General features: G+C 66.2%; 839 protein-coding genes, 8 tRNA genes, 1 other RNA gene, 21 pseudogenes and 1 other annotated feature (2 of these 870 only partly in view). Of the genes and pseudogenes, 416 read left to right on the forward strand and 453 right to left on the reverse strand.

Going from position 1 to position 915621, the window contains the following annotated elements; genetic code table 11:
• On the forward strand, window positions 1-10261 hold the 3' portion of the coding sequence (locus tag JOF57_RS23640) for a type I polyketide synthase (RefSeq protein ID WP_209920762.1). 779 nt of this gene lie to the left of the window's left edge; 10261 of the gene's 11040 nt are visible here — the last part of the coding sequence; the start codon falls outside the window, past its left edge; it ends in the stop codon at window positions 10259-10261.
• A gap of 48 nt (window positions 10262-10309) precedes the next feature.
• Here the strand turns inward: JOF57_RS23640 and JOF57_RS23645 are convergent, their stop codons facing one another.
• A complete protein-coding gene (locus JOF57_RS23645) occupies window positions 10310-12058 on the reverse strand; it encodes a DUF3556 domain-containing protein (protein ID WP_209920764.1) in 1749 nt (582 codons plus the stop codon).
• A 107-nt stretch (window positions 12059-12165) separates the two neighbouring features.
• A complete protein-coding gene (locus tag JOF57_RS23650) occupies window positions 12166-13245 on the reverse strand; it encodes an NAD(P)H-dependent amine dehydrogenase family protein (RefSeq protein WP_209920766.1) in 1080 nt (359 codons plus the stop codon).
• Window positions 13246-13481: 236 nt separating this feature from the next.
• On the opposite strand from JOF57_RS23650, the gene JOF57_RS23655 reads away from it, so the two are divergent.
• Together JOF57_RS23655 and JOF57_RS23660 are read left to right on the forward strand one after the other, a co-directional pair.
• Window positions 13482-15317 (forward strand): acyl-CoA dehydrogenase, encoded by a 1836-nt coding sequence (locus JOF57_RS23655; RefSeq protein ID WP_209920768.1) that lies wholly within the window; start codon window positions 13482-13484, stop codon window positions 15315-15317.
• 70 nt (window positions 15318-15387) lie between these two features.
• A complete protein-coding gene (locus JOF57_RS23660) occupies window positions 15388-16020 on the forward strand; it encodes a DUF1361 domain-containing protein (protein ID WP_209920771.1) in 633 nt (210 codons plus the stop codon).
• Between the two features lie 18 nt (window positions 16021-16038).
• On the opposite strand, the gene JOF57_RS23665 is transcribed toward JOF57_RS23660, so the two are convergent.
• Complete coding sequence (locus JOF57_RS23665; RefSeq protein ID WP_209920776.1) at window positions 16039-16635, reverse strand: TetR/AcrR family transcriptional regulator; 597 nt, start codon at window positions 16633-16635, stop codon at window positions 16039-16041.
• Between the two features lie 154 nt (window positions 16636-16789).
• Between JOF57_RS23665 and JOF57_RS23670 the strand changes: the two genes are divergently transcribed.
• Together JOF57_RS23670 and JOF57_RS23675 are read left to right on the forward strand one after the other, a co-directional pair.
• Window positions 16790-17236: an MmpS family transport accessory protein gene (locus JOF57_RS23670; RefSeq protein ID WP_209920778.1), complete on the forward strand. Its 447-nt coding sequence runs from the start codon at window positions 16790-16792 to the stop codon at window positions 17234-17236.
• Window positions 17233-20136, forward strand: a complete 2904-nt coding sequence (locus tag JOF57_RS23675) for an MMPL/RND family transporter (RefSeq protein WP_209920782.1) — start codon at window positions 17233-17235, stop codon at window positions 20134-20136. The genes JOF57_RS23670 and JOF57_RS23675 overlap by 4 nt, the downstream gene beginning before the upstream one ends.
• Window positions 20137-20157: 21 nt before the next feature.
• On the opposite strand, the gene JOF57_RS23680 is transcribed toward JOF57_RS23675, so the two are convergent.
• The 5 genes from JOF57_RS23680 to JOF57_RS23700 form a co-directional block, all read right to left on the reverse strand.
• Window positions 20158-21096, reverse strand: coding sequence for an aromatic alcohol reductase (locus tag JOF57_RS23680; protein ID WP_209920784.1), 939 nt, complete (start codon window positions 21094-21096; stop codon window positions 20158-20160).
• Between the two features lie 69 nt (window positions 21097-21165).
• Window positions 21166-21813, reverse strand: coding sequence for a LuxR C-terminal-related transcriptional regulator (locus JOF57_RS23685; protein WP_209920786.1), 648 nt, complete (start codon window positions 21811-21813; stop codon window positions 21166-21168).
• Window positions 21810-23093 carry a sensor histidine kinase gene (locus tag JOF57_RS23690; RefSeq protein ID WP_234938864.1) on the reverse strand — a complete coding sequence of 428 codons (1284 nt, stop codon included), beginning with the start codon at window positions 23091-23093 and terminating at the stop codon, window positions 21810-21812. The genes JOF57_RS23685 and JOF57_RS23690 overlap by 4 nt, the downstream gene beginning before the upstream one ends.
• Window positions 23094-23165: 72 nt before the next feature.
• A complete protein-coding gene (locus tag JOF57_RS23695; RefSeq protein ID WP_209920792.1) occupies window positions 23166-24077 on the reverse strand; it encodes a TIGR03564 family F420-dependent LLM class oxidoreductase in 912 nt (303 codons plus the stop codon).
• 350 nt (window positions 24078-24427) lie between these two features.
• Window positions 24428-25765 (reverse strand): acetyl-CoA C-acetyltransferase, encoded by a 1338-nt coding sequence (locus tag JOF57_RS23700; RefSeq protein WP_407666598.1) that lies wholly within the window; start codon window positions 25763-25765, stop codon window positions 24428-24430.
• A gap of 73 nt (window positions 25766-25838) precedes the next feature.
• On the opposite strand from JOF57_RS23700, the gene JOF57_RS23705 reads away from it, so the two are divergent.
• Both JOF57_RS23705 and JOF57_RS23710 read left to right on the forward strand, forming a co-directional pair.
• Window positions 25839-27191 (forward strand): 3-oxoacyl-ACP reductase, encoded by a 1353-nt coding sequence (locus JOF57_RS23705; protein ID WP_209920795.1) that lies wholly within the window; start codon window positions 25839-25841, stop codon window positions 27189-27191.
• Window positions 27192-27204: 13 nt separating this feature from the next.
• Window positions 27205-28020 carry a MaoC/PaaZ C-terminal domain-containing protein gene (locus JOF57_RS23710; protein WP_407666599.1) on the forward strand — a complete coding sequence of 272 codons (816 nt, stop codon included), beginning with the start codon at window positions 27205-27207 and terminating at the stop codon, window positions 28018-28020.
• A 75-nt stretch (window positions 28021-28095) separates the two neighbouring features.
• Here JOF57_RS23710 and JOF57_RS23715 read toward each other — a convergent pair whose 3' ends face one another.
• Genes JOF57_RS23715 through JOF57_RS23725 form a run of 3 tightly spaced genes read right to left on the reverse strand, consistent with a single transcriptional unit; the run spans window position 28096 to window position 33666 of the window.
• Window positions 28096-31458, reverse strand: coding sequence for an ATP-binding protein (locus JOF57_RS23715; RefSeq protein WP_209920801.1), 3363 nt, complete (start codon window positions 31456-31458; stop codon window positions 28096-28098).
• A complete protein-coding gene (locus JOF57_RS23720; RefSeq protein ID WP_209920804.1) occupies window positions 31451-32203 on the reverse strand; it encodes a DUF4194 domain-containing protein in 753 nt (250 codons plus the stop codon). The genes JOF57_RS23715 and JOF57_RS23720 overlap by 8 nt, the downstream gene beginning before the upstream one ends.
• Window positions 32200-33666: a DUF3375 domain-containing protein gene (locus JOF57_RS23725; RefSeq protein ID WP_209920807.1), complete on the reverse strand. Its 1467-nt coding sequence runs from the start codon at window positions 33664-33666 to the stop codon at window positions 32200-32202. Before JOF57_RS23725 ends, JOF57_RS23720 begins: the two co-directional genes overlap by 4 nt.
• Window positions 33667-33784: 118 nt before the next feature.
• On the opposite strand from JOF57_RS23725, the gene JOF57_RS23730 reads away from it, so the two are divergent.
• Window positions 33785-34873, forward strand: a complete 1089-nt coding sequence (locus tag JOF57_RS23730) for a methyltransferase (RefSeq protein WP_209920810.1) — start codon at window positions 33785-33787, stop codon at window positions 34871-34873.
• On the opposite strand, the gene JOF57_RS23735 is transcribed toward JOF57_RS23730, so the two are convergent.
• From JOF57_RS23735 to JOF57_RS23745, 3 genes are read right to left on the reverse strand one after another with little or no spacing between them, the layout of a single operon-like run.
• Complete coding sequence (locus JOF57_RS23735) at window positions 34870-35379, reverse strand: hypothetical protein (RefSeq protein ID WP_209920813.1); 510 nt, start codon at window positions 35377-35379, stop codon at window positions 34870-34872. The two genes, JOF57_RS23730 and JOF57_RS23735, sit on opposite strands and share 4 nt — an antisense overlap.
• 34 nt (window positions 35380-35413) lie before the next feature.
• Window positions 35414-36037, reverse strand: coding sequence for a TetR/AcrR family transcriptional regulator (locus JOF57_RS23740; RefSeq protein ID WP_209920816.1), 624 nt, complete (start codon window positions 36035-36037; stop codon window positions 35414-35416).
• 51 nt (window positions 36038-36088) lie between these two features.
• Window positions 36089-37231, reverse strand: a complete 1143-nt coding sequence (locus tag JOF57_RS23745) for a glycoside hydrolase family 3 N-terminal domain-containing protein (protein ID WP_209920818.1) — start codon at window positions 37229-37231, stop codon at window positions 36089-36091.
• Window positions 37232-37334: 103 nt separating this feature from the next.
• Here JOF57_RS23745 and JOF57_RS23750 point away from each other — a divergent pair, with 103 nt between their 5' ends.
• Window positions 37335-37508, forward strand: a complete 174-nt coding sequence (locus JOF57_RS23750) for a DUF2613 domain-containing protein (protein WP_003881739.1) — start codon at window positions 37335-37337, stop codon at window positions 37506-37508.
• Between the two features lie 40 nt (window positions 37509-37548).
• Window positions 37549-41727, forward strand: coding sequence for an alpha-(1->3)-arabinofuranosyltransferase (locus tag JOF57_RS23755; RefSeq protein WP_209923672.1), 4179 nt, complete (start codon window positions 37549-37551; stop codon window positions 41725-41727).
• Window positions 41728-41752: 25 nt separating this feature from the next.
• Here JOF57_RS23755 and JOF57_RS23760 read toward each other — a convergent pair whose 3' ends face one another.
• The 3 genes from JOF57_RS23760 to JOF57_RS23770 are packed head-to-tail and all read right to left on the reverse strand — an operon-like array spanning window position 41753 to window position 45036.
• Window positions 41753-42694, reverse strand: coding sequence for a R2-like ligand-binding oxidase (locus JOF57_RS23760; protein ID WP_209920821.1), 942 nt, complete (start codon window positions 42692-42694; stop codon window positions 41753-41755).
• A complete protein-coding gene (locus JOF57_RS23765) occupies window positions 42691-43389 on the reverse strand; it encodes a TetR/AcrR family transcriptional regulator (protein WP_209920824.1) in 699 nt (232 codons plus the stop codon). Before JOF57_RS23765 ends, JOF57_RS23760 begins: the two co-directional genes overlap by 4 nt.
• 54 nt (window positions 43390-43443) lie before the next feature.
• Complete coding sequence (locus JOF57_RS23770) at window positions 43444-45036, reverse strand: MFS transporter (RefSeq protein ID WP_209920827.1); 1593 nt, start codon at window positions 45034-45036, stop codon at window positions 43444-43446.
• A gap of 34 nt (window positions 45037-45070) precedes the next feature.
• Here JOF57_RS23770 and JOF57_RS23775 point away from each other — a divergent pair, with 34 nt between their 5' ends.
• On the forward strand, window positions 45071-45391 hold the full coding sequence (locus JOF57_RS23775; RefSeq protein ID WP_209920830.1) for a GNAT family N-acetyltransferase: 321 nt from the start codon (window positions 45071-45073) through the stop codon (window positions 45389-45391).
• 16 nt (window positions 45392-45407) lie between these two features.
• Here the strand turns inward: JOF57_RS23775 and JOF57_RS23780 are convergent, their stop codons facing one another.
• Window positions 45408-46022, reverse strand: a complete 615-nt coding sequence (locus JOF57_RS23780) for a class I SAM-dependent methyltransferase (protein ID WP_209920833.1) — start codon at window positions 46020-46022, stop codon at window positions 45408-45410.
• A 121-nt stretch (window positions 46023-46143) separates the two neighbouring features.
• On the opposite strand from JOF57_RS23780, the gene JOF57_RS23785 reads away from it, so the two are divergent.
• From JOF57_RS23785 to JOF57_RS23800, 4 genes are read left to right on the forward strand one after another with little or no spacing between them, the layout of a single operon-like run.
• Window positions 46144-46629, forward strand: coding sequence for a MarR family winged helix-turn-helix transcriptional regulator (locus tag JOF57_RS23785; protein ID WP_209920837.1), 486 nt, complete (start codon window positions 46144-46146; stop codon window positions 46627-46629).
• Window positions 46626-47042 carry a PPOX class F420-dependent oxidoreductase gene (locus JOF57_RS23790; RefSeq protein WP_209920840.1) on the forward strand — a complete coding sequence of 139 codons (417 nt, stop codon included), beginning with the start codon at window positions 46626-46628 and terminating at the stop codon, window positions 47040-47042. The genes JOF57_RS23785 and JOF57_RS23790 overlap by 4 nt, the downstream gene beginning before the upstream one ends.
• A gap of 19 nt (window positions 47043-47061) precedes the next feature.
• Window positions 47062-48033 (forward strand): phosphotriesterase family protein, encoded by a 972-nt coding sequence (locus JOF57_RS23795; RefSeq protein ID WP_209920846.1) that lies wholly within the window; start codon window positions 47062-47064, stop codon window positions 48031-48033.
• 1 nt (window position 48034) lies between these two features.
• Complete coding sequence (locus JOF57_RS23800; protein WP_209920853.1) at window positions 48035-49519, forward strand: AMP-binding protein; 1485 nt, start codon at window positions 48035-48037, stop codon at window positions 49517-49519.
• Here JOF57_RS23800 and JOF57_RS23805 read toward each other — a convergent pair.
• Complete coding sequence (locus JOF57_RS23805) at window positions 49482-50600, reverse strand: acyltransferase family protein (RefSeq protein ID WP_209923674.1); 1119 nt, start codon at window positions 50598-50600, stop codon at window positions 49482-49484. The two genes, JOF57_RS23800 and JOF57_RS23805, sit on opposite strands and share 38 nt — an antisense overlap.
• A gap of 237 nt (window positions 50601-50837) precedes the next feature.
• On the opposite strand from JOF57_RS23805, the gene JOF57_RS23810 reads away from it, so the two are divergent.
• The 3 genes from JOF57_RS23810 (at window position 50838) to JOF57_RS23820 (ending at window position 55681) form a co-directional block, all read left to right on the forward strand.
• Window positions 50838-52028: a cell envelope lipid trafficking protein PgfA gene (locus JOF57_RS23810; RefSeq protein ID WP_209920862.1), complete on the forward strand. Its 1191-nt coding sequence runs from the start codon at window positions 50838-50840 to the stop codon at window positions 52026-52028.
• A 19-nt stretch (window positions 52029-52047) separates the two neighbouring features.
• On the forward strand, window positions 52048-53658 hold the full coding sequence (locus JOF57_RS23815) for an MmpA family trehalose lipid delivery protein (protein WP_209923675.1): 1611 nt from the start codon (window positions 52048-52050) through the stop codon (window positions 53656-53658).
• 163 nt (window positions 53659-53821) lie between these two features.
• A complete protein-coding gene (locus JOF57_RS23820) occupies window positions 53822-55681 on the forward strand; it encodes an alkaline phosphatase family protein (protein ID WP_209920866.1) in 1860 nt (619 codons plus the stop codon).
• A 35-nt stretch (window positions 55682-55716) separates the two neighbouring features.
• Here JOF57_RS23820 and JOF57_RS23825 read toward each other — a convergent pair whose 3' ends face one another.
• Window positions 55717-56886 carry a glycosyltransferase family 4 protein gene (locus tag JOF57_RS23825; protein WP_209920871.1) on the reverse strand — a complete coding sequence of 390 codons (1170 nt, stop codon included), beginning with the start codon at window positions 56884-56886 and terminating at the stop codon, window positions 55717-55719.
• A gap of 280 nt (window positions 56887-57166) precedes the next feature.
• Between JOF57_RS23825 and tnpB the strand changes: the two genes are divergently transcribed.
• The 4 genes from tnpB (at window position 57167) to JOF57_RS23845 (ending at window position 61547) form a co-directional block, all read left to right on the forward strand.
• Entirely contained in the window at window positions 57167-58822 is a 1656-nt protein-coding gene (tnpB, locus tag JOF57_RS23830; protein ID WP_209920874.1) for an IS607 family element RNA-guided endonuclease TnpB, read from the forward strand.
• Between the two features lie 68 nt (window positions 58823-58890).
• Window positions 58891-59649: a class I SAM-dependent methyltransferase gene (locus tag JOF57_RS23835; RefSeq protein WP_407666647.1), complete on the forward strand. Its 759-nt coding sequence runs from the start codon at window positions 58891-58893 to the stop codon at window positions 59647-59649.
• Between the two features lie 55 nt (window positions 59650-59704).
• Complete coding sequence (locus JOF57_RS23840) at window positions 59705-61174, forward strand: aldehyde dehydrogenase (RefSeq protein WP_209920879.1); 1470 nt, start codon at window positions 59705-59707, stop codon at window positions 61172-61174.
• A gap of 145 nt (window positions 61175-61319) precedes the next feature.
• Complete coding sequence (locus JOF57_RS23845) at window positions 61320-61547, forward strand: hypothetical protein (RefSeq protein WP_209920882.1); 228 nt, start codon at window positions 61320-61322, stop codon at window positions 61545-61547.
• Between the two features lie 27 nt (window positions 61548-61574).
• Here the strand turns inward: JOF57_RS23845 and JOF57_RS23850 are convergent, their stop codons facing one another.
• The 3 genes from JOF57_RS23850 to JOF57_RS23860 form a co-directional block, all read right to left on the reverse strand.
• Window positions 61575-62105: a dihydrofolate reductase family protein gene (locus JOF57_RS23850; protein ID WP_209920885.1), complete on the reverse strand. Its 531-nt coding sequence runs from the start codon at window positions 62103-62105 to the stop codon at window positions 61575-61577.
• Between the two features lie 3 nt (window positions 62106-62108).
• Window positions 62109-63032, reverse strand: a complete 924-nt coding sequence (locus JOF57_RS23855; protein WP_209920888.1) for a helix-turn-helix domain-containing protein — start codon at window positions 63030-63032, stop codon at window positions 62109-62111.
• 63 nt (window positions 63033-63095) lie between these two features.
• Complete coding sequence (locus JOF57_RS23860; RefSeq protein WP_209920890.1) at window positions 63096-63953, reverse strand: arylamine N-acetyltransferase family protein; 858 nt, start codon at window positions 63951-63953, stop codon at window positions 63096-63098.
• A gap of 219 nt (window positions 63954-64172) precedes the next feature.
• On the opposite strand from JOF57_RS23860, the gene JOF57_RS23865 reads away from it, so the two are divergent.
• The 4 genes from JOF57_RS23865 to JOF57_RS23880 are packed head-to-tail and all read left to right on the forward strand — an operon-like array spanning window position 64173 to window position 69268.
• Window positions 64173-64982, forward strand: a complete 810-nt coding sequence (locus JOF57_RS23865) for a 1-acyl-sn-glycerol-3-phosphate acyltransferase (protein WP_209920893.1) — start codon at window positions 64173-64175, stop codon at window positions 64980-64982.
• A 6-nt stretch (window positions 64983-64988) separates the two neighbouring features.
• Window positions 64989-66647: an acyl-CoA ligase FadD12 gene (gene fadD12 / locus JOF57_RS23870; RefSeq protein ID WP_209920894.1), complete on the forward strand. Its 1659-nt coding sequence runs from the start codon at window positions 64989-64991 to the stop codon at window positions 66645-66647.
• Window positions 66640-67884 carry an alpha/beta hydrolase gene (locus tag JOF57_RS23875; RefSeq protein WP_209920898.1) on the forward strand — a complete coding sequence of 415 codons (1245 nt, stop codon included), beginning with the start codon at window positions 66640-66642 and terminating at the stop codon, window positions 67882-67884. The genes fadD12 and JOF57_RS23875 overlap by 8 nt, the downstream gene beginning before the upstream one ends.
• Before the next feature lie 10 nt (window positions 67885-67894).
• Complete coding sequence (locus JOF57_RS23880) at window positions 67895-69268, forward strand: FAD-binding oxidoreductase (RefSeq protein ID WP_209920901.1); 1374 nt, start codon at window positions 67895-67897, stop codon at window positions 69266-69268.
• Window positions 69269-69281: 13 nt separating this feature from the next.
• Here the strand turns inward: JOF57_RS23880 and JOF57_RS23885 are convergent, their stop codons facing one another.
• From JOF57_RS23885 to JOF57_RS23895, 3 genes are read right to left on the reverse strand one after another with little or no spacing between them, the layout of a single operon-like run.
• A complete protein-coding gene (locus JOF57_RS23885) occupies window positions 69282-70973 on the reverse strand; it encodes a nitric oxide reductase activation protein NorD (protein WP_209920903.1) in 1692 nt (563 codons plus the stop codon).
• Window positions 70970-71791, reverse strand: coding sequence for a CbbQ/NirQ/NorQ/GpvN family protein (locus JOF57_RS23890; protein ID WP_209920906.1), 822 nt, complete (start codon window positions 71789-71791; stop codon window positions 70970-70972). Before JOF57_RS23890 ends, JOF57_RS23885 begins: the two co-directional genes overlap by 4 nt.
• On the reverse strand, window positions 71778-72956 hold the full coding sequence (locus tag JOF57_RS23895; RefSeq protein ID WP_209920909.1) for a spirocyclase AveC family protein: 1179 nt from the start codon (window positions 72954-72956) through the stop codon (window positions 71778-71780). Before JOF57_RS23895 ends, JOF57_RS23890 begins: the two co-directional genes overlap by 14 nt.
• Before the next feature lie 125 nt (window positions 72957-73081).
• Between JOF57_RS23895 and JOF57_RS23900 the strand changes: the two genes are divergently transcribed.
• Window positions 73082-73684, forward strand: a complete 603-nt coding sequence (locus JOF57_RS23900) for a TetR/AcrR family transcriptional regulator (RefSeq protein WP_209920911.1) — start codon at window positions 73082-73084, stop codon at window positions 73682-73684.
• Here JOF57_RS23900 and JOF57_RS23905 read toward each other — a convergent pair.
• Both JOF57_RS23905 and JOF57_RS23910 read right to left on the reverse strand, forming a co-directional pair.
• Window positions 73681-74826: an amidohydrolase family protein gene (locus tag JOF57_RS23905; RefSeq protein ID WP_209920914.1), complete on the reverse strand. Its 1146-nt coding sequence runs from the start codon at window positions 74824-74826 to the stop codon at window positions 73681-73683. The two genes, JOF57_RS23900 and JOF57_RS23905, sit on opposite strands and share 4 nt — an antisense overlap.
• Window positions 74827-74836: 10 nt before the next feature.
• Window positions 74837-76297 (reverse strand): aldehyde dehydrogenase, encoded by a 1461-nt coding sequence (locus tag JOF57_RS23910; RefSeq protein ID WP_209920917.1) that lies wholly within the window; start codon window positions 76295-76297, stop codon window positions 74837-74839.
• A 146-nt stretch (window positions 76298-76443) separates the two neighbouring features.
• Here JOF57_RS23910 and JOF57_RS23915 point away from each other — a divergent pair, with 146 nt between their 5' ends.
• Genes JOF57_RS23915 through JOF57_RS23930 form a run of 4 tightly spaced genes read left to right on the forward strand, consistent with a single transcriptional unit; the run spans window position 76444 to window position 79815 of the window.
• Window positions 76444-77718: an aromatic ring-hydroxylating oxygenase subunit alpha gene (locus tag JOF57_RS23915; RefSeq protein WP_209920920.1), complete on the forward strand. Its 1275-nt coding sequence runs from the start codon at window positions 76444-76446 to the stop codon at window positions 77716-77718.
• A 4-nt stretch (window positions 77719-77722) separates the two neighbouring features.
• Window positions 77723-78052, forward strand: a complete 330-nt coding sequence (locus JOF57_RS23920) for a hypothetical protein (RefSeq protein WP_163665697.1) — start codon at window positions 77723-77725, stop codon at window positions 78050-78052.
• Complete coding sequence (locus JOF57_RS23925; RefSeq protein WP_209920923.1) at window positions 78049-79326, forward strand: metal-dependent hydrolase family protein; 1278 nt, start codon at window positions 78049-78051, stop codon at window positions 79324-79326. Before JOF57_RS23920 ends, JOF57_RS23925 begins: the two co-directional genes overlap by 4 nt.
• Window positions 79327-79362: 36 nt before the next feature.
• Window positions 79363-79815, forward strand: coding sequence for a MarR family winged helix-turn-helix transcriptional regulator (locus JOF57_RS23930; RefSeq protein WP_209920926.1), 453 nt, complete (start codon window positions 79363-79365; stop codon window positions 79813-79815).
• Window positions 79816-79849: 34 nt separating this feature from the next.
• Here the strand turns inward: JOF57_RS23930 and JOF57_RS23935 are convergent, their stop codons facing one another.
• Window positions 79850-80947 carry a fatty acid desaturase family protein gene (locus JOF57_RS23935; RefSeq protein ID WP_209923677.1) on the reverse strand — a complete coding sequence of 366 codons (1098 nt, stop codon included), beginning with the start codon at window positions 80945-80947 and terminating at the stop codon, window positions 79850-79852.
• A gap of 231 nt (window positions 80948-81178) precedes the next feature.
• Between JOF57_RS23935 and JOF57_RS23940 the strand changes: the two genes are divergently transcribed.
• Genes JOF57_RS23940 through JOF57_RS23960 form a run of 5 tightly spaced genes read left to right on the forward strand, consistent with a single transcriptional unit; the run spans window position 81179 to window position 85547 of the window.
• On the forward strand, window positions 81179-82258 hold the full coding sequence (locus JOF57_RS23940) for a ferredoxin--NADP reductase (RefSeq protein ID WP_209920929.1): 1080 nt from the start codon (window positions 81179-81181) through the stop codon (window positions 82256-82258).
• A gap of 15 nt (window positions 82259-82273) precedes the next feature.
• Window positions 82274-83020: an SDR family NAD(P)-dependent oxidoreductase gene (locus tag JOF57_RS23945; protein WP_307870090.1), complete on the forward strand. Its 747-nt coding sequence runs from the start codon at window positions 82274-82276 to the stop codon at window positions 83018-83020.
• Window positions 83021-83075: 55 nt separating this feature from the next.
• A complete protein-coding gene (locus JOF57_RS23950; protein ID WP_209920932.1) occupies window positions 83076-84341 on the forward strand; it encodes an aromatic ring-hydroxylating oxygenase subunit alpha in 1266 nt (421 codons plus the stop codon).
• A 2-nt stretch (window positions 84342-84343) separates the two neighbouring features.
• On the forward strand, window positions 84344-84679 hold the full coding sequence (locus JOF57_RS23955; RefSeq protein WP_209920934.1) for a hypothetical protein: 336 nt from the start codon (window positions 84344-84346) through the stop codon (window positions 84677-84679).
• A 22-nt stretch (window positions 84680-84701) separates the two neighbouring features.
• Window positions 84702-85547, forward strand: a complete 846-nt coding sequence (locus JOF57_RS23960; RefSeq protein ID WP_209920939.1) for a TauD/TfdA dioxygenase family protein — start codon at window positions 84702-84704, stop codon at window positions 85545-85547.
• A gap of 92 nt (window positions 85548-85639) precedes the next feature.
• Here JOF57_RS23960 and JOF57_RS23965 read toward each other — a convergent pair whose 3' ends face one another.
• The 5 genes from JOF57_RS23965 to JOF57_RS23985 all read right to left on the reverse strand — a co-directional run bounded on the left by JOF57_RS23965 (window position 85640) and on the right by JOF57_RS23985 (window position 90902).
• Window positions 85640-86899, reverse strand: a complete 1260-nt coding sequence (locus JOF57_RS23965) for an RNA-guided endonuclease InsQ/TnpB family protein (protein ID WP_209920942.1) — start codon at window positions 86897-86899, stop codon at window positions 85640-85642.
• Between the two features lie 118 nt (window positions 86900-87017).
• Window positions 87018-87230 (reverse strand): ferredoxin, encoded by a 213-nt coding sequence (locus JOF57_RS23970; protein WP_209920945.1) that lies wholly within the window; start codon window positions 87228-87230, stop codon window positions 87018-87020.
• A 71-nt stretch (window positions 87231-87301) separates the two neighbouring features.
• Window positions 87302-88057, reverse strand: coding sequence for a DUF6891 domain-containing protein (locus JOF57_RS23975; RefSeq protein ID WP_209920948.1), 756 nt, complete (start codon window positions 88055-88057; stop codon window positions 87302-87304).
• Between the two features lie 172 nt (window positions 88058-88229).
• Entirely contained in the window at window positions 88230-89648 is a 1419-nt protein-coding gene (locus JOF57_RS23980) for a WS/DGAT/MGAT family O-acyltransferase (protein ID WP_209920951.1), read from the reverse strand.
• Between the two features lie 27 nt (window positions 89649-89675).
• Window positions 89676-90902, reverse strand: a complete 1227-nt coding sequence (locus JOF57_RS23985; protein ID WP_209920954.1) for an alpha/beta hydrolase — start codon at window positions 90900-90902, stop codon at window positions 89676-89678.
• A 124-nt stretch (window positions 90903-91026) separates the two neighbouring features.
• On the opposite strand from JOF57_RS23985, the gene JOF57_RS23990 reads away from it, so the two are divergent.
• The gene (locus JOF57_RS23990) at window positions 91027-93189 is read left to right on the forward strand and encodes an acyl-CoA dehydrogenase family protein (protein WP_209920957.1); all 2163 of its coding nucleotides are present in this window, start codon (window positions 91027-91029) and stop codon (window positions 93187-93189) included.
• 59 nt (window positions 93190-93248) lie between these two features.
• Window positions 93249-94139 carry an alpha/beta hydrolase gene (locus JOF57_RS23995; RefSeq protein ID WP_209920959.1) on the forward strand — a complete coding sequence of 297 codons (891 nt, stop codon included), beginning with the start codon at window positions 93249-93251 and terminating at the stop codon, window positions 94137-94139.
• On the opposite strand, the gene JOF57_RS24000 is transcribed toward JOF57_RS23995, so the two are convergent.
• Window positions 94119-94364 carry a hypothetical protein gene (locus JOF57_RS24000; RefSeq protein ID WP_209920962.1) on the reverse strand — a complete coding sequence of 82 codons (246 nt, stop codon included), beginning with the start codon at window positions 94362-94364 and terminating at the stop codon, window positions 94119-94121. The genes JOF57_RS23995 and JOF57_RS24000 overlap by 21 nt on opposite strands.
• A 66-nt stretch (window positions 94365-94430) precedes the next feature.
• Complete coding sequence (locus tag JOF57_RS24005) at window positions 94431-95966, reverse strand: APC family permease (protein WP_209920965.1); 1536 nt, start codon at window positions 95964-95966, stop codon at window positions 94431-94433.
• 184 nt (window positions 95967-96150) lie between these two features.
• Between JOF57_RS24005 and JOF57_RS24010 the strand changes: the two genes are divergently transcribed.
• The 10 genes from JOF57_RS24010 to JOF57_RS24055 are packed head-to-tail and all read left to right on the forward strand — an operon-like array spanning window position 96151 to window position 103968.
• Entirely contained in the window at window positions 96151-97431 is a 1281-nt protein-coding gene (locus JOF57_RS24010; RefSeq protein WP_209920968.1) for a class-III pyridoxal-phosphate-dependent aminotransferase, read from the forward strand.
• A complete protein-coding gene (locus JOF57_RS24015; protein WP_209920971.1) occupies window positions 97428-98975 on the forward strand; it encodes an aldehyde dehydrogenase family protein in 1548 nt (515 codons plus the stop codon). The genes JOF57_RS24010 and JOF57_RS24015 overlap by 4 nt, the downstream gene beginning before the upstream one ends.
• A gap of 4 nt (window positions 98976-98979) precedes the next feature.
• Window positions 98980-99585 (forward strand): BMC domain-containing protein, encoded by a 606-nt coding sequence (locus tag JOF57_RS24020; RefSeq protein ID WP_209920974.1) that lies wholly within the window; start codon window positions 98980-98982, stop codon window positions 99583-99585.
• Window positions 99582-100118: a hypothetical protein gene (locus tag JOF57_RS24025; RefSeq protein WP_209920976.1), complete on the forward strand. Its 537-nt coding sequence runs from the start codon at window positions 99582-99584 to the stop codon at window positions 100116-100118. The genes JOF57_RS24020 and JOF57_RS24025 overlap by 4 nt, the downstream gene beginning before the upstream one ends.
• The gene (locus JOF57_RS24030; protein WP_209920979.1) at window positions 100115-100390 is read left to right on the forward strand and encodes a EutN/CcmL family microcompartment protein; all 276 of its coding nucleotides are present in this window, start codon (window positions 100115-100117) and stop codon (window positions 100388-100390) included. Before JOF57_RS24025 ends, JOF57_RS24030 begins: the two co-directional genes overlap by 4 nt.
• 12 nt (window positions 100391-100402) lie before the next feature.
• On the forward strand, window positions 100403-100684 hold the full coding sequence (locus tag JOF57_RS24035; RefSeq protein ID WP_209920982.1) for a BMC domain-containing protein: 282 nt from the start codon (window positions 100403-100405) through the stop codon (window positions 100682-100684).
• 2 nt (window positions 100685-100686) lie between these two features.
• Window positions 100687-101349, forward strand: coding sequence for a microcompartment protein (locus JOF57_RS24040; protein ID WP_209920984.1), 663 nt, complete (start codon window positions 100687-100689; stop codon window positions 101347-101349).
• Complete coding sequence (locus tag JOF57_RS24045; protein ID WP_209920987.1) at window positions 101349-102353, forward strand: phosphotransferase enzyme family protein; 1005 nt, start codon at window positions 101349-101351, stop codon at window positions 102351-102353. Before JOF57_RS24040 ends, JOF57_RS24045 begins: the two co-directional genes overlap by 1 nt.
• A gap of 18 nt (window positions 102354-102371) precedes the next feature.
• The gene (gene fabG, locus JOF57_RS24050) at window positions 102372-103151 is read left to right on the forward strand and encodes a 3-oxoacyl-ACP reductase FabG (RefSeq protein WP_209920990.1); all 780 of its coding nucleotides are present in this window, start codon (window positions 102372-102374) and stop codon (window positions 103149-103151) included.
• A gap of 49 nt (window positions 103152-103200) precedes the next feature.
• A complete protein-coding gene (locus tag JOF57_RS24055; protein WP_209920992.1) occupies window positions 103201-103968 on the forward strand; it encodes a GntR family transcriptional regulator in 768 nt (255 codons plus the stop codon).
• On the opposite strand, the gene JOF57_RS24060 is transcribed toward JOF57_RS24055, so the two are convergent.
• The 5 genes from JOF57_RS24060 to JOF57_RS24080 all read right to left on the reverse strand — a co-directional run bounded on the left by JOF57_RS24060 (window position 103943) and on the right by JOF57_RS24080 (window position 109037).
• Window positions 103943-105070: an MFS transporter gene (locus JOF57_RS24060; protein WP_307870091.1), complete on the reverse strand. Its 1128-nt coding sequence runs from the start codon at window positions 105068-105070 to the stop codon at window positions 103943-103945. The two genes, JOF57_RS24055 and JOF57_RS24060, sit on opposite strands and share 26 nt — an antisense overlap.
• Entirely contained in the window at window positions 105067-106344 is a 1278-nt protein-coding gene (locus tag JOF57_RS24065; RefSeq protein ID WP_209920994.1) for an amidohydrolase family protein, read from the reverse strand. Before JOF57_RS24065 ends, JOF57_RS24060 begins: the two co-directional genes overlap by 4 nt.
• Complete coding sequence (locus JOF57_RS24070) at window positions 106338-107450, reverse strand: CoA transferase (RefSeq protein WP_209920997.1); 1113 nt, start codon at window positions 107448-107450, stop codon at window positions 106338-106340. The genes JOF57_RS24065 and JOF57_RS24070 overlap by 7 nt, the downstream gene beginning before the upstream one ends.
• Window positions 107450-108355 carry a hotdog family protein gene (locus tag JOF57_RS24075; protein ID WP_234938882.1) on the reverse strand — a complete coding sequence of 302 codons (906 nt, stop codon included), beginning with the start codon at window positions 108353-108355 and terminating at the stop codon, window positions 107450-107452. The genes JOF57_RS24070 and JOF57_RS24075 overlap by 1 nt, the downstream gene beginning before the upstream one ends.
• A gap of 115 nt (window positions 108356-108470) precedes the next feature.
• Entirely contained in the window at window positions 108471-109037 is a 567-nt protein-coding gene (locus tag JOF57_RS24080) for a TetR/AcrR family transcriptional regulator (RefSeq protein ID WP_209923682.1), read from the reverse strand.
• Between the two features lie 156 nt (window positions 109038-109193).
• Between JOF57_RS24080 and JOF57_RS24085 the strand changes: the two genes are divergently transcribed.
• Both JOF57_RS24085 and JOF57_RS24090 read left to right on the forward strand, forming a co-directional pair.
• On the forward strand, window positions 109194-110447 hold the full coding sequence (locus JOF57_RS24085) for an NADH:flavin oxidoreductase/NADH oxidase family protein (RefSeq protein ID WP_209921003.1): 1254 nt from the start codon (window positions 109194-109196) through the stop codon (window positions 110445-110447).
• The gene (locus JOF57_RS24090) at window positions 110444-110872 is read left to right on the forward strand and encodes a nitroreductase/quinone reductase family protein (RefSeq protein ID WP_209921005.1); all 429 of its coding nucleotides are present in this window, start codon (window positions 110444-110446) and stop codon (window positions 110870-110872) included. Before JOF57_RS24085 ends, JOF57_RS24090 begins: the two co-directional genes overlap by 4 nt.
• Here JOF57_RS24090 and JOF57_RS24095 read toward each other — a convergent pair.
• A complete protein-coding gene (locus JOF57_RS24095) occupies window positions 110862-111743 on the reverse strand; it encodes an enoyl-CoA hydratase/isomerase family protein (protein WP_209923684.1) in 882 nt (293 codons plus the stop codon). The genes JOF57_RS24090 and JOF57_RS24095 overlap by 11 nt on opposite strands.
• A 5-nt stretch (window positions 111744-111748) precedes the next feature.
• Window positions 111749-113269 carry a fatty-acid--CoA ligase FadD4 gene (gene fadD4, locus JOF57_RS24100; RefSeq protein WP_209921008.1) on the reverse strand — a complete coding sequence of 507 codons (1521 nt, stop codon included), beginning with the start codon at window positions 113267-113269 and terminating at the stop codon, window positions 111749-111751.
• A gap of 225 nt (window positions 113270-113494) precedes the next feature.
• On the opposite strand from fadD4, the gene JOF57_RS24105 reads away from it, so the two are divergent.
• On the forward strand, window positions 113495-116143 hold the full coding sequence (locus JOF57_RS24105; protein WP_209921019.1) for an ATP-binding protein: 2649 nt from the start codon (window positions 113495-113497) through the stop codon (window positions 116141-116143).
• A gap of 10 nt (window positions 116144-116153) precedes the next feature.
• Here JOF57_RS24105 and JOF57_RS24110 read toward each other — a convergent pair whose 3' ends face one another.
• A complete protein-coding gene (locus JOF57_RS24110; protein ID WP_209921021.1) occupies window positions 116154-116720 on the reverse strand; it encodes a TetR/AcrR family transcriptional regulator in 567 nt (188 codons plus the stop codon).
• Window positions 116721-116805: 85 nt separating this feature from the next.
• Here JOF57_RS24110 and JOF57_RS24115 point away from each other — a divergent pair, with 85 nt between their 5' ends.
• The gene (locus JOF57_RS24115) at window positions 116806-119844 is read left to right on the forward strand and encodes an MMPL family transporter (protein ID WP_209921025.1); all 3039 of its coding nucleotides are present in this window, start codon (window positions 116806-116808) and stop codon (window positions 119842-119844) included.
• Between the two features lie 130 nt (window positions 119845-119974).
• Here JOF57_RS24115 and JOF57_RS24120 read toward each other — a convergent pair whose 3' ends face one another.
• From JOF57_RS24120 to JOF57_RS24130, 3 genes are all read right to left on the reverse strand, one after another.
• Window positions 119975-121801 carry a phosphoenolpyruvate carboxykinase (GTP) gene (locus tag JOF57_RS24120; protein WP_209921028.1) on the reverse strand — a complete coding sequence of 609 codons (1827 nt, stop codon included), beginning with the start codon at window positions 121799-121801 and terminating at the stop codon, window positions 119975-119977.
• A gap of 157 nt (window positions 121802-121958) precedes the next feature.
• Window positions 121959-123434, reverse strand: coding sequence for a hypothetical protein (locus JOF57_RS24125; protein ID WP_209921033.1), 1476 nt, complete (start codon window positions 123432-123434; stop codon window positions 121959-121961).
• Complete coding sequence (locus JOF57_RS24130) at window positions 123431-124348, reverse strand: P-loop NTPase family protein (RefSeq protein WP_209923688.1); 918 nt, start codon at window positions 124346-124348, stop codon at window positions 123431-123433. The genes JOF57_RS24125 and JOF57_RS24130 overlap by 4 nt, the downstream gene beginning before the upstream one ends.
• Window positions 124349-124557: 209 nt before the next feature.
• On the opposite strand from JOF57_RS24130, the gene trmB reads away from it, so the two are divergent.
• The 3 genes from trmB to JOF57_RS24145 all read left to right on the forward strand — a co-directional run bounded on the left by trmB (window position 124558) and on the right by JOF57_RS24145 (window position 129130).
• On the forward strand, window positions 124558-125355 hold the full coding sequence (gene trmB / locus JOF57_RS24135; protein WP_209923686.1) for a tRNA (guanosine(46)-N7)-methyltransferase TrmB: 798 nt from the start codon (window positions 124558-124560) through the stop codon (window positions 125353-125355).
• Window positions 125352-126065 (forward strand): NYN domain-containing protein, encoded by a 714-nt coding sequence (locus tag JOF57_RS24140; RefSeq protein WP_209921036.1) that lies wholly within the window; start codon window positions 125352-125354, stop codon window positions 126063-126065. The genes trmB and JOF57_RS24140 overlap by 4 nt, the downstream gene beginning before the upstream one ends.
• 62 nt (window positions 126066-126127) lie before the next feature.
• Complete coding sequence (locus tag JOF57_RS24145; protein WP_307870093.1) at window positions 126128-129130, forward strand: trehalose monomycolate exporter MmpL3; 3003 nt, start codon at window positions 126128-126130, stop codon at window positions 129128-129130.
• Between the two features lie 7 nt (window positions 129131-129137).
• Here the strand turns inward: JOF57_RS24145 and JOF57_RS24150 are convergent, their stop codons facing one another.
• Window positions 129138-130283 carry an AI-2E family transporter gene (locus JOF57_RS24150; protein WP_209921039.1) on the reverse strand — a complete coding sequence of 382 codons (1146 nt, stop codon included), beginning with the start codon at window positions 130281-130283 and terminating at the stop codon, window positions 129138-129140.
• A gap of 71 nt (window positions 130284-130354) precedes the next feature.
• Between JOF57_RS24150 and JOF57_RS24155 the strand changes: the two genes are divergently transcribed.
• The 3 genes from JOF57_RS24155 to JOF57_RS24165 are packed head-to-tail and all read left to right on the forward strand — an operon-like array spanning window position 130355 to window position 133045.
• Window positions 130355-131482: a lysylphosphatidylglycerol synthase transmembrane domain-containing protein gene (locus JOF57_RS24155; protein WP_209921042.1), complete on the forward strand. Its 1128-nt coding sequence runs from the start codon at window positions 130355-130357 to the stop codon at window positions 131480-131482.
• 8 nt (window positions 131483-131490) lie between these two features.
• On the forward strand, window positions 131491-132693 hold the full coding sequence (locus JOF57_RS24160; RefSeq protein WP_209921046.1) for a M23 family metallopeptidase: 1203 nt from the start codon (window positions 131491-131493) through the stop codon (window positions 132691-132693).
• Window positions 132680-133045, forward strand: a complete 366-nt coding sequence (locus JOF57_RS24165; protein WP_209921050.1) for a DUF3054 domain-containing protein — start codon at window positions 132680-132682, stop codon at window positions 133043-133045. The genes JOF57_RS24160 and JOF57_RS24165 overlap by 14 nt, the downstream gene beginning before the upstream one ends.
• Here JOF57_RS24165 and JOF57_RS24170 read toward each other — a convergent pair.
• From JOF57_RS24170 to JOF57_RS24185, 4 genes are all read right to left on the reverse strand, one after another.
• A complete protein-coding gene (locus JOF57_RS24170) occupies window positions 133033-134379 on the reverse strand; it encodes a HAMP domain-containing sensor histidine kinase (RefSeq protein WP_209921053.1) in 1347 nt (448 codons plus the stop codon). The two genes, JOF57_RS24165 and JOF57_RS24170, sit on opposite strands and share 13 nt — an antisense overlap.
• Window positions 134380-134405: 26 nt before the next feature.
• Window positions 134406-135074 (reverse strand): response regulator transcription factor, encoded by a 669-nt coding sequence (locus JOF57_RS24175; protein ID WP_209923690.1) that lies wholly within the window; start codon window positions 135072-135074, stop codon window positions 134406-134408.
• A gap of 76 nt (window positions 135075-135150) precedes the next feature.
• Window positions 135151-135534, reverse strand: coding sequence for a heme-binding protein (locus JOF57_RS24180; RefSeq protein ID WP_209921055.1), 384 nt, complete (start codon window positions 135532-135534; stop codon window positions 135151-135153).
• Window positions 135535-135703: 169 nt separating this feature from the next.
• On the reverse strand, window positions 135704-136150 hold the full coding sequence (locus JOF57_RS24185) for a hemophore (RefSeq protein WP_209921058.1): 447 nt from the start codon (window positions 136148-136150) through the stop codon (window positions 135704-135706).
• Between the two features lie 279 nt (window positions 136151-136429).
• Here JOF57_RS24185 and JOF57_RS24190 point away from each other — a divergent pair, with 279 nt between their 5' ends.
• Entirely contained in the window at window positions 136430-139288 is a 2859-nt protein-coding gene (locus JOF57_RS24190; protein WP_209921061.1) for an MMPL family transporter, read from the forward strand.
• Window positions 139289-139728: 440 nt separating this feature from the next.
• Window positions 139729-140163, forward strand: a pseudogene (locus tag JOF57_RS24195) (hypothetical protein); the annotation flags it as partial.
• Window positions 140164-140182: 19 nt separating this feature from the next.
• Here JOF57_RS24195 and JOF57_RS24200 read toward each other — a convergent pair.
• Genes JOF57_RS24200 through JOF57_RS24210 form a run of 3 tightly spaced genes read right to left on the reverse strand, consistent with a single transcriptional unit; the run spans window position 140183 to window position 142056 of the window.
• On the reverse strand, window positions 140183-140872 hold the full coding sequence (locus tag JOF57_RS24200; protein WP_209921064.1) for a hypothetical protein: 690 nt from the start codon (window positions 140870-140872) through the stop codon (window positions 140183-140185).
• Complete coding sequence (locus tag JOF57_RS24205) at window positions 140869-141486, reverse strand: hypothetical protein (RefSeq protein ID WP_209921067.1); 618 nt, start codon at window positions 141484-141486, stop codon at window positions 140869-140871. The genes JOF57_RS24200 and JOF57_RS24205 overlap by 4 nt, the downstream gene beginning before the upstream one ends.
• 24 nt (window positions 141487-141510) lie before the next feature.
• A complete protein-coding gene (locus JOF57_RS24210) occupies window positions 141511-142056 on the reverse strand; it encodes a dihydrofolate reductase family protein (RefSeq protein ID WP_209921070.1) in 546 nt (181 codons plus the stop codon).
• 62 nt (window positions 142057-142118) lie between these two features.
• Here JOF57_RS24210 and JOF57_RS24215 point away from each other — a divergent pair, with 62 nt between their 5' ends.
• Entirely contained in the window at window positions 142119-144107 is a 1989-nt protein-coding gene (locus JOF57_RS24215) for a M13 family metallopeptidase (RefSeq protein ID WP_209921073.1), read from the forward strand.
• Between the two features lie 57 nt (window positions 144108-144164).
• Here the strand turns inward: JOF57_RS24215 and JOF57_RS24220 are convergent, their stop codons facing one another.
• Window positions 144165-145142, reverse strand: coding sequence for a L,D-transpeptidase (locus JOF57_RS24220; RefSeq protein WP_209921074.1), 978 nt, complete (start codon window positions 145140-145142; stop codon window positions 144165-144167).
• A gap of 142 nt (window positions 145143-145284) precedes the next feature.
• Window positions 145285-146523: an MFS transporter gene (locus JOF57_RS24225; RefSeq protein ID WP_209923691.1), complete on the reverse strand. Its 1239-nt coding sequence runs from the start codon at window positions 146521-146523 to the stop codon at window positions 145285-145287.
• Window positions 146524-146664: 141 nt separating this feature from the next.
• Here JOF57_RS24225 and JOF57_RS24230 point away from each other — a divergent pair, with 141 nt between their 5' ends.
• Window positions 146665-146964, forward strand: a complete 300-nt coding sequence (locus JOF57_RS24230) for an MTH1187 family thiamine-binding protein (protein WP_209921077.1) — start codon at window positions 146665-146667, stop codon at window positions 146962-146964.
• Here the strand turns inward: JOF57_RS24230 and JOF57_RS24235 are convergent.
• Both JOF57_RS24235 and ricR read right to left on the reverse strand, forming a co-directional pair.
• Window positions 146961-147188: a hypothetical protein gene (locus tag JOF57_RS24235; RefSeq protein WP_209921080.1), complete on the reverse strand. Its 228-nt coding sequence runs from the start codon at window positions 147186-147188 to the stop codon at window positions 146961-146963. The two genes, JOF57_RS24230 and JOF57_RS24235, sit on opposite strands and share 4 nt — an antisense overlap.
• 2 nt (window positions 147189-147190) lie before the next feature.
• A complete protein-coding gene (gene ricR / locus JOF57_RS24240) occupies window positions 147191-147496 on the reverse strand; it encodes a copper-sensing transcriptional repressor RicR (RefSeq protein ID WP_209921083.1) in 306 nt (101 codons plus the stop codon).
• An 89-nt stretch (window positions 147497-147585) separates the two neighbouring features.
• Between ricR and ilvD the strand changes: the two genes are divergently transcribed.
• Together ilvD and JOF57_RS24250 are read left to right on the forward strand one after the other, a co-directional pair.
• Window positions 147586-149319, forward strand: coding sequence for a dihydroxy-acid dehydratase (ilvD, locus tag JOF57_RS24245; RefSeq protein ID WP_209921086.1), 1734 nt, complete (start codon window positions 147586-147588; stop codon window positions 149317-149319).
• A gap of 153 nt (window positions 149320-149472) precedes the next feature.
• A complete protein-coding gene (locus JOF57_RS24250; protein ID WP_209921089.1) occupies window positions 149473-150609 on the forward strand; it encodes an ankyrin repeat domain-containing protein in 1137 nt (378 codons plus the stop codon).
• Window positions 150610-150661: 52 nt separating this feature from the next.
• Here the strand turns inward: JOF57_RS24250 and JOF57_RS24255 are convergent, their stop codons facing one another.
• Both JOF57_RS24255 and JOF57_RS24260 read right to left on the reverse strand, forming a co-directional pair.
• The gene (locus tag JOF57_RS24255; protein ID WP_209921092.1) at window positions 150662-151546 is read right to left on the reverse strand and encodes an aldo/keto reductase; all 885 of its coding nucleotides are present in this window, start codon (window positions 151544-151546) and stop codon (window positions 150662-150664) included.
• A gap of 44 nt (window positions 151547-151590) precedes the next feature.
• Window positions 151591-154194 (reverse strand): LuxR C-terminal-related transcriptional regulator, encoded by a 2604-nt coding sequence (locus JOF57_RS24260; RefSeq protein ID WP_209921096.1) that lies wholly within the window; start codon window positions 154192-154194, stop codon window positions 151591-151593.
• Window positions 154195-154370: 176 nt separating this feature from the next.
• On the opposite strand from JOF57_RS24260, the gene JOF57_RS24265 reads away from it, so the two are divergent.
• Together JOF57_RS24265 and JOF57_RS24270 are read left to right on the forward strand one after the other, a co-directional pair.
• A complete protein-coding gene (locus JOF57_RS24265; RefSeq protein ID WP_209921098.1) occupies window positions 154371-155825 on the forward strand; it encodes a hypothetical protein in 1455 nt (484 codons plus the stop codon).
• 156 nt (window positions 155826-155981) lie between these two features.
• The gene (locus tag JOF57_RS24270) at window positions 155982-157673 is read left to right on the forward strand and encodes an aldehyde dehydrogenase family protein (protein WP_209921101.1); all 1692 of its coding nucleotides are present in this window, start codon (window positions 155982-155984) and stop codon (window positions 157671-157673) included.
• An 8-nt stretch (window positions 157674-157681) separates the two neighbouring features.
• Here JOF57_RS24270 and JOF57_RS24275 read toward each other — a convergent pair whose 3' ends face one another.
• On the reverse strand, window positions 157682-158263 hold the full coding sequence (locus JOF57_RS24275) for a TetR/AcrR family transcriptional regulator (RefSeq protein ID WP_209921105.1): 582 nt from the start codon (window positions 158261-158263) through the stop codon (window positions 157682-157684).
• A 140-nt stretch (window positions 158264-158403) separates the two neighbouring features.
• On the opposite strand from JOF57_RS24275, the gene JOF57_RS31070 reads away from it, so the two are divergent.
• Genes JOF57_RS31070 through JOF57_RS24285 form a run of 3 tightly spaced genes read left to right on the forward strand, consistent with a single transcriptional unit; the run spans window position 158404 to window position 162294 of the window.
• Window positions 158404-159099 carry a class I SAM-dependent methyltransferase gene (locus JOF57_RS31070; RefSeq protein ID WP_234938236.1) on the forward strand — a complete coding sequence of 232 codons (696 nt, stop codon included), beginning with the start codon at window positions 158404-158406 and terminating at the stop codon, window positions 159097-159099.
• On the forward strand, window positions 159011-159391 hold the full coding sequence (locus JOF57_RS24280) for an MmpS family transport accessory protein (protein WP_307870094.1): 381 nt from the start codon (window positions 159011-159013) through the stop codon (window positions 159389-159391). The genes JOF57_RS31070 and JOF57_RS24280 overlap by 89 nt, the downstream gene beginning before the upstream one ends.
• Entirely contained in the window at window positions 159388-162294 is a 2907-nt protein-coding gene (locus tag JOF57_RS24285; RefSeq protein WP_209921111.1) for an MMPL/RND family transporter, read from the forward strand. The genes JOF57_RS24280 and JOF57_RS24285 overlap by 4 nt, the downstream gene beginning before the upstream one ends.
• A gap of 74 nt (window positions 162295-162368) precedes the next feature.
• On the opposite strand, the gene JOF57_RS24290 is transcribed toward JOF57_RS24285, so the two are convergent.
• From JOF57_RS24290 to JOF57_RS24310, 5 genes are read right to left on the reverse strand one after another with little or no spacing between them, the layout of a single operon-like run.
• On the reverse strand, window positions 162369-163025 hold the full coding sequence (locus tag JOF57_RS24290) for an O-methyltransferase (RefSeq protein WP_209921115.1): 657 nt from the start codon (window positions 163023-163025) through the stop codon (window positions 162369-162371).
• A gap of 10 nt (window positions 163026-163035) precedes the next feature.
• The gene (locus tag JOF57_RS24295) at window positions 163036-163506 is read right to left on the reverse strand and encodes a TIGR04338 family metallohydrolase (protein WP_209921118.1); all 471 of its coding nucleotides are present in this window, start codon (window positions 163504-163506) and stop codon (window positions 163036-163038) included.
• The gene (locus JOF57_RS24300; RefSeq protein WP_209921120.1) at window positions 163503-164246 is read right to left on the reverse strand and encodes a DUF2786 domain-containing protein; all 744 of its coding nucleotides are present in this window, start codon (window positions 164244-164246) and stop codon (window positions 163503-163505) included. The genes JOF57_RS24295 and JOF57_RS24300 overlap by 4 nt, the downstream gene beginning before the upstream one ends.
• 28 nt (window positions 164247-164274) lie before the next feature.
• On the reverse strand, window positions 164275-165258 hold the full coding sequence (locus tag JOF57_RS24305) for a hypothetical protein (RefSeq protein WP_209921123.1): 984 nt from the start codon (window positions 165256-165258) through the stop codon (window positions 164275-164277).
• Window positions 165255-166094: an alpha/beta hydrolase gene (locus JOF57_RS24310; protein ID WP_209921125.1), complete on the reverse strand. Its 840-nt coding sequence runs from the start codon at window positions 166092-166094 to the stop codon at window positions 165255-165257. The genes JOF57_RS24305 and JOF57_RS24310 overlap by 4 nt, the downstream gene beginning before the upstream one ends.
• 44 nt (window positions 166095-166138) lie before the next feature.
• Between JOF57_RS24310 and JOF57_RS24315 the strand changes: the two genes are divergently transcribed.
• Complete coding sequence (locus JOF57_RS24315) at window positions 166139-167164, forward strand: sigma-70 family RNA polymerase sigma factor (RefSeq protein ID WP_209921127.1); 1026 nt, start codon at window positions 166139-166141, stop codon at window positions 167162-167164.
• A 25-nt stretch (window positions 167165-167189) separates the two neighbouring features.
• On the opposite strand, the gene JOF57_RS24320 is transcribed toward JOF57_RS24315, so the two are convergent.
• Window positions 167190-167693, reverse strand: a complete 504-nt coding sequence (locus JOF57_RS24320; RefSeq protein ID WP_209921130.1) for a VOC family protein — start codon at window positions 167691-167693, stop codon at window positions 167190-167192.
• A gap of 214 nt (window positions 167694-167907) precedes the next feature.
• Between JOF57_RS24320 and JOF57_RS24325 the strand changes: the two genes are divergently transcribed.
• Complete coding sequence (locus JOF57_RS24325) at window positions 167908-169032, forward strand: NDMA-dependent alcohol dehydrogenase (RefSeq protein WP_209921143.1); 1125 nt, start codon at window positions 167908-167910, stop codon at window positions 169030-169032.
• A 75-nt stretch (window positions 169033-169107) separates the two neighbouring features.
• Here the strand turns inward: JOF57_RS24325 and JOF57_RS24330 are convergent, their stop codons facing one another.
• Window positions 169108-169884: an SDR family NAD(P)-dependent oxidoreductase gene (locus tag JOF57_RS24330; RefSeq protein WP_209921146.1), complete on the reverse strand. Its 777-nt coding sequence runs from the start codon at window positions 169882-169884 to the stop codon at window positions 169108-169110.
• A gap of 71 nt (window positions 169885-169955) precedes the next feature.
• Between JOF57_RS24330 and JOF57_RS24335 the strand changes: the two genes are divergently transcribed.
• The gene (locus tag JOF57_RS24335; protein WP_209921150.1) at window positions 169956-170678 is read left to right on the forward strand and encodes a pirin family protein; all 723 of its coding nucleotides are present in this window, start codon (window positions 169956-169958) and stop codon (window positions 170676-170678) included.
• Window positions 170656-171897, forward strand: coding sequence for a PQQ-dependent sugar dehydrogenase (locus JOF57_RS24340; protein ID WP_209921153.1), 1242 nt, complete (start codon window positions 170656-170658; stop codon window positions 171895-171897). The genes JOF57_RS24335 and JOF57_RS24340 overlap by 23 nt, the downstream gene beginning before the upstream one ends.
• Here JOF57_RS24340 and JOF57_RS24345 read toward each other — a convergent pair.
• Complete coding sequence (locus JOF57_RS24345; RefSeq protein ID WP_209921155.1) at window positions 171894-173147, reverse strand: MFS transporter; 1254 nt, start codon at window positions 173145-173147, stop codon at window positions 171894-171896. The two genes, JOF57_RS24340 and JOF57_RS24345, sit on opposite strands and share 4 nt — an antisense overlap.
• A 45-nt stretch (window positions 173148-173192) precedes the next feature.
• Between JOF57_RS24345 and JOF57_RS24350 the strand changes: the two genes are divergently transcribed.
• The 6 genes from JOF57_RS24350 to JOF57_RS24375 all read left to right on the forward strand — a co-directional run bounded on the left by JOF57_RS24350 (window position 173193) and on the right by JOF57_RS24375 (window position 179290).
• Entirely contained in the window at window positions 173193-173867 is a 675-nt protein-coding gene (locus tag JOF57_RS24350; protein WP_209921158.1) for an ArsR/SmtB family transcription factor, read from the forward strand.
• A gap of 16 nt (window positions 173868-173883) precedes the next feature.
• Window positions 173884-174318, forward strand: a complete 435-nt coding sequence (locus JOF57_RS24355; RefSeq protein WP_209921161.1) for a helix-turn-helix transcriptional regulator — start codon at window positions 173884-173886, stop codon at window positions 174316-174318.
• A 5-nt stretch (window positions 174319-174323) separates the two neighbouring features.
• Window positions 174324-174734 (forward strand): VOC family protein, encoded by a 411-nt coding sequence (locus tag JOF57_RS24360; protein WP_209921164.1) that lies wholly within the window; start codon window positions 174324-174326, stop codon window positions 174732-174734.
• A 3-nt stretch (window positions 174735-174737) separates the two neighbouring features.
• Window positions 174738-177113, forward strand: a complete 2376-nt coding sequence (locus JOF57_RS24365) for an ATP-binding cassette domain-containing protein (RefSeq protein WP_209921168.1) — start codon at window positions 174738-174740, stop codon at window positions 177111-177113.
• A gap of 302 nt (window positions 177114-177415) precedes the next feature.
• Window positions 177416-178147 (forward strand): TMEM165/GDT1 family protein, encoded by a 732-nt coding sequence (locus tag JOF57_RS24370; protein ID WP_209921171.1) that lies wholly within the window; start codon window positions 177416-177418, stop codon window positions 178145-178147.
• Between the two features lie 39 nt (window positions 178148-178186).
• Complete coding sequence (locus tag JOF57_RS24375; RefSeq protein ID WP_407666648.1) at window positions 178187-179290, forward strand: phosphodiester glycosidase family protein; 1104 nt, start codon at window positions 178187-178189, stop codon at window positions 179288-179290.
• 3 nt (window positions 179291-179293) lie between these two features.
• On the opposite strand, the gene JOF57_RS24380 is transcribed toward JOF57_RS24375, so the two are convergent.
• Together JOF57_RS24380 and JOF57_RS24385 are read right to left on the reverse strand one after the other, a co-directional pair.
• A complete protein-coding gene (locus tag JOF57_RS24380) occupies window positions 179294-179572 on the reverse strand; it encodes a barstar family protein (RefSeq protein ID WP_209921174.1) in 279 nt (92 codons plus the stop codon).
• Complete coding sequence (locus tag JOF57_RS24385) at window positions 179569-179964, reverse strand: guanyl-specific ribonuclease (RefSeq protein ID WP_209921176.1); 396 nt, start codon at window positions 179962-179964, stop codon at window positions 179569-179571. Before JOF57_RS24385 ends, JOF57_RS24380 begins: the two co-directional genes overlap by 4 nt.
• A gap of 60 nt (window positions 179965-180024) precedes the next feature.
• Between JOF57_RS24385 and JOF57_RS24390 the strand changes: the two genes are divergently transcribed.
• Entirely contained in the window at window positions 180025-182193 is a 2169-nt protein-coding gene (locus JOF57_RS24390) for an acyltransferase family protein (RefSeq protein ID WP_407666649.1), read from the forward strand.
• Between the two features lie 6 nt (window positions 182194-182199).
• Here JOF57_RS24390 and JOF57_RS24395 read toward each other — a convergent pair whose 3' ends face one another.
• From JOF57_RS24395 to JOF57_RS24405, 3 genes are read right to left on the reverse strand one after another with little or no spacing between them, the layout of a single operon-like run.
• Complete coding sequence (locus JOF57_RS24395; RefSeq protein WP_209921181.1) at window positions 182200-183747, reverse strand: carotenoid oxygenase family protein; 1548 nt, start codon at window positions 183745-183747, stop codon at window positions 182200-182202.
• A 17-nt stretch (window positions 183748-183764) separates the two neighbouring features.
• Window positions 183765-184412 (reverse strand): TetR/AcrR family transcriptional regulator, encoded by a 648-nt coding sequence (locus JOF57_RS24400; protein WP_209921184.1) that lies wholly within the window; start codon window positions 184410-184412, stop codon window positions 183765-183767.
• Window positions 184413-184425: 13 nt separating this feature from the next.
• Entirely contained in the window at window positions 184426-186582 is a 2157-nt protein-coding gene (locus tag JOF57_RS24405; RefSeq protein ID WP_209921187.1) for an AAA family ATPase, read from the reverse strand.
• Between the two features lie 342 nt (window positions 186583-186924).
• Here JOF57_RS24405 and JOF57_RS24410 point away from each other — a divergent pair, with 342 nt between their 5' ends.
• Window positions 186925-187680 carry a hypothetical protein gene (locus tag JOF57_RS24410; RefSeq protein ID WP_209921189.1) on the forward strand — a complete coding sequence of 252 codons (756 nt, stop codon included), beginning with the start codon at window positions 186925-186927 and terminating at the stop codon, window positions 187678-187680.
• On the opposite strand, the gene JOF57_RS24415 is transcribed toward JOF57_RS24410, so the two are convergent.
• From JOF57_RS24415 to fadD5, 14 genes are all read right to left on the reverse strand, one after another.
• On the reverse strand, window positions 187631-188329 hold the full coding sequence (locus JOF57_RS24415; RefSeq protein ID WP_209921193.1) for a YoaK family protein: 699 nt from the start codon (window positions 188327-188329) through the stop codon (window positions 187631-187633). The genes JOF57_RS24410 and JOF57_RS24415 overlap by 50 nt on opposite strands.
• 16 nt (window positions 188330-188345) lie before the next feature.
• A complete protein-coding gene (locus tag JOF57_RS24420; RefSeq protein ID WP_209921195.1) occupies window positions 188346-189281 on the reverse strand; it encodes a nuclear transport factor 2 family protein in 936 nt (311 codons plus the stop codon).
• Complete coding sequence (locus tag JOF57_RS24425; RefSeq protein ID WP_209921198.1) at window positions 189248-189799, reverse strand: Rv1363c family protein; 552 nt, start codon at window positions 189797-189799, stop codon at window positions 189248-189250. The genes JOF57_RS24420 and JOF57_RS24425 overlap by 34 nt, the downstream gene beginning before the upstream one ends.
• Complete coding sequence (locus JOF57_RS24430; protein ID WP_209921201.1) at window positions 189796-190770, reverse strand: RDD family protein; 975 nt, start codon at window positions 190768-190770, stop codon at window positions 189796-189798. Before JOF57_RS24430 ends, JOF57_RS24425 begins: the two co-directional genes overlap by 4 nt.
• Window positions 190767-191423: an Rv1363c family protein gene (locus JOF57_RS24435; protein WP_209921204.1), complete on the reverse strand. Its 657-nt coding sequence runs from the start codon at window positions 191421-191423 to the stop codon at window positions 190767-190769. Before JOF57_RS24435 ends, JOF57_RS24430 begins: the two co-directional genes overlap by 4 nt.
• Window positions 191393-192946, reverse strand: a complete 1554-nt coding sequence (locus tag JOF57_RS24440) for an MCE family protein (RefSeq protein WP_209921207.1) — start codon at window positions 192944-192946, stop codon at window positions 191393-191395. The genes JOF57_RS24435 and JOF57_RS24440 overlap by 31 nt, the downstream gene beginning before the upstream one ends.
• 3 nt (window positions 192947-192949) lie before the next feature.
• On the reverse strand, window positions 192950-194101 hold the full coding sequence (locus tag JOF57_RS24445; protein ID WP_209923694.1) for a virulence factor Mce family protein: 1152 nt from the start codon (window positions 194099-194101) through the stop codon (window positions 192950-192952).
• Between the two features lie 20 nt (window positions 194102-194121).
• Window positions 194122-195747 carry a virulence factor Mce family protein gene (locus JOF57_RS24450; protein WP_209921210.1) on the reverse strand — a complete coding sequence of 542 codons (1626 nt, stop codon included), beginning with the start codon at window positions 195745-195747 and terminating at the stop codon, window positions 194122-194124.
• Window positions 195748-195756: 9 nt separating this feature from the next.
• The gene (locus JOF57_RS24455; RefSeq protein WP_043371412.1) at window positions 195757-197334 is read right to left on the reverse strand and encodes an MCE family protein; all 1578 of its coding nucleotides are present in this window, start codon (window positions 197332-197334) and stop codon (window positions 195757-195759) included.
• Window positions 197331-198362 (reverse strand): virulence factor Mce family protein, encoded by a 1032-nt coding sequence (locus JOF57_RS24460; protein WP_019349089.1) that lies wholly within the window; start codon window positions 198360-198362, stop codon window positions 197331-197333. Before JOF57_RS24460 ends, JOF57_RS24455 begins: the two co-directional genes overlap by 4 nt.
• On the reverse strand, window positions 198359-199588 hold the full coding sequence (locus JOF57_RS24465) for an MCE family protein (protein ID WP_209921213.1): 1230 nt from the start codon (window positions 199586-199588) through the stop codon (window positions 198359-198361). The genes JOF57_RS24460 and JOF57_RS24465 overlap by 4 nt, the downstream gene beginning before the upstream one ends.
• A gap of 4 nt (window positions 199589-199592) precedes the next feature.
• Window positions 199593-200462, reverse strand: coding sequence for an MlaE family ABC transporter permease (locus tag JOF57_RS24470; protein WP_209921216.1), 870 nt, complete (start codon window positions 200460-200462; stop codon window positions 199593-199595).
• Window position 200463: 1 nt separating this feature from the next.
• A complete protein-coding gene (locus JOF57_RS24475; RefSeq protein ID WP_209921219.1) occupies window positions 200464-201264 on the reverse strand; it encodes an MlaE family ABC transporter permease in 801 nt (266 codons plus the stop codon).
• Between the two features lie 241 nt (window positions 201265-201505).
• On the reverse strand, window positions 201506-203098 hold the full coding sequence (fadD5, locus tag JOF57_RS24480) for a fatty-acid--CoA ligase FadD5 (protein WP_209921222.1): 1593 nt from the start codon (window positions 203096-203098) through the stop codon (window positions 201506-201508).
• Between the two features lie 127 nt (window positions 203099-203225).
• Here fadD5 and JOF57_RS24485 point away from each other — a divergent pair, with 127 nt between their 5' ends.
• Window positions 203226-203918, forward strand: a complete 693-nt coding sequence (locus tag JOF57_RS24485; RefSeq protein WP_307870095.1) for a GntR family transcriptional regulator — start codon at window positions 203226-203228, stop codon at window positions 203916-203918.
• Window positions 203919-204000: 82 nt separating this feature from the next.
• Here the strand turns inward: JOF57_RS24485 and JOF57_RS24490 are convergent, their stop codons facing one another.
• Both JOF57_RS24490 and JOF57_RS24495 read right to left on the reverse strand, forming a co-directional pair.
• Complete coding sequence (locus tag JOF57_RS24490; protein ID WP_209921226.1) at window positions 204001-204441, reverse strand: SRPBCC family protein; 441 nt, start codon at window positions 204439-204441, stop codon at window positions 204001-204003.
• Window positions 204410-204874, reverse strand: a complete 465-nt coding sequence (locus JOF57_RS24495) for an acyl-CoA thioesterase (protein ID WP_209921229.1) — start codon at window positions 204872-204874, stop codon at window positions 204410-204412. The genes JOF57_RS24490 and JOF57_RS24495 overlap by 32 nt, the downstream gene beginning before the upstream one ends.
• 35 nt (window positions 204875-204909) lie before the next feature.
• Here JOF57_RS24495 and JOF57_RS24500 point away from each other — a divergent pair, with 35 nt between their 5' ends.
• A complete protein-coding gene (locus JOF57_RS24500; RefSeq protein WP_209921232.1) occupies window positions 204910-206001 on the forward strand; it encodes an alcohol dehydrogenase catalytic domain-containing protein in 1092 nt (363 codons plus the stop codon).
• On the opposite strand, the gene JOF57_RS24505 is transcribed toward JOF57_RS24500, so the two are convergent.
• Window positions 205998-207716 carry an acyl-CoA dehydrogenase gene (locus JOF57_RS24505; protein WP_209921235.1) on the reverse strand — a complete coding sequence of 573 codons (1719 nt, stop codon included), beginning with the start codon at window positions 207714-207716 and terminating at the stop codon, window positions 205998-206000. The genes JOF57_RS24500 and JOF57_RS24505 overlap by 4 nt on opposite strands.
• Window positions 207717-207725: 9 nt before the next feature.
• Entirely contained in the window at window positions 207726-208622 is an 897-nt protein-coding gene (locus JOF57_RS24510; protein ID WP_209921238.1) for a sigma-70 family RNA polymerase sigma factor, read from the reverse strand.
• A gap of 80 nt (window positions 208623-208702) precedes the next feature.
• On the opposite strand from JOF57_RS24510, the gene JOF57_RS24515 reads away from it, so the two are divergent.
• Window positions 208703-209083: a DoxX family protein gene (locus tag JOF57_RS24515; protein WP_209921240.1), complete on the forward strand. Its 381-nt coding sequence runs from the start codon at window positions 208703-208705 to the stop codon at window positions 209081-209083.
• On the opposite strand, the gene JOF57_RS24520 is transcribed toward JOF57_RS24515, so the two are convergent.
• Window positions 209076-209849, reverse strand: coding sequence for an SDR family oxidoreductase (locus JOF57_RS24520; protein ID WP_209921243.1), 774 nt, complete (start codon window positions 209847-209849; stop codon window positions 209076-209078). The genes JOF57_RS24515 and JOF57_RS24520 overlap by 8 nt on opposite strands.
• Before the next feature lie 3 nt (window positions 209850-209852).
• On the reverse strand, window positions 209853-210530 hold the full coding sequence (locus JOF57_RS24525; RefSeq protein ID WP_209921246.1) for a TetR/AcrR family transcriptional regulator: 678 nt from the start codon (window positions 210528-210530) through the stop codon (window positions 209853-209855).
• 126 nt (window positions 210531-210656) lie between these two features.
• On the opposite strand from JOF57_RS24525, the gene JOF57_RS24530 reads away from it, so the two are divergent.
• Window positions 210657-210767 (forward strand): hypothetical protein, encoded by a 111-nt coding sequence (locus JOF57_RS24530; RefSeq protein WP_088305440.1) that lies wholly within the window; start codon window positions 210657-210659, stop codon window positions 210765-210767.
• Here JOF57_RS24530 and JOF57_RS24535 read toward each other — a convergent pair.
• From JOF57_RS24535 to JOF57_RS24560, 6 genes and pseudogenes are all read right to left on the reverse strand, one after another.
• Window positions 210768-210944: pseudogene (locus tag JOF57_RS24535) on the reverse strand (CGNR zinc finger domain-containing protein); the annotation flags it as partial.
• 28 nt (window positions 210945-210972) lie between these two features.
• A complete protein-coding gene (locus JOF57_RS24540) occupies window positions 210973-211761 on the reverse strand; it encodes an ABC transporter ATP-binding protein (RefSeq protein WP_209921249.1) in 789 nt (262 codons plus the stop codon).
• Window positions 211742-212773 (reverse strand): taurine ABC transporter substrate-binding protein, encoded by a 1032-nt coding sequence (locus JOF57_RS24545; protein ID WP_209921251.1) that lies wholly within the window; start codon window positions 212771-212773, stop codon window positions 211742-211744. The genes JOF57_RS24540 and JOF57_RS24545 overlap by 20 nt, the downstream gene beginning before the upstream one ends.
• Window positions 212770-213633 (reverse strand): ABC transporter permease, encoded by an 864-nt coding sequence (locus JOF57_RS24550; RefSeq protein ID WP_209921254.1) that lies wholly within the window; start codon window positions 213631-213633, stop codon window positions 212770-212772. Before JOF57_RS24550 ends, JOF57_RS24545 begins: the two co-directional genes overlap by 4 nt.
• Window positions 213634-213781: 148 nt before the next feature.
• The gene (locus JOF57_RS24555; RefSeq protein WP_234938239.1) at window positions 213782-214396 is read right to left on the reverse strand and encodes a DUF3159 domain-containing protein; all 615 of its coding nucleotides are present in this window, start codon (window positions 214394-214396) and stop codon (window positions 213782-213784) included.
• Between the two features lie 54 nt (window positions 214397-214450).
• Window positions 214451-215764, reverse strand: coding sequence for a cytochrome P450 (locus tag JOF57_RS24560; RefSeq protein ID WP_209921257.1), 1314 nt, complete (start codon window positions 215762-215764; stop codon window positions 214451-214453).
• A gap of 121 nt (window positions 215765-215885) precedes the next feature.
• Here JOF57_RS24560 and JOF57_RS24565 point away from each other — a divergent pair, with 121 nt between their 5' ends.
• The 7 genes from JOF57_RS24565 (at window position 215886) to JOF57_RS24595 (ending at window position 224201) form a co-directional block, all read left to right on the forward strand.
• On the forward strand, window positions 215886-216548 hold the full coding sequence (locus tag JOF57_RS24565) for a TetR/AcrR family transcriptional regulator (protein ID WP_209921259.1): 663 nt from the start codon (window positions 215886-215888) through the stop codon (window positions 216546-216548).
• Window positions 216545-217558 (forward strand): magnesium transporter CorA family protein, encoded by a 1014-nt coding sequence (locus JOF57_RS24570; RefSeq protein WP_209921262.1) that lies wholly within the window; start codon window positions 216545-216547, stop codon window positions 217556-217558. Before JOF57_RS24565 ends, JOF57_RS24570 begins: the two co-directional genes overlap by 4 nt.
• 117 nt (window positions 217559-217675) lie before the next feature.
• On the forward strand, window positions 217676-219199 hold the full coding sequence (locus JOF57_RS24575; RefSeq protein ID WP_209921265.1) for a Re/Si-specific NAD(P)(+) transhydrogenase subunit alpha: 1524 nt from the start codon (window positions 217676-217678) through the stop codon (window positions 219197-219199).
• Between the two features lie 36 nt (window positions 219200-219235).
• Entirely contained in the window at window positions 219236-220675 is a 1440-nt protein-coding gene (gene pntB, locus JOF57_RS24580) for a Re/Si-specific NAD(P)(+) transhydrogenase subunit beta (RefSeq protein WP_209921274.1), read from the forward strand.
• Between the two features lie 73 nt (window positions 220676-220748).
• Window positions 220749-221141: a RidA family protein gene (locus JOF57_RS24585; protein WP_209921277.1), complete on the forward strand. Its 393-nt coding sequence runs from the start codon at window positions 220749-220751 to the stop codon at window positions 221139-221141.
• A gap of 149 nt (window positions 221142-221290) precedes the next feature.
• Window positions 221291-222961, forward strand: coding sequence for a hypothetical protein (locus tag JOF57_RS24590; RefSeq protein ID WP_209921281.1), 1671 nt, complete (start codon window positions 221291-221293; stop codon window positions 222959-222961).
• Window positions 222962-223061: 100 nt separating this feature from the next.
• Window positions 223062-224201: an acyl-CoA dehydrogenase family protein gene (locus JOF57_RS24595; RefSeq protein ID WP_209921284.1), complete on the forward strand. Its 1140-nt coding sequence runs from the start codon at window positions 223062-223064 to the stop codon at window positions 224199-224201.
• On the opposite strand, the gene JOF57_RS24600 is transcribed toward JOF57_RS24595, so the two are convergent.
• Window positions 224176-225090: an alpha/beta fold hydrolase gene (locus tag JOF57_RS24600; protein WP_209921286.1), complete on the reverse strand. Its 915-nt coding sequence runs from the start codon at window positions 225088-225090 to the stop codon at window positions 224176-224178. The genes JOF57_RS24595 and JOF57_RS24600 overlap by 26 nt on opposite strands.
• A gap of 92 nt (window positions 225091-225182) precedes the next feature.
• Between JOF57_RS24600 and JOF57_RS24605 the strand changes: the two genes are divergently transcribed.
• Entirely contained in the window at window positions 225183-226820 is a 1638-nt protein-coding gene (locus JOF57_RS24605; protein ID WP_209921289.1) for an LCP family protein, read from the forward strand.
• 6 nt (window positions 226821-226826) lie between these two features.
• Here JOF57_RS24605 and JOF57_RS24610 read toward each other — a convergent pair whose 3' ends face one another.
• Both JOF57_RS24610 and JOF57_RS24615 read right to left on the reverse strand, forming a co-directional pair.
• Window positions 226827-227993, reverse strand: a complete 1167-nt coding sequence (locus tag JOF57_RS24610; RefSeq protein ID WP_209921291.1) for a sensor histidine kinase — start codon at window positions 227991-227993, stop codon at window positions 226827-226829.
• A gap of 1 nt (window position 227994) precedes the next feature.
• A complete protein-coding gene (locus JOF57_RS24615; RefSeq protein WP_234938240.1) occupies window positions 227995-228633 on the reverse strand; it encodes a response regulator in 639 nt (212 codons plus the stop codon).
• 55 nt (window positions 228634-228688) lie between these two features.
• Between JOF57_RS24615 and JOF57_RS24620 the strand changes: the two genes are divergently transcribed.
• Window positions 228689-229570 carry a LysR family transcriptional regulator gene (locus JOF57_RS24620; RefSeq protein ID WP_209921296.1) on the forward strand — a complete coding sequence of 294 codons (882 nt, stop codon included), beginning with the start codon at window positions 228689-228691 and terminating at the stop codon, window positions 229568-229570.
• Window positions 229571-229616: 46 nt separating this feature from the next.
• Entirely contained in the window at window positions 229617-230879 is a 1263-nt protein-coding gene (locus JOF57_RS24625; RefSeq protein WP_307870096.1) for an MFS transporter, read from the forward strand.
• Here JOF57_RS24625 and JOF57_RS24630 read toward each other — a convergent pair.
• Entirely contained in the window at window positions 230825-231310 is a 486-nt protein-coding gene (locus tag JOF57_RS24630; RefSeq protein WP_209921298.1) for a nuclear transport factor 2 family protein, read from the reverse strand. The two genes, JOF57_RS24625 and JOF57_RS24630, sit on opposite strands and share 55 nt — an antisense overlap.
• Before the next feature lie 43 nt (window positions 231311-231353).
• Between JOF57_RS24630 and JOF57_RS24635 the strand changes: the two genes are divergently transcribed.
• The gene (locus tag JOF57_RS24635) at window positions 231354-232583 is read left to right on the forward strand and encodes an acyl-CoA dehydrogenase family protein (RefSeq protein ID WP_209921301.1); all 1230 of its coding nucleotides are present in this window, start codon (window positions 231354-231356) and stop codon (window positions 232581-232583) included.
• Window positions 232580-233386 (forward strand): tyrosine-protein phosphatase, encoded by an 807-nt coding sequence (locus tag JOF57_RS24640; protein WP_209921303.1) that lies wholly within the window; start codon window positions 232580-232582, stop codon window positions 233384-233386. Before JOF57_RS24635 ends, JOF57_RS24640 begins: the two co-directional genes overlap by 4 nt.
• 27 nt (window positions 233387-233413) lie before the next feature.
• Here JOF57_RS24640 and JOF57_RS24645 read toward each other — a convergent pair whose 3' ends face one another.
• The 6 genes and pseudogenes from JOF57_RS24645 to JOF57_RS24670 all read right to left on the reverse strand — a co-directional run bounded on the left by JOF57_RS24645 (window position 233414) and on the right by JOF57_RS24670 (window position 237698).
• Complete coding sequence (locus JOF57_RS24645) at window positions 233414-233941, reverse strand: YceI family protein (protein WP_209921316.1); 528 nt, start codon at window positions 233939-233941, stop codon at window positions 233414-233416.
• Window positions 233938-234441 (reverse strand): DUF456 domain-containing protein, encoded by a 504-nt coding sequence (locus tag JOF57_RS24650; RefSeq protein WP_209921319.1) that lies wholly within the window; start codon window positions 234439-234441, stop codon window positions 233938-233940. The genes JOF57_RS24645 and JOF57_RS24650 overlap by 4 nt, the downstream gene beginning before the upstream one ends.
• Window positions 234438-235158, reverse strand: a pseudogene (locus tag JOF57_RS24655) (class I SAM-dependent methyltransferase). Before JOF57_RS24655 ends, JOF57_RS24650 begins: the two are co-directional and overlap by 4 nt.
• Before the next feature lie 9 nt (window positions 235159-235167).
• Entirely contained in the window at window positions 235168-235863 is a 696-nt protein-coding gene (locus JOF57_RS24660; protein WP_209921321.1) for a haloacid dehalogenase type II, read from the reverse strand.
• Complete coding sequence (locus tag JOF57_RS24665; RefSeq protein ID WP_209921324.1) at window positions 235864-236829, reverse strand: NADPH:quinone oxidoreductase family protein; 966 nt, start codon at window positions 236827-236829, stop codon at window positions 235864-235866.
• Window positions 236830-236834: 5 nt separating this feature from the next.
• Window positions 236835-237698 (reverse strand): SDR family oxidoreductase, encoded by an 864-nt coding sequence (locus JOF57_RS24670; protein WP_209921327.1) that lies wholly within the window; start codon window positions 237696-237698, stop codon window positions 236835-236837.
• A 230-nt stretch (window positions 237699-237928) separates the two neighbouring features.
• Between JOF57_RS24670 and JOF57_RS24675 the strand changes: the two genes are divergently transcribed.
• Complete coding sequence (locus tag JOF57_RS24675) at window positions 237929-238108, forward strand: hypothetical protein (RefSeq protein ID WP_209921330.1); 180 nt, start codon at window positions 237929-237931, stop codon at window positions 238106-238108.
• Between the two features lie 111 nt (window positions 238109-238219).
• Entirely contained in the window at window positions 238220-238417 is a 198-nt protein-coding gene (locus tag JOF57_RS24680; RefSeq protein ID WP_209921332.1) for a hypothetical protein, read from the forward strand.
• 67 nt (window positions 238418-238484) lie between these two features.
• On the opposite strand, the gene JOF57_RS24685 is transcribed toward JOF57_RS24680, so the two are convergent.
• The 4 genes and pseudogenes from JOF57_RS24685 to JOF57_RS24700 form a co-directional block, all read right to left on the reverse strand.
• Window positions 238485-239417 carry a class I SAM-dependent methyltransferase gene (locus JOF57_RS24685; RefSeq protein WP_209921334.1) on the reverse strand — a complete coding sequence of 311 codons (933 nt, stop codon included), beginning with the start codon at window positions 239415-239417 and terminating at the stop codon, window positions 238485-238487.
• Entirely contained in the window at window positions 239414-240376 is a 963-nt protein-coding gene (locus tag JOF57_RS24690) for an SAM-dependent methyltransferase (RefSeq protein ID WP_209921337.1), read from the reverse strand. Before JOF57_RS24690 ends, JOF57_RS24685 begins: the two co-directional genes overlap by 4 nt.
• A gap of 72 nt (window positions 240377-240448) precedes the next feature.
• Complete coding sequence (locus JOF57_RS24695; protein ID WP_209921340.1) at window positions 240449-241084, reverse strand: TetR/AcrR family transcriptional regulator; 636 nt, start codon at window positions 241082-241084, stop codon at window positions 240449-240451.
• A gap of 75 nt (window positions 241085-241159) precedes the next feature.
• Window positions 241160-242546: pseudogene (locus tag JOF57_RS24700) on the reverse strand (ISL3 family transposase).
• Window positions 242547-242672: 126 nt separating this feature from the next.
• Here JOF57_RS24700 and JOF57_RS24705 point away from each other — a divergent pair.
• Entirely contained in the window at window positions 242673-243248 is a 576-nt protein-coding gene (locus JOF57_RS24705) for a TetR/AcrR family transcriptional regulator (RefSeq protein WP_209921343.1), read from the forward strand.
• Window positions 243249-243259: 11 nt separating this feature from the next.
• Window positions 243260-245416, forward strand: coding sequence for an FUSC family protein (locus JOF57_RS24710; protein ID WP_209921346.1), 2157 nt, complete (start codon window positions 243260-243262; stop codon window positions 245414-245416).
• A 7-nt stretch (window positions 245417-245423) separates the two neighbouring features.
• Here the strand turns inward: JOF57_RS24710 and JOF57_RS24715 are convergent, their stop codons facing one another.
• Together JOF57_RS24715 and ptsP are read right to left on the reverse strand one after the other, a co-directional pair.
• A complete protein-coding gene (locus JOF57_RS24715) occupies window positions 245424-246410 on the reverse strand; it encodes a pirin family protein (RefSeq protein ID WP_209921349.1) in 987 nt (328 codons plus the stop codon).
• An 81-nt stretch (window positions 246411-246491) separates the two neighbouring features.
• Window positions 246492-248174: a phosphoenolpyruvate--protein phosphotransferase gene (gene ptsP, locus JOF57_RS24720; protein WP_209921352.1), complete on the reverse strand. Its 1683-nt coding sequence runs from the start codon at window positions 248172-248174 to the stop codon at window positions 246492-246494.
• A gap of 68 nt (window positions 248175-248242) precedes the next feature.
• On the opposite strand from ptsP, the gene JOF57_RS24725 reads away from it, so the two are divergent.
• Window positions 248243-248500 carry an HPr family phosphocarrier protein gene (locus JOF57_RS24725; protein WP_209921354.1) on the forward strand — a complete coding sequence of 86 codons (258 nt, stop codon included), beginning with the start codon at window positions 248243-248245 and terminating at the stop codon, window positions 248498-248500.
• Between the two features lie 3 nt (window positions 248501-248503).
• Here JOF57_RS24725 and JOF57_RS24730 read toward each other — a convergent pair whose 3' ends face one another.
• The 3 genes from JOF57_RS24730 to JOF57_RS24740 are packed head-to-tail and all read right to left on the reverse strand — an operon-like array spanning window position 248504 to window position 250332.
• Entirely contained in the window at window positions 248504-249082 is a 579-nt protein-coding gene (locus JOF57_RS24730) for a hypothetical protein (protein ID WP_209921356.1), read from the reverse strand.
• A 52-nt stretch (window positions 249083-249134) separates the two neighbouring features.
• Window positions 249135-249455, reverse strand: a complete 321-nt coding sequence (locus tag JOF57_RS24735; RefSeq protein ID WP_273544743.1) for an ESX-1 secretion-associated protein — start codon at window positions 249453-249455, stop codon at window positions 249135-249137.
• The gene (locus JOF57_RS24740) at window positions 249448-250332 is read right to left on the reverse strand and encodes an EspA/EspE family type VII secretion system effector (protein WP_209921370.1); all 885 of its coding nucleotides are present in this window, start codon (window positions 250330-250332) and stop codon (window positions 249448-249450) included. Before JOF57_RS24740 ends, JOF57_RS24735 begins: the two co-directional genes overlap by 8 nt.
• A 133-nt stretch (window positions 250333-250465) precedes the next feature.
• Between JOF57_RS24740 and JOF57_RS24745 the strand changes: the two genes are divergently transcribed.
• The 12 genes and pseudogenes from JOF57_RS24745 to JOF57_RS24800 form a co-directional block, all read left to right on the forward strand.
• Window positions 250466-250906 (forward strand): hypothetical protein, encoded by a 441-nt coding sequence (locus JOF57_RS24745; RefSeq protein ID WP_209921373.1) that lies wholly within the window; start codon window positions 250466-250468, stop codon window positions 250904-250906.
• Entirely contained in the window at window positions 250903-251379 is a 477-nt protein-coding gene (locus tag JOF57_RS24750; protein ID WP_209921375.1) for a hypothetical protein, read from the forward strand. The genes JOF57_RS24745 and JOF57_RS24750 overlap by 4 nt, the downstream gene beginning before the upstream one ends.
• A gap of 221 nt (window positions 251380-251600) precedes the next feature.
• Window positions 251601-252950, forward strand: coding sequence for a type VII secretion-associated serine protease mycosin (mycP, locus tag JOF57_RS24755; protein ID WP_209921378.1), 1350 nt, complete (start codon window positions 251601-251603; stop codon window positions 252948-252950).
• Window positions 252947-254344: a type VII secretion protein EccE gene (eccE, locus tag JOF57_RS24760; protein ID WP_273544744.1), complete on the forward strand. Its 1398-nt coding sequence runs from the start codon at window positions 252947-252949 to the stop codon at window positions 254342-254344. The genes mycP and eccE overlap by 4 nt, the downstream gene beginning before the upstream one ends.
• A gap of 49 nt (window positions 254345-254393) precedes the next feature.
• Window positions 254394-254732, forward strand: coding sequence for a YbaB/EbfC family nucleoid-associated protein (locus JOF57_RS24765; protein ID WP_209921381.1), 339 nt, complete (start codon window positions 254394-254396; stop codon window positions 254730-254732).
• Between the two features lie 22 nt (window positions 254733-254754).
• Window positions 254755-255336 (forward strand): hypothetical protein, encoded by a 582-nt coding sequence (locus JOF57_RS24770; RefSeq protein WP_209921384.1) that lies wholly within the window; start codon window positions 254755-254757, stop codon window positions 255334-255336.
• Window positions 255337-255497: 161 nt separating this feature from the next.
• A complete protein-coding gene (locus JOF57_RS24775; protein WP_307870097.1) occupies window positions 255498-256127 on the forward strand; it encodes a hypothetical protein in 630 nt (209 codons plus the stop codon).
• A 95-nt stretch (window positions 256128-256222) separates the two neighbouring features.
• Window positions 256223-256960 carry an EspA/EspE family type VII secretion system effector gene (locus JOF57_RS24780; protein WP_209921389.1) on the forward strand — a complete coding sequence of 246 codons (738 nt, stop codon included), beginning with the start codon at window positions 256223-256225 and terminating at the stop codon, window positions 256958-256960.
• Between the two features lie 34 nt (window positions 256961-256994).
• On the forward strand, window positions 256995-257312 hold the full coding sequence (locus tag JOF57_RS24785) for an ESX-1 secretion-associated protein (protein ID WP_209921392.1): 318 nt from the start codon (window positions 256995-256997) through the stop codon (window positions 257310-257312).
• Window positions 257313-257587: 275 nt separating this feature from the next.
• A pseudogene (locus JOF57_RS24790) lies at window positions 257588-258694 on the forward strand (IS1634 family transposase); the annotation flags it as partial.
• 54 nt (window positions 258695-258748) lie between these two features.
• Window positions 258749-260135: pseudogene (locus JOF57_RS24795) on the forward strand (ISL3 family transposase).
• Window positions 260136-260144: 9 nt separating this feature from the next.
• Window positions 260145-260684 (forward strand): annotated as a pseudogene (locus JOF57_RS24800) (IS1634 family transposase); the annotation flags it as partial.
• Window positions 260685-260842: 158 nt separating this feature from the next.
• Here JOF57_RS24800 and JOF57_RS24805 read toward each other — a convergent pair.
• The 5 genes from JOF57_RS24805 to JOF57_RS24825 all read right to left on the reverse strand — a co-directional run bounded on the left by JOF57_RS24805 (window position 260843) and on the right by JOF57_RS24825 (window position 267999).
• Entirely contained in the window at window positions 260843-262405 is a 1563-nt protein-coding gene (locus JOF57_RS24805) for a PPE domain-containing protein (protein ID WP_209921394.1), read from the reverse strand.
• A gap of 225 nt (window positions 262406-262630) precedes the next feature.
• Window positions 262631-264328, reverse strand: a complete 1698-nt coding sequence (locus JOF57_RS31075) for an EspK C-terminal domain-containing protein (RefSeq protein WP_234939122.1) — start codon at window positions 264326-264328, stop codon at window positions 262631-262633.
• A gap of 713 nt (window positions 264329-265041) precedes the next feature.
• Window positions 265042-266232 carry an ESX-1 system-associated protein gene (locus JOF57_RS24815; RefSeq protein WP_209921397.1) on the reverse strand — a complete coding sequence of 397 codons (1191 nt, stop codon included), beginning with the start codon at window positions 266230-266232 and terminating at the stop codon, window positions 265042-265044.
• 31 nt (window positions 266233-266263) lie between these two features.
• A complete protein-coding gene (locus tag JOF57_RS24820; protein ID WP_209921400.1) occupies window positions 266264-267055 on the reverse strand; it encodes a hypothetical protein in 792 nt (263 codons plus the stop codon).
• A gap of 782 nt (window positions 267056-267837) precedes the next feature.
• A complete protein-coding gene (locus JOF57_RS24825) occupies window positions 267838-267999 on the reverse strand; it encodes a hypothetical protein (protein WP_209921404.1) in 162 nt (53 codons plus the stop codon).
• Here JOF57_RS24825 and JOF57_RS24830 point away from each other — a divergent pair.
• Window positions 267956-268309: a DUF4333 domain-containing protein gene (locus JOF57_RS24830; RefSeq protein ID WP_234938241.1), complete on the forward strand. Its 354-nt coding sequence runs from the start codon at window positions 267956-267958 to the stop codon at window positions 268307-268309. The two genes, JOF57_RS24825 and JOF57_RS24830, sit on opposite strands and share 44 nt — an antisense overlap.
• 181 nt (window positions 268310-268490) lie before the next feature.
• Here the strand turns inward: JOF57_RS24830 and JOF57_RS24835 are convergent, their stop codons facing one another.
• The 15 genes from JOF57_RS24835 to JOF57_RS24905 form a co-directional block, all read right to left on the reverse strand.
• On the reverse strand, window positions 268491-269681 hold the full coding sequence (locus JOF57_RS24835; protein ID WP_209921410.1) for an ESX-1 system-associated protein: 1191 nt from the start codon (window positions 269679-269681) through the stop codon (window positions 268491-268493).
• A 220-nt stretch (window positions 269682-269901) separates the two neighbouring features.
• Window positions 269902-271434: a type VII secretion integral membrane protein EccD gene (gene eccD, locus JOF57_RS24840; RefSeq protein WP_209921413.1), complete on the reverse strand. Its 1533-nt coding sequence runs from the start codon at window positions 271432-271434 to the stop codon at window positions 269902-269904.
• Window positions 271431-272858 (reverse strand): MinD/ParA family ATP-binding protein, encoded by a 1428-nt coding sequence (locus JOF57_RS24845; RefSeq protein ID WP_209921415.1) that lies wholly within the window; start codon window positions 272856-272858, stop codon window positions 271431-271433. Before JOF57_RS24845 ends, eccD begins: the two co-directional genes overlap by 4 nt.
• Window positions 272859-272987: 129 nt before the next feature.
• Entirely contained in the window at window positions 272988-273275 is a 288-nt protein-coding gene (locus JOF57_RS24850) for a WXG100 family type VII secretion target (protein WP_209921418.1), read from the reverse strand.
• Between the two features lie 31 nt (window positions 273276-273306).
• The gene (locus JOF57_RS24855; RefSeq protein WP_163665945.1) at window positions 273307-273609 is read right to left on the reverse strand and encodes a WXG100 family type VII secretion target; all 303 of its coding nucleotides are present in this window, start codon (window positions 273607-273609) and stop codon (window positions 273307-273309) included.
• A gap of 96 nt (window positions 273610-273705) precedes the next feature.
• Complete coding sequence (locus JOF57_RS24860) at window positions 273706-275037, reverse strand: PPE family protein (RefSeq protein ID WP_209921421.1); 1332 nt, start codon at window positions 275035-275037, stop codon at window positions 273706-273708.
• Window positions 275038-275078: 41 nt separating this feature from the next.
• Complete coding sequence (locus tag JOF57_RS24865) at window positions 275079-275372, reverse strand: PE domain-containing protein (protein WP_209921424.1); 294 nt, start codon at window positions 275370-275372, stop codon at window positions 275079-275081.
• A gap of 180 nt (window positions 275373-275552) precedes the next feature.
• Window positions 275553-277304, reverse strand: a complete 1752-nt coding sequence (gene eccCb / locus JOF57_RS24870) for a type VII secretion protein EccCb (RefSeq protein WP_209921427.1) — start codon at window positions 277302-277304, stop codon at window positions 275553-275555.
• On the reverse strand, window positions 277301-279532 hold the full coding sequence (gene eccCa / locus JOF57_RS24875; protein ID WP_209921430.1) for a type VII secretion protein EccCa: 2232 nt from the start codon (window positions 279530-279532) through the stop codon (window positions 277301-277303). The genes eccCb and eccCa overlap by 4 nt, the downstream gene beginning before the upstream one ends.
• Window positions 279529-280971, reverse strand: a complete 1443-nt coding sequence (eccB, locus tag JOF57_RS24880) for a type VII secretion protein EccB (protein WP_209921432.1) — start codon at window positions 280969-280971, stop codon at window positions 279529-279531. Before eccB ends, eccCa begins: the two co-directional genes overlap by 4 nt.
• Window positions 280972-280973: 2 nt before the next feature.
• A complete protein-coding gene (gene eccA / locus JOF57_RS24885) occupies window positions 280974-282698 on the reverse strand; it encodes a type VII secretion AAA-ATPase EccA (RefSeq protein ID WP_209921437.1) in 1725 nt (574 codons plus the stop codon).
• Window positions 282691-283227: a YbaB/EbfC family DNA-binding protein gene (locus JOF57_RS24890; RefSeq protein WP_209921439.1), complete on the reverse strand. Its 537-nt coding sequence runs from the start codon at window positions 283225-283227 to the stop codon at window positions 282691-282693. The genes eccA and JOF57_RS24890 overlap by 8 nt, the downstream gene beginning before the upstream one ends.
• A gap of 14 nt (window positions 283228-283241) precedes the next feature.
• The gene (locus tag JOF57_RS24895; RefSeq protein ID WP_209921442.1) at window positions 283242-284090 is read right to left on the reverse strand and encodes an ESX secretion-associated protein EspG; all 849 of its coding nucleotides are present in this window, start codon (window positions 284088-284090) and stop codon (window positions 283242-283244) included.
• Between the two features lie 14 nt (window positions 284091-284104).
• Window positions 284105-284416: an ESX-1 secretion-associated protein gene (locus tag JOF57_RS24900; protein ID WP_209921443.1), complete on the reverse strand. Its 312-nt coding sequence runs from the start codon at window positions 284414-284416 to the stop codon at window positions 284105-284107.
• Between the two features lie 31 nt (window positions 284417-284447).
• Window positions 284448-286013 (reverse strand): EspA/EspE family type VII secretion system effector, encoded by a 1566-nt coding sequence (locus JOF57_RS24905; protein ID WP_234938242.1) that lies wholly within the window; start codon window positions 286011-286013, stop codon window positions 284448-284450.
• A 338-nt stretch (window positions 286014-286351) separates the two neighbouring features.
• Between JOF57_RS24905 and JOF57_RS24910 the strand changes: the two genes are divergently transcribed.
• On the forward strand, window positions 286352-287830 hold the full coding sequence (locus JOF57_RS24910; RefSeq protein ID WP_209921446.1) for a MinD/ParA family ATP-binding protein: 1479 nt from the start codon (window positions 286352-286354) through the stop codon (window positions 287828-287830).
• On the opposite strand, the gene JOF57_RS24915 is transcribed toward JOF57_RS24910, so the two are convergent.
• Complete coding sequence (locus JOF57_RS24915) at window positions 287831-288622, reverse strand: transcriptional regulator (protein WP_209921485.1); 792 nt, start codon at window positions 288620-288622, stop codon at window positions 287831-287833. It lies immediately after the preceding gene.
• Between the two features lie 384 nt (window positions 288623-289006).
• Here JOF57_RS24915 and JOF57_RS24920 point away from each other — a divergent pair, with 384 nt between their 5' ends.
• Window positions 289007-289300 (forward strand): WhiB family transcriptional regulator, encoded by a 294-nt coding sequence (locus tag JOF57_RS24920; RefSeq protein ID WP_209921488.1) that lies wholly within the window; start codon window positions 289007-289009, stop codon window positions 289298-289300.
• 231 nt (window positions 289301-289531) lie between these two features.
• Here JOF57_RS24920 and JOF57_RS24925 read toward each other — a convergent pair whose 3' ends face one another.
• Complete coding sequence (locus JOF57_RS24925) at window positions 289532-289798, reverse strand: DivIVA domain-containing protein (protein WP_209921492.1); 267 nt, start codon at window positions 289796-289798, stop codon at window positions 289532-289534.
• A gap of 45 nt (window positions 289799-289843) precedes the next feature.
• On the opposite strand from JOF57_RS24925, the gene JOF57_RS24930 reads away from it, so the two are divergent.
• Window positions 289844-290809, forward strand: coding sequence for a pirin family protein (locus JOF57_RS24930; RefSeq protein ID WP_209921495.1), 966 nt, complete (start codon window positions 289844-289846; stop codon window positions 290807-290809).
• Here JOF57_RS24930 and JOF57_RS24935 read toward each other — a convergent pair.
• The 4 genes from JOF57_RS24935 to JOF57_RS24950 all read right to left on the reverse strand — a co-directional run bounded on the left by JOF57_RS24935 (window position 290806) and on the right by JOF57_RS24950 (window position 296942).
• On the reverse strand, window positions 290806-291309 hold the full coding sequence (locus tag JOF57_RS24935; protein WP_209921498.1) for a pyridoxamine 5'-phosphate oxidase family protein: 504 nt from the start codon (window positions 291307-291309) through the stop codon (window positions 290806-290808). The genes JOF57_RS24930 and JOF57_RS24935 overlap by 4 nt on opposite strands.
• Before the next feature lie 83 nt (window positions 291310-291392).
• The gene (locus JOF57_RS24940; protein WP_209921501.1) at window positions 291393-292550 is read right to left on the reverse strand and encodes a hypothetical protein; all 1158 of its coding nucleotides are present in this window, start codon (window positions 292548-292550) and stop codon (window positions 291393-291395) included.
• 1 nt (window position 292551) lies between these two features.
• The gene (locus JOF57_RS24945) at window positions 292552-295017 is read right to left on the reverse strand and encodes a GAP1-N2 domain-containing protein (RefSeq protein ID WP_209921506.1); all 2466 of its coding nucleotides are present in this window, start codon (window positions 295015-295017) and stop codon (window positions 292552-292554) included.
• Entirely contained in the window at window positions 295014-296942 is a 1929-nt protein-coding gene (locus JOF57_RS24950; RefSeq protein ID WP_209921509.1) for a SaeA-related protein, read from the reverse strand. Before JOF57_RS24950 ends, JOF57_RS24945 begins: the two co-directional genes overlap by 4 nt.
• Before the next feature lie 195 nt (window positions 296943-297137).
• Here JOF57_RS24950 and JOF57_RS24955 point away from each other — a divergent pair, with 195 nt between their 5' ends.
• The 5 genes from JOF57_RS24955 to JOF57_RS24975 all read left to right on the forward strand — a co-directional run bounded on the left by JOF57_RS24955 (window position 297138) and on the right by JOF57_RS24975 (window position 301958).
• Window positions 297138-297779, forward strand: a complete 642-nt coding sequence (locus JOF57_RS24955) for a nitroreductase family protein (protein ID WP_209921511.1) — start codon at window positions 297138-297140, stop codon at window positions 297777-297779.
• Between the two features lie 8 nt (window positions 297780-297787).
• A complete protein-coding gene (gene ygiD / locus JOF57_RS24960; RefSeq protein WP_209923703.1) occupies window positions 297788-298561 on the forward strand; it encodes a 4,5-DOPA-extradiol-dioxygenase in 774 nt (257 codons plus the stop codon).
• 99 nt (window positions 298562-298660) lie between these two features.
• A complete protein-coding gene (gene rfbA, locus JOF57_RS24965) occupies window positions 298661-299527 on the forward strand; it encodes a glucose-1-phosphate thymidylyltransferase RfbA (protein ID WP_209921514.1) in 867 nt (288 codons plus the stop codon).
• 87 nt (window positions 299528-299614) lie between these two features.
• Window positions 299615-301438, forward strand: a complete 1824-nt coding sequence (locus JOF57_RS24970; protein WP_209921517.1) for an alpha/beta hydrolase — start codon at window positions 299615-299617, stop codon at window positions 301436-301438.
• 70 nt (window positions 301439-301508) lie between these two features.
• Window positions 301509-301958: a lipoprotein LppJ family protein gene (locus JOF57_RS24975; protein ID WP_209921520.1), complete on the forward strand. Its 450-nt coding sequence runs from the start codon at window positions 301509-301511 to the stop codon at window positions 301956-301958.
• Window positions 301959-301962: 4 nt separating this feature from the next.
• Here the strand turns inward: JOF57_RS24975 and JOF57_RS24980 are convergent, their stop codons facing one another.
• The 4 genes from JOF57_RS24980 to JOF57_RS24995 form a co-directional block, all read right to left on the reverse strand.
• Window positions 301963-302271, reverse strand: coding sequence for a type VII secretion target (locus tag JOF57_RS24980; protein WP_209921523.1), 309 nt, complete (start codon window positions 302269-302271; stop codon window positions 301963-301965).
• A gap of 478 nt (window positions 302272-302749) precedes the next feature.
• The gene (locus tag JOF57_RS24985; RefSeq protein ID WP_209921526.1) at window positions 302750-304528 is read right to left on the reverse strand and encodes a hypothetical protein; all 1779 of its coding nucleotides are present in this window, start codon (window positions 304526-304528) and stop codon (window positions 302750-302752) included.
• Window positions 304525-305391 carry a hypothetical protein gene (locus JOF57_RS24990; RefSeq protein ID WP_209921529.1) on the reverse strand — a complete coding sequence of 289 codons (867 nt, stop codon included), beginning with the start codon at window positions 305389-305391 and terminating at the stop codon, window positions 304525-304527. The genes JOF57_RS24985 and JOF57_RS24990 overlap by 4 nt, the downstream gene beginning before the upstream one ends.
• A 618-nt stretch (window positions 305392-306009) precedes the next feature.
• The gene (locus tag JOF57_RS24995; protein ID WP_209921532.1) at window positions 306010-306192 is read right to left on the reverse strand and encodes a hypothetical protein; all 183 of its coding nucleotides are present in this window, start codon (window positions 306190-306192) and stop codon (window positions 306010-306012) included.
• A gap of 822 nt (window positions 306193-307014) precedes the next feature.
• Here JOF57_RS24995 and JOF57_RS25000 point away from each other — a divergent pair.
• Genes JOF57_RS25000 through JOF57_RS25015 form a run of 4 tightly spaced genes read left to right on the forward strand, consistent with a single transcriptional unit; the run spans window position 307015 to window position 309662 of the window.
• Window positions 307015-307353 (forward strand): WXG100 family type VII secretion target, encoded by a 339-nt coding sequence (locus JOF57_RS25000; RefSeq protein ID WP_307870098.1) that lies wholly within the window; start codon window positions 307015-307017, stop codon window positions 307351-307353.
• A 1-nt stretch (window position 307354) separates the two neighbouring features.
• On the forward strand, window positions 307355-307645 hold the full coding sequence (locus JOF57_RS25005) for a WXG100 family type VII secretion target (RefSeq protein ID WP_209921538.1): 291 nt from the start codon (window positions 307355-307357) through the stop codon (window positions 307643-307645).
• Between the two features lie 15 nt (window positions 307646-307660).
• Window positions 307661-309100: a hypothetical protein gene (locus JOF57_RS25010; RefSeq protein WP_209921541.1), complete on the forward strand. Its 1440-nt coding sequence runs from the start codon at window positions 307661-307663 to the stop codon at window positions 309098-309100.
• Between the two features lie 13 nt (window positions 309101-309113).
• Complete coding sequence (locus JOF57_RS25015; RefSeq protein WP_209921543.1) at window positions 309114-309662, forward strand: hypothetical protein; 549 nt, start codon at window positions 309114-309116, stop codon at window positions 309660-309662.
• A 464-nt stretch (window positions 309663-310126) separates the two neighbouring features.
• Here the strand turns inward: JOF57_RS25015 and JOF57_RS25020 are convergent, their stop codons facing one another.
• Window positions 310127-310468, reverse strand: coding sequence for a hypothetical protein (locus JOF57_RS25020; RefSeq protein WP_209921546.1), 342 nt, complete (start codon window positions 310466-310468; stop codon window positions 310127-310129).
• Between the two features lie 1801 nt (window positions 310469-312269).
• Here JOF57_RS25020 and JOF57_RS25025 point away from each other — a divergent pair.
• Genes JOF57_RS25025 through JOF57_RS25035 form a run of 3 tightly spaced genes read left to right on the forward strand, consistent with a single transcriptional unit; the run spans window position 312270 to window position 314736 of the window.
• Window positions 312270-313292, forward strand: a complete 1023-nt coding sequence (locus tag JOF57_RS25025; RefSeq protein ID WP_209921549.1) for a hypothetical protein — start codon at window positions 312270-312272, stop codon at window positions 313290-313292.
• The gene (locus tag JOF57_RS25030; protein WP_209921551.1) at window positions 313289-313894 is read left to right on the forward strand and encodes an ApeA N-terminal domain 1-containing protein; all 606 of its coding nucleotides are present in this window, start codon (window positions 313289-313291) and stop codon (window positions 313892-313894) included. The genes JOF57_RS25025 and JOF57_RS25030 overlap by 4 nt, the downstream gene beginning before the upstream one ends.
• A 41-nt stretch (window positions 313895-313935) precedes the next feature.
• Window positions 313936-314736 (forward strand): HEPN domain-containing protein, encoded by an 801-nt coding sequence (locus JOF57_RS25035; RefSeq protein WP_209921554.1) that lies wholly within the window; start codon window positions 313936-313938, stop codon window positions 314734-314736.
• Window positions 314737-314919: 183 nt separating this feature from the next.
• Here JOF57_RS25035 and JOF57_RS25040 read toward each other — a convergent pair whose 3' ends face one another.
• The gene (locus JOF57_RS25040; protein ID WP_209921558.1) at window positions 314920-316071 is read right to left on the reverse strand and encodes a hypothetical protein; all 1152 of its coding nucleotides are present in this window, start codon (window positions 316069-316071) and stop codon (window positions 314920-314922) included.
• A gap of 2 nt (window positions 316072-316073) precedes the next feature.
• Complete coding sequence (locus JOF57_RS25045) at window positions 316074-316667, reverse strand: recombinase family protein (RefSeq protein ID WP_209921560.1); 594 nt, start codon at window positions 316665-316667, stop codon at window positions 316074-316076.
• A 252-nt stretch (window positions 316668-316919) separates the two neighbouring features.
• On the opposite strand from JOF57_RS25045, the gene JOF57_RS25050 reads away from it, so the two are divergent.
• The 3 genes from JOF57_RS25050 to JOF57_RS25060 all read left to right on the forward strand — a co-directional run bounded on the left by JOF57_RS25050 (window position 316920) and on the right by JOF57_RS25060 (window position 320135).
• Window positions 316920-318188 carry a sigma-70 family RNA polymerase sigma factor gene (locus JOF57_RS25050; RefSeq protein ID WP_209921563.1) on the forward strand — a complete coding sequence of 423 codons (1269 nt, stop codon included), beginning with the start codon at window positions 316920-316922 and terminating at the stop codon, window positions 318186-318188.
• 226 nt (window positions 318189-318414) lie between these two features.
• Entirely contained in the window at window positions 318415-319203 is a 789-nt protein-coding gene (locus JOF57_RS25055) for a hypothetical protein (protein WP_209921566.1), read from the forward strand.
• 191 nt (window positions 319204-319394) lie between these two features.
• Complete coding sequence (locus JOF57_RS25060) at window positions 319395-320135, forward strand: Abi family protein (protein ID WP_209921569.1); 741 nt, start codon at window positions 319395-319397, stop codon at window positions 320133-320135.
• Window positions 320136-320182: 47 nt separating this feature from the next.
• Here the strand turns inward: JOF57_RS25060 and JOF57_RS25065 are convergent, their stop codons facing one another.
• A complete protein-coding gene (locus JOF57_RS25065) occupies window positions 320183-320392 on the reverse strand; it encodes a hypothetical protein (protein WP_209921573.1) in 210 nt (69 codons plus the stop codon).
• 2 nt (window positions 320393-320394) lie between these two features.
• Window positions 320395-320607: a hypothetical protein gene (locus JOF57_RS25070; RefSeq protein ID WP_209921578.1), complete on the reverse strand. Its 213-nt coding sequence runs from the start codon at window positions 320605-320607 to the stop codon at window positions 320395-320397.
• A 470-nt stretch (window positions 320608-321077) separates the two neighbouring features.
• Here JOF57_RS25070 and JOF57_RS25075 point away from each other — a divergent pair, with 470 nt between their 5' ends.
• The 8 genes and pseudogenes from JOF57_RS25075 to JOF57_RS25120 all read left to right on the forward strand — a co-directional run bounded on the left by JOF57_RS25075 (window position 321078) and on the right by JOF57_RS25120 (window position 327307).
• Window positions 321078-321440 carry a hypothetical protein gene (locus JOF57_RS25075; RefSeq protein ID WP_209921581.1) on the forward strand — a complete coding sequence of 121 codons (363 nt, stop codon included), beginning with the start codon at window positions 321078-321080 and terminating at the stop codon, window positions 321438-321440.
• 91 nt (window positions 321441-321531) lie between these two features.
• Entirely contained in the window at window positions 321532-321795 is a 264-nt protein-coding gene (locus JOF57_RS25080; RefSeq protein ID WP_234938243.1) for a hypothetical protein, read from the forward strand.
• Window positions 321796-321900: 105 nt separating this feature from the next.
• The gene (locus JOF57_RS25085) at window positions 321901-322374 is read left to right on the forward strand and encodes a hypothetical protein (protein ID WP_209921588.1); all 474 of its coding nucleotides are present in this window, start codon (window positions 321901-321903) and stop codon (window positions 322372-322374) included.
• Between the two features lie 51 nt (window positions 322375-322425).
• Window positions 322426-323378 (forward strand): annotated as a pseudogene (locus JOF57_RS31080) (IS3 family transposase); the annotation flags it as partial.
• A 122-nt stretch (window positions 323379-323500) separates the two neighbouring features.
• Window positions 323501-324850: an IS30 family transposase gene (locus JOF57_RS25100; protein WP_234713714.1), complete on the forward strand. Its 1350-nt coding sequence runs from the start codon at window positions 323501-323503 to the stop codon at window positions 324848-324850.
• Between the two features lie 4 nt (window positions 324851-324854).
• A pseudogene (locus tag JOF57_RS25105) lies at window positions 324855-325178 on the forward strand (integrase core domain-containing protein); the annotation flags it as partial.
• A gap of 415 nt (window positions 325179-325593) precedes the next feature.
• A pseudogene (locus tag JOF57_RS31085) lies at window positions 325594-326513 on the forward strand (IS3 family transposase); the annotation flags it as partial.
• A 35-nt stretch (window positions 326514-326548) separates the two neighbouring features.
• The gene (locus JOF57_RS25120) at window positions 326549-327307 is read left to right on the forward strand and encodes a protein kinase domain-containing protein (RefSeq protein WP_209921593.1); all 759 of its coding nucleotides are present in this window, start codon (window positions 326549-326551) and stop codon (window positions 327305-327307) included.
• A gap of 43 nt (window positions 327308-327350) precedes the next feature.
• On the opposite strand, the gene istB (JOF57_RS25125) is transcribed toward JOF57_RS25120, so the two are convergent.
• The gene (gene istB / locus JOF57_RS25125) at window positions 327351-328151 is read right to left on the reverse strand and encodes an IS21-like element helper ATPase IstB (RefSeq protein WP_209915583.1); all 801 of its coding nucleotides are present in this window, start codon (window positions 328149-328151) and stop codon (window positions 327351-327353) included.
• Between the two features lies 1 nt (window position 328152).
• Window positions 328153-329775 (reverse strand): IS21 family transposase, encoded by a 1623-nt coding sequence (gene istA, locus JOF57_RS25130; RefSeq protein ID WP_209915585.1) that lies wholly within the window; start codon window positions 329773-329775, stop codon window positions 328153-328155.
• Between the two features lie 514 nt (window positions 329776-330289).
• Here istA (JOF57_RS25130) and JOF57_RS25135 point away from each other — a divergent pair.
• Window positions 330290-331489 carry an IS481 family transposase gene (locus tag JOF57_RS25135; protein WP_209912946.1) on the forward strand — a complete coding sequence of 400 codons (1200 nt, stop codon included), beginning with the start codon at window positions 330290-330292 and terminating at the stop codon, window positions 331487-331489.
• Between the two features lie 25 nt (window positions 331490-331514).
• Here JOF57_RS25135 and JOF57_RS25140 read toward each other — a convergent pair.
• Window positions 331515-331597 (reverse strand) — tRNA-Leu (locus tag JOF57_RS25140).
• Window positions 331598-331873: 276 nt separating this feature from the next.
• Here JOF57_RS25140 and JOF57_RS25145 point away from each other — a divergent pair.
• The 7 genes from JOF57_RS25145 to pknB all read left to right on the forward strand — a co-directional run bounded on the left by JOF57_RS25145 (window position 331874) and on the right by pknB (window position 341604).
• Entirely contained in the window at window positions 331874-333307 is a 1434-nt protein-coding gene (locus JOF57_RS25145) for an FHA domain-containing protein (protein WP_209921596.1), read from the forward strand.
• Between the two features lie 132 nt (window positions 333308-333439).
• Complete coding sequence (locus tag JOF57_RS25150) at window positions 333440-333907, forward strand: FHA domain-containing protein FhaB/FipA (protein ID WP_209921599.1); 468 nt, start codon at window positions 333440-333442, stop codon at window positions 333905-333907.
• 31 nt (window positions 333908-333938) lie between these two features.
• Window positions 333939-335480, forward strand: coding sequence for a PP2C family protein-serine/threonine phosphatase (locus JOF57_RS25155; RefSeq protein ID WP_209921601.1), 1542 nt, complete (start codon window positions 333939-333941; stop codon window positions 335478-335480).
• The gene (locus tag JOF57_RS25160; RefSeq protein WP_209921605.1) at window positions 335477-336892 is read left to right on the forward strand and encodes a peptidoglycan glycosyltransferase RodA; all 1416 of its coding nucleotides are present in this window, start codon (window positions 335477-335479) and stop codon (window positions 336890-336892) included. Before JOF57_RS25155 ends, JOF57_RS25160 begins: the two co-directional genes overlap by 4 nt.
• Window positions 336889-338364, forward strand: a complete 1476-nt coding sequence (gene pbpA, locus JOF57_RS25165; protein WP_209921609.1) for a D,D-transpeptidase PbpA — start codon at window positions 336889-336891, stop codon at window positions 338362-338364. The genes JOF57_RS25160 and pbpA overlap by 4 nt, the downstream gene beginning before the upstream one ends.
• 100 nt (window positions 338365-338464) lie before the next feature.
• Entirely contained in the window at window positions 338465-339736 is a 1272-nt protein-coding gene (locus JOF57_RS25170) for a protein kinase domain-containing protein (RefSeq protein ID WP_209921612.1), read from the forward strand.
• Window positions 339733-341604 (forward strand): Stk1 family PASTA domain-containing Ser/Thr kinase, encoded by a 1872-nt coding sequence (pknB, locus tag JOF57_RS25175; RefSeq protein ID WP_209921615.1) that lies wholly within the window; start codon window positions 339733-339735, stop codon window positions 341602-341604. The genes JOF57_RS25170 and pknB overlap by 4 nt, the downstream gene beginning before the upstream one ends.
• On the opposite strand, the gene JOF57_RS25180 is transcribed toward pknB, so the two are convergent.
• A complete protein-coding gene (locus JOF57_RS25180) occupies window positions 341582-342256 on the reverse strand; it encodes an aminodeoxychorismate/anthranilate synthase component II (RefSeq protein WP_209921617.1) in 675 nt (224 codons plus the stop codon). The two genes, pknB and JOF57_RS25180, sit on opposite strands and share 23 nt — an antisense overlap.
• A 32-nt stretch (window positions 342257-342288) precedes the next feature.
• The gene (locus JOF57_RS25185; RefSeq protein ID WP_209921618.1) at window positions 342289-343038 is read right to left on the reverse strand and encodes a DUF881 domain-containing protein; all 750 of its coding nucleotides are present in this window, start codon (window positions 343036-343038) and stop codon (window positions 342289-342291) included.
• A 94-nt stretch (window positions 343039-343132) separates the two neighbouring features.
• On the opposite strand from JOF57_RS25185, the gene crgA reads away from it, so the two are divergent.
• Both crgA and JOF57_RS25195 read left to right on the forward strand, forming a co-directional pair.
• Window positions 343133-343417 carry a cell division protein CrgA gene (gene crgA / locus JOF57_RS25190; protein WP_209921620.1) on the forward strand — a complete coding sequence of 95 codons (285 nt, stop codon included), beginning with the start codon at window positions 343133-343135 and terminating at the stop codon, window positions 343415-343417.
• A gap of 155 nt (window positions 343418-343572) precedes the next feature.
• Entirely contained in the window at window positions 343573-343989 is a 417-nt protein-coding gene (locus tag JOF57_RS25195) for a PH domain-containing protein (protein ID WP_209921623.1), read from the forward strand.
• Between the two features lie 85 nt (window positions 343990-344074).
• On the opposite strand, the gene JOF57_RS25200 is transcribed toward JOF57_RS25195, so the two are convergent.
• Complete coding sequence (locus JOF57_RS25200) at window positions 344075-344602, reverse strand: peptidylprolyl isomerase (RefSeq protein WP_209921625.1); 528 nt, start codon at window positions 344600-344602, stop codon at window positions 344075-344077.
• A 153-nt stretch (window positions 344603-344755) separates the two neighbouring features.
• Here JOF57_RS25200 and cwsA point away from each other — a divergent pair, with 153 nt between their 5' ends.
• Window positions 344756-345151 (forward strand): cell wall synthesis protein CwsA, encoded by a 396-nt coding sequence (gene cwsA, locus JOF57_RS25205; RefSeq protein WP_209921626.1) that lies wholly within the window; start codon window positions 344756-344758, stop codon window positions 345149-345151.
• Between the two features lie 9 nt (window positions 345152-345160).
• Here the strand turns inward: cwsA and JOF57_RS25210 are convergent, their stop codons facing one another.
• From JOF57_RS25210 to JOF57_RS25275, 14 genes are all read right to left on the reverse strand, one after another.
• Window positions 345161-345757, reverse strand: coding sequence for a hypothetical protein (locus JOF57_RS25210; RefSeq protein ID WP_209921628.1), 597 nt, complete (start codon window positions 345755-345757; stop codon window positions 345161-345163).
• Window positions 345758-346253: 496 nt separating this feature from the next.
• On the reverse strand, window positions 346254-346553 hold the full coding sequence (locus JOF57_RS25215; RefSeq protein ID WP_082931591.1) for a hypothetical protein: 300 nt from the start codon (window positions 346551-346553) through the stop codon (window positions 346254-346256).
• A gap of 2 nt (window positions 346554-346555) precedes the next feature.
• The gene (locus JOF57_RS25220) at window positions 346556-347419 is read right to left on the reverse strand and encodes a phage major capsid protein (protein ID WP_209921630.1); all 864 of its coding nucleotides are present in this window, start codon (window positions 347417-347419) and stop codon (window positions 346556-346558) included.
• Between the two features lie 102 nt (window positions 347420-347521).
• Window positions 347522-347986, reverse strand: a complete 465-nt coding sequence (locus JOF57_RS25225) for a hypothetical protein (RefSeq protein WP_209921632.1) — start codon at window positions 347984-347986, stop codon at window positions 347522-347524.
• Window positions 347983-348168 (reverse strand): hypothetical protein, encoded by a 186-nt coding sequence (locus JOF57_RS25230; protein WP_209921634.1) that lies wholly within the window; start codon window positions 348166-348168, stop codon window positions 347983-347985. Before JOF57_RS25230 ends, JOF57_RS25225 begins: the two co-directional genes overlap by 4 nt.
• Entirely contained in the window at window positions 348168-349478 is a 1311-nt protein-coding gene (locus tag JOF57_RS25235) for a phage portal protein (protein ID WP_209921636.1), read from the reverse strand. Before JOF57_RS25235 ends, JOF57_RS25230 begins: the two co-directional genes overlap by 1 nt.
• The gene (locus tag JOF57_RS25240) at window positions 349475-350935 is read right to left on the reverse strand and encodes a terminase large subunit domain-containing protein (RefSeq protein ID WP_209921637.1); all 1461 of its coding nucleotides are present in this window, start codon (window positions 350933-350935) and stop codon (window positions 349475-349477) included. Before JOF57_RS25240 ends, JOF57_RS25235 begins: the two co-directional genes overlap by 4 nt.
• Window positions 350936-351338: 403 nt before the next feature.
• The gene (locus JOF57_RS25245; RefSeq protein WP_209921639.1) at window positions 351339-351677 is read right to left on the reverse strand and encodes a hypothetical protein; all 339 of its coding nucleotides are present in this window, start codon (window positions 351675-351677) and stop codon (window positions 351339-351341) included.
• 4 nt (window positions 351678-351681) lie between these two features.
• A complete protein-coding gene (locus JOF57_RS25250) occupies window positions 351682-351900 on the reverse strand; it encodes a hypothetical protein (protein WP_209921641.1) in 219 nt (72 codons plus the stop codon).
• Window positions 351897-352295: a hypothetical protein gene (locus JOF57_RS25255; RefSeq protein ID WP_209921644.1), complete on the reverse strand. Its 399-nt coding sequence runs from the start codon at window positions 352293-352295 to the stop codon at window positions 351897-351899. Before JOF57_RS25255 ends, JOF57_RS25250 begins: the two co-directional genes overlap by 4 nt.
• A gap of 145 nt (window positions 352296-352440) precedes the next feature.
• Entirely contained in the window at window positions 352441-353616 is a 1176-nt protein-coding gene (locus tag JOF57_RS25260) for an AAA family ATPase (RefSeq protein WP_209921646.1), read from the reverse strand.
• Window positions 353613-353969, reverse strand: coding sequence for a DUF2742 domain-containing protein (locus tag JOF57_RS25265; RefSeq protein ID WP_209921647.1), 357 nt, complete (start codon window positions 353967-353969; stop codon window positions 353613-353615). The genes JOF57_RS25260 and JOF57_RS25265 overlap by 4 nt, the downstream gene beginning before the upstream one ends.
• Window positions 353966-354496 carry a hypothetical protein gene (locus tag JOF57_RS31090; protein WP_234938244.1) on the reverse strand — a complete coding sequence of 177 codons (531 nt, stop codon included), beginning with the start codon at window positions 354494-354496 and terminating at the stop codon, window positions 353966-353968. The genes JOF57_RS25265 and JOF57_RS31090 overlap by 4 nt, the downstream gene beginning before the upstream one ends.
• A gap of 145 nt (window positions 354497-354641) precedes the next feature.
• On the reverse strand, window positions 354642-354854 hold the full coding sequence (locus tag JOF57_RS25275) for a helix-turn-helix transcriptional regulator (RefSeq protein ID WP_209921649.1): 213 nt from the start codon (window positions 354852-354854) through the stop codon (window positions 354642-354644).
• Between the two features lie 248 nt (window positions 354855-355102).
• Here JOF57_RS25275 and JOF57_RS25280 point away from each other — a divergent pair, with 248 nt between their 5' ends.
• Both JOF57_RS25280 and JOF57_RS25285 read left to right on the forward strand, forming a co-directional pair.
• Window positions 355103-355603, forward strand: coding sequence for an XRE family transcriptional regulator (locus JOF57_RS25280; RefSeq protein WP_209921651.1), 501 nt, complete (start codon window positions 355103-355105; stop codon window positions 355601-355603).
• Window positions 355590-356750 (forward strand): site-specific integrase, encoded by a 1161-nt coding sequence (locus JOF57_RS25285; protein ID WP_209921653.1) that lies wholly within the window; start codon window positions 355590-355592, stop codon window positions 356748-356750. Before JOF57_RS25280 ends, JOF57_RS25285 begins: the two co-directional genes overlap by 14 nt.
• Window positions 356751-356783: 33 nt before the next feature.
• On the opposite strand, the gene JOF57_RS25290 is transcribed toward JOF57_RS25285, so the two are convergent.
• The 10 genes from JOF57_RS25290 to dnaA all read right to left on the reverse strand — a co-directional run bounded on the left by JOF57_RS25290 (window position 356784) and on the right by dnaA (window position 368912).
• A tRNA-Ala gene (locus tag JOF57_RS25290) sits at window positions 356784-356856 on the reverse strand.
• Window positions 356857-357009: 153 nt separating this feature from the next.
• Window positions 357010-357083: transfer RNA gene (locus JOF57_RS25295), tRNA-Ile, on the reverse strand.
• A gap of 56 nt (window positions 357084-357139) precedes the next feature.
• Window positions 357140-358051 (reverse strand): DUF3566 domain-containing protein, encoded by a 912-nt coding sequence (locus JOF57_RS25300; protein WP_209921654.1) that lies wholly within the window; start codon window positions 358049-358051, stop codon window positions 357140-357142.
• 52 nt (window positions 358052-358103) lie between these two features.
• Entirely contained in the window at window positions 358104-360608 is a 2505-nt protein-coding gene (gyrA, locus tag JOF57_RS25305) for a DNA gyrase subunit A (RefSeq protein WP_209921656.1), read from the reverse strand.
• A gap of 36 nt (window positions 360609-360644) precedes the next feature.
• Window positions 360645-362657: a DNA topoisomerase (ATP-hydrolyzing) subunit B gene (gyrB, locus tag JOF57_RS25310; protein WP_209921658.1), complete on the reverse strand. Its 2013-nt coding sequence runs from the start codon at window positions 362655-362657 to the stop codon at window positions 360645-360647.
• A 220-nt stretch (window positions 362658-362877) separates the two neighbouring features.
• The gene (locus JOF57_RS25315; protein WP_209921660.1) at window positions 362878-363474 is read right to left on the reverse strand and encodes a DUF721 family protein; all 597 of its coding nucleotides are present in this window, start codon (window positions 363472-363474) and stop codon (window positions 362878-362880) included.
• On the reverse strand, window positions 363471-364625 hold the full coding sequence (gene recF, locus JOF57_RS25320; RefSeq protein WP_209921662.1) for a DNA replication/repair protein RecF: 1155 nt from the start codon (window positions 364623-364625) through the stop codon (window positions 363471-363473). The genes JOF57_RS25315 and recF overlap by 4 nt, the downstream gene beginning before the upstream one ends.
• 11 nt (window positions 364626-364636) lie before the next feature.
• The gene (gnd, locus tag JOF57_RS25325; RefSeq protein ID WP_273544821.1) at window positions 364637-365563 is read right to left on the reverse strand and encodes a phosphogluconate dehydrogenase (NAD(+)-dependent, decarboxylating); all 927 of its coding nucleotides are present in this window, start codon (window positions 365561-365563) and stop codon (window positions 364637-364639) included.
• Window positions 365556-366749 carry a DNA polymerase III subunit beta gene (dnaN, locus tag JOF57_RS25330; protein WP_209921666.1) on the reverse strand — a complete coding sequence of 398 codons (1194 nt, stop codon included), beginning with the start codon at window positions 366747-366749 and terminating at the stop codon, window positions 365556-365558. The genes gnd and dnaN overlap by 8 nt, the downstream gene beginning before the upstream one ends.
• 636 nt (window positions 366750-367385) lie before the next feature.
• Window positions 367386-368912 carry a chromosomal replication initiator protein DnaA gene (gene dnaA, locus JOF57_RS25335; RefSeq protein ID WP_209921668.1) on the reverse strand — a complete coding sequence of 509 codons (1527 nt, stop codon included), beginning with the start codon at window positions 368910-368912 and terminating at the stop codon, window positions 367386-367388.
• Between the two features lie 512 nt (window positions 368913-369424).
• Here dnaA and rpmH point away from each other — a divergent pair.
• From rpmH to JOF57_RS25380, 9 genes are all read left to right on the forward strand, one after another.
• A complete protein-coding gene (gene rpmH / locus JOF57_RS25340) occupies window positions 369425-369568 on the forward strand; it encodes a 50S ribosomal protein L34 (protein WP_209921670.1) in 144 nt (47 codons plus the stop codon).
• A gap of 21 nt (window positions 369569-369589) precedes the next feature.
• Window positions 369590-369946, forward strand: a complete 357-nt coding sequence (rnpA, locus tag JOF57_RS25345; protein WP_209921672.1) for a ribonuclease P protein component — start codon at window positions 369590-369592, stop codon at window positions 369944-369946.
• The gene (gene yidD / locus JOF57_RS25350) at window positions 369943-370299 is read left to right on the forward strand and encodes a membrane protein insertion efficiency factor YidD (RefSeq protein WP_209921674.1); all 357 of its coding nucleotides are present in this window, start codon (window positions 369943-369945) and stop codon (window positions 370297-370299) included. The genes rnpA and yidD overlap by 4 nt, the downstream gene beginning before the upstream one ends.
• Window positions 370292-371365: a membrane protein insertase YidC gene (yidC, locus tag JOF57_RS25355; protein WP_209921676.1), complete on the forward strand. Its 1074-nt coding sequence runs from the start codon at window positions 370292-370294 to the stop codon at window positions 371363-371365. The genes yidD and yidC overlap by 8 nt, the downstream gene beginning before the upstream one ends.
• A gap of 38 nt (window positions 371366-371403) precedes the next feature.
• Window positions 371404-371946, forward strand: coding sequence for a Jag family protein (locus tag JOF57_RS25360; RefSeq protein ID WP_209921678.1), 543 nt, complete (start codon window positions 371404-371406; stop codon window positions 371944-371946).
• A 59-nt stretch (window positions 371947-372005) separates the two neighbouring features.
• Window positions 372006-372719 carry a 16S rRNA (guanine(527)-N(7))-methyltransferase RsmG gene (rsmG, locus tag JOF57_RS25365; RefSeq protein WP_209921686.1) on the forward strand — a complete coding sequence of 238 codons (714 nt, stop codon included), beginning with the start codon at window positions 372006-372008 and terminating at the stop codon, window positions 372717-372719.
• A 2-nt stretch (window positions 372720-372721) separates the two neighbouring features.
• A complete protein-coding gene (locus tag JOF57_RS25370) occupies window positions 372722-373705 on the forward strand; it encodes a ParA family protein (RefSeq protein WP_407666600.1) in 984 nt (327 codons plus the stop codon).
• Between the two features lie 60 nt (window positions 373706-373765).
• Window positions 373766-374791, forward strand: a complete 1026-nt coding sequence (locus tag JOF57_RS25375; RefSeq protein ID WP_209921688.1) for a ParB/RepB/Spo0J family partition protein — start codon at window positions 373766-373768, stop codon at window positions 374789-374791.
• Window positions 374792-375013: 222 nt separating this feature from the next.
• On the forward strand, window positions 375014-375901 hold the full coding sequence (locus tag JOF57_RS25380; protein ID WP_209921690.1) for an acetyltransferase: 888 nt from the start codon (window positions 375014-375016) through the stop codon (window positions 375899-375901).
• Between the two features lie 85 nt (window positions 375902-375986).
• Here the strand turns inward: JOF57_RS25380 and JOF57_RS25385 are convergent, their stop codons facing one another.
• The 9 genes from JOF57_RS25385 to JOF57_RS25425 form a co-directional block, all read right to left on the reverse strand.
• The gene (locus tag JOF57_RS25385; RefSeq protein WP_307870099.1) at window positions 375987-376577 is read right to left on the reverse strand and encodes a sugar O-acetyltransferase; all 591 of its coding nucleotides are present in this window, start codon (window positions 376575-376577) and stop codon (window positions 375987-375989) included.
• 223 nt (window positions 376578-376800) lie between these two features.
• Entirely contained in the window at window positions 376801-377994 is a 1194-nt protein-coding gene (locus JOF57_RS25390) for an N-acetylmuramoyl-L-alanine amidase (RefSeq protein WP_209921692.1), read from the reverse strand.
• A gap of 120 nt (window positions 377995-378114) precedes the next feature.
• Window positions 378115-378447 carry a thioredoxin gene (gene trxA, locus JOF57_RS25395; protein ID WP_209921694.1) on the reverse strand — a complete coding sequence of 111 codons (333 nt, stop codon included), beginning with the start codon at window positions 378445-378447 and terminating at the stop codon, window positions 378115-378117.
• Window positions 378448-378481: 34 nt separating this feature from the next.
• Window positions 378482-379417, reverse strand: a complete 936-nt coding sequence (trxB, locus tag JOF57_RS25400; RefSeq protein WP_209921696.1) for a thioredoxin-disulfide reductase — start codon at window positions 379415-379417, stop codon at window positions 378482-378484.
• Between the two features lie 80 nt (window positions 379418-379497).
• Window positions 379498-380250 carry an RsmA family anti-sigma factor gene (locus JOF57_RS25405; RefSeq protein ID WP_209921698.1) on the reverse strand — a complete coding sequence of 251 codons (753 nt, stop codon included), beginning with the start codon at window positions 380248-380250 and terminating at the stop codon, window positions 379498-379500.
• Complete coding sequence (gene sigM, locus JOF57_RS25410; RefSeq protein WP_407666601.1) at window positions 380201-380863, reverse strand: RNA polymerase sigma factor SigM; 663 nt, start codon at window positions 380861-380863, stop codon at window positions 380201-380203. The genes JOF57_RS25405 and sigM overlap by 50 nt, the downstream gene beginning before the upstream one ends.
• A gap of 99 nt (window positions 380864-380962) precedes the next feature.
• The gene (locus JOF57_RS25415) at window positions 380963-384661 is read right to left on the reverse strand and encodes a lipid II flippase MurJ (protein ID WP_209921700.1); all 3699 of its coding nucleotides are present in this window, start codon (window positions 384659-384661) and stop codon (window positions 380963-380965) included.
• Window positions 384661-387087: a DUF6049 family protein gene (locus tag JOF57_RS25420; RefSeq protein WP_234938926.1), complete on the reverse strand. Its 2427-nt coding sequence runs from the start codon at window positions 387085-387087 to the stop codon at window positions 384661-384663. Before JOF57_RS25420 ends, JOF57_RS25415 begins: the two co-directional genes overlap by 1 nt.
• 71 nt (window positions 387088-387158) lie before the next feature.
• Window positions 387159-387974, reverse strand: a complete 816-nt coding sequence (locus tag JOF57_RS25425) for an NUDIX hydrolase (RefSeq protein WP_209921708.1) — start codon at window positions 387972-387974, stop codon at window positions 387159-387161.
• 84 nt (window positions 387975-388058) lie between these two features.
• Here JOF57_RS25425 and JOF57_RS25430 point away from each other — a divergent pair, with 84 nt between their 5' ends.
• Together JOF57_RS25430 and JOF57_RS25435 are read left to right on the forward strand one after the other, a co-directional pair.
• The gene (locus JOF57_RS25430) at window positions 388059-389528 is read left to right on the forward strand and encodes a CCA tRNA nucleotidyltransferase (protein ID WP_209921710.1); all 1470 of its coding nucleotides are present in this window, start codon (window positions 388059-388061) and stop codon (window positions 389526-389528) included.
• 18 nt (window positions 389529-389546) lie between these two features.
• Complete coding sequence (locus JOF57_RS25435; protein ID WP_209921712.1) at window positions 389547-390038, forward strand: pullulanase; 492 nt, start codon at window positions 389547-389549, stop codon at window positions 390036-390038.
• 80 nt (window positions 390039-390118) lie between these two features.
• Here JOF57_RS25435 and JOF57_RS25440 read toward each other — a convergent pair whose 3' ends face one another.
• The gene (locus JOF57_RS25440; protein WP_209921714.1) at window positions 390119-390895 is read right to left on the reverse strand and encodes a TIGR03084 family metal-binding protein; all 777 of its coding nucleotides are present in this window, start codon (window positions 390893-390895) and stop codon (window positions 390119-390121) included.
• Between the two features lie 10 nt (window positions 390896-390905).
• The gene (locus JOF57_RS25445) at window positions 390906-392153 is read right to left on the reverse strand and encodes an MFS transporter (RefSeq protein WP_234938247.1); all 1248 of its coding nucleotides are present in this window, start codon (window positions 392151-392153) and stop codon (window positions 390906-390908) included.
• A gap of 136 nt (window positions 392154-392289) precedes the next feature.
• On the opposite strand from JOF57_RS25445, the gene JOF57_RS25450 reads away from it, so the two are divergent.
• Entirely contained in the window at window positions 392290-392895 is a 606-nt protein-coding gene (locus tag JOF57_RS25450) for a YqgE/AlgH family protein (RefSeq protein WP_209921718.1), read from the forward strand.
• Between the two features lie 18 nt (window positions 392896-392913).
• Here JOF57_RS25450 and JOF57_RS25455 read toward each other — a convergent pair whose 3' ends face one another.
• Both JOF57_RS25455 and JOF57_RS25460 read right to left on the reverse strand, forming a co-directional pair.
• The gene (locus JOF57_RS25455) at window positions 392914-393264 is read right to left on the reverse strand and encodes a hypothetical protein (protein WP_209923713.1); all 351 of its coding nucleotides are present in this window, start codon (window positions 393262-393264) and stop codon (window positions 392914-392916) included.
• Window positions 393265-393322: 58 nt separating this feature from the next.
• The gene (locus JOF57_RS25460) at window positions 393323-394195 is read right to left on the reverse strand and encodes an LpqN/LpqT family lipoprotein (protein ID WP_209921720.1); all 873 of its coding nucleotides are present in this window, start codon (window positions 394193-394195) and stop codon (window positions 393323-393325) included.
• Between the two features lie 212 nt (window positions 394196-394407).
• On the opposite strand from JOF57_RS25460, the gene leuS reads away from it, so the two are divergent.
• The gene (gene leuS, locus JOF57_RS25465) at window positions 394408-397272 is read left to right on the forward strand and encodes a leucine--tRNA ligase (RefSeq protein WP_209921722.1); all 2865 of its coding nucleotides are present in this window, start codon (window positions 394408-394410) and stop codon (window positions 397270-397272) included.
• Between the two features lie 48 nt (window positions 397273-397320).
• Here the strand turns inward: leuS and JOF57_RS25470 are convergent, their stop codons facing one another.
• Window positions 397321-397995, reverse strand: a complete 675-nt coding sequence (locus JOF57_RS25470) for an SDR family oxidoreductase (protein WP_209921724.1) — start codon at window positions 397993-397995, stop codon at window positions 397321-397323.
• 77 nt (window positions 397996-398072) lie between these two features.
• On the opposite strand from JOF57_RS25470, the gene ggh reads away from it, so the two are divergent.
• The gene (gene ggh, locus JOF57_RS25475) at window positions 398073-399413 is read left to right on the forward strand and encodes a glucosylglycerate hydrolase (RefSeq protein WP_209921726.1); all 1341 of its coding nucleotides are present in this window, start codon (window positions 398073-398075) and stop codon (window positions 399411-399413) included.
• A gap of 5 nt (window positions 399414-399418) precedes the next feature.
• On the opposite strand, the gene JOF57_RS25480 is transcribed toward ggh, so the two are convergent.
• The 9 genes from JOF57_RS25480 to JOF57_RS25520 form a co-directional block, all read right to left on the reverse strand.
• The gene (locus JOF57_RS25480) at window positions 399419-399898 is read right to left on the reverse strand and encodes a MarR family winged helix-turn-helix transcriptional regulator (protein WP_209921728.1); all 480 of its coding nucleotides are present in this window, start codon (window positions 399896-399898) and stop codon (window positions 399419-399421) included.
• 76 nt (window positions 399899-399974) lie between these two features.
• Window positions 399975-400712, reverse strand: a complete 738-nt coding sequence (locus JOF57_RS25485; RefSeq protein WP_209921729.1) for an amino acid ABC transporter ATP-binding protein — start codon at window positions 400710-400712, stop codon at window positions 399975-399977.
• Complete coding sequence (locus tag JOF57_RS25490) at window positions 400712-402484, reverse strand: ABC transporter substrate-binding protein/permease (RefSeq protein ID WP_209921731.1); 1773 nt, start codon at window positions 402482-402484, stop codon at window positions 400712-400714. Before JOF57_RS25490 ends, JOF57_RS25485 begins: the two co-directional genes overlap by 1 nt.
• Before the next feature lie 45 nt (window positions 402485-402529).
• Complete coding sequence (locus JOF57_RS25495; RefSeq protein WP_209921734.1) at window positions 402530-403195, reverse strand: GntR family transcriptional regulator; 666 nt, start codon at window positions 403193-403195, stop codon at window positions 402530-402532.
• 81 nt (window positions 403196-403276) lie between these two features.
• Window positions 403277-404083, reverse strand: a complete 807-nt coding sequence (locus JOF57_RS25500) for an LLM class F420-dependent oxidoreductase (RefSeq protein WP_209921736.1) — start codon at window positions 404081-404083, stop codon at window positions 403277-403279.
• 38 nt (window positions 404084-404121) lie between these two features.
• A complete protein-coding gene (locus JOF57_RS25505) occupies window positions 404122-405039 on the reverse strand; it encodes an Rv0045c family esterase (protein ID WP_209921737.1) in 918 nt (305 codons plus the stop codon).
• A gap of 83 nt (window positions 405040-405122) precedes the next feature.
• The gene (locus JOF57_RS25510) at window positions 405123-406214 is read right to left on the reverse strand and encodes an inositol-3-phosphate synthase (protein WP_209921739.1); all 1092 of its coding nucleotides are present in this window, start codon (window positions 406212-406214) and stop codon (window positions 405123-405125) included.
• 57 nt (window positions 406215-406271) lie between these two features.
• A complete protein-coding gene (locus JOF57_RS25515) occupies window positions 406272-406817 on the reverse strand; it encodes a PadR family transcriptional regulator (protein WP_163666074.1) in 546 nt (181 codons plus the stop codon).
• A gap of 168 nt (window positions 406818-406985) precedes the next feature.
• Window positions 406986-407855, reverse strand: a complete 870-nt coding sequence (locus tag JOF57_RS25520) for a DUF1707 SHOCT-like domain-containing protein (protein ID WP_307870101.1) — start codon at window positions 407853-407855, stop codon at window positions 406986-406988.
• A gap of 70 nt (window positions 407856-407925) precedes the next feature.
• Here JOF57_RS25520 and JOF57_RS25525 point away from each other — a divergent pair, with 70 nt between their 5' ends.
• The 3 genes from JOF57_RS25525 to JOF57_RS25535 all read left to right on the forward strand — a co-directional run bounded on the left by JOF57_RS25525 (window position 407926) and on the right by JOF57_RS25535 (window position 412551).
• Complete coding sequence (locus tag JOF57_RS25525; RefSeq protein WP_036443617.1) at window positions 407926-408348, forward strand: DUF5318 domain-containing protein; 423 nt, start codon at window positions 407926-407928, stop codon at window positions 408346-408348.
• Between the two features lie 205 nt (window positions 408349-408553).
• Window positions 408554-410902 (forward strand): transglycosylase domain-containing protein, encoded by a 2349-nt coding sequence (locus JOF57_RS25530; RefSeq protein WP_209921742.1) that lies wholly within the window; start codon window positions 408554-408556, stop codon window positions 410900-410902.
• Complete coding sequence (locus tag JOF57_RS25535) at window positions 410899-412551, forward strand: glycosyltransferase family 87 protein (protein ID WP_209921744.1); 1653 nt, start codon at window positions 410899-410901, stop codon at window positions 412549-412551. The genes JOF57_RS25530 and JOF57_RS25535 overlap by 4 nt, the downstream gene beginning before the upstream one ends.
• Before the next feature lie 93 nt (window positions 412552-412644).
• Here JOF57_RS25535 and JOF57_RS25540 read toward each other — a convergent pair whose 3' ends face one another.
• Entirely contained in the window at window positions 412645-413187 is a 543-nt protein-coding gene (locus tag JOF57_RS25540) for a hypothetical protein (protein WP_209921746.1), read from the reverse strand.
• A 58-nt stretch (window positions 413188-413245) separates the two neighbouring features.
• Window positions 413246-413944, reverse strand: a complete 699-nt coding sequence (locus JOF57_RS25545; RefSeq protein WP_209921747.1) for a hypothetical protein — start codon at window positions 413942-413944, stop codon at window positions 413246-413248.
• A gap of 155 nt (window positions 413945-414099) precedes the next feature.
• Here JOF57_RS25545 and rpsF point away from each other — a divergent pair, with 155 nt between their 5' ends.
• The 5 genes from rpsF to JOF57_RS25570 all read left to right on the forward strand — a co-directional run bounded on the left by rpsF (window position 414100) and on the right by JOF57_RS25570 (window position 418906).
• Window positions 414100-414390 carry a 30S ribosomal protein S6 gene (gene rpsF, locus JOF57_RS25550; RefSeq protein ID WP_003931678.1) on the forward strand — a complete coding sequence of 97 codons (291 nt, stop codon included), beginning with the start codon at window positions 414100-414102 and terminating at the stop codon, window positions 414388-414390.
• Window positions 414391-414459: 69 nt separating this feature from the next.
• Entirely contained in the window at window positions 414460-414972 is a 513-nt protein-coding gene (locus JOF57_RS25555; protein ID WP_209921749.1) for a single-stranded DNA-binding protein, read from the forward strand.
• Window positions 414973-415007: 35 nt separating this feature from the next.
• Window positions 415008-415268, forward strand: a complete 261-nt coding sequence (rpsR, locus tag JOF57_RS25560; RefSeq protein ID WP_029109238.1) for a 30S ribosomal protein S18 — start codon at window positions 415008-415010, stop codon at window positions 415266-415268.
• An 11-nt stretch (window positions 415269-415279) separates the two neighbouring features.
• The gene (gene rplI, locus JOF57_RS25565; RefSeq protein ID WP_209921751.1) at window positions 415280-415735 is read left to right on the forward strand and encodes a 50S ribosomal protein L9; all 456 of its coding nucleotides are present in this window, start codon (window positions 415280-415282) and stop codon (window positions 415733-415735) included.
• Window positions 415736-416245: 510 nt separating this feature from the next.
• Window positions 416246-418906 (forward strand): replicative DNA helicase, encoded by a 2661-nt coding sequence (locus tag JOF57_RS25570; protein ID WP_209921753.1) that lies wholly within the window; start codon window positions 416246-416248, stop codon window positions 418904-418906.
• 25 nt (window positions 418907-418931) lie between these two features.
• On the opposite strand, the pseudogene JOF57_RS25575 reads toward JOF57_RS25570, so the two are convergent.
• Together JOF57_RS25575 and JOF57_RS31450 are read right to left on the reverse strand one after the other, a co-directional pair.
• Window positions 418932-419403, reverse strand: a pseudogene (locus JOF57_RS25575) (IS110 family transposase); the annotation flags it as partial.
• A 15-nt stretch (window positions 419404-419418) separates the two neighbouring features.
• Window positions 419419-419469: pseudogene (locus JOF57_RS31450) on the reverse strand (hypothetical protein); the annotation flags it as partial.
• Window positions 419470-419961: 492 nt separating this feature from the next.
• Here JOF57_RS31450 and JOF57_RS25585 point away from each other — a divergent pair.
• Window positions 419962-420957 (forward strand): oxygenase MpaB family protein, encoded by a 996-nt coding sequence (locus JOF57_RS25585; protein ID WP_209923715.1) that lies wholly within the window; start codon window positions 419962-419964, stop codon window positions 420955-420957.
• 146 nt (window positions 420958-421103) lie between these two features.
• Here the strand turns inward: JOF57_RS25585 and JOF57_RS25590 are convergent, their stop codons facing one another.
• From JOF57_RS25590 to JOF57_RS25600, 3 genes are all read right to left on the reverse strand, one after another.
• Window positions 421104-421856 carry a peptidoglycan recognition protein family protein gene (locus JOF57_RS25590; RefSeq protein WP_234938249.1) on the reverse strand — a complete coding sequence of 251 codons (753 nt, stop codon included), beginning with the start codon at window positions 421854-421856 and terminating at the stop codon, window positions 421104-421106.
• A gap of 118 nt (window positions 421857-421974) precedes the next feature.
• Window positions 421975-423216: an NADH:flavin oxidoreductase gene (locus JOF57_RS25595; protein WP_209921755.1), complete on the reverse strand. Its 1242-nt coding sequence runs from the start codon at window positions 423214-423216 to the stop codon at window positions 421975-421977.
• A complete protein-coding gene (locus tag JOF57_RS25600) occupies window positions 423213-423800 on the reverse strand; it encodes a TetR/AcrR family transcriptional regulator (protein WP_209921757.1) in 588 nt (195 codons plus the stop codon). Before JOF57_RS25600 ends, JOF57_RS25595 begins: the two co-directional genes overlap by 4 nt.
• Window positions 423801-423982: 182 nt before the next feature.
• Here JOF57_RS25600 and JOF57_RS25605 point away from each other — a divergent pair, with 182 nt between their 5' ends.
• On the forward strand, window positions 423983-425383 hold the full coding sequence (locus tag JOF57_RS25605) for a DUF1254 domain-containing protein (RefSeq protein ID WP_209923719.1): 1401 nt from the start codon (window positions 423983-423985) through the stop codon (window positions 425381-425383).
• Between the two features lie 182 nt (window positions 425384-425565).
• Complete coding sequence (locus JOF57_RS25610) at window positions 425566-426543, forward strand: coiled-coil domain-containing protein (RefSeq protein ID WP_209921759.1); 978 nt, start codon at window positions 425566-425568, stop codon at window positions 426541-426543.
• An 8-nt stretch (window positions 426544-426551) separates the two neighbouring features.
• Here the strand turns inward: JOF57_RS25610 and JOF57_RS25615 are convergent, their stop codons facing one another.
• Window positions 426552-427448: a serine hydrolase gene (locus tag JOF57_RS25615; protein ID WP_209921761.1), complete on the reverse strand. Its 897-nt coding sequence runs from the start codon at window positions 427446-427448 to the stop codon at window positions 426552-426554.
• 117 nt (window positions 427449-427565) lie between these two features.
• Entirely contained in the window at window positions 427566-429626 is a 2061-nt protein-coding gene (locus JOF57_RS25620) for an AMP-binding protein (protein WP_209921763.1), read from the reverse strand.
• A 141-nt stretch (window positions 429627-429767) separates the two neighbouring features.
• On the opposite strand from JOF57_RS25620, the gene JOF57_RS25625 reads away from it, so the two are divergent.
• The 6 genes and pseudogenes from JOF57_RS25625 to JOF57_RS25650 all read left to right on the forward strand — a co-directional run bounded on the left by JOF57_RS25625 (window position 429768) and on the right by JOF57_RS25650 (window position 436253).
• Window positions 429768-430547 (forward strand): DUF1906 domain-containing protein, encoded by a 780-nt coding sequence (locus JOF57_RS25625; RefSeq protein ID WP_209921765.1) that lies wholly within the window; start codon window positions 429768-429770, stop codon window positions 430545-430547.
• Between the two features lie 22 nt (window positions 430548-430569).
• Window positions 430570-431328 (forward strand): SCO6745 family protein, encoded by a 759-nt coding sequence (locus tag JOF57_RS25630; protein ID WP_209921767.1) that lies wholly within the window; start codon window positions 430570-430572, stop codon window positions 431326-431328.
• Between the two features lie 18 nt (window positions 431329-431346).
• Window positions 431347-432036: pseudogene (lepB, locus tag JOF57_RS25635) on the forward strand (signal peptidase I); the annotation flags it as partial.
• Window positions 432037-432044: 8 nt separating this feature from the next.
• Window positions 432045-432692, forward strand: coding sequence for a maleylpyruvate isomerase family mycothiol-dependent enzyme (locus tag JOF57_RS25640; RefSeq protein ID WP_209921771.1), 648 nt, complete (start codon window positions 432045-432047; stop codon window positions 432690-432692).
• A gap of 241 nt (window positions 432693-432933) precedes the next feature.
• A complete protein-coding gene (locus JOF57_RS25645; RefSeq protein ID WP_273544824.1) occupies window positions 432934-433359 on the forward strand; it encodes an MmpS family transport accessory protein in 426 nt (141 codons plus the stop codon).
• On the forward strand, window positions 433356-436253 hold the full coding sequence (locus tag JOF57_RS25650) for an MMPL/RND family transporter (RefSeq protein WP_209921776.1): 2898 nt from the start codon (window positions 433356-433358) through the stop codon (window positions 436251-436253). Before JOF57_RS25645 ends, JOF57_RS25650 begins: the two co-directional genes overlap by 4 nt.
• A gap of 61 nt (window positions 436254-436314) precedes the next feature.
• Here JOF57_RS25650 and JOF57_RS25655 read toward each other — a convergent pair whose 3' ends face one another.
• Together JOF57_RS25655 and JOF57_RS25660 are read right to left on the reverse strand one after the other, a co-directional pair.
• Window positions 436315-437343 carry a fused (3R)-hydroxyacyl-ACP dehydratase subunits HadA/HadB gene (locus JOF57_RS25655; RefSeq protein ID WP_209921778.1) on the reverse strand — a complete coding sequence of 343 codons (1029 nt, stop codon included), beginning with the start codon at window positions 437341-437343 and terminating at the stop codon, window positions 436315-436317.
• Between the two features lie 129 nt (window positions 437344-437472).
• Window positions 437473-438051 carry a PadR family transcriptional regulator gene (locus JOF57_RS25660; protein ID WP_209921780.1) on the reverse strand — a complete coding sequence of 193 codons (579 nt, stop codon included), beginning with the start codon at window positions 438049-438051 and terminating at the stop codon, window positions 437473-437475.
• Window positions 438052-438153: 102 nt separating this feature from the next.
• On the opposite strand from JOF57_RS25660, the gene JOF57_RS25665 reads away from it, so the two are divergent.
• Window positions 438154-438576 (forward strand): nuclear transport factor 2 family protein, encoded by a 423-nt coding sequence (locus JOF57_RS25665; protein WP_209923720.1) that lies wholly within the window; start codon window positions 438154-438156, stop codon window positions 438574-438576.
• A 15-nt stretch (window positions 438577-438591) separates the two neighbouring features.
• Here the strand turns inward: JOF57_RS25665 and JOF57_RS25670 are convergent, their stop codons facing one another.
• Window positions 438592-440478, reverse strand: coding sequence for a hypothetical protein (locus tag JOF57_RS25670; RefSeq protein WP_209921782.1), 1887 nt, complete (start codon window positions 440476-440478; stop codon window positions 438592-438594).
• Window positions 440479-441417: 939 nt separating this feature from the next.
• Between JOF57_RS25670 and JOF57_RS25680 the strand changes: the two genes are divergently transcribed.
• Together JOF57_RS25680 and JOF57_RS25685 are read left to right on the forward strand one after the other, a co-directional pair.
• Window positions 441418-441684, forward strand: a complete 267-nt coding sequence (locus JOF57_RS25680; RefSeq protein WP_209921784.1) for a hypothetical protein — start codon at window positions 441418-441420, stop codon at window positions 441682-441684.
• Window positions 441685-441846: 162 nt separating this feature from the next.
• Complete coding sequence (locus JOF57_RS25685) at window positions 441847-442656, forward strand: L,D-transpeptidase (protein WP_209921786.1); 810 nt, start codon at window positions 441847-441849, stop codon at window positions 442654-442656.
• A 120-nt stretch (window positions 442657-442776) separates the two neighbouring features.
• Here JOF57_RS25685 and JOF57_RS25690 read toward each other — a convergent pair whose 3' ends face one another.
• On the reverse strand, window positions 442777-443259 hold the full coding sequence (locus JOF57_RS25690) for a hypothetical protein (RefSeq protein ID WP_234938251.1): 483 nt from the start codon (window positions 443257-443259) through the stop codon (window positions 442777-442779).
• A gap of 232 nt (window positions 443260-443491) precedes the next feature.
• On the reverse strand, window positions 443492-444160 hold the full coding sequence (locus tag JOF57_RS25695) for a DUF732 domain-containing protein (RefSeq protein WP_234938252.1): 669 nt from the start codon (window positions 444158-444160) through the stop codon (window positions 443492-443494).
• Window positions 444161-444579: 419 nt separating this feature from the next.
• Here JOF57_RS25695 and JOF57_RS25700 point away from each other — a divergent pair, with 419 nt between their 5' ends.
• On the forward strand, window positions 444580-445419 hold the full coding sequence (locus JOF57_RS25700; RefSeq protein WP_209921790.1) for an SDR family NAD(P)-dependent oxidoreductase: 840 nt from the start codon (window positions 444580-444582) through the stop codon (window positions 445417-445419).
• On the opposite strand, the pseudogene JOF57_RS25705 reads toward JOF57_RS25700, so the two are convergent.
• A pseudogene (locus JOF57_RS25705) lies at window positions 445420-446122 on the reverse strand (class I SAM-dependent methyltransferase).
• 156 nt (window positions 446123-446278) lie between these two features.
• Between JOF57_RS25705 and JOF57_RS25710 the strand changes: the two are divergent.
• The gene (locus JOF57_RS25710; RefSeq protein WP_209923724.1) at window positions 446279-447424 is read left to right on the forward strand and encodes a glycoside hydrolase 5 family protein; all 1146 of its coding nucleotides are present in this window, start codon (window positions 446279-446281) and stop codon (window positions 447422-447424) included.
• 14 nt (window positions 447425-447438) lie between these two features.
• A complete protein-coding gene (locus JOF57_RS25715; RefSeq protein WP_209921792.1) occupies window positions 447439-447906 on the forward strand; it encodes a hypothetical protein in 468 nt (155 codons plus the stop codon).
• 9 nt (window positions 447907-447915) lie between these two features.
• On the opposite strand, the gene JOF57_RS25720 is transcribed toward JOF57_RS25715, so the two are convergent.
• On the reverse strand, window positions 447916-448941 hold the full coding sequence (locus tag JOF57_RS25720; RefSeq protein WP_307870102.1) for an alpha/beta fold hydrolase: 1026 nt from the start codon (window positions 448939-448941) through the stop codon (window positions 447916-447918).
• Window positions 448942-449052: 111 nt separating this feature from the next.
• On the opposite strand from JOF57_RS25720, the gene JOF57_RS25725 reads away from it, so the two are divergent.
• A complete protein-coding gene (locus JOF57_RS25725; RefSeq protein WP_209921796.1) occupies window positions 449053-449946 on the forward strand; it encodes a LysR family transcriptional regulator in 894 nt (297 codons plus the stop codon).
• On the opposite strand, the gene JOF57_RS25730 is transcribed toward JOF57_RS25725, so the two are convergent.
• Both JOF57_RS25730 and JOF57_RS25735 read right to left on the reverse strand, forming a co-directional pair.
• Window positions 449943-450296: a VOC family protein gene (locus JOF57_RS25730; protein ID WP_029109183.1), complete on the reverse strand. Its 354-nt coding sequence runs from the start codon at window positions 450294-450296 to the stop codon at window positions 449943-449945. The two genes, JOF57_RS25725 and JOF57_RS25730, sit on opposite strands and share 4 nt — an antisense overlap.
• A gap of 97 nt (window positions 450297-450393) precedes the next feature.
• Window positions 450394-451314 carry a TIGR03619 family F420-dependent LLM class oxidoreductase gene (locus tag JOF57_RS25735; protein WP_209921797.1) on the reverse strand — a complete coding sequence of 307 codons (921 nt, stop codon included), beginning with the start codon at window positions 451312-451314 and terminating at the stop codon, window positions 450394-450396.
• Between the two features lie 112 nt (window positions 451315-451426).
• Here JOF57_RS25735 and JOF57_RS25740 point away from each other — a divergent pair, with 112 nt between their 5' ends.
• Window positions 451427-452206, forward strand: coding sequence for an SDR family NAD(P)-dependent oxidoreductase (locus JOF57_RS25740; RefSeq protein ID WP_209921799.1), 780 nt, complete (start codon window positions 451427-451429; stop codon window positions 452204-452206).
• Here JOF57_RS25740 and JOF57_RS25745 read toward each other — a convergent pair.
• The 5 genes from JOF57_RS25745 to JOF57_RS25765 form a co-directional block, all read right to left on the reverse strand.
• Window positions 452171-452794 (reverse strand): TetR/AcrR family transcriptional regulator, encoded by a 624-nt coding sequence (locus tag JOF57_RS25745; protein ID WP_209921801.1) that lies wholly within the window; start codon window positions 452792-452794, stop codon window positions 452171-452173. The two genes, JOF57_RS25740 and JOF57_RS25745, sit on opposite strands and share 36 nt — an antisense overlap.
• Before the next feature lie 7 nt (window positions 452795-452801).
• Window positions 452802-454007, reverse strand: coding sequence for an FAD-dependent oxidoreductase (locus JOF57_RS25750; protein ID WP_209921802.1), 1206 nt, complete (start codon window positions 454005-454007; stop codon window positions 452802-452804).
• Window positions 454000-456165 carry an RNA polymerase recycling motor ATPase HelR gene (helR, locus tag JOF57_RS25755; protein WP_209921804.1) on the reverse strand — a complete coding sequence of 722 codons (2166 nt, stop codon included), beginning with the start codon at window positions 456163-456165 and terminating at the stop codon, window positions 454000-454002. Before helR ends, JOF57_RS25750 begins: the two co-directional genes overlap by 8 nt.
• Window positions 456166-456280: 115 nt before the next feature.
• Window positions 456281-458821, reverse strand: coding sequence for a DEAD/DEAH box helicase (locus tag JOF57_RS25760; protein WP_209921806.1), 2541 nt, complete (start codon window positions 458819-458821; stop codon window positions 456281-456283).
• 87 nt (window positions 458822-458908) lie between these two features.
• Window positions 458909-459382 carry a carboxymuconolactone decarboxylase family protein gene (locus JOF57_RS25765; RefSeq protein WP_209921809.1) on the reverse strand — a complete coding sequence of 158 codons (474 nt, stop codon included), beginning with the start codon at window positions 459380-459382 and terminating at the stop codon, window positions 458909-458911.
• A gap of 80 nt (window positions 459383-459462) precedes the next feature.
• Here JOF57_RS25765 and JOF57_RS25770 point away from each other — a divergent pair, with 80 nt between their 5' ends.
• Window positions 459463-460326, forward strand: a complete 864-nt coding sequence (locus JOF57_RS25770; protein WP_307870103.1) for an adenylate/guanylate cyclase domain-containing protein — start codon at window positions 459463-459465, stop codon at window positions 460324-460326.
• On the opposite strand, the gene JOF57_RS25775 is transcribed toward JOF57_RS25770, so the two are convergent.
• Window positions 460277-460960 carry a cutinase family protein gene (locus JOF57_RS25775; protein ID WP_407666602.1) on the reverse strand — a complete coding sequence of 228 codons (684 nt, stop codon included), beginning with the start codon at window positions 460958-460960 and terminating at the stop codon, window positions 460277-460279. The genes JOF57_RS25770 and JOF57_RS25775 overlap by 50 nt on opposite strands.
• A gap of 72 nt (window positions 460961-461032) precedes the next feature.
• Here JOF57_RS25775 and JOF57_RS25780 point away from each other — a divergent pair, with 72 nt between their 5' ends.
• Both JOF57_RS25780 and JOF57_RS25785 read left to right on the forward strand, forming a co-directional pair.
• Entirely contained in the window at window positions 461033-461407 is a 375-nt protein-coding gene (locus tag JOF57_RS25780) for a nuclear transport factor 2 family protein (protein WP_209921810.1), read from the forward strand.
• A gap of 43 nt (window positions 461408-461450) precedes the next feature.
• Window positions 461451-462170, forward strand: a complete 720-nt coding sequence (locus JOF57_RS25785) for an NUDIX hydrolase (protein ID WP_209921812.1) — start codon at window positions 461451-461453, stop codon at window positions 462168-462170.
• A gap of 3 nt (window positions 462171-462173) precedes the next feature.
• On the opposite strand, the gene JOF57_RS25790 is transcribed toward JOF57_RS25785, so the two are convergent.
• Complete coding sequence (locus JOF57_RS25790; protein WP_209921814.1) at window positions 462174-462917, reverse strand: TetR/AcrR family transcriptional regulator; 744 nt, start codon at window positions 462915-462917, stop codon at window positions 462174-462176.
• Window positions 462918-462973: 56 nt separating this feature from the next.
• Between JOF57_RS25790 and JOF57_RS25795 the strand changes: the two genes are divergently transcribed.
• The 17 genes from JOF57_RS25795 to JOF57_RS25870 all read left to right on the forward strand — a co-directional run bounded on the left by JOF57_RS25795 (window position 462974) and on the right by JOF57_RS25870 (window position 478266).
• Window positions 462974-465787 carry an MMPL/RND family transporter gene (locus JOF57_RS25795; RefSeq protein ID WP_234938253.1) on the forward strand — a complete coding sequence of 938 codons (2814 nt, stop codon included), beginning with the start codon at window positions 462974-462976 and terminating at the stop codon, window positions 465785-465787.
• A gap of 66 nt (window positions 465788-465853) precedes the next feature.
• Window positions 465854-466855, forward strand: a complete 1002-nt coding sequence (locus tag JOF57_RS25800) for an AAA family ATPase (protein WP_209921816.1) — start codon at window positions 465854-465856, stop codon at window positions 466853-466855.
• Window positions 466856-466862: 7 nt separating this feature from the next.
• Window positions 466863-467729, forward strand: a complete 867-nt coding sequence (locus JOF57_RS25805; protein WP_209921824.1) for a DUF58 domain-containing protein — start codon at window positions 466863-466865, stop codon at window positions 467727-467729.
• Entirely contained in the window at window positions 467719-468192 is a 474-nt protein-coding gene (locus JOF57_RS25810; protein WP_209921826.1) for a hypothetical protein, read from the forward strand. The genes JOF57_RS25805 and JOF57_RS25810 overlap by 11 nt, the downstream gene beginning before the upstream one ends.
• Window positions 468183-469142, forward strand: coding sequence for a hypothetical protein (locus tag JOF57_RS25815; RefSeq protein WP_209921828.1), 960 nt, complete (start codon window positions 468183-468185; stop codon window positions 469140-469142). Before JOF57_RS25810 ends, JOF57_RS25815 begins: the two co-directional genes overlap by 10 nt.
• Window positions 469139-470056: a vWA domain-containing protein gene (locus JOF57_RS25820; protein ID WP_209921830.1), complete on the forward strand. Its 918-nt coding sequence runs from the start codon at window positions 469139-469141 to the stop codon at window positions 470054-470056. The genes JOF57_RS25815 and JOF57_RS25820 overlap by 4 nt, the downstream gene beginning before the upstream one ends.
• The gene (locus tag JOF57_RS25825) at window positions 470053-470703 is read left to right on the forward strand and encodes a hypothetical protein (protein WP_209921832.1); all 651 of its coding nucleotides are present in this window, start codon (window positions 470053-470055) and stop codon (window positions 470701-470703) included. The genes JOF57_RS25820 and JOF57_RS25825 overlap by 4 nt, the downstream gene beginning before the upstream one ends.
• 48 nt (window positions 470704-470751) lie before the next feature.
• Window positions 470752-471351 (forward strand): TetR family transcriptional regulator, encoded by a 600-nt coding sequence (locus JOF57_RS25830; protein WP_209921834.1) that lies wholly within the window; start codon window positions 470752-470754, stop codon window positions 471349-471351.
• Between the two features lie 145 nt (window positions 471352-471496).
• A complete protein-coding gene (locus tag JOF57_RS25835; protein WP_234938947.1) occupies window positions 471497-472156 on the forward strand; it encodes a hypothetical protein in 660 nt (219 codons plus the stop codon).
• Between the two features lie 153 nt (window positions 472157-472309).
• Window positions 472310-473833 (forward strand): nitric oxide reductase activation protein NorD, encoded by a 1524-nt coding sequence (locus JOF57_RS25840; RefSeq protein ID WP_209921837.1) that lies wholly within the window; start codon window positions 472310-472312, stop codon window positions 473831-473833.
• A 29-nt stretch (window positions 473834-473862) separates the two neighbouring features.
• Window positions 473863-474690: a CbbQ/NirQ/NorQ/GpvN family protein gene (locus JOF57_RS25845; protein ID WP_209923732.1), complete on the forward strand. Its 828-nt coding sequence runs from the start codon at window positions 473863-473865 to the stop codon at window positions 474688-474690.
• Window positions 474687-474815, forward strand: coding sequence for a hypothetical protein (locus tag JOF57_RS31270; protein ID WP_273544748.1), 129 nt, complete (start codon window positions 474687-474689; stop codon window positions 474813-474815). Before JOF57_RS25845 ends, JOF57_RS31270 begins: the two co-directional genes overlap by 4 nt.
• A complete protein-coding gene (locus JOF57_RS25850; RefSeq protein ID WP_407666603.1) occupies window positions 474800-475507 on the forward strand; it encodes a hypothetical protein in 708 nt (235 codons plus the stop codon). Before JOF57_RS31270 ends, JOF57_RS25850 begins: the two co-directional genes overlap by 16 nt.
• Window positions 475508-475528: 21 nt before the next feature.
• Window positions 475529-475957: a hypothetical protein gene (locus JOF57_RS25855; protein WP_209921842.1), complete on the forward strand. Its 429-nt coding sequence runs from the start codon at window positions 475529-475531 to the stop codon at window positions 475955-475957.
• Window positions 475958-475966: 9 nt separating this feature from the next.
• On the forward strand, window positions 475967-477214 hold the full coding sequence (locus JOF57_RS25860; RefSeq protein WP_209921844.1) for a cytochrome P450: 1248 nt from the start codon (window positions 475967-475969) through the stop codon (window positions 477212-477214).
• A 38-nt stretch (window positions 477215-477252) separates the two neighbouring features.
• A complete protein-coding gene (locus JOF57_RS25865; protein ID WP_209921846.1) occupies window positions 477253-477756 on the forward strand; it encodes a hypothetical protein in 504 nt (167 codons plus the stop codon).
• Window positions 477757-477822: 66 nt separating this feature from the next.
• Window positions 477823-478266: a hypothetical protein gene (locus JOF57_RS25870; RefSeq protein ID WP_209921849.1), complete on the forward strand. Its 444-nt coding sequence runs from the start codon at window positions 477823-477825 to the stop codon at window positions 478264-478266.
• Here JOF57_RS25870 and JOF57_RS25875 read toward each other — a convergent pair.
• Entirely contained in the window at window positions 478245-478865 is a 621-nt protein-coding gene (locus tag JOF57_RS25875; RefSeq protein WP_307870104.1) for a TetR/AcrR family transcriptional regulator, read from the reverse strand. The genes JOF57_RS25870 and JOF57_RS25875 overlap by 22 nt on opposite strands.
• A 301-nt stretch (window positions 478866-479166) precedes the next feature.
• Between JOF57_RS25875 and JOF57_RS25880 the strand changes: the two genes are divergently transcribed.
• Entirely contained in the window at window positions 479167-480072 is a 906-nt protein-coding gene (locus JOF57_RS25880) for an alpha/beta hydrolase fold domain-containing protein (protein ID WP_307870105.1), read from the forward strand.
• Here JOF57_RS25880 and JOF57_RS25885 read toward each other — a convergent pair.
• Genes JOF57_RS25885 through JOF57_RS25905 form a run of 5 tightly spaced genes read right to left on the reverse strand, consistent with a single transcriptional unit; the run spans window position 480069 to window position 484772 of the window.
• Window positions 480069-480521, reverse strand: coding sequence for a 6,7-dimethyl-8-ribityllumazine synthase (locus JOF57_RS25885; protein WP_209921853.1), 453 nt, complete (start codon window positions 480519-480521; stop codon window positions 480069-480071). The two genes, JOF57_RS25880 and JOF57_RS25885, sit on opposite strands and share 4 nt — an antisense overlap.
• A gap of 42 nt (window positions 480522-480563) precedes the next feature.
• On the reverse strand, window positions 480564-481574 hold the full coding sequence (locus JOF57_RS25890) for a zinc-dependent alcohol dehydrogenase (protein ID WP_209923736.1): 1011 nt from the start codon (window positions 481572-481574) through the stop codon (window positions 480564-480566).
• 8 nt (window positions 481575-481582) lie between these two features.
• Window positions 481583-482767, reverse strand: coding sequence for a sulfotransferase family protein (locus tag JOF57_RS25895; RefSeq protein WP_209921855.1), 1185 nt, complete (start codon window positions 482765-482767; stop codon window positions 481583-481585).
• Between the two features lie 14 nt (window positions 482768-482781).
• Entirely contained in the window at window positions 482782-483531 is a 750-nt protein-coding gene (locus JOF57_RS25900; protein ID WP_209921856.1) for an SDR family NAD(P)-dependent oxidoreductase, read from the reverse strand.
• On the reverse strand, window positions 483528-484772 hold the full coding sequence (locus JOF57_RS25905) for an alkyl sulfatase dimerization domain-containing protein (RefSeq protein ID WP_209921859.1): 1245 nt from the start codon (window positions 484770-484772) through the stop codon (window positions 483528-483530). The genes JOF57_RS25900 and JOF57_RS25905 overlap by 4 nt, the downstream gene beginning before the upstream one ends.
• Window positions 484773-484865: 93 nt before the next feature.
• Between JOF57_RS25905 and JOF57_RS25910 the strand changes: the two genes are divergently transcribed.
• Window positions 484866-485636: an SDR family NAD(P)-dependent oxidoreductase gene (locus JOF57_RS25910; RefSeq protein ID WP_209923738.1), complete on the forward strand. Its 771-nt coding sequence runs from the start codon at window positions 484866-484868 to the stop codon at window positions 485634-485636.
• A complete protein-coding gene (locus tag JOF57_RS25915) occupies window positions 485633-486274 on the forward strand; it encodes a TetR/AcrR family transcriptional regulator (RefSeq protein WP_209921861.1) in 642 nt (213 codons plus the stop codon). Before JOF57_RS25910 ends, JOF57_RS25915 begins: the two co-directional genes overlap by 4 nt.
• Here JOF57_RS25915 and JOF57_RS25920 read toward each other — a convergent pair.
• Window positions 486256-487017 carry an alpha/beta hydrolase family protein gene (locus JOF57_RS25920; RefSeq protein WP_209921862.1) on the reverse strand — a complete coding sequence of 254 codons (762 nt, stop codon included), beginning with the start codon at window positions 487015-487017 and terminating at the stop codon, window positions 486256-486258. The genes JOF57_RS25915 and JOF57_RS25920 overlap by 19 nt on opposite strands.
• Window positions 487018-487205: 188 nt before the next feature.
• Between JOF57_RS25920 and JOF57_RS25925 the strand changes: the two genes are divergently transcribed.
• Together JOF57_RS25925 and JOF57_RS25930 are read left to right on the forward strand one after the other, a co-directional pair.
• Window positions 487206-488102 carry a mycobacterial-type methylenetetrahydrofolate reductase gene (locus JOF57_RS25925; RefSeq protein ID WP_209923740.1) on the forward strand — a complete coding sequence of 299 codons (897 nt, stop codon included), beginning with the start codon at window positions 487206-487208 and terminating at the stop codon, window positions 488100-488102.
• Between the two features lie 30 nt (window positions 488103-488132).
• Window positions 488133-489752 (forward strand): HNH endonuclease signature motif containing protein, encoded by a 1620-nt coding sequence (locus tag JOF57_RS25930; RefSeq protein WP_209921864.1) that lies wholly within the window; start codon window positions 488133-488135, stop codon window positions 489750-489752.
• Here the strand turns inward: JOF57_RS25930 and JOF57_RS25935 are convergent.
• The 3 genes from JOF57_RS25935 to JOF57_RS25945 are packed head-to-tail and all read right to left on the reverse strand — an operon-like array spanning window position 489749 to window position 492016.
• Complete coding sequence (locus tag JOF57_RS25935; RefSeq protein WP_209921866.1) at window positions 489749-490570, reverse strand: SDR family NAD(P)-dependent oxidoreductase; 822 nt, start codon at window positions 490568-490570, stop codon at window positions 489749-489751. The two genes, JOF57_RS25930 and JOF57_RS25935, sit on opposite strands and share 4 nt — an antisense overlap.
• Window positions 490563-490967, reverse strand: a complete 405-nt coding sequence (locus tag JOF57_RS25940) for a nuclear transport factor 2 family protein (protein WP_209921868.1) — start codon at window positions 490965-490967, stop codon at window positions 490563-490565. Before JOF57_RS25940 ends, JOF57_RS25935 begins: the two co-directional genes overlap by 8 nt.
• Window positions 490964-492016 (reverse strand): zinc-binding dehydrogenase, encoded by a 1053-nt coding sequence (locus JOF57_RS25945; RefSeq protein WP_209921870.1) that lies wholly within the window; start codon window positions 492014-492016, stop codon window positions 490964-490966. Before JOF57_RS25945 ends, JOF57_RS25940 begins: the two co-directional genes overlap by 4 nt.
• A 116-nt stretch (window positions 492017-492132) precedes the next feature.
• Between JOF57_RS25945 and JOF57_RS25950 the strand changes: the two genes are divergently transcribed.
• The 3 genes from JOF57_RS25950 (at window position 492133) to hrpA (ending at window position 498218) form a co-directional block, all read left to right on the forward strand.
• Window positions 492133-492966, forward strand: coding sequence for a helix-turn-helix domain-containing protein (locus JOF57_RS25950; protein ID WP_209923742.1), 834 nt, complete (start codon window positions 492133-492135; stop codon window positions 492964-492966).
• A gap of 428 nt (window positions 492967-493394) precedes the next feature.
• Window positions 493395-494303: an NAD(P)H-binding protein gene (locus JOF57_RS25955; RefSeq protein ID WP_209921872.1), complete on the forward strand. Its 909-nt coding sequence runs from the start codon at window positions 493395-493397 to the stop codon at window positions 494301-494303.
• A gap of 27 nt (window positions 494304-494330) precedes the next feature.
• Window positions 494331-498218, forward strand: a complete 3888-nt coding sequence (hrpA, locus tag JOF57_RS25960; RefSeq protein WP_209921881.1) for an ATP-dependent RNA helicase HrpA — start codon at window positions 494331-494333, stop codon at window positions 498216-498218.
• Between the two features lie 3 nt (window positions 498219-498221).
• Here hrpA and JOF57_RS25965 read toward each other — a convergent pair whose 3' ends face one another.
• Window positions 498222-499754, reverse strand: a complete 1533-nt coding sequence (locus JOF57_RS25965; RefSeq protein ID WP_209921883.1) for a YncE family protein — start codon at window positions 499752-499754, stop codon at window positions 498222-498224.
• On the opposite strand from JOF57_RS25965, the gene JOF57_RS25970 reads away from it, so the two are divergent.
• Entirely contained in the window at window positions 499726-500583 is an 858-nt protein-coding gene (locus JOF57_RS25970) for a hypothetical protein (protein WP_209921885.1), read from the forward strand. The genes JOF57_RS25965 and JOF57_RS25970 overlap by 29 nt on opposite strands.
• Before the next feature lie 531 nt (window positions 500584-501114).
• Here JOF57_RS25970 and JOF57_RS25975 read toward each other — a convergent pair.
• The 3 genes from JOF57_RS25975 to JOF57_RS25985 are packed head-to-tail and all read right to left on the reverse strand — an operon-like array spanning window position 501115 to window position 504358.
• Window positions 501115-501963, reverse strand: a complete 849-nt coding sequence (locus JOF57_RS25975) for an alpha/beta fold hydrolase (RefSeq protein WP_209921887.1) — start codon at window positions 501961-501963, stop codon at window positions 501115-501117.
• A 48-nt stretch (window positions 501964-502011) separates the two neighbouring features.
• Window positions 502012-503172: an acyl-CoA dehydrogenase family protein gene (locus JOF57_RS25980; RefSeq protein WP_307870106.1), complete on the reverse strand. Its 1161-nt coding sequence runs from the start codon at window positions 503170-503172 to the stop codon at window positions 502012-502014.
• Complete coding sequence (locus JOF57_RS25985; RefSeq protein WP_209921891.1) at window positions 503165-504358, reverse strand: acyl-CoA dehydrogenase family protein; 1194 nt, start codon at window positions 504356-504358, stop codon at window positions 503165-503167. The genes JOF57_RS25980 and JOF57_RS25985 overlap by 8 nt, the downstream gene beginning before the upstream one ends.
• Before the next feature lie 59 nt (window positions 504359-504417).
• Here JOF57_RS25985 and JOF57_RS25990 point away from each other — a divergent pair, with 59 nt between their 5' ends.
• A complete protein-coding gene (locus tag JOF57_RS25990) occupies window positions 504418-505554 on the forward strand; it encodes an FAD-dependent oxidoreductase (protein ID WP_209921892.1) in 1137 nt (378 codons plus the stop codon).
• Here the strand turns inward: JOF57_RS25990 and JOF57_RS25995 are convergent.
• The 3 genes from JOF57_RS25995 to JOF57_RS26005 all read right to left on the reverse strand — a co-directional run bounded on the left by JOF57_RS25995 (window position 505530) and on the right by JOF57_RS26005 (window position 508299).
• A complete protein-coding gene (locus JOF57_RS25995) occupies window positions 505530-505940 on the reverse strand; it encodes a cupin domain-containing protein (protein ID WP_209921894.1) in 411 nt (136 codons plus the stop codon). The genes JOF57_RS25990 and JOF57_RS25995 overlap by 25 nt on opposite strands.
• Before the next feature lie 92 nt (window positions 505941-506032).
• Window positions 506033-507355, reverse strand: coding sequence for an esterase family protein (locus JOF57_RS26000; protein WP_407666604.1), 1323 nt, complete (start codon window positions 507353-507355; stop codon window positions 506033-506035).
• 65 nt (window positions 507356-507420) lie between these two features.
• Window positions 507421-508299, reverse strand: coding sequence for a helix-turn-helix transcriptional regulator (locus JOF57_RS26005; RefSeq protein WP_209921896.1), 879 nt, complete (start codon window positions 508297-508299; stop codon window positions 507421-507423).
• A 74-nt stretch (window positions 508300-508373) separates the two neighbouring features.
• Here JOF57_RS26005 and JOF57_RS26010 point away from each other — a divergent pair, with 74 nt between their 5' ends.
• A complete protein-coding gene (locus JOF57_RS26010) occupies window positions 508374-508967 on the forward strand; it encodes a class I SAM-dependent methyltransferase (protein WP_407666605.1) in 594 nt (197 codons plus the stop codon).
• Here the strand turns inward: JOF57_RS26010 and JOF57_RS26015 are convergent.
• The 3 genes from JOF57_RS26015 to JOF57_RS26025 all read right to left on the reverse strand — a co-directional run bounded on the left by JOF57_RS26015 (window position 508936) and on the right by JOF57_RS26025 (window position 513177).
• The gene (locus tag JOF57_RS26015) at window positions 508936-510876 is read right to left on the reverse strand and encodes a CocE/NonD family hydrolase (RefSeq protein ID WP_209921908.1); all 1941 of its coding nucleotides are present in this window, start codon (window positions 510874-510876) and stop codon (window positions 508936-508938) included. The two genes, JOF57_RS26010 and JOF57_RS26015, sit on opposite strands and share 32 nt — an antisense overlap.
• Before the next feature lie 45 nt (window positions 510877-510921).
• Complete coding sequence (locus JOF57_RS26020; RefSeq protein WP_209921910.1) at window positions 510922-511320, reverse strand: heme-binding protein; 399 nt, start codon at window positions 511318-511320, stop codon at window positions 510922-510924.
• A gap of 309 nt (window positions 511321-511629) precedes the next feature.
• A complete protein-coding gene (locus JOF57_RS26025) occupies window positions 511630-513177 on the reverse strand; it encodes an acyl-CoA carboxylase subunit beta (RefSeq protein WP_209921912.1) in 1548 nt (515 codons plus the stop codon).
• 49 nt (window positions 513178-513226) lie between these two features.
• On the opposite strand from JOF57_RS26025, the gene JOF57_RS26030 reads away from it, so the two are divergent.
• Complete coding sequence (locus JOF57_RS26030) at window positions 513227-513670, forward strand: PPOX class F420-dependent oxidoreductase (RefSeq protein WP_209921914.1); 444 nt, start codon at window positions 513227-513229, stop codon at window positions 513668-513670.
• A 14-nt stretch (window positions 513671-513684) separates the two neighbouring features.
• Here the strand turns inward: JOF57_RS26030 and lipE are convergent, their stop codons facing one another.
• Genes lipE through JOF57_RS26055 form a run of 5 tightly spaced genes read right to left on the reverse strand, consistent with a single transcriptional unit; the run spans window position 513685 to window position 517144 of the window.
• On the reverse strand, window positions 513685-514929 hold the full coding sequence (lipE, locus tag JOF57_RS26035; protein ID WP_209921916.1) for a lipase LipE: 1245 nt from the start codon (window positions 514927-514929) through the stop codon (window positions 513685-513687).
• A complete protein-coding gene (locus JOF57_RS26040) occupies window positions 514926-515411 on the reverse strand; it encodes a peroxynitrite isomerase (protein ID WP_209921918.1) in 486 nt (161 codons plus the stop codon). The genes lipE and JOF57_RS26040 overlap by 4 nt, the downstream gene beginning before the upstream one ends.
• A gap of 56 nt (window positions 515412-515467) precedes the next feature.
• Window positions 515468-516103 (reverse strand): SRPBCC family protein, encoded by a 636-nt coding sequence (locus JOF57_RS26045; RefSeq protein WP_209921921.1) that lies wholly within the window; start codon window positions 516101-516103, stop codon window positions 515468-515470.
• The gene (locus JOF57_RS26050; protein ID WP_209921922.1) at window positions 516100-516453 is read right to left on the reverse strand and encodes an ArsR/SmtB family transcription factor; all 354 of its coding nucleotides are present in this window, start codon (window positions 516451-516453) and stop codon (window positions 516100-516102) included. The genes JOF57_RS26045 and JOF57_RS26050 overlap by 4 nt, the downstream gene beginning before the upstream one ends.
• A gap of 55 nt (window positions 516454-516508) precedes the next feature.
• Entirely contained in the window at window positions 516509-517144 is a 636-nt protein-coding gene (locus tag JOF57_RS26055) for a class I SAM-dependent DNA methyltransferase (protein WP_209921924.1), read from the reverse strand.
• A 61-nt stretch (window positions 517145-517205) separates the two neighbouring features.
• On the opposite strand from JOF57_RS26055, the gene JOF57_RS26060 reads away from it, so the two are divergent.
• The 5 genes from JOF57_RS26060 (at window position 517206) to JOF57_RS26080 (ending at window position 521713) form a co-directional block, all read left to right on the forward strand.
• On the forward strand, window positions 517206-517748 hold the full coding sequence (locus tag JOF57_RS26060; protein ID WP_209921926.1) for a hypothetical protein: 543 nt from the start codon (window positions 517206-517208) through the stop codon (window positions 517746-517748).
• A 106-nt stretch (window positions 517749-517854) separates the two neighbouring features.
• Window positions 517855-519255, forward strand: coding sequence for a PepSY-associated TM helix domain-containing protein (locus tag JOF57_RS26065; protein WP_209921928.1), 1401 nt, complete (start codon window positions 517855-517857; stop codon window positions 519253-519255).
• Window positions 519248-519754: a copper chaperone PCu(A)C gene (locus tag JOF57_RS26070; RefSeq protein ID WP_209921930.1), complete on the forward strand. Its 507-nt coding sequence runs from the start codon at window positions 519248-519250 to the stop codon at window positions 519752-519754. The genes JOF57_RS26065 and JOF57_RS26070 overlap by 8 nt, the downstream gene beginning before the upstream one ends.
• Window positions 519747-520955, forward strand: coding sequence for a Dyp-type peroxidase (locus tag JOF57_RS26075; RefSeq protein WP_209921932.1), 1209 nt, complete (start codon window positions 519747-519749; stop codon window positions 520953-520955). Before JOF57_RS26070 ends, JOF57_RS26075 begins: the two co-directional genes overlap by 8 nt.
• Window positions 520956-521044: 89 nt before the next feature.
• Window positions 521045-521713: a GNAT family N-acetyltransferase gene (locus JOF57_RS26080; protein ID WP_209921933.1), complete on the forward strand. Its 669-nt coding sequence runs from the start codon at window positions 521045-521047 to the stop codon at window positions 521711-521713.
• Window positions 521714-521715: 2 nt separating this feature from the next.
• Here the strand turns inward: JOF57_RS26080 and JOF57_RS26085 are convergent, their stop codons facing one another.
• Window positions 521716-522309, reverse strand: a complete 594-nt coding sequence (locus JOF57_RS26085) for a TetR/AcrR family transcriptional regulator (RefSeq protein ID WP_163666347.1) — start codon at window positions 522307-522309, stop codon at window positions 521716-521718.
• Window positions 522310-522429: 120 nt separating this feature from the next.
• Here JOF57_RS26085 and JOF57_RS26090 point away from each other — a divergent pair, with 120 nt between their 5' ends.
• The 5 genes from JOF57_RS26090 to JOF57_RS26110 are packed head-to-tail and all read left to right on the forward strand — an operon-like array spanning window position 522430 to window position 527658.
• Window positions 522430-523437, forward strand: a complete 1008-nt coding sequence (locus JOF57_RS26090; protein ID WP_209921935.1) for an NAD-dependent epimerase/dehydratase family protein — start codon at window positions 522430-522432, stop codon at window positions 523435-523437.
• A gap of 5 nt (window positions 523438-523442) precedes the next feature.
• Window positions 523443-525677: an acyl-CoA dehydrogenase family protein gene (locus tag JOF57_RS26095; RefSeq protein WP_209923746.1), complete on the forward strand. Its 2235-nt coding sequence runs from the start codon at window positions 523443-523445 to the stop codon at window positions 525675-525677.
• Between the two features lie 9 nt (window positions 525678-525686).
• Window positions 525687-526907, forward strand: a complete 1221-nt coding sequence (locus JOF57_RS26100; protein WP_163666353.1) for a thiolase family protein — start codon at window positions 525687-525689, stop codon at window positions 526905-526907.
• A gap of 5 nt (window positions 526908-526912) precedes the next feature.
• Window positions 526913-527335, forward strand: a complete 423-nt coding sequence (locus JOF57_RS26105; RefSeq protein ID WP_163666355.1) for a Zn-ribbon domain-containing OB-fold protein — start codon at window positions 526913-526915, stop codon at window positions 527333-527335.
• Window positions 527336-527379: 44 nt separating this feature from the next.
• Window positions 527380-527658 (forward strand): hypothetical protein, encoded by a 279-nt coding sequence (locus tag JOF57_RS26110; RefSeq protein ID WP_163666357.1) that lies wholly within the window; start codon window positions 527380-527382, stop codon window positions 527656-527658.
• A 31-nt stretch (window positions 527659-527689) separates the two neighbouring features.
• On the opposite strand, the gene JOF57_RS26115 is transcribed toward JOF57_RS26110, so the two are convergent.
• From JOF57_RS26115 to JOF57_RS26130, 4 genes are read right to left on the reverse strand one after another with little or no spacing between them, the layout of a single operon-like run.
• Window positions 527690-528880 carry a cytochrome P450 gene (locus JOF57_RS26115; RefSeq protein ID WP_209921936.1) on the reverse strand — a complete coding sequence of 397 codons (1191 nt, stop codon included), beginning with the start codon at window positions 528878-528880 and terminating at the stop codon, window positions 527690-527692.
• Complete coding sequence (mhpA, locus tag JOF57_RS26120) at window positions 528877-530424, reverse strand: bifunctional 3-(3-hydroxy-phenyl)propionate/3-hydroxycinnamic acid hydroxylase MhpA (RefSeq protein WP_209921938.1); 1548 nt, start codon at window positions 530422-530424, stop codon at window positions 528877-528879. The genes JOF57_RS26115 and mhpA overlap by 4 nt, the downstream gene beginning before the upstream one ends.
• Entirely contained in the window at window positions 530421-531359 is a 939-nt protein-coding gene (locus tag JOF57_RS26125; RefSeq protein ID WP_209921940.1) for a fumarylacetoacetate hydrolase family protein, read from the reverse strand. The genes mhpA and JOF57_RS26125 overlap by 4 nt, the downstream gene beginning before the upstream one ends.
• Complete coding sequence (locus JOF57_RS26130) at window positions 531356-532492, reverse strand: VOC family protein (RefSeq protein ID WP_163666365.1); 1137 nt, start codon at window positions 532490-532492, stop codon at window positions 531356-531358. Before JOF57_RS26130 ends, JOF57_RS26125 begins: the two co-directional genes overlap by 4 nt.
• Window positions 532493-532634: 142 nt before the next feature.
• Between JOF57_RS26130 and JOF57_RS26135 the strand changes: the two genes are divergently transcribed.
• Complete coding sequence (locus tag JOF57_RS26135) at window positions 532635-533282, forward strand: TetR/AcrR family transcriptional regulator (RefSeq protein ID WP_209921942.1); 648 nt, start codon at window positions 532635-532637, stop codon at window positions 533280-533282.
• Here the strand turns inward: JOF57_RS26135 and JOF57_RS26140 are convergent.
• Window positions 533279-533935, reverse strand: coding sequence for an enoyl-CoA hydratase-related protein (locus JOF57_RS26140; RefSeq protein ID WP_163666369.1), 657 nt, complete (start codon window positions 533933-533935; stop codon window positions 533279-533281). The two genes, JOF57_RS26135 and JOF57_RS26140, sit on opposite strands and share 4 nt — an antisense overlap.
• Window positions 533932-534564: a TetR/AcrR family transcriptional regulator gene (locus JOF57_RS26145; protein ID WP_163666371.1), complete on the reverse strand. Its 633-nt coding sequence runs from the start codon at window positions 534562-534564 to the stop codon at window positions 533932-533934. Before JOF57_RS26145 ends, JOF57_RS26140 begins: the two co-directional genes overlap by 4 nt.
• A 100-nt stretch (window positions 534565-534664) precedes the next feature.
• On the opposite strand from JOF57_RS26145, the gene JOF57_RS26150 reads away from it, so the two are divergent.
• The 6 genes from JOF57_RS26150 to JOF57_RS26175 all read left to right on the forward strand — a co-directional run bounded on the left by JOF57_RS26150 (window position 534665) and on the right by JOF57_RS26175 (window position 542981).
• A complete protein-coding gene (locus tag JOF57_RS26150) occupies window positions 534665-535378 on the forward strand; it encodes a TetR/AcrR family transcriptional regulator (protein ID WP_209921944.1) in 714 nt (237 codons plus the stop codon).
• On the forward strand, window positions 535378-537951 hold the full coding sequence (locus JOF57_RS26155; protein WP_209921946.1) for an ABC transporter ATP-binding protein/permease: 2574 nt from the start codon (window positions 535378-535380) through the stop codon (window positions 537949-537951). Before JOF57_RS26150 ends, JOF57_RS26155 begins: the two co-directional genes overlap by 1 nt.
• Complete coding sequence (locus JOF57_RS26160; RefSeq protein WP_209921948.1) at window positions 537948-539684, forward strand: ABC transporter ATP-binding protein; 1737 nt, start codon at window positions 537948-537950, stop codon at window positions 539682-539684. Before JOF57_RS26155 ends, JOF57_RS26160 begins: the two co-directional genes overlap by 4 nt.
• Window positions 539685-539797: 113 nt before the next feature.
• Window positions 539798-541171: a 9-bladed beta-propeller domain-containing protein gene (locus JOF57_RS26165; protein ID WP_209921950.1), complete on the forward strand. Its 1374-nt coding sequence runs from the start codon at window positions 539798-539800 to the stop codon at window positions 541169-541171.
• 104 nt (window positions 541172-541275) lie between these two features.
• Window positions 541276-542484, forward strand: coding sequence for a cytochrome P450 (locus JOF57_RS26170; RefSeq protein WP_407666607.1), 1209 nt, complete (start codon window positions 541276-541278; stop codon window positions 542482-542484).
• On the forward strand, window positions 542481-542981 hold the full coding sequence (locus tag JOF57_RS26175; RefSeq protein ID WP_209921954.1) for a hypothetical protein: 501 nt from the start codon (window positions 542481-542483) through the stop codon (window positions 542979-542981). Before JOF57_RS26170 ends, JOF57_RS26175 begins: the two co-directional genes overlap by 4 nt.
• Window positions 542982-543018: 37 nt before the next feature.
• Here the strand turns inward: JOF57_RS26175 and JOF57_RS26180 are convergent, their stop codons facing one another.
• Window positions 543019-544281, reverse strand: a complete 1263-nt coding sequence (locus JOF57_RS26180; protein ID WP_209921956.1) for an amidohydrolase family protein — start codon at window positions 544279-544281, stop codon at window positions 543019-543021.
• A 25-nt stretch (window positions 544282-544306) separates the two neighbouring features.
• Here JOF57_RS26180 and JOF57_RS26185 point away from each other — a divergent pair, with 25 nt between their 5' ends.
• On the forward strand, window positions 544307-545143 hold the full coding sequence (locus JOF57_RS26185; protein ID WP_209921958.1) for an AraC family transcriptional regulator: 837 nt from the start codon (window positions 544307-544309) through the stop codon (window positions 545141-545143).
• A gap of 33 nt (window positions 545144-545176) precedes the next feature.
• On the opposite strand, the gene JOF57_RS26190 is transcribed toward JOF57_RS26185, so the two are convergent.
• Window positions 545177-545758, reverse strand: coding sequence for an O-methyltransferase (locus JOF57_RS26190; protein WP_407666651.1), 582 nt, complete (start codon window positions 545756-545758; stop codon window positions 545177-545179).
• Between the two features lie 107 nt (window positions 545759-545865).
• Here JOF57_RS26190 and JOF57_RS26195 point away from each other — a divergent pair, with 107 nt between their 5' ends.
• From JOF57_RS26195 to JOF57_RS26205, 3 genes are all read left to right on the forward strand, one after another.
• Window positions 545866-546573, forward strand: a complete 708-nt coding sequence (locus JOF57_RS26195; RefSeq protein ID WP_209921960.1) for a histidine phosphatase family protein — start codon at window positions 545866-545868, stop codon at window positions 546571-546573.
• A gap of 132 nt (window positions 546574-546705) precedes the next feature.
• Entirely contained in the window at window positions 546706-546993 is a 288-nt protein-coding gene (locus JOF57_RS26200) for a hypothetical protein (RefSeq protein WP_209921962.1), read from the forward strand.
• Window positions 546994-547093: 100 nt separating this feature from the next.
• Window positions 547094-547993: a DMT family transporter gene (locus tag JOF57_RS26205; RefSeq protein ID WP_209921964.1), complete on the forward strand. Its 900-nt coding sequence runs from the start codon at window positions 547094-547096 to the stop codon at window positions 547991-547993.
• On the opposite strand, the gene JOF57_RS26210 is transcribed toward JOF57_RS26205, so the two are convergent.
• The 3 genes from JOF57_RS26210 to JOF57_RS26220 all read right to left on the reverse strand — a co-directional run bounded on the left by JOF57_RS26210 (window position 547983) and on the right by JOF57_RS26220 (window position 550704).
• Complete coding sequence (locus JOF57_RS26210; RefSeq protein WP_209923749.1) at window positions 547983-549134, reverse strand: MCE family protein; 1152 nt, start codon at window positions 549132-549134, stop codon at window positions 547983-547985. The genes JOF57_RS26205 and JOF57_RS26210 overlap by 11 nt on opposite strands.
• Window positions 549135-549375: 241 nt before the next feature.
• Complete coding sequence (locus JOF57_RS26215) at window positions 549376-550083, reverse strand: SDR family NAD(P)-dependent oxidoreductase (protein ID WP_209921966.1); 708 nt, start codon at window positions 550081-550083, stop codon at window positions 549376-549378.
• 42 nt (window positions 550084-550125) lie between these two features.
• A complete protein-coding gene (locus tag JOF57_RS26220) occupies window positions 550126-550704 on the reverse strand; it encodes a TetR/AcrR family transcriptional regulator (RefSeq protein ID WP_209921968.1) in 579 nt (192 codons plus the stop codon).
• A gap of 87 nt (window positions 550705-550791) precedes the next feature.
• On the opposite strand from JOF57_RS26220, the gene JOF57_RS26225 reads away from it, so the two are divergent.
• Complete coding sequence (locus tag JOF57_RS26225; protein WP_209921970.1) at window positions 550792-551352, forward strand: carboxymuconolactone decarboxylase family protein; 561 nt, start codon at window positions 550792-550794, stop codon at window positions 551350-551352.
• A 7-nt stretch (window positions 551353-551359) separates the two neighbouring features.
• Here JOF57_RS26225 and JOF57_RS26230 read toward each other — a convergent pair whose 3' ends face one another.
• The 3 genes from JOF57_RS26230 to JOF57_RS26240 form a co-directional block, all read right to left on the reverse strand.
• Window positions 551360-553513 carry an elongation factor G-like protein EF-G2 gene (locus tag JOF57_RS26230; protein WP_209921971.1) on the reverse strand — a complete coding sequence of 718 codons (2154 nt, stop codon included), beginning with the start codon at window positions 553511-553513 and terminating at the stop codon, window positions 551360-551362.
• Window positions 553514-553626: 113 nt separating this feature from the next.
• Window positions 553627-554046: a TIGR03668 family PPOX class F420-dependent oxidoreductase gene (locus tag JOF57_RS26235; RefSeq protein ID WP_209921973.1), complete on the reverse strand. Its 420-nt coding sequence runs from the start codon at window positions 554044-554046 to the stop codon at window positions 553627-553629.
• Window positions 554047-554080: 34 nt separating this feature from the next.
• Window positions 554081-554491 (reverse strand): hypothetical protein, encoded by a 411-nt coding sequence (locus JOF57_RS26240; RefSeq protein WP_209921975.1) that lies wholly within the window; start codon window positions 554489-554491, stop codon window positions 554081-554083.
• Between the two features lie 128 nt (window positions 554492-554619).
• Between JOF57_RS26240 and JOF57_RS26245 the strand changes: the two genes are divergently transcribed.
• Genes JOF57_RS26245 through JOF57_RS26260 form a run of 4 tightly spaced genes read left to right on the forward strand, consistent with a single transcriptional unit; the run spans window position 554620 to window position 558446 of the window.
• Window positions 554620-555759 (forward strand): ABC transporter substrate-binding protein, encoded by a 1140-nt coding sequence (locus JOF57_RS26245; RefSeq protein WP_209921977.1) that lies wholly within the window; start codon window positions 554620-554622, stop codon window positions 555757-555759.
• A gap of 7 nt (window positions 555760-555766) precedes the next feature.
• Window positions 555767-556639 carry an ABC transporter permease gene (locus JOF57_RS26250; protein WP_209921979.1) on the forward strand — a complete coding sequence of 291 codons (873 nt, stop codon included), beginning with the start codon at window positions 555767-555769 and terminating at the stop codon, window positions 556637-556639.
• Window positions 556636-557409, forward strand: coding sequence for an ABC transporter permease (locus JOF57_RS26255; RefSeq protein ID WP_209921980.1), 774 nt, complete (start codon window positions 556636-556638; stop codon window positions 557407-557409). The genes JOF57_RS26250 and JOF57_RS26255 overlap by 4 nt, the downstream gene beginning before the upstream one ends.
• Window positions 557406-558446, forward strand: a complete 1041-nt coding sequence (locus JOF57_RS26260; RefSeq protein ID WP_209921982.1) for an ABC transporter ATP-binding protein — start codon at window positions 557406-557408, stop codon at window positions 558444-558446. Before JOF57_RS26255 ends, JOF57_RS26260 begins: the two co-directional genes overlap by 4 nt.
• A 14-nt stretch (window positions 558447-558460) precedes the next feature.
• Here the strand turns inward: JOF57_RS26260 and pyrE are convergent, their stop codons facing one another.
• The 3 genes from pyrE to JOF57_RS26275 are packed head-to-tail and all read right to left on the reverse strand — an operon-like array spanning window position 558461 to window position 560293.
• Window positions 558461-559030 (reverse strand): orotate phosphoribosyltransferase, encoded by a 570-nt coding sequence (gene pyrE, locus JOF57_RS26265; protein WP_209921984.1) that lies wholly within the window; start codon window positions 559028-559030, stop codon window positions 558461-558463.
• 59 nt (window positions 559031-559089) lie between these two features.
• Window positions 559090-559884, reverse strand: a complete 795-nt coding sequence (locus JOF57_RS26270) for a HugZ family pyridoxamine 5'-phosphate oxidase (protein ID WP_209921986.1) — start codon at window positions 559882-559884, stop codon at window positions 559090-559092.
• Window positions 559885-559903: 19 nt separating this feature from the next.
• Complete coding sequence (locus JOF57_RS26275; RefSeq protein ID WP_209923750.1) at window positions 559904-560293, reverse strand: hypothetical protein; 390 nt, start codon at window positions 560291-560293, stop codon at window positions 559904-559906.
• A 280-nt stretch (window positions 560294-560573) separates the two neighbouring features.
• On the opposite strand from JOF57_RS26275, the gene treS reads away from it, so the two are divergent.
• The 3 genes from treS to JOF57_RS26290 are packed head-to-tail and all read left to right on the forward strand — an operon-like array spanning window position 560574 to window position 565142.
• A complete protein-coding gene (gene treS, locus JOF57_RS26280; RefSeq protein ID WP_209921988.1) occupies window positions 560574-562322 on the forward strand; it encodes a maltose alpha-D-glucosyltransferase in 1749 nt (582 codons plus the stop codon).
• Complete coding sequence (locus JOF57_RS26285) at window positions 562319-563641, forward strand: maltokinase N-terminal cap-like domain-containing protein (RefSeq protein ID WP_209921990.1); 1323 nt, start codon at window positions 562319-562321, stop codon at window positions 563639-563641. The genes treS and JOF57_RS26285 overlap by 4 nt, the downstream gene beginning before the upstream one ends.
• A gap of 13 nt (window positions 563642-563654) precedes the next feature.
• Complete coding sequence (locus JOF57_RS26290; RefSeq protein ID WP_209921992.1) at window positions 563655-565142, forward strand: MFS transporter; 1488 nt, start codon at window positions 563655-563657, stop codon at window positions 565140-565142.
• Here JOF57_RS26290 and JOF57_RS26295 read toward each other — a convergent pair.
• From JOF57_RS26295 to glgX, 3 genes are all read right to left on the reverse strand, one after another.
• Window positions 565092-566192: an acyl-CoA dehydrogenase family protein gene (locus JOF57_RS26295; protein ID WP_209921994.1), complete on the reverse strand. Its 1101-nt coding sequence runs from the start codon at window positions 566190-566192 to the stop codon at window positions 565092-565094. The genes JOF57_RS26290 and JOF57_RS26295 overlap by 51 nt on opposite strands.
• Window positions 566193-566200: 8 nt before the next feature.
• On the reverse strand, window positions 566201-567358 hold the full coding sequence (locus JOF57_RS26300) for an acyl-CoA dehydrogenase family protein (RefSeq protein WP_209921996.1): 1158 nt from the start codon (window positions 567356-567358) through the stop codon (window positions 566201-566203).
• Between the two features lie 391 nt (window positions 567359-567749).
• A complete protein-coding gene (gene glgX, locus JOF57_RS26305) occupies window positions 567750-569867 on the reverse strand; it encodes a glycogen debranching protein GlgX (RefSeq protein WP_209923751.1) in 2118 nt (705 codons plus the stop codon).
• Window positions 569868-569936: 69 nt separating this feature from the next.
• Between glgX and JOF57_RS26310 the strand changes: the two genes are divergently transcribed.
• The gene (locus tag JOF57_RS26310) at window positions 569937-570752 is read left to right on the forward strand and encodes an enoyl-CoA hydratase/isomerase family protein (RefSeq protein ID WP_209921998.1); all 816 of its coding nucleotides are present in this window, start codon (window positions 569937-569939) and stop codon (window positions 570750-570752) included.
• On the opposite strand, the gene JOF57_RS26315 is transcribed toward JOF57_RS26310, so the two are convergent.
• The 7 genes from JOF57_RS26315 to JOF57_RS26345 all read right to left on the reverse strand — a co-directional run bounded on the left by JOF57_RS26315 (window position 570745) and on the right by JOF57_RS26345 (window position 576218).
• A complete protein-coding gene (locus JOF57_RS26315; RefSeq protein WP_209921999.1) occupies window positions 570745-571311 on the reverse strand; it encodes an isochorismatase family protein in 567 nt (188 codons plus the stop codon). The two genes, JOF57_RS26310 and JOF57_RS26315, sit on opposite strands and share 8 nt — an antisense overlap.
• Before the next feature lie 10 nt (window positions 571312-571321).
• Complete coding sequence (locus tag JOF57_RS26320) at window positions 571322-572608, reverse strand: hypothetical protein (RefSeq protein ID WP_209922001.1); 1287 nt, start codon at window positions 572606-572608, stop codon at window positions 571322-571324.
• Window positions 572605-573045, reverse strand: coding sequence for a hypothetical protein (locus JOF57_RS26325; RefSeq protein ID WP_209922004.1), 441 nt, complete (start codon window positions 573043-573045; stop codon window positions 572605-572607). The genes JOF57_RS26320 and JOF57_RS26325 overlap by 4 nt, the downstream gene beginning before the upstream one ends.
• Window positions 573042-573194, reverse strand: a complete 153-nt coding sequence (locus JOF57_RS26330; RefSeq protein ID WP_209922006.1) for a hypothetical protein — start codon at window positions 573192-573194, stop codon at window positions 573042-573044. Before JOF57_RS26330 ends, JOF57_RS26325 begins: the two co-directional genes overlap by 4 nt.
• A complete protein-coding gene (locus JOF57_RS26335; protein ID WP_209922008.1) occupies window positions 573191-575020 on the reverse strand; it encodes a hypothetical protein in 1830 nt (609 codons plus the stop codon). The genes JOF57_RS26330 and JOF57_RS26335 overlap by 4 nt, the downstream gene beginning before the upstream one ends.
• 76 nt (window positions 575021-575096) lie before the next feature.
• Entirely contained in the window at window positions 575097-575891 is a 795-nt protein-coding gene (locus tag JOF57_RS26340; RefSeq protein ID WP_209922009.1) for a DUF427 domain-containing protein, read from the reverse strand.
• A 36-nt stretch (window positions 575892-575927) separates the two neighbouring features.
• Window positions 575928-576218 (reverse strand): hypothetical protein, encoded by a 291-nt coding sequence (locus tag JOF57_RS26345; RefSeq protein ID WP_307870107.1) that lies wholly within the window; start codon window positions 576216-576218, stop codon window positions 575928-575930.
• A gap of 113 nt (window positions 576219-576331) precedes the next feature.
• Between JOF57_RS26345 and JOF57_RS26350 the strand changes: the two genes are divergently transcribed.
• The 5 genes from JOF57_RS26350 (at window position 576332) to JOF57_RS26370 (ending at window position 580490) form a co-directional block, all read left to right on the forward strand.
• On the forward strand, window positions 576332-576889 hold the full coding sequence (locus JOF57_RS26350) for a hypothetical protein (RefSeq protein WP_209922011.1): 558 nt from the start codon (window positions 576332-576334) through the stop codon (window positions 576887-576889).
• Complete coding sequence (locus tag JOF57_RS26355) at window positions 576864-577319, forward strand: PPOX class F420-dependent oxidoreductase (RefSeq protein WP_209922013.1); 456 nt, start codon at window positions 576864-576866, stop codon at window positions 577317-577319. Before JOF57_RS26350 ends, JOF57_RS26355 begins: the two co-directional genes overlap by 26 nt.
• Before the next feature lie 130 nt (window positions 577320-577449).
• Window positions 577450-578697 carry an MMP alpha-(1->4)-mannosyltransferase gene (locus JOF57_RS26360; protein WP_209922014.1) on the forward strand — a complete coding sequence of 416 codons (1248 nt, stop codon included), beginning with the start codon at window positions 577450-577452 and terminating at the stop codon, window positions 578695-578697.
• Entirely contained in the window at window positions 578691-579413 is a 723-nt protein-coding gene (locus JOF57_RS26365) for a class I SAM-dependent methyltransferase (protein WP_209922017.1), read from the forward strand. The genes JOF57_RS26360 and JOF57_RS26365 overlap by 7 nt, the downstream gene beginning before the upstream one ends.
• Window positions 579414-579422: 9 nt before the next feature.
• Window positions 579423-580490: an MMP endo-(1,4)-3-O-methyl-alpha-D-mannosidase gene (locus tag JOF57_RS26370; RefSeq protein ID WP_209922019.1), complete on the forward strand. Its 1068-nt coding sequence runs from the start codon at window positions 579423-579425 to the stop codon at window positions 580488-580490.
• Window positions 580491-580645: 155 nt separating this feature from the next.
• Here the strand turns inward: JOF57_RS26370 and JOF57_RS31455 are convergent.
• Window positions 580646-580960 (reverse strand): annotated as a pseudogene (locus JOF57_RS31455) (MarR family winged helix-turn-helix transcriptional regulator); the annotation flags it as partial.
• Between the two features lie 139 nt (window positions 580961-581099).
• Here JOF57_RS31455 and JOF57_RS26375 point away from each other — a divergent pair.
• The 4 genes from JOF57_RS26375 to JOF57_RS26390 all read left to right on the forward strand — a co-directional run bounded on the left by JOF57_RS26375 (window position 581100) and on the right by JOF57_RS26390 (window position 587640).
• On the forward strand, window positions 581100-582038 hold the full coding sequence (locus JOF57_RS26375) for an AraC family transcriptional regulator (RefSeq protein WP_209922021.1): 939 nt from the start codon (window positions 581100-581102) through the stop codon (window positions 582036-582038).
• A 258-nt stretch (window positions 582039-582296) separates the two neighbouring features.
• The gene (locus JOF57_RS26380) at window positions 582297-583754 is read left to right on the forward strand and encodes a hypothetical protein (protein WP_209922023.1); all 1458 of its coding nucleotides are present in this window, start codon (window positions 582297-582299) and stop codon (window positions 583752-583754) included.
• An 823-nt stretch (window positions 583755-584577) separates the two neighbouring features.
• The gene (locus tag JOF57_RS26385) at window positions 584578-586860 is read left to right on the forward strand and encodes a hypothetical protein (RefSeq protein ID WP_209922025.1); all 2283 of its coding nucleotides are present in this window, start codon (window positions 584578-584580) and stop codon (window positions 586858-586860) included.
• Window positions 586861-587100: 240 nt separating this feature from the next.
• On the forward strand, window positions 587101-587640 hold the full coding sequence (locus JOF57_RS26390) for a hypothetical protein (protein ID WP_209922027.1): 540 nt from the start codon (window positions 587101-587103) through the stop codon (window positions 587638-587640).
• Window positions 587641-587645: 5 nt separating this feature from the next.
• Here JOF57_RS26390 and JOF57_RS26395 read toward each other — a convergent pair whose 3' ends face one another.
• A complete protein-coding gene (locus tag JOF57_RS26395) occupies window positions 587646-588317 on the reverse strand; it encodes a class I SAM-dependent methyltransferase (protein WP_209922029.1) in 672 nt (223 codons plus the stop codon).
• A 54-nt stretch (window positions 588318-588371) separates the two neighbouring features.
• Between JOF57_RS26395 and JOF57_RS26400 the strand changes: the two genes are divergently transcribed.
• On the forward strand, window positions 588372-588941 hold the full coding sequence (locus tag JOF57_RS26400; RefSeq protein ID WP_209922031.1) for a TetR/AcrR family transcriptional regulator: 570 nt from the start codon (window positions 588372-588374) through the stop codon (window positions 588939-588941).
• Here JOF57_RS26400 and JOF57_RS26405 read toward each other — a convergent pair.
• Entirely contained in the window at window positions 588918-589502 is a 585-nt protein-coding gene (locus JOF57_RS26405) for a TetR/AcrR family transcriptional regulator (RefSeq protein ID WP_209922034.1), read from the reverse strand. The genes JOF57_RS26400 and JOF57_RS26405 overlap by 24 nt on opposite strands.
• A gap of 78 nt (window positions 589503-589580) precedes the next feature.
• On the opposite strand from JOF57_RS26405, the gene JOF57_RS26410 reads away from it, so the two are divergent.
• Complete coding sequence (locus tag JOF57_RS26410) at window positions 589581-590957, forward strand: cytochrome P450 (RefSeq protein WP_209923753.1); 1377 nt, start codon at window positions 589581-589583, stop codon at window positions 590955-590957.
• Window positions 590958-590961: 4 nt separating this feature from the next.
• Here the strand turns inward: JOF57_RS26410 and msrA are convergent, their stop codons facing one another.
• Window positions 590962-591474: a peptide-methionine (S)-S-oxide reductase MsrA gene (gene msrA, locus JOF57_RS26415; protein ID WP_209922036.1), complete on the reverse strand. Its 513-nt coding sequence runs from the start codon at window positions 591472-591474 to the stop codon at window positions 590962-590964.
• Between the two features lie 181 nt (window positions 591475-591655).
• Between msrA and JOF57_RS26420 the strand changes: the two genes are divergently transcribed.
• The 3 genes from JOF57_RS26420 to JOF57_RS26430 all read left to right on the forward strand — a co-directional run bounded on the left by JOF57_RS26420 (window position 591656) and on the right by JOF57_RS26430 (window position 594060).
• On the forward strand, window positions 591656-592156 hold the full coding sequence (locus tag JOF57_RS26420; RefSeq protein WP_209922037.1) for a nuclear transport factor 2-like protein: 501 nt from the start codon (window positions 591656-591658) through the stop codon (window positions 592154-592156).
• A 6-nt stretch (window positions 592157-592162) separates the two neighbouring features.
• Window positions 592163-593179: an NAD-dependent epimerase/dehydratase family protein gene (locus tag JOF57_RS26425; RefSeq protein WP_209922039.1), complete on the forward strand. Its 1017-nt coding sequence runs from the start codon at window positions 592163-592165 to the stop codon at window positions 593177-593179.
• A 62-nt stretch (window positions 593180-593241) separates the two neighbouring features.
• Complete coding sequence (locus tag JOF57_RS26430; protein ID WP_209922041.1) at window positions 593242-594060, forward strand: class I SAM-dependent methyltransferase; 819 nt, start codon at window positions 593242-593244, stop codon at window positions 594058-594060.
• 3 nt (window positions 594061-594063) lie between these two features.
• Here JOF57_RS26430 and JOF57_RS26435 read toward each other — a convergent pair whose 3' ends face one another.
• The gene (locus JOF57_RS26435) at window positions 594064-595038 is read right to left on the reverse strand and encodes a quinone oxidoreductase family protein (protein WP_209922043.1); all 975 of its coding nucleotides are present in this window, start codon (window positions 595036-595038) and stop codon (window positions 594064-594066) included.
• Window positions 595039-595146: 108 nt separating this feature from the next.
• Here JOF57_RS26435 and JOF57_RS26440 point away from each other — a divergent pair, with 108 nt between their 5' ends.
• Both JOF57_RS26440 and JOF57_RS26445 read left to right on the forward strand, forming a co-directional pair.
• Window positions 595147-596160: an AraC family transcriptional regulator gene (locus tag JOF57_RS26440; protein WP_209922045.1), complete on the forward strand. Its 1014-nt coding sequence runs from the start codon at window positions 595147-595149 to the stop codon at window positions 596158-596160.
• A 234-nt stretch (window positions 596161-596394) separates the two neighbouring features.
• Entirely contained in the window at window positions 596395-597765 is a 1371-nt protein-coding gene (locus JOF57_RS26445; RefSeq protein ID WP_209922047.1) for a hypothetical protein, read from the forward strand.
• 52 nt (window positions 597766-597817) lie between these two features.
• Here the strand turns inward: JOF57_RS26445 and JOF57_RS26450 are convergent, their stop codons facing one another.
• A complete protein-coding gene (locus tag JOF57_RS26450) occupies window positions 597818-598036 on the reverse strand; it encodes a hypothetical protein (protein ID WP_209922049.1) in 219 nt (72 codons plus the stop codon).
• A gap of 134 nt (window positions 598037-598170) precedes the next feature.
• Between JOF57_RS26450 and JOF57_RS26455 the strand changes: the two genes are divergently transcribed.
• Window positions 598171-599535: an NAD(P)/FAD-dependent oxidoreductase gene (locus JOF57_RS26455; protein ID WP_234938973.1), complete on the forward strand. Its 1365-nt coding sequence runs from the start codon at window positions 598171-598173 to the stop codon at window positions 599533-599535.
• Window positions 599536-599592: 57 nt separating this feature from the next.
• Window positions 599593-601041, forward strand: a complete 1449-nt coding sequence (locus JOF57_RS26460; RefSeq protein ID WP_209922051.1) for an HNH endonuclease signature motif containing protein — start codon at window positions 599593-599595, stop codon at window positions 601039-601041.
• 12 nt (window positions 601042-601053) lie between these two features.
• On the opposite strand, the gene JOF57_RS26465 is transcribed toward JOF57_RS26460, so the two are convergent.
• Together JOF57_RS26465 and JOF57_RS26470 are read right to left on the reverse strand one after the other, a co-directional pair.
• On the reverse strand, window positions 601054-601509 hold the full coding sequence (locus JOF57_RS26465; RefSeq protein ID WP_209922053.1) for an SRPBCC family protein: 456 nt from the start codon (window positions 601507-601509) through the stop codon (window positions 601054-601056).
• A 20-nt stretch (window positions 601510-601529) separates the two neighbouring features.
• A complete protein-coding gene (locus tag JOF57_RS26470; RefSeq protein WP_209922055.1) occupies window positions 601530-602510 on the reverse strand; it encodes an aldo/keto reductase in 981 nt (326 codons plus the stop codon).
• Between the two features lie 51 nt (window positions 602511-602561).
• Here JOF57_RS26470 and JOF57_RS26475 point away from each other — a divergent pair, with 51 nt between their 5' ends.
• The 4 genes from JOF57_RS26475 (at window position 602562) to JOF57_RS26490 (ending at window position 605325) form a co-directional block, all read left to right on the forward strand.
• Window positions 602562-602921: a DUF427 domain-containing protein gene (locus tag JOF57_RS26475; protein WP_209922057.1), complete on the forward strand. Its 360-nt coding sequence runs from the start codon at window positions 602562-602564 to the stop codon at window positions 602919-602921.
• 9 nt (window positions 602922-602930) lie between these two features.
• Window positions 602931-603830, forward strand: coding sequence for a DNA-3-methyladenine glycosylase family protein (locus JOF57_RS26480; protein WP_209922059.1), 900 nt, complete (start codon window positions 602931-602933; stop codon window positions 603828-603830).
• A 69-nt stretch (window positions 603831-603899) separates the two neighbouring features.
• Window positions 603900-604451, forward strand: a complete 552-nt coding sequence (locus tag JOF57_RS26485; protein ID WP_209922061.1) for a Dps family protein — start codon at window positions 603900-603902, stop codon at window positions 604449-604451.
• A 49-nt stretch (window positions 604452-604500) separates the two neighbouring features.
• The gene (locus tag JOF57_RS26490; RefSeq protein WP_234938258.1) at window positions 604501-605325 is read left to right on the forward strand and encodes an MBL fold metallo-hydrolase; all 825 of its coding nucleotides are present in this window, start codon (window positions 604501-604503) and stop codon (window positions 605323-605325) included.
• A gap of 1 nt (window position 605326) precedes the next feature.
• Here the strand turns inward: JOF57_RS26490 and aqpZ are convergent, their stop codons facing one another.
• A complete protein-coding gene (aqpZ, locus tag JOF57_RS26495; protein WP_209922063.1) occupies window positions 605327-606100 on the reverse strand; it encodes an aquaporin Z in 774 nt (257 codons plus the stop codon).
• Window positions 606101-606229: 129 nt separating this feature from the next.
• Window positions 606230-607030 (reverse strand): PaaI family thioesterase, encoded by an 801-nt coding sequence (locus JOF57_RS26500; protein WP_209922065.1) that lies wholly within the window; start codon window positions 607028-607030, stop codon window positions 606230-606232.
• A gap of 62 nt (window positions 607031-607092) precedes the next feature.
• Here JOF57_RS26500 and JOF57_RS26505 point away from each other — a divergent pair, with 62 nt between their 5' ends.
• From JOF57_RS26505 to JOF57_RS26520, 4 genes are all read left to right on the forward strand, one after another.
• Window positions 607093-609150, forward strand: a complete 2058-nt coding sequence (locus tag JOF57_RS26505) for a heavy metal translocating P-type ATPase (RefSeq protein WP_209922067.1) — start codon at window positions 607093-607095, stop codon at window positions 609148-609150.
• Window positions 609151-609544: 394 nt separating this feature from the next.
• Window positions 609545-614146 (forward strand): glutamate synthase large subunit, encoded by a 4602-nt coding sequence (gene gltB / locus JOF57_RS26510; protein ID WP_209922068.1) that lies wholly within the window; start codon window positions 609545-609547, stop codon window positions 614144-614146.
• On the forward strand, window positions 614139-615605 hold the full coding sequence (locus JOF57_RS26515) for a glutamate synthase subunit beta (RefSeq protein ID WP_209922070.1): 1467 nt from the start codon (window positions 614139-614141) through the stop codon (window positions 615603-615605). The genes gltB and JOF57_RS26515 overlap by 8 nt, the downstream gene beginning before the upstream one ends.
• Before the next feature lie 17 nt (window positions 615606-615622).
• Window positions 615623-616330 carry a hypothetical protein gene (locus JOF57_RS26520; protein ID WP_209922072.1) on the forward strand — a complete coding sequence of 236 codons (708 nt, stop codon included), beginning with the start codon at window positions 615623-615625 and terminating at the stop codon, window positions 616328-616330.
• 380 nt (window positions 616331-616710) lie between these two features.
• Here the strand turns inward: JOF57_RS26520 and JOF57_RS26525 are convergent, their stop codons facing one another.
• A complete protein-coding gene (locus JOF57_RS26525) occupies window positions 616711-617562 on the reverse strand; it encodes an LLM class F420-dependent oxidoreductase (RefSeq protein ID WP_209922074.1) in 852 nt (283 codons plus the stop codon).
• 145 nt (window positions 617563-617707) lie between these two features.
• Between JOF57_RS26525 and JOF57_RS26530 the strand changes: the two genes are divergently transcribed.
• Window positions 617708-619054 (forward strand): NAD-dependent succinate-semialdehyde dehydrogenase, encoded by a 1347-nt coding sequence (locus tag JOF57_RS26530; RefSeq protein WP_209922076.1) that lies wholly within the window; start codon window positions 617708-617710, stop codon window positions 619052-619054.
• A 10-nt stretch (window positions 619055-619064) separates the two neighbouring features.
• Window positions 619065-620069, forward strand: a complete 1005-nt coding sequence (locus tag JOF57_RS26535) for a PHP domain-containing protein (protein WP_209922078.1) — start codon at window positions 619065-619067, stop codon at window positions 620067-620069.
• Between the two features lie 3 nt (window positions 620070-620072).
• On the opposite strand, the gene JOF57_RS26540 is transcribed toward JOF57_RS26535, so the two are convergent.
• Both JOF57_RS26540 and JOF57_RS26545 read right to left on the reverse strand, forming a co-directional pair.
• Window positions 620073-620363 (reverse strand): YiaA/YiaB family inner membrane protein, encoded by a 291-nt coding sequence (locus JOF57_RS26540; protein WP_209922079.1) that lies wholly within the window; start codon window positions 620361-620363, stop codon window positions 620073-620075.
• A 61-nt stretch (window positions 620364-620424) separates the two neighbouring features.
• Window positions 620425-621042: a TetR/AcrR family transcriptional regulator gene (locus JOF57_RS26545; protein WP_209922081.1), complete on the reverse strand. Its 618-nt coding sequence runs from the start codon at window positions 621040-621042 to the stop codon at window positions 620425-620427.
• 59 nt (window positions 621043-621101) lie between these two features.
• On the opposite strand from JOF57_RS26545, the gene JOF57_RS26550 reads away from it, so the two are divergent.
• Both JOF57_RS26550 and JOF57_RS26555 read left to right on the forward strand, forming a co-directional pair.
• Window positions 621102-622229, forward strand: a complete 1128-nt coding sequence (locus JOF57_RS26550) for an FAD-dependent oxidoreductase (RefSeq protein WP_209922083.1) — start codon at window positions 621102-621104, stop codon at window positions 622227-622229.
• Complete coding sequence (locus JOF57_RS26555; RefSeq protein WP_209922085.1) at window positions 622208-622639, forward strand: hypothetical protein; 432 nt, start codon at window positions 622208-622210, stop codon at window positions 622637-622639. Before JOF57_RS26550 ends, JOF57_RS26555 begins: the two co-directional genes overlap by 22 nt.
• Here the strand turns inward: JOF57_RS26555 and dinB are convergent.
• Together dinB and JOF57_RS26565 are read right to left on the reverse strand one after the other, a co-directional pair.
• Complete coding sequence (gene dinB, locus JOF57_RS26560; protein WP_209922087.1) at window positions 622636-623844, reverse strand: DNA polymerase IV; 1209 nt, start codon at window positions 623842-623844, stop codon at window positions 622636-622638. The genes JOF57_RS26555 and dinB overlap by 4 nt on opposite strands.
• 24 nt (window positions 623845-623868) lie before the next feature.
• Entirely contained in the window at window positions 623869-624510 is a 642-nt protein-coding gene (locus JOF57_RS26565) for a TetR/AcrR family transcriptional regulator (protein ID WP_209922088.1), read from the reverse strand.
• A gap of 78 nt (window positions 624511-624588) precedes the next feature.
• Here JOF57_RS26565 and JOF57_RS26570 point away from each other — a divergent pair, with 78 nt between their 5' ends.
• Window positions 624589-626058 (forward strand): flavin-containing monooxygenase, encoded by a 1470-nt coding sequence (locus JOF57_RS26570; RefSeq protein ID WP_209922090.1) that lies wholly within the window; start codon window positions 624589-624591, stop codon window positions 626056-626058.
• A 212-nt stretch (window positions 626059-626270) separates the two neighbouring features.
• Here JOF57_RS26570 and JOF57_RS26575 read toward each other — a convergent pair whose 3' ends face one another.
• The 8 genes from JOF57_RS26575 to JOF57_RS26610 all read right to left on the reverse strand — a co-directional run bounded on the left by JOF57_RS26575 (window position 626271) and on the right by JOF57_RS26610 (window position 631894).
• Window positions 626271-627476, reverse strand: coding sequence for an IS4 family transposase (locus tag JOF57_RS26575; protein WP_209915397.1), 1206 nt, complete (start codon window positions 627474-627476; stop codon window positions 626271-626273).
• A gap of 120 nt (window positions 627477-627596) precedes the next feature.
• Window positions 627597-628079, reverse strand: coding sequence for a ribonuclease E activity regulator RraA (gene rraA / locus JOF57_RS26580; RefSeq protein ID WP_209922092.1), 483 nt, complete (start codon window positions 628077-628079; stop codon window positions 627597-627599).
• A gap of 18 nt (window positions 628080-628097) precedes the next feature.
• Window positions 628098-628592, reverse strand: coding sequence for a hypothetical protein (locus JOF57_RS26585; protein ID WP_273544752.1), 495 nt, complete (start codon window positions 628590-628592; stop codon window positions 628098-628100).
• 90 nt (window positions 628593-628682) lie between these two features.
• Window positions 628683-629585: a CopD family protein gene (locus tag JOF57_RS26590; RefSeq protein WP_407666609.1), complete on the reverse strand. Its 903-nt coding sequence runs from the start codon at window positions 629583-629585 to the stop codon at window positions 628683-628685.
• The gene (locus tag JOF57_RS26595) at window positions 629513-630019 is read right to left on the reverse strand and encodes a copper resistance CopC family protein (RefSeq protein ID WP_209922094.1); all 507 of its coding nucleotides are present in this window, start codon (window positions 630017-630019) and stop codon (window positions 629513-629515) included. The genes JOF57_RS26590 and JOF57_RS26595 overlap by 73 nt, the downstream gene beginning before the upstream one ends.
• The gene (locus JOF57_RS26600) at window positions 630016-630669 is read right to left on the reverse strand and encodes a YcnI family copper-binding membrane protein (protein WP_209922097.1); all 654 of its coding nucleotides are present in this window, start codon (window positions 630667-630669) and stop codon (window positions 630016-630018) included. The genes JOF57_RS26595 and JOF57_RS26600 overlap by 4 nt, the downstream gene beginning before the upstream one ends.
• Window positions 630670-630706: 37 nt before the next feature.
• Window positions 630707-631228: a hypothetical protein gene (locus tag JOF57_RS26605; protein ID WP_209922099.1), complete on the reverse strand. Its 522-nt coding sequence runs from the start codon at window positions 631226-631228 to the stop codon at window positions 630707-630709.
• Window positions 631229-631237: 9 nt separating this feature from the next.
• A complete protein-coding gene (locus tag JOF57_RS26610) occupies window positions 631238-631894 on the reverse strand; it encodes a DUF6474 family protein (RefSeq protein WP_209922101.1) in 657 nt (218 codons plus the stop codon).
• 212 nt (window positions 631895-632106) lie between these two features.
• On the opposite strand from JOF57_RS26610, the gene JOF57_RS26615 reads away from it, so the two are divergent.
• From JOF57_RS26615 to JOF57_RS26625, 3 genes are read left to right on the forward strand one after another with little or no spacing between them, the layout of a single operon-like run.
• A complete protein-coding gene (locus tag JOF57_RS26615; RefSeq protein ID WP_209922103.1) occupies window positions 632107-633252 on the forward strand; it encodes a hypothetical protein in 1146 nt (381 codons plus the stop codon).
• A gap of 58 nt (window positions 633253-633310) precedes the next feature.
• Complete coding sequence (locus tag JOF57_RS26620) at window positions 633311-633802, forward strand: ImmA/IrrE family metallo-endopeptidase (RefSeq protein WP_209922105.1); 492 nt, start codon at window positions 633311-633313, stop codon at window positions 633800-633802.
• Window positions 633799-634911: a hypothetical protein gene (locus JOF57_RS26625; protein WP_209922107.1), complete on the forward strand. Its 1113-nt coding sequence runs from the start codon at window positions 633799-633801 to the stop codon at window positions 634909-634911. The genes JOF57_RS26620 and JOF57_RS26625 overlap by 4 nt, the downstream gene beginning before the upstream one ends.
• A gap of 52 nt (window positions 634912-634963) precedes the next feature.
• On the opposite strand, the gene JOF57_RS26630 is transcribed toward JOF57_RS26625, so the two are convergent.
• The 4 genes from JOF57_RS26630 to JOF57_RS26645 form a co-directional block, all read right to left on the reverse strand.
• Window positions 634964-635362, reverse strand: coding sequence for a transcriptional regulator (locus JOF57_RS26630; protein ID WP_209922108.1), 399 nt, complete (start codon window positions 635360-635362; stop codon window positions 634964-634966).
• 885 nt (window positions 635363-636247) lie between these two features.
• Entirely contained in the window at window positions 636248-636784 is a 537-nt protein-coding gene (locus JOF57_RS26635; protein ID WP_209922110.1) for a peptidase, read from the reverse strand.
• A 232-nt stretch (window positions 636785-637016) separates the two neighbouring features.
• Complete coding sequence (locus tag JOF57_RS26640) at window positions 637017-637640, reverse strand: superoxide dismutase (protein WP_135459459.1); 624 nt, start codon at window positions 637638-637640, stop codon at window positions 637017-637019.
• A 148-nt stretch (window positions 637641-637788) separates the two neighbouring features.
• Window positions 637789-637947 carry a hypothetical protein gene (locus JOF57_RS26645; RefSeq protein ID WP_209922112.1) on the reverse strand — a complete coding sequence of 53 codons (159 nt, stop codon included), beginning with the start codon at window positions 637945-637947 and terminating at the stop codon, window positions 637789-637791.
• A 416-nt stretch (window positions 637948-638363) separates the two neighbouring features.
• Here JOF57_RS26645 and JOF57_RS26650 point away from each other — a divergent pair, with 416 nt between their 5' ends.
• From JOF57_RS26650 to JOF57_RS26660, 3 genes are read left to right on the forward strand one after another with little or no spacing between them, the layout of a single operon-like run.
• Complete coding sequence (locus tag JOF57_RS26650) at window positions 638364-638705, forward strand: rhodanese-like domain-containing protein (protein WP_209922114.1); 342 nt, start codon at window positions 638364-638366, stop codon at window positions 638703-638705.
• A 40-nt stretch (window positions 638706-638745) separates the two neighbouring features.
• Window positions 638746-639837, forward strand: coding sequence for a DUF4328 domain-containing protein (locus tag JOF57_RS26655; RefSeq protein WP_209922124.1), 1092 nt, complete (start codon window positions 638746-638748; stop codon window positions 639835-639837).
• Window positions 639838-639842: 5 nt separating this feature from the next.
• The gene (locus JOF57_RS26660) at window positions 639843-640694 is read left to right on the forward strand and encodes a glycerophosphodiester phosphodiesterase (protein ID WP_209922126.1); all 852 of its coding nucleotides are present in this window, start codon (window positions 639843-639845) and stop codon (window positions 640692-640694) included.
• On the opposite strand, the gene JOF57_RS26665 is transcribed toward JOF57_RS26660, so the two are convergent.
• From JOF57_RS26665 to JOF57_RS26680, 4 genes are all read right to left on the reverse strand, one after another.
• Window positions 640691-641239: a ferritin gene (locus JOF57_RS26665; protein WP_209922128.1), complete on the reverse strand. Its 549-nt coding sequence runs from the start codon at window positions 641237-641239 to the stop codon at window positions 640691-640693. The genes JOF57_RS26660 and JOF57_RS26665 overlap by 4 nt on opposite strands.
• Window positions 641240-641377: 138 nt before the next feature.
• Window positions 641378-642583, reverse strand: a complete 1206-nt coding sequence (locus JOF57_RS26670) for an LCP family protein (RefSeq protein WP_407666652.1) — start codon at window positions 642581-642583, stop codon at window positions 641378-641380.
• Window positions 642584-642698: 115 nt separating this feature from the next.
• Complete coding sequence (locus tag JOF57_RS26675) at window positions 642699-643463, reverse strand: CPBP family intramembrane glutamic endopeptidase (RefSeq protein WP_209922142.1); 765 nt, start codon at window positions 643461-643463, stop codon at window positions 642699-642701.
• Between the two features lie 46 nt (window positions 643464-643509).
• A complete protein-coding gene (locus JOF57_RS26680) occupies window positions 643510-644280 on the reverse strand; it encodes a DUF2470 domain-containing protein (RefSeq protein ID WP_209922144.1) in 771 nt (256 codons plus the stop codon).
• A 116-nt stretch (window positions 644281-644396) separates the two neighbouring features.
• Between JOF57_RS26680 and pheA the strand changes: the two genes are divergently transcribed.
• Both pheA and JOF57_RS26690 read left to right on the forward strand, forming a co-directional pair.
• Window positions 644397-645341, forward strand: coding sequence for a prephenate dehydratase (gene pheA, locus JOF57_RS26685; protein ID WP_209922146.1), 945 nt, complete (start codon window positions 644397-644399; stop codon window positions 645339-645341).
• Complete coding sequence (locus JOF57_RS26690) at window positions 645338-646027, forward strand: histidine phosphatase family protein (protein ID WP_209922148.1); 690 nt, start codon at window positions 645338-645340, stop codon at window positions 646025-646027. The genes pheA and JOF57_RS26690 overlap by 4 nt, the downstream gene beginning before the upstream one ends.
• Here JOF57_RS26690 and JOF57_RS26695 read toward each other — a convergent pair.
• Genes JOF57_RS26695 through JOF57_RS26705 form a run of 3 tightly spaced genes read right to left on the reverse strand, consistent with a single transcriptional unit; the run spans window position 646024 to window position 648053 of the window.
• Window positions 646024-646224, reverse strand: a complete 201-nt coding sequence (locus tag JOF57_RS26695) for a hypothetical protein (protein WP_209922150.1) — start codon at window positions 646222-646224, stop codon at window positions 646024-646026. The genes JOF57_RS26690 and JOF57_RS26695 overlap by 4 nt on opposite strands.
• Before the next feature lie 45 nt (window positions 646225-646269).
• Entirely contained in the window at window positions 646270-646620 is a 351-nt protein-coding gene (locus JOF57_RS26700) for a metallopeptidase family protein (RefSeq protein WP_209922152.1), read from the reverse strand.
• Between the two features lie 2 nt (window positions 646621-646622).
• Complete coding sequence (locus tag JOF57_RS26705) at window positions 646623-648053, reverse strand: septum formation family protein (RefSeq protein ID WP_209922154.1); 1431 nt, start codon at window positions 648051-648053, stop codon at window positions 646623-646625.
• 155 nt (window positions 648054-648208) lie between these two features.
• Here JOF57_RS26705 and serS point away from each other — a divergent pair, with 155 nt between their 5' ends.
• Together serS and JOF57_RS26715 are read left to right on the forward strand one after the other, a co-directional pair.
• On the forward strand, window positions 648209-649465 hold the full coding sequence (serS, locus tag JOF57_RS26710) for a serine--tRNA ligase (protein ID WP_209922156.1): 1257 nt from the start codon (window positions 648209-648211) through the stop codon (window positions 649463-649465).
• A 16-nt stretch (window positions 649466-649481) separates the two neighbouring features.
• Window positions 649482-652829, forward strand: a complete 3348-nt coding sequence (locus tag JOF57_RS26715; RefSeq protein WP_209922158.1) for an ATP-binding protein — start codon at window positions 649482-649484, stop codon at window positions 652827-652829.
• On the opposite strand, the gene JOF57_RS26720 is transcribed toward JOF57_RS26715, so the two are convergent.
• Complete coding sequence (locus tag JOF57_RS26720) at window positions 652819-653523, reverse strand: hemerythrin domain-containing protein (protein ID WP_209922160.1); 705 nt, start codon at window positions 653521-653523, stop codon at window positions 652819-652821. The genes JOF57_RS26715 and JOF57_RS26720 overlap by 11 nt on opposite strands.
• A gap of 120 nt (window positions 653524-653643) precedes the next feature.
• Between JOF57_RS26720 and JOF57_RS26725 the strand changes: the two genes are divergently transcribed.
• Window positions 653644-654459: a DUF5718 family protein gene (locus JOF57_RS26725; protein ID WP_209922161.1), complete on the forward strand. Its 816-nt coding sequence runs from the start codon at window positions 653644-653646 to the stop codon at window positions 654457-654459.
• Here JOF57_RS26725 and JOF57_RS26730 read toward each other — a convergent pair.
• Window positions 654456-654791 (reverse strand): hypothetical protein, encoded by a 336-nt coding sequence (locus JOF57_RS26730; protein ID WP_209922163.1) that lies wholly within the window; start codon window positions 654789-654791, stop codon window positions 654456-654458. The two genes, JOF57_RS26725 and JOF57_RS26730, sit on opposite strands and share 4 nt — an antisense overlap.
• Window positions 654788-656344: a Rieske 2Fe-2S domain-containing protein gene (locus JOF57_RS26735; protein WP_209922165.1), complete on the reverse strand. Its 1557-nt coding sequence runs from the start codon at window positions 656342-656344 to the stop codon at window positions 654788-654790. Before JOF57_RS26735 ends, JOF57_RS26730 begins: the two co-directional genes overlap by 4 nt.
• A gap of 90 nt (window positions 656345-656434) precedes the next feature.
• Here JOF57_RS26735 and JOF57_RS26740 point away from each other — a divergent pair, with 90 nt between their 5' ends.
• From JOF57_RS26740 to JOF57_RS26750, 3 genes are read left to right on the forward strand one after another with little or no spacing between them, the layout of a single operon-like run.
• A complete protein-coding gene (locus JOF57_RS26740; RefSeq protein ID WP_209922167.1) occupies window positions 656435-657217 on the forward strand; it encodes a lysophospholipid acyltransferase family protein in 783 nt (260 codons plus the stop codon).
• 8 nt (window positions 657218-657225) lie between these two features.
• The gene (locus JOF57_RS26745; protein WP_209922169.1) at window positions 657226-657987 is read left to right on the forward strand and encodes a lysophospholipid acyltransferase family protein; all 762 of its coding nucleotides are present in this window, start codon (window positions 657226-657228) and stop codon (window positions 657985-657987) included.
• Window positions 657984-658811: an HAD family hydrolase gene (locus JOF57_RS26750; protein WP_209922171.1), complete on the forward strand. Its 828-nt coding sequence runs from the start codon at window positions 657984-657986 to the stop codon at window positions 658809-658811. The genes JOF57_RS26745 and JOF57_RS26750 overlap by 4 nt, the downstream gene beginning before the upstream one ends.
• Window positions 658812-658815: 4 nt before the next feature.
• Here the strand turns inward: JOF57_RS26750 and JOF57_RS26755 are convergent, their stop codons facing one another.
• Both JOF57_RS26755 and JOF57_RS26760 read right to left on the reverse strand, forming a co-directional pair.
• Window positions 658816-660426 (reverse strand): N-acetylmuramoyl-L-alanine amidase, encoded by a 1611-nt coding sequence (locus JOF57_RS26755; protein WP_209922172.1) that lies wholly within the window; start codon window positions 660424-660426, stop codon window positions 658816-658818.
• 149 nt (window positions 660427-660575) lie between these two features.
• A complete protein-coding gene (locus tag JOF57_RS26760; RefSeq protein ID WP_209922174.1) occupies window positions 660576-661529 on the reverse strand; it encodes a hypothetical protein in 954 nt (317 codons plus the stop codon).
• A gap of 239 nt (window positions 661530-661768) precedes the next feature.
• On the opposite strand from JOF57_RS26760, the gene glf reads away from it, so the two are divergent.
• The 15 genes from glf to JOF57_RS26835 all read left to right on the forward strand — a co-directional run bounded on the left by glf (window position 661769) and on the right by JOF57_RS26835 (window position 684472).
• Window positions 661769-663016 (forward strand): UDP-galactopyranose mutase, encoded by a 1248-nt coding sequence (gene glf / locus JOF57_RS26765; protein ID WP_209922176.1) that lies wholly within the window; start codon window positions 661769-661771, stop codon window positions 663014-663016.
• The gene (locus JOF57_RS26770) at window positions 663013-664971 is read left to right on the forward strand and encodes a glycosyltransferase (protein WP_209922178.1); all 1959 of its coding nucleotides are present in this window, start codon (window positions 663013-663015) and stop codon (window positions 664969-664971) included. The genes glf and JOF57_RS26770 overlap by 4 nt, the downstream gene beginning before the upstream one ends.
• A gap of 1 nt (window position 664972) precedes the next feature.
• Complete coding sequence (locus JOF57_RS26775; protein WP_209922180.1) at window positions 664973-665506, forward strand: phosphatase PAP2 family protein; 534 nt, start codon at window positions 664973-664975, stop codon at window positions 665504-665506.
• The gene (locus JOF57_RS26780) at window positions 665503-666444 is read left to right on the forward strand and encodes a decaprenyl-phosphate phosphoribosyltransferase (RefSeq protein ID WP_209922182.1); all 942 of its coding nucleotides are present in this window, start codon (window positions 665503-665505) and stop codon (window positions 666442-666444) included. Before JOF57_RS26775 ends, JOF57_RS26780 begins: the two co-directional genes overlap by 4 nt.
• A complete protein-coding gene (gene zomB / locus JOF57_RS26785) occupies window positions 666422-668422 on the forward strand; it encodes a terminal beta-(1->2)-arabinofuranosyltransferase (protein WP_407666610.1) in 2001 nt (666 codons plus the stop codon). The genes JOF57_RS26780 and zomB overlap by 23 nt, the downstream gene beginning before the upstream one ends.
• A gap of 137 nt (window positions 668423-668559) precedes the next feature.
• Window positions 668560-668814: a hypothetical protein gene (locus JOF57_RS26790; RefSeq protein WP_209922184.1), complete on the forward strand. Its 255-nt coding sequence runs from the start codon at window positions 668560-668562 to the stop codon at window positions 668812-668814.
• Between the two features lie 137 nt (window positions 668815-668951).
• A complete protein-coding gene (locus tag JOF57_RS26795) occupies window positions 668952-669947 on the forward strand; it encodes an esterase family protein (RefSeq protein ID WP_209922186.1) in 996 nt (331 codons plus the stop codon).
• Between the two features lie 187 nt (window positions 669948-670134).
• Window positions 670135-671046, forward strand: a complete 912-nt coding sequence (locus JOF57_RS26800; RefSeq protein WP_209923761.1) for an alpha/beta hydrolase-fold protein — start codon at window positions 670135-670137, stop codon at window positions 671044-671046.
• Window positions 671047-671121: 75 nt separating this feature from the next.
• A complete protein-coding gene (locus JOF57_RS26805) occupies window positions 671122-671568 on the forward strand; it encodes a hypothetical protein (RefSeq protein ID WP_209922187.1) in 447 nt (148 codons plus the stop codon).
• 40 nt (window positions 671569-671608) lie between these two features.
• Window positions 671609-672622 (forward strand): carboxylesterase Culp6, encoded by a 1014-nt coding sequence (gene culp6 / locus JOF57_RS26810; RefSeq protein WP_209922189.1) that lies wholly within the window; start codon window positions 671609-671611, stop codon window positions 672620-672622.
• Window positions 672623-672877: 255 nt separating this feature from the next.
• Window positions 672878-674767 carry a long-chain-fatty-acid--AMP ligase FadD32 gene (gene fadD32 / locus JOF57_RS26815; RefSeq protein ID WP_209922191.1) on the forward strand — a complete coding sequence of 630 codons (1890 nt, stop codon included), beginning with the start codon at window positions 672878-672880 and terminating at the stop codon, window positions 674765-674767.
• 54 nt (window positions 674768-674821) lie between these two features.
• Window positions 674822-680275 carry a polyketide synthase Pks13 gene (gene pks13 / locus JOF57_RS26820; protein WP_273544754.1) on the forward strand — a complete coding sequence of 1818 codons (5454 nt, stop codon included), beginning with the start codon at window positions 674822-674824 and terminating at the stop codon, window positions 680273-680275.
• Complete coding sequence (locus JOF57_RS26825) at window positions 680272-681825, forward strand: acyl-CoA carboxylase subunit beta (protein ID WP_209922193.1); 1554 nt, start codon at window positions 680272-680274, stop codon at window positions 681823-681825. Before pks13 ends, JOF57_RS26825 begins: the two co-directional genes overlap by 4 nt.
• 10 nt (window positions 681826-681835) lie before the next feature.
• Complete coding sequence (locus JOF57_RS26830) at window positions 681836-683251, forward strand: phytoene desaturase family protein (protein WP_209922195.1); 1416 nt, start codon at window positions 681836-681838, stop codon at window positions 683249-683251.
• Window positions 683252-683470: 219 nt separating this feature from the next.
• A complete protein-coding gene (locus JOF57_RS26835; RefSeq protein WP_209922197.1) occupies window positions 683471-684472 on the forward strand; it encodes a DUF4331 family protein in 1002 nt (333 codons plus the stop codon).
• Between the two features lie 25 nt (window positions 684473-684497).
• Here JOF57_RS26835 and JOF57_RS26840 read toward each other — a convergent pair whose 3' ends face one another.
• On the reverse strand, window positions 684498-685106 hold the full coding sequence (locus JOF57_RS26840; RefSeq protein WP_209922199.1) for a TetR/AcrR family transcriptional regulator: 609 nt from the start codon (window positions 685104-685106) through the stop codon (window positions 684498-684500).
• A gap of 27 nt (window positions 685107-685133) precedes the next feature.
• On the opposite strand from JOF57_RS26840, the gene JOF57_RS26845 reads away from it, so the two are divergent.
• Entirely contained in the window at window positions 685134-685595 is a 462-nt protein-coding gene (locus JOF57_RS26845; protein WP_209922200.1) for an SRPBCC family protein, read from the forward strand.
• Window positions 685596-685675: 80 nt separating this feature from the next.
• Here JOF57_RS26845 and JOF57_RS26850 read toward each other — a convergent pair whose 3' ends face one another.
• The 5 genes from JOF57_RS26850 to JOF57_RS26870 all read right to left on the reverse strand — a co-directional run bounded on the left by JOF57_RS26850 (window position 685676) and on the right by JOF57_RS26870 (window position 698224).
• Entirely contained in the window at window positions 685676-688876 is a 3201-nt protein-coding gene (locus JOF57_RS26850) for an arabinosyltransferase domain-containing protein (RefSeq protein ID WP_209922203.1), read from the reverse strand.
• Window positions 688873-692139, reverse strand: coding sequence for an arabinosyltransferase domain-containing protein (locus tag JOF57_RS26855; protein ID WP_307870108.1), 3267 nt, complete (start codon window positions 692137-692139; stop codon window positions 688873-688875). Before JOF57_RS26855 ends, JOF57_RS26850 begins: the two co-directional genes overlap by 4 nt.
• Window positions 692140-692311: 172 nt before the next feature.
• Window positions 692312-695590: an arabinosyltransferase domain-containing protein gene (locus JOF57_RS26860; protein WP_407666611.1), complete on the reverse strand. Its 3279-nt coding sequence runs from the start codon at window positions 695588-695590 to the stop codon at window positions 692312-692314.
• The gene (locus JOF57_RS26865) at window positions 695580-697460 is read right to left on the reverse strand and encodes a galactan 5-O-arabinofuranosyltransferase (RefSeq protein ID WP_209922206.1); all 1881 of its coding nucleotides are present in this window, start codon (window positions 697458-697460) and stop codon (window positions 695580-695582) included. Before JOF57_RS26865 ends, JOF57_RS26860 begins: the two co-directional genes overlap by 11 nt.
• Window positions 697460-698224 (reverse strand): decaprenylphospho-beta-D-erythro-pentofuranosid-2-ulose 2-reductase, encoded by a 765-nt coding sequence (locus JOF57_RS26870; RefSeq protein WP_209922208.1) that lies wholly within the window; start codon window positions 698222-698224, stop codon window positions 697460-697462. Before JOF57_RS26870 ends, JOF57_RS26865 begins: the two co-directional genes overlap by 1 nt.
• A 137-nt stretch (window positions 698225-698361) precedes the next feature.
• Here JOF57_RS26870 and JOF57_RS26875 point away from each other — a divergent pair, with 137 nt between their 5' ends.
• Genes JOF57_RS26875 through JOF57_RS26885 form a run of 3 tightly spaced genes read left to right on the forward strand, consistent with a single transcriptional unit; the run spans window position 698362 to window position 700300 of the window.
• On the forward strand, window positions 698362-699432 hold the full coding sequence (locus tag JOF57_RS26875; protein ID WP_209922210.1) for an oxygenase MpaB family protein: 1071 nt from the start codon (window positions 698362-698364) through the stop codon (window positions 699430-699432).
• 3 nt (window positions 699433-699435) lie between these two features.
• Complete coding sequence (locus JOF57_RS26880) at window positions 699436-699651, forward strand: hypothetical protein (RefSeq protein WP_307870109.1); 216 nt, start codon at window positions 699436-699438, stop codon at window positions 699649-699651.
• A 10-nt stretch (window positions 699652-699661) separates the two neighbouring features.
• Window positions 699662-700300 carry a TetR/AcrR family transcriptional regulator gene (locus JOF57_RS26885; RefSeq protein ID WP_209922212.1) on the forward strand — a complete coding sequence of 213 codons (639 nt, stop codon included), beginning with the start codon at window positions 699662-699664 and terminating at the stop codon, window positions 700298-700300.
• A 58-nt stretch (window positions 700301-700358) separates the two neighbouring features.
• On the opposite strand, the gene katG is transcribed toward JOF57_RS26885, so the two are convergent.
• From katG to JOF57_RS26900, 3 genes are all read right to left on the reverse strand, one after another.
• The gene (gene katG, locus JOF57_RS26890; RefSeq protein WP_209922214.1) at window positions 700359-702560 is read right to left on the reverse strand and encodes a catalase/peroxidase HPI; all 2202 of its coding nucleotides are present in this window, start codon (window positions 702558-702560) and stop codon (window positions 700359-700361) included.
• A gap of 32 nt (window positions 702561-702592) precedes the next feature.
• Window positions 702593-702997, reverse strand: a complete 405-nt coding sequence (locus JOF57_RS26895; protein WP_234938996.1) for a Fur family transcriptional regulator — start codon at window positions 702995-702997, stop codon at window positions 702593-702595.
• 102 nt (window positions 702998-703099) lie between these two features.
• A complete protein-coding gene (locus JOF57_RS26900; RefSeq protein WP_209922218.1) occupies window positions 703100-704482 on the reverse strand; it encodes a decaprenylphosphoryl-beta-D-ribose oxidase in 1383 nt (460 codons plus the stop codon).
• A 322-nt stretch (window positions 704483-704804) separates the two neighbouring features.
• Between JOF57_RS26900 and JOF57_RS26905 the strand changes: the two genes are divergently transcribed.
• From JOF57_RS26905 to JOF57_RS26915, 3 genes are read left to right on the forward strand one after another with little or no spacing between them, the layout of a single operon-like run.
• Window positions 704805-706427: an alpha/beta hydrolase gene (locus JOF57_RS26905; protein ID WP_307870110.1), complete on the forward strand. Its 1623-nt coding sequence runs from the start codon at window positions 704805-704807 to the stop codon at window positions 706425-706427.
• Window positions 706424-707038 (forward strand): LppA family lipoprotein, encoded by a 615-nt coding sequence (locus JOF57_RS26910; RefSeq protein WP_273544755.1) that lies wholly within the window; start codon window positions 706424-706426, stop codon window positions 707036-707038. The genes JOF57_RS26905 and JOF57_RS26910 overlap by 4 nt, the downstream gene beginning before the upstream one ends.
• Window positions 707035-707349 (forward strand): ESX-1 secretion-associated protein, encoded by a 315-nt coding sequence (locus JOF57_RS26915; protein ID WP_209922223.1) that lies wholly within the window; start codon window positions 707035-707037, stop codon window positions 707347-707349. Before JOF57_RS26910 ends, JOF57_RS26915 begins: the two co-directional genes overlap by 4 nt.
• Before the next feature lie 77 nt (window positions 707350-707426).
• Here the strand turns inward: JOF57_RS26915 and JOF57_RS26920 are convergent, their stop codons facing one another.
• Both JOF57_RS26920 and pdxR (JOF57_RS26925) read right to left on the reverse strand, forming a co-directional pair.
• Window positions 707427-707849 carry a GtrA family protein gene (locus JOF57_RS26920; RefSeq protein ID WP_209923771.1) on the reverse strand — a complete coding sequence of 141 codons (423 nt, stop codon included), beginning with the start codon at window positions 707847-707849 and terminating at the stop codon, window positions 707427-707429.
• Between the two features lie 34 nt (window positions 707850-707883).
• Entirely contained in the window at window positions 707884-709293 is a 1410-nt protein-coding gene (gene pdxR, locus JOF57_RS26925; protein ID WP_209922225.1) for a MocR-like pyridoxine biosynthesis transcription factor PdxR, read from the reverse strand.
• A 49-nt stretch (window positions 709294-709342) separates the two neighbouring features.
• On the opposite strand from pdxR (JOF57_RS26925), the gene JOF57_RS26930 reads away from it, so the two are divergent.
• From JOF57_RS26930 to JOF57_RS26940, 3 genes are all read left to right on the forward strand, one after another.
• Window positions 709343-709816 (forward strand): carboxymuconolactone decarboxylase family protein, encoded by a 474-nt coding sequence (locus JOF57_RS26930; protein WP_209922227.1) that lies wholly within the window; start codon window positions 709343-709345, stop codon window positions 709814-709816.
• A 605-nt stretch (window positions 709817-710421) separates the two neighbouring features.
• Window positions 710422-711057, forward strand: a complete 636-nt coding sequence (locus JOF57_RS26935) for a porin MspA (protein WP_209922229.1) — start codon at window positions 710422-710424, stop codon at window positions 711055-711057.
• Window positions 711058-711184: 127 nt separating this feature from the next.
• The gene (locus JOF57_RS26940; RefSeq protein ID WP_209922231.1) at window positions 711185-711601 is read left to right on the forward strand and encodes a pyridoxamine 5'-phosphate oxidase family protein; all 417 of its coding nucleotides are present in this window, start codon (window positions 711185-711187) and stop codon (window positions 711599-711601) included.
• Here the strand turns inward: JOF57_RS26940 and wzm are convergent.
• Genes wzm through JOF57_RS26965 form a run of 5 tightly spaced genes read right to left on the reverse strand, consistent with a single transcriptional unit; the run spans window position 711598 to window position 716645 of the window.
• Window positions 711598-712428, reverse strand: a complete 831-nt coding sequence (gene wzm / locus JOF57_RS26945; protein WP_209922233.1) for a galactan export ABC transporter permease subunit Wzm/RfbD — start codon at window positions 712426-712428, stop codon at window positions 711598-711600. The two genes, JOF57_RS26940 and wzm, sit on opposite strands and share 4 nt — an antisense overlap.
• A complete protein-coding gene (glfT1, locus tag JOF57_RS26950) occupies window positions 712425-713354 on the reverse strand; it encodes a galactofuranosyltransferase GlfT1 (protein WP_307870111.1) in 930 nt (309 codons plus the stop codon). Before glfT1 ends, wzm begins: the two co-directional genes overlap by 4 nt.
• Entirely contained in the window at window positions 713344-714141 is a 798-nt protein-coding gene (gene wzt, locus JOF57_RS26955; protein WP_209922235.1) for a galactan export ABC transporter ATP-binding subunit Wzt/RfbE, read from the reverse strand. Before wzt ends, glfT1 begins: the two co-directional genes overlap by 11 nt.
• 6 nt (window positions 714142-714147) lie before the next feature.
• Window positions 714148-714669 (reverse strand): bacterial proteasome activator family protein, encoded by a 522-nt coding sequence (locus JOF57_RS26960; RefSeq protein ID WP_209922237.1) that lies wholly within the window; start codon window positions 714667-714669, stop codon window positions 714148-714150.
• On the reverse strand, window positions 714666-716645 hold the full coding sequence (locus JOF57_RS26965) for a DUF6541 family protein (protein ID WP_209922238.1): 1980 nt from the start codon (window positions 716643-716645) through the stop codon (window positions 714666-714668). The genes JOF57_RS26960 and JOF57_RS26965 overlap by 4 nt, the downstream gene beginning before the upstream one ends.
• 124 nt (window positions 716646-716769) lie before the next feature.
• Here JOF57_RS26965 and JOF57_RS26970 point away from each other — a divergent pair, with 124 nt between their 5' ends.
• Entirely contained in the window at window positions 716770-717966 is a 1197-nt protein-coding gene (locus tag JOF57_RS26970; RefSeq protein WP_209922241.1) for a cysteine desulfurase-like protein, read from the forward strand.
• Here the strand turns inward: JOF57_RS26970 and JOF57_RS26975 are convergent.
• Window positions 717963-718940: an NAD(P)H-quinone oxidoreductase gene (locus tag JOF57_RS26975; protein ID WP_209922243.1), complete on the reverse strand. Its 978-nt coding sequence runs from the start codon at window positions 718938-718940 to the stop codon at window positions 717963-717965. The genes JOF57_RS26970 and JOF57_RS26975 overlap by 4 nt on opposite strands.
• Before the next feature lie 67 nt (window positions 718941-719007).
• On the opposite strand from JOF57_RS26975, the gene JOF57_RS26980 reads away from it, so the two are divergent.
• Both JOF57_RS26980 and JOF57_RS26985 read left to right on the forward strand, forming a co-directional pair.
• A complete protein-coding gene (locus JOF57_RS26980; RefSeq protein ID WP_209922245.1) occupies window positions 719008-719520 on the forward strand; it encodes a MarR family winged helix-turn-helix transcriptional regulator in 513 nt (170 codons plus the stop codon).
• 19 nt (window positions 719521-719539) lie between these two features.
• Window positions 719540-719629, forward strand: a tRNA-Ser gene (locus JOF57_RS26985).
• 22 nt (window positions 719630-719651) lie between these two features.
• Here the strand turns inward: JOF57_RS26985 and JOF57_RS26990 are convergent.
• Window positions 719652-720851 (reverse strand): IS481 family transposase, encoded by a 1200-nt coding sequence (locus JOF57_RS26990; RefSeq protein ID WP_209912946.1) that lies wholly within the window; start codon window positions 720849-720851, stop codon window positions 719652-719654.
• A gap of 119 nt (window positions 720852-720970) precedes the next feature.
• Window positions 720971-721990 (reverse strand): bile salt hydrolase, encoded by a 1020-nt coding sequence (locus JOF57_RS26995; protein WP_209922247.1) that lies wholly within the window; start codon window positions 721988-721990, stop codon window positions 720971-720973.
• A 119-nt stretch (window positions 721991-722109) separates the two neighbouring features.
• Between JOF57_RS26995 and JOF57_RS27000 the strand changes: the two genes are divergently transcribed.
• Together JOF57_RS27000 and JOF57_RS27005 are read left to right on the forward strand one after the other, a co-directional pair.
• Window positions 722110-723027 (forward strand): acyl-ACP desaturase, encoded by a 918-nt coding sequence (locus JOF57_RS27000; protein ID WP_209922249.1) that lies wholly within the window; start codon window positions 722110-722112, stop codon window positions 723025-723027.
• Window positions 723028-723167: 140 nt separating this feature from the next.
• On the forward strand, window positions 723168-723896 hold the full coding sequence (locus tag JOF57_RS27005) for a cutinase family protein (RefSeq protein WP_209922251.1): 729 nt from the start codon (window positions 723168-723170) through the stop codon (window positions 723894-723896).
• A 1-nt stretch (window position 723897) separates the two neighbouring features.
• On the opposite strand, the gene pdxR (JOF57_RS27010) is transcribed toward JOF57_RS27005, so the two are convergent.
• A complete protein-coding gene (pdxR, locus tag JOF57_RS27010; RefSeq protein WP_209922253.1) occupies window positions 723898-725280 on the reverse strand; it encodes a MocR-like pyridoxine biosynthesis transcription factor PdxR in 1383 nt (460 codons plus the stop codon).
• A 46-nt stretch (window positions 725281-725326) separates the two neighbouring features.
• On the opposite strand from pdxR (JOF57_RS27010), the gene JOF57_RS27015 reads away from it, so the two are divergent.
• Entirely contained in the window at window positions 725327-725749 is a 423-nt protein-coding gene (locus JOF57_RS27015) for a hypothetical protein (RefSeq protein ID WP_209922255.1), read from the forward strand.
• Window positions 725750-726658 carry an NAD-dependent epimerase/dehydratase family protein gene (locus tag JOF57_RS27020; RefSeq protein WP_209922257.1) on the forward strand — a complete coding sequence of 303 codons (909 nt, stop codon included), beginning with the start codon at window positions 725750-725752 and terminating at the stop codon, window positions 726656-726658.
• Here JOF57_RS27020 and JOF57_RS27025 read toward each other — a convergent pair.
• Genes JOF57_RS27025 through hisC form a run of 3 tightly spaced genes read right to left on the reverse strand, consistent with a single transcriptional unit; the run spans window position 726645 to window position 729023 of the window.
• On the reverse strand, window positions 726645-727460 hold the full coding sequence (locus JOF57_RS27025; RefSeq protein ID WP_209922259.1) for a crotonase/enoyl-CoA hydratase family protein: 816 nt from the start codon (window positions 727458-727460) through the stop codon (window positions 726645-726647). The two genes, JOF57_RS27020 and JOF57_RS27025, sit on opposite strands and share 14 nt — an antisense overlap.
• Window positions 727453-727944 (reverse strand): DUF4334 domain-containing protein, encoded by a 492-nt coding sequence (locus tag JOF57_RS27030; protein ID WP_209922261.1) that lies wholly within the window; start codon window positions 727942-727944, stop codon window positions 727453-727455. Before JOF57_RS27030 ends, JOF57_RS27025 begins: the two co-directional genes overlap by 8 nt.
• The gene (gene hisC, locus JOF57_RS27035; protein WP_209922263.1) at window positions 727941-729023 is read right to left on the reverse strand and encodes a histidinol-phosphate transaminase; all 1083 of its coding nucleotides are present in this window, start codon (window positions 729021-729023) and stop codon (window positions 727941-727943) included. The genes JOF57_RS27030 and hisC overlap by 4 nt, the downstream gene beginning before the upstream one ends.
• 88 nt (window positions 729024-729111) lie before the next feature.
• On the opposite strand from hisC, the gene JOF57_RS27040 reads away from it, so the two are divergent.
• Both JOF57_RS27040 and JOF57_RS27045 read left to right on the forward strand, forming a co-directional pair.
• A tRNA-Ser gene (locus JOF57_RS27040) sits at window positions 729112-729203 on the forward strand.
• Window positions 729204-729240: 37 nt separating this feature from the next.
• Window positions 729241-729316 (forward strand) — tRNA-Arg (locus JOF57_RS27045).
• A 76-nt stretch (window positions 729317-729392) separates the two neighbouring features.
• Here JOF57_RS27045 and JOF57_RS27050 read toward each other — a convergent pair.
• Window positions 729393-729806, reverse strand: coding sequence for a hypothetical protein (locus tag JOF57_RS27050; RefSeq protein ID WP_234938261.1), 414 nt, complete (start codon window positions 729804-729806; stop codon window positions 729393-729395).
• 101 nt (window positions 729807-729907) lie between these two features.
• Complete coding sequence (locus JOF57_RS27055; RefSeq protein WP_209922266.1) at window positions 729908-730258, reverse strand: Fe-S protein; 351 nt, start codon at window positions 730256-730258, stop codon at window positions 729908-729910.
• A gap of 40 nt (window positions 730259-730298) precedes the next feature.
• On the opposite strand from JOF57_RS27055, the gene JOF57_RS27060 reads away from it, so the two are divergent.
• On the forward strand, window positions 730299-730799 hold the full coding sequence (locus tag JOF57_RS27060; protein WP_209922268.1) for a metallophosphoesterase family protein: 501 nt from the start codon (window positions 730299-730301) through the stop codon (window positions 730797-730799).
• A 13-nt stretch (window positions 730800-730812) separates the two neighbouring features.
• Here the strand turns inward: JOF57_RS27060 and JOF57_RS27065 are convergent, their stop codons facing one another.
• A complete protein-coding gene (locus JOF57_RS27065) occupies window positions 730813-731151 on the reverse strand; it encodes a winged helix-turn-helix transcriptional regulator (RefSeq protein ID WP_209922270.1) in 339 nt (112 codons plus the stop codon).
• Window positions 731152-731254: 103 nt separating this feature from the next.
• On the opposite strand from JOF57_RS27065, the gene JOF57_RS27070 reads away from it, so the two are divergent.
• From JOF57_RS27070 to JOF57_RS27085, 4 genes are all read left to right on the forward strand, one after another.
• Complete coding sequence (locus tag JOF57_RS27070) at window positions 731255-732130, forward strand: NAD(P)-dependent oxidoreductase (protein ID WP_209922272.1); 876 nt, start codon at window positions 731255-731257, stop codon at window positions 732128-732130.
• A 35-nt stretch (window positions 732131-732165) separates the two neighbouring features.
• Window positions 732166-734043 (forward strand): alkyl/aryl-sulfatase, encoded by a 1878-nt coding sequence (locus tag JOF57_RS27075; protein ID WP_209922274.1) that lies wholly within the window; start codon window positions 732166-732168, stop codon window positions 734041-734043.
• Between the two features lie 90 nt (window positions 734044-734133).
• Entirely contained in the window at window positions 734134-735273 is a 1140-nt protein-coding gene (locus tag JOF57_RS27080; RefSeq protein WP_209922276.1) for a TIGR03364 family FAD-dependent oxidoreductase, read from the forward strand.
• A gap of 71 nt (window positions 735274-735344) precedes the next feature.
• Window positions 735345-735998 (forward strand): phosphonatase-like hydrolase, encoded by a 654-nt coding sequence (locus tag JOF57_RS27085; RefSeq protein WP_234939000.1) that lies wholly within the window; start codon window positions 735345-735347, stop codon window positions 735996-735998.
• On the opposite strand, the gene JOF57_RS27090 is transcribed toward JOF57_RS27085, so the two are convergent.
• A complete protein-coding gene (locus tag JOF57_RS27090; RefSeq protein WP_209922279.1) occupies window positions 735995-736732 on the reverse strand; it encodes a GntR family transcriptional regulator in 738 nt (245 codons plus the stop codon). The genes JOF57_RS27085 and JOF57_RS27090 overlap by 4 nt on opposite strands.
• A gap of 66 nt (window positions 736733-736798) precedes the next feature.
• The gene (locus tag JOF57_RS27095) at window positions 736799-737554 is read right to left on the reverse strand and encodes an SDR family NAD(P)-dependent oxidoreductase (protein ID WP_209922281.1); all 756 of its coding nucleotides are present in this window, start codon (window positions 737552-737554) and stop codon (window positions 736799-736801) included.
• Window positions 737555-737602: 48 nt separating this feature from the next.
• Between JOF57_RS27095 and JOF57_RS27100 the strand changes: the two genes are divergently transcribed.
• Together JOF57_RS27100 and JOF57_RS27105 are read left to right on the forward strand one after the other, a co-directional pair.
• Window positions 737603-738211 carry a histidine phosphatase family protein gene (locus tag JOF57_RS27100; RefSeq protein WP_209922282.1) on the forward strand — a complete coding sequence of 203 codons (609 nt, stop codon included), beginning with the start codon at window positions 737603-737605 and terminating at the stop codon, window positions 738209-738211.
• A gap of 3 nt (window positions 738212-738214) precedes the next feature.
• Window positions 738215-739243: a phosphotransferase family protein gene (locus tag JOF57_RS27105; protein ID WP_209922284.1), complete on the forward strand. Its 1029-nt coding sequence runs from the start codon at window positions 738215-738217 to the stop codon at window positions 739241-739243.
• 4 nt (window positions 739244-739247) lie between these two features.
• On the opposite strand, the gene JOF57_RS27110 is transcribed toward JOF57_RS27105, so the two are convergent.
• On the reverse strand, window positions 739248-739634 hold the full coding sequence (locus JOF57_RS27110) for a LapA family protein (RefSeq protein WP_209922286.1): 387 nt from the start codon (window positions 739632-739634) through the stop codon (window positions 739248-739250).
• Window positions 739635-739750: 116 nt separating this feature from the next.
• On the opposite strand from JOF57_RS27110, the gene JOF57_RS27115 reads away from it, so the two are divergent.
• Genes JOF57_RS27115 through JOF57_RS27135 form a run of 5 tightly spaced genes read left to right on the forward strand, consistent with a single transcriptional unit; the run spans window position 739751 to window position 743824 of the window.
• On the forward strand, window positions 739751-740683 hold the full coding sequence (locus JOF57_RS27115) for an ABC transporter substrate-binding protein (RefSeq protein WP_209922288.1): 933 nt from the start codon (window positions 739751-739753) through the stop codon (window positions 740681-740683).
• A complete protein-coding gene (locus JOF57_RS27120; RefSeq protein WP_209922289.1) occupies window positions 740680-741786 on the forward strand; it encodes an ABC transporter ATP-binding protein in 1107 nt (368 codons plus the stop codon). Before JOF57_RS27115 ends, JOF57_RS27120 begins: the two co-directional genes overlap by 4 nt.
• Before the next feature lie 3 nt (window positions 741787-741789).
• Window positions 741790-742461, forward strand: a complete 672-nt coding sequence (locus JOF57_RS27125; protein WP_209922291.1) for an ABC transporter permease — start codon at window positions 741790-741792, stop codon at window positions 742459-742461.
• On the forward strand, window positions 742458-743240 hold the full coding sequence (locus JOF57_RS27130) for an ABC transporter permease (RefSeq protein WP_209922293.1): 783 nt from the start codon (window positions 742458-742460) through the stop codon (window positions 743238-743240). Before JOF57_RS27125 ends, JOF57_RS27130 begins: the two co-directional genes overlap by 4 nt.
• Window positions 743237-743824 carry a putative glycolipid-binding domain-containing protein gene (locus JOF57_RS27135; RefSeq protein WP_209922294.1) on the forward strand — a complete coding sequence of 196 codons (588 nt, stop codon included), beginning with the start codon at window positions 743237-743239 and terminating at the stop codon, window positions 743822-743824. Before JOF57_RS27130 ends, JOF57_RS27135 begins: the two co-directional genes overlap by 4 nt.
• On the opposite strand, the gene JOF57_RS27140 is transcribed toward JOF57_RS27135, so the two are convergent.
• Window positions 743787-744731 (reverse strand): prephenate dehydrogenase, encoded by a 945-nt coding sequence (locus tag JOF57_RS27140; RefSeq protein WP_209923774.1) that lies wholly within the window; start codon window positions 744729-744731, stop codon window positions 743787-743789. The genes JOF57_RS27135 and JOF57_RS27140 overlap by 38 nt on opposite strands.
• Window positions 744732-744829: 98 nt before the next feature.
• On the opposite strand from JOF57_RS27140, the gene JOF57_RS27145 reads away from it, so the two are divergent.
• Both JOF57_RS27145 and JOF57_RS27150 read left to right on the forward strand, forming a co-directional pair.
• Window positions 744830-745336, forward strand: a complete 507-nt coding sequence (locus JOF57_RS27145) for a tRNA adenosine deaminase-associated protein (protein WP_209922296.1) — start codon at window positions 744830-744832, stop codon at window positions 745334-745336.
• The gene (locus JOF57_RS27150; RefSeq protein WP_209922298.1) at window positions 745333-745788 is read left to right on the forward strand and encodes a nucleoside deaminase; all 456 of its coding nucleotides are present in this window, start codon (window positions 745333-745335) and stop codon (window positions 745786-745788) included. Before JOF57_RS27145 ends, JOF57_RS27150 begins: the two co-directional genes overlap by 4 nt.
• On the opposite strand, the gene JOF57_RS27155 is transcribed toward JOF57_RS27150, so the two are convergent.
• Entirely contained in the window at window positions 745733-746248 is a 516-nt protein-coding gene (locus JOF57_RS27155) for a hypothetical protein (protein ID WP_209922300.1), read from the reverse strand. The two genes, JOF57_RS27150 and JOF57_RS27155, sit on opposite strands and share 56 nt — an antisense overlap.
• Window positions 746249-746346: 98 nt before the next feature.
• On the opposite strand from JOF57_RS27155, the gene JOF57_RS27160 reads away from it, so the two are divergent.
• Window positions 746347-746437 (forward strand) — tRNA-Ser (locus tag JOF57_RS27160).
• A gap of 38 nt (window positions 746438-746475) precedes the next feature.
• On the opposite strand, the gene JOF57_RS27165 is transcribed toward JOF57_RS27160, so the two are convergent.
• Both JOF57_RS27165 and JOF57_RS27170 read right to left on the reverse strand, forming a co-directional pair.
• Window positions 746476-747018 (reverse strand): nitroreductase/quinone reductase family protein, encoded by a 543-nt coding sequence (locus JOF57_RS27165; RefSeq protein WP_209922302.1) that lies wholly within the window; start codon window positions 747016-747018, stop codon window positions 746476-746478.
• 12 nt (window positions 747019-747030) lie between these two features.
• Window positions 747031-748809: a peroxidase family protein gene (locus JOF57_RS27170; RefSeq protein WP_209922303.1), complete on the reverse strand. Its 1779-nt coding sequence runs from the start codon at window positions 748807-748809 to the stop codon at window positions 747031-747033.
• 100 nt (window positions 748810-748909) lie between these two features.
• On the opposite strand from JOF57_RS27170, the gene JOF57_RS27175 reads away from it, so the two are divergent.
• A complete protein-coding gene (locus JOF57_RS27175) occupies window positions 748910-750265 on the forward strand; it encodes a WS/DGAT/MGAT family O-acyltransferase (RefSeq protein ID WP_209922305.1) in 1356 nt (451 codons plus the stop codon).
• Window positions 750266-750335: 70 nt separating this feature from the next.
• Here JOF57_RS27175 and JOF57_RS27180 read toward each other — a convergent pair whose 3' ends face one another.
• From JOF57_RS27180 to JOF57_RS27190, 3 genes are all read right to left on the reverse strand, one after another.
• Window positions 750336-752108: a penicillin-binding transpeptidase domain-containing protein gene (locus JOF57_RS27180; protein WP_209922307.1), complete on the reverse strand. Its 1773-nt coding sequence runs from the start codon at window positions 752106-752108 to the stop codon at window positions 750336-750338.
• Window positions 752109-752131: 23 nt separating this feature from the next.
• Window positions 752132-753466, reverse strand: coding sequence for a PE-PPE domain-containing protein (locus JOF57_RS27185; protein WP_307870112.1), 1335 nt, complete (start codon window positions 753464-753466; stop codon window positions 752132-752134).
• A gap of 105 nt (window positions 753467-753571) precedes the next feature.
• Window positions 753572-754069 carry a lipoprotein LpqH gene (locus JOF57_RS27190; protein WP_209922309.1) on the reverse strand — a complete coding sequence of 166 codons (498 nt, stop codon included), beginning with the start codon at window positions 754067-754069 and terminating at the stop codon, window positions 753572-753574.
• A 138-nt stretch (window positions 754070-754207) separates the two neighbouring features.
• On the opposite strand from JOF57_RS27190, the gene JOF57_RS27195 reads away from it, so the two are divergent.
• Window positions 754208-755116, forward strand: a complete 909-nt coding sequence (locus tag JOF57_RS27195) for a haloalkane dehalogenase (RefSeq protein ID WP_209922311.1) — start codon at window positions 754208-754210, stop codon at window positions 755114-755116.
• Here the strand turns inward: JOF57_RS27195 and JOF57_RS27200 are convergent.
• Window positions 755103-755552 carry a lipoprotein LpqH gene (locus tag JOF57_RS27200; RefSeq protein WP_209922312.1) on the reverse strand — a complete coding sequence of 150 codons (450 nt, stop codon included), beginning with the start codon at window positions 755550-755552 and terminating at the stop codon, window positions 755103-755105. The two genes, JOF57_RS27195 and JOF57_RS27200, sit on opposite strands and share 14 nt — an antisense overlap.
• A 66-nt stretch (window positions 755553-755618) precedes the next feature.
• On the opposite strand from JOF57_RS27200, the gene tgt reads away from it, so the two are divergent.
• Window positions 755619-756863, forward strand: coding sequence for a tRNA guanosine(34) transglycosylase Tgt (gene tgt, locus JOF57_RS27205; RefSeq protein WP_209922314.1), 1245 nt, complete (start codon window positions 755619-755621; stop codon window positions 756861-756863).
• On the opposite strand, the gene JOF57_RS27210 is transcribed toward tgt, so the two are convergent.
• The gene (locus tag JOF57_RS27210) at window positions 756842-758053 is read right to left on the reverse strand and encodes an MFS transporter (RefSeq protein WP_234938263.1); all 1212 of its coding nucleotides are present in this window, start codon (window positions 758051-758053) and stop codon (window positions 756842-756844) included. The genes tgt and JOF57_RS27210 overlap by 22 nt on opposite strands.
• A gap of 73 nt (window positions 758054-758126) precedes the next feature.
• Between JOF57_RS27210 and JOF57_RS27215 the strand changes: the two genes are divergently transcribed.
• Window positions 758127-759440: an acetyl-CoA hydrolase/transferase family protein gene (locus tag JOF57_RS27215; RefSeq protein ID WP_209922316.1), complete on the forward strand. Its 1314-nt coding sequence runs from the start codon at window positions 758127-758129 to the stop codon at window positions 759438-759440.
• A 13-nt stretch (window positions 759441-759453) separates the two neighbouring features.
• Here the strand turns inward: JOF57_RS27215 and JOF57_RS27220 are convergent, their stop codons facing one another.
• From JOF57_RS27220 to JOF57_RS27245, 6 genes are read right to left on the reverse strand one after another with little or no spacing between them, the layout of a single operon-like run.
• A complete protein-coding gene (locus tag JOF57_RS27220; RefSeq protein WP_209922318.1) occupies window positions 759454-760218 on the reverse strand; it encodes an amino acid ABC transporter ATP-binding protein in 765 nt (254 codons plus the stop codon).
• Window positions 760215-761684, reverse strand: a complete 1470-nt coding sequence (locus tag JOF57_RS27225; protein WP_209922320.1) for an ABC transporter permease subunit — start codon at window positions 761682-761684, stop codon at window positions 760215-760217. The genes JOF57_RS27220 and JOF57_RS27225 overlap by 4 nt, the downstream gene beginning before the upstream one ends.
• Window positions 761685-761728: 44 nt before the next feature.
• Window positions 761729-762610: a tRNA glutamyl-Q(34) synthetase GluQRS gene (gene gluQRS, locus JOF57_RS27230; RefSeq protein WP_209922322.1), complete on the reverse strand. Its 882-nt coding sequence runs from the start codon at window positions 762608-762610 to the stop codon at window positions 761729-761731.
• A 13-nt stretch (window positions 762611-762623) separates the two neighbouring features.
• Window positions 762624-762992: a hypothetical protein gene (locus JOF57_RS27235; RefSeq protein ID WP_209922324.1), complete on the reverse strand. Its 369-nt coding sequence runs from the start codon at window positions 762990-762992 to the stop codon at window positions 762624-762626.
• Window positions 762993-763034: 42 nt separating this feature from the next.
• Window positions 763035-764027: an ATP-grasp domain-containing protein gene (locus tag JOF57_RS27240; RefSeq protein ID WP_209922326.1), complete on the reverse strand. Its 993-nt coding sequence runs from the start codon at window positions 764025-764027 to the stop codon at window positions 763035-763037.
• A complete protein-coding gene (locus JOF57_RS27245) occupies window positions 764024-765196 on the reverse strand; it encodes a peptidase MATCAP family protein (RefSeq protein WP_209922328.1) in 1173 nt (390 codons plus the stop codon). The genes JOF57_RS27240 and JOF57_RS27245 overlap by 4 nt, the downstream gene beginning before the upstream one ends.
• Before the next feature lie 70 nt (window positions 765197-765266).
• On the opposite strand from JOF57_RS27245, the gene JOF57_RS27250 reads away from it, so the two are divergent.
• The 3 genes from JOF57_RS27250 to JOF57_RS27260 all read left to right on the forward strand — a co-directional run bounded on the left by JOF57_RS27250 (window position 765267) and on the right by JOF57_RS27260 (window position 770348).
• Window positions 765267-766568 (forward strand): carboxylesterase family protein, encoded by a 1302-nt coding sequence (locus JOF57_RS27250; RefSeq protein ID WP_209922330.1) that lies wholly within the window; start codon window positions 765267-765269, stop codon window positions 766566-766568.
• A gap of 74 nt (window positions 766569-766642) precedes the next feature.
• On the forward strand, window positions 766643-769441 hold the full coding sequence (locus JOF57_RS27255; protein WP_209922332.1) for an ATP-binding protein: 2799 nt from the start codon (window positions 766643-766645) through the stop codon (window positions 769439-769441).
• 52 nt (window positions 769442-769493) lie between these two features.
• Window positions 769494-770348, forward strand: a complete 855-nt coding sequence (locus JOF57_RS27260; RefSeq protein WP_209922334.1) for a hypothetical protein — start codon at window positions 769494-769496, stop codon at window positions 770346-770348.
• Here the strand turns inward: JOF57_RS27260 and JOF57_RS27265 are convergent.
• A complete protein-coding gene (locus tag JOF57_RS27265) occupies window positions 770345-771418 on the reverse strand; it encodes an ATP-dependent DNA ligase (RefSeq protein WP_209922337.1) in 1074 nt (357 codons plus the stop codon). The two genes, JOF57_RS27260 and JOF57_RS27265, sit on opposite strands and share 4 nt — an antisense overlap.
• Window positions 771419-771469: 51 nt before the next feature.
• Here JOF57_RS27265 and JOF57_RS27270 point away from each other — a divergent pair, with 51 nt between their 5' ends.
• Window positions 771470-772528, forward strand: a complete 1059-nt coding sequence (locus tag JOF57_RS27270; protein ID WP_209922339.1) for an ATP-dependent DNA ligase — start codon at window positions 771470-771472, stop codon at window positions 772526-772528.
• A 1-nt stretch (window position 772529) separates the two neighbouring features.
• Window positions 772530-773573 (forward strand): non-homologous end-joining DNA ligase, encoded by a 1044-nt coding sequence (gene ligD, locus JOF57_RS27275; RefSeq protein WP_209922340.1) that lies wholly within the window; start codon window positions 772530-772532, stop codon window positions 773571-773573.
• A gap of 72 nt (window positions 773574-773645) precedes the next feature.
• Here ligD and JOF57_RS27280 read toward each other — a convergent pair whose 3' ends face one another.
• The 7 genes from JOF57_RS27280 to JOF57_RS27310 form a co-directional block, all read right to left on the reverse strand.
• Window positions 773646-774209 carry a TetR/AcrR family transcriptional regulator gene (locus JOF57_RS27280; protein ID WP_209922342.1) on the reverse strand — a complete coding sequence of 188 codons (564 nt, stop codon included), beginning with the start codon at window positions 774207-774209 and terminating at the stop codon, window positions 773646-773648.
• A gap of 16 nt (window positions 774210-774225) precedes the next feature.
• On the reverse strand, window positions 774226-774690 hold the full coding sequence (locus tag JOF57_RS27285; protein WP_209922344.1) for a GreA/GreB family elongation factor: 465 nt from the start codon (window positions 774688-774690) through the stop codon (window positions 774226-774228).
• 96 nt (window positions 774691-774786) lie between these two features.
• Window positions 774787-776037 carry an NAD(P)/FAD-dependent oxidoreductase gene (locus JOF57_RS27290; protein WP_209922346.1) on the reverse strand — a complete coding sequence of 417 codons (1251 nt, stop codon included), beginning with the start codon at window positions 776035-776037 and terminating at the stop codon, window positions 774787-774789.
• A 74-nt stretch (window positions 776038-776111) separates the two neighbouring features.
• On the reverse strand, window positions 776112-777677 hold the full coding sequence (locus JOF57_RS27295) for a PucR family transcriptional regulator (protein WP_209922348.1): 1566 nt from the start codon (window positions 777675-777677) through the stop codon (window positions 776112-776114).
• A gap of 3 nt (window positions 777678-777680) precedes the next feature.
• On the reverse strand, window positions 777681-778703 hold the full coding sequence (locus tag JOF57_RS27300; RefSeq protein ID WP_209922349.1) for a S1C family serine protease: 1023 nt from the start codon (window positions 778701-778703) through the stop codon (window positions 777681-777683).
• Window positions 778704-778786: 83 nt separating this feature from the next.
• Window positions 778787-779491, reverse strand: coding sequence for a lipid uptake coordinator LucA (locus JOF57_RS27305; protein WP_209922351.1), 705 nt, complete (start codon window positions 779489-779491; stop codon window positions 778787-778789).
• An 82-nt stretch (window positions 779492-779573) separates the two neighbouring features.
• A tRNA-Ser gene (locus tag JOF57_RS27310) sits at window positions 779574-779659 on the reverse strand.
• Window positions 779660-779729: 70 nt separating this feature from the next.
• On the opposite strand from JOF57_RS27310, the gene ffs reads away from it, so the two are divergent.
• From ffs to JOF57_RS27325, 3 genes are all read left to right on the forward strand, one after another.
• Window positions 779730-779824: signal recognition particle sRNA small type (gene ffs, locus JOF57_RS27315), an RNA gene on the forward strand.
• 34 nt (window positions 779825-779858) lie between these two features.
• Complete coding sequence (locus JOF57_RS27320; protein WP_209923780.1) at window positions 779859-781139, forward strand: aspartate aminotransferase type Ic; 1281 nt, start codon at window positions 779859-779861, stop codon at window positions 781137-781139.
• 98 nt (window positions 781140-781237) lie between these two features.
• Entirely contained in the window at window positions 781238-783292 is a 2055-nt protein-coding gene (locus JOF57_RS27325) for a DNA polymerase III subunits gamma/tau (protein ID WP_209922353.1), read from the forward strand.
• Window positions 783293-783298: 6 nt separating this feature from the next.
• Here the strand turns inward: JOF57_RS27325 and JOF57_RS27330 are convergent, their stop codons facing one another.
• From JOF57_RS27330 to JOF57_RS27345, 4 genes are all read right to left on the reverse strand, one after another.
• Window positions 783299-784228, reverse strand: coding sequence for an AraC family transcriptional regulator (locus JOF57_RS27330; protein ID WP_209922355.1), 930 nt, complete (start codon window positions 784226-784228; stop codon window positions 783299-783301).
• 34 nt (window positions 784229-784262) lie between these two features.
• The gene (locus JOF57_RS27335) at window positions 784263-785012 is read right to left on the reverse strand and encodes an SDR family oxidoreductase (protein WP_209922358.1); all 750 of its coding nucleotides are present in this window, start codon (window positions 785010-785012) and stop codon (window positions 784263-784265) included.
• Between the two features lie 86 nt (window positions 785013-785098).
• The gene (locus JOF57_RS27340; protein ID WP_209922360.1) at window positions 785099-786412 is read right to left on the reverse strand and encodes a class I SAM-dependent methyltransferase; all 1314 of its coding nucleotides are present in this window, start codon (window positions 786410-786412) and stop codon (window positions 785099-785101) included.
• A gap of 13 nt (window positions 786413-786425) precedes the next feature.
• Window positions 786426-787805: an FAD-binding oxidoreductase gene (locus tag JOF57_RS27345; protein WP_209922361.1), complete on the reverse strand. Its 1380-nt coding sequence runs from the start codon at window positions 787803-787805 to the stop codon at window positions 786426-786428.
• Between the two features lie 65 nt (window positions 787806-787870).
• Here JOF57_RS27345 and JOF57_RS27350 point away from each other — a divergent pair, with 65 nt between their 5' ends.
• Window positions 787871-788311 carry an SRPBCC family protein gene (locus JOF57_RS27350; RefSeq protein ID WP_209922363.1) on the forward strand — a complete coding sequence of 147 codons (441 nt, stop codon included), beginning with the start codon at window positions 787871-787873 and terminating at the stop codon, window positions 788309-788311.
• A 24-nt stretch (window positions 788312-788335) separates the two neighbouring features.
• Here the strand turns inward: JOF57_RS27350 and JOF57_RS27355 are convergent, their stop codons facing one another.
• Window positions 788336-789121, reverse strand: a complete 786-nt coding sequence (locus tag JOF57_RS27355; RefSeq protein ID WP_209923782.1) for an Rv3717 family N-acetylmuramoyl-L-alanine amidase — start codon at window positions 789119-789121, stop codon at window positions 788336-788338.
• A gap of 105 nt (window positions 789122-789226) precedes the next feature.
• Between JOF57_RS27355 and JOF57_RS27360 the strand changes: the two genes are divergently transcribed.
• The 3 genes from JOF57_RS27360 to JOF57_RS27370 all read left to right on the forward strand — a co-directional run bounded on the left by JOF57_RS27360 (window position 789227) and on the right by JOF57_RS27370 (window position 790969).
• On the forward strand, window positions 789227-789559 hold the full coding sequence (locus tag JOF57_RS27360) for a YbaB/EbfC family nucleoid-associated protein (RefSeq protein WP_209922365.1): 333 nt from the start codon (window positions 789227-789229) through the stop codon (window positions 789557-789559).
• Entirely contained in the window at window positions 789560-790171 is a 612-nt protein-coding gene (recR, locus tag JOF57_RS27365) for a recombination mediator RecR (RefSeq protein WP_209922367.1), read from the forward strand.
• Between the two features lie 90 nt (window positions 790172-790261).
• The gene (locus JOF57_RS27370; protein WP_209922369.1) at window positions 790262-790969 is read left to right on the forward strand and encodes an MBL fold metallo-hydrolase; all 708 of its coding nucleotides are present in this window, start codon (window positions 790262-790264) and stop codon (window positions 790967-790969) included.
• 2 nt (window positions 790970-790971) lie between these two features.
• Here the strand turns inward: JOF57_RS27370 and JOF57_RS27375 are convergent, their stop codons facing one another.
• Both JOF57_RS27375 and JOF57_RS27380 read right to left on the reverse strand, forming a co-directional pair.
• Window positions 790972-791682, reverse strand: coding sequence for a type 1 glutamine amidotransferase (locus tag JOF57_RS27375; protein ID WP_209922370.1), 711 nt, complete (start codon window positions 791680-791682; stop codon window positions 790972-790974).
• Entirely contained in the window at window positions 791679-792899 is a 1221-nt protein-coding gene (locus tag JOF57_RS27380) for a Mur ligase family protein (protein WP_209922372.1), read from the reverse strand. The genes JOF57_RS27375 and JOF57_RS27380 overlap by 4 nt, the downstream gene beginning before the upstream one ends.
• A gap of 74 nt (window positions 792900-792973) precedes the next feature.
• Here JOF57_RS27380 and JOF57_RS27385 point away from each other — a divergent pair, with 74 nt between their 5' ends.
• Window positions 792974-793963 carry a DEDDh family exonuclease gene (locus tag JOF57_RS27385; RefSeq protein ID WP_209922374.1) on the forward strand — a complete coding sequence of 330 codons (990 nt, stop codon included), beginning with the start codon at window positions 792974-792976 and terminating at the stop codon, window positions 793961-793963.
• Between the two features lie 14 nt (window positions 793964-793977).
• On the opposite strand, the gene JOF57_RS27390 is transcribed toward JOF57_RS27385, so the two are convergent.
• The 3 genes from JOF57_RS27390 to JOF57_RS27400 form a co-directional block, all read right to left on the reverse strand.
• Window positions 793978-794364, reverse strand: coding sequence for an SHOCT domain-containing protein (locus tag JOF57_RS27390; protein ID WP_209922376.1), 387 nt, complete (start codon window positions 794362-794364; stop codon window positions 793978-793980).
• A 51-nt stretch (window positions 794365-794415) separates the two neighbouring features.
• On the reverse strand, window positions 794416-796233 hold the full coding sequence (leuA, locus tag JOF57_RS27395) for a 2-isopropylmalate synthase (protein ID WP_209922378.1): 1818 nt from the start codon (window positions 796231-796233) through the stop codon (window positions 794416-794418).
• A 203-nt stretch (window positions 796234-796436) separates the two neighbouring features.
• Window positions 796437-797504 (reverse strand): lytic transglycosylase domain-containing protein, encoded by a 1068-nt coding sequence (locus JOF57_RS27400; RefSeq protein WP_209922380.1) that lies wholly within the window; start codon window positions 797502-797504, stop codon window positions 796437-796439.
• A gap of 221 nt (window positions 797505-797725) precedes the next feature.
• Between JOF57_RS27400 and JOF57_RS27405 the strand changes: the two genes are divergently transcribed.
• The gene (locus JOF57_RS27405; protein ID WP_209922382.1) at window positions 797726-797941 is read left to right on the forward strand and encodes a hypothetical protein; all 216 of its coding nucleotides are present in this window, start codon (window positions 797726-797728) and stop codon (window positions 797939-797941) included.
• A 21-nt stretch (window positions 797942-797962) separates the two neighbouring features.
• Here JOF57_RS27405 and mgtE read toward each other — a convergent pair whose 3' ends face one another.
• From mgtE to JOF57_RS27445, 8 genes are all read right to left on the reverse strand, one after another.
• A complete protein-coding gene (gene mgtE, locus JOF57_RS27410) occupies window positions 797963-799261 on the reverse strand; it encodes a magnesium transporter (RefSeq protein ID WP_209922384.1) in 1299 nt (432 codons plus the stop codon).
• Window positions 799262-799344: 83 nt separating this feature from the next.
• The gene (locus JOF57_RS27415) at window positions 799345-799989 is read right to left on the reverse strand and encodes a type II toxin-antitoxin system RelB family anti-toxin (RefSeq protein ID WP_209922386.1); all 645 of its coding nucleotides are present in this window, start codon (window positions 799987-799989) and stop codon (window positions 799345-799347) included.
• A gap of 12 nt (window positions 799990-800001) precedes the next feature.
• Entirely contained in the window at window positions 800002-801189 is a 1188-nt protein-coding gene (locus tag JOF57_RS27420) for an NAD(P)/FAD-dependent oxidoreductase (protein WP_209922388.1), read from the reverse strand.
• Complete coding sequence (locus tag JOF57_RS27425) at window positions 801186-802478, reverse strand: FMN-binding glutamate synthase family protein (RefSeq protein WP_209922390.1); 1293 nt, start codon at window positions 802476-802478, stop codon at window positions 801186-801188. The genes JOF57_RS27420 and JOF57_RS27425 overlap by 4 nt, the downstream gene beginning before the upstream one ends.
• A complete protein-coding gene (locus tag JOF57_RS27430) occupies window positions 802478-803164 on the reverse strand; it encodes a GltB/FmdC/FwdC-like GXGXG domain-containing protein (RefSeq protein ID WP_209922392.1) in 687 nt (228 codons plus the stop codon). Before JOF57_RS27430 ends, JOF57_RS27425 begins: the two co-directional genes overlap by 1 nt.
• Complete coding sequence (locus tag JOF57_RS27435) at window positions 803152-804021, reverse strand: class II glutamine amidotransferase domain-containing protein (protein ID WP_209922394.1); 870 nt, start codon at window positions 804019-804021, stop codon at window positions 803152-803154. The genes JOF57_RS27430 and JOF57_RS27435 overlap by 13 nt, the downstream gene beginning before the upstream one ends.
• Before the next feature lie 13 nt (window positions 804022-804034).
• A complete protein-coding gene (gene glnT / locus JOF57_RS27440) occupies window positions 804035-805339 on the reverse strand; it encodes a type III glutamate--ammonia ligase (RefSeq protein ID WP_209922396.1) in 1305 nt (434 codons plus the stop codon).
• A gap of 133 nt (window positions 805340-805472) precedes the next feature.
• On the reverse strand, window positions 805473-806726 hold the full coding sequence (locus tag JOF57_RS27445; RefSeq protein WP_209922397.1) for an ammonium transporter: 1254 nt from the start codon (window positions 806724-806726) through the stop codon (window positions 805473-805475).
• A gap of 188 nt (window positions 806727-806914) precedes the next feature.
• Here JOF57_RS27445 and JOF57_RS27450 point away from each other — a divergent pair, with 188 nt between their 5' ends.
• The 3 genes from JOF57_RS27450 to JOF57_RS27460 are packed head-to-tail and all read left to right on the forward strand — an operon-like array spanning window position 806915 to window position 809624.
• Window positions 806915-808222: a cytosine permease gene (locus tag JOF57_RS27450; RefSeq protein ID WP_209922399.1), complete on the forward strand. Its 1308-nt coding sequence runs from the start codon at window positions 806915-806917 to the stop codon at window positions 808220-808222.
• Window positions 808219-808905 carry a biuret amidohydrolase gene (biuH, locus tag JOF57_RS27455; protein WP_234938265.1) on the forward strand — a complete coding sequence of 229 codons (687 nt, stop codon included), beginning with the start codon at window positions 808219-808221 and terminating at the stop codon, window positions 808903-808905. The genes JOF57_RS27450 and biuH overlap by 4 nt, the downstream gene beginning before the upstream one ends.
• Window positions 808902-809624, forward strand: a complete 723-nt coding sequence (locus JOF57_RS27460; RefSeq protein ID WP_209922401.1) for a GntR family transcriptional regulator — start codon at window positions 808902-808904, stop codon at window positions 809622-809624. Before biuH ends, JOF57_RS27460 begins: the two co-directional genes overlap by 4 nt.
• Before the next feature lie 116 nt (window positions 809625-809740).
• On the opposite strand, the gene JOF57_RS27465 is transcribed toward JOF57_RS27460, so the two are convergent.
• From JOF57_RS27465 to JOF57_RS27480, 4 genes are read right to left on the reverse strand one after another with little or no spacing between them, the layout of a single operon-like run.
• Window positions 809741-810958, reverse strand: coding sequence for a glycosyltransferase (locus JOF57_RS27465; protein ID WP_209923786.1), 1218 nt, complete (start codon window positions 810956-810958; stop codon window positions 809741-809743).
• A gap of 30 nt (window positions 810959-810988) precedes the next feature.
• Window positions 810989-812182 carry a glycosyltransferase family 4 protein gene (locus JOF57_RS27470; RefSeq protein ID WP_209922402.1) on the reverse strand — a complete coding sequence of 398 codons (1194 nt, stop codon included), beginning with the start codon at window positions 812180-812182 and terminating at the stop codon, window positions 810989-810991.
• Window positions 812179-812382 (reverse strand): hypothetical protein, encoded by a 204-nt coding sequence (locus JOF57_RS27475; RefSeq protein ID WP_209922404.1) that lies wholly within the window; start codon window positions 812380-812382, stop codon window positions 812179-812181. Before JOF57_RS27475 ends, JOF57_RS27470 begins: the two co-directional genes overlap by 4 nt.
• 36 nt (window positions 812383-812418) lie before the next feature.
• The gene (locus JOF57_RS27480) at window positions 812419-813876 is read right to left on the reverse strand and encodes a lipopolysaccharide biosynthesis protein (protein ID WP_307870113.1); all 1458 of its coding nucleotides are present in this window, start codon (window positions 813874-813876) and stop codon (window positions 812419-812421) included.
• 211 nt (window positions 813877-814087) lie between these two features.
• On the opposite strand from JOF57_RS27480, the gene JOF57_RS27485 reads away from it, so the two are divergent.
• Window positions 814088-815347, forward strand: a complete 1260-nt coding sequence (locus tag JOF57_RS27485) for a glycosyltransferase family 4 protein (RefSeq protein WP_209922405.1) — start codon at window positions 814088-814090, stop codon at window positions 815345-815347.
• A gap of 50 nt (window positions 815348-815397) precedes the next feature.
• Here JOF57_RS27485 and JOF57_RS27490 read toward each other — a convergent pair whose 3' ends face one another.
• Both JOF57_RS27490 and JOF57_RS27495 read right to left on the reverse strand, forming a co-directional pair.
• On the reverse strand, window positions 815398-816327 hold the full coding sequence (locus tag JOF57_RS27490; RefSeq protein ID WP_209922406.1) for a UTP--glucose-1-phosphate uridylyltransferase: 930 nt from the start codon (window positions 816325-816327) through the stop codon (window positions 815398-815400).
• A 79-nt stretch (window positions 816328-816406) separates the two neighbouring features.
• Window positions 816407-817006, reverse strand: coding sequence for a nitroreductase family protein (locus JOF57_RS27495; protein WP_209922408.1), 600 nt, complete (start codon window positions 817004-817006; stop codon window positions 816407-816409).
• A gap of 87 nt (window positions 817007-817093) precedes the next feature.
• Here JOF57_RS27495 and JOF57_RS27500 point away from each other — a divergent pair, with 87 nt between their 5' ends.
• The 12 genes from JOF57_RS27500 (at window position 817094) to egtE (ending at window position 828207) form a co-directional block, all read left to right on the forward strand.
• Window positions 817094-818359, forward strand: a complete 1266-nt coding sequence (locus JOF57_RS27500; protein WP_209922411.1) for an aspartate kinase — start codon at window positions 817094-817096, stop codon at window positions 818357-818359.
• A 1-nt stretch (window position 818360) separates the two neighbouring features.
• Entirely contained in the window at window positions 818361-819395 is a 1035-nt protein-coding gene (locus JOF57_RS27505; protein WP_209922413.1) for an aspartate-semialdehyde dehydrogenase, read from the forward strand.
• Between the two features lie 7 nt (window positions 819396-819402).
• Window positions 819403-820527 carry a DUF4185 domain-containing protein gene (locus JOF57_RS27510; protein ID WP_209922415.1) on the forward strand — a complete coding sequence of 375 codons (1125 nt, stop codon included), beginning with the start codon at window positions 819403-819405 and terminating at the stop codon, window positions 820525-820527.
• Window positions 820528-820601: 74 nt separating this feature from the next.
• The gene (locus JOF57_RS27515; protein ID WP_234938267.1) at window positions 820602-821006 is read left to right on the forward strand and encodes a hypothetical protein; all 405 of its coding nucleotides are present in this window, start codon (window positions 820602-820604) and stop codon (window positions 821004-821006) included.
• A gap of 50 nt (window positions 821007-821056) precedes the next feature.
• Complete coding sequence (locus JOF57_RS27520) at window positions 821057-821497, forward strand: Fur family transcriptional regulator (RefSeq protein WP_209922418.1); 441 nt, start codon at window positions 821057-821059, stop codon at window positions 821495-821497.
• Window positions 821498-821611: 114 nt separating this feature from the next.
• On the forward strand, window positions 821612-822139 hold the full coding sequence (locus JOF57_RS27525) for a hypothetical protein (RefSeq protein ID WP_209922420.1): 528 nt from the start codon (window positions 821612-821614) through the stop codon (window positions 822137-822139).
• 17 nt (window positions 822140-822156) lie between these two features.
• Window positions 822157-822798 (forward strand): sensor domain-containing protein, encoded by a 642-nt coding sequence (locus tag JOF57_RS27530; RefSeq protein ID WP_209922421.1) that lies wholly within the window; start codon window positions 822157-822159, stop codon window positions 822796-822798.
• Window positions 822799-822874: 76 nt separating this feature from the next.
• Window positions 822875-824155: an ergothioneine biosynthesis glutamate--cysteine ligase EgtA gene (gene egtA / locus JOF57_RS27535; protein WP_209922423.1), complete on the forward strand. Its 1281-nt coding sequence runs from the start codon at window positions 822875-822877 to the stop codon at window positions 824153-824155.
• Entirely contained in the window at window positions 824152-825441 is a 1290-nt protein-coding gene (gene egtB / locus JOF57_RS27540; RefSeq protein WP_209922425.1) for an ergothioneine biosynthesis protein EgtB, read from the forward strand. Before egtA ends, egtB begins: the two co-directional genes overlap by 4 nt.
• Entirely contained in the window at window positions 825441-826133 is a 693-nt protein-coding gene (gene egtC, locus JOF57_RS27545) for an ergothioneine biosynthesis protein EgtC (protein ID WP_209922427.1), read from the forward strand. Before egtB ends, egtC begins: the two co-directional genes overlap by 1 nt.
• The gene (egtD, locus tag JOF57_RS27550) at window positions 826130-827095 is read left to right on the forward strand and encodes an L-histidine N(alpha)-methyltransferase (protein WP_209922429.1); all 966 of its coding nucleotides are present in this window, start codon (window positions 826130-826132) and stop codon (window positions 827093-827095) included. Before egtC ends, egtD begins: the two co-directional genes overlap by 4 nt.
• Window positions 827092-828207: an ergothioneine biosynthesis PLP-dependent enzyme EgtE gene (gene egtE / locus JOF57_RS27555; protein ID WP_209922431.1), complete on the forward strand. Its 1116-nt coding sequence runs from the start codon at window positions 827092-827094 to the stop codon at window positions 828205-828207. The genes egtD and egtE overlap by 4 nt, the downstream gene beginning before the upstream one ends.
• Here egtE and JOF57_RS27560 read toward each other — a convergent pair.
• The gene (locus tag JOF57_RS27560) at window positions 828204-828677 is read right to left on the reverse strand and encodes a DUF6985 domain-containing protein (RefSeq protein ID WP_209922433.1); all 474 of its coding nucleotides are present in this window, start codon (window positions 828675-828677) and stop codon (window positions 828204-828206) included. The two genes, egtE and JOF57_RS27560, sit on opposite strands and share 4 nt — an antisense overlap.
• Before the next feature lie 86 nt (window positions 828678-828763).
• Here JOF57_RS27560 and JOF57_RS27565 point away from each other — a divergent pair, with 86 nt between their 5' ends.
• Complete coding sequence (locus JOF57_RS27565) at window positions 828764-830344, forward strand: HNH endonuclease signature motif containing protein (protein ID WP_209922437.1); 1581 nt, start codon at window positions 828764-828766, stop codon at window positions 830342-830344.
• 9 nt (window positions 830345-830353) lie between these two features.
• Here JOF57_RS27565 and JOF57_RS27570 read toward each other — a convergent pair whose 3' ends face one another.
• Together JOF57_RS27570 and JOF57_RS27575 are read right to left on the reverse strand one after the other, a co-directional pair.
• Window positions 830354-831034 carry a class I SAM-dependent methyltransferase gene (locus tag JOF57_RS27570; RefSeq protein WP_209922439.1) on the reverse strand — a complete coding sequence of 227 codons (681 nt, stop codon included), beginning with the start codon at window positions 831032-831034 and terminating at the stop codon, window positions 830354-830356.
• A gap of 18 nt (window positions 831035-831052) precedes the next feature.
• On the reverse strand, window positions 831053-832522 hold the full coding sequence (locus JOF57_RS27575; RefSeq protein ID WP_209923788.1) for a glutamate-cysteine ligase family protein: 1470 nt from the start codon (window positions 832520-832522) through the stop codon (window positions 831053-831055).
• A 48-nt stretch (window positions 832523-832570) separates the two neighbouring features.
• Here JOF57_RS27575 and JOF57_RS27580 point away from each other — a divergent pair, with 48 nt between their 5' ends.
• On the forward strand, window positions 832571-833728 hold the full coding sequence (locus JOF57_RS27580) for an acyltransferase family protein (protein ID WP_209922441.1): 1158 nt from the start codon (window positions 832571-832573) through the stop codon (window positions 833726-833728).
• Here the strand turns inward: JOF57_RS27580 and JOF57_RS27585 are convergent.
• Window positions 833688-834446: a class I SAM-dependent methyltransferase gene (locus tag JOF57_RS27585; protein ID WP_209922443.1), complete on the reverse strand. Its 759-nt coding sequence runs from the start codon at window positions 834444-834446 to the stop codon at window positions 833688-833690. The two genes, JOF57_RS27580 and JOF57_RS27585, sit on opposite strands and share 41 nt — an antisense overlap.
• A 50-nt stretch (window positions 834447-834496) precedes the next feature.
• On the opposite strand from JOF57_RS27585, the gene glpK reads away from it, so the two are divergent.
• Window positions 834497-836014: a glycerol kinase GlpK gene (gene glpK, locus JOF57_RS27590; protein ID WP_209922445.1), complete on the forward strand. Its 1518-nt coding sequence runs from the start codon at window positions 834497-834499 to the stop codon at window positions 836012-836014.
• Window position 836015: 1 nt separating this feature from the next.
• Here the strand turns inward: glpK and JOF57_RS27595 are convergent, their stop codons facing one another.
• The 3 genes from JOF57_RS27595 to JOF57_RS27605 form a co-directional block, all read right to left on the reverse strand.
• Window positions 836016-836696 carry a hypothetical protein gene (locus JOF57_RS27595; RefSeq protein ID WP_209922446.1) on the reverse strand — a complete coding sequence of 227 codons (681 nt, stop codon included), beginning with the start codon at window positions 836694-836696 and terminating at the stop codon, window positions 836016-836018.
• A gap of 47 nt (window positions 836697-836743) precedes the next feature.
• Complete coding sequence (locus JOF57_RS27600) at window positions 836744-837469, reverse strand: PadR family transcriptional regulator (RefSeq protein ID WP_209922448.1); 726 nt, start codon at window positions 837467-837469, stop codon at window positions 836744-836746.
• Between the two features lie 66 nt (window positions 837470-837535).
• Entirely contained in the window at window positions 837536-838054 is a 519-nt protein-coding gene (locus JOF57_RS27605) for a PadR family transcriptional regulator (RefSeq protein WP_209922450.1), read from the reverse strand.
• A gap of 57 nt (window positions 838055-838111) precedes the next feature.
• Here JOF57_RS27605 and JOF57_RS27610 point away from each other — a divergent pair, with 57 nt between their 5' ends.
• The 3 genes from JOF57_RS27610 to JOF57_RS27620 are packed head-to-tail and all read left to right on the forward strand — an operon-like array spanning window position 838112 to window position 840979.
• Window positions 838112-839422: a carotenoid oxygenase family protein gene (locus tag JOF57_RS27610; protein ID WP_209922452.1), complete on the forward strand. Its 1311-nt coding sequence runs from the start codon at window positions 838112-838114 to the stop codon at window positions 839420-839422.
• Window positions 839423-839431: 9 nt separating this feature from the next.
• Window positions 839432-839809 (forward strand): hypothetical protein, encoded by a 378-nt coding sequence (locus JOF57_RS27615; RefSeq protein WP_209922454.1) that lies wholly within the window; start codon window positions 839432-839434, stop codon window positions 839807-839809.
• Between the two features lie 9 nt (window positions 839810-839818).
• Window positions 839819-840979 carry a cation:proton antiporter gene (locus JOF57_RS27620; protein WP_209922456.1) on the forward strand — a complete coding sequence of 387 codons (1161 nt, stop codon included), beginning with the start codon at window positions 839819-839821 and terminating at the stop codon, window positions 840977-840979.
• Here the strand turns inward: JOF57_RS27620 and JOF57_RS27625 are convergent.
• Entirely contained in the window at window positions 840945-841877 is a 933-nt protein-coding gene (locus JOF57_RS27625; RefSeq protein ID WP_209922458.1) for an AraC family transcriptional regulator, read from the reverse strand. The genes JOF57_RS27620 and JOF57_RS27625 overlap by 35 nt on opposite strands.
• Before the next feature lie 90 nt (window positions 841878-841967).
• On the opposite strand from JOF57_RS27625, the gene JOF57_RS27630 reads away from it, so the two are divergent.
• On the forward strand, window positions 841968-842447 hold the full coding sequence (locus JOF57_RS27630; protein WP_209922460.1) for an anthrone oxygenase family protein: 480 nt from the start codon (window positions 841968-841970) through the stop codon (window positions 842445-842447).
• 51 nt (window positions 842448-842498) lie between these two features.
• On the opposite strand, the gene JOF57_RS27635 is transcribed toward JOF57_RS27630, so the two are convergent.
• From JOF57_RS27635 to JOF57_RS27650, 4 genes are all read right to left on the reverse strand, one after another.
• Window positions 842499-843758: an IS30 family transposase gene (locus tag JOF57_RS27635; protein ID WP_234937700.1), complete on the reverse strand. Its 1260-nt coding sequence runs from the start codon at window positions 843756-843758 to the stop codon at window positions 842499-842501.
• Window positions 843759-843954: 196 nt separating this feature from the next.
• Entirely contained in the window at window positions 843955-845469 is a 1515-nt protein-coding gene (gene lfrA, locus JOF57_RS27640; RefSeq protein WP_209922463.1) for an efflux MFS transporter LfrA, read from the reverse strand.
• A gap of 23 nt (window positions 845470-845492) precedes the next feature.
• Complete coding sequence (locus JOF57_RS27645) at window positions 845493-846068, reverse strand: TetR/AcrR family transcriptional regulator (RefSeq protein ID WP_209922465.1); 576 nt, start codon at window positions 846066-846068, stop codon at window positions 845493-845495.
• A 52-nt stretch (window positions 846069-846120) separates the two neighbouring features.
• Window positions 846121-846954, reverse strand: coding sequence for an RDD family protein (locus tag JOF57_RS27650; protein ID WP_209922467.1), 834 nt, complete (start codon window positions 846952-846954; stop codon window positions 846121-846123).
• Window positions 846955-846986: 32 nt separating this feature from the next.
• On the opposite strand from JOF57_RS27650, the gene JOF57_RS27655 reads away from it, so the two are divergent.
• The gene (locus tag JOF57_RS27655; RefSeq protein WP_209922469.1) at window positions 846987-847979 is read left to right on the forward strand and encodes a stage II sporulation protein M; all 993 of its coding nucleotides are present in this window, start codon (window positions 846987-846989) and stop codon (window positions 847977-847979) included.
• On the opposite strand, the gene JOF57_RS27660 is transcribed toward JOF57_RS27655, so the two are convergent.
• Genes JOF57_RS27660 through JOF57_RS27680 form a run of 5 tightly spaced genes read right to left on the reverse strand, consistent with a single transcriptional unit; the run spans window position 847976 to window position 852944 of the window.
• Window positions 847976-849298, reverse strand: coding sequence for a DUF58 domain-containing protein (locus JOF57_RS27660; protein ID WP_209922471.1), 1323 nt, complete (start codon window positions 849296-849298; stop codon window positions 847976-847978). The two genes, JOF57_RS27655 and JOF57_RS27660, sit on opposite strands and share 4 nt — an antisense overlap.
• Window positions 849298-850263 carry an AAA family ATPase gene (locus tag JOF57_RS27665; RefSeq protein ID WP_209922473.1) on the reverse strand — a complete coding sequence of 322 codons (966 nt, stop codon included), beginning with the start codon at window positions 850261-850263 and terminating at the stop codon, window positions 849298-849300. The genes JOF57_RS27660 and JOF57_RS27665 overlap by 1 nt, the downstream gene beginning before the upstream one ends.
• Complete coding sequence (locus JOF57_RS27670; RefSeq protein WP_209922474.1) at window positions 850260-851372, reverse strand: DUF4350 domain-containing protein; 1113 nt, start codon at window positions 851370-851372, stop codon at window positions 850260-850262. The genes JOF57_RS27665 and JOF57_RS27670 overlap by 4 nt, the downstream gene beginning before the upstream one ends.
• Window positions 851369-851956 (reverse strand): DUF4129 domain-containing protein, encoded by a 588-nt coding sequence (locus JOF57_RS27675; RefSeq protein WP_209922477.1) that lies wholly within the window; start codon window positions 851954-851956, stop codon window positions 851369-851371. Before JOF57_RS27675 ends, JOF57_RS27670 begins: the two co-directional genes overlap by 4 nt.
• A 1-nt stretch (window position 851957) precedes the next feature.
• Window positions 851958-852944 (reverse strand): DUF7847 domain-containing protein, encoded by a 987-nt coding sequence (locus JOF57_RS27680; protein ID WP_209922480.1) that lies wholly within the window; start codon window positions 852942-852944, stop codon window positions 851958-851960.
• 40 nt (window positions 852945-852984) lie between these two features.
• On the opposite strand from JOF57_RS27680, the gene JOF57_RS27685 reads away from it, so the two are divergent.
• Window positions 852985-853656: an SIMPL domain-containing protein gene (locus tag JOF57_RS27685; protein WP_209922482.1), complete on the forward strand. Its 672-nt coding sequence runs from the start codon at window positions 852985-852987 to the stop codon at window positions 853654-853656.
• A 20-nt stretch (window positions 853657-853676) separates the two neighbouring features.
• Window positions 853677-854141 (forward strand): GatB/YqeY domain-containing protein, encoded by a 465-nt coding sequence (locus tag JOF57_RS27690; RefSeq protein ID WP_209922484.1) that lies wholly within the window; start codon window positions 853677-853679, stop codon window positions 854139-854141.
• Between the two features lies 1 nt (window position 854142).
• On the opposite strand, the gene JOF57_RS27695 is transcribed toward JOF57_RS27690, so the two are convergent.
• Both JOF57_RS27695 and JOF57_RS27700 read right to left on the reverse strand, forming a co-directional pair.
• Window positions 854143-854937: an acyl-CoA thioesterase gene (locus JOF57_RS27695; protein WP_209922486.1), complete on the reverse strand. Its 795-nt coding sequence runs from the start codon at window positions 854935-854937 to the stop codon at window positions 854143-854145.
• Window positions 854938-854973: 36 nt separating this feature from the next.
• Window positions 854974-855468: an SRPBCC family protein gene (locus JOF57_RS27700; protein WP_209922488.1), complete on the reverse strand. Its 495-nt coding sequence runs from the start codon at window positions 855466-855468 to the stop codon at window positions 854974-854976.
• A 67-nt stretch (window positions 855469-855535) separates the two neighbouring features.
• On the opposite strand from JOF57_RS27700, the gene JOF57_RS27705 reads away from it, so the two are divergent.
• Window positions 855536-856672: a serine/threonine-protein kinase gene (locus JOF57_RS27705; protein WP_209922490.1), complete on the forward strand. Its 1137-nt coding sequence runs from the start codon at window positions 855536-855538 to the stop codon at window positions 856670-856672.
• 890 nt (window positions 856673-857562) lie between these two features.
• Here the strand turns inward: JOF57_RS27705 and JOF57_RS27710 are convergent.
• The 10 genes from JOF57_RS27710 to JOF57_RS27750 all read right to left on the reverse strand — a co-directional run bounded on the left by JOF57_RS27710 (window position 857563) and on the right by JOF57_RS27750 (window position 863814).
• The gene (locus JOF57_RS27710) at window positions 857563-858975 is read right to left on the reverse strand and encodes a phage major capsid protein (RefSeq protein WP_209922492.1); all 1413 of its coding nucleotides are present in this window, start codon (window positions 858973-858975) and stop codon (window positions 857563-857565) included.
• 250 nt (window positions 858976-859225) lie between these two features.
• The gene (locus tag JOF57_RS27715) at window positions 859226-859528 is read right to left on the reverse strand and encodes a hypothetical protein (RefSeq protein WP_209922493.1); all 303 of its coding nucleotides are present in this window, start codon (window positions 859526-859528) and stop codon (window positions 859226-859228) included.
• Window positions 859529-859810: 282 nt separating this feature from the next.
• Window positions 859811-860101 (reverse strand): hypothetical protein, encoded by a 291-nt coding sequence (locus JOF57_RS27720; protein WP_209922495.1) that lies wholly within the window; start codon window positions 860099-860101, stop codon window positions 859811-859813.
• On the reverse strand, window positions 860098-861864 hold the full coding sequence (locus JOF57_RS27725) for a hypothetical protein (RefSeq protein WP_209922497.1): 1767 nt from the start codon (window positions 861862-861864) through the stop codon (window positions 860098-860100). The genes JOF57_RS27720 and JOF57_RS27725 overlap by 4 nt, the downstream gene beginning before the upstream one ends.
• Window positions 861861-862595, reverse strand: coding sequence for a bifunctional DNA primase/polymerase (locus JOF57_RS27730; RefSeq protein WP_209922499.1), 735 nt, complete (start codon window positions 862593-862595; stop codon window positions 861861-861863). The genes JOF57_RS27725 and JOF57_RS27730 overlap by 4 nt, the downstream gene beginning before the upstream one ends.
• The gene (locus JOF57_RS27735; RefSeq protein ID WP_209922500.1) at window positions 862592-862768 is read right to left on the reverse strand and encodes a hypothetical protein; all 177 of its coding nucleotides are present in this window, start codon (window positions 862766-862768) and stop codon (window positions 862592-862594) included. The genes JOF57_RS27730 and JOF57_RS27735 overlap by 4 nt, the downstream gene beginning before the upstream one ends.
• On the reverse strand, window positions 862755-862901 hold the full coding sequence (locus JOF57_RS31460; RefSeq protein ID WP_407666654.1) for a DUF6011 domain-containing protein: 147 nt from the start codon (window positions 862899-862901) through the stop codon (window positions 862755-862757). Before JOF57_RS31460 ends, JOF57_RS27735 begins: the two co-directional genes overlap by 14 nt.
• A gap of 14 nt (window positions 862902-862915) precedes the next feature.
• Window positions 862916-863425 (reverse strand): hypothetical protein, encoded by a 510-nt coding sequence (locus JOF57_RS27740; RefSeq protein WP_209923846.1) that lies wholly within the window; start codon window positions 863423-863425, stop codon window positions 862916-862918.
• A gap of 14 nt (window positions 863426-863439) precedes the next feature.
• Complete coding sequence (locus tag JOF57_RS27745) at window positions 863440-863595, reverse strand: hypothetical protein (protein WP_209922501.1); 156 nt, start codon at window positions 863593-863595, stop codon at window positions 863440-863442.
• A 9-nt stretch (window positions 863596-863604) separates the two neighbouring features.
• Window positions 863605-863814, reverse strand: coding sequence for a helix-turn-helix transcriptional regulator (locus JOF57_RS27750; RefSeq protein ID WP_209922504.1), 210 nt, complete (start codon window positions 863812-863814; stop codon window positions 863605-863607).
• 100 nt (window positions 863815-863914) lie between these two features.
• Between JOF57_RS27750 and JOF57_RS27755 the strand changes: the two genes are divergently transcribed.
• From JOF57_RS27755 to JOF57_RS27765, 3 genes are all read left to right on the forward strand, one after another.
• On the forward strand, window positions 863915-864502 hold the full coding sequence (locus tag JOF57_RS27755; protein WP_209922505.1) for a helix-turn-helix domain-containing protein: 588 nt from the start codon (window positions 863915-863917) through the stop codon (window positions 864500-864502).
• Window positions 864486-865721 (forward strand): tyrosine-type recombinase/integrase, encoded by a 1236-nt coding sequence (locus JOF57_RS27760; RefSeq protein WP_209922507.1) that lies wholly within the window; start codon window positions 864486-864488, stop codon window positions 865719-865721. Before JOF57_RS27755 ends, JOF57_RS27760 begins: the two co-directional genes overlap by 17 nt.
• 386 nt (window positions 865722-866107) lie before the next feature.
• Entirely contained in the window at window positions 866108-867277 is a 1170-nt protein-coding gene (locus JOF57_RS27765) for a Fic family protein (RefSeq protein WP_062660257.1), read from the forward strand.
• 239 nt (window positions 867278-867516) lie between these two features.
• Here JOF57_RS27765 and JOF57_RS27770 read toward each other — a convergent pair whose 3' ends face one another.
• Entirely contained in the window at window positions 867517-870603 is a 3087-nt protein-coding gene (locus JOF57_RS27770) for an MMPL/RND family transporter (protein ID WP_062660222.1), read from the reverse strand.
• A gap of 110 nt (window positions 870604-870713) precedes the next feature.
• Window positions 870714-870839, reverse strand: a complete 126-nt coding sequence (locus tag JOF57_RS31275) for a hypothetical protein (protein WP_255620133.1) — start codon at window positions 870837-870839, stop codon at window positions 870714-870716.
• A gap of 137 nt (window positions 870840-870976) precedes the next feature.
• Here JOF57_RS31275 and JOF57_RS27775 point away from each other — a divergent pair, with 137 nt between their 5' ends.
• The gene (locus JOF57_RS27775; protein ID WP_085981140.1) at window positions 870977-871618 is read left to right on the forward strand and encodes a TetR/AcrR family transcriptional regulator; all 642 of its coding nucleotides are present in this window, start codon (window positions 870977-870979) and stop codon (window positions 871616-871618) included.
• A 91-nt stretch (window positions 871619-871709) separates the two neighbouring features.
• Here the strand turns inward: JOF57_RS27775 and JOF57_RS27780 are convergent, their stop codons facing one another.
• Window positions 871710-872378, reverse strand: coding sequence for a TetR/AcrR family transcriptional regulator (locus tag JOF57_RS27780; protein WP_232783764.1), 669 nt, complete (start codon window positions 872376-872378; stop codon window positions 871710-871712).
• Between the two features lie 75 nt (window positions 872379-872453).
• Between JOF57_RS27780 and JOF57_RS27785 the strand changes: the two genes are divergently transcribed.
• Entirely contained in the window at window positions 872454-873323 is an 870-nt protein-coding gene (locus JOF57_RS27785) for a metal-dependent hydrolase (protein ID WP_209922509.1), read from the forward strand.
• A gap of 758 nt (window positions 873324-874081) precedes the next feature.
• Here JOF57_RS27785 and JOF57_RS27790 read toward each other — a convergent pair.
• From JOF57_RS27790 to JOF57_RS27800, 3 genes and pseudogenes are all read right to left on the reverse strand, one after another.
• Window positions 874082-874632: pseudogene (locus JOF57_RS27790) on the reverse strand (carboxymuconolactone decarboxylase family protein).
• Between the two features lie 59 nt (window positions 874633-874691).
• Window positions 874692-875788: pseudogene (locus JOF57_RS27795) on the reverse strand (zinc-dependent alcohol dehydrogenase).
• Window positions 875785-877278: an acetyl-CoA acetyltransferase gene (locus JOF57_RS27800; RefSeq protein WP_209922512.1), complete on the reverse strand. Its 1494-nt coding sequence runs from the start codon at window positions 877276-877278 to the stop codon at window positions 875785-875787. The pseudogene JOF57_RS27795 and the gene JOF57_RS27800 overlap by 4 nt, the downstream one beginning before the upstream one ends.
• Window positions 877279-877458: 180 nt before the next feature.
• On the opposite strand from JOF57_RS27800, the gene JOF57_RS27805 reads away from it, so the two are divergent.
• The 7 genes from JOF57_RS27805 to istB (JOF57_RS27835) all read left to right on the forward strand — a co-directional run bounded on the left by JOF57_RS27805 (window position 877459) and on the right by istB (JOF57_RS27835) (window position 884197).
• Entirely contained in the window at window positions 877459-878052 is a 594-nt protein-coding gene (locus JOF57_RS27805) for a TetR/AcrR family transcriptional regulator (RefSeq protein ID WP_209923790.1), read from the forward strand.
• Window positions 878053-878100: 48 nt separating this feature from the next.
• Window positions 878101-878535 (forward strand): PaaI family thioesterase, encoded by a 435-nt coding sequence (locus tag JOF57_RS27810; protein ID WP_011895463.1) that lies wholly within the window; start codon window positions 878101-878103, stop codon window positions 878533-878535.
• A gap of 52 nt (window positions 878536-878587) precedes the next feature.
• Window positions 878588-879487 (forward strand): alpha/beta fold hydrolase, encoded by a 900-nt coding sequence (locus JOF57_RS27815; RefSeq protein ID WP_011895462.1) that lies wholly within the window; start codon window positions 878588-878590, stop codon window positions 879485-879487.
• A gap of 466 nt (window positions 879488-879953) precedes the next feature.
• Window positions 879954-880253 carry a hypothetical protein gene (locus tag JOF57_RS27820; RefSeq protein ID WP_131805205.1) on the forward strand — a complete coding sequence of 100 codons (300 nt, stop codon included), beginning with the start codon at window positions 879954-879956 and terminating at the stop codon, window positions 880251-880253.
• A gap of 18 nt (window positions 880254-880271) precedes the next feature.
• Window positions 880272-881564 (forward strand): PucR family transcriptional regulator, encoded by a 1293-nt coding sequence (locus JOF57_RS31095; protein WP_078290120.1) that lies wholly within the window; start codon window positions 880272-880274, stop codon window positions 881562-881564.
• A gap of 600 nt (window positions 881565-882164) precedes the next feature.
• Entirely contained in the window at window positions 882165-883382 is a 1218-nt protein-coding gene (gene istA / locus JOF57_RS27830) for an IS21 family transposase (protein WP_209923792.1), read from the forward strand.
• Window positions 883382-884197 carry an IS21-like element ISMyma9 family helper ATPase IstB gene (gene istB / locus JOF57_RS27835; RefSeq protein WP_209922514.1) on the forward strand — a complete coding sequence of 272 codons (816 nt, stop codon included), beginning with the start codon at window positions 883382-883384 and terminating at the stop codon, window positions 884195-884197. Before istA (JOF57_RS27830) ends, istB (JOF57_RS27835) begins: the two co-directional genes overlap by 1 nt.
• A gap of 6 nt (window positions 884198-884203) precedes the next feature.
• Here istB (JOF57_RS27835) and JOF57_RS27840 read toward each other — a convergent pair.
• The 5 genes and pseudogenes from JOF57_RS27840 to JOF57_RS27860 all read right to left on the reverse strand — a co-directional run bounded on the left by JOF57_RS27840 (window position 884204) and on the right by JOF57_RS27860 (window position 892377).
• Window positions 884204-885591 (reverse strand): annotated as a pseudogene (locus tag JOF57_RS27840) (IS1380 family transposase).
• Between the two features lie 267 nt (window positions 885592-885858).
• Window positions 885859-887415 carry an acyl-CoA synthetase gene (locus tag JOF57_RS27845; protein WP_067992169.1) on the reverse strand — a complete coding sequence of 519 codons (1557 nt, stop codon included), beginning with the start codon at window positions 887413-887415 and terminating at the stop codon, window positions 885859-885861.
• 126 nt (window positions 887416-887541) lie between these two features.
• Window positions 887542-888696, reverse strand: a complete 1155-nt coding sequence (locus JOF57_RS27850) for an acyl-CoA dehydrogenase family protein (protein ID WP_067992172.1) — start codon at window positions 888694-888696, stop codon at window positions 887542-887544.
• Window positions 888697-888754: 58 nt separating this feature from the next.
• Window positions 888755-890770 (reverse strand): acetyl/propionyl/methylcrotonyl-CoA carboxylase subunit alpha, encoded by a 2016-nt coding sequence (locus tag JOF57_RS27855; RefSeq protein WP_172527842.1) that lies wholly within the window; start codon window positions 890768-890770, stop codon window positions 888755-888757.
• Between the two features lie 5 nt (window positions 890771-890775).
• Entirely contained in the window at window positions 890776-892377 is a 1602-nt protein-coding gene (locus JOF57_RS27860; protein ID WP_067992181.1) for an acyl-CoA carboxylase subunit beta, read from the reverse strand.
• Window positions 892378-892483: 106 nt separating this feature from the next.
• Between JOF57_RS27860 and JOF57_RS27865 the strand changes: the two genes are divergently transcribed.
• Window positions 892484-893683, forward strand: a complete 1200-nt coding sequence (locus tag JOF57_RS27865; RefSeq protein WP_370492758.1) for an acyl-CoA dehydrogenase family protein — start codon at window positions 892484-892486, stop codon at window positions 893681-893683.
• A gap of 147 nt (window positions 893684-893830) precedes the next feature.
• Here the strand turns inward: JOF57_RS27865 and JOF57_RS27870 are convergent, their stop codons facing one another.
• Complete coding sequence (locus JOF57_RS27870; protein WP_011895453.1) at window positions 893831-894505, reverse strand: TetR/AcrR family transcriptional regulator; 675 nt, start codon at window positions 894503-894505, stop codon at window positions 893831-893833.
• A gap of 108 nt (window positions 894506-894613) precedes the next feature.
• Between JOF57_RS27870 and JOF57_RS27875 the strand changes: the two genes are divergently transcribed.
• The 8 genes from JOF57_RS27875 to JOF57_RS27910 all read left to right on the forward strand — a co-directional run bounded on the left by JOF57_RS27875 (window position 894614) and on the right by JOF57_RS27910 (window position 904833).
• The gene (locus tag JOF57_RS27875) at window positions 894614-895450 is read left to right on the forward strand and encodes an SDR family NAD(P)-dependent oxidoreductase (RefSeq protein ID WP_011895452.1); all 837 of its coding nucleotides are present in this window, start codon (window positions 894614-894616) and stop codon (window positions 895448-895450) included.
• Window positions 895451-895481: 31 nt separating this feature from the next.
• Window positions 895482-896405, forward strand: a complete 924-nt coding sequence (locus tag JOF57_RS27880; RefSeq protein ID WP_011895451.1) for a hypothetical protein — start codon at window positions 895482-895484, stop codon at window positions 896403-896405.
• Window positions 896402-898060 (forward strand): flavin-containing monooxygenase, encoded by a 1659-nt coding sequence (locus JOF57_RS27885; protein WP_209922516.1) that lies wholly within the window; start codon window positions 896402-896404, stop codon window positions 898058-898060. The genes JOF57_RS27880 and JOF57_RS27885 overlap by 4 nt, the downstream gene beginning before the upstream one ends.
• A 71-nt stretch (window positions 898061-898131) precedes the next feature.
• Entirely contained in the window at window positions 898132-899646 is a 1515-nt protein-coding gene (locus tag JOF57_RS27890; protein WP_209923794.1) for a flavin-containing monooxygenase, read from the forward strand.
• The gene (locus JOF57_RS27895) at window positions 899643-900605 is read left to right on the forward strand and encodes an alpha/beta hydrolase (RefSeq protein ID WP_043985032.1); all 963 of its coding nucleotides are present in this window, start codon (window positions 899643-899645) and stop codon (window positions 900603-900605) included. Before JOF57_RS27890 ends, JOF57_RS27895 begins: the two co-directional genes overlap by 4 nt.
• A 62-nt stretch (window positions 900606-900667) precedes the next feature.
• On the forward strand, window positions 900668-902257 hold the full coding sequence (locus JOF57_RS27900) for a flavin-containing monooxygenase (RefSeq protein ID WP_209922518.1): 1590 nt from the start codon (window positions 900668-900670) through the stop codon (window positions 902255-902257).
• A 154-nt stretch (window positions 902258-902411) separates the two neighbouring features.
• Window positions 902412-903869 (forward strand): cytochrome P450, encoded by a 1458-nt coding sequence (locus tag JOF57_RS27905; RefSeq protein ID WP_209922519.1) that lies wholly within the window; start codon window positions 902412-902414, stop codon window positions 903867-903869.
• A 163-nt stretch (window positions 903870-904032) separates the two neighbouring features.
• Window positions 904033-904833, forward strand: a complete 801-nt coding sequence (locus tag JOF57_RS27910; RefSeq protein WP_232783765.1) for an SDR family NAD(P)-dependent oxidoreductase — start codon at window positions 904033-904035, stop codon at window positions 904831-904833.
• A 23-nt stretch (window positions 904834-904856) separates the two neighbouring features.
• Here JOF57_RS27910 and JOF57_RS27915 read toward each other — a convergent pair whose 3' ends face one another.
• Window positions 904857-905573 (reverse strand): TetR/AcrR family transcriptional regulator, encoded by a 717-nt coding sequence (locus JOF57_RS27915; protein ID WP_263988016.1) that lies wholly within the window; start codon window positions 905571-905573, stop codon window positions 904857-904859.
• A 138-nt stretch (window positions 905574-905711) separates the two neighbouring features.
• Between JOF57_RS27915 and JOF57_RS27920 the strand changes: the two genes are divergently transcribed.
• Window positions 905712-906857 carry an acyl-CoA dehydrogenase family protein gene (locus tag JOF57_RS27920; protein ID WP_043985036.1) on the forward strand — a complete coding sequence of 382 codons (1146 nt, stop codon included), beginning with the start codon at window positions 905712-905714 and terminating at the stop codon, window positions 906855-906857.
• Window positions 906858-907005: 148 nt separating this feature from the next.
• On the opposite strand, the pseudogene JOF57_RS27925 reads toward JOF57_RS27920, so the two are convergent.
• From JOF57_RS27925 to JOF57_RS27970, 10 genes and pseudogenes are all read right to left on the reverse strand, one after another.
• A pseudogene (locus tag JOF57_RS27925) lies at window positions 907006-907209 on the reverse strand (IS3 family transposase); the annotation flags it as partial.
• 203 nt (window positions 907210-907412) lie between these two features.
• A pseudogene (locus JOF57_RS27930) lies at window positions 907413-907535 on the reverse strand (IS3 family transposase); the annotation flags it as partial.
• Between the two features lie 34 nt (window positions 907536-907569).
• Window positions 907570-908732, reverse strand: a protein-coding gene (locus tag JOF57_RS27935; RefSeq protein ID WP_209922522.1) for an IS3 family transposase whose coding sequence is annotated in 2 segments (ribosomal slippage) — window positions 907570-908445 and window positions 908448-908732 — 1161 coding nt in all. Because the reading frame shifts where the segments join, the coding sequence is not laid out codon by codon here.
• Between the two features lie 71 nt (window positions 908733-908803).
• Window positions 908804-909744, reverse strand: a pseudogene (locus tag JOF57_RS27940) (IS3 family transposase); the annotation flags it as partial.
• Window positions 909314-909445: a sequence feature (AL1L pseudoknot), on the reverse strand. It overlaps the preceding pseudogene by 132 nt.
• Window positions 909745-909795: 51 nt before the next feature.
• Window positions 909796-909960, reverse strand: coding sequence for an adenylate cyclase regulatory domain-containing protein (locus JOF57_RS27945; RefSeq protein WP_209922524.1), 165 nt, complete (start codon window positions 909958-909960; stop codon window positions 909796-909798).
• A gap of 3 nt (window positions 909961-909963) precedes the next feature.
• Entirely contained in the window at window positions 909964-910626 is a 663-nt protein-coding gene (locus tag JOF57_RS27950) for a TetR/AcrR family transcriptional regulator (RefSeq protein WP_209922526.1), read from the reverse strand.
• Between the two features lie 414 nt (window positions 910627-911040).
• The gene (locus tag JOF57_RS27955; protein ID WP_209922528.1) at window positions 911041-912777 is read right to left on the reverse strand and encodes an acyclic terpene utilization AtuA family protein; all 1737 of its coding nucleotides are present in this window, start codon (window positions 912775-912777) and stop codon (window positions 911041-911043) included.
• Window positions 912774-913586 (reverse strand): TIGR03084 family metal-binding protein, encoded by an 813-nt coding sequence (locus JOF57_RS27960; RefSeq protein ID WP_209922530.1) that lies wholly within the window; start codon window positions 913584-913586, stop codon window positions 912774-912776. Before JOF57_RS27960 ends, JOF57_RS27955 begins: the two co-directional genes overlap by 4 nt.
• Window positions 913587-913588: 2 nt before the next feature.
• A complete protein-coding gene (locus JOF57_RS27965) occupies window positions 913589-914356 on the reverse strand; it encodes an enoyl-CoA hydratase/isomerase family protein (protein ID WP_011895438.1) in 768 nt (255 codons plus the stop codon).
• Between the two features lie 386 nt (window positions 914357-914742).
• Window positions 914743-915621 carry the 3' portion of a carboxylesterase/lipase family protein gene (locus JOF57_RS27970; RefSeq protein WP_067992190.1) on the reverse strand. The gene runs 630 nt beyond the window's last position, so the window shows 879 of its 1509 coding nt (coding positions 631-1509); its start codon lies beyond the right edge, outside the window — the gene reads right to left on this strand; it ends in the stop codon at window positions 914743-914745.

The raw sequence follows: 915621 nt of genomic DNA on the forward strand, positions 1-915621 counted from the left end.
GGACGCCATCCGCGACGGTGACCACATCCGGGCCGTGATCCGCGGCAGCGCGATCAACCAAGATGGCGCGTCGGGTGGATTGACGGTGCCCAACGGCGTCGCTCAGCAGCGCGTCATCGCTGATGCACTCGAACGGGCCGGTCTGGAACCCAAAGAGGTCGGCTACCTGGAAGCCCACGGCACCGGGACATCGCTGGGAGACCCGATCGAGGCCCAGGCCGCAGGTGCGGCATTCGGCGCCGGACGCGAACCCGGGCAGCCATTGTTGATGGGCTCGGCAAAGACGAACATCGGGCATCTGGAGGCCGCCGCCGGAATCGCGGGCGTCATCAAGGTCGTCCTGTCGCTCGAGAACGAGTTGCTACCCCAGCACCTGCACTTCCAGAACCCGTCGCCGCACATCCCGTGGGACCGGCTCGCGGTGGAGGTCGTCAAAGAGGCCACCCCCTGGGAGCGCAATGGCACGCCACGCATCGCGGGTGTCAGTTCGTTCGGGTTCGCCGGGACGAACGCCCACGTCATCCTGGAGGAAGCACCCGAACCGGCGGCAGCGAGTCCGGTGGACCAGCCCAGACCGGAGCGGTTCGGCATCCTCCCCCTCTCGGCACACACACCCGCCGCATTGGTGCAGGTCGCTGAGCAATATCGCGATTGGATGAGCGCTCACCCCGAGGCCACCCTGACCGACGTGTGCCACACCGCAGGGGTCAGCCGGGCACACCTTGAGCACCGGGCCGCGCTCGTGGTCGATTCGAGGGAATCCGCCATCGAACTGCTCGGCGCGCTCGCCGACGATCGCCCGGCGCCGGGCTTGATTCGCGGCGAATCCCACGACAAGCCCAAGACGGCCTGGCTGTTCACCGGCCAGGGCAGCCAGTACGCCGGTATGGCCCGGGAGCTGTTCGAATCCGAGCCGGTATTCGCCGAGACGCTGAAGCGCTGCGCGGCGGCGATCGCAGACAAGCTCGACAAGCCTCTGCTGGACGTGATCTTCGATCTGGACGGCCCGGATGGCGCCGATGAGACGCTGCGCAAGACCTCCTATGCCCAGCCCGCCCTGTTCGCACTGGAGATGGGTCTGGCCCGGCTCTGGCAATCGTGGGGATTCGAACCCGACGTGGTGGCGGGCCACAGCGTCGGTCAGTACTCGGCCGCATGCGTCGCGGGCGTATTCGGTCTGGAGGACGGCGCCCTGCTGATGGCCGAACGGGGTCGCCTCTTCGGCAGCTTGCCCGCAGGTGGCCGCATGGTCGCGGTGTTCACCGCCGCCGAGCGGGTGGAGAGCCTCACCGACGAGTTCCCCACGCTGTCGGTCGCCGCCTACAACGGTGCCAACACGGTGCTGTCGGGGCCTGCGGAGGAACTGGAGAGGGCGGTCGCCGGACTCACCGCTGACGGTGTGCGGTGCGACTGGCTCGAAACCAGCCACGCCTTCCACTCGGCGCTGCTGGATCCGATCCTCGACGAATTCGAATCGTATGCAAACCGCGTCACTTTCAACGCACCACAACGGATTCTGATCGACAACCGCACCGGCGCGGCGCTGGGCAGGAGCGTGAAGCTCGATGGCGCCTATTGGCGCAGGCATGCCCGCCAACCGGTGGAGTTCGCCAAGACCGTGCGCACCCTTGCCGACATGAACTGCAAGCTGCTGGTCGAGATCGGGCCACGGCCGGTGCTCACCGCCACGGCCCTGGGGGCCTGGCCCGACCAGGCCACCGCACCGCGGGTGATCGCGTCGCTGCGCCGCAACACCGCCGACCAGCGGCAGATCACCGAGGCCGTCGCCGACGCGTACGTCTTGGGCCACCTGCCCGAATTCGGCGCGTTCCGGCACGCGAACGCACGGAAGCTCGATCTGCCCACCTACCCGTTCGAGCATCGCCAGTACTGGTATCGGGACAATCGAGAAGAGCCCAACCAACGACAGCACGTTGCCGGTCCGCGCACCCAGGCCGTTCGCCTTCTCGAAGACGGCCGCCTCGAGGAGCTCGCGACCCTGCTCGACGGCGCGGGCGGCGACGGTCAGACCCTGGATGTGCTGACCAAGCTCGCTGCGCAACACAACCGTCAACGATCGACCAAGTCCATCGCCGACGACCGCTACGAGTTCCGCTGGGAGAAAGCGGTTACTCCGCTGTCGGGCGCGGATTCCGGAGAGTCGTCCGCCTGGCTGCTCATCGGTGAGCAGTCCCCGGCAGTCCAGCCACTGGTCGACGTGCTGACCTCGCGCGGACAGCGGTATCGGTTCCTCGCGCTGCCGACGTCCGACGCAGACACCGATCAACTTGCCGACGCATTGCGCACTGCGGCCGCGGACGGTTCGACACTTCACATCCTTCACGTGGCAGCCCTGGACGGGGAACCGGAAGCCAAGACCGAGCCCTCGATGCGGTCACTGCTGCGGATGCAACACCAGATCCTGGCCGGAACGCGACGTCTGTTGCGCGCCGCGGCCGAAGCTGACCTGAGGGCTCCGATCTGGCTGGTCACCCGCGGCGCACAGCACGTCACCGATGCCGACACCGTGGCGCCCGAACAGACAGCCCTCTGGGGATTCGGCCGCGCCGCCGCGCTGGAGCTCCCGCAGCTGTGGGGCGGACTGGCCGACCTGTCGGACGGCAGTGCCGGCGAGTGGACCGCGCTGCTCAACCGCATCACGACGTCGACCGACGCGGCCCGGCGTGAAGACCAGCTCGCATTGCGCGATCAGGCGGTCTATGTCCCCCGGCTGGTCCGCCGGGAGGACCTGCCGAGCGGCACGCCACTGGAACTGCGCAGCGACGCTGCGTATCTGGTGACCGGCGGATTAGGGTCGATCGGTCTGGAGATCGCCGGATATCTGGCCGCCCACGGCGCCAAGCACCTGGTGCTGACCAGCCGTCGCGCCCCCAGCGAGGCCGTCGCGCAACGCATCGCGAAACTCAGCGACCAGCACGGGTGCGACATCCGTGCCGTCACTGCCGACGTCGCCGATGCGCACGACGTCGCACGCCTGTTGAAGACCCTGACTGCCGAGCTGCCGCCACTGGCGGGCATCGTGCACGCCGCGGGCGAACTCGGCACCACCCCGCTGGCCAACCTGGACGACGACGAGGTAGATCGCGTCTTCGCCGGGAAGGTCTGGGGTGCCTGGCATTTGAGTGAAGCAGCGGCAGAGGCGAAGCTCGACTTCTTCATCAGCACCTCGTCGATCGCCTCGGTCTGGGGCGGGTACGGTCAGACCGCCTACGGTGCGGCGAATGCCTTCCTCGACGGCCTGGCCTGGCGGCAGCGCGAGAAGAACATCCCGGGGACCAGCGTCAACTTCGGTCCATGGGCCGCGGGTATGGCCGACGCGGAGTCTCGTGCCCGGCTGGATCAGCGTGGTGTCCGGACACTGCCACCCGCCGATGCACTGGCCGGACTGGCCGACGTCGTAGCGGCGTCCTCGGCGGCCCAAGGAGTCGTGGCCCGGATCGACTGGGCCCGCTTCCTGCCGCTGTACCAGCAGGCGGGCCGGCGTGGATTCCTGGCCGAGCTGGAACGTGAGGTACCGGCACAACTCTCGAGCGCCACGCCCTCTACTGCATCCGGCAAGACGCAGCTGGTCGAGCGCCTGGCCAATGCCCCTGTGCAGCAGCGCAAGAAGCTCCTGACCGACCACCTGCGCGACGCGGTGGCAGAGGTGACGCGGGTGGACTCATCGGAGATCCGCGAGGATGCCGGGTTCTTCGACCTCGGCATGGACTCGCTGATGGCCGTCGAGTTGCGCCGCCGTATCGAACAGGGAGTGGGCGCGGAGATCCCCATCACGCTGGTGATGGACTACCCCCGGATTTCCGACGTAGCCGAATACCTGCTCGGCGACGTGCTCGGCCTCAACGAGCAGGCCAAGCCGACGCAACAACCGGCAGCAGTGACAACCCGCACCGACGAGCCCATCGCGATCGTCGCTGTGTCGTGCCGCTTCCCCGGCGCACCCAACCCGGAAGCCTTCTGGGACTTGCTGTCCGGTGGTGTCGACGCCATCCGGGAAGTACCCGAAGACCGATTCGACATCGACGAGTTCTACGACCCGGATCCCGAGGCACCGGGCAAGACCTACACGCGCTTCGGCGGATTCCTCGACGGTATCGACGGATTCGACCCCGAGTTCTTCGGCATCTCCCCGCGTGAGGCCGTCTGGATCGAGCCGCAGCAACGGCTGATGCTCGAAACGGTCTGGGAGGGGCTCGAGCGGGCCGGGTATTCGCCTGCCGCGCTGCGCGGCAGTCGGACCGGCGTCTTCGCCGGGGTGGCCGCCAACGAGTACGCGCACCTGCTGTCGTCAGAGTCGATCGACAAGATCGAGCCGTACTTCATCACCGGCAATGCCCTCAATGCCATCTCCGGCCGGGTTGCCTTCGCACTCGGATTCGAAGGCCCGGCAATGGCCGTCGATACCGCGTGCAGTTCGGCCTTGGTGGCGATCCATCAGGCCTGCCAGGCATTGCACTCCGGCGACTGCGACCTGGCGTTGGCCGGCGGCGTGAACGTCCTGCTCTCTCCGGTGACCGTCGTCGCCGCATCGCGCGCACGCATGCTCTCCCCCGTCGGGCGGTGCAAGACCTTCGACGCCTCCGCGGACGGCTACGTACGCAGTGAGGGCTGCGGCGTTCTCGTGCTCAAGCGGCTGAGCGACGCGGAACGCGACGGCGACCGGATCTGCGCGGTCATTCCCAGCAGCGCGGTGAACCAGGACGGCGCATCGAGCGGCTTGACCGTGCCCAATGGTGGTGCGCAGCAGCGGCTCATCGGAACGGCACTGGCCCGCGCCGGGTGGACCGGCGGGGACGTCGACTACCTCGAAGCACACGGGACGGGCACCCCGCTCGGCGATCCGATCGAGGTCCAGGCGGCAGCCGCCGCCTACGGCACCTCGCGTGATGCCGATCGACCGTTGCTGATGGGTTCGGTCAAGAGCAACATCGGCCACACCGAATCAGCCTCGGGCGCAGCGGGTCTGATCAAGGTCGTGTTGTCGCTGCAGCATGAAATCCTGCCGCAGAGCCTGCACTTCGAAAACCCGTCACCCCACATCCCGTGGGACTCCCTGCCGGTGCAGGTCGTGGACAAGGCGACTCCCTGGCAGACCAATGGCCGGCCGCGCCGAGCCGGTGTGAGCTCGTTCGGATTCACCGGCACCAACGCGCACGTGCTGATCGAGGAGGCGCCCGCACGACCGGTCGCTGCCGAGGAACTCCCGGCCGACGAGGCCGTGGCGGAATCGGCTGCTTCCGGCGAACAGGTCACGATGCTGCCGCTGTCCGCGCGGTCGCCGGAAGCACTCGTCGCACTGGCACAGCGTTACGAAACGTGGCTGAGTGCCCACCCGGACGCCGACCTCACCGACGTCTGCCTGACCGCCGGAACAGGACGCTCGCACTTCGAGCATCGGGCCGCGCTGGTCGTGGATTCGATCGAGGAGGCCCGCCAGGGGTTGGCCGACATGGCCGAGAACCGGACCCGACCGGGCCTGGTGCGCGGTGAGCACACGAACCAGCCGACCACCGCATGGCTGTTCACCGGGCAGGGCAGCCAGTACCCGGGGATGGCGCGTGAGTTGTTCGACACCGAGCCGGTTTTCGCCGCGACCGTGACGCGGTGCGCCGACGCGATCCAGAGCATGCTGCCGCGTCCGTTGCTTGAGGTGATGTTCGCCACCGGTAGCGGTGCTGCAGAAAGCCTGCGGGACACGTCCTATGCGCAGCCGGCGCTCTTCGCTGTCGAGATGGGCCTGGCTCGGCTATGGCAGTCATGGGGAATCGAAGCCGATGTCGTGCTGGGCCACAGCGTGGGCCAGTACGCAGCGGCCTGCGTCGCTGGGGTTTTCAGCCTGGAGGACGGTGCCCGGCTGATGGCCGAGCGCGGCCGCCTGTTCGGCAGCCTGCCCGAAGGTGGACGGATGGTGGCGGTATTCGCCGACCCCAAGCACGTCGAGGAGATCGCAGGAAAATTCCCGCGGGTGTCGGTCGGCGCCTACAACGGGCCCAACACCGTGCTCTCGGGCCCCGGTGACGATCTCGAGGAGATCGTCACCCGGTTCGGTGAGGACGGGATCCGCTGCACCTGGCTGCAGACCAGCCACGCATTCCACTCGGAACTGCTGGATCCGGTACTCGACGAATTCGAGGCGTACGCAGCGCAGGTGCAGTTCGCCACGCCGACGCTCCCCCTGGTCTGTAACCGCACCGGAGCCATCCTGACGGCCCAGACTCCGCTCGATGCTCAGTACTGGCGCCGACATTCGCGTCAGCCCGTGCAGTTCTCCGAAAGCGTGCGTACGGTCGCGGCGCTGGGCTGCTCGGTACTGATGGAGATCGGTCCGCAACCGGTACTGACCAGCGCGGCGGTACAGGTATGGCCTGAGCACCTGGCCGCACCGCGGGCGATCGTCTCCCTACGCAAGGGCTTCGGTGATCGGCGCCAGGTCGCCGACGCACTGGCCGCAGCCTACGTCGGCGGCCTCCGGCCCGACTTCGCAGCGGTGCAACGCCGGCCCGGCCACAAGATCGAGTTGCCGACATATCCGTTCCAGCACCGCCGCTTCTGGCCCAAGTCGGCCGGGATCGCCGTGGACGGAGGCATGGGGTCGGCCGTTTCGTCCGGGATCCTGGGAAGTGCAAAGGATCTCGCGTCGGGCGACTCGGTCTACACCAGCAGGTTGTCCGTCAGATCCCAGCCCTGGCTGTCCGATCACGTCATCTACGGCACCGTCGTCGTCCCCGGTGCGACGTATGCCGCGATGGCGCTGGCCGCGGTCGGCACCCCAGCCCGGGCTCGAGACGTCTTCTTCTACGAGCCGATCATCCTGCCCGAGAAGAGTTCCCGCGAAGTGCAGCTGACCCTGCATCCGTTGGACGACGGCGGTGGGTGGAAGTTCCAGGTTCACAGCCGCCCCTACGGGGAACGCGACACCGACTGGTCGCTGAATGCCGAAGGCACCGTGGTCGCCGGCTTGGACGACAGCACCGAAGAACCCGCCACCGAGGACGATCCGATCGACGAGACGATCGAGCGGCTGAACCGGATGCGTCCGCAGGAGCTGTTCGAGACCTTCGCCGATCTGGAGTTGGCCTGGGGCCCAACCTGGTCGGGCTCCCTCAAATCACTGTGGCTCGGTGAGGGCGAGGCGATCGGCGACATCCTGGTCGGCGAGGAACTCGCCGAACAACTCGGAACCGAGCCGATGCACCCGGTCCTGATGGACCTGTGCACGGGTGTCGCCTTCCCGGCGTTCCCGGCGCTGCTCGCCGCCGAACAAGGTGTCAACGATCTGTTCCTGCCACTGCGGTACGGGCAGGTCACGTTGAAAGAGAAGATGCCCCGGCGGTTCTACTGCCGCGCGAAGTGGCACGAGAGCCCCCTCGACAGCGAGACCCAGGTGTTCGATCTCGACTACATCGATCGGGATGGCCGCCACCTTGGCGGTATTCGCGAGTTCACCGTCAAGCGCGCACCCCGCGAAGCATTGCTGCGTGGTCTCGGCGGCGACGCCACCCGGCTGCTGTACACCCTGGGCTGGCATGAGGTCCCGGTACCGGTATCCGACGATGGTGCGGCCGAAAGCGCCAGTGGCACCTGGCTGATCGCCGGGTTCGACGAGCTTGCCGCCAAGGTTCCGGGCTGCATTCCCTTCGATCGCAACACCGGTCAGCAGCTGGGCGAGGTGCTGGCTGAGGCCAAGGAGCGCGGCCTGCCGTTCTCCGGCGTCGTCTGGCGGGCGAGTGCGCCGGGTACAGCAGAGGCCGGCGCTGACAGCCAGGCGCGACTCGAAGCAGAGATCGCCAACCTGCTCGGCGCGGTGCACGCCGTGCAGGGCGGTTCACAAAACGGCGGCGTGAAACTTCCGAATGGGTTGTGGATCGTGACCGAGCGCGCCGTGGCCACCGAATCGGGTGAGCCGGTGGATCCGGTGCAGGCGGCACTCTGGGGATTCGGGCGCACCACGATCAACGAGGAACCGGCGCTGCGCGCCAAGCTCGTCGATTGCGACGGATCGCCGGAGGCCGTGCAGGCCCTGGCGAATCTGCTGGCCACCCCGGTTGATGAGCCGGAACTCGCAGTGCGGCAAGGGAAACTGCTGGCATCGCGGTTGCTACCGTGGGCACGCAGCGGACATCTCACGGTGCCACGCGGGAGCGATTACGTCCTCGCACCCACCGAACGCGGTGCCATCGACAACCTGCGGCTCACCGAGAAGGAGGTGCCGCCGCCGGACGAGGGTTACGTGCAGGTCCGGGTGGAGGCCGCGGGCCTCAACTTCCGTGACGTGCTCAACGTCCTGGGTCTCTACCCGGGTGATCCCGGACCGATCGGCGGTGACTTCGCCGGTGTTGTCACGCAATTGGGCGAGGATGTCACCGGGCTCGAGGTCGGGCAGCGCGTCTACGGCTCCATGCAGGGCGCCTTCGCCAGTCGGTTCAACGTGCCGGCCCAGTTCCTGGCGCCGATCCCGGACGGGGTGAGCGCGGTGGAAGCCGCGACCATTCCTGCTGCGGCGCTGACGGTTCGACTGTCGTTCGACTGGGCGCAACTGAAGCCGGGCGACAAGGTGCTGATCCACGCCGCCAGCGGCGGTGTCGGGTTGGCGGCCGTTCAGATGGCCCAGCAGTTCGGGGCCGAGGTGTTCGCCACGGCCAGCACGTTCAAACGCGCAACCCTGCGCAAGCTGGGCGTGAAGTACGTCTACGACTCGCGGACGACAGATTTCGCCGATCAGATCCTGGCGGACACCGACGGCGCCGGCGTGGACGTGGTGCTCAACAGCCTGACGAGTGAGGGCTTCATCGAGGCGACGCTGAAGGCCACCGCCCAGAACGGGCGCTTCGCCGAGATCGCCAAGCGCGACATCTGGTCACCGGAGAAGATGGCCGAGGCCCGAGCCGACATCGACTACGAGATCGTCGCGTTGGACACGGTGATGTTCACCGAGCCCGATCGCATTCGCGACTTGCTCGTTGAAATTTCGGAGGGACTGGCCAATGGCCAGTGGACGCCGCTGCCGGCGGAGATCTACCCACTGACCGAGGCGAGGGCCGCGTTCCGCCGCATGCAGCAGGCTCGGCACATCGGCAAGATCGTGGTGCAGATCCCGAATCCGCTGCAGCCCAAGGCTGATCGGAGCTATCTGATCACCGGTGGCCTCGGTGCCATCGGCCTACATACGGCGTCCTACCTGGCCCAGCTCGGTGCCGGCGACATCGTGTTGACCAGCCGGCGCGCACCCGATGCGGACGCGCAGAAGTTGATCGAGGAGATCACCGAGCGGTGCAAGACCCGTATCCACGTGTTCACCGCCGATGTCGGCGAGGAATCCGAGGTGGCGAAGCTGTTGGAGCGGATCCGTACAGAGGTCTCGCCGCTGGCCGGCGTGGTCCATCTGGCGGGTGTGCTCGACGACGCGTTGCTGGGTCAGCAGAGCATGGAACGGTTCCGGACGACACTGGCGCCCAAGGCCTTCGGCGCCGAGCATCTGGACCGGTTGACCAAGGACGACGAACTGGACTTCTTCATCGTGTCCTCCTCGGTGTCCAGCTTGTTCGGTTCACCCGGGCAGTCCAACTACGCGACGGCCAATGCATTGCTCGACGGCCTGATCGCGCAGCGCCGGGCGCAGGGCTTGCCGGCCACCGGCATCAATTTCGGCCCCTGGGGTCAGGGCGGCATGGCCTCTTCGGAGGCGGCCACCGCCAATATCAGTGCGCAGGGCCTGATTCCGCTGGATCCTTCGGGGGCGCTCTCCGCCCTCGCCGAAGTTGTCGCCAACGGCACCGGCCAGGCGGCCGTCATCAAAGCCAACTGGCAGCGGGCCGCGAAGGTGCTGGGAAGTTCGCGTCCACCGATCCTCGATCTGGTGTTGCCGAGTGCTGTCGGTGAGATCGTCGGCGACAGCGAGGTTCTCAAGCAGCTGCTCGAGATCCCGGTGCCGCAGCGGGCCGGGTTCGTGACCGAGTTCCTGCAGAAGGAGGTGCAGAACTTCCTGCGCCTCGCCTCTCCGCCTGCCGCGACCAGCCGCTTCCTGGATCTCGGCACGGACTCGCTGATGGCGATCGAACTCCGCAACCGGCTGCACACTCAGTTCGGCGGAAAGTTCACGCTCAACGCGACCGCGGTGTTCGACTACCCGAGCATCGGAGGGCTGGCCGAGTACCTCGTGGGTCAGCTGCCCGATGCGGAGCCGGCGGAGGCTCCAGCTGAACAGGAAGCGCCGCAGGAACCGGCCTCAGTAGGGACCTAGCCTCGCGAGCAGACGCTGCGGTACCCGACAACGCGAGTTGTCGGGTACCTATGCGCCTGCTCGGCGGACGGGGCGGCGAGGGTCGACGCGCACTGGAAGGTCATCCGCCCAGGGCTGATTGACCACCATGTCGTCGACGTCGACGCAGCCCCGCTCGAACTCGCCGGTGGCGGCATCGACGAGCCGGTACTGCTGTCGCCTGACGTGAATCGGTTGTGAATCGAGGATCACCACGCGGACCTCTCCAGGGTCGAACCCGCAGCGCCGCTGCATCGCCTCGATCAGTCCCTCGTTGTGCATGTGGCCGTCACCGAAGTTCCAGCCGAGGAGCATCGCGCAGACCTGCTCGCCCTCACACAGGTTGTAGTCGGCTTCGACATGGTCGGCCATGGCCCGATGCGCCAACGTGAACAATGCGCGCCCGTGGGTGTTCATGCCGCGGAAGGCGTAGCCGAGATAGGTGATGATCTGGGGTGATTCGCCGTCGTCGTACAACCGCTCCAGTTGCAGGTGGTACATCGGGCCGAGCGCTCGCGACCCCGTGCGCAACTTCTCGTCGGCCGACGGCTTCACGCACCACACCGTGGTGTCCCAGTTACCCGCGTAGTACCTCATGCCGGGCAAGAAGGAAATCTTGTGCGGGAACAGGTTTCCGAGCACCACAATGCCCACGAGCACGACGAACAGGGTCGCCACCGGCCAAGGTTCGCCAAGATCGGACAGCCCGATGCCCGCATGGCCGACGAACAGCCACAGCACCCCGAAGATCATGAAGACATTCCATTCGAGCGGAACACCCATCGGGAACGACAACAGGATGTTCAGGTGGAACATGACCATCACGAACGCCGCGATCGCGGTGGGCCAACCGCCGTGGGAGAAGAACAGCACCAGCGGCACCAACCCTTCCACTGCCGTCGAGAAATGCGCGATGATGCCCGCGGCACGGCTGGGTCTCAGGTCGTCCGGATATCGCTTGAACATCGAGCGCTTCAGAATCCCTGGCGGGACAAAGGGATTGTTCGCCAACATCGTCGAGATCACGAAGGGAAAATGAGCGTTGAGCTTGCTGGTGGCGGCGCCCAGCCAGAGGACCAGGAAGACCACCTTTGCGCCGACGACGATGTCCGTCCCGACGAACAGGAACACCAACGCCAGTGGCGCGTACACCTCGCCGCGGGCCGCGAGATAGATGACTTTGTCGCGCAACCCGAGCAGCGCCAGAACGGACAGCACCGCGACGGTGTGCCACCACGGCAGCACACCGATCTCGGTGTCCAGGGCGGGAATTGGGCCGGCCCCATCGGACAGCAGCGCCGTCACGAGCAACATGAGCAGGCCAGCGTACAGCGCCACATCGATCAGGGATCTGTTGTCGCCCCTGGTCAACGGCATCCGTGCCGGCCATGGCGGCAGCCGTACGGTGCCGGGCCGCAACCAGTACAGGATCGATCCCATCGGCGGGAAGTAGCGGCCCGCCAAAGGTCCGAAACAGCAACCGAGCCCGACGACTTCGAACAACATTGTGAACAGGACGGCCTTCTGGAAGACGATCGGCTCCGACCACCAGGACGCGACGTTGGCGAATCCGTCAATGCCCCGCGTCGACAACGCGAACAACCACGCGCCGAGGACGTACAGCACGATCTTCACGCCGTACATCAGCGGCATCACCAACGGTGTGCCGAAACCGTTCTCTGCGATGTGCCGCGCCATCGGCACGATCCGCTCGGCGCGGGTGCCCTTGCTCCACTCGGCGGCATCGACGACCGGCAGGTTCGGCTGGAGAAACCCCATGCCGGAATGTTCCGCCTCAGCGCATAATCGCGCGGCCCTTTCTCTGCGCGGGCCGAGGAGTTGCTTGCGTCAGCAAGCGCGCCGCCCCTGTTGGTCGAGCAGGAGCGTCAAATCCAGCGGGTGGCCTCGACCTCGGCGGGCAGCGGCGGGTGCAACGGCACGTCGAGGCCGTCGTAGATGCCGGGCTTCTGGGTGGCCAGCCAATCGATCGCGCCGAGCAGCCGGTTGGCCGCGGTGGTGTTGCCGCCGTCGGCGCGAGTCCCGCCCGGCACATCGGCGCGCACCACCATGGTCAGCTGCGGATCGCCGTCGATGATGACGCGATGGTCGCCGACGCCCTCGTCAGGCTCCGGCCAATCGGGTGCGCAGGCCGGGTCGATGCGGGTGATGTGCTCGATGATGACCCGCTCGACGCCGTTGGCCCAGCCGATGACCTGGAGCCGGAACGCCCCCTGGGTGCCGGCCTCGAACCGGCCCATGACGTTGTCGACGGCCTCGGTCAGCGGCAGCCGTTCGACCGTCTCGGTGATGTCGTCGATCTCCAGGCCCAGCCCGCGGCCGATGAGCCGGACATTGCCGCCCCAGACCATGGTGGGGATGGACGGCAGCAACATCATCGGCGTCTCGTCCATCGGCCCGCCGAAACCGCAGAGCACCCGCACCGAGTGCGGCTGGTTGTAGGTGGAGTAGTCGAAGATCTCCTGACACCGGACGGTGCGGATCCGGGTACACAGCCCGGCGGCGATGACCGCCAGTGCGTCGTTGCCCCAACCCGGGTCGACGCCGCTGACCAGAAGCGCGGAGTTGCCGGTGGCCGCGGCGTCGGTGAGCCGCTCGACCCACTCGGCGGGGGCCGACGCCGGGTCATAGAGCAAGTACAGCGACGGCGTCACCACGTGTTTGCCCGCGCGCAGGCATTGCTCGATTTCGGCGAGGGCTTCCTCCGGACGGATATCGCCGGAGGACATATAGGCAACCGCGTCGCACTGGGCGAGGGCCGCGTCGACATCGGTGGTGGCGGTGACTCCCGTCGGGGCGTCGAGGTTGGCGAACGTCGCAGCATCGCGACCAGCCTTGTCCTCAGATGAGGTGATGACTGCCGCCAGTTCGAGCCCCGGGAATGCCGTGGCCGATCGGATAGCCGTTGCACCCATGTTTCCTGTACCCCACACCGCGATTCGACGCATCCGCCCACCCTAATGGCGATATTCGTGAGGATCGTCACAATGTGATGAAACCGCAGGCCAAAGACATTTCGGCGAGGGGGTACAAGCCTCGATCAACCGCTGGGTTGGTTGGCCTCCAAAAATTGCTCGCAGTCTCTTTGCGTTGAAGTTACCGAACGGTATAGTTGGCCGCAGTTACTGGTGGGTAACTTATCCCGAGTACCCAACCTCAGGTGGCAGTCTCACAAGGAGGAAAAGTGGGCCACTACAAGAGCAACGTGCGTGACCAGGAATTCAACCTGTTCGATGTCTTCGGCATCGACAAGGTGTTCGGCACCGGCGCGTTTGCAGATCTCGACCAGGATTCGGCGCGCGAGATGCTCGCGGAGATCGCCCGACTGGCCGAGGGGCCCATCGCCGAGTCGTTCGCCGACGGTGACCGCAACCCCCCGGTGTTCGATCCCAAGACTCACACCGTCGCGCTGCCCGAGCCCTTCAAGAAGTCGATGCGCGCGCTCCTCGAGGGCGGCTGGGACAAGGTGGGCCTTTCCGAGGAACTCGGCGGCATGCCGGTGCCTCGCGCCCTTCAGTGGGCCGTGATTGAGCACGTCCTCGGCGCCAACCCGGCGGCCTACATGTACGCGATGGGCGCGGGCATGTGCGAGATCTTCTACAACAACGCCACCGAAGAGCAGAAGAAGTGGGCCGTGCTGGGCTCCGAGCGCGGCTGGGGCGCCACCATGGTGCTCACCGAGCCCGACGCGGGCTCTGACGTCGGCGCCGGTCGCACCAAGGCCGTCAAGCAGGAAGACGGCACCTGGCACATCGACGGCGTGAAGCGCTTCATCACGTCCGCCGACTCCGACGACCTGTTCGAAAACATCATGCACCTGGTGCTGGCCCGCCCCGAGGGCGCCGGCCCCGGCACCAAGGGCCTGTCGCTGTTCTTCGTACCGAAGTTCCACTTCGACCACGAGACCGGCGAACTGGGTGAGCGCAACGGCGCTTTCGTCACCAACGTCGAGCACAAGATGGGCCTGAAGGTCTCCACCACGTGTGAGCTGACCTTCGGCCAGCACGGCACCCCCGCGGTGGGCTGGCTGGTCGGCGAGGTCCACAACGGCATCGCGCAGATGTTCGACGTCATCGAGCAGGCTCGAATGATGGTGGGCACCAAGGCCATCGCGACCCTGTCGACCGGTTACCTCAATGCTCTGGAGTACGCCAAGGAGCGCATCCAGGGCGCTGACCTGACCCAGATGATGGACAAGACCGCCCCGCGCGTCAGCATCACCCATCACCCCGACGTGCGTCGCAGCCTGATGACCCAGAAGGCCTACGCCGAGGCACTGCGCGCGCTGTACATCTACACCGCGACGTTCCAAGATGTCGAGGTTGCCAAGGCCGTGCACGGCATCGAGGGCGAGCTGGCTGCCAAGGTCAACGACCTGCTGCTCCCGATCGTCAAGGGTGTGGGCTCCGAGCGCGCATACGAGAAGCTGACCGAGAGCCTGCAGACCTTCGGTGGTTCCGGCTTCCTGCAGGACTACCCGGTCGAGCAGTACATCCGCGACGCCAAGATCGACTCGCTCTACGAAGGCACCACCGCCATCCAGGCGCAGGACTTCTTCTTCCGCAAGATCATCCGCGACAAGGGTCAGGCGCTGGCGTTCGTGGCCGGTGAGATCGAGCAGTTCATCAAGAACGAGACCGGCAATGGCCGCCTCAAGACCGAGCGTGCCCTGCTGGCCACCGCGCTGGAGGACGTCCAGGGCATGGCCGCCACCCTCACCGGCTACCTGATGGCCGCGCAAGAGGACCAGGCCGCAATCTACAAGGTGGGTCTCGGTTCGGTCCGCTTCCTGATGTCGGTCGGCGACCTGCTGCTCGGCTGGCTGCTGGCCCGCCAGGCCGCCGTAGCCATCGAGAAGCTCGACGCCGGTGCCACCGGGGAGGATCGCACCTACCTCGAGGGCAAGATCGCCGCGGCATCGTTCTTCGCCAAGAACATGCTGCCGCTGCTGACCAGCACCCGTCAGGTCATCGAGACCATCGACAACGAGGTGATGGAGCTCGACGAGGCTGCATTCTAAAAGTTCGTGTGAAATCGCCCCCGGGTCCGCCCGGGGGCGATTTTGTTTCTGCGACAGGCAAACTGGTCCCATGATCGAAGCCCGCGGCATCCTGCTGGTCGTCTCCCTGATGGCGACGACCGCGCTCACCCTGGCCCTTGGGATCACCGACCCGGCCGCACCGATGTCCTATCCGACCAAGTTCCTGGTGTGGAACCTGGTGCTGGCATGGATCCCGATGGTCTTCGCGATCGCGTTCGATCTGGTCGAGCGCAGGCTGTGGCTACTGCCGCTGGGCCTCGCCTGGTTGGCGTTCCTGCCGAACGCGCCGTACCTGGTGACCGATCTGGTCCACCTCGGCGAGGGCTACGAGCTGTGGCGCCACGTGCTGCAATACGGGTTCGCCGCCTGGACCGGCATCCTGCTGGGGGTGGTGTCACTGCTGCTGGTGCATCAGCGCCTGGACGACGAATTCGGCCCATTCTGGGGCTGGCTGGCCGTCGTGCTGTCGGTTGCCGGCTGCGCCGTCGGCGTGGTCATCGGCCGCTTCCAACGATGGAACTCCTGGGACCTGGTCACCCGCCCCGATGCGGTGGTCGCGGCGACATTCGACTGGATGCGCTCACCGCTGTCCTACGTGCAGTCCACGGGCGTAGCGGTAGCGGTCGCGGCGTTCTTCGGCTTGGCCTATCTGACGATCTGGGCGCTGCGCGGATTGCGTTGAGCGGTTAGCGGTGTGAGCTCAGAAGCGGGTCAGGCTGGGCATCAAGACGTCGTCGACCAATGCCCGAACCGTCTCCTCCGTCGGCGGACGCCCGGGGATCAGGGAGCGAAACACCAGGTATCCCGGCATCACATCCCATAGTTCGTCATGGATCGCTGCGGCGTCGATCTCGCCACGCGCAACCGCCTCGGCCAGAACATCCGTCATGAGTTTCTTGCGTTCCAGTACGAACTGATTCTGCATGGCCGCACTCAGTTCCGGGCTGTGCGCAATCTCGCTCATGATCGCGCTCATCGTGCTGGCGTGCTCGCGTGCCTGTGCGCACACCGAAGCGCCGATACTCAGGAGATCGGTTCGTAGACAACCGGTGTGGGGCGGGACGAGCTGCACCCGGGTGCCCTCGATGAACGCCGCCAGCACCAGATCCGTCTTCGAGGGCCAGCGGCGGTAGATGGTGGCCTTGCTCGACTTCGCCTCGGTTGCCACGGCTTCCACGGTCAACCGGTCGTATCCCTGCTGCTGCAATAGTCGCAGGGTCACCGCCAGCAACTCGGCCTCGCGCTCGGTCCACGGCGAGCCATGACCCGAGACATCGTGCGTTGAAGCGGGAGACACCGCGGAAACCTTTCGGTAGGTGGAAGTCAGATCAACCGGCCTGAAACTCTTGCCCTCGATTGGACTGTACCGTACGGTACCGTTCAGGTGCTTGGAACGGCCGAAGTCTCTCGCTTCAAGGCGAGTTGTGCGCTTGTTCTCGAAAGGCTCTGAGATGCAGGGGATCTCGGTAAGCAGACTGGTCAGGCGGCGCTGGACGGTGATCGTGGCCGTACTGGTGGTCGCCGTCGTCGCCTTCACCGTCAGTCGACTGCACGGCATATTCGGTTCCGACAACGAGGTGTCGCGCCCCAGTGCCGACACCCTGGAGAACACGGGATACAACCCGAAGCGGGTGCTGTTCGAGGTGTTCGGCCCACCGGGTTCGGTCGCCACGGTCAACTACCTCGACATCGACGCCCAGCCCCAACGGGCCGAGGACGTGACGCTGCCATGGTCACAGACGCTGGTCACCGATGACCCGACCATGTTCGCCGACCTTCGCGCACAGGGCGACGGTGACTACATCGGCTGCCGCATCACGGTCAACGGTGTGGTCAAGGACGAAAGGTCCACCGACAACGTGAACGGCTACATCGCATGCTTGGACAAGTCGGCATGAGCGGGCAGCACGACGCCGAAGACGGCGCACATACCGGTTCGCGGACGGCGCGCACCATCCGCGTGCTCGCCGTACCGATCGTGCTGGTGTGGGTGGCCATCGCTGCCCTGACGAACATCCTTGTGCCACAACTGGAAGTCGTCGGCGCCGCCCGCTCCGTAGGTCTGAACGCGCCCGACGCGCCGTCGACCATGGCGATGCGACACATCGGCCAGGTCTTCGACGAGTTCAACTCCGACAGCGCAGCCATGATCGTGCTCGAAGGCGACCAACCCCTCGGCGACGAAGCCCACCGCTTCTACGACACCCTGGTGAAACGGCTGGCCGAGGACACCAAGCACGTCGAGCACATTCAGGACTTCTGGGGAGACCCCCTCACGGCGGGCGGCTCGCAGAGCAAGGACGGCAAGGCCGCCCTGGTGCAGGTGTACCTCGCAGGCAACCAGGGCGAGGCGTTGTCCAACCAATCCGTCGACGCCATCCGCAACATCGTGGCAAGTGTCCCGCCACCGCCCGGGGTCAAGGCCTACGTCACCGGCGCCGCACCACTGATCACCGACAACTTCGAAGTCGGCAGCGAGGGCACCCACAAGGTCACCGCCATCACCTTCCTGGTCATCGCGGTGATGCTGCTCGTGGTCTACCGCTCGCTGGTCACGATGCTCATCATGCTCGTCACGGTGGCCGTCGAGCTGGCCGCCGCTCGTGGCGTCGTGGCCGCACTGGCGCATTCCGGCATCATCGGACTGTCCACGTATTCGACGAATCTGCTGACGCTGCTGGCGATCGCCGCGGGCACGGACTACGGCATCTTCATCATCGGCCGATATCACGAAGCACGTAGCCGTGAGATGGACCGGGAGGCAGCCTATTACGACATGTTCCGTGGAACCGTACACGTCATCGTCGGCTCGGGACTGACCATCGCCGGCGCGGTGGCCTGCCTGTACTTCACCCGACTGCCCTACTTCCAGACCCTGGGCATCCCCGCCGCCATCGGCGTGCTCGTGACGTTGGCGGCGGCGCTGACCCTGGGCCCCGCGGTGCTGACCATCTTCAGCCGGTTCGGACTGCTGGAGCCGAAACGCAACCCACGGGCGCCGCGATGGCGCCGCATCGGTACCGCGATCGTGCGTTGGCCCGGTCCCATCCTGGTGGTGTCGTGTCTGATCGCGCTCATCGGCCTGCTCGCCCTGCCGGGGTACAAGACCAGCTACGACGGCCGCCCCTACCTACCGGAATCGGCGCCGGCCAACATCGGCTATGCCGCCGCCACCCGCCACTTCTCAGAGGCCCGGCTGAACCCCGAGCTGCTGATGATCGAAACCGATCACGACATGCGCAACCCCGCGGACATGCTCGTCCTCGAACGCGTTGCCAAAGCTGTTCTGCACACCCGCGGCATTGCCCTCGTCCAGTCGATCACCCGCCCACTGGGCACGCCGATCAAGCACAGCTCCATCCCATTTCAGATCAGCGCCCAAAGCGCCAGCCAGATCATGAATCTGGGCTATCAGCAGGACCGCGCGGCCGATCTACTCAAGCAGGCCAACGAGCTGTCGAACACGATCAATATCCTCAAGCAGCAGGTTACGTTGCAGCAGGCCAGTGCTGCGGCCACCCATGAGCAGACCCAGGCGTTCCACGACACCGTCGCGATCGTGAACGACCTGCGCGACAAGATCGCTAATTTCGACGATCAGTTCCGGCCCCTGCGCAATTATTTCTACTGGGAGCCACACTGTTTCGACATCCCCATGTGCGCGGCGTTGAGGTCAGTGTTCGACGCGCTCGACGGGATCGACAAGCTCAGCGACCAGTTCGGACAGATCACCGCAAGCTTGGACAAGCTCGATGCGCTTCAGCCGAAACTCGTGGCGCTGCTGCCACCGCAGATCGCCATCCAGGAGCGCAACCGTGACCTGACGCTGTCGAACTACGCGACCACGTCCGGTACCAATGCGCAGTCGGAGGAGGCTCTGCAGAATTCGACCGCGATGGGGCAGGCCTTCGACTCCGCCAAGAATGACGATTCGTTCTATCTTCCGCCGGAAGCCTTCGACAACCCCGACTTCAAGCGCGGCCTGAAACTGTTCATGTCGCCCGACGGCAAAGCCGCCCGCATGATCATCACCCATGAGGGCACTCCCGCTACGCCCGAAGGCATTTCACACATCGACGCGCTCAAGGACTCCGCGTTCGACGCGATCAAAGCGACTCCCCTGTCAGACGCCAAGATCTACGTGGCCGGAACCGCTTCGGCATACAAGGACATTCAGGATGGGGCCAAATACGACCTGATCATCGCCGCGTTGGCGGCGATATCGCTCATCCTGCTCATCATGATGTTCATCACCCGCAGCATTGTCGCGGCGCTGGTCATCGTCGGCACCGTCGTGCTGTCGCTGGGAGCATCGTTCGGCTTGTCAGTTCTGGTGTGGCAGTACATCTTCGGCATCCAGCTGTACTGGATCGTGCTGGCCCTGGCCATCATCCTGCTACTGGCGGTGGGCGCCGACTACAACCTGCTGCTGATATCCCGATTCCAGGAAGAGATCGGGGCCGGTCTCAAAACCGGCGTCATCCGCGCCATGGCCGGAACCGGCCGGGTGGTGACCGCGGCCGGTCTGGTGTTCGCGGCCACCATGTCCTCGTTCATCTTCAGCGATCTGATCGTCCTCGGTCAGATCGGCACCACGATCGGCCTCGGTCTGCTCTTCGACACCTTGATTGTGCGGTCGTTCATGACACCGTCGATCGCGGCACTCCTCGGCCGGTGGTTCTGGTGGCCGCAGATCGTGCGGCCCCGGCCGGCCAGCCGGATGCTGCGCCCCTACGGATCGCGCACCTCGGTTCGCGAACTGCTCGAACCGGAACCCGAGCCGACAACATCGAATTAGATCTCCGGTGGGCGCCGCGTGTCACACCAGGTTCGCTCGGGCCCATTCCTCGGCGGTCGTGGTCCTGATACCGCGAACGGCGTTGTATGACTGATCCTTCGGCCAGGCAACACCATTGGTGCGGGCGAACACCGCCCGGTACTTGCTCATCGTGCCCTCCGGATCCTGCCGTAGTCGGTCGATCAGGAGGTCGGTGGTCCACAGGGTGCGGGTAACCGATGTCGCACGGACCCGGTCGACGATATCGGCGAGTTCGCGGTAGCTGACGGTGTCCCCCGCGAGATAGACGACAGTGTCGCGAATACGCGGTTCGGCGAAGACGATGTCGGCGGTGAGCACGCCAATATCTTCGGGGGTGGTGAGGGTGACCTGGTTATCCCAGCTTCCCAACGCATGCACGGTATTGGCATCCAGATCCACGACGGCGAACTCGGGTTCGAACAGGAAACTGGTGAACATGCCGGTGGAGATGATCACCCACTCCGTGGCGTGCTGGCTGCGGAGCAGGTCGCGCACGTCGAGCTGCTCGTCGAACAGCGTCTGCGCGCTACCGCGCCCTATCTCGTCGTAGTCGACGCCGAACTGCCACGGGAAGAACCGCGATACCCCGGCGGTGAGGGCCGCTTGAGCGAGTTTGCGCTGCGTGCCCGGCCCGGCCGCGAAGCCGACACAGCTGATGACCGTGTGATAGCGCCCCATGATCGCGGCGAGCTCGGCCACCGACGCCGACGCGACGTCGGCCTGCTCGATGGTGATACCCGCCTTCGTCAGTTCCTTGCTGCGCGCATCGTGTTTCACATCGGCACCTGCTGCCGGTGGCCGCAGCAGCACCGCGATACTTGCTGCGCCGGGATGGATTCCGAGGTGACGGGTGAGAGCGGCCAACACACTGGCACCGAGTTCGCCGGTCCCGATGACGAGAATGCTCAGACTGTCCGCCGTTGGTGGCGTTGCGGGCACTGTGGCCTCCGTTTCTGCGGTGATACATGGGTTGCAACCGACAGATCGGCGACAATCATCCCGGGCCGCTCAGGAGTTCAGGTAGGTGACGACCGCCAACACGCGGCGGTGATGCGCGGTCGACGGCGGCAGGTCGAGCTTGGTGAAGATGCTTCCGATGTGTTTCTCCACGGCACGTTCGGAAACCGAAAGATGTTCGGCCAGGGCACTGTTCGAGTGCCCCTCCGCCATCAGGGCGAGAACTTCACGCTCGCGGGGAGTCAACCGGGCCAGCGCATCACCGCTGCGCCGAGTTCCCATCAGCTGGCGCACCACTTCCGGATCCAGCGCGGTGCCGCCGGCGGCGACCCGCCGCACCGCGGCGTCGAACTCGGCGATGTCGGCCACCCGGTCCTTGAGCAGATAGCCCACCCCTTCCGGGTTCCCGGCCAACAACTCAGCGGCATAACGGGTCTCGACCCACTGTGAGAAGACCAGGACACCGACATCGGGATGTGAACGCCGCAACGAGACCGCCGCGATCAGCCCCTCGTCAGTGAACGTCGGCGGCATGCGGATGTCGATGACGAACACTTCCGGCCGAAGCGTCTCGGCGATCTCCCGGATCCCCTCGGCCGTGCCCACCTTGGCCACGACATCATGCCCGCGCTCGACGAGCAACTGGGTCAGGCCGTCACGCAGGATCGCATTGTCCTCGGCGATCGCCAAGCGGGTCACCGCTGTGCTCCAGACGGTACGACGGCAGTCACCGTGGTGGGCCCGCCGGCCGGACTGTCGACGTCGAGCCGGCCGTCGACCATCCGCAGCCGATCGGCCAATCCCGTCAACCCCGAGCCATTGGCCGGTTCCACTCCACCGGACCCGTTGTCCGCCACGGTGATCCGCAATTCGTCGGCATCGCTGTGCAGCTGCACCGTGGCCTGAGTGGCACCGGAATGCTTCGATACGTTGGCGAGCAACTCGGCGACACAGAAGTACGCCAGCGTCTCCACACCCAACGACGGCCGCACGGCGAGATCGTCGACCAGCTCGACGGGGATCGGGTTGCGCGCCACCAATGTCTGCACGGCCGGCACCAGGCCGAGATCCAATGCAGGCGGCCGGATTCCGCGGACCAGATCACGCAATTCGGTCAGGGTGTCCTTGGTGTTCGCCAGCGCGTCGGACACCAGTTGCCGTGCCCGGTCAGCCTTGTCAGGGTCAGTCAACTGCTCCTCGGCACGCGCCAGTGTCATCGCCACAGCGATCAGCCTGGCCTGGGTGCCGTCGTGCAGGTCGCGCTCGACGCGACGCAGCCTCGCTGCCGAATCGTCGACCACATCGGCACGCGCCCGCTCCAGTTCGCCGACCCGGCGTTCACGGTCGGTCGGCGCGAGCAGGGCTTCGGCCAGCCAGACATGGGTACGCCCGATACCGATCATGGCCCACGCCAACAGGTACAGAGCGAGCAGTCCGCCCGCCGACAGCAGGAGGTAAATGCCGAGCGAGTCGACGGGTTCGCCGAAACTGATTACCGCTACTCCGCACAACCAGATCACCGGGGAGACCACCAGGACTGCCGATATCACGACCCCCAGCACGACCCCATATCCGACAGGTGTCATCACGACGCTCTGCAGAAGTAGGAACCCCAGGCTGCGCCAGCCGACAACATCGGTCAGGGCCGAGGCCAGTGTCTGCGGCCAGCCGGGCCGCCGGGCGAACGGCGCCGGCGGGTCGATCGTGACTCCGACCAGCCGGGCCAGCGCTCGGTACAGCGCGTTCCACCTCCGACCCGACAGCACCACGAGCGCCAGCAGCGGTATGCCGACCAGGGTGACAAGCAACAGCCCCGAGGTCAGGCCGGTCGCGAACAGGTAGACCACACCGACTACGGCAAGGACGCTCACCAGCAGGAAATAGAGATAGCCACGGCAGGCTGCCGCGGTGAACGGGGTCCGCAGTGTTCGGCGCCGGTCGTCGGAGGTGGAGGTGATTGCGGTGGTGGTCACGGTCATCATCGTTGCCGGTTACGTTGGCACCGGACGATGGTGCTGTCCAGCCAATATGGGGTGTGGCTGGCCACACCGTCAGCTGTCGAGCGAGCGCAGCAGTGCCCTGGTGCGGGCCCTGGTTTCGGGCGATGCGTCGAACACCACCCCGACATATTCGTCCACACCGACCGTGCCGAGTGCCCGAATCCGTTCTGCCACAGTGCTTTCGTCACCGATGATCGCGGCATCCTCCGGTCCGGCGTAACCCTCCCGGTCCAGCATCGCCCGGTAGGACGGCAGATACCCGTACATCGCGAACTGCTCGGCGGCCTGGGCGCGGGCGCCGTCGACGTCATCAGTGACGCTCACCGGAAGCGCAGCGACGACGCGGACCGGCCGACCGTCGGCGCCCTCCCGCAGGGTCGGCGCAACATGCTCGGCAAGCGTCTTCGGCCCTGTCATCCAGGTGACGGTGCCCGCCGTGCGACGGCCGGCCAGCTTGAGCAGCTGAGGCCCCAATGCGGCGATGTACACATCGGGCGCCGACGCCCCCGGAATCTGCAGGGCGCCGCGCGTGGTCACCGTCTCACCCGGCGCATCAGCGGGTTCGCCGGCCAACAGCGGCTGCAGCCCATCGAGGTACTCCCGCAGACGTCGCACCGGCTTGTCCCACGGAATGCCCCACATGCCCTCGGTCACCGCGGCATGCGTCATGCCGAGGCCCAGCAGGAACCGGCCGCCGCTGATCAAGCTGAGCGTGAGCGCCCGCTGGGCCAACAACATCGGGTGCTGATTCTGGATCGGGATCACGCCGGTGCCCACCTCGATCCCGTCAACCTCACGGAACGCGACCGCAAGGACGGTCAGGAGGTCGGGTTCGTAGGGCATCTGCGTCATCCAGACCCGCCGGAAACCCTCGTCGTGCAGTTGCGCGAGATTCTCTACCGTGGCGTCGACCGGTGAACGGCCGCCAGTGTCACTGAGTGAGGCGATGAGGCTGATCTGCATGACATCAGGCTAGGCGCCCCGAAAGGCAAAAAGGGGCGGGTTCGGGAGGACACTTGGGGGCGTTGCAATTCGTCTCACGCAGCCGGTCTTTCACCCCTGTACCGACTCTTTGGATCAGTCACTCCCGAACCCGTCGTAGGCTCGATCGTACGCCTCGGGTACCCCTCAAACCAGAGGAAAATACGGCCGATTTCTGCCCGAATTCGAAGCTAGGTTGCTCCGTGTTGCCGTCGGGTCGGGGGGTCAGACGGCAACACGGAGCTATCCCATGTATCGACCTCTATGCCGCGACCGTTACACATCCACCAAACAAACTTTTCGAATGTTTTCGCCGCGGCGGTCAAGCCCTACTACGCCTCCAAAATGGCCGTGACGCCCTGTCCCCCAGCCGCACAGACGGAGATGAGGCCGCGGACCGGCTGCCCGGTCTGCTTCTTCTTCTCCGCCAATTGCTTGGCCAATTGCGCCACGATCCGGCCACCGGTGGCCGCGAACGGGTGACCCGCCGCGAGCGAGGAACCGTTGACGTTGAGCTTGGCACGGTCGATGCCGCCCAGTGCCTTGTCCAACCCCAGCCGGTCCTTGCAGTACTCGTCGGATTCCCACGCCGCCAGCGTGGCCAGCACCACCGAGGCGAACGCTTCGTGGATCTCGTAGAAATCGAAATCCTGCAGTGTCAGCCCGTTGCGGGCGAGCAGGCGCGGAACCGCGTACGTCGGCGCCATCAGCAGGCCGTCGGGCCCGTTGACGTAGTCGACGGCGGCGGTCTCCGCATCGACGAAATACGCCAGCGGTTCGTGGCCGTGCGCCTGGGCCCAGTCCTCACTGGCCAGCAGCGCCACCGAAGCGCCGTCGGTCAGCGGGGTCGAGTTACCCGCGGTCATGGTCGCGTCACCGGCCTTGACGCCGAACACCGGCTTGAGCTTGGCGAGCTTCTCCGGCGAAGAGTCCGCCCGCAGGTTGTTGTCGCGGTACAGCCCGAGGAACGGCGTGACCAGATCGTCGAAGAAGCCGCTGTCGTAGGCGGCGGCCATGTTCCGGTGGCTGGCGGCGGCCAGTTCGTCCTGGTCGACGCGCTTGACGCCCATCTTCTTGGCGGTGACGGCGGCGTGCTCGCCCATCGACATGCCGGTGCGCGGCTCACTGTTGACCGGGATCTCCACACCGAGGGCGGCCGGCAGCTTGCCGACCAGCTTGAGCCGGTCGAGGTTGGACCTGGACCGGCGCAGGCCGAGCAGCACCTGGCGCAATTCGTTCCCGAACGCGATGGGGGCATCCGAGGCGGTGTCCACGCCCCCGGTTGCGGCGGACTCGTATTGCCCCAGCGCAATGGCGTTGGCGGCCACGGCGGCGGCCTGCAGGCCGGTGCCGCAGGCCTGCTGCAGGTCGAAGGCCGGCGTGTAGGGGGACAATGCGCTGCCCAGCACGCATTCGCGCATCAGATTGAAGTCACGGCTGTGCTTGAGCACCGCGCCGCCGATCACCGCCCCGAGCTGCTCACCGGCCAGATCGAAGCGCTCGATCAGCCCGTCCAGCGCGGCGGTGAACATGTCCTGATTGGAGGCGTTGGCATAGGCGCCGTCGGACCGTGCGAACGGAATCCTGTTGCCACCCAAAACGGCAACGCGTCGCCGGGTCGTGTTGTTGGCCATCTGTTTGCCCTCCACTGTCGGGTTGTCCGGGGCCATATTACCCACTGTTCTTACTCTGGAGTAAGTTCGGTATGGACAACGCAGTACTGCGAAGCGAAAGGCAGCTTAAGTGGCTTCCGACCTGTTCTCCCAAGTGGTCAACTCCGGGCCGGGATCGTTCCTGGCCAAGCAGCTGGGCGTGCCGCAGCCTGAGACCCTGCGCCGCTACCGCCCCGGACAGCCGCCGCTGGCCGGCTCCCTGCTGATCGGCGGGGATGGCCGCGTCATGGAGCCTCTGCGCGCCGCGCTGGCAGGTGACTACGACGTGGTGTCCAACAACATCGGCGGCCGCTGGGCCGATTCGTTCGGCGGCGTGGTGCTCGACGCCACCGGCATCCCCGACGCCGCCGGGCTCAAGGAGCTCTACCAGTTCTTCACCCCGGTGCTGCGCAACCTCGCCTCGTGCGCCCGCGTTGTCGTCATCGGCACCACGCCCGAGGAGGCCGGCAGCGTCGACGCCCAGATCGCGCAACGCGCGCTGGAAGGCTTCACCCGTTCGCTGGGCAAGGAGCTGCAGCGCGGCGCCACCGCGTCACTGGTGTACCTGGCGGCCGACGCCAAGCCCGCCGCGACCGGCCTGGAGTCCACCCTGCGCTTCATCCTCTCGGCCAAGTCGGCCTACGTCGACGGGCAGGTGTACCGGGTCGGTGCCGATGATTCGACGCCGCCGGCGGACTGGGACAAGCCACTGGCCGGCAAGGTGGCCGTGGTGACCGGCGCTGCCCGCGGCATCGGCGCGACCATCGCCGAGGTGTTCGCGCGGGACGGCGCCACGGTCGTGGCCGTCGACGTTCCCCAGGCCGCCGAGGATCTCGGCAAGGTCGCCGAGAAGGTCGGCGGCAGCGCCCTGACCCTGGACGTCACCTCGGAAGATGCAGTCGACGCCATCGTCGCCCATGTCACCGCACAGCACGGCGGCAAGGTCGACGTGCTGGTCAACAATGCCGGTATCACCCGCGACAAGCTGCTCGCCAACATGGACGAGAGCCGCTGGGACTCCGTGATCGCGGTGAACCTGCTTGCCCCGCAGCGACTCACCGAGGGTCTGGTGGCCAGCGGCACGCTCGGCGACGGCGGCCGGGTGATCGGGCTGTCCTCGATGGCCGGCATCGCCGGTAACCGCGGACAGACCAACTACGCCGCCACCAAGGCCGGGATGATCGGGCTGACCGAGGCATTGGCACCGGTGCTGGCATCGAAGAACATCACCATCAACGCGGTGGCCCCCGGCTTCATCGAGACCAAGATGACCGATGCCATCCCGCTGGCCACCCGCGAGGTCGGCCGCCGGCTCAACTCGCTGTTCCAGGGCGGCAAGCCGGTGGACGTGGCCGAGCTGATCGCCTACTTCGCCAGCCCGGCGTCGAATGCGGTCACCGGCAACACGATCCGGGTCTGCGGCCAGGCCATGTTGGGGGCCTGAGCACGTGAACAACATGCTGCGCGCCGTCGTCGGCGCCCTACCGATCATCCGGCGCGACGACACCCTGCCGGCGCGCACCGTCACGGTCGACAACCTGCCGATAGACCCGGCCAACGTGGCCGCCTACGCGCAGGTGACCGGGCTGCGGTTCAGCGACACCCTGCCGCTGACCTACCCGTTCGCGCTGACCTTCCCAACCGTGATGTCACTGGTCACCGGCTTCGACTTTCCCTTCGCCGCAATGGGTTCGGTGCACCTGGAAAATCACATCACCCAGTACCGGCCGATCAAGGTCACCGATGCCGTCAGCGCGGCCGTGCACGCGGAGAACCTGCGTGAGCACCGCAAGGGCCTGCTGGTGGACATCGTCACCGAACTCAAGGTCGGCAACGACACGGTGTGGCATCAGGTGACGACGTTCCTGCACCAGCAGAAGACCAGCCTGTCCGGTGAGCCCAAGGCGGAGCCGCAGAAACAGCCGAAGCTGCCGCCACCGAACGCCGTGCTGAACATCACGCCGGGACAGATCCGGAACTACGCATCGATCGGCGGGGACCACAACCCCATCCACACCAACGGTATCGCCGCCAAGCTGTTCGGCTTCCCCACCGTGATCGCACACGGGATATTCAGTGCGGCAGCGGTACTGGCGAACATCGAGGGGCAGCTCCCCGACGCCGTCAAGTACTCGGTGCGGTTCGCCAAGCCCGTGGTGCTGCCGGCCAAGGCCGGGCTCTACGTCGAGCGCGACGCCGACGGCTGGGATCTGACCCTGCGCAACCTGTCGAAGGGCTACCCCCACCTGACCGCGACGGTCAGGCCGCTCTGACTCTCACACACCGAGTCTGCGTACAGATCGCGTTCTCGCGCTAAATCGCGATCTGTACGCAGGCTCAACGCAATATCAGGCGCTGGGTACCGCGTCCCCCGAAGCGCGTCGCAGATCGGCGAATTCGGAGATCGATGCCGAGGTGACCGAGGCGACCGGCCGGGCATTGGGTGCCGACGCATCAGACTTGGACACCATCACCACGTTGTCGATGTAGGGCTGGATCGTCGTGCTGTTCTGCACGGTCGACACGATCACCAGCTGGAACCCGAACTTGCGGAACGCCGACAAAGCCTGCTGAGCGAACTGCGGATCCGACTTCGAGAACGCCTCGTCCAACATCAGCTGGGCGAACAGCGGCCGGGTGTCATTGCTGTCGGGGCTGGCCAGGTTGAAGCTCAACGCCCCGGCCAGGCAGAACGCCATGAGCTTCTCCTGCTCACCACCCGAGTTGTCACCGGAATTGCTGTAGGTCCGGATCACCTCGCCGGTCTCGGCGTCGCGCTCCTCGCAGTACAGCACGAACCGGTTACGCACATCCAACGCATCGCGGGTCCATTGACGATCCTCGGGTGTGTTGCCGGCCAACAACTTCCGCAGCTGCAGGATGTCGGTGTACTGCTCAAACATCGCGGTCTCGTCGCCGAAACTCACCAGCGACACCCGGGAGGAGATGCGCTGAGCCTTCTCGTTGAGTTCGTCGACCGCAGCCAGGTGCCGGGTACCGGCATGCAGGGTCAGCCGGGTGCCGCGGTTGAACTCCACCGCGCCCAGTCCGGTGTTGACTCGGGCGATCTGCTCGGTGATCCGCCGCGCCTCGTTGTCGGCGATCATGTGCAAGTTCAGGATCGCTCCCGGCGCCTGCTCGGTGATCAACCGCTGCATACGCTCGTAGGCGTCGGGCAACTCACGCTCGTCGATACGACGGCACAATCCGACATAGTCGTGCACTCGCTCGTCGAACACATCGCTGTCATTGGGGATGGCATCGGGGAACGAGCTGTCGTAGGCGGCCATGATGCCGGCGAGCTCGTCATGTGACCGGTTGCGGTCCGCCCGCAGCCGGTCCCGCTCGCGGCTGATGACGCGGTTCAGTTCGCTTCGGTACGGCTCGGATTCGAGCAACTCGAGGGTCAGTGCGATGTCTGCGGCGTAGCTGTCGATGGTGTCACGGGTGTGCTGCGGTAGCGCGCCGGACCCGAGCCGTTCGGTCAGGACCTCGGCGAGTTCCAGCAGCGCGGTCCGCCTGCGGTCCAGCGTGGACTCGCGTTCGTTGAGCGAACCGATCTGCTGGATCACCTTCTCGACCCGTTCCCAGCATTCATCGGCCCGCAGTTGCAGCCGTTCGGCGTCGGGGTTGTCCGAGACCAGCAACTCGTGTTCGTCCTGCAGCCGCTCCAGCATCTCGTCGACCGAATCTGAGTCGATATCGCTCCACTGCATGAACTGGTCACACAGCGCCCGGCAGGCACGCTCGCGGGACTGTAGCTGGCCACGGTGCTCGTCGAGGCGCTCGCGGGAGTTACGCGCCACCTGGTACAGATCCTGGGCAGCAGCCAGATCATCCTGCAGGGCTTCGACTTTGGCTGCGGTACCGCCGAGGAAGATGTAGTCCGACGGACGTAGCCGCGACCGGTCGTCCTTGATCGACAGTCCGCCGCTGTCTTTGCGCAGGCCCTGGTCGGTGACGGCGCGAGACTGTTCGGTGAACTCGCCCGGCCCGTCGACACATACGTAATCACCGATGCGTGCGATCACGTTGAGCGCCTCGACCGCACTGTCATGTGTCGGATCGGCGAGCTGGAGTTTGGTGGCCAGCGTGTGCGGTGGCGGGGTGTGCAACTGTGCGCCGTGCTGGACGTGCTGCAACTGGATCCGGCCACGCATGTCGTTCTCATTGACGAAGCGCAGCGCGCGTTCCATGTAGGTATCGGGGACCAGCAAGCGTAATCCAGCCCCGCGCAACACCTTTTCGACGGCCAGCCGCCATCGTGTCTCGTCGGGCTTGAGTTCCATCAGCTCCGCGACATAGACCAGGTCACGCTCGGAGATGTCGAGCGCCCGGGCGATCCGTGCCCGCATCTCGTATTCGGTCCGCGGCAGCGGGGAGCCCAACCGCTGCACCCGCTCCAGCTCGGACTCCACGCTCTCGCGCGCCTCCCGGGCCCGCACCTCCTTGGCCGAGGCCTCGACGTAGGGCTGGTTCCCGGTGAACAGCTCCCGATGCAGCCGGTCGGCCTCGTCCATCAATGTCTCACGCAGCGACCAGAATTCCTCGCCGTTGTCCGGCGGGGTCAACCCCAGTGCGGTGACCTTGTCCTCGTAGCCGCTGCGCCGGCGCGACACCTCTTCGCTGATCCGTTCGGCCTCGGTCAGACGCTGCTGCAGCGGCACCAGATCCACCGTGACCGTGTTGATCTGGGCCATCAGCGAGTTGTGCTCGTTCTTGAGCTGACGCTGCTGTGAACCGAACTCGTCACGCTGGGCACCGAGCTGAGTGATTTGGTCGTCGAGATTGTCGATCTCCGGGCCGGCCTGGGCCAACCGCAGGTGATCGACGTAGTCGCGGACCAACGCGTTGTCGACCGTGTCGATCACGCCGAACTTGGCTGCCTCTTCGGCATAACGCGCCTGCACCGCAGCGATGTTTCCCAGCGTATTGCGCTTGCGCCGGGCCACATCCAGCAGCCCGCGGGCTTCGACCAGCGGGTTGATCTGCTCCAGAGCCTCCTCCACGCCACTGAGGCTGACGGGCTCGTCGAGCATGAATTCACGCACGAATTGCTCAAGCCCACCAACGCTTTTCAGTGATTTCGCCTTGCCGAGAAGCTGCTGCGCGGCCTCCGAGGCGCGGATGCCGATGCTGGCGTACAACTGGGCCAGATACTGACTCTCGCTGCGACCACCGGTCCAGCCGTCGTCGCGGAACACCGCGGCGTCATAACCGTTGGACGCCCACCGATTGCACAGGCCGAAGATGTCGCGGTCGTCATCGATCAGGTAGTAGCGGCTGCCCGGATCCGACGTCTTCTCGGCGGCAAGCCATTTGAGTACCAACCCGGTGACCGAGCGCCCGGTGCGGTCGCTGTAGGTGACCGAAACTGCCGACCAGGCCGGGCCCGTCCCACGCAGGTACATGATCTGCCGGTTGGCGCCCTCCCGCCGCTCACCCCAGGCGCCACGGACGTACTTGTCGACGGTCCGTTTTCCGGTGCCTGCTCCCGCGGCGGTCGTGTCGCCGGAAGCGTTGAAGTTACGCCGGTGCGAAGGCAGGAACGCCAGCGAGATCGCGTCCAGCAGTGAGGATTTACCGCTACCCGAGGATCCGGTGATCAGCGTGCCGTGCTGACTGAACGGGATCGAGTGATACCCGTCGAACACCCCCCAATTGATGACCTGCAGGCGCGACAACGAGAACTGGTTGGTCGGTTCAGCCATGTGCGTCCACATCGTCGGAGAGCCGTTCGGATACGTCCATGTCGTCGGAATCGTCGGTGGCGGTGCCGTTCGCAGCCCGCTTGAGTTGCTCGAACTGCTGTTGCAACTCGGTGATCATCGAAGCCGTCATGATCGCGTTGACCACCGGGTTGATGGTGAAGCTGTCCTCGTCCTCCCGGTTGCGCGAGAGCATCTCGATATCGGTGAGCCGCTCGATCGCGTTGTCGATCCGCTTGTCGAACGAGGCGATGTCGCGGTCGGTGTCGTTGTTCACCCCGGCGAACAGCTCATGGATCTCGTCACGGCTGATCAGCACGTTCTCGTCACGGGATGCGGCACGCATGAGCTTGGCCAGGTGCAGTGCCAGGATCGAGTCGTAGGTGTTGAGGGTCTCGCGGCGTAGCAACCGGCGCCGCCACTGCGACTCATAATCGGCCGTCTCGACGTAGGCGATGTCGTGATCGTCCGAGATACACAGCCGCAGATCGAGTTCCGAGAGCCGCACGGTGATCTCGGTGCGGTACCGGGTGACCCACGCCCACAGCTCGGAGTGGTTGTCCTTGCTGATGTAGCGCCGCGCCAGCAGGTGCTGCAGTGCCCAGCAGGCCCGGTCGGGCAACTCGCTGACGTCGCCGTCGAAGCGGGGTGCGCGACGCTGTTCGGTGGTCCGCTCGACGGCGTCGATGCTCGGCAGGGCATCGAAGTCGACCCCGGTGTCAAACGTGGGGTCGGGGGTCTCGGTCATAGCATGCTCTCACTGGCAGTAGGGATCGGCTCGGTGAAAACCAGTCGGGGTATCTCGATTTCGCGATCGGCACCCTCCAGAGACCGGAAGCGCACCCGCACAGATTCAGCGTTTTCGGCGGGGTGCTGCTTGAGGGCCCAGGACCACAGCACGATCACATGCCCGAGATACGCCGAGTCCAGCATGCTGATCGCGTCGGGCAGCGACACCGGCCCGACCGCCACCGCGCCGTTGACCAACTCGGCCAACTCAGCGGCGTCGACCTGGGACGCCAATGCCGAGAATGCCGACAGATTGACCTCGCCCTCGGAGGACTCGGCCGGTGACGGCGGGATCGCGTCACGAATCTTGAAGGCCACGGCGCCAATCGAATTGAGATCGGTGCGGGCCAGCGGAACCTCGATACCGATGCGACTGTCGGCCAGGGAGACGCTGAGGAGGTCGTGCGCGCCGGCCAGTGCCTCGTTGAGCTGACGGGTGACACCGCGACTGTGTTCCAGCGTGCCGGAGGCGACAAAACGCTTGATCCGGCGGGCGCAGCGCTGACGAGTCCGCCCGACCTCGGCCGTCTGCGCCGACACCAGGCTGAAGAACCCGGTCATCACCTCACGCAGGTCCGGGTCCAGGTGCGGTAACTCACGGGTCACCGCCTCGATGTCTGTCACCAAGGCGGCCCGCTGCTCGGGGTCCTGGATCATGCGGGTGAAGGCGGTGTAGGAGGCACTCTCACGGGAAGCGAACAGTGACTCGTAGTCGTCGAACAACTGGCGCTGACGTTCCCGGTAGCCGAGGTCGGTATCGGCGGAGGCGTCCAGCAGTCGGGTAGTGATCCGGTTGAGCATGGCGCCGTACTGCCCGATGTCGGAGACGATCTGCTCCATCTGCAAGGCGATGGCCCGCGCGTCGTCCTCGACGTCGACCAGGTCGGGCTCAGGCCGCTGCCCCTGCTCGAGGGCATCGAGTTCGTCACGCAGCCTGGCGATCTCGGCTTCGATGTCGGCGCGGATACGGTCCGGGTCGTTGCTGACCTGGCCGGCCACCCGGCGCAGCCCGGCCGCGATACCGGTGATCGAGCCGCCGGTCGCGACCGTGTCCTCGCGGCGCATGCGGCGCGCGAAATCCAGCACGGCCCGGGCCTCGTAGGTCAGGTAGCAGACGTTGCGTTCAGCGTCACCGGACTGCTCGGTGATCCGGTGCAGCCAGCCCTGGCTGGCCCAGTATTTGATCAGGGCGAGGCCGGACTGCTCGGTCTCGGAGCCCAGATCGGTCAGGTCGCGTTCCAGCCGGACCACCAACTCGGTCTCGGTGAGCTTGGCGCCCCGGTCCAGGTGGCGTTCCATCAACGTGACATAGGTGGCCAGATTGTTCGTCACCAGCAGCCGGGCCGACCGTGACTCGGCGACCTCGCGGTTGAGCTGGTAGAGCTGGTCCAGCGACGAGCCACCGATGCCTGCGTCAGGCATTACCGGGGTCTTCCGTCGCGATCGACATTCGCACCACTCTAGGCGGCCCACGCGACAGGTTCCGACCCCAGTTCGGTTTGCTGTTCCTACCTTGAACAACCTGCCCTAGAGTTGTCCGGTGACTCCCGCCAAGGTGCCACCCGCTCGATTGGTTCGCGTGGTCGAACGGGTCCGCCACCACCTGCGTCGCGTGCATCAACGCGCCGTGCCACCGCCCGCGGCGATGCTGGAGATGATCCTGAGCGCCTGGGTCGCCCAGGGCATCGCGGCCGCCGCACAGCTCGGGGTGGCCGACGCGCTGGCCGACGGGCCGCTGCGCCCCGATGAGCTGGCGCGCCGCGTCGCCGCCAACCCCGACACGCTGGACAGGCTGATGCGAGCCCTGGTCAGCGAGGGCGTCTTCCGCCGTACCCGTGACGGACGCTATGCACTGAACCCGCTGGCCGACACCCTGCGCACCGATGCGCCGGTGTCCGTCGGGGCGATGGCGAAACTCGTGGGCTCACCGCAGCATCGCGAGCACTGGAGCCATCTCGACGACGCGGTCCGCACCGGTGAGGCCGTCATCCCCAAGCTCCGTGGCCAATCCGCGTTCGACTACATGGGCTCGGTGCCCGAACTCGCCGCAATCTTCAACGACGCCATGACGAGCATCTCCGAGCTCGCGATCGCGCCGGTGGCGGCCGCCTACGACTTCACCCGGTTCGGCACCATCGCCGATGTCGGCGGCGGACACGGCCGGCTGCTGGCCGCCGTGCTGACGGCCGCCCCCGCAGCCCGCGGCATGCTCTACGACCTGCCGCACGTGGTCGAGGGGGCGCCGGCAATGTTAACCAAATACGAAGTGGCCGAACGGGTCCGCGTGATCCCCGGGTCCTTCTTCGACAATGTCCCCGCGGGCGCCGACGCCTACGTGCTGAAAAACATCATTCATGACTGGCCCGACGAAGAGGCCCTGACGATCCTGCGCAACGTGCGCGCCGCCGCCGCCCCGGGAGCAACCCTGCTGCTGATCGAGGCCGTCATCCCAGACCATGACCGTGAGTTCCTCGGCAAGTGGGTCGACATGGAGATGTTGATCGGCATCGCCGCCCGGGAACGCAGCGAGGACGACTACCGTCGGCTCTACCAACAGGCGGGTTTCCAACTCACCCGCGTGGTGGAGACCGCCTCGCCGTTCAGCGTGGTGGAGGGTACGGCGGTCTAGTCGTCATCCGCACACGGCGAGGTCGCGGACACGTCGAGTCCGTAGGTACCGGCCGGACTGACTTCAGCCTGTACCGAGACGCTGTACCCGCGACTGTCCTCGTAGGCTTTGCTGTTCGGCGGTTCCGGCTCCGGGCGGGTCCAGGGGATCGGTTTGAACCCCTGATCGAGCAGGGTGTCGATACGGGTGAGGGCTGCCTGGACTAGCTCGGGTGCGGGATCGGGAATCGAGGCAGTGCGGTACACCCGCCAGGGCGGCCCGTCCGGCATCAAACCATCGTTGGTTCGGCAGCCGTGCAAGGCCGCGAAGGCGGGATCGGGATCGATCGGCCTGCCGGCGATCATCGACACGTAGCCGGCGACCTCCCGTGCCGCCTCGGTGACCGTCAATGAGTTCGGCTCCGTCGCCGCCTCATCTTCGGTAGCAGACCGATCTTTTCGGAAGAATCCGCATGAACTCGTGAAGACCAACAGCGTCGTCACGAAAACCGTTGCGATCAGCTTCATTTCACCGGTATCCGGGGCCGCTTGCCGGGACTGTCTAGCCGGCGGTGGCCGACTGCGTTCCCGCGTCCGACGGCGCGCCCTTCAGCCCGCGCCAGAACAGGTTGATCATCAGCTCGGCGGCCTCGTCGACGTCGGCATCCCCGGTGCTCACCCGGCCGGCGATCGCCTCACCGGCGCCCACGAGCGCCACCGCCATCATCTCGAAGTCGCTGTCGGGCTGAGGATTACGCGTACCGGTACTGAGCAACCGGGCCACCAGGTCGATGATCCGCTCGCGACCCTCGCGGACGGTGTGCGCGAACGCCTGCGAGCTGGTGGCCTGGGTGTAGAGCACCATCCAGGACGCCCGGTTGGCGTCGATGTAGGTCAGGAACGCCAGCACCGCGCTCCGCAGCAGCTCCTTGGGGCTCTGGGTGAAGTCGATCTCCCCACGAACCACGTCCACGAACCGGGTCAGCTCGCGGTTCAGGCAGGCGCCGAACAACTCCTCCTTGGAGCCGTAATAGAGGTACAGCATCGGCTTGGAGATCTCGGCCTCCGCGGCGATCGCGTCCATCGAAGTCTCGTGATAGCCGTTGACCGAGAAAATCTGCACCGCAGCATCGAGCATCTGCTGTTCGCGGACGGCCCGCGGCAGCCGCTTGGTTCCACCTGCCATCCGAACAGAATAAGCGTCCGGTGGACGGTCAGACAGCAGCTCGGTGCGCTCCTAGCAGTGCACGCCGCCCTTGGCATCCACATTGCGTTGCACCGAGGCGTCCACCGCAGCCTGGTTCAGCTGACCGTCGGCCAGTGCCCTCTCCAGGCCGTCCAGCACCGCGGGCACCTCGTCAGTGGTGATCCACAACGCGTTGTCGGCCCCGGCCTGGAACGACTTGAGCACTGCAGCCGCCACTCCGTAACGCTGGTTGATCGCGGCCATGCTGGACAGGTCGTCGGTGTAGACCAGACCGTTGAAGCCCGGGCCGCCGTATTCGCCCGAGCGCAGCAGCTGGTACGCGGCGGGGCTGAGGCTGGCCGGATCGGAACCGGTCAGGTCCGGTACCTCCAGGTGTCCGAGCATCACGGCCACCGGGCCCTGCGTGGTGAGGGTGGCGTAGGGCACCAGATCGTTGGCCTTCAGATCGGCCAGCGGCGGGGTGGTCACCGAGCCGGTGTGCGAATCACCCGAGCCGTGACCGTGACCCGGGAAGTGCTTGAGCACCGGGAGCACCCCGGCATCGCGCAGCCCGCGGGCGTAGGCGCCCGCGTAGTCGGTGACCGTGGCCGGATTGTCGCCGAAGGACCGGTCACCGATGACGGTGTCGTCGGCGTCCGAGGTGACATCGACGACCGGTGCGAAGTCGACGGTGATGCCGAGTCCGCGCATCTTCTGACCGCGGTCCAGCGCGATGCCGTACACCTCGTCGACGGATTTGGTCTGGGCGAGGACGCGGGCCGACGGCTGCTCGCCGATCAACGAGGACAACCGCGACACCCGACCGCCCTCTTCGTCCACGCTGACCGCCAGTGGCAGGGGACCGGCGGCCGAGATCTCGCGCAGCGATCCTTCGTTGACCATCGACAGGTCGGTCCAGCTGCCGATCATGATGCCGCCGACGTGCTGGCTGCTCACCACGGCACTTGCATCGGCCGCATCCTTGACCCCGACGGTCAGCAGTTGGGCGAGCTTGTCCCGGGGCGACAGGGCAGCCAGGTCACATACCGGCGTCGCCGGGAGCGGCGCAGTGGTCGACATCGGCTTCGTATCCGGGGATTGAGACTCGGGTGCCGACGACGGGGTGCTCGGGGAGCACGCCAGCAACAGTCCGGACAACGCTGCGAAACCTGCGACAAGACGCGGAGAAGCCATGGGGCCCGACCTTAGCCGCTGGGCAAGAGGTAATCGATTTTATGCGTGTCGGCCCACGTCCACCACGCACAGATCGGTGGGGTTGCCATGCTAGGTTGGCCGGGTGAACCGGTTCGTCATCCCCTCCGCGGCCAGCATTGTCGTCGGGCTGCTGTTGGGGGCGGCTGCCGTTTTCGGTGTGACGCTGATGGTGCAGCAGGACACGAAGCCTCCGCTGCAGGCGGGCGACCCGGCGTCATCGGTGCTCAACAGGGTCGAGTACGGCGACCGGTCCTAGCTTGGATGTGCCGCTCACGCGGCGGGCAGCTGACCCGCCACTGGCGCGGCGTTGGCTGTGGGTCGTCGCCGCCGCCACACTGCTCCTGACTTTCGCCCAGTCGCCCGGAGAGATCTCACCCGATACCAAGCTGGACCTCACCGCCAATCCGCTGAGGTTTCTGGCTCGCGCCTTCAATCTGTGGAACAGCGACCTGCCGTTCGGGCAGGCACAGAACCAGGCCTACGGCTACCTGTTTCCCCACGGTGCGTTCTTCCTGGCCGGCGATCTGCTGGGGATTCCCGGCTGGATCACCCAGCGGCTGTGGTGGGCCCTGCTGCTGACCGTGGGCTTCTGGGGAATGCTGCGCCTGGCCGAGACCCTTGGCATCGGCAGCACCAGTTCGCGGGTCCTCGGTGCCCTCGCGTTCACCCTGTCACCGCGCGTACTGACCACCGTCGGTGCGATCTCCTCCGAGACGCTGCCGATCATGCTGGCACCGTGGGTGCTGTTGCCGGTCATCCTGGCCTTTCGCGGGGACAGGAACCTACGTCTCATGGCCGCCCGGTCCGCGGGCGCTGTGGCGTTGATGGGTGCGGTCAACGCGGTCGCGACACTGACCGGCTGCCTGGCCGCGATCATCTGGTGGGCCTGTCACCGGCCGAACCGGCTGTGGTGGCGATTCACCGCGTGGTGGTTCGGCTGCACCGCACTGGCCATCGCCTGGTGGGTCGTGGCCCTGGTGATGTTGGGCCGGATCAGCCCGCCGTTTCTGGACTTCATCGAATCCTCGGGTGTCACCACACAGTGGATGTCGCTGACCGAGATGCTGCGCGGCACCCACACCTGGACCCCGTTCGTCGCCTCCTCCGCCACCGCGGCGGCATCAATGGTGACAAGCACCGTCGCGGTGCTGGCCACCACCTTGGTGGCGGCGGCCGGATTGGCCGGGCTGGCGCTGCGCTCGATGCCGGCGCGGGGCCGCCTGATCACCATGCTGTTGATCGGCGTGGTGCTGCTCGGCCTGGGCTATTCCGGGGGGCTGGGCTCCCCGGTGGCGACGGCCGTTCAGGATTTCCTGGACGGAACGGGCACGCCGCTGCGTAACCTGTCCAAGCTCGATCCGGTGCTGCGACTGCCGCTGGCGCTGGGTGTGGCTCATCTGTTGGGCCGGATCCCATTGCCGGGCAGCGTCCCCCGGCCGGTGTGGTTGCGGGCCTTCGCCCGGCCCGAACGCGACAAGCGCGTCGCGGTGGCGATCGTGGTGCTCGCCGCTCTGGCAGCCGGTACGTCGCTCGCCTGGACCGGCCGGATCGCCCCCACCGGAACGTTCACCGCAATCCCGCAGTACTGGCACGACACCGCGGACTGGCTCGACGAACACAACACCGACCGGGGCCGGGTCCTGGTCGCACCCGGCGCCCCGTTCGCCACCCAGACCTGGGGCAACAGCCACGACGAGCCGTTGCAGGTACTCGGGTCGAGCCCGTGGGGCGTGCGGGATTCGATCCCACTGACACCGCCGGAGACGATCCGCGCGCTGGATTCGGTACAGCGCTTGTTCGCTGCCGGCCGCCCTTCCGCTGGGCTGGCCGATACCCTTGCCCGGCAGGGTATCTCGTATGTCGTACTGCGCAACGATCTGGAGCCCGACGCGTCCCGGTCAGCCCGCCCGGTGCTGGTGCACCGTGCGTTGGAAGGATCCCGCGGGGTCACCAAAGTCGCCGAGTTCGGCGACGCATCGGGACCTGGGATGTTGGAAGGCTTCGTCGCCGACAGCGGCCTGCGCCCGCACTACCCCTCCGTCGAGATCTACCGGGTGGACACCGGCGGGATCAACCCGGCCGCACCGTATCTGGTCGACGCCGACGCGATGACCCGGGTGGCCGGCGCACCCGAGGCCCTGCTGCGGCTCGACGAACGCCGCCGCCTGGCCGGCCAGCCCCCGCTGGGGCCGATGCTGCTGACCACCGACGCCGAGCGCGCCGGCCTGCCGGTACAACCGGACGGATCCGCCGGGGTGATCGTCACCGACACCCCGACCGCCCGCGAAATCGACTACGGCCGCGTCGACGACCACGCCTCGGCGATCCGTGCCCCCGACGATGCCCGCCACACCCACAACCGTGTCCCGGACTACCCGGCAGGCGACGCCGCGCCGGTCTACGGAAAGTGGAGCGGCGGAAGGGTATCGGTGTCGAGTTCCGCGGCGGACTCCACCGCACTGCCCAATGTCGCACCGGCCACCGGGCCGCCCGCGGCAATCGACGGCGACGGTTCGACGTCGTGGGTGTCCAATGCTCTGCAGGCGGCCGTCGGCCAGTGGTTGCAGGTCGATTTCGATCACCCGGTCACCAACGCCACGCTGACGATCACTCCCAGTGCAACGGCGGTCGGCGCCCAGGTGCGGCGCATCGAGGTGGCCACCGCGACCGGTACGAGCAGCCTGCGCTTCGACACCGCCGGCCAGCAGTTGACCATCCCGCTGCCGGTCGGCGAGACCCCGTGGGTGCGGGTCACCGCAACCGCCACCAACGACGGTTCTTCCGGTGTGCAGTTCGGCATCACCGATCTGTCCGTGACCCAGTACGACGCCTCGGGATTCGCCCATCCGATCAACCTGCGCCACACCGTCGAAGTACCGGCACCTCCGGCAGATTCGGTTGTTGCGCAATGGGATCTGGGAACTGAACTACTGGGCAGACCCGGGTGCGCCGACAGTCCGGCCGGGGTGCGGTGCGCGGCAGCGCTGGCGCTGGCCTCCGAGGAGCAGGTCAACCTGAGCCGCACGCTCACGGTGCCGACGCCCACCGATGTCGAGCCGACGGTGTGGATCCGGTCCCGTCAGGGGCCCAACCTCGCCGATCTGGTCGCCCAACCCGGGACCACCCGCGCCTCCGGTGACGCGGACCCGATCGACGTGCTCGGGTCGTCCTATGCCGCGACCGACGGTGACCCGCGGACCTCATGGACCGCGCCGCAACGCGTTGTTCAGTTCAAGGCGCCGCCCACCCTGACGCTGAAACTGCCTGCGCCGATCGAAGTCGGCGCGCTGCGCATCGATCCGGGCGCCAGCCAACCGCCCGCGCACCCGACGCTGGTCTCGATCGACCTGGGCGACGGCCCGCAGGTGCACAAGCTCACCGACAACGGCAAGGCCCAGACCGCACAGCTCAAACCGCGGGTCACCGACACCATCACGGTGTCGTTGCTGGACTGGAACGACATCATCGACCGCACCTCGCTCGGCTTCGACCAGCTCAAGCCGCCCGGGCTCGCCGAACTGACCGTCCTCGACGTCCACGGCAAGCCCGTCGCCGCCGCCGACTCCGCCGCCAACCGCAAACGGACAGTGGCACTTCCGTGCGGGCAGGGTCCCATCATCGGCGTGGCCGGGCAGTTCATCCAGACCTCGGTGCGGACCACCGTGGGGGCACTCCTCGACGGCGACCCGATTCCGGCCCTGACCTGCCGGACCGGTCCGGTCACCCTGCCTGCTGGTCAACAGGAACTCCTGGTCAGCCCCGGTGCCGCGTTCGTCGTCGACGGTGTCGCGCTCAACACGCCGGCGGCCACCCAACTACGCACGGCCACAACAACTCCCGTCGACGCCCCGGTGTGGTCACCGGATCGCCGGCAGGTAGACGTGCCCCGATCAGACCACGCACGCGTCCTGGTGGTGCCCGAAAGCGTGAACCCGGGGTGGATCGCGCGCACCGCCGATGGCGTCGCCCTGACCGTGGTGAAGGCCAACGGTTGGCAGCAGGGCTGGGTGATCCCGGCCGGCAAGGACGGGCCGGTGACGCTGTCCTTCCCGTCGAACCGTCCCTACCGGATCGGTTTGATCGGCGGGCTCTCGTTGTTGCCGATACTGGCCCTGCTGGCACTGTGGCCGGCCCGGCGCCGCAGCCCGGAACTCGATCCGGTGCGGCCATGGCAACCATCGCCCCAGCTGATCGCGGCCGCGGTGCTCACCGCGGGGACCGCCATCGCCGGTCTGCCGGGACTGCTGGTCGCCGGTGCCACGCTCGGCGTGCGCTACCTACTGCGTGACCGCCACCTTTGGCAGGAACGGCTGACCGTGGCCGTGGCCGCAGGCGGGCTCACGCTGGCCGGCGCGACGCTCAGTCAGTACCCCTGGCGCTCGGTCGACGGGTATGTCGGGCACTCGCCATGGGTGCAGTTGCTCGCGTTGCTGTCGATCACCTTCGTCGCGGCATCCACGATCACCTTTGACTGAGCGCGGCCCCGGTACCGGGCGACGGTCAACCGGCCGTGGCCAACACCTTGGCATCCTCGTCAGCGAACGTGTCCTCCAACTGCAGCGGCGAGTAGTCGAGATCGATCTCGGCCAGCGGACGACCGCGGGCACTGCTGATCGTGCCGAACCGGCGCATCCCCTTGTCTGCGGAGTACTGCATGAACTCGTCCACTTGAAGACCGAACGGGACGTCGGGTGTGTACAGCGTGAACCCCTCCTCGGTGAGGCGTAGCGCCAACGGGATGAGCTCGTTCATCCGGGTTTCGAACACCGCCCAGTTGGCGTCGTCGGCGGCGACGTGCCTGCGGCAGGTGAAGGTGCCCCACGCCATGTGCCTGCGCTCGTCGTCACCGATACGACGGATCAGCTCCTGCATCCCGGGAAGAATGCCACGCCCGACACAGATGCGGTGCCAGGCGAAGTACCCGGTGAGCGCCAGCATTCCCTCGACCACGTGGTTGTACACCACCGACGCACGCACCTGCGCGGCCGGCGAGGGATCGACGAGCAGTTTCTCCAGCGACTCCGGCAGCTCCTCGTAGAAGATCTGCCGATAAGCCGGCAGCTCGTCGAAGTAGCTGTGCAGATCCTCGGTGACTCCGACGGCGTCCAGCCACATCCGGAACACCTGGGTGTGCTTGGCTTCCTCGAAAGCGAACTGCGTCAGATACATCTCGTCACCGAGGCGCCCCTCGGCGGCCATCGCGCTCATGAACGGCTGGATGTCGTTGGTGACGGCCTCCTCGCCGGCGATGAACTGCGCACACAGCCGGGTGGCGTACTCACGTTCCCGATCGGTCAACGACTCCCAGTCCTCCCGATCCCGGGAGAAGTCGATGTCGGCCGGATTCCAGAATTTCGCATTGCCCCCGGCAAAGAGCTTCAGCGGCAAGCTGTCCCAATTGAGACCGCCCGCCGCAAGCGAACCGAAATGTGTCCTGGTCATGAAAATTGGCCTCCTTGGATGTGATGGGCTGTTTCGGTGGCCGCCGGGACTTCGGGTACCGCGAATGCGGCCTTCAATACTCCGACGAGTCTGCGTACTGCGAGTGCCGGTTGTTCGGGGCTGGGCTCGTCCAGGCCCAGGATCGGATCCATTCCACGCACATACGGCGCGAGCGCCAGGTGCGGGAAGATCATCAACAACAGGGACAGCAACGCATCGACGTCGCTGTCGGGTCTCAGATCTCCGCGGGTCTGCGCATCGCGCACCAGGGGCCGCAGCACCTCGAGGTAGTGGCGGTGGATCACGGTGCGCACGCTGACCCGGGCGTCGACGTCGACCTCGAAACTGGCTGCGGCGTGCAGCGCCCGTTCACTGGGGTGATCGGCGAAGTAGGCCACCCAGTCGTCGAGCAGGGCCGGGAGGAACTCGAAGAACGGGCGGCCCGGATCGAGCTCGCGGATCCGGCCTTCCATATATGACCGCACCCGCTGGCTGGCCACATCGGCGATGAAGGCATACAGGTCGCGCTTGTCGGCGAAATATTGGAACAAACTGCCTTTCGCGACACCGGCCTTGCGGGCGATGACGTTGAGGCTGCCGCGGGAGTATCCGTGCGCCCCGAACTCCGCCTCGGCGGCCGCGATCACCGCAGCCCGACGAGCGGGATCCACACGTGCCCAGGTGACCGTTGGCATCTGCGCCTCCAGGTTGAATGACCACTGGTCACATTACTGTGATGGCGCTCACAGTCAAGGTGTTTTCACGGCGATCAGGTGGTGCGAAACCGGGTCGCCCTCGACCCACCGTTTCACCGACTGCTCGATGAGCAGGTCATTGCCGGTCAAGCGGGTGCGGTGCTGTCGCACATGCTCGTCCCAGGACCGCACCACGAACGCCTCGACGAAAACCGCGTCGCGCTCCACACTTCGGAACAACTGCCACTGCGTGGCCCCGGTGCGCTGCCGAGACCGGCCGAGCACACCCATGGCAGCGAAGAACTCGGCCTCATGCTCGGGTTGCACCCGGTAGGAGGTCAGCACCAGGACAGGACCATCGGGCGGTGCCGGCTCGAACACCAGCGCCGGTTCGGGCCAATGCGCGGACGGCGTCAGGTCGAGATCGCCGGTGCGCGCGTGCAACGGCCACCACCAGGCCGAGACCGCGCACAGCCCCAACAGACCGGCACTGATTAGCAGCGCCGTGACGGTGCTCGTCGCACCGGCGGCCAGGCCCCACACGAGCGAACCGATCGCCTGGCCGCCCATGAAGGTCAGCTGATACACCGACAACCCGCGGGCCCGCACCCAGGCAGGCAGGCTCAACTGCATCGAGGCATTGACCGTGGACAGCGCCAGCAGCCAGGCCGCGCCACCTACCACGAGCGCCACCAGCACCACGCCGAAGTTGTCGACCAGCGCCAGAACCACAGTGGCCCCGGCGAATCCGAATGCCGCGACGATCAGCAAGGCGTTCAGGCCGAACGCGAACTGGAGCCGGCCCAGGACGAGGGCACCGAGCACCGCCCCCACCCCCAACGCACCCAGCAGCAGCCCGTATCCGGATGCCGACAACCCCAGCTGACGCTGCGCGACAACCGGCAGCAGACCCCACAGCGCACTGGCCGGCGCGATGAACAACACCGTCCGCAGCAGGATCCGCCGGATGATCGGTGAACTGCGGATGAAACGGCCGCCGGCGCTGAGCGCGGCCAACGGTCGCTCGGCGGGCAGCAGCTGCTCGGCCACCGGGCGACGCCATAGCAGCAGAACCACGACGATGCCGGCAAACGAGACCGCGTTGAGCGCGAACACCAGCGTCGGGCCGGACAGGGACACCAGCGCTCCGGCGATCGCCGGGCCGATCGCCCTGGCACCGTTCATGCTCATGCTGCCCAGCGCAGCAGCAGCCGGAATCTGTTCGCGTGGAACAAGATCAGGTTGTATCGCCTGCCAGGCCGGGGCGGTCAGCGCCTGCCCACAGCCGATCAGGAACAGCAAGGTCAGCAATACCGTCGGCGTGGCCAGACCGGCACCGGTCAGCGTCGCCAGTGCAGCCACGCCGGCGGCCATCGCACCCTGGGTGGCCAGCAGCAGCCTGCGCCGGTCGACCAGATCAGCGAGTACGCCCGACGGCAGAGCCAGCAGCATGACCGGCAGAGTCGTGGCGGTCTGCACCAACGGAACCAGCACCGGGGCGCGCGGATCCCCGACCAACATCCACTGCGCCCCGACCGTCTGCATCCACGTACCGAGGTTGGAGACGAACTGCGCAACCCACAGCGCCCGATAGATCGGTGACGCCAACGGCGCCCACGTCGACGTTGCGGTGACGGCCATCCTCATGATCGTGCCAGTGCCACTGGGGCATAGTGAGGACATGGCTGAAGTCCGCAACATTCCCGAAGCACGCCATTACGAGATCACCGTCGACGGTGAGCACGCCGGCCTTGCGGCCTACATCGACTCCGGCGACCAGCGCATCTTCCATCACACCGAGATCGACGAGAAGTTCGGCGGCCGCGGCCTGGCGGGCGAGCTGGTCTCGGCGGCGCTGGCCGATGCCCGCGCCGCAGGCAAGCGCATCGTCGCGGTCTGCCCCTTTGTCGTGAAGTACGTCAAAACCCACCACGACTTCGACGACATCCTCGACCCGGCCACCCCCCAGGTGCTGGCCGTGGTCGAGGCCAACGCGGGATGACCGGCCGGACCTCTTGCTAGGCCTTGACTGCGGTCACCAGGAAACCAGGCATCTGCACCCGGCCGTCAGGCAGCACGGCGTGCAGCGGGGCCGGCCGGATCTCCTCGACCTCCCAGTGGCGGGAGACCACCTCGCGCAGTTGATCTTCGGTGAACTGCGTCGGCCCGGGACCCTCATGGTCGGAGAACGCCCCGGTACCGAAGGCCAGGATGTAGAGCCGCGCCCCGGGCGCGGCCGCACGATATACCGACTGCAGGTAGCCGTCGCGGAGTTCGGCCGGCAGCGCATGCAGCAGACCGCTGTCGAAGATCGTCGAGAACCGGCCGTCGTAGCCGGTGAACGAGGAGATGTCGGCCGCAGCGAACGTCGCGTTCTCCAGTCCCCGCTCGCGGGCGGCGTCGGCAGCGGCAGCCACGGCGGTGGGGCTCAGATCGAGTCCGACGACGTTGTGTCCACGGGCTGCGAGCGCCAGCGCCAGTTCGGCGTGACCACAACCTGCGTCGAGCACCTCGCCGCGCACCAACCCTTCGGTGTCGATGATCGCCGCGTATTCCGGTTGCGGCACACCGATGTTCCAGGCCGGGGTCCCCCGCTGGCGGTAGGCGTCGTCCCAATCAATGACGTGAGGCATGTCGTTCATCCCGTCTTTTAGTTAAAATTTGTACTATATTGACTGTAGGTCGGGTTCCCGCGAATGGCAAGGCGATCCTTCACACTGTTGAAATCTGAATGAGTTCGCCGATTGGAGGAATATGGCGCGCAGACTGTCCGCCGCCGAGGAGCGGGCCTGGCGGCCCTATATCGAGTCCAGTGTGCGACTGCAAACGCTGCTCGACGAGCGTCTCCGCGAGGCTGCAGATCTCACCCTGATCGACTACCACCTGCTGATGATGTTGGCCAACGCCACCGATCACCGCCTGCGGATGAGTGAACTCGCCGAGAAGATGGTGTTCTCCCGTAGCCGGATCACCTACCAGATCAACTCGATGACCAAGCGCGGCCTGGTACTGCGCGAACCGGTCCCCGAGGACCGCAGGGGCTATTGCGCGGTGCTGACCGCCACCGGTGCCGACGTACTGCGCATCGCCGTACCGCTGCACAGCGAGTCGGTGCGCGAACTGTTCTTCGACCACATCGAGTCCGACGAACTCGACTGCATCGAACGGGTATTCACCCGGCTACACGACTCCCTGCAGCACGACGAGCTGCAACCCGACGACGAAAGACAGACACCATGACCTTCACCGCTGCCGAACTGGCCTACCTGCGCGAGCAACCGATCGGTCGCCTGAGCACCGTCGGTCGCAATGGCGATCCGCAGATCCGCCCGGTCGGGGTACACCTCGGCCCCGACGACGCCACCGTCGACATCGTCGGCCACGCCCTGGCATCGACGCAGAAGTGGCGCAACGTACTTGGCAACCCGCAGGTGTCCTTTATCGTCGACACCGTGCTCTCGGTGCGCCCACCCGAGGCCCGCGGAATCGAAATCCGTGGCACCGCAACGACACTTCCCGGTGCAGGCACGACCGACGGCGGCCTGTCCGGCGACATCATCCGGATCGTGCCGCGCCGGATCATCAGCTGGGGACTCGACGGTGCGGGCACCACCGCCAGGGACTGGAGTGAATCCCCGCACACAGCCGGCTGATCCGCCTAGCATCGGTGCGGTGCCGACTGTGAATACCGCGCGTGGCGCCATCGATACCGCTGACCTCGGGACCACGCTCATGCACGAGCACGTCTTCATCATGAGCACCGAACTGAACCAGAACTACCCCGAGTCCTGGGGCGACGACGCCAGCCGCGAAGCCGATGCGATCACCCGGCTCACCGAACTCAAGGCCGGCGGCGTCGACACGATCGTCGACCTCACGGTGATCGGTCTGGGCCGCTACATACCGCGCATCGCCCGGATCGCCGAGGCCACCGACCTCAACATCGTCGTCGCCACCGGCTTCTACACCTACAACGACCTGCCGCTGACCTTCCACTTCAGCGGACCAGCGGTGGGCCTGCCCGAACCGATGACCGAGATGTTCGTCCGCGACATCGAAGACGGCATCGCCGACACCGGGATCAAGGCGGCGATCCTCAAGTGCGCCACCGACGAACCGGGCGTCACCCCCGGCGTCGAACGGGTCCTGCGAGCTGTCGCGCAGGCCCACCGGCAGACCGGGGTGCCCATCTCGACCCACACCCACGCCGAAAGCCGCCGCGGCCTCGAGCAGCAGCGCGTCTTCGCCGAGGAGGAGGTCGACCTGTCCCGCGTGGTGATCGGCCACTGCGGTGACACCACCGACATCGACTACCTCGAAGAGTTGATCGCCAACGGCTCCTATATCGGCATGGATCGGTTCGGAGTGGACGTCTTCCTGCCGTTCGAGGACCGGGTGGCAACCGTCGCGACCATGTGCGAGCGCGGCCACGCCGAGAAGATGGTGCTCTCGCACGACACCTGGTGCTACTTCGACGCGCTGCCCGACGAGCTGACCGCCACGGCCCTGCCCAACAGTCACTATCTACACATCCACAACGACGTACTGCCCGCCTTGCGGGGGCGCGGGGTCACCGAGGAGCAGATCACGACGATGCTCGTCGACAATCCGCGCCGGATCTTCGACCGTCAGGGTGGGTACTGAGATGACCGAGGCCATCCCGCCGATCCCCACCCAGCTCAGCCAGTTGGCAGCGGCCGGTCCTGACCGGCCCGCGGTGACCTGCCAAGGCCGTACCCTCACCCGGGACGAGCTCGATCGCTCCAGCAATCGGCTGGCCCGCGCCTACGCCGAACTCGGTGTACGACAAGGTGATTACGTAACTATCAGCCTGCCGAACTCGATCGAGTGGGCGCAGGCCACGCTCGCCACCTGGAAACTCGGCGCAGTACCGCAACCCTTGTCACCTCGACTGCCGGACGCCGAGTTCGCCGGGATCCTCGCGCTGCGTCCAAGGTCCCTGGTGGTCGGCCGCGATGCCGGCGAAACCCCCTGGGTACCTGCCGGTTTCACCCCGGATGCCGCCCTGTCCGATGCACCGCTTCCCGAGGCGGTCGCGCCGACGTGGAAGTCGATGGCTTCGGGCGGCAGTACCGGACGCCCGAAGCTGATCGAAGCCGGCGGAGACAGCCGGGTGCCCGCCCTGATCGGCGTCCCCCTGGGCGCCCAGCCCGGTGACGTCACGCTGATGTCGGTACCGATGAGCCACAACACCGGTTTCACCACCTTCGCCCTCGCGCTGCTCCAGGGCCACCACCTGGTGCTGATGCCGCGCTTCGACCCGAGCGAGTTCTTGGCACTGGTCACCGAACACCGCGTGACGTTCCTGACCACGGTGCCCACCATCATGCAGCGGCTGCTGCCGGTGTACCGCGCCGACCCGAAAGCCTATGACCTGTCCAGCATTCGGCGGTTCTGGCACGTCGGCGCACCCTGCCCGCCCGCGGTCAAGCAGGCCTGGATCGATCTGCTCGGCCCCGAGGTGCTGTGGGAGCTGTACGGGGGCACCGAACTGCAGGCGCTGACCTTCATCTCCGGCGAGCAGTGGCTGCGACATCCGGGATCGGTCGGGGTGGTGGTGGCCGGCGAGATGAAGGTGCTCGACGACGCCGGCCAAGAGTGCCCGCCCGGCGTGACCGGTGAGATCTACATGCGGCCCGGCCCGGGCAGTGCACCCACCTACCGCTACGTCGGCAGCACGGCCAAGAGCCGCGACGGCTGGGACTCCCTCGGAGATCTGGGGTATTACGTCGACGACGGCCCTGATCGCTTCTTCTACCTCAACGACCGGCGGGTGGACATGCTCACCGTCGGCGGCAAGAACGTCTACCCGGCCGAGATCGAGGCCGCGCTGGCGGCCCACCCCGACGTGTTGTCCTGTCTGGTCGTCGGCGTGCCGCACCAGGATCTCGGCCAGGTGCCGCACGCCCTGGTGCAGACGTGCGACGGGTCGGACCTGGACGCGGCGGCGATGCAGGCCTTCCTACGTGAGCACCTGTCGGGCTACAAGGTGCCAGACACCATCGAATTCGTCGACGCCCCGCTGCGCGATGACGCGGGCAAGGCACGTCGCGCCGCGGTGCGCGACGACGTCATCGCGCGGCTGGAGCAGGTTCGGGCTCGTCGGTGATCGAACTGTCCAGCGGCGGCACCGGACTCTCGTTCCGGTACTCCCAGCGGCGCAACGCCTCCCGGCACGGCGACTCGACCAGCGCGTAGCTCACCGCGGCCAGCGCGAAGCCGAAGACCAGCGTCAGCACCAACACCACCAGCATCTGCCCGTTGAACAGGAACTCCCCGATCATCGGGAACACCATGGCCAACGCCGCCAGGTGCCACACGAACAACCCGTAAGACCAGCGGCCCAGCGTGACCATCACCCGGTTCCCCAGAATCGGGTGTGCGGTGCCCGGACGATCGAGGACCAGCGGGGCCAGCAGCGCGCCCGCGACGATCGCCCCCATAGCGGTCTTCAGCGTCACCTGGCCGACCGAGCCCGGCCGCAGGCCTTCCAGGCCGGCCAGCGGCGAGGCCGCGATCCCGAACGCCACCGCGGCGATGACCGCCATCAACACCCGGCGCCGGGCCAGCCGGTGCACCCAGCCGAAAGGACTCACCGTGAGTTCAGCCAGCACCATCCCCGCGGCGAACCAGGAGAAGAACGCCGGCGGCCAGTTCCACGGGTTGAGCCCGGTGGTACCGGAGAACGGAATGCGCACCCACAACAGGCTCAGCGCCGCCAGCGCGATGATCACGCCGATGCGTGCCCGCACCGGTAGCCGCCGCGCCAGCAGGGCCAGGACCGGCAGCACCAGATAGAAACTGACCTCCACCGACAGGCTCCACATCTGGGTGAGCCCCGCGGTCAGCGTCAGCGGCACGTATATCTGGGCCAGGGTCAGGTTGGCCAGCCACACCGTCAGATCGGCCTTGGCCTCCGGGAGCAGCAGGATGATCACCACGACCGCCACCACATAGCCGGGCATGATGCGCACGACGCGGGAGCGCAGGTAGTGGCCGGTGCGCGGGCGGGGCCGCAAGCCTCGGGCAGCGGCCGCATGGCCGCGCCACAGCAGGAACCCCGACAGCGCGAAGAACACCGCGACCGCCAGGTCGAACCGGCCGAAGAACCGGCCGCCCACCCCGGTGGTGTGCCCGGTCTGGAACGCGACGTGGGTGAGGACCACGCCCATGGCGGCGCAGGCGCGCATACCTTCGACAGCCGGCAGGAAGCTACGTGTCCCGCCGACCTGAGTTTCCGTTCCGGTTTCCGGGTTCGGTGCTCCGGTGGCCACGGCGACCAGTGTGCCGCCCGGTGGCAACCCCGCCAAACTGCGGGTTAACGCCCCCGGGAGATGTCACCGGAGTAAGCAATGGCCTTAGATAGTGCTGTTAGGGTCGAACGGGTTTGCCTCACGGCGAGTTGCCCACACTGAAGGAGGCACGGCTTGAACCGCGCAGTGGCGCTACGTATCGCGGCATGCGGACTGATGGGGCTGGGTGCGGCCCTGCTGATTGCCGCACTGTTGCTGACCACGTACACCAAGGGCAAGATCGCGAAGATCCCGCTCAACCTGGATACCAGCCTGGTCAGCGATGGGACTGCGACCGCTTTCGATCCGAAATCGCTGGTGGCCGAGAAGTTCTCGGTGGACCGCAACGTACCGGTGGCATTGCAGCAACAGGTCAGTGTGGAATCACCGTCGAACGCCGAGGTGGTGACGCTGCAGGTGGGCAGCACGCTGCGGCGCACCGACCAGCAGAAGGACGCCGGCCTGCTGTTGGCGATGGTGGATACCGTCACCATGAACCGCAACACCGCGCTGGCAGTGTCCAGCGACAACAACCCGGGCGGTGCCCTGCAGAAGCCGCGGGCCATCGAGGACGAGAAGCCGCCGACCAACGTCGCGCTGCCGCACGAGGGCCTGACCTACCGGTTCCCGTTCGATACCGAGAAGAAGACCTACCCGTTCTTCGACCCGATCGCGCAGAAAGAGTACGACGCGAACTACGACGGTGAAGAAGACGTCAACGGGCTGACCGCCTACCGGTTCATCCAGAACGTGGGCTACGACTCCAACGGCAAGCTGGCCGATCCGGTCAAGTATTCGTCGCTCTACGAGGACGACGCCGACAGCACTGTCACCGCGGGCCCCGAGATGTGGGGTGTGCCCGGCGAACCCGACGAGCGGATCACGATGGACCGCTTCTACGCCGCGCAGCGCACCTTCTGGGTCGACCCGGTGTCGGGCACCATCGTCAAGGCCCAGAATCACGGCTACCAGTACTACGCACGTGACGCGCTCAAGCCTGAGGTCACCTACGTCGACTACAAGGTCACCTACAACGAAGAGACCGTGGAATCCCAGGTCGCGACCGCTCAGGATGAGCGGGACCGGGTGTCGCTGTGGACCCGCATCCTGCCGATCACGTTCACCGCACTGGGCCTGTTGGCCCTGGTCGGCGGCGCGGTGGTGGGTTCGTTCGCGATCCGCGCGGAATCCACGCTCATCGATCCCGGGCTCGACACCGCCGATCACGGCTTCTTCGACACCCAGGGTTTCCAGGTGCCCGGCGCTGAGGCCAAGACCGAGAAGTTGCCCGCCCAACGGCCATCCGATCTGCCACCGGACCGGTGATCTGAGCCTGCGCTCTGCCCTGCTGCCGGCCTACGCGCTGGCACTGTCGTTATTGGTAACCGGGCCCCTCTTGGGGCCCGGTTACCTGCTTTTGCGGGACGCTGTCTCCACCCCACGCTCGTATCTGACAGATGCCGCCCTGGGATTGACCGAGGCGGCACCCCGGGCGCTGCCGCAGGACTTCTTCGTCGCCGTGACCTCGACCGTGCTGGACGGCGGGATTGTGGTCAAGGTCCTGCTCGTGGCGGGCCTGTGGCTGGCCGGTTGGGGCGCCGCACGACTGGCCGCGACCGTGCTGGGATCCGGTATGCCCGGCCAGTTCCTCGCGGCGACGCTGGCCGTCTGGAATCCGTACGTGGGCGAACGGTTGCTGCAGGGGCACTGGAGCCTGCTGGTCGGTTACGGCTGCCTGCCCTGGGTGGCGCTGTGTGTGCTGCGGCTACGGAGCGGGGCAGGCCCCGCGGCGATATGGGGTCTGTTGTTCTGGATCGCGCTGGCCGGCCTGACACCGACGGGCCTGATGCTGGCCGCGACAGTCGCCCTCGTCTGCAGTGCGGTTCCTGGCGACGGTTGGCGACGTCTGCGCGTGGCCGCGATCGCGTCGGGGACTTCGGTGGCGGCCGCGATGCCGTGGCTGGTGGCCGCGGCTGTCGGTGGCGCGGTGTCAGCTCCGTCATCGGCAGCCGGGGTTCACGCGTTCGCCGCGCGCGCCGAGCCGGGGCTTTCCACCCTCGGCAGCCTGGCCGGCCTGGGTGGCATCTGGAACAGTGAAGCGGTACCCGGTTCACGCACAATGCTTTTCGCAGTGGTGGCCACCGCGGTACTGCTCGGAATCGTCGCACTCGGGCTTCCCGTGGCGGTGCGCAACCGGACCGCGCGACCGCTGCTGATCCTGGCCGCGGCGGCGGTGCTGATCCCGGCAGCGATGGCCACCGGCCCCGGTCTGGCGTTCGTCGAGGCGGCGATCCGGGCCGTGCCCGGCCTCGGCGTGGTGCGCGACGGGCAGAAATGGGTGGCCCTGGCCATGCCCGGCTACGTCCTGGCCGCTGCCGCTGCCCCGTTGACCCTGCAGCGACTGCGGGTGCCGTTGGCCGCGTCGGCCGCGGTGGGCTGTGCGGCGCTGATCGCGGTGTTGCCCGATCTCGCCTGGGGTGTGGGCAATCAGATGCGCGCCGTGCAGTATCCGTCGGGTTGGGCGGCGGCGGCAGCGCAGATCAACGCCGACCCGCGGCCCGTGGTGGCGCTCCCCCCGGACAGCATGCGCGAATTCTCCTGGGCGCCCGGCGCTCCGGTCCTCGACCCGCTACCCCGCTGGCTGCGTGCCGAGGTGCTGACCACCGGGGACCTGTCCATCGGTGGTCAGACCGTGCCGGGAGAAGGGGTACGTGCACGGGTCGTGCAGGATCTGGTGCTCTCGGGTGCCACCGGTCAACAGCTGGCCGAGGCCGGGGTGGGCTGGGTGGTGCGCGAATCCGACCGCGATGTCGCGGTGCAGTACGTCGGCGGCTCGGCGCCCGCGGCGACACAGCGGGCAGTGATGATCGCCGCGCACCTGGTGTGGCTTCTGGTTCTGGTCGGCGGGGCGGTCGGGATGGCCGTCAGCGCCTGGCGAGCACGACGCCGAGAGTGACGCAAACGTCGCTGAACCTCACTTGAAACCGCCTCACCCGCAGCGACCTTTACGTCACTTTCGCGGCTGGTTGACGGGATCGACAAAAATCGTTCCCCTGACAACTATCTGCATGTAGCCTCACCGCTCGTACCTGAACCCTGGCGGCATCGGAGGTCGCGTCGTGACGACGGTCAAGCAGATATGTCTCGGCGTGGCGGTGGCCGGAGCGGTGGTCGGTGCCGGATCGGCCGTGGGTACCGCGGTTGCCTACGCCGAGCCGACGGCGTCTGATTCGCGAGCGTCCGCCGCCGCGGACAAGCCGTCCGGCACCTCGCTGGGCCCCGCCAGAAAGGCCACCAGGAACGGCACCGCCGGCAAGCCCGGCATCAAGGCGCGCACTGAGGTACCGAAGCTGAGCCAGCGCTTGTCCGCGGCGGTCGAGACCGCCCGCTCGGCCAAGGACCGCGACATCGACGCCCCACTGAAGGACGTGGGCGGAAAGTTTGCCCACACAATCGATTCCATCACCGAAGCCACGACCAACCTCGGTCGGACCGTCCAAGTGCGCGTGGCCGACGCCAAGCCGCCACAGCCCCTGGTGTCGCGCAAGACCGCCAAAGCCATCACCGATTCCCTGGCGGCGGTACCGAAGCTGCCGACGCCCAAGGCGCCGTCGCTGCCCACGCCGCTGCTGCCCACGCCGCTGCTGCCCATGACCGTGGCCGGCGCCTCCACCCCAGTCGGCTCCACCACCAGGCAGACTGCCGGTACGCCGCCGTCGGCAGTTCAAACCACTGCTGCCCCAAGGCAACGCGTGTTGGTGATCGGTATCGATGGAACCAATCTGGGCTCGGTCCTGGAAGATCCCGACACCAACGACAATTTCATCAGGATCATGAACAGCGGCACCACCAGCGTGTCCAGCATCGCGGGGCACACCACGATGTCCAACCCGTCTTGGACCGCCATTCTCACCGGGGTGTGGGACAACAAGAGTGGCGTGATCAACAACGTCTTCACTCCGGGGACGTACGACAGGTGGCCGACCCTGTTCGATCAGCTGGAGGGCGCCAACCCGGCCCTGGTGACCAAGGTCATCGCTGACTGGGACGTCGTCGCCGGCATCGGTGGCGCGGGCCGGTTCGGGGCCGACGACGTCGAGTTCATCGGGCGGGTCGAAGGTGACACCGATTGGTCGCAGACCGACGCCGAGGTCACCGAAGAGACCATCAAGGCGATCCGAGGCGAGGGCGAGGAGATCCCGGACGTCCTGTTCACCTACCTCGTGCAGGTCGACGAGGCCGGGCACGCGAACGGCGGCGATTCCCGTGAATACGCCGCGGCCATCGCACGCACCGACGATAACCTCGGCGCCATCTTGGACGCCGTCGCCGCACGAGAGGCGGCCAGCTGCGCGGCGGGCGCATGCGAAGAGTGGACCGTCATCGTGGTCACCGACCACGGACACCAACCGCAGCAGAGCTTGTTGGGTCACGGCTTCCAATCACCGCGAGAGACATCGGCTTTCGTCATTGCCGACGGCCCGGGCTTCAAAGCCGGCGAGATGAACACCGGTTACGAGATCGTCGACGTCACGCCTACGGTCGTCAAGATTTTCGGGATCCAGCCAACTCGCGACGCCGACGGTGTGCCACTGCAGGATCAGGGTGCAACCCAGGTGAAACCCGAAAATCTGCAGCAGGCGCTCAAACAACAGATCGCCAGCTACGGCTGGCCCGATCCCGGCACCACCCTGGCGCTGACCGTGCGCACCGTCGTCGCGACCGTTCCGTATGCCGTGGTCCTTGTCACCAACGAAATCACCGCCCAGTTGCAGGACATCGCGGGCCAGGACATCTTCCTGGTCAGCACGTTGGCGGCGGCATCCCTGAGCCCGATCCAGCTCATCGGTGACGGCCTTTATGCGGTGACGGACGTGATTTCGCAGATCGTCGGCCAGTTGACCGGGGCGGGAGTTATCCCGCCGTCAGGGTCGACGGTGCAGCCGCGCATCGCACCGGAGCTGTCGATCGCGGTCTGACGGCTCGGGTTCGCGTACTCGAAGGACCCGGAGAACTACACCAGCCCGCTGACGTACTGGCCGTCGTGTACCGATTCCAGCACCACCCGCATCGCATCCGCGCTGAGCGTCCACGAGAACTCGTCACTGCGGGCCTGCGCCTTGCTGCCCAGCTGCACACGCAGCACCGGGTCACTCAACAGTTGATGCAGTCCGGCGGCCAGGGCGTCACGGTCCTCCACCAGCAGCCCGGTGACCCCGTCGACGACCGAGTCGGTCAGCCCACCGGATGCGCGGTAACCGATGGTCGGCACCCCGTGCTGGGCGGCCTCGGTGACCGCAAGCCCCCAGCCCTCTTTCCGCGACGGCAGCACATGTACCCAACTCCGCTGCAGCACACGGTGTTTGGTCTGTTCGTCGACGTGCCCGTGGAACGTCACCGAATCGGAGATGCCCAGCAGCTCGGCGTGCTCGACCAGTCGCTTTCGCCACCAGCCGCCACCCAGGATGTCCAGGTGCAGCCCGGGAATGTCGGCACGCAGTGCCGCGACGGCTTCCAGGGCGTCTTCGATCTGCTTGTGCGGCACCAGCCGCGACAGCACCACCAGGCGCGGACTGGTCGACCGCGGCAGCTCCAGCGTGGGGCCCGGGGCCTCGTCAAGCCCGTTGCGTACCACCGCAATCCGGCCGGAGTCGACCCCGAGCTCGTTCAGATCGCGTGCCGAGGGCAGGGATACCGTGACGTACTGATTGCGACGGTGCAGTCGCGGGGAGAGTTTCGACTCGACGAACCAGCCGATCCGGCCCTTCATCGGGCCCGCCACCGGCCACAGTTCCCGGTGACAGTGGTGCACGAGCACCGCGACCCGGCGGCCGAATGCGAGGCGGGCCAGGAACGGCAGCCCGTTCTGGGTGTCGACGACCACATCGGGCCGGACCTTGCGCAGCGGTCCGAGACCAACGCGGGAAGCCACCATGGCCAGCCCGGCCCAGATGTACACGCTGTAGGCCCCGCCGGCCCGATTGATCTGCACGCCGTCGACCACTTCGCGCCGGGCCGCCCCCGGGTAGCGCGCGGTGCGCAACGTGACGTCGACTCCGTCGTCGGCCAGGCATGCGCCGATCCGCTGCAGATAAGCCTCGCTGCCGCCGCCCTGGGGGTGTCCGGTGTCGCGCCAGCACAAGAGCAGAACGCTCCGTAGGCGAGGGTCGGGACGGGCAGACATCGAGTTGAGGGTAGCGAACTGTTGCCGGCGGGGTGCCCGTGAGTGTGTATGGGGTGTGTGGGCGTGGTGAGTCTGGCCGATCCGCACGGCAATGGCGGGTTGCGTCGAGGTTGGTGGGCGCGCCGGTTGCGGCGGTGGTGAACCGTGGCGTGGGTTTGTTGTCGGACCCTGGTGGCAGGGTGATCGACATGCGGGATCGTGGCTTGTTGATCGGAGTGCGCAGGTCGAGGCATGCGCTGATGGTCGGCACGGCGGCCGCATCTGGGCAGGGTCGGGCGCCATGATTGTCGGGATGCGCACACGCCAGCAGGCCGCGACGGTGGCCGGGCTCACCGGTGGCGTGCACCTTGTGGGCAAGCCGAACCGTGATGGCAGCCCGAGCTTGTCGCGGTATGTCGATGTGGGTGCAGATTTCGAAGTCCACCGGGCCGTGGTGGAGTCGGTCTCGGTGCTGTTCAAGCTTTTCAACGGCGACGCCGACGGCTACGGGGCCACGGGTTCACCGGGTGAGTCGTTGCCGACCGGGTGGATGGTCGCCGGGGCGAAATTCGAAGTGGAATGGCCGACGGATCCCGAGCGGGCGGGGTTGGTGCGCTCGCATTTCGGGGCCCGGCGGTTCGCGTTCAACTGGGGCCTGGCCCAGGTGAAAGCTGATCTGGACGCCACAACGGTTGACCCCGACCATGTATCGGTGGGCTGGGATCTGGCGTCGCTACGCAAGGCGTGGAACCGTGCCAAAGGCGAGGTAGCGCCGTGGTGGGCCGACAACTCGAAAGAGGCCTACTCATCGGGCCTGGCAGACCTGGCCCGGGCGTTGAGCAATTGGGAGACCAGTCGCAACGGCACCCGCAAAGGCCGGCGGGTGGGTTTCCCCCGGTTCAAATCCGCGCGGCGGGATAGGGATCGGGTGCGGTTCAACACCGGCACCATGCGGGTCGAGGCTGATCGGCGTACCCTCACGGTTCCCGTGATCGGCGCTCTTCGGGCCAAGGAAAACACCCGCCGCCTGCAGCGCCACCTCGCGTCAGGACGTGCCCATATTCTCAATGTGACGGTGTCGCAGCGGTGGGGGCGGTTGTTCGTGTCGATCAGCTACGCCCTGCGCACCCCCACCACCCCGCGCACGGTGGCCCACCCGACGGTTGTCGCCGGGGTGGATCTCGGCGTGCGCATCCTGGCCACCGTGGCCACGATCGACAGCGTCACCGGTGAGCAGACCATCACCGAGTTTGAGAATCCGGCCCCGCTCAAAGCCACACTTGCCGCTCGACGCAGGGCTGGTCGTGAACTTTCCCGTCGTATCCCCGGATCGCGCGGTCATCGGGCAGCGAAAGCCAAGCTGTCCCGACTGGACCGGCGATGCGTGCATCTGCGGCGGGAAGCTGCCCATCAGCTCACCTCTGAGTTGGCGAGCAGCTATGGCCACATCGTGATCGAGGATCTTGATGTGGCCGCGATGAAACGCGGCATGGGACGGCGCGCCTTTCGGCGCGCCGTGTCTGATGCGGCGATGGGGGTGGTCGCGCCGATGCTGGCCTACAAAACCACCAAATATGGCAGCACGCTGACCAAGGCGGATCGCTGGTTTCCCTCGAGCCAGCTTCACCACGGTCATATCGCACCCGACGGCGACCCGTGCCGCCTGGTCGGCAAGGGGCGTATCGACAAGTTGTTGGCGTGCCCATCCACCGGTGAGGTGGTTGATCGGGATCGCAATGCTGCCTTGAATCTCCGTGACTGGCCGGAATCTGCCAGTTGTGGTCCAGTCGGGACCACGGCCCCACCGGTACCCGGGCCGACCACCATGGTGGTCGGTACAGGCCATGGCGCGGACGCCGGATCATTCGGCGCCGGCGGAGCGTCCGTAAGACCCCACCTCGGTGAGGCCGGACGCGGCGAGGCCAGAACCCAAACCCCGCAAGGGGACGCCGCATGAACGTGTCACCAAACACACTCAACGGCAACGGTACCGGTCAGTAGGTTGGACAGGTGCAGCCCAGCGACATCTCGGCACGCTTCGCCCGCCGGGCAACCCTGAACCGGTCAGTACGCCTACTGGCGCAGTTCCGGTTCGAGCAGACCGACCCGGCCCGTTTCTACGGCGCGCTGGCCACCGATACCGTCGCCATGACCACCGACCTGTGGACGGCGGCCACGGGCGAATCCCCTACCGGGCGCACCGTGCTCGACGTGGGCGGCGGGCCCGGTTACTTCGCCTCAGCCTTCGATGCCGCGGGTATGCACTACATCGGGGTCGAGCCCGATCCTCGGGAAATGCACGCCGGACCCGCTGCGGACGCAACCGAGGGCACGTTCGTGCGGGCATCAGGGATGGCGTTGCCGTTCGCCGACGACAGCGTCGACATCTGCCTGTCGTCGAACGTCGCCGAGCATGTGCCGCACCCGTGGCGGCTCGGCAACGAGATGCTGCGGGTCACGAAACCGGGCGGGCTGGTGGTGTTGTCGTACACGGTGTGGCTCGGCCCGTTCGGCGGCCACGAGATGGGGTTGACGCACTATCTGGGCGGAGCCAGGGCCGCCGAGCGCTACACCCGCAAACACGGCCATCGACCCAAGAACGACTACGGCTCGTCGTTGTTCGCGGTGTCGGCAGCCGACGGCCTGGAATGGGCGGCCGGCACCGGCGCTCTGATCGCCGCTTTTCCGCGCTACCACCCGCGATGGGCCTGGTGGATGACCGCGATGCCAGGGTTGCGGGAGTTCCTGGTGAGCAATCTGGTGCTGGTCCTGAAGCCGTCCTGACCAACCACTGGAACAGGTTCTCGTTTTTCTGGGAAATCTAGGTAATGTGACGCTCATGACACAGAGCACGGCATTGAAAACCACGTGGGACAAGCTGTTCATCGGCGGTCAGTGGACCGATCCGTCGACCAGTGACGTCATCGAGGTCTTCTCCCCCGCCACCGGCGAGAAGGTCGGGCAGGTGCCGCTGGCCGCCAAGGCCGACGTCGACGCCGCCTGCGCCGCGGCCCGCAAGGCCTTCGACGAGGGCCCGTGGCCGCGGATGACGCCGAAGGAACGCGAGGCCGTCGTGGCCAAGGCGACCGCGCTCATCGAGGCACGCGCCGACGACTTCAAGGCACTCCTGGCACTGGAGACCGGCCAGCCGCCGACCATCGTCGACATGATGCAGTACGGCGCCGCGATGTCGACGCTGAACTTCTATGCATCGGCAGCCGACAAGTTCGCGTGGAAGGACATCCGCGACGGTCTCTACGGCCAGACTCTGGTCCTGCGGGAGCCGGTCGGTGTCGTCGGCGCCGTCGTCGCCTGGAACGTGCCGTTCTTCCTGGCCGCCAACAAGCTGGGCCCGGCCCTGCTGGCCGGCTGCACCATCGTGCTCAAGCCCGCCGGCGAGACCCCACTGACCACCAACCTGATGGCCGACATGTTCGCCGAGGCCGGTCTGCCCGAAGGCGTGCTGTCGGTCGTCCCCGGCGGCCCGGACACCGGTCGCGCGCTCACCGACAACCCGGCGCTGGACAAGTTCACCTTCACCGGCTCCAGCGCGGTCGGCAAGGAGATCGGCAAGATCGCCGCCGAGAAGCTCAAGCCGTGCACGCTGGAGCTGGGCGGCAAGTCCGCGGCGATCATCCTCGAGGATGCCGACCTGGACTCCACCCTGCCGATGCTGATCTTCTCCGGCCTGATGAACGCCGGCCAGGCCTGCGTGGGCCAGACCCGCATCCTGGCGCCCCGGTCGCGGTATGACGAGGTCGTCGAGAAGGTCGCCGCCGCCGCCGGGGCCATGCAGTGCGGCCTGCCCGACGATCCGGCCTCCATGATGGGTCCGCTGATCAGCGAGAAGCAGCGCGAGCGGGTCGAGGGCTACATCAAGAAGGGCGTCGAGGAGGGTGCCCGCATCGTCACCGGCGGTGGCCGGCCCGAGGGCCTGGACGGCTGGTTCGTGCAGCCGACGGTGTTCGCCGATGTCGACAACTCGATGACCATCGCCCAGGAGGAGATCTTCGGGCCCGTGCTGGTCGTGATCCCGTTCGACGACGAGGCCGACGCAGTGCGGATCGCCAACGACTCGGTGTACGGCCTGGCCGGTTCGGTGTACACCACGGACTTCCCCAAGGCCATCGAGATCGCCTCGCAGATCCGGACCGGCACGTACGGCGTGAACATGTACGCCTTCGACCCGGGCGCCCCGTTCGGCGGGTACAAGAACTCCGGCATCGGCCGCGAATGTGGACCGGAGGGCATCTCCGGCTACTGCGAGTCCAAGAGTGTGCTGCTGCCGTTCGGCTACACCCCGGAGTAAATCTCTTCGAATGTCGCAAAGGCGCCCTGGGACTGCGGTCTCAGGGCGCCTTTCGTTCGGGTGAGTTCGCACCGACAGTCAATATTCAGGTTCGCCAACTAGCGTGGCGCGGGTTCATCCGGCACTGAGACGCAAGGAGAATCCCATGGCAGTTTCCGTTGATCTGACCAAGTCGCTCGACAAGGCGTACGAGGACAAGGCACTCAAGGAGATTCTGGATGCGTCGCCGGCGGCCCTCGCCGGGGTCACCGACGCCGACGCGGAGCATCTCGCCGCGGCGTTCAACACCAAGACCGTGCGCCAGTTGGGCTCGAACAAGTTCCCCGCGGCCTATCCTCGGCGAGCAGACACAAACCTGCGCCTTTTCGCGTGAAAAGGGACAGGTTTGCGTCTGCTCGCGCTAAACGGCTGCGGCCCTGACCCAGCGGGCGCAGACGAAGTCGCCGTTGCGCGCGCATTCGGCCAGCGTCCACTCGGATCGGACCGGCAGCACCGGTGACCCCGCCCCCAGGGAGCAGGGTGCGTAGCTGACGATCATCTCGTCGATCAGCCCGGCCGTGACGAACTGGGCGGCGACCTCCCCGCCGCCGACCACCCAGACGTCTTTGCCCGCCGCGGCAGCCGCCAGCTGGGGGTGCAGTTCGGCTACCTCGCCGGAGAACAGCTCCACCGGGTGCTCGGCCGACACGATCTCCGGACGGTGGGTCAACACCCACGTCGGTTGCTCGTACGCCCACTCGTTGGGCTGGTCCTTGACGATCCACTCGTAGGTCGACGACCCCATCACCAGTGCGCCAATGGTTTTGATGAATTCGTCGTAGCCAAACGGGCCGTCCTGGTCAATGTCCCGCGAGATCAGCCAATCCAGGCTGTCTGCGGTGTCGACGATGAAACCGTCCAGGCTCGATGCGGTGTAGTACACGGTCTTCACCGGTCAGTCCCTCCTCATCCATTCAAGTGGGTCACCCCGGTCGACTTCGATGCCATGGCGGGCCAACATGGTCCGCGCCAGGGCACGTCGGTGCGCCGAGTAGGTCAGTACATGCGCGACAATCCCGTACAGCTGAAAGGACTCGGGCGGATCGCACAGCGCGTCGATCACAGTGTCGCCCAGCCGTACCGCCGCCGAGTACTCCGATATCAGTGTGGTCCAACGCTTTCCGATGACGCGGTGGTGCGCCGCGAGTTGCCCGGCCGTCACCTGACTGGTGGTGGACCGCGACGGAAAGTCCCGGCCCTCGATGGTCGCCAGCCAGACCTCTTTGGTCCACACGATCGCCCCGAGCACGTCCGCGACGGTGGGTTCCGGGCCGTCCCAGTCCAGCACCACCTGGCCCGGTGAAACCTCTTGTACCCATTGCTGTTCGGAGAGCGCAGCGGCGGCACCGATCAGGTACTCGGTGTCGGCGACATCGTGTACGAGCATGAACTGGGCGATATCGGGACCGGATGACTCCCCCGGGTCGGCATCACACCACAACGACTGTGGTGGATGGAAGTGCACCCCGTTGAGAGCGGTCAACCGGAATCCGACGTCGCCGGCACGTGAGGGCGGCACGCCGAAGGCGCGGCGAAACGCCCGCGAGAACACCTCGGCCGACGACCAGCCCTCCGCCTCGGCCACCTCAGCGACCCCGGTACCGCGCTGCAACCGCCAGGCCGCGCGCTCGAGCATGACCCGTCGGCGCAGCGCCGCAGGTGGTTCCCCGGTGAGCCTGCGCACCTCCCGGGAGAAGTGAAACTCTGATGCGTAACTGCTGCGGGCCATGTCGCCGACGCCGGAGTTGTCGTCGTCGACGACGGCGTCGAGCAGTTCCCGCAGCCGGTCACGCCCGTTCGGTTGAACCTCCACGGTCACCGAGTATGGTCCGCCACCCGCCCCGGGACCATGACATTTCCTGCTGTGATCGCCCCGCCTGCCTCAGCTGTCCAACACCTGCGCCACCCGGGCCTCGACGTCGACACCGTCGAGATCGGACAGGTTCACCCCGAACCGTTCGGTGAGCGCATCGAGAACCTGTGCGGCGGTGTCGAATCGGATGCGTTCGGTCTCACCGCCGCGGTGGATGGCCAGGTTCCTGCCGCGCAGGTTGATCCGCGCGTCGTCGGTGACCAGCGCCGCCGACAGTCCGACGACAAAGACTCCACCGGGATGTGTTGACACATACCAGCTTCCGACTTCGAGGTCGATGCGCGGCTGCGGCACGGTGGTGAATCGGTACAGCGGCTGCCACTGGCCGCGGACCTGCGCGGCCAATTCGTACTCCGGCTCATGGCGGGTGGGCAGCTCGATCAGGCGGTAGGGCTCGTGGCGGGTCTGCTGCACCGCGCCGGCCTGCAGCCGGATGGGCGACGATAATGTCTGCCCGCCGAAGCCGACGTCGACCAGGTAGCGCCCGGCCTCACCGGGAACCGTCACGGCAAGCACGTTGTGGGTGAGCGCGGGCAACGGGGCGTCAGGTTCCTTCATCCAGACCACCCGCCCGGCCAGCCGTTCGACGCCGTACCCCAGCTCATCGAGGGCGTAGCCGAGGAGTCCGTTGTGCTCGTAGCAGTAGCCACCACGGCGCCGGGTGATCAGCTTGTCCGTCAATGCCGCTGCACCGAGATCGGCAACCGGCATGCCCAGCAAAGGGTCGAGGTTCTCGAACGGGATCGACCGGCCGTGCGCGGCGACGATGGCCCGCAACGTGTCGGAGTCCGGTTGCGTAGAACCGTGGTAGCCGATCCGGCCGAAGTAGCCGGGCAGATCGAATGCGTCAGATGGCGATGAGCCCATGGCGGCCAATGATGCTGCCTCAACCGGGGTACAGGTCAACTCGACTGTGACGAATCCGTCGGAGCCATAGCCACGCCGCGCGACCGGTGGTTTTGAGAGGATGGACGGCAGCTACCCGGCAGTAGGGAAATGAACCCGCGAAGCAAATGGGTTTTTCGCCCGCTACCTGGGTACACTGGCAAAACTAGAACACGTTCCAATCCACATCAGGGGGACCCTGTGGCCGCGACCGACATCGACCCGTCCGAAATCACCAAGTGGGATCCGGGCCTGACCGAAAAGGTCATGGGCTTCCTGCGGCCGCTGATCAAGGGCTACCACCGCGCCGAGGTGCGTGGGCTGGACAGCTTCCCCAACGGCGGCGCCCTGGTGGTGTCGAACCACTCAGGCGGCCTGTTCGCGCTGGACATCCCGGTGTTCGCGACGGGGTTCTACGAGAAGTTCGGCTACACCCGCCCGGTGTACACCCTCAGCCACGACATGCTGATGGTCGGCCCGACCGCCGCCTTCTTCAAGAAGACCGGCTTCATCCGGGCCAATCATGAGAACGCCGACGAGGCACTGCGCTCGGGGGGCGTGGTCGTGGTGTTCCCCGGCGGTGACTACGACGTGTATCGGCCGACCCTGTCGGCAAACAAGATCGACTTCGCCGGACGCACCGGATACATCAAGGCCGCGATCAACGCCGGTGTCCCGATCGTGCCGATGGTCGGTATCGGCGGCCAGGAGACCCAGCTCTACCTGTCCCGTGGCACCGGGATCGCCAAGGCACTCGGACCGATCGCACGGTTGGCGCACACCAAGGTCGTTCCGCTGTCGTTCGGTTTCCCGTTCGGGCTCTCGGCGGTGCTGCCGCTGAACGTCCCGTTACCGACCAAGATCGTGATGAAGACGCTGGACCCGATCGACATCGTCGCCGAATTCGGCGAGAACCCCGACATCGACGAGGTCGACGCGCATGTCCGCCAGGTCATGCAACGCGCGCTGGACGAGTTGGCCGAAGAGCGCCGCTTCCCGGTGATCGGCTGAGCACCGGTGAATCCGCTTGATCTGCTGACGGGGCCGCTGGACCGGGTCACCGACGCGGCCGGCCTCGTCACCACGATGCGCCGGGCCGGAATCATCACGGCGATGCGCCCGGACAAGTACCTGCGCATCGCTTCGGCGATGGCCCGCGAAAACATGGGCATCACTTCGGGTTTCGCGGCCTCAGCCCAGCGTTGCCCGAACCGGCCCGGCCTGGTCGACGAGCTCGGCATGCTGACCTGGCAGCAGGTCGACCAACAGGCCGACGCCCTGGCCGCCGGGCTGCAGGCGCTGCCCGGTGGTGAACCCAAGGTGCTCGGCATCATGGCCCGCAATCACCGTGGCTTCGTGCTGTCGCTGATCGCCGCCAACCGCATCGGCGCCGACGTGCTGCTGCTCAACACGTCCTTCGCCGCACCGGCCATGGCCGAGGTGGTCAACCGCGAGTCCGTGGACGCCGTCATCTACGACGAGGAATTCACCGGCACCGTCGATCAAGCACTTGCCGACCGGCCCGGCGCCGCACAGATCGTGGCCTGGACCGACACCCACACCCACGACGTGACCGTCGCCAAGCTCGTCGAGCAGCACCGCGGCCAGGAACCGCGGCGCGCGGGTGAGAAGGCGCGCAAGAAAAGTCAGGTGATCCTGCTGACCTCGGGCACCACCGGAACTCCTAAGGGCGCCAAGCATTCCGGTGGCGGGCCCGAGGTACTCAAGGCGATCCTGGATCGCACCCCGTGGCACACCGAAGATCGGGTCGTGATCGTGGCGCCGATGTTCCACGCCTGGGGATTCTCCCAGCTGGCGTTCGCGGCGTCGATGGCCTGCACCATCGTCACCCGGCGCAAGTTCGATCCCGAAGCCACGCTCGAGCTCGTCGACCGGCACCGGGCCAAGGGCCTGTGCGTGGTGCCGGTGATGTTCGACCGGATCATGGACCTGCCCGAGAACGTGCTGAATCGCTACGACGGCCGTTCGTTGCGGTTCGCCGCGGCGTCGGGATCGCGGATGCGTCCCGACGTCGTCACCGCCTTCATGGACCGGTTCGGCGACATCATCTACAACAACTACAACGCCACCGAGGCCGGCATGATCGCCACCGCGACCCCGGCCGACCTGCGCGCCGCACCCGATACCGCCGGTAAACCCGCCGAGGGCACCGAGATCCGGATTCTCGACGGTGAATTCCAGCAGGTTCCCACCGGAGACGTGGGCACCATCTACGTCCGCAACTCGACGCAGTTCGACGGTTACACCGGGGGCCCCACCGTCAAGGGCAAAGCCTTCCACGAGGGCTTCATGTCCTCGGGCGATGTCGGTTACCTCGATGAGGCGGGCCGACTCTTCGTGGTGGGCCGCGACGACGAGATGATCGTCTCCGGCGGTGAGAACGTGTACCCGATCGAGGTGGAAAAGGTCCTGGCCGGCAATCCCGATGTCGCCGAGGCTGCGGTCATCGGCGTCGACGATGAGAAGTACGGTCAGCGACTCGCGGCGTTCGTGAAGCTCTCCGGTGCCGCCACGGCCGACGACCTCAAGGCATACGTTCGGGAGAACCTCGCCAATTACAAAGTGCCGCGGGAGATCACCGTGCTCGACGAGCTACCGCGCAACAGCACCGGCAAGATCGACCGCCGCCAACTCCAGGAGATGGTGAATGGCTGACCGCCATCCTGGACTAAGAAGGCGGCTGTTGGCTGCCGCCGCCGAGTTGCTCAACGCTGCCAACGCAGTGAAACCGCTGGGGCGCAGGGGTTACAGCACCGTCCAGTCTTTCGCGTTCGGCTGGCCGACCTCGGAGAACGCCCCCCTGGTGATCACCGTCTCGGTGCTCGATGCGCTGCGCCGCGGTATCCGGGGCGACTACCGCTCCGCGGGCGGCCGAATCTCGTTGCTGCTCAAGGCGATTTCCTGGGGACTGCTGGTGCTGGTGCACCGGCGCGGTGTGCAATCACGGCCCTACTTCGAGAATCCGGTACACGAGGCCCTCGGCGACGAATACCCGTCGTCGCTGCGGCCCCTGCGTCGCGGCGAGGTGTACTCCACGTCGATGAGCCGGCGCCGCTACGCCCGTAAGACCATCCACTACGGCCCGCACCGGGCCAACCTCGCCGATATCTGGATGCGCCCCGACCTGCCGCGGGACGGCAAGGCACCGGTGCTGGTACAGATCCCGGGCGGCGCCTGGATGATCGGCATGCGCCGGCCGCAGTCGTATCCGCTGATGAGCCACCTGGCCGAGCAGGGCTGGATCTGCGTGTCGATCGGCTACCGGATCAGCCCGCGCCACCCGTGGCCCAATCACATCATCGATGTGAAACAGGCCCTGGCCTGGGTGAAGGCCAACATCGCCGAGTACGGCGGCGACCCGGACACGGTGTGCATCACCGGTGGATCGGCGGGCGGGCATCTGACCGCACTCGCCGCGCTCACACCCAACGACCCCAAGTGGCAGCCGGGATTCGAGGACGCCGACACCTCGGTGGCCGCCGCGGTACCGGTCTACGGCCGCTACGACTGGTTCAGCACCACCGGTCCCGGGCGCAAAGAATTCATGGAGATCCTGCAGCGGCTGATCGTCAAGGCGCCGCTGGCCACCAATGACCAGGTGTACCGGGACGCCTCGCCGATCACCCTGGTGCACCCCGATGCACCCCCGTTCTTCGTGCTGCACGGGACCAACGACTCACTCATCCCGGTGGTCGAGGGTCGTGATTTCGTCGCAGCGTTGCGGAAGGTCTCCAAGTCCCCGGTCATCTACGCCGAGATCCCGCACGCCCAGCACGCATTCGATTTCTTCGGCTCACCCCGCGGCCACTACACCGCCGATGCCGTCTCGGAGTTTCTGACCTGGGCAAGGGCCCGAGCCCAGCTCACCGCGGACTCCGCTGCCGGCCGGTAAACTCCTGACGATGTCCGCACCGGACACCGAGATCGCCACCCTCGCCGCTGACCTGCCCGACGGCGCGGTAGTCACCGACCCTGCCGTGATCGAGGGATATCGCCGCGACGCCGCTCTCGATCCCGAGGCGGGCGTGCCGCGAGCCGTGGTGCGGGCCACCGGCACCGAGGACGTGCAGACCGTACTGCGGTGGGCGAGCGCGCACCACGTCGCCGTAGTGCCCAGGGGCGCGGGATCGGGGCTCGCCGGTGGCGCCAACGGCGTCGACGGCGGCATCATCCTCAGCACCGAACGGATGCGGCAGATCCGCATCGACACCGCGAACCGCACCGCCGTGGTGCAACCCGGCCTGCTGAACTCCGAGGTGAAGCGGGCCGCCGCCGAGCACGGCCTGTGGTACCCGCCGGATCCCGGTTCAGTCGAGATCTCCTCGATAGGCGGGAACGCGGCGACCAATGCGGGCGGACTGTGCTGTGTGAAGTACGGGGTCACCAGTGACTACGTGCTCGGCATGGAGGTGGTGCTGGCCGACGGCACCGCAGTCCGGCTGGGCGGCCCGCGACTGAAAGATGTCGCCGGCCTGTCGCTCACCAAGTTGTTCGTCGGCTCTGAAGGCATCCTCGGGGTGATCACCGAACTCACACTGCGGCTGATCCCGGCCCAGCCTCCGGCGTCGACCGTGGTGGCGGTGTTCGCCTCGGTGGAGGACGCCGCGGACGCGGTCGTGGCGATCACGGCCAAAGTCCGGCCGGCCATGTTGGAGTTGATGGACCACGCCACCATCAACGCGGTCGAGGACTACCGCCGGATGGGCCTGGACCGCTCGGCACAGGCATTGCTGCTGATCCAGTCGGATGCACCGGGCGCGGCAGCCGAGGAGATCGCCCACATCGTCGAGGCCTGCGAAAAATCCGGGGCCACCGAGGTTTACGCGACCGACGACCCCGAGGAAGGGGCAGCCTTGACAGCGGCCCGGCGACTCGTGGGCCTGGCCCTGATGCAGCTGGGCACGTTCTATCTCGAGGACGTGACGGTGCCGATACCCGACCTGCCGGCATTGGTGGCCGGGATCAAACGCATCGCCGATGACTGCGACGTGCTGATCTGCGTCGTCGCCCATGCCGGCGACGGGAACACCCACCCGGTGGTGGTGTTCGATGCCGAGGATCCGGACATGAGCGAGCGGGCCCGCCAGGCATTCGCCCGGGTCATGGAGTTGGCGATCGCCATGGGCGGCACCATCACCGGCGAACACGGCGTCGGCCGCCTCAAGAGGGATTGGCTGCCACTACAACTCGGCGACGATGTGATGGCGTTGACCCGTCGCATCAAGGACGCCCTCGACCCGCTCGGCATCCTCAGTCCGGGCTCGGTGCTGCGCTGATTCGGGGAGGCTTTCACCGCCCCCTGGGTGCGGCCAGTTCTTGCAAGGCCGACAAGAACAACTCATCCATCCGCGGACTCAATTCGGCCAGCGTCGCCGCACTGGCATGGCTGGCCGCGCCGAAGACCTGATCGAGTGCGTCGGCGTCAGCATCCGCACCGATGGACAGACACAGGCAGGCCACCCCGTCGGCGCGGAGTTCCTCGAGGGCCTTGGCGGCGTCGGCCTGGGCGTAGCGACCCTCATAGCCGTCATCGTAGGGATAGCCGTCCGAGAGCACGACCAAGAGCCGGTTCGGCGTTCCCGCTTGGGTTTTGAGGATCTCACCGGCGCCGCGGATACCGGCGCCGAGCCGGGTGTAGCCGAACGGCTGCAGCTGACTCAGGCGGGCCCGACCGGCAACTCCGAAGCGTTCCCCGAATGTCTTGATCGCAAGCAGGTGCACCGCAAGCCGACCCTGTGAGCGAAACCCGTAGACGGCGACGCGGTCTCCGAGTTCCTCGAGCGTCACGCCGAGCGTTGCGGCCGCGCGGCGTTGGTGATCGTGGACGGCGAGGCCGTCGCCGTCGGCATCGGTCGCCGATCCGGAGGCGTCGACGAGGATGAGCACACCGAGGTTGCGGGCGAGCTTGCGCCGCTCCGTGTACACGTGCTCCGGTGGTGAATAGCCGGAGCGCAGATCGACGAACAGGTCGATCAAGGCCTCGTTGTCCACGTCGTCGCCGTCGGCGCGGGCACGCAACACTTTGGGGCCGAGGCCGACTCGGGCCAGTCTGCGTCGCAGCACCGGGTCACGTGTCACACCAACGGCTGAGACGTCCACCGCGGCGGTGATCGGAAAATCGATGACGCGGCACCAATTCTCGCGATACCGGTCACCGAAGACGTCCCATTCCGGATACATGGCGCCACCGACTGCGATTGCCGCACCAGGCTTCTCGGCGCCGGTGAAGTGGATCGGGGTGGGTACCGGCCGCGCATTCACGCCGGCGTGCGACGTCCGTCGGATCGAGCCGACTCCCAATTCCCCTCCGGCGCCCTCGCTTCCGGACGAGCGGGAGCCGCCGAACAGCGTGCGCAGGAATTTCGCGGGCGTCTGCGTGCCGATGGGAACCTCGAACAGTTTGAGGATCCAGCTCTTCTCTGCCGGTCCGTCGTCGTCATCGTCCTCGTCCATCTCGGACGTGTGCTCGGCGTCCATCCGGACGTCGGTGTCGGTGGCCCGCGACCCCGACTCGCCGCGGCCACGGCCGCGGCCGCGGCTCAGTTTGGACGGTTTGATCGTCCCGAACCAATCCGGTGGTGCGTCGAGTTTTGCTCTGCCCAAGGCGATCTGCAACGACTCCTCGGAACTCGCCGACTGCGCAGCGGAGGCCGTGCCGACCGCTGCCGCCAGAGAAATCCGCGGACCGAGTTCGGCCAGGACCCGGTGGCCTTCGAGCGCCAGGTAGCGGCGGGCAGGCAGGGGGCGCGCCCGCAGTCGCTTGACGTAGTGACCGTCGAGGCTTCCGGCTCCGAGAAGTGCGCTCTGGACCAGCACTTCGCGTCGCTGCCGGTCCGGATCGGCGTTTGCCGACACAAAGACGACCTGCCCATCGGTGTACGCCAACTCGTCCGCGCGGGCCACCGCGACGTCGACGGGCCGCCCGGCGAGGAAACCGGCCAGAAACCGGAAGTCGTGTGGTTCCGGGCGACCGGTGCTCACCGTGGTGGCAGGACGGCGTCGACGAGTTCTCCGAGGCCCCGGATCACATCGGGATCGTCGGACAGCACCTCCACCACGGCGGACTGGACAGCGTCGCGCAGGCTGAGTCCTTCGGCGACGAGGCCGCCGGCGAGAATCAGCATCCGGGTCGAGGCCACCTCGCTCAGTGCCGACCCGTCCAGACCCCGCACGGCATTTCCGAGGACGACCAGTGATGCAGCGGTGGATGAGTCGATCCCGGCCTCAAAGGCCACGATCTCGGTTTCGATCTCGGGAGCCGGGAAGTCGAGGCTGATCGCGACGAAACGCTGCCGGGTCGAGTCTTTGAGGCTCTTCAGGATGCTCTGGTAACCGGGGTTGTAGGAGATCACCAGTTGAAAGCCCGGCGCCGCCGACAAGGTGGTACCCAGCCGGTCGATCGGCAGTTCGCGCCGGTGGTCGGCAAGCGGATGGATGACCACAGTCGTGTCCTGACGCGCCTCCACGATCTCGTCGAGATAGCAGATGGCGCCCTCGCGCACCGCCCTGGTCAACGGGCCGTCCACCCAGACGGTTTCGCCGCCCTTCAGCAGGAACCGGCCCACCAGATCGGCCGATGTCATGTCCTCATGACCGGCGACGGTGATCAGCTCACGACCGAGTTCGTGCGCCATCGCCTCGACGAAACGGGTCTTTCCGCACCCGGTGGGCCCTTTGAGCAGCACCGGTGCACCGCGGCGGGCGGCGGCCCGGAAGATCTCGACCTCCCCGCCCGCGGCACGGAAGAACGGCGGCGTTGACACCGAATCTTCCAGCTGCGGAAAACTATTGAGCGTCATCGCGGTCGGGTACCTGGATCGGAACAACGGTCGGCATCTGCACCCCGTCGGGCAGCACAAGTTCACCGTCGTGGTTGATGAACCCGGAGTGCTTGGTCGGCAGTGGCAGATCAGGATTTGGGCACGGTCGATCGGTGCCCTCGCCGCAGATGCCAGGGTTGAAGTACGAACGCTTCTGCACGTCTTCGGGCCACGGATCGGCGTGCATGCCGAGCCACGTCGCGGGAACGTTGTAGAACAGGAAGAAGCATGCGCTGACACCGCCGAAGATCGCCAGGAAGCGGACGAACTGTTGCTTGATGAACCCGCCGCGGAGCCGATCGATTCCGCGCTCGACCACGGTGTGGCCTTTGTCATCGGTGAAGAAGCGCAGGCAGACAAGCGCCGTCTGGACGCCACCCCACATCAGCCCCTCGTAGATCGGCCACTGGTAGTAGGTGCCGGCGTTGAACGACAACGACTGAATGGCGCCGGGGTAGGAGTAGAACCCGATCGGCAGCATGATCAGGGCTTCCATCACGAAATCGAAGACGAAGGCGATCGCATAGGTGACCAAGATCAGCCGCAGGTTGCTGATCCCAGGCCAACGGTTCTTGATCTTTCGCATGATCAGGCATCCGACGATGGTGAGCAGCAGGACGCCGTACGCATAGCCGGGGATGTTGGTCAGCAGCGGTTCGGGCACGGTGTGGCCCGGCTCCTCGTGCGCCACCCAGCCCGGAATGTGCGGTGCCCATGACCCCTGGTTGAACAGCCAGGCGTTGTACGTACACCAGGTGCTGTAGTAGTTGAGCATCGGATCCTGGAACATCATCAGGCCCATCGACACCAGCAGCATGCCGTCGAGCGTGATGCGCCTCTCCCGCACCCAGGGCCGAATGATGAAGAACCACAAGGCAACCGGCAGGCCGATCCAGAGCACGACAGCGTTGGCCATCAGCGGGATCTTCATGTACATCGGCGGCTCGCTCGGGCCACCCGACACCGGCTCGAAATAGGGGCCGGTGACCCAGCGGATGAACAGATACAACGTCAACAGCAGGACCATGCCGCCGACGGTCGCCCAGATCTTGAACGCGTTCGACGACGACGGGCCTTGTTTTTCGAGCTCAGCGATTCCACCGATCGATTCGGTGACGGCGGGCTTTTTGGTCAAATCACTCATGATCGGTTTCCCCTTGACGATCGTGGAGGCAGTCGGCGGCGTGAGGCGGACCAACCGGTGTAAATATACTAGTCGGTATCTGAGATTCCAATAGGTCGCTCAGATTCTGTGGCAGACTTTCTGTCATGGCGGAGCGCTGGACCCGAGAACGCAGGCTCGAGCACACGCGCTCAGTGCTGCTCGATGCCGCGGAGGAGGTATTCGCCGAAAAAGGCTTCGCACCAGCCACGCTCGATGACATCGCGCGGACCGCCGGATATACCAAGGGCGCCATCTACAAGCACTTCGCGACCAAGGAAGACCTGTTCCTGGCCGTGAGCGATCGTTATTGGCGGCGCTACTTCGACAACTTCGCCGAGGTGATGTCGAGCGCGAAACATGTCGGTACGCATGAAATCGATGAGATCGCGCGGCGATGGCGCCTGCTGAGTCAAGACCGCGGCGCCGAGCACGCCGCGCTCGGACACGAGTTCATGCTGTATCTGCTGCGCAACCCCGACGCGCGAGAACGCGTCGCCGCCAAGCGATCCGAGGTGGTCGACGCGTTGGCGACGTTCATCGTCGAGGGCATCGCCCAGCTCGGCGGAACCCTGCTGATCCCGCCGAAGACGTTCGCCCAGGTGCTCATCGCCACGAGCGACGCCGTGGTGCTGGGCAGCGAACTCGACGACGTCGACCTCTACCGCCCGATCGTCGACATGTACGTGTCAGCGATCAAGCTGCCCTAGAAGACGCGCACCTGTCCCTCCAGGACCGGCACCGTATCGGGGAGTTTGTAGGTCGCAATCCCGTTACGGAACATGATGTTCTCCCGCGCGTGCTCGGGCAGGTGCTTGACCAGCCAGCGGGGATCGTCGAACGTCCAGTGCGGGTAATCCGAGGAGAACAGCAGGATCTTGTCGCACTCCATCCACTCGAAGGCCCGTGACAGCTCGGTCTTGTCCTCGGGGTAGTCCAGCGGCTGGGTGGTGAACTTGATGTGGTCCTTGACGTATTCACTCGGCTTGCGCTTGATGTCCATCCAGCCCTTGCGTGCCGCGTAGATGGCGTCCATGCGCCACATCAACGGCAGGATCCAGGTGAACGCGTGCTCGACGAACACCACCCGCAGCGTCGGGAAGCGGTCGAAGACCCCGTCGAAGATCAGGCTCATCACCTGGTTGGCCGCGAGCAGCGAGTACGTGACCATGAAGTCGTGGTTGTAGCTGGGCAACCCGACCGGCGGAAGCGGAAGTTCGTCGTATTCGCCGCGGGACAGATGGCAGCTGACCGTGATGTCATGCTTGGTCGCCGCAGCCCAGATCGGGTCGTACTTCGGGTCACCCCAGGAGGGCCGCGGCTCGGCCTTGATCAGGATCTGCGCCATGTAGGGATGGCCGGCCCACCGCTCGATCTCCTGTGCCCCCAACTCCGGGGCCTCGACCGCCAGGCAGATGGACCCGCGCCAGCGCTCGTGCCAGTTGTTATGGCTGTCGAGCCAATGGTTGGCCTGCCAGTCGTTGAGCGCGCAGTTCATCACATGGTTGGCCTCGGGAATGTGGGCCGAGTATGCCGCGGGTTCCAGTACCGCGATATCCGCCCCGGCCTCCATGATCAGCTGCCGGAACGCGAGATCGGGGTTGCTGCCGGCGAATTCGCCGTCGGACGGAAAAGCATCGGTGCGCATCGCGTAGGCATGTGCGTAATCGGGGGCGTCGTAATAGATCAGGTCGCCGACATCGTGGGTGTTGAAATATCTGGACCGCCACGGCTCGGGGATGTACTGCCCCAGCTCGCCCCGGCGGGGCACGGGATGCACGTCGGAGTCGACGCATCGCACCGCGATGCGTTCGGCGGCGGGAGCCCTGGGAGTGGTGGTGGTCATCGTCATTCCCTCTCGATCACCGGGTGGCCGCGACGGCGATGGACTTGGTCTCGAGATAGCCCTCGAGTCCTTCACGGCCGAGTTCCCGGCCGTAGCCGCTGTCCTTGACGCCGCCGAACGGTGCGAACGGATCCATCGTGTACCCCTGGTTTACCCCGAAAGTGCCGGTTTGTACACGCTCGGCGATCCCGATCCCCCGCTCGGGATCGGCCGTCCACACCGAGCCCGCCAGGCCGTAGTCGGAGTCGTTGGCAATCGCGACCGCCTCGTCCTCGTCCCGGTACCCGATCACCGTGAGGACCGGACCGAAGATCTCCTCGCGGGCGATACGCATCGAGTTGTCGGCGCCGGCGAACAGCGTGGGCCGGACATACCAGCCGGTGTCCACGCCGTCGGGCAAGCCGGTGCCGCCGCAGGCCAGCCGGGCGCCCTCACGCTGCCCGAGCTCGATGTAGTCGCGCACGCGCTGCTGCTGCCGCCGGGACACGAGTGGTCCCAGTTCGGTGGCCGGATCGGCGGGATCGCCCACGACCAGGGCCGTCATCCGATCGGCCAGGGCGTCGACGAACTCGTGCTCCCGGGAGGCCGGGACGACGATGCGGGTCAGTGCGTTGCAGATCTGGCCGCTGTTGGACAGGCTGGCCGACCGTACCCCGGCCGCGACCGTCGCCGGGTCGGCGTCGTCGAGGATGATGGCCGCCGACTTGCCCCCGAGCTCGAGGCTTACCTTGGTCAGGTTGGCCGCAGCCGCCGCTGCGACGGCCCGGCCGGCGGCACTCGATCCGGTGAACGAAACCTTGTCGACACCCGCGTGGCCCACCAGGTGGGCGCCGACGGCGGCGCCCCCCTGAATGACGGAGACGACGCCGTCGGGCAGACCGATCTCCTTGAGCATGTCGCTTAAAAGCATTGCGTCCAGCGGTGATTCGGGTGCGGGCTTGAGCACCACCGCGCAACCGGCCAGCAACGCGGGCACCAGCTTGGTGACGATCAGGAACTGCGGCATGTTCCACGGCACGACGGCGGCGACGACACCCACGGGTTGTTTCTGGATACGTACGTCCGATCCGAAGAAACCGGTGCGGGTCTCGCGCCAAGCGTAGGTCTCGGCGAGGTCGCAGAACGCCGACATCATCATCGTCGGGAGCCCGACCTGCGCGCGGTGGGCGAAAGTGATCGGCGCACCCATCTCCGCCGAGATGAGTTGGGCCATCTCATCGCGTCGTCCGGCGTAGACCTCGGCGAGGCGTCGCACCGCAGCGATGCGCTCCGCCGGGTCGAGCCGTGGCCACGGCCCCTGGTCGATGGCTGCACGAGCAGCCGCTACGGTCGCGTCCACCTCGGCCGGCCTGGCCGCCGCCACACGAGCGATGGGTTGCTCGGTGTGCGGGGAGATCACCTCCACGGCCTCGGTTCGATCGCCGCCGAGCGACCAGTCGGCCTCGATTCCGAGATACTCCCCAAGATGCTGATCCATCCAGACTCTCCCGCCTCAAGTGAACCCAGAGTATCAACTACTTGTCATTGATGAAACCGCCGTCTACCGTCAAGTCTGAAGCCCTGGCCGGCATGCGCAGCCCCATGTCGGCATCATCGGTCGAATCACATATCAGAGGAGCGGGCATGGCTCGGTTTCCCAAACCGGCAGAAGGCAGCTGGACTCAGCACTACCCGGACCTCGGCACCGGCCCGGTGTCGTATGAAGACTCGATCAGCCCGGAGATCTACGAACTGGAGCGCAAGGCGATCTTCAAACGCGCCTGGTTGAATGTCGGTCGGGTCGAACAGCTTTCACGAAAAGGCAGCTATTTCACCCGGGAGATGAAGGCCGCCAACACTTCGATCATCTTGGTGCGCACCAAGTCCGGCGAGGTCAAGGCCTTCCACAACGTCTGCCGTCACCGGGGAAACAAGCTGGTGTGGGACGACATGCCCATGGAGGAGACCAGCGGGGTGTGCCGGCAGTTCACCTGCAAGTACCACGCCTGGCGTTACGACCTCGACGGTGAGCTCAGCTTCGTCCAGCAGGAGGCTGAGTTCTTCGACCTGGACAAGAGCCGCTACGGCCTGGTTCCCGTCCACTGCGAAGTGTGGGAAGGGTTCATCTTCGTCAACTTTGCCAGCAATGCTGAAGCACCCGAGCAGTCTCTGCGCGAATTCCTGGGCCCCATGATCACCGATCTGGAGGGCTACCCATTCGACAAGATGACCTCGCGGTTCACCTATCGCTCTGAGGTGAAGGCGAATTGGAAGCTCTACATGGATGCCTTCCAGGAGTTCTACCACGCGCCCATCTTGCACGCGAACCAATCCCCCACCGCCTACTCGAAGGCTGCCGCCGAATCGGGCTTCGAAGCACCGCACTACCGGATCGAAGGTCCACACCGCCTGGTCAGCACCTCGGGGGTGCGCGCCTGGGAAATGGCCGACGAGATGCGTAAGCCCATCGAAGACATCTGTCAGAGCGGGCTTTTCGGCCCATGGGACAAACCGGACCTCGGCGAGATGCCGGCCGGCCTCAACCCCGCCAAATGCGATCCGTGGGGGTTGGACTCCTTCCAGTTGTTCCCCAACTTCGTCGTGTTGTTCTGGGGCCAGGGCTGGTATCTGACCTACCACTACTGGCCGACCTCCTTCAACACGCACACCTTCGAATGCACGCTGTACTTTCCGCAGCCGCGAACACCGCGGGAGCGGTTGGCCCAGGAGTTGGCTGCGGTCTCGTTCAAGGAGTACGGCCTGCAGGACGCCAACACCCTGGAGGCGACCCAGAGCTCGATCGAGACCCGCGTGGTCGACGAGTTCCTGCTCTGCGATCAGGAGATCCTGCTTCGGCACCTGCACAAGGAGACCGCGGCATGGATCGACGACTACCAGAGCAAGACCGCGGGGGTGTGAACCGATGAGTACGAAACTGCCGGCCGAATTCGCCGACCTCGAACAGTTTTCGGACTGGTGTCTGTCCAGTGAGCCACAGCGTTACGGCAAGCGGTTGGACAGCACGATGACCGAGATGCAGGCCTTCTACGACGCGATCGCGCCCCGCGCGGAGGAAGCGATCAGCTTCTGCGACAAGTTCAGTCTCGACGATATGCCCGAGGACGTGCTCAACCTGATGCACCTGCTGTATTCGATGGTGACGGTGTCCTTCCCGGTGGAGTGCTGGAAGCAGCCACGGGTGCCCGATTCCGGTGCGACATCGTTGGACTGCGTCGTCGAGCCGGTTCCGTGACCCAGGCTGACACCGCGGCCGAAGTCCCGAAGACAGTCCTTCGCGCCGCCCATTGGGTGGACGTGGCTGGCGGCCAGGTCCGCTCCCCGGCAGTGGTGGTCGTCGAGGGCAACCGGATCACCGCGGTCAACCCCGAAGGGCCGCTCCCCGATTCGGCCACCGTCATCGACCTGGGCGACGCCACCCTGTTGCCCGGGCTGATGGATATGGAGCTCAACCTGCTGATTGGCGGTCCGGGTAATCCCGGCGGCCTGCCGACCCCGATGCACGGCGTGCAGGACGACCCTGCGTACCGCACGCTGCGCGGCGCGGTGAACGCCCGCACCACGCTCGACGCCGGGTTCACCACCGTCCGCAACCTGGGACTGATGGTCAAGACCGGTGGCTACCTGCTCGACGTCGCACTGCAGCGCGCGATCGACCAGGGCTGGCATCAAGGGCCGCGCATCTATCCGGCAGGCCACGCCGTTACCCCCTACGGTGGGCACCTCGATCCCACGGTGTTCCAGCGGTTGGCCCCCGGCATCATGCCGCTGTCGGTCGCCGAGGGCATCGCAAACGGGGTTCCGGACGTCATCGCGTGCGTGCGTTACCAGATCCGCCACGGAGCCAAGCTGATCAAGGTGTCGGCTTCCGGCGGGGTGATGTCACACAGCACCGCACCGGGCGCCCAGCAGTACTCCGATGCCGAATTCGCCGCGATCGCCGACGAGGCGCACCGCGCCGGCGTCAAGGTCGCCGCGCATGCCGTCGGTGACACCGCGATCCAGGCCTGCATCCGCGCCGGCATCGACTGTATCGAGCACGGGTTCCTGGCCAGCGACGAGACGATCCAGATGATGGTCGACCACGGCACATTCCTGGTGTCCACCACATATCTGACCGATGCGATGGCGATCGACCGCATCGCACCCGAACTGCGCAAGAAGGCACTCGAAGTCTTCCCGCGAGCAAAAGCCATGCTGCCCAAGGCTATTGCCGCCGGAGTGCGCATCGCCTGCGGCACCGACGCCCCAGCCGTCCCGCACGGCGAGAACGCCAGGGAACTGTGCGCGCTCGTCGACCGAGGCATGACCCCGATGCAGGCGCTGCAGGCCGCGACGGTGGTGGCCGCGCAGCTGGTCGACGCCGCCGACGACCTCGGGCAGCTGGCCCCGGGGTACCTGGCCGACGTCATCGCCGTGGCGGGCGATCCCGGCGTGGACATCGCAACGACACTCGATGTCCGGTTCGTGATGAAGGACGGAGTCATCCACAAGAAAGCGGTGCGCTAGCGTCGAAACTGACGGGCACGGCAGGAGACGAGAAACATGGACCTCACCGAGAACACCTTGTGGTGGCTCAAGCAGGCGTTCTACTTCTCGCTCACCGAGGTCAACGAGTCGGTCAAAGAGCACGGGGTCACCACCGCCCAGATCGGTGTCCTGCGCCAGTTGACCAATCAGCCGGGCCTGTCCGGCGCCGAGTTGGCCCGCCGACTGCTGATCACCCCGCAGGGCGTGCAACTAGCACTCACCGCGTTGGAGAAGCGGAGCCTGGTCGAGCGTAAACAGGACCCCCAGCACGGGCGCATTCTGCAGGTCTTCCTCACCGATGAAGGCCGGGCGGTGGCCTCGGCCGTCGTCGCCGATGCCGTCACGGCCCATGACCGGGTGTTCGGCGTACTCAGTGAGGAGGAGCAGGAGCAATTGAAGGCACTCCTCCGCCGGGTGATCGAACAAGGTACGGGCCACACGCCGCACTCCGATCACATCGACCCATGAAATCTCCGTCTCCCGATGGGGCGAGCAGCCAAGCCTATTTGTGGCGTCGCCGGGCGATGCTCAACACCCAGTCGGGAAACCCCAACCCGTGGATGATCCGTTGCGTCCTGAAGAGCTGCCGCGGGAGCGATGCCGTGTTGTAGGGCAGGTCGTACTTGTCGCACAGTTCCCGTACCCGAACGCTGACCTGCGGGAGGCGATTGCTCGGCAGGTCGGGGAACAGGTGATGCTCGATCTGGTAGCACAGGTGTCCGCCCGAGATCGCCAGCAGCGGGCTCGCGTTGAAGTTTGCGGTCCCGACCATTTGCCGGAGGTACCACTCGCCCTTGGTCTCGTCCTTGACCACCACCGGGTCGAACGTCTCGGTGCCGCCGGGGATGTGCCCGCAGATGATGTTCACGTACACCCACAGGTTCCGGATCGTATTCGCGGTGAAATTCGCTGCGAACGTCCGTCGCCACCGCCGCAGACTCAGAGCCGGGAAGAAGAAATAATCCTTGGCGAGCTGCCGAACGATCTTGTCGCGGAAGTTCCGCTTCTCCACGGCGAGGCCGTCTGGCGTTTCGTGCCGCAGACGCTCGGAGTGCAGGCCATGCAGGGCGATACCCCACTCGAACATCGCCGCCAGCACCAGGTTTCGCACCGGAGTCGCCAGGTGGACCCAGCGCCAAGGCTGGTCTGTCGTGACCCGATGCAGGCGGTAGCCGATGTCCTCGTCCATGCCGAGCACGTTGCTGTAGACGTGGTGCCGGTAGTTGTGCGAGTACCGCCACTGCGCGGAATGCCCGACCATGTCCCACTCCCAGGTGTTGGAGTGGATTTCGGGGTCGTTCATCCAATCCCACTGGCCATGGGAGATGTTGTGGCCGAGTTCCATGTTCTCGATGGACTTCGCGTATGCCAGCGCGCACGTTCCCGCCAACCAACCGGCCTTCGACCGACTGCCGGCGATCATCAGTCGCGCCGCTACATCGAGGGCCCGCTGGAAGCGGATCACCCGCCGGATGTAGGCCGCGTCCTCCGCCCCTAGCGACTCCTCGACGTCACGGCGGATCACGTCGAGTTCATAGGCGATCTCTTCGACGTCCTCCCTACTGAGATGCAGGTAGGCGGGAACATCGGCGATCGCCATCAAGGTGTCCTCGGGGTGGTGCGGCAGGTAGAGCGGCGCAATCACCGCGAGCGTCAGTCCGCAGCCTAGAGCCTCAGACTTACCGACGGGTAATCGAGCTGCGGCGACCAGGCGAAATGGCGGCGCAGACGTATGGCCTGCGCACCTCTACCGGAGTGGGACATGCCCCAACACCGTGGCCAGTATCTACCACTTGAGATTAATGACAAGTACTTGATACTGTAGGCCGCGATGGAGACATCGACGACGCCCCGCATGGAATCCGCCGACGTGATCGACGCCGACGGGTTCACCCCGGTGCGGATCAAGCAGGTGATCCGGGAGACCTCCGACGCGGTCTCACTGGTTCTCGACATCCCCGAACCGAGCAGGGACCGGTTCCTTTATGCGGCAGGTCAATTCATCACCATTCGGGCGAAAATCGATGGGGCCGAACACTGTCGGTGCTATTCGATGTCGTCGTCGCCGGCCGTCGATCCCGATCTGCGGATCACCGTCAAGCGTGATCGCGACGGCCTGGTCTCCAACTGGATCAACGACACCGCGACCGTCGGCGACGCACTGCGCGTCGCACCGCCCGAGGGGCGCTTCGTCCTCACCGCTAACGAGCGCAACGTCGTCACGTTCGCCGGCGGCAGCGGTATCACCCCGGTGTTTTCGTTGGTGCATTCGACACTGGCCGCCACCACCCGCAAGGCCCGGCTGTTCTACGCCAACCGCAATCTCGACTCGGTGATCTTCCGGGAGGCGCTGGCCGACATGACCGACACCCACAGCGGGCGCCTTCAGGTGCACCATCATCTCGACGACCTCGACGGTGTCGTCTCGCCGCAACACATCGCCGACTTCATCGGCGATACCGAACTTGAAGGCGGGGGCCCACGCTCCCACACCGACTACTACGTCTGCGGTCCCGCCCCTTTCATGGACACCGTCGAACGGGCTCTACTCGATGCCGGGATCCCCAAACAGCAGGTGCATCTGGAGCGGTTCAGTTCCGCCGCGATCCCACCTCCCGACCCGGCCGAACCCGTGGTCACCGAAGAGGTGACGATCGAACTCGGCCACCGCACCGTCACCGCGCCCTACCGCGCCGGCAATACCCTGCTGCAGACCGCGCGGCTGGCCGGTCTGAAGGCTCCGTTTTCCTGCGAAACCGGTTCGTGCGGAACATGTATGGCTCATGTGGTCGAGGGCAGCGCACGCATGCTCAACAACGATGCCCTCGACGACGACGAAGTTTCCGAAGGCTGGGTGGTGACGTGCCAGGCACTGCCCACCAGCCGCACAGCGCGAGTGGTCTACGAGTGAGAACAGGTGACTGACGTGACGAACAGAGTGGCCGTGGTGACCGGCGGGGCATCGGGCATGGGTGAGGCGACATGCCACGAGTTGGGGCGGCGCGGCCACAAGGTCGCCGTGCTCGACATGAATGCCGATGCCGCTCAACGTGTCACCGATGACCTGCGGTCAGTCGGCATCACCGCCGTCGCGGCCGGTGCCGACATCACCGATCGCGCCGCGGTGGAAGAGGCCTTCGGCAAGGTCCGCAGCGAATTCGGGCCGGTCGAAATCTTGGTGACCAGCGCGGGGATGTTCGGGTACGCATCATTCGCCGAGATCACCGAGCAGTCCTGGGCACAGATGATCGACGTGAACCTGAGCGGGACTTTCCGCTGTTGCCAGGTGGCCCTGCCGGACATGGTCGACGCCGGATGGGGTCGCATCGTGATGATCTCCTCGTCGAGCGCCCAGCGCGGCACCCCGTTCGCGGCCCACTACGCCGCGTCGAAAGGTGCCCTGTTGACCCTGACGAAATCGCTGGCCCGCGAGTACGCCGTGCACGGCATCACGGTCAACAACATCCCGCCGTCGGGCATCGAAACCCCCATGCAGCACCAGTCACAGGCCGCGGGCTACCTGCCGCCGAACGAGACCATCGCCTCACACATCCCCCTCGGCCGGCTCGGCACCGGGGCGGATATCGCTGCCGCCGTGGGTTTCCTGTGCTCCGAGGAGGCCGGTTTCATCACCGGGCAAACCCTCGGGGTGAACGGCGGCGCAGTGATGTAGCGGCGCCCCACCGCCCCAAGCAGTCCCACAACGCACTAGTTACAGGGAGGTTCACATGGCAACCAAGTGGCCCAAACCGGCTGAGGGATCCTGGACCGAGCATTATTCCGATCTGGGTACCGGGCCGATCCCGTTCCGGGACTCCATCTCTGAAGAGTTCTATGCCCTGGAACAGGAAGCCATCTTCAAGCGGGCCTGGCTCAACATCAGCCGGGTCGAAGAGACGCCCGACATCGGCAGTTACATCACCCGCCAGATCGAGGCCGCCGACGCATCGCTGCTCCTGGTGCGAGACCACGACGGCGGTATCCGCGCCTTCCACAACCTGTGCCGCCGACGCGGACACGCACTGGTTCCGGCCGACTTCCGTGCGACCGAATTGCGCAGCACCGGAGACGAGTTCGAATGCCGGCACTGCGGGTGGCACTACGGTCTCGACGGAAAGCTGGTATCGCTGCCCGCTGCGGACGACTTCGCCGGTCTGGACACCGCAGACTACGGCCTGGTCCCGGTGCACTGCGACGTGTGGGCCGGTTTCGTGTTCGTCAACTTCGACCATGAACCGCGCCAAAGCCTGCGCGACTTCCTCGGGCCCATGATCACCGCGCTCGACGACTACCCGTTCGGCCAACTCACCGAACGCTACGACTGGGTCGCGCACAACAACAGCAACTGGAAGATCTTCGCCGACGCTTTCCAGGAGTACTACCACGTACCGTCGCTGCACACCCAGCAGGTGCCGCCCGAGGTACGGGATCCCAACGCCGGCTTCACCTGTGGACACTTTCAACTCGACGGTCCGCACCGGCTCGTCTCGACAGCCGGCACCCGTCGCTGGCTGTTGGCACCGGAGTACATGTACCCGATCGAGCGGGCCACCGAGAGCGGGCTGGTGGGTCCGTGGCGGACCCCGGACATCGGTGAGCTCCCGCCGGGACTCAACCCGGGCAACATCGAGCCCTGGGGGATCAGCAACTTCCAGATCTTTCCCAATCTGGAGATCCTGATCTATGGCGGCTGGTACCTGCTGTACCGCTACTGGCCGACCTCGCACAACACCCACCGGTTCGAGGCGTTCACCTATTTCCACCCGGCCCGCACGGTGCGGGAACGCATCGAACACGAGGTGGCCGCCGTCGTGCTCAAGGAATTCGCCCTGCAGGACGCCGGCATGCTCGGCGGCACCCAGGCCGCGCTCGGGTACGACGTCATCGACGAATACCCGCTCAACGATCAGGAGATCCTGGTGCGTCATCTGCACAAGATGGCGGTCGATTGGGTCGGGGCCTACCAGCGCGACGTCGCGCCGGCAGGCGCGTGACGATGACCTCCGCCCGGCTGCCCAGCGCCTTCGCCGAACTGGAGCCCTACGCCGAAATCTGGTGCCTACCAACGGAGACCGAACGTTGGGATCGACGCCTGGCCAGCACCATGCCGGAGATGCACCAGTTCTACGACGCCTTCTTCCCGCGGGTCGAGGAGGCGATCGAGTACTGCGACAAGTTCCCGCTCGACGACATCCCCGACGATGCGCTCAATCTGCTGCACCTGATCTATTCGTTGATCATGGTCGCGATGTCGGTGGAGATCATGCACCGCCCGGCACCGATCGACGCCGCCGATGCCGTCATGATCCGCACCGGGGAACCACGGCCGTAACCGCCACCGAAAGGACACACCGATGAGTGTGCTGACCATCAACAAGCTGACCGCGTCAGTCGGGGCCGAGGTTGTCGGCATAGACCCCGAACGCCTGGGCACCGACGACAGCCTTTCGGCCGCCATCCTGGATGCCCTCGAAGACAACGGCGTGCTGGTCTTCCACGACCTGCACCTGAATCCCGAAGCCCAAGTGGCCTTCTGCCAACGTCTCGGCGAGGTCGACCGCTCCGCCGACGGCCATCACCCCGTCTCCGGGATCTACCCGATCACCCTGGATCGGAAGAAGAACAAGGCGGCCGAGTATCTCAAGGCCACCTTCGACTGGCATATCGACGGCTGCACTCCGGTGCACGACGAATGCCCGCAGAAGGCGACCGTGCTTTCGGCGGTTGAGGTTGCCGCCCGCGGCGGGGAAACGGAGTTCGCCAACGCGTATGCGGCCTACGACACTCTCGATGCGGCCGAGAAGGAGCGTTACGGCAAGCTGCGGGTGGTTCATTCGCTGGAGGCCTCGCAGCGACGGGTTTATCCGGATCCGACGGCGGAACAACAGCAGCGATGGGCCGCGCGCCCGACCCATGAGAACCCGCTGGTGTGGACTCACCGCAATGGCCGAAAGTCATTGGTACTCGGCGCTTCGGCGGATTACATCGTCGGCATGAATCTCGACGAGGGACGCGCCCTGCTCGCCGAACTCCTCGCCCACGCCACCACGGCGGACAAGGTGTACAGCCACAAGTGGTCGGTCGGCGACACCGTCATCTGGGACAACCAGGGCGTCCTGCACCGTGCGGCGCCCTATGAGCCCAACTCCCCGCGCCACATGCTGCGCACCACGGTGCTCGGCGACGAACCGATCCAGTAGCCGCCTCTCAAGCGCTGTGCAGCGCAGATGCATGAGCACGGTATGAAGTCTCCGCCACCTGAAGGAGGCGGTTTCCCTACTGGCTACCGCTGTTAGGCGGCGGTTTTCGGGTTTTGACGTTTCACAGCCTGCCTGATGGCGTTGGGCTCCACGTCCAGCAAGGCCACTTCCTGGCCCCGGTGTTTGATTACGATCGCAGCGTTGGTGTCAGCGTTGCCGGTCCACCCGCATGCTGGATCTGCGCATCGGAACAACGCTTGGCTTTCGCGTTGCCCCTCTGCGGTGGACCCGCATCGGTGGCACGTCTGCGACGTGCCGTGTGGCCGGACCCGGATGACCCGTGCCCCTGCTTGAACGGCCTTGTATGCGAGCAGTGTCAGGATCTGGGTCCATCCTTGATCGAGGATGGACCGGTTCAACCCGGACTTCTGTTTGACGTTCACCCCCGGTGCCTCGACGGTGCCTTTAGCGCTGCGGGTCATGTCCTTCACCCGCAGGTCCTCCAGAACCAGCGTAGCCATCCCGGTTGCGACCAGTGCAGCGGTGGATTGGTGTGCGAAGTCGTACCGGCGTCGGGCCTGGCGGGCTTTCAAGCCCGCCATCTGGGCGTAGGTCCGCAGCAGTCTGCGGCTTGCTGTGCGGCCGCGGAGTGTCCCTGCCCGCTGCCGCGCGGCTCGACGTTCAAGACGGTACAGACGTTTCTTCTCACCTGCAGCGAGGGTGGCTGCTTGGTCGATGAACGACCCGTCCGACAGTGCCAGAGTATGGATCACGCCGCGGTCGATACCGACACTGCCCCGTTGCGCTCGGCGCTGGCGGGGTTTCACAACCTGGTTTTCACCGCGCACCACCAGCATCCAGCCAAATGCCTCCCGCACCACCCGCGCACCGGTGACCCGTTCAGGCATGCTGCGGTGCAACCGGACCTTGACCATCCCGACTTTCGGAATGACCACGGTGGCCCACTTGCGATTGAGGCGGGTGAGGTTGAGATCGCGAGCTTGGGGCACATCGACCGCGCGGCGTGCCCGACGCGTTTTCCAGGTAGGCCGGCCATGGGTGCCGTTCCAATAATTCCACCAGGCCTGCTGGTAGGCCTTGAGCACTTGCTGTGCAGCCTGTGCCGGCAGGATCGCCAGCCAGTCGATGTCCTTGCGGGCCTGCCGGATCGCCGCGTCCGAGTCCGACCACGACGGCCACCGTCTCGACGCCTCATAAAACGTGTGGTGCGCGTGGATGAGATTCCACAACGCCCGAGCAGCGCCAGCCTGACGGGCCAACACCTCCGACTGCGCCGCAGACGGTGCCAGCGGATACTTCACGCACCGCTTGACCACCATCAACTCGCTCACAGCGGCAGTATCGTCCACACCCCTGACATGACCGTTGGCGTATGTCACCACGAGGGCAACCAAACGAGGATGTACGCACAGGAAGACATGTCGATACGCAGGCGGATCGACCGTTTGGTCAACAAGCAGATTCGGCACCTGGCGAGCCGCGCCGAAGTGCGGCCCGCGGGCATTCCTCTATCGCACGAGCGGCGAGTTCTTCCAACTCGGGCGGCACCGGATCGAGTTGGACCACCGAGTAGTCGTCCTCGTCGAGTTGAAACAGCTGCGGCGCGAGTTTCTCGCAGATGGCGTTGCCCTCACAGCGATCCAGGTCGACTTCGACGCGCACGGTAACCTCCGGAAGAGTTTATCCAAGTTCCCTTTGTAGAAAGGGTACCCCTCATGGTCCACCCTTCGGCTCTAGAACTTGCCGCCGCGTGGTTTCAACAGTGTGCCCAGCCACCGCACCGGCGCCGCCCAGCTCCGGCCGTCCTCCTGTGGCACTCCGGCAGCGCGGGGTGACAGCGGCTTGCGCCACTGATTGATCTCTACTTCGATTCGTTCGTGGCGTGAACCTGACCAGAACGTAGTCAGACCAGAACTCTCGGCCACTGCGACGATTCGCTGACCCACCATGGTGTCGGTGCGTTCTTTCACTTCCTCCGCCGCCGCTTTGTCGCCGTCGTAGGATGCGCGGACCAATGCCTCCGGCAAGTCCGGATGCGCGCGAAAAGCGCTGTACCCCAATACCAACTGCGGTGGGAATTCACCCAGCCTCAGTGCATCCTGTTCGTGGAAGAACGTGTAGGCCCACTCACGGTAGCGATACCAATCCGGCGGGTCCGGGTTGAGGGTGCGCTCGTCATCGATCTCGCTGGTGCCACAGGTCATGCAGCAGGAGAAGCACATCCGACCGAGGATGCCCTCCGATTCCAACTGAGTGAACGTGTCCTTCAACCGACCGTAATCACCGGTGTCGAGCCAGGTGGCCTGCTCGGCCACACGCTCATCCCACATCGACCCCACCAGGGCCGCCGCGTCATCGGGCTGCACCACTTCGGAATCGGATACCCATTCGAGCAAGTCGTTGTAGTCCCAGATCCCGGCGACCAACCGAAGCCTGATCTCCTCTTGCAGCTCGGCGAGATCGCCGGCCTCTGAGTCCCCCATGTCCATGGGTGGAATCCTTCCCTTCGGCCGGTTTGTCCGGCAACCCCCGACCGCGGTTACAGGGATATCCAACGTAGCCGCCACGGCGGCGCACAGAGGGTGTCGTCGAGGATCCACTCCTGAATACCCGCGGTGATCCAGACCGTCGCGACGGCCACCGCCCCGCCCAACGCATCACCTACTGCGGCATCGCGGACTCAACCACGGTCAACTTGTCCGAAAGCCCTGCAATCCTGCGGATTTCGCGGAACTCCGCGAGCATGCCGTCAGTGACCTCGTGCGGATCATCAACCGTGGCATCGTCGGAGAGGACCGAGATGTTGAGCTGGTCGACATAGCTCCACACCGTGATGTTCAGCCCGCTGCCTGTGGTGATCGGTCCCACCGAATAGATCTCGGTGACCGTGGCGCCACCGACCTTGGCGCGGTCCCGCGGTCCGGGAACGTTCGAGATGTTGAGGTTGAGCACCTTGTTCTGGCCGTCCTGATTGGACAGCCACTTGAACGCCGCCTCGACCGGCGCCGGCGGCATGTACGCGGCCCAGCGTGCGATCAGTTCCGGGCCGATCAGTTGATGGCTCTCCTTGGCCAGGGAGGCCGCATCGTGCGCACGCTGCACCCGCTCGGCGGTATCGGCGACATCCACCGGCAGCGCCACCAACACACCGCTGAAGCGGTTACCCGAGATGCGGTCCGGCGAGAAGTCGAAACTCATCGGCACCGAGGCCAGCAACGGATGGTCGGCCTTGCCGTCGTACTTGAGTGACAGTGTGCGCAACGCTCCCGACGACATGGCCAGCACCAGATCGTTGATCGTCACCCCGAGTTTCTTACTCGTTTCCTTCACTTCGGCCAATGCCAGTGTGGCCGTGGCGAAAAGGCGTTTCTCGTCGAGGATGTGGTTCATGAAGCTGGGCGGCGGGGTGAACGGCCGGGTCAACTCCGGCGACAGCTTGCGGCTGCTGCGCCGAACCCGCCCGAGCCCCTTGGTGGTGTAACGCATGGTCCCGGGCAAGCGGCCGAGCTGACGCATGTGATCGGCGAACGCCGAGCGCACCAGTTCGGTCTTGGTGGGGGCCGGATCGGTGACATACGACTCGTCGTCGCGGTCCGGGCCGTCGCTCAGGTCCATCCCCCGCGCCAGCAGATTCGCCGAGGCGACCCCGTCGGCCAGGGCATGGTGAATCTTGCCGACCACCGCGATACGACCATCAGCCAGGCCTTCGACGAAATACATCTCCCACAGCGGACGGCTACGGTCCAGCGGAGTACTGCCGATCTCACCGATCGCCTCGTCGAGTTCGCGGCGCCCACCCGGGGCGCGCACCCGCCAGGGCCGGACGTGGTACTCCAGGTCGACGTCGCAGTTCTCCCGCCACATCGGGTGGTGGAACTTGAACGGGATGTCGACGAGTTGGTAGCGGAACGGGTCGAGCTTGTGCAGCCGTCCGCGGATGACCTCCCGGAACTCGTCAATCCCGAAAGTCCGGTCGCCCATGTCGTCGAGCGCGATGACCGCGATCTTCAACGTGTGCATGTGCACATTGGGTGTCTCTGTATACAGCAGGAACGCGTCCCACCCACTCAACCGCTTCACGGTGTCCCTCCCCAGGTGTGGAAACGCTTATATGACTGCTTTAGCCTCGTCCATCGCCCGGTTTCGGTGAATTTGGTTGAGGAACAAGCCGATTGCGGTGGCCATCGCCCCGGTCCTGGCCCCGTCCGTCATGTCGAAGGCGTGCCCGGCGCCGGGCAGCTCGATGTAGCCGACCACTGCCTGCGACACCGCCTTGAGCTTGTCGACGAAACTGCGGGCCTGCGCGACTGGAATGACGCTGTCACCGGTGCCGTGGATGACCAGGAACGGCGGTGCATCGGGATGGATCTGGGCGATCGGTGAGGCCTGCCTGAAGACCTCCGGATGACGATCGATCTTGCGGCCCACCACGATCCGTTCCAGAAACTCGACGAAGCGGACCCGCTCGTCGGTGGAGCGGTCCTCCCAGTCGTAGCGGCCGTAGATGCCGACCACGGCGTCGACCGAGGTGTCGGAGCCGTCGGGCAGATCACCCTGCATGTCCGGGTCGTTCGGGGTGAGGCCGGCCAGCGCGGCCAGGTGGCCGCCGGCCGAGCAGCCCGCGATGGCGACGAAATTGCGGTCGCCACCGAACTTGTCGACGTTGGCCCGCGCCCAGGCGATCGCCGCCTTGACGTCATCGAGGTGCCGCGGCCAGCGGTGGTGCGGGGCCACCCGGTAATCGATCGACAGACACACCCAGCCCTGCTGGGCCAGGTGTGACAACAGCGCGTAGCCCTGCAGGATCCGGCCGCCGTGCACCCAGGCACCGCCCGGCACGAACAGCAGGACGGGAGCGGGGGCAGCGCTGGGAAGTTCAGCGGGTCGCCACACGTCGAGCAGCTGAGCCGGGTCGTCGCCGTAGCGCACCGAGGTCCGGTACACGTCGCGCCGGTACTCCAGGGTGTGCCACAGGGGTGGCTTGCTGTCCGGGGCCGGCCAATCGACAGCCAGGTCAGCGGGTGAGACCACACCGCGCAACGCCTCCTGGGCGATCGCGTTGGTCTGCTCCCGCTCCTCCTGACGGAGCTCGCTGTTGTCCGGGGTGAACCAGGACTTCGCCGAGGACGTGACAAATTCGGGCAGGTGGCGGAACCCCCACACACTCATGGCGGTCAGCGCGCCGAGCGGTTCCAGGTGCTTGCCCACCAGTGGTAGCGAAGTCGATGCCACGCTGAGTGCCAGCATGTGGTCGGATGGCTTGGCATGTAGCAACCATCGTGCTCGATCGGCGAGCGTCGGTGCGGGGTACCGGTTATCCGGTCGTGCCGTCATTGCGCGAGCGTACCCCGCGGCATATTGGCGCAGGCAACAACTTCGCCGACTTGTTCCCCTGACGTCGAGTTGTGACCTGCATCACATCGACTTATCCGCGCAACCCCCGTTAGCTTCGCTAATCATGACTAAGTCTGCGCTGGCAATCACCGAAGAGCACCTGGACCTCGCCGAGGCTGCACTCGGGCAGCTGAATCGGCTCGACAGCCGCGCAGCCGCTCGCGCCACCCTGGAAAAGCCCGGCACCTACCCCGACGAAATCTGGTCGGCCGGTGCCGGACTCGGCTGGAACGGACTCGCCATCCCCGAGGAGTACGGCGGCTCGGGATTCGGTCTGTCCGAACTGGCGGTGGTGGCCGAGGTCGCCGGGCGCGAATTGAGCCCAGGACCGTTCCTGCCGACCGTTTCCGCCTCGGTGGTGATCGACCGCTACGCACCGGATTCCGTAAGGGCCGAACTCCTTCCGGGCCTCGCCGACGGCACGACGGTAGCGGCACTCGGTCTGGCGGGTTCGGTGAGCATCGGCGCCGACGGTCTCCTCGGCGGGCAGGCACGCGCGGTACTGGGCGCACCCGACGCGCAGGTACTCGTGCTGGCCGCCGGGGACGACATCGTCGTCCTCGACGCAGTGGCCGACGGAATCACCGTCACCGCACAGGATTCCCTGGACACCACCCGCAGCATCGGCGCGGTGGATCTGCGCGCGGTGGCGGTCGACGAGGGCCGCATCCTGCGCGGCGCCGCCCGCGCGGCCCGCACCGTGTTCCGCATCCTCGGCTCGGCGGAGGCGGTCGGCGTGTCCTGGGCCGCACTGGACATGGCCGTCGAGTACGCCAAGGTGCGCGAACAGTTCGGCCGCACCATCGGCACCTTCCAGGCCGTCAAACACCACGCCGCCAACATGCTCGTCGACGCCGAACAGACCACTGCCGCGGTGTGGGACGCGGCCCGCGCCGACAACCTCGACGGTGCGTGGTTCGCCGCTGCGGTGGCCGCAGCCCACGCCATCCGGGCCCAGATCTTCTGTACACAGACCAACGTTCAACTCCACGGCGGCATCGCCTTCACCTGGGAGCACGACGCACATCTGTACCTGCGCCGCGCCCGGACCCTGGCCGCGGTGCTCGGGGATGGCGCCGATCCGCTGGTCGACGTCGTCGGTGGACAGCGCAGCGGGCAGGCACACGGCGCCTCCTTCGCGCTGCCGGAGGAGGCCGAACAGTACCGGCAGGACGCGCGGGCCGCGGCGTCGGCGGCGAAGGCGCTGCCCGAGGACAAGCGCCGTGACTACCTGGTGGATTCCGGCTATCTGGTGCCGCACTGGCCCGCGCCGTGGGGCCGCGCCGCGAATGTGCTGGAGCAGTTGGTGATCGAGGAGGAATTCACCGACATCGAGCGGGCGGACATGGGGATCACCGGGTGGGTGACCCTGACCATCGCCCAGGCCGGCACCGACGATCAGCGTGAGCGCTGGGTGGAACCGGTGCTGCGCGGGCAGGTCATGTGGTGCCAGCTGTTCTCCGAGCCGGGCGCCGGCTCGGATGCGGCCGCCGTGCGCACTGCGGCCAAGAAGGTCGACGGCGGCTGGCGGATCACCGGCCAGAAGGTCTGGACCAGCCTGGCCCAGCACTGCCAGTGGGGCCTGGCCACGGTGCGCACCGATCCCGACGCGCCCAAACACGCCGGGGTCACCATGATGGCGATCGACATGAAATCCCCCGGGGTGACGGTGAATCCGTTGCGGGGGCTGACCGGCGACGCACACTTCAACGAGGTCTTCTTCGACGACGTGTTCGTCCCCGACTCCGATGTCGTCGGCGACGTGAACAAGGGCTGGCTGGTGGCGCGCGCCACCTTGGGCAATGAGCGCATCTCGATCGGCGGCGGTTCGGCGGCGCCGACCGGGTTCGACGCCGACGAACTGGTGGCGCTGATCGACGCGGATCCCGACGGCGCCCGCTACGTACGCCGCGGCGGCGAGGTGATCGCCGTGGGCCATACGCTGCGACTGCTGAACCTGCGCCGGGTCAGCCGGGCCATCGCCGGAACCGAGCCCGGACCCGAGGGCAACGTCACCAAGCTGCTGGTCGCCGAGCATTCCCAGCATCTGACCGAACTGGGCATGGACCTGGTCGGCTCGGCCGGGGTCACCGGCCAGACGCCGAAACTTACCCGCGCCTACCTGGGCAACCGGGCCATGACGATTGCCGGCGGGACCTCCGAGATCACCCGCAACACCATCGCCGAGCGCATCCTGGGTCTCCCCCGCGATCCGCTGCTGAAATAGCGCCCATTGAGCGGGTCCTGCCCTGGGCGCCCAGAAACCATTCCGGTAGAACTGACGGTGTGACCGCGAGCACGCCCTTTCATCCCGACCTCGAACGCATCGCCCGTTTCCTGCCTCGCAAGCTGGTGAACAGGCGTTCGCTGCCGTTGCTTCAGCGGTTGACCGGGTTGCAGAACCGGCAGACGCCCAAGGACGTCGAGGTGCTCACCTTGAGCTCGGGTGTGAGCGTCCGGTTGATCCGGCCGACCGGGGTCACCGAACCGACACCGGCGCTGCTGTGGATCCACGGCGGTGGCTATGTACTCGGCAGCCCGGCCCAGGACGACGCCCTGTGCCGGCGCTTCGCCAAGGAACTCGGCATCACGGTGGCAGCGGTCAAGTACCGCCTCGCGCCGCAGAACCCCTACCCGGCCGGGTTGGATGACTGCTACGAGGCACTGAAATGGCTCGCGGGACTTCCCGCGGTCGACGCCTCACGGGTCGCGATCGCCGGAGCCAGCGCAGGCGGCGGATTGGCGGCCTCCCTTGCGCTGCTGGCCCGTGACCGCGGCGAGATTGCCCTCGCTGCACAGATACTCGTGTACCCGATGCTCGACGACCGCTCGGTGGGCCCGGAGTTGGAGAATCCCGGCCACCGCCTGTGGACGCAGGGCAGCAATAGATTCGGCTGGTCGGCCTACCTCGGCGGAGCCGACCCGGCGACCGCAGTGCCCGGACGTCGCGAAGATCTCGCCGGGTTGCCGCCGGCCTGGATAGGTGTGGGAACGCTGGATCTGTTCCACGACGAGGACATGGCGTACGCCGAGCGGTTACGGGCCGCGGGGGTCGAATGTCAGGTCGAGCAGGTCCACGGGGCATTCCACGGGTTTGACCAGATCGCTGCGAAAACGCCGGTGGCCCAAGCGTTCATGGCCAGCCAATTCGCGAACCTACGGGCGGCTTTCGCCTGATTCGCGCTGGTGCCGCAGGTACCGGCAGGCACGTTCCAATAGGCAGCGGTCGGCGGCCGACAGCGCCCTGGCTCTCGGGACCTGACCGGAGACGATCCTCGCGAACCGAACACACAACTGCTCGGCGGTCATACCGAACTCCAGCCAGACGTCATCCTCGCGCGGACCCCCATAGGGAGCCCACGCGAGGACGAACTTCAGCAGGACACGTTCGAAGGAGTCCATCTACCGGCCTGGTCGATGTTCAAGTCGCGGATGACTTCGGTCTCGAACGCCTCGGTCCCGAACACCTTAGTCCCGAACAACGTTGTCCTCGAACACGACCCGGCCGATCAACTCGTAACGGCGCGGATCGCGCAGCTTGAAGTAGATCGCCATACCCGCGCCAAGGACGAACACACCCACCACGATCGATGGCGTCAGCTTGAACAGCAGCGTGCCGGATGCGGTTCCAGCGGCAGCGTCCTTGTGTTCCCACAGCAGGTACACGACATAGAGCATGCCGAGCCCGCCGAGGCCGGGCGCGACGAACGTCTTGAACCAGTGCTTGGACACCGGGTGGTTCTTGCGGATGTGGAAGTAGCTGATCACCGAGAAGGCGCACAGCGACTGCACGATCAGGATCGCCATGGTGCCGAGGATCGCCAGCAGTGTGTACATGTGCACGTACGGGTCCATCCCGGCGAACAGGAACGACAGGATGATCACCAGGGCGATCCCGCTCTGCACGAATGAGGCGATGTGCGGCGACCCGTGGGTGGGATGCGTCGCGCCGATAGTCTTCTGCAGGGTCTTGGACAGGCCTTCCCTGCCCAGCGCGTACAGGTAACGCGAGGCGCAGTTGTGGAAGGCCATGCCGCAGGCGAAGGAGCCGGAGACCAACAGGATGTTGAACACCGTGATCGCCCAGTCACCGTAAGCGGCGCGCACCGGGCCGAAGAAGATCTCCGATGACGTCGCGGAATCCTGTGCGAGTTCCACTGCCTTCTCCGGACCGGTGCCCGCGATCGCCATCCACGACACGAACACGTAGAACGCACCCACGCCGACGACGCTCAGCATGGTGGCCCGGGGAATGATCTTCTTCGGGTTCCGCGACTCCTCGCCGTACATCGCGGTCGATTCGAACCCGACCCACGACCAGAAAGCGAAGAACAGACCCAATCCAGCGCTTGCACCGACGATTCCGGCAGCCGGGGAGAACGCACCGATCGGGTTGATGATCTCGCCGACCGCGAATCCCTTGGGTCCGCCGCCCTTGAACAGCACCGCCACCGCACCGAGACCAAGCATGACGATCTCGGTTACCAGGAAGACACCGAGCACCTTCGCGGTCAGATTGACGTCGAAGTAGGTCAGCACCGCGTTGGTCGCCAGCATCAGCAGCGCCGGGATGATCCAGTGAATATGAATGCCCAGCTCGGACTGCATGAAGTTCTGGAAGAAGAACGAGAAGATGCCGATCAGCGACGCCTCAAACACCACATAGGCCATGGTGATCAAGCCGCCGCTGGCCATCCCGACGATACGGCCGAGGCCGTGGGAGATGTAGCCGTAGAAGGCCCCGGTGGTGGTGATGTGCTTGGCCATGGTCGCGTAACCGATGGCGAACAGGCCCAGAACGATCGTCGCAACGATGTAGCCGGCCGGCGCGTGTGAACCATTTCCGAAGCCAATTGCGATCGGGACGTTGCCGACCATTGCGGTGATCGGGGCAGCGGTGGCCACTGCCATGAAGATGACGCCGACAGTGCCGACGGCGTTACGTTTCAGTCTCTGAACATCGTGAGCTGTGTCTTTATGCTCGCCGACAGCTTGATCGGTCATCTAGCTGGGTGCCTTTCAGGTAACAGTGGACGCTTCGATGTGGCCTGGACCACAATCGAGACGTACGTATATTGGCACTACCAAAACCGATCCACAAGCGTTCCAGGCGACCATTGACAGAAATGGTCACAACCGTTTATGGTGAGGCCCATCACAGCTACCGAGTAGCTCAAGAGGGAGCCGCATGTACGACTACGGCACGTTCACGTTCGAGTCCAAAGCCGAGGTGCTGGACAAGGCGAAAACGTTCTGGAATCCAGACAAGACACAGTTCTGGACCGATTCGGGTGTCGATCTGGTGATCGACCGCCGCGAGGGATACTTCCTGTGGGACATGGAGGGCCGTCGACTCATCGACATGCACCTCAATGGCGGTACCTACAACCTCGGCCACCGTAATCCCGAAGTGATGCAAGCGATTTCCGACGGCATGCAGCACTTCGACATGGGGAACCACCACTTCCCCTCGGTGGCCCGCACCGCACTCGCGCAGCGTCTCGTCGACACGGCGCCGGCGTCCATCAAGAAGATCGCGTTCGCATCCGGCGGCGGCGAGGCGATCGACATCGCGCTCAAGAGCGCCCGGCACGCCACCAAGCGCCGCAAGATCGTCTCGATCGTCAAGGCCTACCACGGCCACACCGGTCTGGCCGTGGCCACCGGCGACGACCGGTTCGCCAAGTTCTTCCTGGCCGACCAGCCCGACGAGTTCCTGCAGGTGCCGTTCAACGACATCGAGGCGATGGAACGGGTGCTGGCCGGCGGCGACGTCGCCGCGGTGATCATGGAGACCATCCCGGCCACCTACGGATTCCCGCTTCCCGCACCGGGATACCTGGAAGCCGTCAAGGCCGCCACCGAGAAGCACGGCACTCTCTACATCGCCGACGAGGTGCAGACCGGCCTGATGCGCACCGGTGAACTGTGGGGCATCACCAAGCACGGCATCGAACCCGACATCATCGTCACCGGCAAAGGCCTGTCCGGCGGCATGTACCCGATCGCCGCCGCACTGCTCGGCGACCGCGCCGCGTCCTGGCTCGACCAGGACGGGTTCGCGCACATGTCCACCTTCGGTGGCGCCGAACTCGGTTGCGTCGCCGCGATCAAGACGCTGGAGATCTGCACCCGCCCCGAGGTGCGCTCGATGGTGCACTACATCGCCGACACTTTCGATCACGGACTGCGCCGTATCCAGGCCGACCACCCCGACTGGTTCGTCGGCATCCGGCAGAACGGGGTGATCCTCGGGCTCGAGTTCGATCACCCAGAGGGCGCGAAGTTCGTGATGCGCGAGCTCTACGAGAACGGGGTGTGGGCGATCTTCTCGACGCTGGATCCCCGTGTGCTGCAGTTCAAACCAGGTCTTCTGCTCTCGCGCGAGTTGTGCGAGGACGTGCTGGACCGCCTCGCTGTTGCGGTGAGTCGAGCCAAGACCGCTGCGAATGGACGGAAAGCGTCATGACTAATACCGCACAGGCCGGGCACATGCTCGAACGGGCCCGGTGGGCCGCCGGTGCCTACGCCGACTACGACCAGGCCGCGGTGTCGAGGATCGTCACCGCGGTGGCCGAGGCCGGCTACGCCGAGGCCGAACGGTTCGCCGCCGAGGCGGTCGCCGAGACCGGCATGGGCGTGGTGGCCGACAAGGTCACCAAGAACCGGGCCTGCTCGCGTGGCATCGTCGACTACTACCGCGGTGAAGATTATGTGTCGCCGCGAGTCGACGAGGCCAACAAGATCGTCGAGCTTCCCCGGCCCGCCGGGGTGGTGTTGGCCCTGACGCCGACCACCAATCCCGTTGCCACGGTGTACTTCAAGGTGATCCTGGCGCTGATGACCCGCAACGCGGTCGTCGTCGCCCCCCATCCGCGCGCCAAGCAGTGCTCGGCCGACGCCGCCCGAGTGCTCGCCGAGGCCGCCGTCGCGGCGGGCGCACCCGACGGCATCGTCCAGGTCGTCGACGAGCCGTCGATTCCCCTGGTGCAGGCGCTGATGGCCGACGACCGCACCGACGTCATCGTCGCCACCGGCGGCACCGGGGTCGTGCGCGCCGCATACTCGTCGGGCAACCCGGCGCTCGGCGTCGGCCCGGGCAACGTCCCAGTGTTCGTCGATGCCAGTGCGGACATCAACGCCGCGGCCAAGCGGATCGTGGACAGCAAGGCATTCGACAACTCAGTGCTGTGCACCAACGAGTCGGTGCTGATCGTCGAAGACGCCGTCGCCGACAAACTGCGCTCGGCGCTGACCCGGGCCGGGGCGCACATCCTCGACGAGGACGGTGCTCGGCGGCTGCGGGCCTACATGTTCGCCGGCGGACACCTCAACACCGACGTGGTCGGACGCGACGCCGCGTGGATCGCCGGTCAGGCCGGCCTGCGGGTCACCCCTAAGACCCGCGTGCTGATCGCACCGTTCGACGACGTGATCACCGAAGAGATGCTCGCCCACGAGAAGCTGTCCCCGGTACTCGGGATGACCACCGCGGCCGACGCCGCGCGCGGTATCCGGGCGGCCCGGGCGGTGGTGCGGATCGGCGGGGCCGGCCACTCGGCCGCCATCCACAGCGAGAACCCCTCCGTGATCACTGATTTCGCTTCCCAGGTACCCGTGCTGCGAGTGTCGGTCAACGTCGGCAACTCCACCGGCAGCTCCGGTCTGGACACCAACCTGGCGCCGTCGATGACCATCGGCACCGGGTTTGTCGGGCGAAGCTCGATCGGGGAGAACCTGCAGCCGCAGAACCTGATCAACTGGGCCCGCATCGCCTACAACAGCGACTCCGGAGTGGCGATGGGCAACTTCGCGGGCATCAACCCCTGGCAAGCACCGGCCGGACCGGTGCCGGAATACCCGCGCGCCTCCAACGACCGCAACGGTGTGCCCGTCACGCCGCGTCGCTCGCACCCGACGACAAACCGGTCGGCGGATCCCGGACTGGACGTACTGCGAGCCGAACTTCGCGCACTTGTCGTCGAAGAACTCGCACAACTGATCAAGAGGTAGGGCTGTGGCTGAACTTCGTTCCTTCATCTTCATCGACCGGCTGCAACCGCAGACCATGTCGTACCTGGGCACCTGGATCAAGGGTGCGCTGCCGCGGGCCAACCAGGCCGCCCAGATCATCGAGGTGGCTCCGGGCCTCGACATCGAAGGCGTCACCGATGTCGCCCTCAAGCACGCCGAGGTCAAGGCCGGAATCCTGGTGGTAGAGCGGCAATTCGGCTACCTCGAGTTCCACGGGGAAACCGGCGCCGTGAAGGCAGCCGCCGAGGCCGCACTCGACGAGCTGGGCGGCGACACCGGAAGTGCGGTATCGCCGAATGTGCTGGCCTCGCGGATCATCTCCAGCATCGACCACCAGCACGCGTTTCTGATCAACCGCAACAAGATCGGGTCGATGGTGCTGCCCGGTGAGTCGCTGTTCGTGCTGGAAGTCCAGCCGGCGTCGTACGCCATCCTGGCCACCAACGAGGCCGAGAAAGCCGCCGACATCAAGGTGGTCGACTTCCGGATGATCGGCGCCACCGGCCGCGTTTACCTGTCCGGCACGGAAGCCGATGTCCGTACTGCCGCCGAGGCGGCGCAAGACGCACTCGCCAGGGCGACTGCATGAACCGCGACGAGCTGCGCACCCTGGTGCGTGAGGTCGTGCGGGAGGCGGTACGGGATGCCGGCGCTGCCGCCAGGACTCCGGGGCCGGTGGCTGTCCCCCCGCCACCGGCCCCGGCCCCGGCGCCCGCCCCGCCGACGGTAGCCGGATTGTCGGCTCCGCCGACGGCAGCCCACCAGTTCGGCGTGGAACCCACCGGTCCCCGCGCCGTCGACGGAAAGAACCGCACCGAGGCCGTGCAGCTGACCAACGACCGGGACCTGGACAACTTTGTCCGGAAACTGTTGCGGCTCTTCGAAAGCCCGAAGACCCGCGCCGACCTCAAGGCCGGCCGGCTCAGCTTCCGGTTGACCGGATCGGCCCGGTCCTCGGGTGGCGGAGCCAGCAGGCGCATCGAAACCGGTGCCGTCACCGAACGGCACATCGCCGACATGGCCGGCGGCACGCTCGTGCTCGGCCGCAAGGCGGTGCTGACCCCACTGGCCCGCGAAAAGGCCCGCACTCTGGGCATCACGATTGAGAAGGAGCGCAAATGATCTCAGCGGTTGTCACCGGCAACGTGTGGTCGACCCGGCGCATCGACGGCATCCCCGCAGGCGCGTTCCTCGAGGTCGAGATCGACGAGACCGGATCGAAGCTGATCGCCTTCGACGTTCTCGGCAGCGGTGTGGGCGAGCGGGTCCTCGTCGCCCAGGGCTCGGTCGCTTCGGGCTGGTTCACCGGAACCCCGCCGCCCGTCGACGCCCTCATCATCGGATCCATCGATACGAGCACAGACGCCAATTCATCCGGCATTTCCAACAAATAAGGAGAAACACCCATGTCCAGCAATGCAATCGGATTGATCGAGACCAAGGGCTTCGTGGCTGCGCTGGCTGCCGCCGACGCCATGGTGAAGGCCGCCAACGTCACCATCACCGACCGCCAGCAGGTCGGCGACGGACTAGTCGCCGTGATTGTCACCGGTGAGGTGGGCGCGGTCAAGGCCGCCACCGAGGCCGGTGCCGAAACCGCCTCGCAGGTGGGCGAACTGGTCAGCGTGCACGTCATCCCGCGTCCGCACAACGAGCTCGGCGCGCACTTCGCGGTCGCCAGCAAGTAGCCATGCCGACCACAGCGGACGAGAGCACACGGATCCGCACCCAGATCCGTGTCTACCTGTTGGTGGAGGATCTGCAACGCCAGTTCGCCGCCTACCTCGGAACGCCGACCCGAGCCCGGGGCTACCCACCGTACGAGGGCGAGCATGCGCTCATCGTCGAAGTGTCCCCCGCCCTGGCCATCGAGCGGGTAATCGACCTGGCCCTGCGTGAAGTCCCCGGCATCCAGCCTGGAATCCTTTACGTGGAACGCCAATTCGGTGTCCTGGAGATCCACTCGGCGAACCTGGAAGATGTGCAGCGGGCCGGCGAGGCGATCCTGGCCGGCACCGGCAACAAGGCCGCCGACCAGCTGCGGCCGCGGGTGCTCTACCACGACATCATCGAGAACATCACCGATCAGCATGCGGTGATCCTCAACCGCAACCGGCAGGCATCGATGATCCTGCCCGGGCAGTCCCTGCTGGTCTATGAGATGACCCCAGCGCTGTTCGCGGCGGTTGCGGCCAACGAGGCGGAGCGGGCAGCACCCGGACTTACGGTGGTGGACGTGCAGATGATCGGTGCCGCAGGAAGGCTCTACATCGGTGGCAGCACCGCCGACGTGACGGTGGCACGGGACCGGATCACGGCGGTGCTCGACGGTATCGAGGGACAGGAACACTAATGGTTATCACCGACGAGATCGAGGTCGCCCAACTGGCGTTACGCCAGTACGACATTGGCACGGACGCGACGCTGCGGTTGCTGAACCTGTCCGAGAATGCCACCTATCTCGTCGAGGACGCCGGCACCCAGTCCATCCTTCGGGTACACCGGCAGGATTACCACCGGCCCCATGAGATCGAATCCGAACTGGACTGGCTGGCAGCGCTTCGCGCCGACAGCGACGTCACGGTTCCGGCAGTGCTGCCCACCCGGGACGGACGGCGCCTGGTTACCGTCAGCGGTGAACAGACGGGCGGAACCGACCGCTACGCCGTGCATTTCGGCATGGTCGGCGGGGCCGAGCCCGATGAAGGCACGTTGACCCTCGACGACTTCCACACGCTGGGCCGGATCACCGCTGCGCTGCACGATCATTCGCAGCGGTGGGAACGCCCGGCCGGGTTCGGCCGGTTCTCGTGGGACTGGGAGCACAGCCTGGGCAGGGCCCCGCGGTGGGGCCGCTGGCACGATGCCGAGGGCGTCGGACCGGCCGAACGACAGGTACTGGAACGCGCGCAGCAGTTGCTGCACGACCGCCTACAGGCCTACGGCACCGGGGCCGACGTCTACGGCCTGATCCACGCCGACCTGCGGCTGGCCAATCTGCTGGTGGACCCCGCCCCCTCGGGGTCCACCAAGATCACCGTCATCGACTTCGACGACTGTGGATTTGGTTGGTATTTCTACGATTTCGGCACGGCGGTGTCGTTCATCGAAGATGATCCGGCGTTGCCGGAATGGCAGGACGCCTGGGTGGGCGGCTACCGCACCCGACGGGACCTGCCCGCCTCCGACGAGGACATGCTGGCCTCGTTCGTGCTGTTTCGCAGGCTGCTGTTGCTGGCCTGGATGGGCAGCCATGGCCACTCCAGGGAATCGGCTACCAAGGCCATCAGCTATGCCGCGGGAAGCTGTGAACTCGCCGAGCGCTACTTGCGCTCGGGCGGCCTCACCCTGACCTGACTCTGAAAGGATCCCAAAATGTTCGCATCGCTTCAGGGCCGCTCGGCCGTCGTCACCGGCGGCAGCAAGGGCATCGGCCGCGGTATCGCCCAGACCTTCGCCAACGCCGGCGTGAATGTCCTGGTCACCGGGCGCAACCAGGCCGATCTCGATGACGCCGTCGCCGCGCTCGCCGACGCGCCGGGCCGGGTCAGTGCCCTGCGCGCCGATGTGACCAGCCCCGAGGATGCCCGCACGGTGGTCGAGGCGGCCGTCGAGCGCCACGGCGCTCTGGACATCGTCTGCGCCAACGCCGGCATCTTCCCATCCGGCCGCATCGAAGACCTCACCCCCGAGGACATCGACCAGGTGCTGGCGGTGAACTTCAAGGGCACCGTCTACATCGTGCAGGCCGCACTCGCGGCACTGACCGCCAGCGGTCACGGGCGCGTCGTCATCACCTCGTCGATCACCGGACCGATCACCGGGTACCCGGGCTGGTCGCACTACGGGGCATCCAAGGCCGCCCAGCTGGGCTTCCTGCGCACCGCCGCAATGGAACTGGCGCCCAAGAAGATTACCGTCAACGCGGTGCTGCCCGGCAACATCATCACCGAGGGCCTGATCGACATGGGCCAGGACTACCACGACCACATGGCCTCGGCGGTGCCTGCGGGCCGGCTCGGTTCGGTCGCCGACATCGGAAACACGGCGCTGTTCTTCGCCACCGACGAGGCCGCCTACATCACCGGACAGTCGCTGGTCGTCGACGGTGGACAGATTCTGCCCGAATCACATATGGCAATCGCTGAACTCTAGTTCAGCCTGGATAGAATTGGCTGTACCAATACACGGTTAGGGGGCCGGGGTGGCAGTTCACAGCGAGGAGTTGCGCAGGCGCATCGTCGGCGATATCAACGCGGGCACCCCCGGCGCCAAACTGGGCAGTGAGCGTGACCTGGCCGAACGCTACGGAACCAGCCGCTCCAGCCTGCGCCAGGTGTTGGCCGCACTCGAGGAAGCCGGGCTGGTGCATCGGGTGATCGGCCGGGCCGGCGGCATCTTCATCAGCCACGGGCAGGTGGAGCGCCACCTCTCCGATGTCGTCGGCGTGCCTGCTTTCCTCGCCAATCAGGGGTACGTCGCGGGCACCCGGGTGCTCTCGACGCGCATCACCACCCCCGACGACGCCACCAAGACCGCGCTCCGCCTCGGGCCCGGCGACTACGTCATCGAGATCCAGCGCGTCCGGCTGGCCGACGGCTCCCCCATCTCGCTGGAACACGCACAGTTCCCCGCCGACGCCTTTCCGGGCCTGCTCGACCAGCAGCTGGGCGGGTCACTCTACGAAATCCTGGAATCCCAATACGGTTTGGTCACCGGCCGGGCCGACGAGCGCATCGAAGCGGTCAGCGCCACCAGCAGCGAAGCCACCCTCCTTGGCATCAAACCCAAGGCGGCACTGCTGTTGATCACCCGGGTCACCTATGACCAGAACGGTTCCCCCTGCGAGTTCTCCCGCGACCTGTTCCGCGGGGACCGGACGGCGCTGGCCGTCACGGCGCAGGGCAGCGGCATCGCCACCCACGCCGACGCCAATACTGCCTCGGTCACGCTGCAACGTCAGGTCGGCTGAGCGCCCACATCAGCCCGACCCCCACACACGCGGCCATCATCACGGCGAACGCTGTCGGGAACGAAAACGAGGTGGCCAGCGCACCGACGGCCAGCGACCCCACCCCGGTGCCCGCGTCGAATCCGACGTTCCAAACCACACTGACCGCGCCCCGAGCCTGCTCCCCCGAGGCGGCGAAAGCCTGCACCAGGGTGAGATTCTGCAACGCACCGTAGGCAGTGCCGAGCAGCCCACAGCCGAGAATCACCAGCGATCCGCCGACGCCGATACCCACGGCGGTCACCGCCAGACCGAGCGCGCCGACGCCCAGCATCGGGGCGATGAACCTCGCGGTGCCGTGTTGGTCGGCAACCCCTCCGATCAGCCACCGGGCCAACACCGCCGTGCCGGTCATGGCCAACAACGCCCCGAGCGCGGTTGTCGCACCACCCAGTTGAGGTGCGAAGGTGAGGATCCCACCGCCGGCTGCCGTGATCACCACGAGCGCAGCGATCGGACCGACCAGCCCGCCGATGCTGTCGAGTCGATCCGAATGCGGTTCGTCCACCAACGTCGGTGCCGGGCGGGTGAACGCCAACGGCACCGCCAGCACTGAGACGGCGGCCAGCCCGAACACGAGCGGGTACCCGACATTCTCGGCCAGCCACGGTGCCAGCGGGGTCAATACGAACTGCGGCGCCGCGATGGACAGTCCGTACGCGCCGATCGCCCGGCCGCGGCGCTCCTGCGGGATCAGCGCGGCGATACCTCTGACGCTGCACACCGTCAGGATGCCGAAGCCCAATCCCCGCAACGCTGCCAGAAGCAGCACCTGCCACAGAGAACCGGTCAGGGAGTGCAGCGCAGCCGGTACCCCCAGCAGCACGAGCCCGAGTGCCTGGGTGACGGCCCAACCGGCCCTGCGCAACAGCCGGCCGACCAACAGTTGCGCGACGACGGTGAACAGCATCAGCACGCTGTTGACCGCGCCGGCCCCCAGGTTGTCCGCCCCGATGTGCACCGCCCACATCGGGGCCACCGTCAGCAGCAACGAGAATCCGGCGAATCCCAACGCAGCACAGGCCAACAACGCGGGCATGCCCGGTACCCGCCACACACTCACCGCTCGAACACCACCACACCGCCGACGATCGTGGCCGCCACCAGATCGGCGTCCAGCGCGTCGACCACCCGCTGTGGGGAGCCCGCCAGCAGACAGAGGTCACCCGGCTCCCCGGGCGCGATACGCCGTGGCCGGACCGGATCTTCCGCACTGCCCAGAAACAGCGCCAGCGCCCGCCGCCCGGATATCCGTTCGACCGGGTTGAGCACCACACCATGTGGGGTGCGACGGTGCACCGCCGCACGCATCGCCGCCCACGGGTCGGGTGCGCCGAACGGGGCATCGGTGGACAACGCCACCGGCACGTCCGCGGCCAACAGTGTTGCCAGCCGCCAGAGCTGATCCTGTTCGGCGGCAGGCACATCCGCGCGATACTGGTCGCCTCGCTCGGCCACAAAGTTGGGCTGGGTCACCACCGTGATTCCGAGGGCGACGAGGTCGGCGATGCAGTCCTGCGGCACCATCGCGGCGTGCTCGATCCGGTCGGCGGGATGGCTGCCCGCGGCGCGCAGCGCGGCGATCGTGACGACGAGTTGGGCCGAGGTCACGCAATGCACGGCCACCGGTTCACCGGCTTGGTGCCGCTGCGCGATCCAGGCGGTCAACGCATCCAGATCGAGCCCGTCATCATGCAGGATCCGCTTGCCCGGAGCGAGGTAGTGCACACGTTGCCTCATTTCGGTAGGGCGATCTCCGGGCTGCAGGTCAGGCGTGGCATCGGTGACACCGGTGACGCCGTATCCCGCCAGGCGGGCGCTGAATTCGGCGATTGCGGCGGGTCTCCGTTCCAGCGCATCCGACCAGGTCCGGTCCGCGCTGCGCAGCCGCCCGTCGGGGTGATCACCCAAACCCAGCGCCGCGAGCCCTGGGGAATTGAGCGTCCACAACACGCCACTGCGATGTTGTACACGCACTGGGACATCGGGAACCAACCGATCCAGCGCGCGCCGGTCCAGCGGACCGGCCACCGCCTCGTGGTAACCGACGGCCCGGATCCAGCCGTCACCGCCCGCCACCGCGGAGGTCAATACCCCGGCCAGCGCAGCCTCATCGGCCACCTCCGCGGGACCGACGCGGACCGAATCATGCTCGGCCGCAGCCGAGTACACGTGCAGATGATGATCGTGCAACCCGGGAATCACCGTGCCGAAAGCAGCGTCGAACACGCGTTCACCGGGCTCGGGCTGCAATGATTCCGCCACCTGTTCGATGGTGTCGCCGACGCGGAGGTCGGCCACCGTCCCGTCGAGCAACGTCGCACGGCGAATCAGCATGAGGCATCGATCCGTTCCGCCACCAACCGGCGGACCGCCTCGTTGTCGGCTCCGAGTTCCCGGCCGGGCGCCCCCGCAGCGGGCCGCACCGGGATCACGTCGCTCTCTTCGCCGTTGGGCGAGCGGTATCCGGCGGCCACGGCCGCCATCGAGAATTCGATCAGCTCGCCGCCGCCACGTTCCCGCGATGCCACCACGGCGGCCGCGGCATGAAGCCCGGTGAGCGGGTCGGCTATGGCGTCACCGCTGAACACCGGTGTGCCCTCGCGGTATCCGACGAGACCACCCGATACCGCGGCGTCGTCACCGAAGGCCACCCAGCCGGCTTTCTCCCCGGCGGCGCCGTGCCCGGTGATGCGCAGCCAGATCCGTCCAGGCCGGGCTGCGACGGTGTCGGGCCCCAGCCCGCGCCGGCTCAACGCGGCCGGCCGGGAGGCCTCGATCACCACATCGGCCACATCCAGCAACAAAGCCAGATCCCGGGGATCGGCGAAATCGACCGCATACGAGAGTTTTCCACCGTTCATCCAGTCGAAGAACTCCGGCGCACCGGCGCGGGTCCCGTCCGGACGGCTCCAGCTCTCCACCTTCACCACAGTGGCCCCGACCCGGGCCAGCAGCTGTCCGCACAGGGGCCCGGCCCACATCGACGACAGGTCCGCCACCAGCATTCCGGCCGGCGAGCCGGCCCCGGTGGGTCCGAGAGCGCTCACCACCGGCGGCGCGGGGGCGGTTTCACCGAGCACGGCGACCGGCAGTCCGAGCAGACGGGCCCGTTCGGCCACCTCCGCGGCGGAGGTCACCGCCGCCCAGGCCCGGATCGCCGGCCAGGGGTCGGGTTCGGCCGTGTCCTCCTGCAGCAGTGCGGGAACAGCGGCGACGTCATCGGGGCGCGACAGCGTCAACGCACACCATCCATCGCGGGTGGCCAGCAGTCGCGTCGCCCCTCCCGCCGAGACAGTTTCCTGCGGTGCGATGTCCAACATTGCAGCGCGGCCGGTGAGCAGTTCGGTGGCATCGACCGCCACGCCGGTGCGCGCCGTGAAATCGTCGGCGACGCTCTGGGCCTGCTTCAGCAGGGCCAGAGGAATCGCCAACCGCGTCATCAGAACTGCAACGCGCTGAACCGCCAGTCCAGCACCTGGCGGTCGTCGCCATCGTCGGGTCCGCCGGCCGCGTACACCAGCGACCGCAGTTTGAGCACCCCGGCCTCGGCCGATTCCACATGTAGCTCGCTGAAGAGGGTGTCGCCCTCGTGCACCGGGCCGGTGTGATCGCAGGACTCCCAGCCCAGCACGGTCACCAGATTCGGCAACAATCGGCTGGCCTGGGCCAGAGCCAGCCCGATGGTGTGCCCGCCGTAGACCAGGCGCTTACCGCCGGCACGCCAATCATGATGGGTGGCAGCGATGTTCAGGGTCAGCCGGGCCAGCTCCGGGGCGCTGCTGACAACGTCGGCGGTGCTGTGCAGCACCGCCCCGACCAGTGCCGGGTCGAAATGCGGGCCGGGTACCCGGGTCCGGAACGCGTCGGCATCCCAACCGGCGGTGGGGTTCGGTGCAGTGGCGTCGGCCCCGATCATCGACAGATCGTCGGCATGCCCGGTGTCGATGTCGTCGCTGGACAACGGCAGCATCGCACAGCGGTAGAAGTCGAGAACTTTACGATCCCGCTGATCGACGGTGGTCATCCGCAGAGCTGCCAGTCCGGTGGCCGCCCGTCCAGGCTTCGTCGAATTCTGTTTGAGACCAACCACTTCGGTGCGGGTATACACGGTATCCCCGATCACCGGGCAGCGGTGGAACGCAAGCCCCCGGTAGAACAGGTTGGCCTTGACCCGCTGGGTGACCAGGGTGCTCTGGCCGATCGCGACATCACACACCAGCGCAGGGTGCGCCAGCGGACCCGACTCGCCGGTCACCGCGGTAGCAAGTTCGGCGTCCAGCGCCAGCCGCAGCCGGTCACCGAGGATCGCCTGATGGGTGGCCGCTGCGCCCGCCGTCAGCGTCATCGCCGGAGCGGAGTCAAAAACCTGACCGAGCTGCAGGTCGTCGAAATGCGGGCCACCAGTCACAACTGGCACTGTAGACCAGCCACCAGAAGCCGTTGCGAGCTAAAGCAGTAGATCAGCTGCCCGGCAGGTGCAGCCTGGTGAGCTCGCCGAGGTGCCGGCCGACATCGTCGAGGGCATCGGTCTTCTGAGCCGCGATCGCCATGATGATCGCCCCTTCGATCGCCGCGATCGACATGGTCGCCAGCGAACGGGCTGTGTCGGCGTCCGCACCGGAGCGGATCATCCGCTCGGTCAGGATCGAGTGCCAGTCCTGGAATGTCTCGGCGGCCACCTCGGCTGCCTTGGGCGCCTCCCAGCGACCGAACACGGCCGCCACGATCGGGCAGCCGGCCTGCAACTCCGTCTCTGCCAGTTGCAGTTTCCACTGGTCGATGAATGCCTGCACCGCTTCGGCGGGGTCGCGCCCGTCGTCAGTCGCGTTGATCAACGTCGTCAGCGTCTGCCCGGCGACCCGGGTCGCCTCCGCGACGAGTTCTTCCTTGCCGCCCGGGAAGTTGAGGTAGACGGTTCGCCGGGAGACACCACTGTCCTCGAGCAGGGCGCTGACGCCGGTTCCAGCGACACCTCGGCGACGCAACAGCCCGGTCACACTCGTGATCAAGGTGTCTCGTGCCGACATCGCGCTCATCGCCTCCGTAGTCTCCAGCACCCCACCATGCACTAGACCAATCAGTCTACCCGGATGAACTTACCAAGGGGACGATTCATTGCACTAGACCGATCGGTGTACTAGCGTCGCCGGAAGCATCCCCGGCGCCATTTCGAGGAGACCGACATGCCAGACATTCACGACCCTCTGCCGCTGGCCAGCGGCCAGGTCCTGCGCAACCGGCTGATGAAGTCGGCCCTCAGTGAAGCTCTCGGCGGTGCCGGCCGTGGTCCAGACCATCGGCTGATCGAGCTCTACCGGCGCTGGGGAACGGGCGGGTACGGGCTCGTGATCACCGGAAACGTGATGGTCGACCACGATCATCTGGGCGAGCCGGGCAACGTCGTCATCGAAGACGACCGGCACCTCGACGGACTGTCCCGATGGGCCAAGGCCACCAAGGACGGCGGAGGGCTCATCTGGATGCAAGTGAACCACCCGGGGCGACAAGCCAATCCGCTGGCCACCCGGTCCCAACCGGTGGCACCGTCACCGATCCGGATGAGCGTCCCCGGGTGGCAGGCGCCGCGGGCCCTCACCGACGACGAGATCGAAGCCACCGTCGACAGGTATGCGCGGACAGCGGCGATCGCCGACGCAGCCGGCTTCGACGGAGTCCAGATACACGGTGCGCACGGGTATCTCGTCGCCCAGTTCCTGTCACCACGCACCAATCAACGGTCCGACCGCTGGGGCGGCGATGCCGAGCGCCGGATGCGCTTCGCACTCGAGGTGGTGCGACGGACCCGTGCCGCCGTCAGCCCTGGCTTTGCCGTCGCGATCAAGCTGAACTCCGCCGACTTCCAACGCGGCGGTTTCACCGAGGAAGAGTCGCGAGAAGTCATCGCCGCACTGAGTGCCGAAGATATCGACCTGATCGAAATCAGCGGTGGCACATACGAATCCCCTGCGATGGAAGGCAGGCCCGCGCTGCAATCGGCCTCCACAAAGGCTCGTGAGGCCTACTTCATCGAGTACGCCCAGGCAGCCAGGGAGGTCGCCGGAGACGTGCCGCTGGCCGTGACCGGTGGTTTCCGCACGCAGGCGGCGATGAGTGAGGCCGTCAAATCGGGAGCCACCGACGTGGTCGGGCTGGGCCGACCCACCACCGTCAACCCGGCGGCCGCCGAGAACCTACTGGCGGCACGCCAGGAGCGCCTCCGAGTTCCCGACGTCTCGATACCGCTGCCCGCTCGGCTGGCGAACACCGCCCGGGCCAAGACCTTTCTCAGCGCGCTGGAACTGCAGTGGCACGCCACCCAGCTGCACCGGCTGGGCGCGGGCCGTGAGCCCGACCCGACGATCGGCCGGCTGACCACCGCACTGCGGCTGCTGAAGAACAACGGACTCGACGCCTTTCGCGCAAGGAGGAGCTCATGACCGGCACGCAACCCGACAAGACTCTGAGCAAGTTCCGCAGGGAGCGAGCCCTCGGGCGCTATCTGCTGAACCCCACCATCGCCGTGTTGTCGAAGCTGGGCTTGCGCACCGCCCTGGCCTCCGAACTGGAGACCACCGGCCGCAAGACCGGCCAGGTGCGGAGGGTCCCCGTTTCCGCCCAGTTCGACGCCACCGGCGCCTGGGTGATCTGCCAGCACGGAACCCGATCGGGCTGGGGCAGCAACATCGCCGCGGACCCGAACATCCGTCTGCGGCAAGGGGACCGATGGCGCACCGGCATCGCACAGTTCCGGCCCGACGACGACGTCGTCGCGCGCGGACGCAAGTTCGGGGCGATCGGCGCGCGCGTCGTCAAGGCCCTGGAGACCACACCGGTCTCGGTGCGCATCGATTTCACCGACTGACGACCTCGTCGACCAGGCCCCACGCCAGTGCGGTGGCCGCGTCGATGGTGTGCCCGGAGAGCACCAGGTACGCCGTGCGCCACCGGCCGATACGCCGGGTGATGCTCACCGTGCCGCCCGCCCCGGGTATCAACCCGAGGGCCAGTTCCGGCAGGCCGATCGTGGCATCTGGATGACAGCTGACCCACCCGCAGAACGACGCCATCTCCAGGCCACTGCCCAGCACCTGGCCGTGCACCTCGGCGCGGCAGCGTCGCCCCAGCCTCGCCGTCAGTTCATCGAGCACCAGCGCCGGACTGTGCCGGGTGCGGGCCAGGTGGGCGCTGGCCGGGTCGGCGAACGAACCGAATTCGGCCAGATCGCCGCCGCTGCAGAAGGACCGGCCGTTCCCGCCGAGCACCACCTCGTCGACCGACGGATCCAGCCGGGCCACTTCGAGGGCCTCGAGCAACGCGCCCCTGGCGTCGGTGGAAAACGCGTTGTGCCGCTGGGTCCGGTTGAATCTGACGTGCAGTGTGTTCCCGCCGCGGTGGGCCTGCACCGGTTCGGGCAGTTGCGGCACGGTGGCCGGCCCGCGCTCGGCCAGCCACCGGGCGAATTCGGATCCCGATTGCAGCGTCGAATACGCCAGGGACTCGGTGACCAACCCCGATCGAGTCGGCCCGGCCGGATCGAGCGAACGCAGCACGTCGTCACAGACCGCCGCGGCCTGCGGCCATGTCCTACACCGCTCGGTGAGTTCATCCAGGGCCTGCTCGACCGAGTTCACGGTGACCGCCCGCCGGTCCGCACCGGGCTGTTCGGTCAGCGTGAACGTCGCGGCATCGGTCGGGGTGTCGACCCCGACACGGATACCCGCGGGCAGTTCCAGGACGGTCACGAGTACTTGTTTATCAGCTCCTGCTTGTACAGCTTGCCGGTGTCGGTGCGGGGCAGCTCAACCTCGAACGAGATGGTCCGCGGGCACTTGTAATGCGTCAAACGTTCACGCAGCCAATCCAGGAGCTCACGCTCGAATTCCGGCGTGGCATCCGCCGGGTCCACGGTCTGCACCACACCCTTGACGCTCTGACCCATCTCGTCGTCGGGGATGCCGAACACCGCGGCGTCCATCACCTTCGGGTGAACGACGAGCGTGTTCTCGGCTTCCTGCGGATAGATGTTCACCCCGCCCGAGATGATCATGTGGTGGCGCCGGTCGGTCAGGTACAGGTAGCCGTCCTCATCGACATACCCAATGTCTCCCACCGTCTTCCAGCCGTGCGATTCACGCGAGGACGCGGTCTTCTCGGCGTCGTTGAGGTATTCGAAATCGGCGCCGCCCTCGAAGAAGATCTCACCGGCCTGTCCGGCAGGCACCTCCTTGCCGTCCTCGTCGAGGATGTGCACGAGGCCGTTCATCGGCTTGCCCACCGAACCCGGATGCGTCAGCCAGTCCTCGGCGAAGATCACGGTCGCGCCGATGGCCTCGGAGGAGGCGTAGTACTCGTCGACGATCGGCCCCCACCAGTCCATCATCTGCTTCTTGATCTCGACCGGACACGGAGCGGCCGCATGCATGACGCGTCGCAGGCTCGACAGGTCGTACGAATTGCGCACATCTTCAGGGAGTTTCAGCATCCGGGTGAACATCACCGGAACGAACTGTCCCTGGGTGATCTTGTGCTGCTGGATCGCATCCAGGCAGCCTTCGGCGTCGAACTTCTCGAGCACCACGGTGGTGATGCCGGCGGCCTGAATCTGCATGGACCACACCGACGGTGCCGTGTGATAGAGCGGGGCGGGGCTCAGATACACCGAATCCGGCTGCATCCAGAAGCCCACCAGCGGGGCCATCATGCCGGGGGTTTCCGATGGCGGCACATGCGGCAGTTCCCGCTTGATGCCCTTGGGCCGCCCCGTGGTTCCCGACGAATACTGCAGCAGATCGCCGTCCAGCTCGTCGTCGATCTGGGTGGCAGGCAGGTCCGCGACAGCTTCCGGATAACGCTTCCAACCGTCCAGTTCGCCGTCGGCGATGAGCAGAGTGCCCGGCAAGCCGTTGGGCAGCTCCTTTTCGAGGTCGCTCAGGATGTCCTTCAGCACGGCGGAGCCGACGATGGCCTTGGCCCCACTGTTGTCGATGATGTAGGCCGCCTCGGCGGCGGTCAGGTGCGTGTTGATCGGCACGTAGTACAGCCCGCTGCGGCGTGCCGCCCACATCACGGCATGGATGTGGGCGTTGTTCTCCATGAGGATCGCGACCACGTCGCCCTCTTCCAGCCCGTGCCGGCGGAAGTAATGGGCCAGGCGATTCGCGCGAGCTTCGAGCTCACCGAACGTAACGACGGTGCCCGACGGATGGAGGATGATCGCCGGCTTCTCGGGGTTGGCCTCGGCATGCTCGCGGATCTGCATGAGGGCACTGTAACCGGCGCCACTTGACAGGTGTCAAGACGGGCGCGGTTACACCCTCCGAAATCGCCGTGAACAGGTGATTGACTACAGAAACACCGAGGCCACCCGCACCACCAATCCCGAGTCCAGCCGCGCCCGCCGGACCTACGATGTCCAAACGCCCAGCGGATCGAGCGTGGGGAGCGCCGATGCGATTCACCGAAGCGCGCTGAGAACGGCGTCGACATGCCAGCAGGCATCGCCACCTTTCTGTTCACCGACATCGAAGGTTCCACCCGACGGTGGGAATCCGACGCCGCCTCCATGCGAGCCGCCCTGGCCGTGCATGACGAGGTGCTGCGCCGGGCCATCGAAGCTCACGGCGGGCAGGTGTTCAAGCACACCGGCGACGGTGTCTGCGCGGTATTCGCCTCGCCGCCGGCCGCCGCCGACGCGGCGGTGAGCGCACAACGCGAGCTGGGACTGCCGGTACGGATGGGCCTGGCCACCGGGGAAGCCGAACACCGCGACGACGACTATTTCGGCGCCGTCCTCAACCGGGCGTCCCGAATCATGGCGTCCGGGCACGGCGGACAGATCCTGCTCGACGGGGTGACGGCGGGCCTGTTAGGCGGCGTCGACCTGATTTCGTTGGGGTCGAGACGGTTACGCGACATCGCCAAACCCGTTGACCTCTACCAGGTCCACGCCTCGGGCCTGCGCACCGAGTTCCCGCCGCTGAACACCACCACTTCCGGACCGGGGAATCTGCGGGCTCCGACCACGAGCCTTATCGGACGCGAGGCTGATCTGACCGAGTTGGACACGGTGCTGAAATCACATCGCCTGGTGACGTTGACCGGTGTCGGCGGGGTCGGCAAGACCCGGCTGGCACTGGAGGTCGCCTCCCGCTCGCTCGACGCATTTCCGGACGGCGCGTTCGTGATCGAACTGGCCGCCGTCGGTGATCCGACCGCGGTCCCGGACTCGGTCGCGGCCGTTCTCGGAATCACCCAGCAAGCCGGGTTGACCGTCACCGAGAGCATTGCCGCGGCCCTCCAAGGACGCTCCCGCATCCTGGTTTTCGACAACTGCGAGCACGTCCTGAACGCGGCCGCCGACTTGATCGAGACGATACTCGCCCAGTCGTCAACCATCACGGTCCTTGCCACCAGCCGCGAAGGGCTGAGACTCAAAGACGAGCAGCTGTGGCCGGTTCCGTCCCTGGACATCGGGAACATGGGTTCCACGGCCGCCGCATTGTTCATCGAGCGGGCTCAGGCAGTCTCACCCCACGCCTCGTTCACCTCCCCGACAGAGTCGGACGCGGTAGTCGAGATCTGCCGCCGCCTCGACGGGATTCCACTGGCGATCGAACTAGCGGCTTCGCGAATGGTGTCGATGACAGCCGTCGAAGTGCGCGACCGTCTCGATGATCGCTTCCGGCTGCTTGTCGGGTCACGGCGAGGATTAGAACGTCATCAAACCCTGCACCATGCCGTGCAGTGGTCCTACGACTTGCTCAGCGACGACGAAAAGTGGCTGCTGGCAAGGTGTTCAGTATTCAGCGGTGGATTCGACCTGGCAGCCGCATGTGCGATATCGGGTTCGGACGATGAGCTGGGCACAATCGATCTGATCGATGCGCTCGTTCGAAAATCGCTCCTGATAGCCGACCGCACCTCCGAGCGAACACGTTTCACGATGCTGGAGACCATTCGCCAGTTTGCCGAAGAGCAACTTTTCAGCTCCGCCGATCCAGAAGCCGCACGCACGGTCCACGCCCACTACTTCTCCAGCGTGGAGACCGATCTGCTTGCAGTGTGGGACAGTCCGCGTCAGCGCGAGACATACCAATGGTTCAACCGCGAGTTGGCCAACCTACGCTCGGCATTTCGCTGGGCGGCGGATCAGCGCGACCTCGATACGGCTACCGCGCTCGCCGTGAACACCACGTTCTTCGGGTATTTCGTCGAGCAATGGGAACCCGTCGCGTGGGTCGAGGAACTGATACCCGCCGCGGAAGCCGTGCAGCATCCTCGGCTGGCGCAGCTGTACGTCGGGGCCGCCTACTGCGCGGCCCTGGGCCGAGTTCGAGAATTCGCCCAGCATGCCCAAGCGGCCCAGGTGGCGATTGAAAGTGGGCAATTCGCCTACGTCACCGATGAGTTCTCATGTGGAGTCGCCGCCGGGTACAGCACCACGGGACAGCCCGAGCGGGCCGTCGAGTGGTGTCGGGCAATGATCGCCCGCAATCCTGCCCGACACCTGGCCAGCCAAGCAGTGTTGGTAATCGCGTTGGCGGTGTCCGGATCCTCGGCCGAAGCGATGAAGGCATCAGAGGGCCTGATTGATGCCGCCGCAGATTCCGACAACCCCGCAATGGCTGGTGCCGCACTGCTCGCGTACGGCTGGGCCCGCCGACACTCGGACCCCACAGGTGCCTACGAATGGCTTCTTCGGGCCCGGGCTATCGCGGAAGAAAGCGGCGACCGACAACAGGAATCCATCATCTCGGGGCTTCTGACCGGACTCGCCGCCGATCATGGCGAACTCAGCGAGGCTTTCGGCTACATCAGTCAAATGGTCCGGCACTATTACGATTCCGGCGGCGTCGAGCTCATGCGCAACGCGCTCGGCCTCTTGAGCGCGTTGCTCGATCGGGTCGATATGCCCGAGCCGGCTGCGACCATCAGCGGGTTCGCCGCAACCGCCCTCGCCCGCGCGGGTTTTCCCGAGATCGACTCGGCCATCACACATTTGCGCAACCTGCTCGGCGACGCTGCCTACAGCGAGCTGGCCCGAGCCGGAGCGGGCATGTCCATCGCCCAGGTCGCGAACTACGCGTTCGAGCAGATCGACGTGGCGCGGTCCGGGCTGGTTGCCCAGGGGTGAGACCCGATTGTCAGTCGGCACCCAGACGGCGCAGCAGCAACATCAGACCGGTGCTCGCGTCATCGAGCGGTTGTAGCGACCTGGCGCTGCGGCACTGAATGATGGCGCCTTCCAGTGAGCTGACGATGAAGCTGCCGAGTGAGGCCGACGTTGCCGCATCAACACCCTTGGTTTCGATCGAGTCCGCGATCACGCGCGCCCAATCAGCAAATACCGCAGCCGAGGCTTCCCGCACCACGAGCGCATCCGGACCGGCCTGGGCAGCCGCCACGATGGGGCATCCGCCACTGAATTCGCTGTCGGTGAGGTTCTGCTTCCAGCCGCCGACGAAGGCACGGATCACGTCCTCGGCGGGCAACGCCTGCGTCAGCTCTTCGATCCTTGCGGTGATGATCCGCCCGGCCTCCAGCGTCGCCTGCTCCATCAATTCAGTTTTTCCCGCAGGAAAGTGCTGGTAGATCGACCCCCGAGCGGTGTTGCTGCGGTCCAGCAGATCGCTCAGACCCGTCGCGTGCACGCCGTACTCACGCATCAGTTCGATGGCACTCTGGATGAGACGCTCACGCGGGCCCGCCACTGTCACCACCCTCTCCAACACCTGAATAGACCGATTGGTCCATCCTAGTCGACCATACATAGACCGATTGGTCTACGATGCCGAAATGCACGATGTCGCGATCTTCGGCAAACTCACCCGCGCCTGCGCAAAGCAGGCCTGGTGGGTTCTCGGCGCCTGGCTGGCCCTGGCCGGTGTGCTCAACCTGACCGTCCCCCAACTGGAACACACTGTCGCCGAGCACTCGGCGCCGTTCACCCCGGAAAGCCAGACCACCGAAACCCTGCGGCAGATGTCCCGTGACTTCGGAGTCCCCGACACCACCGCGATCGGCAGCATCGTGGTGTCAAGTGACCGGGTCCTCGGGGCAGCCGACACCGCGTACTACCGCGACCTGGTGTCGCGATTGGTGGCCGACAAGGACGACGTCGCATATGTGCTCGACACCTACGGCACCGCCGGTCTGGAGGACCTCGGCCTGAGTCCCGACGGGAAAGCCATCCACCTGATCGTCGCAACCACCGGCGACGTCGGCTCCACCCGCGCACACCGGTCCACCGAGAACGTCCGCGCCGCGGTCGACGCATTGCCGCGCCCACCGGGCGTCGACGTGCATTTCACCGGTGCCGCACCCACGCTGTCGGACCTGTTCTCCGCCATCGACACCTCGCTGGCCATCATCACCGTGGTCTCGGTCGTGTTGATCACGCTCTTGCTGCTGGCGGTGTACCGCTCACTGCTGACCGCGATGATCCCGCTTCTCACCGTGGGCATCTCGCTGGGCGTGGCCCGCCCGGTGATCTCGTGGCTCGGCATCAACGAGCTGCTCTCGGTATCCAACTTCACCATCGCGCTCGTCACGGCCATGGTGCTCGGCGCCGGCACCGACTACGGCATCTTCCTGTTGGCGAACTACCACGAGGCCAGGCGGCGCGGGATGTCCGTCGACGACTCGGTAGCCCGCTCCGGGGCACACACCGCGGGCATCGTCATCGCCTCAGCGCTGACCATCGCCGGCGCCGGAATGGCCATGGTGTTCACCAAGATCGGCATGTTCCGCACTGCCGGGCCACCGATCGCGCTGGCGATCGCGATCACCATGGCGGTCAGCCTCACGCTCACCCCGGCGATCATGGCGCTGTGGGGCCGCCGCGGTTTCGCCGAACCCCGTCCACTCGACGAACGCCGATGGCGCCGACGCGGAGCTGCGATCGTGCGCCGGGCGCCCGCCCTGGTCGCCGCGTCACTCGTGTTCCTGCTCGCCACCAGCGCGGTGCTGTTCACCTTCCAGCCCAACATCGACGAGAACGCTATGCAACTGCGCGCCACCGACAGCAAGCGCGGCTACGAGGCGGTCTACCGGCACTGGGGCGTGAACGAAGCGGCACCGGAGTTCGTCACCATCCGGGCCGACCACGATATGCGCAACACCAACGATCTGGCCGCGCTGGACCTGATCGCGATGTCGATCGGCAATCTCCCGCAGGTCGCCTACGTCCGGTCTATCACGCGCCCCGAAGGAAAGCCGTTGCCCGAGACGGCGATCGGATCGCAGACCGCTCAGGTCGGTGATGGCTTGGCCGATGCGCACGACCGCGTCGAGCAGGCCATCCCCCAACTCAAACAGCTCGCGGCCGGGGTGACCCAGCTGCACGACGGTTCGGCCGGCGCCGCCGACAGGCTGCCCGAGCTCGCCACGGGGGCCCGCGATCTCGTCGCCCTCACCCGAAACCTGCTCGGCACCCTGGAATCCGCGAACCGGGTGGTCAACATCGTCTCGGACGGATCTCTCGACGTGGCGGCCGTGGTGCGCACCATGGCCGGCGCCACCGACGCGCTGGACCGTGCGGTCAACGAAATCGACGCCACCCGAAACAAATTGGCCGCCCCCACGGCTGCCGTGCATTCGGTGTTCGATCCCCTCACGGCAGCCGCGCCCAGGCCTGACTGCGCCGCGGACTGCCTGCGGGCGCGTCAGGCCTTCGCCGACCTCAACGCGGCCACCGGTGGGCAGGCGCTCCTCGCGATCAACGGCCTGACGCTCGCCGCGCCGCTGGTGCCCGAGCGTCCGGTGAGCACCGCGCTGGACACCCTGCCCGATCTCCGCGCCGGCATCAAGGGCCTGCGGACCATGCTCGACCAGCTCGGCACCCGTACGCCCGAGCAGACCCGCGGCGACCTCAACCGGCTGATGTCCGGAATCAACGAACTGTCAACGGGTCTGGGCCGGCTCACCACCGGGCTGGGCCAGGTCAAATCCGGCACCGACACCATGGTGGCGCTGACCACCGAACTCGGTGCCGGGCTCAACCGGGCATCGGACTTCCTGCACCGGCTGTCCGCCGACACCACGACCGGCGCGGGGCGCGGCTTCTACCTACCCGAGGAGGGCCGCAGCGATCGCCGGTTCACGGCAGGTGAGCGGCTGCTCATCTCGCCGGACGGCCACAGTGCCCGCATGATGGTGGTCTGGTCGGTCAATCCGTACGGCGCCGAGGCGATGGGTGCGATACCGGATGTCATCTCCGCAGCGAACAACGCGGCCACCGGCACGGTGCTCGAGCACGCGAACATCGAATCGACCGGACTGGCCTCGCTGTCGCAACGTCACATCGACCAAACCTGGCGTGACTTCGCCCTTTTCGGTGTCGTCGCGGTGGCGGCTGTCCTACTGGTCCTGATCGTCATGCTGCGCAGCCTGGTGGCACCCGTGCTGATGATCGCAGCGGTGGTGCTGTCTTTCGGCGCCGCGGCCGGAATGTCCACCCTCATCTGGCAGCACATCATCGGTATCAACCTGGACTGGTCGGTCTTCCCGGTGTCGTTCATGGCGTTGGTCGCCGTCGGCGCCGACTACAGCATGCTGTTCGCTGCCCGCATCCGGGAGGAATCCCGCAGTGGCGTGATCAGCGGCATCATCCGCGGGTTCGGCAGCACCGGAAGCGTGATCACCACCGCGGGAGTCGTTTTCGCGATCACCATGTTCGCGCTCACCAGTGGGACGGTGCTCAACCTGGTGCAAATCGGGTCCACCGTCGGCATCGGTCTGCTGCTGGACATCACCGTCGTGCGAACCTACCTCGTTCCCGCCGCGATGAGCCTGCTGCGAGAACGCATGTGGTGGCCGGCGCGTGCAATGAGCTGATCGCGCGCGTAACGCTACGGCGGAGATACGTGCCGAAAATCGCCACAGCGTTACATACGTGATGCGCAACGGCTTTCACACAAAAACGCGCACCCTCGTGAAATCACGAGGGTGCGCGTAATGCTGGAAATTAGGACTCGGACAGGCGGTGCTTGAGGGTGTCGAACTCGTCCTTGATCCCGGTGGGCAGCTTCTCGCCGACGAACTCGAACCATTCCTCGATCAGCGGGAGCTCGGCCTTCCACTCCTCGGTGCTGACGGCCAGAGCCTCGTCCACGTCGGCGGGATCCACGTCGAGCCCGGACAGATCCAGGTCGGCTGCCGTCGGCACGATGCCGATCGGGGTGCTCTTGCCGTCGGCCTTGTGCTCGATGCGCTCGATGGCCCACTTCAGCACGCGGCTGTTCTCTCCGAAGCCCGGCCACAGGAAGCGGCCGTCGTCGCCGCGGCGGAACCAGTTGACGAAGAACACCGCAGGCAGCTTCGACTCGTCGGCGTTCTTGCCGATGTCCATCCAGTGCTGGAAGTAGTCACCGACGTTGTAGCCGAGGAACGGCAGCATGGCCATCGGGTCGCGGCGCACGGTGCCGACCTTGCCCTCGGCGGCGGCGGTCTGCTCGGAGCCGAGGGTGGCGCCGATGAAGACGCCGTGCTGCCAGTCGCGAGCCTGGGTCACCAGCGGCACCGTGGTCTTGCGACGACCGCCGAACAGGATCGCCGAGATCGGCACTCCCTGCGGGTCATTCCACTCCGGAGCCAGCGTCGGGCACTGGGCGATCGGCGTGCAGTAGCGCGAGTTCGGGTGCGCCGCCTTGGTTTCCGCCTCGCGCAGGTTCCAGTCCTGACCCTTCCAGTCGATCAGATGGTCGGGCTCGCCCTCCAGGCCTTCCCACCACACGTCGTTGTCGTCGGTCTTGGCGACGTTGGTGAAGACGGTGTTGCCCGCGGCGATGGTCTTCATCGCGTTCGGGTTGGAATCCCAGTTGGTGCCGGGCGCGACGCCGAAGAAGCCGAACTCGGGGTTGACGGCGTAGAGGCGGCCGTCCTTGCCGAACCGCATCCAGGCGATGTCGTCACCGACGGTCTCGGCGCGCCAGCCCGGGATGGTGGGCTGCAGCATCGCGAGGTTGGTCTTGCCGCAGGCCGACGGGAACGCCGCGGCGACGAAGTAGGCCTTGTTCTCCGGGGAGATCAGCTTGACGATCAGCATGTGCTCGGCGAGCCAGCCCTCGTCGTGGGCCATCGCCGAGGCGATACGCAGCGAGTAGCACTTCTTGCCCAACAGCGCGTTGCCGCCGTAACCCGAGCCGTAGCTCATGATCTCGCGGGTCTCCGGGAAGTGGGTGATGTACTTCGTGTCGTTGCACGGCCACGGCACGTCTTCCTGACCGGGCTCAAGCGGTGCGCCGATCGAGTGCAGCGCCTTGACGAAGAAGCCGTCGTCACCCATCTTGTCCAGCGCGGCCTGGCCCATCCGGGTCATGGTGCGCATGGAGACCACGACGTACTCGGAGTCGGTGATCTCCACACCGAGCTTGGGATCCTCGGCGTCCAGCGGGCCCATGCAGAACGGCACCACGTACATGGTGCGGCCACGCATCGAGCCGCGGTACAGGTCGGTCATGATCCCGCGCATCTTGGCGGGCTCCATCCAATTGTTGGTGGGGCCGGCGTCGATCTCGCGCTCGGAGCAGATGAAAGTGCGTGATTCCACTCGGGCGACATCCGAGGGGTCCGAGAGCGCCAGGTAGGAGTTCGGCTGCTTCTCCTCGTTCAGCTTCTGGAAGGTGCCAGCCTCGACCAGGTGGGCGGCGAGCCGGTCGTACTCCTCGGCAGACCCGTCGGCGAAAACCACCCGGTCAGGCTGAGTCAGCTCGGCGACCTCCTGGACCCAGGTCAGCAGTCCCTGGTGTTTCGTCGGTGCGGTGTCCAGACCCGGAATGGTCGCTGAGGTCATCAAATTCTCCTGCGTAGGTTCGTGTAACCCAAAGCCGCGTCACGCCGCGGTAACGGCTACCCCTTGTGTAGAGGTTAACGCGGGTGACATGCCCACTGTGAACCAGTGGTATGTCCGATCACTCACAGGAACGATTCAGATCAACGTTATCAGCTGGTTACTCGCCAGTAGCTTCGCTGTTGCCGTACAAATCCGCCCGGACCGCGTCCAGCGCCCGCTGTAACGGCGGGATCCGACGGTCCCGTTGAGCGGCCGCCCGGGCGGTCGCGATGGCATGTTCACGCAGTTCGGCATCCATCGCGGCGGTCTTCTCGCCCGCCGCGGCGGTCTCGGTCTCCTCTCGGGCCGCCAGTTCGGTGGTGAGTGCGGTTTCGGCCGCGAGCACCCGCCTCGCGACGAGCTCCTCCACGGCCGAACGCAGGGTCGTGGTGATCTCGCCGACCCAGCGGTCCAGCACCGCCCGGTCGTGCAACAGCCCGCGGGTCCCGACCACCCAGACCGCCAGCAGCAGACCCACCACGGCACCGACCACAAGACCGGCCACAGCCAGGCGCGGCGCCGCACCGACCAGCAGGCGGCTGACCGCGACCGCGACACCCAGTCCGAAGCCCGCACCCAGGACCAGCATGAGCCGGGTTTCGGGCGTGCGGGATTTGAGCGGCGGAGCCGGCAGATCGGGTACCGCCCCAGCCACCGACGGCGCAGGCACGGGCAGCTCGAGTTCTGTCGCGACGCCGCGCAGGTGTGCGGTCACGCCCTCGTCGACCTCGCCGACGACCTCACCGGCGCGCTGACGGGCGTACTCCTCGAACGTCGCAATCCGGCGACGGCTGATGCCGGCGACATCCTCCTGCAGTTCGGTGCGCACCGAATTACACCGGTTGCGGGCGAAATAGCCGAGTTGAACCCGGGCCTGCTGCATTTGACTGCGCAACCCGATGCTGCGCTCGGTGCGGGTCAGCCTGCGGGCCCTGGCCACCTCGGCGCGACGCTCCCGCAACACATCCACCCGCGCCTGACGGTCAGCCCCGGACCCGTCGGCCTCATACCTGCCGATCACCGCTTCCAGGCGAGTTTCCCAGGCGCGCAGCCTGTTCCGGCGCGCAATATCGGGATCAGCCAACTGGCCGGCCAGCAGTTCGACGAGTTCATCGAGCTGCGGTTCACCCAGATCGGGCGCAGCCGACACCCCCACCCAGGGCATCCGCTCGTAACGCGCGTCGCGCGCACTGAGGATCTCTGCGTCGGCGTCGCGCACCTCGCGCCAGTCGCGGTACGCATCGATCTTGGACACCACACCCACCACCAGATCGGTGTACCGCGAAGCCAAATCGACCAGGGCGCAATCGGATTCAGTGATCGGAGCAGCCGCCGACGCCACGAACACCACGGCCGCCGGCGCCTCACCGGCCACCAGTTCGGTGGATTCGACGAACGTGGTCTGCGGCATCAGTTCCCGCAACGCCGCCATGACACTCGTCGATCCGGCCAACCACGGGCCGGCCACCAGGACCACGTTGCGAACCTCCACGCCCGGCGAGTTCAGGCCGGGATCGACCGCCGCCACCACGGCGTCAGCCGCCGCCACCGCATCCGCCACGGCCTCATCCCAGGCCGTATCCACCTCGGTCATCGCCCCTTACCCGCCGCACCCAACAGTCTCAGTGACCCTCGCATGATGTCGTCACCACAACTGCGGTGCAAGGCGCTCACCGGACCGTCACGGTAACGCCGCCAATGGCGGGCCCGGCACAGATGGGCATCACGGTCAGCTCCGGGATCCACCGTCAGCCCCGCGGCCTGCACCACCTCGACGGCCGCGGCCATCACCGCGATGACCGTCTCGTCGGCGGCCAGAAAGCGTCCCACCACCGGGCCGCCGACTGCGCGCAGCTCAGCCAGCGCCCACCGCACCCGTCGATACCGGACCGATGCGGCCGCGGTGTCGACGGCCGCCACCACTCGGTCGATTTCACTGAGCCGGCGCAACAGCCCGGGCAAGCTGCCGGCAGCCGCACCCCGGCTCAACGCCAACGTGGTGTGCGCGATCCCGAACCGGTCGAGACGTTGCAGCAGCTCGGCGCGCACGGCACGCGGCACCCGGTGCGGCCCCGCCAGAAACGCATCCGCCGAGGTCAGGTCGGCGGGCTCAGCAGCCAACACGCGGAGTGCGTCGACCAGACGCTCGGAAAGAACCGCCCGGCTCAACAGCGCGACCATCGGCACCACCGGTACCCCGGCCAACTGCTGCAGACGGTTGGCCCGCAGATGGGCGGTCGCGACCGGACCTCCTGGCCCAGACCCGGCCAGATCCGCCTTGTTGAGGACGACGATCGTCGGCCTACCCGCCTGGCTCAGCTCGGCCAGCACAGCCTGATCCTCGGGTTTGAGTACCTCGGCGATCACGACCACCGTCACGTCGCCGGCGTCGGCGATCCCCAGACCTGAGCCGGCAACCGCGCCTTCCACCGCGCTCACACCGACCCCGCGGCGCCCCCGCACACCGACAGTCAGCGGAGCCGAAACGCGCGCGCTGATCTCCGCCAACCGCGCATCGCCGTCACGGTCGGCAAGGCGTGTGAGCTCGTCTGCGAAAATCTGGCGGCCTTCCCTGCGTGGTGACGGGCGCAACCCCGGTGCCTCACGAAAAATCGTGACACGGCCCGGACGGACTCGCGAACAGATGTTTAAGCCCCGGCCATCGGAGGCATCTGTTGGGTATCAATCTCTACCACGATGCGGGCACAACGCCGGAGATAAGAGACCATGGACGGATGCACCCGTCCAGGTCCGATGTCGGTGGGCCGGCGTCGGCAGATGAGGCGGCTGACGTGCCGCCCGCTCAACCACACCGTTTTCCGCGCGTGACCAGCTTCCGCACCCGGCGGTCGACGCTGTCGCCCGCCCAGCAACAAACCTGGGACCGGCTGTGGCCCGAACTCGGCATGCAGGCCCGCGACGAGGATTCGCAACCGGTCACCGACCTCGACACCACGGCCTGGTTCGGCCGCTCGGCCCCGCTGATCCTGGAGATCGGCTCCGGCACCGGTACGTCCACGCTGGCGATGGCTCAGGTCGAGCCGGACTTCGACGTGATCGCGGTCGAGGTCTACCGCAAGGGCCTGGCCCAGCTGCTCAGCGCGATCGACCGCTCGGCTCAGACCTCATCCCCGGTCACCAATATCCGCATGGTCCGGGGGGACGGGGTCGATGTGCTGGAGCACATGTTCGCCCCGCAGACCCTGACCGGCGTCCGGGTGTACTTCCCGGATCCCTGGCCCAAGGCCCGCCACCACAAGCGCCGTCTGCTGCAGCCCGCCACGGTGGCGCTGATCGCCGACCGGTTGCGTCCCGGCGGAATCCTGCATGCGGCCACCGACCACGGCGGATACGCCGAGCACATCGCTGAGGTGGGTGACGCCGAGCCGCGACTGCGCCGGGTCGATCCGAGCGGGGTACTGCCCATCTCGGTCGAGCGTCCGGTCACCAAGTACGAGCGCAAGGCCCTGGCCGGCCCCGACGTCACCGAGTTGGTGTGGGAGAAATTGCCATGAGTGTGACCGAAGACATGCAGAACGGGACTGCGCAGGCAGAGGCCCCCACCGACACGACCACCGCCCCCGCACGCCGGGTGCTCCTCGTGTGGGATGCCCCGAATCTGGACATGGGGCTGGGCGCGATCCTGGGCGGCCGCCCGACCGCCGCGCACCGTCCCCGCTTCGATGCGCTGGGCCGCTGGTTGTTGGGATACACCGCGGAGCTGGCCACCGAATCCGGCGAGTCCGCCGGAGACGACACCGGCCGCTCGCTGGAGCCCGAGGCCACCGTGTTCACCAACATCGCCCCAGGTAGCGCCGATGTGGTGCGCCCGTGGGTGGAAGCTTTGCGTAACGTGGGTTTCGCCGTCTTCGCCAAGCCGAAGATCGACGACGACAGCGATGTCGACAGCGACATGCTCGATCACATCGCCCTGCGTCGCAGTGAAGGCCTGGCAGCTGTCCTGGTCGCCTCGGCCGACGGACAGGCGTTCCGGCAACCGCTGGAAGAAATAGCCCGTGAGGGCACTCCGGTGCAGGTACTCGGATTTCGCGAACATGCGAGCTGGGCGCTAGCGTCGGATACCTTGGAGTTTGTCGATCTGGAGGACATTCCCGGTGTGTTCCGGGAACCGCTGCCACGGATCGGCCTGGACTCGCTACCCGAGCAGGGAGCCTGGCTGCAGCCGTTCCGGCCGCTGTCGGCGCTACTGACCTCGCGTGTGTAACAACTGAAGACCCGCGTTCGCGCGGGTCACCACAGAGTTTTAAAAAAGCGTTAGGAGCCCAAGTGTTCGCCTGGTGGGGTCGAACGGTGTACCAGTTCAGGTACATCGTCATCGGTGTCCTGGTGGCGCTGTGCCTAGGTGGTGGCATCTTCGGCGCCAGCCTCGGAGAGCACGTCACTCAGAGTGGTTTCTTCGACGAGGGCAGCCAGTCGGTCAAGGCCTCGTTGATGGGCGACGAGGTCTACGGCCGCGACCGAACCAGCCATGTCGTGGCAATCCTCACCCCGCCGGATGACAAGAAGATCACCGACAAGGCGTGGCAGAAGAAGGTCTCCGGCGAACTCGACGAGCTGGTCAAAGACAATCCGGATCAGGTGGTCAGCTGGGTCGGCTGGTTGCGCGCCCCGGACAGCGACCTGGAAACCGTCCAGCAGATGAAGACCGACGATCTGCGGAACACCTTCGTCAGCATCCCGCTCAAGGGCGATGACGATGACACCATCCTGAAGAACTACCAGGCCGCGGAACCCGCCATGCGGGCGATCAACGACGGCAACATCCAACTCGCCGGCCTCAACCCGATCGCCAGCGAGCTCACCGGCACCATCGCCACCGATCAGAAGCGCGCCGAACTCGCGATCGTTCCGCTGGTCGCCGTGGTGTTGTTCTTCGTGTTCGGCGGTGCGGTCGCCGCGGCGCTGCCCGCCATCATCGGCGGTCTGACCATCGGCGGCGCGCTGGGCATTTTGCGGTTCACCGCAGAGTTCATGCCCGTCCACTTCTTCGCTCAACCCGTCGTGACGATGATGGGCTTCGGTATCGCGATCGACTACGGCCTGTTCATGGTGAGCCGGTTCCGCGAGGAACTCGCCGAGGGGTATGACGTCGAGGCCGCAGTGCGGCGGTCGGTGATGACCTCCGGCCGAACCGTGGCGTTCTCCGCGGTGATCATCGTCGCCTCCTCTCTGCCGCTGTTGCTGATCCCGCTCGGATTCCTGAAATCGATCACCTACGCGATCATCGCGTCGGTCCTGCTCGCGGCATTCCTGTCGATCACGGTGCTGCCGGCAGTGCTGGGCATCCTCGGACCGAACGTCGATGCGCTCGGTGTGCGCACCCTGCTGAAGATCCCGTTCCTGGCCAACTGGCCGTTCTCGCGCAAGATCATCGATTGGTTCGCCGAGAAGACCCAGAAGACCATGACCCGCGAAGAGGTCGAGAAGGGTTTCTGGGGCCGGCTGGTCAATGTGGTGATGAAGCGGCCCATCGCCTTCGCCGCACCCATCCTGATCGTCATGACGCTGCTGGTCATCCCATTGGGTCAGCTCGCACTCGGCGGGTACAGCGAGAAATACCTGCCGCCGGATAACTCCGTGCGCTTGGCCCAGCAGAATTTCGACGAGCTGTTCCCCAGCTTCCGTACCGAACCGCTGACCCTCGTGATCCGCAATGACAGCGGCGACCCGGTGACCGATCAGCAACTCGACGACCTGCGCGCCAAGGCGCAGACCGTGTCCGGCTTCATCGGCACCAATGATCCGTCGACGATGTGGCAGGAACGGTCGGTCCAGGAGGGCGGGACCAAGGATCCTTCGGTTCGGGTCATCCAGAACGGTCTGGTCAACAGCGCCGAGGCACCCGCGAAGATCCACGCACTGCGCGACCTGTCCCCGCCGCACGGCACCTCGCTGTTCGTGGGTGGCACCACCGCGCTGGCGCAGGACAGCATCCAGAGTCTGCTCGACAATCTGCCGCTCCTGGTGGTGATCCTGGTACTCACCACCACCGTGCTGATGTTCCTGGCGTTCGGCTCGATCGTGCTGCCGATCAAGGCTGCGCTGATGAGCGCGCTCACACTCGGCTCGACGATGGGCATCTTGACCTGGATGTTCGTCGAGGACGGCCACGGGGCCGGGCTGCTGAACTACACCCCACAACCCCTGATGGCGCCGATGATCGGCTTGATCATCGCGGTGATCTGGGGTCTGTCCACCGACTACGAGGTCTTCCTGGTGTCCCGCATGGTGGAGGCCCGCGCCCGCGGGATGTCTACCGCCGAGTCCATCCGGATCGGCACCGCGACCACCGGCCGACTGATCACCGGCGCCGCGCTGGTGCTGGCTGTGGTGGTGGGCGCGTTCGCGTTCTCCGACCTGGTGATGATGAAGTATCTGGCGTTCGGCCTGCTCATCGCCCTGCTGCTGGACGCCACGGTCATCCGGATGTTCCTGGTGCCCGCCATCATGAAGATGCTCGGCGACGATTGCTGGTGGGCGCCGCGCTGGATGAAGCGCGTTCAGGAGAAGCTCGGCCTCGGTGAGACCGAACTGCCCGACGAGCGCAAGCGTCCGATGACGCAGGAGTCCGGCGAGGATCCCCGCGCGCTGGCCGGCGTCGGCGCCCTGCCGGCACCTCGGCCACACGATCCGACGCATCCTGGCCCCGAGCCCATGCGCCCCCTGATGCCACGGGCCAACGCCCCCTCAGCAGCGGGCACAGCGCGGCTCACCCCGCCGCAGAAGCCACCGCAGCAGCGGCCCGAGCAGGAACCGGCCACCACGCGGTTCGCCATGGCCCGCAATGCCGTGCGCAACGCGGTGAACACGGCGGTCAACACGGTCAATACCGCCACCGGCAACACCAACGCCGGCACGGAGCGCAGCCCGCAGTCGAACGCGCGTCCCGGCGGGGCTCCCGCGGGACCCCCGCAGCGGGAAGAACGTGAGATCGAGTCGTGGCTCGGTGCGTTGCGCGGCGGCCCGGCCAACGGCACTCCGCCCCCGCCCCCGCCTCCGCCCCCAGCTCCGACACCGCGGCCGTCGGCCGACGCCACCCGGGCGATGCCGCAACAGCAGCAGCACCGTCCGCCCGCCAGTGGTGAGGGTGCGCCGACAACAGCGTTCAACGCGCAGCGACCGGGCCCGGGTCCCAACCCGAATCCGCCGTCACGCCAACGTGATCAGGATCCTTCGACCCAGAAGTTCGACCCCAATGACGACGATCCTCCGCGTCGCGGCGGCGGGATGAGCGCGCAGGATCTGCTGCGTCGCGAAGGCCGGCTCTGATCGCGGGTTAGCGTCCAACTTCCGGCGGCAGGTCGTCGGAGGCGGCTTCGATGAGCACGCCCTCCGCGTCCTGCTGTCGAACCTCCTCGGCGTCCGGGTCCTCCGCCAGTAGGACGCGGGTCGCGCTGTTGATGAATGCCACGGTGGGCACCGCGAGCAGGGCGCCGACGATGCCCGCCAACACGCCGCCGCCTGCGATGGCCAGCACGACCGCCAGCGGGTGGATCGACACCGCGCGTCCCATCACCAGCGGTTGCAGCACATGGCCTTCCAGCTGCTGCACGGCGATGATCAGGCCGAGCGTGATCAGCGCGTAGACGAACCCCTTGGCCAGCAGTGCCACCACCACCGCCAGGAATCCGGCGACCACCGCACCGACCAGGGGGATGAAGGCGCCCATGAACACCAGCGAGGCCAGTGGCAGCGCCAGCGGGATGCCCATGATCGCCAGGCCGGTACCGATGCCGAGCGCATCGACGAGGGCGACCAGGAACGTCGCTCGCATGTAGCCGCCCAGCGAGTGGAACCCGGCGCGCCCGGCGTCCTGGACCCGTTCGCGGACCTGCGTCGGGAACACCTTGGTGACGAACGCGAAGATGCTGCGCCCGCCCTGCAGCAGGAAGATCAGCGTGAACAGCACCAACAACGCGCCGGTGAGCAGCTCGGTGAGGGTCCCCGCGGTGGACAACGCCCCGGTGGTGAGCTTCTCCTGGTTGCGTTGCAGCGCCTCGATCGCGGTGTTGCCGGCCTGGTCGATCTGCTCCTTGCTCAGCTGCAGCGGGCCGTTGATCAACCAGTTGCGCAGCCCATCGATGCTTCGGGTCACCTGCTCGACGAGTTGCGGTGCACCCTCGATGAATTGGGAGATGACGAAGCTCAGGATTCCACCCACCACCGCGAAACTGGCGAGCAACACCAGGGCCACGGCGGCCCCGCGCGGCGCGCCGCGGCGATCCATGAGGTCGACGGCCGGCAGCAGCAATGCGGCGACCATCGTCGCCAGCGCGATCGGCACCACGATCACCTCGAGGTGTTTGATCAGCCAGAGCAGGGCCACAACGGCGGCCAGGATGATCAGCAGGCGCCAAGACCAGGCCGCGACCTTGCGGACGAACGGTGTGACGGCCTCATCAGCAACAGGATCCAGTGCCATTTCGGTAGCCTAATGCGGCGCGCCCAGCAAGCGGCGATCTCGACACGACCTGCACGGTTACCCTGTAGGGCGTGTCACAGGACGCGCCGGCCGACACAACCCGGTGCCGAGCCGGCTCCGCGCGCGGCAAGTACTGGTGGGTGCGTTGGGTCGTCATCGCACTCGCCGTCATCGTGCTCGCGGTCGAGCTGGCCCTGGTCTGGGATCAGCTCGCGAAGGCATGGCGCAGCCTGCTGACCGCGAACGGATGGTGGGTGCTGGCGGCGGTGGGCGCCGCCATGGCCTCGATGCACAGCTTCGCCCAGATTCAACGGACGCTGCTGCGCTCGGCGGGAGTGCCTGTCAAGCAGTGGCGTTCGGAGGCCGCGTTCTACGCAGGCAACGCGCTGTCGACGACCATGCCCGGCGGCCCGGTGCTCTCGGCGACGTTCGTGTACCGCCAACAACGCATCTGGGGTGCCTCACCGCTGGTGGCCTCATGGCAGCTGGTGATGTCCGGTGTGCTGCAGGTCGTGGGCCTGGCACTGCTCGGTCTCGGCGGAGCGCTCATGCTCGGCGCCAGCAAGAACCCACTGTCGCTGATCTTCTCGGTCGGTGCGTTCCTGGCGATCATCCTGCTGGCCCAGGCCGTGGCCACCAGACCGGAATTGATCGACGGCATCGGAGCCAGGGTGCTGTCCTGGGTGAACTCGTTGCGCGGCAAGCCCTCCGATGCTGGGCTGGCCAAATGGCGCGAGATCTTGCAGCAGCTGGAGTCGGTGAGTCTGGGCCGCCGGGACCTGGGGGCGGCGTTCAGCTGGTCGATGTTCAACTGGGTCGCCGACGTGGCCTGCCTGGCCTTCGCCTGCTATGCCGCAGGCGGTCATCCGTCGCTGGCCGGGGTCACCGTCGCCTACGCTGCGGCCAGGGCGGTGGGGGCGATCCCGCTGATGCCGGGCGGTCTGCTGGTGGTGGAGGCGGTGTTGGTGCCCGGGCTGGTCTCCTCGGGAATGACGCTGGCCTCGGCCATCTCGGCGATGCTCATCTACCGGCTGGTGAGCTGGATCTTCATCTCGGCGATCGGGTGGGTGGTGTTCTTCTTCATGTTCCGCACGGAGAAGGACATCGATCTCGACGCCGGCGGGCCGGCAATCCAACCAGGGGCCGGCGGGCCGGCAATCCAACCAGGGGTCGAAGCCCCTCCCGAATCCGAGCGCTAGGAGAATCCATGCGAATCCGATATCCCATGGCAGTACTCGCCCTGATCTTGGCGGGCTGTTCGTCGGCGCAGACTCCGCAGTCGGAGTCCACGACCACCACCACGGCTCCGCCGCCGGTCGTCACGCCGGTGGTGGGATCGGTTCTGGCCGAACCGGTTCCGGTGGCGGCCACCGATGGCCGCACCCACCTGGCGTACGAGTTGATGCTCACCAACACCTCACCGTCCGTCGTCACCCTCAACTCGCTGAGCACCGTGGCCGGTGACCGCAAGTTGCTCACCCTGTCCGGGGACAGCCTCAAGTACTGGACCAGGGTCGTGGGTAATTCCGCTGTCGGAACCAACGTGATCGGCCCGGGACAGAGCGCCTATGTGTGGCTGGACGTGATCGCCGACGAGCCTACGCAGGTGCCAGGAGAACTCACCCACGAGCTCGGGATCACCGTGGCCAAGCCGATGCCGCCGCTCGTCCCGCCGACCCTGACCGAGTCCGTGGCGCCGGTGTCTGTCCAGACCCGTAAGCCGGTGTCCATCTCCCCGCCCCTGACCGGCGACAACTGGGTCGACGCCAACAGTTGCTGCGATATGACACCGCACCGGATGGCACTCAACCCGATCAACGGAAAGCTTTGGGCAGCAGAACGATTCGCGATCGACTATGTACAGCTCGGCGCCGACGGCCGGATATTCGCGGGCGATCGGGCCAAGGTCGCGAGCTACCCGTATTTCGGCTCGGAGATCCACGCGGTGGCCGACGGGCCCGTCGTGGCGGTGCTCGACGGACTGAACGAGCAGGTTCCCGGTGTCACGCCGAACGGCCTGAACCTGCCGCAGTTCGGCGGCAACCACATCGTGCAGGACATCGGTGACGGCAACTACGCCTTCTACGCGCACCTGCGACCGAACAGCCTCAAGGTCAAGCCCGGGGACACACTCAGCACCGGACAGGTCATCGGCGCCCTGGGGAACTCCGGCAACTCCGATGCACCGCATCTGCACTTCCACGTGATGGACGGCCCGGATCCGTTGGCGTCCAATGGTTTACCATTTACCTTCAAATCGTTCCGGCTCGATTCGCGGCTGACCTCGCTGGCCGCCGCCGATTCGCTGTTCGACGGCAGGCCGGCCGCACGGCAACCGGGCTTCGCCGAGCGCGACCAGACCGACGTCAGCCCACTGGTATTGGATGTGATGACATATGCGACGGGCTAGCGGCGTAGCTTTCCTGGCCGACCTGATCTGCGTGGTGGCCTTCAGCACGATGGGGCGACGCAGCCACGCAGAGGCGCTGTCCCTGGCCGGGGTCGCCGAGACCGCGTGGCCTTTCCTGACCGGAACGGTGGTGGGCTGGCTGCTGTCCCGCGGCTGGCAGCGGCCGACGTCGTTGGCGCCCACCGGGATCGTGGTGTGGATCAGCACCGTGGTGGTCGGCATGGTGCTGCGGAAACTGACCTCGGCGGGAACGGCGGGCGCCTTCATCGTGGTCGCCACGGTGTCGACCGCGGTGCTGCTGTTGGGCTGGCGCGCTGTGCTGGCAGCGGTACAGCGCCGTCAATCTGCCTGAGCCGCATCCTCGGTCGACGAGGCCGACTCGGCCAGCGTCAGGGTGGCCCGCAGACCGCCGAGTGGCCCGTCGGACAACGTGATCTCGCCGCCGTGCAACTGGGCCTGCTGCGCCACCAAAGCCAGGCCGAGTCCGGAGCCGCCCGCCATCGCGGTGCTGCCGCGACGGAACCGGCCCAGCACGGTCTGGTGCTCCTCGACCGGCAGTCCACGCCCGTTGTCATCGACGGTGATGACGAGAAACTCGCCGCTGCGGTGGGCGGTCACCACGATCCGGGTGGCCCCGCCGTGGACGATGGCGTTGCGCACCAAATTGTCCACGGCGATGCGCAGCCCACCCGGCCAGCCCAGTACCGGACCGACGTCGTCGGCCACATGCGCTTCGATGCCGACGTGCTCGCGGACCCGGGTGTTCTCCCGGACCACCCGGTCGAGCAGATCGGCGACGTCGATCAGTTCGCGGTCCTCGGCCTGAGCCAGTTCTCCCGATGCGAGCTGCCCCAATGCGGTGATGATCGCCTCCACCCGGCGCTGCGCCCGGGACAGGTCGGCGACCACCTCGTCACGTTCGGATTCCGGCAGGTTGTGGATCCGCAGGGTGTCCAGATCGGCGCGCATCGCGGTGAGCGGGGTGCGCAGTTCGTGTGCGGCATTGGCGGCGAAATCCTGGGCAGCCTGAAGGGAATTGGTGGTGGCGCGCTGCGCGGCAGCCAGGCGGGTGAGCATCCCTTCCATCGCCTCCGACAGCTCCTCGGCCTCCCGCACACCGCGCACCTTCGGCATCGTGTCGGTACCGCTGTCCAGTTTCGAGGTGTGCTCGGTGAGCTTGCGCAGCGGCCGGATGGCCGGCCCCGCCAACAGCCAGCCCAGACCGCCTGCCACCAACACCGTCGCCACACCGACCACGATGTACTGCGGAATCCTGTTGGGAGTCAACAAGATACCGTCGGTGCGGATACCGATGGATATCAGCACGCCGCCGTGCTGGTCCATGTTGACGGTGCGCACCCGGTAGTCGACGCCGTTGACCTCGACGGTCTCGGTGCCCGGCGGCAGCACCGGCAACTGGAATCCCCTCTGGAACACCACCTGCCCCGTCGAACGTGACCGACCGGTGGTCAAGACGCCGCGTGTCGGATCCTGCAGATGCTCGGGGTTGATGCTGGCATCGACGATCGAATCGAGCCGGCGATCCAACTGCGCAGAGTCGTTGTTCGCCAACACCACCGAGGTCAGGATGGTGAACACCGCGACCACGGCCGCGGCGGCCAGCGCCGAAGCCACCGCGACCCTGGTGCGCAACGACGCGGAACGGATGAAGCCGAAAGCCCGCACCTAGCGTTTGTTCCTCACGGAATCCATCACACATCTTCCCGCAAGACGTACCCGATCCCCCGGACGGTATGGATCACCCGGGGTACATCGGGTGACTCGAGCTTGCGTCGCAGATACGAGATGAAGACGTCAGCCACGTTGGTATCGACGTCGAAGTCGTATCCCCAGACCAGCTCGAGGAGCCGTTGCCGGGACAACACCACACCGGCGTTCTCGGCCAACACCGCCAGCAGGTCGAATTCCCGCTTGGTCAGGTCGACCCGGTCGCCGCCGACGAACACCAACCGGCGGGCGGTGTCGATGGTCAACGCCCCGACCGTCATGACGTCCGACGGACGATCGCCGTGGCTGGCCCGGCGCAACAATGCGTTGAGGCGTGCCACAAGCTCGCCGAGGTCGAACGGTTTCGTCAGGTAGTCGTCCGCGCCGGCTTCCAGCCCAGCGATGCGGTCGTTGACGGTGTCACGCGCCGACAACACACAGATGGGGATCTCGTTGCCCAATGCCCGCAGAGCGGTGACCACCGCGACGCCGTCGAGTTCCGGCATCTGGACGTCGAGAACGAGCGCATCGTGCGACTCGTTCGACAACAGGCGCAGTGCCTCCTTGCCGGACGCCGCGACCCGGACGTCGAACCCCGAATGCCGCAGCCCACGGGCAACTGACGTACGCACATCCGGGTCGTCGTCGACCATCAGCACCGTGCGGTTCACACTCTCGGGTGTCACGTGTCCTTCGCCGCTGGCGGGGGTAGCTTCCACCCGCACTCGGTTACGGGATGGAAGGAGCCGGAGCTTCGCCGCAGCGGTTCTTCAGGTCTACCAGCGGCTGGCGGATACCGGAGAGCTCGGCCTTGGTCTGCGGGTTAGCTTCCAGGTAGTCGTGCACCTTGGTCTTGACCTCGTCACGCGGCAGGCCTTCCAGGCTGGTGAAGAAGTAGTTCACATCGGGATGGGTGAACAGGTACGCCGAGGTCGATGCCGAAACGCCCGAAGCCACGCCGGCCAGATCGGCTGCGCTGCAGTTGGGGGGGTTGGCCGCCGGGTCGTCGGCAAGCGCCGACGGGATGGCGCCGAGCAACATCGCACCGGCTACCGCGCCGGCGCCGGCCACGCCAGCTACCACGCGCCGCGCGTTTCGGGCCGAGAGCAACATGGTCAAGCTCCTTCATCGGATGTGGAAGGCCGTACCCCAAATCGGTTATCGGCTGAAGAAAGCTAAGCAGAATCCGTGACGACTTGCCTGTCTTGTGCGTAAAACCGCCGCGCCGCGTGGTGAACCCGCAGTTCAGCGGTCGCACCACCCCGACGCGACGGCGGCGGGCCTAACGCACCGCGGCCGTCGCGGGACCCGGAAGTGGGCCGGAGACCGGAGTCTGGGCACCCTGCACCAGCCCCATCAGTTGCGGCAGGGTGACTGGCAGCTTGCAGCGCGTCCCAAGGACGGTCAGGGGCTGCTGCAGCTGCTGGATGTCCTTGGCGGCCTGAGGGTTGGCGTCGAAGTAGGTCTTGAGGGCCGCGATCGACTGGGTTCCACCCTGCTGCTGGCTGATCGTGGTCAGGGCCAGGTTGGTCTTCGGATGGGTGTCCAGGTAGTTGCCGATGTTGGTCGCCACGCCGCCCGCTGTGCGGGCGACCTCACTGGCCGCACACGGATCGGTCGCAGCCGTGGCGGACGGGACAATGAGCACGGCCACTGTCACACCGCCGGTCGCGAGCGCCGCGAGCGCGGCGGCCAGCGGGCGGCGCAATCCACCGTTGGTCGGTTGCATGGAGAACTCCTTCAGCGTGGGCCCCGGCGCACACGTCAGCCGGGGTCGTCCTCAGCTATGTCGCGCGACAGCGCCCATCCGTTAGCCGATCTGTCGGCGGCGGTCACGTAACACTACGGATGTCAGCTGTGGATATCCCTGTGAAAGTCTCAGGGCGATCTCAGAACCGGAAGAGGACGGGCCACACTACACCGGTGGAGGTACGCTCTCGCTGACACAAGCCAGGACACGCCCAGCCACGTCGGGGGGAGAAAGCGGGGACCTCGCATCCAGCAGTTCATGATGCGCTTGAGCAGCTATCTGCGCAGATTCCGCTGGGCGGTTTTCGCGACTTGGTTGTTGCTTCTGGTGCCCTCGATCTACCTCGCGATCAACCAGTCGTCCAATCTGACCGGCGGCGGTTTCGATGTCGAAGGTTCGCAGTCGCTCCACGTCCAGCGACAGCTCGAGGAGAATTTTCCGAATCAGGGCGCGTCTCCACTCGCCCTGATCGCGGCTCCCCGCGCCGACGCCTCGTTCGAGGACATGAACTCGGCGGTGGCGTGGTTGGAGAAGGTCGCGGGTCAGGTGCCCAGCGTCAAAATCGTGCCGAATCCGCAACAGCGCGCCCCGCAGCCCGACCGGCCGTACGTCATCACCTTGCAGTTGGACTTCAACAACACCGGCGCGGTGGACGTGGCCAAGCAGCTGCGCCAGAAGGTCGGGATACACGGCGAAGACCCGGGTGAGAGCGAGAACGGCAAGGTCAAGTTCTATGTCATCGGGCAGGGCGCCCTCGGTGCGGCCGCTACCCAGGCCACCAAGCACGACGTAGCCGCGGCCGAGAAGTGGAACCTGCCGATTGTGTTGATCGTGCTGCTGGCGGTGTTCGGCTCGCTGGCCGCGGCGGCGCTGCCGCTGGTGCTCGGCGTCTGCACCGTCGTGGTGACCATGGGTCTGGTCTATCTGCTGTCCATGTACACGCAGATGAGCGTGTTCGCCACGTCGACGGTGTCGATGTTCGGTATCGCCCTGGCCATCGACTATTCCCTGTTCATCCTGATGCGGTACCGCGAGGAGTTGCGGGCCGGCCGCGATCCGACCGATGCGGTCGACGCCGCCATGGCCACCTCCGGCCTGGCCGTGACGTTGTCGGGACTCACGGTGATCGCCTCGGTCACCGGCATCTACCTCATCAACACCCCGGTTCTGGTGTCGATGGCCACCGGCGCGATCCTGGCGGTTGCCGTCGCGGTACTGACTTCCATCACGCTGACCCCGGCGGTGCTGGCGACGTTCGGCAACGCCGCCGCCAAGCGATCGTCCTACCTGCACTGGTCGCGCCGCGCCGAGGCGAGCCAGTCACGGTTCTGGACCCGGTGGACCGGCGCGGTCATGCGCCGTCCGTGGGCCTCTGCCGCAAGCGCGGCCATCCTGTTGTTGATCCTGGCGGCACCGGCGTTCGGCATGGTGCTGGGCAACAGCATGCAGCGCCAGTTCGAGCCCACCCACGAGATCCGCGGCGGCGTCAACGCCGCCGCCGACGCGTTGGGCCCCGGCGCGCTGGGTCCGGTGCGGGTGCTCGTGACGTTCCCGGGAGGCAACGCATCCGGCCCCAAGGGCACTGCCACCATCGACGCGGTTCGCCAGGAGATGGCCAGGACCCCCCACGTGGTGAACGTGCAACCGCCCGTGTTCGCCGACAACGACTCCAGCGCGCTGCTGTCTGCCGTGCTGTCGGTGGACCCGGAAGACCTGGCCGCCCGCGAGGCCATCGACTGGATGCGGGACCACCTGCCCGTGGCCGCCGGGTCGAACGCACGAGTCGACGTCGGCGGCCCGACCGCCTTGATCAAGGACTTCGACGATCGGGTCTCCAGCACCCAGCCGCTGGTGTTCCTGTTCGTCGCGCTGATCGCCTTCGTGATGCTGTTGGTGTCGATCCGGTCGGTACTGCTGGCGCTCAAGGGCGTGGTGATGACGGTGCTGTCGGTGGCCGCGGCCTACGGCAGCCTGGTGGTCGTCTTCCAATGGGGCTGGTTCGAGGAACTGGGCTTCGAGAAGATCAGCTCGCTCGACAGCACCGTGCCTCCCTTGGTCCTCGCGATGACCTTCGGTCTGTCGATGGACTACGAGATCTTTTTGCTCACCCGGATTCGGGAACGGTTCCTGCAGACCAACAACACCCGTGACGCGGTTGCCTACGGCGTCAGCACCAGCGCGCGCACCATCACCAGTGCCGCGCTGATCATGATCGCGGTGTTCATCGGGTTCGCTTTTGCCGGCATGCCCCTGGTGGCCCAGCTCGGTGTGGCCTGCGCGGTGGCCATCGCGGTCGACGCGACCGTCGTCCGGCTGATCCTCGTGCCCGCCCTGATGGCCGTGTTCGACGAATGGAACTGGTGGCTGCCGCAGTGGCTGGACCGGCTGTTGCCCCAGGTGGACTTCGAGAAGCCTTTGCCCAAGGTCGAGGTCACCGATCTGGTGATCATCCCCGACGACATCTCGGCGCTGGGTCCGAGCGGATCAGACCTGCGCATGATGGTGCGGACCGCCGCTCGAATGAAAAATCTTGCTCCACAAACGATCACCGTCACCGATCCGCTGGCGTTCAGCGGCTGCGGCAAACCGTCTGCGTGGCTGGCGGCGCGGCGCCCGGGCGGTCCGAAACGCTGCCCCGGCGTGCATCCGGTGACGATGTGGCGGGGCAGGCTCTCGGTAGCCGTGGACGCGCTGGAGGCCGAGGCCGAGGCGCAGCGGGCTCCGATGGAACGGCTCGGCCCGGTCGAGACCACCAATGTGCAACTGCCCACCGGTGATCGGTTGCAGATCCCGACCGGCGCCGAAACGCTGCGGCTGAAAAGTTATCTGGTCATGTGCCGCAACAGCACCAAAGACTTTGAAGAGTTTGCTGAACTTGTCGAGTCGATGGAAACTGAGACCGCAGCCCTGGTGTTGTCGGGCATGGACCGGTATTACTGTGGGCAGAACCCGACGAGCAGATGGGTGGCCACGCAGCTGGTGCGGCAGCTGGCCGACCCGCAGCCGTCCGATGAACGCGAGCTCGCGATGTCGGACCCGGATGCAGCTGCCGAATGGGAGAAGGTCAGGCAGCGCTGCCTGTCAGTTGCGGTAGCGATGCTGGAGGAGGCGAAGTGACGTTGGCCCCCGACGTCCGGGAACCGAGGGATGCGCGGACTGCGCGTCGTGACGAGATTCAGCCGGCTCAACCGTCCACTCGGCGTCCCCAGGCGCCTCAAGCCCAGCGCACCTCCGGGCAGCGCTCATCGACTCCACGAACTACTGCCCAACGGACCAACGCCCAACGACCCGCGGCGCCTCAGCGCACGACGACACCGCGCGACACGGCGTCACGCACGTCCGGGCAGCGCAGTTCGGCACAACGCTCCCAGAACGCGCCCAACCAGGTACAACGGACACAGGAGCAACGTGCTTCTGGGCAGGACACCAAGGGACAGCGCACACAGGGGCAGGGAACGCAAACACCACGCACACCGGTACAGCGCTCGAAGCAGCCGGCACAGCCACGACAACCGCGTCAGGGCCAGGCCGCGCCGCCGCAGCGTCAACCCCCCACCTTCGACGAGCGGCCGGTCGAGTACTGGCCGACCGCGGCGATCCGTGCTGCCCTGGAGACCGACGACATGGCGGTCTGGCAGCGCATCGTCGCCGCCATCAAGCGTGACCCTTACGGCCGGACCTCCCGACAGGTCGAAGAGGTGCTGCAGACCGCCCGGCCGTACGGGGTGTCCAAGGCGCTGTCAGAAGTCCTGGTGCGCACCCGTGAGCACCTCGAAGCCACCGAACGCGCCGAGGTGGCCCACCAGATCCAGGCGATGCTGCGCCGTTCCGAGCTGCAGGCGCCCGAGTTCGCCTCGCGCATCGGGGTGTCCAACGAGTCCTTCGCCGATTACCTGGAAGGCGCCATCAGCCCGCCGGCCTCGCTCCTGCTGCGTATGCAGCGTCTCTCGGACCGCTTCGCCAAGCTGTCCGCGCAGCGTTCGGCGAAATAGCCCCGATCGTCGGCGCCCGTCAGCGCGAATGCAACGGGGTCACATTGTCGACGAGCCAACGCCCGTCGGTCTTGCTCAGGGCAACCCGTAGCGCCATGACCGCATTGTCGGTGGGTTTGCCCGGCGCACTCTGAGTTCCGCGCAGGACCACGGCCACACTGGCCACCTGCGGACCCAGCGCCTCCACGCCGGCCGAGATGGTGGCCGCCGTGGCCGATACGTTCTTGCTTGCCAATTCTTTTGCCACATTGGCGAATTCGTTCTTGAATTGCTGAGCCTGAGCCGGCGACATCATGGCCGTCGCGCGGTCGATCGAGCTGGTCGGGCTCTGCGGGGTGAACGTGGCGGTGGCCTCCGAGACGCTGCTGGCGATGCGCACCACCTCGTCGCGGTCGTTGTTGAAGGTGTGGTCGGGCACGGTCCAGCGCAGGTAACCCACAGTCACCGCCGCCACCACGGCCGCGGCGGCCACGCCGGCGACAGCGAGCCGCAGTCCGGGGGCATCGTCGTCGGTGCCCAATGTCACGCCGTCGCGACGGGCCAGCGTGATGTTGACGATGACGCCCTGCACGATCAGCAGGCACAGCACCGAGCACAGCGAGACCCACCACAGCGGCCAGGACAGCGCCAGCCCGATGTACAGCAGCGCCGCGATGGCCGCCAGCGGGGCGGCGATGTCGAAAGCCAGGACACGCAACCGGTTTCTCATCGAATCGGCTCCAATCGCGAAACCATCAGGGTGCCGTCGACGTCGGAGACATCCAGACGCAGGGTCCAGCGCACGGTCTGGGGCTTGTCCGTGCCTGCGTTCTCGCTGACCGAGGTCGCCACCACGAGCACAGTGTCGGTCCGCGACACCATGCCGGCCAACTCCTTCTTGGGCGCGGGCACCGGGCGACCATCAGGGCCCGGCGGCGGGTGGTACAGCGATTCGATGGCCACCGAGTCGATCTGGCCGGTGGTGCGGGCCTGCAGCCGCTGCACCAGGTCGCGGTAGGGCTGCACGGCGGCGTCGAAGTCGGAATTGAGCTGTCCGACGGTGCCCTCGCGGAGCTTCTGCATACCGGCCTCGACGGAGTCCTTGTTGATGTTGATCAGGACACTGGTCCAGTCGGCCGCGGTCCGCAGGACCCGGGTCTGGTAGGTGCGCTCGTCGGACTCGCTGCGGTGGCCGGACCACACCATGACGGCCAGGACCACCGCGACGACCGCGATGAGTCCCGCCACCGCCGATGCGAAGCCGAAGCCGGTGATCGCACCGCCGGAATGATCGACTGTGCCGTCCTTGCTGTCCTTGTGGTCCTTGCTCGGCGCCTCGGGCATGGCGTGAGGGTACCGGGCGGTGTTTCACCGTACGTAACGCAGTTGCACCACGCCCGACGCGGGAAAGGTTCTCGTCCCGGACAGGGACAGCCGGCCCAACGGCGCACTGAACAACCGCAGGCCACCACCGAGGACCACCGGGTAGATCACCAGTCGGATCTCGTCGACAAACGGCAGGAACGCCTGGGCGGCCTGGGCACCGGCGAACACCGCGACATCACCCTCCCCTTTCTTGAGCCGGGCCACCTCGGCGGGCAGGTCGGCGCCGAGGCGCTGCGCCGGCCCCCAGAACAGGTCCGGTTCACCACGCGACAGCACCAGTTTCGGCAGGCTGTTCATCAGGCGGGTGTGCTCGCGATCGACGGCCCGCACGGTCGGCCCGTCCTGCCAGTACGGACCCACCAGGCGGTAGGCCGTGTGACCGAAAATCATCGCGTCGATGTCACGCAGTTGTTCGGCCATCAACTCGTCAACCTCGGCGTCGGCAACATCGGTCCAGCTCAGATCACCATCTGGACCTGCAACGTAGCCGTCAAGGCTGACCTGTACCGACAGAAATATATTGGGCATGGCGGGTAGACTTCCGGGCGCACAAAAACTGAGCACCCGCGGCCTTCTGGAAGAATGTCGGGGTGACGGTAGAAGCGATCAAGTCGGGTATCGATCTGAGCTATGTCGACCCGCAGGCCCGCCCGCAAGACGATCTGTTCGGCCACGTCAACGGCCGTTGGCTGACCGACTACGAGATTCCGGCCGACCGCGCCACCGATGGCGCCTTCCGGCTGCTGCACGACCGTGCCGAGGAACAGATCCGCGATCTGATCACCCAGGCTTCCTCGGCCGCCGCCGCGGCAGGCACCGACGAGCAGCGCATCGGTGATCTGTACGCCAGCTTCATGGACGAGCAGACCATCGCCGCGCGCGGCCTGGCGCCGCTGCTGGCCGAGCTCGCCCTGATCGACGGCGCCGCCGACAGCGACGCGCTCGCCGCGGTGCTGGGCGGGCTGGAGCGCAGCGGGGTATCCGGTGGGGCCGGTGTGTACGTGGACACCGATTCCAAGGATTCGACGCGTTATCTGCTGCACATGAGCCAGTCCGGCCTCGGACTGCCCGACGAGTCCTACTACCGCGATGAGCAGCACGCCGAGATCCTGGCTGCCTACCCCGGCCACATCGCCCGGATGTTCACGTTGGTCTACGGCGCAGACACCGCGGAGGCCCAGACCGAGACCGCGGCCCGGATCGTGGCACTGGAATCCAAGCTGGCCGCCGCGCACTGGGATGTGGTCAAGCGCCGCGACGCCGACCTGACCTACAACCTGCGCAAGTTCACCGACCTCTCCGGCGACGCCCCCGGCTTCGACTGGACCGGCTGGCTCGGTGCCCTGGGCACCACGCCCGAGAAGGTCTCCGAGCTGGTGCTTCGGCAGCCCGACTACGTGACGGCGTTCGCCGCGCTGTGGGCGAGTGCGGACCTGGAGGACTGGAAGGCCTGGACCCGCTGGCGCCTCATCCATTCGCGCGCCGGCCTGCTGACCGACGAGCTGGTGGCCGAGAACTTCGACTTCTACGGCCGCACCCTCAGCGGCACCGAACAGAACCGCGATCGCTGGAAGCGCGGCGTCTCCCTGGTCGAGGGTCTGATGGGCGATGCCCTGGGCAAGCTCTACGTAGCGCAGTATTTTCCGCCCGAGGCCAAGGCCCGGATGGACGAGCTGGTGGCCAACCTGCGCGAGGCGTACCGGGTCAGCATCAACGAGCTGGCCTGGATGACGCCGGAGACCAGGGCCAAGGCACTGGTCAAGCTGGACAAGTTCACCCCCAAGATCGGCTATCCGGCCCACTGGCGGGACTATTCGGCGCTGGCCGTCGAGCGTGACGACCTGTACGGCAACTACCGCCGTGGCCATGTGGTGAACTCCGACCGTGAGCTGGCCAAGCTGGGCGGGCCGGTGGACCGCGACGAATGGTTCATGACGCCGCAGACGGTGAACGCCTACTACAACCCGGGGATGAACGAAATCGTCTTTCCCGCAGCGATTCTGCAGCCACCGTTTTTCGATGCCCAGGCCGACGATGCGGCCAACTACGGCGGTATCGGCGCGGTGATCGGGCACGAGATCGGCCACGGTTTCGACGATCAGGGCGCCAAGTACGACGGCGACGGCAATCTGGTGGACTGGTGGACCGATGCCGACCGCGCTGAATTCGGGGTCCGTACAAAGGCTTTGATCGACCAGTACGAACAGTTCAGCCCACGCGGCCTCGATGCCTCACACCATGTGAACGGCGCGTTCACGGTCGGCGAGAACATCGGTGACCTCGGCGGGCTGTCCATCGCCCTGCTGGCCTATCAACTCTCGCTGAAGGGCCAGGAGGCGCCGGTGATCGACGGGCTGACCGGTGTGCAGCGCGTCTACTTCGGCTGGGCGCAGGTGTGGCGGACCAAATCGCGTGACGCCGAGGCGATCCGGCGTCTGGCGGTGGACCCCCACTCACCGCCGGAGTTCCGCTGCAACGGCGTCATCCGCAATATCGACTCGTTCTACGAGGCGTTCGAGGTGGTCGATTCCGACGAGCTGTACCTGGAACCGGCTCAGCGCGTGCGTATCTGGAACTAGCCGGATACAACAAAACCCCCGCGGTGACCCGCGGGGGTTTTGTTGTATGTCTCGTTGCTAGAACATCTGCCAGTCGGACGCACCGTCAGGCGTGTTGTACCAGCCACCACCGGTGTTCTTGATCACCACCGGGTCACCGCTGCCGAAGTTGTCGTAGAACCACTTGGCATTCTCGGGGCTCAGGTTGATGCAACCGTGGCTCACGTTGCTGTTGCCCTGTGAGGCCACCGACCACGGCGCACTGTGCACGAAGATGCCGCTGTTGTCGATCCGGACGGCGTCCTTCACCTTGAGCTTGTAGCCCTCTTTGGAGTCGACCGGCACACCGTAGGTCGACGAGTCCATGACGATGTCGGCGAACTTCTCCAGCACGTAATAGGTGCCGTTCTTGGTCTCATGCTTGCCGTCGGGCTTGCCCATCGACACCGGGAAGGTCTTCTCCAACTTCCCGTTGCGCATGACCTCCATCTTCTTGCTCTTGTCGTCGATGGTGGCCACCAGGTAGTCACCAACCCGGAAGCTGGACTTGGTGCCCGCCGCGTCGATGTCCACCACGGTGTTCGACGGCCAGAAGTCCTGAGGCCGCCAGCGCAGCTGGGTTTCGGTGACCCAGTAGAAACGGCCGGCCACCGGCGGGTTGGAGGTGATCCGGATGGCGTCCTGGGCCATCTGCCGGTCGGCGATCGGCCGCTGGAAGTTGATGTAGATCGGTTTGGCGACACCCACCATGGAGCCGTTGACCGGGTTGAACGACGGCGGCAGGAACGGCGCCTCACCGGTGAACGGCGTGGAGCTCTGCCCGGGCGCGGTGCCCTCGAACGGCACGGTCGGGGAGCCGTAGTTGATGATCGGCGCGGGTGCCGCGGCGACACCGGGCGGCGCGAACGGATCCGCCACGGGCGCCGGGACAGCAGGGTCGACGGGTGCCGGCGGCACCTCGGGATCTGCATAGGCGGATGGGCTGAACACCATTCCACCCGCGAGCCCCGCGGCCATGAAAGCAGTGATCAGTCGACGTTTTGCCGATATCGGCATAGGTAACCTCCAGACAGCACAACTTGCTCAAGTGTCTCACAGCGTGGCGACCAGCTACCGCCGCGAGAAGCCGTCATTCCGCGGCAGCAGCCGGTGCCACGGCGCTGAACTGCGATGTTTATCGACTGTGAGTTTGGTTGTGTTACTTCTCGCAGGCCGCGCAGGAAACTGTGAATACGCCGCGAGACAACATGACGCCACTCATCGCGACCAAGATCAGGGCTGCCGCGGCGCCAACGGTCGGGGCTGCGCCGCCGTGGTCGTAGAGGCCGCCACCGATCAGCGCACCGCCCATGATGCCCACCTGGAACGCCGCGACGTACCGACCCGAAGCCCCGTCGGGGTCGTCCGGGGAGGTGCGCATCGCCGACGCCTGCAGCATCGGCGGCAACGCCGTGGACGCCGCGCCCCAGACCACCACCGCCCCCGCGCCGAGCGCCACCACGGCCGGCCCGGACCACGATTCGAGGGCGAGGACCGACAGCGTCAGCAGTGCGGCGGCCAGCACGGCCAGACAGCTCAGCACCGACGCCTTGGGCCATAGGTCGAGGGGCCGGGCCATGGCCGCCATCCCGGCCAGGCCGGCGATCCCGAATCCGGCCAACAGCCAGGCCAGGTGCGGGCCGTGTATCCCGACCACGTCTCGGATGATCACCACGATGAAGGTGAAGGCGATGAAATGCCCGGTGACACCGATCAGCGTGAGTATCGACAGGGTGAGCAGCCGACGGTTGCGCCGGTGGCTGCGCGGCGCCCGTGTGGCGTTGGACGTGGATGCGAGCGGCGGAAGAATCGTCCAGGCGGCCAGGGCCACCACGGCCGCGGTCACGGCGATCACCGCCACCGCGGAACGCCAGCCCCACATTTCACTCATCGCCGCGGCAAGCGGGTTGCCCACCACCAGGGCCAGGCCGGTGCCGACATAGACGGCTGCGGTGGCGCGGCCGGCGTGGCTGGCCGGGACCAGCCGCGCGCCAATCGGGGCGATCACCGACCACATCAGCCCATGGGCCAGTGCGCACAGCACCCGCCCACCGGCCAGCACCGCGAAGTTGGGTGCCAGCGCCGAGATCACCTGCGAGATGGTCAGGCACACCAGGGTCGCGACCAGGGTCCGGCGTCGCGGCCAGCGTGCCGTCAGCCGGACCAACGAGACCGTGGTGAGCGCAGCGACCAGGGCGTAGCCGGCCATCAGCGTGGCGACCAGGCCCGCACTGACCTGAAGATCGGTGGCGATCGCCGGCAGTGCACCAACGGGGAGCATCTCGGCGGTGACATAGATGAACGCCGCCGCCGCGAGGACGGCGAGTTGCGCGGCCACGCGCGGTGTCCACGGGCTGACGTGGGCGGGCAGCGATTCGCCGGTGACGCTGAAGATCATGCTGGAATGCCACGGTAGCTCGCCCACGTGGCCGTGCGTGGTTGCCGAACCGGTGCGGTGCCGCCGCGTTCCTCACGCCATGGCGGGATTCCGACGCTTCGGCCGCCACCGCGCCACCGACGCGAGCGCACAATCGATGCTGTGATTGTCGCGTTCAGCATCAGCCCGGCCGGCGGGGATGAAACCGGAAGTGTCAGCGCCGCGGTGGCCGAGGCCGTGCGGGTGGTGAGGGCCTCTGGCCTACCCAACGAGACCAATGCCATGTTCACCAACGTCGAAGGTGACTGGGACGAGGTGATGGCCGTGGTGAAACAGGCCGTGGAGGTCGTCGCGGCGGTATCCCCGCGGGTCAGCCTGGTGTTGAAGGCCGATATCCGGCCCGGCTACACCGGGCAGCTCACCGCGAAAGTGGAGCGCATCGAGCAGGCGCTGGGCGGCTAGCGCAGTTCCGGGTCGTCGTCGAGCGTCTCCTCGGCGACTATCTGGACGTTGTCCTCGATCGGCAGGGTCCAGTTGCCTGCCATCGGCGCTCCGTAGCGCGCCGCGAGCGGCCCGCTGAGGTCCACGACGTCCGGGTCCTTACGCCACCGCCGGACGCCCGTGGCCACGATGAACAGGAGCGCCGTCACGATGAAGACGACGAGGGCGATCTTCAGGACCAGCATGCTCAGGAACGGACCAGGCGGGCGATGGCCGCCGAGGCCTCGGCCAGCTTGGCTTCAGCCTGGTCCCCACCTTCGGCGACGGCCCGTGTCACGCAATGTCCCAGGTGCTCGTCCAGCAGACCGAGCGCCACGGATTGCAGCGCACTGTTGACGGCGCTGATCTGAGTGAGCACGTCGATGCAGTACTTGTCCTCGTCGATCATCTTGGCGATGCCCCGGACCTGGCCTTCGACCCGGCGCAACCGCTTGGCGTAGTTCTCCTTCTGTGCCGAGTAGCCATGTGCACCCGAGTGGTCAGCCGCGTCCATGGCTCTAGTATACGGGTACCCCACCGGGGTATGCATCTTTATGGGAAAGAATTTGGGCGGCTAACTAACCGAGGGGCATACTTACCGGCATGTCTGCCGAGACCCCTGACACTTCTCTTCGCGCAAGCGGCTCATCGCCCGACATCAAACCCCGCAGCCGCGACGTCACCGACGGCCTGGAGAAGGCAGCGGCCCGCGGAATGCTCCGCGCGGTAGGAATGGGCGACGACGACTGGGTCAAGCCGCAGATCGGCGTCGGGTCGTCGTGGAACGAGATCACCCCGTGCAACATGTCGCTGCAGCGGTTGGCCCAGGACGTCAAGGCCGGTGTGCACGAGGCCGGCGGGTTCCCGCTGGAGTTCGGCACCATCTCGGTGTCCGACGGCATCTCCATGGGCCACGAGGGGATGCACTTCTCGCTGGTCTCCCGCGAGGTGATCGCCGACAGCGTCGAGACCGTGATGCAGGCCGAGCGCCTGGACGGCAGCGTGCTGCTGGCCGGTTGTGACAAGTCGATCCCCGGCATGCTGATGGCGGCCGCGCGGCTGGACCTGGCCAGCGTGTTCTTCTACAACGGCTCGATCATGCCGGGTATCGCCAAGCTCACCGACGGCACCGAGAAGGAAGTCACCATCATCGACGCCTTCGAGGCGGTCGGCGCGTGCGCGCGAGGGCTGATGTCACGTGCGGACGTCGACATCATCGAGCGCGCGATCTGCCCGGGCGAGGGTGCGTGTGGCGGCATGTACACCGCGAACACCATGGCGTCGGCGGCCGAGGCACTCGGAATGTCGTTGCCGGGCAGCGCATCTCCGTTGGCCGTGGACAAGCGTCGCGGCGAGTACGCCCGCAAGTCCGGCGAGGCCGTCGTGGAGATGCTGCGCCGCGGCATCACCGCGCGCGACATCCTGACCAAGGAAGCCTTCGAGAACGCGATCGCTGTCGTGATGGCGTTCGGCGGCTCGACCAACGCCGTCCTGCATCTGCTGGCGATCGCCCGCGAGGCCGAGGTGGAGCTGACCCTGGCCGACTTCACCCGCGTCGGCAACAAGGTGCCGCACCTGGCCGACGTGAAACCGTTCGGCCGCCACGTGATGAAGGACGTCGACGAGATCGGCGGCGTTCCGGTGGTCATGCGTGCGCTGCTGGACGCCGGCCTGCTGCACGGGGAGTGCCTGACCGTGACCGGTAAGACCATGGCCGAGAACCTGGCTCACATCGCGCCGCCGGACCCCGACGGCAAGGTGCTGCGGGCGATGAACAACCCGATCCACCCGACCGGCGGCATCACGATCCTGCACGGATCATTGGCTCCCGAGGGTGCCGTGGTGAAGTCCGCAGGGTTCGAGTCAGACGTGTTCGAGGGCACGGCAAGAGTTTTCGAGCGCGAGCGGGCTGCCCTGGATGCGTTGGAGGACGGCACCATCACCCACGGCGACGTCGTGGTGATCCGCTACGAGGGCCCCAAGGGCGGCCCGGGCATGCGCGAGATGCTGGCCATCACCGGCGCCATCAAGGGCGCCGGACTGGGCAAGGACGTCCTGCTGATGACCGACGGCCGGTTCTCCGGCGGGACGACGGGCCTGTGCGTCGGGCACATCGCTCCGGAGGCCGTCGACGGCGGGCCCATCGCGTTCGTCCGCGACGGTGACCGGATCCGCCTCAACGTGGCCGACGGAACGTTGGACATCCTCGTCGACGAGGCTGAGTTCGAGGCCCGCAAGGCCGGTTTCGAACCGCTGCCGCCGCGCTACAAGACCGGCGTGCTGGCCAAGTACACCAAGCTGGTCCAGTCTGCCGCCGTCGGCGCTGTCTGCAACTAGAGTCCCCCTGCATCGGTGGTACCGTGACGTCGGGCGTGCAGGAACGCCCGACGTCCGCTCGAAGAGGCCAAGCCTCCCTGCACACCGACTTGCCTTGTGACTGACCTCTTCTCAGCCCGATTCGCGGACGCGGGCGCTTGAGAGGAGGCCGTCATGGCCAGCCGTCTGCCGAGCAATCCCTCGATCGATCACCTCCGCGATGAGGCCCGCGCGTTGCAGCGCGCGAATCGCACCCCGCTGCACGACGCCCAATCGGCCGTCGCTCGCTCCTACGGATTCAGCAGCTGGCCCAGACTCGTGCACTACCTGCGAGATGCGGCCGAGCTCAGCATCGATCCCGGCGCGCTCGACGAGAACGCCCTCAAGACCGCCGACCGGTTCTGTTCATGGGCATCGTTGCGTTACAACGAAACCGATGCTCCGCCCCGGTGGCAAGCTGCCGCGGAGCTGCTCAGCACCGACCCGGATCTGGTCTACGAGCACATCTGGGCCGCTGCGTCGGCCGCGGATCCGGCGGCACTGGCGCGCCATCTGACCAACCGTCCGGCGCTCGCGAAGACCAGGGGCGGACCATTCGGCTGGGTGCCGCTGATGTACCTGTGTTATTCGCGGGTTCCGTTGGGCCGCACCGCCGACGACGTCCTCGCCACCGCAGCACTGCTGCTCGACGCCGGCGCCGATCCGAATGCCGGGTACCTCTGGTGCGGAATGTCGACGCCGTTCACGGTGCTGACCGGCGTGTTCGGCGAGGGTGAACAAGGGTCGCGCCGTCAGCCGCGGCATCCGTACGCACCCGAGCTGGCCACGCTGCTGTTGACGAGAGGCGCACACCCCGCCGACCAGCAGACGCTGTACAACCGGATGTTCCGGGCCGACGATTCACACCTGGACCTGCTGTTCGCCCACGGCGTGGCCGATGCCGGTCCGAATCCGTGGGAGCTGCGCCTCGGCGAAGCCATGGAATCCCGGGACGAGATGTGGAGGCGCCAGGTCACCTGGGCTGCCGAGCACGGGTTCACCGCGCGGCTCGATTTGTTGGCCCGACACGGAATCGACGTATCCGGAGTGGACGTGGTCACTCCGGTGTTCCCCGACGATCCGAATGCTTTCGATGACGAAGGCGCGACGGCCCTGCATCAGGCCGCCTGGTCGGGCGACCTCGAGCTGATTCGACGTCTCCTCGATGCCGGGGCCGACACGACCATCACCGACCGCAGATTCGGCTCGACCCCACTGGATTGGGCCGAGCATGCCTACCAGACCGAGGCCGCCGAACTCCTACGAGGATGAAATAGCCCGCACATTGCCGGGCCTGTGCTGCAGCGACGTACTGCGCGCGGCCTCAGGCTTCCGGAATTTCGATCCCGTACTTCTCACGGGTGATGTCCTCTGGCTCCGGTCCCCCACGCACACCGGTATCCAAGGCATCGATCGCGGCGAGTTGGTCGGCAGTGAGTGCGAAATCGAAAATATCGATGTTCTCTTGAATCCGTGACGGCGTCACCGATTTCGGGATCGCCTGGCGCCCCTGCTGCAGATGCCAGCGCAGCATCACCTGCGCGGGCGACTTGCCATGTGCGGCCGCGATCTCTCCGATCACCGGATCCTGCAGGGTGGAGCCGTGAGAGCCGCCGCGGTAGAACGTGATACCACCGATCGGTGACCAGGCCTGGTTGATGATGCCGAGCTGATCGTCGATGTCGAGCAGAACGGACTGCCGGAAGTAGGGGTGCACCTCGATCTGGTTGACCGCAGGCACCACCTCGGTCTCGGCCAGCAGCAGGTCGAGGTGGTTCGGCATGAAGTTGGAGACGCCGATCGCGCGCACGTTGCCGTCGGTGTACAGCTTCTCCAGCGCTCGGTACGCACCGACGGTCCGATCGAACTCGCCCGGCAGCGCCTGGTGCAGGATCAGCAGGTCGATCTTGTCGACGCCCAGCTTTCCGATCGCCTTGTCGAAGGCATGAAGCGTGGCGTCGTATCCGTAGTCAGTGATCCACACCTTGGTCTCGATGAAGACGTCGTCGCGGTCCAGGCCAACGCGACGGATCGCCTCACCGACCCCCCGCTCGTTGCCATACACCGCGGCGGTGTCGATGTGGCGGTAGCCGGTCTCCAATGCGACCTGGACCGCCTCCGCCGTCTCATCCGGCGGAGTTTGGTAGACGCCGAAGCCAAGAGCGGGCATGTTCACGCCGTTGTTCAGGGCAAAAGTGGGAACGCTCATGTTTGACCATCGCTTTCAAACTTGTCGGGCAGGCGGCGACCCACCTACCCCTTCGGACCACGCCGGATGATCGCGGCGAGTTGTTCACGTGAGCTGGCGCCCACCCGCTGACAGGCCCGGTACAGATGCCCTTCGACGCTGCGCACCGACATCACCAACCGCTCGGCGATCTGCTTGTTGCTCAGCCCCCCGACGACGAGTTCGACTATCTCGCGCTGCCTTCCGGTCAGCGGCTGTCCGGCCGGATTGCGCAACGCCGGGGTGCACAGCCCGCCGCATTCATCGGCGCTCTCCTGCGCCAACGCGGCCGCATACGCACTGCGCTTGCCCTGACCGTGGTGGCCGAACGCGACCGCGGCCTGCGCGAAGGCGTCAGTGGCGGTGGCCCGGTCTCCGAGGGCCCGGTATTCCTCGGCCGCAGTCAGTAATCCGGCGCCGTCATCGGCTGCCAGCGCCTCGATATGGCCGGCCACCGTCTCGGCCAGCGGAAGTTTCAGGCTCTCGGCGAGCTCCCGTGCGCGCACGGCGCCCGACGTGTCGCCCCACTGCGCGGCCGTCTGCAGACACAGCAGTTCATGCGTCGGCTGCTCACTCTGCGCGGCGTCGCGGCCCGCTGTGCGCACCAGATCGATGGCATCGGCCAGCGCACCACCGGCGGCAAGCGTCCACCCGGTGGCTACCGACATTGCGGTGTTCATGAATACGTAGTCGTCGGGCACCCGCTGCTCGGCCCGGGTCAGCGCCTCGGTTGCCGCTCCGGCCTGGCCCAGTTTGGCATACGCCTCGGCCAGGGAGAAGCAGCTGGCAACCCGCAAACCCGTTGTGATCTCGTGCGTTTCGGCACCGGCGTACGCCTCGTGCAGGTGTTTGACGGCGGCACCGAGATCGGCCCGAACCAGTTCGGCGTGGCCGAGGAGGTGAGCGAGGTTGGCGTACACCAGACCAGGCATGTCACGCGCCGATTCGTCCAGCCGCGCCGCCATGGCCGTGATGTCGTCGATACGGCCGGTCAGCCGGCAGGCACGGCCGTGAACTGCGCCGAGCCAGAACCGCATGGGCGAGGATTCGAACGACGAGGTCGCCCGCTCGATGGCCTGCTCTGCGATGTCGTTGATCTCGTCGACACGTCCGAGCGCACCAAGGGCCATCATCAGCGCGATCGAGGCCATCATCGCGTGCAGATCGGGGAGCCCACCCGAATCGAGGGCGGTCCTGGCTTTTTCCTCCGCACTCACACAATGTCCGACTACTGCCTCGACACAGGCCTGCATGGCCAGGCGTTCCATCCGCTGGTCTTCGGATTCGGTTGTGGTGGAAAGCTTCTCCAAGATCTCGGCGGCATCGCGCGGCCGGCTGAGCATCCAGGCCAGGTTGGCCGCCCGCACCGTCGCCCAGTGATGGTTGTCGGGACGTCCGTCGGCACTGATGTCGCGCAGGACGGCCTCGGCCTCCTCACCCCGGCTCAGCAGGATCAGTGTCATGGCCCGCATCGGCGCGGCCTCGGGTGCACCGCATTCGGCTGCGGCAGCGGCGAAGCGGTCGGCGGCATCAGGATCGAGCAGGACCGCGGCGCACCGAGCCGCGGTGAGAAACAGTTCCGGATCCGGTGGCAGGTCGGAGTGCAGCACCAGCAGTGCCCGGCGCACAGTCGCCCGCATATCCCCGTCGGCCTCCGACTCCAGCCGCCGCGCGAGCCGCCCCCGGATCCTCGACAGGTGCATCTCGCCCGCGGTGGCCCTACGCAATTCGCCGTACAGCGGATGCGCCAGCGTCGCCACCAGGCCACGCCCGGCGCGGTCGACCCTGACCAGATGCATCTGCTCGGCAGCCTCCAGGTCAGCAGATTCCACCAGGTCGGCCAGGACGTCGACACTCAGCGGCTCGCACTGCGAAAGCGTGTCGAGCACCAGTGCCATGCCGGGTTCGAGTCCACCGAGGCGGCGACCGACCATGTCGGTGATGCTCTGGGACACGGCGACATCGCCGTCCCACATCCACACCCCGGCGGACTTGCACATCCGCCCCGCGGCGATCTGGTCCTTGACCAGCTGCAGCAGGTACAGCGCGTTGCCTCCGGTCAGTTTCCAGAACCGGCGCGTGCTGCGACTGTCCACCGGGCCTGCGACCGCCGATTCGATCAGCGTGGCGGCCGCCGCGACGGACAGCGGCTCGAGGTCGATCCGGTCGAGCAGGCTGTCCTTCCACAGCGCGGTCACCGCGTCGGGTTCGGGTCCGCCGGAACGCGCGGTGACGACGAGGCGTACCCCCTGGGTCTGGGCCAGTTGGTGTACGACGTGCGCGGACAGCGCGTCGAGCAGGTGGGCGTCGTCGATGCCGATGACGACCTTGCCCATGCGTTGTTGGGCGACAAAGGAATCGATCACGCGCCGCACGTCCGGCAACGAGTCGCACATGCTCTGGCTGATCGACCCGGTGAAGGCCCCGAGCGGGATGGCCCGCGCGGATTCGGTTCCGACGAACCAGTTGGTCCGGTGTCCGGATGCCGCGGCGTGGCTGAGGGCCTCGCGGGCCAGCCGGGTCTTGCCGACGCCGGCAGTGCCGACGATCACCACACCGTGGTGGGTTCCCGACCCACCAAGGCAGCGACGGATCGTCGCCAGTTCGTCTTCCCGCCCCGCCAGCTTCATCTCAGCAGTTCGTACCCGCCATCGCCGTCATCGGAAGTCCTGCTATTTGCCCAGGATATGGCGTCAAACGCGCTGGCGGGGAGCAAATTGACGCATCGGCCGGTACCACCCATCCATCGCTTCCCCGAATACGCAGTGTGGGCGGGAGCAGATGCCCGCCAAGTAAGGTGTTCTCAATGCGGTGGCGCGGCAACGTCCGAACGGACGCCCCGACCGGCGCACCTCAGCAACTCGGCTGGTTCGCAACGCTCTTTGCGATGGCGTTGGTGTTCCACTACTCCGACAGCCAGCCCCTGGCGGTGTTGCCGGCATTGCTGGCCGCTCTGCCCGCCCTGATATTTCCCGGCTCGGTGGCGGCGGCCGGTCTGGCCGTGGCGGCCGGCGCCACGGTGGCGACGACGAACCTGCCTGCCGCCGCGAACCATCTGGTGCTGAACCTGCTGATCGCCGTCGCACTCGGTACCGCGGCATTGTGGGCACTGGCCACCCGGAACCGACCGGGCGAACCGGACAATTTCGTCGAACGCTGGCTGGATGCCGCACGGACCCCGATCGGCCTCGTGTTGCTCGTGGTCTACCTGTTCACGGTCTTCGACAAGTTGAACACGGCCTATTTCACGCCCGCGACCTCGTGCGGCGGTGAACTGTTCGGCCAGCTCATCTGGCTCAACGGCTTCGACGGTGTCACACCGGGCCCGGGCGTCGGCGAGTTCGTCGGCATCGCCGCGGTGGTGATCGAGGCCGCCATTCTCGGGTTGCTGGCGGTGCCGCGGCTACGTTTCTGGGGCGTGCTGCTCGGGGTGGGCTTTCACTCGATCCTGGCGATGGCCTCGTTCTACGACTTCGCCACGGTGGTGTTCGCGGTGTACGTACTGCTGGTCCCGACCGAGGTGTTCGTGGCCCTGGCGGCCCGCGCGTCGGCGCTGCGGGGAGTCGCGCTCACCGGTTTCGCGGCCCATGTACTGCTGAGCGTGGTGTCGAGTTCGGCCGACTCGCCGACGAGCCCGGTCGGCTTGCCCTGGCACACCCTGCTCGTGCTCACCTGGTTCGTCGCGGTGGTGCCGTTCATGGTCGCACTGCTGCGCGCGTACCACTCTGCGCAGGCAGCAGGGGTCCGTGCCCCGAACTGGAGTTTTCGCCCCTTCGTGCTGCTCCTCGCCCCGCTGCTGGCGTTCGCCAACGGGGCGACGCCGTATGTGGGGCTCAAGACCGTGTCGAACTACTCGATGTTCAGCAACCTGCATACCGAGGACGGCACTTCCAATCATCTGTTGCCCGGCGTCACCGCACTCCAACTGGCCGACTATCAGCGCGACACCGTCACGGTGGTCGGCATGGAGTTTCCACCCCAATCGGCCGACCTGACGCACCTTCGCCGACAGGTCCGCTGGATGTCGGAAGATCCCCCGGTCCGCATCCCCTGGCTCGAACTGCGGCGCAGCGTGATGTTGTGGCAGGACGCCGGCATCAGCGGTGTCCGGCTCGCCTATCTGCACGACGGACCGCCGCGCGTGGTGGACGATGCGACCAAAGATCCCGTGCTCGCGGCGCCACTGCCGTGGTGGCAACGGCATCTGCTCGCCTTCCGCGCGATCGACTCGGGTTGGGGCGCCGATATCTGCCGCTGGTGAGGTCCTACCCGCCGACGCTCGGACGAAGTGGGGCCCAACCGACCCCATTCGAGCAGTACGCTGCCACTGTGGCCAGGCGAGAGATCGGGCAAGGTCCGACTCGCTACGCCCATCAACACGACGCATTGGTCCGATTCGACAAGAGCGTGAGCTGAGATGACCGAAACGCAGATCGACGAGGCCCTCGAGGAGCTCGTCGAAGGTGAAAAGACCTGGGCTTCCCTGTCATTGGCGGCCCGTCGCGGACTGCTCGACGAGGTGCGCGCACTGACCGTGCGTCACGCCGCCGAATGGGTGGACGCCGCCGTCGGGATCAAACAACTCGACCCGTCCTCGCCGCTGGTCGGCGAGGAATGGATGTCGGGTCCGTACTCACTGGCGGCTGGCCTGGGCGCGCTGTCGGAGAGCCTGACCAAGCTCGAAGCGGGCCGCAGCCCGCTCGACGGCGCCGAGTTCGGTTACGCCCCCGGCGGCCGTACGACGGTAAAGGCCCTGCCGCTCAACACCTTCGATCAGCTGCTGCTGTCCGGGTTCAGTGCCGAGGTGTGGCTGCAACCCGGAATCGAGAAGGCCGAGGCTATCCGGTCGGCCGGTCTGGCCCAACGCGACCCGTCCCGCACCAACGGTGTCGGCGCGGTGCTGGGTGCGGGCAATATCTTCTCGATCGCCCCGCTGGACACCATCTACGAGCTGTACGCCAACAACCGGGTGGTGGCCCTCAAGCTCAACCCGATCACCGACCCACTGCTCCCCGTGCTGACCCAGGTGCTGGCTCCGTTCATCGCCGTCGGCGCGGTGCGCATCCTGACCGGTGGGGCCGAGGCCGGCGCATACCTGGTGCGGCACAAGCTCGTTGACCATGTGCACATGACCGGCAGCGCCCTGACCTACAACGCCATCGTATTCGGTACCGGGGAGGAGGGCGCCCGCCGTAAGGCCGCCGACGAGCCGGTGCTCGACAAGGAGATGACCGCCGAACTCGGCGGAGTGTCGCCGACGATCGTGCTGCCCGGCACCTGGAGCAAGGCCGACCTCGAGTTCCAGGCCAATCACGTTGCCACACAACGGTTGCACAACAATGGCTACAACTGCGTGGCCGCCCAGGTGGTCGTGCTGCCAAAGCGATGGGCGCAGCGCGACGAGTTCATCGCCGCCATCCGCAAGGCCGTCGACGACGCCCCGGCGCGGGGCGCCTACTACCCCGGTTCCGACGTCAGGGTCGCGAGCGCGGACACGTCGTATCCGGACGCACAGCACCTGGGCCCCGGCGGTGCCCGGGTCCTAGTGGTCGATCCGGCCGACCGCGAAGCGCTGTTGCGCACCGAATACTTCAGTCCGGTGCTCGGCGTGATCGAACTCGACGTCCCCGATGACCGATTCTTCGAGGAGGCCGTGCGCGTCGCCAACGACGAGTTCGTCGGCACCCTCGGGGTCAACATCATCGCCCACCCGAACACCCTCGCGAGCCTCGGCGACAAGTTCGACCACCTCATCGAGCAGCTGCGCTACGGCACCATCGCGATCAACGCCTGGACCGGAGTCGGCTACCTGACGGCGACCGCCACCTGGGGCGCCTTCCCCGGGCACAAACGCAACGACATCCAGAGCGGAACCGGCGTGGTACACAACGCTTTTCTGCTCGACCGTCCGGAACGCACCGTGGTCCGCGGCCCCTTCCGGCCCGCGCCCCGTTCAGTGTTCGGCGGCGAGTGGTCGCTGTCACCCAAGCCGCCGTGGTTCGTCAACAACCGCACCGCGGCGACGACGGGACGGCTGTTGGCGGACTTCGCCGGAGCACCCGGCTGGGGCAAGCTGCCCGCGATCTTCGCGTCGGCACTGCGGGGTTGAGTACGGGGTCAGCCGGCGACGACGGGCGTGACGGGCACGCGCAGTAACCGTTGCGCGCAGTCGAGCAGCACCCGGTGCAGTTCCTCGTCGGAGACGTCATTGAGGGCCGGGTCGGTGGCGCTGCCATAGATGCCTGCGGCGAGCACCGACATGCAGATCCGGTCGGCCGCGCCGGGCTCAGGGCCCAGGAGGATCCCGGTCAACCGCTCGATCGTGTCCTGGAGATCGGACCGACCCTGCACCAGTCCGTCGATGACGGGGTCGCCGTGGAACACCGCGGTGACCCGGCGGTGCCGCACGGCCATCTCGACCATGCCGCTGACGGCAGCCTCCCGCTGGGCCTCCGGCGTGGACATCGCTTCGGCAATCCGGACCAGGCGCACCATGTCGTCGAAGACCGGCTGGATGACCGCCAGCACGATCTCGTCCTTGGAATGGAACTGGTAGTAGACGGCCGCCTTGCTGACTCCGAGGCGGTCGGCGATCATCTGTAGCGACGTGCCGTTGACACCGTGCTCCGAGAACAGGCTCAGCGCCGCCTCCAACACCCGCTCGCGCGCAAAGCCACGCGGCGCAACAGCCTTCGCCACACCCGTCCCTTCGTCGCGCTGAGCGTACCGAACGCGGTCTAGATCACAGCGTCAATAGCCAAACTAACTTGATTGAAGTTAGCCGACTGTATAGGTTTCACTTTACATCCGGCAAGGAATCCTGCGGGGGAGGAGTGTTGATGCCACGTTCGTTCGTCTCCCATCCGATAGACCTCCTCGACCGTTTCAACACCTTTCTGATCACCGCTGCCGCATCCGGCATCGAACAGGTGGTGTTCCTGGCCTCCGACCTGGACCCGCGTCCCTATCAACTGCCCTGGCCGGCCGGAACCCGCGTATACGTCGTCGACCATCCCGCGATCCTCGACGTCAAGACCGACGCCATGGCCGACACCATACCCACGACTGCCGTGCGCGGCGTCCCCGCCGACATCAGCGGCAACTGGCCCGCCGCACTGTCCCGGGCGGGATTCGACGCCGACCGGAGCACCTTGTGGAGCGTGGAAGGCGTATTACCCTTCATTCCATCGGATGAGCAGCGTCGACTCATCCGCGACATCACCGTCCTGAGCGCACCGGGCAGCCGGCTGATCTCGGAAATTTCGGTCAGCCCGTTCCGGGACGACTCCGACGGGGACGTTGCCGCCGATGGCGACCTGCTCACCACATGGCAGTGGAGCTTCGCAGCTAGCCAGTACGTCACTGCGTACCTGACCTCCGAAAGGCCGACCAGCGAATATGAAGCTGTTGAGACGGTTCTGGATTCCGTTGATCATCATCGTGGTGGTGTTGGTCGGCGGATTCACAGTGATGCGGGTTCGCACGTTCTTCGGCGCCGGCGGCGGCGCCGGGATCTCCAGCGCCAAGGTCGATGACACCAAGCCCTTCGACCCCAAGGTCGTGGTCTACGAGATCTACGGCGTGCCCGGGGCGACGGCCGACGTGAACTACCTCGATCTCGACGCCCAGCCCCAGCGCATCGACGGGGTCACCCTGCCGTGGACGCTCCGTCTGGAGTCCACCGCGCCGTCGGTGTTCCCCAACATCGTCGCGCAGGGCAACGGCGACACCATCAGCTGCCGCATCACCGTCGATGACGAGCTCAAGGACGAGAGAACCTCCAACGGCGTGAACGCCCAGACCTTCTGCTTGGTGAAATCTGCATGAGCAATTACGACACCCCCACCGACTCGATCCCGGCCAGCGGTCCACAGCACGCCCAGCCCGCCACGCACGACGGGATCGCCAAGTGGATCCGGCGGCTGGCCATCCCGATCATCATCGGCTGGGTCGCTGTCATCGCTTTCCTCAACGTGATCGTTCCCCAGCTCGAAGAGGTGGGGAAGATGCGCTCGGTGTCCATGACACCGGACGACGCGCCGTCGATGATCGCGATGAAGCGTGTCGGCGAGGTGTTCCAGGAGTTCAAGTCCAACAGCTCGGTCATGGTCGTGCTCGAGGGCGACAAGCCGTTGGGCGACGAGGCGCACAAGTACTACGACGAGATCGTCGCCAAACTCGAGGCCGACAAGAAGCACATCGAGCACGTCCAGGATTTCTGGGGCGACCCGCTGACCGCCTCGGGCGCCCAGAGCTCCGACGGCTTGGCCGCCTACGTGCAGGTCTACACCGCCGGTAACCAGGGCGAGGCGCTGGCCAACGAATCGGTGGAAGCCACCGAACACATCGTCCAGAGCGTCACGGCGCCCCCCGGCATCAAGGCCTATGTGACCGGTCCCGCGGCGATGGCCGCCGATCAGGAGATCGCCGGTAACCGCAGCCTCGAGATGATCACCGCCCTGACGTTCGTGGTCATCATCATCATGTTGCTCACCGTCTACCGCTCCGTCGTGACGGTGCTCCTCACGCTGGTGACGGTGATGCTGTCGTTGTCGGCCGCCCGCGGTCTGGTCGCCTTCCTGGGCTACTACAACATCATCGGGCTCTCGACGTTCGCCACCAACCTGTTGGTGATGCTGGCCATCGCCGCCTCGACGGACTACGCGATCTTCCTGATAGGCCGATATCAAGAGGCCCGAAGCGTCGGCGAAGACCGAGAACAGGCCTACTACACCATGTTTCGCGGGACCGCCCACGTCATCCTGGGTTCGGGCCTGACCATCGCCGGCGCCACGTTCTGCCTGCACTTCACGCGCCTGCCCTACTTTCAGTCGCTCGGTATCCCCCTGGCCATCGGCATGGTCACGGTGGTGCTCGTCGCGCTCACCCTCGGTTCGGCCATCATCTCGGTGGCCACCAGGTTCGGCAAGACGCTGGAACCCAAGCGGGCCATGCGCACCCGCGGCTGGCGCAAGATCGGTGCCGCCGTGGTGCGGTGGCCCGGGCCCATCCTGATCGCGACCATCGCGCTGGCACTGATCGGTCTGCTCGCCTTGCCGGGCTACCGGACCAACTACAACGACCGCGAGTACCTCCCGGCGGACCTGCCGGCCAACACCGGTTACGCCGCATCCGACCGCCACTTCTCCCCGGCCCGGATGAACCCCGAGTTGCTGCTCATCGAAAGCGATCACGATCTGCGCAACTCGGCGGACTTCCTGGTGATCGAGCGGATCGCCAAACGCATCGTCGGCGTGCCGGGTGTCTCCCGGGTCCAGGCCATCACCCGCCCGCAGGGAACGCCGATCGAGCACACCTCGATCCCGTTCAACATCAGCATGCAGGGCACGACCCAGACGATGAATCAGAAGTACATGCAGGACCGGATGGCCGACATGCTCAAGCAGGCCGACGAAATGCAGATCACCGTCGACACGATGACCCAGATGATCGCGCTCATGGAACAGATGCGCGGCGTGATGAACAGCATGGTCGGCAAGATGCACGGAATGGTCGACGACATCAAGGAACTGCGCGACCACATCTCGGATTTCGACGACTTCTTCCGCCCGATCCGCAACTACCTGTACTGGGAACCGCACTGCTACGACATCCCGATGTGCTGGTCGATCCGGTCGGTGTTCGACACCCTTGACGGCGTCGACACCATGACAGCGGATTTCGAGCAGATCGTCCCTGACATGGACAAGATGAACGCGCTGCTCCCGCTGATGATCGCGAACATGCAGCCGATGATCACGACCATGCAGACGATGAAGACGATGATGCTGACCATGCAGGCCACCCAGGGCGGCATGCAGGATCAGATGGCGGCCATGCAGGAGAATTCCACCGCCATGGGTCAGGCCTTCGACACCGCCAAGAACGACGACTCGTTCTATCTGCCGCCGGAAACCTTCGAGAACCCGGACTTCAAGCGGGGCATGAAGATGTTCCTGTCCCCCGACGGACACGCGGTGCGTTTCATCATCAGCCATGAGGGCGATCCGATGAGTCCCGAAGGGGTCGCTCACGTCGACCCCATCAAGCTGGCCGCCAAGGAAGCCATCAAGGGCACCCCGCTGGAGGGCTCCAAGATCTATCTCGCCGGCACCGCGGCCATGTTCAAGGACATGCAGGAAGGCGCCAACTACGACCTGTTAATCGCCGGAATCGCCTCGCTGTGCCTGATTTTCATCATCATGTTGATCCTCACCCGAAGCGTGGTCGCCGCCGCGGTCATCGTCGGCACCGTACTGCTGTCCCTCGGCGCATCATTCGGCCTGTCGGTCCTCATCTGGCAGCACCTGATCGGGCTCGAGCTGCACTGGATGGTGCTGGCCATGTCGGTGATCATCCTGTTGGCCGTGGGTGCGGACTACAACCTGCTACTGGTCGCCAGGTTCAAAGAAGAGATACATGCCGGCCTGAACACCGGCATCATCCGCGCCATGGGCGGTACCGGCTCGGTGGTCACCTCGGCGGGCCTGGTGTTCGCCTTCACCATGATGTCGATGGCGATCAGCGAACTGGCCGTGATCGGCCAGGTCGGCACCACCATCGGCCTGGGTCTGCTCTTCGACACCCTGGTCATCCGGTCCTTCATGACCCCGTCGATCGCCGCGCTGATGGGCAAGTGGTTCTGGTGGCCGCAGATGGTGCGTCAGCGGCCCAAGCCCGAGCCGTGGCCGCAGCCGCTCCAGCGGGAACCGCAGGACTCGCTGGCTTAACTCCTCACCGCGAGCGTGCGTGTCTGCTGGTCGACACGCACGCTCGTGGCGTTTGAGGGGGCGGTGAGAGCGGGTTACCTGACGAGCGCGACGGCGAAACCGTCCCAGCCCTTGGTGCCCACGGTTTGAATGGCCGCGGTGTCCAACCGCGGATGGGCGCCCATCATCTCCAGCATGTCCCGCACGGCCTGCGCCTGTGCGTCGTCGGCCGCCGGTGCGAGTACCCGGCCGGACCGGGTCACGTTGTCCACCACAATGATCGAGCCCGGCCGGCCCAGTCGGATCGCCCACTCGACGTAGCGGACGTTGTTCTCCTTGTCGGCGTCGATGAAGGCCAGATCGAATACGTCACCGCGTTCGGCCAGCCGCGGCAGCGTGTCGAGTGCGGTGCCGACGATCACCTCGACCCGGTCGGCGACGCCGGCCCGCGCCAGATTGGCCTGCGCCACCTCGGCATGACGGGGCTCGCACTCGAGCGTGACGACGCTGCCGTCCGGCCCCACACCGCGGGCCAGGTTGATCGTGCTGTAGCCGGCCAACGTGCCGATCTCCAGCACCCGACGCGCCCCGGAGATCGTCGTGAGCAGCGACAGCAGTTTGCCGTGCTGAGCGGACACCTCGATGGCCGGCATGTCGGCGTCGTGTGCGGATAGACGCGCCGCGACCAGCGCCTCGTCCTCGGTGCGCAGCACCTCGTTGAACATGGCATCGACGTCGCGGGCTTCGGTCATGTGCGCCAGGCTAGAGGACGCCTTCCTTGGCGTACACCATCCGCAGCACCAGCCCCACTTCCGGCCCCATGATCGTCGCGCACAGTTCGCAGTAGGTGGCGACGAAATGCGGCCCATGGGGCGGGTCCGCATGGCTCACATGGTGGGCAAGTTCGTGAAGTACCACCAACTCCCGCAATGCCCAGGTGTGGCGCTCGGGGACGGCGATGACGGCCTTGCCGTCGACCAGCTCGTAGTGCGCAGCGGTCACCCCTCGACGTCGACGCACGGCTACCGGATCGGCACCGACCCGGGCGATGACGTCGTCGACGTAGCGCTGCACCGAATCCACCGACCCGAATTTCGCCTCCGGCGGCAGGGTGAGCGACGTACCGAAAAAGTCGATGGCACGCGAACTGTGTTGGGCCGCACGGTCGAACATGGTGCGTACGAACTGTTCGGCGGCGTAGACCCTGGCCCGCTGGGCATCCTTGGCGCTCACTGATCCAGGGCGCCGCGAGGGCCGGAGATTTCCTGGTTCGCCCCGAGCCGGGCATGGCGACCGGCGCGGTCCCCGGCGCGGCGAGCGGCCGACGAGTACCCGGCCGAGGCGTTCGTGGCCCGCCAGGTCCCGCGGGCCTGCGACGCCGTCCGGTAGAAGCTGCGCAGCTCGATATCTTTGTCCCGCAATGCGATAGCGGTGCCCGGCCGGCCCACCTCGTCGGCCTCACGTTGAGCCTCATCACGAGCCTGGGTCAGACGCTGGCCGATCCGGGCGCCGAAGGCCAACTGGAAGTTGAGCCGGGCGGTGATCGTCGGGGTCGGACGATGCGCGCCCGAGGCGATGTAGGCCTCCGACGCCTTGACCATCTGCACCAGCAGGCTGGTGTAGAGGGCATGGGTGGCGTCGATGTCCTCGGCGAACCCGTAGGCGTAGACGAAGGTCGAGTTGGACGCCACATCACATTTCACGTCGTTGGCCATCCCGATGACCACGAACAGCTGCACATAGGTGCGCAGCCCCTTGGTCCCGGCCGCGCCGATGGTGATGGTGCGTTGCAGAGGCATCTGCGCCTTGGTGCGCTCGGCCGAATGCGCGCGGGCCAACGCCAGGTCGATCGAGGTGGCCGTGGCCAGCCGTTGCGCGGCGGCCATGAATGCCTCGGCCTCGTGGAGGTTGTCGGTGCCCTCCGCCTGACGCAGCAGTGCGGCGATACGCGCCAGCATCTTGTCGTCGGTCATGGCGCAATCCTAGAAATCCACTCTGACATCATTTCGCGGCGAAGCTCCCGACCGCGTCCACCACCTGGGGTGACAGTGGTCCGGGCTTGCCGTAGTCGGCGATGTTGTCGGTGGGATCGTCACGCAACACGTGGTTGACGCCCTTGAGCTCGACCACCGTGAGTGCGGTGTGCTTGAGTGCGCCCATCAGGGGGCGTTCGGTGTCGCAGCTGGCCTGGGCGTCGGAGTCCGAGCACGTGAGCAGCACCGGCATACCGTCGGGCAGCGCAGCGGCCAGCTCCAGCGGGTCGATCTTGTCGGCCGCGACGATGGCGTTGAGGTTGTTCTTGTTGACGATCGCGCTCAGGCCCTCGGGGAGATCGGCGGGCACGGTCCCCTTGGTGCGGATCTCGTCCACCGCGGCCACCCAGGCGGTCAGCACCTCGGGGGTGGCCCCGGCACGTACCCGATTGGTGATGATGTCCAGGTAGCGGCCGGACAGCGGTTGAAACAGGGCCAGCGATCCGACCTTCGGATCAGCGGCACCACCCAGCGTCATAGCGTGGATGGCGCCCTCGCCCACCGCGTAGATCGACAGCTTGGCCGCGTCGGTGTCGGGCTGCGCGGCCAGGAAACGCAGTGCGGCGGCGGCGCCGGCGGTGTAGACGCCGCTGACCACCTCGGTGGGTTTCTTCTCGAAGGGACCGAGCTTGGTGGCGCCGGTGCCGATCTTGTCGTAGCGCAGGGTGGCGACACCCTTGTCCGACAACGTTTCTGCGAGCTGGCGCATGTTGCCTATCGGGCCGACGACCTTGTTGTCGCCGTTACGGTCGGTGGGTCCGCTCTCCGAGATCAGCAGTGCAGCCGGCCCCGACACGCCGTTGGTCCGGTAGGTGCCGTGGATGGTGAGACCATCGGCGTCGAACGTGACGTCGGTATCGGTCCACGTGGGTTGCCGAGCCTCCTCCGACTCCTCGACCCCGCAACCAGCCACCAGCAGCACCGAAAGCAGTGCTGCTACAAGCCTTCTCACAGGTGAGTCTCGATCCAGGCCGTCACGTCGTCGAGGACCAGCTCCTTTTCGGGCTCGTTGAACACCTCGTGGAACAGACCGGGGTAAACCTTGAGGTGTACATCTTCGGAGGCCACACATTCGACCAGGCGGTGGCTGCCCTCGACGGGCACCAGGCTGTCCTTCTCACCGTGCACCACCAGCAGCGGCGCGGTCAGGGCCGAAGCCCGCTGCGGCATGGTCTCCCCCACGATGATCAGCGCCCGGGCGATGCCTGCGGGGACCTTGCCGTGCCACACCAACGGATCGGCGTTGTAGGCCGCGACCACCTCGGGGTCACGGGACACCGCATTGGCGTCGAGGTTCTCCACCGGCAGCGCGGGCGCAATCTTGCCGAGCGCCTTGGCCACGACCGCCAGTACTGAGGACACCGATGCCTGGGCGGCGACCGCCGGACCGGACAGAACCATCGCGGAGTACTCGTCGGGATATTCGACGCCGTAGGTGAACACGATGCCGCCGCCCATGCTGTGCCCCAGCACGAGGCGTGGGAGCTGCGGGTACTCGGCGGAGGCGATGCCGACCAGCGTGTGGAAGTCGCCGACGTACTCGGACATGTCACGCAGGTACACCCGCTTGCCGCCGGAGCGGCCGTGACCGCGGTGGTCCAGGGCATACACGACCAGCCCCGCCTGCCCGAACCGCTGCGCGACGTGGTGGTACCGCCCGGCGTGTTCGCCCAGGCCGTGGGACAGGACGACGACGCCACGCGGCGCGATGTCGGGCGTCCATACGTCGTAGACGATGCGGACCCCGTCGACGCCGTCAAAGGTCTGCTCACTGCGCGTGCTGGTCACCCTGGCGAGCGTAGCCGCACTGGTCGGACATTATCCGGTCGTAGTTGTCGGTGCTGCTGCGTAAGCTCGCGAATGTGACGGTCCTTGCTCACCGCCTCGAAGATGACAATCCGGCCGATGCATTCCTGGCCGACGCCCAGCGCTACCGCCGCGAGCTGCTGGCCCACTGCTATCGGATGACCGGCTCGTTGCACGATGCCGAGGATCTGGTGCAGGAAACCTACCTGCGCGCCTGGAAGGCGTACGGAGGTTTCGAGGGCAAGTCCTCGGTGCGCACCTGGCTGTATCGCATCGCCACCAATACGTGCCTGACAGCGTTGGATGGCAGGCAACGCCGGCCGCTGCCGTCCGGCCTGGGCAATCCGAGTTCCTCGCCCACCGATGAGATCTCCGAACACCACGAGATCCCGTGGCTGCAGCCGCTCCCCGATTCCACCGACGACCCGGCGGATCCCAGCACGATCGTGGGGACGCGTGATTCGGTGCGGCTGGCATTCGTCGCCGCGCTGCAACACCTGTCGGCCCGCCAACGCGCGGTGCTGGTGATGCGCGAGGTACTGCAGTGGAAGGCCTCCGAAGTGGGTGAGGCGATCGGAACCTCGACGGCGGCAGTCAACAGCCTGCTGCAGCGCGCCCGAGCCCAGCTCAACGCGGTGGGCCCCAGTCAGGATGATGCGATCGACCCGCCCGACTCCCCGCACGCACAGAAGCTGCTGCGCAATTACATGGCCGCCTTCGAGGCCTACGACATCGACACGCTGGTCGAGTTGTTCACCGCCGAGGCGATCTGGGAGATGCCGCCGTTCGATACCTGGTATCAGGGGCCGCAGGCCATCGGCGACCTGTCCCGCTACAAGTGCCCCGCCGAGAAGCCCGGGGACATGCGGTTCGTCGCAACGAGCGCCAATGGTCAGCCCGCCGCAGCGATGTACCTGCTCAATCCCGGGACAGGCCGGCACGACGCCTTTCAGCTCCATGTCCTCGACATCGGCAAGGACGGCATCTCGCGTGTGGTGGCGTTCATGGAGCCCTCGTTGTTCGAGAAGTTCGGGCTGCCGGCATCACTCTGACGCGCCTTGGGCGATATCCCCGCGGCTACGAACCGTTGTAAGCCGCCTGCAGTGCGGCGATGTTGAACTTGCCGAAGGTCTTCAGCACCGCCGACATCAACCGGCCGTTGGCCGCGTCATCGCCTTTGGCCAGCAGGTCGAAATAGTCGGTCGGGGTGATCTGCCAGGACAGCCCGTACTTGTCCTTGAGCCAGCCGCAGGGCTGTTCCTCCCCGCCCTCGACGAGTGCCGCCCAGATCTGATCGAGCTGCTCCTGGCCGTCGACGCGTACTTCCAGGGAGACGGCCTCGGTGAAGTGGAAGTGCGGGCCCCCATTGATGCCGACGAAGCGCTGCCCGGAGAGCTCGAACTCGACCACCACCGGCACATCCTGCGGAGACGGCGAATCCGGGTGCGAGGCGACGGTGTTGAGGACGCGGCCGTTGCCGCCGAACGCGGCGATGTAGTGCTGCGCGGCCTGCTCAGCCTCGCGGTCGAACCAGAGGTTGGGGACGATGCTTGCGCTGATGTGCGGTTTGTTCTGGGTCATGTGAGGTAGACCCGCCGCGGTCGTAGTTCTCATCGCCGAGTGGCCACTTGACGCACACAAATCCGCCCGACCCGTGCAATAACTGGCCATTCGGCGCTACCGAGTGGCCACAACGGCCCCAACGCGCCACCCGACAACGAAACGAAGCAAGAAAACTACCAGGTCAGAGGGTGGTTACCTCTCAGTATTGCAACCTGTTCTACTATTGCCTTCCATGAAGACCAAAGGCGCCCTGCTGTGGGAACTCAACTCGCCATTCCAGGTCGACGAGATCGACCTCGACGATCCCGTCGCGGACGAAGTGCAGATCCAGATGCATGCCGCGGGCATGTGCCACTCGGACTACCACCTGACCACCGGTGCCACCCCGATGGCGCTGCCTGCGCTCGGCGGCCACGAGGGCGCCGGCGTCGTCACCAAGGTCGGCAAGAACGTCACCGGCATCGAAGAGGGCGATCACGTCATCCTCGCCTTCATCCCGGCCTGTGGCGGCTGCCCGCCGTGTCTGAAGGGCTTCCGCTCGCTGTGCGACCGCGGGGCGGTCCTGCTCGGCGGCAAGGCAATCGCCGACGGCAGAAGCTGGATCCACGCCGGTGGCCGTGAGGTGTCGCCGATGAACCTGCTCGGCACCTTCGCGCCATACATGACCGTGCACAAGGATTCGGTCGTCAAGATCGACAAGGACATCCCGTTCGAAACCGCGGCCATCATGGGCTGCGCGGTGCCGACGGGCTTCGGTTCGGCCACCAACGTCGCCGACGTCAAGCCCGGCGAGACCGTCATCATCGTCGGTGTCGGCGGCATCGGCATGAGCGCGCTGCAGGGTGCGGTGATCTCGGGCGCCAAGCAGGTCATCGCGATCGACCCGAACGAGTGGAAGCGCGAGCAGGCCATCAAGTTCGGCGCCACCCACGTCTACCCGTCGATGGCCGAGGCCATCATGCCGGTCATGGAGACCACGTACGGCCTGATGGGCGACAAGGTCATCATCGCTGTGGGCGACATGAAGGGCGAGTACATCGAAGAGGCGATGATCCTCACCGCCAAGACCGGCACCTGCGTGGTGACGGGCATGGGTTCGATGATGGACGCCGACGTCAAGCTCAACCTGTTCCTGTTCACCATGTTGCAGAAGACGTTGAAGGGCAACATCTTCGGTGGTGGTAACTCGCACGTCGAGACTCCTCGCCTGACGGCTCTGTACAAGTCGGGCCTGCTCAATATCGACGATATGATCACGCGGACCTACAAGCTCGAGGACATCAACCAGGGCTACCAGGACATGCTGGACGGCAACAACATTCGCGGCGTCATCACGTTCGACGAGTCGGACTGGTAGTTCCGCACTACTGAGCAGACAGAGAATCGCACTTTTCCCTTGGGAAAAGTGCGATTCTCTGTCTGGTCGCGAGAGTTACTTGGGTGGCATCCGGATGCCGCCGTCGACGCGGACCACCTCGGCGTTCATGTACGAGTTGGTCAGCAGTTCGACGACCATGGAGGCCAGCTCGTCGGGCTTGCCGAGGCGGTGCGGGAACAGCACCGACTGACCGAGCTTGGCTTTGAAAGCTTCGGACCCCTCGCCCTCGCCGTAGATCGGGGTGTCGATCAGGCCGGGGGCCACGGTGTTGACCCGGATGCCCACAGCGGACAGATCACGGGCCACCGGCAGGGTCAGGCCGACCACGCCGCCCTTGGACGACGAGTAGGCCGCCTGGCCGATCTGGCCGTCGAAAGCCGCGACGCTGGTCATGTTGACGATCGCGCCGCGCTCGCCGGTGTCGGTGAGCTCGTTCTTGCTCATCTGGGTGGCCGCGATGCGGATGCAGTCGAAGGTGCCGACCAGGTTGATGTCGAGCACCTTCTTGTACAGACCGAGGTCGTGAGCCGAGGAGAACTCGCCGTCCTTGCCGATGGTGCGCTGCGCCCAGCCGACGCCGGCCGAGTTCACCAGTGCGCGCAGCGGGCCGAGGTCCGCTGCGGTCTTGACCGCGTCGATGATCTGGTCGGTGTTGGTGACGTCGACGGTGACAAAGACGCCGCCGATCTCCTGCGCGAGGGCCTCGCCCTTGTCTGCCTGCAGGTCAGCCACGACAACGCGGGCTCCCTTGGCGGCCAACTGGCGGGCAGTCGCCGCGCCGATACCTGATGCGCCACCGGTGACGATGGCGCTTGCTCCGTTAAGTTCCACGCCCAACACACTAAGCCCCGGCCCAACCGAACCACCGGTTGGTCAGCTAAGACCGTCGGTAGGCTGACTCCATGGCTTCGGGGACGTCCATGGTCGACATCCGGCGCTCCGCGGACCGCGGCGCGAGCACGACCGACTGGCTGCAGTCGCGGCATTCGTTTTCCTTCGCCGACTACTACGATCCGGCCAACACCCACCACGGCCTGTTGCTGGTGAACAACGACGACATCGTGGCGCCGGCGGCCGGATTTGATACCCACCCGCACCGGGACATGGAGATCGTCACCTGGGTGATGTCTGGTCAGTTGGCGCACGCGGATTCGATGGGTAACTCCGGGGTGATCTACCCGGGTCTGGCCCAGCGGATGTCGGCGGGCACCGGCGTGCAGCATTCGGAGAAGAACGGATCTGACAGCGAGCCCGTGCATTTCGTGCAGATGTGGGTTCTGCCGGATACGGCCGGGGTGACGCCGAGCTATCAGCAGCAGGAGATCGAGTTGACCGACGGGCTGACGCCGATCGCCTCCGGCGCCATCGACGCGGCGGTCACCCTGCACAACCGCGATGCCACGCTGTACGGGGCGCGCCTGCGACCCGGTGGTTCGGTCACCCTTCCGCAGGCGCGTTACGTCCACCTGTACGTCGCGCGCGGCGCGGTCACGCTGGAGGGATCCGGGCCGCTAACCGAGGGCGACGCCGCCCGGCTCACCGATTCGGGCGGACAACGCGTCACCGCGGACACCGCAGCGGAGGTCCTGGTCTGGGAGATGAATGCGGGTCTGGGCGGCGCGTAGCGCGATCGCGCTGATCACCGCGGTCGCCCTGGCCGCGTGTGGGACAGGCCTGGACACCGCACCACCGTCGTCGAGCGCACCGCCTGCCGGGCCGGCAGCTGCGCCGCTGAAGGTGCCGGAGGATCTCGCCCAGGCCCCACTCGACGAACCTCGCCGGGCCCTGATCCCCCGAGGTTGGACCATCGAGGTGATCGCCCGGGTGCCCAAGGCCAGGATGGCTGCGTTCGCGCCGGACGGCGCGTTGCTGGTGTCGGTGCCGGACACCGGGCAGGTGCTGACGGTGCGCCCGGACCGGGGCGCCCTGCTCGACGGGCTGGAGCAGCCGCACGGCCTCGCATTCGCCGGGCCGACACTGTATGTGGCCGAGAGCAACCGGATCGACGCCTACGACTACGTCGACGGCCGGGCCGTCAACCGCCGCACCATCGCCGATGGTCTGCCCGACGCCAAGAGTCCCGACCTGCACGGCGCCTATGCCCACGCACTCAAGAGTGTCGCGGTGGGATCCGATGATGCGGTGTATTTTTCGATCGGCTCGACGGGCAACATCTCGGCCGAGGACCGGGGCGCAAGCCCGCCGCGGGCCAGCGTCATGCGGGTGCCGCCCGGCGGTGGGCCGGCAGCACCGTTCGCCACCGGGGTGCGCAACGGAACCGGCCTGGCCTTCGCCGGTGATGGATCACTGTGGACGGCGGTGAACAATCGCGACAACGTCGCGGATCCGCAGGGCCGGGTGCGGCAGGACTATGTGGACGACAATCCGCCCGAGTCGGTTGCCAAGTTGACACCGGGACGCGAATTGGGTTGGCCGTACTGCAATCCCGACGGGGCACCGCCGGCCGGTTTCATCCGGGACATGCAGACCAACGCCGACGGCAGCCGGCTGGACTGTGCCGCACTGGCACCGGTCGAGCAGACACTGCCCGCACATTCCGCCCCGCTGGGCATGAGTTTCACCGAACTCCCCGGTTACGGTCCCGGCGCGTTGATCGGGGTGCACGGCTCATGGAACCGGCAGTCGCCACAGGCACCCGAGGTGTCGTTCTTTGGTTGGGACAATGGCACATTGGGCCCGCAGCAGACCCTGGTCGGCGGCTTCCAGGCCGACGATGGCTCGCGGTGGGGACGCCCGGTGGCCGCGGTCACCGGCCCCGACGGCGCGGTGTACATCACCGACGACTACGCCGGCGCGGTGTATCGCCTGGCTCCACCGGCTTAGAGGTCAGCGACGGCGCGGGGCCGGTCGGTGATCCACCGGGCCGCCAGAAGGCCGGAGATCGCAGTCAGCACCCCGGCCGCGACCACCGCGGACTCCAGCCCGAGCCAGTTCCCCATCGCACCGGCCACCAGGGCGCCCACGGCGTAGCCCGTATCGCGCCAGAACCGGTAGGTACCAAGGGCATTGGGCCGCCAACTCGGGTGGGCGTGATCGGAGACCACCGCGATCAGCGCTGGATAGACCATCGCAGTGCCGATACCGAGGGCAATCGCCGAGGTGACACCGGCCAGCATCGGCCAGTTCAGCAGCGCCAGAGCCAACCCGAATCCGGCTGCCTGGACCAGCATTCCGGCGACGATGAGGGGTTTGCGGCCGATCCGGTCGGCGAGGTGCCCGGTCGGGATCTGGCCGAGCCCCCACAGCAGCGGGTAGAGCCCTTTGATCAGCCCGACCGCGGCCAGGCCCAGTCCGTGATCGGTGAACAACAGCGGGAACACACCCCAGGTGAGACCGTCGTTGAGATTGTTGATCAGGCCGGCCTGGCTGGCGCCCCGCAGGCTGCGGTCGCCCCAGCTGGTGCGCGCGAAGATCGTTCGTAATCCCCCGTCGCCGGTGGGAGCCGGGTGCGGGTGCCGCTCCAGTTCCAGCGCGACGTGTGCGGCGGTGTCGCGGATGACCAGGGACAGCGCGAGCCCGGCGACGACGAACACCACACCGATGAGCTCGGGGGCCGGGCGCAGTCCGTACGCGGTGGCGAGGTATCCGGTCAGCAGGGCGGTGGCACCGACTGCCACGTAGCCGGCGGCCTCATTGAGTCCGGTGGCCAGACCCCGCCGCTCCGGACCCACCAGATCGATCTTCATGTTGACCGTCATCGACCAGGCCAGACCCTGGTTGAGGCCGAGCAGCACGTTGGCCGCCACGATCCAGCTCCAGGACGGACCCCAGGCGAGCATGAACGGCACCGGGATCCCGGCAGCCCAGCCGGCGAGCAGCAGGTGCTTGCGGCGGAATCGCGCGGTGAGCGCCCCGGCGGCGAGATTGGTCAGCGCCTTGGTCACTCCGAAGGCGATGATGAATGAGAACACGGCCAGATCGTTGGTCAGCCCGAAGGTTTCGGATCCGATCAGCGGAACGGTGGTGCGTTCCAGACCCACCAGGGCGCCGACGCAGACGTTGACGATCACCAACAGGGTGAACTGCAGCCAGTTTTCCCGCAGGCCGAGTTCGACGCGGTCGGCGAATCGCATTCCACGACTGTACGGTATTCCATGAAATTATGGAATAATGGCGTCATGGATCGCTCACCAGCGAAGACGCGTCTGTACGAAGAGTTCGCCACGAGCGGCAAGGCGCTGTCCCACGCCAGCAGACTCGAGCTGCTCGACTTGCTGAGCCAGGCTGAACGCAGTGTCGAGGCCCTCGCCCGGGCGGCAGGCCTGAACCTGACCACCGCGTCGTCGCACCTGCAGGGTCTCAAACAGGCCGGCTTCGTCGAGACCCGTCGCGAGGGCGTCAAGATCTACTACCGCCTGGCCGGCGACGACGTCGCGCAGCTGCTGGTCCTGCTGCGCACGGTGGCCGACCGTCGCCGGGCCGAGGTCAGCGCGGCTCGTGACACCTACCTCGGCGGGCCGGCGGGGATCGGCATGGAGTGTGACGAGTTGCGGTCCCGCATCGATGACGAGGACGACGGCCCGCGTGTGGTGGTGCTCGACGTCCGGCCCGGCGAGGAGTTTCTTGCCGGACACATCCCGGGCGCGGTCTCGATACCGGTGGATGAACTGGCCGAGCGCATCACCGAACTGCCGGCCGACGCCGACATCGTCGTCTACTGCCGCGGTGAGTACTGCGGGTACGCGCACGACGCCGTACGGACCCTGACCGCCGACGGCCGCCGCGCCATCCGCCTCAACGACGGAATGGTGGAATGGCGGCTCGCCGGGCATCCGGTCAGCACCGCGCCCTAGACGTACGATCGCCGATGTGGCCGACCAACAGCTGGGCGATCTCAAGCTGCTGCGCCGGGTCCGGGACCGCATCGACCGCGAGTACGCGCAGCCACTGAACGTCGAAGCGCTTGCCCGCGGGGTCAATATGTCCGCCGGGCACCTTTCGCGGCAGTTCAAGATCGCCTACGGCGAGTCGCCGTATTCCTATCTGATGACCCGTCGGATCGAGCGGGCGATGGCGCTGCTGCGCCGCGGCGACCTGTCGGTCACCGAGGTCTGCTTTGCCGTCGGCTGTTCCTCTCTCGGCACGTTCAGCACCCGGTTCACCGAACTCGTCGGCATCCCGCCCAGCCGGTACCGCGAGCAGACCGCCGCGGTGACCGACGGCCTGCCGTCGTGCATGGAGAAACAGGTCACCAAACCGATCAGGAATCGAGAAGCGCCCGCCACCCGCCTGCACCTAGCGTGAAAAGCATGGAACTCACCATTCACTCAAGCATGTTGCCGCTCGACGATCCGGAAGAATCCCTCGCGTTCTATCGCGACGTCCTCGGCTTCGAGGTCCGCCTCGACGTTGGCAAGGACCGGATGCGTTGGATCACGGTCGGTCCGCCGAACCAGCCCGACACGTCCGTCGTCCTGTACCCGCCCTCGGCCACCCCCGGCCTCACCGACGACGAGCGCCGCATGCTCGCCGAGATGATGGCCAAGGGCACCCTCGGTACGCTCCTGCTCGCCACCAAAGATCTCGACGGTACTTTCGACAAGGTGCAGGCCGGAGACGTCGAGGTGGTTCAGGAACCCACCGCGCAGCCGTACGGTGTGCGCGACTGCGCCTTTCGCGATCCCGCCGGAAACATGGTCCGTATCCAGGAGTTGCCCTAGCCGATGAGCGCCAAGACCCATCCCGCCGACAGCCACGATCTGATCAAAGTCACCGGTGCCCGTGAGAACAACCTCAAGGACGTCGACATCGAGTTGCCCAAGCGCCGGCTGACGGTGTTCACCGGCGTCTCGGGGTCGGGCAAGAGCTCACTGGTGTTCGACACGATCGCCGCCGAATCCCAGCGGTTGATCAATGAGACCTACAGCGCGTTCGTGCAGGGCTTCATGCCGAACCTGGCGCGGCCCGAGGTCGACGTTCTCGGCGGGCTGACCACCGCGATCATCGTGGACCAGAAGCGGATGGGTGCCGACCCGCGCTCCACCGTCGGCACCGCCACCGATACCGGGGCGATGCTGCGCATCCTGTTCAGCCGGCTGGGCCGCCCGCATATTGGTTCACCGCAAGCGTTTTCGTTCAATGTGGCCTCGATCAGCGGGGCGGGGGCGGTGACGCTGGAAAAGGGTGGTCGGACCGTCAAGGAACGGCGTGACTTCAAGATCGTCGGCGGGATGTGTCCGCGGTGTGAGGGTCGCGGCGCGGTCAACGACATCGACCTGACCGCGCTGTACGACGACACCAAATCGCTGAACGAGGGTGCGCTGTGCATCCCGGGCTACAGCATGGACGGCTGGTACGGCCGGATCTTCCGAGGTTGCGGATTCTTCGATCCGGACAAGCCGATCAACAAGTTCACCAAGAAGGAGCTCGACGCACTACTGCACAAAGAGGCGACCAAACTCAAGGTCGACGGAGTCAACCTGACCTATCTGGGGCTGATCCCGCAGATCCAGAAGTCGTTCCTGGCCAAGGACGTCGAGGCCATGCAGCCACACATCCGGGCGTTCGTCGAGCGTGCGGTCACGTTCACCACCTGCCCGGAGTGTGACGGCACCCGACTGTCGGAGACCGCGCGCTCGGTGAAGATCGACGGCGTCAACATCGCCGAGGCCTGCGCGATGCAGATCACCGATCTGGCCGGGTGGCTCGGAACGGTCGAAGATCAATCGGTCACGCCGCTGCTGGCGGCATTGCAGCACACGCTGGACTCATTCGTCGAGATCGGGTTGGGCTATCTGTCCCTGGACCGCCCTGCGGGCACCCTGTCCGGTGGAGAAGCCCAGCGCGTCAAGATGATCCGTCACCTGGGCTCCTCGCTGACCGATGTCACCTACGTCTTCGACGAGCCCACCATCGGCCTGCACCCGCACGACATCGCCAGGATGAACAACCTGCTGCTGGCATTGCGGGACAAGGGCAACACCGTGCTGGTCGTCGAGCACAAGCCCGAGACCATCTCGATCGCCGACCATGTCGTCGACCTGGGACCGGGTGCCGGCTCGGCCGGCGGCGAGGTGGTCTTCGAGGGCAGCGTGGCGAATCTGCGGGCCAGCGACACCGTCACCGGACGCCACCTGGGGTACCGCGCGGCCCTGAAGGACGTGGCGCGGGAAGCCCACGGGGCCATGGAGATCCGCGGTGCCGACACCCACAATCTGTGCGACGTGGACGTCGACCTCCCCTTGGGCGCGCTGGTGGTGATCACCGGAGTCGCAGGCTCGGGCAAGAGTTCGTTGATCGCCGGCTCGGTGGCCGGTCGCGACGGTGTGGTGGTGGTCGATCAGAGCCCGATCCGGGGCTCGCGGCGCAGTAACCCGGCCACCTACACCGGGTTACTCGAACCGATCCGCAAGGCGTTCGCGAAGGCCAACGGCGTCAAACCGGCCCTGTTCAGCTCGAATTCCGAGGGTGCCTGCCCGACGTGCAACGGTGCCGGCGTCATCTACACCGACCTCGGGGTGATGGCCACCGTCGAGACCACCTGTGAGGAATGCGAGGGTAAGCGGTTCGGCGCCTCGGTGCTGCAGTACACCCTCGGCGGACGCGACATCGCCGAGGTGCTGGCCATGCCGGTCACCGAGGCGGAGCGGTATTTCAGTGAGGGTGAGGCAAAAGTCCCTGCCGCACAAAAGATCCTGTCCCGGATGGCCGATGTCGGCCTGGGCTATCTGACCCTGGGGCAGCCGTTGACCACGCTGTCGGGCGGTGAGCGGCAGCGGCTCAAGCTGGCTGCTCGGCTCGGCGATACCGGAGCCGAGAAGGGGGACACGTACATCCTCGATGAGCCCACCACCGGCTTGCATCTTGCCGACGTCGAGCAGCTGCTCGGACTGTTGGACCGGTTGGTGGATTCGGGGAAGTCGGTCATCGTGATCGAGCATCACCAGGCGGTCATGGCGCATGCCGACTGGATCATCGACCTGGGCCCGGGCGCCGGGCACGACGGCGGCCGCGTCGTCTTCGAGGGCACCCCGGCGGATCTGGTCGCCAACCGGGCCACGCTGACCGGTCAGCATCTCGCCGAATATGTGGGTACCTGAGCCAACATTGTCCGGGGACCCGAACTTTCTCGTGTCAATCCCCAAACTTATTGTCGAATAAGCACTTTCGGGCGGGACGGTTTGCGCCGCCCCTCCGGCGTGCGTATGGTGGACAACAGCGAAGGGGAGTAGCCCCCAATCGGATATTCGACATACTGGCCGCGCAGCGATGCACTATCGGCCCGGTTATCCGAACCGGTCACTGGCCGGTGGGCGAGACCTTCGGCCGTAGACCATTGGTCTGCCGGCCGGAGGCATCTATTTCAGCCCCGAACGGCAGCCAACGACCGAGGAGTTGTTGAGTGCTCGCTGCTCTGCTCTTGAGCTTCGCCGTCATCTTCGTCGCCGAACTCGGCGACAAGTCCCAGCTGATGGCCATGACCTTTGCGCTGCGCTACCGCTGGTGGGTGGTGCTCATCGGTATCACCGCGGCTACCACCGCAGTTCACCTGATCTCGGTGGGGGTCGGCCACTACCTCGGCGCGGCACTGCCGACACACCTGCTCGGCATCCTGGCCGGCGTGGCATTCGTGTTCTTCGGGTTGTGGACCCTGCGCGGCGACAAGCTGTCCGACGACGAGGCGACCAAAGCCCAGCGTTCGACCGCTCCGGCGTTCTTCACGGTCACCTCGGCCTTCATCCTTGCCGAACTCGGCGACAAGACCATGCTCGCGACGATCACGCTGGCTGCCGACAACGACTGGGTGGGCGTGTGGATCGGTTCCACCATCGGCATGGTGGCCGCCGACGCTCTGGCCATCGCGGTCGGCGCGATCGCCGGTAAGCACCTGCCCGAGCGGATGATCCAGCTGGGCGCGGCGGCGCTGTTCGTCATCTTCGGTCTGGCGATGCTGCTGGAAGGCGCATTGCCGTCGGCCCCCGTATGGGCGACCACCGCGGGGGCGATTGCGGCGACGGCACTGTGCGCGGCGGCCCTGCGCGCACTGCCGGCACATTTGCGGCCGGCCGCGCTTCGGAAGCCCGATGCCGCCGATCCAGCTAACACTGATCACCCCGGTGCGATCGTCCCTTGATCCAACCGTGACCAGGCTGTTACGCATGTTGACAGAGTTATCTGTGTGGCTATTGTGTACTTCGTGCCAGGCCTGGCAAAACTCTTCCAGCGTGCGGTCGCTACTGCGGCCGCCGTTGCCGTCTGCGCGGCGCTGGCCACCACCGGCTCCCCCGTCGCACGCGCCGAGGACTCCCGGGCACTACTGCTCGGGGCGATCGCCAACACCAAGGGCGCGTACCTCGTCTACAACTTCGGCGGCCAGTTCGCCGCGCCGTTCCTGTCCGCCGACGGCCGCGCCTACACCCTGAACAACGGCGGCCACCTGATGGCGATGAAGAACGCCTCCGGACGGCTCAACCCGCGCCTGCTGGTCGACAGCCATCAGGGCTATCAGTCCCGCTGTGAGCGCACCCCCGGTGCGCGCACCGGCGAAGGACTCTGGCAGGCATCGGAAACCTATGCACCGCTTGCCGCCTGGCAGGTTCTGGGCCAGCCGACCATCGCGGTCAACGCCAACTTCTTCGACGTACGCGGGCAGAAGGGCGGCTCCTGGCGTGACACCAAGTGCTCGTCTCCACTGGGCGCCTACGTCGACAACACCCGCGGGCAGGGCCGGGCCAACGCGGCGGTCACCGGCACCCTGGCCTACGCCGGCAAGCAGGGCCTGTCCGGTGGGAACGAACACTGGTCGGCGCTGGCCACCATGATCCTGCCGATGGGCGGTGCCCCGTACGTGGTGATGCCCAAGGGCAAGGACGACTACGACTCGGCCACCCCGGTGATCCAGCGCCTGCTCGATCAGAACACCCGGTTTGTGGCGGTCGCGGGTATCGGGCTGCTCGCGCCCGGCGACACCGGCCAGCTCAACGACAACGGCCCCAGCGCCGCACGCACCGCGGTCGGCTACAACCGGGCCACCGATCAGCTCTACGTCTTCCAGGGCGGCAGCTACACCCCGGACAACATCCAGGACCTGTTCCGCGGCCTGGGCGCCGACAACGCGATCCTGCTCGACGGTGGCGGCTCCTCGGCGATCGTGCTGCGCCGCGACACCGGCGGCATGTGGAGCGGCGCCGGATCGCCGCGGGGGAACTGCGATACCCGTCAGGTCCTGTGCGATTCGCGCGAACGGGCCCTGCCCAGCTGGCTCGCCTTCAACTGACTGTCAGTTCTCCAGCCACAGGTCGACGCCCTCGGTGGTGAAGATCGACAACACGGTGCTCCACGTGTCTTCACCGAGTGCCTCTTTGATGTTGCGGTAGTCGGTCATGACGAACCGGAAGCGGCGATCCTCGGGGGTACCGAAACCGCCTCGGAGGCAGTCGGCCAGCGCGTCCAGGTTCGAGCCGAAGTAGCCGCCGTCGCCGTTGACCGCGCGGCCGATCTCGGTGAAGAAGTCCGCCTTGGAACCCACCCGGGTCCCGTCGATCCGATACGTCTTCACGTGCCTCCGATCAGGCAGAACGATTCGTAATGGTCACCGGTGTAGTAGTACTCGGGCGGATCGGTCTGCGGCGTTCCCCCGGTGACGATGCGCCGCTTGCCGCGATGTTTGGTGCCCGGCGTGGGGACCGTGTACTCGTGGTAGTAACCGCGCTGGTGTTTGGGCAGCCGGCCTTCGTAGTTCCCGAAAGTGACGCCGTCGTTGCGCGGGTAGGGAAAAGGCCCACCGGATTGGATGAGCTCAACGGTCGTGTCGGCCTCCGGCGGGAGGCCGCTCAGATCGCAGGTGCCGTCCGCTGCCGGCGACGTCCCGGGGGATACCGGGGCCGGGGCGCAGCAGCCCGAAAGCAGACCGCACAGCACTGCCAGCGCCGCAATGCGTGATCGTCCCATCGCGATGAGGCTAGCAACAGGCCCGCCAAATCCGGGGTCAACGGCGCCAGCCGTGCGACCATCGTTACTCGAGTGAACAGAGTTACAACCCTTGCGGAGCCCAAAAGCCGCCGCGGCAGCGCCGCGAGCGGGCGAAACCCCTTGTCGAACAAACAATTTCGCCCCGACATCGAAGGGCTGCGGGCGGTCGCGGTGCTGGCCGTGGTGCTGTTTCACGCCGGGGTGCCCGGTTTCGGCGGCGGGTTCATCGGCGTCGACGTGTTCTTCGTCGTGTCGGGATTTCTGATCACCGGGCTGCTGTGGCGTGAGGCCTCGAGTACCGGGACGGTCCGGATGGCGCAGTTCTACGCCGGCCGGGCCCGACGATTGCTACCGGCCGCTGCCCTGGTCCTGGTCGCGACATCGCTGGCAGCCACCCTCCTCCTCCCGCCGCTGCGGGCCCGCTCGGTGCTGGCCGACGCGATTGCCAGTGCCCTGTACGCCGGCAATTACCGGTTCGCGGCCGAGGGGACGGACTACCTGGCGGCCGAGACGGCTGCGTCTCCGCTGCAGCACTACTGGTCACTCGGCGTGGAGGAACAGTTCTATCTGCTGTGGCCGGCGCTGATCCTGGGCACAGCCTGGCTGCTGACCCGCAGCGGCCGGGGCACCCGCTCCGCCGTCCCGTACACGTGCGTGCTGGCCGTGGTGGCGGGCGTGTCGCTCGCCCTGTCGCTGGCGTGGACCCAGACCATGCCGCCGTGGGCGTTCTTCTCCCTGCCGACCCGCGCCTGGGAGTTGGCCGCCGGCGGGCTGATCGCGTTGACCGCGGCGCACTGGCGCAGCCTGCCGCCGGTCTGCGCGGCGTTGGTCGGCTGGGGTGGCCTGCTGTTGATCCTGGCCACCTGTACCCAGCTCGGCACGGCCACCCCCTACCCGGGCACCGCGGCCCTGCTGCCGGTGATGGGTACCGCCCTGGTGATCGGGGCGGGTTGCGCCATACCCGATCTGGGTGTGGGACGGCTCCTGTCGAAGCCGGCAATACGCGGCCTCGGTCGGGTGTCCTACTCGTGGTACCTGTGGCACTGGCCGGTATTGCTGTTGGCGCCTGCGCTGTTCGGCCATGACGGGGGTCTGGCCGGCCGACTGGCCATGGTGGTGATGGCGCTCGGCCTGGCGGTCCTGACCTTGCACCTGGTCGAGAACCCGGCCCGGTTCGCCGCGGCGTTGCGGGGCTCGTCGTGGCGCAGCCTGGCCGTCGGCGCGACGGCGACGGGGGTCGCAGTCTGCGCGGGCCTGGCGTTGCTGGCGGTGCGCCCGGTTCCGACGGGATCCGGGCCGGAGGCCGTTCCGGTCGCCCTCCCGGTCAGCGGGGCGGTATTCCCTCGTTCTTCTGCGCCGACGCTGACGCCCGAGCAGCAGGTCCAGGCCGCCGTCGCCGCCTCGGCCGAGCTGGCCGCGGTGCCGTCGAATTTGTCACCGCCACTGGGCAATATCACCAAACCCGAGGCGTTCGTCAACGGTTGTGTCCTGTCCTGGCAAGACGTCGTGGTGCCCGACTGCGCGTCCGGCGACATCACGTCGGCCACGAAAGTCGCACTGATCGGCGATTCGCACGCCGGGATGTGGCAACCTGCCCTGGAAACCGCAGCACAGCAACAGGGTTGGCGGCTGGAGACCTTCGCGAAAGTCACCTGCCCACCGATGAAGCTTCCGATCCGCAGCCCCTACCTCGAACGCGAGTTCACCGAATGCCAGCAGTGGCGGGCTGACGTGCTGACCCGGATCGCCAAGGAACGCCCGGCGCTGATCGTGCTGGACATGGTGCGCCGCTACGGCGCCGATTTCGGGTTCGTCAGCTACGATCCGACCTGGCTGGACGGGCTGACGCGACTGGTGGCTCAGCTGCGCGGAACCGGCGCGCGGGTCCTGGTCCTGGGCCCCGTGCCCGACCCGCACACCACCGTGCCGACCTGCCTGTCCGCGCACATGGACGACGCCTCCGCCTGCGCGCCCGACCGTTCGACTGCGGTGAACGCCAAGGGTATTGCCGCCGAGACGGCGGCGGTGCAAGCCGGCGGCGGGCAGTACGCGCGACTGGACCAGTTCTTCTGCACCGACCAGCGCTGCCCGGTGATCGTCGGCAACACGTTGGTCTTCCGCGACGACAACCACATCACCGCCGAATACGCGCAGCTGCTGTCGCCGGTGATTGCGCGCCTGACCGAAAGCGCGTTGGCACCCAACTAGCTCGGATCACCACGCGGCCACCCGATCGGTGAACGCACCGTGGTAGCTCATCGGCAGGTGGAACGGCAGCCAGGCCTCAGCGACCGGTCCCGCATCGACCCGCGGAGCGTCGAACACCATGAGCCGGCTGCGATGCTGAGTTTCGTCGTAGCCCACGGTCAGCACCCATCCGTCACCCTCGTCGGTGCTGCCCGGGCGGGGCACGAAGATCGGCTCGACGAGTTTGTGGCCCGGCGGGCAGTAGGTCTGCACGCTGCCGTCGGTGTGGTTGAAGCGGCCGATGCCCTCCCCGCCGCCCTCCCCGTCGCCGGGCGCGGTCACGTACGTCACCGAGTGCGGTTGAGTTGATCGGCGCTGATCGATCTGCGGGAATTCGCAGCCCATCTGTGCCAGTGGTTCAACCAGGACACGGTCACCAGGGGTGATGCGGAACCGGGTCAGCCGCACCGTATCCGGTACGTCCTCGGTGGCAACGTCTTCGTACAACCGGGACATGTCGCTGCGGCTGTCGGCCCCCCAGGCGTGCATGCCGGCGAAGGTCTCCGGGGCGAACCGCGGCAACTCGACCACCACATCGGTGCCGTCCTCGTAAGCGTTGGCGTAGTGCCACATGTAGAACGGATCGGTCTCGATCACCCGGACCCGTCCGCCGTCGCGCGGGGCGACGACGAAGTAGGAGGGTTCGTTCTCCTTGAACTGCATGGCGTCCCAATAGGATTCCCGCCCCAGCACCGCCCAGGGATTGATCCGCAGCGGGGAGAGCATGAAGACGGCGTAGCGCGGGGTCAGCGCCATGTCGTGGATGAGCCCCACGCCCGGTAGCGGCACCGCCCGCAGGTACCGGGTGACGCCGCGGTTGTCGGTCTCATACAGGCGCAGCCGCATGCGCGGAATCGCCTCGCCCGCAAGTTCCCGCAGCCGCCTGATCTTTTCGGCCCGGTTCGGGGCGCTGCGGACATGCCGCATATCGAAGCGGGGGAAGTAGGGCTCGAACCCGAAGTTGACCCGGGAGTCCGTCGTCGCGTCGTAGGTGTAGTGCGCGGAGTACGCGCCGATCGGGCCCTTCAGCACCCCGTCGAGGCTGCACATCCCGATCGTGTTGAGGGTGTCGAGATCCATGCCGTGCGGGCGTCCACCCTCCCAGAGTGCGAGCAGTTGGTCCTGGCCGATCATCACGTTGGTGTTGGCGGTGTTGGCCGGCAGCCGAAGTGCGTTGGCCCGCATGCCCCCTGGACGCTGGTGGGCGAATCCGCGTTTGACCATCCGACCCGCCGCGGTGGTGGTCAGGTAGTGCTCGGTGCGGACGAAGCGGTTCTTGAACCGCACCCCGTTACCGTCGATCGCGAAGGCGACCACCATGCCGTCGGCGTCGAACAGGCTGTCCACCTGCGAGGCACCGATGTTCCAGCGGCCCGATCCGTTGCGGTAGAGCGTGCCGGCCAATCCTTGCGGGATCGTGCCGGTGATCTCGGTCAGTTTCAGGTCATATTCGCCGGGGACGTCCTCCCAGTACCGCGAGGGACCGTCGATCTGAGGCGAGGCGGGAGCAGCCATAAAAGACATGTTGTCTTTTATGGCTGGCCGCTGTCAATAGCCGAGACATCGAACGGGCTGAACGGCAGGGCCGAACCCCCGTCCCAGCACAGCTTCGTGAGGTGTTCGACGAGCTCAGCCCGTGGCATCGAGGAGTCTCGGAGCCACCATTGCGCGCTGACCATGACCGAGCCGACGATGGCCCGGGCCCATGGCGCCGCCGCCGCGGTATCTGCACCACCGGCCGCCATCGAGACGGCCAACATGGCCTCGACCGCGGTGGCGAGTTCGTCGAAGATTCCCGGCATTTCATGGCCACCGGCGGCATGCACGCTCAACGCCCGGTACAGGTTCGGATCGTCCTGCATCCAGGCGCAGATGACGTCGAAGAACAACGCCATGCGTTGGCGCAGGTCAGTGGAACCGGCGGCACGCCTGGTGATCTCGATCAGCAGGCGGTGGGCCTGACGCTCTCCGAGAGCCGACAGGATGGCCGCCCGATTCGGGAAGACCGCATAGACGGCCGACCGCACGAAGCCGGCCTCCTTGGCCAACTCGGCGATCCCCACATCGGGCCCGTGGGCGCGGATCGCACGCTCGGCCGCGTCGAGCAGATCCGAGCGCCGTTGCCCGACGTCGACACCAGGTCCGGCGGGCCTACCGCGCCCGCGCCTTGCCGAAGTCACATGCCGATCGTAGTTAGGCGGCGTCCTTCTTCTTGGCCTTCTCCTTGGCCTTCTTGGCGGGCTTCACCGAATCGCCGGCCTTCTTGACGTTGTCCTTCACGTCGTTGGCCGCCTTCTGCACGCCCTTCTCGACACCTTCGGCTGCGGCCTTGATCTGCTTGCGCCCATCCTCGGCAACGCTGTTCACCCGCTCCTGGGCATCCTTGAACGCCTTGGCCGTCCGGTTACGCGCCTTCTCGGCCGACACCCTCGTGCGTTCACCGGCCGCCTTGACCGACTTCTCGACCTCTTCGCGAGCATCGTCGGCTGCGGCGGTCAGCTTCTTGGTGTCGTCTCGGACGTTGACCTTCGACTTGTTGACAACCAACTCTTCCGTGCCGATGTCGGCCTGTGCGATACCTTCCGGCTCAGAGCTTGTCTTCGCAATGCTCTGTGTCCCACCGCCATTCCCAAGTTCGGCGAGGTCGGGAATCTCCAGCCCGGACAGGTTCGATGAGCCACCGACGCCCAGCAGGCCCAACAGGGTCTTGATCGGATTGGAGACCGGGGTCTGGCTCACCAGGCCATCGTCGATCGCCTTCTGGATGCCGGTGACGAGGTTGTCGACCAGATGCGCGGGCACCTTTCCCCAATCGACGTCGGCAGGGAGGGTACCGAAAGCGGTTGGGACATCGGCTTCGTCGAGCGTCCGCTCGTACACGCCCGTCGTCGGGTTGTACTCCACGTCGGCGTAGCCGAGGTTGACCAGGCTGGTGAGCGCCGGGCTCAGCGCCGCGCCGATCGGGTTGTTGAGGTTCGCCCCGGTCAGCAGGTTGACGACGTCGTACGCCAGATACGTCGGCTCCAGGAGGGGCAGGCTCCGCGCCGGGATCGTGACGTAGATGTTGAGCTTGGGGCCCAGCTGGGGGTTGTCCCCGGGATCGTCCAAATAGTCGGTGACGCCCGCGCCCAGCTGCGTCGTGATCTGGTCGATCAGCACCGCACTGAGCGTGTCGAGCGACTGGTTCCGCAGGATATAAGTCGGGAAAAGCCCTGCCGCAGCGTTATTCGTCATGGTGAACGGGTTGGGCCAAGCCGCGAAGTCTGACTGGGGCAGATACTCTGCCGTCGCATCGATCTTGATCGGGATCAGGTTGGCCCCGCCGAGGGTGAGCCCGAGCAACGGCACATCACCGATCACGGGCACGTCGCCGACGACGCTGGTCCCACTGCTCTGCACCTGGGTATCGGGTGTCACCGTGTCGATCCCGAGCAACCCGAACAGCGGGTAGGCCCGCGCCAGGATGCCGCCGTTGGCCCGACCCGGGTTGTCGATGAGGATCATCGGCAGGATGGTGAAACTGCCGAGCAGAGGGTTGGTGCCGGTGTAGTTGGCGCCACCGGGTTGATTCGGTAGGTCGTCGACCACCTGTTGGTAGGCCGCGCCCGCCGCGAACGCGCCGAGGCCCCAGCCCGCCACGACGGGAATCCGCACGTCCGCGACATTGGTGCTCATCGATGGCAGGTCCATACCGGTGAGCAGCTTGAATGCGGCCTTGATCGGGATGAGGCCAGGGCCGGACGTGGGAAGACCGAGCGCCGTGAAGAGAGAACCGAGCCCGATATCGAGATACTCGGCGTTGTTGATCTCGTCGGCCGCCGAGTTCGGGAACGACGGCACCCACCCGAGGTCGACACCGAGCAGACGGATGAGTGTGAAGAGCCCACCGGTCGTGATCAGGTTGATCCCCGCCGAGGACAACGGATCGTCGAGGTCGATGCCGAGAGCGTCGGCCAGATCGCCGATGGGCAACCCGCCCAGTGCACCTCCGAGGGCCCCGCCCAGTGCGTCATCGAGCGGCCCCCTGATGGCGGCCGTCGGATCGATGCCCGCCGCCTGCAGCAGCGCCAGCAGGTTGAAGTTGTCGACGAACGCCGTCTCAAGCTGTGCGCCCACGGTCTGAAACTGGTTGTAGACCTGAGTTCCGAACCCGCCGGTGAGGTCTGGGATCTGGTCGGGCGGCGGGAAGATCTGAACCCCGGATTGCAGGCGGAGGTCGCGCTGGACCGCTGCGGCCTGGGCCGGCGGCGGAGCAATGCCCACCGTCAGCGCGGTGACCGTTGCGGTAGCCGCTCCGAGGGTGGCAACCCTCTTGACGCGCCGCCACTGCCTCCGGTGTTTGACTGCCATCTGACCAGTCCTTTCGGCCGCCTTCTCAGGTTGATCTCAGGCAACGTAACACCGTCATGACCTCCTTCTCTCGATTGCTGGAAAGAATTTTGCTTTTCATGTTTCTCGCGGCCCGCAAACTGTTAATGTTCGACTCAGGCGGCGCTGGTCAGTGTTTACAGATATTGACGAGATTGACAGTTACCTGGCCGGCTCGATCGATTTCTCCCGCACGAGCATTGCTACCTGCCGAGGACGACATCCCCGCGAAAACCAGGCGGGACGCAACGGCGCTTCGCGGAGTTCGGCCAAAGCACCTGCGCGCCAGTGGAAAGCAGACGACCATCCGGCAAGATAGCTGGAATGGGGATCAGCCTGTTACCGTTCACTCGCCTTTCGGACGCCGCCGTTTCGGGCGCCCTCGGAAATGCGGTGGCCGTGATCAACCCGGCACTCGATATCGTCACCCGATTCGACCCGCTCGGCCTGAGGCGACGTACCCATCACGAGGAGCCCGCCGACGGGGCTGTCGGTAAGTCCCTCGACATCGCGGCCGCGTTGCTCAACTTCGCCGAAGTGCCGGGTACCAAGGCCTGGGCCGAGATGGATCAGGACGGCCACGTGAAGTGGTGGGTGCATCGCGTCGGGGCGGTGACCACGATCCTCGTCGCATTCCCCGGCGCATTGGGCGTCCTCGCGGACCGGCTTCCGATCCAGGACTTCCTGGGCTTCACCAACCAGGCCATCGTGTTGTGCGCGGTGGCCCGTGAGGACGGCGTCACCGACCATGACGACCAGGTGCAATTGCTGGGTGCGGTGTTGTGCGACCGTCAACTCCCCGACCCTGACCTCGACGCGCAGGCTGCCGAAGCCACAACGCAATCGCTGCCCGAGAAAGTCTGGGAGTTCGCCGGCACGGTACGTGCCGTAGGCGATGAGTTCGCGAAAAGGCCACACCCGCAAAAGCTTTACCGCTATCTGGGCATGCTGCCCGGCGTCGGCGCGGTGGCCGACTACTTCGGTGAGTTCACCGCCCTGCAGCACGCCGCCAACGAGGGCGCGGCGTGGATCAACGAGCACTCTCCGCAGGAACCGGCTCCGCAGCCGGCCCGAACTTGAAGATCAGCGCGCTGATCGCCACCACCACGGCCGCCGCTCCGATCACCGGCGCAACGGTGAACTGCGACACCGTCCCTCCGAGCACCGCACCGGCGCACATCGTCAGCACTACGCCGTAACGCAGCTTCTCGCGGTCCCCGGTACCGCCGGCCAACCGGCTGTCGAAGCCGATGCCGACGATCGTCTGCGTCAGCACCGTGGTGCTCAGTTCCTGGATGCCGAACTGACGTGCCGTCGCATTCTGGATACCGAATGTCATCGCGAGAACGATGAGGATGAGTTTCCGGTTGTCGTCATAAGCCAGCACTCCGATGCCGCACAGCACCGAAAGCACGGTCAGCAGAAAGACTTCCACCCCCAATGCGGTGGCCAACCAGTTCCGGACGCGACTGTCCAGATGGCGCCGCATCCGCCCACCCAACACGGTGCCCAGCACGAACCCGACGAACGCGACCAGGGCCCCCGCCACATCCACGCCTGAGTGCGGGACGAACCAGAAGCCCAGGAAGATCACGTTCCCGGTCATGTTGGCGACGAACACATGTCCCAGCACCAGCACACTGACCGCGTCGACGATTCCCGTCGCACACGTCAGCAACAGCAGGGCCACAACAGTCGACCGCTGCGTCACCGGCGAGGCGATTGCCATGCCTACATCCTCGCCGCTACAGCTGCGGAGACAGGTCCAATTGGGTCAAGGCGGGCATCTGGGTGATGCGCCAATCTCCATCGGTGCGCTGCAATGTCAGCCGGTAGGACGAATACCGCAGCGAAGGAATGTTCTTGGTGACCGGACTCGTCGACACCGTATTCGTGTAAACGATCGCGGTGGCCTCATCGCCGCCGATGGTCTCCACCGCGGTGCCCATCACCTCGGTGTTGTTGGTGACCTTGGCCTGCTTGTTTGTCGGCACGATCGAATCGATCAGCTGCCGGTACTCGTTGGCGAAGTCGCTCGACAGATACTTTGCGGCCCGGTCGGGCAGGGTGTCGATGTTGTCCGGGTTGTAGGTCCACAACGTGGTGATGGCGTCCGCCGACGTCTTCGCCACTTTGAGTTTGGTTGCCACCAGGGCCCGATCGGCCAGATACGGCTGCAGCATCGCACCGCCGAAAGCCCCGGCCGCCACGAACACCACCGCTGCACCCGCGGCGACGTAGGTCAGGCGCCGGCCGGCCTCGCGGTGCGGAACCAGGATCTCGTCCCCGGCCGGTTCGGTGTCCGTCACTTCCAGGTCGGCATCAGCCTCAGCGTCGACATCGGCATCGGCTTCCGGTTCAACATCAGGCTCGACGGCCACGTCGGGCTCTGCGGCCACCTCAGGTTCTACGTCCGACTCAGGTTCTACGTCCGACTCAGGAACTACGTCACCTTCAGGTTCGGTCCCGGCCTTACGGCCCGACTTGCCCGTCGGGGTCCGACGCTCCGGCGTGGCATCGGCATCGTCGGACACCGAGGCCGACTCCGGGTCGACCGGAGTCTCGACCGATTCCGCCACCACGTCCTCGGCACGGCGCCGCCGCCCGAAACGCAGTCTGCGGCGCGGCTTGTCGGGCTCGCCGGCGGTCAGAAAACCTGAATCAGCTGGCTGATCTTCCACTGCTGTCCTTCCCGAATCGTGGTTGCGATCCACCGATCTCCGGTTTCGATCGTGGACTTGCCGTCGGGTGCGCGGATGCTTGTCTTGGTAGCCACCAGAACGTCGGCACTGCCGTTGTCGTTCCAGCGTTGAATGCCCGCCTCCTGCACAGAGCCCTCCGACGGCTCGGCCTGCGCCACGCGAACAGTGATCTCGTCCTGCTTCTCTTTGAACATCTTGGCGAAGTCACCGGTCGCCTGACGCAAGACATCGTCCGCAAAGTCATTGGCGTGGAACGGATCCCGCGTCATGTACCCCTTCATGAACTCAGTCACGTACGCAAGCGCGTCGGCGTCCCTGGCGTTGGTCCGCTCATCGGACTCGTGCCGCACCAGCATGAACGTGCAGCCCGCGATCGCCGCAGCGATCAACAACGCCGACAGCATCCCCACGATCGGCAGCCCCCAGGAGATCGGCTCCTTGGGTTCGACCGCGAAGTAGTCCCGTTCATCGGCGGAGATCTTGCGTCTTGGGCTCATTGTCCCGCCCCACTCAACAACGGCTGCTTCAGCACGGTCAGGTTGTCGGCCTGCCACTGACCATCGACCTTGACGAAGTCGACCCGCACGGTCGCGGTGATGAACTTCAGATCCTTCGGGTCGATGCCCCGTTGCCCTTGCATCGCGAACAGCATGGCGGCCTTGTTCTTGGTCGCTCCCGGAAGCAGCGCACTGCTCACCGCAAAGAGATCATTGTTGGTCGGGGTGCGCTTCTTGGCCGCGTCCTGCTGCGCGACGACCTGCGGACGGTAGTTGTCCGAAGCCAGTGACTGTGCCCTGGCGAAATCCTCGTCCATCGAGTCGACGCTGTAGCTCAGCAACTGCTCGACGATTCGCGGGCCGTCCTTGATGATCTGCTCCCGGGACTGATCCAACGCTCGATCCTCCCGGTACACCGCGACGTAGCCGAGTCCGGCCGCGGCTCCGGCCAGCACCGCCAGTGTCAACAGCACCGCACCGGCACGGCGTCGGGCATCAGGCTCAGGTTGGTCGACGCGGCGCACCTCGGTGCGGGCCAGCAGATCGGCGAACGTCCGGTGGCGCGAATCCCACAGCGGCCACAGCCAGCCCACGAACACTGCCGCGGTGTCCAGCAGATGCGCGAGGTCACGCAGCAGCAACCGCAGCAGACCGGCGTCGCCGGCCGATGACACCACCCGGATACCGAACACCGACCGGCCCAGCGACCAACCGGTGAATGCCGGCAATGCGATCCGGTTGATCAGCATCGCGATGCCCACCACGCTGGCGGCCACCGTGCACACCCACCAGGACCACCCGTACGGCGGGACAGACCACGCCAGCAGCCCCAGCGCCACGATCAACCCGGCAGGCGCCAGCACGTCGATGGCGAACGCCCCGGCCCGAGCCGGCCACGACGCCAACCGCGCCCGGTCGGCCCCGGTGCCCTCGGTGGCCACCGGACCGGCGTTGTCCAGCACAGCGGTCACGACGACGTGACCTGGTCGAGCCGCGCGACCTTGTAGTTGCCGTCCTCGGCGCGGGCCATCTTCACCCGCAACCGATAACCCTGCTCTTCATCGGACTTCTCGCTGTTGGTGACCAGCACCCGCACCGCGACCAGCAGGTCCATCGACCCGTCGTCGTTGTGCTTCTCCACCGCAGCACGCAGGTCCGAAACCTTCACCTGCACATTGGCGGCCTGATACGCATCGAGCAGCATGCCGCTGTAGAGACCCGCCTGCGCACCGAAATCACCGGTGGCGCATTCGATGATCTTGGTCTGGGCTTCGATCATCGCCTGGGTATCGGGCGCCTGGGTGGCGGTCACGCAGGCCTTCGCCGCGGCCAAGGCCTCGGCCTCATCGCCGGCGATGCGTTCGCTGACCTGATGCGCGCGCAATGCCAGGTAGCCGCCGACACCGACGGCCGCCGCGAGGACCAACAGGCCGGCAAGAATCACAGCCATCCAGCCCCGCCCGAGCCGCGAAGGACGCGGCCCGGACTCCTGAGCGGCCTCCTCAGCGTCCGTGGCTGAGGTCGGATCAACGATCTCGGTGACCGCCTCGGCTTGCGGTTCCGTGGTGTGAGGGTCCTGCTGGTCGGCGAGGTTCAGCTGGCTGGTGCCAGCATCTCCTTCCATCCGTCATCTCCTGGTTTGTTCGAGTTGGTGACGGAGTACTTCACACCGCCGGGACCGACCACCTCGCCACTGGATGGGCTATAGGTAGCGGTCGAACCTGCTGCCGGAGTGTAGATGCAGGGGTTCGGCTGCTGTCCACTACAACTCACATTCCCACCACGCGGGGCGGTCAGCGGATCGCTGCGCACCGCCGATGATTCCGGTGGTGGAAGCTGACTTGCCGGCAACGGGTTCAACCCATTATTCACCGAAGGCGCGGGAATGACCCGGCCCGGATCAACCGGCTGATCGCAGCGCGCGCCCGGGGCCGGGCAGTTGCGGATCTGATTCGGATCGCCATACCACGGGTTGGTGCCCAGCGGCTGGTAGGGCTCATCGCTGTGGCACTCCGCCGGCGAGGCGGCCCGCTTACCGGGCACATCGGCACACGGGTAGTTACGCGCACCGCGCACCGCGTTGGGCGCATCCTTGGGGATCTTGCAGTACAGGCCCTCGGGCAGCGGTGCCGTGGACGTGTCCGCGGGCGAGCGCCACTGTGAGGCCGGGAGGAAGCCGGTCAGGCACGGCGGCGGCATGTTGATGCCGAGGCCGAAGTGCAGCAGGCCCTTGGGCGCGAAGATCGTCGCGGTCTGTGCCACCGCGCCGCCCTGGGGCAGCGCCACCAGCACCTGCTCGACGTTCTTGTTGTACCGCTTGAGCATGTCGATGACGATTTCCAGGTTCGCCAGCGTCTGCGGCAACGACTCCTGCACATCGCCGAACACCGAGTTCAGCTGATCTGCCGTCGGCGCCGCCTGCTGAATCCCACTGCGCAATGCACCGTCATTCTGAGCGCTCTGCGCGGCCAACGAGTTCAGGTTCTTGGCCCACCGCGAAATCGCATCGCCCGAGTTCACCTGGCTGTCGATGATCGGCCCGGAGTTCTCGACGATGTCGTTGATCGACCCGATGTTGTCCTTGAAGTCACTGGCGATCGCCTGGGTGGAATCGACCAGATGCTGCAGTGACGGCCCGAGCCCACCGACCGCCGTGGCCGTCTCGTCGAGCAGCGTCGCGATCTTCTCCTTCGGCAGCGCCGCCAGGCCCCGCTGTGCGGCGTCCAGCGACGGGCCCACCTCGGCGGGCACGGTGCCGACCTGGATCGTGTCGCCGCTGCGGAAGTACTCCTTGGCGCCGCCCTCGGAGACCAGGTCGATGAACTGCTCACCGACCGCCGACACCGAGTGCACGTTGGCACTGGCGTCGATCGGCACCCGGAACTGGTTGTAGATGTCCATCTTGACGTGGGCGCCCTGCTCGGTGGGTTCCACCGAGGTGACCTTGCCGACCGTGGTTCCGCGGTAGGTGACGTTGGCCGTGGCGTACAAACCGCCCGAATTCGGGAGGTTGGCGTTCAGCTGGTACATCCCGATACCGGCCCACGTCGGCAACCGCAGGTAGAACAGCGCCAGCACAACCAGGGCGATCACGGTCAGCGCCGTGAACAGAACGAGCTGCATCTTGATGAAGCGGGTCAGCAACATGTCTCACTCCCCCCTTTCCACAAGCGGGCCACCAGGTGCGTCATGCGGGTTCGGCGTGAACCGGACATCCGGGATCATCGTCGCCGGATCGCGGCCCCATGCCTGCTCCAGCGCACGGAGCATGCCCGAGACACCGGTACCGGACAGGAACGCGTTGTCCACCGAGCTCAACGTCAGGTCGATCGTCAGCGAGACGTTGATGTAGTCGCCGCGCACCGCCTTCGGGATGTTCTCGATGTTGAACGGCACCGTGAGGATCAGCTTGAGCGCCTCAACCAGATACGGAGCCGAGCGCGCCAGCTGCTTGAGCGGCCGCTGCAGGTTCTGCAGGTTCGTGTGCACGTTGGCGTTGCTGTTCGACAACGTGTCGTCAGCGGCCTTCGACAACCGGCCCAGCGAGGTCACCGCGTCGGCGAACAATTCGCGCGTCTCGGCGAAGTGCTCGATCAGCGGCGGGAACTCGGTCAGCACCCGATCCAACGTGTCGTTGCGGGCCGCAACGATGTTCAACAGCCGGTTGGTCGAATCGATCGCCCGGGTGATGTCGTTGCGCTGCTGGTTGAGTTCGTCGGTGAACGTGTCGAGCCGGCCCAGGAAGTCGCGGATCTGATCGGCGCGACCGTTGAGGATGTTGAACACCTCGGTCTGGATGGTCTCGAGGTTCGGGATGCCACCGCCGGTCAGGATGCCGGAGATACCGGCGAGCGTCCGCTCGATCGTCGGGTACGCCGACGACTGTGCCAGCGGGATGGTGTCGCCGCTGCGCAACTTCTCCTCGGACGGCTTGTCCGGCGGGTTGAGCTCGACGTGCTGCGAACCCAGCAAGCTGGTCTGGCCGATCTTGGCCAGCGTGTTCTTCGGCAGCACGATGCCCGGCTCCAGGTCGATGGTCAACGTCGGAGTCCAGTTGATCAGCTCGATATTGCGGACCCGGCCGACGAACACATCGCGCACCCGTACCCGGCTGTTGGCGTTGAGCGCCAACGTCTCCGGCATCTGCACGTACAGCGTGGTGTGACCGGACTCGGTGCCCGGCCCACCCGGCAGCGGGACGTTGGCGATACCGCGCCACTGCCCACACGAGGTGAGGATCAGCGCGGACGCCGACAACACCGCGACTCGGCGGCCGACGCGACCCCAGCTGCGTGCCTTCATCCGGCCTCTCTGTTCGCTCATCACGGCTGTCCTCCGGCCTCGGCAGGCAACGCCGGTCCGGCGGGAGCGGCGGCCGGCGCGGGAGCCGACATCGGATCACCCGGGATCACACCCGGCGCAGGCACCGGCGGCGGGCCGGGCTGCGGGTACCACGGCGGCGGCAACGGATTGCTCTCGTCGTAGGAGTTCGGCGGTCCGGGCAGGTTGCCTCCCGGAGGAGCGCCGAAGGCCGGCGGGGCCGGCGGGGCCACGATATCCGGGCCACCCATCAACTCGGACAACGACTCCGGGGTCAGCATCTGCTGAGTGGCCGGCTGTACCTGCACACCCTGCATGCCCGGCGCCACGGTCCAACCGGGCTCATGGTTGCCGTGCGAGAACAAGGTGTCGCGCGACCAGATACCTGGAACGGTGGTGTCCTTGTATCCGCCGGGCGGCTGCAGACGCGGTTCCGAGTAGGAGATCTGCTTGGGCAGCGTCATCGCGGTGTTGGCCAGGTTCTGGCCGAACGGCAGGAAGTTGAACTTGATCGCGTCCAGGATCGGCGCCAGGTACTGCGCACACAGCTCGGCCGAATCCTGGTACCCCAACCGGCTGCCCGCCTGAATCGAACTGCAGATGAACTGCAGCGGGTTGGAGAAGTTGGTCAGACCCGGCAGAACCGGCAGAGTCACGATGCCACCCTGGTTGGGCGAGACGATGTTGAGCACGTTGGCCGCCAGGTTCGGGTAGGTGTGCAGACCCGTCTCCAGACCATTGCGCGGTTCCGGCTGCAGGATCGCCGTCGTCGCCTCCGACAAGTTGTTGATGTCGTGCGTCAGCACGCCACCGTTCTTGTCCAGGAAGTCACGGGTGGTCTTGAGCACCTTGTTGAGGTCCTGCAGGGCCGTCGCCAACTCCTGGTCGGTGTTCGTGAACGAGTTGGTGAACTGAGCCAGATCGTTGTTCAGCGCCACGAACTGCTGATCGCTCTTGTGCAGGGCATTGACGAACAACGCCAGGCTCTTGACCACCTGGAAGAAGTCGCCGCGGCCCTGGTTGAGCGTGGTCAGCGCCTCCGACAACCCGTTGAGGGTGCGGTTGAGCTGGTCACCCTTGCCCTGGAAGCCATCGGCGAAGGAGTCGATGACGTCGCCGAACGGGCCCTTGGGCTGCGCCGCGGTCGGGCCGAGTTCGTCGAGCAGGCGGGTGATCTGGTTGCGCAACTCGTCGTACTCGACCGGGATCTGGGTGTTCTCGATCGGGATCACCGCGTTGTTCTGCAACCGCGGCCCACCCGTGTAGGGCGGGGACAACTGGATGACGCGCGAGGCCACCAGGCTCGGGTTCAGCACAGACGCCGTGACGTTCTCGGCCACCTTGTACTTGTTGTTGACGTGGAAGACGACCTTCATCTTGTCGCCGTCGGTCTCGATGCTGTCGATCGCACCGACCTTGACGCCCATGATGAGGACCTTGTCACCGGGGTACAGCGCGAGCACCTCGGGGAAGTACGCGGTGACCGTGGTGTTGGTCATCTTCTTGTACAGGTTCAGGCCGAAGTAACCCAGCACCAGGGCTGCTGCCACCGCCAACGCACCGACGATGACAGCTGCCCGGGAAGCCTTGGGCAACTTGATGTTTCGAACGTTAAATACTGTTGACATAGCTGCGGCCTATCCCTGCGACCCGGGCGGAAGGAACGGCGGATTACCCGGTAGCGGCGGTGTGCCCGCCGGTCCGGCGTCCGGCCCCGGTCCCGGCGGTGCCGGAGGAGCGTTCACCGGCGCCGGGTGCGGCGCGTAACCCGGGATGGGTCCGGGCGCCACGGGGATCGGGGCGATCGGAACGGTGCGGGCTCCCGGCGGACCGGGCGCCAGCTCGACCGGTGCACCCGGCTGATCCGGCGGCATGTCTCCGGGGATGGCCGCGCTGGGCACACCCGGCGAATGCGCGACGCCGTCAGGATTCGGCGCCGAGGTCGCCACGTCCGGCGGGCCGTAATTGGGTCCGAACGGGTTGTCCCCGAACGGTCCCACGGTGGCGCCCGCACACGGCAGCGGGTTACCCGGGCTCGGGATCCCGGCCGCGGTCGGCGTGTAGGAGCACGGCGATCCGGGCGGCACGGCGGGTCCCGGATGCTCCGGGGTGCCTTCCAGCGGCGTCGGGGCCGGCGGCGGGGCGCCGTTCTCGAAGCGCTTGCCATTCGGATCCGGGAAGCGGAACGCGGGCAGGCCGGCGTTACGCCAGAACTCCTCGGGATCGATGCCGCGCTTCTTGAACGCGGAATCGACGAACGGCTGCAGGATCTGCGGCGGGATCAGGTTGACGAGCATCACCTTGAAGTACGGGCCCGAGGCCAGTGCCTCCGCCAGTGAGGTGATGAACTTGCCTGCAATAGTGAGGGTGTCGGCCAGATCCTGCTTACGCTCGACCAGCAGGTCGCTGACGGTACGCAACTGCTCCAGCACGTGGTTGAGGTTCGGGTTGTCGTTGATCAGACCCTCGACCTCACGCGACACCGTCGACACCCGCTCCAGCAGCATGCTGACGGCCTGGCCACGTTCGTTGACCGCGGCCAGCAGGGTCTGTGCGTTCACCAACAGCTGGTTGACCTGCGTGCTGCGGTCACCGAGCACCGTGGCGATCTTGTTGGCATTCGCCAGCAGCTTCTTGACGTCCTCGTCGCGCTTACCGATGGTCTCGGAGAACTTGGCCACCCCGTCCAGCGCGGCGCTCAGGTGCGGCGAGGTCTGATCGACCGTCTCCGACAACACGTTCAGCGATTCCTTGACGGACGCCGTATCCCAGCCCGACGCATTGCGCGTGACATCGAGGAACGCGTCGTAGATCTGATACGGCGTCGTCGTCTGCCCCAGCGGCAGCATCCCGCGCGGGGGCAGCGTCTGGCTGCCGCGCGGCTGGATCTCGATGTTCTTACGACCCAGGATCGTGTCGGTACGGATCGCCGCACGGCTCTCGGTACCGATCGTCTTCCCACCCAGGGTGTAGCCGATCTCGACCTTGTCGCCGTTGATGTCCATGCTCTTGACGGTGCCGACATCCATACCCGCGATGCGCACCTTGTCGCCCAGGTTCAGGCCTCCGGTATCGGAGAACTGGCCGTAGTACGTGGGGACGGCGAACAGCATCGGCACGCTCGTCAGCGTCGAACCGACGCCGATCACCAGCGCCACCACCACAACGCCCATGAGGCCTTTGCGGAAGCGGTCGGAACCTTGCAGTGTCCTCATCTCGGCGTGCACCTACCCGACGGCTGTGAACTGAGTTTGACGGTTCGGACAGGGCCACCTGGCTGCAACCCGTTGAGCTTCAACGAGAGGTCGCAGGCGTAGAAGTTGAAGAAGTCACCGTAGATGCCACCGGCGCGGCCGATGATCTTCAACGCTTGCGGGAACTGCACCAGGATGTCGTTCAGCTGCTGCTTCTGGTCGATCAGCGGCTGCTGGATCACCTCGAGGTAGCCGACGGTGTCCTTGAGCAGCGGACGGTTGTCGGACAGCAGGTCCGCCAGCGAGCCGGCCGCGTTGCTGATGTTGGCCACCGAGGATCCGATCGGATCGGCCCGGTTCTTCAACCCGGTGATCAGCGTCTCGAAGTTCTTGAGGGTGTCATCGAACTGCTGCTGATGCGCGACGGTGGTGTCCAGCACGATGTTGAGGTTCTTGATCACCTCACCGATGGCCTGATCCCGATCGGCGATGCTCTGGGTGAGCTGCGCCGTCTGGTCCAGGATGTCGTTGATGGTGCCGCCCTGGCCCTGGAAGATCGTGATGATCGACTTGGAGATGGTGTTGACCTTCTCCGGGCTCAACGACTGGAACAGCGGCCGGAAACCGCCGACGAGCGCGTCGAGGTCGAGCGCGGGCTCGGTACGTTCCAGCGGAATGGTGCTGCCCGGCGGGATCTTCGTGTTGCTCTCACCGCGCTTGAGCTCCAGGTAGCGGTTACCGATGAGGTCCTGGTAGCGGATCGCGGCCGTGGTCTGGTCGAACAACGGCAGCGACTTCTCGACGTTGAACGTGACTTCGGCCTGCTGGCCACCGTTGACCAGCTTGACGCCCGAGACCTTGCCGACCTCGACACCGGAGGCACGGACGAACTGCCCGGTGCGCAGACCGCTGACGTTCTTGAAGATCGCCGAGTACTCGGAGGTCCGGTTGAACCGGATCTGACCGAAGACCACGAAGATGATCGCAGTAAAGGTGAGCAGCACCAGTGAGAAGATGCCGAGCTTGATAAGCGTGCCCTTGATGCTCATGGGTTGATCGTGTTCTCCCCCACTTGGCGGCCCCACACGTACTCGGCCACGAGCGGCTGCCCCAGCTCGAGGTGGTTGTACGGGGCGATCGATGCACCGGTATCCATCACCAGGTACGGCATTGGCCACAGGTCTTTCGTGACCGGCTGCCAGCAGCCGGGCCGGCCCTCGGGCCCGCCCTTGGCGTTGACCCGCGGCAGGTTGTCCGGATAGACGTACGGGTTGCCGACGCCGACCACCAGCGAATGCGTCTGCAGCGAGTAGCCGTTACCACCAAGCGCGCCGGCGAGTTTCGGCCCGGCGTCGTGGTAGTTGCGGATCGTGCAGAACAGCGCCGGGCTGTACTTGTCCAGCAGGGCCGAGGTGGGCAGCAGATCCTGAGCACCACGAACCAGATACGGGCCGCCGCGCTCGAAGATGTCACCACCGGTGTTACCGAAACCGACCGCCGCGACCAACGCCTGATCCAGATTGCCGCGCTGCTCATTGAGCGTGCGCGCCGTCGTCACCGCATTGGTCAGACCGTCGAACAGATCCGGCGCGGCATTCGCATACACCTCACCCAAATCGGCCAGACCCGCCGTATCCCGACGGATCTGAGGCATCCGCGGATTCAGGTCGGCCAGAATGTCATTGCCGTTGACAATCGACTGACCGAACTTGTCCCCCAACCCGTCCAGCGCCTGCGCCGTCGCAGTCAGCGTCTGATTCAGCTTGATCGGGTCGATCTGCTCAGAGATCGCGGTGATCGTCTCGAACAGCGTGTTGAACTCTGTCGTCACCCCCTGCGCCCGGATCGGCGTGGACGGCGACAACCGCTCCTTCGACGGATTCGACGGCGACAGGAACGAGATGTACTTGTTGCCGAACACCGTGGTGGCCCGCAGTTCGGCACTCACGTTCTCCGGGATCAGCTTCAGATACTGGGGCTTGACGTCCAGCGTCAGCTTGGCTTCCGGATTGTCGTCGACGGTGACGACGTCGACGGAGGCCAGGCGGCCGATGGGCACCCCGTTGAAGGTGACCTTCGAGCCCGGATCCATCGACAGACCCGCCCGACCCGACAACACGGTCAGCTGTGTCCTCTTCTCGAACGTTCCGCGGAACTGCATCCACGTCAACGCGAGAATCAGGGTGGTGACGAGGGCGAGGACCAAGCCCGCCAACTTGTACGGCGGGATCTTCGGCTTGTTCAGGGGCGCGTGCGGCGCTGTCGACTCGGCCATGCCGCTACACCGTGAGGTTGAAGTTGGGGTCGGTGCCGTACAGCGCCAACGATGCCAACAGGACCACCAACACGATTGCGATCAACGAGGTTCGCATCGACCTTCCCACTGCCTCACCCACACCGACGGCACCTCCACTGGCGTAATAGCCGAAGTAGCAGTGGTTCAACATGACCACGATCGACATGATGATGACCTGGAGGAACGACCACATCACGTCGTCGACGCGCAGGAACGTATGGAAGTAGTGCTCATAGGTTCCCACCGACTGCGAGTAGAAGACCGTCGTCACGAACTGCGCAGACAGGAAGGACAGCAGAACCGCCGCGGCGTACAGCGGGATGATGACGATCGACCCGGCGATGAGCCGGGTGGACACCAGGTACGAAATCGACCGGATGCCCATCACCTCCAGCGCGTCGACCTCTTCACTGATGCGCATGGCGCCGAGTTCGGCGGTGGCGCCGGCACCGACTGTGGAAGCCAGAGCCTGGCCGGTGACGACCGGGGCAACGACGCGGATGTTCGCCAGGGCGGCGAAGAAGCCGGTGAAGGCCTCGACGCCGATATTGCCCAGGGACGCGAAGCCCTGGATGGCGATCAGCGAGCCGGCCGACAGCGTGACGAAACCGATGATGGCCACGGTGCCGCCGATGACGGCCATGGCGCCGGTACCCATGCCGATCTCGGCGACCAGCCGCAGCGCTTCACGGCGGTAGTGCCGGAACGCATGCGGGATGGAGCCGATCGCCTGGACGACGAACCACGCGACGTGGCCCATGCTGTCGAGAAACCGGGCCGGAGTGCCCGCGATGTCTGAGGTGCGCGAGAACGCCCGGGGGAACCGGGACCTAAGGACTGTTGCGGTACTCATGTCACCCCCCTGTTCCGAACCGCACACCGATGGTGGTGAGCACAACGTTGACTGCGAACAATGCGACCACGCACAACACCAGGGTCTCGTTCACCGCGGTCCCGACACCCTTGGATCCACCGGCCACCGTCAGGCCCCGGTAGCAACCGACGAGCCCGGCGATCAGGCCGAACAGGGTGGCCTTGATGACCGAGATCATCACCTCGGGGAATCCGGTGAGCAGGGTCAGTGTGGACACGTAGGCACCGGCGGACACGTTCTGGACATAGACGCCGAAGAAGAAGCCACCGATCAGACCGATCGTGATCACGGCGCCGTTGAGCATGAAGGCCACGAATGTCGAGGCGACTACCCGGGGAACGACCAGCCGTTCGATCGGGTCGATGCCCAGCACCTCGAGCGCGTCGATCTCCTCGCGCACGGTACGCGCGCCGAGGTCTGCGCAAATCGCAGTCGATCCGGCACCAGCTACCACGAGCACCGTCACCAGAGGACCTAGCTGCGTGACCGCGCCGAGGGCCGCACCCGCGCCGGACACATCGGCCGCGCCGAATTCCGCCAACAGGATGTTCAGCGTGAAGATGATGAGAACGGTCAGTGGGATCGATACCGCGAGGGTGGGCAGGAACGCCACTCGAACCAGAAACCAGCTCTGCAGGACGAACTCTTTCCACTGGAAAGGCCGTGTGAGAAAGGCCTTTCCAGTGAGCACAGTCATCTTGAAGAAGCCACCGACCATAGCCAGCGGCTTCTCCAATTGACCACGTACGTAGCCGACGAGCCCGTCGGCGGGCGCCGTCACCGGTGCGCCCCCTGGACGTGTCGCACGCCCCCTCCTCGCTGCCTGTCAGCCTGTGTGATCCGTCTCTCCCTACTCACCAGTAGTAATTGAGACCACCGGACTGTACCCGATAAAAACCGGGGCGTGCACCGCATCGTGTGGATTGTGCCATCAACCGTTAACAAGGGCAGGCAAAGACAGCAAACTTTCGCCGCGACCTGCAGAAACCGTTGACGCTGAGTTACTTTCGCACCCGTCAGCACTACTGGGCGTTGATGGGGGATCCGAAGCGCTCCCGGAGTTCGGTCTTGAGCACCTTGCCCGAGAGGTTGCGGGGTAGCGCATCAACGATTTCGAGCACTTTCGGATGCTTGTAGCGCGCCAGACGTTCGCTGAGGAAGCGGTCGAGATCCCCGAGATTCAAGGAATCGGACACAGCAGCTAAGGCAACTATGGCAACCGGAACCTCGCCCCACTTCTCATCGTGTCGACCGATCACCGCGACCTCGGTGATGGCGGGGTGCCCCGCCAGGACGTTCTCCACTTCGGCGCAGTAGATGTTCTCGCCACCGGAGATGATCATGTCCTTCTTGCGGTCGACGACCCAGATGTAGCCTTCCGCATCCTGACGGACCAGATCACCGGAGTGGAACCAGCCGCCGGCGAACGCCTCGGCGGTGGCCTTCGGGTTGTTCCAGTAGCCCGCCATCAATGTCGGGGCGCGGTAGACGATCTCGCCGACATCGCCGACGGGGACGTCGTTCATGTTCTCGTCCACCACGCGGGCCGAGACGGTGGGGATGACCTGCCCGACCGAACCGAGCTTGCGAATTGCGTCGTCTGCCAACAACATGCAGGTGACCGGGGACATCTCGGTCTGACCGAACGCCGCGAGGATCTGGCTGCCCGGGAAAGTCTCGGCCATCGCCCGCAGCAACGTGTCCGAAGCCGGAGCGGCGCCCCACGACAGCGCCCGCAGGCACAGGTCGCGCGGATTGGCTTTCTGCTCAGCACAAATCGCCTGCCACTGGGCGGGGACCAGGAAGATCGCGGTGACCTTCTCGGCCGCCAGCACGTCGAGCAACGCACCCGGGTCGAACGCGCCGAGCGGATAGATGACCGTCGGCAGGCCGAGCGTCAGACCGGTGTTCACGTTTCCGGCGACACCGGCGATGTGGAACAGCGGGACGCCGATGAAGCCGACGTCGTTGTTGATGTCGACGCCGGTGGTGAACAGGTTGGTCATGCTCTGCCCAACCAAGTTGTTGTGGGTCAGCACCGCGCCTTTGGGCCGGCCCGTCGTGCCCGAGGTGTACATGATCAGCGCGGGGGCGTCGCTCGGGATGTCGACCGGGTCGACCGGGGGCCCGTCTTCGGCGATCAGATCCTCGTAGCCGAGGACGCCATCTTCGGTAGCCGCATCCGCCACGATGACCGTCGACAGCGTCGCATCCAGATCGCGTACCGCCGTGGCGACTCCGGCGAGCACGGGCTCGGTGACGATGACACTGGCCCCGCAGTCGCTGACCAGGAAGGCCACCTCAGGCGGCGTCATCCGGAAGTTCACCGGCACCGCGATGGCGCCGAGCTTGTTGGCTGCCAGCATCGCCTCGATGAACTCGGGCCGGTTCAGCATCAGGATCAGCACGCGGTCGCCGAAACCGACGCCGCGTCGGCTCAGGGCGCCGGCCAGCTTGGTCACCCGGTGGTCGAGCTCGCGCCACGTGGTGGTGTGCCCCAGGAACCGCAGGGCGGTCTTGTCGGGCTGCATGAGGGCATGCCGGGTCAGTTGGTTGGCCCAGTTCTGACGACGGGCCAGGTATGGCTGCTCGGTGGGGAACGGCTCGGCAGTCAACGGATCTGTACTCCATCGGTATCGAGTTGCATGAATTTTATATTTGATCAAACATTGGGGTTGCCCCGGTCACACTATGGCCTCGGCGCCTCCGCGACAAGCCCACCGGAAAGGCGACCGGATTCCCGTGAATGCACCTGCCAGAGCGGCCGTGCAACGCCGTCGCGGAGGTCGGCGCGAGCAACTCTCCGACGAGGTCGCCGCACAACTGCGGGCCGAGATCATGACCGGCATCCTGCGACCCGGGACATTCATCCGCCTCGACGAGACCGCCGCGGCACTCGGGGTCAGCATCACTCCGGTGCGCGAGGCCCTGCGCACGCTGCGCGGCGAGGGCATGGTGCAGTTGGAGCCGCACCGCGGACACGTCGTCGTGCCCCTCACCCGCGCCGACATCGAGGACATCTTCTGGCTGCAGGCCACCATCGCGCGCGAGCTGGCCGCCACCGTCACGACCCGCATCACCGGAGCCCAGATCGACGAGCTGCAGCAGCTCAACGCCGAACTCGCGGCCGCCGTCGACGATCGGAACCCCGGGGCGATCTCGTCGGCCGAATTCGCCTTTCACCGGGCCTTCAACCACGCCAGCGGCCGGATCAAGCTGGCCTGGTTCCTGCTGCACGTCGCGCGGTACCTACCGGCCCTGATCTATTCGACGGATCCGGAGTGGGGCACCGAGGCCGTCGAGAATCACCGGTCGCTGATCGACGCGCTGCGCCGGCGGGATGCGGCGGCTGCGGTCGAGCTCAATGCGAACCAGTTCACCGACGCCGCCCAGCGGCTCATCGCGCGGCTGGACGACATCGGGATGTGGGACTGACCCGTACTTCGTCGAGTGCGACGCAGGCGTCGTTGCGCAGCGTCAGCAGCGACGTTTCCGTCGCATTCGGTGAAACGAGACCTCAGGCGGACAGCTGCTGCACCCTGGTGACGAGGGCATTGGCCAGGTGGTCCAGGGTGTCGCCGATGAGCTTCTTGACCATCACGGCCGGGATCGGCAGCTTCACCTCGACCTCGAGATCGACCTGAAGCAGCGTGTTGTCCGGCCCGAGCGGCACGACCGAGAACCTCTGCTCCTGTTTGGTGAAGTGCTCACCCTGCTGCAGCACGGTGTAGATCTGGTGCTCCGCGGGGTAGTAGACCGCGTTGATGAAAACGCCGGACTGACCCTGGATCTCGACGTCCATACGCAGCTGGCTGGGCCGGCCGTCGTCGTAGCGGGCCAGGATCCAACAGCCCTTGATCTCGGGATTCCACTGTGGGTAGGCCTCGAAATCGGCGACGATCGCCATGATTTTCTCGGCAGGGGCTTCAACCTCGACGGTCTTGCTCACGAGCGGCATCCGGCGAGCATATCGACTGCAGCAGGTCGCGGATCACGTCGGGAATCGGTATCGGCCGGCGCGTGGTCCGGTCGACGTAGACGTGCACCCAATTGCCGACCGCCGCAACGGGCCCGTCCGGCTCGAAGAGTCCGAGCCGATAGGTGACACTGCTGTTCCCCAACCGGGCTACCGCCAGTCCTACCACCAGCGGGTCGGGAAACTTCAACTCCGCGAAGTAGCGGCACCCGGACTCGGCGACCACACCGAGCCAGGACGCGGTGACCGGATCGACGTCGCAGTTGGTGTTGATCCACCCGTTGATCGCGGTGTCGAACAGCTCGTAGTACACCGCGTTGTTGAGGTGACCGAACATGTCGTTGTCGGTCCATCGGGTCAGCACCGGCCAGTGCAACGGAAAGTCATCGCGGGTCAGGTCGGCAGCGTCGGTCATGGCTGAAGTCTGACAGCAGGTGACAGGCTGGTGACATGTTGATCCGCGGCGCAGTCCTCGAGCACATCGGCCTCCCCCGCCCATACGCCGAGTCCCAACCGATCCGGGTCAGCGACCTCGAACTCGCCGAACCCGGCCCATGCGAACTGCTGGTGCGCATCGAGGCCGCGGGGCTGTGCCATTCCGATCTGTCGGTCGTGGACGGCAACCGGGTACGCCCCGTCCCGATGCTGCTGGGCCATGAAGCCGCCGGGATCGTCGAGGCCGGCGACACCGATCTGCCGGTGGGTCAGCGGGTGGTGATGACGTTTCTGCCGCGCTGCGGCAATTGCCCGGCGTGCGCCAGCGACGGCCTGACACCGTGCGGCCCCGGGTCGGCCGCCAACGGCGCGGGCACCTTGATGAACGGCGACATCCGGCTGACCCGCGACGACCAACCGGTGTTCCATCACCTCGGGGTGTCCGGTTTCGCCACCTACGCCGTCGTGGACCGCCGCTCGGTGGTACCCGTCCCCCCAGATGTCCCTGCCGTCGTCGCCTCCTTGTTGGGGTGCGCGGTACTGACCGGCGGTGGCGCCGTACTCAATGTGGGTAAGCCACAGCCGGGCGACACCGTGATCGTGGTCGGGTTGGGCGGCGTCGGCATGGCTGCGGCGCTCACTGCGCTCGCACACGACGATGTCCGCGTCATCGGCGTCGACCAGCTGCCCGACAAACTCGCCCGGGCGCGGGCGCTCGGCGTACACGAGGCCTACACTCCCGAGCAGGCCGCCGACCTCAAGGCCGACGTGGTGATCGAAGCCGCCGGTCACCCCGCCGCGCTGGAAACCTCCATCGCGCTGACCGGGCCCGGCGGGCGCACCATCACCGTCGGCCTGCCCCGACCGGACGCCCGAATCTCGGTGTCGCCATTGGGTTTCGTCGCCGAAGGCCGTTCTTTGATCGGGAGCTACCTGGGCTCGGCGGTGCCGGCTCGCGACATCCCACACTTCGTCGAACTCTGGCGGGCCGGCCGGCTGCCGGTGGAATCCCTGGTATCCGACACGATCAGCCTCGACGAGATCAACACCGGAATGGACGAGTTGGCCGACGGACACGCCGTGCGGCAGATCATCGAATTCGGCTAGAACCAGCCGTCGCGCATCTCGAGCGTCGTGCGGTCCAGGCTTGCCAGCAGGTCCAATTGCGGTGCGGTCTTCGGCAGTTCGTAGCGGAAGAAGTATCGGGCGGCCTGCCGCTTGCCGTCATAGAAATCGCCGTCGCGCCCCGAGGCGGCCAGGACCTGCTCGAGCCAGATCCAGGCTACGACGATGTGCCCGAACGCCTCGAGATACACCGCACTGTTGGCCAACGCGGCCTCGACATCGCCCGAGGCGAACATCCCTGCCGTCACCGCGACCAGGCGCTGCCACGCGACGTCGAGTTGGTCGGCCAATTCCGGCGTTGAACCGGACGCCGCTGAGACGGTTTCCGCGATCCGCTCCCCCAATGCGGCGAGCCCGGCCCCGCCGTTCTGGGTTACCTTGCGACCCAACAGGTCCAGGCTCTGGATACCGTGAGTCCCCTCGTGGATCGGGTTCAGACGATTGTCCCGGTAATGCTGCTCGACGTCGTACTCCCGGGTGTAGCCGTAGCCGCCGTGCACCTGGATCGCCAGGCTGTTGGCCTCCACGCACCACTGCGACGGCCAGCTCTTGGCGATCGGGGTGAGGATGTCCAGCACGGCGGTGTCATCGGCCGATCCGCTGTCCACGAGCCTGGCGCAATAGAGCGCCAGCGCGAGCCCACCCTCGACATAGGCCTTCTGCGCCAACAGCATCCGCTTGACGTCGGCATGCTCGATGATCGGCACCTGCGGGGTCGACGGGTCCTTGACACCCAGGGGCCTGCCCTGCGGACGTTCGCGCGCATACTCCAGCGACTTGAGGTAACCGGTGTACCCGAGAGCGACCGCACCCATCCCGACACCCAGGCGGGCCTCGTTCATCATGTGGAACATGTAGACGATCCCGCGGTGCGGTTCGCCGACGAGATAGCCGACCGCGCCGTCGAAGTTGAGCACGGTGTTGGTGATACCGCGCTGCCCCATCTTGTGATTCAGCCCGGAGATGGCCACCCCGTTTCGGCTTCCGTCGTCCAGGTACTTGGGCACGATGAACAGCGAGATGCCCTTGGTGCCAGCGGGACCACCGGGAATCTTGGCCAGCACGAGGTTGATGATGTTCTCGGTCAGCTCATGCTCGGCGCCGGAAATCCACATCTTCGAGCCGAATACCCGATAGCTGCCGTCGGGTTGCGGTTCGGCACGGGTGGTGACGTCGGCCAGCGAGGACCCGGCCTGGGTCTCCGACAGCGCCATGGTGCCCGAGAACCGGCCCGCCAGCATGGGTTTGACGTACGTCTCGATCTGTTCGGGAGAGCCGAAGCGGGCCAGCAGGTTGGCGTTGGCGATGGTGAGCATCAGGTAGCCCGAGGTGGACACGTTGGCCGCGGCGATCCAAGCGAACGCGGCCTGCGCGACGGTGACCGGCAGTTGCGCACCCCCGAGTTCGTCGTCGAAACCCATCGCGATCAGATCGGCCGCTGCGAACGCGTCCCACGCCTCTTTCACATCGGGGACCAGCGTGACGCTCTGCCCGTCGAACGTCGGCTCGTTGGCATCGCTGAGTTTGTTGTGCGGCGCGAAGTAGCGGGTGGCCAGTTGCTCGCACAGATCCAGCACGCCGTCGAAGGTTTCGCGGGAGTGCTCGGTGAACCGGTCCAGCGCCGTGAGCTTTTCGACGTCCAACCACTCGTAGAGCAGGAAGTCCAGATCGCGCCGCGAGAGGATGGTCGACTTCATGCGGCCAGGTTAATCGTCAGGCGGCGGCTGGGGCAGTGACATCCGGGCCAGCCGTCGTGGATCGAGGATCGACACGATCCCGACGAGCCGGCCCCCGTCGACGACGCAGGCCATCACGCTGAGCGGGCGACCGGTCGGGCCCCACGCCAGGATCCCCGGCTCGCCGTTGACCGACACGCGCCGGGCCAGGACACGGGTCCCCTGGCCGCGCCGAACCGCGGCGACGATCGCGTCCGATCCGGTCCCGACGGTCACGCCGGTCGCTGTGTACCGCTGCCAGCTGACGTCCGGATCCAGCACGCGCAGCAGGGCATCGAAGTCGCCGTCGCGCGCGGCGGCCAGGAAGGCGTCGACGACCTCACGCTGCTCCTGCTTCCGCCGGCGGCCCCCGGTGGGCGGCGGGACGTCCTGCACCTTCCGGCGCGCGCGGCTGGCCAGCATCTTGACGGCGTCGCTCGACCTGTCGAGGATCTGCCCGATCTCGACGAACGGCACGGCGAACATGTCGTGCAGGACGAACGCCAACCGTTCGTCCGGACGCAGCGACCCCAGCACGACGAGCATCGCCAGCCCGACCGAGTCCGCGAGCACCGCGGCGTCCTCCGGGGTGTCTTCCCGGGTCTCCAAGTCCTCGGTGACGACGAGTTCAGGAATGCCGGCGGCCGGGGACACCTCGGCGCGGCTGGTACGCGACCGCAGCATGTCGATACAGATCCGGCCCACCACGGTCGTCAGCCATCCGGCGACGTTCTCGACCGAGCCCGCGTCCTGACGAGACAGGCGCAGCCACGCTTCCTGGACCGCGTCCTCGGCGTCTGCCCGCGAGCCGAGGACCCGGTGGGCGACCGCGAGCAGTCGCGGGCGCTGCCCTTCGAATGTCTCCGCCAGTGATGCGTCGGGCGTCATGCGTTACCTCTCCTCGCGCGGATCCGTCATAAGAGTGACGAGTCGGCAACAACCGACGTAACCACGAAACGGAGCGAGCGATGCACACCACCCTTTGGATCATCACCATCGTCGCGGCGGCGGCCTACGTGGCCGGCGGGGCCAGCCTGCTGTTGATGTCGCGGGAGAAGTACCGGTCGCTGGGCAGCAATCAGCATTGGGTCGATGATTTCGGTGACAACCACCTGAAGGCGATCGCGACGATCAAACTGGTCGGTGCGATCGGCCTGGTGCTACCTGCGGCGGTGGGTATCGCGCCCGTGCTGACCCCGCTGGCCGCCTGCGGCCTGGCCTTGTTCATGGCCGGTGCCGCCACCACGAGATTCCGTCGCAGCGAGTGGCTCTACATGGCCGGCGACATCGTCTTTATCGGTGTGTTCGCCTACCTGGCCTGGGGCTGGTTCACCGCGCCCGTCACCTGATGGTGCTCGCTCCACCGTCGACGGGGATCACCGCACCGGTGATGTAGGCGCTGGCCCGGCTGGCCAAAAACACCGAGATCCCGGCGATGTCGTCGGGCTGACCGATCCGGCCGAGCGGCAGCGCCGACCCGACCGCCTCGGACCCGCCACGCAGCATCTCCTTGGTCATCCGGGATTCGAACAGACCCGGGGCGATCGCGTTGACCAGGATCCGCGGGGCCAGTTCCCCGGCGAGGTGGCGCGTCAGCATGTGCACGGCGGCCTTGCTGGCGCTGTAGGAGAAGTTGTCGCGGCCCTTGCCGGGCGCGACGATGCCGTCGATGCTGCCGGTGTTGATCACGCGTGCCGGATCCTCTTCGGTGGCAGCGGCATTCAGCAGCGGCGTGAGCGCCCGGGTCAGCAGGAACACGCCTTTGACGTTGACGTCGTACACCTTGTCGAACCCGGACTCCGGGAACTCCTCGTACGGTGCGCCCCAGGCCGCCCCCGCATTGTTGAACAGTGCGTGGATCGCGTCCTCGCGTCCGGTGACGGCCGCCGTGAGTGCGGCGACACCCTCGGCAGTCCCGAGATCGGCCGGCACCGCGGTCACCCGACCGAGCGGGGACAGCGCGTCCACCGCCGCGTTGAGCTCGGCCTCCTTCCGGCTCGAGATGTACACGGACGCCCCCGCCTGCAGCAGGCCCCGGGCCATCATCAGGCCGATGCCACGGCCGCCACCGGTGACGACGGCGACCTTGCCGTCCAGACGGAACAGATCAGTCATGTTCTAGGCCTTCTCGTCGACTTCGACACCGAGCGGAGATTCGTTGCGGATTCCCTCGTCGCGGATCAGCCCGCGCAGCAGCGCCGTGCTGAACTCGACGGCGATCTCCTGGGCGGTGCGTCTGCCGTGCGGTCGCAGCCAGCGGTAGGACCCCAGCGTCATCCCGATGTAGCCGAGGGCCAGCACGTGGGAGTCGCAGTCGTAGAACTCGCCGCTCGCGATACCGCGGTCGATCACGTCGCGGACATGCTCGTAGACCTGGGTCTCGGCGCGCCGGATGTAGGCCACCTGCTCCTCGGTGAACCACTCCGCGATGTATGGGCCTTCCTGGAAGTACACCGCGGCGCGCTCCAGGTCGTTGGCGATGCCGACCATCAGTCGCCGGGTGAAGTTGTAGATGGTTTCCCGTGCCGAGGCGGTGGGGTCGTCATGCAGGGCCTCGACGGTGAAGTCTGCGGTGCCCTTGTAGATGTCGTAGAGGATCAGCGACTTACTCGAGTAGTAGTGATAGACCGTGGCCTTGTTCAGTCCGACGGCCTCGGCGACATCGTCCATCCGGGTGCCGTGATATCCGCGAGCGGCGAACAGCTTGGCCGCGACGGCCAGCAGCTCATCGCGGCGGGACGTTCCGTTGGTGGCCGCGCCTCCGCGGCCCCGACTGCCCTCTGCATCGGATGACATATCACACTCACTATCAGCATGACCCGGACCTTGCCCAGGTAATCAATCAACTAGATGGTTGAACAGTGTATGCAATTCCCCCCGCGATCCTGTTCCCGGCGTGTCTACTGCGTCTAGACTGCGGGGATGGATCCGAATCCTGACTACGACGTCAGCGACGAGAGCGACTTCTTCTTCCCGTGGCTGGCGTGGGGTCTGCGTGGCGTCTACCCGCCGCCGGCCTATCCCCCGGTGTAATCAGGACTGTTCGTCCGTATTCGCAGTCCTCGCGCGCTGGTGATGCCGGCGCGCCTTCATGCGGTTTCCGCAGGTAGCCATCGAACACCACCGTTTGGTATTCGGCTTCGTCTGATCGATCAGGAAGAGCCGGCAATCCGGGTTCACGCACGCGCGTAGCCGCCCCGGACTCGCGACGTGTTCAATCGATCGACTCCGCCGAAAATTAGGCCGCGGCCAGCTTCACGGCCTCACTCACATCCGTCCGCAGCTTGAGGTACTCCGGCGAGCTTCGCAGTTCATGCGCGTCGACACCGGCACGCGGCAATTCCACCGGCAGGTCCAGGGCGATCTTCCCGGGGCGGCGCGTCAGCACCACGATCCGCGACCCCAGGAACGCGGCCTCGTCCGCGCTGTGCGTCACGAAAACCGTTGTGCGACCGGACTCGGCGCTCACCTGACGGACGTCCTCCTGCAACCGTTCGCGAGTGAGCGCGTCCAGGGCCGCGAACGGCTCGTCCAGCAGGAACAGCGGGGTTTCGGCGGCCAGCGCCCGCGCGATCGCGACGCGCTGCTGTTGACCGCCACTGATCTCCCAGATCTTGCGGCCCTCAGTGCCTTCCAGCCCGACGCGCTCGAGCAGTTCTTCACGACGTTCGACGCGCCGTTCGCGCGGCACCTTGGCGTACTTCAGCGCCAGGTCCACGTTGCCGCCGACCGTGCGCCACGGGAACAACCGCGGCTGCTGGAACACCACCCCGGATGTCACCCCGGGCGTCGGCGGCGTACCCGCCACGTGAACCTCACCCTCGGACGGGGTTTCGAACCCGGCGATCAGGCGCAGCAGTGTGCTCTTGCCGCATCCCGACGCGCCCACCAGGACCAGGAACGATCCGGGTTCGACGTGCAGATCCAGCGGGCCGAGTGCCGTCACCTCGTCCGAACCACGCCCGTAGCGGTGCGCGACGTTCCTGATCTTCAGGCCGCCGGACGTTTCACTGCTTGACGATGACATCCGGTAGCCCCTTCGTGTAGATGGCGCCCTGGAAGCCCTGCAGCGGCGCGGCCTCGGGGATCTGCTTCTGATCGGCCAGGAACTGTGACGCGCTCTGCAGGTTGGCGGCGATGTTGCCCGGTGCACCGTCACTACCCAGCCACTCGGGCGAGGCCACCTCTGCGGGCGTCAGGTAGACGCCCTGCTTGAGTTGTCCGGCAACATCTTCGGGGCTGAGGCCGACCTCGGCCGCGATCGCCTTGGCCGCGGCCTGCGGGTCGTCCTTGATGACGTTCAGCGCGCGGGCCTGCTGCTGACGCCAGACATCGACCACCTCGGGATGAGCGGTGGAGAACTCGTCGGACACTGCGGCGAGATCCAGCGTCGGCTTGCCGTCCTTGGCCAGCTGCCGGCTGGTGATCAGATCCTTGCCGGTCTTGCGGAGCTGGTCCAGCGTGGGCAGCCAGCTGTAGGCCGCGGCGATGTCGCCGCGCTCCCAGGCCGCCAGGATGGCCTGCGGTTGCAGGTCTATCAGCTGAACATCACTGGGCGACAACCCGTTCTGTGCCAGTGCGGCGAGCAGGCTGTAGTGCGCGGTGGACGCGAACGGGGTGGCGATCCGCTTGCCCCGCAGATCGGCGATCGAGTTGACGCCGGCGCCGTCACGGGCCACCAGGGCCTCGTTGTCACCGGCGACGTCGAGCACGAAGGCCACCTTGTACGGAATGTTCAGCGGGGCCGACAAACCGCGGGCCACCGGGCTCGAGCCCAGGGCGCCGAAGTCCAGTTCCTTGGCGATGAACGCGGTGTTCACGTCCGCCCCGGAGTCGAACTTGGTCCACTTGATGTTGTAGTCGGGCAGCGCCTCTTCGAGCCACTTGTTGTTCTTGACGATCAGATCCCCACTCGGAAAGGACTGGTAGCCAAGGCGAATGGTGGGCTTCTGGGCGTCCTCGCCGGAGTGGTCCACCGCGCACCCGGCCAGTGCCACAGTTGCGGCAGCCAGCACGGTAAGCAGCTTCGTCAATCTCATACTTTTCCTCTCCAGGGGACGGCCCGTCGTTCGACAGCCCGTAAACCTCCGTCGATGACCAGGCCCGAGATCCCGATGGCGAAGATCCCGACCAGCACGACCGGCGTGTTGTTGTAATTGCTTGCGTCCTTGACCAATCCGCCGACACCCGGAATGCCGTTGAACAGTTCGGCGGCCACCACCGACGAGTACGCCATGCCTACCGCCAGCCGGATTCCGGTGAAGGTCTCCGGCAGCGCCGAGGGCACCACGACGTCACGGATGACCTGGGCCCGGGTGCCGCCCAGGGCCCGCGCCGCCTCCTGCAGTCCGACCGGGGCAGCCACCACCGCCGCAGTGGTGGCCACTGCCGCGGGCGGCAGCGCTGCCAGGGCGAGCAGCGTGATCTTGGGCGCCTCGTCGATGCCGAGCCAGATGACCAGCAGGAAGAAGTACGCCAGCGGCGGCAGCGCACGCAGGAAGGTCAGCCACGGTTCGAGCACACTGCGCAGCCATCCGACCGACCCCATCAGCAGGCCCAGAAGGACACCGACGACCACGCCGATGACGACACCGGCCAGTACCCGGCGCCCCGTCATATAGAGGTGCTCGTAGAGCAGGTATCCCGCGTAGCCGCGGGCCCCGTCATGGGTGGTGGAGACGTCGATGAACGCACGCCAGACCGTCGACGGGTAGGGCACGAACGTCTGGTTCCAGATTCCCGCCCAGGCAACGGCCTGCCACACCGCGAAGAACACCACGACCGATAGCAGCGGGAGCACGGAGCGGGTGAGCAGGGCGCGCCATCGGTTGGCCGAGGGAGCAGGACGTGGCGAGCCGGTTTCGGCTTCGCTGGGGACGATGTCGACGAACACAGACACTGTGGACGGCTTTCTGTTGCTGAAGCAGGGAGTGGTGACTTGGCTTCAGCGACAACAGCAACCGGGCAGCGTCTTGTTCACCCGGGTATTGGTACCGGCGGGAGCCGGTGGGGTGAAGGTCTGGAATCGGGGTGAGTTTTACTGCCGGTCAGGTTGCCGAGCGTGGCAGTGCCCGGATCGCGTACCGGGCACTGAGCAGGACCAGCGTGGTGGTGACGACGAACAGGGGCCAACCCATCGCCAGCCGTGCCACCGCGAGCATCCCGTCCTGACCCGTGTCGTAGAGGTAGTTCTGCACCAGGAACCGCGACCAGGACACCGCCGCCAGGACCGCGGTGACGATGTTGAAGACCAGCCGCACCCCGGGGACCTGGCGCCAGGTGCCGTCGCGGCCGGTGGCCCAGGCCCAGATGACCCCGACGAGCGGTCGCCGGACGAGGATCGAGCCGGTCATCACGATGGCCGAGGCCAAGGACATCCAGATGCCCGGGAGATAGAAGTCTTTGGCCTGGCCGGTCACCAGGGCCAGCAGCGCACAGCCCGCCACCCCGACGAATCCCCACAGCGCGGGCCGGATCGATTCGCGGCGCAGCAACTGCCAACCGAACACGGCGGCCGCTATCGCCAGCGCGGAAATGATCGCGGGCACCCGCCCCGAGAGCGCCGAGACCATCGCATACGCGGTCACCGGCAACGCCGAGTAGACCATGCCGCTGACACCGCCGACGCGCGCCATCAGTCCATCGAGTGGGGAATCCGTCATCCGGGTGTGGGCCTCGCGTTCAGATCTGGCAGGTCCCCACCGAGAGTACCGAGCTCAGCAGACCAGACCAGCCGGCTCGGTGCGCCTGGATCCCAGCAAGGCAGGCAGCTTCACATATCCGTGCAGATTGACCAGGCCCCGCGGGCGCGGGGCCTCGGTCAGGCGCAGGTCCGGATAGGTCTCGAACAGTGCGCGCAGCGCGGTCGCCCCCTCGATGCGGGCCAGGGCCGCGCCGAGGCAGGCGTGGATACCCGAAGCGAAGGCCAGATGCTCGCGGGCATTGGAACGGGTCACGTCGAAGCGGTCCGGTTCGGCGAACACCCGCGAATCGCGGTTGGCGCCGCCGAGCAGCACCACGACCATGGTTCCGGCCGGCAGCCGCTGCCCGGCCATCTCGAGGTCGCACTGCGCGGTGCGCGCGGTCATCTGTACCGGGCTTTCGATGCGCAGGATCTCTTCGACCGCTGCGGGCCACAGGTCCGGGTTTTCGCGCAGCAGGGCGAGCTGATCGGGGTGCTGTTGCAGCAGCACGATCCCGTTGCCGATGAGGTTGACGGTGGTTTCGAAGCCGGCGCCGATGAGAAGCGCTGCGTTGGCGGCGAGTTCGTGGTCGGTCAGGGTATGGTCGGCGGCCATCTTGGTGAACGGGCTGTCCTCCACAGCTCCGGCGCGGACCTTGTCGAAAAGGTCGGCGAGGAATCCGTCGAGACTGCGCATCCCGTCGATGCCACGCCGATAGGTCCGCCATGGGATCCCGACATCGAGCAGGGGTGCCCCGTCGTGACCCCAATCCAGCAGTTGTGCATGGGATTCGCCGGACAGACCGAGGATCTCGGCGATCATGGCGACCGGAAGGCGGGCGGCGAAGTCCGCGATCAGATCGGGTTGCGGCGCGCCGGCGAGCCGATCGATGAGTTCCGCGGTCACCTCGGCCACCCTGGCGTCGAGCTTGTCGATCGCCCGCGGGGTGAAGCTCTGCGCCACCAGCTGCCGGTACTGCGTGTGCTCCGGCGGGTCGACGATGACCATCGCGGGCGGCTCCACCGGATTGGCCACTTTCGGATCGGTCCGGTCCACCAGCTTCTGAACCGGTTTCGGCATCCCCATCCCAGTGGGTGGGGTGACGCCGAACCGCTTGTCCCGCAGGATTTCCCGGGAAACTTCGTGGTCGGCGGTGACCCAGACGAACGGGGTCTTCACCAGGGGGCCGCGTCGACGGATCTGCTCCGTCAGCGGATAGGGGTCGATGCCTTTGCCGTGGCTCGAGATCAGCACACCCATCGGATTGCCTACCCGGCCCTGAACCGACATGAATGCCTTCGGCACCGCATGCAGCGCCACCCATCGCGTCCACAACTTGATGTCCATATGCGCCCCCTCGCTTGGATCGATCACTACATTGAGATGTGAGACATTTAGACACTGATCGTCTCTCTCGTCTCGGTGGTTAGGCTACGACGATCGGCGTATGCGGGCAAGGAGGGAATTCGTGACTTCCACGCGAACAGCGGACTTCGTACGGCGCCTCGCCGAACCGGATCCCGCTGTGCTGGCCCGTGTGCGCGAGCCCGACCCGATCAGCACCAGGATCCTGTCCGCAACACTCGAACAGGCCGAACTCGTCGGCATCCGGCGCACCACGATGGAAGACGTGGCCCGCCGTAGCGGCGTCGGCCGTGCCACGCTCTACCGGCGCTTTCCCACCAAAAACGCCCTCATCGACGCGCTCGTGCTGTCGGAGGCGCGGCGCTACCTCGACGGCAGCGCCCGGGCCCGGGCCCACGCCGACAATCTGGAAGACCGACTGGTCTACGGGACCGTCTTCACAGTGACCTTCCTGCGCGACCACGCCCTGCTCAAAAAGCTGCTCCGCACCGAACCCGAGACGATCCTGCCCAGCCTCACCGTCGACGCCGGGGCCATCATCGATTTCGCGACGGATTATTCGGTCGCGCAGTTGCGCACCGATCTGTACGGGACCAGCGAAACAACCCCGGCCCAGGAACGTCACATCCGCACCGTTGCCGAGTTGCACACCCGACTCACGTTGTCGTTCATCGTCACCCCGCACACCAGCGTCAAACTGACCAGCCTGGAAGACACCCGCGAGTACGTACGCAGGTATCTGCTCCCGATGGTCACCGCCTCATGAGGCAGGTGCAGGGACGGATCTGGCGCTCCGGAAAGCCGGTCGACGGCTTCACGTTCTCGGACATCTCGGACTGTCTGGCCGACGAGGACACCCTGGTGTGGGCCGACATCTACGACCCCGACCATGAGGCGCTCCGAGAGCTGGCCGGCGAACTCAGGCTCAACCTGTGGGCCGTCGAAGACGCCGTCGCGCCCAAGGAACGCACCAAAACCTCTGTGTACCAGACACATACGTTCTTCACCGTGTATGCCGTCGACACCCGGGAGCCCGATGCGGACGCGCCACCGGACACCTCGCTGTTGATGAAACACCGCATTTCGGCCTTCGTCCTGCCGCGTGGCCTGATCACCGTCCGACTACCCGGCGTCAACGGTGCAGCCACCGAGTTCGACATCGGCGAGGTGTCACGGCGCTTCGATGACCTCGGCGGCCAGCGGTACGGCGTCGGCGCCCTGGTGCACGGTCTGCTCGACGTCGTGGTGGACGGGCACTTCGAGGCCGTCGAATCGCTCGACGACGCCATCGAATCGCTCGAGGACGAATTGTTCGCCGACGGCGGCCCGCGGCGCAGCCTGCAACGACGCACCTTCCAGCTGCGCAAGGATCTGGTCGAACTGCGCCGGGCGGTGCTGCCGATGCGCGAGGTGGTCAGCACCATCCAGCACCGCAGGCTGGACACGTCCACGTCGCCCGACCTCGATCCACTTTATGCCGACCTCTACGACCACGTGCTGCGCGCCTCGGAGTGGACTGAATCCCTGCGGGACATGGTCACCACGGTGTTCGAAACCAACCTGTCGTTGCAGGACGCGCGGCTCAACACGGTGATGAAGAAACTCAGCGGCTGGGCCGCCATCATCGCGGTGCCCACCGCCATCACGGGTTTCTACGGCCAGAACGTTCAGTACCCCGGGATCGACACCGTTTTCGGCTTCATCGCGAGCACTGCTTTGATTGTTGTGCTCGTCATCCTGTTGTATGTGATGTTCAAACGCCGAGACTGGCTGTAGCAAAACTGCGCCACGGGTGACATCCCCCAAAAGGGGCATGGGCGTTATCTCAACACTAATGCGACACTCTTCCAGGCTGAACGAAGAGGCCTGAACACATAGAACGGAGCGGATTCGATGCTCATCGGGATCCCGCGCGAGTCCCTACCTGGGGAAACGCGCGCCGCCGCCACACCGCAGACAGTCGGGCAGATCATCAAGCTCGGCTATACGGTAGTCGTAGAAACCGGCGCCGGTGTTGCCTCAAGTTTCTCCGACGCTGCCTATGTCGACGCTGGTGCCGAGATCGGCAACGCGTGGGACGCCGACGTCGTGCTGAAGGTCAACGCACCTAATGAAAGCGAAGTTGCCGTCCTTCGCGACGGAGCGACGCTGGTGAGCTTGATCTCACCCGGGCTCAATCCCGAGCTCGTCGAGAAGCTGTCCACCCGCCCCATCACGGTGCTGGCGATGGACGCGGTGCCGCGCATCTCGCGCGCCCAGTCCCTGGACGTGTTGTCGTCGATGGCCAATATCGCGGGCTACCGCGCCGTGGTCGAGGCAGCCCACGCATTCGGCCGGTTCTTCACCGGTCAGGTGACCGCTGCGGGCAAGGTGCCGCCGGCCAAGGTGCTCGTGGTCGGCGCCGGCGTGGCCGGTCTGGCCGCCATCGGCGCTGCCGGCAGCCTTGGTGCCATCGTGCGGGCCACCGACCCCCGGCCCGAGGTGGCCGATCAGGTCGCCTCACTCGGCGGTGAGTACCTGGCCGTCGCCAATGAGCAGGCCGAGGTTTCCGCCACCGGCTACGCCAAAGAGATGGGCGACGACTACAAGGCCCGCGAGGCGCAGCTGTACGCCGAGCAGTGCAAGGACGTCGACATCATCGTCACGACCGCGCTGATCCCCGGCAGGCCCGCGCCGCGCATCATCACCGCCGACATGGTGGCCTCGATGAAGTCGGGCAGCGTGATCGTCGACATGGCCGCGGCCAACGGCGGCAACGTCGAGGGCACCGTCAAGGACCAGGCGATCGTCACCGACAACGGCGTGACCATCATCGGCTACACCGACCTGGCCGGCCGTCTGCCCGCCCAGGCCTCGCAGCTGTACGGCACCAACCTGGTGAACCTGCTCAAGCTGCTGACCCCGGAGAAGGACGGCAAGGTCGTCCTCGACTGGGACGACGTGGTGCAGCGTTCGGTGACCGTGGTGCGCGACGGCGAGACCACCTGGCCCCCGCCACCGGTACAGGTCTCGGCTGCCCCGGCCGCACAGCCGGCTGCCGCGCCGGTGGTCAAGGAAGAGAAGCCACCGATGTCCACCGGGCGCCGGCTCGGGGTCACCTTCGCGGTTGCCGCCGCGATCTTCGCCCTCATCGCGATCTCACCGGCAGCGCTCCAGGTCCATCTGACGGTGTTCGCGCTGGCGATCGTGATCGGCTACTACGTGATCGGCAATGTGCACCATGCGCTGCACACCCCGCTGATGTCGGTGACCAACGCGATCTCGGGAATCATCGTGGTGGGCGCGCTACTGCAGATCGGCCACGGTAATGCGCTGGTGACCGGGATTGCGACCGCGGCGATCCTGCTGGCCAGCATCAACGTATTCGGCGGCTTCGCGGTGACACGCCGCATGCTCGCGATGTTCTCCCGCAGCTAGAACCTGCGTGCCCACAAAGACTTTGGAATGGATTCCATGTTCACCCTAGAAAACGTTGCCACGGCCGCCTACGTCGTCGCGGCTCTGCTCTTCATCCTGGCTCTGGCCGGACTGTCCAAACACGAAACGTCGCGGGCCGGAAACGCCTTCGGCATGGCCGGCATGGCGATCGCCCTGATCGCGACGATCGCCCTGGCATTCGAGCACAAGATCGAGCCGCTGGGCCTGGCCCTGCTGGTCGGCGCAATGATCGTCGGCGCCGCGATCGGCCTGTGGCGGGCCCGGGTGGTCGAGATGACCGGCATGCCCGAACTGATCGCGCTGCTGCACTCGTTCGTCGGTCTGGCCGCGGTGCTCGTCGGCTGGAACGGCTACCTGCACGTCGAGGGCGATCTGGCCGGAGCCGAGGCCGCCAAGCTCACCGGCGAGGGCATGCTCGGCATCCACTCGGCCGAGGTGTTCATCGGCGTCTTCATCGGTGCCGTGACCTTCACCGGCTCGATCGTGGCCAACCTCAAGCTGTCCGCCCGGATGAAGTCCGCCCCGCTGATGCTGCCCGGCAAGAACTTCCTCAACATCGGCACGCTGGTCGTGTTCGCCGCGCTGACCGTGTGGTTCGTGATCGAACCGCACCTGTGGCTGCTCATCGTCGTCACCGTGCTCGCGCTGCTGCTGGGCTGGCACCTGGTCGCCTCGATCGGCGGCGGTGACATGCCCGTCGTGGTGTCGATGCTCAACAGCTACTCGGGTTGGGCCGCAGCGGCATCGGGCTTCCTGCTCGGCAACGACCTGCTGATCATCACCGGCGCTCTGGTGGGCTCCTCCGGTGCGTACCTGTCCTACATCATGTGCAAGGCCATGAACCGGTCGTTCATCTCGGTGATCGCCGGTGGTTTCGGGATCGAGGCCGGACCGGCCGAGGACAAGGACTACGGCGAGCATCGCGAGATCAACGCCGAGGGTGCGGCCGAACTGCTCGCCCACGCCGACTCGGTGATCATCACGCCCGGCTACGGCATGGCCGTGGCGCAGGCCCAGTACGGTGTGGCCGACCTGACCCGCAAGCTGCGTGAGCGCGGCGTCAACGTCCGCTTCGGCATCCACCCGGTGGCGGGCCGTCTGCCCGGCCACATGAACGTGCTGCTGGCCGAGGCCAAGGTGCCCTACGACATCGTCCTCGAAATGGACGAGATCAACGACGACTTCGCCGGCACCTCCGTCGTGCTCGTGATCGGCGCCAACGACACCGTGAACCCGGCCGCCGCCGAGGATCCCACCAGCCCGATCGCCGGCATGCCGGTGCTCACGGTGTGGAACGCCGACCACGTCATCGTGTTCAAGCGCTCCATGGCCTCGGGTTACGCCGGCGTGCAGAACCCGCTGTTCTTCCGCGAGAACACGCAGATGCTCTTCGGCGACGCCCGCGACCGCGTCAACGACATCCTCGCCGCGCTGCCCGCTGCGGAGCGCGTCTAGTTTTTCAGCCGAACAGACGTGAAAGCCCCCTATTTCCGGTGAAATAGGGGGCTTTCGCGTAGGAGGGGCCAGCATGACTTCACCCGAGAACATCGTTGTGCCGGAATGGATGCAGCCGATGTACGACGCCCACCACTTCGCACCCGCAGTGATCGACGGCGATCACCTGCGCTGCTCCGGGATGATGGGCCTCCGGCCGGACCTGACCCTGCCGGCGGAGCCGCTGGCACAGTTCACGCTGGCGTTCGAGAACCTGCGCGGGCTGCTGGCGGAGGCGGGACTGACGTTCGCCGATGTCGTCGACATCACCAGCTATCACGTCGGCCTGCAGCAACACATACAGGCGTTCGGTGCGGTCAAGGACCAGTTCGTGGCTGCGCCGTTCCCGGCCTGGACCGCGGTCGGCGTCACCGAGCTGGCCATGGGCGCGCTGGTCGAGATCAAGATCGTCGCGCGGGTGCGCTGACACTCGACCCCGACATCGCCGGCATGTTGCACAGCCCAATTTCGTAGGGCACCAGCGTCCATTCGCCTCGCAAATTGGGTCACGGGCGCGCGATCACGCTCTTATAGGGTCATTGACATTGCTGGCCTGGTGATTGATGGAGGGGTTCAATGACCTACCCGCCCTCGGGGTTTCCGCCACCGTCCGGACCGTATTCGGCCCCGGACCCGTTCCAGGGGATGTCTCCACCGGCGTACCCCAACCCCTTCCAACAGGCGGGCCCGCCACCGTGGGCCCCCAACCCGTACGGGGCCGGCGCCTGGCAGGCGCCCGTGTTCCAGGCCGGGTACGGACAGGCTCCTCCGCCACCGGTACCCCCGAGGGGCAACAAGTGGTGGCTCGTGATCACGGTGGTGGTTGCCGTGGTCATTGCGGCCGCAGGCACCGGAACACTGCTGTGGTGGCTGAACGCCAGAGGCGGCGAAAGCGGCGGTGGGGATACCACGCTCTCAGCCGCATCGCCGCTTCCGACGTCGGTCCCGCCGTTGGGCGCCCTTCGACCGCCACGCGATCAACTGGTGCCCTCGCTCGAAAAGCCACTCGAGAAACCACGCTGGAGCTACAAGCCGGACAGCTTCAGAACCAGCATATTGGGCGGCGACGCCTACACAGTCGTGGTCAGTGTTGACAACTACCAACAGAACAAAGGTGTGCTCGCGGTGGACGCTGGGAACGGCCAGCCACGGTGGCCGAAGCCGGTGATGCCGGCCAGCCTGGCGGGCAGCAGCCTCAACAACATGTTCTCGGAATGCGTGATTGACCGGGCGGCCACGACCATCGGGTGTGCCTTCAGTGACGGTGTCCAATCCACCGACAGAGGCATCGTGCTCGTTTTTTTCGACACGGCAACCGGCGCCGAGAAGAACAGCACGAAGGTGCCCGGGACCTACTGGGGAGAAATCCGAGGTATGTACAGCGCCGGCGACGGGTTCGTCGTCGTGCTCGAAGATGAGGTGGTGGGCTACCGAGCAGACGCCTCGGTGGGTTGGCGCACCCCCAACAAGCAAGTGGATCCGAGGTCGACCGGTCACAAGAATGTGGCAGTTTACGGCGATCAGGGCATCGTCGTACTCCTGGACGGCCGGGTGCTCGACGCCAGTACCGGAAACCCCATCGTCCAAGGTGGCAGCGCTGTTGGAAGCGCTGCCTTCGCGTCGGGGTTTGGGTTGGCAGACGGACAGACGTTCGATTTCTATGATTTCGGCGGTACCAAGACAGCATCTTTCCCGAGTGAGGGCTTCACGTTTGTCGACGGGTTCGGAACCAACGGCCACCGCTGGTCGGTCGGCCTGAATCTGCAAACCTCCGGATCATCGGGCCTCTACTACCCATTGGCCTACAACGAGGCCAGCGGCGACCTGCGTGCCTTCGACCCGGCATCCGGCCGCGCCTTGTGGACCCGGCACGTTGGTCAGGACGGAACGCGCAGCATCGCGGCCTACGGCAACGGGACCACGTGTTTCATCCTCCTACGTGATGACAGTGCGGTGCGGGTGAAGGTGCAGACGTGTGAGACCGACAGTGACAACCCGTTTGTGGAGGCACCGACGGACGTCAGCGTCGGCACGTACCTCAGGTTCCTCGGGTCCGACGGTCAACGCATGCTGTTCGGTACTTACACCGAACACAACGACGAAGTACACAACGACGAAGTTGTGGCGATTGACGGGACAACGGGACAAGAGGTGTGGCGGAAGTCCGGCGTTTCCAACTTGGCGCTGTCACTGTGGGCAGGTGGTGGGCTGTACTCCACGTACGACGGGTTGTTCCGCTGGTTCTGACCCACACCGACTTCCCTGCCGAGCAGACGCTGCGGTACCCGAAACCGCGCGAATTGGGGTACCTCCGCGTCTGCTCGCGGAGAAACTAGGATGTGCAAGTATGCCGGTTGACCGCCTCCTGCCCACGGACGACGCTCGCGACCTCATCGCGCTGACCCGCGATGTCGCCGACAAGGTGCTCGACCCGATCGTCGACGAGTACGAGCGCGACGAGAAATATCCCGAGGGCGTCATGGCCCAACTCGGGGCGGCGGGGCTGCTGAGCCTGCCGCAGCCCGAACAGTGGGGTGGCGGTGGCCAGCCATACGAGGTCTACCTGCAGGTACTTGAGGAGATCGCCGCACGGTGGGCCGCGATCGGCGTCGCGGTCAGCGTGCACAGCCTCTCGTCGCACCCGCTGCTGGCCTACGGCACCGAGGAGCAGAAGAAACGCTGGCTGCCGGGCATGCTCTCGGGTGAGCAGATCGGCGCCTACAGCCTGTCCGAGCCGCAGGCCGGCTCCGATGCCGCGGCACTGAACTGCAAGGCCACCCGTGACGGCGACGCCTACCTCCTCAACGGGTCGAAGGCGTGGATCACCCACGGCGGAAAGGCCGATTTTTACACCTTGTTCGCCCGTACCGGTGAGGGCAGTAAGGGCATCTCGTGCTTCCTTGTCCCCGCCGATCTCGACGGCCTGAGTTTCGGTAAGCCCGAGGAGAAGATGGGCCTGCACGCGGTGCCCACCACCTCGGCGTTCTACGACAACGCCCGCCTGCCCGCCGACCGGCTGATCGGCACCGAAGGCCAGGGCCTTTCGATCGCCTTCTCAGCGCTGGACTCCGGCCGTCTCGGCATCGCCGCGGTCGCGGTCGGTATCGCGCAGGCCGCCCTGGACCAAGCCGTGCGGTACGCCAATGAGCGAACCACGTTCGGCCGCAAGATCATCGACCATCAGGGGCTCGGCTTCCTGCTGGCCGACATGGCCGCCGCGGTGGTCAGCGCACGGGCCACCTACGTCGACGCCGCGCGCAGACGGGATCAAGGCCTGCCCTACTCGACCCAGGCCAGCGTCGCGAAACTGATCGCCACCGACGCCGCGATGAAGGTCACCACCGATGCCGTGCAGGTGTTCGGCGGCGTCGGCTATACCCGCGACTTCCGCGTCGAGCGGTTCATGCGCGAAGCCAAGATCACCCAGATCTTCGAAGGCACCAATCAGATTCAGCGCCTGGTCATCTCGCGGGGGCTGGGGTCTTGAGGAACGGCGTCACCGCGGCCAGGAACTGATCGGGCTGCTCGACCATCGGCGTATGCCCGGAGCCCTTGATCACCACCGGCGGTAACCCGGCCGCGGTGTAGCGCTCCACATTGGACGCCGTCGGGGTCAGCACATCCTCATCGCCCCACAGCACCAGCACCGGCTTACCCAGTGCAGCAAGGGTTTCCACTGTCGGGTGCGGACCTTCGGTGGAGTCACACAACCCGGTGTAGGTGAGGCGCTCCAGCGAGCGGTGCGCGTAGTCGGGCACCGGGTAGTCCGCGGCAAACCCTGTCTGCAGCGAACCCTCGCTGATCACGTCGACGCCGCGGGCAAGGTCCATCGCCGGTCCGATCACCGGCCAGCACACCATCTTGCCCAACAGCGGCATGGTGACCAGATCATCGGCGGCCGGGGTATCCGAGACCACGACCCGCTCGACCAGATCGGGATACTGCCGGGCCAGTTCGGCCGAGACCGCTCCACCCATCGAATGCCCGACCAGCACCGCGCGCCGCACACCGAGCGCAACCAGCGCGTTGTGCACCGCCGTGGCCTGCTCGGCCGAGTGATAGGCGGCACCGTCGCTGGGCGCCTCCGAGCCACCGTGACCGACCAGATCGATCGCGATCACCCGCTGATCGCGGGCCAGCTGCGGGGCCACCGATTCCCACCACTCGATCGAGGCCGAGTACCCGTGCAGCAACACCACCGCACGCTCCCCCGGCGGCCCGTACTCCCGCACGTTGAGGTCCGGACCGTCCAGTTCCAGCACGTGCCCGCCCGCGAACGGCTCAGCCTGGCGATGCTCCTTGGTCACCACCAGTTCGTTCAGCAGCAACGCCGCCACGACCAGCAGCAGCACGCCCAGGGCGATGCGCAATTTCATGCTGCGCACGGTAACGCCGCGTCGTCGGTGTTGACCAGCCATTTTCCCCGGTGGTATCCGGTGCAGCGAACGGCCTCATAATGGCAGGTGCCATGACTGCACCCGCCCACTCCGCCACCGCCCCCCGGCACCGTATGCCGAACCGGGGCGTGCGCGCCGCCCGACGCGTCGCTGTCGGCCTGACAGCGGTGGCGGTGCTGGCCGGCACGGGCGCCGGCTGGGTGACCTATCACGGGGCGCTGGACGGCATCACCACGTCCAACGCACTGGAAGGCGGCCCGGTCTCCGCCGGGGATACCGAGAACATCCTGATCATGGGGCTGGACAGCAGGCTGGATCAGCACGGCAACCCGCTGCCCGAGGACATCTACGAGGCCTTGCACGCCGGTGACGAAACCGTCGGCGGCTACAACGCCAACGTGCTCATCGTGGTGCATCTGCCCGGCGACGGCGGCCCGGCCACCGCGTTCTCCATTCCCCGCGACGACTACGTCGAGCTGGCCGGCTGCGACGTCGACCCGTGCAAGGGCAAGGTCAAGCAGGCCTACGGCTGGGCCTATCAGCGCGAGATGGAAACTTTGGAGTCTTCGTCGTCCGAAGACCCGTCGGCGAACGAGCAGCAGGCCCGTGAGGCCGGACGCCGGGCCCAGATCGCCACCGTGCGCAACCTGCTCGGCATTCCCATCGACCATTTCGTCGAGGTCACGCTCGGCGCGTTCTTCCAGATCGCCAAGGCCGTGGCGCCGATCACGGTGTGTCTCAACGCCGATACCTCCGACCCCTACTCGGGGGCCGACTTCCGTCAGGGTGTGCAGCAGATCGACGCCGCGCAGGCGATGGCCTTCGTGCGTCAGCGCCGCGACGTCAACGACGAGAACTTCACCGACCTCGACCGCACCCGGCGCCAACAGGCATTCATCGCTGCGCTGGTGTCGGCCCTGGGTAAGAGCGGCGCCCTCTCCAGTCCCACCATGCTGCGCGATCTGCTCAATGTCACCAAGCAGAACGTCGCGCTCGATTCCGGCTTCGACCTGGCCAACTTCGCCAGCCGCGCCTCGGCACTGACCGGCGAGCCGCCGACGCTCTACACCCTGCCGATCAAGGAGTTCGGCCAGAACTCGCTGGGCGAGGACATCAACCTCGTGGATGTGCCGACGATCCGCAAGATCGTGCATGACCTCGTCTCCAAGGATGACGCCACGTCGTCATCGGCACCCACCGCGCCGGCGCATGTGCTCGAAGGCCATGGTGCGGTGCTCGACGTGATCAATGCCTCCACCTACACGGGGCTCGCGGCGCAACTCGAAATCACTTTTGCTGCAAATGGATTCACCGAGGGCCAGGTCGGCGATGCCGAATCTCTGGCCGCCGTCACCACCATCGGCTACGGGACCGGCGCCGAGGCGGCCGCCCAGTCGCTGGCCGACGAACTGGGCGTAATCGCCACCCCTTCATCCGAGGTGACTGCGGGGACGGTAAAGCTGACCCTCGGCACCGACTTTCCCGGCGAGGAGTACCTCACCGGATCGAGCGAGTCGTCCTCGAGCACGTCCTCAGACGAGTCGGATTCGACCTGGGATTCGACGTGGGAGTCCACCAGTGAGTCGACGGAGGAGACCACGCCCAGTACCCCGGTGACGACCGTGGCCGCGACCGCGACCGGCACCAAGTCCGCGGCGCCCACCGATCTGAGCCAGATGAAGGTCTCCGGTATTCCCTGCGTGAAATAGCCGCGGCTACAGCGTGACCCGGACCTGGGTGCCGAACCCGGCCTCCGAGCTGATCGCCATCGACCCGCCCATGGCATCGATACGAACCTGCAGCGAGGCCAGCCCGATGTGCCCCTCGGCGACGGCCGCGGCCAATGCCGACGGATCGAATCCGCTACCGTTGTCGGCCACGGTCAGCACGACGCGCTCCCCGGAACGGTAGAGACCGACCGAGATCGCGGTCGCCCCGGCATGTTTGTTGATGTTGGCCAGCAATTCACGGGCTGCGCGGTACAGCAGTGCCTGCCCAACGGGGCGCCCGACGTCCTCCAGATCCGCCCGCACGGTCAGATCGGGACGGGTCTCGTACTGGCGCAACAGTTCCCGCACGGCCGGGGTGAGCCCCAACTGAGCCAATACCTGGGGATGCAGCGCAGTGACCGTGGAACGCAGTCCGACCGCGGTCTCCTGCAACGCCGCGTGCACCCGGTCCAGGCCGGGATCTGCGATGCGTTCGCGGATCTCATCGAGGTCCAGGCGCGCGGCCAGCAGGGTCTGCAACGGCCCGTCGTGAAGATGTTCGGCCAGCTCGGCATTGCGCAGGTCGTCGGCCCGGGTGGATTCCGACACCAGCTGGCGGCGCACCTCCATCAACGTCCGCACCCGCGCCGAGCGGCGCGCCAGCACAAACGACAGCGCGGTCGACGCCACCGCCAGCCAGGCCAGAAAGCCCACGTGCATGTAGACGATGTCGGGCAGACCGACGTTGTCGTCGCGCTCGGAGTACAAGATCCACACCGCCAGGTATCCCAGTGCAGTGCTGACGCCGAGCAGCGCGGTCAGCCACGGACGGTCTTGGAACGCAACGGAGATGGGCAACAGGAAGAACACCGGCAGCAGCGCCGCGGTGGCCCCGCCCGACACCGCGCACAAGGCGACCAGCACCAGCACATCGACTGCGGTGGAGGCCCACTCCGCCCACCCCGGCATGGGCCCGCGGAACACCACCACCAGCCAGAGCACCGCGACGGCGGCGTACACGCTCAGGATCACCGCGTACAGGACGGGCAACCAGTGGTCGACATCCCACACCGAGACCAGCACCACGATCAGGCCGATCAGCGGAAGCCGCAGCAGCGCCGAGACGCGGACCGGTTGGTTGGTGAAGAACTCGACGACGCGCCCGCCTGCCATGTCAGTCCAGCAGCCGGCGGCGCATCGCCTCCGCGACTGCCGCGCCCCGGTCACTCACGCCCAGCTTCTCGTAGAGGCGTTGCACATGGGTCTTCACCGTCGACGGGGCCAGGAAAAGCTCCTTGGCCATCGCCGGGATGGACTGGCCCTTGGCGATCAGGTTGAGCACCTCGCGCTCGCGCGGGCTGAGCGCGGGGACGTCGGGTTCATTGCGACGACGGATCTCGCCGGCCAGCCCAGCCGCCAGGTTCGGGTCGAGTACGTCTCGGCCCTTGGCGCAGGACAGCACCGCGTTCACCAGCTCGCTGCGGGTGGACTCCTTGGACAGGAATCCGGCCGCGCCCTGCTGCAGCGCGGTGTACACGATTGCGGACTCGTCATGCGCGGAGACCAGCAACACCCGGGTGGGCAACTCGTCACGGCTGACCGCGGCGGCCACCTGGGCCCCGTCGAGTTGTGGCATCCGGTAATCCAGCAGGGCGACCTCCGGCTGGTGGGTCCTGATCAATTCCAGTGCGTCGGCGCCGTTGTCGGCCTCGGCCACCACGTCGATCTCGCCGCTGGAGGTCAAGGCACGCACCACACCCTCGCGAAACATCGGATGGTCATCACCCACGACCACCCGCACCTTTTCGGCCATGCGCCACAGCATGGCACAGCGCGGGTCGGTGATCAGCGCGTTTAGAGTCGGCGGTATGCATCTGGACGAGCTGCAGTGGTTCGTCGTGCTCGCCGAAACCGAGCACGTCACCGACGCCGCAGCCGAACTCGGCATCAGCCAGCCCACCCTGTCGCGTGCACTGGCCCGGCTCGAGGAGCAGGTGGGGGTTCCGCTGTTCGATCGGGTGAACCGGCGGCTTCGGCTCAACGCCTACGGGCACATACTGTTGGAGCACGCCCGCCGCAGTATCAGTGAAATCCGTTCGGCTACCGACAGAATTGCCGAGTTGCGTGATCCCGATACCGGGACGGTGCGGCTGGCCTTCCTGCATTCGCAGGCCGGCTGGTACGTGCCGGATCTGTTGCGCCGGTTCCGGACCGAGGCCCCGCTGGTGCGCTTCGAGCTGTTCCAGGGCGCGGCCCACGAGATCGTCGAACGCCTGGCCGGCGGCGAGGCCGACCTGGCGATCACCTCGCCGCGGCCGGACGGATACCGCTGGCGCGGGCTGTACATGGAACGGTTGTGCCTGGCAGTGCCGCGCGAGCACCGGTTCGCTCGCCGATCCAAGATCCGGCTGGCCGACGCCGGAGCCGAGCCCTTCGTCGCTCTGGCACCCGACTTCGGGTTGCGTCAGCTCACCGACGAACTGTGTGCCGAGGCCGGTATCTCGCCGCCGGTGGTGTTCGAGGCCATGGAGATCCCGACCATGGAGGGGCTGGTGGCCGCGGGTTTCGGCGTCGCGGTCGTCCCGGTGCCCCGGCCCGAACGCGCCGAACCGGGCGCCGCGTACGTGCCGCTGTCGGAAAGTTCGGCCAAACGCCAGATCGGGCTGACCTGGAACGCCGACCGCCCGCTGCCGCCCGCCGCGGCGCGTCTGGCCGAGTTCATCATGCAAAATGTTCATGAGCTTGACTAAAGTCATGCATTGGACACATCTTGGCCGGAGTCCTACCGTCGGCTGAGTGTCCTCCTCCCTGACCTCCGTTGACTGGCAGGGACATTCCCGTGGCTCGACCGAGTACCGGCGACTGCTGGCCGCATTGTTCTGCGCCGGGGTCGCCACCTTCGCGCAGTTGTACTCCCCGCAGGCCGTACTCCCGCTGATCGCCCAGGACATGGGCACCGGCGCCGCCCACGCCGCACTGATCATCTCGGCGGCCACCGTCGGCCTGGCGTTGGGCGTGATCCCGTGGTCGGCCCTGGCCGACCGCATCGGCCGCGTCCAGGCCATGACGATATCCATTACCGCGGCAACGATTCTCGGCTTGATCGTGCCCCTGGCGCCGGGGGCTGCGCTCCTGCTGTCCGGCCGGTTCCTCGAAGGGCTGATGCTGGGCGGGGTGCCCGCCGTGGCAATCGCGTATCTCACCGAGGAGATCGACGCCGGGCACGCCGCCCGCGCGGCAGGCACCTACGTCGCAGGCACCACCATCGGCGGGCTGGCCGGCCGCCTGGTCACCGGACCGATCGCCGAGTTCGCCGGATGGCGCGTCGGCGTGCTCGTGGTCGCGGCGCTGTGCGGCCTGTCGGCGTTCGCGTTCGTCAAACTCGCCCCACCTGCGCGGGGCTTCACCCCGGCCCGCACCCGCAACCTGGGCCGTCGACTGGCCGAGAACCTGCGCTCACCGCGTCAGCTCGTGCTCTACAGCCAGGGCTTCCTGCTGATGGGCGGGTTCGTGGCGATGTACAACTTTCTTGGTTTCCGGTTGATGGCCGCGCCGTTCAACCTGCCGCAGACCGTGGTCAGCTTGGTGTTCCTGGCGTATCTGGCCGGCACCTGGGCCTCGGCTCGGGCCGGCGCCGAAGCCACCCGGATCGGCCGCAAAACCGTGCTGCTCGGCTCGATCGCCACGATGATCGCCGGCGTCGCGATCACCCTGGCCGACAATGTCTTCCTGGTGCTGATCGGGCTCCTGATCGCCACCGCCGGGTTCTTCGGCGCGCACGCCATCGCCTCAGGCTGGGTCGGCGCCGCTGCCGGTGACGGCAGGGCCCAGGCGTCCTCGCTGTACAACCTCTTCTATTACGCGGGATCCAGTGTCATCGGCTGGGTCGGCGGCCTGGCCTTCGACTCCGCGGGTTGGCCGGCGGTGGCCGGCACCGTGATGGGCCTCGCCGTGGTCTCCGGGGTGTTGGCCTTGACGCTCACCGCGCGCGGCGAGCCGCGCACCTACCAGAGCTCGATATCGCGGCCGTACTCCGCCTCCGGGCGCGGGCCGAAGTAACGCCGCTGCGACTCGTCGATCGCGACGTCGTTGATGCTGGCCTCCCGCCGGGACATCAGACCCTCGGGGGTGAACTCCCACAACTCATTTCCGTAGCTGCGGTACCACTGGCCCGCTGCGTCGTGGCATTCGTACTGGAACCGCACCGCCATCCGGTTCCCCCGGAAGCCCCACAGGCTCTTGCGCAGTACATAGTCCAGTTCACGCTCCCACTTGGCGGTCAGGAACTCCACGATCTGCGCGCGCCCGACGACGTGCTGGTCTCGATTACGCCACTGCGAATCGGGTGTGTACGCCAGGCTGACCTTCTGCGGGTCACGCGTATTCCACGCATCCTCGGCGGCCTGAACCTTTTGCAGGGCTGTTTCCAGAGTGAAGGGCGGGAACGGCGGGCGGCTCGCGGGCGGGACGGGCGGGAGAGTTCCGGTCATACCACCTGTCTACCTGTCTAACCATGTGGCTATCGTGGCGGGCATGGACTTCGCACTGTCGGCCAAGGCCGCTGATTACCACTCCCGGCTCTCCGACTTCATGGTGCAAAACGTGTTCCCCGCCGAGGCGTCGTATCACGCATATCGCGAGGAGAAGGGCCCCAAGGACCACACGGTTCCGCCGGTCGTGGAGGAGCTCAAGGTCAAGGCGCGTGAGCAGGGCCTGTGGAACCTGTTCCTGCCGTCGGAGTCGGGGTTGACCAACCTGGAGTATGCGCCGCTGGCCGAGCTGTCGGGCTGGAGCATGGAGATCGCCCCCGAGGTGCTCAACTGTGCCGCACCCGATACCGGCAACATGGAGACCCTGCACCTGTTCGCAAATGAGGCGCAGAGCAAGCAGTGGCTGGAGCCACTCCTCAATGGTGAGATCCGCAGCGCGTTCGCGATGACCGAGCCGGCCGTCGCGTCCTCGGATGCCCGCAACATCGAGACCACGATGCTGCGCGACGGCGCCGATTATGTGATCAACGGCCGCAAGTGGTGGATCACCGGCGCGGCCGATCCGCGTTGCAAGCTGCTCATCGTGATGGGCCGGACCAACCCTGACGCCGCCTCCCACGCTCAGCAGTCGATGATCCTGGTGCCCGCCGATACTCCCGGGGTGCACATCCAGCGGTCACTGCCGGTGTTCGGCTGGCAGGACCAGCACGGCCACTGCGAGATCGTGTTCGACAACGTCCGGGTGCCCGCGGAGAACCTGCTGCACGAAGAGGGCAGCGGCTTCGCGATCGCCCAGGCCCGGCTGGGCCCGGGCCGCATCCACCACTGCATGCGCGCACTCGGTGCCGCCGAGCGGGCGTTGGCTTTGATGATCGATCGCGTGCAGACGCGGATCGCGTTCGGCAAGCCGTTGGCCGAGCAGGGTGTGGTACGCGAATCGATTGCCAAGTCCCGCAATGAGATCGACCAGGCCCGGCTGCTGTGCGAGAAGGCCGCCTGGAAGATCGACCAGGAAGGCAACAAGGCAGCCCACGTGCTGGTCTCCCAGATCAAGTCGGTGGCCCCGCAGGTCGCCTGCGATGTCATCGACCGCGCGATCCAGGTGCACGGCGCGGCCGGCGTCTGTGACGACGTCCCGCTGGCCCGGCTCTACGGCTGGCACCGCGCGATGCGGCTGTTCGACGGGCCCGACGAGGTACACATGCGCACCATCGCCCGAGCCGAACTCGGCCGCGAAAAGTCGCCTTTCGCAGCGGCGGTGACGGCGAAATGACCAGCAACGGCACCGAACTGGGAGAACTGTCGGGGGCGTGGAACTTTCGGGATGTCGCCGAGATCACCGGAATCCGGCCGGGTCTGCTGTACCGCTCGAGTGAGCTGAGCCGCCTCACCGACGACGGACGGGTGGCTTTTCGGGGGCTTGGCATCACCGACGTCGCCGATCTGCGCTCGCGTCAGGAGATCGAGCGGCGCGGACCGGGACAGGTGCCCGACGGTGTCACCGTCCACATGCTGCCGTTCCACCAGAGCGACGACTCCGAGCAGGACGCGCCACACGAGTCCACGTTTCAGCGGGTGATGGCCGAGTCGGGCGACGACGCGGATGTCGCTGCGTCGGCTCGCCGCTACATGACCGAGGTCTACGAGGAGTTCCCGAGCCTGCCCGGGGCGCATACCGCTGTACAGCAGGTGATTTCGCTGCTCGGCGCGAACCGCCCGGTGATCGCGCACTGCTTCGCGGGTAAGGACCGCACCGGGTTCACCGTGGCGACCGTGCTCACCGCGGTCGGGGTCAACCGCGACGCGGTGATCACCGATTTCCTGCGCAGCAACAATGCCGTCGCTGCCCTGCGAGAGCGCATCATGGAGTCGGTACGGGCCCGCGCAGATTCGGCCGAGGCCATCACCTACGCCGAGGCCCGACTGTCCGACGAAGTGCTCGGCGTGCGGGAGGAGTACCTCGACGCGGCGTGGAAGAAACTCGACGCGGCGTACGGGTCGGTGCAAGGTTTCCTCGAGGCGTCGGGGGTGTCTGCCGCGGAACTCTCCGCGCTGCGGGCCAACCTGGTCGGCTAGCCGCCAGGCGGCTGTGACTCGCCGTCCTCAAGCCGGACGGGTCACCGCCAGACTCACCCCGACCTCGTCGGCCACCTTCATCGCGCCCATCAGCATCGAGTACGGCTTGATGCCGAAATCGCTGTGCCGCACAACAGCCGTGCCGAGCAGGGACTCGTCGGAAACCTCGACCTCGACGGTCTGCTCAGCGGTGCGGCCGGCAAGGTCGAGAAGCCCCACGATCCGTACCGCGGAACCGGAGCGTTCGATCGATGTGGATCGGAATTGGGCCTGCGGAAACTTCTTCGCGCGCAATGTCTTCAAGGCATTGGATCGAATCAGAATCTTCTCGGCCCCTGACAACGGAGTCATACCGCCCTCACCCCGCAGCACGTCGAGGGAGTCGAGGTCAACCGTCATCTCGATCCCCGACGGCACCTCGCCGTCCCACTCCACGGTTGCGTGCCACGCGCGCATGGCGATGGTCAACCGATGCCCCATCCGGGACGCGCTGCCCGTGACACCCGTACGCAGCAGCAGTTCGCCGGAGTCGGGGCCCAGGGTCCACTGCGTCACGACGCGATCACCAGACCCACCACCCAGGTGATGGTGGCCAGCAGCGCACCCGTCAGCTCGACGCCCACTGACAACGCAACTCCCTTGAGCGCGTGGACAGTTGATGCCCAGGCCCGCCGGTAGTCGCGGCGTGACGCCAGTTCAGCCAGGTACACACCCGCGACGAAGCCGATCACCAGTCCGATCACCGGAATGACGAAGAAGCCGATCAGGCCGAGCACCCCACCAGCCGCCAGGCTCCAGAACCCCACCTCGGCCGCCCGCATTCGTCGTACCGGCCAGGCGTACTTGATCACCTCGGCCATCACGAAGAACACCGCCGCGACCCCGAGCGTCACCCAACCGACAGTGGCGTCCGTACCGGCCTTGACCTCCCAGATCGACCACACCGCGATCGCGGCGAAGACGAGCAATCCGCCGCCGGGCAGGACGGGCAGCACGATCCCGATAAGTCCGACGGCGATCACCAATGCGACAAGAACAACGCCGAGGGTGCTCACGGTTTCTGCCCGCGCACCCACTGCATGGTGCCCATGGTCTTGGACCGCACCCGTTCCAGACCCAGCCCCTCGAACCGGTCGGCGAGCTCATCTTCGGCGAAGAACCGCGCACCGCCCCTCGACAACAGCTGCGCGGGCCCCCGACTCGTCGCCGTGGGCACCATGATCGCCATCCGCCCGCCGGGACGCAGCACCCGCACCATCTCGGCCAGCGCCGCCTCCGCGTCGGGGATCAACTGCAACACGGCAATCGACGTCACCGCATCGAAGATACCGTCCCGGAACGGGAGTTTCTGGGCGTCGGCGCGCAGGAAGCCGACCTGGCGACCCGCTTCGGCCTCGACTGCGCGGGCCAACATCGGCTCGGAGATGTCCACACCGAACGCGAACCCGTCCAGCCCGGCCGACCGTGCCAGCGGCCGTCACATTGCCCGGACCGCTGCCCACATCGAGCGCGAGTCCGCCGGGCGGGATGTCCAGCCATTCGGTGGGCTCCTGCCACGCTGTCATCAGTTTGCGGCCGAGGGCCTGAGCGTTGTCGTAGAGCATCGACCCGACCGGGGACGCCCACACCTTCTGGATGAGACCCGCGTTCTTCGGGGCGTCACTGCCGTCGCCCAACAGGTCGAGATACCCCTTGCTGACGTCCGGCTCCGCCGGCGGATCGATCAGGAGATCCAGTGCCTTGCGCAGTGCCTGGCTCGATGCGGTGTCCACACCCCTACGCTACGCACCAAGTTGGTCGGCGAGGTCGACAAAATCCGTCGCGATGATGTCGAAACCCTCCGCTGTGACGTCGTGCTGAGTCCTATCCGGGCCGTACTCCAGTGGCCGGGCCACGTACGCGGTCCCGAGTCCAGCGGCGCGGGCGGCCCGCAGGTCGGACGGATGGGCCGCAACCAGAGTCAGTTCTTCGGGTGCGATGCCGAGCAGGTCGGCACAGCCCTGATAGGCCTCAGGGTCGGGCTTGTAGTGCCGGAACAGCTCTGCCGAGACGACGCAATCCCAGGGCAGCCCGGCATGTTTGGCCATGTTGGTGAGCAGTGAGACGTTGCCGTTCGACAACGTCGTGATGAGGTAGCGCTGCTTGAGCCGGCGCAGCCCGGCCACCGAGTCCGGCCACGGGGCCAGCCGGTGCCAGGCCCGGTTGAGGTGGTCGATCTCGGCAGAGCCAGCCTCGACCCCGGCCTGCTCGAGCAGCGAGACCAGGATCGCGCGATGCAGATCGTCGATCCTGGTCCAGGGCAGCTCACCGCGGCGCACCCGGTCCATCGCCGGGACATAGCCGGCCCGCCAACTGTCAGCAAAGGCCGGCCAATCCCGTTGCAGCCCGCGGCTTTTCCCGAAGGCTTCCAGCTCGCCGATGATGCTGGACCGCCAGTCGACGACGGTACCGAACACATCGAAAGCCAGGGCCCTCATTTATGGCTCCAGGACGAGCTTCCCGCGCACCTGCCCATTGGCCAGCGCATCAAGCGCGGCCGCACCCTCGGACAGCGGGAACCGTACCGGTGGCGGCGGACGCAGCCCGCCGGCCACCAGCTTGTTCAGCTCGGCCCCGACCTGGGCCTGAGCGGCCGGGCTGCGACGCACGAACTCGCCCCAACCGACACCGACCACGCTGACGTTGCGCAGCAACAGCCGATTCACCTTGACCGTCGGGATTCCGCCGCCCGCAGCGAATCCGATAACCAGAAGCCGACCCTCGGGCGCGAGAACCCGGATGGCGTCGTCGAAGGCCTCACCGCCGATCGGGTCCACGACCAGATCGACACCTTCACCTCCGGTGGCGTCCATTACCGCCTGGCGCCAGCCTTCGGTCAGCGGCAGCACCACATCGGCACCCAGTGACGAGACGAAATCCTCGGCCCCGGACCGGTGCACCATCGCAATGACCTTGGCGCCCATGGCCTTCGCCAGCTGGATCGACGCGGCGCCGATGCCGCCGGCCGCGCCGAGAACCAGGACGGTCTCCCCCGGCAGCAGCCCGCCGCGGCGGGCCAGTGCGAACTGCATCGTGTAGTAGTTGCCCAGCAGCGATGCCGCCTGGCCGTCGTCGAGACCGTCGGCGGTGGGAATCACATTGGCCGGCAGGGCCGCCACCTGCTCGGCATACCCGCCGAGCATTGTCATCGCCGACACCCGCTGGCCCGCAGTGAATCCCGAACCCTCGGGCGCCGAGCGCACCGTTCCGGCCACCTCCATACCGGGGGTGAACGGCGGTTCCAGCCGCAGCTGGTACTCGCCGCGCAACAACAGCAGATCGGGGAAGCAGACACCGGCGGCGCCGACGTCGATGATCACCATGTCCTTGGACACTGGATCATCCACATCGACGTACGCCAGCCCGGACGTACCGGTAAGAGCCCGCGCTACAAGCGCCTTCACGAATTTCAGCCGAGCTTGAAGCTGGCCTGCTGAGCGGCGGACAGATCGGTGATCTCGCCCCACTTGGCGGCGATGTCATCGACCGAAGGCACCTCGGTGAAGGTGACGCCGTCGTTCTGGAACAGCGCGGTGCGCTGCACCTTGCCGCCACCGACGATGAACACCGAATCGGTGTCGGGCAGTTCCTCGGTCATCAGGTAGGCCACCACCGGCGCAACGTACTCGGGCGTGAGCTTCTCGAACACCTCGGGCGGCAGGATGTCCTGCGTCATGCGGGTCGCGGCGATCGGGGCGACCGCGTTGGTCTTGATGTTGTACTTGGCGCCTTCCTGGGCCAGCGTGTTGATCAGACCGACCAGGCCGAGCTTGGCGGCACCGTAGTTGGCCTGACCGAAGTTGCCGAACAGGCCACTGGTGGAGGTGGCGACGACGACGCGGCCGAAGCTCTGCTCACGGAAGTGCGGCCAGGCGGCGCGGATGACGTTGTAGCCACCGTAGAGGTGCACCTTCAGCACGGCGTCCCACTGCTCGAACGTCATCTTGTGGAACGTGCCGTCACGCAGGATGCCCGCGTTGGAGACCACGCCGTCGACCTTGCCGAACTCGTCGATCGCGGTCTTGATGATGTTCTCGGCGCCCTCGGACTCGGCGACACTGTCGTAGTTGGCGACGGCACGGCCACCGGCGGCCTTGATCTCGGCCACGACCTCGTCGGCCATGTTGTGTCCGGCCCCGGACCCGTCACGGGCACCGCCCAGGTCATTGACGACGACGCTGGCGCCCTCGCGTGCGAGCGTCAGGGCGTATTCACGGCCCAGACCTCCACCGGCACCGGTGACGACGACAACGCGATCCTGCACTCCTGGCATGGGGATTCCTCCTCGATAACGGGCCGGGAAACGGCTCAGCTCCCCTCCTGTATACGGCGGGCGGATAACTCCCGGTTAACCGGGTCGGTTAGCGCTCATTCGGGGCGTGGCTGACGTGTTTCTGCCATCCGGCAGTCAATTGCCGCCAACGTCGCCGATCCGGAAATCAACGACCCTCCCCTTTAGTTGAACCAATCAGGAAAGCAACGAGTTGGGAAGAGGCAGAGGAAATGAAGAAGTTCGGAATTAGGGCTGGGATGAGCACAGTTGTCGCCGGCGGCCTGGCCGCCGCAGTTCTGGGCCTGGCCGGCCCGGCTTCCGCCGATGTGTCCCACCATGACTGGCTGAATCAGATCGGTCCGCACGTGACCGTGCCGCACGTCGACACCACGGTGCACCAGAGCCACTGAGTCGGAGTCGGTGACCACCGTCACCGCGGAAGCGAGCGGTCAACAGGAATAAACCCCCAGGTCCGGCGGTTGATCCAAAGCGGAATGTGTTACCAAACAGGATTGAAATAAATGAAAAAGTTCGGAATTCCCGCAGTGCTCGTGAGCGGAGTGGCCACCGCCCTTCTGGGGCTGTCCGCACCCGCCTCGGCCGGCGTCGACCATCACCTCTGGGTGCATCAGATGCACCAGAAGGCGACTGCTCCTCAGGTCGACACCACCGTCAAGCACTCCAACGTAAATCGCACCAAGGCGACGTCGAACCGCTGATCCGCAACGAAAACGAAAGGGGCGCCCCATAATCGGGGCGCCCCTTTCGTTATGTCGGAGGTCGGGTTCAGAGCTTTTCGGCAGTCACGAACATGGAGAAAGCCCGATTGTCGTCGTGCTCGATCTCGACGTAACGGCCCAGGCGGCGCATCTCGTCGAGCGAGTGCACACCGTCGGCGTTCCAACCGTGAGAACCCAGCCACTCCGCAACATCGGCGCGGTCGGGATCCTCGTAGATCAGGTCCTGGATGTTCAGCGCCTGCTCCATGTTGAACTGCGCGGCGAAGCGTTCGAAACGCTCGCGCATCTCTTCGCGACGCTCGCTCGCGGTCACCCCGGCGGTCTCGGCCGCGATCCGGCTTCCCGGGGCGGACAACTCGGTAACCAGGTCGAACAGTCGATCCTGGGCATCGGCAGGCAGGTACATAAGCAGGCCCTCGGCCAGCCACGCGGTCGGCTGCGCATCGTCAAAGCCCGCTTCCCGCAACGCCTTCGGCCAATCCTGACGCAGGTCGATCGCCACCTCACGCCGCTGCGCGGACGGCTGCGCACCGTGGGCGGCCAGGGTTTCGGCCTTGTACTGCAGCACCTTGGGCTGGTCGATCTCGAACACCGTGGTGCCGGCCGGCAACTCGATCCGGTACGCCCGGGAATCCAGGCCCGAGGCCAGGATCACGATCTGACGAATACCGGCGTCGGCCGCAGCGGTGAAGTACTCGTCGAAGAAGTGCGTGCGCACCGCCTGATAGCTGCCCATGTGCTCGAAGATCTTGGCGGCCTCGGCGTCGACCGCCTCGATCTTGGCGACCACGTCCTGGTCGAGCAGGGTTTCCCAGAAGCCGGTTCCGGCACCGGCCACCAGGATCGCCGCGTATGGGTCACGGATCAGTGGGTTCTCGCGTCCAGTCTCCCCGGCCCGGGCGGCGGCGACCATCACGGCCGTCGACCCCACGCTGGTGGCGATGTCCCAGGTGTCGTCGTGGCTACGCAGTGAGCTCATCGGGTTTCTCCGTCCAATCGGGCGCGCAACAGCACGCTGTCCAAACCGATTTCAGCAAGTTCGTCGGCATCGGCTGCGCGGCCCAACCGGGCCATCTCGTCGGCGCTGGCTACAGCGTCGACCTCCCAGCCGTGCGCGGCGAGCCACTCGGCGGCGCCGACCCGCTCGTCACCGGTGTACATCAGTGCGTCGACGTCGATGTCGAGCCCCAGCGAGGCACGCATGCGCTCGCCGCGGGCCCGGCGGGCAGCGCGCTTCTCCGGGGTGTACCGAGCCGGGTCCATCACGAAGTCCTCGACCGCAATGCGACTGCCGGGTGCGCTGTGTGCGCCGACGAGTTCGAACAGCCGGTCCTGGGCGTCGGCGGGCAGGTACGGCAGCAGCCCCTCGGCCAGCCACGCGGTGGGCTGCTCAGGATCGAAGCCTGCCTCGATCAGGGCTGCCGGCCAGTCCTCGCGCAGGTCGATCGGCACCGGGACGTGCTGTGCCCGGGCCAGCGCCCCGTGCGCCTGCAACGTCTCGGTCTTGTAGTGCAGCACCTTGGGCTGATCGATCTCGTAGACCGTGGTGCCGGCCGGCCAGTCCAGCCGGAACGCCCGCGAGTCCAGGCCGGCGGCCAGGATCACGATCTGACGGATGCCGTCGTGGGTGACCTCGGTGAAGTAGTCGTCGAAGTAGTGGGTGCGTACGGCCTGGTAGTTGCGGGCCATGTCGTGGATGCGGTGTGCCGCCGGATCGTCACCGATCCAGTGCGGTTCGCTGCTGGCCAACTGTGCCCACCCCGGACCGGCGGCCGTCACGAGAAGGAAGGCGAACTCGTCACGAACCAGGGGTTCGGGTTGCGCCGTCTCAGCAGCACGGGAGGCGGCCACCCCCAGCGCCGTCGCTCCGACGCTCTCGGTGATGTCCCAACTGTCGCCGTCGACTCGTCCGGGCCGTATGTCACTCAGATCAGTCATTTGCTGATCCATGCTACCGAAGAACTTAGCCAAGCTATACGGATATGTGGGGCACCTCACGGCACCGCCGCGTCAATCGCGCAACTGCCAGAGCTTGTTCGCCATCAGCAGTTCGAACTTGTCGACGATGACCGCGACCTCGTCACGCTGCCCCACGTAACCGGCGTAAAAGCCCATCCCCCACATCACCGCCACCAGCATCTCCACGATCGCCGGGATGTCGGTGTCGGTGCTCAACTCGCCGCCCGCGATCGCCTCGTCGACCGCCCACTTGACGAACTCGCGCGAGCTACGCAATGCGTCGTGCTCCTCGGAGACCAGCTCGGGATGGCGCTGCGCTTCCAGCACCGAGGTCACCAGAAACGCCGCCGCCGACCGGTCGGTGGACTCGGCATCCATCGCCGCGGCGAAAAACGTCGAAATCCGGTTCAGCAGGGTGGTGGCCTCCCGGGCCTTGGCAATGCCGGAGGCGATCACCTTGGCGTTGGTCTGCTCGACGACATCGCGGTACAGAACACGTTTGCTACTGAAGTAGTGGTTGATGGCCGGACGGGTCAGGTCGGCGCGAATCGCGATTGCCTGAAACGTAGCTGCGTCGTAGCCAAGTTCGCTGAAAACTTCACGGGCAGCACGCACAATGCGTTCACGAGTCTCCGCCGCCTTTGCTGCGGGCGGGCGTCCCGGTCCTCGGCTCGCTGTGTGGGCCACACCCAAATTGTGCCACACGTCACCCGGGAGTCCCGTTGGCGTCAGGTTTGCGTGCGTTAAATGGGCTCTTCCGACTTAGCAGGGGCGGAGCCTGGTTCTGGATGGCGCTCGCCGTGATTGGCGGGTGCAGGCCCACCGTACGCGGCGGCGTTGGTTGTCCGGTGTTCTGAATCCGAACGCGATTCGGCCGACGTGTTTGACGATTCTGTTGTAGCCCTCGCTGCGGGCGTTGGACAGCCCGGTGGTGATGGCCAGGATCATCGGTTCCTGCCACGCGGAGATGGTTTCGGCGAGCTTGACGATCTCGGGTACCGAGCACGCCGCGCAGAACGTGTAGAACCGGTACAGCGCGTCGCCGATCTCGTAGCGCAGACCGCCACGGTCGGTGCAGGCCAGCACATCTCGCAGCAGTTCCTTGGCGATCCAGGCCGCCGCGATGTCCCCGTTGGGGTCTGCGCAGGTCAGTTTCTCGAACAGCGTGTGGCGTTGATCGTCGGTCAGCCGTTCGGCGGCGCGCAGCAGCCGGCGGCGGTTGATCCACTCCGGATCGCTCTTGTGCCCGCGGCGTCCGCGGTAGGTCTGGGTGACGCGGCGGCGAACCCGATCGACCATCTCGTTGGCCTTCTTCACGAGATGAAAGCGATCCACGATCAGCTTCGCGTGCGGCAACGCCTCGCGGGCGGCCTTGGCGTAGGCCCCCGACATGTCGATCGCGACGAACTCGATCCCGTCCCTCCACGCCTGCTCGCGCTGGGTCAGCCAGTCGGTCACCGGCCGCGCGGCACGCCCGTTGACCTGGACCAGCAACCCGCCGGCGCCGGTGATGTCGACCAGGCCGCTGTCCCAGCGGTCCACCCACGCCCGGGCCCCGGTCTCCGGGCAGGTCTCCCACTTGGCCTTCCCGCGGCGGGTCTCATCGATGCCCAGCACCCGCACCGGGGGCGGTTCACCGGCCAGGACCGGATCCGCGGTGGCGATCACCGCGTCATGGCAGGTGTTCCAGCTACAGCCATACGCGGCGGCGACGGCCTTGACCGAGCGGTCGTCGTCGAGGACCGCCAGGGCCATCTCCGCCTTGGCTCGCACCGTCACCCGAGCCCGCGGCGGGATCGACGGCGTCGACTCAGTGAATGACCTGCGTTCGCAGGAGGTGTTGGTGCACAACCATTTCCGCTTTCGCCACATGATCAGCGGCCGGTCCGCACCGATCTTGATGTCCCGGGGCCGAGTCGTGACCCAACCCCTCGACCGCGACGATCTGGTTCGGCAGTCCGGGCAGATCCCGACCCACTCGAGCGCTGTGCCCACCTCAACGATGCGGACATCGCCGTCATCGACTTGCACGGACTCCACGGTGATGCCGTCGAGTCCAAGCAGCAGGGAACCACTATTGTCAGACATGCTCGCGCCTTTGCTCTGGATGCGTAGAGAACACCCAGTTGACAAGGGCGCGAGCCCTCAATCAGTCACCGACACGAACCCAATCGGTCACACCAGACCCCCATCAAGTCGGAAGAGCCGTTAAATGCGGCTGACCAGCAAAGCCCCACCGTGCCCGAAAAGTGACGACGAACTAGCGTTGTCCTCCATGGCGGGGGTTGTTTCACGGGAGTCGTACTTCGAAACGGGTCTGGATGTGTTGTCCGAGCTCGGGTACGGCGGGCTCAAACTGGCCGAGGTGTGCAACCGGCTGGGCGTGACAACCGGGTCGTTCTATCACTACTTCCCCAACTGGGCGGCCTACACCCGGGAACTGATCGCGCACTGGCGCGAGGCCCGCACCCTGCGGGTGGTCGAGGCGGTACGTGCCGATCACGATCCGCACCACCGGATCGAGACCCTGATCAGTGAGACGCTGGCCCTGCCGCACAGTGCCGAGGCCGCCATCCGGGTCTGGAGCTCGCTGGACCCCGATGTCCACCGGGTGCAAGCCGAGGTCGATCAATTGCGCTTCGACATCCTTTACGAATCGGCGCTGGAGATCATCGGCGATGAGCACAACGCCCGGTACTTCGCGGCCTGGGGCGTGTACTTGACCGTCGGATTCGAACAGAGCACCCTGCCTCGTGACACCGAGGCCCTTGAGTGGATCACCTCGCAAATGCGCGACGCGCTGGAATCGGGCCGGTTCTCTCCGGCCGCCGGATCGGACCAACCGGTCTAACATCGGCGAACATGCTGACCCCGGCCGAGATCTGGCACCGGGCAGCTGACCGCCTTGGTGACTCGCTACGCGCCAGGGACCCGGAATACGACGCGCTGCGCCGCGCGCTGCGGGCCGGCATCGTCCTGCCCGTCGCCGCCGCGGTCGGCTTCGCCGTTGGCGGTGATTCCCAGACGCCGCTGTTCGCCATCTTCGGCGCGGTCTCCCTGCTCATCACCGCAGATTTCCCCGGCAACCGGCCGGCCCGGGCCCTGGCGTACGGCGGCCTGGCCGTCAACGGCGTGGTGTTGATCGTGCTGGGCACGGTGCTGGCCCCATATCCCTGGCTGAGTGTGGCCGCGATGTTCGTCGTCGGCATGGTGGTGACGTTCTCCGGCGTGCTCAGCGAGATCGTCGCCGCGGGACAGCGCGCCACCCTGCTGCTGTTCGTGCTGCCGCTGTGCACACCCGTCGGCCCCATCCCCGACCGGCTGCTGGGCTGGCTGATCGCGCTGGTGATCTGCGTGCCTGCCGCACTGTTCCTGTTCCGGCCCCGCCACCACGACGAGCTGCGCCGCTACTCGGCCCGCGTCTGCCGGCTACTGGCCGACCGGCTCGAAGGCCGGGCCTCGGCCCGCGAGGTCACCCGCGCGATGAACGCGCTCTACGAAAGCTTTCTCGGGGTCGACTACCGGCCCGTCGGGCTCACCGCGGGCAGCCGCGCGCTGGTGCGCGTCGTCGACGACCTGGGCTGGATCTGCGACCAGGTCAGCGACGACACCGGGGAACTGCTCGGCGAAATGCGCGACCCCGCAGTGCGCGTCCTGCGCGACAGCGCCGCGCTGCTGCGGACCAGCGATCGGGGCGAGCGTGCCGCGCGCGGAGCCGACCTGCGCGCAGTACTGGCCGAACAGCGCACGGTGGCCCAGGGCGGCTACCGCGACGACATCATTGCGATCCTGGGCACGGCAGAGGACGCAGCCGCGGTCGACCTCGGCCGCGGACTGCTGATCCGGCGCACCATCTCGGCCACCATCGCCGTCACCGGTCGGGTGATCGGCAACGCCGCACTGGCCGATGCGCGGCCGGTGTGGGCCCGGGTGCTGGGCCGGCGGCTACCCGAAACCGGTGCCGCCGACTGGGTGATGCCCGAGACGCTGGCTGTCGCCGCAATCGCCAAGGGCCTGGTGGCCACCCGCGCGGTGGTGCTGCGCAACAGCCTGCGGACCGCCCTGGGACTGGCCGTCGCGGTGGCCGTCACGCATCTGTTCCCGGTGCAGCACGGATTCTGGGTGGTGCTGGGCGCGATGTCGGTGCTCCGCAGCAGCGCCCTGACCACCGGGACACGCGTGCTGCGGGCGGTGGCCGGCACCGCGATCGGGTTCGTGCTGGGCGCGGTGCTCATCGAGTTCGTCGGGGTGGACCCCGTGATCTTGTGGATCCTGTTGCCGCTCGTGGCATTCGGCTCGGCGTACGTGCCCGAGGTCGGCTCGTTCATCGCCGGGCAGGCCGCCTTCACCATGATGGTGCTGATCAACTTCAACCTGATCGTGCCGACCGGTTGGCGGGTGGGGCTGATCCGGGTCGAGGATGTCGTGCTCGGCGCACTGGTGGGGATTGTGATGTCACTGCTGTTGTGGCCGCGGGGTGCGACGGCGTCGGTGTCGAAGGCCATCGATCAGGCCCGCGGAGTGGGCGCACAGTTCCTCAACGCGGCTGTGCTGCGGGTGACCCGCGGCGCCTCCGAGGAGGCCACGGACCGCGTCATCGCCCTGAGTCACGACGGACTTTCGGCCTCGCGAACCCTCGATGATGCTGTCCGTCAATATCTTTCGGAAAACGGTGGGCCGACCGACCAACGTGCACCGGTGGTGCGCGCGGCCAACCGGGCCAACCGGGTGCGGGCCGCCGCCGAGCTGATCGCCGACGTCGTACCGCCGCCGCTGGGTGTCTACCCCAGCACCCGGGCGGTGATCGAGGAGCACGCCGGGGCCATCTGCGCCCGGCTCACCGGTGCCGACACCACTTCGGTGTTGGTGCCGATCGGGGAGAGTTTCGTGATGTCGTTGCGGGCCGAGGCAGGTGGAACCGACCTGGCCGTCTCCGCGGCCCTGCCGTTGGTGACGGCCGCCGCACACCTCGGCGAGCTGGAGTTGCTCTACCCCCAGCCCGCCGAATCGGTCGGTTAGCCCCCGATCAGTTCAGGGGACGGTGCGGCATCAGCGCATTCGGCGGGATCTGGCCGAACTTGCCCGCCTGGTAATCCTCCAGCGCCTGGATGAGCTCGGACTTCGAGTTCATCACGAACGGGCCGTAGTGGAAGACCGGCTCCCGAATCGGCTGGCCGCCCAGCAACAGAACCTCCATCGCGGGCCGGTGCGATTCCTGAGTTCCCTCGGCCGACACCGTGATCCGGTCACCGGGGCCGAGCACCGCGAGCTGTCCCTGATGGATCGGGTGGCCCAACGGTCCGACGCTGCCGCGTCCGCTCAGTACGTACACCAGTGCGTTGAAGTCGCGGTTCCACGGCAGGTTGAGCTGCGCGCCCGGTTCGATCGTGGCGTGCGCCAAGGTGATCGGGGTGTGCGTCGTTCCAGGACCGCGTCCTGGTCCGTCTTCGCTCTCGACCTCGCCGGCGATGATCCGGACCAAGGCTCCGCCGTCTTGCGAGGACAGCAGCTTGGCGTCGGGGCCCTCGATGGCCTGATAGCGCGGGGTGGCGAACTTGTCCTTCTTGGGCAGGTTCACCCACAGCTGGACACCGTGGAAGGTGCCACCGCTTTCGACCAGTTCGGCCGGCGGGGTCTCGATGTGCAGGATGCCCGATCCGGCGGTCATCCACTGAGTGGCGCCGTCGGTGATCAGGCCACCACCACCATGCGAATCCTGGTGGGCGAAGCGGCCGTCGATCATGTAGGTGACGGTCTCGAATCCGCGGTGCGGGTGCCAATCGGTACCCCGCGGTTCGCCGGGCTGGTATTCCACCTCACCCATCTGATCCATGTGGACGAACGGGTCGAGGTCGGCGTCGCTCACTCCGGCGAATGCGCGCACGACGGGGAATCCCTCACCCTCGAATCCACGGGGGCCGCTCGTGATGGAGCGGACCGGGCGCTCGGTGTCCGACGCCTGAGCTGCCGCGATGCGGGGCAAGGTCAAGGTGTCTGCGGTAATAGCTGGCATCTCCCACCTCCTGGGTATGTCGATCTGATACCCGCTATAACCGGACTGCGGTCCGATTATTCCCGTGGGGTGTGCTCACCGTCAGAGGCGGGCCAGCGCAGCCTCGCGGGCCTCCGCAGCTGTCGCCGTGCCGAGCACCGCCTCGGCGGCGGCGCGGCACTGCTCCAACGTCACCTGCGCGAGCTTCGCGCCCACTGCGGAGGCGGCCGCCGGCGCCATCGACAACGACGTCACCCCGAGTCCGACCAGCACCGCGGCCAGCAGCGGATCGGCGGCCGCCTCGCCACACACCCCGACCGGCTTGCCCACCGCCGCCCCGGCCCGGGCCGCCATCTCCACCAGCACCAGCACCGCCGGCTGCCACGGATCGGTGAGGGCGGCCAGGTCAGCCGACATCCGATCGGCGGCCATCGTGTACTGCGCGAGGTCGTTGGTGCCGATCGACAGGAAGTCGACGTGTTCCAGGATCTTGTCGGCCAAGAGCGCCGCGGCCGGCACCTCGATCATTACGCCAGGGGTGAGTCCGTGCGAACGTGCTTTGGCGGCAAAGCTTTTCGCCTCGGCAGCGGTGGCGATCATGGGGGCCATCACCCATGGCGGGTTGCCGGTTGTCTCGGCAGCCGCGCCGATCGATTCGAGTTGGCGGTCCAGCAGGCCGGGATTGCCCTCGGCGATGCGGATACCACGCACGCCGAGTGCCGGGTTGGCCTCGTCGGGGTGGCCCGCGAACTTCAGCGGCTTGTCCGAGCCCGCATCGAGGGTGCGCACCACCACCACCTTGGCGCCGGCGAACGCGTCGAGCACCTCGCCGTAGATCTTGGCCTGTTCCTCGACGGTCGGCTCGATGTCGCGGTCGAGAAAGCACAGCTCGGTGCGGAACAGCCCGACGCCCTCAGCTGGGGTGTCGCGGGCAGCTCTGGCGGCCGCACCGTCCTGCACGTTGGCCAGGATCGCGACGGCGTGACCGTCTGCCGTCGCACCCGGGCCGGTCCACCGCCGGGCAGCGAGAGCGTCTTTTTGGGCGGCAGCCATGGCGTCCGCGGCGGCCGAGGCGTCGGGGTCGGCGGTCAGGGTGCCCGCGGTGCCGTCGAGCAGAACCATGGCGCCGGCGGCGACGGCGCCGAGCCCACTGATCGCCACGACGCACGGGATGCCGAGCTGGCGCGCGATGATCGCGGTGTGGCTCGTCGGCCCGCCCAGCGTGGTGGCCAGACCGACGACTAACTGCGGGTCCAGGCCTGCGGTATCGGCCGGCGCCAAGTCCTCGGCACACAAGATCGACGGGACTTCCGGTAGCGGCACACCCGGTTCGGGCAGTCCGGACAGTTCGGCGATGACCCGGTCGCGGATATCGCGTAGGTCGGTGACACGCTCGGCCATCAGCCCGCCGAGCTGCGTGAACAGGTCCACGAACTGATCGACGGCCTCGGTCACGGCGCGAACCGCCGGGGTACCCGCGGCGATGCGTTTGTCGGCGGCCCCCAGCCAGGCCCGGTCCTGGGCCAGCGTCGCGGTGGCGGCCAGGACTTCCGAGGCGGCACCCGTGGCGTGGGCGGCCCGGTCCCTGAGCCGGGTGGCGACTGCCGTCACCGCCGCCGCGAACCGCCCCGCCTCGGCCGGCCGGTCTGCCTCGTCGGTATCGCCGGCAGGAACCTGAATCTCCGGAAGCGTGCTGACCCGGATCACGGGTGCGTACTGCACACCCGGAACCACCGGAACCCCGCGCAGAACAACCGGCGGCGTGGCCGGAGTTGTCGAGGTCATACGGCACAGGTTACAAATGCGATTGCCGTGCCCGCAGCAATCGGCGCCGCCGTTTCAAGGAGAGATATATGCCCAGCAGGACTGTCGCTGTCGGCTCGGCCATCGGACTACACGCGCGGCCGGCCGCATTGATCGCCGATGCGGTGGTGACCGCCGGGGTGCCGGTCACCCTGTCCATCGACGGCGGCGAGCCGGTCGACGCGGGCTCGGCGCTGATGATCATGACGCTGGGGGCGGGCAAGGGTGCTCAGGTGACCGTGGAATCTGACGACGCCGAGGCGTTGGCGACCGTGTCCGGGTTGGTGGAGCAGGATTTGGACTCGTAGGGCCTACCGGTCTGCGTGCCGCGCGATGAGCGCGAGTTCAGCCTCGCCGGCCTGCTCCGGAGTCGCGTACGGCATATTCGTCTCGACGAAGGCCCGAGCTTCGTGGAAGTCCATACCCTGCTCGACGAGCATGTCCACCACCCCGATGTGCATTACCGCTGTTGCGCGCTTGGCGGCCACCCCTGCCACGAAACGGATTTCGTCAGCCAACTCAGCCTCGGCCAGCATGGTCACCCTCGGATCCAGGTCCACCTGGGCGACGGAGCCGTCGAGGTAAGCCGTGACCGTTACGGTGCCCGGCGGGTTGATGGCTTGCACCACCGGGATCTCCTCTTGGTCTTCGGGCTCAGCTTCGCCATCGATAGGACCGAAGCCGTCCTCCTCGTCCTCTTCGACTTCGTAGTTGGCGTAGTCATTAACCGCGTCGAGACCTACGCCGCGATCATCGCCATGATCGGCGCAGTCCGCCGAGTAATCCGGGACAGCGTCGAGTCCTGATGCATCGTCGTCGAATTCGGGGATATGGATGTCGAGCGCGTCGAGGCCGTCGGCGTCCCAGTCGTCAGAACTGTTAGGCGTCACTTGTCAGTCCTACCCCATCGCGGCCTGCCGACCGACAATCCGTCGGTGACCCTCACCGAGGATGCATCTCCTTGTCAATGTCTGCGGCGGCCTGATAGTCCGTCTGATCGTATTGGGAGGCAGCGACAGTCATCTTCTCCGCCAGATCCTGCGAGACGGTCGCCATTGCCGCGCATGCGCCATCTCGCACCATGTTTGCAGCCTCCAGGGCGGCGATACTCGCCGCACAAATCGGACCGTGGTTTATGACCATGGAGGCGCTGACCCCGTCGGTGACTGAGGCCGTCAGCTCGATAGCCGCCTTTGCCCTGCTCTGACCGTCGGACAAGCCTCGAACATGTGCTGTGGTTACTCCCAGTGTGCCATCAGACATCGATTGACCCCGTCCCAGTACCTGTCGCCGAGCCTCCGGACGGAGACCACGGCTTCGAAGTTGTGTTTCCGCCCGGCGGCGACATGAATGCTGGCGGTGCTCCAGAGGGCTTGGCACCTGCCGCGACTTCTCGGTAATCACCAGCGGCTTGCACAAATTTCATCGCATTTTGCGCCGCTAGACCAAACATTGCCGTCGTCGCTGTTTGTGCGATCGGCAGCATTCCTGCGACTGCACCTATCTCGAACGCCATCTGGTTAGCCGGGCCTGTCGGCGGAATTTTCCCGATAACAATCGCTACGGGGATACAGATGGTCAGTGACATTGCGGTCATCTCGAGGACCATGCGTGTGCGCTTGATCTGTTGCGCCTCGTTGGCGATTATTTCTTGGACGCTAGTGTCGATCTTGCTCATCCTCGCCGCACGTTCCTGCTGTCGCTCATTCTGGTCGGTGTAAGAATCCGATCCACCGCCATACCACTGCTCGGTAGGCGTTAGCTGCTTCAGTCCGTCCGCGATCGCCGTGAAATTGCGAGCGCCGCTCGCGAACCGGTCGCCAGTTTCGGGTTCTTCGACCCCGCACGCCAATTGCATCCCATTGATGGCCAAGAGAGCTGCGCCGATGATGGGTGTACCAATACCCTTCATTTTGCCCGCCGCATTGTAGGAACCGAAACCGGTGGAAATGCCCTTGCCTTTTTCAAGAGCAAACTCACCGATCATCTGGGCGCCACCGACGGCGTCTGTTCCGAGACCCGCCCGGGCTAGAAACGCGTCCCCGTCATCCGTAGCGTTTCTCGCTCGCCAGTGTTCAGAAAGACCTTTTCCAGCGAAGCCGATCTCGATGACCTTCTTGGCCTGCTCCAGCTTGCTCATTGGCCCCCTATCTCCATTGCCGCACAACTTTATCAACGCGGTCACGGGTGTCAGCGCACCGATTTTTGGGCGTTGGTGCGCCGCCCACTGCCGGTGGGCGGTTTGGACGATGCGCCCTGACTACACTGCGATGATGCTGGTTCTGGGGGGAGGGTTTGTACCGCTCGCCATACGTACCTGGCCGGACACTCCTGAAGAAGCGTTGGTCCGTGCGATCGGCGTATCGACGTTGGTGGGACTGATGATCCTGGCCACATGGTGGAGCTTTCGGTGGTTCAACAAGAATCGGCCGCGGGCCTACCGGCGACGCCTTGAGAAGGAATCGGCCGAATTCCGCGCCCGCTGGCCTCAGGAACAGCTGGTTCTCGCACCGTACGTCGAGTTGGACAAGGAAGCGCAACGGTGTTGGCAGCTGACCCTCCTGCTGGAGGGCTACAACCTCGACAGTCCTGGCAGCGAGGAAACGTTCAATGATATTGCCGCCGTGCGTCACTGGACAGCCACTGTGGTGGAGGGAATGAACGTGGCAGCTGCCAGAGACCAACAGGCCGCCATTGGACGTGATTCCGTTTGACAACACTCGCCGATTTCGATCTCGGGTTGTTCATTTCCTTCCTTCACGGTTCCATCGCGTCCTTCGTTACCGGACTGGTGGCCGTGATCGGCAGTGCGGTCTTCTTCTTTGGCGTCGATTGGCTGAGCACAAAGGCGACGTATAGGAAGCTCGCCGAGTTGTATACCCATTCGTCAGCGTTCTGGGCGCGCTGGCCGGGGGACCGGCTTTGGGTGGCGCCTTACGGAGAGTTGGCTGCTGAGGCAGACAGATGCGAGCAACTGATTGGAAACGTGGGTTCCAAATCCCTGTACGTAGGTATGAAGAAGGGCCCCACGGGGAAGCAGCGAGCCAAAGACCTACGCGCTGAGTTCCAGCGGCAACTCGACCGCGAGGTCGCGACGTACCAGGGCCTGCGCTCCGCAGTCCACAACGCCATGAACTATGCCGTCAGCCAGGGTCGGGGTCCGCAGGCTCCGCCCTACAACGGGTGACCCCCTTGTACTCGCGCGATCCAGCCTCAAGATTGCGAGCACAAAGCGTCACGAGCACAAAGCGTTATCAGCCCCACCCGGACACCCTTATGATTGCCTGCGTGCAGATAGCCGGACGGCTTGACGTGAGACGATGCGTTTCTGAACAGACCGGATATTGTTTGCTGAAAGTGCATCAGCACACTGCAGACATGTCCGATGTCATTGGGGGAGTGTGAGGCGTGCAGCGCTTAGTCGTGATGCTGCTGGCAGTTTTGTTGGCCCTATTCAGTGCGCCTCCGGCGTTCGCGATCGATCCGCCGGCGATCGATGCCGCGGCCGTTCCGCCTGATGAAACCGGCCCCGACCAGCCGACCGAGCAGCGCAAGATCTGCGCGGCGCCGACGGTCATGCCGAATTCGAACTTCGCCGACAAGCCCTGGGCAGCGGACTACCTGAAGCTGGCCGAGGCGCAGAAGTTCGCAACCGGCGCCGGCGTAACTGTCGCGGTGATCGACACCGGGGTCAACGGTTCACCCCGGGTTCCGGCCGAGCCCGGCGGCGACTTCGTCGACGCCGGCGGCAACGGGATGTCGGACTGCGACGCCCACGGAACCCTGACCGCGTCGATCATCGCCGGACGCCCGTCCCCCACGGACGGATTCGTCGGTGTGGCCCCCGATGCGCGACTGATTTCGCTGCGTCAGACGTCGGTGGCGTTCCAGCCCAAGGGTTCGCGCCAGGATCCCAACGACCCGAATTCCACCCAGACCGCAGGCTCGATCCGCAGCTTGGCCCGCTCGGTGGTGCACGCGGCCAACCTGGGCGCGCAGGTGATCAACATCAGTGAGGCCGCCTGCTACAAGGTGACCCGCCGGATCGATGAGACCAGCCTGGGCGCAGCCATCAACTACGCCGTGAACGTCAAGGGCGCGGTGATCGTGGTGGCCGCCGGCAACACCGGCCAGGACTGCACCCAGAACCCACCGCCGGACCAGTCGCTTCCGGCCGATGCCCGCGGCTGGAAGGGCGTGCAGACGGTCGTCAGCCCGGCCTGGTACGACCCGCTGGTGCTCACGGTCGGCAGCGTCAGCCAGAACGGTCAGCCGAGCAACTTCTCGATGTCGGGCCCGTGGTTGGGGGCGGCGGCTCCTGGCGAGAACCTCACTGCGCTCGGCTATGAGGGCCAGCCCATCAACGCCACCCCTGGTGAGGACGGCCCGGTGCCGCTGAACGGCACGTCGTTCTCGGCCGCTTTCGTCTCCGGTCTGGCGGCGTTGGTCAAGCAGCGCTTCCCGGATCTGACCCCGGCCCAGGTGATCAACCGGATCACCGCCACCGCACGGCATCCCGGGGGCGGCGTCGACAACTACGTCGGTGCCGGCGTGGTCGATCCGGTCGCCGCACTGACCTGGGAGGTCCCCGAGGGTCCGGAGAAGGCGCCGTTCCGCGTCAAGGAAGTGCCGCCGCCGGTGTACATCCCGCCGCCAGACCGCGGCCCGATCACCGGTGTGGTGGTCGCCGGGGCCGCGCTGGCCCTGATTCTCGGGATCGCGGCGATGACCCGACGCGCATTGCGGCGGCGCCAATGAACTTCCTGCAAAGGCATTTCGGGTTCCGCTTCACCACCGGGCACGCCATCTGGGCGGCCACGCTGATCCCGGCGTGCATCGCGATATGTATGCACTTCAACCTGCTGTGGCTGGGGATCACGCTGTCGGTGCTGATCGCGATCTTCTCGGTGCTCACCATCCGCGGGTACCGGCTGACCGGTTGGGTCCGGGCAATCTTCTCCTGGCGCCGTCGCCACCGCAGTACCCCCGATGCGCCGTCGGAACCTGCGGTCGGCGCCACCGTGATGCCCGGCGATCACGTCGCGGTGCGCTGGCAGGGTGACTACCTGGTCGCGGTGATCGAGCTGGTGCCAAGGCCTTTCACCCCGACGGTGATCGTCAACGGCGGCGCCGTCTCCGACGACACCGTCAGCACCAAGCTGGTTGAGAAGCTGCTCGCGGCGCACTGCCCCGACCTGGAGGCCGACATCGTCTCGGCCGGCTATCGGGTCGGCAAGACCGCACCCGCGAGCCTGGTGGCCCTCTACGAGCAGGTGGTGGGCCCGTACCCGGCACCGGCCAACCGGCGCACCTGGATTGTGATCCGCGCCAACCCGGAGGAGACCCGACGCTCGGCTCAGCGACGCGACAGCGGGGTGTCCGGGCTGGCCCGGTACCTGGTGTCGTCGGCCACCCGTATCGCAGACCAGTTGGCCAGCAACGGGATTGACGCGCAGTGCTCGCGCAGCTTCGATGATTACGACAAGGCCACCGAGATCTCCTTCGAGAAGGAAACCTGGTCGTTGATCAAGGGCCGCAGCACCTTTACCGCGGCCTACAACGCTCCCGGCGGCCCAGACGTCTGGTGGTCGGCGCGGGCCGACCACACCGCCACCTGTGTGCGGGTCCGCCCCGGGGCGGCACCGACAACGACGGTGCTGTTGACCACGCTGTCCAATCCGACTACGCCGCGCGGGTTTTCCTGCCTATACGGCGGTCAGCGGGCGGCCCTTCAAGGCCTCACCCCTGTGACCGACAAACACCATGACCTGCCGATCGGTTCAGCCGGGGTGCTCGTCGGTGAGACTTCGGACCGCTACCCGGTGTACATGCCGTTCGACAACGTCGACGTCAGCATCAACCTCGGCGACGCGCGCCTGTTCACCCAGTTCGTCATCCGCTCCGCGGCATCCGGCGCCGTGGTGACCCTCGGGCCCCAGTACCGCGAATTCGCCACGATGATCAACGGCCGCGTCGGCCGCGTGCCGCGTGTGGCATGGCCGAACTCGACGACGTACCTCGGCCCGCATCAGGGCGTCGGCCGAGTGATCATGCGGCCCAACTTCATTGACACACCACGGCACCGGCAGCTACCCATCACGTTGATCAATCCGCGTGAGGAGAGCCGTTACCAGATGGCGCTGGAACAATGACATCAAGCTTGCTGGGAGAGGGGTCCCAGAAGGGTGGGAGGGAACAGGTATGACAGAGGAGATGCATCCGCAGGTCGCAGCGGTCCTGCGCCAGGCGCAGCAGCTGCAGTCCCTCATGGACGACCAGCTGCACAAGATGAACACCGAAACCTTCACGGCTGCAGATGAAGCCAAGAGCGTCGAAGTCACGCTCAACGGACACCATCACCTGATCGACGTGTACATCAAGGACGGATTGCTGCGGTTGGGTGCTTCAGCCGTCGAACAACGCCTCAACGAGGCGATCCAGAAGGCCACCGCCGCAGCGACCACATCCATCGAAGCCGATCGGGAACGGCTCGATGCGATGGTCGCGGAGTTGACGGCCGATGGGCAGCAGCCCCGCTGAGGGCTATAGACGAGGGCACACGATGATGGATCAAACGCCACCGGGCGACGACGACTGGGGTGAAAATCTGCCCGACCTGGAGTTTCCTTCAACGAACGAAGACGACCCGTCAGGCCTCGACGCTTTGGGCGACTACGTACCGCATATGGACGAGGGTATTTCGACTCTCGACGCGTTAGGCGAGTACGTCAGCGTCGAAGCCCCGGCCGAGGACATCGATGACTTCGCCGAAATACCGTCGCTGGCATCTCAGGACGACGAAGAGCCTGACAGGGTGCCGCTGTTTTCGGCGACGAATCCGCCTGGATCGATCACCGTGACGGCGTACATGAATGGTTCGGTTCAGCAAGTCGAGCTGTCGCCGCTTGTCACCAAGCTGACCGAATCGCAACTCGCGCACGAGATTCGCGACCTGGCGGCGATCGCGACCGAGAAGGCCCGCGCCGGCCAGTATGTCTATCTTCTGTATACAGCGGTCCAGCAAGTCGGTGACGGCCCCGCTGTACGCAACCTGCTGACCAACACCCTGGGCCTGCCGACGCCCGAGCAGGCCGCCGAAACCGAGGCGGCATTTCTCCGAAATTATGTCCGCAACCAGTCCTGATCTCAGCGATCCGACTCAGAATCGATGCCGCCGCGTGTGGGTGAGGTAGGGCTATGGGGAGAAAATTCGCGCTAGCCCTCGTCGGCGGTGTCGTAGCAGCGTGCCTGTGGTGGGCATTCGTCACGTTTCGGCACGGTAATTTCCTGACCGCGGTCCTGTCGGTGGGCCTCGCTGCCTGGTGGTCCATCGCCGCTGCCTTGCAGTTCGTCTTACCCACTGCAGCCGGTTACGCAGCCTGTGACGGCTCCGCTACCACGATTCGGCCCGACCGACGGCTGGACCGATTAATGCTGGTCGCCACCGTAGGAGGCGTTCCGATCTTGGGACTCTGCGCAGTTTTGAGCTGGCTGAACAGACTTGAACTCCCCGTCGTCTCACTGGGTTCTTACCGCGGCACCCCGGCCTGGGTTCCGCTCGCATTCGCTGCCGTGACGGGTGTGTGGATTGTTTTCCTGGGACTGATCGTGCGACTTCGCGGCATCGGCTACATCCGTTTGAGCCTCGATACGTTCGAGTTTGCCGAAGCCTTTCGTAGAACCCAAGTGGGCCGATGGTCGGATGTGATCGACATCAACGAGACCGCGCCGGCAGATCGCGTTCAGGCCACCTGTCCGCTGACGCTGGTGATGGAGGACGGGCACACGTACCTGCTCGACAACTACGCCATGTACAGCCGGGCACTCTACGAGGTGATCCGCTTCTACTGGTTACATCCGGAAAATCGGGTTGAGCTGGCCGATGAACGCGCGATTCAACGGTTCTATGACACGCAGTCCGCCGCCGGACCATGACCGGTGTCCGGATCTGCAGACATCGAAATTGGTGCGCCCCGTAGGCCGTTGACGTTGATAGGGTCGCTGATGACTGATGAATTGGGTGACAACATATGGGTGACTTTGGCGACATCTACGACGCAGCGAACAACTGGTACAGCGGTTACGGGCACGTCAAAGGCGTCGGTGGTGGCGATGCCGGGTATAGCTTCGCCGGTCTCGGCGCGAACGTCATCAGCGGCGCACAGGAGTTCGCTAAACAAGGCGCCAAGCAGTTGGACAATGCCAAGTTTCTCGCTGCAGCCACGACAAGGATCATCGCGGCCGGCTTGAGGGCCATGACGATCATGAGCAATATGACCGGGTTTGAGGGTCCCGAGGGAGGCGACCGCTACTCCAATGGCGCGGAAGCAGTCAGCAGGGTCGCTTCGGCGTTGGAGAAAACCCAGCCCCCGGGCAGTTGGCAAGGCGACAGCTCGGATGCCTACGCAGATCGAAACGATGAGCAGAGGCAGCGTGCAGAGTCGATGGCCGAGACCGACCGGGAGGTGCAAGCAGCCCTGGACGCCGAGGCCGGACAGATCGCCGACACCCGGCAACAGATCGACCATCAAATGACGGAGTTGACCCTGGCGATACCTTTCGCTCTCGCCGCACGAGCCTGGAATGTGCCGCCCGGCTCCGGAATGATTGCCTCACTGGCCATCGAGTCGGCCGCCTTTGCCAAGACTGTGCCCATTGCAACCCAGCGCATGTACCGCATGGCCTCCGACTCGGCCCACAATGCAACCCTGATCCGGCGGGCCGGCGCCACCTACGACCGCATCGCATCGGAAGCTCAAGCTCAGTGACATCCGACCGCAACGTCACAGAACGGACAGGCCGATGAGCGGCGAACTACAGGTAACAACGGCAGACCTGCGGAAACTCTCCGAGCAGCAACAGCAAGTCGCCTCCGGCATCACTGCGGCGGGGCAAGCCGTCAATGGAACGACACCGTTGGTCATTGCCACCCACGGTCCGGTTTGCGCACCGACCATCGCAGCGATAGGCGCAGCCGGCGCATCGCGTGATGCCGCGGTGGCGGCCATGCAGCAGGTGTCTACATCACTGGCCGAGAAGCTGGGTATCGCGTCGGCTCACTACGACCGCACCGATCAGACCAAGGCAGGCCAACTCGACGGCCAGATGCACGGACGTTGACCGCCGGTGTGGGGGCGGCCCCGGGGCTCAACGAGGCAAGCCAAAAACCACAGCCGCTTCCACGACGTCCGTTCGCACGCCGTACACCGCGTGAATTACTCAGCGAGCAACGGTAGTCCGCGAACCAGATTACTCAGGCGGAAAAGGACTCGTGTACAACGAAACTCGCCTGACTTAGGACACGGTGTGGGGATTTTCCGATTGGCAGCGCTGTGACCTGGTTGTTTGGGTAATAGAGTGTGCTGTTTGGGGTACTAGGCCGGTAGGTTCAGGCGGTGGCGTACGTGCGGAAAGTGCGCACGACCTCCGGCGCGGTCGCGGTGCAGGTCGCGCGCAAGGACAGCGGCCGAGTGGTGATTCTGGCCCATCTTGGTTCCGCACATACTGATGCTGAACTGGGCATTCTGCTGGAGCAGGCGCGGCAGATCGTCGCTGGTGGCCAGCACGCCCTCGATATCGAGGTGGCCGCACGAGCTCAGTTGCTGACCGATGTTGGCGACTATCGGGTGCCGGCGCTGGTGGACGTGCCGCAGCCCAAGTCCGCCCCGCTGGCACCGCCCGGCCGAACGACGGCCACCCATTCTCGACTGCTCTACGACGTGATCGGCGGGGTCTATGACTGGCTGGGCTTTGACGATGTCGCCGATCGGGTGTTCCGGGATCTGGTGATCGCCCGGATAGTGGAGCCGACCAGCAAGCTCGACGCCAACCGGGTGTTGACCGATCTGGGCGTAAATACGGTGTCCTACCGCACAATTCAACGTCACCTCGACCAGATGGGGGCGGGCAAGTATCGGGATCTGATCGCCGAGAAGTGCTTTGCCTATGCCACCGACTGCGGCGGCCTGAGCCTGCTCCTTTATGACGTGACGACCCTGTACTTCGAGGCCGAGTCCGAGGATGACCTGCGCAAGGTTGGCTACTCCAAAGAGCGCCGGGTCGATCCGCAGATCGTGGTGGGCCTGCTGGTGGACCGGACCGGGTTCCCACTGGAAATCGGCTGCTACGAAGGCAATACCGCTGAAACGACCACCATCGTCCCGATCGTCAAAGGCTTCCTCGAACGCCACAGGTTGGACGGCACTCCGATGGTCGTGGCTGCTGATGCCGGCATGCTCTCAGCAACCAACCTCAACGCCCTCGACGAGCTCGGATTGTCGTTCATCGTCGGCTCCCGCTCCACCAAGGCTCCTGGGGATCTGGAATCCCATTTCCATTGGAACGGTGATGTTTTCGCCGACGGGCAGATCATCGACACTGTTACACCGCGGCACGGCAACGCGAAAGTCAACAACACCGCGCTGCGGGCTGAACCGGTCTGGGATCCCCAGGCCCATCCGGGTGCGTGGCGGTCGATCTGGGCATACTCGGCCAAACGGGCTCTTCCGACTTGATGGGGGTCTGGTGTGACCGATTGGGTTCGTGTCGGTGACTGATTGAGGGCTCGCGCCCTTGTCAACTGGGTGTTCTCTACGCATCCAGAGCAAAGGCGCGAGCATGTCTGACAATAGTGGTTCCCTGCTGCTTGGACTCGACGGCATCACCGTGGAGTCCGTGCAAGTCGATGACGGCGATGTCCGCATCGTTGAGGTGGGCACAGCGCTCGAGTGGGTCGGGATCTGCCCGGACTGCCGAACCAGATCGTCGCGGTCGAGGGGTTGGGTCACGACTCGGCCCCGGGACATCAAGATCGGTGCGGACCGGCCGCTGATCATGTGGCGAAAGCGGAAATGGTTGTGCACCAACACCTCCTGCGAACGCAGGTCATTCACTGAGTCGACGCCGTCGATCCCGCCGCGGGCTCGGGTGACGGTGCGAGCCAAGGCGGAGATGGCCCTGGCGGTCCTCGACGACGACCGCTCGGTCAAGGCCGTCGCCGCCGCGTATGGCTGTAGCTGGAACACCTGCCATGACGCGGTGATCGCCACCGCGGATCCGGTCCTGGCCGGTGAACCGCCCCCGGTGCGGGTGCTGGGCATCGATGAGACCCGCCGCGGGAAGGCCAAGTGGGAGACCTGCCCGGAGACCGGGGCCCGGGCGTGGGTGGACCGCTGGGACAGCGGCCTGGTCGACATCACCGGCGCCGGCGGGTTGCTGGTCCAGGTCAACGGGCGTGCCGCGCGGCCGGTGACCGACTGGCTGACCCAGCGCGAGCAGGCGTGGAGGGACGGGATCGAGTTCGTCGCGATCGACATGTCGGGGGCCTACGCCAAGGCCGCCCGCGAGGCGTTGCCGCACGCGAAGCTGATCGTGGATCGCTTTCATCTCGTGAAGAAGGCCAACGAGATGGTCGATCGGGTTCGCCGCCGCGTCACCCAGACCTACCGCGGACGCCGCGGGCACAAGAGCGATCCGGAGTGGATCAACCGCCGCCGGCTGCTGCGCGCCGCCGAACGGCTGACCGACGATCAACGCCACACGCTGTTCGAGAAACTGACCTGCGCAGACCCCAACGGGGACATCGCGGCGGCCTGGATCGCCAAGGAACTGCTGCGAGATGTGCTGGCCTGCACCGACCGTGGCGGTCTGCGCTACGAGATCGGCGACGCGCTGTACCGGTTCTACACGTTCTGCGCGGCGTGCTCGGTACCCGAGATCGTCAAGCTCGCCGAAACCATCTCCGCGTGGCAGGAACCGATGATCCTGGCCATCACCACCGGGCTGTCCAACGCCCGCAGCGAGGGCTACAACAGAATCGTCAAACACGTCGGCCGAATCGCGTTCGGATTCAGAACACCGGACAACCAACGCCGCCGCGTACGGTGGGCCTGCACCCGCCAATCACGGCGAGCGCCATCCAGAACCAGGCTCCGCCCCTGCTAAGTCGGAAGAGCCGCCAAACGGGCACGGCGTGACCAGAAGACCCTGGCCGCCCAAGAGGCCCGCGCCCGCGCCATCATCGAGGGCGAAAAGAAGGTCAAATCAGCACGATTCGTCAAAATCCGCGGCGATGACCGCAGTTTTGATGAGGCCAGCCTGGCTCGCGCGCAATCCCTGGTCGGACTCAAGGGCTACGTCACCAACGTGCCGGGGGAATTGATGCCGGCCGGCGAGGTGATCGCCAAGTACCACGACCTGTGGCACGTCGAGAAATCGTTTCGAATGTCCAAAAGCGACCTCCGTGCCCGGCCGATGTTTCACTACACCCGCGACGCCATCGAGGCGCACCTGACCATCGTGTTTACCGCCCTGGCTGTCTCCCACGCCATCCAGGCACGTACCGGGCTGTCCATCGGCAAGGTCGTCAAGCAGCTCCGGCCGCTGCGCAGCGCCACCATCAGCATCAACGGTGCCATCCAGACCTTCCCACCGGAAGTCCCCACCGCCCAACGCGAAATCCTGGCCCACCTCGGTATCAAACCGGGGTACTAGGCCAAATGTCCTAAGTCAGGCCGTACACCGCGTGAATTACTCAGCGAGCAACGGTAGTCCGCGAACCAGATTACTCAGGCGGAAAAGGACTCGTGTACAACGAAACTCGCCGATGACACGTTATGTGTCGTCGGCGAGCCGTTGCCTTCTGACGTGGTTTACTTGCCGTCCTTGGTGTCCTTACGCGCACGGCGACCGATCACCGCCTCGGTGTACGCACGGTCCTCCTTGTAGAGGTCCTCGTCCTCCGCGAGATTCGCGTTGCGACGCTTCTCCTTGCCCTGACCCTGGCCGTGGCCTCCTCCCATACCACCCATGCCGCCACCCATGCCGCCCATGCCGGCGCCGCCCGAGGTGCCGGGGACTCCGCCGCCGCCGCCACGTGCGGCCGCGGGAGATGGCGCCACCGAGTCCGCTCCGACGGCGGGGCCCAGCGGCATCGACGGCATACCCCCGCCGCCACCGCCCATACCGCCGCCGCCTCCGGCGCTGGCGGGCTTCAAGCTGGGTTCCCCGACGCCGGGCATCTCCGGCATGCCCTCGGGCCCCTTCGGAAGGCCACTCGGCATGCCTCCGCTCGGCGCGCCGCCACCGGATGGGGAACCACCACTCGGTGAGCCACCACCGCTCGGTGAGCCACCACCGCTCGGAGAACCCCCCGACTCCTGGCCCGCACCGGGATCAGCGCTGGCGGGCGACATCGAAGGCATTTCGGGAATCTTCGGAATGCTGGGATCGGCTCCACCGGTGGTGGGTACGGGGGCACCACCTATCTGCGGGTTTCCAACAGGTGGCTGTTGACTGGGATTCGTTGACGACAATCCGCGAATTGACGGCGGCATGCCGGGCCTAACTTCTTGGAAAGCGACGCGACCTGCATATTTCGTCAACGCCGCCTCCGAACGCTGCTGAAAATACGCATTCAGCGCGCCTTTTCCCATGGCTTTTCCTATGCTTGCCACGGGTGAGGCGCCTATAACGAGGCTGACTAGACCGCCCGGTTCCAATTTCTCATAGGTGGCGACATCGTCCATTGTGGGGTGCTCAGTGACAAGATCCCGGTGCGCGTCGATGAAATTTTGCGCCTGCTCGATCATTCGCTCGGCTTCCGGGCCCATGTGCTCCCACCATTCACGCAGGCGCTCCATCGCCTCGGTGTAGGCGTCGGCGGCAGTGCCATTACCCTTCGGCGCTACGAACTTGTCCTTGTGCTTGTCGAGCCAACCTTTGGTTGTCCCCCATCGGTCCCTGAACTCCTCTAGCCCAGACGTATTGGTGTCATGGATCGTTTTCGCAGTCTCACGCCACTTAGCGAAGTTGCCCGTTTGTGCCGCGGCAGGATAATTGCTCGGCACGGTGGCCGGCGCAGGTTCCATCACCCCGCTTGGAACCACGGTCTCGAAACGTTGGGAAGGCCGGGCACCGTCGCTATTCATGCTCTTGTCGAATTCTTCCTTCGACGTACTGACAACCTCGTCGAAAGCGTCGGCCGCAGCTCGTAGGGCCGCTGCCATACGCCCCGCCTCGGTGTCAGCGGCACTGAAAGTCTTTTCCAATCTGTCGGAAGACGCATTGAGTTGGTTCGTCGCGGCGGTGGTGATTTGCAGCGCGTCCGGTGGCGCCGGGAGGGGTACTGGTGATTTGTCCGCCCGATCCGCCGTGATTTCCGCGGCCTTCTTCTTCATCTCGTCGGACGACCACCCGACCACCCCTTCGGTCACTGCTATTCATCCTCCCTATGTCGATGCCGCCGACGTACGGCCGCAGGCATCCGTGACGAAACCAAGATTTCGGCCGAACGGCCTTGCCGTCCGGGCGACGCGCAGCATCGATTTCCCGTAGTAATCATATGGGCAGACCGAGGTGACGGCGTTCACTTCTTTTGCTGCCCGGATGCCTCGCCGGTGCCGACGCTGCCGCGTCTTCTGGGACCTGAACCACCCGTCCTACGCATCGAGTCCGTCGGCGATCAACTGCCCCACATGCTGCCAGTAAATGAAATCGGCGGCGGCCCGGCGCTGATCGGGTCCGTCTGCTGCGGCGTGTGCCTCATACACGGCCCACTCTTGAGCGTGGATTGCATACGCCAAGAACGCCTGCAAGTGCACCTGCCCGCGGTCGTTGGCGCTACTGCACAACGGCTCCCACACCTCTTCCCACAACGTCGTCCGACGGTCTTCGGGTGGGCTGGTGTCGGCCGATGCCGACGGCAGGATGTTGATCAGGTCGGCGTCGCTGAACCCTGCCAACCGCATGGCGATCTGCGGAGCGATCACCTGCAGACGGTCCCGGCCCGCCATCTGGCCCTTCGCCGGGATGTCTTCCGGTGTCAGCACGACCTTGTGGGCACCGGCGTCCGACTTCGCGAGGTGCTCTTCACCGCCGATCACGGCCCGCAGCGTCGTGTCGTGATGCTGGGCCCAACGCTGAACAGCCACCATCGGATAGGTCGCAAACGAAGCACGCTCACTGGCCGGAATCGACTCGTCGGCGCTGACCAACTTCACCTGCTCAGGCAACCGCACCTGCGCGGGCAGGTAGGCCAACCCGTAGTTATTGGCCACCACAATCTGTCCTTCGGCGGTCAATGCAGTGATCCAGTAAAAGTCGTAGTCCTCGACATTGAGCATGTCCGGCGCGTTGAGCGCCGCAGCGATCCGGCGCGCCAGTACCAGCGGATCCGAACTCCGCTTCGCCGCGTTCTGCGCGGCATCGCGCTCGGCCCGCGCGGCTGACACCGGAATCGGCGCTACCTGCGCACCACCGGCGACGCTGGCCGGCGCGGCCGGAGCAGGAGGTGGAGCCGCGGCCGACGGTGGCACCGGGCCAGCCGGAGGAGCCGTCGGCGGCGGACCCAGCGGCGAGGATCCCATCGGCATTCCGCCACCCATCGAGCCACCCGAGGGAGAGGCTTGCACCGGCGCCGTCGGGGTGGGTCCGCTGCTCTGCGCGATCGGGGCCGCACCGGTGCTCGCCGGCGCCGTGTCGCCGGCCGGGACCGTCGGCGACGGTGCCAACGGCGGTGGTGCGCCAGAGGAAGCGGCATGAACGGGTGTCCCCGACGAATCCGCAAATCCCTTCGAGAAGTCTTGCAACGGATCCGCACGGCCCCCCAGGTCAGGACCCCCGGCCTTCAACGGATCCACGCCGGCACCTGGGCTCGCGGACGAGGGCGATCCACCACTCGCCGAGCCACTTCCGCCGCCGGAGGCTCCAGACCCACCACCCGCGCCCGAGGCGCTCGGCGCCGACGGTGCGGAAGGAGCGGAGGCGGTAGGCACCGAAGGTGTGGGCGCCTTTGTACCGGTGCCGGGTTGGGTCAAACCAGGTGCAATGCCCACCGACGGCGTGGCGTCGCTAGTCACACCATGGTCACGCAGGCTGTTCGCCCCCGCATCCGATGCCACCTCCGCGTCGGCAGATTCAGCAGGCGCCGCGCCGCCACTCACACCCTGGTCACGCAGGCTGTTCGCCCCCGCATCCGATGCCACCTCCGCGTCGGCAGATTCAGCAGGCGCCGCGCCGCCACTCACACCCTGGTCACGCAGGCTGTTCGCCCCCGCATCCGATGCCACCTCCGCGTCGGCAGATTCATCAGACGCCGCGTCGTCTTCGCCCGGCTCCCTGTCAGTTTCGTTACTCATCAGCGATGAAGATGGCTGCCCACCCGGACCAGAGGTTTCACCGTCGGGTTCCGTCGAGCCAGATGATTCCGCGCCAGATGATCCCGTGCCGTTGTCGAGTGGCGCGGCGGCGGGGCTATCAGACGATGAACACGCGTCTACTTCGGCTTTTCCGCTCAGTCCGGCAGCAAGGCCAGCGAGGAACTGCTTGTTGGCAAGATATGCCTGATCGGCAATCTTTTGAGCCTTGTCGGAAGCGTCCTCACCCTTTTCATTCGCCTTGTCCAAGAGATCAGTGATCTCCTTGAATTTGAGCTCAACGAAATCGAAAATCGCCTTTTTGGCCATCCTGGTTGTCGCAAACGCCGTACCACACCATTCCATGGCGTCAGCAAATTGCTGTTCGATCTGCTGCATCGACTCGCTGTGCTGCTGACTCTTCGACCCCGCCGCTGTAGCACCGTCTCCGACCCACACGAGTTCACCATTAAATATGTTCGCGTGTGTCGTATCCCAGCCCATGCGAGAAAGGGCCACTGCCACTCTCATTCCGGCCAGCATGTCTCGTCGCTGATCGAAAACCGATTCATCGAACTCCGGCCATGCGCCCGGACCAAGCATAGTTCCGGCGTACGGACCGCTCGGCTTACTAATTGCCTCGCCGGCCAGCGCGAAGAGATCCGAAATGTCGTCAAACAGAACCGGGCCGTTGTTCGCGGGATTGACAACCGCGTTCACGATACCGCCTTGCACGCCCAATAGATCGCGACTGATAAATGGGATGCCGCCGCCTCTAGATGTGAATATTTTGGAGTATAGGAGGGAACTGACTGAACATACGCGCGCCTGTATTGAGCTGCAAATACTCCGAAGTCTTCCCAGACCAAATTGTCGCTTTTCCGACCCATCCGTTCCATATCATCGGCACTAGCCGCCATGATTGGAGCCGATTTGTCAATGATCGACCTTTGTTCCGGAGTCCATTTATTTGCCGGAATCGTCGAGTCAATCGCCCGCCAGCCTTCTGTGTCCAGGTCGAACCGCTCAGCCATAGCGATCCAGTTGCTACAGACGTCGTTACCGTCGCTGAGGAATCGTTGCGGGCCCGACAACACCTCGTGGTTCAACGCCTGTGGGTCTGAAGGAGCGGATGGAATCGCAATCAACGGCACGGCTTCCTGCGCTGCTCGAAAATACATAGAATCACACACTTCATTCAGCGACGAAAAAAACTTATTCGCCGCCACAACATTGGGTTGGTCCGTAGCACTATAGGTTGGAATAGCGTCAATTACCGCTTGTGCATACGCGATGAACTGACCATAAAGTTCACGCATCACACGGTGCGGTGTCCTCTTGGCAAGATTTTCTGCCTTATTGATCGCGTTCGCAAACGTGACACCTTGCTGCTCAAATGCATTCCGCTGCTCCGACGTCCATTCGGTCGCGGGCACCGAATAGTCCTGGCTATTCCACTTGGCCGCTTTCGATGCCGCCACTAGGTCATCGGAAATTTTGCCCCATGCTGCACAGGTGGGGTCTTCGGTGATGATGTTGGCGGGTCCGGTGTCGTTGGCACTGGCGAATTCGGAAGCGCCGTTTGCAGTGTTGGACGAACCGTTACCGCCACCGGAATCGGGGCGCAGCACAAGAACAGTGCCGACAATGCTCACCGCAATGATCGCTACAAGGGCCAGGCCGATCAGGATCCACTTGCCCTTACCACCGTTGTTCGGTGGCGGCGGAGCACCCGTCCAACCCTGCTGAGGCCACGGCCCGCCACCGGGTTGCTGACCGTACTGCGGTTGCCCCAGCCCACCCAACGGCTGCTGAGCCCCCGGACTTTGTGGCGGCGGCCCACCCCACTGTGGCCCACCACCACCGGGAGGTTGCGAACCATAAGAGCCTTGGGGAGGAACCGTCATCACCACACCTTCACATCGAAAACACTGTCGGTCACAACAAGACTGAAGGATCAACCGGCGGTCGCTGCGGCGCGGCCGGCGGCGCCGCTACCGCCGGGCCAGATGGCGCTGCAGGAGCCGACGGCGAAGTGGCGGGCGCCCGCTGCGCACCGCTATCGGGTGCGGCCGCGCCCTCGCGCTTCTGCTCGTCCTGCTGCTGCTCGTCGCGCTCATCCCGTTCATCGCGCTCGTCTGGATCCTGACGACCCGCCTCGTCAGCCGAAGGCTGTTGCTCGCCCTTCTCCGCGGACTGCGCCTGCCCCGCATCAGCGCCCGCGCCGCCCTGACCGAGCCCACCACCCATCTGCGCCAACTGTTGCACGCTCTGCATGACGGTCTGCGGAAGCTGGCCCAACTGTTGAGCCATCTGCATCGGCACCTGGACCGCCTGCTGGGCCATTTGCATCGGCATCTGCATCAACTGACCGAACTGACCCATCGCATCCGTGGACCCGCCACTCGTGCTCGAGGAGCCATACTGCGAATCGAACTCCGCCAACCGGTCATTGACGTCAGACTGGGCCTTCTGATCGGTCTGCTCATACTTGTCAGCTGCAGTACCGATGTTGGTCGCCGTCGTCTTCGCGCTGTCTCTGGTCGTCGGCAGTGAGTCCGACAGCGGAGCCTCCACCTCATTGGTGCGCGTCGTCAACGCCTGCGCCAAGGGGTCAGTACCCAACGCGGGAAACGACGTCGGTGCCTCCGGAAGGGACTCAGCCGCGTCCATGAAGCCCAAACTGCCAACTCGCAGCTCGGGAATATTGACCCGCAACTCACCAGACACCGCACACCCCATCAACTAGACGCGAGAGCGCCCACCGCTCCCAACCCACCGGGCACCGGAAACGCCCGCCAGACCCGAAGCGCGACGGCGCGGCTACGGCCGCCGGACACGTAGCCTCCAGCGGCGACCGTCGAGGGCCCCCTCTACCAGTAGTTCAGCAAAATGCTACCCGAGCTCAAGGAGCGCCGAACGCACAAATTCTAGGTGCGCCACCGGCACGCAGCAGTGCCCAGGCCCGGGCGCTTGCCACCCCAATCGGCCCGAGCTCGGCGCGCGATGGCCATCCAACGCATAGGTGCTGCTATCCCATGGGCTCGTCATCGACCTCGGCATCAAAGTTGAAGCGTCCGTCCCCAGGTATGTCTCGTCACTGGTCGAAACCGACTCGTCGAAGTCTGGCCATCCACCCGGACCCAGCATGGTTCCCGCGTACGGACCGTTCGACTTACTAATTACCCCACCAGACAGCACGAATAAGGTCCGAAATATCGTCAAAGAAGACCCGACCGTTGTTCGCGGGATTGACAACCGCATTCACGACTTATCTCGCGTATCTCGATAGGACTACCAACACTCTTCTTGTGGCAAGCGAATCCCGGCTCACAAGCCCAGACATGTGTGACATGTTGCCCTCGCACCAAACATCTCAGCAAAAGACTGACTATCTGAGGTGCCGGACTCCGAATACTTAAGCCGCGCCTGCTGCCCACTTACGGGCGATCCCAGCCCCGAATCGTCAGCCTGCCATACTCTTCGGACGCCCGCGGCGATCGCTGCGGGCGTCAAAGATTCAAGGGGGCAGATGTGGTTGTGCAATCGATGACGCGATGGGTGGCCATTGCGTCATTTCCGGCGATCGGGGTTTTGGCCGGGTGTTCCGGCAGCTTCGAGGTCGGCACGATGTCGTCTGCACCCTCGTCGTCGGCATCTTCGTCGTCTGCCACCTCAACCGCACCAGCAGTGCCCGAGGTGAGCAAGAAGGCGTTGGAGGCCGCCGCAAAGAAGCAGCTTCAGCCCCAGTCCGACGACCCAATCGACTCCGTTGATTGCGACGGTGGTCTGCCTGTCAAGGTGGATGCGACCCAAACATGCACGGTGACTGTTGGGGAGGACACCTATCACGCGACGGTGACTGCCACCGAGGTCAACGGGACAAACGTCGACTTCCAAATTGTGATTCCACCCGGACAGGGGAAGTCGGGCGACTCATCGGGTTCTGACGACCCGTCACCATCACCCAGCCCGGCTAACTGACGCTCTCTGCTGGCAACTTGGATCGCCGGCCCCACGGCAAGAAACACTGCATGCTCCCGGACCGGTCATCACATCGGCATACTCGCCGCTCGGCTGGTAATTGTTCCATCAGCCAGCACGAAAAGGTCCGAAATATCGTCATACAAAACTGGACCGTTGTTCGCGGAGTTGACAACCGCGTTCACGATGCCGCCTTGCACGCCCAATTGATTGCAACAGATAGATTAGTGGAAGCTAGTGACAACAACCCATAACTTGAGGTGTAAGTAGGTGCAACCTGGACATAAGCACGCATATATTGCGCCGCCAGCACTGCAAAGTCTTCCCAGACTGGGTTATTACTTTGTCGACCAATATCTTCCATGTCATCGGCGTATCTCTTCAGTACCGGGATCACCGCGTCAACAACTGCTTTCTGCTCCGGAGCCCATTCCGTCGCGCGGATGTTGGGGTCCAGGTCACGCCAAGCCGTCGATTCGGTATTGAAGCGCTCAGCCATAGCAACCCAATCACCACAGCTGCCGTTGTTAGTCTTTAGAAAACGTTCTTCCGCTGGTCCTCTATCGCTATTCGGCGCTTGAGGCGCCGAGGGAGGCGCCGGCTCGGCAATCAGAGGGGAAGCTTGCTGCGCCGCACGGTAGTAGGTGGCATCGCACACATGGTTCAGTACACCAAAGAATTTGTTGGATGCCGCAACAATGTTCCCGTCCGTTGACGAGTAGGCTGGGATTGCGTTGATGACCGCTTGAGAATAGGCCGTGTACTGACCGTATAGTTCACGCATCACCCTATGCGGTGTTTGCTTGGCAATGTTAGCCACATTCTTGAGTGCATCTGCCAACGCGGCGCCCTTTTTGTCGAATGCCGCCCGTTGTTCCGACGTCCACTCTGTCGCTGGCACCGCATAGTCTTGCTGATTCCATTTGATTGCGTTGGAAACGCTATCCATGTCGTGCGAAATTTTTCTCCATGCTTCGCACGTCGGGTCTTCGGTGATGATGTTGGCCGGTCCGGTGTCGTTGGCACTGGCGAACTCGGAAGCACCGTCCGCAGTGTTGGACGAACCGTTACCGGCACCGGAATCGGGACGCAGCACAAGAACCGTGCCGACAATGCTCACCGCAATGATCGCGACAAGGGCCAGGCCGATCAGGATCCACTTACCCTTACCACCGTTGTTCGGTGGCGGCGGAGCACCCGTCCAACCCTGCTGAGGCCACGTCCCGCCACCGGGCTGCTGACCGTACTGCGGCTGCCCCGGCCCACCATGCGGCGGCTGAGCCCCCGGACCTTGCGGCGGCGGCCCACCCCACTGTGGCCCACCACCACCGGGAGGTTGCGAACCGTAAGAGCCCTGGGGAGGAACCGTCATCAGCACACCTTCACATCAGACAACACCTTCGGTCACAACAAGACTGAAGGATCAACCGGCGGTCACAGGTGACCGCGCAGGCACGACTGCCGGAGGACCGGCCGCCGCCAAAACCTCGCGAGTACGGCTGGTCAATGCCTGCGCCAACCAACCGGGCGGTACGGACTACCGGAACTGTCCAACGCATCCGGTCCCCACCGCCCGCCGAGCCCCGACTTCGCTAGTGCAACCGCAGGTTCCGCAGCAGGTCGTACACCCCGGCGATCCACAGCAGCAGCGGAATTACTGCGGCGATGGCGAGGCCGTCGGACAGCTCGAGGATCCGCTTGGTCACCGGCGACACCCGACGGACACCGTCAGTGGCACCCACGGCAATCACCGCGACCAGTCCGAGTGCGGTGTAGACCGCCAGAACCAGCCAGGCACTACCCGGATTCCACAGGCACAAGCGCACCATCACACCGGTGGGCACGGCGACCGCCGCCGCCAGCAGTGCCCAGGAGCACCACCGCTCGGCGTACAGCCGCGATCGGAAACCACAGATCACGGCCACCAGCACGGCCACGATCATGCTGTGCACGAAGAAATGTCCCTGCACCACAACGGCAATCGCGCCGACCGACAGCACCAGCGAACCGGCCGACAGGAAGCCGATCAACAGCTGGCTGGTCAGCTGGCTGCGTTCCTGCAGCCGCGCTGCCGATTCCGGCACCGAGGCGATGATCGCCTTCCAGGTGGGCGAGGCCTCGTCCACCTCGTCCGGGGTGATGACCGGGTCCAGCAGCTCGTCGTTGGACACACTCTCACCGGGCGCGGGGATCGGCGGCAGGGCGATACGGGCAACCGCGACAGTGAGTTTGGCCGCGTTGGTCACCACGATCAAACCGAATGCGATGGCACCGGCGGGCACCCACGGCGTTCCGTCGTACCCGACCGCGATCGCAGCAGCTGTGACAGCGACCGCCAGCACGGCCAGGAATGCGGCCACATCAGCCCGACCGCGCGGCCCACCACGGGTCGCCAACGTCAACAACAGGACCACCGCACCCGCACCGGCTAATTGGGGCGCGCCAAGGGAATCGGCGTCATAGGGCAACGGCACGGCCAGCGCCGCGGCACCGGCCAGCACAATCGTCGCGGCGAGCAGCAGGCTCTCGGCCAGATCCAGATTCTGGTAGCGACTCTGCGCGGCGAAGCTGCCGCCGAGCAGGCCCAGGCCGAACAACCCCAGCGCCAGCGCCCACCACCAGCCCTGACCGGCCCCGTCCCACGACACCAACGACATGGCGGTGATGACCGTGGCAACTGCCGGGATGGCCACGCCGACAAAGCGATTCAGGGCGGTGCGGTCGAATATCGGAGACTCGTCGAGCACGGCGATCGCGTCGATCACGTCCTCGACCAGCGGGCGGTACCGCTCGGTTCGGCTGACCGAAACCAACGTCAGCAGCGAACCGTCGACCACCCCGGCATCGTCCAGGGACTCGTCGGCCTTCAACGGCGGCGCACCCGGGCGGGCGAACGCCCACATGCCCTGCTCGGAGAAGTCGAACCCGTCGAGGGTGTCCTTCGGAGTGTCCTCGAGCAATTCGCCCAGCACACTCACGGTTTCGTCGATGTAGGTCTCGATTGCCGGGCCGGCGGGCAACACCAGATCCGTCATCCGCTTACCGGTGAGGATGGTGACCCTGGTGGTGGACGGCCTTCCAGGCTTCGCGCTCGACGTATCGGCGCTCGCAGTGGTCGCGGTCACCGACGTTCAAGCCTGTCGAAATCGTCGGACAGGGCAGCGGCCAGTTCGGTGATGCGCCGCTCGAAGGTATCGCTGAGCAGCTCGAGCTGGATCTCGGTGCCCGCGGCGATGTGCTTGTCCCACGGCAGCACGATGACCCGGCCCGGAGGTACGTGGCGCTCGAACTGCTGCACCAGATCCTCGACGTCGACGTTGGGCTTACCCGGCGTCACGTGGTTGATGACGACGCAGGACCGGCCGAGCAGATCCTGGTAGCCGTTCTGGCGCATCCAGTCCATGGTGATGGCGGCCTGCCGGGCGCCGTCGATCGAGGCGCTGGCCACGATGACCATGCCCGACACGCTGGAGAGCACGCCGCGAGACGCCTTCTGGAACAGGCCGGCACCGCAATCCGCGAGCACGAGGTTGTAGTAGCGCGACACCACCGAGGTGGCGCTCTTCCAGTCGTCGTCGTTGAACTCACGCTGCGCACCGCTGTAATCCTCGGAGGACAGCACCTCGAGGTTCGACCCGTTCATGCTCGTGTAGGCACGAATGTCGTTGTAGCGCGACAGTTCCTGGTCGGCGAGCAGATCGGAGATCGTCGCCGCGGACTGCCGGCCGGCGCGGTCGGCCAGGTTGCCGCCGTCCGGGTCGGCGTCGATCGCCAGGATGCGGTCGCCGCGGACCTTGGCCATCGCCGATCCCAGCGCGACCGTGACCGCGGTCTTGCCGACGCCACCTTTCAGACCGAACACGCCGATCTGGTAGGAGTCGCGGGCATTACGCCGGATCCGGCCCTGCAGTTCAAGTTCGTAGACCTCATCGGGCGACAGACCGAGGTTGATCCGCGTCGTGAGATACAGCCAGTGCCGCCATCCGCGCTGGGACGGCATCTTCACCCCGGTCTTCACCCCGACATGCGAGAGCGCGTCGATCGCGCGGTGGTTGCCCATCGAGGCGGCCGAGGTGGGCCCGGGCGCGGCCGGGCTGGGAATGGCCTGCCCGGCTCGCCACTGGCCACTGACCTCGGGATCTAGATCGGCGAACTGCGACGGCGCCGGGCCGGGCGCGACGCGCGCAACCGGACCGGGCTGGGCCATGGGCTGCTCGTGGCGTGCGCCATGGCCCATCTGCTGCTGCGGGGCCCGCAACATGGAATTATTCGGCCACTGCGGCGCACTCGCCGGCGGCGGAGCCATCGGCGCCGGCATCTGCGGCGCCGTCTCCGCGTGGCGGGGCTGCGGGGCAGCCTGAGTCTGGGTGGGGGCCGTAGGTGCCACGGGCACACTCGTGGAACTGGTCTCTGCGACCGGGACCGGCGGTGGCGGCGCTCCCGCGGCCGCGGCCTTCAAGATGGCATCTCTATCCACGATCGCGGTGGCGTCGTCGACCGGTTTACCCGGTTCCGACGAGTGGAAGAGCCGGTCATAGTCGGCCGACATGGGGACCCCTCAGATAGTCAAAACAGATAGTTAGATCTTTACACCCAAGCGCAAATGGTGGGCGGGTTCGGGCCATCACCAGATGGTCCGAGCACCCGCCCACCAAAGCATGCTTGTTGCCGCGTCGTACTAGGCAAACATCCCCGAGACGCCGGCCTCGGTCTGGGCCATCGTCTGGCCCGCTTCGCTGATGGTCTGAGCGAGGTTCTGCAGCGCCGTGTTCAGCTCGTTGGAGGTGCTGTCCCAACGGGTCTGAACGGCCTGGTAGGCCTCGGAACCCGAGCCGCCCCACGCCGAGGAGAGCGTGGCGAGCGAGCCCTTGCCCTCGTCCAGCAGGCCGGCGGTGGTGCCGACGGCACCCTGGATCTCGCTGGCTCCGCCTTCGATACCGGCGAAATTCCAAACCTGTTCAGTCATGTGTTTGTCTCCGTTCTTGAGGTGAGTTAGGTCAGATGTTCATCGCCGACGACAGCGTGCTGGCCTGGTCGTCGTCGGTGCTCGTGTACTGGGTACCCGAGGTGTGGATGTTGGTCGAGATGTCGTTAAGCTCCTGGATCTGCTTGTCAGCAGCCTCCTGGAACCGCAGCAGCGCGGACTGGGCGGCGGTGCCGGCCTGGCCCTGCATCTGGGCAGCCAGGGCGCCGCCGGTCGACTCGACCTGAGCGATGACGCTCTTCAGCTCACCCGAGATGCGCTCGAAATTAGCAGCCTCCTTGGCGAGGACGGCGGCATCTGTATTCATCTGTGCCATGTTGGATTCCCCTTATTTTTCCTTGTCCTCACCAGAAAGAAGTTTGGCGAGTCCTCCGACCGGGTGGCCGGAAAGTTCTTGGTTGTGGACGACGCACTACCAGTCGTCGTCCCCGTCATCTGAATCGTCATTGTCGTAGGTGAGCGCTGTCGGTGAGACCAGTCCGTCCTTGGTCCCGCCGCTGCTCGTCTTGTCCTTGTGCCCGGCACCGGTCATCGGTGCCCCGCCTCCACCGGCGCCGCTGGAGACCGGTGCCACCGGACCCCCAGCACCCAGAGCCCCACCGGACAAGGGCTTGGCCTCCCCGCTGATGCCCAACATGCTGGACAGCAGCGCGGTGCGCGGCGGAGATCCGAGCGCACCCGGCAGCGACGCCGCACGCACCAGGCCCGCGCCCGAACTCGGACCGGCGCCCCCAGCCAGCGGATGGTTCGAGAACGGCATCGCCCCCATCAGGCCCATCTGCATGCCCTTGTCGCTGCCGCCCATTCCGGCGAACTGACTCACCATCTGGGTGACCTGCTGCAACGGCTGGGTCATCATCTGCATCGGGCTCTGCATCATCTGCGGGAGCTGGCCGGCCAACTGCCCGGCCTGTTGACCCATCTGCATAGCCATCTGCATGCCCTGCTGCATGGGGTTCTTGTCGCTCGGGTTCTGCTCCTGCCGCGCGGCGTTCTCGCCCTTGTTGGCGGCCCCGACCCCTTGCTGCTCGGCATGGTTGACCCAGGCCGAAGTCCGCCCCGCGTTCAGTGCCACCGACTCGATGGTGGCCTTGGCGCTGACACCCTCGATGATCGCGTTGCGCATCAGGCCCTGAACCGTCCGCGGCGCCGTCGAGGCCACCGCGGCCGCCGCGGTCGTCTCACCGATCCCGGGCATCACGATCGGCTGCATCGGCATGATCGGCTCGAACAGCAGGTTGGCGGTGGTTTCGGCGTGATACGCCTCCATCGCACCGGCAGCCTGGTTCCACATCCGGACGAAGTAGTCCATCTCGTTCAACCCGATCGGCATGGTGTTGATGCCGAGGAAGTTGGTGGCGTTCAGGACTGCGTTCGTGACGTGGTTCTGCTCGATCTCCGGAATCGGCGGAGTAGTCGTCAGAGCGAGGGTGTACGAGCTCGCCTGGGCGCTTGCCTGCAACGCCCGCTTCTGCGCCTGCAGCACCATGGTCCGCAGCCACATGATCATCGGCATGGTTGACGAGACGGCGCGTTCACTTGCCGCGCCATTCCACACCGAGGTCAGGGCGCTCAGCGCCCCGGCCAGCTCGTCGGCCTGGGTCTCCAGCAGGATGGCCAGACCCTCCCAGCCCGCTGTCGCCTGCAGCATCGGGGCCGGGCCGGCACCCAACATCAAGCGCGCGGTGTTGACCTCTGGCGGCAATGCAAACCAGGTCGGCGGAACCGGTGGTGCCATGACCATTGCTGGACGAACCTATCTCTGACGAATTTGCCTGCGAGATGCTAAAGCGTGGTGGCCTGAGCTGCGTCGACCGCGTTGTAGATACCCGCGATCTCCTGGTACGCCGCGCCCGCCCGGGTGAGTTCCTCCTGGGCGAACGAATTCGCGGCAAGAGCCTCGACTCCCTCGCTGGCGAAGGCCATCGCAGCGATTACCGAGACCTCGTCAGCGCCGGCCGGAACCAGGGCGGTGACGGCCGCAGTAGCGGTGGTGCCGCCGGCCAGACCGCGGGCCGCGTTTGCGATCACCTGTGCCGCAACACCTTCGGCGCCCGGGTTGTGCATCATCGGTTGCATTTGCTTGCTCCCCTGTTTCGATTACAAATAACCAGGGACAAGCACCCAGAGGCGACGTGGCAGAAAGTTTGCCAAGTCGTCAAGGAATCTGTCCCCCGATTCCTTTGCTGACGGGCCGCCGCCAGCGTTGCTGAGTGCGTTGCCTAAATACTAACTGCCCTTTTGGGGTGCTGCGCACACTTATTCTTCCGGTGGATCGACATAGGCCGCCTGAATGACTTCCTTGCCCTCCGGCGCGACCATAAACGCCTGGCCAGGCGGCCTTTTCTTGACGATGATCTCGCGCGACGGGAAGTCGTTCTTCTCGCCCGAGAGGAACAAGGTCGGCGAACCGGCGCCATAGGCGGCGCCCACGAACTTATCCATCGTGGCCCGGTGCGCCAGGCTCATCTGGCACGTCACGATGACATGCAGGCCGATATCCGCGGCGGCAGGCAGTAGCGGCCCCAACGGTGCCATCGGCGACATCATGCCGGCCGCGGCCACGATCATGTGCCAGTCGTCGACCAGCAGGACGATGTCCGGACCGCTCCACCATGACCTGGCCCGCAACTGGGCGGTGGTCAGGTCGGGCGGCGGCAGCCGCTTCTTGAGGTTGGACGCCAGCGCCTTGATCGACTCCTCCAACGATGCGCTGTTGCGGTTGATCGCGCCGGCGGCCAGCAGATGCGAATCGGGCACCGCGTCGAGCAGGCCCGACCGGTAGTCGGCCAGCATGAACCGCACCTGATCGGGACTGTTGCGGGAGCAGATCGCCTTGGCCACCGCCTGCGCGATGGTGGTCTTACCCGACTTCGGAGCGCCGAAGATCAGCAGATGCGGCGTCATGTTCATCTGGTTGTACGCGACCGCGAGATCGGACTCACGCACCCCGAGCGGCACCTGCCAGCGGGTCCGGTAGTCGGCGTCGGGTCCCGGCGGGTTCGGGTCGAGCTGATGCAGGTAGACCTTCTCCGGCAGCACCCGGACCTGCGGTGCCTGGTCGGTGTACCGCGAGGCGACTTCCCGCACGCCCGCCGTGATCGCGTCGACGATGTTGGCGGAGCTGGGGACACCGTCCAGTCGAGGTACCCCGATCATCAGGTGATGCTTCTCGAGCGAAACGGCCCGCCCCGGCCGGTTGGCCGGGATGTCGCGGGTGATGCGGTCGATCTGGGTCTCATTCACATCGCCCAGCCGGAATTCGATCTTGGTGCCCAGGTAGTCACGCACACGTGACTTGAGCTCGGTCCAGCGCGGGGTGGAGATGATGACGTGCACGCCGTACGCCAGCCCCTGGCCGGCCAGGTCCTGCACGGCGGGCTCGAGGTCGGGGAAATCGGCCACGAACGCCGGCCAACCGTCGATCACCAGGAAGACGTCACCGAAGGGATCCTGCGCGGCCGGGTTGTTCGGATCCTGCCGCATCTCGCGGTAGGCCGAGACCGAGCCCACCCGGTACTGCTTGAACACCTGCTCACGGGCCCTGAGAACCGCTTTGACCTCAGCCACCACCCGGTTGACCCGGTCCGGCTCGGCACGGGTGGCCACGCCACCCACGTGCGGCAGGTCTTCCATGTACATCAGGCCACCGCCACCGAGGTCGATGCAGTAGAACTGCACCTCTCGCGGTGAATGGGTGGCCGCGGCCGACAACATCAGCGTCTGCAGGAAGGTCGACTTGCCGGTCTGCGGGGCACCGCCGATCGCGATGTTGCCGCCGGCCGCCGAGACATCGACGCCCCAGATGTCCTGCCGGTGCCGACGCGGCTCATCCATGATTCCCAGCGCGAAGCGCAGCGGATGACGCTGATGGTCGCGCTCGATCAACTCGTTGACCGGGGTCGGATCGGTCAGCGGCGGCAACCACATCTTGTAGGCGCGGATCTCACCGGTGCCCAACTGCCCGAGGACGACCTCGCGCAGGACCCTCGGTTCGGCATCTGTACTCATGAGCTCACCGCCGTATCAAAAATCGGTGTCGTCGTGAACTGATGAATCCGCACCCGGGCTTGACGCTGCGAGCGTGGCCTGGCCTCACCGTCGGCCGACTCCTCCACCTCGGGAACGTAGTTGGACCCGGTGTAGAGCGTGCTGAACTTCACCGGATCCTCCATACCCACCCGCAGGAAGCCCACACCACTCTCCTTGTTGGTGATGTACTGCGCCTCGGGCGTACCGATCACCGCCTTGGACTCCGAAGAGCTGGTGGTACGCAACGCAATTCGGTAAGTCAGGTTCGGCTCGAGCTTGTCGATCCGCACGCCGCCGGTGTTCAGCGACTGGGTGGCCAGCAGCAGGTGGACACGCAGTGATCGGCCCACGCGACAGATGCGGTCGAACAGCGCGATGAAGTCCGGGTGGTTCTGCAGCAACTCGGCGAACTCGTCGACCACCACGAACAACGTCGGCAACGGCGGAAGGTCCGCACCGCGCTCGCGGTGCTTCTCGTACTCGGCCACACCGGACAGCGCACCGGCGGCACCCACCTGCATACCGGCCTGACGCAGGATCTGCTGGCGCCGGTCGAGTTCACCGGTGAGCACCTCGCCCATCCGGCCGACCAGCTCGGCTTCCTCTTCCATGTTGGTGACGACGGCCGCGGTGTGCGGCAGTTTCTCCATGCCCAGGAAGGTCGAACCGCCCTTGAAGTCGGTGAGCAGCAAGTTGATCTGGTCGGGGTGGTGGGTGGCCACCAGCGACAGGATCATGGTGCGCAGGAACTCCGACTTACCCGAACCGGTGGTTCCGATCAGCATGCCGTGCGGGCCGGCACCGAACTCGGCGCCTTCCTTGATGTCCAGCGTCATCACCTCGCCGGACTTGAGCTCGTGCCCGAACGGGATCTTGAGCCGGTCCCGGTCGGTATCGGTGAACATCCGCCAGCGCGCCGGGGTCACCTCCTCGACCGACTTGGCACCCACCAGGTGGTGCCATTCCTTGGAGACTTTCTTCTGCACCCGGACGTTCTTGTCGATGATCGTCCCGGTGATCGACCAGCCGGCCAGCTTGCGGGCGATCCGGCCGGCCTGCGCCGGGGTCATCCGGTCGACGACCCGCGTCACCTCGCGGTAGTTCTGGTTCGGCAGCTTGTCGTCGGCGGTTCCGTCGGCATCGGCCCGAAGCCGGTACGCCGAACCCCGGTGATTACCCAGGGTGAGCACCGTGACGCCGGCCCGGCCGTCGACCGGGAAGCCGGCCTTGCCACCGGTCAGATCCACCACGATGACGTACGGACCGCCGGGTGCGGCGTCGGCGCTGTGCGGGCCGCGCGCGGTCAGATCACTCAGACCGTCGGGGCGCGTGTAGACCAGGCGGGTGGGGCCGGCCGCGTCGGTATCGGTCTGGTGCTGGACGTGCGGCAACCACTTGAGCCACGCCCACTTCGGATCTTCCGGGTTGTCGGTGAGCACCCGGATCTGCAGCAGGTCCGGCGGATGGAACACCGCCAGATGACAGACCATCGCGGTCAGCAGCCCCTCGGCCCCCGCCGCGTCGCCGCCCACGGCAATCGTCGGAAAGGTCCGCAGCTGAACAAGTTTCGGGCAATCGTGGATCAGGCCGTGGGTTCGCAGGAACTTCGTCACCCACATGTGGCTGACCGGCTCCAGGTGGGGCTGCGGCGCGCCCTGCGGACCGGCCAACTCGCCGCTGGTGTTCGGCTTGAGCAGCCGGTCCACCGCGATCTCGGCGCCGATGCCGATCCGGGTCGCGGCGTAGAAGTCGGAATTGGCCTGACGCGACCACTGCCGGTGAGTGCCGATGATCGACAACAAATCGTCGGGATGCGGTGCGTGGTAACCGAAGAAGGCCACCTGGGCCGACGCCGACGACGTCACACGGGTACGCAGCCCGGCCAGGTACCGCAGGTATTCCTTACGGTCGGCGTTGATCTCGGGAACCTTCTTGCCGCCGCCCCCGCCGCTGCCCATCATGCCGACGGTGCCCATGATCATCATCAACGGCATCATCAGCATGTACGGGGACAGCTGGCGCACGCCGGTGAAGATCATGATCGCGATCATGCCGAGCATGCAGCCACCCATGACCCAGGGCATGGCCTTCTGCATACCCGAGGGCGGGATATCGATCCCGAGGTCATCCGGTGGGGCAACATTGATCTCGCCCGGTGTCAGTCGCGGTCCCCGCTTGATCGTCGGGGTGAACTTCTTCGTCGTCATTGGCCTTGCTTGCTTTCCACTTTGCGCGGATTGGGGTCGGCAGGCAGCGTGTCGTGCTCAAGCAACGCCGCGTCCTTCGACAACACCGGGCCCTCCACCAGCAGCCCGACGACCTGCCACGGTGCATTCACCGCACCGGACAAGCCCAGATTCTTGGCGGCATCATCATTGGCGATGCCGTACCGCACTCCTTGCGGGTCGATGTAATAGAGGCTCTCGCCCACCCGCGGGTCCGGCGACTGCAGCCGCAGGAACTGGCCGCCTTCGATGTACACCGTTGCGTCACCGCCGATCTGGTCGATCCCGGTACCGACCGCCGACGACGGGATCGGCAGCCGACGACCGGCGATGACGGTGGTCTTGGGCGCCTGATCGCCGGGTTCACGCTGCCAGGCCCAGCACAACACCGGCGAGTCCTGACGCAGCAGCACCTCGAGCGGCTCGTCCGGCAACGGCGAGCCGTACACCCGCTCGGCGATCTTCGCGACCTGGCTGGCCTCCACCGACGGCGGCTTCATCAGACCGTAGGAGTTGGTGGCCCGCAGGGCCGCAGCCGTGGTGTTGTTGACGCGGGCCACCCCGTCCGGCAACACCACGTAATGCTGCGGATCGGATTCGGTGGCCGTCTGGAACACCGAACCGATCACCAGATTCTCCGGCAGCCCAACAGTATTGGGAGCGCCGGTGGCCGGAATGCCCGGCAGCTGCCAGGGCCCCCGGTTGGCCAGTGCGTTGAACAGCCCTTCCGAGACCGGCGTGGCCTTCGCGGTGACCGGGATGCCCACCGCGGAGCTCACCGCCCGGTCGGACAGGTCGATGCTGTGCCGGCCATCCGCGGTCACCAGCCAGTTGCCGCCCTCGAAGGACACCAGCATGCCCTGGTTGGGGCGCATCGGACCGACCGCGGAATCCATTGTCAGCGACCTGATCAGGATCGAGGATTCGACCTTGGGTGCCGAGCTGTCCGGCTTGGCCACGGTGTCGCACAGCGTCCACCGCGACGCGGGCACACCGGTCGGCGTGGCGTACGGCGCGCCGGGGATGCCGATCGGCTGCCCCTTGGGCAACCGATTGAGTTCCTCGGACTTCACCGCGGACGGGGTACCGGAGTTGCCGAGCGCCAACCGGGCCGAGGTCAGGTTGTACACCGGGCGCAACTGGCCGCTGCCCGGCAACATCACGTAGAGCTGATTGGTGGTGCGGTCCACCACCAGCTGGTCACTGCCCTGCTTGCCCAGCGGCTTGAAGTACGCCATCATCCCGGCGCCGAGGCAGATCAGCACCGAGACCACCACACCGGCGAATACCGCACGGCTGTAGAACTGCAACGGATCGTCGAACATTCGGGTGTCCCGACGCACGATCGCGTGCTCGACGCGGCGCAGCAGGAAGCGCCAGCCGCTGACCTGGACCTTGGTGGTGAGCCGGAAGCCTGCCACCTCTATTCGCCGACGTTCAGGCGGGAGTGCACCGCCGCGATCGCCGCCGACATGTCATCTCCGTTGACCTCACTGAGCTGCTCGACACCCAGACTTTCGAAGTCCAACGACCGGGACAGCCGCATGTCGCGGTTCTGCTCACCCGCCTCCACCAGCTGCCGGGCGTAGCGACCGTTGCCGGCGATGTCCAGCGCGGGCTTGTTGTTGAGCCTGCGCTGGCCCAATAGTGAGGCCGCCTCGTGAACACGCTTGCAGGCATCATCGTCGAGCCACGAATCATTCGACTTGGCAATGACTTTGGCGATCTCGACAATGTCGTCGGGCGAGTACGAGTCGAACTCGATGCGAGTGGCGAACCGGGAACGCAGGCCGTCGTTGGCCTCCAACAACCGGTCTATGTCATTGCTGTACCCGGCGATGATGACCACCAGACGGTCACGGTCGTTCTCCATCCGGGCCAGCAGGGTGTCCAGCGCCTCGGTGCCGAACGGGTCGGCACGGCCGTCGCGCTCCTGCACCAGGGTGTAGGCCTCGTCGATGAACAGCACGCCACCCAGGGCGCGGTCGATCGTCTTGGCCGTCTTCACCGCCGACTGGCCTTCGTACTCCGCGACGAAATCCTTACGCGAGGTTTCGATCAGCTTCGGTTCGGCGATCACCCCGAGGCCGGCCAGGATGTTGGCCACCACCCGCGCGATCGTCGTCTTACCCGTGCCGGGAGGGCCCGCGAAGATCATGTGCTTGGAGGTCTGTGCCACCTTCATGCCGCGGGCGGCGCGAATCCTGGCCATCTGGGTCGCGGCCCGGTAGGCCTCGATCTGCTCCTTGACCCGGCTCAGACCGATCTGCTTGTCCAGCTCGGCCTGTGCCTCGGCGAGCAGCTTGTCGCGCCCGGAGGTATCGGCCACCACGCTGGACGGATCCCACGGATCGGTGCGGGCCGCGATCTTCTCGGCCGTCGTGGTCTCCAGCCGATAGGCCGGATCTCGCAGTGCCGCAGTGACCTTGGGCTCGGGGAAGTTCGCCTGCAACCACTCCAGGAGAACCTGGGCGGACTCTTCGTTGCCCTGGGCGCGCCGAGCCATCGCCAGGAACCAGGCGATGGGCCGTGAGCAGGCGGCCGCGGCCGGCGTACCGTCCGCAGCGGTGAGGCGTCGGTCGGCTTCGGTGAACAACCCGAGGTTGGCCGCCGCCACCCCATGAGCCACACCGGCCGCGGCGGCCAGGAACTTGTCCGGCCACTGATCGGCGCCGCGTACCTGCTCGATCACGTCGGTCCAGCGCTGCCCCGCACCGTAGACCACCGCCTTGACCCAGGCCACCAGATGTTCGGACCCGCCCGCGGGGGCGTCTTCCAAGGCCTCCATCGCGTCGGCGTAGCTGCCCTCGTTCGCCTCCTGCACGGCGAAGCCCAGGGTGATCGCCAACGGCGAGTTGATCGGGTAGGAGATCTCCTTCCCGAAGATGCCGCCGATCGGGATCCGCGCCCCGACACTGTTCATCGAGATCTCGGCCGCGCCGGCCAACTGGCCGAAGTTCGAGCGCGAGTACCAGGCCCGGAACAACGTCACCCGGTCCGTGTCACCACACCGGATCCGACCCACCCACGCATCACAGGCGGTTTCGTCGTAATTGGTGATCTCGGTGAATATCTCGAGTGAGCGGGCCGGCGAGCCGGACAGCATGCCGACCGCGCTACCGAACATTCCAGCAAGGTGGTCAGCCATCGTCGCCTCCATAGCGGGTCGAAAAGACCTGGGCCCGAGCATCATCTGCTTGCTCCGGGGTAGGTAGATCCAGGTCGCGGGTGAGAAAGTCGCGGGTCGCCGCGTCGTCGTGTCCATGCTCCCGCATTCCCGCGAGCATGAACGAGTACTGGGCGGACTTGGCCTGTTGAGCAGCCAGGCCCGCGATCACCAGGATCTCCTCGGCCAGATCCCGTTCGGTCAGATTGGTGACATTCGGCGCCAACTCGATCTGATGCACCCGGCCATCCATGAACGCCGTCACCGTGACGGTTTCGGGCGGATTGGTGACGGTGAACAGCGGCAACGTGAGCTCTTCGTCTTCGCCGACGACCATGGCCTCGAACCCGTCGCCGGATACCGCATCGTCGGCGGGCACGAAGTCGTCGTACGTCCCGAGCGCATCGAGGCCCGCTGCGTTCGAATCGTCATCCGAGTCCGAGGAATCCAGCGCCGAGAGGCCGTCATAGTCGTCATCGTCGTCCGGAGAATGTGGCGGAAAGTCACCCACCGTGGCGGCCTCTTTCAGTACCCGTAGGAGCTGTCCGACTCAGATTTGTCGAACCACGAACCCGACGGTAGGAACTCGATCAAACCGTCCAAAGCCCGCTGCAGGTTGTCCTTGGTCCCGGTCAGGAAGCTGCCGTAGAGCTCCCCGTTCACCCGGCGCGGAATGGACACGATGCGTCCCTGCTTCGAGTCGAGCACACCCGCAGCCACGTCGACCTGAGCGGTGGTGCCGCCCGGATTCCGCTCGGACACCACGAGTTCCACCCAGCTCTCGGGCTCGGAGATGATGTTCGCGTAGACCCGGGCCGAGGTCGGCGGGATTCCGTAGCCGGTCAGCTCGTCAGCGGTCCTGCAATTGGCCAGGGTCGCCGCGACTCCGGTCAACGGCTCCACGCTGGCCGGTTGGCCTTCGCCGAGCACGGTCATCACCATGCCGGCCAGACCCACCTGCGCAGCCACCCGCTGCAACACCAGCATGTCGTTGTCGCGGGCGGCGACCACATGCCGACCACCCTTGCGGCACACCACGAATCGGATCATCTTGCCGCCGAGATCGCGGCGCCACCAGCGCCCCTCCAGGGTCCGCTCGGGCCGGCTCAGGGTGTCGAGCATCGCCGCCACCTCGGGGTGGGGGGTGCCGTACACATCCAGCACGCCCTGGGCCGTGAGGTCACGGGTCACCTGTTCCCACACGATGTTGCGCAGATCAGGCTGCGGAATGTTCAGCCGGATTCCCATCGAGGGCGGGAAATCGGTCAACCCCAGCCTGTCGGCGACCACCAGCATCCCGTCGATGGTCAGCTCGACCCCGACGACATCGTCGATCGCCTGAACATTCGCGTCGGCTCCATAAGGAGTAGTCATCGTCCGCGCCCCCGCTACCGAACGGTCCCACGGAGGGCGCCGGACATCGTCGAATCAGTCCGGTCATACCGGCTCGCGGCACGGGAGAGCTTCGCCCCGAGCTCGCGCGACACACTGGCCATACCGGCTCCCGCAACACGACGCGCGTTGAGCGCGGCCGCTACGGCCGAAGCCGTCGACGACGAAATCGGCCCATGCGTCAGGCGAACCGCGCTGTCGACACCTTCGACCACGCCGGTAGCCACGGTCAGACTGATCGCAGCCTGGCCCTGTTTGGCCGATAGCTCGTACAAATGCGCGGTGGCAACCCGCAACTCACCCGCCATGCAATTCCCCTCGATCCCTGTCCCCGAATTCTTACCTGTCGACCACGGCCGCAGACCCGGGTACACCGCGATCTAATGTAGCCGCCGCTGCCACATACAGCTGGCCCTGCTCGAAATCGGCCCCAACGTGCACCGGAGCGGGACCCGCCGCGGCGCCGCCGGCGGCCATGGCCTCCAGGTTCGGAGGCAATGTCTTGGCGGCCTCGTCGTCCGCGCCGGCGCCCAGCGGGTCGGCCGGCCCACCCGCTGAATCGGTGTCAGGCACGCCACCGACCTCGCCCTCTTCGGGCTCGTCCGCCTGCTCCTCGCCGTCGCCGTCCTTCTCGCGGTCCGCGGCGTCCTTGTCGTCTTTGTCGTGCTCGTCGCGGCCATCCCGATCCTCGTCGTCCCGGCCGTCTCGGTCGTCGGCATCGAGACCGGTGGTGCCTGACGCCTTGTCGAGCTCGGCGGCATCGGCGAGGCCACCCGCCTGCCCGGCCATCTGCGCCGCCTGGGTCCCGGCCTGCGTGGCCGCCTGCGCTGCCTGTCCGAACGCCTGGGTGATCCCGCCGAGGATTCCGCTGAGCGGGCTCACCAGCGAGCCCAGGATCCCGCCCAGGGCGCCGGCCGCATTCGCGGCCACATCGGACGACGGGGCGCCCGTACCGGACATGCTCGTGGGCATCGCGGGCGCTGACGAGGAGCCCGACGGAGTACCGCCCCCACCGCCGGCCGAGGGGACAGTGCCGCCTCCGCCCGACGGGGCATCGCCACCGCCGGTGGGGACACCCGGATCTGTGGCCTGCGGATCTCCCGGTGCAGTGGATACCTCGGGATCGCCGGCCGGTGGCTCGAACTCCGCACCGGTGGCACTGGCGTCGCCGGCCAGGCTCTCGTATTGCGCCGCCGCGGTCTGCAATACGGCCGCGTTCTCGTCGATGTGGCCGCACAGAGTCTTGAGGTCGCTGTTCGAGTCGCCGACGGCCTTGGCCACCATCGCGAACTCGGCGGCCATCTGCGCTGCCGTCCCGAAACCAGGAACGATTCCGGCGCTCGTGGTGAGCAGGCTCATCGCGCCCAACCAGTCGGAGTGTTCGTCGAGGCTGTCCCGGGTGGCCGCGATCTGGCCGGCCTCGGTGGACAGCACCCCGGCCACCATGTTGTCCAACCCGAGCATCGTCTGGACCCGGCCGACCTGTTCGGTGTTGCGGCCCGCGTAGGCGCTGGCCCCGCTGCTGTCCCAGCTGTCGTCGGGGAAAGCCGACACGAGCACCTGCCCGACCGCGCCCATCGTGTCCGCCCCCGCACCGAAACGCTGCCCGTCCTCCGGATCGCCGACTCCGGTGCTGTGCTTCATCGACTCGATGGTCTGCTGACCGGCCACCAGGATCGGCGACCGAGCACCTCTGATCAGACGCGGGCCGAGCTGCGATGAGAGGAAGCTGGCGGCCTGCTGGCTGAGATCGACCATCTGGCCGCCGACCTTCGCGGCACGCTCGGTCCACTTCAGGTTGCTCTCGATCACGCCTTTGCCGATATCGGCAATCTCCCCCAGCAGTCCCATGCCCCGTGTCCCCTTCGCCGGAACCGAGATTACCAGCGCATTCGACCCGGTCATCGCACCAATTTCGCGCCTCAGACGGCCCCCGGATGGCCGCCCCAAAAGTTCCTCCGACCACGGTCTATTGCCTGCGAGGGGCCGGTTTTCCAGCGGCATCGGTGGAGGTGGGCCGGACGTCCGCGCGGCATCTCCGGGACGCCGGCGCAAGGGCGATTCGGGGTACCGCCCGAGGCACCGTCGGGCCCCTTTGCGACCCACTAGGAGATTTGCCGCCTAAATTTGCTGCGGCGTCAGTTCCGCCGGATTACGGGCGGAACCTGCAAGCCGGACCGGTTGTAGTCGATACTTGAACACGGACAAAGTTCCCTTGTGTGAGTTCCGGAGGAGATTGAGGCGTGCCCGACCCCGACGACACCTTGCGTAGAGAGCTCGGCTGGACGGGTCCGGAGGAATCACACTTCGAACCCGACACCCGGCCGACCCGCCGCAAGCCACCAGAGCCGCCGCCGTCGATACCTGGACGGCCCCCGGTGGATTTCGTGCCGTCGAAGATTCCGGCGAGTTCCGACTCCAACGATCCCGGACCATCGCAAGTGGTACCCGTCGACCGCGACGCGGAGCGCGCCCGCAACACTTTCCGGGAGGCGCCGCCCGCACCGCCGGCCCCGCCGCAGCAGCAAGTGCCGCCTCCCCCACCTCCGGCTCCGCCTGCACCGCCCGCACCGCCACCGAACATGGGCCAGCCCGGACACCGGCCGGATGCGTGGGAGCACAACCCGCCCGGCTGGCAGCTTCCGTCGCAGCGTCCGCCCGGCCCCGGAGGTCCGCCGCAGCAGCCGTACGGACCGCCACCCGGTCAACCCTGGCCCGCCGAAGGCGGATTCGCACCGGATCCCGGTGCGGCCGCCGCGCCCGGAGGGCCCGCCGGGTCATACGCCGACCGCATCCGGGTGAACGACCTCGTTCCGCCGAAGCGTCAGCCGCCGGGCAGCGGGTGGCGATTGCTCGTGTACCGGGCCACATTCGGGATGATCAATCCCGGCCCGTCGTCGGAAGACCTTCGAGTCGCCGAATTGGAGGCCAAGATCAAGGGCCTCCTGCGCGGCCACTACAAAGTCGGGGTGATGGGCAAGGGCGGGGTCGGCAAGACCACCGTCTCGGCCAGCATCGGATCGATCTTCGCCCAGTTGCGCCAGGACGATCGCGTGGTGGCCATCGACGCCGACACGTCTTTCGGCAAGCTCGGCAGCCGCGTCGACCCCCAGGCCCAGAGCTCGTACTGGGAGCTGGCCAACGACAAACACCTGGACTCGTTCGCCGATGTGCGCAGTCGCGTCGGGACCAACGCCGCCGGCTTGTTCGTGCTGGCCGGCGAGGGCACCCCGGCCCGCCGCCGCGTCCTGGACGCGGCCATCTACCGCGAGGCCACCACCCGGCTCGACAGGCACTTCTCCATCTCGGTGGTGGACTGCAGCTCGACGATGGACTCACCGGTGACCCAGGAAGTGCTGCGCGACCTCGACGGCCTGATCGTGGTGTCGTCCCCGTGGGTCGACGGCGCCGCCACCGCCGGACAGACGCTGGACTGGCTGGCCGCCCACGAGATGACGGAACTGCTGCAGCGCACCGTCGTGGTACTCAACGACTCCGACGGCCACGCCGACAAACGCACACGCACGATCCTGGCCGGACAGTTCTCGGGTCAGGGCCAGCGGGTGATCGAGGTGCCGTTCGACGGGCATCTGCGCCCCGGTGGCGTCGTCGATCCCCGGGAGATGTCGACCCCGACCCGGCGCCGGTTCCTGGAGATCGCCGCGGCTCTTGCCGAGCATTTCCCGACGCACGACGAGCGGCGGGACCGCCAGCCGGGCTGATCAGCGCATTGCGCCGATGAGCCCCTCCAGGGCGTGGACCGCGGACGCGTCGACCGGATATTCCGCCTCGGCGCGCGCCACGATGTCCTCGGAAACGCCGGCGGCCGTTGCAGTTTCGCTGATCGTGAGATTCGACTGCCGACGGGCGGCATACAGGCGCTGCCCGAGCGTGGCGCCGGGTGCGGTGGCGGCGAGGGTGGTCAGCTCATCGATCTGGCGCCGCACCGCACTGAGCGCCTTGATCAGCGCCGGGGTCACCATGCTCAGCCGCGCCGCACGGGCTGCCACCGCCTCGAGCTGACGCAGGTCAGCCAGGACCGAGGTGACCCGCGGCGTGAACTCCGGATCCCCGACGGCGGGCAACGTCGCGATCGTCGACTCGAGGGTGTTCACTGCCGTCAGGACCGCCTGGGCGATCAGCGGTACCTCTTCGCTGGCCGGCGGTGTCGTCGCCAACCGCACGGCGGACGGTTGTGCGGTGACCACGGTGGGCGGCTCGATGTGGGCCGGTGCAGGCATCGTCGGATCGGGTACCGACCCACCCTGACGCAACCGGGCGATCGTGCCTGGCGGCCAGCGCAACACCTCTTCGAGCTTGAGCCGGGTGCGCTCGCGGGGCCAACTGCGACCCTTCTCGAACGCGATGAGCGCTCCGGCGTTGATGATTCCGTCGGCGGCAAGGCTGCGCTGGCTGATATCGAGTTCCCGGCGCCGGGCTGCGGCGGCAGCACCAGCGCGGATAAGTCCGACATCGAACTCACCGGTGGCGAGATCGTACTCAGCGTCGGTCATACGGGGCTGTTCCTCGCCGATGTGCTCAGCTTCAGCGCGGGTGCTGGAGCGGTTGCCGGGACCCCTCAATCCTAACCCCAGACCGCAGCACCGCTACGCCTTGGTTTTTTCGCATCCGCAGCAAACAACTTCGATGCTACGGCTTCTCGGCGGGACAAACCGCAGCTCTGCTACGGGTACATCGAAGTACCCTAAGCGCCCTGACGTGCGATTTTGGATACATCGACGCTTTCCGCTGGTGGTCCCGCATCATTACCAATGCAAACTTCCGTAGCGCTGCACTGCTGCAGTTTCAACCAAACTGTTGCATCGCTACGGTTCTTGCTATAGCGTTCCCCTCAACGCGGTACACACCGCAACAGGAGCCCTTACAGGAGCAGCAGCATGAACGCACTCATGGCCAACGGCATCCCGCTCGGCGTTTGCACCAGCAACCCGGAGCGGTGGACCTCCACCCCCGACGAGCAGGCCAAGGTCATCTGCCGGGAATGCCCCCGGCGCTGGCTGTGTGCTCGCGAGGCCTGCGAACTTCCCCGCGCGGAAGGGCTCTGGGCCGGCATCATGGTTCCCGAAGCGGGCCGTGGCCGCAGCTTCGCGCTCAAGCAGCTGCGATCGCTCGCCGAGCGCAACGGCTACCCGGTGCGCAAGCTGGGCCTGGTCTTCCCCGAAGCCGCCTGATCCCAGAATCGGCGCAATTCAAAATCTTGTTTCGCCCTTTCCCTGCCGATTCGAGGGGCCGGCAGGGCGAGGGCAAGTTTCCACTGGGGGAGGAATAGGGGCCCGGGGTGTGTCGTTACACCCGCGGACGGTGCCGGGCATTGCCCCGGGCCCCAACACCAGAACCGTCGCTTCGAGCGACCACTCGCCGTGAGGCGCAGTGACGGCACCGTCCCCCAACGTCTCCGGTGGTTACTGCTCGAGCGTGGCGACTACCGCGTCGAGCAGCCCGTCTACTTCGTCTTCGTTGTAGCCACGGCGAAAAATCGGCGGACTCCGAAACGCGATGTTTCGAACATCATCGGCACCGAGGTGCCCACGCCCGTCCAGCCGCCGGGCCACCAGCGCAAGAAAATCGTCCACCGACTTCTTGTCATAGCCCCGTTTGCCCAGCTTCGGCTTCGAAAATTCGGTGCTGCGAACATCTTCGGCAGTCAATCCCCCGGTCATGCCGGTCATGCTAACCGCGCTTCGGTTTGCCTGAACACGGTTACCGTGAGGTTCATGAGCAATACCGATACCGCGCCCGCCGAAGTCACGTGCGCCAACTCGGAGTTCACCGGGGTGCTGCACCCGCGCGAGGTGCCGCTGGGCGGACCGCGCGCAATCCTGGTCCGGCGCACCCTGCCGCAACGCGAGCGATCCATGATCGGGGCCTGGTGTTTCGCCGACCACTACGGTCCCCACGACGTAGGAACCGGCAGAGGCATGGATGTGCCGCCCCATCCCCACACCGGATTGCAAACGGTGAGTTGGCTTTTCGAAGGCCTGATCGAACACCGCGACAGCGCCGGGGTCCACGCCATGGTCCGCCCGGGCGAGCTCAACCTGATGACGGCCGGCGCCGGGATCTGCCATTCGGAGGTCTCAATGCCCCAGGCGCCGATCCTGCACGGCGTCCAGCTGTGGGTGGCCCTGCCCGATGCGGCCCGCGACACCGACCGCGACTTCGCGCACTACGCACCGCCGCCCCGGTCTGTCGGTGGCGCCACCATCCGGGTGTTCCTCGGCGAGCTCGCCCAGTCGCATTCGCCGGTGCGCACCTTCACGCCGCTGCTGGGCGCGCAGATCGACCTCGAGCCGGGTGCCGAGTTGACCCTCGACGTCGATCCGGAGTTCGAACACGGCGTACTGCTCGATCACGGCGCGATCGAGGTGTGCGGCACCACGCTGGCGGTCGCCGATCTCGGCTACCAGGCCCCGGGGCGTACTCAGCTGCAATTGGCCAACCACGGCGGCGGCCCTGCCCGGGCACTCCTGCTCGGCGGGCCACCGTTCACCGAGGAACTGGTGATGTGGTGGAACTTCGTCGGCCGCAGCCACGACGACATCGCGACCTACCGTGAACTCTGGCAGGGCAACGATGCACGTTTCGGTGATGTGCGCGGCTACACCGGCAAGATCGCGCGGCTACCCGCACCGCCCTTGCCGAACGGGCGACTCAAGCCCCGGCCGCGCCCGGCAGGCTAGGAATTCAGGTATTCGGCCGTGCTGCCGCCCACCGGCATCTCGGGCAGCCCGAGCTTGCGGTGGTCCCAGCTGCGCAGCCGGCTGGGCACCACCCGCACCGCGATGCGGTTGTTCATCATCTGGTCGACGAACGGGCGCATCTCCTCGGTGTAGGGGCCGGTGTAGCGCTCCCACACGCTGATGCCCACGCGCAGAATGGTTTCCGGATCGTCGACGATCTCGGCGGTGCCGTCGATCGACACCCCGCGCAGGGTGTTGTAGGTGTCGCCGTCCTCGATCATCACCGTGATCGTCGGATCGCGACGCAGGTTGACCGCCTTCTGCGACTTGGCTTTCGTCTCGAACCAGATCTCACCGTCGAGCACCGCGTACCACATGGCGACCAGGTGTGGGCGGCCGCTGGGCAGCACCGTGGCCATCGTCGCGGTCCGGCTGCGTTCGATGAATTCGGCGATCTCGTCATCGCCCATGACGATCTTCGTGCGCTCGTTCTTGCCCACCTGTCACCTTTCTGATCGGTCAGCCCACCATAGCCACGGCCGCACAGCCACCCGCGAACGCGGTCGGTAACCCCATCGGCCTGCTACAGCACGCCGAACTGTGAAGTCACCCAACGCACCGGATCCACGCACCGGAACGGCGCGATACCCCTGGCATGCAAGCGGTTTCCCGTGGGCGGATGTCCGAGAGCGGACACCGCGAAGTACCGGCTCGCCAGCCGCGCACCCGCGGACGGGTTCTCCACGGCCGCCACGATCGAGCCGCCGTGCAGGCGGGCCAGCAGGCTGCGCACCTCCTGGTCGAGCAGTTGACCGTCGGCGTCGTCGTAGTGCTTGCCGTCGGAGGTGTCCCGCAGGAACGCCGCACCTCCGTTGGACATGACCAGCGCCCATTCCGCGCCCTGCACGTCGCGCAATGCCCGCAGCACGTCGAACTTGGACAGGATCACCGCCAGCTTGGGCTGACCCTGGTTGACCGCCGACAGCACATTGCCCAGGACCGAACGCGGCTCCCCACCGCTGAACGGCTGGGGCGGCAGCAGATCCTGCAACTGATCGCGGATGGCCTTGACCCGCAGCGGGTCGAACATGAAGAACACCGCGTCGGCGTGACCGAAGAACTGAAAGGGAGGTGCGCGCAGGTCACCGTTCTCCAGGTCCTCACCCGCCACGTCGCGCAGTACCAGGAACCGGCGCACGCCGTGCCAGACACCGATCGAGAACACCAGGGGCTCACGCTGATTCGGTGCCTGGGTATGCACCGTCGGGGTGGGAGGCAACAGGCCCCGCTGCACATACAGCGGCCCCTCGTAGTTGGTGGCGTAGTTCTGGACGGTGGCCCGGGTGACCGGTTCCAACACCACACCGAACCGCTCGCAGAGCAATTCCAACTGCTTGATCAGCACGGCGATGTAAAGACTCTTGCCCGTCGCCCGCGCGCCGGCCAGCGCGATGCAGATGGCGTGGCCTTCCCGAAAGCCGTCGGGGAGGGTGAAGTGGCAGACCGGGCAGATCTCCACCGCGGCGCCCTGCAGTGCCCGGGCCGCCTCCGACGTCGGCGGCGGCGGACCGTTGTAGCCGGGGCTTCGGGTCCAGGTGTAGAGCGGACCGCAATCGGCAGGCGCACCCACGTAGGCGGTGGCGACGTCGTCGCGGTAGCGGGTACCGCCGGCCTGGGCAGGCAGCGTCCACAGATGGTTGTTGGGACTCAACAAGGTGAAGCAACGCGGGCATTTACTCATGTCAGCCCCGGCTCCCCCTCAGTCGCTCCGCCAACGACGGATGCTCGCCCCGCCGTGTCACCAGCCTGTTCACCATCTTCCGGTACCCGCGCATCGTCCCCTCAGAGGAATCACCCGATAACTGCGCCATCAACACCACCACGGATTCAGCCTCGGCGCTCCCCATCGTGGCAGCCAGCTTCCCGGCCAGCGTGCTCGCGAGCTGATCCACCGGAGCAAGCGCATAGCCGGTGGCCTCGGCTGCCGCGGTGCGCAACAGGCTGATCGCCACCACCGTCACCGGCGACAACTGGCCGCCGTCGACCAACGGTAGTACGCGGTCCACCGCCCGTGTGCCGCAACCGGTCTCGGCTGCCAACGCGTTGCAGACCTGCGGATAGGGCTGCCCGGCGAGCACGCCCAACAGCGCGAACGCCAGCAGCCGCACCGAGAAATCCGGGTGGACCGACTCCGGTTCCACCTCGGCCAGTGCCTGATCCCACAGCGGCGTATAGGGGCTCTGGTGGGTGTGCAGGTAACGCTGATGCAGCCAGTCGCGGGGCTCGATGTGGCGGACCGCCGCGCAGGCCACCACCACACCGTCGCCGTCATCGTTGTCGTTGATCACCTTGGCGGCCAACTCGTGCAGCGCGGCCGAATCCGCGGCACCCACGAGCGTGCGCACCGCAGCCCGGCCCGGCAACGGTTCGGCGCCGACGGCCAGCAGCAGATCCGACGGATCCCAGACCGAGGCCGCCGCGGCGGCGCCGAAATTCTCCGGATCGGTCACCCGCAGCCACCACAACTGCGCCCCGGCATCACCCGGGTGTCGGGCCCCGTGCCGACGCGACCGCACCCCGCGCAGCGCAGCGCGGATCCACACCGAATCCCAGGGCTGGGCGTGCACGAGTTCGGCCGGATCGGGCACCGGGCCGGCCTCGGCGAGCCAGTCCAGTACGTCGTCGCCGATGGTGCTGCCGTCGGCGTCACCGTTGCGCAGCAACCACACGCCCAACGACAGCCGATCGGCGGCGCCGATCAACCCCCGCACCCCCGGATCAGCCAGTCCGGGCACCACATCGTCAACCAGCGCCGCCTGCAACCGGTCATCGACGACCCCCGCCCGCAACAGCAGGTCAACAACCCTCAGCAACCGGTCGGCACTTTGCTGCCGTGCGCGGTCCAGAGCCGGACCGATGGCCGCCCGCAGCGACGAAGGTGTTGGTTTCCCGTGAAACATTCTCGGCCCCAACGGGATTGGTCCGTCTTGGGCCATCCAGCCGTCGTCAGCGATGGCGCGGGCGAAGTAGATGGCGTCGGCATACGTTGCTCCGGCCCCTTCAGGCAACTCATGCCGCGCCTGCCAGGCGTCGGACGTGGTCACACCTACCGCGGCCGAGAGCACATCGGCGATGACGTGGGCCGCCTCGGATCCGACCAGCGCACCCGCCGGGGAATACGCGGCGATCACCTCATGCGCCTCGGCCTGCGCGTCGGCGAATTCCGGGCGCCCGGCCACCGCCATCGCGACCGGCCAGGCCGGATGCAGCCCGTCATCGCGCACCTGGCTGGACAACGTGTCGATGTCATCGAGAACACCGCGCGCCGAGGCCATGTCGAGCAGCACCACCTGGGCCATCACCGACCACCGGGTCACCTCGATCCGGTGCCCGCCCGCAGTGCAGTGCGGATCGCCGCCGAGCTCACCCAGCGACACGGTCCCGGATTCGCTGATCACCACCGCGCCCGGTTCGATCGCCGGAAGATCCTCGATCGGCACCGCGCTCAGCACCTGACCGCCGTGCAACGCAACCTGCTCAGCACGATCGAACGTGGAGAAGCTCAGCCTCGCCGCGGTTCCCGGCGACATCAGGAAACTCACCAAACCGATCCACTGCGCCGCCGCGTCCGGGGACTCCACGCCCAGCACCACCGGCGGCCCACCGCCCAGCGCCGCAGCCACCGCATCCAAGAGCACGAACAGCGTGGCCAACCGCCAGGTGGTGGGATCCAGCGCGAACGCGACCACACTGTCCTTGGTCACCGCCTCGCCCAGTTGCGGCAGATCCCCGGGGAGTTCGGCGCGGGCCACCGCGGCTGCGCCGTAGGGCTGGAGCCAGTGCGGTGACCGCCACCGCTGGATGGCCCGGCAGCGTGGGTGGGTGTCGGGCGCGCGATCCAACAACACGTGGGCGAACACGTTGCCCGGGCGGCCCGTACTGTCCGACCCGGCCGGGAAGGTGTGCCAGTAGCCGGCGCCGTCAGGAACATCGCGGTACGCCAGCCGACGCGGTCCCTGCTCGAGCTGCTCGGGGGTGGGGAAATCAGGCGTCTGCCCGACCGGACGGAAGACCGTATGCACCCCGGCCATCAACGCCTGCGTCTCCGCGGGCGTGAGCCCACCGCTGGTTTCCTTGAGCTGCCAGCCACCGACGGTCCCGACGGCATCGAACGATGTGTAGGCGAGTTGGCCGTAACGCGACGTCATAACACCGTCGCGGTGAGCTGCAAGGTCTGCACCGGCGGGTCCAGCAGTGCGACCGTGCGCAGCTGAAGCGGATCAGCGATATCGAGGAACAGCCGGATCCAGCCGTGCAGGCCACTGACGTTGGCGGCCCACAGTTCACCGGCACCCGTCGCCGTCGCCGCCGTCCAGTCCAGATGCTTGGACGGGTGGTCCGCCAGCTGCCCCTGTGCGTCCAGTGGGGCGACGTCGACCGGCTGACCGTCGTGCACACTCAGGGGCATCCGCTGCGGATTGTTGACCAGAACGAACGCCGGCGAGCCCGGCACCTCGTACTCCGAACGCACCGCGATGGTGGCCGTGGTGGGAAAGCCGCCCGCGTCGCGCCCGATCCGCACCGCGTACTGCAGCCTCAACATGCCCGGGTACTCGACGCTGGCCACCGGTCCGGTGACCCGTCGCCCACCGGAGAACGCCACCGGCGCCAGGTGCAGTGAACATCCGCCCACCGGAAGCGCACCGGTCAGGTGCATGCCGCCGTACTTCTCGTAGTCCTCCAGCGAGATCTCGAAGGACCTTCCGGTCAGGCCGGTCCGAGGGTCATGCCCCGTGGGTGCCAGGGTCACCACCACGCCGGCCGCGCCGGCCGGCCATTCGAATGTCAGCACCTGCTTGTTGCAGTACTCGACAAGTTCGACATCGCGGATGGCTCCGGTGTGTACCGCCGACACGGTGCGGCCCAGCACGGCCCGCCCGGCCAGGATCGTCACCGGCGTCACATAGGCCCGGCTCCACCCCTGCGGCCAGGGCACCCCGCTCATCAGCGTGCGATTGCCGCCGTCGAGTTGTGCCTGCTGGGCCACCGGCAGCCGCAACCGCAGGTCTGGGGCCAATCCCACCTGCTCGAGGGCGTTCTCGGGAAGTTCGGTGGCGACACCACCGGCGCTCGGACCGGTCTGGCTCAGATAGAGGGCCACCTCCGCTCCGGGAGACGCCCAGGACACGTCGAACGACTCGCCGTCGAACGCCGTGTCCACCGAGATGTCGGTGACCGCGGCGAGCACCGCTGACACGTCGACGTCGGCGTCGACCGGCTCGGACAGCTGCACTCCCCCGTCGACGTCGACCGCGCACCGCACCCGGTAGCGATAGCGCATACCCCGGGCCGCCCCCGAGTCGACGAAACCGGTCCTGTGCTCACCTTCGGCCAGGATCCGGTAGCGCGACTCGTCGATCGCGGACCCGTCGGCCTCCTCGAGCGGGATGCGGTACACGTGAACGGAATTCACCGCGTGCGGTGCCGTCCACTTCCCGATCACCAGCCCGCTGTCCTCTCCGATGGACACCTCCGCGGGCGGGGCGACCAGTACCCCACCGGCATATAGCACCGGCCGGGTGCTCAGGGCGTCGGCGCGGGACGTCCCGGTGATGACCCAGACCTGGTAATAGCGCACGGGCCCGGTCAACGGCCGGTCGTCGCTGGCTGCCGACAACGGCGTCGCGGCGACGAGATCGGCGTTCTCCGACGATCGGGGCGCCCGTTCCTCGGCGCTGACCACCCGGTACAGCACCACTCCCCCATTGGCCTGATAGTCCGGCCAACTCAATTCGACGACCCCTGGGCGGGACTCACCGTGGCGGAACGCGATCGGGTGCACGTCACCGGCTGCTGACGGTGACTTCTGCGGCGAACTGCCGGGCGCTCGGGCTTCCAGCTCGGCGAGTAACCGGGCCATCTCGTCGGCGTGCTCGGCGACCGACCCCGGCAGCATCTCGCGGATCTGCTCAACATCGGTGCGCCCGGACCGAAGCACGAGCCGCAGATGGGCCTCTTTGAAACTGCGGGCTGCGACCGCGCCGGAATCGACCAGTTGCTGACGCCAGGCCAGCAACGGCGCCAGCCGGGGATCCTCGTCGTCGGGATCGTCGACGGGATACAGATCGGGCATCAGAACACCAAATCCCCACCGGACATGAGCGCTATGTCACCTGCTCCGGCAGCTCGAACAGCGCGAACTCCTGAGGTGTGAGGCCCACACTGGCCTGCACACCCAGAAACGCTACCGCAGCGGGGTCCGCGCCACCGCCACATGGCGAGCCGGGCCGATGCGACGGGGTGACGCGCCACGACATAAGTTCGGCACATGCCTTCTGCCAGCTCGGCGGCCAGCGATGACGTGTGGGAAGTGATGTCCACCGCGCGGACCATCCGACGATTCACCGCCGATCCGGTCGACGACGCGACGCTGACCCGCTGCCTGCAGGCCGCGGTGTGGGCGCCGTCGGGAGCCAACGCCCAGGCCTGGCGGTTCGTCGTACTGCGCTCGGCCGAACAGCGCGCAGTCGTCGCGAAGGCGGCGGCGCAGGCCCTGGCCGTCATCGAACCCGTCTACCGCATGACCCGACCCGCCGCGGACGACACCAGCCGGCGCGCCAGGACCAACCGGGCCACCTACGAATTGCACGACCGGGCAGGCGAGTTCACCTCTGTGCTGTTCACCCAGCAGCACTTCCCCACCGCCTCCGAGCTGCTGCTCGGCGGATCGATCTTTCCGGCAATGCAGAACTTCCTGCTCGCGGCGCGCGCCCAGGGGTTGGGCGCATGCCTGACCAGCTGGGCGTCCTACGGCGGTGAACAACTGCTGCGCGAGGCCGTCGGGGTGCCCGAGGACTGGATGTTGGCCGGCCACGTGGTGGTGGGCTGGCCTCGAGGTTCCCACGGGCCGGTGCGACGACGCCCGGTCGAAGAGCTGGTCTGCATGGATCATTGGGAGAACCCGGCATGACCGGACCCATGCCCGCAGCGTTCATCGGCCACGGCAGCCCGATGAACGCTGTGGAGTCCAACCGGTTCACCGCGGCCTGGAGCGGCTTCGGACAGACCGTGCCGCGGCCGCGGGCGATCCTGGTGATCAGTGCGCACTGGTACATCAACGCCACCGCGGTCACCGCGATGGCGCGCCCACGCACCATCCACGACTTCTACGGATTCCCGCGCGAGCTGTTCGAGGTCCAGTACCCGGCGCCGGGGCTACCCGAGCTGGCCGAGGAGATCAGCGACGTGGTGAGGCCGACCTGGGTGGGTGCCGACGTGGACAGCTGGGGCATCGACCACGGCACCTGGTCGGTGCTGGTACACGCCTTCCCCGACGCGTCCATACCTGTTGTGCAACTGGCGATCAACGCGAACGAACCGGCCGAGTACCACCTGCATCTCGGCGCCAAGCTGACACCGCTGCGTGAACGCGGCGTGCTGATCGTGGGCAGCGGCAACATCGTGCACAACCTCGCCGGCATGGACCCCGGCCAACCCGAGGACGGCTTCGCCTGGGCCAAGCGGTTCGACGACGCCGCCCACGGCCAACTCACCCACTCCCCCGCCGATGTCCTCACCCTCGAGGCACATCGGGACTACGCGGCCGCCGTTCCCACCCCCGACCACTTCATCCCGATGCTGTACTTCGCCGGGCTCGCCGGTGCCGCAGCCGATTCCGGTGGGTCGGTGGACACCCTGATCACCGGCTACACCTACGGGTCGTTGTCGATGACGTCGTATGTACTGCACTGAGGCGGTCCGATTCGTCGGACCCGCGCTGACACACACGCTATGGTGACGGGCGTGTTGGGCCATGGCAACCGGTTGAATCCCGTCGGAGTGTAGGCAGGCGTGCGCGGAATCATCTTGGCCGGCGGTTCCGGCACACGACTTCATCCGATCACGACGGGTGTCAGCAAGCAGCTGCTGCCGGTGTACGACAAGCCGCTCATCTACTACCCGCTGTCCACTCTGATCATGGCCGGCATTCGCGACATCCTGATGATCACCACACCGGTCGACGCCCCAGCCTTCCACCGGCTTCTGGGTGACGGTTCGGCCTTCGGCGTCAACCTGACCTACGCAGTCCAACAAAAGCCCGAGGGCCTGGCCCAGGCTTTCATCATCGGCGCCGAGCACATCGGCACCGATACCGTCGCACTTGTCCTGGGCGACAACGTCTTCTACGGCCCGGGTCTGGGGACAAGCCTGCGGCGGTTCCGAAATGTCAGCGGCGGAGCGATATTCGCGTACTGGGTGGCGAACCCGACGGCCTACGGCGTCGTCGAATTCGATTCGGACGGGTCAGCGCTGTCGCTGGAGGAGAAGCCGGCCGTCCCCAAATCCCAGTACGCCGTGCCCGGGCTGTACTTCTACGACAACGACGTCATCGAGATCGCCCGGTCGCTGCGTAAGTCGGCCCGCGGCGAATACGAGATCACCGGGGTCAATCAGACCTACCTGAGCCAGGGCCGGCTCTCCGTCGAGGTACTGGCCCGCGGTACCGCGTGGCTGGACACCGGCACCTTCGACTCGTTGTTGGACGCCAGTGATTACGTTCGCACCATCGAACGCCGCCAGGGGCTCAAAATCGGTGTCCCCGAGGAGATCGCGTGGCGGGAGGGCTATATCGACGACGCCCAACTGGCCGCGCGCGCGAGAGAACTGCCCAAGTCCGGGTACGGCGACTATCTGCTGGAGCTGTTGGAACGCAAGTAGGTCATCCGCTGGCCTCCGAGCTTCAAATTGGTGCGCGCGTGGCTCCTCTTCCCGTGCGACGATCACATGCAGAGATAGGGGGCGGAGTTGTCGGTGACGGTGTCGACGGTGCAGGCGTCGCAACCTGAGCAGTTGGTCGCTGCCGCCGCCGACCTCGGTACCAAGATCGCCACGTTGGACACGACGATGGCCGCGCAACGTCAAGCACTGGCGCAGATGCGGGCGTCGTGGCAGGGCCAGGCGGCGTCGGCCGCGATCATCAAGGCCGAGCAGAACCTCAACCGGCAGGAGGAGCTGCGGGCCCGGTTGTCCGCGTTGCAGCAGGCGCTCAATGCCGGTGGCACACAGATGGCTTTCACCCGCAACGGGCTGCTCGCCACCGTCGGGATGTTGCGAGCGGTCGGCTGGCAGATCTCCGACGACGGCACCGCCACCCCACCGCTGTTTCCGCTGATCCTGCGGCTGATGGCCCCGGCGTGGACGGCCATCATCAAGAAGCTGCTCGCGGCGTTCGCTCAGATCGACGCCCAGACGGCGGCCGCCATCCAGACGGCGATCGCCGGACCGGTACCCGAGACACCGCCGGGCACCCTCGGTGATCCACGCCGGCTTCCCGCGCCCGGGACCAGCCCCGAGGATGTCGAGAAGTGGTGGGATTCGCTGAGCCAGTTCGAAAAGAGCCAGCTGGTAGCCGAGCACCCGGCGGACTTGGGCAATCTCAACGGGATCCCAGCCGAAGTGCGCGATTCGGTGAACCAGGCTGTCCTGCACGATGATCTGGCCCGGGTGACCGATGTCGCCAACCAGTACGGGGTGTCCACCGACGAGGTGCTGGCCAACCCGGGCAACTATGGGCTGACGCCCGCGGATGCCACCCGCTACAGCAATGCCGTGCAGACCCAGAAGGGTCTGGACAAGATGGCCGCCGAAGGCAAGCAGGACCGCCCGGTGATGTTGTGGGCCTACGATCCGCTGGCGTTCGGTGGCCAGGGCAAGGCCGCGGTGGCGATCGGCAATCCGGACAAGGCGCAGAACACCGCCGTCGTGGTCCCCGGTACCGGCAGCAGCGTCAAAGACGGCTGGCTGGAAGGCGACAACGCGACCAACCTGTATGACCAGATGCGCCTGGGCAACCCTGACGAGTCGACATCGGTGATCGCCTGGATGGGCTACGACGCCCCCGACAGTCCGACCGACCTCCGCATCGCCACCCCCGACCTGGCCAGAACAGGCGGTGATCTGCTGGCCGCAGATGTCAACGGGCTGGCCGCCACGCATGAAGGTGCCGGGTCCAACGTCACCGTCATCGGGCACTCCTACGGTGCCACGACGGTGGCCGACGCGTTCGCCGGCAGTGGCATGAAGGCCGACAACGCCGTGCTGATCGGCAGCCCCGGAACCGATCTGGCCCACAGTGCCGCGGACTTCAACCTGCCCGAGGACGGCAAGGTGTACGTCGGCGCCTCCTCCAGCGACCCGGTGTCCTGGCTGGGCCAGGCCGGCCCGCTCCCCGACATCATCAACCGCGAACTCCACTACCCGCTGGGTGCGGAGGCCGGGCTCGGCCGTGACCCCGCCGGCGACGGCTTCGGCTCGGTGCGCTTCGACGCCGAAGTGCCCGGGCGCAGCGGCCTTCCGGACTTCGGTGATCATTCCCGCTATTACGACGTGGGCAGCGAATCGTTGCGCGCCATGACCGACATCGCCAACGGCGAGGCCTCGACGCTGGCCGACAACGGGCTGACCGCCGAGGGGCGCCGCCAGCCGCATATCGGCCTGCCCGACAAACTGGATCTGCCGGGACTCCCACCGATCGACCTGCCCGATTGGGACACGCGCATCCCGGGCACCCCAGCCATCAACGACCCGGAAGGCGACCGTGGCACCGTCACCAAAGACCACCAGTACTGACCGTGCGCGCCGCATCATGGCGCTGGGAACGGCCGCGGTGGCCGCCGTACTACTGCTAGGAGGATGCGCAATGGGAACCGAGCGTTCAGCCGACCTCGACGGACCGCAGATGAGCGACGAGCAGACCCGCGCACAGGTAGTGGACCCGGCCAAACGGCTGGTCCACGCGGTCGGCCTGCAACTGCGCGGCGCGACCTTTGAATTCGACTCCTGCACCGATCAGGAAGTCGCCCCGTTCCGCGGGCAGGTCGGGATGGGATTCACCTTCCCGGCCGGCATCGCCAAAGAGGCCTACCTTGACGACATCATCGCGGCCATGGTCGCCGACGGATGGAGCAACGGCGCACCAGCCGGGAAGAAGCCGCACGGCCGGTCCATGAAGCTGGGCGAGGTGATGGCCATCGTCGCGGCCAATCCCGACCATCCCGACCGCGGCTACATAGAGATCTATGGCGAGTGCCGCAACGCCGGCGACCACAACGCCGACGAACAGGACATCCGCGCCGAACTCACCAGCTGAAGGACTAACCGCCCGGAACCTCGACCTTGTTGATCGAGGCTGCCGACGCCTGATCCTGCGCCTCATACTGGCTCGCCGCGCTATCCAGGTTGCTGCCAAAGGAATTGACCGCTTCGGCCACCGCCGTGGTGTCGGCCGCGACCGCGGCCTGCGCCTGTCGGCAGGCACCGGCGGTCGCCAGCTGCGGCACCGCCGCGGCGGCCTCCCCCAGCGGGCCATCGGCGTCCAGACCGGCCAGCCCCGCACCTGCCTGATTGAACGCGGTAGCGGTACTCGTCAACGCCGCAGGGTCAACGATCAACGGGCTGCTCACTACCTGATTCTAGGCCGGACCGGATCATCACCGGCGCACCAGAATTCGTCCTCGGAAGACCACCGCCGAGAAGTTGACTCCCGACGGGAGAACCGCCAAAGCACAAAGGTCACGAACTCAAATGAGTTCGTGACCTTTGTGGTCGCAGTTCGTAGAACCGCTCTCTGTGAGCGGTTCGTCCGTGCTGGTCTGCCACATTTTCTGAAGGGTCATTCCACTGGATTTCCGCAGAATTTCCACTGCCTTTTCGGATCACCGATCGCCAGCGTCATGACAGCGGCTGGACACCTGTAGGTGGACGTGTGGAGCTAGCGAAAGCGCTGGTTGCCGAATTTCTTTCTGGCAGTTCGGCCCCTCCTGCAGGCTCTCTGCCGTGCCAAGTTGAATCCGCTCGCAGAATTCCACAGACTTTGGCCTGTATGCGCAGGTAGACGGGCTGAACGATGGAGTTCAGCCCGTCTACCTGGGTGCCGAGATGTCAGCTGCGAGACGGCATCGGTGTGGGCGGATAGCCAAGATCCTCGGCGAGTTGGCGCAGCCGGATGTCGATGGCTTCGGACCGCGTGGCTTTGGGGTCGTGGTTCTGCTGGGCGCCGATGTTGACGGTCACCGCGGCCAGGGCGATCAAGATTTTGATCATCGGTGTTCGACGCGGTCCTGTCTTCATCGAAGCGAGGCCTCCGACGTGCCTTGTTTTGAGGAGGTTGAATCGCTGCTCGGTGAGTGCCCTGGCAGCCTCGTAGTAGAGGGTGTGCTCCCAGGATCCAGGGATGAGGTCGCCTTGGGCCATCCTGAGCTGGTCTGGAGTGAAGTAGACGGTCACGCTGGAGTTGCAGCAGCATGCCATGGCCTCGGCCGGCCATTCCGGTTCAGCCAGGGGCAGCCCCGGGGTTTCGGTCTGCATCGACTCCGGCTTCAGCGGACACATGACCGTTCCGAGTGCTGCTGGGCAGACCTGTCGCTGTTTAACGCGCTGCGGAGGCGTGCCGTTCAGGCGTGGTCGGCCGAATCGGCAATCTGCCATTGCTGGCCGCGAGTGCAGCCCCATCAAGAACGGGTAGATGCTCTGTAGCCGGCGGTCGTGTGCACCGAAGTTGTCCGCACTCAGCAATTCCCGGGTGCTGGGCGTGCGATGCCCGTGGATGCGTTTCAGCACCGCTGGGCAGTAGAACGCACCGGCGTACTGCAGCGGGCCAGGTACGGGGCCCTCGGGAGCGCCAGGGGGTAGCGCGCTGGGGTACTCGATATTCCAGTGTTTGGGGTAGCGCACCACTGGCGAGTAGCCGGTTTCCAGCATGAGCTCGGCGAACCCACTCTTGGGGTTGTAGCCCATGTCAGCGGTCAGCGAAGGCCTGCGGCTGCGTCGACCGCCACGCCGGCAATCGACCCCTGTACGGCGCGCGTGATGCAGGGCGATTGCCAGACCCTGCACACTGCCACTGGTCGGAGCATGCACTGCCATGCCCACAAACAGCGCCGGCTCGGAGTGCAGCGCGTCGCGGCGCCCGATTCTGGAGACGAAGGTAGCGCCTACGCCGAATCCACTGGATTTAGTCTCGCCGGGACCGCCGGGTATCTTGACTCGGCCGCGTTTGTCACGAGCCCAGTACCGTGCAACCGACGAGGCTCCCCTGTACCGGTCGGGTCGGCTGCCTAGCATTCCGTCGGGTGCGGCGGTGTCGATGATGGTCTCATCAACCACGAGGTCACCCTCGCAATTGGCTGGCGCCGCTACCCGTATCGAACCAGCGAGCAGATCGTTGATCACTGTGGTCAACAGTTGGTCTGCTATCTCGCTGCGTCGTCGCTCGTCATTGGTGCGGGCGTTCAACCGCGCTTCATGTTCGGCGTTCGTCATGCGTCTGGCTGGCAGATCGAAATCAGGGTCAAGCGGCAGCAGGCGCTGATTCCAGAAGCGATGAAAGCGTTTGTATTCGGTGCCAGTCTGGATACGGATTGCTGTGACGTCTTGTCGCGCCATGCCAACTGCAGCGAGTTGGTCAACGTTGAGTTCGCCGACTGTCTCCATCGCGCCGACCAGACTTATGTCGCGTCCCATGAGGAACCGGACCAGCAGGGCCACCAGCACCGCCGTCACGGTGTACTCGATTCCGCGGTTCTTCCGTCCACCGCCTCGCGACGATTCGTGGCAAGCAGCCTCGATGGTGTGTGCCGCACCGGACTTCGCGATCGCCTCGGAGGCGGTGGTGAAGATATCGTCGGCGATCAGGCACAATTGCGGGCGAGTGTGGATCATCGCTGTGCCTCCGTCAGGATGGTGATTTTGTGGTGCAGCTTGTACTGGGTCACGAGCGAACGTTCCTCGCCAAGAATTCGCAGCTCGTAGAGATCAGCCAGCTGCTGTAGGAGGAGGGCCGGGACCCGTTCGGCCAGGTCAAGGACCCACCGGTTCCGCAATGCGACCGGATCCAGGCCGGAATGTCCTAGGGCGCGCAGCTGCTCGCTGATCCGGTTGACGATGTTGCGCTCCGCGATCTCGGCATGAGGGGCGAGTACCAGCCGGTCACCGACACGGGCCGCCAGCCCCAGCAGGCGCCCGCCGATTTCGCGGTCGACGACCGGTACTTCCCGCACACCCCCACCCAGGTTCGGCAGCGTCACAACACTGACCGCCCGACCGTCAACGGGCAGGCTGGTGATCGCTGTGCCCCTCAACGTGCGAAGGTCCGCCGGCCGGGCGCCGGCCCCGTAGCAGAGGTCGATCAGGGCCTGAGCGCGCTGCCCAAGTCGGATTGGCAGCCTCGGGACGATCATTTGGGCGCGTTCGATCTCTGAGCGGCTGGCAACTGGGTGGTGTTGCCGTAGGGGCGCATTCTTCGGTTGTGCGACCGGAAACTGCCGAGGATGCAGACGGCGGCCAGTCCCGTAAAGCACGTAGCGCCGTTGATCGAGCGTACGTCGGCTCTCCGTTGCGGTGACCCTCAAATACTCATCGACGTTGGCCCTGGTGAATGCGCGGATCGGATCCACGACATCCCCAAACGCCGCCCACACCAGGAAGCGCGCGATGTGACCCACCGTCTTGCGATCTTGCTCTGCCGTGGTGAACGGCAGCTGGCATCTCAAGGTCGCGGCCGCCTGAATTGCCGCCGTCGCCATCTCAGGGTTGTCTGCTGCGACCGTCTGACGGAGTAGCCGCGTCCGGCGGTCCCCATCGGTGGGCGGCAGCGCTGGTAGTTCCCTGACCGACGAGCGCGCCACCGTGACGCTGGTATTCACCGGTGCGTTCGCGCAGGCTTCTTCGGTCGGCTTCGACTCGGCACATCGCGGCGTGCTGCGCGCGATGGTCATCTTCTTCCACCGCGCCATCAGCAACCACCAAATACAGCTGCGGCGCTGCGGCGCGGGGACTGCCTACACAGGCGACCTGCATTCTCAGAGTTCTTGCGGTGAACCATGCCGGACCAGGTATCGCGGCTACCAAACGTCGACCGGAACGAGCGTCCTGAGACTGGCTTGGATCGCGGTGGCGACATCGGCGGCGCGGGTTGTTGACACAGGCTTGCAGACACGCTGGAATACACCTATCCCTCCTACGGGGGGTTCTAAGAGCCTGATAACTCTTTGTGTACGTCGAAGCCGGGTGCCAGCCCGGCTTTTGGCGTTTTTGGGTCGGATACGCCAACCGATTCGGTCCGCTTTGGGTGCGATGCCCTATCTCAGCGGTTACATGATGAACCTCCTGCAGGTTCGACGCCCGAAGTGTCTGGGGCGCAGCTAGGCGGGGTCGGCAGACGAGTCGGCGGCATTGGAAAGGGCTTGGGCGAGAAGACGTTCACCAGTCTCTGCCAACGTCAGGCCCTGGGCATAGGCGTAGTCGTACACACGTTCAGCGAGCTGCGGCGACAGACCGAACTCGACGCGCACTCGCTCGCGCCGCCTCATGATTGGTCGTGCCATCGACATCACCTCTGCTCGTAGAAACCCGGTTGTGCCCGGAAGAATCCGAAAGATGTCGAGCTTGAATATAAGCGAATTCTCTGGCACCCTCCGCGACCTTCCAATCGTTAGCCGCCAGACACTTTGTGCCGCAGCAGTTTTGATGCCGCAATATCGGCAGTTGATTTCTAGGTCCAGATATTGCGCAAACTGCCTGCAGAGCAGTTGTTTTCATTGGACCAGTTCGGCGGAAATTGGGTTCCGGCGCGGAATCCATTCGCATCGCTTCGGGGCGGGATTGGAGGTATGCCGCAATACGGCGTGTCGTGGCCAGGCGCCAATCCCCTGATGGGTCTTCATTTTCCAGCAAGGCCGTGGCCGCCACACTCTTCCGACAGCCCAACCTCCCGACCCGTTGCCAAGTCTGTACGTGCTGGACTGACTTGGACTAAACTATCGGCTGTGGGACCCCTTGGGTGGCTTGAACCGAAGCGCCGTTAGCGAGGTGAAAACCGGCCGCGCAGGACGCGGGACAACTGCAAATAGTCGCCCTCGAGTGCCCTCTTGGGGTCCCACCCAAAAATGGCGCTGTTCGGCCTGAGCGCGGGGCTTGGCGTGGCAACCCCTTCCTCTTGGCGCGAACCGTTCGCCACAGGCAGTGAGCGTCCTTTGACGAGTCAGTGCGATCTGTGTGCCGCCAGTGTCGAGAAGCTCTCGGTTGGCTTGGGTCCCCGGTATGCAGGGTTCCGCAGATGCGAGGCTGTCGGTGTCACGGCTGAAATTTTCGCGCAAGCAGCGTCTTCGTCCTGCTTGTAGGCTGCTTTCGGCGAAGGGGGATGTGCTGTGCCAAATACTGTTGGTGGGGGCAGTGATCATGGGTTGCGGGTTCAGACCGACACGTTGAGTAGCGCCTCAGATCAACTGCAGTCGATCGCTGACGAGTTGCGCGATGGGTTACGTCGGCTTGCTTCGCACGCTGACCGGGTAGTTGAAGGCTCCTGGCGCGGCGAAGCCGCATCGGTATTCGCCAACGAGTGGCATGAGTTCCGGGAGACGGCTCAATCGATCGTCGAGGACGCTGATGTGATAGCCAGCCTGGTGGCACTGAGCGTCAACCACTACGTCGACGAAGACGAATCCAGCGCAGAAATGTTGCGCGCTACGTGGTCGAGACAGGTGTGACTTGGCTGGCTACACCGTGGATGTCGATGCACTGCACGATCTTCAAGAACAAATGCAGCATTTCCTGACCAGAGCCACCGAGAGTTTGGCCCACGTAGAGGGTCTTATCGCCCAGGTCTGTGCAGATTGGGACGGAACCGCCGCCGCCGCTTACCAACGCCGCCACCGCGAATGGGTCGACGCGTTACGTGACATGAACGACTCGATCGCCGACTTCAGGGCGTGGACGGGCGCGGCCGAAGAGGGCTACCGCGAAGTCATGGAAATCAACCTGCGCATGGCGCAGGGATAGAGCGGGTCAACGTACGTGGGCGTTTGGGTCGTCGATCCCGACTGGTATTTCACCACCGCCGAGGTTCTGGGGCGCGCGGCTTCCGAACTGGCAGGCGCCGCTGGAACAGTCGCAGCTACCGCGGACTTCGCAACTCTGCACATGGCGGGCAATGACCCGATCGGAACAGGGTGGGGATCGAAGTACGACGCCGGTGCGTCCGGCACGGTGCAGGGTGCGGTGGCGCTCACCAAGGCGTGGTCGGCGCTGGCTGGCCGGATCTATCAGGCCGGGGTGAACCACGCCTGGGTCGAGTTCCGCAACGGCCGGGGCCGCCTACCCGTGCCGGCGAACCTGCCGCCGGAGCCGGCCATCACCCAGTTGACCCTGACGATGCAAACCTCCGTGGGCGGCAACGGTATTGGTCTAGATGAACTGCTTCCGGGTCTGTTGGAGATGCTGGGCCGCGAAACCCCCAACGCGAACACCGACAAGCTCCAGACCGCCACCGATGCGTGGAACCGTTTCGCCGGAGACATCACCGACGCGGTTGACGGGGTCGTGCGGCTGACGAAACGCCCCGATCCGTCGTTACCCGACGCGACAGCTTTCTATGACTCCGTCATCAAAGTCAGTGCGCCCGGTGACGCGTTGGCCGCCGATGCGCGCCTATTGGGCTCATTGACCAGTGGCTTTTCCGGCGGGGTGGCAACGATGCGCCAGTCCATCGACAGGCAGGTCAGATTCACCGCACTCATGCTCGGCGGCACCGGAACCGTGTCCGTCGTTGCTGCCGGGGTCACCGGTGGAATCTCAATCCGAGCCGAGGCCGCCGTGGCGCGGCGACTCATACAACGCGCCTCCGACAATATCCGCGGCTACATCAACACCCTGCAAACCACCGCGTCACTCATCAACACCTTCTCGCCGATCTTCGACCCGGTGATGAAATCACTTCTCGACAAAGAAGCCCTCATCCCTGCCGTGGGGTACGAACAGCGACCCGACGGCACGCTCAAACCGACTGTCCGCTACTTCGACCGCGCGAAATGGGCGGCCTGGCAGCGCTACCTCGAACGCGGCGGCGACTGGGACATCGACCGATGGAGCAAGGCCTACGATCAGCTCCTGGAGAATGCGTCCAATGGGTGGTGGTATGACCAGCTCGTCGCCGACATCATGGGGTACGACTCCGAAGAGGGTTGGCGCCATCAGTACGGCAATGCCGAGATTGTGCCCGGCCGGCGATGGGACTGGGCTCACCTGGTCGATGGGATACCGGACGAAGTGGTCGAGAATAAGAGCGGCAGACTTGATTTCGATCAACTGCGCGCAGATGAGGAAGCTCTGCAAGTGGGCCTGAACGTCACCTACAACATCAACAGCAAGTACCCGTACAGCGAGGCAGAACTGGCCGAGCTGCAGCGGCTGCAAGACGAGTACCCAGACCAGTTCCGGGTGAACCGGCTACCCTGACGGGGAGGCAAGTATGGGCAGCACATTCAACTACGTGCCGATTCAGTTGACGAAGGCGTTTCGCGACGCGCAGTCCGATGAGAAGTTTCAAGGCTGGCTCAACATGCAGGACGCCGCGATGGGCATCGAATTCCCCATCAACGACCTGCCAGAGGTGCGCGACAGCATGTTCACCAAAGACAGTCTCGCCCTGGCCGAAGCCAAGCTGACCGACCTCTACGACAGCAACCGCTCCGCTTACACCGGTGACGAGAATGTCCACCGCACAATGCGTTTCGTGTACTACATCGGTGAAACCTTCCGCCGGGCCTTCGAAGGAACCTGGGTCGCCATCCCCCCTCAGGAAAACGCCCCTGAACAGGGCGCTCCGCTGCCCGGCATTGACGTTCCGTTCCGCGAAGGTTTCATTCAGCCGACCCAACTCATCGGTTTCGCGCTCACCCGACGCAGCGGCATCGAGATCCCGCGCGTGTACGGCCACATGGAACGCGCCTACAACAAATGGCAAGAAGCAGGGCGCCCGGAGCGCACCTTCCGCGGCACACTGCGCGAGAACGACTAACCGACCGGACTGTCGGCCCATTCGACTGTGAGAATGCGCCTCGACGGCATTGCCAGGCTGGTTCCTGCAACCCGTTAGTCGCACCGGGCAGCAACCAACCCCAGGCGCGTCGATACTGGGCCATGATGATCGAGTGAGCAATCAATCGCCCGAGGCAGCTGCCATCGCAGAGGCCGCGATAGGTCTCGCCGGCCAGCGACTGCATCCATTCACAAGGGAGCTCATCGAAGCGCTGTGCCGCGGCGAGGTAACCGGGGATCAAGCCGCGCTAGCGATTGTTGCGCGGTTCGTTACCGACAGCAAGGATCTGAGACGCGAGTTATGAGACAAGAAACGAGAATTCACAAACTGGGTCAACGCAGCCAGGAAGCATTGGTTCCAACGCTGTCTCTGTTGTTTCGTTCTGGATTTCTAGAAATCTCAGCCAAACTGCCTCAGGACGGGGCGCGAGCCTCAAGTTTGCGTTATTTCAACTCTGTTAAATCGCTCAAAGATTTACTTAGCCTCGCCAGGCTTTCGGCCGCAATTTCCGACTCTTTAGAAAACGCTTCGGCGTTCTTCTTGATATCGCGAAGAGCGATCCTTCGTTCAACGAGCTCGTCGATAAGTCGCTCGGGAACCTCTGCTGATAGCCAGCAGTGGTAGCAGGTTTGGCACTGCTGACCTCGGCGGAAGTACCGAATATTCTCGTGCCTTAGCTCTATACGCTGGTGATACTCCTCGCCGAGTTCCGTCAGCTTTACGGCCTCAATGACACGCCAGGTTTCACATTTGGGGCACCATTTCTGTGGTCCGTGTTTTGCCATTTCTCCTCCAGAATGCGTCCCTACCGAACGTGTTGTTTAAGGTAGCTGGGGTTAGCGGTTGATGAGAATCATGGATGATGCGCTAATCGAGCGCAAGTGTTCAAATTGAACACCCCACGCAGCTCAGCGAGACCGTCGATGACGTTCTTCGATCGGATCGCCCTCGACGCCCCGATACGGGTGCGGCACGACCTCAACGCAGCCAAAAATCAGGGCTGAACTTAGCGAGGAGAAGCATCTCGATTGTTTAGATCGAGACGTGGATATATGAGGCCGGCGTGGTCAGCCCATGGGTGTGAATGTCAGAGTCCACGGACCCTCCGCACCACCGATCTGGAAGGTGGTCGGCCCGGTGGCGTGAAACGCAACGTTTCCGGTCCCGGCAATCGACATGATCACGCGATTTGGTGCTGAGTAGTCCAGACTGCCGTCGGCGTTAACCGGTACGGCGGTAAATCCGCCTGGTGACTCGGTGGCTGACCATGTCGCGGTGTAGCCGCCTGCGGACAGGTCGGCGGTATGGACCCCTGTGCCCGAGCCGCGGAGGGTGACGGGTCGGCGCGGCTAGCCGCGGGTGTTGCAGGCGCATCCGATGCAACCGCATCGGCGACTGTCTGAGTGACGGTCTCGGTGACCGGCGCTGCCGTGACTGTCTCGGTGACGGTGGCCATGGTGCCTGCCGTAGAGCCGCAGCCGCCTACCGCCAACGCGACGAACGCGAGGCTGAGAAGGGCGGGCAAGTGGTGCCGTTGGGATTTCACGGTCGCTAACCGTATCCGTCGTCTGCGACCGCACTGATCATCGGCGCTCTCACTTCTAATTCTGGAAGATGCCAGCCCCGTGGGTCGATCAGGGGGTGGTCAGAGGCGCTGTTGGTGTGTTCGCGATCGTGGGAGCCTTCACTTGCGTTTGACCCCAAACTGTCTCTACCGCCTGATTCCACCACGCCCTCCCTTGATCCCAGTGATGATGGAAGTCAGTCATATCCGTTGGTTTCTCATTGTCGATGTAGGCGCGTAAGGGCGTCATTGCGTCTGCCAATTCGCCCGTTGCCGACCACATCTCGACCTCTCCCGAGTCCACGCCCTTTGGCTTCGGGGCATGGAGGAGGACAGAGTGGGCCTTCGCGAAGGGCGACTGAGCATCACTGAGAATTCCCGTCGAACCGCACCATCGCAGATTGGCCGGGGAGGACGGCCAGGGGTAAAACAGCGATCATGGCCTACCGCAGAGGTCGACTGCATCAGCTGTCATTGCCAATACGTACCTCCGCCCCCTTGACGACGTACTCGAGCACTTCGCGCAAGACATCCCAAGTCTTGACCTCCTGACACTGAAGCGAAAGGCTCCGCGTCGTAGCTGAACTCCCGCTAGACGGACCCGCAACCCTGATCCCCACCCAAACCGACAGGGAGCTTCGCTCACTGGTCCTCGGCCGCGAGAACAATCTCGCATTGGCCCCCGCGTTGTGCGGCTCGTTCGACTCCGACGACTCCCACCCGACAGCACTTGCGCCGACCTCCTACGCCACCGTCTCCAGCGCGACGAACATGCCATCGGGGTCCACAGCGCGGGAAGCGCGCAGGCCGAATCCGCAGCCCACAAACACCGACCCCGCTTCAGCACATCGATAAACCACCGACGCTATCCACCGCGAAACCATCGCAGTCATTTCGCGCCAGTAATCCAGCTGCCAGCAGCGCTTCCGCTGTCCGGTCTAAATCTCGTTGGCCGGTGCGAGCTGCGAGCCACCGCTAGTCGTGAGACCGTGAGTGCTAACCAGGGAATAGCCTGACTGGCTGTGACGACCGACCCGAGGGAACGCCTGCTGCGGATGGCGGGCTTGATGTGGAGCAACGCCGACCGCGCCGCTCGGGCCTGGCGGATGGGCGAGTGGGCGCTGCTGCACCAAGTCCGCGCCGACGGCAGCAGCAAGTCCCGTGATCCGTCCCGGTTCGTTCCGGACAGGGGAAGCAGCCTCGACCTCGACGACAGACACTTCTTGCCCGAGCTTGGCGTGAACTTCGTCAGCTCGACGGCGCGGTTTCCCGTGATGAACGCGGCCGAGTGTCTCGTGGGGGCGTCCCAGGCGTTCGGAGCATCACTGGAACAGAAGCGCACCAGCACACTGTCGACGGGGATCCTGTGCCGCAGCGCCATCGAAAGCGCCGCCAAGACCATCTGGCTTCTCGCTGATCCCAACCGCGCCGTCCGGCGCGCCCGATCGCTGGGCTACACCGAACGTGAGATCGGCTACCAGAGGAAGTACATCGCCGTCGAGACGCGCTTTCTCGAGGTTCGCACTGACGAGCGCCGCGACGCCGCGCGCCAGAGTTTCGCCGAGACCGAGCAGCAGTTTCGAGAGCGGTTGAACTTCCTGACGTCGTTGCCGAAGGCGGCCCGACAGCGGCCGCCCCCAGACTATGAGTTCTTTGTCCGCTGGGCCGGGGAGTGGATTGACCAGAATCCTCCCCCGCACGTCACTGATGCTGACGGATTGCCGTACGGGATGTCGATCGGGGCGGAGCGCTTCTACACCGTCGGATCGAGCTTCGTACACGGATACAAATGGATGACCGCCTATCTCGGCACCGAAGAGGACGTCCTCACCCAACTCGCTGACAGTCTTGCTGCGGCGGTCATCATGACCGAGTGCGCGGTGGCGCTCTACGAGGCCCAGGCGACCCACCCCGCCCGAGCCCGAGTGCGCCGCAAAAACTACCCCGACCATCTGGACTCGACGGTGTCGCTGTGGGCAGACCGATACGGCCTACACACACCAGCAATGGGGGAACCCATTCCGACATACGGAGCCCGGTCATGAGACAGTCTGAGCTGCAACGGATCACCGGTTGGTTTTACCTTCCCGAGGATCCGAGTAATCGTGTGCCGGGAGTGTTGACCTGGGAACCCGATGACGGTGCGACCCTGGAGCTGATCGGTGGCTTCTCTCCGGGACCCGAGTTCCGCCAGAATCCTACCGGCGGATGGGTCGCTACTGACTTCGTGGGCGACGTTCGACCTGGGACCATCTGCGGTGAAACGGTTGCTGGACAACAGATTTCCATCTGGGATGCTCAGCGGGGCAGCCACACGGTGGGTTTCGGCGGCGCGGTGCGTGAGGAGTTCTGGCATTCCTCGTGGATGTGCGTCGGTGCGCACATCATCAGCCCGCAAGAGCCAGCATTGGTGAAAGCCACCATCACCATCGACGAGCTGTACTACCTCACCGACGACGGCCGATTCTGCGCGCCGCAATGGTCGCCGATCGAAGGCGTTGAACATCCGGGCAAAAAGCAGCCCGACGGCACACTGTTGATGCCGTACATCTCCCGGTCGTCGGCGGTTACCGTGCTGAGTACGCGCGGGCTGAAATCCCAGAGGCGTCGTATTCGATCGCCACCACGGCGACGCGACCGTGGATGAGTCCAGCGACAGAGACCATGCCGGAACTGAAACTCGAAATGATGACGACCAAATTCCGGGGCGGACCGCAGGTGCGGCTACAAGTCGGCGCTCACGCCTGTATTGAGCTGCCCGGCAGGGCCTCCGGGTCAATGACCGACTTCGTGGAGCGGATGTCGGCCGTGGATGACCTCGTTCAACTAGCTACATTCGAGTCCTGCGGCACCTCGCAGATCACCCTTCACACCATCAGCGATGAGAGCGTCTCGCTGCTAATACATACCGGCCAAAACGCTCGGCCCGATGATCTGCACAAGCCGGCATCCATCGTGTTCACCCTCGCCGATGTCACCCTCGAGTCGTACCTCCTGACGCGGCGGCGGTTCACCGAAGGAAACCAGGCAAGTTACGCGTGGAGTGTCGTCGTGGGTCTGTGCGGACATTCATCCCGCATGGTTGAGGAGTACGTGAGCCAGGCGCTGGCAGCGGCCGAGGGCTTCCACCGCTGGTGCCTTGGCGGCGGAAGCGACGTGACGTTGAACGCACGCCTGCAGGCACTACACGAGAGGCTCGCCCCCGATGTGCAAGCGGCGCTCGGCCTCGACACCGCTCGTTGGGCAAGCTGGGCGGTGTGGGCTCGCAACCATGTCGCACACGGCGGCACCAAAACTTGGCGCCCGCTTCGCGACAGCTTCGAACTCCATTCGGTCGCTGAGTCGGTTCACCTCGTCACCTACCTCGTCGCACTGGAGGAACTCGGCGTGCCCGTGACCAAGGTGCTCGACGCTCTGCTCAACCACCCCCGACTGAGCACACTCGTGGCGCGATGCTCACAGGTCAACGATCTCGGTGAGGCAACCTGACCAGCGGTAGTACGGGCGTCGTTAATTGTTGACGTATGTCCCCGTTATCGGCGCTGCAGTTCCGGAGGCATCGGACCAAGATGCCGCAACCGCCACCCCATCTCCGTCTGCCCAGCTAAAACCTCGCACTTGTGCACACCGAGGCTGTTTGAACGGTTTCGCGATGCCTTTTCGCGCTCGGGCTCAGCCTTGGTTTTGGTCGGGCTCGCGTGGTCCCCAGTGCTGTCGGGTACGCCAACGTACGCCGAGTTCTTCGGCGATGAGCTGTTCCACGGAGAGGGACTCGCCGCGATCGGGACTGTCGGGGGACTCAGTCTCGGCAGCTTTCTTCCTTTTGGACTGCTTCTTTTTCTTTTTGGCGTCGTCAGTGTCGAGTGTTTGGCCGTCGAGATTGAACCGGAGGTCATCCGCGCGGTATTGGCTGGCGGCGGTGCGCAAGCCGGTAACGGCGGGGATGAGCAGGTAACGCACCGAGGCAGGCTGGTGCCACAAGTCAGCGGAGACAGCCGAGCCGACGATCTGGGCGAGTAGTAGAAATCCGCCTTGGGTGAGGCCCTGGTCGGCAGCCAAGTTGGCGGCCTGGCCGATCAGGTCTGCCCCGATGCGCACCGCGTCTGGGTGCGCGGTTTCGAGGATGGATTTGGGTTTGCTATCGCGGGGCATGCAACACATCCCGAACACGTTGAACTCGGGGACTTCGCTATTTGCATGGCTTTCGCGATCGGTGATGACGCGGCAGATCGCATCTGCGACATCTTCGGAAACGAGGTCGGGGTGAAACTCGGTCAGCTTGATGCGCGGCGCGGTCGCCGAAAGAGCGGCCAGCAGCGCGGACCAGAAGTATCCGCTCTGGGGGGTGGTTTTCAGGCCGAGGTCATCGAGCTGCACGGCAAACTTCTCCCACCCGCTTTTGAGGGTGAGCGCGTCCAGGACCGTCAGCCACGATTGTTTGGCCTCATCGGGTAGCTCAAAGGTGAACGCAAGGACGTCGCGCAGAGTGACATCGACGATGCGTTGTTCGCGCTGGCTACGCTGGCCACCGGTTTTAGCGTCAGGATTCCATTTACGGCGCGTTGCCTGGTCTATCGGAGCGTCCAGTGAAGTGAACTTTTCTCCGAACACCGTGGTCAGGAGGGCATCGAATTCGCCCCTGGTCAGCGGCTCTGTCCGGTCCCGCTCTTCGGGCAAGTCGTTGCCGGTGCGGACCGCTTCGCGCAGCACCGTGGACTGATGCGATGCTCCGTGGCAGCCACAGATGCAGCCGGGCTTTTTGGCCTGCTCACACCCGCCGAGGCTGTGATCGCGAGGATTCGGGGCAGGCTTGGGCGATGTCATATTCATGGTCCTTTCGTTGGGGTTAGTCGATTTGCGAGGCTGAGGTAGCGGTACGCGGTGGCGCGTCCAACACCGAAGGCCGCAGCGAGTTCTCGCACGGGCTCACCCGTAGCGGCCAAGCGACGAAGTTGTTCCTGCCGATCGGGGCTGAGTTTGGGCGGCTTGGTGGCCGGCAGTTGGCGGGAGCGCCGGGATTCTCGTGATGCTGCGCGGCGCTCACGGCCGAGCTCCAGTTCAAGCTCGGCCAGTGTGGCCATGATCGCGGCGACAGCGCGGCCGGTAGGTGTGTCGGTGTCGATACCTTCACGCAAGGCGCGCAACACGATTCGCCGTTCGCCGAGTTCGGCGATGGTGCGGGTGACCTCAGCGACCGAGCGGCCAAGGCGATCGACCGCGGCGACGATCACAGTGTCGCCGGCGCGGGCATAGTCGAGCATGGCGGCCAGGCCGGGCCGCTCGGTGTTCACCGCGCCTGAGAGCTTGTCGGTGAACACCCGATCCACGTCGTCGACGCCGGCAGCAGCAAGCGCCGCCAGTTGTGCATCGAGTTCCTGACCGGTGGTACTGACGCGGGCGTAGCCCAAAATTGCTGCCATTGCGACACTGTCCCACTGCGCACCGACAACCAGGATCTGAGACAGATGGTGTGAGACAAGAAACGAGACACCGCAACCTGGCGGGATGCGCCGGGGGAGCGGCGGTTTGGAGCCCGTCTCGGTTCTCTAGAAAAGAGACACTCCTGGATATCGGCATCTCCCGATACAGCGTCTACCGCAGCCTCGTCACGCCCAGCGAAATCATCTGCCTGACAATGGAACGGATTAGCGCGGCAGTGTCGTGAGATAGGTATGACCACCATGTCTAACGACACCACCCCCGACTACAGCGACGACTACGACACTCGCCGGAACGTTCTTCTCACCCCCGACGAAGAACTCGCTCGCCCAGACCGCTATCCGCGCATGTGGAACATGTCTGCTGGGATGGCGTTCTTCCAGGCGGTCATTCGCCCGGACACGCCGGATCACCCGGAATACGTCAGCGTCCCCATGCCAAGCAGCACCACCGACCTCGAAACCCGTGGGACCAGGATCTTCGCCGTGGCTCGGTGGAATGGATTGTGGGAGGCCGCCCAATACCGGCGCCGCTTCTTTCACGACGACGTCGACGCGGGCACCGACGACTACGCGAGATTGCCTCCCGACCTGGCGCGCATCGCCGATCTCGGTGATAACAACATCGTGTTCATTCCCCGCACCCAGACCCGCTACTACGACTATGCGCCCCTGTTTCACCTGCTCCCGCGCGCCACGTTGGACCGGTTCGGCCTGCCGATGCTCACTGCCGGTCAATGGCCGTTCTGGGCGGAGTTGACCAACCCGGACCCCTACCTGCCCGTTGATTTCAGCCAGCGGCTATCGCGGGCGTGGGGGGCCACGATCTGGCGTCACCTCATGCCTGGTTCACCGCAGATCGCCTTCACCAAGGACGACCCGATCCGCATCCTGGCGCACAACCTCGACTTCTGGGTGCCCGCGGTTACCGAGGCCATGGAAGACGAGATGCGGACCTGGCCGATCGTCGATACCGATGGCCCTAGTGGTCCGGTACGGCTGAGCAACGGCGAGATCCTCGAAGGCGTCACCGCCGGCGGCCCCCGCGTGGGTTCTGACTTGTGGGCCGGTGAAGAGGAAGCCGCCGAATTCGTCGAGCGCACCATCGACGCCGCCGACAAAACTGGCCGGCTGCGCGACATTCTCGACGCCGTGCGCTCCTACCGGGTCCACGACGACTTCTCCGACCGGTGGTCACACGCCAAGGAGGACTTCGATCGCACGCTCAACCACAAGCGCTCAAAGGTCACCGTCACCTTCGTCGAGCTCGATGACACCACTCCGGTTCACGGGCCTGAGACCGAAGTCATCGGCCAGCTCGCATGCAGCGACTTCCTGACTCTGCTCAACCGCAGCGACCGCGAAGTGGTGGTCGTCCTGCGCAGCGGAGTCACCTCTCTCACCGACGTCGGCAAGATCCTCGGCTACAGCAGCCACAGCGCCGTATCAAAGCGGCTCGCACGCATTCGCGACCAGGCGGCACGCTTCTTCGACGAGACCTGACCCCGAAACGAGGAAGTGGGCAATCACCCCACCGCGCCACCATCAAGGACCCCAGGTCGTGATGATGAAAAACAAGGGCAACCGGCAAGTGGCTCCGGTGATTCGACATGTACTTCGACATGTATTCAGATGGGTATTAGATGATCTTTTATAGCTCCTTCTGTCGCGGCAAGGATCAGTGTCCCCTCCAGGAGGTTGACGCGCGGTGCACTGGCATCATGAGTCCGTGAACCACGCACCTATCCCCGGCCAGCAATCCGCCATTGAGGCGCTGCTCAAGGCCTCTGCCCGCACCTCGCAGCGGGTCAACATCCGGAACAGCTTCGTTCAAGGGGGCGATCAAAAGCATCCCGTCCCCGGCCCGCTCCACAAGATGGTTCGCGCACAGGACGACCGCGCACTGGATCTGTTTTTGCTGCACCGCGCCCTGGTCTCGGCGGAACCCTGGACCAGCCGGCCCCTTCTCTCCCGGGTCTGGGCCCGAATGCTGGGTGTCGAAACTGACCAGGACCACGGTGCCGCCGTCATCTCGCGCGCCTGGCGGCGACTCGACCAGAAGTACGGCCTTATTACCCGCGGCAAGACCGGTCGCAGGGCGGTCTTCACGTCGCTGCGGGAGGACGGCAGCCGCGAGGACTACACCGCACCGTCTGGTCGCGACGTCGCCAATCGCTACTTCCAGCTCCCGTTCGAGTACTGGACCGACGACCAGGCCTGGTACCGCACGTTGACGCTGGCCGGGAAGGCGATGTTGCTGGTCAGCTCCACCCTCCCGCCGGGCTTCATCCTGCCCGGCGAGCGGGTGCCTGAGTGGTACGGGATCAGCGAATCCAGCGCACAGCGTGGCCTGGCGGAACTGCGCGACGCCAGTCTGCTGAACCTCTCCATCAGCTACAAGCCCACTCCGCTGGAGAAGATCCAGACGACCGAGGTCTACAACTACACGTTGGTGCCGCCATTCGGTCGCATCGAAAAGCGCCGGCTCCGAGTCGTTCCGAAGATCGCCAGTGCATGACAGCCGCAGCGCCTACTTTCCACTGGTCGAGTGGCACTTCCCGTCGTCTGGGGACGCAACGAATGGCAGCCGTCACATCACCAAACCCCCGTGTCGGGTGTACAGTGAACGACGTAAGCCCTGAGGCATTCCCGGCACCAGCAATGGTGTGTCTGGCCCCTCAGGGCAAAACGCTTTCTAGGGCCTGAACGATGGACGCCCACGAACTCCCCCTTGAAGAGCTGATCTCCCCTGCCCGCTACCAGCGGTATCGAGCGGCCGCCCGCGGCGATACAGCTCGCGCGGCGCGGCTCTACATGTGGAACTGCGACCTCTCCGCGGCTTACTGGCCATCAATCGCACTCGTCGAAGTCGCCATCCGAAACGCCATCGACTCGCAGCTCTGCTCCCACCTCGGCGTCACACGCGAAGACGGCTGGCACGCCGAAGTCCTCGCCGACCGCCCACGCATCCACCTGACCGACAAAGAACTCGACAGGGTCAAGAAGTCGATCGACGCGTTCGAGCGCAGGAACAACCCCGCCGGTCAGCCCCGCGTGGAACCCACCGGCGGCGACATCGTCGCCGATCTCAGCCTCGGGTTCTGGGTGTCCCTCGTCGGTGAAGGCATCCCTCGTCGTCACGCGAACGTCTACGACTACTTCACAAAGCTTTGGCGGCCATTCCTCCACAAGGCCTTCCCGCACTACGGACCAGGTATGACGTCGGCTGGTCCACTGCGTAACCGCCTGCGCACCTTCGAGCTACTTCGCAACCGGATAGCCCACCACGAACACATCTTCACCCTCAGCCCAAACCACAACCTGGACAACATCATTGCCCTCGCTGGATTCATCGACCCTGCCCTCGCGGACTACCTCCGGGGCAACCAGCAAGTGACAGCAGTAACCAGCCGGTACAGCAGCCAAGTCCTCTTGCAGCCGTCGGAATGAGACGAATTCTGATCCGGCCTCATGACCTACTCGGCGACCAGCGGTCGCTAACGCCCGCGGGGAATCACGATTCGGGATCGCTGCACCGTGGACCCATCGGGCAGGTCGGCGCGGAGCCCGAGGATCTCGAACTGATCGGGACTCGCGTTGACTGTTGCGATCTGCACGTTCATCGCGTCGGGGAGAAGCTCAGCGAGTGCCTGTTGCAGCGCTTCTGCAGTCTCGATACCCAGCTGAACTGGGTCGGCGTTGCCCACCGTCAGCTGCCTCGGTGCTTCTGAACGAGCTTGCGGACCTCGGCGTCGTTGGGCGTGATTCCCATGCCCTTCATCTGCTTCTTGACCTCGGCGATGGCGTCCGACTCGGTGCCACCCAAGGGGATCTGGATCCCCGCCGAGAATTGCTTCTCGAGGTCACGTTGCAGCTTGGCCATGCCGGCCTTGTTGGGGACGAACTTCCCTGAACTACTCACCTGACGTCTCCTTGTATCAGCCCGGCGCGGCCAGTCCGCAGTCGGTCTCCGAAGTAAGTCCAGCATGCTCCACCGACAAGCTCCTCGGCCCGTGCTGACCTGTTCCCAGCGTCCGGCAAACCGGGAACAGGTCACCGTCATGACCGAACACCTGCACCCCCGCGCCGCGATGCTGCACATGGTTCGCATCCAGGCTGCACTAGTGCAGCAATTTGATGTAAGATGGGTTTGTGGCCGGAAGTCCGACCACGTAAGGGTTCTGGTAGATCCGAGAGTTCGGGTCCCAGTAGGAGAAGGAGAACACCATGGCCAGCATTCGCTGCACCCGAAGACGAAGAAGAAGTCAGCTGCTGGGTCCAATTCCTGACAGCTGGCTGTAGCCGCAGCGCGGTGATCAAACCAGATCACCGGGGCGACTACACGAGCGACTACTCGTTCTTCTTCTAGCGGACCATGAAAGGCACAGGCCCGTGACGAAGAAAAAGCCGGTCAAGCACGCCAAGCGCAAGGCGACCACCAACATCCCCCCAGTACCCGCCTACTACCTCAACGAACAGCCGCCCCAACAGGGCCGAGCAAACATCAACATAGAGATCGACAAGAGCAAGGTGAAGGCCCACGCGAGCGCCCCAGCCAGCCACCTCAACGGCCTGACCGGACTGACTATCGGCGCGATCGCCGCAGTCGCCCCGGTCGCAGCGATCGCGATCTCCTGCTACGCAGGGTTGCCTACGGCAGCGATCGTCGCACTTACTGCGATGGTGACCGTCGTGTCACTGATCGCCCTGGGCCTGCTCATCTACATGCTTCGCAAAGGAGATTCCTCACCGTAGGACGTGGGGAACCCACCACACCGCAAGGTGGGGTTCGTCCCTAAGAAGGAACCAACGAGCCCCACCTGGTAACCAGAAAAGGAATATCCCCGTGTCAGTGAAAGAGGAGAACCGTATCGAGCGGGTGTCGGTGACACAGCGACCCAGCACCAACGGACTCCTAGACGAGATCATCGGCGCCACCCACATGTCCAAGAGCGACATCTACAACGTCGGTGTCGACGTGCTGCACTTCGTGTGGACAGTCCTGAGCAAGGGCGGAGTCATCGGCGTGAAATTCCCGGGAGATACCGACTACAAGCCGGTCAACATCTTCATCCCGGGCATGACCAAGCCATCGTTCACCCCGAAGTAAGAGCGCACCGATCCGCCCGGTACGCATTTTGTGAACCGGGCTTGTCGGACCGGGGTGGGAGAATCGGTGGCGCGGTTTGGCCCGGTTGAGGCAGGAGCGTCCGAGGTGCACAAGTACGCAACGTTCAAACAGATGACGGTTGAGTGCGAGTGCTGCAAGCTCCCGCGCGACTTCTTTTTCAAGACCAAGCACGACCGGGTGATCTGTAGGGGCTGTGAGCCCCACAATGGCAGTCCCGAAAAGCAACAGCGAAAGCTACGTGACCATGCGGGACTCTACCTCTCGGAGTTGCGTCTTGCGCAGGACGAACGTGAGAGCGAGGCCCAGCGGTATCGCGCCGGCGTGCGCGATATGCAGGGCCGACATAACGAAGAAATCGGCATTCTCAACGAGAAGATTGCGCAGCTTCGGACGGCGCTCCATGGCGGGGCGGATCCTGCTGTCGATCGGTGGCTTGCGGACGAAGCTATCTCGTTGGCTCGGGAGAACCGTGACCGTGCATATCGGGCTCGTGACTTTGCCTTGGCCGCTATCTGGCAGATCGACAACCTGCATCACGCGAGTGACAAGTCACCCTGAATCACCCCGGGTTTGATGCACACCTTCTTTCGAGGGAAGGTAGTTCGCATCATGCCGAAGAGATACGACGAGGAGTTCAAGGCCCGAGCGGTCCGGTTGGTCACTGACCATCTCGAGGAGTACGACACCCGCACCGCCTGCATCACCGCGGTCGCCAAGCGGTTGGGAGTGTCCTACGAAACGCTGCGGCGGTGGATCAACCAAACTGAGGTCGATACCGGGGTCCGCGACGGGGTATCCACCGACATCTCGCGCGAGAACCGGGAACTCAAGCGTAAGAATCGTGAGCTTGAGGAAACGATCGAAATCCTCAAGGCGGCAACAAGTTTCTTCGCGCGGGAGAGCGACCCGCGACGCCGTTGATCTGTGCGTTCATCGCCGAGCATCGTGCTCGGTTCGGGGTCGCTCCGATCTGCCGCGTGCTCACTGAGCACGGCTGCAAGATCGCTCCGAGAACCTTCTACGCCTGGCTGTCGCGGCCCCCGTCAGCGCGGGCCTTGTGGGACACCGTCATCACCGAGGTGATGGCCGGCTACTACGAGCCCGACGAGGCGGGCCGCCGCAAGCCGGAGTCGTTGTACGGCGCGGTCAAGATGTGGGCTCACCTGCAACGCCAGGGCATCACGGTGGCCCGCTGCACCGTGGAACGCCTCATGCGGGCCAACGGATGGCAGGGGGTGACCCGGCGCAAAAAGGTCCGCACCACGATCGCTGACCCGGCCGCAGCCCGCGCTGCGGATCTGGTCAAACGCCGGTTCCGGGTGCCCGCCCCCAACATGCTGCTCGTCGCCGATTTCACCTACGTGCGACTCGCCTCTGGGGTGTTCGTCTACACCGCGTTCGCCATCGATGCCTACGCGGGGCGGATCGTGGGCTGGACGTGCTCGGCCAGCAAGGAGGATCGGTTCGTACGCCAAGCCATCCGGCACGCCGCGCTACTCAGAATGAGTCAGGGCAATCCGTTGCTGGGCAACACTATTCATCATAGTGATGCGGGGTCGCAGGGCGGATTCAACTGGTCGTCGCAACACCTTGATCACGGAGGTGTGGTGTGGCCAAGCGTAAGGACGCGGAATCGGTTGGTAGGCGACGGCAGTGGGCGGCTGACCGTGCGTTGCGGCCTGCGATGCGCTCACCAGGGCGCCCGGACCCGTCGCGGTCGGTGCAGCGTCAGTTTTGGCGGCTGATCGCCCAGGGTGTCTCCACCGACGACGCAGCCGCAGAGGTCGGCGTGTCGACACCGGTGGCGACCAGGTGGTTCCACCACGCTGGCGGCATGACGCCGATCAGTCTGGATGAGCCCACGGGCCGGTATCTGTCGTTCGCCGAGCGGGAGGAGATCGCACTGCTACGCGCCCAGGGCGCCGGGGTGCGTGAGATCGCCCGCGAGATCAAGCGTGACCCCTCGACAGTTTCGCGGGAACTGCGGCGCAACGCAGCCACCCGCAGCGGCACGCAGGTGTACCGCGCAGGGGTGGCGCAGTGGAAGGCCCAGCAAGCAGCAAAGCGCCCGAAACCCGCGAAACTGGCAGTCAACCCGCAGCTGCGTGAGTACGTGCAGCAGCGGCTCGATGGCAGTGTCCGCGGACCCGACGGCACCGCCGTCGCAGGTCCGCAGACCAAGGCCTGGAACGGCCGCAACAAGCCGCACCGACAAGACCGACGGTGGTCGACAGCATGGAGCCCGGAACAGATTGCCCACCGCTTACCGCTGGATTTCCCCGATGATGAGTCCATGCGCATCAGCCATGAGGCGATCTATCAGTCCTTGTTCATCGAGGGGCGTGGGGCGCTCAAACGGGAATTGGTCGCGTGCCTGCGGACCGGTCGTGCGCTGCGGGTCCCGCGGGCCAGGACACAGAACAAACCGCAGGGACATGTCACCGCGGACGTCGTGATCAGCAAACGCCCTGCCGAAGCCGCCGATCGCGCAGTTCCTGGGCATTGGGAGGGTGATTTGATCATCGGTGCGGGCCGGTCGGCGATTGCCACCGTGGTGGAACGCAAGAGCCGCTCGGTGATGCTGGTTCACCTTCCCCGCCTCGAGGGGTGGGGTCTGGCGCCGCCGGTGAAGAACGGGCCGGCGCTCAGCGGCTACGGCGCCGAGGCGATGAACGCTGCCCTGATCGCCTCACTGGCACAGCTACCCAAGCAGCTGCGTCAGACGTTGACATGGGACCGCGGCAAAGAGTTGGCCGCGCACGCCCAGTTCACCTTCGACACCGGAACGAAGGTGTTTTTCGCCGACCCGCACTCGCCATGGCAGCGGCCTACCAACGAGAACACCAATGGCGTTCTGCGTCAGTACTTTCCGAAAGGCACCGACTTATCTCGATGGTCGGCTCAAGACCTCGAAGCGGTCGCACTGACGCTCAACAACCGACCCCGAAAGGTCCTCGGCTGGAAGACTCCCGCCGAAGTCTTTGCCCAACAGCTACACTCACTCCAACAACCCGGTGTTGCAACGACCGATTGAACCCGCCCAGTACACCTCGGTGCGGTTCGGAGAAACCCTGTCCCTGTCGGGGCTGATCCCGTCAATCGGAACGGTCGGGGACGCCTTCGACAACGCCCTGGCCGAAACGACCATAGGGCTGTACAAAACCGAAGCCATCCGCGACGACTCGCCATTCCGACGGGGCCCGCTGCAACGGCTGGCCGACGTCGAGATGCTCACCGCCGACTGGGTGCACTGGTACAACACCGATCGGCTCATGCACCGCCTGGGCCGCATCCCACCGACCGAATACGAGGCCATCTACTACGCTACAAACACAGCCCAACCAGAGGCTGCACACCCATAACCACGTGTGCATCAAACCCGGGGCGATTCACCCGATCACTGTTCATGCGGCAAGGTACAGGCGAAGTGCCGGGAACTGGAAGCGATCAAGACCGAGGTAGATGCGCTTCGACGCTGGGAAGACGTTCAAATCGAACGATTGCATGACGGGCTCGATCATGGCTTGCCCGACAACCACCCCGAGGTGCTCAGGTTGCGCGGAACTTTCTTGGGAGGACTCAAGCGAAGTCGTGTTGTCTAGCGCAAAAAGCGATCTGCTCGGTCAGGACGCTGGATGCGCTCCTTCGCCATCGCCAGTGACCGGCCAAGTTGGCTGGGGAACCACGGGACTCGGACCCAACCGGGCCGCTTGCGGGCCGGGCGGGTGAATCACCCCGGTGAGTCCGGAGACTTCATCTCTTGTGAAGGATGCAGTCATGTCAGGTTCGAGGCAGTATCCGACTGAACTGCGTGAGCGTGCGGTGCGGATGGTCGCTGAGGTCCGCAGCGAGTACTCATCGGAGTGGGCGGCGATTGAGTCTGTGGCAGCCAAGCTGGGTATCGGCACGGCTCAGACCTTGCTGAGCTGGGTGCGTCGCGATCAGATCGATTCCGGCGGCCGCCCCCGGGGTAACGAGCGACATGGCCGAAGAGCTCCGCAAACCTCGTGCTGAGAACCGAGAACTCAAGCGAGCCAACGACATCCTGAAATCTGCATCGACTTTCTTCGCGGCGGAGCTCGACCGCCGCAATCGGTGATCCTCGACCACATCGACACCCACAAACAGGTTCACGGCGTTGAGCCGATCTGCCGCGTGCTGTCTGCGCATGGCTGCAACATCGCGCCGTCCACCTACTATGACGCCTGCGCCCGCCGGCAGAATCCACCAAACGTCAAGCCCGTGATGAGGACCTCAAGGTCGAGATCGCCCGGGTGCATCGCGAGAACTATGCGGTCTACGGGGCGCGCAAAGTCTGGCTGCAGTGCCGGCATGAGGGTATCGAGGTGGCCCGCTGCACAGTGGAGCGGCTGATGGCCGAACTCGGTCTGCACGGGGCGCGGCGCGGGAAGGTCAAGCGCACCACGATCGCCGATCCGCAAGCGGCCCGGCCCGATGATCTGGTCGGTCGTCGGTTCAGGCCGAATGCGCCAAACATGTTGTGGGTAGCGGACTTTACATATGTTTCAACATGGTCGGGATGGGTGTATGTGGCGTTTGTGATCGACGCCTATGCTCGGCGGATCGTCGGCTGGCGCACCGCCACAACCATGACAACCCAGCTGGTGCTCGACGCGATCGAGCACGCGATCTGGACCCGCAGTCGCGACGGTGTTGAGGATCTGACCGGCCTGATCCAAACGCAGACCTCGCCGAAGGCGCTCCGTACGTCGTGGCAAACCTAGCGACAAACGGCACCATTGCCGACAAGATCCAGCCCGGCGTCGGGATCCCGATCGCCACAGCTGTCCGCTGGGCTCGGCAGGCATATCAGGGCGTCGCCCGTATCCACGATCAGAAGTTGCTGCACCGCGACATCAAACCCGAGAACCTCTTCATCGACAGTCGTCAGGACCTTCTAGTCGGAGACCTCGGGCTCGCGCAACTCCAGGATGAAAACGGCCTGGCCGACGCCGCGGGGAGCATCCCAACGATGGCTCCCGAAGTCGCACGCATCGGCGCACCGGGGCACAACCCTAGGACGGCGCGTGTCTATGGCATCGCCGCAGATGTCTACAGCCTCGGTGCAACTCTGTTCTGGATGCTCGCTGGCGCTCAGCCCGTTCCGGCAGCTTCGTCATACGGCGACATTTGGAAAGCGTCCCAACCTGACCTCTGGAACGTGGCTCCACACGTACCACAAGGCCTGCGCGACATCATCAACAAATCCATCGCGCGGGATCCCGTCAAGCGCTACGCCTCGGCAGCTGGTTTCGATTCCGCACTCGGCGGATGGTCACCGCCGCCACGCCACTGGACTCGCATAAAGTCCCATCCCGGGCATGAACAGTGCTTCAGTGGCACCAAAGGCACGTCGATCCTGGAAGTTTGCGCAATCCCAACGGGTGTACGAACACAGTTGATCATCGTCGCGTGCCACTCGGCATCACGGCGAGCCGTGACGAAGGCCTCCTGTCGCTTGCCAGGGTGATGGGACCACCTGATTGCCAGGGGGATGGGACCACCGTGGCGCGTTATCGAGGATGCTCGTCGGGTTCTTCTGGGTCAAGCTGGCCGGGTCGAGTGCGTTGGCGGTAGGACGGTCCTTCGATGACCAGGGTGTGGGCCGCAGCGGTGAGTCGGTCGATGGCTGATTGGGCGAGCAGGGTGTCGGCGGTCATGGTCAACCATTCGGCGGGTTCCCGGTTTGATGTCACGATGGTGGTCTTGTTCTGGTGGCGTTCGACGACGATTTCGTAGAAGTCGCTGGTTTCGGTGGCGTCGAGGGAGCGCAGCGCGAAGTCGTCGATGATCAGGACGTCGACGGCCGCCAGCCGGCGGATCTCGGCGTCGACGGTGTGGTCGAGTCGGGCGGCGCGTAGCCGGGTGAACAGTTTGTCGGATCGGGCGAACAGGACGCTGTGGCGGCGCCGAATGGCTATGTGTCCCAGGGCTGTTGCCAGATGTGTTTTGCCTACGCCGACGGGCCCGAGGATGATTGCGGACTGTCCGGCGTCGAGAAATCGTAGCGAGGTCAGGTCGCCGAGCAGGGTGCGGTCGTAGCGCAGGTCCTGTTGTGCGGTCCAAGAGTCGAAGCGCATGCTCGGGTCGAGTCCGGCTTTGGCCGCCCGCAGGGCGGCTGAACGGGATTCGCGTCGGGATACCTCGTCGGCGAGCAGTGTTTCCAGGAATCCGATGTGGCTGAGTTTGTGCTGGCGGGCAAGTGCGGCCCGTTCGGGCAGGGTGTCGGCCAGGGCACCGAGTTTGAGTGCTTTGAGCAGTCGGAGCAGGTCAGCGCCCACCGGGTCTGCGGCCACGCGGTTGGTGGTAGTCATATCAGCAGATCCCCTCGGAGTCGGCATTGGCGATCACGGTCAATGATGTTGAGGTGGTGCTGAATTCAGAGGGATCACGCGAGAACCGGGTAGCGGTGTGGCCGACGGCCAGCGGCAGTACCGGGATCGTGTTCTCCGTGGCACGCTCGAGCATCGAGGCGATCTTGTTGACCGAGACGACATCGAGATCCAGTGCCACCGAACAGGCCTGCTCGACGCGTTGCGCGCCGTAACGACGCACCAGACCCTGGAGTCGGTAGACGGTGCGCATCCGCGTCCACGGCAGCGGATCGTCGAGGATGCGTTCGGCGTAGATCCCGATATTGGGGCCGTGCGCGGCGCAGGTGGCGATCAGCGTCGTCAAGTCCCGCAGCGCGTAAACGGCTTTGTGCTCGGGTAAATCGGCACGGTCGGTACTGCGGCCACCCGGAGGCTGACGGGGGTGGACTTTGACCAGCACACCGCGGTGATAGAACTTCACCAGCTCACCGTCAGCACGCACGTCGACGGTGGTGCCGATCCACTGCTCGGGAAGCGAGTAGAGGGCTTTGGCGACTTCGGCGTGGAAGTCGCGGTGCACCTTGACCGCTTTGAACACCGGCACGTCGTAGGCGCCCGGCACCGCCAGCAGCAGCGGTTGCTCCTCGGTGGTGAACACCTCCACCGGCCGTGCACAGGTGCTGCCGTGGATACGGGTCCCGGCAGTACGCAGACACCACACGGTGACAGCCTGCTGCGCCTGCTCAATACTGATGAATGTTTCACCGTCCCAAAAGTTTCGGCGGACGTACTGCACTGCGCGTTCCACTCGCGGCTTGTCCTTGGGGGAGCGCACCCGAGCCGGATCGGTGAGGAATCCGACATGGCCCGCGTAGTCGAGCCACCCCTGGGTGAACCGGGGATTGACCGCATCAGCGGCAGCGATCACCGGCTTGAGGTTGTCCGGGATCAGCACCGCGAACACGCCGCCGAAAAACTCCCACGCCGCCTGGCAGCCAGCGACCACCGCCACCAGGGTCTGCGAGTAGGTCAGCCACACGAACATGTGCCGGGAGTAGACGGCGGTGAAGATCAGCGCGTGCACCTTGCGGCGCCGCCCATCATCGGCGTCGGTGAGCATCCCGAGGTAGCCGAAATCGATCTGGCATTCCACCCCGGGATCCCCGTCGGCGACCCGCACCGTGGTGTCCTTGCGGCCGAAACCGCAACGCTCACCAGCGAATCGGTTCAACGTCCGATACGGCACCACGCACCCCTGACGGGCCAGCAGGGTCTCGATCTTGGTGATCGTCAACGGACGCTGCTCACCATCGCCGGCCACCCACGCGGTGATCTGGTCCTCGAACCCCAGCAGCTGTTCCCACGCTGCGCCGTGGCCATCCGGGCGTACCGGGCGCACCGCGTCGGCGACAACCCCGATCAACCCGTCATCGACGGCCTCAACGCCGTCGCTGCGGTGCAGACCAGCCGCTTGCGCGGCCTCGACGTAGCGGCGCACCGTTTTGCGGTCCACGCCGCAATGCGCGGCGATCGTGCGGTAGCCCGGTGCCGGTAGCCCGGCGACCCCCAGCCACACCCGCAGCACTTCCCTGATCTCGTTCACACTGACCTCCCGAAAAGCCATGCCCGCCGCCTCCGTGACTTGGACCGTCACGGCGATCAAACGAACAGATGAAGAGACCACCGACGCGACGCGCCGGTGGTCCCATAACTGGCAATCCAGGTGGTCCCATCACCCTGTCAAAATCAGCTCACACTGGTCCCATCCTCCTGGCAGACGACACCTCCCGGACAGTACCGAAATCCGGGCTGTCGGCTGGTTTGCGCGGTGCCTGCCACGCGTGCAACTGACGACGCGCTTCCAGCCGGCGAATGCGGCTTCAAGCGGCTGACATAGGTCGTGGCGTAGCCAGATCCCTACATATGTGCTGCGGCCCCTCGACACTGCCAAGTCCACCCAAACACAAAGGTCACGAACTCTTTTGAGTTCGTGACCTTTGTGGCCGCAGTTCGTAGAACCGCTCTCTGTGGGCGAAGGGGTGTGTGAGTTCACGACATAGGTGACACCTGAGTCGGGACATGGGTGACACCTGCGATGGCACCTCGATGAGTCGCGTCATAGGTGACAGTCATGATTCATGTCGAAAGCCCGCGTGGTGGTGTTGGAAATCGTCTCCGGTCATCTGTCGGTCAGCGCCGCGGCCCGTACCTACGGGATGTCCCGTCAACACATCCACCGACTGCTCAAACGTTTCCGGGAAGGCGGTCTGGAAGCCGTCGATCCCCGCTCTCGGCGCCCCGCCAGCAACCCCCGTGCAGTCAGCGATGAGGTCATCACCGCGATCGTGCTGCTGCGCGAAAAACTCACCGCACAAGGCCTCGACGCCGGCCCGATCACCCTGCAAGAACACCTGGCCCAACAACAGCTACCGGTGCCCTCGACCTCCACCATCCGACGCATCCTGCACCATCACGGACTGATCGCCCCGCAACCCCACAAACGGCCCCGCAGCTCCTATCACCGCTTCGCCGCCGAACAACCCAACGAATGCTGGCAGTCCGACTTCACCCACTGGACCCTGGCAGACGGCACCGACATCGAGATCCTCAACTGGCTCGATGACCACTCCCGATACCTGCTGTACTGCACCGCATTTACCCGCGTCAGCGGACCCGACATCGTGGCCAGTTTCACCACCCTCATCGACATCTACGGCCCGCCGGCATCCACCCTGACCGACAACGGATCGGTCTACACCTCACGATTCACCCACGGCCACAACGATTTCGAACGACTTATCGCCAGCCTGGGCATCACGCAAAAGAACGGACGCCCCGGCCACCCACAAACACAAGGCAAAATCGAACGCTTCCACCAAACCCTCAAACGCTGGCTGGCCGCCCGCCCCCGACCATCGACCCTGGCCGACCTGCAACACCTGCTCGACGAATTCCGCATCATCTACAACACCGAACGCACCCACCGAGCCCTGCCAGCCGCCACCACACCGGCGCAGGCCTACACCGGCCGACCCAAAGCCACCCCGGACGCAATGATCGAACACTTCCGCATCCGCCACGACACCGTCGATCAATTCGGCAAACTCACTCTGCGCCACGGCAGCCGACTACACCACCTGGGCATCGGACGCCGCCATGCCCATACCCCGGTACTCATTGTGGTCACCACCACCAACGTCACCATCATCAGCAAAACCGGATACCACCTCATCGCTGGCCACCGGATCAACCCCGACCGCAACTACTGGCCCAACCAACAAAAAACCCCGGCCAAAAGACCGGGGAATTCTGTAACCGATGACTCGACTCATGTGTAACCCATGACCCGACTCACCACATCTGTGGGCGAAGGGGGACTTGAACCCCCACGTCCCGAAGGACACTGGCACCTGAAGCCAGCGCGTCTGCCATTCCGCCACTCGCCCGAATGACCGAGGGAGCGTAACACTGGGAGCGCGTCGTTCCCAAACCGCGCGATCAGCGGGCCGATCGGGCGGCCTTCAGACCGCCAGAGAGTCCTCAACCTCATCTAGATCAGATCACTGACCTGCAACGATCGAATTCTCAGAGTTCTGTTGGTCCCGCATTACGGCACCTGGCCGATACCATGCTTGTGAGCAGTGTGGCCAGAGCGACACGCGGGAGCACGGGTCCGCCCGTGCCGAGACGACGTACGACAACGAGTAGAGGCGGGCGGTGACATGGGTCTGGTCGACCGCATCGAACGCAAACTCGAGTCGACCGTCGGCGATGCGTTCGCCCGGGTCTTCGGCGGCTCGATAGTGCCTCAGGAAGTAGAGACGGCGTTGTGCCGGGAAGCCGAGTCCCGAGCCCGTACCGTGGCCGGTGGACGAGTTTTGGCACCGAACGACTACGTAATTACGCTCAGTGGCACTGACTATCAGAAGGTAAGCGCCGATACTGACCTGACCTCGACGGCGTTCGCCAGACATCTGGGGGGATTCATTCGTGATCAGGGGTGGCAAACGTATGGTGATGTGGTCGTTAGATTCGAGCAATCACCGAACTTGCACACCGGACAGTTCCGCGCACACGGCGCGGTCAACCCCGATTCGACCGCTGGCGAATCCGCGCGAGCCCACGGCGACCATGCGTTCATTGCAGAATCAGGAGAACCACCTATGACCGATAACCCGAATTACCGCGGCGGCCAGGGACAAGGGCGGCCCGGCGACGATTACTACGACGACCGCTACGGGCAGCCTCAGGATGACCCCCGTGCCGGTCAGTACCCGCCGGAGCAGGGCGGTTACCCCCCTCAAGATCAGGGCGGCCACGCTTCGCAGCGCGGCGGATACGACCGGGGCGGGTACCCCGACCAGGGCGGCTACCCGGATCAGGGCGGCTATCCCGACCAAGCTGGCTACCCCGATCAAGGCGGCTATCCGGACCAGGGCGGCTACCCGCCGCAGTCCTACGATCAGCAGCGCCCGCCCGCCGGCTACGGCGGCCAGCAGGGCGGCGGCTATGACCGTGGCTACGGCGGCCAGCAGGGCGGTGCCTACCAGCCTCCCCAGGCCCCGCAGGGTGGTCAGCCCGGTTACGGCGACGACTACGGACGTCAGGACCCCCGCCAGGGCGGCGGCTACCCCGAGCAGGGTGGCTATGGCGCCGGCGGCCAGGCGTACGGGCGCCAGGACTACGGCCAGCAGCAGGATTACGGCCGCGGTTATGCCGAGCCCCAGCAGGGCGGCGGCTACCCGGAGCCCGGCTACGGCGAGCAGGGTGGTTACGGCGGTGGCGACTACGGCGCACCGCAGGGCGGCCAGCCCGGTTACGGCGCCCAGCAGGGCGGCTACGGCGGCGGTGGTGACTATGCCGCAGGCGGCGCCATGGTCACCCTCCAGCTGGACGACGGCAGTGGCCGCACCTACCAGCTCCGCGAAGGTGCCAACGTGATCGGCCGCGGTCAGGACGCACAGTTCCGTCTGCCCGACACCGGGGTGTCGCGTCGGCATCTCGAGATCCGGTGGGACGGTCAGGTCGCATTGCTGTCAGATCTCAACTCCACCAACGGCACCACGGTGAACAATGCACCGGTGCAGGAGTGGCAGTTGGCCGACGGCGACGTGATCCGGCTGGGCCATTCCGAGATCATCGTGCGCGTGCACTGAACCTGGCCAGACCGGACACACCTGAGTGGCAAGCACCCCGCTTCGCCCTCACGGGGAAGGCTGTCCAAGTATCGTGACGTTGCCGACGGTAGCTGAGCGATACCAGTGGGGCGGATACGGAGAGGACGTCAGATGCAGGGGTTAGTGCTGCAACTGACGCGCGTCGGATTCCTTCTGCTGTTGTGGTTGTTCATCTGGTCGGTGCTGCGCATCCTGCGGACCGATATCTATGCGCCCACGGGCGCGGTGATGGTGCGCCGGGGGTTGGCTCTCCGTGGCTCGCTTCTACCGAATCGGGACCGCCGCCATATCGCGCGGCAGTTGGTGGTCACCGAGGGCGCGCTGGCCGGTACCCGCATCACATTGGGTGCCCAGCCGGTACTGATCGGCCGCGCCGACGATTCCACTCTGGTGCTCACCGATGATTACGCTTCGACGCGCCACGCCCGGCTCTCACAACGAGGTTCGGAGTGGTACGTCGAGGACCTAGGATCGACCAACGGCACATACCTTGACAGGGCAAAGGTGACAACAGCGGTAAGGGTTTCGATCGGGACGCCGGTCCGAATCGGTAAGACGGTAATCGAGTTGCGCCCGTGACCGCGCGCATGCGAGGAGCACGAGACACACCATGACCCTCGTACTCCGATACGCCGCGCGCAGTGATCGCGGACTGGTTCGCGCCAACAATGAGGACTCGGTATACGCCGGTGCTCGGTTGCTGGCGCTGGCCGACGGCATGGGCGGCCACGCCGCAGGTGAAGTGGCCTCACAGTTGGTCATCGCGGCGCTCGCGCATCTCGACGACGACGAGCCCGGCGGTGAGCTGCTGGGCAAGCTCAACGCGGCTGTCGCCCAGGGCAATGCCGCAATCGCGGCACACGTGGAGGCCGATCCGGAACTCGATGGCATGGGCACTACGCTCACCGCGATCCTGTTCGCGGGCGACCGGCTCGGTCTGCTCCACATCGGTGATTCCCGGGGCTATCTGCTCCGCGATGGCGAGCTCACCCAGATCACCAAGGACGACACCTTTGTCCAGACCCTGGTCGACGAAGGCCGGATCACTGCTGAGGAGGCGCACAGCCATCCCCAGCGCTCGCTGATCATGCGGGCGCTGACCGGCCACGAGGTCGAGCCGACCCTGATCATGCGGGAGGCCAAGGCCGGCGATCGCTACATGCTCTGCTCGGACGGGCTGTCCGATCCGGTGAGTCAGGAGACCATCCACGAGGCCCTCCAGATCGAGGACGTCGCCGAGAGCGCCGACCGGTTGATCGAGTTGGCGCTGCGCGGCGGTGGACCGGACAACGTGACCGTGGTGGTCGCCGACGTCGTCGACTACGACTACGGGCAGACCCAGCCGATCCTGGCCGGCGCGGTGTCCGGGGACGACGACCAGAGCACACCGCCGGACACGGCTGCCGGACGGGCTTCAGCGTTCAACCCGCGCCGCAACGAGCCCAAGCGAGTGGTGCCCCAGCCGGCCGAGCCCCCGCGCAAGCCCAAGTCGCGGCGTCGGATCCTCATCGCCGCCGTGCTCCTCGTGCTCGTGCTCCTCGCCGGGCTGGCGATCGGGCGGGAGATCATCCGCAACAACTACTACGTCGCCGAACGCGACGGCACGGTGTCGATCATGCGGGGGGTCCAGGGCTCGTTTCTGGGCATCTCCTTACAGGAGCCGTACCGCCTCGGCTGTCTCAACGCCCGCAACGAACTGTCGTTGATCAGCGCCGATCAGGACCAGAGCGGCCTCGACTGCCGGTTGATGGCGGTCAACGACCTGCGTCCGTCCGAGCGCACCTCGGTGACCGCGGGCCTGCCCGGCGGTACGCAGGACGAGGCCATCAAGCAGATCAATGATCTGGCCCACGGCTCCGTCCTGCCGGTGTGTGTACCGCGCACGGCGCCGACGACGTCGAAGACCACCCCACCGCCATCTCCGTCTCCGTCTCCGTCACCGACGTCCGGCACGGCTACGGCGCCGGTACCGACGCCGACAGCCGGCGGTGAGCCGCCGGCACCGGAGACACCTGCTGCTGAATCGCCGGCGCCCGGGGCCCCGGGGACCACCGTTGTCCCGGCCCCGGTTCTACCGACACCGTCGCCGACGGTCACCCCGTTGCCTCCGCTACCACAAGAACCAGGAACGAACTGCAGAGCTGTGTCATGACGACCCAGCCCCAGTCGCCGGTTACCGTCATGCCGCCGCTACCCAATCGGCGCAACGCGGAACTTCTGCTTCTGGGGTTCGCAGCCTTCATCACCACCATTGCGCTGCTCATTGTCGAGGCCAACCAGGAGCAGGGTCTGAGCTGGGACCTGGTCGGCTACGTCGTCACTTTCATGGCCCTGATGGGGATCGCCCACCTGGCGATCCGCCGGTTCGCGCCCTACGCCGATCCCCTGCTGCTGCCGGTCGTGGCGCTGCTCAACGGGCTGGGCCTGGTGATGATCCACCGGCTGGACCTGGCCAAGGGTGAAACCGCAACCGCTGGGCTCGGCGGCACCGCCGGCCAGCAGATGATGTGGACGCTGGTGGGCGTGATCGGGTTCTCCGTCGTGGTCGCATTGTTGACCGATCACCGCATGCTGGCCCGGTACGGATACATCTGTGCGCTGACCGGCCTTGTGCTGCTCGTCATTCCGGCGTTGCTACCGGCGAGGTACTCCGAGCAGTACGGTGCCAAGATCTGGATCCAGTTTCCCGGTTTCTCGATTCAGCCCGCCGAGTTCTCCAAGATCCTGCTGCTGATCTTCTTCGCCGCGGTGCTGGTGGACAAGCGTGACCTGTTCACCAGTGCGGGGAAACATGTCTTCGGACTCGACCTGCCGCGGCCCCGTGACCTGGCTCCCCTGCTGCTGGCCTGGGCCGCGTCGGTGGGCGTGATGGTTTTCGAAAAGGATTTGGGCACTTCACTTCTGCTGTACGCATCGTTTCTCGTGCTGGTCTACGTGGCTACCGAGCGGCTGAGCTGGGTGGTGATCGGTCTAACCCTTTTCGCCGCGGGAAGCGTTGTGGCATACCAGGTTTTCGGCCACGTCCGGGTGCGGGTGGAAACCTGGCTCGACCCGTTCGCCGATCCTGACGGGGCCGGCTACCAGATGGTGCAGTCCCTGTTCAGCTTCGCCACCGGTGGCATCTTCGGCACCGGTCTGGGCAACGGGCAACCCGGCACGGTGCCCGCCGCCGCCACCGACTTCATCATCGCCGCGATCGGCGAAGAGCTCGGATTGGTCGGGCTCGCAGGCGTTCTCATGCTCTACACGATCTTCGTCATCCGCGGGATGCGCACCGCGATCGCGGTGCGCGACAGCTTCGGCAAGCTGCTGGCCGCCGGGCTGGCCGCAACCCTGGCCATCCAGCTGTTCATCGTCGTCGGCGGCGTCACCAAACTGATCCCTTTGACCGGACTGACCACCCCGTGGATGTCCTACGGCGGATCCTCACTGCTGGCCAACTACATCCTGCTGGCCATCCTCGTACGCATCTCGCACGCCGCGCGCCGACCCATCACCACCACCCCGACACCGAACCCCACCCCGATCGCCGCGGCCAGCACCGAGGTGATCGAGAAGGTATGAACACCTCCCTGCGCCGGGTGGCAGTCACGATCATGGTGCTGATCGTGCTGCTGTTGGCCAACGCCACGATCACCCAGGTATTCACGGCCGACGGGTTACGCGCGGACCCGCGCAATCAACGCGTGCTGCTCGACGAGTATTCGCGTCAGCGGGGCCAGATCACCGCGGGCGGCCAGCTGCTGGCCTATTCGGAGCCCACCGACGGCCGGTTCCGCTTCCTGCGGGTCTACCCGGATCCCGAGGTCTACGCCCCGATCACCGGCTTCTACTCGCTCGGCTATTCGAGCACCGGCCTGGAGCGGGCCGAGGACGCCGTCCTCAACGGTTCCGACGAGCGGCTGTTCGGCCGTCGGCTAGCCGATTTCTTCACCGGTCGAGACCCGCGCGGCGGCAATGTCGACACCACGATCAACCCGCAGGTCCAGCAGGCGGCCTGGAATGCGCTGCAGCACGGCTGCGACGGCCCCTGCAAGGGCTCTGTGGTGGCCATGGACCCCTCGACAGGCAAGATCCTCGCCATGGCGTCGGCTCCGTCGTATGACCCCAACCAGCTGGCCACCCACGATCTGGACGCCCAGAGCCAGGCCTGGGAGCAGTTGCGCGACAACGAGCAGTCCCCACTGCTCAACCGCGCCATCTCGGAGACGTACCCGCCGGGCTCGACGTTCAAGGTGATCACCACGGCGGCTGCCCTTCAGGCCGGTGCCACCCCGGATACCCAGCTCACGGCGGCACCGCGGATTCCGCTGCCCGACAGCACCGCGACGCTCGAGAACTTCGCCGGGTCCAGCTGCGGTCCCGGTCCCACCGCGTCGCTGCGCGAGGCGTTCGCCAAGTCGTGCAACACCGCTTTCGTCCAGCTGGGCCTCGACACCGGCGCCGACAAACTCAAGTCCACCGCCCGTGCCTTCGGCCTCGACGAACCTCCGGCGGCCATTCCGCTGCAGGTGGCCGAATCGACCACCGGACCGATTTCGGATGGGGCGGCATTGGGTATGTCCAGCATCGGGCAGCGTGATGTCGCGTTGACGCCCCTGCAGAACGCGCAGGTGGCCGCGACCATTGCGAATGACGGCATCGCGATGCGCCCGTATCTTGTGGATAGCCTAAAAGGACCTGACCTGACCACCATCGCCACCACCGCGCCCGCCCAAGAACGCCGGGCGGTGTCACCCCAGGTCGCCGCTACACTTACGGACTTGATGGTCGCCGCCGAGCAGGTGACTCAGCAGAAGGGAGCCATCGCCGGCGTGCAGATCGCTTCGAAGACCGGTACGGCAGAGCACGGGACGGATCCCCGTAACACTCCGCCGCATGCCTGGTATATCGCATTCGCACCGGCCCGCGACCCCAAGATCGCGGTCTCGGTGTTGATCGAGGACGGCGGGGACCGGTTGTCGGCCACCGGCGGCGCACTCGCCGCCCCGATCGGACGCGCCACCATTGCGGCGGCGTTGCGGGAGGGTTCATGAGCGCCCAGCGAGGAGCCGAGGGCGGATCGCGCATCGGTTCCGTTTGCGAGCGAATCATCGGCTCGGGATGTGTCAACCGAGCCTGCAAGGGAGTCGAGCCATGAGTCCGCGGGTTGGAGTAACGCTGTCCGGGCGGTACCGGCTGCAGCGACTGATCGCCACCGGCGGTATGGGTCAGGTCTGGGAGGCCGTCGACTCACGGCTGGGCCGACGTGTCGCGGTCAAGGTGCTCAAGGCGGAGTTCTCCACCGACGCCGAGTTCGTCGAACGGTTCCGGGCCGAGGCCCGCACCGTGGCCATGCTCAACCACCCGGGCATCGCCAGCGTGTACGACTACGGCGAGACCGATATGGACGGCGAGGGCCGCACCGCATACCTCGTCATGGAACTGGTCAACGGTGAGCCGCTCAACTCGGTGATCAAGCGCACCGGGCGGCTGTCGCTGCGGCATGCGCTGGACATGCTCGAGCAGACCGGACGCGCCCTGCAGGTGGCCCACACCGCCGGGTTGGTGCACCGCGACGTCAAGCCGGGCAACATCCTGATCACCCCGACCGGCCAGGTGAAGCTGACCGACTTCGGTATCGCCAAGGCCGTCGACGCCGCCCCGGTCACCCAGACCGGCATGGTGATGGGCACCGCCCAGTACATCGCCCCGGAGCAGGCCCTGGGCCACGATGCCACCGCGGCCAGCGACGTCTATGCATTGGGAGTCGTTGGCTACGAATCGGTTTCGGGTAAGCGTCCATTCACCGGCGACGGTGCGCTGACCGTCGCGATGAAGCACATCAAAGAGACGCCGCCGCCGCTGCCTGCCGATCTGCCGCCGAATGTCCGCGAGCTGATCGAGATCACCCTGGTGAAGAACCCGGGGATGCGCTACAAGTCGGGCGGGCCGTTCGCCGACGCGGTTGCCGCGGTGCGCTCCGGCCGCCGTCCCCCGCGTCCCAACCAGGCCCCGACCCTCGGCCGCGCCGCGCCGGCCGCGGTTCCGTCGGCCGCACAGGCCCGCGCCGCCGCCGAGCTCACCGGCCGCACCCCGGTCACGGCCACCCGCGCCAGGCCGACCACTGCCGCCCATCGGCCCGCGCCGCCTGCGCGGCGCACGTTCTCGTCGGGTCAACGGGCCCTGCTGTGGGCCGCCGGGGTACTCGGAGCGCTGGCCATTGTCATTGCCATCCTCATCGTTCTCAACGCTCAGGACCGCAAGGATCAGCAGCAGTCACCACCGCCGACGGTCACCGACACGGTGACCCAGACGACGCCCTATCAGACGCCGGCAGCGTTGCCGGACCTGGCATTCCACCTGATCGTGCCTGAGGGAGCCGACGTTCAGATCGGCCCTAAAGCACCGGAACAGATACTGCGATGACCACGCCACAGCACCTCTCCGACCGATATGAGCTCGGTGAAATCCTCGGCTTCGGCGGCATGTCCGAAGTTCACATCGCCCGCGATACGCGGTTGCACCGCGACGTCGCGGTCAAGGTCCTGCGCGCCGATCTGGCCCGCGACCCCAGTTTCTATCTACGGTTTCGCCGCGAAGCGCAGAACGCGGCCGCGCTGAACCATCCCGCCATCGTCGCGGTGTATGACACCGGCGAGGCCGAGACACCCAACGGGCCGCTGCCCTACATCGTCATGGAGTACGTCGACGGTGTGACGCTGCGCGACATCGTGCATACCGACGGCCCCATGCCACCGCGGCGCGCGATCGAGGTCATCGCCGACGCCTGCCAGGCGCTGAACTTCAGCCACCAGCACGGCATCGTGCATCGTGACGTCAAGCCGGCCAACATCATGATCAGCAAGGCCAACGCTGTGAAGGTGATGGACTTCGGTATCGCGCGGGCCCTGGCCGATACCGGTAACAGCGTCACCCAGACCGCCGCGGTGATCGGCACCGCGCAGTACCTGTCGCCCGAGCAGGCTCGCGGGGAAACCGTCGACGCCCGGTCCGACGTCTATTCGCTGGGCTGCGTGCTTTACGAAATGCTCACTGGGGAACCGCCTTTCATCGGCGATTCGCCAGTCGCGGTGGCGTACCAGCATGTCCGCGAGGATCCGGTCCCGCCGTCGCAACGACACACCGGCATCTCCCCGGAACTCGATGCTGTGGTGCTCAAGGCACTGGCCAAGAACCCCGACAACCGCTATCAGACCGCGGCCGACATGCGCACGGATCTGATCCGGGTGCACAGCGGTGAGGCCCCCGAAGCCCCCAAGGTGTTCACCGAGTCCGAGCGGACGTCGATGATGAACTCCGGGCCGATGTTGACCCAGGGTGGCGGTGCACCCACCCAGAACCTGGTGGTGCCCCGTCCCGCCGGCGGCGGTGGCTCGGTGGCCCGTTGGTTGATCGCGGTAGCGGTACTGGCAGTGCTGACCGTGGTCGTGACGGTGGCGATCAACATGCTCAACGGCGGGTCACGCGACGTGCAGGTGCCCGATGTGAGCGGTCAGCGTTCGGCCGATGCCGTCGCGACGCTGCAGAATCGGGGCTTCAAAACCCGGACCGAGCCCCAGACCGACAACAAGGTGGCCCCGGGTTTCGTGATCGGCACCGACCCGGGAGCCAACGGCATGGCGGCCGCCGGTGACGAGATCACCGTGAACGTCTCCGCCGGGCCGCAGCAGGCCCAGGTGCCCGATGTGGCCGGGCTGACCCCGAGCCAGGCCCGGCAGAAGCTCAAGGACGCCGGGTTCGAGAAGATCAAGGAGTCGGCGAGCCCGTCGACGCCGGATCAGAAGGGCCGCGTGCTCGCCACCAACCCGCCAGCCAACCAGACGGCGGGGATCATCTACGAGATCACGCTCGTCGTGGGTTCGGGCCCGGAGGACACGTCGGTTCCCGACTGCAAGAGCCAGAGCGCCGATGTGTGTAAGCAGATCCTGACCGCCTCGGGCTTCGTCAACACGGTGGTCATCGACGTCGACAACACCGCGGCCCCCGGACAGGTGGTGGGTACCGAGCCGGCCGCCGGCACGTCGGTGCCCAAGGACACTCCGATCCAGATCCATGTGTCGAAGGGCAACCAGTTCGTGATGCCCAACCTGGTCGGCCAGGTCTGGGACGACGTCTATCCGCGACTGACGTCTCTCGGCTGGACCGGGGTGCTGGACAAGGGGCCTGATATCCGCGACAGCGGTCAGCGCACCAACGCCGTCGTCACCCAGAGTCCGCCTGCGGGCACCGCGGTGAACTTCGGCGCGAAGGTCACGCTGAGCTTCGCGTCGTAGCGGCTGCCACGGCGCGGGCCACCTCGACCTCGAGCGCAGCCACCAGGCCCTCTTCCGGGGCGGCGCCGCACACGCCGAGCCAGTTGGCCAGCATGCGGTGCCCACCCTGGGTCAGGATCGACTCCGGATGGAACTGCACGCCGTGAATCGGCAACTCACGGTGGCGTACGGCCATGATGACGCCGCTGTCGGTCTGCCCGGTCACCTCGAGGGCATCCGGCACGGTCTCGGGCAGGATCGTCAGCGAGTGGTAACGGGTTGCGGTGAACGGGTCGGGGAGACCCTTGAGCACCCCGGCGCCGCCGTGGTGCACGACGCTGGTCTTGCCGTGCAGCAGTTCGGGCGCGCGGTCGACGGTGCCGCCGAACGCCACCCCGATGGCCTGGTGGCCCAGGCAGACACCCAGTAGGGGAGTGCCGGCCGCAGCGCATGCGTGGACCAGTGGGATCGTCGCGCCGGCTCGCTCGGGGGTGCCGGGACCGGGGCTCAGCAGCACGCCGTCGAAATCGGCTGCCACCGTGGCGAGGTCGGCGGCGGTGGCCAGGCGCGGATCGTCGTTGCGCCACACCTGTGCGTCCACCCCGAGCTGGCCCAGGTATTGGACCAGGTTGAACACGAAGCTGTCATAGTTGTCGACGACCAGAACCTGCATTGACTTAGGCTACCGGCCCCAAAAAAATGGGATTAATAGCCGACAGGGCCCGCGGGTTTCGCGTAGCGCATCCGCAGCGGCTCGGTGTGCCCGGTGAGGTCGACCTCGGCGCGTGGTTCTTCCGCATAGCCCAGCCCGAACCGCACGACGTACTGCTTGTAGAGGGTTACGTACGGGGCGGCTGCCAACGCGGCCTGCATGGTCGGGGCGTCGCCGATCGCGGTGATGACGTAGGGCGGGCTGTAGGTGCGGCCGTTGAGCAACAACGTATTGCCGACGCAGCGGGGTGCCGAGGTCGCGATGATGCGCTGGTCCTGCATCTGGATGCCCTCGGCGCCCGCGCTCCACAGTGCATTCAGGACGGCCTGGATGTCCTGTTGGTGCACCACCAGGTCGTCGGGGGAGGCATCCCGCGGGAAGCGGCCTTCGGCATCGCGCTGGGCGTCGTTGAGCGTGACCACCAGGCCCGGCCCGCGCATCGGCACCAAGCCTGCCTCGACGGCCAACTGCGCCGAACGGCGGGTGATGGCTTCGAGCGCCGCGTGTGAGCTGGGTGATCCGCCGTGATGACTGTCGATCTCGGTGGCCAACGCGTCGCGCTGGGCCGTGAGCCGGTCGACGGACTGCTGGGCCTCGCGCACCAGGTCGACGAGGCGGGGTGCGTCGCTGCGGCGAATCTCGTCCCCGCCGGAGACCCCGTGCGTGGCGGCCAGGAGCAATCCGGCGGCCAGGCAGACCACCGGGACGCCGAAGCGCCAAGGGGATCGATCCGGTTGGTCCATCGCAGTCTCTCCTGGACGTGCAGCTACGTTAGGCTCGTGAGGCATCCTGCCTCATCGTCGCACCGTGTGACGCCGACTGTCCGTGAAGGTACCCATGCCCAAGTCCAAAGTCCGTAAGAAGAACGATTTCACCATCAAGCAGGTGAGCCGGACTCCGGTCAAGGTGAAAGCCGGACCGTCGAGTGTGTGGTTCGTCGCGCTGTTCATCGGTCTCATGCTGTTCGGTCTGTTGTGGCTGCTGGTTTTCCAGCTGGCCGCGACCAACCCGATCGACACCCCGTCCTTCCTTCAGTGGATGGCTGACCTGGGTCCGTGGAACTACGCGGTGGCATTTGCCTTCATGATCACCGGGCTGTTGCTCACGATGCGCTGGCGCTGACCGGAGACCAGACGATAATGAATTCATCTTACGTTCACAGCGTTACCGGCTCAGCAACCCCGACGATGCTCAATCACATCGTTGTGATTCATCCCCATTGGGGATAGCACCTGTGGATAACTCCATTAGCCGCGGTAAGAGGGTGTGAAGAACCCGTGCAGCAAACTCGATGGAGCCCACCGGCCGCTGGAGTCGCAGGTTGCGCCATAGCCGGATTGGCGTTGGCTATCGCAGCTGTGACCGTGATCACAGACCCGCCCGGACGTGTTCTTGCCGGCATAGCTGGCGTGGGATTGCTCACGTTCGCAACATTGTCGTGGCGGGCCCGGCCCAAACTGGCAATGAACCAAGACAGTCTCACGGTTGCCGGTTGGTGGCAGACCCGGACATACCGCCGTGACGAGATCCGACAGATTCGGATCACCGAGTTCCGTCGCATCGCCCGCACAGTCCGACTACTCGAGATCGACACGGTCGATGACCGGCTCGTGGTCTTCACGCGGTGGGATCTGGGAACAGACCCGCTCGATGTCCTCGACGCGCTCACCCAGGCCGGATTCGCGGCCCGGTAAACCCGGTAAAGGAAGCACCCCACACAACACACGACGCCCCCGGATCCCGGGGGCGTCGCGCATTGGTATGTGCGGGGGATACCCGTTACGACACGGTGATCGATTCGACGACGACCGGATCGGTCGGGCGGTCAGAACGATCGGTGGCGGTGGACGCGATCGCGTCGACCACCTTCTGCGACTCGGGATCGACAACCTCACCGAAGATGGTGTGGCGCCGGTTCAGGTGCGGCGTCTGGCCGACCGTGATGAAGAACTGTGAGCCGTTGGTGCCCGGCCCGGCGTTGGCCATGGCCAGCAGGTAGGGCTTGTCGAACTGGAGCTCAGGGTGAAACTCGTCGGCGAACTTGTACCCGGCGTCCCCACGGCCGGTGCCGGTCGGGTCGCCACCCTGGATCATGAAGCCGTCGATGACCCGGTGGAAGATGACGCCGTCGTAGAACGGACCGGACGTACCGCCCGAGGCATTCTCGGTGGTGTAGTCCTTGGTGCCCTGCGCCAAGCCGACGAAGTTGGCCACGGTCTTGGGAGCGTGGTTTCCGAACAGTGCGATCTTGATGTCGCCGCGGTTGGTGTGCAGTGTTGCCGTCGCGGTCTGAATGGGGCTCGTCACGGCTACTCAGTCTGCCATCCCGGCTCGCGGCAACGGTCAGATACCCCACCAAGGGCCCCAGACTCGCCCAGAGATGGCAGTCTGGATCTCAGCTAGCAAGCGGCCCATCCAGGTCCGTCGCCCATGCCCCGCCAGTACCGAGAAAGGTGCCAGATGACCGCGAACGTCGATACCCGGTTGGCCCCCCGTCAGCGCCTAGCCCGCGGCTTGAAATACAGCACTGTCGGTCCGGTCGACGTGACCCGCGGCGTGGTGGGCCTGAGCGCCGACACCGCAACCGCCGTTGCGGCCGGCCTGCGCAAGCGCTACGAGTCGGGCAAGCTACGCCGTCAACTCGCCGCAGCCGCAGAAGCGGTGGCCGCGCTGCCCGAGGTGCTGCAGGAAGCGACTACCCCAGAGCCCAAGAGATGCCACCGCCGACTGCTGATCGCCGGGGTCGCGGCAGCGGCTCTGGCCGGCGGCGCAGTGGCGTTCTCGATCGTGCGACGGTCCAGCCGGCCCGAACCCTCACCGCTGCCGCCCAGCGTCGAGGTCACCCCGAAGCCCTGACCGGGCGGGCTACTGCACGGACGGCGCCTGGCAATCCAGCCAGTGACCGTCTTCCTTGACGAAAGCGTTGGGCTGCGTGTCGGTCGCCGGTGGATTCTCGCCGAGCACCCATGTCGTGGTGAGGTCGGCGGTGGCCTTGTCGCCGGTGACCTTGATGTTCTCCACCTTGTCGATCGTCACCTTCGACGTCTGCCGCAGGATCTCAAGGTTGGCCGCCTGGTACGCCGGCTCGTCGTACTGGATCAATGCGTCGACCAGTTGATTGATGGTGGCGTCCGATGCCGTGGGGTGCTGCCGTTTGAACCCGCTCCTCAGCAGCTCGACGGGTGCGCCCGCCAGTTCCCCGGGGGCGCCGGCCGCGCTGAGCGGGGGAAACAGCGTGCTTGCCTGGTTCCGTACCGCCTCGCGGTATTGCAGACAGGTCAGCCCCGCCATCCTGTTGAAATCGAACCCGGCCAGCGCAGTTTCTTCCTGGGCGACCAGGTCTCGGATCTGTTGTTCGGCACTGACCGGTGCCACCGACGACGCAGCGGCGGCCGAACTCGACGTCGCCGCCGGCTCGCTCTCCGATCCGCAACCGGCAACCGTCAAAACGGCAAGGCCCACGACAACTGCACGTATCACCAAAATTCTCACTTCCCCACGGCGGTGCTGACAACTGGATTGGAGCGTCCCCGTGGCGGAAGGTTCTGCAGCCCCGCTCACGGACAGCGGCAGCTTACCGGTCGCACAGCTCTTCAGAGGGTCTTGTACAGCTCGCGCCCGCCGACGAAAAAAGCGGCCCCGGTGACCACACCGGAACCGCTTCAAACTGATGAATTGTCTTGTGGAGCCTAGGAGATTCGAACTCCTGACATCTGCCTTGCAAAGGCGAATCATGGTGCAGTTCAAGGGGTTAGAAGTAACTCGAACTGCGAAAACACATGACAGTAGTTCACAGTAGTTATCTGTAACTGAGGCCAAATTGTGGCCAGCAGGTGGCCATGTGGGCGGTCCGGCGCAGGTCGACACTCTTGCCTGATTCCTCTGGCCGTCGTGGTGCCGCCTTGCCCATTCGGAAAGGAGACCAGAAAGGTCTGGGTTTGACGCCGGACCGCCTGGTCTACATGGCCTTGACCCGGTAGCGGTCCAGGACGATCCGCTCGGCCAGGGTCCAGCCGAACGACGACGTCAGGCTGAACTGGTACTCGACATCGTCGACCCGTTTGGATGCCAGGCCGGTGCCGTTGGCCGCCAGCCGTGCTGAGGCGGTGGCGATGACGGCGGCGATCTCCGTGTTGGGTTCGGCGCCGGTGAATCCGCGGCCGCGGGTGTAGGCCTTGGCCATCGTGGTGACGATCGGGACGACCGTGGCCACCTCCCCGGCTTGCAGGGAGGTGACCGTGGTCGGATCGACGGGCACCCTTATGCCTCGGTGAGCAGGGTGACGGCCTTGGCTTGCAGCAGGGCGGTATCCCAGCGGGACACGACGCGGATACCGATGCTGTCGTAGTCGCCCCAGGTCTGATCGAGAATCTTCACCTCGGCGTTGACATCACGCGCCACGACCACCTTGGACATGTCCACCAGGCCGACGCGGGCCTTGCCGGGTGCGGTGCCGGTGTTCGGGATGTTGTCGGTGAGGATCACCGGCAGGCCCAGAATCCGAAGCTCGGTGCCGTTCTGGATGGTGTTGGGGTCGAACAGATACCGGGCGTCGGAGGTGCCGACCTTGAGCTTGCGCAGGGCCGCGAACGATGCGCTGGTCATCACCCAGTGGCTCGGAGTGACCTTGTTGCCTTGGGCCACGGCGAGGCCGTCGATCAGGGAATCGGGGTCGGTGAGGTCCAGGACGCCGGTCGCGATGCCGGTCTGACGCAGGATGCCCTTGATGGTGTTGGTCGTACCAGCGCCGTCCCACAGTCCCGCATCCAAGGCGTTGGCCACGTCGGTGACCAGGCGGGTCCGTAGTACCGCTTCGAGGCCGACCACCGAGGTACGGATCAGCTCGTTAGACAGCTTCACCAGGACCTTGAGGCCCTTCATGGTCGAGGGCAACAGAGTGACCTCGTCGAAAGCAACGTCGCCGTCGCTGATCTGGGCGCCCTCGGCGACGAATCCGGCGGTGACGCCGTTGACGATGCGCGGCACTCGGACGGGGCTGGAGCTGTCGAGGACGACGGGGCCGGCCGCAAGGAACGTGCTGGCTTGTTCGAGGGGCTGGACGAGCAGGTTGGCGACCTGCGACTGGATGAGGGTGGAATTACCCGAGGTGACTTCGATTGCCACGATTGACTCCTAGAGACGTGTTGATCCGATTGGGGTATCGACACGTCGCCAGGACGTCAGTCGTGTGGGCTCCAGGCCCGTACAGGGTTGAGTGTAGCGCGCTCAGGTTCGCTCTTTGAGCATCCCGAGTAGCGAGAACGACCCAGTGGCCGGACCGCGCTGGCCCTGACCGATGTCCCCAGATGGCCGGCGAGTAGCCAGATGCGGTTTAGCTTCGAGCAATTCGTTGATCGCACCAGCCAGTTTGTCGGGATCGGCAAGGTGGCCCTCGTCGAACGGCAGGTCGGTCGGATCGGCCAATCGGCCTGTGGCCCGGACCAGTTCGGAATGCAGCCGTTGGGCAAGGGTGTCGGCCTCCCCGGCACGCTGGCGGTACTTGCCGTTCTCGGTGCGCAGCTTCTCGACATACTCACGCGGGAACGTCTCGGCGTCGTCAGGGGTATGCGTCTGACTCACACCCTCAGGGGTGTCTGTCAGATCGACACCCTCGGGGGTCGCGTTTGAAACGCCATCCTCGTTTTCGGTGGCGTCACCGGAAACGGTTGCGTCCTCGTTCTGTTCGGTCATGGTGTTGCCTTCCTGTCATGGGTGCGGATCTCGTCGACGGCGTCAACGAGCTTGTCGGCCAGCTCGATTGCTTCGGCCTCGGTGAACATGTAGGTCAATGCGCCGGTGCGCATCCGGACCGGCCGCGCGGTGTCGGGCATGACCACGATCTTGGGTTCGACTTCCTTGGCGGCGATGCGCATCACGCCACCGTGCTCATGACGGCCGGTTGCGCCATGATCTTGGAGATCTCGTCGTCGGAGTAGCCGAGCTTGCCCAGCGCGTAGGACTGCGGGAGTAGGCCGGCCTGGAACAGTTTCACCACGGCGTCGGCCTCCTGCGCCACGCTACGGGTCGCGGCGTCAGCCCAGTGCACTCGAATGTCGTCGATCTGGTTGGGGTCGCTGCCATCCCGTACGGCGATCATCAGGCGGGCCACCTGTTCCCAGGCCCGCCCGAACGTGGCCTGTCGCGCCTCAGCTCGGGCCGTCAGGCTGGCCTCAGCAGCACGCAGCGCGTCAGCGGATGCCGGGTTATCGGTGAACACTCCGACGTAATGCGCCGGCAGTGTCGACACGGCCATGATCTGACCGAGGATCACCCGCACGCTGGCCTCGTAGCCACCGAGATCCGCTGATTGCAGTTGCCCGAACTTGGCGGCATCACTCTCCGAGATCATCGCCCGGTGCCCCTCCGGGATCGGGTTCACCTCGGTCATCACCGGCTGGCCGTCGCCGTCGAGGACCGGATCACCGTTGGCATCGAGGACGGGTTCCTCAGATAGCTCGATGCCTGTCGCCCACCTCCTCGGGCGACCAACGTATTCCGAGGTGACCATCATGTCCGCCAACGACTTGTTGAGGGCATCGACCAGGGGTTTGAGGTCGTCAATCTCCGAGCCTCCCCAGTCGCCGATGATGCGGTCGGTGTTGCGCAGGTTGACCACCGGCACCACACCGAGCGGGTTGGGGATCTCGTCGACCTGCTTGAACCCGTTGGCCACGGCACCCTGTTGATCGGCGCGTAGCCGGATGATCTTGTCCCGCAGATACATCACGGCCTCGGTGGTCTTGAGGTTGGTGTCCTCCCACCGTTTGATCGCCGCGTATGTCTCCCGGCTGCCCGGATCAGTCAGAACGGCAACCTGATTCGCCGACTCCACAGTGACCTGGGGGCGGCCGAGCTGGTCGGCCCACACGATCACATACGAGTCACCCAATAGCAGGGCCTCACGGTGCGCGACACCACTGGTCTGGTCCAGGTCGTTGCGGACCCAATCGGCCCACAGTCCCGCGTCCCCGGCGAACCCGGTGAGCCGCAGCCGCTCGGCCAACGCCGTCACGGCCAGCCGCGGAACATTGCTGGACATGATGCCGAACCTGTTGCCCAGCGCCACCTTGGCCTCCGGGGACAGGAACGCCAACGGTTGCCGGCCCTGGTAATAACGGTCTAGATCGGCGTACCGGGCCACCGGCTCATTGAGCCGCTGAAGAAGATCACCTAACAGGGTCATGATGCAAAACTCCTCACTCGCTTACGGTTTCGTTGTTGATGGAATGCCGCACGGTCGTAGGCCACGATGGCGGCCACGGCGGCGTCGATCTTGCGGGGCGACCCGCGCTTGTCTTTGCTGACCAGATCGCCCTGCGGGGTCGGTTTGGCCACGCAGTGCGCGAAGTGCGCGGCCATCCTCGGATCGCCGTCATGTGTCACCTGCTGGGTGACGACTGCCTGATACAGGCGGTCAGTGGCCGGCGCCATACGGGCCGCGTGGGCGGTGTTCCACTCGATCACCCGACGCTCACCGTGCCGCTTGGCCCAGTCCTCGATCTCGCTGCGCCACCCCCACGGATCGCACGCCAGCTCTACGACGTCGTACTTGGCGAACGCCACGTCGACAGCTCGGGCCACGTCCTCCCGCGGTACACGCCAGCGCGGATCGCCGGGGTTCTCCCACAAGCCTTCAACGAACAGATGCCCGTCGAGAGTGCAGGCGACCAGGGCGGTGGAGTCGCCCGACGCGGACCCGTCGAACGCCAGGACCACACGCTGACCCTTCTTGCCGGCGCCGGCAACATGGTCTACGCAGGCATCCCAGGCGCCCCACGGCAACCACGCCTCAACACCGGTCACCCACTGGCCCAGACGCAACTGCCGAAACACCGGCTCGCGCAACGTTCGGCGGGCAGCCTCGAGGCCATCCTCAGCCAGGAACGGGTCCTCACACGCCAGCGCAGGGTTCGCGGTGCGCCACGCCTCCCGGTCTCCGATGTCGCACCCGTCTGGGGCGGCGAACTCACGCAGATAGAACGCCGGATCGTCACCCGTGCGGCCATGCTCCACCAGACGCCACATGATGCAATCCGGCGACGACGACGGCGTACTGATCGCCAGCGTCAGCGACTCCGGCCGCTTACCCGACACCGACGTCACGGCCTCCCACACCGCTTCACTGACCACGTGCAACTCGTCGACAATCAGCAGCGACGGATCATGACCATGCAAGGCACCCGGTTCCGCCGGCAACGGCAACAGGATTGCATCGTTGTGCGGCACCACGATCCGGTCCGCGTAGATCTGCGCACGGTCGGCCAGCTCCGGTGTCAGCTCGATCATGCGCCGCGCCATCCGCAGCGTGATATTTGCTTGCCTTTGATCGCTGGCGACCACCAAAACCTCGGCACTGGCATCCCCGGCGAACAACTCAGTCACAGCGAGCATGGCGGCCAGGCCCGTCTTGCCGTTAGCACGAGCCACCGACACCAGGCCGGTGCGGATACCCGGAGCGAATGCACCCCGGATGATCTCGGTCTGAAAACCCCTCAGCGTCACCGGCATACCCGCACCCACACCCTTGGGCACCCGCAAGTAGTCGTGGATGAACGTCAGCCGGCGCTCGGCGCGCTCCGTAGGCAGCTTCGACAGGTCCAGTGGAGCGGCCTTGACCTGGCCCTTTGGCCCCGCCTTCATGTCTGGCCCCGGTGTGAGACACAAACTTTGCCTAGGAGACGGGGGGTCTGTGGCGGTACCCCCGGGGGCATCCCCCTGGTGGCTGTCTGGCCGCGTGCGGCGCCGGCGGCGCGGTTGCACGGTCCGCAGAGGACCTGGACGTCCTGCAGGCGGATGGTCAGGCCAGCGGCCTTGCGTGCCCAGGCTTCTGGGGTGTGGTCGGTCTGCAGGTCCTCGGTGGCGCCACAGTGCGAGCACCACGGTTGCATACGGCGTGCTTGCTTGGACAGTTTGGTCCAGTTCGCGTCATAGCCGCGTGCGGATGCTGAGGGTCTGGTCCTGGTGTCGGGTCGGGTGATGGTGTGGTCGGGGCAGCGTGGCCCGTTGCATGGTTCGCCACAGTCGAGGCAGGCGGTGAGGGTCATCAGCCGGCGGTCCATTCGGCGATGCACCACACGTGGTCCTCGCGGCCGGCGAGGTCGGTGGGGATGACGATGGGACCGCGGACGTGGTAGGTCAGGCCGGCGTGCTTGATCTGGTCAGTGGACTTGATGGTCCGGGTGACTGCGGTGACGGGCATGTAGACGCGGGCTGTGGCGCTGACGATGGTGGTCATGAGCGCGGTGTCCTCGGTGGGCTGTCCCGCTTGGAATGAGCAGCCGGTGATGGTGGTCTCCACGTTGTCGTAGATGGGCACCATGAACTCGTCGACGCCGATCTGTACGTGCTGGATCAGGGTGATGGTGTCGTTGCCGATGGTCATGAGGTCACCAGTTCCTACTCGTGTCGAACTGCTCGGCGTTGCGCAGGCGCTCGGCGTTGCGGATCTCGTTGCGTGCCTGGTCGAGCTTGCGGTGGAAGATCTCAATGGCGTCGACGTCCATGTTTGCGGTGCCGCTGGCGAGCTTCTGGAGGCGGCTGCGCAGGTTGATCCGGGCCAGCCTGAGAGCGTCGGTGTTGGCGGGCATGTCGTTGGGTGTGGTCACCAGGCACCGTCCTGGTCGTCGATGTCGGTGCGTCCCCATGCAACCCATTCGGTGCGGCCAGTGTCGTAGCGGTATTCGACGCGGTCGTGGATGAACCGGCCGTTGCGCTTCGGCGCGTTGAGGATGTCGAGGACCGCGGCGGGATTGGGGTCGGGTTCACCCTTGGTGGTGTTGAAGAAGTCGAGTGCCCGAGGCCGTAGTTCGCGCTTGAGATCTTCGTGTGCGGTCTCGATCGCCTGCAGGTCTTCGCGGTCGAACATGATGATGACCGGCTGGTCCTTGTGGGGGCCGGCGATGGTGACGTAGACCAGGCCTTCGTCGTGATAGACGTCGGTGATGTAGACGGTGCCGTCGATGGGCTCGATGACGGGGATCTGGATGGTGTTGTCGGACATGGTGTTTGATTCCCTTCGGTTTACATTGATGTTTTGCGCGGTTGCGTTGTTGTGCACGATTGGGACTGACCTGGGGTTTTGCGTTGCGCGGTTGGTGCGTTGTTGAGTCCAACCGCGCACCCAACCGCGCAGGCGTTTCCGCAGGTCAGTCCCAATCGCGCAACCGCGCACGCCAGTAGTGCGGTCCCGGTACTTTCGGGTGGTCGGTTTCGATGTGGTTTTCCTTGATGGCGCGGGTCCGGGCGCGGTCGATCTGCGACTGACTCCACCGTGTTGCTGAGGTTCCTTTGCCCTTTGCCAGGAGGTCGGTGATCTCCGTCGTTGGTGCCCACCGGTCGTTTCCTTGGCGGCCCTTGAGGAGGTCGATCAGATCGGCCAGGCATCCGTCCAGTCGTTCACGTTCGGCTTCGCCTTCGGTGACGTGTGGTTGTGCTGCCAGGACCTGAAAGAGTTCCTTGGCGGTAGCGTCACCGAGTCCGCACGGCCGACAGATGTTCACGCTGATGCCGGCCGATGTTGCCTCGGTGATCTCAAAGAGGTCGACGGGTTGATCGGTGCGGCAGATGTTGGACTTCTCGACACCGATGGCGAGACGGTCGTCCTCGGTCCGTAGCGCCATTAGGTTGAGTCGGACAACTTGACGGATCTGCCCGGACAGGCCGACCGCACCACGGGTGCCGTTGAGCGTGTCGCGGTTCGTGTGCCCGAGGGCCAAGACGGCGGCGTGGTGGCGTGCGGCGTACCGCTTCCAGCCGGTGATGACTGGGCGCCATTCTGTGGCCTTCGGGAGGCTGCCGTTGACGTAGGCAGTGGCGTCGGCAAGGCCGTCGATCACCACCAGTGACACCGGAGGCAACTCTTGTTCGGTGAGCCACGCCGGGCCGGGAATGCCCATCTCGAACTCGTCGGCATCTTCGGCGACGTTGAGCATGATGACCTTCGTGAGGTCTACGCCGGCGGCTTCCATGCGCGGCCGCGCGGTGTCCTCCCATCCGTCCTCGGTGATGATGACGACCACGTATTCGCCTGCGCGGGTGCGTTTAGCGACGACGTAGACCCACCAGGTGCTCTTGCCGATGCCCTCCTCACCGAACAGGTAGGTGACATGTCCGCGGGCGAGCTTGTTCTCTTCCAGCCAGTCAACGGGGCGTGATGGCGGTGCCTCGGATGCGAAGATCCATCCGTTCGGCAGTCCGTTCTTCGGCTCCCGCATGGGGATGACGCCTCCTCGGGTTCGTTTGCGTTCTCGGGGCGGCTTGAAGTTTCTAGTCGGCATGTCTTTGGGCGTCGCGCCGGACAGTGCCAGTGACCCTTCTGTCACGCTGATTTCCTCCGGGGGATGTAGGCGCTGCGGCTGTGGTTGCGGATCCGTTGGGCCATCGCGGTCCAGTCGGCGGCTGCGGAGATCTCGCGTGATGCGTCGGCCATCGCGGCCTGGGCGGTCTCTACGCGGAGTACGTGATGATCTCCGGCGACGGCGAGCGCCAGCAGCTTGCGCGGGTCTCCGTCTGCGAGTTCGCACCATGCCGGGGTGCCGGCGATGGGGAGCGGGCCGTAGTTCGCTTGTGCGACAGCGGCGGTGATGAACTCGTGGACGGGCCACCACGAGACTTGTTGGGATGCGGGAGAACCCGCGCCACGGTCGGCGCGGGTCCTCACTGTCTGGTCGGTCAACGGCCGGCCTCCGCGTCGGTAGCTTCGAGCTGGTCGGCGCACCGGTCGATCAGCACTGCCGCCTGCCGCAGATGACCAAGTGCGGCGACGAGGTCACTGACGGCGAACAGCGGCATGGTGGAGGCTTCGCGGAGCGTGGCGTTCAGGTCGTGCCGGACCAGGTCGACCACGTTGACCGCGGTGTCCAGCGCCAGCGCTGCTGTCCGAGCAGACTCTGGAGCAGTCCAGAGCTCGGTTTCCTGGACAGCGGCCAGGATCGACTGCGCGGCCTTGCGGGCCTGGGCGGCTGTCACGGAGTCGCCGCCGAGGTTGAGCCAGATGCGCGGTCCTTCGCCGCCGTCGCGGTCGGTGTCGATACTGCCGTCGGTGAACTGCACGGCGCTGGTGCCGATGATCCCAACGCCGGGGATGCGGCGGTCGACGCCCGAAAGGATCCGGTACGTCCGATCCTCGTCGTGCTGCCAGCCGTCGCAGCAGGTAGTACCAGCGGGCAGCGGTACATCGGTGACGGGTTGTTGTGTCATCATGGGGTTACCTACTTTCTGTTGAGGGTTGGTTTTGACGGCCTCGGGGTGGCAGCCCTGGGGTCGTCGTTCTTTTTGGGGCGCAGATCCTCGCTGTGATCGCTGTCGGGGATCAGGCCCAGGTCGGCGTGGTCGGCTTGCGCCCACATCAGGCAGCGCCTCGCGGGTCGTCGGTGCGCTGCACGGTGTTGGCAGTGATGAAATCGGCGACAGCTTGCTGGGTGTAAAAAACCTTGCGGGAGCCTGTCTTTACGAATTTCGGGCCGTTGCCGCGGTACCTCATCTGGGCCAATCCAGCTTCGGACGTGTGCAGGATTTCGGCGACCTGCTTGCAGGTCAGTGTTTCGAACGGCGTGGTCATGTCTTCCTCCTCTCGGTGGTTTTGGTCAGGCCCGGGTTCTGTTCCCTCGCATCCCCGTCGCTGACGGCTGTCGATGCGGTGTAGGGCCCGCGCTACTGGCCCCGTATCTGCGTCCGTGCCCTGTATGGAGTTGACTTAGATCGGTGTAGCGATGGTTTCAATCTCTACACCGGTGATCATGCGTCATCAACGGTCAAGCTGTCAAGGGCATCGTTGCGGAGATGATTTCCATCGCTTAGCCTGGCGACATGGCAGAGCCGCAGAAGAAGAACCCGTTAGGGCGTACGGGTCGCACCGTTGCAGACAACATCAAGCGACTACGTGGAGACATGCAGTACGTGAAACTGGCAGCAAAATTGGATGAGATCGGCCGGCCGATTCCGACGCTGGGACTGCGCAAGATCGAGAGCTATGAACGCCGCGTAGATGCCGATGATTTGGTGGCTTTGGCTGCGGCGCTTGGGGTTTCACCCGTCACCCTATTGATGCCAGCTGGAGTTGCGGTGGACGACGTGGTGGCAGTCTGCAATGCCGAGTTCAAGGCAGCAACACTATGGGAGTGGCTGATCGCTGAGTGGCCGTTTCCACGCCAGGGCGGTCTGGCCGAGTTCTTCGCCAGGGCGTTGCCATCGTGGAAGCTGGCAGAGGTTGAGCGCCGTATAGCCAATCGGCACGGCGGTGAGTCGGTCCAAGATCTCGACAGACCCGTTACGGTCCTCCTAGAAGGTCCTTCGTATGGCGACGATTGAGAAGTACGAAACTGATTCTGGTGCAACGCGTTACTGCGTTCGCTACCGCACGCCAGACCGACGCCAAACCCGTAAGCGTGGGTTCACCACCAAGCGGGACGCCGAGGCATGGGCGAACCAGCTCGAGGTGGACAAGCGGCGCGGTGCGTACGTGGCGCCGGCGGCCGGCCGCGTGACGCTGGGGGAGTATGCGCGGGAGTGGTTGGAGTCCAAGCACAAGCTGAAGCCGTCGACCCGGGCCCGGTACAAGATCGTGGTCGAGGGAGAGCTGGCGAAGCGCGGCCGGATCGCGCTCGGTGACATCACGCGCCGGTGGGTGCGGGAGTGGGTTGCCGATCTGAGTGTCGATCTGGCGCCGGCATCGGTGCACAAGACGGTCGGGGTGCTTCGCCAGGTGCTCGCGATGGCGGTTGCCGAGAATCGGCTGGCATTGAATCCTGTGGACGGCGTGGAGCTGCCGCCTGTGACGTCTACCGAGCAGCGGTTCCTGACATTGGAGCAGTTGCACGCGCTGGCTGACGCTGCCGGGGATCATCGGCCGCTGGTGTACGTGCTGGGGACGTGTGGGCTGCGGTTCGGGGAAGTGGCCGAACTCCGCTGGCGCGACGTCGACCTTGATCGGCTGACGATCCGCCTCACGCGCTCAGTGACGCTCGTCGACGGGTCGTTCGAGATCGGCACAACCAAGAGCGTCAAGGGCCGCACAGTGAGCCTCCCAGCGTTCGTCGCGGACCTTTTCATCCGATCCAGTAAAAAGGTCGATCCGGATGCGCTGGTGTTCCCCGACTCCGAGGGTGGCCACATGCGCGGCAGCAATGTGCGGCGCCGGTGGTGGTCTGATGCCGTGGCAGCGGCCGGCCTGTTCCCGCGCACCGAACGCAACGGGGCCGGGGAAGACGTCACTGTGTACAACTTCAAGATCCACGAGCTACGGCACACCGCGGCGTCTCTGGCGATCCAGGCCGGCGCGAATATCAAGGCGCTGCAGAACATGCTGGGACACGAGTCCGCGGGGCTGACGCTGGACCGCTATGGCCACCTGTACGGGTCCGATGTTGAGGCGGTAGGTATCGCGATCAATCAGCTTTTAACTCGAAAGTGTGTCCAAGGTGTGTCCACCAACGAGAAGAGCGGCCCCGGTAGCTAACACCGGAACCGCTCTGACCTGCTGATTTATTTGTGGAGCCTAGGAGATTCGAACTCCTGACATCTGCCTTGCAAAGGCAGCGCTCTACCAACTGAGCTAAGGCCCCTCATTTGGCCGAGGTGGCGCATCTGCCAAGTCATGCCAAACTTCTTCACCGTGTCGTGTTCGCCATACGATCACCGCGGCGGCTGCGATGCCGGCAACGAGCAAGAACCGCATGGCACAACCTCTCGATGATCACCGGTTACACCGGGTGTCGTGGGCCTAGGAGGACTCGAACCTCCGACCTCTTCGTTATCAGCGAAGCGCTCTAACCACCTGAGCTATAGGCCCGAATATTGGGATCGACCGAGCGCCGAGATTACCGCACGGGAGTGCAGAGTCCCAAATCAATCCCTGTCAGCCAGTGTGACCTCGACGCCGCCGACCAGATCGGTTGTCAGGTTGTAGATGAAAGCTCCGATGGTCGCCAACGCACACAGCACGACGATGTTCACCAGGCCGACGAGCGCGGACCCGCCGAAGATCGTTCCACTGGACACCAATTCGCCTCCTGAGGCGCCGCTGGCGCTGGTCAGGAGGTCGCCGACATTGCTGTTGAGCTTGCTCCACACACCCATGGCGCCGAGGACCAGGTAGAGGAATGCCACCGCGATCATCCACACGAAGAACAGCACCACCGACAGCACCAGTGAGACCTTGAGCACAGTCCACGGGTCGACCCGGCGGATCTGCATGCTGGCCCGGACGGGGCCCTGATGCGATCCGCGGTTGGCCACCTGGATCCGGGTGGTCGGGCTGTTGCTCGAGCTCCTGGCCGCCGCCGCGTCAGCGGCCGTCTTGCGTTGCGGGGCACGCGCGGCCGGCCCGGACAGATCCGGGATCTCGCTCGCATAGGCCTCGGGCCGCACCGGTTCGTTGCGTGGGGCCGACGGCGCAGACGGGGCCGGGCGTGCCGGCCGGGCGGACTGCTCGGTGTCCTTCGTCTCCGTGCCGGAGACGAAGCGCTGCAGCCGGGCTTCCACGCCGGGGGAGTGGGCGCCCGGCGGGCGGGCACCTTCCTCGCGCGTGTCGGCCGACTGCGGCGAGGTCCGGGGGGTGCCCCGCTGCCACGGCGGCACCTCACCGGTCTCGGTGATCTGACCGCCGGAAGCGCGGGCCTGCGTCCCCGCCGTCTTGCTCGCCGGCGGTTTCGCCTCGGCCCCTGCGGCCCCGGCACCTGCGGCCCCGGCACCTGAGCCGTTGGAACTGCCGGACCGGTCGCCCGCTCGCGGGTGCCCCGGCTCGTTCGGTGAACTCACCTAACAGCTCCTTAGCTCAGGCCGGGGTCCTGGTTGGGCCTCGGCGCCAGCGTCACTCTTCGTCGGACTCAGCCTCATCTTGTTCCGAGTCCTCCTCGGCGTTGCGCGCAATCGCAATCAGTGTGTCGCCCTCGCCCAGGTTCATCAAGCGAACGCCCTTGGTCTGGCGCCCGGCCTTGCGAACCTGACGTGCGGCGGTCCGGATGACTCCGCCACCGGAAGTGATGGCGTACAGCTCCGTGTCGTCGTCGACGATGAGCGCTCCGACCAGACTGCCACGTTTGCGGTCGTACTGGATCGTCAGGATGCCCTTGCCGCCGCGGCCCTGGACCGTGTACTCGTCGATCGCGGTCCGTTTGGCATAGCCACCCGCGGTTGCGACCAGTAGGTACGTGTCCGGTTGAACCACATTGAGGGACAGCAGCCGGTCATCCTCGTTGAACCGCATACCCTGCACGCCCGAGGTCGCACGACCCATCGGCCGCAGCGCCTCGTCAGTTGCCGAGAAGCGGATCGACTGGCCGTTGGCGCTCACCAACAGCAGATCGTCCTCGGCCGAGCACAGCACCGCACCGACCAGTTCGTCACCGTCACGCAGGTTGACCGCCACGATGCCGCCGGAGCGGTTCGAGTCGAAGTCGACCAGCCTCGACTTCTTCACCAGACCGTTGCGGGTGGCCAGCACCAGGTACGGCGCATCCTCGTAGCTCTTGATCTGGATGACCTGGGCGATGCGCTCCTCCGGCTGGAAGGCCAGCAGGTTCGCCACATGCTGACCGCGCGCGGTGCGCGAAGTTTCCGGCAACTCGTAGGCCTTGGCCCGGTACACCCGGCCCTGCGTGGTGAAGAACAGGATCCAGTCGTGGGTGGAGCAGACGAAGAAGTGGTTGACGATGTCGTCGGCCTTGAGCCCCGCGCCCTGCACACCCTTGCCGCCGCGTTTCTGGCTGCGGTACAGGTCGGTCTTGGTGCGCTTGGCATACCCGGTCTCGGTGATCGTGACGACCACGTCCTCACGAGCAATCAGATCCTCGTCGCTGACCTCTCCGTCGGCCGGCATGATGCGGGTCCGACGGTCATCGCCATGCTTTTCGACGATCTCGGCCAGCTCGTCGCGGACGATCGCCCGCTGTCGTTCCGGTTTGGCCAGAATGTCTTCGAGGTCGGCGATCTCGGCTTCGATCTTGGCCAGATCGTCGACGATCTTCTGCCGCTCGAGGGCAGCCAACCGGCGCAGCTGCATGTCCAGGATCGCCTGGGCCTGGATTTCGTCGATGTCGAGCAGCTCGATCAGTCCGGCTCGGGCGATCTCGACGGTCTGCGACGCCCGGATCAGGGCGATCACCTCGTCGAGCGCGTCGAGTGCCTTGACCAGACCGCGCAGGATGTGGGCCCGCTCGTTGGCCTTCCGCAACCGGTACCGGGTACGACGCACGATGACGTCGAGTTGATGTGCGACGTAATGCCGGATCATCTGGTCGAGCCGCAGCGTGCGCGGCACCCCATCGACGATCGACAGCATGTTGGCGCCGAAGCTGGTCTGCAGCTGGGTGTGCTTGTAGAGGTTGTTCAGCACCACCTTGGCGACGGCATCGCGCTTGAGCTCCACCACAATTCGCAGACCGACGCGGTCGCTGGACTGGTCCTCGATGTTGGAGATGCCGGCCAGCTTGCCGTCGCGCACCTGCTCGGCGATCGAGGTGATGAAGTTGTCGTGGTTGACCTGGTACGGCAGCTCGGTGATGACGATGCCGGTACGGCCCCGGCTGTCCTCTTCGATCTCGACCACACCGCGCATCCGGATGGAACCGCGGCCGGTGGTGTAGGCGTCGTGGATGCCCTGGGATCCGACGATCAAGCCGTGGGTGGGGAAGTCGGGACCCTTGACCCGCTCACACATCGCGGCCAGCGTGGCCTCTTCGTCGGCCTCGTGGTTCTCCAGGCACCAGTACACCGCCTCGGCCAACTCCCGCAGGTTGTGCGGCGGGATGTTGGTGGCCATACCGACGGCGATACCGCCCGAGCCATTGGCCAGCAGGTTGGGGAACCGGCTCGGCAGCACCGTGGGTTCCTGAACCCGGCCGTCGTAGTTGGGGATGAATTCGACTGTCTCCTCGTCGATTTCACGCAACATCTCCATGGCCAGCGGCGTCAGCCGGGCCTCGGTGTACCGCATGGCCGCCGCGGGATCGTTACCCGGCGAACCGAAGTTGCCCTGGCCGTCGACCAGTGGATAACGCAGCGACCAGGGCTGGGCCATCCGGACCAGGGTGTCGTAGATCGAGGAGTCACCGTGGGGGTGGTAGTTGCCCATCGTCTCGGCAACCGAACGCGCCGACTTGGCGTGGCTGCGGTCCGGCCGGAAGCCGGAGTCGTACATGGCATAGAGCACGCGGCGGTGCACGGGCTTGAGGCCGTCGCGCACCTCCGGCAGGGCGCGGCCGACGATCACGCTCATGGCGTAGTCGATGTAGCTGCGCTGCATCTCGTGCTGAATATCGACCGGTTCGATGCGGTCAGAGGTTTCGTCGCCGGGTGGCAACGTGGTGTCAGTCATGTGATCCTCGGTTGTTGATCTAGCCGGTGGATATCGTTAAACGTCCAGGAAGCGAACGTCTCTGGCGTTCCGGGTGATGAAGCTGCGCCGGGCTTCGACGTCTTCACCCATCAGGATCGAGAACAACTCGTCGGCCGCGGCGGCGTCATCGAGGGTCACCTGACGCAACACCCGCACCGAGGGATCCATGGTGGTCTCCCAGAGTTCCTTGGCGTCCATCTCGCCCAGACCCTTGTAACGCTGGATACCGTCGTCGATGTTGATCCGCTTGCCTGAGGCCTTGCCCGCCTCGAGCAGGCCGTCGCGCTCACGGTCGGAGTAGGCGAATTCCGGTTCCTGGCGCTGCCACTTGAGTTTGTACAGCGGCGGCTGGGCCAGGTAGATGTGGCCGTGCTCGACCAGCGGTTTCATGAACCGGAACAGCAGGGTCAACAGCAGGGTGGAGATGTGTTGACCGTCGACGTCGGCGTCGGCCATCAGCACGATCTTGTGGTACCGCAGCTTCTCGATGTCGAACTCGTCGTGAATCCCGGTGCCCAGGGCGGTGATGATGGCCTGGACTTCGGTGTTCTTCAGAACCCGGTCGATGCGGGCCTTTTCGACGTTGATGATCTTGCCGCGCAACGGAAGGATCGCCTGGAACATCGAGTCCCGGCCGCTCTTGGCCGAGCCGCCGGCCGAATCACCCTCCACCACATACAGTTCGGACTTCGTGGGGTCGGTGGAGCGGCAGTCGGCGAGCTTGCCGGGCAGGCCGCCGATGTCGGTGGCACTCTTGCGCCGGACCAGTTCGCGGGCCTTGCGGGCGGCGATACGCGCCTGCGCCGACGAAACTGCTTTGTTGATCACAGTTTTGGCTTCGGCGGGATTCGACTCGAACCAGTGGTTCAGCTGCTCATTGCAGATCTTCTGCACAAAAGACTTCACCTCGGTATTGCCGAGCTTGGTCTTGGTCTGACCCTCGAACTGCGGCTGAGCCACCTTCACCGAGATGACCGCGGCCAAACCCTCACGGATGTCGTCGCCGGTGAGGTTCGGATCCTTGTCCTTGAGGAGCTTCTTGTCCTTGGCGTACTTGTTCACCACGGTGGTCAGCGCAGCGCGGAAACCCTCTTCGTGGGTGCCGCCCTCATGGGTGTTGATGGTGTTGGCGAAGGTATGGACCGACTCGGAGTAGCCCGCGTTCCACTGCATCGCGATCTCGACCTCGTGACCGGTGCCCTTGCCTTCGAAATCGATCACGCTGGGCTGAATCGCGGTCTTCGTGCGGTTGATGTGCTTGACGAAGTCGACCAGACCGCCGGCGTAGTGGAACACCCGGTGCTTGACCTTCTGCGGTGCGGCCACCTCGGCCGCCTTCTCCTCGGCGGACTTCGGCGCTTCGGCGTGATCGCTGACGACCTCGTCGACGACCTCGTTCCGGGTAACCCGTTCATCGGTCAGCTCGATCGTCAGGCCCTTGTTGAGGAAGGCCATCTCCTGCAGACGCCGGGCAATGGTCTCGAAGTCGTAGACCGTGGTCTCGAATACATTCGGATCCGCCCAGAAGCGGATCGTCGTGCCGGTCTCGTTGGTCTTCTCACCCTTTTTCAGGGTCCCCGGGACGGAGTTGTCGTAGGTCTGGAACCACTCGTACCCGTCTCGGCGGATGTCCGCCTCGAGCCGCGAGGACAGCGCATTCACCACCGAGACGCCGACGCCGTGCAGGCCGCCGGACACCTGATAGGCGCCTTCTTCGAACTTGCCACCGGCGTGCAGGACCGTCATCACCACGTCGACCGTCGGGACTCCGGTGGCATGCATCGCGACCGGGATGCCACGGCCGTCGTCGGTGACCTGAACGCCGCCGTCCTCGAGGATTCGCACGTCAACCTTGCTGGCGAACCCGGCCATCGCCTCGTCTACCGCGTTGTCGACGACCTCCCACACCAGGTGGTGCAGGCCGCGTTCACCGGTGGAGCCGATATACATACCGGGCCGTTTGCGAACGGCTTCGAGGCCTTCCAGCACTTTGATCGAATCGGCACCGTACTGATTCTGGGCAGCCACGTCGGACGCGTCTCCTTGGGGTTCGCGGGAAGCGGTTGCATCGCCGCCCTGCAGATCTCGTCACAGTCTACCGGTCAGGGCGGACAGGGCCGACTCTGTAGCGGCGTTTTCACCTACCTAACTGCGCCGTGCGCGGAATTTCTCGGGCACCGGAGCCTCCGGACGCTCCAGGAGATGGCTTTCGGCCGTCTCGGAGCTCTCAGCGCAGTGTCGTCGGCGCCTAGCCGTAGGTGTCGCGGGGACCGCGCCCTCCCGGCACGTTGTACTTGCCTTTTCGCCACGAGGGGCCGACCGGGCCCACGATCTTCAACGAGGTCACCACCCCGTCGCCGACGGCCGCCGCGATCTTGGCCAGCAGCTGGGACTGCACCATTCGAAGCTGGGTGGCCCACGCCGTGGACTCCGCCGAGACGGTCAGCACGCCCTCGTTCAGGCCGGTGGGATTGGCGTGGTCGGCGATCTGATCGCCGACCACGGCCCGCCACCGACCGAATACCGAACCTTCGGCGACCCTCGAGGACCAACCTCTCACCCTGGACAGGTCCTGGGTCGCCGTGCCGAACAGTTGTGGGTCACGGACATCGGGACCCGGGCCTGACCAGCTGCGACGCCGGCCGGTGTTTCCTCCCGCACGCCGCACCGGCGTGCGGCGACCCCGACCGACGTCCTTACCCTGGCTGCGTGCCGCACCGCGAGCCTCTTCCAGAGTCCGCCGCACCAGATCCATACCGCGCATGCGCGTGAGGTCCTCGGGAGGAACCGCGGGGGCCGGGTCTGAAGATGCTGGGTCCGGCAATTCGGAGGGATCGTCCGTCATGACTGCACCATCGATATCCGCCCCTGATCCCCTTCGATCATCCTGATCTCGACGCGGTTGACCGCCCAGTCCTGCGGGATGTCCTCCCCGACCGCCGCGGTGACCAGAACCTGTTCGGCCTCGCCGGCCACCGCCGCCAAAGCTTGACGACGGGCGGTGTCCAACTCGGCGAAGACATCGTCGAGCAACAACACCGGATCTACCCCGTCCGACCGCAGCAGTTCGTAGGCGCCCAACCGCAGCGCCAGCGCCATCGACCACGATTCACCATGGCTGGCAAAGCCTTTCGCCGGTTGATCGCCCAGCCACAGCTCGAGATCGTCGCGGTGCGGGCCGACCAGACAGACCCCGCGATCCAACTCCGCGTCACGACGCCGGCTCAGTGCGTCCAGTAGCGCCGCCTCGTAGAACTCGACGGACTCGAGCCCGGGCGCGTTCGCGATGGCTTCCACACTGGAGCGGTACCGGATCATTGCGGGCCGGCTCGAGGGCGCCAACAATTGATAGGCCTTCTGCACCTCGGGATGCAGTTGCTCGACCAGCGCGATGCGTGCGGCGATCAGTGCTGCACCGTGGGCGGCCAGGTGCCCATCCCACACATCGAGAGTGTCCAGCGCGCTGCGATCACCCCGATAGCGCGCTCCCGCAGCAGTTTTCAGCAGGGCGGTGCGTTGACGGACCACCTTGTCGTAGTCGGCCCGGACACCGGCGATCGCCGGTCGGCGGGTGGTTGCCAACTCGTCGAGATAGCGACGCCGTTCACCTGGATCGCCACGGACCAGTGCCAGGTCCTCCGGGCTGAACAGCACCGCGCGCAGGACCCCGAGGATTTCGCGGGGGGAACGCACCGGTGATCGGTTCAGCCGGGCCTTGTTGGCCCGACCATTCGTGATCTCGAGGTCGACCGCCAACTCGCGGCCTTCGTTGACCACGATGCTCGAGACGATCGCCCGTTGTTCGCCGGCCCTGATCAAGGGTGCGTCGGAAGCCACCCGATGGGACCCAAGCGTGGCGCAATACCACAGTGCCTCAACGAGATTCGTCTTGCCGAAACCATTCGGGCCGACAAACACGGTCCGCCCGGGCTCGAGCTCGAGCTCGACGTGTGCCCAGGACCGGTAGTCGGTCAGCCCCAGGCGGCGCACATACATCGGAACCCGACCTATCCGGACTCACTGATCCGGTGCACAGCGTGGCCACCGAACTGATTGCGCAGCGCCGACACTGCTTTCATCGTGGGGGAGTCCTCTTGCCTCGAGGCGAACCGGGCGAACAACGACGCGGCGATCACCGGCATCGGAACCCGGTGGCTGATGGCCTCTTCCACGGTCCAGCGGCCTTCCCCGGAATCCTCGGTGTACCCGCTGATCGCGGCGAATCCGGGATCTTCCTTGAGCGCCTTGGCCAGCAGCTGCTGCAGCCACGACCGCACCACGGTGCCGTTCGTCCAGGCCTGGATCACTGCCTGGGGATCGGTGATCAGCTCCTCGGCCGACAACAGCTCGTAGCCCTCGGCATAGGCGTGCATCAGGCCGTATTCGATGCCGTTGTGCACCATCTTGGCGTAATGACCGGCACCTACCGGACCGGCGTGGACGAAACCGTCGGCCAGATCACCCTCGGGACGCAGCGTGTCGAAGATCGGCATGGCTCGAGCCACGTCGGTGTCACTGCCACCGACCATCAACCCGTACCCTTCGTCGAGACCCCAGACGCCGCCCGACACCCCGGCGTCGATGAAGTTGATTCCCTTGTCTCCCAATAACTTCGCGTGTGGACCGTCCTCGGTGTACCGCGAGTTGCCGCCGTCGATCACCAGATCGCCGGGGCCGAGTACATCAGCGAGGGCACCGATCGTTTCGCGCGTCACCGTGCCCGACGGCACCATCACCCAGATCACCCGCGGCACCTCGAGGGCACCGGCCAGGTCCGCCAGGCTGGCCACATCGCTGACTTCGGGACGGGGGTCGTAGCCCACGACCTCGTGGCCACCCCCGCGCAGGCGCTCGCGCATGTTGAAGCCCATCTTGCCCAGGCCGACCAACCCGAGTTGCATGTGCGCCCTTTCTCGACCCCGCCGGTCAGCCAGGAAGGCGAACCGGCATCAACAGATAGACGTAATCGGTTTTGGCGGCCGGGAACGGACCCGAACCACCACCGGTCCCACCATCCTCGCTCGTGGGACGCAACACGGCAGGGCGACTCGGCGTGGTGAAACCGAACGTCACACGGTCCGAGTGCAGGGAGCTCAACCCGTCGGTGAGGTAAGTCGGGTTGAACGCGATGGTCAGCGGATCGCCGGCGAACTCCACCGGCAGGTCCTCTTCGGCGCGCCCCACGTCGTCGGCACCGGCCGACAGACGCAGTAGGTCCTCGCCGAACTCCATCCGGATCTGCGCTCCGCGGTCGGCCACCAGCGCCACACGCTTGATCGCCTCGGTGAGCTCGGCCACGCCGATCGTCGCGATTGCGGTGTGCTCGCTCGGCAGCAACTGACGGAACTTCGGGAACTCCGCATCCAGCAGGCGGGTGGTGCTGCGCTTGCCGTTACTGCGGATACCGAGCAGCCCGTCCTTGCCGACCGACTCGCCGGAGCCCAGCGACAGGTGCACCTGGTTGCCGTCGGTGCCGGCCTTGGCCGCCTCGGCCAGTGTCTTCGCCGGAACCAGCACGGCGGCCTCGACGTCGGTCGAACCGGTTTCCCAGGTCAATTCACGCACGGCCAGCCGGAACCGGTCGGTGGCTGCCAAAACCACTGATTCACCGGAGATCTCGACGCGGATACCGGTCAGCATCGGCAGGGTGTCGTCCCGGCCGGCAGCGACGGCAACCTGCCCGATCGCCTCGGCGAACAGATCGGACGACACCACGCCGGTCTCGTCGGGCAGGGTCGGCAGCGCCGGATAGTCCTCGACCGCCAAGGTCGGCAGCGAGAACCGTGCGCTGCCACAGGTCAGGGCCACCCGGGTGCCTTCGACGCTGAGCTCCACCGGCTTGGCCGGCAACGCCTTGGTGATGTCAGACAGCAACCGTCCGGATACCAAAACGCTTCCAGGAGAAGCGATTTCAGCACTAACACGCACCTCGGCGGAAACCTCGTAGTCGAACCCGGAGATGGTCAGACCCTCATCGGTGCCGGTCAGCAGCACCCCGGCCAGGACCGGGATGGTGGGCCGGCTCGGCAGATTGCGGGCCACCCAGGCCACCGCGTCCGCGAAGTCCTCACGCACCACGCGGAACTTCAAGTCGGTCAGCCCAGCCGTCGTCGTCGCCACGTGCGTTGCGCCCCTTCGATGATCCCCATAATGAGCTCTACCAGCATCTTCCCAGAACACCGTCGCGCAGCATCACGCTGAATGACAAAGCTGGAAACCGCTGCCGATGAACCACCGTAGAGCTTTCCGCATCAACTTGAAAGCTAATCGACCGGGGTGACACCGGGATGTGCCCGTGCTGCTCGAGCCCGGACAACCGAGAGGTTTCGTCCCCTGTCCCCAGGACTGTCTTCTAGAAAGAATTCTTAGAAGATATATGAGTAACAGTATTAGGCACTGTGAAAACTGGGGATGAAGTGGTGTTTGCCCAGTACCTCAGGTGTGTCGCAATGTGAGTGGACTGTGGACACCGGTGCGTCGACCGGCTCTCGAGTGTGGACAAATGACATCGTGTGGATGATTTTGTCATTCATCCCGTGGTTGTTCGCAGGTTATGCACACCACCATCCACAGCCGTCGGCTGTGACAAAGGATGGGTTCCGGGGCCAAAGTGGTGACAAGAATTTTTGTCAGACGGGCGTGAAGAGCCCACGATGTGAGACACCGAGACGCCCGCAGCGCAGGATCGGCAGCGCAGGATCGACCGCCGGCACACGGCGCTCGAGCACCGGTCCGGATGGGAATTTCAGGGCGGGTTCAGCGCTTGGCGCGCTGACGAATCCGGGTGGTGAGTTCCTTGACGTGGTCGAAAACCTCACGTCGCTCGGCCATCTCGCCGCGGATTTTCTTCTCCGCGTACATGACCGTGGTGTGATCACGCCCGAACGCCTGGCCGATCTTGGGCAGGGACAGATCGGTGAGCTCACGGCACAGATACATGGCGATCTGGCGCGACTGCGCGAGTGCCCGGGTCTTGCCCGGCCCCCGCAGTTCCTCGACCGTGGTCTCGAAGTATTCGGCAGTGGCCGCCATGATCGCCGCAGTGCTGATCTGCATGGTCGTGGCGTCGGCGATCAGATCGCGCAACACCACTTCGGCCAGAGACTTGTCGATCCGGGTCTTGTTGAGCGAGGCGAAAGCGGTCACGCGGATGAGCGCACCTTCGAGCTCGCGGATATTGCGTTCGATACTGCTGGCGATGAGCTCGAGCACATCATCGGGCGCGTCGAGGCGGTCCATCTGCGCCTTCTTACGAAGGATGGCGATGCGGGTCTCGAGCTCGGGTGGCTGCACATCGGTGATGAGGCCCCACTCGAAGCGGGTGCGCAGACGGTCCTCGAGGGTGGCCAGCTGCTTGGGTGGCCGGTCCGAGGAGATGACGATCTGCTTGTTGGCGTTGTGCAGGGTGTTGAAGGTATGGAAGAACTCTTCCTGGATACCTTCCTTACCCTCGATGAACTGGATGTCATCGACCAGCAGGATGTCGATGTCGCGGTAACTGCGCTTGAACGAGGCCTTGCGGTCGTCGCGAAGCGAGTTGATGAAGTCGTTCGTGAACTCCTCGGTGGAGACGTACTTGACCCGCATGCCAGGGAAGAGCCGTTGCGCATAGTTTCCGGCGGCGTGCAGCAGATGCGTCTTGCCGAGGCCCGATTCGCCCCAGATGAACAACGGGTTGTAGGCCCGCGCCGGCGCTTCGGCGATGGCGAGGGTGGCGGCATGGGCGAAGCGGTTGGACGCACCGATGACGAAGGTGTCGAAGGTGTAGCGCCGGTTGAGATTGACGGCGCTGTCGTCGGCGACCGTGGAATCACGCTGCGGGCTGCTGAAGTAGGTCGGCCAGGTCTCTTCGGCGCTGGCCTTGGCGGCACTGTCGTCGTCGATCTCGTCGGTGTCGGCCGCCGGGGCTGACACCGATGCGTCTGGCTGCGCGGCAGCGGTGGAGCCGGAATCAGGCGCCGCGGCGGGGGATTCCTCGGATTCCTCGGACGGAGTGTCGATGCGGACGCCCAGCTCGACCCGCTGACCGAGCTTGCGGCTGAGTGCGTTGATGATCGGCTCGCGAAGGTGCCGTTCGATCTCGTTCTGGACGAACGGGGTTGGAACGGAGAGCAGAGCAAACCCCTCGGCGATGACGAGGGGTTTCACCAGCTTGAGCCAGGCCCTTTGCTGAGGTGTCAGTGGCGGGAGGGCCGGATCACCGTCTGCGGCGCGGCCGCCGTTGAGTTCAGCGACGACACTGTTCCAGACAGCGACGAACGGTGGATCGGGGTCAGCTGACAACGACTGTTCCCCCTTTTGAGGTGACTTCGAGGTCGACCCGGTGACGACCAAAAGGAACGATGACGAACTGTCCACATATTTATCCACAGCCTGTGGAGAAAGGACAGTCGCCGTCGCTCTGTTGTCTGTTGCGAGAGCGTCGTGGTCGGCTTCGTCACATGTTGCGCCGGTGCGCCGAGCCGCGATCTCTCATTTCATTTTCCCGGGCCGGTCCAGGCTCGGAACGGCATTGCCAGAAGCTAACAGTTTTCTCTCGATGTGCCAACAGTTCTGCAACATCGGATACTGGTCAGGTAAGCGGGTCGGCGCAGGTTTGACCGCGGGAAATCTCATCAGTACCCTCGAGCAGTCGCCCGCACGTGGCGATACGGCTGCGCCCGGGAGGTTCCGGAGAATGCGCCGGTTAGTAAAGCACGACGGACGAGCTTAAACAGAGCTTGCACGGTAACCGCTTTCGACGGCACTTCGGTGTCGGCGGGTGCGGGTACCAAACGGAACAAGGAGAGATTGCCGTGGCCAAGGGCAAGCGGACTTACCAGCCCAACAACCGGCGCCGTTCGCGCGTGCACGGGTTCCGGCTGCGCATGCGCACCCGCGCCGGCCGCGCCATCGTCGCCAACCGTCGTGGCAAGGGCCGTCGCGCGCTTACTGCGTGATTCGACCCAGGATCTAGCGCGGTGCTTCCGGCCCGATACCGGATGAGGCGGTCCGCGGAGTTCAGTGCCACCGTCAGTCGTGGCGTGCGTGCGGTTCAACCTGATGTTGTCGTACACGCGCTCCACGAGGCGACGGACGCAACCGGCCCGCGGGTCGGTCTGATCGTGTCCAAAGCCGTCGGGAACGCCGTGGAACGTCATCGGGTGTCCCGGCGGCTGCGTCATGCCGCCCGCACCGTGATACCGCATCTGGATGCCACGGATCTCGTGGTGATCCGGGCCCGCGCCGGCAGCAGTGACGCGCCGTCGCCGCAGTTGGAGAAGCAGTTGCACCGCGCCCTCGAGCGTCTCGAGGCGCGGCGCAGGACGTCACCATGATCCGCAGGGCGGGCGCCGGTGCGGCCCGCGGTGCGATCTTCCTGATTCAGCTTTATCGCCACACCATTTCTCCGCTCCGACTGCCGTCGTGCCGGTTCATGCCGACCTGCAGTCAATACGCGGTCGATGCCCTCACCGAGTACGGCTTGTTCCGCGGTGCGTGGCTGACGATGGTCCGACTGCTCAAATGCGGACCGTGGCACTCGGGGGGATGGGATCCCATCCCCGACCGGTGCCCTCACGATCACGAGTCCGTCAGTTCTGACGAGACCGTCTCTGGCGAGATCGCCGCCGCCGAAAACCTTGTCTGGGATACCCCAGCGAAGCGAGGGGAGAGCAAGTCGCGTGTTTAATTGGTTCAGCCTGGACATCATCTATTACCCGGTGTCGGCGATCATGTGGGTTTGGTACAAGGCATTCGCCTTCCTCCTCGGCCCCGAGAACTTCTTCGCCTGGGCGCTGTCGGTGATGTTCCTGGTCTTCACCTTGCGCGCGATCCTCTACAAGCCGTTCGTCAAGCAGATCCGCACCACGCGGCAGATGCAGGAACTGCAACCGCAGATCAAGGCGCTGCAGAAGAAGTACGGCAAGGACCGCCAGCGCATGGCGCTGGAGATGCAGAAGCTGCAACGCGAACACGGATTCAACCCGATCCTCGGCTGTCTGCCCATGCTGGCGCAGGTGCCGGTTTTCCTCGGCCTGTACCACGTGTTGATGTCCTTCAACCGGACTCAGACCGGCATCGGCCGGCTCGGGTTGTCGGTGGAGGAGAACCGCAGCCTGGCGAACTACGTCTTCAGCGCGACCGATGTCGGCCACTTCCTGGACGCGAACCTGTTCGGTGCACCGCTGGGCGCGACGATGATCCAGCAGCACGGACTCGAGGCGTTCACGTACTTCAACCGAGTGTCGGTCATCGTGGTCGGCGTCCCGATCATGATCCTGGCGGGCATCGCCACGCACTTCAACAGCCGGGCTTCGGTGGCTCGCCAGAGTGTGGAGGCGGCGTCGAACCCGCAGACCGCGATGATGAACAAGCTCGCGCTCTACGTCTTCCCGCTCGGCGTGGTGGTCGGTGGACCGTTCCTGCCGCTGGCCGTGATCATCTACTGGCTGGCCAACAACATCTGGACTTACGGCCAGCAGCATTACGTCTTCGGCAAGATCGAGCAAGAAGAAGAAGCCAAGAAGGTCGAGGCGCTCGAACGTCGATCGGCGAACGCGCCGGCGCCCGGTGCGAAACCGAATCGCGCACGTAAGGCGGAAGCCGCGAGTGCGGCGGCCGCCACGGAGGATGCCGACCCGGAGTCGGACGTAGCGCCGACCAAAGACCAGAAGGACGCGGCAGGTGAACCGGCAGCCCCGAGCGTGAACCGCACGCCCAAGCCCGGTGCACGCCCCAAGAAGCGGAAACGGTGACCAGTTCTCACGCTGGCTACAAGTAGGGAGAAGACGACATGACGGACGCACAGACGACCGAGCCCAGCGCAGAGCTGGAGGAGGACACCCAGTCCGCGCCGAAGAGCGAGGACGACCTCGAGGAGCGACTGGTCGCGGAAGGCGAGATCGCCGGCGACTATCTCGAGGAGCTGCTCGACCTGCTGGACTTCGACGGCGATATCGATCTGGATGTCGAGGGCGACCGGGCCGTGGTGAGCATCGACGGTGGCGGCGATCTGAGCAAGCTGGTCGGCCGCAAGGGTGAGGTGCTGGATGCCCTCCAGGAGCTGACCCGGCTGGCGGTACACCAGAAGACCGGTGAGCGCAGCCGCCTGATGCTGGATATCGCGCGGTGGCGACGCGGTCGCCGTGACGAGCTTGCGGCACTGGGTGACAAGGTGGCCCGCCGCGTGTTGGAGTCGGGTGAGCGCGAGGAGTTGGCACCGATGACTCCGTTCGAGCGCAAGATCGTTCACGATGCAGTGGCGGCGGTCGATGGGGTCCGCAGCGAGAGCGAGGGCGTGGAGCCATCGCGTCGCGTCGTCGTTCTGCTTGGCTGAGTTCTAGTTACAACGGTGTAGTTCGTTTTGCGGCGACGGTGCCGTAGGGAGTTCGGAGGATGTTTCACGTGAAACATGGACCGGTCCCCGCGGCACCGGACGCCGCGGCGGGGGTCTTCGGAGATCGTCTGGAGGCCGCCGAACGGTACGCGGCAATATTGGCCGGTGCCGGTGTCGAGTGGGGTCTGATTGGTCCGCGGGAAGTGGACCGGCTCTGGGATCGACACATTCTCAACAGCTCCGCTCTCGGGGAGCTTCTGGGCCCCGATGAGCGCGTCGGCGACATCGGCAGCGGCGCCGGCCTCCCGGGGATCCCGTTGGCCCTTGCCCGCCCCGATATCCACGTCACGTTGATCGAACCGCTGCTGCGACGCAGCGAGTTTCTCCGTGAGGTCGTGGATGAATTGGGACTCGATGTCGCAGTGGTTCGCGGTAGGGCCGAAGATTCAGAGGTTCGTGAATCCGTTGGTGAATTGGATGTGGTGACCTCGCGAGCGGTCGCCTCGCTGGACAAGTTGACGCGATGGAGCATGCCGCTGCTTCGCGTCGATGGAAGGATGCTCGCCCTCAAGGGCGAGCGAGCCGAGGCTGAGATCGAAGAGCACCGGCGTGTGATGGCTTCCCTGGGTGCAGTCGATGCCAGGGTGGTGAAATGTGGCGTGAACTATTTGAACCCGCCCGTAACCGTCGTCGCCGTGCGACGCGAGGCGGCGAGACCGGCCAGCCGGTCAACGGGCAGAGCCTCCGGGTCGCGGGGGAAAGGCAGGAGATGAGGATGGGTTCAGATCGGCGGGCGACCGCTGGCGTGGGTGGTACACCCGCCGTTTCACGTGAAACCGTTTCACGTGAAACATGGAAGAACAACAGCGGCACTCCGTGGTCTACGGACGCCAGTATGGACACCCCGATTGCGGCCGAGGCGGAGCAGGCGACTCGCGTGCTACACACCTCACACGGGCAGCTTCCCCGGCCGGCGCGTCAGCGTGTGTTCACGATCGCCAACCAGAAGGGCGGCGTCGGCAAGACGACCACGGCGGTGAACGTCGCTGCGGCACTCGCGCTGCAGGGGCTGCGGACGTTGGTGATCGATCTCGACCCGCAGGGCAACGCCAGCACGGCGTTGGGTATCGAGCATCGTCCCGGGACCCCGTCCTCCTACGAGGTGCTCATCGGAGAGATCCCGGTGGAGGAAGCGCTTCAGCAGAGCCCGCACAGCGAGCGGTTGTTCTGCATTCCCGCGACGATCGACCTGGCGGGTGCAGAGATCGAATTGGTCAGCATGGTGGCTCGTGAGGGTCGGCTGCGGTCGGCGCTCGCGGCATTGGCGAACCACAACTTCGACTACGTCTTCATCGACTGCCCGCCGTCCCTGGGGTTGCTGACCATCAACGCTCTGGTGGCCGCACCCGAGGTGCTCATCCCGATTCAGTGCGAGTACTACGCGCTGGAAGGTGTGGGACAGCTGCTGCGCAACATCGAGATGGTGAAGGCGCACCTCAACCCGGAGCTGTCGGTGTCCACCGTGATACTGACGATGTACGACGGGCGGACCAAGCTGGCGGATCAGGTCGCCGAGGATGTGCGGGAGCACTTCGGCGACAAGGTGTTGCGCACGGTCATCCCGCGGAGCGTGAAGGTGTCGGAAGCCCCCGGGTACGGGATGACGATTCTCGATTACGATCCGGGATCCCGCGGTGCGTTGAGCTACCTCGACGCGAGCCGTGAGATCGCAGAGCGCGGCGTACCGCCCCGCGCGTAGGCGTCAGTAACCAAGGCCAGTAGACAGACAGCGGACGGCAGCAATGAGCAGGAGACGACCATGAATCAGCCGGCACGGAAGCGGAGTGGCTTGGGCAGGGGACTGGCAGCGCTCATTCCGACCGGTCCCGCTGAGGACGGCACCGACGTCCTGAGCCCCAAGATCGGCGCATCCGCAGCCGACGTTCTGCTCGGGCCCTCGCCCGGACCGGGCGACTCGGCCACGACGTCCCCTGCCCGCGACGGTTTCGACCCGGTCCTCGCCAGCGATGCCGGCGCGACGTACCGCGAGATCGATCCCAGCCTGATCCAGCCGAATCCGCGTCAGCCGCGCCAGGTGTTCGACGAGGAGGCGCTGAGCGAGCTGGTGCATTCCATCCGCGAATTCGGATTGATGCAGCCGATTGTCGTCCGCGCCGTCGAGGAGAACGGCGAATCCCACTACCAGTTGGTGATGGGGGAGCGACGCTGGAGAGCTGCCCAGCAAGCCGGTCTGGAGGCCATCCCGGCGATCGTCCGCGAGACCGGTGACGACAACATGTTGCGCGATGCGCTGCTGGAGAACATCCACCGGGTACAGCTCAACCCGCTGGAAGAGGCCGCGGCCTACCAACAGCTACTCGAGGAATTCGACGTCACCCACGATGAACTTGCCGCCCGGATCGGTCGATCCCGGCCATTGATCTCGAACATGATCCGCCTGCTGCGCCTTCCGATCGCCGTGCAGCGGCGGGTCGCGGCCGGCGTGCTGTCCGCAGGCCACGCACGTGCACTGCTCGCCCTGGAGGGGGGAGCGGAGAAGCAGGAAGAGTTGGCCGCCCGCATCATCGCCGAGGGTATGTCGGTGCGCGCCACCGAGGAGGCCGTGACACTGGCCAACCGCGAAGGCAACACCGCGCCGCCGGCCCCGCGGCGTAAGCCGATCCAGATGCCGGGTCTTCAGGACGTTGCTGAAAAGCTCTCGTCAGCCTTCGATACCCGGGTCACCGTGAGTCTCGGCAAACGAAAAGGCAAGATTGTGGTCGAGTTCGGGTCGGTCGACGACCTACAACGCATTGTCGAAATTATGAGCGCCGAAGAGCACTGAAAACCCACGACCGACTACACCAGGTTGTTCCGTCACTGTGACAGATCAGTGATCAGGGCCAGCAGTCGTGAACGCTCCATTTCGCAAAGCACCTGTGCGGCATAGCATTTCACTTCGAAGGCGGAACTCGATGAGATTTTCAGGGTGCAGTGGGCCGACCCCGGCGGACTCTCCTATCCTTGAAGGGCAGCCACGCACACCGTGTGAAAGCCAGGGACCTCAGTGACAGCACGAATAACACCGCTTCGGCTCGAGGGCTTCGAGCAGTTGCCCAAACATGCGCGGCGCTGTGTGTTCTGGGAAGTCGATCCGTCCACGGTCGGTGACGACCATCTGACCGACCCCGAATTCGAAAAAGAAGCCTGGCTCTCGATGGTGATGCTCGAGTGGGGCTCGTGCGGTCAACTCGCGGTCACAGCTCGTACCGACGTACCGGAAGGGGAGCCCGGTACTCAACCCGCCGCCGGCTCCGACGCCGGGATCGATCTGGCCGGTCCCGTTGATGTGGCCGCGTTCGATGCGGCTGAGTCGGGGATGTCAGGGGCCGGGGAGGACTGGACGGCCCCAGCCGTCATCGACGATCCATGCCTGGGCTTTGCGTTCTATGCGCCCCCGGGTGCAGTACCGCGAGCCCGACTGTTTCCGACCGCCCCGGTGAGCGCCGACGCGATCCTGTTGACCGCGATCGGTGTCGAGGGCGGCGAGGACCGCCAGTTGGTGTCGCAGAGTCTGTTGGCTGCGGTGGTCAACGATCTGGTGCGACGAGGCGTTCGGGCATTGGAGGCGTTCGGCTACACCTCGGCTGTCACCGAGCTGGCCGACGGCGACAAGCTGCCCGACGAGTTGTCCGCGGCGGTCGCGGTGCTGGGGGACTGCGCGGTCGATGAGTGCATGCTGACGTCGGATTTTCTCGAAGACGTCGGCTTCACGGTCGTGGCACCGCACCCCTACTTCCCACGGTTGCGCCTAGAGCTCGACAAGGGCCTCGGCTGGAAGGCCGAAGTCGAAGCCGCACTCGAGCGACTCTTGGAGAATGCTCGCCTCGAGCTTCCGATCGGTGCTGGGATGTCCAGCGTCGGCGTCGGGGCGAAAACCGTTGTCCCTCAGTAGAGTCGACGTATACGGCGAGTGCTCGAGCTGAACCGGCGTCCAAGCTGGGGCCTGTTCTCGCTGGATAGGGCACACGGCTTCCAGATCACTGCTCGAGCGGTGGGCCGGCATCCACTTCGGGTGGGGTACTGCGGATCACCCTCGCTGGTGACCCCGCGGCAACGACGTGATCAGGAAGATCACGCAACACCACGCTGCTCGCACCGATGACTGTATTGCGGCCGATCGAGACCCCAGGACCTACGGTGACCGAGGCACCCAGCCATGTGTTTTCACCGATGACGATCGGTGCGGCTCGCTCCCACCCTTCACGGCGCCGACGATGATCATCGACAGGGTGCAAAGCCGTCATCAACTGCGCACCAGGCCCAATCCTGACGTCCGCCCCAATCACGATGGCCGCATCATCCATGAAGAATGAGTTGGCATTGACGAACGCATGCGCTCCGAGTCGGATGTTCGCCCCATAGCTACATTGAAACCGCGGCACGACGACCGCTCCGGTGCCGAGCTCGCCGAGAAGATCTGAGAGGACCTGCGCGCGAGTGGCATCGTCACCGGCGGCGGCTCCGTTGAAGGAATCGAGCCGAGACCAGCAGTCCCGACGTCGTTGTTGCAGAACCTCATCATCCAGATACCACTCGCCACGCGCAAGGCGATCGGCCTGTTCTCCCACCAGCCAATTGTGGCAAAACCCAGCACTTCTCATCAAAACAGGACGAGGGTCCGGCGACCTGAGGCCAGTGGCCAGCTCACGTCGACGACGTTGCCGACACGCAAGGAATGGAAGCCGTGGTCGTTCAACAGTGTGGGCGAACCGGTGTACGCGCACTCAGGCAGAGCCGGCGCTCACGCGCTCAGGCTGAATTGGCGCTCACGCGCTCAGGCTGAATTGGCGCTCACGCGCCGCGGCCGGCCTGCTGCTCTACCGAAAGTTCGTGAGCCAGCAGCTCGGCGAAGGTGAAAGTGCCAGTCGGACGGTCATTCTTGCCCAACAGATACATACGCTTGACCGCTGCGAGGATGCCTTCGGCGATCGCATCACGTGTCTGGGTCGACAGCAGCAGCCCGCGATCATGCGGATTGGTGATGTAGCCGATGTCGACCTCGACGGTGGGCATCCGGGTCAGCCGGAGCAGATCCCAGGTCCGACCGTGGGACCGGCAGTCACGTAATCCGGTGCGCGCCACCACTTCCCGCTGAATGAAGTCGGCGAGGTTGCGGCCGATGGTCGACACCGAACCATGGGAATTCCCGAAGTGGAACGAGGCCACGCCATTCGCGGAGGGGGAGCGCTGACTCTCACAGCGCAGGCTGATCATCAGATCTGCACCGACCCGATTAGCGGTGGCGGCACGGTCGGCGTCGAGTGGGCTCCGGTTTGCCGGCCGGGAGATGAACGTCTCCATGCCGATCGCCGTCATCCGGCCTTCCAGCCGACTTGCCAAGTCCCACAAGATGTCTGCTTCGCTGATCGGCCCGTCGGGCCCGTTCATGATCATCCCGTGATCAGATCCGCCGCGGCCCGGATCGATGATGACGTGCTTACCTGACAGCTGCGGACCCGAGATTCGCACCCGCTCCTCTTCCCGGATCGCGTGCGGTGACCCACCGGTCACCCGCGAACCCAGGAAATACAACGAGCGCAACGTTTCCGGTCCACAGATACCGTCGGGGTACAGCCCGTACTCACGCTGGTAGGAAGACAATGCGTTGTGGGTCTGCAGGCCGAAATGCCCGTCGACCATGCCGGTATAGAAACCGAGGTCCTGGAGGCGGGCCTGCAGGGTCGCCACGTCGTCGCCGTACATGGGTGCACCGAACTGGTGGGTCAGAGTGCGGGCACCGAGCCGGTATGAGGCCTCGCGCAGGGCGCGATAGGTGGCGTCTCCGACGATTCCGTCGACCAACAGGCCTCGGTGCTGCTGAAATGCCCGGACGGCGACGTCGAGCTCGTCATCGAATGCGTCGAGCGCAACATGTCTACCGGTGCTCAGGTCGTCGTCGGGGTTCTCGATCAAACCCAACGCGGCAAAGGCTGCCCGGATCTCGGTGACTGCTCCGCCACGGTCACCGCGACGCAGACTCGACATTCGGCCCCTCCATGCTGGTTTCCGGCCGTCTGCCGGGCAAGCTAGCCAGCATTATCTCAGATCTCGACCACAATCCGGAAAACGCCAGGCGTATCCGGGGTGAGTGCGGTGTGGGTGAACTCAGAGTGCGTCGGCAAGCTCTCGCAGCAGGGCGGCCTTGCCCTTGGCGCCGACGATGCGCTTCACCGGCGCGCCATCCTTGAACAGGATCAGCGTCGGGATGGACACCACCTGGAAGTCACGCGCGGTGGCCGGGTTGGCGTCCACGTCGAGCTTGGCGACCCGCAGCTCGCCGGCCTTCTCACCGGCGATTTCCTCGAGCACCGGGGCCACCATCTTGCACGGCCCGCACCAGGTGGCCCAGAAATCCACCAGTACCGGTGTGCTGCTGGTCAGAACGTCGGCGGAGAAAGAATCGTCGGTGACCGTTACTGTTGCGCTGTCCGCACTCATGTAGCTCTCCTGTCGGGTCGAAATGTGTTGTGGGTCAGTCGTTGTCGGCGAGCCAACGCTCGGTGTCGATGGCGGCCGAACAGCCGCTGCCCGCGGCGGTGATGGCCTGGCGGTAGGTGTGGTCGACAAGGTCGCCTGCGGCGAACACCCCGTCGAGCGTGGTCGCAGTGGTACGGCCGACGACCTGCACGTAGCCCTCGTCGTCGAGGTCGATCTGGCCGCGTACCAGCTCCGATCGGGGATCGTGACCGACCGCCACGAACACACCGGTCACATCCAGCTTGGACTCCTCGCCGGTGACGGTGTCGCGCAGCCGCACGCCGGTGACCTTCGGATCGCCCTCGATCTGGGTGATCTCGGTGTTGGTCAGGAAGGTGATCTTCTCGTTGGCCTGGGCCCGCTCCAGCATGATCTTGGAGGCGCGGAACTCGTTGCGACGGTGGATCAGGGTGACCGAGCGCGCGAACCGGGTGAGGAACGTCGCCTCTTCCATCGCGGAGTCCCCGCCACCGACGACGATGATGTCCTCGTCGCGGAAGAAGAAGCCGTCGCAGGTGGCGCACGTGCTCACACCCATGCCGGTCAGGGCTTCCTCGCCGGGTACACCGAGGTGCCGCGCGGCGGCACCCATGGCCAGGATCACCGACCGGGCCTGGTGGGTCTCGCCGTCGACGGTGACCGATTTCACCGGGCCGGTGAGGTCGACGGCGTCGACGTCCTCCATGCGCAGATCCGCACCGAAGCGCAGGGCCTGCTCACGCATCTCGTCCATCAGCTCGGGACCGGTGATGCCCTCGCGGAACCCCGGGTAGTTCTCCACCTCGGTGGTGGTCATCAGCGCACCGCCGAACTGGGTGCCCTCGAACACCAGCGGCTTGAGCTGGGCGCGGGCAGCGTAGATGGCTGCGGTGTAACCGGCGGGGCCGGAACCGATGATGATGACGTCGTGGACCGTCGCTGAGGAGGACATGTAGGCCTTTCTGCCGTACTCGGCACGGGTTGCAACGTCAGCCTAGGCCGGATGTGTTCCCACCTGGCGCGTAGGACAGCCTACGGACGTCTCACCGGACGTTTGACCACGGTGTCGGCCAGCGACCTGGCATGAGCGGCATCGCAGTCCGTGGCCAGGACCAACCCCGCGATGGAGTCCGGGTCGGCGGGGGCTCTCGGTGGTACCAGCACCAACACCCCCTTGCGGCCGCTCACCTCGAGCGGCCGGGCGCCGAGAATCGGGACGTCGGACGGATAGCCCAGTGCGGAAAGGCAGGCGCCGCGGCGTCGGGGGTCGGTCAGCGGCCCCAGATCGGGCGGGACGGAAAGCAGTCCCTGGATCTGGGGTTCGGACATACCGATCGGGGCGCGCGGCGGGGAGACGGTGATCCGGCCGAGGCTGGTCAGCGTCGAAGGGGTGGGGCCCGTCGGGCGCATCAGGACGATCCCGCCCACCACGGCGGCCACCACGGCCGCGCCGGCCCCGGCGACGGCGGCGATCGACTTCCAGCGGCGGGCGGACGGCGCCTGCGGGGCAGGCGCGGCCCGCAGCGCCTCGGATAGCCGTGCGCTCACCTCGGCGGGTACCGGGGGAGCTGAGGCGGTGTCCTGAGCCAATTCGGCCAGATCGCGACGTACCCGGTCGAGCGCGGCCAGGGCGTTCTTGGCGTCGGGTCCGGCCAGCGGGTCGGTGCGCACCCGTCGGCGGATACGCGCGGCGGTGTCATCGTCGAGCAACCCGGCCTGCAGGTCGGCGAGCAGCTCAGCAGGAATCGGACCGTCCGACGGCACTCGGGGTGTGCTGCCGTTCATCGGTTTCAAAGTACTGGAGCAGGCCGGCCAGCTTGTGCCTGGCGCGGGAGCACCGGCTCTTCACTGTGCCCTCCGCCACCCCGAGGAGCAGCGCCGTCTCGGCCACCGAATAGCCCTGCATGTCGACGGCCACCACGGCGGCGCGCTGCTCCAGCGGCAACTGCATGAGCGCCCGCTCCACCACGATCGTGGTCGCCACTCGTGGCGCTGGGTCGCCGGCCGGGTCGTGAAGGTGGTCGAGGTGGTCGAGCTCGTGTTCGGAGGCGGTGTGCTGGTGGCGTGACCGGCGTACCCGGTCCAGGCAGGCATTGACCACGATGCGGTACAGCCAGCTGCTGACCGCTGAGTCGTGGCGGAACGATGCGGCGGTGCGATGTGCCGACAACAATGCGTCCTGGACGGCATCGTCGGCGTCCTCGTGGTGGTGGCTGGTGAGAAATGCCAATCGACGTAACTGACCGTGGTGCCGGTTCACGAGTTCCTCGAACGCGTAACGGTCCCCGGCGACGTGGGCGGCCAGCAGTTCGGCATCGGAACGCGTGGCAGCCCCATCTTCCAGGCGCCCCCGGATCGTCGCTGTGACCGGCTTACCGGTTCCCCCGAACCTTCCCACCCGCTGAACTTAAACGCTGAAGGGGAGCCGCCAGGACACTTGTTTGCCCAGAGGGTCATCACGCCTGGTCAAGCACCTATCTGGGCTGGGGATGACGGCTCAGGAGGCGGCTTTGAGGGTGATCTCGGAGAAGTCGGCGCGGCTCTTGCCGTCCACGGTGCCCAGCGTCGAGATCCACACCAGCACGTAGGAGGTGGACGATGCCTTGTCCACCGAGATCGTGTTGGAGCCGGGCTTCAGTGGGGTCGTCGGAGTCAGTTCGGTGGTGTCGGACAGGGATGACGGGTTGGCCGACTGGGCCGAGCGGATCTGCACCGACGTGCCGGTGCTGGTCACGTTGAGGGTGACCGAGCCGAGCGTGGTCGGCTGCGGCAGTTGCAGCATCAGGCCGACGCCGTTTTTGAACCCGGGGAACGGGGCGGGATCCGAATACGTGTCGGTGGACCACGCCGTGCTGGTGTTGCCGTCGATTGCCTGCCCGGCCGTAGCCGGTGAATCGGCTTCACCTTCGGGTGAGAAGACCGTCGCTCGAACAGGTTTCACGGTGCTTCCGGTGGCAGCCGATGACGCGTCCTGGTTCTCTTCGCTGCTCGAGGACGGTGCATTCAGGCCGAGTTCGTCGCGGTTGAGACCACCGCCGACGTCCCCGAAGATGCTGTTGAGGACGGAGGCGAGCACCAGCAGCGCCACCAGGATGATGGCGGCGCCCACGCTGACCCCGATGATGATGCCCTTGCGGCGCCGGGTCTCGGCGGCTTCGTGTTCGTCGGGGGTCTCGTGTGCGCGGACCGGAGCTGCCGGGGCGGGCTTCTCCTCGACCGAACCCGTCATCAGCTCGGTCCGATCGGCGATCGCGGTGGCCTGTTGCAGCAGGTTCAAAAGAGTTGGAGCGCTTCGGATTCCACCACCGGGCTGGACGGCACGCGCGGCCGCTGCCGAGATTTGGAAAGGGATGTCGCGGTCGATGGCGCGCGGTTCGACCGGCTGTCCGGCCGGATCCAGGGCGGCGGGGTCCAGCCCGCTGCGCGACCCGGACTCCGGCAGCGGCCAGCGGTTGACCAGCAGCGCATACAGCACCGCGCCGATGCCGCGAATATCGTCGTCGGGGGTGGCGTCGGGCATGGTGGCCGGGAAGGCCAGTGCCACATCGCCTTCGATGCTCACCCGCACCCGGCCGGGGTGATCGATCGAGAGGGCCACCCCGGCGCGGTGGGCGGCTTCGGCGGCAGCGGCCAGCGACTGGATGGCGCGGGCCGCGCCGACCGGGGAGGGGGAGGTATCCGCGACCTCGGCCAGGGAGCCGCCGCGGATCCACTCCGAGACGATCAGGCCGCCCGATCCGCTGTGCGCCACGTCGAGGACCCGCGCGATGCCGGGGACGTCGATGCGGCTGAGCTTGAGGGTGCGCGAGAGGATTTCCTGCACCTGCGCGTCGGGCATGGTGGCATCGGGGTCGACGAAGGTCAGCGCCACCTGCCGGTCCAGCGCGGTGTCGAGCGCCTGCCAGAACTGCAGGTGCGGCGGACCGCCGTGGGAAACCAGGAGCCGGTAGCGACCCTCGGCGATGGTCGCCCCGGGGATGAGGTGCACATCGTCGTCGTCCGATTCCAGGGCGGCCTCGTGCGGCAGGGCGAACGAAATCGGCTCGCGAGTCGGGTCGCCGCCGTAGTCGGTGGCCGACCGGGTCGCCCCGTTGGACCGGCTCGCGGAGGGCTCGCCGGATCCGGTGTCCTCGCTGGTGCTCTCGTCCGTCGGGCCTGCCGGATCGGCGGGTGTCACGTCCGGATGGAACTCGTCGGCGGCTGGGCGCGGTAATTTCGTTGTGTCGGTTGTCATCCCGGAATTTGAGGTGGCGTCCAGTGCCGGGCCGTCCGCAGATTCGTCGGTCACCGGTGGTCCTTTCCACATCCCCGCTCCGGCAACGCCTGCCGGAGTCCCGCCGCCGGCGACTGCCGGGCTTGACGGCCACTCAGTAGGAGAAGAATTCCTCTGATCAGGGTACGTGACGGGTGTTGCAGGATGAGGCACGACGGGCGGCGTAATTATTTCCATGGCTACTTGTCCGGCCCCCGGCTCCGGTGCGGGACGGGCCCGCCCTAGCCGACGGCGGACCATTGCCACCGCCGACTGCGCCTCCGGAATCCGGGCGGCGACCATCACGCCGGCAATGATCGGGACCATGATCACGCCGAGGACGAGCAGGCGCAGTAGTGAACCGGCGGCACCGGCGTGCTCGGTCAGCGAATCCAGCCCCAGCAGCCGGTCGGCGGCGTGCGCTACCAGGCTCGCGATCAACGACGCCGCGATCGTGACCAGGATGGTGCGGATCACCGCGTCACGCAGCAGCCGGCCGCCGCGCGGCCGCAGATGGGCCTTCAACAGCAGATGCCCGACCACAACCCCGGCCAGGAAACCGAGACCGTTGGCCAGGCCCAGGTAACCGGCCACCATGTTGGGGTTGTCGGTCAGGTGCGGGGCGATGAGCGAGCCGATGATCTTGACGGTGGTGATCACCACGATGACGAGGATCGGAGTCCACGGCCGTTCCCGCGCGTAGAACACCCGCAGTTGCAGCAGCACCAGCGCGTAGGGGATCAACGTGAACGCCGACAGCGAGATCGCCATACCGAGGTAGCCGGCGTCGGTGGCGCTGAAGTTTCCGTAGGCGAACAGCGCACTGCCGATCGCGGGCCCGCCGACGGTCATCATCGCCACGATCGGGATGAGTGTCACCATGGTCAGCCGGGTCGCCAGGGAGTAGTCGTCGAGTACGGCCGGGATGTTGTCGGCGGCCGAGTTGCGGCTCAGGCGCGGCATCACCACGGTCAGCACGGTGACGCCGATCATCCCGAACGGCAGCATCAACACGAGCCACGTGTAGTTGTAGATGGCGGGCCCCGACGCTGACGCGGTGCTGGCGATCTGGTTTCCGACGATGAGGCCGATCTGGCTGATCAGAACGTAGAGCACCATCGCGGCGGCCATGGCGCCGAACTTCTTGAGCCGGTCGTCGATGCCCCACAGCGGCCGCAGGCTGACCCGTTCGGCGCGGATCGCCGCGAACAACACCGCAGCCTGCGCCACGACACCGAGCGTGGTGCCGATACCGAGCACCAGCAGTTTGGCCGTGCCCATCTCGACGGGGTCGCTCGAGAGCTCCCCGGGCACCAGGACGAAGACGCCCAGGGTCACGATCGCCACCACGTTGTTGACCACCGGAGCCCAGGCCGGCGGACCGAACACGTTGCGGGTGTTGAGGATCGCCATGAACACCGACGACAGGCCGTAGAACAACACCTGCGGCAACAGCAGGTAGGCGAAGGCGGTGGTCAGCGGGTTGTTCACCTGGGGATCGTTGCCGAGCATGAGCCGCACCAGCAGGGGCGCGCACAGCACCGACAACACGGTGGTGACCAGCAGCAGCGTCGTCGCCAGGGTCACCAGTCGTCGGATGAAGTTGGTGCCACCGTCTGGGTCGTCACGTTCGGCCCGAGCCAGGACCGGCACAAAGATCGCCGTGAACGTGGCTTCGAGCACCAGTGCGGCAACCATGTTCGGTAGCTGGTTGGCCACCGAGAACGAACTGGTCAACGGGCCGCCGAGCAAGGCCATGAGCAGCACGAACCGGAAGAACCCGGTGATGCGGGAGATCAGCGTGGCGAAGGCCATGCCCCACGACCGCGACACCACTGCGGCGTCGGACAACTCCGCGCGCCCGGCCCGGCGGATCGGGCCGGTCGCGTGCGGAATCCTCGGCGGGCCCGGTGGGCGGGCCGCAGGTTGGTCGGGCGAGGTCATCAGGGCCGGTCCGGACTCGTCGCCGGAGCCGGCGGGGAAAGTGGGGCGGCGGACGCATCGCCGGTGTTGTCGTTGAATGCCATCGCGACCTCGAGCGGGTCGGCGTGCTCGCCCGGCGGGAGGAGGTCGGCGCGGTCGGGCTGGCCGCGGAAGCGGTGCCACAACCGGCGGCCGGCGAGCGCCACCAACACAGCCGCAGCCGACAGCGTGATGAAGAAAAGCACCTTGCCGTAGGCATTGGAATGCACCGACAACCGGACGGGCTCACCGAGCATCACGCCGTCGGCGGTCTGTAGTTTGACGTCGACCGCCACCCGCTGGGTGAAATGCACCTCGATCGGTACCCGCAGCGGCAGGTAGCCGGGCGGCAGCACGATCTCGCCCATATCGGTGACGGTCATCCCGGGCGGTGCGTCGACGTGCAGCCGGACCCGGATCGGCACCGGCAGGTCGTTGCGCAGGGCCAGCGGCAGTGGGCTGCGCTCGGTGGCCAGTGTGTAGGCCCCACCCGGGTTGACGATCGTGACCGCCCCGAACATGTCGTTCACGCTGCGACCGACGGTCTGCAACCGCTGCTCAGCCAGCCCCTGTCGGGCCTCCGGCGGCACCGATTGGCTCAGCGCCCGCAGCATGTCCTCCCGCAGCGGCGCGGTGTACTGCATGCCGGTCAGCCCGGTGCGCTCGTCGGTGGTCAGCGCGGCCGTCAGTCCCCACAGCCGGCTGACCACCGCGCCGATCCCGGCGCTGAGGTTCGCGTCGATGTTGCTGCGCGGGTTGCCGAGGGAATCCGGCGGCGCGGGCTGCACGGGTTCGAGCGGCACTGTGTTGCTCTCGGCGATCACCGCAGGCAGCGGGCGCGGCACGGCGAGCCCGGCGTGGATCGTGGTGGCCACCGCGGTGAGGATGGCCTGCGCGTCGTCGCCGTCCAGCGACCACACCAGCGGTGGCATCAGGATCTGGGTCCGGGGTTCCTCGATGGGCGTGAGCCCCCGCCAGAGCAGCGCGCCCAGCGCATCCTGGCGGCGCGCGGTCTGCGAGTCGTGACGGACCGGGATCTCCAGGGACGGGTCCAGGTAGGACGGCGCAACCGGGTCGGTGCCCGCACCGGCCAGCGCGGCGCCGACGGCCGGGTCGAATCCGGCCGCCACGACCTCCGGCCGGTACCGCAGCGGCGTGACATCGGCAGTCTCAGGGGCGCCGGTCGCCGAATCCTGGGCGGTGCTGTGGGCAGCTGAGATGGCGACCGTCTGACCTTGGGCCGCGAGCAGGTCCAGGGCGGGGCGGGTGAGCGGGCCGTCGCCCAGGATGCTGGCACCCCGGATCGAGGTGACACCCAGGATCTGGTCGACGATGTCGCCGGCACCGTTCGTCGCGATCGCGTTCAAACCCGGATCACCGACCCGTTCCAGCGCGGCCAGGTCGGCCTGCGCGTAGTTGGTCGGTGCCACACAGAGCCGCCCGGCCAGGGCGCGTAGTCGGTTCAGCCAGCCGACGGCGGCGTCCTGACCGGCGCCGGGCCGCGTCGGGGTGCCGCGACCGGTGTCGGGTCCGTCGTTGACGACGTAACCGCCGGTCATCGCATTGACGGTGACCAGCAGGTCGGGGTCGACGGCCAGGCACAGGGTGGCGCGTAGTTGGCCGCCGGGGTCGATGGTCGGTCCGGTGGCGAAGTCCGCTGCCGCCAGCAGGGTGTCGAGACGTCCGCCGGGGCCCAGGGATGTGGCCAGGCTGTCGTCGACCAGCCGCACCGGCGTGGTGCCGCCGGGGGCGCCCGCGGCCAGCCGCGGCCGGTCGGCCAGCGGCCAGAGCATGGTCATCCGCACGGGCCGTGAAGTGTCCGGGGGCACCACCGAATTGAGGGTGTCGGCGGCCGACATCGAGTCGGGGGCGTCGTCTGTGGCGCGGCCGGTGTCTGTGGAGCGGTCGGTCGGTACCCCGAGGATCGGCAGCAGGAAGCGGGCGTCGTCGAGTTTGGCCGGCGCACCGTAATCCGGTGTCCCGTTGACGTTGATCAATATGGGGTAGACACCGGGTTCGGTGATGTGGAGTGAGCGCGGCCCTTCGGAGCGCAGCGGATAGGACAGCGTGAAACCCACGGATTGGCCGCGCAGCATCTCGGGTGCCACGGTGACGAAGTCGGCTACGGGCTCGAACCGGTCGACATCCCCGGTGAGGTCGGTGCGCAGCTGGCTCGAGGAGGACACCGCCTGGGCGTGTTCCATGCGGATGTCCACATCGCGCACCGGCCGGTCTCCGACGTTCAGGACAGCCCCGCTGACGGTCAGCACCGACTCGCTGGTGGTGGTGACGACGTTCGGGGTGACGCGGTCGATACGGATCTGGAGGAACGGCATCTCCCCGGGTTCACTTGCGCTCGCCCGGGGCAGGAGCACGGGTAGCGCGGCCGTACACCACACCGAGAACATCAACACCACCGCCGCAAGCACCACTGTGCGCGCAAGGAGGGAAACCCCTCGGCGCACCGCCGGAGCGGCGGTCACGGCCCCTGTCCGCATCCGTTCGTGCGCCGGCGGGGCTGGGGTGGTGCGGATTCGTCACGGCGGTGACTACGGGCATGCGAGTGGGTTTGCGGCCGTCGCCGGGGTGCACTGCGGGGCAGCGGCGGCAAGGCGCCCGGCCCGTCGGTGTGCAGCTTGTCGATGAGTTCTCCGGCGACTTCGGCGAGCTTGCGCTCGTCGGCGTAGGCCAACCGGGACGGTAGATCCCGCAGCGGGACCCAGGCGACCTCGGTCACCTCGACGTCGTCGTCGGACAGTTCGCCGCCCTGAAAGCGCAGGAGGTAGTGGTGCACGGTCTTGTGGACCCGGTGTCCCTCGGTGACGAACCAGTAGTCGATGCTGCCCAGCGCGGCCAGCACGTCACCACGGATGCCGGTTTCCTCGGCGACCTCGCGGATGGCGGTCTGCTCGGCCGTCTCACCGAGTTCGATATGCCCCTTGGGCAGGGACCACAGCATTCGGCCGCGTCGGTCGACCCGGCCGATCAACGCCGCCACCTGGGTGTCCTTGGGGCCGTCGATTCCATCGATGACCAGGCCACCTGCGGAGGTCTCGTGAACGGTGCGGAGCCTCTCCGGTGGGCGGCGGGGACGCGACTTGTGTTGTTTGGACTGGTCACGCGGCGTCGGGGTCGAATTCGCGGTGTTGACGGGAGCTTCGACGGGGCTGTCGTCGTGCCGTTCGGCATCGTTGGCCTGATCGCCGGGCGGTGGCCCAGCCGGTCTTTGTGCACGACGACGGCCACGGCGCCGGCTACGGCGCCGTCTTGGTTTGGCCTGTTCGCCGTCCGACACCCATGCGATAGTAGCTGCCATCGGATTGGCTTCCGGCCGCACTCGCCGGTTGTGACCACACCGCGAGCATTAGGCTCATCGAACGTGTCCGACGCTGTTGTTACTGATGCCGAATTGCTGGCCGGCGCGCTGGTCGCGCTGAACCGCCGCGCCGAGGTGCTGCGCGAGCTCGGCGCGGTGTTCGCTGAGGCTGGCCATGAGCTGTTCCTGGTTGGCGGCAGCGTGCGTGACGCACTGCTCGGCCGGTTGACCGAGGACAGTGATCTCGACTTCACCACCGACGCCCGCCCCGAGCAGATGCTGAAGATCCTGCGGCCGTGGGCCGACTCGCTGTGGGATACCGGGATCGAGTTCGGCACCGTGGGTGTGGGCAAACGTGTCGGCAAGGGTGAGCACCGGTTGGAGATCACCACGTTCCGCGCCGACAGCTATGACCAGGTGTCGCGGAATCCGACCGTGGAGTTCGGCGACAACCTCGACGACGACCTGGTGCGCCGCGACTTCACCGTGAACGCCATGGCGGTGCGCATCACGGCCGACGGTCCGGCCGAATTCCACGATCCCCTGCGCGGTTTGGCGGCGGTTCAGGCGAAGGTGCTCGACACGCCGTCGGCGCCGGAGGTGTCGTTCGGGGACGATCCGCTGCGGATGTTGCGCGCCGCCCGGTTCGTGTCGCAGCTGGGGTTCTCGGTGGCGCCGCGGGTGCTCGAGGCGATGCTGGAGATGGCCCCGCAGCTGGAGCGCATCACCGTCGAGCGGGTGGCGGCCGAACTGGACAAGCTGTTGCTCGGTGCCGATCCGGTGGCCGGGGTCGATCTGATGGTGCAGACCGGGCTGGGTGACGTGGTGCTGCCCGAGGTCGGCGAGATGCGGATGGCCATTGACGAACACCATCAGCACAAGGATGTGTACTGGCATTCGCTGACGGTGTTGCGGCAGGCGGTGGATCTGGAAGACAACGGTCCCGACCTCGTATTGCGTTGGGCCGCATTGCTGCACGACATCGGCAAGCCGGGCACCCGCAAGCACGAATCCGACGGCGGCGTGAGCTTTCATCATCACGAGGTGGTCGGCGCGAAGATGGCCCGCAAGCGGTTGCGGGCGCTCAAGTACTCCAAGCAGATGGTCGACGATGTGTCGCAGCTGGTGTACCTGCACCTGCGGTTCCACGGCTACGCCGATGACCTGGGCACGGGGAAGTGGACGGACTCGGCGGTGCGTCGCTACGTCACCGATGCCGGGCCGCTGCTGGACCGGCTGCACAAGCTGGTCCGGGCCGACTGCACGACCCGGAACAAGCGTCGGGCCGCACGGCTGCAGGCCAACTACGACGATCTGGAGAACCGGATCACCGAACTGGCGGCCAAGGAGGACCTGCAGCGGGTCCGGCCGGACCTCGACGGCAACGAGATCATGGAGATCCTCGGCATTCCGGCGGGCCCACAGGTCGGCGAGGCCTGGAAGCATCTCAAGGAGCTCCGGCTCGACCACGGACCGCTGTCCCGTGAGCAGGCCATCGAGGAATTGCTGAAATGGTGGAACGCCAGGAGCTGATCGTGCGTCTGATCAGTCATGGACTACTGCCTGGGTGACCCCGACGGGACCGCGACCATCTTCACCGGTGTGCCCGATGTGGATGTGGACGGCGACGGCAGCCTCGACGGCATCGGCCTGGATGTCGACGGGGACGGCCGCATCGACGATGTGATGGCCGATCTCGACGGGGATGGCATTGCCGAGCGCGCGGTGCTCGATACCGACGACGACGGCCACGCCGAAAGCTATTTCTCCGACGACGGTGCGGGTGTCTGGGCGGTGCGCGTGGACCGGTCCGGGCAGGTGCGCTGGTTCGGCTTGGACGGGGTCGAATCCGATGGGGGACCGATGGTCGATTTCGACGGGGACGGCGCATCCGACGACCGGTTGATCGACGCCGACGGGGACGGTCTGGCCGACCGGGTAGTGGCCGGGGATCTGGCGTACGTCGACACCGACGGCGACGGTCGTTGGGACCTGAAGCTGGCCGACACCGATGGAGATGGCGCCGCGGACGCTGTGTCGTGAGCGTTGACTCTGCGGTGAGGGCGTGGGCCTCTTGGACTTTCGCGACCTGAGCGCAGAGTCAAACTTTGTCAGTCAACCGCTCAGCCTCGGCCGGCGCCCGGTGGCCCGGCGAAGGCCTGGGCGATGGTCAACCACTTGGCGGCGTCGGCTCCGTGGGCGCTCAGGTCCAGCTCGGCGGGCGCCCGGCGCTGGGTGACCAGCATGCAGAAATCCTCGGCCGAACCTGTCACGCGCTGTTGCGCATCGTCGGGTCCCCACTCCCACAGCGAGCCGTCGGGTGCGCGGAGCTCCACCCGGAACGGCTCGGCCGGCGGTGTCAGCCCGTGCACGGTGAATGCGAAATCCCTTGTGCGCACGCCGATGTGGGCGATGGAACGCAGCCGCTCGGTAGCGGGTCGATGCACCTCCAACGCGTCGGCCACGTCGAGACCGTGCGCCCACGTCTCCATCATGCGGGCGGTGGCCATCGAAGTGGCGCTCATCGGCGGACCGAACCACGGCAGCTTGCGGCCTTCGGCCACGTTCCCGAGTTCGGTGTGCAACCTGGTTCGGGTTTCGCGCCAGTCCGCCAACAACTGCTCGGGCGGCGTCAGCGCGAGTTCCTCGGCTGCGGCGTCGACGAACCCCGTCGGGTCCTGCATCGCCTCGGCGAGGACGGCGTCGAAGCCGGACTGGTCGGTGATCGCGATGACCGACACCCGGTCGGTCCACAACAGGTGGGCGATCTGATGCGCGATGGTCCAACCCTCGGCGGGAGTGGGGGTGGCCCAGCGTTCGGGCGGCAGGTCGGCCACCAGGGCGTCGAGTTCATCGCTTTCGGCGGACAGGTCGGCCACGATCGGCCCGGCGCTCACCATGGCGGTCAGCCTAGACCCGGCGGTCAGCCCGGTTCGGGGATGCCACCGCGGCATGCAGTCCGAGCCCGATCAGATAGGCCACCGCACCGGCGCCCACCAGACCGGGTGAGTGTCCATCGGCGGGGATCACCGCGGCCGCCACCGCGATGGCCGCGACGAACGAGATCCAGAACAGTGCATCCTGCACCGTGAACACGTGACCGCGCAGGGCATCGTCGACGTCGATCTGAATGGCCGAGTCCGCGCAGAGCTTCACCAGCTGCCCGGCCGCGCCGAGCAGCAGGCCACACGCCAGCATCACCGGGACGTGCAGCCCGATGGCCGCCAGCTGGATCGCCACGGCGAGGCCGAGGGCGCCGTTGGCCGTCGCGTAGCGCCCGAACCGGGCGATCACCACCGGGGCCGCCACGGTGGCCAGGAACTGTCCGGCGCCGCCGGCCGCCACAAACACGAATGCGGCACCCAGGCCCAGGCCGGCCACATCCGGGTTGTCGCTGTGGCGCACGATCACCAGCACCAGCAGCGAGTTGATCCCGAACGCCATCCGGTGTGCGGCGAGCCCGGCCAGGGTGCCTGCGACGGGGCGCACGGCCCACACCGTGCGGGCACCGTGCACCCAGCCGGTGGCCACCGCGTAGACCACCGAGCCGTGGATGGCGCGTTTGCTCTCGTGCGGGCCGAGCACGTGCGCACCGAAGCGCACCGACAACCAGAACGCCAGCGCCAACGGGAGCGCCACGATGAACATGACCACCGCGGCTCCGGCGTCATCGGCGCCGAACAGCTTGCGAGCGAGCATCATGGACGCCAGGCCGAGGAAGGCCGCCAGCGAGCCGATCGCGGTAGCCACCGAGTTCATCGTGACCACCCGCTCCCGCGGCACCACATCGGGCAGCGAGGCCGATAGACCCGACGAGACGAACCGGGTCAGACCGTTGACGATCAGGGCGCAACACAGGATCGGTACATCGCCGGCGCCGAACTCCAGCAGCCCGCCGACCGCCACGACCACGAGCAGCCGCCCCACGTTCGCACCGATGAGCACCAGGCGCCGGTCCCAACGGTCCAGCAGTGCCCCGGCGAACGGCCCGAGCACCGAGTACGGCAGGAACATCACCGCGGACGCCAAGGCGATCTGCCACGGGTCGGCCTCGCGTTCCGGGTTGAACAGGATCGCGCCCGCGAGCCCGGCCTGGAAGAGGCCGTCGGCGAACTGACTTACCGCGCGCAGCTCCAGCAGTCGACGGAATTCGGTCATGCCACGCACCGAGTGCCAGAGGGCACGGAAAGCGCGAACATGAACCACCCGATCAACAGTACAAAGCCCGGCTGAAATCCGACCGCGCCCGGGCTTGTTCGCCACGTCTCGGCAATCGCGGTGCCATGATGTAGGCGTGGCGCAGTCAGAAGAGCCGGAGGATTTCATCGCGCCTGCGGCGCAGCGGGTACGGCCGGGCACGCTGCTGCTGGCCAATACCGATCTACTCGAACCGACCTTCCGGCGCAGCGTCATCTACATCGTCGAGCACAACGCCGGCGGCACGCTCGGCGTGGTGTTGAACCGGCCCAGCGAGACCGCGGTCTACAACGTGCTGCCGCAGTGGTCGAAGCTCACCACCAAACCCAAGACGATGTTCATCGGCGGGCCGGTCAAACGGGACTCGGCGCTGTGTCTGGCGACGTTGCGGGTCGGCATGCAGGCCGACGGTGTGCGCGGATTGCGGCACGTGCAGGGCCGCGTGGTGATGGTCGATCTCGACGCGGATCCGGACACGCTGGCCCCGATCATCGAGGGCGTTCGGATATTCGCCGGATATTCGGGCTGGACCATCGGCCAGCTCGACGGCGAGATCGAACGGGACGACTGGATTGTGCTGTCGGCGCTGCCGTCCGATGTGCTGTCCCAGCCGCGGGTCGATCTGTGGAGCCGGGTGCTGCGTCGTCAGCCGTTGCCGATGTCGATGCTGGCGACCCATCCGATCGACGTCAGCCGCAACTAGCGCGCTACTTGCAGTCGGTCACTGACAAGACAGGGTGCAGCTGGCGCACGAGCCGGCGCAGTCCGCTCCGGAGCCGGCGACGGCCTCCGCCGCGGCGACGGCCTTGGCGCTCTGCCAGCAGCCGGCGGCGACGGTGGCAATGGCCCCGATGATGCACACCACGACGACCGTCAGGCCGGTCTGGGGCGCGGCGGCCAGGGCGGCGGCTCCACCGGCGGCGAGCATCACCGCGGCGGCCAGTTGGGTCGGGGCCACAGCCCTCAGGACCGAGCGCACGGGATCACCGGTGCGGGGCCTCGTCAACAACCACAGCCCGAACACACCGACGATGACGGCGGCGCTCAAGCACAGCAGCGCGGCGATCAGCATGCGCCACACAATACGAGGCGCCGGTCGGTATTGCGAGGTCGGGGCGGGTTCGGGTACCTCAGCCGTGCAAGCCCAGGAGCTGGGGCAAACCTGGCTGCGGCGCGGGTGCGGCCGGGGCCGGAGTAGCTGGCGCCGGAGCAGCCGCCGGGCCCGGCGCGCTGACCTTGAACCCGGACACGATCGCATCGGCGGCGTCGGCAGCCGCGGAAACACCCTGGTTGGCGGCCGAGGAGTTCACCGACAACGACACCAGATAGTGGTCGGCGCCCGCGGTGGCCAGGATGTGCCTACGTGACGTATTGAGCACCTGGCTGCCGGACAGGTAGCTACCTTCGATGAATGTCGACGGGAAGCCGTTGAAGTTACCCATGGCCATGTCGGTGGGGCGCCAGTTCTGCAACTGCTGGGTGTCGACGTAGCCGTGGCTGGCGGCCTCGACCGGGTCGAAACTGCCGACGAGCTTGTAGACCACCACCTGTGCGTTGGGGGTGTAGAGGTCGGTGCTGGAGCGGTCGGCGATCACCGCGAACGCGTCGGGAACGTTGGGATCGGGCACTTTGGTCCAGCCCGACGGCAGCGGCAGGACGATGCTCAGCCCCTTGAAATCGTGGCTGACCTGAGGCTCCATCTTCACGTCCTTGCTCTTGAAGAACTCGGCAAGGGTGCCCGTGGAGGCCGGGGCGATGGTCTGGGCCACCGGGACGGGCGCGGCGACCGCTGGTGCTGCCGGGGCGACCGGTCCCGCTGGTGCTGCCGGCGCTGCGGCGGGGACGGCCGTGACGGTCTGGGTCACCGTCACCGGACCGGGGACGCCGGGAACCGGAAGGAGGGGTTCGGCAGAGGCGGTCTGACCGGCGAAGCCGACAACCCCGGCCACGCCGACGGCTGTGCCTGCTGCCAGTACCCGCCACCGGCGGGTCAACTCGATCATCTCTTGTTCCTCCCGGAAACCATCGCCCCCACCTGGGGACCTCGTCACTGAAGGCCGACACTATCCAGGGAGTACCGCCCGCCACCAGCAACTCAACCGACCTGGAATCAACCCCTGACTGGGCCGCGACGCAACCGATACCAACCTGTGGCCTTCGCCGTCGAAAGACGGGCGGTGAGCTGCTCAAACCGTGGCCTTATACCCTGAACGGCGTGATCGAACGCGCCACCACCCCGCAGTCAGGGCCGTCAGAGGACACCCCGCAGCACCGTTACACCGCGGAGCTGGCGGGTCAGATCGAGCAGTCCTGGCAGCAGACCTGGGCCGAGCTGGGCACGTTCAACGTGGACAATCCGGTGGGCTCGCTGGCACCGGCGGACGGCTCGCCGCTGCCCGCCGACAAGATGTTCGTCCAGGACATGTTCCCGTACCCGTCCGGTGACGGCCTGCACGTCGGGCACCCGTTGGGTTACATCGCCACCGACGTCTACGCCAGGTACTACCGGATGACCGGTCGCAACGTGCTGCACGCGCTGGGCTTCGACGCGTTCGGACTGCCGGCCGAGCAGTACGCCGTGCAGACCGGTACGCACCCGCGCACCCGCACCGAGGCCAACATCGTCAACTTCCGCCGCCAGCTGGGCCGGCTCGGGCTGGGCCACGACACGCGGCGCAGCTTCGCCACCACCGATGTCGACTTCTACAAGTGGACGCAGTGGATCTTCCTGCAGATCTACAACGCCTGGTTCGACACCGCCGCAGGCAAGGCACGGCCTATCGCCGATTTGGTGGCCGAATTCGATTCCGGGGCAAGCACTCTGGACGATGGTCGGACGTGGGGTGAGCTGTCGGCCGCCGAGCGCGCCGACGTGGTGGACGACCATCGGCTGGTCTACCACGCCGACTCGATGGTGAACTGGTGCCCGGGCCTGGGCACGGTGCTGGCCAACGAGGAAGTCACCGCCGACGGCCGCAGTGATCGCGGCAATTTCCCGGTGTTCCGGAAGCGGTTGCGGCAGTGGAAGATGCGCATCACCGCCTATTCGGACCGGTTGCTCGACGACCTGGAGCTGCTGGAATGGCCGGACAAGGTCAAGGCCATGCAGCGCAACTGGATCGGCCGCTCCACCGGAGCATCGGTGGAGTTCGGTACTGCCGCAGGCGATGTCGAGGTGTTCACCACCCGACCGGACACCCTGTTCGGCGCCACCTACCTGGTACTGGCCCCTGAGCATGATCTGGTGGACGCACTGGCCGCCGATTCCTGGCCTGCGGGCACCGATTCACGGTGGACCTTCGGTGGCGAGACTCCGGCCGAGGCCGTCGCCGCCTACCGCGCCGGGATCGCGGCCAAATCGGATCTGGAGCGCCAGGAGAACAAGACCAAGACCGGCGTGTTCCTCGGTGCGTACGCCACGAACCCGGTCAACGGCAGCCAGGTTCCGGTCTTCATCGCCGACTATGTGCTGGCCGGCTACGGGACCGGCGCCATCATGGCGGTGCCCGGTGGCGACCAGCGGGACTGGGATTTCGCTACGGAATTCGGGTTGCCGATCGTCGAGGTGGTCAGCGGTGGCGACATCACCGAAGCGGCCTACAACGGTGACGGCGTCATGGTGAACTCCGGCTACCTCGACGGGTTGTCGGTGGCGGCGGCCAAGGAAGCCGTCATCGAACACCTGGAGGCCGACGGCCGCGGCCGGGCCCGCATCGAGTACAAGCTGCGGGATTGGCTGTTCGCCCGGCAGCGGTACTGGGGTGAGCCGTTCCCGATCGTCTACGACGCCGACGGCCGCGCCCATCCGCTGCCGGAATCGGCTTTGCCCGTGGAACTTCCGGACATCCCGGATTATGCGCCGGTGTCCTTCGACCCCGACGACGCCGACAGCGAGCCGTCACCGCCGCTGGGCAAGGCCACCGAATGGGTGCATGTCGAGCTGGATCTGGGCGACGGGCTGCAGACCTACACGCGCGACACCAATGTGATGCCGCAGTGGGCCGGCAGCTCGTGGTACGAGCTGCGTTACACCGACCCGCAGAACTCGAAAGAGCTGTGTGCCAAGGAGAACGAGGCCTATTGGATGGGCCCGCGGCCGGCCGAGCACGGGCCGAATGATCCGGGCGGCGTGGACTTGTACGTCGGTGGCGTCGAGCATGCGGTGCTGCACCTGCTGTACTCGCGGTTCTGGCACAAGGTGCTGCACGACCTCGGCCATGTCAGCTCGAACGAGCCGTACCGACGCCTGGTCAACCAGGGCTACATCCAGGCCTTCGCCTACACCGATGCCCGCGGTAGCTATGTGCCTGCGGCGGAGGTCGTCGAGCGTGACGGGAAGTTCTTCTGGCCGGGACCCGATGGCGAAATCGAGGTCAACCAGGAGTTCGGCAAGATCGGCAAGAGCCTGAAGAACTCCGTCTCACCCGACGAGATCTGCGATGAGTACGGTGCCGACACCCTCCGGGTCTACGAGATGTCGATGGGCCCGCTGGAGGCGTCGCGTCCGTGGGCGCCCAAGGATGTCGTCGGCGCGCACCGCTTCCTGCAGCGGGTGTGGCGGGTGGTGGTCTCCGAAGAAACCGGAGCGACCGACGTCAACGAGCACGAGGCACTCGACACCGACACGCTCAAGATCCTGCACCGCACCATCGCCGGCGTGACCGAAGACTATGTGGCACTTCGCAACAACACCGCCGCGGCCAAGCTGATCGAGTACACCAACCACCTCACCAAGGAGGGCGTCTCGGCTCGCGCCGCGATCGAGCCGCTGGTGCTGATGGTGGCCCCGCTGGCGCCGCACCTGGCCGAGGAGCTGTGGAAGCGGTTGGGCCACGACACCTCACTGGCGCACGGCCCGTTCCCGGTGGCCGATCCGCAGTACATGGTGGACGACACCATCGAGTTCCCGGTTCAGGTCAACGGCAAGGTGCGCGGCAAGATCACCGTCGCTGCTGATGCTGAAGCCGCGGACATCCAGGCTGCGGCGCTGGCCGACGAGAAGGTGCAGGCGTTCCTGGACGGCGCCACGCCCAAGAAGGTCATCGTGGTGCCGGGCCGGCTGGTCAACCTCGTCGTCTAGTGATTTCGGTGCATTCACCGGCGGTCAGCGCCGCTGAATGCACCCAAATCACCCGGGGCGGACCACGATCTCGTGCACGTGGCCGTCGGGCGGGGTGGTGACGGCTGTCGCCACCAACCCGGCGACGGTCTCGGGCTTCAGGTACTTCGTCGGGTCGTAGTGGCCGGCGCCGTCCGTCTCATAGACCACCAGATCGCGCTGCATCTCGGAGTCGGTGCGCCCGGGGAAGATCGAGGTGACCCGGAGGGACGGTTCGTCGGCGCGCAGTGAGTCGGCGAATGCCCGCAGCGCGAACTTGCTTGCCGAATACGACGCCATGCCGGAAGAAACCTTCTGTCCGGCACCGGAATTGATGAACACCACATGCCCACGGACGGCGCGCAGAGCGGGCAGCAGGGCCAGCGTGAGTGCGACCGCGCCGGTGACGTTCACCTCGAAGGACGCCCGCCACTGTTCGACGATGGATTCGGAGACCCGGCCGGGGTAGAGCACGCCGGCGTTGTGCACGAGCACGTCGAGTTCGGCGAGCACCTCGGTGGCCGATTCGATGGAATCGGCGTCGGTCAGGTCCAGCGGCCAGGTCGGTGCGCCGAGACGTTCGGCCAGCGCATCGAGGCGGGCTGACGGTCGCCCGGCCAGCAGCAGGGTGTGCGTGGGAGCAAGGGCGGCGGCGATGGCTGAGCCGATGCCGCCAGCGGCTCCGGTGATCAATGCGGTCGGCACGACTGCAACGTTACTGTGACGTGCAGTGCGCGGGGGCCGACCTGCGGACCGGGGCGCAAGGTCGCATCATGGTAGGGATGCCACCGGATCCCAGCTTCGCTCCCACCCAGCTCGCCGCGCGCGCCGCCTACCTGCTGCGCGGCAATGACCTGGGTGTGATGACCACTGCCGCGCCGTCGCTGTATCCCCACATGTGGAGCTGGGATGCGGCATTCGTGTCGATCGGGCTGGCCCCCCTGAGTGTGGAGCGCGCCGTGGTGGAGCTCGACACCCTGCTTTCAGCGCAGTGGCGTAACGGGATGATCCCGCACATCGTGTTCGCCAACGGTGTCGACGGCTATTTTCCCGGCCCGGCCCGGTGGGCCACCTCGGCGCTGGCCGCCAACGCGCCGCGGGTTCGGCACACGTCGGGCATCACCCAGCCGCCCGTGCATGCGATCGCGGTGCAACGCATCCTGGACCACGCCCGCAGTCGGGGCCGGTCCACGCGGGCGGTGGCGGAGAGCTTCCTCGATCGCCGGTGGGCCGATCTGGTGCGATGGCACCGTTGGCTGGCCGAGACGCGGGATCAGGACGGTCGCGGCCGCATCACGCTCTATCACGGGTGGGAGTCCGGCATGGACAACTCGCCGCGCTGGGACAGCGCCTACGCCAACGTGATTCCCGGCAATGTGCCGGAGTATCAGCGTGAGGACAACGCGATCATCACCGATGCCACCCAGCGGCCGAGCGACCTCGAGTACGACCGGTACCTGTGGCTGCTCGAGGAGATGAAATCCGTTCGCTACGACGATGATCTGCTTCCGAAGGTGATGAGCTTCGCGGTCGAGGACGTGTTCGTCTCGGCGATCTTCTCGGTGGCCTGTCAGGTCCTCGCCGAGATCGGGGAGGATTACAAGCGCCCGCACGCCGATGTCCGCGATCTCTACGCCTGGGCCGAGCGGTTCCGGACCGGCGTCGTCGAGACTGCCGACGAACGCAGTGGTGCGGCAAGGGATTACGACGTCAGGGCGCAGAAGTGGGTGGCTACCGAGACCGTCGCGCAGTTCGCCCCGCTGCTGTGCGGCGGGCTGCCGCACGACCGTGAGCGTGCCCTGCTGAGGCTGCTGGAAGGCCCGCGGTTCTGCGGGCATCCGGATCTGAAGTACGCGCTGATCCCGTCGACGTCACCGGTGTCGCGCGAATTCCGGTCGCGCGAGTACTGGCGCGGCCCGGTATGGCCGGTGATGACGTGGTTGTTTTCATGGTGCTTCGCCCGGCGAGGCTGGGCCGAGCGGGCGTCGACGCTGCGCCGGGAAGGGTTGCGGCAGGCCAGCGATGGGACTTTCGCCGAGTACTACGAGCCGTTCACCGGGGAGCCGCTGGGCAGTATGCAGCAGTCGTGGACCGCGGCCGCGGTGTTGGACTGGTTGGGCTAGCCCGGCTATTCGGACTTGGCGTGGGTGGCGGCCTGATCGCCCTGGCCGGCGAGGCGCTCAAGCGGGGCCAGGGCGGTGGCCAGCGTCGCGAGATCGTCCGGACTCAGGTTGGCCAACCGGGCGGCCAGATCAGCCCGTCGGGCGGCCAGCGATTCGCGATGCTGCACCAGGCCGCGCGGGGTGACCTCGACGAGCACGGCGCGCAGGTCCGAGGCGTCGCGGGAGCGCTTGACCAACCCGAGCTTCTCCAGCCGGCGGATGGCCACGGTGGTGGTGGGGGTGCGCACGCGCTCACGGGCGGCCAGTTCGGTCATCCGGATCGGTCCCTGGTCGAGCAGGGTGAGGAGGATGGAGAGCTGAGCCAGGGTGAGCTCTCCGGCCGTGCCCTTGTTGGTGTCGCCACGGCGCAGTACCGAGAAAACCTTGGAGAGTACGCGCTGCAACTCTCCGGCCAGCTCGGTGACCTGCGAATCGGGCTCTATCATAATTCGCTAGTCTAACCTGTCTGAGGCTGCCAGGTTGTCAGCTTGTTCCGTTTGATGCAGGGGATTCACGGCGTCCTTACAGCACTTGGGACAGGAAGCGGCGCAGCCGATCTGTCTCGGCCGCTTCGAAGATCTGGTCGGGGGTACCGGACTCGACCACCGTGCCGTGATCCATGAACACCACCGAGTCGGCGGTGGAACGGGCGAAGCCCATCTCGTGGGTGACCGCCAGGATGGTCATCCCCTCGGCGGCCAGGTCGGCGATCAGCTCCAGAATTCCCTTGACCAGTTCGGGGTCCAGCGCCGAGGTGGCCTCGTCGAAGAACATCGCCTGCGGGGCCATGGCGAGTGCACGTGCAATCGCGACCCGCTGCTGCTGGCCGCCGGAGAGCATGGCGGGGCGGACATCGGCCTTGTGCCGCAGGCCAACCCGATCCAGCTGCTCCAGGCCTACGGCGCGGGCATGCTCGGGGCTGAGGCGCTTGAGTTTGCGCGGGCCCAGGGTGACATTGTCGAGAACGGTCTTGTGCGGGAACAGGTTGAACTGCTGGAACACCATCCCGATGCGCTGGCGGAGCCGGTCGGGATTGTCGGCGAGCACCGAGCGTCCGTCGAGCAGGATGTCGCCGCGGTCCGGTTCGTACAGGCGGTTGAGGGTGCGCAACAGCGTCGATTTTCCGGATCCCGACGGGCCGATGATGGCCGTCGTCGTACCGGCAGGCACATCCAGGTCCACTCCGCGCAGCACCGGGTTCGGTCCGAATGACAGATGGATGTCCGTGGCGGCCAGCGCAACTGGCGCCAGGCCCGCCATCAGATCATCTCCTGGTTGGTTGCCGCGGGCAGGGGATCCTCTTCGGCCGGGGGGCGGCCTCGGCGCAGCCGGTTGTCGACGAAGTTCACCAGATGGGTCAGCGGGATCGTGAGCAGCAGGTAGAACAGTCCGGCCGCCACCAGCGGTGACAGATTTCCGGTCTGCGCGTTGAGATCTCGGCCCACCTGGAACAGTTCGCGTTGGCTGGCCACCAGCCCGAGGAAGTACACCAGTGACGAGGCCTTGAGCAGCGAGATGAACTGGTTCATCAGCGCGGGCAATACCCGCCGGATGCCCTGGGGGATGACCACCAGACGCATCGATGAGGGGTAGCTGAAACCCAGGGCGCGTGAGGCTTCCAGCTGCCCGGGTTCGACGCTCTGGATGCCGGAGCGGAAGATCTCCCCGACGTAGGCCGCCGCCATGAGTCCGAGCGCGGCGATGCCCAGCGGGTAGGGGCTGTTCCCGGTGAGCGATCCGACTACCGGGCCGACGCCCAGCCCGATCAGCAGGATGATCACCACTTCGGGCAGGCCCCGGAAGATGTCGGTGTAGACGCGGGCGGGCCAGCGCAGCCATCGCGAACGCGAGATGCCGGCCACCGCCAGGACCATCCCGAGTACCAGGCCGATGACGCTGGCGCACACGGTCAGGATCAGCGTGTTGGGCAGGCCGGTGCGCAGCAGATCGGGGATGGCCTGCTTGTAGAGGTCCCAGTCCAGGAACGAGTCGGCCAGTTGTGCGAGTGTCGATTTGGGCGCGACCGGGGCTCCGGCGGCGGGTTTCTCCTTGGCGGCGGCGATCGCGGCGAAATCGGGCAGCTGGGGGACGGGTGCGGCCTTGGAGCCGGGCTTCCAGCCGGGCGGCAGGGCCCGCGGCACCCAGTCGGAATACAGCTTGGCCCAGGTGCCGTCGGCGATGACAGCGTCCAGTCCGGAGTTGAGCGCGTCGATCAGCGGCCGGTTCTCCTCGGCCACCGCCCACGCCACGAAATTGTCCAGGCTGAAGGTGTTCTCGATGATCTGCGCCGGGTCACCGGGCTGCACTGTGCCCGAGGCCTGCTGGGACGGTGCCACCCAGGCGTCGATCTGGCGGGTCTTGAGGCTGGCGTAGACGGTGTTGTAGTCGGGGAACTTCACCGGCTGCAGGTGCAGTGTGTCGATGACGTAGGCCTCCTGCACGGTGCCCTGCACCACGCCGATGCGCTGTCCGGCGGCGAGCTGACCGAACCCCCTGATCGGCGAACCGGCGGGCACCACGAGGGAGAAGTAGCCGAAGTCGTAGCCGTTGGTGAAGCCGACCGTGCGTCGTCGGGCGTCGGTGGTGGTGATCGAGCTGGACGCCACGTCGAATCGTCGGGAGGCGGTCTGGGCCAACAGACCGGAGAAGTCGGTGCCGACGAAGTTGATGCGCAGGCCGAGCTTGTCGGCGATGGCGCGCAGCAACTCGTTGTCGAAGCCGGTGAACTGGCCGGCTGTGTTGATGCAGATGCTGGGCGGCGCGTCCGACAGTGTCCCGACGGTGAGGACGCCGGGGGTGCTCAGGCCGAGGTTCTCGGGGCGCACCGTGTCCAGGGGTACGACGGTGGCGGTGGTGTATTTGTCGGCGCCGGGTCCGGTGGCCGCGGCGGCCAGGTTGGTGGGCAGTGCGCTGGCGCTGTCCACCCCGGGCGGTGCGCATTGGTCGACGTCCGCCCCGGCCGGTGCCGCGCAGACCAGTCCGAACAGCATCAGGACGGTGGTCAGCAGCGCGGCCGGTCGTCTGGCGTCCATCTGATGCAACCTAGTGGGAGGGCGCCAGGTGATGAGCCGTTCCGCTCAATGGGACCGCAAGTCGCCGAGCACTCCGCGCCGAGTCAGCTCACCGATCATGACCTGAGCCATCCGTTCGGAGCGCTCGATGCAGGCCAGGCGGGCGCCCTCGGGGTCCCGGGCGTGGATGGCCGCGGTCTCGGCTTCGTAGCTGGGCAGGAACTCGGCCTTGGCTTTCGGATAGTTCGTCCAGAATTCCGAGGGGGCGAAGCTTTTGCCGGCCCGGATGGTGGCGTGCAGGCGTGGTCCGGCGTACTCGTCGTTGATCGCGTCGCGGTACACCCAGCACTCCTCCTGGAACGTCTTGACATCCTTTGCTGTGCGCATTACTCGCAACGAGTCGTCTAAGCGTGCCAAAATTCGCGGAGTGGGGCTGGCTGCGCAGCGAGCAGCGGCGATGCCATTAAGCGTCCCGTACAACTCGTGGTGTTCGGCGACGGTCGCCTCATCGAACCGCGCGACGAAGGCGCCACGGTGATATCGCGTCGAGAGAATGCCGTCGTGTTCGAGCTGAACCACGGCTTCCTGGATCGGAACGCGGCTAATCCCGAGGTCGCGGACGATCTCGTTGCGGTCGATGCGGTCACCGGATCGGAGCTTGCCCGTCATCACCAGGTTGATGATGTGCGTGACGACCTGATCCTTTTCCTTCACCCCGTAGTTCTTCGGCACCGTTGCGTATCTCCCCCCGAGCGGTTGTCTGCGTCAGTTTTCTCACGGCCCCCCCGGATCGGTGACGCAGGTCCTCTCAGCTTACCCTCTCGACTTTGCGTTGCGCCCGTCGCGCCACCGACACAGGGCCTCGGCAGCGGTCAGGTCGTAGTCGGGCCCGTTGACTCCGATGGTGACGATGCTGACCCCCAGATCCGCCAGCGCATCGGCCTCGGCGAGCATGGCGTCCAGACCGCCCGCCTCCTGCACGCCGGCCGAGCGCTGCACGGTCAACGGATCGCGGTCTGTGGCGTCGCAGTGATCGGCGAGCACCTCTGCCTTGCCCGGGTAGGTGTTGCGGTCGACGAATGCGTGCCAGATATCGGCATGTTCGGCCACCAGGCGCAGGGTCTTGCGTTCACCCTGTCCGCCGATGAGGATCGGGATCTTGCGAGTGGGTGCCGGGTTGAGCTTGGCGAGCCGCGCCTCGATCCGCGGCAGCGCCTGGGCCAGATCGTCCAGCCGGCTGCCCGCGGTGCCGAAATCGTACCCGTACTCGTCGTAATCCTTTTGCTTCCAACCACTTCCGATTCCGAGGATGAGCCGGCCGTCAGAGATGTGGTCGACGGTGCGGGCCATGTCGGCCAGCAGCTCGGGATTGCGGTAGGAGTTGCAGCTGACCAGTGCGCCGATTTCGATGCGGGAGGTCTGCTCGGCCCAGGCGCCGAGCATCGTCCAGCATTCGTAGTGCGCGCCGTCGGGATCGCCGTAGAGCGGGAAGAAGTGGTCCCAGTTGAAGGCGATGTCGACGCCGATGTCCTCGCAGCGGCGCACTGCGTCGCGGATGTGGCCGTAGGTGGGGGAGTGCTGTGGCTGTAGTTGTACGCCGATGCGGAGGGGATGGCTCATTTTCTGAGGGTACTCACGGGTGGTTCACCACCCCGGTCTTACTGCGGGGGCGGGGCGTCGAGGATCGCGCGCAGCAGTTGTACGAGTGCGGCCGGCTGATCGCCCTGCACCGAGTGGCCGGAGTCGGCGACGACGTGGGTGCGCTGAAAGCCCGGTGCGCTAGTTGCGAACGTCTCGGCGTCCTCGTCGTTGACGAAATAGGAGTTGGCGCCGCGGATCAGGGTGGTGGGCATGGTGATCGCGGGAACGTCGTCCCACAGCCCGTCAAACCCGTCGCCCTTGCGGAACGTGTCGTACCGCCACGTCCAGGTGCCGTCGTCGAGCTGCTTGGAGTTATGGAACACGCCGCGCCGCAATGAGTTCCGGTCCCGGTGGGGCGATGCGGCCACGGCAGTGTCCAACATCGCCTCGAAACTGGGGAAGCTGCGGTCACCCTTGACCAACGCGACGGCACCCAGCTGGGCCTTGGTCATCTGCTCATGTCGCTCGGGTGCCGACGGCGTGACGTCGACCAGAACCAGCTCGGGCACCAAGGCCGGTTCGGTCGCCGCGATCCGCAGTGCGGTCAATCCGCCCAGGGACATGCCGACCACCAGTCGCGGATCGGGAGCGTGGGTCTGGAGAACCGGGATCAGGCTTGCCGCATTGAGTTTCGGGCCGTAGTCGCCGTCCTCGCGCCAGGCTGAACGGCCGTGACCGGGGAGATCGACGGCCAGCGCTGGTTCACCGAGCCCGAGGATGACGGTGTCCCAGGTGTGGGCGTTCTGGCCACCGCCGTGCAGGAACACGATGCGCGGGGCGGCGGTGCCGAACTTCAGCGCGCTGATCGGCCCCTGCTCGATGCGCTCGACCCGCGGCAGTGGGGCACTCGCCCCGATCTGTTCGGCGTTCTCGTCGAGGAGCCCGAACTCGTTGAGCGTGAGCAGTTCGTCATCGGAGATCTGGGGCTTGGCCACCCCCGGACCCTAACCCGGAAACGACTCTGCGCCCAGGGCGTAGGTGTGCGGGAAGCACACGCCCTGGGCGCAGAGTGAAAACGCTAGCCCTCGATGAAGGTTTCCAGCTCGATGCGGGCGATGTCATCCGCGATCTGCTTCGGCGGGCTCTTCATCAGGTAGGCAGACGCGGCCTCGACGGGGCCACCGACGCCGCGGTCCTTGGCGATCTTGGCGGCGCGCACCGCGTCGATGATCACACCGGCCGAGTTCGGCGAGTCCCACACCTCGAGCTTGTACTCCAGGTTCAGCGGCACGTCACCGAAGGCACGGCCTTCCAGGCGCACGTAGGCCCACTTGCGGTCGTCGAGCCACGCGACGTGATCGGACGGGCCGATGTGGACGTTCTTGTCCTCGACCTTGCCGGCCAGCGAGCCGGTCAGGTTGGAGGTCACTGCCTGGGTCTTGGAGACCTTCTTGGACTCCAGGCGTGAGCGCTCCAGCATGTTCAGGAAGTCCATGTTGCCGCCGACGTTGAGCTGGTAGGTGCGGTCCAGCGTGACGCCGCGATCCTCGAACAGCTTGGCCATGACGCGGTGGGTGATGGTCGCGCCGACCTGGCTCTTGATGTCGTCACCGATGATCGGGACGCCGGCGTCCTCGAACTTCTTGGCCCACACCGGGTCGGAGGCGATGAACACCGGCAGCGCGTTGACGAAGGCCACGCCGGCGTCGATGCAGCACTGGGCGTAGAACTTGTCGGCCTCTTCGGAGCCCACCGGAAGGTAGGAGACCAGGACGTCGACCTTGGCGTCCTTGAGCGCCTTGACCACGTCGACGGGCTCGAAGTCGGAGATCTCGATGGTGTCGGCGTAGTACTTGCCGATGCCGTCGAGCGTCGGACCGCGCTGCACCGTCACGTTGGTCGGCGGCACGTCGGCGATCTTGATGGTGTTGTTTTCGGAGGCGAAGATGGCCTCCGACAGGTCGAAGCCGACCTTCTTGGCGTCCACGTCGAACGCGGCCACGAACTTCACGTCACGCACGTGGTAAGGGCCGAACTTCACGTGCATCAGGCCCGGCACGGTCGTGTTCTCATCGGCGTTGTGGTAATACTGCACGCCCTGGACCAGGGACGATGCGCAGTTACCGACGCCGACAATGGCGACCCGGATTTCTCCTGCGTGCTCAGACATGGACGATCTCCTTACTCGTTCTGTGTGCTCGGCCTGGGGCCTTGTGCGGGTCTGTGCTCATATGTTTTCCGAGCGCCCCTGGGCCGTACGTTCGGCCGCGATCAACTCGTTGAGCCATTTCACTTCTCGTTCGCTGGACTCCAGGCCCAGCTGGTGCAGCTGACGGGTGTAGCGGTCGAATGAACTGCTGGCCCGCGCAACGGCGTCACGCAGACCTTCCCGACGTTCCTCCACCTGGCGACGCCGCCCCTCCAGGATTCGCATCCGGGCCTCGGCCGGGGTGCGGTTGAAGAAGGCCAGGTGGACACCGAACCCGTCGTCGGAGAAGTTCTGTGGCCCCGTGTCGGCGACCAACTCGGTGAACCGCTGCTTGCCGGCATCCGTCATCTGATACACCCGCCGAGCGCGACGCACCTTGGTCGGTCCCAAGGGTGCGGCGTCCTCGACGATCAGGCCGTCGGCCTGCATGCGACGTAATGCCGGGTAGAGCGACCCATACGAGAACGCCCTGAACGCCCCCAACAGACCCGTCAATCGCTTGCGCAGCTCATAGCCGTGCATGGGTGACTCGAGCAAAAGGCCCAGGACTGCGAGCTCCAGCATCGAAAACACCCCTTTCGACAGATCAGATGGAATTGATCGCTACGACGGATCAACACCTCGCCAAACTGTATCGCGCCGATATATTAGGCGCCAAGTGAATGCCGCGATTGTCACGCTGGAGTGGCTGCCGGCGCCGAGGGTCACGCCCGCGTGACGGGCGCCGCCGGCTCACCTGCTGTGGCGGTACATCCCCTTGACGGTGCCGTCGGGGTACAGGTCGATGTTCCCGCCGCCGAAGTCGCTGGTGACGATGACAGCGATGTTGACGGCCTCAGGAGTCGAGGGATCCTCGGACGGCGTGATGCGCAGCCAGGCGCTCTTCACGTCGCCGCGTTTGGTGTTGAGCGTGTCGGGCGCGCCGCGGAGAACGGCGAGTGCCTTCTCGTGGTCGAACGCCGCGAGGTCGACGAGGCGGTCTTCGTCGCGGAGGGTGTCCGGTGAGCCTGGATCACCCCAGCCACCGGTGTACCGGTAGTAGACCTTCTGACGGCTGTCCTGCGGGTTCGGTCGGTAGAGCATGGCCGAGTCGGGGTCGATGTGCAGCTCATAGCCCGTGGTGTTGCCGAACTTCTGGCGCATCTGCTCGAACAGGCCCTTGACCCCGTTCAGTGATTGCAGCTGGGTCGGCGGGGTCAGCACCACCGGGTCGATGCCGTCCGGCACCGCCCCTGGGTCGGGGTTGAAACTCAACGGTGAGGCGGTGTTTCCGTACAGGCCCCAGCCGATGCCGATGCCGAGCACGACCAGTACGGCGGCCGACGCCAGTCGCAGCCCCCATCCGGGACCGCCGGGCTTGCGAATGCCCGGCAGGCGGGGCTTGGTCAGCGTCGGCATCTTCACCGACGCATTGGCGTTCTGCAGATCCTCGACCAGGCGGGCCAGGTCCCCCAGGGTGGTGGCGTTGGTGGCCGCCGACACCCGTTGGCGGTGTTCTTCCATGGACAACTGGCCTTCGCCGAGCGCATTGTCGAGCACCTTGCAGGTGTCGTTGCGATCGCTGTCCCTGGCCCGGGTGTTCGAGGTCTGTCGAGTTGCCACGGGACATGATCGTAGGAGGTGTGACGCGGTCACGCCTCGGTCCCGAGGGGGTCGACGTACTCTGGTCATCGTGCGATTGCAGAGACAGGTGGTGGATTACGCGCTTCGGCGGCGGTCCCTGCTGGCTGAGGTCTATTCGGGGCGCACCGGCGTCTCGGAGGTCTGTGATGCCAACCCGTACCTGCTGCGCGCGGCAAAGTTTCACGGCAAGCAAAGTTCGGTGATGTGTCCGATCTGCCGTAAAGAGCAGCTCACGCTGGTGTCGTGGGTTTTCGGTGATCATCTGGGCCCGGTATCGGGCTCGGCGCGCACCGCGGAGGAGCTGGTGATGTTGGCAACTCGTTACGACGAGTTCGCAGTCCATGTGGTTGAGGTATGCCGCACCTGCAGTTGGAACCATCTGGTCAAGTCATATGTCCTGGGCGCGCCTCGGCCGCCGAAGGCACGTGGCACTCGAGGCACGCGCAAATCGGCGCGCACCGCCAGTGAATAGCGAAGGGCGCCACAGCCGGTCAGCCAACGACATCCGTAATGCGGCTGACCGCCTCGGCGCGCGCGAAAATCCGCCGCCCCCGCGCGAAAACCCGCCGCCCCCGCGCGAGAAGCGGCCGCCGGCTCCGGATGCCCGGCCGCCGATTCGGGAGAACGCGCCCACGGGACGGCCGAATGGTCCTATCGGGCGACCCAATCGCCCGGCGGTGCCGCCCGACGATCGGCTCACCACGGTGCTGCCACCGGTGCGTGACGACGGGCCGGTCCCGCTGGACGTCGTCAGAGCGGCGATGGGCGGCAGCCCGCCGCCGAAACCACCGCCACCGAAATCTCCGCCTCCGCCGCCCGGCGGCGGCCGTGGGTCGGGTCCCTCGGGTCCCTCGGGCTCGGGTCCGAAAGCGTCGGGGCCGACCCGGCAGTTCCACATCAATTGGAAGCTGATCCGACGCCTGTCGATCGCGGGTGTCGTGGCGATGATCCTGCTTCCGTTGGTGACCTTCGGTATGGCGTACATGATCGTCGACGTCCCGCAGCCCGGTGACATCCGCACCAACCAGGTGTCGACGATCCTGGCCAGCGACGGCAGCGAGATCGCCAAGATCGTGCCGCCGGAAGGCAACCGCATCGACGTCGGCATCGACAAGATTCCGGAACACGTCCGCAACGCGGTGATGGCCGCCGAGGACCGCGACTTCTACACCAATCCGGGCTTCTCTTTCACCGCGCTGCTGCGCGCGATCAAGAACAACCTGGTCGGTGGTGATCTGCAGGGCGGATCGACCATCACCCAGCAGTACGTCAAGAACGCGCTCGTCGGCGACGAGCGCTCGGGCATCGGCGGTCTGATCCGTAAGGCCAAGGAGCTGGTCATCTCGACCAAGATGGCCAGCGAATGGTCCAAAGACGCTGTGATGCAGGCGTATCTGAACATGATCTATTTCGGTCGCGGCTCGTACGGCATCGCGGCGGCGGCCAAGGCATACTTCGACAAGCCGGTCGAACAACTCAACGTCGCCGAGGGCGCCCTGATGGCCGCGCTGATCCAGCGCCCGTCGACGCTGGACCCCGCCGTCGATCCGGAGGGCGCCGCCGAGCGGTGGAACTGGGTGCTCGACGGCATGGTCGACATGGGTGCGTTGTCGGCCCAGGATCGGGCCGAACAGGTGTTCCCGCCGACAGTGCCGCCGGACCAGGCTCGTCAGGCCAACCAGACGACCGGTCCGAACGGACTGATCGAGCGGCAGGTCACCAAGGAACTGCTGGATCTGTTCAACATCAGCGAGCAGGCGCTGAACACCGAAGGCCTGCAGGTCACGACCACGATCGACCCGCAGGCCCAGGAGGCCGCCGAGGATGCGGTGTCCAAGTACATGGATGGCCAGGAACCCAACATGCGGACCGCGGTGGTCTCCATCGATCCGCGCGACGGCGCGGTCAAGGCGTACTACGGCGGCTCCGATGCCAATGGCTTCGACTTCGCCCAGGCGGGTCTGCCGACAGGTTCGTCGTTCAAGGTGTTCGCGCTCGTCGCTGCCCTGCAGCAGGGCATCGGCCTGGGTTATCAGGTGGACAGCGGTCCGGTCACGGTCAACGGCATCAAGATCACCAATGTCGAAGGCGAAGGGTGCGGCACCTGCTCGATCGCCGAGGCGCTCAAGCGCTCGCTGAACACCAGTTACTACCGGCTGATGCTCAAGCTCGAAAACGGTCCGGAGGATGTCGCGAAGGCCGCCCACGACGCCGGTGTCGCCGAGAGTTTCCCCGGTGTCGAGCACACCCTGTCCGAAGACGGCAAGGGCGGCCCGCCCAACAACGGCGTGGTGCTGGGTCAGTACCAGTCCAGGGTGATCGACATGGCCTCGGCGTATGCGACGCTGGCCGCCTCCGGCGTCTATCACAAGCCGCACTTCGTGCAGAAGGTCGTGAACTCCTCGGGGCAGGTGCTGTTCGACGCCTCGAGCCAGGACAACGGTGAGCAGCGCATCGACAAGGCGGTGGCGGACAACGCCACGTCGGCGATGCAGCCGATCGCCGGTTGGTCGCGCGGGCACAACCTGGCAGGTGGGCGGGCGTCGGCCTCAAAGACGGGCACCAACCAGCTCGGCGACACCGGTGACAATCGTGACGCCTGGATGGTCGGCTACACACCTTCGCTCTCGACCGCGGTCTGGGTGGGCACCACCGACGGCGTGACGCCGTTGAAGACTCCGGCGGGCGGGCCGGTCTACGGATCGGGTCTGCCGTCGGACATCTGGAAAGCCACGATGGACGGAGCGCTGAAAGGCACCGACAACGAGTCGTTCCCGAAGCCGACGGAGATCGGCGGCTATGCGGGTGTGCCCCAGGCTCCGGCCGCCCCGCCACCCGGAACGCCACCGGCCGGTCCGCCGATCGCGGTGATGCCCTCGGTGACCGTGATTCAGCCGACCATCGAAGTGGCCCCGGGGATCACGATCCCGATCGGCCCCCCGACGACCGTGCCGATCGGACCGCCGCCGGGAGCACCTGGTGTGCCCGGTGAGCCGGGCGTCCCGGTGCCACCGCCGCCTCCGTGACGGAACGGGTATCTCCGGCTCCGCCGGCAGGGCTGGATTCGCCGGCTCCGCCGGCAGAAGACCGGCGGAGTGCCGACGACCGCGACCTTCCCAGCCGCAACGATCGGCTGGCCGAAGCGCTGTCGCAGACTGTCGGCGGACCTGTCGGCCGGCACGCGTTGATCGGGCGCTCACGGTTCATGACCCCATTGCGGGTGATGTTCGTGATCGCTGTGGTGTTCCTGGCTTTGGGTTATACGTCCAAGGCCGCGTGCCTGCAGACGACCGGCAACGGGACCGCCGACCAGCGGGTGGCCAACTGGGAGAACAATCGCGCCTATTACGAGCTGTGCTACTCCGACACGGTTCCGCTCTACACCGCAGAGTTGTTGAACCAGGGCAAGTTCCCCTACAAGTCCAGTTGGGTCGAGAACGACGCCACCGGCAAGCCGCGCATGCAGTACGACGGCAGCCCGGCGATCCGCTACATGGAGTATCCGGTGCTGACCGGGCTCTACCAGTACGCGTCGATGTCGCTGGCCAAGACGTATACCGCGCTGGCGAAGCTGGTGTCGGTCCCGCTCGTGGCCGAGGTGGTGATGTTCTTCAACATCTCCGCGTTCGGTTTGGCGCTGGCCTGGTTGGCGACGATCTGGGCCACCTCGCGGATGGCAGGCCGACGAGTGTGGGATGCCGCGCTGGTGGCCGGTTCACCGATCGTGATCTTCCAGGTATTCACCAACTTCGACGCGCTGGCCACCGCCACTGCTGCGGGCGCGATGCTGGCCTGGGCCCGGCGAAAACCGGTATGGGCCGGGGCGCTGATCGGTATCGGCGTGGCCGTCAAGCTGTATCCGCTCCTACTGTTCATTCCGTTGGTACTGCTGGGGTTGCGCAGCGGACGTCTGCGTGAGGTCGGCAAGGCGGCGCTGACCGCGGTCGTGACGTGGCTGGTCATCAACCTGCCGATCATGGTGCTGTTCCCGCGCGGGTGGTCAGAGTTCTTCCGGCTCAACACTCGTCGAGGTGACGACATGGACTCGCTGTACAACGTGGTGAAGTCGTTCAGCGACTGGCAGGGCTTCGATCCGGACCTGGGTTTCTGGCAGCCGCCGACGGTGCTGAACACCGTCACCGCAGTGTTGTTCGCGGCGTGTTGTATTGCGATCGGCTACATCGCGTTGACGGCGGCGCAGCGGCCCCGCTTGGCGCAACTGGCGTTCCTGGTGGTCGCCGCCTTCCTGCTGACCAACAAGGTGTGGAGCCCGCAGTTTTCGCTGTGGCTGGTGCCGCTGGCGGTGCTGGCGCTGCCGCACCGCCGAATCCTGTTGGCGTGGATGACGATCGACGCCCTGGTGTGGGTGCCGCGCATGCTCTATCTGTACGGCGAAGCCAATAAAGGCCTACCCGAGCAGTGGTTCACCACCACAGTGTTGCTGCGCGATGTCGCAGTGATCATGCTGTGTGCGTTGGTGATTCGCCAGATTTACCGGCCGGAACTGGACCTGGTCCGGCACGGCGGCCGCATCGACGACCCCACCGGCGGGGTGTTCGATCGCGCTCCCGACAATCCGCCACGCTGGCTGCCGGACTGGCTGCGCCCGTCGGCCGACCGGGTTCGGGTCGAGCCCAAACCGGATCAGGAGCCGGAGCTGGCCGGCTCTAGGTAGACGCAGCGGCTGAGCCTGCGGGCGCCGTGCACCGATTTCTACCTCAGGGCTGCGAATTTCGTGATGCGCGACCCTGAGGTGGAAATCGACGGGTCACAAGGCCGGACGCGCCTGGATCCACGCCTTCGTCGACGGGAGCAACGCCACCACAAGCGTGGCGATCGGCAGCACGAGACTCAAAGCCGCCAACCCGCTGATGCCGAAGGTTCCGTAGCGCGCTGTGGCAGCGAGATTGAGCCCGAGGCTGATCAGGCTGCCGAGAACGATCAACGCGCAGCCGATGACGATGAGCCGCCGGCCGATCATCTTGCGTCGTACCAGCGCCACCGTGCCGGCCAGGAGTAAGAGTCCGCAGGTGACGCTCAGCAGGGTCGCGAGGACCGTCAGCGCGAGCGGCCCAGGGGTTCTGAGCGCCAGAGTTCGCAAGCCCGAGTCACCGGCCAGCGCGGCGAGTGCCGACAGACCGGCGATGCCGTTGCCGAGGGTCAGTAGGGCGCCGATCCCGGCCAGGACAGCGGTGATGATCGCCGTGACCCCGCTCGGTGAAACTCCAGGTGAGGCCGAAGTTCCCTCCGGTTCGGATTCGTCGAGCGGATGCTCGGTGTGTTGACTCTCGGATCCTTGGGGAGAGGTCACTGCTGCTGCTCCGATCGTGGTTGTTGCTGGACGGACACCGGGGATTCGCAGATCCCGCTCAGCCCTGGTACGGCGGGTAGAACTGGGGTGCAACCGGATTCGGCTTCGCCCGAATCCATGCGGTCGTCGGCGGCAGCATGGCCAGCACGATCGTCGCGATGGGGAAGACGAGACCGAACAGGTTGAAAACAGCCCCACCTGAGTAGGAGCCGTAAACGTCGGCTTCTGCGGTAATACCCACACCGAAGGTGATCAAGGTGCTCAGTATCGCCAAGGCGCACGCGCCGACCACGAGCCAGCGGCCGAGCATCTTTCGCTGGAACAGCAGCACGGCTCCGATGGCGATCATCAGGCCGAAGACGACGCTGAACAGGACCGAGACAATTAGCAACGCGTGCACCCCACCGGTGAGGTCGGCGTCGGAGCCCGTGACGGCGAGGGCGAAGGCCCCGACCGCGCCGCCGCCGAGACCGGACAGTGCGCCCAGCGCCGCGAGTACCGCGGCAATGGTTCCCGTGGCGCCACTGGGTTCAGGGCTGGGCATCCCGTACGGCTGGGGCTGGAAGCCACCCTGTGGCGGGTACCCAGGCGGCGGAAAGCCTTGTTGCTGGGGAAAGCCTGGCTGCGGTGGGTAACCGGGCTGCTGCGGGTAACCGGCCTGCTGGGGAAATCCGGGGTGAGGCGGATATCCGGGCTGTTGTGGTGGACCAGGTTGCTGCGGGAACCCTTGCCCGTAAGGGCCGTTCGGATAGTTCATGCATCTCCCTCGAATCCACAACCAAGCAGCTCACCCTATACGGATTTCGCAGATCAGGGCGGTTTCGGGTAGCCTAGGCCGGTTGCCGACGCAGGCGACCCTCCTGCCACGGACACGCCGTGGCCGCAACGACCATAGGAGGTGATGGGTTCCTTATGCGTCCATACGAAATCATGGTCATTCTCGACCCGACACTCGACGAGCGCACTGTAGCTCCCTCGCTGGAGACGTTCCTGAACGTCATCCGCAAGGACGGCGGCAGTGTCGACAAGGTCGATATCTGGGGCCGCCGCCGGCTGGCTTACGAGATCGCCAAGCACGCCGAGGGCATCTACGCCATCGTCGATGTCAAGGCTGAACCGGCCACCGTGTCCGAGCTCGACCGTCAGCTGAATCTGAACGAGTCTGTGCTGCGGACCAAGGTGATGCGGACCGACAAGCACTAAAGGCTCTCAGTCGTCGGCGGGGCTACGTAGGCTTCGCGCAAACGGACATGCCTATCCCAGGAGGATCTCGTGGCTGGTGACACCACCATCACAGTTGTCGGAAACCTGACCGCTGACCCGGAACTGCGTTTCACCCCGTCCGGCGCAGCTGTCGCCAACTTCACCGTTGCCTCGACGCCGAGGATGTTCGATCGGCAGAGCAACGAGTGGAAGGACGGCGAGGCGCTGTTCCTGCGGTGCAACATCTGGCGTGAGGCGGCCGAGAACGTGGCCGAGAGCCTCACCCGGGGTTCGCGCGTCATCGTCACCGGCCGGCTCAAGCAGCGTTCCTTCGAAACCCGCGAGGGTGAGAAGCGCACTGTTATGGAGGTCGAGGTCGACGAGATCGGTCCGTCCCTGCGCTACGCCACAGCCAAGGTCAACAAGGCCAGCCGGAGTGGCGGCGGGGGCGGTGGCTTCGGCGGTGGCGGCGGCAGTAATGGCGGCGGGGCTTCGCGCCCGGCTGAGCCCAAAGACGATCCGTGGGGCAGCGCGCCCGCGTCGGGCTCCTTCAACGGGGCCGACGACGAGCCGCCGTTCTGATCAACATCGAAAATTTTGCAAGGAAGAGATAACCAATGGCCAAGTCCACAAAGCGGCGGCCGGCACCGGAAAAGCCGGTCAAGACACGCAAGTGCGTGTTCTGCTCCAAGAAGGGTAAGGGGCAGATCATCGACTACAAGGACACCGCGCTGCTGCGCACCTACATCAGCGAGCGCGGCAAGATCCGTGCTCGCCGGGTGACCGGCAACTGCGTCCAGCATCAGCGCGATGTCGCCATCGCGGTGAAGAATGCCCGCGAGGTGGCTTTGCTGCCGTTCGGCTCGTCGACGCGGTAGGGAGTAGACCAATGAAGCTGATTCTCACCGCTGAGGTGGAACACCTGGGTGTCGCAGGCGACGCCGTCGAGGTTAAGGACGGCTACGGCCGTAACTACCTGCTGCCCCGTGGGTTGGCCATCGTGGCCTCCCGCGGTGCCGAGCGCCAGGCCGACGAGATCCGCCGGGCCCGCGAGGCCAAGTCCATCCGCGGCGTCGAGCACGCCAACGAGCTCAAGACCGCTCTGGAGAACCTGGGCGAGGTGTCGCTGCCGGTTCAGGCCGCGGCCGACTCCGGCAAGCTGTTTGGCTCGGTCACCGCTGCCGATGTCGTGGCCGTGATCAAGAAGGCCGGCGGTCCGAACCTGGACAAGCGCACGGTGCAGTTGCCCAAGGCGCACATCAAGTCGGTCGGCACGCATCCGGTTACCGTCCGGCTGCACACCGGGGTGGAAGCCAAGGTGTCGCTGAACGTCGTCGCGGAGTAAGCCTGCCGCGGAGCAATCCGTAGCGGAGTCATTCCGCAAGCACTCAATCGCCCGGGTGGAACCTGTACAGGTTCCCACCCGGGCGTTGCTGCTCTCTGGCGAACTCGTTGCGGGCAACGCTTGACAGCGAACCTCACCCGGCGTTAACCGGCACGGTCCCTGGGCGCAACACAACACGCCCGGGACGGCAACCCGGCACGACACGCCGAGGAACTTTCCATACACAACTAGTCACAGGCTCTATGGCACCCTGACCAGGGAAGACAACGGATCGCTCCGGAATGATCCACAGGTTCTCCCCAGAGGTTCAACACCGTGACCGACACCTATCCCCACGCCATCCACAGGTTCATCAACAGGGGTGGTTCCGGGAGCCGCCAGCAACGTCTAGCGTTGTGCGTCGCGACTCCGTCGAGGTCTTGTCGGAGACCTGTTCTACAGTTGCAGTACCGATTCGAATAGACGTTCGAGCATGCCTCCGGGCAGGGCCCGGAAGGGGGTGGGAAGTCCGTGGCGGTGGTGGACGACCTGGGGCATTCGGATTCGGAGATGGACGGCCCTCCGACCGGGGAGGATTTCGGCCGGCAGCCGCCGCAGGACATGGCGGCCGAGCAGGCCGTCCTCGGCGGCATGCTGTTGAGCAAGGACGCGATCGCCGACGTGCTCGAGCGGTTGCGCCCCGGTGACTTCTACCGCCCGTCACACCAGAACGTCTATGACGCGATCCTCGACCTCTACGGCCGGGGTGAGCCTGCCGACGCGGTCACCGTGGCGGCGGAGTTGGACCGGCGTAGTCTGCTGCGGCGCATCGGCGGGGCGCCGTACCTGCACACGCTGATCTCCACCGTGCCCACTGCGGCCAATGCCGGTTTCTACGCCGGCATCGTGGCCGAGAAGGCGCTGCTGCGCCGGTTGGTGGAGGCCGGCACCCGGGTGGTCCAGTACGGCTACGCCGGGGCCGATGGCGCCGACGTAGCCGATGTGGTCGACCGGGCACAGGCCGAGATCTACGACGTGACCGAACGCCGCGCCTCGGAGGATTTCGTCGCGCTGGAAGACCTGCTGCAACCCACCATGGACGAGATCGACGCGATCGCCTCGTCAGGCGGCATCTCGCGTGGCGTGCCGACCGGGTTCACCGAATTCGACGAGATCACCAACGGCCTGCACCCCGGGCAGATGGTCATCATCGCGGCCCGACCCGGTGTCGGGAAGTCCACGCTGGGCCTGGATTTCATGCGGTCGTGCTCCATCAAGCACCGGATGGCCAGCGTCATCTTCTCGCTGGAAATGAGCAAGTCCGAGATCGTCATGCGACTGCTGTCGGCCGAGGCGAAAATCAAACTGGCCGATATGCGTTCGGGCCGGATGAGCGATGACGACTGGACCAAGCTGGCCCGCCGGATGAGCGAGATCAGCGAGGCGCCGCTCTACATCGACGACTCGCCGAACCTGACGATGATGGAGATCCGGGCCAAGGGCCGGCGGTTGGCCCAGAAGGCGGATCTCAAGCTCGTGGTCGTCGACTACATGCAGCTGATGAGCTCGGGCAAGAAGTACGAGTCGCGCCAGCAGGAAGTCTCGGACTTCTCCCGAAGCCTCAAACTGATGGCCAAGGAACTTGAAGTGCCGGTGATCGCGATCAGCCAGCTCAACCGTGGCCCCGAGCAGCGCACCGACAAGCGTCCGCAGGTCTCTGACCTTCGTGAATCCGGCTGCTTGACGGCGAACACGCGAATTCTGCGCGCCGACAATGGTGCTGAGGTCACCTTCGGTGAGCTGATGGCGACCGGGGAGCGGCCGTTGGTGTGGTCGCTCGACGAGCACAAGAACATGGTGGCGCGTCCGATGACCAACGTGTTCTACAGCGGGCACAAAGAAGTGTTCAAGGTTCGACTCGCCTCCGGCCGCGAGGTCGAGGCCACGGCCAACCACCCGTTCCACACGCTGGACGGTTGGATTCCGTTGGAGGAGTTGGCAGTAGGAAGTCGGGTTGCGGTGCCACGGCGTATTCCGGATCCCGTTGGCACCGTTCCGATGGATGAGTCCGAGATCATTCTGTTGGCTCACATGATCGGTGACGGTTCGTGCGTGAAGCGCCAGCCGATCCGCTACGCATCGATTGATGAACAGAACCTGCTTGCTGTCACCAAGGCCGCCAAGCACTTCGGTGTCACTGCGGTCCGCGACGACTACCCGGCGGCCCGCGTCACCACGTTGCGGCTGCCAGCGCCCTACCATTTGACCCACGGCAAGCGCAATCCGATCGCCGCGTGGCTGGACAAGCTCGGGCTGTTTGGCAAGCGCAGCTACGAGAAGTTCATCCCGCAAGAGATTTTCGCGCTGCCGAACGATCAGATCGCGCTGTTCTTGCGCCATCTTTGGGCGACGGACGGATCTGTGCGGTGGGACGCAAAGTTCAGCCAGGGCCGTGTCTATTACGCGTCCACCAGTCGGGCACTTGTCGACGGTGTGGCGCTGTTGTTGCTTCGTCTGGGTATCTTCAGTCGGATCTATAAGGCTCGTAAGGCCGGATATCGGGACATCTGGCATCTGCATATTCCGGGCGCCGAGAACCAGATTTTTTTCTTGCAGGGTGTGGATGCGCATGGAGACAAGTTCTTCGCGGCGCGAGAGGTGCTGACGAATCTGAAGAAGATCCAGGGAAGGGTGTCGTCGGACACCGTTCCCAAGGAGGTCTGGGAGAGAGTTCAGCGAGCACTTGTGCGTAACGGGATGAGCCACCGTGAGTTCGCGGCGGCTATGGAGACAAAGTTCTGTGGGTCGACACTCTGGAAGCGCGGAGTCGGCCGTCAGCGTCTGCATCGAGCCGCAGCACTGTTGGATGACCACGAGTTGCACGACCTTGCGACAAGCGATGTCTATTGGGATTCCATCGTGGAGATCACCAGCATCGGTGACCAAGACGTCTACGACGGAACCGTAAGCGGTACACACAATTTCGTCGCAAATTTAGTTAGCCTACATAACAGCCTTGAGCAGGATGCCGACATGGTCCTGCTGCTGCACCGTCCTGATGCGATCGACCGGGAAGACCCGCGCGGTGGCGAAGCAGACATCATCCTGGGCAAGCACCGCAACGGCCCGACGGCGAATATCACTGTCGCGCACCAGCTGCACTTCTCGCGGTTCACCAATATGGCGCGGTAGGAATTCGGACTTGTAGGTTCTCGGAACTGTTAGTCAGGGCGCAGAAGGCCCATTGGTCGATCGCGTCGTAGAGGCGGCGGTTGCGGACGTGGCGGGCCAGCACGGCGTGTTTCTTGCCCGATGAGATGGGCAACGGGCGATTTTCCGGCGGAGACTTGGCAGTGGTGTAGCGAGTGGGGTCGTCCCCGAACTCACCGAGCACCCGGGCGCCGAGGATGACACCAAGTCCTGGCAGGGAGCGGTAGATGTCGGCGTCCGGGTGTGTCTCAAAATGTGTCGCCAACTCGGCCTCGAGCGCGGCGATCTGGTGGTTCAACTCGGCGATGATGGCGACTGCGGCGCGGGTGGTCGACCCGAACGCCGCGGTGACAGCCGCCGGTGCGGCAAGCTGGTCGGGTGCGCAACGCCGCCTGAATCTCTAGTGCTCTGGTATCGATATTGCGTTGTCGTCCAGCACTTTTGAGTGCAGATCGGGCCACGGACAGCGTGTGATCGGCGTAGTAACCGTGGTCGACGTCGGAGACGCCAAGTTCGACTTTGAACACTGTTGCAGAAAGGGCCACGTCATAGTGGCCACCCAAGTGGTGTTTCTCGAGTAGCCAGGCCGCTTCGAGTGGTCAGGACCCCGCGCTGGCCGGCGGCCGGCGATTAATTGACGACCGTCGAACCCGCGTCTATGGCGCCCATTCGGAGTGGCTGCGGAGTTCTGCCCAGCATCCAGGCGTAGGTGTGCGGTCGGCCCCAGGTTTCACCTTGAGTCACGCCAGTGAGGTGTGTCGTTGTCGAATGAATGGGCGATGCCGTTGTCCCGGGTGTCGACCCACCGGTTGCCTTGAAGCCGCATCTCGAATCCAGGGTTGGGTTATCGAGCGTCTTCGAGAAGGTGCTGCACTCACAGCGATGGGGTTCTGGCGCCGAAATGCAGCGACGGCGGCCGGGCCGGCCCAGCGTCTCGTCGTTGACCGGAGGGCCGGGTGCTTCTAAAGTCGGCGGTGACAACGTATGTTGTCCAAAATGGACGACCTGGACTGGAGTGCGTGCCCGTGACACAAGAAATGTCGGATACCTGCCCGGCGTCCGGTGAAGCAGTGCTGGGTGCGGGGTGTCCGGTGAGCACCGGCGGCTACGACGCGCCGCCGATCCCGCTCGGCCCGGACTCGCTGACCTGGAGGTACTTCGGTCAGTGGACCGGTCTGTTCCAGGGCACCTGGGCGGGGTCGATGCAGAACATGCACCCGCAGTTGGGTGCTGCGGTGAAAGACCACTCCATCTTCTTCATGGAACGCATTCCGCGGCTGATGCGCTCGATCTACCCGATCGGCGGGGTGGTGTTCGACGGGTACCGGGCTCCGCAGACCGGCGCCGAGGTCCGCGATTACCACATCGGCATGAAAGGCGTCGACGACCAGGGGCGCCGATACAGCGCGCTGAACCCGGACGTCTTCTACTGGGCGCATGCGACGTTCTTCAAATCCACGCTGCTGGCCGCCGAGAAGTTCGCGGGCGGACTGACCGAGGCCGACAAGCGACAGCTCTTCGATGAGCACATCACCTGGTACCGCATGTACGGGATGAGCATGCGGCCGGTGCCCAAGACCTGGGAAGAATTCGAGCAGTACTGGGATCGCATGTGCCGCGACATCCTGGAGAACACCTGGGCCGCCCGTGAGGTCATGGACCTGTCGACCATGCCCAAGCATCCCTCGCTGCAATGGATTCCGGATCGGTTGTGGGCGCTGAACCTCAAGGTGATGCAGCGCTTTTTGACCTTCATGACGGTGGCGTTGTACGACCCGCCGGTGCGGGAGCTCATGGGGTACAGCTGGACCCCGCGCCAACAGTGGTGGCATGACCGGCTGTGCAACGTGATCACCCTGGTCGCGAAGTACGGTCCCAAGCGCGCCCTGATGCATCCGCGCAAGCGCTCGGCAATGGACCGCGCGTCCGGCCGCCTTTCGGTGGACGCGCCGCTGGTGCAGACCCCGGCCCGCAACCTGCCGCCGGTGGAGTACCGCGGCCAGTCCCGCTTCTACTGCCCGAAAGTCGACTGAGCGGCCTCCTCGGTATGCGTCACCGGGGCTGAATAGGCCAGGTCACCGCGGGACAGGTTCCGCCGCGGGTGCTTGCAGGCCCGGTCTTTGGGATCACCGGCGCCGCCCAACGGGCCTAGCAGGCAACGCTATCCGGTCGCGCTCTGTTACTGACCTGCCTCGATTGCCGCCACCTTGGTGGCGGCTTCCTCTCCGCAGAGGCGTTGCAGGTCAACAGGGCCGGCGGCGAGCAGCCCATCGATGCGGGTGTGCAGGTCCCCTGAGGTGAGGTGGGCGTAGAGGTTGGCGCCGGGGCAGGCGGTGTCGGCGAAGTCGCGGTGCCCGCCGAGGGTGCCGCTGGCGAGCTGAAATTGCTGGGCGGCCCAGGCGAATGCCGTTGCGGCGCCGTTGAGTTGAGCTTGGGAGACGGGTTCCTGGTCGAAGTCGCCTTCGCAGAGGACCAGGAAGTGCCCGGCCGGGTCGTAGTTGGTGGCGGTGTCGCCGGCGATCTCCGGGCTGCGTAACTCGTAGATGTTGCCGTTCCGGTCAACACCGACGTGGTAGGCGATGTCGATCCATCCCTTGTCGTTTTGGTGGAAGCGCTGGTGCTGGCGTAGCCGGCTGGGGGCAAGCCGATTGTCGCCGAGAACAACGGCGGTGTGGTGCAGTGTCATTCGGGTAATCGTGTGCGGACGACCGCCAGGCCGCGCCGGCGCCGCACCCCACGCCTGCCTGCAGATCTCGACCGTCGGCCGGCCGGTGCTCATCAGCTGCGCGGTGGACGTCGAGAGCGGTTGGGTGTTGTCGGCACAGGCGCCAAGTGTCGCGGCCAATCCGAGGCCGCCGCTGAGCTGCAGCATCCGCCGACGGCTCAGCGTGTCAAGCCGTGTTCCGGATCCACGGCACGGCTGCGTGTCCATCGTGGTCACGATACGCAGCCACCCGACACGCCAGGACCCCGTTGGCAAAACTGTCCATCAGTGCACGCCTGCCCGCCGGCACGGATCCGGAACCGCGATAGGGCGGCAAAATTCCTGATCAACTCGGGTGCTGGTGAGCGAACGTGCTGCTCCTACCGACGAACTCCGCGCCCGGAAGGACCACCGGCTCGGTGGCGAGCACGCAGTGGGTCCGCTCGAAGATCGTCACCATGCACTTGTTGCAATGAGTGCACAACGACGGGGTATCGGAATCTTGCCGAATCCGGTTGAGCAGCTGTGGGTCTCGGAGCAGAGCGCGCGCCATGGCGACGAATTCGAAACCTTCGCGCATGGCCAAATCCATGGTTTCTTTGGTGGTGATGCCGCCGAGCAGGATCAACGGCATTGACAGCTCCCGGCGGAATTGTCGGGCGTGGTCGAGTAGGTACGCTTCCTGGTACGGGTATCGCCGCAGGAAGGGCCGTCCAGCGGTGTTCAGCGCCCAGTTCAGGGGCGGCCGGAATGCGCGGGCGAACTCGCTGCGCGGTGCATCGCCTCGGAAGTAGAACATCGGGTTGAGCAGTGAGCTGCCCACGGTCAGCTCAAGGGCGTCGAGCGCACCGTCGTCCTGGAGCCAGCGGCCGACCTGCAGGCTGTCCTCGATACGTAAACCGCCGGCGACACCGTCATCCATGCTGAGCTTGGCGATCACGGCGACTCGGTCTCCCACCGCCTCTCGTACCGCGATCGCGATGTGTCGGGCCAGCCGGGCGCGGTTGATGAGACTTCCGCCGTAACTGTCCCTGCGTCGGTTGAGCAGTGGACTGAGAAATGCGCTCACCAGGTAGTTGTGCGCGAAATGTAGCTCGACCGCGTCGAAGCCGGCATCAACGGCCACCGCCGCGGCGCGGGCATGGTCGGCGATCACCCGCGATAGCTCTGGGGCGTCGGGACGTCGGCTGGCCCGCATTCCCAGCGGGCTGAACATCCGGCTCGGCGACATCGCGGCAACACCGTTGGAGGCCGCGTTGGCGACGGGTCCTGCGTGGCCCAATTGCGCACTGACCTTGGCGCCCTCGGCGTGCACGGCGTCGGTCAGCCGGGTCAACGCCGGGATGATGTCCGGTCGCATCAGGATCTGGTCGCGCTCGGTCCGCCCCTCGGGAGAGACCGCGCAGTAGGCCAAGGTGGTCATGCCCACGCCCCCAGCCGCTGGTGCCCGATGGTAGTCGATCAGGTCGTCGGTGACTTTGCCGTGAGGGCTGCGCGCCTCGAACGTCGCCGCCTTGAGCACGCGGTTCCGCAGCGTGACAGGCCCGAGCGACGCGGGCGCCAGCACATCGGCTACCTGGCCGGTCATCGGGCCACCGCCGGCGCCGACAACCCCGCCGAAATCACGGTGCACAGCGTGTCCACCTGTCGGCTCGACAATCTGCGATCGCCGGCGAGGGGGTCACCGAACTGCAGAAAGATGAGCTCGAAGGCGAGCATCCACCGGTGCTTCGCCTCGGCAGTCGTCAGGCCGGGCACGTTGCGTTGCAGTAGTTCTGCCCACGGCGTGAGGGAGAACCAATGTTGGGTCCAGCTCACCTCTTGGCGCGCCAGCAGTAGCCGTGACAGCAGATTCAAGTACAGGCGTCCTGCTGGGTCGGCGGCCAGTACCACCAGAGGATCGACCACGATCCGAACCGCTTCGGCGGTGTCCAAGTGTTCGGCGTCGGCGCGATCGGCCAAGCTCACCTGCCACAGGGGGCCCAGCCGGGCTTGCAGTAACGCCGAGACCAACCCCACCTTCGAGCCGAAGTGGTAGTGCACCGCAGCCGGATTGACGTTCGCGGCTGTGCAGACCGCGCGGACTGAAACCTCGTCGTACCCCGACTCCAGCAGTAGCCGCTCCGCCACGGTCAACAACCGTTCCCTGGTACCCGAGTCAACGCGTGTCATCGGCCCATCGAAACACCGATCGGTAGAAAAATCAATCACTGTTTGAAACGGTGATTGAGACTTCGCCCGCGGCGATTTGCAGTGCATAGTGCACCAGTTCGCTACGTTGATTCCATGCCACGGCAGGATGGCGCCGCCGCCATCTCCAGGAGAGGTGGAAGCGGTTGAGATTGCTCGGGATCATGCTGATCGGATTGCTAGTCGCCGCCTGTACACCCGAGGATGCCGGCGATGCGTCGACCTCCGCCTCGACCTCCGCGGCGACGGCCGCCGATCTCCGGTCGACCATCAAGGAGGCCTATGTCTACGGCTTTCCGATGGTGGACAACTACCGCGTCATGCACGCGTACTTCGTTGACAAGGACAACCCGGAGTACAAGGGCGACTGGAACCAGATCCACAACATTGCGCGGGTCTACACCCCGTCGGACACCGCGGTGCAGACACCCAACTCCGACACCCCGTACTCCTGGCTGGGCGTGGATCTGCGCAGCGAACCGCTGGTGTTGACGGTCCCGCCGATCGAGGACAGCCGCTACCTCTCACTGCAGTTCGTGGATCTCTACACCACGAACTTCGCCTACGTCGGCACCCGCACCACCGGCAACGCCGGCGGGAAGTACCTGCTGGCCGGTCCGAACTGGCAGGGCAAGAAGCCCGCCGGGGTCGACGAGGTGCTGCGCTCGGACACCGAGTTGGGGCTGGTGCTCTACCGCACCCAGTTGTTCGACCCGGCGGACATCGACAACGTCAAGAAGATCCAGGCCGGCTTCGGGGTCGAACCGTTGTCGGGGTTCCAGGACCAGGCGGCACCGCCGCCCGCACCGGTCATCGACTTCCTGGCCCCGCTATCGGCCGCAGAGCAGCGCACCTCGCCGGAGTTCTTCGACGTGCTGAACTTTGCCCTGCAGTTCGCGCCGGTGCTGCCGGACGAACAGGAGATGCGGGACCGATTCGCCTCGGTCGGCATCGAGGCCGGCAAGAAGTTCGACTTCGCCGGACGGAGTCCGGCGGATCAGCAGGCAATCCGGGACGGCATGGTCGACGCCCTCGCAGAGTTTGATGCCTTCAAGAAGAACGAGGTTGACACCGGCAAGGTGGGCTCCGCCCAGTTCTTCGGCACCCGGGCCGATCTGGAGGGCAACTACCTGTACCGGATGGCCGGTGCGGTCCTTGGCATCTACGGCAACACCGCGGCCGAGGCGCTCTACCCCGCGGCCTTCTTCGATTCCGCCGGGGCACCTCTTGACGGCAGTAGTCGATACACCTACCGGTTCGCTCCGGGACAGCTGCCGCCGGTCGACGCGTTCTGGTCGTTGACGATGTACAGGTTGCCGCAGAACCTGCTGGTGGCCAATCCGATCGACCGGTACCTGATCAACTCCCCGATGCTTCCCAACCTGGTCAAAGATCCCGACGGCGGTGTGACGCTGTACCTACAGCACGAGTCTCCCGGCGCGGAAGAGGAAGCCAATTGGCTGCCCGCACCGGAGGGCCCGTTTGTGGCCGTCTTGCGGATGTATCTGCCCAAACCGCAGGCCTTGGACGGCCAGTGGCAGCCGCCGAAGCCGCAGAAGGTGTAGAAGGTGTAGAGGTGTAGCGACGGCACTCGATCTGTTAGGGTGTCGGCTTCCGTGCCAGACCACTCTCAGTCCCACGGGTTGAACAAGGCCGATGCCGTTTCCGCAACCTTTTCGCGATCTAGGGCACGTAGACAGGCAGTTCGACTGGGACGATGTCGACAGCAGTCAAAGGATGCGCAGTCGTGAAGTTTCAGTCCCCGTTTGTGCCGAAATGTGTTGCCTACAAGCCGGTAGTCGGTGCGATCGTCGGACTGACGGCGCTCAGTGCGGTGTGGGGCGGCGCGGCGTACGCCGAAACCGACCAGGACCGTGTGGCAAATGTCAACGAGTTGGCCCGCCAGGCTGAACAGCTGTCGGAGACCATCCTCAACGCGCAGCCGGATCTCGACAAGAAGCGGAAGCTGCTCAGCGAGGCGGACGCGAAGTACACCGACGATCTGGCCGCCCTCGACGCGACCAGTGCGCAGCTGGCCACCTATCAGTTCACCGCCGACAAGATGGTCGCCGCGGTGTACATGGGCGGGCGAACTGACGGCTTCAGTGCGATGCTGACCGCCGGGTCGCCGACCAGCATGATCGACAAGCTGGTCGTTCAGCGGTCGATGGGCACCCAGATTTCCGGGCAGATGCAGAGTTTGCGCCGGGTCAACCAGGAGGCGCAGGACATCGAGGCGGCCTCGGCAAGGTCCGCGGCCGACGCCAAGTCGGCCGTCGCCGCGGCGGTTGCCCTGCGAGCGGACCTGCAGAACCAGCAGACCCAGCTGCGGGCGAAATTGGCCGCGGTCAACGCGAGCTTGGCCATGCTTCCCCCCGCCCAGCAGGCGATGGTGACTCCTCCGTCAGCGAAGGCTGTGGCAGCGGTGGGCTCGCTCGGGCCGATCCCCACGGTCGGGATGGGTGGGCTGGTCCCCAAGTCGAGGGTGATCCTGGACTACATCCAGGCCACCTACCCCGGTGTGAAGTCGATCGGCGGCGTGCGCCCGGATTCGCTTCCTGATCACCCGAGCGGGCGGGCCTTGGACATCATGATCGGGTCAGACATGGCGCTGGGGGATGCCATCAATGCCGACCTCAAGAGTCAGGCGGGACGCTTCGGTATCGATTACACGATGTGGCGGGTGGCAGCTCACTTCGACCATGTCCACGTCACGGTCTCCTGAGACCCGAACTAGATGTGTCCGCCGGGGAACATCGTCTTGACGGCCTGAGTGAGGGTGTCGCGCGCGGCGGCGGCGTCGCCGGGTTCCAGGGAGCTGATCACCATCACATAGCGGCGTTCGGGTCCGATCGCTCCGGTGGACACGTGTAACTGGTTGGCGCCGTTCCAGCAGCAGAACCATCCCTGCTTAACCGCGACCGGCTCGGCGTAGAGCCCGTCCGGGATGCCGAACCGCTGGGGGTATCCGTCGGTTCCCGTCGGTGTGGATTGTGCGAGCGAGGTCATGATCACGTCGGCCTGTTCGGGCGGCAGGCCGCCACTGCCGTCCAACAGCTTGTCGTAGTAGCGGACCAGGTCGCTTGCGGTGCTCTGCGTGACGTCCCAGTGCCCGTTGTAGGGCGCGGTGGTGCCGGACAACCCGTACCGGGCCACGATGCGCGAAATGATGGCGTTGCCTCCGCTGCGATCCCAGAACGTCTGGGCCGCGCCGTCGTCGGAGGAGCGAAGCATGATGTCGAGCGACTTGCGGTCGGCAGCAGTCAGTTTCGTCTCGCCATTCGACTCCTGCAGCAGCAGGTCGTCGGCGATGAACAGCTTGACCACCGAGGCGATCGGGAAGGGTTGTTTGGCGCCGTTGGAGACGATATGGCCGGTGGTGCGGTCCATCACCACGATCTCGAGGTCGGCTCCGGACTCGGCCGCGTCGGCGGTGGCTTGACGGGTGCGGGCGTCGAGTCCGTCGAATGACGCCAACGGGGCCTGCGGGGCTTGTGGGGCGATAACTGGTGCCTGGGCGAGGCTCTCGGCGGGGGGAATGCCCGAGGCCTGTGCCCCACAACCATTGACGAGCATCGCCGCGACGATCGTCATGCTCGTCAGCGCCGGTTTCGCCAGCCGCCTGCGCATATACAAGTCCTCCAAATAATCCATAGCCAGGCCAGCTGGGATGGACTCTGGGCCCGCCGGTTGTCCCAAGCCTAACCGGCCACCCGGACGATCGCAGAGGCGACTACGCCCGAAGGCTCAGGGCAGTTGCTCGTCCAGCAAACTGCGCTTGATGATCTTGCCGGTAGTCGTGCGCGGCAACTTGTCGAGAAATATGACGTCACGCGGAATCGAGAAGCGGCTCAGGCGGTTTCGGATGTAGTTCTTGACCATGTCCTGGTCCAGCGAGGCCCCTTCGGCAACGACGACGAACGCCGCGAGGCGTTGGCCGAATACCGGATCGGGAACGCCGATCACCGCCGCTTCGGAGACCTGCGGTAGCAGCGAGAGTGCTTCTTCGACGGGCCGCGGAAACACGTTCTCGCCGCCGGAGATGATCATCTCGTCATCGCGTCCGGCGACGAAGAGGCGCCCGACGGCGTCGAGGTATCCGACGTCGCCGGTGTCCATCAGTCGGTCTTTCACCGCAGGCGACGCCGCGTTGGTGTAGCCGTCGAACAGCATGTCGTTGCCGACGAAGATGCGACCGATAGCGCCGATGGGTACGGGATCACCGGCCTGATCGAGGATGGCGACGCGGGTACCCAGCGGTGGTCGACCTGCGGTTGTCGGGGCAGCACGGAGGTCGGCCGGATCGGCGATCGTTGCCCATGAGACTTCGGTCGAGCCGTAGAAGTTGTACAGGATGTCGCCGAAGGTGTCCATGAACTTGATGGCGGAGGCTCCGGGGATCGCTGAACCACTGCTGGCGACCACCCTCAGTGACGACGTGTCGTATCGATTGGTCACGGTGGCCGGCAGCTCAAGTATTCGCTGCAGCATGACTGGAACGGCGATCAAGACGGTACAGCGGTGCTGTGCAATGGTTTTCAGACATTCTTCGGCGTCGAACCGCTCCATCAGCACTACCGTCGCCCGCAGTGGGGCACTGACCTGGAGTGCGGCCAGGCCCCAGGAGTGAAACAGGGGCGCGGCCACCAGCATCACCTCGTCGTGACGCAGCGGCATCCGCGACAACATCGCGGCGATCGTGCCGAAGCCTTGTGGTGTCGGCCGGCGCGCACCCTTCGGTGTGCCGGTCGTGCCGGAGGTGAGCACCACCAGCTTGCCCGGCTGCTTCGGAGGAGTCAGCGGCCCGTTGTCGGTACCGGACGCAATCAGATCTTCGATCGAACGCCGCTGCGGTACAGCGGGAGTGGGGCGCGTCGCGATGCGTGGAATTTCGGCCGGCAGGTAGCGCACCTGCTGCTCGAACTCGTCATCGACGAATATGGCGTCGACCGCATGGCGGCGGATGATCTCTTCGATGGGGTGCGCGGCCAGGCCGGTGTTGAGCAACACCAGGTCGGCACCCAGCTTGCTGGCCGCCACCATGCACTCCACCATCGCCGAATGATTGCGTGCCAGGAGCGCGAGCTTGCTGTTTGCGGTGAAGCCAACCGTGGTGAGCCCGGAGGCAATCCGGGTGGTGCGCTCAGCAACATCGGCATAGGTCGACTGGCCGAGGCTGTCGATCACCGCGAAGTTGCGGGGTGATCGCGCGGCGGCGGCGGTCAGGCCGCCGGCCAGGGTGAATCCCCACTTGGCGAGGGAGTTGAGTTGTCGCAGCGCGCGATCCGGTCGGGATGCCCGCACCACACCGCTGACCACCATGGTCTTGGCGACGCTGAGTTGCAGTGAACGCATATCGCCCATGTTCACCAGTAGCGACGATTGCTTGCCGGCGAGCGAGTCGGCGATTCGCTGCAGACCGTCTCGGACCCAGTTCTCGACGGCGCTGTCGTCGATCTTGGCCAGGTCAGGGTGGAGCTGGCCGACAGAGAAGGCGGTCACGGCGATCCGGGTGCCGTTCGCCCCCGGGTTCAGCCGAATAGACACGGAACTGTCAGGCATGTGGGTGGCGCTGAGCAACATTTCCCTACCGGCTCGGCGAACGGTCAGGTGCATCTGGTGAACGACGACAGTGCCCCGGGGAGTGGAGAAACGGAGTTCGAACTGCTGCGCGTGGTCGGAGATCTGCTCGCACGATCCGAGTCCGCGAAAAAACCGCGGATACCGGTCGGGTGACTGCAGGATCTCCCAGATATCCGGACATGAGTGATCCAGCATCGTGTCGAAATCGATCACGTCACGTACCACGGTGGTCCTGCCAGTCGATCGTCTGTTCGCTCGGCTGCCAACTGAGTGACCACATTGTGGTTCATCGGGCCCCGGTCCGGAGCAGTTCTGGCCCCAACCGTTTGATGCTCACCCAATGCAACACGGGATACTCTTCTGTTCGTGACGCCCACCGCTTCACGGCGTGAAGTCCTCAGGTATGCCGCTGTGCTCGCCCCTGCGCTGGTCGTCCCGGGTGTGTTGGCGGCATCAGCCGGGACCCCGACGGCTTCCGCCGACGGTCTGCAACTCGTCGATTTCACCCACCTGCTGGTCCAGCCCGAACAGATCAAGTCAGCGGGGTTCGGTGGCGCGCTGGTGTACGTGTCCGAATTGCGGCCCGGCGCCACGTTCGATTTCAAACCCGTCACCCGTGACTACGCGGACCGGCTCCGAGCAGCCGGCCTGCAGGTCGTCAGCTGCTACCAGTTCGGTAAGCCCGGGTGGCCGACGCCGTCGGACTTCACCCGCGGCTACGACGGCGGAGTGGCTGACGCCCAGACGGCGTTGGGGCTTCATACCGCGGCCGGCGGTCCGGCATCCGCGCCCATCTTCTTCAGTGTCGATGAGGATATTGACGCCGCGACGTGGAAAAGCCCGGCAGTCCAATGGTTTCGGGGGATCAACTCGGTCCTGGGGGTGGCTCGCACCGGAATCTACGGCGGCCGCCGTCAATGCGGCTGGGCGATCGCCGACGGTGTGGTCGGTACCTCCAGCACGCCCGGCCACCGATGGGCCTGGCAGACGAAGGCCTGGTCACGGGGTGAGCGTGAGCCGGCGGCCGTGCTGTTCCAGCGGGAAGTCGTGACGGCGTCCGACCCGGGTTTCGTGATCGACGGTATTCATGTTGATGTGAACGACGTTCTCGCAGCCGATTACGGCCAATGGGATCTCGCCCGATAATGCACCAGGAGGAATCACTTTTATGACCGACACCGACATGTTGAACGCTGCCGCAGCCACCGGTACTGCGATGGAGCAGGCGGTCGCGATCTTCATGCTGCACCCGGAGAACTTCGCCGCCAGCATCGCTGCCGGCTACCAGAACCCGTTGGCGGGGTATGTCGCCGGCCGCGGTGGTGTTCTCGGCGAGGCCAGCGGGGCCACTGTCAGCGCTGTCTTCGCGGTGTTCGAACCCACCGGCCTCGCCGCGATGTGGGACGAAGGTGTCGCGGTGCGCGGCGCTGTCGGTGCGGCGCAACAGTATTGGGAGCAGGCCGCGGAGTTCGGGCGCAAGTACCTGGCCGGCGCCCAGGGGCTGGACCGCATCTCGGAGTTGGGCGAGAAGGTGATCGCTGCGACGCCGATCGCGGGGCTGCCCCTGTTCGCCGGGTGGCGCGCGATGCCGTTGGCCGACGATGCCCCAGCGCGGGCACTGCAGGTGATGTTCGTGCTCCGTGAACTGCGGGCGGGCGTGCATTTCAATGCCCTCACGATCTCGGGCATCGCCCCGGTGGAGGCGCACATGCTCAACAAGGGGCCGCAGTACACCGCGATGTTCGGTTGGCCAGAACCCTTCGCCGACGGTGAAGGCAAGAAGGACCAGTACGCCGAGATCGAGCAGGTGACCAACCGGCGAATGGCCGAGATCCTCGATGCCGCACTCGATCCGGCCGAGGTAGCGGAACTTACCCGGCTGAGCGCCGACGCGCTGGCCGTGTTCAAGGCCGGCGTCCCGGGCTGATCTGCCGTGGAGCATGAGCCTGAGCAACCGAAAAAGCGTGGTGTGTGGATCAAACTAGCGGTTGTGGCCGCGGTTTTGGTGGTCGTGCTGGGCGCCATCGGTGTCGCCGCTGCGATGACCTTTGCCCCGATGTACGAGATTCCGTCGGAGGCGATGGAACCAACACTGCAAGGCTGCATCGGGTGTGACAACGACCATGTCGTCGTCGATAAACTCAGCTATCGGTTCGGGTCACCACAGCCTGGCGACGTCATCGTGTTCAGGGGCCCGCCGGCGTGGAGCCTGCCCGGCGCCACGGGTGAGATCGACATGGTCAAGCGGGTCATCGCCGTCGGTGGGCAGACCGTCGAATGTCGTGCGGATGTGGGGTTGACGGTGAACGGCGAGCTGCTCACCGAGCCATATCTGGATCCGGCCACGATGGAGGCAGACTCGAAGGCATTTCCCTGCCTGGGCAGCGCGTTCGGTCCGGTCAATGTCCCGGACGGACGGCTGTGGGTGATGGGGGACAACCGCACCCACTCGGCGGACTCTCGCCACCACTGCCGCAGTGCCCTGCCCGATATCGCCAGTGGCGTGCTGTGCACCGGAGATCCCTCTGCGGGGACCGTTCCGGTCGCCGATGTCATCGGCAAGGTGCGGGCCATCGCGTTTCCGTCGGCGCGGCGTGGCCTACTTGCCGAGGTGAATCCGCAGTCCGGACCGTAACTGCGGCCATGCGGTTGAGTCCGGAGGGGCGCGAGCGGGTGTTCGCGGCGGTGGCCGACGAGCGCCGGTCGATCGCCACCCTGGTCGCCGGGCTCGGCGTTACGCAGCTGGCCACGCCGAGCCTGTGCACCGGATGGGACGTCAAAACCGTTGCGGCGCATCTGGTCAGCGATTTCACCGACGGGTTCTGGGGATTTCTGGCCAGCGGTGTCCGCCACGGCAGCATCGACCGCGGGATCGATGCGCTGGCCCGTCGCCGCGCGCAGGCCTCGGCCGCAGAGATCGCCGCGACGCTGCGCAGCGGGGCCGACAACAGACTCAGCCCGCCCATCACCGGCCCGTTGTCGGGCCTGACCGATGTGTTGGTGCACGGTGCCGACATGCGGATACCACTGGGACTTCCGCATCATCCGGATCCGCAGCATGTCGCGTGGGTACTCGATTTCCTCACCAGTCGAACGCAGCTCGGATTCTTCCCGCACCGGCGTCTGCGTGGTATCTCGCTGCACGACGAGAACACCGGGCGGGTATGGGGTGACGGCCAGGTCATTGCCGGCCCCGGCGTCGCGCTGATGCTGGCGGTGTGCGGACGTACCGTCGCGATCGACGGACTGTCCGGCCCTGGATTACCCGTCCTGGCTTCGCGTCTGCAGTAGCGGACTGAGCTCTCAACCAGGCATTTCGTTGCATTTTCGTCCGGCCGACGAGCTTTGCTCCTTAAGCTGACCACGACCACCAAATTCTGTGGCCATTCGAAAACTTCGAAAGGCCGACGATGACAGCTTCCAATAGGTTTCCGACACGTGTACCGCGGTCACGTGTTCGATGGCCTTGGGAAATGGGTCGGGTCAGCAGGTGGCCGAAGGTTGCATTGGTCAACTTCGGGAGGCAGCGATGCTGACAAAAATATTCCGGAAGGTCTGGCTTCCGATCGCCATCGTGGTTGCCCTGTCCGTTGGCTTTCTCGCTGTGTCGCACCTGAGGACCATCTTCGGCGCGCATCCAGTGCTGGTGACACCGATCGGCGCTGACACCGCGGAGAAGTTCAATCCCAAGGTCGTCACCTACGAGGTGTACGGCTCGGGGGGTACGGCGGTGATCAACTACAAGGATCTTGACGGAAATCCACAGCGCACCGGAACCGTTGGGCTGCCCTGGAGCTTGACGTTGACGACCACGGCCCCCTCGTCGTCGCCGAACATCCTGGCCCAGACCGACGGCGACAGCATCGGTTGCCGGATCACCGTCGATGACGTCGTCAAAGACGAGAGGACGGCTACCGGAGTGAACGCACAAACCTTCTGCCTGGTGAAGGCAGCATGAGCGCGCCCGTGGACGACGCCCCGACTGCTCCCGTTCCGGCCCCTCCGCGCAGGTCGCGCCCGACCATCCCCCGACTCATCCGGATTTTCGCTGTCCCGATCATCGTGATCTGGATCGCCTTGATCGCGATACTCAACACCGTCGTGCCCCAACTTGAGGAAGTGGGCAAGATGCGGTCGGTGTCGATGAGTCCCAACGATGCGCCGTCGATGATCGCCATCAAACGTATCGGCACGAAATTCGAGGAATACCGCAGCAGTAGCTCGGTGATGATCGTGATCGAGGGACAGGACAAGTTGGGTGCCGACGCGCACGCCTACTACGACAAGATGATCCGCGACCTGCGCGCCGACACCAAACACGTTGAGCACGTGCAGGACCTGTGGGGTGACTCGTTCACGGCAGCGGGAGCCCAGAGCGTCGACGGCAAGGCCGCGTATGCCCAGGTCTACCTCGCCGGCGATCAAGGCGAGGCATTGGCCAATGAATCGGTGGATGCCGTTCGTCAGATCGCCGAGGAGAGCCCGGCACCGCCGGGGATCAAGGCGTACGTGACGGGTGCGGCGGCGACCAGCTCGGATCAGAACAGAATCGGCGACGAGAGCATGCGGATGATCGAGATGGTCACCTTCGGGGTCATCGTCGTCATGCTGTTGGTGATCTACCGCTCCGTGACCACCACGCTCCTCCTGTGCGTACTGCTCATCGCCGGACTGACGGGTGCCAGTGGGCTCGTCGCATTCCTGGGCTACTACAACGTCTTTGGCCTGACAACCTTCGCGACCAACATGGTGGTAACCCTGGCCATCGCTGCGGTCACCGACTACGGGATCTTTCTGGTCGGTCGATATCACGAGGCGCGCCGGGCCGGCGAGGATCGAGAATCGGCGTACTACACCATGTTTGAAGGGACGGCCCACGTTGTGCTGGCCTCCGGCCTGACCATCGCGGGCGCCACCTTCTGCCTACACTTCACCCGGTTGCCCTACTTCCAGACGATGGGCTACCCCCTGGCCGTCGGTATGGCGTTCGTTGTCGCGACAGCTCTGACATTCGGAACCGCGCTCATCTCGATAGCCAGTCGCTGGGGCCGGTTCCTGGAGCCGCGGGGGAAGTCGAAGGCCAGGGGATGGCGCCGGGTCGGCACCGCGGCCGTTCGCTGGCCTGGCCCACTACTGGTGTTCGCGGTATCGGCGTGCCTGCTCGGTCTGCTCGCGTTGCCCGGCTATCACACCATCTACAACGATCGGCGATATCTACCTCCGGATGTCTCGGCAAATGTCGGTTACGCGGCCGCGACCAGACATTTCTCCGAGGCCAGGATGAATCCGGACGTGATGATGATCGAGACCGACCACGATCTGCGGAATCCGGCTGACTTCCTGGTGATCAACAAGATCGCAAAGGCGTTGGCGCAGGTGCCGGGTATCGCCCAGGTGCAGACCATCACCCGCCCCGATGGCATACCCATTGAGCACTCGACGATCCCGTACTCGCTCAGCCAGAGCGGCACCGGCCAGATCATGGGCAACGACTACCAGCAGGGCGTCATCGCGAACATCCTGGCCCAGGCCGGCGAGATGCAGACCTCCATCGACACCATGGAGAAGATGCAGTCCATCACCCAGCAGATGGCTGCGGTCACCCACAGCATGGTGCAGAAGACGAAGAAGACGTCGGCGGATACCAGTGAGGTTCGCGACCACATCGCCGACTTTGATGACTTCTTCCGGCCGATCCGAAACTACTTCTATTGGGAGCCACACTGTTTCGATATCCCGGTGTGTTGGTCGCTGCGGTCGATATTCGACACTCTGGACGGAATCAACACGTTGTCTGACGACATTGCGGATCTAGTACCCGACCTGGAGCGCCTGGACGCCCTGATGCCGCAGTTGGTCGCCTTGATGCCGTCGATGATCCAGTCGATGAAGAACCAGAAACAGATGATGCTCAACCAGTATCAGGTTCAGAAGACCCAGCAGGACCAGACCATGGCGCAGCAGAAGGACAGCACCGCGATGGGAGAGGCGTTCGACAAAGCCCAGAACGATGATTCGTTCTACATTCCCCCGGAAGCATTCGAAACCGACGATTTTCAACGTGGCATGAAGCTGATGATGTCGCCGGATGGAAAGGCCGTGCGGTTCACCATCATTCATGAAGGTGATCCGCTGACGCCCGAAGGCACGGCCCGTTCCGAGCTGCTCAAGAACGCTGCGGCCTCGGCCATCAGGGGAACACCGTGGGAGGGATCCTCGGTCTACCTTGGCGGTACCGCGGCGATGTTCAAGGACATGCAGCAGGGCGCCGACTACGACCTGCTGATCGCGGCAACGGCTGCGCTGATGTTGATCCTCGTCATCATGATGATCCTCACCCGGGCCCTGGTGGCCGCGGCTGTCATCGTCGGCACCGTCGTGGTCAGCTTGGCCACCGCCTTCGGGCTCTCTGTGGTGATCTGGCAGCACATCGTCGGGATACCGCTGCACTGGATGGTGCTACCGATGTCGGTCATCGTGCTGGTGGCCGTCGGCGCGGACTACAACCTGTTGCTGGTATCGAGAATGAAAGAAGAGATCCACGCCGGGTTGAAGACCGGCACCATTCGCGCCATGGGCGGCAGTGGCCCCGTGGTCACCGCAGCGGGGCTGGTGTTCGCGTTCACCATGGCGTCGATGGCAGTGAGCAAGCTGATCGTCATCGGCCAGGTCGGAACCACAATCGGCCTCGGGCTGCTGTTCGACACGTTCGTCATCCGGGCATTGATGACACCGTCCATCGCCACGCTGCTCGGACGGTGGTTCTGGTGGCCGCAGCGGGTGCGCCCGCGCCCGCACCGTTCGCCATGGCCCACGCCCATCCAGCGCGAACCACAAGAGGTGGTGTCCTAAAGCGTGCGGTCGATCACGTGCTCCGACAGGGCTTCGAACGGGACTTGAGGCAACAGCCGGCTCAGCTGAAGCAGATGTTCAACGTCGCCAGGCCGAAGATCTTCTTGCCCTCGGACTTCGCCGCGACCAGGACGACGCCGGTACGGGTCTCGGGGTCCAGCGACTTGATCTTTCCGCTGAACTCGATATCGCAGCCCTCCTTGGCCGACACAATCGCCGGCTGGGACAACCGCACCGCGTAGCGGGTCACGGCACCGGGGTCGCCCGACCATGCCGAGACGAACCCGGCACCCAGTCCCATGGTGAGCATGCCGTGGGCGATCACATCGGGAAGTCCGGCGAGTTTGGCGATGTCCTCGTCCCAGTGAATGGGGTTGGCATCGCCGGCCACGCCGGCGTAGTTCACCAGGTCGCCGCGGGACAGCCGGGTGTGGTGCACCCCGAGTTGATCGCCGACCTTCAGGTCATCGAAGGACGGTGTTCCCGGCGTGCGGGTGAGACCCTCCTCGGAGATCCGCACCTCACCTTCGGGGCGGACGGTCTTCTGGTAATCGGCATCGGATGCGCCGATTCCGGAGAAGTCCACGTCGTGCATCATCGCGTTCTGGACGGCGGTCATCGTCGCCGGATTGATGTCGTCGGCGGTGACGCCGACGACGGTGGTGTGCAGTGTGTGGACCCGTTCGCCGGCAGTGTCGGTGAAGGTGTTGGTGACGGTGATCAAGTCGCGGCCGGCGATCCTGCGGACCGCCGTCAACTCGATGTCGATCTTCAGCTCGTCGCCGGCCACGATCGGCCGGTGCTGCTCGAAGACTTCCTCGGTCTGCAGGTAGGTGTCGTACCCGACGACCACCGATTCGAACATGCGCCGATTACAGGCCATGGCCGGAGTCGACGTGAAGGTCAGCGGCGCGACCAGCCCGGAGTACCCCAGCTTCGCGGCGGCTTCGACGTCCCAGTGGGCAGGGTGGTAGTCCTGCACGGCACGGGCGTACTCGCGTACCTTCTCGCGGCCGACCAAATACGGGCCGTCGGCCTCGTAGTAGTGGCCGAGCCGGGCTTCGAGCGCCGATGCGTCTGGTGCGGTCATGAATGTGCTCAACTTTTCTATCGGCTTGTTCGCTGAAGCCGACGAAAGCACAGTAACGTCTGGCCGGCGCCAGCCGTACAACTGGCAGCGTTCGACGAGAATCTGGGTCGGCAGTTCGGGCTCGCTCAACTACCCGATTGAAGGTCGGTCCCCGGCTGCCAGTCGCTGTTCGATGACCGTCAGTGCCCGGCCCGCCCAGTCGATGTTCTCTTCTTCGAACCGGATTCCCCGCAGCAAGGTCAGGTAGGGGCCGATGCGCTCGGCCTCGGCCAGGTAGGCGTCTTCGGTACGCCCGGCGAGAAGGTGGTCCTGCGTCCGCCGGTAGCGCGCGAGTTTCGCCGAAGCCCAGCGCAGCCGGTCGGTGAGGGCGTCGCGGACGGCCCCGATGTTGCCGGAGTCCACCGCTTGGACCTGTACCAGGAGGTCTTCGCGAATCGCCCCGGGTTTTGTCGGCACCTCGGTGAACTCGAGCAGCGCCTGCCGTCCGGCGTCGGTAAGTGAGTAGAGGCGCTTATTCGGCCGCCGGTCCTGTTCAACGAGTCGGGCGTCGATGAGCCCATCGGCGGCCATGCGGTCCAGTTCGCGGTAGAGCTGCTGGGGGGTGGCCATCCAGAAGTTGGCGACCGACGCGTCGAACCCTTTCGCCAGGTCATAGCCGGATGCCTCGCCGTCGAGCAGGGCGGCCAGGACTGCGTCGCGTAACGCCATGAGCCGATGCTAGCAGCGAAGTGATTAATCAATATGTTGACTATTGAAAAGGGTCGGGCCTAGCATCGCGGCTAGTCAGACGAATTGGGTATGGAGGTTCAGATGCATCCGTTCCGTGAGGCAGTGGAGGCTCGCGACGAGGCCGCGATCGAGGCACTGTTGGCCGACAATGTCGTGTTCACCAGCCCGGTGGCCTTCGCGCCGTATCCGGGTAAGCCGATCACCGCGGCGATCCTGCGCGGGGTTATGCGGGTCTTCGAGGACTTCCGGTATATCCGGGAGATCGCCGATGCGTCAGGACACGACCATGCCCTGGTCTTCGAGGCCACCGTCAACGGCAAGAAGATCACCGGGTGCGACTTTCTGCATCACGATGACGACGGCAAGATCGACGACTTCATGGTGATGGTTCGGCCACTGTCCGGTGCGACCGCGCTGTCCGAGGCCATGGCTGCGCAGTTCGACCAGATCAAACAAGAAGCCGCAGAACAGATTCAGCGAGAGTCCGCGACGCCTACGTCCTGATCAGCGGCTTGCCGCTTACGGCCTGATCAGCGTCCCCGCATCCGAAGCCGCCTTCTGCAGCTCCGGAATCGTCATGTCGGCGTAGTCGGCGTTAACCGGCCCTGACACATTCCCCAGCCACGGCACCACGCCGGGGTCCGGGTTCACGCCCAGGTGGTAGGCCTGGACGCCGGGCAGGTGGTACTGCAGGAAGTTGACGAAGATGTCGACGACGAAGATGAGGCCCCCGATCGGTCCGGTCTTCAACAGCGCGGCCGAGTTCATCAGCGGGATGGCAGCGTCGGGATTGCCGATCATCACGATCGCGCCGTAGTGCGGCTTGCTTCCTCCGCCGGGCACGTATTCCGGCACGAACGGCTGGAGTCCGGGCAGATCGGTGGAGAAGTAGGCCGCGGTGTCGCCGTAGGTCAGGACGTTGACGAACCCGGAGTCAGCGCCGTTGCCCGGCACCGTGGAGTTGAGGCCGGGGCCCTCGAAACCGATGCCGCCCACGCCCGTCTGTTGCGCAACGTACTGGGCTTCCCAGGCGCCCAGTGAGTGGCCGGTGACGAAGATGTCTTCCTTGCGGTAGCCCTGCGCGATCGCCGCGGCCTCGACCTCCTGCTGGAAGGCCACCGCGTCGATGAATGCCTGTGGTGTGGTGTCGGTGAAGATCACCTGCATGTCGGTCACCACCTGGGACACCGCGATCAGCGGGTTGTGCAGCAGGTTCGTCCCGCCCGTCGTGCCCTGGTAGGCAATGATGATCTGGCCATCGGGTGTCACCCACGTCTTGGCGGACATCCCGGTCAGGATGTTGTGGGATTCCATCTGCTTGCCGTTGACCACGAACGGTTTCAGATCGCCGGGGGCGCCGCCCCACACGTAGGCGGTGGTCGCTGCGTTGAGGAACTGGGACACCGTGGGGGTCTGGCCCGTGGTGGGTCCGTCGTAGATCATCGGCGGTGGCACCGGTTGTGCGGCAGGAGTTTTGGTCAGCCCCAGATGAGCTTCGATCTCACGGAACGCCGCGAACAGCGCATTGTTGATCGGTGAGAAGTCGATCGGACTCTTCGGGCCGTTGGCGGAGACGGTGATGTCCAGCACCTGCAGCACGGTGTTGACGATGCGGCCCGGCAGCTGGGCGATCTTGGCGATCGGCGACAGCGGCTCCGGGGGCTTCGGTGTCGTCGTGGTTGTGGTGCTGACTGCGGCGACCTTGGCGGTCAGCGGGATGGTCTTCGCGGTGATGTCGGGGACAGTTCGAACGATCGCTGTGAGATCCGGCGGCGTGGCCGCGGCCGCCGGCGTCTGCGCGATCAGCGTCCGCGCTGGGGACGTCTCCGCGTCAGACAGTGCGGACGGAGTGATCGCCGCACGGCGCTTGGTGGTGAGGCGGGCCGAGAAATCCGACCTGGCCGGTCGGGTGCCGTCGGCCCGGAGCGAGGCGTCCGGCTTGATGGCCCGGAGTTTCTCGCGGACGATGTCGGTGATCGACTCCGGTTTCGACTCCGGCGCCGACTCGGGCGCCGACTCGGACTGCGGCGTGGTCGAATTCGGCGTGGGGGTGGAGGTCTGACCGGTCGTTGCATCGTCGTCTGAGCGTGTGACGTCAGGGGCTGCGGTGTCGACGGATTTCTGGGTGCCGGTCTTCGTGAGCGACGAGGGTCGCTTCGGACGGGTGCCCAGGCGCCGGTTGGCCGGTTTCTTGGGCCCGTGGCCGGTTCCGGCACTCGAATGGCTTGACGTTTGGCCTGAGGTTTGGCCTGAGGAAGCAGAGTTACCGGGGTCCGCCCATGCCACGGCATGACCGCTGGTGCCTGCGATCCCGACACCGATACCGATACCGACCGCCATGATCGACAGGCCGTAGCGGAGTGGCATGCGGTTGGCGTTCTCCGGGCAGCGCGAAGTGTGCACCATTAACGATGTCCCCCTTGACATTTTCCGACGATGTGCGCACTCACCGGTGACGGGAATGCCGGCCGCCGCGAACACATGCCGGGTAAATGTATGACATCGGTCGATGTCATTGAGGCGTTTTGCCCGGGTCGGTCAGCGCCGCCGAATTTCCGATCCGGACCGGGCCCCGGCCGTCGTAGTGTCAGGTATGCGTTCACTCAGGGGTGTCGTCGGACTAACTGTCGTTGTCGTGTTGGCCGCAGGATGCAGCACGACGACGGGAACACCTGTGGCGCAAATGACCAGCGCCACAACATCCCCACGCGATACGAGTGAACCGACTCGCACGACGACCGAGTCACCCAAGGCGGCGGAGCCGACGGGCGCACCGGTGGGTACGGCGGTCATGAAGGTTCTCGGCGGCACCGCTCCGGTGACGATCCGCTACCGGATCAACGGCGGTGCGGAACACACCGAGCCGAATGTGACGCTTCCGTGGGAAAAGTAGTACTCCGTCTACGAGGAACTGGAGTCGGAGGTGGCCGCTGACGGCGGAAGCACCGAACTGACCTGTTCGATCATCATGGACGGCGACAAACTGGTGTCGTTCAAGACTGAGGTGAAGCCGGTGTGCAACTTCTCCTACTGGGGCTAGCGACATCGGTTGCCCGTGCCGCCGCGGTGAGTGGTCGTGGTGCCTGCTCGACGACGAGAACTGCACGTTTCAGAGGATTAGCTGCGGTGCAACAGGCCGGCGCGCGACGAGGACAGCGGGGCCAGTTTTGTCAAATTCAGAAGTGTGAATTACGTCTCTGTTGAACCGCATTGGGTGCTTATTTGCAGCCTAAGAGGGATCCTTAACAAGTCCACGGCCAACTCGATGCATCGCCTCAGCTTGGCCAAGCACTCTTGATTCGTGAGTGTGAAAGTGTCGTGAAGCTCCGCTGGAGGTCATTGAACATGGCGACAAAAGCTGCCGGCTCGACGGTCATCGAGCTGGCGACGCACCCGCTGTGGTGTTCATCGCAGCGGTACGCCCGTGAGCTTGCCGCGGCCAAGCGCAGGCACCCGTCGTCCTATCGGCTCGACGACGAGGGTGACACGTTCGACGGGGAATCTCAACGGGCTTCGCAGTCGGGGTTGCGCACCAACGCCCTGGTGACCCCTCTGGCCTGCGCGCGGGTCCTCAGTTTGCATGGTCCCCGCGGCGAGGTTGTCGCGGACTGACGCGGAGGATCCGCGTCGCCGTTTGCGACGGCTGGGTGCCGTGGCCGAAACGTGACGAACACTTGACCGAATTGTCTACGTGTGACTACACATTCGGGCCGCTGCGGGCCAATACCATGACATCGTTCAAGATCATGGGGGCATCGCAGAGGGATCGGTTTGATGCGCGCGGTTTTTCAGGGTGTTCTCGTACTGGTCGTGGTCACCATGACCTACTTCTCCGGCGGTAACAACAGCGTCGACACTGCGGCGGTGAGTCTTCCGCTGACGTCGACCATCGAATCGATCGCGCCGTCCGAGGGCGCCGTCGTCGGTGTGGGACATCCGGTGGTGGTGACGTTCAAGAACCCGGTCACCAACCGCCCGGTGGTGGAACGTGCCCTCGGGCTCAAGTCGACACCGACTCGCGCGGGCACCTACGAGTGGCTCGACGCCAACGTCGTGTCGTGGAAACCGGCCGAGTTCTGGCCGGCGCACAGCACCGTGATGCTGTCTGTCGGCGGAATGCGGACCGAATTTCAAACGGGGCCAGCCGTTATCGGTGTCGCCGACATCTCCGACCACACCTTCACGGTGACCATCGACGGACTCGGTGAAGATCCGCCGATTGATTTACCGGCTCCGCATCACCTGCCGCACGCCGGCGAAGCGGGTGTGCTGCTGGCCTCCATGGGACGTCCCGAATATGCGACTCCGGTCGGCACCTACGCCGTTCTAGGGAAAGACCGCACCGTGAAGATGGATTCGAGCAGCGTCGGTATTCCCGTCGATGCTCCTGACGGGTATCTCCTCGACGTGGAGTACGCGGTCCGCTTCACCCAGCGGGGTCTGTTCGTGCATTCGGCGCCGTGGGCCGTGCCGTCGATGGGGCTGGACAACACCAGCCATGGCTGCATCAGCCTGATCCCGGCTGCCGCGGAGTGGTACTTCAACACCGTGCATATCGGCGACCCGGTGATCGTCCAGGAGTAGCGAATCCTGCTGTGAGGTAGGGACAACGCACGCCATCACATCTACGCCATCACATCTGAAGACACAGAAAAGGCGCCTGGCTCGCAAGCCAGGCGCCTTTTCTGTGCGCTAGGGGTGGGACTACCCGGCGGGGCCGGGGAGCGTCGGCGTGCCGGCGACCGGTCCACCCCCGGGCGAGACGGTCGGTACACCCTTGCCGGATGCAGTGCCGGCCGCTGTCGCCACCGGAGCGGCGACGATGGGTGCCGGTGCTGCGGGGATCGGTGCGGCGGCGGGTACCACCGGCACCGGCGGAACCAACGGCGGCGGCGCCAGTGGTGGCGGAACCAACGGCGGCGGCGCCATGGGCGGCGGAACTACCGGCGGCGGCGCCAGGGGTACCGGCGGAACGGCGGCGGGGGCAATCCCCGCGGCTTCCACCGCCGGCGCGGCGCATACCGGTGCCCCGGGCGCGGCAGCTGCCGCGTCGACGCATTTGTATCCGCCGGTCTTGAGTGGCTGCGCCGCCGAGTGTGGGCTCAGCGCTACCGCCGCCGCTACCGCGGTCAGGCAGAATCCGGCGCTGACAGCAGTTCTGACGGAGATGTGGGCAAAGGTGGTCATCCCTCAACCGCCTCCCTTGGTTCGTGCGGAAATTACATCGATGACAGTTGTGTCAGCTGAACCGTAGAGCTGCCCGAAATCGGTGTCCACACAAGTTTTCAGATGGTTGCAGGGTTGACACGTGAGCGAGCCGTACTCGTGATCGCACCGTTTCCAACCGCCGGCGTCCGTCGTGTTATTGGAAGCGGGCATTGACGGCCAACTCTGCGTCCGGGTGCGATCTTCGCAAATCTCACTGGCCGAGCCGCATCAGAATGCCTTTGGCCACAAGCTGTTCGAAGCTGTAGCTGAACTCGCCACGATGTCCGACCGACAGGACGTAGCGATCCTGACCTTCGGTCAGCGGCACGGTGAAGGTGAAGGTGCAGTTGGCGCTCCCACTCTTGCCGGGACCGAGTGCGGTGGTGGCCAGGACGTCGCCTTCGCCGTTCTTGACGGTGACAGGAGTGCCGGGATTGACGTCGAAATATCCGTTTGCGCCCTGGCATTCTGTTCCGTCGAAGACGATACCTTCCGCCCCGGAATTGTCGGTGAGTACGAAAGTGCCCGTGACATTGGCTTTTTCGAGGATGTGGAAGCCTTGGGAGAACTGCGGACAGAAGGCGTCGACTGCGATCTTGTCGGCGAGCAGGCCCTGCTGTGGCTCACCGTCTTCGAGTCGGCGGCAGACCTGTCGACCGTGGGCGACGGCGTTGGCGTCCGAGTTGAACTGATCGCTGAGCCCGGAGTCCTTCAAGGAGTTGAGGTATCCGGCTTCCGGCGCGGGTGGTGGCCTGCGGCCCGCTACCAACAACACCCAGACCACGCCCGCAGTCAGCACGATGATCGCGGCCGCGGCGGTGGTCCCCAGCCAGGTCGCCCTGATGCCTGACGTCTTCAGTTCGAGATAGTCGGGCAGCATCCGCCCACCATCCGGGTCGGCCGATGCCGATCTGCCGTCGCGTACGCGATTCGTCGGATGCCCGGTGACGAAGTAGCGGCCTTCGTGGCGCCCGGAGGGGTCGGGGCGCCACCCGGTCGACGCGGACTCATGGATCTTCCCGCAGCGGCTGCAGGTGTCGGCGGAAGCGAGGGGTGATCCGCAATACGGGCAGGTCACAGCGGACGATCCACCATCGGCAATCGATGACGGTTCGTCAGCGTCATCGTCGGGCCCTCTGTCATCAATACCTGTTATATGCCGGTCGGTCAGGTTACACAGCGGGCCGCTGATATTGGCGTCGGAAATGCCGGCGGCGGAGCCACCGGATCGTACCGCTGCTGAGCAGTCGTACGGCCCCCGGCGCGGGGCCACGGATCTGTCTGTATACCGTGCAAGCCATGACACGAGTGACGGTGATCACGGGCGGTGCAGGTGGCATGGGACTGGCCACGGCCAAGGTCGTCGGTCGCGACCAGACGGTGATGCTGTGCGATGTCCGGCAGGACCGCCTCGACGCTGCCGCCACCGCCCTGGGAGACCTGGGAATCGCCGCCAGGATCGTCGACGCCGACGTCACCGACCGAGCTGCCGTCGACCGGCTGTTTGAGGCCGCCGCCGGGCTCGGCACCGTCAGCGCGGTCATTCACACGGCCGGGGTCAGCCCCAGCATGGGTGATGCCGAGTACGTGATGAAGACCAATGCGCTGGGCACGCTGAACGTGAACGAGGCTTTTTTCGCCACCGCGACCGAGGGCGCGGCGATCGTCAACGTGGCATCGATGGCGGCGCACCTGCTGCCCGAGGAAATCATCCCTGTCCAGCAGTTCCCGCTGGCGCTGCAGGACCAGGACCAGTTCCTCGGCGAGCTGTTGGCGGCGTGCAGTGTGGCCCCGGAGGACATGAGATCGGGCTTCTCCTACGCCATCAGCAAGGCCTTCGTGAAGTGGTACAGCTCGTCGCAGGCTGAGCGGTTCAACGGTCGTGGTGTTCGGATCGTCTCGGTTTCCCCGGGGTCCATCGACACCGAGATGGGCCGGTTGGAGGAGCAGGCGGGCGCAGGTGCGATGGTGGCCGACGCCGCCGTACCGCGGTGGGGCAGGGCCGAGGAGATGGCTGATCTGCTTGCCTACTGCGCCAGTGAGCGGGCGGGTTACCTCACCGGGACGGACATCCTCAACGATGGTGGCGTCGTCGCCTCGATGCGCGAACGCGCCCGATTGGCGGCTGCCGGCGGTTAGTCAGCCGAACTCCAGCAGCGTGTAGGCGCCGCGAAACTGCCTGGTGGGCCGGAACTGCCAGAGTGCGGGGAATACGGTGCGGAAGAACCACCCGCGTCCGCTGGGCATCGGCAGATCATGCACGGCTTTGATACCGGGCACCGTGTGGGCCAGGTTCGCCAGTTCGGCCGGTGACAGGCTGAACGGCATCGGCGGTACGCGGTAGTGCCGTGAGGACCGCATGCCTTTGGGTGCGAACTTCTTCACCAGCACAGGGGGCAGGTCGAAAATCATCTGACCACCGGGAAAACGCCTGGCGCACTCGGTGATCAGGCCCAATGCCTCCTCGGGCTGCAGGTACATCAACAGGCCCTCCGCGGTGATGAAGACCCCGTCGGAGGTGTCCACCCCGTCCATCCAGCTGTAGTCCAATGCGGACTGTGCGCGGCTGACGATCCGGTCGGAGGTGGGCAGAAGCTGCTCGCGCAGTTCGATGGGCGGGAAATCGATGGTCAGCCAACGGAATCGTCCGGCGGCCGAACTTGTCGAAGTCATAGGCGATGGAATCGGCCAATTGGACGGCCATGGCATCATCGATGATGGGGTGGGGATGGCGGGCCTGAGTGGCCCGGCCGTTCAGGGTCAGCAATGCGGTTTCCGAAACGCCGGTCAGGGTGCTGACCCCGACCCTCTTGGGGACCTTCTCGTCGTCCGCGTGCTCCACCAGGGCAACGGTACCGGCGGATTCAGAGTCGACAACTCACCGTGGAGTTGGGATCGCTTGCGGTGGGTACCCGTCGAGCGCAATGGGTTTTACACAGGAGATTGCCTTTTGATTCGTAAGATCAAGCAGGTCAACGGAAAAGACGACGGCGCCGGTATGGGCCGTCGTGCCGCGTTCAAGCTGTCGCTGCTGATCACCGCGGGTGCGTCGGTGGCCAAGGCGCCTCGGGCCGAAGCGCAGATCGACGGACACGGGGCCCGCTGGTCACCTGAGCGGGCGCACCGCTGGTACGCCGAGCAGGGTTGGCTGGTCGGCGCCAACTTCATTCCGTCGAACGCGGGCAATCAGCTGGAGATGTTCCAGCCGGACACCTATGACCTGCAGCAGATCGACAGCGAGTTGCGCATCGCCCGGCTGGCCGGGTTCAACACGGTAAGGGTCTTCCTGCATGACCAGCTGTGGGCGCAGGGCCGTGTGGGCTTTCAGAGTCGGCTCGCCCAATTCGTTGCTCTGGCCGCCAGCCACGGCATCAAACCGCTGTTCGTGCTGTTCGATTCGTGCTGGGATCCGTTTCCCAGACTGGGGCCCCAGCGCCGGCCGCGTACCGGGGTACACAACTCGGTGTGGGTGCAGGGTCCGGGTGCGGAGAACCTGGACGATCGCCGGTACCGGCGAACGTTGCGTGAGTATGTCGTCGGCGTCATCAGCCAGTTCCGTCGTGACGAGCGGGTGCTGGGGTGGGACCTGTGGAATGAGCCGGACAATCCGTCGGCGACCTACCGCGACGTGGAACGGCAGGACAAGATCGCCCTGGTCGAGGAGTTGCTGCCGCAGGTCTTCGGCTGGGCCCGCTCGGTCAATCCCGTACAGCCGCTGACCAGCGGTGTGTGGGACGGACCCTGGGCTGACCCGTTGGTGCGCAGTCGGATGGCGACGCTCCAGCTCGACCTCTCCGATGTGGTGACCTTCCACAGCTACGACGAACCCGCCGGCTTCGAGGCCCGGATCGGTGAACTGGCCCCGATGGGACGCCCGATCCTGTGCACCGAATATTTGGCGCGAGGGGAGGGCAGCACCATCGAGGGCGTACTGCCCATCGCCAAACGACTCAACGTCGGCGCGTACAACTGGGGCCTGGTGGCGGGTAAGACGCAGACCTACCTACCTTGGGACTCCTGGGATCGGCCGTACCGAACGCCGCCGCCGGTATGGTTCCATGATTTGTTCCATGCGGATGGTCGGCCCTACCGGGACGGTGAGGTCCGAACGATCCGGAAGCTGACCGGACGGCCGTATCCCTGACGACGGGACTGCCCATGACGGGTGAGAAGCGCACGGCGCTGGCACTGTGGTTGTTTTCCCTGGCGTTGCTTTTCACCGCATGCTCGACGCCGGACGCCACGTCCCCAGGGGACAGGTCGTCGGGAGGTCAGGTCTCCGCGGCGACGGCCTCCGAGTTCGGCGACGTGACTCTGCCCGGGGGAGCCGAGGTATTGGGCGCAGATTCAGACTCGGGCATCGACACCCGCTACCGGCTGGCGTTGCGGATGAATGCCGCACAGTTGCGGGAGTTGTTGTCGCAGTTCAAAGAACAGCCCCAGGCCTCGGAGATTCACCGCGCCACACCGGTGATCGCCGGACCGCCGTTGTCCGATGCGCCGAATCCGCTGTATGCCCAGGATCGGATCACCACCAAGGCCGGGCGGACCGTGTATCGCGACATCATCGTCGACGAGCGGTCACCCGATGAGGTGTACGTGCATCTGGCGATGTTCACCACCTGAGCGGTGACCTCAGCGGCCCATCCGGCTGACATCAGTGATCGCGGCGACGAACTGTTCCGGTGCTTCCTGGGGCACGTTGTGCCCGATGCCGTCCAGAACGCGGTGTTCGTAGGGTCCGGTGTAGAGCGCGCGGTAGCCGGCCCCGTCCTTGGCCGCACCGTCGAAGTCGGAGCCGATCGTGATCGTCGGCACCGTGACGGGCGGCTTGCCGGCCAGCCGCGCCTCGTCGGCGTCGTAGCGGGCCTCACCGGGGGCCAGGCTGAGCCGCCACCGGTAGTTGTGCACGACGATCTCGACGTGGTCGGGGTTGTCGAACGCTGCGGCGGACAGGTCGTAGGTGGCGTCGTCGAAGTGCCACAGCGGTGAGGCCTTGGTCCAGATCAACCGGTTGAACTCCTTGGTGTTCTGGCGGTATCCGAGTTCACCCCGCGGGGTGGCGAAGTAGTACTGGTACCACCAACCCAATTCGGCCTCCGGCGCCAGCGGCTTGAGATTGGCGGCCAGGTTGACGGTGATGTAGCCGCTGACCGCGACCAGTCCCGCGCAGCGTTGCGGCCACAGGGCGGCCACGTTGTTGGCGGTGCGGCCGCCCCAGTCGTACCCGCCGAGCACGGCCTTGGGGATGTTCAGCGCGTCCATCAGTGCGATGACGTCGTGCGCGAGGGCGGCCTGCTGGCCGTTGCGCACGGTGCCGGCGGACCGGAACCGCGTGGAGCCGAACCCGCGCAGATGAGGCACGATGACGCGGAATCCCTGATCGGCCAGCAGCGCCGAGGCGTCGGCGTAGCTGTGGATGTCGTAGGGCCAGCCGTGCAGCAGGATCACCGACTGCCCATCGGCGGGCCCGGCCTCGGTGTAGCCGACATTGAGTTCGCCGGTGTCGATCTGCTTGACCGGGTTCATGGTGTGGGCCGGTTTTGCCGGCGGGCCGGCCGGGGGAGCTGGTGCGGGTGAGGTGCCGCAGGCCGCCAGCGTCGCCGCCCCCGCGGCGGCCGCCGTGAGGAAGCCGAAATTCCTTCTGCTCAAACCGTTCACCGTTGCTGCTCCTTCTCGCGGGCTCTTGATAGCCATCACACCCGTACCCGCACATCAAGTCCAACGATTGAATCCGATAGGTCCTATCGACAAGATAGATAGGCTGGCACGGTGGAGTTACGACAGATCGAACACTTCATCGCGGTGGCCGGCGAGATGAGCTTCACCCGTGCCGCCGAACGTGCGCATGTCGTGCAATCGGCATTGTCGACCTCGATTGCGAAGCTGGAGCGCGAACTCGGGGTGGAACTGTTCGACCGGTCGCGGCAACGGATCAGCCTCACCGCCGCGGGGGAGGCCTTCCGGCCCCACGCCTACGAGGTGCTGCACGCGGCCCGCGCGGCGGCCGAATCGGCCGGCCAGTTCCGTGGATCGCTCATGGGCACCGTCGAATTCGGCTCACTGATTTCCTATGGGCCGGTCAATGTGGCCGGTGCCCTGGGCGACTTCCACCGCGCCCACCCGTTCGTCCGGCTGCGGTTGAAGCTGAGCCAATCGGGCGCGTCGGCCTACCTGGCTGCGCTGCTGGAGGGCTCGTTGGACCTGGCGCTGGTGTCATTGCCCAACCGGTTCCCGGCGCAGCTCGACATGAAGCTGCTGTTCGAGGAGGCGATGGTGTTCGTCTGCCGCGAGGACCATCCGCTGGCCCGCCGCCGTCGTCTCGATCTGACGGATCTCGCCGGCGAGGATCTCGTCGGGTTCCCACCCGAATTCGGGCTGCGGCGCTTGATGGACGAGGCGTTTCACCGCGCGGGTGTGCAACCGCAGACGCAGTACGAGGTTCCGGCCGGTTTCGCCGCGATCGCCGAACTGGTCGGCAATGGTCTGGGCACGGCCTTCATGCCCGGGTCCGAGGCGCGGCGCTTCGGTGAGCTGCGGGCCGTGACGCTGCGTGATCCGGCGGTGTGGCAGGTCTACCTCGCCGCACCGCCGGTGGAGCGGATGACACCGGCCGCCGCGCGGCTGGCCGAAACCCTGCTCGACGCTGCGGCTTCGGCCGGCTAACGAGCCAGCGGGCTGTAGAACACCAGGCCGTTGCCCTTGTTGTCGTAGACCACGGCGCGGCGCTCATGGGCGTCGTCGTACGGATGCTTGATGATTCCGCCGCCACTGGCCTCGATGGCCTTGGCCGCACCGTCCACGTCGGCCGTCTTGATCCCGACCACGACCTGGCCGGGGATCGGATGGTCCACCGATGTGGCCAGGGCGAGCGTGAGCGATCCACCGTCGAGCGCGGCGAAGTGCGCACCGTCGCGGAACTTCAGCGGCATGCCCAGGGTCTCGCTGTAGAAGCGGATCGACTCATCCAAGTCGTCGGTCGACAGAATGATCATCCGCACGTCGTGGTCGCTCATCAGTGCCCTCCTATGGCTGAACGGTTTCAGGTTAGGGGCTGCACAGGTGCGGACATAGGGTCCTTGGTCCATCTGGGTCCCTCGACCACCACCAGTTCTAGGGCACCTTTGGTCTGATCTCCTCGATCACCCACTGCGCATAGTCGAGATATTCGGCGACACCGCTGACGGCGGGCAGCGGCACGGCGCTGACCGTGACGCCCTGTTCCCCGAGCCAACACAACCGGTCGACGATTTCCTGCGCGCTCATGCCGGACCGGGCGTCGGGGTCCTCGCGTACGGCATGCCCCTCGCCGACCCGCCTGGTCGCCATCCCGTGTACGACGTCGAAGTCCCGTCCGTCGTATTCCGGCTGAGACTTGATGAACGCGATCCGCTCGGCCAGTTGTTCCGGAGGGGTGAGAAACGACCACCATCCGGTGGCATACTTCGCGGCGCGCCGTAGCGCTCCGTCGGCGTCCCCGCCGATCCACACCGGAAGGTGTGGTTTCTGAATCGGTTTAGGCTCGAAAGCAATGTCGTCAAAGGCCACGTATCGGCCTTCGAACCGCGGGGTCTCGCTGGTCCAGAGTTCGATGATGGCCGCGAGGTACTCGTCGGCAATCCGTCCCCGCTCGTGAAAAGGGACGCCGAGTAGTTCGAATTCCCGCTGCAGCCAACCGACTCCGAATGTGACCATCATCCGCCCACTGCTCATCCAGTCGGCGGTTGCCAGTGACTTGGCGAGGATGAGCGGATGCTGGAGTGGCAGCACCGTGATGCAGGAGTTGAGCCGTATCCGTGAGGTGGCGCCCGCGAGGTAGGCCTGCGCGACGGTGGACTGCAGATAGTGCGGCCCGGACAACTCGACGTGTTCACACGGGATGGCGAAATGTTCGGGCACGGCGATCATGTCGTAGCCCAGCTCGTCGGCCCGCTTCGCCATCCGGGTCTGATCGGCGCCGGTGACTTCGCCCTCCCACGACTGCATCGTCGCCTTCAGCCGCAGCATGTGAGGCAGGTTGAAGATGAATTTCACCCGGGCTCCGTTCGGTCTTACGTGGGTCGGTGTGCAGGACTCTACATATATAGAGACTTCGTGGGGTAGGTTGACCAGGATCAAGCCGAACCACAGGAAGAGCTCGCCGACGATGACGCTGCAATTCGATCTGTCGGACCGACGGGTGCTGATCACCGGCGCCGGGCAGGGTGTCGGGCGGGGACTCGCCGACGCGTTCGGTGCCGCCGGGGCCACGGTGCTGGTCAACGACCTCCGGGCGGAGCGGGCCGAGACGGTGGCCGCCGAGCTGCGAGACGCGGGTGGCGACGCGGTAGCGGTGCCGTTCGACGTCACCGACTATCGAGCAGTCACCGAGGCGATCGAGCCGGCCGGGCCCGTCGATGTCCTGGTCAACAATGCGGGCAATGCCGGCGCCGAGGGCTTTGCCGCCCGGATGCCGTTCGCTGACTCCACCCCCGCCGACTGGGAGCCCTTCCTGCAGGTGAATCTGTATGGCGTACTGAACTGCACGCGTGCGGTGCTGCCGACGATGGTGGAACGGCACTGGGGTCGGGTCGTGACGATCGTCTCGGATGCGGGTCGGACTGGGGACGCCAGCGGTGCGGTCTATGCGGCGGCCAAGGCCGGTGCGGCGGGCCTGACGCGGTCGATCGCGCTGGAGAACGGCCGGTACGGGATCACCGCCAACAACATCGCGCTGGGCACCATGCGTACGCCGCTCACCGAACCGTTGTGGGCCGAGATGGCCGACTCCCCGCAGGCCAAGGCGATCCTGTCGCGCTATCCGATCCGCAGGCCCGGCCTGCCCGAGGATGTCGCCTATCTGACGGTGCTGCTGGCCAGTGACCACGGTTCCTGGATCACCGGCCAGACGCTACCGGTCAACGGCGGCTACTCCTTCGCGATGTGAGGTGGCCGGGGCTGCGGCGACGATTGCGGTGATGATGTCGAGGAGCTGCTCGTCGGAGGTGATCGTGCGGTCGCCGCGGGCCAGGGCCAGCATCAGCCCGCTGATGAAAGTCACCAGTACATAGGACTTTTCGTCGATCAGGGCGGCCTCGGTATCGGCCGGGCAGAGCCCCGCCACGACGTTGCGGTGCAGTTCGAAGAACCGCTGTTGATTGTGGCTGAACGCCTCGGCCAGCCCGGCGTCGCGGCTCGACGGCATGACCAGCTCGTAGCGGGCCTTGCTGCGGATCAGGCGCGCCCCGGAACCGGACCGGATGACCAGGCGGGCCAGGCCGCGGGCATCGCCGTGGCTGCCCGAACCGGTGGCCGCGGTGAGGTCGGATAGGTCGAGATCGGCGATGCGGTTGGCCGCCGCCCGGATCAACGCCGCGCTGGTGCGGAAGTAGAACGACGTGGTCCCCTCGGCAACCCCGGCCCTGCGGTCGACCTTGAGGTGGGTGACGCCCTTGATGCCCTCACGAGCCAGCAGAGCGATTGCCGCATCACATAATTCGCGCCGGCGTTGTTCGGGGTTCTGTTTGCCTCCCACGCTGGACCTAACGGCGGGCCGGCTCGGGCACGTGTTCCGGACGAATTCCGGTGCCCACCACGTATGCGGGGATCGCGGTGAGTTGGGGGAACCTGCGCAGGATGTTCACCAGGACTCCGGGCGGAGTGACCTCGGCGCCCGCCATCACCGGCGCCAGCACCTGACGATGCAGGATCCGTTGGACGCCTTGGGTAATGACGGTCGGCAGGGTGCGTTGGCGCTGCACCGCCGCCAGGTCGGATTCGGTGACCCGATGTTCGCGCAGCGGCTGGTACAGCAGGCGCGCGGTTGCCGCGGCGTCCTGGATCGCGACGTTGATCCCGATCCCGCCCGCCGGCGACATGGCGTGTGCGGCATCGCCGATGCACAGCAGGCCGTCGCGGTGCCACCGTGACAGGCGGTTGAGCTGGACATCGAGATGCTTGACGTCGTCCCACGAGGCGAGGGTGCTGACGTCGGCCTCGGGGATCAGCTCGGCGAGCTCGGCGTGAAAAGTGTCCAGGCCACGGCCCCGTAGTTCGGCGTCGCTGCCCTTCGGGATCAGGTAGGCGACCTGGAAGTAGCCGGTGCGCGGAATCATGATCAGCGCCCGGCCGGGTGCGGTGCGTGGGATCAGTGAGTACTGCCCATCCTCGTTGCGCGGCACCCGGAACCACCACACATCGAAGGGCACCGGGTAGTCCCGGGTCTCCAGCCCGGCCTCCTGCCTGACCAGCGACGTGCGCCCGTCGCAGGCGACGGTGAGCTCGGCGCGCAGTTCGCCGTCCCCGTCGGGGCTGGTGTAACGCACCCCGGTGACGCGTTCACCGTCGCGCAGCAGTCCGGTCACCTCGGTCCGCATGCGCAGGGTGAAGTTGGGTTCGTTGCGGCCCGCGTCAGCCAGCAGATCGAGAAAGTCCCACTGCGGCACCATCGCCACGTACGGATGACGCTGGCGCAGCCGTCGGAAGTCGATGAACGTCACCGGTTCACCGTCGACCGGGAACTCGGCCTTCTCCACCTTGCTGTAGCCGATCTTGCTGAACTCGGCGAAGAGCCCCAGCTCGTCGAGCATGCGCATGGTGCTGGGATGCACGGTGTCCCCGCGGAAGTCGCGCAGGAAGTCGGCGTGCTTCTCCATGACGGTGACTTCCACCCCGCACCGGGCCAGGATCAGCCCGAGCATCATCCCGGCGGGTCCGCCGCCCACGATCGCGCAGGTGGTGTCAGGCATGTGCGAGTCCCTTCAGCGCGTCGGGCAGGGGTTCGGTGTGCAGCACGCCGAGGCGCTGCGTCGCGCGGGTGAGCGCGACATACAACTCGGCGGCGCCGCGGTCGCCGTCGGCCAGGATCCGTGCGGGCTCCACCACGAGCACGGCGTCGAACTCCAGGCCCTTGGTTTCCGACGGTGGGACCGTACCGGGCACCTCGGGCGGACCGATCACCACGCAGGTGCCGTCCCGCGTTGCCTCTTCGCGCACGAATTCCTCGACAGCCGAGGCGATTTCGTCGGCGGCAAGCTGACGTGACCAGGGCTGCACACCGCAGGACCGGACGGACTCCGGCGGTTGGACCCCGGGCGCGAACTCCGCGAGCAGCGCCCCGGCCACCGCCATGATCTCGGCCGGCGTCCGGTAGTTGACCGACAGTGTCCGGTAGATCCACCGGCCGGGCACATACGGCTCGAGCATCGCGTCCCAGGATCGGGCACCGGCGGCCGAGCGGCGCTGGGCCAGATCGCCGACCACCGTGAAGGACCGGCGCGGGCAACGACGCATGAGCACCCGCCAGTCCATCTCGGACAGTTCCTGGGCTTCGTCGACCACCACATGACCGTAGGTCCAATCCCGGTCGGCTGCAGCGCGTTCGGCCAGTTCGCGGGTGTCGCGTTCGAGGAACCGGTCGGCGAGGTCCTCGGCGTCGATCAGGTCGCTGGCCAGCAGGTGGTCTTCGTCGTCCATCAGATCCTCGCGGGCGATCATCAGGTCGAGCACCCCGGCGGCGTACGCGGCTTCCTCGCGCCGTTCGCGTTCGGCGGCCTCCTCGCCCGCCTTGTCCCGGCCCAGCAGGTCGACCAGCTCGTCGAGCAGGGGGACGTCCGAGACGGTCCAGGCGCTGCCGTCGGCGCGGAACAGCCGAGGGTCGGCGCCGGCTGCCTTGAGCCGATCCGGTGACGAATACAGCGGGGCCAGCAGGGTCTCCGGGGTCAGAATCGGCCACAGTGCATCCAGTGCCGCAGCGAACGCGGCGTTGTCGTCGAGTTCGCCGACCACGCTGGCCCGCAGTTCCTCCCACGCCGCCTTGTCCTGGCGGCTCAACCAGCCCTTGCCGATGCGGGCGACGGCCCGCTCGGTGAGGACGTAGGTGACGATGTCGCGGAACGTCGGGCGGGCCTCGTTGTGCGGCAACCCGGTTTCGCGAGCCTCCTCGATCGCCCACTGCGCGGTTTCGGCGTCGATGCGCACGGTGACGTCGGGCAGCTCGATCAGGATGGGCTCGTCGGGAACCTCCTGGCGGTCGGCCACGGCGGCGGCCAGCACGTCGAGGATCTTCAACGAGCCCTTTATCGCGGCCACGTCGGGCGCGTCCTCGGTGGTGACCTGGAGACCGGGCACCAGGTCACCGGGCGTCATGAACACCGCATCAGACTCACCCAGCGAGGGCAGCACCCGGCCGATGTGGTGCAGGAACGCCTCGTTGGGCCCGACCACCAGCACACCGTGGCGTTCGATCCGCTCGCGGTGGGTGTAGAGCAGATAGGCCACCCGGTGCAGTGCCACCACGGTCTTGCCGGTGCCCGGGCCACCCTCGACCACGAGTACGCCGGTGTGCTCGCTGCGGATGACCTCGTCCTGTTCGGCCTGGATCGTCGCGACGATGTCGCGCATGCCCTCGCCGCGCGGGGCGTTCACCGCGGCCAGCAGTGCGGCATCACCTTCGTCACCGTCGGTGGGCCGGCCCAGCACTTCGTCGGTGAAATCGAGAACCCGGCGTCCCAGCGTGCGGAACTGGCGGCGTCGACGCATGTTCTCCGGGTGGGCCCCGGTCGCGGTATAGAACGGCCGGGCCAACGGCGCCCGCCAGTCCAGCAACAACGATTCGTAATCGTCCTCGCGGTCGAAGATGCCCAGGCGCCCGACGTAGAGATGTTCCCCGGCAAGGGTTTCCAGCCGGCCGAAGCACAGGCCGTTGTCGGCTACGTCGAGCCGGTTGCCTTCCTTCGCCAACGCCAGCACTTCGGCGTCACGTTCCACCGCGCTGCCGCCGTGCTCACGCAGCGCGGCGCGGTACCGGTCACGCACCCGGACTCGCTCGGCGTCCAGGCGGTTGTAGAGCCCGTCGACGTAGGTCTGTTCGGTCTGTACTTCGATGTCGTGGTCGTCAGTTGGCACGTTCCCCACAGTTCCCTCGCTTATCCGTGGTTTGGTTCGGCCAGCGATTGTGCGCCATCACCGGGGCCTTGCCGCAAGGCCCCGGGGTCGCGATAAAATCGGGGTAAGCAATCGCTCACCCCATCCGGCCCGCATCCACGATACGCAGCACCGCGGCACCTTCCTCGTCGCTGGCGGCGAGGTCCACTTCCACGTCAAAGCCCCAATCGTGATCTCCCGCCGGGTCTTCGAGGATTTGTCGCACACGCCACACCTGCGGCTGCCGGTCGAAGATCAGCAACGCCGGGCCGCGCGCGTCGGCTCCGGTGCCCACCTCGGCATGCTCGTCGAAGTACTCGTCGCCGACTTCGGCCCAGCGATCGGCTGTCCACCCGGATGAGGCGTCCAGCGTCCCGAGCTCGTCCCAACGTGCCCGGGCGAACAACTCCACCCGCCGGAACAACGCATTGCGCACCATCGCGGTGAACGCCCGCTCGTTGCCGGTCAGCGGGCGCGGTCGGGCGGGCATGGCGACCGGAACGTCATGGGGTTGATCGGGGCTGGTCAGCTGTTCCCACTCGTCGAGGAGGCTGGAATCGACCTGGCGCACCAACTCACCGAGCCACTCGACGATGTCGGTCAGCGTCTCGGTGCGGGCGGCCGTCGGGACGCCCGAGCGCAGCGCCTTGAACGCGTCGGACAGGTAGCGCAGCACCGCTCCCTCGGAACGGGTCAGCCCGTAGATGCTGATGTACTCGCGGAAGGTCAGGGCCCGCTCCCACATTTCGCGCACCACGGACTTGGGGGACAAATGCCCGTCGGCCGCCCACGGGTTGGTCTGCCGGTACACCTCGTAGGTGTGACTCAGCAGCTCGGCCAGCGGCTTGGGATAGGTGACCTCGTCGAGTAGTTCGATGCGTTCGTCGTACTCGATGCCGTCGGCCTTCATCTGGGCGACCGCCTCGCCCCTGGCCTTGTTCAGTTGGGCGGCCAGGATCTGGCGGGGATCTTCCAGCGTGGCTTCGATCACCGAAACCACGTCTAAGGCAAAGCTTTCCGACTCCGTATCGAGCACATCGACCGCGGCCAGCGCGAAGGTAGACAGTGGTTGGTTGAGTGCGAAATCCGGCGGGAGGTCGACCGTCAGCCGGTAGCGACGGCCGTCCGCCTCAGGTTCGGCAAGCCGCTCCACCACACCGGCCTGCAGCAGGGAGCGGGCGATGCCGACCGCCTCCCGGATGTGCCGAAGCTGACGTTTGCGTGGTTCATGGTTGTCGGTGAGGAGTCGACGCATCGCCGCGAACGGGTCACCGGGACGGTCGACCACATCGAGAATCATCGCCGTCGACACCCGCATGTTGCTGGTCAATGCTTCGGGGGCGGCGTCGATCAGCCGGTTCATGGTGTTCTCGCCCCACGGAACCATGCCCTCAGGGGCCTTGCGCCGCACCAACTTTCGACGCTTCTTCGGGTCGTCGGCCACCTTGGCGAACTGTTTGAGGTTCTCCACCTCGTGGTCGGGCGCCTGCACCACGACGGTGCCCGCGGTGTCGTATCCGGCGCGCCCGGCCCGCCCGGCGATCTGATGGAACTCACGGGCGTTGAGCAACCGCATCCGGGTGCCGTCGTATTTGGACAGGGCCGAGAAGACGACGGTGCGGATCGGGACGTTGATACCGACGCCGAGGGTGTCGGTCCCGCAGATCACCTTGAGCAGCCCGGCCTGGGCCAGCTGTTCCACCAGCCGGCGGTACTTGGGCAGCATGCCGGCGTGGTGGACACCGATGCCGTGGCGCACGAGCCGGGACAACGTGGTCCCGAAGGTCGTGGAGAACCGGAAACCGCCGATCATGTCGGCGATCGCGGCCTTCTCCTCCTTGGTGCTGACGTTGACGCTCATCAGCGCCTGGGCCCGTTCCAGCGCCGAGGCCTGGGTGAAGTGCACGACGTAGATCGGCGCCTGCAACGTGGCGAGCAACTCGGCGATGGTCTCGTGCATCGCCGTGGTGGCGTACGAGTAGAACAACGGCACCGGACGCTCAGCGCCGGCCACCAGTGCGGTCTCCCGCCCGGTGCGCCGGGTCAGGTCCTTGCGCAGGAAGTCGACGTCACCGAGCGTCGCCGACATCAACAGGAACTGGGCCTTGGGAAGTTCCAGCAGTGGCACCTGCCACGCCCAGCCGCGGTCCGGGTCGCCGTAGAAGTGGAACTCGTCCATCACCACGAGGCCGATGTCCGCGTCGGCTCCTTCACGCAGCGCAAGGTTGGCCAGGATCTCGGCGGTGCAGGCGATGATCGGCGCATCGGCGTTGACCGATGCGTCCCCGGTGAGCATGCCGACGTTGGCCGCGCCGAACACGTCGCACAGCGCGAAGAACTTCTCACTGACCAGCGCCTTGATCGGGGCGGTGTAGAAACTGACGCGGTCCGCGGCGAGCGCCGCATAGATCGCCCCGGTGGCCACCAGGGATTTACCGGAACCCGTCGGCGTCGCGAGGATCACGTTCGCCCCGCTGACCAGTTCGATCAGCGCCTCTTCCTGCGCTGGGTACAGCGTGGTGCCGTTGGCTTCGGCCCAGGCGGCGAAGTCGGTGAACAAAGAGTCGGCGTCGTCAGCCTTGGCGTGTAGCGCCGACAGGTCGTTCGGGTCGTCGAAAAGGGGCTGGGTGGCGGTCATGTTGTTGACCAGCGTGCCAGGTTGGCCCGCACAGCCGCTCGGCCGCCACTGCGTTACGCACGCGAACTCCCTGCGGCCTGAGCGCCGTTAACCGAACTGGCCCGGCTGGTAGTCGCCGGCCGGCTGCTGAATGATCACGTTCAGGCGGTTGACGGTGTTCATGAAGGCGATCAGGCACACGAGCGCGGCCAGTTGATCTTCGTCGTAATGCTTGACCGCGTTCGCCCATATCTCGTCGCTGACCCCGCCCGCCGCGTCAGCGATCCGGGTGCCCTGCTCGGTGAGTTCCAGGGCCGCGCGTTCGGCTTCGGTGAACACCGTTGCCTCTCGCCACGCGGCGACCAGGTGGAGCCGCTGCTGGGTCTCCCCGGCGAGCACGGCGTCCTTGGTGTGCATGTCGGTGCAGAAGGCGCAGCCATTGATCTGGCTGGCGCGCAGCGCGACCAATTGCTGCGTTGCGTCGGGGAGTGTCGAGCCCGTGATCACCTTGCCCGCCGAGGTGACGTACTTGAGCATCTTGACGGCGGTCGGGTTCTCGAACAGGTTCAAACGGGCATCCATGGTGCACTCCTGGTTGAAGGTGACTACACCCTCGAGACACCGCGACTCGACGAAATGTGACATGCGGCGATAATCAGCGGGTGCCGACACCGTCCACTGTTGAGGTTGTTCTGTTGGTGGTTGTCGTCGTGCTGTTCGCGGCGTTCGTCACGTTCCTGGTGCTGTTCATCGTGAGCCGCCGACAGCTGACGACGGCCCGACGCGAGATCGAGAGCATGAAGCTCGAAGACGAGGACCGCCGTCGCAGGCGCCGTCGCGGCGTGGCCCCCTTGGCGATCAAGACGGTCTTTCAGACCGCGGACATGCTGATCAACAAGGGGCTGGGCGCAACGGTGCGCAACTCGATCGAGGATCTGGCCGGATGGGCCCAGGTGGAACGCCCGGACCTGGCTCGGCTGACCGCCGACGGGCGCGTCGTCATCGTCTTCTCCGACATCGAGGGCTCGACTGAGTACAACGCCGCGATGGGTGACCGCGCCTGGGTGAAGCTGCTGGAGAAGCACAACAAACTCGTCCAGACCCGCGTCGACCAGCACGGTGGTCATGTGGTGAAAACCCAGGGCGACGGGTTCATGATTGCGTTCGCCGGCCCGGAGAATGCCGTGCGATTCGCCACCGATGTGCAGGGTGCGCTCGCGGAGAACGCCCAGCGGTGGCAGGCGATCCGGGTGCGGATCGGCGTGCACATGGGCACGTCGGTGCGTCGGGGTGACGACTTGTTCGGGCTCGACGTCGCGATGGCCGCGCGCGTCGCCAGTCAGGCCGACGGCGGTGAGATCCTGGTCAGCGAACCGGTCGGGGACGCGGTCAGGCATCTCGACGGCATCGTCCTGGGTGCGGCCCGCGAAGTGGAACTGAAGGGCCTGCCGGGGACTCACCGGCTATATCCGGTCCTCAGCGTCGAGCAGCGGGCGCTGGAGGCGGCGGCTGGACGTGACGCGTGACCCACTGCGCGGCGAGCTTGATCAGGCCCGATTTCGGATAGGTGATGTGCGCGTCCCAGTCGCGGCCGGGCGAGCAGATGGGGTCGTTGGTGTTGCACAGGTCCGCGGTCCTGGCGCCGAAGTCCGGGCTCATGCGGGTCAGCGGCTGACCGAGGCGTGCCGACGGGTTGCCGAAGACGACGACCGAGGCGATGCGCGGGACGACCGCGGCGGGCAGTGGGGCCGTGTAGCCCAGGCCGGCGACCGGTGAGGTGGCCACGACGTCGACCACGGCGGCGCCCTGCGAGTAGCCGCCCAGCACGATCTTGGTCTTGGGGCACCGCGCCGCGGTGGCCTGGACGCGCTTGCTCATGTCGGTGGCCCCGGCGGCGGCCTTCTGGAATTCCCACGATGCCGGGTACTGCACCGCGTAGGTGCCGACCGTGGAGCCTTTGACCATGGGGCGCAGTGTGTCGACGAACGCCTTGCCGACATTGCCGATACCGGCGGGCTCATCGGTGCCACGGGCGAAGACGACTTCGATGTCGGGGCAGTCCGGTGCGGCCGAGGAGACAGGCGTCGCGATTGTGCCCACGACGACGGTCGCAGTCAGTGCTGCGATGCCCGCGAGGGCCGATACCGTACGGACACCCACGAACCACTTCTACCACTGTTGTCACAGCAATGCCCAGGCTTACCAGGGCCGCGTAGCGGGTATCACGTAGTAATGACCGGTCCAGTGCTCGACGAACTCCTGCACATCGAACGCGCCGGCTGGGATTCACTGTGTGAGTCGACCGGCGCCGACTTCTACGGCGAGCTGATGCTTCCCGACGCCGTCATGGTCCTCGCCAACGGCATGGTGATGGACCGGAACACCGTCGTCAGCGCGCTGGCCCAATCCCCGCCGTGGCGGGCCTACGAGATCAGCGGCGTGCACCTGATCGCCGTCGACGACGACAACGCGGTGCTGGTCTACACGGGTACCGCCTACCGCGACGCCGACGAGCCCGCGTTCGTCGGCGCGATGTCCAGCGTCTACCACCGGACCGCAGGCGTGTGGAAGCTCACGCTGTACCAGCAGACCCGCAAGGCCGAGTAGACCTCGCCGGTCAGGCCTGCCGCGTCCCGCTTATGGTCGAGCGGTGACCATCGCGTACGACGAATCGCTGCGGGAACGGATCGGGGCGCATCTGGCGGGGCACCAGCGCCGCTCGGTGACCGACCCGACGAAGCGCCACGCGGCCGTGGCGGTGGTCCTGGTGGACTCCGAACTCGGCGAGGACCGGGTGGATCCGGCCCCGGTCGACGAGTGGATCGACGGCCGCCCGATGCCGGAACCAGGCCTCGACGGCCGCATGGTGGACGTTTCCGGAGGGGCAGCGTTCCTGTTGTGCCGCAGGACATCTCGACTTTCCTCCCACGCCGCGCAGTGGGCGCTTCCCGGTGGTCGGCTGGACCCGGGTGAAACGGCGATCGAGGCCGCGTTGCGGGAACTGGACGAGGAGGTCGGGGTCAGCCTGCCCGACTCGGCGGTGTTGGGCCTGCTCGACGACTACCCGACCCGCTCCGGTTACGTGATCACCCCGGTGGTGGTCTGGGGCGGCGGCCGGCTGGACCTGCGCCCGTCGCCCGACGAGGTGGTGGCGGCCTACCGGGTGGGGCTGCATCAACTACAGCGCGCGGATTCGCCGCGGTTCGTCACGATTCCGGAGAGCCCGCGCCCCGTGGTGCAGATCCCGCTGGGTCACGACCTGATCCACGCCCCGACCGGGGCCGTGTTGCTGCAGTTGCGGTGGCTGGCACTGGAGGGCCGCACCGATCCGGTCGACGAACTCGAACAGCCGGTGTTCGCCTGGAAGTAAGGCTCAGGTCTGGCCCGGACGGGCCCGTCGCCCGGGCCGGGCTGCTTTGGTAGTCGCTGCCGTATGCGGGTGCGGCAGCGTCGACGGTGGGTCAATGCGCTGAAACGACTGCTGGATACGTTCCCGATCGCCGCCGAGTCCGACCAGGAGGTTGCTGATGTGCGGTGCCAGCACCCGCGAGACGCCACCGCCGTCGGTGCCGAAGACTCCGATGATCTCGGCCAGCACGTAGCCGTGCATCATGGTCCAGATCTGCGCGGCGACGGCCACCGGATCGCCCTCGTCGATGGCGCCGATGTCCATGCAACGCCGGACGAACACGGGGATCTGGGCGAAGACCGAGTTGATCTCGGACAGGTCCGCCGGGTTGCCGTCCAGCGTGAGGTCGCGTCCGATCGGCAGGGCGATGGACGGTGAGGTGATTCCGAACATCAGCCGGTAACGCTGCGGATAGGTGAGCGCGTACTCGCGGTAGGCCAGTCCGGAGGCGAGCAGGTCGGCCACCGGGTCATCGGTGTCCGGGCGTCGGCTCAGATGCTCACCGAACCGCATGTACGACTCCCGCACGAGCGCCTCGTACAGGCCGGGCATGCCGTCGAAGTGGGTGTATACCGCCATCGTCGAGGCGCCGATCCGCTTGGCCAGCATGCGGGCACTGAGTGCCTCCGGCCCGCTCTCCTCGAGAACCTGGAGGCTCTCCTCGATCAGGCGCTCGCGAATTCCCATGGTGTCCATCGTTCTGGACATGCTGCCATAACAATGTTATACCTGCCAATAACATTGTTATGGATGGTGGGGGAGCCATGCTGGAGACCATTGCCCGAGCAGCAAGCAGGTACGCACTGCTGGTCATGGCGGCCTGGTTGGTGCTGGCCGGCCTCGGCACCATCGCGGTGCCCCAACTTGAACACGTTGTGAAAGACCAGTCCCGGGCGTTCTTTCCGACTGATTCCGGTGCCACCGAGGCGGCGCAACGGATGGGCACGTTGTTCGGGGATTCCGACAGCAACAACATCGCCTATGTCGTCCTCGACGCCGACCGGACTTTGGGGGACGCCGACCGCGCCTACTACCGCGCCCTCGCCGACCGACTGCGCACCGACACCCCCGGCGTCGAATCGATCATGGATCTGTGGGACGACCCTGCCGCGGCGGCAGTATTCGAAAGCCAGGACCACCGGGCGGCCTACCTGATGGCCCGGCTCTCCGGGCAACTGGGCAGCAGCACCGCGACCGACGCCGTGGCCGCCCTGCGCACCGCGGTCGACGCGGCTGACGCCCCTGCCGGTCTACGCGTCCACGTCACCGGGCCCGGGCCCAGCCTGGTCGACGAATTCGCCGCCCTGGATGCCCAATTGGCGAGGATCACGGTGCTGACCGTCGGAATGATCGCCGCGCTCCTGCTTTTGGTGTACCGCTCGCCGATCACCGCGGCCGTCCCACTTGCCTCGGTGGGGTTGGCGCTGGCGGTCGCGCGGCCCGTGGTCGCGCTGCTCGGCGAGCACGGCGTGATCGAGGTGTCGGTGTTCTCGGTCGCGTTGATGTCGGCGATGGTGCTCGGCGCCGGGACCGACTACGGAATCTTCCTGCTCGGCCGCTATCACGAGAACCGGCGCGCAGGGCTGGCGCCGCCGGATGCCCTGGCCGACGCCTACCGTCGGGTGGCCCCCGTGATCGTCGGATCGTCCGCCACGATCGCCACCGCGCTGTTCTGCCTGACCTTCGCCAAGGTGAACTTCCTGCGTAGCGCCGGGATACCCAGTGGGATAGGTGTTCTCGCGGCGATGCTGGGTGCGCTGACGTTGACACCGGCATTGATCGGTTGGTTCAGCCGGCGCGGATGGATCGAGCCGCGCGCGGCACGGGCCAGTCGCCGATGGCGCAAGATCGGCACCGCCGTCGCCCGCTGGCCGGTTCCGATCCTGGTGGTCGCCGTGGCCGCGCTGATCGTCTGCACGGTGCCGCTGCTGGGCGCCAAGCTCAGCTTCTCGGAGCTGTCCGCGCAGCCGGCCGGCACCGACTCCAGTCGCGGATACCAGGCGGTTCACGGCCGTTTCCCGGACAACCGGCTGTTGCCCGAGATCGTCTCCATCGAGGCCGACCGCGACCTGCGCAATCCCGCCGGGCTCATCACAATCGAGCGGGTCACCAGAAAGATCCTGGAGGTACGCGGGGTACGCACGGTGCAATCCGCGAGTCGGCCGGCAGGGACCCCCGTCCGCCAGGGCACGTTGACCTACCAGGCCGGTCAGATCGGCGAACAGCTCGACGGCACAGCGCAATCCGCGCTCAACGGGATGAACTCCGTGGACACCGTCAGCGCCACCATCGGCCGGCTCGACGGCGCTCTCGACGGCATGCAACGCGGGTTGAGCGGTGCCGTCGACGGACTGAACCGGGTCGGGGCCGGCTCGCAGGACATCGGCGCCGGCATGACCGGGCTGCAGGGCAACCTGCAGGAGGTGTCCGGGTATGCCGATCCGCTGCGCCAATTCGTCGACAACAACCCCGACTGTGCGGCCAACCCGATCTGTGCGGCGGTGCAGAAGATCGTCACGCCCCTCGACGACGCGGTCAGCGCGACGGGCACCCTCGCCGGCGGTGCAGGGGCACTCGAGGACGGTGCCGCCAGTGCCACCAAGTCACTCGACGGGGCGGCCAAGGGCGTCGCGACGATGCGCTCGGCGTTGGCCCAGCTCCGCAGCCTCACCACCACCCTGCGTTCCAGCCTGGGCTCCGTCGGCCCGCAGATGCAGCAGATGACCGGCTACCTGTCACAGCTGAGCTCCGATTTCGACGGTAGCTCAGACGGTGGATTTTATTTGCCGCCAAGGACTTTCGACGATCCGCAGTATCGGCGGGTGATGGGCATGATGTTCTCCCCGGATGGCCACGCCACCCGGTTGCTGATCTACGGCGACGGTGAGTCCTGGGGGCGGGACGGCGCTGATCGATCCGCCGAGATCCGCATCGCCGCGGCCGAAGCACTCAAGGACACCCCGCTGGCGGCCAGCGGCGTCGTCGGCCTCACCGGGGTCGGCACTGCCACCGCAGAACTCGTCACCTACGTGCAGCACGACTTCACCCTGCTCGTGATCGCCACGCTCGTCCTGATTTTCGTGATCGTGGCCGGCATGCTGCGCAGCCCGGTCGCCGGGATCGTGGTGTTGGCCACCGTCACCATCTCCTACGCATCGGCGCTGGGGGCCAGCGTGGCCATCTGGCAGTTTCTGGTCGGCCAACCGCTGCACTGGGCGGTGCCCGCTCTGGCGTTCATCGCCCTGGTCGCAGTCGGGGCGGATTACAACCTGCTGCTGGCGATGCGGTTGCGCGACGAGGCCCGGGCCGGTGTGCGCACCGCGACGATCCGGGCCTTCGCCGGCACCGGCAGCGTCGTCACGATCGCCGGGATCGTGTTCGGGCTGACGATGTTCGCGATGCTCGGTGCCAGTGTGGTGACGATCGCCCAGGTGGGTTCCACCATAGGCATCGGACTGCTGATCGACACCCTGGTGGTGCGGACCTTCGTGGTGCCGCCGATCGCGGTGCTGCTCGGCCGCTGGTTCTGGTGGCCGCGGCGGGTGCCGGCGATGCCGGGCGCAGACAGCGGGGCATGAGTTCGGCAAAGTCTGGGTACATCGTCTGGGTCAGGGAAAGGGGGACGACCGACCGGAGAGGATTCCATGACCGCACCGCGATTGCAGGCTGACCAGCGTGATGCCGCCGAGGCCCAGCGCATTGTGGGCGCGGTGACCTCGACGTTCGCCACCCGGGTGGTCGGCCAGGACCACCTGCGCGAATCGATGTTGGTCGCGCTGCTCGCCGGTGGCCACCTGCTCCTCGAGAGCGTTCCCGGGCTGGCCAAGACCACCGCAGCCCGGGTGGTGGCCGAGTCCATCGACGGCCGCTTCCGCCGTATCCAGTGCACCCCCGACCTGCTGCCCAGCGACATCATCGGAACCCAGATCTACGAGGCCGAGCACAATTCGTTCGCCACCCAACTCGGCCCGGTACACGCCAACATCGTGTTGCTCGACGAGATCAACCGCTCCAGCGCGAAGACCCAGAGCGCCATGCTGGAGGCGATGGAGGAACGCCAGACCACGATCGCCGGCGTCGAATATCCCGTCCCCGAACCATTTCTCGTCATCGCCACCCAGAACCCCGTCGACCAGGAAGGCACCTATCCGCTGTCGGAGGCGCAGACCGACCGGTTCATGCTCAAGGAGATCGTGGGCTATCCCTCGATCGAGGACGAGGTCGAGATCGCCGCCCGGATGGATGCCGGTCTCTACGACCGCGGCCACCGCGCCGCCCCGGTGGTCACCATGGACGACGTGCGCCGCGTCCAGGGCATCGTCCGGTCGGTATATCTGGACCGCGCCCTGGTCGAATACGCCAGCAGGCTGGTCGCCGTCACCCGCGAACCCGAGCAGCACCTACCGGCGAACCTGGCCAGGGTGATCGAGTACGGCGCCAGCCCTCGAGCCACTCTGGCGTTCTGCCGGACGTCGCGCGCTCTGGCGACGCTGCGGGGCCGCGACCACGTGGTACCCGACGACATCGCCCGGCTGGCGCACCGCGTGCTGAGACACCGGCTGATCCTCGGCTTCGAAGCGGCGACTGCCCGGATCACCTCCGACGTCGTCGTCGACGCGGTGCTCCGCGCGGTCCAGGTCCCGTGAGGCTGCGATGGGTAGGTATCTGGACTCCGCCAAGGCGTATGCCGGCCGTGACGTCGGTGGGCTCCTCGAGGGTGGCCGGTATGCCCTGGTGCACACCCGAAGCCTGGAGTTCGACGAGCTGCGGCCCTACGTCCCCGGTGACGATGTGCGCGACATCGACTGGAAGGCCACGGCGCGCTCCGGGCACACCCTGATCAAGCGGTTCGTCTCGGAGAAGCATCACAAGGTGCTGGTGGTCGCCGACGCCGGCCGCAACAGTTGTGCATTGGCGCCGTCGGGTGAGCTGAAACGAATTGTGGCCCAGCACATCATCGGTGCGATCGGATTGATGACGCTGCCCCGGTCTGACGAGATCGCCATGGTGCTCGGTGACCACCGCGGCAACGTGGACATCCGTCTGCGCCGCGGGGAGACCCATATCGAGAGCATGCTGCACCGGTTCCATCACCATGCCACGAACCATCCGGGTCCCAGCGACATCCTGGTTCAGCTCGAATGGGTGGCCCGGCACTACCGGCATCGGTTGTTGATCTTCGTGGTGTCCGACGAGCCGGAGGTCTCCGACCGGTTGGCCGAGGTGTTGCGCCCGCTGACCGCCCGCCACGACGTGCTGTGGGCACTGGTCGGCGACATGCCCGCGGTGAGTGGGCGCCGGGACATTGGCCGCTGCTACGAGATCACCGATGGGCGCCCGATCCTGACCGACCTGGACAGCGATGTCATCGAGGCCTATCAACGCGCCGAAGCCCAACGGCGCGAACAGCTTTCCGAGTTTCTGACGCTGCAGCGGATCCCGCACGCCCGGATCCCGGGGAGCCCGCGGATCAGGGCCGCCTTGACGACGATGACCGGGGTGTACGCCCGTGCCGGATGACCTGCTGCACGATGTGATCGGCCCGACGCCGTACTCGCCGGTGTGGCTGTGGACCGCGATCGGCCTGATCCTGCTCCTGTGCGCCTGGTACGCGGCGATCTTCGTGCTGACATCGCGGCGCCGTCCGGTGCGCGACCTGCCCTTCATCGGCACCGTCCGGGCCGAACTCTTGCGCCGCCGGTCGGCTCGCGCGGTCCGTCGCATCGGGAACCGTTACCGTGCCGGTGAGCTGAGCGCAACGCGTACCGGGACCGCGCTGAACCGGGAACTCCGAGCCTTCCTGCAGGCGGCCACCGGAGTGCGGGCCCCGTACCTACAGGTCGACGCCATCGCCGACAGTGCCGCCGCACCTGCCGCGCCGATCCTGGCCGAGCTCACCGACATTCAGTTCAACCATCGTTCGACGCTCGATGCCGGTACGGCCAGCGACACTGCCGAGGAGTTGATCCGCGGATGGACCTGATCTGGTGGATGGTGGCCATCACCGGTTGCCTCGCACTCGCGGGGTGTGTGGGTCTGGCCCTGCTCCCGAGCAGGTCGGACCCGGATGAACTCACGCCGTTGGCCAACACCGGGCGACTCACCCGATTGCCGGAGTACGTGCGGACCGCGCGGCTGCGGACCGTCACGGCCGTGGCCGCCATGGTGCTGCTGACGGCTGCCTTCGCGGGGTCCGTTCTGGCCGCCGCGCGCCCCACCGGACTACCGTCGTGGACCCGCGCCACCCAGGTCGCGACACCGGAGGACATCATGGTGTGCGTCGGCGCCCCGTCGTCGGACCCCGCGGTCAGCACCGCTCTGAGGTATTTCGCCGACCGGGCCGGCTCCTTCGGGACCGAGCGGATCGGTTTGACCTCGGCCAACCGCCGCGTCATCCCGCTGACCCGGGACTACCAGTACGCCGCAGCGCAATTCGCCGAGGCCGCCCAGCCCGACGGTCCCCGTCCGTTGGTCGCACCGGTGTCCTATGTCGATTACGCCGCCGACGTCCAGGACGTGCTGGCCATGTGCCTGACCGGTTTCCCGTCCTTTACCGAGCCGTCCCCGCAACGACGGTCAATGATCTACATCGGCCCCGAATCTCTACCCGGCTCAAACGAATCCGCCCCGCTGTTCAGTGCGGAACGCCTCCGGGACCTGGCGGTGACGGCAGGTGTTCAGGTCAACGCCATCACGCCCGGACCCGGCGACGGGCCCGCGGTGGACCTGGCTCACAACACCGGTGGGCGGTGGTTTTCTGATTCGGCCGATGTGGCCGCGCATCTGACCGAGATCCGGGAACATTCGCCGCAGCCCGGGACGACCGGCGACACCGCGGAGGTCAGCTCCGCCGAAACCCCGGCGGCACCCGTATTGCTGGCATTGCTGGCGTTGGCAGTGCTGTGGTGGTGGCCGGTGGTGATACGCCGATGAGCCTGGAGCCGGTCCTGCCGCCGCTGCTGCTCGCAGTGCTCGTAGTGGTGCTCGTCGCAGCGCGGGTCAGCACGTTCGGGCGGGTCAGGGCCCAGGCGGGCGGTTGGGCGGCGGTGTGGCGCTGGTCCGCACTGACGGCGGCCGGGGTGCTCCTGGTGGTGGCCGCTCTCGGCCCCACCGTGGGCGGACGCCACGACGCCGTGCCTCGCCCGGCCGGTGACCGGGAGCCCAATATCTTTGTGCTCCTGGACCGTTCTCCGGAGATGTCGCAGGAGAACGCCGATGGCCGCTCTCTGATGGCGGCGGCGCGCGATGATGTCGCGGCACTGATCGACCGGTATCCCGACGCCCGCTTCGCCCTGATCGGGTTCGCCGACCGTCCGTCCGTGGTGTGGCCGTTGTCCGCGGACACCTGGAGCTTGCGGCCGGTGGTGGCCGCAACGGAGGCGTACCCGGCGACACCGGATGCCAACGTGGGCGCGGCGGCGAGCGTGCTTCGCTACCAGTTGATCAGCGCCGTGCAGCAGTTTCCGAGGGCCCAGAACCTGGTGTTCTATCTTGGCGCGGGTGCTCCTGAATCGTCGGCACCCCAACGGGAATTCCAACTCCCCGAGGATGCGGTCGACGGCGGCGCGGTGTTGGGTTACGGAAATCCGGGGGCCCCGCTGCTGCGCGGCGTGGCCGAGCAGGTCGGGGTGCCGTTCATCCCGCGTAGCGACGCGACACCGCTGAATACGGTGTTGCCCGGCGGGGCCGCCGAGGGTCAGGCTCCTACGGCGACCCGGAACCGGGCTGCTCTCGAGCTGTACTGGATCTTCGCCGGGGCGGCGGCACTGCTCATCCTGGGCGAGCTCTATCTGGTGCTGCGGGGATTCCGGCGCATGCAGTCGATCGATCTGGGGTCCGGGCCATGAACCGGGTACGTCGCAGGCTGCTGCTGTATTCGGCTCCGGTGGCCTTGATCGCGGTGATCGTCGTCGTCAAACTGCTGTCGGTCGTGGTGTTCGGCCACTCGGCGGCAGTCAGTTTCGCCGACCGCGACACCGAGGCCCTCGCGGGCGAGGTCGCCGGGCTTCAGATGCTGAACATCGTCGAGCCGGGCAAGGCGGATTTCGCCGCAGGCGCTCTCGCTGTCCTCGAGGATCGGCTCGGTGATGCCGATCGCCATTTCAGCGCGGCCATAGCCGGCCTCGATACCGATGAATCATGTTCGGCCAGGGTGAATCTGGAGCTCGTGCGGGAGACTCTCGGTGATCGCGCGTTGGCGGCGGCCGATCCTGAACTGGCGCTGACGCACTACCTGGCCGCTCGCGATGTCGTGGAAAGGGCCCCGCGGGGATGCTTCGAGGGCAATGCCGCGCCGGAACGGTTGAACAGCAAGATCGATGCCGTCTCCGCCATCGCTCCGCCGCCGGCGTCCCCGCTTCCCCCGGCGGTGCAGGCACCACCACCGGCAGCGACGGGCGCACCCACCACGCAACCGCGGAATCGGCTCGACCCGACCGTGGGCGATCCGCTGGACCGGTTGCAACAGATCCTGCGTGATGCGGCCACGGGCTAGATTCGGGTGAGTCGGGCTCGTCGAGCCCGGTCAACACGAAGGAATGGAATGGCTGTGGCAGACAGGCTGTCCGCGCGTGAGGCGAAGCGCCTGCAGACGCGTGAGCGTTTGATGGGTGCGGCGATCGCGGAGTTCAAGCGTGCCGGGATGGCCGAAGCGGATGTCGGCGCGATCGTCACTGCGGCGGGTGTCGCGCACGGCACGTTCTTCTTCCACTTTCCGACCAAGGAACATGTACTGCTGGAACTCGAACAGCGCGAAGAGGAGCGCATCGCCAAGCAGTACACCCAATTCCTCAAGAAGCCGCACAGTCTCGAGGGAGGGCTGCGCGAGTCGATGCGGCTGGTTGTCGGGCTGGAACGCCGGCTCGGCGGCGTGTTATTCAAAGATTTTCTGGCCCTGCACTTCTCGCAGACCCGGCCGCCCGCACCGGATAGCCAGGACCACCCGGTGATCTCCGGGGTGGCGCGCGAGATCGAACTGGCCCAGGAGCAGGGTGAGGTCGCGGCCGACGTGAAGCCGTGGAACAGCGCGGTGTTCTTCCTGCTCGGCTTCTATGCCCTGCTGATCACCACCAACGACTGGCCCAACCGCGATGACCTTCTGGACGACTACGTGATCAGGACCATGCGAAGCCTGACGCCCTGATTCCGAACCCGTAGGGCCCCTGTGCAGCCCGCGATTCGTTGACTATAGTCAGTCAACAGTTCGCGACCCGCTGACTGGAGGACCCTTGAATCTGCCGATGATCAGGCCCCGCCGCACGGCTGCGGCAGGTGTGGGCGAGCAGTCGATGGCCGACCATGACGAGCAGTCCAGGATCGCGCAGCGGCAGGCCGACAAATGGCTGATCGTCGGATCGCTCCTGATCGGCAGCGCGGTTCTCGGCATTTTCGGGCTGCCGATCTTCCTGCGCGGGGTGTGGTTGCTCCGTCGTGCCCAGCGTGACGGGCTGTCGGTGCGACCGATGATGGTCACCCTGCTCGGTTACCTGGTCATCATCGACGCTGCGATCAATGCGATGGGTTGGTCGCTCGACCTGATCGGCAACCACTCCTTGCTGGCGAGAGTGCTTCTGACTGGCTGGGGCAACATGTTTGACGCCGGCTACTTCTGGCACTTCAACGAGCTGTGGGTGGGCGGCGCCGGAGGCCCGGGCGAGAAGGCCTGGGAGGTCGCCCTCATTCTCACCGTCTTCACCATGCGGATTGCCGCGGGCATCGGCTTTCTGCAGATGAAGCGCTGGGGGCAGCAGTGGATGATCGTCACCTGCTGGATGGGCGTGGTGATCTGGTGCGGCTACGTGTTCAACATGACGATGTTCGCCGACGTCCGCTACGCCGGGGTGATCTTCCCGGTGATCGGCTGGTGGCTCTACGACATCTTCTACATCACGCCATTCCTCGCGATCCCGTACCTGCACACGGTCAACCGTGAAATCTTCACCGACTGAATACTTGATATTGACTGAAGTCAGACAGTTCCACCGCACGAGGAGGGCACATGCTCTGGGAGATCTGCCGCTATATCGGCGCATGGGGCGGCACCGCCCTGATCATCTGGTTCTGGTACTGGATGTTCTCCAACATCGGCACGTTCTGAACCGATGACCGACAACGACGCGATCGCGGTCGAGCGCAGCTGCGCCCTGACCGCCGTGGCCCTGAGCGGCGGCCGCCGTGACGGGGTGCGGCTGGTCACCGGCGAGCATCGCGCGTTCGGGCTGAGCACGGCGCTCGACTACGTGCACGTGCCTTATCCGGGCCGGGTCCTTGCCTGGACTCGACGGTCGTTGACCTGCGGTGTGGCACTACAGTGCGCGCCGTCTAAAGATCGGCTGGTGCACTACCGGCTCAATGAACTGTCCGGCCGGGAGTTGCAAGCCCTCAGCCTGGTCGAGGCCGGGGTGGCGCTGGGCTGGATCGCCACTCGATGGCCCGGTCTGATCGGCGAAATCCGAAGACTGCTACCCGAACTGGAACAGGTCGACGGTGACATGCCGGCCGACGACATGCTGCGATGTGCGGTCGAATTGGCCCGCAGCGGCGAGTCCGTCGAGGTCGACCCGCTGCTCGGCCGGCTGCCCGCCACCTACACCGCTCCGGCCGGGCTGGCCGACGCGCTGCGCCGAAGGTTCGGCCGGATGCCGTGGACCAGTAACCAAAAGCGCCTGCCGAGGCCCTATTCCGTGCCGGTCGGCGGAGACGGCGGAGTGCGCAATCCCAACCTCCCGCCGCCCAGCCGGCCCCAGGACAACGACCTCGACGTCACCCCGCAGCATCGGCCGGGAATTCCCTACCCGGAGTGGAACGCATGGACCGACACCTTCCTGCGCGATCATGTCGCCGTCATCGAGCATGCCAAGCCGCCGCGCAGCAGGCAGTCCGCGCCGGTGCCGGCCGATCTCCGGGCCTGGTTCTCCGAACACACCCACCGGGCGATGACCGACCGGCTGGAGGACGGCTCGGACCTGGACGTCGATTCCTATGTCCGCCACCACATCGACCTGGCCACCGGTGAAGCTGGGCAGCCCCGGGTATTCCGGGAGTTGTTGCCCAGCGGTAGGGACGTGTCCACCGCGCTGCTGCTCGACGGCAGTTCGTCGCTGGGCGTACATGGCGGGCGGATCTTCCGGCTGGAACTGGCCTGCGCGGACGCGTTGTCCCAGGCGATGACCCAGGCCAGGGAGCGCCACGGCATCTTCGTGTTCACCGGCAACACCCGTCACCGGGTGGAAGTGCAGTGCCTCAAGGACTTCGAGGACCGGCGATTCGTCCCACCGAGTGCAGCCGGCCTGGTCACCGGCGGATACACCCGCCTGGGTGCGCCGCTGCGGCACCTGACAGGTCGCCTCCTGGCTCAGCCGTCCGAGCGGCGCCTACTCATCGTGATCGGAGACGGCCTGATCTCCGACGAGGGCTATGAGGGCCGCTATGCCTGGGCGGACACCGCGCATGCGGTCGAGGAGGCCAACGACGCCGGCGTCGCCGTGTACTACGTCGGCGTCGGGCCGACGCGCGTCGACCCCCTGCCCGAGGTGTTCGGACCGCGCCGGTCCCAACGGATCCGCCGGGTCGAGGAGCTTCCGCGCGTGCTGGCGCACGTACACCGAGAACTGGTCGCGGCGTGAGGAGGAGGACGGAATTGAGTACAGCGCATATGGTCGCCGCCGGAGGGGCTCCGACCCTCTACTTGGCCAACCGCAACGAGATTCAGCTGTTCGAGCAGGCGTATGCCCGGCGGATCCCGGTGATGCTGACCGGGCCCACCGGCTGCGGCAAGACCCGCCTCGTCGAGCACATGGGCTCGCTGCTGCAGCGCCCGGTCGTGACGATCAGCTGCCACGACGATCTCACCAGCTCAGATCTGGTGGGCCGGTTCATGGTCACCGGCGGGGACGTGGTGTGGACCGATGGACCCCTGACCCGCGCGGTCAAGGCCGGCGCCATCTGTTATCTCGACGAGGTGGTCGAGGCCCGCCACGACTCGCTGGCCATCCTGCATTCGCTCACCGACCATCGCCGCGCGCTCTACCTCGATCGGGCCGGCGAGGTCGTGCAGGCTCCGGACACCTTCATGCTGGTGTGCTCCTACAACCCGGCGTACCGCAGCTCGCTCAAGGAACTGAAACCATCCTTCCGGCAACGGTTTGCCACGCTACCGATGAACTACCTGCCACCGGATCGCGAAGCCGAGGTGATCGTCGCGGAAACCGGCGTCGGCCGCGACACCGCGGTGCGCCTGGTGGCCTGCGCCACCGCGATCCGCAGCGCAGACGCCGCGTTTCATTTCGAGCCGCCGTCGACGCGGGTTCTGGTCACCGCGGCGCAGCTGGTTGCCGAAGGCGCCTCCGAACTCGATGCCGCCGAGGCCTGCGTGCTAGCACCGCTGAGCACCGACGGGGCGATCAACGACGGGCTGCGTGAGGTCGCGGCGGCCAGCCTGCTCGACGGCCCGGCCCGAAACCCAGGAAAGGGAATGCGATGAACGAGCAGGAGCGAAAGCGCAAGCGTGCCTTGATTGTTCTGCAGGTGGTCATCTACGGCTATCTGTTCACGATGTTCTGCATCCAGCTGTACATGTCGTTCGCCCGAGGTTGGTGGGACCTGTGAATGTGCCTCTGGCCCAGCCGGAGTCGGTAACGCTTGAGGATCACCACGAGCAGTCGCGGCTGGCTCAGCGGCGGGCCGACAAGTGGATGATCGTCGGGGCGCTGTTGATGGGCATGTGGATCCCCGGCCTGATCGGGTTCCCGATCTTCATGCGCGGGGTGTGGCTGCAGCGCCAGGCTCAGCGCGCGGGATTGTCGGTGCGCCCGATGATCGTCACCTTGATCGGTTACCTGGTGCTCATCGATGGCGCCCTCAACAGCCTGGGCTGGGCACTGGACCTGGTCGCCAACCACACCCTGATCAACCGGGTGCTGATGGTCGGCTGGGGCAACATGTTCGACGCCGGCTATTTCTGGCACTACAACGAACTGTGGATCGGTGGGGCGGGTGCGCCGGGCGAGAAGTCGATGGTCTTCGGCATGATCGTCACCGTTTTCGCGATGCGTTGCGCGGCCGCCATCGGCTTTCTGCAGATGAAGCGCTGGGGGCAGCAGTGGATGATCGTCACCTGCTGGATGGGCGTGGTGATCTGGTGCGTCTATGTCTTCAACATGACGATGTTCGCCGACGTCCGCTATGCCGGGGTGATCTTCCCGGTGATCGGCTGGTGGCTCTACGACATCTTCTACATCACGCCATTCCTCGCGATCCCGTACCTGCACACGGTCAACCGCGAGATCTTCACCGACTGAACCCCTTTCAAGGAGCGCACTGTGTCGAGGCCCGCAGAAAGCACTGAAACAGAACAGGACCCGGCCGAGGATCTGCCGCCGGGGACCACGCCGTACTACGCGAACATGCACAAATGGATCAAACGGGCGGTGCTGGTCTGCCTGGTCGCCCTGGTCGTGGAGGGCGCGTTCACGTTGCCGTTCATGGCCGTCTACTACGGGTATCCGACGTTGAGCATGACCGAGATCTGCAGCGAGCTGCTGAAGGTGCGGTACTCCGACGACACCCTTGAGTGCAAGCACCCGTACCCGATGCTCGGACCGCCGGAGGGAGCCGAGGGTAAGGACACCGCCCGCGACGAGTGGGGTATCCAGCCGACGCCGAAATACGACCGGCTGGGTTTCCGCGAGCTGGTGCGCCGTCACGATGAGCGCCTGGCCCGCCAGGCCCATGAGCAGCAGACCAAGTAGGGACAAGCCGTGCCCAAATCTCCTGAAGAGCACGCCCGCAACTGGGATCGGCGCCACGAGGATTTCAATGACCACGACCTGCTGTACGAGGTGTATTCGGTGATGCGCCAACGGGCGCCGATCGCACATACCGAGGCGCCCTTCTTTCCCACGGACGGTGCGTGGGTCGCGCTGGGTTATGACGAGTGCTATCGGATTGCGCAGGACTGGGAGCATTTCTCCAGCAACCCGACGCCCGAGGGCGCTCGGCAGGCCGGCGGTGACCTGGTGATCACCCTCGATCCGCCGCGGCAACAGAAGTTCCGCAAGGTGCTCAATCCGTACTTCTCCCCGGCGCGGATGAAGGCGTTGACACCGCAGATTCGGGCCGAAACCGATGCGCTGATCGACGCGTTCATCGAAGCGGGGCAGGGGGACCTCGCCCAGGTCGCCTGGCAACAGCCCGGCATCGTGTTCTTCAAGTATCTGCTCGGCATGCCCGTCGACGACGTCCCGTTGTGTCTCGAGTTGGTCGACACCGCGCTCAACGGTGCGGTCGAGCAGGACCGGATGCTGGCGTGGGGAAGGTTGTATCAGCATCTGCACGATGCGGTGTCGGCCCGCACCGCCGAACCGCCGCGCGATGACATGATCGACGTGCTGCTGCGCGCCGAGATCGACGGTGAACCGTTGCCGTTCAACGACATCGTGGCCAACGCCATCCTGTTGGTCCAGGCCGGTCTGGAAACCACCGCCAGTGCAATGTCTTTCGCATTTCACTACCTGGCCACCCATCCCGGGGAACGGGACCGCCTGATCTCCGAACCCGAAATTGTGCCGAGGGCCGTCGAGGAGTTCATCCGGTTCGCCGGCTCGATCCACAGCCTGCCCCGCACGGTGGCCCAGGACGTCGAATTGAGTGGACAGCGGTTCTGCCCGGGCGAGGCTGTCGTGCTCAACTACGCCGCGGCCAACCGGGATGGCGCCCAGTTTCCCGATCCGGACCGCTGCGTGCTGGACCGCTCGGCCAACCGCCACCTCGGCTTCGGGGCCGGAGTACACCGGTGTCTCGGTTCCAACCTCGCTCGCCTGGAGTTCGCCATCGGACTCGAGCAGGTGCTGACCCGGATGCCCGATGTCTCCGTGGATCCTGGCGGCACCGCGGTGTTCCACGGCAATTCCGTGACGCGGGGCTACCGTCGGGTTCCGGTGGTGTTCTCCCCGTCGGAACCGGTTGTATTGCGGGGACCTAACGATTCGGTGCTGTCTCGGGGTTGACGCCCCGGTGGGTAGCAAAGGCGTGGTTCAGTGAATCGATGTCTGCTGCCTGGTCCCCGCGTCGCTGCCTCACCGCTGCGGTGACGGCGGGTATTACGTTGCTCGCGGTGGGGATGCCGTCGGCTTCGGCCGCGCCGCCCACCGATGCGCGCGGTTACGTCGACTCCACGGCGCGGTGCGCCAAGGCGGACGTGACCGTGTTGTTCGGCAGTACCGACGCCTCCCGGGTGGCGATCTGTTCGGTATCGGGCGGAAAGTACGAGTACCGCGGTGTCCGCCTGCGCGACGGCGCCACGCTGACCGCGCCCGCGACGCGCAACGACGATGGCGCGTTCCGGGTGGAGAACGCCGGGATCGAATACCTGGTGACGGCGAAGTCGCTGGTGCTCAGCGCGGGGGAGAAGGTGATCCGCGAGGAGCCGATGATCGACTTCCATCGTCCCGGTGCGACTCAAGCCCCGGCAGCCGCGTCGCCCACTCCCACGACACCGTTGCCGCCGCCGCTGGCCGCCGAAGTCGGAGGCAGCGCCGCCCGTCGCTGACCCGCTGAGCAGCGCACTTGCCCGAGCAGTTGAGGGCAGCCGATGAAAATGATAATCATTATCGGTATGAGTGCGTGTTCGTCGTCCCTACCCTCGGCTGGTCTGGACCAGCTGCTGGACCAACTCCGGCCGGGAACAATCCGGCTCACCGTTCCGGTCGTCGACGATGTCGTCCAGGTCGGCATCGGCGGCGACTTCGAAACCACCACGGTCGCGATGACGGCCACGTCGAGGTCGCTGCGGGCCCGACGGGTCGACGGCAGGCGTCTGCAGGTGCACATCGTCGAGGGTTGGACCGATGCGAGCGCGCCAGGGGTGGCAATCCCGGTGTTCGAACAGCCCGTGGACGAGTTGGTGCTCGAACGGTGCGACGGGCGCTGGGGGGCCGGCGCCGGTTTGCGTGCTGTCCGCCTGGCCGACCTCGATCGATTCGTCGGCACGCTCACCCGGTTCGCCCTGGCCAAGCAGTTCCGTACCGGTGGCTTCGCTCAGACGGCGGGTGCGGCGTAAGTCTGCAGGTACTGCGTCAGCGCCTGTTGGGCCTCGGTGAGGATCGCCCGGTCTTTCTCCGGACCGGCGTGAAAGGCCATCTCCAGCAGGCGATCACCCATCTCGACGGCGACCAGCGTCACCAGTGGATCGGTGCCCTCGCGGAGCAGGCCCCAGTGCAGCAGGCCGACATGTAGCGCGTTGGCGAACTCGGCTCGGCGTACGCGCGGGTCAGTGATCAGGCCGCTGGCCAGGCTGGTGTAGTGCAGGTTGACCAGGTGCGGGTGGTTGCGCAGGTGTTCGTAGTGGAATTCGAAGATGCTGTGGGCGACCTCGGCCAGGCTGGTCGGCGCCAGCGCGGAGAGGACCGCTGCGCCTTCGGCGTCGCGCCGGTCGAGATGGTCGGTGACGATCTCCTGCAGGATCGCGTCGCGATTGGGGAAGAACTGGTAGACCGTCGCGACCGGGACATCGGCGCAATGGGCGATGGCGCGGGTGGTGACTGCGTCGACGCCCTGGGTCTCGAGCAGCTCGAGCGCTGCAGCCCGGATGCGCTCGACGCGTCGTCTGCTGCGCTCCTGTACTGGTTGGCGGCGCCGTAGGGGCTTGTGGGGGACCACGTCTGAATCGTCCCACATTACTGACATGAGCCATGTTCACGTTTGTCGGCATCTGGCCGATATCCAGCAGTTTCCGGGCGCCTGACTATGTCCGGGTGGCTGGATTCACATAAGAAGGTGCACATGACCCGCGCCACGGGAGTCTATGTGGGGTTCGGTAAACGAACATGCGGGCGTCGAGGCTCGATGAGGATTCGCCCATACCGGGCGTTTCGCGGCTGCCTGTCGGCATACTTTCGGTGAGAATCCGCCAGACATTCTCAGTTGAACCAATTGACTGACCGCTCATTCGAAGGAAATCGTGTCGATACTCTCCACGCCGATGTTGGCCGATGCCATTGCCCGGGTCTTCGCCGTAGGGGTGAGGCCGGGGCCCATGCGTGGCGTTCGGTTCCCCGAAATACCGGGCCGCACAACGCTCATCGAGATCCCGACCCGTCACGGCAACGTTGCCGCCACGGTGTATCACCCGGCGGCCGGCGAGGAGAAACCCCCGGTGTACGTGAACGTGCACGGCGGCGGTTTCGTCGTCGGGCACCGAGAGCAGGACGACCCGTGGTGCCGTTTCCTCGCCGCACACGCGAATGTCGTTGTGGTCAACGTTGATTACCTGCTGGCCCCGCAGCACCGGTTCCCCGTCCCCGTCGAACAGATCTATGACGTCCTGAGCTGGGCCTCGGCGCCCGACCGTGACTGGGACGGCAGCAGGTTGTGTGTCGGCGGGCAGAGCGCGGGCGGCAGCCTGGCCGCGGCGGCCTCGCGGCTGGCGTGGGAAAGCGGCGGACCGCGGATCGCCCTGCAGGTTCTGCACTACCCGCCGCTGGACCTGGTCACTGCCACGAAGGCCAAGCACTCCCCACTGGGCGCCAAGGCGGTGTTGAAGCCGTGGATGGGCGAGGTGTTCAATGCTGCCTATCTTCCTGATCGTGCTCGGCGCACCGACCGCCTGGCGTCGCCGGTATGGGGCGCAAACGCCGACGGAATCGACGGAATCGCCCCGGCGCTGATCGTCACCGCCGAGTACGACAGGCTGCGCGGCGAGGGCCACCAGTACGCCCAGAAACTCGACGCGGTCGGCTCCCTGGCCGAGTATCACGACGTGCCCGGCGTCGATCACGGCTACAACATCATGAGCAACAACGCCGAGGTCACCCGCAAGGTCTACGACCTGATCGCCAGACACGTCCGCCGCGCCACCGGTAATTAGCCCAGCGTGGCGTGCAGGGCCAAGGTGGCTGCGACGGCGTTGGCCGCCTCAGCGCCCTTCTTGACGAAGTGCTTCGTGAAGTAGTCGATGTGCTCGTCGTGCTCGTGGAAATGGTGCGGGGTGAGCACGACAGAGAACACCGGCACCTCGGTGTCGAGTTGCACCCGCATCAGGCCGTCGATCACTGCGGTGGCCACGAAGTCGTGGCGGTAGATACCGCCGTCGACGACGAGTCCGGCCGCGACGATCGCCCGGTACCGCCCGGTCAGTGCCAGACGCTTTGCGGTGAGGGGAATTTCGAACGCACCGGGCACTTCGAAGAATTCCAGCGCATCGCCGGCGATCCCATGGCTACCGATCTGTTCGGTGAATCCCTCGCGGGCCTTGTCGACGATGTTGCGATGCCAGGTGGCTTGCACGAATGCGATCTGCGTGGCTGCGTCAGACATGTAGCGACGCTATCGCACCCGTGCCACCAGCGGATAAACACATCAGCCGAACGTGACAACCACCTTGTCCGCCGCCCCGGGCGTCGACGCCAGCTCAAGGGCTTCGCTCACGTCCTGGAACGGGACCGTGTGACTGACGATCAATGCATAGCGTTCCCAGTTGGCGACGAGATCTTTGGTCACCTCGAAGATCTCGTCCGGATAGCCCATCGATCCCACGATCGTGATCTCGCTGCTCATCACGTTGATGAACTCCACCGGGACAGCTTCCTTGTGGACGGCCACCACGCCCAGCGTCGCTCCGTGTTGTGCGGCGGTCAGCACGGTGGTGATCACCGACGGCGCACCCGCGGCATCGAGATAGATATCGGTGCCCGCCCTGCTGCCGAACCTCGACTCGCCCTCGCCGTGCAGTTCGACGAGCCGCGCGACGACGTCCTCGTCGGTGGCGTTGACCACCGCGTCGGCACCGATCTGCCTGGCTTTCTCCAGGCGTGCCGCGATCAGATCGACCACGACGATGTGGCTGACGCCGACCGACCGGAAGGCCAGTACCGCGCCCAGGCCGATCGGGCCGGCACCGAAGATGACGACCTTGTCGCCGGTTTTCGGCCGGCAGCGGTTGACCCCGTGCCGGGCCACGGCCATCGGCTCGTTGAGGGCGGCCACCTCCCATGGGATGTGGTCGGGGATGACCTCAAGGCTGACCCCGCGTTCGGCGTTCTCGATGAGCAGATAGTCGGCCAGGGCGCCGGTGGCACCGCCGTTGCCGATGATGCCGCTCGGCGCGGCCATCGGATTGATCACCACGTGATCGCCGACGTCGATGCCCGTCACCTCGGCTCCGACCTCGACGACCTCGCCGGCGGGTTCGTGGCCCAGCGGGGTGTGGCCCTGCCGGGGCGGGATGCCACCGATCGCGATGTACATCGCGTCGGATCCGCAGATCCCACACGCCCGCATCCGCACCAACACGTCCTTGGCGCTGATCTGCGGACGGGGCGCGACGAGCGTCTCGGCGGTCCCCGGTCCGGTCACCGTCGACACGTTCATGCTCGCGGTCATGGCGCTGCTTCGAGCTCGATGTCGAACGTGTCGAGGTATTCGGAGAAGATGGGCTGCAGGTCATCCACCGACAACCCGTACTGGTCGAGACTGTAGGCGTTGGGAGCGAACCGGTCCTGGGGGTGCTCGGCGAGCCAGGCATTCATCCTGCCCTCCACCTCGGGGGTGAGGTCGTCACCCGCCCAGTCGTAGATGCGTCGCATCATCGCGACCGGGTCCCGCATCATCTCCGAGTAGTGCATGTGGAAGAAGCGGTCGTCGCCGATGCGATCACGTGCGCGAAGCGGACGTTCCACGTGAAACTGCATCTGCGCCAAGGCATTACGGCCCATTTCCGGCAGGTTCAGCGCCTCGGGACGCAGCGTCATACCCTTGGGCAGCTTCCACAGATTGGCCAGGGAACCCGTCGCCTTGTACGGGTCGCGGTGAGCCCAGATCAGCCGCGCATCCGGGAACACCTTCAACAGCGCGTCGATGTGCACCGAGTGCGACGGCATCTTCAGGCTCCAGGTACCCGGCGCAGTCGACTGCAGAACCTGCAGGTAGCGCTTCTGATACTCGTAGGTGCTGGTCATGTCGGCTTCGTGGAACAGCCATTCGGCGTATCGCGGGGACGCCAGGTACGAGTCCCACGACAAACCCTTGAAATCCTGGTTGTGGATGAACATGTCCTCGGTGGGGCCGTCGGCATCCTCCCAGTGCGGTAGCGCCATATTCGCCGCCGTCACCATCTCCAGGATCCGCTTCTGCTCTTCGAGCAGGGCCAGGCAGCGGGGATCGGTGCGCAGCATGTCGCTGGTCGCCGGTGGGATCGGCTCCACGCACTGCCAGTGCACCAGCGAGCGCCGGGCGGGGTCCTGGTCGAGCAGGTAGCTGATCACGGTGGTGCCGGTACGCGGCATCCCCAGCACGAACAGCGGGCGCTGCACCGGTATGTCCAGGACCTCGGGATGGGACTGGATGTAGTCGTGAACCTGCAGGCGGCGTCCCAGCGCTTTGACACAGTCGGAGATGATCCGATCCCGGCCGGACTCGCTATACGCCTGCGAGTTGTTGATCTCGTCGAGGATGATGGCCAGGCCCTCGCGCCAGGAATCGGAATCCACTTCGGAGAGGCCGGTTTTCGCGGCCGCCAGTTTGAGGACGTCGTCGGGGGTCGAGATGTTGTCGTATTCGCTCATGGTCCGGGCTCCCGTCAGACCGTCAGGTATCCACCGTCGACTGCGACGGTCGTTCCGGTGATGTAGCGGGCGGCGTCGGTACACAGGAACAGGACCGTCGGCGAGATCTCGTCGGGCATCCCCATCCGGGCCATCGGGGTGTGGCGCATCTCCGGCTCGAGCATCTCGGGGATGTCGAGCACCGGGTGGGTCAACCGGGTGTCGATGAGGCCCGGGGCGACTGCGTTGACGCGGATTCCCTCATCGACCCAGCGACGCGACAGGTTTTTGGTCAAGGCCACCATGCCGGCCTTCGACGAGCTGTAGGCCGGGACGTTGACCGCCGATACGAAGGCCGACATCGAGATGATGTTGATGACGCTGCTGCCGCCCGCGATGGCACTGGCCTTGAGCCGGTCGTGGCAGGCCATAGAGAGACGCATGTGGGCGAACATGTTGACCGCCACCGATCCGGCGTAGCCGTCGGGATCCCATTCGTCCTTCTTCCCGGCGTACGGGCCGCCGGCGTTGTTGACCAGAACGTCGAGATCGCCGACCGAATCGGCCAGGGCGTCGATCGAATCGGGTTCGCCCAGCTGGCACTGCCGGAAGGTCATGGCGCTCAGGTCGGTCTCGGGATAGTCGGCGGCCGAGCCGCGCGTGCCGGTAACGGTCACGTCCGCACCGGCCTTCGCGAAGTCGCCGGCGATCGCGTAGCCGATGCCGCTGGTGCCGCCGGTCACCAGCACGTTTGTGCCGGTGAAGTCGAAGGTCAGGTTGTTCACTGTTCGGTCCTCAGGTTGTCGATGGAATTGGTGAGCCAGGCCTTCTCCCAGAAGTTCTGGGTATCGGCCAGTAGCGCTTGGTGGGCGTCGGCGGCGACCGTGCGGGCGGGACCATGGTCAGGAGTGGCCTCCAGTACGAGGTCGGTGAGGTGCAGCGCCTCGACTGCCCGTCCTGCCGTGAGGTGTGCCCGCGCGGCGTCGACGAGCGCATCAGGACCTGCTGCGGCAACGATGTCCGCAGCGACCGAATGTGGTGCCACGCCGTACAGTTCGGCGGTCGAGCGGTGCTGGAACCATCCGGAGTAGAGCTCCCAGATGGCGCGCACGTTCCACGAGGTCTTGCCGTACCCTTCGCCGACGTCGAGGTGCGCGGGTATCCGGACCGTGCGCATGGCGGTATACACATCCGATCCGGACTGCATGTGCTCGACCGTCTGGTCGTGTACGGACTGCATGGCGTCGCGCATCGCGGTGACTTCCTCGGCGATCAGATCGGCCCCCTCGATGGGGTCGAAATGGCCGGTGATCAACCGCTCCGGGCCGTAGGCGAGCACGGTGTCCAGCGCCTCGATGTAGGCGATCGGATCGCGGTAGCGGTCGCCGCGAATGGTCATCAGGTTCGGCGCGTGGCCGAACAGCGGGCCGAACAGGTTGCCGGTGAACAGGGTTCGGTCCTCTGGCAGCCACACCACCAGGGAGTCGGTGGTCTCACCGCCCGGGGTCCTCGTCAGTTCGAGTCGCCTGCCGCCGACCGTCAGGTCAAACGTCCGGTCGAAGGTGACGGTCGGCTCGGGGAAGGAGAAGTCGATGGTGGCCGGGTCGACGGTCTTGAGATGTTCCATGATCGCGTCGCTGAACTTCTTGAATGCGAACGAGGTCTTGGGCGCCCGGAATCCGGCCAACCGGATGTTGTCGTCGCGCCAGTACCGGTAGTTGGAGTGCATCACCACATCGGTGTCCAGTTCGCGCAGTGCGTTCACGCCGCCCCAGTGGTCGGCGTGGCCCTGGGTGACGATGATCGCCCGGGTCGGTCCGGGCACTTCTTGAAATGCCTTGTGGCGCAGCGTCCCTTCGAAGAACAGGCCGCCGTTGATGATGACGCGCCCGTCGTCGGTGGCCAGGGCGTAGGAGTTGGACACCCCCGGTGACATCCAGATGTCGTTGCCCAGTGCGCTCGCCGGTTCTCCGGTTGCCGTTGCCAGGGCGTCGGCCCCCGGTCGTGTGCGGTGGATTCCCGCCATGAATCGCTCCTTTCCTCTAGATCCCTAGAGTTAATGCTCTAGGACTATAGAGGTAATGTGAGCCGGACAACAGTGTTGGACGAGGAGAACCTGATGGCGTTGCGCGGACTGGCCGAAAAAGTGGTGGTCATCGCCGGCGGGGCGAGCGGACTCGGGGCGGCCACCGCCGCGAGGCTCGCCGACGAAGGCGCCCACGTGGTGGTCGGCGATGTGGCCGCCGACGATGCTCAATGGACTGCAGCGCAGATCACCGCCGCGGGTGGGACCGCGACGGCGGTGGCTTTCGACCTGGCCGACCCCGAGTCGGTGGCCTCGTTGATCGCGACTGCGGTCGATACCTACGGCGGGGTCGACGCGTTGTTCACCGTGGGCGCCGACATGTCCACGCTGCGGGCAGACACGGACGTCGTCGACATCGATCTGGACATCTGGGACCGGGTCATGACCGTCAGCCTTCGCGGGTACGTTGCGGCACTGAAACACGCCATCCCGCAGATCCTTTCGCGCGGCGGCGGGGCAATCGTCAACATGTCGTCGGCGGCGGCGTTCCAGGGTGAGCCGGCCCGTCCGGCCTATGCCACCGCCAAGGCCGGCATCGGAGCATTGACCCGACATGTGGCCGCGCGCTGGGGCAAGGAAGGAATCCGCTGCAACGCCGTCGCCCCCGGATTCACCGCGACCGAAGCCATCCGGTCCGCGCCGCAATGGCCGGACCTGGAGGCCGCGGCGCTCAAGCGCATCCGCGGCAACCGCGTGGGCGAACCCGACGACGTCGCGTCACTGGTCGCGTTCCTGATCTCCGATGAGGGGGCCTGGATCAACGGCCAGGTCATCAATATCGATGGCGGTACGGTTCTGAGGTGAGTGCGTCGTCCCCGCGCAAACGCGACGGTCAGGAGCGCCGCCGCGAACTCGGTGACGCCGCCATCGCCGTACTTGGCGAGCACGGCTCACGGGGGCTCACCCACCAGAACGTCGACCGCTGCGCAGGCGTGCCCGATGGCACCACGTCGTACTACTTCCGGACCCGGGCCGCCCTACTGCAGGCAGTCGGGAAACGGGTCGCCGAGATCGACAGGGCGAACCTGTTGTCGTTGAGCGATGCCGCTGCAGAACCGGCAGCACCATTCGCGCGGCTCGCGCAGCTCGTGTTGATCCAGGCCGACGGGGACGGGCTGCTGCTCAACAAGGCCCGGCACGAGTTGTTCTTGAATGCCGCGCGCGATCCCGAGCTCTCCGAGATGTCACAACCGTCGTTCCGACGGGTCACCGAGATGACCCGTGACGCGATCGCGCATCTACAGCCCGCAACCACTGATCCGGAACTCATCGACGCGCAGAGCACCGCGGTGATGACCTTCATTGCCGGTGTCTTCCTCCGGTTTGTCGGCGGCGACCGGTCCTATGCCGACGCCGAGCAACTGGAACGGCGGCTCCGGGCCATCGCCACGGCGGTGGCGATGGAGCACGCCGAGCGGTCGGGTCAGTCCGCTCCGAGATAAGCGTCGGCCCAGGCGCCGATGATTCGTCCGGCGCGTTTGGCCTGCCCGGGCCCGGTCAGCAGGTGTTCGGAACCTTCCAGCGAGACGAAGCTGCGCGGGTGGCGGGCGGCCCAGAAGATGTCGCTGGCGTTCTTGATGCCGACGGTGTTGTCGGTCGGGGAGTGCAGGATGAGCAGTGGCATCTTGAGGGCCCTGATCTTGTCGCGTAGGTCGGCGGCCCGGACATCCTCGACGAAGGCGCGCTTGAGGGTCAGGGTCTTCCCGCCGACCATCCACTGCCCGCTGCCCTCGGCGCAGACCTGCTCGATCACCGCGTCGTACTGACGCTCGACGTGGGTGGGATCGAACGGCGCGCCCACGGTGACCACCGCGCGGACTCCGGGGCACTGCCGGGCGGCGGCGATCACCGCGTCGCCGCCCCACGAATGCCCGATCACGAGGTCGGCCGGCGTTCCGCGCTCAGACATGAACTTGCAGGCCTCGACGACGTCGGCGGCCTTGTGCGTGAACGAACCGTCACCCCAGTCGCCCTCGGACTGGCCCAGGCCCAGCGCGTCGAATCGCAACATCCCGATGCCGTCACTGGCCAGCTGTTTGCAGATCCGCGAGGCGGCCGGCGAGTCCTTTCCGAGGGTGAAACCGTGCGAGAACACGCCCCACCCCCGTACCGGTCCGTCGGGTCTGTCGATCACCCCGGCCAGCGTCGGGCCCGTCGAACTAGGAAATGTGACGCGCTCAGCCATGTCGGTGGTCTACCACGAAGTGAGTAGCGCCGCGACAATGTCCACGCCGCAGGCGTTGAGCCCCGGCCGTTAGCCGGAGGTACCCGCGCGGTTGCCAGGCCCGCTCCGTAATGTGGAGGTCATGGCCGCTGCTGGTCAGTGTTGCCCGGCAAGCTGCGACTGAATGTACTGAGATGTGGAGCAAGTTCGTGCCCCTGAACACCATCGCGCTGGAACTCGTCCCGCCGATCCTGGAACGCGGCCTGCAGTATCCCGTTGACGAGGCGCGGAAAGTGCTCGCCTTGGCGGTCGAAACCGGCATCGAGGGCCGGATCCGCCACGTCATGATCCCCGGGATGATCGACGAGGACGATGACCGCCCGGTCGAGATGAAGCCACGGATGGATGTCCTGGACTACTGGAACATCCTGCGGCCCGAACTGCCCGAGATGCGCGGTCTGTGCACGCAGGTCACGTCGTTCCTGAACGAGGAGGCCCTGGGGCGGCGGCTGGCCGATCTCAGCGGGGCAGCCTTCGACGGCATCGCATTCGTCGGCGTGCCCCGGACCATGAAGGACGGCGAGGGTGACGGCGTCGCACCCACGGACGCCCTTTCGATCTATGAAGAACTGGTTCCCAATCGGGGTGCCATTCTCATCCCCACCCGCGACGGTGAGCAGGGCCGGTTCAACTTCAAATGCGAGCGCGGCGCAACGTACGGCATGACTCAGCTGCTGTACTCCGACGCCATCGTCGGCTTCCTCAAAGAGTTCGCCGAAACATCCGATCACCGGCCCGAGATCCTGCTGTCCTTCGGGTTCGTACCGAAGATGGAGTCCAAGGTCGGGCTGATCAACTGGCTCATCCAGGATCCGGGCAACGAGGCTGTGGCCGCCGAACAGGAATTCGTCAGCCAACTGGCCGAACGTGACCCTGATGAGAAGCGCAAGCTGATGCTGGACCTCTACAAGCGGGTGATCGACGGGGTGGCTGACCTCGGCTTCCCGCTGAGCATCCACTTCGAGGCGGCCTACGGGGTGTCGAAGCCGGCTTTCGAGACGTTCGCCGAGATGCTCGCGTACTGGGCGCCGGATCGGGCCGGCTAGTTTCGGTCGGCCGCGCTTGTCGGTGGTCGAATGTATGTTCGAGTCATGCAGGCGGGTGCGGCCCAAGCGGTTGAGGCGGTAGCGGCGTTACGCGCCGCGTACGACGCGTTCGCTGCCTGTGACCTCACCGCCTTGACCCGCACCGAATTGCTCGGCGTGCTCGACGAATACGAGGCCTTGACCTGTCAGATGCCGACAGTTCTGCATCGCTTGTTGGCCCAACTGCAAGCCGACACCACCCCCCAGGAGATGGGCGCCAAATCCTGGAACACGGTGCTGCGCATCCGATGGCGCCTGTCCACTGCCGAGGCCAGCCGCCGCCTGGGTGAAGCCGCCGAACTGGGGCCGCGACGTGCTCTGACCGGTGAACCGTTGCCCCCGGTGTTGCCGGTGGTCGCTGCGGCTGAGGCGGCCGGGCTGATTACCGCCGACCACGTCAAAGTGCTGCGCGACGCGGTCAGCCGACTCCCGAGTTTCGTCGACACCACCACCGCCGAACAGTTCGAAGCCGATCTGGTGCGCGTCGCGGTCGGGGTGGGCCCTAAAGAACTCAAAGACACCGCCGAACTGCGATTGTTTCTACTCGATCAGGACGGTCCCGAACCCGATGACACCGAACGCGCCCGCAAACGTGGCGCCACGATGGGCAGGCAGGGTCGCGATGGCATGACCGCGTTGACCGCGCATCTGGACCCCGAAACCGCTGCGGTGTGGGAAGTACTGTTCGCCAAATTCGCTGCGCCGGGTATGTGCAACCCCGCCGACGAACAACCCTGCACCAGCGGCACCCCCAGCCAAACCCAGATCGACAACGATCACCGCAGCCTGGCTCAACGCCAACACGACGCGCTGCTCGTCGTCGGACGTATCGCGTTGATGACCGATCTGGGTCAACTCAACGGGCTACCGGTATCACTGATCATCCGCACCACCCTGCAAGACCTCGAATCCCGCGCCGGGATCGGGATCAGCGGTGGCGGCACCAAAATCCCCATCACAGACGTCATCCGGATGGCCGGGCACGCCCACTGGCACCTCGCGGTGTTCGACCAGGCCACCGGATCAGCACTCAATCATTTCCGGGCCCGCCGGGTCGCCAGCCCCGCCCAACGCATCATGTTGATCGCCCGCGACGGAGGATGCACCAAACCAGGCTGCACCGTGGGCCCCTACGGCTGCCAAGCCCACCACGCCGTTAGCGATTGGGCTGATGGCGGCAACACCAATATTGATGAGATGGCCCTGGCCTGCGGCCCCGACAACCGCCTCGTCCATACCGACGGTGGCTACACCACCAGCATCAACCCCGACGGTGACGTGGAATGGCGGCCCCCACCCCACCTGGAACACAGCCAAAACCGCATCAACTACCACCACCGCCCCGAACTCCTACTCACCCCACCCAAACAACCCGAGCCGGCGCAACCAGAATCGGACCGTGACTGGCAGCCGGACTGGGAAACCGACTGGGACCTGGAGTGGGACCACCCCACACCCACCCCACCCAACATCGAACACCTCTGGGACACAGAACCACTCACCCCAGCCGACCTCCGACTCCCACCCGGCTGGACACTGCTCGACCCCCACCCACCACACCCCAACGCCGACAACCACGCCCTCAGCAGCAAGGCAGTACGCGGACCCTAGCCGTCACCCATTGCGGCGGTGACCGCTTGCGCAATGAACCGCACGGCATCGTTGCGACTCACCGAGGCCATCAACTGGGCTGCCGCCTGAATCTCGGGGCCCACCAGACATGTTGGCCCGTCGCTGAGGTTGGCGAATGCTGCCGCCACCACATCGTCGACGGCCGCCGCGCCAGGCGGAGTGTCCTCCGGCGAGGAGATCTGGCCGCGTTCGTGCTCCAGCTTGCGCAGTGCGGGAGTGTCGGTCTTGCCCAGGATCAGCCCCAGCACGTCAACACCCTTGCCGTGCAACTCAGTCCAGAGAGCCTCGGCGAACACCATGTCGAAGGCCTTGCTTGCGCCATAGGCGACCATGTTCGGCCCGCCGGCGAATCCGGCCCCCGACCCGAAGATGACGATGCCGCCGCGGCCGCGCTCCACCATGGGCGCCGCATAGTGGTGGCACAGCTGCATCGGCACCATGCAGTTGCGTTGTACCAGTGACTCGGCATCCGAGAGCGGGCCGGACAGAAACGGTGCGAAGTGGGGGTCGGCCCCCGCGCAGTACACCAGGAACCCGATATCGAGATCCGCGGTGGCTTTGACTATCTCGCCGGCAGCCCCGGGTTCAGCGAGGTCGATTACCAGCGTGCGGGTCTGCACGCCGGTACGGTCCCGGATGACAGCGGCGACGTCGTCGAGGACGGCCCGGCGCCGGGCCACCAGCACCACGTTGAGCCCGCGACGGGCCAACTCCTGGGCCATTGCCGAGCCGACCCCGTCGGAGGCCCCCGCCACGAGTGCCCACGGCCCGTACTTGTCTGCGAACCCCTCAGACATTGGCGATCCGCACCGCGGTGAACCGACGCTGCGCGATCTGCCAGCCGTCGGCGGTCCGGACCAGTTCGTCGTCGTAGAAACCGATCCCGCTGACGCCGGAGCTGTTGTCCTGAGCCATGATCAGCGAGTCCACATACGTTCGGGCCGTTGCGGTGTCGCCGTCGACCTTGATCGCGTGGTTGCTCAGCCGGTGCATGGTGTGCCCGGCCATCGCGTGCACCTGGTCCATGAATTCGGTGACGGCGTCCACCCCGTTCCACTTGCCGATCTCGCCGTAGTCCAGCACGCAGTCGTCGGTGAACACGGTGCGGAACAACGGCCAGTCCCGCCGGTCGATCCCCGTTGCGTAGCGGACCAGCACATCGGCGATGTCGGTGCGGTCTTCGTGGTAGGTCATGCGTGATCTCCGTTCGGATGCACAATGATTCGCGCCGGCCCGGCCGACCGGCGGGCCAGGTCGAGCGCGTCGGGAACTTCGTCGAGCGGCACCACCATGCCGATACTGGGCGTCGGATCCAGGTCGCCGGCGGCGATGGCGTCCAACGTCCCGTACCAGTCCTGCGGCCACGGCCCGCCGCCGAACTGCAAGGTCACCCCCTGCCGGGTGGCGGTGGTGATGTCGAGGGAGTCGCCGGTGTACCAGCCGCCGGCGCAGTAGATGCGGGTGCCCATATCGGCGTCCTCGACGATCTTCTGGATCAGGCCCGACGCGCCGACGCATTCGAACACCACGGCCGGGCCCCACAGGTTGCGTTCGGCGCGTACCTTGCGCCAGACGTCCATCGGTGCCTGCTCGGCCGGATCGACCGCGATGTGGGCGCCGAACTCCATGCAGGCCAGCGCACGTCGATCTGCTTGGTAGTCCGAGACGATGATCGGTTCGATGCCACGGCGGGCCAGCGCCGCCACCGCGGACAGCCCGATCGCGCCGGCACCGATCACGATGGGAATCTCGCCGGGCTCCAATCTGGCTGAGCGGACATAGAACTCGCCGACCGCGAAGGCGTCGGTGAGCGCGACGGCGTCGTCGGATGCGTCGGGCCCCACGGCTCGGGCGATGGCTTCGGTGACCACTACCAGCTCGGCGAAACTTCCCTGAGAATCGGGGTGCTGGCCGATGATGTGCCCGCCGTCGGCGCCACCGTTGATCAGGCGCAGCGGAATCGAGGTGACCCGGGTGCCCAGGGGGAACTGATCGGTACAGCCGGGGCCGTGGCCGATGACCTCGCCGACGAACTCGTGGCCGAGCACGGTGTCCTGCTCGACGTCATAGAGCGATCGGCCCGTCGGATCGTTCAGTCCGAGTTCGGGGTGGTCCATGAAATGGACATCGGATGCGCAGATCGCGGTACTGAGTACTCGCAACAGAAGCTCACCCGGACCCGGTGCGGGATCGGGGATCTCACGCACCGTGAGTGCGCCCTGCCGTAAGACGACTGCACGCATCGCACCTACCTATTCTCGAATAATCGAGATAGTCTCTCGAATTGACAAGATGACTGTAGGAACCGTCCAGAGGGGAGTCAAGGGTGCGTGGTGCGGTCTCGGCGCCGACGGGCCGGGTGCTCGATGTGATCGAGTTGCTGGCGAGTTCCGGCGATGCGCGTTTGCGGTTCTCCGATGTGGTCAGCGCATTGGACCTGACTCAGGCCACCGCACACGCGATCCTCAAGACACTGTGCGACCGGGGTTGGCTGATCCGCGACCCCGCCGACTTGACGTTCGCCCTCGGTCCGGGCCTGGCGGTAGTAGCGGCCCGGACCGAGGCTGCGCGCCCGCTGGCACATGCGGCCCGTATTGCCGCACAGGAACTTTCGCAGCAGCTCGGGTATGCGGCTTCCGTCGTCGAGCGGGTCGCGGACGAGCTCTTGATTACCGCCTTCGAAGGCGCCGGGCCCCGGCCGGCCGGCACGCCGGGAGACCGAATCCGGTACGCACCGCCGTTCGGGGTCGCCTTCGCGGCCTGGGACTCGTCTGCCGATCAGCGCGCCTGGATCGACCGGGCTCCGACGACTAGCGAGGCACTCACCGAACGGCTCGTCGACGTGCTCGTCCAAACCAGGGAGCGGGGTTTCGACGTCGACTGGACGACGCCGGACCTGACCCGGGCGGCGCAGATGGTCGGTTCGCTACCGAGTGATGGACTGCCTGAGCACGTCCGCGGCATCACCGATCAACTGCTCGCCGAATTCACCACGATCGGTCTGGCCCCGGCCGGCGACTCAACAGGCAAGGCCCAGCCGGTAGCCACGATCGCGGCTCCGGTGTTCGACCCTCATGGCCGGGTCGCGCTGATCCTGTCGATACACCCGTTGCGATCCATGACCGCCCGCCAGGTGGACACCGCCGGTCAGCGGGTGATGCGGGCCGCCCGGGCGCTCTGCAGTTCGCGCTAGATGTGCCGGACTACCCAGTCAGCCATCGACAAACCACCGGGTTCTGCATGCATGCGGCATTGATGTCGGGCAGGGAGCCCGAGCATGGCAAGCCGTTCTCCTGGACACAGCCCGCCGGCATGGGTGGGCATGGCGTCCCGTCTGGCCGCACGCACGCCTGTGCGGGATCGGCGTACGCGGGTACGGCGGGCACTGCGAATGTGAAAGCCATGCCCAGGGCAAAGGAGCCGGCAACAGTCAGTAGTCGGATGCAATTCATGGCCAATCGCCCTTCTGGCGAACTCGTTGTCGGAGGTCGTTGCTGGTGGTAATCGGTAGCGCGATCGTCAGCAACGTATCGCGATGACTTCGAGGTTAGCTCGCAACAGGTTCGTGTGGTCCCGAATTCAACGACTGGACGCCGCGGCGGCGGGATTAAACTTCGGCACATGCCGGCCCTGCATCTGGTCACCGGTGCCGGCGGCGGCACCGGCGGGGTCAGCCGCCTGGTGATCGAGCAACTACGCGGCCGCGGGGAACGCGTGCGTGCCCTGGTCCATCGCGATGACGAGCGCGCCGAACCGCTGCGGCAGTTGGGTGCGGAAGTGGTGGTGGGAGACCTGACCCAGCCACTGGACGTAGTCGCCGCGATGACCGGTGTCGACCGGATGTTCTTCAGCATGAGTGTGTCGCCGGACTATCTGCAGGCCACCGCGGTGGTGGCTGCAGTGGCGTCCGACCTCGGGCCGCTCGAGGTGATGGTCAACATGTCGCAGATGACGGTTTCCCAGATGACGCTGACCAGCACGCAGGAGTCGCGGCAGCACCGTCTGCACTGGTTGGCGGAGCGGGTCCTCAACTGGTCGACCGTGCCGGTGGTCCATGTCAGACCGACGGTGTTTCTGGACAATCCGTTGTTCACCTGGCTTGCGGTGCCGGCCCTTCGGGAACGGGACAGGCTCGTGCTGCCGTTCGGGACGGGCCGGACGTCACCGGTTGCAGTCAGCGATGTGGCCCGGGTGGTGACGACCGTGCTGGCCGACCCGGCCGGGCGAATCGGGCAGGTCTACGAGCTGACCGGACCGGCGAGCCTCGATATCGACGGCCTGGCCGCTGAGTACGCCAAGGGGCTGGGCCGTCCGATCAAGGGGCTCGACATTGGACATGACCAGTGGATGGAGCAGATTCTGCGGCCGCTGGGCTTACCCCCGCACACCGAGCAGCACATCGCCACCATGGCGCAGCTACACCGCGACGGACGCTACGAGCGGGCCACCGGCGACGTCGAAACCGTGACAGGTCAATCGCCTTTGACGGTCGGGCAGTACATCGCGGGCAACCCGGCGCGATTCTCCTGACCGTGCGCGTCGCATATCCTCGTTCCAGTGTCCGACCGTCAGGAATTGCGTGAGCTGCGCGCCCGCCTGGATGGACTGACCTTTCGCGACGCTGCGCGGTTCGAACGCCAGCTCAAGAATCTCCGCGGGGGAAACTCGGACAAGATCGCTCAGCAGATCTCAGCCGCTGAGGCGCTGATCCTCACCCGTCAGGCAGCCGTCCCGACTATCACGTACCCGGACCTGCCGGTCAGTGCGCACCGCGATGAGCTGGCCAAGGCCATCAGCGAGAACCAGGTGGTGGTGGTCGCCGGGGCGACGGGCTCGGGCAAGACGACGCAGCTGCCGAAGATCTGTCTGGAGTTGGGACGCGGGATCCGCGGCACCATCGGCCACACTCAGCCCCGCAGGTTGGCCGCCCGCACCGTGGCCCAGCGCATCGCCGATGAACTCGGCACCCCGCTGGGCGACGCCGTCGGCTACACCGTGCGGTTCACCGACCAGGCCAGCGATTCGACCCTGATCAAACTGATGACCGACGGCATTCTGCTCGCCGAGATTCAGAGGGACCGGCGGCTGCTGCGCTACGACACCCTGATCCTCGACGAGGCGCACGAGCGCAGCCTCAACATCGACTTCCTGCTCGGGTACCTGCGTCAACTACTGCCGCAGCGGCCCGATCTCAAGGTCATCGTCACCTCGGCCACGATCGAGCCGGAACGGTTCGCCGCGCACTTCAATAACGCGCCGATCGTCGAGGTGTCGGGGCGGACCTATCCGGTCGAGATCCGGTACCGGCCGCTGGAGGTCACTGTCGGCGGAGACGACGAGACCGAGGATCCCGACGATCCTGACCACGAGATTGTCCGAACCGAGCTTCGGGACCCGACCGAGGCCATCGTCGACGCGGTCCGCGAACTGGAATCCGAACCTCCGGGCGATGTGCTGGTGTTCCTGTCGGGCGAACGCGAGATCCGGGACACCGCCGAAGCACTGAAGGACCTGCGGAACACGGAGGTGCTACCGCTCTACGCTCGACTGCCTACCGCGGATCAGCAGAAGGTGTTCCAGCCCAGCCACACCGGACGGCGAATCGTGTTGGCCACCAACGTGGCCGAGACGTCATTGACCGTGCCGGGCATCCGTTACGTCGTCGACCCCGGCACCGCCCGAATCTCCCGCTACAGCCGTCGCACCAAGGTGCAGCGCCTGCCGATCGAGCCCATCTCGCAGGCCTCGGCCGCTCAGCGGGCCGGCCGTTCCGGGCGTACCGCTCCCGGTGTCTGCATCCGGTTGTACTCCGAGCAGGATTTCGAATCCCGGCCCCGCTACACCGATCCCGAGATCCTGCGGACCAACCTGGCCGCGGTCATCCTGCAGATGGCCGCTCTGCAACTCGGTGATATCGCGGAGTTCCCCTTCTTGGACCCGCCCGACGCTCGCAGCATCCGCGACGGTGTGCAGTTGCTGCAGGAACTTGGCGCGTTCGACAACGCGGGCGCGCTGACCGACGTCGGACGACGCCTGGCCCGGTTGCCGCTCGACCCGCGGGTCGGACGGATGATCCTGCAGGCCGACACCGAAGGCTGCGTGCGTGAGGTGCTGGTGCTGGCGGCTGCGTTGTCGATCCCCGATCCGCGTGAACGCCCGACGGACAAGGAGGAGGCAGCGCGTCAGAAGCACGCCCGATTTGCGGACGATTCCTCCGATTTCGTGTCCTACCTCAACCTGTGGAACTACCTGCGTGAACAACGAAACCAGCGTTCCGGCAATGCCTTCCGGCGGATGTGCCGCGAGGAGTTCCTGCACTACCTGCGGATCCGGGAGTGGCAGGATCTGACCGGTCAGCTGCGCAGCATCGCCCGCGACATCGGGATCCGCGAGAGTGACGAGACGGCCGAGCCGGCTGCCATTCACGCCGCGCTGACGGCGGGACTGCTGTCCCACGTCGGGCTGCGCGAGGGCGAGGGCCGCGACTATCAGGGTGCCCGCAACTCCAAGTTCGTCCTCGCGCCGGGTTCGGTGCTGACGAAGAAGCCGCCGCGCTGGATCGTGGTGGCCGACCTGGTCGAGACCAGCCGGCTGTTCGGCCGCGTCGCCGCCAAGGTCGATCCCGAGGCGATCGAGCGGGTCGCCGGGCATCTGGTGCAACGCAACTACAGCGAGCCGCACTGGGAGGCCAAGCGCGGCGAGGTGGTTGCGTTCGAGCGGGTCACGCTCTACGGGCTGCCGCTGGTTCCACGTCGGAAGATCGGGTACGCCCAGATCGAACCGGAGCTGGCCCGCGAGTTGTTCATCCGGCATGCGCTGGTCGAAGGCGACTGGCAGACCCGCCACCACTTCTTCCGCGACAATGCCCGGCTGCGGGCCGAACTCGAGGAGATCGAGGAACGGGCCCGTCGGCGTGACCTCCTGGTCGGGGACGACGACATCTATGCGCTCTACGATGCGCGGATCCCGGCCGACGTGGTCTCGGCCCGCCATTTCGATGCGTGGTGGAAGAAGCAGCGGCACAAGACACCTGACCTGCTTACCTTCACCCGTGCCGACCTGGTGGTGTCTGAGGACGGTGCGGACAATCCCGACACCTGGCAGGCCGGTGACCTCGAACTGCCGCTGACCTACCGGTTCGAGCCCGGGGCCGCCGACGACGGCGTCACGGTGCACGTGCCGGTCGGGGTGCTGGCCCGGCTCGGCGGTGACGGCTTCGCCTGGCAGGTACCGGCTTTGCGGGAGGAACTGGTCACCGCACTGATCAAATCGCTACCCAAGGACCTGCGGCGCAACTTCGTCCCGGCGCCCGACACCGCGCGGGCCATCCTGGGTGACATCGACCCGTCCGCGCCGTCACTGTTGGACGAGGTGCAGCGCGAACTATGCAGGCGCAGTGGCATTCTGGTCCCGATTGATGCGTTCGATCTGAGCAAGATCCCGGACCACCTACGGATGACGTTCGCGGTGGAATCGGCCGACGGCAAAGAGGTGGCACGCGGCAAGGACATCGACGCGCTGCGCGAGCAGTTGGCCGTACCCGTCGCCCAGGCCGTGGCCGACGCCCTGGGTGGCAACCTGGAACGTACCGGATTGCGGGCCTGGCCCGAGGATCTCGATGAGCTGCCGCGCACGGTGGAAAACGTGAGCGGTGGGCACACCGTCCGCGGCTACCCGGCCTTCGTGGACACCGGAAAGTCCGTCGATATCAAGGTGTTCGCGAACCCGGCCGAACAGGCCGCGGCCATGCGGTTGGGCCTTCGCCGCCTGCTGCGGCTGACCGCACCGTCTCCGGTCAAGGCAATCGAGCGGGGCCTGAGCACCCGGACCCGCCTGGCGCTCAACGCCAACCCCGATGGCACCCTGGCCGCGCTGCTCGATGATTGCGCCGATGCGGCCGCTGACATGCTGGTACCCAAGCCGGTGTGGACGAAGGCCGAGTTCGCCGGTGTTCTGGCGCGGGCCGGCAAGGAACTCGGCCCCACCACACAAGCTGGGGTGAGCCGGGTGGAGAAGGTGCTGGCAGCCGCGCACGAGGTGCAGGTCGCGCTGCCCCACAAACCGTCTGCTGTCCAGGCCGATGCCATCGCCGATATCCGGTCTCAACTGGATCGACTGTTGCCCAACGGGTTTGTCGCTGCCACGGGGATCGCGCGGCTGAACGATCTGGCCCGGTACATCACGGCGATTGCCCGCCGGTTGGAGCGATTGCCGCAGGGCCTTGACGCCGACCGGGAGCGGATGGCCCGTGTGCACGCCGTCGAAGACGCCTACGACGATCTGGTGTCGGCCCTGTCCGAGGCTCGTGCCGAGGATCCGAAAGTGCGCGACATCGCTTGGCAGATAGAGGAACTACGGGTCAGCCTGTGGGCCCAGCAGCTCGGCACGCCACGGCCGGTCAGTGAGCAGCGCATCTACAAGGCGATCGACGCCGTCACGCGGTAACCGTCAGTCCTGTGGCACCGCGTGGCCGATGGTCATCACCGTGCCGGGATTCGTCACCACCGCGCCGCCACCGGGCAGCGCGGCCACACCGCCGGTTGATCCGGTGTGGATCGTCGCAAGAACCTCCTGGCTGTACACGTCGACGACCGTCACTGTCCCGGTGGTGGCGTTGGTGATGTAGGCGATGTCGTTGTTCAATACCACCCCGGTTGCCCCGGAGCCCACGGCGAACCGGTCCATCTCCTCCATGCCGTAGTAGGTATCGATCAGCACCAGCTGGTCCTCGCCGTTCGTGGTGACCAGGGCGACCATGCGTCCGTCCTGGTAGGACACCGCGGTCACGGTGAACTCCTCGCCGAAGTCGATGCGCCCCATCTCGTCGAATGCCAGGGTGCCGCCGGCGCTGGAGTTGGCGCCCATCATCCGGGCCTCGCCCAGATCCATGCTCACTGCCAGGCGCGACACCGCATGTGTTGACGTCGCGATCACGGTGTCTTCCTCGGAGTCCACTACGAATTTGATCTCGTGGTCCGTGGGAAGGCCCGTGACGACCAGCTTCTCCGAACCGTTGTAGCCGTGCAGAGTGCCGCCGGAGGCCACGACCAGCGTGCCACTGGTCGTCGTGAGGCCGGTGACCGGTTCGTCCAGCCGGATCCCGGTGTCGATCACCGTCTGGGTGCCGGCGTCGAGGGTGAAGATGACGTTCTCCGTGGACGTGACGTAGATCGTCTCGGTGGGCTTGTCGACCCAGATGGTGCCCGGATTGAAGTCGATAGGAATGGTGGTGACCGTCGTGTCCGGGTTGACCACTGTCAGTGTGGGCAGCGCCCCGATCAGGATGATGCTGCCGTCGGGGGTGACGCCCACGACCGTTGGTCCGCCGGGGACCTCGATGACATCGACGACGGCCACCTGGGCGGGATCGATGGGAGCGGTCACGGTCACCGAGGTACTTTCGCTGCCGTCACTGGCGGTGATGGTGAACTGAGTGGTCTGAGGCAGGCCCGACGCGGTCGCGTGCAGTCGGGACTGTCCGGTCGGGGTGAACGTCCAGTTACCGGTGGCACTGTCCACTTCAACGGTTCCGTGGTCCGGGTCCGGCTGAGTGACGGTGTAGGTGAGGGTGTTGCCGTCGGGATCGGTGATGTTGACGGTGCCGCGCACCGCGCCTGTGTTGTGGTCGATGGTGCTGTGATCGACGGTGTACGGCGGTGTGCCGGAGACCGGCGCTTCGTTGGCCGGGGGGACGACGAGATTCACGGTGGTCGTCGCGACGTGTCCGCCGCCAGGGGTGAATAGGCCTTGGAGTCCGTGCAGGTGCAGACCCTGGTCTCGGATTGCGACCCTGAAGCTGACCGCACCGCCGGTCGCGGCGAGTTCGGCGTCGGGGGTGTAGGTGAAAGCTCCCGTTGTGGGATCGACCGTGACGGTGCCGCGCTCGGGTGCGTCGATGACGCTGTAGGCGAGCGGATCGCCGTCGGCGTCGGCGCCGACGATGGAGCCGGTGATGATGCCGGACGAATGTGGTTGGCCCACTACGACAGTCGACGTCGGCGTGGTGTTCAAGAAGGTTCGACGCAGCGCCACCCAGGCCAACTCCACCAGTTTTGTCGGGGCGATCGGTGCATGGGGTGAGACCGCACTCGGCCTGAAACCCACCCAGGACAGCAGGCCACTGACAACACGGGCCGGGGCGGCAACGATCGTGGCGATCGGTGCCGGGGCCGGCGCGCTTGTCAGTGGGGCGGGATCCGGCGTTGTCACCTGTTCGACGGGAGTGTCGACCGCCGCGGAAAACATCTGCGCGGCAGCGAGTTTCTCCGCACGTGCCGTTGTCTCGGCCGACACGGTGATCAGCCGACGGGGGGTCGCGGTGGAGGTGAGGGACGGCAGTTTGTTCACCTTGGAGGGCGCCAGCGAGAGGGGTTTCGGGGTGGAGTCGGAGGCCGAATCACCGGAATCCACGACCACATCCGTGACGAGTGTGCGCTCCGGGGCGGTGACCGCAGCGGGTTCGATTGTCTCGGAAGGGTCCGTGGATGTGGCGGTGTCGGCTCCTGGCGAGGTGGAGACCTGGGACGACGGCCGAATCGAGGTGCGGGTGGCGCGTGGCTTGGCCGGGGTCTTCAGCCGCTCCAGCCGCTCCAACCGCTCCGACCGGTCGGTCGAGGTGGACGTGTTGGCGCCCCCGGAAGCGGATACCGAGGACAACGGACCTCGCGGTCCCTTGGTCGGGAGTCCGGTTTTCCGCCTCGTGTCCGAGGCATCCGACTTCGGAGTGCTCCCGGGACTCGCCGGTCCGGTCGACGACTCCGACGACGAGGTGTCATCGTCCGAATCGGGGGCGGCATTGGCCACACCCTGACCGCTTGTCACGGCAAGGCCCAGGCCGACCGCAAGGGTCAGTCCACCCAGTCGAGACTGTGCGCTGTTGGGAAATTCCATGAGTGACGTCTCCAAATCTGTCGCGAAATTGCGAATATCTCGAGGGTCGGCCAGGTGTGCAGAATGTACGACATAAATTCAAGATGGATATCGTTATCGCAAATATTCACGTTTCCGTCAACCAGGGCATAGTTCGAGTGTATTTTGTTACTTCGCCGAAGTAACGAAGTGCACAGCAACGCACACGCAATTACAACTCGGGTAATTGAAAGCGGCGAAGGTTGCGACTGATGTCGTGTGTGGCCGAGGAATTATTCGCGACGGGGCCGGATATTTATCCGCTGAATAGCGGCCCTCCGGACTAACGGATGGTGTGCTCGCTGCGACCGATCGAGCTTCGGAAGCGCCGGATCAGGCCGCGGGCCTCGTTGAACACCCGACCGCCAAGGGGAGTGAGACCGGAGTGGTCAGTCCAATTGCCCTCGGTATCAAGGGATTGCGCGGCGCAGTTTCACTCGCTCCTCCCGAGCTGCCTGCGCAGGAACGCGGTGACGTGGCCGGCCACCTCATCGGGCTTCTCCAACCACGGCCAGTGGCCCGTTCCCGGAACCGGTTGCACCTCACAGCTTCGGAAGATGCGGCGGTAGTCGTCGGTCTGTGCGAACGGTACGTACTGGTCATCCGCGCCCCACACCACGAGGACGTCGCCGCTGAACTCAGCGAGCCGATCAGCATACGGGGCAAGGGCATTCGGGCCGGTGGACCGGTAGAGCTTCACCACCGCGTTGGGTGTGCCACGGGCGAACATGTGCTCGGAGATCGATTCCAGCGCATCGGTGGGCAGGCCCGGATCGCGCATGGCCAGCACCCGACGCAGCACCGCGGGGTTTCCGATCCGCGACAATGCCTCGGCCAGGAACGGTGTTCGCCACAGCTTCGCGGCGAAGTGGTTGATCACCACCGGGGCATTGATCAGCGTGATGCTGGCTACCGAATCGAGATGGTCGACGGCCCAGGCGAGTGCCCAGGGTCCGCCGAAATCGTGGGCGACGAGATGCGCCCGTTCGACACCGAGTTGGTCCAGGATCGCGCCGAGGTGCGCCGCGTAGGCCGTCACCGTGTACGGCCATTGGGCCGGTTTGTCGGCCGCGCCGAAACCTGGCATCTCCGGTGCGATCACCCGGGCAAACCCGGCGACCGGCATCAGCAAACGGTCCCACTTGGCCCCGGCGTTGTTGCCGTGCACGAACACCACGGCTTCCGGTCCCTGTTGCCGGACCGACGCGGCCGGTCCGGCAACGAGCACCGGTGACCGCACCCCGTCGACAGCCAGCGTGCGGTGTTCGGCGACGCTGTCCATCAGCGGGATTTTACGGTCGCGCAAGGCGTGCCGCGCGCTTTCAATCGATCAATGTGTGCCTGTGGCCACCCGGGGGGCCCGCTCGGCCTCCGCGTTGTCCAGCACCAGTTCGGCCACCCGCGAACGGTGGGCCTCGGCACTGCCCAACAGGGCGGCATCGGTGGTGGCCCGCTTGAAGTACAGGTGCGCCTGGTGCTCCCAGGTGAAACCGATTCCGCCGTGCACCTGGATGGTGTCGGCGGCGATCTTGGCAAACGCCGCCGACGCTGTGGCCTGCGCGATGCTGGCCGCCAGTGCGGGGTCGTCGGTGCCGTCGGCCAGTGCCCACGCGGCGTGATAGGTCGCCGAGCGGGCGTGCTCGAGGTCGACCAGGCAGTCCGCCAGCCGGTGCTTGACTGCCTGGAAGGAGCCGATCTGCCTGCCGAACTGCAGCCTCGATTTCGCGTATTCGACGGACAGATCCAGCAGATGCTGTGCGGCCCCGACCTGTTCGGCGGCCAGCAGTGCCGAGGCCACCTGGAAGGCATGGGTGAGGACGCGATCGGCCTCGTCCGGACCGGCGACGAGCTGCCCGGGTGCATCGGTGAGGACGATGGTGGCCTGCGGCCGGGTGAGGTCGAGCGTGACCAGCGGGATGCGCTGCACGCCCGGCCCGGTCACGTCGACGGCATACAGGGCCACGCCGTCGGGGCCCTTCGCGGCGACCAGCAATACGTCGGCAGCATCCCCATCGACGACCCGCTCGACCGTGCCGGTGAGCGTCCCGTCCTCGGCGACAGTGACATTCACTGCGGCGGGGTCGAACGCGCCCGCGTGATCCGGGACCGCGAACGCCGCGGTGCGGGTGCCTTCGGTGAGCGCGCCGAGGAGTTCGTCGCGCGCCGGACCGGCCGGGGCAGCGACGAGCGCCGGGATCGACAGGAACACCGTGCCGAACACCGGCCCGCAGGCCAGGGCCGCACCCAGTTCCTCGACTGCGATGGCCTGATCGACCAGCGTGCCGCCGGCACCGCCGTCGGCCTCGGGAACCGCCAGGCCGAGCACGCCGAGCTCACCGCCCAACCGCGCCCACAGCTTCGGATCGAACCGGGGCTCGGACTCCATCAGGGTCCGCGCCGCCTGCTCGCCGAAGTTCTCGGCACAGAATTTGCGGACCGCGGTGCGCAGCTGCGCCTGCTCGTCGGTGAACGTGAACTCAGAGTCAGCCACGCGGAATCTCCTTCCACGGCATACCGGCATCGGCGCGAAGATCGCCGGGCAACCCGAGGATCCGTTCGGCGAGAATGTTTCGCATCACCTCTGAGGTACCGCCTTCGATGGTGTTGGCCTTGCTGCGCAGGAAGCGCTGTTGGATGGGACCGCGCCAATCGGCCCCGTCATCGTTGTCGTCCAACCCGTAGCCGTGATACAGGATCCCCTCGGGCCCAAGCAGATCCATGCACCACTGGTAGATGTGCTGGTTCAGTTCGGCGCCGACGAGCTTGCCGATCGAGCCTTCTGGTCCGGGCCCGCCGACGGTCGCGGCCGCTCGGGAGCGTTCCGACGTCAGCCGCTGGGCCTCCGAGCGCAGCCACAGCTGGGACAGCCGGTCGCGGAGAACCGGAGTCCGCAGATCCGGGCGCGCTGCCCACAGCGCCACCGCATCCGAGATGGTCCCGGCTCCGCGACGGTTGCCGCTGCCGCCGAGCGCGCTGCGCTCGTTCATCAGCGTCGTCATCGCGACGTTCCAACCGCTGCCGACCGCGCCGAGCCGATGCGCGTCGGGGATGCGGGCGTCGGTGATGTAAACCTCGTTGAACTCGGCCTGGCCCGTCATCTGCCGCAGCGGCCTGGTCTCGACGCCGGGACCGTGCATGTCCAGCACGAAGTACGTCAGGCCTTTATGTTTGGCCACATCGGGATTGGAACGGGCCAGCAGCAGACCCCAGCGGGCCCGGTGCGCCAGGCTGGTCCACACCTTCTGTCCGTTCAGCACCCACTCGTCGCCGTCGAGGACTGCCGATGTGGCCAGGCCGGCCAGGTCCGATCCGGCGCCCGGCTCCGAGAACAGCTGGCACCAGATGTGTTCGGTGCTCGCGAGCGGCCGCAGCCAGGATTTCTTGAGCTCGTCGGACTGCGCGTGCTCGCGCACCGTGGGCGCGGCCATGCCGTAGCCCATCGGATTGAGGCCCAACGGCACCGGACCGCCGGCGCCCTGCAGGATGCGGTCGGCGACGGCCTGCAGACCGCGCGAGACCCCGAGGCCACCGAGGCCCTCCGGGAAATGCACCCAGGACAACCCCGCGTCGTAGCAGGCGGCCAGGTACTCGGGAATCGGGACTTTCTTGGGATCGTGGTCGGCCACGACCCGGCGGGCGAGGTCGGCGACCCGGTCCGCATCAGCGACGCTGCTCATCCAGCCACGATAGGGAAAGGCATCCGACGGCCTGCGGGCGGGCGGTAGCGTCCACGAACGTGGACCGAAAGCGCGTGGTGATCGCCGGGCTCGGCGATACCGGCGTGCTGACCGCGATCCGGTTGGCGCGCCGCTTCGACGTCGTCGGCATCTCCGGGAACCCCGGCCTGGTCAGTGGTCAGGAACTGGGCACGCGGCTGGCCCGGCCCGATGACTGGGCGCGCAATTACTGGATCGGCTTCGAGCGGTTCCGCGAACTCGATCGGGTCCGCACCGTGCACGGCACGCTGACCGGGGCCGACCTGTCGGCCCGCACCGTCAGCCTGCGCGATGCCGACGGGAACCCTCGGGTGGAACACTACGACGCACTCGTCGTCTCGACCGGTGTGACGAACGGCTTTTGGCGACAAGCGGTTCTGCAATCGGCCGACGATGTCGACGCCGGCCTGCGGACCGCGCACGAGCGCCTGGGATCGGCACGGTCCGTCGCCGTCATCGGAGGTGGCGCTGCCGCGGCTAGCAGCGCGGCCAACATCGCCGTCCGGTGGCCCGCCATTCGAGTCGGGCTGTACTTCCCGGGGGAACACCCTCTGCCGCAGCATCATCGACGGGCCCGGAAGCGGGTCGAGGCCAGGCTGACCGCGGCAGGGGTGACGCTGCACCCCGGTCATCGAGCTGTGGTGCCCGACGGCTTCGACTGCGCGGCCATCACATCCGAACCCGTCCACTGGAGCACCGGTCAGCCTCCGGTGCGCGCGGATGCGGTGTTGTGGGCCGTCGGCCGGGTCCGGCCCAACACGGCCTGGCTGCCGGCGGACATGCTCGACGCGGAAGGGTTCGTACGGGTGACTTCCGACCTACGGGTGCCGGGACTCGACGGCGTGTTCGCGGTCGGCGACGTCGCGGCCACCGACCCGCTGCGATCATCGGCCCGCAATCGGGCCGACGGACTGCTGGCCCGCAACGTAGCGGCCTACTTCGCCGGCGGTCGGATGCGGACCTACCGGCCGCCGACCAGCCGTTGGGGATCAGTCCTGGGGGTACAGCCTGACGGGCTGGAGGTATTCGCGCCCAACGGATTTGCCTTCCGATTCCCGTCCTGGTCGATTGAACGGGTGCTGCAGCCGTGGATCGTCCGCCGAGGCATCTACCGCGGGGTACGGGCCTCAGATCAGAACATCGTCACCAACGGCTGATCGACGGGCACCACGTACGTGGACAACATCAGGGTCCGCACGGTGCCGACGTTGTGGGCGTTGTGGATGACCCCGGCCGGGATGAGGAACGGGTCGCCCGAATGCAGGTGCTGGGTGGGCCGATCGTCGAAGACCATGTCGACGTCGCCCTGGACGATATAGCCCACTTCAGGTCCGGGGTGGCTGTGGCGGCCCGACTCCTTGCCCACCGGGATCTCGAATCGGTTCTGGATGATCTCGAATCCCGGTGTGGGGGCCGCGGAACGCTGAAGTTCGGTGCGGGACACCCCTGCAGTCGGGTCATCGGCGAGCGCGGTAGGAGCGGTGAGGGTGGCTGCCGCGGCGATCGACGCGAATGCGGCCAGGGCGAGGCGGGTGCGTGTCATGCCTCCATGACAGTCGCCTCGGCCGATCAAGTCCAACGATGCTTTTAGATGGTTTTGATCTGTATCGGTGATGACGCTTTCGCGAACGTGGCTCAGGATCGCGGAAGCGCTACCGGAACCGTCTGCAGGCCGGGGCTCATCGGAGCGACCGGGGCGGCCGGAGCCACTCCGGGTACCCCGGCTACCCGAGGCACGGCGGCTACACCGGGCACCTGACCGGGCACTCCGGCCATGCCGGGCACCACCGGTGCGGCGGGTGCTGCCACGACGCCGGGCACCTGAGCGACCTGGCCGGGAACCTGAGCGACCTGGCCCGGCACCTGAGCAACTTGGCCGGGCACCGGGGCCGCTGCGACACCGGGAACCTGACCGGGAACCTGACCGGGAACGGCCGGTACAGGAGCGGCCGGAGCCGGCGGTGCAGCTGCGGCTGCCGCGTTCTGACTGAGCACCCGCAGCAGGTCAGGCTTCATCTGCTGCAGTTGCGATCCCCAGTAATTCCAGGTGTGAGTGCCATTCGACGGGAAGTCGAACTTCGCGTTGCGCCCACCTGCGGCCACGTACTTCTGCTGGAACTCCTTGTTGGTGTTGATCGTGATGTTCTCCAGGAACTGAGCGCTGTACAGCGTGCCGAAATTGCCGCCCGGGCTGTCGAGCTCGGAGGGAACACCGTTGCCGCAGTACACCCAGATCGCGGTGTTGTTGGCCACGAGCCGGTTGATGTTGACCATCGGGTCGTTGCGACGCCAGGCCGGATCGGTCGTGGTGCCCCACATATCCGTCGTGTTGTAGCCGCCGGCGTCCTTCATCGCGAAGCCGATCATGGTGGGCCACAGGCCTTGTGACGGATTGAGGAAGCCGGACAGGGCTCCCGCGAAGATGAACTGGGCCGGATGCCAGATGGCCAGGGTCAGGGCGGCCCCACCGGACATCGAGAGCCCGACAACGGCATTACCGGTCGGTGCCACTTCGCGTTTGGCGGCCAGGTAGGCCGGAAGTTCCTGGGTGAGGAAGGTTTCCCACTTGTAGGTGGTGGTTCCGGCACTGCCGGCCGCGGGGCGGTACCAGTCACTGTAGAAGCTGGATTGCCCGCCTACCGGCATCACCACCGAGATCCCGGACTTGTAGAACCACTCGAACGCCCCGGTGTTGATGTCCCAACCGTTGTCGTCCTCCTGCGCGCGCAACCCGTCGAGCAGGTACAACGCGTGCGGGCCGCCGCCCTGGAACTGAACTGTGATGTCACGGCCCATCGCGGCCGATGGCACCTGGAGGCGTTCCACCGGCAGGCCTTCGCGCGAATACGCTGCGGCGGTCGGTGTCGGCCCGGCCATGACCAGCCCCGGCAGCATCATTCCTGCGATCGCCGCAGCCGCCACACGGTGCGACACCCGACCGAATATTTTCAGTCTCACACCGGCAAGCTAACAACGCCTGAGCTGTGGGTACTGTGGCCGCGCCCGGAGTAACCCGTCTGTTATCAAGGTGATTCGGTTCTGATGCCGGAAGAGCCCGGCCGCCGCCACTCGCGTGGTGACACGCCGTGCGTCCGGCGGAACTGGCGGCTGAAGTATCCAGGGTCGGCCATTCCGACCCGCATGGCGACCTCTGCCACAGCCAGGTCCGTCTTGCTCAACAGGTCGCGCGCCCGACCCATCCTGCGCTCGTTGATCCATTCACCGACCGTGCGTCCGGTCCGCCGGCGCACCAGCGTGGTGAGATGACCCGCTGTCATCCCGACCTCGCCTGCGACGTCACTGAGTGACAGGGGCTCGGACAACCGACGGTCGATCACCGAGAACACCTCGGCCAGCAACGGCTCGCCGCTACGGCGCAGGTCGCTCACGACATCGTCGGCGAGACGGGCCAGATCGATGAGCAGCAGGGTCAGATGCGCCAGCACCGCTTGGCGGTAACCCTCACGCCGGGCGGCCAGCTCATCCTCGATCGATTGGATGGTGGTGTCCCACAGCCGTTGTCGATGGGCGGGCACGTGCAGTTGCAACAGCCCGCCCGACCGGCCGTGGAGGAAGGGGAACAGCAGTGGATGAGCCTGCCAGGTGGGCCAGGGTGAGCCGGCGTCGTGTCCCAGAGCGGTGGGGTCGAAGAATACGCCGACCCCGTCGGCGTCGGCGGCCAGCGGCCGTGGGTCGATCACCTCGCCGGCTGCCACCACATAGATGACTCCGTCGGTCGGTACGTACCAGAGCACCGGGAAGTCGTGTATGTGCGGCCGGTGTTCGGGGAGTTCCGCACGCCGGCCCCGGGTGACCGACACCGGCGGCGCGTCGCGGTCGGTCCAATAGCGGTAGACCGGGACACCATTGCGGTGACGAACCAAGCGGGACGCGTCGGGCATACCGCCAAAGATAATCCTGATATTGCCAATCTTCACCCAACTATCCATGTTCTGACCGTTGGAACATGGAGGTCATGACCGAACATCGTCCACATCTTCTGAAGAACCACCATGACTACCTGCCTGCTACGGGCCATGACGTGTTCCTGCCCGGCTACGACCTGATGACGCGGGTCCTGGGAATGAACCCCGCCTACCGCGAACTGGTCGCGCAGGCCGGGCTTTCAACCGGGCAGCGGATCGTCGAAATAGGTTGTGGAACCGGTAATCTCACCGTCCGCGCCAAGAATGCATGTCCGGGCGCCGACATCGTGGGTACCGATCCGGATCCGCGCGCGCTGCGACGGGCAGAGCGAAAAACCAAGGGCATGAACGGTATCGGATTCACCCGGGCCTACGCCCAGGATCTCCCGTTCAGCGACGGCGAGTTCGACCTGGCACTGTCCTCGATGATGTTGCACCACCTCGACGAGGCGACCAAGGTGGCCGCCACCGCCGAGGTGTTCCGGGTCCTGCGGCCGGGTGGCAGGTTACACATCGTCGACGTGCGCGGCGATGCCCTGTCCGGGTTGCTCGAGAACACCGGGTTCGATTGCACGACGGTGGGTTCCGGACGTATCCGGCTGGCCGGAAGTCTTACCTACCTCCGTGCGACGCGTCCGGCGTGAACGCCGCGGGCGCGGCCAACGGAATGAGCAGACTCGACGGCGAATCTCCACCCTGACGGATGCGGTAGGTCCCCGCGACCAGTGCCTCCCGCGCCGGCTGAGTGGGGACCAGGTGGGGGAAGTCGTAGGTGGTCAGGGTCAGCCGCAACCGGTGACCCGGTTCGATCAGGGCACCGGTGGGGAAGATCTCCAGGTCATACCGGGTCAGTTCGCCGCGCACGACGGGTTCGGCGGCGGCGCGGGTACTGATGTGATGCGGCCGTAGCACCGTCCCGTCCGGCGTAAACCACGTCTTCTCCGGATCCAGGGCCCGGTGTGAACCGAGCAGCGCGCCTTGGGTCAGCGGCCGGCTGGCTCCGTCCGGTGCGACGTCGTCGAGGTGGGCGACCCACAGGGTTTCGGTGGTGTCGGCGGTTGCCTGCAGGGTCAAGGTGACCGGGCCGGCGATGAGTTGGGTCTCGGCGAACTCGGCAGTGGTGTAGGTCAGGGCCTCCCGCTGCAGGCGGCGGTTGTCCAGGTCGTAGCGGATTCGGCGGCCCCGCTGGGCGGCCATGAAGCTGCCCATTCCCAGGGTCCACTGTTCCAGGCTGCGTCCAGACACGGGACCACGGAGCGCGTAACGCAGTGTCGCTTCGGTCTGGTCGGTGGCCGGTTCGGCCGCCAGCTGCCCGCCTTCGGCGAGATACAGCCGGGTCGGCGTGGCCTCCGGGAACGGATAGTCCTGCGCCTGGAACCATTCCGAGCTGCCGATGGCCTGGAAGCGGATCGGGGCGCCGGTCACCTCGGCGGAGGCATCGTCTTTGAGCCAGTGGTCAAACCAGCGCAACTGCAACGCATGAATGTGCAGGCCGTCGAGATCCGATACGTGATACCAGGGGCCCATGATCAGCTGCACCCGGTCCGACAGCGGCTGGCCGGGCTCCATCGGAGCGTACGGCGGCCGACCGGCGTAGGCGTTCTGCAGTGCGGCGTAGTTCAGTGGGGCACCGCGCTGGAAGGCGTCGTGCCAGCCGCCGACCAGGAAGACAGCCACCTGGTTGTGCGCGATATCGGGCAGCACGTCCGAGGCCCGCATGGTGTCCCAGAACGGCCCGTCGAACGCGGTGTCCCCGCCGCCGGCGGCGTCGGAGATCATCGACCGGAAGTACTGGCGCTGGTCCCGCCCGCGTTGGCGCACCGTGGCCAGGCCACCGGCCCGGGGGCGCTCATGCGCACCGCGCCGGGCGAACTCCAGGACCGGGTTGACCAGGTTCAGCAGTGAATAGACCGCGCCGTAGGCCTGCACCGTGCGCATGTGCGGCACGCCGCCCATGGTGACCACATCGCGGTAGAAGTCATTGGCGGCCATCACCGGGAAGATCGCCTTCAGCGGTGAGTCGGGGCCGACCGCGGCTGCGGTGAGCAGCTGATTGATGGCCAGGTAGGAGATGCCGAACATCCCGACCCGGCCGTTGGAATTGGGCAGTCGCGCAGCCCAATTCACCAGATCTACCCCGTCCTGGACCTGGACTTCACCCAGCATCTCGAAGGATCCGCCCGAGGCGCCGGTGCCCCGGACGTCGGCCATCACCTCGATGTAACCGCGGCGGATCAGGTATGGGGTGGCCCCACCGCCGATCTGGGCGGCCGGCGGCGGGGCCTTCTTGCCGTACGGGGTGATGGACAACAGCACGGGGAACGGCCCCGGTGCCGGTGCCCCGGTTTCGGGGACCGTCGGATAGTGGATGTCGGCCCGGAGCACGGTGCCGTCGGAGACGCGGACGGCCACATTGTGGTGGACGCCGACGCCGTAGCGCGCCGGCGGAGGGGTCCATTCGGGTTCCAGTGGCGACGGTGTGCGCTTACGGACTCGTGTCGTCTTCTGCCCGGCCACCGTGGTACCTCGGGCAACCTGCCACCGGTTCGCCATCCGTCCTCCTTGACGTATCGACCTGGTTCCACGGTAGCCAGTGGGCTACCCGGCCATGAACTCCGAGTAGGCCGAGGCCAGTTCCGGTGACAGCGCCGTCACGTTGCATGCTCGCTGCGTGTCCCCGATCGGTGCCAGGATGCCCCGCAGGTCGTTGTACTCCTGCGGATTCGCGGTGAAGTATCCGCGCAGCGTCTCCGCGGCCTCCGGACGCGACTGGGTGAACGCAGCGGTCACCGCCTGGTTGGCACCCGGGTGGCTGTTCAGATAGGTGCGCGCGGCGCCGGTGGTGCTACTGACCGTGCCGGCCACCCCGCTGGCGCTGCAATCGGGTGCCGCGGCCGCCGTCGGCGCGCCGATCAGTGCCGCGGCAACGCCGCCCAGCAGGCCTGCGGTGCAAGCGCCGGCAATTCCGCGGCGCGCGGTGATAGCAGTGAATTTCATGATCATTTCCTTCGGGATTGTGTTGGGTCGCGATGCGTGATCGCGGATGTCCCCGGCCCGAATTCGAAAGTAACCCCGATGCCGTCGAGCAAAGCATCTCCGCTGTGAAACAGCTGTGACGGGTGTGGTGGCGTTACGGCGGGCGACGTGAATTGCGCCTCAATATCGCCGAATTGCGGCCGATGATCTTGAATTGTCTCAGAGACCGGAGGCCATTCTTAATTGATCGTGATCTGCGGCGTTCGAGGTAGTGACCGAATTGTTATTCGGGTGCCGCCCAGCTAACTGATCTGTTCACTGCCCATACGGTCACCAGGTGTCGATGAACCGTGCACGGGCGGCGGGCCGTTCGTGCTGAGCGGCGGCGGCCAACGTGGCAGCGATCAACCCCCGGGTTTCGGCCGGGTCGATGACGTCGTCGATCTCGAACAGCGCGGCGGAGTTCAGCGCCCGCGCGTTCTCCTCGGCAGCTGCGGTGGCGGCGCGCACGGCCTGCTCGCGCTCGTCGTCATCGGCGATGGCCTCCAGTTCCTTCCGCAAACCCAGGCGAACGGCCCCCTCCAGGCCCATCGGACCCAGATGGGCACCCGGCCACGCCAGCGTGAGCAGTGGCTCGTGCAGGCTTCCGCCGCACATCGCCTGTGCACCAAGGCCGTAGCCCCGCCGCAGGATCACCGCGACCAACGGCACCGTCAGTGCCGCGCCGGCCACCAGCATCCGTGAACCGCGCCGGACCAGGGCCTCAGCTTCCGCGGCCGGGCCGACCATGTATCCGGGGCAGTCCACCAGCGACACCACCGGCAGGCCGAATGCATTGCACAGTTGCAGGAACCGGGCGGCCTTGTCGGACGCCGCGGCGGTGATGGCGCCGGCCATCACCATGGTGTTGTTGGCGATGATGCCGACGGGCTTACCGTCGATGCGCGCCAGGGCTGTCACCATTTCCGGCGCGAACTTCTGCCGCAAGAAGGTGACCGAGCCGGTGTCGGCGAGCGTCTCGATGATCGGTGCCACCAGATAGGCGCGCCGCGCCCGTTCGGGAATCATCGTGCGCAGGGCAGTTTGGTCGGCTACGGGGCCCGGTTCGGTCGGCCCGGTGAAGTAACCCAGCACTGTCCTGGTGGTCGCGACCGCCTGCTGTTCGTCCGCCACGACAATGTCGACGACACCGTTGGACGCCTGCACCGAGATCGGGCCGACGTCGTCGGGGGCGACCTCGCCGAGGCCACCGCCGGCGATCATCGCCGGTCCGCCCATCCCGATCGAGCTGTCCTCGGTCGCGACGATCAGGTCGGCCGCACCGGCGATCACCGCGTTGCCGGCGAAACACCGGCCCTTGACCACCGCGATGCGTGGCACCAGGCCGGACAGCCCGGCCCACAACGCGAATGCCCGGATGTCCAGGGACGAGACGGTCGGAATGTCGGTGTCACCCGGGCGGCCGCCACCGCCTTCGGCGAAGAACACCGTCGGCAACTTCAGCCGCTCGATGATCTCGAACAACCGGTCCTTCTTGCGGTGGCCGATGGCGCCCTGGGTGCCGGCCAGCACCGTGTAGTCGTACGCGAGCACCGCACACGCGGCGCCGCCGATCCGTGCGGTTCCGGCCAGCAGCCCGTCGCCGGGTGTGCGTTCGACGAGGTCGTCGAGGCTGCGACGTTGTCGCTGCGCCGCGATCGCGAACCGGCCGTACTCGACGAACGATCCGTCGTCGACCAGGTCGGAGATGTTCTCCCGCGCCGTGCGGCCCCCTGCCGCGTGGCGGCGGGTTACCACCTCCGGTCTGCCGGCGTCCTCCGTCAGCGCTTTTCGGCGCAGCAGTTCAGCGAGATCGGCGCGGAGAGGTTCGTCGGGCATCGGCAGTCTCCTGGAATAGCAGGCGTGCGGTCCGGGGTTGCGCACAGATGTGACCGCCACCTCATCTAACCCGGAGTTCAATCCACGCGATCTGCTGGCCGAGGCCCGCTTGGGGGTGCTGGCCACGATCAAGGTCTCCGGTATGCCGCAGTTGTCACCGGTGACGCCGTTCTTCGACCGGGCCACCGACGTCATCTATGTCTCGATGACCGAGGGGCGGGCCAAGACGATCAACCTGCGTCGCGATCCGCGGGCCGCGCTCGAAGTGACCAGTGCCGACGGCTGGGCCTGGGCGACCGCCGAAGGATCAGTGACTCTGACCGGGCCGGGTACCGATCCGCATGGCCCCGAGGTCGAGGCGCTGGTCGCCTACTACCGCAGAGCGGCAGGGGAGCACCCCGATTGGGACGAGTACCGATCGGTGATGGTCGCCGACCGCCGGGTACTGATGGCGCTGACCGTCGAGCGGGTGTACGGGGAGAAGCTGCGCTGACTGTCCGCCGCGTCTCAGCCCAGCGGGATCTCGGCCGCGATCCGGTCCAGCACCGCGGGGTAGCGGTTGGCCTCACGGTGCGCACCGGGCTTGCCGCTGCTGACGATTGCGGCGGACAGACTGCGCTTCGGGTCGGCCCACACCGCGATGTCGACGAGGCCGGTATGTCCGAACGCGCCTTCGGTGTTGCGGCCGAACGGCCCGAAGCGTTTGCCGCCGAGCATGTATCCCGTGCCCCAGCGCATCGGCTTGAGTCCGGTCGCCACATCGGGTCGCATCCGTCGGGCCGGCGTCGTCGCGGCCTGCAGCGTCTCGGGCTTCATGATCCGGACCCCGTCGAGTTCGCCTCCGCGCCGCAGGATCTCGGCGAACCGGGACAACTCATCGGCATTGGAGACGGTGGTCGACGAGGGGATGACGCTGGTGAGGAACAACGGGGTGTTGCTGAGCGGGATGATCCGGTCAAGCGTCCCGCCCACCGCGGCCCGGAACGCCGCGGCGATCGGTGCGGGTAGCGGTTTACCGGTGACGTGGCTGGGCGCGACCAGCGGAACCTCCTCTGGGGCAACGCCGTAATTGGTCCACCGGAAGCCCAGCGGGTCGAGGATCTCATCGGCGAGGATGTCGCGGATGTTGCGACCGGTGGCCGCCGAGACGATCTCGCGGATCAACGGGCCCCAGGTCAGCCCGTGGTAGATGTGCACCAGGCCCGGTCGGTACACCGGTTTCAGCAGGGCCAGTTGCTCACGGGTGTACTCGCTGTCGTCGACGCGGGTGACGTCGGGACGTGGTCCGGTGTGGATCGGGACTCCGGCACTGTGGGTCACCACATGCCGGATGGTGGTGCGGTCCTTGCCGTGGCTGGTGTAGCTCGGCAGGTAGTCGCAGACCCGGTCATCGAGGGAGAAATGTCCCTGCTCGACGAGCATGTGCACCACGGTCGTGCTGATCGCCTTGGCCGCCGAGTAGACGCAGAACGGGGTCGCGGTGGTGACGGGAATCTTCTCGGCATCTGGCGCGTCGGCGGGACCGTTGCCCCAGCCGTGGCCGATGGCCCGGTTCAGTACGGTTTTCCCGTTGCGCCGCAAGCACACCTGGATGGCCGGGTGCAGCCCGGATCCATACCAGTAGCGCACGGATTCCCAGATGCGTTCGACCGCCTTGGGGTCGATTTCCGAATGGTCTTCCGCGCCGATGTCGGTGACCGCGTCCAGGTCGGCGGGGAGGGCGATCTTGCCGATCGGTGCTGGTTGGCTCATTCGCTCTTCCTGATCAGGGTCGCGGAAAGATGGTGCTGCAGTGGTAGTCCGACCGCGCCCATCTGTAGGTCGTAGGTAAGTTGGTCGCCGTCGACCTGGATGGAACGCGACAGTGCCGCAACATTTTTGGCCGATGACGTCAGCCCGATGGTGGTTGCGACGAGCTCCAGGTCGATACGGCCGTCGACGACGTGCACCGTGCCTTCCTGGATCTCGGTGATGCCGGTCGGGTGCGCCAGCACCCATTCGACCCGGCCGGGTGCCGGGACCCGCAGGTATCCGGTCTCGGCATGCAGCGGGCGACCGTCATCGCGGGCCTTGGTGCGCTGACTGTAGGTCAGGAACGGCTTGCCGACGTGGCCGAAGGTGATCTCCTCGAGGTACTCGAATGTCTCGATCGTCGGATACTCGCCGGCGCCGGTACCGGACCAGGTGCCGAGCAGCGGGGCCAGCACGGTCAGGTTCGGGTGGAGGTCAGGCACACCGACAGGGTACGGCGGTGGTCCGGCGGCACCCCGTCGCGACGCGTCTGCCCAGGTCAGCCCGCTGTGTAGGCCTCGGTGGTGCGATCCGCCGCGGCGCGCGCCTGAGCGGGATCCTCGCCGGCGGCCAACGCGGCCTGGTACCAGAGTTCGCTCGCCCCGGCCATGAAGGCGCGCCCCTCGGCGCCGGCCGCCCAGGCCGCACCCTCCTCCGGCGTGATGCCGTCGCCGCCACTGAGGTATCCGGCAAGACCGAGAAGTCCAGAGTCCCAACCGACTCCGACCGCACCCGGCCCGAACTGCAGCCAGAACTCGTCATCGTCGTCGGCGTGCATGATGTGGTCCAGCGTGAAGGTGGCGCGATTCTCGCCCGCTGCGGCAATGGTGACCTCGACCCAACTGGTGGCCCCCATGGACTCCCAGGTGGTCGTGAAAGAGCGCGGCGGTTCGCAGGTCAGTACCTCACCGGAGGCGTTTCCTTCCAGCTGGAAACGGCCGCCCACCTGCAGATCTCCCGTGATCGGCAGAAACCAGCGGGGGATCCGGTCCAGGTTGGTGCAGGCGTCCCACAGATCGGCGGCATCGGTGTCGTAGGTCTGGCTGACGCTCACGACACGCGCCGCTCGGGCCTCGAATGTCGTGCGGCCCACGGTGCGGCGGACTGCGTTGAGTTGGTGTTGGACGTCGATCACGGGGAATCCTCCTTGTTCGTGGTCCTTCTTCGCCCGCGTTTGCCGCGGGCGATCTCGGTCGCCAGCGCATCCAGATGCGGTGTCCAGGTGCGTCGGAACCGCTCCAACCACTGGTCGACCTCACGCAACGGCGCGGTGTCGACGCGGTACAGCCGACGTGTGCCTTCTGCCCGTACGCTGGCGAAACCGTTGTCCCGCAACACCTTGAGATGCTGCGAGACCGCAGGCTGGCTGATCTCGAACTCGGCTCGGATCACCTCGGTGATGGCGCCGGAGGTCAACTCGCCCGCCTGGATTAGTTCCAGGATCCGCCTGCGCACCGGATCTCCGAGGATGTCGAAGGCGTGCACGTCACGACTTTAGAAGTTACTACTTATATAAGTCAAGGATGAATCTTGCGCCGAGTTACGACGTCTGCGCGATGACCATGCCCTGAGCGGTGGGCTCATCGAGATGAACCTGCCGCGCTCGCTTGGTCATGGAGTACACGGTGAACCCGGTGCCCTCCAGGGCGGTGCACACCGCGGCGATGTCGTGGCGCAGGAATGTCAGCGCCACATCGTGGCCGAAGGCGTGGTCGTAGACCGCGGGCTCACCGTCGGTCTGGAACGCCAACAGCACCCACCCGGGATCGGTCAGGACCCGGCGGTACTCGGTGAACAGTTCCGGCAACGCCTCGGCGGGGGTGTGGATGATCGAGTACCAGGCGCACACCGCATCAACGGTCCCCGGCGGGTACGGGAGATCGAACATGTCGGCGGTCTGGAACCGCAGATCTGGCCACTGCTGCGAGGCGAGAGCAACCATCGCCGCCGAACCGTCGATTCCTTCAGTCCGCAATCCGCAGCCGGCAAGCTCAGCTGTGGCCTCACCAGGCCCGCACCCCACATCGAGCGCGGTGCGTCCGCCGGCCCGCACCACCAGGTCGGCGAAGGACCGCAGAATCGCACGGTCGAAGGGCCGGGATTCGAATTCGCCGGCGAAGGTCCGGGCGTACTCGGGGGCGATCAACTCGTACTGGTCGTATGCCGGGTTGCCCACGTCGTCACCCTAGGGCGCCACGGCAGATGCGCTGCTCAGGCCGCACGGTAGGGTTCCGCAGGTGAGCACGTCCGCCAAGCATGCCGCGCGCCTGCGCGGTGGTCTGGTCGGCGCGTGCTCGGCACTGACCGCGACGGTCGCGCACACCGCGGCCGGCGGAACGGCCCCGACGAGTAGCCCACTGATCGTGCTGTTGTTGCTCTGCGCGGCGCTCGGCGCCGCAGTGGGCGGTCTGAACCCACAGGCACGTTCGGCCAAGACAGGCCTGCTGATCGCCGCTCTGGTCGCCGGGCAGCTGCTCGGACACGTGGCGCTGGCGATGTCCGGCGGGCACCATCACGCGGCATCGTTGTTCACCGCGCCGATGGTCGGCCTGCACGCCGCAGCCGCGGTGGGCCTCGGTCTGATGATCGGCGTGGCCGAGTACCTGTATGTGGTCTGCGCTTCGGTGCTGTGCTGGTTGCGGATCTTCGCCGCCGCCCGGATCCGCCCCACGGTCCGTGAACTCTGGTGGCCTTCGAATGTGGTGGTGGCGCGGCCGGTTCTGCTGCACGCCGGTCTGGGAATGCGGGCACCCCCAGCGGTGTCCGGCACGGGCTTCTGACGCCCGACCCGTCATCTGAGCCCGTCGATCACTGACCGGGCTGTTTCCCGTTGTGCCCCGTGCGCACCTCTGGTTCTTTCACGTTCTTTTCCGCGAAGGCATTTCCATGACCATCACCCCTGACGATGAACTACGCGAGGAATCCCCTCCACCCGTCAAACCCCATTCCATCCGCCCACTTCTGGTGCGGCTGCACTTCTATGCCGGCATTTTCGTCGGCCCGTTCATCCTGATCGCGGCCGTCACCGGTCTGCTCTACGCGTTGATCCCACAGATCGATACGTTCGTCTTCCGGCACGAGCTGACGGTCGAGCACGTCGGGACCGAGCGGTTGCCGCTGGCCGATCAGCTGGCCGCGGCGCGCCAGGCCCATCCGGAGGGCACGGTGGAGAGCATCCGCCCGCCCGCCGCGCCTGACGAGACCACTCAGATCAGCCTGCTCGTGGGCCCGGAATTCAAGGACGTTCCGCCGGACTACTCGCGCACCGTGTTCGTCGACCCCTACTCCGGGGAGGTCCGTGGGGCGCTGACCACCTACGGGCAGTGGATGCCGGTGCGGGCCTGGTTCGACGAACTGCACCGCAACCTGCATCTCGGGGCGTTCGGCCGCAACTACAGCGAGCTGGCAGCCAGCTGGATGTGGGTGATCGCACTGGCCGGGCTGGTCCTGTGGATCATGCGTCGCCGGGAGAACCGCACGGCGCGGGACCTGGTCCTGCCGGACCGTACGGCTTCGGGGCGTCGACGCACGCTGTCCTGGCACGGAGCGGTGGGGGTGTGGATAGTTGCGGTCCTGCTCGCGCTGTCGGTGTCGGGCATCACCTGGTCGCGTTACGGCGGTGAGACGGTCAACGGGATCCAGGCGAAGTTGAACACCACGGCGCCTGCCGTCGACACCTCGCTGTCGGGTGCGCCGGCCGCTACCGCCGCACATCACGGCCACCACGGCGGCCCGTCCGAGTTGCGCGGCGCCGACACCGTGCTGCGGACCGCCGAGCAGGCCGGGCTGCGCGGCCCGATGTGGATGTATCCGCCGACGGAGGCCGGTGAGGCCTGGAAAGTCGCTGAGCGCAAACGTGATTGGCCAACCCGTGCCGACACGATCGCCGTCGACGCAGATTCCGGAGCCGTGACCGATCGGGTCAACTTCTCGCAATGGCCGCTGCTGGCCAAGCTCACGGACTGGACGATCGACGCCCATATGGGCCTGTTGTTCGGCATCGTCAACCAGGTCGTGCTGGCGCTCACCATGGTCGGGTTGATCAGCGTCATCGTCAACGGCTACCGGATGTGGTGGCAGCGCAGGCCTACGCGGGGTTCGGCGTGGGCGGTGGGACGCCCGCCGCTCCGAGGGGTCCTTCGCGGGCTGCCGCTCTGGGGCAGCGTGGCCGTGGTGGTCGTCGCGGTTGCCGTCGGGTGGTCCCTGCCGTTGTTCGGGTTGAGCCTGCTGGCCTTCCTGCTGGTCGATATCGCTGTGGCGTGGTGGAAGGAAAGATCAAATGTCTAAGTTTGCAGCTGTTTTGACGGCGACCGCGTTGGCCTTGGCGGTCGGGTTGGCCGCCTGTACCGAGAGCCATCAAGAGGAGAAGATGGCCGATACGGTTCAGGTCAGCGAGCAATGGGCCAGCGCCGCAGACGGCGGCATGACCGCGGTCTTCGGCACGCTCACGAACACCGGACACCACGATGTGCGCATCGTCTCGGCGACCTCGCCGGCGGCCGGCATGGTGGAACTGCACGAGGTCGTCGGCGACGGCAGCGGGTCGAAAACCATGCAGCCCAAAGAGGGTGGGCTCGCCATTGCGGGTGGGGCCACGCACGAACTGGCCCCCGGCGGTGATCACCTGATGCTGATGGACCTCAAGGCTCCACTTCAACCCGGCGCCGACGTTCCGGTCTCGCTGGTGTTCGAGGACGGGTCCTCGCTCCCGGTCACTGCCCAGGTGCGTGATTTCGCCGGTGGAAACGAAAACTATCAGCCGTCGTCCCCACATGGACATGGCTGAGCAGTCCCGGCTGTCGGTCAACCGGCGACGCCTCCTCACCGGAGGCGCCGCCGCCCTGGCCGCCGGCGCTGTGCTGAACCAATCCGTTGCGGCCCATTCCGCCACCGTGCAAAAGGGTTTCGGTGTCGACGTGGAACCGTTCTACGGACCGCACCAGGGCGGGATCGCCACCGCGCCGCAGTCGCACGGGCTGTTCGTGGCTTTCGACGTGAAGCCCGACACGCGGCGTACCGAGCGGGAAACCGTCGCCGCGATCCTGCGGCTGTGGACGGCCGACGCGGCCCGCCTGACCCGTGGCGCGCCCGCGTTGGCCGACACCGAGCCCGAACTCGCCACCCGCCCAGCCAGGTTGACCATCACGGTCGGTCTGGGAACCGGCCTGTTCGACCGGATCGGCCCGCCGGGTTCCCGGCCGCCCTCGGCCCGTGAGCTGCCGGTGTTCGACGTGGACCGGCTCGAAGACAGGTGGTCCGGAGGTGATCTGTTGCTGCAGATCTGTGCCGACGATCCGGTGACGGTGGCTCATGCGAACCGGGTGCTGACCAAGAATGTCCGGTCGATGGCGACGCCACGCTGGCGGCAGTCCGGGTTCCGCAATGCCCGCGGCGCAGACGCGAGCGGCACCACCATGCGCAACCTGATGGGGCAGGTCGACGGCACCGCGAACCTCACCGCCGCCGACTTCGATGATCTGGTCTGGATGTCCGGTCCGGTGCATCCGGGACTGGTAGGCGGCACGTTGCTGGTCGTCCGGCGCATCGAGATGCAACTGGACACCTGGGATGAGCTGGATCGCCAGAGCAAGGAGCACACCGTCGGCCGCACCCTGGATTCCGGTGCTCCGCTGACCGGTGCACAAGAGACGGACGAACCGGATTTCACGTTGACACAGAACGGGATTCCGGTCATACCGCAGAATTCCCATGTTGCTCTGGCACACCATCACGGCACGCGGGAGCGGTTCCTGCGCCGGCCGTACAACTACGACGATCCGCCGGCACCCGGCCAGACGTCGAACAGCGGGTTGATCTTCGCGACGTTCCAGCGCGATGTCGACGAGCAGTTCCTCCCGGTGCAGCGCCGCCTCGCCCAGTTCGACGCGCTCAACCAGTGGACCACCGCGATCGGGTCGTCGGTGTTCATCGTGCCGCCCGGGGTGCGGACACCGGGCGATTGCCTGGGGCAGGAGTTGGTCGGCTGACCGCTGGTCACCAGGGTGCGGGAAATGGACCGATTCTGAGCTGACGGTTGCTGTGCACACCGCACACGATGCTGATCTACTCTCGCGGTATGACCGATCACGACAAAGCCGCAGCCCGGCGCGAAATTGCCGACGCTCTGCTCAACGCCCTGAACCGGCGCCACGAGGTCCTCGACGTGATCGTGGACGCCGACGATCGGGCGGCCGCCGTCGAGGCGGTTGCCCAGCTCCTCGGCACCTCCCACGTGGCGTCGGAAGCCGTGGTGGGGCTGTCGTTCGCGCAGATCACCAAGGATTCGCGAAAGGCGATCGCCGCCGAACTCGACGACCTGAACAGCCAGCTCAGCTTCACGGTGTCCGAGCGTCCCGCCGCCTCGGGTGAATCGCTGGAGTTGCGGGCGTTCGCCGCCGATACCGACCGCGACATCTTCGTCGCCCGGACCACCGATGTGGGGGCCTCAGGCGATGGGTCGGGCGCTCCGGCGGCCGACGTCGACGACGAGATCCGCGCGGCCCTGGGCAGGGTGGACGCCGAAGAGGCCGTCTGGTTCGTGGCGTTGGAGGGCGATCAGAAGGTCGGCATGGTGTTCGGTGAGCTGACCCACGGCGAGGTCAACGTCCGAATCTGGATCCACCCGGGCTTCCGCAAGCACGGCTATGGAACCGCCGCCCTGCGCAAGTGCCGCTCGGAGATGGCAACGTACTTCCCCGCCGTCCCGATGGTGGTGCGGGCACCCGGGGCCGAACCTCCGGCCTGATCTCAGCCAGAAGTCGGGTGGAGCAGGCTCGCGACGATGGTGCGCGCCAAGATTTCGGCGCGTTGTCGCGGGTAGCTCCGTCCTTCGGAGAGCATCGGATAGACCACACCGCCGAGCAGGGCGTCGGCGGCGGCCGACGCCAGGTCGGGCTCGATGTGCTCGGCCAGCAGTCGGGTGCGCACCGAGTCCAGTAGTGGCCGGCTGAAACCGGCCCGCAGCCGCGCTGCGGTGTCTTCGTGCTCCAGTGAGGCGGCGGTCAGGATGCGCAGCATCGCGTAGCCGCGCTCGGTGGTCAGCGCGGCGGCCAGAGTGCGGGCCCAGGAGACCAGGTCCGCGGTGACGTCGTCGGTGTGCGGCATGGTGGACAGGATCTTGTCGGCGTCTTCCAGGAGCACGTCGGCGACCAGCGCGGGCCGGCTCGGCCACCAGCGGTAGATGGTCTGTTTGCCGACCCCGGCTCGGGCGGCGACAGCCTCGATACTCAGCCCGTCAAAACCCCGGTCCAGCAGCAGTGCACGCGTGGCCTCGATGATGGCGACCCGTGACTTCTCACTGCGCCGCCGCGGGGGAGCAGCTTCATCGGTGCTGGGGGCCATCGGCACGTCCTCGTCGCTCCATCGCAGGGATCTTTACACAGAAAGCTACCGCCCGTAGTCTCCCACAAGACGAGACGTAGCGTCTCGTAATTTGGTGATGAACGACGGACGCAAGGGCGCATGGCAACAAAGAAATTGGTCATCGGGGCCAGCGGATTCCTCGGTTCGCATGTCACGAGGCGACTCGTCGAGCGTGGCGAGGATGTTCGGGTGCTCATCCGCCGCACCAGCTCCACCCGCGGGATCGACGACCTCGACGTGGAGCGGGTCTACGGCGACATCTTCGATCCCGAATCGGTACGCGCCGCAATGGACGACTGCGACGTGGTGTACTACTGCGTCGTCGACGCCAGGGCCTGGCTACACGATCCGGCCCCGCTGTGGCGAACCAATATCGAAGGGCTGCAAGAGGTCCTGGATGTCGCCGTCGAGGCGGGACTGGAAAAGTTCGTCTTCACCAGCTCGATCGCAACCATCGGCATCGCCGAATCCGGGCTTGCCACAGAAGATCTGGCACACAATTGGCTCGACGTGGGTGGCGAATACGTACACACCAGGATGCTCGCCGAGCAGATGGTGCTGCGCTACGCCCGTGAGCACGGCCTGCCCGCGGTAGCGATGTGTGTGGCGAATACGTACGGCCCGGGAGACTGGCTGCCGACGCCCCACGGTGGTCTGGTCTCCGCAGCGGTGCGGGGCAAGATGCCGTTCTACGTCAAAGGTGCAGCGGCCGAGACTGTCGGTATCACCGACGCCGCCGAGGCGCTGGTCCTGGCGGGTGAGCGGGGCCGGGTCGGTGAGCGTTACATCGTGTCCGAGCGTTTCATGACGGCTCAGGAGATCTACCAAACCGCCTGTACAGCTGTTGATATCGCACCTCCACGGCGTGGTATCCCGATTCGCCTGCTGGCGGCCGCGGGCGCGGTGATTGATCCGCTGGCCCGGCTGCGCAAGAAGGAGAACCAGCTCAGCCCGCTGACCGTACGGCTGATGCATGTGATGTCGCCGATGGATCACGGCAAGGCGGTCCGCGAACTCGGATGGCAGCCGAAGCCGACGACGGAGGCCATCGCCGAGGGCGCCCGCTTCTTCGCGGCCGGACGTTCCAAGTCAAGTAGGCGCTCATGACCCATGTGTCCATAGCTCTGACTCCGGAGCAGCAGCAGCTCAGTGCGGCCGTTGAGCAGTTCGCGGCCCGGCACGCACCGATCGATGCGACCCGGGCCGGATCGGACGATCTGGCCGACGGGCACCTGCCGTCCTGGTGGGACACATTGACAGACAACGGCTTCCACGCTGTGCACCTGCCCGAATCCGTCGGAGGACAGGGCGGCAGGCTGGAGGATATGGCCTGTGTGCTGGAGGCCGCGGGATCGGCACTGTTGCCGGGGCCGCTGCTCACCACGGCGATAGCCGGGGCCTCAGTAATGGCCTCAGCGGGCGCTTCAGACGAAGGCGCGGCCGCCGCGACGCTGCTCAAAGAGATCGCGGCCGGTGCCCCCGCGGCCAAACTGTCCGGTGACCAGGCCGCGTTCACAGCCCGGCGTGACGGGGACGGTTGGCGCCTCACCGGTTCGTCGGGCCTGACCCTGGGAATGTGCTCGGCGCAGCGCGCCGTGGTGCCGTTCACCGAAGAGACGGGCGCCCTGCTCTGGGCGGTGTTGAATCCGGCTGAGGGGCAGGTCGAATCGCGTCGCGGCACGGACCTGACCACCGATCTGGGCATCCTGCACCTGCGTGATCATGCAGTGCCGGCGAGCGCGATCCTGACCGGGTTGGACGCCGACCGGGTCAGTGATCTGACCGTCGCGCTCACCGCAGCTGCGGCCGCCGGGATCACCCAATGGTGCGTCGACACTGTCACCGAACACCTGCGTACCCGCGAACAGTTCGGCAAGCCGATCGGGACATTCCAGGCGTTGCAGCACAAGGCGGCCATGCTGCTGGTGAACAGTGCGCTGGCGACGGCAGCGGCCTGGGATGCGGTGCGGGCACTGAGCGGATCCGCCGATACCGACCAGCGCCGGCTGACCGCCTGCTCGGCCGCGGTGATGGCGGTCATGCCGGTTCCCGGCCTGGTACTCGAGGCGCTCACCATGCTCGGTGCGATCGGCTTCACCTGGGAACACGACCTGCACCTGTACTGGCGACGGGCCACCAGCCTGGCCGCCTCGATCGGCCCGGTGTCGCGGTGGACCCGCACCCTCGGCACGTTGTCGGGAACCGCCACCCGCGACCTGACCGTGAACCTCGGTGAGGTCGACGCCGACTTCCGGGCTCGGGTCGTCGCGATCCTCGACCGCGCACTCGGCCTGTCCGACAACGGTTTCAGTCGTCAAGGTGACTACCCGGAGTTCGCGGTAGGACCGCGACGTGAGCTGCTTGCCGACTCCGGCCTGATCGCCCCGCACTGGCCCGCACCGTGGGGGTGTGACGCGAGCGTGCGTCAACAGCTCATCGTGGAAGAGGAGTTCGGCAAGCGGGCCGGCCTGGTGCGCCCGTCGGTCGGTATCGCCGAATGGATTCTGCCGAGCGTGATGGCGGCCGGAACCCCGCAACTACAGGAACGTTTCGTACCCGCGACCCTGCGCGGGGATCTGTCCTGGTGTCAGCTGTTCAGTGAGCCGGGCGCGGGCTCCGACCTCGCCGCGCTGAGTACCAGGGCCATGCGGGTCGAGGGTGGCTGGCGCATCAACGGGCACAAGATCTGGACCTCGCTGGCGCACCGGGCCGATTACGGTGCGCTGCTGGCCCGGACCGATCCCGACGCTCCCAAGCATCGTGGCATCGGCTATTTCATCCTCGACATGCGTTCGCCCGGAGTGGAAGTCCGCCAGATTACTCAGTCCAGCGGGCGAGCCGAGTTCAACGAGGTGTTCCTGACCGATGTCTTCGTGCCCGACGGGATGCTGCTCGGCGACCCGGCATCGGGCTGGCAGCTGGCCATCAGCACCATGGCCCACGAGCGGGTGGCGATCAGCGGCTACGTCAACATCGACCGGATGGGCGCTCTGCGCGAACTCGTCGCGGTCACCCCCGATCCCGATCCGGTGCTGCATGCCATCGGCGAGATCGACGCCTACACCAACGCGCTCAAGGCATTGGGAGTGCGGGAGACGTTGCGCCTGCTCGACGGGCAGGCCCCCGGTCCGGCGTCGAGCATCGCCAAGGTGGCCACCAACGTGATGCTTCGCCGGGCAGCCGAACTCACCCTCGGCCTCACCGGACCGCTTGCGCTGGAACAGGACAGCCAACCGGCCGTGGTGGGGCCCTACCTGGACCTTCCCGCCGAGCTGATCGGCGGCGGAACGACCGAGATCCAGCTCAACATCATCGCCCAGCTGATTCTGGGACTACCCCGAAAGTGAGGAGCACGTATGAGACCGCGTAGGGGACTACAGGGCGACGCCGCGATCGTCGGGTACGTCGAATTGCCGCCGGAAAAGATGAGCAAAGCCTCACCGGCTCCATTCACGTTGGAACAGTGGGCGCTGCTGGCGGCGGCGGCCCTGGACGATGCCGGCCTGTCGGCCGAGCAGGTCGACGGCATCGTCACCTCACACCTGGGTGAGTCGGAGATCTTCGTACCCTCCACGGTGGCCGAATACCTGGGTGTACGAGCGAACTTCGCGGAGTTGCTCGACCTCGGCGGAGCAAGTGCCGCGGGCATGGTGTGGCGGGCGGCCGCCGCTATCGAACTCGGGCTGTGCGACGTCGTGCTGTGCGCCCTTCCGGCGCGCTACATCACCGCCGCCTCCGAACTGAAACCGCCGACGTTGACCGACGCGGTGTTCTTCGGCTCGTCCAGCAACCAATTCGGCTCGCCGCAGGCCGAATTCGAGATTCCCTACGGCAACCTCGGGCAGAACGGCCCGTACGGGCAGGTGGCGCAGCGCTACGCCTACCAGTACGGCTACGACGAGCGGGCGATGGCCAAGATCGTGGTGGATCAACGGGTCAACGCCAACCACACCGACGGCGCGATCTGGAAAGACACCCCGCTGAGCATCGAGGACGTGTTGGCCAGCCCGGTGATCGCCGATCCGTTGCACATGCTGGAGATCGTGATGCCGTGCGTCGGCGGGGCCGCTGTCGTCGTGGCCAGCGCCGAGGTTGCCGCCCGTGCCCGTAACCGGCCGGTGTGGGTCAAGGGTTTTGGTGAGCACGTGCCGTTCAAGACGCCCACCTACGCCGAGGAGCTGCTCGACACACCGATTCGCAAGGCGGCCGACACCGCGTTCGGGATGACCGGTCTGACCCGTGACCAGATGGACATGGTGTCGATCTACGACTGCTACACCATCACCGTTCTGCTGAGCCTGGAAGATGCCGGCTTCTGCGAGAAGGGCAAGGGCATGTCCTTCGTGTCCGATCACGACCTGACCTTCCGCGGTGATTTCCCGCTGAACACCGCCGGCGGCCAACTCGGTTTCGGACAAGCAGGATTGGCCGGCGGCATGCATCACGTTTGCGATGCCACCCGCCAGATCATGGGCCGCGGCGGTGCCGCCCAGGTTGCCGACTGTCATCGTGCATTCGTCTCCGGTAACGGCGGCATCCTCTCCGAGCAAACCACCCTGATCCTGGAAGGCGACTGATAGCCATGACCGGATTCGCCCGGCCCATGCCGGTGAAAACCCCTACCAGCGCGCCGTTCTGGGATGCGCTCGCACAGCACCGCATCGTCATCCAGTACTCGCCATCGACGCAGGCCTACGTGTTCTACCCGAGGGTGCTGGCACCCAGAACCCTCGCCGATGACCTGGAATGGCGGGAGATCTCGGGGATGGGCACGCTGTATTCGTACACGGTGGCCCGCCGCCCGGTCGGTCCGCACTTCGCCGACGCGGTTCCGCAAATGTTGGCGATAGTAGAATGGGATGAGGGTCCGCGGTTTTCCACCGAAATGGTTGACGTCGCACCCGAAGTGCTCAGCGTCGGAATGCGGGTCAAACCTGTTTTCTGCGACTACCCGGACGCCTTTGCCGGAGGCGGTGTGACGATGCTGCGTTACACGCGGGCTTGATCACATCCCTTGGCAGGAGGCTCACAGGAGAGGACTATGGAGTCATGCTAACCATACGAAAACTCATGGGGTCAGTGTTCGTAGCGGGAGCCGCGGTGGCGATTGCAGCAGGACCGACCGCCGTACTCATGACTGACGCGCCCGCGACGACGATCAGTGCTCAACCCAGCGGTGGCGGTGACGCCGGCGGTGGCGGTGGCTGCGACAGCGGTCCCGGCTGGAACGGCTGCGGCGGCTGGAACCCGACCCAGGGTGGCTTCGGCCATGGCTGCATCAACGGCATCTGCGGTGGCTGGGACGGCCAGCGCGGCTGGGGCAACTGACCTGTACCGCTGACCCCCGTCACCGACGGGGCTAGGCGGCGGTCAGCTTGACCGGCAGCGATGAATGCCGGCGAATGATGTTGTTGAGCGCCCAGACTGGTGTCGCCGTCAGCTCGATACGGTCCACCCGCTCGATGAGTGCGCGCAGCATGGCCTGCGTCTCGAGGCGCGCGAGCCCCTGCCCGGCGCACGCGTGGGCGCCATTGCCGAAGCCGAGCTGACGAGTCGCGTCGTTGCGGATGTCGAACACGTCCGGGTCAGCCCATTCACGTTCGTCCCGGTTCGCGGACGCGTAGATCACCAGCACCCGCGCACCACCGGGAACGATGGCGCCGCCAATCTCGACGTCGTGCCGAGCCTTGCGGGTGAACGCGCGGAGCGGCGACGAGTACCGGATGATCTCGTTGACCGCGTTCGGGAGCAGTTCGGGATCACTCTTGAGTAGTTCGAACTGTTCGGGGTGGGTGGCGAGCAGGTGGACGCCGTTGGCGATGGCGCTGATGGTGGTGTCCAGCGACGGGACGATGTAGTCGATCATCAGCGATGCGCAGTCCGCGTCGGAGAGTTCGCCGTTGTCGGCAGCGAGCAGGACGTCATGACCCAGGCTGCCGTCGAGCACCGAGCGGTTCTTGACGACCTGGTGAGCGAAGCGCAGCATCCGCGCAGAGTCGGGGATGGCCTTCGCGGCACGCCGATTGAAGGGCCCGAGCAGGTCGAAGGTGGCTCCGCCCCAAGCCATCAGGTCCGCTCGCTGGTTCCGCGGCCAGCCCACGAGGTCGGGGACGACCGCGAGGGGCAATGCCGACGCGATGTCGTCGACGCCGTCCACCGAACCCTTCGCGACGGCCTGGTCGACGATGTCGGCGGCGAACCGGTCGATGTCGTCGGCCATCGCGCGCAGGGCACGCGGTAGCAGGCGGTGGGCGACGAGCTTGCGGCGTTCGTCGTGGGTCGCCCCATCGCTGGTGAGGGTGGTGCCCTTCGAGAAGGTGTTCGGGATCGGGTTCAGTGCGACCCCGGCGCCCGAGATGAAGGTCTTGTCGTCGCGCAGGATCGACTTGCACTCGGCGAAGCGGGGGATTGCGTAGGCCCGGTGCCGGGTGAGTCGCACGACGGGGCCGAGCGCACGCAGCCGTGCGTAGTGCGGATAGGGGTCGACGATCGCCGAAGTCGAGTAGATGTCGGAACGATAGGTGGGAATTCGGTGGTGCATCCGCATCATTGGGACGGCGTCGCTTTCCAGATGGTCCCGCCGCAAGAGCTGGGCAGGGCGTCGAACAAGATGGTCAGATCGCGGCCTGCGCGCATGACGGTGCGGTCGGGTCGAACGATGGCTGCATCGGCGCGGCCGCGGCGCAGCCAGTTCGCCAGTGCGGAACCCGGTGCGGCGAAGTGGACAACGGCACCGCGCTGGTCGGCGAGGGCGCGCTCGGCAGCACTTGGTTCAGTGCGGGTGACGACAGCGAAGCCGTTTCCTATTTCGGAGTCGAGACGTGTCCCGCTCGCCACCAACGGGTTCGGGCAGAGCGTGCCGGCCAGCTGCCGGGGTGCCCTGGACTTCTGGACGAGCACCGATCGATGCAACGCCGGTGTTTCGCTCTCGACGAGATTGGCGCTCAGGCCCGGCAACCGGTGCAGTCGCGGCACGACCATCCGGCGGATCAGGTTCCCGAACTCGCCGCCTGCCGTCATGGCCCGACCGACCGCGAGGGCAAGCCGGATCATGTGCCGGGCATGCGGCTTCCGCTCCTGCTCATAGGTTTCCAGGACATCACCGGGCAAAGCCTCGGCCAGTACACCGGCGAGTTTCCAGGCGAGGTTCATCGCGTCGCGCAGCCCGGCGCCCATGCCTTGTCCGACGAACGGCGGCGTGAGGTGGGCTGCGTCGCCGAGCAGGAAGATCGGGCCCCGTCGCCAATGGTCGGCAAGCTGTGCGCGGAAGGTGTACTCGGTGACGCGCAGCAGTTCCAGTTCGGCGGTCGAAACGTGGTCGACCCAGGGGTGAATCAGCGGGCCGAGTGCGTCGAGAGTGTCGAAGTCATCGGCGGTCTCGCCGTCCAGCAGCTGGAATTCCCACCGGTAGCGCATCTCGCCGATCCGCATGTACGTGCCGGCCCGGTCCGGGTCGCAGACTTGATCGACGCCCTCCCAGTGAGCCAGATCGGCGGCGGTCGCGACGTCGACGACGAGCCAGCGTTGCTCGAAGCCGAGATCCTGCATACGGGAGCCGATCCGGGACCGCGTAATGCTGTTGGCGCCATCGCAGCCGAGCACGTAGTCCGCCACGACGACGTGCTCGCTGCCGTCGGTACGGTCGGTGTAGGTGACGCGGACCCGCCCGCCCGCCTCGTCGGCGATGTCGGTGACCTCCACGTCACCTCGTAGCTCCGCGTGCGACCGGCGTGCGAGGTTTGTCCGTAGCACGGCCTCGAATTCGGGCTGGTCGAACATGTTTGCCTGCGGAAAGCCGTTGCGGCTCAGCGCGGTATCACGCCTGAACTCGGCGAGGGTGTGCATCGATTTGTCGAGTAGCCGAAGACCCAGGGTGGGGCGTGAGATCGCCGCGAACTCATCGGCGATGCCGAGACGGGCCACGATGCGGAAGATCTCGTCGTCCAGATGCACGGCCCGTGGCTGCGGATAGACCTTCGCCCAACGGTCGAGAACAAGGCAGTCGACACCGTACTGCGCGAGCAGAGTTGCCGCCGTGACTCCCGTGGGCCCGGCGCCGATGACGACGACGGGGACGTGCGCCGCCGCCGTCATGCGTAGCGGACCACCGCGCGTTGGGTGCCCAGATCGATTGCCTTGTCATCGGTTGCCACGCTGGTCTCGACGACGTCGCCGTCGCGCAGGTACTTCGTGTTCTTGGCCTGGGCCTTGAAGAACGCCTTCCACTTCAGAGCGGGCGGTAGCAGCGCGCCGATGATCTCGATCGGCTTGGGGGGTGCGCTCAACGCGGTCCCGACCGGGGTGCCGGTCAGCAGCAGATCGCCGACGTCCATCCGCTGGAATCGCGTCAGTTCGGTAAGAGCGCGTAGCGGAAGGTAGATCATGTCGCCGGCCACCTTGGCGTCCTGACGAAGTTCGCCGTTGACCCGCAACTGGAGGCGCAACTCGCCGAAGCGCTTGAGCTCATCGGCGTCGAGCAGCACCAGCGCGGGCCCGACCGGCGTGAACGTCGGATACGACTTGGCCTCGTAGAACTGGGTTTTCGGTAGCTGGACGTCGCGGGCCGACACGTCATTGGTGACGACCAGCCCGGCGATGTAGGTGGGCAGGTCCGCCTCGTTTAGGACGGTGCCGACCGGGAGTTCGCGCCCGAAGACCAGGCCGATCTCCACCTCGTAGTCCAAGAGCTTGACGTGTTTGGGCTTGACGATATCGTCGCTTGGCCCGTTGATCGACCCGGATGCCTTTCGGAAGAACGCCAGTGGGAGCGTCTTGGGATTCAGGCCGGCATCCTTGGCGTGCGAGGCGAAGTTGGCCATCTGCGCGACGACCCGGCAGGGTGCGGTCACCGGCGAGACAAGGTCGAGGGTGTCGACCGGGACGGGATCGGGGCCCGTCGTGGCCGCGTCGATGGCGGTCCGGTCGCCGAGCAGTTCGGCGGTGGTCGTTGCCGACGTGTCGATCTTCACTGCGCCACGGTCGGTTTGGACGTACCAGGCGTCGGCGGTATGGAGAACTGTTGTGGTCACGAGCTGGCTACTTTCAAGAGGCCGCGCAGGCGGGTGAGGGTGAATTCGTTGTCGTGGTCCCGGACTGCGGTGAGCATCGAGCGCAGTTCGTCGATCGACTCCCGGTTGGGAGTGATCCCGAGGAAGTCCTTGGTGACGGGCGGTCCCCACTGGGCCAGGCCGGACGCGGTGAATGGCGCCCATCCGGGTTCGACGGTGTTGTCGAACATGTCGCCGTCGGTGAAGTGTTCGACGAGGAAGCCGTCAGGGTCGCGCCAGTAGTCGAAGAGTTGGCTGCCCTGGACATGGCGGCCGATGCCCCACGATCGCTGATATCCGCGCTCGCGCAGGTATTCGCCGCCGGCGGCCAACGCGTCGAGATCGGCCACCTGGTAGGCGGAGTGCACGTACCGGTTGCGCGGGCCGAGCGTCATCGCGAGCGTGTGGTGGTCGGTGGGTACGTCGCCGCGGTCGCAGCGGATGAAGCTCATCGTGGGCCCTCGGTCGCGCTGGCCGGGGAAGAACTGGAAGTCGCTGACGATCATCCCGAGGTTGTCGAGGTACCAGTTCAGTGTCTCGCCGTACTTGCTGCACTGCATCACGACGTGGCCCAGGCGCTGCACACCGGCTGCAACGCGCGGCGGTCGCTGGGTTCTGTTGGCGCGCAACAGATCATGTCCGAAGTTCGTGACCAGCGGGGTCTGTGACGGCAGCGGGGCCAGCTGGTGGGTGCCGGCGACGACGTGCACCGGGACGCCGCTCGGGTCGACCAGGTCGACCGCGAGTCCGCCGATGCTCTCGGGCAGCGTGCGCGTCGGTGCGCCTGCCGCCTCGGCCAGGCGCAACACGTCGGCCTCGTCAGCGGCGGCGAAGGCGATGCCGGCGAATCTCGACCGGGGGCGCCGGCGCACGATCAGACACGGTGCGCCGGCGTCGGTGCCCCGCAGTTGCAACTCGTCGGACATCCTTGCCGCGGTGGTGAAGCCGAAGGCCGCCGCGAACGCCTCGGTGCGGACGAGGTCAGGTTTCTCGAACTCCAGCCAGGCGATGTCGCGCACCTTGATCACCGGATTGCGGGACCGGCCTGAGTGCTCGCCCCGCCGTGCGCCCTGGTCGCTGTGCAGGTCTTGATGTGCGCCTACGGCATCGCCCATGTCCGCCTCCCTTGAATTCTGACGAAATCGTCACATGCGCCGTAATCATCAGTCAAGCTGTTCTGACGAAATCCTCACAATTGATGAGCCGGTTAGAATCAGTTGAATCCCGGAAGGATCCGCGGCGAAGGGGGCCAGCGCGATGACGACGCAACCGGCTGACCGGCATGACGAACCGCCGAACCGATTGGCTAGGCGCAAACAGCGGACCCGCGCGGCGCTGATCGCCGCGGCGCAATCGTTCATCGCGGCCGGCAAGCTCAACGCGCCGGTTCTGGAGATCACCCAGGCGGCCGACGTCGGGATGGGGTCGTTCTACAACCACTTCGACAGCAAGGAAGAACTGTTCGACGCGGCCCTCGCCGACGCGCTCGACATGCACGCCGATCTGTTGGACGCGTACACCAAGTCGCTCGACGACCCGGCCGAGGCCTTCGCGTGCAGTTTCCGCTTGACCGGGCGGATGTTCCGTCGACGTCCCCAGGAGTGCCGGGTACTGCTGTCCACCGGACTGTCCCTACTGTCCTCGGACAGGGGCCTGGCACCGCGGGCCCGGCGCGACATCATCGCCGCCGTCGAGGCCGGCCGATTCCACGTCACGGATGTCAACCTGGCACTTGCCATCGTCGGAGGGGCACTCCTCGGGCTGGGCCAACTGCTCAGCGACGAACTGGATCGCGACGACGCGGAGGCCGCGGACACGGTGACGCAGAACCTGCTCGTGCTGCTCGGCATGCCGGCCGACGAGGCCGGCCGGCTCTGCCGGCAACCGCTGCCCGATCTCGGCTAGTTGGATTGCAGCGCTTGGACCGCGGTGCCGAACATGCCCTGTTTGATCGCGCCCAGCGTGCCGGAGTCCTTACCGGCCAGGGGCCGCAGCAGGTTGGTGGCCGCGGAGGTGACCGCACCCTCGCCCGTGGTCGCGTCCACGATTCCGTATGCCTGCGCATCGACACCGCCGAATCGGCGTCCGGTGGTCATCGACGCGACGGCGGCCTGTGGGGTGAGCTTGGCCTGGATCAGCGCGGCCATGCCCGGCGTGAACGGGATCCTGATGTCCACCTCGGGGAAACAGAAGAAGCCACGGTCGTCGCGCATCACCCGGAAATCGTGGGCGATGGCCAGCATCGCACCGGCGCCGAACGCATGGCCAACGACGGCTGCGGCCGTCGGGAGGGGAAACGTCAGCACCCGCGCGAACAGGCCCTGTACTCGGCCGACGTACCAGTCACCCTGATCGCTGTGGGCGCCAAGCCAATCCAGGTCCAGCCCGTTGGAATAGAACTTGCTGTCGGCGGTCGTCACCAGACCCTGTGCGCCCTTGGCCAGTACCGTGTCGAGGTGCGCGTCGACCGTATCTAGGAACTCGGGGGAGAACCGATTCTCATCGTCGCCGAGGTTGAGAATGGCGATGTCACCGTCGTAATCCAGGGTGGCGGTCATGTGATTCCTTTCTTGGTGCCGTGTTTCGGCGCAGGTTTCGGGGCGGGCCCCACAGTCAGCACGGCCGCCACCGCCGCGTTGAGGTGGTGGCGGGCCGTCGGGTCGTCGAGTCGGTTGCGGCGCAGCAGGATTGCTGTCGGCAGGTCCACGATGCACGTCGTCACGGTGTCCACGGCGGCCCGGTCGCGCCGGTCCCAGGTGGCCACCGCGAGTTCGATCATCAAGTCCACCAACTGTTTTTCCAGTTCGTGCGCCTGCTCGGCCAACTCCGCGGGCAGGTCGTTGCCGAGTACCTGCTCGCGTCGGATCTGCAGCAGGAGTCGTGCCGAAGCGGGGTGTCGTTCGGCGAAGATCACCGGCGCGTAGGCGGCCGCAGCGATCGCGTCGCCGCCGTGGTGCTCGGCCTCGACCAGTTCACGCTGCAGTGTCAGGAACCGGCGTCCGGCGCGGAGCCAGACCTGGCCGAGCAGGCCGGACCGCGAACCGAAGGAGTGATACAGCGCGCCGTTGGACAGTCCGACGGCTTCGCTGATCGCCCGGACCGTCACGGATGCCGGTCCGGAGTGCACGGCCAGGGCTTCTGCGGCGTCGAGTACCGAATCCGGATCGTAGAGGCGAGGGCGTGGCACCTCGCCACCCTAACAGAGCAACTGCTCTGTTATCGGGGCCGGTTGACGTTCACTAAGGTGACCCTTAGTTTGTGGGGGTAACTTTCCTGTGGAGGTGGTCGTGGCCGGATCTGGTGTCCCCGCGCGAGTGGGCGGACGCCCGCCTCTCATCGCGGTGTCCGACATCGTCTCCGCGGGGCGTGAGCTCGGGATGCGCAACCTCAGCATCAACGCGGTGGCCGCCCGGCTCGGGGTGTCGGCAACCGCGCTGTACCGCCACATCAGCGGCCGGTGGGAGCTCGAACGCCTGGTCGGGGAGAGTCTGCTCGCCGAACTCGAGCTGGTCGACGACCCGGCGCGGTCGGCCGAAGACCACCTGCGGGCCTTCGGGGTGAGCCTGCACCGCTACGCCCTGGACAATCCCGGGCTGGCCACCTACATGCAGGTGCTGTTCCCGCGTGGGGAGGCCGGCGCTCGGCTGCTGGCCGACGAGATCGCCGCGCTGGGCCGACGCGGCTACACCGCCGAGGGTGCGGCGCTGTTGAGCAGCTCGGTGGCCGTCCTGGCCATCGGACTGGCTGCGCAGCACGAGCTCAAGGCAGAGGCCAGCGGTGGCGACGACGGATTCGTCGTGGAACGTGATGCCGCCGCCGAACGGCTGGCCGGGGACGCGGCACTGGGCCCGGTACACAGCGCGGGCATGCAGCTGAGCAGTCCGCAGTATCTGGAACTTCTGATGAACGCACTGATCCGGGGACTGCTGACGTCCGTGGTTCCCGGCAGGCCGATAAACGACATCATGGCGGATCTGACCGCCGGGGGAGAGAACCGCTGATGGCACGCGGATTTCAGGGAGTGATGATGCGCGGCTTCGGCGCGCGCGATCACCAGGCGACCGTGGTCGAGACCACCTACCTGACGCCGAACCTGCTGCGCCTGCGCCTGGTGTCGCCGACGGTGTTCGAGGACGCAGTGGCCGAGCCGACGTCGTACCTGAGATTCTGGGTTCCGGACCCCGACGGCTCGAAGACCGAGTTCCAGCGGGGCTACACCATGTCCGAAATGGACCCCGCCACCGGTCATTTCGCCGTTGACGTCGTGTTGCATGAACCGTCGGGGCCGGCGTCCAAGTGGGCCAGGGCCGCCGAGCCGGGCGACACCATCCCGGTGATGGCCCTGGGCTCGACGGGATTCACCGTGCCGGACGATCTGCCCGCCGGATACCTGCTGATCGGTGATGCGGCGGCCACGCCGGCCATCAATGGCATCATCAGCGTTCTGCCGCAAGATATTCCGGTCGAGGTCTACCTCGAGCAGCACGACGAGAACGATCTGCTCATCCCGATCGCCGAGCATCCGCGGCTGAGGGTGCACTGGGTCAAGCGCCACGACACCACGTCGCTGGCGGCCGCGATCGAGGCGCGGGACTGGTCGGACTGGTACTGCTGGGTGACGCCGGAGGCCGGCTCGCTCAAGCATCTGCGTACTCGGCTACGGGATGAGTTCGGCTTTCCCAAATCCGAACTGCACGCCCAGGCCTACTGGACCGAGGGCCGGGCGATGGGCACCGATCGCACTGAAGTCGCCGAGCCTGAGCCTGAGCCTGTTGCCGCTCCCGCTCCCACCCCCGCGGCGCCTGCCCGCGGCACCTGGCGGGCGCAGGGCGCGGGCCGCCTGCTGGTCCCGCTGAAAACCCCGCTGATCATCTCGGGCGTACTGCAGGCGCTCATCACCCTGATCCAGCTCGCTCCGTTCGTGCTGCTGGTCGAGTTGGCTCGACTGTTGTTGGCCGGGGCCGAGGAATCCCGGTTGTGGACACTGGGATTGACCGCGGTCTGGCTGCTGGGTGTCGGTGCGCTGTTGGGCGCGGGTCTCACCCTGTGGCTGCATCGCCTCGACGCGCAGTTCGCCCGTGAACTGCGGACCCGGCTGTTGACCAAGATGTCGCGGCTACCGCTGGGCTGGTTCACCGCACGGGGGTCGGGCTCGATCAAGCAACTCGTGCAAGACGACACCCTGTCGCTGCACTATCTGGTCACCCACGCCATCCCGGATGCCGTCGCCGCAGTGATCGCCCCGGTGGCGGTGCTGGTCTACCTGTTCACCGTCGACTGGCGGCTGGCCCTGGTCCTGTTCATCCCGGTGCTCACCTACCTGGTGCTGATGTCGCTGATGACCATCCAGTCCGGCGCCAAGATCGGTCAGGCGCAACGCTGGGCCGACCGGATGAGCGGCGAGGCAGGCGCCTACCTCGAAGGCCAGCCCGTCGTCCGGGTGTTCGGCGGTGCTGCATCGTCGAGTTTCCGTCGCCGCCTCGATGAGTACATCGGTTTCCTGGTCGACTGGCAGCGGCCCTTCACCGGCAAGAAGTCGCTGATGGACCTGGTGACCCGGCCCGGTACTTTCCTGTGGCTGATTGCGGCCGTCGGTACCCCGATGATCATCGGCGGCTCGATGGATCCGGTTGACCTGCTGCCGTTCCTGTTGCTGGGGACCACGTTCGGGGTCCGGCTGTTGGGAGTGGGCTACGGGCTCGGTGGAATCCGTGGCGGCATGCTGGCCGCGCGTCGCATCCAGAACGCGCTGGACGAGGCAGACCTGGCGCTCCTCGAGCACCAGGGCGAACCGGGTGCCCCGGACGCCGTCGTGTTCGACGGGGTGACCTTCGGCTACCGGCCGAGCGTCCCGGTGATCAAGGACGTGTCGTTGACCCTGCGCCCGGGAACCGTGACCGCCCTGGTCGGCCCGTCGGGATCGGGAAAGTCCACGCTCGCCGCGCTTCTGGCGCGCTTCCACGATGTCGACTCGGGCTCGATCCGGTTGGACGGCAAAGATATTCGATCGCTGTCGGCCGACGAGCTGTACCGCCGCGTCGGTTTCGTGCTGCAGGAGACCCAGTTGGTGGCAGGCACCGTCGCCGAGAACATCGCGCTGGCCGACCCGGAAGCCGACCCGGCACGGATCGAACAGGCCGCGCGCGACGCCCAGATCCACGATCGGATACTGCGGCTACCCGAGGGCTATCAGACCGTGCTCGGCGCGTCGTCGTCATTGTCCGGCGGTGAACGGCAGCGGCTCACCATCGCCAGGGCCATCCTGGCCGACACCCCGGTGCTGATCCTGGACGAGGCCACGGCCTTCGCCGATCCGGAATCGGAATACCTGGTGCAGCAGGCACTCAACCGGCTCACCAAGGACCGGACAGTGCTGGTGATCGCGCACCGGCTACACACCATCACCCACGCCGACCAGATCGTGGTCCTCGACGGCGGACACATCGCCGAAACCGGCACGCATGAAGAACTGCTGGCCGGTGTGAATGGAAAAGCCGGGCGCTACCACCAACTCTGGCAGACCGGACAGTCACTGCACCCCGGCGACACCGTCACCGCAGGAGAAGCTCGATGATCCGCACCCTGATCGCCCTCATCCCGGCTGACCGTCGCGGCCGGGTCGGCATCTACGCCGCGCTCACGCTGATCTCGGTGGTGATCCGCGCAGCGGGCGCCGTGTTGCTGATTCCACTGGTGGCAGCGTTGTTCAGCGATGCGCCGCGCGACGCCCTGCCCTGGCTCGGCTGGCTCACCGCCGCCACCGTCATCGGCTGGATCGTCGACACCGCGACCTCGCGGCTCGGATTCGACCTCGGTTTCGCCCTGCTGGACCACACCCAGCACGACGTGGCCGACCGGCTGCCCGGCATCCGGATGGACTGGCTGGGTGGCGACAGCGGTGCCAACACTGCCAATGCCCGCCAGGCGATCGCCGCCACCGGGCCGGAGCTGGTCGGGTTGGTGGTCAACCTGCTGACCCCCTTGATCGGGGCGATTCTGCTGCCGGCAGCCATTGCGGTTGCGCTGCTGTTCATCTCGATCCCGCTCGGGTTGGCCGCGCTGGCCGGCGTGGTGATCCTGCTCGGGGCGTTCTGGGCCTCGGGCCGGCTGAGCCGCAAGGCCGACACGGTGGCCGATGCGACGAACCGGGCGTTCACCGAACGCATCATCGAGTTCGCCCGCACCCAGCAGGCGCTGCGCGCGGCCCGGCGGGTCGAGCCGGCCCGCAGCATGGTCGGCGACGCACTGGCCGCACAGCACGGGGCGAGCATGCGCCTGCTGCTGATGCAGGTGCCGGGACAGCTGTTGTTCAGCCTGGCCAGTCAGCTGGCCCTGCTGATCCTGGCCGGGATGGCCACCTTCCTGACGGTGCGTGGAGGTCTCGGTGTGCCCGAGGCGATCGCGATGATCGTCGTCGCGGCGCGCTACCTCGAGCCGTTCACCTCACTGTCGGAGCTGGCCCCGGCGATCGAAACCACTAGGGCCTCCCTCGGCCGCATCCGCGCGGTTCTTGACGCCCCGGTGATGGCCACCGGCACAGCCACATTGGCTGCGGACACCGCGCCCCGGATCGAATTCGATCGGGTGAGTTTCGGTTACGGAACCACCCCGGTGTTGGAGGACGTCAGCTTCGTCCTGGAGCCCGGCGGCACCACCGCGATCGTCGGGCCGTCCGGCTCGGGAAAGAGCACCATCCTGTCGCTCATCGCGGGGCTGCACCATCCCAGCACGGGCCGGGTGTTGATCGATGGTGTCGACACCGCCCAGATGGATGCCGAAACACGCAGGGCGGCAACGAGTGTGGTGTTCCAGCATCCCTATCTGTTCGACGGGACGATCCGGGACAACATCCTGGTCGGCGACCCGGCCGCCGATGCCGGGCAACTCGCCACCGCATCGCGACTGGCTCGCGTGGACGAGTTGACCGCGCGGTTGCCCGACGGTGACGGCGCGAAGGTCGGTGAAGCCGGGACGGCACTGTCCGGTGGCGAGCGGCAGCGGGTCAGTATCGCCCGGGCCCTGGTCAAGCCGGCGCCCGTGCTGTTGGTGGACGAGGCGACCAGTGCGCTGGACACCGAGAACGAGGCCGCGGTGGTCGATGCCCTGACCGCCGAAGAGCGTTCGCGGACCCGGGTGATCGTTGCGCACCGGCTGGCCAGCATCCGGCACGCGGACCGGGTGCTGTTCCTCGACGGCGGAAAGGTCGTCGAGGACGGCAGCATCGACGAATTGCTGGCCGCACGCGGACGTTTTGACGAGTTCTGGAACCAGCAGCGCGAGGCCGCCGATTGGCAGATCACGCACTAGCCATTTTCGTGATCGGCGGGCCGGTTGGGCGTTGCTAGGGTCGGAGGGTGAATTATCCTCAGCCTGGTTTCCGTGCGGGGCCGTTCCAAATGCGTTGGTGGCACTGGCTTATCATGGTGGCCGCGGGCGGCCTGGTTTCCGGACTGGCGTGGCTGGGTGCGAGCTTTGTCGTCAAGGGGTCCGGGGGGCTGACGTCGCCGGTCAGCTATGCCGGCGACGTCGGAGTGCCCGGGCAGGTGTCGTTGCCGCCGTTGCGAGAGCGACCGGTACCGGGCTGGCGCATGGACCTCAAGGCCGTGCTGGCTGACATCAACCGACCGCACGTGGAGCATGTCGGTGATGTCGGTGACCATGCCTACTTCACCGTGACCGGCAGCGTCGGGACCACCGGTCAACGCAGTGCGTGGCTGCTGGGTGTTGATGTGGTGCAAGGTGTTCCGTTGTTCACCCCGGTGAGCATCGAGCACCCGGTGGAGGTCAGCTGTCTACTGAACGGTACCGCCAGGGTGCTGTGCCTCAACAGGGATTACGGCGACGCGCCGGGTGAAGCCTTAGTGCTGGACGCGCAAACCGGTGCGGTCCTCTCCCGCACGGTGAGCACTCTGCAGGTCAACGGTTTCGGTGACGAAGCCAAGGTGGTGCAGGTCGGTTCCTATGCGGTCGCCTATGAACCAGGGGTCGGCTGGCGCGGTATCGACGATCAAGCTCAGTTCACCTGGACGGTCCAGGGCGTCGAAGGCGACCTCAAGGTGTTGAAACACCAACCCGGTATGCCGGCGAGCGACATCGCGGTGGCCAAGGTCGGCAAGGACCGCAGCGTGGCGTTCTCGGCCGTCGACGGCACGGTACTGAAGACGAGCGGCGAGTTGGTGCCGGTGGTCGGCGGTTTCGTCGACCGGGAACGCAAGAGCGGCAGCCGCTACAGGTCGACGACGTTCACGTTCTTCGATGACAGCGGGAATCAAGTGGGCCGCTATGACAATCAGGCCGGCAGTCCTGATCTCTTCAGGCCCGGCCTGACGAGCACCGAGCTCCCGGTGTTGTCGCTGGTGTCGAGCGATCAGCTGCTGGTGTTGGACAACCGCGGCACGCCGATGACGGTCGTCGGCCTCGGCTCCGAAGGGTTTCCGTACACGATCGGGTTCTCCGGCGGCAGCATGTTCACCATGCGCAGTGACTGGAGCGCAGCCGACCTGTCGACGGTGATCGTCGAGAAGTTCGATCTCCGCGGCGGCAATCGGGTGTCGTCGTGTACGGGCCTTCCGATGGAGGAGGACAAGTTCATCGGTTCAGACGGAACGGTGGTGGTCGCGCCGCAGGCAGACGTCGGCGAAGATGAGGCACCCACGGTCGGGTTCGATCTCGATACCTGCTCAGTGCTCTGGAAGATCCCGGAACCAGGGCCGATGTGGACGGTCGGGTCGACGTTGGTGCAGGCGCGGCCCGGGTCCGGTGAGCTGATCTCACTGGTGCCGCCCGCGCGCTAGCCGACGTACTAGCCGATCGGATAGTTGAACCGAACCTACTGTAACCATTACAGTTAGACGTCCCGGAAAGATGTCGGGGCAGGTTGCCTATCCGGCCGGAGGTCATGTTGACGACGTCGCAGGTGGTTTTCGACCCGTTCTCGGCGGACTTCTTCAACGGTCCGTACGAGACGTATCGGCGGATGCGCGAAGAAGCCCCGGTCTACTACAGCGCCGAGTACGACTTCTACGCGCTGACCAGGCACGTCGACGTGGCGGCTGCGTTCAAGGACTTCGAGACGTACTCGTCGGCCTACGGGGTCGATCTGGCCATGGTCCGCACCGGGCAGAAGGTCCCCGCGAAGATGATCATCTCGATGGACCCGCCCGAGCACCGGCACATGCGCAGCCTGGTCAACAAGGTGTTCACGCCGAGGGCGATCGGTGCGTTGCAGGGCATGGTGTCCGAGCAGATCGACCGCTACTTCGAGGCCGTCGATCCGCTGGAATTCGATGTGGTCTCCGACTTCTCGGCGTACTTCCCGGTCGAGGTCATCACAACGATGCTCGGAGTTCCCGCGGAACTGCGCCAGCAGGTGCGGCTGTGGATCGACGAGCAACTCCACCGCGAGCCGGGGCAGATCGAGGTGTCCGAAGCCGGTGTCGAGGCGATGGCCCAGACCTGGCTGATGTACTACGACCTGATCAAACAGCGCCGTGCCGCACCGCAGGACGACATGATCAGCCGGTTGATCTCCGCCGAAATCGAGCGTGAGGACGGCGAGGTCACCCGGCTGCGCAACTCCGAGATCGCCGGATTCGCCACCCTTCTCGGCGGTGCCGGCGCCGAGACGGTGACCAAGCTGGTCGGCGCGGCCGTGGTGATGTTCGGCCGCCACCCCGAACAATGGCAGCGGCTGCGCGAGGACCGCAGCAAGATCCCGGCCGCGATCGAGGAACTGCTGCGCTACGAAGCCCCGGCCCAGTACAACGTTCGACGCTCACAGCGTGAGATCCACCTGCACGGTGTGACGATTCCCGAGGGCAAGCCGGTGTTCCTGGTCGGTGGCTCGGCGAACCGTGACCCCGATGCGTGGACGGACCCCGACACCTTCGACATCGACCGGGACCGTACCGAAGCCCAGAACCTCGGATTCGGATACGGGATCCACAGTTGCCTCGGCGCGGCGCTGGCCCGATTGGAGTGCACCATCGCCCTGGACAAGCTCCTGGACTTCATGCCCCACTACGAGGTGGCCTGGGATCGCTGCGAACGCGTCAGCATGCAGAACGTCGCGGGATGGGCCCACGTCCCGGTGCGGGTGCTGCGATGAAGGGTGAAAAGAGCAGCGGCGCAGCCGGATACCGCATGTACGTTATTGCCCGAGACGCTGCGGATCTGACCGCCAACGCCGGCGGACTGATCGTCGACCGGATGATGAGTGGTTGGCGGGTCAGTGTGCAGCTTTCGCTGGAAGGCGACGCCCGCCCGGTCCAGATCCTCGGCGCCGAGCTCGTCGATGCGGCGACCCCGCCGGGGCTTCCGGACGAGGAGCAGTGCATCCTGGTCATGAGTGCCGACGAATATGCCCGGGCGATTTCGGGGGACGGTCAACAGCTCCCCGCGGGGTGCGCCGAGGTGCTGGTCTGGGGGGAGTCGCCGGATCCCAGCCACCTGTTCGGGCACACCCTGAGCGCGGCCGCGCAGTCGTTCAAAACCCTGGCCGTCGCGGCCGCTCATCTCACCGTCAACGAGGTGGCCGTCTCTGAGGTCTTCACGTCACTGAAGCACCACATCGTTGACTCTGCGCTGAGGGCGGTTATTACTTGAACTTTCGCGCCCTCAGCGCAGACTCGACGACAAACCGTCAGGCCTGCGTGAGCTGCTTCTGCTCGTAGAGGCGGGCCCACTCCGCGCGCGGACGGATCGAGGTGTCGACGTCGGTGGCCTTGGCGCGCAAGGCGCCGACGTTGGCCTGGTCCCGCGGGGTCAACTTGAACGGATCCCAGCTGAAGAACCGCGCCGAGTTCTCCCAGGTGATCTTGTTGATGTCGGAATCGCTTGCGCCGGCGGCATTCAGCTCGGCCAACACCTGCTCGGGCGCATCGGGCCAGAAGCAGTCGCTGTGCGGGTAGTCGCACTCCCAGGCGATGATGTCGATGCCGATCTCATGGCGCAGTTTCAGCGAGGTCTTGTCGGTGACGTAGCAGGCCAGCGAGTGCTCGCGGAACACGTCGGAGGGCAGCTTGTCGCCGAAGTCGCGGCGTAGCCACTTCTGGTTGGTGTAGTGGCGGTCGCTGCGGTCCAGATAGAAGGGGATCCAACCGATTCCACCCTCGGAGAAGGCGAACTTCAGGTCCGGGTAGTTGCGCATCGCCGGTCCCCACAGCAGATCCTGCGCACACATCGCGGAGATCTGGGTGGCCAGGATGATCAGATTGTCGATCGGTGCGTTGGGCGCCATGCTGATCGCGCCGAAGCCGGTGCCGATGTGCAGGCACATCACGACGTTCTCCTCCGAGAGCGTGCGGAATACCGGGCCCCAGTAGTCCTCGTCGTGGTAACTCGGCAGACCCTCGAGGTGTGGCAGTTCGGGCATCGTCACCGCGCGGCAGCCCTTGGCGGCCACCCGACGGATCTCGGCGCACATGGCTTCGGGGCTCCAGGTCGGCAGGATGGCGATCGGGATGAACCGTCCGGGCGCCGAACCTGCCCACTCGTCGATGTGCCAATCGTTGTAGGCCGACACCATCACCAGCGTGACGTCTTCACGCGTCATGTTCAGGTGGCGCGCGGAGAACCCGGTGAAGGTCGGGAAGCACATCGAGGCCAGGATTCCGTTGCGGTTCATGTCGCGGACCCGCTCGTGTACGTCGTACACACCGGGACGCATTTCGGCGAACCCCGCCGGATCGCGACCCCACTCCTCGGCCGGCCAGGACACCACGGCATTCAGGCCGGACACGCCCTGCGGGCGGCCCTGATACATCCACTGATCGACACCCTTGTCGTCGGTCACCACGATGGGTGCCTCGGGCTTGTACTTCGCCGGGACATGGTTGAGGAACATGTCCGGCGGCTCGACGACGTGGTCGTCGATGCTGATGAGGATCAGGTCGTCGGTCTGCATGATTCAAGTAGTACCCTCGGACAGCGTGACCGTCTCTGCACTTTCGGACAGAGGTTTAACCCAATCGGCCAACATGCCCCGGCCGGTCATCGAATTGCGCCGCGGCGGGCACGCGCCGGCCGGCAGCTACCTGTACGAAGGCGACGGGCTGATCACCGGTTGGCACTCCCACGAGGTCCACCAGATCGAGTACGCCCTGCATGGCGTGGTCGAGGTGGAGACCGACGCCGCGCACTACCTGCTCCCGCCGCAGCAGGCCGCGTGGATTCCGGCAGGCCTGCAACACCAGGCGGTGATGAACCCCGACGTCAAGACCGTCGCGGTGATGTTCGATCCGCAGTGGATCGCCGACCCGGGGGACCGGGCCCGGATCATCGCGGTGTCCCCGCTCATCCGCGAGATGATGATCTACGGGTTGCGCTGGCCGGTCGACCGCGCGCACGGCGACGACACGTCCGACACGTTCTTCCGAACCCTGGCGCACCTGGTGGCCGATGCGCTCGACCACGAGGCGCCGCTGAGCCTGCCGACCAGCGACCACCCGATCGTCGTCGCCGCACTGGCCTACACCAAGGAGCACCTCGCCTCGGTGGCAGCCGAGGATGTCAGCCGGGCGGTGGCCGTGTCCGAGCGGACGCTGCGCCGCCTGTTTGCCGAGACGATCGGAATATCTTGGCGGACATACCTTCTGCATGCTCGGATGCTGCGGGCCATGGCGCTGCTGGCCGGGCCGGATCAGTCGGTGCAGGCGACCGCGACGGCCGTCGGATTCGAGAATCTCAGTTCGTTCACCCGATGCTTCAGTCAGTTCTGCGGAGAGACTCCGTCGGCGTACCGGAGTCGTGCGCGTGAGGACCACTAGGGACGGCCAGCGGCCGTAGCGGCGGCGTACCCGCTAAGCCCGGCAGCTGAGTTCCATGCTGTCGCTGTCGCGGGCCAGGAAGTTCACGCTGACATAGCCATTCGCGGAGTCCCGCACGTGGTCGAGGTACGGCTGGGTGTCGTCCATCGACGTGTTGTCGGCGATCAGCAGTGCGCCGGTGGCCAGCCGGGGCTCGATCAGCTTGAGCACCGGCAGGTAGAGCTCCTTCCACCCGTCGAGCAGCACGAATCCGACCTCGCCCGGCACGGACCCCAACGTCTCCAGCGCGTCGCCTTCGAGGACGGTGATGACATCGTCCAGACCGGTTTCGGCGAATGTCTGCTTGGCAGCGGCGATCTTGGTGGTGCTGAGTTCGGTGGTGAAGACCCGCCCGGTTCCGTTGTCGCGCACCGCCGATGCCAGGTGCAGTGCCGAGAGTCCGAACGACATTCCGAACTCGACGACGACGGCCGGCCTGGTGGCCCGAACCAGGGAGTACAGCAGTCGGCCGGCCTCGCGGGTCACCGGCATGTAGATGTCGCTCAGGGCATCCGCGCGTTCCTGCGCGTTGGCCTTGGACAGATCGGCGAACCTGCGGGATCCGTCCTCACGCATCTTCTTGAACTGATCGTCGGAGGCGGCGTACATCCGGTCCAGCGCGCCGGCGACCTGAGCGTCGTCGAGGGTAGTCACACCAACGAACCTACGCCGAAGGGTGAATGATGGCAGGCGTGCGAAAACTACGTGCAGTCCCGTTACTGGCCGCATTCGTTCTTGTTCTCGCCACGCTGCTGGCCCCGACCGCAGCGGCAGGCGGCTACCGCTCCATCACCCTGACCTTCGTCCGTCACGCCCAGTCCGCGGGTAACGCCTCCGGCCTCATCGACAGCTCAACTCCGGGCCCCTCGCTCACCGATCTGGGCCGGACACAGGCCGTCGCGAGCGCGCAGCGGCTGTCGCCCCACCATTACGACGGCATCTTCGCCTCGACGATGGTCCGGACCCAGCAGACCGCTCAGCCCATGGCCGAGACCCTCCACGAACCGGTCACCGTGCTGCCAGGGCTCCACGAGGTCGAGGCAGGCGTCTACGAGGGCCAGCCCGAGGCGAGCGCCGTCCAGACGTACTTCGCGGCGCCGGAGCAGTGGTTGCGTGGGGATCGCAGCGCCCGGATACCCGGTTCGATCGACGGCAACGAGTTCGACGCCCGGTTCGACCAAGCGGTGCAGCAGATCTACGACAGCGGCGACGACAATCCCGTCGCGTACTCACACGGCGCGGCGATCATGTTGTGGGTCCAGATGAACGTCGACAATCCCAATCCTCAACTGCTGATGCAGCACCCGCTCGACAACACGGGCTATGTCGTCGTCGAGGGCAATCCGACCGACGGCTGGACGCTGACCGACTGGGACGGCGCCGGGAGCTAGCCCTCGATGTGATCCGCCGGCCATAAACTGCCGGAATGCGGTGCCCGTCACGTCTGGCTCGAACCGTGGTCGGGCGCGGATACTGTGTGCCAAGGCAAGCGGCGATGGGAGCGTGGCCATGAGGTTTCTGTCATGAGGTTTCGGTTGTTGCCCTTCGTGACCGTCGAGGTCGACGACCGGGTCCGACTGCGGGCGCGTGGTGCCGGTGAACGGCTGCGGGTCAACCTCCGGGCCTACCTGCGCAGCGCCGCCGACGAGGTCGAGACCGCCAGCGGCCGGGTTCGCGACCTGTGCGACACCGCGGTGAACCGCGTCGACCATGCGGTGGCCAGCGTCAACGACAAGATCGCGCCCGCCCCGCCGACCGATCCGGCGGACTCAGCCGACCAGCCACCGAAGCGGCACCTGCAGGTCGTCTAGCCCCGATCGGCGCGACAACCGTCAGCGCTCTACGGTTGAAGGGCACTGGCCTTCTCCCCCGGAGGGGCCGACACACCGGCCCGGGAGGGGTTGACGACGCTTGCTCGGCAACGGTCTTGCGGTGCTGTTCGCCTTGTGCGCAGCGGTTTTCGCAGCTGTCGGCATTGTCGTTCGGCAGCGCGCCACCATGGACGTTCCGCCCGAGAAGGGCGTCAGTACCGTCATGCTGCGCACATTGCTGCGCCGCAAGCTGTGGTGGGCGGGAACCGCGTCCGCGGTGGCCGGGTACGTGTTCCAGGCGCTGGCACTCGGGTTCGGTTCACTGCTGCTCGTCCAACCGGTGCTGGTGTCGGCACTGTTGTTCGCGCTCCCGCTCAGCGCCCGCCTGGCCCACCGGAAGGTCAGCCGCGCCGAATGGGCCTGGGCCCTGCTGCTGACCGGGGCGTTGACCGTGTTCGTCGCGCTGGCCAGGGCCAGCACCGGGACTTACGGGGTATCTGTGGCCACCACGGTCACCGTCGTCGTGGTGTGCGCGGCGGCCGTCGGCCTGTGTGTCCTGGCCGCCACGCGGAGCACCGACTGGCGCCGCGCGGTGCTGTTGGCGCTGGCGGTCGGCGTGATGTTCGGTGTGGTCGCCGTGCTGACCAAGATCGTGATGCACACGATCGTCGTGGACGGTGTGCTCGCCGTGCTGACCACGCCGGCCCTGTATCTGGTGGTGACTCTCGGGGTGATCGCGACGCTGCTTCAGCAGTCGGCATTTCACGCCGGATCGCTGCAGACCTCGGTGCCGACCATGCTGGTCCTCGAGCCCGTCGTCGCGGTGGTGCTCGGCTCCATCGTGCTGGGCGAGCACCTGTCGGTCACCGGCTGGGAGCCGGTCGCACTTTCGGTCGCCATCGGGGCGATGGCCGCAGCCACCATCGCACTGGGCCGTGACGAGGGCGCCTACGAGGAGAAGCTCGAGGCCGAACTGGAAGTCACGACCGCTAGGGATTGATCGTGTTCTCGCCGACCTGGCGGCCCCACACGTACTCGGCCACGAGCGGTTGGCCCATCTCCAGGTGGTTGTAGGGCGTGACGGCTGCACCGACGTCGAGCACCAGATACGGGGCCGGCCAGAGATCCTTGGTGATCGGCTGCCAGCAACCGGGCCGGCCCTCGGGCCCGCCGGTGGCGTTCACCCTGGGCAGGTTGTCGGGGTAGACCCAGGGGTTGCCGACGCCGACAAGGAAGTTCTGCAGCTCGAACGCGTAGCCGTTGCGGGTCTGTTGGGCGAACTTCGGGGCGGCCTCGGCGTAGGTGTGGATCATGCAGTACAAGGCCGGGCTGTTTCGATCGAGCATCGCGCTCACCGGCAGCAGGTCCTGGGCTCCGCGGACCAGGTACGGGCCGCCGCGCTCGAAGATGTCGCCACCGGTGTTGCCGAAGCCGACCGCGGCGACCAGGGCCTGGTCCAGGTTGCCGCGCTGTTCGTTGAGGGTGCGGGCGGTGGTGACGGCGTTGGTCAGGCCGTCGAACAGATCCGGGCCGGCGTTGGCGTAGACCTCGCCGAGGTCGGCCAGGCCGGCGATGTCGCGGCGGATCTGAGGCATCCGCGGGTTGAGGTCGGCCAGGATGTCGTTGCCGTTGACGATCGACTGGCCGAACTTGTCACCCAATCCGTCGAGCGCCTGCGCGGTCGCGGTCAGGGTTTCGTTGAGCTTGATCGGGTCGATCTGTTCGGAGATCGCGGTGATCGTCTCGAATAGTGTGTTGAACTCTGTCGTCACACCGTTGGCGCGGATCGGCGTCTCCGGAGAGAGCCGCTGCGGCGACGGATTCTCCGGTGCGATGAACGAGATGTACTTGTTGCCGAACACCGTGGTGGCCTTCAGTTCGGCGGTCACGTTCTCCGGGATCAGCTTCATGTACTTGGGCTTGATGTCCAGGGTCAGTTTGGCCTGCTGGTCACCGTCGATTTCGGCCACGTCCACGGCGGTCAACCGGCCGATGGGCACGCCGTTGAAGGTGACCTTCGAGCCGGGGTCCATCGACAGACCCGACCGGTTGGACAGTACAGTGACCTGCGTCTTTTCCTCGAATGCCCCACGGAACTGCATCCACGTCAGCGTCAGCACCGCGACCAGCAGGATGACCATGCCTGCGCACGCGGACTTGTACGGCGGGTCGTACCGCCAGTGTTTGAACCGCTTTTCGAAGCGGTCCCGTACCGACACGGTGGATGAGGCCACGTGCAAACCTCCGACATATTGACGCAGCCAGCTAGTGAGTAAGCAAACTGTCGCAAACAAGCAGAGACAACTGCAACTGCGAACCCCCCAGTGCGGCGAACATCAAATTGCCAATACTGGGAGATCCATGTCACAGACTAAGCGCTGATCAGGTGTTGCGACCGCCATTCACACCAACGATCTGGCCCGTGATGTAGCCCGCCTCGTCCGAAATCAGGAACGAACATGTGGCAGCAATGTCCTCTGGCCGCCCGATTCGGCGTACCGGCGTGGCGTCGATCGTGTGTTGAATGTCGCCGAGTTCGCCCCGGGATTCGGCGGCGCGCAGCATCGGGGTGTCGATGAAACCCGGCGGTACGGCGTTGACGGTGATCCCGGCGGGACCCAGTTCCAGGGCCAGCGACTTGGTCAGCCCGTTCACCGCCGACTTGGCCGCCACATAGTCCGACATGTACGGCACGCCGGAGTGCGTGCTCGACGAGGAAATGTTGACGATGCGACCCCAGCCTGCGGTGATCATGTCGGGCAGGGCGGCCTGCACGACGTGGAACACGCCGTTGAGGTTGACGTCGACGACCTTCTGCCAACGCTCGAAGGTGAGCTCGGTGAACGGCGTGAAATCGCTGAGACCAGCCGAGTTCACCAGGATCGTGACGGGGCCCAACTGCTCGCGGACCGCTTTGAACACCGCATCGACCTGGGCCCGATCGGTGACGTCGGCGGCGTAGGAGTGCTCGTCGTCAGTCGAATTGAGGTCAAGGGTAGCGACCCGGTATCCGTCGGCGGCCAACCGTTCGGCGATCGCCCTGCCGATTCCGGATGCCCCGCCGGTCACCAGTGCTGTCTTGACTGTCATCTCATTCCCTTTCGGTAATAGGCTGAATTGCAAAGGATTTCGTCAGCGCCGTAGCGCGCGCAGGCCGAGCGTCCGCCGGGCCGATTCGGTGAGATGGCGGTACAACTGCTCATCGGTCAGCCCCGCCGAGGCGACGCCCGCGCCCCCGGCGATCCCGGAGAACACCATCGCGGCCTTGACCAGGCCTGCCGGCCCCGGGTCGACATCGGCAAGCAGTGCCATCTGGCGGTCGATCACGTTTTCCCACTCGGGCCGGGTGCGCAGTGCCTCGTCCACGCTCGGGTCGCCGGCCAGCACCGAGACCAGGGCCCGGTTGTGGACGGCGAGTTCGGCGTAGCCGCGCACCATGTGGTCGGCCCGGGTGTGTGCGCCGCGGTGCTTCTCGGCTTCGTCGACGATCCGTCTCATCTGCTGCAGTACCGGGTCCAGAGCGGCGGTCAGCAGCTGTTCACGGGTGCGGAAGTGGTAGTAGATGGCGGCCTTGGTGAAGCCCAGCTCATCGGCGATCATCTGCAGCGATGTGCCCGCGAAGCCGTGTCGGGTGAACAGCCGGACCGACGCCTCGACGAGGCGTGCTCGGGTGGTGTTCACGCCGGCCGGTTCGGCCGTGGCGGTGTCCATCGGTGCGTCCTCTCGTGTGCGCTGCGGCGGAATCTCCTTTACGATCGTAAAGGAGATTACTAGTCGATCGTAAAGTAGGGGTACCGCATGTTGACGCCGTTGCCGGCCGAGGACTGGGACGATCAGGCGCGCGAGGCGTTGGCCTCCACCGTGCCGCCGGAGCGTCGCCGCCCGGACAAGGCGGGCAACGCGTTGTCGACGCTGGTGCGCCACCCCGGGTTGGCCGGGGCGTTCCTGCCGTTCAACACCTACCTGCAGAAGGGATCCACGCTGCCCGAACGCATCCGCGAGTTGGTGATCCTGCGTACCGCCTTCCACCACGGATGTGTGTATGAGTGGGGCCACCACAGCGCGATGGCGCGCCAGGTGGGGTTGACCGAGGCCGATGTCGAAGCAGCGCAAAGTGGCTCGGCGGCAGACGAATTCGACCAGGCCGTGCTCGACGCAGTCGACGAACTGCACAGTGGGTCGAAGATGTCGGCTGCGGTCTGGGAACGCTTGGGGCAGCGGCTGGACGAGCGTCAGCGGATGGATCTGATGTTCACCTTCGGCGGCTACAGCACGCTGGCCTTCGCGCTGAACACCTTCGACGTCCAACTGGAAGACGGCGCAGGCAGCGACGAGTTCTACGCCTCACTCGCGAACTGAAAGCCGACTACGCGGTGCGGCGTACCCGTGCTGCGGCCGATTCGGGCATCGGCTCGTAGCGGGCGAACTGCCGGGTGAACGCGCCGGCGCCGTGTGAGAGTGACCGCAGGTCGATCGCGTACCGGACCAGTTCGACCGCGGGAATTTCCGCCTTCACCACGGTCTTGGCCTCGTCGGCCTTGTCGGTGCCGAGCACCCGTCCACGCCGACTCGCCAGATCGCTCATCACCGGGCCGACCAGATCGTCGGGCACCACCACGGTCACCTCGTCGATCGGCTCGAGCAGGTTCACCCCGGCAGCCGCAGCGGCCTCCCGCAATGCCAACCCGCCGGCCATCTGGAAGGCGAAGTCCGACGAGTCGACGCTGTGCGCCTTGCCGTCGACCAGCGTCACCCGGACGTCGACGACGGGATACCCGACCTCTGACCCGACACCCTTCTCCATCTGGGCCCGCACCCCTTTCTCGACGCTCGGGATGAACTGGCGCGGTACGGATCCGCCGACCACTTTGTCGACGAATTCGAATCCGGTGCCCTCCGGTAGCGGCTCGACCTCGATGTCGCAGACTGCGTACTGTCCGTGCCCGCCGGACTGTTTGACGTGCCTGCCGTGTCCTTTTGCCTTGCCGCCGAGCGTTTCCCGCAGGGGCACCCGCAGCTCTACGGTGTCCACCGACACCCCGTAGCGCCGCGACAAGGCGTCGAGCACCACTGCGGCGTGCGCCTCGCCCATGCACCACAGCACGACCTGATGGGTTTCGGGATTCTGCTCGATGCGCAGTGTGGGATCCTCGGCGGCCAGCCGCTGCAACCCGACCGAGAGTTTGTCCTCGTCGGTCTTGGCATGGGGCTGCACCGCGATCGGCAGCAGCGGGTCGGGCATCGTCCACGGGCGCAGCACCAGCGGATCGGCCTTGTCGCTCAGGGTGTCACCGGTTTCGGCGCGGCTGAGCCGCCCGATCGCGCAGATGTCGCCGGCCACCACCGACGGTGCCGGACGCTGCTGCTTGCCCAGCGGGAAGGACAGGGTGCCGATGCGCTCGTCCTCGTCATGATCGGCGTGGCCGTGGGATCCCTCGGGCGCCACGGATCCGTTGAAGGCAGAAAAATGGCCCGACACATGCACGGTGGCGTCGGGCCTGATGGTGCCGGAGAACACCCGGACCAGACTGACCCTGCCGACATAGGGATCCGACGTCGTCTTCACCACCTCGGCCAATAGCGGCCCGGACGGATCGCAGGCCATCGGCTTGCGGGCAGTGCCACTGGCCGCGAACACCTCCGGCAGGCGGTGCTCGGGAGGTGACGGGAAGCCGCGGGTCGCGATCTCGAGCATCTCCAGCGTGCCGACCCCGGACCCGCTGCACACCGGGATCACCGGGAAGAACGAGCCGCGGGCCACGGCCTTCTCCAGATCGGCGATCAACACGGCCTCGTCGATTTCCTCGCCGCCGAGGTAGCGCTCCATCAGCGTCTCGTCCTCGGACTCCTCGATGATGCCCTCGATCAGGGAGCCGCGGAGCTCGGCGATCTCGTCGTCGTAGGCGCCGTCGGGCGGACGGGTGGTGCGGGTGCCGTCGCTGTAGCAGTAGTACGTGCGGGTGAGCAGACCGATGACGCCCTCCCCGGCGGGGAAGTACAGGGGCGCCACCTTGTCCCCGAAGGCTTGTTGGGCACCGGCCAGTGCATGGGCGTAGTTGGCGCGGGCGTGATCGAGCTTGGTGATCACCACCGCCCGCGGCATCCCCACCGCCGCACATTCCTGCCACAACGCCTTCGTCGGCTCGTCGATGTCCTCGTTGGCCGCGATCACGAACAGCGCGCAATCGGCGGCCCGTAACCCGGCGCGCAGCTCGCCGACGAAATCGGCGTATCCGGGGGTGTCGATCAGATTGACCTTGATCCCGTTGTGCTGCAACGGGGCCAGCGCCAGTCCGACCGAGCGCTGCTGGCCGATCTCGGCCTCGTCGAAATCGCAAACCGTCGACCCGTCGACCACCGAACCCGCGCGGGTCAGCACACCGGCGGCAACCAGCAGGGCCTCCACGAGGGTGGTCTTGCCGCCACCCGACGGGCCGACGAGCGCGACGTTGCGAATGGCGGCGGGGCTGTCCGCGGTGGGAACAGCCCCGTTGCCGGCCGAATGCGTCTTGTCCGCCATGGCACTCCTCCTGGTGTCCCCGGGGGCGCCCCGCTGGACCTGCTCTCCACCATTCCCCGATGTGATCTGGAGCACAAGGTCTGCGCAGGTGCGCGGACGACGTCAGGGCGGTGTCACACCTGCCAGGACGACCAGCGCGTGACCTCGACGGTGACAACCGGACCGTTCAGCGCAATCCGCTCGTACTGCGGGTATTTGGCGCGCAAAAGCCCGTAGCCCGTGGCCATCTGGTCGCCGCCGTGATGAACCGTCGCCAGTCCGTCGGCACGGACCCACCAGAGGTGCTCCCACTCGTCGGTGTAATGGTCGACCAGCAGGCTGACCCGGCTGTCGCCTTCGATGTTGGCCAGCCGACGCAACCGGTGGGTGGACTTGGGTTTGGCGTCGACCGCGGAGTAGATGGTGTAGCCCTCGGCCGAGCGATGCACCGCGAAGACCACCGGGACCAGGTGGGGTGCGCCGTCCGGTCTCAGTGTCGCCAGGACGGCGGTGGGTGCAGTGGCGAATCGCGTTGCGGCATCGAGATCGGCCATCACTCCAGACTAAGTGGATGACACCGGCAACGTCTCAGGGCGGCGGTACATCGCCGGGCAGCGCACCGTCAACCGTGGGTGGCAGCTCCATGCGCTCGTCGTAGATCGGGTCTTCGCCCTCATCCGGTGGTATGGGCCGGGTCGGCATGACGATCGTGGGCCGGTAGTCCTCTGGCGGATTCTCGACGCGCGCGACGCAGCCCACGCCGTAGGAGGTGTTGGCAGGCACTCCGGCGTTGTCGACACAGCAGGTCGTGGCGACGGAGTCGATGTTCTGGTCGGGACCGGGTGCCGCCGCCGCGGTACACGTCTCATAGCCCTGCACGTCGAAGGAGGCCGAGGCGGGTGCGATCGCCCACTGAGCTGCGGCGCCGATGACGACGAAGGTGGCAGCTGTGGCGAGCGGACGCCGCCGACGTGCGAGGCTCGTGCGGATGGGCGTCATGGGCGCCAACCCTAGTCAGCCGGTATCGGCATCGTCCACAGTCGGGCGGCCCGCGATGCGTCTCGCGTGCGGTGAGGCCGCGATAGGGTGCCGGTGCGCGCGCATGGTGACCGACGGAGGGTTGGGTAATGATCACGTCCCGGATCGTGACGGCATCGGCGGCTCTGGCCGCCTCGGCCCTCGTCGCTGTGGGTCTGGCGGCGTGCGCGCCGCCACAGAAGGGCGCTGCCGGCGGGGACACGGATACCGGCGTCAAGGTCGCCGAGGCCAAGTCTGCGGCCGACTTCGGCGGGATGGACAAGCTCATCGCGGCGGCCAAGGCCGAAGGTGAACTCAATGTGATTGCGCTGCCCCCGGATTGGGCCAACTACGGCGCCATCATCAAGGCCTTCTCGGAGAAGTACGGCATCAAGGTGAACTCGGCGCTACCCGACGGTTCCAGTCAGGAAGAGATCAACGCGGCCAACCAGCAGAAGGGCAAGGGCACTGCGCCCGACGTGTTCGATCTGGGGCAGTCGGTCGCGCTCGCGAATGTGTCGATGTTTGCCCCATACAAGGTGGCCACGTTCGATGACATCCCGGAGATGCTCAAGGACCCGGCAGGCACCTGGGTCAACGACTACGGCGGCTTCATGTCGATCGGCTTCGATTCGACGAAGGTTCCACCGATGACGTCCGTCGAGGACCTGCTCAAACCCGAATACCACGGAAAGGTCGCGCTGAACGGGGACCCGACCCAGGCCGGTGCCGCGTTCGCCGGGGTGCTGATGGCGGCGGTGGCTCAGGGCGGGTCGGCCGATGACATCGCCCCCGGAGTCGCCTTCTTCGAAAAGCTCAACGAGGCAGGCAACTTCCTGCCACTCGACCCGACCCCGGCCACCATCGAATCGGGACAGACGCCGGTGGTGATCGACTGGAACTACCTCAACGGCACCGAGAGCCAGAAGGTCCCCGGCTGGCAGGTGATGGTGCCCCACGAGGCCCTGGTCGCCGGGTACTACTACCAGGCGATCAGCAAGGATGCACCGCATCCGGCGGCGGCCCGGCTGTGGCAGGAATTCCTGTTCAGCGACGAAGGCCAGAACCTGTACGCCCAGGGCGGGGTCCGCCCGGTGCGCGCCGACAAGATGATCCTGGCCGGGACCGCCGACCGCGCGGCGTTCGGTCAGTTGCCTCCCATCGACGGCCCGGTGACCGTCGCGAGCCAGGCCCAAACCGACGTAGCCAACAAGTATCTGGCCGACAACTGGGCCAAGGCGATCGGCTAGGTACCGAATGCCGGGTAGTACTTCTCGCCGGGATCTACGCGCGGACATCCGTGACGCGCTGCCATTGCTGCCGTTCGTGGCGGTGGTGACGGTGTTCCTGATCGTGCCGACGGTGACGGTGATCGTGATGGCGTTCTTCGCCGACGGGTCCTTCTCTTTCGGCCGCATCGCAGCGCTGTTCTCCGGCACCGCACTGACGGCTCTCGCCAAAAGTATTGTGCTGTCGGCCAGTACCGCACTCATCGGGGCGGTGCTGGGTGCGGTGCTGGCCTGGTTGATCGTCAGCAGTGCACCGACGTCGATGCTTCGGCGCACGGTGCTGGCTCTGTGCAGTGTGCTGGCTCAGTTCGGCGGTGTGGCACTGGCCTTCGCATTTCTGGCCACCATCGGGCTCAACGGCGTGCTGACGCTGTGGGTGAAGGAGAACCTCGGCTGGGACCTGGTCGGCTCCGGCTGGTTGTACGGACTCGGTGGGTTGATAGTGGTTTACAGCTACTTCCAGATCCCGCTGATGGTGATCGTCTTTCTGCCCGCCCTCGAGGGGTTGCGTGAGCAGTGGCGCGAGGCGGCCGTGAGCCTCGGCGCATCACGGTGGCAGTACCTGCGGGAGGTCGCGATGCCGCTGCTGACCCCGGCGTTCTGGGGGGCGGCGTTGTTGTTGTTCGCCAATGCGTTTGCCGCCTACGCCACCGCGGCCGCACTGGTCAGTCAGGGCAGTCCGATCGTGCCGCTGTTGATCCGGGCCGCACTCACCAGTGAGGTCGTGCTGGGTCAGTCCGGCTTCGCCTACGCGCTGGCGTGCGAGATGATCGTGGTGGTGGCCGTCGTGATGATCGCCTACAACGCCCTGGTGCGCCGCACGGCGAGGTGGCTCAAATGAACCGCGTTGCCCGCGTGGCGCTCTGGGTGGCGTTCGGCCTGTTCTTCCTGTTTCCCCTGTATGCGATGGCGGACTTCTCCACCCGGAACCTGTTCGCCGGCGGGCGCACCGGCGAGGCCTGGCGCAACCTGGTGGCCGACGAGGCCCTGTATCACTCCATTCTGATTTCACTGCTGCTCGCGGTGTTCACCGTCATCGCGATGCTGGTGCTGCTGGTGCCGACGATGATCTGGGTGCGCGTGCGGGTCCGCTGGGCGGCACCGTTGGTGGAGTTTCTGTGCCTGCTGCCGTTGACGATCCCGCCCCTGGTGATCGTGGTGGGCCTGCGCAACGTGTACCTCTGGGTCACGTACCTTCTCGGCGAGACGGCGCTCACCCTGACGTTCGCCTACGTGGTGCTGGTACTGCCGTTCGCCTACCGGGCAATAGATTCCGCGTTGTCGGCGATTGACCTGCAAACCTTGTCGGAGGCTGCCCGGTCGTTGGGGGCCGGTTGGTTGTCGACGATCACCCGGGTGATCGTGCCCAACATCTGGTCGGGGATCTTGTCCGCGGCCTTCATTTCCATCGCGGTGGTGCTCGGTGAATACACCATCGCCTCGCTGATCGGCTTCGAGACGCTCCCGGTCCAGATCGTGGCGATCGGTAAGAGCGACGGCGCGACGTCGGTGGCGGCCTCGTTGGCCACCCTGTTGCTCGGATTCGCGCTGTTGTTGGTCTTGGCCGCGCTCACGCGGGGTCGCCGCCGGACGTTGGGAGTTCAGACATGAGTCTCGGGGCCGGTGTGCGGGTTGAACTTCGTGACCTCACCCGCACGTACGGCAGCGTCCACGCCCTCGACGGGCTGAGCCTGTCCATCGAGCCGGGGGAGTTGGTGGCGCTGCTCGGGCCGTCTGGCTGCGGCAAAACCACTGCGCTGCGCATCCTGGCCGGTCTGGAGGAGGCCAGCTCGGGCACCGTGCTTGCCGGTGGCCGTGACATCAGCTCGGTGCCTGCCAACAAGCGGGACATGGGCATGGTGTTCCAGGCGTACAGCCTGTTCCCGCACCTGACCGTGCTGGACAATGTCGCGTTCGGTTTGAAGATGCGTGGAAATACCAAGCGGGAGAGGATTTTTCGAGCCGCAGACATGCTCGATCTGGTCGGCTTGTCGGCGCACAAGGGCAAATACGCCCACGAGTTGTCCGGCGGGGAACAGCAGCGGGTGGCGCTGGCCCGGGCACTGGCGATCGAGCCGAGGGTGCTGCTGCTCGATGAGCCGCTGTCGGCACTCGATGCCAAGGTCCGTTCCCAATTGCGTGACGAGATCCGGCGGGTGCAGCTCGAAGTCGGCATCACGACGTTGTTCGTGACGCACGACCAGGAGGAGGCGCTGGCGGTTGCGGACCGGGTCGGGGTGATGAGTCACGGCAAACTCGAGCAGCTCGCCACGCCTGCCGTGCTCTACGCCCGCCCGTCGACGCCGTTCGTTGCCGAGTTCGTCGGCTGGCACAACAAGGTGCGCGCGCGGGTGTCGGGTGGACGGGCCAGATTGCTGGGCGCCGAGTTGCCGACCCTGCCCGGTTCGATCACCGCGGGAGCGGGTACCGCGATGCTGCGTCCGGAAGCGATTCGGGTGCGTGCGGATCCGAACGGGCCGGCGGTGGTGGAATCCGTGGCGTTCCTGGGCCCGACATCCCATGTGTACATGTCACTGCCCGACGGCTCGCTGATCCACGCGCAGCTGCCCAGCTCCCGGGCGCGCACCTTCCAGCCCGGCGTGGTGGTCAGCCTCGCGTTGGAGCGGACCCCGGTGCTGGTGATCTAGCTCAGGCGTCGGCCCTAGACATCCTTGACCGGTTCGATGCCCAGGTCGCGATAGGTGACCAGTGCCGCGAACGGGACCCCACGCTTGGCGAATCGTCCGGTCGCGATGTCGCCGCGGTCGACCATCGGGATGACGCCGGTGACGACGGCGCCGACGGCAGTGACCCGCTCGTAGGCGATCTCGGTGGATCCGCCGGTGCTGATCACGTCGTCGACCAGCAGTACGCGGGTGCCGGGCTCGATCCGGGTGCCCTCGATCCACTGCTCGCGGCCGCGTGACTTCTGTTCCTTGCGTACCGAGAACCAGGCCTTGCCGGTCACCATCGCCACCCCGTGGGCCAGCGGGTCGGCGCCCATGGTGAGCCCGCCGACGGCGTCGAACTCGATACCGCTCGCGACGGCCAGATCGGCGACAGCGCGACTGACGATGGCCATCCGCTCGCCCGTGTCGATGGCGAACTTGCCGTCGATGTAGTCGTGGCTCAGCTGTCCGCTGGCCAGCCGGAACGGTTCCTCACGGCGTTCGTAGCCGCGGGTGCGGATCAGGTCGAAGGCGGCTTGCCAGGTCTCCGGGCGCTCAGGCATACCCGCGATCGTATTGCACGGCCCGGCGGGTTTCAGCCCTGGCCGGCGCGGTGCGCCGATCAAGCCTGAGCGCGCCGGGCCAACTCGACGGTGGCCGCGCGCAACTCGTCGTACGAGCCGATCGGTGCGGCATAGCCGACGCGGGTGTAGGCCATCCCGCGTTCGGTGGTGACCCGTAGATCCAGGCCGTAGCGGTCGGCGCCGGTGCACACCGCCGCGGTGGTGTCGGGGTAGCCGCCGAGGGCACGGGCCATCTCGGCCAGCGAATCGGCGTGGCCGGCGTTGAGGTGTTCGATCGCACCGGCGGCGTGCGGAGCGACGGGGTCGGGTTGGGCGGCGGCATAGGCCTCGCCGGTGGTGGAGTCCATCCGGCCGTATCCGCCGACCCAGCGCACGCGTCGTACCCGCAGCACCCAGAGCGAGAAGTCGCTGAAATCGATGTAGTAGCGGGCGGCGGCAACCCCGTCCAGGTGGGCCTGGCGGGCCGCGGCGAGCTCCTCGCCGGTGGGCCGCTCGGCGATCCCGGCCAGCGTGATGCGAGTGCCGGCCAACGGATCGGACCCGGCGTCGGGGGCGACGACGGAGATGCTGGCCCGGGGGTCGCCGGCGAGGTTGCGGCCGTGTTCGGCCATGTTCGACACGCACAGCACCGGTGCGCCGGCCAGGAGTCCGTAGGTGACGAAGGACGCCCACGGGTCGCCGTCGGCGGTGAGCGAGGCCAACGTCCCCGCGTTCGTCGACGCGGCGACGGTGCGGGCTTCCTCGGCCGCAGACGGACGTGCCCCCTCGACTACCTCCGTCAATGGGGGAGGAACCGAAGGGGCATCACCGGGGTCGCCATGATCGCGTGTCACGCAGCGACCCTACCGCCGGCTATCCGCCGAGCGCGGCGATGAGGTCCTTGATCTGAGCGGTCTCGGCCTCGGTTGCGGGCTCCTCGGCCTCGACGGCCTCGATGAGGTCCTTACGCAGGCCGACGCCGTTTGCGGCTTCCTCGGTGGACAGCTTCGCGTTGCCGCGCGCAACGTACAGACGCTGACCGAGCGTGGCGTCGGGGCCCGCGGACGCCGTCGTCATCAACTCGTCGTAGCGGTGCCGTACGCCGCTGAGCGCGATGATGACCGACGGGGTGACCCGGCTGCGGCCCGCTGCCTCCGACAGCGACGTCTGCAGCTTGCGAAGACCGCTGAGGACGACCGCGGCGCGGTCGGCGTACTCCGGGTCGCCGGTCGGCGGTAGTGCGTCGATTGCGGCCATGTACATGTGCATCGCCGCGTCGGACAGACCAACGATTACTGGTGCTTCACCGTCATTTGGTGCGGACTCACCCACAGGCCATCCCTCGTCGAGTGTGATCGCCGGCCCATAGCCGACGAGGAGATCAAATGCGGGAGAAACGTAACCCGTCGCCGTCTCTTATTCAACCGTTAGTTTTTCCGCAAACACCGGCCCGACGGCGAATCACGTTGCTGCAGGGTCAATTCGGTCCGCGCGGTCGCCAGGAGGTGTCGAGTACCGCCCGAGTGGGTACGTTGGGATGCTGATGGACAACGTTGCGGACGAACACGGCGTGGTCGAACATCCGGCCGCTGAGGACTTCGGCCATGCCAGAACGCTGCCCACCGATCGCGACTGGTTCAAGCGGGCGGTGTTCTATGAGGTGCTGGTGCGGGCGTTCTACGATTCGAATGCCGACGGTATCGGCGATCTGCGGGGGCTGACCCAACAACTCGACTACCTGAAGTGGCTGGGTGTGGACTGCCTCTGGTTGCCCCCGTTCTACGATTCGCCGCTGCGTGACGGCGGCTACGACATCCGCGACTTCTACAAGGTGCTACCCGAGTTCGGCACCGTGGAGGATTTCGTCACGCTGTTGGACGGGGCACATCGACGTGGCATTCGGGTCATCACCGACCTGGTGATGAACCACACCTCCGATTCCCACGCGTGGTTCCAGGAGTCGCGCCACCACCCCGACGGTCCCTACGGCGACTTCTACGTCTGGAGCGATACCAGCGATAAGTACGCCGACGCGCGCGTCATCTTCGTCGACACCGAGGAGTCGAACTGGACCTTCGACCCGGTGCGTCGTCAGTTCTACTGGCACCGGTTCTTCTCCCACCAGCCCGATCTGAACTACGACAACCCGGCCGTCCAGGAAGCGATGATCGACGTCCTGCGGTTCTGGCTGGATCTCGGTATCGACGGATTCCGGCTGGACGCGGTGCCCTACCTCTTCGAGCGCGAAGGCACCAACTGCGAGAACCTGCCCGAGACGCACGCCTTCCTCAAGCGCTGCCGCAAGGTGGTCGACGACGAGTTCCCCGGCCGGGTGCTGCTGGCCGAGGCCAATCAATGGCCCGCCGACGTGGTCGAGTACTTCGGCGATCCGGCCACCGGCGGCGACGAATGCCACATGGCTTTCCATTTCCCGTTGATGCCGCGGATCTTCATGGCGGTGCGGCGCGAGTCGAGGTTCCCGATCTCGGAGATCCTGGCCCAGACCCCGGCGATCCCGGACACCGCGCACTGGGCGATCTTCCTGCGCAATCACGACGAGCTGACCCTGGAGATGGTCACCGACGACGAGCGTGACTACATGTACGCCGAATACGCCAAGGATCCGCGGATGAAGGCCAACGTCGGTATCCGCCGGCGGCTGGCTCCGCTGCTGGAGAACGACCGCAACCAGATCGAGCTGTTCACCGCGCTGCTGCTGTCCCTGCCCGGATCGCCGATGCTCTACTACGGCGACGAGATCGGCATGGGCGACATCATCTGGCTCGGCGACCGCGACAGCGTGCGCACCCCGATGCAGTGGACGCCGGACCGCAACACCGGGTTCTCCACCGCCAACCCGGGCCGGCTCTACCTGCCGCCCAATCAGGACGCGGTCTACGGGTATCAGTCGGTGAATGTCGAAGCCCAACGGGACAGTTCGACATCGCTGCTGAACTGGACCCGCAGCATGCTGGCCGTGCGTGGCCGCCACGACGCGTTCGCGCTCGGCACGTTCCGCGAGCTCGGTGGCTCCAACCCGTCGGTGCTGGCTTATGTCCGCCAGATCGAGAGCGATGGCGATGCGGTGCTGTGCGTGAACAACCTGTCGCGGTTCCCGCAGCCCATCGAACTGAATCTGCAAGAGTGGAGCGGATATACGCCCATCGAGATGTCCGGCTACGTCGAGTTTCCCAGTATCGGTCAGCTGCCGTACCTGCTGACCCTTCCCGGACACGGGTTCTACTGGTTTGAACTGCGTGGGCCCGAGCGGGATCCGGAGGTGCCGCAATGAACCTCGACTTCGGTGACTGGCTGAGTCAGCAGCGCTGGTACGGCGGTCGCGGCCGCGAGTTATCCTCCGTTACACCAGGTCTGGTGTGTGAGTTGGGCGAGGATCTGGACCTGGTGCTGCTGCAGGTGTCCTATGTCGACGGGACCACCGAGCGCTATCAGGTGCTGGTGAAGTGGGATGCCGAACCGATCGAGGAGTACAGCTCGGTGGCCACCATCGGCAGCGATGCGGGGCGGACCGGCTATGACGCCCTCTACGACCAGGACGCCGCGCGATACCTGCTGGAGATGGTCGACCGTTCGGCGATGGTGGGGATGCTGAGGTGCACCAAAGAGCCGGGGGTCACCCTGCCGCTGGACGCGCTGGCCCGGGTTTCGGCAGCCGAGCAGAGCAACACCAGCGTGGTGTTCGGTCAGGACGCCGTGCTCAAGGTGTTCCGTCGGATCACTCCGGGGATCAATCCCGATATCGAGCTCAACCGCGTGCTGGCCCGGGCCGGCAACCCGCACGTGGCCAGGCTGCTCGGGGCGATCGATATCGACTGGGACGGTGAGCCTTTCGCGCTGGCGATGGTGACCGAATTCGCCGCCAACTCGGCCGAGGGCTGGGATATGGCCACCGCCAGCACCCGCGATCTGTTCGCCGAGGGCGATCTGTACGCCGACGAGGTGGGCGGTGACTTCGCCGCGGAGTCCTACCGGTTGGGGGAAGCGGTGGCCTCGGTGCATGCCTGCCTGGCCGAGCAGCTCGGCACCGAATCGGTACCGTTCCCGGCCGAGGCCATGTCGGCTCGGCTGGCTACCGCAGCAGAGGCGGTACCTCAACTGCGCGAGCATGTCTCGCTGATCGAGGACCGCTACCGCAAACTGGCCGACGAGCAGGTGAAGGTGCAGCGGGTACACGGCGACCTGCACCTGGGGCAGGTGCTGCGCACCCCGGAACACTGGCTGCTGATCGACTTCGAAGGCGAGCCCGGCCAGCCACTGGAGCTGCGGCGCACCGCCGACTCCCCGCTGCGCGACGTCGCGGGCATGCTGAGGTCCTTCGACTACGCGGCGTATGCCCGACTGGTGGACCTGGCCATCGATGATGACCAGGCGCGGCAGTTGTCTGCCCGGGCCCGGGAGTGGGCCGACCGCAACAGCACGGCGTTCTGCGACGGCTACGCCGCGGTGTCCGGTAGCGATCCACGCGAGCACGCCGCCCTGTTGGCGGCCTACGAGCTGGACAAGGCGGTGTACGAGGCCGCCTACGAGGTCCGGTTCCGGCCGAGCTGGTTGCCCGTACCGCTGGGATCGGTGACTCGCCTGATCGGCTGATATCTTCATTAGCATGCCTAATCAGCCCGCGCGTCGATCGGCGTCCGGTGGGCTGCTGATCGCGGTCCTTGCTGCAGCGGGCATCAGCGTCTCGCTCATGCAGACCCTGATCATCCCGTTGATCCCGCAACTGCCCGCACTGCTCGGCACCAGCGCGGCCAACGCGTCATGGGCGATCACCGCCACCCTGCTGACCGGTGCCGTCGCCACACCGATGCTGGGCCGCCTCGGGGATATGTACGGCCCCAAATGGATTCTCGTGTTGTGCGCGGCACTGCTGTTCGTCGGCTCGGTGATCGCGGCCCTGACGACCTCACTGATACCGCTGATCATCGGACGTGGTCTCCAGGGATTCGGCGCCCCGGTGATCCCGCTGGGCATCAGCGTGCTGCGTGCCGCCCTGCCGCCGGAGCGGGTGGCCTCGGCCATGGGGTTGATGAGTGCGTCATTGGGCGTCGGCGGCGCGCTGGGCCTGCCGCTGTCGGCGGTGATCGCCGAACAGTTCAACTGGCACGCCCTGTTCTGGTGTGCGGCCGCGCTCGGCCTGGCCTCGGGACTCCTGTTCGTCCTGCTGGTGCCGGACCTCGAACCGGTGTCCGTCGACCACCGTTTCGACCCGATCGGCGCCGTCACACTCGGCGCCGGCCTGCTGCTGCTGTTGCTGCCGATCTCCAAGGGCTCCATGTGGGGCTGGACCAGTGCCCCCACGTTGGGGATGCTGGCTGCCGCGGTGGCAACGTTCGGGGTGTTCACCTGGTGGCAGTACCGGGTGCCCTCGCCGATCGTGGACATGCGAACCACATTGAAACGGCCTGTGCTGCTGACGAACCTGGCCTCCATCGCGGTGGGATTCGGCATGTTTGCGCTGTCGCTGGTGGGCCCCCAGCTGCTGGAGATGCCCCGCGAAACCGGGTTCGGTCTGGGCCAGAGCATGATCGCCACCGGCTTGTGGATGGCGCCCGGCGGCCTGGCGATGATGGCGGCGGCTCCGGTCGCGGCCCGGGTGGTGTCCTCGCGCGGCCCGAAGATCGTGCTGGTGATCGGCTGCGCGATCATCGCCGTGGGTTACCTGGCCGGCACCCTGATGCTCGGCAGCCCCGTCGGCCTGTTGGTGCTCGGCCTGATCGTCAGCTTCGGCGTCGGATTCGCCTTCGCAGCGCTGCCCGCCCTGATCAACGCGGCGGTACCGGTGTCGGAAACCGCGTCGGCCAACAGCATCAACTCACTGGCCCGCTCGCTGGGCACCTCGACGTCGAGTGCGGTCATGACCGCGGTGCTGGCCCAGATGAGCATCACGTTCGCCGGGCAGGCGCTGCCGTCGCTGGATGGGTTCCGCACCGCGCTACTGATTGCGGCGGCCGCAGCCGCCGGTGCCGCACTCATCGCCATGGCGATTCCGAAAGGGCCCCGACCGGTTGCACCGGACGAGGCCCTCTCGAAGGAATACCGCTCAGAGCGTGACGATCTCGTAGCTGTCGAGCTGGCCGACCAGCGTCCGTAGCTGATCGGCGGACGTGCCCAGGGTGTGCTCGATCGCGGTCAGCCGCGCGGCGTAGTGCCCGATCGGATACTCCGCGGTGACACCGATACCGCCGTGCAACTGGATCGACTCCTGCGAGATGTGCCGGCCCGAGCGGCCGATCTGCAGTTTGGCCCGCGCCGCGATCACCGGGTCGAGCTCGCCGTCGGCGATGGACATCGCGGCGTACGTGCCCATGCTCTGCGCCAGCTCGAGCGACATGTACATGTCGGCGGCGCGCTGGGTCAGCGTCTGGAACTTGCTGAGCGTGACCCCGAACTGCTTGCGGGCCTTGAGATAATCGGCGGTCAGCCGCAGGGACTCATCCATTGCTCCGACCGCCTCGGCGCACAAGCCTGCCGAGATCCGGACCAGGGCATGGGCGATCGCCTCGGCCGCATCGGCGGCTTCGCCGAGCGGTTCGGCCGGAGTGGAATCCAGATCGATCTGGGCGCCGCGTTGTCCGTCGAACGTGCGGTAGCCCTGGCGCGTGACGTTCGCCGCGTCGACCAGGAACAGCCCGGTGCCGCCATCCGGCAGGACCGCGCTGACGATCAAGGTGTCGGCGACGTCACCGGCCAGCACCGGGTTCTTGGTGCCGCTCAGCGTCCACCCATCCCCGCTGCGCGTCGCGGCGGTCGTCACGCCTGCCGATCCCCGCACGCCCGGTTCAGAGTGGGCGAAGGCCAGAATCCGTTCGCCGGAGGCGACTTCGTCGAGAAGTGCACGCTGAGCGTCGGTACCGACCTCGGCGATGATTGCGCCGGGACCGATGGCGCCGTGCAGCACGGGCTCGGGAGCCAAACGGCGCCCGATCTCGTTCAGCACCACCATGATCTCGATCTGGCCACCAGAGTCCTCATCGAAACCCAGTCCCAGCACCCCGACCTCGGCGAGCTGGCCCCAAACTGTGCGGTCGAACCCGGGTTCGGTCGCTACCGTCTTGTTGCGTTTTTCGGTGTCATAGCCCGACAGCAGATCACGAGTGGTGTCGGCCAGCAGGTTCTGTTCGTCGGTCAGCTGAAAGTCCATGGCTCAACTCACAATCCGAGAATGGTGGAAGCGATGATGGTGCGCTGCACCTCGTTGCTACCGCCGTAGATCGACGTCTTGCGGTAGTTGAGGTAGTGCGGGGCGGCGTGCTGTGCCCAGTCCGGTGAGGCGATGTCGCCGGCCTCGTAGGGAAGGGCATCTGCGCCGGCCACCTCGACCAGCAGTTCGGTGGCGGTCTGCTGCAGCTGGCTGCCGCGTAGTTTGAGCACCGATGAGGCCGGACTGGGCTTGCCGTCGGCCGAATCGGAGGTCACCCGCATCTGCGTGAGTTCCAGTGCCAGCACGTCGTTCTCGGCCTCGGCCAGTCGCGCGGCGAACAGCGGATCGGCCAGCAGGCCGTTGGCCGCGGCACGTTCCTTGACCTCAGCGAGGCGCACCTTGGTGCGGGCCACCTGGGCGATTCCGGTGCGCTCGTTGCCGAGCAGGAACTTCGCATAGGTCCAGCCCTGGTTCTCCTCGCCGACGAGCTGGTCGGCGGGGACCCGGACGTCCTCGAAGAACACCTCATTGACCTCGACGCTGCCGTCGATCAGCTTGATCGGGCGCAGCGTGATGCCGGGGGTGTTCATGTCCATCAACAGGAAAGAGATACCCGCCTGCTTCTTGGGCGCCTGCGGGTCGGTGCGGACCAGGCAGAAGATCCAGTCGGCATACTGGCCGAGTGTGGTCCAGGTCTTCTGACCGTTGACCACGTAGCTGTCCCCGTCGCGGATCGCGGTGGTGCGCAGCGACGCGAGGTCCGAGCCGGCCTCCGGCTCGGAAAACCCTTGGCACCACCAGATGTCCAGCGCCGCGGTGGGCGGAAGGAAGCGTTCCTTGATCTCCTGGGAACCGAATTCGGCGATCACCGGGCCGACCATCCTGGCGTTGAAGGTCAGCGGCTCGGGGACGCTGGCCAACTGCATCTCGTCGAGCCAGATCTGCATCTGATTGGGCGTCCAGTCCTTGCCGCCCCATTCGACGGGCCAGTTGGGGACGGCCAGGCCGTGTTCGTGCAGGATTTTGTGCGCGGTGATGATGCCCTCGTTGCCGATCGGCAATCCCAGCCGGTTCTGTTCGCGAAGCTCGGCGGGAATTTTCGTCGTGTAGAAGGTGCGCAGCTCATCGCGGAAAGCTGCTTCCTCCGGTGTGAGCGCCAGTTGCATGACCGTCTCCCTGTAGGTGGATCTGACTGCACACTAAACCACCCGGTTGGTTGGGGGCGCCAGAGTCTGTCCAACGGGGTGGTTCAGCACCCGAAACCGTCGCCTGTGGCATGGGTCGACGACGGTGGAAACATGGCCGGCAGGTGAACGCCGAATGAAAGGATGATCGCTGGGCGCGGAAGGCCCGCGGCAGACCCGCTGAGACGCCGCAACCGTGGCCGCAGGGTAGTTGCCGCCGCTCTTCGGCTCGTACCCCCCAGCCCGCCCGGCCGGTGACATCGAACAGCGTTCAACGTCTACTAGGCGGCCACGGCTGCTACCCGTTCAAGTTACCAGATTTCCTGGTTGGGACAGGGAGATCTGGACGAAGAGCAACGCTTTGAATTGACGCTCAATCTGATTCGGCCTGCAGCACCAGGACGGCGCGCGCGTCCACCAGAACGGTGTTGCCGGCCGGGACGGTGTCGCGCACGGAGTTTGCCGAGGTGCTGATCGCCGGAACCCAGCGGGCACCGAATTCTGCCGGTGGTAACGCGAACTCGATCGGCTCATAGTGCGCGTTGAAACACAGCAGGAATGAGTCGTCGACGACGCGCTGACCCCGGACATCCGGGTCGGCGATGCCCTGCCCGTTCAGGTATACGGCCACCGACTTGGCGTACCCGGTCTCCCAGTCCTCGGCGGTCATGTCGGAGCCGTCGGGTGCGAACCAGGCGATGTCGGGCAATCCGGCTGTGCCCGCCTCGCGTACCGCCCGGCCGTCGAAGAACCGGCGACGGCGGAACACCGGATGCGCGGCGCGCAGGGCCGACACCGACCGGGTGAACTCGATCAGGTCGAGATCGGCTGTGGCCCAGTCGATCCAGGAGAAGTCGTTGTCCTGGCAGTAGACATTGTTGTTCCCGCGCTGGGTGCGGCCCAACTCATCGCCGTGCGAGAGCATCGGAACACCCTGGGAGAGCAGTAGCGTGGCCAGGAAGTTCCGCTGCTGACGGGCGCGCAGGGTGTTGACCGCAGGATCGTCGGACGGACCTTCGGCGCCGCAGTTCCACGACTTGTTGTTGCTCTCCCCGTCGCGGTTGTCCTCGCCGTTGGCCTGATTGTGTTTCTCGTTGTAGGACACCAGGTCACGCAGTGTGAAGCCGTCGTGCGCGGTGACGAAGTTGATCGAGGCGAAGGGTCGCCGGCCGGTCTGCTCGTACAGATCGGCCGAACCGGTAAGCCGGTAGGCGAACTCGTCCAGGGTGGCCGGCTCGCCGCGCCAATAGTCGCGCACGGTGTCGCGGAACTTCCCGTTCCACTCGGTCCATTGCGGCGGGAAGTTACCCACCTGGTAGCCGCCGGGCCCGACGTCCCACGGCTCGGCGATCAGCTTGACCTGGCTGACGATCGGATCCTGTTGCACCAGCTCGAAGAACGCACTCAGCCGGTCCACGTCGTAGAACTCGCGGGCCAGCGTGGCGGCCAGGTCGAAGCGGAACCCGTCGACGTGCATCTCGGTGACCCAGTAGCGCAACGAGTCCATGATCAGCTGCAACGAGTGGGGATGGCCGACGTTGAGACTGTTGCCGGTCCCGGTGTAGTCCATGTAATACCGCTTGTCGTCGTCGACCAGCCGGTAGTAGGCGGCATTGTCGATACCGCGCATCGACAGCGTCGGCCCCAGGTGGTTGCCCTCGGCCGTGTGGTTGTAGACGACGTCGAGGATCACTTCGATGTCGTTGGCATGCAGCTCGCGCACCATGGCCTTGAATTCCTGGACGTGGCCGCCGGGGGTGGCGGCCGAACTGTAGCGCGGGTCGGGTGCCAGGAACCCGATCGTGTTGTAGCCCCAGTAGTTCGACAAGCCCTCTTTGACGAGTGTGGAATCGTCCACGAAGTGGTGCACGGGCATCAGCTCGATGGCATTGACCCGCAGCGCTTTCAGATGCTCGACGATCACCGGGTGCGCGACCGCCGCATAGGTGCCGCGTAGCTGCTCAGGAATGTCCGGGTGGGTCTGGGTGAGGCCCTTGACGTGCGCTTCGTAGATGACGGTGTCGGCGTATTCGTGACTGGGCGGGTGGTCAACGCCCCAATCGAAATAGGGGTTGATCACCACGGCTTTCGGCATGCCGGCCGCCGAATCGTCGTCGTTGCGGCTGTGCGGATCGTCGAAGTTGTAGGAGAACAGCGGCTGACCCCAGTTGAAGTCACCTTCGATCGCCTTGGCGTAGGGGTCGAGCACAAGCTTGTTCGGGTTGCAGCGATGCCCCGACGCCGGATCGTAGGGGCCGTGCACCCGGTAGCCGTAGCGCTGGCCGGGCTCGATCCCTGGAATGAAACCGTGCCAGACGAATCCGTCGACCTCGGGAAGCGTCACCCGCGTCTCGTGCAGTGCCCCGGACTCGTCGGTATCGAACAGACACAGTTCGACCCGGTCGGCGACCTCGCTGAACAACGCGAAATTGGTACCCGAGCCGTCATAGGTCGCGCCGAGCGGGTAAGCCTTGCCCCGCCACGCTTCCACAGTCACAAGTCGACCTTACGGCGCCCGGGGGACTGCGGTCGGGCGAACGAGCGGCGGTACGTTACCTCTGTGGCCAGTCGCCCTGATCTACCCGAGTACCGGACGGTGCGGGTCGCCGTGGATGGCTCGGTCGCGGTCGTCACGCTGGACCGTCCGCAGCAGCGCAACGCTTTCGGCGGTGGGATGCGCGAGGAGCTGGCCGACGCCTATCTGCGTTGCGGCGCCGACGATGCGATCCGGGTGATCGTGCTGACCGGCACACCGCCGGCGTTCTGCGCAGGTGCGGATCTCGGCGCGGGGGAGCAGACCTTCACCGAACCGGGGCAGGAGTTCAGCGCCGCCGGCCTGGCGGTACCGGCCTGGACCCTGGATAAGCCGGTGATCGCGGCCGTCAACGGACACGCGATCGGCATCGGCCTGACCCTCGCATTGCAGTGCGACATCCGATTCTTCGCCGCCGATGCCCGGTACGGTGTGGTGCAGGCCCGGCGTGGCATGGTCGGCGACGCCTACTCGCACTGGGTGCTTCCGCGACTGGTGGGCCTGGCCAACGCCGCCGAGATCCTGTTGACCGGAGCCACATTCGACGGCCGCCGCGCAGTCGAACTCGGCCTGGGCAGCCGGGTACTCCCGGCCGGGCAGGTGCTGCCCGCGGCTCTGGAACTCGCACACGACATCGCGGTCAACACCGCGCCGATGTCGGTCGCGGCCAGCAAGCGGCTGCTGTGGGATTCCTATGACCTCGACCGCGCGGGAGTCGGAGCCCGGGAGACCCAGATACACCTGCAGTTGATGGCACACGACGACGCGCGCGAGGGCGTGCGCGCCTACGTCGAGCGTCGGGATCCGCGCTGGACAGGCCGACCCGTCGACCCCACTAGGTGATTTCGACTCCGGCGGAACGCAATTCGGCCAAGGCCGCAGCGCAGCTCTCCGGCGCGATCCCGGCCGTCAGGCCGGTGAGTACGCGGGTGTGCAGCCCTGCCTTCACCGCGTCGGCGGCGGTGGCCGCGACGCAGTAGTCGGTGGCGATGCCCACCACGTCGACCGCTTCGACGCCGCGCTCGGCCAGCCAGTCCGCCAGCGTCGTCCCGGAAGCGTCGACCCCTTCGAACCCGCTGTAGGCCGCCGAATGGTGGCCCTTCTCGAACACTGCCGCCAGCGTGGTCGCATCGAGATCGGGGTGGAACGCCGCGCCAGGGGTATCGGCCACGCAGTGCCGCGGCCACGACGTCCGGTAATCGGGGACATCGGAGAAATGCTCACCCGGATCGATGTGGAAATCCTTGGTGGCCACCACGTAGTCGTAGCCGTGGTCGGTGGCCAGCAGTGCGGTGATATCCCGCGCCACGGCAGCACCACCGGCGACCGCCAGCGAACCACCCTCGCAGAAATCGTTCTGCACGTCGGCGACGATGAGTGCCCGGGTCTGCCTCGGCGTCATGTTTCCGACGCTACCCGCCGAACAGCAGGTACAGCCCGGTGAAGGTATAGCCGACCATCACCAGCATCGTCGCCAGTTGGCCGGTCAGCTGATGTCGCTTCGGCAGAAGACGCAGGGCCCGGTCGTGGGCCGCGATCACCCCGGCTACGTGACCGGCGAGCACGAAACCGACCTTGAGGGTGGCCAATAGCGTCGGATGAGCGGACAGGAAGTAGCTGACCTGCACGTCGTGGAGCCCCAACAGCAGGATCACCGTCTGCTGGCCGCGCTCGACGAGATAGGACAGGTAGTGCGCGAACACGTAGCCGATGACGATCGGGATCAGTGAATGCGCCATCAGCCCCGGCAATTCGCGGCGCAGCCGGCGGTCGACCCCACCGGTGGTGCGGGTGGCCGCCCAGAACGTGACCGCCACCGTCGTGGCGAACACCAGCAGACCCGCGGTCCGGATCAGACTGGAGCCCAGCGACGATCCTGAATGCGCGTCGACGAAGTTCCGCCACTGCGGCATCGCCGAGAAGCTGTCGAACGCGGTGGATCCCAGCAGCACCGCCAGTAGAGCGACCAGTCCCGGCCGCACCGTCAGCGACGGCAGGTGATCGAACGGATTGCCCAGCACGAACCGGCCGTCGTGGCGGCGCACCGGGGAGACCTTCGATGTGACCGTGCTGTACACCTCGAACGGGTCGGCGCTCTCCAGCCAGCGCTGCCCGCAGCACAATGCCCCGGCGAGCGTCACCGCCAGGTAGACCAACAGCCAGTTGCGAATCGCCACGATCGATCCCGGGTCCGGGCTGGCCAACTCCAGCCATACGAAGGCGAACAACCCCGCGGCGGCAGGCCAGTAGCCGAGCCGCTCGGGGTAGTGCCACCGGGCCGCGACGGGCACGAAGCGGTACAGCGTCCGGACCGGAGAGATGAGCCGCCACACCGGGCCCAACAGCACCGAGGCCGCGACCAACCCCACCCACAGCAGGACGTAGAAGACCCCCGGCAGCGGATTGGTGCCCGCCGGCCGGGCAAACCCGGTGTACGCCACCCAGCCGGCGAGGGCGAGTGCGAACAGACCCACGGTCCACCGGGTCACCGGGGAGTCCACCGCGACCGTCACCCAGGACGGCAGCGGCAGGCCTGGTTTGTCCGGATCGAACCGGGGCCGACGCCAGGCCAGCGCCACCACCGCGAACGTGAACGTCAACGTCCATGCCGCACCGATCAGCGCATACGTATAGGGAATCGGGAGGTCGGTCGAACCGCCCAGACCGTGGGCCAGTACCGCGGTCGCCCGGGGCGTCACTGCTGCACTTGCACGCTGGCGATCGTGCGGTTCAGGTGGTGCAGCTCGATGTCGACGGTGCCGGGCACATCGACGGCGAACTGGAACTGCTGGCCGTTACGCGCCTCGATCTTGAAGCTGTGCTCGGGATTTGAGTGCACGTGCAACTCGTCGGCGGCGTCGCTGTTCACCCGGACCACGATCGGCTCGCCGACCTTGCCACGCACCCGTTCGTTGGTCGGGGTTACCTCACCGCCCTTGATGGTGACGTCGATCAGCAGCCGGGCGGGCGCCTGCTGCTCGTTGGTCATGTCCGACGGGTTCACGGTGGTAACCGAGGGAGTGGCCGAACCGGCTGAGCCGTCGGTCTTCTCGGACTCCCCGGAGCCGCTACAACCGGCGGTCACCAGGGCGAGGGCGGACGCCAGGACGATGACACTGCTTCTGAGGTTGATCACGGTGAACCATCTTCGCCTGAGGGCTCGTCGCTGTCCTCGCCGCGGCGCCTGTCCCGCATGGCCACGTACACCACGACGCCGACCACGACCAAGGCCGGAGCGAAGGCCGGCAACGCCAGCAGCAACGTGTGGTCGGCCTGATACGTCATGTGCGCCCGGCGGGTTCACGGCCCGCGGCCAGCTCCCTGGCGTTGATCCGGCCCGCACCCCAGGTCAGCCCGGCGATCAGGATCAGCGTGCACACCAGCACCACCAGCGAAGCCACGTTGTACAGCCAGGACGGGTGATCGAGGTTGCGTTCACGCTGCAGAATCTCGATCTCCTGTACGAACTCTCGGCTGCTTGAGCTCAGCGCCGGAGTCTCGGTGGCACCGATGCCCGGATCAGCGGGCAGGAAGATCGGTACACCGGCCATGGTGGTTCCGTCCTGTACGCGCAGCAGGGTCTTCCATTTCCCGGACACCGGGATGGGTTGCGTCGAGCGGTAATGGCCAGGACCGACCTTCTCCAACCGGTCGATCATCAGGCTACGATCGTTCGCCAGGCCACCCTGCCACGCCAGGATCGACACCCACTCGGGGTTGTCGCTGACCAGGTCGGCCGGGGTGATCTGGACATCGGCAGAAGCCATGCGTTGCCCGTTCTGGGCCGGCAGATCCGTCAAAGTGATGGTGGCACTGGCATTTTGCGGAGCCTCGGTGCGCAGCCCGTTGGCCACGGCGCCACCGATCACCAGGACGGTGGCCACCACGATGGAGATTCCCACCGCGGGCCGGGGCAGCGGCTGCCCCGTGAGTACCAGGGCCAGCAGTGCGCCGCACAGGCCCATCGCGACGGCGACCGGGATCGCCATGCCCAGCGCTTCACCCCACATGCTGGTCGGCCAGGGGTAGTGGTAGACCGCGCCGATCCACAACGATTCGAGCCAGAGCCCGACGGTGGCCACACCGAGCCCGCCCACAGCGCCGAACAGGATGGGGCGCTTCACAAGTGGGGTCAGGGCCAGCAGTTCCACCACCAGTGCCGGGCCCAGGTAGAGCGCGAACCAACTGATCGGGCCGCCGAGTACCGGGCCGACGACGAAGGCCACGGCTCCGCGCAGTGCGATCGCGAATGCGGCGGCGATCAGCGCGGCGCCCGGGCCGAGGACCAGGCGCGCCGCGACCGCGGCGAAGGCCGCCGCGGCGGCGATCATCATCGGCTGCAGCACCAGACGGAACTGCTCGACGCCAAAGTCGTATTCGATCTGGAATACCGACAGGCCGATGAACAAGCCGCCGAAGGACAGGAAGTAGAGGAACTTGTTGAACTTGCTGTCCTCGGCCACGCCGTCCGGGCCCATGGCCACCCGGCCCTCATGTTCGAGCAGCAGCACGGCGATCAGTGACAAACCCGCACCGCCGATGAGCATCAAATGGGTTGGGCCCCAAAGGGTGACGTCCTGACCGAAGATCCGGTGCCAGATGTCGTCGAGCGGGAAACCGATCAGCGCGTACAGGCCGCATAGCGCCATCAGCACACCACCCACCGGGGCGTACCAGGTGCGGGTGATCCGGATGGCGGCCGGGCCGGGCTTGTCGTAGGGCAGCACGATGGCCATCGACCCGGCGATGAACAGCAGGAACAGGCCGATCAGGATGAAGTAGTGCGCGGGGTTGGCCAGCGGACCCGCGTCGCGCCCCTTGCCGATGTGCAGGCTGACGTCCCAGATGAAGCCGAACAGCGCGCAGATGATGGTCGCGGTGAACAGGAACACCTGCAGCGCCACCCACGGCGGCCGGTGGAACTTGCGGCCCAGCCATTCGGCGAAGTTGTTCAGCCACGTGATGCGTCGGTTGCGATGTAGGTAGCCGATCCACAGCAGGGCGACGGTGACGATCAGGGCGACCACCGACATCCCGATCACCTGATCGAGTGCGGCACCGCCGCCTTCTGTGCCGGCGGCCGCGGTGAGCGTGACATCCGTTGAGCCCATCATGACCTCCGGTCAACCGACTGTGGTGTCGGTGACTGATGTTGCCAGAACTGGGCTGCTCCAAACAGATGTTCCGTCAGCTCCACGGTGTGACAGGACGATCCCTCGGCTCGCCGTCGACGAACACGTCGACCCGCTCGTCGAAGAAGCAGACGCGGTCGCCGACCGGCACCGCGTCGGTCAGCGGTTCGTGATAGGCCCAGGCCAGATCGGCTGGTCCACCGGGTATGGAGTAGTACGTGGCCCGCCCCTTGTATGCGCAGTATGTGACGGTGTTGCTGACGTCGAGCGGGGTGGTGACGTCTGCGCGGGGCAGGTAGTAGCGGGTGGGCAGCCCGGTCTCGAATAACAGCATGGGATCGCAGGATTCGGCCAGCACCCGTCCGTCGAGTTCGATGCGGATGCGGCGTCGGCTGCGCCGGATGTCGATCCGGTGGAACGGGTCGTGCGGGTGCGCGACGATCGGCTCGTCCTCCTCGCGCCATTCGAAGGTGGAGAAATCCAGGATCAGGTAGCCGGCCAGATCCGCGTCGTCGGGCTGAAAGGCTGCGGCCGCACCGGTTTCCTCACCGGCGATGACGTCGAACGCCGTGCCCGGACAGGTGTGCGCGGTGAACGGGACTGACGGATCGAGGAAGCCGGGGATCTCGTCATCCCCGACATCCCCGCCGGCCGGAACAAGTTGTGCGGTCAACGCCGAACGCGGCACCGCGTACGTCGGGACCACCCGCCGCGGCTCCCAGATCAGGACCGCCTCACCGGTGTCGGCGACCGGCTCGCCACCCAGGCAGATCCGGATTCGTTTGGCAGTGGGCTGGTATCGCAGGGCGTCCAGCTTGCTGCCCAGCAGTTCATCCATTTTCACTGCCATCCGGTCATTATCGACTCAGATGGCAGCGGCTGTCTGCTACTTGACGTCGACGTACACCGTGCGGGTGGTGACGGCGCTCAGCGTGTCGGTACGGCTGAAGTTCGGACCCGGCCGAACGGCGACGACGGACGCCTGATCCAGTGGTTGCGATCCGAGCCGGTTGACGATCACCGTGTAACCCTGCGATTGCAGCTCCTTGATGGTTTGCTGGGCATTGCTGGGGCCGTTGGGTGCGGCTGCTACCGGTCCTGCCAGGCCGATGGCCACCGCGGCGACGCCGCCGATCACGGCGACGATGATCCGAGACTTTCCAATTCTGGTCCGCACGGGACTGCCCTCGATTCCGATCTTCGCTACGCTTCCAGATACCCGGTGAAACCGGCAGCTCAGGCGCTTTAGTTCCGATGGCAGAAATTGATCGATCAAATGACCGGATCTGTGTGAAGGCAGCGAAATTGGCCGCCCTACGGCTGCGGCAGCGCGACGGGGTCACCTGTGGCCCGACAGTCGCGGTGGTGGCCGGTGCCATGCTCGATCACGTATACCGCGCGGAGTTGCTGCGCCCCGATGGCGATACCTGGTTCGCCGCGGAGCAGGGTCGAATTCACGCTGCCGTCAACAGGATTTGGCCCCGGCGGCTGGGGACCACGCCCGCGGGGATGGCCCGCGCACTGACCGACCACAGTGCGAAACGTGGAGTGACCTACCGATGGCGGCGCTTCCGCGGCTCCCGCGATGCGTTGTCGGATGTGCGTCGTGCTGTCACGGACGGCTGGCCGGTGCCGATGCTGATCGGCGAGCGCGGCATCCCACGGCACTGGGTGCTGATCGTCGGCGCGGGCCGGGATGCTCTGGAGTGCTACGAACCGTCGTCGGGCGACGTGCTGCCGATCGACATCGCGGCGGTGCGCGGTGCGCGGTTGACCGGGCTGGGATTCCCACGGCCCTTCGCGTTTGTCCTACCGTCGAAGCATGGCCCGGAAATACGCGACCGCTGACCGAGTGGGCATCGACGAACTCCTGGATTTCATGCGCCCCAGGCACCACATGGTGCTGACCACGTTCCGGGCCGACGGCTCGCTGCAGACGTCACCGGTGACCGGCGGGGTGGATGAGCAGGGGCGCATCGTGATCGCGAGCTACCCGCAGCGGGCCAAGGCCGCCAACCTCCGGCGCACGCCCCGGGCCAGCGTGATCGTGCTGTCCGAGGAGTTCAACGGACCGTACGTGCAGATCGACGGTGACGCCGAGGTAATCGGATTGCCGGATGCGGTGGAGCCGCTGGTCGACTACTTCCGCGCGGTCGCCGGTGAACACCCCGACTGGGATGAGTACCGGCAGGCGATGGTGGACCAGGGCAAGTGCCTGATCCGGATTACCCCCACGCGCTGGGGACCCGTTGCCACGGGTGGCTTCCCTCCGGCCTGAGCGCCGGCCGACGCGTTGCGTTGGATAGCAGGTCAAACTATAGTCTGGACACATGTCCAGAGGGTTCGGAGTCGACGCGTGAGCGTGTATTCCCAGCTCAGCACGATTCCGGCCGTCGGGTGATCTGATTATGCGTATCGCGTTGCTGTCTTATCGGAGCAAGACCCACTGCGGTGGCCAGGGTGTCTACGTGCGTTATCTGAGCCGCGGGCTGGCCGAACTCGGTCATCACGTCGAGGTGTTCTCCGGTCAGCCGTATCCCGAGGGACTGGATCCGCGGGTCACGCTGACCAAGGTGCCGAGCCTCGACCTCTACCGCGAACCGGACCCGTTCCGCGTGCCGAGGCCGAGCGAGATCCGCGACCATATCGACGCCCTGGAACTGGGCACGATGTGGAGCGCCGGGTTCCCCGAGCCCCGGACGTTCACGATGCGGGTGGCCCGGATCCTGGCGGCGCGCCGCGACGAGTTCGACGTGGTGCACGACAACCAGAGCCTGGGCTCGGCGCTGTTGAAGATCGCCCGCCTCGGCCTGCCGGTCGTCGCGACCGTGCACCACCCGATCACCCGCGACCGGGTGGTCGAGGTCGCCGCCGCCAAGTGGTGGCGCAAGCCGCTGGTGCGGCGCTGGTACGGGTTTGCCGAGATGCAGAAGAAGGTGGCCCGCAAGATCCCCGAATTGCTCACGGTGTCGTCGTCCTCGGCTGCCGACATCGCCGAGGACTTCGGGGTGACACCGAATCAGCTGCACATCGTGCCGCTGGGGGTGGACACCGAACTGTTCAAGCCTGCCGAGCACCGGGTGCGCGGGCGCATCATCGCGATCGCGAGCGCCGACGTCCCCCTCAAGGGGGTCAGCCATCTGTTGCATGCCGTGGCCCGGCTGCGGGTGGCCCGCGACCTCGACGTGCAGTTGGTGTCGAAGCTCGAACCGAACGGGCCGACCGAGAAACTCATTGCCGAGCTCGGCATTTCCGACATCGTGCACAGCTCCAGCGGATTGAGCGATGAGGAACTCGCCGCGCTGCTGGCCTCCGCCGAGGTGGCCTGCATCCCGTCGCTGTACGAGGGCTTCTCCCTGCCCGCCGTGGAAGCCATGGCCAGTGGGACCCCCATCGTGGCCAGTCGCGCGGGTGCACTGCCCGAGGTGGTCGGCGACGACGGGGCCTGCGCCCGGTTGGTGCGTCCGGCCGACGTCGACGAGCTGACCACCGTGCTCGGCGAACTGCTCGACTCGCCGTCGGAGCGTCACAGGCTCGGCGCCGCGGGGCGCCAGCGCGCACTCGAGGTCTTCAGTTGGGAATCGGTTGCCGCACAGACGGTATCGGTGTACGAGATGGCCCGTGAGCGGGTAGCGAAGAAGGTGACGTCATGCTGACCGTCGATTTCGACCGACTCGGTGTCGGACCGGGCACCACGGTGATCGACGTCGGCTGCGGCGCGGGCCGGCACACGTTCGAGGCGTACCGGCGCGGAGCGTCTGTCGTCGGCTTCGACCAGAGTGCGTCCGACCTCAACGACGTCGACACGATGCTGCAGGCCATGCGGGAAGAGGGCGAGGTCCCGCTGTCGGCCAAGGGCGAGGCCGTCAAAGGCGACGCGCTTGACCTCCCGTATCCCGACGCCAGCTTCGACTGCGTCATCGCTTCGGAGATCCTGGAGCACGTCCCGCAGGACGAGCGCGCCATCGCCGAACTGGTACGCATTCTCAAGCCGGGTGGCTCGCTGGCCATTACGGTGCCGCGCTGGCTTCCGGAAAAGGTCTGCTGGCTACTGTCCGACGAGTACCACGCCAACGAGGGCGGGCACATCCGCATCTACAAGGCCGACGAATTGCGCGACAAGGTCCTTGCGCACGGGCTCACGCTCACCCATACGCACCATGAGCACGCACTGCACGCGCCGTACTGGTGGCTCAAATGTCTTGTCGGCACCGAGAAGAACGACCACCCGGCGGTCAAGGCCTATCACCAGATTCTGGTGTGGGACATGATGGGCCGGCCCTGGCTGACCCGCACTGCCGAGTCGCTGCTGAACCCGGTGATCGGCAAGAGCGTCGCGCTCTATTTCCGCAAGCCGGAATTCGGCGGGTAGGCGCACCCGGTGCTGGTTCCTGAGATCCCCGGGGTGCCCGGAGTTTTGACGCCCGACGACTGCCTGCAGACGGCGCAGTCGATTGCCGCAACCCAGGAATCTTCAGGTGCGCTGCCGTGGTTCGACGGCGGCCACACCGACCCGTGGGACCACGTGGAGAACGCCATGGCGCTGACCGTGGCCGGTTTGATCGAACCGGCCCGGGCGGCCTTCGACTGGTGCCGCACCGTGCAGCGTCCGGACGGTTCCTGGCCGATCCAATTGCGTAACGGTGTCATCGAGGACGCCAACAGCGACAGCAACTTCTGCGCCTACGTGGCCACCGGCGTCTGGCATCACGTACTGATCACCGGGGACCGCGCGTTCGCCGAGTTGATGTGGCCGGTGGTGACCCGGGCGCTCGACTTCGTGCTGGGTCTACAGGCCTCGGGTGGTGAGATCTACTGGGCCGCCAGCCCGTCAGGTCCGGTCGAGGAGGCGCTGCTGACCGGCTGCGCCAGCGTGTACCACAGCATCCGGTGCGGGCTGGCGCTGGCCGACTATCTCGACGACCCCCAGCCGGAATGGGAAGTGGCCGTCGGGCGACTCGGCCACGCCATCGCCACTCACCCAGAGGCGTTCTCCGCCAAGGACACCCACGCGATGGAGTGGTACTACCCGGTGCTCGGCGGCGCGCTGCGCGGGGCAGCGGCCCAAGCGCGTATCGATGATCGTTGGGACGATTTCGTGGTGCCCGGACTGGGCATCCGTTGCGTCGATCACCGGCCCTGGGTCACCGGTGCGGAGACCTGCGAACTGGTGATGGCCCTGGACGCGATCGGGGACACCCGGCGGGCCACCGAGCAGTTCACTGCCATGCAGCACCTACGCGAGAACGACGGATCCTATTGGACCGGACTGGTTTTCGCCGACGGTAAGCGCTGGCCCGAGGAACGCACCACCTGGACCGGCGCTGCCATGATCCTGGCCGCCGACGCGCTGTCGCAGACCACCGCGGCCAGCGGCATCTTCCGGGGCGTCGGGCTGCCGCGCGGCCTGGAGGGCGAGTACGACTGTGAGTGCGTGGCGGGCAGGTAGGTGCACTCCTCCGCCTTCAAGCCATCGCCGACTCGCCTGGTGCTCTCACCCAACGCGGTCATCTGGTCTCGGGTCAGTGGCGCGAGATAATGCCGCTGGACGATCAGGGAATAGGTTTGCAGCGCCGGCCGCAGATGATCCTGTCCCTTTCGGGTGATCCCGACGACGACGATTCGCCTGTCCTCGCGGCTATGAACCCTGCGCACTAAACCCCGATCCTCCAAGCGGCCCACGAGCCACGTCACCCGGCTCGGCACGACAACCAGTAGCTCTGCCAGAGCGCCCATTCGGACATAGTCAGGCGGGTCGGTATTGAGCCGATGGAGCATTTGCACATCGGGAACCGTGAGGTCGTGTTGTGCGGTGAGAGCAGCATTGATCTCGCGGTAGAGCAGGGTGGCCGAGTCGCCGAAATGCTGCCAACTCCGCCACTCGTCGTGACTCACCTCCGCAAACACCCGAGTCACCATCGCGTCGCAGCATCTCCTTCGTCGAGCGGGACGCCGGCCCGGGCGGCCAACGAATCACCCCGGTCGACATCACAGCCCAGTCGGCGAATCCGGTCTATGCAGATTGGGACACCCGGCAGGCGTCCTACACTGCTGCCCCATGGATGTGCCGTTGGTTCGGACGCCGATCACGCGGCTCGAGGATCTCGGCGACGCCGTCAATCAGGCCGGGCTGAAGGCGTTCCAACTGTCGGGCGCAGCACCCAGCGGCAGCCTGCTGCACGCCGCCCATGCGGGTGTGGCACTGAGTTCGGGCCAGTTCGACAGCCGGGTGCAGATCGGCGGGGCCCTGTCCGATGAGGCAATTTCGATCTGTGTCGGGCTACAGATTCCGCCGAGGAACCGGCTCATGCTGCGCGACATCGACACCGGGATCGTCAGCCTGTTTCGGCCCGGCGATGAGCAAGAGGCATTTCACGACCACAACACCCGCTATGCCGTCATCACCCTGAGCGAGGAGACCTTGGAGAGCGAGGCCGAGCGTCTCGGACTACCTTTCTCCCCCAATGCGTTTCGACACACCGGCATTCACCCGCAGCCGATGGCGCGAACACATCTCACCGCGATCTCCACTGTCCTGGCCCGCCTGCATCAGGCTGACAGCCAAACCCGACTCGACTCCGCGGCGCTGGCAGATATCGTGGCGGCCCTGATCGGCCATTTCTCGCAGCGGCCTGCGCCGTTGATCCTCCGGCCGCTGCGGCAACGCGAAAAAATCGTCGAGTTGACCCGTACGCACATCGACCAGAACCTCGATCAACACCTCGACACCGAAGACCTTGCACGCCGCGCGGGGGTGTCCCGGCGAACCCTCACCAGGGCATTCGAGGAAACACTCGGCGAGTCACCGCGGTCATATGTCACGCGAATGCGCCTGCACCGCATCCGGTGTGACCTCCTCGCAGCCGACCCCCGGGCTACGACGATCGCCGATGTCTCCAACCAGTGGGGCATCAGCGAACTCGGCCGCATGTCGGCCAGATACCGCGCCCTGTTTGGCGAACTGCCGTCACAAACCCGACTGCGCGGTACGCGCTGATCGACGACGGTTTCAGACTGGAACCGGTTGCAGTTCGGGGCGGACGGAACGGGCTCGTCTGCACATTGTTTGAATCTTGAATCTTTCAGCGACGTGTTGATCAAGCCTCAGAAGCAGCAAATCCCCAGTTCACTGGCCATGCCGCTGGGCTGCCCACACTGTGCACTCCCGATCAATCTTCGCTGGATGCATATTCCTAGACCCTCTCACTGCACTACCTTCTGGTCGTCCCCAGCCTGTTCCAGGAAGGAACACATCTTGCAACTCGCCCTTCGGCCCTATGTGACGGCCGGCGTCGCCCTGGTGGGCGCCAGCGTCATCGCCGTCACACCGGTAACCGCGCCTTCCGTAACTGCGCCGGCCACACAGGTCTCGACCGCGTCCGTCGCCCTCACCGCAGCAGTCGACCCGATCACCAGGTGGGTAGAAGTCCTCGGGCAGACGGCCGCCAACGCGGCCGAGTTTGGCGGCGCCATTGCGGCTGACCCAGCGCCCATCCTGCGCCAGATCCTCGCCAATCAGCTCTCGTACGCGAACCAGATCGGTACCTCGCTGTCGACGGCTGGGGAGTATCTCAGCAACTGGGCAACGGGGCAGCTGCCGAACCTGCTCGAGCAACTGAGAACCAAGCTCGCCCAGGGTGACCTGACCGGAGCCGGAAATGTCGTCAGCACCGCCATCATCACCTTGGCGATGAACATGTTTCCGATGCTCGACATCGTGAAGATCCCCTACCAGATATCGCAAAACATGACGGCGGTACTGAAAGCGATGACGTTCCAGTCATTCTCCAATCTCGGCCTGGTGGCGAACCTCGGCATGGGTGCTATCGCGGAAGTGCAGATAATGACCCAGTTTGCCTTTGACACCGGGCAGGCGTTGGTCGACGCCGCCAAGGACGGGGACCCGTTGGCAGCACTCAGCACCATCGTCAACTTTCCCGCTGACTTCACAGGGGCCCTGCTCAATGGGCCCTGGATTCCCCCGTTTGTCATCGACGGCATCGAAATCGTCCCCGGTTATTTCGCGCAAGGACTATTGAGGACCCTAGATACCAACCCCGTTTACGCGCTGTTGGCGACCGTGCCTAGAGCGATTGCCGCCGCGATCACTCCACCCGCCGCGACGGCGAGCCTTGCCCTCCCGCTGGAGGCAACCGCGCCGGAAACCGCAGGTACCGAACTGTCCCTACCCGAGGGGGCGCCCACCTCGATCCCTGGCACAGCGCCCGTGACACTGACGGGCTTGGAGTCGCCAACGAATGGCTTCCCGACGTCGATCGCCGGCGTCTTTGCAGCGGCAGCCGACTCGTTGGCACCGAAAACCGTGACCCTGACACCGGATACGGAGATCGCCGCCGCTGAAGAGCCAGTTTCCGTGACCACCGTCGAGACACCGGCGGCCGACGCCGATTCGACGGTTGCACCGGCCGAGGATGCCGATTCCGGTGCGGCGCAGGGCTCCTCGGATGGCTCCACCGATCTCAGTGACGGCAACAAGGCGACGCCGGGCGCGAGCCCTGTGAAAGCCAAGCACCGGCAGGTGACTCGCCCCAACGCCGCGCTGAAGACCATCGGTGCCGACGTCGACAAGGCGGTTTCCAAGGTGGCAGACGGAGTCAAGAAGGCGCTCGGCGGCAAGAAGAAGGACGCCAAGGCCAACGCGGGAAGCGATTCGGGAAGCAGCAGCTCCACCAGCGGGGGATCCACAGACTAGGTGCCGCTTCGGTGGGTTAGTCGCTGGGAACCACACGTACGTATAGGCGATTGTTCGCGAACACCGTCGAACTTCTGGCGGGTAGCTGCAGTGCTCGCGGTAGCGGTTCGCGGAGCTGTGGCCAGATCAGGTGCATAACCGTCCGAACCCTCAGAACCTGTAGATGCACACAGCTGAGCACCGCCCGCACCGCCCGCGCCGCGACACTGAAATCTTTGGAGCGCACGAATGATGGCCTACGAGTACGACGACATCGAATGGCGGTGTGCCACTCAGGCCTCCACCGGGACCGAACGCGGCTACCGCGCAGACGAAGAATGCCGCGCGGCGAGGATGCGCGGTAGCAATTCCCCTGTTGAAGTATTCCGCCCGCTTCGAGCGCCGCCGACAACACCGAGCGACATGTCCTGGGCGCAGACCCGTTGCCGCGGTCAACGTTGCTGAACTGCTGCGGATCTGGCACCCGCGGCGCCGCAGGCATTTCCGACGGCAACAAGGTGGCAGGCGTCAAGAAGGCGATCCGCCTGCCATCCTCACATCCCGACATTCGGTGAAAATGCGTGTGTAAGTGCACAATTCGACACCAGAGCACGTTTCAGAAAGACGTTCATATCGGCGCGAAAGCCGGATTACATTGCGCCCGTCGGTCCGAGCATCGGCATCGAGTTCGGAAAAAGCCAACCCCACCAATGTTCAACGTCATCTAGGTCTAGAAGGAGAAGTCCAAGTGGAAATGTCCGTCCGTTCATATCTCACCGCTACCACCGCGCTTGTTGGTGCCGGTGCGATAGCTCTGAGCCCACTCAGTCCCGTTGATTCGAATATGAGTGATTTGCGCGCTCCTGTGGTGGAGTTGGACGTCGGGTTGGTCGCGGCACCGTTCCCGTTGCAGACGGTGCTGAACACCGCCATCAACTCGGCGAACAACGTGTATGCGGTGGGGCAGGGAATGTGGGCGTTGCCGGCGCCTCTGTTGCGGCAGGTGGCTGCCAATCTGATCCAGTACGCCTCGATTGAAGTAGGTGCGTTTCAGTCGGCGGCCAATGCTGCGGTGGGGTATTTCGGGACTAACTTCCCGGCGATCATGCAGAGCGCGATCGCCGCGTTGGACTCCGGTGATTTCGATGCGTTCATGAGCGGTGTGAACAACGCGACCTTCTCGTTGTTCTATCAGGTGTTGATGCCGATGCAGTCTGCGCTGGTGATCCCGCAGCACGTTGTGGCCAGCCTGTCGGCCACGGCCACCTACGTCACGGGCGCTTTTGTGACCGCTTTGGGGGCCGCGGCACTGATGGGGACGCTTCCCGCGGTCACCGCTGCGGTCGGTTCCGCCATGCAGGCCATCTACGACCAAGCCAGCGGTGGTAATTGGTTGGGGACGGTTGCTGCTGTGGTTGACCTGCCTGCCGCGGTGACCAACGCGGTCCTCAACGGGGTGAACCAAGTCGGGGGTCTGCTGGGGCCGGCCAACGACATCATCGCTGGTGGCGGCATATTAGGTGCGTTCGCGCAGACGCTGCCCAGCGGACTGGCTTCGGCGATCATGGCCCCGGGCGCACAGAACATTGCGACCGGGGGCACGGTGGAGGCGGCGATGCAGGATTTTGCCACCCAACTAAGCACCGAGTGGCCCACGCCCGAAGAGTTCGCGGCCATCCCGGCGGGTATCACGGCAGGGTTGCAGGGCCTGCCACAGGCAATGCTGAATGTGGCCGGTAATGCGTTGAGCGGGTTGATCGGTGGAGGCGCCTTTGCTGCGTTCGCCCCGGAGGAACAGGTCGAAGAGCTGAGCCTGTCGGGTGACGTGGCGTCTTCGGCCTCGGCGGCACGTAGTGGTGTGGCGCCCTTGGCCGCGGCTGTCGGTGGTGGGGTGGCCGACCGGCCGGCTGGTGTGAATCTTGGCGGGTTCGACATGGGGGGCGGTGGACTGATTGGGATGTTCATCGGTAACGGGACTGCTGAGAACCCCAACGCCGGGATCCTGATCGGGAAGGGCTACAGCTACGGCACGGTGGAAGGGGACTGCGCATCCAGCTGTAACGGTGGTAGCGGCGGGATGTTGTTCGGTCAGGGTGGCAACGGCTTTGGCGGTGGGACCGGCGGCAGCGTCGGTCTGATCGGCAATGGCGGCGTTGGCGGTGCGGGCACTCTTGAGCATCTCAATGGTGGTGTCGGCGGTAAGGGCGGCATCTTCGGCAATGGTGGTGCTGGAGGGGCCGGGTTCGGCACCGGCAACGGTGGTAGCGGTGGCAATGCCGGGGTGTTCGGCAACGGTGGCACCGGCGGGGCAGCCGGTGCGACAGGGACTGGCGGTACGGGCGGTCTGGGTGGTTTGTTCGCCGGCAACGGTGGCACCGGTGGGTTCGGTGCCGGCGCTGGTGGTGACGCTCGTGCCCTCGGCAACGGTGGCACCGGTGGTGTCGGCAACGCCAGCAACCTCACCGGTGGTGACGGTGGTAACGGTGGCGCGGTGTTCGGCAGCGGTGGCACCGGCGGTGCCGGCGCGAACGGCAGCGCCGCCACCGGCGGGGAGGGCGCTGCCGGTGGCCGCGGCGGTGACGCCATCGCCGTGGTCGGCAACGGCGGTGCCGGCGGCAAGGGTGGCAACGGTCAAGTGGCTCGGGGCAAGACTGGCGGTACTGGCGGTGACGGTGGCAGCGGTGGAAAGGTGTTCGGCCAGGGCGGTACCGGCGGGCAAGGCGGCACCGGCAGCGTAGCTGGATCTATCCAGGGCACCGGCGGTACCGGCGGGAAGGGCGGTAGCAGCACCGGAATCCTGGGCACCGGCGGCACCGGCGGCACCGGCGGCACTGGCGGTGCCGGCGGTGCCGTCGCCACCACGCACACCGGTAACGGCGGCACCGGCGGGAAGGGCGGTGCCGGCGGACTCAACGGCGGCGCGGGCGGCGCCGGGGGCACCGGGGGCACCGGGGGCACAAGCTCCAATTCCCAACCCGCCGGGACCGGCGGCACCGGCGGCGTCGGAGGCACGGGCTTCGGCGGCAAACGTCCCGGCAAGGCCGGAAAGGCCGGCAGCGGACCTAGCGCTCCCTCCGGCGGAATGGGTGGAACCGGTGGAAAGGGTGGCGCCGGAGGCGGCCTCTGACCGGCCCCAACACGGTCAAAACACCTGTGGGTCAGCGCAACCCACCACAACCAGTCGTGACTTCGGCATAGTGATCTCAAGCTAGCTCAGTCAGGACGACAACGATCCACCCCCTCCCGATCCCTACGGAGGGGGTGGATTGTGTTGTGGATCAGCGTGTTTGACCTATAGTGATACAAAGCGCCGAAATCCATTGCAAATAACCAAGATTCAGCCAGTTCCTCTGTTAGCATCGCGCCTATGTCGGAACTAAGTGGTCAGGAAACTCGCGCACGCTCGACCTCACGAGCGCCGGACCCAGAGTCCAGCCGCACCCCTATCGTCGTGGCGATCGTCGCGTTGGTGGCGGCGTTGGCCGCGGCCAGTGTCGCGATCTGGGCGCTACTGGACAAGCCCGAGGCATCCAATGAGGTCGCCGCGGCCCCTCCTACCTCGGAGCAGGTGAGCGCCGCGCGCACCCGTACGTGCGACAACTTCGAGAAGGTCGCGTCCGGGGTCGCCATTCAGACGCACACCCAACCGGAAGACAATCCCGCCTCGGGGCAGGCCGTCGCGGCCAATGCCCGGTTGTCGATGCTCGGCGGTGGCACCTATCTGCTGGACAATATCGATCCGGCCGCGCCCAGCGACCTCAACGATGCGGTCAAGGAATTCGCCGGGACCCTGCAGACGGTTGCGGTGAACGCGCTGGCCGGCATCGGCAACGACGCGCCCGACCAGTCCGGCTTGCTGCAGAAGGCGCAAACCGAGACCGAGCGGATCGAAGGGCTGTGCAAGTAAACGAGCTAGTCCAGCAGCCCCGGCTCGCCCGACGTCCGTTCCAGCACCCGCATCGACCCCATCGCCACGACCTCGTCGAAGGCTCCCGTCGCCAGTGCGCGCTGGTAGATTTGGAATGGCGCCTGGCCACCGTCGTTGGGATCGGGGAACACGTCGTGGATGATCAGCGCGCCGCCCACCTCGACCCAGCGGGCCCAACCGTCGAAGTCGCGCTGTGCCGCCTCTTCGGTGTGGCCACCGTCGATGAACAACAGCCGCAACGGCATTCGCCAGCCCCGGGCCACCACGGGTGAGCGGCCGACCATGGCGACCACATGCTCGTCCAGGCTGGCCGCGTCCAGGGTGTGCCGCATCGTCGGCAGGGTGTCGAACAGTCCGGTGACCGGATCCACCATCGTGGTGTCGTGGTACTCCCAGCCGGCCTGATGCTCTTCCGAGCCGTGGTGGTGGTCGACGGTGTAGAGCACCGAGTTGGTCTCCTGCGCGGCCGCGCCCAGCATGACCGTCGACTTACCGCAGTAGGTGCCGATCTCGACACCGACCCCACCGTCGAGGTAACGCACCCCGGCGTCGTAGAGGGCGCGGCCCTCGTCGGCGGGCATGAAGCCGGTGACCTGCTCGGCGAGGGTGAACAGGCGCTCGGCGCGGGGCGGCAGGGCGGTGTCGGCGGTGCTCATGGATGCCCAACCTACCGTTGCTGGCCACCGGCGGTTGTAGTAGCGTCCGGACACGTGTCCGAGACGGCCCTGGAGTCGACGCGCCGCCGTCTGAGCGCACGGCAGGCAGATACTGTCGAACGCCTGGGTAGGGCCGCATTGCAGCTGATCATCCGGGACGGATTCGCCGGACTGACCGTGCGCCGGGTCGCCGCCGAGGCCGGGGTCGGGGCAGCGACGGCCTACACCTACTTCTCCTCCAAAGAACACCTCGTCGCAGAGGTGTTCTGGCGCAGGCTTTCCGCCGCGCCGCCCGTCGCGCACGAATCGGCCGACCCGGCCACGCGGGTGGTCGATGTGCTGCAGCACGTCGCATCGCTGGTGGCCGACGAGCCAGAGTTCGCCGGAGCGGTCACCAACGCCCTGCTCGGCAAGGACCCCGACGTGGATGCGCTGCGGCAGCGCATCGGCGCCGACGTGCGGGGCCGGCTGGTCGCCGCACTCGGACCCGACGTGAACCTCGATGTGATCGAGGCGCTCGAGTTGCTCTACACCGGCACGCTGGTGTGGGCCGGGATGGGATACGAGTCCTACGCAGCGATCTCGCAGCGGTTGGAGAAGTCAGCGCGGTTGGTGCTGGGCTGAATTCGCCGTCATGATCGCCGTCGATGCGGCGGCTGCGGGTCCGTAGATCTCCTGGATGTCGCCGCCGTCCTCGACGATCAGCGCGGTCAGTTCGCGCAGCCCGCCCAGCAGGATGATGGCCATCGGCTCGGTGAGCCGCGGCAAGCCGGCGCGGCGGAAGCCCGCGCTGCCGCTGAGTTCGATCAGTAGATCGGTCAGTTCCCGCAACGCGGCCCGCTGCAGCGGCCGGGCCCTGCTGCCCAGTGCGGGCAGTTCGCGGATCCAGCTCAGCGTGATGGCCGGGGCGGACGCGATGTGGTCGACATAGGCGCCCACGGCCTGCCCGATCTGGTCGGGCCAGGCCGCCTCGGGGTCGACGGCGGTCTGGATGCGCTCGACGAGTGCGACGTTGTTGGCGCGCAGCAACTCGAGGAAGCCGTCCTCTTTGGTGCCGAACTCGTCGTAGAACGTGCGCTTGGACGTGCGGGCGTGGCGGACGATGTCGGCCACCGTGGTCTCGCGATAGCCCTTGTCGTTGATCGCGGCGGTGAGCCCGTCGAGCAACCGCAGCCGGTAGGTCATCGTGGCTGACCCCCTTGCTTCGCCTGGTACCTGGGAGTACCGTACCCCATAACCCGATGGTACCGATCGGTACCAAAACTGGCTGGAGATGGTATGACCGAGCTGGCAGCAGCTGAGAAGGCCACCGAGAAGTCCACCCCTAGCATTGCGCCGGGCCGCATACCGCCACCGGCGCGGTTACCGAAGCCGCTGCAGGCCCTCGGCTTCGCCCTGGCCAGGCGCAGCGTCATCAAACAGATCGCCCGCCGTCAAGGCGATGTCTTCAGCCTGAAACTCCCGATCTTCGGACCCACGGTGTTGGTCGCCGACGCCCAACTGGCCAAACAACTCTTTGCGACCAGCCCCGACGACGTCGGCAACATTCAGCCCAACTTGAGCCGCATCCTGGGATCCGGATCGGTGTTCGCCCTCGACGGCACCGATCACCGTCGCCGCCGGAGGCTGCTCACCCCGCCCTTCCACGGCAAGAGCATCAAGAACTACGAGGCGATCTTCGAGGAAGAGGCGCTGCGGGAATCGGCGAACTGGCCGCAGGGCCAGCAGTTCGAGACACTCGAACCGATGATGCGGATCACCCTCAACGCGATCCTGCGCGCGGTGTTCGGCGCCGACGGCGAACAACTCGACGAGTTACGCCGCATCATCCCGCCCTGGGTCACTCTGGGCTCGCGCCTGGTCGTGTTGCCCACCCCGTCCCGCAGCTACGGGCGGTTCAGTCCGTGGGGCCGGCTGTCCAGCTACCGCCGGAAGTATGACATCGTCATCGATCGGTTGATCGACAAAGTCCAAGCCGACCCGGACTTCGACCAGCGCGACGACATTCTGGCGTTGCTGTTGCGGAGCACGTATGAAGACGGATCGGCGATGTCCCGCAAGGACATCGGCGATGAGCTGCTGACCTTGCTGGCCGCCGGACACGAAACCACGGCGTCGACTCTCGGCTGGGCCTTCGAGCGGATCAGCCGTCATCCCCAGGTGCTGGCCGAACTGGTGGCCGAGGCGGCCACGGACGGCAACGAATACCGTCAGGCCACCATCCTGGAGGTGCAGCGCAACCGCACCGTCATCGACTTTTCCGGCCGCCACGTCTACGCACCGTCAATCCGGCTGGGGGAGTGGGAGATACCACGCGGGCACTCGATCATCGTGGCTCTCTCACAGATCCAGGAGTCCGAGAAGGAGTTCCGCGACCCGGACCGGTTCGATCCGCAGCGATTCGTCGGAAGCCGGCCCGACCTGGGGTGGCTACCGTACGGCGGCGGTACCCGCCGCTGCGTCGGAGCGGTGTTCGCCAATGTCGAGATGGATGTGGTGCTGCGAACCATCCTGCGGCACTTCGTCATCGAGACCACCACCGCACGGGGCGAGAAGGTTCACTCCCGCGGCGTGGCCTACACCCCGGCGGCAGGCGGGCGTATCGTCGTGCATCGCCGCGCCACGCCGCTGGGAGGCTGACCAGCTATCCGGCGGTCTGGCGTTTGGGCAGCTTCCAGCCCGCGCGCGGGAAGTGGCAGGTGTACCCGTTCGGGTAATGCACCAAGTAGTCCTGGTGCTCGGGTTCGGCATCCCAGAAATCGCTCGCCGCGGTCACCTCGGTGACCACCTTGCCCGGCCACAATCCCGACGCGTCCACGTCGGCGATGGTGTCCAGCGCGATGCGCTTCTGCTCGTCGTCGACGTAGAAGATCGCCGAGCGGTAGCTGGTGCCGACATCGTTGCCCTGCCGGTCCTTGGTGGACGGATCGTGGATCTGGAAGAAGAACTCCAGCAGCGCCCTGTAATTGGTGCGAGTCGGGTCGTACTCGATCTCGATGGCCTCCGCGTGGCCCGGATGATTGCGATACGTCGGGTGATCGTTGCGTCCACCGGTGTAGCCCACCCGGGTGGAGACGACTCCGGGCTGCTTGCGGATGAGGTCCTGCATCCCCCAGAAGCAGCCGCCGGCCAGGATCGCGGTCGAAGAGTTACCCATGTGCCCCATTGTGCTCCGTGTTTACCGTGGTGGTCATGCGTGTAGTTGTAACCGCAGTGCTCGTCGACCCCCACCTGACCCGGATCGAATCGTTCAGTCGCGACGAACGTGGCCCGTCAGGTGTTGACGGAGGAGTGACAGGGCCTCGACAAAGCCGGGTAGAACGTGTTCTAGTTTTGGGGTGACGAGCAGGTCTTTCAGCCGCGATGAACTCGCCGCTGCCTTTGAAACGTTCGAGCAGACGGTGGACCGGGCCGCCCAGACCAAAAACTGGGACATCTGGGCCGATCACTACACCGTCGACGTCGACTACATCGAGCACGCGGTGGGCACCATGAAGGGCCGCGAGCAGGTACGGCCTTGGATCTGGAAGACCATGACGACCTTCCCTGGCAGCTATATGACGTCGTTCCCGTCGCTGTGGTCGGTGATCGACGAACCCACCGGGCGCATCATCTGCGAGCTGGACAACCCCATGCGCGACCCCGGTGACGGCACCATCATCACCGCGACCAACATCTCGATCCTGACCTACGCCGGCGACGGCCTGTGGTCACGGCAGGAAGACGTGTACAACCCGCTGCGGTTCGCCTCCGCGGCCCGGAAGTGGTGCCGCAAGGCGGCCGAACTCGGCACGCTGACCGACGAGGCCGAGGCGTGGCTCAAGAAGTTCGGCGGCTGAGCGGGTATGAGCGCGAAGCTGGTCATCGGGGCCAACGGATTCCTCGGCTCGCATGTACTGCGGCAACTGGTCGCAGCTGACGACGGTTCCGAGATCCGGGCGATGGTCCGGGCAGGCGCGAACACCATTTCGATCGACGACCTGCCGGTGCGGCGGATTCACGGCGATGTCTTCGACACCGCGGCCCTGCGCGAGGCGATGACCGGCTGCGATGTCGTCTACCACTGCGTCGTCGACGCCCGCGGGTGGTTGCGTGACCCGGCACCGCTGTTCCGTACCAACGTCGAGGGCACCCGCAACGTGCTCGACGTCGCCGTGGAAGTCCCCGGGCTGCGCAAGTTCGTCTACACCAGCAGCTACGTCACCGTCGGACGCAAGCGCGGAAAGCGCTCCTCGGAGGACGACGTGGTCGACGTGTCGAAGGTGACGCCGTACGTGCGCTCGCGGGTGCAGGCCGAAGAGCTCGTGCTGCAGTACGCGCGCGAACGCGGGCTACCCGCCGTCGCGATGTGCGTGTCCACCACGTACGGCAGCGGTGACTGGGGCCGGACCCCGCACGGCGCGATCATCGCCGGTGCCGCGTTCGGCAAGCTGCCGTTCGTGATGAGCGGGATCGACCTGGAGGCCGTCGGTATCGACGACGCGGCCAAAGCGATGCTGCTCGCCGCCGACCGGGGCGTTCCTGGTGAGCGCTACCTGATCTCGGAGAAGATGATCAGCAACGCCGAGGTGGCCCGACTGGCCGCCGAGGCTGCCGGCATCGCACCCCCGCAACGGTCGCTCCCGCTGCCGGTGGCCTACTTATTGGCCGCGGCAGGCACCCTGAAGGGCAAGCTGCGCGGCACCGATGAGCGGTTGTCGCTGGAATCCCTGCGGCTCATGCGGGCCGAAGCCGAGGTCGACCACTCCAAGGCCGTGCGTGAACTCGGTTGGCAGCCAAGACCGGTCGAGGAATCGATCGCCGAGGCGGCAAAGTTCTGGGTGGGCCTGCGCGCGGCCAAACGGGCACGCAACGGCAGCTGAACACCACGCCGAGGGGTGTTAAGCCACTGGGCGGCAAGCGTATTGCGGCCTAACCTGGCGGTATGACCGACAAGTTGAAAGTCGACCTCACCGGGGCGCCGCAGACCATGCTCGCGACGTTCTACGCCAAGGCGCTCGACGCCGGGATGCCCAACCCGATCCTGGGTGACCAGTTGGCCAAAGAGATCGCCGACCGCATCGACTACGACTGGAGCCGCACGTCGATCACCGAGGCGACGTCGCCTTCGGTGACCACCCGCAGCGCCCACTTCGACCGCTGGACACGCCAATTCCTGGCCGTGCATCCCGAGGCCGTGGTGCTGCATCTGGGGTGCGGACTGGACGGTCGGTACTTCCGCCTGCAGCCCGGGCCGGGAGTCGAGTGGTACGACATCGACTACCCCGACGTCGCGCACCTGCGCGAGCAGCTGTACCCCTCGGCCGAGCACTATCACGTCATCGCGGCCTCGGTGACCGACCCGGCCTGGCTGCGCGACATTCCGGCCGACCGGCCGACCCTGATGCTCGGCGAGGGGCTCACGATGTACCTCACCGAACACGACGGGGTGGCACTGCTGCGACGAATCGTCGACGGATTTCCTTCCGGGGAACTGCAATTCGACGTGTTCAACACGCTCGGGATCAAATCGCAGTGGAGCAACACCGTGGTACGCCGCTCCGGGGCCAAACTCCACTGGGCCGTCAACAGCCCCGAAGACATCCTGCGCGCGGTGCCGGGCACCAGGCTGCTGTCCCGAATATCGCCGTTCGACGATCCGGTGTTCAATCGGCTGCCCTGGTACTACCGGATGATGCTGGCCGTCATGAAGCCGGTCCCGGTGTTGCGGTACATGGCGCAGTATCACCGTTACGCCTTCTGAGCGTCAGGGGAGCAGCACTGACGAGCCGATGCTGCTACCCGACTCGAGTTCGCGATGCGCGTGCGCGGCCTCGCTGAGCGGGTAGCGCTGGTTGATGGGGACTGCGATGCGGCCGCTGGCAACATGCCCGAAGAACTCGCCGGCGAGCTCGGCGCGGTCGGCCGGGTCGGCGATGTAGTCGGCCAGGGCTGGGCGGGTGACGAACAGTGATCCCTTGGCGGCCAACTGCATTGCGTCAATCGGAGGGATCGGGCCCGACGCCGTGCCAAAGCACACCAGGAGACCACGCCGAGCGAGGCAATCCAGTGACTGGTGGAACGTGGCGGCGCCGACACTGTCATAGACGACGGGCACGCCACGCCCATCGGTCAGCTCGCGGACCCGATCGACGAGGTTCTCCCGGGTATGCACGACAACCTCGTCGCAGCCGTGGGCAATGGCCGCGGCAGCCTTCTCGTCCGAAGACACGCTGCCAATCACCTTGATACCCAACAGATGTGCCCACTGGCAGAACAACAGCCCGACACCTCCGGCCGCGGCATGGAGGAGCACCGTGTCACCGGACCGAAGCGGATAGATGCGTTTCAGGAGGTACGCGGCGGTCAATCCGCGCATCGTCGATGCCGCGGCGGCGTCGAAATCAACGTCGTCGGGTAGGGCGATCAGATGCTCAGCGGGCATCACGCGTTCGGTGCTGTAGGCGCCCAACGGGCTGCCGGTGTAGGTGACTCGGTCGCCAGGGGCGAAATCCTGGACGTCTGCACCGACGGCTTCGACAACACCCGCGGCCTCGACACCGATGCCCGACGGAAGTGGCGCCGGGTACAAGCCGGTCCGGAAATAGATGTCCGCGAAGTTGAGGCCAACCGTCACGTGACGAATTTTGACCTGACCGGGGACAGGGTCGCCGACAGCGCACTTTTCCCAGCGCAGCACCTCTGGGCCGCCTGTCTCCGTGAACCGCACACCGTACGCCACCAGCTAGAGCCCTTCTGTCAGGTGCCGATCCAGCAATGACCATAGACCGGGCGTGGGTGGTAATACTTATCCTCAAGAGACAATTTTCTGATCATTTGGAGTCGTCGGATGGAAGAGCGTGAGCCCCTCGCGCGGTACGCCGCGCTCAATGGGCTCTTGGACCTGGCCAGCGAGATCGGGGTGGATGCCGAAGAACTCTTCGCGCGATCCGGGCTCGATCCGATGGGCATGACTCAACCGGACCGGTGGGTGCCCGCCAGGGCGGTCGCCGATGTGCTCGAGGGCGCCGCGGCATCTTCGGACAGCAGTGACGTGGGATTGCGCCTGGCCGAGAACCGTCATCTGGCCAATCTCGGACCGCTGAGCCTGGTGATCAGGGACGAACCGTTTGTGCGCGACGCGATGCAGACGCTCATCCGGTACAACCACATGTACAACGAAGCCCTCCAGATCCGAGTGGTCGAAGCCGACGAGGTCACCACCATCCGCCTGACGTTGAGCCTCGGGACCGCAAGGCCGCCAAGGCAATCCATCGAACTGGTCGCCGGTTCGTTGGTGCGGATACTGGCCGACCTGGCGGGAGAGCACTGGCGTCCGGTGGCCACCTGCTTCAGCCATCCCCAGCCATCCGACACCGGCCGGCATCGCCGGATATTCGGCGACAATGTGAGCTTCGACTGCGATTTCAACGGCATCGTGGTGCGCTCAGCTGACCTCGACACCAACAACGTCCTGGCAGATCCCAAGTTTCTGCCGTACGCCCAACAGCTACTCAACCCGCGGAACGACCCGACGGACGCCGTCATCGTCAGTCGCACAAGGGAAGTCATCGAACTACTACTACCCGCAGGGCGGTGCTCCATCGACCATGTCGCCCGAAGCCTGGGTACCAACCGTCGAACCCTCCACCGTCAACTCCAAAGCGCCGGCACGACATTCACGGAACTACTCGACACCACCCGCGTCGACCTCGTCAAACACCTGCTGACCAATCACAACAACTCGCTCACCGACATCTCGGTCATGCTCATGTTCTCCACGCCGGGGAACTTCACCCGGTGGTTCCGGCAGCGCTTCGGGGTCACGCCGCGTACGTGGCGGCTCGATCATGAAGTTTGCTGACGGGCGAAGTTGAAGCGGGCTTGCAGGTTCACGGGCGCGGATCTGCCGTCGGGTGGGAATCCGCTGGGAGCACGGCGCCGTCCGAAAGAAATTTTCTCCGGCATTTTTAGCTCTCTGACCTGCATCGATGGATGATGGTGCAGATCGCATTTCTGGCACCAAGTGTTACTGACCGGTAACTAGGGAGTATGTTGTCCCCGTCACATCACCCCTCGGTCGGCAAGGAGCCGCTCAATGTACGTAGCTGTACAACCCAACAGTTCAGATCAACGCAACTCCAAGCGCATCGCACTGGTCGGCGCAACTGCTATCGCCGCAGCATCCATCGGGTTGATGCCGCACGCGACTCAGCTCCCGGATCCGGTGAAGGTGAGCACCGCGGCCACACAGCTTGTGGCGCAGGTGAACCCGTTGGAGACCCTGATCGAGGCGCTGGAGACGACCGCCGCCAACGTGCAGACCGTCGCCAACAACTGGCAGGCACGGCCGGCCCCGCTCGCGCAGCAGGTCGTCGCCAACTGGCTCAGATACTCCACCATCGTCACCACGTCGTTGGCATCCGAGATCACCACCATCGACCGGATCGCGGGACAACTGACTGACCCCGCGTTCATTGACGCGTTCGTCAGCAACATTCAACAGGGCAATATCGAGGTGGCCTGGAGGTCCATTCATAGCAAACTGGTCTCCGCCGGATTCCTGTTGGTCGCGCCGCTGACCAACATCGCCAACATTCCGGCCTACATGCTGACGAATATGGCTGCAGCGGTAAAGGTGCTGGCCAGTAGTGGTTTGAGTGCGGTCGGCACGGCGGGACTCGCGGCATTCCTCGGCGCTGGCGCAGCTGTGGCTGAAGGACTGCAGGGCGCGGTTGACTCCGCCAAAGAGGGTGACGCGTTGGGCGCGCTGAGCAATGTAGCAAACATTCCTGGCTTGACTCTGGACCATGTGCTCAACAACCCGACCGGGGGCCTGCTGAGCCCGACCGGGCTCCTCGGCCAGCTGACCACCCGGATTCCTCAGCTGATTGCGGCAGGCATCGTTGCGCCCGGAGCGCAGAACATTTTCAAGGGAGGAACCTTGGATGCCGGGTTCGCGTCCCTGTCGGAAAGCGTCGACAAGCTCGTTGCCGCGATCGGTGCGGGATTGGGTCTTCCGGCCGGAGCCGCAGCCACGGTGAACACCTTGCCGGCTCCCACGGCCCTCACCGCGAAAGCGCCCGCTGCCAACGCGGCTTCGGATCCGGCGTCGGTGCCCGCACTGACAACATCGGTGACCAACGCGGTGACGCTCGACGTCAAGGCCGATACTGCCACCGATACCGCCACCGATGACGCACCGCGCGTTGCCACCAAGCTCGCAGCGGACCCGGCGGATAACGTCGTCGCTATCAAATCGCCTGTTGCAAAGGTTGATTCGCCGACGGAAGACAAGGTTGGGTCGGCACTCAAGCCGCACGTGAAGGCGACACCGGCCGGCAAGTTGGCGGCCAAGCTGAAGTCCCAGGTGACGGCCAAGGTCAAGGCCAAGACCGGTGACCGTAGCGACTCTTCGGCGTCGGATGCGCCGAGCAAGAAGTCGGGCGGCGAGGGTAAGAGTCACTGACAATCGAAGAGGGGCAGCCCTTTCCGGGCTGCCCCTCTTTGCTGTCGAGATGTCAGCGGCCGCTGTGCCGAACTGTGTTGTCCACCTTGGGTGCGGTGGCCTTGGGGTGGATCCGGTTCAGCCAGTCGAGGTGGTCGACACCCGCGGAGATGGTGACGCTGCTGGGGGCGGCGACGTGAGCGGGCTCAGTAGCCACGGCCGGTGCGGCCAGGCCCAGGACGGCTGCGCCCAGTCCGCTGGCGGCGATGACGGCGAATCCGAACTTCTTCATTTCCTGCTTCTTCCTGTCTCATGCCGGTTATGACTGTCTAAACCGCAAGCTCAGGGTGGTAATTTCCGGTGGCAGAAATTGATCGGCGCATGGCAGAAAGAAGTATGTTCAGGCAGAATCCAGCGGTGTCCACCATGGTCAACGGTCGGGTCTCCCACTGGTTCGACGAACTGCCTACGCCTCGGTCCGCATTACCCGGGGACCGCGACGCCGACGTCTGTATCGTCGGCGCCGGATACACCGGGCTGTGGACCGCCTACTACCTTGCCCAAGCCGACCCGTCGTTGCGGATCACGGTGCTGGAGGCGCGGTTCGCCGGCTTCGGCGCATCGGGGCGCAACGGCGGCTGGCTGTCCGGTCTGGTGCCCGGCGATCGCCACCGGATGGCCGCCCAGCACGGACGCGACCGGGTGCTGGCCTGGCAGGAAGCGCTCAACGAGGCCGTCGACGAGGTCATCGCGGTGGCCGACCGCGAAGGAATCGACGCCGGGGCGGTGAAGGGCGGGACGCTGGAGATCGCCCGCAACGCAGCCCAGGCTGCCCGGCTCGCCGAAGCCGTCGCCGAGGAACGCCGCTGGAACCAAGACGTCACCGAACTCACGAAAGGCCAAGCTGCCGAACGCATTCGCTTCCACGGCGTGGTGTCGGCATACCACAACCCGCATTGCGCCCGGATCCAGCCGGCCCGACTGGCTCGTGGGCTGGCCGAGGCGGTGGAACGCCACGGCGTAACCATCTACGAAGACACCCCGGTCACCGAAATCGTGCCGGGCCGCGCCATCACGACAAGCGGCGCGGTGCGGGCCCCGATCATCCTGCGCGCCACCGAGGGCTTCACCTCGGCTCTGCCGGGCCTGCGCCGCAGGTGGCTTCCGATGAACAGTTCGATGATCGCGACCGACCCGATTCCGGCCGCGTTGTGGAACGAAATCAGTTGGCACGGGCGCGAAACCGTGGGGGACAGTGCCCACGGTTTCTTCTATGCCCAGCGCACCGTCGATGACCGCATCGCGATCGGCGGACGCAGCGTCCCTTACCGTTTCGCGTCCCGCACCGATGTCGACGGGCAGGTGCCTGCCCGCACGGTCAGGCTGCTCACCGACGTACTTCACTCGATCCTGCCGCAGGTGCGGGACGTGCCGATAGCCCACGGTTGGTGCGGGGTGCTGGGCGTGCCGCGCGATTGGCAAGCGGAAGTGGTGCTGGACAAGGCCAGCGGACTGGGCTGGGCCGGCGGCTATGTCGGGCACGGGGTCACCGCGACCAACCTCGCCGGGCGCACCCTGGCCGACCTGGTCCTGGGTCGCGATACCGCGATCACCGAACTGCCGTGGGTCGGGCACCGATCACGCAACTGGGAACCCGAGCCGCTGCGCTGGCTCGGGGTGCGCGGCCTCTACGTCGCTTACAAACTGGCCGACCGGCACGAGGCCGGCGGACGCGCCCAGACCTCGCCGATGGCCCGTATCGCCGACGTCATCGCCCGCAAGCCGCACTAGCCCTGGCCGTCTGGATTTGCGCCCCGAGTGTCACCCACCTGTGGCATAATCGAACACATGTTCGACATCGAGTCGGGTTCCGGTGCGGCGCTGATCGACGCGGTCAGTGCTGGGGCGCGGGCGGAGTCGGTGGCGATCGCGGGTCGGCTTTCGGCGATCGGGGCGTTGGATTCTCTGCGGGAACGTGAGTTGGCCGAGTCGATCTTTTGGACCACCGATCCGTTCGAGGCGGTGGCCGCCGAGATTTCGGCGGCGATGCGGATCAGCCGGGGCCGGGCCGGCACCCAGATCCATCGCGCCCGGGTGTTGCGGGACAAACTGCCGCTGGTAGCGGCCCGGTTCGCGGTCGGGGATATCGACTATCGGGTGGTGTGTGTGATCATCGCCCGCACCGGCATCGTGGATGGCGCGGTGTGGGCCGGGCTGGATGCAGAGTTGGCCGCCCGGGCGTATCGGTGGATGCGGCTGTCTGAACGCCAGTTACGCGACCGGGTGGATCAGTGGATCGCCAAACTGGACCCCAACGGGGTGCGGGTTCCCCCGGATGTGAACGAGGAACGGTTCGTGCAGATCGAACCGAGCAGCCCGGGCATGACCTCGCTGTGGGCCAACGTCCACGCCGAAGACGGGGCCGCGCTCAATCAACGGTTGGATGCGTTGGCGGCCACGGTGTGTGAGCATGATCCCCGCACCCGTGAGCAGCGTCGTGCCGATGCGGTGGGACCGTTGGCCCGGCTGGAATCACAGCTGCCATGCCGGTGCGGTCGTGACGATTGCCCGGCCACCCAGAAGCGGGCCGCAGCCAACGCTGCAATGGTCCATGTGCTGGCCGATGCGGCCACCCTCGACGGCACCAGCGACGCGCCGGGGTATCTACCCGGGTACGGGATCCTGCCCGCCGAATCGGTGCGCGACCTGGCCGCCAACGCCACACTCAAGCCAGTGGTGGTGCCCGCCCAACCCACCGAATCCGGTGAGGCGGCCGAGCCGGGGTACCGCCCGTCGGTGGCGCTCTCGGAGTTCATCCGGTGGCGGGATCTGACGTGTCGGTTCCCCGGCTGTGACGCCCCCGTTGAACGCTGCGACATCGACCACACCGCACCCTGGCCGGCAGGTCCGACGCATCCGTCGAACACCAAACTGTTCTGCCGGGCACATCATTTGGTCAAAACGTTCTGCCCCGGCTGGACCGACCGTCAATTCCCCGACGGCACAGTCGAATTCAGATCACCGACCGGGCACACCTACACCACCGAACCCCACGGTTCTGCCCTGTTTCCCGTCCTGGGGCAACCGACCGGGGAGGTGGATCTCCCCGAACCCCAAGCCCCGCACCCCAACCGTGCCGCGATGATGCCCAAACGCACACGGACCCGCGAACAAGACCACCAAGAACGCATCGCCGAAGAACGACGCCTACGAGCCGAACTCAACAACGACCTCGAATACGAACGCCACTACCAAGCCTGGCTCGCCGAAGAATACGGACCACCCCCACCCTTCTGAGCGGGGTGGGCATCAACCTTCGGCGCGCTGCTTCAGCCGCTGCAGGGTGAGCTGGATGTGCTCGGCGTTGGCGCCGTCACGGTCGGCGACTCCGGTGGCCAATCCCGCGACCTTCTTGAACCAGCCTGCGCGACGATCCCAGGTGGACTCCGTCACCGTGCAGCCGCCGTCGGAGGCGACGATGTCGTAGCGCCAGTGCGCGACCGGGAAGACCAGAGACTTCACGTCAAAGGCGAACGTCTTGCCCGGCTCGGCGTCGGTGACGGTGCAGACGGTGCTCCAGGCTTTGGAACCACTGCGGTTGTGTCCCTTGAAAATCGATCCGGGGGTAGCCGAATTGCCCTTCTGCCATTCCATCGCGTGTGCCTCTTCGGCGAGGGAAGCCAGCGTGGGCAGGTCGGTGATCAGTGCATACACCGCAGCGGGATCGGCGGCGATCGACACGGTGGCTTTCACAGGCGCGGTCATGGGCCGATCGTAGCCCCGGGTTACCGGTCGAGCATGCGCATCTGATCCGCACTGTGATGGTCACCGGCGGCCGGTGCGAGGTTGTCCAGGCTGGACAGCTGGTCGGCGGTGAGAGTCACGGCATCGGCGGCAATGTTCTCTTCCAGTCGTTCGACCCGCCTGGTTCCGGGGATCGGCACGATGTCGGGGCCGCGGGACAGCAGCCAGGCGAGCGCGACCTGCCCCGGCGTCACACCCGAGATGTCAGCGATCGCCCGCACCTCGTCGGCGAGGCGCAGATTTGCCGCGAAGTTCTCTCCGGTGAATCGAGGATTGTCCCGACGGCTGTCGTCGTCCGCCAGATCGTCCACGGATCGGATCTGCCCGGTGAGGAACCCGCGGCCGAGCGGCGAGTAGGCGACGAAGCCGATGCCGTTCGCGCGCAACACCTCAAGGACCCCGTCCTCCGGATCTCGGGTGAACAACGAGTACTCCGACTGCAGTGCGGAAATCGGATGGACCGCATGGGCACGCCGGATTGTCTCGACGCCCACCTCGGACAAGCCGATGTGGCCCACCTTGCCTTCGGCGACGAGCTCGGCGAGCGCCCCGATCGTCTCCTCGATCGGCGTGGAGCGGTCCAGACGATGCTGGTAGTAGAGATCGATGTGGTCGGTGCCCAGACGTTGTAGCGAGCCCTCGACCGCGGTGCGGATATTGGCCGGGCTGCTGTCCGTGCCCTCGCGGCCGGTATGGGAGATCACCCCGAATTTGGTCGCGAGCACGACCTTGTCGCGTCGGCCCTGCAACGCCCGCCCGACCAACTCCTCGTTGACATACGGGCCGTATACCTCGGCGGTGTCGATGAGGTTGACACCGAGGTCGACTGCCCGATGAATGGTGCGGATCGACTCGGCGTCGTCGTGACCCGCGCTGCCGTACGCGGATGACATGCCCATCGTGCCCAGACCGATCCGCGCCACTTCGAGCTCGCCCAACCGTGCGGTCTGTAATTTTCCCATTGCTCCAGTGTGCCCGGGAATCGGTGGCCGCGCCGTGACGTTGTGACGCGTATGACCGAGCGCCAGGTGCTGCAGCCGAGCGAGGCCCACCCCATCACCATCGCCCCGACCGGGCGTCGGGTCACCGTCACTGTCGGCGGCGCGATCGTCGCGCAGACCGATGACGCCCTGACGCTCCAGGAATCGAAATACCCAGCGGTGCAATATATTCCGCGCGCCGACGTCGTGTGGGAGACCCTGACCCGCAGTGCCACCACCACGTACTGTCCGTACAAGGGTGAGGCGAACTACTACCACGTCGGCGGGGTCGAGGACGCGGTCTGGACCTATGAGCAACCGTATGCGGCCGTCGCAGAAATAGCCGATCACCTGGCCTTCTACCCGCAGAAGGCGGACATCGCCCTGGCCTAGTCTGGAACGGTGCCCTCAACCAGCGTCACGCTCGACGGTCCGGCCAGCCCGGGCCTGACGCTGGCTCCGTGGCGGCGCGGCGGGGGTGACCCCTGCAACCGGATCGGCGCCGACGGCGCGATCTGGCGGACATCGGCAATGCCGAGCGGTGCGGTCACGGCGCGGATCGCCAAGTCAGCCCTCGATACGGTGTCCTGCGAGGCCTGGGGCTCGGGCAGTGCCGAGTTCCTGGAGGGTTTCGCGGCGCTGGTGGGTGCTGACGATGACACCGGCGGTTTCGACCCCGTCGAACCGACCATCGCCGAGGCGCATCGGCGGGTGCCGCATCTTCGCCTGGGACGCAGCGGCCTGGTGTTGGAGGCACTGGTGCCCGCGATCCTCGAGCAGCGGGTTTCGGGCATGGACGCGTGGCGGGCCTGGCGGCGGTTGGTGCTGGCATACGGCGCCCCGGCCCCTGGCCCTGCGCCGGACGGGATGCGGGTACCCCCCACCGCCGACGCCTGGCGGCGCATCCCGTCGTGGGAATTCCACCGGGCCAACGTGGACCCGGGCCGGGCCCGCACCATCGTCGGCTGCGCGCAGCGCGCCGATGCCGTCGAGAGACTCACTGCCGAGCGGGCGGGGACCGCGCTGCGCTCACTGCCCGGAGTCGGTGAGTGGACTGTGGCAGAAACCGTGCAACGGGCCTTCGGCGACGCTGACGCGTTGTCGGTGGGGGACTACCACCTGGCCACCATGGTGGGTCGCAGTCTGTTGGGCAGACCGATCGACGACGCGGCGATGATCGAACTGCTCGAACCGCTGCGCCCGCATCGACAGCGCGCGGTGCGGCTGCTGGAAGCCAGTGGGCTGGCCCACAATCCGCGTTTCGGCGCACGTCAGGCCATTCCGAACCTGCGTGCGCTGTAGGCCGGTGATTGCCCGGCGCGAATGTCGGGTATCCGGGGTGCGACCGAACGTGAACCGAAAGGAGCCGTTATGACCGCGTTCACCATTCCCGGCCTGACCGACAAGCAGGGGGCCGAGGTGGCCAAGCTGCTGCAGATGCAGCTCAGCACCTACAACGACCTGCATCTGACGCTGAAGCACGTGCACTGGAACGTCGTCGGCCCGAACTTCATCGGGGTTCACGAGATGATCGACCCGCAGGTTGAGTTGGTCCGCGGCTACGCCGACGAGGCCGCCGAGCGGATTGCTGCGCTGGGTCAGTCGCCGAAGGGAACCCCGGGTGCCATTCTCTCCGACCGCACCTGGGACGACTACTCGGTCGGACGTGACAACGTGCAAGCCCACCTTGCGGCACTCGACCTCGTCTACAACGGGGTGGTCGAGGACACCCGCAAGGCGATCGACCGGCTGGAGAAACTCGACCTGGTGTCTCAGGACATGCTCATCGAGCATGCCGCCCAACTCGAGAAGTTCCAATGGTTCGTCCGGGCACATCTGGAAAGTGCCGGAGGCACCCTGGTCCACGACGGGTCACCCACCGAGCGCGGCGCGGCCGGAAAGGCGCGGCGCAAGAGCGCATAGGTCTGCCGGCCTTGACCTCAACCGTTGTTGAGGTGCCAGGCTCGGTGTCATGCCTACCTGGATTTGTACGGGATGCGGTGTGGAACACCCGGATTCCACTATCGAACCCGCCGATGCGTGTGTGTTGACGTCGGAGATCGTCTCGATCGAGGAACGCGGGGACCTACCACCACATGGCACCTGGACGACGCTGGAGGAACTGGCGGCGCAACCTCATCACACCGAACACGTCGACCACGGTCGCGGAGTGCACAGCCTGCGGCGCGCACCCAGGTTCGCCATCGGACACCGCTCGTTCGTGGTGCAGACGGCACATGGAAACCTGCTGTGGGATGCGCCGGGCTACCTCGACGACGAGATCGCCGGCCTCATTCACGGCCTCGGTGGCCTCGATGCCGTCGCCGCGAGCCATCCTCACATGTTCGGTGCTCAACTCAGTTGGAGCCGGGCATTCGGCGGTGTGCCGGTGTATGTGAATGCCCTTGACGAAGAATGGCTTCCGGGCCCCGATCCTCTCATCCAGCTCTGGACCGACGAGCTGGAACCGCTGGCCGGAGTGCGGCTGATTCACGTCGGAGGGCACATGCGGGGCAGTTCGGTGGCGCTGACAGCTGACGGCACGCTGCTGGTGGGGGACACCATTTCCGGCGGACTGGCTCGGAACTGGGTCTCGTTCCAACGGAACTTCCCCAAGCACGTCCCGCTGTCGGCTGCGGTGGTGCGCCGGATCGTGGACCGGCTCGATGAATACGACTACGACCGGCTCTACACCCTCGGCGGCGATGAGATCGACAGCGCCGCCAAGGATGTAGTGCACCGGTCAGGCGAGACTCATATCCGTTGGGTCAGTGGGGAATTCGATCATCTGACCTGATCTAGCGGCCGCGCTTCCGGTCCAAGGCGTCCTCGCGTACCGGGCGCTCGGCCAGCGCCTCCGGGGCGCCGAACAACAGCGGGTAGGCGAGGCCGGCGATGGCGGCACCGACCAGCGGGGCCAACCAGAACGCCCACAGTTGCGCCGGCGCGCCGTTTCCGTTGAAGAACGCGACTGCCGTGGAGCGGGCCGGGTTGACCGAGGTGTTCGAGATCGGGATCGAGATCAAATGGATCAGCGTCAGGGTCAGGCCGATCGACAGACCGGCAAAGCCCTTCGGCGCGCGGTCATCGGTCGAACCGAGGATGACCAGCAGGAACACCGCGGTCAGGATCACCTCGGCCAGCAGTACGGCCGCGAGCGAGTACCCGCCGGGGGAGTGCTCACCGAAGCCGTTGGCAGCCATGTTGCCGGTGGCGGACCAACCGTCCTTGCCGCTGGCGATCACATAGATGGCGAGGCCGGCCAGTAAGCCGCCGACGATCTGTGAAATCCAGTACGGCACAAGGGCTGCCCATTCGACGCGGCGGGCCAAGGCGGCGCCCAGGGTGACTGCCGGGTTGAAATGTCCGCCGGAAATGGTGCCGAAGGCGTAGACGCCGGTCAGAACCGTCAAGCCGAACGCGAGGGCCACCCCGAGGAACCCGATCCCCACAGAGGTACCGTCGGAAACAAACTTCGCGGCGAACACCGCGCTACCGCAACCGCCCAGGACCAGCCAGAACGTCCCGATGAATTCGGCTGCCAATCTATGTGACATGCTCGGCGTACTCATGGCGGTCTCCATCTCTAGATGTGACTAGATGCGATTCACCGCCGAGCGTGTCACGCCAGTAGCTGATGGCAGAGACGTTGTTGCGAAATTGATTGCACAATGAAATTAACGTTGCCGCACCGTTGTCGATCAGCGGTAAGCGGTCAGCCGGGCCACCAGCGCCACCGCGCCGTCGTCACCGACGGCCTGTGCATCAGAGACTCCGGAGCTGCGTCCGGCCCGTAACGTCCTTGCCTCATAACGGGATTCATTGCCGCCACGGAACTGGCGCAGGTAGTTGACCCGCAGCGACGCCGTCCGCCAGGGCTCGCCCCCGTCGTCGCCGAGCGCCGCGGAACCGACGAGTTCCAGGGCGGCCGCCGACACCCCGCCGTGCACGATGCCGATGCTGTTGTTGATCACGGGGTCGGGCAGCTGTCGCAGCGTCGCGGTGCGCCCGCCCGCCTCGGCGACCTCGACCGACATGCGGCCTTCCAAGGTGGCAGGTGGTGTGCCTTCGGCAGTGTCGGTGGGCCACGCGACGACGTGCCCCGGCACGCGGATGTGGAAGGACCGCACCGTTGCCGTCCCCAGCAGTTGGTCGCCGTGGGTCAGCTCGCACAGCCCCAACGACGCCGTCCCCTTCGGGCCGAACGGCCGGGCGGTCGCCACCACCGGAATTTCCGGTGCGGCGGTGACGAGGTCGATTGCATGCGGGGCGAGCTCGATGGCCAGCTCGCTGGACACCGTCCACTCGTCCTCGTCGCGGCGAAGGTGATTGATCAGGCCGCCGATGTGATCGACCAGCATCGCCAGCGGAGCGATGGTCGGCACCCGTGTCAGGGGATTGAGCAGGCCGCCCACGGGTACTGAGGCCACGCAGCGGTCCGGGCTCTCCTCAAGGGTCTCTATGCCCAGGCGGCCCAGCGGGGTATTCAGCGGATAGCGCATCACCGTCAACAGTTACGCCTACGACGGTGGCCATATACCCCATGGGGGTATATGGTGGCGATATGACCACGACCGAACACGCGATGCACGAGCACGAGCACACCGGTCACGCAGAGCACGCGGGCCACGGCGATCACGTCGCCCAGTTCCGGAGGTTGTTCTGGATCATGACGGCGTTGGCCGTGCCGACCGTGGCGCTCTCGCCGATGTTCGCGATGATCCTGGGCTACTCCCTTCCCGAATTCCCCGGCGCACGGTGGATCTCGCCGGTGCTCGGCACCGTGATGTACGTGTGGGGCGGCCGTCCGTTCCTGACCGGGGCGATCAGCGAAATACGTTCGCGTGCACCGGGAATGATGCTCCTGATCGGACTGGCGATCACGGTCGCTTTCCTCTCCTCGTGGGGTGCGAGCCTCGGCATCCTGCACCACCAGTTGGACTTCTGGTGGGAACTCGCACTGCTGATCGTGATCATGCTGCTGGGGCACTGGATCGAGATGAGGTCGCTGGCGCAGACCACGTCCGCCCTCGATTCGTTGGCCGCGCTACTGCCCGATGAGGCCGAACGCGTCGAGGGCGATGGCGACGCCGAACGGGTGGTGACGGTAGATCCATCAGAGCTTCACGTCGGTGACCTGGTGATCGTCCGGCCGGGCGGCAGCGTGCCCGTCGACGGCCGCATCGTCGACGGTGCGGCCGATATGGACGAGTCGATGGTCACCGGGGAGTCGCGCACGGTGCGGCGTAGTGCCGGTGACGACATTGTCGCGGGCACCGTCGCCACCGACTCCGGGCTGAGGATCCGGGTCACCGCGGTCGGCGACGACACCGCTCTCGCGGGCATCCAGCGGCTGGTGGGCGAGGCGATGAATTCCTCTTCGCGCGCACAACGGTTGGCCGACCGGGCCGCGGGCTGGTTGTTCTGGTTCGCCCTGGGATCCGCGGTGCTGACGGCGCTGGTGTGGACCCTGCTGGACAACCCCGATCAGGCGGTGATCCGCACGATCACGGTGCTGGTGATCGCGTGCCCGCACGCCCTCGGCCTGGCGATCCCGCTGGTGGTGTCGATCGCGACCGAGCGGGCCGCCCGAGGCGGCGTGCTGATCAAGGATCGTCTGGCACTGGAAACCATGCGCACCGTCGGGGCAGTGCTGTTCGACAAGACGGGAACCCTCACCAAGGGTGAGCCGACCGTCACCGAGGTGGCGACCACCGGAGGTTCGGAGAACGAACTGCTGGCGCTGGCGGCGGCCGCCGAGGCCGACTCCGAACACCCGTTGGCTCGCGCCATCGTCGCAGCGGCCCGGCGCCGCGGCCTCGACGTAGCGCCGGCGACTGACTTCAGCTCGTCACCTGCGGTGGGCGTCAGCGCCCTGGTCGGTGGGCAGCGGGTGCAGGTCGGCGGACCGGCACTGCTCGAACAGGCCGCGCAAGCCCCGTTGCCGGGTACCGCGCGGTGGGAGGGCGCCACGGTGCTGCACGTACTGGTCGACGGGGACGTGGCCGGTGCGCTGGCGCTGGCCGACGAGATCCGGCCGGAATCCCGGCAGGCCGTCGACGCCTTGCACGATCTGGGTGTCGAAGTGGTGATGATCACCGGCGACGCCGCACCGGTGGCTTCCTCGGTCGCCGCGGACCTGGGCATCGACCGGGTATTCGCCGGGGTGCGGCCCGAAGACAAGGCCGCCAAAGTCATCGAACTGCAGGGAGAGGGTCTGACCGTCGCCATGGTCGGCGACGGCGTCAACGACGCCCCCGCGCTGGCCGCCGCCGACGTCGGCATCGCCATCGGAGCGGGGACCGATGTCGCCATCGCCTCGGCGGGCGTCATCCTGGCCAGCTCCGATCCGCGATCCGTGCTCTCGGTGATCGAGCTGTCCCGCCAGTCCTACCGGAAGATGAAGCAAAACCTTTGGTGGGCAGCGGGTTACAACCTGATCTCGGTTCCGTTGGCCGCCGGGGTGGCCGCGCCGCTGGGCTTTGTCATGCCGATGTCGGTGGGTGCGTTGTTGATGTCGGCGTCGACGGTCGTCGTGGCACTCAACGCGCAGTCGCTGCGCCGACTCGACCTACGCCCCGAGGCCGGCGTGCGCAGCGTTGCGCGGGCTTCAGGACGTTGACAAGGCAATTCTAAGAATCTGACTAAGCTTTTCCGCAAATTGACCCGGTCCATATAACAGCACTATAACGTGGCACTGTGATTTGCGTAGCAAATCACAGTGCCGTTCCGGGTGGTGTCCGACTGCAACGGGCAGTGCGCGGTCGGTGTAGGCGCTAGGAAGAAATATCAAGGGCTGCAAAGGAATTCATCATATCGACGATTGCCTGCCGAGCGTGGCCGAAAGTGGCCCATCAAGCATAGTTAGGCTCGGCTAAGTTGGCATCTGGCATGGTATTTGCCTTATCGTTTTCTCCACTTATGGCGTGTGGGACATAGCCGTCGTCCAGTGCTGCACGGGGCCACCCACGCCGAGCCGGCTTCTTTGTAGAAGCGTGTTGAAGGGCAAGGTGGGAATGGCGCCCAGCAAGGTCGGGCTGTACAACCCCGCATACGAACATGATGCGTGTGGCGTGGCAATGGTGGCGGATATCCATGGTCGCCGCAGCCGGGACATCGTGGACAAGGCGATCACAGCACTGGTGAACCTGGAGCACCGCGGTGCCCAGGGCGCGGAGCCGAACACCGGCGACGGTGCAGGCATCCTGCTGCAGGTCCCCGATTCGTTCCTGCGTGAGGTGTGCAAGGTCCAGGAAGGGTTCGATCTTCCTGAACCCGGAAGCTATGCCACCGGCATCGCCTTCCTGCCGCAGTCGTCGCGTGACGCTTCCGCGGCAGCCGAAGCCGTGGAGAAGATCGTCGAGGCCGAGGGCCTGACGGTGCTGGGTTGGCGTCAGGTGCCGATCGACGACTCCTCGCTCGGTGCCCTGGCGCGCGACGCCATGCCGAGTTTCCGGCAGCTGTTCATCGGCGGCGCCTCCGGCATGGACCTGGAGCGCAAGGCCTACGTCGTGCGCAAGCGCGCCGAACATGAGCTGGGCACCAAGGGACCGGGCCAGGACGGCCCCGGTCGCGAGACGGTGTACTTCCCGAGCCTGTCCGGTCAGACCTTCGTCTACAAGGGCATGCTGACCACCCCGCAGCTCAAGGCGTTCTACCTGGACCTGCAGGACGAGCGGATGACCAGCGCGCTGGGCATCGTGCACTCCCGCTTCTCGACCAACACGTTCCCGTCGTGGCCGCTGGCTCACCCGTTCCGACGGATCGCCCACAACGGTGAGATCAACACCGTCACCGGCAACGAGAACTGGATGCGCGCACGTGAGGCGCTGATCCGCACCGACGTGTTCGGCACCGACGGCCTCGACAAGATCGTCCCGGTCTGCACCCCCGGCGCATCGGACACCGCGCGCTTCGACGAGGTGCTCGAGCTGCTGCACCTCGGTGGCCGCAGCCTGCCGCACGCCGTCCTGATGATGATCCCCGAGGCGTGGGAACGCGCCGAAAACATGGACCCCGCCCGGCGGGCCTTCTACGAGTTCCACGACTCGCTGATGGAGCCCTGGGACGGCCCGGCCTCGGTGTGCTTCACCGACGGCACCGTGATCGGCGCCGTGCTGGACCGCAACGGCCTGCGCCCGTCGCGCATCTGGGTGACCGACGACGGCCTCGTCGTGATGGCGTCGGAAGCCGGCGTGCTGCCGCTCGACCCGTCCACCGTCGTCAAGAAGCTGCGCCTGCAACCCGGCCGGATGTTCCTGGTGGACACCGCCCAGGGCCGCATCGTCTCCGACGAGGAGATCAAGACGGAACTGGCTGCCGAGTTGCCGTACCTGGAGTGGGTCGAAGCCGGCCTGTTCCCGCTCGACGAGCTGCCGACCGGCGACTACGTCCGGATGCCGCACCACCGCGTGGTGCTGCGCCAACAGATCTTCGGCTACACCTACGAGGAGCTGAACCTGCTGGTGGCGCCGATGGCGCGCACCGGCGCCGAGGCCCTCGGCTCGATGGGCACCGACACCCCGGTCGCCATCCTTTCGGCGCGGCCGCGGATGCTGTTCGACTACTTCCAGCAGCTGTTCGCCCAGGTCACCAACCCGCCGCTGGACGCCATCCGCGAAGAGGTGGTCACCAGCCTGCAGGGCGTGATCGGGCCCGAGGGCGACCTGCTCAACCCGGGTCCCGAATCGTGCCGCCAGATCGTGCTCTCGCAGCCGATCCTGCGCAACGCCGACCTGTCCAAGCTGGTCTGCGTCGACCCCGACCACGAGGTCCGGGGCCACAAGCACGGTATGCGCGCCGCGGTGATCCGCTGCCTCTACCCGGTCAACCGGGGTGGGCAGGGACTGAAAGAGGCGCTGGACAACGTCCGTGCCAAGGTCTCGGAGGCGATCCGCGAGGGCGCCCGCATCATCGTGCTGTCCGACCGCGAATCCAACGAGACGATGGCACCGATCCCGTCGCTGCTGTCCGTGGCCGCGGTGCACCACCACCTGGTCCGCGAGCGCACCCGCACCAAGGTCGGCCTGGTCGCCGAGGCCGGTGACGCCCGCGAGGTGCACCACATGGCCATGCTGTGCGGCTTCGGCGCCGCCGCGGTCAACCCGTACATGGCATTCGAGTCGATCGAGGACATGGTCGACCGCGGTGTGATCGCCGAAATCTCCAGCGATAAGGCCAAGGCCAACTACGTCAAGGCCGCCGGCAAGGGCGTGCTGAAGGTGATGTCCAAGATGGGCATCTCCACCCTGGCCTCCTACACCGGTGCCCAGCTGTTCCAGGCGATCGGCATCTCCCAGGCGGTGCTCGATCAGTACTTCACCGGGCTGAGCTGCCCGGTGGGCGGTATCGACCTCGACGACATCGCCGCCGACGTCGCCACCCGCCATTCACTGGCGTTCCTGGACCGCCCCGACGAGCGCGCCCACCGCGAGCTCGAGGTCGGCGGCGAATACCAGTGGCGCCGCGAGGGCGAGTACCACCTGTTCAACCCGGACACGGTGTTCAAGCTCCAGCACTCCACTCGCACCGGCCAGTACTCGATCTTCAAGGAGTACACCGCCCTGGTCGACGACCAGAGCGAGCGGATGGCCTCACTGCGCGGCCTGCTGAAGTTCCGTGCCGGGAATGAGGCCGTTCGGCCATCTGTTCCCATCGACGAGGTGGAACCCGCCTCCGAGATCGTCAAGCGGTTCTCCACCGGCGCGATGAGCTACGGCTCGATCTCGGCCGAGGCACACGAGACCCTGGCCATCGCCATGAATCGCCTTGGCGGCCGGTCGAACTCGGGTGAAGGCGGCGAAAGCGTCCACCGCTTCGAGCCCGACGCCAACGGCGACTTGCGCCGCAGCGCAATCAAACAGGTGGCCTCCGGCCGCTTCGGTGTCACCAGCCACTACCTGACCAACTGCTCCGACATCCAGATCAAGATGGCCCAGGGTGCGAAACCTGGTGAGGGCGGCCAGCTTCCGGGGCACAAGGTGTACCCGTGGGTGGCCGAGGTTCGGCACTCGACCCCGGGCGTCGGCCTGATCTCACCGCCGCCGCACCATGACATCTACTCGATCGAGGATCTGGCACAGCTGATCCATGATCTGAAGAACGCCAACCCGGCTGCGCGTGTGCACGTGAAGCTGGTTTCGGAAAACGGTGTGGGAACCGTCGCCGCCGGTGTCTCGAAGGCCCATGCCGACGTGGTGCTGATCTCCGGCCACGACGGCGGTACCGGTGCCACCCCGCTGACCTCGCAGAAGCATGCGGGCGCACCGTGGGAGCTGGGCCTGGCCGAAACCCAGCAGACGTTGCTGCTCAACGGTTTGCGCGATCGCATCGTCGTGCAGGTCGACGGTCAGCTGAAGACCGGCCGCGACGTGGTGGTCGCCGCGCTGCTGGGCGCCGAGGAATTCGGTTTCGCCACCGCGCCGCTGGTGGTCGCAGGTTGCATCATGATGCGTGTGTGCCACCTCGACACCTGCCCGGTGGGTGTGGCCACGCAGAACCCGGTGCTGCGGCAGCGGTTCAACGCCAAGCCCGAGTTCGTCGAGAACTTCTTCATGTTCATCGCCGAAGAAGTCCGTGAGCTCATGGCGGAGTTGGGCTTCCGGACCGTCAACGAGATGGTCGGCCAGGTCGGCGCGCTGGACACCGCGCAGGCTGCCAAGCACTGGAAGGCCCACAAGCTGGACCTGACGCCCGTGCTCTACGAGCCCGAGTCGGCGTTCATGAACCAGGACCTGTACTGCAGCTCGCGTCAGGACCACGGTCTGGACAAGGCTCTGGATCAGCAGCTGATCACCCAGAGCCGCGAGGCCCTGGACAGTGGCTCGGCCGTCCGTTTCTCCTCCAAGATCACCAACGTCAACCGTACGGTGGGCACCATGCTCGGCCACGAGGTCACCAAGGCCTATGGCGGGCAAGGGCTTCCGGACGGCACGATCGACATCACCTTCGACGGCTCGGCCGGCAACAGCTTCGGCGCATTCGTGCCCAAGGGCATCACGCTGCGGGTCTACGGCGACGCCAACGACTACGTCGGCAAGGGTCTGTCGGGTGGCCGGATCGTGGTCCGCCCGGCCGATGAAGCTCCGGCCGACTTTGCCGCCGAGGACAACATCATCGCCGGCAACGTGGTGCTGTTCGGTGCCACCAGCGGTGAGGCGTTCCTGCGCGGCCAGGTCGGCGAGCGGTTCGCGGTCCGTAACTCCGGCGCCCACGCGGTTGTCGAAGGTGTGGGCGACCACGGCTGCGAGTACATGACCGGCGGCAAGGTCGTCATCCTCGGACCCACCGGCCGCAACTTCGCGGCGGGAATGTCCGGTGGTGTCGCCTACGTCTACGACCCGGCCGGCGCGCTGGGCGGGAACCTGAACACCGAGATGGTGGACCTGGAAACCATGGAGCCCTCCGAGGTCGAATGGTTGAAGGGCATCCTCACTGCCCACATCGATGCGACTGATTCGGCTGTGGCACAACGAATCCTGTCTGATTGGGATAACAAGTTGAAGGACTTTGTAAAGGTCATGCCACGCGACTACAAGCGCGTGCTGGCTGCGATCGCCGAGGCCGAGCAGGCCGGCGCGAACGTGGACGAGGCGATCATGGCGGCCGCCAATGGCTGATCCGCGCGGCTTCCTCAAGCACACGTCCAAGGAGCTTCCGGCCCGCAGGCCGGTTCCGCTGCGGCTGAAGGACTGGAAAGAGGTCTACGAGGACTTCTCCCACGAAAAGCTGCAGGACCAGGCATCACGATGCATGGACTGCGGTATCCCGTTCTGCCACAACGGCTGCCCGCTGGGGAACCTGATCCCCGAGTGGAACGACCTGGTCTACAAGGACCGGTGGCGCGACGGGATCGAGCGGCTGCACGCCACCAACAACTTCCCGGAGTTCACCGGACGGCTCTGCCCCGCCCCGTGTGAGGCGTCCTGCGTCCTCGGCATCAACCAGGATCCGGTCACCATCAAGCAGGTGGAGGTCGAACTCATCGACAACGCCTACGACCAGGGCTGGGTTGTTCCGAAGATGCCCGACGTGCAGACCGGCAAGAAGGTCGCCGTCGTCGGGTCCGGACCGGCCGGACTGGCCGCGGCCCAGCAGCTCACCCGGGCCGGCCACACCGTCACGGTGTTCGAGCGTGCCGACCGCATCGGCGGCCTGCTGCGCTACGGCATCCCCGAGTTCAAGATGGAAAAGCGCCACATCGACCGGCGTCTGGAACAGATGGCGGCCGAAGGCACCCAGTTCCGCCCCGGCGTCAACGTGGGCGTCGACATCACCGTGGCCCAGCTGCGGCTGAACTACGACGCGGTCGTGCTGGCCGGCGGTGCCACCGCGGCCCGTGACCTGCCGATCCCGGGCCGAGAGCTCGACGGCATCCACCAGGCCATGGAATTCCTGCCCTGGGCCAACCGGGTCCAGCTCGGCGACGACGTCCTCGACGAGAACGGCCAGCCGCCGATCACGGCCAAGGACAAGCACGTCATCATCATCGGCGGCGGCGACACCGGCGCGGACTGCCTGGGCACCTCACACCGGCAGGGTGCGGCCAGCATCCACCAGTTCGAGATCATGCCGCGTCCGCCGGAGACCCGCGCGGATTCGACGCCGTGGCCGACCTACCCGCTGATGTTCCGGGTTTCCTCGGCGCACGAAGAGGGCGGCGACCGCGTGTTCTCGGTCAACACCGAGGAATTCACCGGCGTCGACGGTCGCGTGACCGCCCTGCGCGCGCACGAGGTCAAGATGAACGCCGGCAAGTTCGAGAAGGTCGAAGGGACCGACTTCGAGCTCAAGGCCGACCTGGTGCTGCTCGCCATGGGCTTCGTCGGACCGGAGAAGGAAGGTCTGCTGACCAAGCTCGGCGTGGAGCTGACCGACCGCGGAAACGTCTCCCGCGACAACAACTTCCAGAGCTCGGTGCCCGGCGTGTTCGTCGCCGGTGACATGGGCCGCGGACAGTCGCTGATCGTGTGGGCGATCGCCGAAGGCCGGGCCGCCGCCGCGGGCGTGGACCGCTACCTGATGGGCAAGACCGCCCTGCCGGTAGTGATCAAGCCCACCGCTGCGCCACAGCGCTGAATTTGGCGCGGCCCCGGGTGTCGCTGTCTTACATCGGCTCCTGGGGCGACCGCCCGGAGTCGATCCGTGAGTCGGCCGAACGGATGCAGCGTTCGTGGCAGGCGTTTCCGCAGGAACCGGGCGTGTACACGCCGTGGTCGCTGAAACTCTGGAATGCCGAAGATGTGCTGCAACTGCAGCCGGTGCCCGCCGATGACCTCGATGCGATCGTCGATGCGGCGCGGTCGGTCACCGAGCGGATCAACGAGGGACCTCGAACCGCGCCTGGGTTCGACCTCCAATTCGTGCGTGAGCGTCTCGACGAGCCCGTGTTGGCCGGTGGGCCACTCTTCGCGTACAAGGTTCGGTGCGGCTTCTCCGGGCCCCGTGCGCTGCGCAATCATGTGCTCTTTCATCTCGACCCGACCGTTGGGATTTCTTCCGACGAAAGCCAGGTAGTTCGGGGCTACCTCACTGCGCTGGTCGCCGCTTGGGAGCCGGAGTACGTGTCGGTGTGCACATACGAGTTCCATAAGGCGCAAGGGCACAAGAAACCCCAGCAAGTACGTGTCGGTTGGCTGACCTACATCCGCGACGACGTCCCACTGGACACCTCCCTCGTGCCGGAGGAGGTGCACATCGAGGCGGGTGACGGTGGTCGGTACTTGACGTTGTCGGGGACGCCGCAAGAGCCGTCGCTCGACCAGGCACTGGCGATCCGTCGAGCACTTGGGTACCCCGCCTGACCCTGGGGTAGGGCATTGACGGGGCCTACGCCATGCCTCATTCGTCACGTCAGTCTCACCAGAAACATCTGATCTTTGCGCGGCGTGCCTCGCACGGTTTGCCGGATGTCAGGTATCTAATGACGTGGTGAGAATGCTGCGGTAACGTAAAACCACGGGCACAGCAACTAGTAATTCGCAGGAGTGATCGCCGTGTACATCAATCCGATCAATCGGTCACGGATGAGTCGTATTGCCTGGTCATTGTTCCGTCATCCGATGAAATGCCGTGAATTCCCGGCCAAGAGCGAACGCCTGGTCACGGCCGACGAGCTACTTCGCTTCGGGATCTGACGGGTAGCCGACCGCTCGGGCCCGGTGGGTCCGCACTCCGTTGCTGGTCATTGGGTCAACTGACCCGAATCCCTAATCGCCTCCGCCAACGGTTCCAGCACGGCCGGATCGTAGGGCGAGGGCAGGTAGACGATCGCCAGATCCAGGCCCTCGGCGCCGAGGGCGGCAGCCTCGTCGACCACCTTCGCGTAATCGCGATCCTCACCGAGGCGCACGTGCGCCGACAGGGTGATCTCCTTGGGATCGCGGCCGAGGTCAGCGCAGTGCGCGGCCAGCACGTCGCGCTTACGGGCGAACTCTTCAGGCGGACCGCCGACGAAGTTCCAGTGATCGGCGTACTTCGCGGTGATACGCAGCGTCCGCTTCTCGCCGCTGCCGCCGATACAGAACGGCGGATGCGGCTGCTGCGGACCCTTGGGCTCGTTGCGGGCATCCTTGAGTTGGTAGAACTTGCCGTCGAACGTCGTCGTCTCCTGCGTCAACAGGCCCCTGAGAACCTCACAGGCCTCCTCGAACCGGTCGAAGCGTTCCTTGATCGAGCCCAGTTCGATTCCGTAAGCGCCCGACTCCTCCTCGTTCCAGCCGGCGCCGATGCCGAACTCGAGGCGACCGTTGGACACGATGTCGAGCGCCGAAGCCATATTCGCCAGAACGGCGGGATGGCGGTAGTGAATACCGGTGACGAGCACGCCGACGCGCAACCGCTCAGTGGCCTGGGCCAGCGCGGTCAGCGTCGTCCAGCCTTCCAGGCACGGGCCGGTGGGGTCGGAGAAGATCGGATAGAAGTGATCGAACGTCCAGCCGGATTCGAAGACGTCGATCGTGTCGGCCGCTTTCCAGATCGCAAGCATGTCGGCCCAGGTGGTGTTCTGCGGGGAGGTTTTGAAGGCGAAGCGCACGAACTAACAAACTAGTCCCTCGCGGCATTCATTCCGGGCACTCCGCGCTGCACTGATTGCATATCTTCGGGGCCATCTGGTCGCCGCTATCGGTAGTCTCGGGCAGGGAACGATGCGGAATCCGCGATCCATCTGGGGAGTGAACATGAGCGAATACGCAGTCACCGATCCGGCCACCGCAAAGGTGGTCGCCACCTACCCGACTTCGACCGACGCCGAGATCCAGGCCGCGATCGAGGCTGCCGCCAAGACCGGACGCACCTGGGCGCGCACGACGACGGTCGCCGAGCGGGCCGCGCTCATCGGGAAGGTCGCCGCCCTGCACGAGCAGCGCCGCGAACAGCTCGCCGACGTGATCGTCCGTGAGATGGGCAAGCCGCGCGACCAGGCCCTGGGCGAGGTCGACTTCAGCGCCGCCATCTACCAGTACTACGCCGACAACGCGGAGAAGTTCCTCGCCGACGAGGAGATCACCCTGCTCGACGGCGAAGGCACCGCAGTGGTCAAGCGAGGCCCGGTCGGTGTGCTGCTCGGCATCATGCCGTGGAACTACCCCTACTACCAGGTTGCCCGCTTCGCGGGTCCAAACCTGATCGTGGGCAACACAATTCTGCTCAAGCATGCCCCGCAGTGCCCCGAATCCGCCGAGCTGCTGCAGCTGATCTTCCTCGAGGCCGGATTGCCGCAGGGCGCCTATGTCGACATCCGCGCCACCAACGACCAGGTTGCCGACATCATCGCCGACCCACGGGTGGCGGCGGTGTCGCTGACCGGTTCCGAACGGGCGGGTGCTGCGGTGGCCGAGATCGCCGGGCGCAACCTCAAGAAGTGTGTGTTGGAACTCGGTGGCTCCGACCCGTTCATCGTGCTGTCCACCGACGATCTCGACGCGACCGTGCAGGCCGCCGTCGACGGACGGATGGAGAACACCGGGCAGGCCTGCAACGCGGCCAAACGGTTCATCGTCGCCGAGAACCTCTACGACGACTTCCTGTCCAAGTTCACCGAGAAAATGCTGGCCGCCGCCGACGGGATCGCCCCGCTGTCTTCGGAATTGGCCGCCGAGAGGCTCGAGCAACAGGTCAAGACTGCCGTCGATCAGGGCGCCAAGCTGACGTCTGCCGGCGAACGCCGCGGTGCCTTCTACCCGCCGGCCGTGCTCACCGGAGTAACCGAGGACAACGACGCCTACCGTCAGGAGCTGTTCGGCCCGGTGGCCGTTGTGTACAAGGCGGGTTCGGAAGACGAGGCCGTCGCCATCGCCAACGACACCCCGTTCGGATTGGGTTCCTACGTCTTCACCACCGACGCGGATCAGGCTGCCCGGGTCGCCGATCGGATCGATGCGGGCATGGTGTTCGTCAACGCGGTCGGCGCCGAAGGGGCCGAGTTGCCGTTCGGCGGTATCAAGCGGTCCGGCTTTGGACGCGAGCTGGGCAAATACGGCATGGACGAGTTCGTGAACAAGAAGCTGATCCGTACGGTCAGCTGAGCGGGCATCCATGGATCCGGTGACCGCGCTGCGTCAGATCGCGTACTACAAGGACCGGGCCAGGGAAGACCCGCGACGGGTGATGGCCTATCGCAACGCCGCCGACGTCGTCGAGGCGCTGACCGAGGCGCAACGTGAACGCCTGGGCGCATCGAACGGTTGGCAGTCGTTGCCGGGGGTGGGGCCCAAGACCGCGAAGGTGATCGCGCAGGCCTGGGCGGGGCGTGAACCCGACACGCTCGTCGAATTACGTTCGGCGGCGCAGGATCTCGGCGGCGGTGAGGTGCGCGCCGCGATGCGGGGCGACCTGCACGTGCACTCCAACTGGTCGGACGGATCCGCTCCGATCGAGGAGATGATGCTCGCCGCGCGCGACCTGGGCCATGAGTACTGCGCGCTGACCGACCATTCCCCGCGGCTACGAGTGGCCAACGGGCTGTCCCCGGACCGGTTGCGTGAGCAGCTCGACGTCATCGAGGAGGTGCGCGAGCTGGTGGCGCCGATGCGCATCCTGACCGGAATCGAGGTCGACATCCTCGAAGACGGATCGCTGGACCAGGAACCCGAACTCCTGGAACGCCTCGACGTGGTGGTGGCCAGCGTGCACTCCAAATTGGCCATGGATTCGGCGGCCATGACCCGACGTATGGTCAAGGCCGTCTCGAATCCGTACACCGATGTCCTCGGGCACTGCACCGGACGGCTGGTCACCGGCGGCCGCGGTGTGCGGCCGGAGTCGACGTTCGATGCCGAGAAAGTGTTCACGGCCTGCCTCGACCACGGCACCGCCGTCGAGATCAATTCCCGCCCCGAGCGGCGCGATCCGCCGACCCGGCTGCTGAAGCTCGCGCTGGACATCGGCTGCGTCTTCAGCATCGACACCGATTCCCACGCGCCCGGCCAACTCGAGTTCCTCGGCTACGGAGCCCAGCGGGCCCTGGACGCGGAGGTGCCGATCGATCGGATCGTGAACACGTGGCCGGCCGCGCGGTTGTTGGAGTGGGCTGCCGGCTGAGCCTCAGGTTCCCGAGGCGAACGGATCATGCTCGGCAAGCAGTCTTTCCATGCGTGCCTCGTCCAGTCGAACCCGGACGGTGGTCGCCTCTTGCTGATCGCGAATCACCTTCGCCAGGGTGAAGGCGCTGGTGACGAGGAACAGAACCGACATTCCCAGGAACATCCGTTGCCAGGTATCGATCGGTAGGAAGAAGATTCCGCCGAGCACACCGAGGAAACTCACCCCGAATGCGATGGTGGCCTGAAGGGAGAATGCCGCGGTGACTTTCGAACTGTCGTTGAGTGCGATCATGTTCGAAATCCTGGCGGACAACGGGATTCGCCGGATGCGTGAGACTACTCAGATTTCGTGCTCAACTTCGCTGCCATGGCCGCAGCGCGATCTCGGTGGCCCGCCGCAGGGCGAGGGCGCGGGCCTCGTGGCCCGCGGGCATGCCGGTGTCGACCATCGCCTGGACGGCGCCGGTCACCGCGCCGACGAAGGCCCCGACGATGGCACCCGCGGAGACGGTGTCGAGTTCGTCCGCGTACGCCGCCTGCAGGTGCTGCGCGATCTCCCGCTGGGCGTCGAGCTGGTACTGCAGTGCGCGTCCCCGAATCGCCGGAATGGTTTGAACCAGCCGGAACTGCAGCGCACCCTGCTCGTCGGCGAAGTCGTGGCCGCCGTCGATCACCGAGCCGAGGGCCCTCAGGAGCACATCGGCCGGACGATCCTCGGGGCCGCGCCCGGCGATGGCGTCGATGGCGGCCTGCACCCGGGCGTCGGCACCCGGCAACAACACGTCGTCCTTGCTGGCGAAATAGCTGAAGAACGTGCGTGGCGCGATGTCGGCGGCCGCGGCGATATCGGCCACCGTTGTGCCGTCGTATCCGTTGGCGGCGAACAGCGTGAGCGCGGCGTCGACGATGGCGGTACGGGTGCGCTCGCGTTTGCGCTCGCGTAGCGAGACGGCAGCGGTATCGGCGGGCATGCATCGAGTGTATAACTGCAATTAGTGCAATATTGCATTGACTGCAGAAAGGGCGCTCGATGAGGTCGGTGCTGATCGTGGGTGCGGGGGTGGCCGGCTCAACGGCGGCGTACTGGCTGGCGCGACTCGGAATGACGGTCACGGTCGTCGAGCGCGCCGGTCAGGACCGCTCCAGTGGTAGTCCGGTCGACGTGCGGGGTCCGGCGTATGGCGTCGCAGGCCGTATGGGAGTGCTGCCTGCGCTCAGGTCTGCGGCGACCCGGGCCACCGGGCTCAGCGCCGTAGACCGGCGCGGCCGGCGCATCGGGTGGGCGCCGATGCAACTGGGGAACGGAATCGAGATTCCCCGTAGCGATCTGGCCGCCATCATGGCCGACGCCGGGCGCGACGCCGCCGAATACCGGTACGGCGACACGGTCACCTCGCTGGACCAAGGCGGAGCCGGAGTCGAGGTCACCTTCGAGCAGGCCGCGCCACAGGAATTCGATCTGGTGGTGGGCGCCGACGGGTTACATTCGCGGGTAAGGGAATTGGCGTTCGGAACGGGCTTCATCGAGCACCTCGGCATGTACGTCGCCACGATCGATCTGGCCGAGGAGGCAGACGGCGACACCGTCCTGATGTACAACGAGCCCGGACGCCTGGCGGCGGTGCATCCGGCCACCGGGCGCGGCATCGCCGCGTTCATCTTCCGTCACCCTGGGCTGCCGGACCACGACCATCGCGACTCGTCGGCGCACAAGGACGTCGTCGTCGACACCTACGCCGGTATGGGGTGGCGGGTGCCTGACCTGCTGCGGCAGCTGCGGGCAGCCACCGACATCTACTTCGACTCGGTCAGTCGTGTCCGCATGGATACCTGGTCGTGTGGGCGCATCGTCCTGCTCGGTGACGCGGCCTCCTGCGTATCGCTGCTCGGGGAAGGATCGAGCTTGGCAATCGCCGGTGCGGCAACACTTTCCGAGTGTGTGGCGGCCAACCGGGATGACCCCGTGACGGCACTGCGCGAATACGAGCGTCGACACCGTCACCTCGTCATGCCGCGGCAGCGCTGGATGGGTCCGGGCTCCCGGGTGATCGTCCCGGCCACCGCTTCTGGTGTGCTGGCGCGCAATACCGCACTGCGGGTGACCGGCGGTATCCAACGAGCTCGTAAGCTCACGCAATGCACGCGGAACTCGGCATAGACACCGTCATCACCCTGCTCGCCGCCGGCCTGATCTTCCTGCTGGCCCTGGTGCTCGGGGTATGGAAGTACCGGCAGATGGCGACCAGCGAGAACCACCTGGCCCACCCCTACGTCGACATCGCTCACCGGGCCGCCCTGCTGTACTCCTTCGCAACACTGCTGATCGCGGTGTTCGTCGAACTCAGCGCCTGGCCCACCTGGGTGAACCTGACCGCCGCAATGGTGCTCGTGTTCTTCTTCGTCGTCGCCATCGGAAGCTATATCGAGCACGGCGCCAGACGCGACACCACGAACCAGTTCGAACATCCCACCGGGACCCTGAATGCCGGCATGGTGGCGCTGATCGTTGGTGAGATCGGCGGATTCGCGGTATTGCTGGCCGGATTCGTTGCCGGACAACTCTTTTAGTACGGCAGCATCGGCACCTCTACGCCGGGGTCACGGCCCACCAACACGCCACGGGTCAACATGGCGTTGCCGAACCGCTGACGCACCTCGTCGATCGCGCCGTCGACGGCCACCGGATCTGGTGCCGAGTCAAAGGGCAGCTCCATCTGCTGGCTGCCCTGGTGGTCGATGTTCGAGACTGCGAAACCGATCAGCGTCAGTCCGCGTTCGGCGATCAAAGGCGCCGCGACCGTCACCAGCGTGCGGGCCGCGGCCAGGACCGCGTCAGTCGAAGCGGTGGCCAGGGGCATGGTGTGCGACCGGGTGGCCCGGCCGAAATCATCGAAGCGCAGGCGCAATACGACAGTCCGCCCGGTCCGCCCGGCCCCACGCATGCGGCGGGTGATGCGGTCGACGAGATTGACCACGACGACGTCCACCTCCGCGGCCGACATGGTGTTGCCGCGCCGGCCGAGCGCACGTTGAGCTCCGATCGAACTGCGCCGCACGCCCGTCGTCACCCGCCGTCGATCGATGTTGCGCGACAACGCATACAACTGCCGGGCCATCGCGCCGCCGACCATGGGGCGCAGCGCCGACTCGGGGAGCTCGGCCACATCGGCGACGGTCTCGATCCCGTGGGCATGGAGTTTGTCGGCCGTCTTGGCGCCCACACCCCACAGCCGGCGCACCGGCAGCGGATGCAGGAACGCCAGCTCGCGATCGGGCGGCACCAGCAGCAGGCCGTCCGGTTTGGCCACCTGGCTGGCCACCTTGGCCAGGAACTTGGTACGCGCGATGCCGACGGTGATGGGCAGGCCCACCTGCTCGCTGACCTGCTCGCGTAGCCGGCGGGCGATCTCCACCGGAGTGCCCGACACCCGGCCCAGGCCGGACACGTCGAGAAACGCCTCGTCCACCGACAGCGGCTCGACCAGCGGCGTGGTGTCGTGGAAGACCTCGAACACGTGCCCGCTGGCCTCTGAATACGCCGACATCCGCGGCGGCACCACGATGGCCTGCGGGCACAGCGCCCGAGCCTGGCCACCGCTCATCGCCGTACGCACCCCGAACGCCTTGGCCTCGTAGCTGGCTGCCAGCACCACGCCGCCGCCGACGATCACCGGGCGGCCGCGCAGTTTCGGATCGTCGCGCTGCTCGACCGATGCGTAGAACGAATCGAGATCAGCGTGCAGGATGGCCGCCTGCGTATCGGACACGAACATATGTTCGCATACGTGGCGGACGGGTCAGCGGGCCTCGCCGTAGATGCTGGTCAGCCAGATGTGGGCAAGGGTGTCGACCACCTTGTCGTACGCGACCGCGGGTTGTTCGGCGCCCAGCGCTGCCATCATGGTCCGCTCGTTCATCAGGTTGAGCGACGTCGCGAGATCCATGGCGGGGAGGGTTTCCGGGGCGGCGCCGCGTTGACGTTCTGCGCTGATCAGCGCGGCGGTAAGCGCGATCCACTTCTGCATGAGCCCGGCCCAGAGCGTGCGGAACTCCGGGCTGCTGTTGAGCGCCTCGGTGCCCGCGCGTGCGGTGGCCGGATCTGACCCGAACGAACTGAAGAAGATCTCGATGCCCCGGCGGATCGCGCGCCTGGGATCGGTCGGCATCGCTTCCAGTGCACTGTCGAAACCGGTGTCCGCGCGCTTGATCAGCGGATCGAGCAGTGACAGCACGACCGCTTCCTTGGAGGGGAAGTAGAAGTAGAACGTCGGCCTGGAGATCCCGGCGCCTTTGGCCAGGTCATCGACCGATATGTCGGCGAATTTCCTGGTCTCCAGCAGCTGTCGGGCCGTTTCGAGGATGGCCGCCTCACGGTCGTCGCCCGATGGTCGGGCGGCGCGGCGACCTCGTGGGGCGCGCGCCGTACTGGAGGTGGTCACAATGAGCACCCTAACACCGCGTTGAATTTATCAACAGACTGTTGACCCACTCAACACCATGTTGATACCGTCGGTCCCATGACCGAACATTTCGATGTCGTGATCGTCGGCGCCGGCATCTCCGGCATCAGCACGGCCTGGCACCTGCAGGACCGCTGCCCGACCAAGAGCTACGTGCTACTGGAGCGCCGGGAGAACATCGGCGGCACCTGGGACCTGTTCAAGTACCCGGGCATCCGCTCCGACTCGGACATGTTCACCCTCGGGTTCCGGTTCAAGCCGTGGGAGTCGGCCAAGTCCATCGCCGACGGCCAGTCGATCTGGGACTACATCAACGAGGCCGCCGACGAGAACGGCATCAGGAACCACATCCGCACCGGCCACCGCGTCGTGTCGGTGGACTGGTCCGACGCCGACAACCGCTGGACCATCGATGTGGAGGCGGACGGCGAAGCCAAGCAGATCACCGCGTCGTTCCTGTCGGTGTGCAGCGGCTACTACAACTACGACGAGGGCTACTCGCCCGAGTTCCCCGGGGCCGAGAACTTCAAGGGCCAGATCATCCACCCGCAGCACTGGCCCGAGGACCTCGACTACACGGGCAAGAATGTCGTGGTGATCGGTTCCGGTGCCACCGCCATCACGCTGATCCCGTCGCTGGTCGACGGCGGCGTCGGGCACGTCACGATGCTGCAGCGGTCACCCACCTACGTCGGATCCCTGCCGCTGGTCGATCCGGTGGCCGTGAAGACCAACAAGTACCTGCCGAAGAACCTGGCGCACTTCGTCAATCGGTGGAAGCAGATCGGTTACAGCACCGGCCAGTACCAGGTCGCGCGCCACTTCCCGTCGATCTTCAAGGGCTTCCTGCGCAGGATGGGAACCCGCCGCCTGCCACAGGGCTTCGACTACGACACGCACTTCAGCCCCAGCTACGCCCCGTGGGACGAGCGAGTCTGCCTGGCCCCCAACGGGGACCTGTTCAAGGCCATCCGCTCGGGCAAGGCCGGCGTCGTCACCGACACCATCGACACCTTCACCGAAACCGGCATCAAGCTGACCTCCGGTGAGGAACTGCAGGCCGACATCATCGTCACTGCGACCGGTTTGAACATGCAGTTGTTCGGTGGCGCGGTCGCGTACCGCAACGGCAAGCCGATCGACCTGACCGAGTCCATGACCTACAAGGGCCTCATGCTCTCCGGCGTGCCGAACATGGCCATCACCTTCGGGTACACCAACGCGTCCTGGACCCTCAAGGCCGACCTGGTGTCCGAGTTCATCTGCCGCGTGCTGAACTACATGGACGCCAACGGTTTTGACCGCGTCGAGCCGCAGCACCCCGGTGGCAGTGTCGACGAACTGCCGTTCATGGACTTCACCCCGGGCTACTTCCGGCGGGCCATGGACACCCTGCCGAAATCGGGGTCGGAAGCGCCGTGGAAGCTCAAGCAGAATTACTTCTTCGACATGCGGACCATCCGATACGGCAAGGTCGACGAAGAGTCGCTGCTGTTCACCAAACACCGTGTGGCCGTAGAGGTTTAACCCCAATACCGTTCAGTTAACAGCGGTGGATAGAGATGTTTGGCGGGTGGCGGGGCTCAGGCCAGTCCGCGTGATGTGCTCTTTTCACGTGCCATTTGGGCATTTTGCGTTTGATGACTCGTGGTGCTGATCGCCGCCGTCGTGCTGGGATGAGGCGATCAAGGAGGCGACGGAGGAACGCCTGCCAGTGTCGATCTGCAGATCGAGAGTGGTTAGGGGGAAAAAGCACCCTGCTGGGCGACGGACTGGCGCACGATGCGTAGCGCAGCGGTGAAGCTGAGGCGGTCAGGATCGCGCCCGGCATGGTCGGCGGCTTGGGTCATGAGGGAGCGAATCGCGTAGTGGCAGCACAGGTATCCCCAGATTTCCTGGAGCACTAGGTCCGGGGATTTCGAGCGCAACACCACTTTCGATCCGCGCTGGTGGGTCTTGAGTTCGTCGAAGACGCTCTCAATTTCCCACCTCTGGGCATAGGCGGCGGCGAGATCCAGCGCAGGCGCTTCGACCGGGTCGAGCATCGTGGTCACCAGCCGGTAGACGGTGGGATTCTCACGGCCGTCCTCGAGGGTGTAGTCGATGATCCGGGCCAGCATCGGCTCGCTGTGCCGGTCCTTGTCAGCGCGCAGATGCGCCAGCCAGGAACCGTCAGGCAGGTTTTCGACATGCACCGGAGAGGGGCCGTTCCTGCCGGTGCTCACCCGCCACAACAGATCTGACCCGGTTCTAGAAACGTTACGCCACAACGCATATGAGAAGAATCCACGATCGGCCAACACCAACATGCCTGGAGTCAAGGCCGTGAGCAGGTTCTCGATCAAGGTGGTTTCTGAGTCTCGGTAGGCGCCAATCGTGGCGGCGAAGATCGCATGTGTGCCGCACTCGGCGGCCGCCAACAACCGCGCCTGCGGGAACGCCGACTTCTCACCCTTGTTCACTCCCGGCCGGCCGAAGAACTCCTCGTTGACCGGCGTGTCCGCCACATCCAGGCACGTCCCGTCGATCGCGACCAACCGCCGCCCCGCCAGCCATACCCCCGGCGTGTTCGGCCTGCCCACCGGAGCAGCCACCCGCGCGAACAACTGCGCCAACGGTGCAGATCCCAGCCGCTCCCGAGCCTGGAAAATCGCCGACTTGCTGGGCAACTGATACTGCTCACGCCACCCAGAAGCCCACGCCAAACCATCAGTCAACTGCGACAACACATCTTCATAGGAACCATCGGAGTACAGGCCCATCCCGATCGCGAAGTAGGCCATCACCCGCGCAGGTAACGCACGATGACGCACCTGAGTCCGACCCGAGGCAGCGATCACCTCATCAACCAACGCCGGCGGGAACACCCGTGTCAGCACGCCCACCGACACCAAGTCCGACAACCGACGATCCGACTCCGGCTTACGCCAACCCGCACGAGGCATGCCTCACAAACTACACCCTCGTAGTCTTAACTGAACGGTATTGGGTTTAACCCACACTGCCGACCAGACGCAAAACTGCCCCTTTTCAGTCGAAAAGGGGCAGTTTTATGTCTGCTCGCGCTAGGGAGCGGGGACGACCACGATGCCGTCCTCGTCGGCGTACGCGATCTCGCCGGGGACGAAGGTCACCCCGCCGAACTCCACGGGTACGTTGCGCTCACCCTCGCCGGTCTTGGTGCCCTTGCGCGGATTGGTGCCCAGCGCCTTGATCCCGACGTCGATGGTGCGCAGCGCGGCGGCATCGCGTACCGCACCGTGCACGATCACCCCGGACCAATCGTTGTCGGCGGCCAACCCGGCGATGATGTCGCCGACCAGCGCGGTGTGCAGCGAGCCGTTGCCGTCGACCACCAGCACCCCGCCGTTACCCGGGGTGGACAGGATCGACTTCAGCAGCGCGTTGTCCTGGAAGCAGCGCACCGTGGTGATCGGCCCGGCGAACATCGTCTTGCCGCCGTAGTTCTGCAACTGCAGATCACAGCTACGGACGTCCGGGTAGATCTCGTCGACCAGATCAGCGGTGGCGCGCGGTTCGATACTCACCCGGCGATTATCGCAGCCTCAGCTGTCCTCGGAATTTCGGCGGCTGAGCAAAACCAGAAGCAGGGCCAGAACACCGACGGCCACCGCCGCCACCAGCGGCAGTTTGGACGACGGGCTGTCGGCCAGCTGGGTCGGCACCGGGCCCGACACCGGGTTGGTGGCCGAGGTGACCGTCGACTTGGCTTGCGCAGCAGTCTCTTTGGCCGCCTTGGCGACGTCCGGCAATGGGATGACAGGAGCGGGTGGCGGCTCGGTAGCGGGCACAGCGGCAGGTGGGGCAGGTGGGGCTTTCTTGGCCGGAGCCTTCTTCGCCGGGGCCTTCTTGACAGCCTTGGCGGGAGCTTTCTTCGCCGCTGCCTTCTTGGCCGGAGCCTTTTTCGCGGGAGCTTTCTTGCCCGGCGGCGGGCCGGGCTTGGGCGGAGCAGGATCCGCACTGGCCGCCGACATGTCGGCCGCAGCGGACTGAGCTGCGGTTTCGGGCTTGTCGGCGGGTTGACCCTGCTGCTCTGCCATCAGGCTGCTCCTTTGCAGTATCTGGTGTTCCGCGCCAGCGCGCTGGTCGGGGGCCGGCAGTGTTTTCCATCATGCCAGGCGCCGCGGCGGTCAACCCGTGACGGCCAGGGCCGCGGCGAGCGTGACCGCCACAGCCATCATGCCCAACTCCGTCAACGACCGGTTCTGCGACAACGCGGCGCTGCTGCGGTGCGCCCGCGCCGCAGGCAGCCACTGTGACCGGTTTCGCCAGGCCAGCACCAACAGGACCACGGTCACGGCCACTTTCGCTGCCAAGATCCGGCCATAGCCGGTGGCCCACAACTCAGCGGGCGAGGTCAACTTGATCGCAGCCCCGGCCACGCCGGCGACCAGCAGCACCCCCACACACGACAGTGACAACTGCGAGAACCTGGGCAAAACCCTGGCCCACTGACCCCGGTGCGTCACCGTGAGCACCAGCGCGGCCAGCACCCCGCACCACACCGCGGCGGCCAGTGCGTGCACCGCCACGGCGATACCCCCGACCGGGCTCTCCGAGAGATGCCCGGCCAGCGTCCTGGCCGCCATACCGACCGCGGCGAGACCGACCGTCGCGACCGTCGTGGTCGCACCCCGCGGGGCCAGGATTGCCGCGCCGGCGACGATCAACGCGGCCGCGATACCAACCAGCCCCGAACGGCCCACAGTCGTATGGAGGCCGAAGTCAGTCAGGGTGCGCACGCCGACCTGCCAGAACCCGACGCCCGCGGTCTGCGCCGCCTCCACCGTGAGTCGCACGACCTCGGCCAGCAGCCAGATCGTTGCGACCAACCCGAGCGGGCCCGCGGCCCGGCGGCTCAACTCGGCGCGGTAGCGGTCGGACTCGAGCAGTGGCACCGCGGCCAGCCCAAGGGTGACGATGGCGGCGCAGTCGGCCAGCGCCCGGACCAGTGCTCCGGTCACCGTTGACGCCGGACCGCCCACCAGGCTCCGCCGCCGATCAGCACCACGGCGACCACCACGAACGGCCACACCACGATGCCGCCGTCGGATGGCGCAGGCGACGACGCGGCCGCTCCCGGCGTACCGGTACCCGCGACCGTCAGGTCGAACGACCAGGAACCCGACACCACGTGCCCGTCGGCCGAGGTCGCGCGGTAGTTGACCGTGTACGTGCCGGCCGGGCCGAGCGGACGAACCCCGACGCTGAGCACCGCGCCGGCCACCGAGGGATCGCCCTCGGACCACAGGTTCTTATCCGGCCCGACCACCGTCATGTTGGCGAAGGCGGGCTGCAGTGCCTCGTTGAACGTGGCACTCACCCGCGGCGGCGAGCTGCTCAACGCGGAATGTTCGGCCGGATCGGCGGCAACCCGGGCCGCATGCGCGGACGCCCAAGGGGCTCCGAGCAAGGCGGAGGCGGCCAGCATCAGCGCGGTCAGCGTGGCCGCCAACAGCCGGCTCATGACCGGCGCCGGTTCAGCAGGCCGGCGACCACAGCGACGGCTGCCAGGATCAGCGCCCCGCCGGCCAGCCAACGGGCCGAGTTGTCGGCACCGGCCGCGGGCTCCGCGGCGGCAGCGGCAGGCGCGGTGGGGCCCGCCGCGGAGGGCGCGCCGGTCAGGGCTAACTGCGGAGCCGGATGCTCGGGCTCGCTGCCATCGGGCAGAGGCGGCTGATCCCAGCGGACCACGGAGCCGTCGGAGTCGGTCTGGGTGACCGGAAAGCTCGCCGTCGCCGCGTCGGGAAGCTTGACCGACACCCGGAACAGGGCGAACTGCTCGGGTGAGATGCCGACCCCGGGTGCCGCGGTCCACGTCACCGACCGGACCGTGCCCGCCGAGGTGTCACGGTCCAGCTTGGCGGTCCAGCCCGGCATCACCTCGGTGCGGGCCGAGGTCACGTCGGGCAGGTCGACCTTCAATTGTGTTGTCCGCGCGCCGGTATCGGACTCACCGGGCACCCGGAAGGTGAGTACCGAGGTGGTCCCCGGAGTCGGATTGTCGGCGTCGACGTGGACATGGGCCCAGGCCGGTGCGGCGGTGAGCAGACCGGTAGCCGCTACCGCGGCGGTCGCGAAGAGGGCGCGCGAGGACGCCCCGGTGAAGGGTTGCATTCGAGAGTGTCTTTCTGGAGTTGATCGGGTCGGATGGTCAGGCTGAGACGCCGACCGGCGGACCCCGATGAGACATGGAAGCGGCAAGGAGCAGGGCCGAGTGCAACGGCTGATCAGCGCTGCGTGCGGTAACGCAGTTCGTCGATCGCGGGGCGACGCGGCCGGCCCTGACCACCACGCGCACCACCCGCGAAACCGCTGCTGACAGGCGGGCGCCGCAGGCGATCAGGCCCGCGCCGAGCGATACCGCCGCCACATGCGCGCCGAACATCGCCAGACCGGGCGCGCCGTGCCCGTGACCGGCCGTGGCCAACAATCCGTGCGCCAGCAGCTGGCCGGTGCCCAGCAGGCCCCACAACACTGCGGTGCGGTGTGCGCTTCCCAGGGTCGCGGCGACCGTTCCCAATGTCGCGGCAAGGACCACGAGTTGGGCGGCCACTGCCCCGCCCGGCAGGGCGCCGCCGGCGACACCATGCGCGGCGATGGCCAACGCGGCCGTGAGTGAGCCGACGGCCGTACCGCGCAGCGGGGCTGCGGAGTCGGTACGGGCGACGGTCATGGAACTGAGCTAGACCAACCCGAGCCGAGCCATCAGGTCGGCATCGATGCCGTCGAGTTGGGCGGCGATCGCGGCGTGAGCACCCCGACGGCGTGGAGTCGGCATGTTCTCGGCGGCAGTCACTGCCGCGGCCAGATCGGTGAGCCGCTCGTTGATCGCCGCGACGAACTGCTTGGTCTCGGCGTCCTTGGGATTTCTCTCGGCCAGCTGTCGCAGCGTCTGCTCGGCCCCGGAAATCCGCGCGGACAACTCGGCGCCGTGCCCGGAGAACTGCCCCAGCTGGGCCAGCGGGACGCCGAGACGATCGGCGCGACGCTCGTCCAGGGCGCCCCGGGCGGCCGTGGCGGCCCGGTAGATCAACGGCACGAGGACCGGTGCCAGCAAACGTGTGACGGTGAGTAGGCGGCGAATCCGGGTGGGGGAGAGCAGACGGCCCTCACGGGCTGCCTTCAACTCGGTTTCGGCCACTTTGAGGACATTTCGGTCGGTGTCCCGCTGCGCCCTGACCTGAGCTTTGAGGGCCCGTTGCGCAGACTTTTGATCAGACTTGATGCGACGGGCGTCATTCTTTGCGGTGAGCCGGGCTTCCAGCTTGGCCTTGGCCTTGATGGCGCGGGCTTCGGCGCGGCGGGTGGCGCGGCTTTTTCGTCGCGTGAACAGGCCCATTCCGGTTGCCTCCCGGTCAATTTGTCGTGTGTTCGTGGTCACCGCAGAACTGCTGCAGACCCACAGTATCGTCCGATCGATTTGCTCCGCCGCGGCTCCCCGCGATGAGCACGGGTAAACGTGCCAGCTAGCAAATTTGAGCTGCTCGGTTGTGTAAGAATCAAATTCATAATTCGAAGCTGTTGGGCGGTGCGCGAAAGGGTGGTGAAAACGTGCGTTCGCGGTTGCGCGTCGCCGCCTCGACCGGTCTGGTGCTAACGGGCCTGATCACCGCCGGTGTCGGAGGGGCATTGGCATTTGCCGATCCCGATCGGGGTCGGCCTGACGGCGGTCAGGGATCGTCGAGCAGCGCCGGGAACGGCCACGATGGGCATGGCGGCAAGGACCACGGTCACGGCCATTCCCACGATGGTGACGACCACGGCGAAAACGAAGGCGGCACCGGCTCGTCGGGCACGCGCACGTCCGGTAAGCCCACCCGCCATCCGACCACCAAGCCGACCAAGACCACGGGCCGGCCGACCAAGACCACCGGCAAACCTTCTGAAACCGGAGAACCCACCCACACCGGGCAACCGTCCGGCTCTCAGACACCGTCGCCAAGCGGGACCGAGACAACCAAGCCGACCGAGACGACCAAGCCGACCGAGACGACCAAGCCGACCGAGACGACCAGGTCGACGACCGAGACCACCGAGACGACCACCGAGACCACCGAGACGACGACCGAGACGACCCGGACGACCACAGAGACGACCCACACGACCACAGAGACCACCAAGACGACCGCGACGACCACAGAGACCACCAAGACGACCGCGACGACCTCCTCCGGAACGACCGAGACCACCCCGACCTTCGTCGACGATGTTCGCTTCGGTGGTGGCGGGGGCGGCGGGGTCCTGTCGATGTTCGACTCGCTGCACCCACCGGAGATGCAATTGCCCGACCAGGCCGTGGCACCTCCACCCGGCCTGGCCGCAGCGGCCGGAGTGCCCCCGATCGCAGTTCCGGTCGTCGTCCTGCCGGTGATCGTGCCGCCGCTCGCGGTGCCATTGGGCGCTCCAGGCGCTGACGGCGGGCCGCAGTACGGGCCACGGTCGGGACCTGACGTGCGACCCAACACCAAGATGCGCATCGAGCCGGTCGCTGTCGGCTTGGACGCGTCGACGCCGGTGGCCTTCCGGGCCGGGTACGCGGATTACCTGCGCGTGGCGAGCACAAAGGACCTCGTGGTCGTGGCGCTGCCCGGGCTTACCGGGATGATGGCCCTGACCGGTCTGGGCGGGCTGGTGGGTTTCCGGCAGGCGAAAGCCGGCCGTACGGTCCCAATCGACGCCACTCGGTTCATGCGTTAGAGGCGAACTGGGAGAATCCAGATGGAGTTGTCCGGCTAGGAAAGGGTGAGGGGGGGACATGTCCGCCAGTCGAAGCGTCACGCGTGCCGTCAACGAGGTGCTCGACCTCGCCCCGCGAAGGGGTGAAGTCACGTTGACCCGCCTGGTCGACGCGGTGGCCGAGGACCGCGGCAGGCCGATCGAGTTGAGCATGGCCGAGCTTCCGACCGGTGTCTGCGGGCAGTGGCGGCAATACGCCGACCGCGATGTGTTCCTGATCCAGCAGGGGTTACCGGCATGGGATCGCACGCTGGCACACGAGCTCGGTCATCTGGTCCTTGGCCACGAAGGCATTTCGATCGTTGATGCGGCCGCGGCAACAGTCGAGGTGGCGACCTCGGACCTGATCAGCTACATGCTCAATCAGCGCACCGGCTGCATGGGGCCCAACGGTGAGGACATCGAGCAGGAGGCCGAGGACTTCGCCGCGCTGCTGCTCTACCGCCTCGGCCGGCTGCCGTCCGACCGGTCTTCGATCGTGCAGGTTCGCCTCGGAGAGGCGTTTGGTTGATCGTCTGGGTAATTGCCGGCCTGCTCGGCCTGGCTACCGGCCTGCGCATCGGTTGGGCTCTGGTCAACAAGCAATCCCTGGTGAGCTCCGCGATGATCCTGTCGTTGGGCAGCCTCGGCGTGGTGGCCGCGCTCAACTGGCAGCCTCTCGCCCTGCTGATCGACACGGTGGTGCACTGGCCGAACATCGCGGCCGGCCTGAGCCAGGTGGCGCTGATCGCCTGTGCCGCAGGCAGTTGCGTCATGATCACGACCGCATCCTCGGGCTATTCGGCCACCCTCACCCGGCGTATCGCGCTGATCCAGTACAGCATCGCCGGTGTCGTCGTCCTGGTCAGCCTGGTGATCTTCTTCCGCGCCGGGCGGCAACCGGAGATGTCGCCCGCGGAGTATCTGAGGCGGGATCTCGGATCGCACGGTGCCTCGTGGCTGCTGCCACTGCTCTACGTGTTTCTGGCGCTCACCCTGGTGGTCTGGGCCGGCCTGCGCTACTCGAACCGCAGTCGGCGGGGGCGGGCGCTGTTCCTGTTCACCGTCGGCATGGTGCTGATCGTGGCTGCCAGCGGCTTCGTCCTGCTCAGGACCGCGGGGCGGTCCGAACCCGTCGGCGTCGGTGCCGCGGCCACCCTCCTCGGTTGCGCGATGGTGGTCGTTGCCGCCGGATCGCTGCTGCCGAGTGTCGAAGACTGGTTCGGTGCACGCCAGGAACTGCGGACCATCAAGCCGCTGCTGAATGAACTGGCCCAGCGTCAACCCGACGTGGGGATCGGCGTGCGTCCGCGCGGACCGTTGGTGTTCCGCGTCGCCGAACGAATGTCGCTGATCTCGGATGCGCTCTATCTGGAGGCCACCGCTGCCGACGGGCGGCACAGATCGGAAGCATCAAGTGACACAACGCAATCGGGGGATGCCGAGCGACCTCAGGTACCACCCCGGGATCAGGCGGAGGCCATCGCAGAGTGGATCTACGACACCCGCGAGGGCGACAAGAATTCGGTGTTCCCGGGGCTGGTCTGGTTGAGCCAGCCCGAATCGTATTCCGATCGGGAATGGATTCTGGCGATTGCCGAGCAGTACCGGGAATTGGACCGCGCGGCGGCGCGCAGCTAAAGCCCGCGCGAGTGGGCTTCAGCGCGCGAAGGTGCCGGCCGAAACCGACGAATCATCCGTCGAGGTGTTCCCGGCGGCGCAGTTCATCGACCTTCTGCGCCAGATCCTGCTGAGCTTCGTTGGACAGTCCGACGGTACGGGCGGCGATCCGGCGGATCCCCTCGTCACGCATGCTGGCCAGCCAGGTCAATTCCTTGTCGAGCTTCTCGTAGTACTCGTCGTCAGTGAAGTAAGCCGGCTTGATCCGGAAGAAGTTGGCAAGTGCGGTCATGGTTGCCGCTGACGGGTTGGTCCGGTTGCCCGAACGGAGCTGCGACAGGTAAGGGGCTGACATGGTGACGCCCTCGGACTTCAGTGCGGCGATCACCTCGGCAGACGTGTGCGGTCCCCGGCCGGGTGGATAAACCGTATCGAACAGGCGGTTTAGGCGGGCGGCGAACGTCTTGCTCATCGATTTGACCTCCACATGGATCTTGAGCGGTACGAATAGGCGGCGTATTTGCTGACTATCGTAGCGAGTGTTGTGACGACAACCAAGTGCAAACGCCACAAAAGTTAAACTGGCTTTGCGTTTGGGGCGTTCCCGCTGCGGATACCGCAGCCTTCGCCGCACGGGGGCAGCGGGATTGTGCCGTCCGACAATGCAAAAGGTGACGGCTGCGTTGTATTGGATGCGATGAGCTGCGGGCACAGGGGTGCCCGATCATGAGCAACTTCTTGGCCGGCAACCGAGACGGTGCCGTGACTAGCGGACTCGGATATTTGCTAGAGTGCGGGATCCGGGTCGCGCGGGATGGTGCACGACGCCGTCGTCGGACAACGTTGGAACACGTTACAGGTGGGGCGGTGGAATGCCTGTCAACCCCCTTGCGCGCGATAGCCAGACAGGCCTGGACGGATTGTGACTCCGATTCCGGAAGGCGGTTGCGGGGTGGAAACGGGCGGAGGTTTCCGGCGTCGCCGGACAATGGCCGGTACAAATGCGGCGGCGGCGACGGTTGCGGCGTGTCAGTACGGCTATCTCGAGTGGGGTCGCCGATCTCGCCGATCCTGCTGAGACGCTGATGCCTGCGTCTGCGGACATGGCGACCTTTCGACACACCGCGATACCTGCCGCTCGCGCGGCTTTACCTATACATACGGTCGAAGGTGTCGCCCACCGCATCGCAGGCTGTCGGCCGGGCTCAAGGGCAGCGTGTCGACGCGACGATTGCGGGCTTCCGCCCTCCGCTGATCAAGAGCACACTAACCGTTGTCCGTCCGGTGCGCTAGGTTTCTTCCCCATTTCCGGTAGCCGGATTCTCCTTGCCGGAGAGGGTTGCCGCTGCTGGCGCACTCACGCTGCCAACAGCATCGCCAGGATCGCGGTGTCGGGATGACTGATCGGGTCGACACCCACCCTGCTGACCATCGACGTGACCGTGCCGTCAGATTCGGCTTCCACCCAGGCCGCACGGTGTTCCAGTCCGAGATATGGAAGCCCGGGCAGTAACACGCAACCCGAAGCGGCGCCGGTGCACTCGGGAAGTGACGGCGTTGTCTCCGACGGCGGATGCAGCATCAGTAGTGCCGGGGGTTGATGGTCGGCGAAGTACCCGGGCGGAACCGCGGACTCGCCGACTACCGGCCCCTCTGCGATGACGATGCCGACCGTGCCGGGACGGGGTTCCTCAGGCAATTCCTCTCGAACGCCGAAAATTGTTGTGGTGGAGAGCAATCCAGGTAGCGAGGCGACCCGGACGGTGACCATCAGAAGCTGCGCCCATTCTTTGGTGGAGTCGGGCCATCGGCCGATCACCACAAACCCTTTGAGCGCACCGCCGGAATGAAAGGGGGCGATCTCTATCGCCCGGCCGGACCCCGTCGTATCCATATCGCCTCCGGGACATCGATGTTGGCTCGCCGGCTGGCCGGCACTCCGACACGTCTGTGGGTCGATCAGTTCAGAATGCGGCAGCAGCGGGAGTGGTGCAAGGCGACACGGGATCCGGCCCGATAACGAGTCGGCCAAGAAACGAGGGCGGGGCGTCACGCAGTGCGCGCGACGCCCCTTGATGAGAGATCAGAAAACCGATCCAGCCCTCGAAGTCGGATCGAGACCGGAACTAGCCGAAGATCAGGCCGTTGGTCTTGGAGGTGGCCGCCGCGTAGCGGTTCTGCACGTCCTCCCAATTCACGACATTCCAGAACGCCTTGACATAGTCGGCCTTGACGTTCTTGTACTGCAGGTAGAAGGCGTGCTCCCACATATCGACCTGCAGCAGCGGGATGATGCCGAGAGGCACGTTGGCCTGCTGGTCGTAGAGCTGGAAGGTCAGCAGCCGGTCGCCGAGGCTGTCGTAGCCGAGCACGGCCCAACCCGAACCCTGCAGCCCGTTGGCGGCGGCGGTGAACTGCGCCTGGAACTTGTCGAACGAGCCGAACTGATCATCGATCGCCGCTGCGAGGTCGCCGGTCGGCTTGTCGCCGCCGTTGGGGGACAGGTTCTTCCACCAGATCGAGTGGTTCACATGGCCGCCGAGGTGGAAGGCCAGGTTCTTCTCGTTGAGGAAGATCGCCGCGTGGTCACCGTTGGCGCGCGCCTCGTCGAGCTTGCCGACGGCGTCGTTGACGCCCTTGACGTACGCCGCGTGGTGCTTGCTGTGGTGGAGTTCGTTGATCTGCCCGGAGATGTGGGGCTCCAGTGCCCCGTAGTCGTAATCCAGGTCCGGCAAGGTGTATTCAGCCACGAGATTCCTTCCTCATTATCGATCGATGGAGCCAGGCGCTCTCAGATCGTGTAGTTCGACACTCAAGATCGCTGCCAACATTGCTCCATCGCAAGGCGCACCGCAAGGACGCGCGCGCCGACCACACGTATACCCGATCGGGCGTTGGTCAGAACAAGACGATTACGGCCAGGACGCCGAGCAGCAGCAGCGCGATCACGCCGGCCCGAAGGAAGGACATCAACTGGTTACGGGTGTGTAGATGTCCGGATGAATGCCATTCGGGCTGCGGAAAGGTTGATCCCGATCCGATCGGATGTGACGCCATCAAACACTCCTGACCTGCGCGATCAATGCTCCCCCCAGTGAGTTCTGTCACAACATCTGGTGTGACGCCGATCATAGCCCGTGTAATGGCCAGGGGAAAATCGGGGCCGGCGCGCGCAGCGGCCCGGAATCAGGCTGAGCCCAACCGCCCCGATCGGTGCCGACGACCGCGGTTTAGCCGAGTGCTTAATTTCGCTCCGCGTAGGTAGTGGCTGTTGATCGCCGCCGTGACAGCCCCAGGTTTATCCACAGTGCTGGACAGCTACCGCACAGTAATGCCCACTTCTAAGGCTTTTCTCCAGGTGCCGGGCCTGTGGATGAACCTGTGGAAACTGTGGATAGCTTTGCGTTGCTGACGGCGAGATGGTCGTCAGGGTCGGCTGCGCTCGGCGGTGTCGGCATGCGAGCATTGACGGCATGGACGATGTGGAAGTCGGGCAGGCAGGCATTGCCGCGGTACCCGCCACGTTCGATGGTGCTGTCGTGCTGCTCGACGTCCGTGAGGACGACGAGTGGCAACGCGGTCACGCCGAGGGCGCCCAGCACATCCCGATGGGTGATGTGCCGACGCGAATCGCCGAGATCGACCCGGATGCCGAGCTGTACGTGATCTGCCACGCGGGTGGACGTTCCCTGCGGGTGGCGAACTATCTGGCCCGTAACGGATACACCCCGATCAATGTCGAAGGCGGAATGTTGGCCTGGGCCGGGGCCGGACGTCCGGTCATCACCGACGCCGGCGGCCCGGGAACTGTCTGACCGCGGGTAGCTGTCCAGAGATCGTGACTAGGCTGGTCGGATGATCCAGGTGTGTTCGCAGTGCGAGACGCGCTGGAATGTGCGTGACCGGCAGCGGTCGTGGTGTCCCCGATGCGGCGGTTCGTTGTTGGCACCCGCGGTGCCCCAGTCCCAATCCCAGTGGGGACCCGCTGCCCGGACTCCGGCGCAGGGGTCGGCGACCGCACAGCGCACCGCACCCCATCGGGCCCCCGGCTATCGCTGGATCGCCCTGCGGCCCGGTCCTCCGCCACGGCAGCGCCGGCAGCGGCGTCCGCTCGGCCCAACACCGCACTACCGCGCGATTCCGAGTTGGGGGCTGCACCAACATTTCGATCTCGAGGAGCAGCCTCACAAAACCGACAGCGAGACCGATGTCGGCAACGTGCGCCTCATGCTCGTCGCAGCCATGGTGGTGCTGGGCGTCGCCGCCTTCGCCCACGTGATTCGTTATGTGCTGCTGCTGATCAACCGCAGCGTGCTGCTGCATCCGCTGATCGCGACCGGCGGTGTGGTGATCGGGCTGCTGGCCAGCGTGGTGGCGATGGGCGTCGTGGTCATCGCGGCGGTGGCGTTGGTGCGTTGGCTGATCACGCGGCGGGCGGCCGGGTACGCCGCGCACGGCGAGGTGGATCCGCGCAGCACCAGGACACTGTGGCTGTGCTGCCTGATCCCCGGGGTGAACCTCGTGATGGCGCCGGTGTTCGTGTGGGAACTGGCCGCTCTCGAAGGGCGCCTCTCGCACCTGCGCCGCCAGATCGTGGTGTGGTGGATCGTCTGGGTGTTCAGCGCAGTGGTCGCGTTCGCGTCGATGGTGAGCACCGTGTACGTGACGTTCTTCAACGACGCCCCGCAGAACATCGCGAACAACACCGTGACTGCGATCGTCGGGTACCTGCTGGCGCTGGCGGCATTCCTGTTGACCGCCAAGGTCTTCGTCGGGTTCGAGGGCAGCGGTGCGACGGCTGAGCGCAGCGCCCGGCGCTGGGTGGTGGTCGAGCCCGAGCGGTCCGGTCCGGCCGGAACCGAGGCGGCCGAAACGTCGCAGAATGGTGAGGATTCCGCTGAATCCGCCATTCCGGTTGAGCCCCAAGGGCAGAACCCGGCAGCATAGGCCGTATGGACACGGGCGACGGCGGAGCCGCTGCGCAGGCGACACCGGGGCCTGGGCATCCGTTCGTGGTGGCCCACCGGGGAGCATCCGCCGAGAAGCCCGAACACACGCTCGCCGCATACGACCTGGCGCTCCGTGAGGGTGCCGACGGCGTGGAATGCGATGTGCGGCTGACCCGCGACGGACACCTGGTGTGCGTGCACGATCGGCGGGTGGACCGGACCTCCACGGGCACCGGTCTGGTCAGTGAGATGACACTGGCCGAGTTGCGCCGGCTGGACTATGGGGCATGGCATGCCGACACAGATGCCGAGGGCACCCTCGGCGACACCGGGCTGCTGACGCTCGACGACCTCGTCTCGCTGGTGCTGGACTGGAACCGGCCGGTCAAGTTGTTCGTCGAGACCAAACATCCCGTGCGCTACGGCGCGCTGGTGGAGAACAAGGTGCTGGCACTGCTGCACCGGTACGGAATCGCCGCCCCGGCCTCGGCCGATCTGTCACGCGCTGTGGTGATGTCCTTCTCGGCGGCAGCCGTGTGGCGGATTCGTCGGGCCGCCCCGATGCTTCCGACGGTGCTGCTCGGGGAGACCTCGCGGTACCTGGGCGGCAGCGCCGCCACGACGGTCGGTGCCACCGCGGTCGGCCCGTCCATTGCGACCCTGCGTGAGCACCCGGAGTTGGTGGACCGGGCCGCCGCGCAGGGACGCGCCCTGTACTGCTGGACGGTGGACCACTACGAGGACGTCCAGTTCTGCCGCGACATAGGCGTGGGATGGGTGGCCACGAACCATCCCGGCCGCACCAAGAGTTGGCTGCAGAACGGCCTGACCGGTGGGACCGGGACTGAGGGCTAGAGGTTGCCGCCCGCGGCCTTCGGTGCAGCCGCGTCGACACCGGCGCTGCCGGGCAGTTCGCGGGCGACGAAGTCCTCGATGTGGAACAGGTTGGCGCCCGCGCGGTCGGCGATGCGCACCAGCGTCGCCATCGACGCGACCTCTTCGATCTGCTCCTTGAGGAACCACTGCATGAACTGCTCGCCGAGGTAGTCGCCCTCCTCGCGGGCGACGCTGGCGAGCCGGCTGATCTGTTCGGTCACGGTGCGCTCCTGGCTGAGTGCCAGCGCGAGCGCATCACGGGGCGCCTCGAACCGGTTGCACACCGCGTCGACTCCGGGGATCTCGGCGTCGATATCCCGGTCGAGCAGGTACTGGACCAGCATCATGGCGTGGTTGCGCTCTTCGACCGCCTGCGCATAGAAGTGCTTGGCGAGTTGCGGGAGATCGGCACCGTCGAAATAAACCGCAATGGCGACGTATTGCTGTGACGCGGTGAACTCGCTGCGAATCTGATCCTGAACGAGTGCATGGAATTTCGTGTCGTGCTCGCCGGTCATGGTCATGATCGCGAGGATATAGCAGGTCAGAGGGTGTTGTCATGGAAGGTTGACCTCATTGAGGCCAGCTTTACCTTAGTTGCGTGGCGCGCATTACGTTCACTGCCCGGAATTTGCTATCGCCTTGTTTAACTTTGCCTAAGCTCACGGTTGAGGCTGTTCGATGACATCGTCCGGAACGGCTGTGTCGTTGGCCAGCGCGGTGAACAACCGGCTTGCCGCATCGCTGTCCCACACCACCACCGCACCCGAATCGCTTCCGGTGAACTCGCCGATCGGCACCGTCGTGGTCACCATCTCGCCGTGCATCGCCCAGGCCAGCCGACCCAGGTCCCAGACGTGGGCGTCCTGGTCGACGGCCACCGAGTTGGTGGCCGCGCGGGCGATCGGCTGCCACCGCAAGGGGTTGAGTAGCACCGCCGGGCTGGTGGCCCGGTGCAGCAGTGCGGACATGAATGCCCGTTGGTTGATCATCCGGTCCAGATCGGCACGCGGCGTGGCGCGGCTGCGGACGTAGCCGAGCGCGTTGCGGCCGTCGAACTCCTGGCAACCGGCCGGCAGGTCGATCCCGGCCAGCGGGTCGTTGATCGGCTCCGCCGGGCACATCGTCACCCCGCCGACCGCGTCGACGAGCGCGGCGAATCCATCGAAACCGATCTCGGCGTAGTGGTCGAGGTGTAGGCCGGTGGCCTGCTCCACGGTCTGAGCCAACAACGGCGCCCCACCCAGTGAGAAGGCGGCGTTGACCTTGTCCTCGCCGTAGCCCGGAATCGGCAGGTAGGAATCCCGCGGGATCGAGACCATGGTGGCCCGAGTGGCCGAACCGATGGCCGGGATGTGGATCAACAGGATGGTGTCGGTGCGGCCGGTGCCGATGTCTCCGCCGGTGGCCAGCTCGGTCTGCTGCTCGGGGCTGAGGTGCTGACGGCTGTCGGATCCGACCAACAGCCAGGTGGTGCCCTTGGCCGCGGCGGGGCGCTCGGGATAGTCGGCCAACGCCGGGATGCGGTGCAGCGACGAGTCGATCCACGCGCCGCCGCCGATCAGCGCCAGGACACCGACGAGGAGCACCACGAACACCAGACGGCCCCAGTGGCGTCGTCGGCGCGGCTTGCGTACTGGCGCGGCGGGCGCGGGCGGACGGGCCGCGGGCGGCCGGCCCGGGGCGGGCCGGGGCGGGTGCGCTCCCCGGGGTGGACGCGGTGGAGGCGGAGGTGGAGGTGGCGCGGATCTGGGCGGAGGCTGCCTCGGTGGCGGGGGTTGTCGTGGTGGCGGTTGTCTCGGGGGTTGTCGTGGCGGCGTGGGCGGATTAGGCGGCCAGGCCGGGCGGTAGTTCGGGTCACGCCGGATCACCTGGGACGGCTCGTTGCCGTGGCGGCGCGGCCCCGGACGCCGCGAGCGCGGGTCGGGAGATCCGCCCGAAGCGGTGAAGTCGTCCACAGCAGAAATGTACGTGCCGGATGCGTTATCGCAGCCAACTGAGATGGTCGGCCACCAGCGCGTAGCCGACGAACGCCACGGCGTCGATCAGGGTGTGGGCGATGATCAGCGGCCACAGCCGCCCGGTGCGCTGCCATGCGTAGCCGAACACCAGGCCCATCACGACATTGCCCAGACCCGCGCTGTAGCCCTGGTACAGGTGATATGCGCCGCGCAGGAGACTGGAGATGACCAGGGCCCGCCCGGGACTGACGTCGAGTTGACGCAGCCGGGTCAGCAGGAACCCCACCACGATGATCTCCTCGGCCCAGCCGTTGGCGAACGCCACGCCGAGCAGCATCGGGATGCGCCACCAGGTGTCGTACAGCTCGGCCGGTTCCACATCGGCACTCAGGCCGAGTACGCGGGCCAGCACGTAGAACCCCAGCCCCGGCAGGCCGATCAGCAGGGCCAGGCCGAGCCCGCCCACACCGTCGGTGCGCCACCGCGGGCGGGACAGTCCGATCGTGGACGGGCCGAAACCGCTGCGCCACAACAGGTACAGGGCCAGTGCGCCCCAGGCCAGCAGTTGGAGGACGACGGCCAGGTGCAGGCCGAGATCGATCAGGTCGAACGGGGAGCGCTTCGGGTTGAGCGCGACGGTCTGCCCCGACAGGCCGAGCAGCACCGCTTCGATGAGTCGTAGGCCCGCGGTGTAGGCGCTGAGCCCGAAGGTCACCGCGAGCACGATGGCGATCTCGATCTTGAGCGCGCGGCGTTGCGGCTCGAGTTGCTCGTGGGGCCCGGTCACCGAAGCCACGGTAGCGGCGTCGGGCCGGTGTGGCCGATCGTGCGGGTCAGATCTTGCGTGCGCGCAGGCCGTTGAGGAATGGGCAGCCCATCAAGATGCGGATGGCCTGGCTCAGACCGGTGACGTCGTCGACCGGCTTGGGGAACGGTAACCGTACGTCGTGGTCGCCGTGTTCGTTCTCCACGCGCAGTTGCACGCCGTAGCGGTCCAGTCCCAACGGCCGCACCCGTCCCTGGCGCAGCGTCATCGGCAACCGGGTGGCCAGGCGTTCGACCACGTCGCGGTGCGCGGACTCCATGTGCTGCAGCCACCCGGATTCCATCGCGCAGAACGGATCGGGCCGGGCCTGCAGCAGTGCCCCGAGTCCGACCGACTCGGCGCCGGTGGAGTCGGCCACTACGACTGACTCGATCTCCAAGCGCATCAGGGTGTGGTTGTCGTCCCTGGAGTTCACCTGCAGGAGTGCCGGATCCGGGTTCTCGGTGGCGATCAGGTCGAGCAGCGCCGGAATCTCGTCGCTCGGTACGTGCTGCAGACGGCCACGGATCCACACCAGGGAGCGCACCGGTTCGCGCAGCGGGAGCGGGGCGTAGTCGGTCATCTCGAGCACGGCCTGCACGCCGGCCGAACCGGCGGTCATCGCGAAGGCCGCCAGGGGGCCCGCCTCGGGGACGGTGATCGCGAACGACCCGTCGTCGAGCAGGTGATGAACGGGGGAGGCGACGGGTTCGATGCCCTCGACCGCGACCATGGCGCCGCCGCCTCGTGCGCATGCGCTGCGGATCCGCTCGGCTGTCGTCGGTGTCGTTGTGGCCATCTCGCCGCCTCCGAAACTAGGTGAGGTGATTAAGTGAGGTAAGCCTAACTTAACTGGGAGGTGTTCGGTCGGCAAGACGTCCGATGGCGCAGACACCGACCCGATAGGGTTGGGATGTGCCGCGCATCGCCTACCTCGGGCCCGAGGGAACCTTTACCGAAGTGGCGTTACTGCAGATGGTGGCCCATGAATTGGTGCCCGGACTGTCGTCGGCCTCGGGCGACGGCCAACCTCGGTTCACCCCCGTTCTGACCGACAGCACCCCGGGCGCGCTGGCCGCGGTGCGTGACGGCCAGGCCGATTACGCATGCGTGCCGATCGAGAACTCGATAGAGGGGTCGGTGCTGCCGACGCTGGACAGCCTGGCGGTCGGGAAGCCGTTGCAGGTCTATGCCGAACTGATCCTCGATATCGCCTTCACCATCGTGACCCGGCCCGGGCACACCGGGCCCGTGCGGACCGTCGCCGCCTTCCCGGTCGCACTCGCGCAGGTACGTCAGTGGCTGGCCGCCAACCTGCCCGGCGCGGACATCGTCCCGGCCACGTCCAACGCCGCCGCCGCCCACGAGGTGGCCGAGGGTCGGGCCGACGCCGGGGTGAGCACGAGACTGGCCGCGCAGCGCTGCGGCCTGGACGTGCTCGCCGCCGACGTGGTCGACGAGGTCAATGCCCGCACCCGCTTCGTCCTGGCCGGTCCCCCCGGCGCGCCGCCGGCAGCCACCGGTGCCGATCGCACCTCGGTGGTGCTGCGGCTGGACAACACCCCGGGCGCCCTGGTCGCGGCGATGAACGAATTCGCGATCCGCGACATCGACCTCACGCGGATCGAATCCCGGCCCACCCGAACCGAGCTGGGCACCTACATGTTCTTCCTGGACTGCGTCGGCCACATCGACGACGATCCGGTGGCCGAGGCACTCAAAGCGCTCTATCGACGTTGTACCGATGTGCGATATCTAGGTTCCTGGCCGACCGGTTCGAGCGCGGGTGCACCACCGCCCCGCCTCGATGAGGCCTCACGGTGGTTGGCAGGCTTGCGCGCGGGAACGGACGACTCATGAGCGGCCGGCTGGTCCTCGTCCGTCACGGACAGTCCCACGGCAACGTCGCCCGGCGTCTGGACACCCTGCCTCCCGGTGCAGACCTGACCGACCTCGGACACGACCAGGCCCGGAGGTTCGCCGGAACACTTCGTCAGCGTCCGTCGATCCTCGCGCACTCGGTGGCCCGGCGCGCGGCACAGACCGCCGCCGGCATCGGTGTCGAAACCGGCCTTGTCCCATTCGAATTCGAAGGGGTCCACGAAGTCCAGGTCGGTGAACTCGAAGACCGTAGCGACGATGACGCCGTTGCCGAGTTCAACCGGATCTACGAGCGCTGGCATCGGGGCGAACTGGACGTACCGATGCCCGGTGGCGAAAGCGCCGAGGCGGTACTGGACCGGTACGTGCCGGTGCTCACCGACCTGCGACTCCGCTACCTCGACGATGCCGACTTCCACAGCGACATCGTGCTGGTGAGCCACGGCGCGGCGATCCGGCTGGTGGCCGCCGTGCTGGGTGGCGTCGACGGCAGCTTCGCCCTCGACCACCATCTGGACAACACCGAATCGGTGGTACTTGCACCGATCACCGACGGGCACTGGAGCTGCGTGCAGTGGGCGGCGGCGGTACCGCCCTTCTACCCGGAGCCCGGCGCCACACCCGTCATCGACGCGGTGCAGTCCGAAACCGACCCGATGGGCTAACCGGTCCGCCGGATCGAGAGCGCAGTGTCCTGCGCACACGGGCAGCCCACCGACTCACAGTCGAGGCTGAACGTATGCGCGGCTTCCGGAGTGGTGCAGGTGTCGTCGGTGCATTCCGCGCGGTACCGGACGTGATGGATCACGGTGCCATGGCAATGCTCCAGACCGGCTGCGCACTCCCGGCACTGGATGGTCATAGCCCGTTGATAGCACTGTGGGCCGACAAAACCCGGTTGCCGCGCCTAGCCCCAGCCCAATTCGTGCAGCCGCTCATCATCAATCCCGAAATGGTGCGCGATCTCGTGGATCACGGTGATCGCCACCTCGTCGACCACGTCGGCGTCGCTGTCACAGAATTCCAGCAGGGCCCCGCGGTAGATCGTGATGGTGTCCGGCAAGGAACCGGCATACCAGGAGTCCCGGTCGGTCAGCGCGACTCCCCGATACAGGCCCAGGATCTCGGGCTCGTCGGGATCACGGTCCTCCACCAGGACTACGACGTTGTCGAGCGCGGCTGCCAACCGCGGAGGGATCAGGTCGAGCGCATCGGATACCAACTCTTCGAACCGCTGCGAGCTCATCCGCACCGGCACGGCTACGGCGCCGGCGGAACGGGGGCAGGCTCACCCGGAGGCGGCCCGGCCGGGGGTGCTGCGCCATCGGGAGCAGGAGCCGGGGCCGGAGCCTGCTCGGGCGCCGGGGCCGGGGCCTGCTCAGGGGGCGGCGGGTTGAAGGTGTTGGCCTGCTCGGGAGCCGGTGCCGCGGTGGTCGAGGCCTGCGGCAGGTGCTGACCGCTCGACGAGGACCCCGAGGAACCGGACGAACCCGAGGACCCGGACCCCGACGAACTCGAGGAGCCCGATCCGGACGAACCGGATCCCGACGACGAGGACGAACCCGACGACGAGGACGAACCGGACGACGAGGACTCGTCGACGTCGGGCATCGGGATGGGCGGCATGTTCAGCCGCTCCTCCGGGATGTCGGGCGGTGCGACCGGGGGCTGACCGTTGATCATCAGGGGGCCCTTGGCGCTGTTGACCAGTGTCGACCAGCCACCGTTGCCCAGTGTGGCGCCGATGCTGCACGACACCTGGCGGCTGCCCGCCGACCAACTAGGCAGTGAGATCGTGCTGTAGCTCAGCGCCAGCGTGGTGGTGCGCAACTGGACCGGGGCCAGGTAGGCATCGGTCTGCGCAGTGCACGCGTCCTTGATGAAGTTGTCCTGGTCGCCCTCCGACGGCAGTCCGCCCGGGAACTTCTCGGCGAGGTTGACCGCTCCGGTGACCTCCATGGCGTGCGGCGCCGCGCAATCGACCGGGACGTCGGTGGGCTGGTTGCTCACGGCGTCGATACCGAGGCAGGTGCCCGCGGCCCAGACCTTCGATTGATCGACGTCGGCCACCTTGCCCGCCGACTCCAACTGGCTGTCGCCGGGGCCGAGGAGTTGCAGCCCGCACAACATGCGCCGCTCACCGGACTGCTTCCAGGCCTTTTCGCCCGACCACAGCAGGCCGATGGTGTATTTGCCGTTCGGGTCGTACTTGGGACCCAGGTAGCCACGGGCCGACGGCGTGCACTGCTCCTGGCTGATCTGCTTGATCCGGTCCACCGACGGCGGCGGCGCGCCCGGTCCGTACTCGCTGCCGGGGAAGGTGCGCATGTCGACGGCCTGGGCGACCTCGAAGCGGTGGTTGTCCTTGCAGTCCACGATGCGTGCGGCGTCGGGGTTACGCCCGGGCCAGTTCAGGCAGTCGCCACGTTTGACGTGGTTGAAGGTGTCGTTGCCGCGGGGCCCGAGGGCGATCGCGCCCGGCGCGGAGCTGGATCCCTCGCTCCGGGGCAACGCGGTGATCAGGCCGGCGATGAGCAGCGCGCCGAGGGCGGTCAACAGCAGCGCACGTCGCGTCGACGCGGCCGCCAGACTCTGCCACCAGCGTTCCTGCCCGGATTGTTCGTCCGGCAGAGGCTCGGCGAGCAGGCCCCCGGGTTCGGGGTGTTCGGGGTGCTCGGGTGCTTCCAACATTGCACTCCATTGTGACAGGCGTGTCAGCCCCTGTGGCAAGTGATGCAGTTGTAAAGTTGCGAGGTTGTGCCCTGCGGCTGTCGCTCTCGGTCGACACCGCCTCATCGACCACCTCAGATGTACGTCGCCGCACTTCAAAAAGTAGGGTTGCGCCCGTGATCGACCTCAAGCTGCTACGGGAGAATCCCGACTCCGTCCGTGCGTCGCAACGGGCCCGCGGGGAGGACCCGGCGCGCGTCGATGCCCTGTTGCAGGCCGATACGGCGCGGCGGGCGGCGATCTCGACGGCCGACAACCTGCGTGCCGAACAGAAGTCCGCCAGCAAACTCGTGGGTAAAGCGACCCCCGAGGAGCGTCCGGCCCTGCTGCAACAAGCCAAGGACCTGGCCGAACAGGTCAAGTCTGCCGAGGTGGCCCAGGCCGAGGCCGAGAGCGCCTTCGTCGCCGCCCACATGGCGATCGGCAACGTGATCATCGATGGTGTGCCGGCCGGCGGCGAGGACGACTTCGTGGTGCTCGACACCGTCGGCGAGCCGCGGGCGATCGAAGACCCCAAGGACCACCTCGAGCTGGGCGAGGCGCTCGGGCTGATCGACATGGAACGCGGCGCCAAGGTGTCGGGTTCGCGCTTCTACTTCCTCACCGGCGCCGGTGCGCTGCTGCAGCTGGGCCTGCTGCAGTTGGCCACCCAGGTGGCCGTCCAAAACGGGTTCACCCTGATGATCCCGCCGGTGCTGGTGCGTCCGGAAGTCATGGCGGGCACCGGATTCCTCGGTGCGCACGCCGACGAGATCTACCGACTGGAAGCCGACGACCTGTACCTGGTCGGCACCTCGGAAGTGCCGCTGGCGGGCTACCACTCCGACGAGATCCTGGACCTGTCCGCGGGGCCGAAGCGGTATGCCGCCTGGTCGTCATGTTTCCGGCGCGAGGCCGGCAGCTACGGCAAGGACACCCGCGGCATCATTCGGGTGCATCAGTTCGACAAGGTCGAGGGGTTCATCTACTGCAAACCCCAGGACGCCGAGGCCGAGCACCAGAAGCTGCTCGGTTGGCAGCGCCAGATGCTGGCGGCGATCGACGTGCCGTACCGGGTGATCGACGTCGCCGCAGGCGATCTCGGATCCTCGGCGGCACGCAAGTACGACTGTGAGGCGTGGGTGCCCACCCAGCAGACCTACCGGGAACTCACCTCCACCTCCAACTGCACGACGTTCCAGGCACGACGGTTGTCCACCCGCTATCGCGACGAGAACGGCAAGCCGCAGATCGCGGCCACGCTCAACGGCACGCTGGCCACGACCCGCTGGCTGGTCGCCATTCTGGAGAACCATCAGCAACCTGATGGCAGTGTGCAGGTTCCCGAAGCGCTGGTGCCGTTCGTCGGCACCCCGGTGCTGGAACCCCGGTAAGTAACGCACCGCGGCCATGACTGCGGATGACCCGGTGCGGGTGAGAGTGCTCGGCCCGGTACAGGCGTGGATCGGTGACGATCCGGTGGATCTGGGTGCGCGGCTGCAGCGCGCCCTGCTGGCGCGTTTGGTTGCCGCGCATGGCCATACGGTGTCGGTCGACCGGCTCATCGACGATCTGTGGGAGGGCGAGCCACCGCCCAAGGCGTTGTCGGCGCTGCAGGTCTACGTCTCGCATCTGCGGCGGGCGCTGGAGCCGGGGCGCCAGCGTCGGGCCCCGGCCCGCATCCTGGTCAGCGCGGCACCCGGATACTGCCTGCGGCTACCGGTGGACTCCGTCGATTCCTGGCGGTTCGACGCGAAAGTCACTGCAGCGTATGAGGAATCGGATCCGCAGCGGCGCGTGGGTCTGCTCGACGAGGCGCTGGCCGACTGGTCGGGAGATCCGTTCGCCGGGGCGGGCGATGTGTTGTGGGCGGCACCGGAGGTCGCCCGGCTGACCGAACTCCGGTTGGCTGCCGTGGAAGCACGGGCCGCCGCGCTGGTGGAGTTGGGCCGGTACAGCACCGCCATCGCCGCACTGGAACGACACGTCGGTGCGCGTCCGGACCGGGAGGGCGCCGCTGCGGTGCTGGCGACGGCGCTGTATCGGGCCGGACGCCAGACCGACGCGCTGGAGGTGTTGCGGCGCACCCGGGACCACCTGGTCGACGAGCTCGGCCTGGAGCCGGGCCGGGCGCTGCGCGACCTCGAGCGCGACATCCTGCGTCAGGCCGACCATTTGGAGCCGTCCCGACCGCTGCAGCCGGTGATACCGGAGGTCGTCGGGCCCGACGGTGCTGAACTGTCCGCCCGCGGCCGGGCCGCGACGGCGGCCCACGGCCGGGCCGACGAACTTGCCGAAATAGACGTTGCAGCAAGCACTGTCGCCGCGGGCGGCAGCGCGGTGCTGTGGATCGGGGGAGAAGCCGGATCCGGCAAGACCACCCTGGCTGCAGCCGCGACGGCCCGCTTGCGCACCGCGGGCTGGCGCACCGTGCTCGGCCGTTGCCCGGAGGTCCACGGTGCCCCGGCGGGATGGGCGTGGACAGAAGTGCTGCGTGAGCTGCTGGACGCCGGGACCCCGGTGGACGACGGGAGGCAGGCGCTGGCTCCGTTGCTGCACGACGTCGCAGCGGTCGAGCCGGGCACGTTCTGGTTGGGGCATGCGGTGGCCGACGTGTTGAGCGCGGTCGCCGGAAGCCAACCGCTGGCCGTCGTCCTCGACGACCTGCACCGCACCGACGGCCTGACATTGGAGCTCCTGCGACTGGTCGCCGACCGGATCAAGGACCTTCCGGTGTTGGTCATCGGCACCTATCGCCCATCGGAGGACCGCGGTGAACTCGAGGTGGCCCGGGCGGCGCTGGCGGTGCACACCGCGGCGCATCTGACTCTCGACGGTCTCGACGCGGCGGCCACCGCTGCGCTGGCTGCGGATTGCGGGCTGACTGCCGCCAGCGGCGAGGCGCTGCGACTGCTGCGTGAGCGGACCGGTGGTAACCCGTTGTTCGTCCGCGAACTGGCCCGGCTGATGGTTGCCGAAGGGTCCGATGCGGTGTGGGCATCGGTACCCGTTGGGGTTCGAGATGTATTGCGCCGCAGGGTGGCCCGGCTGCCTGGCCCGACGGTCACCGCGCTGCGTCAAGCCGCTGTGCTGGGCCGCGACATCGACGTCGACCTGCTCGCAGAACTGGGTCGCAACGACCCCGAGGATTTGCTCGACGCGCTGGAACCGGCCGTCCTGCTCGGCCTGCTCGACGAGCCTGCGCCGGGCCGATTGAGGTTCGCCCATTCACTGGTTCGCGACACCCTCTACGAGGACACCTCGAAGCTGCGGCGGTCCCGTTTGCACGGTGCCGCGCTGGAACTGCTGAACGCACCCGGCCGTTCGGTAGACCCGGCCGCCCTCGCGCACCATGCAGTCGCATCGGCGACAGCAGAAACTGCTTTGGCCGCCACCGATTTCGCGACCGCGGCAGCCCGCGAGGCGGACTCGGTGGGCGCGCACGCCGAAGCCGCCAGACAATGGCGTGCCGCTGTGCAGATGCTGGAGTTGGCGGCCAGTCGCCGGTTGCGGCCCAGTGCCGGGAGCCTGGAGCGCGAGATCGACGCCCGGTGCGGGCTGATCTCCGCACTGGCGCAGTCCGGAGACGCCGTGGCCGCGCGCATCGAGTTGAAGGCTGCGCTGCAGTTGCCGACCGGGACGTCGCGTGACGATCTGATGGTTCAGGTACTCACGGCGTGGGACACTCCGCTGGTGTGGCGGGACCGTGAGTACGACGAATCCGATGCGCAGATGATCGGCCTGCTGCGCGGGTTGCTGGACGGCAGTCAGGCGAAAGTCACTGTGGCCGAACGGATCAGGCTGCTCAAGGCGCTGTACGTGGAGTTGGAGGGCACGGATCCGGAGGGGGCACTGGCCGCCAGCACGGAACTGCTCGAGTTGGCCCGACACGCCTACGCCGAGGACCCGGCATCCTCGGGCCGGTTGCTGTGTACCGCGCTCAACGTGCGGGCCTACTGCGCACTGGGACCGGACCTCGACGGCGAACGCGACGCGACCGCCGCCGAACTGCTGCAGACCGCGGAGGTCACCGAGCAGGCCGACTATCAGGCGGTGGCGCACTGGATGCTGTCGCTGGCAGCCGGTCACCGGTCCGATCTGGCGACCGCGAAACGGCATGTCGATATCGCGGTGGCCCGGGCCGGGACCGGGCAGCTTGTCCACCTTCTAGGGGTGCTGGGACTGTTCCGGGCCCGGATGTATCTGTTGGCCGCGCGATTGGACGAGGCGGTGGGCGCCTACACCGATCTGGCGGCGCGCATGGTCGAAAACGGTGCCGCCAACGGGGCCAAGCTGGCGATGGTGGGCCGGGTGACGGGCGAGTTCTGCCTCGGAGACCTCGGTGTCCTGGCCGACGAGTTGGTGTTCTTCTACCGGGAGGTGTCGGTGGCCGCGCTGGACGCCGCAGTGCTCGCGTTGATCGCGCGGGGCCGCGAGGCCGAGGCTCGCGAACTGTGGCGGGACCGGCAGCCGATCGAACGGGCGTACTTCTGGCTGCCGTTCACCGTGCTGCGCGTCAACGCGGCGGTGGCGCTCGGCGATATCGCGGAGGCCGAGGCCCGAGCGTCCGACCTGCAGCCGTATTCCGGGCGTATCGCCGGGCTCGGTGTCGACGGGCTGATGGTGGGCCCGGTCGACGAAGCACTGGCCGCCGCTGCCGATGTGCTGGGCCGGCCGGACCAGGGGCGCGGATACCGGGAGGCCGCCTCGGTGCTGCGGGATCGGCTGGCGGTCGAAGCGCAGCGCTTCATCGACTGACACCGGCGGCACCGAACACGGCCCGCTCCCGGCGCCGGTACAGCGCCGTCAACCCGACCAGCAGGATCCGCAGTCCGATCCCGTTGTGCTGTGCCGATTCTGCCCGCTCGTCGTCGGTCATCACCGCCGCTGCGCGCGGAGCGTCGAACGACATCCGGCCGGCCCGAGCGGCTTTCTCCACCGTCGCCCAGTCGGCCACCGAGACGTGTTCGGTGATCAGCGGGAACACCTCCATCTCCTCGTCGTTGATGTGCTCGGTGAGCAGGGCCGCCAGTTCGGTCAGTTCGATGGCCATCAGGCCGGCGATATGGCGGTCACCCATCGACAGCCGGAACGCCGCGGCCCGGGCCCGCAGCTGGTCCAACCGGGGGGCCAGCGCAGTGTGGTCCTCGATCAGCTCGCTCAGATCCACATGGTCGCCGACACTGGCCTGGATCACGGGCCACAGCGCGGCGTCCTCGGTGGTGTGGTGATGGTGGATGGAATCACACAACGACTCGATGTATCGGGAGATGGACCGGGCCCGGCCGGGTGTGCAGATCACATCCCGGTCGCGCACCGCGGCGGCCAGATCGCTCAGGCGGAGCAGGTCGGCCAGCATCACGCGGTGAGCCGCCGTGATACCCAGCAGGTCCGGGGCGGGATCGCCCGCGCGACGAGGTGAGGCGCTGGTGGTTGTGGTGGTTGTCGGCACGGGATACTCCTCGGGTTCGGCTGATCCGGCGCGGATCGGCACGCGTGGAGCACAGCCTGGTACCGGCGACTTAAGTGCGACTTGTTACCGGCTTGTCGCGGCCACAGTAGGGTTGCAGCCATGATCGACATCGACCTTGCCGAATTGCGCAACTGGTTCGGCTTCGGCGTGGCCGGTAACTTCGCGGGGCACCTCGAACAGGCCGGTGAGGCCGGGGATTTCGTCAAGGTCGTGACCGAAGGGTATGCACCCAAAGGCATCTTCCCGTGGTACGCCCCCGGTCGGGACGATTTTTTGGGCGAGTTCCCGTTGTCCAGCGATGCCATCGTGCTGCCGGCGGCCGGGGAGGTTGACGGTCCGCTCAACCTCCAGATCGAGCCTGAGGTCGGAGTGGCCTGCCACGTGGTGTGGAACGGCGACACCGTGGTCAGGCTCGAGCCGTTTGCCCTGGGTGCCTTCAACGACTGCTCGATCCGCAGGCCGGGTGCACCCAAGATCAGCCACAAGAAGAACTGGGGCCCGGCCTCCAAAGGTGTTGCACCGCAATTCTTCGAGATCAGTGACCTCACCCCGGACGGTCCGACCGCCACCATGCGGCTGGTCTGTTATCTGAGGGAGGACGGCGGCCGGCAGCAGGCTTACGGGGTGGATTCACCTCTGGTGGGCTATTCGTACTACGGCGAGGTGCTGCTGGACTGGATCGCCGAGCGGTTGGCCAACCAGAAGGGCTCGGCCGATACGCCGCTGGAAGATGTCGGCGCGTTGATGGTGGCCAGCGGTCATCCCGAGAATGTGCTGATCGGCATCGGTGCCACCCGGTACACCCCGCTGGGCGAGTCCACCTACCTCAAGCCGGGAGACGAGGCCATCGTTCGCGTGTACGACAGCGCTTCCAGCGCGGCTTCCGAACTGCGGCAGGTGGTCTCGGCGCGCTAGTCGCCCAGCAACTCCTGCAGCCGGGCGACGAACTCGTCCGGTCGGGCCGGGGTGAACGCGGGCTTCGGATACGTGCCCGGCACGTCGAGGGTGATCAGCGTCGACCGCAGCGGACGGTGCACATCCAGCGGCAGCCAGCGACGCAGGTCGGTGCTGCCCCACAACCGGAAGCGCTGCATCCACAACCCCAGCGGGGTGGCCTCGTATCCGGTGATCGACCGCAGCGGGATCACCTTCGACGTTCCCGACGGGAAGTGGTAGCGGCGCAACGTGATCGCCTCGCGATCCAGTTGGATCATGCCATCGTCGTAGTACTGACGCGGGGAGGTCATGACTTGCTGCACCGCAATTCGTGGCCCTTGGTGGTCAGGCACTTGCCGTTCTCCAGGTTCCACTGCCAGCCGTGCAGGTTGCAGGTGAGGGTGTTGCCTTCCACCACACCGAATTTCGACAGGTCGGCCTTCAGGTGCGGGCAGCGCCGCTGGATCTCCCAGCCGTCGAGGGTGATCGACGAGGTGTCGTCGTGGGCTTCGGCGAACCAGCCGTCGGCGTAGGCGATGCGCTCATCGGTGAGGCATTTGAAGAACGTGTACAGGTACTCGTTGTAGCCGCCCACGCGCCACGCCTTGAACCGGGTGGACAGGAAGATGGTGTTGACCCAGTCGGGTTCGTTGTCGCGTAGCACGGTACGCACCAACTCGGGTGGGATCGCGAAGCCGTAGCGGAACTTCTCATCCGCGATCGGTTCGCGGACAAGTCTTTTCGGGAAGTCCAGGACCACGGTCTCGCTGTGATCGGGGCCGGACAGCCGCAACTCCACCGGGTAGCCGATGCCGTCGCAGATCTGGTCGGTCTGGCTCATGATCGGCTCGAACAGCGCCCGCAGTCCGGGCAGCAGGGGTTCGCCTGCCGCCGGCGCCCACGAAGCCTTCTCTGCGGCCAGCACCGGGGCCATGCGTTGCGCGAAGTCCTCGATGTAGGCGGCCTTGCCGGTGGTGAAGATCGTCTCGGGGTCCTCCACCGGGTGGGCCAGTGAATTGAGTTGGGAACCGGTGAAATCGGCGGTGCTGCCGGGGATCATCAGCAGGCCACCGTCGCGGCCGTGGCGGCGCATCTGGTCGAGGAACACCACCTGGTCGGGGAAGATGTTCGCCGGATCGTCGTGGTCGTCGTTGAGATCACGCAGTTCGGGATCCAGGAAGCACGGGGGGCCGGCCGACGGGATCACCCAGGTCGCCCCGACCTGGGCGATGTACTGGCGGCAGCGGTCCATCTGACGCTGTCGCTTCTGGATGCCGAAGGCCTCTTTGGCCCGGGCCGGCATGTCGTAGACCATCGGGTACCAGATGGCCCCCGAGAACTGCAGCATGTGCACGTCGATCTGGCCGAAGTCGGCGTGCAACATGTCAAGGTCGACGGGCCGCGCGTCGTTCATGTTGAAGACGACGGTCTCCCCGTCGTCGACCACCAGGCCTGAATCGCCGATCGGGCCGTCGGCCGGTGCGCGCAGCGCGACGATCATTACATCGAGGTCGCCTTTGGGGCCGCTGACGGTGTGTTTGACCGAATCGGTGGTCTCGAAGAACCGGTGGAAGCCCAGTGCCTCGAGTTCACGTTGCAGGTCGGGCACCGGGAAGTCGGGCAGCAGCACCACGGCGTCCTTGTTGACGTGGCGGCGCAGGTTCTCCGGGTCGAAGTGGTCCTTGTGCAGATGCGAGACGTAGAGGTAGTCGACGTCACCGAGAGTCGCCCAGTCCAACTTCGTGTTGTCGGGGAACGGGAACCACGAGGCGAAGTACGCGGGGTTGACCCAGGGGTCGCACAGAATGCTGCCGGCCTTGGTCTCGATCAGGAAGCCGGCATGCCCGACACTTGTGACCTGCACAAACAGCCTTTCGGTGGAGTACTTCGATGCGCGCCCAGCCTAGCCCGAGTTGAGTGATGCGCCGACTGGGGCTGGGATTAGGCTGGGCACGTGGAACCGGTGTACGGGACTGTCATACAAATCGCTCGGCTGGCCTGGCGTCTGCAGGGGCTGAAGTTCACCGTGACCGGGGTGGAGAACATCCCGGTCACCGGCGGAGCGGTAGTGGCCATCAACCACACCGGCTACTTCGACTTCACCTTCGCCGGCTTGCCCGCCTACCTGCAGAAGAAGGGCCGCAAGGTGCGGTTCATGGCAAAGAAGGAAGTCTTCGACAACAAGGTCGGCGGCCCGATCATGCGCAGCCTGCGCCACATCGAGGTGGATCGGGGCAGCGGAGCGGCCTCTTTCGAGTCCGCGGTGGACTACCTCAAGGCCGGTGAACTGGTCGGGGTGTACCCGGAGGCGACGATCAGCCGCAGCTTCGAGATCAAGGACTTCAAGTCCGGCGCAGCGCGGATGGCGATCGAGGCCGGGGTACCGATCATTCCGCACATCGTGTGGGGTGCGCAGCGGATCTGGACCAAGGGCCATCCGAAGAACCTGTACCGGCCCAAGGTGCCGATCACGATCGCCGTCGGCGAGCCGATCCAGCCGACGCTGCCCGCGCCCGAGCTCACGGCGCTGCTGCATTCGCGCATGCAGCATCTGCTGGCGCAGGTGCAGGACGCCTACGGGCCGTACCCGCCCGGTGAGTTCTGGGTGCCGCACCGGCTCGGTGGTTCGGCCCCGACGCTGGCCGAGGCCAACCGGATGGACGCCGACGAGGCCGCCGAGAAGGCGGCCAGGAGAGCTGAGGCCGGACCTTCCGAGCCCACCGGGGCGCCGGAGTAACCCACCGTATGGAACCGGTTTTCCGAAGTTTGGAGATTGCCGCCGGGCTCGCGGTCAGGGCCACCGGAACCCGGATCACCTTCTCTGGGTTGGACAACCTTCCGGTCACCGGCGGCGCCGTCATCGCCATCAATCACACCGGCTACGTCGACTTTTTGCCTGCCGCGCTGGCCGCCACCGAACGTGGCCGTCGGATGCGCTTCATGTTGAAGGCCGAGATGGGGCAGGTGAAGATCGTCAACTACCTGATCAGGCACACCGGTGCGATTCCGGTGGATCGCAGGGCGGGAGCCGACGCCTACTCCGCGGCGGTGGACTCGCTGCGTCACGGCGAGCTGGTCGGGGTGTATCCGGAGGCCACGATCAGTCGTAGCTTCGAACTCAAGGAGTTCAAGACCGGTGCGGCGCGCATGGCGCAGGAGGCCGGGGTGCCGATCGTCCCGCTGATCGTCTGGGGTGCCCAGCGCATCTGGACCAAGGACCATCCGAAGTCGCTGGGGCACAAGAAGATTCCAGTGACCGTGGTGGTGGGCGAACCGCTTGTGGCGACCGGTTCGGTGGACCAGGTCAATGCCTTGTTGCGAGCCCGGATGTCAACCCTGCTGGACCAGGCTCAACGGGGCTACCCCGCGCCGGCCGGGGCGTACTGGGTTCCCCACCGGCTGGGTGGAAGCGCGCCGACGCCTGCGCAGGCCAGGCGGCTCGACGAGGTGGAACTGGCCGAACGTGCGCGTAAGCGTGCCGAAGATGAAGCGACGGGGAGAACGTGACGGGTGCCGAGTGGACGCCGGGGTTGATCGCCACCGACGTGGACGGAACGCTGCTCGACGAGGACGAGAAGGTCACGCCGCGCACGCGGGCGGCGGTACGGGCCGCGGTGGAGGCCGGGGCGACGTTCGTCCTGGCCACCGGGCGGCCGCCCCGGTGGATCGCGCCGGTCGTCGATGGACTGGGCATGGCGCCGATGGCGGTGTGCGCCAACGGTGCGGTGATCTACGACCCGGCCACCGACCGCATCGTGTCGACGCGCACGCTGTCACCCGAGGCGCTTGGTGAGCTCGCCGAGATCGCCACGCGGGTGATCCCCGGCGCGGGGCTGGCGGTCGAACGGGTGGGCGCCTCGGCGCACGACGCGGTGACCCCGCAGTTCGTCAGTTCGCCGGGCTATGAGCATGCCTGGCTCAACCCGGACAACACCGAGGTGTCGGTCGAGGATCTCCTCAGCGCTCCCGCGGTCAAGCTGCTGATCCGAATGGCCGGTGCACGCAGCGCCGACATGGCGGCGGAGCTACTCAAACATGTTGGCTTGCAGGGCGATATCACGTATTCGACCAACAATGGTCTGATCGAGGTGCTGCCGCTGGGCATCAGCAAGGCCACCGGTGTGGAGGAGCTGGCCGCCCCGCTGGGGTTCACCGCGGCCGATGTCGTCACCTTCGGCGACATGCCCAATGACGTGCCGATGCTGAGCTGGGCCGGGCGCGGTGTGGCGATGGGAAATGCCCACTCCGACGCGTTGGCCGCCGCCGACGAGGTCACCGTGACCAACGCCGAGGACGGGGTGGCCCGGGTACTTGAACGCTGGTGGTCCTGACCGGTCAGGTGATCGGGGTGAAACGCTCCAGTTGCACCGGCTGCTGTTCGGGTGACGGCGGGGGCAGTTCCACCGGCACACCGTCGACGACGCGGGTGACGGTGCCTTTCTCGCGGTCGAAATTCAACGTTCCGTGCTGGAAGTTCTGCACGATCCACAGCGGCTCGGGGATTTCGGAACTGGTCGGCAGGCCCAGGACTCCACGCTCGAAGCCCAGCCCTCCCCAGGCCTCGTAGATGGCGCCGCTGACCGGTTGTGCACCGCTGACCGGTGACCAGTACACGGCGCCGCGCTCGAAGGTGGCGTAACGGGTGGCCCCTTCACCGGTGGTCTCGGGAGAGGTCGGGTTACCGAGCATGCCGGCCGGTCCGCCTGCAGCCTGCCAGCGGGCATAGATCGCGCCGCCGCGCATCCGCTCGGCCAGGTCCTCGGGGCCGGGGGGCCGGTTGAAGCTGGCAGCGATGTTGCGGATGGTGTCCATCTGGGCGTAGGCCGCGTTTCCGGGGCAGTCGGTGATACCGACATCGCGGTGGGTGAAGATCGTCGGCAGCGTCGGGGTGGCTCCGCGGGGGAAATGGGTGAACGACCCGCCGGCGGAGGTGAGCACGACGGTCCCGTGCGGGTCGATGTGATCGAGACCGAGGCGCCAGCCCAGCAGACGCGCGGTGTTGCGCACCTGGATCTCGGTGGGTGGCACGACATCGAAGTCGCCCAGCATCGCCACACCCCAGGTGTCGATGTTGAAGCCGCCGGTGTGCGATCCCTCGACGGGTTTGTCCATGCCTCCTGCACGGCCCTCGAACACCTGGCCGTACTTGTCGACCAGGGAGTTGTAGGCGATGTCGCACCAGCCCAGCTCGCGGGTGTGGTACTCGTAGATCGAACGGACGATGCCGGCCGAGTCCTCGGGGGCGTAGTCGTTGCTACCCGCCGTGTGGTGCACGATGCCGGCACGGATGCCCTTGTCGTAGACGGGGTTTCCGCATCGCATCGATTCGTCGGCGCCCCACTGTGCACGACCGATGATGGTCGGTGGTTGGCCGGGGTTGATGGCGGCGGTCGGCAGTGGTCCGACGTCGACGGGGGATTGGGGCGGGCTGATCAGCACCGCGGTGACGTTCTGGCCGATGGGTGCTTCGACGTTGGCCGGCACGTAGCCGAGCTTCGGTTTGGCCGGACCGGTCTTCCCGCGCGGTGGCGGGGCAGGTGCCTGGGGTGCGCGGGTGACGGCGATCTGCACGGTGTTGGTGCGGCCGACGAACACCGGTTCGGTGCCGCGCGGGCCGGGAGTGTCGGCACCGACCCCGTCGAGGTTCTCGGCCTGGTACCAGGGGCCCCAGCTGCCGTCGTCCTGGCGGGCGCGGACCCGGGCGGAGGTGCCGCGCAGGTCCGGTGAGGTGAGCGCAACCATCGAGAACGGGCTGTCCTGATGGATCTCGCGGATGCTCTCGCCGACCGCGAGATTATCGAGTGGTTGCTGTGTGAGCTTCGGCGCAGTGTCGGCTGGGTCATGTTGTTCGCCGGAATCGGTTCCGGAGATGGCCCACGGCACGATCATGACCGTCGCCGCGAGTGCGGTGAAGAGAATCGACGGCGCGGATCGGCGGGACTGCACGGACTGATGTTACGTATGGGTCTGGTGTTACGAATGATTCGACACGGCCCACGCGTCGCATTTTGCGCAACTTGGATTCAAGCGCCGGACGCAACGGCACCGCAGAGCCGATAGCTTCTGCGGTGCCGTTCTTCTATTCGTGTCTTGACTTACGCGGGCGGCGGCACCGGGAGCGGGGCCGGCGCGGGCACCGGCGGCTTCATCGCCGAGGTGATCGCCGGCATGACCATGCCCTTGAGCAGGTCGATGGCCTGGCCGGCGCCGAGCTGCTGAGCTGCGCTCGACAGGTCGCCGAACAGTCCGCCGCCGCCGCTGCTGGTCGCGGGCATCGCGGCCAGCGACGGGTCGGCGCCCAGGAGCGGGTAGGTGCCGGCGCTGGGATCCAGCCCGATCGGAGCCGAGATGGGCACCTCGCCCGGCAGGCCGCCGAGGCCGCCGGACAGCGACGGGTCGAGGCCCGTCGGCGAGGTCAGACCCCCACCGCCCAGTCCAGCCGGCATGGTGGTCAACCCGCCCGGCGCGGCACCGGCCGGCGTCAGCGCCGGGTTGGTGAGCGAGCCGGCCGTCGGCGGGGTGAGCGCCGGGTTGGTCAGCCCGCCGGGTGCGGCCGGAAGCCCGGCCGTCGGCGAGGTCAAGCTCGGCGACAGGCCGTTGGGGCTGGTCAGCCCGGCTTCAGGGGACGTCAGGCCCGGAGAGGTGAGTCCCGGAGAGGTGAGTCCCGGCGAGGTGAGGCCGGGCGAGGTGAGGCCGGGCGACGTGAGACCCGGGTCGGTCAGGCCTGGCGCGGTCAGCCCCGGCGACGTCAGCCCCGGCGACATCAGACCGGGCGAGGTCAGGGTCGGCGAGCCGAGCGTCGGCGTCGGCGAGGTGCCGCCGAGCATGGGCATCGGCGGCAGGTTGATGCCGAACTGGGACAGGCCCTGCGAGAGTGCGGACATCAGTTCGCCCGGGAGGTCGGTGACCAGCGCGGCCTGGGTGAACTCGCGCTCCTGGGGCGCGGGGGAAAGCTGCGACACGGCAACTAGGGCGACTGGACTTGCGACTGCCACTGCGGCGACTGCGCTCATGGCTGTCGAGAGCTTGCGTCGACGGCGGTTCGGCACGGAAGTCTCCTCAATATGTTTGCAGCCAAGGACTGCACTGCGGATTGCAGGTGGATGCTCTCCTCTTGCTTCGTCGGTACTCCGGACCCGTTGGCGTGAAGTCCATGAATGCCGACGAGATCGATGTTAAAGCTGTTACTGGTGTGTCTGAAGTGACGATATTGAATCGTGAGCGAATTGCGACCTGGGCCCTTGCCGAATTCGGGGCACAGGGGCGCGGTCGGATACCCTGGCTGCCGATGACGTCCTTATCTCCTCGGGTCGCTACAGACCAGTCCAGCGGCCATTTCGACTTATTCATCGTCGGTTCCGGGTTCTTCGGGCTGACGATCGCTGAGCGCGCAGCGACGCAACTGGGCAAGCGTGTCCTTGTTATCGAACGGCGCCCCCATTTGGGCGGCAACGCCTACTCGGAAGCTGAACCGCAGACCGGTATCGAGGTCCACAAGTACGGGGCGCACCTGTTCCACACGTCCAACCAGCGGGTGTGGGACTACGTGCGGCAGTTCACCGACTTCACCGGCTACCAGCACCGCGTCTTCGCAATGCATGACGGGCAGGCCTACCAGTTCCCGATGGGCCTGGGCCTGGTCTCGCAGTTCTTCGGCCGGTACTTCACCCCGGACGAGGCGCGCGCCCTGATCAAGGAGCAGGCCAGCGAGATCGCCGGGCATGAGGCGGCCAACTTCGAGGAGAAGGCAATCTCGCTGATCGGGCGTCCGCTGTACGAGGCGTTCGTCAAGGCCTACACCGCCAAGCAGTGGCAGACCGATCCGAAGGAACTGCCGGCAGCCAACATCACCCGGCTGCCGGTGCGCTACACGTTCGACAACCGGTATTTCAACGATGCCTACGAGGGCCTGCCGGTCGACGGCTACACCGCCTGGCTGGAGAAAATGGCCGCCGACGACCGCATCGAGGTGCGGCTGGACACCGACTGGTTCGACGTCCGCGACGAACTGCGGGCGGTCAACCCCGATGCCCCGGTCGTGTACACCGGTCCGCTGGACCGCTACTTCGACTACTCCGAGGGCCGGCTGGGTTGGCGCACACTGGATTTCGATCTTGAGGTGCTCGATACCGGTGACTTTCAGGGCACCCCGGTGATGAATTACAACGACGCCGACGTGGACTACACCCGCATCCACGAGTTCCGGCATTTCCATCCCGAGCGGGACTACCCGGCCGACAAGACGGTGATCATGCGCGAATACTCGCGATTCGCCGAAGAGAACGACGAGCCGTACTACCCGATCAACACCGAGGCGGACCGCACCCTGCTGGCCTCCTACCGGGCCCGCGCCAAGGCCGAAACCGCCTCGGCGAAGGTGCTTTTCGGCGGCAGGCTGGGCACCTACCAGTACCTCGACATGCATATGGCCATCGCCAGTGCGCTGAACATGTACGACAACACCCTGGCACCGCACCTGGCTGACGGTGCGCCGCTGGTGACCGAGCAGAACGACAAGGAAAGCAGCAACGCATGAGTGACATCCCTTCCGGCGCACTGGACGCCGGAGAGTCCAGGGCGGTCAGTCTGCTGGCCCGGGTAATCCTGCCGCGACCGGGTGAGCCACTGGACGTCCGCAAGCTCTATCTCGTCGAAGACACGACCAACGCCCGTCGGGCGCATGCGCCGACCCGCACGACCCTCGAGGTCGCCGCCGAATCCGGGATCTCGTTCGCGACCTACTTCAACGCGTTCCCGGCCAGCTACTGGCGGCGCTGGTCCACCCTGAAGACGGTGGTGCTGCGCGTCGAACTCACCGGCTCCGCCCGCGTCGACGTCTACCGGTCCAAGGCCACCGGCGCGCGGATCACCGTCGGCGGCGCCCCTGTCTCCAGCGAGACCGTGGAACCGGCCACTGAATCCATGGGCGGCCCCGCCGCCGTCGAGTTCGAGATCGACCTCACCCCCTTCGAGGACGGCGGCTGGATCTGGTTCGACATCACCAGCAACACCGCGGTGCGGGTCCACAGTGCCGGTTGGTACGCCCCGTCGCCCGCGCCGGGACGGGCCAACATCGCCGTCGGCATCCCGACCTTCAACCGTCCCTCGGACTGCGTCAACGCGCTCGCCGCGCTGACCTCGGATCCGTTGGTGGACGAGGTGGTCAGTGCGGTCATCGTGTCCGATCAGGGCACCAGCAAGGCCAAGGATCACCCAGGCTTCGAGGCCGCCGCCGCCGCACTGGGCAAGCGGCTCACCATCCACAACCAGCCCAACCTCGGTGGCTCCGGCGGCTACAGCCGGGTGATGTACGAGGCGCTGAAGAACACCGACTGTGAACAGATCCTGTTCATGGACGACGACATCCGCATCGAACCCGATTCGATCCTGCGCGCCCTGGCCATGAACCGGTTCGCCAAGGAACCCATCTTGGTCGGCGGGCAGATGCTCAACCTGCAGGAGCCGTCACACCTGCACATCATGGGCGAGATGGTCGACCGGGCGAACTTCATGTGGTCGGCGGCCCCCAATGCCGAATACGACCACGACTTCGCCACGTACGCGCTGGACGACACCGAATCCGACCGCAGCAAGCTGCTGCACCGCCGGATCGACGTGGACTTCAACGGCTGGTGGATGTGCATGATCCCGCGGCAGGTGGCCGAGGAGCTCGGGCAGCCGCTGCCGCTGTTCATCAAATGGGACGACGTCGAATACGGCCTGCGGGCGGCCGAGCACGGCTACCGCACGGTCACCCTGCCGGGCGCGGCAATCTGGCACATGGCCTGGAGCGACAAGGACGACGCCATCGACTGGCAGGCCTACTTCCACCTGCGCAACCGGCTGGTGATCTCCGCGATCCACTGGGACGGCGATGTCCGGGGGTTGATGGCCAGCCACCTCAAGGCCACGTTCAAGCACCTGCTGTGCCTTGAGTATTCGACGGTCGCGATCCAGAACCAGGCCATGGAGGACTTCCTGGCCGGCCCTGAGCACATCTTCTCCATCCTGGAATCGGCCCTGCCCGACGTCCACAAGATGCGTAAGCAGTTCCCCGACGCCGTCGTGTTGCCCGGCGCCACCGAACTGCCGCCGGCTTCCGATCTCAAGCGCAGGAAGATCGGCATCCCGGTCTCCAAGCCGGCCATCCTGGTGAACCTCGCCCGCGGCGCGGTCCACCAACTGCGCCGGCACGATCCGGAAACCCACATCCGGCCGCAGGTCAACGTGGCGACCCAGGACGCCCGCTGGTTCTCCCTGTGCCGGGCCGACGGGGTCACCGTCACCACCGCCGATGGGCGTGGTGTGGTGTACCGGCAGCGGGACCGGGCCAAGATGTTCGGGTTGCTGCGCACCTCGCTGCGCCAGCAGATGCGTGTGGTCCGGCAGTTCGACCGGATGCGCAAGGTCTATCGTGAGGCGCTGCCGGTGCTGACCAGCACCCAGAAGTGGGAGACGGTGTTGCTGACCGAGTCGCCGGAGAAAAACTGACATGACCGATGCCCCGCGCGGCGAGGACGCCGTGTTGGTTGCCGTGCAGTCTGCCCTGGCCACCCGGCCGGGCGTGCTGAGCGGCGCCCGTGCGCTGTCGCATTTCGGCGAGCACAGCCTGGGTTGGCTCGCGGTCTCGGCCGCGGGTGCGCTGGCCCAGCCGGCCAAGCGCAGGTCCTGGTTGGCGGTCGGCGCCGGAGCATTCCTGGCCCATGCCGCCGCGGTACTGATCAAGCGGGTGGTCCGCCGTGAGCGGCCGCATCACCCTGACATCGCTGTGAACGTCGGGACCCCGAGCCGGTTGAGTTTCCCCTCGGCACATGCCACCTCGACTGCTGCGGCCGCGGTGCTGCTGGCCCGGACGACGGGTCTGCCGGTGCGGGCGGCGTTGGTGGTGCCCATGGCACTGTCACGTCTGGTGTTGGGTGTTCACTACCCGAGCGACGTGGTCACCGGCGTGGCTGTCGGGACGCTCGTGGGTTCTGTGGTCGGAAAAACTGCCGGTGTCGGGCCGAAGGAGACGGTGGCCAAATGAGTGAGGAAGCGCCCCCGGAGCTCGGGCCGCCCAAGAATCTGGCTACCGGTCTGATCAAGGCGATCCGTCCGCGGCAGTGGATCAAGAACCTGCTCGTGCTGGCCGCGCCGCTGGCTGCGGTCGGCAGCGGCATCGAGTACAACTACGCCGACCTTGCCTACAAGGTGTCGATCGCGTTCGTGGTGTTCTGTCTGGCGGCATCGTCGATCTATCTGGTCAACGACGCCCGAGACGTCGAGGCCGACCGGGCCCATCCCACGAAACGGTTCCGTCCCATCGCTGCCGGCGTGGTGCCGGAGTCGCTGGCCTACGTGCTGGCCGCCGTGCTCGCGCTGGCCTCGCTGGGCATCTCGTGGCTGTTGACACCGAATCTGGCACTGGTGATGGCGGTGTACATCGCCATCCAGCTCGCCTACTGCTTCGGGCTCAAACACCAGGCTGTGCTCGACATCTGCATCGTGTCCTCGGGCTTCCTGCTCCGCGCCATCGCCGGTGGCGTGGCCGCCGATATCCCGTTGTCGCAGTGGTTCCTGTTGGTGATGGCCTTCGGCTCGCTGTTCATGGCGGCCGGAAAGCGGTTCGCCGAGCTGCAATTGGCTGAGCGCACGGGTGCCAAGATCCGCAAGTCGCTGGAGAGTTACACGAGCAGCTACCTGCGTTTCGTGTGGACGTTGTCGGCCACCGCGATGGTGCTCTGCTACGGCCTGTGGGCGTTCGGGCGCGACAGCGCCAATGACGCTCTGGGGCTCGACGGCCAGGACGCATCGTGGTACGCGATCACGATGGTTCCGTTCACCATCGCGATCCTGCGCTATGCGGTGGACATCGATGGTGGCATCGCCGGTGAGCCCGAGGAGATTGCGCTGAAAGACAGAGTTCTGCAGATCCTGTTCCTGGCCTGGATCGGAACCATCGGTGCAGCCATCTACTTCAACTGACCGGATCATTCTGCGCCGCCTGGCCGGCGGCGTGGGTGCCCGGTTGGCGCGGTGGCCGGTGTTTCCGTACGACGTCACGGTGCGGATCAGCCTGTGGGTGAGCGTGGTCGTGGTGGCCGGCCTGTTCGGCTGGGGCGCCTGGCAGCGCCGCTGGATCGCCGACGACGGCCTGATCGTGTTGCGGACCGTGCGAAACCTGTTGGCGGGCAACGGCCCGGTCTTCAATGCAGGTGAACGGATCGAGGCCAACACCTCCACTGCATGGACCTATCTGGTCACTCTGGGCGCGTGGCTCGGCGGTCCGGTCCGGATGGAGTACGTGGCGCTGGCCCTTGCACTGACGCTGAGCGTGCTCGGTGTCGTGCTGGCGATGCTCGGCACCGGGCGGTTGTACGCCCCGAGCCTGCAGGGTCGCCGGGCCCTGCTGCTGCCCGCCGGCGCGCTGGTCTACATCGCCGTCCCGCCGGCCCGCGACTTCGCCACCTCCGGGCTCGAAAACGGTTTGGTTCTGGCCTATCTGGGCCTGCTGTGGTGGATGCTGGTGTGCTGGTCACAGGCCCTGCGCGCGACCCCGAAGGGCCGACTCTTCGACGGGACGCTGGCCGCCGTCGCCGGGCTGAGCGTGCTGATCCGCCCCGAGTTGGCGTTGATCGGCGGCGGCGTACTGGTCATGATGCTGATCGCGGCCCGCGGCTGGCGGCGCCGGGTCCTCATCGTGGTGGCCGGCGGACTTCTCCCGGTCGCCTACCAAATTTTCCGGATGGGTTACTACGCGCTGATCGTGCCGGGCACCGCGGTGGCCAAGGACGCCTCGGGCGCCAAATGGTCCCAGGGCTTCACCTATCTGAGCAATTTCAACAACCCATATCTGCTGTGGGTGCCGGTGCTGCTGCTCGCTGCGCTCGGGGTGGTTCTGCTGACCACGAGGACCCGGCCGTGGTGGGTGCGCCATCAGGTGCCCCGCGGGTACGGCTGGCTGGCCCGCACCGTCCAAAGCCCGGCTGCGGTAGTGCTTTTCATGTTCGCCAGCGGGTTGCTGCAGGGCATCTACTGGGTACGGCAGGGTGGCGACTTCATGCACGGCCGGGTGTTGCTGACGCCGCTGTTCTGCATGCTGATGCCCATCTCGGTCATTCCGGTCGTGCTGCCGGACGGCACCAGGTTCACCCGCGAGACGGGTTATCTGCTGGCCGCGGCCACCAGCGTGCTGTGGGCCTCGGTGGTGGGCTGGTCGATCTGGGCCGCGAACTCTTCGGGTCTGGGGGCCGACGGCACCCGCGTCACCTACACCGGCATCGTCGACGAACGCCGGTTCTATTCGCAGGCCACCGGCCATGCGCACCCGCTGACCGCCGCCGACTACCTGGACTATCCGCGCATGCGTGCGGTGCTGACCGCGATCAACAACACCCCGGACGGGGCGTTGCTGTTGCCGTCCGGCAACTATGACCAGTGGGACGTCGTCCCCGCCTATCCGCCGCCGGCCGATCTCACCCCGGCGGCCCGTCAGGCGTTGGAAACCCCGCACACCGTGTTCTTCACCAACATGGGCATGCTGGGCATGAACGTCGGGCTCGACGTACGGGTGATCGATCAGATCGGTCTGACGAATCCGCTGGCGATGCACACCCAACGGCTGACCGACGGCCGCATCGGCCACGACAAGAACCTGTTCCCGGACTGGGCCGTCGCCGAAGGGCCGTTCCTCAAGACCCGGCCGTACATCCCGGCCTACCTGGACGAGGAATGGATCTCGCAGGCCGAGGTCGCACTCGGCTGCCCGGCCACCGAGTCGATGCTGAACTCGGTGCGCGGGGAGATGAGCCCGCGGCGGTTCCTGTCCAACCTGACGCACGCGTACGAGTTCACCAAGTACCGGATCGACCGCGTGCCGCTCTATGAATTGAAGCGGTGTGGCCTGCCGGTCCCCGAGCCGAAGAACCCGCCGTATACCGGGATGCCAGCGACCGGGCCCTAGCCAGCTGCCGGGTCCGGCACCAAGTATTTACCAAGTCGGTTTCAGCAAGATCTGTGCGTTCGGTAACGCTCGGTAGGCCCGGGTCGATACCCAGACGAGCCTGCGAGATCGATCTTGAACGGACGGTACGAGAAACCATGCTGACCTCCTCCCGTGCGGGGCTGCCGGTCGAGCAGGCCTGTACCTATATATCGGAGACGTTCCTCACACGGGAGCTTTCGGCGTGTGCCGTGTCACCGTCGGTGTGCTACGGGCCGAACGGTGCCATCGGCCTCGACGTGAGGTCCGGCCCCAACCCTGCGATGAGCACCGGCAGCCTGGAGATCTTTCCCTGTTGGGCGGCTCAATTGCAGGCATTGAAACCAGACCTGATCGCGACCATCAACGGCTGAGGGGTGATCAGGGACGACAACTGTGGAAGAGAAGCATCACGTAATCGTGTGGTTGACTACACGGGCACGTGAGCCGCTTACGTCGGTCCTGACATCGATGTGCGGAATACGAAGAAGAGATTCAGATAGGGAGCGGTATGAAGTTCGTTGGGAAGATGCGCGGCCTGACGCGCCGGCTGACTGTCGCAGTCGCGGCAGCGGCCGTGCTGCCGGGCTTGGTGAGCGTCGCAGGGGGCTCGGCGACGGCTGGGGCATGGTCTCGGCCCGGCTTGCCGGTCGAGTACCTCGAAGTTCCGTCGGCAGCGATGGGACGTGACATCAAGGTCGAGTTCCAGAGCGGCGGCCCGGGTTCGCCCGCGCTGTACATGCTCGACGGTATGCGCGCCCGTGAGGACAACAGCGGTTGGGACATCGAACTGCCCACGTTCGAGTGGTTCCTGAACTCGGGCATCTCGGTTGTGATGCCGGTGGGTGGCCAGTCCAGCTTCTACGCCGATTGGTACAAGCCGGCGTGCGGTACCAAGGACGGTGGCTGCAAGACCTACAAGTGGGAAACCTTCCTGACCAGTGAGCTGCCTGCCTGGCTGGCGGCCAACCGCGACGTGAAGTCGACCGGTAGCGCTGTGGTCGGTCTGTCGATGGCCGGTTCGGCGGCGCTGATGCTGGCGGCTCGCCACCCGGAGCAGTTCATCTACGCAGCCTCGCTGTCGGGCACGTTGAACCCGTCCGAGGGCTGGTGGCCCATGCTGATCGGTGTCTCGATGGGTGACGCCGGCGGCTACAAGGCCGACGACATGTGGGGCAAGACGGGTGACCCGGGCAACGCCTGGAAGGCCAACGACCCGACGGAGAACGTCGCGACGATCGCCAACAACGGCACTCGTATCTGGGTCTACTGCGGTAACGGCAAGCCCGGCGAGCTGGGTGGCGCCGATGTGCCCGCCAAGTTCCTCGAGGGCTTCGTGTGCCGCACGAACTCGACGTTCCAGGAGAAGTACATCGCTGCCGGTGGCAAGAACGCGGTGTTCAACTTCCCGCAGAGCGGTACGCACAACTGGGCGTACTGGGGCCAGCAGGTCCAGGCCATGAAGCCTGACCTGCAGCGGGTCCTGGGCGCCACCCCGACTGCCTGATCCGGCGGCGGGTAGCGACCTAACGCGTATGACGCCTGACGGCGGCGATCCCCAACGGGGTCGCCGCCGTCAGCCGTTTGGCGCCCGGTGATTGCCGCCCGGCTGTGAGGTCGATGTGGTTCACTACAACGCGGGTTGTGTGTGCGGGGGCACTTTTGAGTCCGGCTGGCAGCGGGAGAGGTTGATGATGAGGCGTGCGTTGAGTCTGATGCGGGCGATGCTGCTGGCGCTTCTGGCTCCGGTGCTCGGTGCCGGACTGTGGACCATGTCCGCGACGACGGCCGCGCCGGCCCGGGCCGATGGTGTCGAGTACCTGATGGTTCCGTCGGCGGCGATGGGTCGCGACATACCGGTGGCATTCCAGGGCGGTGGCCCGCACGCGGTCTTCCTGCTCGACGCGTTCAACGCGGCTCCGGACGTCAGCAACTGGGTCAACGCCGGTCATGCGATGTCGACGCTGGCCGGCCGAGGTATCTCGGTGGCGGCGCCGGCCGGCGGCGCGTTCAGCCTGTACACCAACTGGGAGCAGGACGGCAGTAAGCAGTGGGAGACCTTCCTGTCTGCCGAGTTGCCGGACTGGCTGGCCGCCAACAAGGGCCTGGCCCCGGGCGGGCACGGAGTTGTGGGCGCCTCGCAGGGCGGTACTGCCGCGCTGACGCTGGCCGCGTTCCACCCGGACCGCTTCCGCTTCGCCGGATCGTTGTCGGGCTTCCTGACCCCGTCGGCCACCACCCTCAACGGTGCGATCACCGCCGGCATGGCGCAGTTCGGCGGGGTGGACAGCTACGGGATGTGGGGTGCCCCACAGCTGGGCCGCTGGAAGTGGCATGACCCCGACGTGCACGTGCAGTTGCTGGCGGACTCGAACACCCGACTCTGGGTGTACAGCCCCGCCACCCTGACGTGCAGCGATCCGGCCGCCATGATCGGTGTCTGCGATCTGGCGCAGGGCAGCAACCGTTCCTTCTACCAGCATTACCGCTCCGTCGGCGGCGGCAACGGGCACTTTGACATTCCGGCCGGCGGCCAGCATGACTGGGGTAGCTGGGCCCCGCAGCTGGCATATATGTCGGGCGAACTGGTCGCGACCATCAAGTAGTCGTTCGGGCGGCCCGCCGTTGTGACCAGAATCAGCTGCGCCTGGACACTTTTCACCAGCCGGTACGGTGGAGGCGTGCAGCACACGGTACGGTCGGCCACCCTGGTGGTAGCGGTGTCCGCTGCGTCGTTGCTGACCGCGTGCGATGCGGGCGGTGACATCATGGCGCCGCTGGCACAGACCGCGTCGCAGGTGAACGGGGTTCAGCCGCAGGCGGCGTCCGCGCCGCCCGAGGAGGGTCTTCCCGGTGAGCTGGCCGTCACGTCGCAGCAGCGCACTTATCTCGATGAGCTCAAGGGGACCGGGATCAATCCGTCCAGTCAGCTGTTGGCGCTGTCGATCGGGTCGTACGTGTGCCAGGCTCACGCCGCCAGACTCAACGACCAGGCCGTGCGGGATTTCGTCCTGCCGTTGGTACGCGACGATGTCCGGGCCGCCCATTCCTCGGAGAGCCCGACACCCGATGAGATCGACGCCGCCGCCACTGACTACATCCGTATCGCCACCGAACATCTCTGCTGACGCAGATCACCGCACCGCACGCGAGGAGCCCGAGTAACCCATGGCAAAAAATGCCGGCCGCAGGAAGCGGCATCGCATCCTGGCCCTGATCGCGGCCGCGGCGATGGCACTCGTCGTGGTGTTGGTGGTGACGATCGTGGTGATCGTGATGCGTCGTCCCGAGACGCCGTCGGGACCGCCGTCGGCCCAGCCCCCGGCCGGGGTGCCGGGCCCGTCGGCGACGCGTAAGCCGCGTCCGGAGTTCCAGTCCGCCGACTGTCCCGACGTCATGTTGCTCTCGATCCCCGGTACCTGGGAGTCGTCACCGGTGGACGACCCGTTCAACCCGACGCAGTTCCCGCTGTCGCTGATGAGCAATATCAGTCGGCCGATGGCCGAGCAGTTCGGGACGGACCGCCTCGAGGTGTACACGGTGCCCTACACCGCGCAGTTCCATAATCCGTTCTCCGCCGACAATCAGATGTCCTACGACGACAGTCGCGCCGAGGGGAAGCGCGCCGCGGTGAAGGCGATGACGGACATGAACGACCGGTGCCCGCTGACCAGCTATGTGATCGCCGGGTTTTCGCAGGGCGCGGTGATCGGTGGGGACCTGGCCAGCGACATCGGCAACGGGCGCGGCCCGGTGGACGAGGATCTGGTGCTGGGCGTGACGTTGATCGCCGATGGCCGCCGCCAGCTCGGCGTCGGTCAGGACGTGGGCCCGAACCCACCCGGCCAGGGCGCCGAGATCACGTTGCACGACTTGTCGGTGCTGTCCGGGATGGGCCTGACGATGACGGGTCCGCGCCAGGGCGGCTTCGGGGCGCTCGACGACCGGACCAACCAGATCTGCGGCAAGGGCGATCTGATCTGCTCGGCGCCCGAGGAGGCGTTCTCGATCTTCAACCTGCCCAAGACTCTGGAGACACTGACCGGCAGCGCGGCCGGACCGGTGCACGCCCTGTACAACACCCCGCAGTTCTGGGTGGAGAACGGGGAGACAGCCACGCAGTGGACGCTGAGCTGGGTCAAGGGCCTGGTGGACAACGCGCCTCACCCGAAGCACGGGTGACACCGGACACGCCCGGGACACGAATCGCGCGGTGGATTTGGTCGGGACCGTCACGGTCCCCTAACATTAAGAGAAAAATAAGAGCTTCGTGCGCGGGTTGTGGGTTGAATAGACCCGGCAACTGATTCGTGGCATGGATCGGCAAGCCCGGTACGATCGTCGGGTTTGGGTATGTGCTGGCCGCCGAGTGGCTGCGACGCACCACACCAGTGACGTGCGACAACGCGACGAGTACGGCTCTGACAGGAGAGTTAAATGCCGTTCATCAATCCGTTCATCAAGGACGGCCAGATCAAGTTCCCTGACGGCGCCAGCATCGTCGAACACGTCGAGCGTTGGGCGAGGGTTCGCAGCGACAAGCTGGCATACCGCTTCCTGGACTTTTCGACCGAACGCGACGGCGTCGCCCGCGACCTGACGTGGGCCCAGTTCAGTGCGCGCAACAAGGCGGTGGCCGCGCGCCTTCAGCAGGTCACCCAGCCCGGTGACCGCGTGGCCATTCTCTGTCCGCAGAACCTCGACTACCTCGTGGCGTTCTTCGGCGCGCTCTACGCCGGCCGTGTCGCGGTGCCGCTGTTCGACCCGTCGGAGCCCGGACACGTCGGCCGCCTGCACGCGGTGCTGGACGACTGCCACCCGTCGGCCATCCTGACCACCACCGACGCCGCCGAGGGCGTCCGCAAGTTCTTCCGCGGCCGGCCGGCCAACCAGCGTCCCCGGGTCATCGCCGTGGACGCCGTGCCCGACGACGTCGCCGCCACCTGGGTCCACTTCGAGGACGTCGACGAGTCGACCATCGCCTACCTCCAGTACACCTCCGGATCCACCCGAATCCCGACCGGTGTGCAGATCACCCACCTGAACATGGCCACCAACGTGGTGCAGATCGTCGAGGCGCTCGAAGGTGAGGAGGGCGACCGCGGCCTGTCCTGGCTGCCGTTCTTCCACGACATGGGTCTGGTCACCGGGTTGATCGCCCCGATGATCGGCCACTACTTCACCTTCATGACCCCGGCCGCCTTCGTGCGCCGCCCCGAGCGCTGGATCCGGGAGATGGCCCGCAAGGAAGGCGACATCGGCGGTGTCATCTCGGTGGCCCCGAACTTCGCGTTCGACCACGCCGCGGCCCGGGGTGTGCCGAAAGACGGCGCGCCACTCGACCTGTCCAACGTCAAGGCCGTGCTCAACGGCAGCGAGCCGATCTCGGCGGCCACCGTGCGCCGGTTCAACGAGGCGTTCAGCCCGTTCGGCTTCCCGGCCAAGGCCATCAAACCGTCCTACGGCCTGGCCGAGGCAACGTTGATGGTGTCGACCACCCCGGCTGCCGAAGAGCCCAAGATCATCTACGTCGACCGCGACGCGCTCAACAGCGGTCGCATCGTCGAGGTGGACGGCGATTCGATCAAGGCGGTTGCCCAGGCCTCGGCCGGCAAGGTCGGCGTCTCCGAGTGGGCCGTCATCGTGGATGCCGAGACCGCGACGGAGCTGCCCGACGGACAGGTCGGCGAGATCTGGATGAGCGGCCAGAACATGGGCACCGGGTACTGGGGTAAGCCCGAAGAGACTGTCGAGGTGTTCCAGAACACCCTCAAGTCGCGGACCAGCCCGTCACACGCCGAGGGTGCCGAAGACGACGCCACCTGGGTCCGCACCGGCGATTTCGGTGCCTTCTACGACGGTGATCTCTACATCACCGGTCGCGTGAAGGACCTTGTCATCATCGACGGCCGCAACCACTACCCGCAGGACCTGGAGTACTCGGCGCAGGAAGCCAGCAAGGCGCTGCGCACCGGCTACGTGGCGGCCTTCTCGGTGCCGGCCAACCAGCTGCCCGACGAGGTGTTCGAGAACGCGCACGCGGGGCTGCACCGTGACGACGACGACAGCTCTGAGCAGCTGGTCATCGTCGCCGAGCGGGCACCCGGCTCGCACAAGCTCGAAGTCGGTCCGATCACCGATGACATCCGCGCGGCGATCGCCGTACGGCACGGTGTGACCGTGCGCGACGTGCTGCTGACCGCCGCCGGCGCCGTTCCGCGTACCTCCAGCGGCAAGATCGGCCGTCGGGCCTGCCGTTCCGCGTACCTGGACGGCTCCCTGCGCAGCGGCAAGATCGCCAACGCATTCCCGGACGAGACGGACTGACTGAGCTAGGCACCACGCCGCCCAGCGCCGATGCATGACGAAGGTGACTTGAACATGGATGACACCCAGAGCAATTCGAATCTTCCAGCGACCACCGAGTCTGCAGGCCAGTCGGCCTCGGGTCCCGACCTGACCGTCGCGGAGATGCGGGAGTGGCTGCGCAAGGCGGTCGCCACCGCGACGAGCCAGTCGCCCGACGTGATCGACGAGACCACCCCGCTGATCGAGCTGGGTCTGTCCTCGCGTGACGCGGTGGCCATGGCCAGCGACATCGAGGACCTCACCGGGGTCACGCTGACCGCCACGGTGCTCTTCCGGCACCCGACCATCGAGTCGCTGGCGACGGTGATCATCGAAGGCGAGCCCGAGCCCGAGGACACCGGTGACGAGGACTGGTCGCGCACCGCGGATGTCGAGGACATCGCCATCGTCGGCGTCGCAACCCGCTTCCCGGGGGACATGAACTCCCCCGATGAGATGTGGGACGCGCTGCTCGCCGGGAAGGACGCCATCACCGACCTGCCCGAGGGGCGCTGGGAGGAATTCCTCGCCGAGCCGCGGATCGCCGAACGTGTCGGCAAGGCCAGCATTCGCGGCGGCTATCTCTCGGATATCAAGGGTTTCGACTCCGAGTTCTTCGCGCTGTCGAAGATGGAGGCCGACAACATCGATCCGCAGCAGCGGATGGCGCTGGAACTGACCTGGCAGGCCCTCGAGCATGCCCGCATCCCGGCGTCGAGCCTGCGCGGCACCAATGTCGCTGTGTACGTGGGTAGTTCCAACAATGACTACCAGTTCCTGGCCCTGATGGACCCGACGGCGGCGCACCCGTACGCGATCACCGGCACCGCCACCTCGATCATCGCCAACCGGGTGTCCTACTTCTACGACTTCCGCGGACCGTCGGTGTCGGTGGACACCGCCTGCTCCAGCTCGCTGGTCGCCGCGCACCAGGGTGTGCAGGCGCTGCGCTCCGGCGAGGCCGACGTGGCCATCGTCGGCGGGGTGAACGCCATGATCACGCCGATCGTCACCATCGGTTTCGACGAGGTCGGCGGGGTACTGGCCCCGGACGGCCGGATCAAGTCGTTCTCGTCGGACGCCAACGGATATGCCCGCTCCGAGGGTGGCGGCATGCTGGTGTTCAAGCGGGTCTCCGATGCCCGCCGCGACGGGGACACCATCCTCGCCGTGATTGCCGGCAGCGCGGTCAACCACGACGGCCGGTCGAACGGCATGCTCGCGCCCAACCCGGACGCGCAGGAAGACGTGCTGCGCAAGGCTTACAAGGACGCCGGGATCAACCCGCGTGACGTCGACTACATCGAGGCGCACGGCACCGGCACCATCCTGGGTGACCCGATCGAGGCCGACGCACTGGGTCGGGTGGTGGGCCGCGGTCGCGATGCCGACAAGCCTGCCCTGCTTGGTGCGGTGAAATCCAATGTGGGACACCTGGAGTCGGCCGCCGGCGCGGCCAGCCTGGCGAAGATGACGTTGTCGCTGCAGCGCGACAAGCTGCCCCCGTCGATCAACTACGCGGGCCCCAACCCCTACATCGACTTCGACAAGGAACACCTCAAGGTCAACGACACACTCTCGGAGTGGCCGCGCTACAGCGGGCACGCCATCACCGGTGTCTCGGGCTTCGGCTTCGGTGGTGCCAACGCCCACCTGGTGCTGCGCGAGGTGCTGCCGTCGGATCTGGTGGAACCGCAGCCGGAACCCGAAGCCGTTGAGAGCAAGTCGGCCTCAGAGGACGCCGAGACTCCCGTCGGCGGCGTGCGGATGGACGAGTACGGCGAGTTTATTCATGACGACGATGAACCGAATGAACACTCGGCCTACGGCTCGGCCACGTATGACGAGCCGAACTACGAACTGCCCGGCCTGACCGATGAGGCGCTGCGACTGATCGAGGCAGCCCGCGAGGAGCTGGCGGCAGCAGAAGCTGCTGAACCGACCAAGAAGGTTGTCCCGCTTGCGATCTCGGCGTTCCTGAGCTCACGCAAGAAGGTCGCCGCGGCTGAGCTGGCGGACTGGATCGACAGCGAAGAGGGTCGCGCGTCGTCGCTCGAATCCATCGGACGCTCGCTGTCGCGCCGCAGCCACGGCCGTTCCCGTGCGGTGGTGCTGGCACATGACCATGACGAGGCGATCAAGGGCCTGCGGGCGATCGCCGACGGCAAGCAGCATCCGACGGTGATCTCGGCCGACGGCCCGGTGACCAACGGGCCGGTGTGGGTGCTCGCCGGATTCGGTGCGCAGCACCGCAAGATGGGCAAGAGCCTGTACCTGCGCGAGCCGGTCTTCGCCGAGTGGATCAACAAGGTCGATGCGCATATCCAGGATGAGCGCGGGTACTCCATCGTCGAGCTGATTCTCGACGACGCGATCGACTACACCAACGACACCTGCGAATACCCCATCGAAGTGGTCCAGACGGTGATCTTCGCCCTCCAGATCGCGCTGGGTGAGTTCCTCAAGGCTCACGGTGCGAAACCCGGTGCGGTGGTGGGACAGTCGCTCGGTGAGGCGGCCGCCGCCTACTTCGCCGGCGGCCTGTCGCTGGCCGACGCCACCCGGACCATCTGCTCGCGCGCACACCTGATGGGTGAGGGCGAGGCGATGCTGTTCGGCGAGTACATCCGGCTCATGGCGCTCGTGGAGTACTCGGCCGACGAGATCAAGACCGTCTTCGCCGATTACCCGGGCCTCGAGGTGTGTGTCTACGCCGCCCCGACCCAGACCGTCATCGGCGGCCCGCCCGAGCAGATCGACGCGATCATTGCCCGCGCCGAGGCCGAGGGCAAGTTCGCCCGCAAGCTCCAGACCAAGGGCGCCAGCCACACCCAGCAGATGGATCCGCTGCTCGGTGAGCTCTCCGCCGAAATCCAAGGTATCGAACCGCAGCCGCTGACCACGGGCTACTTCTCGACCGTGCACGAGGGCAAGTTCATCCGGGCCGGCGCCGAGCCGATCCACGATGTGGACTACTGGAAGAAGGGGCTGCGCCACAGCGTCTACTTCACCCACGGCATCCGCAACGCGGTGGACAACGGCCACACCACGTTCCTCGAGCTGGCGCCGAACCCGGTGGCACTCATGCAGGTTGGATTGACCACCGCGTCGGCCGGGCTGCACGATGCGCAGTTGGTGGCGACCCTGGCCCGTAAGCAGGACGAGGTCGAGTCGATGGTCACGGCCATGGCCCACCTGTTCGTGCACGGTCACAGCCTGGACTTCCGGACCCTGTTCCCGCGCAAATCCAGTGGTCTGGCCGGTGCGCTGGACTTCGCCAACATCCCGCCCACCCGGTTCAAGCGCAAGCAGCACTGGCTGGAAGCGAAGTTCACCGCGGACAGCTCGGCAGTGATGCCCGGCAACCACGTCGCGACACCCGACGGCAAGCACGTCTGGGAGTTCGTGCCGAAGGGCGCCGCCGACCTCGCCGCGCTGGTGAAAGCGGCTGCCGTGCAGGTGCTTCCGGATGCCAAGCTGACCGCCTCCGAGCAGCGCGCGGTGCCCGCCGAGGGCTCACGCCTGGTGACCACGCTGACCCGGCACCCGGGCGGTGCCTCGGTGCAGGTGCACGCCCGGATCGATGAGTCCTTCACCCTGATCTACGACGCGATCGTGACCCGCGGCGGAGCCGCAGCCGCATTGCCGACCGCGGTCGGTGCCGGTGTTGTCGCCGAGCAGGTTTCGGCTGCCCCGGAAGTGGTGGCTGAGCCCGAGGTCGAGGACGATGCGGCCATTCTGACCGACAACCTCACCAAGGGCGCCAATCTCGGTGCGGGCTTTGCCAAGTGGTCACCGGATTCGGGTGAGACCATCGCGGCGCGACTCGGCACCATCGTCGGCGGTGCCATGGGTTACGAGCCCGAGGACCTGCCGTGGGAGGTGCCGCTGATCGAGCTGGGCCTGGATTCCCTGATGGCAGTGCGGATCAAGAACCGGGTCGAGTACGACTTCGACCTGCCGCCGATCCAGCTGACCGCGGTCCGCGACGCCAACCTGTACAACGTCGAGGACTTGATCAAGTACGCGATCGAGCACCGCGACGAGGTCGACGAAATCGCCGAGTCGCAGAAGGGCAAGACGGCCGAGGAGATCGCCGCAGCGCAGTCTGAGCTGCTGGGTGGGGCTTCCACGGTCGCCGAGCTGGAGGCCAAGCTGGCCGAGGCCGGGCACCCGTTGGCGGAGAAGGCTGACGAAGTCGCCGGGGTGGACCCGGTTGCCGAGGCCACCGCCGTCGAGGGCCTGGAGATCCCGCCGCCACCGACCGATCCGACCGGACCGGCCGTTCCGGCACCGGCCGAATTGCCGGTTCCACCGGCACCGAGTGATCCGTCCGGACCCAGCAAGGCCACGGCGGCCGCGGCAGCCGCCAAGGTGCTGACCCAGGAGGCGGTCACCGAGGCGCTCGGCGCCGATGTGCCCCCGCGTGACGCCGCGGAGCGGGTCACCTTCGCCACCTGGGCGATCGTCACCGGCAAGTCGCCGGGCGGCATCTTCAGCGAGCTGCCCTTCGTCGATGTCGAGACGGCAACCAAGCTGTCCGAGCGGCTCTCCGAGCGCGCCGAGGGCACCGTCACCGTCGAGCAGGTGCGTTCGGCGAAGACCATCGAAGAGCTGTCCACGATCGTGCGCGATCAGCTCGAAGAGGGCGTGGTGGACGGGTTCGTCCGTACCCTGCGTCCCGCGAAAGATGGTGGCCCGCAGGTTCCGCTGTTCGTGTTCCATCCCGCGGGCGGCTCGACCGTGGTCTACGAGCCGCTGATGAAGCGACTGCCGGCCGACACCCCGGTGTACGGCATCGAGCGGGTCGAGGGCTCGATCGAGGAGCGCGCCGCCGAGTACGTGCCCAAGCTGCTGGAGATGCACAAGGGACCGTTCATCCTGGCCGGCTGGTCGTTGGGTGGAGCGCTGGCCTACGCGTGTGCGATCGGCCTCAAGCGCGCCGGTGCCGATGTCCGGTTCGTGGGGCTGATCGACCTCGCACTTCCCGGCGAGCCGATCGACCAGACCAAGGAAGGTATGCGCGCCCGCTGGGACCGCTACGCGCGGTTCGCCGAGCGCACCTTCAACGTCGAGGTCCCGGCCATTCCGTACGAGGAGTTGGAGAAGCTCGACGACGAGGGCCAGGTGAAGTTCGTGCTGGAGATCGTCGCGCAGAGCGGCGTGCAGATCCCGGGCGGGATCATCGAGCACCAGCGCACGTCGTACCTGGACAACCGCGCGCTGGACACCATCGCGATCCAGCCGTACGACGGGCACGTCACCCTGTACCTGGCCGACCGGTACCACGACGACGCCATCGTCTTCGAGCCCGCGTACGCGACCCGCAAGCCCGACGGCGGCTGGGGCGAGTTCGTCAAAGACCTCGAGGTGTTGCCCATCGGGGGCGAGCACATTCAGGCCATCGATGAGCCGTACATTGCCAAAGTGGGTGCTCACCTGAGCGAGGCGATCAACCGTATCGAAGCGGAGAGCGAGAGCAAGTGACGAACAAGACCACGGCCGAACTCCTGGCCGAGCTCCGCGAGAAGCTGGAACTGGCCAAGGAACCCGGCGATCCCAAGGCGATCGCCCGGCGGGACAAGAAGGGCATTCCGAGCGCCCGCGCCCGGATCCACGCGCTGGTCGATCCGGGCAGCTTCCTGGAGATCGGTGCCCTGGCCAAAACCCCGGGAGACCCCAACGCCCTCTTCGGCGACGGTGTGGTCACCGGGCACGGCACCATCAACGGGCGCCCGGTCGGTGTGTTCAGCCACGACCAGACGGTGTTCCAGGGTTCGGTCGGCGAGATGTTCGGCCGCAAGGTCGCCAAGCTGATGGAGTGGGTGGCCATGGTCGGTTGCCCGATCATCGGCATCAACGACTCGGCCGGCGCCCGCATCCAGGACGCGGCGACCTCGCTGGCCTGGTACGCCGAACTCGGCCGCCGGCACGAGATGCTGCGCGGTCTGGTCCCGGAGATCTCCATCATTCTGGGCAAATGCGCCGGCGGCGCGGTCTATTCGCCGATCCAGACCGACCTGCTGGTGGCGGTGCGCGACCAGGGCTACATGTTCATCACCGGCCCCGACGTGATCAAGGACGTCACCGGTGAGGATGTGACGTTCGACGAGCTCGGCGGCGCCGACGTGCAGGCCCAGCGGGGCAATATCCACAAGGTTGTCGAGGACGAGGCGGCCGCGTTCCAGTACGTGCGCGACTACCTTTCATTCCTGCCCGCCAACCACTTCGACGATGCCCCGATCGTCAACCCGGGTCTGGAACCCGAGATCACCCCGCACGATCTTGAGCTCGATTCGATCGTGCCGGACGCCGACAACACGGCCTACGACATGCACGAGATCCTGCTGCGGATCTTCGACGACGGTGACGTCTTCGAGATCGCCGAGCAGCGTGGCCCCGCGATGATCACCGCGTTCGCGCGGGTGGACGGCCAGCCGGTCGGTGTGATCGCCAACCAACCGATGTTCCTGTCGGGCGTGGTGGACACGGATGCCTCTGACAAGGCGGCCAGCTTCATCCGGTTCTGTGACTCCTTCAACCTGCCTTTGGTTTTCGTGGTCGACACCCCGGGCGCCATGCCGGGTGTGCAGCAGGAGAAGGACGGCATCATCAAGCGTGGTGGCCGGTTCTTCAACGCGATCGTCGAGGCCGATGTGCCGAAGGTGACCATCGTCGTCCGCAAGGCCTATGGCGGTGGGTATGCGGTGATGGGCTCCAAGCAGCTGTCGGCGGATCTGAACTTCGCCTGGCCGACCGCTCGTATCGCGGTGATCGGCGCCGAGGGCGCAGCGCAGCTTCTGGTGAAGCGGTTCCCAGATCCGACCGCACCCGAGGTGCAGAAGATCCGCGCCGACTTCATCGAGGGCTACAACCTCAACCTGGCCACGCCGTGGATCGCGGCCGAGCGGGGTTACATCGACGGTGTGATCCAACCGCACGAGACCCGGCTGTTGCTGCGCAAGTCGCTGAAGCTGCTGCGCGACAAGCAGAACGCGCCCAAGACGCTGCGCAAGCACGGCCTGACCCCGATCTGATTCGGCGCGCGTGAATACCGCGGTCGTGGTCGGTGCCGGGCCCAACGGGCTCGCGGCCGCCATCACGCTGGCCTCGGCGGGGGTGGACGTAACGGTCCTGGAGGCGGCCGACACGATCGGCGGCGGGGTGCGCTCCGGCGAAGGTATCGTGCCCGGCCTGGTCCACGACCACTGCTCAGCGATCCACCCGATGGCGGTCGGCTCGGCTTTCCTGGCCGGCCTCGGCCTGGAACGCCATGGTCTGCAGTGGAAATGGCCCGAGATCGACTGCGCGCATCCGCTCGATGGTGGTGCCGCGGGCCTGCTGTACCGCAGCGTCGACGACACCGCGACCGCGCTCGGCGTGGACGGTGCGCGCTGGCGGCGGGCCTTCGGCGGCCCGTCGGCGAAGTTCGACACGCTGTCGCAGGACATCATGGGGCCGCTGCTGCGGGTGCCGAAGCATCCGCTGGCGCTGGCCCGGTTCGGTGCACCGACGGTGCTTCCGGCGTCGGCGTTCTCCCGGTTGTTCCGTACCGAGGCGGCGCGGGCATTGTTCGGTGGCGTTGCCGCACACACCTTCCGGCCCTTGCACTATCCGCTGACCTCGGCGATCGGGCTGGGCATCATCACGGCCGGGCACCGGCACGGCTGGGCGGTGGCGCAGGGCGGTTCGCAGGCCATCACCGATGCGCTGGCGGCGGTGCTCACCGAGTTGGGTGTCAAGGTGCAGACCGGTGTCCGGGTTGCGTCCGCGGCTCAGTTGCCGCCGGCCGATGTGACGATGTTCGATCTGGCGCCGACGGCCGTCGTCGACATCCTGGGGGACCGGTTGCCCAGGCGGGTGGCCCGTGGACTGAGGGGATTCCGTTACGGACCGGGAGCATTCAAGGTCGACTTCGCGGTCGAGGGGCCGGTGCCGTGGGCGCACCGGGAGGTCGGTGGCGCCGGGACGGTGCACCTGGGTGGAGACTTCGCTGAGATCGCCGCGACCGAGCGGGAGATCCACGCCGGCCGGATGCCGCAACGACCGTTCGTGCTCGTCGGGCAGCAGTTCGTAGCCGATCCTGGGCGCTCGGTGGGCAACATCAACCCGGTGTATTCGTATGCCCATGTGCCGCACGGCTATACCGGTGACGCGACCGAAGCGATAATCGGCCAGTTCGAGCGGTTCGCCCCCGGATTCCGCGACCGGATCGTCGGGATGGCGGTGCGTTCGACGACGGAGATGTCGGTGTACAACGCCAACTATGTCGGCGGTGACATCTGTACGGGCGCCAAGGATATCCGGCAGTTGGTGTTCGGTCCGCGGACTACACTGCAGCCCTATCGGATTGGCGTTCCCGGCATGTACCTATGCTCGGCGGCCACCCCGCCGGGGCCCGGTGCGCACGGAATGTGCGGTGCCAACGCGGCTGTCGTCGCACTCGCTGGTCTCACGCGGTGAGTCCAGGAGGATTTGCGGTAGGCCGTCGACTCACAGTCTTACTCACATCCGTGTAATTCGAAAATGTAGCCGTTGACCAGTGGTGATGCGAGACGCATCGAAAACCATCCACAAGTTGTCCACAGGCCGTCCTGGTTGGCTGTGTGCAGTCGCGTGGTCTACGCGCGGGTGTAGCCCGTTTCCGGTGCGGCCCGACCGTGTGCGCGCTTTGATGAGTACATGTCGAACCATTTCACCGGGCTGAGTCTCGGGCCACCGCTGGGCGACCAGCGACTAGATCTATGCGATCTGTATGCCTTCCAGTCACCGGCCGATCCCACGCGGACCGTGCTGATCCTCAACGCCAATCCCAGCGCCGATGCCCTGCATCCGGATGCCATCTACCGGCTGGCCATCGACAACGACGGTGACCTGCGCGACGACATCGCGTTCAGCTACGTGTTCTCCGAGCCGGTCGACGGCCGCCAGACCGTGGACGTGTATCTCGCCGCCGACGAGGACGCGGAATCGCCGGAAGCGGTGGGGGAGCGGATCTTCACCGGCGTCGAGGTGTCGTTCGGGTCGGAGCCGGTGATCGCCCAGACCGACGCCTACACGTTCTTCGCCGGTGCCCGCAGTGACGCATTTTTCTTCGACTTCGACGGTGTCAAGAACCTGTTCGACACCTCCGGAGGCCGGAACTTCACCGCATTCCATCTCAGCGGTCAATATCCTTGGACCGGCGTGGATTCCAACACCCAGGCCAATGTGTGCTCGATGGTCTTGGAGCTGCCGACTGTGCAGCTGGGCGCCGATCCCGACATCCGGATCTGGGGCCGGTGCAGCCTGCACCGCGATGGCGAGCTGTTGCACGTGGACCGGGCGGGACATCCGTCGGTGAGCAGTTTCTTCAACACCGACGACACCAAGCTGGAGTACAACGCCGGCGTGCCGATCCATGACCGGGAGCGCTGGATGGGCCAGTTCATCCATCTGCTGGGGCACACCGGTGGCTACTCGCACGACGAGGCGATCGCTGCCATCGACGCCGAGGGGATCCTGCCGGACATGTTGACGTTCAACCCGTCGAAGCCCGCCAAGTACCCGAATGGCCGGGTGTTCGCCGACGACGTGATCGACTACCGGCTGGCGTCGCTGACCAAGGGTGACTGTCCGCCCTCGGGCCTGAGCCCGCACACCGACACCCTCGACGTGTTCCCGTACCTGGGCCCGCCACACTGAGGCCGCACTGCGGGACATTGCTGACTTAGGACCGCAGACCCGCGATGAATATGTCGAGCAGCCGGCCCACGGTGGATTCGAAGTCGGTGACCATCGCGTTGGGTCCGGCCGAATCCGGTGTGGTCCACGCCCAGGCCGTCCCGGTGAATGCGTGGACGGCCGCCGTCAGCGATCGCAGCTGATCATCGGATAGCCGAAGTGATTGCCGCAGAGCGGAGCCGAGCCGCTGCTGGGCATCTGCCGCCTGCGCGGCAAGCGTGCGTAGATCGTCCGGGCCGAGCCGGCCGATGAGCACGGGCGAGGCCGCGATGAGATCGCACAGCACCGGTCGCGCGGCGAGCGTGTGCGCCAGTGCCGCGGCCGGGGTGGCCGTACGGAGTTCGTCGGCCAACGCATCGATCCAGGCCAGGTGCTCGTCGTACATCACCCGCAGCAGCAGCGCTTCGCGTGACCCGACATACCGCAGGATGCCCGACTTCGCGAGTCCGGCAGCGGCCGCGACGTCGCCCAGTGTCAGGGTCGCGGCGCGGGTGTGTGCCAGGCATTCCCGTGCCGCGGCCGTCAACTGGGACAACCGGTCCTGGCGCTGTGCCTGGTTGCGTGCGCGGGTGAACGGCGGGGCGGATTCCGGCATTTCAACATAATAGAACACCGTTCTGTTATGTTGTCGACCGTGTACCGCCACCATGAATGTGTTGTCCGCCGCCACACCACGGCGTCGCCGCAGACCCTGTTCGCCATCGTGTCCGACGGATCCCGGTGGTCCGAGTGGGCCAAACCCCTGATCCCCTACTCGGCATGGGAGACGCGCGGCCCGGCCGACGACGGTGGGGTCGGCGCGATCCGGGCCGTGGGCACCCGCAACCGGCCGACCCGTGAGATGACCACGATCCACGAACCGGGCCGCAGACATGGCTACACCATGCTCACCGACGGTCCGATCCGCGACTACCAGGCCGAGGTGTCCTTCGCCGAGGCCGCCGACGGGACCCGGGTGACGTGGCGGGGCGGCTACGAGACCCGTTGGCGCGTGGTCGGGTTGGCCTACTGGCTCGTCCTGCGGGTGGTGCTCGGGACGCTGTCACGCAAGCTCGTCACCGCCGCGGAGCGGCGTATCGGCTGACGCGAGTGGCCAGTTATGACACGGTTTTTCGCTGTACGCGTGTCACAACTGGCCACTCGGCGTCCCGCCAACAAGCCGGGTTACGGCTTGATGCGGATCCGGCCCGGCTTGTAGAGCCCGGAATGCGTCGCCGTCCCGAGTTCGACCTCAGCCGGAACCGCGTCGACGATGGTGTCGAACTTGCGCAGCGAGCCCCAGTCCCGGCCCCAGTCCTTGTTCAGGTAAGTGGCCATCACGTGCTGGCGCAGCAGCAGATCGCTGATGCCCAGCAGGCCGCCGTTGATGCCGTCCTCCCAGGTGTCGGTGTCCTTCATCTTGGCGTTGTAATCCGGGGTGATCCGGAACTTCGGCACCTCGGTGACACCGTTGGCGTGCAGCATCGGCTGCTGGCACGGGAAGGCCAGGCCCACAGCCCAGTCCATCAGAACCGGCTGCTGTGAGCCGATGTGCTCCTGCACGGTCTTGACCTCGGGAACCCGGGGCGGGGTCACCGCGATCCAGTCCCCGAGGGACAACGACTCGTCCTCGGCGATGACCCGGACGAACGTCGCGTCGGCGGGGATCTCACTGCGGTCGAAGCGCAGGTTGCGCCAGGAAGGGTTAGGCCCCAGGTCGTAGGGCACGACCCGTCCGGCCGGTACTGCGGCGCCGTCGGGACCAGGGCGGCCGTATTCGAGCTCGACTGCCTGGCCCTCGGTGAGGCCGTTGAAAATGCTGTTGCCGGTGATGGTTCCGGCCGCGGTGACGACGACCAGCGGGTGGGCGGCGTCGGGGGCGGGCAGCTGATACCAGGCCGAGGCCAGCTTGCTGACCTGCTGGGCCGGGCCCTCGACGTAGCTGCCGGCCAGCGGCACCCGGGCCGGATCGAGCCCGTAGGGCAGCGGCACGGTTGACCCGTTGATGCCCGGGGTCTTCAGCTCGGCGTCGGCATTCCAGTCGGCGTCGATACCCGGCATCGGCACGGTGATCCGAATCGCTTCGGCGACAATGTGATCCGGCACGCCGTCCGGGGTGAACCCGGTGGTTGCGGTCCCGCCCAGCGGCCCCAGCGGACCGTATTCACCCGGCACGGGGGTCAGGAATCCGTCGTTGGTGTCGGGTTCGACCAGCACATCGTCGGCCAGGCCGCAGCCGCCGGCCAATGCCCGCAGGTTCGAGGACGCGTTGGAGTAGGTGCCGTCCTGGCGCACTACGCCGTAGAGCATCGAACCGATGAACACCACGACCATGAACCCGGCTGCCAGCGGCACCGGTGCGGTGGTCAGCGCCCGTGCCAGCCGGCCCTCGGCCGACGGTCTCAGGTGCAGCCAGTACGCCCACAGCGCAGCGATGGCGAACAGCGCAAAGAAGATGGCGCTCAACGTGACTCCGCCGATGTTGGGCTTGTCGTTGTTGAACGGCACCCCGTAGCTGGACACGTACCACCAGCCGTTGGTGGTGGCGAAGCACAGCGCCAGCACGAACAGCACGGCCGCGGTGAACGCCATGCGGTTACGTGCCGAACGCAGGATCGCCGGGCCGGCCAGCACCGTGACCACCGCCGCCATCGCCGCGCCCACGGCGGCGAACAGGCCGAAGTGGTGCACCCACTTGGTGGGGGTGAACATCAGGCAGAACATGGTGGCGAAGATGATGCCCATCAGTCGCCAGACCGGTCCGCGGGCCACACCGGGAGCCCGCTTGCGCCGCAACATGATGAACAGCGAGGTGAACAGGCTCAGCGCGGTGATGATGAAGCCGAACCGGCGCGACAGTGAGCCGTCCACGGTGGGCAGGATCAGGTAGTAGTAGCGCAGGTTCTCGGTGTACCACTCCTGGCTCGGACCGATCGCGGTGCGAATCCTGGTCGCCTCCAGCACTGTTGCCAGCGTCTGGTCGGCGAACACCACGGTCAGGATCACCGTGCCCGCGGCCAGCAGTGGCAGCACCAGCGGCCACACGCCCAGGACGCGACGGCGGCGCACCAGGATGCGCAGGAGTGGACGGCCGCCGGCGAGCAGTGCGGCAACGGCGATCAGACCGGTCGGCTGGATACCCAAGGTAAATGCCGCCGTGATGATCGCCATGGCGGCCGGGGTCAGGCGTCCGGAGATGATGGCCCGCTCGATCAGCACGTAGGTGATCAGTGCGCCGGTGGCGATCTGTCCTTCGGGGCGCAGGCCGTTGTTGAACGGCATCCAGGCCGCCATCAGCACCAGGCCCGCGGCCCACAAGGCCGGCTTGGAGGCGATCACGGCCGGTCCGAGACGCGGCAGCACCTCGCGGGACAGCAACAGCCAGCAGATCAGCGCGCAGATCAGGTCGGGCAGTCGCATCCAGATACTGGCGTCGCTGACATGGGTCATCAGGGCCAGCAGGTTGTAGAACCAACCGAAGGGGTCCTCGGGGCTGCCGAACCAGCGGAAGTAGTTCGACATGTAGCCGGCGTGGTCGGCCACCCGCGCCATCTGCAGGATGTAGCCGTCGTCGGACGAGTTTGCGCCGATCACGTGCCAGCTCAGGAACCCGCCGATCACCGCCACGTCGACGGCACTGAACGTGCGCCAGCGTGAGGGGATCAGGTGGTGCATGCGCCGACCGTCGAGCCGGTCGAGGCGCCACAGGGCCAGCAGCGCGACCACGGTGCCGGCGATCCCGAGCAGCATCGCCACCAGTTTGAGCGTGGTGGGCTTGGACGTGAAGCGGGTATCGATCGTGGCGGACAGGGAAAGTCCCTGCGGTGCAGCTCCGCTCAGCTCGGTGAAGACACCGACGATCTGGGGACGCAGGTTCGGGTCGGGGAAGCCGGTGCGCAGCTCCTTGCCGTCCTTGTCGGTGAGCCCGACGAAGGTCGCGAAGGTTCCGGCCTCCGACGAGGTGATCTCGATGCGTTCACAGGCAGGCGAGTTCACCTTTTCCCGGGCCACACTGGCGATCACCACGTTGCGGTCGGTGATGTCGACGCGCTTGGCGTTGACGTTGACGAACAACGCGTTGAGCGCGGCCTGCCTGCCCTCCTTGGGCGCGGTGCCCAGCACCATCGCGCCCTCGGGCGGGACCGAGCGGAGCACCTCACACGGCACCGTCACCGACATGGTGACCGGGGTCTGAGTGATCAAAGGCGCTGTGACGCTGCCCAACTGGCCGGCCTGAGGCCAGTTCAGGGTGGCGGTGGTCTGCACCACCGGCAGCAGCGGTGTGGCCACTGCACACAGGAAGCCGATGAGCCCGGCGATCATCGCGACCCAGCGGGTCACCTGAACGCCCTTGTCAGCGCTATGTTCGCGCACCGTGGTGCTCATGGCAGGGCCCGGATCGGCCCGGGCCGGCTGAAGCCGAACACTCGTTGGGTTCCTTGATCAATCGTGGCGACGGGTGCCTGGCCGGCCGGTACCACCGGGTCATATTTCTCGATCGAGCCCCAGTCCCGGTACCAGTCGTCACGCAGATACGTCGGAATGGTCGACGTGCGCAGCAGGGCCTGGATGAAGAGGAAGGGACCACCCTTTTGGGCGGACTGCCACATGTTCGACGACACCACCACTTGCTTGACGTTGGGAAGGATGCGGTACTCCGGCAACTCGGCGACACCGAGATGTTCGGAGAATGGGCGCTGGCAGGGGAAATTCGCGGCGGTCGCGATGTCCATCAGCACCGGGGTCTGCGCGCCGAGGAAATCCTGTGCGGTCTGCAGGGTCGGCACCCGCGGCGGGGTGAAGCCGAACCACTGGTCGTCGGACAGGTTCGGATCGTCGGCGACGATCCGGGCCACGTTGGCCTCCGGCGGTGCCCAGGCCAACGGGAAACGCAGGTTGCGCCAGGCGTATTGGGCGAACACGTCGATCGGCTGGACGGCGTCGAGGGCCTGGAAGCTGCCGTCGGGACGGTGCACGCCCCACTGCAGTTTCAGCGACTGGCCGTAGTGGAACTCGTGTTCCTCGTCGTAGTACCAGATGGCGCCGGCGGCTGCGACGGTCACCAGTGGCCGGTCCGCGGTGCGGGGCGGCAGTTGGTACCAGGCCGAGGTGGCCTTGGCGGCGAGCCCGTTCTCCTTGTAGCTGCCCATCACTGGGGTACGCGCCGGGTCCAGGCCGAACGGCAGGTAGACGCGGGATCCGTTGACGCCGACGGGTCCGTAGCCACCGCCGGTGCCCGCGGCGTAGGCGATGCCGACGTTGGGTTTGTTGGGTGAGCCGTCGGAGTTCACCGTGCCGGGGTTGGCGACGACGGGTTTCGGCGGCTCCAGGGTGTCGCTGATCCCGTTGGGGGTGAACCCGACTGGGTTCTCGCCGCCCAGCGGCCCGTACTGGCCGTAGGTCTGGCCTTCGACCGGTTGCAGCATGCCCGCGTTGGTGTCTGCCTCGACGAGGACGTCGTCGGCCATGGCGCAACTGTCCGACGACAGCCCCGAGGTCAGCGCTGAGACGTTGGCCTTGGCGGTGGTGTAGACGGGGTAGCGCTGGACGAAACCCTTGGCCATCGAGCCGACTTCGAGCACCACCATGATGGTCGCGACCACCAGCAGCGGGGTCGATGCCAGCGCCCGGTTGCGCCGGGTGTCGGCCACCTCGGTGTGCCCGGCGTAGTCGATCCGAAAGTGCAGCCAGCCGGCCAGCATCGCGGTGATGATCGCCAGCGCCAGGAAAATGGTGGTCACCGGGAATCCGGCGATGACCGGCTGGCGGTCGAACCAGGGCACGCCGTAGTTGCCGACGTAGAACCAGCCATTGGTGCCGGAGGTGGCCCAGGCGAGCACGAACAGCAGCGCGGTGACGTAGAGGGCGAGGTTGCGTCGGCTGTGCAGACCCACCCGGGCGAAGGCGAATGCCGTCACCGCCCCGAGCGCGGCTGCCAGCCCGGCGAACGCACCGAACTGCACGGCCCACTTGGTCGGGGTGAAGTGAAGGAGCAGCAGGCCGACGGCGGTGGTGCCGATCAGTCGCCAGACCGGGCCGCTGGCCAGGCCGGGCACCACGCCCTTGCGCAGCAGGACGGCGATCATGCCGAACAGGCACAGCATCATGGCCAGGACCGCGAACCGCCGGGTCAAGGAGCTGTCGACGGAATCTTCGACGGTCAGGAAGTAGTAGCGCAGGAATTCCTGGTACCACGAGATGGTCGGGCCGACGGTGTATTTGATGCGGGCCGATTCAGCAACGCTGGCCAGGGTCTGGTCGCGGAACACCACGACGAAGATCAGTGCCGCCGACCCAGCGAGTGCGGCCAGTGCGGGCAGGGCGATGCGTCGGGCCTTGATGATCCTGATGACGGTGCGTGCGCCGACCAGCAGCGGGGCCAGCGCGATGAGGCCCTGCGGGGCCAGGGTCACGCTGAACGCCGCGACGATGATCGCCAGGCAGGTCGACCACAGTCGGTGCGTGGCGATGGTGTACTCGATGAGCGCCCACACCGCGAGGACGCCGAAGGCGATCAGCGGTTCGGGGCGCAGGCCGTTGTTGAACGGCATCCAGGCGGCGAGGAACACCGCGCCCGCGGTCCACATGGTGACGCGGTTGAGCGCGACGCGCCGGCCGAGCCGGGGAAGCACCCAGCGGCTGAGCAGCAGCCAGGTGCCGATGCCGGCCAGGGTGGCGGGTACGCGCATCCACACGCCGGCCGTGCTGATCGTCGCGAAGTGGGCCAGCACCGACTGGTACCAGTCGAACGGGGCCTCGGTGGTGCCGAAGTAGCGGAAGTAGTTGGCGGTGTATCCGGCGTCGGCCGAGACTCGGGCGATGGTCAGGTTGTAGCCGTCATCCGACGAGATGGCGCCGATGACGTGCCACAGCAGCAGGCCGCCGATGACGCCGATGTCGGCGATCCAGGTACCGACCGGAACCTTGACGAACCGTCGCCAGGCGCTGCGAACGCGGTGCCCACTCCGGCGGTCCAGCACGGCCAGCGCCACGATCGACGCCACCACGCACAGCACCCCGAGCGCCATCACCAGCAGTTTCAGTGCGGTCGGGGAGGTGATGAACCGGGTGTCGATGTCGACGCGGGCGCTCAGCCCGGGCTGCGGTGCCATCTTCAGGTCGGTGAACAGGCCGGCCACCTGAGGCTTCTTCTCCACGGCCGCGGTGCCGGTGGCGCCGGGGATGCCGACGAAGTCCGCGCCCACACCGCCGAGGTTGGCCCACAGGTGCAGCGCGCTGCAGTTGCCGGCGTTGATCGCGGCGCGGGGCGCGACGGCGGCCACCGAGTCACGGAATGCCACCACCACGGTCTCGGCGTTGGCCCGGACGAACAGCCCGTTTCGGCTGGCGTCGATCCCGTCGGAGGGGATGGTGGAGAACACCAGGCCGCCCTCGGCGGGCAGCGTGGTGATCGCCGAGCACGGAATGGACACATCGAGGGACTGCGGGGCGCCCGACACCAGCGGGGCCGTCACCGAAGTGACGTTGCCCGCGGCATCGGTGCCCTGCGGCCACAGGATGGTCGCGGTGGTCTGTTTGACGGGTAGCAGCGGCACCAGCGCGCACAGCACCACACCCGCGATGCCCGCGACGATGGCGATCAGGCGTGCGATGCCCACAACTCGGTCGGTTGGTTCATCGGAAGGCACGAGGCTCGATGTTATGCGACCCGTATGTGAGGTCCGGTTATCCGTCGCCCTTTTGGTGATGTGTGTGCGAACTTCTAATCAAGCAGCCTCACTGAGACGGCGCAGGACCTCGTAGGCGCTTGTGCGGCGGATTACTGCTTGATGGTGACTGCGATTCGCCGCGTAGTGCTTCCTAGCTGTGCCGCAGCGGCGCCGGGCTCCACCATCCGCTGCGGATCGCGGTGCCCAGGTCCAGGCGGGCCGCGGTGGCGTCCGGGTACCACGGTGTGAGCCGTTGCAACGACCCCCAGTCCCGGAACCAGTCGTCCTTGAGGTACGTCGGCACGCTCGACGGCCGCACCAGCAGTTCGGAGATGCCCAGCGGGCCGCCGCCCAGGTAGTCCATCACCGGCGAGTTGGCCTCGGCGCCGAAGCGGTCGGGCAGGATCCGCCACTTGGGCACCTCGGTGACGCCGTACTGATGGCCGAACGGCCGCTGGCACGGGAATGCCAGGCCTACCAGCCAGTCCAGCAGTACCGGGTCCTGGGAGCCGACCACGTCCTGCAGGGTGCGTAGTTGCGGAATGCGCGGCGGGGTCACCGCGATCCAGTGCTGCGGGGCGAGGTCGTCGTCGGAGGCGACCAACCGGATCTGGGTGGCTTCGCGCGGGATCGCGGCCATCGGGGCCCGCAGGTTGCGCCAGGCCGGGGCGGCACCCACATCGGCGAATCCGATGCCGCCGCCGGGCTTGTTCTCGACGGCTTGTGCATCGGTGGCCCACTGCACCACGACCTCGCCCGGATCGAAGCGGCCTGCGGCCGAGACGACCAGCAGCGGGCCGGCCGTGTCGCGATCGGGCAGTCGGTACCAGGCCGAGCGCATGATCGCGGGCGCTTGGGTGCCGGCCCGCCAGCTGCCGAGCACCGGCGTGGTGGCCGGGTCGAGCCCGTAGGGGAGCCGGGCACGGGATCCGTTGACCCCGGCGGCCGCGGTGGTGCCACCCTCGGTGCCCACCTCGCTGCCGGTCACGGTGCCCGAGTCGGTGTCGGCGAAGTTGCCCGAGCCGGGCTGTTCCATCACCGGGTCCGCCGAGACGTCCGAGGGGATGCCGTTCGGACTGAACCCCTGTGAGGTGACCGCGCCGAGCGCCTGGCCGGGCGGCTCGCTGATCGGTGCCAGCAGGCCGGCGTTGGCGTTCTCCTCGACCATCACGTCGCTGGCCAGTCCGCAGGTCTTACCGGCGAGCGCCTCCAGGTTGGAGCGCCCGACGGACCAGGCTGGGTACTGATCGGTCATCGCCAGGGTCAGTGACACCACCTCGAACATCACCAGCACCCAGGCGGCGATGGCCAGCGGTGCCTGCACGATCCGCTGCCAACGGCGCTGAGGTCCGTCCGGGGACTGGTCGCGGCCGCTGAAGTGGAACCAGGCCGCCAACAGCAGGGTCAGCACCGACAAGCCCAAGAGAATGGTGGTGAATCCGAAGTGCCATTCGGGGAATGAGTTCGACCAGGGCACGCCGAAGTTGGCGACGTACCACCAGCCGTTGACCGTCGCGAACGACAGTGCCACCACGAACAGCACCAGCGCGGCGAACATCGATCGGTTACGCCGCGACTTCATGGCCGCGGCGGTGACCGCGACTGCGGCCAGGGCACCGAGGGATCCGGCCAGCCCGGCGAACACGCCGAAGTGATGGGTCCACTTGGTGGGGGTGAACATCATCGCCAGGAACGAGATGATCGTGATGCCGATGATGCGTCGACTCGGGCCGGCCGCAGTGCCGGGGATACGACCCTTACGCAGCGTCATCGCGACCGACACCGCCAATGCCACCAGCAGGGTCAGTACCGCGAATCGGCGCGCCACCGAGCCGTCCGGGCTCGAGGTGAACAGCCGTGAATAGCGGATGTGCTCGTCGAACCAGGCCAGGCTGGGCCCGACGGTGGATTTGAAGCTGCTGGCCTGGATCTCGGCGGCCAGTGTCTGGTCGCGGAAGATCAGGATGATCGTCACGGTGCACGCGGCCAGGATCGGGGCCAGCAGGGCCATGTACCCGAAGCGTGAGGTATGCCGGGCGACAATGGTTTTCAGCGGTCCTACGGCAACCAGCAGGGCGCCGACGGCGGCGATGCCGGTAGGCCCGGAGAACAGGGTCAACGCGCCGATGATGATCGCGACGGCGACCGGCAGCATGCGGTTGGTGGCCACCCCGCGTTCCACCGAACACCAGGTCAGCAGCATGCCGAGGGCGATGATCGGTTCGGGGCGCAGGCCGTTGTTGAGCGGCAGCCAGAATGCCAGGAACATGCCCGCCGCGGTCCAGGCCGCCGCACGGTTGGTCTTGACGGCTCGGCCGAGTCGCGGCAGCACTTCACGGCTGATCACCCACCAGCAGGCGAGCGCCATGACCAGGGTGGGCAGTCGCATCCAGACGCTGTTGGTGGAGACGTGCGCCCACAGCGCCAGGAGGTCGTAGTACCAGCCGAACGGCGCCTCGGGGGTGCCGAACCAGCGGTAGTAGTTGGACATGTAGCCGGCGTGCTCGGACACCCGGGCCATGGTCAGGATGTAACCGTCGTCAGAGGTGTTGGCCCCGACGAAGTGCCACCACACCAGGACCGCGGTGACCAGCCCGTCCAACGGGGTCATCGACCACCAGCGGGGTGGGAGGAAGCGCCGGTGCCGGACACCGTCGGCGGTGTCGAGACGGTGCAGGGCGCCCAGTGCGATGACGGTCATCGCGACCCCGATGATCATCGCGAGCAGCTTGAGCAGCGTCGGGGCAGTGCTGTAGCGGGAGTCGATGGTGGCCGAGAACTTCAGGCCCTCGGGTGCCGGGCCGGACAGGTCGGTGAAGACGCCGACGATCTGCGGGCGGAAGTCATAGCCGCCCCGCTCACCGCGTAGCGGCGCGTCGGGGTGGTCGGCGGTGGCGCTGGCATCGCCTTGGGTGAGCCCGACGAATTCACCGGTCACCTTGTCGGCCTGCGCGGTGAACGTCAGGGATTGGCAGGCCGGGCTGAGCACCGCAGTCAGTGGTGCGCTGACCACCGGGGTGTTGCGCACGATGACCAGCAGGTCGTTGTTGACCCGTTCGATCAGCAGGCCACGGTCGATGGCCTTGGGGGCCTGCTTGGGCACGGTGGATAAAAGGACCGTCCGACTCCGGTTGTCGGGCCCGGCCAGCCCGGCGGCGGCCTGGCAGGGCACGGTGATGGTCAGGTCGGTGGCGACATACCCGATCAGCGGTGCGTTGATGCTCTGCCACGTGCCGTCCTGCGGCCAGTTCAGCTGGGCGGTGGTCTGCTTGACCGGAAGCAGTGGTGTTGCCACTGCCATCAATACGCCGAGCAAACCGGCGACGATCGCGATGAGCCGCACCGTCCGATGGTTGCTGCCGGCGGTTCCCCGCGGTCCCGTCACGGGCTCTGATGCTATCGGCGTGTCAGCGCCGGGACTAATGGCCATCGGGAGTGGGCTTTCTGATCACCAGGACAAACGGGCCGATGTCGGTCACCTCGAAACGAGGATCCTCGAACAGTGCCGCGTCGAGCGCCACGTGGTAGCGGCGCACGTTCGGTTGGTTGGGGTAGACGTCGGAGGCCAGGCGCAGTGTGTAGGTGTCGTTTGCGCCGTGACGCATGAGGAACACGGTCGGCGCTTTCCAGGGCATCTCGTCCAGCGCCTTCACGAACTGGTCGGGCTTGGACAGCGTGGCCCAGCCCTCGATGGCCTTGGCGCGCTTGTCGAATTCGGCCAGCGGGTTGGCGTAGTGCGAAGTCAGCCCCTGGAACCCGTAGTACGGGTAGTACGAGAGGAAGCTGTAGTCGGCGGTCAGCACCACGGTCTGGTTCCGCGGCACCCCGGTGATCTCGGCGATCTTGGCGTCGATCTCGCGGTAGTAGCGCTCGGCCCCCGGGGGGCGGCGGTCTGCTCGCTGACCGGTGCCGTCGGTGTCGGTGTAGGCCACGTTGATGTCGGGGCGCAGTACGTCCGGGATGTCCTGGCTGAAGGTGATGGCGCCGATCGCGCCGACGGCAGCGGCAGCGGCGGTAACTCGCCGCGCGGTGTCCGGTTGGTAGCGCCGCGCGATCGCCTGGGTGGCCTCGATGAAGCCGAACGCGCCTGCGGTGGTGAGCAGCACGGTCAGCGCCGGCTGGAGCCGGAACGACAGCAGCGTGGTGCCGACCAGCGTGGTCAGCATCGACAGCAGTGACCAGGCGTAGACCGCGAGGACCGCGATGGCCAGGGCGCCGGCGCGCGTCGAGGTTCGGGCCCGGACCACCAGCCACAGCGTGCCGAGCATGCACAGCGCGCCGAGCAGCGTGAAGCTCAGCATCGGGAAGGTCAGCTGAGCACCGGCGTCGGGCAGGTAGTGCTGGGCGGTGCCCTTCTCGGCAGGTTCGCCACGTAGGGAGGCCAGGAGGTAGGGGGCCCAGGTGAGCAGGGCGATTGCGCCGGCGATCACCGCGATGACGATGCCCCGCAGCAGGGGATCGATGCTCCGGCGCGCTACGGCCAGCACCAGCCCCATGATGGCCAGCGTGAATGCGCAGTAGAGGAACAGCAGTGTGTAGAGCAGTGCGGCGAATCCGACGAAGATCCCGACGGCGATGACGGCGGCCCAGCCGCCGTTGCGTGTGCGGCCCCTCAAACCGGACCAGGCCAGCACGAACACCGGCGGCAGCAGCACGGTGATGATCGCGGCATACGGCTCGGTGGAGGAGTAGGCCAGCATGGTGGCGGTGCTCGCGGTGGTCACGATCAGCGCATGTTCGAAGCGAATCATGGTCGCCCACAACACGAATGCCAGTGCGACGGCGATGGTGATCGAGACGATCGACCACGGCTTGAACATCTCCCAGGCCGGGGTGCCGGTGGCCGCGGCGATGCGCCCGCCCATCCAGAACCAGCCGGCCGGGTAGTAGGGCGGCAGCCCGAAGTAGGTCATGTCGTGCAGGCCGGGGGCATCGGCCAGCCGGGTGAGGTATTCGGTGCGGAACTGCTGGTCGACCGATACCCCGAACAGGTACAACTTGGTCGCGCCCAGCGGCATCGCCAGGGTCACCACCGAGAACGCGGACAGGAAGATCAGCCCGGTCAGCCGGGCCAGGGTGCGCCGGCCGCGGCGCCAGATCAGGCCGGCGGCGAAGATTCCGGCCAGCGCGCCGACCTGGCCCACCGTGGTGAGCGCGTGTAGCTGGTTGGACGTGTTGTAGGCCGGCCACTGGACCTGGGCAATCGCCGCGATAGACACCCCGGCCACGGCCGAGGCGAGCATCAGGGCGATCACCATCTGTCCGGCCACCCTGGCCGGACTGACCAGTCCGGCCTGCATTAGATGGGAAGCTTGCGGAAGATGGACCGCGGGACGTGCCGCAGAACCATCATCACGTAGCGGAACGCGCCGGGCGCCCAGACCAGCTCTTTGCCCTTGGCCGACGCGGTGACGGCCAGATTGGCGACGTATTCCTTGTCGACGGTCAGCGGGGCTTCCTTGACGTGGGCGCTCATCCGGGTGCGGACCTGACCGGGCCGGATCACCAGCACCCGCGGGCCGTATTCGCGCAGTGCCTCACCGAGGCCGAGGTAGAACCCGTCGAGTCCGGCCTTGGTGGAGCCGTAGACGAAATTGGACCGGCGCACCCGTTCACCGGCGGCCGAGCTCATCGCGATGATCTGGCCGTAGCCCTGCGCCCGCATCTTCTCACCGACCAGGACACCGACCGAAACGGCTGCGGTGTAATTGATTTCGGCGATCTGCACGGCCTTGCGCTGGTTCTGCCACAGTTCTTCGGGGTCGCCGAGCAGACCGAACGCGACGATTGCGACATCCACGTCACCGGAGGCGAACGCCTTGTCGATCACGTCGGGGTGACTGGCGGTGTCGAGGGCGTCGAAGTCGATGACCTCGACTGCGCTGGCGCCGGCGTTGCGCAGCTGGGCTACCGCGTCGTCGCGGCCCGGATCGCCGGGCAGGGCGGCCAGCACTATGCGGGCCGACGCGTCGCGCAGATAGCGCTCACAGATCGCCAGCCCGATCTCTGAGGTGCCGCCGAGCAGCAGAATCGTCTGGGGGTTACCTACGGCGTCGAACACCATCTAGCGCAGCTCCAAGCCTCGGGGACATCGTGACGAGGGTACCGTGCGGTTTCTTTCGAAAATCCGAGCGCAGGGTCTTGACCCTTTTTCCTACACGACGTAGCTTTTTTCTACACCGTGTAGGAATTGGGGAGAATATGGCGATCCGTGACTGGCTGACGTTGCCCGCGACCGAACCCGGGGAGGACTACGGATTCTTCGGGCCCGATTCGGTGACCTGGAAGGTGTGGAGCTATCCCACCTCGCTGTCGATCGGGTTCCAGCGCGCCGTCGTCATCGAGGAACTCGACCCGGCCCTCGTCGCGGCGGTCGACAAGACCCATGAGATCTACTCGCGGCCGCGCACCCGGTATGACCGGACGCTGCGGTACTTCGCGATGGTGGCGTTCGACGACAGTCGTTCGACCACCAAGGCCGCCGATGTCCTGGTCAAGATCCACTCGAAGGCCATCGGCACCGACCCGGTCACCGGAAAGACCTACGACGCCAACGATCCCGGTTCGCAGTTGTGGATCCACCTGACCGCGTGGCATTCCATCCTGGTGGCCTATGAGAAGTACGGTCCGGGCCCGCTCCCGCCCGAGGAGGAGTTGCAGTACTGGCGGGAATGCGCGATCGCCGCCGAACTTCAGACCTGCGATCCCTCTGACGTCCCACTGACCCGCGAGGGCGTCCGGGAGTACTTCGAGCAGATGCGGCCCCAGCTGATCGGCTCGGACATCGCCCGCCAGGCCATGCACCACCTGCTCGGTGCGGAGGTGATGCTGCCCAAGATGCCGCTGTTGCTGCGCCCGGGCACCACCGTCGTCACCGCGTTCCTGCGCCGCGGCACCCTGGCGACGATGCCGCGCTGGATGCGAAAGATGGCCGGTCTCAGTACATCCCGGATTCTCGATGCGTTGGTGGTGCCGCCGCTGAGCGCCTCATTCACCGTGATCGCGATGAGTAAGCGGCTCGAGTTGATTCTGCTGCGGTTGCTCTCGCCGGCGACTCTGCCGATCGGCGCGCGGGTCCTGCTGTCGGTCCCGCCGAAGAACCCCGTCACGACGACGCCGCGTGAGGCTCAGCGTCGCTACGGCTACGACGCGCCGAGCCAGGCGCACTTCGAGTTGCGCGAGCGCCAGCAGGTCCGGGTGTTCGGTGAGGGTCTCGTACCGAGTGACGAGGGCATCCTGGAATCCCAGGCCATTCTCGGTGGGATCGGATAACTCGTGATCAAGAACCTTCTCGATCACCGGCTGAGCATCCGCCAACTCGTCTACCTCGCGATCGTGGTGGGGGCCCCGTACTTCGTGATCGGCATGGTCTGGGCGCTTACCCACAGCGATCACATCGTTGGACTCACGGGCCTCGACAAGCTGTTCTCGCTGTTGGGCGAGATCGTCGCCTGGCCCGTGTTGATCATCGCGGATGTCTCCCTGATATGAGTGAAGGGAGATGAACGAAGCTGCACTCGCCAACCGGGGTCGCGCCGAACACCTGGGCCCGGACCGGCGTCGGCCCCAGGTACTCGACGTAGCGTTGGACATCGCCGCGCACCAGGGCCTGGCCGACGTGACGATGGGAACCATCGCGCGCCGTCTGGGCGTGACCAGGCCGGTGGTCTACGCGTGCTACCCCGGTCGCGGGGAAGTGCTTGCCGCACTGTTGGATCGGGAAACCAACGTGGTGCTGTCGAGCCTGCTCGAACTGTTGCCGCCGAAGCGCACCGGCTCCATCGAGCAACTGTTCGTCGACGGGTTCCACGCGCTGCACAGCACGGTGCGCGAGCGGCCGGCCTCTTGGCGCATCATCTTCGCCGCCGATCCCGACCCGGTGCTGACCGCGGCCATCGCCGGCGGCCGTGAGCGCCTCCGGGGCCAACTCGCCACGGCGTTGCGCCCGCTGCTGCAACGGTGGCAGGTCGCCGATGTCGAGGTCGCGCTGCCCATTTTGGTCGAGGTGTTCCTGGCGATCTGTGAAGCGGCGGTCCGGAAGATGCTCGCCGAAGAGGGTGAAGCCGACGGCGACTCGGAGCTTGTGGCCGAAGTCTTCGGCAAGGCGGCCTATCGCGCCATGCGGGCAAAAGGACAGTGAGACAACAACACCCCGCGAGCCTCAGGCCCGCGGGGTGTTGCGTTACCTATCGACCAGATCAGGCCAGATCGAACCGGTCGTTGTCCATCACCTTGGTCCAGGCCGCGACGAAGTCCTTGACGAACTTCTCCTTGGAATCGTCCTCGGCGTAGACCTCGGCCAGTGCCCGCAGCTGCGAGTTCGAGCCGAACAGCAGGTCGACGCGGCTGGCGGTGTACTTCTGTGCACCGCTGGCCCGGTCGGACCCGACATAGGTGCCGTCATCGGCGGGCGACGGTGCCCACTTGATGCCCATGTCGGTCAGGTTGACGAAGTAGTCGTTGGTCAACTGACCCTTGCGGTTCGTCAGAACACCGAGGTCCGAACCACCGTGGTTGGCGCCGAGCACGCGCAGGCCGCCGATCAGCACGGCCAGCTCGGGGCCTGACACACCCAGCAGGTTGGCCCGGTCGATCAACCGGTACTCGGCCGGCAGGCTGTCGCCCTTGCCGGCGAAGTTGCGGAAACCGTCACCCTTGGGCTCCAGGTAGGCGAACGACTCGACGTCGGTCTGGTCCTGGGTTGCGTCGCCACGGCCTGAGGTGAATGGCACCGCGACGTCGAGACCGGCGTCCTTGATGGCCTTTTCGACACCGACCACACCGCCGAGAACCACCAGGTCGGCAAACGACACCCCGGTGTCGGATCCGGCCTGGATCTCCTCGAGCTTGCGGATCACCTGGGCCAGCTCGTCGGGCTCGTTGACCTCCCAGCCGAGCTGAGGCTGCAGGCGGATTCGGCCACCGTTGGCGCCGCCACGCATGTCGCTGGAGCGGTACGAGGCCGCCGCCTTCCACGCGGTGTCCACCAGCTGCTGGACGGTCAGGCCCGAGTCGGCGATGGCTGCCTTGAGCGTGGCGACGTCGGCCTCGCTCAGTGCCTTACCGGCCGGGATGATGTCCTGCCACAGCCAGGTCTGCTTGGGCACCAGTGGTCCGAGGTAGCGGGCCACCGGACCCATGTCGCGGTGGATCAGCTTGAACCAGGCCTTGGCGTACTCCTCGGCCAGCTCCTCCGGGTGATCCAGCCAACGGCGGGTGATCTCTCCGTAGATCGGGTCGAACCGCAGGGACAGGTCGGTGGTCAACATCGCCGGGTGGGTCTTGCCGCTGCCCTGCGCCATCGGCACCGAGTTGGCCCAGCCGTTGTCCTTGGGTCGCCACTGGTTGGCACCGGCGGGGCTCTTGAACAGCTCCCACTCGTTGCTGTACAGGATCTCCAGGAACGAGTTGTCCCACTTGGTGGGGGTGTGGGTCCAGGTGACCTCGATACCGCTGCTGACGGTCTCGTTGCCGCGGCCAGGGTTGTCCCAGCCCAGGCCCATGTCCTGCAGCGGGGCGGCCTCGGGCTCCGGTCCGTTCTCGATGTCGGTGGCGCCGTGGGTCTTGCCGAAGGTGTGGCCACCGACGATCAGAGCGGCGGTCTCGATGTCGTTCATCGCCATCCGGCCGAACGTCTCGCGGATGTCGATGGCTGCCGCCATATAGTCCGGGTTGCCTTCGGGGCCTTCGGGATTGACGTAGATCAGACCCATGTGGCTGGCGGCCAGCGGGTTCTCCAGCTTGGTGCGGTCACCGGAACCGGCGTACCGGTCCTGCGAACCGAGCCACTCGTGCTCGGAGCCCCAGTAGATGTCCTCTTCGGGCTCCCAGAAGTCGGCGCGACCGAAGGCGAAGCCCGCGGTCTTGAAGCCCATCTGCTCCATGGCCCGGTTACCTGCGTAGGCGATCAGGTCGGACCAGGACAGCTTCTTGCCGTACTTCTTCTTCAGCGGCCACAGCAGACGGCGGGCCTTGTCCAGGCTGACGTTGTCGGGCCAGCTGTTCAACGGGGCGAAGCGTTGCATACCGCGTCCGGCGCCACCTCGGCCGTCCTCGACCCGGTAGGTGCCGGCGGCGTGCCAGGTCATCCGGACGAACAGCGGGCCGTAGTGGCCGAAGTCGGCGGGCCACCAGTCCTGTGAATCGGTCAGCAGCGCGTCGAAGTCGCGGGCCAGCTCATCGGTGTCGATGGTCTGGACGGCCTTGCGGTAGTCGAAGCCCTCGTCATTGGGGTCGATGGCGGGGGGATTCTTCTGCAGGATCTTCAGGTTGACCGCGTTGGGCCACCAATCGCGGTTGCTGCCGCCCTCGACGGGAGGCTTGATCTGCATCGGGCAACCGCTTTCGGCGGGTTCGGTTTGTGCCTCACCAATCGGGGGGTGAGTTTTGGCGTCGGCCATGACAAATCCTTTCCGGGGCTGGCGGGTTAGGGTTATTTAGTTGGGGCGGTGGAACATTCGGGGCAGGTGCCCCAATAGATGACCTCGGCTTCGTCGATCTCGAAACCGTGGTCGTCAGATGCATTGAGGCATGGGGCGGACCCGGCCGCGCAGTCCACGTCTGCGATGGCGCCGCATGATCGGCACACGACGTGGTGGTGGTTGTCGCCGATGCGGGATTCGTATCGGGCGACCGAACCGGATGGTTGGATGCGCCGTACCAGTGCGGCTGCGGTCAGCGCATGCAGCGAGTCGTAAACCGCCTGGTGGGAGACATCGGGCAGGTCCTTGCGCACCGACCGGATGACGGTGTCGGTGTCGGCGTGCGGATGCGTGTGGACCGCGTGCAATACCGCCACGCGGGGGCGGGTCACACGCAAGTCGGCGCTTCGCAGCATCTGCTGGAAGTCCGCGGTTGTCGCCACGGGACCGAGTCTGTCCCCTTTTCTGGAATTAGTCAAGAATAAAATTCTCGTCAAATTCGGGGGAAACGGTGAGGGTTAGACGAGCTCCAGCCGGCGCGCCATGTCCGAGACGAACAAGCCGTCGGGATCGACCTTGCGGCGTACCGCCAGCCACTCTTCGATGCGGGGGTACATGGCGTGGAAGGCGCTCGCGGTGGTCCGCGAATCCTTGGCGGTATAGAGCCGACCGCCGAATTCCATTACGCGCCGGTCGAGTTCGGTGAGGAACTCGCTCAGGCCGGGCTTGATCTGGAAGTCGACGCAGACGTTCCAGCCGGGGATCGGGAAGCTCAGCGGCGCCTGGTTGCCCGGGCCGAACAGCTTGAACACGTTGAGGAACGAGTAGTGCCCGGAGCGCTGGATGTCGATCATGATGCGCTTGAACTCGTCGACGGCCTCGGTGGGCACCACGAACTGGTACTGGGTGAATCCCCCGGAGCCGTAGGCCCGGTTCCACTCCCCGACCATGTCCAGAGGGTGGTAGAACTGCGTCAGATTCTGGGCCTTGCCCCGGTAGGACTTGCCCATCCGGTACCACACCTCGGTCATCGCGCCGAAGATCAACTTGTTGCCCAGGCCGTTGGGGAAGACGTCCGGCGCGGTGAAGTACTGCGGTGCATCGAATTTCAGCGGGTCGCGCTGCAGGCTGGCGGGCAGTTGGTCGAGTTTGGCCAGCGAGCCGCGGGAGATCACCGCGCGACCCAGCTTGGGCGGGGCGCTCATCGCGTCGAACCAGGCCGACGAATAGGTGTAGTTGTCCTCGGTGCCGTCGCTGTGGAACTCGATGGTCTCGTCGAGGCCGTGGGTGACATCGCCGTCAGCGATGAAATAGGCCGTCTCCGTGGGGGTCATCTCGATGGTGGCCCGCAGGACGATGCCGGTCAGGCCGTTTCCGCCGACGGTGGCCCAGAACAATTCGGCGTCGGGACCGTCCGGCGTGAGCTTGCGGATCTCGCCGTTGGCGGTCAGCAGGTCCATCGAGCGCACGTGGTTGCCGAAACTGCCTGCGCTGTGGTGGTTCTTGCCGTGGATGTCACAGCCGATGGCGCCGCCGATGGTCACCTGCCGGGTGCCCGGTAGCACCGGAACCCACAGTCCGTGGGGCAGTGCGGCCCGCATCAGCTGGTCGAGGTTCACCCCGCCGTCCACATCGACCAGCCCGGCGCCCGGGTCGATCGAATGGATCTGGTTCAGCGACGACATGTCGATGACCAGCCCGCCGCCGTTCTGCGCGTTGTCACCGTAGGAGCGGCCCAGTCCGCGGGCAATCACGCCCCGGCCCTTCTCCTCGGCGGCCCTGGTCACGGCCTTGACGATGACCTCGGGATCGCTGGTAGAAAGCACCTGTGCCACGGTCGGTGCGGTCCGGCCCCAGCCCGTCAGGCGCTTGGGAGTGGTCGGCAAGTCAGTAGTCGACATCGCAGAGAAGCGTACCCGGCAGTAGTCACGGCTCGGCTTCGTTGGGCGCCCAGGTCCTGCACATTTCACAGCAAACTTCCAGTTAGAATGTCCAAAACAGGTGGTCGGGGGGCCTGATATGCGGCTCAGTGATATTGACTCATGGAGTGTCGGGGCATTGCAGTCCATCGCGTTTGAGCTCCGGGATGAGCTGACCACGATTGAGGGTGTCGCGACCGATCTGGATCTGATCTCACGCCTGCCAGGGTGGGCATCGCCGGCCGCTGATGCGGCGCGGGGCCGCATCGGGAGTGCCAAGGGGGACGTCCTCGACGATGCCGCAGTGATCGGTGCGGTCGCGCAGCTTGCGGAGGAAACCGAACTGGCCGTCGGGAAGCTGCACACCGAACTCGATGCCATTCGCGCCGGTGTTGCCGCCGAGGGCGGTCTGCTCCACCTGGCAGACAACGGGGAGGTGACCGTCCATGGCACGCCTGAACAGCAGGAGGAACTCAAGATAACCGCCGAGAACATCGAGGCTCGGGCGAAAGCGCTGATCCATCAGGCGGAGGACATCGATGCCGACTGCGCCGAGGTGTTCGGACACATCGAAAACGGTGACGTCACTGCACGCGGTGCCGGCGACTTCGCATCGGCCCAGGAGATGGGCCGGGAGCAATCAGGGCTGTCAGCGCCGTATCCACCCGAAGGTCACGAGGTCGTTCCGCGAGATGTCACTGCCTGGTGGAACGCGCTGTCGAAAGAAGAGCAGGACAAGGTTGTCGCGGAGCATCCCGACTGGATCGGCACGCGGGACGGTGTGCCGATTCCTGATCGCAGCAAGGCGAACATCCCCGCATTAGAACGGGAACTGGCCGAGGCGCAGCGAGATGTGGACGCCCTTCCGACTCTCGACGAATACATTCGCGAACACGGCGGGTATGGCCCGGGATCGCGATTGAAGGAGGCCGAATACAACCAAACGGTCAAAGAGCGCACCGATCGCCTCGACAACGCGAAGGCGATGAAAGAGGCATTGACTGTCGACGGGAAATACGACCCGAACAAGTACTTGATATCGCTGGAATTCCCGGAGGGACGGGAACCGCGTGCAGTGATCGCTGTGGGCAATCCGGACACGGCTGAGCACGTCGCAGTGACCACGCCAGGTGTGGGGACGACCCCAACCAGCATTCCGGGAATGGTGAGTGAAGCTGACGCGCTCCGCTCGGAGATCCAGAATCAATTGGTTCGCGCGGACAAGGTTGGTGAGGATGTAGCAACGATTGCTTGGTTGGGCTACGAGCCGCCAGCCAAGGACGACATTTCGGTACTGGAGGCGGGCTTTGACCGCCGCGCCAACGAGGCGGCCCCCGATCTCGCAGACTTCTATCGTGGCATCAACGCAACGAACGAACACGGCTCCGATGTGCATTTGTCAGCGTTCGGTCATTCATACGGGTCATTGACAACGGCCCAGGCCCTGAACGAGTTGGGTGAAGCCGGAGTCGTGGACGATGCCGCGTTCTACGGTTCGCCCGGACTCGGGTACGCAAACATGCCGGATGTCGATCTGAACCATCCGCCGCCGCTGAACCCGATCCCTATCCGCGACGAATTGGATATGTACCTCGCCGACGGCCACGCGTTCGTGATGTCGGCTCCCGAGGATCCAGTTTCCGGTGATCCCAAGTGGAATGGGATACCACTTCCGTCGCTCGGCGACTTCGGTGCGCTCGGTCCCAATCCGTTGACCTCGCCGCTCGAGCAGTTGTCGGCGGATACCACTGTTACCCCCGACGGGGTATCTCGGCAGGGGGCCGCTACCCACGCCGACTACCCGCGGCCGGTTGAGCTACCCGGCGGCGAAAAGGTCTTGCGGACACCGGCATACAACTTGGCGGTGATCGCCGCGGACCTGGCCGATGTCCCGACCAGAAATGGAGAGGACAGGTTGGTGCGATGACCATATTTGGTTCAGTACGGGTCAAGTGTGCTGCTGCTGTTGCAGCGGTTCTTCTCACGGTGTGCGGGTGCGCTGGCGGAAGTGATGGCCAGCCCGACTCGCCGATTCTCAATGAGGACGTTCCTGTGGCTGATATTGCAGATTTGCCCGATATCGAACAGACCCGCGCGCAGATGCTCACGCTGATTGAACGCGTCCGGTCTGAGGTGACTCGGCTGGTTCCGTCGAGTGAACCCTGGAATTGGGTTTTCGAGGAATCCAGATCAGGGTGCACCCAGCAGAAGACCGGACACAAGGGGGTATCGCTGCATTTTGCAAAGTTGCACTCCGGTATTTCTTTCACAGACGCAGAGTGGGATCTGGTCTTGCCCGCAGTCCAGGGGGTTGCAGCTGCGGCGGGGCTGACTGAGGTAACGACGATGGCGAATTCCACTAGTAACCATGATGTTCGGATAACTAGTGATGACGGACGGACCCTCGTGTTCGGGTCGGCTGAGGCGTCGTTGATCACGGCTGACATAGCGTGCCGCCGATCCGCTACTGCCACGTCCGTCCCAGCGGGCACCACGCCGCCAGATACCGGGATGACTGGAAGCACAGGTCAACCATGACCAGCCCAGAACTCCGCGTTACTCCGGCAGAGGTGCGGCGCTCAGCCGATCAGATGGACGTTGTTGCGCATGAGGCGTCATCGAGTCGCCAGGCGATGGCGGATGGGATTTCGGGACAGACGACGGCGTGGAAACAAGGGGGAACCCCGGGTTTCGGGAAGTTCGTCGAAACTGTCGAAGCCCAGGCCGAGCGGTTGCGTACGGATCTGACCGATCTGCGGGACAAATTGCGGAACGCGGCCGACGTCTATGAACGCCAGGACCACGAAGCCGGTGGCGCGCTGGACAGTTCGGTCGGTGGAGCCGACTGAACGCCGAGAGTGACGTGTGGGTTGTTAGTGGCGCGCAGAGCAACTCGGGCGTCACTGTCGCGGAGGCGATGCCAACCTCAGTGCAGTTTGAAGATCACCGCTCGCTGCACGATGAAGTTGATCACCGTCGCGGTGCCCTGGGCGATCACGAAAGCGACGGGCTTCTGCCAGGGCTGGCCCTCGAATTGGACGTAAAGCACGAAGTTGATGCCGACCTGGACCGCAAAGGTAATCGCGTAGAGGACACAGACGGCGATGAACCGGGTCCTGCTGGGCGGCGCCTGGAAGGTCCAGCGCCGGTTGATCAGGTAGGCGGTGGTGGTTCCGGCGATGAAGCTGATCGTCTTCGCGACGTTGACCCGGATGTCCTCGTCGACGTGCCAGACCGTCGCGAACAGCCTGAGGAGGGTGACGTACAGGCCATAGTCCACGATCGCGGCCAGTCCGCCGGTGACGAGGAACCGGAACGCCTGCGTTTTGAGGTCCAGGGTCGGGGACATGACGGGTTCGGCCACCCGGGCAGCTTAGCGACGCCTAACGCAACGCAGCTGACAGCACGCCCCGCAACGCCTCGACCGCAGGCCCGAACGCGTGCTCGGCGGGCGCCCCGAAACCGACGATGACCCCGTCGGGGTCGGGGGTGTCCGATCCGGCCAGGGGATGACGCATGATCGACAGCCCGGACAAAGCGATCCCGGCTTCGCCGGCCCGGCGCAGCACCTCCGGTTCGGTGCCGTCGGGCAGCGTGAGCAGTATGTTGACGCCCGCGGCCAGTCCGCCGATGTCGAGGTCGAACCCGTCCAGTGCGGTGACCAGGGCGTCGCGTCGTCGCCGGTAGCGGTTGCGCATCCTTCGGATGTGCCGGTCGTAGCCGCCGCTGCGGATGAAGTCGGCGAGGGTCAGCGCAGTGAGGGCGTCGACGTGATACTGCGCCCCGCCGGCCGCCGCAACGACCGGATCGACCAAGGCCTCGGGCAGCACCAGCCAACCGACCCGCATCACCTGCGCCATGCTCTTACTGGCCGAGCCCAGGTAGACGACCCGTTCGGGGTTCAGTGACTGCAGGGCACCGACGGGTTGGCGGTCGTAGCGGAACTCGCCGTCGTAGTCGTCGTCCAGCACATATCCGTTGGTGCGTTGTGCCCAGTCGATGACCGCGGTGCGGCGGGCCGGGTGCAGCGCCATGCCGAACGGGCTCTGATGCGCGGGAGTAAGTAGTACAGCCGAGGTTTCGTGGCGCTCCAGATCGCGGATCACCGCCCCGTGCTCGTCGACGCCGATCGGCACCGTCGGCACGCCCAGCGCTGCGAGCGCGTCGCGAAAGATGAACAGCCCGTGGGCCTCCACCGCGACGGGGCGCCCGGTGCCCAGAACCCGCCCGATCAGGTCGACGCCGTCGCGCACCCCGGAGCAGATCACGACCGACTCCGGTGTCGTCCGCACGCCGCGCACCCGGCCCAGGTATTCGGTGAGTGCCTCGCGCAGCACCAGCGGTCCGCGCGGATCGCCCATGCGCAGCGCCGAGACGGGCGCGTTGGTGATGGCCCGGCGGGCCGATGCCATCCAGGCCGACCGTGGGAACTCCGACACATCGGGGGAGCCGGGCATCAGGTTGTGTCGCGGGGTGGCGGGGATGCGGCGCGGTCGCGGTGTGGACGGCGGGGCGGTGGTCCGCGCGACCCAGGTACCCGCGCCTTGGCGGGATGCCAGCCAGCCCTCGGCGACCAAGTCGGCGTAGGCCTCGGCGACGGTGTTGCGGGCCAGACCGAGATCGGCAGCCAGCGTGCGTGACGGTGGAAGTCGCGTCTCGGCGCTCAAGCTGCCGGTTCGGATTCCGTCTCGAAGTGCGGTGATCAGCTGTTCGCGGGCGGTCCGGCTGCCGGGCTCGATCCTCGCGTGCAACTCGAGGTGTAGATCCCGACCGAAATTGGCCCATGAAGTCACCCAAATATTGAACCATCTAGGCAGTACTTTCGCGGATAGCGTTGGTGGCATGACACAGACACTCGAGCCCGCCGCCACCGTTGACCGCCTCAAGATCTACAAGGCCTCGCCAGAGCTCTACGACGCGATGATGACGCTGTCGAACGCCGCCGCCAAAGACCTCGACCCGACCATCGGCGAGCTGATCAAGATCCGCGCATCTCAGATGAACCGCTGCGCCTTCTGCCTCGACATGCACACCCACGACGCCCGCCAACACGGCGAGACCGAGCAGCGGCTGTCTCTGATCGCCGCCTGGGAAGAGGCCGGCAATCTGTTCACCGAGCAGGAGCAGGCGGCGTTGGCGCTGACCGAGGTGGTCACCGATCTGAGCCACGGACCGGTCTCCGATGCGGTCTATGCCCGTGCGGCGGCGGCCTTCACCGAACGCGAGCTGGGTCAGGTCATCTCCATGGCGGTGACGATCAATGCGTGGAACCGGATCAACGCGGTGGTGAAGGCGGCTCCGCCGAGGCGGCGTTGACCGCTGAGCGGGCCAAAATGTCCCCCACCGCCCACCTTGGATGTGATGTCGGTCACAATTCGGAATAACCGCTGCGGGAACGACTGGAGGATCTTCGGCGGTTCAGTTAATCGGGCAGGGGGAGACGCGTAACCGGCCGTTTACACAGCAAGCGCAAACTCGGAGTGGCCGGCGGGCGCGTCCGCGCCATTGGCGGCCGTGACGGCAATGGTTCGGCTCAGGATGATTGACTGCCAGGCCTTCCGCAGAAATGGTGAAATGGCAGTTCCGGCGCCATGGCGGGGTTCTGTCCCGGCGTCCGTGAATCCTCGGCCGGCGCCCGCGACGCCCCATGTTCACAGGCGATGGACAGCAATGGTGTGAAGGAGTTCGTTGCAGACTCAGCAAATATTGTACCAACATTTGTATGCGCGATGGCCGGAAACTGCCGCCGTTGCTGCCCCGGTGTTGCCCGGTTAGATTTCCTCCTGCCAATATTGAGCAAGGCATGAGAATCGGATGTGACCTCCCTAATCGGGTTGCGATCGCCGACCATGTATCTCTGTGGGGTGGGGATCCCTGGTTGGTGCAGGATGAGTCGTATCACCGGTATAGCTAGGGAGAACATGAAGGCATTCAGTCGGGTGCTGGTCGTGATGGTCGCAGCCATCGCGGCGCTGTTTACGAGCACGGGCATTTCCCATGCGGGTATGGACAATGAACTGAGCCTGGTCGACGGCCAGGATCGGACCTTGACCGTTCAGCAGTGGGACACCTTCCTCAACGGCGTGTTCCCCCTGGACCGCAACCGGCTGACTCGTGAGTGGTTCCATTCCGGCCGGGCGAAGTACCACGTCGAGGGCCCGGGGGCGGATGAGTTCGAGGGCACCTTGGAGCTGGGCTACCAGATCGGTTTCCCTTGGTCGCTGGGCGTCGGGATCAACTTCTCCTACACCACCCCCAACATCCTGATCGACGACGGTGACATCACCGGACCGCCCTTCGGCCTGAACTCGGTCATCACCCCGAACCTGTTCCCGGGTGTGTCGATCAGCGCCGACCTGGGCAACGGCCCCGGTATTCAGGAAGTGGCGACGTTCTCGGTGGACGTCAAGGGCCCGGCCGGTGGCGTGGCGGTGTCCAATGCGCACGGCACGGTGACCGGTGCGGCCGGTGGTGTGTTGCTCCGTCCGTTCGCCCGCCTGATCGCCTCGACCGGTGACAGCGTCACCACCTACGGCGAGCCTTGGAATATGAACTGAGCATATGAACGTCACGTTCTGAACGTCACGTTCATGACCGTCAGGTAGTCATCCCGTCAATCGGCGCGTCCCGCTTCTCTCGAGGAGCCGGGCGCGCCGATTGTCATATCGGCGCTACGGTGGCCCCATGACGCCGCAGGGCCCGATTTCGGTGCTGGGGGAGGACGAGTGCTGGCAGCTGCTGTCCGGGGTGTCCCTGGGCCGTCTGGTCACGACGGTGGGTACCCGGCTGGAGATCTTCCCGGTCAACTTCGTCGTCCAACACCGCACCGTGCTGTTCCGGACCGCCGAGGGCACCAAGCTGATCAGCGCCTTGTGGAACGACCGGGTGCTGTTCGAAGCCGACGATCACCATGTCGCCGGCGGGTGGAGTGTGATCGTGCGGGGCGAACCGCAGCTTCTTGAGACGCCGGACGAGATCGCCGAGGCCGAGAGTGCCCAACTGCTCTCGTGGATCGACACCACGAAACGTCGCTACGTCCGCATTCGGCCCAAAGAGATCTCCGGACGCAGATTCGTGTTCGGCGGCGCGCCGGCGCCCTAGACCCAGTAGGGGACGCGCGCCCGGTACTGACGCATCGCGATCGCTGCGAACGCCCAGCCGATCACCGTCAGCGCGAGCACCACCAGCCAGTGCCGCAGCTCCTGATCGGCGCCCAGCAGCGGAGCACGCACGATGTCCAGGTAGTGCAGCAGCGGGTTGATCTCGACGATCTTGGCCCACGATCCGGCGCCCTGCTGCTGCAGTGTCGACTCGTTCCAGATGATCGGGGTCATGAAGAACAACAGCTGTACCACCGAAGCCAGCAGCGGGCCGATATCGCGGTAGCGGGTAGCCAGGATGCCGAAGCACAGCGACACCCACAGGCAATTCAGCATGATCAGGCCCAGCGCCGGGATGACCGCCAGGTCGGTCCACGTCCACGGTTTGGGAAAGATGATGGCGATGATCACGAAGATGACGATGTTGTGGCCGAACAGGATCATCTGTCGCCAGACCAGCCGGTAGACGTGCACCGACAACGGCGTCGGAAGTTGTTTGATCAGGCCCTCGTTGGCGATGAACACTTCGGAACCCTCGAGGATCGACGCGTTGATCAGATTCCAGATGATCAGGCCGAGCGTGACGTAGGGCAGGTGCTCTTCGAGCGGGAGCTTGAACAGTGTCGAGTAGAGCAGACCCATCGCCACCGCGGTGGTGCCGGTGGCGATGGTGATCCAGAACGGGCCGAGCACACTGCGCCGGTAACGCTGCTTGATGTCCTGCCAGCCCAGGTGCAGCCACAGTTCACGCTTGTGGAAGCCCTCGGAGAGATCACGCATGGCTCGGGCCATGGTCTTGGAATCGGACGCTGCATCGGTGAACGTCATCTGCTACTTCCCCCGTCGCTTCGCTCGCCCCTGCCGAACCTTTCGCGTCTGCCCAACCGCCGCAGACGAATCCATTCGCGCAGTCCCGCCGGGTCGCGGCGGGACACCAGGAAGTACCAGCCGAACCGCAGCCACTCCTGCGGCAGGAGTTTGCGCAAACCCGGCTGGGACAGCAGATAGCCGCGGTTGCGGTAGGTGAAGAACCGTTTGGTCTCGTCGTCGGGGTACTGCGTGTGCATCCGTCCACCGAGGATCGGTTTGAACTCATCGGTCCCGCACGGGTGCAGATAGCTTGCGGTCAAACACGTTCCGAACGGCAGGCCGGAGCGCACCAGTCGCCGGTGAAGTTCGACCTCGTCGCCGCGGACGAACAGGCGCAGATCCGGAACGCCGACGGACTCCACCGTCGCAGCCCGGAACAGGGCGCCGTTGAACAGTGAGGCGATGCCGGGCAGCAGATCACCCTCACCCTCGGTGCGTAACTCGCTGACCAGTCGTCGCCACGCCAGCCCGCGGCGCAGCGGGAACGCCAGGCGTTCGGGATCATCGAGATTGCACACCATGGGCGAGACCTCGGCCAAGCTGTACTGCTCGGCACAGGCCAACAGGGTGGACAGGACGGTGTTGTCGGCGGGTCGGCCGTCGTCGTCGGCGAGCCAGATCCAGTCGGCCCCCTGAGCCAGGGCGTGCAGCATTCCCAGCGCGAAACCGCCTGCGCCGCCAAGGTTTCGGCGAGATCCAAGGTAGGTTGCCGGGACCGGCTGGCTGAGGACCAGCTCGCGTACGGCCTCGTCGTCGTCGTTGTCGACCACGATCAGGTGATCGGGTGTGCGGTCCTGGTTCACTACTGCGGCCAGGGATTTGGTCAACAGTTCATGACGCCGGTGCGTGACGATCACCGCACAGACCGTGTCCTCAGGCCTCACGAGCCGTTTCCTCCAACACCTCGCGCACATGTCGGGCCGCATCCGGACCCTCGTAGGCGCCGACGACCTCCTCGATGCCGCCGGTCATCCGGATGGTGCCGTGGTCGATCCACATCGCGGTTTTGCAGAGCCGGGCCAGGAACTCGTTGGAATGGCTTGCGAACACCAGGATTCCGGATCGCTCCACCAGGCTTTGCAGCCGTGACTGCGCCTTCTTCAGGAACTCCGCGTCGACGGCCCCGATGCCTTCGTCGAGCAGCAGGATCTCGGGGTCGATGCTGGTGACCACGCCCATCGCCAGGCGCACCCGCATGCCGGTCGAATAGGTGCGAAGGGGCATCGACAGGTACTCGCCCAGTTCGGTGAACTCGGCGATCTCGTCGACCTTGGCCATCATCTGCTTGCGGGTCTGGCCGAGGAACAGGCCGCGGATGATGATGTTCTCGAAACCCGAGATCTCGGGATCCATCCCAACACCGAGGTCGAACACCGGGGCCACCCGGCCATTTACCGTGGCCGAGCCTCGCGTCGGCTCGTAGATACCCGAAAGCAGCCGCAGCAGTGTGGATTTACCCGCACCGTTGTGGCCGACCAGCCCCACCCGGTCACCCATCTTCAGCGACATGGTGATGTCGCGTAGCGCTTCGATGACGACGACGTTGGACTCGTTTCGCCCGATGGCGCCGCCGGCCTTGCCGAGGAACGCCTTCTTCAGCGAGCGGGTCTTGGCATCGAAGATGGGGAACTCCACCCACGCTTCGCGCGTCGAGATGTACGGATCAGACAACGCGACCTACAGGTACTGGCCGGTGCCGGGATGAGCCGGACCGCCGCGTTGTCCGCCCGGGACCTGCAGGCCCGGTGGTAGGGCGCCCTGGCGCATCGACTCGAGCTGGGCGCGGGCGGCCATCTGCTGGGCGAACAATGCTGTCTGGATACCGTGGAACAGCCCTTCGAGCCAGCCCACCAGCTGTGCCTGCGCGATGCGGAGTTCGGCATCGGACGGCACGCTGTCCTCAGTGAAGGGCAGTGTCAGCCGCTCGAGTTCTTCACGTAGTTCGGGGGCCAGGCCGTCCTCGAGTTCGCGGATGCTGGTCCGGTGGATGTCGCGCAGCCGGTTGCGGCTGGCTTCGTCGAGCGGAGCTGCGCGCACCTCTTCGAGCAGCTGCTTGATCATGGTGCCGATGCGCATGACCTTCGCCGGCTGTTCGACGAGGTCGGTCAACGACTTGCCGTCGGCGTCGGCGTCGGGATCGCGATCATCGGCGGTGCTGGCCAGGATCTCGATGTTGTCATCGTCGGGGTTGATGGTCATGGCCTTCCCGTCGTTTCTTGGGTCGTCTTGGTCGCCGCGTTCTGTCCGAGCCAGCGGTAGATGCGGTCCTCACCGTTGTCGTAGATCTTCTCCCACGACCGTGAGCTGTCTAGCGACACTAGTCCGTCGGGCATGACGAACCCGCGAACCACCGGGGTGCTGGTGATCACGTAGCGAATGTTGAGCGCCTCCACGGCCTCGGCAACCCGGGGATCGGTGTCCGCGTCGTCGGCGTACGCCCAGAAGATGAACCGGTGGTACCCGGGGCCCTGTTGTACCGGGTAGTCGTAGTGGGTCCAGAGCGGATGCAGCCCCGAAACCGCATACATCCAGGCGGTGCCGTCGGTGTTGGCGTCGCCGATCAGCGTGGTGTGGGCATCGGGAAGCGTGGCCAGGTAGGCGAAGGCTTCCAGATCCTTGGCGTCGATCATCACCGAGTCGTACTTCTGCCCGAACAGGTACTTGTGCCGCGGGAAGTAGTGCCAGGCCAGTCCCACGGTGGTGGCGACCAGTGCGACGGCGGCCGTCGCACGGATCCACGCCGGCGGGGCGCCGGCCCGGCGCAGGGCAGCGGCGCCCAGCAGGACCAGCGTGCCCAGACCGATGGCGGCCATCGGTGTGTACAGCAACGTGATCACTGCCGACAGTCGGCGCGGATCGCTGTAGAACAGGTCGCTGAACGTGCCGGTGATGACGCCCAGCGGCCCGCCGAACGGGGCGCCGGAATGCACGATCGACGCGATCACGAGCAGCCACACCGCCAGCGGCCACCAGATCTTCTTCACCAGCATGACCAGGCCGCCGAGGGCGGCCAGGGCGATGAGTGCGTTCTGGATCGGGAAGTCGTTGAGGTGGCGGGTGTGTTGGAGGACGGCGGCGATCAGCGAGTGCTTCTTGCCGAGGTGGTTGACGAAGGCGTGGCCGACGATGATGTCGGCCTGTTGAAGGACCGCGAGGAACTGGGGGAGCAGGATCAGCAGGGTCGGCACCGCGACGGCGGCCAGCGCCAGGAAGTCGGACAGTCGGCCGCGCACCGGCCGCCACAGCGCATCCGCCAGCCACCAGACGCCCACCAGCAGCGCGATCACCACGCCACCGGTGAGGTGGACCGAGAAGACGCCGACCGTGGCGAGTACGGCCAGGCCGATGCGGTCGCGGTGTGCCGGTGTCGAGGCGATCAGGGCGAACACGGGTACCGCGAGGCCGTAGGCCGCCAGGTTGGGCATCGCGGCGACGTCGAATTCGACGTAGGGCACCGCGGTGAACGACGCGGCGAGTGCCGCGGCGGTGCCCGCAGCGACCGAAGTGCGCATCTCGCAGGTGTGCGGGCGCACTATCTTCCACGTCAGCACCGCGGCGCTGACCGGGAACAGCCACACCGCGGCGGTAACCGAACTCACGGTGTACGCGGTGGTCGCGGCGGCTCCGGTGAGCTGGCAGTAGATGGCGGCCAGGGCGTGGAAGGCCGACGGGTAGTAGAGCGCCTCGTGGGTCTCGACGTTGCGGAGTTCACCCATGTGGGTCGGAGAGGCCTGGCCGGTCTCGAGGACCCACCGAATGGTGTTGGCGTGCCACACCGAGTCCCAGGTGCTGGGGATGGATTGCCAGTGCGCGAGTCCGGCGAATGCGGCGGCAGCGATCAACACCGCACCCAGCACTACGCCGGCGGCAACCACTGTCGCGGGCCGCGTGGCAACGCCCGATGCGTCGGCGTCGGCGTCGCGAAAGCGGTCCAGCGCCCGCCGTAGTCCGGCCGCGACGGCGGCAACGACGGCTACAGCAAACAATGCCGTCCACGTGTTCCACGGCAAGCCGATGGCCCCGAGTGGAACGATCGCCAACGCGACGGTGCCGTAGGTCAAGGCTGGACCCATCGCGACCGCCGTCGGCACGGTCAGTCCACCCGCCCTGGCAATCAGCGCCCCGGGTATCACCAGCAACAACAGTGCGATTAGCACTCCGAACCCGAAGCCCACTGGACTAGTATGGCTGCCCAGGGTGACCCGGTCCGAGCACGGTCTCTTCAAGTGCGAATGTGCGATCGGCGCTCACCAAATCGTGTCGGTTTGTGATATCCGCGGAAGCTCTAAGGTGGGTGGCATGGCATACGACGTCGCCCGGGTGCGGGGTTTGCACCCGTCTCTGGGCGATGGGTGGGTCCACTTCGATGCCCAGAACGGCATGCTGGTGCCCGATTCCGTCGCGACGACGGTGTCCACCGCGTTCCGAGGCTCGATGCCCACGGCAGTGGGACCGCATCCATCGGCACGCCGCAGCGCGGCCGTCCTCATCGCTGCTCGCCAGGCCATCGCTGACCTGGTCAACGCCGATCCGCTCGGCGTGGTGCTCGGCGCAGACCGAGCTCAGTTGCTGACCGCGCTGGCCGAGGCGTCCTCGAGTCGGGTCGGGCTCGGCTACGAAGTGGTGGTCACCCGCCTGGATGACGAGGCGAATATCGCGCCCTGGTTGCGGGCCGCGAATCGCTATGGCGCCAAGGTGAAGTGGGCCGAGGTCGACATCGAGACGGGTGAGCTGCCGTCCTGGCAGTGGGAAGGCCTGATCGACAAGCCGACCCGGCTGGTGGCGATCTCGTCGGCGTCGTCGACGCTGGGGACCGTCACCGATCTGAGTGAAGTGACCAAGCTCACGCATGAGGTCGGCGGAATGGTCGTGGTCGACCACTCGGCCGCGGCGCCGTACCGGCTGATTGACATCAATGAGATCGAGGCCGACGTCGTCGCCCTCAACGCGGTGCCCTGGGGTGGCCCGCCGATCGGTGCCCTGGTGTTCCGTGACCCGTCGATGATCGACTCGTTGGCCTCGGTCTCGTTGAATCCCCAGGCGACCGGTCCGGCCCGCCTGGAGGTGGGCATGCACCAGTACGGCCTGCTGGGCGGCGTGGTGGCCAGTATCGAGTACCTGTCGAACCTCGATGATTCGGCCAGCGGCTCGCGGCGCGAACGCCTGGCTGTGTCGATGCAGTCGGCCGGCGCGTATCTGGACCGCCTGTTCGAGTACCTGGTGGTCTCGCTGCGCTCGTTGCCGTTGGTGATGGTGATCGGCAGGCCGGAGTCGCAGATCCCGGTGCTCAGCTTCGTGGTGCGGGACATCCCGGCCGAGCGGGTGGTGCAACGGTTGGCCGACAACGGCATCCTGGCGATGTCGAATGCCAGGTCGCGCGTGCTCGATGTGATCGGGGTGAACGACATCGGTGGGGCGGTGACCGTGGGGCTGTCGCACTACTCGACTGGGGCCGAGGTCGATCAGCTCGTGCGGGCCCTGGCCTCACTCGGCTAGACCGTCAGCACGATTTTTCCCGACACCTCACCGGACGCCAGCAGTTCGTGGGCCCGCTGGGCCTGCTGGATGGGCAGTTCGGCGCCGATGATCGGCCGAACCCGCCCGTCGGAGATCATCGGCCAGACATTGTCGTGCACCGCCCGCACGATCTCGCCCTTGCCGCCGGGTCCGTCGACGGGGCGCGGGCGCAGCGAGGTGGCGATGATCCCGGCCCGCTTACCGAGGAGCTTGGCGATGTTCAGTTCGGCCTTGATGCCGCCCTGCATGCCGATGATCACCAGGCGTCCTTCGGTGGCCAGAGCGTCGATATTGCGGTCCAGGTAGGCCGCGCCCATGATGTCGAGGATCACGTCGGCCCCCGCGCCGCCGGTCTCGGCCCGGATCCGTTCGGCGAAGTCCTCGTCGCGGTAGTTGATGGCGATGTCGGCGCCCAGGTCCCGGCACAGAGCGAGCTTGTCCGCCGACCCCGCAGTCACGGCGACCCGGGCTCCGAGCGCGCGTGCCACCTGGATGGCGTGGGTGCCGATGCCGCTGCCGCCGCCGTGCAACAGGACGAGCTGGCCGGCTGTCAGGCCCGCAGTCATCACGAGGTTCGACCACACCGTGCAGGCCACTTCGGGCAGGCCTGCGGCGTCGCCCAGGGCAACGCCATCGGGCAATGGCAGCACCTGGGGGGCGGGAACCGCGACAAACTCGGCGTATCCGCCGCCGGCGAGCAATGCGCACACGGGTTGCCCAACTGACCAGTCGGTAACATCCGCGCCGAGTGCGACGACGGTGCCCGACACCTCCAGTCCGATGATCTCACTGGCGCCTGGTGGGGGCGGATACTTGCCCGCCGCCTGCAGCAGATCGGCTCGATTGACGCCCGCGGCATGAACTCGGATCAGAATCTCGTCGTTTGCTGGCGTTACATCAGCGACGTTTTCCCAGGTCAGATGGCCGTCGATGGAAGCGGCAATTGCATGCATTTTTTCCACGCTACAAGCCTTCTATTTCCCAAGCGCAGCAATACTGACGTCGCTTACGATTGCGCCCATGGTGGGGATGATTGCGGGGCGCACGGCGGGTGACATGCCGGGCCTGGACATCGCCGAGCAGAGGTCATGGCAGAACTACCTCGACTCGGCGCTACGTATGTATGCGACCTTGAACCGGTCGTTGGTGGACGCTCATCATCTGACGCTGAATGATGTGCGCCTGCTCGATATCTTGGACAAGTCGTCGACCGGGTCGGCGCGGATGGGTGACTTGGCCGAGCGGCTGATGTCTCTCCCCAGCCGAGTGACCCGGCAGATCCGGCGGCTGGAAGTTCAGAACCTGGTGACCAGGTGTGCCAGTCCGGAGGACGGGCGCGGTGTGGTCGCCACGATCACCGAAGACGGCCGGGTCGCGGTCCGCGAGGCGATGGTGACGTACGGGCAGGGCGTTCGCGCGCACTTTCTCGGCAGGCTCTCACGTCCGCAGATCGCGGCGATGGGCGAGAACTGCCGTCGCATCAGCGTGGCGCTGAAGAGCGGATCGCCGCCCGCTCACATCGGCAGGGTGTGAAACCCGTACTCTTGTCGGCGGTGGCGTGGCAGAGCGGCCTAATGCACTCGCCTTGAAAGCGAGAGTGGGTTAATCCCCACCGGGGGTTCAAATCCCTCCGCCACCGCCATTGTGGTGAGTCGGGTCATGGGTTACACATGAGTCGAGTCATCGGTTACAGAATTCCCCGGTCTTTTGGCCGGGGTTTTTTGTTGGTTGGGCCAGTAGTTGCGGTCGGGGTTGATCCGGTGGCCAGCGATGAGGTGGTATCCGGTTTTGCTGATGATGGTGACGTTGGTGGTGGTGACCACAATGAGTACCGGGGTATGGGCATGGCGGCGTCCGATGCCCAGGTGGTGTAGTCGGCTGCCGTGGCGCAGAGTGAGTTTGCCGAATTGATCGACGGTGTCGTGGCGGATGCGGAAGTGTTCGATCATTGCGTCCGGGGTGGCTTTGGGTCGGCCGGTGTAGGCCTGCGCCGGTGTGGTGGCGGCTGGCAGGGCTCGGTGGGTGCGTTCGGTGTTGTAGATGATGCGGAATTCGTCGAGCAGGTGTTGCAGGTCGGCCAGGGTCGATGGTCGGGGGCGGGCGGCCAGCCAGCGTTTGAGGGTTTGGTGGAAGCGTTCGATTTTGCCTTGTGTTTGTGGGTGGCCGGGGCGTCCGTTCTTTTGCGTGATGCCCAGGCTGGCGATAAGTCGTTCGAAATCGTTGTGGCCGTGGGTGAATCGTGAGGTGTAGACCGATCCGTTGTCGGTCAGGGTGGATGCCGGCGGGCCGTAGATGTCGATGAGGGTGGTGAAACTGGCCACGATGTCGGGTCCGCTGACGCGGGTAAATGCGGTGCAGTACAGCAGGTATCGGGAGTGGTCATCGAGCCAGTTGAGGATCTCGATGTCGGTGCCGTCTGCCAGGGTCCAGTGGGTGAAGTCGGACTGCCAGCATTCGTTGGGTTGTTCGGCGGCGAAGCGGTGATAGGAGCTGCGGGGCCGTTTGTGGGGTTGCGGGGCGATCAGTCCGTGATGGTGCAGGATGCGTCGGATGGTGGAGGTCGAGGGCACCGGTAGCTGTTGTTGGGCCAGGTGTTCTTGCAGGGTGATCGGGCCGGCGTCGAGGCCTTGTGCGGTGAGTTTTTCGCGCAGCAGCACGATCGCGGTGATGACCTCATCGCTGACTGCACGGGGGTTGCTGGCGGGGCGCCGAGAGCGGGGATCGACGGCTTCCAGACCGCCTTCCCGGAAACGTTTGAGCAGTCGGTGGATGTGTTGACGGGACATCCCGTAGGTACGGGCCGCGGCGCTGACCGACAGATGACCGGAGACGATTTCCAACACCACCACGCGGGCTTTCGACATGAATCATGACTGTCACCTATGACGCGACTCATCGAGGTGCCATCGCAGGTGTCACCCATGTCCCGACTCAGGTGTCACCTATGTCGTGAACTCACACACCTCCGCCACCGCCATCAGGCTCAGTGCTTAGCGGCCGCTTCCAGCGTTTCCATGATCTTCGCGGACAGGAACGTCATCGGACCCTTGTCCGCGAACTTATCGGCCACGTTGCCGGCGATGCCGCCCTGTACCGCGAGCTCGCCGATCAGGTCCAGTTTGAGCTGCGGGCTGCCCTCGGAGAAGTCGAGGTCGGCGAGGTCGACCCACACGATGTTGGGCCGGGTGGTGGACTCGTAGACGTACCGCTTGTTGGTGAGGTCGAGCACCACCTGCCAGATGGTCTGTGAGGCATCGGGTTTGCCCGGATCGGGGATGCGGAAGGGCTGCGCGGCGTTGCGGATCACCGAGAACATGCTCGCGATGGCCTCGACCTGGCTGGACGGCTTGGGCAGCCGGCCGGCGTAGTAGCTGGCCCGGGCGAAGCGGTCGCTGGCCAGGGTGGAGCCTGGGATCGGCTGGTCGCCGCCGAGGCCGGTGAACGACTTCACCAGCTCCAGCTGCTGATCGAAGGTCGGTGAATTGGTCATCACCGTGTAGTCCCTCGAGTGATACACCCGGGCCTTGCCGTCGACGTACTCGATGATCGCCGAGTCCCCGGTCGCATCGTCGAGCGCCAGGTGCAGGCCGGGTCGGACGCCGCCGGTGGGATCGTCCATCTGGACCACCTGAACGTCGGTCTCGGCGATCCACGCGGTCGCCTCGGCGACGGTGGAGAAGTTGTCCAGGAAGTACTGCATCCAGATGGCCTGGCCGAGTTGGGTGCGCGTGTCGTCCGGCTCGCCGTAGGTGGATTCGGCCAGCCACAGGATGTGCCCCGCCAAGCCGGCCTCGTTGATTCCGTCCACTGAGGTGAGATCGAAGGCGGAGGCAATCACGCTGCCGTACTTCGAGGTCCAGGTGAGCTTGCCCGACACCGCGTCGTCACGCTCGACACCGCGGGGCTGCTTCCACAGGTTCGTCATCAGGTCCTTGTGGAAGTCCATGTTCCTGCCGACCAGAACCGCATCGCCCGCTTCGGGCCAGATGACTCGCGTGCACATGCGAGCGAGCATAGAGGCTTTCGCTCAAAATTAACCTACGGTTACGTAACCTACGCTACCGTAGGTTACGGATCGCGCGCTGATGTCGACGCGCTGCCGCACACATTGGGAGGAGTGGAATGGACGCCCAGAGCGGAGTGCTCCACGAACTGGAGCCGGTTGTCGCGAGCAACCTCGACCGGCATCTTTCGATGGCGCGGGAGTGGTTTCCGCACGACTACGTTCCGTGGAGCCACGGACGCGACTTCGCCTTCCTAGGTGGAGAGGACTGGCGGCCGGAGGACTCGCCGTTGGACCCCGTCGCCAAGGTGGCCATGACGGTCAACCTGCTCACCGAGGACAACCTGCCCTCCTATCACCGTGAGATCGCCACGCGGTTCTCCCGCGACGGCGCGTGGGGCACCTGGGTCGGGCAGTGGACGGCAGAAGAAGGCCGCCACAGCATCGCCTTACGCGACTACCTCGTCGTCACGCGTGGAGTGGATCCCGTTGAGCTGGAACGTCTTCGGATGAGACATACGGTCGCCGGATACGACTCGGGAGACAAGACGCCGCTGGCGGCAATGGCGTATGTGTCGTTCCAGGAGCTCGCCACGCGGGTATCGCACCGCAACACCGGGCGGGCATCAGGTTGTCCGATCGCCGATCAGATGCTCGCGCGGATCGCGGCCGACGAGAACCTGCACATGGTGTTCTACCGCAATCTCATGGCGGCAGCACTGGACATGGCGCCCGACGATTCGATGAAGGCCATCCGCGACGAGGTGGTGAACTTCGCGATGCCGGGTCTCGGGATGGCCGACTTCGCGCAGAACGCGATCACCATCGCCAAGGCCGGCATCTACGACCTGCGTGTCCATCACGACGACGTGGTGCAACCGGTGCTCCGCTTCTGGCGGATCTTCGATCGAACCGATTTCGGGCCCGAGGGGGAGAAGGCTCGCGAGGAGCTCGCCCAGTTCCTTGAGGCGGTCGATGAGCGGGCCCGGTTCTATGAGGAAAAGCGCGAGCGGCAGCGCGTCGGGGCCGCCTCGTAGCAAATCGCAGACCCCCACTGCACCCGCTAAACGTGTCGTACATCACACCCCCGGGGAGATTCGCCCGGCCTTGATCTTGGGTATCGAGGAGTAGTTGGTACGAAACGTTGGTGTGGGTCGGAACGAGTGTGGGGTCGAAAATGAACCGGATTGGTCGTTGGTTGGCGGCGGTGGCATCGTCGGTGTTCGTGGCAGGTGGATGCATCGCCGCTGCCGGTCAGGCTTCCGCGGAATCGTGTGCCGATGTGCAGGTTGTCTTCGCGCGGGGCACGTTCGAGCCACCGGGAGCCGGTGGCGTCGGGGATGCGTTCGTGAATGCGCTGCAGGCCAGGACCGGCGGTAAGTCCGTCGATGTCTACCCGGTGAATTACCCGGCGTCACTTGACTTTGCGACTGCGGCAGACGGCGTCGCCGACGCGAGCAACAAGGTCACGGCCACGGTGGCTGCGTGCCCCGACACCAAGATCGTGCTGGGCGGTTTCTCGCAGGGCGCTGCGGTGGCCGCCTACCTCACCGAGGATGCGGTGCCGCAGGGGTTCGCCTTGCCGCCGAGCATCAGCGGCCCGCTGCCTGCGGAGGTGGCCGACCATGTCGCCGCAGTGGCCCTGTTCGGCAAACCGTCGAGTGGCTTCCTGCAGATGATCTACACCGGTGCGCCGCCGATCACGGTCGGTTCCCGGTACGCCGGTAAGACCGATGACCTGTGCATCCCGGAGGACCCGGTGTGCTCGCCCACTGGCAGTGACAACAATGCGCACAACTTGTACGCAGCCAACGGGCTGACGGATCAGGCGGCCGATTACGTGGTCGGCAAACTGGGCATCAAGCAGTCGGACCAGAACGTGGATCAGTCGTCCGCACACCGGTGACTCAGCGCGCAACCTCGCCGAGTATCTGCACGCCCGTGGCGATCTGGGACTCGGTGAGGTTGGCATAACCCAGGATCAGCCCGGGTGGCGCGGTTGCGGGGTCGGAGTAGCACGGGGCCAGTGGCTCCAGTCGGATGCGTAACTCGCCGGCGCGACTGGTCAGGTCGTCGATGGGGAAGCCGGCCGGGAACCGCACGGTCAGGTGTACGCCTGCGGCCGCACCGAGAACCTCCGCCTGGGGCAGGTGCCGCGACAACGCTGCCAGCAGTGCATTGCGTCGGGCCGGATAGCGTCGGCGCATCTGACGCAGGTGACGGTCGTAGCCGCCGGAGCTCACGAATTGGGCGAACGCGATCTGATCCATCACCGAACTACCGGTGTCGGCAAGGCTTTTCGCGGTCCGGAGGCGATCGATCAGGTGGGCGGGCACCACCATCCAGCCGATCCGCAGTCCGGGTGCCAGCGTCTTGCTGGTCGAGCCGAGGTACACCACCCGGTCGGGCGCGACCCCTTGCAGTGCGCCCACCGGTGCCCGGTCGTAGCGGTACTCGGCGTCGTAGTCGTCCTCGATGATCAACCGTCCGGGCTGGGCCCATTCGAGTAGTTCGGTGCGCCGGGTAGCCGAGAGCACCACCCCGGTCGGTGACTGGTGGGCGGGCGTGGTCAGCACAGTGGTCGCGGCACTGGCTGCCAGTGCCGCAACGTCGATGCCGTTGTCATCCACCGGGATGGGCATCGGATCGATACCGTGGTGCCGCAACACCATTCGATGCAGCCAGAATCCCGGATCCTCCACCGCGATCGGTCCGTCCAGGCATCGAGCGAGCAGCGCTATGGCTTGCGTTGCGCCCGAACACAACACGATGAGGCGTGGGTCGGCGACGACGCCGCGGGTACGTCGCAGGTAGTCGGCCACCGCGGTCCGGGCGGCCGGTAACCCGTGCGGTGCGACATAGCCGAATGCGCTGGATTCGATCTCGGCCAGGCCCTGACGCATGGCCCGAAGCCAGGCTTGACGCGGGAAGCTGGCGAGATCCGGTGAACCCGGGGCGAAGTCGATGTCGAAGCGGGGGCGGGTGCGATCGGGATCGGAGCGGCCTGCGGGGACGGGATCGACGGCTGCGACGCGGGTGCAGCCGCCCTGGCTGCTGTGCAGGAATCCCTCGGCGGTCAGTTGCCCGTAGGCCTCGACCACGAGCCGGCGAGACACCCCGAGGTCGGCGGACAACACGCGGGTGGAGGGCAGGCGCGAGGCCGGCGCCAACCGGCCGGACCGGATGGCGTCGCGCAGCCCGTCGGCGAGTTGACGGTGCAATGGCTGCTTACTGTCCCGGTCCAGTTCGACCAGCAGCTCCGGACCGGAACTGGTACCCGAATCTGCCATGGAATTGGAGCCTACTCGGAGACCACCTCGGCGTTAGCGTGATGACATGGCCAACGCCGTGCCGCCGGTGACACGCACCCGGCGCTACCCCGAAGTGGTCCTCGCCGTGTTCGGCATCTACTCGGTGACGCTCGGTCTGTTCATGCTGTTCGCGCCGGGGGCGTTCTTCGACACGATCGGTGCATTCGGCGTGCGTAACGATCACTTCATCCTCGACAACGCGTCATTCGAACTGCCGCTCGGGTTGATGATGCTCGCGGCACTCAAGTGGCCGCGCTGGCGTGTTCCCACGCTGGCCTTCGCCACCGCGCACTGGGCCCTGCATTCGTTGAGTCACCTGATCGACACCAATCATGCCGCCGGCAGCTGGGTCGGCTGGCTGGAAGCCGCGGGCCTGGTGGTGACCACGGTCCTGTTGGCAATTGCATTACGTATCAGCATGTCCGACAACAAGGTAGGAGAACCATAGATGCGCGTTCTGGTGGCCGGAGCAACCAGTGTCCCCGGGATTCCGCTGCTGCGTGAGCTCAACAGGCGTGGCCATGAGGTGATCGGGGTGACGCGTTCGTCGGGCAAGACCGCCCAGATCTCCGCCGAGGGCGCCAAGGCTGTGGTGGCCGACGTCCTCGACGCCGGCCAGATCGACTCCGTGCTGGACGAATTCGCGCCCGAGGCGGTGGTGAGCCTACTGACGACGCTGCCCAAATGGGGGCCGAAGCGGCCCAAGGACTTTGGCCCCGCGACGCAACTGTGGAGTCGCGGAGCCTCGAACCTGGTGGCAGCGGCCCAACGAGCGTGCGTGCGCCGCGTCGTCGCGGAATCCGTCGTCTTCGCCTACGGCTACGGCTCAGGCGGACCGGCGTTGATCGACGAGACCGATCCCTATCCCGGGCCGCCACCGCCGCACGGGGCCGAGTTCCTGGAGGCGCTGCGGGGGATGGAACGCACCGTGCTGAGCTCGGGTGAACACAGCGATACCGAGGGAATCGTGTTGCGCTACGGCGTTTTCTACGGGCCCGGTGTGATCCATGACGAACTGTTCACCCGGCTCGCGAAGTGGTGGGCCCTGCCCGCCCTGACCGGCCCCGGAATCCTGTCCTGGGTACACATCGACGACGTCGCCCGGGCCACGGCCGACGCACTCGACAAGGGACGGGGCGGGCAGATCTACAACATCGTCGACGACCGTCCGCAGTCGTTCGGCGACTACGTCAGGGAACTGAACCGAAAGCTGCACCGGCCGCCGCCGGTGCCGATCTCGCATCGGCTGGTCAGGCTGGTGGCCTCGTACCCGGCCACCGCATTCGGGCAAGCCTGGCTTCCACTGTCGAACGCGAAGGCCAAAGCGGAGCTCGGCTGGACGCCTATTCCCCGGTGAACTGGGGCGGGCGCTTCTGGAACATCGCGGTGACCGCCTCGGCCAGGTCCTTCGACGGCAGGAAGGCTGAATTCCACGCGGCCACGTAGCGCAGGCTCTCGGCGACCCTGGCGGTGCGCTGCTGGTCGAGCACGTCCTTCACGCCGGCGACGGTCAGCGGCGGGTTGGCGGCGATCTCAGCTGCCGTGGCATGCGCGGCTGCCAGCGAGGCATCGGCGTCGGCGTACACGTCATTGACCAGACCGATCTTCTCGGCGCGCGATGCGTCGATGTCCTTGCCGGTCAGGACCAGCTCCCGCAGATGTCCGTCGGACAGGATCAGCGGCAGCCGGGCCAGGCTGCCCACGTCGGCGACGATGGCCAGCTTGGTCTCACGCACCGAGAACTTGGCGTCGGCGCTGGCGTAGCGGATGTCCACCGCACTGGCCAGGTCGACGCCGCCGCCGATGCACCAGCCGTGGATCGAGGCGATGGTCGGTGTGCGGCAGTCGGCGACCGCGGTGATGGCGCCCTGCATGCCCCGCAGCGTGGTGTGGAAGTCGGCTCTGGCCTTCGCGCCGGCATCGAGGCCGGGCATCGTGGCACCCATGGCCGGCAGGTCGAGGCCGTAGCTGAAGTTCTTACCGGAGCCGGTCAGCACGATCGCGCGAACCTCGGGGTCGGCGTCGAGGGTGCCGAATACGTCGGGCAGCTCGGCCCAGAACGCCGGGCCCATGGCGTTGCCCTTGCCGGGACCCAGCAGCGTCACCTGGGCGACGTGGTCCTTGATCTCGACGGAAACGGATTCGTAAGTGTCAGCCATTGGATTCTCCCTCGACGCGCTGCAGGTAGAAGTACAGGTAACGCGCCGCCCCTGAGCCGAGGTCGACGGCACCCTTGCCGTTCATGATCCCCACCACGGTGTTGTCGTCGACCACCTTGAAGTGGTCATGCACGGGCCGGCCGTCGTAGACCATGGTCGCGGTCACCTCGCCGCGGAACTCCTCCAGCCACAGGCTGGCCTCGCCGTTCATGGCCTCGGTGTTGGAGAACTTGTTGCCGTCGGCGTCCAGGCACACGAGCGGCTGGGCCTCGGCGGCCGAGCGGAACGTCTTGCCGAACCAGTTGAGCCGGTTCATGAACCCGTTGGCCTTGTGCCCGGTCTGGAATTCGCCGCCCTTCCACTCGCCGAGCATGAAGTCGATGCCGGCGGGCCGCAGCAGCGCCCAGAACGCGTCGAGTTCGGCGTCGGGGATCTGCCCCTCGCGGCTGACGAATCCGTCGAACGTGCCGCGTGCACCGTTCACTTGGTCTCTCCTGTCCGAGTCCCGGCGTCACCCGCGATCCAGCGTCGGGCGAACTCCAGGAAGGCGTCGTTCTCGTGCGGTGCCCCGATGGTGACCCGCACGCCGTCCTCACCGTACGGGCGAACGATGAGGCGGTTGTCGGCGGCCCTGGCCACGAAGTCGAGGGTGCGTTCGGCCAGCGGCAGCCAGACGAAGTTGGCTTGCGACGGCGGTATTTCGTAGCCGGCCTCGCGCAGCGCCGCGCTCACGCGGGCGCGTTCGGCGACGACGGCGTCGGTGCGGGCCAGGAGTTCTTCAGAGGCTTCGAGGCTGGCGATGGCCGCGGCCTGGGACACGGTGGTCGCGCTGAACGCCACGTAGACCTTGCCGAGCGCGGTGACGATCTCCGGGTCGGCGACCGCGTAGCCGATGCGCATGCCGGCCAGGCCGTACGCCTTCGAGAAGGTGCGCAGAACCACCACGTTGCGGTGCGCGCGGGCCAGGCCGAGGCTGTCGGGTGCGAGCCCGTCGCGGATGTACTCCACATAGGCCTCGTCGAGCACCAGGACGATGTGCGGGGGTACCGCTGCCACGAACCGGGCCAGTGCTTCGGGGTCGACCACAGTGCTGGTCGGGTTGTTCGGATTGCAGACGAAGATCAGCCGGGTGCGGTCGGTGATCGCTGCGAGCATGGCGTCGAGATCGTGAGTCTGGTCACGCAGCGGGACCTGGATGCAGGTCGCCCCGGCGGTGCGCACCTGCATCGGGTAGATCTCGAAACTGCGCCAGCCGATGACGACTTCGTCGCCGACCGAGGATGTGATTTGTATCAATTGCTGGCACAGGCTGACCGAACCGCAGCCGACGGCGATGTTCTCGGGCGCGAATCCGACATGCTTGGCCAGATGTTCACGCAGGTCAAGGTAGTTGTTGTCGGGGTACCGATTGACGGTCTCCGCGGCTTTGGCGATCGCCTTGATCACGCTGGGCAGCGGCGGATCGACGGTTTCGTTGCTGGCGATCTTGATTGCGCCCGCGACGGTTTTGCCTGCTGTGTAGGCCGGAAGATCGGCCATCTCAGGGCGCAAGCGGATACTCATTTGGTCAGCATAGGTGAGCATGTGTACTGTGTGCCCTCGGCGGTTTCGGGCATTTGGACGTGGTCCGGTACCCTCACAGAAGTTCAAAGGAGGCGTGCCAGAGCGGCCGAATGGGACTCACTGCTAATGAGTTGTCCCCCTCAAAGGGGACCGGAGGTTCAAATCCTCTCGCCTCCGCCACGGTTGATTCGTCAACCGCACAACTGAATAACGGCAAGCGCCCGTAGCTCAACGGATAGAGCATCTGACTACGGATCAGAAGGTTAGGGGTTCGAATCCCTTCGGGCGCACCATAAAAAATCGAGGCGTGGTCTACGGACCGCGCCTCGATTTGTTTTGTTGGATCGCCCCAGGCCTCCGGGGAGCGCTCTACTCGGAGGCGACGGCGGCGGCGATGTCGACGGCCATCTCGCGCAACACGTCGTCGGTGACGAACTCACGCGCGGTCTGGCGGTTCAACCTCAACACGGAGACCAACAGCTCGATGTGGCCGGCGACCTGGACCCGGGCCAGCTCCGGCGGAAGGTGCAGCCCGTGCAGATCGGCGAGGAAGCCACGCAGCACGGTGACGCGATCTTTCATCCACGGTGACCGGTCGGCCACCGTGGATGTCGAGGTCTTCAGCTGTCCGATGTAGCGGCGTTGCCGCGGTTGCTCAAACACGCCGTGGTGGGCTTGACGCGTGGGATCCGCAGCGCGCGGCCGGGCCCGGACACGGATGTCACCGTGTGGTGAAGCGCATCCGGTGAATGCCGCCGTGCGCATGACCCTGGCTGTTGCCATGGCGTGTCTGTGACCCATCGTTCCCGTACCTGCCGACAATTGTGGTTTGCCAGTTAACTTTACGGGAACTTCTCAGGTTCAGCTCAGATTCATCCTGAGCGTCAGTTCCAGAGCACCGCGATTGCCGACGCGAGCAGGGGCAGAATGCCGGCGGCGATGAACAGGCCCATGACCGGTCCGCCCGCGCGACGCTGCCGTGCGGTGCCGATGCCCAGCACCGCGCCGAGCGCCACCAGGATGACCAGCTTGGTCCCGAGCTTGGGGTAGTTCAGGACGATGCCGGGCCAGGGTGCGGCCAGGGCGATGCCGGTGACGAGCGACAGCACCATGCCGTAGGTCATCACCGGGGTGATCAGGAAGCGTCGGGCGGCGGCCTCGGCGATCCAGGCGCCGACCATGACTGCGAAACCGATCAGATGTGCGTATACAACTACGTCGCGTAGTAGAGCCATGGGCGGAGTGTAACGGCATCTCCGACGTAGGCTGGGCGGGATGCGGCTGCTGATGATCGCCGATACCCATGTCCCCAAGCGTGCCAAGGATCTCCCGGCTCAGGTGTGGGACGAAGTCGACCGGGCCGACGTTGTTGTCCACGCTGGGGATTGGGCCGACCCGGCACTGCTCGACGCGCTCAGTTCGCGTGCGGCGCACCTGATCGGCTGCTGGGGCAACAACGACGGAGCGGAACTGCGCAGGCGACTGCCTGAGCGCGCCGACGTGACCTTGGACGGCCTGCGACTCACCGTCGTGCACGAGACCGGTGCGGCCACCGGTCGGGAGGCCCGGATGGCGCGGGACTATCCCGGAACCGACGTCCTGGTCTTCGGGCACAGCCACATCCCGTGGGACACGACAGCTAAAACCGGTCTGCGCCTGTTGAATCCGGGCTCGCCGACCGACCGGCGCAGGCAGCCATACTGCACCTACATGACGGCTCGCATCGCTGCGGGGGTGCTGTCCGACGTCAGCCTGCACACGCTGGACCGGCCGTGAACCGCCGCGACGGCTAGCCCGCTTCGCTCTCGCAGATCAGCTGAATGTGCTTGGTGGCCCAATCGCTCAGCGGTTCAAGGGATTCAAGTAGCTCCTGGCCCGCAGGCGTCATGGAGTACTCCACCCGCGGCGGCACCTCGTGGTAGCTCTCCCGATGCACCACGCCGTGACGCTGGAGTTCCTTGAGGTGCTGCGTCAGCATTTTCTGGGACACTCCGGGCAGGCTGCGGTGCAGTGCGTTGAACCGCTTCGGCCCGGGCTGCAGTTCCCACAGGATCAGCGGTTTCCACTTTCCGTCCACCACGGCGAACGCCGCATCGAGTCCGCAGGTGTACTTGCCGAGCTGGCTCATGACAGGATCCTTGCAGTTCAGGGCCAATAGTTTCAAAAAAGTAAGTATCCCACTTTTAAGTGGGTACTTGTCCTGCAGTCAGTGCCTCTCCAACGATGGTGGCATGACAACCACACGCCATTCGGTCAGCTTTCTCGGTCTGGGTGCGATGGGCTCAGCGCTGGCCCGCACCGCCCTGAAGGCGGGGCATCCGACCTTCATCTGGAACCGCACCGCCGCGCGGTCGGCCGCGCTCGTCGAGGAGGGCGCCACCGCGGCGGCAGATCCGGGCGAGGGTCTGGACGCGGACCTCATCGTCGTCTGCCTGTTCGACCAGGCCTCGGTGCACGAGGTCCTCGACCCGGTTGCGGACCGGCTGGCCGGGCGCCGGTTGGTGAACCTGACCACGACGTCACCGGAAGGCGCACGAGAGCTGGCCAGGTGGGCTTCCGGACACGGTGCCGACTATCTCGACGGCGGCATCATGGCGACTCCGGAGATGATCGCGACACCGCACTCGGCGATCCTCTACAGCGGCTCGGCCGCGTTGTTCGACGATCATCGCGAGTTCTTCGAACTATGGGGCAGTGCAGAGTATTTCGGCGACGATGCGGGCATGGCGTCGTTGTACGACCTGGCCCTCCTTTCTGCCATGTACGTGATGTTCGCGGGCTTCTTCCACGGCGCTGCGATGGTCGGAGCAGCCGGAGTGCCAGCGAAGGAGTTCGCTGCCCGCACCGCGGCCTGGCTGCCGGCGCTGATGCCCGCCATCGCCGGATACGCGGCCGTCATCGACGGCGGGGACTACACCGTGCCCGGCCAGCAGAGCCTCGATTTCTCCGACATCAGTGACATCGTCAACGCAAGCCGGGACCAGGGCATCAGCACAGAATTGGTCGATGTCGTGCAACGGCTGATCCACCGGCAGATCGACGCGGGCCACGGCACCGACGGCTTCGCCCGGGTGATCGAGAGCATCAAGAAGGGCGCCGCTGCGTGACCGTGCCGACACCGTCAGGTGGCACGCTCTTCGGTATGGAGCAGAAGCCACCTACCGCAGTCATCGAGGCCGCCAACCGCGTGCATCTGAATAACCTGCCGTTCGAGGACGCCAGGGATTTCGAGGACGCTGACCGGGGCTTCATCGCCGCGCTCGAACCGTGTGTGGTGAAGGCCGCCGATGGCAGGGTGGTGTGGGACAACGATGCCTATGACTTCCTGAGAGGTGATGCGCCGACGTCGGTGCATCCCAGCCTGTGGCGCCAGTCGCAACTGTGCGCCAAGCAAGGTCTCTACGAGGTGGTCGAGGGCATCTACCAGGTGAGGGGCCTGGATCTGTCGAACATCAGCTTCATCGAGGGCGATACCGGCGTCAGCGTCATCGATCCGCTGATCTCCACCGAGACCGCGGCCGCCGCGCTGGCGCTGTACCGGGCACACCGGGGAGAGCGCGAGGTGGTCGCGGTCATTTACACCCACAGCCACGCCGACCATTTCGGCGGCGTGCTGGGCGTGACCAATCAGGCCGATGTCGACGCGGGCAAGGTCGTCGTCATCGCGCCGGAACACTTCACCGAGCACGCCGTGCAGGAGAACGTCTATGCCGGCACCGCGATGGCGCGCCGGGCCGGTTACATGTACGGCGCAGCGCTGGACCGTAGCCCGCAGGGCCAGGTCGGCTGCGGGCTGGGGCAGGTCGGCTCGACGGGCGAGGTGGCGCTGATCGTGCCGACCCTCGACATTCGCGAAACCGGGGAGACCCACACCATCGACGGTGTCGAGATCGAATTCCAGATGGCGCCGGGCACCGAGGCGCCCGCCGAGATGCACTTCTACTTCCCGAAACTCCGGGCGCTGTGCATGGCCGAGAACGCCACCCACAATCTGCACAACCTGCTGACCCTACGTGGCGCGTTGGTACGTGATCCGCATGGTTGGGCGGGCTATCTGACCGAGGCCATCGACACCTTCTCCGACCGCGCCGACGTGGTGTTTGCCTCGCACCACTGGCCCACCTGGGGTCGCGAGCGGATCGTCGAATTCCTTTCGCTGCAACGGGATCTGTACGCCTACTTGCATGACCAGACGTTGCGTCAGCTCAACCAGGGTTACACCGGGGTCGAGATCGCGGAGACCTTCCAGCTGCCGCCGGCCCTGGAGAAGGCCTGGCATGCCCACGGTTACTACGGCTCGGTAAGTCACAACGTCAAGGCGGTCTATCAGCGCTACATGGGCTGGTTCGACGGCAACCCGGCCCGGTTGTGGCCGCACCCGCCCGAGGCGCTCGGCCCTCGCTACGTCGAGGCGATGGGCGGTGCCGACCGGGTGGTCGAGCTGGCTGGGAAGGCTTTCGAAGACGGTGATTTCCGCTGGGCGGCAACACTTCTCGACCACATCATCTTCACCGATGAAAACCACGCGCGAGCCCGCGAACTGTACGCCGACGTGCTTGAGCAGCTGGCCTACGGCGCGGAGAACGCCACATGGCGCAACTTCTTCCTGAGCGGCGCCACTGAACTGCGGGAGGGAAACTTCGGAACCCCGACCACCTCGGCGTCGCCGTCGCTGCTCGGGCAGCTCACCCCCGAGCAGATCTTCGACACCTTCGCGATCAGCCTGAACGGGCCGCGGGCGTGGGATCTGGACCTGGCCATCGACGTGACGTTCCTCGATGTGTCGGTCAACTACCGGCTCACCGTGCGCAACGGCGTGCTGGTCTATCGCACGGCGGATGCCGACGAGGCGAGTGCGCAGGCCACCGTGAAGCTGGCGAACAAGCTGCGACTGTTGGCCTTCGCGGCGGGCGACACGGGCTCACCGGGTCTGGAGGTCGCCGGTGACGCGCGGGCCCTGCCGTCGCTGGTGGCCGCCCTGGATCGCCCTGACCCGAACTTCAACATCGTCACACCGTGAGGTGAACGCAAAGCCGACTTATATAGATAAGTAGTGAACAGTCCCTACTTGTATTGACAAGTGGCGGCAATGCGGACCACGGTACTCGGCATGGGAAGTCATCACAGCTACGACGTCGTGGTGGTCGGTGCAGGCATCGTCGGTCTGGCCCACGCCTACCACGCGCATCAGCGTGGGCTGAGCGTCGCCGTTGTGGATCATGCCGACGGTGTCGTCGGCGCGTCGGTCCAGAACTTCGGCCACGCCTGTATCACCGCGCAGTCCGGTGCTGCAAGGGACTATGCCCGCAGCGGGCGTCAGCATTGGCTCGACCTGTCCCGCAAGGCGGGGTTCTGGTCGGCCGAGTCGGGCACCTTCTGCGTCGCGCGCCACGACGACGAACTCGCCGTGATGGGCGAGTTCGCCACCACCCGCGAGGACGACGAGGTGCGGCTGCTGAGCCGCGAGCAGATCCTCGAGCAGATTCCCGTGGCGGCCTCCGGCGTCACCGGCGGCATGTACCTACCCAACGACCTGCAGGTTGACCCACGCACCGCCGCCCCGTCGATCGCTCGTTGGCTCGCCGGAGAAGGCGTCGACTTCCACTGGCGCACCGCAGCTTCCGGATTCGAATCGGGGGTGGTGCACACCTCGCGCGGATCGCTACGTGCCGGGACGACGTTCGTCACGGTCAACTGCGACATCGACCGACTGTTCCCGGCGATGGCCGAACGCGACGGCCTGTTGCGGTGCCGGTTACACATGCTGCGCGCCCGGCTGCCACTGGCCTTCGCGCTGTCCGCGCCGCTGTTCACCGGATGGTCGCTGCTGCGGTATTCGGGATTCGAGGGGCTCCCGAGTGCCGGGGCGGTGGCCGACCGGCTGCGCACCGAGCACCCCGACTACGTCGCGATCGACCTGCACCAGATGTACACGCCGCAGCCCGACGGCTCGGTGCTGATCGGCGACACCCACTACCGGGACATCTCGGCACCGCCGTTCCAGTCGGAGGAGGGCTTCGATGTCCTCCTTGAGGAGACCAGAAAACTGTTCGGCGTCAATGACATCGAGGTGAGCGAACGCTGGCAGGGTGTCTACACCTCGGCGCCGGGCCGGGAGTTCCTGATCGAGCAGCCCGTCGAGGGCACCCACGTTGTCACCGTCACCACCGGCATCGGCATGACCACCAGCATGGGCCTCGCCCGCGACAGCGTCGACAACGCGCTGAACCGGCTCGCCGCGACCGTCTGAACCGTCCACACCGAAGGGGTAAACCAGTGAGTACCACCGCATCTGACCCGATCACCCTCGTCGTCTTCGACATGGCCGGAACCACCGTCGAGGACAGCGGGTTGGTTCAGCAGTCGTTCCTGGCGGCCGACAGTCACGCGGGTCTGTCGAAGACCGACGCCGACCGGGCGGAGATGCTGCGCTACGTCTCCGACACCATGGGCCAGTCCAAGATCGTGGTGTTCCGCCACCTGGCCCGCGGCAACGAGGAGCAGGCGCAGTCCGCGAACAAGGAGTTCGAACGCTGCTATGCGCAGCTGGTCGCCGAGGGCAACTGCAGTCCGATCCCCGGCGCCGAAGAGGTCATTGCATCGTTGCGGTCCAGCGGCATCAAAACGGCACTGACCACCGGATTCGCCAAGGAAACACAGTCGGCCATCATCGAGGCACTGGGCTGGCAGAACCTCGCCGACCTGGTGCTGTGCCCGTCGCCGGGCGTGCGCGGCCGGCCGTACCCGGACATGCTGCTGAGCGCGTTGATGCAGACGCACACCGATTCGGTGCGCTCCATGATCGTCCTGGGTGATACGTCCTCGGATGTCATCAGTGGACTGCGTTCCGGGGCGCGGGCCTCGATCGGTGTGCTGACCGGAGCCCACAACCGGGCCCAGCTGTCCGAGGCGGGCGCCACCCACATCCTCGACAGCGTGGCCGATCTCCCCGCCCTGGTGGCAGCGGCCGACTAAGGCTCGGCGGAGGAAAACTTGGTGCGGGCGTTGACGATGCTGAACGCGACCATGTCCGGCCGGTAGCGGTCATCGGCGCACTCGAACACCGTGCCGTGCTGATCACGCGAAACACGTCGCTCCCGCAGGAGCGGACTGCCGGGCGCGATACCGAGGTTCGCGGCGTCGTCGGGTCCGGCCGCGACCGCGTCGAGCACGTGCTCCATGGAATCGAAGAACACACCGTGGCCGGCCAGGTAGTCGGTCATGGACCCCGAGTCGGTGTCGAACTCGAACAGCAATGAACCCACGGAGTCGATGAACGTGCTGCGCTCGATCATCGCTGGTTCGCCGTCGAGCAACCGGACGCGCAGCACCTCGACCACGAAGTCGTCGGCGGTCAAATCGAGTGCCGCCATGGCAGTTTCGGAGGCGCGGCGGCGCGCCACCTCGATCGTGCGGTTACCCGCGACGCGCCCGGCGCGCTCTGCCCACTGGGTAAACGGCGTGAACGTGTCCAGGGTCTGGGTGGCGTCATGACTGCGGACCACCGCGGGCTTGCCTCGTGAGACCCGGATCAGCCCTTCGTTCTTCAACGTCGCCAGGGCCTGGCGTACCGGGCCGCGGGACACGTCGAACTCCGCGCACAAGGCGCTTTCTGCGGGCAACGGTGCGCCGATGGCGTAGTCCCGGCGCCTGATGCGCTGACGCAGTTCGGCCGCGACGTACTCGTGGCGCGAACGGGGCCCCGCCATCCGCATCACCCTTCGGTCAGGTTGTCATGACAAGTTGGCTACCCGCGTCACACTACCGCGCCCTGCTCAGGGCAGGCCGCCATCGACCCGCACGATCGAACCGGTGGTGAAGCTGGACGCGTCCGACATCAGAAACAGTGCAGCGCCGACGATCTCGGGTGGGCTGCCGGCCCGTTGCAGGGCCAGGTGGCCGAACGGATCGCCGGCCATGTCCCAGGCCTTGCTGACATCGGTGAGAAAGGGTCCGGCCATCAAGGTGTTGACCCGCACGGTGGGCCCGAACGCCTTGGCCAGGCCTTCCGTCATGGCGTTGAGCCCGGCCTTGGCCGCCGCGTAGGGCAGCATGTACTGGTCCGGGCGCAGCGATCCGGACGAGCTGACGTTGACGATCGCGCCGCCGCCGGCAGCCGCCATGCGCTCTCCCAGCAGGGCCGAAAGCCGGAACGGCCCTTTGAGATTCAGGTTGAAGACCGAGTCGAACAGTTTCTCGGTTACCGAGCCCAGCGATTCGTACAGCGGTGACATGCCGGCGTTGTTGACCAACACATCGACCTTGCCGAACCGCTCGTAGGTCGCGTCAACCAGACCGTCGAGCTGATCCCACCGGCCCACGTGCACTTGATAGGGCAGGGCGACGCGTCCGGTGGCTGCGGTGATCTCCTCGGCCACCGCCACGCAGGAGTCCAGGTTGCGGCTCGCGATGACCACGTCGGCCCCGCACCGTGCCGCTCCCATCGCGATCTCGCGGCCCAGCCCGCGGCTGCCGCCGGTGACCAGCACTACCCGGTCGGTGAGGTCGAACAACTCGTCGGCATATCCCATGTGATGACCCTCTCCGGCCCCCGGACACCGCGGACCTATGGTGGCACGGTGCAACTGCTTCTGGTCCGACATGCTTTACCCCTGCGTAGCGAGCCCGGTCAAGGGTCCGATCCTGACCTGTCCGACGAGGGCATCGCCCAGGCTCAGCGCCTGCCGGCCGCTCTGGCCCGGTTCCCGGTCAGCCGGCTCGTCAGCAGCCCGCAGCGGCGTGCGATCCAGACCGCGGGACCGCTGGCCGAGGAGCTGGGTCTGCAGGTCGAGGTCGACGAGCGGTTGGCCGAGTACGACCGCGACATGTCTCATTACGTGCCGATCGAGGAGATCGCCAAGGAGAACCCCGAGGAGCTGGCGCGGCTGGTGAGCGGCCACCTGCCCAGCAGCGTGGATGAGGACGCGTTCATGGCGCGGATCAGCGCCGCGGTCGAGGACCTGGTGGCGGCCGGTGACCATGACGGCACCGTCGTGGTGTTCAGCCATGGCGGGGTGATCAACGTGCTGCTGCACCAGATCCTGCAGACCCAGCGGCTGCTGTCCTTCCACGTCGATTACGCGTCGGTCACCCGGCTGCTGTCGTCCCGTTCGGGCAAGTTGGCCGTCGCCTCGGTCAACGGCACCGAACATGTATGGGATCTGCTGCCGCGAAATGTCCGGTGGTAAACAATGACCGTGACTAATCTGGAGGGCCTCGACCTCACCGCCCTGGACCGGCATCTGCGTTCGGAGGGCATCGCCCGCAGCGGTGAGCTTCGTGCCGAACTGATCGCCGGTGGCCGCTCCAACCTGACCTTCCGGGTGTGCGATGACGCGTCCGCATGGGTGCTGCGTCGCCCGCCGCTGCACGGGCTGACCCCGTCCGCGCACGACATGGCCCGCGAGTACAAGGTGGTGGCCGCGCTGGCCGGCACCGCGGTGCCCGTCGCCCGGGCGGTGACGATGAGCAACGACGAGTCGGTGCTGGGCGCACCGTTCCAGATGGTCGAGAACGTCTCGGGCCAGGTCGTCCGCAGCGCGGCTGAACTTGCTGCGATGGGCGACGAACAGGTGATCAGCGACAGCGTGGACGCTCTGATCCGGGTGTTGGCCGACCTGCACGCGGTGGACTTCGAAGCGGTCGGTCTCGGCGATTTCGGTAAGCCGGCGGGTTACCTGGAACGCCAGGTGCGCCGCTGGGGTTCGCAGTGGGACCTGGTCCGGCTGCCCGACGATCCCCGCGACGACGACGTCAAGCGTCTGCACCAGGCCCTCGCCGATTCGGTTCCGGCCCAGAGCCGCAACTCGATCGTGCACGGCGACTACCGCATCGACAACACGATCCTGGACGCCCAGGATCCGACGAAGGTTCTCGCGGTGCTGGACTGGGAACTCTCGACTCTGGGAGACCCACTGAGCGACGCCGCGCTGATGTGTGTGTACCGCGACCCGATGTTCAACCTGATCCTGAGCATGGAAGCGGCGTGGAGCTCACCGCAGATGCCGTCGGCCGACGAGTTGGCCAACCGTTATTCGCTGCAGTCCGGCCAGGACCTGGCGCACTGGGACTTCTACATGGCGCTGGCTTATTTCAAGGCAGCGATCATCGCCGCCGGTATCGACTTCCGTGCGCGCCAAGGCTCTGAGTCGCCGGGCGGGTCGAGTGTCGGCGAGGCGGTCGCCCCGGCGATCGCCTCGGGTCTGCGCGCCATCGGCTGACGCGTCAGCTGCGCTGGGCGGCCTTGAAGTTCTTCTTGGCGGCCCGGCGCAACTGGAAGATCCTCGCCGATCCGGCGGCGACGGTCAGCAATCCGCCGGCCACCGCGGCGCCCAGGATGGCCACCCCCGTCGGCAATGACCAGTGCCAGCTCAAGAAGGCCATCGGGACGGGCTCGGTGTTCTGCGCGATGAAGATCAGCAGCACGATCAGCACCAGGAAGCCGAGAATCAGTGCTGACCAGAGCGCCCCGGCGCGCGTCAGTTTGGGCTCGGAGGCCTTGTCCGACTTGGCGGGGGCCTTGCCGGACTCCGGGGCCTTGGCCGGGTCGGGCAGCGGCGCGGACGGTGTGGGCTCAGGCAAATCGGGCGATGCAGGCGAATCGCTGGTCATCCTGTCATCTTCGCCTGCTGCGGCGTCAAAGCAAACCACCATGGGGTAAACCGCGGCGGCATGTCGGGTCTGCCACTAGGGTCGGGGCAGGCTGAACGCGCCGAAAGGACGTGCGGATGCAGCGCAAAACCCTGGTCGTACTGGTCACATTGCTTGCGCTGTTGTTGTCTGCCTGCGGTAGTGCCAATCCGTTGGGCGGCGGACCGATCTCGGGTGACCTGAAATCGATCACCGTCGGATCGGCTGACTTTCCGGAGTCCAAGATCCTCGCCGAGATCTATGCCCAGGTGCTGGAGATCAATGGCTTTCAGATCGGACGGCAGTTCGGTATCGGCAGCCGCGAGACATATGTTCCTGCGGTGCAGGATCATTCGATCGATCTGATCCCCGAGTACACCGGAAACCTCTTGCAGTACTTCGATAAGGACGCCACCGCCACCACCCCGGATGAGGTGCTGCTCGCACTGTTCAAGGCATTGCCGGGGGACCTGTCGATCCTGTATCCCTCACCGGCCGAGGACAAGGACACCCTCGCCGTCACCGCCGAGACCGCACGACGTTGGAACCTCAAGACCCTCGCGGATCTGGCCGCGCATTCGGCCGAGGTGAAAGTCGGTGGACCGTCGGAGTTCCAGACCCGTCAGACGGGGCTGGCGGGCCTGAAGTCCCACTACGGGTTGGACATCGCGCCGGTCAACTTCGTCGCGATCAGCGACGGCGGCGGGCCGGCTACGGTTCAAGCCCTGAACAGTGGGGCTGTCACGGCGGCGAACATTTTCAGCACCTCACCGGCGATCGAGCAGTACGACCTGGTGCCGCTGGAGGACCCCAAGAACGCTTTCCTGGCTGCCAATGTCGTTCCGTTGGTGGCCTCGCAGAAGATGTCGAATGAACTCAAGACTGTGCTCGACGCGGTGTCGGCCGCACTCACCACCGAAGCCCTCATCGAACTGAACACCGCGGTCGAGGGCAATAAGGGCGTCGACCCCGACGAGGCCGCCGAAAAGTGGATCAAGGACAACGGATTCGACAAGCCGGTGCAGAAGTGATCACCTTCGAGAACGTCACCAAGCAGTATCCGGACGGCACTGTCGCCGTCGACAAGCTCAATCTGGAAGTGCCGCAAGGCACGCTGACGGTGTTTGTCGGCCCGTCGGGCTGCGGCAAGACCACCTCGATGCGAATGATCAACCGGATGATCGACCCGACCTCGGGGACCCTCACCGTCAACGGGGACGACGTCGGCACGGTCGATCCGGTGAAGCTCCGCCTCGGCATCGGTTACGTCATCCAGAGCGCCGGGCTGATGCCGCACCTGCGGGTGGTCGACAACGTCGCGACCGTGCCCGTGTTGCGCGGGGAGTCCCGGCGTAGCGCCCGCAAGGCCGCGATCGGGGTGATGGAACGGGTGGGTCTCGACCCGAAACTGGCCGACCGCTATCCGGCGCAGCTGTCGGGCGGGCAGCAGCAGCGGGTCGGGGTGGCCCGCGCGTTGGCCGCCGACCCGCCGATCCTGTTGATGGACGAGCCGTTCAGCGCGGTCGACCCGGTGGTGCGCGAAGATCTGCAGGCCGAAATCCTGCGATTGCAAAGCGAATTGCGTAAAACCATCGTCTTCGTCACGCACGACATCGACGAGGCGGTCAAGCTGGGGGACAAGGTCGCGGTGTTCGGCCGCGGCGGGGCGTTACTGCAGTACGCCGATCCCGCTTTCGTCCTGTCGAATCCGGCCAATGAACTCGTTTCGGAATTCGTCGGGGCCGACCGGGGGTACCGCGGGTTGCAGTTCCTCCACGCGAGCGGCCTGCCCCTGCACGAGATCAAAAGTGTCGACGAGAACGACATCGACGCGCTGAACCTGAGCCCGGGGGAGTGGCGGTTGGTCCTCACATCCGGCACGCCGTTCGCGTGGATCAACGCCGAAGGCGTCGAGGTGCACCGCAAGGGGAATCCGCTGTACGACAGCACCGTCGGGGGTGGATCCTTCTTTCCGCCGGACGGCAACCTGCGGCAGGCGCTGGACTCGGCGCTGTCGTCGCCGAGCGGGCTCGGGGTGGCAGTCGACGAGGCCGGCGAGTTGCTCGGAGGTGTGCGCGCCGACGACGTGCTCGAGGCACTCAAGGAGCAGCGTCGCGTCCCGGAGCTGGGATAGTTCATGCGCTATCTGCTGAACCATCTCGACGACCTGTGGGTGCTGACCGTCGTGCACCTGCGGCTGTCGCTGGTGCCGATCGTGCTCGGGCTGCTGATCGCCGTCCCGTTGGGAGCGGCGGTTCAGCGCACCACCGCGCTGCGGCGGTTGACCACCCTGACCGCGAGCATCATCTTCACCATCCCGTCGCTGGCGCTGTTCGTGGTGCTGCCGCTGATCATCCCGACCCGCATCCTGGATGAGACCAATGTGATTGTGGCGCTGACTCTTTACACCACGGCGCTGTTGGTGCGGGCGGTGCCCGAGGCGCTCGATGCGGTGCCCGAGCAGGTACGTGACGCGGCGACGGCGATCGGTTACCGGCCGCTGGTGCGAATGCTCAAGGTGGAACTTCCGTTGGCCATCCCGGTGTTGGTCGCGGGGTTGCGGGTCGTCGCGGTCACCAACATCTCGATGGTGTCGGTGGGTTCGGTGATCGGTATCGGCGGCCTGGGCACCTGGTTCACCGAGGGCTATCAATCCAACAAGAGTGACCAGATCATCGCCGGGATCATCGCGATCTTTGTGCTGGCCGTCGTCATTGACACCCTGATCATGGCGGCCGGCCGGGTCATCACGCCCTGGAACCGCACGACACGCACGCCCCGAGCGTCCCGCATCAAGGCGGCCGCATGAACTTCCTGCAGCAGGCACTGGACTTCATCTTCACCGCCGCCAACTGGGCCGGGCCGGCCGGCCTGACCGCCCGCATCGTCGAGCACATGGAATACACCGTTATCGCGGTGGTGGCCTCCGCGGTGATCGCGATCCCGGTCGGCCTGCTCATCGGCCACACCGGACGCGGTACCTTCCTGGTCGTCACCGGGGTCAACGCGCTGCGGGCCCTGCCCACGCTCGGCGTGCTGCTGCTCGGGGTGCTGTTGTGGGGGCTGGGCCTGGTGCCGCCGACGGTCGCTCTGATGCTGTTGGGTATCCCGCCGCTGTTGGCCGGGACGTATGCCGGCATCGCGAATGTGGATCCCGCCGTGGTCGACGCGGCCCGGTCGATGGGGATGACCGAGCGGCGGGTGCTGCTGCGGGTCGAGGTGCCCAACGCGCTGCCGTTGATCGTGGGCGGCCTTCGCACCGCGACGCTGCAGATCGTGGCGACGGCGACGGTGGCCGCCTATGCGAGCCTCGGCGGGCTGGGCCGGTATCTGATCGACGGCATCAAGGTGCGTCAGTTCCACATCGCGTTGGTGGGTGCGCTCATGGTCACGGCGCTGGCCCTGATCCTCGATGCTGCGCTGGCGTTCGCCGTGTGGCTGTCGGTGCCCGGTAGTGGCCGGTTGGGAGGTCGGCGCCGGATTCCGCAGCCGTTGCTCGGTGACGAGGTGGCCCTCGAGTCGCGCTCGGTGGGGAGTTCTGGACTCGGCTACGAAGGCCGAGCGTCGTCGCATACGGTAGACGGGTGAGTGACCAGAAGGACGGTGCCTGGCCAGCAGTGTTGACCTGGCGGGCGCACGACGAACCCCGGATGGAGTCGGCTCGGGTTCAACTGTCGGGCAACCGGATCAAGGCCTACGGCCGGATCGTGGCCGCCAGCACCGAGTCTCACCCGGCGTTCTCGGCCTCCTATGACCTGGTCACCGATGAGACCGGCGCCACCAAGCGGTTGTCTCTCACGGTCACGTTGGCCGAGCGGGAACGCCAGCTCTCCATCGCCCGCGATGAGGAGAACATGTGGCTGGTGCAGGATCACAGTCAGACCAAACGCTCGGACTTCGGTGGCGCGCTCGACGTCGACCTCGTGTTCAGCCCGTTCTTCAATGCGCTGCCGATCCGGCGAACCGGCCTGCATCAGCGGGCCGAGTCGGTGACCCTGCCGGTGGTCTACGTCCGGTTGCCGGACCTGTCGGTGGAGACCGCGAACATCAGCTACAGCAGTACCGGGCCCGGTGCCGGGGTCAAGCTGCGCTCACCGGTCGCCGACACCACGATCACGGTGGATTCCGAGGGCTTCATCCTTGATTACCCAGGACTGGCAGCGCGGATCTGATCACCCCGCCGGCTCGTCCGGCGGCGGCCAGCTCGGCCCGCCAGTTGTCCGCGCCCACCACCGTGGTGATGATCTCGGGGCGGGCGAAGCTGTCATAGCGCATTCGCGCGGCATGACCGGTCTCGACCAGACCGGCCACCGACCCCGTAGCCGCCAGCATTTCCTTCGCACGGCTCAGCAGTTCGATGCCGTGCTCGAGCGCGGGCAGCAGTTGGTCGGCGTTGGCCTCACACATCGCCCGCACCAGGTCGGGTGCGGTGGCCGCCACCCGGGTGCCGTCGCGGAACGATCCGGCGGCCAGGGCGAAGGCGAGCGGTACCTCGCCGGCGATCACCGCCAGGGTCTCGGCGAACAGGTGTGGCAGGTGCGAGATCGTGGCCGCGGCGGCGTCGTGCTCATCGGAGCGGGCGGGCACCACGACGGCGTGGCAGTCCAAGGCCAGTTGGGCCACCTGGGACCAGATCTGGGGGTCGACGTGGTCGTCCACACTGACCACCCACGCGGCCCCGGTGAACAGGGCGGCGTCCCCCGCAGACCAGCCGGAGTGCGCGGTACCGGCCATCGGATGCCCGCCCACGAAGTTCTGCACAAGGCCGACCCGCTGCACCTCGGCGAGCACCGCGCCCTTGACGCTGGTGACATCGGTCAACGGGCACCGGGGTGCGGCGTCGAGGATGTGGTCGAGCATCTGCGGCAGGGCCGGCACCGGCACCGCGAGCACGATCAGCGCATTGAGGTCGGCGGCCCGGCGCAGGGCCTCGTCGAGGTTCTCGGTGGCGTCGTATCCGTCGAGCTTTGCGGCCGCGACGGCCTCCATCGACCGGTTGTAGCCGAAGACCTCGCGGCCGGCCCCGGCGGCGGCGCGCATCAGCGAGCCACCGATCAGGCCGAGGCCCACCACGCACACTGGTGTGTTCGTCACGCTTCAAGATTGGCATACCTGTGCCGCCGGGGCAGCCGGTGCTCCCTGTCAAAATTGCTGGTCGGCGACTACCGTAGGCGGACATGGGAGCACAACGTGCGCCGGCAGACCTGCCCGATGGCTTCGGGGTGGCCGTTGTCCGGGAAGAGGGCAAGTGGCGTTGCGCGCCCATGCGTTCGTCATCGTTGAAGAGTTTGACCGCGGCTGAGACCGAGCTTCGCGAGCTGCGCAGCGCCGGGGCGGTCTTCGGGCTGCTCGATGTGGACGACGAATTTTTCGTGATCGTGCGGCCCGCCCCCGCGGGTACCCGGCTGCTGCTGTCGGACGCCACCGCGGCCCTGGACTACGACATTGCTGCCGAGGCGCTGGAAACTTTGGACGCTGACCTCGAAGCCGAGGACCTTGAGGACACGGACCCGTTCGAGGAGGGCGACCTGTCGGTGCTGTCCGATATCGGTCTGCACGAGGACGTGCTCGGCGTGATCCTGTCGGAGACCGACCTGTATGCCGATGAGCAGATCGGGCGGATCGCCCGTGAGATGGGCTTCGCCGATGAGTTGTCGGCGGTGCTCGACCGGCTCGGTCGGTGAGCTTTTCCGATGAAGCGCTGATCCGCGCTGCGCTCGATGCTGCCCGGACGGCCGGTCCGCGCGACGTGCCGATCGGCGCGGTGGTGTTTGCCGCCGACGGCACCGAGTTGGCCCGCGCCGCCAATGTCCGTGAGGCCAACGGGGACCCGGCCGGTCATGCCGAGATCGTGGCGATGCGCGAGGCGGCCCGGGTACTCGGCGACGGCTGGCGACTGGAAGGCACGACGCTGGCCGTGACCGTGGAGCCATGCACGATGTGCGCGGGCGCGCTGGTGCTGGCCCGGGTGGCGCGGGTGGTTTTCGGGGCGTGGGAGCCCAAGACCGGGGCGGTCGGCTCGCTGTGGGACGTGGTGCGTGATCGCCGGCTCAACCACCGACCCGAGGTGGTCGGAGGAGTTATGGCCGACGAATGCGCGCGTCTGCTGGAGGAGTTCTTCGCGGCCCAACGGTGAGTGCGGTGAGTGCGGTGCAGAGCAATAGCACGCCCGCCAAACAGGCCTGCGCGGTGAGGACTGGGATGTTGACCAGTAGGCGAGACTGCAGAGATTCGGCGCCCAACTCTGTTTGCAAGGTATCGACCAGCAGTGCTGGGAACATCAGACATGTCACGGTGGTGGTGAGCGCGATGAGCGCGAACCCGAGTGCCACGAACCTGGCCCAGGGTAGCCGTGTCGTGCTTGCCAGTGCGGCGGCCGCCAAGACGGACGTGAACAGGACGATCCAGCCGGGTAGCGCGGTCGTCGGTAGCCATACCGCGTCGTAGTGGTCGGCGTTGTCGCCGACATACGTGCCGAGCCCGGTCCACCGCATCGGCAAGCCAACATCGGTCAGGTCGACCCACGGCAGGAACGTCAGTGCCGCTGACAATCCGGCCGCGACGATGGCCACAGCGATGAGCACTTTGCGTCGCACGGCATTCCCCCTTCACGCCGCAGTCACGGTACCTCGGTCAGCCCGCGTGATCCGGCGGCGATTAGGGCCTGCGGCGCCCGCCCGGTAAGCTGCCACACGGTGGCGTGTCCGAGCGGCCTAAGGAGCACGCCTCGAAAGCGTGTGACGGGTAACCCCCGTCCGAGGGTTCAAATCCCTCCGCCACCGCCATAAGCCCCGCGCCTGTTCTTACAGGTAGCGGGGTTTTTTTATGCCCCGCCGTCCGGCGACAACCGCAACACCGGGATGGTGCGGATCCCGTCGGTGCGCTGCTGGTACACCTCCCAGCCCTTGTTGAGCCGGTCGGCGGCCAGTGCGTAGAGCCGGTCGCGATCTGCCCCGGTGGCCTCACGAGCCACGAACCGTCCACCGCGTGGCCCGATGTGCAGCTCGCAGTCGGGATGGGCGAGCAGGTTGTAGTACCAGCCGGGGTGATGTTCGCGTCCATAGTTGGAGGCGATCAACACCACGTCGTCGCCGTCGGTGAAATAGGCCAACGGGCTCTCGTACTGCTTGCCGCTGCGGGCCCCGGTCGAGGTCAGCACGAGCACCGGGATGCCCTGACTCAACCGCATCCGCCCGTGGGTCGCCTTCATCAACGGAGACTCCAACGGGGCAATCCGTCGCCGCCACAGCGCCGCGGCCCGCTCGGTGGTGAACAGCTTGCCCCCGGTCAACCAGAACAGCTCGCGTTTCCACAACGGCCGAGCTTCCAGATTGACTCGGGGGATGCCGTTGAGCGTGGCGGACATGGTGCGGCCTGGCTAGATCCGCGTCCACGGTGCGAACGCGTTGCGTTGTCCACGCAGCGTCGGCTCGAGTTCGGGATAGTGACGCAGCAACACCGAGGTCATGTCGTTGTGGTCGATCCAGTCCATGCCTTCGGGGGTGTAGACGCGGGGGGTGAAGTCGACGGTGTAGAACCGGTCGCTCTTGAGACGCCGGGTCGCCATCAACACGAAGATCCGGAAAGCGGTGTCGCTGAACCCGAATCCGGCCGGCAGCTTCTCGCCGAACATGCCGACCATGGTGTCGACCTTCTCGATGTCGCCGCCGTAGATCTCGGCCATCGCGGCGGCGGTCGAGGCGTCGCCGCCGCTGATCTGATCGAAGCTCGTCACCGGATTCAGTCGCAGTGCACGGCGGAAGTTGTTGTAGCGCGGGACTCCCCGTTCCCGGGAACGCAGGATGTCGGTGGCGATCAGGTCGAGTGCGTGTTCGTCTGCGCGTTCGAAGTCCCGCATGAACTTCGGGCTGTTGTGCAGGGTGACTGCACCGGGGTGAGCGACGCCCAGCGAGTACAGGCATTCGGCCACCCCCAGGCTCTTGAGCACCCCGCGGGAGTTCGCGCCGCCGTGGATGTCACTGAAGGTCATGGTGCGAGTGTCGACACTGCTTGTGAGGCTGAGGAATTCGTAGTCGTCGGGAACGAGCGGGTGCATCCGGTACACCGTGACGAAGTCCTCGGTGATCGAGTACGGCGCGGTGTGGTGGTCGGCGGTTGAGCCCGGGATGCCGCTGAGCGCATCGCTGGAGCTCAGCCGACCGAACAACTCCTTGACCCGTTCACCGGCCAGGCCGAACCAGTTGGCCCGCATGCCGATCTGCAAGGTCGGGTGCCCGAGGATCGCCGGGGTCCACTCGATGGTGTGAATCTTGGCGATCAGCGCGGCGTTGATCAGCCGCGCCTTGTTGAACAACTGATCGTCGTCCCAGCTCGGGTAGGACGCCGTCAGTCGGTCGCAGATCGCGTTGTGCTCGCGCATGAATATCGTGCCCATCAGTTCCATGCCCAGCCACCAGCCGTCCGCGCCGCCGGATGCGCCGATCAGGGTCGGGGGAATGTCGATGAACCCGTCGGCGTCGATGCGCACCTTGCCGTCGCGGTGGGTGCGGATCGCGTTCTGGAAGTCCTGGGTGCTGCCGTAGATCTGCGAGGCGTCCCACCAGTGGGTTTCCGTGTTCAGGAAAGTCGATCCCCCAGGCGCGGCAGTGGGATCGGCCGTGGTGGCCGGGACCTTGATGGTGTCCTCGGGCCAGTCGTCGTCGGGCGGTCGGGGAATCTCGATCATCCGGTTGGTGTCGGAGCCATGGCTGAACCAGTCGCGGGTCTCGAACTGCAACCACGCCGCGGCCAGCACGTTGAGTGTGGTGGCCGGTCGGAATTCGCGGCGCTGCAACAGCTTCGTGCTGATGAGTCGCGGGTTGGGATCCATCAACTCCGGCAGTTGCTCGGCGCGGCCCTCGGCCAACGGTACATTGCGTCCGAATCGGGTATCCGCCATGCCCATTGAGGGCTCGGACAGATCGTTGTAGGAGCCGTTCGCTGTCCGGACGGTCAGGTAGTCGGCAGGGGCCAGCGGTGGCGCCTGTGGCGGGCGACCCTGGTAGCTGTCGAACAGATTGTGCTCGCGCAGGGCGTCCCGGATCCCGACCAGTACCGAGATGCCCAGGATCGGTGGCAGCTTGTCCCAGCCGATCCGCCGGTCGATCACTTCAGTGGTCTTGAGGAACAGGTGTGTGAGAAGCGATGGCTTCGGCATGTCTCGATCTTGGGTGTTCGCGGGGACCCGTGCATGAGTAGTCGGCTACTTGTTTTGCCGAGTCTCGCCGGGGCCCGCCTCCTCCGCGTTGAATGTGTCCATGGAGCTGATGTCGCCGACCGATTCGATGTTTCTGATCGCCGAGTCACGGGAGCACCCGTTCCACGTGGGCGGCCTCGCGCTCTACAAGCCGCCGGCGGGTGCGGGCCCCGAATTCGTGCGCGAGTTGTACGGGGAGATGGTTGCCCACACCGAGATCGATCCGGTGTTCCGAAAGCACCCGGCGACGATTCTGGGTGGCATCGCGAATGTCGGCTGGACCTACGACGACGACGTCGACCTGGACTACCACCTCCGCCGCTCGGGTCTGCCGGCCCCGGGCCGGGTGCGTGATCTGCTGGAGCTGACCTCGCGCCTGCACGGCAGCCTGCTCGACCGGCACCGTCCGCTGTGGGAGGCCCAGCTGATCGAGGGGCTGGCCGATGGGCGGTTCGCGGTGTACACGAAGATGCACCATTCGTTGATCGACGGGGTTTCGGCGCTCAAGCTGTTGATGCGCACGCTGTCGGAGGATCCCGGGGACACCGAGGTGCGGGTGCCGTGGTCGCTGCCGCGACACAAGCGGCCTCGGCAGGGCTCGTCATTGCTGCGGACCGCCTCCGAAACCCTCGGCTCGGTTGCTGGGCTGGGGCCTTCGACGGTCAAGCTGGCCCGTTCGGCGCTGCTCGAACAGCAGCTCACGCTGCCGTTCGCGGCACCCAAGACCATGTTCAACGTCAAGATCGGTGGTGCCCGTCGGGTCGCGGCACAGTCGTGGCCGCTGGAGCGGTTCCAGCGGATCTCGCGGGCGGCCGGGTTCACCGTCAACGATGTGGTGCTCGCGGTCTGCGCCGGAGCGTTGCGCGCCTACCTGGTGGAGCAGGATGCGCTGCCGGACCGGCCGTTGATCGCGATGGTGCCCGTGAGCCTGCGCGCCGAAGACGAGGCGGACGCCGGCGGCAATCTGGTCGGCACGGTGCTGTGCAATTTGGCCACCGATCTGGAAGACCCGGTGGACCGGCTCAAGGTGATCGGTGAGTCGATGCGGGGCAACAAGAAGGTGTTCTCCGAGTTGCCGCGGGTTCAGGCCCTGGCGCTGTCGGCGATGATGATCGCCCCGCTGGGCCTGGCGGCGGTACCCGGGTTCGTCAAGGCCACCGCGCCGCCGTTCAACCTGGTCATATCCAATGTGCCCGGGCCGCGACATCCGTTGTATTGGAAGGGTGCTCGGCTGGACGGCAACTATCCGCTGTCGATCGCGCTGGATGGGCAGGCGATGAACATCACCCTGGCCAACAATGCCGACAACCTGGATTTCGGTCTGGTCGGCTGCCGGCGCAGCGTGCCACACCTGCAGCGGATGCTCAGCCATCTGGAGGTCGCGCTGAAGGCCCTGGAGGTCGCGGCGGGCGCTTGACCCCAAAAGGCGTAATTGGTAGACCAAAAGGCGGTGGGGTGGCGAGGATGCTCAACATCCCCTCCGCGTTCTAGCCGGCGGACCGCAGGAAGTCTCCCGAGATCTTGACCGCGGGCGTCGAGGAGTCGCCGCCCACCACCAGGGTCGCGAACGCGATGTCCCCGGCGATCCCGGCGAACCACCCGTGCGAGTGGGTGTTATCGCCGAATTCCGCCGTACCGGTCTTGCCACCGAGATCCGGGATATCGCTCAACTGGCTGGCGGTGCCCTCGGTGACGGTCTTGCGCATCATGTCCCGCAGTGCCGCGGTGACACCGGCTGGAAGCGTTTCGGAGGGGGAGTCGGCCGTCACCTTGTCGCCGTCGACCAGGCTGGGCAGGACGGTCGAGCCGTGCGCCAGGCTGGCCTCGGCGACGGCGAGACCGAACGGGCTGACAGTCACGGTGCCCTGGCCGATACCGTTCTCCACCCGCTGGGCGGCGGTGTCGGCGTCGGGAACCCGGCCAGTGACTGTAGTGAGCCCCGGAATGGTGAAGTCCACCCCGATGCCGAACGCGCGGGCCGTCTCGGTGAGGGCGTCGGCGGGGAGCTTGTCCGAGAGTGCCGCCATGCTGGTGTTGCACGAACGGGAGAACGCCGACGCCAAAGGCACTGTCCCCAGGTCGAAGTCATCGTCGTTGGGGATGGTGCGGTTCTCGATCGTCAACCGGCCCGGGCAGGCCACCGGGCTGTCCGGGGTGGCCAGGTCGGCCTCCAGCGCGGCTGCGGTGGTGATGGTCTTGAACGTCGACCCCGGCGGGTAGAGCCCCGAAAATGCAATGGCGCCTTGGGGATCCGCGGCCGTGTTCTGTGCGGCAGCCAGAATCCCGCCCGTCTTGCCGGACATCGCGACCAGTACCGCGGGACGGGTCTCCTGGGAGACGGCCTGTTGGGCGAGCAGTTGGAGCCGGAGGTCCATGGTGGTGCGCATCGGGTCGGTCGGTGCGGGCGGTTGCGCGGTGAGCCGCTGCGCGGGTGCGCCGTCCCCGTCAACCAGATAGACCGACCACCCGGCAGCTTTGGTGATCCGGTCGTGCCACAGCTGGGTGAGCCCGCCGATGGCCGGCGAGGACAGTTGGCGGTCGGTGGTCAGCAGGTCACCCTGCTCGGCCACGGTGACCCCCGGAATCTGGGCCAGTTGGTCGCGTACCTGGACGAGGTCGTCTTCGCGCAGTTTCATCACTGTCACGCGGTCGTCGGTGTTCGACGTGAACTGCGCGCCGATGGATTCCGCGGTCGTGGTGGCATCGAAGCGGTTCAACAGCGCGGCGAGCGGCGCGGCGGAATCGACGTGGGTGCGGTCCAGCGAGATGACGCCCACGGTCTGCCAGGTCATCAACGGTTGACCGGTCCGGTCGAGCACCGGGGTCTGCAGGTCGCTGTCGGTGCTGTACTGAAAGCGCAAGCCGTCCTGCAGATCTCGGTGCAACAGCGTCGGCGCCCAGCTGATCAGCCAGTCCTCACCGGTCTTGGCTGCGGTGCCTGCGGTGTCATAGCCGAAATCGTGGCCTTCACCCCAGGACCACTGATATTTAAGTGTCGCGCCGGACTGATCATCGGGCTCGGTGCTGACCTTCACCGAGGCGGCGTCGCCCATGCCGTTGAACATTGAGGTGATTGCCGGTTCGGCAGCTGCGGGGTCGTTGGTCTGCGCGGCCGCGCCGTGAGCGTCTTTGCGTTGCAGGGCATCGGCGAAGGCGGCGAATCGGTCAGCCGGGTCCGGGGACGACGAGCATCCCGCAACCGGGAGAAACAGGCCGAGCAGCAGGAACCAGACGATGGCGGGGCGGTGCCTTCGAGTCATGTCCCCAGCATGACATCTCGAGCCTAGGCAGCCTTGTCGGTGTCTGCCGTCCGTTGCGGCTTGGCCTGGTGTTTGGGCCCGGACTTGGGCTCGGACTTAGACCCGGACTTGGGCTTCGGCTTGGATGAGTCCCTGACGTTCTTCGCGACGTCAGACATGGAGTTGCGCACGTCATCGCGCCGCTGGGTGGGGGTGCGCTTGACGGGCTTCTTCGGGGCTTCTGGTTTGGCCGCGATGCGCTCGGTGGTTGCCGGGGTCGCCGAAGGAGATGTGACCGAAGGCGATGTGGTGGAAGGTGATGTGGTGGAAGGTATTCCGCCCTTGAAGTTGTCGGCGCCTTCCTGGATGGCACCCGGAAGGGCGTTCACGGTGTCGATGATGCGTTTCGGCGGGGTGATCAACGAGAAGCGGGTCGGTGTCGCGGGATCTGAGTAGTCCCGGTCGGTGTAGCCCATGTCGACGGCGAGTTTGAGGGTCGGCTCGATCGCGCCGAGTACCGGCTCGGTGAGGGCCGTGGTGTTGAGGGCGGTCGACACGTCGCGGATCGGCTGCAGCAGCGGCAGATGCTCGGTCTTGACCAGGATGTAGGTGTCGGTGCCACCACCCGGCTTCGCGACGGACTTCACGATGGCCGCGTCCGGGTCGTTCAGGTCGGCGGCATCGGGTGTCGGGTCGCCGTGCAGATAGAAGAACCCGGCTGCGGCGTTGGCCAGCGACAGCGGGTTGGCGTAGGCCGGGAAGTCACCGACAGGGTCGTACTCGATGGTGAGGAAGGTCTGGTCGTACGACGTGGGCGCCGATGCCCCGGTGCTGGTGAATCCGAGGAGGCTGAGCGGACCCAGATTCGGGAAGCGGGCATAGATGCCGCCGTTGGGAACGGTCGGTGCCGCGATGTAGACGAATTCGATGTTCCCGCCCGGGGACGGCACCGTTCCGGCGTCGAGCTCGCGCTTGTACTTCTCGGCGAGGATGGTTCCCTCGGAGTAACTGACGAGGTAGATCGTGCCTTCCGGACCGGAGGCGGTGCGCGCTTCGGCGACGGTGTCGATCAGCGGTTGGCGACCTTGCGTCACGCTCTCGTCGATCGGCAACGTGGCCGGATAGTTGACGCCGTAGAACTGGTTGTCAGCGGCACCGACGAACTCGCCGCCATATGGCAGGTAGTTGCGCTGGAACTTGTTCTGGATCCGGTCGCTGGTCGGATTGTCCTTCCCACCCACACCGACCACGGCAGCGCTGCCGGGCAGGGTGGCCGCGAAGGCGTCGGCGACGTGCCCGAAGGCCAGTACCGCGGTCATGCCCGCGGTGGCACCGGCCACCGCGACAGCGAATGGACGCCGGCGCGTGTGATCAGCCACGGTGCTCCTCGGATCGAGTGGGTGAGACAGGCTGACAACAGAATGTGGGCCCGGGATCAGTCCGGGCCCACACTATGTCAGAGTTTTGTCAGGTGGAAGTTCCGGTTACGGGCAGGCCACTTCCAGCTCGAAAGGCTTGGTCACCATGCCCGTTCCACCGGCGCCGGTCGCTTCGCCCTTGATCATGTACTTGTTGCCATCCTTGGTGGCTTCGGCGCTGCCGCCGGGCACGCCGGGGGTGTAGGCGAGGTTGACGCCGTCAATATTGCCGAGTGCCACGGCGGTCACCGACGGCTGGTCGCCCTCGCTGAGCGTGGCAGTCACTCCGGACATGCCTTGTCCGACGGTGAGGCTCACATTGCCTGCGACCGTGGCACATACGACTGTGCCCTCGAGCTTGTGCTCCTTGCCGTCGATGCTGACCCGGGCGGTGCCCGTGCCGGTTGTCGCAGTGGCGTCGCCGGCCTCGACCGAGGCTGTCGCCGACGCCGTTGCGGGGGACTTCGTCTCGGCGCTGTCTTTCTTGTCGCTCGACGAACAGCCGGACAGGCCTGCGACGACAATCGCGGCGCCGCCGATGGCTACCAGGAACTCACGCTTCACAACTGCTCTCCTCACGGTTGTGCAGCCCGTCTCCAGTGGCGGACTGTCAGGCAGAAGTATTCGGGTTCGTGCAGGTCGTAGGCGTGGATTTGGCCGAATTGTTCGTAGTGGCTGCGGGACGGTCGTAAGTTCAGCCCCATGCAGATATTGCGTACGCCCGATGCCTGCTTCGGTGAGCTGCCCGAATTTCCTTACTCGCCAGAGTATTCCGAGATCGATGACGACGACGGTGGTCGCTTGCGGGTGGCCTGGGTGCAGGCCGGGCCACTAGATGCCGACCCCATCATGTTGTTGCATGGGGAACCATCTTGGTCGTTTCTCTACCGGCGGATGATCCCGATCCTGACCGCGGCGGGCCACCGCGTCGTCTGTCCGGACCTGGTCGGCTTCGGCCGGTCCGACAAACCGACGCGTATCGAGGACCACAGTTATGCGCGGCACGTCGAGTGGATGCGGACGCTGGCCTTCGATGTCCTCGATCTGCGACGGGTGACGTTGGTCGGTCAGGACTGGGGCGGCCTGATCGGGTTGCGCCTGGCTGCCGAACACCCGGACCGGTTCGCCAACATCGTCGTGGCGAACACCGGGCTGCCCACCGGCGACATCCCGATGCCCGAGATCTGGTGGCAGTTCCGCACCGCGATCCAGAACCTGCCCACGATCGACGTCGGCAGGTTCGTCGCGGCGGGTTGCCGTCGTCCGGTCAGCGATGAGGTCCGAGCGGCTTACGATGCGCCGTTCCCCGACGACACCTATTGCGCGGGTCCGCGTGCGATGCCTGGTCTGGTGCCCACCACACCCGACGATCCGGCCTCGGCCGCCAACCGGTCAGCGTGGAAAACGTTGGCGTCCAGCGAAACCCCGATGCTGGTGGCGTTCAGCGACAGTGACCCGATCACCGGAGCGATGGCACCCATTTTCCAGCGGGACATGCGCGGCGCGCAGGGGATCGAGCACCCGGTGATCGCGAACGCCGGTCATTTCCTGCAGGAAGATGCCGGCGAGGAGCTCGCCGAGGCGATCGTGACTTTCCTCAGGGGCAGGTGACGGCGATGTCGAACGGCATGTCCACCGGTGTGCCCGGCTGGTTGGGGTCGATGCCCATGCCGGTACCGGTGATCGTGTAGCCCTTGCCGTCGCGTGCGGCCACCACCGGCGCACCCGACAGGCCGGAGAGGTAGGTCAGCGACGCTCCCTCACCGTTCACATCGCCGATGTTCACCGACTGGACCACCGGCGCCTCGCCGTCGGTCAGCACCACGGAGGCCGGCATCTTGCCCTTGATGCCGATCGTGGTCAACCCGTTCTGGCTTTCACAATCGACGCTGGTGACGGGACCGGCGTCGTTCGGACCAAAAGTGACGCGGCCCTGGCCGGTATTGCCCGAAGAATCCGCATCCTGGGAGGAACATCCGGCGACTGCGGCCAGAAACACAGCACATCCGGTGGCGACGACGATTCCGCGGTTCTTGACCAAGTTCACGTCCGCAGTATGGCCGCGTCCGCCCCCATGACGGAAATCGGACGCGCATCCGGTTGAATACCAGGTGTGGACCAGCCGTATTTCACCGTGGAGGCCGAGTTGCCCGGCCGACTCGGCCGGGTCGGGACCATCCACACTCCGCACGGCGATATCCACACTCCGGCGTTCATCGCGGTCGGGACTGCGGCCACCGTGAAATCGGTGCTCCCCGAGACCATGAAAGAGCTTGGAGCCCAAGCGGTTCTGGCCAATGCCTACCACCTCTACCTGCAGCCGGGCCCGGATGTCGTGGCCGAGGCCGGCGGGCTGGGGGCGTTCATGAACTGGCCCGGCCCGACTTTCACCGACAGCGGTGGTTTCCAGGTGATGTCGCTGGGTGTCGGGTTCAAGAAGGTTCTGGCGATGGACACCGAACGGCTGCAGGCCGACGACATCATCGCCAAGGGCAAGGAACGGTTGGCGCACGTCGACGACGACGGCGTCACGTTCCGCTCGCACCTGGATGGTTCGAAACACCGGTTCACCCCGGAGGTCTCGATCGGTATCCAGAACCAACTCGGCGCCGACATCATCTTCGCGTTCGACGAGCTCACCACGCTCGTCAACACCCGTGCTTACCAGGAAAGTTCGGTGCAGCGCACCCATGAGTGGGCGGTGCGATGCCTGGCCGAGCATCACCGGCTGCAGGCCCTGACGCCGGAGCGGCCGCGGCAGGCGCTGTTCGGGGTGGTGCAGGGCGCTCAGTACGAGGATCTGCGCCGCCAGGCCTCACGCGGACTGGCCACGATCGGTGAGCAGGCAGGCGCCGCCGAGGGGCTGAGCTTCGACGGGTACGGCATCGGCGGCGCGTTGGAGAAGCAGAATCTGGCCACCATCGTCGGCTGGTGCAGCAGCGAGTTGCCTGCTGACAAGCCGCGGCACCTGCTCGGGATCAGCGAGCCCGATGACCTGTTCGACGCGATCGCCGCCGGTGCGGACACCTTCGACTGTGTGTCGCCGTCGCGGGTGGCGCGCAATGCCGCGGTGTATTCGGCCACAGGGCGGTACAACATCACCGGTGCGAAGTACAAGCGCGACTTCACCCCGATCGACGCCGAATGTGATTGCTACACCTGCGCCAATTACTCCCGCGCCTACATCCGGCACCTGTTCAAGGCCAAGGAGATGCTGTCGGCGACGCTGTGCACGATCCACAACGAGCGGTTCGTGATCCGGCTGGTCGACCAGATCCGGGCATCGATCGTCGCCGGTGAGTTCGATGAGCTGCGCGCGCACGTGTTGGGGCGGTATTACGGCGCCTCCGTGCGTTGAGCTGAGCGGCCGGTCCCGCTTGCCGCGGCGACAGGGCCGGTGGCGGTGAGCAGTATCGCCAGAGTGATCGCCGCGGCGGTGACACCTGCGGTCGTCGGCCAGCCCAGCCACCCGACAGCGGCTGCGCCGAAGGCGGTGCCCAGGCTGCCACCCACGAAGTACACCACCATGTAGGCGCTGTTGAACCGGGCCGGGGCGGCCGGATCGATGGCCAGAACCGTGCTCTGGTTCGCCACTTGGGCGGCGAACAGGCCTGCGTCGAACACGGCCAGGCCGACGAGGGTGGCCGGGGGATTCGACAGACACCCGCCGACGGTGACCACGCCGAAGGCAGCAACGACCAGCCCGATCATCGTCACGCGTCGTGCGCCCACCCGGTCGGTCCACGCGCCGGCGATGCGCGTCGCGACAATACCGAGGAGGCCGGCAAGGGCGTACATGCCGATCCGTTCGGCTGAATAGGAGTACGGCGGTTGTGCCAGCGCGACTGCGAGTCCGGCCCATACCGCGCAGAATGCGAAGAACCAGAGCGCGCCGCGTACCGCGGCGATACGCAACGTCGGGAATCGCAGGAACAGGCCGGGCAGACCGCGAAGCGTCTCCAGATAGCTGCCCGTGGCGGAACCAGCCGTGGCGGGCAGTGTCCGCAGCGAGACGAGTGCGGCGATGACGCACGCGAGGGCGAACACAAGCAGGCCACCCCGCCATCCCGCCACTTCCGTCAGCCAACCACCGGCGATTCGGCCACCGATGATCCCGGCCGAAATGCCCGCCGTGACAACGCCCAACGCGGTCGCCCGACGGCCGTCCGGGACGAAGCGCGCGGTGATCGAGCTCAGCTGCGCGCCGACGGTGGAACAGGCGCCGATCACCCCGACGGTGAGCCCCAGGGCCCACGGGGCGCCGGCGGCGGCGCTGGCTGCCAGGGCTACGGCCAGGGCGCCGAACTGCGCTGCAAGTACGTGATTCGGCGGGAATCTGTCGATGAGCGGTACCAGCATCGCGAGCCCCAGCAGATAGCCGACGGGACCGCATGCCAGCGCGACACCGACGTGGGCAACCGAAATGTCAAGACTGTCAGCGACATCGGATATCGCGGGTTGGAGTGGATAGATCGCTGCCGTGCCAAGCGCTGCGGCAAACGCCATGAACCACACGGTGATTCGGGTTACTTCTGGCTGCGGTGTCATGCCGGAGACGCTATGAGCACACATGCCGAGGTGCTGGCGGAAATCCGACCATGCGGTGTGGAAGAGTGACGCCATGCCGGAAGAGCTCACCGCTGAACAGGCCGCGGAGCGCCTGACTGCCGTCGACACGCTCGGGATCCCGCTGGGGCCCGGCCAGCCGCCGGCGTTCCTGCGGACACTCGGGGAGCGCACCGATTGGACGGACCTGCGCGTCTACGGCGCATTGCTCGGGGTGGGGACCGAACTGTTCACCCGGCCCGGGGTCAGTTACCTGTCCGGCTTCTTCGGTCCGTTCGAGCGGATGTTGCGGGATACGGGCGCCGAGGTGGAATTCGCGCCCGCCGATTTCCGCCGGTTCGCGCCGTTGCTCGAACGTCAGGCACCGCGGGTGATGACGACGGTCGCGACGCCGCCGGACGCCGACGGCTGGTGCTCTCTGTCGCTGCATGCCGGTGCCACGGTGGGCGAGTTGCGCCGGGCCGGAGCCGATCCGCAGCGGCTGCTCGTCGTCGAGGTGTCCGACGGGTATCCGCGGACGTTCGGGCTCGACGGGTATCGGCATGCGCTGCACGTCGACGAGATCGACGTCCTCGTGCGCTCGACCGACGCACCGCTCGCGCTGCCCTCAGCGGCGCCCACCGACGTCGACCGGGCGATCGCGAGGCACGCCGTCGGATTCATCTCGTCCGGCGCGACACTGCAGACGGGTATCGGCTCGATTCCCAGCCAGATCGCCACACTGCTCGCCGAGGGTGACGGGGGCGATTACGGGCTGCACAGCGAGATGTTCACCGATGGTTGCATGCAGCTGCACTGTGCCGGCAAGGTCACCAATGTCGTGAAAGGCCTGTACGACGGGGTGAGCGTGACGACCTTCGCGTTCGGTTCGACCGAGCTCTATGCGTGGCTGGACGGCAACTCCGACGTCGCGTTCCTGCCGGTCGAGATCGTCAATTCCCCGGAGGTGATCGGTGCCAACAACGACATGGTCACGATCAACGGTGCGCTCGGGGTCGACGTCCACGGCCAGGTCGTCGCCGACACGATCGACGGCAATCAGTACAGCGGGATCGGCGGGGCCGAGGACTTCGTCGCCGGTGCCGGGCTCGAGCTGTCGGACCGCTCGTTGATCTGTCTGCCCTCGACGTTCGAGAAGGACGGCGTGCTTCGGTCGCGGATCGTGCCGTGGTTCGGTCCCGGCGCCGTGATCACGACGCCACGGCATCACGTCGATGTGATCGTCACCGAGTACGGCGCAGCCGAATTGGAGGGCCTGACGGTCCGTGAGCGCGGCGAGGCGCTGGCCGCGGTCGCGCATCCGCAGTTCCGCGACGAGCTGTTGGCTGCCGCCGAGCGCGCGGCGAAGGGTTGTTCGCCCGTCGGCTGATCACCGCAGGGAACTACAGCGGGTTGAGGATCCGCTGCAGGAACTGGCGGGTGCGCTCCTCCTTCGGGTCGCCGATCACCGCGGCGGGTGGCCCCTGCTCCAGGATCACCCCGCGGTCGGTGAACAGCACCTGATCGGAAACCTGTCGGGCGAACTGGATTTCGTGCGTGACGATCACCAGGGTCCAGCCTTCGACAGCCAGGTCCCGGATCACCGCGAGCACCTCGCCGACGAGTTCCGGATCGAGTGCCGAGGTCGGCTCGTCGAACAGCACCACTTTCGGTTTCAACGCCAGGGCCCGGGCGATCCCGACGCGCTGCTGTTGGCCACCGGAGAGCTGGTAGGGATATTTGTCCCGCTGGTCGGCGAGCCCCACCTGGCCCAGCAGCTCGGTGGCCTCGGCCAGCACCTCGTCTCGCGGACGCTTCTGCACCACGAGGGGGCCCTCGGTGACGTTCTGCAACACGGTCCGGTGCGGAAACAGGTTGTGGGACTGGAACACAAAGCCGCTCTGTGCGCGGTAGCGACGCAGCTGGTCCTTGGGCACCGGCTTGGCGAAGTCCAGTTCGGTGTCCCCGACCCGGATCACCCCGGAGTCGGCGACATCGAGGGCGTTCAGGGTGCGCAGCAGTGTGGTCTTGCCGGAACCCGACGGGCCGATCACTGTCGTCGCGGTGCCCCGCGGCACGGTGAACGAGACACCCTTGAGTACCCGGACGTCGCCGAAGGCCTTGTGCACATCGGCGGCGACGATCCGGTCTTCGCGTTCTGTGGTCATCGCGCCACATGCCTTTCCAGTCGGCGTTCCAGGCGACTCTGGCCGAACGACAGCACCAGGCAGATCACCCAGTAGTAGATCGCGGCGGTGCCGTAGAGGGCGAAGAACTCGAACGTCGGTGCCGCGATGATCTGGGCCTGCCGCAGCAGTTCGGTCACCAGGATCGTCGACGCCAGTGACGTGTCTTTGACCAGTGAGATCAGGGTGTTCGACAGCGGCGGTACCGCCACCCGGGCGGCCTGCGGCAGGATGATGCGCCGCAGCGTGCCGGCGTAATTCAGCCCGATCGTCTCGGCGGCCTCCCACTGTCCCTTCGGGATGCTCTGGATTGCCGAGCGGATGATCTCGGCCGCATAACCGCCGACGTTGAGGCTGAACGCGATCACGGCGGCCGGGAAGGGGTCGATCTTCACCCCGAACTCGGGCAGCGCGAAGAACACGATGAACAACTGCACCAGCAGCGGCGTCCCGCGGATGATCGAGATGTAGAACCTGGCGATGTTGCTCAGCACCACATTCGGCGACAGCCGGGCCAGCGCCACGGCCAGGGCGATGACGAGGCCGATGACGAAGCTGATGATCGTCAACGGAATGGTCATCGTCAGGGCCGCTTTGGCCAGTGGCCACAGATTGTCGGCGATGAGCTGCCATGTCGACCGGACAGCCGGGGTGCCTTCCGCGGGTGCCCCGGACGCGTTGGTCTTGAGGTACTTCTGCGAGATGGCGGCCAGCGTGCCATCGGCCCGCAACTCGTCGAGTGCGGTGTTGAGTTCGGGCAGCAGGCCGCTGTCCTTGCGCGCGGCGAAGCCCTGTTCGCTCTTCTCCCCGACTTTTCCGGTGATCTTGACCGACGTGTCGTTCGTCTCGGCCAGATACGCGTAGACGGCGATACTGTCGTTGACGACGACATCGACCCGCCCCTGGTTGAGGAGCTTGATCGCCTGGCTGAACCCCTCGACCGCTTCGACACGCGCGCCGGCCTTGCGGGCGATCTCCGACCAATTACTGGTGGCGTTCTCGGCGGCGACCTTGCCTTTCAGGTCCGCGAGCGTCGTGATCGAGTTGTCGTCGGCACGGGTGACGATTACTCCCTCGCCGACCGAGTAGGGCTGGGAGAGATCGTATTTGGCTTTCCGCTCCGGCGTGATCGTGACCTCGTTGGCCACTACGTCGAACCGGTTGGCCTCGAGTGCGGCGAAGATCGAATCCCACGGTGTTTCGACGAATTCGACTCGGACACCGAGTTTGTCGCCGACAGCGCGGGCCACGTCGACGTCGTAGCCGACGAGTTGACCGGTGGCGGGGTCGTGGTAGCTGAACGGGGAGTACACGCCTTCGGTGCCGACGCGCAGCACGCCGGCCGAACTCAGCGGTTCGTCAGTAGTGCCGGCCTTCCCGCCGCAGGCGGCCAGCAGTACCGCGACGATCAGCAGGAGCCCCAGCAGTGGAATTCGTCGGGAGCGCACGGCCGGACGCTAACAGGGGCGCGGGAGGTTCTGCAGGTTTCTGCTCAGCCCGGCTGGTATATCCACGGATGTCGCGGTAGCGCGGTCGGGTCGAACCGGTCCAGCATTCCGTTCACATCGCAGGCGGGCCACCCGAGCGATGCGCTGATCTGCTCCAGTGCACGGTCGGCGCCGATTTCGGCCAGGGTGACCGCCCCGTCGCGTTTGGCCAGCCGGGCGCCGTCTTCGTTGAGCACCAACGGGACGTGAGCGTAGATCGGCTCCGGGTAGCCGAGCAGGCGGGCCAGGTAGGACTGTCGCGGGGACGAGCTCAACAGATCGTCGCCGCGTACCACCTGATCGATGCCACCGGCGGCATCGTCGACCACGACGGCCAGGTTGTAGGCGGGGACGCCGTCGCCGCGGCGCACCACGAAATCGTCGATGATCCCGGTGTAGGTGCCGTGCAGGAGGTCGGTGACGGTGCGGACGAAGGTGTCGGTGCGCAGCCGCAGCGCGGGCGGACGACCGGTCTCCGCGCGGCACTGCGCGCGTTCGGCGTCGGTCAGGTCCCGGCAGGTGCCCGGATATGCGCCTTCGGGGGCATGTGGGGCCCGCGGCGCCTGGGCGATATCTCTTCGGCTGCAATAGCATTCGTACAATCGGTCGTCGGTCCGCAGCTGCTCGATGACGGCGTCGTAGCGGTCCTGGTGACCCGTTTGCCACTCCACCGGCTCATCCCAGGTCAACCCGATCGCGGTCAGGTCGGCCACTTGACGCGTGCCGATCTCCGGAAAGGTCCGGTCATCCAGGTCCTCGACCCGCAAGAGAAATCGCCTTCCGGTGGACCGGGCGAACAACCAGGCCAGTACCGCCGTGCGCAGATTGCCGATGTGCAGGTCGGCCGACGGGCTCGGCGCGAAGCGCCCGGCGCGGGTGAGGCTCACGCCCGCAATCTAGCTAACGACGCTCCCAGGGCGCTGTCTCGCCCATCTTGTTGTAGTACTTGGCCAGGTGGTTTTTCACCCGGTCGATGTCGTCCTCCGGCAGGTCGACACCGCCTCGTGCGCCGTTCATGACCCCGCCCGCGGCCATCACGCCGCGCGGCACCGCTTCGAGCTTGCCACCGGTCACATCGGCGATCAGCAGCTTGTAGGCGGTGAAGTTGTCCTTCTCGTCCTTGTCGTACCAGACGTGTGCATCGCGGTATTTCTGGTTGGGTTCGTCCTGCGCATCGGCCCACTTGCGGACGCGCCTCTCGGCGGCGTCGCGGTCCCATTCGCGGTCCCGGTCGGCCAGTGGCAGGTCCTGGAATGCGGTTACAGACATATGTTTGGCGTGCCCGAACCGGGCGGTCGGTAAACCCGCCACTCACGCACTACTCCGGCGCTCCAGCGCCTCGATCACGACCGGGCAGATGTCGACTCCGTACAGGTGCTCCATCGCCTGCAGACCGCCCGGACTCTCGGCGTTGATCTCGATGACTTTGTCGCCGATCATGTCGATGCCGACGAAGAACATCCCATCTTGCGCGAGTTTGTCGTGCATCGCCTCGATCACCGCGCGCTGCTTCTTGGTGACCTCTTCGGGTTGAACCTTGCCGCCCTTGCAGATGTTGGCTCGCGGGTCGTTCCCCTCTGGCACCCGCCGGAAAGCGGCGGGACGTCCGTCGACCTCGATGAGCTCTCCGTCGAGCAGGAAGATCCGCATGTCGCCGTCCTCGGCGCCCTCGACGTACTCCTGGGCGTAGATGTAGCCGTCTTCCAGCACCGACTCCATCATCTGGTTCAAGTTGGGCTCGTCGTCGCCGACGATCATGAACACGTTGCGTCCCTGCGCGCCGCACAGCGGTTTGATGATGGAGCGTCCCACCGACGAGATGAAGGTCCGGACGTCGTCCACGTTTTGCGTCACCAGGGATCGCTGGCGGATCTGCGCCGGAAACTCGTCGAGGTATACCTTCAACGCCGCGCGCATGAGCACCGCGGGGTCGTTGACCACGGTGACGCCGTGCGCCACGAGGAGCTGACCGAACATGGAACCCAAGCTGCTGGCCCACGGCCGATCCTGCCGATCCTCGACCGAGTCGTTCCTCAGAAACACGGCGTCGAGCTCGTCCATGCGTATGCGCTCGGCCGAACTCTCCTTCATGCGATCGACGAACGCGGTCAGCGTGTCCTCACCCCGGGCGATGCCGGGACGTGCGTGCGCCCCGATCTGACCGTCGGGCTCGCCGATACTGACGTCGCTCAGCCCGACGTACCAGACCTCGTGGCCCATCAGGGCGGCCGCCTTCGCGAGGCGGGTGGTCGCGTACTCGTCGACCTCGGTCTCCGCACGATTGACCAGAAATGCAATCCTCATGCGGCCACATCCATTTCAAGTAGGTCTGCGAGACTCATGCCGCCGCGCATGCGTTCGAGCCGCACTTGCGCCCCGGGCGCGGACAGCCAGCGTGGGCGCGCCCGCGGCGGTTCGAGAACACCTTGCTGAATCAGCTCCTCCACGAGCGGTGCATGGTCGAGCGAGAGCTTGCCGGCGAGAAGGGGCTCGATGCTGCGTCCTTCGGCGAAATACCCGAGGACTCGTTCGATACCGCGCAGATAGATGATGTCCTTCGTCGAACCTCCGCCGAATGTTGCGCGGCTCGTCACCGACCACGCGGTGCGGGGCGCGAAGCCATGGGCGCCGGTCAGGTGATGGAAGATCTCGACGAACTCCGCGTGAGCCAACATCATCGATGCGGCAACGACCCTCGCGGCGAGCACGCGCATGCGTCGGGGATCGAGCCCTCCTACGACGTACTCGGCCAGCACCGCCAGACCCTCCTGCGTCTCCTCGTAAGACGGCAGCCCGACGGCCAGCAGCCTCAACGGCTGCGCCTCTCCGTTGCGATAGGTCAGCACGTGGGTCCCTACCTCGTGCTGGATCAGTGGCAGTACTCGATCCTTGCGGAAGACCGCGGTGGCAGGGATGTAGAGCTTGCCGAACAACACCATCAGATCGGCGACGTCGTCGCGCACCTCGACCGCTACGGGAAATTCCGGATAGGCCGACTCCAGCTCCCCGCGTGCCGCCTCCGCGAATTCCATGGCGGTAACGCTGGTCGGGCTGATCGGTTGCGGATCGATGAGATCGAGCAGTGAGCGAGCCGTCGCGCACAGCGAGTGGCCCGGATCTCCATAGAGTTGCAGCGCGCCGTACCTGAACCGCGACGTGCCTCGGTCCTCGAGCAAGGTGACCTGCCGGGCAATCTCGTCGCGTTTTCCACGGAAGAGAGAGTTGAGCGCAGGGTTCCCCACGCGCTCGATCTCGACGTTGTAGAGGTCGCGCCTGACCAGATCCGGGTCGAAGTCCAGCGGTCTCGACTGCAGGGTGGGTAATGACTCGAACCCCGAGCGCGCGAAATCCCGCCACGCCTCGGCTCCATTGATCGGAGTGACGTTGAGCAGGAGGTTGAGCTCGCGCTCGATCTCCGTCAGACGTTCATCGACGTCCAAGGCTTCCTGCGCAAGGGGCGAAGTTCGACTCACTTGCCAGCGATACCCAATTGTCGACGTGGTCAATCCGGTGTTCGAAGCTGTTCCCGCTAACGTTCGGGAAATGGCAGAGCGGAGAATCGCCGGCGGCACGATCCAGGTTGAACGTGAGGACGGACTGGTGCGCGCGCGGGGTGTGCGCTACGGCACCGCCAGACGATTCGCGGTTTCCGAACCACCGGCAGCTTGGTCGGGGGTTCGGGACGCCACACAATCGGGTCCGGCCTGCCCGCAGCGCCCGTCACGCCTGGGCTGGGTCACCGGCGACGCACTCGCGGGCCTGTCGACGAACGAGAACTGTCTGGTGCTGACCGTCACGGCCCCGGCCGATGCGCAGCGACTCCCGGTCATGGTGTGGTTCCACGGCGGTGCGTACGTCGCGGGCAGCGGCGAGTCGGCCAAGTACGACCCCGGCGCCCTGGCTCGCGCCGGCAATGTGGTGGTGGTCAACGTGAGCTACCGGCTCGGCATCTTCGGTTATCTGGCGCCACCCGGGAGCGGCGAGGACAACCTGGGGCTGCGGGATCAGATCCTCGCGCTGCGCTGGGTGCAGGAGAACATCGCCGCGTTCGGCGGCGACGCGGCCAACGTCACCGCGTTCGGTCAATCGGCTGGTGCGCATTCCGTCTGGTCGCTGATGTTGTCCGGCGAGGCCGAGGGCCTGTTTCACCGCGCGATCCTGCAGAGCGCCCCGCTGGAGTTGGACGACGGGCGCGACGACATGGCGCACGCCATGGGCTCGGCGATGGCTACCTCACTCGCCGGTGCCGATCCGGCCGAGGCGAGCATCGAACGGCTGCTGGCCGCCGAGGCTGCCGCCGTCGCCGCAGCTCAGGGCTTCGGGCTCCTGGGGGGACTTGCGTTCGCACCGCGGCTCGGCCGGACGCCGCTGCCGGCTCCGGCCGACGTACCCGACGCCATCGCTGCCGCCGCGCGCCGCATCGAGCTGCTCATCGGCTACACCAAGGACGACGCGGCACCGTTCGTGGCGATGGATCCTCGGATGGCCCGGCTCAACCGGGTGCCTGTCCTCGGCCGGCTCGCGGTCCGGGCCGGTTCGAAGGCGATCACGAAACAGGCGTTCTCCGGCCCCGCCGAGCGCCTGGCGGAGGCGTGGCGAACGCACGGCGGCCGGGTGGGCACCTATCGTTTCGACTGGACACCGATCGGCGCCCCGCTGGGCGCCTGCCACTGCATGGAATTGCCGTTCCTGTTCGGCTCACCGCAGACCTGGGCGGACGCCCCGATGCTCGGCCCGCAGCGGGCGATCGACAATCAGCTCTCCGTCGAAATGCGGACTCGCTGGACACAATTCGCTCACCACGGAGTCGCATCGCTGCCCGCGCCGGCGCTGCGGTTCGGCTGAATCAGTAGGCAGCCGGATCGGCCGAACCTGGTCTCCCTTGATAAGGTCTCGGCAAAATTCGGAGCGGTGGTGTGATGGCGACTATGGGCGTAGTCCCGTCTCTACGTGGCCGCGTCAGCGAATGCGCGGCACTTCGAACCCTGGTATCGGGTGGCCGTTCCGGCGGCAGCGCGGTGCTGGTGGTGCGCGGCGAGGCGGGCGTCGGTAAGACGGCGCTGCTCGACTATGTCGTCGAACATGCGCCGGGGTTTCGGGTGACCCAGGTGGCCGGGGTCGAGTCCGACATGGAACTCGCCTTCGCCGGATTGCATCAGCTGTGCGCACCGCTGCTGGATCACCTCGACAAACTTCCCGAACCGCAGCGCGACGCGCTCTCGGTGGCATTCGGTCGTGGTGTCGGACCGGTACCGGACCGATTTCTGGTCGGCCTGGCGGTGCTCAGCCTGCTGGCGGCCGCTGCCGACAAGAAGCCACTGTTGTGTGTGATCGACGACGCGCAGTGGCTCGACCAGGTGTCGGTACAGACCCTGGGCTTCGTCGCGCGGCGGCTACTGGCAGAGCCGGTGGTACTCGTGTTCGCCGTCCGAGACCGCCACGATGGTGCTGCCGACGTACTGCCCGGCCTGCCCGAGCTGCGGGTCGAGGGGTTGTCGGACACCGACGCGAGGGAGCTGTTGGACTCGGTGTTTCTGGGCCGGCTCGACGAGCGGGTCCGAGACCGGGTCGTAGCCGAAACCCGCGGCAACCCGCTGGCACTGCTGGAGATTCCGCGTGACGTGCCGGCAGCAGAGCTGGCCGGCGGTTTCTGGCTCGGCCCGGCGCGCCCATCGGTGGGTCAGGTTGAGGATGGGTTCGTCCGCCGAATCCAGTCGCTGCCTCACGACACCCGGCGGCTGGTGTTGCTCGCCGCGGCCGATCCGCTCGGCGACCCGATGCTGTTCTCCCGGGCCGCAGGGCATTTGGGGATCGGCATGGATGCGCTGGCACCGGCCGATGCGGCCGGGGTGATCGAGTTCGGATCACGCATGCGCTTTCACCACCCCCTGATTCGGTCGGCTGCCTACCGGTCGGCCAACGTGGCCGATCGCCGGGACGTACACCGGGCCTTGGCCATTGCCACCGACCCCGACGTCGATCCCGACCGCCGGGCCTGGCATGCGGCCAACGCCGCGGCCGGTCCCGACGACGCGGTGGCCGCCGAATTGGAAGCGTCGGCATGGCGTGCCCAGAGCCGAGGCGGAATCGCCGCCGCGGCGATCTTCCTCGAGCGGGCGGCGATCCTGTCCGCCGATCCGGCCCTGCGCAGCTCACGGGCGATCGCGGCCGCCAGGGCCAAACGTGAGGCGGCGGTCCCCGAAGCTGCCTACGAGCTGCTCTCCCTGGCTGAACTGAACCCGTTGACCGAGCTGCAGCGGGCCGAGGTGGGCCGGTTGCGGGCGCAGATGGAATTCACCCGCAGCCGGGGCGGCTTTCCAGGTGCGCCACCGGTCCGCCAGGCCGCCGCGTTGCTGCTCGACGCCGCCAAGCGGCTGGAAAACCTTGACGACGAGCTGGCCCGCGAGACCTATATGGAGGCGCTTGCCGCCGCGATGTTTGCTTCGCGCAGCCAAACGGAGGCCCTCGTGCTGGCCGCCGAGGCGGCGCGCGGCGCGGTCGAGCGGATCGATGGGCCGACACGGCCCATCGATCTACTCCTCATCGGCATGGCGAATCTGATCATCGATGGACTGCCCGCGGCGGCCTCGCCCCTTCGCGCCGCGCTGGAGCTGTGGTGTGAGCACGCCCGGCGCCATGATGGCAGGGCGCTGCACTGGTTGGCGTTGGCTTTCCCGATCGTGCACGAATCCGCTGCCCATGAGATCTGGGACGACGATTTGGTCGACCGGCTGGCCACCGACATGGTGGGGTATGCCCGCGCCACCGGCGCGCTGGCCCTCCTTCCGCCGGCGATTGCCTACCAGGCCGGTGTACAGACGCATTCAGGTGAATTCGTCATGGCCGCAAGGACTATGGAGGAGGCCGACTCGATCTCTGCGGCGATCGGCCATCGTCCGATGAAGTACCACAAGGTGGAACTGGCCGCTTGGCGGGGCGATCTCACCGAAGCGGGCGACCTCATCGAGGCAGGCATGGCCGAGGGAACCGCCAAGGGCGAGGGCCGGCTGCTGGGGGCGGCCGACTATGCCGCCGCAGTGCTCTACAACGGGCTGGGCCGGTACGAGGAGGCCTTGGCCGCTGCCAGAAGGGCATGCGAATACCACGACATCGGGTTCTACTGCTGGACCCTGATCGAGCTGGTTGAGGCCGGCATGCGTGCCGACGGGCGGGATGTCGCCGAGGATGCGGTGCGCCGGTTGGAGGTGTGTACGGCGTCCAGCGGAACCGATTGGGGGCTGGGTGTATTGGCCGCCGTACGGGCGCTCGTCGCGGACGACACCGAGGCCGAGGTGCTCTTCGAGGAGTCTGTGGAGCGGCTCAGCCGCACTCGGATCAGGGTGCAACTGGCCCGGACCCATCTCCGTTACGGGGAATGGTTGCGTCGCCAGAAGCAACGCACCCGCGCCCGCGAACATCTCAACACTGCCTATGAGATGTTCACCAAGATGGGCGCCGAGGGGTTCGCCGAACGTGCCCGGCGTGAGCTGACCGCCACCGGTGAGAAGGTGCGCAAACAGCCGATGGCCTCAGGCGACAAATTGACCGCCCAGGAGTCGCAGATCGCCCAGTTGGCCCGCGACGGGCTGACCAATCAGGAGATCGGCGCACAGTTGTTCATCAGCACCCATACCGTCGAATGGCACCTGCGCAAGGTTTTCGTCAAGCTCGGTGTCCGGTCACGCCGACAGCTGCGCTCTGTGTCGTGGAGCAGTTGAACCACGGGTTTTCAAGGGTCCCGAGCGTCATTGCATCAGCGAGGCTCATCGCATGGCGACGATTCTGTTGCAGACCACGATCACGGAGAATCCCGACGATTGGGATGTCGGCCGATTCTCGATGCTGGCGGGTGAGTTGCGTGCGGACGGCCACGAGGTGCTGGCCCGTAACCGGACCGATCATGCGGGGCAGGATCCGGTGCTCAGCCATCTCGATGAGCTCGGATTCGACCAGCTGTGGTTGATGGCCGTCGACGTCGGCGACGGTCTGACGCCCGGCGAATGTGCGGCGATCGGCCGGTTTCGCGGACTCGGCGGCGGGGTGCTCACCGCCCGTGATCATCAGGACCTGGGCAGCTGCCTGAAGGGACTCGGCGCGTTGGGGCAGGTCAACGAGTTTCACGATGGCAGCCTGGACCCGGAGTCACGCTGCGACGACCGGGACAATCCGGGCATCTCGTGGCCCAACTTTCACTCGGGCGCCAACGGCGATTACCAGCCGGTGCTGGTCGAGGAGCCGGTGCACCAGCTGCTACGCACCTCCCGAACCGCCACCGGCCGGATCGAGTGGTTCCCGGCTCACCCTCACGAGGGGGCGGTCTCGGCCCGGGTGCCGTTCGCAACGGTGGTGGCTCAGGGCCGCAGCACCGCGACCGGCAGACAGTTCAATCTCGCGGTGGCACTCGACGGTGAGTGCACGCCGGAGGGCAGGCCGATGGGGCGAGCCGTTGCCGAGTCGACCTTCCACCACTTCGCCGACTACAACTGGGATTTGGCCCATGGGGCGCCTTCGTTCGTCACCGATCGGCCCGGCCGGCAGATCGGGGACGATCCGTCCCGTCTTGGAGTGTTCAAGGATTACGTGCGCAACCTCGCCACCTGGCTACAGCCGCCGGATCACCACTAGCCGGGAAGCAGGCCCGGCACGATGTCGTTGAGCCCGAAGGTGACGGGCTGGTCCAGCTGGGCGTAGGTGCACGAGGACGGATCCCGGTCGGGTCGCCAGCGGTTGAACTGGGCGGTGTGCCGGAACCGCCTGCCCTCCATGTGGTCGTAGCGCACCTCGACAACGCGCTCGGGGCGTAGCGGCACGAAGGACAGATCCTTGCCGGCGTTCCAGCGTGAGCCGCCGCCATATCGGCGTGCCAGATCCGGGTTGGCAGCCAGCTGTGCGGCCCAGTTCCAGGGGTGGTTCTCGAAACTGGTTACCAGGGACTGTAATTCGGTGAAGAGCTCACGGCGTCGAGCCATCGGGAAGGCACCGATGACGCCGACGGATGCGAGTTCGCCGTCATCGGTGTAGAGCCCGAGCAGCAGTGAGCCGACCGCGTCCGGGCCCGACTTGTGGAGCCGATAGCCGGCGACCACGCAGTCGGCGGTGCGCTGATGCTTGATCTTCACCATGACCCGTTTGTCGGGCTGATAGGTGAGCGTGAGCGGTTTGGCGATCAGCCCGTCGAGCCCGGCTCCCTCGAATTCCTCGAACCAGCGCCGCGCGGTCGGTAGATCCGTGGTCGCCGGGGTGACGTGAAATGACCGACCCGAACCCAGCGCGTCGACAAGGGCGGCGCGACGGTCACTGAACGGTCGCCCCGTCAGGTCGTCGTCACCCAGGGCGAGTAGATCGAAGGCGATGAAGCAGGCCGGGGTCTGTTCGGCCAGCAGGCGCACGCGGGATGCCGCCGGGTGCAGACGCAGTTGCAGGGCCTCGAAGTCCAGGCCACGTGCGGTGGGTAGGACGATTTCGCCATCGACCACGCACCGCGGCGGGAGCTCGGCCCTGGCGGCCTCGACGAGTTCGGGGAAGTACCGGGTCATCGGTCGCTCGTTGCGGCTGCCCAACTCGACTTCGTCACCGTCGCGGAACACCAACGCCCGGAAGCCGTCCCATTTGGGTTCGTAGGACGCGTCCGGTGGGATCACCGCCGCCGCCTTGGCCAGCATCGGTGAGACGGGCGGCATCACAGGTAGGCGCATCAATGTCATTCTCACCGATGACATTGCCGCGTGTCGGAGGTCTAGGTAACTATGGAACCCGTGGACTTGCCGGTGCAGCCCCCGATCGAACCGATGCTCGCCAAAGCCCAGGTGAAAGTGCCCGATGAGGCCGGGGTCTGGTCGTATGAACCGAAATGGGACGGCTTCCGCGCGCTGGCCTTCCGGGACGGCGACGAGGTGGTGCTGCAGTCGCGCAGCGGAAAGGAACTCGGGCGTTACTTCCCCGAATTGCTCGACGCGCTGCGTGACGAGCTCGCCGACCGATGTGTCCTCGATGGTGAAGTGGTGGTGCCGCGTGAGATTGACGGTCGGGTCCGGCTGGACTGGGAGTCGTTGTCGCAGCGCATCCACCCCGCCGAGTCGAGGGTGCGGATGCTCGCCGAGCAGACGCCGGCGCACTTCATCGGGTTCGATGCCCTGGCAAACGGTGACCGGTCGTTGCTCGCCGAGCCGTTCCGGGTGCGCCGGGAAGTGCTGATCGAGGCGGTCAAGGCCAAGCAGTGGTGCCATGTCACGCGCACCACCACCGATCCCGAACTCGGTGCCCAGTGGTTGCAGACATTCGAGGGTGCCGGGCTCGACGGGGTGATCGCCAAGAAGCTCGACGGGCACTACCTGCCGGGCAAGCGGGAGATGGTCAAGGTCAAGCACCACCGCGACGCCGACTGCGTGGCGATGGGTTACCGCATCCACAAGAGCGGGGAGGGCGTCGGCTCGATCCTGCTGGGCCTCTACCGGGCCGACGGGGAGCTGCAGATGGTTGGTGGTGCAGCCTCGTTCAGCGTCAAGGACCGGATCAAGCTTTTGGCGGACCTGGAGCCGCTGCGGGAGGGCGACGAAGTCCGCGAAGGTGATCCCAGCCGCTGGAACTCGGCCGCCGACAAGCGCTGGATTCCGGTGCGCCCGGAGAAGGTGTGCGAGGTGGCCTATGACCAGATGGAGGGCAACACCGTTCACGGGATGCGGTTCCGGCATGCGGTGAAGTTCCGGCGGTGGCGCCCGGACCGGGAACCGGCGAGCTGCACGTTCGACCAACTCGACGTGCCGTTGAACTACGACCTGTACGACGTCCTCGCGAAGGAGAGCTGAGATGGCAACACCAGCAACCGAACTCGACGTCGACGGGGTGAAGGTCCGCTTCACCAACCCGGACAAGGTGTACTACCCGAAGCTCGGCGCGGCCGGGACCAAGGGCAAGTTGATGGAGTACTACCTCAGCGTCGCCGACCGGATGGTGATGCTGTTGAAAGATCGGCCCACGCATCTCCAGCGATTCCCCGACGGCATCGAGGGGGAGGAGATCTACCAGAAGCGGGTGCCGCAGAAACATCCCGAGTACCTGGAGACCTGCGTCGTCACCTTCCCGTCGGGGCGTACTGCCGACGCCCTCAAGGTGACCCATCCGGCGGCGATCGCGTGGGCCGCGCAGATGGGCACGATCACGTTGCATCCCTGGCAGGTGCGCTGCCCGGACACCGAACATCCCGACGAGTTGCGCATCGACCTGGACCCGCAGCCGGGCACCGGCTTCAGCGAGGCTGCCGCGATCGCCTGCGATGTGCTCAAACCGCTGCTCGATGAACTCGGCCTGGTCGGCTATCCCAAAACCTCGGGCGGTCGCGGCGTGCACATCTTCCTGCCGATCTTGACCGACTGGGATTTCATCGCGGTGCGCCGGGCCGGTATCGCCCTGGCCCGTGAAGTGGAACGACGCGCCCCGGACGAGGTGACCACCTCGTGGTGGAAGGAAGAACGCGGAGAGCGACTGTTCATCGACTACAACCAGAACGCCCGCGACCGCACCTTCGCCTCGGCGTACTCGGCCCGCAAGACCCCGATCGCCACCGTCTCGATGCCGCTGGCCTGGGATGAGCTGCGCGACGCCAACCCCGACGACTACACGATCACCACCGCGCCGGATTTCCTTGCCGGGCGCCAGGATCCGTGGGCCGGCATCGATTCTGGCAAGCAGTCGCTGCAGCCGCTGCTGGATCTGGTCGCCGCCGATGAAGAGCGTGGCCTGGGTGATCTGCCGTACCCGCCGAGCTATCCCAAGATGCCAGGGGAGCCGCCACGGGTACAACCCAGCAAGAAGGTCGCCGAGCACTGGGATGAGGACGGCAACCCGAAGTAGGGCCACGTCGAAAGTGACGCAAACGTTGTTGCAGCGGGCCGAACACGACGTCTGCGTCGCGCTCGGCGTACCTCAGCTCCCCAGCATCAAATCCAGAAAACGCTCGTAGCGGTCGGCGGTGGTCAAGGCTGAGGCGGAGTCCATCAGGTGCAGCACCCCGATACCCGTCGCGAAGGTGGCCTGGCCGCGCAGGGCAGCGTCCTCCGGGCTGAACCCGTAGTCGAGATATGCCTTGGTGACCGCGACCAGAACGCGATGGTCGGCCGCGCGCACATTCGCCGCGGCCACCTCGTCGGACCGGGCCCACTCCCGCATCGCGCGCTCCAACGTCCAGTGCTGCGGGCCGAGCAGCTGCTGCATCATCTGCGACAGTCGTTCGCGCGGAGGCAGGTGTTCGAGTTCGGCCAGTGAGCGGCGGTCCTGCTCCAGGAACGCATTCCACGACGCGACCAGGGCAGCCCGATAGCCCTTCATGTCGGTGAAGTGCCAGTAGAAGCTGCCCCGGGTCGCGCCGATCTGCTCGCAGAGGCGTTCGATCTTCAGCGCCCGCATCCCGTCGGAAGCCAGCAGGGCATACCCGGCCTGCACCCAATCATCGGCGGTCAAGCTGCCGGGTGTGCCCTTGCGTTCGGCCATCCGAACAGAGTAGGACCTACCCGGCGGTTGGCAGGTGCATCCCGAAAGGCACCGCGCTGATCAGGGTGACCGGCACGGCCTCGCCGCTGGGCACCGGGTAGCTGCGGTGCTCACCGGGACGCGCGCCGACGATGGCCTCACCCAACGGGGAGTTCACCGAATAGACTTCCAGGTCACCGTATTCGGCGCCGCGGACCCCCAACAGGAAGGTCTCGATGTCGCCGGTCTGGTCATAGCGCACGGTCAGTACCATTCCCGGCTCGGCGACCCCGTCGTCGGCCGGATTCTCGCCGACCACGGCGTACAGCAGTATGTCGTGGATGTGCTGGATGCGGGCCTGGCGAGCTCGCTGGATGGCGACCTCGTTCTCGTCAGAGTCGGACGCCGCTTCGGTCGCGATCAGGTCGCGCAGCGTCGACAATTCGGTCTGCAGGCGGTCGTAGGCCTCGGGGGACAACCAAATACGTTGGCTGACAGTCATTGTGGATTCCTTCCGGTTATGCGGAGTTGCCGTCAGGGGCGGGTTGGGTGCCGCCACTGACGGCTTGGGTGCCCGACAGGGCGAAGTCGTGAAGTGTCAGCGCCGGGGATCGAATTCCCGCAGCGCCTCGGGTTGCTTTCCGGTGGTCATGTACTCGGCGAGCAACCGGCCGGTGACAGGACCGTGCGCCAGCCCCCACATGCCGTGACCGCCGGCGACGTAGATGCCCTGTGCCACTTCGCCGATGAGCGGGCGGCCGTCCGAGCTGACCGGACGCGGGCCCACCCACACGTCGGTGCGGGCATCCCAGTCCACCCCGTCGAGCAGCGGAGCGGCCGACGCGATGATCGCGTCGACCCGCGGCGGTTGCAGCGGATCGTCGGGGGAACGGAATTCCATGGTTCCGGCCACCCGCAGTCCGCCGTGATACGGCGTGCAGGCGACGCGGGCGTCGGGCAGGTAGATGGGCCCGAGAAGCGGGCGGTCCACCGGCACGGTGAACGAGTAACCGCGGCCGGCCTGCACGGGCGTGCGGACCCACGGCTTTGCGAGTTTCGACAGCCACGCCCCGGTCGCGATCACGGCGGTCTCGGCTCTCAGCGAACGGTCCGCCAGGTCCACGTTGACGTTGGCGCCCACGGCACGCACGTCGGTAACTTCGCCGATGACCAGCTCCGCGCCCCTGGCGATGACGGCATCGCCGAGCGCGTGAACGAACCGGCCCGGGTCCACGAAGCGCTGGCCTTCCACGCTGATACCCGCGGTGATCGCCGACGAGGCCAGCGGGACATGGTCGCGCAGCCTGTCACCGGACAGGCTGGTGACCGTGACGGTCTGACCGATGGCGGCCATTCGGCGGAGTTCGGTCATCAGATGCTCGGCCTGACGAGTGGTTTCGAACAGCGCGGTGATCGGCCCGTCGGTGGTGGGCACCGCCACGCCGTTGGAGGTCAGCACGTCGTAGACCTCGAGGCACTCCTGGTTGAGCGGCACGTTGGCTTTCGCGACCCTGGTCCAGGTCGACTGCCGGCAGTTCATGGCAAACCGGCCCAGAAACGCCAGCAACCGGGGGCCCGATGTCAGCGGGATGTGCAAGGGGGCGGCCGGGTTGAAAAGTGACCGGATGCCGTAACGCAGCAGGGCCGGATCGTTGAGCGGGATGGTCAGCGTCGGCGAAACCCAGCCGGCGTTGCCCCACGACGCACCTGCACCGATTCCGGTGCGGTCGACGACGGTGACCTCGACCCCGTGCTCCTGGAGAAACCATGCGGTGGACAGGCCGACGATGCCGGCACCCACGACGACCGCCGACCGCGGTGCACCGTCAATGCGCTCGACCCCATACATGCACCCATGGTGCCGGAGGTCAGCCCCGTTGCGTTTGCGCTAACTCGACAAAAGGAAGGGTGACGATTGTCGAGTTACGACAGACCCTCGGTCGCTGCCAACTCGATCATCATCGCCAGTCGCTTGCGCGCATCGGCCAGGTCCAACTGGGTGAGTTCGGCCATCTTGCGCAGACGGTAGCGCACGGTGTTCTCGTGCACACCGAGCGCCCGCCCGGCCCCGGCCAGATCGCCCTGGGCCTCCAACCAGGCCCGCAGCGTGACCGCATAGTGCGTGCCAGCGGCCTGATCGTGGGCCCGTAGCTCGGCGACGGGGCCGCGCTTCGGCGCACGACCGGCGCGGGCGGCGATCCGCAGGCGCTGCAGCAGGATCTCGTCCCAGGCCTCGTCGTAGACCGGCACCCTCTCGTCGAGGCCGACGGTATCCCCGTGCCGGACCTCGTGCAGGACTTCGTGCAGGGCCAGGCACTCGTCGGCCTCACTGCGGGCCAGCGCCAGCTCGGCGGCGGTGGCCGGGCCGCTGATTCCGGCCAGCACGGTCACCGGCTCGGGCAATGCGGCGCGCAGACCCGCCACCCACCGGCTCGCGGTCTCGGCTTCGGCACCGGGCAGCACGGTGTAGACGGTGTTGCCGGCCAGGGCGCTGCGCCCGGGACGCGACCAGCCGAAACCCGCGGTCGCCCGCTCGAACGCCAGGAGCAGCGGGGCATGCCGCTCGTCCCCGGTCCGGGCCCGCAACGCGATCACCCGCAGCGGTGTCTGCGGCAACCCGAGCCGGCTGGCGGCCGTGGTGGCATCGGCGGCGCCCTCGAGGAGACGGATGACCAGTTCCGACTCCACCTGGCGTTCCAGGTCGGCGCTGGCGCGGGAGCGCAACAGATGCAGCGCGACCATGCGGGCTCCGTCGGCCAGCGCAGCCCGGCGCGCGTCGGGCAGGGGCGCGGCACATGCCACCCAGATCGAACCGAGCAGTTCACGACCGGCCCGGGCGGCCACCACCATCCGCCCGGTCAAGCCGAGCTCGTCATCGCCGTCGACGAACATCGGCTCATCCGATCCGGCCAGGTGACGGAACACCCCGCGGGCCTCGAACAGGGTGCGCAGCGGTTCGGATGCCCCACGGCTCAGGATCGTCTCGGCGCGGGCCGGATCGGCGTGCTGCTGCAGCCGCGAGTACGCCAGCAACGCGCTGCGTCGGTCCTCGATGGTGACCGCGCCACCCACGGCGTCGGCGAGGCTGTCGGCCAGTGCGAACAAATCGGTTGGGCCGCGCCCGGATTCGGTCTCCCGCCCTTCCAGCACGACACCGTAGATCACGGCCGCCAGCTCGCTCCAGGAGACTTCGGGCTCGACCGTCATCACCGCAATGCGGTTGTCGGCTGCCAGTTCATCGTCATCGGCGGGGCTGTGCGGACCGCGGACCAGAACCACCACGGCGCGCGCGGCCTTCGCCCACTCCATCGCCTCGGCCACCGACCCGGCCCCGACCGCCAGCAGGACATCACCGATGACCTGACCCGGTTCGTGCATCACCACGCTGCGCAGCTCGGTCGAGCGTGACGCCGGACTCGGGCCATGGGGGGCGTGCAGCCGCACCCCGTAGCCGCCCAGCACGTTGATCAGGCGGTCCAGCGTGACCATGGATTACGGCCCAGCGGCCAGCGTGGCCTTACCGGTGTGCTGCTGACCGCCCTGGTCGAACCAGGTCAGGCCGATCACGTCGCCCGGGTAGTGCCGATCGAGGACCAGCGTGAGGGTGCGCGCCGAATCGAGCGGGGTGTTGTCGATGCCGGTGAGTACGTCGCCCGGGATCAGGCCTGCCGCGTCGGCCGGGCCGCCGGCAATGACGTCCTGGACGATCACGCCGCCGCTCTGCCGCTGTGCGGTGCGGACACCGACGCCGAGCAGGGTCGGCGGTCCGATGTGCACCGAGGCCGACGGGATGCGCGCGCGGATCTGTCCGGCGACGGCCATCGCGTCGTTGATCGGGATCGCGAACCCCTTGCCGCCGGGGCCCATGCGGAAGTTCACCGACGCTGCGGTCGTCATACCCACGACCTGCCCGGCGGCGTTGACCACGGGACCGCCGGAGTCGCCGGCACGTACCGGTGCGGCGAACTCGAACAGCCCGTTGATCTCGTCACTGGTGCCGGTCAGCTCGTCTTCGGCGTTGACGGTGCGGTTGAACGCGCTGACGGTGCCCACCTCGTGCGTCAGGGGCGAGCCGGTGCCGCCGGCATTGCCGAGCGCGACGACGGGGTGGCCCGGTGCGAGCGCGGCCGAATCACCGATCGGCGCCGGTGGCAGGCCGGCCGCACCGTGCAGTTGCAGCACCGCGATGTCGTTCTGACGGTCGTAGCCGACCAGGTCCGCGGGGAATCTCTGACCGCCGACCGTGGCGCTGATCGAGTTGGCGCCCTGGACCACGTGATAGTTGGTCAGCACCTCACCGCTAGGTGACAGCACGATGCCGGTGCCTATGCCATAGGCCTGTTGGTAATCCACGACGGTGTCGATGCGGGCCACCGAAGGTTCGACCTGCGCAGCCGCCATCTCCGGGTCACCGGGTGCGGCGGAGGCGGGGGCAATCGGGGCGATAACGGCGGTCGCGGTGGTCACTGCCACCGCGACGATCGTTCTGAACGGATGTGAGCTCACTTTGCCCATATACCCATCTTCGCTGGATAAGTACCCGATGTCGACGCGGGTGACGCGTGTCAGTCCTCGGTGGTGACTTCGCTGCGCGAGGCTCAGCCCCGCCGCTTGGTGCCGCTCTTGCTGGACGGCCGCCGGTTGCGAAGCGTCTTGCCCTCGTCGGAGTCGGTCTCGTCCGCGTCGGTCTCGGTCGCCGTCTCAGACTCGGCGTCAGCCTCGGACTCGTCGTCCGCGGGCTCCTTCGCCAGGCTCACCTTCGCCGGCTCTTCGGCTTCGTCAGCCTCCTCGGCCGACTCAACGTCCTCGGTCTCGTCTGCCTTCTTGCGACCGCGGCGCTCGGCCTTCTCCCGGGTCTTGACCGGCTTCGGCGGCGGGGGCGGCAGTTCGGCGAGGAACGCCAGATAGAAGGCGAAGATGCCGAGCAGCGCGATCGCGGCGGCGGCGCCGTAGATCCCGAACAACCACGGGCCGTAGCCGTCCAGGGGCAGCCAGATCTCGGAGACGGCGGTGCCGACGATCAGTACCGCTGCCAGCACGTGCAGGGCGATCGACGCGGTCCGCAACCGGAGCGCCAACTCGGGGGTGGCCAGCTCCGGACGCTGGGTCCGCTGCAGCGTGAACACGACCGGCAGGGCCGCCAGACCGATCAGCACACCGGTGACGATGCGCAGGATCAGGCCGAGCGTGGGCGAGGTATCACCCACGAGCTCGGGCCATCGAGGGAGGACGAAAAAGAAATAGAGGCCGGCGGCCACGATCGAAAACGACACGTGCCAGATCACCGCGACGGTGCGGCCCATACTCCTCCTCGGGACTTAAGTGGGCCGGGGTGCGAGCTGCTGATCAGGGTTGATTCAGCAGGTCGCACCCCGGACCCGAGCGCGGAGGATAGGGGATTTGAACCCCTGAGGGCTATTAACCCAACCCGCGTTCCAGGCGAGCGCCATAGGCCACTAGGCGAATCCTCCGTCGACGATCCTAACTGACGCCCGGACCACTCCCGTCAACGGCGGGGGGAGGCCGGGTATTACACTCGCTTTCGGACCCCGCGCGGCGTCCATCCTGTGAACTCCCCCAGGGCCGGAAGGCAGCAAGGGTCAACGGGCTCTGGCGGGTGCGCGGGGTCCCCTTATGTCCAGCACGTTCCGCTTCTGTGAAAGGCGCGCGGTGTCGTTCCAGTCCCTCGGCCGAGACGATCTGCTCGCGCAGCACGAAATCCAGCAGCGCAACTACGCAGAGCTGCAGGCCAAGAACCTGAGTTTGGACCTGACCCGCGGTAAGCCGGCGCCCGAGCAGTTGGACCTGTCCAACGCGCTGCTGTCGCTGCCCGGCTCGGAAAAAGACTCGTATCGCGACCGCACCGGCACCGACACCCGCAACTACGGGGGCCTGCACGGCCTGCCCGAACTGCGGGAGATCTTCGGCGAACTGCTCGGAATCCCGGTGCAGAACCTGATCGCTGGGAACAACGCGAGCCTGGAGATGATGCACGACGTCATCGTCTTCTCCCTGTTGCACGGCGGGGTGGACTCGGTGCGGCCCTGGGCGGCGGAGGAGACGGTCAAGTTCCTGTGCCCCTCACCCGGATACGACCGCCACTTCGCGATCACCGAGTCCTTCGGGATCGAGATGATCGCGGTGCCGATGCGCGAGGACGGGCCCGACGTCGACCTGATCGAGGAACTCGTCGCGGCCGATCCGGCGATCAAGGGCATGTGGTGCGTACCGGTTTTCGGCAACCCGACCGGGGTCACCTACTCCTGGGAAGTTGTCCGGCGCCTCGTTCAAATGCGCACGGCAGCAAACGATTTCCGGTTGATGTGGGACAACGCCTATGCGGTCCACACGTTGACCGGCGACTTCATCCGCCAGGTCGACGTGCTGGGGCTGGCCGAGGCGGCCGGCAACCCGAACCGTCCGCTGGTGTTCGCCTCGACCTCCAAGATCACCTTCGCCGGAGCCGGGGTGAGCTTCCTGGGCGGCTCGCTGGGCAACATCGCCTGGTACCTGCAGCACGCGGGCAAGAAGACGATCGGACCGGACAAGATCAACCAGCTGCGCCACAGCCGCTTCTTCGGTGACGCCGACGGCGTGCGGCTGCAGATGCAGCGTCACCGCGAGCTGATCGCCCCCAAGTTCGCCCTGGTCGCCGAGATCCTTGAGGACCGGTTGGGGGAGTCGAAGATCGCGTCGTGGACGGATCCCAAGGGCGGCTACTTCGTCAGCCTCGACGTGTGGCCCGGCACCGCCAAGCGCACCGTCGCGTTGGCCAAGGACGCCGGGATCGCGGTGACCGAGGCGGGTGCGTCGTTCCCGTATCGCAAGGACCCCGAGGACAAGAACATCCGCGTCGCGCCGACGTTCCCGTCGTTGCCCGATGTGCGTGACGCGATCGACGGCCTGGCCACCTGCGCCCTGCTGGCGGCGACCGAGCAGCTTCTGCGTTGACTTGGAACTGACGCTGCTTTTGTGTGAGTAGCGGTGTGCGTGGTGTCAAAGTCAACGGGCACCGGCGCGACGTCTGACCCAGTCGGTAGCCTTCTCCCGTGGCTCTCTACCGCAAATACCGGCCGGCAAGCTTCGCGGAAGTCGTTGGCCAGGAACATGTCACCGAGCCGCTATCTACCGCGCTGACCGCGGGCCGGATCAACCACGCCTATTTGTTCTCCGGGCCACGCGGCTGCGGCAAGACATCGTCGGCGCGCATCCTGGCCCGCTCGCTCAACTGCGAACAGGGGCCGACGCCCACACCGTGCGAGGTGTGCGATTCGTGCGTCGCACTGGCACCGAACGGTTCGGGCAATGTCGACGTCGTCGAGCTCGACGCGGCCAGCCACGGCGGTGTCGACGACACCCGCGAGCTGCGTGACCGGGCGTTCTACGCACCCGCCCAATCCCGCTACCGCATCTTCATCATCGACGAAGCGCACATGGTCACCACGGCCGGTTTCAACGCGCTGCTCAAGATCGTCGAAGAGCCACCCGAGCACCTGATCTTCGTGTTCGCCACCACCGAACCGGAGAAGGTGCTGCCGACCATCCGGTCGCGTACGCATCACTACCCGTTCCGGCTGCTGGCTCCGCGGACCATGCGCCCGCTGCTGGAGCGCATCTGCGCCGAGGAGAACGTCCACGTCGACGACGCGGTGTACCCGTTGGTCATCCGGGCGGGCGGCGGTTCACCCCGTGACACGCTCTCGGTGCTCGATCAGCTGCTGGCGGGCTCCGAACAGGGCGCCGACGGCAACCACATCACCTATCAGCGGGCCCTGGCCCTGCTGGGCGCCACCGACATGGCACTCATCGACGACGCGGTCGAGGCCCTGGCCGCCGCGGACGCGGCGGCGCTGTTCGGTGCCGTCGAAGCGGTGATCGACGCCGGCCATGATCCGCGGCGGTTCGCCACCGATCTGCTGGAGCGCTTCCGCGATCTGATCGTGCTGCAGGCAGTGCCCGACGCGGTCACCCGCGGTGTCGTGGACGCGCCGGCCGATGTGCTCGAGCGGATGCGTGAGCAGGCGGCCAAGGTGGGTTCGGCCACGCTGGCCCGCTACGCCGAGGTGGTGCACGCCGGGCTGGGCGAGATGCGCGGCGCCACCGCGCCGCGGCTGCTGCTGGAAGTGGTGTGCGCCCGGCTGCTGCTGCCCTCGGCGCATGACACCGAGTCGGCGCTGCTGCAGCGCATCGAACGCATCGAGACCCGGCTGGACATGTCGCTCCCGGCCGGTGAGGCGTCGTCGTCATCGGCGGCTCGGGCCGTCGAACCCGCCGCCGAGCCCGCCAAGACCTTCGCCCGCCGCAGCCAGGCTGCCCCGGCCGCCGCCCCTGCTGAGCCTCCTGCGCCTGCCCCCACGCCGCCCATTCCCGAACCGGTGGCTGCTCCCGAACCGGTGGCTGCTCCCGAACCGGTGGCTGCTCCCGAACCGGTGGCTGATCCCGAACCTGTTTCCGCACCGCCCCCGCCTGCTCCGAAACCCGAGCCGGCTCCGGAACCCGAGCCCGAGCCACCACTGCCGCCGGAGCCCGACTTCGAGCCCGAGCCTGCCCCGGAACCTGAGCAGGCGCCCCAGCCGGTGCAACCATCGGTGACACCGGGGGGTGAACCCAACGCCGCTGCGGTGCGCTCGATGTGGACGACGGTGCGGGAGAAGGTGCGCGAGCGCAGCCGTACCACCGAGGTCATGCTCGCGGGCGCCATCGTGCGGGCAGTCGAGGATAAAACCCTTGTGCTGTCCCATGACTCACCGCCGTTGGCCAAGCGGCTCACCGAGTCGCGCAATGCCGACGTGATCCGGGACGCACTGAAGGATGCACTCGGGGTGGACTGGCAGATCCGGTGTGAGGTCGGCACTGCGGAGGCGGCGCCACCGCCCCCGCCGAAAGCTACGAAGACCCCGCCACGGGTGCCCACCCGGCCGGGCCGCGTCATTCCAGAACCGGAGCCGGTGCCCGATCCCGAACCGCCGGCATCCCCGGAGGAAGAAGAGGCAGAGATGCTCGCCGAGGCTTCGCAGAGCGAGGCCGGGCCGCGTCGCGACCCCGAAGAAGTGGCACTGGAACTGCTCCAGAACGAATTGGGCGCGCGGAAGATCGAGAGCTGACGTCGCTCAAACTCCGCTGCCCCGGGCATATGCGCGGGGAGAGCGTCCGGTCACTCGGGTGAACGCGGTGGTGAACGCACTGGCTGACTGGTAGCCGGTCCTGGCCGCGATCTCGCCTATCGAGAGTTGTTCGGATTGCAGCATGTCTTTGGCCAGCGCTACCCGCCACTCCAGCACGTACTGCATCGGTGGCATCCCGATCGTGCTCGCGAAACGTTCCGCGAACACGGCACGGGACATGTTCGCGGTGCGGGCCAGCTTCTCGACCGTCCAGTGCTGGGCGACGCCGTCGTGAATCTCGCGCAGCACACCGGCGAGCGGCGGATCCGAAAGCCCGGCAATCAGGCCGTGCTCGCCGGCGGTGGGACGTTCGGTTCGGAACCGGCAGGCCTCGATCAGCAGTACCTCGACGAGCCGCTCCAAAATCGGTTCGCGGCACGGCCGTTGCGCGATCGCCTCATCGGTGATGAGTTCGACGATCCGGTTCAGGCGGCCCGAGCCGGATTCGTCGTGGCGGATGAGAATCGTTGGCGGAAGGAGCTTCACCAGCAGCCTGGCGTTGGCTCGATCGAAGCGGAAGTACCCGCCGAGCATCCGCATTGGCCCCGGTCCGTCGGTAGGCCCGTAGTGGGAATCGGCGGCCGGATGGAGCTCTACCTCGGTCGGTGCCAACGCAGGGTCGCTGGCCATCACGAAACTCGGCGTCTCGGGCAGTAGCAGGAAGTCGCCCGCGAAGAGTTCGACGGGATCGATACCGTCTGGGCTGAGCCAGCAGTTGCCCGCCAACATCAAACAGAAGGAGGGGTCGGAGTAGCGCGGCTTGCGGATGCTCCAGTCACCGGCTCCGCTGACGACCTTAGACAGCACGACCTGTGGGCGCAGCAACGGAATGACCGTCTCGAGCGGATCGGCGGCGCGGGCGATGTCAGCCGGCATGCCGCCAACATATCGCCCGAGCCAGGCCGATCGCCTAGCCTGCTGCGCTGCCGGCCAGTGCCACCGCGTCGGCCCCGGCCGGGAACCGCAGGCGGCCAGAGGTGTCGGTCGCGGCCCGGTAGACGGTCTCGGCGACGTCGGACTCGGTGGTGAAGACGGTGGCCTGCCCGAACGCTGCCAGGATCGGCGCGGCGAACGCCTGATACGGCTCGGGAATCAGTCCGTCCATCCGTGTTGCACCGTTGCTGGTGAAGCTGGTCGTCGGCCCGTAGCCGGGCTCGACAAGTTTGGCCGTCACGTTCACCGCGTCGAGCTCGAGTGCGAGCGAAGCGGTGAACCCTTCGATCGCCATCTTGCTGGCGGTGTACACCGCGGCCAAGGGCATTGCCGTCAAGGTCACGCTCGATGTCACGTTGACCATCACCCCTGATCCGCGTGCTCGCATCTGCGGCAACACAGCCTGTGTCATGGCCATCACGCCGAATGTGTTGGTCTCGAATACTTCTCGGATCGAATCCAGCGACATGGGCTCGAAGGCGCCGACGACGCCGATGCCCGCATTGTTGACCAGAACGTCGATCGGGCCACTGGCCTCGATCGCCGCCGAGATGCTGTCAGGGTCGGTTACGTCCAATGCCTGCAACTGGATTCGGCCCGAATCCGGGAGCAGCTCGGTGCGCGGCGTGCGCATCGTGGCGATCACGTTCCAACCGTTGCTGTGGAAGTGGCGGGCGGTTTCGAGTCCGTACCCTGATGAACAACCCGTGATGAGTACCGTTTTCATATCTCAAACGGTATTGGGCCCGGCGAAGACGATCAATAACGAATAGTCCGAAAAATGTTATCGATCGTCTTGCCCGGGTTTAGGTCCTAGGCCGCCCACCACGGCCGGAGCGGCAGACCGCCGTCATTGCCGTGCTCGTCGAGCTTGACGGCCAGAACCTGGTGTAGCTGAACGATATTCGTCTCGAAGCCGAGCCGGGACCCGGCCATGTACAGGCCCCACACCTTGGCGGTGGGCAGCCCGACCTCGGCGACGGCGGCGTCCCAGTGTTCGACGAGGTTGGCGCACCAGTCGCGCAGCGTCATGGCGTAATGGTGGCGCAGGTTCTCCTCGTGCACGACCTCAAGGCCGACGTCCTGCACCTCGGAGATGATGCGCCCGGAGCCGGTCAGCTCCCCGTCCGGGAACACGTAGCGGTCGATAAACCCTCCCGCGGCCGCTCCGCTTCTGTTGTCGTGACGGGTGATGCAGTGGTTGAGCAACAGCGCGCCGGGACGCATCTTCGACTTCAGGAAACCGAAGTACGACGGGTAGTTGTGCACCCCGATGTGCTCGGTGAGGCCGATCGAGGACACCGCGTCGAAACCGGTCTCGGCGATGTCGCGGTAGTCGCCGTGCCGCACCTCGGCCAGGTCTTCGAGCCCTTCTTTGACAATGGCCTGTTGTGCCCAGCGGGCCTGCTCTTTGGACAGCGTCACCCCGAGTGCGTTGACGCCGTGGCGCGCCGCGTAACGCACCATGCCGCCCCAGCCGCAGCCGACGTCGAGCAACCGGTCGCCCGGTTGTAGCCGCAGCTTCTCGAACACCAGTCGGTACTTGTTGTCCTGTGCCTCCTCCAGGCCGGCGTCGGCGTCCGGGTAGCACGCGCAGGTGTAGGTCATCGACGGCCCGAGCACCCATTCGTAGAAGGTGTTCGACACGTCGTAGTGGTGGTGGATCGCGTCGGCATCACGGGTCTTGCTGTGCCGCAGGCCTTCGACCACTCGCCGCCATCGCGGCAGTGCCTCCTGGGGCGGTGGCGCGATGGGCTTGAGGTGCTCGATCCCGATGGACCGGACGATGTTGGCCAGCACGCGGGCGGACGGCCGCTTGAACGCCATCTTCTCGGCCAGCGCGCACAGCAGCGGATACGGGTCGCCCGGATGTACCCCGTACATGTCCAGGTCACCGGACACATAGGCGCGGGCCAGGCCCAGATCGCCTTGGGCAGTGGCCAGGTATGTGGTGCCGCGTGGGGTCTTGAGGTCCAGTCCGAGGGCGGCATCGCCAGGGCCGGCGGCGCTGCCGTCGTAGGCGGTGAACTTCAGGGGTTGGGACCCGGACGCGAAGATCTCCAGGATCTCGGCGAGGTTGAGCTTGTGATCGCCTGCTTCCGTCGAGTGTTCTTTGAAGGTGGTCATCGCTGTTCTCCGTTCATCGGCGCAGGACGGCTTTCGAATACAGGTCAAACAGTCGCGAATCGGGGTCGTAGGATTTCTTGAGTGTCTGGTAGGCCTCGCCGCCGTAGAGTTCGTCGAAATCCTCACGCGGATAATAGGAATCCGAATACAGGGATTTGTGCCCGTCGAGTTCGCTGACCTTGGCCTCGATCAGCTTGTTGGTGTGGCCTTCGACCGGTCCGACCGGCACCGAGGACCAGAATCCGACGTTGACGTACGTGTGATGGGGCCGTAGTGGGTAGAGCGGCCAGCAGGATTCCTCGCGTAACCGGAGGGGGCACAGCCAGATCGGTTCGATCGGCACGTTCTTCAGGAACCAGTTCAAGAATGCCGCGCAGTTTTCCAGCGGTACCTCGATGTCCTGCACCACCCGCTCGCGGGGCGGGCGTCCATGGCGTTTCTCGATCCGGTCGGCGATGTCGAACCGCTGGTCGTAGCCGACCAGCTTCCAGTAGAAGCTGCTGCGGCGCAGCTTGCGTGGCCAGAACCGACGGATCGTCGGGTTCTGTGCGCCGAATGCCCGTGAACACCAGAACCAGTCGGTGTCCCATCGCCACAGGTAATCGTGAATCGTCAGCCGGTCGTGCTTTTCACCCTGCGCGTGCTGGATCGAGCGGTAGTAGATGTTCTGGCCGGTGTAGTCGCTGACCGGGCCAGGTGTCGTCGTCTTGAAGCCGACGCACAGATAGCTTTCGTCGGCGCTGAACACGACGCCGTCGAGGTAATCGACGGGCTCGCCGTCGAGTCCACCGGTCTCGATGATCCGATCCATCGCCGAGACCAGCCCGGCCAGTGAGTGAAAGCGCAGGTGACGCAGGGCGACAAAGGGTGTGACCGGCTCGAGTTCGATCCGTAGCCGGGTCGAATAGCCCAGCGTGCCATAGGAGTTCGGGAATGTCCGAAACAGTTCGGAATGCTGGTCCGGCGATGCGGTGACGATTTCGCCTGCCCCGGTGAGGATGTCCATCTCCAGCACCGATTCGTGCGGCAGACCATTGCGGAACGACGTCGACTCGATGCCCAGCCCGGTGACCGCACCACCCAGCGTGATGGTCTTGAGTTGCGGCACCACCAGGGGGGCCAGACCGTGCGGCAGCGTCGCCGCCACCAGATTCTCATAGGTGCACATGCCTGCCACGTCGGCGGTACGGGCTTCGACGTCGACCGCGATCACATTGGTCAGCCCCGATACGTCCAGACCCTTGACATCGCTGCGATCTCGCGCACGGAACAGATTCGACGTGGGCTTGGCAAGCCGCACCGTCGAATTGGGCGGTATGGCGCGGTAACTGTCCAGGAGGCGCTGCACGCCTAGGGCATGGGCAGCTTGTGCGTCAGTCGTAGCAACAGACACACATATACGCTAGTCGGAGGTTGCCAACGATGCACCCGCAGACACGAGCAAAAGGAGTTTCAGTCATGGGACAGGTCAGTGCGGTCAGCACGGTTCTGATCAACGCCGAGCCGGCCGCGGTGTTCGCCGCGATCGCGGACTACCAGACCGTGCGCCCGAAGATCCTTTCCTCGCACTACCGTGACTACCAGGTGCTCGAGGGTGGTCAGGGTGCGGGCACGGTGGCCAGCTGGAAGCTGCAGGCGACCGAGTCCCGGGTGCGTGACATCAAGGCGTCGGTGGACGTTGCCGGCCACACGGTGATCGAGAAGGACGCGAACTCCAGCCTGGTGACCAACTGGACCGTTGCCCCGGCGGGCGCCGGATCGTCGGTCAACCTCAAGACCAGCTGGACCGGTGCCGGCGGGGTCAAGGGCTTCTTCGAGAAGACTTTCGCACCGCTGGGCCTGCGCAAGATCCAGGACGAGGTGCTGGCCAACCTGAAGAAGGAAGTGGAGGGCGCGTAGCCCCCGACCATCGAGGACGGCGGGCTATCGTTGCTGTCCGCCGGCCTGGGTGCCCAGGTAGGCCACGACGCCGCGGGCGATGGCCTCGGCGTACTTCTGCTGACCGTCCGGGGTCTTCATCAGGCTGGAGTCGACCGGGTTCTTCATGTTGCCGCATTCGACGAGGATCGACGGGAACTGCGCCAGGTTGAGCCCGGCGATGTCCGAGCGGGCGTCCAGGCCACCGGAACCGATATAGGTGGCGGGCGGGATACCCGACGCGGACAGTTGATCGCGCATGGTCTTGGCAAACTGCACTGACGGTCCGGCCTGCGTGTTGTTCAGCGGCGGCGAAGAGTAGAGCACGTGGAAGCCGCGACCGTTGGCCGGGCCGCCGTCGGCGTGGATGGAGACGATGGCGTTGGGGCGCAGCGCGTTGGCCATCGATGCGCGTTCGTCGACGCACGGTCCCAGCGCGTTGTCGTTGCCGCGGGACATCGCGGTGCGCACCCCCATCTGGTTAAGGATGGCGCGAACCCGCAGGGTGGTGTCCCACGTGAAGGTGTGCTCGGGGTATCCGTCCTCGGTGGAGGTGCCGCTGGCCTGGCAGTCCTTGGTGCCGCCGCGGCCCGTCGGCACCTGGCGGCTGATCGATCCGTCGTTGGCGCCGTTGTGGCCGGGATCGAGGAAGACGATCATGCCGGCGATGTTCGAGGGGGCGGCGTTGGCGTGGGGAGCGTCGACGGTCGCGGAGGCGGCCGCAGCGATGACCACGCTACTGACAATTGAGGCGCCGACACGCACGCAGGCTGGGACTCGCACGGGCGCCACGCTAGCCCGCACGCCGACTAGGCTGAAAGCTCGAATCGCCGCCGACAGGCGAGAGCAACCAAGTCGAGACCAAGACGCAATCAACACGGCAAGGGGACCCAGTCAATGCAACCCGGAGGCACACCCGACATGTCGGCCCTGCTGGCGCAGGCGCAGCAGGTACAGCAGCAGCTCATGGAGGCGCAGGAGGCGCTGGCCAACTCCGAGGTGCACGGCCAGGCCGGTGGCGGACTGGTGCAGGTCACGGTCAAGGGCAGCGGTGAGGTGATCGCGGTGGCCATCGACCCGAAGGTGATCGATCCGTCCGATCCCGAGACCCTGCAGGATCTCATCGTCGGCGCCCTCGCGGATGCCTCCAATCAGGTGAACACCCTGGCCCAGAGCCGGTTGGGTCCGCTGGCCGGCGGTCTGGGCGGGTTCGGACTTCCGGGGCTGTGAGTGTTTGAAGGCCCGGTTCAGGATCTGATCGACGAGCTCGGCAAGCTGCCGGGGATCGGGCCCAAGAGCGCGCAGCGGATCGCCTTTCACCTGCTGAGCGTCGAGCCGCCCGACATCGATCGGCTGACCGCGGTGTTGGGTCGCGTCCGTGACGGCGTCACCTTCTGCGCGGTGTGCGGCAACGTCTCCGATGAGGAGCGTTGCCGGATCTGCAAGGATTCGCGCCGCGATGCCTCGTTGATCTGCGTCGTCGAGGAACCCAAGGATGTGCAGGCCGTCGAGCGCACCCGTGAGTTCCGCGGCCGCTATCACGTCCTGGGTGGGGCACTGGATCCGCTATCCGGTGTCGGGCCCGATCAGTTGCGCATCCGGGAATTGCTCAACCGGATCGGTGAACGCGTCGACGGCGTCGACGTGGCCGAGGTGATCATCGCCACCGACCCGAACACCGAGGGTGAAGCGACCGCGACGTATCTGGTCCGGATGCTGCGCGATATCCCCGGCCTGTCCGTCACCCGCATCGCCTCGGGCCTGCCGATGGGTGGTGACCTGGAGTTCGCCGACGAGCTCACTCTGAGCCGGGCATTGGCCGGCCGCCGCGCCATGGCTTGATTGCTTGCGCCGAGTGCGACGCAGACGTCGTTTCGCCGCCCCACGAACGACGCCAGCGTCACACTCGACGACGTCGGTAGCGTCGGAGCCATGCCCGACCTACTCCAGATGGCGGAATCGCTGTACCGGCTGCGGATTCCCGGCGGCCAGGCCCACCTGCTCAACAGCTACCTGTGGACCGAACCTGACGGCGCGACGTTGATCGACACCGGGTGGTCGGACAGTGCCGAGCTGATCGCGGATGCGCTCACCGAACTGGGTCGCCGACGAATCCACGTCAAGCGCATCGTTCTCACCCACTTTCACGAGGACCACTGCGGCGCGGCCGCCGAGATCGCCGGCTGGTCCGATGTGGAGGTCATCGCCGGCTCCGGCGACGCCGACTTCGTGCGCGGCACTCCGGGGCCGCTGCCGGTATTGACCGCGGGGGAGCGCACGCTTCGCCCCGATATCGACGAACCGCCGAACGGTCCGCCGTGTTCGGTGGACCGGGTGGTTGGCGACGGTGACGTTCTCGACTTCGCCGGCGGCGCCCGGGTGATCGGGGTTCCCGGCCACACCCCGGGCAGCATCGCGCTGTACCTGCCGGATGCCGACACCGTGCTCACCGGCGATGCGATCGCCGAGTTCGACGGACAGCTGATCCTCGGCGTCTTCAACACCGACCGGGCGGCCGCCTCACGTGCGGTGGAGATCCTCGCCGCCACGGGCGCACAGCGTGCCGGATTCGGCCATGGCGAGCCGATTCTCGTCGACGCCGCCGCACGGATCGGAGCGGCGGTCGACGCTTTCGCGTAGACCTACGCCCGGCGCGGGGCGGCCAGGCGTTCGCGGCGCAGCAGATCGACCTCGGGCAGGTTCAGCGGCGGCAGTTCGCCGACGACCTGCGAGAGCAGATGATCGGCCAGCTCCGGATTGCGCGCCAGGCATGGCCCATGGAGATAGGTGGCCATCACGCTGCCCTGCACGGCCCCGTCGAATCCATCGCCCAAGCGGTTGCCCGCGCCCTTGGTGACCGCGGCCAGTGGCCGGGCATCGGGGCCCAGAACTGTTCCGCCACGGTGGTTTTCGAAGCCGGTCAACGGCTGCGAAAGCCCGTCCAAGAGCGGCTTCGAGGCTACCTCGCCGATCGTGCGGGTCTCCTGTGGTGAGGTCGTGACGTCGAGCAGCCCGACGCCCTCGACCCGTTCACCGGCGGAGGTCTCATACCAGTGGCCGAGCACCTGGATGGCCGCGCAGATGGCCAGCACCGGCGCACCCCGCGAAACCGCTTGTTGCAGACCGGGATACCGGATCAGGTGCTTGGTGGCCAGCCGCTGCGCATAGTCCTCGGCGCCACCGAGGGTGTACAGATCCAGGGAGTCGGGCACGGGATCGTCGAGCGTGATCTCCACGATCTCGGCGTCGATACCGCGCAGCCGCAACCGTTGCCGCAGCACCACCGCATTGCCGCTGTCGCCGTAGGTGCCCATCACGTCGGGCAGCACCAGCCCGATCTGCACAGCACTCATGAGATCCGCCGATTCAGTTGCAGGAACGCGGTGTAGTTGGCGATCACCTCGACGTGCCCGGGTGGGCAGGAGTCGATCGCGGCGACGGTGTCGTGCACCAGTGAGTGTTCGACGCCGGCGTACCCGAGGCGCACGGCCAGGTCGGTGCCGCGCTCGCCGGCGGCGACCACGACCGTGTCGTCAAAATGTTCAAACCGGACATCCCACAACCAGGACAGGTCCTCACCGTCGGGCACCTGCCCGTTGACCGAGATGACGACGCCGGCCGCGTGCTTGTCCACCATCGACAACGCCTCCTGCCAGCCGGCCGGGTTCTTGGCGAGCAGGATCCGGGCGGTGTGCGCGCCGATCTGCACGGTCCGGTAGCGGCCGGCCACTTCGTCGACGGTCGACACGGCAGCCACCGCGGCAGCCGGGTCCGCGCCGAGCGCCACCGCGGCGGCGACGGCCTGGGTGGCGTTGCCGCGGTTGACGGCGCCAGGCAGGGCCAGCGTCATCGGAAGCGCGAGACCGTCGGGCCCGTAGATGTGGGTGTCGTCGAACCACCACTGCGGGCTGGGACGCTTGAAGTCACTGCCCGTCGAGCGCCAGTCCCGTCCGTCGCGGACGATGATCTCGCCCGAGCGCGGGCAGCTCACCGAGTCACCCGACCAGCTGCCGCCGGCGGCCACCCACACCACGTTGGGGCTGTCGTAGGCGGCCGAGGTCATCAGCACGTCGTCGCAGTTGGCCACGATCACCGCGTCGCGGTGGCGGGCCAGCCCGCCGCGGAGGGTGCGTTCGATGTGGTTGATCTCACCGACCCGGTCGAGCTGGTCGCGGGACAAATTCAGCAGAACGATCACCGACGGGTCAACGGCGTCCGACACGTGCGGGACGTGCATCTCGTCGACTTCCAGGGCCGCCAGCTCGGCGTCGCGCGCCGCGGCCAGTGCCGCGACCAGGCCGGCGTCCATGTTGGCGCCCTCGGAGTTACTGGCCACCGGACCGAGCGTGGCCAGCGCGGCCGCGGTCATCCGGGTGGTGGTCGATTTACCGTTCGTGCCGGTCACGACGACGCTGCGGCGCCCCTGGCCCAGCTGTTTCAGGATCGAGCGGTCCAGTGTCATGGCGACCAGTCCGCCGATCATCGCGCCCGCGCCGCGGCCGGTAACTCGCGACGCCCAGCGTGCGGTTGCTCCGGCGGCCAGTGCGGCGCGCCCTCGGATGGTCAGCATTCCGGCGATTTTAGGGGCACGACACGCAAGCGCGCCGGGCGACTCTGTCGGGCCTGCGTGCCATCCTGGCGAATATGAGCAGCGCGTGGGGCAGGCCGGCGGAGGAGCCGGGTGCGGGCTGGGCGGTCGTCGACGTGGAGACCACCGGCTTTCGGCCGGGCCAGGCGCGCATCGTCAGCGTCGCGGCACTGGCAGTCGGGGACGACGGCAATGTCGAGCGCAGCGTGGCCTCGCTGTTGAACCCGGGCGTGGATCCCGGACCCACGCATGTGCACGGGCTGACCGCCGAGATGCTGGAAGGCCAGCCGACCTTCGGCGACGTCGTCGATGAGCTGAGTGAGGTGCTGCGCGGGCGCACGATGGTGGCCCACAACGTCGGTTTCGACTACAGCTTCCTGACCGCCGAGGCCGAGCTGGTCGGGGCCGAGCTGCCCATCGACAGCGTGATGTGCACGGTGGAGCTGGCCCGTCGGCTGGCCTTGGGCACCGAGAATCTGCGACTGGAGACGTTGGCGGCGCACTGGGGTGTGAGCCAGATGAAACCCCACGATGCGCTCGACGATGCGCTGGTCCTGGCACAGATTCTGAAACCCACCCTGGCTAGGGCCCGCGACCGCAAGGTGTGGCTGCCGCTGCGGGAGGTGAGTCGCCGGACGTGGCCCAATGGTCACATCACCCACGAAGAGCTGCGGCCCTTGAAGATGCTGGCGTCACGGTTGCCGGGTGAGTACGCCAACCCTGGCGTCTTCGTGCCGGGACGGCCGCTGGTGCAGGGCATGCGGGTGGCGCTGTCGGCGGAGGTGGTGCGCACCCACGAGGAGTTGGTGGAGCGCATCCTGCACGCCGGGCTGTCCTACACCGACCTGGTGGACCAGCAGACCTCCCTGGTCATCTGCAACGAGTCGACGCCCGATCAGGGCAAGGGTTATCAGGCCGCCGAGCTGGGGGTGCCGCTACTCGACGACGAGACGTTCATGGGACTGCTGACCCACGTCGTCGGCGGCGCCGATATCGAGGAGTTCTGCGACACCCCCGCAGAGAGCGATCAGTACACGCTGTTCTGACTCAGCTCAGCGATCTAGCTCAGGGCCTTGGCCTTGAGCCCGTCGAATTCGGCCTGGGTGATCGTGCCGGCGTCCAGCAGAGCCTTGGCGTCGGCGATCTCCTGAGCCGGGGACCGGCCCGCTGCCTGGCGGATGTAGTTGTCGGTGTCCTGCTTCGCCGCCAGCGCCGCCGCCTGCGCGCGCTCGGACATGCCCTTGCCGCGGGCGATCAGGTAGACCAGCGCGGTCAGCCACGGCAGCACGATCAGGAAGACCACCCAGATGGCCTTCACCCAGCCCGAGGTCTTGTGATCACGCCAGAACAGGTCCGTGAGGATCTGGAACAGGACCAGCAGGTACGCGATCCAGGCGAAGATGATCAGGAAATGCCAGAGGAAATCCCATGTCGAGCCCCAGTCCATGACCACTCCTTGCAGTTGACTTCAGGCGCAGTGATCTACGCCTGACGTCAGCTAAACACGCGCGGCGCGGTTGACGGCAGATACGACCGCCCGAAGTGATGCAGTTGTGATTGAGGTGGCGATACCGACGCCCCAGACGGTCCTACCGCCGATCGACGCCTCGACATAGGCCGCTGCCTGCGCCTCTTCGCCCGACGACATCGCGTGCTCGGAGTAATCCAGCACATTGATGTCGTAGCCGATCGCGCCCAGGGCATCGACGAACGCCGCCAACGGGCCGTTACCCGCGCCGACGATCTCGCGCTCCACACCGTCGATCTTCACGATCGCGGTGATGGTGTCGGTACCACCGTCGACCTCGGAGGCCACCACCTTCTGGCGGATGCGCTCCAGCGGGGTGATCGGGGCCAGATACTCCTCGGAGAACGCGCCCCAGATCGCCTTGGGCGACACCTCGCCGCCCTCCCCGTCGGTGATCTGCTGAATGGCCTGGCTGAACTCGATCTGCAGTCGGCGCGGCAGCACCAGGCCGTGGTCGGCCTTCATGATGTAGGCGACGCCGCCCTTGCCGGACTGCGAGTTCACCCGGATCACGGCCTCATAGGTGCGCCCGACGTCCTTGGGGTCGATCGGCAGGTATGGGACCTGCCACAGGATGTCGTCAACATCCTGGTCGGCCTTGTCCGCATCGATCTTCATCTGATCCAGGCCCTTGTTGATGGCGTCCTGGTGGCTGCCGGAGAAGGCGGTGTAGACCAGATCGCCGCCGTAAGGGTGGCGTTCGTGGACCGGCAGTTGGTTGCAGTACTCGACCGTGCGCCGGATCTCGTCGATGTTGGAGAAGTCGATCTGCGGATCGATGCCGCGGCTGAACATGTTCAGACCCAGCGTCACCAGGCAGACATTGCCGGTGCGCTCCCCGTTGCCGAACAGGCAGCCCTCGATCCGGTCGGCGCCGGCCTGGTAGCCCAATTCGGCTGCGGCAACACCGGTTCCGCGATCGTTGTGCGGGTGCAGGCTCAGGATGATCGAGTCGCGCGGGGCCAGGTGCCGGCTCATCCACTCGATCGAATCGGCGTAGACGTTCGGGGTGGCCATCTCGACGGTGGCGGGCAGGTTGACGATCAGCGGCCACTCGGGTGTGGGCTTGATGACGTCTGCAACGGCGTTGCACACCTCGACGGCGTACTCCAGCTCGGTGCCCGTGTAGGACTCCGGGGAGTACTCGAAGCGCCACCGGGTCTGCGGGTGCTTCTTGGCCTCCTCGACGCACATCTGGGCGCCGTCGGTGGCGATCTTCTTGACGGCCTCGCGGTCGGCGCGGAACACCACGCGGCGCTGCAGGATCGACGTCGAGTTGTAGAAGTGCACGATCGCCTGCGGTGCTCCCGCGCAGGCCTCGAAGGTGCGCTCGATCAGCTCGGGCCGGCACTGGGTCAGCACCTGGATGGTCACGTCGTCCGGGATCGCGCCGCCTTCGATGATCTCGCGGACGAAGTCGTAGTCGGTCTGGCTGGCAGAGGGGAACCCGACCTCGATCTCCTTGTAGCCCATCCGTACCAGCAGGTCGAACATGCGGCGCTTGCGTGCCGGGCTCATCGGGTCGATCAGGGCCTGGTTACCGTCGCGCAGGTCGACCGCACACCACATGGGGGCTTTGCCGATGACGCGGTCCGGCCAGGTGCGGTCGAACGGGGCGCCGGTGCCGAAGGCCGGGCTGCCGCCGGGGACCTCGTCGGCAAAGCTGCGATAGCGGTCGACCGGCATGGATGAGCCGCGCTGGGTGTTCCAGACGGGCTGACCGGGATTGGGGCCGCCGGATGGAGTGGTGATGGTGCGAACGGATGTGTAGGCGTCTGGGCTGGTCATGATGTCTGCTCCGGGAGTTGAGTGGGGACTCGACCGGCGCATCGCAAAAAACCCGCGACGGGAAGCCGGTCTGGTCAGACCCCGTCGCGGCGTCCGAGAAGGAGCATCCGCTGCACGCGGTTAACTGTACTCCGGGGGCCTGGTTGGCCAAAATGCCGCGAGGTGCCGGCGGCCCGGGCCGTTGTGCCGTGGATTCCGCGGCGTCAGCGGGCACCGCCGGAACGGCCGTTGCCGAACTTGACAGTGCCGGTACCGGTGCTGCGCCGGGACCCGCTCGTCGTGCTTGTCCTGGTGTTGGTGGAGCCCTCGCTCGTCACTGAAGATCCCGGCCGGCGTGTCGATGAACCGGTGTTGCGGTCGTCGTCTCGATGCACGGTCTTGTCCGGTGTGGCGGTGGCGGTTTCAGCCGACCCCGCAGCCGATGCGGCGGGGCCGTCGACCGCGCGCACAGCGACGCTCGGCGGCCGCGGCGCGGTGAGCGACGGCAGGTTCACCGGAGCCACACCGGTGGCGTAGGCCAGCGCCCAGCCCAGCACGTTGGCGACGTAGGCCATCGAGTGGTTGTAGCGCAGCACCGCGTTGGTCAGCTGCGCCTGGTCGCGTAGGTCCGCACCGTCGCTGCAGAGGTAGCGGGCCGCGGCCAGGGTGGCATCGAAGAGGTTGTGCGGATCGGACTGACCGTCGCCGTCGCCGTCGGCGCCGTGCAGCTGCCACGTGCTCGGCAGGAACTGCATCGGCCCCAGCGCGCGGGCGTAGGTAGTGCCGCCGCCAAAGCTGCCGGCGACGATGATCTCGTTGCCCGGCAGTGAGCCGTCGAGGGTGGGGCCATAGATGGGACTGACGGGGTCACCGCGTTCGTCGGCGGCGCCGCCGAACGCATGGGTGGATTCGACGTACCCGATCCCGGCGAGCAGGCTCCAGGTCACACCGCAGTCGGGTTGGCTCTGCGTCATCATGGCGTCCGCGTTCTGGTAGGCCGCCAGGGCGATCGCGGGGATGTGCACCGCGCCCGGTGCCTGAACCTCCCGGGGTGGCGGTGGCCCCGTCGTAGCCGGCGCCGCGGCAGTTGGACGCGCCGACGGCGCCGCCGCCCAGGGGTGGCCGGCGAGGTCGGGCAACGGCAGGACCGCGGCCACCGGCCGTATCCGGGTCTCCTGGACCGGGCCCACCAGGCTGGGCGCGACGGCGACCGCGCTGGTCAACGCCATCCGAACGATCACGGCGAGGCAGTTGGATGCGTCGCGGACCGTTCGACGGGCACGGTGGCGCATGGAACAACAGTTACACACCCGCGTCGCTGCCTGCCAACTCCCGACACGCCGGGCCTCGCGGCTGACGGGTGCTTCCCCCGATCAGGGGAACGCAACTTCACCCCTCTGATCGCCTGATCGCCGGACAGACCCGGGGCCGTCCGGGTCGCATTCTTGTATCAGTGGCCGAACAAGCCGCCAAGCAAACCGAAAAGCCAACGGAGACAGAAGGAGTCACGATCATGACGAAGTTCACCAAGGCCCTCGCACTGCCCATCCTGTCCGCAGGCGTCTTCGGCGCCGTCGCACTCGGTCTGGCCGGCACGGCCGCCGCGCAGGAACCGCACGGTGCAGGCAACCTCTACAGCCCCGACACCTACGCCACCCCGGCCCCCGGAATGAAGCCCGGCTGGCACAACCACCACGGCCCGCAGCGGATCACCAGCATCTACGAGTAGTGATCCCCGGGTCCGTTTGCCCTATAAGCCCGCGAGCTGCGGCAACGTGAGATGCGCGATCCAGAAATAGATCATCAGGCCGGTGCCGTCGACGATGGTTGCGATCATCGGTGCCGACACCACCGCCGGATCCACCTTCACCTTTTTCAGCACCAGCGGGAGCACCGACGACACCAGTGACGCCCACATCACGATGGCCGCGACCGTCAGGCACACCGTCAACGTCACCGCTGGGCCGACGCCCAAGGTCCAGGCCCGCACCATCGCGGCGGCCGCCATCGCGATCGCGATCAGCGCACCCGTCGAGAGTTCCTTGGTGACGATCGCGGGCACATCGCGGAACCGGATCTGGCCGGTGCCCATCGCGCGGACCAGGGTGGTGGTGATCTGAGTGCCCGTGTTGCCGCCGGTGCCGATCAGCAGCGGAATGAAAAACGCCAGGGCGACAACGGCTTCCATCTCTTCCTCGAAAGCCCGCAACACCGTCCCGGTATAGGCCTCGGCGGCGAAGAGCACGAGCAGCCACACGATGCGTTTGCGCCACAGCAGCCATGGCGAGGCCCGAAGGTAGGGGACCTCCAGTGGTTCCGAACCGCCCTGACGCTCGGCATCCTCGGTCGCCTCCTCCTCGGCGATCTCTACGGCGTCATCCTCGGTCAGGACGCCCAGCAGCCGGCCTTCGGCGTCGACCACGGGCAACTCGTCGAGTTTGTGATCGATGAGCGTCATCGCCGCCTCCTCCACGTCGGTCAGCGGTGCGACGGTGACGACAGCGTCGAGCAATTCGGCGACCGGCCGATCGGCGGCGGTCAGCACGAGGCTCCGTAGCCGCACCGCGCCCAGTAGAGCCTTGTCAGATCCGACGACATAGACGTACGCCCCGGTCGGATCGTGCGGCCGGTCGGCGGCGTGCGCACGGATCTGGTCCACGGCTTCGCCCACGGTCGCCGTCGGTGCCAGGGTCAGGACGTCGGGCTGCATATGGGCCGCCACCGAATCCTCGGGCCACGACAACACCGTGCGCAGCACCTGGGCCCGGTCGATGGCCATCGCCCCCAACAGCGAGTCGCGTCGGGAGTCGCCGAGCCGGCGCAGGATCTCGGCGGCCTGCGGAGCGTCGAGTTCGTTCAGCAGACCGGCCCCGGCGGGGACAGGTATCGCCTTGAGCACCCTGGCGGCCAGGTCGTCATCGATGGTCGTGAGAAGTTCGGCGCCGTTGGCGGTATCGAGCAACTCGCCGAGGTGGCGCCGGTCTGCGGCCGACAACCCGGCGATCTGACGCAAATCGACCACGGTCTTGCCGATTTCGGCACTGCTCATGCGTCTCCTTCATGTCCCCGGCCGATGTTTACAACTAGCCGACCCATGTTTACGCAGTATGAGCAGAAGGTGTCCAGAAAGTCCTAGACCTGGGAATCGGGGAAGGCGATCACCGACAGGAACCGGATCGGCAGTTCGACCAGGTCAACCGGCCCGTGCGCGCCTTCCCCGTCGATCTGCAGTGAGTCGCCCGGCTGCAGCCTGTAGACCGAGCGGCTGTGGCTGTAGTCCATGACGCCTTCGAGCATGTAGATGAACTCGGTGCCCGGATGCTGGAACAGCGGGTAGGTCTGACTCTTCTCGGTCAGCGTGACGTGCAGGCATTCCAGACGCTTGTGTTCGCCGCGCAGGGAGCTGAGTAGTTGATACTCATGGCCCTGTTTGGTGCCGTTGCGCACGATTTCCGGACCGGTGCCCGACTTGACGAAGGCCGCCGGGCGTTCGACGTCGGCCCCGCGGAACAGGCTGGTCACCGGGACGTCGAGGCCCTTGGCCAACAGCGCCAGGGTGGACAGGCTGCACGAGGTCTGCGCGTTCTCGATCTTGGACAGCATCGCCTTGGAGATACCGACCCGCGTGGCCATGTCGGCGACGGTGAGCCCGTGCTGTTGGCGCAGCTGACGCACATTGCGCCCGATCGCAGCCTCGAATTCGAGTTCCTCGACCGGTTCGTTCGGATCGCGGTCGCGAGCTGTCCCCGTATTTCGGAGCAGCGGCAGGTCGCTCACAACACCCCCGGTCTATCGCATCTCCCCGGCACCGACGTACGGGTACCGACTCTTGAGCAAATTGTCCTCTTCGAACCGGGCCAGCCGGAAATCCGACTCGGGTATCCGCGGGTCGGAACTGCGGCCCTCGGTCACCAGGTCGGCGACCAGCCGGCCCACCGCCGGAGCGATCTTGAAACCGTGCCCGCTGAATCCGGCCGCGACCAGCAGGCCGTCGATTCCGGTCGCGGAGATGACGGGGTTCCAGTCCGGCGTGACGTCGTAACAGCCGGCGTAGCTGCCGCTGATCGCCGCGTCACCGAAGCCCGGAAAACGGGTGCCGACCTTGTCGACGGTCAGGTCGATGAAACCGTCGGTGGCCCGGTTCAGGTAGTCGTCGGGATCGGCGGGCTCCAACTCGGCCAGGTCGGAGTTCCCGAACAACAGCTCGCCGTTGGGTTCGGGCCGGATGTATTGCAGTGAGACCAGGTCGGAGAACACGGGGACGGGGCCCGTGTCCACCCCGGGTTTGATCGTCACGATCTGTTCCCGGTGCACGCGGATCGGCACGTCGACGCCGTAGGGCGCCAGGAACGGCCGGGTCCACACGCCGGTGGCGACGACGACGGTGCCTGCCGCGAGCCGGGTACCGTCGGCCAGTTCGACTCCGGTGGCCCGGTCCCCGTCGAGCACCAGTCCGGTCACGTTGGCGCCCTGTCGGATTCGCACCCCGGCGGCCCTGGCCGACGCCGCGAACGCCTGCGCGGTCTGATAGGCGTCGCCATATCCGCCGCGGGCCTCCCAACCGAACGCCGCGAAGGGTTCCAGGTCGGCCCAGGGCCACAGCTCGGCCACGTCGGCGGCATCGATCTCCTCGGTCTGCACCCCGACCTCGCGTTGGGCGGCCAGGCTCTGGCGCAGGTTCTCGACGTTGGGTTCACCGACGCCGACGACATAACCGGTCCGCCGGAACCCGATGTCGGTCCCGAAGTACTCCTCGGCTTTCTCGAACACCTCCAGCCCGACGGCGGCCATCGCCGCCAGTGAGCTGACCCCGTAGTGGCAACGCACGATCCCGCTGGATTTCCCGGTCATCCCGGAGCCGACAGTATTGCGCTCCAGCACAGTCACATCGGTGACGCCGCGTTGGCTCAACGCCCAGGCTGCCGCTGCGCCCTCCAGCCCGCCGCCGACGATGACCACGTCTGCGGTGGCGGTCACTGGCCCGGAATCCAGTTCGTGCCGGCCAGCGGAACCCGCGCCATGGCGGCAGCCTCGATGGTGACCGCGACCAGGTCCTCGGGCTCCAGATGACAGACATGGGCCTTGCCACACGCCCGGGCGATGGTCTGGGCCTCCATGGTCAGCACTCGCAGATAGTTGGCCAGTCGTCGGCCGCCCTCGACCGGGTTGAACCGGGCCGACAGTTCCGGGTTCTGGGTGGTGATGCCCGCCGGATCGCGTCCGTCCTGGAAGTCGTCGTAGAAACCGGCGGCGCTGCCGAGCTCCTCGTACTCGGCCGCGTAGCGGGGGTGGTTGTCGCCCAGCGCGATCAACGCGGCGGTACCGATCGCGACCGCATCGGCGCCCAATGCCAGGGCCTTGGCCACGTCGGCGCCCGAGCGGATGCCGCCGCTCACGATCAACTGCACTTGGCGGTGAACGCCCAACTCCTGCAGCGCCTGCACCGCCTGCGGCACCGCAGCCAGGGTCGGGATGCCGACGTGTTCGATGAACACCTCCTGGGTGGCGGCCGTACCGCCCTGCATGCCGTCGACCACCACGACATCGGCCCCGGCATGCACAGCCAGCTTCACGTCGTAGTACGTGCGGGTGGCCCCGACCTTGACGTAGATAGGCTTCTCCCAGTCGGTGATCTCCCGGAGCTCGTTGATCTTGATGGTCAGATCGTCGGGGCCGGTCCAGTCCGGGTGCCGGCACGCGCTGCGCTGGTCGATGCCCTCGGGGAGGGTACGCATCTGCGCCACCCGCGGGGAGATCTTCTGTCCCAACAGCATTCCACCGCCACCGGGCTTGGCGCCCTGGCCGAGCACCACCTCGATGGCGTCGGCCTTGCGCAGGTCGTCGGGGTTCATCCCGTAGCGCGAGGGCAGGTATTGGTACACCAGATGCTTGCTCTGCCCCCGCTCCTCGGGCGTCATGCCGCCGTCGCCGGTGGTGGTCGAGGTGCCCGCCTCGCTGGCCCCGCGGCCCAGGGCCTCCTTGGCCGGCCCGGACAGCGCGCCGAAGCTCATGCCCGCGATGGTGACCGGAATATCCAGGTGCAGAGGATGTTTGGCGTTCCGGTTGCCGAGGATTACGTCGGTGCCGCAGCGTTCCCGGTAGCCCTCCAAGGGGTACCGCGACATCGATGCGCCCAGGAACAGCAGATCATCAAAATGGGGTAGTGGGCGTTTCGCCCCCCAGCCGCGGATATCGTAGATGCCGGTCTCGGCGGCCCGTTGGATGTCGGCGATCGTGGATCGATCGAAGGTTGCGGATTCGCGCATCAGTACTCGCTCGCGTTGTCGACGTGGAAGTGGTAGAGGTTTCTGGCCGAGCCGTAGCGGGTGTAGGCCGCGGTGTCGTCGTCGCTGAAGCCACTGGCTGCCAACAACTCCGCGAGTTCGGCGTGGTGCTCGGCGCGCATCGGCTTGGCGATGCAGTCCGCGCCCAGCGAGGCCACCTCACCGCGCACGTAGATTCGGGCCTCGTAGATGGAGTCGCCCAGCGCCTCCCCGGCGTCACCGCGCACCACCAGCCGTCCCGCCTGCGCCATGAACGCGCTCATGTGGCCGATGTTGCCGCCCACCACGATGTCTACCCCCTTCATCGAGATTCCGCAGCGGGCAGCCGCGTCGCCCTCGATGACCAGCCGCCCGCCGTGCGCGGTGGCGCCTGCGGACTGCGAGGCATTTCCGGTGACGCGCACGGTGCCGCTCATCATGTTCTCGGCGACCCCGGTCCCGGCGTTGCCGTTGATGGTGACCTCGGCGAGCTGGTTCATCCCGGCCGCGTAGTAGCCGACATGACCTTCGACGGTCACGTGCACCGGGGCGTTGAGGCCGACGGCCACGTTGTGGGCGCCGTCAGGATGCGCGATGACGTGGTCACCCTCGACGCCCGGCTGGTGCAACGCCGCGTTGACCTCACGCAATGGTGTTGTGCGCAGGTCAAACCCAATTAACGTGTCCATGCGTAGACCACCTCGGGTTCCGGTTCCCAAATACGTGCGTGCTCGATCCCCGGCAGCCCGGCCAGGGCCCGGTACTCACTGGCCATCGCCACCCAGTCGGCGGTCTCGGCGATCACGGCGGGCTTGCAGGCGATGGCATCGCGCACCACCGCGAACGAGTCGTGATCGGAGACCAGCAGGGTGTAGAAGCCGTCAAAGGTGGCGCACAGCTCCTTGAGTGCGGTCGCCACATCGCGGCCCGCGGCCAGTTGTTCGGCCACGAACCGGGCGCCCACCTCGGTGTCGTTCTCGCTGTCGAACGTGACACCCGCCCGGCGCAGCTCGCGGCGGATGGTGGCGTGGTTGGCGAAAGATCCGTTGTGCACCAGGCATTGGCCGGGCCCGACGGTGTAGGGATGGCAGCCCGACGGGGTCACCGCCGACTCGGTGGCCATCCGGGTGTGCCCGACGCCCTGCCAGCCCTGGGCCTTGGACAGGCCCCAGGCCTCGGTGAGCGCTTGGGGATGGCCGACCCCTTTGAGCACGGCCAGATCGGCGCCGAACCCCGAGATCAGCGCGGTCGGGTAGGCCGCGCGCACCAGGCTCAGCAGCTCCTCGGAATCCATGTCGGCTGACAGCAGATAGGTCGAATCGACCTGCACCACATCCACATCCGGACCCAGCTCGGGTGGTTCAGCGATGTCCGTCACCGAGACACAGCCCTGCCCGTACGGCGACCACTCAGGGTCCCCGTAGACCGCGATCCCCGCGGAGTCGGCCCCACGGTCGGACATTTCGCCCAGCATCGCGGCGAGCAGTTCGCCCAGCCGCGGGTACAGCCCCGGTGTGCGCAGGTGTAGTCCCACGATCCCGCACATGTTGTTCTCCCTTCTAGAAGGCCGTCAGGTATTGGTCGATTTCCCACGGCGTGACGGTGCCGTGGTAGGCGAAGAACTCCTCGCGTTTGACGTCGGCGAAGTAGGAGGCGACGCCGTCGCCCGCGACGTCGAGCACGCCGGTGACGATCGGATCGGTCTCCAGCGATTCGATCGCGTGCAGCAGGGTGGGTGGCAGTGCCGCCGGTCCCTGGGCACCCACTGCTCCCGGATCGAGGCTGCGTTTGATGCCGTCGAGTCCGGCGCCCAGTGCCGCGGCGATTGCCAGATACGGATTGGCCGAGCCGTCGCCGCCGCGCAACTCGATGCGTTGACTGTCGGGCACCCGGATGTAGTGGGTGCGGTCGTTGCCGCCGTAGCTGGGTTTGCGCGGGGCCCAGGAGGCGCCCGATGCGGTCGAGGTGGCGCCGGTTCGCTTGTAGGAGTTGACCGTTGGGGCGACGACGGACTGCAGTGCGCAGGCGTGGTCGAGGATACCGCCGATGAACGCGTACGCCGTCTCGGACAGGCCCAGGCCCCGCTCGTCGGCGTCGGCGGGGAAGACCGGCGTCCCGGCGCTGGTCAGCGACATGTGTAGGTGCAGGCCGCTACCGGTGCGGTCGGCGAACGGCTTGGGCATGAAGGTGGCCACCATGTCGCGCTCGGCCGCGATCATCGACAACAGGTAGCGCAGGGTGATCACCCGGTCGGCGGTGGTCAGCGCGTCGGAGAACTCGAAGTTCTGCTCGAACTGCCCGTTGCCGTCCTCGTGGTCGTTGGCGTAGTTGGACCAGCCCAGGGTGTTCATCGCGGTGGAGATCGCGGTGAGGTGCTCATACATTCGGGTGACACCGCGCGCGTCGTAACAGGGTTGGGCTGCCGTGTCCGCCGCGTCGGCCGTGGCCAGGGCGCCATCGGCGGTGCGGCGCAGCAGGAAGTACTCGACCTCGGCACCCACCCAGGGTTCGAACCCCGCGTCGGCGGCGCGCTGGACCAAGCCCTTGAGGATGACCCGCGGCGCGTACGGCCACGGTGTGCCCTCGACGTGGGGGTCGCAATGCACAAGGGCCAGGCCCTCTTTGATGAACGGGATCGGGGTGAACGAGGCGGGATCGGGAATGGCGACCAGGTCGGGGTCTTTGGGTTCCTGGCCCATGGCGCCGACGGCATAGCCGGCGAAGCCGACGCCGTCGGTGGCCAGCGGCTCGACTGACTCGACGGGAACCAGTTTGGCACAGGGCTTTCCGCGCAGGTCCACGAACAGCGCGAGGATGAATCTGGTGCCGGATTGTTCGGCGAGGGCGGCGAGATCGGAGGGCATAGCACCGGCACTTTCGTCTCGTGTTATGAATCATTGTATCGCAGTAGGAAACTTTGGTAGGCCGAGGAAACCCCGGTCACCGGCTGCCGTGAGAGCGGTCCACGGCAGCCGGGCCGGGGAATCTTACTGACTGTCAGGCGAATTCGAGCTCGTAGGCCGAATCCCGGTGGAACGTGGAGTCGATACCCTTCTCTTCCTCCTCGGGGGAGATGCGGATGCCGATGGTCTTCTTGAGCACGAACGCGATGGCGAATGCGACCGCGAACGAATAGGCCATCACCGCACCGGCAGCGATCGCCTGCTTCCACAGCTGGTCGAATCCACCGCCGTAGAACAGGCCGTTGGTGGCGTTGGGCATGCCTTCGCTGGCGAAAAAGCCGATCAGCAGGGTGCCGACGACGCCACCGACGAGATGTACGCCGACCACGTCGAGCGAGTCGTCATAGCCCAGCTTCTCCTTGAAGCCGACGGCGTAGACGCAGATCGCCCCGGCGATGGCACCCACGAAGATCGCGCCGATCGGGGTGACCGCACCGCAGGCCGGGGTGATGGCCACCAGGCCGGTGATCGCTCCCGAGGCGGCACCCACGCCGGTGACATGGCCGTCCTTGAGCTTCTCGACGCCGATCCAGGCCAGGGTGGCCGCGCAGGTGGCGACGAAGGTGGTCACCATCACGATGGCCGCGGAATTGCCTGCGGCCAGGGCGGATCCGCCGTTGAAGGCATACCAGCCGGCCCACAGCATGCCCGCGCCGAGCAGGGTCAGTGGAACGTTGTGCGGCTTGCGCAGCCGGCCGAGCATGGCCGACTTGCCGAGAACTATGGCCACGGCCAGGGCGGCCGCGCCGGCGTTGATGTGCACCGCGGTGCCGCCGGCGAAGTCGATGGCGTGCAGCTTGTTGGCGATCCAGCCGCCGACCGAGTTCTCGGTGACGACACCGTCGAAGGCGAACACCCAGTGTGCGACCGGGAAGTACACCAGGACCGCCCAGGCGGCGGCGAAGACCATCCAGGCGCCGAACTTCATCCGGTCGGCGACCGCGCCCGAGATCAGCGCCACGGTGATGGCCGCGAACAGGGCCTGGAAGACGGAGAACAAGCTGACCGGAAGCCCGGCGACCGTGGTCATCGGTTCCACGAGGTCCTTCATGCCGGCGAATTCGGTGAAGCTGCCGACGAATCCGCCGTAGGACGTACCGAAGACCATCGAGAATCCGAACAGCACCCACAGCACGCCCACCAGGGCCACGGCGCCGAACGTCATCATCATCATGTTGGTCGAGCTCTTCACTGAGACCATGCCGCCGTAGAACAGGGCAAGACCCGGAATCATCAGCGTGAGGCCGATGATGCAACACAGCATGAACGCCGTGGTTCCTGTATCCATCAACATCTCCTGGGGGTGGCGGCCCGGATGGGCCGATCACTGGGAGTTGACGACGTTTCTGTTACGTGGACTCGCTCGTTGTGTTGCGCCGACGTAAAGGTCGGCGCCGGATGGCGGTGAGCACCCCGTTACGGAACGTTCACCGATAGAAACGCCGGAGAAATTCGTATACCGGACCGTATACAGCCATGAATACAGCGCACGCCGAACATCATTCGGCCCTTGGTGAGGAGTACGAAAACCAGCCCGTCCCGGTGTCCGCCCGCAAGTCGCTGTTCGCGGTGTCGGCGGTGTGGGTCGGGTTCCCGATGATCATGACGTCGGCGGTGTTCGCCGGCATCGTCGTCTACAACCTCGGCTTCGTCACCGGGATGGCGGCGATCCTCGTCGGCGACCTCATCCTGATGGGCTACGTGGGCACGCTCAGCTACCTCGCCGGCCGCTCCGGCAAGAACTTCGCGCTGACGGCGGCGGACACCTTCGGGACCAGGGGATTCCGCATCGTGTCGGCGTTCCTGTCCGCGCTGGTGATCGGCTGGTTCGCCTTCCAGACCGGCATGGTGGGCTCGACGCTCAACCTGTCCATGGAGTGGAGTGCACCGTGGATCACCCTGCTTGCCGGGGTGTTGTTCGTGGCGCTGACCTTCGTCGGGATCCGCGCGATCTCGTGGATCGGGGTGGTGGCATCCGTCCTGTTCATCCCGCTCGGTGTGGTCGCGGTGGTCTTGGCGGCGGCCGATGACGGAATCGGATCGGCACTGTCCTACGGCGGCGGCGCCGGGGCGGGTGCGTTCAGCTTCGGTGTCGCGGTGACGATGGTCTTCGCGTGCTTCGCCGACTCGGGGACCATGACCGCCGACTTCACCCGGTGGGCCCGCAACGGCAGAGAAGGCGCGTTGGCGGCGTTCGCCGCATTCCCGTTCGCCTACCTCATCGCTCAGCTGGCCGGCGCTTTCGTGGTGGCCCTCGGTGCCTCGGCGGCACCCGGTACGGCAGGCGGTGACTTCCTGCACGTGCTGGTCGGTGGCGGCGGCATTCTGGTGCCGCTGGCGATCGTGTTCGTGTTCGTCAATCTCGGCAGCGTGTGTGCGCACTGTCTCTACAACGGGGCGGTCGGGTTCGGCAACATCACCGGAAAGACCATGCGCCAGTTGACGATCGTGCTCGGTGTCATCGGAACCGTCGCCGCCGTCGCCGGGATCTGGTCCTACTTCGCGACGTGGCTCAACATCCTCGGGGTACTGGTGCCCCCGATCGGCATTGTGCTGATCCTCGACCAGCTGGTGTTCGCCCACCGCCGGGCCACCGCGGCGGTGGCCTGGAAGCCGTTCGCGGCGTGGGCAATCGGCGCCGGGGGAGCGTTGCTGGCCCACTTCTATGCCCCGCAACTGTCCGACGCGGTGGTGGCGATGGTGATCGGCGGCCTTGCCTTCACCGCACTCACCTACCTGCCGGTCCGCGCCGCGCAGCCGGTCCTGGCCGGAGAGACCGCATGATCACGATCACAGCCGAGCCCTACGTCTGGCCGTATGACGGTGACATACCCACCAGGCGGACGGCGTTGATCAACATCGACTGGCAGGTCGACTTCTGCGGTGAGGGCGGATACGTCGACACGATGGGCTATGAGCTGTCGCTGGTGCGTACCCCGCTCGGTCCTGCGCAAGAAGTGCTCGCCGCCGCCCGCGCGGCCGGGCTGTTCATCGTCCACACCCGCGAGGGCCATCGACCCGACCTGTCGGACCTGCCGGCCAACAAGCGGTGGCGGTCGGCCCAGATCGGTGCTGAGATCGGCTCAACCGGACCGTGCGGTCGCATCCTCACCCGAGGCGAGCCGGGTTGGCAATTGGTACCCGAGATGGCGGCTCTGCCAGGTGAACCCGTGATCGACAAGCCGGGTAAGGGCAGCTTCTACGCGACCGATCTGGAACTGGTGCTGCGCAGCCACGGCATCACGCACCTCATCTTCACGGGCATCACCACCGACGTCTGTGTGCACACCACGATGCGGGATGCCAACGACCGCGGATACGAATGCCTGGTGGTCTCGGATGCCACCGGTGCCACCGATTACGCCAATCACGTTGCGGCGCTGAACATGATCACCATGCAGGGCGGAGTGTTCGGGGCGCACGCCACCAGCTCCGATGTGGTGGCCGCGCTCAAGGAGCTGCAATGACCACGGCCCGGGTCACCGAACCGGTCTCGCTACGCGACCGCGTCTACCTCGATCTCGGCAAGAAGCTCATGGTCGGCGAGATCGACCATCGCACCCGGCTCGTCGAGTCCCAGCTGTGCGAGACGCTCAACGTGAGCCGGACCCCGCTGCGCGAGGCCCTGGTCCGGCTGCACGCGGACGGCATGCTCGAACGCAGGCCCGACGGGTACTACCCGGTCGCGTTGGACATCCCGGGCGTTCGCGACCTCTACGAGTTGCGCATCACCGTCGAACTGCGCGGCGTCGCCAGGATCCTGGAGACCGATGAGCTGCACTACGACAAGGACCGGCTCGCGGCGTTGCGCGCAGAGTGGCTGGCACTGAAGGCCGATCCGCCCCCGTCGGACGGCGACATGGTGCTGCGCGATGAATCGTTCCACGTCGAACTGTGCGCGGCGTCGGGGAACAACGCGATGGTCGCCACGCTCGACAACGTCAATCGGCGCATCCGGCTGATCCGTATGTATGACTTCGTCACCGAGGAGCGCGTGACCGCCACCATCGACGAGCACCTCCAGATCGTCGACCTGCTGCTCGATGACCAGCTGGAGGACGGACGCAAGGCCCTGCACGAGCACGTCGGGGCGAGTTTCGAGGTCGTCGAGCGGCGTGCCTTGCGGGCCTTGAGCGCCCGAGCGCTCGGCCGGTCGGTCACCTCGCTCGAGGCGCTCTGGGCGTGAGCTACTTCCCGTCCACCCCGGGCAGGGCCCGCGGTCGCACGCCCATTGTCGGCGGGAGCTCGGTGTCTCAAAGTCGTTGTTCAGCAAACAGCTTGGCGCAACAATCACCGGACACGTCAAGATGAGAAGGCCCCGTGGAACAGTGCTCGCAGTGCGGCAACGCTTACGGTGATGTCGAATTCCCGCTCGATCAGGTCGCGTCCCGTGCGGGCGTAATCGTCGAGTGCCGGGCCCGAGGAGATCAGTTGTTCCAATATGTCACGTAGGCTCTGCGCGTCAGCCGGGGCGGCCAACAGGCCGGTTCGTCCCGGTATCACCAATTCCGGGATGCCCGACAAACTCGTTGATACGGTCGGTATCCCGCTGGCCAGCGCCTCCATCAGGGCGACCGGGAGACCTTCCATCTGTCCGTCGGCGGCAACGATGCTCGGCAGCACGAAGAGATCCGCCTCGGCTAGAGCTTGCTTGACCACTGTCTCGGACTGACCGCCGTGAAATCGGACCCGCCCACCCAGTCCGAGTTCCGTTGCCAGATTCTGTAATTCATCTCTGAGCGGTCCGTTGCCGATGAGGTCCAGGTCGATCCGGTCGACGCCGGGGCCGCCGAGGGCCAACGCGCGCAGAAGCACCTCATGCCCTTTGTACTCCTGCAGCGAGGCGACACACAGGGCGCGGATCGGTCCGTCGTCAGGAATTCTCCTGGGACGGAAAGGATATGCTGCGGTATTGATTCCGGCGTGGATCACATGGACGGGTGTTGAGGTATAGCACTCCAGAAGCTGCCGGTTGTACTCCGATACCGTGACGATGAACTCCGCGCCGTCGAGTTTGCAGCTCAGCATCGACTGGTCCACGTAGAGGTCGTGCGCGTGAATGGTGGCGCTGTAGGTCACGCCGGCCAATCGCGAGCAGATCCACGCGGCCAATGCGGGATACGTGGCGTAGTGGGCGTGAATGTGCCGGTTGCCGGCCGACGAATGGAGGTCGCGTGCGTGTGCGGCGGCGATCGGTACGGTGACCAGGGCGCGCAGTAGCAGGCCAGGACGGGCAGCGTAACCGCGCACCACCTCGGCGAGGATCGACAACGTGATCATCGGGTGCCGGATCAGCGCCCACAGCAGTCCGGCGACACTCGCACCGGCACCCGGCCGCACCAACTTGTCCACCCATGGCCGGGCAATATCGTGGACCTGTGGGTCCGGTGACGGAAACAGCGACCGCAGCCCGATCTCACGTCCGTCGGCTGTCGACACCGAATCGAGTTCCCTGACGATGAAGGTTTCTGAAGTGACGGGGAACCTGGACACCAGATAGTCGATCTGCTTGCCGCTCACCGTACCGCCATCCCGTCGCGTCGCCATGGCTCACTTCTCCGGATTGACCCGTTTGGTAGCAACCGTCACCGCATCACTGATGGAAGCCGCTGCCACGCTCCAGGAGCGTTGTACAGCAGTATGTCCCGCGTCTCCGAGTCTCGCGGCCAGCTCCGGATCCTGCAGCAGTCGGAGTATCGCGTCGGCCAACTTCGGGGCGTCGTTCGGCGGTACCAGCAGCCCCGTGACGCCATCTTCGATGGCGGCCGGTAGATCGCCGACGGTGGTGCCGACGACCGGGCGACCGAACGTGTAGGCCAGGTGTGCCACTCCGCTGGCGCTGGCGCGGATATACGGCGTGACCACGACGCGGGCGGATTCGATGAGCCCGGGGACCTCGTCCAGTGCGCAGTAGCCCGGCCGGGCCTCGACTCCGTTGGCGGCGGCGCGGACGAGCAGGTCTGTGGCGTCCACATCGGCACTGATAGCACCCGCAACGATCAGGCGTGCGGTGGGCATTTCGGCCTTGACCAGTGCGAAGGCGTCGATCAAAACGTCGATGCCCTTGTAGGTGGTCCACGTGCCGAAAAACAGGGCGACGGGTTCGGTGTGGGTGACCGGTGCCGGTGGGCGGCCGCGATGCATGGCACCGGAGTCACCGTGTGGGATGACGACGATGTCGCAGTTGGGCTGCCAGTGGTCGAGCACGATCTGCCGGGTTTGCGGCCCCAACACGAACACGACGTCCATCTCTCGCCACGCGGCCGCGAAGGAGGCCTGCAAGAGCCGGCCTTCCTTGGGCTTGCTGGTGTCCTTGGCGTCGGATCGGGGCAGCGGCTCATGGGCGATGATGCCGAACACCGTGCGCGGTACCAGCTTGCAGATCCCGACGACGAACCACGGCTCAAAGGTGAAGCGCCACTGCGAGAACAGTACGGCGCGCGGCGGATGGCGGCGGAGTTGAGAGGCCAATACCAGCCAGGCGAGCAGCAACTGGCCGGCGCGTTTGCCGCGGCGCAGCAGATACGTGGCGTAACTGCCTTCGGGATTGTCGTTGGGATGCCAGGTGGGCAGTACCGGCCGGATAGCGAATCCAGCTTCTTCGGAGGTGATTTCGGGGTCCGGGCCGGTCCACAGTTCAACCTCCTCCCCGCGGTCCGCCAGGGCGCTGCCGAGTTGCGCGGCAAACTGGAAGAGGCCGCCCGACGGGGAGAACTCAACCAGGACTGTGCGATTGTCGGTCATGCCGTGGCTCCGACGGGTTCTGGCGAGGAAGCACGGGTGGGCGGCTGTGCGACGAGTCCTTCGTTGACGGGCGTCTTCATCCGGTCGGTGTAGTAGGGCACCTCGACGCCGAAGGCCCCGGGGCCGAATCCGAAGGCCAGCGCCCAGGACATCGGGAGAATCTGGGCCAGCCCGCCGAAAGTCTGGGCCCCGCCGGCCATGATCAGCTGGGTTCAGCCATGGACGCCTTGGGCTGCTCATGTTCGCCGTCTTCCCGCCAACCGGCCGGCGACCGGCCGTGCCAACTGTGGTGCCGTGACGCACAGCGCCGCTGCGTAGATCACCATGCCCAGCGGAATCAGGATTGCGAGCTGGACCGGTGCCGGCCAGTGGGCAACAAGAAGGCTGACACCAAACAGGATGGCGGCCATGGGGATTGCTGCTGCCACCGGTTGTCCGACCACGGAGAAGATCTGCGTCCACCGCAACGGAATGATCCGACGGACCACCGTCATCCGGATGGCGAAATGAATCAACTCCACACTGAGAAGGGCTACCGCCACCAAGGTTGCGCTGTGGCCCGCCGCCCACCAGATCGGGCCGATCAGCAGAACGAGCTTGGCCGCGTTGATCGCGGTGAGCAGCCCGGGCCGGCCTGACGCTTTGAACACGTCGCCGGCGTGGTACGAGGCCGAATAGACCGCGGTGTACAAAGCCAGCACCACCAAGATGTTCTTGGCGTCGTCGTACTGCGTGCCGTACAGGGTGTGCAGCAGGGGGCCGGCGACCACCGCCAGGCCGACGCCGGCCGGCACGGTCAGCGCCAGGACGATGCCCAATGCCTTCCGGTACTGCGATGACATGGCCTCGCGATCGCCCTGTAGGCGGGACATCGAACTGAACAGAACGTCGCTGATGACGCTGCACAAATTGAGCACGACGAGTTCGGGCACCCGGTACGCCAGGGTGTACAGGCCGAGTTCGGTGGTGCCGAGCCGGGTTCCGACGGCCAGATAGTCGACGTTGTAGATCGCGTAGGCGAGCAGGGTCACGCCGGTGACCGGGATGCCGAACCGCAGCAGCGCCTTGGCTTCGTCGAGTTGGAACCGCGGCCACATGAAAGTCGGCGCGACCCACCAGTACATGATCGCGGTGATCAGTACGCCGGCGAGTTGGCCGTAGACCAGGCTCCACACCCCGTGCCCGGTCGCGGCGAGCCAAATCGTGAGTGCCGTCTTGACCACCGCGCCGACGAACTCGGGCAACAGTCGGCGCTGGAAGTTCAGGTCACGGCGCAGCCGGGACAACGGCACGACACTGAAGGCCGAGATCATCAACGCGATCGCCAGGACCCGGATCAGCGGCACGAGGTCCGGCTGGTGCAGCAGTCCGGCTGTGATGCCGGCGGTTGCTGCCAGCACTGCTCCGGCGATCACACCGAACGCGATGGACAGGGTCAATCCGGTTGGGGCGATGCGATTCCAGGGCCGATGACTTTGGATCAGCGACTCCGCAACGCCGAGATCCTTGACGTAATCGAACAAGTTGACCAGCAACAACGCCAAGGCGAAGATGCCGAATTCGGCTGGGGTGAGCAGACGCGCGACCACGACCGTCATCAAGAGCGTGGAACTCTTGCTTATGGCAAAGACGGAGTAGTTCCAGACCGTCTGCTTGCCGAGATTCGGCGATTTGACCGGCGGGGGGTGTTTCACCACCGAATCGCTCCTGTCGACCTTTGCTGCAATTGCGTTGATGCTTGAGTCTGGCCAATGGCGGCTTGCTGCCGGCACGCGGCGTCAGTGTAAGCCAGCGGAATTGAGCGCCGCGGAAACCATGGCGTCAGTACGTGATCGTGGGTTCAGTTGTGATGCAATTGCGGACTGAGAATGGGCGGGCGACTGAATAAATCGAGGCAGGTGTGCGGTGTCCGTGGCATTGGTGAGCGCGGTTGATCCATATCCCACCGATGCCGGCAAGAAAGTGGTGCTGGCCGGTTTTCTGGAGTACTTCCGCGAGCGGCTGGGCCCGGAACATGTGCATTACCTACTGGTCGGTGGCCGGCCTCAACCGGAGTTCCCGGTCACGTATCACCCACTGCCCAAGCCGGGTCGGAAAGCGACGCTGGCTGCGGTGGCCGGACGTATACCGACCGGGCGGGCGTCCCTGCAGGAATCCTTGTTGTACTCGCCAGAAGTCGGAAGCGCGGTACACACGATGTTGAAGCGCATCGGTCCGGACCTGGAGATCTACGACACCATTCGGATGGCGCAATACGCTGACCAGGCCCATGCCGATAGGCAGCTGTGCTACCTCGACGATCTGTTCTCGGAGCGTTACGCCGCCATGCTCGACGCGGCGGATCGCTATCCCGATGTGACGATGCGGCCGCTGGGCAATTTCGCCGAACACGTGCCCAGCCGGTTGCGGCCACTGGCCGACGCCAAGCTTCCACAACGGGCGCTCCTCCGCATGGAGGCCGCCCTGGTCCGGCGTAGCGAGGACCGTGCGGCATTGCGATTCCGGCGGAACCTGCTGGTCAATGCCGGGGAGGCCGCCAGGTTGACCGCACGGGTCGCAGATCGTGGATCGGCGGACGTAATGGCGGTACCTCCCCTCGTCACGCCGCCGCCGTTCCGCCCGCGCACGTACGGCGGAGCTCCTGATTTCGTCTTCGTCGGATTGCTGTCGTTGCCGCACAACGAGGATGGCGTGCGTTCGTTGCTGACCGATGTGTGGCCGCTGGTCTTGACGCGGATGCCGAACGCCAGGCTGCGCATCATCGGGCGAGACTGCGGCCCGGAACTGGCCGAGGTGGTGGGGCGGTTCGGTGGTTCGGTCAGCCTGGAGGGCTACGTCGACGATCTCACCGAGGTGCTGGGATCAGCGGCAGGGTTGATCAACCACCTGCGATTCGGGTCGGGGATCAAGCTGAAAGTGATCGAGGCGTTGGGCCGGGGGTTACCCGTGGTCTCGACGAGTGTGGGGGCCGACGGATTCGCCGCTGGTGGCGAGCACGGCGTTTTGATCGCCGATCAGGCTGCACAATTCGTCGAGGCGATGGCTGAGTTGACTGATCCCGGACGCAACCGTGAGATATCTGACGGTGCCCGTGCGCAATTCGATACCACCTTCGCCAAGGACGCCGTGTTCAGTTGTTATGACAAGGCTTTCGCGTTGCGCTGATCGCGGCCGGAGTGGCTGTTGCGGCGGTTATCGGGTTGGCCGGCGTGGTGCTATGGAGAAGGCGCCGTACCGCCTGAGTTCGGGCCGTCGAGCTGAGTCGCCAGATCCCGTAGCGCAGGGCCGTATTCGGGATGGGACAGGGCGAAGGCGAACTGTGCGATCAAGTAGTCGGCCGGATTGCCGGTGTCATACCAGTGTCCCTGGATGACCTGGCCGTAGACGGCGTGGCCGTTGGCGTAGGCGTTGATGGCGTCGGTCAGGTAGATCTCGCCCGATTGGTCGCCCTCGTGCCAGCGCTTCGTCTGTTCGCTCAGCTCGTCGACGACGCCCGGGGTGATGACGTAACCGCCGATGGCGGCGTATGCCGAAGGAGCCTCCGCGGGCCGGGGCTTCTCGATGATCCCGGTGATCCGCAGAAGCCCGTCGGCCAGATCCTCTTTCACGACGGGTACGCCGTAGCGGTACGACTGCTCGGGAGCCATCGGCATCAAGGCCAGCACCGGGGACGACGTCTGCTCATAGGCCCGGATCAACTGCTGGGCACGGGGAACCTCGGCAACGAAAACGTCGTCGGGCCAGAGCACCAGCACCGGCTCGTCGCCGAACGGGCGTGAGGCATTGAGCACCGGGGTGCCGTTGCCGTACGGGCCGTGCTGGTGGAGGTAGGTGATGTGGCCGCGGGCAGACAACTCACCGACCTCCTCGACCGCGTCGGCATACGCATCCTTGCCGTCGGCGCGGAGCTGGTCGACCAGTGTCGTGTTCGGGCGAAAGTGCTCTTCGATCAAGGTTTTTCCACCGGAGACAACGATGGTGATGTCGGTGATGCCGGAGTTGACCAACTCACGGACCGTATGTTCGATGACCGGCTTGTCGCCGACCGGCAGCATCTCTTTCGGGATCGCCTTGGTCAGCGGTAGCAGGCGCGAACCGATACCGGCGGCGGGGATGACGGCTTTGCGGATGGCCTGTCGTGACATTTGTCCCCGCTTCCCGGATCTCGAAGGTTTCCTAGTGGTTTACCACCAAGATGGCGTCATCGAGACCATGCGAATCGGATTAGGCAATCGGAATTCCCCAGCGCGCACCGAATGCGATCTGCTCCAGCGGCAGCCGTTCCCGGGGCCGGCTGTCGCGTTCGATGATCGCAGGGTCGGCCACCGAGTAGTCACCGAGCGTGCCCACCGCGATCACGGCCAACGGCCGCACCTCGTCCGGAATGCCGAACGCGGCCTGCGCTCCCTCGACGTCGAAGCCGGCCATCGGATGGACGATCAGTCCACGGGACACCGCCTCGACGGTCAGCTGGGCGATCGCCGCCCCGGCGTCGACGGCCGCGTACCGCGCGGTCCGCTCATCGTCGCCCTCATCGACGCACACCAGAATCAGGGCCGAGGCGGCCTGGGCATAACTGTTGCCGCGTTTGAGCAGGCCGGCCAATGTAACGAAGGTCTCATCGCCCCGCCGGCCCACCACGAACCGCACCGGTTCACGGTGGCCCCAGCTGGCGGCCCAGCGCGCGGCTTCCAACAGTGCGGTGAGCTGGTCAGCGGTGATGGCGGCGTCAGGGTCGAAGGCCCGGGGGCTCCAGCGGGCCGCGAGATCGGGGTGGATCGGCACGCTGGTGCCGGCCGGCCGGCCGTTCGGCGAGTCAGGCACGTCAGCCAAGCTACCGGCGGGGAAAATCGCGTGCGCGTCTCCCTTATCCTGTGTGGGACTCAATCCAGCGTTCTGAAGGGTTAGATAGTGGCGCTCGTCGTACAGAAGTACGGCGGATCCTCGGTATCGGATGCCGATCGGATCCGTCGCGTGGCCGAGCGCATCGTCGAGACGAAGAAGGCCGGCAACGACGTCGTCGTCGTGGTCTCTGCGATGGGCGACACCACCGACGACCTGCTTGACCTGGCCCGTCAGGTCTCCCCGGCCCCGCCGGCGCGTGAGATGGACATGCTGCTGACCGCCGGTGAGCGCATCTCCAACGCCCTGGTCGCGATGGCCATCGAGTCCCTCGGTGCCCAGGCGCGCTCGTTCACCGGCTCGCAGGCCGGCATCGTCACCACCGGCACCCACGGCAACGCCAAGATCATCGATGTCACCCCCGGTCGCCTGCGCGATGCGCTGGACGAGGGCGTCATCGTGCTGGTCGCCGGGTTCCAGGGCGTCAGCCAGGACAGCAAGGACGTCACCACCATGGGCCGCGGCGGCTCGGACACCACCGCCGTCGCCCTGGCCGCCGCCCTCAAGGCTGACGTCTGCGAGATCTACACCGACGTCGACGGCATTTTCACCGCCGACCCGCGCATTGTGCCCAGCGCCCGCCACCTCGACACCGTCTCCTTCGAGGAGATGCTCGAGATGGCCGCGTGCGGCGCCAAGGTGCTGATGCTGCGCTGCGTCGAATACGCCCGCCGGTACAACGTGCCGATTCACGTTCGTTCGTCGTACACGGACAAGCCCGGCACCATCGTCAAAGGATCGATCGAGGACATCCCCATGGAAGACGCCCTTCTCACCGGAGTAGCCCACGACCGCGGGGAGGCCAAGGTCACCGTCGTCGGTGTCCCGGACGTACCCGGGTATGCCGCCAGGGTGTTCCGCGCGATCGCCGACGCCGACGTGAACATCGACATGGTGCTGCAGAACATCTCCAAGGTCGAGGACGGCAAGACCGACATCACCTTCACCTGCCCGATGGACAACGGCCCGGGCGCGGTGCAGAAGCTGACCTCGCTGCAGGACGAAATCGGGTTCAGCCAGGTGCTGTACGACGACCACATCGGCAAGGTGTCGCTGGTCGGCGCGGGCATGCGCAGCCATCCCGGCGTCACCGCGAAGTTCTGCGAGGCGCTGGCCGAGGTCGGCGTCAACATCGACCTGATCTCCACCTCCGAGATCCGCATCTCGGTCCTCGTGAAGGACACGGATCTGGATACCGCCGTCTCCGCGCTGCATGACGCCTTCGACCTGGGCGGCGAAGACGAGGCCGTGGTCTACGGCGGAACGGGGCGCTGACATGGTTTCGATCGGTGTGATCGGCGCGACTGGCCAGGTCGGCCAGGTCATGCGCGCCCTGCTCGAGCAGCGGAACTTTCCGGCCAGCTCGGTCCGGTTCTTCGCCTCGGCCCGTTCCGAGGGCAAGAAGCTGACCTACCGCGGCCAGGAGATCGAGGTCGAGAACAGCGAGACCGCCGACCCGTCGGGTCTGGACATCGCGCTGTTCTCCGCCGGTGCGACGATGTCGCGCGTGCAGGCCCCGAGGTTCGCCGCGGCCGGCGCCGTCGTCGTCGACAACTCCTCGGCGTGGCGCAAGGACCCGGACGTGCCCCTGGTGGTGTCCGAGGTCAACTTCGAGCGCGACGGCCGCGTCCGTCCGAAGGGCATCATCGCCAACCCGAACTGCACCACCATGGCCGCGATGCCGGTGCTCAAGCCGCTGCACGAGGAGGCCGGGCTGACCCGGTTGATCGTGTCGAGCTATCAGGCGGTGTCGGGCAGTGGGCTGGCCGGTGTCGAGGAGCTCGCCTCGCAGACCCGCGCGGTGATCGACGGAGCCGAGCAGCTGGTGCACGACGGCTCGGCGCTGACGTACCCGGCGCCGGTGAAATATGTTGCCCCCATTGCGTTCAACGTTATTCCGCTCGCTGGCGCACTCGTTGATGACGGTTCCGGTGAGACCGATGAGGATCAGAAGCTGCGCAACGAGAGCCGCAAGATCCTGGGCATCCCTGAGCTCCTGGTCAGCGGTACCTGCGTGCGGGTTCCGGTGTTCACCGGACACTCGCTGTCGATCAACGCCGAGTTCGCACAACCGCTTTCGGTCGAGCGTGCCAAGGAAATCCTGGCCGCCTCGCCGGGTGTGAAACTGGTCGACGTGCCGAACCCGCTGGCCGCCGCCGGTGCCGACGAGTCCCTGGTCGGCCGGATCCGGCAGGATCCGGGTGTGCCCGACGGGCGTGGCCTTGCATTGTTCGTGTCCGGCGACAACCTGCGAAAAGGTGCGGCGCTGAACACTATTCAAATCGCCGAGCTGCTGGCCGCCGAGCTCTGATCTGCGGGTGAACCCAGCCCGCAGGTTCGCCGCTGTCGCGATACTTGCTGCGGCGGTCTGGCAAGCGCCGGCCGCCCACGCGAACCCCGGCTTCGGTGATCCGGTGGTGCCTCCACTGGCCTCGGGCCAGGTGTTGCGGATCGGGCCGAGCGCCGGAACCGGTACGCCCACCCGTGATTACGGAATCGGTGCCACCGATCTGTGTGAGTTCATGGAGTTCCCCAGCCGGGTGCTCCAGGTGTGCGGTGACAGTTTCGCCGGGCAGGCCGTGGGCTTCGGCGGCTGGCATTCGCCGGTTGCGCTGCACGTCGATGCCGACTCGATCGAGGACGCGGGCGGTGTGCGCTACCGAGGCGTGACCGGGGTGGACAAGCCATTGCTCGCCGACGCCGCGCCGACCGGTTCGTCGCAGTTGCCTGCCGGCGTGATCTCCATCAACCGCGAGAACTACATGTTGGTGACCACCACCTACAACCTCAAGCCTCAGAGTTCCCGCTTGGTGAAAGCCGATGCAGCCCAGCCGAATTGGCCGACAGTTCCCGGCTCGGTGCGCGACGCCAACTACCAGGGCGGCGCGCAGTCGCAGATCACGGGTTACTACGACCCGGTCCCGGCGCCGGATTCTCCGAGCGGGTGGGTGTACATCCTGGCCAACAATTTCGACCGCAGCAGTCCGGCGTTCCTGTACCGGGCCAACCCGAAGACCTTCACCGACCGGGCCGGCTGGCAGGGCTGGTCGTCAGCGGGTGGCTGGGGCAAGGTGCCGACCGCGTTGTTCTCCGACCGGGTCGGGGAGATGAGCATCCGGCAGATCGACGGCAAGCCCGTGCTGTCGTACTTCAACGCGACCAACGGAAACATGGAGATGCGGGTCGCCTACGACCCGACCGGTTTGGGCACCGCACCGGTGACCACAGTGGTGTTCGGCAGTGTCTGGCCGGACCCGGTCGACTCGTTGCCGCCGCCGGAGGTCAACCAGTTGGCCCAGCCCTACGGCGGCTACATCTCACCAGGGTCCACGCTCGATCAGGTCCGCGTCTTCATCAGCCAGTGGAACACCATGGCCCGCGGCGGCAGCCCGTACCGGGTGATCCAGTACGCGGTGAACCCGTTCAAGCCCTGGGATCAGTAGCTCCCGGCTCTTTCACAGCTGATTCATAGCTAATTCTTGATCTGTACCTCAACAGCGCTCGCATGCTCGATGTCATGACTCAAACCTCACCCGATCCCGATCCTGCGACCGAACCAGTGGCCGCGCCAGTCGCGCCGGTCGCCCGGCCCGCCGAGCACAAGCCGAGCCGCCTGCTTCAGGCGTTCGCGTGGGTGGGCATCGCCGCGGGCAGCGTCTTCATCGTCGCCGTGGTCTTCGGCGCCGGCTTCTTCCTGGGCGCACATTCCGATGGCGGCGGCCATCACCACCGCGGCGGGCATGACCGTGGCGGCATGATGATGCACCATCCCGGCGGGATGGGCGGACCAGGCGGAATGGGCGGAATGGAACACCGTCGCGGCATGATGCCGTCGTGGGGCCCCGGTGGTCCCGGTGGCCCGGGCAGCGGCTCTGACCGTCCTGAGACCCCGCCGACACCGGCACCGCCTGCGCGACCATAATCACAGCCCACTCTTTTGGATTGACTCCAAAGAGCGCGCATACTGGAGCCGTGACCACGGTGCATGACCACGACCCCAAGGCCCTGCTGCGGGCTGCCGGGTTGCGCGTGACGGCACCGCGGGTCGCGGTTCTTCAGGCACTGGCCGACCATCCGCATTCCACTGCGGACGATGTGGCCGGCCTGGCGCGCGAAAACCTCGGTTCGGTGTCGACCCAGGCGGTCTACGACGTGCTGCGGGCCTGCGTCAACGCCGGCCTGGTCCGTCGGATCGAACCGGCCGGTTCCTCGGCACGCTACGAGACCCGCGCCGGCGACAACCACCATCACCTGGTCTGCCGGGTGTGCGGTGTGGTCGCCGATGTCGATTGCGCGGTGGGCGAGACCCCCTGCCTGGAGCCCTCTGGCCTGGCCGGTTTCGCGGTCGACGAGGCCGAGGTCGTGTTCTGGGGAATCTGCGCCGATTGCCAGAAAGCCACCGGCACCGCATAAGACCACTCTGCAGCCCAACGGATGCCCCGGCCACTACCCCTTGGTGGCCGGGGCTCCTTGGTATTCGGCCAAGCGCTGGGCAGAGCACCGGGAATCGTGAGATTCTCGCTAACCATGACCCGCAAACGGCTCGTGGTCGCCGCACTGCTCGCGGTGCCGGTGCTGGCCGCCGGGTGCGGTGCGGGCGCCGATCCGGAGCGCGGCGCCGCCATGGTCTTCGCGGTCGGTGATTGTGTGAGTGTCCCCGCCACGTCCCCGGCTGCTCCCGGCGCCGCCCGCGCCGCCAAGGTGTCCTGCGAGGCCGATCCGAGCTACACGGTCGGGGCCATCGCCGATGGCACCGGGACCTGCCCGAGCGCCGAGTACCAGCATCTGCCCGCCGAACTCGCCGACCCGTCGACCGCGCGGCTGTGTCTGGTTCCCAATCTGGTCGCCGATCACTGCTACGAGTTGGGTATGCCCGCAGGCATGGTGGAGCTGGCCGACTGCAGCGCGCGGACGGATCGCGGCCCGGGTGTGATGGTCCAGGTGACCCAGCGCCTCGACGTCCGCGACGGGTCCGCCTGCCCGGCCGAAACGGGGCACTACGCCTGGCCTTACCCGGCGCCGGCCCGAACCTATTGCACGCGGACGGTGTACTGACTGGCATGATCGAGGGCATGCGTGCCCTGACTGTCGGTTTCGGGCTGGCCGGTCTCGCACTGGCATTGGCTGCACCTGTTGGTGCGCGCCCCTCGGATCCTGGTGTCGTGTCCTATGCCGTCATGCCCAAAGGTTCGGTGGGCAACATCATCGGTGCCCCGATGACCTGGGAGTCGCAGTTCACGACTCCGTTCCAGGGGTTCTCGGTGGAAAACCCGGTGTGCAACAACTGGGCTGACATCGGCCTGCCCGAGGTCTTCAATGACCCGGACCTCGCCTCGTTCAACGGCGCCACCACCCAGACGGCGGCCGGTGACGACAACCATTACGTCAAGCAGGCGATCGGGGTGTTCGCCACACCTGAGGCTGCCGACCGCGCGTTCCACCGGGTGGTGGACCGCACCGCCGGCTGCTCGGGCCAGACCACCGCGATGCACCTGGAGAACTTCGTGACCCAGGTGTGGACGTTCACCGGCGGCCCGGCGAGCGCCACCGACGCGGATTGGGTGAAACAGGAGGCCGGCACCGACCGTCGCTGTTTCAACACCACCCGCAAACGGGAAAACGTGCTGCTACAAGCGAAGGTGTGTCAGTCCGGCAACGCCGGCCCCGCTGTCAACGTGCTGGCGGGGGCCATGCAGAACACGCTCGGGCAGTAGAAGATGTCAGTGCTATCTGGATGATGGAACCTAGCCGAGCGGTTTGACATCGGTGGGGACCGGGAGGGGGATTGCGATGGCAGTACCCGTCAGGTCTGATCCAGCTCGCCTTCCTCCGGGCGAATTCCTCAATGCCGAGCACGCGGCGTCGTGCATCGAAGCGCACTGCCTGCGTGACGGGCCGGTCGGGCAGGTGGGCCTGGAGATCGAGGCGCACTGTTTCGACGTCGATGATCCGCTGCGGCGCCCCGGTTGGGATGAGCTCTCCGAGGTGATCGCCTCGGTACCCGCGTTGCCCGGTCACAGCCGGATCACCGTCGAACCCGGGGGTGCGGTCGAGTTGTCCGGGCCCCCGGCGGACGGACCTTCGGCGGCCATTACCGCTCTGCAGGCCGATCGGGCCGTGCTTCGCGCCGAGTTCGGACGCCGAGGACTGGGCCTGGTGCTGTTGGGCGCGGATCCGGTGCGGCCCACGCAACGGATCAACCCGGGCTCGCGCTACCAGGCGATGGAGACGTTCTTCGCGGCCAGTGGGTCAGCAGAGGCGGGGGCGGCGATGATGACGTCGACGGCCTCGGTTCAGGTCAACCTCGACGCCGGCCCGCGCGCCGACTGGGCACAGCGGGTTCGTCTGGCGCATGCCCTCGGTCCGACGATGATCGCGATCACCGCGAATTCGCCGATGCTCGGCGGACAGTTCACCGGGTGGAAGTCCTCGCGGCAGCGGGTGTGGAGCCAGTTGGATTCCGCCCGGTGCGGACCGATTCTGGGCGCCGATGGCGACGATCCGGCCAGTGACTGGGCGCGTTATGCGTTGCGGGCGCCGGTGATGCTGGTCAACCTTCCCGACGAGGGCCTGGCGGTCCCCGTGACCAATTGGGTCCCGTTCGCCGACTGGGCCGACGGTCGCGCGGTGCTCGGAGGCCGTCGCCCCACCGAAGCCGATCTCGAATACCACCTGACGACACTGTTCCCGCCGGTGCGTCCACGGCGCTGGCTGGAGATCCGCTATCTCGACAGCGTGCAGGATGCGTTGTGGCCGGCGGTGGTGTTCATGCTGAGCACGCTGCTGGACGATCCCGAGGCCGCCGCGATCGCCACCGAGGCGACGGCCCCGGTGGCCACGGCATGGGACCGGGCGGCCCGGATCGGGCTGACCGATCGACGCCTCCAGGAAGCGGCGCTGGTGTGTGTTTCGGCCGCGGCCGAGCGGGCGCCGGCGGAGTTGACGGAATCGATGGAGCAGTTGATGCGTTCGGTCCAGGAGGGACGCTGCCCGGCCGACGATTTCGCCGACCAGGTGGTGGGCCATGGAATCGCTTCTGCGATGGGCCTACTGGTGAAGGGCGAGCTTTGACCGCACGCGAGGCGTTGGCGCAGCAGCTCACCCGGGCGCGGGACCGCACCCTGGGTCTGGTCGACTTCGACGATGCCGAGCTGCACCGCCAGTACAGCCCGTTGATGAGCCCGCTGGTGTGGGACCTCGCCCATATCGGTCAGCAGGAAGAGTTTTGGCTGCTGCGCAGCGGCAATCCGGACCGTCCGGGCCTGCTCGCCCCGGAGGTCGACCGCCTCTACGACGCATTCGTGCATTCTCGGGTCAGCCGAGTCGGCCTGCCGCTGCTGCCGCCGACGGATGCGCGAACCTATTGTGCGACGGTGCGATCCAAGGCTCTGGATGCGCTGGACGTCCTCGATGCTGACGATGCGGCGTTCAACTTCGGGCTGGTGATCAGCCACGAGAACCAGCACGACGAGACGATGTTGCAGGCGCTGAACCTGCGGTCCGGTCCACCACTGCTCGGCACCGGAACCGCCTTGCCTGCCGGGCGATCGGGCGTGGCCGGTACCTCGGTGCTGATTCCGGGTGGGCCGTTCGTGCTCGGGGTAGACGAACTCACCGAACCGCATTCGCTGGACAACGAGCGCCCGGCGCATGCCGTGGAGGTGGCGGACTTTCGCATCGGGCGCGTCCCGGTCACCAATGCCGAGTGGCGCGAGTTCGTCGACGACAGCGGCTATCAGCAGTCGCGTTGGTGGTCTTCGCGCGGCTGGGCGCACCGTCAGGAGACGGGTCTGACCGCGCCCGAGTTCTGGGGGCCGGACGGCACCCGCACCCGGTTCGGCCACGTCGAGACCATCCCGGCCGACGAACCGGTCCAACACGTCACGTTCTTCGAAGCCGAGGCCTACGCGGCGTGGGCGGGGGCCCGGCTGCCCACCGAGATCGAGTGGGAGAAGGCCTGCGCCTGGGATCCGGCGGTCGGGGCCCGTCGCCGATTCCCCTGGGGTGCTTCCGAACCCACCGACGCCCTGGCGAACCTCGGCGGCGACGCGCGTCGGCCCGCGCCGGTGGGTGCGTATCCGGCCGGAGCGTCGGCCTATGGTGTCGAGCAGATGTTGGGCGATGTCTGGGAGTGGACCACCTCGCGGCTGCGGCCCTGGCCCGGCTTCACCCCGATGGTCTACGACCGCTACACCGAGCCCTTTTTCGAAGGCAATGGGGCTGGGGACTACCGGGTCCTGCGCGGTGGTTCGTGGGCGGTGTCCGCCGACATCCTGCGGCCGAGCTTCCGCAACTGGGACCATCCGATTCGGCGCCAGATCTTCTCCGGTGTGCGTCTGGCCTGGGACGCGTCCTGATGTGCCGGCATATCGGGTGGTTGGGCGCACCGCGGTCGGTGGCCTCGCTGATGCTGGATCCGCCGCAGGGGCTGCTGGTGCAGTCGTATGCGCCGCGGCGCCAGAAACACGGGTTGATGAACGCCGACGGTTGGGGCGCAGGGTTTTTTGATGATGACGTGCCCCGTCGGTGGCGCAGTGACAAGCCGCTGTGGGGTGATGCCTCCCTCGCCTCGGTCGCACCCGCGTTGAGCAGTGGTTGCGTGGTCGCGGCCGTGCGTTCGGCGACCATCGGCATGCCGATCGAACCCTCGGCCTCCGCGCCGTTCACCGACGGGCAGTGGCTGCTGTCGCACAACGGGGTCGTCGACCGTGCGGTGCTGCCGTTGACTGGGGTCGCCGAATCCACCGTCGACAGTGCGGTGCTGGCCGCGCTGATCTTCGCGCGGGGTCTGGACGCACTGGGCCAGACGGTGGCCGAAGTCGGGGCCCTGGATCCGAATGCGCGCTTGAACATCCTGGCTGCCAACGGTTCTCGTATGGTAGCCACCACCTGGGGAGACACGCTGTCGATCTTGCGACTGCCGGAGGGCGTCGTACTCGCCAGCGAACCCTACGACGACGATCCCGGCTGGTCCGACATCCCGGACCGCCATCTGGTGCACGTGACCGGCTCTGATGTCGAGCTCACACCCGTGGAAGGTTTGGTATGACGCTCACCTTGTCCAACTACCTGGCCGCCGACTCGGCCGCTACCGCACTGCGCCGTGACGTGCGCGAAGGGCTGGCGCAATCGCCGAAGATGCTGCCACCCAAGTGGTTCTACGATTCAGTGGGCAGCGATCTGTTCGACCAGATCACCCGGCTGCCCGAGTATTACCCGACTCGGACCGAAGCGCAGATCCTCACCGACCGCTCGGCGGAGATCACTGCGGCCGCCGGTGCCGACACCCTCGTCGAGTTGGGTAGCGGCACGTCGGAGAAGACGCGGATGTTGCTCGACGCCATGCGCGACGGCGGGCAGCTGCGCCGGTTCGTCCCGTTCGACGTCGACGCCGGTGTGCTGCGGGCTGCCGGCGACGCGATCGGCCAGGAGTATCCGGGCATCGAAATCGACGCGGTATGTGGCGATTTCGAGGAACACCTGGGCAAGATCCCGGCAGTCGGACGCCGGCTGGTGGCCTTCCTCGGTTCGACCATCGGCAATCTCACGCCGGGTCCGCGCGCGGATTTCCTGGCGTCGTTGGCGGAGACCCTGCAACCCGGTGACAGCGTGCTGTTGGGCACCGATCTGGTCAAGGGCGCCGACCGGCTGGTCAGCGCCTACGACGACAGCGCCGGTGTCACCGCGGCGTTCAACCGCAATGTGCTGTCGGTGGTGAACCGCGAGCTCGACGCCGATTTCGACCTCGACGCCTTCGAGCATGTGGCGAAGTGGAATGCCGACGAGGAGCGCATCGAGATGTGGCTGCGGGCGGATGAGCCGCAGCAGGTCAGGATCGCCGGCTTGGATCTCGACGTCGCATTCGGTGCCGGCGAAGAGATGCTGACCGAGGTGTCCTGCAAGTTCCGGGCCGACGGAGTGGCCGATGAACTGGCGAAAGCCGGTCTGCAACAGACCCATTGGTGGACCGATGACGCCGGTGACTTCGGCTTGTCGTTGGCGGTGAAATGAGCCTCGCACAACAGTGGGCCGATGCCCGCCCCAAGGTCGCCGGATTGCACCTCGACAGCGGCGCCTGCTCGCGGCAGAGCCTCGCCGTCATCGACGCCGTAGCCGCACACGCGCGTCACGAGGCCGAAGTGGGCGGCTACGTGGCAGCCGAGGCGGCCGCACCTGTGCTTGAGGCAGGGCGGGCCGCGGTCGCGGCGTTGACCGGCCTCGCCGCCGCCGATGTGGTGTACACGTCGGGTTCCAACCATTCGTTGGACTTGCTGCTCGGCAGCTGGACAGGGGAGCGCACGGCGGCCTGCCTGCCGGGCGAGTTCGCGCCGAACCTCGCGGTCATGGCCGCCAACGGTTTCCAGGTGCGTGCGTTGCCGGTCGACGGGGACGGACGCGTTGATGTCGACGCGGCGGCCCGCCAGTTCGCCTCTGATCCACCGGCTTTGGTCCATTTCACGGCGCTGGCCAGCCACCGCGGGCTGGCCCAGCCGCTGGCCGAGATGGTCGCGGTGTGCCGCGCGGCGGGCGTTCCGATCGTGGTCGATGCCGCACAGGCGTTCGGGCATCTGGACTGCAACATCGGTGCCGATGCGATTTATTCGTCGTCGCGCAAATGGCTGGCCGGGCCGCGCGGCGTGGGATTCCTCGCGGTGGCGCCGGAACTGGTGGCGCGGCTGCGGCGACGTTTTCCGCCGGCGTCGTGGGATGTGCCGGTGACGGTGCTGCAGAGCTTCGAACACGGTGAACACAACGCCGCGACCCGCATCGGCTACTCGGTGGCCCTGGGTGAACATCTCGCCGCCGGTCCGGATCTCGTTCGGGCCCGGCTTGCCGAGGTGGGGCGCACGGCGCGACAGGTGCTGGCCGGGGTACCCGGTTGGCGAGTGGTGGAACCCGTCGATGAACCCACCGCGATCACCACGCTCGAGCCCACCGACGGTGCGGATCCGACCGCGGTGCGGGCCTGGCTGATCGCCGAGCGTGGCATCGTCACCACCGCATGTGAACTGGCGCGGGCACCGTTCGAGATGACCAAGCCGGTACTGCGGATCTCGCCGCATGTCGACACCACTACCGAGGATCTGGAGCAGTTCGCCGCGGTGCTACGGGACGTGCCTTAGAGCCGCGTCGTGTATTCGTCGTCTGTCGCCGAATAGACGACGTCGTCGTACCCGCGCCCATTGTCCGTATGTCCGTCGTATTGGCTGACTTTCGACAGCTTCGCCCCCTCCTGCCAGACCATCATCAGCCCGTGAGACGACTCCCACCGGCATTCGGCTTGCATCACGACATACCAGTGTCCGTACCATTCGCTGACCACGACCGGTCCGGGTGTGACGCTTGCCCAGATGTCGGCGGGAGTTTGCGGCACACCCATTTCCTCGTCGAGCCAATCCTCGCCGCCGACCGCGTAGTGGTAATCCCGGTAGTACGCATATACGTGGCGAGAGTCGGCGATCCGGTCCGCCGGCGTGAGTGCCAGGAAGGTCGCCAGGACCGCCTCTGCTGCGGTCTTGTCGTGCGGTGCGACGTCGTCGTAGTCGAGCTCGACCTCGGCGCCGTCGAAATAGGGGATCTTGATCGTTGTCACGTGTGCTCCTGAAGTTCATCGCCTGATCGGGCATCAGCATCGCCGATTCCCTGACAATGTCAGCGACTTTCGGTAATGTCGCACATATGTTCGATACCGAGTTCGATCCGGCAACGCCGGGCCGACTCGTTGATTCCCTCTCCGACGGCGCCCGTGCCGAGGCGCAGTTGATCGCCGCTCGGATGGCAGTGGTAGCGGACTTGTTGGCGCAGCGGACCGCCGAACTCAATGTCGAGGGTGTGCACCCGAACTACATGATCCTCACCGGGTTTGCCCGCGCCAGTGCTGAGGTGGGTGCGGCGCTGAACCTGACCGCAGCTGCGGCAAGCCGGCTGGTCACTCAGGCCGAGGTGCTGCGGGAGCAGCTGCCACGGTTGGGTGGCGTGTTGGCTGAGGGGCAGACAGACTGGCGCACAGTGGAAATCGTGATCGCACGCACCCGGTTCGTCACGTCGAAGGCGATGGCCCAGATAGATTCGGAGCTGGCCGAACAAGTCGGTGGGTGGCAGTGCTGGTCCGCCGGGCGTATCACCGCCACCGTGGACGCCAAGGTGAAACTGTTGGATCCGGCCGCGATCGTCGAACGTGAACACGCCACCGACCGTCGCCGGGTCAAGGTGAGTCCCCGCGGAGATGGCACAGCCAAGATCGACGCCGTCGTCACGACTCGTGCCGGATTGACCTTTGACGCAAAGCTTTCGGAAATGTCGGCCAGGCTGTGCCCGAAAGATCCGCGCAGTAACGACCAGCGGCGCGCCGATGCCATTGAGGCCCTGGCAGAGGGGCGCGAGCTGTCGTGTGAATGCGGCCGTGCCGAGTGCCCTACCCGCTCTGCGACCCCGCCGGCGGAGACGCCACCGGTAGTGATCAACGTGATCGCCGAGCGCGACACGGTGGTGGGAGCCGGGACAACGCCGGGTTATGTCTGTGGCTACGGAGTCGTCGATGCCGGGCAGGTCCGTGAACTGGCGGCCAAAGCCACAATGCGACTGGTGACCGAACCGGACGTGGATGCTGCGGCCGCGCAGCGCTACCAGCCGACCGTGTCGGTTCAGCGGTGGGTCCGGTGCCGCGACCTGACGTGCCGCTTCCCGGGCTGCGAGCATCCGGCCGAGGACTGCGACGTCGACCATACGGCGCCCTTCGACCACATCAATCCGGCTCGTGGTGGCCTGACGGTGCCCACCAACCTGAAATGCCTATGCCGTTTTCACCACAGGCTCAAGACATTTGGTGGATGGCATGACACCCAGTACGCCGACGGCAGCGTGGTGTGGACATCCCCGTCGGGCAAGACCTACCGGACCACCCCGGGTGGGGCCGATCTGTTCAACAGCTTCGCCCCGGCTCCGTGCGCACAGCCCGCCCCGGCGCGGCCGCCGAGGCTGAGCCGGGCAGCGCGCGTCGAGCAGGCCCGGGCCAAGAACCGGCGATTGCGTCCGGTCAACGAGACTTACCGCTACACACAGAAGGCGCGGCACAAAGAACTTGGCCGGCGCCGCAACCGGAACCGAATGCGGGCCACCCTGAAGCTGTTCAAGGGCGATGAGCCCAGCACCAGTCCGTACTGCACCTGGATCAACGAGCCCTTCGAACCCGAAGAGCTACCGCCGAATTGGGAGCCACCCCCACCTCCGCCGCCGGATCCGGACGACCCACCGTTTTAGACGGGCAGGTCAGGCCTTGTGCGCGCTCAACAGAAATGCCGGGAACTTGATCCGATCCTTCTCGTCACGGTCATGTGGCGGCAACGCGAACGGAGCGTCGGTGGGCAGCGCCATGCCGTTGGCGTGGATGAAGGCCGGCCGGATGTCGTCGACTTCCCAGTACTTCGACACCGCATCGCGCAACTCTTCTTCGGACACCTCGTTGGGCTTGGTCTCCAACTCGGCGGGGAATGCCCCCTTGGCGAACACCAACACGTACAGGTGCGCGCCCGGCGCCGAGGCCCGGTGGATGGATTGCAGGTATCCGTCGCGTCCTTCGACGGGCAGCGAGTGGAACAGGGTGGAATCGACCACGGTGTTGAACCGGCCGTCGTAACCCGTGAACGACGTGATGTCGGCCTGGGCGAAACTGGCCGTCGACAGCCCGCGCACCTGCGCGGCACTGTTGGCCGCGGCGATCGCTGTCGGGCTCAGATCCAGCCCGACGACGGTGTAGCCGTCGGACGCCAGCGCCAATGACAACTCGGCATGACCGCAGCCTGCATCGAGGACATCGCTCTCGAACTTCCCGGCCCGGTGCAGCGCGGCAAGCTCGGGTTGGGGCTCACCGATGTTCCACGGCGGCGCGGCCTCGAAACCTGCTTCCCCCCTGTAGGCGCCGTCCCAGTCCAAGACCTGATCAGATGTCATTCCTCCAACGTACGCGTCTCAATCCCAGGTGTGGACGGGCTCGTTGCTGTGCATCCGCTGCACGTAAAGCCGCAACATCTCGGCCAGCGCCTCGGGTCTCGTCAACCCCTGCGACTGCAGTTTCTGCACCGTCGCCACCTGCCATGTCGACCCGGTCCGTCCGGTCGTCGCCCGGCCTTCGATGACCCCCAGGTAGCGGTCGCAGACTTCCCCGGCCACGCCCCAGCGGCGCAACCCCTCGTGCGCCATCGGCAGCAGCCTGCGCAGCACCAACTCGTCCGGCGTCACCTCGCCCAGACCGGGCCAGTACAGCCGCGCGTCCAGACCGTGCTGGGCACCCTCGACGAAGTTGTGGTGGGCCGCGGCGAAGCTCATCTTGGTCCACAACGGCCGGTCCTCCTCGGACAACGTCCGCAGTAGGCCGTAATAGAACGCGGCATTGGCCAGCATGTCGACGACGCTCGGGCCTGCAGGCAGGACGCGGTTCTCGACGCGCAAGTGAGGGACACCGTCGACCACGTCATAGACCGGCCTGTTCCACCGGTAGATGGTCCCGTTGTGCAACCGCAGCTCGGCCAGTTGAGGCGCCCGGCCCGCCGCGAGCTCGGCCACCGGGTCCTCGTCGGACAGCTCGGGCAGCAGCGACGGGAAGTACCGCACGTTCTCCTCGAAGAGATCGAAGATCGAGGTGATCCACCGCTCGCCGAACCAGACCCGCGGCCGCACGCCCTGCGCCTTGAGCTCGTCGGGACGGGTGTCGGTGGATTGGGTGAACAGCTCGATGCGGGTCTCGGCCCACAGTTGATGGCCGAAGAAATACGGCGAGTTGGCGCCCACCGAGAGCTGCGGCCCGGCCAGTATCTGGGCGGCGTTCCAGTTGCGGGCGAAGTCGGCAGGCGACACCTGCACGTGCAGCTGCATGCTCGTGCACGCGGACTCCGGTGCGATCGACGCCGATTGCAGGCTGAGCCGTTCCGGTCCGGAGATGTCGATGGGCATGTCCTCGCCGCGGGCGGTGAAGATCGATTCGTTGAGGGCCTGATATCGCGTCGACTTGCTCATCCAGCCGTCGGAAAGATGCTCGGGCATCAGGGTCGGCAGGATGCCCACCATCACGATGTGCGCACCGTCCTCGTTGGCCTTGATCTCCGCGGCGTTGAGGCTGCGTCGCACCTCGTGCTCCAGATCCAGCGCGGCGCGACCGGGCAACGGGCGTGGTGGGACGTTGAATTCGATGTTGTAGGCGCCTAATTCGGTCTGGTAGGCCGGGTCGGCGATGGAGGCGAGCACTTCCTGGTTGGTCATCGCGGGCTGGTAGTCGTTGTCGACGAGGTTGCACTCGATCTCCATGCCGGTGAGCGGACGCTCGAACTCGAAACTGGACTGGGCCAGCATAGTTTCGAACACGTCCAGGCACAGCTGCACCTTGCGCCGGTACTCCTGCCGGTGCGCGCGGCTGAACTCGGTGTTCGTGACCTCATCACCCACTCCGCGATGCAACAACGCGAACGGCGGTGCGCGCAGCAGAATGGCCAAATGACCTCACCGGCCGACGACGACGACCAGGGTGGGCTCGAACAGGTCTCGCACGCGGACCGCATCGCGTCTCTCACCGGGGTGCGCGCGGTGGCTGCGCTGACGGTGATGGGAACCCACGCGGCGTACGGCACCGGCTTGTTGTCGCAGGGATATCTGGGTCTGATCGGCGCCCGCCTCGAGGTCGGGGTGGCGATCTTCTTCGTGCTCTCCGGGTTGCTGCTGTTCCGTCCCTGGGTGCAGGCCGCCGCCGCAGCGGCCGATTCGCCGAGCACCTGGCGCTATGCGCGAAATCGGTTCCGCCGCATCATGCCCGCCTACGTCGTCACCGTCCTGCTCGTCTATGGCATCTACGAACTGCGGCCCGTGCAACCGAATCCCGGGCACACCTGGGCGGGCCTGTTTCGCAACCTGACGCTGACCCAGATCTACAGCGACAACTACTTCGCGGCCTATCTGCACCAGGGATTGAGCCAGATGTGGAGCCTGGCGGTCGAGGTCGCGTTCTACGCGGTGTTGCCGCTTCTGGCCTATCTGCTGATGGTGGTGTTGTGTCGCAAGCGGTTTCGGCCGGTGCTGCTGCTGTGCGGTCTGACGGTGCTGGGTGCGCTGAGCCCGCTCTGGCTGGTGCTGCTGCACAACACCGACTGGCTGCCGGTGGGCGGCGGGGCGTGGCTGCCGCACTACCTGGTCTGGTTCATCGGGGGAATGATGCTGGCGGTACTGGCCGCGATGGGTGTGCGCTGCTACGCGATGGCGACGTTGCCGCTGGCACTGGCCTGTTACCTGGTGGTCTCGACCCCGATCGCGGGTACCACGACGGCGCTCACCCTCGGTCTGAGCGCGGACGTGGCCAAGACGATGTTCTACGTGCTCATCGCGACGCTCGTGGTGGCTCCGCTGGCATTGGGGGACAACGGGCGCTACGCGCAGGTGATGGGCAGCCGGCCCATGGTGTGGTTGGGCGAGATCTCCTACGAGATCTTCCTTCTGCACGTGGTCGCCATGGACCTGGTGATGGAGTTCGTGCTGGGCTGGCACGTGTACACCGGTTCGGCCACCGTGTTGTTCCTGGTGACGTTGGTGGTCACGCTGCCGTTCGCCTGGCTGCTACACGTTACGACGAGGCCGCGCGGGCGACGACGATCTGCGGGCTGAGCAGGCCACCGCTCAACTCGACCGCAGCATCGGCTTGCGCGGCCAGCGCGCGCAGCGCCGAGGGACTGTAGCTGCGCAGCGAGCTGATGACCCCGTCGTGCACGAACGGAAGCACTGCGGCCAAGGGCAGCATCGTCGCCAGGCGCAACAGGTGCAGCGGGGCCGGCGGTCGCGGCAGGTCGATGATCAGTAGCGTTTCGGCAACCCGGGTGCCCTCGGCGAATACCCGCGCGGCCTGCGCCGGGCCCAGATGGTGGAACGACAAGGCGAACAGAACGAGGTCGTAACTGCCGTCGTCGGCGTCGATCTGGGTGGCGTCCATCTGGCGGACTTCGGCGCGGGGATGGCTGCCGAGGTCACTCGCGGCGATGCGGGCCACCGATTCCGGGTCGAGGTCGGTGACCGTGACATGCGCGGACGGATGGTCGGTCAGCAGCTGGAGCGACACTCCGCCGTGCCCGGCGCCCAATTCGAGGATCCGCGGATCGGGCACGTCGGCAACCAGCTCGAGGGCGATCGCGGCGAACCGCTGATGGTTCTTGAAGAACCGTCCGGTCCAGTCCAGCGCGCCGATCACCTGATCTTTCCGCGCTTGAATCTGCGTGTCCCCATCGGAGTCGCGGTCCAGGTACTCCTGCCGATCTGTTTCCAGCAGCCGATCCAGACACGATGCGTTCGGTCCGCCGCGGGGCATCCGATCGATACTCATGTAGGCCATGATGGACTTTTCGGCGGGCAGGAGCGACAGCGACCCGGGAAAGGGACACAGTGGCCGACTTCGTAGCTGCAATCGACCAGGGCACCACCAGCACCCGATGCATGATTTTCGATCACGGCGGCACCGAAGTGGGGCGCCACCAGCTTGAGCATCAGCAGATCCTGCCCAAGGCCGGGTGGGTGGAGCACAATCCGGTCGAGATCTGGGAACGCACCTCCGCGGTGGTCATGACCGCACTGAACAAGACCAAACTGGTGGCCGGAGACCTTGCCGCGTTGGGCATCACCAATCAGCGGGAGACCACGCTGGTCTGGAACCGCCACACGGGCCGGCCGTACCACAACGCCATCGTCTGGCAGGACACCCGCACCGACCGCATCGCCGCTGCGCTGGATCGCGACGGCCGCGGCGACGTGATCCGCCGCAAAGCCGGGCTGCCGCCCGCGACCTACTTCTCGGGCGGCAAGATCCAGTGGATCCTGGACAACGTCGACGGGGTCCGGCGCGATGCGGAGAACGGTGACGCGATCTTCGGCACCCCCGACACCTGGGTGGCCTGGAACCTCACCGGTGGTTACCGCGGCGGGGTGCACGTCACCGACGTCACCAACGCCAGCCGCACCATGCTGATGAACCTGGAAACGCTGGACTGGGACGACGAGCTGTTGTCGTTCTTCTCGATTCCGCGGCAGATGCTGCCCGAGATCAAGCCGTCGTCATGTCCGACCTCGTTCGGCATCACCCGCGAGAACGGGCCGCTGGCCGGGCAGGTGCCGGTGACCGGAATCCTCGGTGACCAGCAGGCCGCCATGGTGGGCCAGGTGTGCCTGGAACCCGGCGAGGCCAAGAACACCTACGGCACAGGCAACTTCCTCCTGCTGAACACCGGCGAGAAGATCGTGCGCTCGTCCAACGGACTGCTCACCACGGTGTGCTACCAGTTCGGCGACGCGAAACCCGTTTACGCCCTTGAGGGTTCGATCGCAGTGACCGGCTCGGCGGTGCAGTGGCTGCGCGATCAGCTGGGCGTCATCAGCGGTGCGGCCCAGAGCGAGGCACTGGCCCGGCAGGTGGCCGACAACGGCGGCGTCTACTTCGTGCCGGCGTTCTCCGGGCTGTTCGCACCCTACTGGCGTTCGGACGCTCGGGGCGTGATCGTCGGGCTGTCCCGCTTCAACACCAACGCCCATCTGGCACGGGCCACCCTGGAGGCGATCTGCTATCAGAGCCGCGACGTGGTGGAGGCCATGGAAGCCGATTCCGGTGTGCACCTTGAGGTTCTGAAGGTGGACGGCGGAATCACCGCCAACGGGCTGTGCATGCAGATCCAGGCCGACGTGCTGGGCGTCGACGTGGTCAAACCCGTGGTGGCCGAGACCACGGCGCTCGGTGCGGCGTATGCGGCCGGGCTCGCGGTGGGATTCTGGGAGAGCCCCGACGACCTCCGGGCCAACTGGCTGGAAGGCCAGCGCTGGCACCCCCAGTGGGACGACGAGCAACGCGCCGAGGGTTACGCCGGGTGGCGCAAAGCAGTTTCGCGCACCCTGGACTGGGTCGAGATCGACTGACCTACTGCCGCTGGCACTTGGCGAGGATCGCGTTGAACTCGTCGTAGTACTGCGCGCCGAGAACTGCGTGCGTGGCCTTGTCTTTCTTTCGGACGGCGTCGGTGATCTGCCCGGCCAGCTCGCCCATCTTCTTGGCATGCGGCGCGGTCTTACCGTCGGTTACCTGGTCGGCCGCCTCGCGGATCAGTTTCGACCAGTTCTCGTAGTCACCCACCGTCGGACCCTGATTGGTGTCGAACGCAGGCATTACCGCGCCGGAGCTCGCGCGGGTGTAATCCACCAGTAGTTGGGCCTGCCGGCAGCCCTTGTTTCCGGTGTACGTCAGAGCCGTCGTCCCGACGATCACCAGGATTGCGCACGCGGCGGCGGCCGTCGCGATCGCAATGTTGCGGGGCTCGGCATCGGGGACGCGTCGCCGCCACATCACATGGGCGAGGATGACGGCAGCCACGCCGACCACCGCCATGATGAGGGCTTCCCGCAGGTCACCGGTACCGACACCGGATGCCGAGCCGACAGCTCCCATCGTCGCGGCGGCGGCGAGCAGCACCAGAAGCCACTGCCAGATACCGCGCCGGCGTTCGTAGGCGTCGACATCACGGAACTGGATTCCGATGACCGCGGCGGCCGCGGTCAGGACTGCGACGACGGCCGGCGCGAGCATCGTGACGAGACTGTTCACAACGGCAGCCTACGGGGAAGCCCCGATCCGTCCGGTTCTCCCGTCGCCTATCCCTCGCCCAGGACCTGGTAGATCTCGCGGCGGGCGTTGTTGACGATGTCGAGGATGCGCTGTTGTTGCTCCTCGCTGGCGGCGAATGCGGACTGTCCGACGGCGGCCATCAGTTGGGCGGCGGCGCCGTGCAGGTTCTGGTGACCCGGATTCTCGTCTTCCTGGTCCGCGACGATCTGTGCCCACGGCGGGGTGTCGATCTGGGCGGCGGCCTCCCGGCCTTCCTTGGTCAGCTCGAAAGTCTTTTTGCTGCCTTCGGTTTCGGTCGGGGCGATCAGCCCTTCGTCGACCAGCAGTTGCAGGGTCGGATACACCGAGCCCGGGCTGGGCTTCCACAGGTTGTTGCTGCGGGTGGCGATCTCCTGCGTCATCTCGTAACCGTGCATGGGCCGTTCGGCCAGCAGGGTCAGGATGGCCGCGCGGACATCACCGCGTCGGCCGCGTCGTCCGCCGCGGGCCCGGGGGCCGCCGAGATTGCCGAAGCCGAAACCCATTCCTCGTCCGGGACGGAAATTGGGGCCGAATCCCGGGCCGAAGCCCGGTCCGCCGAAGCCGGTCTGGCAGGTCGGGTCGATGTCCGGCTCGCACGCCGATTGGGCCTGGGCGCGCATCTGATCGCGCAGGTCGCGACGGGCGGTGCGGGCTTGCCGGAACATCTCGCGGGCCTCGTGGGGGCCGAACGGGACGAAGCCGAAGCCTGGTGGGGTGAATTGGTTGGTCATGAGAGGAGTCCTTCGTTGTCGGTGGGGAAGCCACGTGCTTCCGATGCGTCAACGATATATCGGGAGCTATCGGTTGTCGATAGTTTTTCCGAGCCAATGTGCCCACTCGGCACGCATGGCGTTGGCGCGGAGGCCGTACTCCAGGGCGGCGTGCGCGTAGAGGTCCTCGTCGGTGTCGGCCCAGCGGATGGATGCCTCCAGCTCCTTGAGCCGCGCCACCTCTGATTCGGCGTCGGCGGCCAGTGCCGCAAGATGCTCGCGGGCCTGATCGCGAGGTACTTCGCTGAGCAGGAATATGCGGAGTAGCTCGGTACTGCGGTCGGGTGGATCGTCCTGCGGGTCGGCGATCCAGCGCACCAGCTCGACACGGCCTTGTGGGGTGACGCGGTACTCCTTGCGGCCGCGCGGGCCGATGGTCGACACCTCGATCAGCCCAGCTGCGGCCAGCTTGTTGAGCTCGCCGTACAGCTGGCTCTGGGTGGCCGGCCAGACGTTTGCCATCGATTTCTCGAACCGTTTGAGCAGGTCATACCCGCTGCCGGGGTGCTGTGCCAGCAGGCCGAGTGCCGCCATGCGCAAGCTCATGGCGCCATCTTAACCTCCACTATTGACATGTCACTTGTGGAATGTCACCGTGGGGTCATGACTTCAGCCCTGCCGATCGGCGAAACGGACTTCTTCCGACGCGGGAACTACGCGCCCGTCGCCGACGAACTCACCGCACACGACCTGCCCGTCGAGGGCGCCATCCCCGCCGAACTCGACGGTTGGTACCTGCGCAACGGCCCGAACCCGCGCCAGGCAGGAGCGCACTGGTTCACCGGCGACGGCATGATCCACGGCGTGCGCATCGAAGGCGGTGCGGCCAAGTGGTATCGCAATCGCTGGGTGCGTACCGACAGCTTCATCGAGGACTTCCCGCTCTACAACGCCGACGGCAGCCGCAACCTGCGCGCGGCCGCCGCCAACACGCACGTGGTCAACCACGCGGGCAAGACCCTTGCGCTGGTGGAATCCTCACTGCCCTACGAGATCACCAACGATCTGGAAACCGTGGGCGCCTACGATTTCGGCGGCAAGCTCGTCGACTCGATGACCGCACATCCCAAGATCTGCCCGACCACCGGTGAGTTGCACTTCTTCGGCTACGGCAGCATCTTCGAGCCCTACGTCACCTATCACCGCGCCGATGCCGGCGGCGATCTGATCATCAACCGTCCAGTAGATGTCAAGGCGCACACCATGATGCATGACTTCGCGATGACCGCGGGCCATGTCATCTTCATGGATCTGCCGGTGGTGTTCGACCTCGACGTGGCGATCAAGGGCGACGGGGACATGCCCTTCCGCTGGAGCGACACGTATGGCGCCCGGTTCGGTGTGCTGCGTCGTGACGATCCCGACGCACCGATCCGCTGGTTCGACATCGACCCGTGCTACGTGTTCCACGTGGCCAACGCGCATGACGACGGTGATTCGATTGTGCTGCAAGCGGTTCGCTATCCCGAGCTGTGGCGCAACGACGGCGGGTTCGACATCGACGGTGTGCTGTGGGAATGGCGCATCGACCTGACGTCCGGAAAAGTCCACGAACGCCAGCTCGACGATGCTGGAGTCGAGTTCCCACGGATTGACGATCGGTTGGCCGGCCTGCCGGCCCGGTATTCGGTATCGGTCGCGGGCAACGCCTGGATCCGCTACGACCTGACCACCGGCGCCGGGATCCGTCACGAACTCGGCACCGGCGGACCCGGGGAAGCCGTATTCGTCCCCGGTGCGGGTTCGGCCGACGAGAGCAACGGCTACTACCTCGGCTACGTCTACAACCCCGAGCGCGACGGCAGTGACCTCGTGATCCTCGATGCCTCGGATTTCGGCGGAAACCCCGTCGCCACCATCGCACTGCCGCAACGCGTGCCCTATGGGTTCCACGGGAACTGGATCGGCGCCTAATCTGGGCCGATGGGTGTGAAGTGGCTCGATGCTCCCGAGGGGCACGACTATGACGCCGCAGCCGACTATCTCAGCCTGATCGCGGAGTCCGCCGCCGTGACGGGAACGGTTGCGGCGCTCAGGGCGGCAGAGGTTGTGTACCGCAAGGCAAAAGACATCCTGCGGGCCGCCGAACTACCGTTGCTGCCGGAGACCAACGCCCACGTTCGCGACGACCTGTCCAAGATCAGCGCGGGCAAGCGCCTGTCACCCATTCTGTTGGTGCGTGGCCAGGTGACCGGCCGCGTGGCGCTACAGATCGCCGATGGCTACCACCGGGTGTGCGCGAGCTACGTCACCGACGAGAACACCCCGATACCGTGCCAGCTGGTGTCATGGCAGGCGTGACGCACTGACGTGGCGGGGTTCGGGTTAGACACGTTGGCGCTGGTCGCGGTCATCGGACTGGCCGGACCAGCGCTCGCCGCCGTACCTCGGTTGCGCATCCCGGTGGTGATCGGCGAACTGATCGTCGGGATTGTTGTCGGCGGTAGTGGATTCGGCATCGTCGACAGCACAGATCCCACCTTCACCCTGCTGGCCAACATCGGGTTCGCGTTGGTGATGTTCGTCGTCGGCACGCACGTGCCGGTGCGTGACACCACGTTGCACGCCGCGATTCCCAAGGCGTTGGCTCGGGCGGTTCTGGTGGGGGCGGTCGCTGCGGTGCTCGGCGTGGTGATCGCGCACGGGTTCGGGACCGGACACGCGGCGGTCTATGCCGTGGTGATGGCGTCGTCGTCGGCGGCCCTCGCCCTACCTGTGGTCGACGGCCTGGGTCTGCAAGGACCGAATGTGCTGTCGGTGACCGCGCAGATCGCTATCGCCGACGCGGCATCGATCGTGTTGCTGCCGTTGGTGATCGACATCCAGCGGGCGCCCCGTGCGGCTCTGGGAGCCCTGGTCATCGCCGGCTGCGCGGGCGTGCTGTTCCTGGTGCTGCGGGCCGGGTATGCCCGGGGTCTGCGGCGACGGGTGCACCACTACTCTGCGAAGCACGAGTTCGCGCTTGAGCTTCGGTTCAGCCTGGTCTTCCTGTTCGGACTGTCGGCGATCGCGTTGAGCACCCACGTCTCGATCATGTTGGCCGGTTTTGCGCTCGGCTTGGTGGTGTCGGCGATCGGTGAGCCCCGCCGGCTGGCCAGGCAACTGTTCGGCATCACCGACGGGTTCTTCGGCCCGTTGTTCTTCGTCTGGTTGGGTGCCTCGCTGCAGGTCCGGGAACTCGCCGCTCATCCAGAATTCATCGCGCTCGGTGTGGCTTTGGGTCTCGGTGCGGTACTCGCGCACAGCGCGGGCCGGTTGCTCGGCCAGCCGGTGACACTGGCGGTGTTCTCTGCGGCCCAGCTCGGTGTCCCGGTCGCGGCGGCCACGCTGGGAACCGAGCAGCACCTGCTGGCGCCGGGCGAGCCCGCGGCGCTGATGCTCGGCGCGCTGATCACCATTGCCACGACCTCGATCGCCGGGGTGCTCGCGGCGCGGGTCAACCAGCCTGCGCCCGATGCTCATTCGGGCTGACCCCGTATGAGCGCTTGAACGCGCTGCTCAACGCGAACGGTGTGGAGTAGCCGACCTGTCGGGCGACCGCAGCGATCGTCGCCTCGCTGCCCCTCAACAGGTCCGCCGCCAACGCCAGACGCCAACCGGTGAGGAACGCGATCGGCGGTTCGCCGACCTGATCGGTGAACCGGCGGGCGAACACCGCACGTGAACACCCCACAGCCGCAGCGAGATTGGACACCGTCCACGGATGTGCCGGGTTGTTGTAGATCAGCTTGAGGGCAGGCCCGACGATCCGATCCTGTTCGGCCTGCCACCAGGGCGGCGCGTTGCCGTCCCGGTCGAACCAGGTACGCAGGACCGCGATCAGCAGTAGGTCGAGCAACCGATCCAGATAGGCCTCCTGCCCGGACCCGTCGCGGCCGGCCTCGGCGGACAGCAGATCGATCAGCGGGGTGTCCCACTCGTCGGTGCGCAGCACCAATACGGCCGGAAGCGCATCGAGTAGGCGGGCACTGACCTCGCTGCGGCCTTCGTAGGCGCAGACGATCGACTCCGCGGCACCGGTGGCGCTGTTGCCCCAGCTGCGTAGCCCGAGCGACATCTCGAAATGCAGATCCTCGCCCGACAGCGTGGTGCACTGCTGCCCGGGATTGATGACGATGTTGGGCGGCGTAGCCGGATCGTCGGCAAAGACGTAGTTCTCGGTGCCGCGGGTCAGCGCCACGTCGCCCGGGCCCAGCCGCAACGTGCCACTGCGCTCACCGACGATGACGGCGTCGCCGCGCATCTGGCAGATCAGGGCCAGCGGCGCTTCGTCGCGGATGGCGAGCGACCACGGCGGGTCCATGCGGAGCCGCAACACGAATGCGCCCCGTGCGCGTACGCCGTCGAGCAATCCGACCAGGGCGTCCACTTCGGTAGGGTAACGCTCACAAGACGATCACGTATGGAACCGGGAGTCTCGGCCATGGATCGTCTCGGGTCGGCGCCGTTGACTGAACCCATGACCATCAGCCCCGTCGTCGTCCTCGTCGCAGTCGCCGCCATCGGCAGCGCCGCGAGCGGTGGAATCTTCTACGCTTTCTCGACCTTCGTGATGCGCGGCCTCGACCGCACCGGTGCGGTCGCCGCGATCACCGCCACGCGCGGCATGAACGCCGAGGCCAATACGAACGCGCCATTCCTGCTGTTCCTGCTCGGCTCGGCGCTGCTCTCGTTGATTGTCGGCGTCGTGGCGCTCACGCAAATCGGCCGGCCGGGCAGTTGGTTCCTGCTGGCCGGCGCGATCTTCGGGGTTGTCGGCGTCCTGGTCACGATGCTGTTCAACGTGCCGCTCAACAATCACCTCGACAGGGTCGACCTGGCCGACGCGGCCGCAGAATGGCAGGCCTACCTGACCACCTGGACCGCGTGGAACCACGTACGCACCGCATCCGGGTTCGTCGGTGCAGCGCTGCTGCTGATCGGGCTGGCTTACCGTTGAGGTCCAGCACCACCGCGTTTGTAACGTGGCGGCGGTCTGGCGCGGGCGGTTTCAAGGTTTGGTTGCAACAGCTGATGGTTCGGGCGGGTTCGAGAGTAGTTCGTCGAGGGCCTCGGCCGGAGTTTTCCAGCCCAGTGTTTTGCGTGGGCGGGTATTGAGTTTGGCTGCGACGTAGTCGAGGTAGTCCGGTGGGAACACCGACAGGTCGGTGCCCTTAGCAAAGTATTGGCGTAACAACCCGTTGGTGTTTTCGTTGGTCCCGCGCTGCCAGGGTGAATGCGGATCGCAGAAGTAGATGTCGATGTCGGCGGCCTTGGCGGTGGCTACGTGGTTGGCCATCTCCTTGCCCTGATCCCAGGTCAGCGTTTTACGCAGGATCGCCGGCAGCGCCGCCATTTTCGCCACGATCGCCTCCTGTACTGCGACCGCGCCGTGGTCGTGGGGCAGGTGCAAGAGCATCGTGAAGCGGGTCGTGCGCTCCACAAGGGTTCCGATTGCAGTCTTGTTCTCGGTACCGGTGATCAGGTCGCCCTCCCAGTGCCCGGGCAGGGCGCGGTCGTTGACGTCGGGTGGGCGCTCGCTGATGTTGACCATGTCGGGAATCCGACCCCGCCGCTCATCGGCGCGCCGTTGGGGCTTGCGTAGGGCACGCCCAGTGCGCAGGCAGGTATGCAGTTCGCGGCGTAGGTTGCCTTTGCCCTGCACGTAGATGGCCTGATAGATGGTTTCGTGGGACACCCACATCTCCGGCTCGTCGGGGAAATCCAGCCTCAGGCGTTTGGCGATCTGCTCGGGGCTGTGCTCATCGTGCAACCGATTCTGCACCTCATCGTGCAACCGTTCATTGATCGCCAGCTTGCCTGGCTTGGTCCGGCGAGCCCGGTCAGCGGCATGCGACTGAGCCAGATCGGCCCGATACTTCGGTTTGGTTGTCGGCCCGCCGTGCCACCGGGCACCGAACCGATACCGTGCCCGGTATCGACCACGGCACCACCCATTCCGACCGATTTCCCGCATGATCGTTGTCGGATGGCGATCCAACCGTCGCGCCATCTGCTGGATCGGCTCTTGCCTGGCCACGCCGTCTTGGATCTCGTTGCGCTCTTCAATGGTGAGCCGGGGCCGCGTGCGCGGAGCCGACTCGTCGCGAATCCTAGGTCTCACTCCACCAGCATCAGCAAACCAACGCCTACCGCTGGTTTCCGACGCGCCGACGGCCACCCCGGCCTCACTGGGGGTCATTCCCTGTTTGATGTGATCCCAGAACTGAGGGCCGGCACAGGCCAACCCACACAGACGACGTGCACGCATCAACAACTCCTCAGCTAGAAGCTGTTGCATTCACCCCCAGAACCTAAGGCGCGTTTCTCCTCCACTGCGTTACGAACGCGGAGTGCATGGCCCGCGTGAAAGACGTTGGCGGTCAAAGCCCCACGCGGTATATCGCCGAGTGGCCAGTTGCGTCACGCTATTTTGCGGATCACGTGTCATAACTGGCCACTGGGCGTCAACTCCGTTTGAACGCGGCCGCCACGATCCCGGCCGCGGCCAGCGCGAGCACTGCCGCGATGATCGCCGTCGGCGCGATACCGGAATCGAAGGCGATGCGGGCCGATTCGAGTAGCTGGTCCCCGATCTTGGCGGGCAGATCGGCGGCCACCGAGGTGGCACCGCCGATACTTTCACCGGCGTCGGTGGCCTGCGCCGGGGTCAGCCCGGCCGGCACCTGGATGTTGTTGCGGTAGAACGCCGTGAAGATGGTGCCCAGCGTCGCGGTGCCCACCACCGCACCCAGCTCGTAGGCGGTCTCCGAGACTGCCGATGCGGCACCGGCTTTGGCGGCCGGCACCGAGGCCACGATGGTGTCGTTCGACACGGTCTGGGAGATACCGACGCCGAGCTCGAGCACGATGAACGACACGATCACCGCGACCACCGACAGATCGTGGCGGAATGCCAGGATCATCAGGAAGCCGAGTGCGACGAAGATCAACCCGGTGATCATCAACGTCTGCGGGGCGAAGCGTTTCGCAAGCTGGACCACGCTTATTCCGGCGATCATCGACACCACCGCGCCCGGGAGCGTCACCAGACCGGCCGCCAGCGGGGACAGGCCCAGCACCAGCTGCAGGTGCTGCGAGATGAAGAAGATGAACCCGATCAACCCCACGATGGACAGGAAGTTCGCCAGGATCGACGCGCTGAACGGTGCGTAGGAGAACAACCCCATGTCGAGCATCGGTGTGGCACTGCGCTTCTGGCGGCGCACGAACAGCGCTGCCGACGCGATACCGACGACCAGGGCCAGCCCGACGAAACCCGACAACCCGTCGTGGGCGGCGGTCTTGATCGCCCACACGAACGGCAGCATCGCCGTGAACGACAACACCACGCTGACCAGATCCAGGGGGCCCGGGTTCGGGTCACGCGATTCGGGCACCAGGCGGGGGCCGAGCACCAGCAGTGGCAGCAGGATCGGCACCGCCACGAGGAACACCGAGCCCCAATGGAAGTGCTGTAGCAGTGCGCCGCCGACGATCGGGCCCAGCGTCGAGCCCGCTGTGAAGCACGACGCCCAGATGGCGATCGCGAGCCGGCGCGACGAGGCCTCGGTGAAGATGTTGCGGATCAGCGACAGCGTCGACGGCATCAGCATCGCACCGAACACGCCGAGGGCCGCGCGTGCGGCAACCAGGTAGGCCGCGCTAGGCGCAAATGCCGCTGCGACCGAGACGATCGCGAAGCCGGTGGCGCCGATGAGTAGCAGGCGGCGCCGGCCGAACCGGTCACCGAGCCCGCCCATGGCGACCAGCAGTGCAGCCAGCACCAGGGAGTAGACGTCGACGATCCACAGCTGGGTGGATGCGGAGGGCCGGAAATCTTCGGCGATCGCGGGCAGTGCGAACGCCAGCACGGTGTTGTCGATGGCGATCAGCAACACCGGCAGCATCAGCACCGCCAGCGCCACCCAGGCGCGGATGGGGGCGGTGACCGTCGGCGAAGCGGCGAGACGGGGGGACATCGGGGGGCTCCAGAAAAGTGTGGTCAGCCGCGCGGGATCTGAATGGTGCCCGCGGTCAGGCTGGTCATGATGGCGTCGACGATTTGGTGGCGCGGTGTGCCGTCCTGCCTGGCGGCTTCGTAGCCGGCGTCGAGGAGGGCCCAGAACACGCGTCGGGCCCACCCTGGGGGGTATTCGGGCCGCTCGACCGAGGCTCGGGTGAGCACTTCGACGATCGCCTCGTCGCCGGTATCCAGGTGGGTTGCCAGCTCGCGATCGGCCAGGATCGTCGGCTCGCGGTAGACGAACAGCACGATCGGGCCCAGGTCGAGTTGGCTTTCCACGACGCGTCGCAATGCCGCGTCGGCCGGCCCGTGCGTCGGGTCGGCGCGGTCGATGGCCGCGTTGCTGAGTTCGTGGACGTGAAGGGCGAGCGCCCGCAACAGATCGGTGCGCTCCGGGTAGTACCGGTGCACGGTGCTGCGGCCGACGTCGGCGGCAGCCGCGATATCGCTGAGCGAGGCGGACGGATTGTCCGCCAGGACCGTCATGGCGGCATCGAGAATCGCCTTGCGGGTGCGCTCACGCGGCCCGCTGTGCGTCGATACCGAACTGGTCATGAATCAAAATCTAGCATAGCTGTGCCGAAGTGGGACAGTGATGTCCCACACGCTAGCTGGGTGGGGTGAACCCGCTGGTCGGAGGCGGTAGGGGAGCGCTGGGATAGGGAGCCGGGTACGCCGCAACGGGAGCCTGCGGCATCAACCGGGCCATCGCACGTCGGTGCCGTTCGGCCAGCACCGCGGCCAGCACGTACTCGACCGGCGCGCCTGGCGGCGGCGGGGGGGAGATGCGCGAGGCCACCTCGCCGAAGATCCGATGCCCCATCTCCTGGCGTACGGGCGGATCGAGTTGGGCCGAGCGGGACAGGAACTGCCGGGCGAGTTCGACCTGCTCGGGTCGAAGGCCCGACAGTTCCAGCGAGCCGGCCCACCAGGCCAGCGCCGGCGGCATGACCGGTGGGGGGTTCAGCCTGGGTCCGCGCTCACTGATCACCACGGTTCCGGCGAAGATGTCGCCGAGCCGTTTACCCTTGGCCGACACCAGGCTGCTGATCACCGCGGGCCCGCCGGTCAGCATCCAGATTTCGACGAACCCGGCCAGTCCACGGAACAGGGCCTGGCGGAAACGTTCCGGACCGCCGTCCTCGGCCACCACCCGCAGCCCCAACGCCATCTTGCCCAACGACCGGCCGCGGGTCGCGGTCTCCATCACCACCGGATAACCCACCAGGGTCAGCACCGTGAAGATGATGAGTATCGCGGCCGACAGCGCATCATCGAGCTGACTCAGCGTCAGCGACCACAAGACCAAACCGACCACGTACCCGATCGCGATCACCACGATGTCGATCAATACGGCCAACGTGCGTACCGGCAACTGGGCGATCGCCACGTCGAGGACGACGGCGTCCCCGGTCACCACCGGCGCGGGCTGCCAAACCATACCGACACACGCTACCGACTACGCTTTGTCGGGTGGATGTCGATGCGTTCGTCGTGGCCCATCGCCCCACCTGGGACCGGTTGGAACAGTTGGTAAAACGACGCCGCCGGTTGACCGGAGCCGAGGTAGACGAGCTCGTCGACCTCTATCAGCGGGTCTCCACCCACCTGTCGATGGTGCGATCTGCCTCGCAGGATTCGGTTCTGGTGGGGCGGCTGTCGAGCCTGGTGGCCCGGGCACGTGCCGCGGTGACCGGTGCGCACGCCCCGCTCTGGCGTGAATTCGTCCGGTTCTGGACCGTGTCCTTCCCGGTGGTGGCCTACCGGTCCTGGCGTTGGTGGTTGGGATCGGCAGCGGCGTTCTTCATCGTGACCGTGGCACTGGCGCTGTGGGTGGCGGGCAATCCGGATGTGCACGCAGCCATCGGAACCCCGAGCGAGATAGAGGAATTGGTCCACCACGATTTCGAGTCGTACTACAGCGAGCATCCGGCCGGTTCGTTCGCCTTGCAGGTGTGGGTGAACAACTCCTGGGTGGCCGCGCAGTGCATCGCCTTCGCGATCCTGCTCGGCCTGCCCATCCCGTACGTGTTGTTCCAGAACGCGGCGAACCTCGGTGTGATCGCCGGGTTGATGTTCAGTGCGGGCAAGGGGGATCTGTTCCTCGGCCTGATCACCCCCCACGGACTGCTGGAGATGACGGCGGTGTTCCTGGCCGCCGCGGTGGGGATGCGGTTGGGCTGGACGGTGATCGCACCCGGTGACCGGCCCCGAGCACAGGTGCTGGCCGAACAGGGCCGGGCGGTGGTCGCCGCGGCGATCGGACTGGCCGTGGTGCTCCTGCTGTCCGGCCTGATCGAGGCCCTGGTCACCCCGTCGCCGCTGCCCACCTGGATGCGGATCGGCATCGGCATCGCCGCCGAACTCGCCTTTCTCGGTTACGTATTCCACTTCGGACGCAAGGCCGTCCGGGCGGGGGAGAGCGGCGACCTCGAAGACGCCCCCGACGTGGTGCCGACGGGTTAGAGCTTGCCCGCGGCCTTCATCGCCAGGTAGCGGTCGGCCAGGGCCGGCGCCAGATCCTCGGGCCGGGCATCCACGACGTCGACGCCGTGGCCCCGCAGTCGAGACGCGATGGCCCGGCGGTCATTGCGGGCCCGCTCGGCCGCCGCCGCGTCGTACACCGCAGCGGCATCGGAACGACCGGCCGCCAACTGGTCCACCCGCGGATCGGACACCGCGGCCAGTAGGACCTGATGGCGCGCCGACAGCAGCGGCAGCACCGTCATCAGCCCCTCGTCGAGCGCCGAGGCGTTCAGGTCGGTCAGCAGTACCACCAAAGCCCGGCCCCGCACCCGGCGTGACACAGCCGAAACCATCGCGGTCGCATCGGATTCCACCAGTGCCGGCTGCAACGGTGCCATCGCCGAGACGAGCGCGGCCAACAGTTCGGTGCGCGAGGCGCCCCACACCCCGGCGCGGGTCACCCGGTCGATGGCCAGGAAGTCGACATGATCCCCGGCGCGGGCAGCCAGCGCTGCCAACAGCAGCGCCGCGTCCATCGACCAGTCCAGTCGCGGCCACCCGCCCGGATCGAGTGCGGTCGGGTCCACGCCGACTCGGCCGGCCGAGGTGCGCCCGGTGTCGAGGACGATCACCACCCGCCGGTCGCGTTCCGGACGCCACGTGCGCACCACCACGTCGGCGCGCCGGGCAGTGGCACGCCAATCGATCGAGCGCACGTCGTCGCCGACCACATACTCACGCAGCGAGTCGAATTCAGTTCCCTGGCCGCGGATCAGCACCGGGATCGCACCATCCAACTGCCGCAGCCTGGCCAGCCGGGACGGCAGGTGCTTACGGGAAAGGAACGGCGGCAGGACCCGTACCTGGCCGGGCAGCCGCTGTGAGCGTTGCCGGCCGGCCAGGCCCAGCGGGCCGATCGAGCGCACCGTGACCAGCTCGCACCGCTGGTCGCCGCGGCGCACCGGGTGCAGTCGGGTGGCCAGGGAAACCTGTTGTCCGGCATCGATGTTGACCTGGTGTGCCCGCGGTTGCGCCGACGCGCTGGGTGGCCAGGCATCGCGGATCGCGCCGCGCACCGCCCGTCGTCCGGTATTGGTCACGGTGAGCACCGCGTCGATGGTCTGGCCCAGGCGGGCGGTGGACTCACCGCCGCGGACGATCGCCAACCCGCCGATCCGGCCGGCGAGGGCGACATCGGCCGCCACAGCCGCGGCCAACAGAGCCGCGAGTACGAGGAAGGCCGTTGCCGGCCATGGGGCCAACGCGATCGGCAGCACACATACCAGTGCCACCAGACCCGCGCGGCCGGTGAGAACCATCAGCGCGGAACCGGGACGGCGGCCAGGATGCCGTCCAGCACTCCGTCGGGGGTGGCACCTTCGAGTTCGGCCTCGGGACGCAGCGCCACCCGGTGGCGCAGCGTGGACCGGGCCATCGCCTTGACGTCGTCAGGAGTCACGTAGTTGCGGCCGGACAGCCAGGCCCAGGACCGCGACGTGGCCAGCAGTGCGGTCGCGCCGCGCGGTGACACGCCGAGCTGCAGCGACGGGGAATGCCTGGTGGCCCCGACGATGTCGACGATGTAGCCCAGCACCTCGTCACCGGCCAGAACCCGCCGGACCGCGTCGCGCCCGGCCGCGAGCTCGGCCGCCCCGGCTACCGGCCGCACGGCAGACAGGTCCCCCGGATCGAAGCCCTGGGCGTGCCGGCTCAGAATCGCGATCTCCTGATCCCGCGGCGGCAGCGGCACCGTGAGCTTCAGCAGGAAGCGGTCCAGCTGGGCCTCGGGCAGCTGATAGGTGCCCTCGTACTCGATCGGGTTCTGGGTGGCCGCCACGATGAACGGGTCGGGCAGTGGCCGCGGCGTGCCGTCGACGCTGACCTGACGCTCCTCCATGGCCTCCAGAAGTGCCGCCTGCGTTTTCGGTGGCGTCCGGTTGATCTCATCGGCCAGCAGCAGGTTGGTGAACACCGGGCCGGCGCGGAACTCGAACTCGGCGGTGCGCGCGTCGTACACCAGGGAACCGGTGACATCGCCGGGCATCAGGTCCGGCGTGAACTGCACGCGCTTGAACTCCAACTGCAGGGCCGCCGCCACAGTGCGCACCAGCAGCGTCTTGGCCACCCCGGGCACACCCTCCAGCAGCACGTGCCCACGGCACAGCAGCGCGACCATCAGGCCGCTGATCACCGCATCCTGACCGACCACCACCTTGGCGATCTCATTGCGCAGGGCCAGCAGGGCTTCACGGGCCGAATCCGATTCGGGGTTGGGCTGAGTCACGACTGCGCGACCTGCCTTTCGATGTCGTCGAGTTGATGTGCGAGGTGGACGAGTTCGGCGTCGTTGGTGGGCGGCGGGCCGAACAGGATGTGGCCGGCCGTGTTCGAGTCGGTACCGCAGCGCGCGGCGACGGCGGCGACGACGGCCTGCGGTGCGTCAGCGGAGTTCAGGCCGAGCCTGGGCAACAGACGGCCCAGTGTGGCGGTGCGCAACGCGACGGCGGCCCGGTCACGCGCCCGGCGGGAGCGGTACAACCGGCCACGCCCCTCGACGGTTTCCGAGGCGCGGACCACCACCGGCAGGGATTCGGTGACCAGCGGACCGAGACGCCGCCCCTGCGCCAGCGCGAGCAGCGCGACCACCAGGCACAGCTGCAGGACGATCCAGCGGACCTGCGGTGGCATCAGCTCCGACAGCGTGCCGTCCCCGGTCGACTCGGTCTCGAAATGCTGTGGCGCATACCAGATCACCCGTGGCGACGCGCCGGACAGATTCATCGCCAGCGCTGCATTGCCCGCTTTGAGCAGGCCCGAGTTCGTCATGAAAGAGCCGGCGCCGACCACCGTGACGGTGCGCTGCCCGTCGCGGTAGCGGACCAGCGCGCCGTCGTAGCACGACGTCAGCGACGTCCCGTCGGCGGCAGTGTAGGTATCGGTGGTGCCCAGCTGTATCGTTCCGGCCCGGTTCGCCTCGGGCAGTTCACAATCCGGCTCGGCACCGCCGAACTCCGTGGGCTTGCCGAGCCGGATCTGCGGAGCCAGCTTCTCCCGGGTGAGACCGGACGGCGCGATCAGCAGCAGGTCGCCGGGGGTATCGGTGAGCCGGTCAACGGTCTCGTCGCTGGACAGAAACAGCGTCTGCGCCACCACCAACAGGGTGTCGGGCCGGGCGGCCTGTTTCACCGCGTCCACATCGGCGGCGGTGATCACCTCGACGCCGTGATCCCGCAACAGACTGACCAACGCGTGCGTGCCGACCGGCGACGTCGACTCGGGATCCATCGCGCCACCCGGGCGCGGTGCGGTCAGGTACACCGTCACGACGGACACCGCGACGATGACGGCCAACGCCAGCAGCACCCAACGTGCCGTGCGGAACCGCTCTCTCATCGCGCTCCAGCAGTATCGAGGGCCGCGATCTGCCGGTAGGCCGATTCGGTTCCCGGCTGCTCACCGTAGGTGACGTCGTTGAATGTGGTTGCCGCGCTGAACAGTCCGGCCGACATGCCCGGTAGTGCGGCCGCGGCGTCACGGGCGAGTTCGGTGGCGGTGCGGCCCGGGACCGCGTCGAGAACCCCGGTTTCTTCAAGGTGACGGGCCAGCGCACGCACCCGGTGACGAATCGCAGCCGACCAATCACCCTGCGCAGCATATTGTTCGGCGACCGAACGGTGTTGTGCGGCGGTGAGCTCCTCGTTGCCGAACAGGGCATGGTCCGCGCCGCGCGCCGTACGCATGGTGCGCCGCGCGATCCGTACCGCCACCACAACGGCCACCACGAGCAGGATCGCCAGCACCGAGATGGTGAACCAACCACCGGGGATCTCCGAGCCCGCGGCGGTGAGGCGGTACAGCAGATCCTTGAGCCAGTCACCGATCTGATCGGTCGGTGACGCCCGCGGGTAGATCGGCTTGGTCAGCTCGTTCTGCGCGGCGTCGTGCGCGGCGTCACGGTCGATGTCGATGCCTGTCACCTCAGACGTACCGCGGCAGCCATAGTTGGTCGGCAGTTTCCACCGGTGCGCCCGCACCCGTCTGCAGCATCAGGTCGAACGCCTCGGCCCGGAACCGCCGGTCGGCGTAGAGCAGGACCACCACGCCCGCATTGAACGGTGCGGTGACGATCTGCCCGATCGCGGCGCCGACGGCACTCAGGATCAGCGCCGGCACCGTGGGGGCCTCGGCGACCATCGACATGGTCTGCCCAGCCACGTTGAACGGCGCACCCACACCCCAGGCCATCACCGCGGCCACGATCGTGGCGAGCACCCAGATGCCGAACACGCGCCAGAAGTCCTTGTTCACCAAGGTGAATGACCGCTTGACCGCATCGACGATGCCGCGCTGTTCCAGCACGATCACCGCGGGGGCGAACAGCAGAACCGTCGACCCGTAGAGCACCCCGACCAGCGCGAGCAGCACCAGTGGCATACCGACAGCCAACGCCGCCAACCGACCGCTGAGTGCGCCTGCACCGACAATCACGACCACGACGCCCGCGGCGACGACGACCAGAGCCAGGGCCTGCAGCGTCGTCAACCCGATCAGCGCCGGTAACCGTCCGCGCAGCCGCCGCCAAGCCTCGCCGATGGTGATGGCTCCGCCGAACACCGAGCGGCCGATCACCACCGTGAGCATGCCGCTGAGCAGAAGCGAGGCAAGCGTCGTGACGACGAAGCCGACGAACCCACCGGTGGCAAACGCCGCGAGCGTCCCGGCCGACGGACCTTCGCCCTGCAGCGTCGAGTCGAACTCGCCGAGTGCCGACAGCGGCCCGACTTGCAGTGCGAGCGTGATGATCTGCGACGCCAGAACCACCACGGTGGCCAGGCCCAGTGTCGCTTTCGGGTTGGTGCGGACGTAGGCGACCGCGCCGTTGAAGATGTCGATCAGGCTCAACGGGCGAAGCGGGATGACGTTCCCCGCCGAAAAGCCAGGAAGGTATGGCTGACCCGTCGTCATAGTTTCACCGTAGTTGCCGGTCACTAACTACGGTGAGGGGATGTCGACCGAGATCATCGTGCGCGGGTCGTTTTCCGCCTTTCAGCCGCCCGAACGTGCGACGGCCCATGCCACGCTGGGCTACGAGGGGCCGGCGATCGAGCCGGTGTACGAGCGGGTGGTCCGCGACCTGGACGCGGTGAAAGCCACGATCACCCCGCTGCACAACCGCGACGCGGGCCCGATCACCTGGTGGTCCACCGGCCAGGTCCGCACCTGGGCCAACCGGCCGTGGAACAACGAGGGCAAGCAGTTACCGCTCGTGCACCATGCAAGCGTCGACATCGAGGTCAAGTTCAGCGATTTCACCGCGCTGTCGCGATGGGTCGGCGGCCATGTCACCGAAACCGGCGGCTTTTCGTTGGCGCGGATCGAATGGGCGTTGACCGTCAAGCATCGCGATGAGTTGGTGGAGCTGGTGCACACCCGCGCCGTGCAGGACGCCGTCACCCGGGCCCAGCGCTATTCCGACGCACTCGGCCTCGGACCGGTGCGGCCGGTGGTGATCGGCGACGCCGGCATGCTGGCCCGGGCGCCGGAGGATTCGTCGCCCCCGCGGATGATGCGCGCCATGGCGACCCACGGCGGTGGGGCGCCCGAACTGGACTTCGCCCCCGCCGATATCGAGGTGTCGATGTCCGTCGATGCGAAATTCGTGGCGGGCGAGAACTGATCGCGGCGTAGGTTGACCTCATGGCCGAGCTCAAGGACACGCTGCGCGCAGATCTAACCGCCGCGATGAAATCGCAAGACAAACTGCGTACCGCGACCCTGCGCATGATGCTGGCCGCTGTCCAGAGCGAGGAAGTCTCGGGCAAACAGGCCCGGGAACTGTCCGACGCCGAGGTGATCGCGGTGCTGGCCCGCGAATCGAAGAAGCGCGGCGAGGCCGCCGAGATCTACACCCAGAACGGCCGGGGCGAATTGGCGGCCAACGAGCACGCCGAGGCCAGGATCATCGACGAGTATCTGCCCACCCCGCTGACCGACGCCGAGTTGGCCGACGTCGCCGACACCGCCATCGCACAGGTAGCCGAGCAGATCGGGGAACGCCCCGGTGTGCGTCAGATGGGCCAGGTGATGAAGGCCGCCACCGCGATCGCTGCGGGCAAAGCCGACGGCAAGCGGTTGTCGGCGGCGGTCAAGTCGCGGCTCTGACTCAGGTCGGGATCCGCCACAGCGCTTCCTGGCTGACGCTGGCGATCAGCGTGCCCGCGGCGTCGTAGAGCGAGCCGCGCGTCAGGCCACGGGAATCGTTGTGGTTCGCCGCTTGCAGCTCGTAGCGGTGCCAGCCGTGGGGCAGAAACGGCCGGTGGAACCAGATGGAGTGGTCCAGGCTGGCCGCGAAGCCAAGGTCGGGCCGCAGCGGGACCGTCGGCGGAAGCGCTGAGGGGACCGGGCCGAGGTCGGACATGAAGGTCAGCGTGCAGGCCCGGATCATGGCATCGTCCTCGATCTCGGATTGCGCGCGGATCCAGAACGGCGAGATCGCGAACTCGGAGTCGTCGGACGGCATGGTGCGCAGATCGAACTTGTCGCCGAAATCCAGGACGTTGGGCTTCGGCGCGGCCGCATCGAACTCGAGCTTGGGCGGGGCGTCAGGAGACCACTCCAGACCGGGTTCGGGGTGATGGAACGAGGCGATCATCTCCAGGATCACCTTCCCGCCCTGACTGGCGGTGACGTGCCGGGTGGCGAATGCGCGTCCGTCGCGGATGCGGTCGACGTGGAACTCGACGTCGGCGTCGTAGCGTCCACCGCGGACGAAGTAGGCGTGCAACGACTGCGGAAGCTTGCCGTCATCCACGGTGGCGCCCGCCGCGCCCAGCGACTGGGCGGCGATCAGCCCGCCGAAGAGTCGCTCGGTACCACCTCGCCGCGGTTCACGAATGCAGAAATCATCACCATTGCGGTCGAACTGCAACAGTTCGGCGATCCAGCTCAGCGCGGCCATCGGCCGAGGCTATCAACCGCTTGGTTGGGGTCTTGGTCACACTCGCGCGAAATAGCTCTGGCCATCGGAGGCCATGCGCCCGAACGCCGCCTTGAGGACCGGCGCCAACGCTTTGAACGGGATCGCGAACAACGGTTTCGGCTCGATCGCCACGACCCAGGTGAACTCGGTCTGCCCATCGCCGGTGGGTTCGACCAGATAGTCCTCGGCGAACCGGCGCAGCGCCGGAATGTTGGCGTGGTCGACGGTGAACGAGTACCGCCGGCCCTCCTCCCAGCGGAAGAACGTCTCATGCACCCGCGCGATCCCCGGTGCCAGCGTCACCTCGCGGGAGGTGCCGACGCCGAACGGCCGCGGCGTCAACCAGGTCACGCGGGTGACCGACGGCCCCCACGCGGCCAGGGACTCATCGGACACCAGCGACTCCCACACCTTTTCGGGCGGCGCGGCGAACCGCTTCCGATAGGTGAAGATGTGCGGCGCCGTGGTGAAGAAGGCGTCGTCGGCGGGTTCCAGCGCGAACCGGGGCATGGTGCCAGCATGCCGCACAACGGCATTGCGGGATACTCGGATACCAGCGCATACCGGAGGGGGACCTATGACGGCGGCGCTCGCCGACCGCTACGAGCTACGTGGCGTGCTCGGCCGCGGCGGCATGGCCGAGGTACGCGATGGCTGGGACACCCGGCTGTCGCGCCCGGTCGCGATCAAGCTGCTCTATCCGGCTCTGGCCGCCGACGAGTTCACGCGTCGCCGATTCGAGGACGAAGCGCGCGCCGCCGCCGCACTGAACCACCCCAACATCGTCGCGGTCCACGACAGCGGTGACGACCACGGGACGCCGTACATCGTGATGGAACGGCTGCCCGGGCCCACCCTGGCCGAGGAGATCGCGGCCGGGCCGCTATCCGCCGACCGCGTGCGCTGGGTGCTGGCCGACCTACTGGGTGCGCTGACTGCCGCCCACAGCGCAGGCATCTTGCACCGCGACATCAAGCCCGGCAACGTCCTGATCGCCACGTCCGGCGCCGCCAAGCTTGCCGACTTCGGTATCGCCAAGACCGCCGGAACCGCCCACACTCACGCCGGAACCGTGTTCGGCACACCGGATTACCTCAGCCCGCAACGGATCACCGGCCAGCCGGCGTCGGCCTCCGACGACCTCTACGCCGTGGGAGTCATCGGCTATGAGGCGTTGACCGGGCGGCGGCCCTTCGACCGGGGCAACCCGATCGCCACCATGCGCGCAGTTGTCGACGAAGCCCTGATGCCGATCGGCATGCTGCGCCCCGACGTGGATCCAGCGCTGGTTCACGTCCTGGAGCGTGCGATGGCGCGGGATCCGGCCTACCGCTTCGCCGACGCCGATGCGATGCGGGTTGCCTTGCGCGCAGCCCCACCGGCACCCCCCGCGACCCTGATGCTGCCCGCCCCGCTGCCGCCGCGACGCTCGCGGGTCAAGATTGTGCTCGCGGCCCTGGCAGTCGTCGCTGCCGCCATCCTCGGCGCCATCCTGCTGATCGCCGACCCGCCACCGCAGCGCTCGCCCGTCACCCCGGTGACCTCTGTCGCGCCGACCGTGCCGGCCGTCACCAGCGTGCCCACCGTCACGCCGACACTGCCCGCGGACCAGTGGGAACGGGGCCCCGGCATCGGCAATGGGAACGGCCACGGCAATGGGAACGGGAAAGGCCAGGGGAATGGCAAGGGCAAGAAGGGCCACCCGCACGACTGACGGCTTCTGGCCCGCAAAAAAAGCAAGGCCCAGACCGGATTTCTCTGGTCTGGGCCTTGCTGCACTGTCGGGGTGGCGGGATTCGAACCCACGACCTCTTCGTCCCGAACTCCACGTCCTGGGCGTTTGATGATGCCTCGCGCGTTGGTCTAGTTGTATGAGTGCAGGTCATAGCGTTGGCAGTGTTGGCTGTAGATGATCGCTCGTGAAACTACTGCGGGCCAATTGCGGGCGGGGCTTGCCGAAACGGCAAGGAGAGTTGCCACGGTCACTTCGTCGGATTTGACGCCGCGGCTGGGCTGCTCGATCGCTCAGGCAGCCCAGCCAACGGAACGGCTGCTACCAGAACAGCATTGAGTCGCACACCCACTCGGGGAACTCGCCCCGGCAGATCGGGCAGTCGCCGTGCTGGGCGTAGTACTCGATGGCGGCCATATGGCCTCCTTTCCAAATAAGTAGAGCCCGCCGTGTTGCGGCCTCTATTCCTTACTTGTTCCGGAGCGCACGAATTACAGGGCGTGGCACAAACCCGCAGGTCCGGGGGGTGGGCCACGATCGTGACAGGAACCCGCCACCTGACCCCGCCCCAGTCAGGAAGCGCGATCTGTACGGAGTCTGGGAGATTACCGATATATCGCTAGATTCCCCAGACCCGTACACACGGAGACTCCTGACTGGGGCGGGGTCAGGAAGTTGGTGCTGGTCACGAAGTGTGACCGCCCCCCCCGGGGGGTGTGGTGTGCGGTCCGGCGCAGGTATCCACTCGGGCCTCATCGCCGTCATGGTGGGTCCTTGCCCGAAGAAAGGTTCGGAAGGCGGGTTTGACGCCGGACCGCGTATCCGTGACCGGGCTGCCTGAGCGACCGAGCCGCCCAGCCACGGAGGTCTCACTACGCCGTGGTGGCGATGTTGAGCAGTCGGAACGCCTGGGGCATCAGGACGTCCGAGCCGGTGCGCCACCACAGCAGGGCGCCGCGGCTGCCGTTGGGCCGGCGGTTGGCGCCGACGAGGTGGTCGACGCGTTCCATGGTGGCGCCGATGCGGTCGACGATGAGGAACTGTGACCAGTCGCCGTAGGCCAGCAGGTAGTTACTGGCAGTGGCCGCCGCGTTGAACGTGCCGTCCATGTTGGACTGTTCGTGCACCAGGCGACCGAGCAGTGAGGGCGGGTTGTCCTGCAGGCTCGGGAACTTCAGTGCACCGTTGGTGGTCTCCAGCTGCCGCAGCGTGTTGAGGATCGCCAGATTGGCAGCCCATCGCGCATTGGCCTGGAACCGAGGCGGCAAGGCGTTCTGCACCGCGTACACGTCACCGGATGCCAGGGTCTCGGCGACACCTGGGGCTACCAGCGGGACGGTGCCGGCCGAGGCCACCAGCGAGGTGATGAACCCGGTGGGCTCACCGGAACCGGAACCGGTGGTGTAGGCGGCATCCGAGAGCTGCAGCGCGGAATCCACCAGGATCTTCTGCAGCTCGGAGATGAAGTTGAGTGCGTCCTGTTCCACCTCGAAGCTGTAGGGCACGAACGCGCTACCGCGGTGCACGGGCACGCTCGGGTCATCGAGGGTCGGTGTGCCGTCCGAGGATTCCTCGAACTCGTCGCGCCACTCGGCTGTCACGCCGGCCGAGGAGACACCGTTCCACGAGTTGGTGGCGATGGTCTCGACGCGGGCGATCTGGCGCAGGCTCGACGTCGAGCCGTTGTTGCTCAGCAGGATCGCCGGGTCCAGCGACAGCGGCACCATGGCATCACCACCGTTACCGGATCCGCCGATACCGAGGGCACGCAGTTCGTCGCGCAGGGCCTCGACGCGGCGGTAGGCGTCAGCTTCCTCGGGGGTCCAGCGCAGGTGTCCGGTCGAGCCGCCGGTGTACCACTTGGCGAAGGCACGTTCATAGGCGTCTGAGCCGGCCGCGACGGCCCAGCGGGCAGCCCAGGTTTCGCCGTTGCCCACCAGGCGCTCGACGGTCTCAGCGCCACCGGTGTCGAGGGTGCCAGCCTTGATCTTGGCGTCAACCGTGCGCAGCGCCGCATCGCGGGTGCCGGTCAATGCTGGGGCCTGGTCCTCTCCGATGCCGCGGTCAATGCGCAGCCGGCCTCCACCGCGAGCAGCCTTGGCGATCTCGGAGGCACGGTCCATGTGATCCACGTGCTTCTCCAGATCGTCGAACTCCGAACGCAGCTCGGCGAACTCGACATCTTCAGCCTTGCTCATACGGTGCTTTGCGTTCAGCGCCTCCATCCGTTGGTGCGCTTCTGCCATACGGGTGACCGCTTCGGAGCGGGTCAAATTCACAAACATGGTTGTCCTCAATTCAGGGAATGCCAGGACACCGGCAGCACGCGCCACGGGGCGGCCTGGTCAACAAACAAGGGGGATTCGTCGGGGTGCTCGGCTGCGCCATCAGGGGCGCCGAACTGCGCGACGTGAGATGAAACCCGGTGCGGGAGCTTGCCGGTTCACCGCGGGCCGAGGATCTCGGGCCACTGCGAAGCGGTCATGCTCGCATACCGTCAACGCTGATTCTACTGCCATGACACGACGTTTCGCGTTAGCGCGTGTCGCTGGTCCACTCGTGCGGCACCGTGTCGGGCACCGCGGCCTCGGCTATGAACTCCCGCTGGATCGGGCCGTCGTCTGCCAGCACGTCACGGTGCACCATCGCCAAGGTGCGCCCGCCCCACCGGAACTCGAGTAGGTCGTCCTCGGTGCTGGGGTGCATCAGCACGCCGTGCTGACCGGTGGCATGGCACCAGGCGATGCGTTCGGCGCGGTCCGCCGGGTCCAGGCCGGCCACGGCTTCTGTCAGGATCGCCTGCACGCGGGCCTGGGTCTTCTCGTCGTCTGTGGTCACGGTTGAGCCTTTCAAATAGTTTGCTGGAGGGGACAGATTGTTAGCTGTGAGCGGATCGAACGCGGCGGAACGGGATCCGAACCCCTGCAGGTCAGCGGCTTGTGGGTGTGGAAAATGTCGGAGAGAGATTCGCCATAGGAGGCGGAGGGGTCGCCCCTCGGACGATCCTCGCGGCGCCCCTGCCCCCCTCCCACCTGCGGTTTTGCCTCGACCAGGCAATCGCGGTCCTCATCACCGCGGCTGCAGGGTTTGCTGGGCTGACCTTCGGGTTTGCTGGTGTGCTCATGCTGTGGCCTTTGGTGGTCGGCCTGCCTTGGGTTGGATGATGCGGCCGGCGATCACGCCGGGTGGTCGCTTGCTCGGTGTGAGGGTGTCGAACCATGTCTGGCACGACGCCAACGCTGGGCACCGGCGGCACAGTCCGAGGGCCTGGGCGTGACGCTGCTCGGTGGTCTCGGGCGCCTCGTGCTTATCGGCCTCGTCGAAAAGATGATGCTTGCCTCGACACCGGGCGCCGGGTAGTGCTGGGGCGGCACCGACAGCAGCGAGCAGGGTGCTGAGTTGGTCGGTCACGCTGTCTCCTCGGAGTCTTGGACGATGCGCCAGCGGGTTTCGCGCCCGTTGTCAGGGTCAGGCTCGGAGATGACGAGGCCGGTGCGCAGGACGGTTCGGCTGGCTGATTCGGCGTTGTGACCGGCCGCCTCCGCGGCGCGTGCAAAGTCGTCCTTGTTCACGAACTCGTTATTTGCTGGAAGTGTGCGGATGTAGTCACGCGCCCATTCCGAGAACGATTGGCAGGGCGTGCCGGTGCCGTCGATGGAGTAGATGACGGTGCCGCCTTCGCGGTTGACGCGGACCATGTCATCGTTCTTGGTGACGGCGTTGGTGATGGACGCCTTGGTGTGGCCGGCTGCTTTCCCGGCGGCGTGCACAGCTAACGAAGTGATGGTTGTTTCGCCGGCTGCTCGACGTTCCGCTACGAGCGCTGCCACCAATTCGGGCGCCGACAGCTTCACACTGTCAGATTCGCCCGACCTGCGGGAATCCAGTTCGGTGACAGTAGCCGAAGGTACACGGTGTACTTCGGGTACACGGTCAATGACCTGCGGTTCTGTGGGGTGTACCTCTGGGACCCGTGTACCTTCGCCACTCAACCCGTATTCGACTCCGTTCTTCACCGAAGTCACGGCAATCATGCTTCCGGCAGCTAACTCCGCGATGGCCGGGTCGAAGTGGTCGCGCAGGTCAGCCTTCAACTTCCTACGAAGATCGTGACGTGCAAGCTGACCGTCACGTTCAAGCCATCGAAGTATCGACTTCTTGGCTCGGTCAAGCTTGTGATCTGAGATGAACTGTTCTCCGGCCGCACGACTCATAGCCCGCTCACGGGCCTTTGCTCGTGCGGCCTGACGGTCGTATTCGAGCACGGTTGCACGGGTCGCGTCCGACTGAGCCATGATCGCCTCGGACAGCTCCCAGTCGCGTGCTGAGACGACCATCCGGTGGTCGAGGATCGCCAACGCCGCGGCGACCTTGAGGCGGGTCAGGGTCCGGTGGCCGTCGATGGCGTCGACCTCCCCGCGCTGGTTGGCCAGCAGTCCAGCGGCGACGTACTCGGCGATATCCGGGGTGCCGTACTGGAGAATCACCGGCTTGTCCTTCAACGCCCAATCCGGCAGGTTCGTGTCCAGTACGTGGTCAGGCTCGGGGCCGGGCGTGTCGGGGATAGTCGGATCGGTCACCGATCCCCACACGACGCGTTGCGGTGTCCCACCCGACACGTCATCGAGGATGACCGCAGTGTGGCCGTACTGCGCGCTGATAGACAGACACAGCCTGTACGAGTCGGCGGGCACTGACCGTGTGGTGGCCGAGGATGCACCCTTGCTGCCCAACCGATCACCAGTCAGTCCGGCCTTGACGGCTGCGAGGGTGTTGTTCTCCCGACCGGATGCCAGCGCAGTCAGGTGGTCGATCTCCGACACCGTGAACAGCGCGCGGGTGATGCGGTCCTCGGGATCCTTCGTTTCCTTGAACAGCTCGTGGATACCTTGACCGGAACCAAGGCCTTCCTCGTGAATGTCGGCGGACCACAGGAGGCGGGCGAGCTTGTCGGTGACCCCTTTACCGGAGCCGGACCGGCCGAGGAGCACGATGGCCATATTCAGCGATGCTGGCGCTGGCGGGCCGGGGAGCATCACACGGTGGCTGGTGGACGCGATTACCCGCAGTAGGACCGCGAGCAGTAGCGCCCACGGTGCGACGTAGCGGGCGCGGGCCCACTGGTGGATCAGTTTGAGTTGGGCGGTGGCCGACCAGAATTCGTCGTCGGTCATGCGGATGCCTTCCGTTGGGCGCTTTGGATGGTCTGTTGGATCTCGTGGGCACCGAGGCCGATGCTGTGGGCTGCTGCGGCGAGCGCGGAGTACACGGCAGCTGGCGCTTGGTCGGCTGCGGCGCGTGCTGCGGCCCAGAACAGGACGCCGTTCCTATTGCCTGGCTGCGCCTCGGAGACGCTGCGCACCAGCCCGTCCCAACGATCTCGGTCTTCAGAAGGTCGAGATCTGATCTCGACCGTCTGGACCGGTGAGAAGGTCGGTTGTGCGATCAGTGCCCAGATATGCGTGGGGCACTGGGCAATAGGGGCGTCGCGGTGCAACCGGTAGGGCTTCTGAGTGACCGGGTGAATGCTGCCCGGCGCGACGAGATAGCCACTGCCGCCGGCCTTGACGTCGATGCCGGGAACACCTTGGACCTTGCCCCGCACCGGACCCGACACCCGGTAGTACAGGTGCCATCCGCTTGCGCCGGTCTGCACGCATAACGTCGCGTGTTCGGGCCGCAACTTGAGGGCTGCGACACTGCCACCGTGTCGCGGGTCGACGTCGAGGGCGATCACGCCGGGTTGTGTGACACCCCAATTGCACTGAGGCCAGCGACGTGCCCATGATGCGATCACCTGCGGGTCGCGGGTGAAGTCCTGCACCCCGTGCTTGGTCAACGGAACCTTGCCGTCGAGGGGGCCGATCGCGAACCCGTGCCCCAGCATCACGTCGAGGTCAGTCACCGGCCTACCTCCTCAAGTTCGGCGCGTAGCGCGGTGGCAGCGAGCTCCGATAAGCAGTTGAGGACCTGCTGGCATTCGGCGGCCGTCCAGCGTTCCGGCGGTCGCATGTCTAAGGCGCAATGGATCCGGTCGAGTAGGTCGGCGATCGCGTCGTTGTCGTCAGGCACGGTCACCTCCGCACCTGGGGCCGACGCCGCGGGCGACGGACTTCGGGCTGACCAGCCAGTGGCCGCAGACGTTGCAGCGCACCGCAATCCGGACCTCATCGAGCGGAGTACCCGCACCGGTGCTGCCGCGGGTCTCCATATTCGTTGCGGGTGTCACCGGTGCCGCCGGACGTTCCCGGTGACGGTGCGGCGGTGCAGGATGCCGGCCAACGCTTCCCACACGGCTTGCGCCTCGTCAACCGTCCAACTGCGGGCGGGGACCTGCACCAGGAGTGTGCGGATTCCGCGCTGAATGCCGCCGAGCTGGTGATCGCGCAGGGTGCCGTCAGCCTTGCAGTCCGGGGCATGTCCACCGATGGAGCCGCAGCACTGACGTGTTGTGCTGTCGACCTGCCAGGCCCGATCGGCCCAAGCGTCATCGGCGGCCTGGTGTTCGGTCTGGATCTCGGCGGCGGCGAGCTGGTCGGCGGCCCGGTCGAGTGCGACCGCGGCCCGCTTGAGGTGGCAAATCCCGGTCGTCAGGTCTGCGCAGGCGAACAGTGGGGCATCGGTGGGCAGCAGGTCCAAGATGGCGTTGCCGGTGCGGCGCAGTTCGTCGATGGCGCCGGTGAGCTGGTCAAGCTGCTGGGCTACCGGTACGGGGCCGGCGGTGGGTACTCTCACTGGAGAGCCTTTCTCTACTTGGTGGTTGAGTGGTTCGGATCGGTCCCCGCTCGGTGCGCTAACACCGGGATCTCGGGGGCCGTTCTCATATCGGGGGTGTTGTCGTCGTCGACCAGCCCGCGGTCGTCGAGGGCGTCGCGGTCGAGCTGGTCGACGTTCGGCCGGCTCATGTCGTCCATCTACGCGACTTCCGGGCTGGTGCCGCCGCGCCTGGTGGCCGCTTCCTGCTCCGCGATCCAGCGCTCAACCTCGCTGCGCCGGTAGACAACTCGCCTTCCGAGGGAAAACGAGGCCGGTCCTTGGTTCGTGCTCCGGAAATACCGAAGCGTCCCGACCGGAATCCCGATCATCTTCGACACCGCTGGTGTGCCGATGATCTCGTCGTCCATGACAAACTCCTTTCAGTCATACTGCATGAGTGCAGCGAGGCTGCATCCACACAGTAACGATAAATCCCTGTTGCTGCAACCAACGCTGTACGCTGCACTCATGCAGCAAGGTGGCACCGAAGGACCGGGCGTGCCGTACTGGGCGCTCGGCGCAAGTCAGTTCGGTAAACGAGTGCGCGCACAACGGGAGGGGGCCGGGTTCACGCAACGAGAACTTTCCGAGAACTTGGCCGAGCTAGGGGTGAAGCTCGATACGTCCGCGATTACTCGGATAGAGAACGGAAGCAGGGAACCGCGGCTAAAGGAAGCTGCCGCGATCGCACACGCTCTCGGGGTTAGCCTTTCCGCGCTAATTCACTTCGATGAGAATCCGATCAGCGCCCTATTTTCCGCCTATGAGGCGTTGAACATCGCCACTCAAGATTTGGATCGAGCGGCGGGCCGGGCTTATTCCGCTGCAGACGCCCTCCAGACGGTAGTCATCCGTTCCGATGTCAAGGCTGAGGTAGCTCAGCAGGCTCCTACGCTAGATCTTGGGGTGGTTGTGGAGCGGTGTTCGGATGCGATTGACCACATCGAAGATGTGCACGCTTTTGTGGGCCTGCTGAATTCCATTTTGGAGAGAATTGAGCGGATTCCCGGATTTTCGGACGAGATCGAGATGAGTTTCGATGAGTCAGACACGTAACCGCCGGGCCGGTGTCGAGGACCGCTGGGCGGACCTGACGAAGCCGCGCCAGGACCGCAACGAAGACGGCTCACCGATGTTCGATGCGAGAGGCGAGCCCGTGATGACACACCGACCCGTCAAGTACGGCAAGGGATCTCGCTGGCGAGCGCGCTACGTGGATTCCAGCGGCAACGAGCACGAGAAACTGTTCACCCGCAAGGCCGACGCCAACAGCTGGCTTGATGACATCACCTCAACAATCGTCACCGGTACCTACGTCGCACCGAACGCTGGCACCGTGCCAGTGGGGGAGATTCATCAGCAATGGCTCAAAACGCAGGCACACGTTAAGGATTCAACGAAAGCGGCACGAGCGTCAGCGTGGACTGTGCACGTGCAAAGCCGCTGGCAAGACGTAGCCGTCGCCGAGGTTCAGACGTCTGCGATCAGGGCGTGGGTCACCGAACTTGCAGAGGGCGCCGCAGCTCCCACAATCGAGAACGCGCTGGGTGTCCTGCGTATGGTGCTGGCCCTGGCGGTCGAGGACAAACGGATACCGCGCAACCCGTGCGATGGGGTGAAGGCGCCGCGGCGGAAACACTCGGTGCGGGCGTACTTGACTCACCAGCAGGTCGCGGAGCTGGCCGCAGCGATGGACCGTGACGCACTGGTGATCCGGTTCCTGGCGTACACGGGTTTGCGGTACGGGGAGATGGCCGCGCTGCGCGTGCAGAACTTCGACATGCTGCGCCGCCGGGTCAATATCCGCGAGTCGGTGACCGAGGTCGTCGGCAAGCTCACCTGGTCCACGCCGAAGAACCACGAACGCCGCTCGGTGCCGTTCCCGCGGTTCCTCGTTGACGATCTCGCTGCCCAGATGAAGGGCAAGCGCCGCGAGGACCTGGTGTTCTCAGCGCCGGCCGGCGGAGTGCTGCGCATTGCGACATTCCGCACCCGCGTATTCAACCCGGCTGTCGACAAGCTGCGCGGGCTCGATGAGAACGGGAAGCCCACGACCGACTGGCCACGGCCGACGATGCACGATCTGCGGCACACTGCAGCGAGCTTGGCGATCAGTGCGGGGGCCAACGTGAAAGCCGTGCAAACGATGCTCGGACACAAGTCCGCGGCACTGACGCTGGACACCTACGCGGACCTGTTCCCGGACGATCTGGAAGCAGTCGCGGACGCCTTCGACGCGGCGGTGGCGGCACTGCCGAAAACTACTGCGGGCTAACTGCGGGCCACTGCCGAACCCGGCTGCTGATACGACAAGGCCCAGACCGGATTTCCCTGGTCTGGGCCTTGATGCACTGTCGGGGTGGCGGGATTCGAACCCACGACCTCTTCGTCCCGAACCACGCCACCTGGGGTTTTGATGACGTTGGGTACGTTGGCCCGCGTAAGTTTCCCAGCTCAGCTGTATTGGGTGGGTTGGCGCGCGCAGGAGTCGCGAAAATCTACTGCGGACTGCCTGCGGACTGAGACACCTTGGTGGTCAAGGCCGCTTCTGATCTACCGAGAGCGGGAACCTTGAAATCAGGATGTCAGTTTTCAAGGTTGAGGCGCTAACCTTGAAATTGCACTCCTGGAATTCAAGCTTGGCGAGTTGAGGTGGATCCGATGGATATCGAGGCGCTTCGTAACAGCCCGATCGGACGGTTGGTGCCAATCGGGGGTCATGACCCCCGATTAGGTGAGGCGTACGAATACGTCGCCTACGTGCCGGACCCCCTTCCTGCGGACCTCAAACTGGAAGCTCAGACCTATGCCGCGGTGATCGACGCCGCGGCGGCGATGGCACGTGCCGACCAAGCGTCTTCATTGCTGCCGAACCCGAGCCTGCTCGCTCGGCCGGCCACTCGTCGGGAAGCGGTAAGTACCTCCGCGCTGGAGGGCACCTACGCGTTCTTGGCGGACGTTTTCGAAGCAGACTTTCTCGAAGCTGAGGAGCTCACCAGTTCGGTCAGTGAGGTCAGGAACTACGTCACCGCAGCTGAGCGGGCATACGAACTCGTGGCCGAAGGGCAACCGATATCGGTTCGGATGCTCGAGGATTTACAGCGCGAACTCCTGCGTGGGACCGCCAGTGATGGCTCGCACGCGGGCAGCGTCCGCACCACTCAGGTTTTCATCGGACTCGGCAATCGGCGTGTCACGTCGGCTCGGTTCGTGCCGCCTCCGGCTGATCATCGGCTGCTCGACGGGTTGCGGCTGTGGCAGGACTGGATCCGGGAACCCAGCGCAATACCGACGATCATCCGAGTAGCGGTCGCGCACTATCAGTTCGAGACCTTGCACCCGTTTCATGACGGCAACGGCCGGCTGGGGCGTCTCGTCATGGCGCTGCAGTTGATGAGTGCTGGTGAACTGCGTTTTCCGGTCCTGAACATCTCACCGTGGCTGGAGCAACACCGCACCGAGTATCAGGACGGATTGTTGCGCGTGTCGCAGACCGGTGGATGGGACAGCTGGGTGTGCTTCATTTCCGCGGCCATCCATGCCGAGGCCTTGGAAGTCGTTGAGCGAGTGGACAAGCTCCTGGCGCTCCGTGAGGAATTTCAGGTGATCTTGCGCGGAGCCAAAGGGGTCTCGCTCAGGATCGCTGACGACCTGATCGGTTACCCGATGATCACGGCGTCGGCTGCGGCAGCGTTGCACGGTGTTTCCTACCAGGCAGCGAACACCGCCATCACAAAATTGGTGGACAAAGGAATTCTGCGCCAACGAACTTCGGGCCGGTACGACCGAATATTTCAGTGTGACGGTGTGCTCGCGGCTCTAGAATACTGAGCATTCGTCGGCGTGCTGGCGCGATTCACTGGCATGGAACGGCTGGTCGGACCCCCTATCCAGGTGGGCTACCAAGACGATCCAGTCGGCTATGGGCGGCGCCTGAACGCAAAGCTGCAGCAGTTCATGGACGCTTACTCGACGGGCTTGCAACGCCAGATTCCGACGGATCCGCAACCAAAGATCACGGCTGTGAATGGCCCTCGCATTCCTCGCTTCCACTAGTAGTGCGTTGCTCATTATTTCTGCGTGGCGGTGTCAGCTACTGGGGTCCGCGTTGCTTTGGTGGGCCACCAACTGGCTTCGCGTAGGAGTGTGGCGATCGCGGGCACGGTGAGGGTGCGCACGAGGAAGGTGTCGAGCAGCAGTCCGAAGCCGATGATGAGGCCGGCTTGGATCATGATTGCGACTGAGCCGACCATGAGGCCGAACATGCTGGCGGCGAATATCAGACCAGCTGAGGTGATGACGGCTCCGGTGTTTGCCACGGTGCGCAGGACGCCGACGCGGATGTTGGTCCCGGATTCTTCGCGGAGCCGTGAGACGAGCAGCATGTTGTAGTCGGCGCCGACGGCGACGAGGATGATGAATGCCAGTAATGGTACGGGCCAAGCGATTTCGTAGCCCAGTCCCCATTGGAATACCACAACGCCGATGCCGAGCGAGGCGAGGTAGTTGAGCACGACGGTGCCTAAGAGGTAGAGCGGTGCCAGGAGTGCGCGCAGCAGTAGGACCAGGATGACGCCGACGATGATTATGGTGGCGACGGCCAGTTGTGCGAAGTCGGCCCATAGGAATCGTTGGATATCGGAGTTGACGGCGGGGAAGCCGGCGACGGATACGGTGGCGTCGGCGAGCGACGTGTTGGGTCGTGCGGTGTTGGCGGTGTCGGTGATGCGGCTGGCGAGCTCCATGGCTTCGACGCTGTAAGGGTCGTGGCTGCTTTCGATCATGAACCGCGCGGTCTTGCCGTCCGGTGAGAGGAATTGCTTGGCAACATCGGTGAATTGCCGGTTCTCGAATGCATTAGCGGGCAAGTAGAAACCGCTCGAGGAGTCGGAGTCCGCCGCTGCGCGTGAGGAATTCTGTAGTTGGGTGGCGATCTGGCTCATACCGGACAGCATTTCGATGTTGCTGTCGGCGAGGGTGCGGACACCGGTCGCGAGTGCTTGAGCGCCGGAGGCGAGCTGTCCGATTCCCTCCTGCAATCGGCGGAGATTGGTGGCTAGGTCGGCGGGGTCACCGAGGGCTCCGAATGCCTTGTCCAGCGAGGCGACTGCGTTCTGGACGTTGGAGAGGGTGCCACCAACGGTGGCATTGGTCGCGGGATCGTAGCGGTCCCCGAGGTCGGCGATCTGGTCGAAGAATCCGCTGTCGCGCAGGCTGACCAAAATCTTCACCTGGTCACGAATTTGGGCGCACTGCGGGGTGGCGGCACACCACGGTGAGGTGTTGAGCGCGCCCACGAGTGGATCGAGCTGGGTGATCGCGTTCTGCGCCTGGTTGGCCAGCGGTCGCAGTCCTGGGCCGGATTGGATGGCTTGGTCGACGGCGGGGGCGGTGGCGGAAAGTTGTTGCAGCAGTGGGCGGAACTGGTTGACCTGAGTTCCCGCGGATTGAGCTTGGGTGAGGATTCCGGCCAGTGGCGCGAGGGCGGTGCGCACCGTGCCATCGAGTTGGGCGAGGCCGTCGGCGAGCTGGTCGGCGCCGCCGGTGAGTTTGGCGAGGTCGTCCTTGCGTGAGTTGCCCTCGGCGACCGCGCCGGCCATTTTCTCGCCGATCTGGCCGTTCTGCCAGGCCAGTTCTGCTTGGTCGAGGCGCTCCCCGGTGGGGCGGGTGACTCCGGACACCCTGGTGACGCCGGGGATCTGGGAGACGCGAGAGGCCATCTCGTCGAGATCGGCCAGCCCCCTCCCGGTCCGCATGTCGGTCGGGTTCTCTACGACGAGGAACTCGCTGATGACGACGTCCTTGCGGAAGTGGCGGTCCAGAAGTTGGTAGCCCTGGTTGCTGGCCGTGGTGTCTGGTTGTCCCTTGCGGTCGTCGTAGCTGATTTTGATGGTCGCAGCGGCTGCCGACAGGGCGAGCAGGATGGCCAGGCTGACGATCAGCAGTGGCACCGGACGGCGGACCACGGCGACGGCGACGCTGTTCCAGTAGCGGCGGGTGCGATCGGATTTGGGTTCACCGATGCCGCGTTTGGCGGCTAGCGACAGCACGGGTGGCAGCAGGGTGACGGTCGCCAGAAATCCGAACAGCACGGCGATGGCACACGCGGGGCCCAGGGCGGCGAAGACGCTGAGCCGCGCGAAGACCATGGCCAAGAACGCGAGTGCCACGGTGGCGGCGGACGCCAGGATGACGCGCCCGATGCTGGCGGTGGCGTGGATGATCGCCTGATCGGCGGGTACTTGGGCGCGGCGCTGCTCGTGGTACCGGCTGATCAGAAAAACTGTGTAATCAGTTCCGGCGCCGAGCAGGATCGCCGTCATGAATGCGACGGTGAACTGGGAGACCGGCATGCCCATCTCGCCGAGGGCGGATAGCACGCCGCGCCCAACCGCCAGGCTCAACCCGATTACCAGCAGTGGCAACAGCGCGGTGAACACTGACCGGTAGACGATCAGCAAGATCAGGGCGATCACGCCGGCGGTAGCGATCGAGATCAACAGCAGGTCGTGCTCGGCGGAGGCGATCATGTCGCTGAAGGTCGCCGGTGGTCCCGTCACTTGGACGGTCGTGGTCGATCCGGTGAACACCTCCGCGGCGATGTCGCGCACCGCGTTCAAGGATTCGGCTGCCGTGGGGTCTCCGAGGGTGCCGGTGACACCGACGGGCAGATACCAGGCTTTGCGGTCGGCGCTGACTGCCTGAGCTTCGGTAATCGGATCGGCCAGCAGGTCCTGCACCAGCAGGACGTGGTCGCCCTCGGCCTGCAACCGGCGCACGAGTTCGCCGTAGCGCTGCCGTGCAGTTGGAGTCAAGCCAGTGGGGTCTTCCATGGCGACGAACACCATGGTTTTCGAGCCTTCTTCGCCGAACGCGGCGCTCATGCGGTCAACCGTCTGCAAGGACGGGGCGTCGCGAGGAATGAGGTCCACCGACTGTTGGCGCACCACGGTTTCCAGCTGTGGGAACAGCAGCGCGAGAACCACCGCGGCGCCTAGCCATACCCCGATGACGAGCGCTTTGTGTCGGAGGGTGAACCGGGCCAGGGTCGCCAACCGTTCGCTGTACTCGCGAGTGTCGGCCGGGTCGGTGGATCCGTTGGCGCGCCGACCAGGCCGCTTGGCCTGGCTTGGGGCATCTGCACTGCCGTCGGTCACTTGGCCTCCACTGGTAGCGATACTGCCGGTATCGGTACGCTACCGCACGTAGTGCAAGTGGTGACGGCGACCGGTGGGGGCCTCGCTCAAGAGCGTCATGAGTCGACTCCCTACGGGATTGCGGCGGGCCAGTCGGCCGCGAATACCTGCACGGCGTGCAGGGCGCCTCCTACCGCCACCGTCGCCAGTGCCGCACGATCACTGCTGGGGGCGGGAATGACGACAGCCGCTGCCACGTCTCTGAGAACTCGAAGTTTGAGCGTTCTGATCGTCAATCGCTGCCCTCCGCGGAGTCCTATGGTGGCACGCGCCCCCATTGGGGGCGGATGCTACCAAAGTGTTGCGACCTACTGTGGCTTGCCAAGATGGACATGTGCGGACGCGGTCGAAGAGATGGGGCGGGCGTACCGGTGCTGAACGCCGGGCGGAGCGCCGTCAGCGCCTCATTGATGCCGCGACGGAAATCTGGAGTGAAAGCGGTTGGGCAGCAGTCACGATGAGAGGAGTGTGCGCCAAAACCGGCCTGAACGACCGTTACTTCTACGAAGACTTCAAGACCCGCGACGAGTTACTTGTCGCTGCATGGGACGGCGTGCGCAACGAGATGCTCGGTGAGGTTTCTGCGACGCTCGCAGAACGCATCGGGCAGCCGCCGATGGAGACCATCCGCGTGACCATCGCCGCGGTGGTCGACCGGATTGCAGAGGATCCGGGCAGGGCGAAGATTCTACTGGCTCAACACGTGGGCAGTTCCCCGCTTCAGGATCGGCGCGCTGTCGCACTGCAGGAGGCGACACACCTGGTGATCGCAGCCAGTGAGCCACACCTGAGGCCGGAAGCCGATGAAACCGCCCTTCGGATGGACACACTGGTGGCCGTTGGTGGCTTCGTCGAATTGATCACCGCATGGCATGCAGGTTTGCTTGACGTCATCCAGGGGGAGATCGTGGAGCACACGAGTCGGCTTGCCGAGACGCTCGCCGAACGTTATTTGGTCGACGACGCTGGCCTCTAATGTTGTACAGCGGCGTTCATGTGTTCAGTCCGGAATGAAGCAAGCGGAGGCACCTCGACATTCGCGAAGCGCGGCCGGGAGGCGCCAGAAGCTAACTCTGAGGTTTGGCTTTGGTCGTGGCCGACTCGACTGCGTTCTGCAGCAGCACATAGCTGCCGAGGCTGCCCAGGAAACCTGCGCAGTGCTGAACGAGTTCATCGGTGGTGAACTCGAGTTCTCCGTCGAGCCAGCGGCGCAAGACTTCGAATAACCCACCCACACCCAATGTCGAGGCCAAATGGGCAACGCCCACTGCGGAGTCGGCGATGTCAAGGTGAAGTCTGGCCTCACGCAATACGAGGTCGGTGAAACCGGTCATCATGTCGCTGCGTAACTCCCGAAGCAGCGGCTCCGTTGCAGATTCCACGAACAAGATCCGACCCAGTCGAGGATCATTGTTGATCATGCTGACCAGCCCGCGGATCGGCGCGTACGCGAGCACCTCGGGTGGGGCGCCGGCATCGGGGATCGCGTCAACTATCACCTCCTGGAAGGTTGCGTAGAGCTGCTGGTAGACAGCTCGCAAGAGGGCGTCTCTGTCAGGGAAATGCTGATAGAAGTAGCGTGACGTCACGCCGGACTCAGCGCATACGGCAGTCACCGTGGCGGCGGCAACGCCGTGCGTGCCGATCAACTCCATCGCGGCCTCGATGAGACGCGTGCGCCTGTTCCGGTGACGCTCCTCGGCGGACATCCCGCTGTACACCCGCACCGATCGCACAACGCATAGCTTGCCATCTAATTCTGACTAGGCGTAAAGTCAGATCATCAGTGCCCATGACAACAGGAGAACAACATGAGCGACGATTCGTCCACACGGCCCACCACGCGGGTCGTCCCGAAGCCCCGCCGTGTCCGATTCGACATGCCTGCTGGGACCAGCCGGCAGCACTTCGTCGAGGGCGACTTGGTGATGAGCCACTTTGTGTCCACCTTGTCGGCCACGTTCCCCGAAGGCGAAGACTTCTTCATCCGGTCTGTCCGCGAGTACCGGGACCACATCAGCGACGCTGACCTCAAGGAGGCGGTTAAGGGATTCATCGCACAAGAGGCCACCCACCGACACCAGCATCGGCTGCTCAACGATCGGCTCCAAGCGATGGGCTATCCCACCGCTGGGATCGATCGGCACACCAAAAAGTTGGTGGACCGCCTTGAAAAGCGATTCTCTCCCAAGATGCGCCTGGCCGTCACGGCAGCCCTCGAGCACTACACCGCGACGTTCGCCGAGATCATTCTCACCAGCGATGAAGCTCAAGAACTGATCGGCTACACCGAAGTGCGGCCGATTCTGCTGTGGCACGCACTGGAAGAGTGCGAGCACAAGGCCGTCGCTTTCGATGTCTACGAGACGGTCGGCGGAAGCGAACGCACCAGGGTCTGGGGTATGCGGATCGCCAGTCTCCTATTGTTCACCGAGTTGGTCATCCAGACCACCCGCTCTCTGGCCGGCGATCGTGCCGCCTACAACCCGGTGCGGTTGCTGCGCAGCCTTCGAGCCTTCCGTCATAACCCGCTGTTCAGCCGAGCAGCGATTGAGCGCTTCCGTTCCTACACCCACGCCGGGTTCCATCCCGACGACTGGGATAGCGCAGAAATCCTCGAACGTTGGACCAAGGAACTCTTCGACGCCGATGGCGGCCAACAGCTACGGAGTAACGTGTAGGTCGACAAGTACTTTTGTGGTGAAAGCCGCCATATGGAACGACCTCTTCACGAAGAAGTGCGTTGCGCCGTGGCCGCATCGCGCGTTCAGGCATTCCGCTGATGCGGGCGGAAGGGCCATTACCGCCGTCCCGTCAGCGTCCGAAGACGTCCCGGCAAATCTGCACACAAGTTGGCGCCGTGTCAGCGAGCGCGCATGTCTTGTACGAACTGCTGTCCGGAGTTGCGATGCCGTTCGCGTCGGTGACGAGTCCGGTGCCGGCAGCGACGGGTTGGGGCATGAGCACCGCCCTAGTACTTCGCATGGCGAACGTGCCGATAAGCGTCACGAGGCTGTCCTCGGTGTTGTGAACGGCCTGTTCCTGACGACCGTGTTGGCTCACTTCATACACTGGCCGAAGCGCTGGAGATTTGGTGTGCCAAGCCTGTCCGAGTGCGAAGGACTATGCGGCCCACTCCTGTTGCCTTACAACGGTATTCTCTACATTTCGGGAATCAGTACTGTAGCCGGTTTGCTGGAGAATGGTCGCCGAGGTGCGGTCCGTGGCGCGATCGTCCCGCTGGTGGGTGTTCCAGTTCTCCTTCGACTGCAGCGGATGGAATTCCGTCGGCTGAGTCTTCAGGCCCGGCGCAATCCTCGGTGGTGGAATCGCCGTCTGCAGATGCAACCGCCCGACCGTTCGACATCGTCAGATCCTGACCAACAGGTGCTAGGGGCAGAGTCATAGCACGGAGTCGACATGGCGAGCCGATCACCCTTCAGCCAACGGAGGGTCGAACTCCGTCAGGGGGCCATGCTTCGAGGCCATCTTCTAGCGGCACGTGCAAGGACCGCAGCAGCGCTGAGAACAATCTCCAATTCCCGATCGCGGCGACGAGTTCGACGAGGACGGCCGGGTCCCCGTGCAACGCACGCTGACACTCAGTCCAGGTCTCATCCGAGATGGTACCGTCACGCAACGTGTCGTCCGTCGCCGCCAGTACCGCCCGCTCGGCTTCGCCGAAGTGGCCGGCGTTCTGCCAGTCGCGCACCGCCAGCAGGTCGCGCTCGGGCACATCGAGCAAGCGGGCAACCCTCCAGTGTTGCGTCCATTCATAGACCGAACCAGTGACCCAGCCGATTCGCATGATGATCAGCTCCCGCAGACGCGCATCCAGCGCGCCTTTCCACAGCAACGCTTCCAGCATTCCATGCAATGCAATGGCCACAGGGGGCTGATGAAGCGCGATCCTGAAACAGACAGTTCAGTCATGGCGTCCGGAATCCCACATTGACCGGCGCGCTCGCGGGCATCTGTCAGGGCAAGCATGTCAACCCGGCTTCGGCTGCTCACGGTGCTTCCTTTCGGTAGGGCGCCACTTGGCGCTGTTAGGCGATCGGCACAAAGACGTTGTGCAGAGCGGGAATCCGCTCCGACTCGGCGCCGGCCAGGACGTCGAGCAACTGCGGCAGGCCCGCGAAACCCGCGACGTCGCGGGACAACTCACTAAAGGGCCACCGCCCCGAGACCAAAAGCTCGATGGCGCTGCGGTAGGCGGGGTAGTCGACGCCCAACGAACCGAAGACGCGTAGTTCTTTGAAGACGAGTAGGTCTGGCTCGAAGCCCGGCGCTCCCCCGCCGCCGCGGGTGCCGGCGACCACCACGCGCCCGCCGAGCTGCGCAAGTGCGATGGCGTCCGCGAACGCGCCCGGCGCCTTCGCGGTGACGTCGACGACGACGTCTGCGAGCCGGCCGGTTGCTCGTTGCAGGGCCTGCACGGGGTCGTCTTAAGTGACGTCGATGGTCAGGTCCACGCCGAACTTGCGGGCTGCGGCCAACCGAGGCAGGTCCCGAGGGCCGAGCCCGGTCATCGCGACGAACGCCCCTTCGGCCTCCTTGGCCGCTATGGCGGCGCAGATCCCACGGATGCCTGGCCCGAGGATCGCGACGACGTCGCCAGGCCGCGTCTCCGGCACCATGGCCGCCCATTTGATCCCCGCGCCAAGTGGGTTGAACAACGTAGCGACGATTGGGTCAAGTCCGTCCGGGACGGGCAAGAGCATGGAATCGAACGGCAGATGGAGGTGGGTTGCGTAGCCGCCCCACAGGCCAGGAGCGATGTCTACATCGACAAGCCGAACATTGTGGCCAGTCCGTTGCGCGAGCACCTGCGATACTCGCCGCGCCGGCACTCGTGACACTCCCGGCATGATCGGAAGACCTCGACGGCGACTCGCTGACCCGCCGACAGGCCCCAACGTGCGCGTGCAGCGTCGCCGACTTCCTCGAGGATGCCGACGATTTCGTGTCCGGGGATGAAGGGGAAGCCCACCGGCAGGTGTCCGCTGAACTGTTCGTGGTCAGTCCCGCAGAGCCCGCATGCCTCTATCCGGAGGAGCCAGGACTCGTCATCGACGCGCAGCACCGGAAGAGTGCGCCGCTCAAGGTTGCGGGGCCCCGTCAGCGCAAGCGCGTCGGCGTTCACAACAGTTCGAACTCGACGTGCCCGTCCGCGTGGCGCACGCTGACCTGCTGACCAACGAACATCTCTTCTGACATTGCCATCGCCACCTGGGCGTCGTCGTTGCGTGCCACGACCCGGCGGCCGTCGCTCAAGCGCGCGAAAACCGGCACCCAGGACGGCCCCTGGTCGCGGTCGTGCACCACCGTGTAGCCGTCTATCGTCGCCTGACCCGATGCGTCGGCGGGCGGCGCGACCTCAAGTGCGGTGGCATCAATCGCGGACTGTGCCTGGACCATGTCCGGTGTCTGCCATCCGGTTGGCGGTGGCGTCGCCGACCACAAACCCAGCGAGTGCTTGGTGATGTACCAGCCGAGCCCGGACACGAGTCCGACGCCGCCAGGTTCGCTTCGGCAGCGTCGCACCATCTCCACGATCGAATGGCTGACGTAGTTGTTACCCGGTCCGCCGTGGTAGGGCAATCCGCCGGTCACCGTGAACCCGCGGGCATCCGCCGGGTCGAGATCGAAGGCGTCGATCGCCGCCTCGACCGCGGAAGGAAAGCACGAGTAGAAATCGAACCATGTGACGTCGTCGACGTGAAGTCCGCTGGCAGCCAGCACTGCCTCGCCGGCGGCCCTTATCCCCGCGGAACGACCCAGCTCCGGCCGCTGCACCGGAAAGTAGACGTCATTGCAGGTGGCCGACGTCCACGGGAAGACCCAACGATGCCGAGGCACTCCGAGTTCCTCGGCGGTTTCGGCAGCCAAGATGACGAAGGCGGCCGCCATGTCGACGGCGATGATGCTGTTGAGCAGCTTCGGGTACGGCTCACCCACCATCCGGTTGTCCGGGGAGACCGCGCTGAGCTCATCGGCACTACGGGCACGGGGAAACCAGGCCTGTTCGGAATGTCTTGACGCTTCGAGCGTGAACGGAGCCATCAGGTTCCCCAGCCAGCGGCGCTGCTCGTCGAATGTACGGCCGGCTCGAGCCGCAATCGCCGACTCGAAAATCGGGTACACCTCATGCGGCCAATGTAGCCCGGCGCGCATCTCGGCTGGGCTCAGTCCCGGGCGTGTGTCGCCCAGTGATTCGTCTTGTGCGGCAACGGATTTCGGCTCCATGAGCGCGCCACCCGATGTGACCTTGCGCGCTGACGCACCGCTCTCCGCTCCGACTACCAGCACGGCGTCGCTGACGCCGCGCCAAATACGCCGGCCCAGTTCCTCGACAAGGTACTGGGGCGTATTTCCGCCGACCGGACAACTGATGCGATGGTTCGGTGCGAGCCCAGCCGCTTCGGCGATCCTCGACGCGGGATTGTCGCGCGAAGTCAGCAAAATCCCCGGCGTCGCCACTGTATCGATCCGATGTCCGATCGTGGCCGACGCATCCTGGAGTGCTCGGCGCGCGGCCTCGGCAGCCAGATCGATGGGGTCTACGACGCCTTCGCCGCGATGTGTGAGTTCACCGACGCCGACGACAACCGGGGTGCGCGGTGGGATGGCCAACGGTCAGGTCACGTTCACCGTTGAGGTCTTCTATGCGACACGACTGCAATATTGTCACATCCGTTTCCATGCGACAACCGCGGGTGTTCGACAGAGCGAGTCCCTTGACAGGGCATACTCGTACCCGTGACGAAGAGACCGTTGCGGCGGGGCGACGCGACTCCTGGGCGAAACCGCGATATGGCGCGCGATCGCCTACTCGACGCCGCCGAAACGTGCATGCAAGGCAAGGGGCGGTCGGGCACCACGATGGAGGATATCGCCAGGCAAGCGGGCGTATCGCGCGCCACGGTCTATCGCTACTTCGCGAGTCGCGAATCCGTCGTATCCGGTGTCATCGTCCGCGCAGCGGAACGCTACCTGCACCGCACCAGCGGACGGATCTTGGCGCACATCGACTTGGGCTCTGCCATATTGGACTTCGTTTCAGTCACGGTGCGCGCGGCACGCCGCGAACCGATAATCGGCATGCTGTTCGCCAGCGACGACGAACTCGCCGGCGTGGGACTGGCCGAGGGAACGTCGGTGGCGCTGTTCGAACTCGTCGCCGAGTTTCTGCGACCCGTGTTCGCCGCGCACTGGCATCAACTCGAAGCCGGCGTTTCGGTCGATGACGCCGCCGAATGGATTCTGCGCATCATCCTCAGCTTGCTCTCGGTTCGCGGCCCCCGGCACCGCAGCCCCGAAGGAATCGACGCTTTCTTGCGCCGATTCCTGCTTCCCGCGCTACTGGCCGACACTCACAGTTGCATTGCTGCGACAACTGCGGAGTAGTGTCTCAGCGATGGCATCGGTATCGCTGAACGAAACGAGGCGCTGACCATGGACTTCCCCCAGTTCAACAAGCAAATAGCCGAGGAGCTCCAGCACGCGGGGGGAACCTCGGGAGGGCTCGCCAAGTACTTGGACTTCCGCCACATCGAGTTCTCCGCCGGGAGACTGGTAGTGGAAATGGACGCCCGAGCCGATTTGTTGACTCCTTTCGGCACTCTGCATGGCGGATGCCTGTCAGCGATGGTCGACCACTGCTTGGGCGTGGTGTTCTATCCGGTGATCCCACCTGGGTCATGGGTGGCCACAACCGAATTCAAACTGAACCTCCTACGTCCGGTGTCCAGTGGAGTCTGCGTTGCGGTCGCCGACATCATCGCGCTGGGGAAGCGTAGCGGCGTCGCCAGGATCGACATCACCAATACGGGACGCCCGGTATGCGCCGCACAGGGAACAGTGACCGTCGTCGCCCAGAGCGCCTCGTGATCCGGTCGCGGAACGAGAACGCTGCCCAAGGCGACCATCGAGGACACAGCAAATGACCTCAACGTTCGAGCGCGTCCGCAACGAAGACGGAACCGCCCTTGCAGCCGATGTCTACCGACACGAATCCGCCCGCGCGGTCGTCATACTGCTGCACGGCGGTGGACAGAACCGCCATGCCTGGGCGACTACCGCGCGCCGCTTACACGCGCGCGGGTATACCGTCGTCGCTTACGACGCCCGCGGTCACGGCGACAGCGAGTGGGACCCCGATGGTCGATACGATCTCGACCGACTTGCATCCGACCTGCTGTCGATTCGCCGATATGCCAGCGATGGCCGCCCGCCAGCTGTCGTTGGCGCATCCTTGGGCGGCATGACGGTGTTGGGAACGCATTTGGTGGCGCCTGCCGATCTGTGGGGAGCCGTCGTACTGGTCGACATAACTCCGCGAATGGAGTTTCACGGAGCACGCCGCGTCGTGTCTTTCATGGGCGCCCATCCCGACGGATTCGATACGCTCGACGCGGCCGCGGACGTCATTGCCCAGTACAACCGGCATCGCGCTCGGCCCAAGAACTTGGACGGTCTCCGAAAGGTCTTGCAGCAGCGCGACGACGGTCGGTGGATCTGGCGATGGGATCCGGCGTTCATAGCTTCCAACTTCGAGTTCCTGCAGGGCGACCCAGCAACTGGTGCCAAAGAATTCGGCGCCATAAGCGACCTTCTCATCGAAGGGGCCCGCCGCGTGCGAGCACCAACGCTTCTCATTCGCGGCGTTCACTCCGACGTGACGTCGCAGCAGTCGGTCGAGGAGTTCCTCGAAGTCGTACCGCACGCCGAGGCTGTCGACGTTTCGGGCACGGGCCACATGGTTGCGGGCGACGACAACGACGCCTTCACTTCGGCAGTCGCAGATTTTCTCGACCGCACGCTGAACGACTCGTCGGACTGAGCGTCTTTCAGGGCCCTGCGATGGCCGCGGCCCGGCCACTCTGGTTCGTTGTCGAGGTGTCAGAACTACCTCCATGAACGGAACCCCGGCGGCGCAGTATCGGCGCATCCGAAGGCAGCGATGCCAAACCGTATGGTTCGACCATCGCCTGGGCCGAATTATCATTCGAACCGAAGCATTTTGCTGGTGGGCGCTGTCCAGGTCGGATCGAGCGGTCGGAGTTCTCCGAACCAGTGCCCGCACACCTTGACGAACACACCCGCCGCCGGGGCGACCCGGATCAGATCGGCGCTGCTGTTGGGATCTTGGAGTCAGTCGACGGCCGGGGGCGAGTCCAGAGGACAGCCTACTGCTATCCAGGCTTCAGCTTCGGTATGCGGGAGGCGGGCGGGCATATCCGGCGCCCGATTCGACCACCTCGTCAGAGCGGCGGGCGTTCCTTCGCATGAGCAGTTCCGGAAACTTCGTGGCCGAAACGATCGAGAAAGTCGTCTATTGCGGCCAGGGCGGTGCTGATCGTTCCTCGCAATGGGGCTGCTCCGGCCGCGAAGGCCGCAAACAAGGTTATTGCGAGCAGACAACTCATGCCTCCGCCTTCCTCTTCACGCGCATCCGTTCGCCGTGGCCCACAGCAATGCCTCGTTCGGCTGCTGAAATGGTAAAACGTGGCTCACCGCTCCTTAACAGCGTAGATACCCGGATCCGCGATCGGTATGTCTCGAAGGGTCGAACCTGCGGGCGTCTGTTGTCTCGCAAAGACAAGTAATCGAGTACGGTCGCAGCTGTGCTTGATTCATCCGAAGTTCAAGACACCCCCGGTCACGCGGTTCATCACCTATTCCGAGACCTCGGCGACCTCGTCAGAGAATTGCCCGAGTCCATACATGGCCTTCTGATTGAGCAAGTTGCCGAACTCGCTGCCGATCAACAGCTCAAAGAGCTACTGAGTGACACCGTCGCCGCGAACGTAGACACTTGGTTCTCCGTCGTCCGTCACTCGATCCCGTTCGACCGCATGGAGTCACCGACGGCCGCCCTTGAACACGCCCGGAGGATGGCGCAACGCGAGGTACCCGTCAACGCGCTGCTGCGGGCATACAGGCTCGGGCACCAGTATGGATTGAACCTCATCATCGCTGGCCTTCGGAGCGCGGACCTACCGCCCGAGGAGAAATTGGCGCTCATTGAACACATCACCCGTGTGTCTTTCCGCTACATCGACTGGATGTCTGAGCAGGTCTTGGAGACATATCAGACTGAACGCGCGGAGTGGGACGAGCGCCGACGAAGTTTGCGTGCACAAGCCATTCGAGACATCCTCAACGGACGCGACGTAGACCTGACCGAAGCGTCGTCGGCTATGAGGTACTTCTTGGGCGCAACGCATGTGGCTCTCATGGTATGGCTCGACCGAGATGCGGGCGCCGACACCGACGAGTTCATCGCCATGGAGCGCTTCATGCAACACGCGGTCTCCGCCACTGGAGCGAAGCAATCGGTCTACTTCTCCATCGACCGCCTCGTCGGATGCGCATGGATGACGGTTCACCGCCCGTCGGACTATTTATCGCAGCTGCGCGACTTCGTCCGGGCTCAACCTGACGGCCCAAGACTTTCCGTCGGTGAACCACTTCCGGGGATTGAAGGCTTCCGCCGCACCTACCGACAGGCTGAGCAGGCCCGTGTGGTCGCGGTGGCAGCCGACGGCTCCTCACGGCACCGGATCGTCGCTGCACGAGATCCCGGTGTGGCCCTGGCCTCGATGCTGATGACCGATGACGCGACTCTGAAGGAATGGATTTACGATGTGCTGGGCCCGTTGGCTCAGAACACTGCATCGGACCAGCGTCTACGAGACACGTTGAGGGTGTTCTTGCGTGCCGGTTCCAGCTTCAAAGCCGCCGCCAACGAATTGCAGATACACGCCAATACCGTCAAGTATCGCGTAAATCGAGCACTCGAGCGCCGCGGTCGCCCGATCGCCGCGGAACGATTAGACGTCGAGGTCGCCCTACTGATGTGCTATTGGCTCGGCGAAGTAGCACTGAACCCAACACAAGCCTTGGGGCGGTCCTAGTCGTTCGTGTCCCGCGAACGCCCTTGCTGCGTAACTGTGCCGTCTACTGACGAACACGCCGAATCTGAGGATGGTCAGCGCGACGATCCGGCGCCGCCCGGCCTGATAATCCGAGTTCGATTCATGTTTCGACGCTGCCGCGGGGCTCTGCTGCGGGCAGGCTGATCGAGTGGAGTCGTCGATCGCCGCCGTACGGAGCTGAAGCAACCCATTCACCGAAGCTCATCGACGTCAGACACGCTCAAGCACCCATCGCGCAAGGCGACAGGCGAGTCGTGGCGCAGGTTGCGACTTGTCGGCCCAGACAACCAGGAGGCATAAGCCTTGATCCACCGATGAGCTGTCGTGGCTGAGGCTGGAATGGTTTGGTGGTCGCTTGCTGGCTGTGAGCAGGGGGTATCGGCTGGTCTGTCCAGCTTTTTCCTGTGTGCTCCGGTCGTGGCCTTTCGGCGGATTGGTCAGGTGGGGGCGGTTGCTGGCGGGCTGTGGCCGATGGTGTTGCGCCACAATCGGAGCCAGTTGTCGGTTCCGGTCGAAAAGTGAGCAGGTAGTTCCGGTCGAAAAGTGAGCACTTCACCTTTCGATTGGAGAGTGATCACTGTGGAGGATTGGGCGGAGATTCGCCGGCTGTATCGGTCGGAGAAGCTGTCGCAGGCTGCGATCGCACGGCGGCTGTCCTTGTCGCGAAACACCGTGGCCAAGGCGCTGCAGGCGGATGGGCCGCCGCGCTATGAGCGGGCGCCGGTGAAGACCTCGGGGTGGGCGCAGATCGAACCGGCGGTGCGTGCTCTGCTCACCGATTTTCCGACGATGCCTGCGACGGTGATCGCTGAGCGGGTCGGTTGGGCCGGTGGGCATTCTTGGTTCGCCGAGAACGTGACCAGGATCCGGCCCGAGTATGCGCCGCCCGATCCGTGCGATCGGTTGGTGCATCTGGCCGGTGAGCAGGTGCAGTGCGATCTGTGGTTCCCCGGCCAGCTGGTTCCCGATCACGCCGGTGTGTTGCGGTCGTTTCCGGTGCTGGTGATGGTGGCCGCCTACTCGAGGTTCATCGCCGCGATGATGATTCCGTCGAGGGTCACCGGGGATCTGCTGGCCGGGATGTGGCAGCTGATCGCCCGCGATATCGGTGGTGTGCCTCGGAGCCTATTGTGGGACAACGAGTCCGGGATCGGTCAACGCCGGCGCCTTGCTCAAGGGGTTGCCGGGTTCTGTGGGGTGTTGGGCACCCGGCTGATTCAGGCCCGACCCTATGACCCCGAAACAAAAGGGGTGGTGGAACGTGCCAATGGCTACCTGGATACGTCGTTTCTGCCCGGGCGCACCTTCGCCTCGCCAGAGGATTTCAACGCTCAGCTGCAGGGCTGGCTGAGCTCGTATGCCAACCGGCGCATCCACGCGGGCACCCGGATGATTCCCGCGGATGCACTGGTCGCGGACCGGAAAGCGATGGCCGCCCTTCCGCCGGTGGCCCCGGTGACCGGCACGACGGTGACCACACGACTGGGCCGCGACTACTACCTCAGCCTCGGCGGCAACGCCTACTCGGTGCATCCGGAGGTGATCGGCCGGATGATCACCATGAAGGCAAGTTTGGATCGAATCATCGCACTGTGTGGTGATCGTGTGGTTGCAGATCATGAACGGCTCTGGGGCACAGCAGGATTAGTTTCCGATCCCGAACATGTGGCTGCGGCGGCGGTGCTGCGCGAACAGTTCCGCACCCGCCCGACTGCCGGCGCCCACCTCGATATCAGCGTCGAAGTCGCTGACCTGAGTGCCTACGACACGATCTTCGGGACCGGGGAGGTCGCCTGATGGCCACCACCAAGCGCACCCCAGCCCCGGGTGAGGCCGACAAACTGATTGCTCATCAAGCCCGACTGCTCAAGGCCCCGCGGATCGCCACGCACTATCACCGACTCGCCGAGCAAGGCCGTGAGGCGAACTGGTCATTGGAGGACTATCTCGGGGCAGTTTTGGCGGTGGAGTCCAACGCCCGTGCTGAATCCGGTGCCCGACAAAGGATCCGGTATGCGGGGTTCCCGGCGATCAAAACGATCACCGATTTCGACTTCACCGCCCAACCCGCTGTGGACCGCGCTCAGATCGCCCGCCTGGAGGGCGGGGGCTGGCTGGCTGAGGCCCGCAATATCGTTCTGCTAGGCCCGCCGGGCACCGGCAAAACGCATCTGGCGACCGCGCTGGCGATCGCGGCCGCCCACGCTGGGCACCGGGTCGCGTTCGCCCCGGCCACCGGCTGGATCACCCGCCTGGCCGAAGCGCACCGCATCGACCGCCTCGACGCCGAACTGCGCAAGATCTCCCGATACGGATTGATCGTCATCGACGAGGTCGGCTACATCCCCTTCGACACCGAGGCCGCCAACCTGTTCTTCCAACTGGTCTCGACCCGATACGAGAAATCATCGATCATCCTGACCTCTAACCTGCCGTTTTCGCGGTGGGGGCAAGTTTTCGGTGAGGCCACCATCGCCTCGGCGATGATCGACCGGATCGTCCATCACGCCGATGTCATCGCCCTCAAAGGTGCGAGCTACCGCATCAAACACACCGCGATCGAGTCACTGCCCTCCGTGGAAGTCGATCGTCAGGCAGACTCAACCCCGTAAACCTGCTCACTTTTCGACCGGAGCAGGCTGCTCAGGATTCAACCGGAGCTGACACCAGTGCGTCGCCCACGGCCAGTGGGCTGGTAGGTGCAGGATGGGTCGGCGTTGGGGGCGGGCCAGTCGGGCCGGGATGGTGATGAGGCGTCGGCGCAGGGTGGCGCCGCGAGCCACCGCGTGTGCACCGCCGGCCAGGATGCCGGCGGCGCGCTGCAGGTTGTGGGCGATGGCCGCGCACAGTATCCAGGCAGAGTTCGCCCCGAAACGTCCCGAGGGCATGTGGGCCAGGGGTCCGTCGATGAGGTCGGCGAACACGGTTTCGATGATCGCGTGGCGGCGGTGAGTGATGTCAGCGACGTCGACGGGTTCGTCGGTGTCGGTGAAGAACGGGTGATATCGCCAGACCGGGAACAGGGCGTCGGGGTATCGGGCGTCTTTGACCCGGCGCACGATCAACCGTGCCGTGATCGGAGTCTTCGTGGAACTGAAAGCGGTGCAGGTGGTTTCGGCGACTTCGGCATCGGAGATCCAGGCACCGGTGTCGGGATCGCGGCGGGATAGCACACCGGGATCCACGCGGTGTCATTGATGTCGGCGATGGCCGCGACGACTGCGGCGGTCTTGGTCAGCACCAGCGAGAACCGGGCACCGGCGCGGCGGCAGGCGGTGACCACGCTGCTGTTGCCGTAGGCCGAGTCGCCGCGCACCAGGATGCGCCCGGTGACACCGGCGCCGCGGGCGGTGGCGACGGCTTGGGCGATCATGCGGGCCGCGCCTTTGCCCGAGTTGGTCTTGCCCGCCCGCAGTCGTGCTCCGGTGATCACCGGAGCGCAGTGTTCGGTGCTGATGGTGGTCACCAACGGGGAAAGACCCTTGCGCAGGATCTGCTTGCCGGCGATTTTGGTGTGGCCGTAGCTCGCACCTTGTTTGGCCTGGCCGTAGACCGGGCGCAGCAGTGAGTCGATGTCGATGAACACCCGCCCGTCGGCGCCGGGCAACAGATCGACACGCTCGCACAGAGCGCCCACGTGCTCACTGAGCACCGACTCCAGTTGCCGGGCATGGCCGAAGGTGAACTCCCGCAACAAGGTTCCGATGGTCGACGGGGCGTACACCTCGCCGAACAGGGTCTTCATCCCGCCGCTACGAACTACGTCGAGGTCGTCGATGCTGTCCGCGCCGGTGCACATCCCGGCGATCAGCGTGGTCAGCTTCGGCGACGGATTGGCCGCACCGGACTTGACCCGCTCGCAGCTGAACCGAACTTTGTCGGCCAATGACGATGACAGTCCGGTCTGCTCGGCAAGGGCCATCACCGGTACCAGGCCTGCGCACGACACCAGACGCTCATCATCGAAGACCGCCGACGATGCGGCGAACCTATGGGACACTTGCACCGGAAGTGCCTTTCCGAGTTGTGCCGATAAGTGCGTAGAGAACACTCATCATCGCAGCTCAGAGGGCACTTTCCTCATTCCGACACCCCACGACCAGCCAATTCATCGGTGGATCGAGGATAAGAACATCCGACAAGTGGCGCGCGTGGTCTTGCCACGCGCTAGACGTTAGCGACGATTAACATCTTCAGCTATTTGCAGCGGCGACCGTGGCTACTCGTCGTGACAACACTTCCCAAACCCGCGCTCCGCCTCCGGTGTCGTGCCTCAGCGCTGGACGACGCCGCCCTCGACGCCGGTGAATCGCTTGCGCAGCTCGGTCTTGAGGAGCTTGCCGGTGGCGTTGCGGGGCAGCTCGGGAAGGAGGTGCACTTCGCGGGGGCACTTGAAATGCGCCAGCCGTTCGCGGCACCAGGCGATCAGTTCGTCGGCGCTGGGTTCCTGCTCGGCGGCTGGGTCGGCCACCACCACCGCGACGACGCGCTCACCCCACTTGTCGTCCGGACCGCCGACCACCGCGGCGTCGAGCACACCGGGGTGACGGAACAGCACCTGCTCGACCTCGATGGGGTAGACATTTTCCCCGCCCGAGATGATCATGTCCTTCTTGCGGTCGACGAGCGTGATGTAGCCGTCGGCGTCGATCCGGCCGAGGTCGCCGGTGTGGAACCAGCCGCCCCGGAAGGCCTCGGCGGTGGTCGCCGGCTTCATCCAGTACCCGACGAACACGTTGGGTCCGCGCACCAGGAGTTCGCCGACGGTGTCGGCCGGGACGTCCCGGTCGTCGGCGTCCACGATGCGGGCATCGACGTGCATGGCGACCCGGCCGATTGATCCGGCCCGCGTCGTGATGTTGGCGGCGTCCAAGACCGAGACCATGGGTGCAGTCTCGGTCATCCCAAATCCCTCGGTGAAGGGGACGCCACGTTGCTGCATGAAGTCGATGACAGTCAGCGGCATCGGTGCGCCGCCGCCCATGGCCAGACGCAACGCGGAGAGATCGTAGGAGTCGAAGTCGGGCACCTGGGTCAGCGCCGACCACATCGCCGGCACCATGAACTGGACGGTGGCGCGGCTTTCGGCCATCGCCTTGAGCGTGCTCACCGGGTTGAACGACGGGAGGATCACGCTGGTCCCGCCGACGTAGAGCAATGGCAGCGTATGTACCCCGAGCCCGCCGATGTGGAACATGGGGGCGACTGCAACAGTCACGTCGCTGCCGGTCAGGCCTTGTTCGGCGCCCAGCACGTTGATGGCGTTCCACAGTAGGTTGTCGTGGGTGAGGATGGCGCCCTTCGGGCGGCCGGTGGTGCCCGAGGTGTACATGATGAACGCGGCGTCGCGGCCCTCGACGTCGCTGTCGAGAGGCTCGGGGGCGCCGCCGGAGAGCAGGTCTGGGTAGGCGATCTCGCCGTCGGCCGGGGCGCCCCCGGCCCGGACCGTGTGGCGGACCCGGACCCCCGGCTCGGCCAGCGCGCTGACCGCCGCCGCCGCGAGCGGCTCGTGGAACACGAACACGTCGGCGCCGGAGTCGGCGAGGATGTAGCCGATCTCCGGGCCTGCGAGTCGGACGTTGATCGGGATGGTGATGGCGCCGATCTTCGCGCAGCCGAGGAGGACCTCCATGAACTCGACCGAGTTCACCAGCAGTATGGCCACCCGGTCCCCCTTGCGGACGCCGAGACGCAACAGGTTCGAAGCGACCTGGTTGGTGCGCCGATCGAAGTCGGAGTACGTGAAGCTGGTGTCACCGCAGACGAACGCCGTGCGCTGCCCGTTGAGGAAGGCCCGTTTGGTGACCCACTGACCGATACCGCGATCCATGTTGATTTGCCTCCTCGGCAGTTTTGGTTGACAAATGCTCGGTAAGGCAGGACCCGGCCCCGGCGGGCGACCGATCACCACCGTCCGTCTTGTAGACCGAAGCGGACACGAACGGATGAAGGATGCTCAGTATGAGCGGGGCAGGTTCAGGCTGTGCTGAGCCACATAGTTGAGGATCATCTCTCGGCTGATCGGCGCGGTGCGCATCAGCCGCACCGGGCCCCAGAGAGTGGCCAGCCCGTACTCGGTGGCCAACCCGTTGCCGCCGTGGGTCTGGATCGCCTGGTCGAGGGCCAGGATGCCGGCCTCCGCCGCAGCGTATTTGGCCATGTTCGACGCCTCCGCGGAACCGGGGTCGCCGGCGTCGTGCAGTGAGGCCGCCCGCTGGGTCATCAGCCGGGCCAGCTCCAGCTGGATCTTGGCGTGCGCAAGCGGGTGGGACAGGCCCTGGTGGGCTCCGATCGGCACGTCCCAGACCTTGCGCTCGCGCGCGTAGGCCGACGCCTTGTCCAGCGCGTAGCGGCCGATGCCGTTGCCCAGGGCGGCGCCCATGATGCGTTCGGGGTTGAGGCCCATGAACACCTGACGCAGACCGTCGTTTTCCGCGCCGATCAGGTTCTCGGCCGGCACCCGCACGTCGTCGAAGAACAGCGTGAACTGCTTCTCCGGTGTCACCGCCTGCACCGGGATGAGGGTCTTGGTCAACCCGGGCGCGTCGGTCGGGACCACCAGCAGGCTCAGCCGTCCGCGGCCGCGGTCGTCGGTCGCGGTGCGGGTGACGACCAGGATGGCCTCCGCCTCGTCGACGCCGGAAATGTAGTACTTGGTGCCGTTGAGCACCCAATCCCCACCGACGCGCTTGGCGTGGGTGGAGATGTTGTGAGAGTTCGAGCCCGCATCCGGCTCGGTGATCGCGAACGCCATGATGATCTCGCCGCTGGCGATGCCCGGCAGCCAGCGCGCCTTTAGCTCGTCGCTGCCGAAAGCCTCGATGATCGTGCCGCAGATGGTGGGGGAGACCACCGTCATCAGCAGCGGGCAGCCGGCCGCGGCCAGTTCCTCACCGACGATCTGCATGTCGTAGATGCCGCCGCCACCGCCGCCGTACTGCTCGGCGATGTTGACCCCGAGGAACCCCTGCTTGCCCACGGCCTGCCAGAGTTCCGAACTCTTCTCCCCGCCGAGCGACTTGGCCACGTAGTAGTCGTGCCCGAAGTCCTTGGCGATCTCGGACACGGCCTTGCGCAGCGCTCGCCGTTCCTCGGTCTCGTGCAGTTCCATACCGCTCTCCTACTTCGAAGTCACCCGCCACCGGGGCCGGTGACGGGTCTGATGGTGCTCAATCCTCGTCTGCACTGTCGGCCGCTCCGACCACCGCGAGGGCATCGCCGGTGGACACCTGCTGACCCACCTCGACCGAGAGTTCGGCGACGATCCCGTCGATCGGGCTGGCGATGGTGTGTTCCATCTTCATCGCCTCCACCACGACCAAGGCCTGCCCGGCCGTCACGACGTCGCCCGCGGCGACGGGCAGCCGGATCACCGAACCCGGCATAGGCGCCGTCAGCGAGCCCGCCGGCTTGAGCGTGCTGGGGTCCAGGAACCGCGGTACCTGGGTGAACGCAGTGGACCCGGCAGGGCTGTCAACGTAGGCGATGTCGCCGTCGAGGACGACGTCGTAGCCGCGCCGTACCCCGCCGGTCTCCAGGACCACCCGGTCCGGCCGCTGCACGAGCACCCTGACGTCCTCGACCGGTTTGCCGTCGACTTCGACCTCGACGCCGTCGCGGAGCAGCGCATAGCCCACCCGACGCTCGCGGCCGTCGGCGGTCAGCCATCCGGTGGACTGCAGTTGGGACGGGTTGTTGCGCCACCCGGCAGGCAGCGTCGGCTGGACGGGGGCCGCCGCGCGGCGTCCCGCGACCTGGGCGAGTGTGGCCGCGATGGCGTGCAAGCCCTCCCCGTCGCGGTCGATGAGGGCTGCGCCGAGGTCGGCCACGTCGTGGCGGTCGAGGAACCCGGTGTCGGTGCCGCGTCCGGCGAACTCGTCGTGGCGCAGAACGCGAACCAGCAGATCCCGGTTGGTGGTGAGTCCGTGGATCCGGGCGCCGGCGAGCGCGGCGGACAGCGCGCCGAGCGCCTCGGCGCGGGTGGGCGCCCAGGCGATCACCTTGGCCAGCATGGCGTCATAGTGGTGGCTGACCACCGAGCCGTCGCGCACGCCGGAGTCCACCCGGACCCCGACGTGGTCGGGGATCTGCATCGTGCGCAGCGTTCCGGTCTGCGGCAGGTAGCCCTTCGTGGGGTCCTCGGCGTAGAGCCGGGCCTCGACCGCGTGGCCGGTGATCCGCGGCTTGCTCACCTCGGCAGGCAGTGGCCGACCCATCGCCACCAGCAACTGCAGGCGCACGAGGTCGAGCCCGGTGACGAGTTCGGTGACCGGGTGCTCGACCTGCAGCCGGGTGTTCATCTCCAGGAAGGCGAACGTCCCGTCGTCATCGCCGCCGTTCGCGTCGAGGACGAACTCGACCGTTCCGGCCCCGACGTAACCCACGGCCTGTGCCGCCGCGACCGCCGCCGCGCCCATCCGGGCGCGCAGGTCGTCGTCGACGACGGGCGAGGGCGCCTCCTCGATGACCTTTTGGTGGCGGCGCTGCACCGAGCACTCCCGCTCGAACAGCGAGACAACCGTGCCGTGCATGTCGGCCAACAGCTGGATCTCAACGTGGCGGGGACGCTGCACGTACCGCTCGAGGAACACCGTGCCGTCCGAGAACGCCGACATCGCCTCGCGCGAGGCCGAGGCCACGGCTCCGTCGAGGTCGTCGGCCGACTCGACAACCCGCATGCCGCGCCCGCCGCCACCCGCGCTCGCCTTGACCAGCAGCGGGTAGCCGATCTCGGCGCCGAGCTTGCGCAGCTTGTCGGGGTCCAGGCCGGTCGCGTCGCCGCCCGGGAGAACCGGCACGCCCGCATCGGCCATCATCGCCTTGGCCGTCAGCTTGGAACCCATCGCGTCGATGGCATCCGGCGGCGGGCCGACGAACACGAGCCCGGCGTCGGCGCAGGCCCGCGCGAAGCCGGCGTTCTCCGACATGAAGCCGTAGCCGGGATGCACGGCGTCGGCGCCGGTGAGGAGGGCGGCGGCGATCACCCGGTCACCGTCGAGGTAGGTCTCCGCCGGCGAGGAACCCGGTAGCCGGACGGCCTCGTCGGCATCGTCCACGTGCCAGGCGTCGGCGTCGGCGTCGGAGTACACGGCGACGGTCGCGATGCCGAGTTCGCGACAGGTGCGAAACACGCGTCGGGCGATCTCTCCCCGGTTGGCCACCAGCAGCTTCTTGATCACGGGCATCGCCATCACATCCGGAACACGCCGTAGCCACGCTGGCCACGGATCTCGCTGTTGTGGACCACGGAAAGGCAGAACCCGAGAACGGTACGGGTGTCGCGCGGGTCGATGATCCCGTCGTCGTAGAGCCTGCCGCTGTTGGCCAGCGCCAACGACTCACGCTCGATCTGGCCCTCGACGGCAGCGCGCATCTGGGCGTCGGCCTCCTCGTCGAACGGGAGCCCCCGGTCGGCGGCCGACTCGCGGGCCACGATCGACAGCACGCCCGCGAGCTGGGCCGGGCCCATGACGGCCGAACGCGAGTTGGGCCAGGTGAACAGGAAGCGGGGAAAGTAGGACCGCCCGCACATCCCGTAATTGCCCGCACCGTAGGACGCGCCCATCACGATCGTCAGGTGTGGGACAGCGCTGTTGGAGACGGCGTTGATCATCTTCGCGCCGTCCTTGATGATGCCACCCTGCTCGTACTCCGCGCCGACCATGTAGCCGGTGGTGTTCTGCAGAAACACCAGTGGCGTGTCGATCTGGTTCGCCAGCTGAATAAACTGGGCGGCCTTCTCCGCCTCCTCGCTGAACAGGATTCCGCGCGCGTTGGCAAGGATCCCTACCGGGTATCCGTGGATCGAGGCCCAACCGGTGACCAGCGAGGTGCCGTATAGCGGCTTGAACTCGTCGAAGGCGGACCCGTCCACGATTCGGGCGATGACATCACGTGGGTCGAAGGGAACCTTCGGGTCCACCGAAGCGATCCCGAGGAGTTGGTCGGGGTCTCGCAGCGGGGGGGTCGGTGGCTGTGTCGGGCCGGGCCCGAGCTTGCGCCAGTTCAGTCTGGCCATGATGCGCCGCCCGATCCGGATGGCGTCCTGCTCGTCCTCGGCCATGTAGTCGGCCAGCCCGGAGGTGCGGGCGTGCATGTCGGCGCCGCCGAGCGACTCGTCGTCGGACACTTCGCCGGTCGCCATCTTCACCAGCGGCGGACCACCGAGGAAGACCTTGGACCGGTTGCGGACCATCACCACGTAATCACACATGCCGGGGATGTACGCGCCGCCTGCCGTCGAGTTACCGAATACCAGCGCCAGTGTCGGCAGGCCCTGCGCGCTGTGCTGGGTGAGGTCGTTGAATAGCTGGCCCCCGGGCACGAAGATCTCGGCCTGCGTGGGCAGGTCCGCCCCGCCCGACTCGACGACGTTGATGATGGGCAGCCGGTTCTCGCGGGCGACTGCCATGCCCCGGAACACTTTTCGGAAGGTGTAGGGGTTCGAGGCTCCGCCGCGCACGGTCGGGTCGTGCGCGATGATCATCGACTCGACGCCTTCGACGATGCCGATGCCGACCACAACGCTGCCGCCCACCGGAAACTTCGTGCCCCACGCCGCGAACGGACAGAGTTCCAGGAAGGCCGTGTCGGGGTCGATGAGCAGCTCGACGCGCTCCCGAGCCAGCATCTTGCCGCGGCTACGGTGCCGGGCGACGTACTTCTCGCCGCCGCCACCGTTGGCCAGCGCCAGCTGTTCGGCGAGCGCATGGAGCTGCGCGATGAGTCCCTCGCGATTCTCGAGGTATACCGGCGCGCGGGTGTCGACCCGGTCGGGCAGGACGTCAATCAACTTTCCTCCAGGTGACATCAACGTCGATCTCCTGACACGCTACGTTATCGGTCATTAACATTCGACGACAATGGGGTCGACGTGGCAATCGTGCCGTCCCCGAGTGATCACAGCAGGAGCAACTCACATGAAACAGCCGGATCAGCGGGAAGCGGAGGCGGCCGCAGCCGACCCGTGGATGACGCCCGAGCGCATCTCGTTGCGCAACCTCGCGATGTCGTTCACCCAGAAGGAGATCGTTCCTCACCTGCAAGACTGGGAGGACGCCGGAGAGCTCCCTAGAGAACTCCACCGCCGCGCAGCCGCAGCGGGGTTGCTGGGCATCGGGTTCGCCGAAGAGATCGGTGGCTCCGGCGGTGACCTGCGCGACCTGGTGCTGCTCACCGAGGCCGTGATGGAGGCCGGCGGCTCGTCGGGCTTACTGGCCAGCCTACTTACGCATCACATCGCAGTGCCCCATATGGCCGCGCAGGGCGATCCCGAGCAGATCCGCAGCTTCGTGGCGCCGACCCTGGCCGGGGAGAAGATCGGCAGCCTTGGCATCACCGAACCCGACACCGGTTCTGACGTCGCCGGCATCCGCACTACCGCACGGCGCGACGGCGACCACTACGTGGTCAACGGTGCGAAGCTGTTCATCACCTCGGGTGTCCGCGCCGATTTCGTGACCACCGCCGTGCGTACCGGCGGCCCGGGCCCGTCGGGGATTTCTCTGCTCGTGGTGGAGCGTGGCGCCACGGGTTTCTTGGTCTCGCGGGCACTGAAGAAGATGGGCTGGCTGTGCTCCGATACCGCCGAACTCGGATTCACCGACGTGCGCGTGCCGGTGGTCAATCTGGTTGGCCCCGAAGGCAGCGGATTCCTGCAGATCATGCAACAGTTCCAGGTCGAACGTGCTTTCATCGCCGTCCAGTGCTACGCCACGGCCCAGCGCTGCCTCGACCTGACGCTGGATTGGGTGAAGAAGCGCGAAACCTTCGGTCGACCGCTATCCACCCGACAGGTGGTGCGGCACAAGATCGTCGATATCGCGACGGCCGTCGACGTCGCCCGTACGTACACCCGTGCCGCTGTGGACCGCATCGTCGCCGGAGACACCGACGTGCGGATGGTCTCGATGGCCAAGAACCAAGCCGTAGAGGCCTGCGCGCTCGCCGTTGACACGGCCGTCCAACTATACGGTGGCATGGGCTACCTACGCGAGACCGAGGTCGAAAGGCACTATCGCGATTCGCGCATCCTGGGTATCGGGGGCGGCACCACCGAAATCATGAAGGAGATCATCGCCAAGCAGATTGGCCTCTGAGTGAAGCCGCCATTCGACAGCAGGAGCGTCGGCTTGGCAGGTCGACGAGACGGACCTTCCACCGTTTCTAAGGTAAGTCAACGGTGTGTCACGACCCCTGCGGCCAATGCAGCCTCCGCCACCGGGAAATTGCCTCCGGAGTACCAGCTAGCCAAACTTATCAACCACGTAGCGGCGAGCCAGCGTCTCAGCAAGTCTACTCGTATGTTCGACGATGTCGACCTGACTTACATCGACCAGTAGTCCTGCGTGCCAAGCGCTGATCAGTTCGACGAAGCCGCCGACCGCTACAAACGTGTCCATACGCAGAGCCATTTCGTCTGCGTCAGGCTTCAGATGCGGCTTGCTGGCGGCCATGACGAGCTGGGTTGCTTCCTGCAAGGCCACCGCTCGGCGATCTTGCAATGTTGAACTGCCGACGTGCTGTGTCAGCAGGATCTGTGCTCGCCCGGCATCCTGCGCGATGCGGAGAACAACGATCGAGATTGCGGCGCGAATGGTTTCGATCGGTGGTTGACCGACGCGTTCGGCAAATGTTGCCGAAACCTCGCCGAGCATCTCGTCCCGCACGTTGTCCCACGCTGCTACGAGCAACTCATCGCGCGTCTTGAACTCCTCGTAGAAATATCGGTCGTTCAGCGCGGCTCTGGAGCAGACCCCACGCATTGTCACGGCAGCCCATCCGCTTTCCGTCCAGATCTCCGTCGCCGCGTTCACTAGGCGCCGCCGCCGGTCAGCCCGTCGTTCGGCGCCAGTACGCCCGCCCCACCTTGCTGCCTTTGTCCGCACGAATACATCTTGACAAAGGCAGGAGCGCCGCATCAAACTGGTGGCAGGCGACCACAATTGTGTTCGCCGCCACCAGATGGCTGCAGGCCGGCTTGTCTCACAGGTCAGGCGTCGCCGTAATCTGCAAAGGATTCAGTAGTGATGGATATCTTGAGGTGGGACAGACCGCCTCGCCTGAGCCGCCGCGCCAACGCGGTCGTAACGGGAGCGGGCAGCGGAATTGGCCGTGCCTTCGCGGTGGAGCTCGCCCGTAGAGGTGGACGAGTGGTGTGTGCCGACATCGACCCGGTGCGTGCCAAGGAGACGGTCGGGCTCGTCGTCCAAGCCGGCGGCGAGGGGCTCGACATCGCATGCGATGTCACGGACGAAGAGCAGGTCCGCGAACTCGCCGACAGCGCCGAGAAGTGGTTCGGCGCGGCAGCCAGCCTGGTGATCAACAACGCGGGCATCGGAATCGGTGGCAATGTCATCGGCGCGACGCCCAAGCGGGACTGGGAAGCGACACTTTCAGTCAACTTGTGGGGAGTGATTTACGGCTGCGAGATCTTCGTACCGCGACTTCGTGCGAAGGGCAGCGGGGGAATTATCAACGTCGCATCGGCTGCAAGTTTTGGAGCAGCGCCCCGGATGGGTGCCTATAACGTCAGCAAGGCCGGCGTGCTCTCGCTATCCGAGACTTTGGCGGCCGAGCTGAGTGGTACTGGTGTGGCGGTGACTGTACTGTGCCCGACATTTGTCAAGACCAACATCGTCGATAACCCTGGTATTGAGGAGTCGGCCGCCAAGCTGGCAACGAATTTGATGAAGTGGACCGGCGTGTCGGCGGAATCGGTGGCGCGCAAAACGTTGGACGCGAACGATCGCGGTCAGTTGCACGTCCTACCCCAAGTCGACGCGAAGATTCTCTGGTTATTTAAGCGGGCAGTGCCTGCCACGTATACCCGTGCGCTCGGTTTGGTTGAGCGAATCGCGCGCTAAGTCATTCCAGACAAAGACAAAGGAGACTCCAATGGCATTCAAATACAGCGATATGCTCGAGACGATCAAGAATCGGCAGTGGGCGCTGGCCGACATCGATTGGGATGCGCCGGGCGCCGATAAAATCACTGATGAGCAGCGGCCCGAACTGAAGCAGTTCATGGCTGACGTGGTGTGGATAGAACACGTCGGTGCACGCGCGTTCGCCGCCATGGCGCCGAAAGCGCCGTTCGAGGCTCTAGGTGACATCTACCGGTATTTCCATGCCGAGGAGCAGCGGCACGCCAACGCGGAGCTGGCGCTCATGCAGCGGTGGGGGATGCTCGAGGAAGGGGAAATCCCGGTGCCGAACAAGAATATTCGACTGGTCATCGAGTGGATCGACCGATACGCCGAGGCCCTCCCGCTGACGGTGATCGGAGCGGCGATCCCAGCCTTGGAGACTGCGCTCGACGGAGCATTGCTCAAGTTCCTTCTCGACGAGGTGCAGGATCCGCTCTGCGCCGAGGTCTTCAACAAGGTCAACAACGACGAATCGCGGCACTTGGCAGTGGGATTCCAGGTTCTGAACGACCTCGGCGCCAGCCCCATGCGCATTCATGCGACTCAGACGATGGGGGCGCTCATCGACCCGAGAATCCTTCTCGGCGGCGTCCTCTACGTGCCGTTGCTCACCAGGATGTTGACCAATCTCAACGCCATGGGATTGTCGGAGGAGAAGCTCTACAACGCGGTGATGCGGTACGAGAACGTCGGAGATCGTAGTGAGTTCACGCGCCGCGTTCCGGGCTACCACATCTTGAAGGCTCACATGTCCGCCAGCATCAAGCGTTCTCAGCCATTGCATTTCATTTCGCAGCGGCTGGGTACCGCGATCGACCACTTCCCCACCGAGGTGCTCGGTAAGTCACCGACGTGGACAGAAGAGCTGACCTACGAACCGGTGGCCAGATGAGCGACACCACGACCGTCTTGATCGTCGGTGCGGGTTTCGCCGGCCTGGGAACCGCAATCCGGTTGCTACAACAGGGTATCGACGATTTCGTTGTCCTTGAACGTGCCGACGAGGTGGGTGGTACCTGGCGGGACAACACCTATCCCGGCGCGGCGTGCGACATCCCGTCGCTGCTCTATTCCTACGGGTTCGAGCAAAATCCGGACTGGTCCCGCGCGTATTCGGGCAGCGCCGAGATCCTCGGCTACATCAAGACGATGGTCGACAAGTACTCGCTGTCGCGTTTCATCCGGTTCGGAGTGAACGTCACCGGTCTGGAGTTCGACGAGGAAAGCGCACTGTGGACGGCGCAGACAGCTGACGGCTCGCAGTTCACGGCGCGCACCGCAGTGATGGCCAGTGGGCCGCTGGCGAATGCGAGCCTGCCGGACATCCGCGGACTGGACACCTTCGATGGTCACAAGATCCACAGTGCGCGTTGGGATCACGACTACGACATGAGCGACAAACGTGTCGCCGTGATCGGCACCGGAGCCAGCGCTGTTCAGATCATTCCCGAACTGGTGAAGACTGCGCGGTCGGTCAAGGTCTTCCAACGCACCCCCGGCTGGGTCCTCCCTCGGCCCGACTTCTCCCATCCGCAGTGGGTGCGGACGGCGTTTCGTCGCTTGCCTCGCGTGCAGAACGTCGGACGGCAGGCGTGGTTTTGGGGCCACGAGCTCATGGCCGTCGGCATGGTCTGGGATACCCCGGTCACCACTGGCATCCAGCTACTGGCGAAGGCGAATTTGCGGAGGCAGGTATCGGATACTTGGCTCAGGCGCCAGCTGACGCCGAACTTCCGTGCCGGCTGCAAACGGATGCTGATGAGCAGCGATTACTACCCCGCTCTTCAGCGCGACAACTGCAAGCTCGTCTCATGGCCGATCGCGACCCTGTCGCCGAATGGCATACGGACCGCAGATGGCATCGAACACGAACTGGACTGCATCGTCTTCGCCACCGGCTTCGATGTATGCAAGGCTGGCACACCTTTTCCCATCCGAGGCGCGCATGGTCGTGAGCTCTCCGACGAGTGGTCCCAGGGCGCCTATGCGTACCGGAGCGTCACCGTCGCAGGCTATCCCAATCTTTTCTTCACCTTCGGACCAAATTCAGGGCCCGGCCATAACTCGGCCCTCGTGTACATGGAGGCCGAGATCAACTACATCGTCAAAGCCATCGGCGCGATCATCGCGAATGATCTCAGTACGCTCGAGGTCCGCGAAGATCGGCAAAATGATTACCACGGCGAGGTGCAGCAACGGTTGCGAAGTACGACATGGAATTCGGGCTGCACGAGCTGGTACCTCACGAGTGACGGATACAACGGCACCATGTACCCCGGATTCGCCACCCAGTTCAAGCGCGCACTGTCGAAGGTCGACATGGGTGATTATGTAGCGACCCCGGCAACCGCACGACCTGATCGAAAAATCGGATATGCCCAAAACGGCTCGAAGGTGGCCAACATCGGTCAGGGTCGCAAAGGCGCAGGCGTCCTGGCTGCCCGGCCTGGGGTCGACGCCGGCATTGCAGACGCCGGCATTGCAGACGTGGGCGTCGGGAAAGTACCGCCTAAGCGCGCAGCCTCGAGAGTGAGGAAAGACGCTTGAGTGTCCATGTCGCGGGCGACGAGAATGCCCCCGCCTCCGGAGCCCCTACCTACGAGGTCCCCACCCACGAGATCCTGGTGATCGGAGCTGGATTCTCCGGAATCGGGGTGGGCATCAAGCTGCTGAAGGAAGGTTTCTCAGACTTCCTCATCGTTGATGAGGCCCAAGGGGTGGGTGGAACCTGGTACTGGAATACCTACCCGGGGATTGCAGTAGACATTCCGTCATATAGTTACCAATTCTCCTTTGAGAAACGCCCGTCGTGGTCACGTACCTATGCGCCGGGGATCGAACTGAAGAACTACGCGAAGCATTGCGTGGAAAAATATGGCCTCGCGTCGCGGATCCGCTTCGGAGTCACGGTTGTGAGGGCTGAGTTCGACGAGGAATCGACATTGTGGCGTTTGTTTACCTCGACGGACGAGGAACTGACAGCCAGGTTCGTCATCAATGCCTCCGGGGTTCTCACGCGACCTAAAGCGCCGGACATACCGGGGGTCGGGGACTTCGGCGGGGTCACGATGCACACGTCGCGCTGGGACCACCAGCAGACCCTCACCGGAAAAAGAGTCGCCGTCATCGGAACAGGCGCCTCGGCGGTGCAACTGATCCCCTCGATAGCTAAGGACGTGGACACACTTACCGTCTTTCAGCGCACCCCGATATGGTGTCTGCCGAAATTCGACTTCCCGGTGCCCCGCCCGCTGAGTGTTCTTCTCCGGCTCGCACCCGGAGCGCAGATCGCCGCGCGGGGAGCCAGCCAGGCCTTTGTCGAACTCACCTTTCCCGTCGCAGCGCACTTTCATACCGCCATACCGCTGGCGTCGGCGATCGAGCGTGCAGCGATCAGTTATATGCGTCGGCAGGTCACCGACCCGGTCGTTCGGGAGAAGCTGACGCCGCGTTACGCGCTGGGCTGCAAGCGACCAAGCTTTCACAACGAATATTTGAAGACGTTCAACCGCGAGAACGTCCTTCTTGAAACGAACCCCATCACCCGGGTGGATGAGACCGCGGTGATTACGGCCGATGGCGTCAGACACGAGATCGACGTGCTTGTCCTGGCAACGGGATTCAAGGTCATGGAATCGGACAGCATGCCCACCTACTCGCTCAGAGGTGTCGCCGGCCGAGACCAGGCTCAGTGGTGGGACGAGAACCGACTCCAGGCATATGAGGGCGTCAGCGTGCCAGGATTCCCGAACCATTTCTCAGTGTTTGGCCCGTACGGATACAACGGTTCGTCCTACTTCGCACTCATCGAGGCACAGGCGGGTCACATTCTCCGTTGCCTCCGGCAGGCCAGGACGGCCCACTCGAACTACGTCGAGGTACGCGAGGAGGCGAATCAACGCTTCTTCGCGGAGATGCTGGCACGGCGGCATACGCAAGTCTTCTGGCAGGACAGCTGCGCGGGCGCGAACAGCTATTACTTCGACAAGCATGGGGACGTGCCTCTGCGTCCCACGACGACGGTCGAGTCGATCTGGCGCAGTCGACGATTCGACCTGGCCGACTACCGTTTCGAACGACGACCGGCGAAAAAGGCGGACACTGCCCCACAGAAGGTGGTCACCGCCGGATGAGTTCACCTGCCAGGCCGAATCCGAGCATGGCGAGCCACCTGGTCGCGGCAACGGCGCGACGCGTTCTTCGACCTCTCACGCAGGTGATCCCGGCCAACGAGCATGGCTTCGCGGTCATGGATCGCGTGCTACGGGGAACACTCGTGGTGTCGCGGCCAAGGCGCGCAATCAGTGTCGAGAAGGTAGACACGCCCTTCGCCGGTGAACGTGTGCGAGGCGACTGGGTCAAGGCGGCCAACGTGGCCTCGGATGCTCCGCCGATTCTTTATATACACGGCGGCGCATTTTCTATGTGCTCTCCCGAGACCCACCGTGGCCTCATCAGCGAACTGTCCGCGGCCGCCCGCAGGCCGGTATTTGCCGTGCGCTATCGATTGGTCCCGAAATATCCCTTCCCGGCGGCCGCAGATGATGCACTGATCGCTTATCGATGGTTGACAGAGGGAAGCGCGATCACCGCGTCTTCTGGCACGGTGGCGCTCGCCGGAGATTCCGCAGGCGGCCAGCTTGCTGCGGCGACGGCGCTTGGCGCTCGGGAACATCGACTGCCGACGCCGGATGCCATGCTGCTGATGTCGCCGGTGCTGGATTTGACATGTCAACTTGCGATGGACCGTGATCTGCGCAGACGGGACCCCTTTGCGTCCGCCATCTCTGCGTCGAGAACAATGGGTCTGTACGTGGCGGGCGCCGATCCAGCCGACCCGAGGATAAGCGTGCTCGACGCTGATCTCACGGACATGCCACCAACTTTGATTCAGGTCGGCGGACGAGAGATGTTGCTCGACGACTCCAGAGTCTTTGCCAAACGTCTGCAGACTGCAGGGGTCTCCTCCCAGTTGCAAGTTTTCCGCGGCCAGATCCATGTCTTCCAGGCGATGTTTCGCCTATTGCCCGAAGCGCGTGAGGCCCTCAGGCTCGGTGGCGAGTTCTTGGCTACTTCGGCCACCGTCCGTTGACAGCGTCCCTGCGCACGCCTTGACCACGAGGCGCCCCAGCACGAAGGTTGTATGAGCTAACGATGAAACCCGTGAAACGTGAACAAACCCAGGACAATCCCCCTGGTAACCCCTCGATCGTCATCATCGGCGCTGGCTTCGCCGGAATTACCCTTGCACTTCGCCTCAAACGCGCAGGGTTCGACAGGGTCCTCATTGTCGAAAAGGGCGATGGTGTCGGGGGAGTCTGGCGGGAGAACACCTACCCAGGGGCGGCCTGTGACGTCCCGTCGCAGTTGTACTCAATCTCCTCGGCGCCGAATCCTACGTGGGGTCGGCGTTACGCAGAACAAGGTGATATCCTCGCCTACCTTCGCCGCGTCGCCGAGGAAAGTGGTTTGCTGTCCCTCCTTCGGACCAAAACCGAAATCGCTAAGGCGGCCTTCGATGAGCGCACGAACACATGGCGTCTGACCACGACTACCAGTCAGGAATTGGAGTGTGATGTCGTCATTTCGGCCGTGGGCCAGCTGTCCCGACCCTCAGTTCCTGATATTCCTGGAATCTCGGGCTTCGCGGGCCCGTCGTTTCATTCCGCCAATTGGGACCACGATCTGAATCTCAGCGGCAAGCGGCTTGCGGTCGTCGGCACCGGCGCTAGTTCGGTGCAATTCGTCCCGGTGGTCGCCGCAGGCGCTGAGCACTTGGACGTTTTCCAACGGTCAGCCCCATGGGTGCTGCCCAAATTCGACCGTCAGTACGGTGGGCGGCATCACCAACTGCTGCGCAAGTTGCCCATTCTGCGGCTCAGCGAACGTCTGATGATTTGGACGATATTCGAGTTCTTGGCGTTGGCACTCGTCGACGCGAAGCCAGTAGCGCGAGTCTTGGGAGCCGTCGCCCTCCGGCACCTAGGTCGCCAGGTGTCGGATGCCCGGCTGCGTTCCCACCTGACGCCGGACTATGCGCCCGGGTGCAAGAGGATTCTGTTCTCCAGCGACTATTACCCCGCGCTCGCACGTCCCAACGTCTCATTGGTCACCGACGATATCCAGGCAGTAGAGCCTGGCGGAATCCGCACGGTGAACGGCGACTTCCATGCCGCCGACGTGATCATCTACGGCACTGGCTTCAGTGCCACCGAGTTTCTTTCCCCGATGGAGGTCTACGGCCGCTCGGACCGAAAATTGTCGGACGTGTGGGCGGATGGCGCGCACGCCTACTACGGCCTATCGGTGCCAGAGTTTCCGAATTTCCTCATGATGTACGGGCCCAACACCAACGTGGGATCCGGGTCCATCGTCTACATGCTCGAATCGCAGGCCCGACACATCGTCAGGTTGATGAAGGTTCTCCGTGCCCATCCAGGAAGTGTTATCGAGGTCCGTGCAGATGTGGAGAAGCGGTTCAACGACCGGTTGAGTCGCCGCCTGGACAGATCCGTGTGGACTATGTGCGCGAGCTGGTATCGCTCGGCGCTCGGTTCGATATCCACCAACTGGCCCAGCCCGACCTTCCTGTATCGCCTTCGTGCGCGCAGGCCGAAGCGGCGCGCTTACGTCCTGTCGCGTCCCGCGCCCGCGAACTCGTCGCGCAGGGGGACACCCGAGCCGGCCAACACCCATCTGGCCGACATGCCCTATGCCCCCAGCGGGGCCGATAGCGTCGACTAGTGGCGGCTCTGTTCAGTGACGGGTATCCGAGGACGGCGGGGAGTCGCTGACATTCGAGCGGCAACTGTGATCGCCGTTGACAGGGTGGTCACCGGTGTAAACGATGGGTGAAATCCTTCCGATAATGCGAGAAACAACATCAAGGGGGCACTCGATGACCAAATCGCCGTCCGGTTCGGCAAGCAAGTCCCGTGACCGTCTGTCGTCGGTACTACTGAATCCCCTCCCGCAGCGCGTCGAGCGCGCTATCCAGGAGGTGAGTCGACGATGGCCGGTTCGCGAACTTGCCGCGCCGCCGACAGGTAGCGGATTGAAGCCAGTTATCGGCGATCAGGGATTGCCTCTCGTTGGCCACACACTGGACTACATTCGCTTCGGCTCTGACCTCAGTAGAGAGCGGTACGAGAGATTCGGTTCGGTCTCGTGGATGGGGGCGTTTGGCACCAAGATGGTCGTCATTGCGGGACCGCAGGCAACTCAAGAAGCACTCACCACCAAAGCCAAGGCTTTCTCGCAAGATGGTTGGGGTTTTCTCATCGATGCGTTCTTTCATCGGGGGCTGATGCTGATGAGCTTCGATGAGCATCTGATGCATCGGCGAATCATGCAGGAGGCGTTCACACGTCCGCGACTAACCGGTTATGTCAAGCAGGTCGGGCCATCGGTTCGTTCTAGCGTACCGAAGTGGCCGACCGGTTCGGGTGTCCGCTTGTATCCCCTGTTGAAGGATTTGACGCTCAACGTGGCAACCGATGTGTTCATGGGCGGCCGCGGGAAAGAGGACAGCCGTTCAGTAAATCGAGCCTTTGTAGCAACCGTCCGCGCTGCCAGTGCGATCGTGCGTGCTCCTCTGCCCGGGACGCGGTACCGCGCCGGAGTGCGCGGTCGCCGGTTGCTGGAGGCGTACTTCGCCCGGCACTTACCGGCGGCACGCTCGGGGCAGAATGATGATTTATTCGCCGCGCTATGTGAGGCGCGCGGCGAGGACGGCGAACGCTTCACTGATGCGGACATCATAAATCACATGATCTTTCTGATGATGGCCGCTCATGACACGTCAACGATCACCACTGCCGCTGTGGCGTACTTCTTGGCGAAGAATCCTGAATGGCAGGATCGACTTCGTGCTGAGTCTGACCGTCTAGGCGACGATCTGCCGGACATTGAGGACCTGGAGGGGCTCACGGCGATGGACTTGGTCATCAAGGAGTCGCTCAGACTAGTTGCACCGGTACCGTTGGTTATGCGTAAGACGGTGACCGACACCGCAATTGATGGCTACTACGTCCCCTCCGGAGTGCTTGTCGCCATCACGCCTGCGGTCAACCACTTTGCGCCCACAGTGTGGACCGAGCCGGACCGGTTTGACCCAACGCGATTCGAGCCGCCACGGCGCGAGGATCAGGCCCACCGCTTCGCCTGGCTTCCGTTCGGAGGAGGCGCGCACAAGTGCATCGGGATGCACTTCGGCACCTTGGAGGTGAAGGCAATACTGCACGAGATGCTGCGGGAATTCACCTGGAGTCTGGATGACGGCTACCGCGTTCGGTGGGACAATACGTCCCTGCCTGTCCCTGTCGACGGCCTACCTATTACGTTGTGTCGCCGATGATATCTAGGTCATTCCACGAGACTTTTGAGTGCTTGGCCGAGCACATCGCCCTCACAGGGCGCCGGCAGAATCGACGCAGTCCTCCAAGTGGCCTCGGAGATCCTCAACAAACCCCGGCGAACCGTAGTCGGCAAACCTACGCAAACTGCCGGAAAGGATGGTCATGCTAGAACCATCAACAGCCGTCGTCACAGGAGCAGGTCGAGGGATTGGTCTGGAGATCGCGAGACAACTCGCCGCTGCCGGTCACAAGGTTTTGCTCACGGATGTCGATGGCGACGCGGCGGAGCGCGCTGCCACCGAGGTCGGCGGTGGCGCTTGGAGCGCCACGCACGACGTACGAGATCCGTCGGGTCATCGGGAAGTCGCTGCTCAGGCTTTAGCCGCTGGCCCTCTGGCGGTGTGGGTAAACAACGCTGGGATCCTAATCGCGGGTAACAGCTGGAGTCACAGCGATGCCGAGATTGCGTCGATCCTCGATGTAAATGTGCGAGGTGTCGTTGCCGGGTCACACGCGGCAGTTGCCGCCATGGGCGCAGGTGGGGGTGCGATCCTCAACATCGCGTCGCTCTCGGCTCTGGCGCCCATCCCTGGACTCGCGATGTACGCAGCCACTAAAGCCGCCGTATTGTCGTTCACCACATCGCTGCAGGGCGACCTTGACCATGCGGGATTGCAAATCCGTGCCCGGGCGCTATGCCCCGACGTGGTGAGTACGAAAATGGTCACCGACCGAGTCGCCGACCCTGGGGCGGCGCTACTGTTCGCCGGACCTCGTCCAATGGATGCGGCGGCCGTGGCCCGCGCAGGACTCGAGTTGCTGGAGAGTCGCCAGATATTCCGGGTAGTTCCTCGGTGGCGCGGCGTAGTTGCGCGCACTAGCGATGCTGCGCCGTCGCTCGGGTTGAGAGCTTTCGCGTTGATGCGCGGCGTTGGTGAGCGGCGCCAACGCAATCATCGTTGATGGCGGTGTCTAAGACGGAGGGTTTAGCGTGGGGAGGCTCGAGTTGTACCTGATGAGGTTTTCGGTTCGCAGAGTGGTAAGTGGGGATCAAGCTGGAATCCCAGTTCCTGCAGCCTGTCATTGATTATCAACCAGGTTTGCCGTGTCAATCGAATGACGAGTTCGTCACGAGTGGAGTCGCGATGGTCCAGCCACCATAGGACCGAAGCGTCCATCAGGCCCATGATGGCGGCGACATTGCGGTCTGCCGCCTCTGAGTCCTCGCCGTAGCGAGGAAAGTAACGGGCACCCGCGACGGCGAGTTCGGAGGCGAATGCACTGGTGCCGGGCGAGGTTTTCTCGGTGCTGCGCCGATAGTGTCGGTTCACCAAGAACCGATAGAGGTTGGGGTGTTCGTCAGCCCACATGACGTGCTGTGTGACCGGCGCGCGAATCACGTCTAGCGGTGATCCCTGCACATCCAGAGTTAGGCGAATCTTTGCAGTGAGTTCGCGGTGGACGTGGCGGGCGACGGCTAGATCGAGTTCTTCTTTACTTGCGAAGTGGCGGTAAAAGTGCGTGCGGACTAAACCGGCCTTGTCTGCGATCTGGCCGGTGAGTGCGTGGGGTCCGTTCTCTTCGATTGCGCTGAGCGCTGCTTCGATGATCTGTTCACGACGTAGTTCGCGGCCTGGCAACTTACTGGTTGCACGGCGTCCCGCTGTGGTGTCCGCCCATTGCTTTCGCTCCACGATGCTCACCGTAACGCCCCGCGCTCTGGAAAGTTCTGGGTACGTGTTGTACCCAGTGTCCGTTTCGTGGTACACCATGTACCCATAAGCGTGTAGCGAGACCCATTGCGGGATCGGTGCGCAAGTAATAACAGTGAGGACTCTCTAATGGCAGCCAATCGCTCTAGCTGGATGGACGACGACCTCGATGCACTCCGCGATTTGGCGCGCACGTTCTGTGAGAAGGAGATCGCGCCGCACAGTGCCCGCTTCATCGAGCAGCACCACGTGGATCGAGACCTGTGGACCCGGGCGGGTGATCTGGGGTTGCTGTGCATGTCAATCCCCGAACAGTACGGCGGAGGTGGTGGAACATTCGCCCATGAGGCGGTCTTGATCGAGGAACAGGCCCGCATCGGTGATTCAGCATGGGGTGCGGCGCTGCATAGCGGAATCGTCGCCCACTACCTGCTCGAGTATGGCACCGACGAGCAGAAGGAACGTTTTCTGCCCCGACTGGCAACTGGTGAGATGGTTGGCGCGATTGCGATGACGGAGCCAGGCACGGGCTCCGATCTCCAATCTGTTACGACCAAGGCACTGCGCGTTGGAGACGAATACGTTGTCAACGGTTCCAAGACATTCATCACCAATGGCGCTCAGGCCGACTTGATCATCGTCGTCGCCAAGACCGACCCGACTGCCGGAGCTAACGGGATCTCGTTGGTGTTGGTCGAAGGCGATCGGCCGGGCTTCCGGCGGGGTCGGGTGTTGGACAAGGTCGGTCAGCGCGGCCAGGACACCTCCGAGCTCTATTTCGAAGACGTGCACATTCCCGTAGAGAACCTCCTGGGTACGACTGAAGGACTGGGATTCATTCAGTTGATGCAGCAACTTCCCCAAGAACGATTGATCCTTGCGCTTGGTGCAGTGACAGTACTAGAAACAGCGCTCGAGTTCACTGTTGAATACACCAAAGATCGGCATGCCTTCGGCAAGCCTGTCTTCGCCTTCCAAAACACCAAGTTCAAACTTGCCGAGGTCGCCACCGATGCCCATATCAGCCGCGTTTTCATCGACGACTGCGTCGCCCGCCATCTGCGCGGTGAACTCGACATCCCCACCGTCGCGATGGCGAAGTGGTGGACTACTGAGCGTGCGATGGTCGCCCTTGATGACTGCTTGCAGCTCCACGGCGGCTACGGCTATATGACCGAGTATCCCATCGGCAGGATGTGGGCCGATGCTCGCGTTCAGAAGATCTACGGTGGGACAAACGAGATTATGAAGGAGATCATTGCTCGGTCGCTTTAGATCGAATTCGACCGCTAGATTGGTTACGGGAGACCGCGGTAGCGGGGTGCCGTTCGCGTATCAAGTCGGTGTTGACTGTTCACTAGGCGGATACCCGGCGAGCTCGCTTCAAACGGGTGAATCGCCCTGGATTCGCCGGAGGCTCGAGCTATTGGATTCCGACCAAGGCTTGGTCGGTCCGTGGTGCATCGTAGAACGCGGCTTCGAACTCCGCCGGAGGTAGGTCGCCGAGGTAGCTGTGGAGCCTGCTCGTGTTGTGCCAGTACACCCAACCGAGGGTGGCCAGCTCGACATCCTCGACGGTCTTCCACGGCCCGGTGCGGGCCGGCCCGTAGATCAACTCAGCCTTGTAATTGAGGTGAGCCCTTCCTGCCCGAACACTCGGGCAACAGAGTCGCACAACGACTGGACCACCACGAAGGGCTCACCTCAACTACAACGCGAACCGACCCCACTCCGCCCATGGCGAACTCACCCCCACCGAGTTCGCTCTACAGTGGACCACGACCCACCAAACCCAAGTCGCATAGCGACTGGACCACCAAACGGGTCCCCCTCATAATAGCCGTTGACCGTCTCGGCGAGAGCGTTGTCGAAACTGTCCCCAACGGTTCCGATTGAGGGCACCGCGCCGATCTCTGCCAGCCGCTCACCGTAGCGTATCGACGTGAATTGCGATCGGGTCTGCTGCATGATCAGGTGACAGCTTCGGTCACGCGGCCTGACTGGCCTGTGTGGTCATGATTGCTTCGAATTCGATCGGGGTCAACCGCCCAAGGCCGGCTTGGCGCCGGCGGCGGTGGTAGGTCCGTTCGATCCAGGTGACGATCGCGATCCGCAGCTCCTCGCGGGTCTCCCAGCGGCGGCGATCGAGCACGTTCTTCTGCAGCAGAGCGAAGAAGCTCTCCATGGCCGCATTGTCACCGGCCGCCCCGACTCGGCCCATTGACCCGACCAGCTCGTAGCGGCCGAGTGCGTGCACGAATCTCCTTGACCTGAACTGAGATCCGCGATCGCTATGAACTATGCACCCGGCCACATCAGCGCGGCGTGCTACCGCGTTGCTCAAGGCCGTGGTCGCCAACCGGGACTTCATTCGGGAATCGATCGAGTACCCGACGATGCGATTGGAGAACACATCCTTGATCGCACACATATAGAGCTTGCCTTCACCGGTGCGATGCTCGGTGATATCGCTGAGCCACAACTGATTTGGTGCACCTGCGGTGAAGTCGCGCTCCACAAGATCATCATGCACCGGCGGGCCCACCTTGCCGTTCTTGCCGCGTTTCTTACCGAACACGCTCCACAATCGATTCTGCGAGCAGATCCGCCAGGCGGTGCGCTCCGCCATCGGCTCACCGGCATCGCGGGCCTCTTCGACCAGGTAGCGGTACCCGAACTCGGGATCGTCCTGGTGGGCGTCGAACAGGGCGTTGGCGCGGTAGGCCTCGACGAGTTCGGCGTCAGTGATCGGCTGGGCCAGCCAGCGGTAAAAGGGCTGGCGGGCGAGCTTGAGTACCCGGCACGTCACCGCGACGGGAATCCCGTCGGCGGCGAGCTCCTTCACGAGCGGGTAGACCCTTTTCCCGGCAGATTGGCCTGCGACAAATAGGCAGTCGCCCGGCGCAGGACCTCGTTTTCCTGCTCCAACAACTTGATCCGCCGCCGCGCATCCCGCAGCTCCGCAGACTCGCCGGTGCTCTTGCCGGGCTTGGCGCCCTCGTCGATATCGGCTCGGCGCATCCACTTGTGCAGCGTCATCGGGTGCACACCGAAATCGGTGGCGATCTGCTCGATCGTTACACCGTCATCGCGGTTGCGAGCGACCCGCACGACGTCGTCGCGGAACTCTCGGGGGTAAGGCCTGGGCACACTGACATCCTTCCAGCTCACCCGTTCCGGGCAAGCCAACTCAGATGTCACCTATTCGTGCAGCAGACCCATCCGGCATCAGAGTGACATATCAAGTCCTGCAACGTAGTTCCTCGCGACCACCGTGCCATCTCCAAGGCGTCAAGGACCATTGATGTCCGCATATGCGATGCTACCCGCCACCCGACGATCATCCGAGAATGCGCATCGACGATGAAACACACGTAGGCCACCCCGGCCCAGGTGGGTACGAACGTCAGATCGGTCACCCAGAGCTGGTTTGGCGCGGTCGCGGTGAACTTTCGCCTGACCAGATCCGGATGCCGCGCCGCGACCGGGTCAGCCTTGGTGGTGCGGACACGCTTGCCGCGGCGCGCCCCTTCGATGCCGGCGGCCCGCATCAGGCGGGCCACCTGATCGCGGCCGACGTCGTGGCCGGCCCGTCGGGCGGTTTTCCAGAGCTTGCGGGCCCCATAGACGCAGTAATTGTCTTTCCAGAGCTGACGCAACGCTGGCTCCAGAACGGCGTCGCGTTGAGCCCGCGCCGACGGTGCCCGTGTCTTGGCGTTGTAGTAGGTGCTCGGGGCCACCTGCAGGCCTGCGCTACGCAGGACGGTGCAGATGGGCTCGACCCCGAACTCGCCCCGTTGGGCGTCGATGAAGGAGACTATTTCTTGTGTTGGCGGTCGAGCTCCGCCCCGAAGAAACTCGCTGCTCGTTTCAGAATCTCGTTGGCACGCTTCAATTCTCGGACTTCTTGTTCGAGTTCCTTGACCTTCGCGGACTCCGCTGTCGTCACGCCCGGTGCATGCCCGTCGTCGATATCTGCCTGGCGCACCCAGGAGCGCACCGACTCCATTCCATAGCCCAGCTGGCGAGCGACCCGTGCCACCGTGCCCTGCTCGGTGCCCAACTCTTCTCGCAGCGTACGGACCATCCGCACCGCGGCGGCCTTCTCCTCCGGGCTGTAACGACGTGTCGTGGGCTTCCCGGGCGACTGTTCCTTCGGCATACCTGCATCCTCGTTTCCAAGGTCAGGAGCCTCCAGCATTTCCAGGGCGATTCAGAGAGGGGTTGGGGCCACCAGTCGGATTTGATCAATCGTGAAGCCCTGGGCATGCAGCCAGGCAATTAGATCAGTCCTTTCCTGGCGGCTGTCGCCCTCGAGACCGTCGAGCAGACCATACTGAGCGAGGTCGTCTTCGTGTGTTGCTGACACCCTGGACATCCCCTAGTGCCGCGGCGTACCCGGGCGCGGACAGGGTGGTTCAGTGTTCACGCCGCGCACCTGGTGACTCGACGCGGGGACGCCGAGCACGGCGTGACCCATCGCAACGAGCAGCGCAGAGGTCTGTTCGGGAGCCAGGCCAGTGCCGCGGTAGTGCAAGATCGATTGAATGGCTCCGATCGCTCCATGAACCATCGCCCGAAGTTCAATCTCGTCGACCGCGGGCCGCAATTCTCCGACGAGGTGTACCCACTCTTCTAGATAGAGTCGCTGCTTACGGCGCAACCGGCTCTGGTGCTGATCCGACAGATTGTGCACTTCGCGGTAATACACCATTGCCAGCTCGCGTTGATCCATTACCAAGGCGACTTGGTCAGACACCAGCAGGGTCAGCGCCTCCGCCTCGTCGCGGGACTGCTCGACGATCGCCGTCGCACGCTTAAGGAGTTTGTCCACCACTCGCTCGAAGAGGGCCGCCAGTAGATCGCTCTTACTGTTGAAATGGCGATAGATGGCCGGCCCGACAACCCCTGATGCAACGCCGATGTCGGCCATGGAGACAGCGTGGTAGCCCCGCTCGGCAATCAACTCGGTGGCAGAGGCGAGAATCCGTTCCCGACGCTCGCCGCCGACCCGGGTACGTCCGGCAACGACCACCTTGTTCACTACTACCTTCCTTCGCTCGCAACCAGGGCTCGCGCAGCACTGCAGCGCCGGGAGCTACACTACGAACGTTAACACCTGCTCACAATTCCAGGTTGAGTTGAAATGTAGACGCCCCAATGGCAGGTGGCTGGCGCCTGCGCGTGTGATCCCCATTCGTGGATGTGCCCGCTCATTGGCCAAGATCGGCAACCGCGTGGGCAGATCGCTGCGCCCTCTTTGGATGTCCAGTTCGGCAAGGAACTGGACAAAGCCATCTCTCCGTCTGCCGGACGCTGTTGGCGTCATCCGATCGTCATCACATCGTTCGGCAACACGGCTTTGGCAAAGGGGCTACGTCAAGCAGCAGGCAGAGGACGGCGACTTGATTGGCGATACGTCGACAGAGTGGCCCGGCTACTCCAAACTCGGGATTTGTCAGGTCGCGCTGAGCAAGGATTGCGGGATGTCGACGATGCGGGAGCGCAGGTACTCGCACAAGCCCTTCGCCTGGGCATCCGGCCGGGTCGAGGATGCCACGCCTTCCCCCAGCAGCCCGTGGACCACAACGTTGAGCGCACGCAGGTTGGGCAGCTCGAATCGCTCTATGCGCAGCTGCGCAGCCTCCGGGCCGAGCAGCCCGCGCAGTCGCTCGACGGTTAAGTGCTCGCGCACCCAGGCATAGCCGGCGTCGTCGCGGGCCCAGAGACCGATATTGGCGTTGCCGCCCTTGTCGCCGGACCGCGCGCCCAGCACCGCACCCAGTGGCGCGCGGCATGTCGGCTCGGTCGGCGGCGCGGCTGCCGAGCTGCCCGCGACTTTCGCGGCCGGCACGCTACCGGTCGGTGGATCGGCGATCGTCCGGCGCTCACCGTTGGGCAGCACCACGACGTGCGTCACGCTCGACCGGGGCACGGCCGCTGGGCGGTACACGCCGAACGCCGACTCCGACGTGGGTGGCGTGGTGGTGTGGAAGCCCGCGTACCCGGCCAGAGCGATCTCCATGATTGCGCTCGAGAACGTCCGGCCGACCTTGCGTGGGTCGGTGTCCTTGACCGTGATCCGCAGGTGCGCGCAGGCCTGGTCGTTGGTGGGGGCGTCCGGTGTGTCGAACCGCAATAACCGGACGTCCGTCTCGGCGAAGGAGTCCCGGCCGCCGAGGATGTCGAACAGCTGCTGCTGCGCGAACGCGGCCTTCGCCTCTATGTCCAAGCCGGTGAGCACCATCGTCATGGTGTTCCGGTAGCCCCCGACCTCGTTCAGCGCCACCTTGAGCGTCTCCGGCGGCGGGCTGCCGGTGACACCCGTGATCGCCACCCGGTGCTCGGCCTGCTGGGCCAGAGAGATTGTGTCGAAGTGAGTGACCACGTCGGGCCCCAGATAGGCGGGCTCGGCGATCTCGTAGAGCAGCTGGGCGGTGACCGTACCGACCGACACCAGCCCCCCGGTGTCGGCGTGCTTGGTGATCACCGACGAGCCGTCGGCCGCCACCTCCGCGATCGGGAAGCCAGGGTAGCGACGGTCGGTGATCTCGTCGAGGAAGGCGTAGTTGCCGCCCGTGGCCTGTGGGCCGCATTCGATGACGTGGCCGGCCACGACGGCACCGGCGAGCCGGTCCCAGTCGGTGCGCTCCCACCCGTGCCACCAGGCGGCCGGACCGACGACCAGCGAGGCGTCGGTCACGCGGCCGGTGACGACGACGTCGGCGCCGGCACCCAGCGCTTCGGCGATACCCCAGCCGCCGAGGTAGGCGTTGGCCGAGACCGGCTCGACCTCACCGACCGCAGGGGTGATCGCGGAGAGGTTCCCGCGCAGGTCGTCACCCTCGACGTGGGCGACGCGGACGCTGATACCGAGCCGGTCCGCAAGCTCGCGCAATCTGACGGCCAGCCCGGCCGGGTTGAGCCCACCGGCGTTGGCCACGATCTTGATACCGCGATCGGAACAGGTGCCCAACACCTGCTCCATCTGGGTCAGGAACGTGCGCGCATAGCCGCCCGCGGGATCCTTCGCCTGGGCCTTCGCCAGGATGAGCATCGTCAGTTCCGCGAGGTAGTCGCCGCAGAGCACGTCGATGCTCTCCTCGCCCGTCCCGCCCTCGACCATCTCCCGCGCCGCGGCGATCCGGTCGCCGTAGAAGCCCGAGCAATTGCCGATACGGACCGGGTCCCTCACGACACACCTCCATCGAACTGTCCTGCGGTGCGCCCGCCGCCGGGAGGTCCGGCGAAGGCCTGCGCGATGGAGAGCCACTGGTCGGCGAGCGGACCGGTGGTTTCCAGCGCGGTGTCGTCGCGATGCCTGCGCTGGGTGACGAGCAGGCAAAAGTCGTGCGCAGTGCCGGTGACCCGGTTGGGCACGCCGTCGGGGCCCCAGGTCCACAGCGTGCCCCCCGGTGCGGTGAGCTCGACGCGGACGGGCTCCTCGGGCACCTCTAGGCCGTTGGCCATGTAGCTGAACGCCCGCGCTCCCACGCCGATGTGGGCGACGTGGCGCAACCGGGCCGAGGGCACACGGGTCACTCCCAGCGCGTCGGCGACGTCCTGACCGTGCGCCCAGGTCTCCATGATCCGCGCGGTCAGCGAGGAAGCCGCGCTCATGGGGAGGCCGAACCACGGCACCCGCACTGAGGGGTCGATCGTGGCGAAGGCAGCGACGAGGGCGCGGCGCGCGCCGTCGAACCAGGACAGCAGCTCGGTTCCCGGCATCGACCGGTAGCGCTCGGCGATGGTGTCCGGGGAGATTCGGCCGTCGGCGAGCATGGGCAGCACCTCGGCCGTGAACCCTTCGGGGTCGGTGGCTGAGCGCACCGCGGCGTCGTCGAAGAACGCAAGATGGCTGATCTGATCGCGGACCGCCCAGCCTGCCGCGGGGGTGGGCGCGTCCCACCCGGCTTGCCCCTCGGGCAGCTCGGCGATCAGTGACCACAGCTCGGCCGTTTCCGCCCCGATGTCGGTGATCAAGGACTCCATCGGCACGGCCACGTCTAACGTCCCTTCCAAACCGGTGTGCGCTTCTCGCGGAACGCGGCGGGACCCTCTAGCGCGTCGGCGCTGAGGTACACCGGCTCCCATATCTGGTCGGCGTGGGCGTAGGCCTCCGTCAGGTGGTGCGCTGCGGAGAGGTATACGGTCTTTTTTGCCGCGAGTACGGACAGCGGTGCGTTGGAAGCGATCCGCAGGGCGATCTCCTGAACTCGTACCCGCAGCTCCGCTGCGGGCACGACCTCGTTCACCATGCCTACCTCGCGGGCGCGCTCGGCAGTGATCGGGTCGCCGGTCATCAAAATCTGCAGCGCAATCCGCGGCGGCAGCAGCCACGACAGCGGGACAGCCCATGGCGAGCCGCGGCCTACCTTGACCTCGCTGACCGCGAACCTGGCGTGCTCGGCTGCGATGACGAGGTCGCACTGCTGGGCCAGTAGGAATCCGCCGGCGAAGGCGACGCCGTTCACCGCGGCGATGGTCGGCTTGGCGACCTGGATGTTGCGCCCGAATTGCGGCGCGAAGTCTGGCGGCGGAACCGTGAGCGCCGTCTCCGCCATCTCTTTAAGGTCCCCTCCGGCGCAGAACGCCTTATCGCCTGCCCCGGTCAGCACCAGAACCTTGGCGGAGTCGTCGGCGTTGAAGCGGTGAACGCTGTGGAACAGTCCCTGCCGGACCGCCCCGTTGAGCGCGTTCCGTGCCTCGGGGCGATTGATCGTCAACCAGGCCACCCCGTCGACGACCTCGTAGGTGATCGCTTCCTCGCTCATCAATCCCCGTCCTGATCGGCACCCGCCCTCCCGATGTGAGGGCTCGTTCACTCGCAGTACGTTACCCGGCAGAATGTCGCGAGGACCAGTTGGTGAGCGAACGCGTTGCGTCCGGCGGCGCAACCCGACCGGCGTGGCCAGCTCCGTAAATGTTGGGTTCGCCACCTCGTCGGCCGCATTCGGTTCGAGCGATTGACGAGATCGGATCCCAAGGCCGCAACACGGGGTTGCATTCGTACGTCAAGTCCTCGGCAAGAATGTGGCCCTCTTCGGCCTTTTGGGATTGGCACGCCGGAGGTGCTCCTTGCCACCGTTTCACCCTTGGCTCCCAGAAACAATCGGTGCCAAATGCTGTGAACGCATGCGTCGCCGCGGGGAACCGCTCGTCAGCGTCCGAGGACTTGAAAACCTTCCCATGCTTTCCGGCGGTCGGCGTGGGGGTCGTTGTCCACTCGCGAAGCGCGATCGAAGACGAGGACCGGACGGGCGTCGCTGGTGTAGCGCGGCCAGCCGTCTCCTGGAACTCCGGTGCGTGCGAAAGCATCCCAGCGCCCTTGCATGTCGTCGCTCACGCGTAGGGCCGAGCGGCGATCGGCTCCGGCGCTGAGTAGCCGACCGAGCGGCGTGCGGTAGGCGTCGAACACCGCAAGAAGCTCCGTCGCATGGGTGGCACCCAGCCCGGCCCATTGCAGAGTTCGCGGGGCGAAGTCATAGCGGTACAGATATGTGGGGGCGTGCCGACTGTGGGAATCCGCGAGCTGCCACAGTGTCGATCCGAATGTGAAGTCGGCCCCCAGTCGGATACAGGCATCGGGGGCCGGATATTCGGGATAGGCAGCAGTAATTCGCTCGCGACAGGTGGGTTCCGCTCCCGCTAGTAACGCTTCGATCTTGGCTTCGTTCGTCGGGAGGAGTTTGAGGAAGCGAGTGAACAACCGGCCCTCGTCGGCGTTCGTACCGACGATCAGCGGCACACGGTACGCCTTGCCGTCGCGCATCGCTTGAATGGGCTCGGACGGTAGATAGTCGGTTCCGAATGTGCATCCCACCGGGTAACCGCCAGCAAGGTCCGATGCACTCGTGGTGAGCAAGCGATCGAATGCATTCACCAGTTGAGCCGGACGCGCCGCCAACAGGAGGCGGGCGGGCTCCCGCTCGTCGGCGCAGAGAATGGATGCGAACTTGGCGGCGAACTCCGCGGCCAGCTCCTGGGAGCGGGATAGCGCGCCGGCCGGACTTTGTGAGATAGCCTGTGCGAAAAGCCC

Source organism: Mycolicibacterium lutetiense (assembly GCF_017876775.1).
In the GTDB taxonomy this organism is placed as follows: Bacteria; Actinomycetota; Actinomycetes; order Mycobacteriales; family Mycobacteriaceae; genus Mycobacterium; species Mycobacterium lutetiense.

What these genes read in the sequence shown, in the direction of transcription:
- JOF57_RS23645 (WP_209920764.1), bottom strand. Translation starts at nt 12,058, where the DNA reads ATGGGGTTTCTCCAGCCGAACCTGCCGGTCGTCGATGCCGCCGAGTGG.
- JOF57_RS23650 (WP_209920766.1), bottom strand. Translation starts at nt 13,245, where the DNA reads ATGCGTCGAATCGCGGTGTGGGGTACAGGAAACATGGGTGCAACGGCT.
- JOF57_RS23660 (WP_209920771.1), top strand. Translation starts at nt 15,388, where the DNA reads ATGATCGAAGCCCGCGGCATCCTGCTGGTCGTCTCCCTGATGGCGACG.
- JOF57_RS23670 (WP_209920778.1), top strand. Translation starts at nt 16,790, where the DNA reads ATGCAGGGGATCTCGGTAAGCAGACTGGTCAGGCGGCGCTGGACGGTG.
- JOF57_RS23675 (WP_209920782.1), top strand. Translation starts at nt 17,233, where the DNA reads ATGAGCGGGCAGCACGACGCCGAAGACGGCGCACATACCGGTTCGCGG.
- JOF57_RS23690 (WP_234938864.1), bottom strand. Translation starts at nt 23,093, where the DNA reads ATGACCGTGACCACCACCGCAATCACCTCCACCTCCGACGACCGGCGC.
- JOF57_RS23695 (WP_209920792.1), bottom strand. Translation starts at nt 24,077, where the DNA reads ATGCAGATCAGCCTCATCGCCTCACTCAGTGACACTGGCGGCCGTTCA.
- JOF57_RS23700 (WP_407666598.1), bottom strand. Translation starts at nt 25,765, where the DNA reads ATGGCCCCGGACAACCCGACAGTGGAGGGCAAACAGATGGCCAACAAC.
- JOF57_RS23710 (WP_407666599.1), top strand. Translation starts at nt 27,205, where the DNA reads ATGCTGCGCGCCGTCGTCGGCGCCCTACCGATCATCCGGCGCGACGAC.
- JOF57_RS23715 (WP_209920801.1), bottom strand. Translation starts at nt 31,458, where the DNA reads ATGGCTGAACCGACCAACCAGTTCTCGTTGTCGCGCCTGCAGGTCATC.
- JOF57_RS23720 (WP_209920804.1), bottom strand. Translation starts at nt 32,203, where the DNA reads ATGACCGAGACCCCCGACCCCACGTTTGACACCGGGGTCGACTTCGAT.
- JOF57_RS23725 (WP_209920807.1), bottom strand. Translation starts at nt 33,666, where the DNA reads ATGCCTGACGCAGGCATCGGTGGCTCGTCGCTGGACCAGCTCTACCAG.
- JOF57_RS23735 (WP_209920813.1), bottom strand. Translation starts at nt 35,379, where the DNA reads ATGAAGCTGATCGCAACGGTTTTCGTGACGACGCTGTTGGTCTTCACG.
- JOF57_RS23740 (WP_209920816.1), bottom strand. Translation starts at nt 36,037, where the DNA reads ATGGCAGGTGGAACCAAGCGGCTGCCGCGGGCCGTCCGCGAACAGCAG.
- JOF57_RS23745 (WP_209920818.1), bottom strand. Translation starts at nt 37,231, where the DNA reads ATGGCTTCTCCGCGTCTTGTCGCAGGTTTCGCAGCGTTGTCCGGACTG.
- JOF57_RS23760 (WP_209920821.1), bottom strand. Translation starts at nt 42,694, where the DNA reads ATGACCAGGACACATTTCGGTTCGCTTGCGGCGGGCGGTCTCAATTGG.
- JOF57_RS23765 (WP_209920824.1), bottom strand. Translation starts at nt 43,389, where the DNA reads ATGCCAACGGTCACCTGGGCACGTGTGGATCCCGCTCGTCGGGCTGCG.
- JOF57_RS23770 (WP_209920827.1), bottom strand. Translation starts at nt 45,036, where the DNA reads ATGAGGATGGCCGTCACCGCAACGTCGACGTGGGCGCCGTTGGCGTCA.
- JOF57_RS23775 (WP_209920830.1), top strand. Translation starts at nt 45,071, where the DNA reads ATGGCTGAAGTCCGCAACATTCCCGAAGCACGCCATTACGAGATCACC.
- JOF57_RS23780 (WP_209920833.1), bottom strand. Translation starts at nt 46,022, where the DNA reads ATGCCTCACGTCATTGATTGGGACGACGCCTACCGCCAGCGGGGGACC.
- JOF57_RS23785 (WP_209920837.1), top strand. Translation starts at nt 46,144, where the DNA reads ATGGCGCGCAGACTGTCCGCCGCCGAGGAGCGGGCCTGGCGGCCCTAT.
- JOF57_RS23790 (WP_209920840.1), top strand. Translation starts at nt 46,626, where the DNA reads ATGACCTTCACCGCTGCCGAACTGGCCTACCTGCGCGAGCAACCGATC.
- JOF57_RS23800 (WP_209920853.1), top strand. Translation starts at nt 48,035, where the DNA reads ATGACCGAGGCCATCCCGCCGATCCCCACCCAGCTCAGCCAGTTGGCA.
- JOF57_RS23805 (WP_209923674.1), bottom strand. Translation starts at nt 50,600, where the DNA reads ATGCGCGCCTGCGCCGCCATGGGCGTGGTCCTCACCCACGTCGCGTTC.
- JOF57_RS23825 (WP_209920871.1), bottom strand. Translation starts at nt 56,886, where the DNA reads ATGTCTGCCCGTCCCGACCCTCGCCTACGGAGCGTTCTGCTCTTGTGC.
- tnpB (WP_209920874.1), top strand. Translation starts at nt 57,167, where the DNA reads ATGATTGTCGGGATGCGCACACGCCAGCAGGCCGCGACGGTGGCCGGG.
- JOF57_RS23840 (WP_209920879.1), top strand. Translation starts at nt 59,705, where the DNA reads ATGACACAGAGCACGGCATTGAAAACCACGTGGGACAAGCTGTTCATC.
- JOF57_RS23845 (WP_209920882.1), top strand. Translation starts at nt 61,320, where the DNA reads ATGGCAGTTTCCGTTGATCTGACCAAGTCGCTCGACAAGGCGTACGAG.
- JOF57_RS23860 (WP_209920890.1), bottom strand. Translation starts at nt 63,953, where the DNA reads ATGGGCTCATCGCCATCTGACGCATTCGATCTGCCCGGCTACTTCGGC.
- JOF57_RS23875 (WP_209920898.1), top strand. Translation starts at nt 66,640, where the DNA reads ATGGCTGACCGCCATCCTGGACTAAGAAGGCGGCTGTTGGCTGCCGCC.
- JOF57_RS23880 (WP_209920901.1), top strand. Translation starts at nt 67,895, where the DNA reads ATGTCCGCACCGGACACCGAGATCGCCACCCTCGCCGCTGACCTGCCC.
- JOF57_RS23890 (WP_209920906.1), bottom strand. Translation starts at nt 71,791, where the DNA reads ATGACGCTCAATAGTTTTCCGCAGCTGGAAGATTCGGTGTCAACGCCG.
- JOF57_RS23895 (WP_209920909.1), bottom strand. Translation starts at nt 72,956, where the DNA reads ATGAGTGATTTGACCAAAAAGCCCGCCGTCACCGAATCGATCGGTGGA.
- JOF57_RS23900 (WP_209920911.1), top strand. Translation starts at nt 73,082, where the DNA reads ATGGCGGAGCGCTGGACCCGAGAACGCAGGCTCGAGCACACGCGCTCA.
- JOF57_RS23905 (WP_209920914.1), bottom strand. Translation starts at nt 74,826, where the DNA reads ATGACGATGACCACCACCACTCCCAGGGCTCCCGCCGCCGAACGCATC.
- JOF57_RS23910 (WP_209920917.1), bottom strand. Translation starts at nt 76,297, where the DNA reads ATGGATCAGCATCTTGGGGAGTATCTCGGAATCGAGGCCGACTGGTCG.
- JOF57_RS23915 (WP_209920920.1), top strand. Translation starts at nt 76,444, where the DNA reads ATGGCTCGGTTTCCCAAACCGGCAGAAGGCAGCTGGACTCAGCACTAC.
- JOF57_RS23920 (WP_163665697.1), top strand. Translation starts at nt 77,723, where the DNA reads ATGAGTACGAAACTGCCGGCCGAATTCGCCGACCTCGAACAGTTTTCG.
- JOF57_RS23930 (WP_209920926.1), top strand. Translation starts at nt 79,363, where the DNA reads ATGGACCTCACCGAGAACACCTTGTGGTGGCTCAAGCAGGCGTTCTAC.
- JOF57_RS23935 (WP_209923677.1), bottom strand. Translation starts at nt 80,947, where the DNA reads ATGGCGATCGCCGATGTTCCCGCCTACCTGCATCTCAGTAGGGAGGAC.
- JOF57_RS23940 (WP_209920929.1), top strand. Translation starts at nt 81,179, where the DNA reads ATGGAGACATCGACGACGCCCCGCATGGAATCCGCCGACGTGATCGAC.
- JOF57_RS23950 (WP_209920932.1), top strand. Translation starts at nt 83,076, where the DNA reads ATGGCAACCAAGTGGCCCAAACCGGCTGAGGGATCCTGGACCGAGCAT.
- JOF57_RS23955 (WP_209920934.1), top strand. Translation starts at nt 84,344, where the DNA reads ATGACCTCCGCCCGGCTGCCCAGCGCCTTCGCCGAACTGGAGCCCTAC.
- JOF57_RS23960 (WP_209920939.1), top strand. Translation starts at nt 84,702, where the DNA reads ATGAGTGTGCTGACCATCAACAAGCTGACCGCGTCAGTCGGGGCCGAG.
- JOF57_RS23975 (WP_209920948.1), bottom strand. Translation starts at nt 88,057, where the DNA reads ATGGACATGGGGGACTCAGAGGCCGGCGATCTCGCCGAGCTGCAAGAG.
- JOF57_RS23985 (WP_209920954.1), bottom strand. Translation starts at nt 90,902, where the DNA reads ATGACGGCACGACCGGATAACCGGTACCCCGCACCGACGCTCGCCGAT.
- JOF57_RS23990 (WP_209920957.1), top strand. Translation starts at nt 91,027, where the DNA reads ATGACTAAGTCTGCGCTGGCAATCACCGAAGAGCACCTGGACCTCGCC.
- JOF57_RS24000 (WP_209920962.1), bottom strand. Translation starts at nt 94,364, where the DNA reads ATGGACTCCTTCGAACGTGTCCTGCTGAAGTTCGTCCTCGCGTGGGCT.
- JOF57_RS24005 (WP_209920965.1), bottom strand. Translation starts at nt 95,966, where the DNA reads ATGACCGATCAAGCTGTCGGCGAGCATAAAGACACAGCTCACGATGTT.
- JOF57_RS24010 (WP_209920968.1), top strand. Translation starts at nt 96,151, where the DNA reads ATGTACGACTACGGCACGTTCACGTTCGAGTCCAAAGCCGAGGTGCTG.
- JOF57_RS24015 (WP_209920971.1), top strand. Translation starts at nt 97,428, where the DNA reads ATGACTAATACCGCACAGGCCGGGCACATGCTCGAACGGGCCCGGTGG.
- JOF57_RS24025 (WP_209920976.1), top strand. Translation starts at nt 99,582, where the DNA reads ATGAACCGCGACGAGCTGCGCACCCTGGTGCGTGAGGTCGTGCGGGAG.
- JOF57_RS24030 (WP_209920979.1), top strand. Translation starts at nt 100,115, where the DNA reads ATGATCTCAGCGGTTGTCACCGGCAACGTGTGGTCGACCCGGCGCATC.
- JOF57_RS24035 (WP_209920982.1), top strand. Translation starts at nt 100,403, where the DNA reads ATGTCCAGCAATGCAATCGGATTGATCGAGACCAAGGGCTTCGTGGCT.
- JOF57_RS24040 (WP_209920984.1), top strand. Translation starts at nt 100,687, where the DNA reads ATGCCGACCACAGCGGACGAGAGCACACGGATCCGCACCCAGATCCGT.
- JOF57_RS24045 (WP_209920987.1), top strand. Translation starts at nt 101,349, where the DNA reads ATGGTTATCACCGACGAGATCGAGGTCGCCCAACTGGCGTTACGCCAG.
- fabG (WP_209920990.1), top strand. Translation starts at nt 102,372, where the DNA reads ATGTTCGCATCGCTTCAGGGCCGCTCGGCCGTCGTCACCGGCGGCAGC.
- JOF57_RS24065 (WP_209920994.1), bottom strand. Translation starts at nt 106,344, where the DNA reads ATGCTGATTCGCCGTGCGACGTTGCTCGACGGGACGGTGGCCGACCTC.
- JOF57_RS24070 (WP_209920997.1), bottom strand. Translation starts at nt 107,450, where the DNA reads ATGACGCGGTTGGCGATTCCTCTGGCCCTGCTGAAGCAGGCCCAGAGC.
- JOF57_RS24075 (WP_234938882.1), bottom strand. Translation starts at nt 108,355, where the DNA reads ATGACGCTGACGGCGGGCGCAGCGGCCACCCATCAGGCGATCCTCGGT.
- JOF57_RS24080 (WP_209923682.1), bottom strand. Translation starts at nt 109,037, where the DNA reads ATGTCGGCACGAGACACCTTGATCACGAGTGTGACCGGGCTGTTGCGT.
- JOF57_RS24085 (WP_209921003.1), top strand. Translation starts at nt 109,194, where the DNA reads ATGCCAGACATTCACGACCCTCTGCCGCTGGCCAGCGGCCAGGTCCTG.
- JOF57_RS24090 (WP_209921005.1), top strand. Translation starts at nt 110,444, where the DNA reads ATGACCGGCACGCAACCCGACAAGACTCTGAGCAAGTTCCGCAGGGAG.
- fadD4 (WP_209921008.1), bottom strand. Translation starts at nt 113,269, where the DNA reads ATGCAGATCCGCGAGCATGCCGAGGCCAACCCCGAGAAGCCGGCGATC.
- JOF57_RS24105 (WP_209921019.1), top strand. Translation starts at nt 113,495, where the DNA reads ATGCCAGCAGGCATCGCCACCTTTCTGTTCACCGACATCGAAGGTTCC.
- JOF57_RS24115 (WP_209921025.1), top strand. Translation starts at nt 116,806, where the DNA reads ATGCACGATGTCGCGATCTTCGGCAAACTCACCCGCGCCTGCGCAAAG.
- JOF57_RS24120 (WP_209921028.1), bottom strand. Translation starts at nt 121,801, where the DNA reads ATGACCTCAGCGACCATTCCGGGTCTGGACACCGCACCGACGAAACAC.
- JOF57_RS24125 (WP_209921033.1), bottom strand. Translation starts at nt 123,434, where the DNA reads ATGACCGAGGTGGATACGGCCTGGGATGAGGCCGTGGCGGATGCGGTG.
- JOF57_RS24140 (WP_209921036.1), top strand. Translation starts at nt 125,352, where the DNA reads ATGAGTGTGACCGAAGACATGCAGAACGGGACTGCGCAGGCAGAGGCC.
- JOF57_RS24150 (WP_209921039.1), bottom strand. Translation starts at nt 130,283, where the DNA reads ATGGCACTGGATCCTGTTGCTGATGAGGCCGTCACACCGTTCGTCCGC.
- JOF57_RS24160 (WP_209921046.1), top strand. Translation starts at nt 131,491, where the DNA reads ATGCGAATCCGATATCCCATGGCAGTACTCGCCCTGATCTTGGCGGGC.
- JOF57_RS24165 (WP_209921050.1), top strand. Translation starts at nt 132,680, where the DNA reads ATGCGACGGGCTAGCGGCGTAGCTTTCCTGGCCGACCTGATCTGCGTG.
- JOF57_RS24175 (WP_209923690.1), bottom strand. Translation starts at nt 135,074, where the DNA reads ATGGTCGACGACGACCCGGATGTGCGTACGTCAGTTGCCCGTGGGCTG.
- JOF57_RS24180 (WP_209921055.1), bottom strand. Translation starts at nt 135,534, where the DNA reads ATGTTGCTCTCGGCCCGAAACGCGCGGCGCGTGGTAGCTGGCGTGGCC.
- JOF57_RS24185 (WP_209921058.1), bottom strand. Translation starts at nt 136,150, where the DNA reads ATGCAACCGACCAACGGTGGATTGCGCCGCCCGCTGGCCGCCGCGCTC.
- JOF57_RS24190 (WP_209921061.1), top strand. Translation starts at nt 136,430, where the DNA reads ATGATGCGCTTGAGCAGCTATCTGCGCAGATTCCGCTGGGCGGTTTTC.
- JOF57_RS24200 (WP_209921064.1), bottom strand. Translation starts at nt 140,872, where the DNA reads ATGAGAAACCGGTTGCGTGTCCTGGCTTTCGACATCGCCGCCCCGCTG.
- JOF57_RS24205 (WP_209921067.1), bottom strand. Translation starts at nt 141,486, where the DNA reads ATGCCCGAGGCGCCGAGCAAGGACCACAAGGACAGCAAGGACGGCACA.
- JOF57_RS24210 (WP_209921070.1), bottom strand. Translation starts at nt 142,056, where the DNA reads ATGCCCAATATATTTCTGTCGGTACAGGTCAGCCTTGACGGCTACGTT.
- JOF57_RS24220 (WP_209921074.1), bottom strand. Translation starts at nt 145,142, where the DNA reads ATGCCGATATCGGCAAAACGTCGACTGATCACTGCTTTCATGGCCGCG.
- JOF57_RS24225 (WP_209923691.1), bottom strand. Translation starts at nt 146,523, where the DNA reads ATGATCTTCAGCGTCACCGGCGAATCGCTGCCCGCCCACGTCAGCCCG.
- JOF57_RS24235 (WP_209921080.1), bottom strand. Translation starts at nt 147,188, where the DNA reads ATGCTGGTCCTGAAGATCGCCCTCGTCGTCTTCATCGTGACGGCGCTC.
- ricR (WP_209921083.1), bottom strand. Translation starts at nt 147,496, where the DNA reads ATGGACGCGGCTGACCACTCGGGTGCACATGGCTACTCGGCACAGAAG.
- ilvD (WP_209921086.1), top strand. Translation starts at nt 147,586, where the DNA reads ATGTCTGCCGAGACCCCTGACACTTCTCTTCGCGCAAGCGGCTCATCG.
- JOF57_RS24250 (WP_209921089.1), top strand. Translation starts at nt 149,473, where the DNA reads ATGGCCAGCCGTCTGCCGAGCAATCCCTCGATCGATCACCTCCGCGAT.
- JOF57_RS24255 (WP_209921092.1), bottom strand. Translation starts at nt 151,546, where the DNA reads ATGAGCGTTCCCACTTTTGCCCTGAACAACGGCGTGAACATGCCCGCT.
- JOF57_RS24260 (WP_209921096.1), bottom strand. Translation starts at nt 154,194, where the DNA reads ATGAAGCTGGCGGGGCGGGAAGACGAACTGGCGACGATCCGTCGCTGC.
- JOF57_RS24265 (WP_209921098.1), top strand. Translation starts at nt 154,371, where the DNA reads ATGCGGTGGCGCGGCAACGTCCGAACGGACGCCCCGACCGGCGCACCT.
- JOF57_RS24270 (WP_209921101.1), top strand. Translation starts at nt 155,982, where the DNA reads ATGACCGAAACGCAGATCGACGAGGCCCTCGAGGAGCTCGTCGAAGGT.
- JOF57_RS31070 (WP_234938236.1), top strand. Translation starts at nt 158,404, where the DNA reads ATGCCACGTTCGTTCGTCTCCCATCCGATAGACCTCCTCGACCGTTTC.
- JOF57_RS24285 (WP_209921111.1), top strand. Translation starts at nt 159,388, where the DNA reads ATGAGCAATTACGACACCCCCACCGACTCGATCCCGGCCAGCGGTCCA.
- JOF57_RS24290 (WP_209921115.1), bottom strand. Translation starts at nt 163,025, where the DNA reads ATGACCGAAGCCCGCGACGTCGATGCCATGTTCAACGAGGTGCTGCGC.
- JOF57_RS24300 (WP_209921120.1), bottom strand. Translation starts at nt 164,246, where the DNA reads ATGACCGACGACAAGATGCTGGCGCGTATCGCCGCACTGCTGCGTCAG.
- JOF57_RS24320 (WP_209921130.1), bottom strand. Translation starts at nt 167,693, where the DNA reads ATGACCCAGAACAAACCGCACATCAGCGCAAGCATCGTCCCCAACCTC.
- JOF57_RS24325 (WP_209921143.1), top strand. Translation starts at nt 167,908, where the DNA reads ATGAAGACCAAAGGCGCCCTGCTGTGGGAACTCAACTCGCCATTCCAG.
- JOF57_RS24335 (WP_209921150.1), top strand. Translation starts at nt 169,956, where the DNA reads ATGGCTTCGGGGACGTCCATGGTCGACATCCGGCGCTCCGCGGACCGC.
- JOF57_RS24340 (WP_209921153.1), top strand. Translation starts at nt 170,656, where the DNA reads ATGCGGGTCTGGGCGGCGCGTAGCGCGATCGCGCTGATCACCGCGGTC.
- JOF57_RS24345 (WP_209921155.1), bottom strand. Translation starts at nt 173,147, where the DNA reads ATGCGATTCGCCGACCGCGTCGAACTCGGCCTGCGGGAAAACTGGCTG.
- JOF57_RS24350 (WP_209921158.1), top strand. Translation starts at nt 173,193, where the DNA reads ATGGATCGCTCACCAGCGAAGACGCGTCTGTACGAAGAGTTCGCCACG.
- JOF57_RS24360 (WP_209921164.1), top strand. Translation starts at nt 174,324, where the DNA reads ATGGAACTCACCATTCACTCAAGCATGTTGCCGCTCGACGATCCGGAA.
- JOF57_RS24365 (WP_209921168.1), top strand. Translation starts at nt 174,738, where the DNA reads ATGAGCGCCAAGACCCATCCCGCCGACAGCCACGATCTGATCAAAGTC.
- JOF57_RS24385 (WP_209921176.1), bottom strand. Translation starts at nt 179,964, where the DNA reads ATGGGACGATCACGCATTGCGGCGCTGGCAGTGCTGTGCGGTCTGCTT.
- JOF57_RS24395 (WP_209921181.1), bottom strand. Translation starts at nt 183,747, where the DNA reads ATGGCTGCTCCCGCCTCGCCTCAGATCGACGGTCCCTCGCGGTACTGG.
- JOF57_RS24405 (WP_209921187.1), bottom strand. Translation starts at nt 186,582, where the DNA reads ATGGCAGTCAAACACCGGAGGCAGTGGCGGCGCGTCAAGAGGGTTGCC.
- JOF57_RS24410 (WP_209921189.1), top strand. Translation starts at nt 186,925, where the DNA reads ATGGGGATCAGCCTGTTACCGTTCACTCGCCTTTCGGACGCCGCCGTT.
- JOF57_RS24415 (WP_209921193.1), bottom strand. Translation starts at nt 188,329, where the DNA reads ATGGCAATCGCCTCGCCGGTGACGCAGCGGTCGACTGTTGTGGCCCTG.
- JOF57_RS24425 (WP_209921198.1), bottom strand. Translation starts at nt 189,799, where the DNA reads ATGAGCCCAAGACGCAAGATCTCCGCCGATGAACGGGACTACTTCGCG.
- JOF57_RS24435 (WP_209921204.1), bottom strand. Translation starts at nt 191,423, where the DNA reads ATGGAAGGAGATGCTGGCACCAGCCAGCTGAACCTCGCCGACCAGCAG.
- JOF57_RS24440 (WP_209921207.1), bottom strand. Translation starts at nt 192,946, where the DNA reads ATGTTGCTGACCCGCTTCATCAAGATGCAGCTCGTTCTGTTCACGGCG.
- JOF57_RS24445 (WP_209923694.1), bottom strand. Translation starts at nt 194,101, where the DNA reads ATGAAGGCACGCAGCTGGGGTCGCGTCGGCCGCCGAGTCGCGGTGTTG.
- JOF57_RS24450 (WP_209921210.1), bottom strand. Translation starts at nt 195,747, where the DNA reads ATGTCAACAGTATTTAACGTTCGAAACATCAAGTTGCCCAAGGCTTCC.
- JOF57_RS24455 (WP_043371412.1), bottom strand. Translation starts at nt 197,334, where the DNA reads ATGAGGACACTGCAAGGTTCCGACCGCTTCCGCAAAGGCCTCATGGGC.
- JOF57_RS24460 (WP_019349089.1), bottom strand. Translation starts at nt 198,362, where the DNA reads ATGAGCATCAAGGGCACGCTTATCAAGCTCGGCATCTTCTCACTGGTG.
- JOF57_RS24465 (WP_209921213.1), bottom strand. Translation starts at nt 199,588, where the DNA reads ATGGCCGAGTCGACAGCGCCGCACGCGCCCCTGAACAAGCCGAAGATC.
- JOF57_RS24470 (WP_209921216.1), bottom strand. Translation starts at nt 200,462, where the DNA reads ATGAGTACCGCAACAGTCCTTAGGTCCCGGTTCCCCCGGGCGTTCTCG.
- JOF57_RS24490 (WP_209921226.1), bottom strand. Translation starts at nt 204,441, where the DNA reads ATGCCGCTCGTGAGCAAGACCGTCGAGGTTGAAGCCCCTGCCGAGAAA.
- JOF57_RS24495 (WP_209921229.1), bottom strand. Translation starts at nt 204,874, where the DNA reads ATGACCGACGCTGCCGACCTGACCCGCGATGACTTTCCGTTGCACTGG.
- JOF57_RS24500 (WP_209921232.1), top strand. Translation starts at nt 204,910, where the DNA reads ATGTTGATCCGCGGCGCAGTCCTCGAGCACATCGGCCTCCCCCGCCCA.
- JOF57_RS24505 (WP_209921235.1), bottom strand. Translation starts at nt 207,716, where the DNA reads ATGAAGTCGACCATCCTCTCGCGGCGCGATCTGGACTTCCTGCTCTAC.
- JOF57_RS24510 (WP_209921238.1), bottom strand. Translation starts at nt 208,622, where the DNA reads ATGACGCCCGACGCATCACTGGCGGAGACATTCGAAGGGCAGCGCCCG.
- JOF57_RS24515 (WP_209921240.1), top strand. Translation starts at nt 208,703, where the DNA reads ATGCACACCACCCTTTGGATCATCACCATCGTCGCGGCGGCGGCCTAC.
- JOF57_RS24520 (WP_209921243.1), bottom strand. Translation starts at nt 209,849, where the DNA reads ATGACTGATCTGTTCCGTCTGGACGGCAAGGTCGCCGTCGTCACCGGT.
- JOF57_RS24525 (WP_209921246.1), bottom strand. Translation starts at nt 210,530, where the DNA reads ATGTCATCCGATGCAGAGGGCAGTCGGGGCCGCGGAGGCGCGGCCACC.
- JOF57_RS24530 (WP_088305440.1), top strand. Translation starts at nt 210,657, where the DNA reads ATGGATCCGAATCCTGACTACGACGTCAGCGACGAGAGCGACTTCTTC.
- JOF57_RS24540 (WP_209921249.1), bottom strand. Translation starts at nt 211,761, where the DNA reads ATGTCATCGTCAAGCAGTGAAACGTCCGGCGGCCTGAAGATCAGGAAC.
- JOF57_RS24545 (WP_209921251.1), bottom strand. Translation starts at nt 212,773, where the DNA reads ATGAGATTGACGAAGCTGCTTACCGTGCTGGCTGCCGCAACTGTGGCA.
- JOF57_RS24555 (WP_234938239.1), bottom strand. Translation starts at nt 214,396, where the DNA reads ATGACGGATTCCCCACTCGATGGACTGATGGCGCGCGTCGGCGGTGTC.
- JOF57_RS24560 (WP_209921257.1), bottom strand. Translation starts at nt 215,764, where the DNA reads ATGGACATCAAGTTGTGGACGCGATGGGTGGCGCTGCATGCGGTGCCG.
- JOF57_RS24570 (WP_209921262.1), top strand. Translation starts at nt 216,545, where the DNA reads ATGAGGCAGGTGCAGGGACGGATCTGGCGCTCCGGAAAGCCGGTCGAC.
- JOF57_RS24575 (WP_209921265.1), top strand. Translation starts at nt 217,676, where the DNA reads ATGCTCATCGGGATCCCGCGCGAGTCCCTACCTGGGGAAACGCGCGCC.
- pntB (WP_209921274.1), top strand. Translation starts at nt 219,236, where the DNA reads ATGTTCACCCTAGAAAACGTTGCCACGGCCGCCTACGTCGTCGCGGCT.
- JOF57_RS24585 (WP_209921277.1), top strand. Translation starts at nt 220,749, where the DNA reads ATGACTTCACCCGAGAACATCGTTGTGCCGGAATGGATGCAGCCGATG.
- JOF57_RS24590 (WP_209921281.1), top strand. Translation starts at nt 221,291, where the DNA reads ATGACCTACCCGCCCTCGGGGTTTCCGCCACCGTCCGGACCGTATTCG.
- JOF57_RS24595 (WP_209921284.1), top strand. Translation starts at nt 223,062, where the DNA reads ATGCCGGTTGACCGCCTCCTGCCCACGGACGACGCTCGCGACCTCATC.
- JOF57_RS24600 (WP_209921286.1), bottom strand. Translation starts at nt 225,090, where the DNA reads ATGAAATTGCGCATCGCCCTGGGCGTGCTGCTGCTGGTCGTGGCGGCG.
- JOF57_RS24605 (WP_209921289.1), top strand. Translation starts at nt 225,183, where the DNA reads ATGACTGCACCCGCCCACTCCGCCACCGCCCCCCGGCACCGTATGCCG.
- JOF57_RS24610 (WP_209921291.1), bottom strand. Translation starts at nt 227,993, where the DNA reads ATGGCAGGCGGGCGCGTCGTCGAGTTCTTCACCAACCAACCGGTCCGC.
- JOF57_RS24615 (WP_234938240.1), bottom strand. Translation starts at nt 228,633, where the DNA reads ATGGCCGAAAAGGTGCGGGTGGTCGTGGGTGATGACCATCCGATGTTT.
- JOF57_RS24620 (WP_209921296.1), top strand. Translation starts at nt 228,689, where the DNA reads ATGCATCTGGACGAGCTGCAGTGGTTCGTCGTGCTCGCCGAAACCGAG.
- JOF57_RS24630 (WP_209921298.1), bottom strand. Translation starts at nt 231,310, where the DNA reads ATGACCGGAACTCTCCCGCCCGTCCCGCCCGCGAGCCGCCCGCCGTTC.
- JOF57_RS24635 (WP_209921301.1), top strand. Translation starts at nt 231,354, where the DNA reads ATGGACTTCGCACTGTCGGCCAAGGCCGCTGATTACCACTCCCGGCTC.
- JOF57_RS24640 (WP_209921303.1), top strand. Translation starts at nt 232,580, where the DNA reads ATGACCAGCAACGGCACCGAACTGGGAGAACTGTCGGGGGCGTGGAAC.
- JOF57_RS24660 (WP_209921321.1), bottom strand. Translation starts at nt 235,863, where the DNA reads ATGAGGGCCCTGGCTTTCGATGTGTTCGGTACCGTCGTCGACTGGCGG.
- JOF57_RS24670 (WP_209921327.1), bottom strand. Translation starts at nt 237,698, where the DNA reads ATGCCAGGAGTGCAGGATCGCGTTGTCGTCGTCACCGGTGCCGGTGGA.
- JOF57_RS24675 (WP_209921330.1), top strand. Translation starts at nt 237,929, where the DNA reads ATGAAGAAGTTCGGAATTAGGGCTGGGATGAGCACAGTTGTCGCCGGC.
- JOF57_RS24680 (WP_209921332.1), top strand. Translation starts at nt 238,220, where the DNA reads ATGAAAAAGTTCGGAATTCCCGCAGTGCTCGTGAGCGGAGTGGCCACC.
- JOF57_RS24685 (WP_209921334.1), bottom strand. Translation starts at nt 239,417, where the DNA reads ATGAGCTCACTGCGTAGCCACGACGACACCTGGGACATCGCCACCAGC.
- JOF57_RS24690 (WP_209921337.1), bottom strand. Translation starts at nt 240,376, where the DNA reads ATGACTGATCTGAGTGACATACGGCCCGGACGAGTCGACGGCGACAGT.
- JOF57_RS24705 (WP_209921343.1), top strand. Translation starts at nt 242,673, where the DNA reads ATGGCGGGGGTTGTTTCACGGGAGTCGTACTTCGAAACGGGTCTGGAT.
- JOF57_RS24710 (WP_209921346.1), top strand. Translation starts at nt 243,260, where the DNA reads ATGCTGACCCCGGCCGAGATCTGGCACCGGGCAGCTGACCGCCTTGGT.
- JOF57_RS24715 (WP_209921349.1), bottom strand. Translation starts at nt 246,410, where the DNA reads ATGCCAGCTATTACCGCAGACACCTTGACCTTGCCCCGCATCGCGGCA.
- ptsP (WP_209921352.1), bottom strand. Translation starts at nt 248,174, where the DNA reads ATGACCTCGACAACTCCGGCCACGCCGCCGGTTGTTCTGCGCGGGGTT.
- JOF57_RS24725 (WP_209921354.1), top strand. Translation starts at nt 248,243, where the DNA reads ATGCCCAGCAGGACTGTCGCTGTCGGCTCGGCCATCGGACTACACGCG.
- JOF57_RS24735 (WP_273544743.1), bottom strand. Translation starts at nt 249,455, where the DNA reads ATGTCTGATGGCACACTGGGAGTAACCACAGCACATGTTCGAGGCTTG.
- JOF57_RS24740 (WP_209921370.1), bottom strand. Translation starts at nt 250,332, where the DNA reads ATGAGCAAGCTGGAGCAGGCCAAGAAGGTCATCGAGATCGGCTTCGCT.
- JOF57_RS24745 (WP_209921373.1), top strand. Translation starts at nt 250,466, where the DNA reads ATGCTGGTTCTGGGGGGAGGGTTTGTACCGCTCGCCATACGTACCTGG.
- eccE (WP_273544744.1), top strand. Translation starts at nt 252,947, where the DNA reads ATGAACTTCCTGCAAAGGCATTTCGGGTTCCGCTTCACCACCGGGCAC.
- JOF57_RS24765 (WP_209921381.1), top strand. Translation starts at nt 254,394, where the DNA reads ATGACAGAGGAGATGCATCCGCAGGTCGCAGCGGTCCTGCGCCAGGCG.
- JOF57_RS24770 (WP_209921384.1), top strand. Translation starts at nt 254,755, where the DNA reads ATGATGGATCAAACGCCACCGGGCGACGACGACTGGGGTGAAAATCTG.
- JOF57_RS24780 (WP_209921389.1), top strand. Translation starts at nt 256,223, where the DNA reads ATGGGTGACTTTGGCGACATCTACGACGCAGCGAACAACTGGTACAGC.
- JOF57_RS24785 (WP_209921392.1), top strand. Translation starts at nt 256,995, where the DNA reads ATGAGCGGCGAACTACAGGTAACAACGGCAGACCTGCGGAAACTCTCC.
- JOF57_RS31075 (WP_234939122.1), bottom strand. Translation starts at nt 264,328, where the DNA reads ATGAGTAACGAAACTGACAGGGAGCCGGGCGAAGACGACGCGGCGTCT.
- JOF57_RS24815 (WP_209921397.1), bottom strand. Translation starts at nt 266,232, where the DNA reads ATGACGGTTCCTCCCCAAGGCTCTTATGGTTCGCAACCTCCCGGTGGT.
- JOF57_RS24830 (WP_234938241.1), top strand. Translation starts at nt 267,956, where the DNA reads ATGTCGTCTGCACCCTCGTCGTCGGCATCTTCGTCGTCTGCCACCTCA.
- JOF57_RS24835 (WP_209921410.1), bottom strand. Translation starts at nt 269,681, where the DNA reads ATGACGGTTCCTCCCCAGGGCTCTTACGGTTCGCAACCTCCCGGTGGT.
- JOF57_RS24845 (WP_209921415.1), bottom strand. Translation starts at nt 272,858, where the DNA reads ATGTCGGCCGACTATGACCGGCTCTTCCACTCGTCGGAACCGGGTAAA.
- JOF57_RS24850 (WP_209921418.1), bottom strand. Translation starts at nt 273,275, where the DNA reads ATGACTGAACAGGTTTGGAATTTCGCCGGTATCGAAGGCGGAGCCAGC.
- JOF57_RS24855 (WP_163665945.1), bottom strand. Translation starts at nt 273,609, where the DNA reads ATGGCACAGATGAATACAGATGCCGCCGTCCTCGCCAAGGAGGCTGCT.
- JOF57_RS24860 (WP_209921421.1), bottom strand. Translation starts at nt 275,037, where the DNA reads ATGGTCATGGCACCACCGGTTCCGCCGACCTGGTTTGCATTGCCGCCA.
- JOF57_RS24865 (WP_209921424.1), bottom strand. Translation starts at nt 275,372, where the DNA reads ATGCAACCGATGATGCACAACCCGGGCGCCGAAGGTGTTGCGGCACAG.
- eccCb (WP_209921427.1), bottom strand. Translation starts at nt 277,304, where the DNA reads ATGAGTACAGATGCCGAACCGAGGGTCCTGCGCGAGGTCGTCCTCGGG.
- eccCa (WP_209921430.1), bottom strand. Translation starts at nt 279,532, where the DNA reads ATGACGACGAAGAAGTTCACCCCGACGATCAAGCGGGGACCGCGACTG.
- eccA (WP_209921437.1), bottom strand. Translation starts at nt 282,698, where the DNA reads ATGGCTGACCACCTTGCTGGAATGTTCGGTAGCGCGGTCGGCATGCTG.
- JOF57_RS24895 (WP_209921442.1), bottom strand. Translation starts at nt 284,090, where the DNA reads ATGACTACTCCTTATGGAGCCGACGCGAATGTTCAGGCGATCGACGAT.
- JOF57_RS24900 (WP_209921443.1), bottom strand. Translation starts at nt 284,416, where the DNA reads ATGGCGGGTGAGTTGCGGGTTGCCACCGCGCATTTGTACGAGCTATCG.
- JOF57_RS24905 (WP_234938242.1), bottom strand. Translation starts at nt 286,013, where the DNA reads ATGACCGGGTCGAATGCGCTGGTAATCTCGGTTCCGGCGAAGGGGACA.
- JOF57_RS24915 (WP_209921485.1), bottom strand. Translation starts at nt 288,622, where the DNA reads ATGACCGACGCTGAGTACGATCTCGCCACCGGTGAGTTCGATGTCGGA.
- JOF57_RS24920 (WP_209921488.1), top strand. Translation starts at nt 289,007, where the DNA reads ATGAACGCACTCATGGCCAACGGCATCCCGCTCGGCGTTTGCACCAGC.
- JOF57_RS24925 (WP_209921492.1), bottom strand. Translation starts at nt 289,798, where the DNA reads ATGACCGGCATGACCGGGGGATTGACTGCCGAAGATGTTCGCAGCACC.
- JOF57_RS24930 (WP_209921495.1), top strand. Translation starts at nt 289,844, where the DNA reads ATGAGCAATACCGATACCGCGCCCGCCGAAGTCACGTGCGCCAACTCG.
- JOF57_RS24940 (WP_209921501.1), bottom strand. Translation starts at nt 292,550, where the DNA reads ATGAGTAAATGCCCGCGTTGCTTCACCTTGTTGAGTCCCAACAACCAT.
- JOF57_RS24945 (WP_209921506.1), bottom strand. Translation starts at nt 295,017, where the DNA reads ATGACGTCGCGTTACGGCCAACTCGCCTACACATCGTTCGATGCCGTC.
- JOF57_RS24950 (WP_209921509.1), bottom strand. Translation starts at nt 296,942, where the DNA reads ATGCCCGATCTGTATCCCGTCGACGATCCCGACGACGAGGATCCCCGG.
- JOF57_RS24955 (WP_209921511.1), top strand. Translation starts at nt 297,138, where the DNA reads ATGCCTTCTGCCAGCTCGGCGGCCAGCGATGACGTGTGGGAAGTGATG.
- ygiD (WP_209923703.1), top strand. Translation starts at nt 297,788, where the DNA reads ATGCCCGCAGCGTTCATCGGCCACGGCAGCCCGATGAACGCTGTGGAG.
- JOF57_RS24975 (WP_209921520.1), top strand. Translation starts at nt 301,509, where the DNA reads ATGGGAACCGAGCGTTCAGCCGACCTCGACGGACCGCAGATGAGCGAC.
- JOF57_RS24985 (WP_209921526.1), bottom strand. Translation starts at nt 304,528, where the DNA reads ATGATCCACACTCGCCCGCAATTGTGCCTGATCGCCGACGATATCTTC.
- JOF57_RS24990 (WP_209921529.1), bottom strand. Translation starts at nt 305,391, where the DNA reads ATGGCGACGGCGGCAATTCAGGCGGCCGCGACCTTGAGATGCCAGCTG.
- JOF57_RS24995 (WP_209921532.1), bottom strand. Translation starts at nt 306,192, where the DNA reads ATGGCACGACCAATCATGAGGCGGCGCGAGCGAGTGCGCGTCGAGTTC.
- JOF57_RS25015 (WP_209921543.1), top strand. Translation starts at nt 309,114, where the DNA reads ATGGGCAGCACATTCAACTACGTGCCGATTCAGTTGACGAAGGCGTTT.
- JOF57_RS25020 (WP_209921546.1), bottom strand. Translation starts at nt 310,468, where the DNA reads ATGGCAAAACACGGACCACAGAAATGGTGCCCCAAATGTGAAACCTGG.
- JOF57_RS25030 (WP_209921551.1), top strand. Translation starts at nt 313,289, where the DNA reads ATGAGACAGTCTGAGCTGCAACGGATCACCGGTTGGTTTTACCTTCCC.
- JOF57_RS25035 (WP_209921554.1), top strand. Translation starts at nt 313,936, where the DNA reads ATGACGACCAAATTCCGGGGCGGACCGCAGGTGCGGCTACAAGTCGGC.
- JOF57_RS25040 (WP_209921558.1), bottom strand. Translation starts at nt 316,071, where the DNA reads ATGACATCGCCCAAGCCTGCCCCGAATCCTCGCGATCACAGCCTCGGC.
- JOF57_RS25045 (WP_209921560.1), bottom strand. Translation starts at nt 316,667, where the DNA reads ATGGCAGCAATTTTGGGCTACGCCCGCGTCAGTACCACCGGTCAGGAA.
- JOF57_RS25050 (WP_209921563.1), top strand. Translation starts at nt 316,920, where the DNA reads ATGACCACCATGTCTAACGACACCACCCCCGACTACAGCGACGACTAC.
- JOF57_RS25060 (WP_209921569.1), top strand. Translation starts at nt 319,395, where the DNA reads ATGGACGCCCACGAACTCCCCCTTGAAGAGCTGATCTCCCCTGCCCGC.
- JOF57_RS25100 (WP_234713714.1), top strand. Translation starts at nt 323,501, where the DNA reads ATGCGCTCACCAGGGCGCCCGGACCCGTCGCGGTCGGTGCAGCGTCAG.
- istB (WP_209915583.1), bottom strand. Translation starts at nt 328,151, where the DNA reads ATGACTACCACCAACCGCGTGGCCGCAGACCCGGTGGGCGCTGACCTG.
- istA (WP_209915585.1), bottom strand. Translation starts at nt 329,775, where the DNA reads ATGGCTTTTCGGGAGGTCAGTGTGAACGAGATCAGGGAAGTGCTGCGG.
- JOF57_RS25135 (WP_209912946.1), top strand. Translation starts at nt 330,290, where the DNA reads ATGTCGAAAGCCCGCGTGGTGGTGTTGGAAATCGTCTCCGGTCATCTG.
- JOF57_RS25145 (WP_209921596.1), top strand. Translation starts at nt 331,874, where the DNA reads ATGGGTCTGGTCGACCGCATCGAACGCAAACTCGAGTCGACCGTCGGC.
- JOF57_RS25150 (WP_209921599.1), top strand. Translation starts at nt 333,440, where the DNA reads ATGCAGGGGTTAGTGCTGCAACTGACGCGCGTCGGATTCCTTCTGCTG.
- JOF57_RS25155 (WP_209921601.1), top strand. Translation starts at nt 333,939, where the DNA reads ATGACCCTCGTACTCCGATACGCCGCGCGCAGTGATCGCGGACTGGTT.
- JOF57_RS25160 (WP_209921605.1), top strand. Translation starts at nt 335,477, where the DNA reads ATGACGACCCAGCCCCAGTCGCCGGTTACCGTCATGCCGCCGCTACCC.
- pbpA (WP_209921609.1), top strand. Translation starts at nt 336,889, where the DNA reads ATGAACACCTCCCTGCGCCGGGTGGCAGTCACGATCATGGTGCTGATC.
- JOF57_RS25170 (WP_209921612.1), top strand. Translation starts at nt 338,465, where the DNA reads ATGAGTCCGCGGGTTGGAGTAACGCTGTCCGGGCGGTACCGGCTGCAG.
- pknB (WP_209921615.1), top strand. Translation starts at nt 339,733, where the DNA reads ATGACCACGCCACAGCACCTCTCCGACCGATATGAGCTCGGTGAAATC.
- JOF57_RS25180 (WP_209921617.1), bottom strand. Translation starts at nt 342,256, where the DNA reads ATGCAGGTTCTGGTCGTCGACAACTATGACAGCTTCGTGTTCAACCTG.
- JOF57_RS25185 (WP_209921618.1), bottom strand. Translation starts at nt 343,038, where the DNA reads ATGGACCAACCGGATCGATCCCCTTGGCGCTTCGGCGTCCCGGTGGTC.
- crgA (WP_209921620.1), top strand. Translation starts at nt 343,133, where the DNA reads ATGCCCAAGTCCAAAGTCCGTAAGAAGAACGATTTCACCATCAAGCAG.
- cwsA (WP_209921626.1), top strand. Translation starts at nt 344,756, where the DNA reads ATGACCGCGAACGTCGATACCCGGTTGGCCCCCCGTCAGCGCCTAGCC.
- JOF57_RS25225 (WP_209921632.1), bottom strand. Translation starts at nt 347,986, where the DNA reads ATGACCGAACAGAACGAGGACGCAACCGTTTCCGGTGACGCCACCGAA.
- JOF57_RS25230 (WP_209921634.1), bottom strand. Translation starts at nt 348,168, where the DNA reads ATGCGCATCGCCGCCAAGGAAGTCGAACCCAAGATCGTGGTCATGCCC.
- JOF57_RS25235 (WP_209921636.1), bottom strand. Translation starts at nt 349,478, where the DNA reads ATGACCCTGTTAGGTGATCTTCTTCAGCGGCTCAATGAGCCGGTGGCC.
- JOF57_RS25240 (WP_209921637.1), bottom strand. Translation starts at nt 350,935, where the DNA reads ATGAAGGCGGGGCCAAAGGGCCAGGTCAAGGCCGCTCCACTGGACCTG.
- JOF57_RS25245 (WP_209921639.1), bottom strand. Translation starts at nt 351,677, where the DNA reads ATGACCATCGGCAACGACACCATCACCCTGATCCAGCACGTACAGATC.
- JOF57_RS25255 (WP_209921644.1), bottom strand. Translation starts at nt 352,295, where the DNA reads ATGTCCGACAACACCATCCAGATCCCCGTCATCGAGCCCATCGACGGC.
- JOF57_RS31090 (WP_234938244.1), bottom strand. Translation starts at nt 354,496, where the DNA reads ATGATGACACAACAACCCGTCACCGATGTACCGCTGCCCGCTGGTACT.
- JOF57_RS25275 (WP_209921649.1), bottom strand. Translation starts at nt 354,854, where the DNA reads ATGACCACGCCGTTCGAAACACTGACCTGCAAGCAGGTCGCCGAAATC.
- JOF57_RS25280 (WP_209921651.1), top strand. Translation starts at nt 355,103, where the DNA reads ATGGCAGAGCCGCAGAAGAAGAACCCGTTAGGGCGTACGGGTCGCACC.
- JOF57_RS25285 (WP_209921653.1), top strand. Translation starts at nt 355,590, where the DNA reads ATGGCGACGATTGAGAAGTACGAAACTGATTCTGGTGCAACGCGTTAC.
- gyrA (WP_209921656.1), bottom strand. Translation starts at nt 360,608, where the DNA reads ATGACTGACACCACGTTGCCACCCGGCGACGAAACCTCTGACCGCATC.
- JOF57_RS25315 (WP_209921660.1), bottom strand. Translation starts at nt 363,474, where the DNA reads ATGACGGACGATCCCTCCGAATTGCCGGACCCAGCATCTTCAGACCCG.
- recF (WP_209921662.1), bottom strand. Translation starts at nt 364,625, where the DNA reads ATGTATGTGCGCCGCCTGGGGCTGACCGACTACCGGTCCTGGGCACAC.
- yidD (WP_209921674.1), top strand. Translation starts at nt 369,943, where the DNA reads ATGATCCGCAGGGCGGGCGCCGGTGCGGCCCGCGGTGCGATCTTCCTG.
- JOF57_RS25360 (WP_209921678.1), top strand. Translation starts at nt 371,404, where the DNA reads ATGACGGACGCACAGACGACCGAGCCCAGCGCAGAGCTGGAGGAGGAC.
- rsmG (WP_209921686.1), top strand. Translation starts at nt 372,006, where the DNA reads ATGTTTCACGTGAAACATGGACCGGTCCCCGCGGCACCGGACGCCGCG.
- JOF57_RS25370 (WP_407666600.1), top strand. Translation starts at nt 372,722, where the DNA reads ATGGGTTCAGATCGGCGGGCGACCGCTGGCGTGGGTGGTACACCCGCC.
- JOF57_RS25375 (WP_209921688.1), top strand. Translation starts at nt 373,766, where the DNA reads ATGAATCAGCCGGCACGGAAGCGGAGTGGCTTGGGCAGGGGACTGGCA.
- JOF57_RS25390 (WP_209921692.1), bottom strand. Translation starts at nt 377,994, where the DNA reads ATGTCGAGTCTGCGTCGCGGTGACCGTGGCGGAGCAGTCACCGAGATC.
- trxA (WP_209921694.1), bottom strand. Translation starts at nt 378,447, where the DNA reads ATGAGTGCGGACAGCGCAACAGTAACGGTCACCGACGATTCTTTCTCC.
- trxB (WP_209921696.1), bottom strand. Translation starts at nt 379,417, where the DNA reads ATGTCCTCCTCAGCGACGGTCCACGACGTCATCATCATCGGTTCCGGC.
- JOF57_RS25405 (WP_209921698.1), bottom strand. Translation starts at nt 380,250, where the DNA reads ATGAACGGCAGCACACCCCGAGTGCCGTCGGACGGTCCGATTCCTGCT.
- JOF57_RS25415 (WP_209921700.1), bottom strand. Translation starts at nt 384,661, where the DNA reads ATGACCTCGCCCGACCAACCTGCGGCCCGCCCACCGGGCCCGCCGAGG.
- JOF57_RS25420 (WP_234938926.1), bottom strand. Translation starts at nt 387,087, where the DNA reads ATGTTCTCGGTGTGGTGTACGGCCGCGCTACCCGTGCTCCTGCCCCGG.
- JOF57_RS25435 (WP_209921712.1), top strand. Translation starts at nt 389,547, where the DNA reads ATGGACTACTGCCTGGGTGACCCCGACGGGACCGCGACCATCTTCACC.
- JOF57_RS25440 (WP_209921714.1), bottom strand. Translation starts at nt 390,895, where the DNA reads ATGGTGAGCGCCGGGCCGATCGTGGCCGACCTGTCCGCCGAAAGCGAT.
- JOF57_RS25445 (WP_234938247.1), bottom strand. Translation starts at nt 392,153, where the DNA reads ATGACCGAATTCCGTCGACTGCTGGAGCTGCGCGCGGTAAGTCAGTTC.
- JOF57_RS25455 (WP_209923713.1), bottom strand. Translation starts at nt 393,264, where the DNA reads ATGCTGATCGCCGCGCTGCTGTGCTTGAGCGCCGCCGTCATCGTCGGT.
- JOF57_RS25460 (WP_209921720.1), bottom strand. Translation starts at nt 394,195, where the DNA reads ATGATCGAGTTGACCCGCCGGTGGCGGGTACTGGCAGCAGGCACAGCC.
- ggh (WP_209921726.1), top strand. Translation starts at nt 398,073, where the DNA reads ATGCCACCGGATCCCAGCTTCGCTCCCACCCAGCTCGCCGCGCGCGCC.
- JOF57_RS25480 (WP_209921728.1), bottom strand. Translation starts at nt 399,898, where the DNA reads ATGATAGAGCCCGATTCGCAGGTCACCGAGCTGGCCGGAGAGTTGCAG.
- JOF57_RS25485 (WP_209921729.1), bottom strand. Translation starts at nt 400,712, where the DNA reads ATGGCGGGCCTGGCGCCAGTTGCGCTGGCCGCCACGGACATCCATCTG.
- JOF57_RS25490 (WP_209921731.1), bottom strand. Translation starts at nt 402,484, where the DNA reads ATGGACGCCAGACGACCGGCCGCGCTGCTGACCACCGTCCTGATGCTG.
- JOF57_RS25500 (WP_209921736.1), bottom strand. Translation starts at nt 404,083, where the DNA reads ATGAGCCATCCCCTCCGCATCGGCGTACAACTACAGCCACAGCACTCC.
- JOF57_RS25510 (WP_209921739.1), bottom strand. Translation starts at nt 406,214, where the DNA reads ATGTCTGAGCACGCAGGAGAAATCCGGGTCGCCATTGTCGGCGTCGGT.
- JOF57_RS25515 (WP_163666074.1), bottom strand. Translation starts at nt 406,817, where the DNA reads ATGCTGGAGCTCGCAGTCCTGGGCCTTTTGCTCGAGTCACCCATGCAC.
- JOF57_RS25545 (WP_209921747.1), bottom strand. Translation starts at nt 413,944, where the DNA reads ATGAACTATCCGAACGGCCCTTACGGGCAAGGGTTCCCGCAGCAACCT.
- rpsF (WP_003931678.1), top strand. Translation starts at nt 414,100, where the DNA reads ATGCGTCCATACGAAATCATGGTCATTCTCGACCCGACACTCGACGAG.
- rpsR (WP_029109238.1), top strand. Translation starts at nt 415,008, where the DNA reads ATGGCCAAGTCCACAAAGCGGCGGCCGGCACCGGAAAAGCCGGTCAAG.
- rplI (WP_209921751.1), top strand. Translation starts at nt 415,280, where the DNA reads ATGAAGCTGATTCTCACCGCTGAGGTGGAACACCTGGGTGTCGCAGGC.
- JOF57_RS25585 (WP_209923715.1), top strand. Translation starts at nt 419,962, where the DNA reads ATGTCGGATACCTGCCCGGCGTCCGGTGAAGCAGTGCTGGGTGCGGGG.
- JOF57_RS25590 (WP_234938249.1), bottom strand. Translation starts at nt 421,856, where the DNA reads ATGGACACGCAGCCGTGCCGTGGATCCGGAACACGGCTTGACACGCTG.
- JOF57_RS25595 (WP_209921755.1), bottom strand. Translation starts at nt 423,216, where the DNA reads ATGACCGGCCAGGTAGCCGATGTGCTGGCGCCCGCGTCGCTCGGGCCT.
- JOF57_RS25600 (WP_209921757.1), bottom strand. Translation starts at nt 423,800, where the DNA reads ATGACACGCGTTGACTCGGGTACCAGGGAACGGTTGTTGACCGTGGCG.
- JOF57_RS25605 (WP_209923719.1), top strand. Translation starts at nt 423,983, where the DNA reads ATGCTGATCGGATTGCTAGTCGCCGCCTGTACACCCGAGGATGCCGGC.
- JOF57_RS25615 (WP_209921761.1), bottom strand. Translation starts at nt 427,448, where the DNA reads ATGCGCAGGCGGCTGGCGAAACCGGCGCTGACGAGCATGACGATCGTC.
- JOF57_RS25630 (WP_209921767.1), top strand. Translation starts at nt 430,570, where the DNA reads ATGACCGACACCGACATGTTGAACGCTGCCGCAGCCACCGGTACTGCG.
- JOF57_RS25640 (WP_209921771.1), top strand. Translation starts at nt 432,045, where the DNA reads ATGCGGTTGAGTCCGGAGGGGCGCGAGCGGGTGTTCGCGGCGGTGGCC.
- JOF57_RS25650 (WP_209921776.1), top strand. Translation starts at nt 433,356, where the DNA reads ATGAGCGCGCCCGTGGACGACGCCCCGACTGCTCCCGTTCCGGCCCCT.
- JOF57_RS25655 (WP_209921778.1), bottom strand. Translation starts at nt 437,343, where the DNA reads ATGACCGCACCAGACGCATCGGCGCTCGAAGCCCGGCTCGGCCACTAC.
- JOF57_RS25660 (WP_209921780.1), bottom strand. Translation starts at nt 438,051, where the DNA reads ATGGCGTTACGCGACGCAGTCCTGGCCGCCCTGCTCGACGGCGAGGCA.
- JOF57_RS25665 (WP_209923720.1), top strand. Translation starts at nt 438,154, where the DNA reads ATGCATCCGTTCCGTGAGGCAGTGGAGGCTCGCGACGAGGCCGCGATC.
- JOF57_RS25670 (WP_209921782.1), bottom strand. Translation starts at nt 440,478, where the DNA reads ATGGTGCACACTTCGCGCTGCCCGGAGAACGCCAACCGCATGCCACTC.
- JOF57_RS25680 (WP_209921784.1), top strand. Translation starts at nt 441,418, where the DNA reads ATGGCGACAAAAGCTGCCGGCTCGACGGTCATCGAGCTGGCGACGCAC.
- JOF57_RS25685 (WP_209921786.1), top strand. Translation starts at nt 441,847, where the DNA reads ATGCGCGCGGTTTTTCAGGGTGTTCTCGTACTGGTCGTGGTCACCATG.
- JOF57_RS25690 (WP_234938251.1), bottom strand. Translation starts at nt 443,259, where the DNA reads ATGACCACCTTTGCCCACATCTCCGTCAGAACTGCTGTCAGCGCCGGA.
- JOF57_RS25695 (WP_234938252.1), bottom strand. Translation starts at nt 444,160, where the DNA reads ATGCTGCCCGACTATCTCGAACTGAAGACGTCAGGCATCAGGGCGACC.
- JOF57_RS25700 (WP_209921790.1), top strand. Translation starts at nt 444,580, where the DNA reads ATGACACGAGTGACGGTGATCACGGGCGGTGCAGGTGGCATGGGACTG.
- JOF57_RS25710 (WP_209923724.1), top strand. Translation starts at nt 446,279, where the DNA reads ATGGGCCGTCGTGCCGCGTTCAAGCTGTCGCTGCTGATCACCGCGGGT.
- JOF57_RS25715 (WP_209921792.1), top strand. Translation starts at nt 447,439, where the DNA reads ATGACGGGTGAGAAGCGCACGGCGCTGGCACTGTGGTTGTTTTCCCTG.
- JOF57_RS25730 (WP_029109183.1), bottom strand. Translation starts at nt 450,296, where the DNA reads ATGAGCGACCACGACGTGCGGATGATCATTCTGTCGACCGACGACTTG.
- JOF57_RS25740 (WP_209921799.1), top strand. Translation starts at nt 451,427, where the DNA reads ATGACGCTGCAATTCGATCTGTCGGACCGACGGGTGCTGATCACCGGC.
- JOF57_RS25750 (WP_209921802.1), bottom strand. Translation starts at nt 454,007, where the DNA reads ATGCCTGACACCACCTGCGCGATCGTGGGCGGCGGACCCGCCGGGATG.
- JOF57_RS25760 (WP_209921806.1), bottom strand. Translation starts at nt 458,821, where the DNA reads ATGACCGCCACCCAGCCCCTTTTCGACGACCCGAACGACCTGTCGGCG.
- JOF57_RS25765 (WP_209921809.1), bottom strand. Translation starts at nt 459,382, where the DNA reads ATGGATGCCCGTTTGAACCTGTTCGAGAACCCGACCGCCGTCAAGATG.
- JOF57_RS25780 (WP_209921810.1), top strand. Translation starts at nt 461,033, where the DNA reads ATGACCGGTCCAGTGCTCGACGAACTCCTGCACATCGAACGCGCCGGC.
- JOF57_RS25790 (WP_209921814.1), bottom strand. Translation starts at nt 462,917, where the DNA reads ATGTCCAGAACGATGGACACCATGGGAATTCGCGAGCGCCTGATCGAG.
- JOF57_RS25795 (WP_234938253.1), top strand. Translation starts at nt 462,974, where the DNA reads ATGCTGGAGACCATTGCCCGAGCAGCAAGCAGGTACGCACTGCTGGTC.
- JOF57_RS25800 (WP_209921816.1), top strand. Translation starts at nt 465,854, where the DNA reads ATGACCGCACCGCGATTGCAGGCTGACCAGCGTGATGCCGCCGAGGCC.
- JOF57_RS25805 (WP_209921824.1), top strand. Translation starts at nt 466,863, where the DNA reads ATGGGTAGGTATCTGGACTCCGCCAAGGCGTATGCCGGCCGTGACGTC.
- JOF57_RS25815 (WP_209921828.1), top strand. Translation starts at nt 468,183, where the DNA reads ATGGACCTGATCTGGTGGATGGTGGCCATCACCGGTTGCCTCGCACTC.
- JOF57_RS25820 (WP_209921830.1), top strand. Translation starts at nt 469,139, where the DNA reads ATGAGCCTGGAGCCGGTCCTGCCGCCGCTGCTGCTCGCAGTGCTCGTA.
- JOF57_RS25825 (WP_209921832.1), top strand. Translation starts at nt 470,053, where the DNA reads ATGAACCGGGTACGTCGCAGGCTGCTGCTGTATTCGGCTCCGGTGGCC.
- JOF57_RS25830 (WP_209921834.1), top strand. Translation starts at nt 470,752, where the DNA reads ATGGCTGTGGCAGACAGGCTGTCCGCGCGTGAGGCGAAGCGCCTGCAG.
- JOF57_RS25835 (WP_234938947.1), top strand. Translation starts at nt 471,497, where the DNA reads ATGGCCGACCATGACGAGCAGTCCAGGATCGCGCAGCGGCAGGCCGAC.
- JOF57_RS25840 (WP_209921837.1), top strand. Translation starts at nt 472,310, where the DNA reads ATGACCGACAACGACGCGATCGCGGTCGAGCGCAGCTGCGCCCTGACC.
- JOF57_RS25845 (WP_209923732.1), top strand. Translation starts at nt 473,863, where the DNA reads ATGGTCGCCGCCGGAGGGGCTCCGACCCTCTACTTGGCCAACCGCAAC.
- JOF57_RS31270 (WP_273544748.1), top strand. Translation starts at nt 474,687, where the DNA reads ATGAACGAGCAGGAGCGAAAGCGCAAGCGTGCCTTGATTGTTCTGCAG.
- JOF57_RS25865 (WP_209921846.1), top strand. Translation starts at nt 477,253, where the DNA reads ATGTCTGCTGCCTGGTCCCCGCGTCGCTGCCTCACCGCTGCGGTGACG.
- JOF57_RS25870 (WP_209921849.1), top strand. Translation starts at nt 477,823, where the DNA reads ATGAGTGCGTGTTCGTCGTCCCTACCCTCGGCTGGTCTGGACCAGCTG.
- JOF57_RS25885 (WP_209921853.1), bottom strand. Translation starts at nt 480,521, where the DNA reads ATGTCTGACGCAGCCACGCAGATCGCATTCGTGCAAGCCACCTGGCAT.
- JOF57_RS25890 (WP_209923736.1), bottom strand. Translation starts at nt 481,574, where the DNA reads ATGAACGTGTCGACGGTGACCGGACCGGGGACCGCCGAGACGCTCGTC.
- JOF57_RS25895 (WP_209921855.1), bottom strand. Translation starts at nt 482,767, where the DNA reads ATGAGCGAATACGACAACATCTCGACCCCCGACGACGTCCTCAAACTG.
- JOF57_RS25905 (WP_209921859.1), bottom strand. Translation starts at nt 484,772, where the DNA reads ATGGCGGGAATCCACCGCACACGACCGGGGGCCGACGCCCTGGCAACG.
- JOF57_RS25910 (WP_209923738.1), top strand. Translation starts at nt 484,866, where the DNA reads ATGGCGTTGCGCGGACTGGCCGAAAAAGTGGTGGTCATCGCCGGCGGG.
- JOF57_RS25920 (WP_209921862.1), bottom strand. Translation starts at nt 487,017, where the DNA reads ATGGCTGAGCGCGTCACATTTCCTAGTTCGACGGGCCCGACGCTGGCC.
- JOF57_RS25930 (WP_209921864.1), top strand. Translation starts at nt 488,133, where the DNA reads ATGTATGTTCGAGTCATGCAGGCGGGTGCGGCCCAAGCGGTTGAGGCG.
- JOF57_RS25935 (WP_209921866.1), bottom strand. Translation starts at nt 490,570, where the DNA reads ATGTCTGAGGGGTTCGCAGACAAGTACGGGCCGTGGGCACTCGTGGCG.
- JOF57_RS25940 (WP_209921868.1), bottom strand. Translation starts at nt 490,967, where the DNA reads ATGACCTACCACGAAGACCGCACCGACATCGCCGATGTGCTGGTCCGC.
- JOF57_RS25945 (WP_209921870.1), bottom strand. Translation starts at nt 492,016, where the DNA reads ATGCGTGCAGTCGTCTTACGGCAGGGCGCACTCACGGTGCGTGAGATC.
- JOF57_RS25955 (WP_209921872.1), top strand. Translation starts at nt 493,395, where the DNA reads ATGCCGGCCCTGCATCTGGTCACCGGTGCCGGCGGCGGCACCGGCGGG.
- JOF57_RS25970 (WP_209921885.1), top strand. Translation starts at nt 499,726, where the DNA reads ATGATGCCGGACGAATGTGGTTGGCCCACTACGACAGTCGACGTCGGC.
- JOF57_RS25975 (WP_209921887.1), bottom strand. Translation starts at nt 501,963, where the DNA reads ATGGACAGCGTCGCCGAACACCGCACGCTGGCTGTCGACGGGGTGCGG.
- JOF57_RS25985 (WP_209921891.1), bottom strand. Translation starts at nt 504,358, where the DNA reads ATGAGCAGCGTCGCTGATGCGGACCGGGTCGCCGACCTCGCCCGCCGG.
- JOF57_RS25995 (WP_209921894.1), bottom strand. Translation starts at nt 505,940, where the DNA reads ATGACACGCACCCGCCTCGCCCTGGCCGCATTCGCGTCGATCGCCGCG.
- JOF57_RS26005 (WP_209921896.1), bottom strand. Translation starts at nt 508,299, where the DNA reads ATGCCCGACGCGTCCCGCTTGGTTCGTCACCGCAATGGTGTCCCGGTC.
- JOF57_RS26010 (WP_407666605.1), top strand. Translation starts at nt 508,374, where the DNA reads ATGACCGAACATCGTCCACATCTTCTGAAGAACCACCATGACTACCTG.
- JOF57_RS26015 (WP_209921908.1), bottom strand. Translation starts at nt 510,876, where the DNA reads ATGGCGAACCGGTGGCAGGTTGCCCGAGGTACCACGGTGGCCGGGCAG.
- JOF57_RS26020 (WP_209921910.1), bottom strand. Translation starts at nt 511,320, where the DNA reads ATGAAATTCACTGCTATCACCGCGCGCCGCGGAATTGCCGGCGCTTGC.
- JOF57_RS26025 (WP_209921912.1), bottom strand. Translation starts at nt 513,177, where the DNA reads ATGCCCGACGAACCTCTCCGCGCCGATCTCGCTGAACTGCTGCGCCGA.
- lipE (WP_209921916.1), bottom strand. Translation starts at nt 514,929, where the DNA reads ATGAGCCAACCAGCACCGATCGGCAAGATCGCCCTCCCCGCCGACCTG.
- JOF57_RS26065 (WP_209921928.1), top strand. Translation starts at nt 517,855, where the DNA reads ATGACCATCACCCCTGACGATGAACTACGCGAGGAATCCCCTCCACCC.
- JOF57_RS26070 (WP_209921930.1), top strand. Translation starts at nt 519,248, where the DNA reads ATGTCTAAGTTTGCAGCTGTTTTGACGGCGACCGCGTTGGCCTTGGCG.
- JOF57_RS26075 (WP_209921932.1), top strand. Translation starts at nt 519,747, where the DNA reads ATGGCTGAGCAGTCCCGGCTGTCGGTCAACCGGCGACGCCTCCTCACC.
- JOF57_RS26080 (WP_209921933.1), top strand. Translation starts at nt 521,045, where the DNA reads ATGACCGATCACGACAAAGCCGCAGCCCGGCGCGAAATTGCCGACGCT.
- JOF57_RS26085 (WP_163666347.1), bottom strand. Translation starts at nt 522,309, where the DNA reads ATGGCCCCCAGCACCGATGAAGCTGCTCCCCCGCGGCGGCGCAGTGAG.
- JOF57_RS26090 (WP_209921935.1), top strand. Translation starts at nt 522,430, where the DNA reads ATGGCAACAAAGAAATTGGTCATCGGGGCCAGCGGATTCCTCGGTTCG.
- JOF57_RS26100 (WP_163666353.1), top strand. Translation starts at nt 525,687, where the DNA reads ATGAGACCGCGTAGGGGACTACAGGGCGACGCCGCGATCGTCGGGTAC.
- JOF57_RS26105 (WP_163666355.1), top strand. Translation starts at nt 526,913, where the DNA reads ATGACCGGATTCGCCCGGCCCATGCCGGTGAAAACCCCTACCAGCGCG.
- JOF57_RS26110 (WP_163666357.1), top strand. Translation starts at nt 527,380, where the DNA reads ATGCTAACCATACGAAAACTCATGGGGTCAGTGTTCGTAGCGGGAGCC.
- JOF57_RS26115 (WP_209921936.1), bottom strand. Translation starts at nt 528,880, where the DNA reads ATGATGCGGATGCACCACCGAATTCCCACCTATCGTTCCGACATCTAC.
- mhpA (WP_209921938.1), bottom strand. Translation starts at nt 530,424, where the DNA reads ATGACGGCGGCGGCGCACGTCCCCGTCGTCGTCATCGGCGCCGGGCCC.
- JOF57_RS26130 (WP_163666365.1), bottom strand. Translation starts at nt 532,492, where the DNA reads ATGGGCGATGCCGTAGGCGCACATCAAGACCTGCACAGCGACCAGGGC.
- JOF57_RS26135 (WP_209921942.1), top strand. Translation starts at nt 532,635, where the DNA reads ATGACGACGCAACCGGCTGACCGGCATGACGAACCGCCGAACCGATTG.
- JOF57_RS26140 (WP_163666369.1), bottom strand. Translation starts at nt 533,935, where the DNA reads ATGACCGCCACCCTGGATTACGACGGTGACATCGCCATTCTCAACCTC.
- JOF57_RS26155 (WP_209921946.1), top strand. Translation starts at nt 535,378, where the DNA reads ATGGCACGCGGATTTCAGGGAGTGATGATGCGCGGCTTCGGCGCGCGC.
- JOF57_RS26160 (WP_209921948.1), top strand. Translation starts at nt 537,948, where the DNA reads ATGATCCGCACCCTGATCGCCCTCATCCCGGCTGACCGTCGCGGCCGG.
- JOF57_RS26165 (WP_209921950.1), top strand. Translation starts at nt 539,798, where the DNA reads ATGGTGGCCGCGGGCGGCCTGGTTTCCGGACTGGCGTGGCTGGGTGCG.
- JOF57_RS26170 (WP_407666607.1), top strand. Translation starts at nt 541,276, where the DNA reads ATGTTGACGACGTCGCAGGTGGTTTTCGACCCGTTCTCGGCGGACTTC.
- JOF57_RS26175 (WP_209921954.1), top strand. Translation starts at nt 542,481, where the DNA reads ATGAAGGGTGAAAAGAGCAGCGGCGCAGCCGGATACCGCATGTACGTT.
- JOF57_RS26180 (WP_209921956.1), bottom strand. Translation starts at nt 544,281, where the DNA reads ATGCAGACCGACGACCTGATCCTCATCAGCATCGACGACCACGTCGTC.
- JOF57_RS26190 (WP_407666651.1), bottom strand. Translation starts at nt 545,758, where the DNA reads ATGCGTGAGGACGGATCCCGCAGGTTCGCCGATCTGTCCAAGGCCAAC.
- JOF57_RS26195 (WP_209921960.1), top strand. Translation starts at nt 545,866, where the DNA reads ATGGCAGGCGTGCGAAAACTACGTGCAGTCCCGTTACTGGCCGCATTC.
- JOF57_RS26200 (WP_209921962.1), top strand. Translation starts at nt 546,706, where the DNA reads ATGAGGTTTCGGTTGTTGCCCTTCGTGACCGTCGAGGTCGACGACCGG.
- JOF57_RS26210 (WP_209923749.1), bottom strand. Translation starts at nt 549,134, where the DNA reads ATGGTCATCCTGCTGGTCGCGGTGCTGACGCTGACGTGGATGCAGTTC.
- JOF57_RS26215 (WP_209921966.1), bottom strand. Translation starts at nt 550,083, where the DNA reads ATGACAGTCAAGACAGCACTGGTGACCGGCGGGGCATCCGGAATCGGC.
- JOF57_RS26220 (WP_209921968.1), bottom strand. Translation starts at nt 550,704, where the DNA reads ATGGACACCGCCACGGCCGAACCGGCCGGCGTGAACACCACCCGAGCA.
- JOF57_RS26225 (WP_209921970.1), top strand. Translation starts at nt 550,792, where the DNA reads ATGTTGACGCCGTTGCCGGCCGAGGACTGGGACGATCAGGCGCGCGAG.
- JOF57_RS26230 (WP_209921971.1), bottom strand. Translation starts at nt 553,513, where the DNA reads ATGGCGGACAAGACGCATTCGGCCGGCAACGGGGCTGTTCCCACCGCG.
- JOF57_RS26235 (WP_209921973.1), bottom strand. Translation starts at nt 554,046, where the DNA reads ATGGCCGATCTCGATGCCGCAACGCGATTCGCCACTGCACCCACCGCC.
- JOF57_RS26240 (WP_209921975.1), bottom strand. Translation starts at nt 554,491, where the DNA reads ATGACGCCCATCCGCACGAGCCTCGCACGTCGGCGGCGTCCGCTCGCC.
- JOF57_RS26245 (WP_209921977.1), top strand. Translation starts at nt 554,620, where the DNA reads ATGATCACGTCCCGGATCGTGACGGCATCGGCGGCTCTGGCCGCCTCG.
- JOF57_RS26250 (WP_209921979.1), top strand. Translation starts at nt 555,767, where the DNA reads ATGCCGGGTAGTACTTCTCGCCGGGATCTACGCGCGGACATCCGTGAC.
- JOF57_RS26255 (WP_209921980.1), top strand. Translation starts at nt 556,636, where the DNA reads ATGAACCGCGTTGCCCGCGTGGCGCTCTGGGTGGCGTTCGGCCTGTTC.
- JOF57_RS26260 (WP_209921982.1), top strand. Translation starts at nt 557,406, where the DNA reads ATGAGTCTCGGGGCCGGTGTGCGGGTTGAACTTCGTGACCTCACCCGC.
- pyrE (WP_209921984.1), bottom strand. Translation starts at nt 559,030, where the DNA reads ATGCCTGAGCGCCCGGAGACCTGGCAAGCCGCCTTCGACCTGATCCGC.
- JOF57_RS26275 (WP_209923750.1), bottom strand. Translation starts at nt 560,293, where the DNA reads ATGTACATGGCCGCAATCGACGCACTACCGCCGACCGGCGACCCGGAG.
- treS (WP_209921988.1), top strand. Translation starts at nt 560,574, where the DNA reads ATGGACAACGTTGCGGACGAACACGGCGTGGTCGAACATCCGGCCGCT.
- JOF57_RS26285 (WP_209921990.1), top strand. Translation starts at nt 562,319, where the DNA reads ATGAACCTCGACTTCGGTGACTGGCTGAGTCAGCAGCGCTGGTACGGC.
- JOF57_RS26290 (WP_209921992.1), top strand. Translation starts at nt 563,655, where the DNA reads ATGCCTAATCAGCCCGCGCGTCGATCGGCGTCCGGTGGGCTGCTGATC.
- JOF57_RS26295 (WP_209921994.1), bottom strand. Translation starts at nt 566,192, where the DNA reads ATGGACTTTCAGCTGACCGACGAACAGAACCTGCTGGCCGACACCACT.
- JOF57_RS26300 (WP_209921996.1), bottom strand. Translation starts at nt 567,358, where the DNA reads ATGCAACTGGCGCTCACACCGGAGGAAGCAGCTTTCCGCGATGAGCTG.
- JOF57_RS26315 (WP_209921999.1), bottom strand. Translation starts at nt 571,311, where the DNA reads ATGACGCCGAGGCAGACCCGGGCACTCATCGTCGCCGACGTGCAGAAC.
- JOF57_RS26330 (WP_209922006.1), bottom strand. Translation starts at nt 573,194, where the DNA reads ATGACGTATCAGGCCGACCACACGTTGCTGCTGGCGTTGCCGGCCTTC.
- JOF57_RS26335 (WP_209922008.1), bottom strand. Translation starts at nt 575,020, where the DNA reads ATGGGCTCAACGGATGTCACGCTCACCGCGGCCGCCGGCACAGAAGGC.
- JOF57_RS26340 (WP_209922009.1), bottom strand. Translation starts at nt 575,891, where the DNA reads ATGGCAGTGAAAATGGATGAACTGCTGGGCAGCAAGCTGGACGCCCTG.
- JOF57_RS26355 (WP_209922013.1), top strand. Translation starts at nt 576,864, where the DNA reads ATGGCCCGGAAATACGCGACCGCTGACCGAGTGGGCATCGACGAACTC.
- JOF57_RS26360 (WP_209922014.1), top strand. Translation starts at nt 577,450, where the DNA reads ATGCGTATCGCGTTGCTGTCTTATCGGAGCAAGACCCACTGCGGTGGC.
- JOF57_RS26365 (WP_209922017.1), top strand. Translation starts at nt 578,691, where the DNA reads ATGCTGACCGTCGATTTCGACCGACTCGGTGTCGGACCGGGCACCACG.
- JOF57_RS26375 (WP_209922021.1), top strand. Translation starts at nt 581,100, where the DNA reads ATGGATGTGCCGTTGGTTCGGACGCCGATCACGCGGCTCGAGGATCTC.
- JOF57_RS26385 (WP_209922025.1), top strand. Translation starts at nt 584,578, where the DNA reads ATGAGTGATTTGCGCGCTCCTGTGGTGGAGTTGGACGTCGGGTTGGTC.
- JOF57_RS26390 (WP_209922027.1), top strand. Translation starts at nt 587,101, where the DNA reads ATGTCGGAACTAAGTGGTCAGGAAACTCGCGCACGCTCGACCTCACGA.
- JOF57_RS26395 (WP_209922029.1), bottom strand. Translation starts at nt 588,317, where the DNA reads ATGAGCACCGCCGACACCGCCCTGCCGCCCCGCGCCGAGCGCCTGTTC.
- JOF57_RS26405 (WP_209922034.1), bottom strand. Translation starts at nt 589,502, where the DNA reads ATGACCTACCGGCTGCGGTTGCTCGACGGGCTCACCGCCGCGATCAAC.
- msrA (WP_209922036.1), bottom strand. Translation starts at nt 591,474, where the DNA reads ATGGGTAACTCTTCGACCGCGATCCTGGCCGGCGGCTGCTTCTGGGGG.
- JOF57_RS26425 (WP_209922039.1), top strand. Translation starts at nt 592,163, where the DNA reads ATGAGCGCGAAGCTGGTCATCGGGGCCAACGGATTCCTCGGCTCGCAT.
- JOF57_RS26430 (WP_209922041.1), top strand. Translation starts at nt 593,242, where the DNA reads ATGACCGACAAGTTGAAAGTCGACCTCACCGGGGCGCCGCAGACCATG.
- JOF57_RS26440 (WP_209922045.1), top strand. Translation starts at nt 595,147, where the DNA reads ATGGAAGAGCGTGAGCCCCTCGCGCGGTACGCCGCGCTCAATGGGCTC.
- JOF57_RS26445 (WP_209922047.1), top strand. Translation starts at nt 596,395, where the DNA reads ATGTACGTAGCTGTACAACCCAACAGTTCAGATCAACGCAACTCCAAG.
- JOF57_RS26450 (WP_209922049.1), bottom strand. Translation starts at nt 598,036, where the DNA reads ATGAAGAAGTTCGGATTCGCCGTCATCGCCGCCAGCGGACTGGGCGCA.
- JOF57_RS26455 (WP_234938973.1), top strand. Translation starts at nt 598,171, where the DNA reads ATGGTCAACGGTCGGGTCTCCCACTGGTTCGACGAACTGCCTACGCCT.
- JOF57_RS26460 (WP_209922051.1), top strand. Translation starts at nt 599,593, where the DNA reads ATGTTCGACATCGAGTCGGGTTCCGGTGCGGCGCTGATCGACGCGGTC.
- JOF57_RS26465 (WP_209922053.1), bottom strand. Translation starts at nt 601,509, where the DNA reads ATGACCGCGCCTGTGAAAGCCACCGTGTCGATCGCCGCCGATCCCGCT.
- JOF57_RS26470 (WP_209922055.1), bottom strand. Translation starts at nt 602,510, where the DNA reads ATGGGAAAATTACAGACCGCACGGTTGGGCGAGCTCGAAGTGGCGCGG.
- JOF57_RS26475 (WP_209922057.1), top strand. Translation starts at nt 602,562, where the DNA reads ATGACCGAGCGCCAGGTGCTGCAGCCGAGCGAGGCCCACCCCATCACC.
- JOF57_RS26485 (WP_209922061.1), top strand. Translation starts at nt 603,900, where the DNA reads ATGACCGCGTTCACCATTCCCGGCCTGACCGACAAGCAGGGGGCCGAG.
- JOF57_RS26490 (WP_234938258.1), top strand. Translation starts at nt 604,501, where the DNA reads ATGCCTACCTGGATTTGTACGGGATGCGGTGTGGAACACCCGGATTCC.
- aqpZ (WP_209922063.1), bottom strand. Translation starts at nt 606,100, where the DNA reads ATGAGTACGCCGAGCATGTCACATAGATTGGCAGCCGAATTCATCGGG.
- JOF57_RS26500 (WP_209922065.1), bottom strand. Translation starts at nt 607,030, where the DNA reads ATGCGCTATCCGCTGAATACCCCGCTGGGCCGCCTGGGCATAGAGACC.
- JOF57_RS26505 (WP_209922067.1), top strand. Translation starts at nt 607,093, where the DNA reads ATGACCACGACCGAACACGCGATGCACGAGCACGAGCACACCGGTCAC.
- gltB (WP_209922068.1), top strand. Translation starts at nt 609,545, where the DNA reads ATGGCGCCCAGCAAGGTCGGGCTGTACAACCCCGCATACGAACATGAT.
- JOF57_RS26515 (WP_209922070.1), top strand. Translation starts at nt 614,139, where the DNA reads ATGGCTGATCCGCGCGGCTTCCTCAAGCACACGTCCAAGGAGCTTCCG.
- JOF57_RS26530 (WP_209922076.1), top strand. Translation starts at nt 617,708, where the DNA reads ATGAGCGAATACGCAGTCACCGATCCGGCCACCGCAAAGGTGGTCGCC.
- JOF57_RS26535 (WP_209922078.1), top strand. Translation starts at nt 619,065, where the DNA reads ATGGATCCGGTGACCGCGCTGCGTCAGATCGCGTACTACAAGGACCGG.
- JOF57_RS26540 (WP_209922079.1), bottom strand. Translation starts at nt 620,363, where the DNA reads ATGATCGCACTCAACGACAGTTCGAAAGTCACCGCGGCATTCTCCCTT.
- JOF57_RS26545 (WP_209922081.1), bottom strand. Translation starts at nt 621,042, where the DNA reads ATGCCCGCCGATACCGCTGCCGTCTCGCTACGCGAGCGCAAACGCGAG.
- JOF57_RS26550 (WP_209922083.1), top strand. Translation starts at nt 621,102, where the DNA reads ATGAGGTCGGTGCTGATCGTGGGTGCGGGGGTGGCCGGCTCAACGGCG.
- JOF57_RS26555 (WP_209922085.1), top strand. Translation starts at nt 622,208, where the DNA reads ATGCACGCGGAACTCGGCATAGACACCGTCATCACCCTGCTCGCCGCC.
- dinB (WP_209922087.1), bottom strand. Translation starts at nt 623,844, where the DNA reads ATGTTCGTGTCCGATACGCAGGCGGCCATCCTGCACGCTGATCTCGAT.
- JOF57_RS26570 (WP_209922090.1), top strand. Translation starts at nt 624,589, where the DNA reads ATGACCGAACATTTCGATGTCGTGATCGTCGGCGCCGGCATCTCCGGC.
- JOF57_RS26575 (WP_209915397.1), bottom strand. Translation starts at nt 627,476, where the DNA reads ATGCCTCGTGCGGGTTGGCGTAAGCCGGAGTCGGATCGTCGGTTGTCG.
- JOF57_RS26585 (WP_273544752.1), bottom strand. Translation starts at nt 628,592, where the DNA reads ATGGCAGAGCAGCAGGGTCAACCCGCCGACAAGCCCGAAACCGCAGCT.
- JOF57_RS26595 (WP_209922094.1), bottom strand. Translation starts at nt 630,019, where the DNA reads ATGAGCCGGCTGTTGGCGGCCACGCTGACCGCGCTGATGCTGGCCGCC.
- JOF57_RS26600 (WP_209922097.1), bottom strand. Translation starts at nt 630,669, where the DNA reads ATGCAACCCTTCACCGGGGCGTCCTCGCGCGCCCTCTTCGCGACCGCC.
- JOF57_RS26605 (WP_209922099.1), bottom strand. Translation starts at nt 631,228, where the DNA reads ATGACCGTCGCCCGTACCGACTCCGCAGCCCCGCTGCGCGGTACGGCC.
- JOF57_RS26610 (WP_209922101.1), bottom strand. Translation starts at nt 631,894, where the DNA reads ATGGGCCTGTTCACGCGACGAAAAAGCCGCGCCACCCGCCGCGCCGAA.
- JOF57_RS26620 (WP_209922105.1), top strand. Translation starts at nt 633,311, where the DNA reads ATGTCCGCCAGTCGAAGCGTCACGCGTGCCGTCAACGAGGTGCTCGAC.
- JOF57_RS26630 (WP_209922108.1), bottom strand. Translation starts at nt 635,362, where the DNA reads ATGAGCAAGACGTTCGCCGCCCGCCTAAACCGCCTGTTCGATACGGTT.
- JOF57_RS26635 (WP_209922110.1), bottom strand. Translation starts at nt 636,784, where the DNA reads ATGGATACGACGGGGTCCGGCCGGGCGATAGAGATCGCCCCCTTTCAT.
- JOF57_RS26645 (WP_209922112.1), bottom strand. Translation starts at nt 637,947, where the DNA reads ATGGCGTCACATCCGATCGGATCGGGATCAACCTTTCCGCAGCCCGAA.
- JOF57_RS26650 (WP_209922114.1), top strand. Translation starts at nt 638,364, where the DNA reads ATGGACGATGTGGAAGTCGGGCAGGCAGGCATTGCCGCGGTACCCGCC.
- JOF57_RS26655 (WP_209922124.1), top strand. Translation starts at nt 638,746, where the DNA reads ATGATCCAGGTGTGTTCGCAGTGCGAGACGCGCTGGAATGTGCGTGAC.
- JOF57_RS26660 (WP_209922126.1), top strand. Translation starts at nt 639,843, where the DNA reads ATGGACACGGGCGACGGCGGAGCCGCTGCGCAGGCGACACCGGGGCCT.
- JOF57_RS26665 (WP_209922128.1), bottom strand. Translation starts at nt 641,239, where the DNA reads ATGACCATGACCGGCGAGCACGACACGAAATTCCATGCACTCGTTCAG.
- JOF57_RS26680 (WP_209922144.1), bottom strand. Translation starts at nt 644,280, where the DNA reads ATGGCCACAACGACACCGACGACAGCCGAGCGGATCCGCAGCGCATGC.
- JOF57_RS26690 (WP_209922148.1), top strand. Translation starts at nt 645,338, where the DNA reads ATGAGCGGCCGGCTGGTCCTCGTCCGTCACGGACAGTCCCACGGCAAC.
- JOF57_RS26695 (WP_209922150.1), bottom strand. Translation starts at nt 646,224, where the DNA reads ATGACCATCCAGTGCCGGGAGTGCGCAGCCGGTCTGGAGCATTGCCAT.
- JOF57_RS26705 (WP_209922154.1), bottom strand. Translation starts at nt 648,053, where the DNA reads ATGTTGGAAGCACCCGAGCACCCCGAACACCCCGAACCCGGGGGCCTG.
- JOF57_RS26715 (WP_209922158.1), top strand. Translation starts at nt 649,482, where the DNA reads ATGACTGCGGATGACCCGGTGCGGGTGAGAGTGCTCGGCCCGGTACAG.
- JOF57_RS26725 (WP_209922161.1), top strand. Translation starts at nt 653,644, where the DNA reads ATGATCGACATCGACCTTGCCGAATTGCGCAACTGGTTCGGCTTCGGC.
- JOF57_RS26730 (WP_209922163.1), bottom strand. Translation starts at nt 654,791, where the DNA reads ATGACCTCCCCGCGTCAGTACTACGACGATGGCATGATCCAACTGGAT.
- JOF57_RS26745 (WP_209922169.1), top strand. Translation starts at nt 657,226, where the DNA reads ATGGAACCGGTTTTCCGAAGTTTGGAGATTGCCGCCGGGCTCGCGGTC.
- glf (WP_209922176.1), top strand. Translation starts at nt 661,769, where the DNA reads ATGACGTCCTTATCTCCTCGGGTCGCTACAGACCAGTCCAGCGGCCAT.
- JOF57_RS26770 (WP_209922178.1), top strand. Translation starts at nt 663,013, where the DNA reads ATGAGTGACATCCCTTCCGGCGCACTGGACGCCGGAGAGTCCAGGGCG.
- JOF57_RS26775 (WP_209922180.1), top strand. Translation starts at nt 664,973, where the DNA reads ATGACCGATGCCCCGCGCGGCGAGGACGCCGTGTTGGTTGCCGTGCAG.
- JOF57_RS26780 (WP_209922182.1), top strand. Translation starts at nt 665,503, where the DNA reads ATGAGTGAGGAAGCGCCCCCGGAGCTCGGGCCGCCCAAGAATCTGGCT.
- JOF57_RS26790 (WP_209922184.1), top strand. Translation starts at nt 668,560, where the DNA reads ATGCTGACCTCCTCCCGTGCGGGGCTGCCGGTCGAGCAGGCCTGTACC.
- JOF57_RS26795 (WP_209922186.1), top strand. Translation starts at nt 668,952, where the DNA reads ATGAAGTTCGTTGGGAAGATGCGCGGCCTGACGCGCCGGCTGACTGTC.
- JOF57_RS26800 (WP_209923761.1), top strand. Translation starts at nt 670,135, where the DNA reads ATGAGGCGTGCGTTGAGTCTGATGCGGGCGATGCTGCTGGCGCTTCTG.
- culp6 (WP_209922189.1), top strand. Translation starts at nt 671,609, where the DNA reads ATGGCAAAAAATGCCGGCCGCAGGAAGCGGCATCGCATCCTGGCCCTG.
- fadD32 (WP_209922191.1), top strand. Translation starts at nt 672,878, where the DNA reads ATGCCGTTCATCAATCCGTTCATCAAGGACGGCCAGATCAAGTTCCCT.
- pks13 (WP_273544754.1), top strand. Translation starts at nt 674,822, where the DNA reads ATGGATGACACCCAGAGCAATTCGAATCTTCCAGCGACCACCGAGTCT.
- JOF57_RS26835 (WP_209922197.1), top strand. Translation starts at nt 683,471, where the DNA reads ATGTCGAACCATTTCACCGGGCTGAGTCTCGGGCCACCGCTGGGCGAC.
- JOF57_RS26840 (WP_209922199.1), bottom strand. Translation starts at nt 685,106, where the DNA reads ATGCCGGAATCCGCCCCGCCGTTCACCCGCGCACGCAACCAGGCACAG.
- JOF57_RS26845 (WP_209922200.1), top strand. Translation starts at nt 685,134, where the DNA reads ATGTTGTCGACCGTGTACCGCCACCATGAATGTGTTGTCCGCCGCCAC.
- JOF57_RS26850 (WP_209922203.1), bottom strand. Translation starts at nt 688,876, where the DNA reads ATGAGCACCACGGTGCGCGAACATAGCGCTGACAAGGGCGTTCAGGTG.
- JOF57_RS26860 (WP_407666611.1), bottom strand. Translation starts at nt 695,590, where the DNA reads ATGGCCATTAGTCCCGGCGCTGACACGCCGATAGCATCAGAGCCCGTG.
- JOF57_RS26865 (WP_209922206.1), bottom strand. Translation starts at nt 697,460, where the DNA reads ATGCAGGCCGGACTGGTCAGTCCGGCCAGGGTGGCCGGACAGATGGTG.
- JOF57_RS26870 (WP_209922208.1), bottom strand. Translation starts at nt 698,224, where the DNA reads ATGGTGTTCGACGCCGTAGGTAACCCCCAGACGATTCTGCTGCTCGGC.
- JOF57_RS26875 (WP_209922210.1), top strand. Translation starts at nt 698,362, where the DNA reads ATGGCGATCCGTGACTGGCTGACGTTGCCCGCGACCGAACCCGGGGAG.
- JOF57_RS26885 (WP_209922212.1), top strand. Translation starts at nt 699,662, where the DNA reads ATGAACGAAGCTGCACTCGCCAACCGGGGTCGCGCCGAACACCTGGGC.
- katG (WP_209922214.1), bottom strand. Translation starts at nt 702,560, where the DNA reads ATGGCCGACGCCAAAACTCACCCCCCGATTGGTGAGGCACAAACCGAA.
- JOF57_RS26895 (WP_234938996.1), bottom strand. Translation starts at nt 702,997, where the DNA reads ATGCTGCGAAGCGCCGACTTGCGTGTGACCCGCCCCCGCGTGGCGGTA.
- JOF57_RS26900 (WP_209922218.1), bottom strand. Translation starts at nt 704,482, where the DNA reads ATGTCGACTACTGACTTGCCGACCACTCCCAAGCGCCTGACGGGCTGG.
- JOF57_RS26910 (WP_273544755.1), top strand. Translation starts at nt 706,424, where the DNA reads ATGACCATATTTGGTTCAGTACGGGTCAAGTGTGCTGCTGCTGTTGCA.
- JOF57_RS26915 (WP_209922223.1), top strand. Translation starts at nt 707,035, where the DNA reads ATGACCAGCCCAGAACTCCGCGTTACTCCGGCAGAGGTGCGGCGCTCA.
- JOF57_RS26920 (WP_209923771.1), bottom strand. Translation starts at nt 707,849, where the DNA reads ATGTCCCCGACCCTGGACCTCAAAACGCAGGCGTTCCGGTTCCTCGTC.
- JOF57_RS26930 (WP_209922227.1), top strand. Translation starts at nt 709,343, where the DNA reads ATGACACAGACACTCGAGCCCGCCGCCACCGTTGACCGCCTCAAGATC.
- JOF57_RS26935 (WP_209922229.1), top strand. Translation starts at nt 710,422, where the DNA reads ATGAAGGCATTCAGTCGGGTGCTGGTCGTGATGGTCGCAGCCATCGCG.
- JOF57_RS26940 (WP_209922231.1), top strand. Translation starts at nt 711,185, where the DNA reads ATGACGCCGCAGGGCCCGATTTCGGTGCTGGGGGAGGACGAGTGCTGG.
- wzm (WP_209922233.1), bottom strand. Translation starts at nt 712,428, where the DNA reads ATGACGTTCACCGATGCAGCGTCCGATTCCAAGACCATGGCCCGAGCC.
- JOF57_RS26960 (WP_209922237.1), bottom strand. Translation starts at nt 714,669, where the DNA reads ATGACCATCAACCCCGACGATGACAACATCGAGATCCTGGCCAGCACC.
- JOF57_RS26970 (WP_209922241.1), top strand. Translation starts at nt 716,770, where the DNA reads ATGGCATACGACGTCGCCCGGGTGCGGGGTTTGCACCCGTCTCTGGGC.
- JOF57_RS26975 (WP_209922243.1), bottom strand. Translation starts at nt 718,940, where the DNA reads ATGCATGCAATTGCCGCTTCCATCGACGGCCATCTGACCTGGGAAAAC.
- JOF57_RS26980 (WP_209922245.1), top strand. Translation starts at nt 719,008, where the DNA reads ATGGTGGGGATGATTGCGGGGCGCACGGCGGGTGACATGCCGGGCCTG.
- JOF57_RS26990 (WP_209912946.1), bottom strand. Translation starts at nt 720,851, where the DNA reads ATGTCGAAAGCCCGCGTGGTGGTGTTGGAAATCGTCTCCGGTCATCTG.
- JOF57_RS26995 (WP_209922247.1), bottom strand. Translation starts at nt 721,990, where the DNA reads ATGTGCACGCGAGTCATCTGGCCCGAAGCGGGCGATGCGGTTCTGGTC.
- JOF57_RS27000 (WP_209922249.1), top strand. Translation starts at nt 722,110, where the DNA reads ATGGACGCCCAGAGCGGAGTGCTCCACGAACTGGAGCCGGTTGTCGCG.
- JOF57_RS27005 (WP_209922251.1), top strand. Translation starts at nt 723,168, where the DNA reads ATGAACCGGATTGGTCGTTGGTTGGCGGCGGTGGCATCGTCGGTGTTC.
- pdxR (WP_209922253.1), bottom strand. Translation starts at nt 725,280, where the DNA reads ATGGCAGATTCGGGTACCAGTTCCGGTCCGGAGCTGCTGGTCGAACTG.
- JOF57_RS27015 (WP_209922255.1), top strand. Translation starts at nt 725,327, where the DNA reads ATGGCCAACGCCGTGCCGCCGGTGACACGCACCCGGCGCTACCCCGAA.
- JOF57_RS27020 (WP_209922257.1), top strand. Translation starts at nt 725,750, where the DNA reads ATGCGCGTTCTGGTGGCCGGAGCAACCAGTGTCCCCGGGATTCCGCTG.
- JOF57_RS27025 (WP_209922259.1), bottom strand. Translation starts at nt 727,460, where the DNA reads ATGGCTGACACTTACGAATCCGTTTCCGTCGAGATCAAGGACCACGTC.
- hisC (WP_209922263.1), bottom strand. Translation starts at nt 729,023, where the DNA reads ATGAGTATCCGCTTGCGCCCTGAGATGGCCGATCTTCCGGCCTACACA.
- JOF57_RS27050 (WP_234938261.1), bottom strand. Translation starts at nt 729,806, where the DNA reads ATGGCAACAGCCAGGGTCATGCGCACGGCGGCATTCACCGGATGCGCT.
- JOF57_RS27055 (WP_209922266.1), bottom strand. Translation starts at nt 730,258, where the DNA reads ATGGCTCTACTACGCGACGTAGTTGTATACGCACATCTGATCGGTTTC.
- JOF57_RS27060 (WP_209922268.1), top strand. Translation starts at nt 730,299, where the DNA reads ATGCGGCTGCTGATGATCGCCGATACCCATGTCCCCAAGCGTGCCAAG.
- JOF57_RS27065 (WP_209922270.1), bottom strand. Translation starts at nt 731,151, where the DNA reads ATGAGCCAGCTCGGCAAGTACACCTGCGGACTCGATGCGGCGTTCGCC.
- JOF57_RS27070 (WP_209922272.1), top strand. Translation starts at nt 731,255, where the DNA reads ATGACAACCACACGCCATTCGGTCAGCTTTCTCGGTCTGGGTGCGATG.
- JOF57_RS27075 (WP_209922274.1), top strand. Translation starts at nt 732,166, where the DNA reads ATGGAGCAGAAGCCACCTACCGCAGTCATCGAGGCCGCCAACCGCGTG.
- JOF57_RS27080 (WP_209922276.1), top strand. Translation starts at nt 734,134, where the DNA reads ATGGGAAGTCATCACAGCTACGACGTCGTGGTGGTCGGTGCAGGCATC.
- JOF57_RS27085 (WP_234939000.1), top strand. Translation starts at nt 735,345, where the DNA reads ATGGCCGGAACCACCGTCGAGGACAGCGGGTTGGTTCAGCAGTCGTTC.
- JOF57_RS27090 (WP_209922279.1), bottom strand. Translation starts at nt 736,732, where the DNA reads ATGGCGGGGCCCCGTTCGCGCCACGAGTACGTCGCGGCCGAACTGCGT.
- JOF57_RS27095 (WP_209922281.1), bottom strand. Translation starts at nt 737,554, where the DNA reads ATGGGATATGCCGACGAGTTGTTCGACCTCACCGACCGGGTAGTGCTG.
- JOF57_RS27105 (WP_209922284.1), top strand. Translation starts at nt 738,215, where the DNA reads ATGACCGTGACTAATCTGGAGGGCCTCGACCTCACCGCCCTGGACCGG.
- JOF57_RS27110 (WP_209922286.1), bottom strand. Translation starts at nt 739,634, where the DNA reads ATGACCAGCGATTCGCCTGCATCGCCCGATTTGCCTGAGCCCACACCG.
- JOF57_RS27115 (WP_209922288.1), top strand. Translation starts at nt 739,751, where the DNA reads ATGCAGCGCAAAACCCTGGTCGTACTGGTCACATTGCTTGCGCTGTTG.
- JOF57_RS27125 (WP_209922291.1), top strand. Translation starts at nt 741,790, where the DNA reads ATGCGCTATCTGCTGAACCATCTCGACGACCTGTGGGTGCTGACCGTC.
- JOF57_RS27130 (WP_209922293.1), top strand. Translation starts at nt 742,458, where the DNA reads ATGAACTTCCTGCAGCAGGCACTGGACTTCATCTTCACCGCCGCCAAC.
- JOF57_RS27145 (WP_209922296.1), top strand. Translation starts at nt 744,830, where the DNA reads ATGGGAGCACAACGTGCGCCGGCAGACCTGCCCGATGGCTTCGGGGTG.
- JOF57_RS27165 (WP_209922302.1), bottom strand. Translation starts at nt 747,018, where the DNA reads ATGTCCGCCACGCTCAACGGCATCCCCCGAGTCAATCTGGAAGCTCGG.
- JOF57_RS27170 (WP_209922303.1), bottom strand. Translation starts at nt 748,809, where the DNA reads ATGCCGAAGCCATCGCTTCTCACACACCTGTTCCTCAAGACCACTGAA.
- JOF57_RS27175 (WP_209922305.1), top strand. Translation starts at nt 748,910, where the DNA reads ATGGAGCTGATGTCGCCGACCGATTCGATGTTTCTGATCGCCGAGTCA.
- JOF57_RS27180 (WP_209922307.1), bottom strand. Translation starts at nt 752,108, where the DNA reads ATGACTCGAAGGCACCGCCCCGCCATCGTCTGGTTCCTGCTGCTCGGC.
- JOF57_RS27195 (WP_209922311.1), top strand. Translation starts at nt 754,208, where the DNA reads ATGCAGATATTGCGTACGCCCGATGCCTGCTTCGGTGAGCTGCCCGAA.
- JOF57_RS27210 (WP_234938263.1), bottom strand. Translation starts at nt 758,053, where the DNA reads ATGACACCGCAGCCAGAAGTAACCCGAATCACCGTGTGGTTCATGGCG.
- JOF57_RS27215 (WP_209922316.1), top strand. Translation starts at nt 758,127, where the DNA reads ATGCCGGAAGAGCTCACCGCTGAACAGGCCGCGGAGCGCCTGACTGCC.
- JOF57_RS27220 (WP_209922318.1), bottom strand. Translation starts at nt 760,218, where the DNA reads ATGACCACAGAACGCGAAGACCGGATCGTCGCCGCCGATGTGCACAAG.
- JOF57_RS27235 (WP_209922324.1), bottom strand. Translation starts at nt 762,992, where the DNA reads ATGTCTGTAACCGCATTCCAGGACCTGCCACTGGCCGACCGGGACCGC.
- JOF57_RS27240 (WP_209922326.1), bottom strand. Translation starts at nt 764,027, where the DNA reads ATGAGGATTGCATTTCTGGTCAATCGTGCGGAGACCGAGGTCGACGAG.
- JOF57_RS27250 (WP_209922330.1), top strand. Translation starts at nt 765,267, where the DNA reads ATGGCAGAGCGGAGAATCGCCGGCGGCACGATCCAGGTTGAACGTGAG.
- JOF57_RS27255 (WP_209922332.1), top strand. Translation starts at nt 766,643, where the DNA reads ATGGCGACTATGGGCGTAGTCCCGTCTCTACGTGGCCGCGTCAGCGAA.
- JOF57_RS27260 (WP_209922334.1), top strand. Translation starts at nt 769,494, where the DNA reads ATGGCGACGATTCTGTTGCAGACCACGATCACGGAGAATCCCGACGAT.
- JOF57_RS27265 (WP_209922337.1), bottom strand. Translation starts at nt 771,418, where the DNA reads ATGCGCCTACCTGTGATGCCGCCCGTCTCACCGATGCTGGCCAAGGCG.
- JOF57_RS27270 (WP_209922339.1), top strand. Translation starts at nt 771,470, where the DNA reads ATGGAACCCGTGGACTTGCCGGTGCAGCCCCCGATCGAACCGATGCTC.
- ligD (WP_209922340.1), top strand. Translation starts at nt 772,530, where the DNA reads ATGGCAACACCAGCAACCGAACTCGACGTCGACGGGGTGAAGGTCCGC.
- JOF57_RS27280 (WP_209922342.1), bottom strand. Translation starts at nt 774,209, where the DNA reads ATGGCCGAACGCAAGGGCACACCCGGCAGCTTGACCGCCGATGATTGG.
- JOF57_RS27285 (WP_209922344.1), bottom strand. Translation starts at nt 774,690, where the DNA reads ATGACTGTCAGCCAACGTATTTGGTTGTCCCCCGAGGCCTACGACCGC.
- JOF57_RS27290 (WP_209922346.1), bottom strand. Translation starts at nt 776,037, where the DNA reads ATGTATGGGGTCGAGCGCATTGACGGTGCACCGCGGTCGGCGGTCGTC.
- JOF57_RS27295 (WP_209922348.1), bottom strand. Translation starts at nt 777,677, where the DNA reads ATGGTCACGCTGGACCGCCTGATCAACGTGCTGGGCGGCTACGGGGTG.
- JOF57_RS27300 (WP_209922349.1), bottom strand. Translation starts at nt 778,703, where the DNA reads ATGGGCAAAGTGAGCTCACATCCGTTCAGAACGATCGTCGCGGTGGCA.
- JOF57_RS27305 (WP_209922351.1), bottom strand. Translation starts at nt 779,491, where the DNA reads ATGGGCCGCACCGTCGCGGTGATCTGGCACGTGTCGTTTTCGATCGTG.
- JOF57_RS27330 (WP_209922355.1), bottom strand. Translation starts at nt 784,228, where the DNA reads ATGCCGGCTGACATCGCCCGCGCCGCCGATCCGCTCGAGACGGTCATT.
- JOF57_RS27335 (WP_209922358.1), bottom strand. Translation starts at nt 785,012, where the DNA reads ATGAAAACGGTACTCATCACGGGTTGTTCATCAGGGTACGGACTCGAA.
- JOF57_RS27340 (WP_209922360.1), bottom strand. Translation starts at nt 786,412, where the DNA reads ATGACCACCTTCAAAGAACACTCGACGGAAGCAGGCGATCACAAGCTC.
- JOF57_RS27350 (WP_209922363.1), top strand. Translation starts at nt 787,871, where the DNA reads ATGGGACAGGTCAGTGCGGTCAGCACGGTTCTGATCAACGCCGAGCCG.
- JOF57_RS27360 (WP_209922365.1), top strand. Translation starts at nt 789,227, where the DNA reads ATGCAACCCGGAGGCACACCCGACATGTCGGCCCTGCTGGCGCAGGCG.
- JOF57_RS27370 (WP_209922369.1), top strand. Translation starts at nt 790,262, where the DNA reads ATGCCCGACCTACTCCAGATGGCGGAATCGCTGTACCGGCTGCGGATT.
- JOF57_RS27375 (WP_209922370.1), bottom strand. Translation starts at nt 791,682, where the DNA reads ATGAGTGCTGTGCAGATCGGGCTGGTGCTGCCCGACGTGATGGGCACC.
- JOF57_RS27380 (WP_209922372.1), bottom strand. Translation starts at nt 792,899, where the DNA reads ATGCTGACCATCCGAGGGCGCGCCGCACTGGCCGCCGGAGCAACCGCA.
- JOF57_RS27385 (WP_209922374.1), top strand. Translation starts at nt 792,974, where the DNA reads ATGAGCAGCGCGTGGGGCAGGCCGGCGGAGGAGCCGGGTGCGGGCTGG.
- JOF57_RS27390 (WP_209922376.1), bottom strand. Translation starts at nt 794,364, where the DNA reads ATGGACTGGGGCTCGACATGGGATTTCCTCTGGCATTTCCTGATCATC.
- leuA (WP_209922378.1), bottom strand. Translation starts at nt 796,233, where the DNA reads ATGACCAGCCCAGACGCCTACACATCCGTTCGCACCATCACCACTCCA.
- JOF57_RS27400 (WP_209922380.1), bottom strand. Translation starts at nt 797,504, where the DNA reads ATGCGCCACCGTGCCCGTCGAACGGTCCGCGACGCATCCAACTGCCTC.
- JOF57_RS27405 (WP_209922382.1), top strand. Translation starts at nt 797,726, where the DNA reads ATGACGAAGTTCACCAAGGCCCTCGCACTGCCCATCCTGTCCGCAGGC.
- mgtE (WP_209922384.1), bottom strand. Translation starts at nt 799,261, where the DNA reads ATGAGCAGTGCCGAAATCGGCAAGACCGTGGTCGATTTGCGTCAGATC.
- JOF57_RS27425 (WP_209922390.1), bottom strand. Translation starts at nt 802,478, where the DNA reads ATGCGCGAATCCGCAACCTTCGATCGATCCACGATCGCCGACATCCAA.
- JOF57_RS27430 (WP_209922392.1), bottom strand. Translation starts at nt 803,164, where the DNA reads ATGGACACGTTAATTGGGTTTGACCTGCGCACAACACCATTGCGTGAG.
- JOF57_RS27435 (WP_209922394.1), bottom strand. Translation starts at nt 804,021, where the DNA reads ATGTGCGGGATCGTGGGACTACACCTGCGCACACCGGGGCTGTACCCG.
- glnT (WP_209922396.1), bottom strand. Translation starts at nt 805,339, where the DNA reads ATGCCCTCCGATCTCGCCGCCCTCGCCGAACAATCCGGCACCAGATTC.
- JOF57_RS27445 (WP_209922397.1), bottom strand. Translation starts at nt 806,726, where the DNA reads ATGGATACAGGAACCACGGCGTTCATGCTGTGTTGCATCATCGGCCTC.
- JOF57_RS27450 (WP_209922399.1), top strand. Translation starts at nt 806,915, where the DNA reads ATGAATACAGCGCACGCCGAACATCATTCGGCCCTTGGTGAGGAGTAC.
- biuH (WP_234938265.1), top strand. Translation starts at nt 808,219, where the DNA reads ATGATCACGATCACAGCCGAGCCCTACGTCTGGCCGTATGACGGTGAC.
- JOF57_RS27460 (WP_209922401.1), top strand. Translation starts at nt 808,902, where the DNA reads ATGACCACGGCCCGGGTCACCGAACCGGTCTCGCTACGCGACCGCGTC.
- JOF57_RS27470 (WP_209922402.1), bottom strand. Translation starts at nt 812,182, where the DNA reads ATGACCGACAATCGCACAGTCCTGGTTGAGTTCTCCCCGTCGGGCGGC.
- JOF57_RS27475 (WP_209922404.1), bottom strand. Translation starts at nt 812,382, where the DNA reads ATGGCCGGCGGGGCCCAGACTTTCGGCGGGCTGGCCCAGATTCTCCCG.
- JOF57_RS27490 (WP_209922406.1), bottom strand. Translation starts at nt 816,327, where the DNA reads ATGTCACGACAGGCCATCCGCAAAGCCGTCATCCCCGCCGCCGGTATC.
- JOF57_RS27505 (WP_209922413.1), top strand. Translation starts at nt 818,361, where the DNA reads ATGGTTTCGATCGGTGTGATCGGCGCGACTGGCCAGGTCGGCCAGGTC.
- JOF57_RS27515 (WP_234938267.1), top strand. Translation starts at nt 820,602, where the DNA reads ATGACTCAAACCTCACCCGATCCCGATCCTGCGACCGAACCAGTGGCC.
- JOF57_RS27525 (WP_209922420.1), top strand. Translation starts at nt 821,612, where the DNA reads ATGACCCGCAAACGGCTCGTGGTCGCCGCACTGCTCGCGGTGCCGGTG.
- JOF57_RS27530 (WP_209922421.1), top strand. Translation starts at nt 822,157, where the DNA reads ATGCGTGCCCTGACTGTCGGTTTCGGGCTGGCCGGTCTCGCACTGGCA.
- egtA (WP_209922423.1), top strand. Translation starts at nt 822,875, where the DNA reads ATGGCAGTACCCGTCAGGTCTGATCCAGCTCGCCTTCCTCCGGGCGAA.
- egtC (WP_209922427.1), top strand. Translation starts at nt 825,441, where the DNA reads ATGTGCCGGCATATCGGGTGGTTGGGCGCACCGCGGTCGGTGGCCTCG.
- egtD (WP_209922429.1), top strand. Translation starts at nt 826,130, where the DNA reads ATGACGCTCACCTTGTCCAACTACCTGGCCGCCGACTCGGCCGCTACC.
- egtE (WP_209922431.1), top strand. Translation starts at nt 827,092, where the DNA reads ATGAGCCTCGCACAACAGTGGGCCGATGCCCGCCCCAAGGTCGCCGGA.
- JOF57_RS27565 (WP_209922437.1), top strand. Translation starts at nt 828,764, where the DNA reads ATGTTCGATACCGAGTTCGATCCGGCAACGCCGGGCCGACTCGTTGAT.
- JOF57_RS27570 (WP_209922439.1), bottom strand. Translation starts at nt 831,034, where the DNA reads ATGACATCTGATCAGGTCTTGGACTGGGACGGCGCCTACAGGGGGGAA.
- JOF57_RS27580 (WP_209922441.1), top strand. Translation starts at nt 832,571, where the DNA reads ATGACCTCACCGGCCGACGACGACGACCAGGGTGGGCTCGAACAGGTC.
- JOF57_RS27585 (WP_209922443.1), bottom strand. Translation starts at nt 834,446, where the DNA reads ATGGCCTACATGAGTATCGATCGGATGCCCCGCGGCGGACCGAACGCA.
- JOF57_RS27600 (WP_209922448.1), bottom strand. Translation starts at nt 837,469, where the DNA reads ATGACCAACCAATTCACCCCACCAGGCTTCGGCTTCGTCCCGTTCGGC.
- JOF57_RS27605 (WP_209922450.1), bottom strand. Translation starts at nt 838,054, where the DNA reads ATGAGCTTGCGCATGGCGGCACTCGGCCTGCTGGCACAGCACCCCGGC.
- JOF57_RS27610 (WP_209922452.1), top strand. Translation starts at nt 838,112, where the DNA reads ATGACTTCAGCCCTGCCGATCGGCGAAACGGACTTCTTCCGACGCGGG.
- JOF57_RS27615 (WP_209922454.1), top strand. Translation starts at nt 839,432, where the DNA reads ATGGGTGTGAAGTGGCTCGATGCTCCCGAGGGGCACGACTATGACGCC.
- JOF57_RS27630 (WP_209922460.1), top strand. Translation starts at nt 841,968, where the DNA reads ATGACCATCAGCCCCGTCGTCGTCCTCGTCGCAGTCGCCGCCATCGGC.
- JOF57_RS27635 (WP_234937700.1), bottom strand. Translation starts at nt 843,758, where the DNA reads ATGCGTGCACGTCGTCTGTGTGGGTTGGCCTGTGCCGGCCCTCAGTTC.
- lfrA (WP_209922463.1), bottom strand. Translation starts at nt 845,469, where the DNA reads ATGTCCCCCCGTCTCGCCGCTTCGCCGACGGTCACCGCCCCCATCCGC.
- JOF57_RS27645 (WP_209922465.1), bottom strand. Translation starts at nt 846,068, where the DNA reads ATGACCAGTTCGGTATCGACGCACAGCGGGCCGCGTGAGCGCACCCGC.
- JOF57_RS27650 (WP_209922467.1), bottom strand. Translation starts at nt 846,954, where the DNA reads ATGGTTTGGCAGCCCGCGCCGGTGGTGACCGGGGACGCCGTCGTCCTC.
- JOF57_RS27660 (WP_209922471.1), bottom strand. Translation starts at nt 849,298, where the DNA reads ATGGTTCTCACCGGCCGCGCGGGTCTGGTGGCACTGGTATGTGTGCTG.
- JOF57_RS27670 (WP_209922474.1), bottom strand. Translation starts at nt 851,372, where the DNA reads ATGAGAGAGCGGTTCCGCACGGCACGTTGGGTGCTGCTGGCGTTGGCC.
- JOF57_RS27680 (WP_209922480.1), bottom strand. Translation starts at nt 852,944, where the DNA reads ATGACGACGGGTCAGCCATACCTTCCTGGCTTTTCGGCGGGGAACGTC.
- JOF57_RS27685 (WP_209922482.1), top strand. Translation starts at nt 852,985, where the DNA reads ATGTCGACCGAGATCATCGTGCGCGGGTCGTTTTCCGCCTTTCAGCCG.
- JOF57_RS27690 (WP_209922484.1), top strand. Translation starts at nt 853,677, where the DNA reads ATGGCCGAGCTCAAGGACACGCTGCGCGCAGATCTAACCGCCGCGATG.
- JOF57_RS27695 (WP_209922486.1), bottom strand. Translation starts at nt 854,937, where the DNA reads ATGGCCGCGCTGAGCTGGATCGCCGAACTGTTGCAGTTCGACCGCAAT.
- JOF57_RS27700 (WP_209922488.1), bottom strand. Translation starts at nt 855,468, where the DNA reads ATGCCCCGGTTCGCGCTGGAACCCGCCGACGACGCCTTCTTCACCACG.
- JOF57_RS27705 (WP_209922490.1), top strand. Translation starts at nt 855,536, where the DNA reads ATGACGGCGGCGCTCGCCGACCGCTACGAGCTACGTGGCGTGCTCGGC.
- JOF57_RS27710 (WP_209922492.1), bottom strand. Translation starts at nt 858,975, where the DNA reads ATGTTTGTGAATTTGACCCGCTCCGAAGCGGTCACCCGTATGGCAGAA.
- JOF57_RS27725 (WP_209922497.1), bottom strand. Translation starts at nt 861,864, where the DNA reads ATGACCGACGACGAATTCTGGTCGGCCACCGCCCAACTCAAACTGATC.
- JOF57_RS31460 (WP_407666654.1), bottom strand. Translation starts at nt 862,901, where the DNA reads ATGGAGACCCGCGGCAGCACCGGTGCGGGTACTCCGCTCGATGAGGTC.
- JOF57_RS27745 (WP_209922501.1), bottom strand. Translation starts at nt 863,595, where the DNA reads ATGAGCCGGCCGAACGTCGACCAGCTCGACCGCGACGCCCTCGACGAC.
- JOF57_RS27750 (WP_209922504.1), bottom strand. Translation starts at nt 863,814, where the DNA reads ATGGACGACGAGATCATCGGCACACCAGCGGTGTCGAAGATGATCGGG.
- JOF57_RS27755 (WP_209922505.1), top strand. Translation starts at nt 863,915, where the DNA reads ATGCAGCAAGGTGGCACCGAAGGACCGGGCGTGCCGTACTGGGCGCTC.
- JOF57_RS27760 (WP_209922507.1), top strand. Translation starts at nt 864,486, where the DNA reads ATGAGTCAGACACGTAACCGCCGGGCCGGTGTCGAGGACCGCTGGGCG.
- JOF57_RS27765 (WP_062660257.1), top strand. Translation starts at nt 866,108, where the DNA reads ATGGATATCGAGGCGCTTCGTAACAGCCCGATCGGACGGTTGGTGCCA.
- JOF57_RS27785 (WP_209922509.1), top strand. Translation starts at nt 872,454, where the DNA reads ATGAGCGACGATTCGTCCACACGGCCCACCACGCGGGTCGTCCCGAAG.
- JOF57_RS27805 (WP_209923790.1), top strand. Translation starts at nt 877,459, where the DNA reads ATGGCGCGCGATCGCCTACTCGACGCCGCCGAAACGTGCATGCAAGGC.
- JOF57_RS27810 (WP_011895463.1), top strand. Translation starts at nt 878,101, where the DNA reads ATGGACTTCCCCCAGTTCAACAAGCAAATAGCCGAGGAGCTCCAGCAC.
- JOF57_RS27815 (WP_011895462.1), top strand. Translation starts at nt 878,588, where the DNA reads ATGACCTCAACGTTCGAGCGCGTCCGCAACGAAGACGGAACCGCCCTT.
- istB (WP_209922514.1), top strand. Translation starts at nt 883,382, where the DNA reads ATGGCCACCACCAAGCGCACCCCAGCCCCGGGTGAGGCCGACAAACTG.
- JOF57_RS27845 (WP_067992169.1), bottom strand. Translation starts at nt 887,415, where the DNA reads ATGGATCGCGGTATCGGTCAGTGGGTCACCAAACGGGCCTTCCTCAAC.
- JOF57_RS27850 (WP_067992172.1), bottom strand. Translation starts at nt 888,696, where the DNA reads ATGGAACTGCACGAGACCGAGGAACGGCGAGCGCTGCGCAAGGCCGTG.
- JOF57_RS27855 (WP_172527842.1), bottom strand. Translation starts at nt 890,770, where the DNA reads ATGCCCGTGATCAAGAAGCTGCTGGTGGCCAACCGGGGAGAGATCGCC.
- JOF57_RS27870 (WP_011895453.1), bottom strand. Translation starts at nt 894,505, where the DNA reads ATGCGGCGCTCCTGCCTTTGTCAAGATGTATTCGTGCGGACAAAGGCA.
- JOF57_RS27875 (WP_011895452.1), top strand. Translation starts at nt 894,614, where the DNA reads ATGGATATCTTGAGGTGGGACAGACCGCCTCGCCTGAGCCGCCGCGCC.
- JOF57_RS27880 (WP_011895451.1), top strand. Translation starts at nt 895,482, where the DNA reads ATGGCATTCAAATACAGCGATATGCTCGAGACGATCAAGAATCGGCAG.
- JOF57_RS27885 (WP_209922516.1), top strand. Translation starts at nt 896,402, where the DNA reads ATGAGCGACACCACGACCGTCTTGATCGTCGGTGCGGGTTTCGCCGGC.
- JOF57_RS27895 (WP_043985032.1), top strand. Translation starts at nt 899,643, where the DNA reads ATGAGTTCACCTGCCAGGCCGAATCCGAGCATGGCGAGCCACCTGGTC.
- JOF57_RS27900 (WP_209922518.1), top strand. Translation starts at nt 900,668, where the DNA reads ATGAAACCCGTGAAACGTGAACAAACCCAGGACAATCCCCCTGGTAAC.
- JOF57_RS27905 (WP_209922519.1), top strand. Translation starts at nt 902,412, where the DNA reads ATGACCAAATCGCCGTCCGGTTCGGCAAGCAAGTCCCGTGACCGTCTG.
- JOF57_RS27910 (WP_232783765.1), top strand. Translation starts at nt 904,033, where the DNA reads ATGCTAGAACCATCAACAGCCGTCGTCACAGGAGCAGGTCGAGGGATT.
- JOF57_RS27920 (WP_043985036.1), top strand. Translation starts at nt 905,712, where the DNA reads ATGGCAGCCAATCGCTCTAGCTGGATGGACGACGACCTCGATGCACTC.
- JOF57_RS27945 (WP_209922524.1), bottom strand. Translation starts at nt 909,960, where the DNA reads ATGTCCAGGGTGTCAGCAACACACGAAGACGACCTCGCTCAGTATGGT.
- JOF57_RS27965 (WP_011895438.1), bottom strand. Translation starts at nt 914,356, where the DNA reads ATGAGCGAGGAAGCGATCACCTACGAGGTCGTCGACGGGGTGGCCTGG.